Annotated in this window: 833 protein-coding genes, 16 tRNA genes, 1 other RNA gene, 2 pseudogenes and 1 riboswitch (2 of these 853 cut by a window edge); of the genes and pseudogenes, 455 read left to right on the top strand and 397 right to left on the bottom strand. The window is 69.3% G+C overall.

Annotated elements, in window-relative coordinates:
• On the bottom strand, positions 1-577 hold the 5' portion of the coding sequence (locus ACIO52_RS12025) for a helix-turn-helix domain-containing protein (RefSeq protein ID WP_316573000.1). Its footprint begins 374 nt before the window's first position; 577 of the gene's 951 nt are visible here — the first part of the coding sequence; the start codon lies at positions 575-577; its stop codon lies off the left edge, out of view.
• Positions 578-691: 114 nt separating this feature from the next.
• Between ACIO52_RS12025 and ACIO52_RS12020 the strand changes: the two genes are divergently transcribed.
• Positions 692-1,447 (top strand): phosphohydrolase, encoded by a 756-nt coding sequence (locus ACIO52_RS12020; protein ID WP_402643494.1) that lies wholly within the window; start codon positions 692-694, stop codon positions 1,445-1,447.
• A 54-nt stretch (positions 1,448-1,501) separates the two neighbouring features.
• On the opposite strand, the gene ACIO52_RS12015 is transcribed toward ACIO52_RS12020, so the two are convergent.
• The 3 genes from ACIO52_RS12015 to ACIO52_RS12005 all read right to left on the bottom strand — a co-directional run bounded on the left by ACIO52_RS12015 (position 1,502) and on the right by ACIO52_RS12005 (position 6,146).
• On the bottom strand, positions 1,502-3,334 hold the full coding sequence (locus ACIO52_RS12015; RefSeq protein ID WP_218718514.1) for a phosphoenolpyruvate carboxykinase (GTP): 1,833 nt from the start codon (positions 3,332-3,334) through the stop codon (positions 1,502-1,504).
• Positions 3,335-3,574: 240 nt separating this feature from the next.
• The gene (locus ACIO52_RS12010; protein WP_402643491.1) at positions 3,575-5,050 is read right to left on the bottom strand and encodes a hypothetical protein; all 1,476 of its coding nucleotides are present in this window, start codon (positions 5,048-5,050) and stop codon (positions 3,575-3,577) included.
• Positions 5,037-6,146, bottom strand: a complete 1,110-nt coding sequence (locus ACIO52_RS12005) for a hypothetical protein (protein ID WP_402643488.1) — start codon at positions 6,144-6,146, stop codon at positions 5,037-5,039. The genes ACIO52_RS12010 and ACIO52_RS12005 overlap by 14 nt, the downstream gene beginning before the upstream one ends.
• A gap of 166 nt (positions 6,147-6,312) precedes the next feature.
• Between ACIO52_RS12005 and trmB the strand changes: the two genes are divergently transcribed.
• Genes trmB through ACIO52_RS11990 form a run of 3 tightly spaced genes read left to right on the top strand, consistent with a single transcriptional unit; the run spans position 6,313 to position 11,705 of the window.
• Positions 6,313-7,146 (top strand): tRNA (guanosine(46)-N7)-methyltransferase TrmB, encoded by an 834-nt coding sequence (gene trmB, locus ACIO52_RS12000; RefSeq protein WP_218718517.1) that lies wholly within the window; start codon positions 6,313-6,315, stop codon positions 7,144-7,146.
• Positions 7,143-7,865, top strand: a complete 723-nt coding sequence (locus ACIO52_RS11995) for an NYN domain-containing protein (protein ID WP_218718518.1) — start codon at positions 7,143-7,145, stop codon at positions 7,863-7,865. Before trmB ends, ACIO52_RS11995 begins: the two co-directional genes overlap by 4 nt.
• Positions 7,866-11,705: an MMPL family transporter gene (locus ACIO52_RS11990; protein ID WP_402643484.1), complete on the top strand. Its 3,840-nt coding sequence runs from the start codon at positions 7,866-7,868 to the stop codon at positions 11,703-11,705. It begins immediately after the preceding gene.
• A gap of 63 nt (positions 11,706-11,768) precedes the next feature.
• Here the strand turns inward: ACIO52_RS11990 and ACIO52_RS11985 are convergent, their stop codons facing one another.
• From ACIO52_RS11985 to ACIO52_RS11965, 5 genes are all read right to left on the bottom strand, one after another.
• Positions 11,769-14,159, bottom strand: coding sequence for a DUF2339 domain-containing protein (locus ACIO52_RS11985; RefSeq protein WP_402643481.1), 2,391 nt, complete (start codon positions 14,157-14,159; stop codon positions 11,769-11,771).
• 79 nt (positions 14,160-14,238) lie between these two features.
• Complete coding sequence (locus ACIO52_RS11980) at positions 14,239-14,904, bottom strand: DUF1707 domain-containing protein (RefSeq protein ID WP_218718520.1); 666 nt, start codon at positions 14,902-14,904, stop codon at positions 14,239-14,241.
• A gap of 49 nt (positions 14,905-14,953) precedes the next feature.
• Entirely contained in the window at positions 14,954-15,610 is a 657-nt protein-coding gene (locus ACIO52_RS11975; protein ID WP_402643477.1) for a response regulator, read from the bottom strand.
• Positions 15,611-15,624: 14 nt separating this feature from the next.
• A complete protein-coding gene (macS, locus tag ACIO52_RS11970; RefSeq protein WP_402643474.1) occupies positions 15,625-16,803 on the bottom strand; it encodes a MacS family sensor histidine kinase in 1,179 nt (392 codons plus the stop codon).
• The gene (locus ACIO52_RS11965) at positions 16,784-18,031 is read right to left on the bottom strand and encodes an AI-2E family transporter (protein ID WP_402643471.1); all 1,248 of its coding nucleotides are present in this window, start codon (positions 18,029-18,031) and stop codon (positions 16,784-16,786) included. Before ACIO52_RS11965 ends, macS begins: the two co-directional genes overlap by 20 nt.
• Positions 18,032-18,103: 72 nt before the next feature.
• Between ACIO52_RS11965 and ACIO52_RS11960 the strand changes: the two genes are divergently transcribed.
• Together ACIO52_RS11960 and ACIO52_RS11955 are read left to right on the top strand one after the other, a co-directional pair.
• Entirely contained in the window at positions 18,104-19,624 is a 1,521-nt protein-coding gene (locus ACIO52_RS11960; RefSeq protein ID WP_218718593.1) for an adenylate/guanylate cyclase domain-containing protein, read from the top strand.
• 4 nt (positions 19,625-19,628) lie between these two features.
• Positions 19,629-20,774: a YbhN family protein gene (locus tag ACIO52_RS11955; protein ID WP_308248480.1), complete on the top strand. Its 1,146-nt coding sequence runs from the start codon at positions 19,629-19,631 to the stop codon at positions 20,772-20,774.
• 16 nt (positions 20,775-20,790) lie between these two features.
• Here the strand turns inward: ACIO52_RS11955 and ACIO52_RS11950 are convergent, their stop codons facing one another.
• Entirely contained in the window at positions 20,791-21,147 is a 357-nt protein-coding gene (locus ACIO52_RS11950; protein ID WP_218718524.1) for a DUF3054 domain-containing protein, read from the bottom strand.
• An 84-nt stretch (positions 21,148-21,231) separates the two neighbouring features.
• The gene (locus ACIO52_RS11945; RefSeq protein WP_218718525.1) at positions 21,232-22,869 is read right to left on the bottom strand and encodes an NTF2-like N-terminal transpeptidase domain-containing protein; all 1,638 of its coding nucleotides are present in this window, start codon (positions 22,867-22,869) and stop codon (positions 21,232-21,234) included.
• Between the two features lie 439 nt (positions 22,870-23,308).
• On the opposite strand from ACIO52_RS11945, the gene ACIO52_RS11940 reads away from it, so the two are divergent.
• Complete coding sequence (locus tag ACIO52_RS11940) at positions 23,309-23,887, top strand: hypothetical protein (protein ID WP_218718526.1); 579 nt, start codon at positions 23,309-23,311, stop codon at positions 23,885-23,887.
• Positions 23,888-23,902: 15 nt separating this feature from the next.
• Positions 23,903-24,352 carry a type II 3-dehydroquinate dehydratase gene (aroQ, locus tag ACIO52_RS11935; RefSeq protein WP_316573006.1) on the top strand — a complete coding sequence of 150 codons (450 nt, stop codon included), beginning with the start codon at positions 23,903-23,905 and terminating at the stop codon, positions 24,350-24,352.
• Here aroQ and ACIO52_RS11930 read toward each other — a convergent pair.
• Positions 24,349-24,795, bottom strand: a complete 447-nt coding sequence (locus ACIO52_RS11930; RefSeq protein ID WP_316573228.1) for a nitroreductase/quinone reductase family protein — start codon at positions 24,793-24,795, stop codon at positions 24,349-24,351. The genes aroQ and ACIO52_RS11930 overlap by 4 nt on opposite strands.
• Positions 24,796-24,974: 179 nt before the next feature.
• Here ACIO52_RS11930 and ACIO52_RS11925 point away from each other — a divergent pair, with 179 nt between their 5' ends.
• Genes ACIO52_RS11925 through ACIO52_RS11915 form a run of 3 tightly spaced genes read left to right on the top strand, consistent with a single transcriptional unit; the run spans position 24,975 to position 26,969 of the window.
• Positions 24,975-25,904, top strand: a complete 930-nt coding sequence (locus ACIO52_RS11925; protein ID WP_218718528.1) for an ABC transporter ATP-binding protein — start codon at positions 24,975-24,977, stop codon at positions 25,902-25,904.
• On the top strand, positions 25,901-26,743 hold the full coding sequence (locus ACIO52_RS11920; RefSeq protein ID WP_402643464.1) for an ABC transporter permease: 843 nt from the start codon (positions 25,901-25,903) through the stop codon (positions 26,741-26,743). The genes ACIO52_RS11925 and ACIO52_RS11920 overlap by 4 nt, the downstream gene beginning before the upstream one ends.
• Positions 26,733-26,969 carry a helix-turn-helix transcriptional regulator gene (locus tag ACIO52_RS11915; protein WP_189034374.1) on the top strand — a complete coding sequence of 79 codons (237 nt, stop codon included), beginning with the start codon at positions 26,733-26,735 and terminating at the stop codon, positions 26,967-26,969. The genes ACIO52_RS11920 and ACIO52_RS11915 overlap by 11 nt, the downstream gene beginning before the upstream one ends.
• 102 nt (positions 26,970-27,071) lie before the next feature.
• Here the strand turns inward: ACIO52_RS11915 and ACIO52_RS11910 are convergent, their stop codons facing one another.
• Positions 27,072-28,001 carry an NAD(P)-dependent oxidoreductase gene (locus ACIO52_RS11910; RefSeq protein WP_218718530.1) on the bottom strand — a complete coding sequence of 310 codons (930 nt, stop codon included), beginning with the start codon at positions 27,999-28,001 and terminating at the stop codon, positions 27,072-27,074.
• 94 nt (positions 28,002-28,095) lie between these two features.
• Here ACIO52_RS11910 and ACIO52_RS11905 point away from each other — a divergent pair, with 94 nt between their 5' ends.
• Positions 28,096-28,467, top strand: coding sequence for a helix-turn-helix domain-containing protein (locus ACIO52_RS11905; RefSeq protein WP_342800571.1), 372 nt, complete (start codon positions 28,096-28,098; stop codon positions 28,465-28,467).
• Here ACIO52_RS11905 and ACIO52_RS11900 read toward each other — a convergent pair.
• A complete protein-coding gene (locus ACIO52_RS11900; RefSeq protein WP_402643459.1) occupies positions 28,448-29,602 on the bottom strand; it encodes a glycerate kinase in 1,155 nt (384 codons plus the stop codon). The genes ACIO52_RS11905 and ACIO52_RS11900 overlap by 20 nt on opposite strands.
• Before the next feature lie 157 nt (positions 29,603-29,759).
• On the opposite strand from ACIO52_RS11900, the gene ACIO52_RS11895 reads away from it, so the two are divergent.
• Positions 29,760-30,071, top strand: coding sequence for a GNAT family N-acetyltransferase (locus tag ACIO52_RS11895; protein WP_218718533.1), 312 nt, complete (start codon positions 29,760-29,762; stop codon positions 30,069-30,071).
• On the opposite strand, the gene ACIO52_RS11890 is transcribed toward ACIO52_RS11895, so the two are convergent.
• Entirely contained in the window at positions 30,065-30,826 is a 762-nt protein-coding gene (locus ACIO52_RS11890; protein ID WP_218718534.1) for a 1-acyl-sn-glycerol-3-phosphate acyltransferase, read from the bottom strand. The genes ACIO52_RS11895 and ACIO52_RS11890 overlap by 7 nt on opposite strands.
• A gap of 106 nt (positions 30,827-30,932) precedes the next feature.
• Between ACIO52_RS11890 and ACIO52_RS11885 the strand changes: the two genes are divergently transcribed.
• From ACIO52_RS11885 to ACIO52_RS11875, 3 genes are all read left to right on the top strand, one after another.
• Positions 30,933-31,571, top strand: coding sequence for a YqgE/AlgH family protein (locus ACIO52_RS11885; RefSeq protein WP_218718535.1), 639 nt, complete (start codon positions 30,933-30,935; stop codon positions 31,569-31,571).
• A gap of 68 nt (positions 31,572-31,639) precedes the next feature.
• The gene (locus tag ACIO52_RS11880; protein WP_218718536.1) at positions 31,640-32,149 is read left to right on the top strand and encodes a sigma-70 family RNA polymerase sigma factor; all 510 of its coding nucleotides are present in this window, start codon (positions 31,640-31,642) and stop codon (positions 32,147-32,149) included.
• The gene (locus ACIO52_RS11875; RefSeq protein ID WP_218718537.1) at positions 32,146-32,844 is read left to right on the top strand and encodes an anti-sigma factor; all 699 of its coding nucleotides are present in this window, start codon (positions 32,146-32,148) and stop codon (positions 32,842-32,844) included. Before ACIO52_RS11880 ends, ACIO52_RS11875 begins: the two co-directional genes overlap by 4 nt.
• Positions 32,845-33,007: 163 nt before the next feature.
• Here ACIO52_RS11875 and ACIO52_RS11870 read toward each other — a convergent pair whose 3' ends face one another.
• The 3 genes from ACIO52_RS11870 to ACIO52_RS11860 all read right to left on the bottom strand — a co-directional run bounded on the left by ACIO52_RS11870 (position 33,008) and on the right by ACIO52_RS11860 (position 35,425).
• Positions 33,008-33,775 (bottom strand): ABC transporter permease, encoded by a 768-nt coding sequence (locus ACIO52_RS11870; RefSeq protein ID WP_402643453.1) that lies wholly within the window; start codon positions 33,773-33,775, stop codon positions 33,008-33,010.
• Complete coding sequence (locus tag ACIO52_RS11865) at positions 33,772-34,806, bottom strand: ATP-binding cassette domain-containing protein (RefSeq protein ID WP_402643450.1); 1,035 nt, start codon at positions 34,804-34,806, stop codon at positions 33,772-33,774. The genes ACIO52_RS11870 and ACIO52_RS11865 overlap by 4 nt, the downstream gene beginning before the upstream one ends.
• Positions 34,807-34,897: 91 nt before the next feature.
• Positions 34,898-35,425 (bottom strand): EXLDI protein, encoded by a 528-nt coding sequence (locus ACIO52_RS11860; protein WP_402643446.1) that lies wholly within the window; start codon positions 35,423-35,425, stop codon positions 34,898-34,900.
• Positions 35,426-35,602: 177 nt separating this feature from the next.
• On the opposite strand from ACIO52_RS11860, the gene ACIO52_RS11855 reads away from it, so the two are divergent.
• The 4 genes from ACIO52_RS11855 to ACIO52_RS11840 are packed head-to-tail and all read left to right on the top strand — an operon-like array spanning position 35,603 to position 39,973.
• A complete protein-coding gene (locus tag ACIO52_RS11855) occupies positions 35,603-37,276 on the top strand; it encodes a thiamine pyrophosphate-binding protein (protein WP_402643443.1) in 1,674 nt (557 codons plus the stop codon).
• Positions 37,273-37,932, top strand: a complete 660-nt coding sequence (locus tag ACIO52_RS11850) for an SRPBCC family protein (RefSeq protein ID WP_218718541.1) — start codon at positions 37,273-37,275, stop codon at positions 37,930-37,932. The genes ACIO52_RS11855 and ACIO52_RS11850 overlap by 4 nt, the downstream gene beginning before the upstream one ends.
• A gap of 2 nt (positions 37,933-37,934) precedes the next feature.
• A complete protein-coding gene (locus tag ACIO52_RS11845; RefSeq protein WP_402643440.1) occupies positions 37,935-38,948 on the top strand; it encodes a 3-oxoacyl-ACP synthase III family protein in 1,014 nt (337 codons plus the stop codon).
• 59 nt (positions 38,949-39,007) lie between these two features.
• Positions 39,008-39,973 (top strand): pyridoxal phosphate-dependent aminotransferase, encoded by a 966-nt coding sequence (locus ACIO52_RS11840; protein WP_394358653.1) that lies wholly within the window; start codon positions 39,008-39,010, stop codon positions 39,971-39,973.
• Between the two features lie 67 nt (positions 39,974-40,040).
• On the opposite strand, the gene ACIO52_RS11835 is transcribed toward ACIO52_RS11840, so the two are convergent.
• The 4 genes from ACIO52_RS11835 to ACIO52_RS11820 form a co-directional block, all read right to left on the bottom strand.
• Positions 40,041-40,358 (bottom strand): hypothetical protein, encoded by a 318-nt coding sequence (locus ACIO52_RS11835; protein WP_342800564.1) that lies wholly within the window; start codon positions 40,356-40,358, stop codon positions 40,041-40,043.
• Positions 40,359-40,460: 102 nt separating this feature from the next.
• Positions 40,461-40,745 carry a hypothetical protein gene (locus tag ACIO52_RS11830; RefSeq protein ID WP_342800563.1) on the bottom strand — a complete coding sequence of 95 codons (285 nt, stop codon included), beginning with the start codon at positions 40,743-40,745 and terminating at the stop codon, positions 40,461-40,463.
• A gap of 24 nt (positions 40,746-40,769) precedes the next feature.
• The gene (locus tag ACIO52_RS11825; RefSeq protein WP_316573019.1) at positions 40,770-41,060 is read right to left on the bottom strand and encodes a hypothetical protein; all 291 of its coding nucleotides are present in this window, start codon (positions 41,058-41,060) and stop codon (positions 40,770-40,772) included.
• Positions 41,061-41,148: 88 nt separating this feature from the next.
• Positions 41,149-41,556 (bottom strand): SdpI family protein, encoded by a 408-nt coding sequence (locus ACIO52_RS11820; RefSeq protein WP_402643436.1) that lies wholly within the window; start codon positions 41,554-41,556, stop codon positions 41,149-41,151.
• Positions 41,557-41,715: 159 nt separating this feature from the next.
• Between ACIO52_RS11820 and leuS the strand changes: the two genes are divergently transcribed.
• Positions 41,716-44,565 (top strand): leucine--tRNA ligase, encoded by a 2,850-nt coding sequence (gene leuS, locus ACIO52_RS11815; protein ID WP_402643433.1) that lies wholly within the window; start codon positions 41,716-41,718, stop codon positions 44,563-44,565.
• A gap of 115 nt (positions 44,566-44,680) precedes the next feature.
• On the opposite strand, the gene ACIO52_RS11810 is transcribed toward leuS, so the two are convergent.
• Entirely contained in the window at positions 44,681-45,472 is a 792-nt protein-coding gene (locus ACIO52_RS11810; protein WP_218718553.1) for a polysaccharide deacetylase family protein, read from the bottom strand.
• A 266-nt stretch (positions 45,473-45,738) separates the two neighbouring features.
• On the bottom strand, positions 45,739-46,428 hold the full coding sequence (locus ACIO52_RS11805; protein ID WP_218718554.1) for an SDR family oxidoreductase: 690 nt from the start codon (positions 46,426-46,428) through the stop codon (positions 45,739-45,741).
• 216 nt (positions 46,429-46,644) lie between these two features.
• Here ACIO52_RS11805 and ACIO52_RS11800 point away from each other — a divergent pair, with 216 nt between their 5' ends.
• Both ACIO52_RS11800 and ACIO52_RS11795 read left to right on the top strand, forming a co-directional pair.
• Positions 46,645-47,148, top strand: coding sequence for a DUF6069 family protein (locus tag ACIO52_RS11800; RefSeq protein WP_218718555.1), 504 nt, complete (start codon positions 46,645-46,647; stop codon positions 47,146-47,148).
• 54 nt (positions 47,149-47,202) lie between these two features.
• Positions 47,203-48,543: an amylo-alpha-1,6-glucosidase gene (locus ACIO52_RS11795; RefSeq protein ID WP_218718556.1), complete on the top strand. Its 1,341-nt coding sequence runs from the start codon at positions 47,203-47,205 to the stop codon at positions 48,541-48,543.
• Between the two features lies 1 nt (position 48,544).
• Here ACIO52_RS11795 and ACIO52_RS11790 read toward each other — a convergent pair whose 3' ends face one another.
• The gene (locus ACIO52_RS11790; RefSeq protein ID WP_402643428.1) at positions 48,545-49,228 is read right to left on the bottom strand and encodes a pentapeptide repeat-containing protein; all 684 of its coding nucleotides are present in this window, start codon (positions 49,226-49,228) and stop codon (positions 48,545-48,547) included.
• Positions 49,229-49,387: 159 nt separating this feature from the next.
• On the opposite strand from ACIO52_RS11790, the gene ACIO52_RS11785 reads away from it, so the two are divergent.
• From ACIO52_RS11785 to ACIO52_RS11775, 3 genes are all read left to right on the top strand, one after another.
• On the top strand, positions 49,388-50,128 hold the full coding sequence (locus ACIO52_RS11785; protein WP_316573023.1) for a glycoside hydrolase family 25 protein: 741 nt from the start codon (positions 49,388-49,390) through the stop codon (positions 50,126-50,128).
• An 88-nt stretch (positions 50,129-50,216) separates the two neighbouring features.
• Entirely contained in the window at positions 50,217-51,158 is a 942-nt protein-coding gene (locus ACIO52_RS11780; protein ID WP_402643425.1) for a DUF1214 domain-containing protein, read from the top strand.
• Between the two features lie 247 nt (positions 51,159-51,405).
• The gene (locus ACIO52_RS11775; protein ID WP_402643423.1) at positions 51,406-51,564 is read left to right on the top strand and encodes a hypothetical protein; all 159 of its coding nucleotides are present in this window, start codon (positions 51,406-51,408) and stop codon (positions 51,562-51,564) included.
• Here ACIO52_RS11775 and ACIO52_RS11770 read toward each other — a convergent pair.
• From ACIO52_RS11770 to ACIO52_RS11760, 3 genes are all read right to left on the bottom strand, one after another.
• A complete protein-coding gene (locus ACIO52_RS11770) occupies positions 51,561-53,624 on the bottom strand; it encodes a PhoX family phosphatase (protein ID WP_218718561.1) in 2,064 nt (687 codons plus the stop codon). The two genes, ACIO52_RS11775 and ACIO52_RS11770, sit on opposite strands and share 4 nt — an antisense overlap.
• Positions 53,625-53,756: 132 nt before the next feature.
• Complete coding sequence (locus tag ACIO52_RS11765; RefSeq protein WP_402643420.1) at positions 53,757-54,557, bottom strand: hypothetical protein; 801 nt, start codon at positions 54,555-54,557, stop codon at positions 53,757-53,759.
• A gap of 41 nt (positions 54,558-54,598) precedes the next feature.
• A complete protein-coding gene (locus ACIO52_RS11760; RefSeq protein ID WP_218718563.1) occupies positions 54,599-55,111 on the bottom strand; it encodes a lipoprotein LpqH in 513 nt (170 codons plus the stop codon).
• 132 nt (positions 55,112-55,243) lie between these two features.
• Between ACIO52_RS11760 and ACIO52_RS11755 the strand changes: the two genes are divergently transcribed.
• From ACIO52_RS11755 to ACIO52_RS11740, 4 genes are all read left to right on the top strand, one after another.
• Positions 55,244-56,569 (top strand): hypothetical protein, encoded by a 1,326-nt coding sequence (locus ACIO52_RS11755; RefSeq protein ID WP_316573026.1) that lies wholly within the window; start codon positions 55,244-55,246, stop codon positions 56,567-56,569.
• On the top strand, positions 56,569-57,714 hold the full coding sequence (locus ACIO52_RS11750) for a hypothetical protein (protein ID WP_402643417.1): 1,146 nt from the start codon (positions 56,569-56,571) through the stop codon (positions 57,712-57,714). The genes ACIO52_RS11755 and ACIO52_RS11750 overlap by 1 nt, the downstream gene beginning before the upstream one ends.
• Before the next feature lie 94 nt (positions 57,715-57,808).
• Positions 57,809-59,323, top strand: coding sequence for a tetratricopeptide repeat protein (locus ACIO52_RS11745; protein ID WP_402643414.1), 1,515 nt, complete (start codon positions 57,809-57,811; stop codon positions 59,321-59,323).
• The gene (locus ACIO52_RS11740; protein ID WP_402643411.1) at positions 59,320-60,564 is read left to right on the top strand and encodes a CHAT domain-containing protein; all 1,245 of its coding nucleotides are present in this window, start codon (positions 59,320-59,322) and stop codon (positions 60,562-60,564) included. The genes ACIO52_RS11745 and ACIO52_RS11740 overlap by 4 nt, the downstream gene beginning before the upstream one ends.
• A gap of 4 nt (positions 60,565-60,568) precedes the next feature.
• Here ACIO52_RS11740 and ACIO52_RS11735 read toward each other — a convergent pair whose 3' ends face one another.
• The 5 genes from ACIO52_RS11735 to ACIO52_RS11715 form a co-directional block, all read right to left on the bottom strand.
• Positions 60,569-61,636, bottom strand: coding sequence for an alpha/beta hydrolase family protein (locus ACIO52_RS11735; protein ID WP_342800557.1), 1,068 nt, complete (start codon positions 61,634-61,636; stop codon positions 60,569-60,571).
• A 128-nt stretch (positions 61,637-61,764) separates the two neighbouring features.
• The gene (locus tag ACIO52_RS11730; RefSeq protein ID WP_218718568.1) at positions 61,765-62,061 is read right to left on the bottom strand and encodes a hypothetical protein; all 297 of its coding nucleotides are present in this window, start codon (positions 62,059-62,061) and stop codon (positions 61,765-61,767) included.
• 95 nt (positions 62,062-62,156) lie between these two features.
• Positions 62,157-62,882 (bottom strand): amino acid ABC transporter ATP-binding protein, encoded by a 726-nt coding sequence (locus tag ACIO52_RS11725; protein WP_218718569.1) that lies wholly within the window; start codon positions 62,880-62,882, stop codon positions 62,157-62,159.
• The gene (locus ACIO52_RS11720; RefSeq protein ID WP_402643407.1) at positions 62,879-64,669 is read right to left on the bottom strand and encodes an ABC transporter substrate-binding protein/permease; all 1,791 of its coding nucleotides are present in this window, start codon (positions 64,667-64,669) and stop codon (positions 62,879-62,881) included. The genes ACIO52_RS11725 and ACIO52_RS11720 overlap by 4 nt, the downstream gene beginning before the upstream one ends.
• Positions 64,670-64,740: 71 nt before the next feature.
• Positions 64,741-65,535, bottom strand: a complete 795-nt coding sequence (locus ACIO52_RS11715) for an LLM class F420-dependent oxidoreductase (RefSeq protein WP_218718571.1) — start codon at positions 65,533-65,535, stop codon at positions 64,741-64,743.
• A 145-nt stretch (positions 65,536-65,680) separates the two neighbouring features.
• Here ACIO52_RS11715 and ACIO52_RS11710 point away from each other — a divergent pair, with 145 nt between their 5' ends.
• Positions 65,681-66,763, top strand: a complete 1,083-nt coding sequence (locus ACIO52_RS11710) for a sn-glycerol-3-phosphate ABC transporter ATP-binding protein UgpC (protein WP_316573031.1) — start codon at positions 65,681-65,683, stop codon at positions 66,761-66,763.
• A gap of 158 nt (positions 66,764-66,921) precedes the next feature.
• Complete coding sequence (locus tag ACIO52_RS11705) at positions 66,922-67,569, top strand: NADPH-dependent F420 reductase (RefSeq protein ID WP_402643403.1); 648 nt, start codon at positions 66,922-66,924, stop codon at positions 67,567-67,569.
• A gap of 49 nt (positions 67,570-67,618) precedes the next feature.
• Here ACIO52_RS11705 and ACIO52_RS11700 read toward each other — a convergent pair whose 3' ends face one another.
• Positions 67,619-68,137, bottom strand: coding sequence for a winged helix-turn-helix transcriptional regulator (locus ACIO52_RS11700; RefSeq protein WP_402643400.1), 519 nt, complete (start codon positions 68,135-68,137; stop codon positions 67,619-67,621).
• 105 nt (positions 68,138-68,242) lie between these two features.
• Here ACIO52_RS11700 and ACIO52_RS11695 point away from each other — a divergent pair, with 105 nt between their 5' ends.
• From ACIO52_RS11695 to ACIO52_RS11670, 6 genes are all read left to right on the top strand, one after another.
• Complete coding sequence (locus ACIO52_RS11695) at positions 68,243-69,412, top strand: thiolase family protein (protein WP_402643397.1); 1,170 nt, start codon at positions 68,243-68,245, stop codon at positions 69,410-69,412.
• A gap of 63 nt (positions 69,413-69,475) precedes the next feature.
• Entirely contained in the window at positions 69,476-69,856 is a 381-nt protein-coding gene (locus tag ACIO52_RS11690; protein WP_316573033.1) for a Uma2 family endonuclease, read from the top strand.
• Between the two features lie 29 nt (positions 69,857-69,885).
• Positions 69,886-70,872 carry an o-succinylbenzoate synthase gene (locus tag ACIO52_RS11685; protein ID WP_402643394.1) on the top strand — a complete coding sequence of 329 codons (987 nt, stop codon included), beginning with the start codon at positions 69,886-69,888 and terminating at the stop codon, positions 70,870-70,872.
• A 152-nt stretch (positions 70,873-71,024) separates the two neighbouring features.
• Entirely contained in the window at positions 71,025-71,552 is a 528-nt protein-coding gene (locus ACIO52_RS11680; protein WP_218718578.1) for a hypothetical protein, read from the top strand.
• A 39-nt stretch (positions 71,553-71,591) separates the two neighbouring features.
• Entirely contained in the window at positions 71,592-72,023 is a 432-nt protein-coding gene (locus ACIO52_RS11675) for a MarR family winged helix-turn-helix transcriptional regulator (protein ID WP_402643391.1), read from the top strand.
• 8 nt (positions 72,024-72,031) lie between these two features.
• Positions 72,032-72,454 carry an organic hydroperoxide resistance protein gene (locus tag ACIO52_RS11670; RefSeq protein ID WP_218718580.1) on the top strand — a complete coding sequence of 141 codons (423 nt, stop codon included), beginning with the start codon at positions 72,032-72,034 and terminating at the stop codon, positions 72,452-72,454.
• A gap of 97 nt (positions 72,455-72,551) precedes the next feature.
• Here ACIO52_RS11670 and ACIO52_RS11665 read toward each other — a convergent pair whose 3' ends face one another.
• The gene (locus ACIO52_RS11665; protein ID WP_316573036.1) at positions 72,552-73,079 is read right to left on the bottom strand and encodes a TIGR04338 family metallohydrolase; all 528 of its coding nucleotides are present in this window, start codon (positions 73,077-73,079) and stop codon (positions 72,552-72,554) included.
• Positions 73,080-73,223: 144 nt separating this feature from the next.
• On the bottom strand, positions 73,224-74,021 hold the full coding sequence (locus tag ACIO52_RS11660; protein ID WP_402643604.1) for a DUF2786 domain-containing protein: 798 nt from the start codon (positions 74,019-74,021) through the stop codon (positions 73,224-73,226).
• A gap of 198 nt (positions 74,022-74,219) precedes the next feature.
• Here ACIO52_RS11660 and ACIO52_RS11655 point away from each other — a divergent pair, with 198 nt between their 5' ends.
• From ACIO52_RS11655 to ACIO52_RS11630, 6 genes are all read left to right on the top strand, one after another.
• Entirely contained in the window at positions 74,220-75,497 is a 1,278-nt protein-coding gene (locus ACIO52_RS11655; protein ID WP_218718582.1) for an ABC transporter substrate-binding protein, read from the top strand.
• A gap of 45 nt (positions 75,498-75,542) precedes the next feature.
• Complete coding sequence (locus ACIO52_RS11650; RefSeq protein WP_218718583.1) at positions 75,543-76,520, top strand: carbohydrate ABC transporter permease; 978 nt, start codon at positions 75,543-75,545, stop codon at positions 76,518-76,520.
• A gap of 11 nt (positions 76,521-76,531) precedes the next feature.
• Positions 76,532-77,419, top strand: coding sequence for a carbohydrate ABC transporter permease (locus tag ACIO52_RS11645; protein ID WP_374104861.1), 888 nt, complete (start codon positions 76,532-76,534; stop codon positions 77,417-77,419).
• Positions 77,420-77,546: 127 nt separating this feature from the next.
• Positions 77,547-79,874, top strand: a complete 2,328-nt coding sequence (locus ACIO52_RS11640; RefSeq protein ID WP_342800550.1) for a transglycosylase domain-containing protein — start codon at positions 77,547-77,549, stop codon at positions 79,872-79,874.
• Positions 79,875-80,077: 203 nt separating this feature from the next.
• Positions 80,078-80,539 (top strand): GyrI-like domain-containing protein, encoded by a 462-nt coding sequence (locus tag ACIO52_RS11635; protein ID WP_218718586.1) that lies wholly within the window; start codon positions 80,078-80,080, stop codon positions 80,537-80,539.
• Between the two features lie 2 nt (positions 80,540-80,541).
• On the top strand, positions 80,542-80,973 hold the full coding sequence (locus ACIO52_RS11630) for a GyrI-like domain-containing protein (RefSeq protein WP_218718587.1): 432 nt from the start codon (positions 80,542-80,544) through the stop codon (positions 80,971-80,973).
• A gap of 218 nt (positions 80,974-81,191) precedes the next feature.
• Here the strand turns inward: ACIO52_RS11630 and ACIO52_RS11625 are convergent, their stop codons facing one another.
• From ACIO52_RS11625 to ACIO52_RS11610, 4 genes are all read right to left on the bottom strand, one after another.
• Positions 81,192-82,301 carry an inositol-3-phosphate synthase gene (locus tag ACIO52_RS11625; protein WP_218718588.1) on the bottom strand — a complete coding sequence of 370 codons (1,110 nt, stop codon included), beginning with the start codon at positions 82,299-82,301 and terminating at the stop codon, positions 81,192-81,194.
• Complete coding sequence (locus tag ACIO52_RS11620) at positions 82,294-82,851, bottom strand: PadR family transcriptional regulator (RefSeq protein WP_189031469.1); 558 nt, start codon at positions 82,849-82,851, stop codon at positions 82,294-82,296. The genes ACIO52_RS11625 and ACIO52_RS11620 overlap by 8 nt, the downstream gene beginning before the upstream one ends.
• A 152-nt stretch (positions 82,852-83,003) precedes the next feature.
• Positions 83,004-83,795: a DUF1707 domain-containing protein gene (locus ACIO52_RS11615; RefSeq protein ID WP_218718589.1), complete on the bottom strand. Its 792-nt coding sequence runs from the start codon at positions 83,793-83,795 to the stop codon at positions 83,004-83,006.
• A gap of 7 nt (positions 83,796-83,802) precedes the next feature.
• Positions 83,803-84,876 (bottom strand): DUF1707 domain-containing protein, encoded by a 1,074-nt coding sequence (locus ACIO52_RS11610; protein WP_218718590.1) that lies wholly within the window; start codon positions 84,874-84,876, stop codon positions 83,803-83,805.
• Between the two features lie 123 nt (positions 84,877-84,999).
• On the opposite strand from ACIO52_RS11610, the gene ACIO52_RS11605 reads away from it, so the two are divergent.
• The 3 genes from ACIO52_RS11605 to ACIO52_RS11595 all read left to right on the top strand — a co-directional run bounded on the left by ACIO52_RS11605 (position 85,000) and on the right by ACIO52_RS11595 (position 90,210).
• Positions 85,000-85,419: a DUF5318 domain-containing protein gene (locus tag ACIO52_RS11605; RefSeq protein WP_218718591.1), complete on the top strand. Its 420-nt coding sequence runs from the start codon at positions 85,000-85,002 to the stop codon at positions 85,417-85,419.
• An 823-nt stretch (positions 85,420-86,242) separates the two neighbouring features.
• Positions 86,243-88,459: a transglycosylase domain-containing protein gene (locus tag ACIO52_RS11600; protein ID WP_342802267.1), complete on the top strand. Its 2,217-nt coding sequence runs from the start codon at positions 86,243-86,245 to the stop codon at positions 88,457-88,459.
• Positions 88,460-88,530: 71 nt separating this feature from the next.
• Positions 88,531-90,210, top strand: a complete 1,680-nt coding sequence (locus ACIO52_RS11595; protein ID WP_218715857.1) for a glycosyltransferase family 87 protein — start codon at positions 88,531-88,533, stop codon at positions 90,208-90,210.
• 4 nt (positions 90,211-90,214) lie between these two features.
• Here the strand turns inward: ACIO52_RS11595 and ACIO52_RS11590 are convergent, their stop codons facing one another.
• Positions 90,215-91,741, bottom strand: a complete 1,527-nt coding sequence (locus ACIO52_RS11590) for a TerD family protein (protein ID WP_218715855.1) — start codon at positions 91,739-91,741, stop codon at positions 90,215-90,217.
• Between the two features lie 30 nt (positions 91,742-91,771).
• Positions 91,772-93,127 carry a TerD family protein gene (locus ACIO52_RS11585; RefSeq protein ID WP_316573041.1) on the bottom strand — a complete coding sequence of 452 codons (1,356 nt, stop codon included), beginning with the start codon at positions 93,125-93,127 and terminating at the stop codon, positions 91,772-91,774.
• 167 nt (positions 93,128-93,294) lie between these two features.
• Here ACIO52_RS11585 and ACIO52_RS11580 point away from each other — a divergent pair, with 167 nt between their 5' ends.
• From ACIO52_RS11580 to ACIO52_RS11565, 4 genes are all read left to right on the top strand, one after another.
• Complete coding sequence (locus ACIO52_RS11580; protein ID WP_218718412.1) at positions 93,295-93,918, top strand: AIM24 family protein; 624 nt, start codon at positions 93,295-93,297, stop codon at positions 93,916-93,918.
• Between the two features lie 9 nt (positions 93,919-93,927).
• Positions 93,928-94,632 carry an AIM24 family protein gene (locus tag ACIO52_RS11575; RefSeq protein ID WP_218718411.1) on the top strand — a complete coding sequence of 235 codons (705 nt, stop codon included), beginning with the start codon at positions 93,928-93,930 and terminating at the stop codon, positions 94,630-94,632.
• Positions 94,633-94,636: 4 nt separating this feature from the next.
• Positions 94,637-95,401: an AIM24 family protein gene (locus ACIO52_RS11570; RefSeq protein WP_218718410.1), complete on the top strand. Its 765-nt coding sequence runs from the start codon at positions 94,637-94,639 to the stop codon at positions 95,399-95,401.
• A 123-nt stretch (positions 95,402-95,524) separates the two neighbouring features.
• Positions 95,525-96,574, top strand: a complete 1,050-nt coding sequence (locus tag ACIO52_RS11565; RefSeq protein WP_218718409.1) for an alpha/beta hydrolase family protein — start codon at positions 95,525-95,527, stop codon at positions 96,572-96,574.
• A 46-nt stretch (positions 96,575-96,620) separates the two neighbouring features.
• Here the strand turns inward: ACIO52_RS11565 and ACIO52_RS11560 are convergent, their stop codons facing one another.
• The 4 genes from ACIO52_RS11560 to ACIO52_RS11545 are packed head-to-tail and all read right to left on the bottom strand — an operon-like array spanning position 96,621 to position 102,365.
• Positions 96,621-97,424 carry an HAD family hydrolase gene (locus ACIO52_RS11560; RefSeq protein WP_402643599.1) on the bottom strand — a complete coding sequence of 268 codons (804 nt, stop codon included), beginning with the start codon at positions 97,422-97,424 and terminating at the stop codon, positions 96,621-96,623.
• A gap of 38 nt (positions 97,425-97,462) precedes the next feature.
• A complete protein-coding gene (locus tag ACIO52_RS11555) occupies positions 97,463-99,991 on the bottom strand; it encodes a phosphoribosyltransferase (protein ID WP_402643379.1) in 2,529 nt (842 codons plus the stop codon).
• Positions 99,988-101,199 carry an HpcH/HpaI aldolase/citrate lyase family protein gene (locus tag ACIO52_RS11550; protein WP_218718407.1) on the bottom strand — a complete coding sequence of 404 codons (1,212 nt, stop codon included), beginning with the start codon at positions 101,197-101,199 and terminating at the stop codon, positions 99,988-99,990. Before ACIO52_RS11550 ends, ACIO52_RS11555 begins: the two co-directional genes overlap by 4 nt.
• 41 nt (positions 101,200-101,240) lie before the next feature.
• Positions 101,241-102,365, bottom strand: a complete 1,125-nt coding sequence (locus ACIO52_RS11545; protein WP_316573233.1) for a hypothetical protein — start codon at positions 102,363-102,365, stop codon at positions 101,241-101,243.
• A 286-nt stretch (positions 102,366-102,651) separates the two neighbouring features.
• Between ACIO52_RS11545 and ACIO52_RS11540 the strand changes: the two genes are divergently transcribed.
• Entirely contained in the window at positions 102,652-103,227 is a 576-nt protein-coding gene (locus ACIO52_RS11540) for a TerD family protein (protein WP_019049996.1), read from the top strand.
• A 69-nt stretch (positions 103,228-103,296) separates the two neighbouring features.
• Positions 103,297-104,397 carry a DUF475 domain-containing protein gene (locus ACIO52_RS11535; protein ID WP_402643375.1) on the top strand — a complete coding sequence of 367 codons (1,101 nt, stop codon included), beginning with the start codon at positions 103,297-103,299 and terminating at the stop codon, positions 104,395-104,397.
• A gap of 69 nt (positions 104,398-104,466) precedes the next feature.
• On the opposite strand, the gene ACIO52_RS11530 is transcribed toward ACIO52_RS11535, so the two are convergent.
• Complete coding sequence (locus tag ACIO52_RS11530; RefSeq protein ID WP_218718405.1) at positions 104,467-105,855, bottom strand: glycosyltransferase family 87 protein; 1,389 nt, start codon at positions 105,853-105,855, stop codon at positions 104,467-104,469.
• Between the two features lie 170 nt (positions 105,856-106,025).
• On the opposite strand from ACIO52_RS11530, the gene rpsF reads away from it, so the two are divergent.
• The 6 genes from rpsF (at position 106,026) to ACIO52_RS11500 (ending at position 112,645) form a co-directional block, all read left to right on the top strand.
• A complete protein-coding gene (gene rpsF / locus ACIO52_RS11525) occupies positions 106,026-106,313 on the top strand; it encodes a 30S ribosomal protein S6 (RefSeq protein ID WP_022565973.1) in 288 nt (95 codons plus the stop codon).
• Positions 106,314-106,407: 94 nt separating this feature from the next.
• Positions 106,408-106,968, top strand: coding sequence for a single-stranded DNA-binding protein (locus tag ACIO52_RS11520; RefSeq protein WP_218718404.1), 561 nt, complete (start codon positions 106,408-106,410; stop codon positions 106,966-106,968).
• Positions 106,969-106,999: 31 nt separating this feature from the next.
• On the top strand, positions 107,000-107,251 hold the full coding sequence (gene rpsR, locus ACIO52_RS11515) for a 30S ribosomal protein S18 (protein WP_019050001.1): 252 nt from the start codon (positions 107,000-107,002) through the stop codon (positions 107,249-107,251).
• Positions 107,252-107,268: 17 nt separating this feature from the next.
• The gene (rplI, locus tag ACIO52_RS11510; protein WP_218718403.1) at positions 107,269-107,721 is read left to right on the top strand and encodes a 50S ribosomal protein L9; all 453 of its coding nucleotides are present in this window, start codon (positions 107,269-107,271) and stop codon (positions 107,719-107,721) included.
• A 589-nt stretch (positions 107,722-108,310) separates the two neighbouring features.
• Positions 108,311-110,938 (top strand): replicative DNA helicase, encoded by a 2,628-nt coding sequence (gene dnaB / locus ACIO52_RS11505; protein WP_402643369.1) that lies wholly within the window; start codon positions 108,311-108,313, stop codon positions 110,936-110,938.
• A gap of 30 nt (positions 110,939-110,968) precedes the next feature.
• A complete protein-coding gene (locus tag ACIO52_RS11500) occupies positions 110,969-112,645 on the top strand; it encodes a DUF885 domain-containing protein (protein WP_402643366.1) in 1,677 nt (558 codons plus the stop codon).
• A gap of 7 nt (positions 112,646-112,652) precedes the next feature.
• Here ACIO52_RS11500 and ACIO52_RS11495 read toward each other — a convergent pair whose 3' ends face one another.
• Both ACIO52_RS11495 and ACIO52_RS11490 read right to left on the bottom strand, forming a co-directional pair.
• Complete coding sequence (locus ACIO52_RS11495) at positions 112,653-113,432, bottom strand: class I SAM-dependent methyltransferase (protein ID WP_402643364.1); 780 nt, start codon at positions 113,430-113,432, stop codon at positions 112,653-112,655.
• 3 nt (positions 113,433-113,435) lie between these two features.
• Positions 113,436-114,713 carry a serine hydrolase gene (locus ACIO52_RS11490; protein WP_218718399.1) on the bottom strand — a complete coding sequence of 426 codons (1,278 nt, stop codon included), beginning with the start codon at positions 114,711-114,713 and terminating at the stop codon, positions 113,436-113,438.
• Between the two features lie 215 nt (positions 114,714-114,928).
• Between ACIO52_RS11490 and ACIO52_RS11485 the strand changes: the two genes are divergently transcribed.
• The 3 genes from ACIO52_RS11485 to ACIO52_RS11475 all read left to right on the top strand — a co-directional run bounded on the left by ACIO52_RS11485 (position 114,929) and on the right by ACIO52_RS11475 (position 118,620).
• On the top strand, positions 114,929-115,735 hold the full coding sequence (locus ACIO52_RS11485) for an alpha/beta fold hydrolase (RefSeq protein ID WP_402643361.1): 807 nt from the start codon (positions 114,929-114,931) through the stop codon (positions 115,733-115,735).
• Positions 115,736-115,759: 24 nt separating this feature from the next.
• Positions 115,760-116,755, top strand: coding sequence for a 1-aminocyclopropane-1-carboxylate deaminase/D-cysteine desulfhydrase (locus tag ACIO52_RS11480; RefSeq protein WP_402643358.1), 996 nt, complete (start codon positions 115,760-115,762; stop codon positions 116,753-116,755).
• A gap of 185 nt (positions 116,756-116,940) precedes the next feature.
• The gene (locus ACIO52_RS11475; protein WP_402643355.1) at positions 116,941-118,620 is read left to right on the top strand and encodes a cutinase family protein; all 1,680 of its coding nucleotides are present in this window, start codon (positions 116,941-116,943) and stop codon (positions 118,618-118,620) included.
• Positions 118,621-118,679: 59 nt separating this feature from the next.
• Here the strand turns inward: ACIO52_RS11475 and ACIO52_RS11470 are convergent, their stop codons facing one another.
• Together ACIO52_RS11470 and ACIO52_RS11465 are read right to left on the bottom strand one after the other, a co-directional pair.
• Positions 118,680-119,573, bottom strand: coding sequence for a DMT family transporter (locus tag ACIO52_RS11470; protein WP_218718395.1), 894 nt, complete (start codon positions 119,571-119,573; stop codon positions 118,680-118,682).
• Positions 119,574-119,694: 121 nt separating this feature from the next.
• Entirely contained in the window at positions 119,695-120,864 is a 1,170-nt protein-coding gene (locus ACIO52_RS11465; protein ID WP_402643351.1) for an MFS transporter, read from the bottom strand.
• Between the two features lie 106 nt (positions 120,865-120,970).
• Between ACIO52_RS11465 and ACIO52_RS11460 the strand changes: the two genes are divergently transcribed.
• From ACIO52_RS11460 to ACIO52_RS11440, 5 genes are all read left to right on the top strand, one after another.
• A complete protein-coding gene (locus tag ACIO52_RS11460) occupies positions 120,971-121,420 on the top strand; it encodes a MarR family winged helix-turn-helix transcriptional regulator (protein WP_218718393.1) in 450 nt (149 codons plus the stop codon).
• 79 nt (positions 121,421-121,499) lie between these two features.
• Entirely contained in the window at positions 121,500-122,324 is an 825-nt protein-coding gene (locus ACIO52_RS11455) for a hypothetical protein (protein WP_218718392.1), read from the top strand.
• Positions 122,325-122,559: 235 nt separating this feature from the next.
• The gene (locus tag ACIO52_RS11450; RefSeq protein WP_316573051.1) at positions 122,560-123,918 is read left to right on the top strand and encodes a wax ester/triacylglycerol synthase family O-acyltransferase; all 1,359 of its coding nucleotides are present in this window, start codon (positions 122,560-122,562) and stop codon (positions 123,916-123,918) included.
• A 44-nt stretch (positions 123,919-123,962) separates the two neighbouring features.
• A complete protein-coding gene (locus ACIO52_RS11445) occupies positions 123,963-125,081 on the top strand; it encodes a nitronate monooxygenase family protein (RefSeq protein WP_218718390.1) in 1,119 nt (372 codons plus the stop codon).
• A 230-nt stretch (positions 125,082-125,311) separates the two neighbouring features.
• A complete protein-coding gene (locus tag ACIO52_RS11440) occupies positions 125,312-126,745 on the top strand; it encodes a threonine/serine exporter ThrE family protein (protein WP_218718389.1) in 1,434 nt (477 codons plus the stop codon).
• Between the two features lie 10 nt (positions 126,746-126,755).
• On the opposite strand, the gene ACIO52_RS11435 is transcribed toward ACIO52_RS11440, so the two are convergent.
• A complete protein-coding gene (locus ACIO52_RS11435; protein ID WP_218718388.1) occupies positions 126,756-127,523 on the bottom strand; it encodes a GntR family transcriptional regulator in 768 nt (255 codons plus the stop codon).
• A gap of 361 nt (positions 127,524-127,884) precedes the next feature.
• Here ACIO52_RS11435 and ACIO52_RS11430 point away from each other — a divergent pair, with 361 nt between their 5' ends.
• Positions 127,885-128,562: a hypothetical protein gene (locus ACIO52_RS11430; RefSeq protein WP_402643345.1), complete on the top strand. Its 678-nt coding sequence runs from the start codon at positions 127,885-127,887 to the stop codon at positions 128,560-128,562.
• 5 nt (positions 128,563-128,567) lie between these two features.
• Here the strand turns inward: ACIO52_RS11430 and ACIO52_RS11425 are convergent, their stop codons facing one another.
• A complete protein-coding gene (locus ACIO52_RS11425; protein ID WP_402643342.1) occupies positions 128,568-130,940 on the bottom strand; it encodes a lysylphosphatidylglycerol synthase domain-containing protein in 2,373 nt (790 codons plus the stop codon).
• Between the two features lie 160 nt (positions 130,941-131,100).
• Here ACIO52_RS11425 and ACIO52_RS11420 point away from each other — a divergent pair, with 160 nt between their 5' ends.
• Complete coding sequence (locus tag ACIO52_RS11420) at positions 131,101-132,030, top strand: NAD(P)-dependent oxidoreductase (RefSeq protein WP_316573053.1); 930 nt, start codon at positions 131,101-131,103, stop codon at positions 132,028-132,030.
• 3 nt (positions 132,031-132,033) lie between these two features.
• Here the strand turns inward: ACIO52_RS11420 and ACIO52_RS11415 are convergent, their stop codons facing one another.
• Complete coding sequence (locus ACIO52_RS11415; RefSeq protein WP_255587703.1) at positions 132,034-132,957, bottom strand: MBL fold metallo-hydrolase; 924 nt, start codon at positions 132,955-132,957, stop codon at positions 132,034-132,036.
• Positions 132,958-133,116: 159 nt separating this feature from the next.
• Here ACIO52_RS11415 and ACIO52_RS11410 point away from each other — a divergent pair, with 159 nt between their 5' ends.
• Together ACIO52_RS11410 and ACIO52_RS11405 are read left to right on the top strand one after the other, a co-directional pair.
• Positions 133,117-133,506: a hypothetical protein gene (locus ACIO52_RS11410; RefSeq protein ID WP_218718383.1), complete on the top strand. Its 390-nt coding sequence runs from the start codon at positions 133,117-133,119 to the stop codon at positions 133,504-133,506.
• On the top strand, positions 133,503-134,633 hold the full coding sequence (locus ACIO52_RS11405; protein WP_218718382.1) for a cation:proton antiporter: 1,131 nt from the start codon (positions 133,503-133,505) through the stop codon (positions 134,631-134,633). The genes ACIO52_RS11410 and ACIO52_RS11405 overlap by 4 nt, the downstream gene beginning before the upstream one ends.
• An 18-nt stretch (positions 134,634-134,651) precedes the next feature.
• Here the strand turns inward: ACIO52_RS11405 and ACIO52_RS11400 are convergent, their stop codons facing one another.
• The 3 genes from ACIO52_RS11400 to ACIO52_RS11390 form a co-directional block, all read right to left on the bottom strand.
• A complete protein-coding gene (locus ACIO52_RS11400) occupies positions 134,652-135,044 on the bottom strand; it encodes an RNA-binding S4 domain-containing protein (protein WP_218718381.1) in 393 nt (130 codons plus the stop codon).
• A 3-nt stretch (positions 135,045-135,047) separates the two neighbouring features.
• Entirely contained in the window at positions 135,048-135,608 is a 561-nt protein-coding gene (locus ACIO52_RS11395) for a C40 family peptidase (RefSeq protein WP_189031567.1), read from the bottom strand.
• Between the two features lie 328 nt (positions 135,609-135,936).
• Positions 135,937-136,230: a hypothetical protein gene (locus ACIO52_RS11390; protein WP_218718380.1), complete on the bottom strand. Its 294-nt coding sequence runs from the start codon at positions 136,228-136,230 to the stop codon at positions 135,937-135,939.
• A 109-nt stretch (positions 136,231-136,339) separates the two neighbouring features.
• Between ACIO52_RS11390 and ACIO52_RS11385 the strand changes: the two genes are divergently transcribed.
• The 3 genes from ACIO52_RS11385 (at position 136,340) to ACIO52_RS11375 (ending at position 139,226) form a co-directional block, all read left to right on the top strand.
• Positions 136,340-137,521: an AAA family ATPase gene (locus ACIO52_RS11385; protein ID WP_218718379.1), complete on the top strand. Its 1,182-nt coding sequence runs from the start codon at positions 136,340-136,342 to the stop codon at positions 137,519-137,521.
• Positions 137,522-137,792: 271 nt separating this feature from the next.
• Entirely contained in the window at positions 137,793-138,743 is a 951-nt protein-coding gene (locus ACIO52_RS11380; RefSeq protein ID WP_316573054.1) for an alpha/beta hydrolase, read from the top strand.
• Between the two features lie 192 nt (positions 138,744-138,935).
• A complete protein-coding gene (locus tag ACIO52_RS11375) occupies positions 138,936-139,226 on the top strand; it encodes a hypothetical protein (RefSeq protein ID WP_071930967.1) in 291 nt (96 codons plus the stop codon).
• A gap of 59 nt (positions 139,227-139,285) precedes the next feature.
• Here ACIO52_RS11375 and ACIO52_RS11370 read toward each other — a convergent pair whose 3' ends face one another.
• On the bottom strand, positions 139,286-140,470 hold the full coding sequence (locus ACIO52_RS11370) for an acetyl-CoA acetyltransferase (RefSeq protein ID WP_218718377.1): 1,185 nt from the start codon (positions 140,468-140,470) through the stop codon (positions 139,286-139,288).
• A gap of 247 nt (positions 140,471-140,717) precedes the next feature.
• Between ACIO52_RS11370 and ACIO52_RS11365 the strand changes: the two genes are divergently transcribed.
• Genes ACIO52_RS11365 through ACIO52_RS11355 form a run of 3 tightly spaced genes read left to right on the top strand, consistent with a single transcriptional unit; the run spans position 140,718 to position 144,260 of the window.
• Positions 140,718-141,548, top strand: a complete 831-nt coding sequence (locus ACIO52_RS11365; protein ID WP_218718376.1) for a hypothetical protein — start codon at positions 140,718-140,720, stop codon at positions 141,546-141,548.
• 28 nt (positions 141,549-141,576) lie between these two features.
• Entirely contained in the window at positions 141,577-143,511 is a 1,935-nt protein-coding gene (locus ACIO52_RS11360; protein ID WP_218718375.1) for a fumarate reductase/succinate dehydrogenase flavoprotein subunit, read from the top strand.
• Positions 143,512-143,513: 2 nt separating this feature from the next.
• Positions 143,514-144,260 carry a succinate dehydrogenase/fumarate reductase iron-sulfur subunit gene (locus ACIO52_RS11355; protein WP_402643333.1) on the top strand — a complete coding sequence of 249 codons (747 nt, stop codon included), beginning with the start codon at positions 143,514-143,516 and terminating at the stop codon, positions 144,258-144,260.
• 48 nt (positions 144,261-144,308) lie between these two features.
• Here the strand turns inward: ACIO52_RS11355 and ACIO52_RS11350 are convergent, their stop codons facing one another.
• The 4 genes from ACIO52_RS11350 to ACIO52_RS11335 are packed head-to-tail and all read right to left on the bottom strand — an operon-like array spanning position 144,309 to position 145,890.
• Positions 144,309-144,506, bottom strand: a complete 198-nt coding sequence (locus ACIO52_RS11350; RefSeq protein WP_218718373.1) for a hypothetical protein — start codon at positions 144,504-144,506, stop codon at positions 144,309-144,311.
• Between the two features lie 39 nt (positions 144,507-144,545).
• A complete protein-coding gene (locus ACIO52_RS11345) occupies positions 144,546-144,761 on the bottom strand; it encodes a DUF397 domain-containing protein (protein WP_218718372.1) in 216 nt (71 codons plus the stop codon).
• Positions 144,758-144,976, bottom strand: coding sequence for a DUF397 domain-containing protein (locus tag ACIO52_RS11340; protein WP_218718371.1), 219 nt, complete (start codon positions 144,974-144,976; stop codon positions 144,758-144,760). The genes ACIO52_RS11345 and ACIO52_RS11340 overlap by 4 nt, the downstream gene beginning before the upstream one ends.
• Positions 144,973-145,890 (bottom strand): helix-turn-helix transcriptional regulator, encoded by a 918-nt coding sequence (locus ACIO52_RS11335; protein ID WP_308248475.1) that lies wholly within the window; start codon positions 145,888-145,890, stop codon positions 144,973-144,975. The genes ACIO52_RS11340 and ACIO52_RS11335 overlap by 4 nt, the downstream gene beginning before the upstream one ends.
• A 203-nt stretch (positions 145,891-146,093) precedes the next feature.
• On the opposite strand from ACIO52_RS11335, the gene ACIO52_RS11330 reads away from it, so the two are divergent.
• Positions 146,094-146,279: a hypothetical protein gene (locus ACIO52_RS11330; protein WP_316573056.1), complete on the top strand. Its 186-nt coding sequence runs from the start codon at positions 146,094-146,096 to the stop codon at positions 146,277-146,279.
• Here the strand turns inward: ACIO52_RS11330 and ACIO52_RS11325 are convergent.
• Both ACIO52_RS11325 and ACIO52_RS11320 read right to left on the bottom strand, forming a co-directional pair.
• The gene (locus ACIO52_RS11325; RefSeq protein WP_402643327.1) at positions 146,276-147,223 is read right to left on the bottom strand and encodes a DNA-3-methyladenine glycosylase family protein; all 948 of its coding nucleotides are present in this window, start codon (positions 147,221-147,223) and stop codon (positions 146,276-146,278) included. The genes ACIO52_RS11330 and ACIO52_RS11325 overlap by 4 nt on opposite strands.
• Before the next feature lie 291 nt (positions 147,224-147,514).
• Positions 147,515-150,421, bottom strand: a complete 2,907-nt coding sequence (locus ACIO52_RS11320) for an FAD-binding and (Fe-S)-binding domain-containing protein (protein ID WP_402643324.1) — start codon at positions 150,419-150,421, stop codon at positions 147,515-147,517.
• Between the two features lie 137 nt (positions 150,422-150,558).
• Here ACIO52_RS11320 and ACIO52_RS11315 point away from each other — a divergent pair, with 137 nt between their 5' ends.
• Positions 150,559-152,442: an ABC transporter ATP-binding protein gene (locus ACIO52_RS11315; RefSeq protein WP_218718369.1), complete on the top strand. Its 1,884-nt coding sequence runs from the start codon at positions 150,559-150,561 to the stop codon at positions 152,440-152,442.
• A gap of 22 nt (positions 152,443-152,464) precedes the next feature.
• Here the strand turns inward: ACIO52_RS11315 and ACIO52_RS11310 are convergent, their stop codons facing one another.
• Complete coding sequence (locus ACIO52_RS11310; protein WP_402643320.1) at positions 152,465-153,157, bottom strand: GntR family transcriptional regulator; 693 nt, start codon at positions 153,155-153,157, stop codon at positions 152,465-152,467.
• 243 nt (positions 153,158-153,400) lie between these two features.
• On the opposite strand from ACIO52_RS11310, the gene ACIO52_RS11305 reads away from it, so the two are divergent.
• The 7 genes from ACIO52_RS11305 to ACIO52_RS11275 are packed head-to-tail and all read left to right on the top strand — an operon-like array spanning position 153,401 to position 161,451.
• Positions 153,401-154,321, top strand: a complete 921-nt coding sequence (locus ACIO52_RS11305; RefSeq protein ID WP_402643317.1) for an ABC transporter permease — start codon at positions 153,401-153,403, stop codon at positions 154,319-154,321.
• Positions 154,318-155,181, top strand: a complete 864-nt coding sequence (locus ACIO52_RS11300) for an ABC transporter permease (RefSeq protein WP_402643314.1) — start codon at positions 154,318-154,320, stop codon at positions 155,179-155,181. The genes ACIO52_RS11305 and ACIO52_RS11300 overlap by 4 nt, the downstream gene beginning before the upstream one ends.
• Positions 155,178-156,179 (top strand): ABC transporter ATP-binding protein, encoded by a 1,002-nt coding sequence (locus ACIO52_RS11295; RefSeq protein WP_316573060.1) that lies wholly within the window; start codon positions 155,178-155,180, stop codon positions 156,177-156,179. Before ACIO52_RS11300 ends, ACIO52_RS11295 begins: the two co-directional genes overlap by 4 nt.
• Positions 156,176-157,174 carry an ABC transporter ATP-binding protein gene (locus tag ACIO52_RS11290; RefSeq protein ID WP_402643311.1) on the top strand — a complete coding sequence of 333 codons (999 nt, stop codon included), beginning with the start codon at positions 156,176-156,178 and terminating at the stop codon, positions 157,172-157,174. Before ACIO52_RS11295 ends, ACIO52_RS11290 begins: the two co-directional genes overlap by 4 nt.
• Positions 157,171-158,700 carry an ABC transporter substrate-binding protein gene (locus ACIO52_RS11285; protein ID WP_402643309.1) on the top strand — a complete coding sequence of 510 codons (1,530 nt, stop codon included), beginning with the start codon at positions 157,171-157,173 and terminating at the stop codon, positions 158,698-158,700. Before ACIO52_RS11290 ends, ACIO52_RS11285 begins: the two co-directional genes overlap by 4 nt.
• Positions 158,701-158,704: 4 nt before the next feature.
• Complete coding sequence (locus tag ACIO52_RS11280; RefSeq protein ID WP_402643306.1) at positions 158,705-159,955, top strand: amidohydrolase family protein; 1,251 nt, start codon at positions 158,705-158,707, stop codon at positions 159,953-159,955.
• Positions 159,956-159,957: 2 nt separating this feature from the next.
• Complete coding sequence (locus ACIO52_RS11275; RefSeq protein WP_402643304.1) at positions 159,958-161,451, top strand: chlorohydrolase family protein; 1,494 nt, start codon at positions 159,958-159,960, stop codon at positions 161,449-161,451.
• Between the two features lie 53 nt (positions 161,452-161,504).
• Here ACIO52_RS11275 and ACIO52_RS11270 read toward each other — a convergent pair whose 3' ends face one another.
• Together ACIO52_RS11270 and ACIO52_RS11265 are read right to left on the bottom strand one after the other, a co-directional pair.
• On the bottom strand, positions 161,505-162,500 hold the full coding sequence (locus tag ACIO52_RS11270) for an oxidoreductase (protein WP_218718363.1): 996 nt from the start codon (positions 162,498-162,500) through the stop codon (positions 161,505-161,507).
• A 52-nt stretch (positions 162,501-162,552) separates the two neighbouring features.
• A complete protein-coding gene (locus ACIO52_RS11265) occupies positions 162,553-163,635 on the bottom strand; it encodes a DNA polymerase IV (RefSeq protein WP_218718362.1) in 1,083 nt (360 codons plus the stop codon).
• A gap of 148 nt (positions 163,636-163,783) precedes the next feature.
• Here ACIO52_RS11265 and ACIO52_RS11260 point away from each other — a divergent pair.
• Positions 163,784-164,191: pseudogene (locus ACIO52_RS11260) on the top strand (PaaI family thioesterase); the annotation flags it as partial.
• 364 nt (positions 164,192-164,555) lie between these two features.
• Here the strand turns inward: ACIO52_RS11260 and lon are convergent.
• Positions 164,556-167,021 carry an endopeptidase La gene (gene lon, locus ACIO52_RS11255; protein WP_218718360.1) on the bottom strand — a complete coding sequence of 822 codons (2,466 nt, stop codon included), beginning with the start codon at positions 167,019-167,021 and terminating at the stop codon, positions 164,556-164,558.
• 64 nt (positions 167,022-167,085) lie between these two features.
• Between lon and ACIO52_RS11250 the strand changes: the two genes are divergently transcribed.
• Positions 167,086-167,430, top strand: a complete 345-nt coding sequence (locus tag ACIO52_RS11250; RefSeq protein ID WP_402643299.1) for a hypothetical protein — start codon at positions 167,086-167,088, stop codon at positions 167,428-167,430.
• Positions 167,431-167,519: 89 nt separating this feature from the next.
• Here the strand turns inward: ACIO52_RS11250 and ACIO52_RS11245 are convergent, their stop codons facing one another.
• From ACIO52_RS11245 to ACIO52_RS11235, 3 genes are read right to left on the bottom strand one after another with little or no spacing between them, the layout of a single operon-like run.
• The gene (locus ACIO52_RS11245; RefSeq protein ID WP_218718358.1) at positions 167,520-168,593 is read right to left on the bottom strand and encodes a DUF3068 domain-containing protein; all 1,074 of its coding nucleotides are present in this window, start codon (positions 168,591-168,593) and stop codon (positions 167,520-167,522) included.
• Entirely contained in the window at positions 168,590-168,760 is a 171-nt protein-coding gene (locus tag ACIO52_RS11240) for a DUF2613 domain-containing protein (protein ID WP_218718357.1), read from the bottom strand. Before ACIO52_RS11240 ends, ACIO52_RS11245 begins: the two co-directional genes overlap by 4 nt.
• Before the next feature lie 29 nt (positions 168,761-168,789).
• On the bottom strand, positions 168,790-169,566 hold the full coding sequence (locus ACIO52_RS11235; RefSeq protein ID WP_218718356.1) for a hypothetical protein: 777 nt from the start codon (positions 169,564-169,566) through the stop codon (positions 168,790-168,792).
• Between the two features lie 84 nt (positions 169,567-169,650).
• Between ACIO52_RS11235 and ACIO52_RS11230 the strand changes: the two genes are divergently transcribed.
• Positions 169,651-170,262: a TetR/AcrR family transcriptional regulator gene (locus ACIO52_RS11230; protein WP_218718355.1), complete on the top strand. Its 612-nt coding sequence runs from the start codon at positions 169,651-169,653 to the stop codon at positions 170,260-170,262.
• A gap of 306 nt (positions 170,263-170,568) precedes the next feature.
• Here ACIO52_RS11230 and ACIO52_RS11225 read toward each other — a convergent pair whose 3' ends face one another.
• The 4 genes from ACIO52_RS11225 to ACIO52_RS11210 all read right to left on the bottom strand — a co-directional run bounded on the left by ACIO52_RS11225 (position 170,569) and on the right by ACIO52_RS11210 (position 179,865).
• A complete protein-coding gene (locus tag ACIO52_RS11225; protein ID WP_402643295.1) occupies positions 170,569-172,362 on the bottom strand; it encodes a protein kinase in 1,794 nt (597 codons plus the stop codon).
• 16 nt (positions 172,363-172,378) lie between these two features.
• Positions 172,379-175,198 (bottom strand): hypothetical protein, encoded by a 2,820-nt coding sequence (locus tag ACIO52_RS11220; RefSeq protein WP_402643293.1) that lies wholly within the window; start codon positions 175,196-175,198, stop codon positions 172,379-172,381.
• Positions 175,198-176,997 carry an HSP90 family protein gene (locus tag ACIO52_RS11215; RefSeq protein ID WP_308248470.1) on the bottom strand — a complete coding sequence of 600 codons (1,800 nt, stop codon included), beginning with the start codon at positions 176,995-176,997 and terminating at the stop codon, positions 175,198-175,200. Before ACIO52_RS11215 ends, ACIO52_RS11220 begins: the two co-directional genes overlap by 1 nt.
• Positions 176,998-177,090: 93 nt before the next feature.
• A complete protein-coding gene (locus tag ACIO52_RS11210; RefSeq protein WP_402643290.1) occupies positions 177,091-179,865 on the bottom strand; it encodes an ATP-binding protein in 2,775 nt (924 codons plus the stop codon).
• Between the two features lie 122 nt (positions 179,866-179,987).
• On the opposite strand from ACIO52_RS11210, the gene ACIO52_RS11205 reads away from it, so the two are divergent.
• Entirely contained in the window at positions 179,988-180,323 is a 336-nt protein-coding gene (locus ACIO52_RS11205) for a hypothetical protein (RefSeq protein WP_342801970.1), read from the top strand.
• Positions 180,320-180,946 (top strand): YceI family protein, encoded by a 627-nt coding sequence (locus ACIO52_RS11200; protein ID WP_342801969.1) that lies wholly within the window; start codon positions 180,320-180,322, stop codon positions 180,944-180,946. The genes ACIO52_RS11205 and ACIO52_RS11200 overlap by 4 nt, the downstream gene beginning before the upstream one ends.
• Here ACIO52_RS11200 and ACIO52_RS11195 read toward each other — a convergent pair.
• Together ACIO52_RS11195 and ACIO52_RS11190 are read right to left on the bottom strand one after the other, a co-directional pair.
• The gene (locus tag ACIO52_RS11195) at positions 180,832-181,728 is read right to left on the bottom strand and encodes a hypothetical protein (RefSeq protein WP_402643287.1); all 897 of its coding nucleotides are present in this window, start codon (positions 181,726-181,728) and stop codon (positions 180,832-180,834) included. The genes ACIO52_RS11200 and ACIO52_RS11195 overlap by 115 nt on opposite strands.
• Positions 181,725-182,597: a 3-hydroxyacyl-CoA dehydrogenase family protein gene (locus tag ACIO52_RS11190; protein WP_308248713.1), complete on the bottom strand. Its 873-nt coding sequence runs from the start codon at positions 182,595-182,597 to the stop codon at positions 181,725-181,727. The genes ACIO52_RS11195 and ACIO52_RS11190 overlap by 4 nt, the downstream gene beginning before the upstream one ends.
• A 210-nt stretch (positions 182,598-182,807) precedes the next feature.
• Between ACIO52_RS11190 and ACIO52_RS11185 the strand changes: the two genes are divergently transcribed.
• The 6 genes from ACIO52_RS11185 to ACIO52_RS11160 all read left to right on the top strand — a co-directional run bounded on the left by ACIO52_RS11185 (position 182,808) and on the right by ACIO52_RS11160 (position 188,360).
• Positions 182,808-184,163: a hypothetical protein gene (locus ACIO52_RS11185; protein ID WP_316573071.1), complete on the top strand. Its 1,356-nt coding sequence runs from the start codon at positions 182,808-182,810 to the stop codon at positions 184,161-184,163.
• 107 nt (positions 184,164-184,270) lie between these two features.
• A complete protein-coding gene (locus ACIO52_RS11180) occupies positions 184,271-185,062 on the top strand; it encodes a TIGR03084 family metal-binding protein (RefSeq protein WP_218722224.1) in 792 nt (263 codons plus the stop codon).
• Positions 185,063-185,400: 338 nt separating this feature from the next.
• The gene (locus tag ACIO52_RS11175; protein WP_218722225.1) at positions 185,401-186,084 is read left to right on the top strand and encodes a hypothetical protein; all 684 of its coding nucleotides are present in this window, start codon (positions 185,401-185,403) and stop codon (positions 186,082-186,084) included.
• Positions 186,081-187,286 (top strand): L-2-hydroxyglutarate oxidase, encoded by a 1,206-nt coding sequence (gene lhgO, locus ACIO52_RS11170; protein WP_402643281.1) that lies wholly within the window; start codon positions 186,081-186,083, stop codon positions 187,284-187,286. The genes ACIO52_RS11175 and lhgO overlap by 4 nt, the downstream gene beginning before the upstream one ends.
• Before the next feature lie 68 nt (positions 187,287-187,354).
• Complete coding sequence (locus ACIO52_RS11165; RefSeq protein ID WP_218722227.1) at positions 187,355-187,828, top strand: SRPBCC family protein; 474 nt, start codon at positions 187,355-187,357, stop codon at positions 187,826-187,828.
• A 10-nt stretch (positions 187,829-187,838) separates the two neighbouring features.
• Positions 187,839-188,360: a ribonuclease H gene (locus tag ACIO52_RS11160; RefSeq protein WP_218722228.1), complete on the top strand. Its 522-nt coding sequence runs from the start codon at positions 187,839-187,841 to the stop codon at positions 188,358-188,360.
• A gap of 91 nt (positions 188,361-188,451) precedes the next feature.
• Here the strand turns inward: ACIO52_RS11160 and ACIO52_RS11155 are convergent, their stop codons facing one another.
• The 9 genes from ACIO52_RS11155 to ACIO52_RS11115 all read right to left on the bottom strand — a co-directional run bounded on the left by ACIO52_RS11155 (position 188,452) and on the right by ACIO52_RS11115 (position 197,979).
• Positions 188,452-189,207: a hypothetical protein gene (locus ACIO52_RS11155; RefSeq protein ID WP_218722229.1), complete on the bottom strand. Its 756-nt coding sequence runs from the start codon at positions 189,205-189,207 to the stop codon at positions 188,452-188,454.
• A 130-nt stretch (positions 189,208-189,337) separates the two neighbouring features.
• The gene (locus tag ACIO52_RS11150; RefSeq protein ID WP_402643276.1) at positions 189,338-190,516 is read right to left on the bottom strand and encodes an MlaD family protein; all 1,179 of its coding nucleotides are present in this window, start codon (positions 190,514-190,516) and stop codon (positions 189,338-189,340) included.
• The gene (locus ACIO52_RS11145) at positions 190,513-191,604 is read right to left on the bottom strand and encodes an MCE family protein (RefSeq protein WP_218722231.1); all 1,092 of its coding nucleotides are present in this window, start codon (positions 191,602-191,604) and stop codon (positions 190,513-190,515) included. Before ACIO52_RS11145 ends, ACIO52_RS11150 begins: the two co-directional genes overlap by 4 nt.
• 8 nt (positions 191,605-191,612) lie before the next feature.
• On the bottom strand, positions 191,613-192,725 hold the full coding sequence (locus ACIO52_RS11140) for an MCE family protein (RefSeq protein ID WP_402643273.1): 1,113 nt from the start codon (positions 192,723-192,725) through the stop codon (positions 191,613-191,615).
• Entirely contained in the window at positions 192,722-193,717 is a 996-nt protein-coding gene (locus ACIO52_RS11135) for an MCE family protein (protein ID WP_218722233.1), read from the bottom strand. The genes ACIO52_RS11140 and ACIO52_RS11135 overlap by 4 nt, the downstream gene beginning before the upstream one ends.
• Positions 193,714-194,739 carry an MCE family protein gene (locus tag ACIO52_RS11130; protein WP_218722234.1) on the bottom strand — a complete coding sequence of 342 codons (1,026 nt, stop codon included), beginning with the start codon at positions 194,737-194,739 and terminating at the stop codon, positions 193,714-193,716. Before ACIO52_RS11130 ends, ACIO52_RS11135 begins: the two co-directional genes overlap by 4 nt.
• Entirely contained in the window at positions 194,736-196,217 is a 1,482-nt protein-coding gene (locus ACIO52_RS11125; RefSeq protein ID WP_218722235.1) for an MlaD family protein, read from the bottom strand. Before ACIO52_RS11125 ends, ACIO52_RS11130 begins: the two co-directional genes overlap by 4 nt.
• Before the next feature lie 40 nt (positions 196,218-196,257).
• The gene (locus ACIO52_RS11120; protein ID WP_218722236.1) at positions 196,258-197,121 is read right to left on the bottom strand and encodes an ABC transporter permease; all 864 of its coding nucleotides are present in this window, start codon (positions 197,119-197,121) and stop codon (positions 196,258-196,260) included.
• Positions 197,122-197,124: 3 nt separating this feature from the next.
• Positions 197,125-197,979 (bottom strand): ABC transporter permease, encoded by an 855-nt coding sequence (locus ACIO52_RS11115; RefSeq protein WP_218722237.1) that lies wholly within the window; start codon positions 197,977-197,979, stop codon positions 197,125-197,127.
• A 460-nt stretch (positions 197,980-198,439) separates the two neighbouring features.
• Here ACIO52_RS11115 and ACIO52_RS11110 point away from each other — a divergent pair, with 460 nt between their 5' ends.
• A complete protein-coding gene (locus ACIO52_RS11110) occupies positions 198,440-199,114 on the top strand; it encodes a S1 family peptidase (RefSeq protein ID WP_218722238.1) in 675 nt (224 codons plus the stop codon).
• Between the two features lie 63 nt (positions 199,115-199,177).
• On the opposite strand, the gene ACIO52_RS11105 is transcribed toward ACIO52_RS11110, so the two are convergent.
• Complete coding sequence (locus ACIO52_RS11105) at positions 199,178-200,644, bottom strand: MFS transporter (RefSeq protein ID WP_218722239.1); 1,467 nt, start codon at positions 200,642-200,644, stop codon at positions 199,178-199,180.
• Positions 200,645-200,681: 37 nt separating this feature from the next.
• Positions 200,682-201,314, bottom strand: coding sequence for a hypothetical protein (locus ACIO52_RS11100; RefSeq protein ID WP_218722240.1), 633 nt, complete (start codon positions 201,312-201,314; stop codon positions 200,682-200,684).
• 190 nt (positions 201,315-201,504) lie between these two features.
• Here ACIO52_RS11100 and ACIO52_RS11095 point away from each other — a divergent pair, with 190 nt between their 5' ends.
• From ACIO52_RS11095 to ACIO52_RS11065, 7 genes are all read left to right on the top strand, one after another.
• A complete protein-coding gene (locus ACIO52_RS11095; RefSeq protein ID WP_218722278.1) occupies positions 201,505-202,713 on the top strand; it encodes a serine hydrolase domain-containing protein in 1,209 nt (402 codons plus the stop codon).
• A 44-nt stretch (positions 202,714-202,757) separates the two neighbouring features.
• Positions 202,758-204,101 (top strand): cytochrome P450, encoded by a 1,344-nt coding sequence (locus tag ACIO52_RS11090; protein WP_218722241.1) that lies wholly within the window; start codon positions 202,758-202,760, stop codon positions 204,099-204,101.
• 303 nt (positions 204,102-204,404) lie between these two features.
• On the top strand, positions 204,405-205,289 hold the full coding sequence (locus ACIO52_RS11085; protein WP_374104933.1) for a L,D-transpeptidase: 885 nt from the start codon (positions 204,405-204,407) through the stop codon (positions 205,287-205,289).
• Between the two features lie 123 nt (positions 205,290-205,412).
• Positions 205,413-206,363 (top strand): carbohydrate ABC transporter permease, encoded by a 951-nt coding sequence (locus ACIO52_RS11080; protein ID WP_218722280.1) that lies wholly within the window; start codon positions 205,413-205,415, stop codon positions 206,361-206,363.
• 71 nt (positions 206,364-206,434) lie between these two features.
• Positions 206,435-207,226 (top strand): carbohydrate ABC transporter permease, encoded by a 792-nt coding sequence (locus ACIO52_RS11075; protein ID WP_255588806.1) that lies wholly within the window; start codon positions 206,435-206,437, stop codon positions 207,224-207,226.
• Positions 207,227-207,246: 20 nt separating this feature from the next.
• Positions 207,247-208,575, top strand: a complete 1,329-nt coding sequence (locus tag ACIO52_RS11070) for an ABC transporter substrate-binding protein (protein WP_218722243.1) — start codon at positions 207,247-207,249, stop codon at positions 208,573-208,575.
• Between the two features lie 62 nt (positions 208,576-208,637).
• Complete coding sequence (locus ACIO52_RS11065) at positions 208,638-209,714, top strand: sn-glycerol-3-phosphate ABC transporter ATP-binding protein UgpC (RefSeq protein WP_342801350.1); 1,077 nt, start codon at positions 208,638-208,640, stop codon at positions 209,712-209,714.
• Between the two features lie 9 nt (positions 209,715-209,723).
• On the opposite strand, the gene ACIO52_RS11060 is transcribed toward ACIO52_RS11065, so the two are convergent.
• The 6 genes from ACIO52_RS11060 to ACIO52_RS11035 all read right to left on the bottom strand — a co-directional run bounded on the left by ACIO52_RS11060 (position 209,724) and on the right by ACIO52_RS11035 (position 215,357).
• Positions 209,724-210,899 carry a Fic family protein gene (locus tag ACIO52_RS11060; protein WP_218722245.1) on the bottom strand — a complete coding sequence of 392 codons (1,176 nt, stop codon included), beginning with the start codon at positions 210,897-210,899 and terminating at the stop codon, positions 209,724-209,726.
• Between the two features lie 87 nt (positions 210,900-210,986).
• Positions 210,987-211,796 (bottom strand): MBL fold metallo-hydrolase, encoded by an 810-nt coding sequence (locus tag ACIO52_RS11055; RefSeq protein ID WP_374104934.1) that lies wholly within the window; start codon positions 211,794-211,796, stop codon positions 210,987-210,989.
• On the bottom strand, positions 211,768-211,968 hold the full coding sequence (locus ACIO52_RS11050) for a hypothetical protein (RefSeq protein WP_218722247.1): 201 nt from the start codon (positions 211,966-211,968) through the stop codon (positions 211,768-211,770). Before ACIO52_RS11050 ends, ACIO52_RS11055 begins: the two co-directional genes overlap by 29 nt.
• Positions 211,969-212,046: 78 nt before the next feature.
• The gene (locus tag ACIO52_RS11045) at positions 212,047-214,062 is read right to left on the bottom strand and encodes a M13-type metalloendopeptidase (RefSeq protein ID WP_316573079.1); all 2,016 of its coding nucleotides are present in this window, start codon (positions 214,060-214,062) and stop codon (positions 212,047-212,049) included.
• Between the two features lie 67 nt (positions 214,063-214,129).
• Positions 214,130-214,495: a DUF397 domain-containing protein gene (locus tag ACIO52_RS11040; protein WP_402643261.1), complete on the bottom strand. Its 366-nt coding sequence runs from the start codon at positions 214,493-214,495 to the stop codon at positions 214,130-214,132.
• A 10-nt stretch (positions 214,496-214,505) separates the two neighbouring features.
• Positions 214,506-215,357 carry a helix-turn-helix transcriptional regulator gene (locus ACIO52_RS11035; RefSeq protein WP_218722250.1) on the bottom strand — a complete coding sequence of 284 codons (852 nt, stop codon included), beginning with the start codon at positions 215,355-215,357 and terminating at the stop codon, positions 214,506-214,508.
• Between the two features lie 209 nt (positions 215,358-215,566).
• On the opposite strand from ACIO52_RS11035, the gene ACIO52_RS11030 reads away from it, so the two are divergent.
• Positions 215,567-216,094: a hypothetical protein gene (locus ACIO52_RS11030; protein WP_218722251.1), complete on the top strand. Its 528-nt coding sequence runs from the start codon at positions 215,567-215,569 to the stop codon at positions 216,092-216,094.
• Between the two features lies 1 nt (position 216,095).
• Here the strand turns inward: ACIO52_RS11030 and ACIO52_RS11025 are convergent, their stop codons facing one another.
• The gene (locus tag ACIO52_RS11025; protein WP_218722252.1) at positions 216,096-216,872 is read right to left on the bottom strand and encodes a pirin-like bicupin family protein; all 777 of its coding nucleotides are present in this window, start codon (positions 216,870-216,872) and stop codon (positions 216,096-216,098) included.
• Positions 216,873-217,037: 165 nt separating this feature from the next.
• Between ACIO52_RS11025 and ACIO52_RS11020 the strand changes: the two genes are divergently transcribed.
• Positions 217,038-218,300, top strand: a complete 1,263-nt coding sequence (locus ACIO52_RS11020; protein WP_402643593.1) for an MFS transporter — start codon at positions 217,038-217,040, stop codon at positions 218,298-218,300.
• On the opposite strand, the gene ACIO52_RS11015 is transcribed toward ACIO52_RS11020, so the two are convergent.
• Positions 218,269-218,550 (bottom strand): hypothetical protein, encoded by a 282-nt coding sequence (locus ACIO52_RS11015; RefSeq protein WP_316573082.1) that lies wholly within the window; start codon positions 218,548-218,550, stop codon positions 218,269-218,271. The genes ACIO52_RS11020 and ACIO52_RS11015 overlap by 32 nt on opposite strands.
• A gap of 72 nt (positions 218,551-218,622) precedes the next feature.
• Here ACIO52_RS11015 and ACIO52_RS11010 point away from each other — a divergent pair, with 72 nt between their 5' ends.
• A complete protein-coding gene (locus ACIO52_RS11010) occupies positions 218,623-220,173 on the top strand; it encodes a DUF4185 domain-containing protein (protein WP_218722254.1) in 1,551 nt (516 codons plus the stop codon).
• On the opposite strand, the gene ACIO52_RS11005 is transcribed toward ACIO52_RS11010, so the two are convergent.
• From ACIO52_RS11005 to ACIO52_RS10995, 3 genes are read right to left on the bottom strand one after another with little or no spacing between them, the layout of a single operon-like run.
• Positions 220,174-221,031: a biotin-dependent carboxyltransferase family protein gene (locus ACIO52_RS11005; protein ID WP_218722255.1), complete on the bottom strand. Its 858-nt coding sequence runs from the start codon at positions 221,029-221,031 to the stop codon at positions 220,174-220,176. It lies immediately after the preceding gene.
• A 53-nt stretch (positions 221,032-221,084) separates the two neighbouring features.
• Positions 221,085-221,804 (bottom strand): allophanate hydrolase subunit 1, encoded by a 720-nt coding sequence (locus ACIO52_RS11000; RefSeq protein ID WP_218722256.1) that lies wholly within the window; start codon positions 221,802-221,804, stop codon positions 221,085-221,087.
• A gap of 14 nt (positions 221,805-221,818) precedes the next feature.
• Entirely contained in the window at positions 221,819-222,574 is a 756-nt protein-coding gene (locus tag ACIO52_RS10995; protein ID WP_402643590.1) for a LamB/YcsF family protein, read from the bottom strand.
• A gap of 133 nt (positions 222,575-222,707) precedes the next feature.
• Between ACIO52_RS10995 and ACIO52_RS10990 the strand changes: the two genes are divergently transcribed.
• Positions 222,708-223,523, top strand: coding sequence for a hypothetical protein (locus ACIO52_RS10990; RefSeq protein ID WP_402643256.1), 816 nt, complete (start codon positions 222,708-222,710; stop codon positions 223,521-223,523).
• Here the strand turns inward: ACIO52_RS10990 and ACIO52_RS10985 are convergent, their stop codons facing one another.
• Positions 223,524-224,960 carry a CCA tRNA nucleotidyltransferase gene (locus ACIO52_RS10985; RefSeq protein WP_218722258.1) on the bottom strand — a complete coding sequence of 479 codons (1,437 nt, stop codon included), beginning with the start codon at positions 224,958-224,960 and terminating at the stop codon, positions 223,524-223,526.
• Positions 224,961-225,308: 348 nt separating this feature from the next.
• On the opposite strand from ACIO52_RS10985, the gene ACIO52_RS10980 reads away from it, so the two are divergent.
• From ACIO52_RS10980 to ACIO52_RS10945, 8 genes are all read left to right on the top strand, one after another.
• Positions 225,309-225,764, top strand: coding sequence for an NUDIX hydrolase (locus tag ACIO52_RS10980; RefSeq protein ID WP_255588811.1), 456 nt, complete (start codon positions 225,309-225,311; stop codon positions 225,762-225,764).
• The gene (locus ACIO52_RS10975; RefSeq protein ID WP_218722260.1) at positions 225,761-228,190 is read left to right on the top strand and encodes a DUF6049 family protein; all 2,430 of its coding nucleotides are present in this window, start codon (positions 225,761-225,763) and stop codon (positions 228,188-228,190) included. The genes ACIO52_RS10980 and ACIO52_RS10975 overlap by 4 nt, the downstream gene beginning before the upstream one ends.
• A gap of 1,656 nt (positions 228,191-229,846) precedes the next feature.
• Complete coding sequence (locus tag ACIO52_RS10970; protein ID WP_255588812.1) at positions 229,847-233,674, top strand: murein biosynthesis integral membrane protein MurJ; 3,828 nt, start codon at positions 229,847-229,849, stop codon at positions 233,672-233,674.
• Between the two features lie 329 nt (positions 233,675-234,003).
• A complete protein-coding gene (sigM, locus tag ACIO52_RS10965; protein WP_218722284.1) occupies positions 234,004-234,561 on the top strand; it encodes an RNA polymerase sigma factor SigM in 558 nt (185 codons plus the stop codon).
• 96 nt (positions 234,562-234,657) lie between these two features.
• Positions 234,658-235,458, top strand: coding sequence for a hypothetical protein (locus tag ACIO52_RS10960; RefSeq protein ID WP_402643252.1), 801 nt, complete (start codon positions 234,658-234,660; stop codon positions 235,456-235,458).
• Between the two features lie 96 nt (positions 235,459-235,554).
• Entirely contained in the window at positions 235,555-236,541 is a 987-nt protein-coding gene (gene trxB / locus ACIO52_RS10955; protein WP_218722263.1) for a thioredoxin-disulfide reductase, read from the top strand.
• Positions 236,542-236,582: 41 nt separating this feature from the next.
• Positions 236,583-236,915: a thioredoxin gene (gene trxA / locus ACIO52_RS10950; protein WP_019050115.1), complete on the top strand. Its 333-nt coding sequence runs from the start codon at positions 236,583-236,585 to the stop codon at positions 236,913-236,915.
• Positions 236,916-237,045: 130 nt separating this feature from the next.
• A complete protein-coding gene (locus ACIO52_RS10945; protein WP_218722264.1) occupies positions 237,046-238,239 on the top strand; it encodes an N-acetylmuramoyl-L-alanine amidase in 1,194 nt (397 codons plus the stop codon).
• 63 nt (positions 238,240-238,302) lie between these two features.
• Here ACIO52_RS10945 and ACIO52_RS10940 read toward each other — a convergent pair whose 3' ends face one another.
• The 9 genes from ACIO52_RS10940 to rpmH form a co-directional block, all read right to left on the bottom strand.
• On the bottom strand, positions 238,303-239,028 hold the full coding sequence (locus ACIO52_RS10940) for a GNAT family N-acetyltransferase (protein ID WP_402643585.1): 726 nt from the start codon (positions 239,026-239,028) through the stop codon (positions 238,303-238,305).
• A 106-nt stretch (positions 239,029-239,134) separates the two neighbouring features.
• Positions 239,135-240,163, bottom strand: coding sequence for a ParB/RepB/Spo0J family partition protein (locus ACIO52_RS10935; protein WP_218722265.1), 1,029 nt, complete (start codon positions 240,161-240,163; stop codon positions 239,135-239,137).
• Between the two features lie 34 nt (positions 240,164-240,197).
• Entirely contained in the window at positions 240,198-241,139 is a 942-nt protein-coding gene (locus ACIO52_RS10930; protein ID WP_255588799.1) for a ParA family protein, read from the bottom strand.
• A 3,522-nt stretch (positions 241,140-244,661) separates the two neighbouring features.
• Positions 244,662-245,402 carry a 16S rRNA (guanine(527)-N(7))-methyltransferase RsmG gene (gene rsmG / locus ACIO52_RS10925; RefSeq protein WP_402643246.1) on the bottom strand — a complete coding sequence of 247 codons (741 nt, stop codon included), beginning with the start codon at positions 245,400-245,402 and terminating at the stop codon, positions 244,662-244,664.
• 98 nt (positions 245,403-245,500) lie between these two features.
• Entirely contained in the window at positions 245,501-246,034 is a 534-nt protein-coding gene (locus ACIO52_RS10920) for a protein jag (RefSeq protein ID WP_402643244.1), read from the bottom strand.
• A 24-nt stretch (positions 246,035-246,058) separates the two neighbouring features.
• The gene (gene yidC, locus ACIO52_RS10915; RefSeq protein WP_218722268.1) at positions 246,059-247,135 is read right to left on the bottom strand and encodes a membrane protein insertase YidC; all 1,077 of its coding nucleotides are present in this window, start codon (positions 247,133-247,135) and stop codon (positions 246,059-246,061) included.
• Between the two features lie 4 nt (positions 247,136-247,139).
• A complete protein-coding gene (gene yidD, locus ACIO52_RS10910) occupies positions 247,140-247,439 on the bottom strand; it encodes a membrane protein insertion efficiency factor YidD (protein ID WP_342801842.1) in 300 nt (99 codons plus the stop codon).
• Positions 247,436-247,855, bottom strand: a complete 420-nt coding sequence (gene rnpA, locus ACIO52_RS10905; RefSeq protein WP_218722270.1) for a ribonuclease P protein component — start codon at positions 247,853-247,855, stop codon at positions 247,436-247,438. Before rnpA ends, yidD begins: the two co-directional genes overlap by 4 nt.
• A 22-nt stretch (positions 247,856-247,877) precedes the next feature.
• Positions 247,878-248,021, bottom strand: coding sequence for a 50S ribosomal protein L34 (rpmH, locus tag ACIO52_RS10900; RefSeq protein ID WP_005516618.1), 144 nt, complete (start codon positions 248,019-248,021; stop codon positions 247,878-247,880).
• A 653-nt stretch (positions 248,022-248,674) separates the two neighbouring features.
• On the opposite strand from rpmH, the gene dnaA reads away from it, so the two are divergent.
• The 11 genes from dnaA (at position 248,675) to ACIO52_RS10845 (ending at position 262,139) form a co-directional block, all read left to right on the top strand.
• Positions 248,675-250,873: a chromosomal replication initiator protein DnaA gene (dnaA, locus tag ACIO52_RS10895; RefSeq protein ID WP_402643236.1), complete on the top strand. Its 2,199-nt coding sequence runs from the start codon at positions 248,675-248,677 to the stop codon at positions 250,871-250,873.
• 783 nt (positions 250,874-251,656) lie between these two features.
• On the top strand, positions 251,657-252,832 hold the full coding sequence (gene dnaN / locus ACIO52_RS10890; protein WP_218722272.1) for a DNA polymerase III subunit beta: 1,176 nt from the start codon (positions 251,657-251,659) through the stop codon (positions 252,830-252,832).
• Between the two features lie 24 nt (positions 252,833-252,856).
• Positions 252,857-254,053, top strand: a complete 1,197-nt coding sequence (recF, locus tag ACIO52_RS10885) for a DNA replication/repair protein RecF (RefSeq protein WP_402643231.1) — start codon at positions 252,857-252,859, stop codon at positions 254,051-254,053.
• Positions 254,054-254,189: 136 nt separating this feature from the next.
• Positions 254,190-254,726 (top strand): DUF721 family protein, encoded by a 537-nt coding sequence (locus ACIO52_RS10880; protein WP_218722274.1) that lies wholly within the window; start codon positions 254,190-254,192, stop codon positions 254,724-254,726.
• A 372-nt stretch (positions 254,727-255,098) separates the two neighbouring features.
• Entirely contained in the window at positions 255,099-257,132 is a 2,034-nt protein-coding gene (gene gyrB, locus ACIO52_RS10875) for a DNA topoisomerase (ATP-hydrolyzing) subunit B (protein WP_218722275.1), read from the top strand.
• Positions 257,133-257,191: 59 nt separating this feature from the next.
• Complete coding sequence (gene gyrA / locus ACIO52_RS10870; RefSeq protein WP_218722276.1) at positions 257,192-259,702, top strand: DNA gyrase subunit A; 2,511 nt, start codon at positions 257,192-257,194, stop codon at positions 259,700-259,702.
• A gap of 39 nt (positions 259,703-259,741) precedes the next feature.
• Positions 259,742-260,776: a DUF3566 domain-containing protein gene (locus ACIO52_RS10865; protein WP_316573091.1), complete on the top strand. Its 1,035-nt coding sequence runs from the start codon at positions 259,742-259,744 to the stop codon at positions 260,774-260,776.
• Positions 260,777-260,913: 137 nt separating this feature from the next.
• Positions 260,914-260,987: transfer RNA gene (locus ACIO52_RS10860), tRNA-Ile, on the top strand.
• Positions 260,988-261,016: 29 nt separating this feature from the next.
• The gene (locus ACIO52_RS10855; RefSeq protein WP_211359241.1) at positions 261,017-261,124 is read left to right on the top strand and encodes a DLW-39 family protein; all 108 of its coding nucleotides are present in this window, start codon (positions 261,017-261,019) and stop codon (positions 261,122-261,124) included.
• A 34-nt stretch (positions 261,125-261,158) separates the two neighbouring features.
• Positions 261,159-261,231 (top strand) — tRNA-Ala (locus ACIO52_RS10850).
• 5 nt (positions 261,232-261,236) lie between these two features.
• Complete coding sequence (locus tag ACIO52_RS10845; RefSeq protein WP_402643225.1) at positions 261,237-262,139, top strand: acyl-CoA dehydrogenase family protein; 903 nt, start codon at positions 261,237-261,239, stop codon at positions 262,137-262,139.
• A 3-nt stretch (positions 262,140-262,142) separates the two neighbouring features.
• Here ACIO52_RS10845 and ACIO52_RS10840 read toward each other — a convergent pair whose 3' ends face one another.
• Positions 262,143-263,720, bottom strand: a complete 1,578-nt coding sequence (locus tag ACIO52_RS10840; protein WP_218715972.1) for a serine hydrolase — start codon at positions 263,718-263,720, stop codon at positions 262,143-262,145.
• Positions 263,721-264,326: 606 nt separating this feature from the next.
• Between ACIO52_RS10840 and ACIO52_RS10835 the strand changes: the two genes are divergently transcribed.
• Both ACIO52_RS10835 and ACIO52_RS10830 read left to right on the top strand, forming a co-directional pair.
• Positions 264,327-265,328 (top strand): ATP-binding cassette domain-containing protein, encoded by a 1,002-nt coding sequence (locus ACIO52_RS10835; protein WP_402643221.1) that lies wholly within the window; start codon positions 264,327-264,329, stop codon positions 265,326-265,328.
• A 56-nt stretch (positions 265,329-265,384) separates the two neighbouring features.
• A complete protein-coding gene (locus ACIO52_RS10830; RefSeq protein WP_218715982.1) occupies positions 265,385-266,179 on the top strand; it encodes an ABC transporter permease in 795 nt (264 codons plus the stop codon).
• Positions 266,180-266,183: 4 nt separating this feature from the next.
• Here the strand turns inward: ACIO52_RS10830 and ACIO52_RS10825 are convergent, their stop codons facing one another.
• The gene (locus ACIO52_RS10825; RefSeq protein WP_218715974.1) at positions 266,184-266,360 is read right to left on the bottom strand and encodes a hypothetical protein; all 177 of its coding nucleotides are present in this window, start codon (positions 266,358-266,360) and stop codon (positions 266,184-266,186) included.
• 58 nt (positions 266,361-266,418) lie between these two features.
• Between ACIO52_RS10825 and ACIO52_RS10820 the strand changes: the two genes are divergently transcribed.
• Entirely contained in the window at positions 266,419-266,946 is a 528-nt protein-coding gene (locus tag ACIO52_RS10820) for a peptidylprolyl isomerase (RefSeq protein WP_308248321.1), read from the top strand.
• Positions 266,947-267,024: 78 nt separating this feature from the next.
• On the opposite strand, the gene ACIO52_RS10815 is transcribed toward ACIO52_RS10820, so the two are convergent.
• Positions 267,025-267,471 carry a PH domain-containing protein gene (locus ACIO52_RS10815; RefSeq protein WP_218715983.1) on the bottom strand — a complete coding sequence of 149 codons (447 nt, stop codon included), beginning with the start codon at positions 267,469-267,471 and terminating at the stop codon, positions 267,025-267,027.
• Positions 267,472-267,574: 103 nt separating this feature from the next.
• On the bottom strand, positions 267,575-267,838 hold the full coding sequence (gene crgA, locus ACIO52_RS10810) for a cell division protein CrgA (protein WP_218715976.1): 264 nt from the start codon (positions 267,836-267,838) through the stop codon (positions 267,575-267,577).
• Positions 267,839-267,931: 93 nt separating this feature from the next.
• Between crgA and ACIO52_RS10805 the strand changes: the two genes are divergently transcribed.
• The 3 genes from ACIO52_RS10805 (at position 267,932) to ACIO52_RS10795 (ending at position 269,923) form a co-directional block, all read left to right on the top strand.
• Complete coding sequence (locus ACIO52_RS10805; RefSeq protein ID WP_218715977.1) at positions 267,932-268,594, top strand: aminodeoxychorismate/anthranilate synthase component II; 663 nt, start codon at positions 267,932-267,934, stop codon at positions 268,592-268,594.
• A 9-nt stretch (positions 268,595-268,603) separates the two neighbouring features.
• Positions 268,604-269,311, top strand: a complete 708-nt coding sequence (locus ACIO52_RS10800) for a dihydrofolate reductase family protein (protein WP_218715978.1) — start codon at positions 268,604-268,606, stop codon at positions 269,309-269,311.
• 144 nt (positions 269,312-269,455) lie between these two features.
• Entirely contained in the window at positions 269,456-269,923 is a 468-nt protein-coding gene (locus tag ACIO52_RS10795) for a deaminase (RefSeq protein ID WP_402643215.1), read from the top strand.
• A 2-nt stretch (positions 269,924-269,925) separates the two neighbouring features.
• Here ACIO52_RS10795 and ACIO52_RS10790 read toward each other — a convergent pair whose 3' ends face one another.
• From ACIO52_RS10790 to ACIO52_RS10755, 8 genes are all read right to left on the bottom strand, one after another.
• Positions 269,926-270,345: a CBS domain-containing protein gene (locus tag ACIO52_RS10790; protein WP_218715980.1), complete on the bottom strand. Its 420-nt coding sequence runs from the start codon at positions 270,343-270,345 to the stop codon at positions 269,926-269,928.
• A gap of 107 nt (positions 270,346-270,452) precedes the next feature.
• Positions 270,453-272,357 (bottom strand): Stk1 family PASTA domain-containing Ser/Thr kinase, encoded by a 1,905-nt coding sequence (pknB, locus tag ACIO52_RS10785; protein WP_218715981.1) that lies wholly within the window; start codon positions 272,355-272,357, stop codon positions 270,453-270,455.
• The gene (locus ACIO52_RS10780) at positions 272,354-273,892 is read right to left on the bottom strand and encodes a protein kinase (RefSeq protein ID WP_402643211.1); all 1,539 of its coding nucleotides are present in this window, start codon (positions 273,890-273,892) and stop codon (positions 272,354-272,356) included. Before ACIO52_RS10780 ends, pknB begins: the two co-directional genes overlap by 4 nt.
• A 37-nt stretch (positions 273,893-273,929) precedes the next feature.
• Positions 273,930-275,396 (bottom strand): penicillin-binding protein 2, encoded by a 1,467-nt coding sequence (locus tag ACIO52_RS10775; protein ID WP_218716011.1) that lies wholly within the window; start codon positions 275,394-275,396, stop codon positions 273,930-273,932.
• The gene (locus ACIO52_RS10770) at positions 275,393-276,865 is read right to left on the bottom strand and encodes an FtsW/RodA/SpoVE family cell cycle protein (RefSeq protein ID WP_218716012.1); all 1,473 of its coding nucleotides are present in this window, start codon (positions 276,863-276,865) and stop codon (positions 275,393-275,395) included. The genes ACIO52_RS10775 and ACIO52_RS10770 overlap by 4 nt, the downstream gene beginning before the upstream one ends.
• Positions 276,865-278,313 carry a protein phosphatase 2C domain-containing protein gene (locus ACIO52_RS10765; protein ID WP_218716013.1) on the bottom strand — a complete coding sequence of 483 codons (1,449 nt, stop codon included), beginning with the start codon at positions 278,311-278,313 and terminating at the stop codon, positions 276,865-276,867. The genes ACIO52_RS10770 and ACIO52_RS10765 overlap by 1 nt, the downstream gene beginning before the upstream one ends.
• Positions 278,310-278,786 carry an FHA domain-containing protein gene (locus ACIO52_RS10760; RefSeq protein WP_218716014.1) on the bottom strand — a complete coding sequence of 159 codons (477 nt, stop codon included), beginning with the start codon at positions 278,784-278,786 and terminating at the stop codon, positions 278,310-278,312. The genes ACIO52_RS10765 and ACIO52_RS10760 overlap by 4 nt, the downstream gene beginning before the upstream one ends.
• Before the next feature lie 168 nt (positions 278,787-278,954).
• Complete coding sequence (locus ACIO52_RS10755; protein WP_402643205.1) at positions 278,955-280,361, bottom strand: FhaA domain-containing protein; 1,407 nt, start codon at positions 280,359-280,361, stop codon at positions 278,955-278,957.
• Between the two features lie 219 nt (positions 280,362-280,580).
• Between ACIO52_RS10755 and ACIO52_RS10750 the strand changes: the two genes are divergently transcribed.
• Both ACIO52_RS10750 and ACIO52_RS10745 read left to right on the top strand, forming a co-directional pair.
• Positions 280,581-280,663, top strand: a tRNA-Leu gene (locus ACIO52_RS10750).
• 118 nt (positions 280,664-280,781) lie between these two features.
• Positions 280,782-282,170, top strand: a complete 1,389-nt coding sequence (locus tag ACIO52_RS10745; RefSeq protein WP_316573096.1) for a DUF1254 domain-containing protein — start codon at positions 280,782-280,784, stop codon at positions 282,168-282,170.
• Between the two features lie 5 nt (positions 282,171-282,175).
• On the opposite strand, the gene ACIO52_RS10740 is transcribed toward ACIO52_RS10745, so the two are convergent.
• A complete protein-coding gene (locus ACIO52_RS10740) occupies positions 282,176-282,805 on the bottom strand; it encodes a methyltransferase domain-containing protein (RefSeq protein WP_402643202.1) in 630 nt (209 codons plus the stop codon).
• Between the two features lie 80 nt (positions 282,806-282,885).
• On the opposite strand from ACIO52_RS10740, the gene ACIO52_RS10735 reads away from it, so the two are divergent.
• Positions 282,886-284,319 (top strand): hypothetical protein, encoded by a 1,434-nt coding sequence (locus ACIO52_RS10735; RefSeq protein ID WP_402643582.1) that lies wholly within the window; start codon positions 282,886-282,888, stop codon positions 284,317-284,319.
• Positions 284,320-285,003: 684 nt separating this feature from the next.
• Here ACIO52_RS10735 and ACIO52_RS10730 read toward each other — a convergent pair.
• Positions 285,004-286,038: a stage II sporulation protein M gene (locus ACIO52_RS10730; RefSeq protein ID WP_316573097.1), complete on the bottom strand. Its 1,035-nt coding sequence runs from the start codon at positions 286,036-286,038 to the stop codon at positions 285,004-285,006.
• Positions 286,039-286,056: 18 nt separating this feature from the next.
• Between ACIO52_RS10730 and ACIO52_RS10725 the strand changes: the two genes are divergently transcribed.
• Entirely contained in the window at positions 286,057-286,803 is a 747-nt protein-coding gene (locus ACIO52_RS10725) for an RDD family protein (protein ID WP_218716018.1), read from the top strand.
• A gap of 90 nt (positions 286,804-286,893) precedes the next feature.
• Here the strand turns inward: ACIO52_RS10725 and ACIO52_RS10720 are convergent, their stop codons facing one another.
• The 6 genes from ACIO52_RS10720 to ACIO52_RS10695 form a co-directional block, all read right to left on the bottom strand.
• Entirely contained in the window at positions 286,894-288,189 is a 1,296-nt protein-coding gene (locus ACIO52_RS10720) for a DUF58 domain-containing protein (RefSeq protein WP_218716019.1), read from the bottom strand.
• A 4-nt stretch (positions 288,190-288,193) separates the two neighbouring features.
• Entirely contained in the window at positions 288,194-289,183 is a 990-nt protein-coding gene (locus ACIO52_RS10715) for a MoxR family ATPase (RefSeq protein ID WP_218716020.1), read from the bottom strand.
• Entirely contained in the window at positions 289,180-290,331 is a 1,152-nt protein-coding gene (locus ACIO52_RS10710) for a DUF4129 domain-containing protein (protein ID WP_402643198.1), read from the bottom strand. The genes ACIO52_RS10715 and ACIO52_RS10710 overlap by 4 nt, the downstream gene beginning before the upstream one ends.
• Positions 290,328-291,212, bottom strand: a complete 885-nt coding sequence (locus ACIO52_RS10705; RefSeq protein WP_218715862.1) for a hypothetical protein — start codon at positions 291,210-291,212, stop codon at positions 290,328-290,330. The genes ACIO52_RS10710 and ACIO52_RS10705 overlap by 4 nt, the downstream gene beginning before the upstream one ends.
• 112 nt (positions 291,213-291,324) lie before the next feature.
• Complete coding sequence (locus ACIO52_RS10700) at positions 291,325-292,932, bottom strand: adenylate/guanylate cyclase domain-containing protein (protein ID WP_218715861.1); 1,608 nt, start codon at positions 292,930-292,932, stop codon at positions 291,325-291,327.
• 177 nt (positions 292,933-293,109) lie between these two features.
• Positions 293,110-293,655 (bottom strand): TetR/AcrR family transcriptional regulator, encoded by a 546-nt coding sequence (locus ACIO52_RS10695; protein ID WP_218715860.1) that lies wholly within the window; start codon positions 293,653-293,655, stop codon positions 293,110-293,112.
• An 81-nt stretch (positions 293,656-293,736) separates the two neighbouring features.
• On the opposite strand from ACIO52_RS10695, the gene ACIO52_RS10690 reads away from it, so the two are divergent.
• Positions 293,737-295,254, top strand: a complete 1,518-nt coding sequence (locus tag ACIO52_RS10690; protein ID WP_402643193.1) for an MFS transporter — start codon at positions 293,737-293,739, stop codon at positions 295,252-295,254.
• Positions 295,255-295,366: 112 nt separating this feature from the next.
• On the opposite strand, the gene ACIO52_RS10685 is transcribed toward ACIO52_RS10690, so the two are convergent.
• The gene (locus ACIO52_RS10685; protein ID WP_402643191.1) at positions 295,367-297,196 is read right to left on the bottom strand and encodes a DUF4407 domain-containing protein; all 1,830 of its coding nucleotides are present in this window, start codon (positions 297,194-297,196) and stop codon (positions 295,367-295,369) included.
• A gap of 955 nt (positions 297,197-298,151) precedes the next feature.
• On the opposite strand from ACIO52_RS10685, the gene gltB reads away from it, so the two are divergent.
• From gltB to ACIO52_RS10645, 8 genes are all read left to right on the top strand, one after another.
• A complete protein-coding gene (gene gltB, locus ACIO52_RS10680; RefSeq protein WP_402643188.1) occupies positions 298,152-302,804 on the top strand; it encodes a glutamate synthase large subunit in 4,653 nt (1,550 codons plus the stop codon).
• Positions 302,797-304,266 (top strand): glutamate synthase subunit beta, encoded by a 1,470-nt coding sequence (locus tag ACIO52_RS10675; protein WP_218716105.1) that lies wholly within the window; start codon positions 302,797-302,799, stop codon positions 304,264-304,266. The genes gltB and ACIO52_RS10675 overlap by 8 nt, the downstream gene beginning before the upstream one ends.
• A gap of 217 nt (positions 304,267-304,483) precedes the next feature.
• The gene (locus tag ACIO52_RS10670; RefSeq protein WP_316573105.1) at positions 304,484-305,089 is read left to right on the top strand and encodes a tetratricopeptide repeat protein; all 606 of its coding nucleotides are present in this window, start codon (positions 304,484-304,486) and stop codon (positions 305,087-305,089) included.
• Between the two features lie 348 nt (positions 305,090-305,437).
• Complete coding sequence (locus ACIO52_RS10665) at positions 305,438-305,758, top strand: hypothetical protein (RefSeq protein ID WP_316573106.1); 321 nt, start codon at positions 305,438-305,440, stop codon at positions 305,756-305,758.
• Entirely contained in the window at positions 305,755-306,768 is a 1,014-nt protein-coding gene (locus ACIO52_RS10660) for a hypothetical protein (protein WP_402643183.1), read from the top strand. Before ACIO52_RS10665 ends, ACIO52_RS10660 begins: the two co-directional genes overlap by 4 nt.
• Positions 306,765-307,220 carry a roadblock/LC7 domain-containing protein gene (locus ACIO52_RS10655; protein WP_308248331.1) on the top strand — a complete coding sequence of 152 codons (456 nt, stop codon included), beginning with the start codon at positions 306,765-306,767 and terminating at the stop codon, positions 307,218-307,220. The genes ACIO52_RS10660 and ACIO52_RS10655 overlap by 4 nt, the downstream gene beginning before the upstream one ends.
• 10 nt (positions 307,221-307,230) lie before the next feature.
• The gene (locus ACIO52_RS10650; RefSeq protein ID WP_218716109.1) at positions 307,231-307,602 is read left to right on the top strand and encodes a hypothetical protein; all 372 of its coding nucleotides are present in this window, start codon (positions 307,231-307,233) and stop codon (positions 307,600-307,602) included.
• Between the two features lie 253 nt (positions 307,603-307,855).
• On the top strand, positions 307,856-308,755 hold the full coding sequence (locus ACIO52_RS10645; RefSeq protein ID WP_218716117.1) for a cutinase family protein: 900 nt from the start codon (positions 307,856-307,858) through the stop codon (positions 308,753-308,755).
• Between the two features lie 392 nt (positions 308,756-309,147).
• On the opposite strand, the gene ACIO52_RS10640 is transcribed toward ACIO52_RS10645, so the two are convergent.
• The 4 genes from ACIO52_RS10640 to lysX all read right to left on the bottom strand — a co-directional run bounded on the left by ACIO52_RS10640 (position 309,148) and on the right by lysX (position 314,324).
• On the bottom strand, positions 309,148-309,768 hold the full coding sequence (locus ACIO52_RS10640) for a histidine phosphatase family protein (protein WP_218716118.1): 621 nt from the start codon (positions 309,766-309,768) through the stop codon (positions 309,148-309,150).
• A gap of 37 nt (positions 309,769-309,805) precedes the next feature.
• Entirely contained in the window at positions 309,806-310,492 is a 687-nt protein-coding gene (locus tag ACIO52_RS10635) for a hypothetical protein (RefSeq protein ID WP_218716110.1), read from the bottom strand.
• 35 nt (positions 310,493-310,527) lie between these two features.
• Complete coding sequence (locus ACIO52_RS10630) at positions 310,528-310,839, bottom strand: hypothetical protein (protein WP_255586676.1); 312 nt, start codon at positions 310,837-310,839, stop codon at positions 310,528-310,530.
• Positions 310,840-311,006: 167 nt separating this feature from the next.
• Positions 311,007-314,324, bottom strand: a complete 3,318-nt coding sequence (lysX, locus tag ACIO52_RS10625) for a bifunctional lysylphosphatidylglycerol synthetase/lysine--tRNA ligase LysX (RefSeq protein ID WP_402643178.1) — start codon at positions 314,322-314,324, stop codon at positions 311,007-311,009.
• Between the two features lie 121 nt (positions 314,325-314,445).
• On the opposite strand from lysX, the gene ACIO52_RS10620 reads away from it, so the two are divergent.
• Positions 314,446-314,667 carry an RNA-binding S4 domain-containing protein gene (locus ACIO52_RS10620; RefSeq protein WP_218716112.1) on the top strand — a complete coding sequence of 74 codons (222 nt, stop codon included), beginning with the start codon at positions 314,446-314,448 and terminating at the stop codon, positions 314,665-314,667.
• Between the two features lie 162 nt (positions 314,668-314,829).
• Here the strand turns inward: ACIO52_RS10620 and rraA are convergent, their stop codons facing one another.
• From rraA to ACIO52_RS10585, 7 genes are read right to left on the bottom strand one after another with little or no spacing between them, the layout of a single operon-like run.
• A complete protein-coding gene (rraA, locus tag ACIO52_RS10615) occupies positions 314,830-315,315 on the bottom strand; it encodes a ribonuclease E activity regulator RraA (RefSeq protein ID WP_316573110.1) in 486 nt (161 codons plus the stop codon).
• Between the two features lie 13 nt (positions 315,316-315,328).
• Positions 315,329-315,784 carry an SRPBCC family protein gene (locus ACIO52_RS10610; protein ID WP_218716114.1) on the bottom strand — a complete coding sequence of 152 codons (456 nt, stop codon included), beginning with the start codon at positions 315,782-315,784 and terminating at the stop codon, positions 315,329-315,331.
• Positions 315,785-315,820: 36 nt separating this feature from the next.
• Positions 315,821-316,765: a CopD family protein gene (locus ACIO52_RS10605; protein WP_402643173.1), complete on the bottom strand. Its 945-nt coding sequence runs from the start codon at positions 316,763-316,765 to the stop codon at positions 315,821-315,823.
• 5 nt (positions 316,766-316,770) lie between these two features.
• Positions 316,771-317,340 carry a copper resistance CopC family protein gene (locus tag ACIO52_RS10600; RefSeq protein ID WP_218716119.1) on the bottom strand — a complete coding sequence of 190 codons (570 nt, stop codon included), beginning with the start codon at positions 317,338-317,340 and terminating at the stop codon, positions 316,771-316,773.
• A complete protein-coding gene (locus ACIO52_RS10595; protein ID WP_316573113.1) occupies positions 317,340-317,990 on the bottom strand; it encodes a YcnI family protein in 651 nt (216 codons plus the stop codon). The genes ACIO52_RS10600 and ACIO52_RS10595 overlap by 1 nt, the downstream gene beginning before the upstream one ends.
• Positions 317,991-318,031: 41 nt before the next feature.
• Complete coding sequence (locus tag ACIO52_RS10590) at positions 318,032-318,556, bottom strand: hypothetical protein (protein WP_402643169.1); 525 nt, start codon at positions 318,554-318,556, stop codon at positions 318,032-318,034.
• A 7-nt stretch (positions 318,557-318,563) separates the two neighbouring features.
• On the bottom strand, positions 318,564-319,238 hold the full coding sequence (locus tag ACIO52_RS10585) for a DUF6474 family protein (protein WP_218716122.1): 675 nt from the start codon (positions 319,236-319,238) through the stop codon (positions 318,564-318,566).
• 237 nt (positions 319,239-319,475) lie between these two features.
• Here ACIO52_RS10585 and ACIO52_RS10580 point away from each other — a divergent pair, with 237 nt between their 5' ends.
• The 4 genes from ACIO52_RS10580 (at position 319,476) to ACIO52_RS10565 (ending at position 324,496) form a co-directional block, all read left to right on the top strand.
• Complete coding sequence (locus tag ACIO52_RS10580; protein WP_218716137.1) at positions 319,476-321,071, top strand: TM0106 family RecB-like putative nuclease; 1,596 nt, start codon at positions 319,476-319,478, stop codon at positions 321,069-321,071.
• A 13-nt stretch (positions 321,072-321,084) separates the two neighbouring features.
• On the top strand, positions 321,085-323,043 hold the full coding sequence (gene htpG / locus ACIO52_RS10575; protein ID WP_218716123.1) for a molecular chaperone HtpG: 1,959 nt from the start codon (positions 321,085-321,087) through the stop codon (positions 323,041-323,043).
• Between the two features lie 113 nt (positions 323,044-323,156).
• Positions 323,157-323,609, top strand: coding sequence for a GNAT family N-acetyltransferase (locus ACIO52_RS10570; protein ID WP_218716124.1), 453 nt, complete (start codon positions 323,157-323,159; stop codon positions 323,607-323,609).
• Positions 323,610-323,677: 68 nt separating this feature from the next.
• Positions 323,678-324,496: a class I SAM-dependent methyltransferase gene (locus ACIO52_RS10565; protein WP_402643165.1), complete on the top strand. Its 819-nt coding sequence runs from the start codon at positions 323,678-323,680 to the stop codon at positions 324,494-324,496.
• A gap of 58 nt (positions 324,497-324,554) precedes the next feature.
• Here the strand turns inward: ACIO52_RS10565 and ACIO52_RS10560 are convergent, their stop codons facing one another.
• The gene (locus tag ACIO52_RS10560) at positions 324,555-325,322 is read right to left on the bottom strand and encodes an SDR family NAD(P)-dependent oxidoreductase (protein ID WP_218716139.1); all 768 of its coding nucleotides are present in this window, start codon (positions 325,320-325,322) and stop codon (positions 324,555-324,557) included.
• A 153-nt stretch (positions 325,323-325,475) separates the two neighbouring features.
• Between ACIO52_RS10560 and ACIO52_RS10555 the strand changes: the two genes are divergently transcribed.
• Together ACIO52_RS10555 and ACIO52_RS10550 are read left to right on the top strand one after the other, a co-directional pair.
• Positions 325,476-326,354 (top strand): SDR family NAD(P)-dependent oxidoreductase, encoded by an 879-nt coding sequence (locus ACIO52_RS10555; RefSeq protein ID WP_218716125.1) that lies wholly within the window; start codon positions 325,476-325,478, stop codon positions 326,352-326,354.
• Positions 326,355-326,375: 21 nt separating this feature from the next.
• Positions 326,376-327,020 (top strand): TetR/AcrR family transcriptional regulator, encoded by a 645-nt coding sequence (locus ACIO52_RS10550; RefSeq protein WP_218716126.1) that lies wholly within the window; start codon positions 326,376-326,378, stop codon positions 327,018-327,020.
• Here the strand turns inward: ACIO52_RS10550 and ACIO52_RS10545 are convergent.
• The 4 genes from ACIO52_RS10545 to ACIO52_RS10530 all read right to left on the bottom strand — a co-directional run bounded on the left by ACIO52_RS10545 (position 326,996) and on the right by ACIO52_RS10530 (position 330,148).
• Positions 326,996-327,709, bottom strand: a complete 714-nt coding sequence (locus ACIO52_RS10545) for a TMEM165/GDT1 family protein (RefSeq protein ID WP_218716127.1) — start codon at positions 327,707-327,709, stop codon at positions 326,996-326,998. The two genes, ACIO52_RS10550 and ACIO52_RS10545, sit on opposite strands and share 25 nt — an antisense overlap.
• Before the next feature lie 359 nt (positions 327,710-328,068).
• Positions 328,069-328,596, bottom strand: a complete 528-nt coding sequence (locus ACIO52_RS10540; protein WP_218716128.1) for a peptidase — start codon at positions 328,594-328,596, stop codon at positions 328,069-328,071.
• 165 nt (positions 328,597-328,761) lie between these two features.
• The gene (locus ACIO52_RS10535) at positions 328,762-329,385 is read right to left on the bottom strand and encodes a superoxide dismutase (RefSeq protein ID WP_218716129.1); all 624 of its coding nucleotides are present in this window, start codon (positions 329,383-329,385) and stop codon (positions 328,762-328,764) included.
• Between the two features lie 151 nt (positions 329,386-329,536).
• Complete coding sequence (locus tag ACIO52_RS10530; protein WP_218716130.1) at positions 329,537-330,148, bottom strand: hypothetical protein; 612 nt, start codon at positions 330,146-330,148, stop codon at positions 329,537-329,539.
• A gap of 368 nt (positions 330,149-330,516) precedes the next feature.
• On the opposite strand from ACIO52_RS10530, the gene ACIO52_RS10525 reads away from it, so the two are divergent.
• The 4 genes from ACIO52_RS10525 to ACIO52_RS10510 all read left to right on the top strand — a co-directional run bounded on the left by ACIO52_RS10525 (position 330,517) and on the right by ACIO52_RS10510 (position 333,838).
• A complete protein-coding gene (locus ACIO52_RS10525) occupies positions 330,517-330,876 on the top strand; it encodes a rhodanese-like domain-containing protein (RefSeq protein WP_218716131.1) in 360 nt (119 codons plus the stop codon).
• A 109-nt stretch (positions 330,877-330,985) separates the two neighbouring features.
• Complete coding sequence (locus tag ACIO52_RS10520) at positions 330,986-331,936, top strand: DUF4328 domain-containing protein (protein WP_308248333.1); 951 nt, start codon at positions 330,986-330,988, stop codon at positions 331,934-331,936.
• Positions 331,933-332,700, top strand: a complete 768-nt coding sequence (locus tag ACIO52_RS10515; RefSeq protein WP_316573115.1) for a glycerophosphodiester phosphodiesterase — start codon at positions 331,933-331,935, stop codon at positions 332,698-332,700. The genes ACIO52_RS10520 and ACIO52_RS10515 overlap by 4 nt, the downstream gene beginning before the upstream one ends.
• A gap of 217 nt (positions 332,701-332,917) precedes the next feature.
• On the top strand, positions 332,918-333,838 hold the full coding sequence (locus tag ACIO52_RS10510) for a DUF5926 family protein (RefSeq protein WP_218716134.1): 921 nt from the start codon (positions 332,918-332,920) through the stop codon (positions 333,836-333,838).
• Positions 333,839-334,087: 249 nt separating this feature from the next.
• Here ACIO52_RS10510 and ACIO52_RS10505 read toward each other — a convergent pair whose 3' ends face one another.
• The 5 genes from ACIO52_RS10505 to ACIO52_RS10485 all read right to left on the bottom strand — a co-directional run bounded on the left by ACIO52_RS10505 (position 334,088) and on the right by ACIO52_RS10485 (position 338,443).
• On the bottom strand, positions 334,088-334,636 hold the full coding sequence (locus ACIO52_RS10505) for a ferritin (RefSeq protein WP_218716135.1): 549 nt from the start codon (positions 334,634-334,636) through the stop codon (positions 334,088-334,090).
• An 84-nt stretch (positions 334,637-334,720) separates the two neighbouring features.
• Positions 334,721-335,260 carry a ferritin-like domain-containing protein gene (locus ACIO52_RS10500; RefSeq protein ID WP_316573116.1) on the bottom strand — a complete coding sequence of 180 codons (540 nt, stop codon included), beginning with the start codon at positions 335,258-335,260 and terminating at the stop codon, positions 334,721-334,723.
• A gap of 9 nt (positions 335,261-335,269) precedes the next feature.
• The gene (locus ACIO52_RS10495) at positions 335,270-336,718 is read right to left on the bottom strand and encodes an LCP family protein (RefSeq protein WP_316573239.1); all 1,449 of its coding nucleotides are present in this window, start codon (positions 336,716-336,718) and stop codon (positions 335,270-335,272) included.
• 132 nt (positions 336,719-336,850) lie between these two features.
• Positions 336,851-337,627 (bottom strand): CPBP family intramembrane glutamic endopeptidase, encoded by a 777-nt coding sequence (locus ACIO52_RS10490; protein ID WP_218717451.1) that lies wholly within the window; start codon positions 337,625-337,627, stop codon positions 336,851-336,853.
• Between the two features lie 54 nt (positions 337,628-337,681).
• Positions 337,682-338,443 carry a DUF2470 domain-containing protein gene (locus ACIO52_RS10485; protein WP_218717452.1) on the bottom strand — a complete coding sequence of 254 codons (762 nt, stop codon included), beginning with the start codon at positions 338,441-338,443 and terminating at the stop codon, positions 337,682-337,684.
• A gap of 111 nt (positions 338,444-338,554) precedes the next feature.
• Here ACIO52_RS10485 and ACIO52_RS10480 point away from each other — a divergent pair, with 111 nt between their 5' ends.
• Genes ACIO52_RS10480 through ACIO52_RS10470 form a run of 3 tightly spaced genes read left to right on the top strand, consistent with a single transcriptional unit; the run spans position 338,555 to position 340,607 of the window.
• Positions 338,555-338,986 carry a hypothetical protein gene (locus ACIO52_RS10480; protein ID WP_402643153.1) on the top strand — a complete coding sequence of 144 codons (432 nt, stop codon included), beginning with the start codon at positions 338,555-338,557 and terminating at the stop codon, positions 338,984-338,986.
• A gap of 41 nt (positions 338,987-339,027) precedes the next feature.
• Positions 339,028-339,942 carry a prephenate dehydratase gene (gene pheA / locus ACIO52_RS10475; RefSeq protein ID WP_316573120.1) on the top strand — a complete coding sequence of 305 codons (915 nt, stop codon included), beginning with the start codon at positions 339,028-339,030 and terminating at the stop codon, positions 339,940-339,942.
• Complete coding sequence (locus tag ACIO52_RS10470; protein ID WP_218717455.1) at positions 339,939-340,607, top strand: histidine phosphatase family protein; 669 nt, start codon at positions 339,939-339,941, stop codon at positions 340,605-340,607. Before pheA ends, ACIO52_RS10470 begins: the two co-directional genes overlap by 4 nt.
• On the opposite strand, the gene ACIO52_RS10465 is transcribed toward ACIO52_RS10470, so the two are convergent.
• From ACIO52_RS10465 to ACIO52_RS10440, 6 genes are all read right to left on the bottom strand, one after another.
• Entirely contained in the window at positions 340,608-341,396 is a 789-nt protein-coding gene (locus ACIO52_RS10465; RefSeq protein WP_316573121.1) for an ESX secretion-associated protein EspG, read from the bottom strand.
• Between the two features lie 44 nt (positions 341,397-341,440).
• Positions 341,441-342,574 carry a PPE family protein gene (locus ACIO52_RS10460; protein WP_402643149.1) on the bottom strand — a complete coding sequence of 378 codons (1,134 nt, stop codon included), beginning with the start codon at positions 342,572-342,574 and terminating at the stop codon, positions 341,441-341,443.
• A 46-nt stretch (positions 342,575-342,620) separates the two neighbouring features.
• Positions 342,621-342,932 (bottom strand): PE family protein, encoded by a 312-nt coding sequence (locus ACIO52_RS10455; protein ID WP_218717458.1) that lies wholly within the window; start codon positions 342,930-342,932, stop codon positions 342,621-342,623.
• Positions 342,933-343,041: 109 nt separating this feature from the next.
• Positions 343,042-343,380, bottom strand: coding sequence for a metallopeptidase family protein (locus ACIO52_RS10450; protein ID WP_402643577.1), 339 nt, complete (start codon positions 343,378-343,380; stop codon positions 343,042-343,044).
• A gap of 14 nt (positions 343,381-343,394) precedes the next feature.
• Entirely contained in the window at positions 343,395-344,468 is a 1,074-nt protein-coding gene (locus ACIO52_RS10445) for a septum formation family protein (RefSeq protein ID WP_218717459.1), read from the bottom strand.
• Positions 344,469-344,714: 246 nt separating this feature from the next.
• Positions 344,715-346,412: an aldehyde dehydrogenase family protein gene (locus tag ACIO52_RS10440; protein ID WP_218717460.1), complete on the bottom strand. Its 1,698-nt coding sequence runs from the start codon at positions 346,410-346,412 to the stop codon at positions 344,715-344,717.
• 80 nt (positions 346,413-346,492) lie between these two features.
• Here ACIO52_RS10440 and serS point away from each other — a divergent pair, with 80 nt between their 5' ends.
• The 3 genes from serS to ACIO52_RS10425 all read left to right on the top strand — a co-directional run bounded on the left by serS (position 346,493) and on the right by ACIO52_RS10425 (position 351,224).
• Positions 346,493-347,749: a serine--tRNA ligase gene (gene serS, locus ACIO52_RS10435; protein ID WP_402643144.1), complete on the top strand. Its 1,257-nt coding sequence runs from the start codon at positions 346,493-346,495 to the stop codon at positions 347,747-347,749.
• 78 nt (positions 347,750-347,827) lie between these two features.
• Positions 347,828-349,660 carry a bifunctional diguanylate cyclase/phosphodiesterase gene (locus ACIO52_RS10430; protein WP_308248421.1) on the top strand — a complete coding sequence of 611 codons (1,833 nt, stop codon included), beginning with the start codon at positions 347,828-347,830 and terminating at the stop codon, positions 349,658-349,660.
• 100 nt (positions 349,661-349,760) lie between these two features.
• Positions 349,761-351,224, top strand: coding sequence for an MFS transporter (locus tag ACIO52_RS10425; protein WP_402643574.1), 1,464 nt, complete (start codon positions 349,761-349,763; stop codon positions 351,222-351,224).
• On the opposite strand, the gene ACIO52_RS10420 is transcribed toward ACIO52_RS10425, so the two are convergent.
• Entirely contained in the window at positions 351,225-351,752 is a 528-nt protein-coding gene (locus ACIO52_RS10420) for a hypothetical protein (protein WP_402643141.1), read from the bottom strand. It lies immediately after the preceding gene.
• Positions 351,753-351,836: 84 nt separating this feature from the next.
• Here ACIO52_RS10420 and ACIO52_RS10415 point away from each other — a divergent pair, with 84 nt between their 5' ends.
• From ACIO52_RS10415 to ACIO52_RS10390, 6 genes are all read left to right on the top strand, one after another.
• Entirely contained in the window at positions 351,837-352,781 is a 945-nt protein-coding gene (locus ACIO52_RS10415) for a DMT family transporter (protein WP_402643138.1), read from the top strand.
• 203 nt (positions 352,782-352,984) lie between these two features.
• Positions 352,985-354,865, top strand: a complete 1,881-nt coding sequence (locus tag ACIO52_RS10410; protein WP_402643135.1) for a protein kinase — start codon at positions 352,985-352,987, stop codon at positions 354,863-354,865.
• A gap of 106 nt (positions 354,866-354,971) precedes the next feature.
• Positions 354,972-356,111, top strand: a complete 1,140-nt coding sequence (locus tag ACIO52_RS10405; RefSeq protein ID WP_402643132.1) for a hypothetical protein — start codon at positions 354,972-354,974, stop codon at positions 356,109-356,111.
• A gap of 16 nt (positions 356,112-356,127) precedes the next feature.
• The gene (locus tag ACIO52_RS10400; protein ID WP_316573126.1) at positions 356,128-357,987 is read left to right on the top strand and encodes a serine/threonine-protein kinase; all 1,860 of its coding nucleotides are present in this window, start codon (positions 356,128-356,130) and stop codon (positions 357,985-357,987) included.
• On the top strand, positions 357,984-359,912 hold the full coding sequence (locus ACIO52_RS10395) for a DUF3558 family protein (RefSeq protein WP_402643129.1): 1,929 nt from the start codon (positions 357,984-357,986) through the stop codon (positions 359,910-359,912). The genes ACIO52_RS10400 and ACIO52_RS10395 overlap by 4 nt, the downstream gene beginning before the upstream one ends.
• Before the next feature lie 66 nt (positions 359,913-359,978).
• On the top strand, positions 359,979-361,025 hold the full coding sequence (locus ACIO52_RS10390; protein ID WP_402643126.1) for a Gfo/Idh/MocA family oxidoreductase: 1,047 nt from the start codon (positions 359,979-359,981) through the stop codon (positions 361,023-361,025).
• 35 nt (positions 361,026-361,060) lie between these two features.
• On the opposite strand, the gene ACIO52_RS10385 is transcribed toward ACIO52_RS10390, so the two are convergent.
• From ACIO52_RS10385 to ACIO52_RS10370, 4 genes are all read right to left on the bottom strand, one after another.
• Complete coding sequence (locus ACIO52_RS10385; protein ID WP_218717493.1) at positions 361,061-361,363, bottom strand: helix-turn-helix transcriptional regulator; 303 nt, start codon at positions 361,361-361,363, stop codon at positions 361,061-361,063.
• 36 nt (positions 361,364-361,399) lie between these two features.
• Positions 361,400-361,771 (bottom strand): hypothetical protein, encoded by a 372-nt coding sequence (locus tag ACIO52_RS10380; protein ID WP_218717469.1) that lies wholly within the window; start codon positions 361,769-361,771, stop codon positions 361,400-361,402.
• Between the two features lie 179 nt (positions 361,772-361,950).
• Positions 361,951-363,486 (bottom strand): Rieske 2Fe-2S domain-containing protein, encoded by a 1,536-nt coding sequence (locus ACIO52_RS10375; RefSeq protein WP_218717470.1) that lies wholly within the window; start codon positions 363,484-363,486, stop codon positions 361,951-361,953.
• Positions 363,487-363,601: 115 nt separating this feature from the next.
• The gene (locus ACIO52_RS10370) at positions 363,602-364,531 is read right to left on the bottom strand and encodes a hypothetical protein (RefSeq protein WP_402643122.1); all 930 of its coding nucleotides are present in this window, start codon (positions 364,529-364,531) and stop codon (positions 363,602-363,604) included.
• A gap of 41 nt (positions 364,532-364,572) precedes the next feature.
• Here ACIO52_RS10370 and ACIO52_RS10365 point away from each other — a divergent pair, with 41 nt between their 5' ends.
• The gene (locus tag ACIO52_RS10365; protein ID WP_342801555.1) at positions 364,573-365,334 is read left to right on the top strand and encodes a lysophospholipid acyltransferase family protein; all 762 of its coding nucleotides are present in this window, start codon (positions 364,573-364,575) and stop codon (positions 365,332-365,334) included.
• A 130-nt stretch (positions 365,335-365,464) separates the two neighbouring features.
• Here ACIO52_RS10365 and ACIO52_RS10360 read toward each other — a convergent pair whose 3' ends face one another.
• Positions 365,465-365,887, bottom strand: coding sequence for a hypothetical protein (locus tag ACIO52_RS10360; RefSeq protein WP_218717472.1), 423 nt, complete (start codon positions 365,885-365,887; stop codon positions 365,465-365,467).
• A gap of 20 nt (positions 365,888-365,907) precedes the next feature.
• On the opposite strand from ACIO52_RS10360, the gene ACIO52_RS10355 reads away from it, so the two are divergent.
• Positions 365,908-366,249, top strand: a complete 342-nt coding sequence (locus ACIO52_RS10355) for a hypothetical protein (RefSeq protein ID WP_402643117.1) — start codon at positions 365,908-365,910, stop codon at positions 366,247-366,249.
• Between the two features lie 119 nt (positions 366,250-366,368).
• Positions 366,369-366,444: transfer RNA gene (locus tag ACIO52_RS10350), tRNA-Gly, on the top strand.
• A gap of 45 nt (positions 366,445-366,489) precedes the next feature.
• Here the strand turns inward: ACIO52_RS10350 and ACIO52_RS10345 are convergent.
• Positions 366,490-367,920, bottom strand: coding sequence for a lipase maturation factor family protein (locus ACIO52_RS10345; RefSeq protein ID WP_402643114.1), 1,431 nt, complete (start codon positions 367,918-367,920; stop codon positions 366,490-366,492).
• 73 nt (positions 367,921-367,993) lie between these two features.
• The gene (locus tag ACIO52_RS10340; RefSeq protein WP_342801553.1) at positions 367,994-368,653 is read right to left on the bottom strand and encodes a histone deacetylase; all 660 of its coding nucleotides are present in this window, start codon (positions 368,651-368,653) and stop codon (positions 367,994-367,996) included.
• A 104-nt stretch (positions 368,654-368,757) separates the two neighbouring features.
• Between ACIO52_RS10340 and ACIO52_RS10335 the strand changes: the two genes are divergently transcribed.
• Entirely contained in the window at positions 368,758-369,381 is a 624-nt protein-coding gene (locus tag ACIO52_RS10335) for a DUF6636 domain-containing protein (RefSeq protein ID WP_255587427.1), read from the top strand.
• A gap of 90 nt (positions 369,382-369,471) precedes the next feature.
• Positions 369,472-371,376, top strand: coding sequence for an alkyl/aryl-sulfatase (locus ACIO52_RS10330; protein ID WP_218717476.1), 1,905 nt, complete (start codon positions 369,472-369,474; stop codon positions 371,374-371,376).
• 58 nt (positions 371,377-371,434) lie between these two features.
• On the opposite strand, the gene ACIO52_RS10325 is transcribed toward ACIO52_RS10330, so the two are convergent.
• The 5 genes from ACIO52_RS10325 to ACIO52_RS10305 all read right to left on the bottom strand — a co-directional run bounded on the left by ACIO52_RS10325 (position 371,435) and on the right by ACIO52_RS10305 (position 377,281).
• On the bottom strand, positions 371,435-373,690 hold the full coding sequence (locus ACIO52_RS10325) for a heavy metal translocating P-type ATPase (RefSeq protein ID WP_316573134.1): 2,256 nt from the start codon (positions 373,688-373,690) through the stop codon (positions 371,435-371,437).
• A 59-nt stretch (positions 373,691-373,749) separates the two neighbouring features.
• Positions 373,750-374,679: a hypothetical protein gene (locus tag ACIO52_RS10320; RefSeq protein WP_316573135.1), complete on the bottom strand. Its 930-nt coding sequence runs from the start codon at positions 374,677-374,679 to the stop codon at positions 373,750-373,752.
• A gap of 20 nt (positions 374,680-374,699) precedes the next feature.
• The gene (locus tag ACIO52_RS10315) at positions 374,700-374,903 is read right to left on the bottom strand and encodes a heavy-metal-associated domain-containing protein (RefSeq protein WP_218717496.1); all 204 of its coding nucleotides are present in this window, start codon (positions 374,901-374,903) and stop codon (positions 374,700-374,702) included.
• 55 nt (positions 374,904-374,958) lie between these two features.
• Positions 374,959-376,374: an MFS transporter gene (locus tag ACIO52_RS10310; RefSeq protein WP_316573136.1), complete on the bottom strand. Its 1,416-nt coding sequence runs from the start codon at positions 376,372-376,374 to the stop codon at positions 374,959-374,961.
• 148 nt (positions 376,375-376,522) lie between these two features.
• A complete protein-coding gene (locus tag ACIO52_RS10305; protein WP_402643107.1) occupies positions 376,523-377,281 on the bottom strand; it encodes a carboxymuconolactone decarboxylase family protein in 759 nt (252 codons plus the stop codon).
• Between the two features lie 120 nt (positions 377,282-377,401).
• Between ACIO52_RS10305 and ACIO52_RS10300 the strand changes: the two genes are divergently transcribed.
• Positions 377,402-377,950: a TetR/AcrR family transcriptional regulator gene (locus ACIO52_RS10300; RefSeq protein ID WP_402643104.1), complete on the top strand. Its 549-nt coding sequence runs from the start codon at positions 377,402-377,404 to the stop codon at positions 377,948-377,950.
• A 64-nt stretch (positions 377,951-378,014) separates the two neighbouring features.
• On the opposite strand, the gene ACIO52_RS10295 is transcribed toward ACIO52_RS10300, so the two are convergent.
• Both ACIO52_RS10295 and ACIO52_RS10290 read right to left on the bottom strand, forming a co-directional pair.
• On the bottom strand, positions 378,015-378,626 hold the full coding sequence (locus ACIO52_RS10295; RefSeq protein ID WP_218717497.1) for a sterol desaturase family protein: 612 nt from the start codon (positions 378,624-378,626) through the stop codon (positions 378,015-378,017).
• Between the two features lie 135 nt (positions 378,627-378,761).
• Positions 378,762-379,502: a FadR/GntR family transcriptional regulator gene (locus ACIO52_RS10290; protein ID WP_218717482.1), complete on the bottom strand. Its 741-nt coding sequence runs from the start codon at positions 379,500-379,502 to the stop codon at positions 378,762-378,764.
• A gap of 99 nt (positions 379,503-379,601) precedes the next feature.
• On the opposite strand from ACIO52_RS10290, the gene ACIO52_RS10285 reads away from it, so the two are divergent.
• Positions 379,602-380,639: a type IV toxin-antitoxin system AbiEi family antitoxin gene (locus ACIO52_RS10285; protein WP_402643099.1), complete on the top strand. Its 1,038-nt coding sequence runs from the start codon at positions 379,602-379,604 to the stop codon at positions 380,637-380,639.
• The gene (locus ACIO52_RS10280; protein WP_402643096.1) at positions 380,605-381,426 is read left to right on the top strand and encodes a nucleotidyl transferase AbiEii/AbiGii toxin family protein; all 822 of its coding nucleotides are present in this window, start codon (positions 380,605-380,607) and stop codon (positions 381,424-381,426) included. The genes ACIO52_RS10285 and ACIO52_RS10280 overlap by 35 nt, the downstream gene beginning before the upstream one ends.
• 4 nt (positions 381,427-381,430) lie before the next feature.
• On the opposite strand, the gene ACIO52_RS10275 is transcribed toward ACIO52_RS10280, so the two are convergent.
• Genes ACIO52_RS10275 through ACIO52_RS10245 form a run of 7 tightly spaced genes read right to left on the bottom strand, consistent with a single transcriptional unit; the run spans position 381,431 to position 390,983 of the window.
• The gene (locus tag ACIO52_RS10275) at positions 381,431-382,069 is read right to left on the bottom strand and encodes a hypothetical protein (protein ID WP_394358647.1); all 639 of its coding nucleotides are present in this window, start codon (positions 382,067-382,069) and stop codon (positions 381,431-381,433) included.
• Between the two features lie 2 nt (positions 382,070-382,071).
• Positions 382,072-383,745, bottom strand: a complete 1,674-nt coding sequence (locus ACIO52_RS10270; protein ID WP_342801549.1) for an ABC transporter family substrate-binding protein — start codon at positions 383,743-383,745, stop codon at positions 382,072-382,074.
• A 49-nt stretch (positions 383,746-383,794) separates the two neighbouring features.
• On the bottom strand, positions 383,795-385,483 hold the full coding sequence (locus ACIO52_RS10265) for an ABC transporter family substrate-binding protein (RefSeq protein ID WP_402643091.1): 1,689 nt from the start codon (positions 385,481-385,483) through the stop codon (positions 383,795-383,797).
• Positions 385,480-387,174 (bottom strand): ABC transporter family substrate-binding protein, encoded by a 1,695-nt coding sequence (locus tag ACIO52_RS10260; RefSeq protein ID WP_402643089.1) that lies wholly within the window; start codon positions 387,172-387,174, stop codon positions 385,480-385,482. The genes ACIO52_RS10265 and ACIO52_RS10260 overlap by 4 nt, the downstream gene beginning before the upstream one ends.
• Before the next feature lie 19 nt (positions 387,175-387,193).
• Positions 387,194-389,044, bottom strand: coding sequence for an ABC transporter ATP-binding protein (locus tag ACIO52_RS10255; RefSeq protein WP_218717485.1), 1,851 nt, complete (start codon positions 389,042-389,044; stop codon positions 387,194-387,196).
• Positions 389,041-390,009 carry an ABC transporter permease gene (locus tag ACIO52_RS10250; RefSeq protein WP_402643084.1) on the bottom strand — a complete coding sequence of 323 codons (969 nt, stop codon included), beginning with the start codon at positions 390,007-390,009 and terminating at the stop codon, positions 389,041-389,043. Before ACIO52_RS10250 ends, ACIO52_RS10255 begins: the two co-directional genes overlap by 4 nt.
• Complete coding sequence (locus ACIO52_RS10245) at positions 390,006-390,983, bottom strand: ABC transporter permease (protein ID WP_218717487.1); 978 nt, start codon at positions 390,981-390,983, stop codon at positions 390,006-390,008. The genes ACIO52_RS10250 and ACIO52_RS10245 overlap by 4 nt, the downstream gene beginning before the upstream one ends.
• A gap of 86 nt (positions 390,984-391,069) precedes the next feature.
• Here ACIO52_RS10245 and ACIO52_RS10240 point away from each other — a divergent pair, with 86 nt between their 5' ends.
• Positions 391,070-391,897 carry an HAD family hydrolase gene (locus tag ACIO52_RS10240; RefSeq protein ID WP_218717488.1) on the top strand — a complete coding sequence of 276 codons (828 nt, stop codon included), beginning with the start codon at positions 391,070-391,072 and terminating at the stop codon, positions 391,895-391,897.
• A gap of 67 nt (positions 391,898-391,964) precedes the next feature.
• Here ACIO52_RS10240 and ACIO52_RS10235 read toward each other — a convergent pair whose 3' ends face one another.
• Positions 391,965-394,298 (bottom strand): N-acetylmuramoyl-L-alanine amidase, encoded by a 2,334-nt coding sequence (locus ACIO52_RS10235; RefSeq protein WP_402643080.1) that lies wholly within the window; start codon positions 394,296-394,298, stop codon positions 391,965-391,967.
• A gap of 267 nt (positions 394,299-394,565) precedes the next feature.
• On the opposite strand from ACIO52_RS10235, the gene ACIO52_RS10230 reads away from it, so the two are divergent.
• Positions 394,566-396,125 (top strand): SpoIID/LytB domain-containing protein, encoded by a 1,560-nt coding sequence (locus ACIO52_RS10230; protein ID WP_218721216.1) that lies wholly within the window; start codon positions 394,566-394,568, stop codon positions 396,123-396,125.
• 137 nt (positions 396,126-396,262) lie between these two features.
• On the opposite strand, the gene ACIO52_RS10225 is transcribed toward ACIO52_RS10230, so the two are convergent.
• Positions 396,263-396,763, bottom strand: coding sequence for a MarR family transcriptional regulator (locus ACIO52_RS10225; RefSeq protein WP_316573142.1), 501 nt, complete (start codon positions 396,761-396,763; stop codon positions 396,263-396,265).
• Between the two features lie 102 nt (positions 396,764-396,865).
• Between ACIO52_RS10225 and ACIO52_RS10220 the strand changes: the two genes are divergently transcribed.
• From ACIO52_RS10220 to ACIO52_RS10115, 22 genes are all read left to right on the top strand, one after another.
• The gene (locus ACIO52_RS10220; protein ID WP_402643077.1) at positions 396,866-397,834 is read left to right on the top strand and encodes an EamA family transporter; all 969 of its coding nucleotides are present in this window, start codon (positions 396,866-396,868) and stop codon (positions 397,832-397,834) included.
• A gap of 197 nt (positions 397,835-398,031) precedes the next feature.
• Positions 398,032-398,790, top strand: a complete 759-nt coding sequence (locus tag ACIO52_RS10215; RefSeq protein WP_218721218.1) for a TipAS antibiotic-recognition domain-containing protein — start codon at positions 398,032-398,034, stop codon at positions 398,788-398,790.
• A 332-nt stretch (positions 398,791-399,122) separates the two neighbouring features.
• Positions 399,123-399,548: a hypothetical protein gene (locus ACIO52_RS10210; protein WP_316573144.1), complete on the top strand. Its 426-nt coding sequence runs from the start codon at positions 399,123-399,125 to the stop codon at positions 399,546-399,548.
• Positions 399,549-399,572: 24 nt separating this feature from the next.
• On the top strand, positions 399,573-400,112 hold the full coding sequence (locus ACIO52_RS10205) for a hypothetical protein (RefSeq protein ID WP_402643073.1): 540 nt from the start codon (positions 399,573-399,575) through the stop codon (positions 400,110-400,112).
• A gap of 51 nt (positions 400,113-400,163) precedes the next feature.
• Complete coding sequence (locus ACIO52_RS10200; protein ID WP_402643070.1) at positions 400,164-400,796, top strand: hypothetical protein; 633 nt, start codon at positions 400,164-400,166, stop codon at positions 400,794-400,796.
• A gap of 23 nt (positions 400,797-400,819) precedes the next feature.
• The gene (locus tag ACIO52_RS10195; protein ID WP_402643067.1) at positions 400,820-401,500 is read left to right on the top strand and encodes a hypothetical protein; all 681 of its coding nucleotides are present in this window, start codon (positions 400,820-400,822) and stop codon (positions 401,498-401,500) included.
• 16 nt (positions 401,501-401,516) lie between these two features.
• Complete coding sequence (locus tag ACIO52_RS10190; protein WP_402643064.1) at positions 401,517-402,341, top strand: hypothetical protein; 825 nt, start codon at positions 401,517-401,519, stop codon at positions 402,339-402,341.
• An 81-nt stretch (positions 402,342-402,422) separates the two neighbouring features.
• Positions 402,423-403,640, top strand: a complete 1,218-nt coding sequence (glf, locus tag ACIO52_RS10185; RefSeq protein WP_218721223.1) for a UDP-galactopyranose mutase — start codon at positions 402,423-402,425, stop codon at positions 403,638-403,640.
• A gap of 151 nt (positions 403,641-403,791) precedes the next feature.
• Positions 403,792-405,744: a glycosyltransferase gene (locus ACIO52_RS10180; protein WP_218721224.1), complete on the top strand. Its 1,953-nt coding sequence runs from the start codon at positions 403,792-403,794 to the stop codon at positions 405,742-405,744.
• An 89-nt stretch (positions 405,745-405,833) separates the two neighbouring features.
• On the top strand, positions 405,834-406,346 hold the full coding sequence (locus ACIO52_RS10175; protein WP_218721334.1) for a phosphatase PAP2 family protein: 513 nt from the start codon (positions 405,834-405,836) through the stop codon (positions 406,344-406,346).
• Between the two features lie 26 nt (positions 406,347-406,372).
• On the top strand, positions 406,373-407,305 hold the full coding sequence (locus ACIO52_RS10170; RefSeq protein ID WP_342800092.1) for a decaprenyl-phosphate phosphoribosyltransferase: 933 nt from the start codon (positions 406,373-406,375) through the stop codon (positions 407,303-407,305).
• A 7-nt stretch (positions 407,306-407,312) separates the two neighbouring features.
• Positions 407,313-409,280 carry a flagellar motor control protein ZomB gene (gene zomB / locus ACIO52_RS10165; RefSeq protein ID WP_394358655.1) on the top strand — a complete coding sequence of 656 codons (1,968 nt, stop codon included), beginning with the start codon at positions 407,313-407,315 and terminating at the stop codon, positions 409,278-409,280.
• A gap of 242 nt (positions 409,281-409,522) precedes the next feature.
• On the top strand, positions 409,523-410,593 hold the full coding sequence (locus tag ACIO52_RS10160; RefSeq protein WP_218721226.1) for an alpha/beta hydrolase family protein: 1,071 nt from the start codon (positions 409,523-409,525) through the stop codon (positions 410,591-410,593).
• A gap of 412 nt (positions 410,594-411,005) precedes the next feature.
• Positions 411,006-412,067 carry an alpha/beta hydrolase family protein gene (locus tag ACIO52_RS10155; RefSeq protein WP_255588562.1) on the top strand — a complete coding sequence of 354 codons (1,062 nt, stop codon included), beginning with the start codon at positions 411,006-411,008 and terminating at the stop codon, positions 412,065-412,067.
• 310 nt (positions 412,068-412,377) lie between these two features.
• Positions 412,378-413,412: an alpha/beta hydrolase family protein gene (locus ACIO52_RS10150; protein ID WP_255588563.1), complete on the top strand. Its 1,035-nt coding sequence runs from the start codon at positions 412,378-412,380 to the stop codon at positions 413,410-413,412.
• Between the two features lie 186 nt (positions 413,413-413,598).
• Positions 413,599-415,398, top strand: coding sequence for an alpha/beta hydrolase-fold protein (locus tag ACIO52_RS10145; protein WP_316573243.1), 1,800 nt, complete (start codon positions 413,599-413,601; stop codon positions 415,396-415,398).
• 113 nt (positions 415,399-415,511) lie between these two features.
• Complete coding sequence (locus tag ACIO52_RS10140) at positions 415,512-416,027, top strand: DUF732 domain-containing protein (protein ID WP_218721227.1); 516 nt, start codon at positions 415,512-415,514, stop codon at positions 416,025-416,027.
• On the top strand, positions 416,021-417,016 hold the full coding sequence (locus ACIO52_RS10135; protein WP_255588574.1) for a cutinase family protein: 996 nt from the start codon (positions 416,021-416,023) through the stop codon (positions 417,014-417,016). The genes ACIO52_RS10140 and ACIO52_RS10135 overlap by 7 nt, the downstream gene beginning before the upstream one ends.
• A 217-nt stretch (positions 417,017-417,233) precedes the next feature.
• Entirely contained in the window at positions 417,234-418,253 is a 1,020-nt protein-coding gene (locus tag ACIO52_RS10130; RefSeq protein WP_218721229.1) for an LLM class F420-dependent oxidoreductase, read from the top strand.
• A gap of 211 nt (positions 418,254-418,464) precedes the next feature.
• Positions 418,465-420,381, top strand: coding sequence for a long-chain-fatty-acid--AMP ligase FadD32 (fadD32, locus tag ACIO52_RS10125; protein ID WP_218721230.1), 1,917 nt, complete (start codon positions 418,465-418,467; stop codon positions 420,379-420,381).
• 95 nt (positions 420,382-420,476) lie between these two features.
• Positions 420,477-425,714, top strand: coding sequence for a polyketide synthase Pks13 (gene pks13, locus ACIO52_RS10120; protein ID WP_402643055.1), 5,238 nt, complete (start codon positions 420,477-420,479; stop codon positions 425,712-425,714).
• On the top strand, positions 425,711-427,255 hold the full coding sequence (locus ACIO52_RS10115) for an acyl-CoA carboxylase subunit beta (RefSeq protein WP_218721232.1): 1,545 nt from the start codon (positions 425,711-425,713) through the stop codon (positions 427,253-427,255). The genes pks13 and ACIO52_RS10115 overlap by 4 nt, the downstream gene beginning before the upstream one ends.
• Before the next feature lie 49 nt (positions 427,256-427,304).
• Here the strand turns inward: ACIO52_RS10115 and ACIO52_RS10110 are convergent, their stop codons facing one another.
• The 3 genes from ACIO52_RS10110 to ACIO52_RS10100 form a co-directional block, all read right to left on the bottom strand.
• On the bottom strand, positions 427,305-427,871 hold the full coding sequence (locus tag ACIO52_RS10110) for a Uma2 family endonuclease (RefSeq protein WP_402643051.1): 567 nt from the start codon (positions 427,869-427,871) through the stop codon (positions 427,305-427,307).
• A gap of 175 nt (positions 427,872-428,046) precedes the next feature.
• Positions 428,047-428,544, bottom strand: a complete 498-nt coding sequence (locus tag ACIO52_RS10105; RefSeq protein ID WP_218721234.1) for a peptidylprolyl isomerase — start codon at positions 428,542-428,544, stop codon at positions 428,047-428,049.
• Positions 428,545-428,781: 237 nt separating this feature from the next.
• Positions 428,782-429,429 carry a hypothetical protein gene (locus tag ACIO52_RS10100; protein WP_218721235.1) on the bottom strand — a complete coding sequence of 216 codons (648 nt, stop codon included), beginning with the start codon at positions 429,427-429,429 and terminating at the stop codon, positions 428,782-428,784.
• Positions 429,430-429,893: 464 nt separating this feature from the next.
• On the opposite strand from ACIO52_RS10100, the gene ACIO52_RS10095 reads away from it, so the two are divergent.
• The gene (locus ACIO52_RS10095) at positions 429,894-433,226 is read left to right on the top strand and encodes an arabinosyltransferase domain-containing protein (protein ID WP_402643046.1); all 3,333 of its coding nucleotides are present in this window, start codon (positions 429,894-429,896) and stop codon (positions 433,224-433,226) included.
• A gap of 75 nt (positions 433,227-433,301) precedes the next feature.
• Here ACIO52_RS10095 and ACIO52_RS10090 read toward each other — a convergent pair whose 3' ends face one another.
• From ACIO52_RS10090 to ACIO52_RS10070, 5 genes are all read right to left on the bottom strand, one after another.
• A complete protein-coding gene (locus tag ACIO52_RS10090; RefSeq protein WP_218721237.1) occupies positions 433,302-433,463 on the bottom strand; it encodes a hypothetical protein in 162 nt (53 codons plus the stop codon).
• Between the two features lie 173 nt (positions 433,464-433,636).
• On the bottom strand, positions 433,637-436,924 hold the full coding sequence (locus ACIO52_RS10085; RefSeq protein WP_402643567.1) for an arabinosyltransferase domain-containing protein: 3,288 nt from the start codon (positions 436,922-436,924) through the stop codon (positions 433,637-433,639).
• A gap of 94 nt (positions 436,925-437,018) precedes the next feature.
• Entirely contained in the window at positions 437,019-437,531 is a 513-nt protein-coding gene (locus tag ACIO52_RS10080) for a hypothetical protein (RefSeq protein ID WP_218721238.1), read from the bottom strand.
• Between the two features lie 214 nt (positions 437,532-437,745).
• Positions 437,746-438,288: a hypothetical protein gene (locus ACIO52_RS10075; RefSeq protein ID WP_402643043.1), complete on the bottom strand. Its 543-nt coding sequence runs from the start codon at positions 438,286-438,288 to the stop codon at positions 437,746-437,748.
• Positions 438,289-438,464: 176 nt separating this feature from the next.
• A complete protein-coding gene (locus ACIO52_RS10070; RefSeq protein ID WP_218721240.1) occupies positions 438,465-439,418 on the bottom strand; it encodes a YafY family protein in 954 nt (317 codons plus the stop codon).
• 93 nt (positions 439,419-439,511) lie between these two features.
• On the opposite strand from ACIO52_RS10070, the gene ACIO52_RS10065 reads away from it, so the two are divergent.
• Entirely contained in the window at positions 439,512-440,141 is a 630-nt protein-coding gene (locus tag ACIO52_RS10065) for a TIGR03086 family metal-binding protein (protein WP_218721241.1), read from the top strand.
• A gap of 90 nt (positions 440,142-440,231) precedes the next feature.
• Here ACIO52_RS10065 and ACIO52_RS10060 read toward each other — a convergent pair whose 3' ends face one another.
• The 3 genes from ACIO52_RS10060 to ACIO52_RS10050 all read right to left on the bottom strand — a co-directional run bounded on the left by ACIO52_RS10060 (position 440,232) and on the right by ACIO52_RS10050 (position 444,577).
• The gene (locus ACIO52_RS10060) at positions 440,232-442,202 is read right to left on the bottom strand and encodes an arabinofuranosyltransferase (protein ID WP_402643039.1); all 1,971 of its coding nucleotides are present in this window, start codon (positions 442,200-442,202) and stop codon (positions 440,232-440,234) included.
• 171 nt (positions 442,203-442,373) lie between these two features.
• Positions 442,374-443,153, bottom strand: a complete 780-nt coding sequence (locus ACIO52_RS10055) for a decaprenylphospho-beta-D-erythro-pentofuranosid-2-ulose 2-reductase (RefSeq protein ID WP_218721243.1) — start codon at positions 443,151-443,153, stop codon at positions 442,374-442,376.
• Positions 443,150-444,577 carry an FAD-binding oxidoreductase gene (locus tag ACIO52_RS10050; RefSeq protein ID WP_218721244.1) on the bottom strand — a complete coding sequence of 476 codons (1,428 nt, stop codon included), beginning with the start codon at positions 444,575-444,577 and terminating at the stop codon, positions 443,150-443,152. Before ACIO52_RS10050 ends, ACIO52_RS10055 begins: the two co-directional genes overlap by 4 nt.
• Positions 444,578-444,592: 15 nt before the next feature.
• Between ACIO52_RS10050 and ACIO52_RS10045 the strand changes: the two genes are divergently transcribed.
• A complete protein-coding gene (locus ACIO52_RS10045) occupies positions 444,593-445,090 on the top strand; it encodes a GtrA family protein (RefSeq protein ID WP_402643034.1) in 498 nt (165 codons plus the stop codon).
• Position 445,091: 1 nt separating this feature from the next.
• On the opposite strand, the gene ACIO52_RS10040 is transcribed toward ACIO52_RS10045, so the two are convergent.
• The 3 genes from ACIO52_RS10040 to ACIO52_RS10030 all read right to left on the bottom strand — a co-directional run bounded on the left by ACIO52_RS10040 (position 445,092) and on the right by ACIO52_RS10030 (position 448,668).
• Positions 445,092-445,715 (bottom strand): pyridoxamine 5'-phosphate oxidase family protein, encoded by a 624-nt coding sequence (locus ACIO52_RS10040; protein ID WP_218721245.1) that lies wholly within the window; start codon positions 445,713-445,715, stop codon positions 445,092-445,094.
• A 170-nt stretch (positions 445,716-445,885) separates the two neighbouring features.
• Positions 445,886-448,057 carry a molybdopterin-dependent oxidoreductase gene (locus tag ACIO52_RS10035; protein WP_402643031.1) on the bottom strand — a complete coding sequence of 724 codons (2,172 nt, stop codon included), beginning with the start codon at positions 448,055-448,057 and terminating at the stop codon, positions 445,886-445,888.
• Between the two features lie 107 nt (positions 448,058-448,164).
• Complete coding sequence (locus tag ACIO52_RS10030) at positions 448,165-448,668, bottom strand: hypothetical protein (protein WP_218721247.1); 504 nt, start codon at positions 448,666-448,668, stop codon at positions 448,165-448,167.
• Between the two features lie 181 nt (positions 448,669-448,849).
• On the opposite strand from ACIO52_RS10030, the gene ACIO52_RS10025 reads away from it, so the two are divergent.
• On the top strand, positions 448,850-449,455 hold the full coding sequence (locus tag ACIO52_RS10025) for a DUF4282 domain-containing protein (protein WP_316573157.1): 606 nt from the start codon (positions 448,850-448,852) through the stop codon (positions 449,453-449,455).
• 155 nt (positions 449,456-449,610) lie between these two features.
• Positions 449,611-450,456 (top strand): helix-turn-helix domain-containing protein, encoded by an 846-nt coding sequence (locus ACIO52_RS10020; protein ID WP_402643026.1) that lies wholly within the window; start codon positions 449,611-449,613, stop codon positions 450,454-450,456.
• A 9-nt stretch (positions 450,457-450,465) separates the two neighbouring features.
• Here ACIO52_RS10020 and ACIO52_RS10015 read toward each other — a convergent pair whose 3' ends face one another.
• Positions 450,466-450,867, bottom strand: coding sequence for a MarR family winged helix-turn-helix transcriptional regulator (locus ACIO52_RS10015; RefSeq protein WP_218721250.1), 402 nt, complete (start codon positions 450,865-450,867; stop codon positions 450,466-450,468).
• An 85-nt stretch (positions 450,868-450,952) separates the two neighbouring features.
• Between ACIO52_RS10015 and ACIO52_RS10010 the strand changes: the two genes are divergently transcribed.
• Positions 450,953-452,428, top strand: coding sequence for an MFS transporter (locus tag ACIO52_RS10010; protein ID WP_218721251.1), 1,476 nt, complete (start codon positions 450,953-450,955; stop codon positions 452,426-452,428).
• 170 nt (positions 452,429-452,598) lie between these two features.
• Here ACIO52_RS10010 and ACIO52_RS10005 read toward each other — a convergent pair whose 3' ends face one another.
• Positions 452,599-453,147 carry a dTDP-4-dehydrorhamnose 3,5-epimerase family protein gene (locus tag ACIO52_RS10005; RefSeq protein WP_402643021.1) on the bottom strand — a complete coding sequence of 183 codons (549 nt, stop codon included), beginning with the start codon at positions 453,145-453,147 and terminating at the stop codon, positions 452,599-452,601.
• Between the two features lie 8 nt (positions 453,148-453,155).
• Positions 453,156-454,028: a glucose-1-phosphate thymidylyltransferase RfbA gene (gene rfbA / locus ACIO52_RS10000; protein ID WP_218721253.1), complete on the bottom strand. Its 873-nt coding sequence runs from the start codon at positions 454,026-454,028 to the stop codon at positions 453,156-453,158.
• 235 nt (positions 454,029-454,263) lie between these two features.
• Between rfbA and ACIO52_RS09995 the strand changes: the two genes are divergently transcribed.
• Positions 454,264-455,319, top strand: coding sequence for an alpha/beta hydrolase (locus ACIO52_RS09995; RefSeq protein WP_218721254.1), 1,056 nt, complete (start codon positions 454,264-454,266; stop codon positions 455,317-455,319).
• Between the two features lie 122 nt (positions 455,320-455,441).
• Here the strand turns inward: ACIO52_RS09995 and ACIO52_RS09990 are convergent, their stop codons facing one another.
• Positions 455,442-456,155, bottom strand: a complete 714-nt coding sequence (locus ACIO52_RS09990) for a hypothetical protein (RefSeq protein WP_402643017.1) — start codon at positions 456,153-456,155, stop codon at positions 455,442-455,444.
• A gap of 325 nt (positions 456,156-456,480) precedes the next feature.
• On the opposite strand from ACIO52_RS09990, the gene rfbB reads away from it, so the two are divergent.
• Entirely contained in the window at positions 456,481-457,482 is a 1,002-nt protein-coding gene (gene rfbB, locus ACIO52_RS09985; RefSeq protein ID WP_218721256.1) for a dTDP-glucose 4,6-dehydratase, read from the top strand.
• A gap of 23 nt (positions 457,483-457,505) precedes the next feature.
• On the opposite strand, the gene ACIO52_RS09980 is transcribed toward rfbB, so the two are convergent.
• Positions 457,506-459,041, bottom strand: coding sequence for a DUF2142 domain-containing protein (locus tag ACIO52_RS09980; RefSeq protein ID WP_316573161.1), 1,536 nt, complete (start codon positions 459,039-459,041; stop codon positions 457,506-457,508).
• A complete protein-coding gene (locus tag ACIO52_RS09975) occupies positions 459,038-460,006 on the bottom strand; it encodes a glycosyltransferase (protein ID WP_316573162.1) in 969 nt (322 codons plus the stop codon). Before ACIO52_RS09975 ends, ACIO52_RS09980 begins: the two co-directional genes overlap by 4 nt.
• Positions 460,007-460,132: 126 nt before the next feature.
• On the opposite strand from ACIO52_RS09975, the gene ACIO52_RS09970 reads away from it, so the two are divergent.
• A complete protein-coding gene (locus ACIO52_RS09970) occupies positions 460,133-460,663 on the top strand; it encodes a GtrA family protein (protein WP_316573163.1) in 531 nt (176 codons plus the stop codon).
• Positions 460,664-460,774: 111 nt separating this feature from the next.
• Positions 460,775-462,673 carry a glycosyltransferase gene (locus ACIO52_RS09965; RefSeq protein WP_218721260.1) on the top strand — a complete coding sequence of 633 codons (1,899 nt, stop codon included), beginning with the start codon at positions 460,775-460,777 and terminating at the stop codon, positions 462,671-462,673.
• A gap of 160 nt (positions 462,674-462,833) precedes the next feature.
• On the opposite strand, the gene ACIO52_RS09960 is transcribed toward ACIO52_RS09965, so the two are convergent.
• On the bottom strand, positions 462,834-463,196 hold the full coding sequence (locus tag ACIO52_RS09960) for a hypothetical protein (protein ID WP_316573164.1): 363 nt from the start codon (positions 463,194-463,196) through the stop codon (positions 462,834-462,836).
• A 69-nt stretch (positions 463,197-463,265) separates the two neighbouring features.
• Between ACIO52_RS09960 and ACIO52_RS09955 the strand changes: the two genes are divergently transcribed.
• Positions 463,266-463,850, top strand: a complete 585-nt coding sequence (locus ACIO52_RS09955) for a hypothetical protein (RefSeq protein WP_402643011.1) — start codon at positions 463,266-463,268, stop codon at positions 463,848-463,850.
• Between the two features lie 776 nt (positions 463,851-464,626).
• On the opposite strand, the gene rsgA is transcribed toward ACIO52_RS09955, so the two are convergent.
• From rsgA to ACIO52_RS09930, 5 genes are all read right to left on the bottom strand, one after another.
• Positions 464,627-465,658 (bottom strand): ribosome small subunit-dependent GTPase A, encoded by a 1,032-nt coding sequence (rsgA, locus tag ACIO52_RS09950; RefSeq protein ID WP_316573166.1) that lies wholly within the window; start codon positions 465,656-465,658, stop codon positions 464,627-464,629.
• A gap of 193 nt (positions 465,659-465,851) precedes the next feature.
• A complete protein-coding gene (locus ACIO52_RS09945) occupies positions 465,852-466,919 on the bottom strand; it encodes a glycosyltransferase family 2 protein (protein WP_316573245.1) in 1,068 nt (355 codons plus the stop codon).
• Between the two features lie 53 nt (positions 466,920-466,972).
• On the bottom strand, positions 466,973-467,815 hold the full coding sequence (locus tag ACIO52_RS09940) for an ABC transporter ATP-binding protein (protein WP_218721262.1): 843 nt from the start codon (positions 467,813-467,815) through the stop codon (positions 466,973-466,975).
• A gap of 12 nt (positions 467,816-467,827) precedes the next feature.
• Positions 467,828-468,655 (bottom strand): ABC transporter permease, encoded by an 828-nt coding sequence (locus ACIO52_RS09935; protein ID WP_218721343.1) that lies wholly within the window; start codon positions 468,653-468,655, stop codon positions 467,828-467,830.
• 319 nt (positions 468,656-468,974) lie between these two features.
• Complete coding sequence (locus ACIO52_RS09930; RefSeq protein ID WP_218721263.1) at positions 468,975-469,562, bottom strand: bacterial proteasome activator family protein; 588 nt, start codon at positions 469,560-469,562, stop codon at positions 468,975-468,977.
• Positions 469,563-469,648: 86 nt separating this feature from the next.
• Between ACIO52_RS09930 and ACIO52_RS09925 the strand changes: the two genes are divergently transcribed.
• Positions 469,649-470,851 carry a cysteine desulfurase-like protein gene (locus ACIO52_RS09925; RefSeq protein ID WP_218721264.1) on the top strand — a complete coding sequence of 401 codons (1,203 nt, stop codon included), beginning with the start codon at positions 469,649-469,651 and terminating at the stop codon, positions 470,849-470,851.
• Between the two features lie 3 nt (positions 470,852-470,854).
• Here the strand turns inward: ACIO52_RS09925 and ACIO52_RS09920 are convergent, their stop codons facing one another.
• On the bottom strand, positions 470,855-471,856 hold the full coding sequence (locus ACIO52_RS09920; RefSeq protein WP_218721265.1) for an NAD(P)H-quinone oxidoreductase: 1,002 nt from the start codon (positions 471,854-471,856) through the stop codon (positions 470,855-470,857).
• A gap of 75 nt (positions 471,857-471,931) precedes the next feature.
• Here ACIO52_RS09920 and ACIO52_RS09915 point away from each other — a divergent pair.
• Positions 471,932-472,019, top strand: a tRNA-Ser gene (locus ACIO52_RS09915).
• Positions 472,020-472,360: 341 nt separating this feature from the next.
• On the opposite strand, the gene ACIO52_RS09910 is transcribed toward ACIO52_RS09915, so the two are convergent.
• Positions 472,361-472,732 carry a nuclear transport factor 2 family protein gene (locus tag ACIO52_RS09910; RefSeq protein ID WP_218721266.1) on the bottom strand — a complete coding sequence of 124 codons (372 nt, stop codon included), beginning with the start codon at positions 472,730-472,732 and terminating at the stop codon, positions 472,361-472,363.
• 101 nt (positions 472,733-472,833) lie between these two features.
• The gene (locus ACIO52_RS09905) at positions 472,834-473,784 is read right to left on the bottom strand and encodes an Lrp/AsnC family transcriptional regulator (RefSeq protein ID WP_218721267.1); all 951 of its coding nucleotides are present in this window, start codon (positions 473,782-473,784) and stop codon (positions 472,834-472,836) included.
• An 83-nt stretch (positions 473,785-473,867) separates the two neighbouring features.
• Between ACIO52_RS09905 and ACIO52_RS09900 the strand changes: the two genes are divergently transcribed.
• Complete coding sequence (locus tag ACIO52_RS09900) at positions 473,868-474,740, top strand: VOC family protein (RefSeq protein ID WP_402643003.1); 873 nt, start codon at positions 473,868-473,870, stop codon at positions 474,738-474,740.
• A 147-nt stretch (positions 474,741-474,887) separates the two neighbouring features.
• Here ACIO52_RS09900 and ACIO52_RS09895 read toward each other — a convergent pair whose 3' ends face one another.
• The 3 genes from ACIO52_RS09895 to hisC form a co-directional block, all read right to left on the bottom strand.
• Positions 474,888-475,661, bottom strand: coding sequence for a PRC and DUF2382 domain-containing protein (locus ACIO52_RS09895; RefSeq protein WP_402643000.1), 774 nt, complete (start codon positions 475,659-475,661; stop codon positions 474,888-474,890).
• 198 nt (positions 475,662-475,859) lie between these two features.
• Positions 475,860-477,035 (bottom strand): nitric oxide synthase oxygenase, encoded by a 1,176-nt coding sequence (locus ACIO52_RS09890; protein WP_218721271.1) that lies wholly within the window; start codon positions 477,033-477,035, stop codon positions 475,860-475,862.
• Between the two features lie 262 nt (positions 477,036-477,297).
• Complete coding sequence (gene hisC, locus ACIO52_RS09885; RefSeq protein ID WP_342800110.1) at positions 477,298-478,374, bottom strand: histidinol-phosphate transaminase; 1,077 nt, start codon at positions 478,372-478,374, stop codon at positions 477,298-477,300.
• Between the two features lie 89 nt (positions 478,375-478,463).
• On the opposite strand from hisC, the gene ACIO52_RS09880 reads away from it, so the two are divergent.
• From ACIO52_RS09880 to ACIO52_RS09870, 3 genes are all read left to right on the top strand, one after another.
• Positions 478,464-479,201: a dienelactone hydrolase family protein gene (locus ACIO52_RS09880; protein WP_218721273.1), complete on the top strand. Its 738-nt coding sequence runs from the start codon at positions 478,464-478,466 to the stop codon at positions 479,199-479,201.
• A 93-nt stretch (positions 479,202-479,294) separates the two neighbouring features.
• Positions 479,295-479,384: transfer RNA gene (locus ACIO52_RS09875), tRNA-Ser, on the top strand.
• A gap of 32 nt (positions 479,385-479,416) precedes the next feature.
• Positions 479,417-479,492: transfer RNA gene (locus ACIO52_RS09870), tRNA-Arg, on the top strand.
• Positions 479,493-479,547: 55 nt separating this feature from the next.
• On the opposite strand, the gene ACIO52_RS09865 is transcribed toward ACIO52_RS09870, so the two are convergent.
• Positions 479,548-480,273: a maleylpyruvate isomerase family mycothiol-dependent enzyme gene (locus ACIO52_RS09865; RefSeq protein WP_402642995.1), complete on the bottom strand. Its 726-nt coding sequence runs from the start codon at positions 480,271-480,273 to the stop codon at positions 479,548-479,550.
• A 143-nt stretch (positions 480,274-480,416) separates the two neighbouring features.
• A complete protein-coding gene (locus ACIO52_RS09860; protein ID WP_218721280.1) occupies positions 480,417-480,812 on the bottom strand; it encodes a RidA family protein in 396 nt (131 codons plus the stop codon).
• An 85-nt stretch (positions 480,813-480,897) separates the two neighbouring features.
• On the opposite strand from ACIO52_RS09860, the gene ACIO52_RS09855 reads away from it, so the two are divergent.
• On the top strand, positions 480,898-482,478 hold the full coding sequence (locus tag ACIO52_RS09855; RefSeq protein ID WP_402642991.1) for an esterase-like activity of phytase family protein: 1,581 nt from the start codon (positions 480,898-480,900) through the stop codon (positions 482,476-482,478).
• Here the strand turns inward: ACIO52_RS09855 and ACIO52_RS09850 are convergent.
• Positions 482,471-483,160, bottom strand: coding sequence for a DUF998 domain-containing protein (locus ACIO52_RS09850; RefSeq protein ID WP_218721282.1), 690 nt, complete (start codon positions 483,158-483,160; stop codon positions 482,471-482,473). The genes ACIO52_RS09855 and ACIO52_RS09850 overlap by 8 nt on opposite strands.
• A 143-nt stretch (positions 483,161-483,303) precedes the next feature.
• On the opposite strand from ACIO52_RS09850, the gene ACIO52_RS09845 reads away from it, so the two are divergent.
• Positions 483,304-483,432 (top strand): hypothetical protein, encoded by a 129-nt coding sequence (locus ACIO52_RS09845; protein WP_255588566.1) that lies wholly within the window; start codon positions 483,304-483,306, stop codon positions 483,430-483,432.
• A gap of 9 nt (positions 483,433-483,441) precedes the next feature.
• Here ACIO52_RS09845 and ACIO52_RS09840 read toward each other — a convergent pair whose 3' ends face one another.
• Both ACIO52_RS09840 and ACIO52_RS09835 read right to left on the bottom strand, forming a co-directional pair.
• Positions 483,442-483,921, bottom strand: a complete 480-nt coding sequence (locus ACIO52_RS09840; protein ID WP_218721283.1) for a very short patch repair endonuclease — start codon at positions 483,919-483,921, stop codon at positions 483,442-483,444.
• Positions 483,918-485,051 carry a DNA cytosine methyltransferase gene (locus tag ACIO52_RS09835; protein ID WP_218721344.1) on the bottom strand — a complete coding sequence of 378 codons (1,134 nt, stop codon included), beginning with the start codon at positions 485,049-485,051 and terminating at the stop codon, positions 483,918-483,920. The genes ACIO52_RS09840 and ACIO52_RS09835 overlap by 4 nt, the downstream gene beginning before the upstream one ends.
• A 234-nt stretch (positions 485,052-485,285) precedes the next feature.
• Here ACIO52_RS09835 and ACIO52_RS09830 point away from each other — a divergent pair, with 234 nt between their 5' ends.
• Genes ACIO52_RS09830 through ACIO52_RS09820 form a run of 3 tightly spaced genes read left to right on the top strand, consistent with a single transcriptional unit; the run spans position 485,286 to position 489,635 of the window.
• Positions 485,286-487,118, top strand: coding sequence for an ABC transporter ATP-binding protein (locus tag ACIO52_RS09830; RefSeq protein WP_402642986.1), 1,833 nt, complete (start codon positions 485,286-485,288; stop codon positions 487,116-487,118).
• Positions 487,115-488,968: an ABC transporter ATP-binding protein gene (locus tag ACIO52_RS09825; RefSeq protein ID WP_402642983.1), complete on the top strand. Its 1,854-nt coding sequence runs from the start codon at positions 487,115-487,117 to the stop codon at positions 488,966-488,968. Before ACIO52_RS09830 ends, ACIO52_RS09825 begins: the two co-directional genes overlap by 4 nt.
• 49 nt (positions 488,969-489,017) lie before the next feature.
• Positions 489,018-489,635, top strand: a complete 618-nt coding sequence (locus ACIO52_RS09820; protein WP_218721285.1) for a putative glycolipid-binding domain-containing protein — start codon at positions 489,018-489,020, stop codon at positions 489,633-489,635.
• Positions 489,636-489,698: 63 nt separating this feature from the next.
• Here the strand turns inward: ACIO52_RS09820 and ACIO52_RS09815 are convergent, their stop codons facing one another.
• The gene (locus ACIO52_RS09815) at positions 489,699-490,646 is read right to left on the bottom strand and encodes a prephenate dehydrogenase (RefSeq protein ID WP_402642980.1); all 948 of its coding nucleotides are present in this window, start codon (positions 490,644-490,646) and stop codon (positions 489,699-489,701) included.
• Between the two features lie 58 nt (positions 490,647-490,704).
• Here ACIO52_RS09815 and ACIO52_RS09810 point away from each other — a divergent pair, with 58 nt between their 5' ends.
• The 4 genes from ACIO52_RS09810 to ACIO52_RS09795 all read left to right on the top strand — a co-directional run bounded on the left by ACIO52_RS09810 (position 490,705) and on the right by ACIO52_RS09795 (position 492,205).
• Entirely contained in the window at positions 490,705-491,244 is a 540-nt protein-coding gene (locus ACIO52_RS09810; protein ID WP_218721287.1) for a tRNA adenosine deaminase-associated protein, read from the top strand.
• 11 nt (positions 491,245-491,255) lie between these two features.
• The gene (locus ACIO52_RS09805) at positions 491,256-491,690 is read left to right on the top strand and encodes a nucleoside deaminase (RefSeq protein ID WP_218721346.1); all 435 of its coding nucleotides are present in this window, start codon (positions 491,256-491,258) and stop codon (positions 491,688-491,690) included.
• A 46-nt stretch (positions 491,691-491,736) separates the two neighbouring features.
• Positions 491,737-491,827, top strand: a tRNA-Ser gene (locus tag ACIO52_RS09800).
• Between the two features lie 186 nt (positions 491,828-492,013).
• Positions 492,014-492,205, top strand: a complete 192-nt coding sequence (locus ACIO52_RS09795) for a hypothetical protein (RefSeq protein ID WP_218721347.1) — start codon at positions 492,014-492,016, stop codon at positions 492,203-492,205.
• 120 nt (positions 492,206-492,325) lie between these two features.
• Here ACIO52_RS09795 and ACIO52_RS09790 read toward each other — a convergent pair whose 3' ends face one another.
• Entirely contained in the window at positions 492,326-494,614 is a 2,289-nt protein-coding gene (locus ACIO52_RS09790; protein WP_402642976.1) for an MMPL family transporter, read from the bottom strand.
• A 172-nt stretch (positions 494,615-494,786) separates the two neighbouring features.
• Positions 494,787-497,081, bottom strand: coding sequence for an MMPL family transporter (locus ACIO52_RS09785; RefSeq protein WP_218721289.1), 2,295 nt, complete (start codon positions 497,079-497,081; stop codon positions 494,787-494,789).
• 200 nt (positions 497,082-497,281) lie between these two features.
• Between ACIO52_RS09785 and ACIO52_RS09780 the strand changes: the two genes are divergently transcribed.
• The 5 genes from ACIO52_RS09780 to tgt all read left to right on the top strand — a co-directional run bounded on the left by ACIO52_RS09780 (position 497,282) and on the right by tgt (position 503,433).
• Positions 497,282-497,878: a TetR/AcrR family transcriptional regulator gene (locus ACIO52_RS09780; protein WP_218721290.1), complete on the top strand. Its 597-nt coding sequence runs from the start codon at positions 497,282-497,284 to the stop codon at positions 497,876-497,878.
• Positions 497,879-497,925: 47 nt separating this feature from the next.
• Positions 497,926-498,402 (top strand): Rrf2 family transcriptional regulator, encoded by a 477-nt coding sequence (locus ACIO52_RS09775; protein WP_218721291.1) that lies wholly within the window; start codon positions 497,926-497,928, stop codon positions 498,400-498,402.
• A gap of 81 nt (positions 498,403-498,483) precedes the next feature.
• Positions 498,484-500,217 carry an ABC transporter ATP-binding protein gene (locus tag ACIO52_RS09770; RefSeq protein ID WP_218721292.1) on the top strand — a complete coding sequence of 578 codons (1,734 nt, stop codon included), beginning with the start codon at positions 498,484-498,486 and terminating at the stop codon, positions 500,215-500,217.
• Positions 500,214-502,121 (top strand): ABC transporter ATP-binding protein, encoded by a 1,908-nt coding sequence (locus tag ACIO52_RS09765; protein WP_218721293.1) that lies wholly within the window; start codon positions 500,214-500,216, stop codon positions 502,119-502,121. The genes ACIO52_RS09770 and ACIO52_RS09765 overlap by 4 nt, the downstream gene beginning before the upstream one ends.
• 58 nt (positions 502,122-502,179) lie before the next feature.
• Positions 502,180-503,433, top strand: coding sequence for a tRNA guanosine(34) transglycosylase Tgt (gene tgt / locus ACIO52_RS09760; RefSeq protein ID WP_218721294.1), 1,254 nt, complete (start codon positions 502,180-502,182; stop codon positions 503,431-503,433).
• A gap of 33 nt (positions 503,434-503,466) precedes the next feature.
• Here the strand turns inward: tgt and ACIO52_RS09755 are convergent, their stop codons facing one another.
• Complete coding sequence (locus ACIO52_RS09755) at positions 503,467-504,240, bottom strand: queuosine precursor transporter (RefSeq protein WP_374104915.1); 774 nt, start codon at positions 504,238-504,240, stop codon at positions 503,467-503,469.
• A gap of 62 nt (positions 504,241-504,302) precedes the next feature.
• On the opposite strand from ACIO52_RS09755, the gene ACIO52_RS09750 reads away from it, so the two are divergent.
• Positions 504,303-504,860 (top strand): DUF4190 domain-containing protein, encoded by a 558-nt coding sequence (locus tag ACIO52_RS09750; protein ID WP_316573175.1) that lies wholly within the window; start codon positions 504,303-504,305, stop codon positions 504,858-504,860.
• Between the two features lie 68 nt (positions 504,861-504,928).
• Here ACIO52_RS09750 and ACIO52_RS09745 read toward each other — a convergent pair whose 3' ends face one another.
• The 3 genes from ACIO52_RS09745 to ACIO52_RS09735 are packed head-to-tail and all read right to left on the bottom strand — an operon-like array spanning position 504,929 to position 507,104.
• Positions 504,929-505,636 carry an RDD family protein gene (locus ACIO52_RS09745; RefSeq protein WP_402642969.1) on the bottom strand — a complete coding sequence of 236 codons (708 nt, stop codon included), beginning with the start codon at positions 505,634-505,636 and terminating at the stop codon, positions 504,929-504,931.
• Between the two features lie 43 nt (positions 505,637-505,679).
• Complete coding sequence (gene gluQRS / locus ACIO52_RS09740) at positions 505,680-506,606, bottom strand: tRNA glutamyl-Q(34) synthetase GluQRS (protein WP_316573177.1); 927 nt, start codon at positions 506,604-506,606, stop codon at positions 505,680-505,682.
• 9 nt (positions 506,607-506,615) lie between these two features.
• On the bottom strand, positions 506,616-507,104 hold the full coding sequence (locus tag ACIO52_RS09735; RefSeq protein WP_316573178.1) for a DUF309 domain-containing protein: 489 nt from the start codon (positions 507,102-507,104) through the stop codon (positions 506,616-506,618).
• A gap of 431 nt (positions 507,105-507,535) precedes the next feature.
• Here ACIO52_RS09735 and ACIO52_RS09730 point away from each other — a divergent pair, with 431 nt between their 5' ends.
• Positions 507,536-507,733, top strand: a complete 198-nt coding sequence (locus ACIO52_RS09730; protein WP_308248653.1) for a DUF397 domain-containing protein — start codon at positions 507,536-507,538, stop codon at positions 507,731-507,733.
• Between the two features lie 87 nt (positions 507,734-507,820).
• A complete protein-coding gene (locus tag ACIO52_RS09725; RefSeq protein WP_402642964.1) occupies positions 507,821-509,263 on the top strand; it encodes a wax ester/triacylglycerol synthase domain-containing protein in 1,443 nt (480 codons plus the stop codon).
• Here the strand turns inward: ACIO52_RS09725 and ACIO52_RS09720 are convergent.
• Both ACIO52_RS09720 and ACIO52_RS09715 read right to left on the bottom strand, forming a co-directional pair.
• Positions 509,260-509,730 (bottom strand): helix-turn-helix transcriptional regulator, encoded by a 471-nt coding sequence (locus ACIO52_RS09720; RefSeq protein WP_316573180.1) that lies wholly within the window; start codon positions 509,728-509,730, stop codon positions 509,260-509,262. The two genes, ACIO52_RS09725 and ACIO52_RS09720, sit on opposite strands and share 4 nt — an antisense overlap.
• A gap of 265 nt (positions 509,731-509,995) precedes the next feature.
• Positions 509,996-510,640, bottom strand: coding sequence for a helix-turn-helix transcriptional regulator (locus tag ACIO52_RS09715; RefSeq protein WP_316573181.1), 645 nt, complete (start codon positions 510,638-510,640; stop codon positions 509,996-509,998).
• 346 nt (positions 510,641-510,986) lie between these two features.
• Here ACIO52_RS09715 and ACIO52_RS09710 point away from each other — a divergent pair, with 346 nt between their 5' ends.
• Positions 510,987-512,435, top strand: a complete 1,449-nt coding sequence (locus ACIO52_RS09710) for a threonine/serine exporter family protein (protein ID WP_316573182.1) — start codon at positions 510,987-510,989, stop codon at positions 512,433-512,435.
• Between the two features lies 1 nt (position 512,436).
• Here the strand turns inward: ACIO52_RS09710 and ACIO52_RS09705 are convergent, their stop codons facing one another.
• Together ACIO52_RS09705 and ACIO52_RS09700 are read right to left on the bottom strand one after the other, a co-directional pair.
• On the bottom strand, positions 512,437-512,859 hold the full coding sequence (locus ACIO52_RS09705) for a DUF5994 family protein (RefSeq protein WP_218721303.1): 423 nt from the start codon (positions 512,857-512,859) through the stop codon (positions 512,437-512,439).
• 258 nt (positions 512,860-513,117) lie between these two features.
• Positions 513,118-513,205: transfer RNA gene (locus tag ACIO52_RS09700), tRNA-Ser, on the bottom strand.
• A 147-nt stretch (positions 513,206-513,352) separates the two neighbouring features.
• On the opposite strand from ACIO52_RS09700, the gene ACIO52_RS09695 reads away from it, so the two are divergent.
• Positions 513,353-513,904 carry a helix-turn-helix domain-containing protein gene (locus ACIO52_RS09695; protein WP_316573183.1) on the top strand — a complete coding sequence of 184 codons (552 nt, stop codon included), beginning with the start codon at positions 513,353-513,355 and terminating at the stop codon, positions 513,902-513,904.
• Position 513,905: 1 nt separating this feature from the next.
• Here ACIO52_RS09695 and ACIO52_RS09690 read toward each other — a convergent pair whose 3' ends face one another.
• Positions 513,906-514,865 (bottom strand): hypothetical protein, encoded by a 960-nt coding sequence (locus ACIO52_RS09690; RefSeq protein WP_316573184.1) that lies wholly within the window; start codon positions 514,863-514,865, stop codon positions 513,906-513,908.
• Positions 514,866-514,966: 101 nt separating this feature from the next.
• Between ACIO52_RS09690 and ffs the strand changes: the two genes are divergently transcribed.
• An RNA gene (gene ffs, locus ACIO52_RS09685) (signal recognition particle sRNA small type) lies at positions 514,967-515,061 on the top strand.
• Positions 515,062-515,228: 167 nt separating this feature from the next.
• Positions 515,229-516,521, top strand: coding sequence for an aminotransferase class I/II-fold pyridoxal phosphate-dependent enzyme (locus ACIO52_RS09680; RefSeq protein ID WP_218721306.1), 1,293 nt, complete (start codon positions 515,229-515,231; stop codon positions 516,519-516,521).
• Positions 516,522-516,561: 40 nt separating this feature from the next.
• Here the strand turns inward: ACIO52_RS09680 and ACIO52_RS09675 are convergent, their stop codons facing one another.
• Positions 516,562-517,368, bottom strand: coding sequence for a methyltransferase domain-containing protein (locus ACIO52_RS09675; RefSeq protein ID WP_218721307.1), 807 nt, complete (start codon positions 517,366-517,368; stop codon positions 516,562-516,564).
• A 79-nt stretch (positions 517,369-517,447) separates the two neighbouring features.
• On the opposite strand from ACIO52_RS09675, the gene ACIO52_RS09670 reads away from it, so the two are divergent.
• The 3 genes from ACIO52_RS09670 (at position 517,448) to ACIO52_RS09660 (ending at position 520,502) form a co-directional block, all read left to right on the top strand.
• A complete protein-coding gene (locus tag ACIO52_RS09670) occupies positions 517,448-518,026 on the top strand; it encodes an HhH-GPD-type base excision DNA repair protein (protein WP_218721308.1) in 579 nt (192 codons plus the stop codon).
• Positions 518,027-518,131: 105 nt separating this feature from the next.
• Positions 518,132-518,848 carry a hypothetical protein gene (locus tag ACIO52_RS09665; RefSeq protein ID WP_402642955.1) on the top strand — a complete coding sequence of 239 codons (717 nt, stop codon included), beginning with the start codon at positions 518,132-518,134 and terminating at the stop codon, positions 518,846-518,848.
• Positions 518,849-519,221: 373 nt separating this feature from the next.
• Positions 519,222-520,502 (top strand): ROK family protein, encoded by a 1,281-nt coding sequence (locus ACIO52_RS09660; protein ID WP_342801318.1) that lies wholly within the window; start codon positions 519,222-519,224, stop codon positions 520,500-520,502.
• A 61-nt stretch (positions 520,503-520,563) separates the two neighbouring features.
• Here the strand turns inward: ACIO52_RS09660 and ACIO52_RS09655 are convergent, their stop codons facing one another.
• On the bottom strand, positions 520,564-522,189 hold the full coding sequence (locus ACIO52_RS09655) for a DUF2207 family protein (protein ID WP_402642951.1): 1,626 nt from the start codon (positions 522,187-522,189) through the stop codon (positions 520,564-520,566).
• Positions 522,190-522,467: 278 nt separating this feature from the next.
• Between ACIO52_RS09655 and ACIO52_RS09650 the strand changes: the two genes are divergently transcribed.
• On the top strand, positions 522,468-523,379 hold the full coding sequence (locus ACIO52_RS09650) for a neutral zinc metallopeptidase (RefSeq protein WP_218721312.1): 912 nt from the start codon (positions 522,468-522,470) through the stop codon (positions 523,377-523,379).
• Positions 523,380-523,459: 80 nt separating this feature from the next.
• Positions 523,460-524,557 (top strand): neutral zinc metallopeptidase, encoded by a 1,098-nt coding sequence (locus tag ACIO52_RS09645; RefSeq protein ID WP_308248654.1) that lies wholly within the window; start codon positions 523,460-523,462, stop codon positions 524,555-524,557.
• 3 nt (positions 524,558-524,560) lie between these two features.
• Here the strand turns inward: ACIO52_RS09645 and ACIO52_RS09640 are convergent, their stop codons facing one another.
• Complete coding sequence (locus ACIO52_RS09640; protein ID WP_218721313.1) at positions 524,561-525,841, bottom strand: ammonium transporter; 1,281 nt, start codon at positions 525,839-525,841, stop codon at positions 524,561-524,563.
• Positions 525,842-525,918: 77 nt separating this feature from the next.
• Positions 525,919-526,743, bottom strand: coding sequence for a hypothetical protein (locus ACIO52_RS09635; RefSeq protein WP_218721314.1), 825 nt, complete (start codon positions 526,741-526,743; stop codon positions 525,919-525,921).
• Positions 526,744-527,183: 440 nt separating this feature from the next.
• Between ACIO52_RS09635 and ACIO52_RS09630 the strand changes: the two genes are divergently transcribed.
• From ACIO52_RS09630 to ACIO52_RS09620, 3 genes are all read left to right on the top strand, one after another.
• Positions 527,184-530,150 (top strand): DNA polymerase III subunit gamma and tau, encoded by a 2,967-nt coding sequence (locus tag ACIO52_RS09630; protein ID WP_402642946.1) that lies wholly within the window; start codon positions 527,184-527,186, stop codon positions 530,148-530,150.
• 188 nt (positions 530,151-530,338) lie between these two features.
• Entirely contained in the window at positions 530,339-531,553 is a 1,215-nt protein-coding gene (locus ACIO52_RS09625) for an acetyl-CoA C-acetyltransferase (protein ID WP_218721316.1), read from the top strand.
• A 42-nt stretch (positions 531,554-531,595) separates the two neighbouring features.
• Positions 531,596-533,746: a 3-hydroxyacyl-CoA dehydrogenase NAD-binding domain-containing protein gene (locus ACIO52_RS09620; protein WP_218721317.1), complete on the top strand. Its 2,151-nt coding sequence runs from the start codon at positions 531,596-531,598 to the stop codon at positions 533,744-533,746.
• Positions 533,747-533,828: 82 nt separating this feature from the next.
• Here the strand turns inward: ACIO52_RS09620 and ACIO52_RS09615 are convergent, their stop codons facing one another.
• On the bottom strand, positions 533,829-534,704 hold the full coding sequence (locus ACIO52_RS09615; RefSeq protein ID WP_402642941.1) for an exodeoxyribonuclease III: 876 nt from the start codon (positions 534,702-534,704) through the stop codon (positions 533,829-533,831).
• 212 nt (positions 534,705-534,916) lie between these two features.
• Between ACIO52_RS09615 and ACIO52_RS09610 the strand changes: the two genes are divergently transcribed.
• Positions 534,917-538,444, top strand: coding sequence for a protein kinase domain-containing protein (locus tag ACIO52_RS09610; RefSeq protein ID WP_342800670.1), 3,528 nt, complete (start codon positions 534,917-534,919; stop codon positions 538,442-538,444).
• Positions 538,445-538,489: 45 nt separating this feature from the next.
• Here ACIO52_RS09610 and ACIO52_RS09605 read toward each other — a convergent pair whose 3' ends face one another.
• Both ACIO52_RS09605 and ACIO52_RS09600 read right to left on the bottom strand, forming a co-directional pair.
• Positions 538,490-539,806 carry a class I SAM-dependent methyltransferase gene (locus ACIO52_RS09605; protein ID WP_402642937.1) on the bottom strand — a complete coding sequence of 439 codons (1,317 nt, stop codon included), beginning with the start codon at positions 539,804-539,806 and terminating at the stop codon, positions 538,490-538,492.
• Positions 539,803-541,239 carry an FAD-binding oxidoreductase gene (locus tag ACIO52_RS09600; protein ID WP_218721350.1) on the bottom strand — a complete coding sequence of 479 codons (1,437 nt, stop codon included), beginning with the start codon at positions 541,237-541,239 and terminating at the stop codon, positions 539,803-539,805. The genes ACIO52_RS09605 and ACIO52_RS09600 overlap by 4 nt, the downstream gene beginning before the upstream one ends.
• 174 nt (positions 541,240-541,413) lie before the next feature.
• Between ACIO52_RS09600 and ACIO52_RS09595 the strand changes: the two genes are divergently transcribed.
• The gene (locus ACIO52_RS09595; protein WP_218721321.1) at positions 541,414-541,848 is read left to right on the top strand and encodes an SRPBCC family protein; all 435 of its coding nucleotides are present in this window, start codon (positions 541,414-541,416) and stop codon (positions 541,846-541,848) included.
• A gap of 63 nt (positions 541,849-541,911) precedes the next feature.
• Here the strand turns inward: ACIO52_RS09595 and ACIO52_RS09590 are convergent, their stop codons facing one another.
• The 3 genes from ACIO52_RS09590 to ACIO52_RS09580 are packed head-to-tail and all read right to left on the bottom strand — an operon-like array spanning position 541,912 to position 543,700.
• Positions 541,912-542,262 (bottom strand): VOC family protein, encoded by a 351-nt coding sequence (locus ACIO52_RS09590; RefSeq protein ID WP_218721322.1) that lies wholly within the window; start codon positions 542,260-542,262, stop codon positions 541,912-541,914.
• Positions 542,259-543,089: a MerR family transcriptional regulator gene (locus tag ACIO52_RS09585; protein WP_316573191.1), complete on the bottom strand. Its 831-nt coding sequence runs from the start codon at positions 543,087-543,089 to the stop codon at positions 542,259-542,261. The genes ACIO52_RS09590 and ACIO52_RS09585 overlap by 4 nt, the downstream gene beginning before the upstream one ends.
• Positions 543,090-543,133: 44 nt before the next feature.
• On the bottom strand, positions 543,134-543,700 hold the full coding sequence (locus tag ACIO52_RS09580) for a hypothetical protein (protein WP_402642933.1): 567 nt from the start codon (positions 543,698-543,700) through the stop codon (positions 543,134-543,136).
• Between the two features lie 225 nt (positions 543,701-543,925).
• Between ACIO52_RS09580 and ACIO52_RS09575 the strand changes: the two genes are divergently transcribed.
• Positions 543,926-544,270, top strand: a complete 345-nt coding sequence (locus tag ACIO52_RS09575) for a YbaB/EbfC family nucleoid-associated protein (RefSeq protein ID WP_218721325.1) — start codon at positions 543,926-543,928, stop codon at positions 544,268-544,270.
• Entirely contained in the window at positions 544,270-544,878 is a 609-nt protein-coding gene (gene recR, locus ACIO52_RS09570) for a recombination mediator RecR (RefSeq protein WP_402642929.1), read from the top strand. Before ACIO52_RS09575 ends, recR begins: the two co-directional genes overlap by 1 nt.
• A 3-nt stretch (positions 544,879-544,881) precedes the next feature.
• On the opposite strand, the gene ACIO52_RS09565 is transcribed toward recR, so the two are convergent.
• Positions 544,882-545,523, bottom strand: coding sequence for a hypothetical protein (locus ACIO52_RS09565; RefSeq protein WP_402642926.1), 642 nt, complete (start codon positions 545,521-545,523; stop codon positions 544,882-544,884).
• A 147-nt stretch (positions 545,524-545,670) separates the two neighbouring features.
• On the opposite strand from ACIO52_RS09565, the gene ACIO52_RS09560 reads away from it, so the two are divergent.
• The 6 genes from ACIO52_RS09560 (at position 545,671) to ACIO52_RS09535 (ending at position 555,641) form a co-directional block, all read left to right on the top strand.
• Positions 545,671-549,333 carry a DUF2126 domain-containing protein gene (locus ACIO52_RS09560; protein WP_402642923.1) on the top strand — a complete coding sequence of 1,221 codons (3,663 nt, stop codon included), beginning with the start codon at positions 545,671-545,673 and terminating at the stop codon, positions 549,331-549,333.
• A gap of 27 nt (positions 549,334-549,360) precedes the next feature.
• On the top strand, positions 549,361-552,420 hold the full coding sequence (locus ACIO52_RS09555; RefSeq protein WP_402642920.1) for a circularly permuted type 2 ATP-grasp protein: 3,060 nt from the start codon (positions 549,361-549,363) through the stop codon (positions 552,418-552,420).
• Positions 552,417-553,313 carry a transglutaminase family protein gene (locus ACIO52_RS09550; RefSeq protein WP_218721328.1) on the top strand — a complete coding sequence of 299 codons (897 nt, stop codon included), beginning with the start codon at positions 552,417-552,419 and terminating at the stop codon, positions 553,311-553,313. The genes ACIO52_RS09555 and ACIO52_RS09550 overlap by 4 nt, the downstream gene beginning before the upstream one ends.
• Before the next feature lie 4 nt (positions 553,314-553,317).
• Positions 553,318-554,376: a putative zinc-binding metallopeptidase gene (locus tag ACIO52_RS09545; RefSeq protein WP_402642917.1), complete on the top strand. Its 1,059-nt coding sequence runs from the start codon at positions 553,318-553,320 to the stop codon at positions 554,374-554,376.
• A 104-nt stretch (positions 554,377-554,480) separates the two neighbouring features.
• Positions 554,481-555,362, top strand: coding sequence for a bile acid:sodium symporter family protein (locus ACIO52_RS09540; RefSeq protein WP_218721330.1), 882 nt, complete (start codon positions 554,481-554,483; stop codon positions 555,360-555,362).
• Positions 555,363-555,455: 93 nt separating this feature from the next.
• Positions 555,456-555,641 (top strand): hypothetical protein, encoded by a 186-nt coding sequence (locus tag ACIO52_RS09535; protein ID WP_402642914.1) that lies wholly within the window; start codon positions 555,456-555,458, stop codon positions 555,639-555,641.
• Positions 555,642-555,649: 8 nt separating this feature from the next.
• On the opposite strand, the gene ACIO52_RS09530 is transcribed toward ACIO52_RS09535, so the two are convergent.
• The 5 genes from ACIO52_RS09530 to ACIO52_RS09510 form a co-directional block, all read right to left on the bottom strand.
• Positions 555,650-556,366: a type 1 glutamine amidotransferase gene (locus ACIO52_RS09530; RefSeq protein WP_218721331.1), complete on the bottom strand. Its 717-nt coding sequence runs from the start codon at positions 556,364-556,366 to the stop codon at positions 555,650-555,652.
• Positions 556,363-557,598, bottom strand: a complete 1,236-nt coding sequence (locus ACIO52_RS09525; RefSeq protein ID WP_218721332.1) for a Mur ligase family protein — start codon at positions 557,596-557,598, stop codon at positions 556,363-556,365. The genes ACIO52_RS09530 and ACIO52_RS09525 overlap by 4 nt, the downstream gene beginning before the upstream one ends.
• 197 nt (positions 557,599-557,795) lie before the next feature.
• Complete coding sequence (locus ACIO52_RS09520; RefSeq protein WP_402642910.1) at positions 557,796-558,416, bottom strand: hypothetical protein; 621 nt, start codon at positions 558,414-558,416, stop codon at positions 557,796-557,798.
• 104 nt (positions 558,417-558,520) lie between these two features.
• Positions 558,521-560,272: an FAD-dependent oxidoreductase gene (locus ACIO52_RS09515; protein ID WP_342800675.1), complete on the bottom strand. Its 1,752-nt coding sequence runs from the start codon at positions 560,270-560,272 to the stop codon at positions 558,521-558,523.
• Positions 560,273-560,462: 190 nt separating this feature from the next.
• Positions 560,463-561,392 (bottom strand): EamA family transporter, encoded by a 930-nt coding sequence (locus ACIO52_RS09510; protein ID WP_342800676.1) that lies wholly within the window; start codon positions 561,390-561,392, stop codon positions 560,463-560,465.
• Between the two features lie 72 nt (positions 561,393-561,464).
• On the opposite strand from ACIO52_RS09510, the gene ACIO52_RS09505 reads away from it, so the two are divergent.
• Positions 561,465-562,364 carry a LysR family transcriptional regulator gene (locus tag ACIO52_RS09505; RefSeq protein ID WP_316573197.1) on the top strand — a complete coding sequence of 300 codons (900 nt, stop codon included), beginning with the start codon at positions 561,465-561,467 and terminating at the stop codon, positions 562,362-562,364.
• Here ACIO52_RS09505 and ACIO52_RS09500 read toward each other — a convergent pair.
• The 3 genes from ACIO52_RS09500 to leuA all read right to left on the bottom strand — a co-directional run bounded on the left by ACIO52_RS09500 (position 562,351) and on the right by leuA (position 566,966).
• The gene (locus tag ACIO52_RS09500) at positions 562,351-563,136 is read right to left on the bottom strand and encodes a DUF6585 family protein (protein ID WP_402642905.1); all 786 of its coding nucleotides are present in this window, start codon (positions 563,134-563,136) and stop codon (positions 562,351-562,353) included. The two genes, ACIO52_RS09505 and ACIO52_RS09500, sit on opposite strands and share 14 nt — an antisense overlap.
• Positions 563,137-563,161: 25 nt before the next feature.
• On the bottom strand, positions 563,162-564,817 hold the full coding sequence (locus ACIO52_RS09495; protein WP_402642902.1) for an AAA family ATPase: 1,656 nt from the start codon (positions 564,815-564,817) through the stop codon (positions 563,162-563,164).
• A 349-nt stretch (positions 564,818-565,166) separates the two neighbouring features.
• The gene (gene leuA / locus ACIO52_RS09490; RefSeq protein WP_218716960.1) at positions 565,167-566,966 is read right to left on the bottom strand and encodes a 2-isopropylmalate synthase; all 1,800 of its coding nucleotides are present in this window, start codon (positions 566,964-566,966) and stop codon (positions 565,167-565,169) included.
• A 272-nt stretch (positions 566,967-567,238) separates the two neighbouring features.
• On the opposite strand from leuA, the gene ACIO52_RS09485 reads away from it, so the two are divergent.
• The 3 genes from ACIO52_RS09485 (at position 567,239) to ACIO52_RS09475 (ending at position 570,677) form a co-directional block, all read left to right on the top strand.
• Complete coding sequence (locus ACIO52_RS09485; RefSeq protein ID WP_316573200.1) at positions 567,239-568,009, top strand: sulfite exporter TauE/SafE family protein; 771 nt, start codon at positions 567,239-567,241, stop codon at positions 568,007-568,009.
• Between the two features lie 127 nt (positions 568,010-568,136).
• Positions 568,137-569,750 (top strand): GMC oxidoreductase, encoded by a 1,614-nt coding sequence (locus ACIO52_RS09480; RefSeq protein WP_402642899.1) that lies wholly within the window; start codon positions 568,137-568,139, stop codon positions 569,748-569,750.
• A gap of 69 nt (positions 569,751-569,819) precedes the next feature.
• Positions 569,820-570,677 carry an ion transporter gene (locus ACIO52_RS09475; RefSeq protein ID WP_316573201.1) on the top strand — a complete coding sequence of 286 codons (858 nt, stop codon included), beginning with the start codon at positions 569,820-569,822 and terminating at the stop codon, positions 570,675-570,677.
• Here the strand turns inward: ACIO52_RS09475 and ACIO52_RS09470 are convergent.
• The 3 genes from ACIO52_RS09470 to ACIO52_RS09460 form a co-directional block, all read right to left on the bottom strand.
• Positions 570,664-571,866: a low temperature requirement protein A gene (locus tag ACIO52_RS09470; RefSeq protein ID WP_402642896.1), complete on the bottom strand. Its 1,203-nt coding sequence runs from the start codon at positions 571,864-571,866 to the stop codon at positions 570,664-570,666. The genes ACIO52_RS09475 and ACIO52_RS09470 overlap by 14 nt on opposite strands.
• A 69-nt stretch (positions 571,867-571,935) precedes the next feature.
• Positions 571,936-572,394, bottom strand: coding sequence for an SRPBCC family protein (locus ACIO52_RS09465; protein ID WP_218716964.1), 459 nt, complete (start codon positions 572,392-572,394; stop codon positions 571,936-571,938).
• A gap of 98 nt (positions 572,395-572,492) precedes the next feature.
• Positions 572,493-573,065, bottom strand: a complete 573-nt coding sequence (locus ACIO52_RS09460; protein WP_218716965.1) for a TetR/AcrR family transcriptional regulator — start codon at positions 573,063-573,065, stop codon at positions 572,493-572,495.
• 71 nt (positions 573,066-573,136) lie between these two features.
• Here ACIO52_RS09460 and ACIO52_RS09455 point away from each other — a divergent pair, with 71 nt between their 5' ends.
• The 3 genes from ACIO52_RS09455 (at position 573,137) to ACIO52_RS09445 (ending at position 576,150) form a co-directional block, all read left to right on the top strand.
• Complete coding sequence (locus ACIO52_RS09455; RefSeq protein ID WP_316573203.1) at positions 573,137-573,709, top strand: dihydrofolate reductase family protein; 573 nt, start codon at positions 573,137-573,139, stop codon at positions 573,707-573,709.
• 137 nt (positions 573,710-573,846) lie between these two features.
• Entirely contained in the window at positions 573,847-575,112 is a 1,266-nt protein-coding gene (locus tag ACIO52_RS09450; protein ID WP_218716967.1) for an aspartate kinase, read from the top strand.
• A gap of 3 nt (positions 575,113-575,115) precedes the next feature.
• Complete coding sequence (locus ACIO52_RS09445) at positions 575,116-576,150, top strand: aspartate-semialdehyde dehydrogenase (RefSeq protein ID WP_402642891.1); 1,035 nt, start codon at positions 575,116-575,118, stop codon at positions 576,148-576,150.
• Positions 576,151-576,407: 257 nt separating this feature from the next.
• Here ACIO52_RS09445 and ACIO52_RS09440 read toward each other — a convergent pair whose 3' ends face one another.
• Positions 576,408-577,760 carry a serine hydrolase domain-containing protein gene (locus ACIO52_RS09440; RefSeq protein ID WP_394358649.1) on the bottom strand — a complete coding sequence of 451 codons (1,353 nt, stop codon included), beginning with the start codon at positions 577,758-577,760 and terminating at the stop codon, positions 576,408-576,410.
• Positions 577,761-578,179: 419 nt separating this feature from the next.
• Here ACIO52_RS09440 and ACIO52_RS09435 point away from each other — a divergent pair, with 419 nt between their 5' ends.
• From ACIO52_RS09435 to ACIO52_RS09425, 3 genes are all read left to right on the top strand, one after another.
• Positions 578,180-578,602 (top strand): Fur family transcriptional regulator, encoded by a 423-nt coding sequence (locus tag ACIO52_RS09435; protein WP_218716984.1) that lies wholly within the window; start codon positions 578,180-578,182, stop codon positions 578,600-578,602.
• Complete coding sequence (locus ACIO52_RS09430; protein ID WP_218716970.1) at positions 578,599-580,059, top strand: catalase; 1,461 nt, start codon at positions 578,599-578,601, stop codon at positions 580,057-580,059. Before ACIO52_RS09435 ends, ACIO52_RS09430 begins: the two co-directional genes overlap by 4 nt.
• A gap of 524 nt (positions 580,060-580,583) precedes the next feature.
• Entirely contained in the window at positions 580,584-581,252 is a 669-nt protein-coding gene (locus ACIO52_RS09425) for an arsenate reductase ArsC (RefSeq protein WP_308248390.1), read from the top strand.
• On the opposite strand, the gene atzF is transcribed toward ACIO52_RS09425, so the two are convergent.
• A complete protein-coding gene (gene atzF, locus ACIO52_RS09420; RefSeq protein WP_316573206.1) occupies positions 581,209-582,924 on the bottom strand; it encodes an allophanate hydrolase in 1,716 nt (571 codons plus the stop codon). The two genes, ACIO52_RS09425 and atzF, sit on opposite strands and share 44 nt — an antisense overlap.
• A gap of 11 nt (positions 582,925-582,935) precedes the next feature.
• Positions 582,936-583,640, bottom strand: a complete 705-nt coding sequence (locus ACIO52_RS09415) for a GntR family transcriptional regulator (protein WP_218716972.1) — start codon at positions 583,638-583,640, stop codon at positions 582,936-582,938.
• Between the two features lie 224 nt (positions 583,641-583,864).
• Between ACIO52_RS09415 and ACIO52_RS09410 the strand changes: the two genes are divergently transcribed.
• Positions 583,865-584,032 (top strand): hypothetical protein, encoded by a 168-nt coding sequence (locus ACIO52_RS09410; protein ID WP_218716973.1) that lies wholly within the window; start codon positions 583,865-583,867, stop codon positions 584,030-584,032.
• A gap of 137 nt (positions 584,033-584,169) precedes the next feature.
• Here ACIO52_RS09410 and ACIO52_RS09405 read toward each other — a convergent pair.
• The 3 genes from ACIO52_RS09405 to ACIO52_RS09395 all read right to left on the bottom strand — a co-directional run bounded on the left by ACIO52_RS09405 (position 584,170) and on the right by ACIO52_RS09395 (position 586,977).
• A tRNA-Pro gene (locus ACIO52_RS09405) sits at positions 584,170-584,243 on the bottom strand.
• A 64-nt stretch (positions 584,244-584,307) separates the two neighbouring features.
• Positions 584,308-585,975 carry a hypothetical protein gene (locus tag ACIO52_RS09400; RefSeq protein WP_402642886.1) on the bottom strand — a complete coding sequence of 556 codons (1,668 nt, stop codon included), beginning with the start codon at positions 585,973-585,975 and terminating at the stop codon, positions 584,308-584,310.
• Positions 585,976-586,014: 39 nt separating this feature from the next.
• Complete coding sequence (locus tag ACIO52_RS09395; RefSeq protein ID WP_218716975.1) at positions 586,015-586,977, bottom strand: metallophosphoesterase; 963 nt, start codon at positions 586,975-586,977, stop codon at positions 586,015-586,017.
• Between the two features lie 231 nt (positions 586,978-587,208).
• Here ACIO52_RS09395 and ACIO52_RS09390 point away from each other — a divergent pair, with 231 nt between their 5' ends.
• Positions 587,209-587,673 carry a GatB/YqeY domain-containing protein gene (locus ACIO52_RS09390; protein WP_218716976.1) on the top strand — a complete coding sequence of 155 codons (465 nt, stop codon included), beginning with the start codon at positions 587,209-587,211 and terminating at the stop codon, positions 587,671-587,673.
• Positions 587,674-587,731: 58 nt separating this feature from the next.
• Here the strand turns inward: ACIO52_RS09390 and ACIO52_RS09385 are convergent, their stop codons facing one another.
• Positions 587,732-590,110, bottom strand: coding sequence for a transglycosylase domain-containing protein (locus ACIO52_RS09385; protein ID WP_218716977.1), 2,379 nt, complete (start codon positions 590,108-590,110; stop codon positions 587,732-587,734).
• 373 nt (positions 590,111-590,483) lie between these two features.
• Here ACIO52_RS09385 and ACIO52_RS09380 point away from each other — a divergent pair, with 373 nt between their 5' ends.
• Positions 590,484-590,807 carry a WhiB family transcriptional regulator gene (locus ACIO52_RS09380; protein WP_019044565.1) on the top strand — a complete coding sequence of 108 codons (324 nt, stop codon included), beginning with the start codon at positions 590,484-590,486 and terminating at the stop codon, positions 590,805-590,807.
• Between the two features lie 136 nt (positions 590,808-590,943).
• Here the strand turns inward: ACIO52_RS09380 and ACIO52_RS09375 are convergent, their stop codons facing one another.
• Complete coding sequence (locus ACIO52_RS09375; protein ID WP_218716978.1) at positions 590,944-592,077, bottom strand: ArsA family ATPase; 1,134 nt, start codon at positions 592,075-592,077, stop codon at positions 590,944-590,946.
• On the bottom strand, positions 592,074-593,111 hold the full coding sequence (locus tag ACIO52_RS09370; protein WP_218716979.1) for an ArsA-related P-loop ATPase: 1,038 nt from the start codon (positions 593,109-593,111) through the stop codon (positions 592,074-592,076). The genes ACIO52_RS09375 and ACIO52_RS09370 overlap by 4 nt, the downstream gene beginning before the upstream one ends.
• A gap of 59 nt (positions 593,112-593,170) precedes the next feature.
• Between ACIO52_RS09370 and ACIO52_RS09365 the strand changes: the two genes are divergently transcribed.
• Genes ACIO52_RS09365 through ACIO52_RS09355 form a run of 3 tightly spaced genes read left to right on the top strand, consistent with a single transcriptional unit; the run spans position 593,171 to position 594,615 of the window.
• Entirely contained in the window at positions 593,171-593,332 is a 162-nt protein-coding gene (locus tag ACIO52_RS09365; protein WP_019044568.1) for a DUF4177 domain-containing protein, read from the top strand.
• 2 nt (positions 593,333-593,334) lie between these two features.
• On the top strand, positions 593,335-593,808 hold the full coding sequence (locus ACIO52_RS09360) for a RidA family protein (protein ID WP_218716980.1): 474 nt from the start codon (positions 593,335-593,337) through the stop codon (positions 593,806-593,808).
• Positions 593,809-593,817: 9 nt separating this feature from the next.
• Positions 593,818-594,615 (top strand): MBL fold metallo-hydrolase, encoded by a 798-nt coding sequence (locus ACIO52_RS09355; protein WP_402642879.1) that lies wholly within the window; start codon positions 593,818-593,820, stop codon positions 594,613-594,615.
• 171 nt (positions 594,616-594,786) lie between these two features.
• Here the strand turns inward: ACIO52_RS09355 and ACIO52_RS09350 are convergent, their stop codons facing one another.
• Both ACIO52_RS09350 and ACIO52_RS09345 read right to left on the bottom strand, forming a co-directional pair.
• On the bottom strand, positions 594,787-595,461 hold the full coding sequence (locus ACIO52_RS09350; protein WP_019044571.1) for a Crp/Fnr family transcriptional regulator: 675 nt from the start codon (positions 595,459-595,461) through the stop codon (positions 594,787-594,789).
• Between the two features lie 167 nt (positions 595,462-595,628).
• Positions 595,629-595,871, bottom strand: coding sequence for a hypothetical protein (locus ACIO52_RS09345; protein WP_255587266.1), 243 nt, complete (start codon positions 595,869-595,871; stop codon positions 595,629-595,631).
• Positions 595,872-596,026: 155 nt separating this feature from the next.
• On the opposite strand from ACIO52_RS09345, the gene nth reads away from it, so the two are divergent.
• The 4 genes from nth to ACIO52_RS09325 all read left to right on the top strand — a co-directional run bounded on the left by nth (position 596,027) and on the right by ACIO52_RS09325 (position 599,454).
• Positions 596,027-596,785: an endonuclease III gene (nth, locus tag ACIO52_RS09340; RefSeq protein ID WP_402643561.1), complete on the top strand. Its 759-nt coding sequence runs from the start codon at positions 596,027-596,029 to the stop codon at positions 596,783-596,785.
• Entirely contained in the window at positions 596,782-597,441 is a 660-nt protein-coding gene (locus tag ACIO52_RS09335) for a TlpA family protein disulfide reductase (RefSeq protein WP_402642874.1), read from the top strand. Before nth ends, ACIO52_RS09335 begins: the two co-directional genes overlap by 4 nt.
• A 14-nt stretch (positions 597,442-597,455) precedes the next feature.
• Entirely contained in the window at positions 597,456-598,184 is a 729-nt protein-coding gene (locus ACIO52_RS09330; RefSeq protein WP_255586492.1) for a CoA pyrophosphatase, read from the top strand.
• 76 nt (positions 598,185-598,260) lie between these two features.
• Positions 598,261-599,454 carry a MarP family serine protease gene (locus ACIO52_RS09325; RefSeq protein WP_218715848.1) on the top strand — a complete coding sequence of 398 codons (1,194 nt, stop codon included), beginning with the start codon at positions 598,261-598,263 and terminating at the stop codon, positions 599,452-599,454.
• Positions 599,455-599,498: 44 nt separating this feature from the next.
• Here ACIO52_RS09325 and ACIO52_RS09320 read toward each other — a convergent pair whose 3' ends face one another.
• The 4 genes from ACIO52_RS09320 to acs all read right to left on the bottom strand — a co-directional run bounded on the left by ACIO52_RS09320 (position 599,499) and on the right by acs (position 604,423).
• A complete protein-coding gene (locus tag ACIO52_RS09320) occupies positions 599,499-600,485 on the bottom strand; it encodes an alpha/beta fold hydrolase (protein ID WP_218715849.1) in 987 nt (328 codons plus the stop codon).
• Positions 600,486-600,540: 55 nt separating this feature from the next.
• Entirely contained in the window at positions 600,541-601,029 is a 489-nt protein-coding gene (locus ACIO52_RS09315) for a phage holin family protein (protein ID WP_218715850.1), read from the bottom strand.
• A 31-nt stretch (positions 601,030-601,060) separates the two neighbouring features.
• Positions 601,061-602,326: a Na+/H+ antiporter NhaA gene (gene nhaA / locus ACIO52_RS09310; protein WP_218715851.1), complete on the bottom strand. Its 1,266-nt coding sequence runs from the start codon at positions 602,324-602,326 to the stop codon at positions 601,061-601,063.
• Between the two features lie 138 nt (positions 602,327-602,464).
• Positions 602,465-604,423: an acetate--CoA ligase gene (gene acs / locus ACIO52_RS09305; protein ID WP_402642869.1), complete on the bottom strand. Its 1,959-nt coding sequence runs from the start codon at positions 604,421-604,423 to the stop codon at positions 602,465-602,467.
• 359 nt (positions 604,424-604,782) lie between these two features.
• Here acs and ACIO52_RS09300 point away from each other — a divergent pair, with 359 nt between their 5' ends.
• The 6 genes from ACIO52_RS09300 (at position 604,783) to ACIO52_RS09275 (ending at position 611,036) form a co-directional block, all read left to right on the top strand.
• Positions 604,783-606,411: an ABC transporter substrate-binding protein gene (locus ACIO52_RS09300; RefSeq protein ID WP_218720673.1), complete on the top strand. Its 1,629-nt coding sequence runs from the start codon at positions 604,783-604,785 to the stop codon at positions 606,409-606,411.
• Between the two features lie 60 nt (positions 606,412-606,471).
• A complete protein-coding gene (locus tag ACIO52_RS09295) occupies positions 606,472-607,398 on the top strand; it encodes an ABC transporter permease (RefSeq protein WP_218720674.1) in 927 nt (308 codons plus the stop codon).
• Entirely contained in the window at positions 607,391-608,320 is a 930-nt protein-coding gene (locus tag ACIO52_RS09290) for an ABC transporter permease (RefSeq protein WP_218720675.1), read from the top strand. The genes ACIO52_RS09295 and ACIO52_RS09290 overlap by 8 nt, the downstream gene beginning before the upstream one ends.
• Positions 608,317-609,990 (top strand): ABC transporter ATP-binding protein, encoded by a 1,674-nt coding sequence (locus ACIO52_RS09285; RefSeq protein ID WP_218720676.1) that lies wholly within the window; start codon positions 608,317-608,319, stop codon positions 609,988-609,990. Before ACIO52_RS09290 ends, ACIO52_RS09285 begins: the two co-directional genes overlap by 4 nt.
• A gap of 123 nt (positions 609,991-610,113) precedes the next feature.
• A complete protein-coding gene (locus ACIO52_RS09280) occupies positions 610,114-610,278 on the top strand; it encodes a hypothetical protein (RefSeq protein WP_218720677.1) in 165 nt (54 codons plus the stop codon).
• 11 nt (positions 610,279-610,289) lie between these two features.
• On the top strand, positions 610,290-611,036 hold the full coding sequence (locus ACIO52_RS09275) for an oxidoreductase (RefSeq protein WP_218720678.1): 747 nt from the start codon (positions 610,290-610,292) through the stop codon (positions 611,034-611,036).
• 422 nt (positions 611,037-611,458) lie between these two features.
• Here ACIO52_RS09275 and ACIO52_RS09270 read toward each other — a convergent pair whose 3' ends face one another.
• The gene (locus ACIO52_RS09270; protein ID WP_374104900.1) at positions 611,459-612,319 is read right to left on the bottom strand and encodes an HAD-IB family hydrolase; all 861 of its coding nucleotides are present in this window, start codon (positions 612,317-612,319) and stop codon (positions 611,459-611,461) included.
• 348 nt (positions 612,320-612,667) lie between these two features.
• Between ACIO52_RS09270 and ssd the strand changes: the two genes are divergently transcribed.
• From ssd to ACIO52_RS09235, 7 genes are all read left to right on the top strand, one after another.
• On the top strand, positions 612,668-613,768 hold the full coding sequence (ssd, locus tag ACIO52_RS09265; protein WP_218720679.1) for a septum site-determining protein Ssd: 1,101 nt from the start codon (positions 612,668-612,670) through the stop codon (positions 613,766-613,768).
• On the top strand, positions 613,765-614,946 hold the full coding sequence (locus ACIO52_RS09260) for a TadA family conjugal transfer-associated ATPase (RefSeq protein ID WP_402642862.1): 1,182 nt from the start codon (positions 613,765-613,767) through the stop codon (positions 614,944-614,946). The genes ssd and ACIO52_RS09260 overlap by 4 nt, the downstream gene beginning before the upstream one ends.
• A 1,242-nt stretch (positions 614,947-616,188) precedes the next feature.
• The gene (locus ACIO52_RS09255; RefSeq protein WP_218720693.1) at positions 616,189-616,977 is read left to right on the top strand and encodes a type II secretion system F family protein; all 789 of its coding nucleotides are present in this window, start codon (positions 616,189-616,191) and stop codon (positions 616,975-616,977) included.
• Between the two features lie 492 nt (positions 616,978-617,469).
• Positions 617,470-618,048: a type II secretion system F family protein gene (locus tag ACIO52_RS09250; protein ID WP_402643558.1), complete on the top strand. Its 579-nt coding sequence runs from the start codon at positions 617,470-617,472 to the stop codon at positions 618,046-618,048.
• Positions 618,049-618,120: 72 nt separating this feature from the next.
• Entirely contained in the window at positions 618,121-618,330 is a 210-nt protein-coding gene (locus tag ACIO52_RS09245; protein ID WP_402642858.1) for a DUF4244 domain-containing protein, read from the top strand.
• A gap of 41 nt (positions 618,331-618,371) precedes the next feature.
• Positions 618,372-618,686, top strand: a complete 315-nt coding sequence (locus tag ACIO52_RS09240; protein ID WP_402642855.1) for a TadE family type IV pilus minor pilin — start codon at positions 618,372-618,374, stop codon at positions 618,684-618,686.
• Complete coding sequence (locus ACIO52_RS09235; RefSeq protein ID WP_218720696.1) at positions 618,683-619,060, top strand: Rv3654c family TadE-like protein; 378 nt, start codon at positions 618,683-618,685, stop codon at positions 619,058-619,060. The genes ACIO52_RS09240 and ACIO52_RS09235 overlap by 4 nt, the downstream gene beginning before the upstream one ends.
• 299 nt (positions 619,061-619,359) lie before the next feature.
• Here ACIO52_RS09235 and ACIO52_RS09230 read toward each other — a convergent pair whose 3' ends face one another.
• A complete protein-coding gene (locus tag ACIO52_RS09230) occupies positions 619,360-621,750 on the bottom strand; it encodes a DEAD/DEAH box helicase (protein ID WP_402642851.1) in 2,391 nt (796 codons plus the stop codon).
• Between the two features lie 434 nt (positions 621,751-622,184).
• On the opposite strand from ACIO52_RS09230, the gene ACIO52_RS09225 reads away from it, so the two are divergent.
• From ACIO52_RS09225 to ACIO52_RS09205, 5 genes are all read left to right on the top strand, one after another.
• Complete coding sequence (locus ACIO52_RS09225) at positions 622,185-622,391, top strand: cold-shock protein (RefSeq protein WP_019044597.1); 207 nt, start codon at positions 622,185-622,187, stop codon at positions 622,389-622,391.
• A gap of 312 nt (positions 622,392-622,703) precedes the next feature.
• Complete coding sequence (gene topA, locus ACIO52_RS09220; protein ID WP_308248612.1) at positions 622,704-625,589, top strand: type I DNA topoisomerase; 2,886 nt, start codon at positions 622,704-622,706, stop codon at positions 625,587-625,589.
• Between the two features lie 220 nt (positions 625,590-625,809).
• Positions 625,810-627,009 (top strand): DNA polymerase III subunit delta', encoded by a 1,200-nt coding sequence (locus ACIO52_RS09215; RefSeq protein ID WP_402642848.1) that lies wholly within the window; start codon positions 625,810-625,812, stop codon positions 627,007-627,009.
• Between the two features lie 57 nt (positions 627,010-627,066).
• Positions 627,067-627,139: transfer RNA gene (locus tag ACIO52_RS09210), tRNA-Thr, on the top strand.
• Positions 627,140-627,234: 95 nt separating this feature from the next.
• Positions 627,235-627,420 (top strand): hypothetical protein, encoded by a 186-nt coding sequence (locus ACIO52_RS09205; RefSeq protein ID WP_402642846.1) that lies wholly within the window; start codon positions 627,235-627,237, stop codon positions 627,418-627,420.
• 6 nt (positions 627,421-627,426) lie between these two features.
• Here ACIO52_RS09205 and ACIO52_RS09200 read toward each other — a convergent pair whose 3' ends face one another.
• Positions 627,427-628,305: a hypothetical protein gene (locus ACIO52_RS09200; protein ID WP_402642843.1), complete on the bottom strand. Its 879-nt coding sequence runs from the start codon at positions 628,303-628,305 to the stop codon at positions 627,427-627,429.
• A 112-nt stretch (positions 628,306-628,417) separates the two neighbouring features.
• Here ACIO52_RS09200 and ACIO52_RS09195 point away from each other — a divergent pair, with 112 nt between their 5' ends.
• Genes ACIO52_RS09195 through ACIO52_RS09185 form a run of 3 tightly spaced genes read left to right on the top strand, consistent with a single transcriptional unit; the run spans position 628,418 to position 630,969 of the window.
• Positions 628,418-628,963: a dihydrofolate reductase family protein gene (locus ACIO52_RS09195; protein ID WP_402642841.1), complete on the top strand. Its 546-nt coding sequence runs from the start codon at positions 628,418-628,420 to the stop codon at positions 628,961-628,963.
• A gap of 50 nt (positions 628,964-629,013) precedes the next feature.
• Positions 629,014-629,595, top strand: coding sequence for a helix-turn-helix transcriptional regulator (locus ACIO52_RS09190; protein ID WP_218720703.1), 582 nt, complete (start codon positions 629,014-629,016; stop codon positions 629,593-629,595).
• Positions 629,596-629,604: 9 nt separating this feature from the next.
• Positions 629,605-630,969: an alpha/beta hydrolase family protein gene (locus ACIO52_RS09185; RefSeq protein ID WP_402642838.1), complete on the top strand. Its 1,365-nt coding sequence runs from the start codon at positions 629,605-629,607 to the stop codon at positions 630,967-630,969.
• 49 nt (positions 630,970-631,018) lie between these two features.
• Here the strand turns inward: ACIO52_RS09185 and ACIO52_RS09180 are convergent, their stop codons facing one another.
• The 5 genes from ACIO52_RS09180 to ACIO52_RS09160 form a co-directional block, all read right to left on the bottom strand.
• Positions 631,019-631,381 (bottom strand): DUF1036 domain-containing protein, encoded by a 363-nt coding sequence (locus tag ACIO52_RS09180; RefSeq protein WP_316573348.1) that lies wholly within the window; start codon positions 631,379-631,381, stop codon positions 631,019-631,021.
• Between the two features lie 4 nt (positions 631,382-631,385).
• A complete protein-coding gene (locus ACIO52_RS09175) occupies positions 631,386-631,577 on the bottom strand; it encodes a hypothetical protein (RefSeq protein WP_218720706.1) in 192 nt (63 codons plus the stop codon).
• 43 nt (positions 631,578-631,620) lie between these two features.
• The gene (locus tag ACIO52_RS09170; RefSeq protein ID WP_402642834.1) at positions 631,621-631,926 is read right to left on the bottom strand and encodes a hypothetical protein; all 306 of its coding nucleotides are present in this window, start codon (positions 631,924-631,926) and stop codon (positions 631,621-631,623) included.
• A complete protein-coding gene (locus tag ACIO52_RS09165) occupies positions 631,910-632,815 on the bottom strand; it encodes a peptidase M12 (RefSeq protein WP_218720708.1) in 906 nt (301 codons plus the stop codon). The genes ACIO52_RS09170 and ACIO52_RS09165 overlap by 17 nt, the downstream gene beginning before the upstream one ends.
• Positions 632,816-632,998: 183 nt before the next feature.
• The gene (locus ACIO52_RS09160; protein ID WP_218720709.1) at positions 632,999-634,051 is read right to left on the bottom strand and encodes an alpha/beta fold hydrolase; all 1,053 of its coding nucleotides are present in this window, start codon (positions 634,049-634,051) and stop codon (positions 632,999-633,001) included.
• A gap of 208 nt (positions 634,052-634,259) precedes the next feature.
• Between ACIO52_RS09160 and ACIO52_RS09155 the strand changes: the two genes are divergently transcribed.
• Together ACIO52_RS09155 and ACIO52_RS09150 are read left to right on the top strand one after the other, a co-directional pair.
• Positions 634,260-634,721, top strand: coding sequence for a DUF2752 domain-containing protein (locus ACIO52_RS09155; protein WP_218720710.1), 462 nt, complete (start codon positions 634,260-634,262; stop codon positions 634,719-634,721).
• 38 nt (positions 634,722-634,759) lie between these two features.
• Positions 634,760-634,945, top strand: coding sequence for a hypothetical protein (locus tag ACIO52_RS09150; protein ID WP_218720711.1), 186 nt, complete (start codon positions 634,760-634,762; stop codon positions 634,943-634,945).
• Here ACIO52_RS09150 and ACIO52_RS09145 read toward each other — a convergent pair.
• From ACIO52_RS09145 to ACIO52_RS09135, 3 genes are all read right to left on the bottom strand, one after another.
• Positions 634,930-636,285, bottom strand: a complete 1,356-nt coding sequence (locus tag ACIO52_RS09145; protein ID WP_218720712.1) for a M1 family metallopeptidase — start codon at positions 636,283-636,285, stop codon at positions 634,930-634,932. The genes ACIO52_RS09150 and ACIO52_RS09145 overlap by 16 nt on opposite strands.
• Positions 636,285-640,211, bottom strand: a complete 3,927-nt coding sequence (locus ACIO52_RS09140) for a Pls/PosA family non-ribosomal peptide synthetase (RefSeq protein ID WP_402643555.1) — start codon at positions 640,209-640,211, stop codon at positions 636,285-636,287. Before ACIO52_RS09140 ends, ACIO52_RS09145 begins: the two co-directional genes overlap by 1 nt.
• A gap of 156 nt (positions 640,212-640,367) precedes the next feature.
• Entirely contained in the window at positions 640,368-640,802 is a 435-nt protein-coding gene (locus ACIO52_RS09135; protein ID WP_402642828.1) for a MarR family winged helix-turn-helix transcriptional regulator, read from the bottom strand.
• 295 nt (positions 640,803-641,097) lie between these two features.
• Positions 641,098-641,212: riboswitch (SAM riboswitch) on the top strand.
• Positions 641,213-641,260: 48 nt separating this feature from the next.
• Here ACIO52_RS09135 and ACIO52_RS09130 point away from each other — a divergent pair.
• Positions 641,261-642,577, top strand: a complete 1,317-nt coding sequence (locus ACIO52_RS09130; protein WP_402642825.1) for an aminotransferase class V-fold PLP-dependent enzyme — start codon at positions 641,261-641,263, stop codon at positions 642,575-642,577.
• Between the two features lie 159 nt (positions 642,578-642,736).
• The gene (locus ACIO52_RS09125) at positions 642,737-643,255 is read left to right on the top strand and encodes an excalibur calcium-binding domain-containing protein (protein WP_402642822.1); all 519 of its coding nucleotides are present in this window, start codon (positions 642,737-642,739) and stop codon (positions 643,253-643,255) included.
• Between the two features lie 37 nt (positions 643,256-643,292).
• On the opposite strand, the gene ACIO52_RS09120 is transcribed toward ACIO52_RS09125, so the two are convergent.
• Together ACIO52_RS09120 and ACIO52_RS09115 are read right to left on the bottom strand one after the other, a co-directional pair.
• The gene (locus tag ACIO52_RS09120; RefSeq protein ID WP_255588399.1) at positions 643,293-643,760 is read right to left on the bottom strand and encodes a flavin reductase family protein; all 468 of its coding nucleotides are present in this window, start codon (positions 643,758-643,760) and stop codon (positions 643,293-643,295) included.
• A gap of 93 nt (positions 643,761-643,853) precedes the next feature.
• Positions 643,854-644,552 (bottom strand): DUF998 domain-containing protein, encoded by a 699-nt coding sequence (locus tag ACIO52_RS09115; protein WP_402642819.1) that lies wholly within the window; start codon positions 644,550-644,552, stop codon positions 643,854-643,856.
• A 39-nt stretch (positions 644,553-644,591) separates the two neighbouring features.
• On the opposite strand from ACIO52_RS09115, the gene ACIO52_RS09110 reads away from it, so the two are divergent.
• Positions 644,592-645,296 (top strand): TetR/AcrR family transcriptional regulator C-terminal domain-containing protein, encoded by a 705-nt coding sequence (locus ACIO52_RS09110; protein ID WP_316573354.1) that lies wholly within the window; start codon positions 644,592-644,594, stop codon positions 645,294-645,296.
• Between the two features lie 41 nt (positions 645,297-645,337).
• Here the strand turns inward: ACIO52_RS09110 and ACIO52_RS09105 are convergent, their stop codons facing one another.
• On the bottom strand, positions 645,338-645,814 hold the full coding sequence (locus ACIO52_RS09105) for a YbaK/EbsC family protein (protein ID WP_402642816.1): 477 nt from the start codon (positions 645,812-645,814) through the stop codon (positions 645,338-645,340).
• Positions 645,815-645,921: 107 nt separating this feature from the next.
• On the opposite strand from ACIO52_RS09105, the gene ACIO52_RS09100 reads away from it, so the two are divergent.
• From ACIO52_RS09100 to ACIO52_RS09080, 5 genes are all read left to right on the top strand, one after another.
• A complete protein-coding gene (locus ACIO52_RS09100) occupies positions 645,922-646,743 on the top strand; it encodes a crotonase/enoyl-CoA hydratase family protein (protein WP_218720719.1) in 822 nt (273 codons plus the stop codon).
• A gap of 93 nt (positions 646,744-646,836) precedes the next feature.
• Positions 646,837-647,331 carry a MarR family transcriptional regulator gene (locus tag ACIO52_RS09095; RefSeq protein ID WP_316573699.1) on the top strand — a complete coding sequence of 165 codons (495 nt, stop codon included), beginning with the start codon at positions 646,837-646,839 and terminating at the stop codon, positions 647,329-647,331.
• Positions 647,328-649,100 (top strand): MDR family MFS transporter, encoded by a 1,773-nt coding sequence (locus ACIO52_RS09090; protein WP_218720721.1) that lies wholly within the window; start codon positions 647,328-647,330, stop codon positions 649,098-649,100. Before ACIO52_RS09095 ends, ACIO52_RS09090 begins: the two co-directional genes overlap by 4 nt.
• Before the next feature lie 7 nt (positions 649,101-649,107).
• A complete protein-coding gene (locus tag ACIO52_RS09085; RefSeq protein WP_218720722.1) occupies positions 649,108-650,358 on the top strand; it encodes a sensor histidine kinase in 1,251 nt (416 codons plus the stop codon).
• Positions 650,346-651,005: a response regulator gene (locus ACIO52_RS09080; RefSeq protein ID WP_402642810.1), complete on the top strand. Its 660-nt coding sequence runs from the start codon at positions 650,346-650,348 to the stop codon at positions 651,003-651,005. The genes ACIO52_RS09085 and ACIO52_RS09080 overlap by 13 nt, the downstream gene beginning before the upstream one ends.
• A gap of 7 nt (positions 651,006-651,012) precedes the next feature.
• Here ACIO52_RS09080 and ACIO52_RS09075 read toward each other — a convergent pair whose 3' ends face one another.
• A complete protein-coding gene (locus ACIO52_RS09075) occupies positions 651,013-652,539 on the bottom strand; it encodes an alpha/beta hydrolase (protein ID WP_402642807.1) in 1,527 nt (508 codons plus the stop codon).
• Positions 652,536-653,708, bottom strand: coding sequence for a serine hydrolase domain-containing protein (locus tag ACIO52_RS09070; protein ID WP_342801408.1), 1,173 nt, complete (start codon positions 653,706-653,708; stop codon positions 652,536-652,538). Before ACIO52_RS09070 ends, ACIO52_RS09075 begins: the two co-directional genes overlap by 4 nt.
• Positions 653,709-653,950: 242 nt before the next feature.
• On the opposite strand from ACIO52_RS09070, the gene ACIO52_RS09065 reads away from it, so the two are divergent.
• Together ACIO52_RS09065 and ACIO52_RS09060 are read left to right on the top strand one after the other, a co-directional pair.
• Entirely contained in the window at positions 653,951-654,178 is a 228-nt protein-coding gene (locus tag ACIO52_RS09065) for a hypothetical protein (protein WP_218720726.1), read from the top strand.
• A 108-nt stretch (positions 654,179-654,286) separates the two neighbouring features.
• Positions 654,287-657,256 carry a BTAD domain-containing putative transcriptional regulator gene (locus ACIO52_RS09060; RefSeq protein ID WP_402642803.1) on the top strand — a complete coding sequence of 990 codons (2,970 nt, stop codon included), beginning with the start codon at positions 654,287-654,289 and terminating at the stop codon, positions 657,254-657,256.
• Positions 657,257-657,449: 193 nt separating this feature from the next.
• On the opposite strand, the gene ACIO52_RS09055 is transcribed toward ACIO52_RS09060, so the two are convergent.
• On the bottom strand, positions 657,450-657,938 hold the full coding sequence (locus ACIO52_RS09055) for an inorganic diphosphatase (RefSeq protein ID WP_218720728.1): 489 nt from the start codon (positions 657,936-657,938) through the stop codon (positions 657,450-657,452).
• Positions 657,939-658,101: 163 nt separating this feature from the next.
• Between ACIO52_RS09055 and dacB the strand changes: the two genes are divergently transcribed.
• From dacB to hpt, 4 genes are all read left to right on the top strand, one after another.
• Entirely contained in the window at positions 658,102-659,559 is a 1,458-nt protein-coding gene (gene dacB / locus ACIO52_RS09050) for a D-alanyl-D-alanine carboxypeptidase/D-alanyl-D-alanine-endopeptidase (RefSeq protein ID WP_402642799.1), read from the top strand.
• A gap of 12 nt (positions 659,560-659,571) precedes the next feature.
• Positions 659,572-660,636, top strand: coding sequence for a zinc-dependent metalloprotease (locus tag ACIO52_RS09045; RefSeq protein WP_218720730.1), 1,065 nt, complete (start codon positions 659,572-659,574; stop codon positions 660,634-660,636).
• A gap of 265 nt (positions 660,637-660,901) precedes the next feature.
• Positions 660,902-661,921 carry a tRNA lysidine(34) synthetase TilS gene (gene tilS / locus ACIO52_RS09040; protein WP_402642795.1) on the top strand — a complete coding sequence of 340 codons (1,020 nt, stop codon included), beginning with the start codon at positions 660,902-660,904 and terminating at the stop codon, positions 661,919-661,921.
• 48 nt (positions 661,922-661,969) lie between these two features.
• Positions 661,970-662,521, top strand: a complete 552-nt coding sequence (hpt, locus tag ACIO52_RS09035; RefSeq protein WP_218720732.1) for a hypoxanthine phosphoribosyltransferase — start codon at positions 661,970-661,972, stop codon at positions 662,519-662,521.
• Here the strand turns inward: hpt and ACIO52_RS09030 are convergent.
• Entirely contained in the window at positions 662,518-663,117 is a 600-nt protein-coding gene (locus ACIO52_RS09030) for a TetR/AcrR family transcriptional regulator (RefSeq protein ID WP_316573362.1), read from the bottom strand. The two genes, hpt and ACIO52_RS09030, sit on opposite strands and share 4 nt — an antisense overlap.
• 119 nt (positions 663,118-663,236) lie before the next feature.
• Here ACIO52_RS09030 and ACIO52_RS09025 point away from each other — a divergent pair, with 119 nt between their 5' ends.
• Complete coding sequence (locus ACIO52_RS09025; protein WP_316573363.1) at positions 663,237-664,067, top strand: SDR family NAD(P)-dependent oxidoreductase; 831 nt, start codon at positions 663,237-663,239, stop codon at positions 664,065-664,067.
• On the opposite strand, the gene ACIO52_RS09020 is transcribed toward ACIO52_RS09025, so the two are convergent.
• The 3 genes from ACIO52_RS09020 to ACIO52_RS09010 are packed head-to-tail and all read right to left on the bottom strand — an operon-like array spanning position 664,055 to position 670,349.
• Entirely contained in the window at positions 664,055-665,956 is a 1,902-nt protein-coding gene (locus ACIO52_RS09020) for a protein kinase (RefSeq protein WP_402642789.1), read from the bottom strand. The genes ACIO52_RS09025 and ACIO52_RS09020 overlap by 13 nt on opposite strands.
• A gap of 31 nt (positions 665,957-665,987) precedes the next feature.
• A complete protein-coding gene (locus tag ACIO52_RS09015) occupies positions 665,988-667,898 on the bottom strand; it encodes a serine/threonine-protein kinase (RefSeq protein ID WP_308248610.1) in 1,911 nt (636 codons plus the stop codon).
• 45 nt (positions 667,899-667,943) lie between these two features.
• Complete coding sequence (locus tag ACIO52_RS09010) at positions 667,944-670,349, bottom strand: serine/threonine-protein kinase (protein WP_218720737.1); 2,406 nt, start codon at positions 670,347-670,349, stop codon at positions 667,944-667,946.
• Positions 670,350-670,573: 224 nt separating this feature from the next.
• Between ACIO52_RS09010 and ACIO52_RS09005 the strand changes: the two genes are divergently transcribed.
• Positions 670,574-671,923 carry an amidase gene (locus tag ACIO52_RS09005; protein WP_218720738.1) on the top strand — a complete coding sequence of 450 codons (1,350 nt, stop codon included), beginning with the start codon at positions 670,574-670,576 and terminating at the stop codon, positions 671,921-671,923.
• Here ACIO52_RS09005 and ACIO52_RS09000 read toward each other — a convergent pair.
• The 3 genes from ACIO52_RS09000 to ACIO52_RS08990 all read right to left on the bottom strand — a co-directional run bounded on the left by ACIO52_RS09000 (position 671,920) and on the right by ACIO52_RS08990 (position 675,587).
• On the bottom strand, positions 671,920-672,816 hold the full coding sequence (locus ACIO52_RS09000; protein ID WP_218720739.1) for a LysR family transcriptional regulator: 897 nt from the start codon (positions 672,814-672,816) through the stop codon (positions 671,920-671,922). The genes ACIO52_RS09005 and ACIO52_RS09000 overlap by 4 nt on opposite strands.
• A gap of 393 nt (positions 672,817-673,209) precedes the next feature.
• On the bottom strand, positions 673,210-674,028 hold the full coding sequence (locus ACIO52_RS08995; RefSeq protein ID WP_342801402.1) for an SDR family oxidoreductase: 819 nt from the start codon (positions 674,026-674,028) through the stop codon (positions 673,210-673,212).
• On the bottom strand, positions 674,025-675,587 hold the full coding sequence (locus ACIO52_RS08990) for an aldehyde dehydrogenase family protein (RefSeq protein WP_218720741.1): 1,563 nt from the start codon (positions 675,585-675,587) through the stop codon (positions 674,025-674,027). The genes ACIO52_RS08995 and ACIO52_RS08990 overlap by 4 nt, the downstream gene beginning before the upstream one ends.
• Positions 675,588-675,693: 106 nt before the next feature.
• Between ACIO52_RS08990 and ACIO52_RS08985 the strand changes: the two genes are divergently transcribed.
• Positions 675,694-676,917 (top strand): PucR family transcriptional regulator, encoded by a 1,224-nt coding sequence (locus tag ACIO52_RS08985; RefSeq protein WP_402642783.1) that lies wholly within the window; start codon positions 675,694-675,696, stop codon positions 676,915-676,917.
• Here the strand turns inward: ACIO52_RS08985 and ACIO52_RS08980 are convergent.
• Complete coding sequence (locus ACIO52_RS08980) at positions 676,902-677,174, bottom strand: DUF2277 domain-containing protein (protein WP_189029638.1); 273 nt, start codon at positions 677,172-677,174, stop codon at positions 676,902-676,904. The genes ACIO52_RS08985 and ACIO52_RS08980 overlap by 16 nt on opposite strands.
• A 97-nt stretch (positions 677,175-677,271) precedes the next feature.
• On the opposite strand from ACIO52_RS08980, the gene ACIO52_RS08975 reads away from it, so the two are divergent.
• Complete coding sequence (locus tag ACIO52_RS08975; protein ID WP_218720742.1) at positions 677,272-678,120, top strand: DUF1266 domain-containing protein; 849 nt, start codon at positions 677,272-677,274, stop codon at positions 678,118-678,120.
• A gap of 78 nt (positions 678,121-678,198) precedes the next feature.
• Here the strand turns inward: ACIO52_RS08975 and ACIO52_RS08970 are convergent, their stop codons facing one another.
• Positions 678,199-679,134: a hypothetical protein gene (locus ACIO52_RS08970; protein ID WP_218720743.1), complete on the bottom strand. Its 936-nt coding sequence runs from the start codon at positions 679,132-679,134 to the stop codon at positions 678,199-678,201.
• Positions 679,135-679,410: 276 nt separating this feature from the next.
• On the opposite strand from ACIO52_RS08970, the gene ftsH reads away from it, so the two are divergent.
• The 19 genes from ftsH to ACIO52_RS08875 all read left to right on the top strand — a co-directional run bounded on the left by ftsH (position 679,411) and on the right by ACIO52_RS08875 (position 698,353).
• Entirely contained in the window at positions 679,411-681,756 is a 2,346-nt protein-coding gene (gene ftsH, locus ACIO52_RS08965) for an ATP-dependent zinc metalloprotease FtsH (RefSeq protein ID WP_316573367.1), read from the top strand.
• A 71-nt stretch (positions 681,757-681,827) separates the two neighbouring features.
• Positions 681,828-682,502, top strand: a complete 675-nt coding sequence (folE, locus tag ACIO52_RS08960; RefSeq protein ID WP_316573368.1) for a GTP cyclohydrolase I FolE — start codon at positions 681,828-681,830, stop codon at positions 682,500-682,502.
• Positions 682,499-683,371, top strand: coding sequence for a dihydropteroate synthase (gene folP, locus ACIO52_RS08955; RefSeq protein ID WP_316573369.1), 873 nt, complete (start codon positions 682,499-682,501; stop codon positions 683,369-683,371). Before folE ends, folP begins: the two co-directional genes overlap by 4 nt.
• A complete protein-coding gene (folB, locus tag ACIO52_RS08950; RefSeq protein WP_402642776.1) occupies positions 683,368-683,790 on the top strand; it encodes a dihydroneopterin aldolase in 423 nt (140 codons plus the stop codon). The genes folP and folB overlap by 4 nt, the downstream gene beginning before the upstream one ends.
• Positions 683,787-684,326 (top strand): 2-amino-4-hydroxy-6-hydroxymethyldihydropteridine diphosphokinase, encoded by a 540-nt coding sequence (folK, locus tag ACIO52_RS08945; protein WP_342802338.1) that lies wholly within the window; start codon positions 683,787-683,789, stop codon positions 684,324-684,326. Before folB ends, folK begins: the two co-directional genes overlap by 4 nt.
• Positions 684,320-684,793 carry a DUF3180 domain-containing protein gene (locus tag ACIO52_RS08940; RefSeq protein ID WP_218720634.1) on the top strand — a complete coding sequence of 158 codons (474 nt, stop codon included), beginning with the start codon at positions 684,320-684,322 and terminating at the stop codon, positions 684,791-684,793. The genes folK and ACIO52_RS08940 overlap by 7 nt, the downstream gene beginning before the upstream one ends.
• 68 nt (positions 684,794-684,861) lie before the next feature.
• A complete protein-coding gene (locus tag ACIO52_RS08935) occupies positions 684,862-686,028 on the top strand; it encodes a DUF6779 domain-containing protein (RefSeq protein WP_402642772.1) in 1,167 nt (388 codons plus the stop codon).
• A gap of 276 nt (positions 686,029-686,304) precedes the next feature.
• Complete coding sequence (locus ACIO52_RS08930) at positions 686,305-687,219, top strand: DUF2520 domain-containing protein (protein WP_316573372.1); 915 nt, start codon at positions 686,305-686,307, stop codon at positions 687,217-687,219.
• Positions 687,219-688,175: a pantoate--beta-alanine ligase gene (panC, locus tag ACIO52_RS08925; RefSeq protein WP_218720631.1), complete on the top strand. Its 957-nt coding sequence runs from the start codon at positions 687,219-687,221 to the stop codon at positions 688,173-688,175. Before ACIO52_RS08930 ends, panC begins: the two co-directional genes overlap by 1 nt.
• A gap of 14 nt (positions 688,176-688,189) precedes the next feature.
• The gene (gene panD / locus ACIO52_RS08920) at positions 688,190-688,609 is read left to right on the top strand and encodes an aspartate 1-decarboxylase (protein ID WP_218720630.1); all 420 of its coding nucleotides are present in this window, start codon (positions 688,190-688,192) and stop codon (positions 688,607-688,609) included.
• A 19-nt stretch (positions 688,610-688,628) separates the two neighbouring features.
• A complete protein-coding gene (locus ACIO52_RS08915; RefSeq protein WP_218720629.1) occupies positions 688,629-689,411 on the top strand; it encodes a type III pantothenate kinase in 783 nt (260 codons plus the stop codon).
• Between the two features lie 162 nt (positions 689,412-689,573).
• On the top strand, positions 689,574-690,170 hold the full coding sequence (locus ACIO52_RS08910; protein WP_402642766.1) for a cysteine dioxygenase: 597 nt from the start codon (positions 689,574-689,576) through the stop codon (positions 690,168-690,170).
• Between the two features lie 8 nt (positions 690,171-690,178).
• Positions 690,179-690,601, top strand: coding sequence for a rhodanese-like domain-containing protein (locus tag ACIO52_RS08905; RefSeq protein WP_218720644.1), 423 nt, complete (start codon positions 690,179-690,181; stop codon positions 690,599-690,601).
• 316 nt (positions 690,602-690,917) lie between these two features.
• Positions 690,918-692,384, top strand: a complete 1,467-nt coding sequence (gene lysS / locus ACIO52_RS08900) for a lysine--tRNA ligase (RefSeq protein ID WP_316573700.1) — start codon at positions 690,918-690,920, stop codon at positions 692,382-692,384.
• 115 nt (positions 692,385-692,499) lie between these two features.
• Positions 692,500-692,862 carry an Lsr2 family protein gene (locus ACIO52_RS08895; RefSeq protein ID WP_019044650.1) on the top strand — a complete coding sequence of 121 codons (363 nt, stop codon included), beginning with the start codon at positions 692,500-692,502 and terminating at the stop codon, positions 692,860-692,862.
• Between the two features lie 291 nt (positions 692,863-693,153).
• Positions 693,154-693,768: an FHA domain-containing protein gene (locus ACIO52_RS08890; RefSeq protein ID WP_218720628.1), complete on the top strand. Its 615-nt coding sequence runs from the start codon at positions 693,154-693,156 to the stop codon at positions 693,766-693,768.
• 126 nt (positions 693,769-693,894) lie between these two features.
• Complete coding sequence (locus tag ACIO52_RS08885; RefSeq protein WP_218720627.1) at positions 693,895-694,485, top strand: DUF1772 domain-containing protein; 591 nt, start codon at positions 693,895-693,897, stop codon at positions 694,483-694,485.
• A gap of 81 nt (positions 694,486-694,566) precedes the next feature.
• Positions 694,567-695,505 (top strand): lipase, encoded by a 939-nt coding sequence (locus tag ACIO52_RS08880; protein ID WP_316573375.1) that lies wholly within the window; start codon positions 694,567-694,569, stop codon positions 695,503-695,505.
• A 280-nt stretch (positions 695,506-695,785) separates the two neighbouring features.
• Positions 695,786-698,353, top strand: coding sequence for an ATP-dependent Clp protease ATP-binding subunit (locus ACIO52_RS08875; protein WP_218720626.1), 2,568 nt, complete (start codon positions 695,786-695,788; stop codon positions 698,351-698,353).
• A gap of 62 nt (positions 698,354-698,415) precedes the next feature.
• Here ACIO52_RS08875 and ACIO52_RS08870 read toward each other — a convergent pair whose 3' ends face one another.
• Positions 698,416-698,931, bottom strand: a complete 516-nt coding sequence (locus ACIO52_RS08870; protein ID WP_402642760.1) for a DUF1877 family protein — start codon at positions 698,929-698,931, stop codon at positions 698,416-698,418.
• A 140-nt stretch (positions 698,932-699,071) separates the two neighbouring features.
• On the opposite strand from ACIO52_RS08870, the gene ACIO52_RS08865 reads away from it, so the two are divergent.
• Positions 699,072-699,278, top strand: a complete 207-nt coding sequence (locus ACIO52_RS08865; protein ID WP_218720624.1) for a hypothetical protein — start codon at positions 699,072-699,074, stop codon at positions 699,276-699,278.
• Here ACIO52_RS08865 and ACIO52_RS08860 read toward each other — a convergent pair.
• Both ACIO52_RS08860 and ACIO52_RS08855 read right to left on the bottom strand, forming a co-directional pair.
• Positions 699,272-700,069, bottom strand: a complete 798-nt coding sequence (locus ACIO52_RS08860; RefSeq protein WP_402642756.1) for an LLM class flavin-dependent oxidoreductase — start codon at positions 700,067-700,069, stop codon at positions 699,272-699,274. The genes ACIO52_RS08865 and ACIO52_RS08860 overlap by 7 nt on opposite strands.
• Before the next feature lie 9 nt (positions 700,070-700,078).
• Entirely contained in the window at positions 700,079-700,348 is a 270-nt protein-coding gene (locus tag ACIO52_RS08855) for a hypothetical protein (RefSeq protein ID WP_342800756.1), read from the bottom strand.
• Positions 700,349-700,500: 152 nt separating this feature from the next.
• Here ACIO52_RS08855 and ACIO52_RS08850 point away from each other — a divergent pair, with 152 nt between their 5' ends.
• On the top strand, positions 700,501-701,340 hold the full coding sequence (locus tag ACIO52_RS08850) for a helix-turn-helix domain-containing protein (protein WP_402642753.1): 840 nt from the start codon (positions 700,501-700,503) through the stop codon (positions 701,338-701,340).
• Between the two features lies 1 nt (position 701,341).
• Here ACIO52_RS08850 and ACIO52_RS08845 read toward each other — a convergent pair whose 3' ends face one another.
• The 3 genes from ACIO52_RS08845 to ACIO52_RS08835 form a co-directional block, all read right to left on the bottom strand.
• Positions 701,342-702,532, bottom strand: a complete 1,191-nt coding sequence (locus tag ACIO52_RS08845) for an MFS transporter (protein WP_342800755.1) — start codon at positions 702,530-702,532, stop codon at positions 701,342-701,344.
• A gap of 208 nt (positions 702,533-702,740) precedes the next feature.
• Positions 702,741-703,424 carry a response regulator transcription factor gene (locus tag ACIO52_RS08840; RefSeq protein ID WP_218720619.1) on the bottom strand — a complete coding sequence of 228 codons (684 nt, stop codon included), beginning with the start codon at positions 703,422-703,424 and terminating at the stop codon, positions 702,741-702,743.
• Positions 703,421-704,719, bottom strand: a complete 1,299-nt coding sequence (locus ACIO52_RS08835; RefSeq protein ID WP_308248608.1) for a histidine kinase — start codon at positions 704,717-704,719, stop codon at positions 703,421-703,423. Before ACIO52_RS08835 ends, ACIO52_RS08840 begins: the two co-directional genes overlap by 4 nt.
• 212 nt (positions 704,720-704,931) lie before the next feature.
• Between ACIO52_RS08835 and ACIO52_RS08830 the strand changes: the two genes are divergently transcribed.
• Positions 704,932-705,825: an ABC transporter ATP-binding protein gene (locus ACIO52_RS08830; protein ID WP_218720618.1), complete on the top strand. Its 894-nt coding sequence runs from the start codon at positions 704,932-704,934 to the stop codon at positions 705,823-705,825.
• Positions 705,822-706,682 (top strand): ABC transporter permease subunit, encoded by an 861-nt coding sequence (locus tag ACIO52_RS08825; RefSeq protein ID WP_218720617.1) that lies wholly within the window; start codon positions 705,822-705,824, stop codon positions 706,680-706,682. The genes ACIO52_RS08830 and ACIO52_RS08825 overlap by 4 nt, the downstream gene beginning before the upstream one ends.
• Before the next feature lie 3 nt (positions 706,683-706,685).
• Here ACIO52_RS08825 and ACIO52_RS08820 read toward each other — a convergent pair whose 3' ends face one another.
• Positions 706,686-707,168, bottom strand: coding sequence for a DUF4240 domain-containing protein (locus ACIO52_RS08820; RefSeq protein WP_218720616.1), 483 nt, complete (start codon positions 707,166-707,168; stop codon positions 706,686-706,688).
• A gap of 31 nt (positions 707,169-707,199) precedes the next feature.
• The gene (locus ACIO52_RS08815) at positions 707,200-707,808 is read right to left on the bottom strand and encodes a TetR/AcrR family transcriptional regulator (protein ID WP_218720615.1); all 609 of its coding nucleotides are present in this window, start codon (positions 707,806-707,808) and stop codon (positions 707,200-707,202) included.
• 109 nt (positions 707,809-707,917) lie between these two features.
• Between ACIO52_RS08815 and ACIO52_RS08810 the strand changes: the two genes are divergently transcribed.
• From ACIO52_RS08810 to ACIO52_RS08795, 4 genes are all read left to right on the top strand, one after another.
• Entirely contained in the window at positions 707,918-708,571 is a 654-nt protein-coding gene (locus ACIO52_RS08810) for an FMN-dependent NADH-azoreductase (RefSeq protein WP_218720614.1), read from the top strand.
• Positions 708,568-708,888 (top strand): multidrug efflux SMR transporter, encoded by a 321-nt coding sequence (locus ACIO52_RS08805; protein WP_189029701.1) that lies wholly within the window; start codon positions 708,568-708,570, stop codon positions 708,886-708,888. The genes ACIO52_RS08810 and ACIO52_RS08805 overlap by 4 nt, the downstream gene beginning before the upstream one ends.
• A 55-nt stretch (positions 708,889-708,943) precedes the next feature.
• Positions 708,944-709,390 (top strand): SRPBCC domain-containing protein, encoded by a 447-nt coding sequence (locus tag ACIO52_RS08800; protein ID WP_255588351.1) that lies wholly within the window; start codon positions 708,944-708,946, stop codon positions 709,388-709,390.
• Between the two features lie 82 nt (positions 709,391-709,472).
• Positions 709,473-709,910, top strand: a complete 438-nt coding sequence (locus tag ACIO52_RS08795; protein WP_218720613.1) for an OsmC family peroxiredoxin — start codon at positions 709,473-709,475, stop codon at positions 709,908-709,910.
• A 57-nt stretch (positions 709,911-709,967) separates the two neighbouring features.
• Here the strand turns inward: ACIO52_RS08795 and ACIO52_RS08790 are convergent, their stop codons facing one another.
• The 4 genes from ACIO52_RS08790 to ACIO52_RS08775 form a co-directional block, all read right to left on the bottom strand.
• Positions 709,968-710,426 carry a hypothetical protein gene (locus tag ACIO52_RS08790; protein WP_402642745.1) on the bottom strand — a complete coding sequence of 153 codons (459 nt, stop codon included), beginning with the start codon at positions 710,424-710,426 and terminating at the stop codon, positions 709,968-709,970.
• A 36-nt stretch (positions 710,427-710,462) separates the two neighbouring features.
• On the bottom strand, positions 710,463-711,251 hold the full coding sequence (locus tag ACIO52_RS08785; protein WP_316573383.1) for a CbtA family protein: 789 nt from the start codon (positions 711,249-711,251) through the stop codon (positions 710,463-710,465).
• On the bottom strand, positions 711,242-711,442 hold the full coding sequence (locus tag ACIO52_RS08780; RefSeq protein WP_019044677.1) for a CbtB-domain containing protein: 201 nt from the start codon (positions 711,440-711,442) through the stop codon (positions 711,242-711,244). The genes ACIO52_RS08785 and ACIO52_RS08780 overlap by 10 nt, the downstream gene beginning before the upstream one ends.
• Before the next feature lie 225 nt (positions 711,443-711,667).
• Positions 711,668-711,991 carry an antibiotic biosynthesis monooxygenase gene (locus ACIO52_RS08775; protein ID WP_218720610.1) on the bottom strand — a complete coding sequence of 108 codons (324 nt, stop codon included), beginning with the start codon at positions 711,989-711,991 and terminating at the stop codon, positions 711,668-711,670.
• A gap of 55 nt (positions 711,992-712,046) precedes the next feature.
• On the opposite strand from ACIO52_RS08775, the gene ACIO52_RS08770 reads away from it, so the two are divergent.
• Positions 712,047-712,790 carry an alpha/beta fold hydrolase gene (locus ACIO52_RS08770; protein WP_402642740.1) on the top strand — a complete coding sequence of 248 codons (744 nt, stop codon included), beginning with the start codon at positions 712,047-712,049 and terminating at the stop codon, positions 712,788-712,790.
• On the opposite strand, the gene ACIO52_RS08765 is transcribed toward ACIO52_RS08770, so the two are convergent.
• Positions 712,787-713,665, bottom strand: a complete 879-nt coding sequence (locus ACIO52_RS08765; protein WP_218720608.1) for an A/G-specific adenine glycosylase — start codon at positions 713,663-713,665, stop codon at positions 712,787-712,789. The two genes, ACIO52_RS08770 and ACIO52_RS08765, sit on opposite strands and share 4 nt — an antisense overlap.
• Before the next feature lie 90 nt (positions 713,666-713,755).
• On the opposite strand from ACIO52_RS08765, the gene ACIO52_RS08760 reads away from it, so the two are divergent.
• Both ACIO52_RS08760 and ACIO52_RS08755 read left to right on the top strand, forming a co-directional pair.
• Positions 713,756-714,379, top strand: a complete 624-nt coding sequence (locus ACIO52_RS08760; RefSeq protein WP_218720607.1) for a carbonic anhydrase — start codon at positions 713,756-713,758, stop codon at positions 714,377-714,379.
• Between the two features lie 82 nt (positions 714,380-714,461).
• Complete coding sequence (locus ACIO52_RS08755; protein WP_316573385.1) at positions 714,462-715,142, top strand: hypothetical protein; 681 nt, start codon at positions 714,462-714,464, stop codon at positions 715,140-715,142.
• A gap of 155 nt (positions 715,143-715,297) precedes the next feature.
• On the opposite strand, the gene radA is transcribed toward ACIO52_RS08755, so the two are convergent.
• Positions 715,298-716,698: a DNA repair protein RadA gene (radA, locus tag ACIO52_RS08750; protein WP_218720605.1), complete on the bottom strand. Its 1,401-nt coding sequence runs from the start codon at positions 716,696-716,698 to the stop codon at positions 715,298-715,300.
• Between the two features lie 79 nt (positions 716,699-716,777).
• Positions 716,778-717,503 (bottom strand): hypothetical protein, encoded by a 726-nt coding sequence (locus ACIO52_RS08745; RefSeq protein ID WP_402642731.1) that lies wholly within the window; start codon positions 717,501-717,503, stop codon positions 716,778-716,780.
• A gap of 352 nt (positions 717,504-717,855) precedes the next feature.
• Here ACIO52_RS08745 and carD point away from each other — a divergent pair, with 352 nt between their 5' ends.
• The 6 genes from carD to ACIO52_RS08715 all read left to right on the top strand — a co-directional run bounded on the left by carD (position 717,856) and on the right by ACIO52_RS08715 (position 722,517).
• Entirely contained in the window at positions 717,856-718,344 is a 489-nt protein-coding gene (gene carD / locus ACIO52_RS08740; RefSeq protein WP_019044685.1) for an RNA polymerase-binding transcription factor CarD, read from the top strand.
• A gap of 1 nt (position 718,345) precedes the next feature.
• Positions 718,346-719,080, top strand: coding sequence for a 2-C-methyl-D-erythritol 4-phosphate cytidylyltransferase (ispD, locus tag ACIO52_RS08735; protein ID WP_218720604.1), 735 nt, complete (start codon positions 718,346-718,348; stop codon positions 719,078-719,080).
• Positions 719,077-719,544 (top strand): 2-C-methyl-D-erythritol 2,4-cyclodiphosphate synthase, encoded by a 468-nt coding sequence (ispF, locus tag ACIO52_RS08730; RefSeq protein ID WP_402642727.1) that lies wholly within the window; start codon positions 719,077-719,079, stop codon positions 719,542-719,544. The genes ispD and ispF overlap by 4 nt, the downstream gene beginning before the upstream one ends.
• Before the next feature lie 132 nt (positions 719,545-719,676).
• Positions 719,677-721,080 carry a cysteine--tRNA ligase gene (gene cysS, locus ACIO52_RS08725; protein ID WP_218720602.1) on the top strand — a complete coding sequence of 468 codons (1,404 nt, stop codon included), beginning with the start codon at positions 719,677-719,679 and terminating at the stop codon, positions 721,078-721,080.
• Positions 721,080-722,063: a 23S rRNA (guanosine(2251)-2'-O)-methyltransferase RlmB gene (gene rlmB, locus ACIO52_RS08720; RefSeq protein WP_218720601.1), complete on the top strand. Its 984-nt coding sequence runs from the start codon at positions 721,080-721,082 to the stop codon at positions 722,061-722,063. Before cysS ends, rlmB begins: the two co-directional genes overlap by 1 nt.
• 175 nt (positions 722,064-722,238) lie before the next feature.
• On the top strand, positions 722,239-722,517 hold the full coding sequence (locus ACIO52_RS08715; protein WP_218720600.1) for a DUF4190 domain-containing protein: 279 nt from the start codon (positions 722,239-722,241) through the stop codon (positions 722,515-722,517).
• A gap of 3 nt (positions 722,518-722,520) precedes the next feature.
• Here ACIO52_RS08715 and ACIO52_RS08710 read toward each other — a convergent pair whose 3' ends face one another.
• From ACIO52_RS08710 to kstR, 13 genes are all read right to left on the bottom strand, one after another.
• Positions 722,521-723,321 (bottom strand): enoyl-CoA hydratase-related protein, encoded by an 801-nt coding sequence (locus ACIO52_RS08710; protein ID WP_316573388.1) that lies wholly within the window; start codon positions 723,319-723,321, stop codon positions 722,521-722,523.
• Between the two features lie 95 nt (positions 723,322-723,416).
• Positions 723,417-724,589, bottom strand: a complete 1,173-nt coding sequence (locus tag ACIO52_RS08705; RefSeq protein ID WP_342800745.1) for an acyl-CoA dehydrogenase family protein — start codon at positions 724,587-724,589, stop codon at positions 723,417-723,419.
• A gap of 63 nt (positions 724,590-724,652) precedes the next feature.
• On the bottom strand, positions 724,653-725,519 hold the full coding sequence (locus tag ACIO52_RS08700) for a metal ABC transporter permease (protein ID WP_218720597.1): 867 nt from the start codon (positions 725,517-725,519) through the stop codon (positions 724,653-724,655).
• Complete coding sequence (locus tag ACIO52_RS08695) at positions 725,519-726,412, bottom strand: metal ABC transporter ATP-binding protein (RefSeq protein WP_218720596.1); 894 nt, start codon at positions 726,410-726,412, stop codon at positions 725,519-725,521. The genes ACIO52_RS08700 and ACIO52_RS08695 overlap by 1 nt, the downstream gene beginning before the upstream one ends.
• Before the next feature lie 5 nt (positions 726,413-726,417).
• Positions 726,418-727,281, bottom strand: coding sequence for a metal ABC transporter solute-binding protein, Zn/Mn family (locus ACIO52_RS08690; protein WP_218720638.1), 864 nt, complete (start codon positions 727,279-727,281; stop codon positions 726,418-726,420).
• Positions 727,282-727,448: 167 nt separating this feature from the next.
• On the bottom strand, positions 727,449-727,910 hold the full coding sequence (locus tag ACIO52_RS08685) for a type II toxin-antitoxin system VapC family toxin (protein WP_342800744.1): 462 nt from the start codon (positions 727,908-727,910) through the stop codon (positions 727,449-727,451).
• The gene (locus ACIO52_RS08680; protein ID WP_342800743.1) at positions 727,900-728,169 is read right to left on the bottom strand and encodes a type II toxin-antitoxin system prevent-host-death family antitoxin; all 270 of its coding nucleotides are present in this window, start codon (positions 728,167-728,169) and stop codon (positions 727,900-727,902) included. Before ACIO52_RS08680 ends, ACIO52_RS08685 begins: the two co-directional genes overlap by 11 nt.
• Positions 728,170-728,457: 288 nt before the next feature.
• The gene (locus ACIO52_RS08675) at positions 728,458-728,670 is read right to left on the bottom strand and encodes a hypothetical protein (protein ID WP_402642720.1); all 213 of its coding nucleotides are present in this window, start codon (positions 728,668-728,670) and stop codon (positions 728,458-728,460) included.
• A gap of 46 nt (positions 728,671-728,716) precedes the next feature.
• Entirely contained in the window at positions 728,717-730,111 is a 1,395-nt protein-coding gene (locus ACIO52_RS08670) for a DUF4157 domain-containing protein (protein ID WP_402642718.1), read from the bottom strand.
• Positions 730,108-730,410 carry a WXG100 family type VII secretion target gene (locus ACIO52_RS08665; RefSeq protein WP_342800739.1) on the bottom strand — a complete coding sequence of 101 codons (303 nt, stop codon included), beginning with the start codon at positions 730,408-730,410 and terminating at the stop codon, positions 730,108-730,110. Before ACIO52_RS08665 ends, ACIO52_RS08670 begins: the two co-directional genes overlap by 4 nt.
• A gap of 17 nt (positions 730,411-730,427) precedes the next feature.
• The gene (locus ACIO52_RS08660; RefSeq protein ID WP_402642715.1) at positions 730,428-730,742 is read right to left on the bottom strand and encodes a WXG100 family type VII secretion target; all 315 of its coding nucleotides are present in this window, start codon (positions 730,740-730,742) and stop codon (positions 730,428-730,430) included.
• Positions 730,743-730,943: 201 nt separating this feature from the next.
• On the bottom strand, positions 730,944-733,514 hold the full coding sequence (gene otsB, locus ACIO52_RS08655; RefSeq protein WP_402642712.1) for a trehalose-phosphatase: 2,571 nt from the start codon (positions 733,512-733,514) through the stop codon (positions 730,944-730,946).
• 312 nt (positions 733,515-733,826) lie between these two features.
• Positions 733,827-734,441, bottom strand: coding sequence for a cholesterol catabolism transcriptional regulator KstR (gene kstR / locus ACIO52_RS08650; RefSeq protein ID WP_218720591.1), 615 nt, complete (start codon positions 734,439-734,441; stop codon positions 733,827-733,829).
• Positions 734,442-734,568: 127 nt separating this feature from the next.
• Between kstR and ACIO52_RS08645 the strand changes: the two genes are divergently transcribed.
• From ACIO52_RS08645 to ACIO52_RS08615, 7 genes are read left to right on the top strand one after another with little or no spacing between them, the layout of a single operon-like run.
• Entirely contained in the window at positions 734,569-736,692 is a 2,124-nt protein-coding gene (locus ACIO52_RS08645; RefSeq protein WP_402642709.1) for an acyl-CoA dehydrogenase, read from the top strand.
• 4 nt (positions 736,693-736,696) lie between these two features.
• The gene (locus ACIO52_RS08640) at positions 736,697-737,779 is read left to right on the top strand and encodes an acyl-CoA dehydrogenase family protein (RefSeq protein WP_316573392.1); all 1,083 of its coding nucleotides are present in this window, start codon (positions 736,697-736,699) and stop codon (positions 737,777-737,779) included.
• Complete coding sequence (locus tag ACIO52_RS08635) at positions 737,764-738,927, top strand: acyl-CoA dehydrogenase family protein (protein ID WP_218720588.1); 1,164 nt, start codon at positions 737,764-737,766, stop codon at positions 738,925-738,927. The genes ACIO52_RS08640 and ACIO52_RS08635 overlap by 16 nt, the downstream gene beginning before the upstream one ends.
• 15 nt (positions 738,928-738,942) lie before the next feature.
• The gene (locus ACIO52_RS08630; protein ID WP_316573393.1) at positions 738,943-739,896 is read left to right on the top strand and encodes a MaoC family dehydratase N-terminal domain-containing protein; all 954 of its coding nucleotides are present in this window, start codon (positions 738,943-738,945) and stop codon (positions 739,894-739,896) included.
• Positions 739,893-740,315, top strand: a complete 423-nt coding sequence (locus tag ACIO52_RS08625; RefSeq protein ID WP_402642705.1) for a MaoC family dehydratase — start codon at positions 739,893-739,895, stop codon at positions 740,313-740,315. The genes ACIO52_RS08630 and ACIO52_RS08625 overlap by 4 nt, the downstream gene beginning before the upstream one ends.
• On the top strand, positions 740,312-741,481 hold the full coding sequence (locus tag ACIO52_RS08620) for a lipid-transfer protein (protein WP_218720585.1): 1,170 nt from the start codon (positions 740,312-740,314) through the stop codon (positions 741,479-741,481). The genes ACIO52_RS08625 and ACIO52_RS08620 overlap by 4 nt, the downstream gene beginning before the upstream one ends.
• A gap of 10 nt (positions 741,482-741,491) precedes the next feature.
• Entirely contained in the window at positions 741,492-741,932 is a 441-nt protein-coding gene (locus ACIO52_RS08615; RefSeq protein WP_218720584.1) for an NUDIX domain-containing protein, read from the top strand.
• Here ACIO52_RS08615 and ACIO52_RS08610 read toward each other — a convergent pair.
• Complete coding sequence (locus ACIO52_RS08610; RefSeq protein WP_402642700.1) at positions 741,902-742,579, bottom strand: TetR/AcrR family transcriptional regulator; 678 nt, start codon at positions 742,577-742,579, stop codon at positions 741,902-741,904. The genes ACIO52_RS08615 and ACIO52_RS08610 overlap by 31 nt on opposite strands.
• Before the next feature lie 63 nt (positions 742,580-742,642).
• Here ACIO52_RS08610 and zapE point away from each other — a divergent pair, with 63 nt between their 5' ends.
• The 6 genes from zapE (at position 742,643) to ACIO52_RS08580 (ending at position 747,953) form a co-directional block, all read left to right on the top strand.
• Positions 742,643-743,608: a cell division protein ZapE gene (zapE, locus tag ACIO52_RS08605; protein WP_402642698.1), complete on the top strand. Its 966-nt coding sequence runs from the start codon at positions 742,643-742,645 to the stop codon at positions 743,606-743,608.
• 129 nt (positions 743,609-743,737) lie between these two features.
• Positions 743,738-744,682: a DUF4129 domain-containing protein gene (locus tag ACIO52_RS08600; RefSeq protein WP_218720581.1), complete on the top strand. Its 945-nt coding sequence runs from the start codon at positions 743,738-743,740 to the stop codon at positions 744,680-744,682.
• A gap of 70 nt (positions 744,683-744,752) precedes the next feature.
• Positions 744,753-745,274 (top strand): hypothetical protein, encoded by a 522-nt coding sequence (locus ACIO52_RS08595; protein ID WP_218720580.1) that lies wholly within the window; start codon positions 744,753-744,755, stop codon positions 745,272-745,274.
• A 17-nt stretch (positions 745,275-745,291) separates the two neighbouring features.
• Positions 745,292-746,254, top strand: a complete 963-nt coding sequence (locus ACIO52_RS08590; protein ID WP_218720579.1) for a MoxR family ATPase — start codon at positions 745,292-745,294, stop codon at positions 746,252-746,254.
• Positions 746,251-747,525, top strand: a complete 1,275-nt coding sequence (locus ACIO52_RS08585; RefSeq protein WP_218720578.1) for a DUF58 domain-containing protein — start codon at positions 746,251-746,253, stop codon at positions 747,523-747,525. The genes ACIO52_RS08590 and ACIO52_RS08585 overlap by 4 nt, the downstream gene beginning before the upstream one ends.
• On the top strand, positions 747,522-747,953 hold the full coding sequence (locus tag ACIO52_RS08580) for a hypothetical protein (protein ID WP_402642692.1): 432 nt from the start codon (positions 747,522-747,524) through the stop codon (positions 747,951-747,953). The genes ACIO52_RS08585 and ACIO52_RS08580 overlap by 4 nt, the downstream gene beginning before the upstream one ends.
• A gap of 7 nt (positions 747,954-747,960) precedes the next feature.
• Here the strand turns inward: ACIO52_RS08580 and ACIO52_RS08575 are convergent, their stop codons facing one another.
• The 3 genes from ACIO52_RS08575 to kstD all read right to left on the bottom strand — a co-directional run bounded on the left by ACIO52_RS08575 (position 747,961) and on the right by kstD (position 751,055).
• Entirely contained in the window at positions 747,961-748,377 is a 417-nt protein-coding gene (locus tag ACIO52_RS08575; protein ID WP_218720576.1) for a pyridoxamine 5'-phosphate oxidase family protein, read from the bottom strand.
• A 100-nt stretch (positions 748,378-748,477) separates the two neighbouring features.
• Positions 748,478-749,338 carry a MaoC/PaaZ C-terminal domain-containing protein gene (locus ACIO52_RS08570; RefSeq protein ID WP_402642689.1) on the bottom strand — a complete coding sequence of 287 codons (861 nt, stop codon included), beginning with the start codon at positions 749,336-749,338 and terminating at the stop codon, positions 748,478-748,480.
• A 37-nt stretch (positions 749,339-749,375) separates the two neighbouring features.
• A complete protein-coding gene (gene kstD / locus ACIO52_RS08565) occupies positions 749,376-751,055 on the bottom strand; it encodes a 3-oxosteroid 1-dehydrogenase (RefSeq protein ID WP_218720574.1) in 1,680 nt (559 codons plus the stop codon).
• 214 nt (positions 751,056-751,269) lie between these two features.
• Here kstD and ACIO52_RS08560 point away from each other — a divergent pair, with 214 nt between their 5' ends.
• From ACIO52_RS08560 to ACIO52_RS08530, 7 genes are all read left to right on the top strand, one after another.
• The gene (locus ACIO52_RS08560; RefSeq protein ID WP_218720573.1) at positions 751,270-752,055 is read left to right on the top strand and encodes a 2-keto-4-pentenoate hydratase; all 786 of its coding nucleotides are present in this window, start codon (positions 751,270-751,272) and stop codon (positions 752,053-752,055) included.
• Between the two features lie 24 nt (positions 752,056-752,079).
• Positions 752,080-752,985 carry an acetaldehyde dehydrogenase (acetylating) gene (locus tag ACIO52_RS08555; protein ID WP_402642685.1) on the top strand — a complete coding sequence of 302 codons (906 nt, stop codon included), beginning with the start codon at positions 752,080-752,082 and terminating at the stop codon, positions 752,983-752,985.
• Positions 752,986-752,997: 12 nt separating this feature from the next.
• Positions 752,998-754,047, top strand: coding sequence for a 4-hydroxy-2-oxovalerate aldolase (gene dmpG / locus ACIO52_RS08550; RefSeq protein ID WP_402642682.1), 1,050 nt, complete (start codon positions 752,998-753,000; stop codon positions 754,045-754,047).
• A 153-nt stretch (positions 754,048-754,200) separates the two neighbouring features.
• A complete protein-coding gene (locus ACIO52_RS08545) occupies positions 754,201-754,560 on the top strand; it encodes a type II toxin-antitoxin system RelE/ParE family toxin (protein ID WP_218716586.1) in 360 nt (119 codons plus the stop codon).
• Entirely contained in the window at positions 754,547-754,840 is a 294-nt protein-coding gene (locus tag ACIO52_RS08540) for a multiprotein-bridging factor 1 family protein (protein ID WP_402642679.1), read from the top strand. The genes ACIO52_RS08545 and ACIO52_RS08540 overlap by 14 nt, the downstream gene beginning before the upstream one ends.
• 311 nt (positions 754,841-755,151) lie before the next feature.
• Positions 755,152-756,027 (top strand): DUF559 domain-containing protein, encoded by an 876-nt coding sequence (locus ACIO52_RS08535; protein WP_402642678.1) that lies wholly within the window; start codon positions 755,152-755,154, stop codon positions 756,025-756,027.
• 277 nt (positions 756,028-756,304) lie between these two features.
• Positions 756,305-757,129, top strand: coding sequence for a GNAT family N-acetyltransferase (locus ACIO52_RS08530; protein WP_402643549.1), 825 nt, complete (start codon positions 756,305-756,307; stop codon positions 757,127-757,129).
• Positions 757,130-757,506: 377 nt separating this feature from the next.
• On the opposite strand, the gene ACIO52_RS08525 is transcribed toward ACIO52_RS08530, so the two are convergent.
• From ACIO52_RS08525 to hsaA, 5 genes are all read right to left on the bottom strand, one after another.
• Complete coding sequence (locus tag ACIO52_RS08525) at positions 757,507-758,052, bottom strand: YdeI family protein (protein ID WP_402642676.1); 546 nt, start codon at positions 758,050-758,052, stop codon at positions 757,507-757,509.
• A gap of 100 nt (positions 758,053-758,152) precedes the next feature.
• A complete protein-coding gene (hsaB, locus tag ACIO52_RS08520; RefSeq protein ID WP_402642673.1) occupies positions 758,153-758,728 on the bottom strand; it encodes a 3-hydroxy-9,10-secoandrosta-1,3,5(10)-triene-9,17-dione monooxygenase reductase subunit in 576 nt (191 codons plus the stop codon).
• A 17-nt stretch (positions 758,729-758,745) separates the two neighbouring features.
• A complete protein-coding gene (gene hsaC, locus ACIO52_RS08515) occupies positions 758,746-759,651 on the bottom strand; it encodes an iron-dependent extradiol dioxygenase HsaC (RefSeq protein WP_218716591.1) in 906 nt (301 codons plus the stop codon).
• Positions 759,648-760,520: a 4,5:9,10-diseco-3-hydroxy-5,9,17-trioxoandrosta-1(10),2-diene-4-oate hydrolase gene (hsaD, locus tag ACIO52_RS08510; protein ID WP_218716592.1), complete on the bottom strand. Its 873-nt coding sequence runs from the start codon at positions 760,518-760,520 to the stop codon at positions 759,648-759,650. Before hsaD ends, hsaC begins: the two co-directional genes overlap by 4 nt.
• A 3-nt stretch (positions 760,521-760,523) precedes the next feature.
• On the bottom strand, positions 760,524-761,687 hold the full coding sequence (hsaA, locus tag ACIO52_RS08505) for a 3-hydroxy-9,10-secoandrosta-1,3,5(10)-triene-9,17-dione monooxygenase oxygenase subunit (RefSeq protein WP_218716593.1): 1,164 nt from the start codon (positions 761,685-761,687) through the stop codon (positions 760,524-760,526).
• Between the two features lie 194 nt (positions 761,688-761,881).
• Here hsaA and ACIO52_RS08500 point away from each other — a divergent pair, with 194 nt between their 5' ends.
• Complete coding sequence (locus ACIO52_RS08500; RefSeq protein ID WP_402642668.1) at positions 761,882-763,060, top strand: Rieske 2Fe-2S domain-containing protein; 1,179 nt, start codon at positions 761,882-761,884, stop codon at positions 763,058-763,060.
• 2 nt (positions 763,061-763,062) lie between these two features.
• Positions 763,063-763,395, top strand: a complete 333-nt coding sequence (locus ACIO52_RS08495; protein ID WP_218716595.1) for a hypothetical protein — start codon at positions 763,063-763,065, stop codon at positions 763,393-763,395.
• Here the strand turns inward: ACIO52_RS08495 and ACIO52_RS08490 are convergent, their stop codons facing one another.
• The 8 genes from ACIO52_RS08490 to ACIO52_RS08455 form a co-directional block, all read right to left on the bottom strand.
• A complete protein-coding gene (locus ACIO52_RS08490; RefSeq protein ID WP_316573401.1) occupies positions 763,396-764,145 on the bottom strand; it encodes a DUF427 domain-containing protein in 750 nt (249 codons plus the stop codon). It abuts the gene before it with no gap.
• A 115-nt stretch (positions 764,146-764,260) separates the two neighbouring features.
• Complete coding sequence (locus ACIO52_RS08485) at positions 764,261-765,517, bottom strand: MFS transporter (protein WP_342801436.1); 1,257 nt, start codon at positions 765,515-765,517, stop codon at positions 764,261-764,263.
• Between the two features lie 17 nt (positions 765,518-765,534).
• Positions 765,535-765,987 carry a MarR family winged helix-turn-helix transcriptional regulator gene (locus ACIO52_RS08480; protein WP_218716597.1) on the bottom strand — a complete coding sequence of 151 codons (453 nt, stop codon included), beginning with the start codon at positions 765,985-765,987 and terminating at the stop codon, positions 765,535-765,537.
• 126 nt (positions 765,988-766,113) lie between these two features.
• Positions 766,114-767,166: an acyl-CoA dehydrogenase family protein gene (locus tag ACIO52_RS08475; RefSeq protein WP_218716598.1), complete on the bottom strand. Its 1,053-nt coding sequence runs from the start codon at positions 767,164-767,166 to the stop codon at positions 766,114-766,116.
• Between the two features lie 67 nt (positions 767,167-767,233).
• Entirely contained in the window at positions 767,234-768,247 is a 1,014-nt protein-coding gene (locus tag ACIO52_RS08470; protein ID WP_402642662.1) for an acyl-CoA dehydrogenase family protein, read from the bottom strand.
• Between the two features lie 106 nt (positions 768,248-768,353).
• Complete coding sequence (locus ACIO52_RS08465; RefSeq protein WP_218716600.1) at positions 768,354-769,496, bottom strand: acyl-CoA dehydrogenase family protein; 1,143 nt, start codon at positions 769,494-769,496, stop codon at positions 768,354-768,356.
• Positions 769,497-770,366 carry an enoyl-CoA hydratase gene (locus ACIO52_RS08460; protein WP_218716601.1) on the bottom strand — a complete coding sequence of 290 codons (870 nt, stop codon included), beginning with the start codon at positions 770,364-770,366 and terminating at the stop codon, positions 769,497-769,499.
• Positions 770,363-771,913 (bottom strand): FadD3 family acyl-CoA ligase, encoded by a 1,551-nt coding sequence (locus ACIO52_RS08455; RefSeq protein WP_218716602.1) that lies wholly within the window; start codon positions 771,911-771,913, stop codon positions 770,363-770,365. Before ACIO52_RS08455 ends, ACIO52_RS08460 begins: the two co-directional genes overlap by 4 nt.
• 55 nt (positions 771,914-771,968) lie before the next feature.
• Here ACIO52_RS08455 and ACIO52_RS08450 point away from each other — a divergent pair, with 55 nt between their 5' ends.
• From ACIO52_RS08450 to ACIO52_RS08435, 4 genes are all read left to right on the top strand, one after another.
• On the top strand, positions 771,969-773,156 hold the full coding sequence (locus ACIO52_RS08450) for an acyl-CoA dehydrogenase family protein (RefSeq protein ID WP_218716603.1): 1,188 nt from the start codon (positions 771,969-771,971) through the stop codon (positions 773,154-773,156).
• On the top strand, positions 773,153-773,950 hold the full coding sequence (locus tag ACIO52_RS08445) for an SDR family oxidoreductase (protein ID WP_218716604.1): 798 nt from the start codon (positions 773,153-773,155) through the stop codon (positions 773,948-773,950). The genes ACIO52_RS08450 and ACIO52_RS08445 overlap by 4 nt, the downstream gene beginning before the upstream one ends.
• Positions 773,951-774,013: 63 nt before the next feature.
• A complete protein-coding gene (locus ACIO52_RS08440; RefSeq protein ID WP_218716605.1) occupies positions 774,014-774,625 on the top strand; it encodes a TetR/AcrR family transcriptional regulator in 612 nt (203 codons plus the stop codon).
• 46 nt (positions 774,626-774,671) lie between these two features.
• Positions 774,672-775,832, top strand: coding sequence for an acetyl-CoA C-acetyltransferase (locus tag ACIO52_RS08435; RefSeq protein ID WP_218716615.1), 1,161 nt, complete (start codon positions 774,672-774,674; stop codon positions 775,830-775,832).
• A gap of 54 nt (positions 775,833-775,886) precedes the next feature.
• Here the strand turns inward: ACIO52_RS08435 and ACIO52_RS08430 are convergent, their stop codons facing one another.
• Entirely contained in the window at positions 775,887-776,222 is a 336-nt protein-coding gene (locus ACIO52_RS08430; protein WP_218716606.1) for a hypothetical protein, read from the bottom strand.
• Positions 776,223-776,409: 187 nt separating this feature from the next.
• Here ACIO52_RS08430 and ACIO52_RS08425 point away from each other — a divergent pair, with 187 nt between their 5' ends.
• Positions 776,410-778,371 carry a molybdopterin-dependent oxidoreductase gene (locus tag ACIO52_RS08425; protein WP_402642655.1) on the top strand — a complete coding sequence of 654 codons (1,962 nt, stop codon included), beginning with the start codon at positions 776,410-776,412 and terminating at the stop codon, positions 778,369-778,371.
• An 82-nt stretch (positions 778,372-778,453) separates the two neighbouring features.
• On the top strand, positions 778,454-778,918 hold the full coding sequence (locus ACIO52_RS08420) for a hypothetical protein (protein WP_218716608.1): 465 nt from the start codon (positions 778,454-778,456) through the stop codon (positions 778,916-778,918).
• A gap of 140 nt (positions 778,919-779,058) precedes the next feature.
• Here the strand turns inward: ACIO52_RS08420 and ACIO52_RS08415 are convergent, their stop codons facing one another.
• The 4 genes from ACIO52_RS08415 to ACIO52_RS08400 form a co-directional block, all read right to left on the bottom strand.
• On the bottom strand, positions 779,059-780,144 hold the full coding sequence (locus ACIO52_RS08415) for an NAD(P)H-dependent flavin oxidoreductase (protein WP_402643546.1): 1,086 nt from the start codon (positions 780,142-780,144) through the stop codon (positions 779,059-779,061).
• A 71-nt stretch (positions 780,145-780,215) separates the two neighbouring features.
• Positions 780,216-781,016 (bottom strand): CoA-transferase, encoded by an 801-nt coding sequence (locus ACIO52_RS08410; RefSeq protein ID WP_316573406.1) that lies wholly within the window; start codon positions 781,014-781,016, stop codon positions 780,216-780,218.
• Complete coding sequence (locus tag ACIO52_RS08405; RefSeq protein WP_218716610.1) at positions 781,013-781,891, bottom strand: CoA transferase subunit A; 879 nt, start codon at positions 781,889-781,891, stop codon at positions 781,013-781,015. Before ACIO52_RS08405 ends, ACIO52_RS08410 begins: the two co-directional genes overlap by 4 nt.
• 5 nt (positions 781,892-781,896) lie before the next feature.
• The gene (locus ACIO52_RS08400) at positions 781,897-782,661 is read right to left on the bottom strand and encodes an enoyl-CoA hydratase family protein (RefSeq protein WP_218716611.1); all 765 of its coding nucleotides are present in this window, start codon (positions 782,659-782,661) and stop codon (positions 781,897-781,899) included.
• Between the two features lie 69 nt (positions 782,662-782,730).
• On the opposite strand from ACIO52_RS08400, the gene ACIO52_RS08395 reads away from it, so the two are divergent.
• From ACIO52_RS08395 to ACIO52_RS08375, 5 genes are all read left to right on the top strand, one after another.
• Positions 782,731-783,507, top strand: coding sequence for an SDR family oxidoreductase (locus ACIO52_RS08395; protein WP_218716612.1), 777 nt, complete (start codon positions 782,731-782,733; stop codon positions 783,505-783,507).
• Between the two features lie 137 nt (positions 783,508-783,644).
• Positions 783,645-784,559, top strand: a complete 915-nt coding sequence (locus tag ACIO52_RS08390; RefSeq protein WP_218716613.1) for an SDR family oxidoreductase — start codon at positions 783,645-783,647, stop codon at positions 784,557-784,559.
• Positions 784,560-784,760: 201 nt separating this feature from the next.
• Positions 784,761-786,020, top strand: coding sequence for a hypothetical protein (locus ACIO52_RS08385; protein ID WP_402642649.1), 1,260 nt, complete (start codon positions 784,761-784,763; stop codon positions 786,018-786,020).
• 11 nt (positions 786,021-786,031) lie between these two features.
• Complete coding sequence (locus ACIO52_RS08380; protein ID WP_019044757.1) at positions 786,032-786,547, top strand: ImmA/IrrE family metallo-endopeptidase; 516 nt, start codon at positions 786,032-786,034, stop codon at positions 786,545-786,547.
• The gene (locus tag ACIO52_RS08375) at positions 786,544-787,578 is read left to right on the top strand and encodes a hypothetical protein (RefSeq protein WP_402642647.1); all 1,035 of its coding nucleotides are present in this window, start codon (positions 786,544-786,546) and stop codon (positions 787,576-787,578) included. The genes ACIO52_RS08380 and ACIO52_RS08375 overlap by 4 nt, the downstream gene beginning before the upstream one ends.
• A 130-nt stretch (positions 787,579-787,708) precedes the next feature.
• Here ACIO52_RS08375 and ACIO52_RS08370 read toward each other — a convergent pair whose 3' ends face one another.
• Together ACIO52_RS08370 and ACIO52_RS08365 are read right to left on the bottom strand one after the other, a co-directional pair.
• A complete protein-coding gene (locus tag ACIO52_RS08370; RefSeq protein WP_019044759.1) occupies positions 787,709-788,125 on the bottom strand; it encodes a helix-turn-helix domain-containing protein in 417 nt (138 codons plus the stop codon).
• Positions 788,126-788,490: 365 nt separating this feature from the next.
• Complete coding sequence (locus ACIO52_RS08365; protein ID WP_218718694.1) at positions 788,491-789,654, bottom strand: steroid 3-ketoacyl-CoA thiolase; 1,164 nt, start codon at positions 789,652-789,654, stop codon at positions 788,491-788,493.
• 132 nt (positions 789,655-789,786) lie between these two features.
• Between ACIO52_RS08365 and ACIO52_RS08360 the strand changes: the two genes are divergently transcribed.
• Positions 789,787-791,085 carry a cytochrome P450 gene (locus ACIO52_RS08360; protein WP_218718695.1) on the top strand — a complete coding sequence of 433 codons (1,299 nt, stop codon included), beginning with the start codon at positions 789,787-789,789 and terminating at the stop codon, positions 791,083-791,085.
• A gap of 229 nt (positions 791,086-791,314) precedes the next feature.
• On the opposite strand, the gene ACIO52_RS08355 is transcribed toward ACIO52_RS08360, so the two are convergent.
• The 5 genes from ACIO52_RS08355 to ACIO52_RS08335 are packed head-to-tail and all read right to left on the bottom strand — an operon-like array spanning position 791,315 to position 795,790.
• Complete coding sequence (locus ACIO52_RS08355; RefSeq protein ID WP_402642643.1) at positions 791,315-791,737, bottom strand: nuclear transport factor 2 family protein; 423 nt, start codon at positions 791,735-791,737, stop codon at positions 791,315-791,317.
• Entirely contained in the window at positions 791,734-792,624 is an 891-nt protein-coding gene (locus tag ACIO52_RS08350; protein WP_218718697.1) for a TIGR03619 family F420-dependent LLM class oxidoreductase, read from the bottom strand. Before ACIO52_RS08350 ends, ACIO52_RS08355 begins: the two co-directional genes overlap by 4 nt.
• On the bottom strand, positions 792,621-793,790 hold the full coding sequence (locus ACIO52_RS08345; RefSeq protein WP_218718698.1) for a thiolase domain-containing protein: 1,170 nt from the start codon (positions 793,788-793,790) through the stop codon (positions 792,621-792,623). The genes ACIO52_RS08350 and ACIO52_RS08345 overlap by 4 nt, the downstream gene beginning before the upstream one ends.
• Positions 793,787-794,806, bottom strand: a complete 1,020-nt coding sequence (locus ACIO52_RS08340; protein ID WP_218718699.1) for a thiolase domain-containing protein — start codon at positions 794,804-794,806, stop codon at positions 793,787-793,789. The genes ACIO52_RS08345 and ACIO52_RS08340 overlap by 4 nt, the downstream gene beginning before the upstream one ends.
• Positions 794,807-794,815: 9 nt before the next feature.
• Positions 794,816-795,790 carry a Zn-ribbon domain-containing OB-fold protein gene (locus ACIO52_RS08335; protein ID WP_218718700.1) on the bottom strand — a complete coding sequence of 325 codons (975 nt, stop codon included), beginning with the start codon at positions 795,788-795,790 and terminating at the stop codon, positions 794,816-794,818.
• Positions 795,791-795,851: 61 nt separating this feature from the next.
• Here ACIO52_RS08335 and ACIO52_RS08330 point away from each other — a divergent pair, with 61 nt between their 5' ends.
• Together ACIO52_RS08330 and ACIO52_RS08325 are read left to right on the top strand one after the other, a co-directional pair.
• A complete protein-coding gene (locus ACIO52_RS08330; RefSeq protein WP_316573410.1) occupies positions 795,852-796,889 on the top strand; it encodes an LLM class F420-dependent oxidoreductase in 1,038 nt (345 codons plus the stop codon).
• Positions 796,890-796,911: 22 nt separating this feature from the next.
• Positions 796,912-798,447: an acyl-CoA synthetase gene (locus ACIO52_RS08325; RefSeq protein WP_218718702.1), complete on the top strand. Its 1,536-nt coding sequence runs from the start codon at positions 796,912-796,914 to the stop codon at positions 798,445-798,447.
• A 13-nt stretch (positions 798,448-798,460) separates the two neighbouring features.
• Here ACIO52_RS08325 and ACIO52_RS08320 read toward each other — a convergent pair whose 3' ends face one another.
• Complete coding sequence (locus tag ACIO52_RS08320; protein ID WP_218718703.1) at positions 798,461-799,459, bottom strand: sigma-70 family RNA polymerase sigma factor; 999 nt, start codon at positions 799,457-799,459, stop codon at positions 798,461-798,463.
• Positions 799,460-799,611: 152 nt separating this feature from the next.
• Between ACIO52_RS08320 and ACIO52_RS08315 the strand changes: the two genes are divergently transcribed.
• Entirely contained in the window at positions 799,612-800,025 is a 414-nt protein-coding gene (locus ACIO52_RS08315; RefSeq protein WP_218718704.1) for a VOC family protein, read from the top strand.
• A 177-nt stretch (positions 800,026-800,202) separates the two neighbouring features.
• On the opposite strand, the gene ACIO52_RS08310 is transcribed toward ACIO52_RS08315, so the two are convergent.
• Positions 800,203-800,985, bottom strand: coding sequence for a crotonase/enoyl-CoA hydratase family protein (locus tag ACIO52_RS08310; RefSeq protein ID WP_218718705.1), 783 nt, complete (start codon positions 800,983-800,985; stop codon positions 800,203-800,205).
• Between the two features lie 89 nt (positions 800,986-801,074).
• Here ACIO52_RS08310 and ACIO52_RS08305 point away from each other — a divergent pair, with 89 nt between their 5' ends.
• Positions 801,075-802,718, top strand: a complete 1,644-nt coding sequence (locus tag ACIO52_RS08305) for an acyl-CoA synthetase (protein ID WP_218718706.1) — start codon at positions 801,075-801,077, stop codon at positions 802,716-802,718.
• 58 nt (positions 802,719-802,776) lie between these two features.
• Here the strand turns inward: ACIO52_RS08305 and ACIO52_RS08300 are convergent, their stop codons facing one another.
• Positions 802,777-803,955 (bottom strand): FAD-dependent monooxygenase, encoded by a 1,179-nt coding sequence (locus ACIO52_RS08300; protein WP_402642635.1) that lies wholly within the window; start codon positions 803,953-803,955, stop codon positions 802,777-802,779.
• A 98-nt stretch (positions 803,956-804,053) separates the two neighbouring features.
• Between ACIO52_RS08300 and ACIO52_RS08295 the strand changes: the two genes are divergently transcribed.
• Positions 804,054-804,638, top strand: a complete 585-nt coding sequence (locus ACIO52_RS08295; RefSeq protein WP_402642632.1) for a TetR/AcrR family transcriptional regulator — start codon at positions 804,054-804,056, stop codon at positions 804,636-804,638.
• An 8-nt stretch (positions 804,639-804,646) separates the two neighbouring features.
• Here the strand turns inward: ACIO52_RS08295 and ACIO52_RS08290 are convergent, their stop codons facing one another.
• The 4 genes from ACIO52_RS08290 to ACIO52_RS08275 form a co-directional block, all read right to left on the bottom strand.
• Positions 804,647-805,036: a type II toxin-antitoxin system death-on-curing family toxin gene (locus ACIO52_RS08290; protein WP_402642629.1), complete on the bottom strand. Its 390-nt coding sequence runs from the start codon at positions 805,034-805,036 to the stop codon at positions 804,647-804,649.
• Positions 805,033-805,239, bottom strand: coding sequence for a type II toxin-antitoxin system Phd/YefM family antitoxin (locus ACIO52_RS08285; RefSeq protein WP_402643543.1), 207 nt, complete (start codon positions 805,237-805,239; stop codon positions 805,033-805,035). The genes ACIO52_RS08290 and ACIO52_RS08285 overlap by 4 nt, the downstream gene beginning before the upstream one ends.
• Positions 805,240-805,325: 86 nt before the next feature.
• Positions 805,326-806,423: an acyl-CoA dehydrogenase family protein gene (locus ACIO52_RS08280; protein ID WP_402642626.1), complete on the bottom strand. Its 1,098-nt coding sequence runs from the start codon at positions 806,421-806,423 to the stop codon at positions 805,326-805,328.
• 23 nt (positions 806,424-806,446) lie between these two features.
• Positions 806,447-807,640, bottom strand: coding sequence for an acyl-CoA dehydrogenase family protein (locus tag ACIO52_RS08275; RefSeq protein ID WP_218718710.1), 1,194 nt, complete (start codon positions 807,638-807,640; stop codon positions 806,447-806,449).
• Positions 807,641-807,828: 188 nt separating this feature from the next.
• Between ACIO52_RS08275 and ACIO52_RS08270 the strand changes: the two genes are divergently transcribed.
• The 12 genes from ACIO52_RS08270 (at position 807,829) to ACIO52_RS08215 (ending at position 819,296) form a co-directional block, all read left to right on the top strand.
• Positions 807,829-808,017 (top strand): ferredoxin, encoded by a 189-nt coding sequence (locus tag ACIO52_RS08270; protein WP_019044780.1) that lies wholly within the window; start codon positions 807,829-807,831, stop codon positions 808,015-808,017.
• A gap of 43 nt (positions 808,018-808,060) precedes the next feature.
• Positions 808,061-808,963, top strand: coding sequence for a 3-oxoacyl-ACP reductase (locus ACIO52_RS08265; RefSeq protein ID WP_402642621.1), 903 nt, complete (start codon positions 808,061-808,063; stop codon positions 808,961-808,963).
• A 324-nt stretch (positions 808,964-809,287) separates the two neighbouring features.
• A complete protein-coding gene (locus ACIO52_RS08260) occupies positions 809,288-810,052 on the top strand; it encodes an ABC transporter permease (protein WP_019044782.1) in 765 nt (254 codons plus the stop codon).
• A gap of 5 nt (positions 810,053-810,057) precedes the next feature.
• Positions 810,058-810,909, top strand: a complete 852-nt coding sequence (locus tag ACIO52_RS08255; RefSeq protein WP_218718712.1) for an ABC transporter permease — start codon at positions 810,058-810,060, stop codon at positions 810,907-810,909.
• A gap of 4 nt (positions 810,910-810,913) precedes the next feature.
• A complete protein-coding gene (locus ACIO52_RS08250; protein ID WP_218718713.1) occupies positions 810,914-812,113 on the top strand; it encodes an MCE family protein in 1,200 nt (399 codons plus the stop codon).
• Positions 812,110-813,138 (top strand): MCE family protein, encoded by a 1,029-nt coding sequence (locus ACIO52_RS08245; protein WP_218718714.1) that lies wholly within the window; start codon positions 812,110-812,112, stop codon positions 813,136-813,138. The genes ACIO52_RS08250 and ACIO52_RS08245 overlap by 4 nt, the downstream gene beginning before the upstream one ends.
• Positions 813,131-814,198: an MCE family protein gene (locus ACIO52_RS08240; protein ID WP_218718715.1), complete on the top strand. Its 1,068-nt coding sequence runs from the start codon at positions 813,131-813,133 to the stop codon at positions 814,196-814,198. Before ACIO52_RS08245 ends, ACIO52_RS08240 begins: the two co-directional genes overlap by 8 nt.
• Positions 814,195-815,457 carry an MCE family protein gene (locus tag ACIO52_RS08235; protein ID WP_218718716.1) on the top strand — a complete coding sequence of 421 codons (1,263 nt, stop codon included), beginning with the start codon at positions 814,195-814,197 and terminating at the stop codon, positions 815,455-815,457. Before ACIO52_RS08240 ends, ACIO52_RS08235 begins: the two co-directional genes overlap by 4 nt.
• A complete protein-coding gene (locus tag ACIO52_RS08230; protein ID WP_316573415.1) occupies positions 815,454-816,680 on the top strand; it encodes an MCE family protein in 1,227 nt (408 codons plus the stop codon). Before ACIO52_RS08235 ends, ACIO52_RS08230 begins: the two co-directional genes overlap by 4 nt.
• On the top strand, positions 816,677-818,080 hold the full coding sequence (locus tag ACIO52_RS08225) for an MCE family protein (protein WP_218718718.1): 1,404 nt from the start codon (positions 816,677-816,679) through the stop codon (positions 818,078-818,080). Before ACIO52_RS08230 ends, ACIO52_RS08225 begins: the two co-directional genes overlap by 4 nt.
• Positions 818,077-818,814 carry a hypothetical protein gene (locus ACIO52_RS08220; protein WP_218718719.1) on the top strand — a complete coding sequence of 246 codons (738 nt, stop codon included), beginning with the start codon at positions 818,077-818,079 and terminating at the stop codon, positions 818,812-818,814. The genes ACIO52_RS08225 and ACIO52_RS08220 overlap by 4 nt, the downstream gene beginning before the upstream one ends.
• Entirely contained in the window at positions 818,811-819,296 is a 486-nt protein-coding gene (locus tag ACIO52_RS08215) for a h domain protein (protein WP_255587827.1), read from the top strand. Before ACIO52_RS08220 ends, ACIO52_RS08215 begins: the two co-directional genes overlap by 4 nt.
• 47 nt (positions 819,297-819,343) lie before the next feature.
• Here the strand turns inward: ACIO52_RS08215 and ACIO52_RS08210 are convergent, their stop codons facing one another.
• From ACIO52_RS08210 to ACIO52_RS08195, 4 genes are all read right to left on the bottom strand, one after another.
• Positions 819,344-820,795 carry an ATP-binding protein gene (locus tag ACIO52_RS08210; protein WP_402642612.1) on the bottom strand — a complete coding sequence of 484 codons (1,452 nt, stop codon included), beginning with the start codon at positions 820,793-820,795 and terminating at the stop codon, positions 819,344-819,346.
• Positions 820,792-821,508 (bottom strand): response regulator transcription factor, encoded by a 717-nt coding sequence (locus ACIO52_RS08205; RefSeq protein ID WP_218718721.1) that lies wholly within the window; start codon positions 821,506-821,508, stop codon positions 820,792-820,794. The genes ACIO52_RS08210 and ACIO52_RS08205 overlap by 4 nt, the downstream gene beginning before the upstream one ends.
• A 67-nt stretch (positions 821,509-821,575) precedes the next feature.
• A complete protein-coding gene (locus tag ACIO52_RS08200; RefSeq protein WP_218718722.1) occupies positions 821,576-823,111 on the bottom strand; it encodes a trehalose-6-phosphate synthase in 1,536 nt (511 codons plus the stop codon).
• A gap of 64 nt (positions 823,112-823,175) precedes the next feature.
• Complete coding sequence (locus ACIO52_RS08195) at positions 823,176-823,334, bottom strand: hypothetical protein (RefSeq protein ID WP_019044795.1); 159 nt, start codon at positions 823,332-823,334, stop codon at positions 823,176-823,178.
• A 172-nt stretch (positions 823,335-823,506) separates the two neighbouring features.
• On the opposite strand from ACIO52_RS08195, the gene ACIO52_RS08190 reads away from it, so the two are divergent.
• From ACIO52_RS08190 to ACIO52_RS08170, 5 genes are all read left to right on the top strand, one after another.
• Positions 823,507-824,340 (top strand): alpha/beta fold hydrolase, encoded by an 834-nt coding sequence (locus tag ACIO52_RS08190; RefSeq protein ID WP_218718723.1) that lies wholly within the window; start codon positions 823,507-823,509, stop codon positions 824,338-824,340.
• Positions 824,341-824,459: 119 nt separating this feature from the next.
• On the top strand, positions 824,460-824,696 hold the full coding sequence (locus ACIO52_RS08185; RefSeq protein WP_022565839.1) for an MbtH family protein: 237 nt from the start codon (positions 824,460-824,462) through the stop codon (positions 824,694-824,696).
• 127 nt (positions 824,697-824,823) lie between these two features.
• A tRNA-Thr gene (locus ACIO52_RS08180) sits at positions 824,824-824,895 on the top strand.
• Positions 824,896-825,055: 160 nt separating this feature from the next.
• Positions 825,056-825,466 (top strand): DUF4189 domain-containing protein, encoded by a 411-nt coding sequence (locus ACIO52_RS08175; protein WP_218718724.1) that lies wholly within the window; start codon positions 825,056-825,058, stop codon positions 825,464-825,466.
• Positions 825,467-825,636: 170 nt separating this feature from the next.
• On the top strand, positions 825,637-825,861 hold the full coding sequence (locus ACIO52_RS08170; protein ID WP_218718725.1) for a hypothetical protein: 225 nt from the start codon (positions 825,637-825,639) through the stop codon (positions 825,859-825,861).
• Between the two features lie 69 nt (positions 825,862-825,930).
• On the opposite strand, the gene ACIO52_RS08165 is transcribed toward ACIO52_RS08170, so the two are convergent.
• Both ACIO52_RS08165 and ACIO52_RS08160 read right to left on the bottom strand, forming a co-directional pair.
• Positions 825,931-826,356 carry an HIT family protein gene (locus ACIO52_RS08165; RefSeq protein ID WP_316573419.1) on the bottom strand — a complete coding sequence of 142 codons (426 nt, stop codon included), beginning with the start codon at positions 826,354-826,356 and terminating at the stop codon, positions 825,931-825,933.
• Positions 826,357-826,370: 14 nt separating this feature from the next.
• Positions 826,371-826,748: a PH domain-containing protein gene (locus tag ACIO52_RS08160; RefSeq protein WP_218718727.1), complete on the bottom strand. Its 378-nt coding sequence runs from the start codon at positions 826,746-826,748 to the stop codon at positions 826,371-826,373.
• A 217-nt stretch (positions 826,749-826,965) separates the two neighbouring features.
• Here ACIO52_RS08160 and purD point away from each other — a divergent pair, with 217 nt between their 5' ends.
• Positions 826,966-828,243: a phosphoribosylamine--glycine ligase gene (gene purD, locus ACIO52_RS08155; RefSeq protein WP_402642603.1), complete on the top strand. Its 1,278-nt coding sequence runs from the start codon at positions 826,966-826,968 to the stop codon at positions 828,241-828,243.
• Positions 828,244-828,306: 63 nt separating this feature from the next.
• On the opposite strand, the gene ACIO52_RS08150 is transcribed toward purD, so the two are convergent.
• Entirely contained in the window at positions 828,307-829,542 is a 1,236-nt protein-coding gene (locus tag ACIO52_RS08150) for a M23 family metallopeptidase (protein WP_402642600.1), read from the bottom strand.
• A gap of 178 nt (positions 829,543-829,720) precedes the next feature.
• Between ACIO52_RS08150 and ACIO52_RS08145 the strand changes: the two genes are divergently transcribed.
• The 5 genes from ACIO52_RS08145 (at position 829,721) to ACIO52_RS08125 (ending at position 834,735) form a co-directional block, all read left to right on the top strand.
• Positions 829,721-830,881, top strand: a complete 1,161-nt coding sequence (locus ACIO52_RS08145; RefSeq protein ID WP_316573421.1) for a pyridoxal phosphate-dependent aminotransferase — start codon at positions 829,721-829,723, stop codon at positions 830,879-830,881.
• A gap of 156 nt (positions 830,882-831,037) precedes the next feature.
• Complete coding sequence (locus tag ACIO52_RS08140; protein ID WP_218718730.1) at positions 831,038-831,691, top strand: TetR/AcrR family transcriptional regulator; 654 nt, start codon at positions 831,038-831,040, stop codon at positions 831,689-831,691.
• A gap of 6 nt (positions 831,692-831,697) precedes the next feature.
• Entirely contained in the window at positions 831,698-833,119 is a 1,422-nt protein-coding gene (purB, locus tag ACIO52_RS08135) for an adenylosuccinate lyase (RefSeq protein WP_218718731.1), read from the top strand.
• 96 nt (positions 833,120-833,215) lie between these two features.
• A complete protein-coding gene (locus ACIO52_RS08130; protein ID WP_218718732.1) occupies positions 833,216-833,638 on the top strand; it encodes an HIT family protein in 423 nt (140 codons plus the stop codon).
• A gap of 164 nt (positions 833,639-833,802) precedes the next feature.
• A complete protein-coding gene (locus ACIO52_RS08125) occupies positions 833,803-834,735 on the top strand; it encodes an alpha/beta hydrolase family protein (RefSeq protein WP_218718733.1) in 933 nt (310 codons plus the stop codon).
• Between the two features lie 68 nt (positions 834,736-834,803).
• On the opposite strand, the gene ACIO52_RS08120 is transcribed toward ACIO52_RS08125, so the two are convergent.
• Positions 834,804-835,838, bottom strand: a complete 1,035-nt coding sequence (locus tag ACIO52_RS08120; protein ID WP_342800702.1) for a DUF2330 domain-containing protein — start codon at positions 835,836-835,838, stop codon at positions 834,804-834,806.
• Between the two features lie 127 nt (positions 835,839-835,965).
• Here ACIO52_RS08120 and ACIO52_RS08115 point away from each other — a divergent pair, with 127 nt between their 5' ends.
• Together ACIO52_RS08115 and ACIO52_RS08110 are read left to right on the top strand one after the other, a co-directional pair.
• On the top strand, positions 835,966-838,113 hold the full coding sequence (locus tag ACIO52_RS08115) for a S9 family peptidase (protein ID WP_218718734.1): 2,148 nt from the start codon (positions 835,966-835,968) through the stop codon (positions 838,111-838,113).
• Between the two features lie 101 nt (positions 838,114-838,214).
• Positions 838,215-838,916, top strand: coding sequence for a DUF2334 domain-containing protein (locus ACIO52_RS08110; protein WP_218718735.1), 702 nt, complete (start codon positions 838,215-838,217; stop codon positions 838,914-838,916).
• A gap of 52 nt (positions 838,917-838,968) precedes the next feature.
• Here the strand turns inward: ACIO52_RS08110 and ACIO52_RS08105 are convergent, their stop codons facing one another.
• Entirely contained in the window at positions 838,969-840,345 is a 1,377-nt protein-coding gene (locus ACIO52_RS08105) for a glutamate decarboxylase (RefSeq protein ID WP_316573423.1), read from the bottom strand.
• 176 nt (positions 840,346-840,521) lie between these two features.
• Between ACIO52_RS08105 and ACIO52_RS08100 the strand changes: the two genes are divergently transcribed.
• Genes ACIO52_RS08100 through ACIO52_RS08090 form a run of 3 tightly spaced genes read left to right on the top strand, consistent with a single transcriptional unit; the run spans position 840,522 to position 843,743 of the window.
• Positions 840,522-841,946: an APC family permease gene (locus tag ACIO52_RS08100; protein WP_218718737.1), complete on the top strand. Its 1,425-nt coding sequence runs from the start codon at positions 840,522-840,524 to the stop codon at positions 841,944-841,946.
• Positions 841,943-842,380, top strand: coding sequence for a hypothetical protein (locus ACIO52_RS08095; RefSeq protein ID WP_218718738.1), 438 nt, complete (start codon positions 841,943-841,945; stop codon positions 842,378-842,380). Before ACIO52_RS08100 ends, ACIO52_RS08095 begins: the two co-directional genes overlap by 4 nt.
• Positions 842,381-842,390: 10 nt before the next feature.
• On the top strand, positions 842,391-843,743 hold the full coding sequence (locus ACIO52_RS08090; protein WP_316573424.1) for a dipeptidase: 1,353 nt from the start codon (positions 842,391-842,393) through the stop codon (positions 843,741-843,743).
• On the opposite strand, the gene ACIO52_RS08085 is transcribed toward ACIO52_RS08090, so the two are convergent.
• Positions 843,744-844,388, bottom strand: coding sequence for an MBL fold metallo-hydrolase (locus ACIO52_RS08085; protein WP_218718740.1), 645 nt, complete (start codon positions 844,386-844,388; stop codon positions 843,744-843,746). It abuts the gene before it with no gap.
• A gap of 179 nt (positions 844,389-844,567) precedes the next feature.
• Here ACIO52_RS08085 and purS point away from each other — a divergent pair, with 179 nt between their 5' ends.
• Complete coding sequence (gene purS, locus ACIO52_RS08080; protein WP_218718741.1) at positions 844,568-844,804, top strand: phosphoribosylformylglycinamidine synthase subunit PurS; 237 nt, start codon at positions 844,568-844,570, stop codon at positions 844,802-844,804.
• Between the two features lie 61 nt (positions 844,805-844,865).
• Positions 844,866-845,543 (top strand): phosphoribosylformylglycinamidine synthase subunit PurQ, encoded by a 678-nt coding sequence (purQ, locus tag ACIO52_RS08075; protein WP_218718742.1) that lies wholly within the window; start codon positions 844,866-844,868, stop codon positions 845,541-845,543.
• A 164-nt stretch (positions 845,544-845,707) separates the two neighbouring features.
• Here the strand turns inward: purQ and ACIO52_RS08070 are convergent, their stop codons facing one another.
• A complete protein-coding gene (locus tag ACIO52_RS08070; protein WP_218718743.1) occupies positions 845,708-846,784 on the bottom strand; it encodes a substrate-binding domain-containing protein in 1,077 nt (358 codons plus the stop codon).
• Between the two features lie 60 nt (positions 846,785-846,844).
• On the opposite strand from ACIO52_RS08070, the gene ACIO52_RS08065 reads away from it, so the two are divergent.
• On the top strand, positions 846,845-847,276 hold the full coding sequence (locus tag ACIO52_RS08065) for a MarR family transcriptional regulator (protein WP_218718744.1): 432 nt from the start codon (positions 846,845-846,847) through the stop codon (positions 847,274-847,276).
• Here the strand turns inward: ACIO52_RS08065 and ACIO52_RS08060 are convergent, their stop codons facing one another.
• Together ACIO52_RS08060 and ACIO52_RS08055 are read right to left on the bottom strand one after the other, a co-directional pair.
• Positions 847,277-848,395: a serine hydrolase domain-containing protein gene (locus ACIO52_RS08060; RefSeq protein ID WP_402642587.1), complete on the bottom strand. Its 1,119-nt coding sequence runs from the start codon at positions 848,393-848,395 to the stop codon at positions 847,277-847,279.
• 7 nt (positions 848,396-848,402) lie between these two features.
• The gene (locus tag ACIO52_RS08055) at positions 848,403-849,275 is read right to left on the bottom strand and encodes a helix-turn-helix domain-containing protein (RefSeq protein WP_402642584.1); all 873 of its coding nucleotides are present in this window, start codon (positions 849,273-849,275) and stop codon (positions 848,403-848,405) included.
• A gap of 53 nt (positions 849,276-849,328) precedes the next feature.
• Between ACIO52_RS08055 and ACIO52_RS08050 the strand changes: the two genes are divergently transcribed.
• Entirely contained in the window at positions 849,329-850,621 is a 1,293-nt protein-coding gene (locus ACIO52_RS08050) for a M18 family aminopeptidase (RefSeq protein ID WP_218718745.1), read from the top strand.
• A gap of 46 nt (positions 850,622-850,667) precedes the next feature.
• Here the strand turns inward: ACIO52_RS08050 and ACIO52_RS08045 are convergent, their stop codons facing one another.
• Positions 850,668-851,978, bottom strand: a complete 1,311-nt coding sequence (locus ACIO52_RS08045) for a glycosyltransferase 87 family protein (protein ID WP_402642580.1) — start codon at positions 851,976-851,978, stop codon at positions 850,668-850,670.
• 162 nt (positions 851,979-852,140) lie between these two features.
• Between ACIO52_RS08045 and purL the strand changes: the two genes are divergently transcribed.
• Both purL and ACIO52_RS08035 read left to right on the top strand, forming a co-directional pair.
• A complete protein-coding gene (gene purL / locus ACIO52_RS08040) occupies positions 852,141-854,435 on the top strand; it encodes a phosphoribosylformylglycinamidine synthase subunit PurL (RefSeq protein WP_402642577.1) in 2,295 nt (764 codons plus the stop codon).
• Between the two features lie 17 nt (positions 854,436-854,452).
• Positions 854,453-856,276 carry an alpha/beta hydrolase gene (locus ACIO52_RS08035; protein ID WP_402642574.1) on the top strand — a complete coding sequence of 608 codons (1,824 nt, stop codon included), beginning with the start codon at positions 854,453-854,455 and terminating at the stop codon, positions 856,274-856,276.
• Between the two features lie 48 nt (positions 856,277-856,324).
• Here the strand turns inward: ACIO52_RS08035 and ACIO52_RS08030 are convergent, their stop codons facing one another.
• Positions 856,325-856,615, bottom strand: coding sequence for a YiaA/YiaB family inner membrane protein (locus tag ACIO52_RS08030; protein WP_218718747.1), 291 nt, complete (start codon positions 856,613-856,615; stop codon positions 856,325-856,327).
• Between the two features lie 144 nt (positions 856,616-856,759).
• On the opposite strand from ACIO52_RS08030, the gene ACIO52_RS08025 reads away from it, so the two are divergent.
• Both ACIO52_RS08025 and ACIO52_RS08020 read left to right on the top strand, forming a co-directional pair.
• Complete coding sequence (locus ACIO52_RS08025) at positions 856,760-858,490, top strand: alpha/beta hydrolase (protein WP_402642570.1); 1,731 nt, start codon at positions 856,760-856,762, stop codon at positions 858,488-858,490.
• A gap of 166 nt (positions 858,491-858,656) precedes the next feature.
• Positions 858,657-859,289, top strand: coding sequence for a CPBP family intramembrane glutamic endopeptidase (locus tag ACIO52_RS08020; protein WP_316573430.1), 633 nt, complete (start codon positions 858,657-858,659; stop codon positions 859,287-859,289).
• 142 nt (positions 859,290-859,431) lie between these two features.
• On the opposite strand, the gene ACIO52_RS08015 is transcribed toward ACIO52_RS08020, so the two are convergent.
• Entirely contained in the window at positions 859,432-860,301 is an 870-nt protein-coding gene (locus ACIO52_RS08015; protein WP_316573431.1) for an alpha/beta hydrolase, read from the bottom strand.
• An 82-nt stretch (positions 860,302-860,383) separates the two neighbouring features.
• On the opposite strand from ACIO52_RS08015, the gene ACIO52_RS08010 reads away from it, so the two are divergent.
• The gene (locus ACIO52_RS08010) at positions 860,384-861,016 is read left to right on the top strand and encodes a TetR/AcrR family transcriptional regulator (RefSeq protein ID WP_218718750.1); all 633 of its coding nucleotides are present in this window, start codon (positions 860,384-860,386) and stop codon (positions 861,014-861,016) included.
• 81 nt (positions 861,017-861,097) lie between these two features.
• Positions 861,098-861,493: a sterol carrier family protein gene (locus tag ACIO52_RS08005; protein ID WP_218718751.1), complete on the top strand. Its 396-nt coding sequence runs from the start codon at positions 861,098-861,100 to the stop codon at positions 861,491-861,493.
• Positions 861,494-861,506: 13 nt separating this feature from the next.
• Here ACIO52_RS08005 and ACIO52_RS08000 read toward each other — a convergent pair whose 3' ends face one another.
• Entirely contained in the window at positions 861,507-862,781 is a 1,275-nt protein-coding gene (locus ACIO52_RS08000) for a YhgE/Pip domain-containing protein (protein ID WP_402642565.1), read from the bottom strand.
• A gap of 301 nt (positions 862,782-863,082) precedes the next feature.
• Here ACIO52_RS08000 and purF point away from each other — a divergent pair, with 301 nt between their 5' ends.
• The 6 genes from purF (at position 863,083) to purM (ending at position 871,417) form a co-directional block, all read left to right on the top strand.
• Positions 863,083-864,630: an amidophosphoribosyltransferase gene (purF, locus tag ACIO52_RS07995; protein WP_308248498.1), complete on the top strand. Its 1,548-nt coding sequence runs from the start codon at positions 863,083-863,085 to the stop codon at positions 864,628-864,630.
• A gap of 255 nt (positions 864,631-864,885) precedes the next feature.
• Complete coding sequence (locus ACIO52_RS07990; RefSeq protein ID WP_402642561.1) at positions 864,886-866,502, top strand: ABC transporter substrate-binding protein; 1,617 nt, start codon at positions 864,886-864,888, stop codon at positions 866,500-866,502.
• 83 nt (positions 866,503-866,585) lie between these two features.
• A complete protein-coding gene (locus ACIO52_RS07985) occupies positions 866,586-867,596 on the top strand; it encodes an ABC transporter permease (RefSeq protein WP_255587857.1) in 1,011 nt (336 codons plus the stop codon).
• A complete protein-coding gene (locus ACIO52_RS07980) occupies positions 867,596-868,552 on the top strand; it encodes an ABC transporter permease (protein ID WP_218718754.1) in 957 nt (318 codons plus the stop codon). The genes ACIO52_RS07985 and ACIO52_RS07980 overlap by 1 nt, the downstream gene beginning before the upstream one ends.
• Positions 868,545-870,218, top strand: a complete 1,674-nt coding sequence (locus ACIO52_RS07975; RefSeq protein ID WP_316573433.1) for an ABC transporter ATP-binding protein — start codon at positions 868,545-868,547, stop codon at positions 870,216-870,218. Before ACIO52_RS07980 ends, ACIO52_RS07975 begins: the two co-directional genes overlap by 8 nt.
• A gap of 119 nt (positions 870,219-870,337) precedes the next feature.
• Positions 870,338-871,417, top strand: coding sequence for a phosphoribosylformylglycinamidine cyclo-ligase (gene purM, locus ACIO52_RS07970; RefSeq protein ID WP_019044841.1), 1,080 nt, complete (start codon positions 870,338-870,340; stop codon positions 871,415-871,417).
• A gap of 290 nt (positions 871,418-871,707) precedes the next feature.
• On the opposite strand, the gene ACIO52_RS07965 is transcribed toward purM, so the two are convergent.
• From ACIO52_RS07965 to ACIO52_RS07950, 4 genes are all read right to left on the bottom strand, one after another.
• The gene (locus tag ACIO52_RS07965) at positions 871,708-871,932 is read right to left on the bottom strand and encodes a DUF3073 domain-containing protein (protein WP_218718756.1); all 225 of its coding nucleotides are present in this window, start codon (positions 871,930-871,932) and stop codon (positions 871,708-871,710) included.
• A gap of 175 nt (positions 871,933-872,107) precedes the next feature.
• A complete protein-coding gene (locus ACIO52_RS07960) occupies positions 872,108-873,058 on the bottom strand; it encodes an asparaginase (RefSeq protein WP_402642556.1) in 951 nt (316 codons plus the stop codon).
• On the bottom strand, positions 873,055-873,723 hold the full coding sequence (locus ACIO52_RS07955) for an MOSC domain-containing protein (RefSeq protein ID WP_402642553.1): 669 nt from the start codon (positions 873,721-873,723) through the stop codon (positions 873,055-873,057). Before ACIO52_RS07955 ends, ACIO52_RS07960 begins: the two co-directional genes overlap by 4 nt.
• Positions 873,724-873,734: 11 nt before the next feature.
• Positions 873,735-874,850 carry a folate-binding protein YgfZ gene (locus ACIO52_RS07950; RefSeq protein WP_374104864.1) on the bottom strand — a complete coding sequence of 372 codons (1,116 nt, stop codon included), beginning with the start codon at positions 874,848-874,850 and terminating at the stop codon, positions 873,735-873,737.
• 110 nt (positions 874,851-874,960) lie between these two features.
• Between ACIO52_RS07950 and ACIO52_RS07945 the strand changes: the two genes are divergently transcribed.
• The 5 genes and pseudogenes from ACIO52_RS07945 to cydC all read left to right on the top strand — a co-directional run bounded on the left by ACIO52_RS07945 (position 874,961) and on the right by cydC (position 882,705).
• On the top strand, positions 874,961-875,863 hold the full coding sequence (locus ACIO52_RS07945) for an aminodeoxychorismate lyase (protein ID WP_218718760.1): 903 nt from the start codon (positions 874,961-874,963) through the stop codon (positions 875,861-875,863).
• Between the two features lie 177 nt (positions 875,864-876,040).
• Positions 876,041-877,537 (top strand): cytochrome ubiquinol oxidase subunit I, encoded by a 1,497-nt coding sequence (locus ACIO52_RS07940; protein ID WP_218718761.1) that lies wholly within the window; start codon positions 876,041-876,043, stop codon positions 877,535-877,537.
• Between the two features lie 9 nt (positions 877,538-877,546).
• Positions 877,547-878,575 (top strand): cytochrome d ubiquinol oxidase subunit II, encoded by a 1,029-nt coding sequence (gene cydB / locus ACIO52_RS07935; protein WP_218718762.1) that lies wholly within the window; start codon positions 877,547-877,549, stop codon positions 878,573-878,575.
• Between the two features lie 3 nt (positions 878,576-878,578).
• Positions 878,579-880,411: pseudogene (cydD, locus tag ACIO52_RS07930) on the top strand (thiol reductant ABC exporter subunit CydD); the annotation flags it as partial.
• A 443-nt stretch (positions 880,412-880,854) separates the two neighbouring features.
• Positions 880,855-882,705: a thiol reductant ABC exporter subunit CydC gene (cydC, locus tag ACIO52_RS07925; protein ID WP_402643539.1), complete on the top strand. Its 1,851-nt coding sequence runs from the start codon at positions 880,855-880,857 to the stop codon at positions 882,703-882,705.
• Positions 882,706-882,989: 284 nt separating this feature from the next.
• Here cydC and ACIO52_RS07920 read toward each other — a convergent pair whose 3' ends face one another.
• From ACIO52_RS07920 to ACIO52_RS07895, 6 genes are all read right to left on the bottom strand, one after another.
• The gene (locus ACIO52_RS07920) at positions 882,990-883,682 is read right to left on the bottom strand and encodes an FABP family protein (protein ID WP_218718765.1); all 693 of its coding nucleotides are present in this window, start codon (positions 883,680-883,682) and stop codon (positions 882,990-882,992) included.
• Between the two features lie 257 nt (positions 883,683-883,939).
• Complete coding sequence (locus tag ACIO52_RS07915; protein WP_022565856.1) at positions 883,940-884,245, bottom strand: DUF1416 domain-containing protein; 306 nt, start codon at positions 884,243-884,245, stop codon at positions 883,940-883,942.
• 4 nt (positions 884,246-884,249) lie between these two features.
• On the bottom strand, positions 884,250-885,083 hold the full coding sequence (locus ACIO52_RS07910; RefSeq protein ID WP_019044855.1) for a sulfurtransferase: 834 nt from the start codon (positions 885,081-885,083) through the stop codon (positions 884,250-884,252).
• Between the two features lie 31 nt (positions 885,084-885,114).
• A complete protein-coding gene (locus ACIO52_RS07905; RefSeq protein WP_255587837.1) occupies positions 885,115-885,660 on the bottom strand; it encodes a DUF4395 domain-containing protein in 546 nt (181 codons plus the stop codon).
• A 268-nt stretch (positions 885,661-885,928) separates the two neighbouring features.
• On the bottom strand, positions 885,929-886,363 hold the full coding sequence (locus tag ACIO52_RS07900; protein WP_218718766.1) for a thioredoxin family protein: 435 nt from the start codon (positions 886,361-886,363) through the stop codon (positions 885,929-885,931).
• Positions 886,360-887,205: an LmeA family phospholipid-binding protein gene (locus ACIO52_RS07895; protein ID WP_218718767.1), complete on the bottom strand. Its 846-nt coding sequence runs from the start codon at positions 887,203-887,205 to the stop codon at positions 886,360-886,362. The genes ACIO52_RS07900 and ACIO52_RS07895 overlap by 4 nt, the downstream gene beginning before the upstream one ends.
• 184 nt (positions 887,206-887,389) lie before the next feature.
• Between ACIO52_RS07895 and ACIO52_RS07890 the strand changes: the two genes are divergently transcribed.
• The 6 genes from ACIO52_RS07890 (at position 887,390) to pstB (ending at position 893,296) form a co-directional block, all read left to right on the top strand.
• Positions 887,390-888,151, top strand: coding sequence for a response regulator transcription factor (locus ACIO52_RS07890; RefSeq protein WP_218718768.1), 762 nt, complete (start codon positions 887,390-887,392; stop codon positions 888,149-888,151).
• Between the two features lie 68 nt (positions 888,152-888,219).
• Positions 888,220-889,128, top strand: coding sequence for a mycothiol synthase (mshD, locus tag ACIO52_RS07885; protein ID WP_402642544.1), 909 nt, complete (start codon positions 888,220-888,222; stop codon positions 889,126-889,128).
• Between the two features lie 294 nt (positions 889,129-889,422).
• A complete protein-coding gene (pstS, locus tag ACIO52_RS07880) occupies positions 889,423-890,532 on the top strand; it encodes a phosphate ABC transporter substrate-binding protein PstS (RefSeq protein ID WP_402642541.1) in 1,110 nt (369 codons plus the stop codon).
• Positions 890,533-890,623: 91 nt separating this feature from the next.
• Entirely contained in the window at positions 890,624-891,595 is a 972-nt protein-coding gene (gene pstC / locus ACIO52_RS07875; protein ID WP_255586525.1) for a phosphate ABC transporter permease subunit PstC, read from the top strand.
• A complete protein-coding gene (gene pstA / locus ACIO52_RS07870; RefSeq protein WP_218715898.1) occupies positions 891,595-892,500 on the top strand; it encodes a phosphate ABC transporter permease PstA in 906 nt (301 codons plus the stop codon). The genes pstC and pstA overlap by 1 nt, the downstream gene beginning before the upstream one ends.
• A gap of 19 nt (positions 892,501-892,519) precedes the next feature.
• Positions 892,520-893,296: a phosphate ABC transporter ATP-binding protein PstB gene (gene pstB, locus ACIO52_RS07865; RefSeq protein WP_218715899.1), complete on the top strand. Its 777-nt coding sequence runs from the start codon at positions 892,520-892,522 to the stop codon at positions 893,294-893,296.
• 62 nt (positions 893,297-893,358) lie between these two features.
• Here the strand turns inward: pstB and phoU are convergent, their stop codons facing one another.
• The 4 genes from phoU to dusB form a co-directional block, all read right to left on the bottom strand.
• Positions 893,359-894,021 carry a phosphate signaling complex protein PhoU gene (gene phoU / locus ACIO52_RS07860; protein ID WP_218715900.1) on the bottom strand — a complete coding sequence of 221 codons (663 nt, stop codon included), beginning with the start codon at positions 894,019-894,021 and terminating at the stop codon, positions 893,359-893,361.
• Positions 894,022-894,242: 221 nt separating this feature from the next.
• The gene (locus ACIO52_RS07855) at positions 894,243-894,470 is read right to left on the bottom strand and encodes a hypothetical protein (RefSeq protein WP_218715901.1); all 228 of its coding nucleotides are present in this window, start codon (positions 894,468-894,470) and stop codon (positions 894,243-894,245) included.
• A 251-nt stretch (positions 894,471-894,721) separates the two neighbouring features.
• Positions 894,722-896,794, bottom strand: a complete 2,073-nt coding sequence (locus tag ACIO52_RS07850) for an LCP family protein (RefSeq protein ID WP_316573440.1) — start codon at positions 896,792-896,794, stop codon at positions 894,722-894,724.
• Positions 896,795-896,988: 194 nt separating this feature from the next.
• Positions 896,989-898,152, bottom strand: a complete 1,164-nt coding sequence (dusB, locus tag ACIO52_RS07845) for a tRNA dihydrouridine synthase DusB (RefSeq protein WP_316573441.1) — start codon at positions 898,150-898,152, stop codon at positions 896,989-896,991.
• A gap of 421 nt (positions 898,153-898,573) precedes the next feature.
• On the opposite strand from dusB, the gene ACIO52_RS07840 reads away from it, so the two are divergent.
• Positions 898,574-899,164, top strand: coding sequence for a hypothetical protein (locus tag ACIO52_RS07840; RefSeq protein ID WP_218717538.1), 591 nt, complete (start codon positions 898,574-898,576; stop codon positions 899,162-899,164).
• 61 nt (positions 899,165-899,225) lie between these two features.
• On the opposite strand, the gene ACIO52_RS07835 is transcribed toward ACIO52_RS07840, so the two are convergent.
• Together ACIO52_RS07835 and ACIO52_RS07830 are read right to left on the bottom strand one after the other, a co-directional pair.
• Complete coding sequence (locus ACIO52_RS07835) at positions 899,226-900,182, bottom strand: acyl-ACP desaturase (RefSeq protein ID WP_218717537.1); 957 nt, start codon at positions 900,180-900,182, stop codon at positions 899,226-899,228.
• 229 nt (positions 900,183-900,411) lie between these two features.
• Positions 900,412-901,011, bottom strand: coding sequence for a DUF937 domain-containing protein (locus ACIO52_RS07830; protein WP_218717536.1), 600 nt, complete (start codon positions 901,009-901,011; stop codon positions 900,412-900,414).
• 260 nt (positions 901,012-901,271) lie between these two features.
• Here ACIO52_RS07830 and ACIO52_RS07825 point away from each other — a divergent pair, with 260 nt between their 5' ends.
• Complete coding sequence (locus tag ACIO52_RS07825; protein WP_402642531.1) at positions 901,272-904,319, top strand: toll/interleukin-1 receptor domain-containing protein; 3,048 nt, start codon at positions 901,272-901,274, stop codon at positions 904,317-904,319.
• A 196-nt stretch (positions 904,320-904,515) separates the two neighbouring features.
• On the opposite strand, the gene ACIO52_RS07820 is transcribed toward ACIO52_RS07825, so the two are convergent.
• Positions 904,516-904,591: transfer RNA gene (locus ACIO52_RS07820), tRNA-Lys, on the bottom strand.
• 795 nt (positions 904,592-905,386) lie between these two features.
• Here ACIO52_RS07820 and ACIO52_RS07815 point away from each other — a divergent pair.
• From ACIO52_RS07815 to ACIO52_RS07800, 4 genes are all read left to right on the top strand, one after another.
• Positions 905,387-906,058, top strand: a complete 672-nt coding sequence (locus ACIO52_RS07815; protein WP_218717534.1) for a TetR family transcriptional regulator — start codon at positions 905,387-905,389, stop codon at positions 906,056-906,058.
• A 92-nt stretch (positions 906,059-906,150) separates the two neighbouring features.
• A tRNA-Glu gene (locus tag ACIO52_RS07810) sits at positions 906,151-906,223 on the top strand.
• Positions 906,224-906,250: 27 nt separating this feature from the next.
• A tRNA-Asp gene (locus tag ACIO52_RS07805) sits at positions 906,251-906,324 on the top strand.
• Between the two features lie 58 nt (positions 906,325-906,382).
• Positions 906,383-906,459, top strand: a tRNA-Phe gene (locus tag ACIO52_RS07800).
• Positions 906,460-906,500: 41 nt separating this feature from the next.
• Here the strand turns inward: ACIO52_RS07800 and ACIO52_RS07795 are convergent.
• The 6 genes from ACIO52_RS07795 to ACIO52_RS07770 form a co-directional block, all read right to left on the bottom strand.
• Complete coding sequence (locus ACIO52_RS07795) at positions 906,501-907,178, bottom strand: TetR/AcrR family transcriptional regulator (protein ID WP_316573443.1); 678 nt, start codon at positions 907,176-907,178, stop codon at positions 906,501-906,503.
• A 16-nt stretch (positions 907,179-907,194) separates the two neighbouring features.
• Complete coding sequence (locus ACIO52_RS07790) at positions 907,195-908,178, bottom strand: NADPH:quinone oxidoreductase family protein (RefSeq protein ID WP_218717532.1); 984 nt, start codon at positions 908,176-908,178, stop codon at positions 907,195-907,197.
• A gap of 12 nt (positions 908,179-908,190) precedes the next feature.
• Positions 908,191-909,228 carry a phosphotransferase family protein gene (locus ACIO52_RS07785; RefSeq protein ID WP_316573444.1) on the bottom strand — a complete coding sequence of 346 codons (1,038 nt, stop codon included), beginning with the start codon at positions 909,226-909,228 and terminating at the stop codon, positions 908,191-908,193.
• Positions 909,221-910,003 carry an SDR family oxidoreductase gene (locus ACIO52_RS07780; RefSeq protein WP_316573445.1) on the bottom strand — a complete coding sequence of 261 codons (783 nt, stop codon included), beginning with the start codon at positions 910,001-910,003 and terminating at the stop codon, positions 909,221-909,223. Before ACIO52_RS07780 ends, ACIO52_RS07785 begins: the two co-directional genes overlap by 8 nt.
• Entirely contained in the window at positions 910,003-911,223 is a 1,221-nt protein-coding gene (locus tag ACIO52_RS07775; protein WP_218717530.1) for an acyl-CoA dehydrogenase family protein, read from the bottom strand. The genes ACIO52_RS07780 and ACIO52_RS07775 overlap by 1 nt, the downstream gene beginning before the upstream one ends.
• Positions 911,224-911,333: 110 nt before the next feature.
• Positions 911,334-912,068 carry the final stretch of a carboxyl transferase domain-containing protein gene (locus tag ACIO52_RS07770; protein ID WP_402642523.1) on the bottom strand. Its footprint extends 2,487 nt past the window's final position, so only the last 735 of its 3,222 coding nucleotides appear in the window; its start codon lies off the right edge, out of view; its stop codon occupies positions 911,334-911,336.

Genomic DNA, 912,068 nt, shown 5'->3' with positions numbered 1-912,068 from the left:
GGTGCGGCGGCACCACATTCCAGCGGGCGAGGTCGGCGGCGGCCGCCGCGCCGAGTTCCCGGCGCACCAGGTGCAGGCACAGATCCAGGCCCGCGGACAGACCCGCCGAGGTGAGGATGTCGCCGTCGTCGATGTAGAGGGCCGTCGGATCCAGTTTCACCGCCGGGTAGAGCTGGGCGAACTGGTCGCAGTAGCCCCAGTGGGTGGTAGCCGGGCGATCATCGAGCAGGCCCGCCTGGGCCAGGACGAAGGCGCCGATACAGATGCTGGCGATCGTCGCGCCCCGCTCCGCCGCCGCGCGCAGGGCGTCGAGCACGGGCTCGGGCGTGGGCAGCGTCGGCAGGCCGATGCCGGGCACGACGATCAGATCGGCCGCCGCCAGCAGCTCCAAGCCGTGCTCCACCCGCAGGTCGAAGCCGTTGGGCGTCCACACGGGACCGGGCCGGACGCCGCAGGTGCGCATCGCGAAGCCGACCGGCTCGCCGGTGACGCCGGGCCCGTGCCGGAACGCCTGCACCGCGCAGGCCAGGTCGAACGTCATCACCCCGTCCAGCGCCAGCGCGGCGACCTCGATCATGTCCCCAGTTTGGCACGTATCCACGCAATGCTGGCATTTCCGCCACTTCACCGGCCCGGTCCGCTCCGCGACACTCGACGGACACCGCGAAACACGCGTCGGAGGAGATCGACCATGCTCACCGTGACACCCGCCCTCGACTGGGATTGGGCCACCCACACCGGCGGGAATCTCACCCCCGCCCAGCGCCGCGCCCTCACCGTCGGCTTGCTCCGCGTCTCACCCGCGCTGGTATCCGGCCGGCTCCGGCAGGCGCTGGGCCGTCGCGGCACCGGGCGGCTGGCGCTGGCCGAACTGCGCCTGCCCGACACCGCGCTCGCCCGGGCTGCCGAAATCGAGGCGCGCGAACAGCTCTCGGACACGATGCTGGCGCACTCGTACCGCACCTACTTCTTCGCACGCGCCCTCGCCGAGCTCGACGGCGTCGACTACGACGACGAGATCGGCTACGTGGCCAGCCTGCTGCACGACCTGAAGCTCGAAACACCCACTCCGGGTAGATGTTTCGCGGTGGTCGGCGGTGAGACGGCGAACGATTTCGCGGTCCGCCACGGCGCTCCCGCCGACCGTGCCGAGGCGATCGGCGCGGCGATCGCGGCCCACCTGAATCCGGACGCGGCCGAAAACCTCGGCGAGCCGGGCGGTTTCGTCTCCGCGGGCGCCTCGGTCGACGTCCTGGGCCGACGGCTGGCCGACCTCGACGCCGACTTCGTCGACGACCTGCTCGTGCGGCACCCACGTCAGGACTTCAAGCGACACCTCATCGCCTGCTTCACCGCCGAGGCCGCCGCCGTCCCCGCGGGCCGCGTCCACTGGCTCACCGGCGCGGGCTTCCTGCCGATGATCAGGCACTCGCCGTTCGCCGAATAGACGAAACCGCCCGTACCGAACGCGGTACGGGCGGTTCGCCGTTCAGGGGGCGGATCAGCCCAGGCGCTCCTTGAGGGCCTCGAACTCGTCGCGCACGCCCGAGGGCAGCTTGTCGCCGACGAACTGGAACCACTCCTCGATCGACGGGATCTCGTTGCGCCACTCCTCGACGTTCACCGCGAGGGCCTCGTCGACATCGGCGACGACCACGTCGAGGCCTTCCAGGTCCAGGTCGGCGGCCGACGGGACATTGCCCACCGCGGTCGCCTCGGCGCCCGAACGGCCCTCGATGCGGCCGACGATCCACTCCAGCACGCGGGAGTTCTCACCGAATCCGGGCCACAGGAAGCGGCCGTCGGTGCCACGACGGAACCAGTTGACGTAGAAGATCTTCGGCAGCTTGTTCGCGTCGGCGTTCTTGCCGAGGTTGATCCAGTGGTTGAGGTAGTCGCCCACGTGGTAGCCGAGGAACGGCAGCATCGCCATCGGGTCGCGGCGGACGGTGCCGACCTTGCCCTCGGCGGCGGCGGTCTGCTCCGAGCCCATGGTGGCGCCCATGAACACGCCGTGCTCCCAGCCGAACGACTCGGTCACCAGCGGGACGGTGGTCTTGCGGCGACCGCCGAACAGGATCGCCGAGATCGGCACACCCTGCGGGTCGTCCCACTCGGGGGCCAGGATCGGGCACTGCGACATCGGGGTGCAGTAGCGCGAGTTCGGGTGCGCGGCCAGGGTCTCCGACTCGCGGAGGTACCAGTCGTTGCCCTTCCAGTCGATCAGGTGATCGGGCTCGCCCTCGAGGCCCTCCCACCACACATCGTTGTCGTCGGTCAGGGCGACGTTGGTGTAGACGGTGTTGCCCGCCTCGATGGTGGCCATCGCGTTGGGGTTGGAGCTGCGGTTGGTGCCCGGCGCGACACCGAAGAAGCCGAACTCCGGGTTCACGGCGTAGAGCCGGCCGTCCTCACCGAACCGCATCCAGGCGATGTCGTCGCCCAGGGTCTCCGCGCGCCAGCCCGGGATGGTCGGCTGGATCATCGCGAGGTTGGTCTTGCCACAGGCGCTCGGGAACGCGGCGGCGACGTAGTAGTTCTTGCCCTCGGGCGAGATCAGCTTGAGGATCAGCATGTGCTCGGCCAGCCAGCCCTCGTCGTGGGCCATGGCCGAGGCGATGCGCAGCGAGTAGCACTTCTTGCCGAGCAGGGCGTTGCCGCCGTAGCCGGAGCCGAAGGACCAGATCTCGCGGTCCTCGGGGAAGTGGGTGATGTACTTGGTGTCGCTGCACGGCCACGGCACGTCGGCCTGGCCCTCGGCCAGCGGGGCGCCCACCGAGTGCAGCGCCTTCACGAACGGCTTGTCGGTGCCCAGCTTGTCCAGCGCGGCCTGGCCCATGCGGGTCATCACGCGCATCGACACGACGACGTACTCGGAATCGGTGATCTCCACGCCCAGCTTGGGGTCCTCGGCACCGAGCGGGCCCATGCAGAACGGCACCACGTACATGGTGCGGCCCTTCATCGAGCCGCGGTACAGCTCGGTCATGGTGGCGCGCATCTCGGCGGGGTCGACCCAGTTGTTGGTCGGACCGGCGTCGGCCTCGGTCTTGGAGCAGATGTAGGTGCGCGACTCGACGCGGGCGACGTCGGACGGGTCCGACAGCGCTAGGAACGAGTTCGGCTTCTTCTTCTCGTCGAGCTTCTTGAAGGTGCCCGCCTCGACCAGCTGAGTGGTCAGGCGATCCCATTCCGCGTCGGAGCCGTCGGCCCAGACCACGCGATCCGGCTGAGTGAGCTCTGCGACTTCCTGTACCCAGGCGAGCAGTTCACTGTGCTCGGTCGGCGCGGTGCCGTCGGATCCACGAAGACCAGGAATGGTCGCTGAGGTCATGAAAACTCTCCTGAGATGGGCGGTTCTTCGATGCGAAGTCCATCGATCGCCACCGGGCGGGAAGGCGTCCGCAGCGAACCAACCACCGCACAACCCCAAATGGACGGCGTACAGCGACGTCCATGGACGGAGGCCGCGCATCGACTGGCACGGAGCGGACGCCCAGGTTCCTGGTTAAAGGTTAACGCGATATGACGATCGATACGGAATCGGGTTCCCTAATAACTACCCACAGGTCGATCACCCAATCTCGGCCTCGGCGCGTTCCAGCGCGGCGAGGTCTCGCTCGCACGCCGCCAGCTGAGCCGGGCGCTCGGCGACGAGGCGTCGCGCGAGGCTGTCCAGCTCCCCGACCCGGCGGTCGACCGCGACCGCGCGCGCCGTCGATTCCCGGATGACGTGCTCGGCCAATTCTGCCTCGACATCCACCAGAACCGCGGCGACACGCTGCTCCAGCTGGGCTTTCACATTCACCAGCGCCTCGGCCACCCATTGCGAGAGGTGGTTGCGCTCGGCCAGCTGACCCCGGGCGCGCACCACCCAATAGGCCGCGCCCGCACCGAGCAGCAGCGTCACCGGGACGCTCGCGGCGTCCAGCGCGGGCACGAGCGACAGCGGCGCGACGACCAGGCGACCGAGGCCGACGCCAGCCGACGCGCCGAGCGCGATCATGAGGTGATCTTCGACACCACGGTGCCGCGGCTCGGGCTCGGGGCCGACCTTCGGGGCCGGATCGTGCCTGCGTGCGGCGGGTGCCGTGGTGCCGACGCGGCGCGCGGTCTCGATGACCCTGGCGTCGATCGCGGTGTCGACCGCCACCGACAGTTCGGCGGCGGCCTGCTGTAGTCGCTGTGGGTAGGCGCGCAGCTCGGCGCGGTCGCAGCGGTCGAGTTCGGCGCGCGAGCGGGTGTGCAGGGCTCGCACCAGTGCGCCGACCTCGGTGGTGAGGTCGACGCGGGCCAGCTGGACCTGGCTGCGCACCGCCGACAGGCCGGTCTGGCGGCCGCCGTCGCGCTCGGCCAGCAGCGCGACCCGTTCCGCCCGCAGCCGGGTCGACTCCGCGCCGGACCGCAGCGCGGTGACCTGCTCGGTGATCCTGGCCCTGGTGTCGGTGAACACCCTGGTCAGCACGACCGAACGGCGCGCGGTGCCGCCGGTGGTCCGGTGCGCCGTCGCCGCGGCGAGCGCGGCGTGCAGGGCCGCAAGGCCGGAGCGGTCGAGCAGGGCGGAGTCGTCGGCGGCGCGGGCCGCGGCGGACAGGCGGGCCGAGACCGGCAGGATCGGCAGGTCGGTGACCCCGCGGGCCGCGAGCAGGGCGAGGCTGCGCTCGCGGATCGCCTGCCAGTCCTGATAGGCGTGGAAGCCGTTCATGGCGAGCACGATCCGCTGACCGGCGGCGCGCAGGCGCTCGATCAGGACCAGCATGTCGGCGCCGAGCACGCTGCCCGCGTCGAAGACGATCAGGGCGGTGGGCGGATCGGCCGACGCGGTGACGGCGGCCGGATCGGTCAGGTCGACGCGTGGTTCGAAGCGGGCCAGCTCGGTGCGCAGCAGGGTGGTGTTGGCGTCGTCGACCGCGTAGAAGGCGACGGTGGAGCCGGTGCCGGCCTGGTCCATCGCGCGCAGCAGGGCCGAGCCCTGCGGATTCCACCGCTCGACGACGGCGGCGAGCTCGTCGGACAGCGGCGGGTCGGCCGGTTGGTCAGAGCCCGGCACTTGTCATCCGTTCCCAGGCGCGCACGTAGCCGTTGTGCACGCGCAGGGCGGCGCGGCGGGCGGCAGGCGGCATATCGCTGGAGACCACGGCCCGCCAGCGGGACGCGCGCGCGAGCGCCTCGTCGGCGTCGGCCGGTGCGGGCGAGGGGTAACCGGCGGCCAGGTGGGCGACCTGCGGGCAGGCCAGTCCGGCGCACAGTCCGGCCCACAGCGCGTCGTCACCGGCGAGGTACTGCTCGATCAGCTCGCGGGCGTGGCCGCCGTCGGCGGGGACGGCGCGCGCGGCGAGACGGACCAGCTCGTCGAGCAGTTCGCCCCCGCGCACCGCTTCCACCTGCTCGTAGCGGCGGTGCACGTGCCGGTGCAGCGGGTCGACACCGCCCGCCGAGTGCAGGATCTGGATCAGCGCTGCCGAGGTCAGATCGGGGTCGGCGCGCAGGGCGGTGAGGGCGCAGTCCACGCCGTAGAGGTCCCAGTGGGCGATCAGCCGCCTGCGCGCGTCCTGATCGGAGCCGGTGCCGATGAACAGATCGGCCGACAGCACCGACGGCACATCCGGGCCGACCGCCAGGCGACGCAGGTCGGACAGGTCGGCCGCGTCCACCGCGCCCGCCCTGGTCCGCGCGGCCACCGAAGCGACGACGGGCACGACCGGCAGCCCGAGTTCGCGCGCGGACCGCTCGGCGGCCGCGACCGCGTCACCCCAGCGGGCCCCCACCGCGTCGGCCTTGTTCAGCACCACGACCCCGCGCCCCGGCGGCAGCGTGGCGAGCACGCGGTGGTCGGCGGCCTGCGGCGCACCGGCCAGGACATAGATGACGAGGTCACCGTCGAGCACCGGATCCGGCTGGTCGGGCTGATCGACCGGCGCGGTCTCCTCCGCCGACAGCAACGCCAGCGCCCGCAGCACGGTGGACCGGCCGCTCAGCGCCCGTCCCGCGACCTGGATGTGCAGCGGCCTGCGCCGCCGCGCGACCGCGGCGGCCAGCTGCTCGGCGATCGCCGGATCGGTCCCCCGACCGGTCCGCAGCGCCGAGATCAGCTGGTCGAGCTGGTCAGATGTCCGTGACTGCGCGGATTCGGTGACTGTCGACATTCTGCGCACCCCCTTTTCGGAGGGCATTCTGTCAGATCCGGGGGTCGGCGGCCGTCGGGAACCGTCTGCCGACCTGGGGCAACACCGCCGCTACACCGCACCGATCCCCGGCGCGCGGTCCGGGCGGGCGCACGCGCCTGCGACGTAGCTCCGCGCATGCTGGACAATGGACGGCGTGAACGACGCCGCCAACCACCCTGTCGAGTCGGTGCCGGGGCAGCCGTCCACCGGCTCGGCCCATCCCAAGCTGTCCGAGATACCGCACGAGGCGGGCCGCCGCTCGACCACGGGCTCCCGGCTCTATCCCCGCGTCACGAGCTTCCGCTCGCGGCGCGGCGCGCTGACGCCGAATCAGCAGGTCTCCTGGGAGCGCACCTGGCCGGTGATCGGTCGCGACGTCGCCAACGAGCCGCTCGACGCCGACGCCTGGTTCGGGCGCAGCGCTCCGCTGGTCATCGAGATCGGCTGCGGCACCGGTACCGCCACGGCCGCGATGGCCCAGGCCGAACCGCACCTGAACCTGATCGGCATCGAGGTGTACCAGCCGGGTCTGGCCCAACTGGTCTGCCAGATCGAGCGCGAGGAGATCGGTAACATCCGGTTGCTGCGCGGCGACGCTGTCGACGTGCTGGAGAACATGGTTGCCCCGGAGTCGCTGACCGGCGTCCGCGTGTTCTTCCCCGACCCGTGGCCCAAGGCCCGCCACCACAAGCGGCGGCTGCTGCAGGCGCCGACCTTCGCCCTGATCGCCAGCAGGCTGAAGCCGGGCGGCGTGCTGCACGTCGCCACCGACCACGCCGATTACGCCGAGCACATCCTCGAAGTAGGCTCGGCGGAACCGCTGCTCACCGGCCTGAACGACACCACGGGCGGCGACAGCGCGGCCAACCGCGTCACCGCGCCGATCGGTTTCGAACGGCCCGTCACCAAGTTCGAGGGCAAAGGCCTGCGTGCCGGTAGCGCCATCAACGAGTTCATATGGGGGAAGATCGACAGATGAGCGTGAGTGAGATCGCCACCGAGATGCCGGATATCGCCCAGGGAGCAGCCGGCAGCGAGGCGTTGAGCAGTTCCGGCTCCGATGTCCGACGCGTCCTGCTCGTCTGGGACGCGCCGAACCTCGACATGGGACTCGGCGCCATCCTCGGTGGTCGTCCCACCGCCGCCTATCGCCCCCGTTTCGACGCGCTCGGCCGCTGGCTGCTCGCGCGCACGGCCGAGCTGTCGGTCGGCGCGAAGGGCCGCATCGAGGCCGAGGCCACCGTCTTCACCAATATCGCTCCCGGCACCGCCGACGTGGTCCGGCCGTGGGTCGAGGCCTTACGCAACGTCGGTTTCGCGGTCTTCGCGAAACCGAAGATCGACGAGGACTCCGACGTCGACGCCGACATGCTGGCGCACATCGCGATGCGCGAGCGCGACGGCGGTCTGGCGGGCATCATGGTGGCCTCGGCCGACGGTCAGGCCTTCCGCGAACCACTGGAAGCCATCGCCGCCAAGGGAATCCCTGCTCAGGTTCTCGGTTTCCGTGAGCACGCGAGTTGGGCGGTGACTTCCGATACTCTCGAGTTCGTCGACCTCGAGGACATCCCGGGAGTATTCCGGGAGCCGCTACCGCGGGTGAGCCTCGATTCGCTGCCCGACGAGGGTGCCTGGCTGCAGCCTTTCCGGCCGCTGTCGGCACTACTCACGTCTCGCCCTGGTCAAGGAGTCGCTTAAGTGTTCACCCGCTGGGGCGATCTGGTCTATCGGTTCCGCTTCGCCGTCATCGGTGTGGTCGGTGCTGCCATGTTGGCGCTGGGCGCCTACGGCACGGGTCTCGGCGATCGCCTGACGCAGAGCGGCTGGTTCGACCCGGGCTCGGAATCGGTGCAGGGCGCGCAGATCGCCGACGGCGCGTTCGGGCGCGATCACATGGCCGATGTGATCGTGATGTACAACGCCCCCGAGGGCAAGACGATCGACGACCCGGATTTCCAGAAGAAGGTCGTCGACAACCTGACCTCGCTGGTCGCCGAGTATCCCGATCAGATCGGCAAGATCAACGGCACCTACTGGAAGGTGGGCGACGCGCCCTCCGCGCCGTCGGCGTTCGGGTCCAAGGACAAGAAGCACGCGTTCGCCTCGATCGCCATCGTCGGTGACAACGACTCCACCAGCATGGCCAACTACCGGGTGGTGGCCGACGCCTTCTACATCCCGGGCGTCGACGTGGAGGTCTCGGGCCTCCAGCCGCTCGGTGTCACGCTCAACGACACCATCGCGCACGACACCAAGCGGATGGAAGTGCTGGCGCTGCCCGCCGTGGCGATCCTGCTGTTCTTCATCTTCGGCGGCATCGTCGCGGCCGCGCTGCCGCTGGTCATCGGCGGCCTGACGATCCTCGGCGCGACCGGCCTGGTGATGGTGCTGTCCAACTTCACCGAGGTCAACTCGTTCGTCACCGGCGTCGTCTCGATGATCGGTCTCGGCCTCGCGATCGACTACGGCCTGTTCATCGTGAGTCGCTTCCGCGAGGAACTGGCCGAGGGCTACGACACCAAGGCCGCCGTGCGGCGATCGGTGGTCACGGCCGGGCGAACGGTCGTGTTCTCCGCGACGATGATCATCGCCAGCCTCGGCGGCGTTCTGCTGTTCCCGCAGGGGTTCCTGCGTTCGGTCGCCTACGGCACCATCGCGACCGTCTCCCTCGCCGCGCTCACCGCGGTGACGATCCTGCCCGCCATGTTGGCGGTGCTCGGTCCGCGCGTCGACATGCTCGGCCTCAAGCGATTCCGCAAGAACAAGACCGCCGAGCAGATCGAGAACGGTTTCTGGGGCAACCTCACCCGATGGGTGATGAAGCACCCGCTCAAGATCGCGATCCCGGTCACGGTCGGCCTGCTGTTGCTGATCATCCCGGTCAAGAATCTCGCCTTCGGCGGCATCAACGAGAAGTACCTGCCGCCGGACAACGAGACCCGTGTCGCGCTCGAGCACTTCTACGAGGTCTTCCCGCAGAAGAAGACCGACCCCATCCAGCTCGTCTTCGTCGTCGGGTCCGGCGACAAGGCCGACACCGACGCCATCGGCCAGGTGTGGAAGCAAGCCAACCAGGCGCCCGGTCTGGTCGGCCCCTTCAGCGTGCCGTCGAACCCGCAGGACAACCGGACGATCTATCGCACCTCGGCGACCCTGGTCGATCCCACCGGCGGCGCCGAACCGACCATCGACTATCTGCGGTCGATCGAGGTCCCCGACGGCGTCGAGATGTACGTCACGGGTCAGCCCGCGCTCATGGCCGACAGTATCGACACGCTGCTCGGGCTGATGCCGTGGATGATCTTGATCGTACTGTTCAGCACCTTCGTGCTGATGTTCCTGACGTTCGGTTCGCTGGTGCTGCCGATCAAGGCCGCGTTGATGAGCGCGCTCGGCCTCGGCTCGACGCTGGGCATCCTGACCTGGATCTTCATCGACGGCAACGGCTCCGGGCTGCTGAACTTCACCCCGCAACCGATCAGCGCGCCGGTCTTGATGCTGATCATCGCGATCATCTACGGCCTGTCGACCGACTACGAGGTCTTCCTGCTCTCCCGCATGGTGGAGGCGCGCGCGCAGGGCGCGTCGACCACCGAGGCGGTACGGATCGGCACCGCCCAGACCGGCCGCATCATCACCGCCGCCGCGTTGATCCTGCTGGTGGTGACCGGCGCGTTCGCGTTCTCCGACATGGTGATGATGCAGTACATCGCCTACGGCATGATCGCGGCGCTGTTCATCGACGCGACCGTGCTGCGCATGCTGCTGGTGCCCGCGATCATGAAGCTGCTCGGCGACGACTGCTGGTGGGCGCCGAAGTGGATGAAGCGGATCCAGGAGCGGATCGGCCTCGGTGAGCCCATCCTCGACGACGAGCGTCCGCAGAAGGGCGCCGTGGTCGACCTGGTGAAGACCACGCCGATCACCGATCCGCCGACCATGCAGATGACGGCGGTCCCCGACAGCAAGCTTGCCAAGACCCCGCGCCGCCCGCGCACGGTCGCCGAAATCGAGGCCGAGGCGCCGACCGCGCACCTGGACAAGATCACCGACCACACCGACCCCGCCGAGCCCGCCCGGCCGCGACCGCCGATGTCGCCCGATCCGACGCGGCCACGCGCGCCGATGCTGTCCGGTGAGCCGACCCGCGTGCTCCCGGTGGCCAAGCCCGGCGCCGAACCGCCCGCGCCCGCAGCGGATTCGGCCGCGAAGCCGCCGGAGAACCCGGCGCCGCCGATGTTCACCAGCGGTGAGCCGACCCAGATCCTGCCGGTCGTCAAGCCCGGCGCCGAACCGCCCGCGCCCGATGACGCGGCGCCCGGACCGGATGCGCCGCGCGGCGACGCGGGTTTCCGTGCGCCGGAGGCGAATTCCGGTGTGCCCGGTACCCCCGGCGACTCCGGGGTGATCGGTGGCGACAGCACCGGACCCGCGACCGACGGCGTCATCGGCGGACTCGACCCGTCCCCGAACGGCCGCGATTCCGCGCCGCCGCGTGGGTCATCACGAGTGCAGCCGCCCACCGGCTATCCTCCGTCCGCGCCGCGCGTGTCGACTCCGGGTGACGCGTCCGGATTCGGCGCGCCCACCGAGGATTCCGGCGCGCGGCCGAGCATCGTGCCGCCGACCCGGCCGAGCATCGTCAACCCGCAACCGCGCGGTGTGGTGCCGCCGCCCGCGCCGAGCATCGTCAACACGCCGCCGCCCGGTGTCGTGCCGCCGCCCGCGCCGAGCATCGTCAACCCGCCGACGCCGAGCATCGTGACGCCGACGCCGCGACCGGTCGAGCCGCCCGCCGGTGGGACGTTCAGCGGATTCACCCCGCTGACCGGCTTCGAGCCGGCGGCCCGCGAGGAACAGCCGGAGCCGGAACCGCGCAGCACCGCGTCGCCGGGCGACGATCTGTCCGTGGCGCCGGGGGCGCATCGCGCCGACCCGCCCGCGGCCGATGACGTCGCGCGCCCCGAGCAGGCCGACGAGCCGCGCGGCGTCTTCGGTACCTCGGTGCCGGTCGAACCCCCGCGTCCGACCTCGCCGTGGAACGGCAGCCCGGCCGCGGCGAGCGGATTCACCGCCCCCGAGCCGGACAGCGGTCCCCGGTTCTCCCCGGTCACGCCGTCGCCGGAGCAGGATTCGGTCCGGCCGGTGCGTCCGCAGGTCGCCCCGCCCGGTTTCACCGCCGTCCCCTCCGGCGAGCCGACCCCGGCGGCCGAGCCGGCACCGGCACCCGATCCGGCACCGCGGGCCGAAGCTCCGGAGCCGCAGCCGAACCCGGGCCAGTGGCGGGCGCCCGACGGCTTCACCGCCGTGCCCGCCCCGGAGGTTCCGACCACGCCGGAGCGTCCGGCGGACGACCGTGCCGCCGCCGAAGTCGATGAGCCGCAGGCGGACAACCGCAACGAGATCGAGAACTGGATGGCCCAGCTGCGCTCCTCCCGGCGCGGCACCGCCGCCGACGAGGGGCGCCACACCGGCAACGAGGGCCGCACGGTCAGCGTGAACGAGCTGCTGCGCCGCCGCGACGACGACACCGACTGAGCGCGGCAAGGACCGAAGAAACCCACGGCGAGCTTCCGCCGTGGGTTTCTTTCGTTCCGGGGGTCAGCCGAGCGGGGTCGGCCGAGTAGGTCCCGCGTCCGCGAAGGCCCGTGCGTAGCGGGTTCCGGTGAGCAGCAGCAGCATTCCGACCACCAGGAAGGCGGCGACCCGGACCAGGCCCGACAGTGTCGACAGATCGAACAGGAACAGCTTGGCCAGCGCGGCGGCCGCCACGAGCAGGCCCGAGACCAGGCAGACCTTGGCGACGGCGGGCGAACGCGACAGCCTGCGCAGACCGTAGAACAGCGAGGCCGTCGCGGCGGCCATCCACACGATCGTCGCGATGCTGTGGCCGAGGACGAAACCGTCCGCCCCGCCGAGGGATACGCCCACCGAGACCGCCGCGACCAGCACGTAGTACAGCCCGGCCACGCTCACCGCGATCCAGACCCCGGTGACGAGCGCCTGCTCACCCCAGCCCCGCACCCGGGGCACCGTCCACGCCACCATGGCGGCGACACCGAGCCCGAGGACGGCGGCCAACGCGGTGGCGATGTCGAGTCGCTGATCCGCGAGGCGGTGCAGCGCCAGGGTTTCCGGCGAGGCGATCGCCAGCAGGACCAGTCCGCCGAGCGCGGCGAAGGCGATGCCCAGGCCGGCGCTCACCCGTGTCCGGCTGGTGGCCGCGACCGCCAGGAAGGCCAGGGCCACCGTCGCGAGCGCGATCGGCAGCAGGTGCGGCTCGCCGCCGGTCGCGGAGATGCAGGTCAGCAGCAGGGAGACGGCGCCGGTGAGCGCGGCGACCAGCGCGGTGTGCCGGGGGATCCCCAGCCGGTCGAGCGCGGGGACCAGCGAGGTCGCCGCCGGACCGAGCAGGACCACGGCCAGGGTGCCGGTGATCGCGGCGTTCACGGGACGGTCGAACAGCAGTGCGGCGGCGAAGACGGGCAGTGCGGTGAGCGCGATCGTGACGCTCGCGGTGATGTCGCCCGGCCGCCGCCGGACCACCAGCAACGCACCGGCCAGCCCGACCACCGCACATGCGAGGGCCACGGCCAGCAGCCCGGCACGCTCCTCGACCTCGTCACCGGCGATCGCCGCCGACAGCCCGCTCAGCGCGATCATGCTCAGCGCCGCCAGCACCACCGGCAGGGTCCGGGCCACGTGCAGCACCGGCCATTCCCGGCGCATCTGCACCGGCACACCCGCCGCCTGCAACACCACGAGGAACCCCAGCAGCATCAACTCGGTCGTCAGCGCGGGCGACAGCACCGCCGCCCCGAGCACCACCCCCACCGCCAGCGGCTGCGACTGCCACCGCATCGCGATGCCCACTCCCGCCAGCGCGACCCCCATCGCCACCGCGAGCCCGACCCCCGGCGCGACCCAGTGGTAGTAGCCGGTCACCGCGACCACATCCAGGTACGCACCGGCGATACCGGTGGCCACCAGCGCGATCGCGCCGACCCGTCCCCCCGGACGCCCGAACACCCGCCACCCCGCCGCGACCAGCCCCACCGAAAGCGCGCCCCCGGCAACCACTCTCGCCACCGGTCCGAAGAACCCCGCCTGCGCGGCCAACACCAGCAACATCAGCACGCCGATGAGCGTGACCCCGACCCCGGCCACGGCCAGCGCCCGCGAAATCACCCCTTCCCGCTGCCACCACGGTGTCCGCGGCTCCCGAGCCACCGGCGGTGCCCACGCCCGGCCACGCGGCCCAGCCCCATACCCGGGCGCGCCTCGCCAAGCCCCGTACGATGGCGGCGAAATCCACTGCGCCCCAGGCATTTGCGGAGCAGGCCGGTATTCCGGCGCCGATCCCGGCCCACCTGCCACCGGCACCGCACCGGGTACCTGGTGACCGCCCGCGGGCCCGGGCACCTGACCACCGGCGACCTGACCACTCGAGAAGGGCACGCCCGCAGGCACTTCGGCGCCACCGACAGCCCTGCCCCCCGGGCCCTGCCCACCGGTGGTGGGCAGGCCGCCCGGAACCGGAACACCCCAGCTCGGAGCATGACTCGATGTCGCTGCGCCGGCATCGCCGGGAACCGCGACCGGCCCGGCGCCTTCACCCGGGACCGAGACCCGCGTCGCGGCAACCGCGGCATCACCGGCCGCGCTCCCCAGGTCGGCCACGCCTTCGGCTCTCGCATCGGGCGAGTGTCCGCGCGACCCCTCCGCGCTCGCGGCGACCTCGGCATCGCGTTCGGCCGGATACGGTGCGCCGACGGGAGTCACGCCACTGGTCGGCGCCGCCGGACCGGGACTCTGGGCGAAGCCGGGGTACACCGCGGTCCCCCGGTTCGCGGCGGTCGCACCCGCGATCTGCCCCTGCAACTGTGCGCGCAGCACCTCCAGGTCACCGCCGAGCCGGCCCATCTGGGCGCCCAGCGTGGTGAACTCGCCCGAGAGCCGGGCGACGAGCGCGGGATCGATCGAAGTACTCATGTCCTCATCGTCGGCGCGCGGACCGCGCGGGACATGAGTAGAAACCCCTGCCGGGGTGCCTGTTCCTACCCGAAAACGGTCAGGACCCGAGGAAGCGACGCCACTGGACCATGAGCGGGTACTTCGCGGTGACCGAGCCGAAGCGGACGCGGCCGTGGACGACCAGGTGCAGCGGGCCGATGGGCGGGCCGGTGCGGACCTTGTTGGTGACGCCGGAGCCGATGAGCTCCAGGCCGTTGAGGTCGACGGTGGCGGCGGCGGGGACGAGCAGGGTGAGGCCGCTGAGGTAATCGTCGACCTTGATCTCGACGATCTGGGTCTGCATGACCGCCTCGGTGAAGTCCAGAGTGACCCCGGAGAGCAGGTTGTTCAGGTGCAGCACCGGCGGCACCTGCCAGGGGCCGCGACGGTGCACGCCGGAGAGGCGGCTGCGGATCAGGCCGGGGATCGAGCCGCCGGGCGGGATCGGGCGCGGCCGCGGCATCGCGGCGGGTTGCGGCGCGCCGGCCACCCGCATGCCGGGCAGGTCGACGAGCACCACGTTGAGTTCACCCCGGGTCTTCGCGGCGAGCGCGGTGTCCATGCGCTCGGTGAACTCGCCGAGGGAGAGCATGCCGAGGCCGACGGCGCGTTGCAGCAGCTGGCCGACGTGCTCGCGTTCGGCGTCGGAAACGCGCAGGTCCCGGTCGCCGACGGGACCGGCCGTCGGGGCGCCGGGGACGAAGAGGGATTCGGGACCGCCCATGTCATCGAGGGTAGCGACGGCGACGCCCCCAGCGCATCAGGGCAAACCCCTATTCGAGTCCCTGTTCGATGGCGTAGCGGGTGAGCTCCACCCGGTTGGCGAGCTGCAATTTCCGCAGCGTGGCCTGCACATGGTTCTCGACCGTGCGATGGGACAGATTGAGCCGCGACGCGATCTGTTTGGCCGACAGCCCCTTGGCCACCATCCGCAGTACCTCGGTCTCCCGCTCGGTCAGCGACGGGCGATGCGGCTCGTCGGCGGCGGGCGGCGCGGTCGCCATTCGCCGGTACTCGCCGAGCACGAGCCCGGCGAGACCGGGCGTGAACACCGGCTGACCGGCGGCGGTGGCCCGCACGGCGTCGATCAGCTCGGCCGCCGAGGCGCTCTTCACCAGATAACCGCTGGCCCCGGCCTTGATCGCGTCGAGCACGTCGTCGCGTTCGGCCGACGCGGACAGCACCAGCACCCGGCTGTGCGGGGAGACCCGCAGCACCTCGGCGGTGGCGGCGGCGCCGTTGCCGTCGGCGAGCTGCATGTCCATCAGCACCACGTCGGGCTGGACCGCGGCCGCGCGGCGGGTGGCGGTGCCGACCCCGTCGGCGGTGGCGGGGACGGCGAAACCGGCCTCGGTGAGGTCCCGGGAGACGCCCTCGCGCCACATCGGGTGATCGTCGACCACCATCACCGTGATCGCCTGGTCGGTCATCGCGGCTCCTTCGCTCAGCGCGCCGGGTGGCGCGGAATCCGGAATTCCCATTCGGTGCCGAAGTCCTCGCCCTCGGTCAGCAGTTCGGCGGTGCCGCCCAGTGCGCCGACCCGGCCGACGATGGAACGGGAAACCCCCATCCGCCCTTCGGCTTCGGCGGCGGCGAGCCTGCCCGCCGGGATGCCGATCCCGTCGTCGCGCACGCTCACCACCAGCATGTCACCGGTATCCTCCAGCAGCACATACGCTTTCGCGTCCGGCCCGGCGTGCAGGTCGACGTTCGACAGCGCGGTCGTCACGGCGGCGGCGATCTCCTGCGCGGTGGACCGGGCGATCAGCACCGGGTCGCCCGGGGTGGCCACCGAGACCTTCGGCGTGGCCCGCGCGGTCAGCAGCGGCCGCAGATCCACCTCGGCCGCGCCGGAATCCGGCCGTTCGGCCTGTTCGGACAGCAGGACCCGCAGCGCCACTTCCTGTTCGCCCGCCCGCTGCGCGAGTTCGGCCGCGGGCCCGCCGATCTCGTTGCCGCGACGCTTGATGAACGCCAGCACCTGCAGCACGCCGTCGTGCACTTCGCGGGCGAGCCGCTCGCGTTCCTGCGCGGCGGCGGTGATCCGCAGCGCGCGTTCGAGCTGGCCCTGGGCCCGGCGGGCGGTGTTGGCGGCCAGGCCGAGCGCCAGGCCGACCGAGACGAGCACCGGCGCGGTGGCGTCGCCCCACACGTCCTGTCCCCATTGCTCCCGCACCGTCACCACCACCGCCGACATGCCGAGCCCGGCGAGCACCCCGGCGACCGGTCCGCGCAGGATGGCCATCGAGATCACCGAGTTGGCGATCCACAGGGTCGTCGGCAGCGTCTGATGGCCGTGGTACCAGTCGTAGTCGGCGACCAGCCGGGTGGAGGCGATCAGCAGGACCGTCACGACCTGGTCGCCGAGCACCACCCAGCCCCGGATCCGGCCGGTCGCGGTGGGGAAATACCACTGCGAGAGCAGCAGCGCGGAGCTGCCCGACCAGATCGCCATCAGCGCGATCAGCACCCAGCTCAGTCGCGGGTGCTCGTAGTAGGGCACCGACGCGATCTGCTGGCCGATCGCGTACAGCAGCGTGACCAGCCGGAACGCCTGGGCGGCCCGCCACAGGGGCGCGGCCGCCGCGTCGGCCGAGCTCAGCTCAGCTGTGTGCGTCCGCATCGCCGGACTCCGCCTCGACCCTGCTCTCGTCCTTGCGCAGCGTGCGCGCGATATCGAATCGACCCGGCTCCGGTTTGTCCGGCTCGGCGGAGAACAGTCTGCGATCGTCGCCTATCAGCTCGCCGTAGACCTCGTCCGGACTGTCGGCGAGCAGATAGCGGATCGCGGTGTTGCCGACCGCGATCAACGGCACCGCCAGCAGCGCGCCCGCGATCCCGCCGACCACCAAACCGGCGGTGATCGCCAGCACGACGGCCAGCGGATGGATGCTCACCGCCCGGCCCAGCAGCAGCGGTTGCAGCACATGGCCTTCCAGCTGCATCACCGCGATGATGATGCCGAGCACGATCAGGGCCGTGACCAGGCCCTTGGTGACCAGCGCGATGAACACCGCGACGAACCCGGCGAAGAACGCGCCGATGATCGGGATGAACGCGCTGATGAACACCAGCGAGGCCAGCGGCAACGCCAGCGGGACGTGCAGGATCGCCAACCCGGCGCCGATACCGATCGCGTCCACGGCGGCCACCACCACGGTCGCGCGCACGAACCCGACCAGCGTGCCGAAGCCCAGCTCGCCTGCGGTGCGGACCTTCTCCCGGTGCGCGGTGGGGATGATCCGGGTGACGAAGTGCCAGATCTGGTCGCCGCCGTAGAGGAAGAAGATGAGGATGAACAGGATCAGGAAGGCACCGGTGAGGATGTGCCCGATCGCGGTGGCGGTGGTCAGCGCGCCGCTGGTCAGGCTCTCGCGGTTGTCCTGAATGGTGCGCACGATGGTGTCGCCCGCACTGCGGATCTGCTGATCGCTCAGGTGCGGCGGGCCGTTGATCAGCCAGTCCTGCACCTTGTGGACGCTGTTGGTGACCTCGTTGGACAGCCCCGGCACACCGTCGACGAACTGCTCGACGACGAAGGTCAAGATCCCGGCGAGCAGTCCGATCGACCCGACCAGCGCGACGAACACGCCGAGCGAACGCGGAATCCCCACGCGCTGCATCCAGTCGACCAGCGGCGCGAGCAGCGCGGCCGCGAGCAGCGCGATCGCCAGCGGAATCACCACGGTGGCGAACTTCTGCACCAGCATCCCCACCGCGAGCAGGGCGGCGAAGATGATCAACAGCCGCCAGCTCCAGGCGGCGGCTTTGCGGACCAGCGGATGCACTGCCTCGGCGTCCGCGCGCCACGATGTGGACGCGGGCCCGGAATCTACCTTCTGGTCGGTCACCCGAGAGAGCCTATCGGTCCGAACGCTAGATTGGTGGTCGTGTCGGCGCCCCTGGAAGCGGTCAAACAGACCATGCGAACGCGCTGGCCGCTGTATCTGACCTCGGTACTGCTGGCCAACGCCTTCGGCGCGGTCCTGGTGTGGGCCTTCATCCAGTACGGCCTGCCCGTTCCCGAGGGCGACCCCGGTGGCGTGCGCCAGACCGGTTTCCTCGCACCGGTGCTGGTCTTCGGCGCCGCCGCGGTGCTCAGTATCGCGGGCGCCGCGCTGATGCTGCGGCCGGTGATGCGCTGGCAGATGCGGGGCGGCCCACCCAGCAGGCAGGAACAGATGGCCGCGCTGCACGTGCCGCTGCGCCAGTCGATCCTGCATCTGGTGCTGTGGATCATCGGCGGCGGCATCCTGGCGGCGCTGATCATCGTCGAGTCGCCCGAGCTGGCAGGCGCGGTGATCGTCACCGAATGTATGGCCGCCACCATCGTGTTCGGCTTCACCTACATGCTGGGTGAGCGCATCCTGCGCCCGGTCGCCGCCGAGGCGCTGACCGAGGGCACCTTCGACCACACCCTCACCCCCGGCGTCGGCACCAGGATGGCGATGACCTGGGGCATGGGCACCTTCGCGCCGACCATCGCGATCGTGCTGCTGTGCGTCACGCAGATCTCCTCCGATGTGAAGTTCTCGGCGAAGTCGCTGGCCATCTCGATCCTGCTGCTGTGCGGCGTGGTGATCATGCAGGCGCTGGCGCTGTCGATGCTCACCGGGTCCTCCATCTCCGACCCCGTGCGCCAGCTGTCCCAAGCCATCAACAGGGTGCAGGGCGGCGCGCGCGACGTGCAGGTGGAGGTCTACGACGGCAGCGAGATCGGCCTGCTGCAGGTCGGCTTCAACCGGATGATGGAAGAGGCGGCCAAGCGGCGAAAACTCCAGGAGCTGTTCGGCCAGCACGTCGGTGAGGACGTGGCCCAGCGGGCCCTGGACTACGGCACCGAACTGGGCGGTGAGACCAGGTTCGTCGCGGTGCTGTTCGTCGACATGGTCGGCTCCACCGCCGCGGCGGCCGAGCGGCCGCCGACCGAGGTCGTCAGCCTGCTCAACGAGTTCTTCCGGGTGGTGGTCGACGTGATCGACCGCCACCACGGTTTCGTCAACAAATTCGTCGGTGACGCGGCGCTGGCCATCTTCGGCGCGCCGCTGGACCGCCCCGACGCGCCCAGCGCCGCCCTGGCCGCCGCGCGAGACCTGCGCGAGGCACTGCGCGAGGTGACCAGCCTCGACGTCGGCATCGGCGTCTCGGCGGGCCTGGCGGTCGCCGGAAACATCGGCGCCGCAAATCGTTTCGAATACACCGTGATCGGCGACCCCGTCAACGAGGCGTCCCGGCTCACCGAATTGGCCAAAGATCATCCCGGCCGCGTTCTCGCTTCGGGCAGCGCGCTCTACTTCGCCGACGAAAGCGAGCAAGACCATTGGGAAACCGGCGACGAGGTGCAACTGCGTGGCAGACGCAGAAAAACCCGCCTGGCCTGGCCGAAACCGATAGCCGCCGCGCCCGGCGAGGACCAGGGAGAACAGCTGCGTTCGTTAGGCTGAGACCGTGACGGCCGACGGCGACCTAGCAGGCGAACCCGCCTCGCCACCGACCGAGCGCCGCCGCCGGTTCCGGTGGGTGAAGTGGGTGCTCGGCGTGGTGCTGCTCGCGCTGCTCATCGGCGAAGGCGCCTACCTGTGGCCGCGGCTGCACGACTCGTGGCTCACTCTGACCGAGATCCACTGGGGCTGGCTGGTGCTGTGCATCGTGTTGCAGGCGATGTCGATGAGCGGATTCGGCCGGGTGCAGAAGCAGCTGTTGCACGCGGGCGGGGTGGATGTCAGCCAGGGCAAGTCGGTGTCGGTCGTCTACGGCGCCACCGCGATGTCGGTGACCCTGCCCGCGGGCCAGGTCTTCTCCACCGCGTTCACCTACCGCCAGACCCGGCGCTGGGGCGCGAGCCCGATCGTGGCGTCCTGGCAGCTGGTGTTCTCCGGCGTGGTCGCCGCGGCCGGGCTGGCGCTGCTCGGCGTCGCCGGTGCGGCGCTGGTCGGCAACCAGATCGGTCCCAAACTGATCGGGTCGGTGGTGATCCTGGCCGCGCTGCTGGTCGCGGGCAACTACCTCGCCCGGCATCCGGGCACGCTCGAGGCGATGCTGCGCCGGGTGCTGGCGCTGGTGAACCGGCTGCGCAAGAAGCCCGCCGGTCACGGCATCGCCAAGCTGGGCGAGATCCGGCGCCAGCTGGAATCGGTGGACCTGGGCAAAAAGGACGCGGCGCTGGTCGGCCTGTGGGCGCTGGTGCACCGCTGCGCCGACGTGGCCTGTCTCGGCGCGGCCTGTTATGCCATCGGCGCCGATCCCAAGCTGTCCGGCCTGCTCATCGCCTTCACCGCGGGCAAGGCCGTCGGTTCCATCCCGTTCGCGCCCGGCGGCATCGTCTACGTCGACGCGACCCTGATCTACAGCCTCACCGCCGCCGCGGGCCTGGCCGCCTCCCAGGCGGTCGCCGCCGCGTTCGTCTACCGGTTCGTCAGCTTCATCCTGGTCGCCATCGTCGGCTGGATCGTCTTCGCGTTCCTGTTCCGTACTCCGCAGGCCGACGACGAGGAATACGAGCAGGAGTACTTCTCCACCACGCCGGGACTACAGGCCAAACTCCGGCGCGGCAAGCCCGAGGACACCGCAGGCGGACCGGCCCAGCCGAGCTAGCCGGGACCTCGGCCGCTCACCGCAGCGCGCTCAGCGCGGCCCGCCAGCCGAGCAGGAACAGGGCGAGCACACAACTCGCGACGACGACGAAGCTCGCCGCCACCCCCTGACCGCTCACCGCCCGCAGCACCATCCCGCCGACCAGCGTGCCAAGCCAGATCAGGATGCCGCTGGGCCACAGCGCGGTGGCGTCGAAGCGGGCGTTGCGCGCGGCGAGCACGGCCAGCGCCCAGCCGAGCAGTAATCCGATGCCGAAGGGCCACACCGTTTTCACGAGACCGGCCAGCACCGCTTCGTCGTGACTGCGCCTGCCGATCGCGCAGAAAACGATCACCAACAGGGCATCAGCGGCGAACGGCGCGAATCTCCTCACGCAAGCAGCCTAACGGTTCGTGATCTTCATTCGGACCGCGCCGAGCCCCACTGATCAGTGCACACTCTGCACGTGCAGCCGTGTTCACGGCTCCGGCGAGGCCAGCGATTTCAGCAGGACGGCGGCGAGTCGCGAGGTCGCGTCGCCACTGTCGACGTCGGCGATGTGCACCGCGAAGACCAGGTCGCCCATGGTGGCCAGCAGCCAGCCGTCGGCGCCGCCGGTCGCCGCGAAGGCGGTGACATCCCGGAAGCCGCGCAGCGCAGCGGTTTCCGGCTTGCCGATGCCCTCCTGCAGCAGGCCGCGCAGCCGGTCGACGGCGGGCTGGGCGAGTGCGGGCACGGGGGTGTCGGTGGTGCTGGGCTTGCCGTTCTCGATCATCGGCGGCACCACCGAGCCGCGCGCGATCGCGGCGGCGGCGATCGCCATACCGAAGGGGCTGGCCAGCACCGCGTCCGAGCCCGCGCCCTGGCGCACCTGTTCGGTGCTGCGGCCGGGAGCGCTGATCCGCCCGGTCACCTCGTCGAGCCCGTGCACCTTGAAGTCGACGCCGACGCCGAGCGCGGTCGCCGCCTCGGCCGCCTCCTGCACCGAAACATCCTGCGGCGCTTTGTTCTTCGTCGCCGCGGCGACGGTGCGGAACAGTTCCATGGTGCCACCGGCCGGGAACAGCCCGGTGAACGCGATCGGGCCCTTCTCGGTGGCGTAGCTGTTCTGCGCGACGGCGACCACCGCGCCGGTGGACGGCTGGATCGCGACCACCGAGGCCGGCGTACCCACGCTGACCACCGCGTCCTCGGCCGCGCGCTGCAACCGCTGGTCCATGGTCGCGGAGATATCGGGCCCGGCCGGGCCCTGATAGCCGGCGACCTGGCTGACGAACCGGCCGTCGGCCTCGAAGATCTGCACGCCCCAGCCGGCGGTGGCCTCCTGGCTGTCCTTCCACACCTCGCGCAACGCGTCCAGCATCGGCGACCAGGTGCGGCGATCGGCGGAGATCAGCTTGGGCTGCTTCTCCATCACCACCCCCGGTACCCGCGCCATCCGCGGTTCCAGGATCGCGAAGTCGCCCTCGCGCAGGTTGACCGCGACGACCGGCTTGCCCTGCGAGGCGGCCAGCTGCTGCATCAGCGAGGGCCCGGTGATCAACGGAGCGACCGGCTCGATCGCGTCGGCGAGCGCGTTGGTCGACCCGACCAGGTCGCCGGTGCGGCTCGGATCGATCTTGATGACATTGATCGTCTGCTCGGTCATCAGCGGCTCACCGGGCAGGTCGACGACCCGCGGCGGCGGCTTGGCGGTGGTGCGCACGAGCTTGACGGTGCGATTGTTGGCCAGCTGCGGCATCACGACGGCGGGGTCCCAGGAGATCCGCCAGCCGATCGCGAGCTTGCGGACGGTGCCCTGGAGTGTGTAGGTCCAGTCCTTGTGCTCGCCGAAGTTCCAGGCGACGTCCATGCTGAAGATCGCCGACTGCGGGTCGAGATCGATCACCTGGCTCGGCTCGTAGTCGACCTTGCCGGTCGCCAAGCCTTCGAACATTTGCTTCATGGTTGCCGAAGCGGCGGCGGGGTACGAGGTCAGGTCGGCGGCTTTGGTGTAATCCTGCGCGTCCAGCAGATCGGTGAACCGCTGGACAACCGATTCCGACTCACTCGGCTTCCCACCCACCCCGCACGAGCACAGCGCGATGGCGAGGGTCGCAACCCCCACGATCGCCATTGCGCCCCGTGCGCGAAAGCGGCGGGATCCCCACACATCCATATCGCCCACTCTTCACTCTTGCCACTCCGGTAACAAATCCACCGTACCGGAAGTTGACCCGTCTCCGATGCCCCGGTAACACGGGACGCTAGCCGACCTCAGCACCTAGATTGTGCCCGAAATCTCGCCCCGATGAGGGCCTGATCTCGAACCTCGCCCAGCCAGTGGCAACATCTGGCGCGCCTACCGTACCGGGCGGCCCGCCGAGTTGTGCGGATCTCGCATTGTCCGGCGATTCAACGTGAGGGTACCCAGGCCCACCGACACTCAACCCCACGTCACCGACCCACATCGGCCGGGAACACCATCGTTCACGCAGAGCATAAACCGCTGCGCATATATCGGCGTAATCTTGTAATCAACGCAACGTGCGCAACAGAGATAGCAGGTGATTTCCATGCGGAACGCCCATCGCGAACGCGGATTCGGCCGGCCGGGCGGCTGGCAGCAAGCAGACCTCCCCGATCCGGCCGATGCCCCCGATTGGTTCGCCGGACGATTGCCCGCCGACTGGTTCACCGGCCCGCCGGAGATCGAGATCGACCGCGACGAGATCGTGGTCGTCGGCGAACTCCCGGTGCCGCAGCCCAAGTCGGCCGACGCCGACGCGCCGGTCTCGGCGGCGACGAAGGAGGGAGCGCTGGCCCGCTTCCGCGAGTCCACCCGGCCGGCCAGGATGCGGATCGCCGACGAGGCGCAGCGGCGCTACGGCCGCAGCGTCGCCTGGGGCGTGCGGGTCGACGGTGAGCGAATCCTGTTCACCCACCTCGCGGTTCCGGTGATGACCCGGCTGCGCCAGCCCGAACGCCAGGTCCTCGACACCCTGATCGACGCGGGCGTGGCCCGCTCCCGCGCCGACGCGCTGGCCTGGACGGTGAAACTGGCGGGCAAGCACGCCGAGTCCTGGCTGGCCGAACTCCGCGAGGCCATGCGCAAGGTCGACGACCTGCGCTCCGAAGGCCCGACCGGCCTGTGAATTAAGGTGGCCTGCATGGCAGACACCGTGCAGGCCACCGGCCCGATCCTCGTGCTCAACGGGCCGAATCTGAACATGCTCGGCACCCGCCAGCCCGAGATCTACGGCGCCGACACCCTCGCCGACGTCGTCGCCCTGTGCGAGCGCACGGCCGCCCGGTTCGGCCGCGAGGTCGTGGCCTTCCAGTCCAATCACGAAGGCGCGCTGATCGATCGGATCCAGCAGGCGCGCGGCGAGGTCTCGGCCATCGTGATCAATCCCGGCGGCCTGACTCACACCTCGGTCGCGCTGCGCGATGCCCTGGTGATTCCCGAGGTGCCGATCGTGGAGGTGCACATCAGCAATGTGCACGCGCGCGAGGAGTTCCGGCACCACTCGTTCGTATCCCCGATCGCGACCGCGGTCATCGCGGGCCTCGGCGTCCAGGGCTACGCCGCCGCGATCGAATTCCTGAGCAAGTCCTAGGCGAGCCGGAAGACCGGGAAACCGGGGGCGATGGCGGCGAGCTGCTCGTCCGAGGCGTTCTTGTCGACGCCCTCGAAGAACTTGCCGACCTCCCAGCCCCACTTCTCCAGGTAGAGGCGCAGCAGCGGGACCTTGTCGGTGTCGGCGATCTCGGTGGCCGTGAACTGCTCGACCTTGCGGCCCAGCCGCAGTTCACCGTCGCCCGCGACGCGCAGGTTGCGCACCCACTGGGTGTGCCCGCGCGGGGCGACCAGGTAGCGCTCACCGTCGGCGGCGGTCATCACGTTGACCATGGTGGTGCGCCATTCGCCGCTCTTGCGACCGCGCACGGCCAGCAGCCGCGAGCCCATGATGCTGATGCCCAGCTTGGGCAGCAGGTTGGCGATCTTGTTCATGATCGGGTCGAAGCCGGTGGGGCCGAGGTAGCGGGTGGCGTTGTCCATCTTGATCACTCCTGAACTGTGAGCACTGCTCTCTGTTGAGACAAGCATGCGCGCTCGGCGGCGACATGTCAAGAGCAGTGCTCTCACTTTTCGGAATGTCCGTTTCTCCTGAAGTATTGCCGCGATGAAATGTAGTACGTATGCTACATCTCATCGAAGGTCGATGATTGGGAGGACTCATGGCTTCGAGTAACAGCGTTGTGCTCGACGTACAGCAACTACGGATGCGCTACGACGAGACCGACGTCCTGCACGATGTGACATTCCAGGCCACGCGCGGAGAGGTGCTCGTCATGCTCGGGCCCAACGGCGCGGGCAAGACCACCACGATCGAGATCCTCGAGGGGTTTCGCAGGAGGTCGGCCGGCCGGGTCGACGTGCTGGGGACCGATCCCGAACACGGTGACGAACAGTGGCGCGCACGCATCGGCGTGGTGCTGCAATCCTGGCGCGACCACGCGAAATGGCGTGTGCGCGAACTGCTTCAGCATCTCGGCTCGTACTACGTTCCCTATGCCACCCCGCGCACCCCGCGGCCGTGGGACACCGATCAGCTCATCGAACTGGTCGGCCTGACCGACCACGCGAACGCCAAGATCGCCACCCTCTCCGGCGGCCAGCGCCGCAGGCTGGACGTGGCGATCGGCATCGTCGGCAAGCCCGACCTGCTGTTCATGGACGAACCCACCGCGGGCTTCGATCCGGCCGCGCGGCGCGACTTCCACGATCTGGTGCACCGGCTGGCCGATCTGGAGGACACGACGGTGCTGCTCACCACGCACGATCTGGACGAGGCGGAGAAACTCGCCGACCGGCTGCTGATCCTGGCCGGTGGGCGGATCATCGCCGACGGCTCGCCCGACGAGCTGTCCCGCTCGGTCGCGGGCGAGGCCCAGGTGAGCTGGACCGTGGACGGACAGCGATTCGTGCACACCACCACCGAGTCGACCAAGTACGTGCACGAGCTGTTCAAACAGCACGGTGACGACATCGGCGAACTCGAGGTCCGCCGCGCCTCGCTGGAGGACACCTACATGACCCTGGTCCGGCGCGCCGAATCCGGCGACACGGGCGCACCCGTTCACTCTCTCGCGGAGGTCACCCGATGAACGTCACCGCCATCCGCGCCGGAGTCGCCCGCGGCGGGATCGAATTGCGCCAGCTCTACACCAACGCTCCCGATCTGATCGGGCAGTTCCTCACCCCGGGCATCTCGCTCGCGGTGCTGTTCCTGCTGCGGAACCGGATGTACGGCGAGAGCGGACTGTCGATCGCCGAGCTGGCCGTCCCCGGCCTGCTCGGCTCCATCATCGCGTTCAACGGCCTGTACGCGGTCCTCAATGTGCTGGTCCTGGACCGGGAGGACGGCACGTTGCTGCGCGCCAAGGCCGTGCCCAGGGGACTGACCGGCTACTTCACCGGCAGGATCGTGGCGGGCGCGGGCGCGGTGCTCGCGCAGGTCGTTATCGTGCTCGGTGTGGGCATGGTGATCATCGGCGGTTCCTCGCTGACCGACGCGAGCGCGATCGCGATATTCGTCGGGGTAGTGGCGCTCGGTCTGCTGGCCGTGCTGCCCTGGGGCACGATCCTGGGCAGCCTGCTCGACAGCCGCTCGTCGTTCCTGCTGACGATCCCGCTGATGGGCCTGGTCGCCATCTCCGGCATCTTCTACCCGATCACCGCGCTGCCGGGCTGGTTGCAAGCGGTCGGTCAGGTGTTCCCGATGTACTGGCTCGGCCTCGGCATGCGCTCGGCGCTGCTGCCCGCCGACGCGGTCGCCGTCGAACTCGAGCAGTCCTGGCGGCACCTGGAGACCGTGGCGGTTCTGGGGATCTGGACCGTCGCCGGACTGCTGATCGCACCGATCGTCCTGCGGCGCATGGCGGCACTCGAATCCGGCTCCGCGATGGCCGCGCGCAGGGACAAGGCGATGCAGCGTGCCTTCTGAGGTCATCTACAACCGCATCGCGATGCTGCGCGCCGAGCGCGGCATCTCGCGGCGGGACCTGGCCGAAGCGCTCGGCGTGCACTATCAGACCGTCGGCTATCTCGAACGGGGCGAATACAGCCCCAGCCTGCATCTAGCCCTGCGGATCGCGGCCTACTTCGAGGTGGCGGTGGAGGTGGTGTTCTCCACCGAGCCGTTCCCCCGGCTCGGTGCCGAGACCGCGTGAAACACCGCCGACCGTCCGGCACCCAGAGCGGTGCCGGACGGTTTCGGCGTGTCGACTTCGACTGTGCCGCAGGGCACTCGGAAGCCGATCGGCCGGGCGATCTCAGCGGGCCGCGCCACGGATCAGCTCGAAGGTCGACACCGGCTTGCCCGCCGCCTCGCTGGCCTCGACCGCCTTGCGCCAGTACGACTGCGCCAGGTGCGAGAAGCCCGCGTCGACGCCGACCTCCTCGCTGGCGTCGATGATGTGCTGCGCGCCGGCCACCATCATCTTCAGCGAGGCCAGGTCGGCCCACCCGCCGTTCTGGTTGGCCACCGAGAACTGCTCCATGAAGTACGGGAAGGCCTCGCTGGAACGGACCGCGAACGGCACGAACTGGGCGATGTCGTGGCCGGACTTCGCGATCACCGCGGTCGCCTGGTCGAAGGCCAGCAGCCAGGGATGGAAGATGACCAGCAACGCCTGGTAGAAGACCTGGGCGAGGCCGTCGTCGGCGCCGAGGTACTCCTGCGGGCTGAGCGGACGCAGCAGCTCGGCGTGCGCGTCGAACACCTCCTTCGGACCGCTGTAGAAGATGTAGGACGCGGGGTGCTCGATGTTGTCGCCCGCCGACATCACCCCGCCGGAGAGGAACTGCGCGCCACGCTCGCGCACCCAGGCCGCCCCGGCCCTCGCCTTGTCCGGCGAGTCCGACGACAGGTTGGCGATCACCTTGCCCGCCAGGGCTTCCGGCGCCTGACCGAGCACGTCGTACATGGCGGCGTAATGAGTCAGGCTCAGGACCGACACCTCGTTGGCGGCCAGCGCCTCGGCGACGGTGTCGGCGCGCTTGGCACCGAGCGCGACCATCGCGTCGACCTTGTCGGGGCTGCGGTTCCAGACGGTGACCTCGACGCCTGCCGCCAGGAAGGCGCGGACCATGGCCTGCCCCATCGGGCCGAGGCCGAGCACGGAGACGGAGCGGGTGGACTGTTCGGACATCTGATGCCCCTTCGATTCTCGATTGTTCGATGGTTCGGCGCCGGAATCCATGGTGGTCGGCGCGGGTATCGTCGGGAAGACCGAACGTCGGGGTGTGGTTGCTTACCCTGAGGTCCGAAATACGGTCGGAAGGGGTGCACTAACGATGAACAGTGACACAGATCACGACGTGTGCGGCATGAGCCTGGCGATCGACGTCGTCGGCGGGAAGTGGAAGCTGCACCTGATGTGGGTGCTCGGCGCGGGCCCGCAGCGGTTCGGGCAGATCCGGCGGCTACTCGACGGGGTGAGCGAGAAGGTGCTCACCGAGAACCTGCGCCAGCTGGAAGGCGCGGGCGTGGTGCACCGCGAGGTCTATCCCGAGATCCCGCCGCGCGTCGAATACTCGCTGACCCCGCTCGGCGAGACCCTGCGGCTGGCGCTGGAGCCACTGGAGACCTGGGGCGACACCCACCGCGCCGAGCTCGCCGTGAACACCCGCCCGAGCGCGCCCGTCCCTACCGCTGTCGCGCTGTAGCCCATCGCGACAGGCGGTCGAGCGCGATCCGTTCGCCGACGCGTTCGAGCAGCGCCGCCGCGTTCGCGATCGAGCGCGACGGATTCGGTTCGAGATCGGCGAGCGCGTAACACCCGGCGAAGCCCGCCGCCCGGATCTCCCCGGGCGACAACATCGTTCGGCCCACCGCCGCGACCACCGGCACCCCGGCCGCCTTGGCCGCGGCGGCCACCCCGACCGGCGCCTTGCCGTGCATGCTCTGGTGATCCAGCGACCCCTCGCCGGTGACGACCAGGTTCGCCCCGGCCACCAGCGCGGGGAATTCCAGCAGCTCGAGCAGCACATCGATACCGCTGCGGACCTGCGCGCCGAGCACCGCGAGCGCGCCGAATCCGGTACCACCCGCCGCGCCCGCGCCGCCGATCTCGGCGTAACCGGTCCCCAGCACCGCTGCCCAATTGGTGAGTGCCGCTTCGAGATCCACCATCCGCGCGGCGTCGGCGCCCTTCTGCGGCGCGTACACCGCCACCGCACCCGCGGGGCCGAGTAGCGGATTGTCCACATCACAGGCCAGCGTGAACCGCGCCTGCGCGATCGCCGGATGCAGCGCGGCCCGGTCGACCGACACCACCCGGCTCAACAGCGCGACCACGTCGAATCCGGTGACCTCGCTTCGCAATTCGCTGCCGTCGCGGTCGAGCAGGCGCAGGCCGAGCGCCTGCAGGAAGCCCGCGCCGCCGTCGGTGGACGCGCTGCCGCCGAGTCCGAGGACGATCTCGCGCGCGCCGTGATCGAGCGCATGCGCGACCACCACTCCGAGGCCGAAGGTGTTCGCCCGGATCGGCTCCAATCGACCGCCGGGGAGCTTGACCAGCCCGACCGCCGCGGCCAGCTCGACCACCGCGGTGTCGCCGTGCACGGCGTAGACCGCGGTCGACGGTTCCCCGGTCGGGCCGGGGGCCGGGACCATGATCCGCTGCCAGCCCGCGGCGGCGAACGCGTCCACCATGCCGTCGCCGCCGTCGGCGACCGGCACGCAGCGCACGTCGACGGACGGCGCGGCCCGGCGGATCCCGGCCGCCAGCGCGATGGCGACCTCGGGCGCGGTGAGCGAGCCCTTGAACTTGTCGGGCGCGAGCACCACACGTGCGGTCATGCTGTCTCCTCCTGCGATGCTCGGGTGCCCTCCGTGGTGACGCGAGCAGGCGTGTCCCCACGCTGACCGATCATCCCGACATTGTCCGGGCTCGGACCGAAACCCGCCATACGCGGACCCCACCGTCGAATGTCGCGGACCGGGGTAGTTTCGACGCATGGCGACCGAGGTCCGCAACAACGCCGCGCTCGAGCGGTTCGAACTCACCGCCGACGGAGTCCCCGCCGGCTATATCGAGTACCAGGACACCGGGGCCGAACGCGCCCTCGTGCACACCGAGATCTATCCCCGATTCGAGGGCCAGGGACTGGCCAACGTGCTCACCCAGGCCGCGCTGGACGCCGGCCGCGCCGAGGGGTTCAGCGTGCTGCCGCTGTGTCCGGTGGTCCTGCACTTCGTCAAGACCCATCCGGCCTACATCTCGCTGGTGCCGCAGCGGGCGCGGGAGCTGTTCGGGTTGCCTCAGTAGCTCGCGACCGCCGCGTCGACGGCCAGTTGCAGTTCGTCCTTGACGAGGCGGGCGATATCGGCGGGCCGCTGCGGCAGCTCCAGCACCGGCGACCGGAAGTAGAACCGGGCGGCGACGACCTCCGCGGCGGTCGGCTCGACCTTCGGGTCGGGTCGCGGACCGTAACTCATCGCCAGGGCGACCAGCGCGGGCGGCGCGTCCAGCTTGGCCGCGCGGAACGCGATATGACCGATCCCGCTGCCGACGGACTGCACCGTCACCGGGTCGACGTCGTTGCAGGTGCCCTCGGGGAAGATCGCCAGGTGATCACCGGCGGCCAGACGCTGCGCGCAGACATCCATCATGCGCTGACCTGCGGCGTTGACGGCCCTGATGCCGTGGTCCTTGCCGCGGAACACCGGGATGCCGCCCATCATGTCGACCTTGCGGCGCTGCTCGGGATCGACGAACAGTTCGTCCTTGGCCAGCACCCGCACCCGGCCGATCTTGCCGCGCAGCGGTGAGCGCCACGCCGTCGCGGCGACGGTGTACGGATCGCTGGTGGAGAGGTGATTGATCGCGAAGATCACCGGGCGCCCGCTGCGGACCAGGGCCTTCAGCTGCTGCTTCGCGCCGTCGGCGAAGGCCACCCGCGGGCGGAAGCGCCGGGCCAGAACGGCATAGGACGCCAGCGCCTTCCAGCGATTCTGCTGATGTCGCTGGTAGTAGTCGTACACGGCGTCACTGTTTTCGAGAAGGACCTCGGGCGAGTGCATGCCGAGACCCTACCGGGCGGGCCCGCGGGCGGTCGGACGAGAAAATTTCCGGTCCGCGGCGGTCCGCGGGGAGCGCGCGACACCGGTCCAATGCGATGATGGCTCGGTGGCACGCGGAGACGACCCGGACGAGCGCCGGACTCGCGACGGGCACGGCGATGACCGGCGGCGCGGGCACCCCGCGGTGGGCGTCCGCGCGGGCAATCTGCTGGTGTCGGCGATCGACCTGGTGGAACCGACCTTCCGGCGGACCGTGGTGTACGTCATCGAGCACAACGACGCCGGCAGCCTCGGCGTGGTGCTGAACCGGCCGAGCGAGACCCCGGTGCGCGACGTCCTGCCCGCCTGGGCCGACCTGGCCGCCCAGCCGACCGACCTCTACATCGGTGGTCCGGTCAAACGCGACGCCGCCCTGTGCCTGGGCACCCTGCGCACCGGCGCCGACATCTCCGAGGTGCGCGGCCTGCGCCGGGTCGACGGCCGGGTGGTGCTGGTCGACCTGGACGCCGATCCGGCCGAGATCGGCCCGCTGGTCGAGGGCATCCGGATCTTCGCCGGGTACGCGGGCTGGTCGATGGGCCAGCTCGACGGCGAACTCGACAACGACGACTGGATCGTGGTCTCGGCGCTGCCGTCGGATCCGCTCGCCACCGACCGGCACGACCTGTGGGCGAGCGTGCTGCGCCGCCAGCCGCTGCCGCTGGCCCTGCTCGCCACGCACCCGATTGAACTCGAACGCAACTGATCCCGTTACTCCTTCGACAGATCAGGAGTGACACCATGAATATCGACGAGCAGTGACCCGGACCGCCGATGGACGACGGTCGCGACGAACTGATGCGCGCGCTCTACGCCGAGCACGCTCCCGCGCTGTGGCGCTTCACCCTGGGCCTGGTGCGCGATCCCGGCCGGGCCGAGGACATCGTGCAGGAGACCTTGCTGCGGGCCTGGCAACGGCCCGCGGTGCTCGAGCAGACCGAGACCTCACCGCGCGCGTGGCTGTTCACCGTGGCCCGTAATCTTGCCGTCGACGAACACCGCAGCGCGCGACACCGCCGGGAGTTCGGCACCGACACACCCCCGGAACAGGTCAGCCCCGATCAGTCCGATCGGGCGCTGGACGGCTGGCTCGTCGCCGACGCGCTCAGCACGCTGAGCCAGGATCATCGCGAGGTGATCGTGCGGGCCTACTACCGCGGCCTCGGCATGCAGCAGATCGCCGACGAGCTGGGCATTCCGCCGGGCACGGTGAAGTCGCGGCTGCACTACGGCATGCGGGCGATGCGATTGGCGCTACAGGAGATGGGGGTGACGAACCGATGACCGATCTCTTCGACGAGTACAGCACCTGGGACGCCGCCTACGTTCTCGGTTCCCTGGGCGCCGACGAGCGCCGCGAGTACGAGACGCACCTGCACGACTGCCCGCACTGCACCGAAGCGGTCGCCGACCTGGCCGGGATGCCCGGAATGCTCGCGCTGGTCGATCGCGACACCGCCCTGTCGATGATCGAGGCCACCGAACCCGCGATCGCCCACGCCCCCGATCTGCTGCCCTCGCTGGCCGCCGCGGCCGAGAAGAAGCGCCGGCGAAGTCGCTGGATCGGGGTCGGCAGCGCGGTCGCGGCCGCCGCGGCCGCCGTGGCGATCGCCATCCCGGTGACGGTCACTGTCGCCCGCTCCGACGCGCCGACCGAACAGGTCGTCGCGGCCCAGCAGATGCGGGCGGTGGAGCAGACACCGGTCAGCGCCGAGGTGAAACTGGTGCGCGACGGCGACCGCACCCGCCTGGTGATGACCTGCCGCTACGCGCCGAGCAGCTACGGCTCCGGCTACAGCTGGACCTACGGCCTGATCGTCACCGCGGGCGACCAGCGCTTCGAACTCGACCAGTGGCCCGCGGGCCCCGGCACCGAGCTCACCGTCGACCGCACGATCGACGCGCCCCCGGAGTCGATCAGCAAGGTCGAGATCACCTCGGTCAGCGCGGGCCGCACGATCCTGGAAGCCCAGATCTGAGCCGACCAGAGCGGTCCCGGAACAGAATCCGGGACCGCTCCATCGATCTGGTGAGAATGTGGGTGACTCACCGGGGACGGGCGACCTCGCTACTCGCCCGACCGCCTGCCGCGGGCCGGTCGGCCGAACCGCCCGAGTCCGGCCGAAATCGCGGGGAGGCGGATCAGAAGATCGACTTCGACCAGAGGTAGCCGCCGACGGCGATCACCGCGCACCAGCCCAGCGAGACCCAGCCGTTGACGCCGATCTCGGTGCCCATCAGCAGCCCGCGCAGGGTCTCGGTGATGGGGGTGAAGGGCTGGTACTCGGCGAACTGCCGCAGGCCGACCGGCATGGTGTCGGTGGCGACGAGGCCGCTGCCGAGGAACGGCATCATCACGATGGGAAACGGTGCGTTGCTGGCGCTTTCGGGGTTCGGCGAGAGCAGACCGAGGGCGATGGCGAGCCAGGTGAAGGCGAAGGTCACCAGGGTGAGCAGGCCGAAGGCGGCCACCCATTCGAGCAGGTTCGCGTTCGGCCGGAAGCCGATCAGCAGCGCGACCCCGGTCATCACGGCCATGCCGCCCAGCGCCTGGATGAGCGCGCCGAGCACGTGCCCGGTGAGCATCGACGACTGCGAGATCGCCATCACCCGAAAGCGATTCACGATGCCTTTGCTCTTGTCGGTGGCGATCGAGACGGCCACCGACACGGTCATGTACGCGGGCAGCAACAACAGCATGCCCGGCGCCAGGTAGTCGATGTACTCGCCGCCGGAGGACTTCTCCAGCGCCCCACCGAAGACGTAGTTGAACACCAGCAGCAGCACGGTGGGCATGATCAGGATGCCGAAGACCATGCTCGGATAGCGCTTGGCGTGGATGATGTTGCGCCGCAACATGGTCATGGTGTCGGCGACGGCGTGCTTGTTCGCGACGGTGGTGGTGCTCATGCCAGGGACTCCTGCTCGGTGGTGGCGCGGTCGTTGTCATGCTCCGCGGCCGTCGCCGGCCGCTGAGCGCTTCTTCCCGTCAGGGTGAGGAAGACGTCGTCGAGGTTGGGGGTGTGCACGGAAATGCCGCCCGCTTCGATGTTCTCGGCATCCAGCAGATCGAGCACGGCGCGCAGGGAGCGCACGCCGCCGTCGCTGGGGACCGCCAGGGTGAGGCCGTCGCCGGCGTCGAGCACCCGCGCGGACGGGCCGAGCGCGTACTGCGCGGCGGCCAGCGCGCGCTGATCGGCGAAGTCGATGCGGATGTGCCCGCCGGGGATCAGCCGCTTCAGTTCGGCCGCGGTGCCCTCGGCGACGATGCGGCCCTGGTCGAGCACCGCGATGCGGTCGGCCAGCTGATCGGCCTCCTCGAGGTACTGGGTGGTGAGGAAGACGGTGACGCCGAGGTCGTCGACCAGGCCGCGGATGATGTCCCAGATGGCCCGGCGGCTGCGCGGGTCGAGGCCGGTGGTCGGCTCGTCGAGGAAGATCACCCGCGGGTTGCCGACCAGCGTCATGGCCAGATCGAGCCTGCGGGTCATGCCGCCGGAGTAGGTGCTCGCCGGTTTGTCGGCCGCCTCGACCAGGTCGAAGCGCTCCAGCAGTTCGGTGGCCAGGCCGCGGGTGTCGCGGCGGGGCAGATGGTTGAGATCGCCCATCATGTGCAGGTTCTCGCGGCCGGTGAGCAGTTCGTCGACGGCCGCGAACTGTCCCGTCACGCCGATCAGCTCGCGCACGCCGTCATGTTCGGTCACCACGTCGTAGCCGCCGACGGCGATCTCGCCGGCGTCGGCGCCGATGAGCGTGGTGAGGATCTGCACCGTGGTGGTCTTGCCCGCGCCGTTGGGGCCGAGCAGGGAGAAGATCGTGCCCTCGGCGACGGTGAGGTCGATGCCGTCGAGGACCGTGTGCTCGCCGTAGGCCTTGCGCAGGCCCCGTGCCGTGATGGCCGAGTTGACCATGGTCGTCCCTTTCCAGAGAATTTCATTCATTACTGCGAATATGTGCATGAGTTATCGACACAGCCCCCAGGGGGCTGCGGTTGCTGGTGTGGGTGTGTGGTTGTGACCGGCAGACCGGGAACTAGATGTCGAGTTCCTCGATCTGCGGGTGGGCGTGGATGTCCTCGACCTTGCGATAGAGCTTGTCGGGGACGCGACCCTTCAGGGCGGCCACGTCGTCGAGGATCTCGTACTCGTAGTCGCCCCAGTCCCAGGGCCGGTCGCCGATGCCGAACATCCGGCGCCAGTATTTCCAGTCCTTCAGGTCGCCGGCGGCCTCGCCGGTCGGGTAGTCCTTCCACAGCGCCGTGTGCGTGTGCAGCACGAGCTTGCCCTTGCGACTGCGGTAGACCTGCTGGTGCAGCACCCGCTCGTCGCCGACATCGCGCCATTCGCCCAGCAGGGTGCCCTGGAAGCGCACCTGCCGCACGCCGTCGCGACCCACCTGCAAGACGACCTCGTCGAAGCCGGCCTGGCGACCTTCCTCCAGGTCGATGAACCGGCGCAGCGCGGCGACCACCGCGCCGGAGATGTTGCCACCGACGAGTTCCTGCGCCCGCTGGAACAGGGGCAGATCATCGTCGGCTACGTAGATCGTCTTGTTGGGCATGCACTCACTATACGTAGATGTATACGTACACACAAGGGGTGGTTCTCACCCACCCTCTGAACCGGAGTCGTCGCCACCCCGTATCCCTCGTGTACGCGACGTTCCGTCCGTCGGTTCCCGCTGGTCCGACCGGGTACGCGGGCAGGGGACGCAGCACGCGAGAAAAGAGGAGGGCCGATGCCGAACCGAGTGGTCGACTACCTCGTTGACGCGGTATCCGGACTGGGGGTCACACATCTGTTCGGCGTCGACGGCGCCAATATCGAAGACCTCTACGACGCGATCTTCGACGCGGGCGGGCGCCCGGCGGGCATCGTCGCCAAACACGAGTTCTCGGCGGCCACCATGGCCGACGGGTACGCGCGCAGCACCGGTGGACTCGGCGTGGTGGCCGCGACCTCCGGCGGCGGGGCGATGAACCTGGTCGCCGGGCTCGCCGAGTCCTTCGCGTCCCGGGTCCCCGTCCTGGCGCTGGTCGGACAACCGCCTACCACCCTGGAAGGCCATGGGGCGTTTCAGGATTCGAGCGGACTGGCCGGATCGCTGGACGCCACGGCACTGTTCTCGGCGGTGAGCCGATACTGCGCGCGCGTCACCGATCCGGCCGAGCTGCCCGCCCAGCTCGCGGCGGCGGTCGCGGCGGCCGAGGGTGGCGGTCCCGCCGTGCTCCTCATCCCCAAAGACGTGCAGCAGCAAGCGATGCCGGCAGCGGCGACGCGCCCGGCCCGGACCGGCGCGGCCGAGCTGCCGGTGCTCGACGCCGTCGTCGCCGAACTCGCCGCCGCCCGGCGCACCGGGAAGGTCGTGATCATCGCGGGCGATCAGGTCGCCCGCGACGACGCCCGCGCCGAACTGACCGAGCTGGTCACCGCGCTCGACGCCTCGATCGGCCTGGCACCCGACGCCAAGGACGTCTACCCGAACGCCGGTCCCGGCTACTGCGGCGTCGCGGGCAGCATGGGGCACGCCGAACTCGCCGAGGCGCTGGCCGCGGCGAGCGCGTGCCTGCTGATCGGCACGCGGCTGCCCGTCACCGCGAGCGCGGGCCTGGACGCGGCACTCGCCGACCTCACGCTGCTCAGCATCGGCGCGCTACCGCCCTATCCGGCCGCACTGCACACCACCGCCACCGACCTCGCCGCCACCCTCGGCGAACTGCTGACCCGGATCGACGGCACCCCCACCCACACCGATCCCCCGGCCGACCCGACTCCGATGACGGTGCCCGAGGCCGCGGGCCCCGGCCTGCGCTACCGCACCGTCGTCGAGGCCGTTCAGCGTGAATTGCCCACTGGGGCGGATATTTTCGCCGACGCCGGTAACACCGGCGCCAGCGTGGTGCATTACCTGAGGGTGCCCGAGGGCGGACGATTCGTCGTCGCCCTCGGAATGGGCGGCATGGGCTACGCGTTCGGCGCGGGCATCGGTTCCGCCTTCGCCCGCCACGACGCCGCCGACGGTCCGCATCGCACGGTCGTGATCGCCGGCGACGGTTCCTTCTACATGCACGGCATGGAACTGCACACCGCCGTGGAACACGCCCTGCCGATCACCTTCGTGGTGTTCAACAACAACGCGCACGCCATGTGCGTCACCCGTGAACAGCTCTACTACCGGGACCGCTACAGCTTCAACCGTTTTCACCCCGCACACCTGGGAGCCGGCATCGCCGCCATGTTCCCCGGGCTCCCCGCCCGCACCGTCGACGAACCCGGTGAGCTCGCCGCCGCCCTGCGCGACAGCTTCACCGCCACCGGACCCTCGTTCCTCGAAATCCTCTGCGACCCCGACGAAATACCGCCCTTCCTGCCCTTCCTGTCGACTATCGACGCTTCGAGGAGTACCCCGTGACAACCAGCGCCCTGCCAGCACTCAGCGATATCCCCGACGAGGTGATCCCCGGCGTCCTGCGGATCGAGAATTCGGATCGGGAGGCGACGACCCCGATCATCATGGACATGCTGCGGTCGGTGTATCCGCACGACCAGATCTACGGCGACTTCTGCCCCGTGCAGACCTACATCGCCGCACCGCCGCGCGAGGTCTTCGAATACCTCGCCGACACCCGCTCGCTGGAGGAATGGACCTACAGCCTGCGCGGATTCACCGAGACCGACGAACCGGGCCTGTGGTTGTCCTACGACCGGCTCGGCGACGCGACCAAGTGTTTCACCAGGACCGTCGCCAACGCCGACGCCATGACCGTGGACTACCACTGCGCCTGGGACCAGTCCGCACACCTGTGGATGATCTACCTGATGCGGGTCGTCGACGCGCAGGTGGTGTTCGACAAGCCGGGGTCGGTGGTGCTGTGGGTCAACTGCAAACACCCCTTCTACGACGAGAACGGTTATCCGGAGACCGCGCCGCCCAAGCGGCCGGTGTGGGTCGGCGATTTCTGGGAGATGTTCTCCGCCGGCCACCAATTGGAGCTCGACAACCTCAAGGCCATCTGTGAATACCGCGCGGCTCACGGGCTGCCGATCAAGCCGGAGTGGATGCAGTGAACATGCCGCAAGTGAGTCTGGTCGACGTCGCGAGTTACCTGCCCGGCGAGCCGGTCCCGACCGAATACTTCACCCAGTTCTCCCGCTCGGAGCGGATGGCCAAGAACGTGATGTTCCGGTCCCCGACCGGACGCCACCATGTCGACCGCGACGAAACCGCTGTCGACATGGCCGAGAAGGCCTTCGCGCCGCTGCGGGAACGGCACGGCGATGGCCTGGCCGCCGAGATCGACATCATCCTCACCCACACCCAGCTGCCCGACAATCCCGTGCTCGGCGCCGGCCCCGAGCTGGCCCGGCGCCTCGGCGCCAAGCCCTCACATGTCCTGGACGTGCACAACGGCGGCTGCGCAGCCTTCGTGCACATGATGGCGCTGGCCCGGATGATCATGGCCACCAGCGACGCCAAGACCGCGCTGATCGTCGCCGCCCAGAACTGCGCGGGCCCGGTGTTCACCCAGCCCGACATCCGCAAGCTCGCGCAGGCGCCGGTGCCCGGCGACGGCTGCGGCATCGGCTTGCTCCGCAAGGACGATTCGGCGCCGATCCTCGACATCGAATGCCGCACCTATCCCGAATTCGCCGGTGACATGGACTTCTCCACCAACGGCCCGCGCAAGTACTGGGAACCGGGCGAGGGTCAGGGCTGCGTGAGCTTCACCGAATCGAAGATCACCAAGGTGTTCGCGCGCGGCAACCGGCTCGTCCCCGAGGTGGCGCTGGCGGTGTGCGATCACATCGGGGTGAAGGGTCGTGACATCGACGCCTTCGTCACCAATCAGCCGAATCGGCTGTTCCTGCGCAACTGGCACGACGCGCTGGAACTGCCCGCCGAACGCCATCCCGACACCTTCGACCAGTGCGGAAACCTGTTCGCCGCAGGCATTCCGGTGACCCTGGATGTGGAGAACCGGGCGGGCCGATTGCGCAACGGCTCGGTGGTGCTGCTGTCGGCGTTCGCGCACGCCGGTGATTTCGCCGGTGCGGCCGCCGTGCGCTGGGGCGCGGCGCGATGACCACGCGCCTCGCGGAACCGACGATCCCCTCCCGTCGGTTCCGCACCTCGGCCACGCCGATGCTGTTCGACCTCTCGCTCAGCGAGAACCCCTTCCCGCCGCTGCCGTCGGTCGTCACGGCGGTCAACGACACACTCGCCCAGGCGAATCGGTATCCGGAGTTCCTGCCCGAGCGGTTGCCGCGGGTCATCGCCGAACGCCTCGGCGTCCGGCCGGAACAGGTGGTGGTCGGCTCCGGCGCCACCGGCGTCGCGCAGCAGGTGCTTCGGGCCCTGTCCGGCGGCGAACTCGTCACCAGCACACCGACTTTCGACGGCTACCCGATGCTGGCGGACATGACCGGCATGACATTGGTGCCGGTGCCGCTCGACCCGGCGGGCGAGCAGGATCTGACCGCGCTGCGCCGCGCGGTCAACCGGCGCACCGCGCTGGTCGTGCTGTGCAGGCCGCACAATCCGACCGGAACGGTGCTCGACGCCGGCGCGGTGCGCTCGTTCCTGTCCGCGCTCCCCCGCCGGGTTCCGGTGCTGCTCGACGAGGCCTACGTCGAATTCCTCGACCCGGCCGACCGCCTCGACGTGCACGCGCTGCTGCACCGCCACCCGAATCTGCTGGTGCTGCGCACCTTTTCGAAGGCGTACGGCTTGGCGGGCCTGCGCATCGGCTACTGCGTCGGCCGCGGTGATCTGATCGAGCGCATCAGTCGTCAACAGCTGCCCTTCGGCATCGGCACCGCCGCCGTGGCCGCGGTCCGCGCCGCCTATGCCGCCGACGACGAACTCCACGACCGCATCCAGCGGATCAACCGGGAACGCGACGCGCTTCGAACAGCCCTGCGCGCCTGCGGCATCGACGTGCACCGCAGCCACGCCAACTTCCTGTATCTGCCCGGCCCCGGCGTCGCCACCGCGCTCCGCCGGGCGGGCATCAAAGCCAAGTCCTATCCGGACGGCAGTGCCCGGATCGCGGTCGGCGACCCCCTCGCCGGCCGCGCCGTGCACGCGGCCCTGATCGACCTGCGCTGAGCGCGGTCGGTCGATGACCGGATGACCTGGTGGCCTCCCTTCGCCACCAGGTCATCCGCCTTCGCACTCAGCTACCCCCACCGCAGCTGCTCGAGCTCCCGCCACCACAACTGCTGGAACTTCCGCTGCTGCAACTGCTCCAACTGCTCGACCCCGAGTCGCTGCCGCTCGAGCCGTAGTCCGTCCAGGCGCTGCCACTGGACCAGCCGCTGTCACTCCCCCGCCGTCGAGACCTGTTCTGCACCTGCCTGATGCGCCGCTGCTCGGGAGATTCACTCGCCGCGCGGACGATGGCCACGATGATCAGCACCGGCACCATCACGAACACGGCGAGTCCGAGGATGACGATGACGCTCGCGAAGATCATCACGATCAATTCGCTCATGGAACCTCCCCTTTACGGCCTGGTGTGTCGATGCCGAAAGTAGGACCGAGCCCTTGTAATCCCCTTTCGACCGACCTGCACCCCTGGTCGACAGGCCGACGATCAGCTTCCGCCGCCGCAGCCACCCGCCGAACCACCGTCGTGACTACTGTCCTCGTCGCGCATCTTGCGCAGCGTGCGTGAGGCACTGGCCAGACCATCCGCACTCGCGCCCCACACCCAGCGCGCGGGTTGGCCACGCCGGACGACCCTGCGCGGTCGGTTCCGCACTCCGACGATCACCACCAGCGACGCGGCGCACGCGAGCAACGCGACGCCGACGACCGGCGAGAAACCGAACGCGACGACGCCGAGGAGAACGAGCAGCGCCACCGCGCCGAGCATCATGGCCGACCCTCCGACCCCGCGCGATCAGCTACCGCCACCGCAGCCGCCGCCACCACCACAACCGCCGCCGCTACCTCCACCGTCACCATGGTGCGAGTCGCCACCACCGGCCACCCACCCGAAACCACCCGCGCCCGCCGCACCGGACCCGGCGCCCCACCGCCCCGCCGTGGACGCCCCCCGCGAGGCCCGCACCCAGGCGACGACGAGCAGCACCACCGCCAGCGCCATCAACGCGATTCCGATGGACGCCGAGACGATGGTGGTGACGAGTCCGATCAAGGCCAACAGCAGAGCCGAAAAAATGAGCCGCATGGATTTCCCCCCGAAATCGAGTCCTGCCTCCGTTGTACCGGAACGGCGGGACCGGGGCCACGACAACGACCCGGCGACGCGGATGGGGTCAGTTGGCGGGGGCGCAGGTGTCGCGGAGGGAGCAGCCGCCGCAGGAGGAGCCGCAGCCACCGACGGGGGCGGGCGGGAGGAGGGGTTCGACGGCGCGGGCGGCGGCGTTGGCGCCTGCGCCCAGGGTGAAGATGGCGATCACGGCGACCGCGACGGCCACGCCCAGGGCGGGAAGACCGCCCGCGACCAGGGCGACCAGGCCGCCGGCGAACAGCAGGGCGCCCGCGCCGACGGAGGTCGGGGCGGCGATGCGGTTGGCGAGGCGGAAGTTGTCGTCGCTGTGCAGGGCGGCCTCGGTGGTGACACCGAGGAAGCGATTGCGGGGCAGTTTGCCGATCAGTCCGAGCACGCCGGTCACGATGGCGACCGCGGCCAGCGCGAACAGCAGGAGAGCGACGACGACCATTCTTGCAGGCTAGCGCACCGCCGTCGGGGCCCGATCGAGCGCTCCCCGCCGAGGTGACCGCCCACACACCGCAGTGCCCGTCGGAAATCACCTGGCACCGACGTTCTACCCTGTTAGACGATGTTTACCGGGGATCGGCGAGAACAAGAAGGCAGGACCGTGCAGGACACTCGTGCAACCGAGAGTGACGTACCTCAGCACCGGTACAACGCCGAGCTGGCGGGGCGGATCGAGCGGCGCTGGCAGCAGAACTGGGCCGAGCGCGGCACCTTCCACGCGCCCAACCCGGTCGGTCCGCTGGCCGGCGAGACGCCCGCGGACAAGCTGTTCATCCAGGACATGTTCCCGTTCCCGTCGGGCGCCGGCCTGCACGTTGGCCACCCGCTGGGCTACATCGCCACCGATGTGTTCGGCCGCTACCACCGCATGCACGGGCGCAACGTGCTGCACGCGCTGGGCTACGACGCCTTCGGCCTGCCCGCCGAGCAGTACGCGGTGCAGACCGGCGCGCACCCCCGGGTGACCACCGAGTCCAACATCGCCACGATGCAGCGGCAGCTGGACCGGCTGGGCCTCGGTCACGACCCGCGGCGCTCCTTCGCCACCACCGACCCGGAGTACTACCGGTGGACGCAGTGGATCTTCCTGCGCATCTACAACGCGTGGTACGACCAGGAGGCCGGGAAGGCCCGCCCGATCGCCGAGCTGGCAGAGCAGTTCGCCACCGGCGCGCGCCCGGTCCCCGACGGCGGCGACTGGAACGCGCTGACCGCCGCCGAGCGCGGCGCGCTGCTGGACTCGTATCGCCTGGTGTACCAGTCGGATTCGATCGTCAACTGGTGCCCCGGCCTGGGCACGGTGCTGTCCAACGAAGAGGTCACCGCCGACGGCCGCAGCGAGCGCGGCAACTTCCCGGTGTTCCGTAAGCGCATGTGGCAGTGGATGATGCGGATCACCGCCTACGCCGATCGCCTGGTCGACGACCTGGACACGCTGGACTGGCCGGACAACGTGAAGTCCATGCAGCGCAACTGGATCGGTCGCTCGCGCGGCGCGCAGGTGCGCTTCGACGCGCCCGACGGCGAGCAGATCGAGGTCTTCACCACCCGCCCCGACACTTTGTTCGGCGCCACCTACGTCGTGCTGGCGCCCGAGCACGAGCTGGTCGACAAGCTGACCGCCGCCGCCTGGCCGGACAGCACCGCCGCCGCGTGGACCAACGGCGGCGCGGCCACCCCGGCGGAAGCCGTTGCGGCGTACCGCACGTCGATCGCCGCCAAGACCGATCTGGAGCGCCAGGAGAACAAGGAGAAGACCGGCGTCTTCCTGGGCTCCTACGCGACCAACCCGGCCAACGGCAAGCAGGTGCCGATCTTCATCGCCGACTACGTGCTGAGCGGCTACGGCACCGGCGCGATCATGGCCGTGCCCGGCCACGACCACCGCGACTGGGACTTCGCCACCGCGCTGCAACTGCCGATTCTCGAGGTGATCGACGGTGGTGACATCACCGACGGCGCACACGCCGGCGAGGGCAAGCTGATCAACTCCGACTTCCTCAACGGCCTGGAGGTCGACGAGGCCAAGGCGACCATGATCGGTCACCTGGAGGCCGAGGGTCACGGCACCGGCACGGTCCAGTACAAGCTGCGCGACTGGCTGTTCGCCCGCCAGCGCTACTGGGGCGAGCCCTTCCCGATCGTCTACGACGCCGACGGAGTCGCGCACGCGCTGCCGGAATCCATGCTGCCCGTGGAACTCCCGGAGATGGCGGACTTCGCGCCGGTCACCTTCGACCCCGACGACGCGAACTCCGAGCCGTCCCCGCCGCTGGCCAAGGCCACCGACTGGGTGAACGTGGAACTGGACCTGGGCGACGGACCCAAGCAGTACCGCCGCGACACCAACGTGATGCCCAACTGGGCCGGGTCCTCCTGGTACCAGCTGCGCTACGCCGACCCGACCAATGCCGAGACGTTCTGCGCCGAGGAGAACGAGAAGTACTGGCTGGGCCCACGCACGGCCGAGCACGGCGCGGACGATCCGGGCGGCGTCGACCTGTACGTCGGCGGCGTGGAGCACGCGGTGCTGCACCTGCTGTACGCGCGGTTCTGGCAGAAGGTGCTCTTCGACCTGGGTGACGTCTCCGGCAGCGAGCCCTACCGCCGCCTCTACAACCAGGGCTACGTGCAGGGCTACGCCTACACCGACGAGCGGGGCGCGTACGTGCCCGCCGCCGAGGTCGTCGAGCGCGACGCCAAGTTCTTCTGGACCGGCGCCGACGGCGTCGAGATCGAGGTCAACCAGGAGTACGGCAAGATCGGCAAGTCGCTGAAGAACGCCATCTCGCCCGACGAGATGTGCGATCTGTACGGCGCCGACACCTTCCGCTTCTACGAGATGTCGATGGGTCCGCTGGACACCTCGCGTCCCTGGGCCACCAAGGACGTCGTCGGCGCGCACCGCTTCCTGCAGCGGGTGTGGCGCCTGGCGATCGACGAGGAGACCGGCGCGGTGAAGGCCACCGACGCCGCGCCCTCGGACGCGACCCTGCGCCTGGTGCATCGCACGATCGCCGGTGTCGACGAGGATCTGGCCGCGCTGCGCGACAACACCGCGGGCGCCAAACTGATCGAGCTGACCAACCACCTCACCAAGAACTACCCCGACGGCGCCCCGCGCGCCGCCGTGGAACCCCTGGTGCTGATGCTGGCCCCGCTCGCCCCGCACATCGCCGAAGAACTGTGGGAACGCCTGGGGCACACCACCTCCCTGGCCCACGGCCCCTTCCCGATCGCCGATCCGGCCCTGCTGGTCGCCGACTCGGTGGAGTACCCGATCCAGGTGAAGGGCAAGGTGCGCAGCCGGATCCAGGTGCCCGCCGACGCCGATCCGGCCACGATCGAGGCCGCCGCGCTGGCCGACGAGAAGGTCGTCGCGCTGCTCGAGGGCGCGGCACCGCGCAAGGTGATCGTCGTGCCGGGCAAGATGGTCAATATCGTGCCGTGAGCCTGGTACCCGTTCGACGCGAGGAGCAGCACCGATGACCGATCCGACCGACGAACGGGTACCCGAGTCCCAGGGCACGCCGGCGGGGATACCGTACGACTGGCGGCGCTGAGGTTCAGGCCCGTACCTGGAGCACGTCGTTCAAGGTGACCAGCGACAGGTTGCGCTCCTTGATGATGTCGACCAGCTGGCCGTAGCAGTGGGTGACCGGCGGGAAGTTCGCGTGGCCGATGACGATCGTCTGGGCGGCGAAATACTTTCGCGCGCACTCGATCAGGTACTCCTCGGTGATCAGACCCGAGTCCGACAGCGAGCCGTACCACATGGTCGGCACGGTGTAGCCGAGGTCCGCGGCCACCTTGTCGACAGTGGCGTCGTGATAGCCGAACGGTGGCCGGTAGAACGGCGTGCCGTCGACACCGAAGTTGTTGCGCAGGAAGGTCTTCGTGCGGCCGAGCTGGTCGGCGACCGCGCTCGCGCTGATCTTGGTGAGCGCGGCGTGGTCCCAGGTGTGGTTGCCGAGCTGGATCTGACCCGACTCCACCAGCGGACGCAGGGCGTCGCGGTGGATCGTCCAGGACTCGTAGTAGCCGGTGACGAAGAAGGTGAAGCGGGCGCCGGTGTCCTTGGCCCACTGCACGTAGGCGCCGACCACCTCGGGGCTGGCGCCGTCGTCGACCGTGAGCGCCATGCTGGAGCCCTGGCCCGGCAGCGCGGTGATGGTCTCGGCGGGGATGATCGACTTCGGCCCGCCGGGCGGCGGCGGGAGCTGCGGCTTGGCCGGGGCCGGCGGCACGGTCGGCGGGGCGGGGATCTCGCCACCCGAGCCCGCGCTCACAGCCTCGCCCTCGGCGGTGGCGCAGCCGGTCAGCGCCACCGCGCCGCCCGCCGCGAGCAACGCCAGCATTCGACGTCTATCCACTTACGACAACCCCTACTCGAAACAGGTGCACCGGACTCCGACGGCCGGGCACGACTCACAAACAGCGGGACCGTACCCACTGAATCCGGCGAGCAGCTGAACCGGCGGGCACATTCGGGCGAACTGCGACGACCCCCAGCCGCTTCGTTCACACGAGAAGCGAGGCTACCGAATCAGCCGCGTCCGTGTCGGCCTGGCCGCATGCTGATCGCAAACGCCGCCGTCCCGGCGGGATGGGGCATCGGTCCTGGTCAACGCGGTCGCAGCACGATCTCGGTGGGATGCCCGTCGCGCGGGGTGTCGACGGCGGCGCGGACCGCGCCCGCCACCGTCTCGGGGGTGAGGAATTCCTCCGGGCGGTACTCGCGGCCCTCGTCGGCGACGATAGCGCGCTGCATGTCGGTATCGATGCGGCCGGGGAAGATCGAGGTCACCCGCAGGGTGGGTTCCTCCAGCCGCAACGCGTCGGCGAAGGCGCGCAGACCGAACTTGCTCGCCGCGTACGAACCCCAGCCGGGATTGGCACGCAGACCCGCACCCGAATTGATCAGCACCACATGTCCGTTCGCGGCGCGCAGGGCGGGCAGCAGCACCCGGGTCAGCTCGGCCACCGCGATCAGGTTGACCTCGAGCGTGCTGCGCCACTGGTCGACCGAGGACTCCGCGACGGTCCCGAGGTCGGCGATGCCCGCGTTGTGGACGAGCACATCGAGGCGCTGGATCTCACTCGCCGCCGCGGCGACGGCCGGATAGTCGGTCAGCACCACCGGCCAGCCGGTCGCACCGGGCAGCTCGGTGCGGATCGGGGTGAGCGCCTCGGCGGAGCGAGCGCCGAGCAGCAGGTCGTGGGTCGGCGCGAGCTCCCGGGCGATCGCCGCCCCGAGTCCACGGCTCGCGCCGGTGATCAAAGCGGTCGGGGCCGGAGTACTGGTCACCGTCATGGGGCCCACGCTAGCGCCCGTATCGAGGTCACCACGCGGTGGTGGCGTCCACCTCCCGGCCGATGCCTACCTCAGAGCGTGGTGAGCAAGTGTCCAGCGAGGTGGGCATGGGGGGCGGTGCCGGCGAATCCGGCAAATCCGGCTGGGGGGGCATTTCGGCTGGATGTCCGTGTGGTTCGGGCGTAGATCGGCGGGTCACGCTAGTACCGTCGAGGCATGACCGATCCCCGGTACAACTACGGACCAGCTAACCCGCAGTATCCCCACGGGCAGGAGCCGCAGCCCCAACCGAAGGTCAATGTGGGCAAACTCTGGGCCGGTGGCATCGGCACCGCGGTCGTCGCCGCGCTGCTGGTGGTGGTCGCGATCATGCTGGTGCGCGGCGTGCTCGGCATCGCGATCCTCTCGCCCGAGGGCGCCGGCGCCTACGGCACGGTGTCGACCACCTCCTACGCGCTGGCCGCGGCGGGCGCGGCGCTGCTGGCGACAGCCCTGCTGATGGTGCTGCTGCTGGCCATGCCCAGTCCGCTGACCTTCTTCACCTGGATCTGCCTGCTCGTCACGGCCGTCGCGGTGATCCTGCCGTTCACCCTGGTCGCCGACATGGACGCCAAGATCGCGACCGCGGTGATCAACCTGCTCGTCGGGCTGTGCATCACCACCATGCTCAGCTCGGTCGGCTCGGCCGCGCAGAACGACCCGCGTCAAGTGGGGTACTGACCATCACAGGCCTGCCGGGATGCCATTCGGCCTGGTCGGTCGCAGAATAGACAGATGACAGACCCAGGGTTCACCCCCACGCAGCTCGCGGCCCGCGCCGCCTATCTCCTGCGCGGCAACGACCTGGGCACGATGACCAGCGCCGCGCCCCGCCTCTACCCGCACATGTGGAGCTGGGACGCGGCGTTCGTCGCGGTCGGGCTGGCGCCGCTGAGCGTGGAGCGCGCCGTCGTCGAACTCGACACGCTGCTGTCGGCGCAGTGGAAGAACGGGATGATCCCGCACATCGTCTTCGCCAACGGCGTCGACGGCTACTTCCCCGGGCCCGCCCGCTGGGAGTGTCGCAGGCTGGCCGCCAACGCACCCGACGGGCCCGACACCTCCGGCATCACCCAGCCGCCGGTGCATGCCATCGCGGTACAGCGCATCCTCGACCATTCCCGCAGGCACGGCCGTTCGACCAGGGCCGTCGCCGAGGAATTCCTGAACCGGCGCTGGCCGGATCTGGTGCGCTGGCACCGCTGGCTCGCGCACGCCCGCGACCCCAAGGAGACCGGACGCGTCACGCTGTACCACGGCTGGGAATCCGGAATGGACAACTCGCCGCGCTGGGATCGCGCCTACGCCAACGTGATTCCGGGCGAGGACCTGCCGCCGTACCGGCGCGCCGACACCGCCATCATCTCCGATCCCACCCAGCGCCCCAGCGACCGCGAATACGACCGCTACCTGTGGCTGGTCGAGCAGATGCGGCGGGCGAACTACGACGACTACCAGCTCACCTCGGTGATGAGCTTCGCCGTCGAGGACGTGTTCGTCTCGGCGATCTTCGCGCTGGCCTGCGAGGTGCTGGCCGATATCGGCGAGGAGTACAAGCAGCCGCACGCCGATGTCCGCGAGCTGCACGGGTGGGCCGACCGGTTCCGCAAGGGCGTGGTCGCCACCACCGACGAACGGACCGGCGCCGCCCGGGATTACGACGTGCGGCTGCAACGCTGGATCGGCACGGAGACGCTGGCGATGTTCGCGCCGCTGCTCTCGGGCGGGCTGCCCCGCCCGGCCGAACGCGCCCTGCTCAACACCTTCGAGGGCCCACGCTTCTGCGGTCACCCCGACCTGCGCTACGCGCTGCCGCCGTCGACCTCGCCGGTCTCCAAGGACTTCCGCCCGCGCGAGTACTGGCGCGGGCCGGTGTGGCCGGTGATGAGCTGGCTGTTCTCCTGGGCGTTCGCCCGGCGCGGCTGGGCCGAGCGCGCCTACATGCTGCGCGCGGAAGGACTGCGCCAGGCCAGCGACGGCAGCTTCGCCGAGTACTACGAGCCCTTCACCGGCGCGCCCCTGGGCAGCATGCAGCAATCCTGGACCGCCGCTTCGGTTCTCGACTGGCTCGGCTGAGTCAGTACTCCCCGCCGACGGCCCGCGGCTCGACGGTGATGCCGAGTTCGCGGGCCAGGGTGGCGGCCAGTGATTCCAGGTCACCGCCCTCGATGGTGGCGCCGCGCAGCGCGGTCAGTCCGTACACGCCGGTCAGGTCGCACTCCTCGAAACGCAGGTTCTGCTGCGGTCGGGCATCGCTGAACCGGGCGCCGGTGAGATTGCAGCGCTCGAACCGGACATTGCGGAACTCGGTGCGCTGGAAATCGGCCTGGCGCAGGTCGCAGTCGCGGAAAACGACGGTCCGCAGCCGGGATTCGGCGAAGGAGGCCAGATCCGCGCGGCTCGAGTCGACGAGCACGTCGCGCAGCACGCCCGCGGTCCAGGACAGTCCGGTGAGTCTGCCGTGCGCGATCTCGGTCTCGAACATCGAGGAGTCGTCGGCCTGCACGTTGGCGAGATCGCAGACGCGCAGGGCGGATTCGCTGACAGTGGCCTGACGCAGGGTGCTCGGGAAGCGGACGCTGTCGAACAGGCAGCCCTCGGCGGTGAAGCCGTGGACGTGGACCTCGGCGAAGTCGGCGCCGCGATACTCGACCGCGGCCGCGGTGCGATCGTCGGCCGGGTCGTCGGCCGAGGTCGCCGGTCGCAACCCGCCCGGTGCTGCCACCGCCGGCTCGAATCGCACCGCACGCTTGCGCGCCATCGCCCACCACTCCCGTCGTCGGATGTCGGCACCAAGATACGGGCACCCACCGACCGGTTCGGGTGTCCAGGCCGCTGACCGAGGGCGCGGCCAACTATTCGACAACACCTCATCAGTAACACTGGTCACACCCGTATCGATGACCTACGGTCGAGGGCCATGGACACCAAGCGCTGGAGTTCGACGGTTCGCCGCAGTTTCACCGCGCTGTCGCTGGTCGCGCTGGCCGGGCTCGTGCCCGTGCCCGCGCAGGCCGGGCCGAGCGGGCCCGATGTGTCGTCCTGGCAGCATGTGGACGGCCGGATGATCGACTGGCACGCGGTCCGCGCGGCCGGTCATCAGTTCGCGATGGTCAAGGCCACCGAGGGGCTGCACTACCTCAACCCGTACTTCGTAGCGGACAGCCTGCTCATGCGCACGGCCGGCATCGCCCGCGGCACCTACCATTTCGCCAGACCGGAGCTGCCGCCCGAACCGCAGGCGGCGCTGTACGCGACCACGGTCCTCGGCCAGAACGGACCGCTCGACCTGCCGCCGGTGCTGGATCTGGAGACCTCGGGCGGCCTGCCACCGGACGCGCTGATCGACTGGACGCAGCGCTACCTGAACACGGTTCAGGCCATCACCGGCCGTGCCCCGATCATCTACACCTACCCGAACTTCTGGAAGACGGCGATGGCCGACACCAGCCTGTTCACCCGCTACCCCCTGTGGATCGCCGACTACCGGGGCGAAGCCGAACCCGAAGTCCCCGGCAACTGGCCCGCCTGGACCTTCTGGCAGACCACCGACCGTGGCAGCATCCCCGGCATCGGCGGCGCCACCGACGTCAACGTCTACAGCGGCGCCCAGGGCGACTTCGCCCGCTTCGCCAACATGCCGAGCTTCGGCAGCAGCTAGCCGCCACGATTTCATCCGCAACGGGTGAGGTCGCGAGGCCGCCCAGCCGCGATCCTGCCTACGACGGCAGACGACGGAGGAGCGCGGGATGAGCATCGTGGTAGACGTGGACAACTTCACCCGGGTCGAGTCCGACACGATGATCCAGCGCATGCTGCCGATCATCGGCGGACTCGGCCTGTTCAAGCACGACCGTGAGCTCGCCCCACTGGACCAACAGCCGGTGATCCGCCAGAACCGCGACACGCTCTACTCGACCGCCATCGTCGCGCTCGTCGACGGCAGCGCCACGCTGACCGTCCCGGAGGCGGGCGAGCGCTACCTGTCGGTGATGGTGATCAACCAGGACCACTACATCAATCGCGTGTTCCACCGCGCGGGCACCTACGAACTGACGCGCGCGGACTTCGGCACCGACTATGTCGTCGTCGCCGCGCGAATCCTGTTCGACCCCAACGACCCGGCCGACCTCGCCGAGGTCCACCGGCTCCAGGACGGCCTGACCGTCGAAGCCGGACCGCAGCCCGCCTTCGACTACCCCGACTACGACGCCGCGAGCCACAAGCAGGTCCGCGACGCCCTGTTGGCGCTGAGCAAGACGATGGTCGGGTTCACCCGGGCGTTCGGCAGCGCCGAGCAGGTCGACCCGGTCCACCATCTGGTCGGTACGGCGGCGGGGTGGGGCGGCCTGCCCGATGCCGAGGCGTACTACCTCAATATCACCCCGGAACTGCCCGTCGGTGAGTACACGATGACTTTCCGCGATGTCCCCGCCGACGCCTTCTGGTCGCTGAGCGTCTACAACGGCGACGGCTACTTCGAGCCCGGCCCCAGCGGCATCACGAACGTGAACTCGGTCTTCGCCGCCCGCAACGACGACGGCTCCACCACGGTTCGCCTCGGCTCGACCGGTCCCGGCGTCGAGAACGGCATTCCGCTGCCCGCGGGCTGGAATCTCCTGATCCGCCTCTACCGCCCCAGGCTCGACGATCTCGCCGACTGGCAGGTACCGAAGGTCGAGCCTGCATGACAAACGCCACCACCAGAATATGGTCATACTTGTGACCATGAAACTGGCTGAAGCGAAGGCAACACTGACCGACTGGTAGCCGTCGACGACTTGGCATCGATGGAGGAACCATCGCGATCCTGTCCGATCCGGCAACGGTCGGCCGGTCGATCTCCTCGGATGCCGAACTCGCCCGTGGCGAGGTCGTGACCGAGGACGAACTGGCTCAGGCGATGGCAGTCCGCCGCGCGATGGCGCATCGAACCGCGTGATCTACCGGATCGACGACAAACGCAAGGTGGTCACGGTGGTCGACGTGACCACCGCCGTGATGTCTACTGGTCGTAGTCCGGAGTCCCAGAAAACGACGAAGCCGCTACTCGCCCAGTCGAGTAGCGGCTTCATCAGCGGGACGGGTGTCGGCTAGACGCCGATGCGGCCGCCGTTCTTCTTCCACACGACCGCGACGGCCGGGCGGGGCTGGGCCGTGCCGCCGTCGGGCCAATGGGACTGCGGGTTGTCGGGGGTGGCGTCGTCGGCCTCGCCCGGGTGCTGGACCGCGACGATGACGCGCTGCTCGGTGACGATCGGGCCGCAGGTCTCGGCACCCTTGGGGACGGTGAGGAACTGTTTGGTCTCACCGCGGTTGGGGCCGTCGAGGATCACCGAGAACAGGCCGTCGTTGGTCTTGAGGGCGTTGCCGTCGGTGGAGATCCACAGGTTGCCGTACGGGTCGAAGGCCAGGTTGTCCGGGCAGGAGATCGGGCTGACCTTGGTCTTGTCGAAGCCGGCGAAATAGGTGTCGGCGGCGGCGGGGTCACCGCAGACCAGCAGCAGCGACCAGGTGAAGTCGGTGCCGGTGTGGTTGTCGGTGAGCTCGAGGACCTGGCCGTTCTTGTTCAGCTTGCGCGGGTTGGCCTCGTCGACGCCCGGCTTGTCGTCCTTGGCGCGGTTGTCGTTGTTGGTCAGCGCCACGTAGACCTTGCCGGTGAACGGGTTGGCCTCGAAGTCCTCGGGGCGGTCCATCTTGGTGGCGCCGACCTTGTCGGCGGCCAGGCGGGTGAACACCGCGACCTCGGCGGCGCTCATGCCGTCCACCAGGGACTTGCCCTTGCCGTCGTCGCCGGTCTCGAGCAGCGGAATCCACTGGCCCTTACCGGTGAAGCCCTTGTCGGAGGGAACGGTGCCGCTGCCGTCGATCTTGTCGGGGTGGTCGCCGGTCAGCTTCGCGACGTAGAGGGTGCCCGCGTCGAGGATCGTCATGTTGTGCCGCATCGCCGAAGCGCCGGTGCCGGACTGGATCTTGCGCGAGGACACGAACTTGTACATGTAGTCGAACTTCTCGTCGTCGCCGGTGTAGGAGACGACGTCACCCTTGTCGGTGACATAGATCGAGGCGCCCTCGTGCTTGAGCCTGCCCATCGCCGAGTGCTTGACCGGCGTCGATGTGGCGTCCCACGGGTTCACCTCGACGACATACCCGAAACGGTTGGCCTCGTTGGGTTCCTGGCTCAGGTCGAAGCGCTTGTCGGTGCGCTCCCACTGGTTCGGGGTGCCGCCCTTGGGGAAGCCATAGCGCTTGACCCGGCCCTGCGGGTCGGAGGCCTTGTCGCCGTTGGCGAAGTAGCCGTTGAAGTTCTCCTCACCGGAAAGCACGGTGCCCCAGGGGGTCACGCCACCGGCGCAGTTGGCGAAGGTACCGAGCACCTTGGTGCCGGAGGGGTCGGCGCCGGTGACGGTGAACGCGCTGCCCGCGGCGGGGCCGGTGAGGGTGAACTCGGTGTCGGCGGTGACGCGGCGGTTGTACTTGCCGAAGACGGGGGTGAGCTTGCCGGAACCGGCCTCGCCCTTGACCTCGACGACGGTCATGCCGTGCGCGGCCTTGGTGATGGCGATCTGCTCGTCGGTCGCGGCGTCCTTGTTGTAACCGCGGAACATCATCGGGCCGGTGGTGTACTCGTGGTTGACCACGAGCAGGTAGCTGTTGGCCTGGCCCTCGATCGGCAGCAGCGCGGCGAAGTCGTTGTTGTAGCCGAACTGCTTGGCCTGCGCGGCCGCGCTCTGCTTGTCGAAGTCGAACGCGGGGGCGTCGGCGAAGATCGGATCGCCCCAGCGGAGCACGACCTGCTGCTCGTAGCCGTCCGGGATGACCAGCGCGTCTTCCTTGTTCGGCGCGACGGCGGTGAACGCCGTTCCGGTGCCGGGAGTGCCCGCCGGCGTCGGCGCCGGGGTGGTGGCGGTCTCGGCGGCGTCGTCGCCGCAGGCGGCCAGCGCGCCCGCCGCGCCGAGGGCGAGCACGGCGGCGGCGCCGCCCTTGATCAGGCCGCGACGGTTCAGGCCGCTGACGATGTCACCGAAGTAGGCGCCCTCGGACGTGTTCGGCGGCTCGTGGAAGCAAGCATTGCCACACTTGTATTCACAGGTCAGGGCGGCGCGTGCCGACTGGCCGTCGTGCTTGACGAACAGGGCGAGCGGTTTCGGACTCACGGTGACTCCTGAGTAGGTCGGACTTCGCCGCACGGTAGGCAGCCCAGGCGAGCCATCGGGAACGCGAAGATGAACACACGACCAAAACTCGGCGAGTGCTGTACTCGCCGAGTTCGGTGGGTTCGGTTGTCATCAGGCGTTGACCGGCAGGGCGATCACCACCTCCTGCTCGTTGCCGGGCAGGTAGTGCACCTGCAGGATCCGGCCGACCTGCACGTGGCCGATCGCCGACGGCGGCAGGAACTTCTCGGCGCTGGTCTGGAAGGTGCTGCCGTCCGGGCGGGTGACCACCAGGCCGAGGATGATCTCGGTGTACCCACCGCGGATCCGGCCGAGGACGTCGAGGCTGCGGACCACCGCCTGGGCGGCCAGGCCGCGCTCGGCGATGTCGAGCTTGCCGCGGGTGGTGATGCCCTTGCGGATGAGCGATTCGTTCATCGCCCGCTGCGCGGCACCGGAGTCACCGGAGCGGTCCACCTCGACCTTGTCGGTGCGGCCCGGCAGATACCGGACCGGCAGCACGACGCCGGGCTGCAGCAGCGCCAGCTCGGTGAGTGGCACGATCATCTTGGCGTGCGAGTCGAAGACCTTCCCGTCCGCGCCTTCGACGCGGAATTCGATCCGCACCTGCGGCTGATCGTTGACCGAGACCCCGGTCTGGCGGAACGAGGTGATGGTGCCGATGCCCACCTCGCCCTGGCGGAACTCGCCGCTGTTACGGCCGGTGAAAGCCTCCATGATGCCGTCGCCGGTGAAGGCGAAGACCATCGGCACGATGGTCAGGGCGATGATCGGCAGCGCCATCTGCGGGCCGACCCAGCCGAGCATGCCGCCGGTGAACTCGTCGGGGGTGTAGGTGAGGCCGTAGTAGAGGTAGTAGCCGATGGACAGGACCCCGAAGGCGACCGCGGCCGCGCGGAGCTTGGATTTCATGATTCCTCCTCGTGAAGTGGTGCGACCGGGTCGCGATCAGGTCAGGCGATCGTGGTGCAGGCGAAGGTGATGTCGAACTTCGCGGTGGCCGGGCCCGCCAGCGGGTTGGTCATGTCGGGGGCGCTGACGCCCTCGCCGGTGATGCGGAAGGTGTTGCCGTCCTTGGCGAGCTTGGCCGAGCCGCCCGGCTGGCCGTTGCCGTAGCCGACCGCGTAGGGCAGGCCGTTCGAGCCGCCCTGGGTGCCGGCGATCGCCACCGCCTGGACGGTGTCGCCCTCGACCGAGGCGCTGACCGAGAGGTTGCCGTAGGTGGCGTTGGCCAGGTCGGTCAGCGCGAGCGCCAGGGTGCCGCCCTGCTTGGCGCAGGTGGTGTCGAACTTGGCGGCGAATTCCTTGCCGTCGACGCTGGCGGTGGACTTGCCCGCGGCGGGCGCCGGGGCGGCCGAGCCGGTGCTCGACGGGGTCGAGCTGGTGCCGGAGTCGCTGCAGCCGGTGACGAACAGCGCGGTGGCGGCGGCGGAAGCGGCGAGGGCGGCGATCAGCTTGGTGTTCATGGTGTTTCCGTTCTCTCGGTTGAGCGGGCCGGTTCTCGGTGGCCCGTTGAGAGAAAGGTAGAAATCATCGGCGCCCTACCGATCCCAACTTTTCCGTGCGCCACCCGCCGGAAATGCCGTTAACCTGGTCGAATGCGAAGACCCCGCGCCCTGGTGCTCGACGAGGTGTGGCGCGGGCTCGACGGCGTCGACGCCTTGAGCGGGCCACAGGGCGGCCCGCTGCGCCGCACTGTGAAGCTGATCCTCGACCCGCTGGTCATCCGGCCCGTGCAGCATCCGCTGTGCGCGGGCACCGTGCTCTCCGCCGACGGCAGCACGCTGCTGACCTCGCTGGTGCTGGCCCAGTCCGACGTGCTGCGGGCCTGCGCCGAGTGGTTCACCGTGCTCAAGCAGGTGCGCCGGGCGCTGCGGATCACCGAGGGCAATGCCCAGGACCTGTACTTCCAGCGCTGTTTCGAACTGGCGACCGTGCACGGCGCGCCCGGCCCGGACGCGCGGGCACGGGCCGAGGCGATGCTGCGCGAGGTGCACGAGAGTACCGGCGGGCGCACCACGGCGGCCCTGAAAGACCATGTGACCGACCCGCATCGGCTGGTGGAGCTCACCGCGCTGCTCGACGTCGCCTGGAACCGGCGGCCGCTCTCGGAGTTCGGGGTCCGCGATCTGGCGCCCGCGCTGACCGAACTGCTCGAGGCGAGCACCCTGGCCCGCGACGGTGATCCCGCCGACGCGGGCCCTCTGCTCGACGAACTCGTCGAGGACCAAGCGGGCACCCACCGCGGCATCGCGCTGTGGCGCGCGCATCCGGCGCACGGCGCCGACGACCTCGGACTGACGATGCACACCTGTCCCCAGCGTCCCGACCTGGGCGCTTCGGCGTCGACCGCGAATCTCGGACTGCCGTTCGACCGCACCGTGTACGAGCGGGTCTTCACCGTGCTGCAAGGCAGTGTCGACCGCACCGATCTCCCGGACATCCCGGAGCTGGTCACCACGGAGATCTCCCGCAGTTGCTCGCCGTGGGGTCTGCTGGACGAATCGCTGCGGGTGACCGCGGCCGCGGGTTGCGAACTGGCACTGGGACTCTCGCCGATCACTACCTCCGACGATGGCGACACCGGGTCCTCGCGCGCCCACGAGGTGGTCAACAGCCGCTGGCGACGAGAGGCGTACGTGCTGCAGGCGCGGCGTTACGCGGTCCATGTGGTCGACGGCGCGACCGGCCCGCTGGCCGCCGTCGCCGCCGAACTGCGCACGCCGTGGCGTCCCTATCTGCGCAGGTTATGGGTCCGGCTGCACGGGCGCGACGTGCGGGAGATGCCGGTCTTCGAGCCGGGCGAGCTGTGGGACCTGCTCGACGGGGTCGCGCGCTCGGTGATCCTGGACCACCGGACCAGGGTGAAGCAGGCACTCACCACCCGGGGTGAGCACACGACGATGCGAGCGAGGGCGAGCTGATGACGACGATCCGCGTCCAGCGCGCGGCGGGCACCGTGACACTGATTCCCCAGGACGCGCCCACCACCCCGCCGACAGTGCTCGACGACACGCCCACCCTCGACGCGCTCGTGCTCGACGTGGTCGGCGGCCATCTGAGCTGGAGTCTGCTTGCCGGACAGCCACTTCCGGCAGCCGTGCTGGACGACCCGGACGCCGCGCAGGACTGGCTGTGGGCCGTCTACGGCGAGGAGGCCGCGCTCACCGTCGCAGACGGACAGCGACGCACCCTGACCGCGGCCCCGCTACGGCCCGACCTCACGGCCGCGCTGCGGCGACTCGCGTACGCGCACTGGGCGACTCGGTGGTGGCCCGCGTCGACCGTCGAAGGCATTCCCGCACTCGATCCGGTGCTGCTGGCCGCCGATGTCGAGGAGTTGACCGAGGCATGCGATATGGCGCTCGACGTCGAAGTGCCGACATCACTCGACCGCCTGGCCGGATTCGGAGTATCCGATCGGACGTCGGCAGCGAATTCGGTAGCGGCGGAGGACCCTTCCCGAGGCGGCGGCGGGCCGAGCGGGTCAGCGGATTCGACGGGGCAGGAATGGCCCGGTCTCCGGGCCGAGCAGTCCGACACCGGGCCGGGGTCCACCCGCGCGGACGATTACGCGCTCGCCGCGGGCGGTGCCGGCGAAACCGGCGGCCTCGTGTTCGCGCGCGGCAGTGGTGAATGCGACTGGCGTCGGTGTCCGCCCGGCCTCCTCGACGCGGGCGGCGGCGCGGTGTCGTGGCAGGTCCTGCGGACGGACGGAGTATCGACTGTGCAGGTCAGCGTGGTCGCGGCACCCGGTTGCCCGCGCGAGGTGCCCGCGCATCTGCGCCCGCACGCACGCATCACCGCCGGTACCGAGGTCGCCGAGGTGGCGTTGCGACGCCGAGGTGACGCCTGGGTCGGCACGGCCCCAGTCGGCGAGTTCCTCGGCCGCGAACTGACCGTCGACGTCTTCGTGCCCGGTGTCGGACCGGCGGGCCCGCAGCCGGACGAGGCACCCGCGCGCGGACTGATCCGGGACTTCGCCCGGCAGCGGCTCACCGGATCGTCGACCGGCGAACCGCTGCTCGGCGCCGAAGCCGTGGCCGCCGCGGATGATTCGGACTTCTGATGCTCGCGGCGAATCCCCCGATGTCGAGCGCCGCGACGGCGCGGGCCACGACAGCCGAACGCGACGACCGTCCCCGACCGAGGCGAGGTAGCAGATGGCAGCGGTAGGCAAGACCTCCGACAAGGACGATGCCCAGCTCACCGAGGGGTACGAGGCGTATCAGCGCGGCGATCTCGTCGGCGCGCTGGCGATCTTCGAGCGGGTGGCCGACGGCGCGGCGCCGCGGTTGCGCAGCGCGGCGCTGATCAATGCCGCGAGCATGGCCGACGAGATCGGCGAGCATCGGCGCTCGGTCGAGTTGTTCCAGACCGCGCTGGCCGTGCTGCCCGAGGACGCGGCGCACCAGCGGCCCGCCGCCCTGGTCAACCTGTCGCAGGCGCAACAGCATCTCGGTGAGCTCGACGCGGCGCAGCAGTCGCTCGAGCAAGCGCGCGAGCTGCTCGCCGACACCACCGACCAGGGCATGGTCCGGGTGGCCTGCCTGCTCTCGCTGACCGCGGTGGCGCTGCACCGCGGGCAGTGGGCGCACGCCGCCGAGCTGGCGCACGAATCACTGGGCGCGACCGAACGTTTCGCGCCGGGACTGGCGGGCCATCCGTTGATGAACCTGGCCGCGAGCTCGTTCGAGACCGGCAGGCACGAGATGGCCTTCGACTTCGCCCGGCAGGCGATGAGCGCCTTCGCCGCGACCGGCGATCAGGCCGCGGTCGCCGAGGCGTCGCAGAACCTGGCGATCATGCTGGTCAGGGCGGGGCGCTACGACGAGGCCGAGGAGCCGCTGCGCTCCAGCCAGGAATTCTTCGAGGGCGCCGAGCTGGGGCACTGGTCCGGAATCGGCTACAAGACGCTGGGTTTCCTCGCGGAAGGCCGCGGCGACTACGTCGCCGCGCGCACCCACTACCTGCGGGCACTGGATCGTTTCGACAGCACCGGGGTGGTCCTCGACGCCGCCGACGTCCGGTTGCGACTGGCCACCGTGCTGTTCGCCCTCGGCGACCCGCGGCGCTGCGAGGAGCTGCTCGCGGCGGCCTTCGCCGAGTACTCGGCACACGCCCTCGGCCTGCACTGCGCCCAGCTCGACTACTGGCACGCCGAACTGCTGCACACCGCGATCGAGCGGGCCACGCACCCGGATCCGGCGCTGGTCGCGCAGGGGGTCGGGCTCGCGGTGCCCGCCGCGCTGGCGATCGACGCGGTGCGCCACACCCTGCCCAACGGCAACCAGCGCGAGCACTGGCATCGCGCCGTCGCCGCGCCTGCCATGCGGCTGGCCTTCCGCTTCGCGGTGCTGTCCGGGGACGGGCAACTGGTCAGCGATCTGATCGACACCCAGTGCGCGGGAACGAGTCTCGATCCGGCGGCCTTCGACGACACGGTCACGCCCACGCTCGGATTCGAATTGCTCGACGCCCCCGACGAGGAGCCCGTCTTCGCGCCCGCGCTCCAGCTCGGCGCGGCCCTCGCCGACGTCGCCGCCGCCGCGGGCATTCCCGTCGCACCACCGCCGCGATTGTCCGACGACGGCCGCATCGTGCTGTCGGACTTCATCTCCTACGCCGAGCGACGCTACGCGCGGCCGGTGCGCGATGACCGGGTGATCACGCTATGAACGCCCCGACCGCCGTGATCAGGATGGCCGACGCCGGCGATGTCTACGTGTCGTGGCGGTGGGACGACGACACCGCCGCCCGTGGCGTCGGTACCCTGCCCAGGGATCAGGTTCGCGAGGTGCTGCGGCTGCTGGGCGACGCGGTCCCCGACCCGGCGCGTCCCGACGAGCTGCGGCGGGTGATGACCGAGGGCGCGCTGGCGAACCCCGCCGCGGAAAAGAACCTGGCCCAGGCGCTTTCCCGGGCCCTGCTGCCCTATGGGCTCGCCGTGCAGCTCTACGAGCTGTCCCAGCGCGGCATCCGGCCGCACCTGCGAATCCAGCCCTCGCCACGCCTGGCGCAGGTGCCGTGGGAGATCATCGCGCCCGATCCCGAACTCCGGCTGCTCGATATCGCCGATGTCAGTCTGCTCGCGCCCGCCTCGGTGGTACACGCGCCGGAACGGGTCGTGCGTCGCTGGACCGAGACCGCCGATCTACCGGTCGTCGCGGTGCTCGATCCGCGCGTGCCCGGCTATCGGGCGGACTCCGAGCTGGGCTCGGTCCTCGGCAGGCCGAGCGCCGACACCCTGGTGGCCCAGCATTTCAGCCGCTACGACGGCAGGCTGGTCCCGCACGTCGGCGATCCGGTCGCCCTGTTCCGCCGCACCGACACCGACCGCGAGTGGCTGTCCACGGCGCTGCGGGCCGGCGCCAGCCGACTCGTCTACGTCGGCCATGTCACCGCGCCGCCGCCCGAGTCGGGCGAGAGCGAGCACGCCGAGCTGCACCTGAGTTGCACCGCCGACGCACGCGGCCTGGCGACCCCCACCCGCACCCATCGTCCGCTGTCGGCCAAGGACCTGCTGCTCGGCACGCACACCATCGACCCCGCCCCCACGGCCGGCCGCGCGCTGTGGCCGATGCCGAGCCGGGTCGCCCTGATCGCCTGCGAGAGCGGCGGTGACCTGCGCTTCACCGAGGCCCTCGGCCTCACCACGGCCGCGCTGTCGGCCGGCGCGGAACTGGTGACCGCCACCCGGTGGCCGCTGCCCACCGATCACGCCTTCCACACCTTGACCGCCGCCACCGGGTCTCCGTTGCAGGCCGCCATCTGCGCCGTCGACACGGCGCACGATTCGTCCACACCGGTCCCCACGCTGCTGACCTGGCAGCGGGCGCGGCTGGACGCGTGGCGAGCTGACCCGGCCCCCGAGAACTCACCGCTGCTCTGGGCGGCCTTCGCCACCGTGACCGACTGAGGACCTACTCGGGCAGGCCGAGGCCGGCGGCGAGCACCGGCCACGACCGATGGAAGGCGTCGCGCCAGTAACCCCACGAGTGGGTGCCGGTGGCCTGGCGGTCGAAGGTGGCCGGGATGCCCAGCTCGCCGAGCCTGGTCTCCAGATTGCGGGTGCACCAGTTGACCGCGGCCTCGATGACGCCGCCGACGATGAGCTGATTCGCCAGGCCGGCCGGGGTCGGGTTCATCATGTACGGATCGTCGACGCTGTCGTGCGGGCCGGGCAGACCGGAGGAATCGGAGACGAACAGCCTTGTGCCGCGCAGTTTCTCGGCGTGCAGCACCGGATCGTTGGCAGCCCACGCCGGGTCGTCGTCGGCGCCGTACATATTGCGCACATCGCCGCCGCCGTAGGTCTGCACCACCAGCTTGGTGAACTGCTGACCGATCGGATCGGCGATCTGCGCGCACCCGCTGTATCCGGCGACGGACTGATAGAAGCCGGGCCTGGCCTCGGCCAGCTGGAGCACGGCCGTCGCGGTCATCGAGTTCGCGGCGATGGCGTTGACGCCGTTGGTCCCGAGGGCCTGATCGACCAGCGGCGGCAGCTCGTCGAGCAGGAAGGTGCGCCATTTGTTGCGGCCCAGCGTCGGGTCGTCGCGCTGCCAATCGGTGTAGTACGCCCAGGCGCCACCGATCGGCATCACCACGTTGACGTCCTTGGTGGCGAGGAAATCGCCGACGTCGGTGTTCTGCCACCAGGTCGCCCGGTCCTCGCCGCCGCCCGCGCCGTTGAGCAGGTAGAGCACCGGTCGCGGCCGTGAGGCGTCCTTCGGTCGCTGCACCTTGATCGTGACGGCCTTGTTCATCGCGGCCGAGAAGACCAGCATGCTCAGATCGCGCTCGCCGATCCGGCTGGAGACGATGTGCGAGCCGTCGGCCGTGGTCGGCGTCGCGAGCAGCTTCTTCGATTCGACGATCGGATCACCGCCCTCGGCCAGGCCGTTGCCCGCGCCGAGGACGGTGGCGCATACCGCCAGCACGCACGCGGCGGTCCCCGAAGCCAGTGCGCGCCTGATTGTTCCGACCATCCGCCGAGCTCTCCCCAGAAACTTGAATCGGCAGACATTCGGTTGACCGCCAGGACACCGAACAGTATCCGGCGGGTGCTCGGCCGTCGAGCCGACAGTATTGCGGGCGCGCGACGGCGGTCAGCGGATCAGTGGTCGTCGTAGTGACCGTCGTGGGCCGCGTGCCGGTGGCCGTCGTGGATGTAGTCGACGTGGTCACCGTGTGGCACCGCGACATGCCCGCATCCGGGGCCGTGGACGTGGTCGTGGGTGGAGTGCTGGACGTGTGCTGTGGTCTCGCACTCGTCGAAGTGGCCGTCGTGTTCGCGGTGCAGGTGGCCGTCGTGGACGTAGTCGACGTGATCTTCGTGCGGAACCGCGACATGCCCGCAGGTGGGGCCGTGGACGTGGGTGTGTTCTGGATGCTCGACATGTGCCGTTGTCATCGGTGCTCTCCCTGTACTCGTACCGGTCGATTCACGCTGGAACACCCTCGACATTAACAGTTGCGCATGTGTTGCCATAACCGCGTTCGACCTGGTCAGAGGACCTGGTCGAGGAAGCGGCGCAGGCGCGGGGTCGCGGCGTCGTCGAACACGGCGTCGGGGGTGCCGGTCTCCACGACGACGCCCTGGTCCATGAACACGACGCTGTCGGAGACGCTACGGGCGAAGCCCATCTCGTGGGTCACCACGATCATCGACATGCCGCCCGAGGCGAGGTCGGCCATCAGCGCGAGCACTCCCTTGACCAGCTCCGGGTCCAGCGCCGAGGTGGCCTCGTCGAAGAACATGAGCTCCGGCTTCATGGCCAGCGCGCGGGCGATGGCCACGCGCTGCTGCTGGCCGCCGGACAGCGCGGCGGGCCTGGCGTCGGCCTTGCCGGCGAGCCCGACGATCTCGAGCTGTTCCAGCGCCAGCGCCCGCGCCTGCTCGGCCGACAGCCCGCGCAGCTTGCGCGGGCCGAGCGCGACATTGTCGGCGACCGTCTTGTGCGGGAACAGGTTGAAGTGCTGGAAGACCATGCCGATGCGCTGACGCAGCTTGTCGGGATCGTCGCGCAGCACCGACTTGCCGTCGAGCAGCACGTCGCCGGAATCGGGCTCGTGCAGGCGGTTGAGCACCCGCAGCAGGGTCGACTTGCCCGAGCCCGACGGGCCGATGACGGTCGTCGCGTGGCCGGCCTCGACGTGGATGTCGACCCCGCGCAGGATGTGGTTGTTGCCCAGCGTCAGGTGGAGGCCGGTGCCGGTCAAGGAGGCACTCATGCGCCGCGTCCTTCCGTGATGACAGCCTGCTCGATCGGGTCGGCGGGCGTCGGTTTGCCGGTGCGCATCCGCCCGTCGATGTAGTTCACCAGGTGGGTGAGCGGGATGGTCAGCACGAGATACATCAGGCCCGCGGCGACCAGCGGGGACAGGTTGCCGGTCTGGGCGTTGAGGTCGCGGCCGACAGCGAACAGCTCACGCTGGGAGGCGAGCAGGCCGAGGAAGTAGATCAGCGACGAGTCCTTGATCAGCGCGATGAATTGGTTCATCAGCGCGGGCAGCACCCGCCGCACCCCCTGCGGGATCACTACCAGCGTCATCGCCTGCCGGTAGCCGAAACCGATGGCGCGGGCGGCTTCGAGCTGGCCCGGCTCGACCGACTGGATGCCGGAGCGGAAGATCTCGCCGATGTAGGCGGCCGCGAGCAGCGCCAGCGCGATCGCGCCGAGCCAGTACGGGTTGCCGCCGGTGATGTCGCGGACGACCGGGCCGATGCCGAGGCCGATCAGCAGGATGATCACGACGGCGGGCAGACCACGGAAGATGTCGGTGTAGACGCGGGCGGGCCAGCGCAACCAGCGGGTGCGCGAGATCCCCATCACCGCCAGGATCATGCCGAGCACCGTGCCGAGCACGCCCGACACCAGCGCCAGGATCAGCGTGTTCGGCAGGCCGGTCTTGATCAGATCGGGAAAGGCCTTGCGGTACAGGGACCAGTCGAAGAACGTGTCCTTCAACTGCTGCAGGGTCGACTTCTGCACCGCCTGCTCGGCCTGCCCCGGCTCCTGCGCCGCGGCGATCGCGGCGAAGTCCGGAAGTTGCGGGGCTGGCACGGCTTTGGAGCCGGGCTTCCAGCCCGGCGGCAGTTCACGCGGCACCCAGTCCTCGTAGAGCCGGGCGTAGGTGCCGTCGGCGATCACCGCGTCCAGGCCGGAGTTCAGCGCGTCGATGAGCGGCTGATTGTTCTTGGCGACGGCGTAGCCGACGAAGTTGTCCAGGCTGAAGGTGTTCTCCGAGACCACGATTCCGTCGCCGGGCTTGATCGCGCCCTCGGCCTGGGCCGACGGGGCGACCCAGGCGTCGACCTGGCCCGACTTCAGATTCGCGTAGGCGGTGTTGTAGTCGGGGAACTTCACCGGGTCCAGCTTCAGCTGGTTGACCACGAACTCGTCCTGCACGGTGCCCTGCACGACCGCGATCCTGGTGCTGCCGCTCAGATCACCGAAGCCCTTGATGGCGCTGCCCTGCGGCACGACCAGCGAGAAGTAGCCGAAGTCGTAGCCGTTGGTGAAACCGACCAGCTCCCGCCTGGCGTCGGTGGTGGTGATGTTCGACGAGCCCACGTCGAACCGCTTGCCCGAGACCTGTGCGAGCAGACCGGCGAACTCCGTACCCGAGAACTCGACCCGCAGTCCGAGCTTCTCGCCGATAGCCCTGAGCAATTCGTTGTCGAAGCCGGTGAACGTGCCCTGCCCGTTCACGCAGATGCTCGGCGGCGCGTCCGACAGGGTGCCGACGCTGAGCGTCCCGGGATTGAGCAGTCCGAGCTTGCCGGTATCGATCGACTCGATCGGCGCGGTGGTCGCGGTGGTGTAGCGATCGGTGCCCGCGGTCGCCGAGGAGGCGAGGTTGGTCGGCGCGGCCGTGGCCGCGCTCGCGCCCGGTGGGGAACACAGATCACGGGTCGCCGTGTCACCACTGTCGCCACAGCCGGTCGCGGCCACGCCGACGAGCAGTAACAACGCGGCTAACCGCGCCCGGGTTCGCACAGCACGCACACCTGCCATGGCGATAGACCCTAGCCGCAACCTTGCACGGCGAGGGTTACGCGCACCCCGCGTCGGGACGGATCAGCAGGTCAGGCGAGGCCTTCCAGGAGTTCGGGGTTCACATCGTCGCGCCATTCGATGGCCTTGCGCACGGTGCCGAGGTCGTAGTCGGGCCCGGAGACGCCGACGGTGAACAGCGTGACACCCGCGGCGTGCAACGCGTCGGCTTGCTCGCGACCCTGCCACTGCACCGACCGCTCGATCCGGTCCGCGTCGGCACCGACGGCGGCGGCGTGCTCGGCGAGGACCTTGTTCTTGTGCGCCAGCGTGTCCACATCGACGAAGGAATGCCAGATGTCGGCGTACTCGGCGACCAGGCGCAGCGTCTTGCGCTCGCCGCCACCGCCGATCAGGATCGGGATCTCCCGGACCGGCCCCGGGTTCAGCTTCGCCAGCCTCGTCTTGATCCGGGCCAGGTTGTCCTTCAACAGGTTCAGCCGGGTGCCCGGGGTACCGAAGTCGTAGCCGTACTCGTCGTAGTCCCGCTGGAACCAGCCGGCACCGATCCCGAGGATCAGCCTGCCGCCGCTGATGTGGTCGACCGTGCGGGCCATATCGGCGAGCAGATCGGGATTGCGGTAGCCGCCGCCGGTGACCAGCGCGCCGAGTTCGACCCGCTCGGTCTGCTCGGCCCACGCGCCGAGCATGGTCCAGCACTCGAAATGCGCGCCGGCGGGGTCACCGGTGAGCGGGAAGAAGTGGTCCCAGTTGAAGACGATGTCCACGCCCGCGTCCTCCGCGCGCAACACCGCGTCGCGGATGAGCGCGTAGTCGGGCGCGTGCTGCGGCTGAAGCTGGACTCCGATACGGACTGGACGACTCATACCGCGCTCCTCGGCACTCGGGTGGACTCCGCGCCCGAGGCTACCCGGAAATACCGAGCGGGTCCGGGCGGGCCGCTACGATCCCAGCGACCCTGTACTCGGATCGTCCGGCACGTTCCTGCCGGGATGGGATGTTGAACTACGCATGGCTACCGTCACCTTCGACCGCGCCACCAGGCTCTACGCCGGTGCGACCACACCCGCCGTCGACGCACTCGACCTGGAGATCGCCGACGGCGAATTCCTGGTCCTCGTCGGCCCGTCCGGCTGTGGCAAGTCCACCTCGCTGCGCATGCTGGCCGGCCTCGAGGAGGTCAACGGCGGCCGGATCCTGATCGGCGACAACGACGTCACCAACGCCGAGCCCAAGGATCGCGACATCGCGATGGTGTTCCAGAACTACGCGCTCTACCCGCACATGTCGGTCGCGGAGAACATGGGCTTCGCGCTGAAGCTGGCCAAGGTGTCCAAGGCCGAGCGCGACCAGCGCGTGCTGGAGGCGGCCAAGCTGCTCGATCTCGAGCAGTACCTCGACCGCAAGCCCAAGGCGCTGTCGGGTGGTCAGCGTCAGCGCGTGGCGATGGGCCGCGCGATCGTGCGCCAGCCGCAGGTGTTCCTGATGGACGAGCCGCTGTCGAACCTCGACGCCAAGCTGCGCGTGCAGACCCGCACCCAGATCGCCCAGCTGCAGCGCAGGCTCGGCACCACCACCGTCTACGTCACCCACGACCAGGTCGAGGCCATGACGATGGGCGACCGCGTCGCCGTGCTCAAGGACGGCCTGCTGCAGCAGTGCGCCTCGCCGCGCGATCTCTATCGCGATCCGGCGAACGTGTTCGTCGCCGGGTTCATGGGCTCGCCCGCGATGAACCTGTTCACGCTGCCCGTCGCCGACGGCACGGTCACCATCGGCGGCTACCCGGTGCGGGTGCCGCGCGCGGTGGCCGACGCGGGCGAGGGCTCGGTCGTGCTCGGCATCCGGCCCGAACACCTCGAGGTGGGCAAGGGTGGGCTGCGGATGGAGGTCGACGTGGTCGAGGAGCTCGGCTCCGACGCCTACGTCTACGGTCGCGCGCTCCCCGACGGTGCGGGCGGGCAGGCCGGGGAGACCATTGTGGCGCGGGTGGATTGGCGCAGGCCGCCGGCCAGGGGCGAGCTGCTGGAGCTGACCACCGATCCCGAGCACGTGTACTTCTTCAGCGCCGTGGACGGTCGTCGGCTGCGCTGACTGCGGTCCGGGCGGGCGATCGGTGTCGCTCGCCCGGCTCCGCGCACGTCCGATTCAGCTGTGCGCGTAGTCGCTCGGCGAATGCCCTCACCTGGGCCTATGCTGACCGGGCCCCGGCATTCGCCGGGCGGGGGTCGCGACAGACGAGGTAGCGGAAAATGCGCGTAGCAGTACTCGGCACAGGGCAGGTCGGCCGTCGGCTGGCGAGCAAGCTGGTCGAGACCGGGCACACGGTGACGATGGGGTCGCGCACGGCCGACAATCCCGACGCCACCGCCTGGGCGGCCGAAACCGGCGGCGCTCACGGCACTTTCGCCGACGCGGCGGCCGCCGCCGAGCTGATCGTCAACGCCACCTCCGGCACCGTCTCGCTGGCCGCGCTCACCGCGGCGGGCGCGGCGAACCTGCGCGGCAAGGTCGTCGTCGACGTGTCGAACCCGCTCGACTTCTCCCAGGGCTTTCCGCCGAAACTCGTCGTGCCCGCCGAGGGCAGCGTGGCCGAGTCGCTCCAGGCCGCCTTCCCCGACGCGTTCGTCGTGAAGACGCTCAACACCACCAACAACCAGGTGATGGTGGACCCCGGCCGGATCCCGGGCAAGCACAGCATCTTCCTCAGCGGTGACGACGCCGCCGCCAAGAAGACCGTCACCGAGGTGCTCACCGCGTTCGGCTGGGCTCCGGATCAGCTCATCGACCTGGGCCCCCTCCACACCGCCCGCAGCACCGAGCCGATGGTTCTCCTCTGGGTCAGCCTGTTCCAGGCTCTCGGCACCGAGGACGTGAACATCGGCGTCTTCACCGCCTGAGTGGTTCACCTGGCGACGACCGAGTGCGTCACCCCTCGGGGCGAGGCGATCAGGTGTCCCGGCCCTTCGCGCGCTCGGCGTCGCGGTAGCGCAGGTAGTCGGGGTTGACGCGGACAGCGAGCTGCTCGAGCGGGACCTCGGTGCCGTCGGCGCTGCGCAGTTCGGCGCGGACCGGCGCACCCGTGGTGACGTCGACCCGATGCAGGGGCGCCGGGCCGGGCTGGAGGTAGGTGTCGCCCCACTGCCACAGGGCGACCACCGCGGGCAGTAGGTCGCGGCCCATCTGGGTGAGCACGTACTCGTTGCGGGTGCGCTTGCCTTCTTCCTGGTAGGGGCGCTTTTCCAGGAGCCCGGCCGCGGTGAGCTTGCGGAGCTGGCTCGCGGCGGCGGCATCGGTGATGCCGACGCGGCGGGCGAAGCCGTCGAAGCGGGTGGTGCCGTAGTACGCCTCGCGCAGGATGAGCACCGCCGAGCGCGTTCCGATCAGGTCCATGGCCCGCGCGATCGAACAGCCCGTGGTATCCCACTTGCTCAGATCGGCCAGTGGCCCTTCCATCACGGCTGCCATGACCGACATCATACCCACCTCTGACTTGAGGAGATGATAGTTAGCGCCTAAGCTAGCTATTGTTGGATAGAGCCAGCGTTGGCTCACCGTCGAAAGAGGACTCCCATGCGAGACGCGGTCATCGTCGAAGCGGTACGCACCCCCATCGGCCGGGGCAAGCCGAACGGCGCGCTCCACGACATCCATCCCGTCGACCTGCTCGCACACAGCCTGCGCGCGGTCGTCGAGCGCAGCGGCATCGACCCGGCCCTGATCGACGACGTCATCGGCGGCATCGTCACCCAGGTCGGGGAACAGGGCTCCAACATGACCCGGCGGGCCGCGCTCGCCGCCGGGTATCCCGAGTCGGTGGCGGCCACCACCGTCGACCGGCAGTGCGGCAGCAGTCAGCAAGCCATCCACTTCGCCGCCCAGGGCGTGATCGCGGGCGCCTACGACATCGTGGTGGCCGCCGGTGTGGAGTCCATGGGCCGGGTTCCCATGGGCGCCAATCTGATCGGGGCCGCCGATCCGTCCGGCGTCGCCTTCACCGAGCGCTACCCGGACGGGCTGGTACCCCAGGGAATCAGCGCCGAACTGATCGCCGCGAAGTGGGGCCTGACCCGCACCCAGCTCGACGAGTTCGCGCTCGGTAGCCACGAAAAGGCCGCTCGCGCCACCAAAGACGGACTGTTCAGCGCCGAGCTGGCACCGCTGAACGGGCTCGACACCGACGAGGGCATCCGGGTCGGCTCCACGCTCGAGACGCTCGGCAAGCTGAAGCCCGCCTACTACGACCCCGCCATGGCGGCGCGCTTCCCGCAGATCGGCTGGGAGATCACGGCGGCCTCGGCCAGCCAGGTCAGCGACGGCAGCGCGGCGGTGCTCATCATGTCCGGCGAACGCGCCGCCGAGCTGGGCCTGCGCCCGCTGGCACGGCTGCACAGCTTCGCCGTCGCCGGCGACGATCCACTGCTCATGCTCACCGCGGTCATCCCCGCGACCGAGAAGGTGCTGCGCCGTTCCGGCCTGACCCTCGACGACATCGACCTGATCGAGATCAACGAGGCCTTCTCCCCGGTCGTGCTGGCCTGGGCCCAGGAAACCGGCGCCGACCCGGCCAAGGTGAACGTCAACGGCGGCGCCATCGCCCTCGGCCACCCCCTCGGCGCGTCCGGCGCCCGCCTCACCACCACTCTCGTCCACGCCCTGCACCAGCGCGGCGCCCGCTACGGCCTGCAGACGATGTGCGAAGCAGGCGGCCTCGCCAACGCCACCATCATCGAACGCCTCTGAAACCCCGCCCGGGTCGGCGTCCCAGACGCCGACCCGGGCATTCCGTCACCGTGGCGACGTACGATGACCAGGCTTGCCCCGAGCCGAAGGATCGCATCGTGTCCGAAGCGTTCGACTGGTCCACGGAATCGCTGGAAGACCAAGCCGACCGTCGCCGACACCATTCTGGTGGTCGAAGTCGTGTCACCGACCACTGTCACCGCGGACACCATCGATAAGCGCTCCGAATACGCCCGCTACGGCATTCAGCACTACTGGATCGTCCGGATGGCCAACGACGACGGACCCGCCGTGTCCATCGAGATGCTCACCCTCAACTCCGAGGGACGGTACGTATCGAACGGATTCCGCAATCGCACCGACGACTACGCGGCGGCCATCGATACGTTGACCCCATTTCCCGTCGTACTGACCTGGGAACAGTTGGACGAGGGCATCGACTGAGACACACCGGCGGGTTCTACGATCGCGGGGTGGGTGCCGAGACGTTCGTTTATGCGATTCCGCTGCGTACGCGGTTTCGGGGGATCACCGTGCGTGAGGGGATGTTGATTCGGGGCGAATTGGGGTGGGGAGAGTTCTGCCCGTTTCCCGAGTATGACGATCGGGAGGCGGTGGGGTGGCTGGCTACCGCGGTCGAGCAGGCGACGGTGGGGTGGCCCGCGCCGGTGCGGGATCGGGTGCCGGTGAATTGCACGGTGCCCGCGGTGGACGCGGAGCGGGCCCGGCGGATCGTGCGGGAGTCGGGGTGCGCGACGGCGAAAGTGAAAGTGGCCGATCACCCGGGGTCGTTGGCGGAGGATCTGGCTCGGGTGGCGGCGGTACGGGAAGCCATCGGGGACGGGGCGATCCGGGTCGATGCCAATGCGGTGTGGGATGTCGAGACCGCGGTTCGGCACATCGGGGAGATCGACCGGGCCGCTGGCGGATTGGAGTATGTCGAACAGCCGTGCCGGACGGTCGAGGAGCTGGCCGAGGTGCGGCGGCGGGTCGACGTGCCGATCGCGGCGGACGAGTCGATCCGGCGGGCCGAGGATCCGTTGCGGGTCGCGGTGGCGGGTGCCGCGGATGTGGCGGTGCTGAAATGCACTCCGCTGGGCGGGGTACGGCGGGCGCTGGCGGTCGCCGCGGCCGCCGGGCTGCCGACCGTGGTGTCCTCAGCGTTGGAGACCAGCGTCGGCTTGGCCGCGCAGATCGCGCTGGCAGGCACCCTGCCGGATCTCGAATTTGCTTGCGGCTTGGGCACTCTCGCACTGTTCGAAGGCGATCTGGTCGCCGATTCGCTGCGCCCGGTCGGCGGCTGGCTCCCGGTGCCCACCGCCGCGCCGGAACCCGATCCGACATTGCTCGACAAGTACCGCCACCCGGATATCGACCGGACCGCGTGGTGGTTGCGGCGGTACGAGCGGGTCAGCGCGCTGCTGTCCGCCGACCCGGGGTGGTCAATGCCGCGCCGGTGACGCCCCCGCTCGCCGATCTCGGTGGTCCATCCCCTCGGCACACGCGCATCGACCCGGGCGAAGCCGAGTAGTCGACTACCCGCGACCCACGCGCCCGTCGGCGGCAGGCTCGGAGGGTGATCACCCTGCACGCGACACCGTGGAGGCGAGCGGTGGACGACAACGATCGAGCGTCCGAGCTCCGCGACCGGCTCTGGAACGACCCGGCGGTCGGTCGAGCGGCCGGTGAACGCACCGCCGCCTACGACAGCGCCGTCCTCGAGCAGTATCGGCTCTGCGTGGAGATGGCCGACCGGGTGAGCGCGCGGCGGGGGTTGGCGAACTCGTTCTTCCTGACGCTCAATACCGGCATCTTCACCCTGGTCACCGTGTTCGGGAAGTCGCCGCCCGGCGATACCGCGAGGTGGCTGGTGATTCCGTTGATCGCCGTCCTCGGGCAGTGTTTCGCCTGGTTCTACCTGGTGCGCAGCTATCGACTGCTGAACGCGGCGAAGTACCAGGTAGTGGGGGCGCTGGAGGAGCGGTTGCCCGCGTCGCCGTTCTGGAAGGGCGAGTGGTGGGCACTCGGGGAGGGGCGGGATCGGGCGCGGTACTGGCCGTTGTCGCATATCGAGCAGTGGGTGCCGGTGCTGTTCGGGGTGGCCTACGTCTCGGGGTTTCTCGCCGTCGCATTCCACTGAATGGTTGTGCACAACTTAATTGTGGGCTACATTGTTGTCATGACCGACGGACTCACCCTCGACGAGCAGCTGTGCTTTCCGCTGTACGCGGCTTCGCGGGCGATGACGGCGGTCTACCGACCGAAGCTGGAACGGCTCGGGCTCACCTATCCGCAGTACCTGGTGATGCTCGCGCTCTGGGAGCGCGACGGGCGCAGCGTCGGCGAGCTCGGCAAGGCGCTCGAACTGGACTCGGGAACGTTGTCTCCACTGCTCAAGCGGTTGGAGGCGACCGGGTTCGTCGAGCGCCGGCGAGCGGCCGACGACGAACGTCGCGTCGACGTCGTGCTCACCGAACACGGGCGGGGCCTGCGCGCCGAGGCGTGCCGGATCCCGGTCGAGATGGCCCAGATCGCGGGACTGTCCACCGACGAGGTCACCGCACTGCGCGGACTACTGCGCAAACTCACCGACACCCTCACAGAGAAATGAGAGCTTCCATGCAGGTCCTCTACACCGCCGAAGCCCTGGCCAGCGGCGAAGGCCGCACCGGCACCGCGCGCACCACCGACGGCAAGCTCGACGTCGTGCTCGCGCCGCCGAAGGAGATGGGCGGCGACGGCGCGGGCACCAACCCCGAGCAGCTCTTCGCGGCCGGTTACGCCGCGTGCTTCCACTCGGCGCTGCGGCTGGTCGGCAAGAAGGCGGGCGCGAACATCGCCGATTCCGCGGTCGGCGCGCAGGTTTCGATCGGCCCGAACGACAACGGCGGTTTCGGACTGGCCGTCACGCTCGAGATCACCCTGCCGCACCTGTCGCGCGAGCAGGCCCAGGCCCTGGCCGAGCAGGCGCACCAGGTCTGCCCGTACTCCAACGCGACGCGCGGCAACATCGAGGTCGACCTGCAGATCGCCGAGGACTGATCCGACCCTCGAATCCCGCCGGTGCCAGACGACCGGCGGGATTCGCCGTGTTCAGGCCCCGACGGCGACGGCGGCGCGAGCGGCGGTCGGATCGACCTCAGCCGAAACGAACTCCGCAGCCGGCGAACGTCGCGCGGATCAGCAGGGCCGCTTCGGGTCCGATGACACCATCCACCAATTCGGCGTAACGAGTGCAGAATTCGGGGCCGTGCGGCACCTCCCCCGGCCCGGGGCCCAGATGGTGGGCGAGTTCGTGCAGCACTACCAGTTCACGCAACGCCCACGCGGTCACGCCGGTGTGCAGCGGGACGGCCAGCACCGCGTCGGCGGGTTCGTAGTGGGCCGCCGACGCGCCTGCTCGTGCGCGGACCCGAACCGGCACCTCGGCCCTGTCCCACCGCGCGCGCACCCAATTCAGCGCCAGCACCTTGTCCGCGTAGGACTGCACCGACTCGACCGAGGCGAAGCGTCGCTCGACGGGCAGCGTGAGCTGCGAACCGTAGACCTCGACCGTGCGGTGCCCGAACTCCTGCGCACGATCGAACACACCCCGAACCAGCTGCTCGCCGTCATAGACCTTGGCCCGCTGGGTGTCTCGACGACGACCGGAATCAGGCGAGGCCACGGCCTGCTCCGGAAGACATGGGCCCGCGCCGGTCGCCCGGACCGCTCGCGGCACCCACTGACGTCGGCAGCGGCACTGTCCGTGACGGGCGCACGATCGCAGCGTCGCTGCTCCGTCCCGGCGAACGACCGAGCAGGTCCGCTCTCATCGGCCGAGCTTCGCCCGGGCGGCGGGCAGTTCGGGTGAGGTGCCCAATCGCGCGGCGCGCCCGGCGCGGTCGCCGGCCCGGCGCGCGGCGGCCGAGTGCCCGGTGGAAGTCTGCGGCCCGCGCCAGGTGCCGCGCGCCTCGGAGGTGGCGGTGTAGAAGTCGGTGAGGGCTACTTCCTTGTCGCGCAGGGCCAGTGCGGTGCCGGTCGACTCGGCCGGGACCTGCTCGGCGACGACCTCGGCTTTCACCTCGGCCAGACGGGCACCGACGCGGGCCGCGAAGGCCATCTGGAAGTTCAGGCGCGCGGTGACGCCGGCGACCGGCGCCTCCACCTTGCGGCGGACGGTGCGCCCGAAGCGCTTCTCGGCGACGATCTTGACGACGGTCGCCTCCCGGTAGGCGCCGGATTTGATGTAGTGATCGGACGCGCGCACCATCTGGATCAGCAGGCTCGCGTACAGGGCCTCGCAGGTGTCGATATCGGCGGCGAAACCGTAGGCGTAGACCTGCGCGGAGCTGCGGGCGACATCACAGCGCACATCGTTGGCGGTGGCGATCGCGACGAACAGCTGGACGTAGGTGCGCAGTCCCTTTCGCCCCGGTTCACCGATCGGGATGATCCGCTGTACCGGCGTGGACCTGCGCTCGCGGTCGGCCACGTGCGACCGCGCCACGGCCAGGTCGATCGAGGATTTCGTGGCCAGGCGCTGGGCCGCGGCCAGGAACGCCTCGGCCTCGTGTTCGTTGTCGGTGGCCTCGGCCTTGCGCAGCAAACCCCCGATGCGCGAGAGCATCCGGTCGGGCGTCGACGGCGATGGACTGGTCACCCCGTCGAGAGTAGGGCACCCCACCGACTGTGATCCGTTCGCGAACTGACCGGAAAGTATGTGATTGGACAGGACGATCGGACGTGACGACCCGCCACCATGTATGTTGACCCGTGCACCGCACGGGTGTGCTGCTGCTCACGTCTCGACCCTGGAGTGTCTGCGATGGCCTTGAAGTTTGTCCCCAGAGCGACGATGGCTGCTGCCTCGATTGCGTTGCTTACCGCATCGTTCGCGAGTGCCTGCTCGAGTGACAACGGAGGCAACGCGCTCGACCAGAACCTGACCGGCCGCGGCCCGATCACCTACGTCGAAGGTAAGGACACCACCGAGACCGGTGTGGTCAAGCAGCTCATCGATCGCTGGAACGCCGCGCACCCCAACGAGCAGGTGACGTTCAAGGAGCAGTCGGCCGACGCCAACCAGCAGCACGACGACCTCGCCGAGCACTTCCGCGCCAAGCAGGACGGCTACGACGTCGTCGCCCTGGATGTGCCGTGGACCGCGGAATTCGCCGCGAAGGGCTGGATCCAGCCGCTCAAGGACACCTTCGCCATCGACACCGCGCCGCTGCTGGCGCCGACCGTGGCCAGCGCCACCTACAACGGCACCCTGTACGCGGCCCCCCGCAACACCAACGGCGGCCTGCTGTACTACCGCAAGGACCTGGTCCCCAACGCCCCGCGCACCTGGACCGAGATGCTCGGCCAGTGCCAGGTGGCGCGCGACAACAACATCGGCTGCTACGCCGGTCAGCTCGCCCCCTACGAGGGCCTGACCGTGAACACCTCCGAGGTCATCAACGCCTTCGGCGGCAGCTTCGTCGGCGCCGACGGCAAGACCCCCACCGTGAACAGCCCGGAGTCGAAGGCGGGCCTGAAGGTCCTCGTCGACGCCTACAAGAGCGGTGACATCCCCAAGGAAGCCATCACCTTCAAGGAAGGCGAGAGCGCCAGCGCGTTCGAGTCCGGCAAGCTGCTGTTCCTGCGCAACTGGCCGTACCTGTACGCCCAGGCCAACGCCGACACCTCCGCGGTGAAGGACAAGTTCGGCGTGGCCCCGCTGCCCGGCAACACCGGCGTCGGCGCGTCCACCCTGGGTGGCTACAACGCCGCGATCAGCGCGTTCTCCAAGAACAAGGCCACCGCGGCCGATTTCGTGCGCTACCTGATCAGCGAAGAGGCCCAGCAGATCATCGCCTCGGGCGCGCTGCCGTCGGTGCGCGCCTCGCTCTACGACGACCCGGCCCTGATCGCGAAGATGCCGTACCTGCCCGCGCTGAAGGAGTCCATCGCCAGCGCCGTGCCGCGTCCGGTCACCCCGTTCTATCCCGCGGTGTCGAAGGCCATCCAGGACAACGCCTATGCTGCCCTGAACGGCACGAAGTCCGTCGACGACGCTGTCGCCGGCATGCAAAAGGGCATCGAGACCGCCGGTTCGTAGCGGAGCGCGCAGCGGACCCGACCAGACCGTAGGAGAGTAGTAACGGTGTCGGATCCTTCGGGAGCCAAGCAGCGCGGGCTAGCGCTGGAACTGCGACAATCCGGCAAGGCGTGGCTGTTCGTCACGCCCGTGCTCGTCGCGCTGGCCGTGGTCATCGGGTATCCGGTGGTCCAGGCGATCATCATGTCCTTCCAGAAGGACTCCGGGATCGACCCGGCCACCGGCATGTTCGTCGAGGGCGGCGGCGCCGGGCTGAGCAACTACACGCACTGGCTGCTGCAGCAGTGCAACACGCTCGGCGGCGTCGTCGCCTGCCCGACGGGCACGCTCGGCTCCCAGTTCTGGTCGGCGGTCGGGGTCACCCTGTTCTTCACGGTGGTGACCGTGTCGCTGGAAGCGGTGCTCGGCCTCGGCATGGCCGTGGTGATGGGCAAGACCTTCCGCGGCCGGGCCCTGCTGCGCGCCGCGGTGCTGATCCCGTGGGCGATCCCCACCGCCGTCACCGCGCGGCTGTGGGAGTTCATGTTCCAGTACGACGGCGTGGTGAACCGGGTGCTCGGCACCCACATCCTGTGGACCTCCGACGTCTGGGCGTCGCGGTTCGCGGTCATCGCCGCCGACGTGTGGAAGACGACCCCGTTCATGGCGCTGCTGATTCTGGCGGGCCTGCAGGTGATTCCGGCCGACGTGTACGAGGCGGCCAAGGTCGACGGCGCGTCGGCGTGGCAGCGGTTCGTGCACATCACGCTGCCGCTGCTCAAGCCCGCGCTGCTGGTCGCGGTGCTGTTCCGCACCATGGACGCGCTGCGCATGTACGACCTGCCCGCGATCATGACGCTGGGCAACCCGTCGACGAACACCTTGTCGATCCTGGTGGTCGAGCAGGTGCGCCAAGGTCCCAACAGCGCCGCCGCGCTCTCGACGATCACCTTCCTGCTCGTCTTCGCTATCGCGTTCGTGCTGGTGAAGGTGCTGGGCGCCAACGCCGTTCGCACGCAGGAAGAACAGCGGAAGGCGAACTGATGAGCATCTCGATGACGAAAGAGGCGCCCGTCGAGCGCGCGGAGGCGCCGGTGCAGCCGGTGTCGTGGCGCAAGCGGATCGGCACCGTGCGGATGTACCTCGGCGTGCTGATCGTGCTGGTGTGGGGGCTCGGCCCGTTCTACTGGATGACGGTCGTGGCGTTCCGCGACCAGGCCTACACCTTCGACAGCACCCCGTGGCCGACCCACGTGACGCTGGACAACTTCCGCAACGCCTTCGACACCAGTCGCGGCAACAACTTCGGGCAGGCGCTGCTCAACAGCGTGATCATCGGCGCCGCCACCACCGCGGTGGCGCTGCTGCTCGGCGTGCTGGCCGCCTACGCGCTGGCCCGGATGGCGTTCGCGGGCAAGTACCTGGTCTCGGGGCTGATCCTGTCGGCCTCGATGTTCCCGGCCGTGGTGCTGGTGACGCCGCTGTTCCAGCTGTTCACCGATCTGGGCTGGATCGGCCACTACCAGGCGATGATCATCCCGAACATCTCCTTCGTGCTGCCGATGACGGTCTACATCCTGGCGTCGTTCTTCGCCGAGCTGCCCTGGGAGCTCGAGGAAGCCGCGCGCATCGACGGCGCTACCAAGTTCCAGGCGTTCCGGCTGATCATGCTGCCGCTGGCGGCGCCCGCGGTGTTCACCACGGCGATCCTGGCGTTCATCGCCTCGATCAACGAGTACCTGCTGGCCCGGCTGCTGTCGGGTGAGAAGACGCGGCCGGTGACGGTGGCGATCGCCCAGTTCTCCGGCAACGATCCGCTGGTGCAGCCGTACGCGGCGATCATGGCGGCGGGCGTGATCGTCACGGTGCCGCTGGTGATCATGGTCCTGGTGTTCCAGCGCCGGATCATCTCCGGTCTGACCGCCGGTGGCGTGAAGAGCTGATCGGTGCGGGGCGGCGCGTTCGCCGCCCCCACGCGCTCCTCCCGGGTTCCACGACGCCCGGCGGGTAGAGTCTTGCTATCGATGGCACGTCGGTACAGGTGAGTTCTTCCCCTCGCTCCGGAAGGAGATGGTCGTGGCCTCCGAGGGTGGGCGCAGGCGTTCCGGTGGGGACGCGCCGTATACCTCGATCGCCGGTTTCAAGGACCCGCTCGGCCGTGATCAACCGCCGCGCAAGGGCGCGGCGCGACGGGCCCAGGCCGCCCGGCTGGCCGCCGACGGTGACGGTGACGAACCCCGCGCGCCACGTACCAGAGGACAGAAGATCCGGCGGCTGATCCTGGCGCTGTTCGTGATCTTCGTCTGCGTGCCCGCGCTGCTGTTCTTCGCGATCTACTGGAGTTCGGAGATTCCCGAGCCCGCCGAGGTCGCGGTCGAACAGCCGGCCACCGTGCTGGCCGCCGACGGCACCACCGTGCTGACGAAATTCATCCCGCCGCAAGGCAATCGGATTCCGATCCCGCTGACCGAGGTGCCGATGCCGGTCCGCGACGCCGTACTGGCCGCCGAGGACCGCAATTTCTACACCAACCCCGGCTACTCGACGAGCGGGTTCCTGCGCGCGGCCCGCGACAACCTGCTCGGCCACGACAACGCCGGCGGCGGGTCGACCATCACCCAGCAGTACGTGAAGAACGCCTTCCTCAGCTCCGAGCGCACCGTCACTCGCAAGATGCGCGAGCTGATCATCGCGGCGAAGATGTCGCGGCAGTGGAGCAAGGACGAGATCCTCGCGGCCTATCTGAACACCATCTACTACGGGCGCGGCGCCTACGGCATCGCCGCGGCGTCGAAGGCCTACTTCGACAAGCCGGTACCCGAGTTGACCCTGGCCGAGGGCGCCGTGCTGGCCGCGGTGATCCGCTCGCCGTCGGTGCTCGATCCGGAGAACCACCTCGACCAGTTGAAGGCACGCTGGCAGTACGTGCTCGACGGCATGGTCGAGATGAAGGTGCTCGCGCCCGGCGAGCGCGACGCGACGGTGTTCCCGGCGATCATCCCGCTGCCCGAGATCCCGGCCGAACCGGTGGCGCTCGGGCCGGAGGGACACATCCGCACTCAGGTGATGCGCGAGCTGCGCGCGGCGGGCCTGACCGACGCCGACATCAACACCGGCGCATTGCAGATCACCACCACCATCGACCCCGTGGCGCAGGCGGGCGCCGTCGACACCGTGCGGCAGCGGCTCGAATGGCAGCCGCCGGAACTGCGCGCCGCCGTCGTCTCGATCGACCCGCGCAGCGGCGCCGTGCGCGCCTACTACGGCGGCGAGACCGGCACGGGCTTCGACTTCGCCCAGGCGCCGTTGCAGACCGGGTCGTCGTTCAAGGTGTTCGCCCTCGTCGCGGCACAGCGCCAGGGCATCCCGCCGACCAGGGCGATCGACAGCTCTCCCGTCGTCGACCGCGGCACCACGATCACCAACGCCGACGGCGACTCGTGCGGCCGCTGCGCGCTCACCGAAGCGCTCAAACGCTCACTGAACACCAGCTTCTACCGGCTCACCATGACGATGGCCGACGGCCCGCGCTCGATCGCCGAGGCCGCCCATCTGGCGGGCATCCCCGAGCGCATTCCCGGCCTCGACGTCGAAACCCTCACCGAGGCGGGCGAGGCGCCGCTCAACGGGATCGTGCTCGGTCAGTATCTGGTGCGTCCCTTGGACATGGCCTCGGCGTACGCGACGCTGGCGGCGTCGGGCGTCTATCACCAGCCGTATTTCGTGCAGCGGGTCGTCACCGGCGACGGGCGGGTGCTGATCGATCGCGGCGCACCGGAAAACCGGGTGGGCAAACAACTTCCGGAGCCCGAGCAGCGGATCACCGCGGCCATCGCCGACGCCACCACCCAGGCGATGACGCCGATCGCCAACTACTCCAACGGACACGGGCTGGCCGAGGGCAGGCCCTCGGCGGCCAAGACCGGCACCACCCAGCTCGGCGAGACGAAGGACAACAAGGACGCCTGGATGATCGGCTACACGCCGTCGCTGTCCACGGCGGTGTGGGTGGGCACCGAACAGCCGCAGCCGCTGCGCAGCGGGCGCGGCGGCGCGATCTGGGGATCCGGTCTGCCCTCGGACATCTGGAAGCAGGTGATGGACACCGCGCTGGCGGGCACGCCGATCGAGCAGTTCCCCACACCCGCGATGACCGGCGGCGGCGGGCTGATTCCGGGACCGGCGCCCGCGCCGGCGGCGCCGGGCGGCAGCAGCCCCTACGACATCCTCAACCCGCCGACGAACGCGCCGCGCAGTCCGGCGCCGGAGCTCATCACTCCGCCGTCCTCGACCGGCACCCCGCGCAACCCGGCGCCGGTGATCATCATCCCGCCCGCGCCGCGCCCGGCCACCCCGGGCGAATTGTTCCCCGGACTGGGCGGTGACGGCGGTCGATAGATCACGGATTGGCCACCCGGACCCCACACCCCGACGGACGTGGCAACATCGTTGGCCAGAGCGCGAACCAGCCCGACCAGTCGGCACCGCCGGTTTGCCGCGACGCGACGGCGCGTCGAACGATCCCGGCGCAAAACCTGTCATATCGATGCGGGAAGATATGCGCTCGAGCGACGACGAGACTAGACATAGGGGCTACGCAGGTGGATTTCAATGTCGTTGACCGTCCCGAGACGCTGATCGCGGGCACAGTGCTCCGCAGTCCGGCGCTCGCCGTGGAGGGGCCACGCCGCGCGAAGGTGGTGGAGGCGTGGCAGCACCTGCTGGCGAGACCGCAGTTACCGGGACCGATCGCGACGGGGTACGTCGATTTCGCGTCGGAAATCAATTCCTACCTGACCCATATCGTCGGCTACGAATGCAAGACCCTCGCCGATCTCCAGGTCGGTGACGTGCTCGCCCGCATCCCGGCGGGCCGCTACGCCCTCTTCTCCGCCACCGGCGACAACCGCGGCGACACCATCGTCGCGCTGTGGCGCCAGATCTGGGACGCCGAGGCCGCCGGGGAGTTCGAGCGCGCCTACGCGGGCGACTACGAGCAGTATCCGGACGAGCGCACGGTCGAGATCTACGTCTCGCTGACCGCGGAGCAGGGGGACGAGTAGCCATGACCGTCGATTTCGAGATCGTCACCCTGGAAGACGGGCTGATCGCGGGACTCACCGTGCCGCTGGCCGGTCGCGAGGTGACCGCGCGCGACCTGGACCTGGTGAACTTCACCTGGGACCGGTACCTGTCCAGGGAGAAGACGGTCCCCCGCGCCGCGGCCTATATCGGCCAGAACGATCACGCCGTGGCCGTGCTGGGCTACGAGGTCGCCGGGCTCGACGACATCGACGAAGGCGACGTACTCACCCGCATCCCCGCGGGCCGCTACGCCAAGTTCGTCGTCTCCGACAAGCCCTACGACCTCCTGCGCACAGCGTGGGCCCAGGTCATCAAGGCGGAGAACGCGGGCACCATCACCCGCTCGCACACCGCCGAACTCGAGCGCTACACCGGCCCGACGAGCGTCGAGGTCTACGTCTCGCTCGATTGACATATGACTAAGGCCGGGTCACAGGGAAAACACCCTGTGAACCGGCCTTAGTCATCGAGCAACCAGCCACGACCCGACCTCGAGGAGGGTCCGCCGCGCAGCGGCGGTCGCGGCCGTCCCGCCGATCAGGCGCCGGTGCGCAGGCGACGAAGGAGCAAGCACCGGTGCCTGATCGGCGGGACAGAAGGGGCCGCGACTCGAGCGCGCCAGCGCTCCGACTACTCCGCGCCGATGATGAACGCCTCGAGCTGGGTGCGCGCGACGTCGTCGGCGATCTGCTCCGGCGGGGACTTCATCAGGTAGGCGGAAGCCGGGATGACGGGTCCGCCGATGCCGCGGTCCTTGGCGATCTTGGCGGCGCGCACCGCGTCGATGATGATGCCCGCCGAGTTCGGCGAGTCCCACACCTCGAGCTTGTACTCCAGGTTCAGCGGGGCGTCACCGAAGGCGCGGCCCTCGAGGCGGACGTAGGCCCACTTGCGGTCGTCGAGCCACTCCACGTAGTCCGAGGGACCGATGTGGACGTTGCGGTCGTGGACCTTGCCCGCGAGCGAACCGGTGAGGTTCGAGGTCACGGCCTGGGTCTTGGAGACCTTCTTCGACTCCAGCCGATCACGCTCGAGCATGTTCTTGAAGTCCATGTTGCCGCCGACGTTGAGCTGGTAGGTGCGGTCGAGCACCACGCCGCGGTCCTCGAACAGCTTGGCCATCACGCGGTGGGTGATGGTCGCGCCGACCTGGGACTTGATGTCGTCACCGACGATCGGGACACCGGCGTCGACGAACTTCTGCGCCCAGACCGGGTCGGAGGCGATGAACACCGGCAGCGCGTTGACGAAGGCGACGTTCGCGTCGATGGCGCACTGGGCGTAGAACTTGTCGGCCTCTTCCGAGCCGACCGGCAGGTAGGACACCAGCACGTCGACCTGGGCGTCCTTGAGCGCCTGCACGACGTCGACGGCCGGGGCCTCGGACTGCTCGATGGTCATCGCGTAGTACTTGCCGATGCCGTCGAGGGTCGGGCCACGCTGGACGCTGACGCCGGTGGGCGGCACGTCGGAGATCTTGATGGTGTTGTTCTCGCTGGCGAAGATCGCCTCGGCCAGGTCGAAGCCGACCTTCTTGGCGTCGACGTCGAACGCGGCAACGAACTTCACGTCCTTGACGTGATAGGGACCGAACTTGACGTGCATGAGCCCGGGAACGGTGGCGTTCTCATCGGCGTCCTTGTAGTACTGCACGCCCTGCACCAGCGACGATGCGCAGTTGCCCACACCGACGATCGCGACGCGAACCTCGCCGGACCCAACCTTGTTGACATCACTCATGGCCGCTCTTTCCCTCTTTCTGTGGTGCCGCCTTCGTCGATTGCTCCGCCGCAATCAACTCGTTGAGCCAGCGCACTTCGCGCTCGCTTGATTCCAATCCGAGCTGGTGGAGCTGACGGGTGTAGCGATCCAGCGAGCCGCTGGCCTTCTTGATCGCCTCCCGCAGTCCCTCTCGGCGCTCCTCGACCTGACGCCGCCGACCCTCCAGGATCCGCATCCTCGCCTCGGCGGGGGTGCGGCTGAAGAAGGCCAGGTGAACGCCGAAGCCGTCATCGGTGTAGTTCTGCGGACCGGTGTCGGCGAGGAGTTCGTTGAAACGTTCCCGCCCGACCGGCGTCAGCCGGTAGACGCGGCGCGCTCGGCGCGCGATCGCGCCCTCCGGAAGCTCCTCGGCGATCAACCCGTCGGTCTGCATCCTGCGCAGGGTCGGGTAGAGCGAACCGTAGGAGAAGGCCCGGAACGCTCCGAGCAGGCCCGTCAGCCGCTTGCGCAGCTCGTAACCGTGCATGGGCGCGTCCAGGAGCAGGCCGAGAATCGCCAATTCGAGCACTCGCCGACCTCACTCCCTGACTATGTCGGCCTGACAGGCCGAGCGGACCTAACCGATGGATGCGAGTTCCAACTATATCGGAGCGATATAACAAGGCATAGCGCAATGACGCACATCACTGCGTCAGCGCTGGTGAGACGGCCTGCTCGGGGCTAGGCGGGGTACACGGCGATGGGCTCGCCGTTGAGCCGGATCTTCAGATAGCCGCTCTGTTCGGCCTCGTTCTTGACGTAGATGCTGATCTCCGGCTCGGCGTCCTTGCCGCCGCCGGGTGGGTACCTGACCAGCACGTGCGAGACCCAGCCGTTGGGGACCCGGGTGGTCTGGGAGGCGCCCGACATCAGCCGGGCGTAACGGGCGATGTCGACGCCGGCCAGGTCGAACGACTTGGTGTCGGGCGGGCGGCTGCCCTGCGAACCCCACGCCTTGAAGTCGCCGCGATACTGCAGCTCGTCCTGCTTGCCCGGTCGCCCGGAATCCCGTTCGACCAGGGCGTACTCGGGGTACAACGTCAGCTCGTCGGCGACGGTGCTGCCGTATTCGGTGCGGTAGGCGGCGAGGAAGTGCGCGAATCCGTTGCCGGTGGTGAGGTCGGGCAGCGGGTCGCCGAAGGCGGCCTCGCCCGCGGTGCGGCCGATCAGGCCCGCGCCCGCACCGAGCAGCGCGGCCAGCACCACCGCGCCGACCGGGATCCACCAGCGCCGGGGTGCGCGCGGCACGCCCCTGGCGACCGGGGTCGCGGCCAGGCTGCCCGGTACCTGCAGGTCGTCGACGAGCCGGTCGAGGGCGCCGAAGGTCTCGGCCCGCATCGCGGTCGCGGTGCGCTTGTCGTGTTCGGTGGCGGTCAGCTGGCCGTCGGCCAGGGCGGCGTCGAGCAGGGCGCACACGTCGGCGCGGTCGGCATCGCGGGCCCGCAGGTTCTTCGCGGGAGACGGGGTCTTCATTGCTCGGTCATCCTTTGTACGGGTAGGTCGCGAGTACTTCGCCCGACAGCGCGAGGACGAAATGCCCCGACTGGGCGACCTCGTTGCGCACGAAGATCGTGATCCCCGGCCGTCCCACCCAGCTGTCGTTCGCGATCCGGAAGTGGGTGACCGCGCCGTTGGGCACCTGGACGGTGGCGGCCGCGTTCGTCAGCGCCGCGCCGAGGGCCTCGGCGTTCACCTGGGCCAGATCGATGTCGAGCGCGTCGCGTTTGCGGGTGCTGACCTGCGAATTCGACCGGGCGAAGCCGCCACGGTAGGTGTAGTCGGCGGTCCAGTCGGCGTTGCCGGGCGCGCGCCGCACGGCCGAGGCGTGCTCCTCGTGCAGGACGGCCTCGTCGACCAGGGTGTCACCGAACTTGACCCGGTAGTCGTCGCGGAACTGGACGAACCCGACGAGGGTGGTGAGCGTCGGCGTGGGGATCACCAGGGGTGGTGCGGCGTTGTAGTTGATCGCCTCCGCCGCGACCACCGCGGGCGCCGGTTCGTCCGGGCGCACCGTCCACACGAAGCAGCCGATCCCCACCACCGCGACCGCCGCGATCGTGGCGATGCGGAAGGTGTTGCGCGCCTTCGGCTTCACCGGTGCCACCGGGCGCTGCTGCAATTCGGCAACCAGGGTGGACAGATCACCCAGAGTGCGTGCTTCCGAGGCCAATTCGGTGAGCGCGGCGTGCTCGTCGGCAGCGAGCTGGCCGTCGGCCCGCGCCGCGTCCAGGGCCGCGGTCGTGCGGGCCCGGTCGGCGTCGCGGGCTCTGGTCCGGGCGGGGTACTCACCGGAGTGCCTGCGGCCGAAACGCTTCCGCTCGATCGCGCCCTGACCACCGAAAACAGCGGGTGATTGCAGGTCGGCGGTCAGCCTTTCCAGCTCCCCGAGGGTCCGCGCCGACGCGGCGCGCGCCGTGCGGTCGTGGTACTCCTGCGCGCCCAACTGGCCCTCGGCGTAGGCCGCGTCAAGCACGGTCGACACCTGCGCGCGATCGATATCACGCGCCCTCGTCACGGAATCGGCGGCGCTGCGCGCCTGCCTGGAATCAGCCATCGTTCTGGCTCGCCTCACCTGCGGAAATACCCGGGCCGACCCCGGTATCGGGAGTTTACGACGAGACCACCGATGCAGCGGTGCCACCGGCACCGCAAATCAATCCCGGCTACTCTGGTGATCGTGCGAATTCAGCGGCAGGTAGTCGACTATGCGCTCCGGCGCAGGTCGCTGCTGGCTGACGTCTACGCGGGCCGGGTCGGCGTCGCCGAGGTGTGCGACGCGAATCCGTACCTGCTCCGGGCCGCCAAGTTCCACGGCCGGGGTAGCGAGGTGACCTGCCCGATCTGCCGGAAAGAGCAGCTGACCTTGGTGTCATGGGTGTACGGCGACGGACTCGGCCAGGCGGCCGGCTCCGCGCGGACGCCCGAGGAGCTGATCCGGATGGCAGAGTCGAGCGAGGAGTTCTCGGTGCATGTCGTCGAGGTGTGCCGCTCGTGCAGCTGGAACCACCTGGTGCAGTCGTATGTGCTCGGTTCGGCGCCCGCGCCGGCCCGGCGCCGGACGAGTTCGCGAGCGGGGCGGCGCTCTGCTGCCGAGTAATGGGGCTGCCGAGCAATGGGCCGCCGAATGACAGGCCGCCGGGCGACGGCGGCCACCGCTTGATGCGCCACAGTTCGGGGTGCAAGGTATCCGCGCCGGTTCTCCGGCGCGGATGTCGTGTGCCGGTTGAACCTTACGAGTTATGGAGATCTGGTCAGTGAGTTCGCCCTACGAGTCCTCCCCCTTCGGCGATGATCCGCACGGCGGCCGTCCGGCTCGGGGTTCGCAGCCGGGTCTCCCTCCCCAGCCGGGTGACCGGCCGGGTCCGCCGCCGCGCCGGCCGATGCCGCCCGCCGGGCCGGGCCCCCAGAACGGACGCGGACCGGCCCCGGGTGGGCGTGGTCCGCAGGGCGGACCGCCACCGAATCGACAGGCGCCGCCGCCGGGCGGCATGCCGCCGCGTCGTCCCGGACCGCCGCCGCAGCGACCGCCGGGTCCGCAGGGCGGACCGAACCAGGGCGGACCGAACCAGGGCAGGCCGCCGCAGGGCAGGCCCCCGCAGCCGGGTCGGCCCGTCGGCCCGCCCGCGGCGGGCGCCACCCAGAAGCTGCCGCGCCCCGGACGCGACGAGTCGACCGCGCGGGCGAGTCATCCCGACGGCGGCAGGCCCGTCCGTGACGACCTGAACCGAAGCACCCGCTCCGGTGGATCGGCCGTGACCGCGCGTCCCGGCGCAGGTCCGGGCCGCCGCCCCGGTGGGCCGACCACCGGCGAACGCCGAGCCACCGGCACCGGCGGCACCCCGCCGCCGAGTGGGCCACGTAACCGCCGCGATGGTGGCGGGGGCGACGACGGCTCCGGTAAGGGTGGTTCGGTGAGGAAAATGCCGTGGCGGGCCATTCGCCGGACCATGTACGTGCTGATGGCGCTCGCCATCGTCGTACCGAGCGCGGTGTTCCTCGTCGCCTACACGGCGGTCTCGGTGCCCAAGCCGGGCGATCTGGAGACCAACCAGGTCGCGATGATCTACGCCAACGACGGCACCACCGAGATCAGCAAGGTGGTCCCGCCGCAGGGCAACCGCACCGAGGTCTCGATCGATCAGATCCCGCCGCACGTGCGCAATGCCGTGATCGCGGCCGAGGACCGCGACTTCTACACCAACCCGGGTTTCTCGGTGTCGGGCTTCGCCCGCGCCGCGCGCGACAACATCCTCGGCAAGGAAAGCGCCGGTGGTGGCTCCACGATCACCCAGCAGTACGTGAAGAACGCGCTGGTCGGTGACGAGCGGTCGATGACCCGAAAGATGCACGAGCTGGTCATCTCGGCCAAGATGGCCCGGCAGTGGAGCAAGGAAGACATCCTCGCCGCCTACCTGAACACCATCTACTTCGGCCGTGGCGCGTACGGCATCGACGCGGCGTCGAAGGCCTACTTCGGCAAGCCGGTGCAGGAGCTGACCGTGGCCGAGGGCGCCGTGCTGGCCGCGACCATCCAGCTGCCCTCGCTGCTCGATCCGGAGAAGAACCCCGAGGGCGCCAAGACCCGCTGGAACTACGTGCTCGACGGCATGGTCAGCGGCAACAACCTGCCCGCGGCCGAGCGCGCCTCGATGCAGTACCCGCAGGTGGTCGCGCTGGCCTCGCTCAACGACAGCAACCAGGACGAGGGTCCCGGCGGTCTGGTGAAGAACCAGGTGCTCAAGGAGCTGTCGGCGGCGGGCATCAGCGAGCAGCAGCTCAACACCGAGGGCCTGCAGATCACCACCACGATCGACCCCAAGGCGCAGGAGGCCGCGGTCAACGCCGCGCAGTCCAAGCTGCAGGGCGAGCCGGAGAACCTGCGGACCGCGGTCGTCTCGATCGACCCGCGCACCGGCGCGGTCCGCGCCTACTACGGCGGTGAGGACGGCCAGGGCTTCGACTTCGCCAACGCCGGTCTGCCGACGGGCTCCTCGTTCAAGGTGATCGGCCTGGCCGCGAACCTCGAGATGGGCATCCCGCTCTCGCAGCTGTACGACAGCTCGCCGATCACCGTCAACGGCATCCAGATCGGCAACGTCGAGGGCGAGTCCTGCGGCATGTGCACCATCGCCGAGGCGCTCAAGCGCTCGCTGAACACCAGCTTCTACCGGATGCAGCTGGACATGCAGAACGGTCCGCAGAAGATCGCGGACATGGGCCACAAGCTCGGCATCCCCGAGGAACTGCCCGGCATCGGCAAGACCCTGACCGAGCCCAACGGCGCCGGTCCGAACAACGGCATCGTGCTGGGCCAGTACCAGTCGCGTCCGCTGGACATGGCCTCGGCCTACGCCACGCTGGCGGCCTCGGGCATGTACCACGCGCCGCACTTCGTGCAGCGGGTCGTGACCGCCGACGGTCAGGTGCTGCTCGATCGCGGCGAGCCCGCGGGTGAGCAGCGGGTGAGCGCGGCGGTGGCCGACAACGTCACCGCGGCGATGAAGCCGATCGCGGCGTACTCGCGCAACCACAACCTGGCGGGCGGGCGCGAGTCGGCCTCCAAGACCGGTACCCACCAGCTCGGCGACACCGGCAACAACCGCGACGCCTGGATGGTCGGCTACACCCCGTCGCTGTCGACCGCGGTCTGGGTCGGTACCGAGCAGGGCGATCCGCTGCGCAACTACGGTGGCGGCAGCATCTACGGTTCCGGTCTGCCCTCCGACATCTGGAAGGCGACGATGGACGGCGCGCTGGCCGGCACACCGAACGAGTCGTTCCCCAAGCCCGCCCCGATCAAGGGCCAGGCGGGCGTGCCGGAATGGTCGGCGCCCTACACCGCCCCGTCGACCACCGCGCCGACGATCGCCCCGCCGGTGATCGTGCCGTCGCAGGTCGAGATCCTGCCCGGCATCCGGATCCCGGTGCCCGGCGTGCAGCAGCCCGCCGGCCAGCAGCCCTCGCAGCAGACGCCGGAGACGACCACCGGCCCGCTGCCGGGTCAGCCGACCGCCCCGGCGGACGGCTCCCCGCCGACCAACGGCAACACCAACGGCAACGGCAACAGCACCCGGCCGGGTGCGGGCGCGAACGGCACCGAGGGCGGCGGAGGCACCACGCCGACCAGATCCCGGTAGCCTCGGATGTCGTGACCGATCAGCAACTCGCGGACCAGCCGGCGTCGAGTGGTACCCGGCCGGGCCGCGAAGTGCAGTACGTCGCGCCCGCCCAGCTGGCCCCCGACCTGCGCTCGATCGACGCGCGAGACCGGCCCAGCCGCAACGATTCGCTGACCGCGCAGCTGTCGACCGTGATCGGCGGACCGGTCGGCGATCACGCGCTGATCGGCCGGGTGCGGTTCTGGACGCCGCTGCGGGTGATGTTCGCCTTCACCGTGGTGTTCCTCGCGCTCGGCTGGACGGCGAAGGCGGGCTGCATCCAGCAGACCTCCGACGGCGCGGGCGGGCTGATGCTCGACTGGAACAACGGCCGTCAGTACGTGGCCATGTGCTACTCGGACACGGTGCCGCTCTACGGCGCCGAACGACTCAACGAGGGCGCGTTCCCGTACAAGAAGTCCTGGACCGAGTCGACGCCCGACGGCGGCACCGAGACCAGATACATGGAGTATCCGGTCCTTTCGGGCCTCTACCAGTACGTCGCGATGCAGCTCGGCAACGTGTGGGACCACCTGCCGCTGCCCGGCGCGCTGTCGGTGGTGGTGTATTTCAACGTCGTCGCGCTCGGTCTGTCGGTGGGCTGGCTGATCACCGTCTGGGCGTCGTCGCGACTAGCCGGGCGGCGGGTCTGGGACGCGGCGCTGATCGCGGTGTCGCCGTTGGTGATCGTGCACGCGTTCACCAACTTCGACGCGCTGGCAACGGCTTTCGCGGCCACCGGCCTGCTGGCCTGGGCTCGGCGCAAGCCGGTGCTGGCCGGCGTGCTGCTCGGTCTCGGCGGCGCCGCGAAACTGTATCCGCTGCTGCTGCTCGGCCCGATCCTGGTGCTGTGCCTGCGCGCCGACCCGATGCAGCGCCAGCCCGCCGCGCGCGCGGGTCTGCGGCTGCGTGATGTCGACAGCATCGACAGCGCGCGGACCTGGATCCGCGAGACACCGGCCCGCACCCATCTGTTCGCGCTGCGCCCGCTCGGCGCGGCCGTGCTCGCCATCCTCGCCGCGGCGGGCACCTGGATCGCGGTGAACCTGCCGATCGCCGTGCTGTACCCGGACGGCTGGCGAGAGTTCTTCCGGCTCAACACCACCCGGCACGCCGACCCGGATTCGATCTACAACGTGATCACCTCCTTCACCGGCTGGGGCGGGTTCGACGGCGAGCTCGCGCACGGACAGCCGCCGACGGTGCTGAACACGGTCTCGCTGCTGCTGTTCCTGCTCGCCTGCGCTGGCATCGCCTATCTGGCGCTGACCGCGGCCCGCCGCCCGCGCGTGGCCCAGCTGTGCTTCCTGGTCGTGGCCGCGTTCCTGCTGACGAACAAGGTGTGGAGCCCCCAGTACTCGCTGTGGCTGGTGCCGCTGGCCGTGCTCGCGCTGCCGCATCGGCGAATCCTGCTGGCCTGGATGACGATCGACGCGCTCGTCTGGGTGCCCCGGATGTACTACTACCTCGGCGAGGACGCCAAGGGCCTGCCCGAGCAGTGGTTCACCGGCACCGTGGTGCTGCGCGATCTGGCCGTCCTCGGCCTGTGCGCGCTGATCGTGCACGAGATCCTGCGCCCGCAGGACGATCTGGTGCGCCGCGACTTCGTCGACGATCCGGCGGGCGGGGTCCTGGACCGCGCCCCCGACCCGTTGCTGCCGTGGCTGCCGGAGTTCCTGCGCCCCCGGCAGGCGTGCACCAGCTCGCGCCCCGCCGCGATGGTCGAATGACCGGCTACATCCGCAGGTAGCGGGCCTGGAGCTCGGGTTCGGCCGGGAGCATGTCGAGGTCGAGTTCCCAGGCGTTGCCGGTCCACGGATCGAACAGCGGGGTGCCGGGGACCGTGGGCAGGTGCCTGCACGACTGCGACAGCAGCGACAGCGGTCCGTCACCGAAGTCGACGCCGCCGCTGCCGACGATCACCAGCGACAGCCCGATCAGGTCGCCGCGCACCATCAGCTGACCTAGGCGCACCACGTCGGCGGCCTGGTAACCGTGCGGGAAGTCGGCCGCGACGAGAATCCGGTGCTCGGCGGGCGGCACGGCTTGCCCACTGTTGTAGGCGATGTCGGCCAGCTCGGCCGCGTGCGCGAGTTCACCGAGACGCGCGGGGATATCGGCGTGATCGGCGATCACCGGCCCGGCGAGCAGCGGCGTGAGCGGGGCGGCGAGCCCGCGCAGACCGCCGGAGAGATCGATCAGGTCGACGCGGGTCGGCTTGTCCGGCAGCGCCGCGACCAGCCGGGCCACCAGGGCGCCGACCACCCGGGACGCGGCGGCGCTGGACTCGGTGTCGACCCACAGCGGCCGATTCAGCGGCACCGGAACGCAATACGGCACGCGCAGCGCACCGCGATCGAGGGCGTACAGCTCGCCGAGCCGGATGCCGTCGCTGCGTACGGCTTTCGTGGTCCAGGCCGGGGCCAGCCAGGACGCCAGCGCGGCCGGCATCACCGCGTCGGCCTCGGCGATTTCGCGACCGAGCTGGTCGCTGTCGCGCCGATGGTTGCCGTCGGCGACGCCGACCAGCTCGTCGTGGCGGCGCTGCGCGGCGGCGCGCGCGGCGTCGGCCGCCGGGGTGTTGCGAGTGGCCGGATTCGACACCGCTTCGGACAGTTCCTGATCCAGCCGATTCGCGGCGTAGTCGCGGGCCGAGAGCAGGGCGGCCGCCGAGCGGGCCGCGTCCTCGAAGATCATCCACATCCGCTGCAGGCCGTGATCGACCTCCAGCGGAACGCCGGGCGCCGCGGTGGTGGCGGGCCGCTCGACCGTCTCGGTCGGCGCGGTCGCTCGCGGTGTCGCCGGGGCGGGCACGCCGTGCGCGGGCAGCAGCTGCGCCGCACCGCCGTCGTAGCCCTGCCCCAGTGCGCGCAGCTTCCAGCCGCCACCGCGCCGGTACACCTCGAGGCAGATCAGCGCGCTCTCCCCCGCGGTCGGAGCGACCACGAATTCCGCGGTGGGCGAGCCGTTCTCGGCCAGCGTCGCGGTGACGTCGCCGAGCACGTGCCCGGCGGTGACGTAGAGCAGCACGGCGTTCGCGTCCGACCTGACCTGCGCCAGTGCGATGTCCACCGCGCCACCGGCGAAGGTGACGCCGGGAGCCGCGGGCCGCGACGCGCACACATGATCGTGCTCGTCGCGCACCCGCAGATTCTCGTCCACCACCAGCGCGCCGAGTTCGACGGTACCGGCGGTCTGTGCGGTGAAGCGCACGATGTCGGCGGACAGTGCGGTGTTCTGGCCCGCCTTCAGGTGAATCACGTCGTCATGCCTGCTCTGTGTCGTCCTGCCTTAGTCGCTGCCGAGGAACCGGCCCAGCTGGGGCACGGCCTCGCCGGGATGCTTGGCCTGGAAGCCCTCGCCCAGCGCCTGCATCTTCCAGTCGGCGCCGACCCGGTACACCTTGGCCATCGCCATCGCCGTGAACGGCATGCCACCCGCGAGGGTGTAGCGGGCCAGCTCGCCGTTGTTGGCGCCATCGATCAAGCGGCAGAAAGCGTTCTGCACCTGCTCGAAGGTGTGGCCCTTGTACGAGGTGACGATGAACAGCAGCGTGGAGATGTGCGCGGGGATCCGGGTGAGGTCGACCAGGATCATCTCGTCGTCGCCTTCGCCCTCACCGGTGAGGTTGTCACCCTGGTGGCGGACCGAACCGTCCTTGGACGACAGCTGGCCGTAGTAGGCGACGTCGACGAGGTTGTTGTCGGCGAACAGGCACACCGAGGCGTCGAGGTCGATGTCGACGGTGCGGTTGCCGAACATGCCGCGGGTGCGCACCGGGTCCCAGCCCAGGCCCATCTTGACGAAGGTGAGCGCGGCGCCGCCGTCCTTGCGGAGCGTGACGCGCTGCCCCTTCTGCAGGCTGACCGGGCGATCCTTGCTCAGGCTGATCTCACCGGCGGGCTGCGGCGGCGCGGCCTGCGCCGGCGGCGGGTAACCGGGGCCGGGGCCGGCCGGCGGCGGGTATCCCGCGCCGGGCGGCTGCTGCGCCGGGCCGGGCGGGGGCGGGTAGCCACCACCGGGTGGCGCGTAGACGGGGGCCTGCTGCGGCGGGTAGCTCGGCGCGGCCTGCGCGGGGTAGGCGGGCGGCGGCGGGGCCTGCTGCGGGACGGCCTGCTGCGGCGCGGCGGCGGGCGCGGGCGAATCATCCACCTGCACACCGTGATCGGTGACCAGCGCGGCGAAGCCCCCGGCGTAGCCCTGGCCGACGGCGCGGACCTTCCAGCCGCCCTGACGGCGGTACAGCTCCAGCGCGATCACGATCGACTCGGCGTCGAGCCCGTCGATCCGGTACTCGAACAGCTGGTTACCGGCGGCGTCGGAGACGATCGCGGTGGGCGGGGCGAACCGGCCGAAGTTGCTGTTGGCGTCGTCGAGGGTGATGACGGCGCGGATCTGGTCGATGTCGGCGGGCACCGCGGGCAGCGAAACCGCAAGGGAGGCCGCCTGACCCGCCGGACCGGGGCGCAGATCGACGCCAGGTCCACTCGGCTGGTTGTAGAAGACGAAGTCGGCATCCGTGCGGACCTTGCCCTGCTCGGTCACGAGCAGCGCGGACAGATCGGCCGGTGCCGTGAGCTGGAGCGAGATCACCACGTCACTGACGGCCAGTGGACCGTTCTGGCCCTTGGCGAGTGTTGCAGACAAGTTCGACCCTTCGCTTGTCGGTGCGGTCGTCTGCCACTCTACGAGAAAGCGGCGACGAGCGTCCGCGCTCCGCAGCCACGGCGCGCGGCCGATCGATCGGTTAGGGTGTCCACGCAGTACGTATCGGGCATTCCACCCGCCTGTCCAGAGGGGACTCCAGGGCCGTCATGGCGCAGCTGTTCGAACAATCGAAGAAGGTGATCGAGGCCCACCTCGCGGGGACGAGTATCCGCGCGATCTCCGGCTCGATGGTCGCCTACGAAGGCAATGTGCAGTTCAAATCGGCCGGATTCGGCGGCGGCGAGGGCGTGCTGTCGGGCCTCAAGCGCCGCGCCACCGGCGAGAAGCTGTCGCTGATGGAATGCACCGGCAACGGCCGCGTCTTCTTCGCGGTGAACGGCCAGAACGTCACCGTGGTCGATCTCGACAACGACACCCTGCAGGTCGAGTCGCAGCAGTTGCTCGCCTTCGCGGGCAATCTGCGCACCGATGTGCGCTTCGCCGGGGTCGGCGGGATGTCGGCGGGCAGCGGCCTGTTCACCACCACCGTCAGCGGGCAGGGCCAGGTGGCGCTGCTGTCGGCCGGCGGTCCGCTGATCCATCTGGAAGTCTCGCCGCAGTACCCGCTGATCGTGGACCCGGACGCGTTCGTCGCGGCCCGCGGCAACCTCAACCAGTCCTTCGTCACCGATGTCTCCTGGCGCACCATGGTCGGCCAGGACGCGGGTGAGGCCTTCTCGCTGCGGTGGGACGGCCAGGGTGTCGTGCTGATCCAGCCGGCGGAACGGTAGGCGACGGAAATGTTCGAGAAAGTCAACAGCAAGGTCGTCAAGGTCGATGTCGGGCAGGCGGGCGGCGTGGTCGCCCGGACCGGCGCGATGCTGTTCTACCAGGGCCAGGTCGCGTTCGCGCCGCACCAGATCCCCGGCGCCGGACCCGGCATGGGTGGCGGCGGCCTGATGCGGATGGCCGGCGCGATGATGGCGGGCGAGCACGAGCGCACCATGCTGGCGCGCGGAAACGGCACCGTCCATTACGGTTTCGCCGGGCTCGAGGTGCACGTGGTGCAGATGCAGCCGGGCGCGGTGCTGCGCGTGGAGGCCTCTCGCCTGCTGGCCAACACCGCGGGGCTGCAGTCCTCGGTGGTCTCGGTGGCCAGCTCCGGTGGCGGCGGCGGAGGCGGCGGCGGTGGCCTGATGGGCGCGCTGCGCGGCGCCGCGGCGGGTGTCGTGACCGGCCAGGGCATGTTCACCACCCAGCTCGGCGGCCAAGGCGCCGCGGTGCTGCTCGCGCACGGCGGTTTCCTGGAACTGCAGGTGGGCGGGCCGAATCCGGTGATCGTCGATCCGCAGGCCTTCGTCGCGGCCTACGGCAACGTGCAGACCGAGCTGAAGTCGGCGATGAGCTGGCGCGACGCGGTCGGTCGCGGCGCCGGTGAGGCGATGCAGCTGCATTGCCACGGCCAGGGTGTCGTTTTCGTGCAGGCCTCCGAAGAGAAGTTGTGAGCCGATGAGCCAGATCCATTCCCCGATGACTCTCGGTGCCAGCGACAACATCCCGGGCAACAGCTACGCCTACTGCATCGACCTGACCGGCCCGTGGTTCATGCGCAAGGGCGCGATGATCGCCTACTACGGCCAGATCCAGTTCCAGATGCTCACCCACGGCCTGCAGGGCAACCTCATGCACATGGTGAGCAGCCAGTTCTCGGCGCCGCTGTTCGCCGGTGACTACGTGGTGGCCGAGGGCCACGGCAAGCTGATCATCGGCGACCGCGGCTACGACATCAATTCCTACGATCTCGAGGACGGCAACCTCACCATCCGGGGCGCCAACCTGCTCGCCTTCGAGCCGGGCCTGGCGCTCAAGCAGTCGATCGTGCCCGGGTTCCTCACCCTGATCGGCACCGGCAAGTTCCTCGCCTCCTCCAACGGCCCGGTGATGTTCGCCGAGCCGCCGCTGCGGGTCGACCCCGAGGCGCTGGTCGGCTGGGCCGACTGCCCCTCCCCCAGTCACCACTTCGACCAGGGCTGGATCGGCAGCTTCCTGGCGGCGGGCGCGGCCAGGATGGGCGCGAACTCGGGCGAGGAGCGCCAGTTCGACTTCACCGGCGCCGGCACCGTGCTGATCCAGTCCTCGGAAAAGGTGATGAGCGATCAGGCCCTGGTCAGGACCATCGAGGGCCAGCTCCAGAGCGGCATCACCGTCGGCGGTCTGCAACGCATCCAGGGCGTGATCGCCCAGCAGCTGCAGGGTCAGCAGCAGCACTACTGACCCCACTCCCGCAATTCTGAAACGAGAACGCGCCAAAACCTGACGACGGGTCGTGCCCGCCCGCTACGGTGGGCACCGCCGAGAGAACGGGTCGGCGATAGCTCGATCAGAGGAGTGGGCGCAGTGCAGCGTCGCAGCATCCGGCGGATCGTGGCGGCGGCACTGTGCGCCGTCACCGCGTCGATCATCACCGGCACCCCCGCGTCGGCGGCGCCCGCCACCGCACCGGGCGTCAGCATCGACAAGGTGAGCGCGCCCGATGGCTCCTTCATCGAGAAGATGGAGGTCACCGACTCCCGGCACCTGCGCCTGTACGTGCACTCCGCGGCGATGAACCGGACTTTCCCCGTCGACATCCAGCGCCCCGCCGACACCTCCGCGCCCAAGCCCGCGCTCTACCTGCTCAACGGCGCGGGCGGCGGCATGGACCGCGCCTCCTGGCAGCTGCGCACCGACGCGCTGAGCTTCCTGTCCGACAAGGACATCAACGTCGTCCAGATCATCGGCGGCGCGTGGACGTTCTACACCGACTGGATCAAGCCCGACCCCGTGCTCGGCGTGAACAAGTGGCAGACCTACATCGCCGAGGAACTGCCCCCACTGATCGACGCCGCGCTGGGCACCAACGGCGTCAACGCCATCGCGGGCCTGTCGATGTCGGGCATCCCGGTGCTGAACCTGGCGATCGCCGAGCCCGGCCTGTTCCGCAGCGCCGCGGTGTACAGCGGGCTCACCCAGGTCAGCGATCCGGCGGGGCAGCAGGCGGTGAAGCTGACCGTGGAGATGTACGGCGGCGGTGACGCCGAGAACATGTGGGGTCCGGTCGGCGGGCCGCTGTGGGTGGCCAACGATCCGCTGGTGAACGCCGAGAAACTGCGTGGGACAAATCTTTTCGTCTCCACCGGCACCGGCATCCCGGGCATCCACGATCAGGCGGGCGGACCGTTCCGGATGGAGAAGCCCGCCGACACCCCCAAGACGGTCGCGCTCGGCGCGCTGATCGAGGGCGCGATCTTCGTGTCCTCGCACAATCTGCAGACGCGGCTGGACCAGCTCGGCATCCCCGGCACCTTCGTCTACCGCGACACCGGCACCCACTCGTGGGGCTACTGGCAGGACGATCTCAAGACCTCATGGCCGGTGCTGGCGAAGGGCCTGTTCCCCGAGTCGTGAGTTCGGGGAATCCCGGGCGCCGCAGCGGCACCCGGGATCTCACGACTCAGACCGGGTCCGCCGCCAGCGCGGAGCGCTCGAGCGCGGCGTGGAACCACTCGAGGATCTCCACTCCGGCGAGAATCCCCGCGTTCTCGGTCACGGTCAGATTCGGGGCCGAATGGCCCAGCTCCTCCAGCTCACCGTGTCGTGGCCGGATCGCGGCGTCGGCCACGGCCAGCATCGGCGCGTCCAGCGCACCGTCACCGGCGGTGAACAACGCAGCGCCCTCGGCCAATTCACCGGATTCCACCAGTCGGCGGCGGACCTCCGCGACCGCCAGACTCTTACAGACCGCGTCCGGCATCGTGTAGATCTTGCGCCCCTGCTGTGAGGCCGACCAGCCGCGCGCGCGACACCACGCGTCCCACTCGGCGAGGAAACCGGCGGGCACCGCCTCGGGGCGAACCACCAGGTAGCAGAACAGCCCGTCGGCCTCGCGATACTTGGTGACCCAGGAATCGTCGATGCGGGAACGCCATTCGGCGCCGATCTCGGCGAGGGTGGCGCCGGAGGCGCGCACCGTGTCGTCGATCGCGGCGCGCCAGGTGGGGTCGGGCAGCCCGTCGACCAGGATGTTGCCGCCGTTGCTGGTGATGGCGTAGCGCCACGGCGCGCCCGGCAGGTCGATCCGCTGGAACTGCTCGATCGTGCGGGTCGTCGTCGGGAGCACCGGGGCCAGCGACGCCAGTTCGGCCAGCCGCGTGACGGCGGTGGTGGTCATGTACGACAGCGGTTCGCCCTCGTAGTACTCCACACACAGTTTCGCTACCGCGTCGGCGCCGCCGAATCCGTTGCGCGAGTAGATCATCGTGCGATCGAGATCGGTGGCGAACAACGCGTCGGCGGTCACTGATCCAGCTCCTTGATCAGGCCCATACAGCTGTAGGCCAGGTCGGGGACCACTTCCACCGGGACATTGCGCGCGGCCGCGAGCAGGCGGATGTGTGCGTGCTCGGGAGCATCCGCTTCGCGAACCAGCACCCGCCACGGTACCCGGCGCAGCAGCACGCGGGTGGTCTCGCCGACGCCCGGCTTCACGAAATTCACTGTGGCGACACCATATTCGGCGCGCACCCGCTCCACCGAGGCCCAGCCGGACCAGTCGGGGGTGCGATCGGAATCCCGGATCGCGGCGACCGCGGCGGGCACCTGCTCGGCGACGGCGCCGAAGGCGCCTGTCACCGCGTCGAGCAGCTGGTTCGAGACATCGACGTCGGCGAGCTCGCGATAGAACTTCGCACCGTGGAATTCACCGGGCCCGATCAGGGTGTCGTTGAGGACGGTGCGCGAGACCAGTCCGGACACCGTGGAATTCAGGCAGGCCGAGGCGATCAGGAAGTCGTCGCGGGTGCCGTAGGTGCGCACCGAGTTGCCCGGATCGGCGAGCACGACCAGCTCGTCGTTGAACCGGGCGCCACCGGCGGCGTGATATTCGTCGAGCGCCGCGGTGAGCTCCCTGGTGATGGCACCCTTGCCGGTCCAGCCGTCGACGAACACGATCGAAGCCGGATCATGGTGCTGGGCGAGATAATCCAGCGCCACCGCGTCGATGCCACGGTCACGCACGATCGACACCGCGTAGTGCGGCACCGTCAGACTCGGCCTGCCGACCCCACTGGCCAGCCATCGCCGCATCAGCACGCCGACAGGCGTGCCCGCCCTGGCCAGCGAGACCAGCACGATGTCCTCGCCGCGTTCGGCCACCACGAGCTCGGCGACCGTCGCCACCGCCAGTGCGAGCCGCTCGGCGCTCTCGGCGAGCACCCGCTCGAACAGCTCGCGGTACTCGGCATCGGGCTGGTACTCGACCGGCAGCGATTCGGCGTAGTGCGCCACGCCCGCCTGGATTCGCCGTTCGCGTTCGGCGACATCGGCTTCCAAGTCGACGCCCGAGAGGTCCTTGAGCAGCCACGACACCTCGTCGGCCGCGTAGGAACCGAAGTCGGGTCCGTGCAGCGGACGAGGGCGATCGGGCGCGGCCGCCGCATCGGGGTCGGGCCGCACGGATTCGGCGGCCCGGTCGGCCGCGTGCGCCCGCGCGGGGACCGCGGCGCGCGCTGCCGAAGTTCGTGTCGTGTGCAGCGCTCGCGGGTCCGCACCCGGCAGGACGGCGACCAGCACATCGGCGCCCGCGGCGGTCAGCACGTCGACCAGACCGCCCGGCGCCACGAGTTCGGGCGTATCGGCGGGCGGATCGAGGACGACCAGCAGCACCGGCGCCACCGCGCCGTCTGGCCAGTGCGCGTTGTACAGGTAGCGCTTGGCGGTCGCGTCGGGCTCCGGCGCGTGGAAACGGAAGCCGCGCCGCAGCGGGTAGCCGGGCTCGTCGAGCACGTAAGCCGGTGAGCGCGTGGTGGTCTGGAATCGGGTGGGGATGCCGCCTTCGGCCAGCTCGGCGGCCAGCCGCAGCGGCAGGTACATCAGCTCCTCATGACCGAGCACGATCACCGGGCGATCGGCGAACTCGGCGGCGAGGCGAGCCTGGACCTGGCCGGTGGCGGCCTTCAGCGCGACATCGAAGGCGGCGACCTCGGAGTTCAGGATGCCGTGCCTGCCGCCCTCGGGAACATCGGCGGGCCAGGACAACTCGATCCGGCCGAACGAACCACGGTGGGCCGCTGTCGGATTGAGCTCCGGTTCGGGCATCGAGGTGACCGTCTCGATCAGACCGTCGGGCAGCTCGGTGCGGCCCGAGGCCAGGCACACGGTGTCGATGCGGGCACCGAGTTCGGCGGCGAACGTCTCGAACTTGGCCCGGTCGGCGGCGGTGCGCATGTCGACAAGGGAGGCGAGCACGTAATGCGAGCGCGGCGCGAACGCGTGCAGCGCGCGAACGGCGTCGATGGCGGTGTCGCCGGTCGAGATCTCGTCGTCGACCAGCACCAGCGGCAGATCGTTGACGAAGATGTCGGCGGGCGCGGGTTGCAGCAGGTGCGAGGTGGCGTGCGAATGCCCCTCCTCGAACCCGGTCAGCGTGGTGGCCCGCGCGACCTCACGGCGAGTGGAGTGCAGGTAGCACCCGGCGCCGATCCGCGCCGCCACGCAGTGACCGAGACCCGTCGCGGTCTCGGCGAATCCGAGCACGACGGGTTCCCGGTCGCCCAGGACCCCGCGCACCAGGTCGCCCAGCCGATTGCCCGCGCCGATCACCACGCGCGGGTCGGTGGGCAGGTGCTTGCCGAGCACGGTCGACACCAGCAGGTGCGCCCGGCGCGGATTGCGTCGCAGACCCGGCTGGACCAGCGCGGCGATCGAGAGTTCACCCGGCAGCGCGTCCGCGGCCGCCGACGCTGCGAACGACTCGCCGTGCCGCAGTTCGATGCCCAGATTCGCGGTCGCCCACGGTGTTTCGAGATCGAGGCCGAACGCGCTCATTCGGCGATCATCGCTGTCAGCAAATCCACGAAGGACACTCCCTTGTTGGCGACACCGAACGCGCGAGCCCGGACCAGCGTCTGGCGGGCCCAACTGCGGTGCGGGCGCATCTCGTTCATCTTGTTGCGGTACTCCGAGGCCGCGACGCCGCCGACGTCGGCCTCCATGATGTGCAGCGCGTCGGCGTACTCCTCGTGCGTCACCACCGACAGCGCGTGCACCGCCGCCACATGCGACGGGTGGATCACCGTCTTGCCCTGGATGCCGTTGGCGCGGTCCAGGGTGATCTCGCGCAGCAGGCCGTCGAGGTCGCGGCTGACCAGGTACTGGCGGAACGGCACCGCGTCGGACTCCTCGAACGGCGCGGTCCGCAGCAGCGGCCGGAACATCCGCTCGTGGTCGGCGAAGTATTCCCACACCGGCCCGGTGATGATGAAACCGGTGCCGTCGGCGCGGCCCAGGTAGTTCACGATGTCGGCGATCACGTCGGCGACCACGCGCACGTCGTAGATCGTCAGGTCGCGGTCGCGGCGGATGCCGAAGGTCGAGCACATGTCGGTGGCGCCGATGCGCACCGCGAGCAGGTGGTCGCGGTGTTCGGCCAGCAGGTCGGCGATGCGCGCGAGCTGCTCGTCGCGGGTCTGCCGGTGCACCAGACTCGCCGATTCGAGCACGGGCATGCCGTAGATCGGGCGGTCCAGTGTGCGCCGGGCGTCGTCGAGGGCGGCCAGATAGGCGGGCCCGGTGACGGCGTCGAACTTGGGGAAGACGAATCCGGTGAGCACCTCGGCGCCCGGCCCGAGCAGGCCGACCAGCTCGGTCACGGTCTGCGGGTCGCGCACCCGGACGAACAGCATCGGGTTCGGGTCCTCGCTGCGCGCGAGCAGGTCCAGGGTCGCGACCGCGTGCTGCTTGGCGGCCTCCACCTGGTGGTCGGCGACGGCGTCCTCGAGGTCGATCACCATCGAGCAGACGCCGCGCGCGGCTCGGCGGCTGATGGTGGCGGCCAGGTCGGGGCGGGTGGCGGGCACATACAGCGTCGCGCCGAGCGCGGTCGCCAGTAGTTCCCGATCGTGGGCGCCGACGATCGGCTCCGGCTCTACCAGGAACAGCTCACGGGCCCTCGGCCCGCACAGCTGCCGGAAGTGGCGCAGCGGAACCTGCTTACGCAGGCAAATCTCCGGCGCGACGGCGTACCCCGCGGTCATTCCCCCCACCTCATTTTCCGGGCCATCTCATGTCTGTGTTCCTACGTGCTGTCGGTTCGGGCGGTTTTTCTCATGCGGTCGACCACGCCGGCGATGAACGCCGCGACGGTATCCAGTTCGGACACGTATGCCCAATAGTCTGGATGACGACCCGTCAGTCCGGAAATGATGCGGTCGAGGCGTTCGGCTTGCGCATCGAGCACCGAACCCCACTCGCCGACCAGTCCTCGGTCGACCGCGAGCATCTGCGCGTCCCGCAGCCGGAATCGTACGGTGCGGGCGTGCGCATCGGGGTCGGCACGCACCCCGCGGAGCAATTCGAGGCGCCGGGTGACGGCGTCGACCAACTGCTCGGCCTCGGCGAGGTGCTGGCGCGCGGTGGCGGTCAAATCAAGGGCGGTCTCCGGGTCGTGATCGGCAGCCGCGACACGCGCGCCCACCAGCGCCGTGTCCGCGGCGTCGATGCCGCGCCGGCTTTCCCGCTCATTGTTGGTCAAGTCCGCCGAACTCGCAGCGTTGAACTCCCGCAGCAGCGCCGAGTAGGCCGGACCGAGTGCGTCGGCCCGGTTGCGGACCGCAGCCAACCTGGTCGTCACCGAAGCGATCGCGTTCGCCGCCGCCGACGCGCGAGAAGGGGCTTGCGCCAACGCATCCGACAATTCCGCCGTCGCCTGCTGCACCTCGGCCGCGACCGTGCGCGCGGCCGCCACCGCCGCCTGCGGATCGGTCGCGGACGCTGTGATCAGAGCCTCATTCAGCCGCCTTACACCGGCCTCGATCGAGGGGTAGGTCGCGTAGCCCGACGACGCCGCCGCCGCGAGCGCGCGCTCGGCCTCACCACGCACCTGCGCCAGCAGCTGCGGCACCACCGAGCGCACCCGCGCCGCCTCCGCCAGCTGCTCGCTGCGGGCGTGATAGAACTCGTCGACCCCGCGCGCGGCCTCGTTGAGCTGGCGGACCAGGGCGTCGGCCCTGGCCGGACCGTCGGCGATCGGCGTGCCGGTGGCCTCGGCGGCGTCGAGTTCCTCGGTGAAGCTCAGATACGCGCCCGCCGCGGCGTAGCACCGTGCGCGCACCGGCTCCCAGAGCGCGCCGACGCGGCGGTCCGGGAAGACCTGCTCACTGGCCACCACGCCCGCCTCCGCCGCCGTCTGCCTGCGATCCATATCGAGGAAGGCGGCCGACGCCGCGGCGCGCGCTCCACTGATCCACTCATGATCGGGCCCCGATCTGAACCAGCCGCGTCTGCGAGGTGTCATCGGCACATCCCCTTTCGCCAACCGCGCGTCGACCCGACCACGCACTGCCCCGATGGTAGGAGATTCCCCGCGTTCACCTGGGCTCCAGCTCGTTCCTACGCAAGATCCCCGAAACCTATTACTGTCGTAGCCGTACCCGGCGATTCGGACATGCTGGGAAACGACACACCGGACTAACCGAAGGGATTCCCGCATGGGTGTCAGTCTGTCCAAGGGCGGCAATGTCTCGCTGACCAAAGAGGCCCCGAACCTGACCGCGGTCGCGGTCGGCCTCGGCTGGGACGTGCGCACCACCACCGGCACCGACTTCGACCTCGACGCCAGCGCGATCGCGACCGGCGCCGACAAGAAGGTCGTCTCCGACAAGCACTTCGTGTTCTTCAACAACCTGAAGTCCCCCGAGGGTGCCATCGAGCACGCCGGCGACAACACCACCGGTGAGGGCGAGGGCGACGACGAGGTCATCAACGTCGACCTGGCCAACACGCCGCCGACCATCGAGAGCATCTTCTTCCCCGTCTCGATCTACGACGCGGAGACCCGCTCGCAGTCGTTCGGCCAGGTGCGCAACGCCTACATCCGCGTCGTCGACCGGGCCAACGGCACCGAGCTGGCCCGCTACGACCTGTCCGAGGACGCCTCCACCGAGACCGCTATGGTCTTCGGCGAGCTGTACCGCAACGGCGCCGAGTGGAAGTTCCGCGCCATCGGGCAGGGCTACGCTTCCGGCCTGGCCGGTATCGCCCGCGACTACGGCGTCAACGTCTAGTCACCATCGCGAGCAGGGGGCTCGACTGACCGGGCCCCCTGTCCGTGTGACACAGAAAGGTCCCTCCGCGTGATTACGCGCATCTTCGGCATGTCCATCGTCATCACGGTGATTTCGCTGGTCGTAGCCTTCCTCTACGGAGGCCCGACCGCGCTGGCACTGTGCGCGATCCTCGGTATCCTCGAGGTGTCGCTGTCGTTCGACAACGCCGTCATCAACGCCACCGTCCTGGAACGGATGAGCGAGTTCTGGCAGCGGATCTTCCTGACCATCGGCGTCATCATCGCCGTGTTCGGCATGCGACTGATCTTCCCGCTGGCCATCGTGTGGATCACCGCCGGGCTCGGTCCGATCGAAGCGTTCGACCTGGCCCTCAACCCGCCGGCCGACGACGCCGCCTACTTCCCCGACGGCAGCCCCAGCTACGAAACCCTGCTGACCGACGCGCACCCGCAGATCGCGGCGTTCGGCGGCATGTTCCTCGCGCTGCTGTTCCTGAACTTCATCTTCGAAGAGCGTGAGATCACCTGGCTCGGCTGGCTGGAACGCCCCCTGGCCAAGGCGGGCAAGCTCGACATGCTGTCCGTGGTCGTCGCCGGCACCGGCCTGATCCTGACCTCGGAGTTCCTGGCCAAGGAGGAGGACCGGTCGACCGTGCTGGTCGCCGGCCTGCTCGGCATGATCGTCTACATCGCGGTCGACGGCCTCGGCTCGATGTTCCACACCGAGGACCTGGAGAGCTCCGGCCCGTCGACCCTGGTCAAGGCCACGGGCAAGGCCGCGTTCTTCCTGTTCCTGTACCTCGAGGTGCTCGACGCGTCGTTCTCCTTCGACGGCGTCATCGGCGCGTTCGCGATCACCTCCGACCCGATCATCATCGCGCTGGGCCTCGGCTTCATCGGCGCCATGTTCGTCCGGTCGATCACGGTGTACCTGGTCCGCCAGGGCACCCTGTCGGAGTACGTGTACCTGGAGCACGGCGCCCACTGGGCGATCGGCGCCCTGGCCGCGATCCTGCTGGTCTCCATCGGCGTCCACGTCAACGAGCTCATCACCGGCCTCGTCGGCGTCGCCTTCATCGGCGCCGCGTTCATCTCCTCGATCCTGCGCAACCGCAAGAACGAGCCGGACGCGATCGACGAATCGAAGGAAACCGCCCCGGTCAGCTGAGGCGGCGACAGGACGAACAGTCATAGCGGCGGCGGATCCCGGACGGGGATCCGCCGCCGCTGTCGTTCGTCAGCCCACCGCTTGGAGTTCTCGTGCGGCGGTGGGGGATTCGTGTGGGGTGGGGGTGCGGCGGCCACGGAGTTCGGCGCGGAGGAAGAGGAAGAAGAGGGCGATGAGCAGGGCGGTGCGGAGCCAGACGCCGAATTGGACGATGCCCTCGGTGAGGTCGACGCCCTCGCCGACGCCAAGGGCGTAGAAGTAGCGGAAGACGCCGATGCCGACGGCCGCGTCGGCGACGAGGTAGGCCGCCACCAGCGACCACGGGACCTCGAACAGGACCAGGAACGGAATTATCCACAGGGTGTACTGGGGGGAGTGGACCTTGTGGAAAAGCATGAAGCCGCACAGCATCGCGCCGCTCACACCGACCCACGGGAACGGGGAGGTGGGGGTCCAGCGGCGGACGCCGAGCCACAGCGCGAGCACGAACGACGCCAGGATCAGCGCCGGTGAGGCGATGGCGACCAGGTCATGCCAGGTGGTGCTCGTCTCGGCGTCGCGGCCGAAGATCAGCTGGTGGCCCCAGTACCAGATCGAATTGGTGGTGATGTCGGCCTGACGCAGCTGCTGGAAGGTGATCGAGGCGCGCCAGCCGTCGGCACCGGCCACCATGAACGGCAGATTCACCGCGGCCACCGTGCCCATCGCCGCCAGCAGCGTCTGCGCCGCGCCCGCCACATCGAGCTCGCGCAGCCGGCGCGGGCCGCGCGGCGCGCCCTCGGTGAGCACGTACATCGCCAGCGGGAGCACGAAGATGCCCGGATAGAGCTTGAGACAGAAGCCGAGCGCGAGCAACACCGCGGCGATGATCCCGCGGGTGCGCACCGACAGGCCGGTCAGCATCGTCATCACGTAGACCGCCGCCACCGCCGTGCACACCACCGGCAGTTCCCAGTTGTGGAAGGCGTAGAGCACCAGCGGCGGCCCGATCGCCCACAGCAGCGCGGCCGGGCCGGCCAGCCGTACCAGCATCCAGGCCGTGAGCAGCGCGAACGGCGTGAGCAGCAGCGCCGAGTGCCAGAGGAAATCCGCGTCGTTGGTGACCCCGATCGCGCCCGCCCACATGAGCACGCCGCTGAGCACCGGGTACTCCACCGCGCCGCCGGTGAGCGCGCCGTCCTCGGTGATCCCGCCGTCCACATACGGGAAGACGTGATTGTCGATATCGCGGCCGAGCCAAAGGAACTGGATATCCGAATAGCAGACATCCGCATCCTTGCGGACATCGAATATCTGGCTGCGACCGGATTCGTCGATCGCCCCGCCAGCGCATCGCGCCTTGTTGGCATAGGCCATCGCGAGGGTGAGCCCGCACAGCAGCACGACGAGGAATGTCAGGGCCGTCGCCCGCGCCGCGCCGCGTGCGGTGCGCTGCTGCGCGTCGGCGGCCGTGGTCATGGCGACCACATTATGCGGCGACGCGCCGATCACCCGCGCACACCCGCGGCGAAGATCGATTTCGCTGCTCAGGGCCCGCTCATGTAGCCTTACCGGGTTGCTGACGCAACGAACCCTCCTGCCATGGAGAGTCCATGGCCGTTTCCTAGTCCACAGGAGGTGATTGGTCCGTGCGTCATTATGAAGTGATGGTCATCCTCGACCCCAGCCTGGACGAGCGCATCGTCGGGCAGTCCCTGGATAACCTGCTCAACGTCGTCAAGACCGAGGGCGGCAAGGTCGACAAGGTCGACATCTGGGGCCGCCGCCGGCTCGCCTACGAGATCGCCAAGCAGGCCGAAGGCATCTACGCGGTCGTCGAACTGACCGCGACCCCGGCCACCGTGAGCGAGCTCGATCGCCAGCTGGGCCTGAACGAGACGGTGCTGCGCACCAAGGTTCTGCGCAACGACAAGTAGTCCGCAGAGCAAACTCTCGTTTTCGTCGGTACCTATCTTTAGGCTCTAGCGCGACAGCGAGACGCGGACTGCACCCCGAGCAGGAGGAACCCCCATGGCAGGCGACACGGTCATCACCGTCATCGGAAACTTGACGGCAGACCCTGAGCTTCGTTTCACGCCCGCGGGCGCAGCGGTGGCGAATTTCACCGTCGCTTCGACTCCCCGCGTGTTCGATCGCAATTCGAACGAATGGAAAGACGGCGAGGCCCTGTTCCTGCGCTGCAACATCTGGCGTGAAGCAGCGGAGAACGTCGCCGAGAGCCTGACCCGAGGCGCTCGCGTGATCGTGAGCGGACGGCTCAAGCAGCGCTCCTACGAAACCCGCGAGGGTGAGAAGCGCACGGTCGTCGAACTCGAGGTCGACGAGGTCGGCCCCTCGCTGCGCTACGCGACTGCCAAGGTCTCCAAGGCCGGTCGCGGCGGCGGAGGCGGTGGCTTCGGTGGCGGTTCCGGCAATGCCGGTGGTGGTGCAAGCGCAGGCGGCTACAACGCCAACAACGGCGGCGGACAGTCGGGCGGCGGAAACGCCGGCAACGACGATCCGTGGGGTAGCGCGCCCGCGGCCGGCTCCTTCGGGGGCGGCGGCCGCATGGATGACGAACCGCCGTTCTGAGGAACGGCACTCATAGTACGGAGAGAAGACCATGCCTAAAGCGCCCGCGCGCGAAAAGGTGCTGAAGAAGAAGGCTTGCACTTTCTGCAAGGAGAGCAAGTCCGGAATCGTCAATATCGATTACAAGGACACCACGCTGCTGCGTAAGTACGTCAGCGATCGCGGCAAGATCCGCGCCCGCCGCGTCACCGGCAACTGCGTCCAGCACCAGCGTGATATCGCTGTCGCCGTCAAGAACTCGCGTGAGGTGGCCCTGCTGCCTTACGTGTCGACCGCTCGCTGAGAAAGGGAGTCAGACAGATGAAGCTCATCCTCACCGCTGATGTCGACAACCTCGGTGCCCCGGGCGATCTCGTCGAGGTCAAGGACGGCTACGGCCGCAACTTCCTGCTGCCCCGCGGTCTGGCCATCGTGGCCACCCGTGGCGCCCAGAAGCAGGTCGAGGGCATCCGCCGGGCGCAGGACGCCCGCAAGGTGCGCGACCTCGATCACGCCAACGAGCTGAAGCAGGCCATCGAGGGCCTGGAGTCGGTCTCGCTGGCCGTGAAGACCGCCGACAGCGGCAAGCTGTTCGGCTCGGTCACCACCGCCGATGTCGCCGCCGCCATCAAGGCCGCCGGTGGCCCCGTGGTGGACAAGCGCAGCATCGAGCTGCCGAAGTCGCACATCAAGGCGACCGGCAAGCACGGCATCGTGGTGCACCTGCACCCCGACGTGGCTGCCAAGTTCAACCTCGAGGTTGCCGCGAACTGAGTTCGCTGAGAACCACCCCCGTGTTCGACACGGGGGTGGTTTCTCGTTGCCTTTTCGCGGGCCACATAGCGATAACTGGTCGGTAGCCAGAGATCACTCCCGCGCAGGTCACAGTAGGCGGCCGACGGTCGGCAATCCGCTGACCTCCCGTTATTCAGCCTGTGGATGGTTGCCGAAACCGACCGGCAGATTTGTGACTCCAGTCATAGCCTGCACCATCGCTGTTTACCCAACACGCCCGGCCGTTCACCTTGACCGACACGCCGGAACTTCTTTCATCCACAGGTGGAGAGTTGGGTAAAACGGGGCCTAGCAGGGCGTTCCACTGCACTGACCTGGGTTTTCCCCACGTTTTCCACAGGAGCTGCACAACACTGGGTGAACTACCCCCAAGTTATCCACAGTTGTGTGCACATATGGGGTTGGCGGCGCCCCGAAACGTCGCCTAGGTTCGTCGCATCGCCCTGCGCGCGACCCCGGGAATCACGCAGGCAACCGATTGCTGACATCCGTGTCGGTGCCCGGGAGTACAACGAGTTCATCGATGTGAAACCCCCGGTTCTGCGGGCAGAGAGGACGGTCGATTCTGGTGACTACCACCGGTGACCGCGCGCATACGGACTTCCCGCCCGAACCCCCCGGCGAGGACTTCGGCCGCCAGCCCCCGCACGACATGGCCGCGGAGCAGTCGGTGCTCGGCGGCATGCTGCTGAGCAAGGACGCCATCGCCGACGTGGTCGAGGTGCTGCGCCCCGGCGACTTCTACCGCCCCGCCCACCAGGCCGTCTACGACACCATCCTCGACCTGTACGGCCGCGGCGAACCCGCCGACCCCGTTACCGTCGCCGCGGGCCTCGACCGCCGCGGCGAGCTCAAGCGCATCGGCGGCCCGCCCTACCTGGTCACTCTGACCCAGACCGTCCCGACCGCCGCCAACGCCGGCTTCTACGCCGAGATCGTCGCCGAGAAGGCCATCCTGCGCCGCCTCGTCGAGGCGGGCACCCGCATCGTCCAGTTCGGCTACGCGGGCGCCGACGGCCAGGACGTCGCCGAGGTCGTCGACCGCGCCCAGGCCGAGATCTACGAGGTCACCGAGCGCCGCACCACCGAGGACTTCACCCCGCTGGAAGAACTCCTCCAGCCCACCATGGACGAGATCGACTCCATCGCCTCCCGCGGCGGCATCTCCCTCGGCGTCCCCACCGGCTTCACCGAACTCGACGAACTCACCAACGGCCTCCACGCAGGCCAGATGATCATCGTCGCCGCCCGCCCCGGTGTCGGTAAGGCGCTGGCGCTGGACACCCCGCTGCCGACGCCGACCGGGTGGACGACGATGGGCGAGGTCCGCGTCGGTGACGAGCTGCTCGACGCCGACGGCCACCCCACCCGGGTGGTCGCCGCGACCGAGGTCATGACCGACCGGCCCTGCTACGAAGTCGAATTCTCCGATGGGACGGTGCTCGTCGCCGACGAACAGCACCAGTGGCTCACCGAGACTCGGGAGTCCCGGCGATCCGCGCAGGAAGCGGCCGCGGGCCGACCGCGGCGCACTCCGGTGGCGGCCGGCGTTCGCACCACCGCCGAGATCGCGAACACCCTGCGCTGCGCCACCGCTGACCGCAGGCTCAACCATTCCGTCACGAACACCCAGCCGCTACAGCTGCCCACCCGCGATCTGCTGGTACCGCCGTACACACTCGGTGCCTGGCTGGGCGACGGCACTTCCGCGGCCGCGCAGCTGACGTGCTTCGACCCGGAGATCGTCGCGCGGATCGAGGGCGAAGGCATCGTCGCGGCGCCCTCGCCGTCCGCGCCCGGCCGCTACCAGCTCACGCTGCCCGCCCCCGAACCGGTGCAGGCCCGTGCCTGCGTGGTGTGTGGTACCGAGTTCGTGCCGTTCACCAGCGAGGTCCGCACCTGTGGCCGTTCCTGCGGTGAGAAAGCGCGATTCGTTTCCGAACCGGTCCCGGCGCCGACCTGCGCCCAGTGCGGCGGCCCGTCGATCGGCCTGCGGCTGTGCCAGATGTGCCGGAACTCGGTGGGCAGTGTGCAGGCCCGGCTGCGCACCCTCTCGGTGCTGGGCGACAAGCACATCCCGACCGACTATCTGCGCGCTTCCGAAGCGCAGCGCCGGGCGCTGCTGGCCGGCCTGCTCGACACCGACGGGACCGTCACGCACGGCGGGTCCGTGCAGTTCGCCGTCACCGACGAGCGCCTGTTCCGTGATGTCGAGGAACTCGTCGTCGGCCTCGGCTACCGCTGCGGGGTCACCACCCAGCGGGTGCGCGGCCGGTCCGAGCAGTCGTCGACCTGCTACACACTCACCTTCGCCACCGACGACGAGGTGTTCGGCCTGCACCGGAAGGCGCTGCTGCACAAGGAACGCCGCGCCGCACGCAACACCCCACGGTCGAACTCGCGCTACATCGTCGACGTGCGCCGCATCGATTCCGTCCCCGTGCGCTGCGTCGAGGTCGACAATGCCGATCACCTCTACCTGGCCGGCCGCTCGATGGTCCCGACCCACAACTCCACGCTGGGAATGGATTTCATGCGGAGTTGCTCGATCAAGCATGGGATGGCGAGTGTCATCTTCTCGCTCGAGATGAGCCGGACCGAGATCGTCATGCGTCTGTTGTCGGCGGAGGCGAAGATCAAGCTCGGAGATATGCGGTCGGGGCGGATGAGTGACGACGACTGGACCAAGCTGGCTCGGCGGATGAGCGAGATCAGTGAGGCGCCGTTGTTCGTCGACGATTCGCCGAACCTGACCATGATGGAGATCCGGGCCAAGGCGCGGCGGCTCAAGCAGCGCCATGACCTGAAACTCGTGGTGGTGGACTACCTGCAGCTGATGAGCTCGGGCAAGAAGGTCGAATCGCGACAGCAGGAAGTCTCGGAATTCTCGCGACACCTCAAGCTGCTGGCCAAGGAACTCGAGGTTCCCGTCATCGCGATCTCGCAGCTGAACCGTGGTCCGGAACAGCGAACCGACAAGCGCCCCATGGTGTCCGACCTCCGTGAGTCCGGCTCGCTGGAACAGGACGCCGACATGGTCATCCTGCTGCACCGCCCCGACGCCTTCGAACGCGACGATCCGCGCGGCGGCGAAGCCGACCTCATCGTCGGCAAGCACCGTAACGGCCCCACCGCCACCATCACCGTCGCCCACCAGCTCCACCTGAGCCGTTTCGTGGACATGGCCAGGGGCTAGCCTCCGGACGCCTCGGTTAGCGTGCCTGGCATGGAATCCGCTCCGGGGGTGCATGAGGTCTGCGATCGGTTCGTCGAGGAGTACGCGGCCGCCGATCCGGTTATGGCGACGTTGTTCGGGATCGCCGGGTTCGAGGATCGGCTGACCGACTATTCGCCTGCGGGACATCGCCTTCGGGCCGCGATCGTTCGGAACGCGTTGCGCAGCATGGTCGCGATCGAACCGACCACCGATAGTGAACGGGTCGCCAAGGCGGTGTTCTGTGAACGGCTGGGGATAGAACTCGAAGTACAGGATGCCGGGCTACGACTGGCGTCGCTCAACGTGATCGCCAGTCCGGTACAGGACATCCGGATGGTGTTCGATCTGATGGCCACCGAGACGGGCGCGGATTGGGAGGCGATCGCCGTGCGGCTCGAGCAGGTGCCTGCGGCCCTCTTCGGGGTGCGGGCTTCCTTGCGTGCAGCGGCCGAGGACGGCCGGATATCCGCTCGGCGGCAGATCGACAAGACCGCCGAACAAGCCAAAGCGTGGGCGGGAAGCCGCGGCGAAATGGGTTTCTTCACCGGCTTGATCGCCGGTGCGCGTGGCGTGGCGGGTGCACCGCTGGAGGAGCTGGAACGGAACGCGCGCGCGGCTGATTCGGCCTATGCCGAGTTCGCCGGATTCCTGCGCGGCGAACTGGCACCGCAGGCCCCTGCCGCGGATGCGGTGGGCGAGCGGACCTATCTGCTGTGGTCGCGGTATTTCACCGGGGCCGAGTTCGATCTAGAGGAAGCCTACGACTGGGGCTGGCGCGAATTCTCCGCGATCGAAGCCGAGATGCGCGCCGTCGCCGCGCGTATCGCGCCGGGGAAGACACCGGCCGAGACGGCGGCGGTGCTCGACGCCGATCCGAAATATCGGGTGGACGGTGCGGCCGCATTCGAGGAATGGTTACAGCGCACTTCCGATGCGGCGCTGAAGGCATTACGCGGCAATCACTTCGACATTCCGGAGCAGGTTGCCCGACTGGAGTGCAAGATCGCGGCGCCCGGTGGGGGTGTCGGCGCGTACTACCTCGGGCCGAGCGAGGACCTGCGGCGGCCGGGGCGCATGTGGTGGTCGCTGGAGGCGGGCAAGGAGCAGTTCACCACATGGCGGGAGGTCAGCGTCGTCTACCACGAGGGGGTGCCGGGGCATCATCTGCACGCGACCGTGGTGCTCACGGCAGACGAGCTGAACAGATACCAGCGGATGATGTCGTTCGTCGACGGGCACAGTGAGGGGTGGGCGCTGTACGCCGAACGGCTCATGTACGAACTCGGCTACCTCAGCGATGACGGTGCCCTGTTCGGCATGCTCGCCGAGCAATTGCTCCGTGCCGCGCGGGTGATCGTGGATATCGGCATGCATCTGGAATCGACCATTCCCGCCGGCACCGGATTCCACGAGGGCCAACGGTGGACACCGGAACTCGGGCTGGAGTTCCTGCTGACCCGCGCGCTGACCGAACCGGCCAGGGCGCGCTTCGAGATCGACCGCTACCTGGGCTGGCCTGGTCAGGCGCCCGCTTACAAATTGGGGGAGCGCGGATGGCTCGCTGCGCGCGACGAAGCGCGGGCTCGCGCGGGAGAATCGTTCTCACTGAAGGAATTCCACACCCGCGCATTACGCATGGGCGGAATGGGGATGGACACGCTGCGTGCACAGCTCGCCGAAAGCTGACGAGTTCTCACCTGTCCGCACGTCGCGACAGTTCGACCCGCAGCTGCAAGAAACGAAACAGGCCCGGCCGGCCGATGACCGCTTCGTAGCGGTCGACGACCTCGTTTACGAAGGCGGCGACCTCGGCGGCGGGTAGGCGGGCGGTCCAGTCCGCGAAACCGACTGTGCACCAACGGGCGAAGGCTTCGCGGGAGCCGAAGTCCCATTCCCGGTCGGTCACGGATCGCGCGGTGACTTCGAGGTCGGCGTTCGCCGCGATCGCGGGCAACGCGTCGGGTTCGATGTGCACGTAGGGGCGGGGGAAATCGGCGAAGGCCGCTGACCAGCGCGCGTCGCCGGTGACCGCCATCGCGATGTCCTCGATGCTCGGGCGTGGTCCGGCGCAGACGTACTGCGCGAGCACCCGTCCGCCGGGTGCGAGGGCCGCGGCGATGTGGCGGTAGGCGGTCTCCTGGTCGACGACCCAGTGCAGGGCGTTGAACGAGACCACGAGGTCGAAGTCGGCGTCGAAGGTCATGGTGGTGACGTCGCCGACCTGGAAGGCGACGTTGGTGAGCTGGTCGTCGGCCGTGCGGGCGACCTCGATCATCCGGGGCGACGGGTCGACGCCGAGGACGGAGCCGCCGGGCACTCGCGCCGCGATCAGCCGCGTCACATAGCCGTCGCCGCACCCCACGTCGAGCACGCGCTCGGCGCCCGTCACGACGACGGACGCCACCGCGTCCGTCGCCATCGTCCGCTGGAGTGCGCTGATGTGGGCGTAGCCCGCGCCGTCCCAGTCGGCCATCGGCTACGACCCGCCCTGCGGCGGAACGTCCTTCTTGACCGGCGGGGCGTCGTCGGGGGCGAGGTAGGCGCCGATCTTGCGGAACAGCGCGTCGCCGCCGTTGGTGTAGCCGCCCGAGGAGCTGAAGGCCTCGGGCAGGAAGGTGACGGCGACCGCGATCGCGATCTTCTTCGACGGCAGGTAGGCGTTGACCGCGGCACCGCCGAAGAACAGCGGGTTCTGGTAGGACCAGTCGCCGGTGAGCCACAGGCCCAGACCATAGGTCTGGAAGTCGTCGAGCGGGCGGCAGTTGACGCAGCCGGGGACCGTTGTCGTCTTGCCGCGCAGGTCGGTGGTGGTCATCGCCCGGTACGACTCCTCGGACAGCAGTTCGCCGCTGCCGATGGCGACGGCACTGCGTTCGAGGTCGTAGATGTCGCTCGTCTGGATCGCGCCGTGGCTGATCGTCCACGACGGATTCCAGTAGGTCGATTCCTCGTAGAACGGGACGTCGGGCGGCAGGTCGAAGTACGCGCGGCGTTCGGAGGTGAACGAGTGCAGGACCGGCTCGGGGATGTAGGGCGTGAGGTTGGGCACGGTGTTCTTCAGATCGAGCGGGCCGAGCACCTTGTCCTGCAAGGCATTCGCGAGCGAGGTACCCGTGACTTTCGCCAGCACCAGCCCGAGGACCACGTAATTGGTGTGCGCGTAGGCCCAGTTGGTGCCGGGCTCGAACCACAGGGGGTCGTTGATCGCGAGGGCGAGTTGTTCCTCGGTGGTCCACGCCTTGTACGGATCCGCGAACGCGATCTCGGCGAATTTCTCGTTTCCGAGCACGAAATCGTGATAGCCGGACGTCATCTGGGCCAGCTGCCGCAGATTCACGCGGTCGGCGTTGGGAATGTCGGGCAGGTATTTCGAGACTTTGTCGTCGAGGCTCAGTTTTCCCTCGTCGGCCAGGATCAGCAGCAGGGTCGACACGTAGGAGATCGCGACGGCGCCGTTGCGGAAATGCATGTCGGTGGTGGCCGGCACGCCTGTCATGGACTCGCCTCTGGCCGCGGTGACGATCTCCTTGCCGTCGATCGTCACGCGCACGATCACCGATTTCAGGTGCGCTTCCGCCATGTAGTCGTCGACGATCCGCATGATGGCGTCGGCTTTCGCCGGGTCGTCACTGGAGAACGTCGGGCGCGCGCTCGAGGTGGAGTTCGAATCTTTCGCAGTGTCGTTCGATGAACACGCCGCCGCCAGGAGACCCAGCGTGCAGACGAACACCAGAACATTCCGAGAAACCGACATTGGTCACCTTTCCTGGTTACCTGGAAATCCGACTGTCCTGGTGTCCTCCGAAATATGGTCCGACCGAATAGCCAATTCTATGGCGTTCTCGCCGAGACGGCGGGAAACCGCGCGCAGCGGTATCAGCGCCCGCGTCAGGTGGATGTCAGGGCGGTGTCAGGTCGGCTCGCGACAGTAGTCGCAATCACGAGCACGAGCCGAGAGGGTGATCCCGAATGACCACACGACACACCGCCCCGAACACCGCCTGGACCGGCATGGTGGCCGTCGACGATACGGCGCTGGCCGTCACCGATACCGGGGGCGACGGAATCCCGGTGCTCTACCTGAACGGGCAGTTCGCCACCCAGGGCTACTGGCGCAAGACCATCGCCGAGCTGGGCCCCGGGTTCCGGCACATCACCTTCGACGAGCGGGCGCGTGGCAAGAAGTCGAAGCTGTCCGCCGACTACTCGTTCGAGGCCGCCGTGCGGGATGTCGACGCGGTGCTCGCGGCCAGGGGCGTGGACCGGGCACTGGTGGTGGGCTGGTCCTACGGCGCGGTCGTGGGCGCGCACTGGGCCGAACGGAATCCGGAACGGGCGATCGGCGCGGTGCTCGTCGACGGCGCGTTCCCCTACGACTGGCTCGACGACGCCATGGAGCAGCGGATCCGCACGCTGTTCAAGCGGCTGAGCTGGTTCATGCCGCTGGTGCGCCCGACCGGTCTGGCCCCGCGGATGACCGCGGCCCAGCAGGCCGAGAGCAATATCGAGCTCGGCAAGCTGTCCCGCACCAGCGAGCTGAGTCCGGTGCTGGACGCGATCACCGTGCCGGTGCGCTACGTGGTGGCCTCGGGCACGTCGTTCGGCAGCAAGGGTGACGAGCAGGAGAAGATCCGCGGCGGACTCGACGCGGCGACCACCCGCAACCCGAACATCCGCATCGGCGCGAAGGTGGCGAGCAACCACGGCGCCATCCTGCGCAAGGACTTCCGGGCCATCGCCGACTCGGTGCGCGAGGTCGCGGGACTCGACCGGTGACGGGCGTGATGATCTAGTCACGGTATGACCGCATTTCTGCACCAACGGTTCGGGGAGCTCCGCGACACCCTGCCGCATCTGCGCCTGGGCACCGGACCGACCCCGCTGCGTCCGCTGCCCGAACTCGCCGTGGGCCGAGCCGGCTTGTGGCTCAGCGACGACGGCGAGTTCGGCGACGGCGGGTGGGGCGGGAACAAGGTGCGCAAGCTCGAGTGGCTGCTGCCCGATGCCCTGCGGCGGGGACGGCGCACGATCCTGACCGTCGGCGGGCTCGGGACGAACTGGGGTCTGGCGACCGCGCTGTACGCCAGGGAGCACGGGCTTCGCACCGCGCTGGCGCTGGTCGATCAGCCGGTCGACGACCATGTACGGACGCAGCTCGCGCGCCTCGAACGCAGCGGTGCCACCCTGCATTTCACGCACACCAAGGCACGCACGATCGCCGCGGTGCCGTACCTGCTGGCCAAGCACGCGTCGGGCGGGAAGCCGCCGTACCTGCTGCCGGCCGGTGGGTCGTCGACGGTCGGGGTGCTCGGCTATGTCGAGGCGGCGCTGGAACTCGCCGATCAGGTGGCGGCGGGGGTCGTGCCGGAGCCGACGCACATCGTCACCGCGATCGGCTCGGGCGGGACCGCCGCCGGGCTGCTGCTCGGGCTCGAGCTGGCGGGGCTGTCGACGCGGGTGGTCGGGGTGGTCGTCAACGATCAGCTCCGGCTGGACGCGAAGACACTGCTGCGCTCGGCCCGGCGGACCGAGGCGTTGCTGCGCAGACGCGGTGCGCGGCTGCCGGAGCTGACGCTGTCGGCCGACCGGTTGATCCTCGTCGAGGACCAGCTCGGCGCTGGCTACGGTCATCCCACCCCGCAGGGCGAGCGGGCGGGCGCGCTGGCCGCCGAGGCCGGGCTGCACCTCGAACCCGTGTACACCGCGAAGGCGATGGCGGCGACCCTCGCGCTCGACGCCGACGGCGCGTTCGGGGACGGCGTCGTCGTGTTCCTGAATACCAACGGACCCCGCTGAGGCGGCTAAGTGAACGGTCACTACCAGCGCGAAGAACGCGCCCTGGGCCGGATGCCCCCGGAAACGGGGGCACGTGATTCCTGTTCGCGCCAGTAACGATCTCGCGAGGTGGGACGACAAAGGTCGTGACAAACGGCCCGTCGGGGGGCCTGCCCACCTGTAGGTCATTCGAACGGGATCACACAATGAAACTGCGCGAGTTCCTTGCGAAACATCGCATCGCTTCGGCTGTCGCCGCACCGGCGGCGCTGGGTGTCGCGGCCATCGTCGCCGCGTCGTTCGCGGTGACGTCGCAGCCCGAGTCCCCCACCTACCAGCTCACCACCTCCGTGACCGAGTGCCGCGAGATGGTGACCATCTCGGTCGCCGGCCGCAACGACACCCCGGTCGAGGGCACGACGGCGATGCTGCTCGACGCCAACGGCAACCCGCTGCCCGCCGCGCTGTCGGGCGATCACAGCAGCGTGTGGGTCGATCCGGTGGTGAACGCGCCGCGTGACGACCTCGCCGAGGGCGAGTACGCGGCGATCTACATCGCCTACCCGGCGGACATGCGGACCTATGAGGACGCGGTCAACCAGGGCGTGGCCAACACCCAGCAGGTGATGCGCGAGATCTCCGCCGCCTGCCCGGACACCAAGTTCTCCATCGTCGGCTACAGCGAGGGCGCCGACGTCGTGCGTCGCGTCGCCGAGGGCATCGGCAACGACGACCCCGCCGACGGCTACTCGGTCGTCGATCCCGACGACGTGCTCGGCGTCGTGATGTTCGCCGACGCCGGTCGCAAGGCGGGCGACGGCACCTTCATCGGCGCCGAAGACCCGTTCGCCAACCCGGACGGCTTCGATCAGAAGTACCAGAACGGCACCAAGCCCATCTCGGGTCAGGGCGTGACCACCGGCGGCGGCTTCGGCGCGCTGAACGGCAAGATCGCTTCCTTCTGCTCCGAGGGCGACCTCACCTGCGCGGCGCCGGAGAACATCTCCCTGCTGCAGCTGGCCGCCAATGTCGGTCGCCAGATCAACGTCGACGACCTGCAGCGCGACGGCCTGACCCCGGCCACCGGCCAGGACATGGCCTTCACCCTCGGCCGGATCGCGATGGCGGCCTTCTCCGACATCGCCGCCAACCCGAACTGGATGGCCAGCGACGAGACCTTCCTCGACGTGCTGCTGAAGGTGTCGGATCCGGACTACAAGCCGGGCGAGACCAAGGCGCCCGCCAAGGCCGACACCATCGCGGCCGAGCAGGTCTCGCCGCTGGCGTACCTGCCGCAGAAGGTGTTCAACGAGATCGTCGGGCTGATCGTGACGAACCAGAACACCATCCCGGTGGCGTTGAGCGACCCGTACCAGCTGACGCTGGGCCCCAACGGCACCGGTCATCACTTCGACTACTGGCGTGATTCCGACGCCGCCAACGGCAAGCCGATGACCTCGGCCGAGTACGCCGCGGCGTGGCTGACCCACCTGGCCAAGCAGGCGCAGGCGGGCGAGACGGTGGATACCAAGTCGGCGCCCACCGATGCCGATGTGACCGCCGCGCTGGCCGCGCCGACCAAGCCGGCCACGACCACCACCGCGGCGGCGGCGAGCACCACGACGTCGAAGGCGGCGACCAGCGCCGCCGAGACGACGACGCCGACCACCACCTCGCCGACCGGCACGACGACGACGCCGTCCACCACGACGCCGTCGACCACCGCGCCGTCGACCACGACGCAGGCCCAGGAACCGGTGGCCAACCAGGCCGAGGCCCCCGCGCCGAAGACCACCACCTCGGCGCCCGCGCCGACCACGACGGTGGCTCCGACCACGACCGTCGCGCCGACGAGCACCACGACCACCACGGCACCGACGAACTGATCCGGGTCGAACGATCCCCGGTGGGCGGCGTTATCCGTTGCCCACCGGGGATTTTCGTGTCAGGAGGTGACTTCGGGCACCGGCGCGGGCAGCGTGTCGCGCACCCGCGTGGTGCGTCGGGTGCCGATAATCGACCCGATGACGACCAGCGGGAACCCGATCGCCATGCCGATCGTCAGCGGTTCGCCCAGCGCGGCGACGCCGAGCACGATCGCGACGGCGGGGTTGATGTAGGTGATGACGGTGGCGCGCGCCGGGCCGACCTCGGCGATGAGCGCGAAGAAGACGAGAAACGCGGTGGCCGTGCAGATCACGGCCAGGCCGAGGATCGACCAGGCGGCGTCGGCGGGGATGTGGGCGGGCCAGGACGCGGCGGTGAACGGGGTGTACACGAGCGCGGCGAGCAGCAGCGACGCCGTGACGACGCCGAGCGCGGGCAGGTCGGCCAGGGTGCGGTCGTAGATGATCGGACCGATGGCGTAGCCGACCGTGGTCACCGCGACGGCCGTCAGCGCCATCGGGTCGGTCAGGTCGAGATCCAGGCCGACCAGCGCGGCGACGCCGGCGAAGCCGATGAGCAGGCCGATCGTGCGGCGGCCGTCGAAGCGGTCGTGGCCGAGCAACGTCACGATGACGATCGCGATCAGCGGGACCGCGGCCACGAGCAGGCCGACGGTGGAGCTGTGCAGGGTCTGCTCGGCGTAGCCGAGCAGCACCCAAGGACCGACGATCTCGATCGCGGTGTAGGCCAGCAGCATTCGCCAGCGGGCGAGCACGCCACGGAAGGCATTGGTATACAGGGCGATCGGCAGCAGGAGCAGTCCGCCGATCGCGGTGCGCCCGAAGGCGACGACCACCGGGTCGATGCTCTCCACCGCGATCCGGATCATCGCGTAGGGCACGCCCCAGATCACGCCGAGCGCCAGGAACAGCACCCATCCGCGCTTACTCACCGATCACCACCGTTTCCGTTCCGCGGCGAGATCCGCACTCGCCCGGGTCATCCTATGATTTGTCACGGTAGTCAGCCGAGTGGCCGGAGTGACATCTTTCGTCAACATCCGGCCACACCGACTAGACGGCCACGGACTCCCGCACCCCGGGCGCGTCGGCTCGCGTGGCCGCGATCAGCACGACCAGCCCGGTGACGGCGAATCCGGCGCCGACCCACAGCGGCGAGACCCAACCGAAGCCCGCGCCGATCGCCAGGCCCGACAGCCAGACGCCGAGGAAATTGCCGACATTGAACGCGGCGATGTTCGCCGAGGACGCCAGCGTGGGCGCGTCGGCCGCATGCTCGAGCACGCGCATCTGCAGGCCGGGCGTCGCGCCGAACCCGAAGAAGCCCATGGCGGGTAGCAGCAGGATCGCGGCGATCTCGTGGTCGGCCAGCAGCGCGAACGCGACCAGCGCGAGCCCGAGGGACACAGTGAGCGCGAGCAGGGTGCGGGTCAGCGCGCGGTCGGCCCAGCGGCCGCCGAACAGATTGCCGAAGAACAGCCCGACGCCGAAGAGCACCAGCAGCCACGGCACCACGCCGTCGGAGAATCCGGTGACCCGGGTCAGCAGCGGTTCGATGTACATGAAGGCGCCGAACATGCCGCCGAAGACGAGCACGGTCATCGCCAGCGAGTACCAGACCTGGGTGTTGCCGAACACCGACAGCTCGGCGCGCAGATTCGGCCGGGTGCTCGACGCGGGCGCGTCCGGAACGAGGGCGGTGATGCCCGCCAGCGCGACCAGTCCGACGACGGTGATCACCGCGAACGTGGCCCGCCAGCCCCACTGCTGACCGATGAAGGTGCCCAGCGGAACGCCGAGGACATTGGCGATGGTGAGCCCGCCGAACATGATCGAGATGGCGCCCGCCTTCTTCTCCGGCGCCACCAGCGAGGCCGCCAGGACCGCGCCGATGCCGAAGAACGCGCCGTGCGCCAGGGCCGCCAGCACGCGTCCGCCGAGCAACGCCGCGTACCCGGGCGCCAGCGCCGAGGCGGCGTTGCCCACCGTGAACAGCACCATGAGCAGCTGCAATGCCCGCTTGGGCTGCCAGCGATTGACCACCGGGGTGAGCGCCAGCGCGCCGACGACGACGGCCAGCGCGTAACCGGAGATGAGATAGCCGGCGGTCGGCACGGAGACGCCCATGTCGGCGGCCACCGCCGAGAGCAGACCGGCGATGACGAACTCGGTGAGTCCGATGCCGAAGCCCCCGAGCGCGAGGGCGATGAGACCGAGTGGCATGTGAGCGCTTCCTTCCGTTCTACGCCGATAACACGCGTGTGCAACTAACGCTAGGCGACGATAGTTGCACACGCGCTCTATTGCAACCGCCAGCTATACTCGGCGCATGGGTATTGCGGATGACGCCGTCGAGGTGCGGGCGACCGGCTGGCGCACCCTGGCCGCGCTGCACGGGCACATCGAGACCGCACTCGAGCGCGAGCTGGTGCGCGAGCACGCACTGTCGGTCGTCGAATTCACGGTGCTCGACGCCCTGGCCCGCCAGGATGGCTGGCACATGCGCATCTCGCAGCTGGCCCGCGCGGCGGCGCTGTCGGCCAGCGCGACGACCCGGCTGGTGAACCGGCTCGAGGATCGCGGGTTCCTGGTCCGGGTGTTGTGCGCGGACGACCGGCGCGGCATCTACACCGAGCTCACCGAAACCGGCAGGGCCGCCTACGAAAAGGCGCGTCCCACGCACGATCGGGTACTGGAACAAGCGCTTTCGGACGCCGAGCAGATCCCCGAACTGGCGCCGCTCGTCGGCTTCCTGCACCGCGTTCCCACGTCCCGCTGACCGCGACACTCCGTACGACATCGCCAGGCAACGCGCCGATCATGATGACTGCGCGGTGCCTCGGTGCAATGATCGGCTGGTGACTCAGTGGCTCCCACTCCTCGGTTCGCTCGTCGTCGCCGCCGCAGTTCTGGTCGGTGTCATCGCCAACAACCGCACCCACCGCGAGGGCATCGCGGCGGCCGACGAGCGCGGCAGGCAGGCACTCGACGCCGCGCAGCGCAATGTCGAGCTGTCGAACATGGTGGGTGACCAGCGCGATCACGAGGCGTGGCGCCGGGAGGCGGTGCTCGCTGCGGTCGCCTCGATCCTCGAGACCTCGGCCTCGGTACGCGCCGATCTGACCAGCTGCGGGGAGTGGGACCTCGTCACCACGGAGGAGATCGACAGCGTCGGCGCCCAGATCCACAAGGTGATCTGGGATCGCCCCAACGGCATGCTGACCCGGCTGCGGGTCGTTGCGCACCGCCGGATCCCGAACAAGTGCGAAGACCTGCTCCGCACCCTCACCGCCGCCCAGCACATCACCATGCAGCGACTGAAGCTGCACATCGACGTGGAGGCCACGGTCGAGGAGCTCGAGGAGATGGCGTCGCTGTGGCAGAAGGCCATGCGGCACGCGGCCGAGCAGGAGCGGGCACTGGTGGAGACCACCAGGATCGAACTGGGCATCGACATCGCCACCACGAAAGGCCCTGCCGTCGCGCCGGTTCCGGCGCCCGAGCCGCAGGCGCCCGAGCCGGTCGCGGAGCAGGTCGCCGAGCCGGTCGCCGAAACTCCCGTCGAGGAAACGGGTTTCGAGCCGGCGGTCGAGCACCAGACCGCCGAGCTGCGCATCGCCGACCTCGCCGACCTCACCGACGCCACGGTCGAGACGCGTCAGGCCGCGCCCGCCCAGGTCTGACCCCCCAGCGCGGCATCGGCGCCCCCTGCGCCTGATCCGCTCGAGCATCCCGTCGGGTTCGCGGAACGCGCCTCCCCGGTCGGGTAGTACGGCGGTGTGGTCGTTCACCTGACGCGAGCGGGGTCAGCCGGGTAACTTGGAAAGCGGCATGTGATGCGTCACCGTGCCGACCCGACAGCGTGGTCGATCGTCTACAGACTTGCACCGAACCACTCTCGTCAGGGGGCGATCTGTTATGGAGTTCATCGCGCCGTTGGATGCGCTGTTCCTGCTCGCGGAATCCCGTGAGCACCCGATGCACGTGGGCTCACTGCAATTGTTCGAGCCGCCCGAGGACGCGGGCCCGGACTATCTGCGCGAGTTCCGCGATATCCTGCTCGCCGACAAAACCTTCCGGCCCACCTTCCGCAAGCGCCCCGCCACCTGGCTCGGCGCACCCCAGCTGGCCTGGACCCAGGACGACGACGTCGACCTGGACTTCCACCTACAGCGCAGCGCGCTACCGGCGCCGGGGCGGATCGGGCAGCTGCTCGACCACGCCTCGACCCTGCACAGCGCCCTGCTCGACCGGCATCGCCCGATGTGGGAGATGCATTTCGTCGAGGGCCTGGCCGACGGCCGGTTCGCGCTCTACTCGAAGATGCACCACTCGCTGATCGACGGTGTCTCCGCGCAGCGTCTACTGCGGCGCACGCTCACCACCGACCCGTTCGCGACCGAGATCAAGACGCCGTGGAACCTCCCGCGCAAGCAGCGTCCGGACGCGCCGCGCGAACAGCGCTCCCGGCTGGGCGGACTGCTCGGCGGCCTCGGCGCGGCGAGTTCCTCGACCGCCGCGCTGATGCGGGCGACCCGCACCGGGCTGCTCCAGCAGCAGTTGACGCTGCCGTTCGAGGCGCCACGCACGCTGTTCAACGTGCCGATCGGCGGCGCCCGCAAATGCGCGGTGCGCACCTGGTCGATGGACCGCGTCAAGCAGGTGAAGAAGGCGACCGGCACCACCGTCAACGATGTGGTGCTGGCGATGTCGGCGGGCGCGCTGCGCGCCTACCTGCTCGAACGCGACGCGCTGCCGGACAAGCCGATGATCGCGATGGTGCCGATGTCGCTGCGCGACGAGGACGACACCGACACCCAGGGCGTGAAGATCGCGGCCCTGCTGTGCAATCTGGGCACCGACATCGCCGATCCACTGGAGCGGCTGCGGGTGGTGAGCGAGTCGACCCGGCGCAACAAGGAGGTCTACCGCTCGCTGACGCCCGCGCAGACGCTCGCCGTCGCCGGGGTGATGCTGAGCCCGATGGCGGCGATGCTGCTGCCCGGCTTCGCCTCGATGGCGACGCCGCCGTTCAACATCGTCATCTCGAATGTGCCGGGCGCGCGGGAGCCGCTGTATTGGAACGGCGCGCGACTGGACGCGAGCTACCCGCTGTCCATTCCGCTGGACGGCCAGGCCGTGAACATCACCCTCACCTCGAATGGCGACAACCTCGATTTCGGCCTGGTCGGCTGCCGACGCACCCTGCCCGACCTGCATCGACTGCTCGATCACCTGGAGGATTCGCTGACCGAACTGGAGGACGCGGCCGCCTGAAAATTGCCCCTTATCGGGCAAACTAGAACGTGTTACAGTTCGGTATGCGTACCGAATTCTGCGAACAACTCGGCATCGAGTTCCCCATCTTCGCCTTCACTCACTGCCGCGACGTCGTGGCTGCGGTGAGCAACGCGGGCGGACTCGGCGTGCTCGGCGCCGTCGGCTTCACCGCCGAACAGCTCGAAGTGGAGCTGGCCTGGCTCGATGAGCACGTCAACGGCATCTACGGCGTCGACCTGGTGATCCCGTCGAAGTACGAGGGCAAGGGCGTGGAGGGCCTGACCCCCGAGCAGCTGGAAAAGCAGCTGGCGCAGATGGTTCCGCAGGGCCATCGCGACTTCGCCCAGAAGATCCTGGCCGACCACGGCGTACCCGCGCTGCCCGACGGTGAGCACCACAACGAGCTGCTCGGCTGGACCGCGACCACCGCGGGCCCGCAGGTCGACGTGATCCTCAACCACCCGAAGGCCAAGCTGGTCGCCAACGCCCTCGGCACCCCGCCCGAGGACGTCGTCAAGCGCATCCAGGACTCCGGCCGGGTGATCGGCGCGCTCTGCGGGTCGGTCAAGCACGCGATGAACCACAAGGCGGCCGGGCTGGACTTCGTGGTCTGCCAGGGCACCGAGGGCGGCGGGCACTGCGGCGAGGTGTCCTCGCTGGTGCTGTGGCCGCAGGTCATCGAGGCCATCGGCGATACGCCGGTGCTGGCCGCGGGCGGCATCGGCAACGGCGCGCAGGTCGCGGCGGCGCTGGCGATGGGCGCGGCGGGCGCGTGGACCGGCTCGCTGTGGCTGACCGTCGAGGAGGCCAATGTGCCGCCCGCGCAGATGGACACCTACCTCGACGCCACCAGCCACGACACCATCCGTTCGCGCTCCTGGACCGGCAAGCCCTGCCGCATGCTGCGCAACGACTGGACCGACGCGTGGGAGGACACCGAGAACCCCGACCCGCTGCCGATGCCGCTGCAGATGATGGTGGCCCTCGACGGTGTGAAGCGCGGCCACCGCTACCCCGAGGCGGCCAAGGACGTGAACTTCAACCCGGTCGGCCAGGTCGTCGGCATGATGAACAAGATCGAGCGCAGTGCCGACGTGGTCAACCGGCTCGTCGAGGAGTACGTCACCGCCTGCGACCGGCTGACCAAGCTCAACGGCTGAGCGACGGGGCTCGGGTAGCCTTCCAGCTACCGGTCTACCCGGCCCCGATGAACCCGGTCCGCACGCCCCGACCTCGCGGAGGGGCAGGCCGCGAAGCGGCCGTCGCGGCCGTCTCGCCGATCAGGTGCCGTTACGCAAGCGATGCAGGAGCAAGCGACGGCATCTGATCGGCGAGACCCAGGGGCCGCGACTCGAGCGCGCCAGCGCTCCGAAAACACTGCGGCGGTGACATGGCTTCGGACGGCAAGAGCTCTTCCTGGGCAGCGACGCGGCGCCGGGTCACCCGCGCCATCGCCCGGGTGCGGGCCGACTACATCGCCGGCCCGCCCGCGCCGCCGCGTCCGGCAGACCCGCCGGTACCCGCCGACCTGCTGAATCTGCTGTGCCGCATCGGCGTGGCACTCGTCGGCGCCAGCGAGACTTCGGCACGCGTGCAGGAGATCCTGGACAAACTGTCCAAGCGCTACGGCACCGACAACATCCACTTCATGGTCCTGCCCACCGCGGTGTTCGTGCGCGTGCGCACCCCGGACGGGTCCGCGATCGACATGCTCGACGCCTCGGTCGGCACGCTGCCGCTGGACCAGATCGCGGGGCTCTACCGGCTCATCGACCACATCGAGGCGGACGCGCCGCCGCCGACGGAAGCGTCGAAGGAGCTCGACGCGATCCTGTCGGCCGAACCGGGCAGCCCGCCGTGGCTGATCCTGCTCGGCCAGGTGGTGCTGACCGTCGGGCTGGGGATGATGCTCAATCCGGCGGCCAGGGCGCTGGTGGGCTATGTGGTGCTCGGGCTCGTCGTCGGCGCGCTGACCCAGCTCGCCGACAAGGTGCGGCTGCTGTCGCTGGCACTGCCGGTGGTCGCGGCGGCGCTGGTCGCGGTGCTGGCGTTCGGCTTTCCCGGCACGCTGTCGGGTGGTCAGCCGACCCAGCTGGTGATCCCGGCGATCGCCACGCTGCTGCCGGGCGCGATGCTCACCAACGGCACGATCGAGCTGGCGACCGGGTCGATGGTCGCGGGCGCGAGCCGGGTGGTCTACGGCATCAACATGCTGTTCCTGCTCGCCCTCGGCCTCTACGTGGGCATCAGTCTGCTGGGACCGCTGTCGAATCCGGCGGTGAGCCAGGCCCAGCTGGGCTGGTGGGCGCCGGTGATCGGGGTGCTGCTGATCGGGTTCGGGCACTCCTGGCGGTCGAGCGCGCCGCAGAACTCGGTGGGGTGGCTGCTGCTGGTCCTCTACGTCACCTACCTGGCGCAGTTCGTCGGCAAGACGCTGTCGGGGCCGCTGACCGGCGCGTTCCTCGGTGGTCTCATCGCGGTGCCCGCCGCGTATCTGATCCAGGGCCGCAAGCACGCCCCGCCGCGGCAGGTGGCCTTCCTGCCCGCGTTCTGGATGCTGGTGCCGGGCGGCATCAGCCTGACCGGGATCTCCGAGGTGGTTCTGCACACCACCGGCACCACGGCGGCGAGCGGACTCGAGGTGGTGGTGTCGGCGCTGCTGTCGGTGATGTCGATCGCGCTCGGGGTGATGGTCGGCTCCGGCCTGTCCTCGACGCGGACACCGCATGTCGGCCCCATCATCGATTCGATGCTGCCGCAGGGCCATCACCTGCCGTGGTATCACCAGGTGGAGACCACCAAGCCCGCCGACCCAGACAGCTGAGACGATGCGGTCAGGCGGTCGCGGCCGTGGTTTCGATCGGCGTCGCGCCGACGAGTTCGTCGAAGCGGGCGATGACCTTCTGGTGGTAGAGCGCGAACAGGTCCTCGAACAGGGCCAGTTGCGCCTCGGACGGGCCCGAGTCGGCGTCCCACACCGCTAGCAGCGCGCGCCAGACGAGCACGTGCAGATCGGCGGCGACGGCGAAGTAGGCGGCGACCGCCTCGGGCACCTCGGTGACCATGTCGGCGACCGAATTCAGCACGGCGCGTTGCATGCTCATCCCGAGCACGCCCAGCAACTTGCGCACCAGCGCGATCTCGGCGGTGATGATCCGGACGTGGTCGGGCACGCTCTGCCGGGCCATCGCCTCGAGCTCGTCGACGGCGGCGGCGAGCTCCGCCGAATCGAGCACCTTCTCGGCGGCGGTGTAGCCGAGCAACGCCTCGAGCACGATGCCGCGCTCCACCTCGACGATGTCGGTGAACATCTCGGCGGCGACGGCGGGCGCGGTGACGGAGAACCGGAACAGATGCCGATAGACATCCATGCCGCCCTCTTCCCTGACGTCACGGATGGTGAAACCTTTGCCGCGCCGGGCCTCGACGAAGCCGTAGGACTCGAGCCTGCCGAGGGTGAGTTGCGCGGTGGCCCGGTTCATCCCGAATTCGTCGGCGACCTGGCGGACCGACGGCATCAGTTCGCCGGGCCGGTATTCGCCGGTCGCGACCCGGCGCGCCAATTCGTCGGCGACGTCGGCGACCACCGTCCGGGATCCCATCGAAACAACACCTCTCGGTCATCATCCGGCTACGTCCCAGACAGTTTATGCGCTCGAACCGCACCCCGCACGCACCCGCGACGGCTGTGGGGCGGTTCACGTCGGGCGGCCGATCGCTGGGCGGAACCGACCGTACGGACTTCTCGGCAAGCCACGGGCAACTCCCGGAATGTCCGGTAGCACGCGAGTCGACCGGGGAAAACATAGCGGGGAACGCGTCCGTGTGGATCAGACAGCATTGCGCGCCACCATGATTGAATACGCAAGCAACGGGGGAGCTAAACATTCACCTGGAGGTTGGCGTGCAAACCACTCGGCTCGCGGCGGGCGCCGTCGCCGGACTCGTCGTGATCGCGGGTCTTTGACCGGCACCTCGATCGCACCGCTGCCGCCGCCGAGCCCGACCCACCCGCCCGCGCCGGAGCCGCCCCCGCTCGCCGACGTGAACTGCGGTCCGGTCACCGGCGGCAACGGCGGCACCGCCGATGTCATCGCCTTCGCCTCCGACGCGGGCAGGCCGGGCTGTACCGAGGCCGTCAACGTGGTCGCCGACTACCTCGGCACCCCGCGCACCGGCGACGCCGCCGCCGTCGACGGCTGGACCTGCGCGCCGCAGCCCGACACCGCCGTGCCGCACATCTGCGTCCACCAGGGCCTGACCATCGGCCTGCGTGGCGACGCCGCACCCGCCACCCCGCCGCCACCCGCGACGACACCGATCCGCACGGTCGACCCGACCAAGCCGCCGGTCACCACCACCAGCGACGTCCCGCCCGCGCCGTCACCGCTGCCCGAGGACGTGAACTGCGGCCCGGTCACCGATGCCGGTGGGCACAGCCGCACGGTGATCGCGGTCGGCACCGCGGCAGGCCGGCCGGGCTGCACCGTCGCGATCGACGTGGCGACCAGCTACGTCACCACGATCAGCCCGTCGGATTCGGTCGTCGTCGACGGCTGGCAGTGCAACGCCCAACCCGACCCCGCCACTCCGTCGGTGTGCGCCAAGGACGGCCTGGTGATCGCCCTGCGCGCCGACTGAGCGCCTCAGATCATCTGCTTCTCGCCCATCCAGCGCATGATCGGCCAGCCGAGGGCGACGGGAATCCAGCAGGTCAGCACGCGATAGAGCAGCACGGCGGGCACCGCGATCTCGGCCGGAACACCGAAGGCGGCCAGGCCACCGATCAACGCGGCCTCGACCGCACCGACGCCACCCGGGGTCGGCGCGGCAGAGGCCAGCGTGCCGCCGATCATGGTGACGATGGTGACCGCGACGAAATCGGTACCACCGCCGAAGGCTTCGACACTGACCCACAGCGCCAGCGCCTGCCCGAGGGTGATCGCGCCGCATCCGCCGACGATCATCGAGAACCGGATGGGATCGCGGGCCAGGTCGACGAGTTCGCCGAGAACCTCCTTGAGCTGCGGGCGCACCGAGTGATTCACCCAGCGGCGCAGTTTCGGCACGAACATGAACGCGCCGATCAGGCCGACACCGACACCCGCGGCCAGGTACAGCACGGTCGCGTCCGGCACGATGTGCGCGAGATTGGTGGAGGTGCCCGCCACCACGCTGAACACGACGAGCAGCACCAGGTGCGTGATCACCTGCACCGATTGCTGCAGCGCCACCGCCGCGGTCGCGCGCATGGTCGTCATCCCGGCCTGTTGCAGGAAGCGCACGCTCAGCGCCAAACCGCCGACGCCCGCCGGCGTGGTGGTGGCGACGAAGGTATTGGCCAGCTGCTCCAGGAACAGATCGCGGAACCGGACGATCCAGTCCGCGCAGGCACCGAGCGCGGCGGCCGCGCCCACATACGTCAGTGCCGAGATCACCAAGCCGAGCAGCGCCCACCACCAGTTCAGCGTGCGCAGCTGACTGAAGAAGGTCGGCACCTGGCTGAAGAACGGATACGCCACGTAGACCAGGGCGAACAGCAATACCAGCTGAATGAGCTGATTGCGGGTGAAGCGGGTGAGCTGTTCGGGATGGATGCGATCGTGCCCGGTCTGCTCGCGGACCTCCTCGCGCGCGGTCGCCAGGACCTTGGTCCACTGCGGCACCGACTTGCGGATGCCGGTCGGCATGGCCGATTTGGTGAGCCGCCGGGCCGCGGTGACCACCGCGCTCTCGCCGAGCACCTCGATCGCCGCCGACACCGCCTCGTGCTTGCCGTAGAGCGAGGTCGTCGAGACCAGCAGTTGGGCGATGTCGGTCTGGCGCTGCGCGTCGGCCGCGCCGAACTCGGCGAAGGCGAAGCCGCCGAACAGGGTGTCGCCCTGGTGGACTCGCACGTAGTCGGGTTGCAGGTCGCCCATGCTGATCTGGTTCTCGTGCAGGCGCAGCAGCGTCCGCCACACTCCGGGCAGCACCTGCGCGGACAGCTTGCGGATCGGGGTGCCGCGGGGAACGGTGTGCGCGTACAGCATCCAGCCACGGTCCAGGCCGGCGACCGCGACCTGATGACTGTCGGCCATGCCGAGGTCGCCGATGGCGATGCCCATCAGCGCCCGGTGTTCCACCGCGCGGTGCATCGAACCGTGCAGCGGCGCGGTCTCGCTGGAGCGGAAGGTGATCCAGCGCCACAGCTGCCGGATCGCGCCGAAGCTGCGCTGATCGCGGCCGTACAGCTCGACGACGATCTCGGACTCGGGTCCGTCGACGTCGGTCGCCAGCAGCAGCGGACCGCGTCCGGCGGGCCGGTCGACCCGGAAGGCCCGCACCGTATAGCCGCGCCGAGCCAGCACCCGCACCGCCGCTTCCAGCGGCACCTCCAGCGCCGGGGTGCCGACCAGCCAGACGATCACCGCGCCGACCAGCCAGCCGACCACCAGCCCGAGCATGGCCCGCGCGGGCACCACCGAGCTGACGACCAGATGGATGGGCGCGAACATCAACAGCAGAAACCACATCCACCGCCGCGGCCGCGGCGGCAGCCACGGACTGGAGACGGTGAGCATCGCCGCGAGCATCGCGATCCAGCGCGGGTCGTCGAGGAACTGCGAGAGGAAGGTGTCGAAGCGATCCGGTGCGGGCAGATGCCATTTCGGAGTGGAGATGCCCGCGCCGGTGACCGAGAGCGCCAGGACCGCGAGCAGCCCGGCCGCGGCGTAGCCCGCCAGCAGCTTCCACTGCCTGCGCAAGACCAGCTCGATCAGGATCGCGAACGGCAGCGCGAGGATGAGCATGCCGTAGACCAGATACACCAGGGTGGACTGGTCCGGGCTGAGGAAGTCGACGATCTTGGACACCGACCGTTCCAGCGCCAACCACTCCGGCCTGGTGATCAGCGAGCCCGCGACCACCACACCCACCCCGATCGCCGCCAGCACGACCCGGATGATGTCGCTGGTACGCCGGATCAGCGGCTGCAGGAGACTTCCCGTGACCGGGATCTCCCGACCGTCGACTCGCATGAGCCGCACGATACACACCGACACGCCGTCGACCCGCCGTGACATCGGCCCAATTCCCGGCCACCGTACACCGGGTGAAGCCCATCACAGACCGTCACATCGCACCGGCTCGATCCGTCCAGGAAGCAGGGAAACACTCACTCCGCCGGAAGGAACTCCCATGCAGGTTCTGCTCGCAGGCGCCACCGGCGCCATCGGCCGTCCACTGATCCGCGCGCTGACCGCGAACGGGCACCGCGTGTCGGCCATCGTGCGCAGCCCCGACGCCCATCCGCTGGTGCGCGAGCTCGGCGCCGACCCGGTCACCGCCGACGTGCTCGATCGCGACGGGCTGCTGCGCGCGCTCGACGGCACCGCGTTCGACGCCGTCGTCCACGAGGCGACCGCGCTGCGCGATGCCAAGGTGCAGCGCCGGATTCCGGCCGATGACCCGACCGGCCTGCTGCGCACCGTCGGCACCGCCAATCTGCTGGCCGCGGCCGAGCTGGTCGGCGCGGGCCGCTTCGTCACCCAGTCGCTGATCCTCGGCTACGGCTACCTCGATCACGGCGACCGGCCGCTGACCGAGCGCGATCCGTTCGGGGTGTACACCGGTGGCGTCGCCGACGAGGTGGTGCGCGCGACCGTCGCGGGCGAGCAGCAGGTGTTCGAGGCGCCGGGCGTCGACGGCATCGCGCTGCGGTACGGGCTGTTCTACGGGCCGGGCGCGTTCAGCGACCTGTTCGCCGACATGATGCGCAAGCACGCGCCGGTCGGCCCGCTCGGTGCCGGCGGGGTGAACAGCTGGATCCATGTCGAGGACGCCGCCGCGGCGACGGTCGCCGCGCTCGACCGCGGTACGCCGGGCAGCGCCTACAACCTGGCCGACGACACCCCGATCACCTGGCGCGAGTTCTTCGCCGAGGTGGCCCGCAGCCACGGCACACCCCGGCCGATCCGGCTGCCCGCGTGGATGATCCGGCTGGCCGTGCCCTATATCGGCGCGCTGATGGCGGACACATCGATGCGGATCTCGAGCGCGCTGGCGCACGCGGAGCTGGACTGGCGGCCGCGCTATGCGAGCGTGGCCGAGGGGCTGGCCGCGCGCTGAGGCTCAGTGCGGGGCGCGGGCGGTGACGGCGGCGCGATCGTGGCCGGGGATCAGCTCGATCTCCTCGGGCAGCGCGTGCAGCCGGTGCACCGTCTCGAAGGCGGTATCGCGATCGTCGTCGACGAGGTCGCCGGGCAGCGGGGCCTTCTCGCGCAGCAACTCCACCTGCAGCGTGCTCCACACCGCGTCGCCCGCGAGCAGCACCCGCGACCCGTCGTCGACGGCGAGCAGCACGCCGATGCTGCCGGGCGTGTGCCCGGGCAGGTCGACCAGCACGACCGAGCCGTCACCGAACAGGTCGTGGCTGCGGGTGAAGGTGAGCACCGGCGGTCCGTCGAGGTCGTAGAGGTCGAACACGCGTCCACGCAGGGGGCCACGGGCGACACCCAGCGGGGCGCGCGATCCGCCCATCGCCCAGCGGTATTCGACGCCGGGCACCCGGATCGGCACCCAGCCGGGCAGCTCGTAGAGCCCGGCGACGTGGTCCCAGTGCAGGTGCGTCGGCAGCACGAAATCGATGTCGGCGCCGGTCAGGTCGTGGGCGGCGAGGACTTCGCTCAAGCCGCGCACCGGCTGGCCGGGGGCCACGAGCAGCGGGACGGGGAACGGCAGTTCGGGCAGCACTCGCTCGTGCACGCCCGCGCAGATCGCCGGGTCGACCAGGAAGGTGGCCGACGGGTGGCGCACCAGGAAGGTCGACATGGTCAGCGGCGTCGACCGCAGCGTCCGCACGCCCTCGGCGACGATCGCTGTCGGCGCGGACATCTCGGCCTGGACCAGCGCGGTGAGCGAGACCGTCGCGCGCGCGGGCGGCAACGGCGCCGATTCCAGCGCGGCCAGAAACGCGGTGTCGGCGGCGCGCGGCCACAGCAGCCGCGGAACCGTCGCGACGACAGCGACACAGCAGGCGAGAAGCGTCGATAACATCGTGCTGCGCTCACCCATAGCTGCCACCGTAGGCGATAGCCCACACCCCGACCACCGCGTACTTTTCGGGGCCCGCCGCCCGGATACCGATCGCGCAAACAAACGACAACATCCAGCGACTCTCCCGCTAACCCGGCCGCAGCGGCGGATGATGATTCGATGGCAGACCAAATCATCCAGGTGCAATGGAAGGCCACCCCGGAGGAACACGACTACCCGGCCGCCGCCGACTATCTCGAACTGCTCGGCGACGCGACGGTGGTCGAGGCGATCGTCGCCGACCTCCGCAGCGCACCGGTGGTCGTGAAGAAGGCGAAAGACATCCTGCGCGCCTCCCAGCTCGAGGCCCTGACCCCGGACAATCCCCACGTGCGCAAGGACCTGCTCAAGATCAACGAGGGCAAGAAGCTCTCGCCGATCCTGCTGGTCCGCGGCGACTGCCGCAAGAACGTGCCGATGCTGATCGCCGACGGGTACCACCGGGTCTGCGCGCTCTACTTCGCCGACGAGAACGCCGAGATCCCCGCCAAGATCGCCGCGATGCCGTGACCTTCGCGACCCTGGCGCTGATCGTCGCGCTCGGGGTGATCGGACCACTGCTCGCCCTGCCCAAGCGGCTGCATCTGCCGGTCATCCTGGGTGAGCTGCTGGCCGGGGTCGTCTTCGGTACGACCGGGTTGCGAATCCTCGACGCGAGCGATCCGATCTTCGTGTTCCTGGCCGACATGGGTTTCGCGCTGGTGATGTTCGCGGCGGGTACGCACGTGCCGGTGCGCGATCCCGCCGTGCGCGGCGCGCTCGGCGCGGGCGCGCTGCGAGCGGTGCTGGTCGGCGTCGTCGCCGCGGGCGGGGGCTGGGGCGTGTCACAGGCTTTCGGCATGGGCCACACGGGGATCTACGCGGTGCTGATGGCGTCGTCCTCGGCGGCGATGGCGTTGCCGATCATCGACTCGCTGCGCCTGAGCGGACCGCCGGTGCTCGCGCTCACCGCGCAGGTCGCCATCGCCGACACCGCCTGCATCGTCGCGTTGCCCCTGGTCATCGATCCGGACAACGCGCTGCGGGCCGCGATCGGCGCGGTGGTCGTCGCGGCCTGCGCCGGCGTGATGTTCCTGATCCTGCGGTATCTGGAGAAGACCGGCGCGCGCCGGCAGGTGCACGAGGTGTCCGAGGAACGCAAGTTCACCCTCGAGCTGCGGGTGAGCCTGGTGCTGGTCTTCCTGCTGTGCGGCGTGGCCAGCTCGATGCATGTGTCGATCATGCTCGGCGGCTTCGCGGCCGGGCTGGCGGTGGCGGGGATCGGCGAGCCCCGGCGCGTGGCCAAGCAGGTATTCGCGATCAGTGACGGGCTGCTGGCGCCACTGTTCTTCGTCTGGCTGGGAGCCCGACTCGACCTGCGCGAACTCGGCGCGCATCCGCAGTTCATCCTGCTCGGCCTGACCCTGGGCGTCGGCGCGGTCGTCGCGCACTGGACCACGCGGGTGCTGGGTCAGCCGCTGTCGTACGGGACGCTGGCGGCGGCACAGATCGGGGTGCCGGTCGCCGCGGTGACAGTGGGCAGTCAGCTGGGCATGCTCGTGCCGGGCGAGGGTTCGGCGATCATGCTGGCCACCCTGTGCACGATCGGGATCGCGACGATCGCGTCGAGCAGACTGGCGGCGAAGGTATCGACCTAGCGCGTGGTCAGAGCTGCGCTAGTCGGTGCGGCCCATCAGTCGATCCGTTTCGCGGCGTTCCCGTTTAGTCGGCCTGCCCGCACCGCGATCGCGCTGCGGGATCGAGGCGAGGACTTCCTTCGGCGGTGGCGGCGGGCTGCGATCGATCATGCACTGCGCGGCGATCGGTGGCCCGACGCGCTTGTGGATGATCCGCTCGACGACGACGATGCGTTCGAGGCCCGCGTGCTTGATCCGGATCTCGTCACCGATCCGCACCTGCTGCGCGGGTTTGACGGTGACACCGTTGATTCGCACATGCCCGGCGCGGCAGGCTTCCGCCGCGGCCGAGCGCGTCTTGAACAAGCGCACCGCCCAGATCCACGAGTCGACGCGGGCCTGGGTGACGGAGCGTTGTTCCGCGGGGGTCACCCCTTAGACGATACGGCGAGCCGTGACGACGTCGTCGGCGCTGAGGTGGGTGTAGGACACCGGGGTGCCCGACTGCACCGCGTTCAGCAGCTGACCGTTGCCGGCGTAGATGCCGACGTGACCGCCACCGTTGGTGATGACGATGTCACCGGCCTGCAGGTTGTCGAAGGACACCGGCGCGCCCACGTGGGACTGCTCGAAGCTGGTGCGCGGCAGTTCGATTCCGGCCTGACGGTAGGCCCACTGCACGAGGCCGGAGCAGTCGAAGCTCGACGGGCCGGCGGCACCCCAGCTGTAGACCGCGCCGAGCTTGGTCCGCGCCGCGTCCAGGGCGATGTTGCCCGCGGACTGCTGCTGCTGGAAGGGGTTGTCGAAGGTGACGCTCGGCAGCTGCGGGGCGGCCTGGCCCTGCGGGGCGACCATCGCCTGAAGCTGCTTCTCCACCTGCTGCGCGGGCTGCTCGAGCTCCGGCGGCAGATCGAAGTTACCGAGGCCGGGAATGTTGATCGTGGCGGCCTGCGAAATCGCAGGCATCGCACCAGTCGTGGCGGCCACCGCACCCATGACGAGCGCACCCTTGACGGAATTCGGCAGTCGAGAATCCCGCTGCAAGCTGTGTTTACCCACCGAGACGAGTCTCCGATCTTGCTGCTCCACCACCGGGTCGTCGGAATCGCTTGGCGACGACAACTATTCGGCGGTGACTCAATGGCGCCGTTTCTCTGACGAAGCGACAGACTCCACTAAGTCACGAGAAGATTACGGCCTGTGATGGAAGCTGTCCAGCGAAGCACGCAAGTTGTTTTCCCGCACTCGGGAAAGCCCTGGACAAGCGCTGTCGTTCCGGCGTGTCGCCGCGCGTAACGGTCCGATATCCCGATCGGCCGTCGCGTTATCGGGCGCGGCCGTCGCGCCCGCCGAGCACCTGTTCGAGGTCGGCGATGCGGGTGCGCGCGTCGGCCAGGTCGATCTCGAGCCGCCCGAGCGCGATCAACAGCGGGCCCAGCGCCAGCGCGGCCAGCGCCTCCGGATCGTCGCCGCCCTCCCCCTCGACGGCGGCCCGCAGGAACACCCGGATCGACTCGGTCAGGTGCGCGTCCGCAGGCAGCCGCAGGCCGTCGAGGAGGGCGGCCGTCGAGGTCGCCATCGGCTCTCCGTGCGCGTCCCACTGGGGTTCCTCGGGCATGTCACTCCGTTCCGCTGCGATGACGTCGTCTCCGGTTCGCTAGCAGTATCTAGGACACAGCCCAGAGTTACCGAGATTCCCCCGCTGATCCGCGCTACGGTTGTCCGGCATGGACCCCGTGCGCAATCCCTACGCTCCCGGCGCCGGCCAACGTCCACCCGAATTGGCCGGACGTGACAAGCAACTCGCCGCCTTCGACATCGTGCTCGAGCGGGTGGCCAGGGGCAGGCCGGAGCGCAGCGTGATGCTCACCGGGCTGCGCGGGGTCGGAAAGACCGTGCTGCTCAACCAGCTTCGTTCGGCGGCGATCTCGCGCGGCTGGGGCACCGGCAAGATCGAGGCGCGACCGGACCAGGATCTGCGCAGGCCACTGTCCTCGGCGCTGCACATGGCGGTGCGCGCGATCGCGATGGCGCACCGCAATCCCGAGCACGTCGACGACTTCCTCGGCATCCTCAAGGCCTTCGCCCTGCGCGCCACCGCCGACAAGGGCATGCGCGAACGCTGGCAACCCGGCATCGATGTGCCCGCGGTGACCGGCCGCGCCGATTCGGGCGACATCGAGATCGACCTGATCGAGCTGTTCAAGGAGGCCGCGGCGCTGGCGGCCGATATCGGCGTCGGGATCGGCATCTTCATCGACGAGATGCAGGATCTCGGCCCGGCCGACGTCTCGGCGATCTGCGGCGCCTGCCACGAGCTGAGCCAGGACGGCGCGCCGCTGATCGTCGTCGGCGCCGGGCTGCCGCATCTGCCCGCGGTGCTGTCGGCTTCGAAGAGTTACTCGGAGCGACTGTTCAGTTATCACCGCATCGACCGGCTCGACCGGCAGTCGGCCGACCTCGCGCTGATCGCCCCCGCCGAGCGGGAAGAGGTGAAATTCACCGAGGACGCGCTGGACTCGCTCTACCAGAAGGCCGACGGCTACCCGTATTTCGTGCAGGCCTACGGCAAGGCGGCCTGGGACCAGGCGCCCGACAGTCCGATCACCGCCGAGGACGTCGAGGTGGCAGCGCCCGCCGCCGAGGAGGAACTGGCGGTCGGCTTCTTCGGCTCCCGGTACGAGCGCGCGACGCCCGCCGAGCGCGAGTACATGCGCGCGATGGCCGACCTGGCCGGCGACGACGGCCCGGTCGCCACGTCGGCGGTCGCCGCCGAGCTCGGCCGCAAGCCGGCCTCGGTCTCGCCCGCGCGCGACGGGCTCATCAAGAAGGGCCTGATCTACTCGGCCGAGCGCGGCACGATCGGTTTCACGGTCCCCCACTTCGGCCGGTATCTGCGGAGCGTATAGCTCTCTACTTCTCTCTAGCCACTTTCCTAGAAGGACTAAGACAACCCTCGAGAGAGCTCTCGACGACGATCTAAGAATCTCTAGTTCGAGAGCTAGATAGCCGAAGAATCTCCTGCATAACGACCAGGGCCCGCCCGGATTCGGTTGCGCATCGGCTGGATAACGCCAGGATTGGCGGGCTAACGGGCCGGAAATCTGATTCGAATAACTCAGTACGCGACTCTCCTCATGGCGGGCCGCGGCCAGCGCTCCAGAACCACAGGAGGCCGCTATGTCGAAGTCGTTCGCCACCACCGATCTTCTCGGTCGGCGCGCCACCGTCGTCACCGACGACGGTGTGCCGATCGCGGTCCGCACCTTCGGGGCCGCCGACGCCGCGCTGACCGTCGTCTTCGTCCACGGCCACTGCCTGCACACCGAATCGTGGGCGTTCCTGCGCGAGCACCTGCTCCGACACTGGGACGGCGACACCAGGATGGTGTTCTACGACCACCGCGGCCACGGCGAATCCGGCCACGCCGACCACGCGACCTACACCATCGATCAGCTGGCCACCGACCTCGACGCGGTGCTGCGCGCGGTCGCGCCGACCGGGCCGGTCGTGCTGGTCGGCCACTCGATGGGAGCGATGGTGCTGCTGGCCTACGCCCGGCTGTTCCCCGCGTCCATCGGCACCCGCGTCGCCGGGATCGGACTGATCGCGGGCGCGGCGGGCGGGATCACCGAGGTCGGCCTCGGCCGACTGCTCAATCGGCACGCCGTCGCCTCGTTACAGCACGCGGTCCTGCGCGCACCCCGGGTGATGCAGGCCTCGAAGCGCTTCTCCCGCTGGATCTTCGGGCCACTGATCCGCGAGGCCGCCACCGGCACGCGGCGAGTGAACCCGCGGGTCGCCGCGGTGGCGACCGCGATCCTGAACGAGACGCCGCTGCTGACGATGTCGGGCTTCCTCAGCTCGCTGCTGACCTTCGACGAGGCGCGCACCCTGGCCCGGCTCGGCGATCTGCCCACCCTGGTGCTGGCCGGCTCGGCCGATCTGATGGTGCCGTTCACCCACTCGGTGGTGCTGGCCTCGCAACTGGCGGGCGCCGAACTGGTGCGGATCGAGGGCGCCGGACACAGCGTCATCCTGGAGCGCGCCGAGGAGGTCGCGACCTCGATCGCCGTGCTCGTCGAGCGGGCCGCCGCCGGGGTCCGCAAGCACTACGCGGTCGCGGGCTGAGAACCGGAGTTACCGGACGGCAATCGCCGAATCCGGGCCAACTCCGGGCGTAAACCGAAAAGCTCGGTTATTGTGGTGGAGATCACGTTGTGTGGTGAGTCACACGGCTCGGTGCAGTGCGGCCCGGGAGTTCACGGGCGTGCCAGGTGATCCGGCGAGTCGGTATGCCCGCCATATACACAGGAGGTAACGATGACACGCAGCGATATCGCGGAACTGCGCTACGCGGTCGGTCAACTCCGGCAATCGATCGGCGCACTGCGCTCCAACTACGGCGACGCGGCCACCGTGCGCCGGCTGGAGAACGACCTCGAGCGGCTCGTCATCGATGCCGAGGAGTTCGAGCAGGCGCCACCGCCGGAGCTCGCCGTCCCCCGCAGATCCGAACCGATCTACGTCCCGGACAGCAAGTCCGACGAGGCCGCCTGGATGGGCGCTCAGGACGAGGGCCTCGGCTTCCACTCCCGGCCCAGAACCAAATAGTCAGACCTGTTCACCGGCGCGGCGGTCCTGCCACCCAGGGGTCGCCGCGCCGACCCCTGTCAGGCGCGGTGTCGGCCGAACCGGCGTCCGGGGCGGACGCCGTGGAACCGGGCGCCGCGCGGGGTCTCCGACGGTTCGTCGGAGTCGGCCGATTCGAACAGCGCCGCGATCCCGTGGTCGTGGCCGAGCGCGATGGCCTCCAGGCCGTAGCGGCCGCCGCAGCGGCCCAGCTCGTGCAGCATCGTCGTCATGATCCGCAGGCCGGTGGCGCCGACCGGGTGCCCGAGGGCGATGTCGGAGCCGTTGACGTTGAGCCGGTCGTGCGGGTCGAGTTCCCATTCGGTGGCCAGGGCGAGCACCTCGACCGCGTAGCCCTCGTTGATCTCGAGCAGGTCGATCTCGTCGAGCGAGCAGCCGGTGCGGGCCAGCAGCTTCGATACCGCGGGCGCCGCGCCGAGCGCCGGGCCCTCGCTGTCGCAGCCCGCGGCGGCCCAGCCCGCGAGGAACGCCATCGGGGTCAACCCCAGTTCGTCGAGCCGGTCCTCGGCCACGACCAGGCACGCCGACGCGCCGAGCCGGTGCGAGCTCATGTTGCCGATGGTGACGACGCCGTCGACGAGCAGCGGCCGTAACCCGGCCAGGGTGTGCGTCGACAGGTCGTCGCGCACCCCCTCATCACGGCGGATCTGGTGTTCCAGCGCACCGGCGGCGACGCCGACCGGCACCACCTCCGCGCCGAACGCGCCCTGCCGCCACGCCCGCGCCGCCTTGCGGTGGCTGGCCACGGCGAATTCGTCGGCGGCATTGCGGTCGATGCCGTAGTAGTGCGCGAGCCGCTCGGCGTTGTGCAGTCCCTCGCGACCGCCCGGCAGTCCGGCTTGGGCCGGCGAGCACTCGACGCCGCCGGCCACCACCACGTCGGCGGCGCCGGTCTGCACCATCATCGCCGCGGTGATCACCGCCTGCAGGCCGCTGCCGCCGTGCCGGTCGGTGAGGAATCCGGGCACCGCGAAGGGCAGGCCGGCTCCGCGCGCGGCCAGTGCGCCGATCGCGGGCACGTCGGAGAGCCCGCCGTCGACACACGCCATCGCGACGTCCTCGATGCGTAGCGGGTCGATCCCGGAGCGCTCGATCACGGCCGACAGGACCGTGGTCGCCAACCACTCGGCGGGCATCCCGGACAGCGCGCCACCCTCCACGCCACTGGGCGTGCGGACGGGTGCCACGATCGCGGCTCTTCTCATTGCTCGTCACGCTCCTTTCCCCGGTGCGGGGAATTCCAGTGACAGGGCACCACAGGTTTGTTGCACCGGCGTGACCGACTGTCACGGGAGTTATTGCTGTGACAGAGATCACCAGGGGGTGGAACAGGCGGTTGCGTGAGACCCGGCTCGAGCGGCGAGAACACAGGCGTATGGTGCTCCACATCACAATCCATCGCGGTGGGGAATGATCAACCGCCGCACGGCCTAGATCAGCGAGGCATCCACCGTGAGTGCCGCACCGACCACCAGCCCGTCGTCCGGGACGGGCGTGTTCAGCAAGACGAGGGCCCGCATCGCCGCGCGGACCCTGCGCACCGACCGCTGGTGGCTGCCACCACTGCTCACCGCGATCGGTCTCGGCGCCTTCGTCGTCTACGCGACGATCAGATCCTTTGTGCGCACGGCCTATTGGGTGCCGCAATACCACTATCTGACGCCGTTCTACTCCCCCTGCCTGAGCGACTCCTGCGTCCCGGGATCGAGCCACTTCGGCACGCCGTTCGGCGAGCTGCCGATGTGGATCCCGCTCGGGTTCGTGGTGCTGCCGTTCCTGCTCGGCTTCCGGCTGACCTGCTACTACTACCGCAAGGCCTACTACCGGTCGGTGTGGTTCTCCCCGCCCGCCTGCGCGGTCGCCGAACCGCACGCGCGCTACACCGGTGAGTCGCGACTGCCGCTGATCATCCAGAACTCGCACCGCTACTTCTTCTATGTCGCGCTGCTGGTCTCGCTGATCAACACCTACGACGCGATCACCGCGTTCCACGGGGAGACCGGCGGTTTCGGCTTCGGCCTCGGCAACATCGTGCTGCTGGTCAACGTCATCCTGCTGTGGGCCTACACGTTGTCGTGCCACTCGTGCAGGCACATCGCCGGCGGCAGGCTCAAGCACTTCTCCGCCCATCCGGTGCGGTACTGGTTCTGGACCCAGGTCTCCAAGCTCAACACCCGCCATATGGCGCTGGCCTGGACCACCCTCGGCACCCTCGTGCTCACCGACTTCTACGTGATGCTGGTGGCCAGCCAGACCATTTCGGACCTGCGGTTCGTCAACTGAATCGCGTCGACACCAGGAGCTAGTTCGAATGTCAGATGTGGAACGGCACGACTACGACGTCGTGGTGATCGGGGCGGGCGGCGCCGGGCTGCGCGCGGTGATCGAGGCCCGCGAGCAAGGACTCTCGGTCGCGGTGGTGTGCAAGTCGCTGTTCGGCAAGGCGCACACCGTGATGGCCGAGGGCGGCTGCGCGGCCTCGATGGGCAATGCCAACGAGAAGGACAACTGGCAGACCCATTTCAAAGACACCATGCGCGGTGGCAAATTCCTCAACAACTGGCGGATGGCCGAACTGCACGCGCAGGAGGCGCCCGACCGGGTATGGGAACTGGAAACCTATGGGGCCCTGTTCGATCGGACGCCCGACGGGCGAATCAGCCAGCGCAACTTCGGCGGCCACACCTATCCCCGGCTGGCCCACGTCGGCGACCGCACCGGCCTGGAACTCATCCGCACCATGCAGCAGAAGATCGTCTCGTTGCAGCAGGAGGACTACGCGGCCACCGGTGACTACGAGGCCAGGATCAAGGTCTTCGCCGAGTGCACCATCACCGAACTGCTCACCGACGGCGGCCGCATCGCGGGCGCCTTCGGCTACTGGCGCGAATCCGGCGGCTTCGTGTTGTTCAGGGCGCCGGCGATCGTGCTGGCCACCGGCGGGATCGGCAAGTCCTACAAGGTGACCTCGAACTCCTGGGAGTACACCGGCGACGGCCACGCGCTGGCCCTGCGGGCGGGCGCGACGCTGATCAACATGGAATTCCTGCAGTTCCATCCGACCGGCATGGTCTGGCCGCCGAGCGTGAAGGGCATCCTGGTCACCGAGGGCGTGCGCGGCGACGGCGGCGTGCTGAAGAACTCCGACGGCAAGCGCTTCATGTTCGACTACATCCCACCGGTGTTCAAGGGCCAGTACGCCGAGACCGAGGCCGAGGCCGATCAGTGGTTGCGCGACAACGACTCCGCGCGCCGCACCCCCGACCTGCTCCCCCGCGACGAGGTCGCCAGGGCGATCAACGAGGAGGTGAAGGCGGGGCGCGGCACCGAGCACGGTGGCGTCTACCTCGACATCGCTTCCCGGATGCCCGCCGACGAGATCGTGCGCAGGCTGCCCTCGATGCACCACCAGTTCAAGGAACTGGCCGATGTCGACATCACCGCCGAGCCGATGGAAGTCGGCCCGACCTGCCACTACGTGATGGGCGGTATCGAGGTCGACCCCGACACCGGCGCCGCGGTGGTGCCCGGCTTGTTCGCCGCCGGTGAGTGTTCCGGCGGCATGCACGGCTCGAACCGGCTCGGTGGCAACTCGCTGTCGGATCTGCTGGTGTTCGGGCGACGGGCCGGGCTCGGCGCGTCGGCCTACGTCCAGCAGCTCACCGACCGGCCCGCGCCGGCCGAGACCGACATCGAGGCGGCGGCGAAAGCCGCTCTCGCACCGTTCGATCCGCCCGCCACCGGCGCGGGGGAGAACCCGTACACCCTGCACAGCGAGTTGCAGCAGACGATGAACGACCTGGTCGGCATCATCCGCAAGGAACACGAGGTGCGCGAGGCCATCGAAAAGCTGGCGCAGCTGCGCGCCAGGTACGCCGAGGTCACCGTCGAGGGGAAACGGCAGTTCAATCCCGGCTGGCATCTGGCGCTGGACCTGGCCAACATGCTGCTGGTCAGCGAATGCGTCGCCGAGGCGGCGCTGTTGCGCACCGAGAGCCGCGGCGGGCACACCCGTGACGACCACCCCGGCATGAATCCCGACTGGCGCAACAAGCTGCTGGTCTGCGCGGTGGACCCGGCCACGGCCGACCGGCAGGTCCCGGCGGTCACCGTCACCCCGGCCGATCAGACGCCGATGCGCGACGATCTGCTCGCCCTGTTCGAGCTCAGCGAACTCGAGAAGTACTACACCGAGCAGGAATTGGCCGCCCATCCGGCGGCCGGCTCGACCGAGGGAAAGGCGTAGCGATGGGGTACGACGCCCGGTTCCGGGTCTGGCGCGGTGATCTCGACGGCGGCGGCCTGGAGGACTACACGGTGCTGGTGAACGAGGGCGAGGTGGTGCTCGACATCATCCATCGCCTGCAGGCCACCCAGGCACCCGACCTCGCGGTCCGCTGGAATTGCAAAGCGGGAAAATGCGGTTCGTGTTCGGCGGAGGTGAACGGCAGGCCGCGGTTGCTGTGCATGACCCGGATGTCGACTTTCCCCCCTGACGAGGTGATCACGGTGACGCCGATGCGCACCTTTCCGATCATCAAGGATCTCGTCACCGATGTCTCGTTCAACTACGAGAAGGCAAGGGAGATACCGTCTTTCACGCCTCCAGCAGACCTGAAGCCCGGTGACTACCGGATGAAACAGGTCGATGTGGAACGCTCACAGGAGTTCCGCAAGTGCATCGAGTGTTTCCTGTGCCAGAACACCTGTCACGTCGTCCGCGATCACGAGGACAACAAACAGGCCTTCGCGGGCCCGCGCTATCTGATGCGCATCTCCGAACTGGAGATGCACCCGCTCGACACCGCCGACCGCCGGGAAATGGCACAGGAGGAAGCGGGCCTGAGCTATTGCAATATCACCAAATGCTGCACCGAGGTGTGCCCGGAACACATCAAGATCACCGACAACGCGCTCATTCCCTTGAAGGAACGCGTTGTCGATCGCAAATACGACCCGATTGTGTGGCTCGGCAACAAACTGTTCCGTCGGTAGGCGACTCGCCGCGGGGCACGTGATGGCGTGCCCCGCGGCGATCGCCTTCTACAACACGGCGACAGTCCCCACCGCGACTAATCCGACCAGTAATCCGATGAACAGCGCGCCGAGAAGCGAACCGGTGAGCACATAGATCCCGATCGCCGATACCGCGAACAGCAGTATCACGATCAGGCGCTCGACTCCGTCCTCAGGCGCCAGCCTCCGGTACCGGGGTGGCATTTTCTTCAACCCTCGGTCCATGTAGATGGGCTACCCGGCCGGGCCTTGATCCAAACGTGATCAAGGGCGATCGAACTCGCCGTCGTGCACGCCCGCGGTGAACGCGGTCCACTCGCTCGGGGTGAAAATCAGCACCGGACCGTCGGGATTCTTGCCGTCGCGCAACGCCACGTACCCGTCGGGCAGCATGGCGACCTCGACGCTGCTGCCCTCCCCCGCGGTCCCGGCGCGCAGCCAGGTCGCGCCGGTGGTGTCGATGGTGCGCTTGCTGTTCACCGTGCGCCCAGGGCGCACGCGAACGCGCCGTTGTCGATGCCCTGGGTGAAGGCGTCCCAGCTCGGGCCGTCGAAGACCAGCGCGGGGCCGGCCGGGTTCTTGCTGTCGCGCACGCCGACGCGACCACCGAACAGGAATGCCACTTCGACGCAGTCCTTGCCCGCGCCGCTGCGCGTGCTCTTGAACCAGTGTGCGTCGACGAGATCGAAACTCATGCCACATACTCCTTCGCGACCTGCCGCAGCAGGTGTCTACTCGGTTGAATATCCAGCGCATGACGCTGGAGGCACTCGTGAGCCCGGTCGTACCTTCTGACATCCGCGCGTCGTTCCAGGTAGAGATCGCCGGTGAAGCCTTCGGCGTACACCACCGGTGGTTCGACCGGTTGCCCCTTGCTGTCGGTGCCGAACTCGAGAACCGTGAAAGGTCCGGTGGAGACTCCGAGTGGAACACCGGCGGCAAACGGCAGGATACGCAGTGTCACATTGCTTCGGGTGCTCGCGTCGGCAAGATGTCGCAACTGCGCAGCCATCACCTTTGCATCACCGACGATGCGATGCAATACCGATTCGTGCAGAACCACATCGATCTCGGCGGGCGAATGCTTGCGGTTGATCAACGCCTGTCGTTGCAGCCGCAACGCGACCCGCCGATCGAGCTCGTCGACCGAATCCTTGGGATAGCCCAGCTGATTCAGCGCACGCGCGTAGTCGGCCGTCTGCAGCAGGCCGAGGACCAATTCGGACTGATAAGCCCGCAGCCGATGCGCCGATGCCTCCAAACCCACATAGACGTCGAAGTTTTCGGGAATCAGATCGCCGTACGCGTGCCACCAGCTCTTGACGGCGGCCTGCTGCGCGAGGCCCGTCAAGCCCTCGGCGAGATCGTCCGGAATACCGTAGATCCGGCACAGCTCGTGGATGTCGATCGTCCGGATGCGGTCGGCCTGGCCCTTTTCCAGGCGCTGCAACGTGCTGGCGCCCCATTCCATCAACTTGGCGGCCTCGGCGATCGTCAGACCCGCCTGGGTCCGCCAATCGCGCAGATAGCGGCCGAGCTGGCGGCGCGGCAGTGTCGAGGAGACCCCTGCCGCCGGTCCGCCCACTCCGGTCGATGCGTTCGCTGCCACAGCCCCACTCCTTCTGTGCTCGCAACCCGCCACAGCCCACAGCCCCGCCTATGGCGGTGGATTTCGTCCACTATGGGGAATCCTGCACTCCCCGTTGGATGCCGTGCTGGGAATTCGCCGCGAAATATCGGGATCGGCGTGTACCGGCCGTTAGCCGAACGGTTGCGTGCTCTCCTGGAGACATGCAATTGAGCGATGTGAACATGCATATTGCCGCTGCACTACTCGGTTGCGGCACCGATCCGGGCCCGATGGACGCCGAACAGGCCCATGCCGCAATGCAATTGCACCTCGACTGCACGGTCGACGAGTGCCGGGTCCGCAGGCGGGCCCGCACCACCCTCGTCGACGCGGGGCACTGCGTGCTCGACCAGCGCGCGATCCGTTAGCGGTGCCGGTGGTCGGTGATCGGGGTGCGTGGCCCGAATTTCGGTTTGTGCGCCTGCCCGCTCAGCGCGAGCAGGCGCACCGCCCGATAGCGGTGCGGCCGTAGCGGTTCCAGGTACTCGATCATCGCGTCGTCGTCGATCGGCCTGCCGAGCAGGCTCCAGCCGACCGTCGCGGCCAGGTGGTAGTCGCCGACCGAGAGGGCGTCGGCGTCGCCGAAGGCGCGCTGCGCGGTCTCGGCAACCGTCCAGACACCGATGCCGGGCAGGCTGCGCAACCGCCGCGCGGCCTCGGCGGGCGAGAGCTGCGCGGTGCGCTCGATCGAGTCGGCGACCCGGGCCGCGCGCACGATGGTCTGTGCCCGCTGCGGGCCGACATTGGCCCGGTGGTACTTCCACGACGGAATGCGCCGCCAGGTCTCGGCGTCGGGCGCGACCATCAGCCCGGCGGGCGCGGGCCCCGGCGCCCGCGCGCCGAACTCACGGACCAGGCTGCGCCAGGCCGCGAACGAGGACTTGGTGTGCACCTTCTGCTCGAGGATCGCCGGCACCAGCGATTCGAACACCAGCCCGGTCCGCAGCATCCGCAGGCCGGGCACCACGCGATGGGCTTCGACCAGCTTGGGATGCTCGGGCGTGAAGTCGGCCAGGTCTTCCTCGAGGCACAGCATCCGGTCCAGCCCGGCCAGGAATTCCTCGGCGCCGGGTCCCCAGGCGCGCGCGTGCGCGCCGTCGCGGCCGTCCTGGACGAGCCGGTAGGTGACCACCCCGGTCGGCATCCGGGAGGCGTGCCAGTGCGCGCCGTCGGCGTCGACGTGGTGACACGGATCGCCGCCGCCGCGCCGCAGCGGGACCACGGTGAGCCCGACGTCGAACGGTCTGCTCGACCGGACGGTCCTGGACAGCCCGGCCGTCGTCAGGCCGGGGTCGAGGGTCTGATCGCGCACCCGACCATTGTGCGCGCCCGCTCCCGCGCCGATGCGTGTTCGTAATATTCGCCACGTTCGCCGCGATGTAGATCGTGTTGGCAAACAGCCGGCATCCCATCGATGCAGGAGGTACCCGATGATCACCAACGCACTCAACTGGCTGCTGGCGGCGTGGGGCAGCGGGTCGGCGGGCAGCTCGGGGTACCAGATCGCGCCCGGCACCCTGCCCGGCGGTAGCTGAGCCGCGTTCGACCGCGGGCCTACCGCGCGGGCGCCGGACACGGCGCACGCATCGGACCGCCGCGCACCTCAGCCGCCCAGGAGGAACGTCGCCAACGACACTCCTCGGACGTTCGCCAGCTGCTCGGCCTGCGTCCGGCAGGAGAAGCCGTCCGCCAGGAACGTCGTGCCGTCCGGGGCTGCGCGCAGGGCCGGGAGCAGGGCACTCTCCGCGACCGCGACGGACACCTCGTAGTGGCCTTTCTGCATTCCGAAGTTCCCGGCCAGCCCACAGCACCCGGCCAGCTCCTCGACGGTGACGCCCATCGCGGCCAGCAACCTGCGCTCCGCGGCGAACCCACCGACAGCATGCTGATGACAATGCGGCTGTACCACGACCCGTTCCCCCGCACGGGGCGGCGGCCGCCATCCGGGCTGGTCGACCAGGAGCTCGGCCAGCGTCCGAACGGCAGCCGCGACCCGCGCCGCCCGCGGATCATCGGCCAGTAGTTCCGGCAGGTCGGCGCGCAGCGCGGCGGTACACGACGGTTCGAGACCGACGACCACTCCACCCGCGGCCACGTGGCCGGCCAGCGCCTCCACCGTCGCCCGCAGCCGAGCACGCCCGCCGTCGAGCTGTCCGGTGGTTATCCACGTCAATCCACAGCAGACCCGAGCCGTGGGGATATGTACCCGGTAGCCGAGTTCTTCGAGCAACACCGTCGCGGCGATCGCGTTCGCCGGATCGAAGGTGTCGGTGAAGGAATCCACCCACAGCAGCACCGTGCGCTCGCTCCCCGTCGACGACCCGGTCGACGTCGCTTTCGTGGTGGTGGCGGCGGGGTCGTCGGTGCGCGAGTGCGGCAGTAGGTGGTGGTGGCGGGAGCGCACGAGGGCGGCGACCGCGGGCTCGGTGCGGCTGTTGCCACCGATTTCCTGCCAGATCCGGCGGAACGGCGTCGGCGCGAGGACCGGTGCGCGGCGGCGGGGATCGATGCCGACCGCGCGCATGGCGGTTCGGCGGAGCAGGGGGCGGGCGGCGAGAGTGTTGGCCAGGCGGGGAAAGCGTTGGGCGACAGTGAGCCAGCGGGGAAGTCGGCCCAGGACGTAGTGGTCGAGCGGCCGGGGGCGACCTCGGTAGCGGCGGTACAGGGTTTCGGATTTGTAGGTGGCCATGTCGACGCTCGCCGGGCAGTCCGATCCACAGGCCTTGCAGGACAGGCACAGATCCAGTGATTCCTCGACCGCCGGTGCGCGCCAATCGAGTTCGCCGCGGACGACCTCTTGGAGGACGCGGGCGCGGCCTCGAGTGCTGTCCTTCTCGTCGGCGGTCGCCAGGTACGACGGGCACATGAAGCCGCCCGAGGCGCGAGTGTCCGCCCGGCACTTGCCGATTCCTACACACCTGTGCACAGCTGTGGACAGATCGCCGGCATCGTCGGCCAGCGCGAAACCACCCACCGAGGGCAGCGGACGCAGCCCCGCGACTCGCAGGTCGCCATCCACGGGCGCCGCGTCGACGAGGACGCCGGGGTTGAGCACGTCGTCGGGGTCGAACAACGCCTTGAACCCGGCGAAGGCGGCACGCGCGGCGGGGGAGTACATCACCGCGAGCAGTTCGGATCTGGCGCGCCCGTCGCCGTGTTCGCCGGAGAGCGAACCACCGTGGCGCACCACGAGTTCGGCGGCGTCGAACAGGAAGGACCGGAAACGCCGGGGCGCGTCGGCGATCGGGAAATCGAGCCGGACGTGGATGCAACCGTCGCCGATATGGCCGTACAGCAGCCCGTCGACCTCGTACGCCGCGGTGAGCGAGGCGAATTCGCGTAAGTAGCGGCCCAGCTGAGCGGGTGGGACGGCGGCGTCCTCCCAGCCGGGCCAGGCGGGACGACCGTCCGGTGTGCGCCCGGCCAATCCGGCTCCGTCGGCCCGGATCCGCCAGAGTGCCGCCACGGCAGCGGGGTCGGTGACGATGCGATGGTCCTCGGCGTTCGCCTCCCGGCACAGCCGCTCGGCCTGCGCGAACGCCTCGTCGGCACTCGCCCCCGCCGTCTCGACGAACAGCCATCCGCGCCCGCGCGGCAATGCGGGCACCGTGCCGCGATGCGCGCGGACCCGGTCGACCAGACCGGCATCGATGCCCTCCACCGCGATCGGACCGCACCTGGTGACCGCGGCGACATCGTCTGCCGCCGTGGCGATATCGGGGTAGCCGAGCACGGTCAGCACAGTGGCGGCGGGCACCGGGGTGAGGTCGAGTTCGGCCTCGAGCAGCAGTCCACAGGTGCCCTCGGTGCCGACGAATGCCTTCGCGATCGACGAACCACGCTCCGGCAGTAGGTGTTCCAGCCCGTACCCGGACGCCTGCCGATCGAATCGGCCCAGCTCGGTACGCAATACCGCGAGGTTGGCGGTGGCGAATCCGGCCAGACCGGGAACCACGCCGAGGTCGCCCCCGAGCACCCGTTCGGCGCCCGTCCCGTCGACGACGCGCAGCGACCGCACCCGATCGGAGGTGCGCCCCCAGGCCAGCGCGTGCGGCCCGCAGGCGTTGTTGCCGATCATCCCGCCCAGCGTGCAGCGGTCCTGGGTGGACGGGTCGGGCCCGAACCGCAGACCGTCGGACCGCAGCCGTCGTTGCAGGTCCGACAGCACGACGCCCGGCTGCACCCGGGCCGTGCGCGCCTGCGGATCGACCGCGAGCACGCCCCGCAGATGCCTGCTGAAATCGAGCACGATCCCGGGACCCACGGCATTGCCCGCCACCGAGGTCCCCGCGCCGCGCGCGGTCAGCGAGAGCCCGTGTTCGCGGGCGAAGGTGACGGTCGCGGCGACATCGGCGTCGTGGCGCGGGAACACCACCAGCGTGGGCCGGACCCGGTAGTTGGAGGCGTCCGAGGAGTACTCGGCGCGGCGGCGGGCCGACGCGTCGACCGCGCCGTCGAGCCGGCCGCGCAGGGCATCGGCCAGTAGCTCCGCACTCCGATCGCCATCCACCCGACCAGCTTATTTCGCCGGTGTTCGCTGTCGGCGGAACGGGCGGTCCCGGAAATGTATTTGCAGTCAACCTTTGTTGAGGTTTTAGTGTCGGTGGGCAGGAGTTCGATGGGTGGGGAGCGAAGAGGAGTGCGGCAGTGAGTATCGAATCGGTGGCCTACAGCCAGATGTACCGGCGGATGAACGCGCCCGAGGAGGAGCGGCCGTTCAGCCTGTCCACCGCGCGGCGCATTCTGCGTTTCGCCGAGGCGCACTGGCGGCGGATCTCGGCGTTCCTGCTGCTCAGCGTGCTCGCCGCGGTGCTCGGCGTGGCGACGCCGGTGCTGGCCGGTCGCGTCGTCAACGACATCGTCGGCGGCTCCGCGCCGCGCACGGTCGTCATCCTCGCGCTCGCCATCGCGGGCCTGGCGGTGCTCGACGCCGGCCTCGGCATCGTCATCCGGTGGCTGTCCGCCCGGATCGGTGAGGGCCTGATCCTGGACCTGCGCACCGCCGTGTTCGATCACGTGCAGAAGATGCCGGTCGCGTTCTTCACCCGCACCAGGACCGGCGCGCTGGTGAGCAGGCTCAACAGCGATGTGATCGGCGCGCAGCGCGCGTTCAGCGACACTCTGTCGGGCGTGGTCACCAACCTGGTGACGCTGGCGCTGACCCTCGCGGTCATGCTCAGCATCTCCTGGCAGATCACCCTGCTCGCGCTCGTGCTGCTGCCGGTGTTCGTGATCCCCGCGCGCCGGGCGGGCAATCGGCTGGCCGCCATGCAGCGCGAGGCCGCGCAGCTCAACGCCGCCATGAGCACCCAGATGACCGAGCGCTTCTCCGCGCCGGGCGCCACCCTGGTGAAGCTGTTCGGCAGGCCGCGGCAGGAGTCCGCGGAGTTCGCGGTGCGCGCCACCCGGGTCCGCGACATCGGCGTGCGCACCGCCATGCTGCAGACCACCTTCGTCACCTCGCTCACCCTGGTCTCCGCGCTGGCCCTGGCACTGGTCTACGGCCTGGGCGGCTGGTACGCCCTGCAGGGCAGTCTGGACGCGGGTTCGGTCGTCGCCCTGTCACTGCTGCTGACCCGCCTCTACACCCCGCTCACCGCGCTGGCCAGCGCGCGCCTGGAGATCATGTCGGCACTGGTGAGTTTCGAGCGCGTGTTCGAGGTGCTGGATCTGCGGCCGCTGATCGAGGACGCGCCCGGCGCGGTCCCGGTCGCCGACGGTCCGGTCGCGGTGGAGCTGGACGCGGTGACCTTCGGCTACCCCTCGGCCGACAAGGTCTCGCTGGCCTCGCTCGAGGACGTGGCGACCCTGGACACCCGGGGCGGCGTGGAGGTGCTGCACGAGGTGTCGCTGCGGGCCGAGCCCGGCCAGCTGATCGCCCTGGTCGGCTCGTCCGGCGCGGGCAAATCCACCATCGCCCAGCTGGTTTCGCGCCTCTACGACGTCGACTCCGGCGCGGTCCGGCTCAACGGCACCGATGTGCGCGAGCTGACCACCGAGTCCATCCAGCGCACGGTCGGCCTGGTCACCCAGGACGGTCACCTGTTCCACGACACGATCCGCGCCAACCTGCTGCTGGCACGGCCGGAGGCGACCGAGGACGAACTGTGGGACGCGCTGCGCCGGGCCCGGCTCGGCGAGCTGGTCGACTCGCTCACCGACGGCCTCGACACCGTCGTCGGCGAGCGCGGCTACCGCCTCTCCGGTGGTGAACGCCAGCGCCTGACCATCGCGCGCCTGCTGCTCAAGCAGCCCCGCGTGGTGATCCTCGACGAGGCCACCGCCTCGCTGGACTCCACCTCCGAGGCGGCGGTGCAGGAAGCGCTCACCGAGGCGCTGCACGGCCGGACCGCGCTGGTGATCGCCCACCGGCTGTCCACGATCCGCTCCGCCGATCAGATCGTGGTGCTCGAGCAGGGCCGCATCGTCGAGCGCGGCACCCACGCCGACCTGCTCAATGCCGACGGCCGCTACGCCGAGCTCTACCGCACCCAGTTCGCCGAGGACCCGGTCCCTGTCACCGCGGCCTGACCGAACCGCGCCGACCCCGCTGTCAGGCGGGGTCGGCGTGGCGCAGCGCGGTGACGATGGCCAGCGTCGGCGTGCGGCCCGCCTCGGTGTGGCTGAGCATCGCGTACTCGGCGAGGCGTTCGTCGCCGGAGGAGATCGCCTCGATGAGGTGGCGATGTTCGTCGCGCTGCTCCTCGGTGTCGCGGTCGGCGGTGAGGAAGAACAGCCACGCCATCCGGGCCAGAATGGTGCGCATCAGCTGGGTGAGCAGGCTGTTGCCGGACAGTTCGACGATCGCGCCGTGCAGCTTCGCATTGGTCTCGGCGATCCGCAGCGGATCACGAGAGTCGGTGGCCACCTGCGCTTCTCGTAGCGCGGCTCGCAGCGGTGCGCTGTCGTGACCCTGCCGGATGCGGGCGGCGGCGAGCCGGGCGCCGAGCGGTTCCAGCCCGATCCGCACGTCGAAGAGTTCCTCCACCGCCGCGCGATCCCAGGAGCGAACGACCGCGCTGCGCCGGGGCAGCGCGCTGACGATGCCGTCGAATTCGAGCAGCGTCAGCGCCTCGCGCACCGGCAGTCGCGAGGTGCCGAGCATGGCGGCGACGCGGGCCTCCGGTAACTTCTCGCCTTCCCGGTATACCCCGGTGATGATGTTGCGCCGAAGCTCGTCGTAGATCCGCCGGGTCTGGGAGGTGTCGTCGACGGCTTCCGCCGGGCGACGTTGGTCTCGGGCCACGGAGTAAGTCTACGAATATATCTTCGGTCGACCGTTGTTTCGTCTGGTCGCGCAGGGTTCGCTGGTGCACCGAAGCCGGATACGCCGTCGGACAGCGGTTCGAAAACACCCACTGACCACGAAATATATATCTTTTCGACCAGCCGCATCATTCACCGGACCGAAACGTGCGGAACACAAGCGGGATACACCCAACTCCAATTCTGTATACCGATTCACCATCGGCCACAGAGAGGATGCGAGTTGGCCGTCTATCTGCTCCGCCGCTTCGCGCAGGCGGTGATCACCGTTTTCGCCGTCATCTCACTGGCATTCCTGCTCGGCAGGCTGACCGGAAGCCCCGCCGCGTCGCTGCTGCCCGAGACCGCCAGTGCGGCCGATATCGCGGCACTCAACCACGAACTCGGCTTCGACAAGCCGCCGCTGACCCAGTACCTCGACTACCTGACCGGAATTCTGTCGGGTGATTTCGGGGACTCCTACCAGCAGACCGGCACCTCGTCGATGTCGCTGGTCCTGCAGCGTCTGCCCGCCTCCCTGCAACTGGGCGTCACCGGCTTCGCGATCGGGCTCGCGCTGGCCTTCGCCGTCGTGCTCGTCATCCATCTCAGTGGCCGCTGGTCGCTGCGCGGGGTCGCACTCGGACTCGGCGCGGCCCGACTCGCCGTGCCGGACTTCCTGTTCGGGCTGCTGATGGTGCTGGTGTTCTCGGTGACGCTGGGCTGGTTACCGTCACTGGCCGGTGCCGATCCGCTCGCGATCGTCATGCCCGCGGTGACCATCGCGACCGCGCAGTTCGTCGTGTATTCACGGCTGCTGGACAACTCGCTGGTCGCGGAGAGCTCTCAGGACTACGTGCGCACCGCCTACGCGCGCGGCGAGCGCCGGTCGTCGGTGCTGCTGCGCGATGTCCTGCCCAACGCGCTGCTGCCGGTGCTCACCATCTCCGGAATCACCCTGGGCACCTTGCTCGGTGGTCTGGTCATCGTCGAGAACGTCTTCGCCTGGCCGGGTTTGGGTCAGCTCATGCTCGACGCGGTGTTCAACCGGGACTTTCCGGTGGTTCAGTCCGGGCTGGTGGTGATCGCGACGATCTTCGTGATCGTCAACTTCGGCATCGACGTCCTCTACGGCGTCATCGACCCGAGAGCGAGGGTCCGGTGATCCGCCCCCGTCATCACGCCACGATCGCCGGCGTCGCGATGATCCTGGCCGTCGTCCTGTTCTCACTGCTCTACCCGCTCTTTCCCGGCTACGACCCGTACGCGCAGCACCTCGCGTCCGCGTTCACCCGGCCGTTCACCGACGGGCACTACCCGCTCGGCACCGATTCACTCGGCCGTGACCTGGCGAGCAGGCTGGCGCTGGCCGGGCGGATCACGCTCGGTCTGGTCCTGGTGATCGTGGTGGTCAACGCGCTGATCGGGATGGCGATCGGCACGGTGTCGGGCTACTTCCGCGGCGTCACCGACAACGTGCTGATGGGCGTCGCGGACGTGCAGCTCGCGGTCCCGATGACACTGGTGATCATGGCCGTGTCGGCCATTCGCGGACCGAGCACCGTGCTGATGGCCACGATCCTCGGCGTCACCTTCTGGGTCGGCTACGCCAGAGTGGCGCGCTCGGTGGCACTGGGCCTGTCCGGCCGCGATTTCGTGATCGCGCCGAAGCTGCTCGGTGCGCGCTCGGGCTGGGTGATGCGCGAGCACGTCGTCGGACACGTCACCGCGCCGGTGCTGATCCTGGCGACCGCCGATCTCGGCAACGTGCTGATCATGATCTCCTCGTTCGACTACCTCGGTCTCGGCGTGCAACCGCCCACCCCGAGCTGGGGATTGATGATCACCGACGGGCAGAAATATCTGCGCCAAGCCCCGTATCTGACGATCGTGCCCGCCGTCGCCCTGCTGCTGGTGATCGGCGGAACCCTGCTGGCCAGTGGGCGATTCACCGACGAGGGGCAGGGGCTGCGCCGGGTGCGGCGGGCCCGGCGCGGCGCACTCGCGAAGGAGGTCGCGGCATGAGCGCGCTGTTGGAGATCACCGATCTCACCGTGGGCTACGAGACGGCGGCGGGGGAGCGGGTGGTGCTCGTCGACTCGGTGAGCCTGCGGCTGGCCGAGGGTGAAGTGCTCTGTCTCGTCGGCGAATCCGGCTCCGGCAAGTCGGTGACGATGCTCGCCGTGCTCGGCCTGCTGCCCGCACCGCTGGAGATCTTCTCGGGCAGTGTGCGTTTCCGTGGCGCCGAACTCGTCGGTGCGGACGACGAGACCCTGCGCAAGCTCCGCGGCGCCGAGCTCGGCATGGTTTTCCAGGACCCGATGACCACGCTCAACCCGGTCCGCCGGGTCGGCGTCCAGATCGGGCGCGCGCTGGCCGTGCACCAGCGGCTCGACGCCCGGGCACGCACTCGGCGCGTCGTCGAACTCCTCGCCGCCGTGGGCATTCCCCAGCCTGCCGAGCGGGCCCGCGCCTACCCGCACCAGTGGTCCGGTGGCATGCGGCAGCGCGCGGTGATCGCCATGGCGATGGCCAACGATCCGGCGGTGCTCATCGCCGACGAGCCGACCACGGCCCTCGACGTCACCATCCAGGCCCAGCTCATGGAGGTGCTGGCGCAGGCCCGCGCCCGCAGTGGCGCGGCGATGGTCCTGATCACCCACGACCTCGGCTTGGTCGCGCAGTACGCCGATCGGGTGGCGATCATGTACGCGGGCCGGGTCGTCGAGACCGGGACCGTGTGGCAGATCTTCGACGACGCCACCCACCCGTACACCCGAGGGCTGCAACGCAGCCTGCTCGGACAGTCGGGCGGCGCCAGGGCCTACGCCATCCCCGGTTCGCCCCCGTCACCGACGCGACGTCCGCCCGGATGCGGCTTCGCCCCGCGCTGCGAGTTCGCCGGGAAGAACGACGAATGCTCGACAACCACACCGGTTCTCGTCCCGCTGGCCGGCGGGCGCGCGGTGGCCTGCCCGCCCGCGATCGAGTCCGCGCCGATCGAACAGGACCTCTCCGCATGACGACGATCGACGAGCCCGAGGACGTCATCCGGGTCGACCGACTGGAGGTGAGCTTCACCAGCAGGCGCGGGCTCCTCGGCACACGCAGGCTCCGCGCCCTCGACGGCGTGAGCTTCGCGGTCCGCCGCGGCGAGACCTTCGGCCTGGTCGGCGAATCCGGCGGCGGCAAGTCGACGCTGGTCCGCACCCTTTTCGGGATCAATACCCCGAGCGCGGGCTCGATCCGGATCCTCGGCCACGATCTGGCGACGCTGCGCCCGCAGTCCCGGCGCGCGCTGCGCAACCGGGTCCAGCTGGTGTTCCAGGACCCGTACTCCTCCCTCGATCCGCGCATGACCGCGCACGACATCGTCGCCGAGCCGCTGCGCATCGCGGGCGGATACCGGCGAGAGCGCGTGGTGGAGCTGCTGGATCAGGTGGGACTGGGCCGCGACGCGCTGGCGCGCAAGCCCGCCGAGTTCTCCGGCGGACAGCGGCAGCGGCTCGGCATCGCCAGGGCGCTCGCCCCGGGGCCCGAGGTGCTGGTGCTCGACGAACCCGTCTCCGCGCTGGACGCCTCGGTGCAGGCCCAGGTCATCAATCTGCTACAGGACCTGCAGGAACAGCTCGGGCTGTCGTATCTGTTCATCGCCCACGATCTGTCGGTGGTGCGCCACCTGTCCGACCGGATCGCGGTGATGCACCTGGGCAAGCTCGTCGAGATCGGCGCGACCGAAGACGTCTTCACCGGCCCCGCGCACCCGTACACGCGGGCCCTGATCGCCTCGGCGCCCGTGCCCGACCCGCATCGACGCCGCCGCGACACCTCGACGCTGGTGCGCGGCGAACTGCCCGATGCCGCGAACCCACCGAGCGGCTGCACCTTCCGCACCCGCTGCCCCCTCGCCACCGCCGACTGCGCCACGCGCGTACCGGAACTCGAACCACAGGGTCGTACCGACCATGTCGCGGCCTGCCTGCACCCGCTCGCACGCCCGTCGAAAGGAAACCGATGAAACCGATCACCCGCGGGATGGCGACAGGGCTCGCCGTCCTCGCCTTCGCCACCGTCACCCTCAGTGCCTGCGCGCCCGCGGGTTCCGACACCGCTTCGGCGACAACGCTGGTCGTCGGCGCGGTCACCGAGCCGACCGACGTGCCCGACCCGATCAGTGACGGGTCGCTGGCCGGCTACAACTACTACTTCGCGACCTTCGACCAGCTCGCCCGATTCGACAGCGAAGGCGTGATCGGGCCGAAGCTGGCGACGAAGTGGGAGCACAACGCCGACTTCACCCAGTGGACCTTCACCATCCGCGACGGTGTGAAATTCCACAACGGCGAGCCGCTGAAGGCCTCCGATGTCGCGTTCACCTACAACCAGATCAAGGCGACGCCGACCGGCGACCCGGCCACCTACATGGAGATGTTCACCTCCGCCGCCGTCGGGCCCGGCAACACCGTGGTGTTCAGCCTCAACGCCCCGTTCTCCGCGTGGCCGACGATCACCACCGGCGTCTCGATCGTGCCCGAGTCCGTGTACACGAAGCTGGGGTCCGCGGGATTCGCCGCCGCGCCGGTCGGGTCCGGGCCGTTCGTCTTCGATCACTACACGCGCGGCGTCGAATACGCGGTCAAGCGCAATCCGGACTACTGGGGCGAGAAGGCCACGATGGAGGCGGTCACCTTCAAGACGGTGGCCGACGCCGACGCCCGACTCAACGGTGTCCAGTCCGGCAGCCTCGACATCGCGCTGGTCGCCCCGAATCAGGTAGCGGCCGTGGAGGGTTCATCCAGCGTGCGGATCGAGTCGCGGGTCTCCAACGGTGTCACCTTCCTCGGCATGAACGCCACCGCCGGTCCGCTGGCCGACCAGCGGGTCCGCGAGGCGATCGCGCTGTCGATCGATCGCGAGGGCATCGTGAAGACCCTGCTGGCGGGCCGGGCGACGGTCGACAACCAGCTGGTCGCCGAGAACGTCGGCGGATTCGACCCGAAATACCCGGCGCCGGTGCGTGATACCGCCAAGGCCAAGCAGTTGCTGGCCGCGGCGGGCTACCGCGGGACGCCGATCCCGTTCCAGTACGCGACCAACGGGCGCATCCCGCTGAGTTCGGAGATCGCCCAGTCGATCCAGGCCAACCTCGCCGAGGTCGGCATCACCATCACGTTGCAGGGCACCGATCAGAGCAGCCTGTCGCAGATGATCTACAGCAAGAAGGCCGCCACCGGCATCTACCTCAACACCTACGCCCCCTCCACCATGGACGGTGACGCGCCGATCGCCTCGATGTTCGGCGGGCAGTGGAACGACTACGCGATGCTGCCGGAAACCCAGGCGCTGGTGGCCAAGACCCGGACCGTCGCCGGGCAGGCCCGGATCGACGTCTACCGCGAGCTGTTCACCCTCAACGACGCGAAGGCGCTGCTGATCGGCCTCTACACCCCGGACGCCAGCTACGCCGTCGACCCGGCGCTGCGGTGGCAGCCCCGGGCGGACGGGATGATCACCGTCGACCTGGCGAGCTTCGGAAAGGACTGAGTCCATGGGGGATTCGCTGCTGCTCAGCGATGTGCGCCCGTGGGGCACCGAGCCGGTGGACGTGCTCGTCGAGGACGGCGTGGTCGCCGCGGTCGCGGCGACCGGCACGACGAGGACGGCCGCCGAGCGGGTCGACGGCGCGGGCAGGCTGCTCCTGCCCGCCCTGTCCGACGTGCACCTGCACCTGGATTCCAGTCGCCTGGGGCTGCCGTTCCGGGCGCAGACCGGCGAGCCGGGCCGGTGGGGCCGGATCATGAACGACCGGGCGCAGTGGCGCACGGCCGAGCGCTCGGTGACCGAGCGGGCCTCGTTCACCCTCGCCGTCGCGGTCGCCAACGGCGCCACCAGGATTCGCAGCCACGCCCAGGTGGACGCCGACACCGGGCTCGCGAAGCTCGAGGGTGAACTCGCGGCGCGGGAACGCTACGCCGACGTCTGCGACGTGGAGATCGTGGCGTTCCCGCAGGTCGGCATTCTGCTCGAACCCGGTGTCGTCGATCTGATGGACGCGGCGCTCTCGACCGGCGCCGACCTGGTCGGCGGGATGGACCCGTGCGAACTCGACCGTGATCCGGTACGGCATCTCGACGCGGTATTCGGGTTGGCCGAAAGGCATCAGGCCGGGGTCGACATCCATCTGCACGAGGCGGGCGAGCTCGGGCTGTTCACGTTGTCGCTGATCATCGAGCGGGTGCGGGCACTCGGGATGACCGGTCGGGTGACCATCTCGCACGCGCGGTGTCTGGCCAGTGGCCTGCCCGGCGTGCCGGGGGCAATCGCGCAGCTGGCGGAGTTCGATATCGCGCTGACGCACGCGGCGGGCGCGCAGGGCTGGGCACTGCCCCTGCTCGACCTGGCGGCCGCCGGCGTGCGGGTCGGGGTCGGGATGGACGGTCAGCGGGACTACTGGTCGCCCTACGGCAACGGCGACATGCTCGACCGCGCGTGGCAACTCGCGTTCGTCAACGGGTACGGGTCGGATCAGCACGTGGAGCACGCACTGGCCGTGGCGACCTGGGGCGGCGCGAGCGTGATCGATCGGAGTCTGCGTCCGCTCGACCTGCTCGATCCGCATCCCGGTGTCGCGGTCGGTGATCCGGCGGAGTTCTTCCTGGTCGACGCGGTGAGCCCGACGGCGGCCGTGATGGATCGGCCCGCCGCCCGGACCGTCATCCATCGGGGCGCCGTGGTTTCGGTCGACACAGCGATCGAGGGGTTCGAGATCCCCGGACGTTTCGGCAGGGAAGGGAGCTGAGCGTGCGACGAAGTATTCGCGCACGGCATGTGCTGGCGTATTCCGCCGAGCGCACCGAGGCCGCTGCGGCGGACTCGGCGGGTGGGCACGTGCTGCTCACCGATGCCGAAGTGGTGGTGGCGGGTTCACGCATCGTGGCCGTCGGGCCACGCGGCGCGGAACCGGCCGACGAAGTGATCGATCTCGGGAACGCGCTGTTGCTGCCCGGCCTCATCGATCTCGACGCGCTCGCCGATATCGACCACACGATTCTGGATTCGTGGCAGTCGCGCGAGCTGGGTCTGGGCCTGCACTGGTCACGGGACTATGCCACGCATCGACGGCGGGCGGTCTTCGACGCCGAGGAGCGGGCGTTCATCCGCGAATACAGCTTCGTCCAATTGCTGCTGCACGGAGTGACGACGGCGATGCCGATCGCCTCGGAAGTACACAGCGACTGGGCCGAGACGTTCGACGACGCCGTCGCGATGGCCGAGGCGGCGCAACGGCTCGGGCTGCGGGTGTACCTCGGCCCCGCGTATCGCGGTGGGGTCAACGTGGTGGACGCGGACGGCACGCGGTCCGTCTACTGGAACGACGAACTCGGCCGCGCCGGATTCGATGGTGCGGCCAGGTTTCTCGACTGGGCCGCGGAGCGCGGCTCCGATCTCGTGCACGGCACGCTGCTGCCGTGCCGGATCGAGACGCTCACCGAGGAGCTGATGCGGCGTACGGCCGAGCTCGCCTCGGCGAGCGGCGCCCTGGTCCGCCTGCACGCGCTCCAAGGATTGGTGGAGCGCGAGTTCATCCTGGAACGCTTCGCCGCACCGCCGCTGGAAGTGCTGGCGCGGACCGGACTGCTCGGGCCGAATCTGCTGATCCCCCACGGCATCTACCTCGACGCGCACCCGCAGGTCGACGCGGACACCGACCACGATCTCGGCACCCTGGCCGCGTCGGGGGCCACGATCGTGCACTGCCCGCTCACCTCGGCCAGGCACGCCTCGGCGCTGGACACCTTCGACCGCTACCGCGCGGCGGGCGTGCGGATCGCGCTGGGCACCGACTCCTTCCCACCGGATCTGGTGCGCGGCATCGACATCGGCGTCACCATCGCCAAACTGCTCACCCGTCGGCTCGACGGCGCGACCTACGGCGAGTATCTGACGGCGGCCACGCTCGGCGGCGCGGACGCCCTACGACGCCCCGACCTGGGCAGACTCGCGGCCGGGGCGACCGCCGACCTGGTCGTCTTCCGCCTCGACGATCCCCGCGACGGCGTTCTCGATGATCCGATCCGCACCCTGTGCATGAACAGCACCGCGCGGGCGGCGGACTTCTCGATGGTCGCCGGACGAATCACCTTGCGGGACGGCGCGATTCCCGGCATCGACCTGTCCGCGATGTCGCGCCGCGCGCAAGGGCTGTTCGATCGGATGCGCGCGGCGTACTCCGAGCGCGACTATCTGCGCAGGCCGGTCGAGGAGCTGTTCCCTCCATCGTTCCCGGCGAAGTAGGGCTGCGCGACGCTCGGTACGCCGTCGACAGCCGACGGTGTGCTCCGGTCCGCTCAGAACTCGCCCGCCACCCCGATCACCGTGCGACCGGAATGGGTGCCGTCCTTGATCGATCGCAGCACTCGGTCCACCTCGGTGATCGGGGCGAACGACTCGATCGTCGAGAGGTGCTGCGGGCGCAGCTCTTTGCCCAGTGCGGTCCACAGCGCACGACGCTTCTCGATCGGCAGGAACACCGAGTCGATGCCGAGCAGGCTGACACCGCGCAGGATGAACGGCAGCACGGTGGCGGGCAGTTCGGCGCCGCCGGTGAGGCCGCTGGCCGCGACGGCGCCGCCGTAGCCGATGGCGCTCAGGACGTGGGCCAGGGAAGCGCCACCGACGCTGTCGACCGCCGAAGCCCAGACCGCCTTGTTGAGCGGGCGCGGCTTGGCGTCCGGGTCCAGCGGGAGGCGGCCGATGACCTCGTTGGCGCCCAGCTCGGCCAGCAGGTCGCTCGCGTCGGTCTTGCCGGTGGAGGCGATGACCTCGAAGCCGAGGCCGGAGAGGATGTCGATGGCGACGGTGCCGACGCCGCCGGTCGCGCCGGTGACCAGGACCGCGCCGTCGTCGGGGGTGAGACCGTTGTCGAGCAGGGCCTGCACGCTCATCGCCGCGGTGAAGCCTGCCGTGCCGATCGTGGCGGCGTCCCTGGTGTCCAGGCCGTCCAGGCGGACCACCCATTCGGCGGGCACCCGCGCGTACTCGGCGAAACCACCGTTGCGCGAGACACCGAGCTCGTAGCCGTGCGCGATCACCTGATCGCCGGGGGCGAAGTCGTCGGTCTCGGACGCGACCACCTCACCGGTGAGGTCGATGCCGGGCACGATCGGATAGTTGCGCACCACGCCGCCGCGCGGCGTGATCGCCAGGAGATCCTTGTAGTTGGCGCTCGAGTAATGAACCTTGATCGTCACCTCGCCCTCGCCGAGGAAATCCTCCCCGACCTGCTCACGAGCGAGCACGATCCCACCGTCGGATTCACGGGCCACCATCGCGGAGTAATCCATGGGTCCGAGCATACGAGGCGAACCAGCGCACCGGCAGACCCCGCCGAGGTGCTCAACCGCCCGGCGCGTCGGGCGGGAGGAGTTCGAGGCGGACGCCGAGGAGGCGGATGGGGCGGTCGAGTTCGAAGCGGTCGATGATGGCCAGGGCGGTGTCGACGATGGTGGCGACGTCGGCGGTCGGTTGGGGGAGTTTGCGCTGCTTGCTGCGGGTGTAGAAGGTTTTCGTGCGGACCGTGACCGCGACCCGGGTGCTGATGCGCTGGTGCTCGATCATCTCCTCGGCGACCTCGGTGGCCAGGCGCGCGACTTCGCGGCGGATCTCGTCCGGGTCGGTCAGATCGTGCGGGAAGGTCTCGGACTTGCTGCGGCCCACCGGTATCCGCGGGGTGGTCGAGAGTTCGGTGTCGCCCTTGCCGTGACCGAGGACCCACAGGTAGGGGCCGGTGTTCGGGCCGAACTCGGCGGCCAGGCGCTGCCGGTCGGCGGCCATCAGATCGGCGACGGTGACGATGTCCAGCTCGGCCATCCGCTTGGCGATCCGGGCCCCGACGCCCCATAGCGCGTCGGTGGGGCGGTGGCCCATCAGCTCGGCCCAGTTCGCCGCGGTCAGTTCGAACACCCCGGCCGCCGCGCCCGGGTCGTGCTCGGGCTCGGCGGAGGTCTTGCCGGTCGACTTGGCGAAACCGGTGGCCAGTTTCGCGGTGAGCTTGTTGTCGCCGATGCCGACCGAGCAGGTCAGACCCAGCTCGGTGACGGCACGGCGGATCTCGGCGGCCAGCCGCCACGGGTCACCGTCGGTGGCCACGAACGCCTCGTCCATGCCCCACACCTCGACAGCCCCGGCGACCCGGCCGAGCGTCGCCATGATCTCGTCGGAGGCCACCTCGTAGGCGGCCATGTCGACCGGCAGGAACACGCCCTCCGGGCACTTGCGCTGCGCCATCTTCAACGGCATCCCCGCGCGCACGCCGAAGGCCCTGGCCGGATAGGACGCGCAGGTGACGACCTTACGCGGCTGCGCCGGATCGCCCTCGCCGCCCACGATGACCGGCAGTCCGCGCAGCTCAGGACGACGCCGGAATTCCACCGCCGCCTGGAACTGGTCGAGATCGACATGCAGCAGCCACTGGGGCACGGGTGAAGTATTACCGCACGGTACCGACAAAACGGCGCAACCGGGCAGCTCGCGGTGCGGCACTGGCGTACTCGTCACCGCCCCAGGATGGCAATATCCGTAGCGCGCCAACCGATGTCACGACCGAGCTCGAAGAACGGAACACCCGATGCCGACCGAAGCCACCACCCTCGACCTCGACCTGGCCCGCCAGGTACTCGCCGCGCAACCGTTCGCCCGACTCGTCGGCACCGAACTCACGGAATTCGGGGACGGTGCGGCCACACTGGTGATCGAGATCCAGCCCGAGCACGGTCAGCAGTTCGGATTCGTGCACGGTGGCGTGCTGGCCTACGCGGCCGACAACGCGCTCACCTTCGCCGCGGGCACCGTTCTGGGTCCCAACGTGCTGACCGGCGGCTTCACCATCACCTACCTGCGTCCCGCCCTCGGCGAGCGGCTGCGGGTGCACGCCACCGTGCTCGGCGCCACCCGCCGTCAGGCCGTCACCCACTGCGACGTCTACGCCGAGACCGAGGGCGAGGAGCCGATCCTGTGCGCGGTCGCCCAGGGCACGACGCGACGGGTCGAGAAGGACCTCGAGCGGGTCGCGGAGGCGGGCGCCGACGAGGACACCGAGTTCGACGACGAGGACGACGACACCGACGACCAGGACAGCTACGTCACCGACCAACTGGCCATCGTCACCCCGGCGCCCGAACAGGCACCCGCGCTGCCACCGACCGTCAGCCGATGAGACCGCTGTGCGGCCACGAACAACGCGTCTTCACCATCGCCCCTGAACGACTCGGCGGATTCAAGGGGTCGCCGGCGGGCAGCGAGTCGAGGGACCTGGACCGGGCGTTGATGCGGAAACTGGGCTTGCGCTAGACACCGAACGGGCCGCGCACAGGGTTGTGCGCGGCCCGTTCGGTGGTGGGTCAGGCGCTGACGGCGAAGCTGCCGTCGGCGGCCGGTTCGGCGATCGGCTCGATGGCGTAGGCCAGGATCTCGGCCACGTCGGCGACGGGGCGGACATCCAGGGCGGCCAGCACCTCGGCCGGGACCTCGTCGAGGTCCGGTTCGTTGCGGGCCGGGATGAAGACGGTCTTCAGCCCGGCGCGCTGGGCGGCGAGCAGCTTCTGCTTCACGCCACCGATCGGCAGCACCCGCCCGTTCAGCGTGACCTCGCCGGTCATGCCGACATCACCGCGCACCTGACGGCCCAGCGCCAGCGACACCAGGGCGGTCACCATGGTGACGCCCGCCGACGGTCCGTCCTTGGGCACCGCACCCGCCGGGAAGTGGATGTGGATGTTGCGGTCCAGGACCTTCGGCTCGATGCCGATCTCCTCGAGGTGCGAGCGCACGTAGGTCAGCGCGATCTGCGCCGATTCCTTCATGACATCGCCCAGCTGACCGGTCAGGGTCAGGGCGCGCTCGCCCTCGGCGGCGTTGGCCTCGATGTAGAGCACATCGCCGCCGGCGCCGGTGACCGCCAGGCCCGTCGCCACGCCGGGGACGGCGGTGCGTTCCACCGAGTCCGGGGTGAAGCGGGGACGGCCGAGGTAGTCGGTCAGGTTCTCGACGTCGACCACGAGACTCGTCAGCTGACCGGCCGGCTGCGGACCGGACTCGATATCGATGACGTTGTCGTAGCCGAGCCCCGGGTCGTACCCGAGCACGGCGCCCTCGCCCAGCGCGCCCTTGTCGACCAGGGTGTTCTCGTCGGCGGCATCGCCGGTGACCAGGCGGGTCGCCGCCTTGCGCAGGGCCTTCGCCACCAGCCGCTCCATCTGGCGCACACCGGCTTCCCTGGTGTAGTTCGCCGCGATCTCGCGCAGCGCCGCGTCGGTGATCGAGACCTCCTCGGCGGTCAGCGCGTTGCGTTCCAGCTGCCGGGGCACCAGGAAGTCGCGGGCGATGGCCACCTTGTCGGCCTCGGTGTAGCCGTCGACGGTGATGAGCTCCATGCGGTCCAGCAGGGGGCCGGGAATGGTGTCCATGACGTTGGCGGTCGCGATGAACAGGACGTTCGACAGGTCGAGGTCCAGGTCGAGGTAGTGATCGCGGAAGGTGTGGTTCTGCGCGGGGTCGAGGACCTCGAGCAGCGCCGCCGCCGGGTCGCCGCGGAAGTCGGAGCCGACCTTGTCGATCTCGTCCAGCAGGACGACGGGATTCATCGACCCCGCCTCCTTCACCGCACGCACGATCCGGCCGGGCAGCGCGCCCACGTAGGTGCGCCGATGGCCACGGATCTCGGCCTCGTCGCGCACGCCGCCCAGGGCGACGCGAACGAACTTGCGGCCCAGCGCCTTCGCGACCGACTCACCCAGCGAGGTCTTGCCGACACCGGGCGGACCGACCAGCACGAGCACGGCACCCGAGCCACGTCCGCCGACGACCTCCAGACCACGCGCGGCCCGGCGCGCACGCACGGCCAGGTACTCGACCATGCGGTCCTTCACCTCGTCCAGACCGTGGTGATCGGCGTCGAGCACGGCGCGCGCGGCCGAGACATCGGTGCTGTCCTCGGTTTTCACCGTCCACGGCAGGTCCAGGACGGTGTCGAGCCAGGTGCGGATCCAGCCCGATTCCGGGCTCTGATCGCTGGCCCGCTCGAGCCTGCCGACCTCGCGCAGCGCCTCGGCGCGCACGTTCTCGGGCAGGTCGGCGTTCTCCACGCGGGTGCGGTAGTCGTCGGCGCCGTCGGGTTCGTCCTCGCCGAGCTCCTTGCGGATGGCGTTGAGCTGCTGGCGGAGCAGGAACTCGCGCTGGCTCTTCTCCATGCCCTCGCGGACGTCCTCGGAGATCTTGTCGGTGACCTCGACCTCGGCGATGTGGTCCTTGATCCACTCGATCTGCTTGGTCAGGCGAGCGGCGACCTCGGGGGTCTCGAGTAGTTCGCGCTTCTGGTCGTTGGTCAGGTACGGCGCGTAGCCCGCCGTGTCGGCGATGGCTTCGGGCTTGTCGAGCTGATTGACGATGTCGATGATCTGCCACGCCTCGCGCCGCTGGAGCACCGCGACGACCAGCTTCTTGTATTCGGCGGCGAGCTCGGTGGTGCGCGCGTCGGGAGCGGGCTCCTCGACGAGTTCGGCCTCCACCCACAGGGCGGCGCCCGGCCCGGTCACGCCGTGCCCGATCCGCGCCCTGCGCTCGGCCTTGAGCACGGCGGCGGGCGCGCCGCCGCGCATCCGTCCGACCTGCTCGATCGTGGCCACGACGCCGTAGGACGCGTACCCCTCGTCGAGGCGGGGCGCGACGAGCACAGCGCCGGTCTTCCCGGCCTGCGCGGCGTCGATGGCGGCCTGCGCGGATTCGTCCAATTCGATGGGCACGACCATGCCCGGCAGCACGATCGGATCGGTGAGGAACAGCACCGGCAGGTTCTGAGCTGTAGTCATATCGACCCTTCCAAAGTTGAGCTTTGCTCACTCAACCCAGTCGGGTACCGGTTTGTTCCGACCCGTGCCACGGTTCACTGACGGCGAACATCCGGACCCCGGCCGCGCGCCCGCCGAGCTGGCCGACGCGTGTCACCAGGTGTTCGTGCCGCTGTTCCGGAACGAGCATGTGGTCGCCGCGGGACAGCGCGTCGATGCCGAACGGGCCCGTGCGACCGGCCGGTGGCTCATCCGGCGGGGCACCGATCGCTGCGCGGTGACCACCGGGCTGGCACTGCTAGAGACGGCGCCCGAGGCCGGCGACATCCCCATGTTGCAGACGATCGGGCTGCTGTCGGAGAGCTTCGCACCGCTGGTGGTGGACGCCATGGCGCGTTGCCGGTGCGGACTCGCTGTCAGGGCCTGCTGAACCGGCCGGACTGGTCCGCGTGCGGGCCGTGAGACAACGAAGCCTCCCCGGAGGGGTCCGGGGAGGCTTCGTTGTGCAGGGGAACCGAGCTAGAGGTTCGTGGTGCGGAGTTGTTCGGTGGGCGGGTCGTAGGTGCGCCGGGCGGCGGAGCCGCCCGCGCTCAGGACGCCGAGGACGGCGCCGGCGATGAGCAGGATCGCGCCGAGGATGCCCAGGATGATCGGCAGGGTCTTGCCGAACAGGTCGAGCTTGTCGAGGCTCTTCTGGGTGACGGCCATCTGGGCGTCGATGGTCTCCTCGTCGAAGACCAGGTGCGACTTCAGCGCGGTGACGTCGATCTGGTTGGCGCTGCGGCCGTAGAACAGGTGGATCTGCTCGCCGCCCTTGAGGACCGCGCCGGTCTTCGGCTCCACCCACAGGTCACGGGTGTTGGTGTAGAAGCGGGTCATGGTGACCGGCTCGTCGCCCTCGAGGCCCCACTTGGCGGCGGGGAGGGTGAGCTTGTTGGTCGCGGCGGGCACCACGTCGTTCATGTTCGTCACCGGGATGGACTGCCGGAAGTGGTAGACCGGGACGCCGTTGATCTCGGACTCCTCGACGAAGTCGATGGGCCGGGTGGCGCGGGCGTTGGTGTCGAAGTACGGGTAGGACTTCTTCTCGGTGCCGATCGGGAAGCGGTACTGCAGACCCTGACGGGTCAGCGCGTCGGCCACCGAGGCGCCCGACTTGTCGACGGTGACCGCGAGGGAACCGTTGGGCGAGGTGGCGACCGGCTCGCCGGTGACGCGGTCGATGGTGACCCGGTCGATGGAGGCGGTGAGGATGCCGGTGTCGCCGTCGCGGTCGTCGCGACGCAGGGTCTGGCCGGCCTGGACCGTCATCTCGTCGGCGCCCGAGGGCTCCTCGACGGTCAGGAAGCGCTGCGAGACCACGGGGACGTTCTTGTCGATCTTGGCCGCGCCCTCGGGCGAGGTCAGCGACTTCGCGTCCAGTACCAGGCTTTCCTCGCCGGGAACGCTCTTGGCGACGGTGGTGATCCGCAGATCCAGCGGGGTCTTGGCGACCTTGTCCACGGTGTAGGTGGGGATCATGACGGCGGCGGCGAGCAGTAGCGCGCCGAGCCCGACGAGAATGCAGGCGATGAGCCTGCGCCCGTTGCTCATCGGCTTCCGTACTGCACGTTGCCCAGCACCGACGAACCGGGATCAGCGGTCGTCTCGGGGGCGGGGATCGAATTCTGTTGCGCGCCCGCGGTGATGCCGAGCACGGCAATCACCCCGAGGATCGCGCCGGCCAGGCCACTGACCAAGCCGGGGACGGCAAACTTCATTGAACGAAACTCCAATACGTGGCGTCGGCTCAGGCGACGGAGAAGAACCCGAGGGTCGGGGCGAACGAGCAGGTCCGGTCACCGTCGGCGGTGGTCGTGGTGAGCGAACCGGTGATCACCGCGGCGACCCGGCCCGAGCCGGTGTCGGCGATGGCGGACAGGGTGGCCGGCCCGTCCGGGTTGATCCCGGCCGCGGTGGTGAGCGGCTGGGTGCCCGTGCGCCGGTTGTCCAGGTTGACCCACTGCACCGTCATCGGCGGGTTCTGCGCGACGGTAGGCGTTTTGGTACCCAGCGCGGTGAAGACGAAACCGGTCTGGCCCGCGGCGGGCCCGGGCGGCGGCAGCTCGGCCGGGCCGGGTACGGCCAGCGCGGTGCCGACGGAATCGGAGGTCGGGCCGATGCAGCCCTTGCCGATGGTCGGGTACAGGAACTGCGCGATCCGCGGGCCGTCGGACGGCGGGAGCTCGGGGCCGCCACCGCCGCTGCCGTCGAGGAAGGTGATGACCTTCTCGAGGGTCGCCTTGACCTGCGCGGGAATGCCGGGCGTGGCGAGCAGCACGCGCGCCTGAGCCAGGATCGCGGCCTGCGCGCCGTCGGCGATGGGGGCCGGCGCGGAGACGGCGCTTACGATCGACGGTGCCAGCGCGGCCAGCGTCTCGGAGGGAACGTTCTCCGCGATCGCCGGGACGCTCGGCTGAGCCGCAGGCCGCGGGGCAGCCATGGTCGATGCAGGTGCGGCGAGTGAGGCACTCACCGCTAGTACGAGAGCGGACAATGCGGTCCGCGAGCCTCGGGTGCGCAGCACTGGTCAGCCGTCCTTCTTTGTGGGGATTGGTTGGAGCAGCCCGGAAATGTAAGTGTGATCCGGGGTTTCAGATACATTGGAGAGGTGACTACAGCGGACAGACGGTATGGGGGTCGTACAGTCGTCGCGCGTAAAGCCGAACGGCGCCAGCGGTTCCTGGAAGCAGCGACGCGAATCTTCGCCGAACGCGGGTACCCGACGTGCTCGCTCGCCGAGGTGTGCGCGGCGGCGGGACTGTCCAAGCGGCAGTTCTACGAGGAGTTCGAGACTCGCGAGGACGTGCTCATCGCCGCCTACGACCGCATCCAGGACGACGCCGCGGCCGCGGTCGTCGCCGCGGTGGTCGAGCACACCGAACCGGAGCCGGCGCTGCGCAGCGGACTGGCCGCGTACCTGGAATCGCTCGGCTCCGACCCGTACCGCGCACAGGTGGCGCTGATCGAGGTCGTCGGAGTCAGCGACCGGATGGAGAACCATCGCCGCGCCCGCAGGCACGCCTGGTCGGCGCTGATCGAGACGGCGCTGGCCGCCAAGGGGGTGCGGCTGCGCGGCGACGCGGAGCTCACCACGGGCTTGCTGACCGGCGCGGTCAACGGCGTCGCGCACGAATGGCTGCTGCGGGAGTCGCGTCCGCCGGTCGGCGAACTGGTCGATCTGCTGACCGCCGCCGCGCTCACGCTGGTGGACTGGGGCTGATTTCCGCGCAGCCGTCGGGAGGGTGGCAACTTCGCGCTCTTGCCGCTCGCTCAACCCACTCCCTTTCCGGACATTGTGAGACCGGACGGCTTCACAGTGTGGGACGAGAGTCTGGCATAGTAGTGACCCAGATAGCAACGGCTGGAAAGTTGAGATCGGCATCACCAGGGGTGATGTGTTGGTCGGAGGTCCAGACAAGCTCGTGGTGGTAGTGAACCACCACCAGCCGCGCGGGGTGCCCGGTTCGCCGTTTCGATCCCGTTTCGAGGTGGTCGGCAACTGGTCGGCAATCGTCATCGCGCGTGGTCAGGACTTGCGCAGAAACCCGGTGATGGTGCCACCGAGCAGCCCCGGCGTGCGGTAGGTGAGGGTGCCGTCCGAGCCGAGGGTGACCGTCGAGGTCGCACCGTCGTCCACACAGCCACTCGCGCTCTTGCCGGTGAGTTTCGCCCGGAAGACGAGGCCGTCGGTGGTGGCCTCGACCAGGGTTTCCGAGCGCTCGCAGCGCTCGCCGGAGAGCGTGCCGGTATTCGACGCGGTGGCTACCTTCTGCCCGACCTTGCCGTCGTTGATGGTGAGGGTGATGTCGAAGCGCACCGGCCCGTCGGTGGCCTGCCCCTGCCAGCTCCCCACGAACGCGGCGGGGACCGTCGACACCGCCGCTCCGGTGGCGGGCGGGAGCTCGGAGTCTTCGGTGCCGGTGGAGATCGACGTCGAGTTCGCCACGCTATTGCCGTCCGATTGACCGCGCAGCTGGACGCCGATCAGGAACGCACCCCCGGCCACCGCCAGCGCTACGACCACCGCCGCGGCCACCAGAGCGTTGCGCCCTCGGCGCGAGCGGGCAGGCGGTGCCTGCCAAGGCGCGTGGGTACCACCGGTGATGTCACCGGCCGGCCCGCTGACAGTCGCGTAGCCCGACTGTTTCGGCCCGCCGCTGTCGGCAAAGGACGTGCGCCGACCGAAGCCCGTCGCAGTGCCGGACAGCGGTGGAGTCCCGGTGAACCCCGCTCCGGAGCCGGGCGGCGGCGTTTGACCGTCGAAGCCTGCCGCCTTTCCGGGCGACGATGCCGGTCCGCTGAAGTTCGCAGCGGCACCTGGCACCGGTGTCTGCCCACCGGAACCCGTGGAGCCGGGCAAGAATGCCTGACTACTGGTGTTCGACCGAGACGGGTGAGGTGGCGTGCTGGGACCGGCAGGGCCGTCGACCGGGCCGGAATCGAGGTCAAGCAGGGCGACCGCGCGCCTGCTGACGTCTTCGAGGACCGCCGGTGGTAGCCAACCCGTGCGCTCGGGCAGACCGATGGCGGCGAACTCGGCGAGAACTTGCCGCGGAGTCGGGCGGGCGGCGGGGTCCTTGGCGACGCAGGCGGCGACCAGGGGACGCAGCCGCGCAGGCACGCCGTCGAGGCGGGGTTCCTCGTAGACGATGCGCCACAGCATCTGCACGATCTCGGCGGTGCCGAACGGGCCGTGGCCCGACGCGGCGAAGGTCAGCACGCCGCCGAGGGCGAACACATCGCACGCGGGGCCGAGCGCTTCGCCGGTCACCTGCTCCGGGCACATGAAACCCGGTGAGCCGATGACCTTTCCGGTGGTGGTGAGCGCGGTGTCCTCGACGGCGCGCGCGATACCGAAGTCCACCACCTTGGGCCCGTCGACGGCCAGCAGCACGTTCGACGGCTTCAGATCGCGATGCACGATGCCCGCGTCGTGGATGGCGACGAGCGCCTCGGCCAGCCCGTGCCCGAGGGCGAGCAGCGACGGCTCGGCGAAGGGCCCGAACCGCGACACCGCGTCCGAGAGCGCGAGTCCGGCGACGTATCCGGTGGCCAGCCACGGTGGATCGGCGTCGACATCGGCGTCGAGGACCGGCGCCGTGAACGCCCCGCCGACCCGGCGCGCGGCGGCCACTTCCCGGCGGAACCGGGTCCGGAATTCGGGGTCGCCCAGCAGGTCCGGCCGGATCACCTTCACCGCGACCGTGCGTCCGCCCGCGTTGCGGCCCAGATACACCTTGCCCATGCCGCCGGCGCCGAGGACACCGAGCAGCCGGTACGCCCCGATCTGGCGTGGATCGTCGCTGCCGAGCGGTTGCATGGCGTGGTCCTTCGAATCAGCCGAGACGGGAGCGGGTTTCGGCCAGCAGGCCGGAGAGCGGGCCGTAGGCCGGGTGGGTGTCGTCGAGTTCGGCGACGGCGCCCGCGAGGACCTTCTCGGCCTCGGCGGCGCGGTCGAGATCGAGCAGGATTCTCGCCTGGTCGTAGTCGGCGCGCACGGCCCGATCGACGACCTCGATCGCGCGGAACCCGGCGGCCGCCGCTTCCGCGCGGGGCAACGCGTCGGGTAAACGAGAGGCGGAGTGCAGGATTCGAGCGGCGTTGTGGTCGAGCCGGGCCCGGTGCCAGGTGAGCAGATCGGCGTCCGGTCCGGTCGCGGCGAGCTCGGCCAGTGCGGCATCGGCGACGTCGACGGCCGCCACCGCGCCGTCGGAATCCCCGGACCAGTGCAGCGACAGCGCGGCGCTGTAGCGGCAGTAGGCGACCCGGATCGGATCGTCGACCCGGGCCGCCACCTCGGCGGCGAGGCGATAGCGTTCGGCGGCCTCGGCATCGCGGTCGAGCGAGTCGAGCAGGTCGGCGGTCTCGGCGAGCACGTAGGCCTCGTCACCGAGATCGGCGACGGCCCGGTCGAATTCGATGATCGCGTCGTACACGGCGAGTGCCTGATCGTGCTCGCCCAGCGAGCGGTGCAGACCGGCGAGCAGGTAGCGACAGCCCCGGGCCGGGCCGCCCGCGCCGGCGCGATCCAGCGCGAGGATCGCCGACTCGGCCTGTTCGGCGGCATCGAGCAGCTGCCCGGTCGACCGGTAGCCGATGGCCAGATCCCATCGCGCGTAAGGGACCTGGGGCAGGTCGACGGGCGCGCCGATCGCGATCGCGGTGAGCAGCTCGCCGACGGCCTCGGCGGCACGGTCCAGGTGCAGCAGCAGATCACCGCGGCGGGCGTAGACCGCCATCCGGAATCCGATCGGGGTGTCAGTATCGAGCAGCGGCATCGCCTCGTCGAGCAGCGTGAGCGCGGTGTCGAACTCCGCTGCGGACCGGCGGATTCCGGACAGATGGTAGAGCGTGGTCGCGGCCCGCAACGGCAGGTTCGCCCGATGGAAGGCGGAGATCGCCGTGCGCGCCGCGGCGTCGGCGTCGTCGATGCGGGAGTTGTTCTCGGACAGATACATCCGCTGCCTGGCGACGTCGCCGATCAGCTCGTCGCCGCCCGACGCGGCTGCCTCGGCCGCGGCGCGGTCGAGCAGCTCGGGGAGTTCGGCGGCATCGTCGTCGGCCAGCAGGCCGCGGTCGAACAGGTCGAGCAGACCGCCGGACAGTCGCAGGATCGCGCCGGCCCGGACAGCCGGATCGGCGGACGCGCCCAGGTGCGCGAGCGAGGCACGCAGCAGCGATGTCGCCTCGGCGGGATCGCCGTGCCTGCACAGGTGCGCACCGAGGCGGCCGAGACCCCCCTGCCTGCGGTCCTCGTCACCGGCGGCGGTGTAGTGCTCGATCGCCTGGCGCAGCAGGGATTCGGTCTCGTTGCTGTCGCCGTGCCGGGCGGACTCGCGCGCCAGAACGGCCGCGCGCCGGCCCGCCAGCAGGGGATCGGTGGGCTCGGCGGCCTCGGTCAGGCGCTGGGCCAACGCGGTCACCTCGACGGTGGCGTCGCGCTCCTGGCCCAGCTCGGCCCGGTCGATCAGCTCGGCCGTGGTCAGGGCGGGGAGTGCGATCGGGGCGGGCGCGGGCTCGACGGGTGCCCGGTGCGCCGCGGCGGCCGACAGCGGCAGCCGGTCGACGATCGGCGTGCGCGCCAGCACCGCGCGCACCTGCTCGGTCTGATGCGCGGTGCCGTTGCGCTGGTCGAACCGGGCCGCGATCGCCAGCGCCTCGGCGGTCAGCTCCTGCCGCAGGTCCCGCGCGGTCGATTCGGCGGCGGGCCGCTCGAGGTGCGCGGGCCGCCGGACGACGGTGTCGCCGTGGCCCGCGTCGTCCACCGTGCGCAGCAGCAGCGCGGCCGCGGCGGCGAAGTCCATGGCGGCCGACGGATTGGGCGAGCGGTCGAGCCAGCCGAGATGCCGGTCGAGCAGTTCCAGGCCGCGTGCCTGATTGCCGGACAACGCGCAGAACTCGAGGTGGGTGGCGATGGCCCGCAGGTCCTGCGGTTTGGTGCGCAGCACCCGGTAGGACCGGCGGTGCGCGTCGCGCGCCGCGTCGAGCTGGCCGGTGCGCAGGTAGGGCAGCAGCAACGCGGTCAGGATCAGCTGCGGCTGTTCGTTGCAGTGCAGTTCGCCGCGCAGGACGGGGGCGGCCAGCTCGACGGCCTCGGCATCGCGACCCCGCATCGCCAGCCAGGCGACCTTGCCGGTGGGGTCGCAGCCTGCGCAGTCGGAGTTCTCGTCGCGCGGTGTGGTGCACCACCTTTCGTACCAGCGCTCGGCCTCGGCCAGGTCGCCCAGATGCTCGGCGACATAGTGCCGGTAGGCGTGCACCGCGTGCAGGCTCTGGCCCTCCAGCCGATAGCGCTGCTCCATCTGGTCCAGCGCGGCCAACGCCCGATCCTTGGGCACCTCGGGGAAATTCGTCATCGCGCGCACCGCGAACTTGAAGTCCCAGCGCAGCGCGGACGCCACCCACTCCTCGTAGGCGCCGGGGTCGCGGTCGTAGTCGGCCAGGCAGCGGGCGAACGGGACGAACAGCTTGGCCGGGCTCATGCCCTGCGCGTAGGCGGTGATCAACCGCATGCGGGTGCGGAACGCGAGGTCGGTGTGCCCGCCGGCGTCGGCGTGCCGCAGGACCTGTTCCAGCAGTGCGTCTTTGCTGTCGCCGTAGGGCATGTTGCCCGCCTGGGCGAGCAGCCGCCACAGGTCGTCGACGGTGTCGGACATCAGAGCTCTCCCTGCGGATCGTGCACTGCCCAATCGAGCAGACCGACGAACGACTTGTTCAGCAGCGCGGTGTCGACCGGCCGCATCGGATGCTGGCCGAGCAGCAGCGCCTGGCTGTAGAGCGCCTCGACCGCCATCGTCACCAACCGGGCGTCGGCGAGCCCGGCGATGCGGCGCACCAGCGGATTGCGGTGGTTGAGCACCAGTTGCGGGCGGTCGCTGTCCTGGCCGGAATCGAAGGCACCGAGGACGTCGGCCCACAGGTCGTCGGCGACCTGGCGGGTGGCCCGCAGTTCGGCGCGATGCTGGGTGTCGCGGTCGAGCAGATACAGCGCCGACAGCGACGGCGGATCGAAAGTGCGCAGCACGACCTCGCATTCGAGCCGGTCGAGCACCCGCTGGGCGGTCGTCAGGAACGGGCGCAGCGCCAGTTCGGTCGCCGGGTCGACCAGGTCGAAGTGGGTCGCCAGGGCGGCGGTGTCCAGGCGCGTCACCTGGATCTCGGGGTCGAGCGCGGGCAGGCGCTCCACGATCTCGGTGATGTAGGTGTAGCCGCCGTTCACCAGGCCGAGGCCCTGGGCGGCCGCCACCGCGCCGAGCTGGCGAAACTCCTCCACCGAGGGCGTGTAGCGGACCCCGCCGAACCGGCGGCGGAACTCGGCCAGCGGGATCTGCCCGGCGTTGGTCTCCACCGGCAGCCAGCGATCGACCAGCCGGAGCATGTCGTCGTCGTGCAGGGCGAGCGCCTTCACGCCGAGATCGTGGACGCGCAGGAAGCGGGCGAGCGCGGCCGGGTCGGCGGTGGACAACTCCACCAGCCAGTCCCTGATCTGCCCGCCGAGCACCTCCCTGGTGGATTCGAGCAGGTCGTCCTCGTACAGTGCCTCCCGGCTGGCGGTCGGCCGCAGCTCGGTGGTGTCGACGACGCAGCGCACGAAGAAGGCCCAGTCGGGCAGCAGCCCGGCGACACTCTCGGCCAGCAGCATGCGCTTGAGGTACACCCGGTGCCCGGCCTTGGCCGCCGGGTTGACCGGCTGCGGAAGCACGAAAGCCACCCCGGTGACGCCGGATTCGGCACAGCTGAGATCGAAGGTGGCGAACGGGGTGAAGCCGAAGGTGTCCTCGGCGTAGGCCGCGAGGGCGGCCGTGCGGTCGTCGGGGGTGGGGTGGTTGGCCCGCCACGGCAGCTCCGGCTCGGTGACCGAGTGCCCGTCGACGGTGACCTCGAACGGCAGCAGACTGCCGAACAGCGCGGCCAGCTCGGTGACGGTGGCGCCGGTGAGCCACTGCTCGGCGCCGCGCCGGGGCGTCAGGATGACCGTGGTGCCCGGTTCCTCGCGTTCCCGCGAGGCGGGTTCGACACGATAGCGGCCGTCGGCGAACCCGGTCCAGCGCACCGTCGGCCCGCCGCGCGCCGAGCGGGTCAGCACGGTGACCTCGTCGGCGACCAGGAAGCACGAGAGCAGGCCGATGCCGAACTGGCCGAGGAACTCGTGCCTGGCGAAGCCGAGATCGTCGCGCTTGCCGCTGCGGCCGATGGTGGCCAGGAAGGTGTGCACCTCGGCCTCGGTGAGCCCGATGCCGGTGTCGTGGATGCGGATGCTGCCGTCGCCGGTGCGGTCGGCGGTCTCGATCCGCACGCTGAGCTGCGCCGACGGGTCGAGCGCCCGGCGCGCGGTGCTCGCGTCGACGGCGTTCTGCATCAGCTCGCGCACATACACCCGCGGACTGCCGTACAGGTGGTGACTGAGCAGGTCGACCACACCACGCAAATCGACCTGGAATACCTGTTCCACCACCGGTCCCCTCCGAGCACGAGCATTACTTGCCCGGCCACTGTAACCGCAAGATCGTCCCTCGTACCGGCCACGATGTCAGGGGCATGACCTGCGTCAGCGGGTGTCGCGGGCGAGCTCGGTCCGGTTGGTGACGCCCAGTTTGGCGAGGATGTTGCGGACGTGGGTTTCCACGGTGCGTTCGGAAAGAACGAGGCGGGTGGCGATTTCGCGATTCGTCAGTCCCGCCGCCGCCAGCTCGCGGACTTCGCGCTCGCGCGGGGTGAGTGGATCGGCGCAGCGTGCGGCGGCGGTGATGCGGGTGAGCAGCGCGTCGGCGGCGGCCAGGCGATGGGTCATGCCGAGCCTGCGGAAGCCGGCGGCCGCCTGTTCGGCCGCGGCGCGCGCGGCGGTGAACTCGGCGCGGGCGAGCAAGGTGCGGGCCAGCCCGAGGTGGCCGAGCGCGACGAAGGGGCGCGCGCCGATCCTGGTGTCCATCTCCAGGCCACGCCGGTACAGCTCGACCGCGGCGTCCAGGTGTCCGGCGACGCGCGCGTTGTCGGCCCGGACCCTGGCCAGCGAGCTGACGCAGATCAGCGCGCCGGTGCCGTCGGCGCAGTAGTGCCCTTCCTGCCCGGCCAGGGCGCGGTAGACGCGATCGGCGGTCTCGGCGTCGTCGAGCAGTTCGGCCACCAAGCCGACACTGAACACGGTGCCCGCCCAGCGCGCGCCGATCTCGAGTGTGTCGGGGAGCTCCCGGAAGGGCGCGAACAGGGCCCTGGCTTCGTCGAGATCGCCGGCGAGCGCGTGCATCAGCGGCGCGAAGAGCTGCGCGATCGGGATCTTCGGGGCGAAGGCCAGCGACGCGACCGCTTCGGTCAGCTCGGCGCGGTCGACATGTCCGATGATCACCGCGTACATCCCGCGAAACGCGTGGTGCAGTCCGGCCAGCGAGAAGTCGCCGATGCCGACGGCCAGTTCATAGGCGGCGGTGTCGAAGTCGAGCGCGGCGGCGAGTTCGCCCACCAGGACGGCGCGGGTGGCGCGCAGGCGCAGCAGGTGCCAGCGGGCGAGCGGCAGCCGACGGCGCTCGACCAGCAGGTCGATGTGGTCCAGGGCGCTGTCGAAGGCGGTGAGGTCGCCGCGTTGCAGGCTCGCGTCGGCGGTCCACACGTGTCCCCAGAGCTGGGCCAGCGGTTGCTCGGCGTCGACCGCGATCTCGATCGCCCTGGCGGCCAAGGCGGTTCGTTCGTCGAGATAGTCGGGCGCGGCCAGCGACAGGTGCCGGGCGTGGAGGGCATCGAGCGTGACATCGGGGTCGGTCGAGTGCGCGGCGGCGCGCATGGCCTGCTCGGACAGCGCCCTGGCCGCCGCGCCCGCGCCACGGTCGGCGGCCGAGAGGGCGTGCCTGGCCAGGATCCGGGCGATCAGGTCGTCGTGCGTGCCCGGTTCGAGTCGACGTAAAGCGTTGTCGCACAGCAGGTCGAGTTGGGTCATCACGGTGGGCGTGGTGACGCCGTGGACCACCAGCGCCGCCTCGGCGAGCAGGTCGGGGCGAGCGGCCCGCTCGGCGAGGGCGGCGGCCTGGACGCAGTGCGCGAGGCTGTCGGCGATCCGGCCCGCCGCGAACTCGTCGCGGGCGAGGTCGAGCAGCAGGTCGGCGCGGTCGGCTTCCGGCGCGGTGCTGCCCGCCGCGTCGATCGCCCACTGCCCGAAGCGGATCGCCTCCTCGTAGGCCGCGGCGGCCCGGGCCGCGTGGGCCGCGCGGCGCGACCAGCGCAGGCCCGCCGGTGATTCCGCGCCGGCCGCCGCCTGCCGCCAATGGGTCGCGATCGCGCCCGCGACAGCGGAATCCGGCCCGCCCCGGTCGGTCAGCGCCTCCGCCGCGGCGCGGTGCAGGGCGGTGCGCCGCGACGGCGGCAGATCCGCGTACACCGCGTCGCGGATCAGGGCGTGGGTGAAACCGGTGGTGCCGTCGCCGAAGCGGCGGACGATCCCCGCCGCGGTCGCCGCGTCGACGGCGTCCGGCACCCGCACGGTGGCGCAGACCCGCGCCAGCAGTTCGGCGTCGATGCGCTCGCCGAGCACGCTGGCGGCACTGAGCACGTCGACGTCGGCCGGCGCGAGACGGTCGAGCTGGGCCAGCACCAATCGGCGCACCGCCGGGGTGGAGAGCAGGGCGTCGTCGCCGGTATCGGATTCCGCCGCACCGGATTCCAGCACGAGGCGGACCAGCAGGGGATTGCCGTCCGTGCGGTCGTGCACGCGGGCGGCGAGATCGGCGGACCGGCCGCGCTGTTCGAGCCAGTACCGCACCTCCGGCTCGGAAAGTCCTGGTACGGACAGCGACTGGGTGTGCGGCAGCCGCAGCCAGTCGGACTGGTGACCGAGCAGCGTCCGGCCCGCCGGTTCGCGCGCGGTGCCGACGATGAGCAGCTTGGCGCGAGCGGTCTCGGTGGCGACGTGGGTGAGCAGCGCGAGGGAGGTGGGGTCGGCCCAGTGCAGATCGTCGAGGACGAGCAGCAGACCGGTGTCCGCGGCCGCCGCGATGAGCACGTCCGCGACCTCGGTGAACATCCGGAATCGCCGCGCGGCCGCACCGCCGCCGGGCTCGGTGACCGTGGCCAGGGCGGCGGCGAGTGCGGGCAGGTCGCGGGCAGCCCGGTGCCACGGCCACAGCGGCGGCATCCCGGCGTCGTCTAGTGCGTTGCCCCGCGCCACCCGCAGGCCCGACTCGTCGGCCAGCTCCACCGCGCGTTCGGCCAGCCACGACTTGCCGATCCCGGCCGCACCGCTGACCAGCACGAACCGGCCCGCACCCGAGGCGGCGGCCAGGACCGCCGCACGCAGCCGCGCGATCTCCTGATGCCGTCCGACGGCCGGAGTCTGCATCGCACCAGTATCGCGCCTACGGCGGAATTCAGTACCGCGGATAAGTACCGGCACTGATCCGGGCGCGTCCGCGCGCGGCGATCCTGGAATCACCCAATTCCCCAGGTCAGGAGCTTAAGATCATGTACGCACACCTTGTCTGGTTCGACCGGCCACGCACCGCCGACGAACTGGCGGCCGCCGACTTCGCCGCCGCGCACCGCATCCGCCCCGCCCTGGCCACCGTGCCGGGCCTGCTCGACTACTACGAACTGCGCCGTCCCGACGGCTCCGGCGTGGTGATCGGGATCGGCGAGACCGAGGAAGCCCTGCACGCGGTGGGCGCGGCCATCCTCGCCACCGAACTGCTGCCGGGCGAGAACCCGGCGCTGCTGCCCGGGCCCGACCGGGTGGAGATCTATCCGGTCCTGCACCACCACGACACCGCCGCCATCTACGCCGAGGGGGCGCGGTCATGAACTGGATCATGGTGGGCGAACAACGGCCCACGGAATGGGTGGCCGCGCCACAGCGGTGCACCGCGCGCTTCCAGGTCGGCCATTTCGGGCGGCGCACCGTGCACGGGTCGATGCCGGTACTGGCGGGCCGTCTGACGGTCGGCCCCGACGGGCAGCCCCAGAAGATCACCGGCGTCGTCGACCTGGCCGCGATCGACACCGGCCACCCCCGACGCGATCGTGACCTGCGCAAACCGGGCCTGCTCGATCTGGACCGGCACCCGCGGATGAGCTTCGTCGCCGACGACATCACCGGCACCGACGGGGAGTGGCGCGTCGCGGGCGTGGCCACCGTGCGTGGCCGGGACGTACCGCTGGTGTTCACCGTCACCCGGTTCGACCTGGGCGGCGACACGGTCGCCGTCCGGGCGGAGGCCGTGCTCGACCGCAGGCAGCTCGGGATCAAGGCACCGGAATTCCTGATCGGGCGCTGGGTGACGATCGCGGTCCACGTCGTGCTGCGGCCCGACTACAGGTCGGCGAGCGCGAGTCCGGTCAACGGGCTCCCGATCCGCGCCAACTCGGTGTCGGTGCCCGAACCCACGTCGACGAACCTGATGCCACCGCCGAGATCGCTGACGTAGAAGCAGGTCCCGAGCCCGGCCAAGCCGATCGCCTCCCGATACCCGGTGGAGAGCACCTTCGGGGTGCCGACCTCGGGCTGCACGGTCGCGGCGTAGAGCGCGTTGCCCTCGGGGCGGGCGCCCCGATCGGTCCACACCAGGTGGGCGACGCCGTGCAGTTCGAGGTCGATCGGCTCGGGCAGGCCCTGCCAGAGCAGTTCGATGTCGGGGCGGTCGGCGGGATCGGTACCGGCGGGCAGGTCGATCGGGGCGCGGAAGATCCGGCCGTCGCCCGCCTTGGCGGCACCCTTCTGGGTCCAGTAGACGAGGCGGCGGTCGAGATCGAGACAGATGCCGACGCACCAGTTCCGAGCGATCTCGGCGTCGGCGTCGCCCCGGCCGGTCACCACGATCGGGCGCAGGTCCGCGCCGTCGAGATCGCAGGTGAGCACGGCCATGCCCTCGCGGTCGCACCAGTACAACCGGCCCGCCTCGAAATCGGCGGTCAACTGCTTGCCGGTGGTGAAGGCGCCGCGCGGCACGATCGTGGTGCGGTTGCCGCCGTCGAGATCGACCCGCTCGATCGATCCGTTGGGGGTGAAGAACTCCGGTTCGGTGTCGGGAAGCGCGCCCGGGTCGGGCTTGCCCATATTGGTCCAGTAGATATGGCCGCGCAGCTGATCGACCACCACGCCGTCGGGGAACTCGTCGAGTCCGTCGACGACCGTGCGCACCGAGCCGTCGTCGAGCGAGACGGCCAGCATCGCAGCGGCTTTGAGATCGAGGGCGAGCAACTCGGTCATGACCGCGGCTTGGGGTAGTCGTCGTAGAAGCCCTCACCCGTCTTCACGCCGAGCTTGCCCTTGTCGACGTACTCGTGCAGCAGTTTGCGCGGCCCCGCGGGCAGATTCGGATTCTCCGCGGCGTAATGCTCCTCGATATCGAGCACCACGTCCAGACCCACCTGATCCATCATCCGGAACGGGCCCGCCTTCGTGCCGAAGTTGCGCGCGAACATGTCGTCGACGTCTTTCGGAATGGACACGCCCTCGTAGACCACCTCGAGCGACTCGCGTTTGATGGCCGCCCAGATGCGATTGAAGATGAAGCCGGTGCTCTCCTTGCGGACCAGGAACGGGTGCAGGCCGAACTCCGGGAACGTCTTCAGCACGAATTCCAGGATGTCCTGCGATGTCTTGCCGTCCGACATCACATCGAGCACGGTCGACTGAGGCGGCATATAGAAGTGCGTATTGAGCATGCGGTCGGCCGTCTTCAGGCCCTCGGTGAACAACCGGCTGGCGTACGACGACGAATTGGAGGCCAGGATCGCATCCGCGTCGGCGTCGCCCTCGAGCTGGGCGAAGATCTTCTTCTTCAGGTCGAGGACCTCCGGCACCGCCTCGACCACCAGCCACGCGCCCGCGACGGCCGTCGCCTGGTCGGGCACGTACTCGACGGTGCCGGGCGACCCACCGGGCACCGACGCGGCAACGCCGGGCAACTGTTCCTCGACGAAGGCGACGGCCGCCGCGCCCTGTTCGGCGCCGGGATCGGTGATCCGGACCAGCCCGCCCCTGGTCGCGAACATCAGCGCGATGCGTCTGCCCAGCGTGCCCGCCCCGATGACGGCGACCGGACGATCGAGATGATTCTGCGGAACACTGCTCACGACGACTCCCTCTACGCAGGTGACGGGAAGAACTCGGGTGACGCGACGGATCTGCGCCTCCAGGCTATCGCCGGTCGTCGGCAAACGGGTCGCGACTCGGGACGAATACCGCCATCCGCCGTTGACACCCCGTCGCGACCGGTCAGAATGTGATTGCCTTATCCTCACGTTCTTCACGTTCTTCGCGCGTCAGCACTAGGGGGCTCCTCGATGACCACACTGGCCTCCGGACTCTTCATCGATTGGGAAGAGCTGACGGGGCAGTCGAAATTCGTGGTCGATCTGATCAGTTTCCCGATCTTCAGCGCGCTCGCCGGCTGGCTGACCAACTGGACCGGCGTGCTCATGCTGTTCTGGCCGGTGCAGTTCAAGGGCTTCCGGGTGCCGATGCTGCACGTGCTGTACCCCTATCTCCCGCGCCGGGTCCAGGTGCTGCCGACCTTCTCCGGCGACGGGCGCAGGCTCGGTTTCCAGGGCTTCATTCCCGCTCGCGCCGAGAAGATGGCGAGCATCTGCGTCGACAAGGCGCTGATGCGGATCGGCAGCCCGCGCGACTTCATCCATGAGCTCGATCTCGACGGCATCGGCGACTACCTGGCCGAACGGGCGCGCGATCAGGTGCAGCCGATCGTCGACGAGATCATGTACCGGGAGAATCCCGACCTGTGGCGTTCGCTGCCGCGGCCGGTGAAGCAGGCCGTCTACCAGCGGGTCGACCGGCAGCTGCCCGCGCTGGGCAGGCGCGCGTTCGCGAGCCTGGGCGACAACATCGACCAGTTGCTCGACGTCAAGAACTTCGTGATCAGGTACCTCGAGAAGAACCCGAACATCCTCAAGGACCTGACCACCACCATCGCGGCGCCGGAACTGAAGTTCATGGCGCGGGTCGGTCTGCTCGGCGCGCCGTTCGGTCTGGTGCTGGCGCTGTACCTGCACGTGCACTCGCAGATCCCGTACTGGGGCGCGGTGCCCGCGTGGGTGATCGTGCTGCTGGCCTCGGCCGCGATCGGCGTGATCGTCAACGTCATCGCGATCAAGATGGTGTTCGAGCCGGGCGATCCGCAGCCGCGCTACAAGTACCTGTGGCGCCAGGCCCTGCTGGCCAAGCGGCAGCCGCAGGCGGCGACCGACCTGGCGCACATCCTGGCCTACCAGGTGCTGACCGTGGAGAACCTGTCCAACGAACTGCTCGAGGGCCCCAACGGGGACAAGACCCGGCAGCTGATCGAGCGGGTGGTGGCCGAGGAGATCCACCAGCAGCTGGGCCCGACCGCGTTCATGGTGCGGGCGGCGATCGGCAAGAAGGGCTACGACAACCTGGCGATCTCGGGCGCGGGCGCCGGTCTGAGCCTGGCGCCGGAGATGGTCGACGACGAGAAGTTCGTGCTCGAGCAGGCCAAGAAGATCGATGCCTTCGCCGATCGCAAGCTGCAGAAGCTGACGCCGGGCGAGTTCATGGAGATGTTCTACGCGGCGGTCGAGCAGGACGCCTGGCTGCTGTACCTGCACGGCGGCGTGCTCGGCGTGGCCGTCGGCGGGCTGCACCTGCTGACCTTCGGCTGGTAGCGCGCCGCAAGAACAAGCACGCGTGCTTGCATTTTTCTGGAGGCGCTGAGATTCTTGGTGACGAGGCGCACCCGGACCGGGTCGCGCCACGATCGGCAAGGGAACAGATGGCTGACCTCGCAGCGCTCCTCGACGACTTCGCCGCCGAATGCGCGGAGCTGGAAAACCTGGTCGCACCGCTGACCGCCGCCCAGTGGCAGACCGCCACCCCGTCCCCAGGCTGGGATATCACCACCCAGATCGCCCACCTGACCTGGACCGACGAGGTCTCCAAGCTGGCCGCCACCGACGGTGAGACCTTCGCGAAGCTGCTGGCCGAGGCCGCGCCCAAGATGTTCACCTTCGTCGACGAGGCTGCCGAGGAACTCGCGCAGACCCCGCCCGCCGACCTGCTCGTGCGCTGGCGCGCCGGTCGCGAGGCGCTGATCGCCGCGCTGGCCGCCGTCCCGGCCGGCACCAAGCTGCCCTGGTTCGGCCCGCCGATGAGTCCGGCGTCGATGATCTCCGCGCGGATCATGGAGACCTGGGCGCACGGACAGGACGTCGCCGACGCGCTCGGCGTCGAGCGCACGCCCACCGCCCGGCTGCGCACCGTCGCCCACATCAGCGTCCGCACCCGCAACTACGCCTACACGGTGCACGGCGAATCCGGGCCCGCCGAGGAATTCCGGGTGGAACTGACCGCGCCCGACGGCAGCTTGTGGACCTGGGGTCCCGAGGACGCCGCGCAGCGCGTCACCGGCCCGGCCGTCGACTTCTGCCTGGTCGCGACCCAGCGTCGGCATCGCGAGGACACCGCCCTGGTCACCGAGGGCCCCGACGCCGAACATTGGCTCGGCATCGCGCAGGCCTTCGCCGGGCCGCCCGGAGCGGGCCGCGAAGCCGGTCAGTTCGCCTGACCACACGTTGCGAACAGGCGAGCGTCAGTCTCTGAGCGCCATTCGTGCCGACTGCCCCGGACTTCGTTGGCCGGGGGGTTGACCTCCGTGGCAGTCGTGAATGACGCTCGCCTGCTTCGTAGAGGTACCCCACGGCGCGCTGTGAGAAACAACAGAAGGCGCGCGACACCGCCCTGACCCGCACTGATAGGTCAGCTGTCCAGATGTGGTCCTGATCTCACCGGACGGGGGTGCTAACAACAGCTAGCACGGGCGTACCGTGGAAATCAGCGCGTGGCTTTCAACGATGCGGGCCCCGTCCCCTCGGGTACACCCACAGGTACAGGAAGGACCGCATCGTGACCGCACATCGACCCGCTCAGATCGCGCGTCTGTCCGCCACCGTCATCGCCGGCGCCGCCAGCCTCTGCCTCACCGTCGCCGCGGGCGCCTACATCGTCAACCACATGCCCGATCTCGCGCCGCCGCGGGCCGATGACAACGCGGCCCCCGCCGCGACACCGGGCTCGGGACACCACCGCCCCGCGCTCACCGAGGACTCCTCGCCGCGCGCCACCTACGACCTCGTCGAGCTCGCGGTATCGACCGAGCGCACGGTGCCCGCCGCGACCAGGGCCCCGGTGACCGCGCAGCAGTCCGGGGTCGGGGCCACACCCGACAATTCGGCGCTGGCCGGTCGGCTCAAGATCGGCACCACCTACGTCGGGGCGCAGGTCGCCCCCGCCCGCACCGACACCATCGCCTTCACGGTCGACACCAACCTGGTGACGATGGCGTCGAAGTACCTGGGCATCACCGTCGACCCGGCCGGGGTGACCGCGTTGCGCACCGAACTCGACACCCGCCGTGGCGAAGTGGTGTTCGTGCTCTCCGATCCCGGCCTCGGCAGCCACACGCTGCGCGTGGAACGGGTGCAGAAGCCGGGCACCGAGCCCGCGCCGGTCGACGCCGCGCAGGCCGACGAGCAGGCCGCGGCACCGACCACATCGGCCGACGAGGCGCCGACTACCGTCGGCGTGTGAGTTCTGGCGGCACCGCGCGCGGTGCGTACGACTTCTGCGTGCTCGGCGGCGGCATCGTCGGCGTGGCGACCGCGCACCGGCTGCTGAGCACCCGTCCCGGCGCGAGCCTGCTGCTGGTGGACAAGGAGTCGAGTCTCGGCGCGCACCAGACCGGCCACAACAGCGGCGTCATCCACTCCGGGATCTACTACCCGCCCGACAGTTTGAAGGCACGGCTGTGCCGGGCGGGCGCGCGGTGGACCAAGGAGTTCGCCGCCGCCAACGACATTCCGTTCGAGGTCTGCGGAAAGCTGCTGGTGGCCACCGATTCCGCCGAGCACGCGCGGATGCTCGATCTCTACGAGCGCTCCATCGCCAACGGCGTCGACGTAGCGGCGATCGACGCGGCCGAGCTGGTGCGCCGCGAGCCCCGGATCACCGGCGTCGGCGCGCTGTTCGTGCCCGCCACCGGCATCATCGACTACGCGAAGGTGACGGCCGCGCTGGCCGATCAGGTGGTGGCGATGGGCGGGCGGATCGCGCTCGACACCGTCATCGAGGCGATCAGCGAAACCGGTTCGGCGGTCACGATTTCCGGGCCCACCGGGTCCTTCACCGCACGCACGCTGGTGGTTTGCGCCGGATTGCAGGCCGACCGGATGGCGCGGATGGCGGGCCTTCGCACCGACTTCCGCATCGTCCCGTTCCGCGGCGAGTACTACCGGCTGCCGCCCGAACGGGCCGAGCTGGTGCGCACGCTGATCTATCCGGTGCCCGATCCCGCGCTGCCGTTCCTCGGCGTGCATCTGAGCCCGACCATCGACGGGGAGCTGACCGTCGGGCCGAACGCGGTGCTCGGGCTGGCCAGGGAGGGGTATCCGAAGGGGAGCGTGAACGTGCGGGACGCGGTCGAGGTGCTGCGCTTTCCCGGCGTCCACCGAGTCGCCCGCGCACATCTGCGGACCGGGGCGCGCGAACTGCGCAACTCGGTGTTCAAGCGGGGCTATCTCGCCGAATGCCGCAGATACTGTCCGGAACTCACGACCGCGGACCTGCTGCCGCATCGCGCGGGCATCCGCGCGCAGGCGGTGCTGCGCGACGGCACCCTGGTGCACGACTTCCTGATCGAGCGGACGCCGCGCTCGATCCATGTGCTCAACGCGCCCTCACCTGCGGCGACGTCGGCGATGCCGATCGCGGAGTACCTCGTCGACCAGCTCTGAGCGTCAATCTGGCAAATAAAGAGGATATTTGTAGTAATTTTGAGCCCATCCGTGATCAGGGAGGGCCGATGGGCCACATCAGGTATGCGTGTGACGTCGGCGCACCCGTCGACGCCGCCTTCGCCTACGCCGAGAACTTCCGCTTCGTCCCGGACTGGATGTCGGGTGTCACCGGCATCGAGCCGGACGGCGAGCCCGACCAGGGCCTCGGCGCCGCCTTCGTGCTGAAAGTCCGGTTGTTCGGGGTGATTCCGCTCCGCTCGACCTGCGAGATCACCGAATATCGGCGCAATGCGGTGATCGGGTATACCCTGCGTGGGCGGGTATACGGAACCGTGACACTACGGTTCGACCCGCTCGGCTACGAACGGTCGGTGCTGACCTCCGAAGCCGACTATCCACCACCACGCGGTGTGTTCGGCCGCCTGTGCCATCGCCTCGTCGACGCTGTCGCGAGATCGGCACTGCGCCGCACGGAGTCGCGGTTGCGAAGGGAGATAGAGGCATTCCACGGTACCGATCTTGTCGGCCGCATCGCCTAGGGTGGCGGTCATGATCATCGTGAGCACCGACGGGTCCTGCCTGCGCAATCCCGGTGGTGCCATCGGCTGGGCCTGGGTGAATCACCAGGGCCCGGCGGACAGCGGGGGAGCCGCGTCCGGAACCAACCAGATCGCCGAGCTCCGCGCCGTGCTGGAAGCCATCCTCGCCCACCCCGGCGCCGAGCCGATGCTCATCGAGAGCGATTCGCTCTACGCCATCAAATGCGCCTCCGAGTGGATCACCAGCTGGCGGCGCAACGGCTGGCGCACCTCCACCGGCGGCGCGGTGAAGAACGTCGAGATCATCAAGCAGATCGATCGGGCCATCACGACCCGCGAGGGACCGGTGCGTTTCCGCTGGGTCCGCGGGCACGTCGGTAACTATTTCAACGAACAAGCCGACACTCTGGCAGGCGCGGCCGCCCGCGAAGCCGCCGCCCGCCCGGCGCCCGTCGCCGAACCCACCAGACCGCGGACCACGGGGAAGCCGGTCGAGCCGGCAGCGCCGTCCGGGACACTCACCCTGTTCTGAGGCGCCGACGCGACCGGAGTTGGTCCGCACGACAACGCCTCCGGCGGCAGATTCGCTCTGCTGCCGGAGGCGTTGTGGAAATGCTCGTCGATCAGTTGCCGGGCGTCGGCGCGGGCGCCTGCGGCGTCGGCACGGTCTGACCGGGGGCAGCGCCACCGGGGACCTGGCTGCCGTTCTTGAGCAGCGGCGAATCCAGCTTGCTGACCAGCCACTTGCCGTCGTCGGACTTCTCGAGGGTCATCTCGATGGCGAACATCATCCGGTCCGGTTCGGTCTGGGTGAAGTTCGTCCGGTACTGGGTCATGGTGACCATGGCCTTGACGTCGTCGGTGCTGCCCGAGATGTAGGCGCACTGCACGTCCTCACCACGGGACTTCACCTGAGCCTGGACCATCGCGCCCTTGAGCGCCTCGCTGGCGTCGCTGAATTCCTTCAGGTAGTCGCCGGTGGCCCCCGCCTTCATCGAGGCGATGTAGCCGTCGAGGTCCTTGGAGTAGTCGTAGTTGGCGAGGATGTTGCCGTAGTCGCAGGCCGCCTTCGTCGAGTCGGCGATGGCGTCGAGCTTGTCACCCTTGTCGCTGCTCTGCAGGAAGAACACCACGGCCGCGGTGGCCGCACCGAGAGCGACCACGCCGGCGACACCGGCGGCGATCCAGCCCGTCGAGCTCGATTTCCCGGCCGACGCGGGCGTCGGCGCCTGCGCTTCGGCCGCGGTCGCCGCCTTGACAGTGGGCGCGTCCGTTTCGGGGGTGGCCGCAGCGCCCTTGACGGTCGCGTCGGCCTTGGCCAGATCGGGGGAGTCCGCCGCGGCAGCGTCCTTCTTGCTCTCGGCGTCGTCGCTGGTCATCGAATCAATCCTGCTCTTTCCCGGCACTCATATCGCACCGATTTCCTTCGTGGGCCCGTGAGCCGGACCACACGCTCTCCTCAGCGAGTATGCCCGGTGCGGTGCGCGAGCGACCGAACCGGGCATCAACTCAGTTCACCGGGATGGGTGTCCGCTCGTTGGGATCGACGCCCGGCGGCATCTGCGCGCCGTTGTTGGGCACGTTCGGGCGCGGCGCGTTGGCCGAACCGCGGATCTGCTGATCGGCGGGCGGGTTCACGCAGTAGTTCCACTTCGGGATCGACCCGTCCTGGACTTCCTCGTTACGACGGTACTCCGTGGCGTAGTAGCACGTCGGCCGCGGCCAGATGTCGATGACGGTGTGGAACTCGCCGTCGTGGGCGGGCACCGCGATCGACTCCAGACCCAGCGCCAGCGACGGGAACAGCAGTCGCAGCGCCGGCTGACGCAGCTGCGCCGCCCTGGTGATGGCGACGAAGTTGGCCGCCAGACCTGTGATCGGATCGGCCGTCTTGTCCAGCACCGCGCCGAGCGCCTCGAACTGCGCGGGCGCGTTGTCGAGCACGCTCTGCAGTTCGGCGTTGGCGTTGTTGAACTGGGTCAGCAGCGCGCCCGAGTTGCGGGTCAGGGTCTGCAGATCCGGCTGCGCGTTGGAGGTGGTCTCGGCGATCACCCGCAGGTTGGCGATGAGGTTCACCGTCTGCGGCAGCAGGTTGTCCAGGCCGGCCACCACCAGGCTGACGCCGTTGATCAGGCCACGCAGCTGATCCGGACCGGCACCGAGCGCGGTGTCGAGCTCGGCCAGGATCGTCTTGAACTGCTGCGGGTTGACCTGGGCGATCATCGCGCTGGTGTCGTCGAGCACGGCCCACACCGGGGTGGGGGTCTTGATCTGCTCGGGGTTGAACTTGATCACCGCGCCGTCACCGAGGAACGGGCCGACATCGGTGTTCGGACGGAAGTCGATGTACTGCTCGCCCGCCGCCGACAGGGCCGCCACCTGGATCATGGTGTCGACCGGGATCTTGTAGCTCGTGTCGATCTGCGCCTTGGCGGCGATCGACTGGCCCTGGTCGATCAGCTCGACCGAGGTGACCTTGCCGATCCGGTGCCCGCGCAGGGTGACGTCGTTGCCCGGCTGCAGACCACCCGAGCGGTCCAGGTTGACCGTCACCGCGTACTCGGACCGCAGCGGGTTCACCCGCATGACGTTGACCAGCAGATAGGTGGCGCCGACGATCAGCACCACGACCAGGGCCGCGTTGGCGAGCAGGATCTTGTTACCGAAGAACTTCTTCGCCTTGCTCATCGGTGGCCTCCCACTCGGCCCTGAACGATCTGCAGCACCTGGATGAAGCTGCCGACGAAATCGTTCACGTCCTTCAGATCGGGGAACTTGCTGTTGGCCGGATCGGTGAGCAACCCGATGTCGAGGTTGGTCAGCGTCGCGTACGGCGCCAGCGACTTGCCCTGGAACGTGGCGTTCGCGCCGGGCCGGATCGCGTGCAGCTGATCGAGCACGTACCCGAAGTTGTCGCCGGAGGCCGCGAGCGCGGTCATCAGGTTGTCCAGGTTGGTGAGCAGCTCGGAGAGCTGATCGCCGGTGGTGTTGGAGTAGTCGCCGAGCGCGGCGCTGGCCGTGGCCACCTTGGTGAGCAGGTCACCGATCGCCTTGTTGTTCTCGGCGATCGCGCCGATGGCCTGCGGCAGCGTGTCGGCCACCTGACCCAGCTGGGTCTTGTTGTTCTCGATGGTGTTGGCGAGGGTGTTGAACTCGGTCAGCACCGTGTCGACCTTGGCGCTGTTGTTGTTCAGTTCGCCGATGACGCCGGTCATCTCGGTGATCAGGTGCGACAGGTTGCCGCCCTGCCCGTTGAGGATCGAGCCGAGTTCGGTGCCCAGCCGGCTGAGGCTGGCCACGCCGCCGCCGTTGAACAGCATCGACACCGAGATCAGCAGCTCTTCCACGGTGGCGCCCGCCGAGGTGTACTCGCGGGTGAGGGTGGCGCCGTCCGCCAGCGGCGGGCCCGCGGGCGCGCCGTTCTTCGGCTTGGACAGCGCGATGAACACGTCACCGAGCGGCGTCGCCTGACGCAGTTCGGCCGTGCTGCCCTGGGGCAGCTGGATGTCCTTGCTGATCTGCATATCGATCTTGGCTTGGAAGTTCTTGGTCGAGATGCCGGAGACCACCCCGACATCGGAACCACCGATCTTCACCTTCGCCTGATCGGGCAGGTTCAGCGCGTTGTCGAACTCCGCGTGGATCGTGTAGGTGTCGCCTTCGGCGCCCGGCTTGGGCAGCGGCAGATCCTCCACGGTGAATCCACACCCGGAGGTGATCGCCACCGTCGCCGTCGCGGCCGCGGCGACCAGCGCGCGGCGGGCTTTCATCGTCATACGTAGGGTCATTTCGTCAGTCCGAGCAGTGCGGCGGTGAGCCCGTAGTCGGGGCCGAAGTCCTGCATGTTCCCGGAGCGGCAGCCGTCGGACTTCATCTGGATCCGCTCGCAGAAGACGCTGACGACCTCGCCGGAGAGGGCGGTGCCGATCAGGCCGTGCAGGCGGACGAAGCGGCCTTCCTTGTTCATCGCGCCGTCGATGTTCTGCATCAGCAGCGGCACGATGTCGACGATCTCGACCATGGCGCCGGAGTTGGCGCGCAGCTGGTTGGTGACGTTGGTCAGCCCCGTCAGCGAGGTCGACAGCTCGTCGGCGTGCTCGCCGAACATCGTCGAGGTGTTGGCCAGGAAGGCGTTGAGCTGATCCAGCGTGGCCTGCAGGCCGGGGGCCTGCTCGGCCAGCAGGCCCGACATTGCGGTCACCCGATCGCTGAAGTCGCGCACCGACTGGTCGTTGTCGGCCAGCATCGTCGTCAGCTCGTTGAGCTTGATGATGATGTTGGAGATCGCGTCCTTGTTGTCGACACCGATCTTCAACGCGCTCGACAGCGCGTCGAGGGTTTCCCGGATCTTCTGGCCGTTGCCGTTGAGCACCGGGTAGAGCACCCGGCCCGAGAGCGGGCCGAGTCCTTCCTGACCGGGTTCGGGCTTGAGCGAGGCGGAGAACTGGTCGATGGTCTTGATCATCGTGTCCAGCTCGACCGGGGTCCTGGTGCGCGCCTTGGGCAGATGCTCACCGGACTTCATCGACTCACCGCCGGTGTAGGGCGGGGTGATCTCGATGTGGCGGTCGGTCACGATCGAGGGCGAGATGATCGCCGCGATCGCTTCCTTGGGGATCTTCACCCCGCCGTCGATGGTCATGTGGACCTCGACGTAGGTGCCCTTGGGAACGATCTTGTCGACCTTGCCGACGGCAAGGCCGAGGACCATGACGTCGTTGCCCTCGTACATGCCGGCGATGTTCTCGAAGTCGGCCGTGATCTTGGTCGACATGCCGAGCGCGTCGTTCACCTGATTGGGCAGCAGCGAGCAGCTGCCCAGGGTCAAGGCGGTGGCGCCGATCATCAGCGATCGGGCCAGCGTCTTGCCGCCGCGGAATCTCGAGGTCAGTTTCATCCTGCGCACCCCTGAATCACCTGAACGAAGCACAGCCAGTTGTCGGGGAACAGCCACGGCAGCGAGACGTCGCCGTAGTTGCCGTTGCCGAGCGCGTTGTTGAAGTAGCGCGCGGTCGGCTGCCCGATCTGCAGCAGTCGGTCGAGGTTTTCCTTGTTCTTCTGCAGACCCTCGGCCATGGTGTTGAGCTGACCGATGGTGCCGCCGAACTGATTGCCGTTCTCGGCGCCGATCTCCTCCAGCTGACGGGTCAGCGTGGCGATGTTGTCGAGCAGCTGCCGCAGCAGGTTCTGCCGCTCCATCACCCGGTTGGCGATGGCCTCGCCCTGGGTGATGACCAGCAGGATCGAGTTGCGGTTGTCGGCGAGCAGCTGAGTGACCCGGTTCAGATCCTTGAGCAGGCTGTCGACCTCGGTCTTGCGCCGGTCGACGACCTTGGCCAGCGCGCCGACGCTGTCGATCGCCTGCGCGACGAGCTGCGGCGAGTCACCGAGCTGGCTGTTGATCGTGTTGAGCGAGGCGGCCAGCTTCTTGGTGTCGAGTTCCTCGAACTTCGGCGTACCGACCTGCACGACATCGGCGATGTTGTACGGCACGTCGGTGTTGCTGCGCGGGATGGTCTTGCCCTCGAGCCCCGATCCGTCTCCCGGCTGCAGGTCGACGTAGCGCGCGCCGAGCAGCGTGGCCATCTTGATCGCGGCGTGCGCGTCGGGGCCGAACTTCAGCGACTTGTCGACATCGAGGGTGACCACCACGTGATCGCCCTCGATCTTGGCGCCGGTGACCGTGCCGACCTGCACGCCGGAGACCGCGACCTTGTCACCGGTCTTGATGCCGGCGGCCTGCACGAACTCCGCGTCGATCGACTGCCTGCCCAGCCCGATGAACTGGTAGACGGTGGAACCGACCAGCAACAGCACGATCACCAGCGAACCGATGACACCGAGCCAGAAATTGCGGTTGCCGAGGAAGGTCGTCTTGAGCTTGCTCATCTGCAGACCTCCGAGTGGGAGGTGCCACCGATCTGGCTGAACAGACCGCGCGGGAACAGGACCCCGTAGAGCGAGACGTCCAGGCTGCACAGGTAGGCGTTGGCGTGCGTGCCCTCGGAGGTCATCCGGCCCAGGTCGGCGAGCATCGACGGCATGTCGATCGCGGCCTGGTCGAGCTTGGCGCCGTTGGCCAGCAACAGGTTCAGCGCGGCGGTGGTCGAGTTCTGCGCCGCCGACAGCTTGGGCTGGATCTTGCCGACCATGCCGACCAGCGACGTGGTCGCGTCGGCCAGGGTGGCCGTGGACGCCTGCAGCGACTGACCCTGTTCGTAGAGCCCGCCGATCAGCGCCCGGGTCTGGGTCACCAGGGTCTCCAATTCATCCCCTCGCTTGGCCAACCCGGCCATCACACCGGACAGGTTGGTGATCACGTCGGACAGGATCGCGTCCCGACGCTGGAAATCGGTGGCCAGCTGCGCGGCCTGGATGATGAACGACGACAGCGAGACACCGTCACCCTGCAGCGCCTGGATCAGCGTCTCCGACATGGCGTTGACCTCAGCCGGCTCCAGCGCCTGGAACAGCGGCTGGAAACCGTTGAGCAGCGCGGAGATGTCGAACGAGGGCTCGGTGCGGTCGATCGGGATGACCGACCCGCTCTCGAGCTCCTGCGGGCTCGGCGCCGTGCCCGGGGTCAGCGCGACGTAGCGCTGACCGATCAGGTTCTGGTAGCGAACCAGGGCCTTGGTGTCGTCGAAGATCGTCTGGTCGCTCTGCACGATGAACGACACCTTGGCGTCGTTCTTGCCGTCGAGCTCGATCTTCTCGACCTTGCCGACGCGCACGCCGGCCATGCGGACGTCGTCGCCGGGCCGCAGGCCCAGGACATCGGTGAAGATCGCGGTGTACTTGCGGGTGTCTCCGTCGACCGTGCGCGCGAGCGTATTCCACACGACCACGATGACCAGCATGGAAACGATCGCGAAGATACTGAACCCGATCAGTGGCTTGCGGATGCTCATGCGCCACCCCCGTTTTCGGACACTTGCAGGGTTCCGCCCTTCAGAATCGGACCGAGCAGCAGGAATTCGGATGCCGTCGGCTTACGCCCCAGCAGTTGAGTCATCGCCGCTTCGCCCTGGTAGGAGATCGGCTTGGCCGCCGCCGGAGCCACCGCGGGCTGCGGTGCGTCGGCCGGGGCAGCGGGGCCCGCCGCCGGCGCGGGGGCGCCGCCACCGAGCAGACCCGGCAGACCCGGGATCTGGATCGACGGGACCAGGCCCTCGAGCGGCGTGCCGGCGAACGGCTTGACCTCGGTGCCGTTGGCGGTCTGCATCGGCGCGATGCCCGGCGTGGTGAGGCCGGGGATCGCGGGCATGCCCGGGATCGCGACCAGCGGGGGCAGCCCGGCGGCGGCGTCGAGCTTGCGCGGGCGCACGCTCTCCGGCATCGGCGGAATGCTGACCTCGGCGGGCGCGGTGAAGCAGCTCGGGCCGAGCAGCTCGCCGTAGCGCGGGCAGTCCGCGACGGTGTTCGGCTTGTACGGGGTGAACGTCAGACCCGCGTTCCAGACCATCTGCTTGGACGGACCGCCGTGCATGGTGCTGTTCAGCGCGGCCAGCGACGGACCGAAGACCTCGAAGGTCTTGGTGATCGAGCCCGGGTCGGCGGCCAGCGCGCCCAGGGTCGCGTTCATCCCGACGGTGACCTCCTTGCCGACATCCGGGTTGGTCGCGAACAGGTCGTTGACCTGGTCGGTGGTGGCACTCGCACCGGCCAGCAGCGCGATCAGCTGATCCCGCTTGGTGGCGATGGTGTTGGCGGTCTGCACCGAGCTGCCGAGCACATCGAGCAGTTCCGGCGCCGACTGGTTGAGCGCGTGCGCCGAGGCGGAGAAGTTGTCGAGCATGCCGCCCAGGTTCGGACCGGCGTCGGCGACGGTGGTCAGCCAGTGGTCGAGGCGCTGGATGGTGGAGCCGGGGACCCGGCCGCTGCCGTCGAGCGCCTGGGTCAGGGTGCCGAGCACCCGGCCCAGCTGCACCGGGTCGACCTCGTTGAGGATGTCGCGCACCGTGGTGAGCGTGTCCTGCAACGCGATCGTGCCCTGGCTGGTGTCCTCGGGGATCTGCGAGCCCTCGTGCAGGTACTGGTTGGACGCGCCGTTGAAGACCAGCTCCACCGAGGTGACGGCGAACAGGTTGCTCGGCACGACGCGGGCGGTGACGTTGGACGGGATGTCGCCGGCGAACTCGGGCTTGAGCTCGATGTTCACCTTCTGGGTCGCGCCCTTGTCGGTGATCTCGACGTCCTTGACGGCGCCGACGAGCACGCCGCGGAACTTCACGTCGGCATCCGAGGGGAGGCCGTCACCGGTGGTCGTCAGGTTGGCGGCCACATTGACCTTGGGCACGAAGTAGCCCTGGTACCTCGCCATCAGGAACCCGAGGATCACCGCGAAGACGATGACGCCACAGGTGCCGGCGATGTACAGCTGTTTCATCGTGGGACCGCGCCCACTGGGATCGATGATCATCGCGCGCCTACCCCGAGATCCTGATTCCGGGGTTGACGCCCCAGATCGCCAAAGTCATGAACAGGTCGGCGAACACGACCAGGATGATGCACATCTTGATCGCGCGGCCGGCCGCGACGCCGACGCCCTCGGGTCCGCCCGAGGCGAAGAAGCCGTAGTAGCACTGGATGAACGTCGTGATCATGACGAACACGACCGCCTTGAGCAGCGAGTACAGCACGTCGGTCGGTACCAGGAATTGGTAGAAGTAGTGCGAGTAGGTACCGGCCGCGGTGCCACCTATCAGCTGCACCGTGATCGAGCAGGACACGTAGGCCATCACCAGGCCGATGCAGTACAGCGGCACGATCGCGATGACCGCGGCCATCATCCGGGTGCTGACCAGGTAGGGCAGCGGGCGGATGGCGATCGAGTCGAGCGCGTCGATCTCCTCGGAGATGCGCATGGCGCCGAGCTGGGCGGTGAATCGACAGCCCGCCTGGGCCGCGAAGGCCAGGGCCGCCAGCAGCGGGCCGAGCTCGCGGGTGGTGGCGAAGGCCGAGATGGCGCCGGTGATCGGGCTCAGGCCGAGCAGGTTCAGCGAGGTGTGACCCTGGATGGCGACGGTCATGCCGCCGAAGGCGCTGATGATCAGGATGACGCCGATGGTGCCACCACCGACGACGATGTTGCCGTTACCCCAGGTGACGTCGGAGAGCAGCCGCCAGACTTCCTTCGGGTACTGCTTGAAGGCCAGCGGAATCGAGCCGACGGAACGCAGGAAGAAGAAGACCTGGTGTCCGAGCCGCGCGAGCAGGTCGACGGGCGCCTTGCCGACCGCCTTGAGCTGGCGCAGCGGCCGCAGCAGCGGAGGTACGTACGTTGATGACATGGCTCAGACCACCTGTGGGGGGAAGACTGCGGCGTAGATCTGCGTGATCGCCACGTTGACACCGAGCAGCATCACCATGGAGCTGACCACCGCCGAGTTCACCGCGTTGGCGACGCCACCGGGGCCGCCGCGGGCGTTGAGGCCGGAGTCGCAGGCGATGATCGCGGCGATGATGCCGAAGATCACCGACTTGAGCAGCGCCACCGCGAGGTCGCGGGTGACCGCGAACGAGGCGAAGGTGCTCATGTAGGAACCGGGGGTACCCGCCTGGGCGAAGATGTTGAACATGTAGCCGGTGATGAAGCCGACGAAGACGACGAAGCCGCAGAGCAGGAAGCTGACGATCATCGCGGCGCCGAGCCGGGGGGCGACCAGCCTGCGCAGCGGATCGACGCCCATCACCTTCATGGCGTCGATCTCTTCACGGATGGTGCGCGAGCCGAGGTCGGCGCAGACCGCCGAGCCGACCGCGCCGGCGATCATGATCGAGGTGACCAGTGGCGCGCCCTGCTGGATGATGCCGAGGCCGTTCGCCGCGCCGATGAACGAGGTCGCGCCGACCTGACCGGCGACCGCGCCGACCTGGATGGAGACGATCACCGCGATCGGGATGGCGACGAGCAGGGTGGGCGCCGCGGCGACATTGGCCATGAACGCGCACTGCCGCACGAACTCGTCGAAGGGGAAGCGGCGACGGAAGATCGCGACGATCAACTCCGTGATCGCTTCGAAACCCATCGTGATCTGTCGACCGAAGGTCTCGAGGGACTTCTTCGGATGGTCTTCCCAAAGGCCCTTGGTCCGGTCGACAGCTTCGCTGACTCGTGAACGGGCGGGTGGACTCTCGGTCGACTGCACTGCTATTACCCCTCTCGACGCCAGGTCATCAACACCCCGACGACTTGTTTGCTTGACGCACCTTACTACGGAGTAGCGCAGAACACACCACCGACATGTGAGCGCGGTCATAGACAGAGGTCACGGTCGAGAACGGCTATGAGTTCCGCCATGTCGGACCATACAGCCCACAATTGTGGGGGTATCGGCGATTGCTCCGGATGTCGTTTTCCCCATGGATTCCCAGTACTGGCGGTTGCGCCGAATAAATATTGCGGAAAACTGTCATTCATAACGAACCCCCCGGCCGAATACTCCGGAAGATCACAGAGCCCGGCAAAACTGGTCAATTGATCATTCCATTGATAGATATTCGCTATGGCAGTGACAGGCCCGGCGGGCGGGGCGCGCCCGGGACGGAATACAGGCACGATAGGCAGAGCGAATTGATATCGTGCGGGCTTCCGACGTCTGGAGGGACATGTTCACCACACTCGCCAAGGTGGCCAACGCCGCCTTCGCCGTCGCCCTCGGTGCAGCACTGCTCGGCACCGGCGCGGGCGCTTCGCAGGCTCAACCCGGCCCACCGGTGATCGGCGGCGGCTCCGGAATCGTCATCGACAGCATGTTCGAGTGCACCGTCACCACGGTCGGCTACGACGGCGCGGGCAGACTCGTCGGGCTGACCGCGGGCCACTGCGGCGACGCGGGATCCACCGTCACCGCCGAGGTGGACCGCGGCTACGGCGAGATCGGCCGGTTCGCCTACAGCAACCCCGATCTCGACTACGCGGTCATCGAGTTCACGCCGGGGCGGATCATCCCGGTCAACCGGATCGGCAACGTCACCATCACCGGCGTCGGCGGGCCCGCCCAGTTCCCGACGATCGTCTGCAAGGAAGGCCGGACCACCGGCAACACCTGCGGCATCACCTGGGGTGACGTCTTCCAGACCAATACCGAGACCTGGGCCCAGATGTGCGTGATCGAGGGCGACTCCGGCGCGCCGGTGGTCGTCGGCTCGACCCTGGTGGGCATGGTGAACGCCTACCTGGCCGTGGCCTGCTTCGGGCCCGAGGTCGGCACGAACATGAGCACGATCATGAACGACATCAACGCCCGCGGGGGCGTCGGCGCGGGGTTCCATCCGGTGTAGCGCAGCCGCTCGGATCGCCGGAAGTCGTGCGGGTCACGGGGATTGCGCTCCCCGTGGTCCGCACTATTTCTGTCCGAGGTATTTCTGTCCCAGGGGCGCGAGCGCCGGACCGTCGGCACCCGCGCAGTGCGGCAGGCAATCGACCCGATCGGGCTCCGGCGCGCGGCGCGGGACCCGCAGCAGCACACCCGCGACGACCGCCCCGACCAGCAGCAATGCCGCGCACCAGCGCATCGCGGTGTCGAAGCCCGCGGCGAAGGCGATCGGATCGTCGAACGCGCCGGACAATCCCGCCAGGCCCGGCAACGCCGCCACGGCCAGCAGCTGCGCGGTCCTGGCGACGGCGTTGTTGACCCCGGAGGCGATGCCGGCGTCGCCGGCGGGCACCGCGGCCAGCACCGCGCCGGTCAGCGGCGCGACCATGACCGAGAGCCCGAGCCCGAAGATCAGGACCCCCGGCAGCACATCGGTGAGGTAGTTCGCCTCGGCCCCGACCCGTTGCAGCGCGAACACCCCGCCCGCGGCCAGCAGCGGGCCCGCGGTCATCGGGATCCGCGGTCCGTGCCGCTGCGCCCAGCGCCCGGCCGGAGCGGACAGCACCAGCATCAGCACCGTCACCGGCAGACTCGCCGCGCCCGACGCCATCGGCGAGTATCCGGAGACCAGCTGCAGTTGCAGCACCAGCAGGAAGAAGACGCCACCCAGCGCGGCGTAGACGAAGAACGTCACCAGATTCGCCGCGGTGAACACCCGCGAACCGAACAGCGACGGCGGGACCAGCGGATTCGGGCTGCGCAGCTCGACGACCACGAACAGCGCCAGCGCCACCACCCCGACGCCGATCAGCACCGGGTACCCCTCGATCAGGCCCAGCGTCAGCGCCCCGAGCGCGATTGCGACGATCACCGCCCCCGGCACATCGATGCGCGACGGCGCGTCCGGATCACGGCTCTCCGGCACGAACCGGATCGCCACCACCGCGACGACCAGCGCCAGCGGCACGTTCAGCAGGAAGATCGCCCGCCAGCCGACCAGGTCGATGAGCCCGCCGCCGAGCAGCGGCCCGAACGCGCCCGCCACGCCACCCAGGCCCGACCACAGCCCGATCGCGCTGCCCTGGTCGTCCTTGTCGATCGACGCCGAGATCAGCGCGAGGCTGCCCGGGGTGAGCAGCGCCCCCGCCAGGCCTTGCAGCAGACGGGCGAGGACCAGCATCTCGATATTCACCGCGACCGCGCACAGCAGCGAGGTGACCGCGAATCCGGCCACGCCCCAGACGAACACGCGTTTGCGGCCGAGCTTGTCGCCGAGCGACCCGCCGAGCAGGATGAACGAGGCCAGGGTGAGGGTGTAGCCGTTGACGGTCCATTGCAGACCGGCGACGTCGGTGTGCAGGGATTCGCCGATGCGCGGCAACGCGACCGACACGACGGTGGCGTCCAGCGACGCCATCGAAGAGCCGAGGATGGTGGCGAGCAGGATCCACCGCCCCGTGGCCGAGTTCAGCCGAACCGTCTGGGTCGGGGGCACCTTCCCAAACTAGCCGTCGCGCTGGTCTTTCGCCGGACTACAGGCTCTGGACGCAGACCACGACTTTGCGCTCGGGGTACTTGAAGCCCGAGTCGGCCACGTCGGGGCAGTCGTCGACGCTGTCGGTGTTGTTCTTGATCGTGATGACCTTGACCGGCTCGGAACCGGACTCGCCGCAGTCGATCCGCTTGGGCTCGTCGCCGCCGACATCCATGCAGCCGCCGACCACCCAGTCGATGTCGAGGCACAGCGCGCCGGTCTCGATGCCGTTGAGGGTCTCGGCGTAGAAGTTGTCGCGGTCGCTGACGCAGCCGGTGCTGTTCTTGGCCTTGCCGATGACCTTGTAGTTCGACGAGCGGCTGCCGCACGACGCCTTGTCGATGGTGGCGTCGTCGACGGTGCCGCCGAGCGAGACGCAGTCGCCGATGTTGGCCTGGAAGTCGGTGCTGCCGCCCCGGGTCGAGGTCTGGGCCGGCTTGCTGGCGGTCGGCTTGCCCGTGGTGGGTTTGCCGGGCTTGGTGGTGGGGCCGGCGCTGCTGGTCGCCGGGACGACATCGATCGCGGGCTGCGCGTGGCCGTCGATGGTGCCACCGCACCCACTCGCGACGAAGGCGGTCACCGTGATGGCGACCGCGCCGACGAGCCGGCCGATGGACAGGTCTGCAAACACCTACTGTGAATACACCACCGGAGCCACCGGCGTCGACTCCATCCCGATGGTCGGGGCGCTGGGTTACCCTTGGGATTCCGGCCCCCGGCCGTACCTGCATCAGGAGGTGAACCCGATGGTGGCAGCAACGGCGGGAGATTTCGGCCCCCTGACCCGGCCCGGCGGCACGCCGATCACGGCACCGCGCCAAATGCTGGTCGATCCCCGATTCATCCGGCTGGCCGACCATTTCTTCGGTCTCTTCCCGCAGCCCAGCCGCGGTGGCGGCGCGCTGGCCATCTACCTGGACGGCAGGCCCGTCGTCGACATCTGGGCGGGCTGGGCCGCCAAGGACCAGCGCTGGAACGGCGAGAACGTCGCGCTCACCTTCTCCACCGGCAAGGGCGTCGCGGCGACGGTCGTGCACCGGCTGGCCGAGCGCGGGCTGATCGACTACGAGGCGCCGGTCGCCCGGTACTGGCCGGAGTTCGCCGCGCACGGCAAGCACGACATCACCGTGCGCGATGTGCTCTCACACCGCGCCGGCCTGCACCGGGTGCGCGGGCTGGTGCCGGGACGCGAGGGGATCCTCGACTACGACAAGGTGGTCACCGCGCTGGCGGAGAGCCCGGCCGACCCCCGTCGTATCCGCACCTCGGGCTATCACGCGATCACCTTCGGCTGGCTGGTCGCCGAGATCGTGCAGCGGGTGACCGGTGAATCGTTCACCACGGTGCTCGAGCGAGAAGTGGCCCAGCCGCTGGGAACCGACGAGTTCTGGTTCCAGGTGCCCGCCGCCCAGCGGCACCGCATCGCCAAGATCTTCCCGCACCTGGCGCCGCCGGGCATCCGGTGGAATACCGCGTCCTCGGTGCTGTCGTGGGTGCGGCCCGCGCGCGGACTGGCCGAGGCGGGCATGCCGGAGAGCTTCGACGAGCTGGTGCGTGACCCGCGCGTGCACGACGCGGTCATGCCGGGTTGGAACGGCGTCTTCTCGGCCAGGGCGTTGGCCAGGATGTACGGCGCGCTGGCCAACGGTGGCGCGGTGTACGCGGGCGACGCCGCACCCCGGCCGCCGCGCGGCAACCCGGCGGTGCAATTCCTGCGGCCGGAGACGATCGAGCTGGTCAACCGGACCCAGCAGACCGACAGCCGCGACTACGTCCTCGGTCTGCCGCTGCACTTCACGCTCGGCTATCACCGCCCGGTGCTGATGACCAAGCAGCAGCCACGACATGCGTTCGGCCACTACGGGATCGGCGGTTCCGGCGCCTACGCCGATCCCGACCTGCGGATGTCGATCGCGTTCGTCACCAACCGGCTGGGCAACTCCTTCACCGCGCTCGGTGACGCGCGCCTGGCCAAGCTGTCGGCGATCGCGCAGGGCACGGTGCGCCGGCTGCGGGCCGGGCCGACCTAGGTGCCGGTTCGAACCAGCCGTCGGCGCGCGCCGTAGTAACGGACATGACAGCGCTGCGCCCGCCCCCGGCGACACCACGCTGGTCGCTGCTGCACGGACTGGCCGCGGGCCGGGATTTCGAGGGTTACCTGCGGCGACGCGCGGCCCACAGTGATCCGTTCGCGGTCGGCTTCCCAGGCTTCCCGCCGGTGCTGTTCACCGGGACGGCCGAGGGCGCGCGCGAATTGTTCCGCGCGCCCGCGCCGCTGCTGGAGCCGCCGCGGCCCAATCCGATCGAACCGATGGTCGGCGCGGCCTCGCTGATCCTGAGCTCCGGCGCCCGTCATCGCACCGATCGCGCCCTGCTGGCGCCCGCGCTGCACGGTCCGCGCGTGCGGGCGCTGGCCGGGGTGATTCGCGCGGCGACCCTGCGCGAAATCGAAACCGGTTGCGGCACGGCGGGTTCCTGGCAGGTGGGCGGCCGGATCGATGCGCTTGCCGCGGCGCGCTCCATGACCCTGCGGGTCATCCTGGCGGCGGTCTTCGGCACCGAGCTCGACCGCGAGCCCGAATACGCCGGTGCCGTCACCGATTTCCTCGCGGCCTTCACCACGCCGTTGCTGGTGGCGCCCGTCTTACGCCGTGGCATGGGCGGATTCGGGCCGTGGGAGCGCTTCGTCGCCACCCGCGCGGCACTGGACCGGGTGATCCTGGCCGATATCGCCCGGCGGCGCCGCGACGGTCCTGGCTCCGGCGACCTGCTCGATCTGCTTCTGGCCACCCGCTACGACGACGGCAGCGCCCTCACCGATGCGCAACTGTGCGAACACCTGCGGACCCTGCTCGTCGCCGGTCACGAGACTACGGCCACCACCCTGACCTGGGCGCTGTATCACCTGCATCGCGAGCCGGGCCTGCTCGACCGGGTCACCGCCGAACTGGCGGCCGCGGGCGCGGACCCCGCCGATCTCGCCGCGCTGCCGCTGCTCGGCGCGGTCTGCCAGGAAACACTGCGCCTGCATCCGCCGGTCCCCATCGTGCTGCGCACGCTCCGGGAGCCGCTGCGGTGGCGCGGGGTGGACGTGGCGGCCGGGCAGACGATCGGGCTCGCCGTCGGCGTGCTGCACAGCGACTCGTCGGCCTGGCCCGCGCCCCGGCTGTTCCACCCCGACCGGTTCCTCGACCGCAAGGTCTCGCCGTTCGAGTTCGCTCCGTTCGGCGGCGGCCACCGCCGCTGTATCGGCGCCACGCTGGCCGAACACGAACTCCGCATCGTGCTGGCAACCGTGCTGACCACGGTCCGGTTGTCCCTGGACCCCGGCCTGGCGCTGGGTGCGCGGCCACGCGCCGTACCCCGAAATCTCGCGACGGCGCCGGATCGAGCGATCCACTTCACACGGACCGGGTGATTTCGGTCACTTCACGTTTGGAGCTCACACGCCTGTACTTCGACCCGGCCCGAGATCACCGCCGCCGACTCGCCGACGTGAGCGCGGCGTTTGACGAAAGCCCGTGTATAACAGCGCGTTATGTGACCTGGCGCACAGAGTTGCCGATCCGTGATCGCCCGGCGGCGCGGCTGGCACGTTGTCACCCCGGACGGGTAGGAATGGACGGTCAGGGTCGGGGCGTCGTTACCCCGTGGAGACCCGTTGCGGACTCCGCGTCAATCACGAAGATCTCGCGCCGCCGCAGGCGGAACGAGAGATGGAATGGACGAGAAACCTATGCACTACGAGGCAAATATGCAGCAATCGCGCTGGCTTCGCCGGGGTCTGCTGCTGTCGGCGGCAGTCGCGGCGGCGGGCGCTTTGATCGTCATGCCCGCGCAGGCACAGCCGACCCTCCCGGGCTCCGGTTCCAGCCAGCCCGCGGTGAACGAGCCCGCGCCGCAGGCGCCGTTCGCCCCGCCGAACATCAACATCGCCGACGGCGAGACCGTCGGCGTCGCGCAGCCGATCATCATCACCTTCAAGGAGCCGGTCGGCGACCGCGCCGCCGCCGAGAAGGCCATCAAGGTCACCTCGAGCCAGCCCGCGCCCGGCCACTTCTACTGGACCGGCGACAAGCAGGTGCGCTGGAAGCCCAACGAGTTCTGGCCCGCCAACACCGACGTCAACGTCGTGGCCGGCGGCACCACCAGCTCGTTCCGCATCGGTGACGCGTTCATCGCCAGCGTCGACGACAACACCAAGATGATCACCGTGACGGTGAACGGTGAGGTCGTCAAGGAGATGCCGACCTCGCTCGGCAAGCCGGGCCACGAGACCCCGAACGGCACCTACATCGTGGGCGAGCGGTTCGAGAAGATGGTCATGGACTCCTCCACCTACGGCGTCCCGGTCACCGATCCCGAGGGCTACAAGCTCGAGGTCGAGTACGCGACCCGCATCTCCAACAGCGGCATCTTCGTGCACGCCGCGCCGTGGTCGGTCGCCCAGCAGGGCTACTCCAACGCCAGCCACGGCTGCCTGAACGTGAGCACCGAGAACGCCAAGTGGTTCCTGGAGAACTCGCGCAAGGGCGACGCCGTCGTCATCACCAACACCCAGGGCGGCACCCTGAGTTCCGGTGACGGACTGGGCGACTGGAACTGATTCGCTGAACAAAAGCCGAACAATACGATCAATCGCGATCGTGTTGTTCGGCTTTTTGCTGTACTCGCCCTTGTGCGCCCGATGTTCAGAGAGACGGCGGCCAGGGTTAACCGACAGTTCGCCATGCGCCGTAAAACTGCCGCGGTGCGAAGCAGTCCAGAGCGGGTCCTCCCCGCACCACGAGGCCGCGGGCTGAAAAACCGCCCGTGGCAGGACTATGCGCTGTTCCTGGTCCTGGTCGTGCCGAATCTGGTGCTGCTGACGCTGTTCGTTTACCGGCCGCTGGCGGACAACATCCGGCTGTCGTTCACCGACTGGAACATCGCGGATCCCGTTGCCACCCCGATCGGTTTCGACAACTACGTCGAGTGGTGGGGGCGCGAGGATTCCTGGAAGGTCGTCTCCAACACGGTGATCTTCACCGTCGCCGCGGTCGCGGTGAGTATGGCGCTCGGCCTCGCGCTGGCGCTGCTGCTGGACCGAAAACTGTTCGGCCGCAATGTGGTTCGTTCGGCCATTTTCGCGCCTTTCGTGATTTCCGGCGCGGCGATCGGCGTGGCTTTCCAATTCATCTTCGATCCGAGTTTCGGTCTGGTACAAGACGTCCTGCATCGCGTCGGTGTGGACAAGGTGCCGGATTTCTACCAGGACCCGCACTGGGCCCTGTTCATGGTGACGATCACTTACATCTGGAAGAACCTCGGCTATACCTTCGTCATCTATCTGGCCGCGCTCCAGGGCGTGCGCGCCGAGTTGCTGGAAGCCGCCGAAATGGATGGCGCGAGCCGGTGGACGACATTCACCAAAGTGCTTCTGCCACAACTTCGTCCGACGACCTTCTTCCTGTCGATCACGGTATTGCTGAACTCGCTGCAAGTCTTCGACATCATCAATGTGATGACCCGCGGCGGGCCGCTGGGCAACGGCACGACGACCATGGTGTTCCAGGTGTACGAGGAATCGTTCCGCAATTTCCGGGCCGGCTACGGCGCCACCGTCGCGACCATCATGTTCGTGGTGCTGCTGGTGGTCACGCTGATCCAGGTGCGCGTCATGGATCGAGGCGATCGGTGAAACACGTAGGCCCGCAGACACTGTCGTACCGGCGCCGCGAACGCGCCGTCACCGCGCTCGGTTACGCCGCGATGGCGTGCGTGCTGATCCTGGTCGGCGTGCCGCTGTTCTGGATCCTGATCACCTCGCTCAAGGATCGCGCCGACATCTACACCCAGCCCGCGGTGTACTGGCCGCACAGCTGGCATCCGGAGAACTACGGCGAGGCCACCACGACGGTGCCGTTCTGGACCTTCCTGCGCAACTCGCTGATCGTCACCGGCGTGGTGTCGGCGGTGAAGTTCGCGCTCGGCGTGTTCAGCGCCTACGGCCTGGTGTTCCTGCGTTTCCCCGGCAAGAACATCGTGTTCCTGGTGATCATCGCGGCGCTGATGGTGCCCAACCAGATCACCGTCATCTCCAACTACGCGCTGATCGCGCAGCTGGGCTGGCGCAACACTTTCCAGGGCATCATCATCCCGCTGTGCGGCGTCGCGTTCGGCACGTTCCTGATGCGCAACCACTTCCTGTCACTGCCCGGTGAGGTCATCGAGGCGGCGCGGATGGACGGCGCGAACTGGTGGCGGCTGCTGACCAGGGTGGTGCTGCCGATGTCGGGTCCGACGATGGTGGCGTTCGCGGTGGTCACGCTGGTCAACGAGTGGAACGAGTACCTCTGGCCGTTCCTGATGGCCGACTCCGCCGAGGTCGCCACGCTGCCGGTGGGGCTGACCCTGCTGCAGAACACCGAGAACCCGTCGGTCACCAACTGGGGGCCGGTGATGGCGGGCACCGTGCTGACGATGCTGCCGATCCTCATCGTGTTCCTCGCGCTGCAACGTCACATGATCAAAGGCCTCACCTCCGGTGCGGTCAAGGGTTGATTCTCGAACAGGAGATCCACGTGTCCAGTCAACGATTCCCGGCGCTGAGCCGCCGCGGCTTCCTCGGCCTCACCGGCGCGGCCGCCGCGGGTCTGGCGCTCACCGCCTGCGCGGGCACCGGCGGCGGATCCGGTGACGGCGGCGACGCCAAGACCATCACCTTCTGGTCCAACCACCCCGGCACCTCCAAGGAGCTGGAGCTGGAGCTGATCAACCGGTTCCAGGCGAAGTACCCGGACCTGACGGTCAACCTGGTCGACGCGGGCAAGAACTACGAGGAGGTGGCGCAGAAGTTCAACGCCGCGCTCACCGGTGGTGACCTGCCCGACGTGGTCGTGCTCTCCGATGTCTGGTGGTTCAACTACGCGCTGACCAAGGCGATCGAGCCACTGGACAGCCACTTCGGCGCCGCGGGCGTGCAGCTGGGCGACTACGTCGACTCGCTCGCCGCCGACTACCTGTTCGACGGGAAGCACTACGCGCTGCCGTACGCCCGCTCGACCCCGCTGTTCTACTACAACAAGGACGTGTGGGCGAAGGCCGGTCTGCCCGACCGCGGCCCGAACTCCTGGCAGGAATTCGACGAGTGGGGCCCCAAGCTCCAGTCCGTCGTCGGCGCCGACAAGTTCGCGCACGCCTGGGGCGACGCCAAGAACTACCTCGGCTGGACCTTCCAGGGCCCGAACTGGACCTTCGGCGGCGCCTACTCCGATCAGTGGAAGCTGAAGTTCACCGATCCGGGCTCGATCGCGGCGGCCACCTACCTGCGCGATTCGATCAATGTGAAGAAGTACGCGGCGATCCGTCCGCAGATCGCGGTCGACTTCGGCACCGGCGTGGCCGCCTCGACGATCGCCTCCACCGGCGATCTCAAGGGCATCAAGAAGAACGCCGACGGCAAGTTCGAGGTGGGCACCGCGTTCCTGCCGCACCCGAACGGCCCCGGCGTCACCACCGGCGGCGCAGGCCTGGCGATTCCGTCGCGGATCTCGGACGCGCGCAAGACCAACGCGCTCAAGTTCATCGAGTTCGTCACCAACGCGGCCAACACCGCGTACTTCTCGCAGAACACCGGATACATGCCGGTGCGCAAGTCGGCGGTGACCGACCCGTCCGAGGTGGACTTCCTGGCCAAGAACCCGAACTCGAAGGTCGCCATCGACCAGCTGTCGGTGACCAAGTCCCAGGACTACGCCCGCGTGTTCGTGCCCGGCGCCGACCAGATCATCGGCACCGGCTACGAGCAGATCGGTCTGCAGAACGCCGATCCCGCCACGGTTCTGGCGAAGGTCGCCGCCGACGTGCAGGCGATCATCGACCGGCAGATCACGCCCAAGCTGCCGAAGTAGTCACCCCGTGGGCCGGTGGTCGTGGCGACCACCGGCCCGCCTCGTTCCCAGGAGAATCCCCCATGGCGACAGTGCAGTTCGACGGTGTCACGCACCGCTATCCCGGCGCCGACACCCCCGCTGTCGACGCACTCGATCTCGACATCGCCGACGGCGAGTTCCTCGTGCTGGTCGGGCCGTCGGGCTGCGGCAAGTCGACCAGCCTGCGCATGCTGGCCGGCCTCGAGTCGGTCGAGGAGGGGACCATTCGCATCGGCGAGCGCGACGTCACCGGACTGCCACCGCGCGCCCGCGACGTGGCGATGGTGTTCCAGAGCTACGCGCTCTACCCGAACATGACCGTCGCCGAGAACATGGGCTTCGCCCTGCGCAACGCGGGAATGAGCAAGGCCGACACCCTCGTTCGGGTCAAGGAGGCGGCCGCCATGCTCGAGCTCGAGCCGCTGCTCGACCGCAAGCCCGCCAAGCTCTCGGGCGGTCAGCGCCAGCGGGTCGCCATGGGCCGCGCGATCGTGCGCCGCCCGCAGGTCTTCTGCATGGACGAGCCGCTGTCCAACCTCGACGCCAAACTGCGGGTGAGCACCCGCTCCCAGATCGCCGCGCTGCAACAGCGACTCGGCACCACCACGGTCTACGTCACCCACGACCAGGTCGAGGCGATGACCATGGGTCACCGCGTCGCGGTCCTGCGCGACGGGACGCTCCAGCAGATCGCCTCCCCTCGCCACCTCTACGACGACCCGGTGAACACCTTCGTCGCCGGCTTCATCGGCTCACCGGGCATGAACCTGCTCGAGGCGCCGGTGGTCGACGGCGCGGCGGTCCTGGACGGCCTGCGAATCCCAGTGCCCCGCAGCGTCTCCGGTGCCAGGGTGGTTCTCGGTATCCGTCCCGAGGCGTGGGAGGTCACCACCGACCCGTCGGGTATCACCGTCGTCGCCGAGCTCCTCGAAGAACTCGGCGCCGAATCCTTCGTCTACACCCACGGCGCCGGCACCGACTGGTCCACCCGCTCCGGCAAGATCGTCGTCCGCGTCGACCGCCGGTTCCGGACCACCCTCGGCGAAACCCTGCACCTGCGACCGAAACTCGACGAGATCTTCTTCTTCGACGCCGACCAGGGCAATCGCGTGCGCTGACGGCGCACGCTACGACAGACCCGCCGTGGTCCGGCGGCCGATCGCCGCGTCGAGGGCGCCGAGTTCGGCGAAGACGTCGGTGGCCGCCCAGATGCGGTTGCGGGTGGAGTCGGAGACGACTTCGAGGATGCCGCGGTCGACGAGTCGTTCGAGGGCGCGATAGGTCGCCGAGTCCGTCGTCGCGGTGAGGCGGTTCGCGACCGCGATCGTGAGGATCGGGTGCTCGAGCAGGTTCGCGAGCAGGGCCTCGTCGGCGGAGCCGCCGCGTGGACGGGCACGGTCGCGCCAGCGTTGGGGGAGCGCGGCCAGGGCGCGGGCGGAGTCGATGGCGGCCTCGCTGGCATACACCGCCGCGAGCGCCAGGTACACGACGAACTCGTCGGCGGCACCGCCCCGGTAGGCATCCAGCTGGGCGAAATAGCGCGAGGTGTCGGCGAGCATGACCGAGGAGAAGGGAACTGTCACCCGGTCGGTCAGCCCCCGCCTGCGCAGAATCGCGCTCACCAGCGCGCGGCCGATCCGGCCGTTGCCGCTGACGAACGGGTGGATCGAGACGAACTGCGCGTGCGCGATCGCGGCCTGCACGAGAATCGGCAGGTCGGTGCGCGCGACGAAAGCCAGCAGATCGGCGACCAACTCGGGCACGAGCTCCGGCGGCGGTGGCACGTACAGCGCGTGGAGCGGCGTGTAATCGCTGCCGCCGATCCAGGTCTGCACCGTGCGGAAACGGCCCGCCTTCTCCCACTCCGGCGCGATCAGCACCCGGTGGGCGCTGAGCAGGCTCGCCTCGGTGATCTGTCCGGTCGCCGCGGCGTCGACCAGGCCCGCGAGGCCGCGCACAGCACTGACTTGCGACGCCGCCTCGGCGCGGGTCGACGCGCCACCGAAGGCTTTGCCGAAAGCTCGCCAGCCCGCGTCGATGTGCTCGATGCGCGAGGACGCGACCGCCTCGGCGCGCAGCAGGAATTCGCGCAGCGACGTCGAGTACTGGCCCTGACCCGCTTCGAGATGGGTCACCGCGATCAGCGCGGCCTCACTCGCGGATGTCGTTCTCCTGGAGTCGAACTCGAGTTCGGCGATGCGCGGCGGGATCGACACCGCCACCCACTCGGGCACGGGCCCGGCCCGTGATCCGTCGTGCGCCGCCCACGGTCGCTGCTCGACATGATGAGCGGGCCAATTCATCTGCTCTTACTGTACTTTCACTATCGAAAACGCGACTTGCTCGGTGGCTATTCGCATTTACTGGCTCAGATGCCACTGATGAGTCGACTACTCGCTGTTGGCAGTTCCGGACCGGACGGCTGTCGCGCGGGCTCGAGCGACGGCTTCGGCCACACCACCGGTGAAGGGGAGTCCGTGGCCCGGCAGAACCAGATCGGCCGGAACGGACTCGAGCGCGGCGAGTGCCGCCAGGGTGTCGGGGACGGAGTGATGGAAGAAGCTCGGGAGTAGCTGGGGCCCTTGGATTCTCGAGGTCGGGTGCGCGGTGACCAGGGAGTCGCCGGTGGCGACGGCGCCGGCCGCGGGCAGCTGGAAGGCCGAATGGCCCGAGGTGTGGCCGGGACAGGCGATCGGGATCGGGTTGCCGGGGAAGTCCAGCGCGCCGGCGGTGGGGAAGGGCTGGATGTGGGCGACGGTGTTCTTGCGCAGACCACCCGCCGCGGTGATCCGTGCGGCCCACGCGATCGTGCTCCGATCGGTGAGCCGTTTGATCACGTCCAGGGGCGTGGCCGACTCATGGCATTCCCCCCGTGCGTGCCGCACCTCGACCGCACTGGTGTACGCGGGAATCCCGTAGCGCCGGTGCAGATGATTCAGCGCCCCCACATGATCGAGATGGGCATGGGTCAGCAACACCGCGACGATGTCCTCGGGCCGATGCCCGAGCTCACGCACCGCCTGCTCGATGACCCCGGCATCACCGAGCCAGCCGGCATCGATCAGCGTGAGCGCCGACCCCTCCCGCAGCAGAACCATATTCACATCGGTCCCACGAATCACGAACGTATCGTCAGCGACCTGCTTCCAGCGCACCCCACTACCGTAGCGATCAAACAACCCGTCCGCCGACGAGCCCATCGAGCTCGATGGTCAGTGGGCACGGGTCGGTCAACGTCACCGACCCGGTCGCCCTCGGCGTAATGCGATATTCGCCGCGCACCGCGGATTCACCAGAAGTCGCGATCTCGATAGCCACCTGGATCTGCTCGGCACGCAGCCGAGTTCGGTCGCCGACCTCGGAGCCGACCACCACTACGTCCGGCACTCGCCGCGGCGAACGCGCCTGTGATCGGTCGCGGCCCAGATCATCGCACCAGGTGACAGTGGTCTACCAGATTGTCACGCGCTCGTCGGGAGCCAGGAAGAGTTTGTCGCTGGGCGTGACGTCGAAGGCTTCGTAGAAGCTGTCGATGTTGCGAACCACGGCGTTGCAGCGGAACTCCGGCGGGGAGTGCGGGTCGACGGCGAGGCGGCGGATGGCCTCCTCGGGGCGGGCCTTGGTGCGCCAGACCTGGGCCCAGCCGTAGAAGACGCGCTGCAGGCCGGTGAGCCCGTCGATGACCGGGGGCTCGGCACCGTCGAGGGAGATCTTGTAGGCGGCCAGGGCGATCGACAGGCCACCCAGGTCACCGATGTTCTCGCCGATGGTGAACTCGCCGTTGACGGTGTGCTCGTCGGCCAGGTCGGCGGGGGAGAGCACGTTGTACTGGTCGATCAGCGCCCTGGTGCGCTTGCCGAACTCGGCGCGGTCGGCGTCGGTCCACCAGTCCTTCATGTTGCCGTCGCCGTCGTACTTGGCGCCCTGATCGTCGAAACCGTGGCCGATCTCGTGGCCGATCACCGCGCCGATGCCGCCGTAGTTGGCGGCGTCGTCGGCGTTCATGTCGAAGAACGGCGGCTGCAGGATCGCGGCCGGGAAGACGATCTCGTTCATGCCCGGGTTGTAGTAGGCGTTGACCGTCTGCGGGGTCATGAACCACTCGCCGCGGTCCACCTCGCCACCCAGTTTGCCCAGGTCACGGTCATGATCGGCGGCATATCCGCGACGGTAGTTGCCGACCAGATCGGCCGGGTCGACCTCGACCGCGGAGTAGTCACGCCAGGTGTCGGGGTAGCCGATCTTGGGGGTGAACTTCTCCAACTTGGTCAGCGCGGCGGCGCGGGTGTCCGGGCCCATCCACTCCAGGTCGGCGATATTGCGGCGGTAGGCCTCCTGCAGGTTGGCCACCAGCTCCACCATCCGCGCCTTGGCCTGCGGCGGAAAGTGCTTGGCCACATACAGTTTGCCGACGGCCTCGCCGAGCAGCTCCTGCACCAGCGAGACGCCCCGCTTCCAGCGCTCGCGGTTCTCCTGCGCGCCGGTGAGGGTGCGGCCGTAGAAGTCGAAGTTCTCGGCGACGATCTCGTCGGTCAGGAACGGCGCCCTGGCGTGCAGCACCTGCCACACGGCCCAGTCGCGCCAATCCGCCTGCGGCACCGCGGTCCACGCCTGCGCGAAGGCGCGCACGTAGTCGGGCTGGCGCACGACGAGCTCGGCGAACAGCTCGGACCCGCTGCGGTCCACACCCGCGGCGACGGCGTCCACCCAGGCGGCCCAGTCGAATTCGGGGTTCTCGGCGACCAGGTCGGCGAACGTGGTGAGGTTGTAGCTCTTCTCGGCGTCGCGACGGCGCACCACGTCCCAATGGCCGGCGGCCAGCGTGCGTTCCAGCTCGAACACGCGGCGGGCCGCGTCGGCCGGATCGGCGGGCACCAGCCCGGCCAGCGCCGGGTCGGCGGCGGCGATGGTGAACATCTTCGCGAGATGGGCCTGGTAGGCGTCGCGGATCTCGGCGAATTCGTCGGAGCGGTAGTACGACTCGTCCGGCAGACCGATGCCCGACTGGGTGGCGTGCACCAGGTAGCGGGTGGAGTCCTTGTCGTCGGTGTCGACGTAGTAGCCCAGCGCGCCGCGCACGCCGGTGCGCTGCAGGCGGCCGAGCAGCGCGGCGAACGCGCTCGGGCTGTCGACCTCGGCGATCTCGCGCAGCTCGGCGGCGACCGGCGCGAAACCGGCCGCGGCCACCGCGTCGGTGTCCATGAAGCTCGAGTACAGGTCACCGATCTTGCGGGCGTCGGCGTCGTCGGACGCGTTCGCCGCGCTGTCCTGGATGATCGCCTGCACGTCGAGCTCGGCCTGGTCGTACAACGTCCGGAAGGCGCCGTCCACCGCGCGGTCGGCCGGGATCTCGTACCCGGCCAGCCACTGCCCGTTGACGTGCGCGAACAGGTCGTCCTGGACGCGCACCGCCTGGTCACGGAAGGACAGATCGATACCGGAGGGACTGATCGGATCGGAAGTCACGCGCTCCAGTATGCCGACAACCTCCGACGCGTGTGGCGGCCTCGGACCCCGCACCCGCGTACCGCCGTCAGGCGCAGACGAACTCGTCGTCGCGGACGCCGGCCACGAAGGCCGCCCATTCGCCGGCGGTGAAATGGAGTCGGATGTCGTGGTGGCGGAGGGTGGCGGAGCCGTCGGCGGCTACCTGGGCGAGCAGGGTGGGGTGGCGGCGGTCGCTGAGCAGGCAGTGCAGGAACGCGGTCCACAGGTCGGTCTCGACGGTGATGATCGGCTCGTCGAGGCCGGCGTTCATCGGATTGCGACGAAATTTGCTGTCACGTATCTGAACGATGTCGCCGTCGAAGCGGACCTCGACACACTGGTTACCGTTATTGGAGCGCGACGATGTGAACCAGCCGTGATCGGCCGGGCGGCGACGAGCGGTGGTGGACATACCCAGAATCTTACACGCTGGCATACTCCCTGATCAGCGCGAGAGATTCGGCGCGGGAAAGGGATTGCTCCCTGGCCCGCACATACGCGAAGCCGAGATCGCGCACCTGCTCGGCGTCGTCGACCGGGCCACCGAAGACGGCGCTCTCGGCCCACGCGAAGGTAGGTAGCTGATCGCTTGCGAAGTCGATCAGATGGAAGCTGGAACCGCCGAGCACCGCCCCTTCGGGTGCACTGAACGGGATGACGCGCACATCGACGGAATCGAGTTCGCGCATCAACTCCACCAGGTGTCGCAGCTGCCCCCGCAGCACCTCGGCGCCGCCGGTCTGCTGGCGCAGCGTGGCCTCGCCGAGCACCGCGGTGAGCTCGAGCGGCTCCGGGCCGCGCAGCCGCTGCTGCCTGCGCAGCCGGATCGCGACCAACTGGTCGACCTGGACCGGGCGGATCATCACGTCGGCGCTGATCAGGGCGCGCGCGTAGGCCTCGGTCTGGAGCAGGCCGGGCACGATCAGGCTGTCGTAGCTGCGGATGCTCTGCGCGCCCGCCTCCATCCCGTAGAGCCGCTGCAGTTCGGGACCGATCAGCGCCGAGGCCGTGGTCCACCAGCCGCGCTGCTTGCTGGCCTCGAGCAGGGCGAGCAGTTCGGTGCGCTCGTCGGCGGTGACATCGAGGACGTCGAGGACCGGTTCGATGGTGGTGCGGGTGAGAACGCGCCTGCCCTTCTCCACGTGCGACCAATTGGCCGGCGTGAAGCCGACCCGGCGGGCGAACCCCGCCGAGTCGAAGCCACGCTGCTCGCGCAGTTCACGCAGGCGCAGCACCAGTTCCCAGCGCGCGGCGGTCGGCGAAACGGGGGACATGTCCGAATATGCTACGCCGACCGACACGCTAGCTACTGACTATTGTCAGCGTGGTTGTGCGGCATTAGGCTGTGTAGAACGGCAATTTTCCCTTACGTCCTGCCGTTATGAAAAAGTTTCCCGCTCCACCCGTTCGTGATGAAACGATCCACTCCGATCGAGCGAATCCACAGCTACATCGAGTCACCGTCGACAGAGACGAGGTCGTGATGAGCACGTCGCGCACAGATGACAAAGGCGGGTATACCGCGGCCGAGGAGTACTCGGCCACTCAGGATGCGCTGGCGCGCTGCCGTCACTACCGCAAGCACAACGGGCTCTACGGTGTGGTCGACTCGACGCTGGGACGGATCATGCTGGAGATCGGCGCGGTGGGGGCGGTGGTCATGCCGTCCACGCTGGGGGAACGGGTGCGCGGCCTGCTGATCGGCCGCGGCCAGCGCTGCGGGCCGATCATCGCCCATCCCCGCTCCGGCCGCTGGACCTTCCTGACCGGCCCCACCGACAATTCCTACCTCGACACCGTGCTGTTCGCCGATCTGTTCCGGGTGTGCGCCTCGGTGGCCCTACCCGGCAGCGAGATCGTGCTGCCCTCGCCGGCCGACGAACGCAGCGGCTACCGCACCTGGATGCAGGAACCCGACGGCGACTACCGGCCCGATTTCGCCCAGATCGTCGCCGCCACCCGCACGAACGCGCGGTCGGCGGCGCTGCTGCGGGAGCCCGGTTCGGCCTGAGCTACTGCCCGCCCAGGCGCGCGTGCATCTCCCAGACGAGGACCTCGGCGTCCCCGTGTGGCCGCACCAGCTGGCCGCCGGAGCGGGTCAACCGGACCGCGTCGCCCTGCGCCAAGGTGCCGACGCCTTCGAGCTCGACCTCCCCGCGCGCCACGAAGACATGCAGGTAGGGGGCTTCCGGCAAGGTGACGCCCGGACCGTCGGCGGGCAACCGGGCGACATGCATGGCCGCATGCGAGGAGTTGATCGCGATGGCGGTGCGATCGCGATACCGGGGTAGCCCGGAGGCCACGGTCACCAAGCCGCCGCCGGCGAGCTCGTCATCGATTTCGAGCTGCTGATAGCCCGGATCGACCCCGGGCTCGTCGGGCACCACCCACATCTGGACGAAATGCACCGGTTCGTCGTGCTCGGGCAGCTTGCCGTCGAGGCGCCAGGAGTCGTTCTTCTCCGAGTGCAAGATTCCGGTGCCCGCGCTCATCCGCTGGGCCAGCCCCGGATAGATGATGCCGCTGTGGCCGAGCGAGTCCTGGTGCACCAGGCTGCCGCCGAGCACCCAGGTGACGATCTCCATGTCCCGGTGCGGATGGGTGTCGAAGCCCTCGCCGGGCAGCACCACGTCCTCGTTGTTCACCAGCAGCAGCCCGTGATGAGTGTTGTCGGGGTCGTAGTGCTCGCCGAAGGAGAACGAGTGTTTGGAATCGAGCCATGAGATCCGGGTCTTCATCCGGTCACCACCGCGGTGCAGTTCGATCCGCGGTGTCGTCGATGTGGACATACGTTCCTCCTGCTCGCACCCGTACCGCCGCCTCAATTCTGGCACCACTATTCTCACGAGGTGTCGACTCATCGCCTTGACGGCTCGAATCCGGCGGATGAGTCACCTGCCTCGCTGCGACATCTGCTGCGCGAGAGCCGCGGTGTCTTCCGGCGGAATCCGCAGATGCCGCGCCTGGCGCTGCTGCGGCTCGCGGCCCAATTCGGTGACGGGATGTTCCAGGCCGCGCTCTCGGGCGCCATTCTGTTCAACCCCGAACGCGAGACCGATCCGCTGGCGATCGCCGCCGGTTTCGCGGTGCTGCTGCTGCCGTACTCGCTGCTCGGGCCCTACGTAGGCGCGCTGCTCGACCGCTGGGACCGGCGCAACGTCCTGCTGATCGCCAGCGTGGCGCGGGCGGTGCTGATCGGGCTGGCCGCGATCGGGCTGTTCGCGGGGATCGGCGAGACGCCGCTGTTGCTGCTGGCGCTGGCGACCGTCGGCATCAGCCGGTTCGTGCTGGCCGGGGTGTCGGCGGCGCTGCCGCGGGTCCTCGAACAGCGCTGGCTGGTGCCGATGAACTCGGTGCTCGCGACGGTCGCCTCGGTGTGCGCCGGGGTCGGCGCCGCGGCGTCGGTGGCGGTGATCGCGCTGATCGGGGCCGGCGATGCCGCGTCGGCGGTCGCGGTGGCGCTGAGCGGGATCGGCTCGGTGGTCGGCGCGGTGCTGGCCGCGGGCTTCCGGCACCGCGTGCTCGGGCCCGAAAGTGGTTCGGCCACTTCGGAGAGCACCGTGCACGCGATCGCCACCGGTCTGCGCACCGGCGCGGTCGCGGTCTGGCGCGCGACGACGGTGACGACGGCGATGATCGGCATCGGCGCGCATCGCGTCGTCTTCGGCATGAACACCCTGATCATGGTGCTGGTCCTGCGCCAGCCCACCGGCAACGACGAGATGAGCGGGGGACTGGTCGGATTCGGTGTCGCCATCGGATTCGCGGCGGCGGGCATGCTGCTGGCCGCGATCCTCGCGCCGGTGCTGATCCCACGCCTGGGCAGGCCGCGCACGGTCCTGCTCGGGCTGGTGACCGCGGTCGCCGTGCAGCTGACGCTGGTGACCCCGATCGCGCTGGCCACCGGCGCGTCCGTCGACAACGCGCACCGCCTGCTGCTGGCCGGTGCCTTCGGGCTCGGGCTGGCGGGCCAGACGATCAAGCTGACCGGCGACGCGAGCATGCAGATCGACATCGACGACGATCACCGCGGGCAGGTATTCGCCCTGCAGGACACTGTTTTCAACATCACCTTCGTGCTCGCGATCGCGGTGACCGCGCTGGTGATCCCGGCCGACGGCCGCTCGATCGGCGTGGTGCTCGCCGGCGCGGCCGTCTACGCGCTCGGGGTCGTGGCGATCGCGCTCAATGCCCATCGAGCCAGGGCGGCCTGCTGAGCGCGCCGGCCGGTTCCTGGGCCAGCACCGCGCGGTGGTCGACCACGAACAGCGGGATGTCGGGCACGACGCTCTCGGCCGCGCCGTCGCGATCGGAGTCCCACGGGGCGTCGTCGACGCCGGTGTCACCGTCGAAGGAGAGCCATAGCGCGTCGGCGACGCCGGTGTCGGCCAGGGCCAGCTCGGCCTGCCCCGACCAGTGATGCACGATGCCGTCGCCGGTCCCGAAGACGAACTCGATGTCGTTCACATACGGGTTGGACGCGCGCGCACGCCGTCCGGTTCCGGAAAATCCGAACTACATCAGTGGTATTTGTTGGGCATGGGCACAACGCTGGTACCGCACGGTTCGACCGCACTCGGTGCACTGCTGGCGGTAGTGCTCGCCGCGCCCGTGCTCGCGGCGCCGTTCCCGTGGACACCGCCGCCGGTGAACATCTGTGGCGAGACGGGATTCGACCCGCTCAACCGGCTGCCCGATCCCGCCGCGCCCCCGCCGCCGATCATCGCGCCCACCATCGACATCCCGGTCATCGTGCCGGAGCTGACGCCGGTTCCAGTGCCCGATCCGCCGCACGACAACACCCGCGTCGCACAGGCGCCGTTGCCGTCGGATCCCTGCCGCAATCCGTGCCCCGAGGTCAGGGACACGCCCGAACCCGACGACGGGATCGACGAGTCGGGCGGCACCTCGACCGGCTCGGGATCGGGGTCCGGATCGGGGTCGGCGATCTCGCTGCCGCGCATCCGGATCAGGCCCGAGATCGAGACCATCCCGATCCCGGTGCCGGGCGGTGAGGGCGAACCGGCGCAGGAGCCGCCCGCCCCCGTGGTGCGCCCGGTCGAGCCGGGTCCGGTGCGGCCCGCGGTCGCGGCCCGGACGGTGGAATCGGTGCGGCTCGTCGAGCAGGTCACCGGGCACGGGTCGAGCAATCGGACCGATATGCGCTGGCAGGTCGACGGCACCGACCTCGGCCTGTTCTGGGAGACCGAACCGGGCAAGGTGGCCATGGTGTTCGGTGACACCTTCGGCGAGGGCTGGACCTACGGCGGCGCCGGCGCCGACAGTGCCGACTGGCGCTCCAATGTGCTCGCCTACAGCACCGACAAGAACCTCGACGACGGTCTGGTCATCGATTCGATGGTGCAGGACAGCCCGTGCCATGCCGCCGAACTGCTGGGCAGCCGCAAGATCAGGAACTGGGAGACCACCACGATTCCGACCTCGGGGTTCGCGATCGGCAAGCGTCAGTTCCTGAGCTACATGTCGGTCAACCACTGGTCGAGGGTGCCCGGAATGTGGCTGACGAACTACGGCGGGCTGGCCTACTCCGACGACGGCGGGCAGACCTGGACCAAGGATCAGCACGCTCGCTGGGAGAACATGTTCGGCGTCGGCCGGTTCCAGGTGGCCGCGATGGTGCCGCACGGCGACTACGTCTACATGTTCGGCACGCCCAACGGGCGGATCGGCGTGATCGGCCTGGCCAGGGTGCGCAAGGACGACGTCCTCAACAAGACGGCCTATCAATACTGGGTGGACGGCAACTGGGCGCCGGCCGCGGAGAATTCGGCGACGCCGCTGGTGCTCGGCATGGCCAGCGAACTGTCGGTGCGGTTCGACGAGGAGAGCCGGCAGTGGCAGATGGTCTACCTCGACCCCGCCGCGAACCAGATCGTGCTGCGCACCGCGGCGCAACCGCAGGGAAGGTGGACCGAGACGGTCCCGCTGGTCTCCACCGCCGACTATCCCAAGGCGTACGGCGGGTTCATCCACCCCTGGTCGACCGCGCGTGACCTGTACTTCACGATGTCGGCGTGGGACAGCTACAACGTGTACCTGATGCACGCGCGGCTGAATCCGCCGCGCTGATCAGCGCGCGAGCACGAACCGTAGGCGCTCGCCGGGCCGTGCCTGGGCCACCCGGTCCACATCGGCGTCGAGCACCACGGCGATGACCGGATAGCCACCGGTGATCGGGTGATCGGCGAGGAAGACGACCGGCTGACCGCTCGGCGGCACCTGGACCGAGCCGAGCGCGACCCCCTCCGCGGGTAACTCGCGGGTGATCGCGCGGCCCAGCGGCGGGCCGTCGGCGCGATCCAGGCGCGCGCCGATCCGGTCGGTGTCGGTGGAGACCACCCAGGAACCGTGGAACAGCTCGCCGGGATCGGTGAACCACTCCGCGCGCGGGCCGGGCAGGGCACGCACGGTCAGCACTTCCGGCGGCACCGGGACCGGCGCGAACTCGACGGTCGGCAGGGTGCGCGGCGGCGGTCCGACCGGAAGTTGCGTACCTGTCCGCAGCGGTTCGGGGCCGATGCCCGACAGGGTGTCGCGGCTGCGCGAACCGAGCACCTTGGGCACGTCGATGCCGCCGCGCACGGCCACATAGCTGCGCAGACCCGACAGGGCCAGGCCGAGCCGCAGCACCTGCCCCTCCGCGAGTTCGAGCACGCTGGCATGGCCGACCGGGGTGCCGTCGACGGTGGCCGGGGCCGGGGCGCCGGTGACCGCGACGGTGAGATGGGCGTCGGCGCGCAGGGCGAGTCCACCGAGCAGCACCTCGATGGCGGCCAGCTCCTCCGGATTGCCGACCAGCCGGTTCGCCAGGCGCAGCGAGGCGCGGTCGGCGGCCCCCGCCTGACCCACCCCGGAATCGAACCAGCCGGGTCGCCCCAGGTCCTGGATCGTCGCGAGCGGCCCCACCCGCTCGATGAAGATCAGCATGCGATCACTCCCCGATTCGCTGTCGAGGCGGCGCATCGTTGAGCAGCCTGGTGTTATGCCTTGTCCCCGTCGGCCGCCGTATCGACGAACCGTACCGCCGTTCCCGCCCGTACCAGCGCGGGCGGATCGCGGTCGACCACCCACATCCGCAGATCGGTATTGCCGATCAACTGCCACCCACCCGGCGTGCCCCGCGGATACACCGCCGAATAGCCGCCCGCCAGCGCCACCGCGCCGGGCGGGATCGCGGTGCGGGCCTGAGCCCGGCGCGGCACGGACAACCGGCCGTCGGGCGAGGTCAGATAACCGAAGCCGGGCGCGAAACCGACGAACGCGCACCGCCAGACGGTTCCGGTGTGCGCCGCGATCACCTCGGGTACCGAGAGCCCGAGCAGGTCGGCGACCTCGGGCAGATCGGCCCCGTCGTAGCGGACCGGAATCTCCACGACGTCGTCGGGAAACTCGCTGTCGGGCAGTGTTCCACGGGAAACATCGGGCGAATCCGGCTGTGGCGGTTCTTGATCCAGGCGGTCCAGCAGAGCGACCAGCTCGCGCCGCACCTGGACGCCGTAACTCACCGAATGCATGGTCACCAGAACGGTTTCCGCGGCGGGCAGCACATCCTGGACGCCCGCGATGGCGTGCACGCGCAGGGCCGAGGCGAGGCGCTGCACCGGGCGTGGATCGTCGAGGGTGATGAGCATCGCGCGGTCGCCCGCGGGCCGGATGCGCGCGTTCCAGTCGTTCGTGGAGTCCCTCGTTGCCTCGTCCATCCTGCCTCCCACCCTCAGCCGAACGGCTCCACCGGTATTCCGGCGTCGTCGAGCGCCCGTCGAATCCGGCGGGCCATCTCCACAGCGGCGGGGGAATCGCCGTGTACGCACACACTCGCCACGGACACGGCGACCGTACCGGGACCGTCTACGGTACGCGCGGTGCCCGACAGCGCAAGAGAAACCGCCTGCGCCACGGCGTCGTCGGGCGACAGCACCGCCCCGGCAACTCCGCGCGACGCCAGCGTGCCCGTCGCGGTATAGGCGCGATCGGCGAAACCCTCGCCGACGAAACGCACACCCACCCGGCCGGCCGCCCGTTCCAGCTCGGTGCCCGCCGGGCCGAGCAGCGCGAGCCCGGTGTCGGCCTCGGCCACCGCCGCCAGCACGGCGTCGGCGAGCAGCCGGTCCCGCGCGGCGGCGTGGTACAGCGCGCCGTGCGGCTTCACATAGTGCACCCGGTCGCCGGCCGCGCGGGCGAAGGCCGCCAGCCCGCCGATCTGGTACAGCACCTCGTCGCGCAGGTCGGCCGGGGCGATGGCGATATCGCGGCGGCCGAAGCCGACCAGGTCGCGATAGCCGACGTGGGCGCCGATCCGCACGCCCTTGGCGACCGCGAGTTCGCAGGTCCGCTGCATGGTGGAGGGGTCGCCGGCGTGGAAACCGCAGGCGATGTTGGCGCTGGTGACGATGTCGAGCATCGCGGCGTCGTCGCCCATCCGCCACGGGCCGAAGCCCTCGCCCAGATCACTGTTCAGGTCCAGCGGCATGTCTTCGAGCATGAACGATTCCGTTCGCGCCGTCGTCACCGGGGCGCGGTTGCGCGGCCCCCGGTTGTGACGCGACCCCAACACGCCGCCGACCATGGCCGCCGCGCCCGCGGCCAAGTACGCTCGGACCATCATGGCCACGTATTTCGATCCGAAGTCCTGGTCACTGTCGGGCGCTGTCGATCTCGGCAAACGCCTGCTCGACCCGTCATGGATCGATCAGTGGCTCGGCTTCACCACCTCCTGGGCCGATCCCGTCGCCGACCTCGGCTCCGGCACCGTGACCGCGCTGATGCCCGACGTGTTGATGACCGTGCTCAGCGAGGGCATCCTCAGCCGATTCGGCGGCCAGGAAGTCAGCGCCACCCTGCTCGGGCACGACCTCACCGCCACTCTGGACGTGTTCAAGGTGCGCAGGCGGGGCGCGCATTTCCAGAGCAAGACGGTGCTGTCGGACCTGGTCTGGGACTCACATCCGTTCGACGCCGTCACCGTCATCGCGCACGGGGTCCGGCTGATTCCCGGCGTGCCGACCAAGATCCGGGTCCAGCAGCTCGACATCGAGGGCACCATCGACATCGGTGCCCTGGTCGAGTGGGTGGACGCCCAGAATCTCGACTGGCGGGTCCACCTGGACGACCGCGGCCGCATCGTCGCCACCCACCGCACCCGCAAGATGCGTGCCCTGGTCGACGCGCAGGTCTACGACAACCTGCTCACCATCGACATCCGCAAGGCCACCTGGCACGGCATCCGGCTGCCCAAGCGCGCGGTGCCCGCCCCCGCGCTGCTGCTCGACGACCTGCCCAACCGGGCGAGCATCACCTACGCGCACCGTCGCGGCGACAAGGTCCGTTTCCGGATCGAACTGCCCGAGACCACCGGTTCGTTCGACCTGGCGCAGATCCGCGCGGCCATCGTCGCCGGGACGACGCTGATCGTGTTCTGATCAGGCGTTCTCGGCGGCCCACCACTCCAGCAGCGCGGCCTCGGCTTCCTCGCGGGTCATCGGGCCCCGGTCCAGCCGCAGGTCCTTGAGGTACTTCCACGCCTTGCCGACCTGCGGTCCCGGCGACAGGCCGAGCAGCTCCATGATGGAGTTGCCGTCCAGGTCCGGCCGCACCCGCGCCAGGTCCTCCTGCTCCCTGAGCGTGGCGATGCGCTCCTCGAGCTCGTCGTAGGTGGCGCGCAGGGCGGCGGCACGACGCTTGTTGCGGGTGGTGCAGTCGGCGCGGACCAGCTTGTGCAGGCGATCGAGCAGGTCGTCGGCGTCGGTGACGTAGCGGCGCACCGCCGAGTCGGTCCACTGACCCTTGCCGTACCCGTGGAAGCGCAGATGCAGGAACACCAGCCGCGCGACCTCTTCGGTGAACACCTTCGGATACTTCAGGGCGCGCAGGCGCTTGCGCACCATCTTCGCGCCGACCACCTCGTGGTGGTGGAAGCTCACGCCGCCGCCCGGCTCGTTGCGCTTGGTGTCGGGCTTGCCGATGTCGTGCAGCAGCGCGGCCCAGCGCAGCACCAGGTCGGGGTCGCCCTCCTCCTGGTCGATCGCCTGGGAGAGCACGGTCAGCGAGTGCTGGTAGACGTCCTTGTGCTGGTGGTGCTCGTCGATCTCGAGCTTCATCGCGGGCACCTCGGGCAGCACGCGCTGGGCCAGGCCGGTGTCGCACATGAGGTTGATGCCGTCGATCGGATGCGCGGCGCCGATCAGCTTGTCGAGTTCGGTGCGCACCCGCTCGGCGGTGATCCGGTCGATCTGCTCCGCCATCTCCACGATCGCGGCCCGCACCCGCGGCGCCACGTCGAAACCGAGCTGGGCGACGAAACGGGCGGCGCGCAGCATCCGCAGCGGGTCGTCATCGAACGAATCCTGCGGCGCGGCAGGGGTATCGAGCACGCCGTCGAGCAGGGCGTCGAGACCGTCGAGCGGGTCGACGAATTCGAGCGAGCCGTCGGCGGCGATCTTCACCGCCATCGCGTTGACCGTGAAATCGCGACGGACCAGGTCGCCCTCGAGGGTGTCGCCGAAGGTGACCTCGGGGTTGCGCGAGACCCGGTCGTAGGTGTCGGCGCGGAAGGTGGTGATCTCGAGCTGCTGATCGTCCTTGGCCGCGCTCACGGTGCCGAAGGCCAGGCCGCCGGTGTCCCACAGGTGGTCGGCCCAGCCGCGCATCAGTTCCTGCACGACCTCGGGACGCGCGTCGGTGGTGAAGTCCAGGTCGTTGCCCAGCCGACCGAGCACGGCGTCGCGGACACTGCCGCCGACGAGATAGAGGGAATGCCCACGCTCGGCGAACATCTCGCCCAGCGGTGTCAGCACATCCGATAGCTGCCCCAGTGTCACCGCCGCCGCGGCCAGCAGCCGCGCACGCCGATCGGCCACAGCATCAGGGACAACGTTCGGAGAGACCACGAAGAGGCAGCTTACCGACGACGTCGAATCGATTCCCGAGCCCGACCCGGCGGACCATCCGTTGGTCGGCAGCCATTGCTGTTCTGGATGACGCGAGCACATGGGTAACTCCGCAGCCGCCGTCCGGTCGTCACGTACCCATCGCGGGACCGACTGCCAGCGGCCGTGCTACCGGGAGAGACGCTGAATTCCCGGGGAGGCGGGCGAGCGGGGCGGGCCAGCTAAGCTGGCGGGGTGTCTCCTCCGGCCGATCGCGCGAACAGTCGACGCCGCCAGCCGCGGCGGCGCGGTTCGGCGAGCAATGCCGGCAAGCCGCGGATGCGCACGGTCCGCGAGACCTCCGCGGGCGGCCTGGTCGTCGACGGTCTCGACGGCCCACGTGAGCACCGCTCCGCCGCGCTGATCGGGCGCACCGATCGCCGGGGCAGGCTGCTGTGGTCGCTGCCCAAAGGGCATATCGAAGCCGGTGAGACCTCCGAGCAGACCGCCATCCGCGAGGTCGCCGAGGAAACCGGGATCAACGGTGAAGTCGTCGCCGAACTGGGCAGTATCGATTACTGGTTCGTGACCGAGGGCAGGCGGGTACACAAGACCGTGCACCATTTCCTGCTGCGCTCGCTCGGCGGTGAACTGTCCGACGCCGACGTGGAAGTCACCCAGGTTGCGTGGGTTCCGTTGAGCGAGTTGGATTCCCGATTGGCCTACGCCGACGAACGGCGGCTGGCCGAAGTGGCGAATCGAATGATCGACCGGATGGAGACCGGCAAGCGATGACGGGTGGACTGTTCCGGCTGATCACGGCGGTCCTGACCATCTTGGGTTCGGTGACGCTTCTGCCTTCGGTCGCGCACGCGCAGCCGAACGGGTCGGGCGCGAGCACACCGAAGTTCCTCAAGCTGACGCTGGACGCCGTCGCGCCGGGCACGGTCACGACGAGCAGCGATCCGATGCTGACGGTGTCGGGCACGGTCACCAATATCGGCGACCGGGTCGTCGACGACGTGAGCGTGCGGATCCAGCGGGCCGCGCCGGTGCAGTCCCCGAGCGGACTGCGCAGTTCGCTGCGGCTCGATCAGGTGAACTACGAGATCACCGGGCCGTTCCAGGATGTGGCGGAACGACTGAGTCCCGGTCAGCGCAAGCAGTTCTCGGTGCGCATCGCGTTGCGCGCCGGGGGCGAGGGCGCCTCGCTGGGGCTGACCGACCCCGGGGTGTATCCGCTGCTGCTCAATGTCAACGGCGAACCCGCCTACGGCACCCAGGCCCGGCTCGACGACGCCCGCTTCCTGCTGCCGGTGCTCGGTTTGCCCGGCGCCGGTGGCGACGCGACCGGCGCGGCGAGTGAGCCGGTGCCCGCGCCCGCGGACGCGACGCCGGTGGCAACCACGCTGATCTGGCCGCTGGCCGACCGGCCGCGCATGGTCGCGGGCAAACCGGGCTCGGTCAACGGGCAGCCGGAACTGCTCGACGACGAGCTGGCCGTCTCCGTCGGCAAGGGCGGGCGGCTCGAGCAACTGGTCGCCGCGCTGGAATCGGTCGCGCCGGGTCCCGGCCGCGAGCGCGGCGTGGCGAGTTCGGTGTGCATCGCCATCGACCCCGACCTGGTCTCCACCGTGCAGACGATGACGCGCGGCTACCGCGTGCTGGCCAGCCCGTCCGACCCCAGCGGCGCGACCAGGGAGGGGACCGGGGCGGCGAGCGCGCAGGCCTGGCTCGACCGGCTGCGTGCCCTGGCCGGGTCCATGTGCACCGTCGCCCTGCCGTTCGCGCAGGTCGACGTGTCGGCGCTGGCCGCGGTGAACGATCCCGGCCTGTCCGCGCGCGCGCTGACCGCGCCCGCCGACGTGGTCGACGCGATCCTGGGCACCCGTTCGCTGCGCGGGGTCAGCCTGCCCGACTCCGGCAGCATCGACGACCCGGCCGGGCAGCTGCTGCGCGACCACGGCTACGGGACGACGGTGCTGGCGAGCACGGCGGTCTCGACCGACGGCGCGAGCAGCGATACCGAGAACGCGCTGACCTCCGCGCCGGTGACGTTGGAGCCGGGCGTCGTCGTGGGCGGGGAGCAGGCGGCGCCGGATGTCGTCCGCGTGCCGACCGTGAGCGTCGAACCGCCCGCGGGCGCGCCGGCGGGCACCGACCCCGCGCTGCGTGTGACCACCTTCGACATCTGGTCGGCGACCGCGCTCGCCGCCGTCGGCTCGAACCCGCCGACGCCGTCGTTCACCCCGTCGAAAGTGCGCTTCGACGTCACCAACGACTCGCGCGCCGCGCGGTTGCAGGACGCGCTCGGCGCGATCGCCTGGTCCGCGCTCAACCCGTCGCCGGAGCGGCCGCGCTCGCAGCTGCTGATGCCACCGCAGCAGTGGGGCGCCAATCGGGAAGAGGGCATCGCGCTGCTCAAGCAGGTCGAATTGCTGACCCGCAACAACCTCGCCAGCCCGCGCGGATTCGCCGAACTCGTCGCCCAGGCGCCCGATCCGCGCCCGTACGCGCTGGAATACCTGCCGCGTGCGGCCCAGGACGCGGCGCCGGAGCGGTTCGTGCCACCGGTCCGCGACCAGGGCGCCCGGATCACCGAACTGATGCGCGCGCTGGTCGAGCTGCCGGAATCGGAGCTCACCCCGCACGCCTTCCTGACCCCGGCCCGCGAAGACCTGCTGCGCGCGCTCAGCCTGTCCGACCGCAGGGCCGACGACGACACGCTCGCCGATCTGCACGCCCAGCGCCGCATCGATCAGGTCACCAAGGAACTCGACACCATGTTCTCGTCGGTGTCGGTGTTGCCGCCGGGTGGGGTGTACACGCTGGCCTCCGAGCAGAGCCCGCTGCTGCTGGTCGCCCGCAACGAACTGCCGGTCGCCATCCGGGTGCAATTCCGGATCGAGGCGCCCGCCGAGACGAACATCACCGATATCGGCGAACAGCTGCTTCCGCCCTCCGGTACCAGGTCGTTCCAGATTCCGACCGAGGTGAGCGACAGCCGTAAGCTGGTGATTCCGATTTCCCTTACCACGCCGGACGGCGTAGCGCTAGGGGAGCCGACCTCGGTCTCGGTCCGCTCGAACGCCTACGGACAGGCCTTGGCCATAATTACGGCATGTGCCGGAATATTGCTGTTGCTGTTGGCCGGGCGCCGGCTCCTGCGCCGGTTCCGTGGGCAGCCCGACCCCGCCGACGAGGGGTTCGAACGGCAGTGAACGCCCACGCCTGAGACGCGGGCGGGGGACCATGGCAGACAAGGACGACAGTGGCACGGGTGAGCGAAACGCTCATCGGACCGGCGGGATTCGCGGGTTGCGCCGGGTACAGGAGGCATGATGGGCGACGATGATTCCGCTCATCGGCACGACCACGACGATCGCCGCGACGGACCGGCACGCCCGGCCCCGGTCGCGCCGTGGGAGCGTGGCATGACCGGCGGGGAGCACGAGGGGAACATCGCCGCGCCGCGTCCGGGGGCGCCGGAGGGTCGGTCGTATCGGCCCGTCGATCCCGGTGTCGACCAGCCGGGTGGGCCACGTCCGCCGATGCCGGGTCAGCCCGGCTATCGGCCCGCCGACCAGCCGCCGCCCGGGTATCGGCCCGACAATCGTGCGCCGGATCCGTCGCGCGCGGCGTACGGCGAGCGGCCCGACGGTCCGCAGCATCCTGGTGTTCCGCGCGTGCAGTTGCCGGGGCAGCCCGGCGAGATCGCGCCGCGGCCCGGGACCGCAGGTCGTCCGGGGGTTCCGCCGCAGCGGCCCGGTCAGCCGCCCTATCCGGCTGCCGGTCAGTCGGGGGAGTTCCCGCTGCAACCACGACCGGGCCAACCGGCACGTGGTCAGTCCGGTGACCCGCTGCGGCCGGGTCAGCCGCCACGTCCCGTGGTCGGTCCCGGTGGTCAGTCGGGGGAGATCCCCCGGCAGCAGCGACCGGATCAGCCGCCGCGCGGGCGCTCGGGGGACTTCCCGCCGGAGCAACGTCCTGGCCAACCAGGACCTCGCGGCGACGAGCTCCGTCCGCAACGCCCCGGACCGGGTTCCGGCGAGTTCCCGCAGCAGCGGCCGGGCCAGCCGCCGCGTCCCGTGGCCGGTCCCGGTGGGCAGTCGGGTGAATTTCCCCGGCAGCAGCGGCCGGGTCAGCCGCCGCGCGGGCGCTCGGGAGACTTCCCGCCTGCGCATCCCGGTGCCGACGAATTCCCGGGACAGCGCCTGCTGCCCGGCTCGGGTGGTTTCCCGCCGGAGCAGCGGCCGGGCCACCCCGGACCCGGTGCGCGCGCCGACGAGCTCCGTCCACAACGCCCCGGACCGAGTTCCGGAGAGTTCCCGCAGGAGCGACCGGGCCACCCGCCGCGTCCCGTGGCCGGTCCCGGTGGCCAGTCGGGTGAGATTCCCCGGCAGCAGCGGCCGGGCCACGCGCCGCGTCCGGCGTCCGGCGCCGAGGAGTTCCCCTCGCAGCACCCCGGTAATCGTGCGGGTGACTTCCCGGCCGAGCAGCGTCCGGGCGCGCGCCCCGACGACGGCCGTCGGCCGCGGCAGCCCGGGCGGACGCCCGCCTCGGGTGAGTTCCCGCAGCAGCGGCCCGCGCCGCCGCACGGGTCGGCGTCCGGTGCGATTCCGCGCCAGGCGCGTCCCGATCTGGACGCGGGTGTCCGTCCGCAGCGTCCCCGGGAAGGTTCGGTGCCGCCGCCCGGTCCGGGTGCGGGGGAATTCTCCCGGAATCCGGGTGGCCCGCGCGGTCCGCAGTCCGGCGCCATCCCGCGGCAGGGTCGCCCCGACCAGCCCTTCGGCGATCAGCCCGGCGCGTTGGGCGACGCCCCGAGTCGTCGACCGGAGGGCCGTCGCAACGCGCCCCAGCGCCCGTCCTATCCGGGGATGCCCGGCACGCCGGTCGGCGCGCAGGCCGAACCCGCGACCCGCCGGACGACGGGCGGTCGCCGCGCGGCCGTCGTCGACGACCCGGCCGCCGCCAAGACCCAGAAGATCGCCCGCCCCGAGCGGGTGACCGCCGAAAAGCCGGCGACCCCGCAGAGCGCCAACGCGAAACTGCTCAAGGACTCCGGCTCGATCGCGATCGCGACGCTGGTCAGCCGCGTCACCGGCTTCGCCAAGCAGCTGCTGCTGCTCACGGTGCTCGGTCCGGCCATCGCCAGTGCGTTCATCTCGGCGAACCTGATCCCGAACATGGTGGCCGAGCTGGTACTCGGCGCCGTGCTGACCGCCATCGTCGTGCCGACCCTGGTACGCGCCGAACACGAGGACGCCGACAACGGCGCCGCGTTCGTCCGCAGACTGGTGACCGCCGCCTTCGCGGTGCTGTTCGCCGCGACCGTGCTGACGCTGGCCGCGACACCGATCCTGGCCAGCCATGTGCTGGTGGCCTCCGACGGCAAGGTCGACACCCACCTCACCACCGCGCTGACCTACCTGCTGGCGCCGGCGATCCTCTTCTACGGCATGTCGGCCCTGTTCACCGCGATCCTCAACACGAGGCAGGCGTTCAAGCCGGGCGCGTGGGCGCCGGTGCTCAACAACGTCGTCGTGCTGGCGGTGCTGGCCGTCTACGCGCTGACACCCGGCGAGATCACCCTCGATCCGGTGCGGATGAGCGACCCGAAACTGCTGGTCCTCGGCGTCGGCATCACTCTGGGTGTGGCCACCCAGGCACTGAGCCTGCTGCCCGCGATCCGCAGGCACGGCATCAATCTGCGCCCGCTGTGGGGCGTCGACGCGCGCCTCAAGCAGTTCGGCAGGATGGGCGCCGCGATCATCCTGTACGTGCTGATCAGCCAGATCGGCCTGGTCGTCGCGAACAACATCGCGTCCTCGGCCGACGAGGCCGGTCCCGCGATCTTCGCCAACGCGTGGGCACTGCTGCAGCTGCCCTACGGCGTGCTCGGTGTCACCCTGCTCACCGCGATCATGCCGAGGCTGAGCCGCAACGCCGCCGACGACGACACCCCCGCCGTGGTCGACGACCTGTCCGTGGCCACCCGCCTCACGATGATCGCGCTGATCCCCGTGGTCACCTTCCTGACCCTCGCGGGTCCGGAGATCGGCCAGGCGCTCTACGGCTACGCCCGCTTCTCCGGCGACGCCGAACGCCTCGGCAGCGCGGTGAGCTGGTCGGCGTTCTCGCTGATCCCGTACTCCCTGGTGCTGATCCACCTGCGCGTGTTCTATGCCCGCGAGCAGGCCTGGACGCCGACCTGGATCATCCTCGGCATCACCACGATCAAGATCCTGTTCTCGGCGCTGGCCCCGGTGCTGGCCCGCGACAGCGACGACGTGGTGATCATCCTCGGCGTCGCCACCGGCCTCGGGTTCACCGCGGGCGCGGTGATCGGCGGCCTGCTGCTGCACCGCAGCCTCGGTGACCTGCGGATGGCCAATGTCGGCCGCACGGTGACGCGCGTACTGCTCGCGTCCGTGGCCGGCGGCGCGGTGATGCTCATCGTCGACACGGTGACCGGGCTCGACCGGGTCTCCGGCGGCGCGGGTTCGCTGCTGCGCGTGGTCATCGACTCGGTGGTGATGTTCTCGGTCGCCTTCGGTCTCATGCGTCTGGCAGGCATCCCCGAGGTCGTGGCGATCACCGTCGCCGTGTCGCGCAAGCTGGGTATCACTCCGCCCGCGCCGGACCTCGGCCTGGACGAGACCCCCGCCGAGGACATCTACGCGACCACGATCCTGCGCAGGCCCGACACCTACGCGTTCCCGTCGTATGGGCCGTCGATGGACACCCAGACGATGGTCCTACCGGTGATCCGGCCCGGCGCTGTTGACATCACCGGTCAGGCACAGTTCCCGTACGCTGTTCGGCATACCGACATGGGTGGCGATGACGCCAGCACGCGGAAGATTCCGCGAGATCAGGCCGAAGGAGGACCGAGGGTGAGCGATGACGCGGTGGGCGGCGTCCCGGCCGCTGATTCTGCGGCGCGCGCAGCAGGAGGAATGTCCACCGATGTCGATCCTGCCGCGTCCGGCGCGACAGGATCCGAGCAGGCCGACACGCCCGACGAGGCCGAATCGCCGCATAACAGCTCGGCAGAGGACCAGGGACCGGCGGACGACGCGCGCGCGATGCCGCCGCACGATCCGACGCACGACACCGGCATGCTGCCGATCCCGCCGCAGGTCCCGCCTGCCGCGGCGAACCGTGCCCAGCGTGGCCCCAAGCTGATCCCCGGCGCGTCCGTGGCGGGTGGCAGGTATCGCCTGCTGGCCGGGCACGGCGGTGCTCGCGGCCTGAAGTTCTGGCAGGCACTCGACATCAAGCTCGACCGCGAGGTGGCGCTGACCTTCGTCGACGCCGACCAGAAGTCGGGCGAGAACTCCGGGCACGACGGCCCCCAGGCGATCCTGTCGCGCACCCTGCGCCTGGGCCGGATCAATTCGCCCGGCCTGGCAAGGGTCCTGGACGTGGTCCGCGGCAGCTCCGGCGGCATCGTCGTCGCCGAGTGGACGCCCGGTCGCTCGCTGCGCGAGATGGCCGAGACCGTCCCCTCGCCGATCGGCGCCGCCAGGGCCATCCGGGCCCTCGCCTCGGCGGCCGAACTGGCCCACCGCGGCGGCGGCTCGCTGTCGATCGATCATCCCGACCGGATCCGGATCAGTGCCTCCGGTGACGCCGTGCTGGCGTTCCCCGGCACCCTCGGCGATTCCGACGCCCAGAGCGACGTGCGTGGTCTCGGCGCCATGCTCTACGCCCTGATCACCGCGCGCTGGCCCATCCGGGTCGGCGGTGTCACCGGGACCGCGGCCACCATCGGCGGCCTGCGCCTGGCCGATTTCGGCCCCGACGGCACCCCCGTCGAGCCGCGGCAGATCCGGCCGGAGGTCCCGTTCGAGATCTCGGCCGTCGCGGTTCGCTCGCTGGAGTCGAACAAGGGCGTGCGGACGGCCGCGACGGTGCAGCACGTGCTCGAGCAGGCCTCGGTCGTCGACCAGAAGACCGATTTCATCCCGGTCCTGCGGCTGGGTCAGCGCGCGGTCGCGGGCGGACCGGATTCGCTCGCCGATCCGGAATTGCTCGCCGCCGAGCGGGAACGCTCGCAGCGGATGATGTGGATCATGGTCGGCCTCGGCGTCCTCGCGGCGCTGGTCGTCGGCATTCTCATCTGGTGGATGGTCAGCATCTTCGCGCCCGGCGCCTCGGACAAACCGCTGGACGAGCAGATCAACATCGGGCTCACCTCGAGTGTCGCGCCGCCGAGCGCGGCGCCACCGGCCGGGCAGACCCCGGCCGCGCCGCCGACCAGTGTGCCGGTGCCGGTCACCGGTGCCGCGGTGTTCTCCCCGGAGGGCACCCCGGACGGTGCGGCGGGCGCGGGCGCGGTGCTCGACCAGAACCCGGCGACGGTGTGGCGCACCGACCAGTATTTCCAGCAGTTCCCCGCCCTCAAGAAGGGCGTGGGGCTGCTGGCCACGCTGCCGACGCCGGCGAAGCTGACCAATGTCTCGATCGCCTCGCCCAGCGCGGGCAGCACCGTCGAGATCCGCACCTCGCCGACCGAGACGCCCACGCTCGACCAGACCCAGTTGATCGGCTCGGCCAAGCTCGTCGACGGCGTCACCGACATCGCCGTGCAGACCGACCAGGCCGCTCGTTTCGTGCTCGTATGGATCACCGGACTCGCGAATTCGGGCGGTCAATTCCAGACCGCCATCGCCGACGTCCGCTTCGACGCCGCGCCCTAGCTCCGCGTCGACCCATCTCCCACCGCTATCAACGCAGGTGGCCGCCACATTCCGCGCCGAGATCGGACGTTCATCGAACTGCGGTCCGGTTGGTGCGCAATTGTTATCGACGATATGATCGGGCCGCGCTCTCGGCAGAGAGTTACCCAGGATTTGTCGACGTCGATCCTGGACGCCGCAGTAGTCAGGTGATGGATCGGCCTCGTTCGCCGACGTGAAGTCGCCGTAATGAGCGCTGTCCAAGGGGTCAGGTGTCGCCGGAAGTCAACGAGCAGGTCCGCGGGGGGAGAACGCGGCAGGTCGCCGCATACCGCGACCGCTCGTTCGTGCTGGAGAACGGCAGCGACAAGGAACTGCTGGCCGCTCACGTCCGTGGCGTGCCGCATGCCTTCGCCGAACTGCTGCGCAGGCACAAGGACCATCTGTGGCAGACCGCGCTGCGCACCTCCTACAGCCGCGAGGACGCCGCCGATTCCCTGCAGGACGCGCTGCTGTCCGCGCATCGCACCGCGGGCTCGTTCCGGGCCGAGGCCGAGGTCCGCAGCTGGCTGCACGCCATCGTCGTCAACGCGTGTCTGGACCGGATTCGCCGCAACAAGACCCGGCGGGCGATCTCGATCACACCCGACACGATGCCCGAGGCGGTCGAGCCGCGCGACGAGTTCGCCGAGTACGAACTGTCGACCGTCGTCGGCGAGGCGCTGTTCACGCTGCCGGAGGACCAGCGGCTCGCGCTGGTCATGGTCGAGATGGAAGGCCGTAGCGTGGCCGAAACCGCCGCCGCGCTCGGCGTGGCGGAGGGCACTATCAAGAGCCGTTGCTCCCGAGCGCGCGTACGTTTGCAAGAACGTTTGGAATTTTTCCGGGATCCGGGGAACCGGACCTAGCCCGGATGCGTCATTAACAGTGACGAACAAGTCAGCGATGTAAATCCTGCGATCCGATATCGACAGAACAGGGGAGGTGCGAGGGTGTCTCGATCCGTGCCGCAGCCTCCGTTCCCGTCGGAGCTGCTGGCCGATCTGCACGGCGACAACCTCGCGGCCGAACTGCGCGAGCAACTGCTGCCACAGGTCAGCGCCGACCCAGACGCGCTGCACTACCTCAGCCGGCTCGACGAGGTGAACGTCCACCTCCGCGCCCTGGCCACCGACGAGCGGGTCATGCATCCCATGCCCGACGACGTCGCAGACCGCATGTTCCGTTTCGTCGCCGATCTGGACCTGGAGGCAGACGACGGTCCCACCGAGCGCCTGACGACCATGCCGCAAGCCCAGCCGGACGGCCCCACCGACCGCCTGTCGACGATGGCCGTCCCGCCGCCGCCACCGCGTCCGCCCGTCGACGCGCCGGTCTCGCTGGCGCAGTACCGATCCCGCCGGCGAAGGGGCTGGCTGGCCGCGGCCGCCGCCTCCGTCGCCGTGCTCGCCGGCGCGGGCGCCGTCGTCACCACGCTCGACACCACCGACGGCACCCCGACCGCGGCGCCGTTCACCGAACCGGACACCCCCGGCGACGAGCTCACCACCGCCGCCGCGCTCAGCGCTCTCGGCAAGCGCGAAGTGAACGGCCCGCTGGCCGACGAAGCGGCGTTGGCCCGCTGTGTGCAGGCCAACGGCGTCGATCGCACGGTGCTGGGTGCGTCGAGTATCACCTTCCGCGGCACCGACGCGGTCCTCGTGCTCGTCATCGGACCCAAGCCGCCAACCATCACCGCGCTGGTCGTGGGCGCGGGCTGCACCACGGGCGCGCCCGAACAGCTCGCGCTACGCGACATCGGTTGACACAGCGCTTCGAGGGAAGCGCCGTCAGCCCGGGAACAACACCGTTTAGGCTGTTGTTGACCGACACGTCCCCAGCTTGTCTTTCGGAAGGGCCCCATGAGCACGCCAGTTCGCGACCTGATCATCGTCGGCTCAGGACCCGCCGGTTACACGGCAGCCGTCTACGCCGCCCGCGCGGAACTGCAGCCGCTGGTCTTCGAAGGCACCCAGTTCGGCGGCGCCCTGATGACCACCACCGAGGTGGAGAACTTCCCCGGCTTCCGCGAGGGCATCATGGGCCCCGACCTGATGGAGCAGATGCGCGAGCAGGCCAAGCGTTTCGGCGCCGACCTGCGCACCGAGGACGTCGACGCGATCGACCTGTCCGGCCCCATCAAGAAGGTCACCGTCGGTGACGAGACCTTCGAGGCCTACGCCATCGTGCTGGCCATGGGCTCGGCCGCGCGCTACCTGAACGTGCCGGGTGAGCAGGAACTGCTCGGCCGCGGCGTGAGCGCCTGCGCCACCTGCGACGGCTTCTTCTTCAAGGGCCAGGACATCGTGGTGGTCGGCGGCGGCGACTCGGCCATGGAGGAAGCGACCTTCCTCACCAAGTTCGCGGCCAGCGTCACCGTCGTGCACCGTCGCGAGGAGTTCCGCGCCTCGCGGATCATGCTCGAGCGCGCCAAGGCCAACGAGAAGATCAAGTTCCGGCTCAACGCCGAAGTGGTGAAGGTCAACGGCGAGACGAGCGTCACCAGCCTCACCCTGCGCGACACCCGCACCGGTGAGGAGTCCGAGCTCGCCGCGACCGGTCTGTTCGTCGCCATCGGCCACGACCCGCGCAGCGAACTGGTCAAGGGCCAGGTCGCGCTCGACGGCGAAGGCTATGTGCAGGTGACCGATCCGGGGACCGCTACCGACGTGGCCGGCGTGTTCGCCGCGGGCGACCTGGTCGACCACACCTACCGCCAGGCGATCACCGCCGCCGGCACCGGTTGCCGCGCGGCCATCGACGCCGAGCGCTGGCTCGCCGAACAGGGTGACATCACCGCCAACACCCTCGAAAACGCCGACGGCTCGGCAGCGGTGTCCACCAACTGATTTCGAGCACGTCGAGTTCCACCCCAGCAAGGAGTACAGCCATGGCCGAGAGCGCCAACACCATCACCGTCACCGACCAGTCGTTCGCCGATGACGTCCTGCTCAGCGAGAAGCCGGTGCTGGTCGACTTCTGGGCCGACTGGTGCGGTCCGTGCAAGATGGTCGCCCCCGTGCTGGAGGAGATCGCGGGCACCCACGCCGACAAGCTGACGATCGCCAAGCTCGACACCGAGGCCAACCCCGGCGCGGCCCGCGATTACCAGATCCTGTCCCTGCCGACGATGATCCTGTTCCAGGGCGGCAAGCCCGTGAAGCAGATCGTCGGCGCCAAGGGCAAGGCGGCACTGCTGCGCGAACTCGACGGTCTCATCTGACCAGCGGTCTGATAAAGCACCTCCTACCGGCCGACGCGCCGTAGGATGCCTGGACCCGGGATTGCCGTAATACGGCCCGGGTCTGAGACAATCGAGGCGACGCTCCGGCCGAAGGAAAGGGCTCTCACGCATGCACCGACTTCGTCACGGCGATTCAGGACCAGCCGTAGCAGAGGTTCGGAGCACCCTCGCAAGCCTGGGCTTCCTGCATCCCCAGCACGGCGATTACTGGAAGGACACCGACGCGGAGTTCGACCGTCCGCTCGACTCGGCGGTCCGCGCGTTCCAGCAGCAACGCGGTCTGCTCGTCGACGGCGTGGTCGGTCCGGCCACGTACCGCGCGCTGAAGGAAGCCTCCTACCGCCTGGGTGCCCGCACACTGATCTACCAGCTGTCCGCGCCGCTCTACGGTGACGATGTCGCGACCCTGCAGCGCAAGCTGCAGGACCTCGGCTTCTACGTGCACCGGGTCGACGGCTATTTCGGCCCGCACACCCACGACGGTCTCAGCGCCTTCCAGCGCGAGATCGGCCTGTCCGCCGACGGCATCTGCGGCCCCGACACCTTGCGTTCGCTGGATCTGCTCGGCGCGCGCGTCACCGGCGGCAACCCGCATCGCATCGCCGAGGAAGAGGTGGTGCACCGGGCGGGCCCGCAGCTCACCGGCAAGCGCATCGTCATCGATCCCGGGTTCGGCGGCGCCGACAAGGGATTCGCGGTGCCCACCGAGTTCGGTGACGTCTACGAGTCGGAGATCCTGTGGGATCTGGCCTCGCGGCTGGAGGGCCGGATGGCCGCCACCGGCATGGAGACGTTCCTGTCCCGCCCGTGGGGCGCCAACCCCACCGACGTGGAACGCGCCGAGACGTCCAACGCCTTCGACGCCGACCTGATGATCTCGCTGCGCTGCGCCACCAGTGACAATCCGTCGGCGAAGGGCGTGGCCGGCTTCTACTTCGGCAACTCGCACGGCTCGGTGTCGATGATCGGCCAGGTGCTGGCCGGCTTCATCCAGCGCGAGGTCGTCGCCCGCACCTCGGTGCAGGACTGCCGCACGCACCAGCGCACCTGGGACCTGCTGCGGCTCACCAAGATGCCGACCGTGCAGGTGGACCTCGGCTACCTCACCAACGAGTACGACGCCTCGGTGCTCACCAACCCGCGCATGCGGGACGTGATCGCCGAAGCCATCCTCATCTCGGTCAAGCGGCTGTACCTGCTCGGCCAGGACGACCAGCCCACCGGCACCTACACCTTCGCCGAGCTGCTCGCCGAGGAGCTGGCCGCCGCCGACGCGGGCCACGTCCCCGCTCCGCGCGTCTGATAGCAGCCCCGAAACGGCCAACGGCCCTGCGGTTCTCCGCAGGGCCGTTGTCGTCTGTCCGGTTCAGTGCACGCCGACGCGGGTCGGCGGCACTATCGACGCCGCCGCCAGGAGCTGGTCGAGGGCGCGCTCCACGTCTTCCTTCCAGCCGTGGTCGGAGTCGAGCTCGAGCCGCAGCCGGGGGAAGCGGTGATGCGGGGCCACCACTTCGAAACCGACGTCGGCCAGGAAATCGGCGTCGATCATGCAGGTTTCGGGGGTGCAATGAGTCGCCGCCGCCGGATCGCGCAGCGGGGCCGCGATCCGCTCCATCAGTCGCATGGACGAACCGAGACCGCGGTCGGCCAGCGAGCTCGTCGACGGGCTGTTGCGAATGCCGAACGCCTCGATCGCACGCACACCACGACGCACCAGATCGGCCACCACGCCCTGAATCAGCCGATGGGCTACATCGGCCTCCTCGTAGGGGAATTCGGCCTGCAGCGTGGTCAGCAGGACCGCGTCCGGGCTCACGGGGGAGGTGGGGAACAGGGTCGACCGGGGGACCGCGCTCGGCGGTGAGTACAGCGCGCAGCCTGCGATGTTGTTGTCCACATGCGCCAGCTGACCGCACGAGCCCCACTCGAGCATCACGGTCGAGAGCCAGGCTTCCTTCTCGAAGACCGGATCGCTGAAAGCGTGTGAGTCGGCAGCGACGGCTGGATCGAGCTCCCAGAACACACACCGCCGGGTGTGCGCCGGGAGCTGATCGAGTCGATCGAGGGTCAATGCCGTGACGCTGGTCGACACCGCTCTGCTCAGCCTCCAGCTGTCCGATTCATCCACGCTCACGCCACATCACTATCCACAGTAATGCCGCCTCTTTCAATTATGTAGAAAGACTGGGAGTGCCCCGTCACAGTGACGTTTCGGGGCCGGATTGCTCCATCAGCGCCACAATGCGCTCGAGGTCTTCGACGGAACCGAACTCGACAACGATCTTGCCTTTACGCTTTCCGAGGCTGACCGTGACCCGGGTGTCGTAGGAGCCCGACAGCCGTTCGGCCACTTCTTGCAGACCCGGCATGTGGATCGGCTTACGCTTCGGCGCCGGGGGAGCGACCTCCGAGGGATTGCGGTTCGCCAGCGTCACCGCTTCCTCGGTGGCCCGGACCGACAGTCCCTCGGCGACGATCCGCGCCGCCAACACTTCCTGTGCGTCGGCTCCGGCATCCAAGCCGAGCAGCGCCCTGGCGTGTCCGGCCGAGAGCACCCCGGCGGCCACCCGACGCTGCACGGGGATCGGCAGCTTCAGCAATCGGATCATATTCGTCACCACCGGTCGCGAACGACCGATTCGCGAGGCCAATTCCTCGTGGGTGACATCGAATTCCTCGAGCAGCTGCTGATACGCGGCCGCCTCTTCGAGTGGGTTCAGCTGCACGCGGTGGATGTTCTCCAGCAGTGCGTCGCGCAGCATCGAGCCGTCGGCGGTGTCGCGGATGATCGCCGGAATCGTCGTCAGTCCGGCTTCCTGGCATGCGCGCCACCGGCGCTCGCCCATGACCAACTGGAACTTGTCGACACCCGGCTCGACCCGCCGCACCACGATCGGCTGCATCAGGCCGAACTCGCGGATCGAGTGCACCAGCTCCGCCAGCGCCTCCTCCTCGAAGACCTGCCGCGGCTGCTTCGGGTTCGGCTCGATCTGCTCGGCAGGCACCTCGCGGTAGACCGCGCCGCCGGGGGAGACGAGGTCTTCCTCCGGTTCGGGCTCGGCATCCGGGACGCGATGCAGGAACGCCTCGGCCGGCTGCGGGCCGATCGGGTTGATCCCGATGACGCTCGCCGCGGCACTGCTGAGGCCCGGCGCCGTCGCTGCCGGACCCGTCGGGATCAGTGCGGCCAACCCGCGCCCGAGACCGCCCTTTTTCGCCTGACTCATCGGCTACCGATCCCTTCCTCGTTCCAACACACCACTACGACGCGTCCTGGCGGAGCTGGGCGCGGGCGGCGAGCTCACGCCCCGCGTCCAGGTAGCTCATCGCACCGCGGGAGCCTGGATCATAATCGAGCACGGTCATCCCGTAGCCCGGCGCCTCCGAGACCTTCACGCTGCGCGGAATCATCGACTTGAGGACGACGTCGCCGAAGTGGTTGCGCACTTCCTCGGCCACCTGGTCGGCCAGTTTGGTGCGGCCGTCGTACATCGTCAGCAGGACGGTGGAGACGTGGAGCTCGGGGTTGAGGTGTGCCTGCACCAGCCCGATATTGCGGAGCAGCTGACCGACGCCCTCCAGCGCGTAGTACTCGCACTGGATCGGGATCAGCACCTCCTTGGCCGCCACGAGCGCGTTGACCGTGAGCAGGCCGAGCGACGGCGGGCAATCGATGAGGACGTAGTCGATGTCGTACCCGGCCATCGCCGCTTCGTGGATCGCGGCCTTCAGCCGCCCCTCCCGGGCAACCATCGAGACGAGCTCGATCTCGGCGCCGGCGAGGTCGATCGTGGCGGGCACGCACAGCAGTCGCTCGCTGTGCGGACTCTGCTGAATCGCGTCCTTGACGGTCACCTCACCGATCAGCAGTTCGTAGCTGGACGGCACCCCGGAGTGATGCGCGACGCCCAGCGCCGTGCTCGCGTTGCCCTGCGGATCGAGATCGACGACAAGAACCGTCATGCCCTGGTGCGCTAGCGCCGCAGCGAGATTGACCGTCGTCGTGGTTTTACCCACGCCGCCCTTCTGGTTGGCGATGGTGATGATCCGTTGCTCGCGGGGTTTCGGCACAGTGACCTTTCCTGGATGCAGAATCTGGCTGGCGCGTTGCGCTTCCGCCGCGATCGGGGTCTCGGCCGGGGAGATGTGCCCGAAAGGAGTGTTCCCGAACGTCTCCGCGTCGAAGTTGCTGGAATCCAGCATCCCCGGGACCCGCGACGCTGTTTCCCGTGAAACATTCGCCGGACCGCTCGACATAGACAGCTCCTAACCCGAGAAACTTCAGATCACGTTCTCCCGACCGAGCGTCGGCGCCGTGTCATCACAAACAAGATCGGCGGCGTCCGGCCACTGCCACGGTGGCTCCCGGCGCGCACGCCCGACTCTGAACAGCTTGCCAGCACTACGACCGATAGGAAAGCTGAATCGCGGCACGCCGAGAAGGACACACCCAAGTTCGCGCAAATCACTTTCCGGATCAATGTTTCACGGGAAACACGGGGGAGTGGCGGGTCTGAAATCGTCGGGCCGACCAGAGTTTCCGACCCGGTCCTGGGCCCTGTGTCGCCACCCCCTTGGCCTTTCGCGAGATGGTGACGTGTCGGGACAGGCCCTCGGTCCGTCATCAGATCCCTACTCTCCGAGGCTCCACTGCGGCCGGGCCACACCGGTGTCGCGACGTCCGGCGAGGACAGGCGTGTGCCACGGCAGTCGGGACTCGACGCCGAGACCAAGGGAGTCGGTGGCGGGCAAGAGCCGCCGGAGCTCCATCGACCGGCCTCCGCCCTCTTCGGATCGACGACATGGCACGACACTTTGCCGCCCTGTCCTCAACACCGCGCTGTCCCCGGCGCCGTGCTGTCCCCGGCGCCGTGCTGTCCCCGGCGCCGTGCTGTCCCCGGCGCCGTGCTGTCCCCGGCGCCGTGCTGTCCCCGGCGCCGCGCTATCCCCGGCGCCGCGCTATCCCCGGCGCCGCGCTATCCCCGGCGCCGCGCTATCCCCGGCGCCGTGCTGTCCGCGTGCAGTGGTCTTGGTGGCGCGTGACCTCCGTGCCGCGCAATCCCGTGCCGCGCAATCCTCGGGGCGGTCTTTGCGGCGCGAAACCTCCGTGCCGCGTTATCCCGCGGCGCACGGTCTTCGTGGCGCACGGTCTTCGTGGCGCACGGTCTTCGTGGCGCACGGTCTTCGTGGCGCACGGTCTTCGTGGCACACGGTCCTCGGAATGGCCGACACATCCAATCTCCCATCCCGATCGGCGCGTTCGCATGGTGCGCAGCCTTCGTCGCGCGTCGTCTTCGTGGCACGCCGCCCCGTGATGCGCTGTCTTCGTGGTGTGCGCTGTCTTCGTGGCGCCAGGCTGCGGGCCGCCTGTCCGTATGCCAGCTGTCCGCGCGCCCCACGGATGCCACAGCTTCTGGCCGCGCAGCGGGATTGAGACGACGGCACCCATGGCGGCATCACCACTACTATGTCGAGGCGGTCGAATGTCCGGCCACCGCACGGAGACCGACGGTGGTTCCCGCAGCCAAGCTGTTCGACCCGCATCCACTGCGCCCACCGTGTTCGGGGCCCAAATCACTCCGCGAGCGCTGGCATGGGCGCGCCAATCCGTCGACGCCACCGAACAACCAGAGCAGATGAAACCTGGAACCTCGGAGCAGTCTTTTCGGATACCGACCGACGGCGGCCCTGTCCGATCAAGCGACCGCCTGCCTCGGCGACATCGAACCCGACACCAGCGAAAGACCTCCAGACTCTCACCCCACCACGAGAGTCCCTACACGGAGACCGAACTGAATGAGCAACCCAGCGCACCACTCCACACCCAACAACCCGCACAGCGCGCAGCCACCCACTCCACACCCAAGGTCCCACCCCACACCTCCTGAGCCACTCCGCACACCCAGCAGTCCACTCCACACACCCAGCGGTCCACTCCACGCCCGGCATCCGCACCGCACCCCAGCCCCCAACCCACGCCCGGCCGTCCGCACCCGCACCGCACCAGCGCCCTAAGTCCCGTACCGGCTCCCAGCGCTCCGCACCCGTCATCCACACCACACCCAGCACCCCACGTCCCGTACCCGGCTCCCGCCTCCACACCCACCGGTCCGCACCACACCCACCGGTCCGCACCACACCCACCGGTCCGCACCACACCCACCGGTCCGCACCACACCCACCGGTCCGCACCGCACCCGGTGGTCCGGCACCCGCGCGCAGCGGTCTTCTCCCCACACCTGGCGTTCCGTACCGCACCCGGCGGCCCACACCCACATGGCGATCCATTCCATATCCCGCGGCCCACCCGCTCCGCAGCCACCGAGAACGTTCGGGCGACCGGGACCGGCGGGCTCATCGCTCACGACTTCGCCGACGACGACGTATCACTGGCATCGTCCGACCGACGCACTCTGCCCCGCGACTTCCTACCCACCGACCATGCTCTCCGCTCACGGGCGGCGTGGGCCGAGACTGGGCAGGGCGCGATCCCGAATAGCGATCGGCATCGAACTCGGCGATCGACTCCTCGCAGTCGGCAGATCGCATAGATCGCGATCGGCTATCTGGCCGGCCACTGACTCGCGGACGATGCAGGGCATCCTGTTCTGCCAGGGAGCTGGGTTGCCGCTGCCCGTCGAGTACCGCGGCGTCGGTCCGCCACAAGAGTCCGGGGCATGTGGTCCGGGCGAGGTGCTCAACGTCCGAACTGGCGGCGCACACTACGAATCGATCAGCGCTGCCGACAGTCACTGCTCGCGGGCCGACTCGATGTGGATGCGTTCGGTCTGGACAGCAGCCGCCCAGCGGCCGATGCGGCGGTTGATCGTCTCGGAGTACCTGGTCCGGCAATGAGTTCGGGAGGTGGGCGGCAGTGATCCACTCGCCCCAGCGGCCCGCACCCCACCCCGCCGCCCCGCACTCAGCCGCCCACTCCATACTCGGCGGCCCGCACCGCATCCGACGAACCGGTCTCAGACCGACGATCTGCTCCGCCCCCGACGATCCGGCCCCGCCCGGCGGCCCGCTCCGCACCCGACGATCCGGCCCCGCCCGGCGGCGCGCTCCCGCCCCCGACGATCCGACCCCGCCCGGCGGCGCGCTCCCGCCCCCGACGATCCGACCCCGCCCGGCGGCGCGCTCCCGCCCCCGACGATCCGACCCCACCCGACGGCCCGCTCCGCACCCGACGATCCGGCCCCACCCCAGCCACTCGCCCCGCACCCCGGCCAGCCCGCGCCACTCCCGCCAAGTCACGCTGCGCGCAGCACCCCATTCCACACCCCGCGATTCACAGCGCTTCAACGATCAGCACCACCCCAGCGATCCCGCACCTCGCCCCGACCCGCACGCGCCCACCAACTCCCGCACCCGGCCTGGCGGCCACGCCACGGCGGGCTACCCGCAACGCACCGATCGGCACCGTATCAAGCAATCCATCGAGCTGCGGAGAACGCGGAGCAAAGCCCACCCCTACCGAGAATTCATAGACCAGGATCCCCTCGACTGCACGGACCTACTACGAAGTCGATCCGACAGACGAAATCCGGCGAGCGACTACCCAGGCCGCACTGCGCCAGATCCGGTTCCACCGGCTGTACGTTCCACGTGAAACAACGCGACGGAGCAGTTCTTGACGCTTCGGCGCAGATAACGAATTTCCGCCCGACTCGGCGGCAGGCAACCAACACCCTCGGGCAGTTTCGTCACGTTACGAAATGTGAACTATCGCTTCCGCGACTTCTTCTCCGCGCTCGCGACCTTCCGCCCACTCCGACGCGTCGGACGCTCGGCGCGGGGGAGCAGCTCGGCGCTGATCACCAGAGTCGGCACCTCGACGATCCCGGCACCGCACCCGACCACGCGGAGATCGGTGGCACCATCGCGGATCAGTTCGGCGCCGTCGCGCTCGAGTTCCTCGGCGGCACTCGTTCCCTTGAGAGCGAGCATCCGACCGTGATCACGGAGGAGGGGGAGCGACCAATGGGCGAGCTTCGCGAGAGGGGCGACCGCGCGGGAGGTGACCACGTCCGCGCCGCCGGCTTCCTTGATGACACCGGACTGCTCGGCCCGTCCGCGAACGACGGTCACATTCTTGAGTCCGGCTTCTTCGATGAACTCACCCAGGAACACCGTGCGCCGCAGCAGCGGCTCGACGAGGGTGATGCGGAGATCGGGCCGGGCAATGGCCAACGGGATGCCGGGGAGTCCGGCGCCGCTGCCGACATCGACGACGGACGCGCCCTCGTCGATCAGCTCGCCGACCACCGCGCAGTTGAGGATGTGCCGCTCCCAGAGGCGGGGGACTTCGCGCGGGCCGATGAGTCCGCGCTCCACGCCGGCGGTGGCCAGTGCCGCGCAGTAGCGGCGGGCGAGGTCCAGGCGGTCGCCGAAGATCCGCGCGGCAGCGGCGGGCGGGTCCAACTCGGCGGACAGCGCACCCAGTTCGAGTTCCACGTGAAACATCCTTCCGAGTGGTGGTCGATCGCAATAGGGCATGAATAAGGCCCCCGGTCCGAGACCGGAGGCCCTATCACACCAAACGTGGTCGCGGCGGAATCAGCCTACTCGGGCACTACCACCACATGACGATTCGGCTCGACACCTTCGCTCTCGCTCGCCACACCGTCGATGTCGGCGACGGCGTCGTGCACGATCTTGCGCTCGAACGGAGTCATCGCCGACAGTGCCTCGGGCTGGCCCGACTCGAGCACGCGCTTCGCCGCGGCGACACCGAGCTCGCTCAGGTCGGTGCGACGCTGAGCGCGCCAGCCGGCCACATCGAGCATCAGGCGGCTGCGGACGCCGGTCGCCTGCTGCACGGCCAGGCGGGTCAGCTCCTGCAGCGCGTCGAGAACTTCGCCGTTGCGTCCGACGAGCTTGGTCAGATCGCGGCCGCCATCGATGCTCACGACGGCGCGGTCGCCCTCGACATCGAGGTCGATGTCGCCGTCGAAGTCGAGCACGTCCAGCAGCTGCTCGAGGTAGTCGCCCGCGATCTCGCCCTCTTCGATCAACGCTTCTTCGGCGTCGTTCACGACGTCAACAGTCGTCGCCACAGTGGCGTCCCCTCCGTCGGTCTCGGTCTCAACAGTCATTGGATTCCTCTATCTGATCGCCACTCAGCGCTTACGCTTCTGGTTCGCGCGGCCGCGGTTACCCGGCCGCTTCTGACCGCCCGGCCTGCGCTGGCCGCCACCCTGCTTGGCGGCCTGCTTGGCGGTGCCGTTGGTCGCGGCGGTGCCGTTCGTCGAGGCGGTGTCGTCGGCCGGGGCATCCTGTTTCTTGCGGACGTCGACCGGCTTGGCGCCGGGCTTGGGCGCGTTCTGTGCGCGCAGCTCCAGCTTCTTCGCCTTCTTCTCTTCCTCTTCCTTCTCCATGCGGCCGAACACCAGGTGCTGCTGACCGTAGGTCCAGATGTTGTTGGCCACCCAGTAGATCAGGATGCCGATCATCAGGAAGGGACCACCGACGAGCACGCCGAGCGGGAAGACCCACAGCGACAGCTTGTTCATGATCGCGGCCTGCGGGTTGGCGGCGGCTTCCGGCGTCTGCCGCTGGACGGAGGCGCGGGCGTTGAAGTGGGTCGCCAGACCGGCGATGACCATCAGCGGGATCGCGACGAGGGCGATGCTCAGCTTGGTCGGCGTGCCACCCCACTCGGCGAAGGCCGACAGCTCACTCTGCGGCATGGTGATGAACGACGCGATCGGGGCGCCGAAGATACGGGCGCTCAGGAACGACTGGACGTCGGCCGCGCTGAAGATGTAGTTCGGGGTGTGTGCGTTGTCGTACGCGGACATCCCCAGCTGGCCGAAGCCGTGGCCGGTGCGGTTGAACGAACGCAGCACGTGGAAGAGACCGAGGAAGACCGGCACCTGCACGAGGACCGGCAGACAGCCCATCAGCGGGTTGAAGCCGTGTTCCTTCTGCAGCTTCTGCATCTCCCGCGCCATGGTCTCGCGGTCGTTCTTGTACTTCTTCTGCAGCTCCTTGATCTGAGGCTGCAGCTCCTGCATCTGCTTGGTGGTGCGCACCTGCTTCACGAACGGCTTGTACAGCACGAGCCGCAGCGTGAAGACCAGGAAGACGATGGCGAGGCTCCAGGCGAGCCCACTGTCGGCTCCGAACACGAAGCCGAAGGCTTTGTGCCAGAACCACAGAATCGCGGATACCGGCCAATAGATGATGTCGAGCACGGCTCTAGGTACTCCCGTCGTTCGTATCGCCGATCAGCGCGGGCGATGACTTTGTGCAGGCATTCGACCCGCGCTCTGGCACGGGATCCCACCCTCCAGGGTGCCAGGGCGCGCATTTCGCGAGGCGCACGACCGTCAGTGCCGATCCGACGACCAGCCCGCGCGTGCGCAGAGCGGTCACCGCGTATTCACTGCAGGTGGGAGTGAACCGGCAGATCGGCATCCGGGTGGGGGAGACATAGGTCCGGTACAGCTCGATCAGGAAGATCAGCGCGTTCGCGGGTAAGCGGGTGAGGGTCCTCATCGCCGCTCACCGGCCGGGGTGCGACCGAGCGCGGGCTCCGGAGCACTACGCAAACCGAGCTTGCGTAGTCCGGTGCGCAGCTGGCGCAGCAACTCGGCGGAGTCGGCGGTGGCCGCACCGGGCAGCGCCCGAATAACGACATCGGTACCGGCCGGCAATTCGTCGACGATCTGGGCGCACATATGACGCAGGCGGCGGGCCACCCGGTGGCGAACCACCGCGTTACCCACCGCCTTGCTCACAATCAGCCCGAACCGCGGACCGCCTACCCGGATCAGGGAATCGACGTCGGCGACATCGTCGTACGTGTGCGTGAACGCGTGTACGACGAGATCTCGCCTCCCGATTCGCTGACCGCGGCGCACCGTGCGGGAGAATTCGGCACGGTGGTGCAACCGATACGGCTCAGGCAACACCCGAGCGTCCGACTACGCGCGATCAGGCAGTCAGTTCGGCACGGCCCTTACGGCGACGCGCCGAAACGATGGCGCGACCCGCACGGGTGCGCATCCGGAGGCGGAAGCCGTGCACGCGCGCCCGACGACGGTTGTTCGGCTGGAACGTCCGCTTGCCCTTGGCCACGGTCAACACTCCTCGAGTTGGTGGGCACCGTTCGGCGCCCGAAGTCTGTTCAATGATTCGGATGTCTGCGCAGCGGACCGCGGTCTACACGCAGAAAGCCTTGGCGATCGACGTGCAGCACACAGCCGCCACCGCGCCAAGGGGTGACTGTACGAGGGTACTGATACCGCCACGCAGGGTCAAACTCGGCCCCCAAAGCACGTGCGCCAGGCACGATGTCCAGATTACCGGACCCCGCCGCCTCGCCCCGAGCTGGGCCGACCTGGGGCGACACGCCCGGGACGCACTGACGCATCCGGGGACTTTTCGTGAGTTCGTCCACACCTCTGGCCTTCTGCGGCGGGGGCGGCTAACCTCTGTAGCCGGGGGATTGCTGAAGAACCGCAGGTCCAGCCCCATTCACTGCCACACGCTGGCAGATTCCCTCTATCCCCAGGTTTGTCCACATCTGTGGATAATTGTGTGGAAAGACGGCCGGAGTGGCATATTCGTAGGGCCGACGGTGCCCGCGCCGCAGTCCGGATTCTGGGACCGCACGGCGTTCGAACCGGCTTCGGTTGTACGCAGGATCACTGGATTCCACCTGTTCACAGGTGATTGTCCGCGTGCGCCCGGCCGTGGGCCCCAACAAACCGGTCCGGGGAGGACGCTGCATGGACGACGAGCAGAATGTGCTGGCCACCGTATGGCCTGAGGTGGTCGCCGAGCTCACCACCGGCTCGGCCGACGGCGCCATCCCCGCGGTCAGCCGCGCGCAGCAGGCCTGGCTGAAACTGGTCAAACCGCTCACCGTCGCCCAGGGCTTCGCGTTGCTGTCGGTTCCGTCCTCGCTGGCCCAGGAAGCAATCGAGCGTGATCTGCGCGAGCCGATCCTGCGATCGCTGGGGCGTCGGCTCGGGCCGCAGGTGGAGGGTTTGGGTGTCCGCATCGCCGCGCCGAGCCCGGCCGCGGGGGAGCGGGCCGGCAATTCGCCGCGGCACGCCAGGATGACGAGCCGGCCGGAGCGCCCGCGCGAGCAGGTGCGCCCGCCGACCGGTTATCCCGGTCCCGATTTCAGTGTTCCCGACTACGCCGCGCGCGGTGAGTACGGCCGGCCCCGCTACGGTGCCGGCGAGTACCCCGCGGGCAATGGTGAGTACGGCAACGACTACCAGGGTGGGCAGGAATATCAGCCCACCGGTGACTACGGCAACAGCTACGGCGGCCGCGAGTACCCCGCGCAGCCGGGCGAGTACGGCGAGCGGCCCGACTATGCCGGTCATCGGGAGTACCAGGCCGAGCCGGAATACCGGCAGCCCGAACCGGAATACCCGGCGCAGCCCGAATACCAGCAGCAGCCGGAGTACGCGCCGGCGCCGGAATACGGCCAGGCGCCGGAGTTCCAGCCCGAGCGCGCCGAGTTCCCCGGCACCGATTTCGAACCGACCGCGGTCTATCCGGTTCCCGACTTCGCCAACGGCGAGTTCGGCGGTCGCGCGGAGTTCCGTAGCGCGCGCCCGGATCAGCGCCCGGCCGACGCCGCCCCGCCCGCCCGGCGGGAGCAGTCCGGTTCGCCCCGGCGTGAGCACATCCCGCCCGGCCAGGAGTCGCTGTTCACCCCCGACCCGCCGCCGCAGCGCGCGCCGAGCCGGGGCCGGGGTCCGCAGTCGGAGGAGCCGATCGCCGCGCGGGCCGAGGAGGCACCCACCGAGGCCGCGCCGGAACCGCTGCGGCCGGGTACGCCCGGTGCCGAGCCCGCGGACGACGAGCCGGTGGTCGACGCCCGCAACAACTGGCCGACCTACTTCAACAAGTCGCCCGAGGCCCCGCCGCAGGCGTCGTCCTCGGCGAGCCTGAACGCCAAGTACACGTTCGAGACGTTCGTCATCGGCGCGTCCAACCGGTTCGCGCACGCGGCCGCGGTCGCGATCGCGGAAGCGCCGGCCCGGGCCTACAACCCGCTGTTCGTCTGGGGTGCGTCGGGTCTGGGCAAGACGCACCTGCTGCACGCGGCGGGGCACTACGCGCAGCGACTGTTCCCCGGCATGCGGGTGAAGTACGTCTCCACCGAGGAGTTCACCAACGACTTCATCAACAGCCTGCGCGACGATCGCAAGGTCGCGTTCAAGCGTCGCTACCGCGAGACCGACATCCTGCTGGTCGACGACATCCAGTTCATCGAGGGCAAGGAAGGCATCCAGGAGGAGTTCTTCCACACCTTCAACACCCTGCACAACGCGAACAAGCAGATCGTCGTCTCCTCCGACCGCCCGCCCAAGCAGCTGGCGACCCTGGAGGAGCGGCTGCGGACCCGCTTCGAGTGGGGCCTGATCACCGATGTGCAGCCGCCCGAACTGGAGACCCGCATCGCGATCCTGCGCAAGAAGGCGCGGATGGACCGGCTCGATGTGCCGCACGACGTGCTCGAACTGATCGCCAGCCGGGTGGAGCGCAATATCCGTGAGCTCGAGGGCGCGCTGATCCGGGTGACGGCCTTCGCCTCGCTCAACGGTCAGCCGCTGGATCTCTCGCTGGCCGAGGTCGTGCTGCGCGATCTCATGCCCGACACCGCGGCGCTGGAGATCAACGCGGCGACGATCATGGCTGTCACCGCCGAGTACTTCAACACGACGCTCGAGGAACTGACCGGGCCTGGCAAGGCCAGGCCGCTGGCGCAGGCCCGGCAGATCGCGATGTACCTGTGCCGCGAGCTCACCGATCTGTCGCTGCCCAAGATCGGGCAGGCGTTCGGTCGCGACCACACGACGGTGATGTACGCGGAGAAGAAGGTGCGCAAGGAGATGACCGAGCGACGCCGTGTCTACGACCAGGTGCAAGAACTCACAGCCCGGATCAAACAGCGCTCGCGCTGATTTCATCCACACCCTCGAACACCGCCCTGACCTGGGGCGGTGTTCTTTTTTGCCTTGTGGATTCCTCGAGGAATCCCTGTGGAGTCCTCGAGGAATCCACCGGTTGTGCACCGATCGGCGCACAGGGGCTGGGGAGCGATCTGGGAGTGTTCGCTCACAGGGAGTTGTCCACATCGTCCACAGCCGGATCCACTCACACCTCCACGGTCACCCCGACCTGCGACGTCGGCGGATCTGCCCTGTGGATTCCTCGAGGAATCCGTGTGGAGTCCTCGAGGAATCCACCTGGTTGCCACCACCCTGCCCCCGCGTGTGAACAACAGGGTGAATCCGGTGGAACAACTCGAGGACTACTCGAGGATGGAAATGGGACAACTTCGTGCGTCCACAGACGCTCCCGGTTCATCCTCGAGACACCCCACGGCCATCCCCATGCCGACGTGCGCTCTGACCTGCGGATTCGGCCGAAGTCCACAGATTCCACAGTGCCTACTACTACTTCAGTTCTATTTCTTGAAGAGATCTCTTCAAAACAAGGTGTGTGGAAAGTCGGTCGGAGAGGCTCGGCTCAGTCGGTGCTCCACTCACAAGCGGCAAGGAGGAGAGGGGACGGGTAGCGAGGGCTCGATCGGCAGGGAGGGTCGATGCGGACTTCCCGCGATGCCCGGGTACCGTTTGGTTGTCGGCTTGTTGTGCGAGACTCAGTGCGCGGCCGACGCAGCACCTCAACTCCGCTGAACACCCCGCACACGGATTCGAAACTCGGAGAGGACAAATCGGGCGATGGAGCTTGCGAGCATGAAGTTTCGGGTCGCCCGAGAGGATTTCGCCGAGTCGGTGGCCTGGGTGGCGCGCAGCCTGCCCTCCCGTCCTCCGGTGCCCGTTCTGGGTGGTGTGCTGCTGGTCGCCGACGAGAACGGCCTGACGGTCTCCGGCTTCGACTACGAGGTCTCCGCGCAGATGCGGGTGGCCGCCGAGGTCGCCGGTCCCGGCCAGGTGCTGGTCTCGGGCCGACTGCTCGCCGACATCACCAAGGCGCTGTCCAACAAGCCGGTCGATGTCTCCGTCGACGGCACCCGCGTGCTCATCGCCTGCGGTAGCGCCAAGTTCTCCCTGCCGACCATGCCGGTCGAGGACTATCCCCAGCTGCCCGAGGTGCCGCAGCAGACCGGTGAGCTCGGTGTCGATGTGTTCGCCGAGGCGGTCGGTCAGGTCGCCGTCGCCGCGGGCCGCGACGACACGCTCCCCATGCTCACCGGCATCCGGGTCGAGATCGAGGGCAACGATGTCGTCCTCGCCGCCACCGACCGCTTCCGCCTGGCCGTGCGGCACCTGCAGTGGCAGCCCACCCGCTCCGACATCGAGACCGCCGTGCTCATCCCGGCGCGCACACTGTCCGAAGCCGCCAAGACCCTCGGTGCCGCCGACGCGCCCGTGCAGCTGTCGCTGGGCAGCGGTGGCGGGGCCGACGGCCTGCTCGGCATCGTCAACGCGGGCCGGCGCACCACCACCCGCCTGCTCGACGCGGAATTCCCCAAGTTCCGCCAGTTGCTCCCCAAGGAGCACACCTCCATCGCCACGCTGCCCGTCGCGGCGCTGTCCGAGGCGATCAAGCGCGTCGCCCTGGTGGCCGAGCGCGGTGCCCAGGTGCGTCTGGAGTTCTCCACCGACGGCGTGCTGCTGTCGGCGGGTGGGGACGACGCGGGCCGCGCCGAGGAATGGCTGGAGGCCGATTTCCGCGGTGAGCCGCTGACCATCGCCTTCAACCCCGGCTACCTGACCGAGGGACTGTCGGCGCTGCACGCGGAGCGGGTCACCTTCGGGTTCACCACCCCGAGCCGTCCCGCCGTGCTGCTGCCCGCCTCCGACGAGGAGCCCAAGGTGCTCGAGTCGGGTGCGTTCGCGGCGCTGGAGAGCCAGTACATCTACCTGCTGATGCCGGTCCGGCTGCCCGGCTGAGCCGGCCCGCCCGCGTAATCCGGCATGTTCATTCGTGCGCTGTCGGTCCGTGATTTCCGGTCGTGGGAACACGCCGAGCTCGAGTTGTCCCCAGGGCGCACGGTGCTGTTGGGGGCCAATGGCAACGGCAAGACCAATCTGCTCGAGGCGATCGGTTATCTGGCGACGCTGGGGTCGCATCGGGTCTCCGCCGACGCGCCGCTGATCCGGATGGGGGCGACCCAGGCCCGGATCGGGGCGACCGTGGTGAACACGGGCCGCGAATTGCGCGTCGATGTGGAGCTCAAGCAGGGCAGCGCCAACCGGGCCCAGATCAACCGGTCGCCGGTGCGCCGGTCCAGGGAGATCCTCGGGATTCTGCAGACCGTGCTGTTCGCGCCGGAGGATCTGTCGCTGGTGCGCGGCGATCCGGGGGAGCGCCGACGGTTCCTCGACGAGTTGTGCACAGCCCGCCTGCCCAGGCTGGCCGGCGTGCGCGCCGACTACGACAAGGTGCTGCGCCAGCGCTCGGCGCTGTTGAAAACCGCTGGGCGCCATGTCCGTTCCCGCGCCGATCTGAGCACCCTCGACGTGTGGGACGGGCATCTGGCCGAGCACGCCTCGGTGCTGCTGGCCCAGCGATTGCGCCTGGTCCACGACCTGTATCCGTATCTGGCACAGGCATATCGATCGATCGCGCCCGAATCACGGCCCGCGGCAATCGCTTATCGCTCGGGATATCTGCCGCCCGAACTCCTCGATCCGGCGCGCGAGCCGGGGGCCGACGACGTGGCGCACCTGCACGAGATCGTGCTGCGCGAGCTGGCCGCCGCCAGGAGCCGGGAACTCGAGCGCGGGGTGTGCCTGGTCGGCCCGCACCGCGACGACCTCGAGCTGCTTCTCGGCAGCTCGCCCGCGAAGGGCTTCGCCAGTCACGGTGAGTCCTGGTCGTTCGCGCTGGCGCTGCGGCTGGCCTCGTTCGAACTGCTGCGCAGCGCGGGCACCGAGCCGGTGCTGCTGCTCGACGACGTGTTCGCCGAACTGGATCGGCGCAGGCGGACCGCGCTGGCCGAGGTGGCCGCCGGCGCGGAGCAGGTGCTCATCACCGCGGCGGTGGCCGAGGACGTGCCGGCCGAGCTGGCCGCCGAACCGCTGCGGGTGCAAACGACCGGCGAAGCCGATCGGCGTACCTCACGAATCGTCGCCGAGGTGGCCGAACAACCGGAAGATATGCACAGATAGCGATAGTTATCAACAGCAGCCTGTGGAAAACCGGCAACATGCTGGACATATGCCGGATCGGCCTGGACGGCGCTGTCGGCGCTCCGGCGTAGACTCAGTCCGCACTCGGCCAGCCTCGACACCGGAAGGAACCAAGGTGAGCGAAGAGCCCGAACCGGAGCTGCGCGGGATCGATCTGGCCCGGCGCGCGCTGGAGGAGGCCAGGGCCGCTGCCAAGGCCAGCGGCAAGTCGGTCGGCCAGGGCCGGGCGTCCCCGGTCCGCAAGCTGCGCGCGGGTGGACGCAGGCGCACCGGCTGGTCCGGCGCAGGTCCCGACCCCCGTGATCCCCAGCTGTTGTCGGCCCTGACCGGGTCGATCGCGAAGAGTCGTGGCTGGTCGGGCAAGGTGGCCGAAGGCATGGTGTTCGGCCGGTGGACCAGTGTGGTCGGGGAGGATATCGCCTCGCATGCCACCCCGGTGACGCTGGAGGGCGGCGTGCTCAAGATCGCCGCCGAGTCCACCGCGTGGGCCACCCAGCTGCGCATGCTGCAGGGCCAGATCCTGGCCAAGATCAATGCCGCGGTCGGTCAGGGCGTGGTCACCTCGCTGCGGATCACCGGGCCCGCCGCGCCGAGCTGGCGCAAGGGCGAACGACACATCAAGGGCCGCGGGCCACGCGACACCTACGGATAGCCGGGCGGTGACCGGGGCGAGTTGCCTTGTGGCCGCAACGCTCTCGGGCCCCGAGTTTTGTACATGTGGACAAAACCTGTGGATAACTCGGAGCGGCCTCGGGGGCGGTCGATCGCGTTTCACGTGGAACCGCCGAACGCAAGTCTCACGCCAGTTCTGCCGGGCGGAAATCTCCGGAAGGCGGAATCTTGTCACCGTAGACCGATTTCTTGCATTCACGGCGGCGTCAGGGGTGTCGTAGGTGCACTGTAAGTTGGGCTTACCAGTAGGATGGTGACGTAACCAGCGGCGAACCCTCGACGCGTGCTGTGCAGTCCGCGTGCTGCCCGATCGCTGCGACAGGGATCAGCAAGTAAGGAGAGCTACCGACAAGTGGCTGCCAACGACTCCAACGCATCGGGCAACAAGCAGGGCTACGGTGCCTCCTCCATCACAGTCCTCGAAGGCCTCGAAGCGGTGCGCAAGCGCCCTGGCATGTACATCGGTTCCACCGGTGAACGCGGCCTCCACCACCTCATCTGGGAGGTTGTGGACAACTCGGTCGACGAGGCGATGGCCGGCTACGCGACGCGGGTCGACGTCACGCTGCTGGAGGACGGCGGTGTCGAGGTCATCGACGACGGCCGCGGTATCCCCACCGCCATGCACGCGCAGGGCATTCCGACCGTCGAGGTCGTCATGACGCAGCTGCACGCCGGCGGCAAGTTCGACTCCGACTCCTACGCCGTCTCCGGTGGTCTGCACGGTGTCGGCATCTCGGTGGTCAACGCCCTGTCGTCCAAGCTGGAAGCCGAGATCGACACCGACGGCTACCACTGGGCCCAGACCTACAAGGACGCCAAGCCGGGCAAGCTCATCCAGGGCGAGCCGACCAAGCGCACCGGTACGACGATCCGATTCTGGGCCGACCCGGAGATCTTCGAGACCACCACCTACAACTTCGAGACGGTCGCGCGCCGCCTGCAGGAGATGGCGTTCCTCAACAAGGGCCTGACCATCACCCTCACCGACCAGCGCGTGAGCGAGTCCGACGTCACCGACGAGGTCGTCAGCGATACCGCCGAGGCGCCCAAGCACGCCGAGGAAGGCGTCGAGAAGCCGGTCGAGCACAAGGTCAAGACCCGCACCTACCACTACCCGGGCGGCCTGGTGGACTTCGTCCGCCACATCAACCGCACCAAGCAGGCCATCCACAACTCGGTGGTCGGCTTCACCGGCAAAGGCACCGGCCACGAGCTCGAGGTCGCGATGCAGTGGAACTCGGGCTACTCCGAGTCGGTCCACACCTTCGCCAACACGATCAACACCCATGAGGGCGGCACCCACGAAGAGGGCTTCCGCGCGGCGCTGACCACGGTGGTCAACAAGTACGCCAAGGAGAAGAAGCTCCTCAAGGAGAAGGACGGCAACCTCACCGGTGACGACATCCGCGAGGGCCTGGCCGCCATCGTGAGCGTCAAGGTCGGCGAGCCGCAGTTCGAGGGCCAGACCAAGACCAAGCTGGGCAACACCGAGGTCAAGTCGTTCGTGCAGCGCGCCTGCAACGAGCACCTGACGCACTGGTTCGAGGCCAACCCGGCCGACGCGAAGACCATCGTGCAGAAGGCGGTGTCCTCGGCGCAGGCTCGCGTGGCCGCGCGCAAGGCGCGTGAGCTGGTGCGCCGCAAGTCGGCCACCGACCTGGGCGGCCTGCCCGGCAAGCTGGCCGACTGCCGCTCCAAGGATCCGAGCAAGTGCGAGATCTACATCGTCGAGGGTGACTCCGCCGGCGGCTCGGCCAAGTCCGGCCGCGACTCGATGTACCAGGCGATCCTGCCGCTGCGCGGCAAGATCATCAACGTCGAGAAGGCCCGCATCGACCGCGTCCTCAAGAACAACGAGGTCCAGTCGATCATCACCGCGTTCGGCACCGGCATCCACGACGAGTTCGATATCGCGAAGCTGCGCTACAACAAGATCATCCTGATGGCCGACGCCGACGTCGACGGCCAGCACATCGCGACCCTGTTGCTCACGCTGCTGTTCCGGTTCATGCGCCCGCTGGTCGAGCACGGGCACGTGTTCCTGGCCCAGCCGCCGCTGTACAAGCTCAAGTGGATGCGCACCGACCCGGAGTTCGCCTACTCCGACCGCGAGCGCGACGCGCTGCTCGAAGCCGGTCTGGCCGCGGGCAAGAAGATCAACAAGGACGACGGCGTCCAGCGTTACAAGGGTCTGGGCGAGATGAATGCCAAGGAGCTGTGGGAAACCACCATGGATCCGTCGGTGCGGGTGCTTCGTCAGGTGACGCTCGACGACGCGGCCGCGGCCGACGAGCTGTTCTCCGTGCTCATGGGCGAAGACGTGGAGGCACGTCGCAGCTTCATCACCCGCAATGCCAAGGACGTCCGCTTCCTGGACGTGTAACCGGTGCTGCGCCGTAAGCGCGCGCCCGTGAAGCATGTCAGGCCCTCGAAGGAGATTTGATGACTGAGACCACGCTGCCGCCCTCCGGTGGTGCGGGCGACCGGATCGAACCGGTCGACATCCAGAACGAAATGCAGAGCAGCTACATCGATTACGCGATGAGCGTGATCGTGGGCCGCGCGCTGCCCGACGTGCGCGACGGCCTCAAGCCCGTGCATCGGCGCGTGCTCTACGCGATGTACGACAACGGCTACCGCCCCGACCGCGGCTATGTGAAGTCGGCCCGTCCGGTCGCCGAGACCATGGGTAACTACCACCCGCACGGCGACGCGTCGATCTACGACACCCTCGTGCGCATGGCGCAGCCCTGGTCGCTGCGCTACCCGCTGGTCGACGGCCAGGGCAACTTCGGTTCCCGCGGCAACGACGGCGCGGCCGCCATGCGATACACCGAGTGCCGCCTGACGCCGCTCGCGATGGAGATGCTGCGCGATATCGACAGCGAGACCGTCGATTTCGTCCCCAACTACGACGGTCGCTCGCAGGAGCCGACCGTGCTGCCCGCGCGCGTGCCCGCGCTGCTGATGAACGGCAGCAACGGCATCGCGGTCGGCATGGCGACCAACATCCCGCCGCACAACCTCAACGAGCTGGCCGAGGCCATCTACTGGGCGCTGGAGAACTACGACGCCGACGAGGAGACCACCCTCGCCGCGTGCATGGAACGGGTCAAGGGCCCGGACTTCCCGACCCACGGCCTGATCGTCGGCGGCCAGGGCATCCACGACGCCTACACCACCGGCCGCGGCTCGATCCGCATGCGCGGTGTGGTGGAGATCGAGGAGGGCAGCCGCGGGCAGACCCAGATCGTCATCACCGAGCTGCCGTACCAGGTCAACACCGACAACTTCATCAACTCGATCGCCGAGCAGGTCAAGGACGGCAAGATCGCGGGTATCTCCGATATCCACGACGAGTCCTCCGACCGTGTGGGCATGCGCATCGTGGTGACGGTCAAGCGCGACGCGGTCGCCAAGGTCGTGCTGAACAACCTGTACAAGCACACCCAGCTGCAGACCAGCTTCGGCGCGAACATGCTCTCGATCGTCGACGGCGTGCCGCGCACGCTGCGCCTGGATCAGATGATCCGGTACTACGTCGACCACCAGTTGGAAGTCATCGTCCGGCGCACCCGCTACCTGCTGCGCAAGGCCGAGGAGCGGGCCCACATCCTGCGCGGCCTGGTCAAGGCGCTCGACCTGCTCGACGAGGTCATCGCGCTGATCCGCCGCTCGGCCAACACCGACACCGCGCGCACCGGCCTGATGCAGCTGCTCGAGATCGACGACATCCAGGCCACCGCGATCCTGGACATGCAGCTGCGCCGCCTGTCCGCCCTGGAGCGGCAGCGGATCGTCGACGATCTGGCCAAGATCGAGCTCGAGATCGCCGACTACAAGGACATCCTGGAGAAGCCGGAGCGCCAGCGCGCGATCGTGCGCGACGAGCTGTCGGAGATCGTCGAGAAGTACGGCGACGACCGCCGGACCAGGATCATCGCCAACGACGGTGACGTCGCCGACGAGGACCTGATCGCCCGCGAGGACGTGGTCGTCACGATCACCGAGACCGGCTACGCCAAGCGCACCAAGACCGACCTGTACCGCTCGCAGAAGCGCGGCGGCAAGGGCGTGCAGGGCGCAGGCCTCAAGCAGGACGACATCGTCAAGCACTTCTTCGTGTCGTCCACCCACGACTGGCTGCTGTTCTTCACCAACAAGGGCCGGGTCTACCGGGCCAAGGCCTACGAGCTGCCCGAGGCCAACCGGACCGCGCGTGGTCAGCACGTGGCGAACCTGCTGGCGTTCCAGCCGGACGAGAAGATCGCCCAGATCATCCAGCTCAAGACCTACGAGGACGCGCCGTACCTGGTGCTCGCCACGCGCGCCGGCCTGGTGAAGAAGTCCAAGCTCACCGACTTCGACTCCAACCGGTCCGGCGGCATCGTCGCGGTGAACCTGCGCGACGACGACGAGCTGGTCGGCGCCGTGCTGTGCTCGGCCGACGACGATCTGCTGCTGGTCTCGGCGCACGGTCAGTCGATCCGCTTCTCCGCCACCGACGAGGCGCTGCGTCCGATGGGCCGCGCCACTTCCGGTGTGCAGGGCATGCGGTTCAACGCCGACGACGAATTGCTCTCGCTCAATGTGGTCCGCGAGGACACCTACCTTTTGGTGGCCACCGCGGGTGGGTATGCCAAACGTACGGCGATCGAGGAGTACACCGCGCAGGGTCGTGGCGGAAAAGGCGTATTGACAATTCAGTACGACCCGAAACGTGGCAGCCTGGTCGGTGCGCTCATCGTCGACGACGAGGACGAGTTGTACGCGATCACTTCCAGTGGTGGCGTCATCCGCACCGCAGCCAAGCAAGTTCGGAAAGCTGGACGCCAGACCAAGGGCGTGCGATTGATGAACCTCGCGGATGGCGATACCTTGCTAGCGATCGCGCGCAACGCCGACGAGCCCGATCCCGATCAGCTCACCGGCGACGCGGCTTCGGAGCAGTAACCCAACCAGCGGCGGCAACGAACGGATCTGAGGATTCCATTGACCACACCGAATCAGTCGAACGACGATCGGAACCAGACCAACGGCGTCACCGAGCGGATTGCCTCGTCTCCGATCCAGCCGCGGCCGATCCCACGCCAGGGCGGTCCGGCCGAGGGCGCGGCAGCGCCGGAATCCGGTGCCGCCGGGGGCGAATCGTTCGACCAGTCGACCGTGCGGATGGGCAACGAACCCACCCCGCCCGCCGGCAACGGAAAGGGCAAGTCGCCCTACCAGGACGGGTGGGCGCAGCTGCCGCAGCGCGAGCCGCAGTCGAACCTGTACCGGCCCGGTGAGGCCCCGAGCCAGGGGCGTCCGTCCTCTGGCGGTGCGGGCCCCTCGTCCGGTGGGCTGAAGGGCAGCGGCGCGTCCAATGCCCGGACCACCGCCGACCTGGCGGCCAAGGCGGCCCGCAAGGAAGCGGCGATGGTGAAGTCCGTCGGTATCGACGGACCGACCCGCAGCATCGCCCGTCCCGAGCTGGTCAAGGACATGCCGGACCTGTCCGAGGTGCGGCATCCGACGCCGGACGGCCAGGCCGCGCCCGCGGCGGCGCCCGGGCTGCCGATGGCGCACATCCCGCCGCAGCCGGGGCCGAGCGCGCGGGCCGCCGCCGCGTCCGCCGGGGCGGTCTCGCCCGCCGTGCCGGTGGCCATCGCGGCCGCCGCGTCCGGTGAGCCGCTACGCGCGACGGTGCAGATCCGCCGGATCGATCCGTGGTCGACGCTCAAGATCACCCTGGTGATCAGCGTGGCGCTGTTCTTCGTGTGGATGCTGGCCGTCGGTCTGCTCTACATCGTGCTGGCCGGCATGGGCGTATGGGACAACCTGGACAACTCGCTGGGCGAGATGCTGAACCAGGAGGGCAGCTCGTCGAGCCTGATCGACGCGGGCACCGTCTTCGGCTACGCGGGCGTCATCGGTCTGATCAACGTGGTGCTGTTCACCGCGCTGGCGACAGTGGGCGTGTTCATCTACAACCAGTGCTGCGATCTGGTCGGTGGCATCCAGGTGACCCTGGCCGATCCGGACTAGGAACAGGCTCTGCCACGACGGCCGGTCAGCCCCGTAAAAAGGGGCTTGACCGGCCGTTTTGGTTATCCCCGGCCGGGTAGGGTAACCTCGTTCCTCGTTGCGGTTCACTGCTCCGGCAGGGGATCGAAAACGAGTACGGGCCTATAGCTCAGGCGGTTAGAGCGCTTCGCTGATAACGAAGAGGTCGGAGGTTCAAGTCCTCCTAGGCCCACTCCCGAACATCACAGTAGGGTGGGAATCATGAAGATTGTCCTCACGGTCGGTGTTGTGATCGCGGTTCTCATCGGTATCACCAAATTCCGCAAGCGCGATGACGCAGACCTCTGGCGCGAGGTCACCACCCGCTGATTCGGGTTGCCAACTGGTTTCATCAAGCCAGCCAGGGGCCTTAGCTCAATTGGCAGAGCACTGCCTTTGCAAGGCAGGGGTTAGGGGTTCGATTCCCCTAGGCTCCACTTCTGTGAATTCCTCGGTTTTCGATTTTCTGCTCAGTGCGGCCCCTGTCGAGTCGGGGTCGACCGATATCGCCGCGATCGCGGCACACCATCGCGCCCGGAGCGCCGCTTTCGCCAGTTCCATCGATCGCGCCGTTGTCGCCGGATTCGACAGTGCCGGAACAGGTACGGCGTTTCTCGGCGGATATCAGGAAGCGCTCGGCGCGCTGGTGCCGCTCGACGCCACCGGACTCACCTCCATGTGCGCGACCGAGGCGAACGGGTCCAAGCCGTCGCAGCTGACGACCACGGTGACCGCCGACGGCTTCGTCACCGGGACCAAGTCCTTCGCGACCCTGGGCGAGTTCGCCACCCGCTTCCTCGTGATCGCCAGGGCGGGCGAGCAGGCCGACGGCCGCGCCGCGCTGCGGGCGGTGCTGGTGCCCGCCGGTCCCGGCGTCGTGGTGACGCCGCTGCCCGCGCTGCCGTTCGCTCCGGAGATCCCGCACGCCACCGTCACTTTCGACGCCGCGCCGGGGGAACTGCTGCCCGGCGACGGCTACGCCAACTTCCTCAAGCCGTTCCGCACCGTCGAGGATCTGCATGTGGTCGCCGCTGTGCTCGGACAGCTCGTTCGGGTGGCCCGGCAAGCGGAATGGCCCGCCGAGGCCGTAGAACAGCTGCTGGCCCTGTTTGCGGCCGTGCGTGGCGTGGGCACCGAGGACCCGGGTTCGGCCGGCGTGCACATCGCGCTGGGCGGGATCTTCGAGCGGCTGACGCGCCTGCGGGCCGAACTCGCGCCGCTGTGGGACCGGGTCGACCCGGCGGTCCGGAGCCGCTGGGAGCGTGACGAGCCGCTGCTCGGGGTGGCGGGCAAGGTCAGGGCGCTGCGGCTGGCGACGGCCTGGCGTGCGGTCGTCGAGGCGTGAGGGTCAGCGGGTGAACTTTCCGAGGCCGTTCTCGTCGTAGTAGTCGAGGGTGAGTGTCCCGTTGTCGAAGGTCGCCGACGAGACGCTGCCGGGCGGTGCGTTCTCGCCGCTCGGCTCGAAGGCGAAGGTGTCGCCGTCCCAGTGCCGCAGCGGGAATCGGCGCTGCGCCGGGCCCAGGGTGAGGACCAGGCCGCTCTCGGCCTCGGAGATCGTCGCCGGGCCCCAGTACTCGTTGGCGTAGCTGCCGACGTAGGTCGGCAGGGGCTGGGCGGGCGCGGGAGTGACGGGCGCGGACTTGCCGGACAGGTCGCCTTCCGGGTCGTTGATGGGGGCGAGCGCGGCCTGGTAGATGCCCCGCCAGTCCTCGCGGATCTCACCGAACTGGACGAGATCGCCGAACTCGGCGGTCAGCGCCTCCGGCACGCCGATCGGCGCGGCGTTGGTGAGCGCGATGATCGCGACGTCGGCCGACGGGATGGCCAGGAAGTTCGTGGCGGCGCCGAGCGCGAACGCCCCGGAGTGGCTGTAGGCGGTGCGACCCGTGGAGCTGGTCGAGGCGTTGAAGCCGTACCCGTAGAACCCGGCCCGTGATTCGGGGGAGGAGGCCGGCGAGGAGATCACCTGCGGGGTGATCGCGGGCAGCAGCGCCGCCGCGGGCGCGATGGTGGTTCCGTTCGCGGTGCCGTGGCCGAGCATCATGGCCAGCCAGCGCGCCATGTCGTTCACCGAGGAGCTGACCCCGCCGGCGGGAGACTGCGGGTCGGGATCGCGGACGAACTTCGCGACCCACTCGCCATCGACGTCGACGTGGCCGACCGCGCGATTCGGCCTGGCCTCGTAGTCGGCGAAGCGGGAACTGGTGGACGACATGCCGAGTGGGCCGTACACCGTCTCGGCGCAGAGCCGGTCCCACGGCACGCCTGCCGCGGCGGCGACCGCCTCGGCGCCCGCGGTCAGCCCGAAGTTGGTGTAGTGGTAGGTGATCCGGAACGGGTCGAGGGGCTCGAGCCGGAGCTTGTCCAGGATCGCGGCCTGGTCGTACCCGAGATCCTCGAGCCGGTCGCCCGCGTGGTCGGGCAGGCCGCTGCGATGGGCGAACAGGTCGCCGACGGTGAGCTGGGCGGTGGTGGCCGGGTCGGCCAGCGCGAACGAGGGCAGCTTCGAGACCACCGGCGTCGTCCATTCGACCGTGCCCGCGCCGACCTGGTGGGCGACCACGGACGCCGAGACCGACTTCGACACCGAGGCCAGCTGGAAGACGGTGTCGGCGTCGACCTTGTCCTGGCCGCCCGCCTGCTTGACGCCGAAGCCCTTCGCGTAGACGGTCTTCCCGCCGTGCACGACGGCGACGGCCATGCCGGGGATGTGACTGCTGTCCATCAGCGAGGTGGCCAGCTCGTCGAGTTTCGCGACGGCGTTGTCGACCGCGTCGTCGGGCAGGGCGACCGCGGCGACCTGGTTCGGTGGGAGCTGTTCGGTGCTGGTCGCGGTGGAGCTCTCGTCGTCGGATGCATCGCTGCAACCGACCACGACAGCCATCGACACGACCAGCGCGGCGAGCGCGCCTTTGCCGGGCACCATGGGCTGACGATAGACCCGGTTGCGGGGCGATCGCGGGAACGTGGCTGGACTGTGACGGTTTCGCGGACCGGGAGTACTCACCGGTAGCCGGAACTGCACCTTGCCGGAAAATGGGGAGCGGGCCTCGGCGAAGGGGGGGAGTTAGCCGAGGCCCGCGTAGGGTCGGCCCGGGGGGGAGGGGCCGACGTGAACGATCCTACGCGATGCGAGCGGAATTCGTGTACGCGCAACGAGCCAGTTTCCGAGATTTTTCGCCGTTCTGGGCCTGGACCGTGACCGGCGGCCGGTGTAGTGAACGGCGAATCGGTCGGTCGGCCAACCGGCAGTTGTCTTACATCGGTCGGAATGTGCTGGTGCACAACGAATTACGCGAAAATTTCGCTGAACATGTTCTTGTCGGTGCGCCATCGATGCCCCGAAGACCAGGGGCTTGTGATCCGGGGGTCCGCCGGAAAATCCGTCCGATTCGCCGCGTGTCGCCGTAAATCGGCATGTCGAACAGATCTGTACATCGGGATCGCGGACACCGGGAAAATGGGGGTGCGACTTGTCGGTGGGTCCCGCAATACTGGGGCAACAGCGTAGAACTACGACTTCAGGAGAATCATGCCCGACGCAATCGTCGCCGAGGGTCTGGTCAAACGGTACGGGCAGCTCACCGCCCTGGACGGGCTCGACCTGTCCGTCCCCGAAGGAACCGTCACCGCACTTCTCGGCCCCAACGGCGCGGGAAAGACCACGACTGTCCGCGTTCTCACCACGTTGCTGATCCCCGACGAGGGCCGTGCCACCGTCGCCGGGATCGACGTGCTCGGCAATCCACAGGCCCTGCGTTCCCGGATCGGCACCTCCGGGCAGTACGCGGCGGTCGACGAATACCTCACCGGCTTCGAGAACCTCGAGATGGTCGGCAGGCTCTATCACCTCGGTGTGGCGCGCAGTAAGGAACGCGCGCGCGAACTGCTCGAGCGCTTCCGGCTCACCGATGCGGCGGATCGGCCGGTGAAGGGCTACTCCGGTGGTATGCGCAGGCGCCTCGACCTCGCCGGCGCTCTGGTGGCCAACCCTCCGGTGCTGTTCCTGGACGAGCCGACCACCGGCCTCGACCCCCGGGCCCGGCTCGATCTCTGGGACGTCATCGAGGAACTCGTCGCGGGCGGCACCACGCTGCTGCTCACCACCCAGTACATGGAGGAGGCCGACCGGCTGGCCGACTCGATCGCCGTCATCGACCACGGCAGGGTGATCGCGCGCGGCACCGCCGACGAACTCAAGGCCCTCGTCGGCGGCGACCGGATCGAACTCACCGTGGCCACGCCCGATCAGCTGGCGCCGGCGCAGCAGGTGCTCGCCGGGCTGGCCGACGGCGAGATCCATCTCGAACCCGGCCTGCGCCGGATCACCGTCCCGGTGGCCGACGGCTCCCAGGACCTGGTCACCGCCATCGGCAGGCTCACCGAGCACAAGGTGCAGATCAACGACGTCGCGCTGCGGCGGCCCTCGCTCGACGACGTCTTCCTCACCCTCACCGGGCACGAGGCCGAGGAACTCGTCAACAGCGATGCCGTGAAACAGACTGTCGGCGCCGAGGAAGGACAGAACCGATGAGCACCACGCTCGACAAGGTCGACGTGCAGGGCCCCACCTTCGGGGAACGGCTCGCGATGGTGGTCAGCGACAGCGTGACCATCGCCAAGCGCAATGTCATCAAGATCAAGCGCGTGCCCGACGTGCTGATCTTCACGACGCTGTCGCCGATCATGTTCGTGTTGCTGTTCGCCTATGTCTTCGGCTCGGCGATCACGGTCGAGGGTGTGGAGGGCGGCTACCGCGAATTCCTGATCGCGGGCATCTTCGCGCAGACCGTGGTGTTCGGCGCCACGTTCACCGGCGCCGGCCTGGCCGAGGACATGCAGAAGGGCATCATCGACCGGTTCCGTTCGCTGCCGATGGCGCCGTCGGCGGTGCTCGTCGGCCGGACGATCAGCGACGTGGTGATCAACGTCGTGAGCTTGGTCGTCATGTCGCTGACCGGCCTGGTCGTCGGCTGGCGGATCCGCGGGTCGTTCCTGGACGCGGTCCTGGCGTACGTGCTGATGCTGCTGTTCGCCTACGCGCTGTCGTGGATGATGGCGGTCGTCGGACTGCTGGTGCGCGCACCGGAGGTGTTCAACAACGCCAGCTTCATGGTGATCTTCCCGCTGACGTTCCTGTCGAACGCGTTCGTGCCGCTGGAGGGCATGCCCGGGCCGCTGAAGGTATTCGCCGAGTGGAACCCGGTCTCGGCGCTGACCCAGGCCGTGCGCGACCTGTTCGGCAACACCAATCCGATGGCTCCGCCCTCCGACGCCTGGCCGATGCAGCATCCGGTGGTCACGACGCTGATCTGGATCGTGGTGATCCTGGTCGTGTTCGTGCCGCTGGCTCAGGTGCAGTACAAGAAGTCCGTGAGCCGCTGACGGCTCAGTGCGCGCCGGTCTCCACCCCGGAGACCGGCGCGGCACCGTTGCGGGAATAGCCGAGGCGCGGCGGCTCGGCGGCGGGCTCGGGAAGTTGCGGTCGCTTGCTGCGAGCGAGGAGGGCCAGGGCCGCCGCCCCGGCGATCCCGACGGCGGCGATGATCGGGTTACGAAGCTTCATGCGACCACTGTGGCACAGCTTCCCGGCTTCCCGCCGCCCCCGTGGCACCATAACTGCCGTGACCTCACCCAACCAGACGGCCGTGGCGACGCTGCACACCAACCACGGCGATATCAAGATCGCGCTCTTCGGCAACCACGCGCCCAAGACGGTGCGCAACTTCGTCGGTCTCGCCGACGGCAGCGCGCCCTACACCACCGCGAACGCCGGTGGCACGGACGCTGGCCCGTTCTACGACGGCGCCGTCTTCCACCGGGTGATCCCGGGGTTCATGATCCAGGGCGGCGACCCGACCGGCACCGGTCGCGGCGGGCCCGGCTACGAGTTCGGTGACGAGTTCCATCCGGAGCTGCGCTTCGATCGCGGCTATCTGCTGGCGATGGCCAACGGAGGGCCCGCGACCAATGGTTCGCAGTTCTTCATCACGGTCGGTGCCCAGCCGCACCTCAACCGCAAGCACACGATCTTCGGCGAGGTGGTCGATCCCGATTCGCGCAAGGTCGTCGACGCGATCGCCTCGGTGAAGACCGATCGCAACGATCGGCCGGTCGAGCCGGTCGTCATCTCCTCGGTGACCATCGGCTGACAGCGGCTGCGCACAACAGAACTCCCCGCCGCGCCGGAGCGCGACGGGGAGTTCGTTGCTTCACGTGAAACGTTGCGGTCAGTCGGTGACCGAGGCGAAGCCGTTGACGACCAGCGCGTCGTAGACGTCGTGCGGGTTGGTGCCCAGATCCCAGCGGCCGAAGATCAGCAGCCGCTCCGAGCCCTCGTGCTGGACATCGATCTCGAGCATCGCCGACTTCCGGCCGAGGCGGCGGTAGGAGACCATCCGAATCCGGTCGATCCGGGTCAGCGGGTAGGTCTTGGGCCCGGTCAGCGTGCCGACCACCAGGCGCGGCGCGGGACCGGAGACCATGGTCAGCCGGGGACGCTGGCGCACACCGAGGATCGCCATCCCCAGGACCGCGACCGCGGCCAGGCCGACGAGCAGCCTGCTGGGGCCGTCCTGGGCCAGCACCGCGGCGACGACGAGGATGAGGCCGCCGCCGGCGACGGCGAGCAGACCGGCGGTGGGAGTTGTCCACGACCTGCTGTCGGCGGAATCCACAGCGTTCACGCGGCGTCGTCCCCCATTGCTCCTCGAGTTGTCCACAGCTTCATCCACAGGTGTGCATGAATAACACCGGTGTAATCCGGTGCGCGGCGATCGCTCAGCGCCATCGCATGGTCATGATCAGGCCGATGACCATCAGGCCGAACCCGATCAGGAAGTTCCAGGCGTTGAGATCGTTCATCCAGCCGATGTGCTCGGCGGCCAGGTAGTACACCAGCAGCCACACGAGCCCGGCCAGCATGAAGCCAAGCATGATCGCGACGTACCAAGCCGGCGACGGGCCCGCCTTCACCTTCACCGGAGTGCGGCTGGCAGGGCTCGGGGTGTAGTCGGCCTTCTTACGGACCTTGGACTTGGGCATGACGTCCTCGAATTCGGGATACAGGTAACTCCTAGGCTATCCCACCAGGTAATGGATGCGACGACCTACGGGGTCGCCACGTACCCTCGACGCATGCGTGTATTGGTCGTCGACAACTACGACAGCTTCGTGTTCAACCTGGTGCAGTACCTCGGCCAGCTTGGGGCCGAGGCCGTGGTCTGGCGCAACGATGACCAGCGCCTGGCCGACCTGGATACCCTGCTGACCCGTGGTGACGAGGGCGGGACCTTCGACGGCGTGCTCGTCAGCCCCGGCCCCGGCAGCCCCGACCGCGCGGGCGCGAGCATCCCGCTCGTCCACGCGGCGGCGAAGCACCACACGCCCTTGCTCGGCGTCTGCCTCGGACATCAGGCGATCGGCGAGGCGTTCGGCGGAACGGTCGACCGCGCGCCCGAACTGCTGCACGGCAAGACCAGCGAGGTCTTCCACATCGGCGCGGGCGTGCTGGCCGGTCTGCCCGACCCGTTCACCGCCACCAGGTACCACTCGCTGACCGTCCTGCCGGAGACCATGCCCGCGGAGCTGGAGGTCGTCGGTCACACCGAGAGTGGGATCGTGATGGCCATGCGCCACCGCACCCTGCCCATCCACGGCGTGCAGTTCCACCCCGAGTCGGTGCTCACCCAGGGCGGGCACCGGATGCTGGCCAACTGGCTCGAGGTGTGTGGACAGCGTCCCGCCGAGGCCCTCGTGTCGGCGCTCGAAGCGGAAGTCGCCGCGCTGGTGACGTCGTAGCGGTCCGCGATGGCACCGGGGAGTGACGCCGTGCGGCCGTTCGTGCTGTTGTCGGTGGCGACGAGCCTGGACGGTTACATCGACGACGCGAGCGCGCAGCGGCTGCTGCTGTCCAACAGCGCCGACTTCGACCGCGTCGACCAGGTCCGCGCCGAATCCGACGCGATCCTGATCGGCGCGCGGACGCTGCGGACCGATAATCCCCGGCTGCTGGTCAACAGCGCCGTGCGCCGGGCCGACCGGGTGACGGCGGGCAAGCCGGAGTATCCGGTGAAGATCACCGTCACCGCGTCCGGCGAACTCGATCCCGAGCTGCGGTTCTGGCACACCGGCGGCGACAAACTCGTCTACACCACCGACAGCGGCGCGGCGCGGCTCGGCGACCGGCTCGCCGGACTGGCCGAGGTGGTCGCGCTCGGCCCGGAACTGTCGCTGGCCGCCCTGGTCGACGACCTGGGCGCGCGCGGAATCGGCCGATTGATGGTCGAAGGCGGCACCGCGATGCACACCGGTTTCCTCGCCGCCGATCTGGTCGACGAGATCCGGCTCGCGATCGCGCCGATCCTGGTCGGCGACCCGGCGGCTCCGCGGTTCGTCGGCCCGGGGCGGTTTCCCGGTGGTGCACAACGACGGCTCCGGCTGGCGGGTGTGGAACAACTTGGGGATGTCGCTGTGCTGAAGTACCTGGTCGGGCACGGCGACGAGCCCGTCCGCTAACCGGCCCTGTGGTCGAAATCATGTTCACGACCTGGGGAAATATCACTGTCCACAGCTTGTCCGGCGAATCGCTGCACACCTGAACATGACCGAATCCACATCATGCGACAGTTGTGGATAACTCCCGACCAGCAGGGGAACCCGATGACCACAAGCAGTGCCGAGAGCACCGACCACCGATTCATGCACAGGGCGATCGAACTCGCCAGGAACTGCCCACCCAGCCCGACGGCCTATTCGGTGGGCGCGGTGATCGTCGCCGATGGTGTGGAGATCTCCGCCGGCTACTCCAGGGAGACCGACGAGAAGGTGCACGCCGAGGAGTCGGCGCTGAACAAGCTCGATCCGGACGATCCGCGGCTGACCAGGGCGACGATCTACAGCACGCTCGAACCGTGCTCGACCCGCGCCACCGCGAGCCGGCTGCCGTGCGCCGACCGGATCCTGGCCGCCGGCATCCCGACCGTCGTCATCGCCTGGCGTGAGCCGAGCCTGTTCGTCGCCGCGTGCGAGGGTGTGGACAAACTCCGCGGGCACGGCGTGCGGGTGGTGGAGCTGACCGACCTGGCCGAGGAGGCCATGTCGATGAACTCCCATCTCGATCTGAGCTGAGGTCAGGGCCGCCCGTAGATGGCGGTCACGAACTCGCCCAGCTGGTTGTCGTCGAGGTGCCGGGCCAGATCGGCTTCGCTGATCATGCCGACCAGCCGCTTGTTGTCGATCACCGGCATCCGCTTGACCCGATGGCCTTCCATCTGGTCGAGCACGTCCTCCACGTCGGCGTCCGCGCTGACCCACCGCGGGGTGGACTCGCACAACTCGGCCGCGGTCGTGGTTTCGGGGGACAGGCCGAGCGCGATGCACTTCACGACGATGTCGCGATCGGTGATGATGCCGCACATGCGCTCGTCGTCGTCGGCGACGACAAGCGATCCGACACCGAGATCGGCCATCGCCGTCGCCGCGGTCGCCACGGTGTCACCGCGGGTGATCCACTGCGCGCCGGGCTTCATGATGTCCCTGGCCGTGGTCATAGGGGCTACCTCCTCGTTCAGCGGTGCTGGGTGGGATGAAGCAGCCTCATTCTGCGCCCGCCGCGTCGCGGCAGGTGGGTTCTCCACGCAATCGAGACCTGGCGATCTCAGCGCGGTAGCGGCGAAGCACCCACCTGCAGCACGACGTTGCCGGTGATGGTCACCGTGGATCCCGCCGCCGGACTCTGGCCGACGACCTTGCCGGAGGCACTGCCGTCCAGCGTGATCACGGTGGTCTGGCTGAGCTGACCGGTCCAGCCGAGCGCGCGCAGCTGTTCCTGCGCCTGCGTCGGGGTGAGTCCGCTCAGGTCGGGGACCGTGATCCGGTCACCGGCCGAGACCTGCACGGTGATGGTCGACCCCTTCTCGGCGTTGCTGCCGCCGGTCGGGTTGGTCGAGAGCACCTGGCCCTTCGGCGCGGACGACTTCACTTCCTGGATGTCGACCTTGAACCCGGCGCTGTCGACCAGGTTCGGCTGGGCGATCGAGATGTCCTGACCGACCACCGTCGGCACCCGGACCTGCTCCGGCCCCGAGCCGATGGTGATCACGATCGGCTGATCGATGTCGACCCGCACGCCCGCGCTCGGCTCCTGCGCGATCACCTTGTCGGTCTCGGCGGTGCTCGACGCCTTGCGCGGCGGGTTCGGGCTCAGGGTCAGCCCGATCGAGTTCAGCTTCTGCTCGGCCTCGGCCTGGGTCAGCCCGGACAGCCGCGGCACCTGCACCTGGGTCGGTCCGGTCGACACCTGCATGGTGACGGTGCTGCCCTCGTCGATCCGGGAACCGCCGAGCGGCTGGGTCGCGATGACATTGCCGACGGCCACCTTGCCGTCCGCCTTCTGCTGGGTGGCGACGTGGAACCCGGCCTGCTGCAACGCGGTCTGGGCCTGCTGCGACGGCTGACCCGACACGTCGGGGACGGCCACCTGATCGGCCTTGCTGCCCGGTCCGACCAGCACCCAGAACAGCCCGAACGCCACCGCCAGCGCGGCGGCGACGCCGAGCGCGATCAGCCCGGTCCGGTTGCGGCCCTCGGCGGGCGGCGCGATCGCGGCCTGCTCGGAGGTGTCGTCACGACGATCACGGAACGAGCGCGGGGCGGGCTCGTCGTCGTAGTCGAGGATGGTGGTGCGGTCTTCCTCGTTCATCACCATCGGCGCGCTCGGCTTCTGGCCGCCGAGCACCCGGATCAGATCGGCGCGCATCTCCGCGGCCGTCTGGTACCGGTTGGCCGGGTTCTTGGCCATCGCCTTGAGGATCACCGAGTCGAGTTCGCGCGGCACGCCGGGATTCACCGACGACGGCAGCGGCGGATCCTCCTTGACGTGCTGGTAGGCGACCGCGACCGGCGAGTCGCCGGTGAACGGCGGCTGGCCGGTGAGGATCTCGAACAGCACGCAGCCGACCGAGTACACATCCGAGCGGGCGTCGACGGTCTCGCCGCGCGCCTGCTCCGGGGAGAGGTACTGCGCGGTGCCGATCACCGCGGCGGTCTGGGTCATCGGGTTGGAACTGTCGGCGATCGCGCGCGCGATGCCGAAGTCCATCACCTTCACCGCGCCCGCGCGATTGATCATGATGTTGGCGGGCTTCATGTCGCGGTGCACGATGCCGGCCTTGTGGCTGAAATCGAGCGCAGCGCACACGTCGGCCACGACTTCCATCGCCTTGCGCGGGGCCAGCGGGCCCTTGCCGCGCACGATGTCGCGCAGGGTGTCGCCCTCGACGTACTCCATGACGATGTAGGGCAGCGGGCCGCCGTCGACGGTGGCCTCGCCGGTGTCGTACACCGCGACGATGGCCGGATGATTCAGCGCGGCCGCGTTCTGCGCTTCCCGCTTGAACCGCAGGTAGAACGTGGGATCGCGGGCCAGATCGGCCCGCAGCACCTTGATCGCGACATCGCGCGAGAGGCGCACGTCGCGGGCCTTGTGCACCTCCGACATGCCGCCGAACCCGATGATCTCGCCCAGCTCGTACCGCGAGGAGAGATTCTTCGGGGTCGTCATGGTTGTCCTTGTGGCGGAGTGTTGTCGACGGTGATGTTCGGGCCCAGCGCGTTCGGGGCGTCAGGGAACGGCAGGTCGAGCGTGGGCAGCCGGGGCCTGCCGTTGACCGTCGTCGTTCCGGCGGCCGGGGTGGTGGTGGCCGGCTTGGTGGTCTTCGTCGTCGTCGGCGCCTTGGTGGTGGTCGTCGGCGGCGGTGTCGTCGTGGTGGTCGGCGGTTCCGTCGTTGTCGTCGGCGCCTCGGTGGTCGTCGTCGGGCGCGGCGGTTCCGTGGTCGTCGTCGGCGCCTCGGTGGGCGGCACGATCGGCGGCGGGAACGACTTGGTGGTCACCGGCGGCGGCAGCGGTTTGGTGGTCTGGGTGGTGGTGGTCGTGGTGCCGGAGTCGCGGTTCGGCTCACCGCCGAACAGCACCCAGAGCACGACGCCGCCGAGCAACAGCGCGCCGACGCCCAGGGCGATCAGCCACTTCTGGTTGTTCTTGGCGGTGCTGGTCGCCGCCACCGCAGCGGGCGCGGCGGCCTGCGTCGCCGGACCGGTGTAGCCGCCCGCGGGGGTGATCGGCTGCGGCGCCTGGTTGCCGAAGCGCATGGTCGCGCCGTCGTACTCGGCACCGGCGGCCGCCGGGATGACCATGGTCGGGCCGGGCGGCAGCACCCGGGTCGCGCCGGTCAGCGGGGGCGCGGCGCCGGCGGGCGGCGGCGGCATGTGGCCCGCGCGCACCGCGGCGACGGCGTCGGCGAATTCGCCACCGCTGCTGTAGCGCTGGGTCGGGTCCTTGGCCATCGTGATCGCGATCAGCTCGTGCACGTTGGCGGGCAGATCGGCGGGCATCGGCGGCGGCGCGTCGCGGACGTGCTTCATCGCGACGGTGATGGCGCCGTCGCCGGTGAACGGGCGCACGCCGGCCAGTGCCTCGTAGCCGACGATGCCGAGCGAATAGACGTCGCTGGCCGCGGTGGCGTCCTCGCCGACGGCCTGTTCGGGCGCGATGTACTGCGCGGTGCCCATCACCATGCCCGTCTTGGTCACCGGCGAGGCGTCGACCGCCTTGGCGATGCCGAAGTCGGTGATCTTGACCTGGCCGGTGGGCGTCACCAGGATGTTGCCCGGCTTCACGTCACGGTGCACCACACCGGCGGCGTGGGCCACCTCGAGTGCGCGCCCGGTCTGCTCGAGCATGTCCAGACCCTGGACGACCGAGAGCCTGCCCATCCGGTTCAGCACCGCGTTCAGCGGCTCGCCCTGCACCAGTTCCATGACCAGGTAGGCGGTTTCGCCACCGGACGGGTCGGTGGTCTCGCCGTAGTCGTAGATACCGGCGATACCGGGGTGGTTGAGCTGCGCGGTGGTGCGCGCCTCGGTCCGGAACCGCTGACGGAAGGTCGGGTCGGCGGAGAACTCGGTCTTGAGGACCTTGACCGCTACCCGCCGGTCGAGCCGGGTGTCCATCGCTTCCCACACCTGACCCATGCCGCCCGTGGCGATGAGCCGTTGCAGACGGTAGCGGTCGGCGATCATGGCGCCGTTGTTCAGCATCGGGGCCCCCGTGTTGTCACTCGCACACTCATTTCGTTCAGCCCCCTGCCAGACCCGCGTCCAGCACCGACCTGGCGATCGGTGCCGCCACCGAGCCACCGGTGGCCTGGAGGGCCCGGTCGCCGCCGTTCTCGACGATCACCGCGATGGCGATCTTCGGGTTCTGGGCGGGCGCGAAGGCCATATACCAGGCGTGTGGCGGGGTGTTACGGGGATTGCTGCCGTGTTCGGCCGTTCCGGTCTTGGACGCGATCTGGTACGGCGACCGGCCACCGCCCGCGGTATTGGCCTCCGAGGCGACCATCAGATTCGTCAGCGTCGACGCTACCTGGGGACTCACGGCTTGTCCGACCGAGACGGCCTTGGTCTTGCTGAGCTCGGACAGGTCCGGCGCCTGGGTCTGATCGACCAGGTACGGCTGCATCCTGGTGCCGCCGTTGGCGATCGTCGCGGCGACCACCGCGATGTCGAGCGGGGTGACCGCGACATCACGCTGACCGATGCTGGACTGTCCGAGGGCCGCGTTGTCCGGGATCGGGCCGACCGTCGACTCCGCCACCGGGATCGGCACCCCGCGATGCGGGCCGATGCCGAACGCGGCGGCCTCGTCCTTGAGCGCGCTCGCGCCGACCTTCACGCCGAGCTCGACGAACGCGGTGTTGCAGGAGCGCCGGAACGCGTCGTAGAGGCTCGCGGTCGGCCCGTCACCACAGGTGCTGCCGCCGTAGTTCTCCAGCGTGGTGCTGGTGCCGGGCAGGGTGATGTTGGGCGCCGCGGTGAACTGGTCGTCGGGACCGGCCACACCGTTGGACAGCGCCGCCGCGGTGACGATGGTCTTGAAGGTCGAGCCGGGCGGGTAGGTCTGCGAGACGGCGCGATTGAGCATGGGCTGACTCGGATCGGTGCTGAGCCGCTCCCACGCCGCCCGGCCCGCCGCGCCGTCGTGGCCCGACAGCTCGTTGGGGTCGTAGCTGGGGGTCGAGACCATCGTCAGGATCTTGCCGGTGCTCGGCTCGATCGCGACCACCGCGCCGGTGTAGCCCTTCGAGGTCATCTGGTCGTAGGCGACCTGCTGCATCATCGGATTGAGCGTGGTGAGCACGTTGGCGCCGCGCGGATCCCGCCCGGAGAACATGTCGATGAGCCTGCGGCCGAACAGGCTCGAGTCGTTGCCCGACAGCAGCGGGTCCTCGGCCAGTTCGAGTCCGGTCTTGCCGTACTGCATCGAATAGAAGCCGGTGACCGGCGCGTACGCGGGCGGGGTGCTCGGGTACTGGCGCAGGTACTTGTACCGGTCGTCGGTGGCGACCGAGCTCGCGAGCACGGTGCCGCCCGCGGAGATCTGCCCGCGCTGACGCGAGTACTCGTCGAGCAGCACGCGCGAGTTGCGCGGATCGCTGCGCAGATCGTCGGCCTTGACCACTTGCAGATAGGTGGCGTTCACGAGCAGCGCGACCACCATCACCATCACGGCGACGGCGACGCGACGTAGTGGAGTGTTCATTCGCTCGCCCTGCCTTCCGACCTGCGGAACATCTCGGTCGGCGCCTCGGCGATCGGCGCCGGGCCGCGCTTGCGCACCGGTGCGGGCGCGCGGGCGGCATCGGAGATCTTGATCAGCAGCCCGAGCAGCGCGTAGTTCGCCAGCAGCGACGAACCGCCGTAGGAGATGAACGGCGTGGTCAGGCCGGTCAGCGGGATCAGCTTGGTGACACCGCCGACGACGACGAAGATCTGGATCGCGATCGTGAACGAGAGCCCGGCCGCGAGCAGCTTGCCGAAGCTGTCGCGCACGGCCAGCGCGGTCCGCAGCCCACGCACGATGAAGATCAGGAACAGCATCAGCACCGCGGTGAGCCCGATCAGGCCGAGCTCCTCACCGATCGTGGTGACGATGAAGTCGGTCTTGGCGAACGGCACCTGGTTGGGTCGGCCGCTGCCGAGCCCGGTGCCCGCCAGCCCGCCGGTCGCGAAACCGAACAGCGACTGCGAGATCTGGTAGCCGGTGTTGTGGTAGTCGTCGAACGGGTGCAGCCAGGTGTCCACGCGGACCCGCACGTGCCCGAAGAGCTGGTAGGCGAAGACGAAGCCGAGCACCAGCAGGCCGCCGCCGATGATCAGCCAGCCCACCCGCTCGGTGGCGATGTAGATCATCACCAGCACCGTGCCGAAGATCAGCAGCGAGGTGCCGAGGTCCTTCTCCAGCACGAGCACGCCGATGCAGACGATCCAGACGATCAGCACCGGTCCCATGTCGCGCGGGCGCGGGAAGTCCATGCCGAGGAAGTGCTTGCCCGCCGCGGTGAACAGGTCGCGCTTGGCCACCAGCACGCCGGCGAAGAACACGATCAGCAGGATCTTCGCGAATTCGCCCGGCTGCACGCTGAATCCGGGCAGCCGGATCCAGATCTTGGCGCCGTTGACTTCGGAGAACCGGCTGGGCAGCAGTGCCGGAATCGCCAGCGCGAGCAGTCCGACCAGGCCTAGGGTGTAGGTGTAGCGCGCGAGCGTGCGGTAGTCCCGCAAGACGATGAGCAGGGTGATGAACACCACGATGCCCAGGCCGGTCCACATGATCTGCTGATTGGCGTCGGGGGAGGGAAGGGGACTCGAGTCGTAGGCGGCCTTCTGCGCGTCCGCGAGGTCGAGCCGGTGGATCAGCACCAGCCCCAAACCGTTGAGCAGCGCCACGATCGGTAGCAGCAGTGGATCGGCGAACGGCGCGAACCGGCGCACGGCCAGATGCGCGACACCGAACAGCGCGAGGAATGCCAGTCCGTACTTGGCGATGTCCCAGGTGATCGACTGTTCCTGGCTCGCCTCGACGATGAACAACGACACCGTCGTGATCCCCGCCGCCCCCGCCAGCAGCAGCAACTCCTGGTTGCGTCGCGTCGACGGGGGTGGTGCTGGCGCGAATCCGCCAGGGGGGCTGGGGAAAGCCCCAGCCGACGGCGGTGCCGGTGCGGACATCAGTCCGTCACCCGGCAGTTCTCCCCTGAGATCTGCGGAGTTGTCGGGGGAACGGTCGTCGTGGTCGGGGCGGGCGGCGTCGTGGTCGGCGTCGCGGGCTGATCGGGGCCGGGAGTCGGCGCGCCACCGGGGGTCACCGGCGGCTGCTCGGTGGGCAGCACGCCGGGCTGGGGCACCGATTCCTTCTTCGGGCAGGCCGGCAGCAGTTCCTTCTGCAGCAGCATCATGCTGTCGCGCGCCTTGTCCAGCGAGTCCGGCGGCAGGCCCCGCTCGACCTGATCGCGGCCGGTCTGCTTGAGATCGCTGACCATCAGCTTCTTGCAGCCTGCGGGCGCGGACTTACCGGCCTCGATGAGGGTGAGCTCGCCCTTGCTGGTGGCGCAGCCGGTGAGCTCCACATCGTGGATCGAGTAGCCGAGGATCGAGCCGGGCAGGCCGCGCATGACGACCACCTGATCGTTGTCGGCGCCCACGTAGTAGTTGCTGCGAATCATCTTGTAGCCGACCACGAGTCCGACGGCGACCGCGGCGATCAGCGCCAGCGAGAGCAGCAGCCAGCGCAGCTTGTGCGACTTGGGCTCCGGCGGCGGGGGCGCGGCGGCGGCCCGGCGAGGCTGGGCGCGCGGTGGGCGCATCGCGGCGGCACGACCCGCGGCGGTGTTCGGCGGCGGGGTGTCTTCCTCCTCCTCGGTGGAGGCGGCACCCGCGACGATCGGATGGCTCTGGCCGTAGTCCAGGTCGATCACGTCGGCGACGACGACGGTGACGTTGTCGGGACCACCACTGCGCAAAGCCAATTCGATGAGCCGGTCGGCGCACTCGTCGGTATTGCCCTCGCGCATGGTGTTGCCGATGGTCTCGTCGCTCACCACGTCCGAAAGTCCGTCGGAGCACAGCAGATACCGGTCACCGGCGCGGGCTTCGCGCATGATCAGCGTCGGCTCGATCTCGTTGCCGGTGAGGGCGCGCATGATCAGCGACCGCTGCGGGTGGGTGTGCGCCTGCTCGGCGGTGATCCGGCCCTCGTCGACCAGCGATTGCACGAACGTGTCGTCGCGGGTGATCTGAGTGAGTTCGCCCTCGCGCAACAGGTACGCGCGCGAGTCGCCGATGTGCACCATGCCGAGCTTGCCGCCCGCGAACAGGATGGCGGTGAGCGTGGTGCCCATGCCGTCGAGTTCGGGTTCGGCCTCGACGTGGTCGGCGATGGCCGCGTTGCCGGAACGCGTTGCGCGGTCGAGCTTGCCGAGGATGTCCTGGCCGGGCTCGTCGTCGTCCAGATGCGCCAGTGCGGCGATCATCAGCTGGGAGGCGACTTCACCGGCGGCGTGGCCACCCATGCCGTCGGCGAGGGCCAGCAGGCGCGCGCCCGCGTAGACCGAATCCTCGTTGTTGCCCCGGACGAGTCCGCGGTCGCTTCGCGCGGTGTAGCGCAGAACAAGTGTCACGATCGCAGCTCGATCACAGTTTTGCCGACCCGGACCGGAGTACCGAGCGGAACACGGACAGCGGTGGTGACTTTCGCGCGGTCGAGATAAGTGCCGTTGGTGGAGCCGAGGTCCTCCACGTACCAGTCGTCACCACGCTGAGACAGTCGCGCGTGCCTGGTAGAGGCGTAGTCGTCGGTGAGTACCAGCGTCGAATCGTCGGCACGGCCGATGAGGACCGGCTGCGTGCCGAGTGTGATTCGAGTGCCGGCGAGTGAACCATGAGTCACCACTAGATACTTGGCGCCCTTCTGGCCTCGGCTGAAGGAAGGCAGCCCGATGGACCCGCGCGCACCGCGTGCGGCCCTGGGCTGAATCCGGATGCCGGATGCCGCGTAGATATCGCTGCGCAAGGTCCGCAGAACGGCCCAGACGAACAACCAGAGCAGCAGCAGGAACCCCGCGCGGGTCAATTGCAGGATCAATCCCTGCACGGCGTTCCACCTCCTGTTCGCCCGGGTACGTCGGTACGGCAGGTGCGGGGCGAACCACCCCCACCAGCGTGCTGGCTTGCGGGCCCCGAGGTCGGGGCCGTGCGTGTGATGGCAGCATCATAGGGCCGACGGCGTCGACTCGTGACCTGCACCGCGCAGCTTACGGGATCAGACGATACGGATCAGGATCTCCGAATGTCCGGCCCGGATGACGTCGCCGTCGGCGAGCTGCCAATCCTGTACGGGCGAGCCGTTCACCAGGGTTCCGTTGGTGGAACCCAGATCCGAGAGCATCGCGGTCTGGCCGTCCCAGCGCACTTCGATGTGGCGGCGCGACACACCGGTGTCGGGCAGGCGGAAGTGCGCGTCCTGGCCGCGGCCGATGATGTTGCTGCCCTCGCGGAGCTGGTATGTGCGGCCGCTGCCGTCGTCGAGCTGCAGGGTGGCCGAGTAGCTGGACTGGGCGGCGCCGTATCCGGCACCGGCGGCGGGCTGGCCGTAGCCCTGCGGCTGGGCGCCGTAACCGCCCTGCTGGCCGTAACCCGCCTGCTCCTCCTGGCCGTAACCGGCCTGCTGGCCGTAGCCCTGCTGCGGATCGGCGTAGCCCTGCTGGCCGTAGCCCGGGTCGGCGTAACCGTTCTGGCCGTAGCCGCCCTGCTGGTCGTAGCCGGGCTCGGCGTAACCCTGCTGGCCGTAGCCGGGCTGCTGTCCGTAACCGGGCTGCGGATCGGCGTAACCGTTCTGGCCGTAGCCGCCCTGCTGGTCGTAGCCCGGCTCGGCATAGCCCTGCTGGCCGTACCCACCCTGCTGACTGTAGGCCTGCTGGCCGTAGCCGCCCTGCTGGTCATAGCCGGGCTCGCCGTAGGCGGGCTGGGCGCCGTAGCCGCCCTGCTGGCCGTAGCCGGCCTGGCCGCCCGCGTTGTCGTACCCGTTCTGGTACCCGCCCTGCTGGTCGTAGCCGGGCTCGCCGTAACCGGGCTGGGCGCCGTAGCCGCCCTGCTGGCCGTACTCGTCGGGGTAGGCACCGCCAGGAGCCGCACCGCGGGCGGGCGGCGGCGCGTACCCGCGATTGCGTGGATCGGACTCCGCGGGCTCTCGGCTCGGCTCGTAGCCTGAGTTGTGCGTCATGGGGCCAGCTCCTGGTTGCGGGTGTGCGGGTCGTTGTGGCGGTTCGGGGCGAGGTGGGGCGGTCCCGCGACCGGCGTCGGGGTCGACGCGGCCGCTCGCTCTGAACATTCCGGTGTGCAGCGTAGGTGATGCCTCGAACGCCACGTGTACTTCGCCGTAGGTCTGCCAGCCCTGCTCGCGGATGTAATCGTGCAGATGTTTGGCGAACGCCTTGGTCGTGAGGTCGTGATCGGCATCGAGTTTTCCGTGATCGGATTCGTTGATCGTGATCACGTAACTGTTCGGCGCGAGCTTGTGCCCACCGCCCAGATCCTGGACCTGATCTGCGGCTTCGCGCTGCAGCGCGGCCTCCACCTCCTGGGGAACGACGCTGCCGCCGAAAGCCCTCGCGAACACGTCACCGACGGCGCCCTGTAAGCGACGCTCGAATCTCGACACGATGCCCATCACAGCCCTCCCTTCGGTGCGCGTGTCCGACCAGGTCGACACGCTGGTTACGGCGTGTCCGGACCCGACCACGTTCCTTGCATGATATCCACGATCCTCCAACCCTGTAACTCCCGGCGAACCGCCCCGGTTCCCGAGCCGAATCCGCTCGCATCGCCGCAGGTCAGAGGGTCGATTTTATTTTCGACGGCGGAGCATGTTAGATTTTTCCAGTCGCTCGGGCGAGTGGCGGAATGGCAGACGCGCTGGCTTCAGGTGCCAGTGTCCGTAAGGACGTGGGGGTTCAAGTCCCCCTTCGCCCACAGAGACCAGAGGCTCGATCCATCAGGATCGGGCCTCTGGTCGTTTCTGCCGGCATTCCCCAGGATGTCACCCGATTCGTGTGAGGTAACGCGCTGTCGTCGCCGTTAGGTTCGGGCGATGGTGAACCCGCTACTTCCCGGCCGCCTCGGGCGTGTTCGCGCCGATGGTGAGCTCCCCGCACGTGCCGACCTGCCCTTGATCTTCGACGAGCTCGACTATCAGATGGCGTGTCAGGCCTATCTCTGGGCACTGCCGCTGGTGTCCTACGCCCAGTGGCAGACCCAGCACCGGGACGTGTTCGGCGCCGGCGACTACGACCTGGTGCACTACGTGAGTTACCAGGACCGGCTCGGTCTGATCACCGCGAACGCCACCACGCCGTACATCCTCAACTTCATCGATCTCGGCGCCACCGGCCCCCTGATCGTGTCGGTGCCGCCGGGACACACCGCGGGCGGGTTCTCCGACTTCTGGCAGCGTGAGTTCGGCATCCTGGGGGAGATGGGCCCCGATCAGGGCAAGGGCGGCGAGCACCTGATCATTCCGCCCGGCATGCCCGAGCCCCAGCTCGACGGCGAGCACTTCCGCCACCAGGCCACCGGGATGAACGTGATGTTCGGGTTCCGAACCCTCGACCCCGACCCGGACCGGGCCCGCGCGCTGGTCGACCAGGTCCGGATACGGCCGGTCACCGGGACGGCCCCGACCACCAGGTTGATCTCTCCGGCAGGCCGGGCGTGGACCGGCGATCAGCCACGCGGGATGGACTATTGGGTTCGCCTGCACGACATCTACCAGCGCGAGATCGTCGACGAACGGGACCGCTTCCACCTGGCGATGCTCGCCCAGCTCGGCATCGAGAAGGACAAGCCGTTCGCCCCGGACGAGCGGACCACAGCGCTGTTGACCGAGGCCGCCGCGGCGGGTGAGCTGATGGCACAGGCGAATTCGTTCGCCAAACGCTTCCCCGGCGCGTCGTACTGGCCGGACCGGCAGTGGGATCTGGTGCTCCAGCTCGACCGGTCCGATCAGCGCACGCGGTACTACGACCAGCTGTTGGAAAGGGCGGCGTGGTTCTACGAAGCCGTCAGTTTCTCCGCGGCCATGAAGAGCCAGACGCCCGGCGTCGGGCAGGCCTATCTCGGCGCGTACACCGATGCGGCGGGCGCGTGGCTCGACGGCGGCAAGTCCTACACGGTGCGGGTGCCCGCCGACCCGCCCGCCGCGCTGTTCTGGTCGATCACCGTCTACGACGCGTGGACCCGCTGCCTCATCGACAACGCGCAGCAGCGCGGCGACCGCGGTTCCCGCGACGCGGAGCTGGTGACCAACGCCGACGGTTCGGTCGATCTGTACTTCGGGCCGACGCCGCCCAGTGCCGGTGCGAGCAATTGGATCCAGACCCTCCCCGGCAAGCACTGGTTCGCCTACGCCCGGTTCTACGGGCCGCTCGAGCCGTACTTCGACCGCAGCTGGAAACTGGGCGACATCACCGAGATCCGCTGATCCGCTCAGTCCTTGCGGGCGATCAGCAGGTGATGCGGAATCGGCGGGTTGGCCAGGGTGCGCTGCTCGACCGTCAGGCCGGCGCCGGCCAGCGCCGCGACGACGTCGGCGACGGGCCGCAGGGTGAATCCATACGGCGTGAACGGCATCGCGGCCATCGCGTCGGGATCGCCGATCCCGACCACCGCCGCGCCGCCCGGCCGCAGGACGCGAGCCAGCTCGGCGCAGGCGGCGGGCAACTCGTCGAGGAAGTAGAGGGTGTTGACGGTGATCGCCGCGTCCAGGCTCGCGTCGGGCAGCGGCAGCGCGGTGAGGGTGCCCTCGGCCAAGACGATGCGCCCGTCCCCGGCGAACCCCGAGCGGGCGCGGGCGAGCATGTCGGCCGAGGGCTCGATGCCGTGCACCACACCACCGGGGCCGACCCGGTCGAGCAGCAGCGTCAGCCCGATACCGCCGCCGAAGCCGATATCGGCGACCGTCGCGCCCGCGGCCACCCCCGTCGCGTCGACGGCGGCGGCGATGGCGCGCTTGTTGCCGCGGTTGAGAACGAAAGCGACGACCTTGCCGAGCGTTCCGTGCGGATTGCCGAGCTGATCGGCGACGGTCGTGAGCAGTCGATCCTTGACCCCGGGCATGGGATCATCGTAGGCGTGCGCGGTGACACGGATCCGAAACCTTCCGCTCGCGCGCGCGGTGCGGTTCGATACAGCCCGTGATCTCTCCCCGCCGCCGCGCCGCCGTCCGCCTCGCCGCTGTCGCCCTCGCGGCGGCCTGTGCCTGCGCCGGACCGGCGAGCGCCGAGACCGCGCGGCCGGTCACCGGTCCGCTCGCGGCGGCCAATCCGTTCCTCGGTCCGCTCGGCACGGCGACCATGCACGGCGACGCGGGTTCCTCCGATGTCACCCCGCTCGCCGGTCCGGCGCCGGGCGCGCCGGTGACCGTGTATCCCCTCGGCGCGGCCTGCCCGACGCTGCTCGAAGGCGCCGACGGCCTGGTGGTGGGGCTGTGCACCGCCATCGCGGGCCAGACCCCGACGGTGTTCCTGCTCGATCCGGCGGCCCCCGGCCCGATCACCGGCGCGCTCGCGACGCTGCCGCTGGCCAAGGGCAGCCTGCTCGGCGGTGTGTACGCCTACCTCGACAACGAGGATCAACTCGTGGTCGTCGACGGCAACCGGCGACTGCTGCGCGTCGCGCACGGTCGCGACGGCGACGGCCGGTACTGGCTGCGGGCCGCGGAACAGGCCGACCTGTCCGGATCGATTCCCCAGGGCGACAACGTGACCGGGCTGGTTCCGGACTGGTCGGGCGACGTCTGGTTCGCGACCGGGCACGGCGTCGTCGGATTCGCCGATCACGCGGGCCGGGTGTCGACGGTGCGGCTGCCCACCGGCGAACAGATCGCCAACAGCATCTCCTCGGCGCCGAACGGCGGTGTGGCCGTGGCGACTACACACGCGCTCTACGAACTGCGCGCGAAAGACGGCCTGCCCGAGGTGCTCTGGCGCGCGCCCTACGATCGCGGCGCGGCGCGCAAGCCGGGCCAGCTCAGCTGGGGCACCGGATCGACCCCGACCTACTTCGGTCCGGTCACCGGCGACGAGTACCTCACCATCGTCGACAACGCCGACGGCCGGGTGAATCTGCTCGTGCTGCGGTCGGGGTCGGGCGAGCGGGTCTGCTCGGTGCCGGTGCTCACCATGGCGGGCGCGGGCAGCGAGAATTCGCCGATCGCGGTGGGCACGTCGATCTTCGTCGCGAGCACCTACGGCTATCCCTACCCGACGGTGCCCGAGGGCGCCGGGCCCGCCGTCCCCGCGACCGCGCCCTTCCACGGCGGGCTGACCAGGGTCGACCTGACCGCCGACGGCTGTGTGCCGGTGTGGGACAGCCCGGTGCGCAGCGCCGCCGTGCCGCGCCTGTCGCTGGCCGACGGCGGTATCCACACCCTGCGTCGCGTCGGGCCCGAGGCGACGACGCCGCTGGACGGTTTCGAGTACGTCGTCCTCGATCCGGCGACCGGTGCGGTCCGCGCCGCGCGAGTGCTGCCCGGCACCGTCGCGGAGGACCCGTTGCAGATGGCGGCGCTCATCACCCACGGCGGCGCTCTGCTGCAGGGCACGGTGACGGGGGTCGTCCGGGTCGGCTGAGCACGGCCTATGCCTGTGTGAGGCGAAGATCACAGTGCCGGGAGCGGGCCGTATTCCGGGCGTTCGCGTGCCGATCTCACGCCGTTCGGCGGACCGTTCGCAACCGGTCGCCTGTCCAAATTATGGCCTCGTGACAGGCGCTACGGCCTGATTGCTAGGCGCTGATCTTGTTTGCAGCCCTGTAAACAAACTTCGAGTCTCTTTTATCGCGATTCGACTCAGGCTATCGAAATTCCGTTGCCGAATCCGCAGGTGATCGGCTATGCAAGCACGTTTGCAAGATCATCGGCAACCGCCGGGAATACCGGCGCCGCGCGATGGCGAGTGATGGGTGAGTCGATTTCGAAGGTTTGCCGTAGGTGAATTCTCGGTGCGGGCGAGAGCGGCTTCGGGGTAGCGCCGGAAGTTAGCTGAGACTGTGAAAATCGGTGCCTTCACAGATGTTTGCTGGTTCGCAATCAGTACCCCGGACCTGCGCGTTGGGGGTTGCGTGGGCATAACGATTGTGTACAGTTGACGGTAACGCTGGCCGCAGCTCGAGCCCGACTCGCTGCGGCCAGCGGAACTCAAATGGGGGAGTTCGACACCATCTCGTAACCTCGCGTAGCTGCCGATTGTCCGGCGCCGTTTCGGCGAGGTGTGCTCAGAGTTGCCTGCCGTTCAAATGCACGTGCAGATGCGAGTTCAGGCGCGGTACAGCGCCTTTGCGGTCGGTGTCAGCCAACGGTCGGCGGGATCGGGCAGGGCGGGCGGCAGCGCGGCCGCGGCGTCCTGCTCCTCGGCCACCCGGCGCCCGATGCCGAACACGTAGAACAGGAATGCCGCCTCGGCGGCGAACCCGAAGGCGATCCGCACCGGCGCGGGCAGCGGACTCGGCGTCACGAAGCCCTCCAGCAGACCGCACACCAGCAGCACCGCGACCAGGCCGAGCGCCACCGTCGCGGTCACCTTGCCCTGCCGGGCCATGGCGGCCGCGCGGCTACGCCGGCCGGGGTCGACCAGCGTCCAGCCCAGCTTCAACCCCACCCCGCCCGCGACGAACAGCGCGGTCAGCTCCAAGGTGCCGTGCGGGAGGATGAAGCCGAAGAAGGATTCGAGCCGGCCCGCGTCGGCCATCAATCCACCGGTTATCCCCAGATTCAGCGCGTTCATGAACAGGGCGTACACAGCGGGCAGGATCAGCACGCCGGTGAACAACGCGATCGCCGAGACCAGCGAGTTGTGGGTCCACACCTGGGCGGCGAAGGCGTCGTTGGGGTGCTCGGTGTAGTAGGTCTCGAACGTTCCCCCAGGTCCGGTGACGATATCGGTGTCGCCCTCCGGTATCCCCAGTGCTTTCCTGGCCGCCGCGGAGTTGTCCACAAGTACCGCGATGACAGCGGCGACGGCGAGGAAGATCGCGGCGACCCCCACCCACCACGGCCACGCGCGATACACAGCCGCGGGAAAGTGCCGGGTGAAGAACCGGCCGATCTCCCGCCAGGGCTGCGATCGGGCCGCCAGCACCCGCCCCCTGGCCCGGGCGAGCAGCACGCTGAGCCCGGCGACGAGATCGGGATCGGCCGGCTGACCCTGGATCTTCGCAAGCTGTTGCGAAGCCGCCCGGTACAACCGGACGAGTTCGTCGGCCTCGGCGCCGGACAGCTTGCGCTGGCGGACCAGCTGATCCAACCGATGCCACGACCGTTGATGCGCCCAGCTGTAGGCGTCGGTGTCCATATCGGGAATGCTAGCCACATGGCTGAATTCACCACCGGCGAAGCGGTGGCGCTCGAGCTCCCGATCGCGCGGATCCCCAGCCGTGCGGGCGCCTTCCTGCTCGACCTGTGCCTCCAGCTCACCCTCGCGTTCATGCTCGCCTACGGCGCGGTGCTGGCGCTGATCGCGGCCGACGCCGACTCGGCCTGGTACGACGTCACCGGGGTGGTCACGCTGGTGACGGTGCTCATCGTCTATCCGGTGTGCAGCGAGACGGTCTCGCGGGGTCGCTCGATCGGGAAGCTGGCCTTCGGGCTGCGGGTGGTGCGCGCCGACGCGGGGCCGATCGATTTCCGGCACGCGCTGACCCGCGGGCTGGCCGGCGCCATCGTGGATTTCTGGATGCTCGGCGCCTTCGGGGCGGTCGCGGTGATCAGCTCGCTGTGTTCGCGTGATGCCAGACGGGTGGGTGACGTGCTCGCCGGAACCGTGGTCGTGCACACCCGGCAGAGCCTGCCGATGCCCGCGCTCGCCGTCGCGCCGCCGTGGCTGAGCGGTTGGGCGGCCCAGCTCGACCCGAGTGGCCTGTCCGACGAGCTGGCCGGTGCAGTCCGCCAGTATCTGACCCGGTTGCGCACGCTCACCCCGGCCGCGCAACATCATCTCGGCACCCAGCTGGTGACCGCGGTGTGCGCCGCCGTGCAGCGCCCGGTGCCGACCGGGTATCCGCCGTATCACGTGCTCGGCGCGGTGCTGGCTCGGCGACAGCAGGTTTCGCGCGCCTGAGCCTGTGGATGACCTGGCCCTGTGCACAACATGTTGGTCAACCGGTGGATGGGCTGTGAGCGACGGGGGACAACTCCGGTTGTCCACAACTCACAGGGAGCCGGACTGCTTCAGCTCCAGGTACTCGTCGGCGAGTGCTTCGGGCAGCTGGTCGGGTGCCGCCGCGACCACCGCGACCCCGCGCCTGCGCAGAGATTCCTGCACGAGCGCCCGCTCGGCCAGCACGGTCTCGGCCGCCGCCGCGGTGTAGACCGCCTCGGCGGTGGAGCGATCACGGGCGGCGGCGGCGATCTCCGGGTCGGTGACCGAGACGATCAGGACCCGGTGCCGCTTGGTGAGCGTCGGCAGCGCGGGCAGCAGATGCTCGGTGACCGTCGGGCCGTCCAGGCTGGTGAACCACACGATCAGCGCCCGCCTGCGGACCCGGGAGATCACGGTCCGCACCAGGCCGGTGGTGTCGGTATCCACAAGCTGTGGGGTCACTCCGGCGAGGGTGTGCATAAGTTTGAGCGGCAGCTGATGTCCGCCCGCGCCGGTCACCTCGGCCCGCACCCGCCGGTCGTAGGCGAGCAGGTCGACGGTATCGCCTGCGGCCGCGGCCAGCCCACCGAGCAGCAGCGCCGCCTCGATCGAGGAATCCAGTCGCGTGCCGTCGCCGACGCGGCCCGCGCTGGCCCGGCCGGTGTCGAGCACCATCAGCACGTGCCGGTTGCGTTCGGGCCGCCAGGTGCGCACGAGGACGTCGGCGGCGCGGGCGGTGGCCCGCCAGTCGATGCTGCGCACGTCGTCGCCCGCGACGTACTCGCGAAACGAGTCGAACTCGGTGCCCTGGCCGCGCGTGTTCGCGACATTGCGGCCCTCGAGATGGTGCAGCCGCTTCACCTTCGATCGCAGCAGCCGTTCGCTGCGGAACGGCGGCAAGGCGCGCACCCGGGCGGGCACAGGGATACGGGACTGCCTGCCCGCCAGCCCCAGCGGACCGAGCAGCCGCACGGTGACGGGACCGGCCACCCGGTCACCGCGATAGGTGGGGGTGAGCGCGGTGCGCAGCCGGACGCGGGTGCGCGGTGCCAGGTCGAGCCGATGGGCGCGGTGATCGGCCCGCGCGCTGTCGGGCCAGGCGTCCCACAGCAGGCCGCGCACGGTGGCCGTGCCGGTATTGGTGACCACGAGTTCGACCTCGGCGCCGCGGCCGAGCCGCACCACCGTCAGCGGATCGCGGGTGAGGGTGAGCGTGTCGGCCCGCGCGGTGAGGGCGAGGTCGAATACGGCGAGCGCGAGCAGCGCGGCACTCGCGCCGACCACGCCCACCCACGACGGCACCAGGAACATCACCAGCGCGCCCGCGATCGCCGCGAGCAGCGCGAACCGGCCTGTGACGACCACGCCGCTACACCGGAACCGGCACCGAGACCAGCAACGACGAGAGCACGCCCTCGGTGCTCACCCCGTCCAGCTCGGCCTCGGGCCGCAACTGCAGCCGGTGCCGCAGCACCGGGACCGCCACGGTCTTCACATCGTCGGGGGTGACGTAGCCGCGCCCGTTCAGCCAGGCCAACGCGCGCGCGGCCGCCAGCAGCGCGGTCGCGCCACGGGTGGAGGCGCCGTGCGCGACGGCGGGCGAGCTGCGCGTGGCGCGGCACAGGTCGACGATGTAGGCCAGCACCTCGGGACTCACCGTGACCTGCGCGATCGCGGCGCGGGCGGCCGCGATGTGTTCGGGACCGGCCACCGGACGCAACCCGGCGGCGCCGAGGTCACGCGGGTCGAAGCCGCTCGCGTGCCGCTGCAGGATGCGGAACTCGTCGTCGCGGTCGGGCAGCCGGATGTCGACTTTGAACAGGAACCGGTCGAGCTGGGCCTCGGGCAGCGGGTAGGTGCCCTCCTGCTCGATCGGGTTCTGGGTCGCGACGACGACGAACGGCTCCGGCAGCGGTCGCGGCTGTCCGTCCACCGAGACCTGCCGCTCCTCCATCGATTCCAGCAGCGAGGACTGCGTCTTCGGCGGGGTGCGGTTGATCTCGTCGGCCAGCAGCAGATTGGTGAACACCGGGCCCTGGCGGAAGGTGAACTCGGCCGAATGCGGGTCGTAGATCTGCGAACCGGTGACATCGCCCGGCATCAGGTCGGGAGTGAACTGCACCCGGGCGTGGTCGAGCGCCAGCGAGGTGGCCAGCGCCCGGACCAGCAGCGTCTTGGCCACGCCGGGAACGCCTTCCAGCAGCACGTGGCCGCGGCACAGCAGCGCGAGCACCAGGTACAGCACGGCCTGGTCGTTGCCGACCACGGCCTTGCCGATCTCGGTGCGCAGGGCGGCCAGCGCCGCACCGGCTTCCGCCGCGCTCGGCTGCGGGGTGGTGTTCTTGGTGATGTCGGTCATCCGAGCTCCGTCTCGATCCATTCGAGGTGTGCGGCAACGTAATACAGGGTCGTCTCGTCCGGCACCGGGCCGAACAGGACGGTGCCGATCTGCTGAGCGGGCGCGCCGAGGCGGGTGGCCGCCGCGGCGACGAGCTGATCGTCGGTCAGATCGCGCGCGCCCAGGCGCGGCCGGATCCGGCGCAGCGTCGCCGTGCGCAGCGTCCGGGCCACGTGCTCGACATCGCCGGAGCGACGGTACAGGCCCGCCTGGCCCGCGAGCAGTTCGTTCGCGGCGACTTCGACCGGTCGCGGTTCGCCGACGAGCGCGCCGCGCCTGCGGCCCCGCCACCACATCAGCACGCCGAAGGCGATCAGGAACTGCAACCCGCCGAAGGCCAGCCAGGCGGGCAGGCTGGTGAAGATCGAGTCCTTGCCCGCGCCGAAATCGGGGTCGTAGTCCGAATCATCGGGCGGATCAGGGGGATCGGGCAGGTCGGGAACGTCGGGGGGCGGCGGTGCGTCGGGCGCGCCGCACGACTGCATCGTGGCGTACAGCAGCAGGCACAGCGCCAGGACCGCTGCCAGCGTCGCCCAGAACTTGGGACTGCGCAGCAGTGCGGGCAGCGGCGGAAGCTGCCTGCGCCGCCTGGGCGCGCGCTCGGCGATCTCGAGTTCGACCGGCTCGGCGACCGGCGGCGGCGCGGACTGGGAGTAGCGGTCGGCGTATTCGAGTCTGCGGTACTCGTCCTCGGTGGCGGCGCGGCCGCCGTAGACGACCTCGTCGAAACTGCGTGCCGCCGGATGCAATTCGGTGGACTGCTCCAGCGGGAGCGCGGTCGTCGCGTCGTCGGCGGTCTCCTGCGCGGTGCGCGAGCGCCGGACCGGCAGGGTGCCGCCCTGCTCGAGGGCACGCAACACGGCGCGGAAGCGTTCCCGCAGCGCGCGGTCGTAGTCGCGGTGGGCGGCGGCGTTCTCGGCGGCGGCCCGATGCTCGGCGGCCGCGCCGAGCCGGGGCGGTGGCGGCGGACCGGAGCCGAGCTGTCGCGTCGCGCCGAGGTGCCGCTCGTCGTCGACAGCGGACGGACCGCCCGGACCGGGCCGCCACGCGCCGGGGCCGGGCGGCGGGGCGTCGGCGGCAGCCGGATCGGGGAAGCGGCTGTCGCTCATCGGGACTCACCGGGGATCGCGATGTCCATACCCTCGCGGGCGCACCGCCGGTCGATGTAGCAGACGGCGCGACTGGTGGCCTCGACGATCTCGCTGATCGTCACCACCAGCAGCAGCCCGCCGACCAGCAGCGTGATGAACGCCCAGCGATGCGTGCCGGAGAAGTCGGACAGATAGAAGGGCACGCCGAACGCGGGCACCGCGAGGACGGCGAAGATGACCCGCTGGGTGAGCCACAGGCCGGCCACGGTCCAATCGGCCCCCTGCACCAGTTCCTTCGACCGGGCGATCGCCGCGCCGAATCCGGCGTGCTCGCCGACGATCACCGGCTCGGCGACGAACCGTCGTGCCCGCACGTTCGACAACCACAGCAGCGCCAGCGGATAGGTGATGATCAGCAGGCTGCCGACCAGCAGGACCCCGATGCCGGTGAGCGTGAACATGATCTGCGCGAGCAGCAGCGGACCGGCGCGCCGGGCGGCCGCCCGCAACCCGGCGATCGCGCCGAGGCGCACCCCACCGAAGTCGGCGAGCGCGATCGCGACGGTCGCGCCGCGCAACACCAGGCGCAGCAGCCAGAGAAACGCCGCCGTGGCCAGGATCGCGGCCCACGCCGTGCCCGTGTCGGAGCCGTCGGTCAAGTGCGAGACGAGGCCGGTCACCCCGAGCACGCCGAGTACGGCCGCCACGAGCGCGCAGGCGCCGAGGGTCGACAGCGCCCGAATGTGGGCCTGGATCAGGGCGAACGGCTCGTCGAGCAGTTCGCGGAAACGCAGGGGCCGGATCGGTACCGTCGGCGGAGAGGGTGGCGCCGGCACGGACGCCGGTGCCGGATCGGTTCCCGCCCCGACGGCGCCGACCGCTTCGACGGCGGGACGCACGTCGGCGAGTCTAGCCGGGTTGTCGCAGCACCGGCGCGCTCGTGTCGCGGCCGTCCGCGTCGTCTGCCCCTCGTCGGGGTCGGGGCGTGGGGGTCGGGTGAGGTGGTCCGGATCAGCGCACGTCGGTCGTCGACTGTGCGTTCGTCGCGGTGGGGTCCGGGGTGCGCGCCGAGATTCTGGGTAGGGCCAGCTGGGTGGGGGTGAGTCTGCCTCGGAGGGTGACGGTTTCGCCGAGGTCCCAGTGGGCGGTCTCGGTGGCGGCGGCGCGGGCGAGGGTGGTCGCCGAGCTGAGGAGGCGTTCGTCGTAGTTCTTCGACAGCTCGCACAGGCGGGCCGCCTCGTTGACCGCGTCGCCGATGACGGTGAACTCATAGCGGTTGTGGGTGCCCACATTGCCCGCGACGACCCGGCCCGCGGCGACGCCGATGCCCGCGTTCAGGTCGGAGGCGTCGCGCAGTCGGCGCTGGATGGCGCGGCCGCAGGACAGAGCCGAGCCCGCCAGGTCGGGCAGGGGAGCGGGGGTGCCGAAGACGGCCAGGGCGGCGTCGCCTTCGAACTTGTTGAGCAGGCCGCCATGGCGTTCCACCTCGTCGACGACGATGTCGAAGAAGCGGTTGAGGATGCCGACGATCTCGGGCGCGGGCCGGGTGGCGGCCATCGTGGTCGAGCCGATGATGTCGATGAACAGGGCGGCGGCCTCGGTCTCGGTGCCGCCGAGCACCGGCCGGGAGGCGATCGCGGCCATCGCCACGTCGTGGCCGACGTGCTTGCCGAACAGGTCCTCGATCAGCGCGCGCTCGCGCAGGCCGTGCACCATCCGGTTGAAACCGCTCTGTAGATCGCCGAGTTCGGTGCCGTCGTACAGGGTGATCTCGGTGTCGAGATCGCCGTCCTCCACCCGGCGCAGCGCCTGGCGCACACCTTTGATGGGGGCGACCGTCGCGGCGACGACCTGGGCCATCAGCAACATCCCGAACAGCAGCGCCGAGCCGCCGAGGCTGAGCACACAGACCGCCAGCCTGGCCTTGCTCACCGCGGGGTCGGCCAGCGCCCACACCGCGACGATCATCGACAGCGCCACCGGAATCCCGACGCCGACCAGCCACGACAGCATGGTCCGGCCGAACACGCCGATGCCGCGGCGCCGGTGCGGGTCGGCTTGCAGCACCCGCGCGGTCACCGGCCGCAGCGCGAATTCCACGATCAGATAGCTGTTGGCGCACACCACGATGCCCGCGGCGCCGATGGACAGCCCGACCTTGGGGATCAGCGCCGGATCGGCCACGCCGTAGACGATCGTCAGCGTGACCAGCGCCAGGGACCACAGCACCGCCTGCTGCAACACCATCCAGCGCGGCGCCGACACCGCGACCCGCTGTTCGGGCGGGGTCGGTACGTGGTCGGGGTCGGTGGCCCAGCGCATGGTGCGCAGGCCGGCGACGGTGCCCCACACGGTGCCGATCGCCAGCGCGAGGACCGCGCACAGCGGTGTGAAGACGGCGTTGATCAGCAGCAGCTGCCTGGTGAAGACGGTCGGACCGGGCAGCACGAACCCGGCGAGCACCACGATCATCGTGATGCCGATCAGGTTGGCCACCAGCAACGGCACAGTCAGCAGCAGCTGCACGCGGACGCGCCGGATGGACGACTTCTCCTCGACCGGACCGAGCAGCGGTGAGCCCCACGGCGCCGCGCCCTTCGGTCCGTTGCTGTGGATCACTCTCGCACTGTAAACCGAGTGTCGTGAGTTGCCACAATGTGTAGCCCAGGTCACTGATTAACGGGCCGTGCTATATGACCAGTCAGTGGTCAGTTTTTGATCACGGTCGGCGGATATGTGCGCGCGGTCCGGTCCGGAATCGGTTCGGAGTACACATGTCCACTGAGATTGTTGTGCTCAGCGCTCGAGCAGCCGATCCACGACCGCGCGGTAGCGGGCGGGCTCGAGCTGCGGCAGGCCGAGCAGGGCGCGCAGGTAGACGCCGTCGCCGACCAGGCGGATGGTGTCGGCGCGGACGGGGTCGTCCACCTCGTCGTCGAGGCCGTCCGACCAGGCCGTCATGACGCCGTCGAGGGCCCGTTGCACCTCGTCGGGGTCGGTCCCCGCCGAGGCGTCGATGGTGCGCATGGTCGCCAGCAGGGAGCGGTACAGCGCGAGTTCGACCGCGTCGGCCTGGGTTGTGGGGTCGGGCGTCTGGAGGTACCACTCCGCGACCGGGGTGCCGTTCGCCCGCATCTCGGCGAGCTGGGTGCCGGCGCGGTCGCCGAGTCGTTCGACCAGGCCGACGAGCAGGGCGTCCTTGCTCTTGAAGTGATAGAGCAGCCCGCCCTTGGATACGCCCGCCGCGGCGGCGACGTTGTCGAGGGTCATCTGGGCCGCGCCGCGTTCGAGCAGCAGGGTCTCCAGGGCGTCGAGGATGCGATCGCGGGTGCCGGGGCTCACGGCGATCACTGTACCGTCTGGACGGTCTTTCTGTTACTGTACCGTCTGGACGGTTTACCAACTCAGAAAGTCGAGAAACCGATGAACACCCCTGTCACCACCGCCGCCGCCCCGCCGCGCGCCACCGCGCGCGAGTGGGCGGGCCTCGGTGTGCTGGCCCTCGCCTTACTGCTGCTCGCCGTCGACGCGACCGTGCTCGACCTGGCCGTGCCCGCGATCAGCGCCGACCTCGCCCCGAGCACCCCGCAGCTGCTGTGGATCATCGACGTCTATTCGTTCGTGCTCGCCGGCCTGCTGGTCGTGATGGGCAACCTCGGCGACCGGATCGGCAGGCGCAGGCTGCTGCTGATCGGCGCCGTCGGCTTCGGCATCGCCTCGGCGCTGGCCGCCTGGGCGGTCTCGCCCGAGATGCTCATCGCCGCGCGCGTACTGCAGGGTGTCGCCGGTGCCACGCTGATGCCGGCCACGCTGGGCCTGATCCGCTCGATGTTCCAGGACGCGCGGCAGCGCACCCTGGCGATCGGTGTGTGGAGCGCGATGGCCGGTGGTGGCGCCGCGGCCGGTCCACTGGTCGGCGGCTGGCTGCTCGAGCACTTCTGGTGGGGCTCGGTATTCCTGGTGAACCTGCCGGTCATGCTGGTGCTGCTGGCGCTCGCGCCGCTGCTCATCCCCGAATCGCGCGACCCGAACCCGGGCCGGTTCGACGCGCTCAGCGCGGTGTTGTCGATGCTCGCGCTGGTCCCCGTGGTCTACGCGGTGAAGGAAACCGCCGCGCACGGCCCGACCGTGGCCGCGCTGCTGGTCGGTCTGGCCGGTGTGCTCGCCGGCGTGCTGTTCGTCCGCAGGCAGCGTCGCCTGGCCGATCCGATGCTGGACCTGCGGCTGTTCGCGCTGCCCCGGTTCCGCGTCGCGGTGTTCACCAACCTGCTCGCGGTGTTCGCGCTGGCCGGTGTGCTGTTCTTCGGCTCGCAGTACCTGCAGCTGGTGCTCGGTCGCTCGCCGCTGGAGGCCGGGCTGCTGATGCTGCCCGGGCTCGCGGCCAGCGTGCTCGGTTCGCTCGCGGCGGCGTGGCTGGTGCGGCGCTGGCGCGCGGCGGTCGTGCTGGCCGGCGCGCTGGTGGTCACCGCGTTCGGCGCGGCGGCCTTCCTCCTGGTCGACGCGGTCAGCGGCGCCGAGGCGTTCGTGCTCGGCTTCGTCGGCATCGGCCTCGGCGCCGGGGTGGCCATGACCGTGGCCGCCGACCTGGTCGTCGGCTCGGCGCCGGCGGAACGCGCCGGTGCCGCGGCGGCGATCTCGGAGACCGCCTACGAGACCGGTCTCGCGCTCGGTGTCGCCCTGCTCGGCAGCACCGTGATGGCGATCTTCCGCCGCGGGCTCGATCTGTCCCTGCTGCCGGACGACGCGGTGGCGACGGCATCGGGATCGCTCAGCGGCGCGGTCGAGGTCGCGCGGGAGCTGCCGGCCGCGGTGGCGCAGGAGTTCTTGTCCTCGGCGAATCAGGCGTTCGTCAGCGGCATCCATCTGACGGTGCTCGGCATCGTCGCGGTGCTGCTGTTCGCCGCCTACGGCGCGGTGCGGACGAAGAACACCCGCGCGTGAGTACCGCCGTGGGGCCGGTGTCGATCCGGCCCCACGGCGGCTCGGTTGTCGTCAGGTCGCCTCGGCGGCGGGGTCGGTCGGACGCCCGCGAGGGAACCGTCCGACCCGACGCTCAGCGCGCGGGCGGCAGCTGACGCTGATCGCCGCCGGGGAGCTCGTTGGCGTTGCCGCCGGGGAGTTCTCCGTAGCCGTCCGCGGTCGGCAGGGTGTTGCCCTGGCCGGCGGGCAGCGCGGTGTAGGTCGGCGCGGCCTGGTACTGGCGCGGGTCCGGGTGGTACCGGGTCGACGGCGCGTCGACGACGGTCGAGGCGATCTGCTGGGCGTACGGGTGGTACTGCGGAGCGCCCTGCTGGGGGTACCCGGCGGGCAGGTAGCCCTGCGCGGGCTGACCCGGCAGCTGGTAGCCGGGCGGCGCCATCATCTGCTGCTGGGCCTGCGAATCCTGGGTGTCGACGGTGACCTTGCGGCTGCGGCGCAGCGTGAAGGTGACCTCCTCGACCTCCTCGAACGCCTGCCGCGCGGTGCGCAGCGGGTGCGTGGCCGAGTCGATCGCGTTGGCGACGAAGGACGGCACCAGCGGACGGATCCAGCGGGCGGCGGTGTCGGTGAACGGCACGGTGCCGATGATCGGCAGCTCGAGTCCGCCGCCCCCGGTCGGGGCCTGCGCGGGCGCGGCGGCGACCGGCTGGGCCGGCACCAGCGCACCGGCCTGCGGCGCGGCGGCGGGCAGCGCGGTGGGCAGGTACCCGGCGGGCAGCTGCTGCTGGGAGACGTTCGGCTCCAGAGCCACGGAGTCGTCCTTTCGATGCGGCTCGGTGATCCCGAGCTCGAAGCCGCCGATGGCGGCGATGATCCTGGTGCGCTGACGTTCTCGATCGATGACGGTATCGGCCTCGATGGCCAGGCGCGCCGCGGCGAGTTCGTGATCGGCGCGCAGGGCAGCCGCCTCGGTGCGCACCTCGGCCCGCTTCACCGCGATGGCCGCGTCGGCCTCGCGCTGGGCCCGGTCGGCCACCTCCTCGGCGTCGACCCGGCGGTCCAGCGAGGTCTCCCCGCGCCACCACCGCAGCAGCAGGGGCAGCAGGGCGAGCAGGACCCCGGCCAGCAGGATCAGCGCCCGCAGCGCGGCGGCCCCGGCGTGGTCGGCGGTGTAGCCGTTCATGGCCAGCCAGCGGGCGCCGAGCCCCCGGTCGGCCTCGGCGAACGCGGTGGCGCGGGCGGCGGCCAGCTCGGCGGTCTCGGTGCGGACCTGCTGGTCGAGCTGATCGGTGCGGGCCTGCGCGGCGGCGAGCTGCCTGCGGGAATCGTCGAGCATGTCGTTGGCCGTCTGGGCCTCGGGACCGCGGCCGGGGACGCCGGTGATCCTGGTCTGCGGGCACTCCGGCGTCGGGTTGTACTCACAGCGGGCGATGACCAGCGCGCGGTCGATATCGGCCTGCGCCTTGGCGATGCTCACGTCCAGGGCGGCCCGGTCGGCGCTCGCCCGGTCGAACTCGGCCCGCGCGGCGACCACGCCCGGGGCGTTCTCGGCACTCGCCTGCGCGCGCACGTCCAGCTCCCGGTCGACGGTGCCGCCGAGCAGCACGGTCGAGGCCAGTTCGGCGACGAGCACGCCGGCCAGCACGCCGACGCCGATCCTGGCAGCGGTGCTCGCGCGGTCGGCGGCGCCGGGCCTGGTGGTGGCCAGCGCGCGGCCCAGCGCGGCGGCGGCCACCGCGACGACCAGCGCGAGCGCGACGACGGCGAACGCGCCGATCCCGTCGGCGGCGGCCAGGGCGGCGGCGGTGACGATCCCGGCGACCGCGGCGAACAACAGCACGGCGGCACCGGTGACGACGTAGCCGCCCTGTTCATGGTTGTAGGCCAGGTCGGAGCCCGTTTCGGGATCCCGGCGCCGGGGCGAGGCGAGGCCTCCGCCGAGCCAGGTGAGTGTGCCGGTCATAGGTTCTCCCCGGGTCGTGCGCTCCACTGGGCATGGCGAAACTGTCATGGATTCGTTGTGTCAGCGTGACAGGCAGCGACCCGACACACCGAGTGTCGACGACCCCCTTGTGGTCAGCCTCACAGTAGTAGGAGCCCGGCATCGGTGCGAGTCGGTGGCGCGGGCTGGATGCCCAGGCCCGCCCGGCGTGTCGACGTCGGCGATTCGTACCTACCGGTTGGTAGAGCCCCTGTTGTGGCGAACGCCACTGTTCCAGAATTAGCCAGAGGTGTGCTGTGGCACACAAACTCGATACAGACCGAACGGTTGGATCACTGCGATGCCACGTCGGGGCCGCTGTCGGAAATATCTCACCGCTTCCGTCCCGGTTAGCGGAGCGCACAGGTTTGACCTGGGCATTGTCGGGGAATTCTGCTGCGGTGCAGGTGAGTTCAGCTTTCGGCCCTGGGTCGGCAGCCGGTTCTGGCCTGCTTCGCCACGGTGTTCGCGCAGGTCGGCGCGGGTTGTCCGGGATCGATCCGGCCCTCGCTCTGCTTTACACTGGACGACGCGCGCGACGAAGCATGCCGCCGTTACAAACCCCAGCTAGACAGGTTTCTTAGCACGACCTTAGTTGGTTGGGTCTGCGGTCTGACTTATCGTTTGCTCTTACGCCGAACGCACCCCTGTTCGGTACAACCACCTGTTTCGGGGTCCGGTGAAACCGGGCCAAGAGTAGCGGGTGAACCCCCGCGCGGAGGTAAGGGATGTGTAAGCGTTCCGTTACCTCTGAGCACCCACTACGTCAACGAAGCGGGTGGACAACTGGAGACGTGACTGCACGCCGCAAACCATCATCGCCGCTGGTTTCGGATCGTACGGACGCAGTCTTGACGGAGGCGAAACGACGAAGGGCCCAACTCAGCTCGCTGAGCGGCCGATCTCATCGACAGCCGACTTTCTTGAAGGCAGAGGCATGACGCAACTTCCTGGCCACAGGTCACCCGGTGCCACCGGGCTCTACGATCCGGCATTCGAGCACGACGCCTGCGGCGTCGCGTTCGTCGCCGACATGCACGGACGACGCAGTCGAGACATCGTCGACAAGGCCATCACGGCCCTGCTGAACCTGGAGCACCGCGGTGCCGCGGGCGCCGAGCCGAACTCCGGCGACGGCGCGGGCATCCTGATCCAGCTCCCGGACAAGTTCTTCCGCGCGATCGTCGACTTCGAGTTGCCTCCGGTCGGCTCCTACGCGACCGGCATCGCCTTCCTGCCCCAGGCCCGTCGTGAGGCCGCGCGTGCCGCCTACGGCGTGGACAAGATCGTCACCGAAGAGGGCCTGGCCGTGCTCGGCTGGCGCGAGGTGCCGATCGACGAGTCCTCGCTGGGCGCCCTGGCCCGCGACGCCATGCCGACCTTCCGGCAGATCTTCATCGGCTCGCCCAAGAACTCCGCCGAGCAGCTCTCCGGCATGGACCTGGAGCGTCGCGCCTACGTCATCCGCAAGCGGATCGAGCACGAGCTCGGCAAGGCAGGCCCCGGTGAGGGCACCGTCGGCAAGGAATCGGTGTACTTCCCGAGCCTGTCCGGCGAGACCTTCATCTACAAGGGCATGTTCACCACGCCGCAGCTGCGCGCGTTCTACCTGGACCTGCAGGACGAGCGCGTCGAGTCGGCCATCGGCATCGTGCACTCGCGCTTCTCCACCAACACCTTCCCCTCGTGGCCGCTGGCGCACCCGTTCCGCCGGGTCGCCCACAACGGTGAGATCAACACCGTCACCGGTAACGAGAACTGGATGCGCGCCCGTGAGGCGCTGCTGCGTTCGGACGTCTTCGGCAAGGACGAGGCGGGCAAGAACCGGCTGCAGAAGATCTTCCCCGTCTGTACGCCGGGTGCGAGTGACACCGCGCGCTTCGACGAGGTGCTGGAGCTGCTGCACCTCGGCGGCCGCGACTTGCACCACGCGATCCTGATGATGATTCCCGAGGCCTGGGAACGCAACGAGAACATGGACCCGCAGCGGCGGGCGTTCTACGAGTACCACTCCATGCTGATGGAGCCCTGGGACGGCCCCGCCGCCGTCTGCTTCTCCGACGGCAAGAAGATCGGCGCCGTGCTCGACCGCAACGGCCTGCGCCCCGGTCGCATCTGGGTGACCGAGGACGGCCTGGTCGTGCTCGCCTCCGAGGTCGGCGTCCTCGACATCGACCCCTCCACCGTGGTCCAGAAGATCCGCCTGCAGCCGGGCAAGATGTTCCTGGTCGACACCGAGGCGGGCCGCATCGTCACCGATGACGAGCTCAAGTCCGAGCTGGCCGCCGCGCAGCCGTACCAGGAGTGGCTCGACGCCGGCGTGAGCCGCCTGGCCGACCTGCCCGACCGTCCGCACGTGCACATGTCGCACGACCGCGTGCTGATCCGTCAGCAGATCTTCGGTTACACCACCGAGGACCTGAACCTGCTGATCACCCCGATGGCCAAGACCGGCGGCGAAGCGCTGGGCTCGATGGGTACCGACACCCCGATCGCGGTGCTGTCGAACCGGTCGCGTCTGCTGTTCGACTACTTCTCCCAGCTGTTCGCGCAGGTCACCAACCCGCCGCTGGACGCCATCCGCGAGAAGGTAGTCACCAGCCTCAAGCGCAACATCGGCCCCGAGGCCGACCTGCTGCACCCCGGCCCCGAGTCGTGCCAGCAGATCGCGCTCGAGCAGCCGATCCTGGACAACGACGAGCTGGCCAAGCTGGTCCACATCAACGACGACGGCAGCCACCCCGGCCTGCGCTCGGTGGTCGTGCGCGGTCTGTACCCGGTCGCCGAGGGCGGCGAGGGCATGCGCAAGGCCCTGGCCGCGATCAACACCCAGGTGTCGGCGGCCATCGACGGCGGCGCGCGGATCATCGTGCTGTCCGACCGCGAGTCCAACGAGAAGCTGGCGCCGATCCCGTCGCTGCTGCTCACCTCCTCGGTGCACCACCACCTGGTGCGCGAGCGCACCCGCACCATGGTCGGCCTGGTCGTCGAGGCCGGTGACGCCCGCGAGGTGCACCACATGGCGATGCTGGTCGGTTTCGGCGCCGCCGCGATCAACCCGTACATGGCCTTCGAGACCATCGAGGACATGCTCGAGCGCGGCTCGCTGCAGATCCCCGGCTCGACCGGTGACCTGGCCGCCGACTTCCGCAAGGCCGTCGCGAACTACTGCACCGCGGCCAGCAACGGCGTGCTCAAGGTGATGTCGAAGATGGGCATCTCCACCCTCGCCTCCTACAACGGCGCCCAGCTGTACCAGGTCATCGGCCTGGCGCAGGATCTGGTCGACGAGTACTTCACCGGCCTGCGCTCGCCGCTGGGCGGCATCGGCCTGGACGAGATCGCCGAAGAGGTGGCCATCCGCCACCGCACCGCGTTCCTGGAGAACCGCAACGAGCGCGCGCACCGCGAGCTCGAGGTCGGCGGCGAGTACCAGTGGCGTCGTGAGGGCGAGTACCACCTGTTCAACCCGGACACGGTGTTCAAGCTGCAGCACGCGACCCGCACCGGTCAGTACTCGATCTTCAAGGAGTACACCAAGCTGGTCGACGACCAGTCCGAGCGGCTGGCCGCGCTGCGTGGCCTGTTCAAGTTAAAGACCGGTCAGCGCGAGTCGATCTCGATCGACGAGGTCGAGTCGGCCGCCGAGATCGTCAAGCGGTTCTCGACCGGCGCGATGAGCTACGGCTCCATCTCGGCCGAGTCGCACGAGACCCTGGCGATCGCGATGAACCGCCTCGGCGCGCGCTCGAACTCCGGTGAGGGCGGCGAGAGCCCGGCCCGCTTCGAGGTCGAGGAGAACGGTGACTGGCGTCGTTCGGCGATCAAGCAGGTCGCCTCGGGTCGCTTCGGCGTCACCGCGCACTACCTGACCAACGCCACCGACATCCAGATCAAGATGGCCCAGGGCGCCAAGCCGGGCGAGGGCGGCCAGCTGCCCGCGCACAAGGTGTACCCGTGGGTCGCCGAGGTGCGGCACTCCACGCCGGGCGTCGGCCTGATCTCCCCGCCGCCGCACCACGACATCTACTCGATCGAGGACCTGGCGCAGCTGATCCACGATCTGAAGAACGCGAACCCGCAGGCGCGGATTCACGTGAAACTCGTCGCGGAGCCGGGCGTCGGCACCGTCGCCACCGGTGTGTCCAAGGCGCACGCCGACGTCGTGCTCATCTCGGGCCACGACGGCGGCACCGGCGCCTCGCCGCTGACCTCGCTCAAGCACGCGGGTGGCCCCTGGGAGCTCGGCCTGGCCGAGACCCAGCAGACCCTGCTGCTCAACGGCCTGCGCGACCGCATCGTGGTCCAGGTCGACGGTCAGATGAAGACCGGTCGCGACGTGATGATCGCCGCCCTGCTCGGCGCCGAGGAGTTCGGTTTCGCGACCGCTCCGCTGGTCGTATCGGGCTGCATCATGATGCGCGTGTGCCACCTCGACACCTGCCCGGTCGGCATCGCGACCCAGAACCCGGTGCTGCGCGAGCGCTTCTCCGGCAAGCCGGAGTTCGTCGAGAACTTCATGCTGTTCATCGCCGAGGAGGTGCGTGAGCTGCTCGCCGAGCTGGGCTTCCGCACGCTCGACGAGGCCATCGGCCGCGTCGACCTGCTCGACACCAGCAAGGCCAAGGCGCACTTCAAGGCCGCCAAGCTGGACCTGTCGCCGATCCTGGACATGCCGGAGACGGCGTTCATGAACCAGGACACCCGGTGCACCGGCACCCAGGACCACGGTCTGGACAAGGCGCTGGACAACGAGCTGATCGCGCAGAGCGCCGACGCGCTCGAGCGTGGCCAGGCGGTCAAGATCGAAACCAAGATCACCAACGTGAACCGCACGGTCGGCACCATGCTCGGCCACGAGGTGACCAAGCTCTACGGTGGCGCGGGCCTGCCCGACAACACCATCGACATCACCTTCAACGGTTCGGCGGGCAACAGCTTCGGCGCGTTCGTCCCGGCCGGCATCACGCTGCGCGTGCAGGGTGACGCCAACGACTACGTCGGCAAGGGTCTGTCCGGCGGCCACATCGTGGTCCGCCCGGCGCTCACCGCGCCGGAGGGCTTCGTCGCCGAGGACAACATCATCGCGGGCAACGTGATCATGTTCGGCGCGACCAGCGGCCGGATCCTGATCAACGGTGTGGCGGGCGAGCGGTTCGCCGTCCGTAACTCCGGCGCCACCGCGGTCGTCGAGGGTGTGGGCGACCACGCGCTCGAGTACATGACCGGTGGCCGCGTGGTGATCCTCGGTGGCACCGGCCGCAACCTCGGCGCCGGTATGTCCGGTGGTGTCGCCTTCGTCTACGACCCGGAGGGCACGCTCGCATCGCGCGTCAGCCCGGATCAGGCCGAGGCGATCGAGCAGCTCTCCGGTGACGACTTCACCTGGCTGCGCGACATCATCACCACCCACCGCGACGAAACGGGTTCGGCTGTCGCCGAACGCATCCTGAGCGACTGGTCCCAGCAGGTGAACCACTTCGTGAAGGTCATGCCCCGCGAATACAAGAAGGTTTTGCTCGCCATCTCCGAAGCTGAGAAGAGCGGCAAGGACGTGGACGAAGCGATCATGGAGGCGGCTCGTGGCTGACCCACAGGGATTTTTGAAGCACACCTCACGGGAACTGCCCACCCGCCGACCGGTCGAGCTGCGACTGCTCGACTGGAAAGAGGTCTACGAGGACAAGTTCTCGCACGACACCCTGCAGAAGCAGGCCAGCCGCTGCATGGACTGCGGTATCCCCTTCTGTCACAACGGCTGTCCGCTGGGGAACCTGATCCCCGAGTGGAACGACCTGGTGTACAAGGGTGCCTGGCGCGAGGGCATCGACCGCCTGCACGCCACCAACAACTTCCCGGAGTTCACCGGCCGCCTGTGCCCGGCTCCGTGTGAGGCGTCGTGCGTGCTCGGCATCAACCAGCAGCCGGTCACCATCAAGCAGGTCGAGGTCGAGCTCATCGAGAACGCCTTCGACGAGGGCTGGGTCACCCCGGTGTACCCGACCCGCCTGACCGGCAAGAAGGTCGCCGTCGTCGGTTCGGGCCCGGCCGGTTTGGCCGCCGCCCAGCAGCTGACCCGGGCGGGCCACACCGTGACCGTGTTCGAGCGCGACGACCGCATCGGCGGTCTGATGCGCTACGGCATCCCGGAATTCAAGATGGAGAAGTCGGTCATCGACCGTCGCCTCGCGCAGATGGAGGCCGAAGGCACCATCTTCAAGCCGGGCGTCAACGTCGGTGTCGACATCACCGCCGAGGAGCTGCGGGAGCGTTTCGACGCGATCGTGCTCGCCGGTGGCGCCACCATCGCGCGTGACCTGCCGATCCCGGGCCGCGAGCTCGACGGCATCCACCAGGCGATGGAGTTCCTGCCGCTGGCCAACCGCGTCCAGCTCGGCGACGACATCACCGACGAGAACGGCCTGCCGCCCATCCACGCGAAGGGCAAGAAGGTCGTCATCATCGGTGGTGGCGACACCGGCGCCGACTGCCTGGGCACTTCGCACCGCCACGGTGCCGAATCGGTCCACCAGTTCGAGATCATGCCCCGTCCGCCGGAGGAGCGCGCCGGTTCCACCCCGTGGCCGACCTACCCGCTCATGTACCGGGTGTCCTCGGCGCACGAGGAGGGCGGCGAGCGCGTGTTCTCCGTCAACACCGAGCGTTTCGTCGGCAAGGACGGCAAGGTCACCGGTCTCGAGGCGCACGAGGTCAAGATGGCCAACGGCCGGTTCGAGAAGGTCGAAGGCACCGACTTCACCCTCGAAGCCGACCTGGTGCTGCTGGCCATGGGCTTCGTCGGCCCGCAGAAGCCGGGCCTGCTGACCGACCTCGGCGTCGGTTACGACGGCCGTGGCAACGTGCAGCGGGACAAGAACTGGGCCACCAACATCCCCGGCGTCTTCGTCGCCGGCGATATGGGCCGTGGCCAGTCGCTCATCGTGTGGGCGATCGCGGAGGGCCGCGCCGCGGCGTCCGCGGTGGACAAGTTCCTGGAAGGCGAGACCGCGCTGCCCGCGCCGATCCCGCCGACCGCCGTCGCCCAGCGCTGACGCACGAACCATCAAGGCGCCCGCGGACTTCCGAGTCCGCGGGCGCCTTCGTCGTTTGCCCAGGGTATGCGTAGGGGACTGAACGCCGTTCGCCCACAAGGAGTTCGGTACCCGAGCAAACGACGTGGCTGATCTCCGGTGCAGCACATACACTTCCGTTATCGATGTGTAACCGGTGATGATCCGAGGGGGAGCTGTGCCGTTACCGCCGGGAACGATGGCGAGCCTGCATCGCGCCGCGGAGCGCGGTGACGGTACCGCCATGCACAATCTGGCCAACATCTACTACGACCACAGCGATTTCGACGCGGCCGAGCACTGGTTCCGCCGGGCGGCCGCCGCCGGGCACACCCGCGCGATGAACAACCTGGCCGTGCTGCTGGACAAGCTCGGCGAGATCGACGAGGCCGAGTCGTGGTACCGCCGGGCCGCGGCGGCGGGCAACGTCAACGCCATGTACAACCTGGCCACCCTGCTCTACCAGTGCGGTGACCGGCGCGGCGCCGAAACCTGGTACCACCACGCGGCTTTCGCGGGCAATGTCGACGCGATGTACAACCTCGCCCGCCTGTGCGAGGACCAGGATCGTCTCGACGACGCCGAGGCCTGGTATCGCGACGCCGCCGACAACGGCGACATCGACGCCGTCAACAACCTAGGCATGCTGCTGCGGAGTCGCGGTGCCCTCACCGAGGCGCGCCGCTGCTTCCGCCGTGCCGCCGATCTCGGCCACCCGCGCGCCATGGCCAATCTCGCCGCGCTCCTGGAGTCGCAGGGCGCGCACCGCGAGGCCGAGTCCTGGTACCGCCGCGCCGCCGGCTGAGCGAACACTACTGACGAACCGACCGGTTCGTGGATTCGTCGCGTTCTGTTCGTGATGTTCGCGAGATGGTCGCCGATCCATTTAGGGTGGTTGAGCACCGGGTTTATCGGCCGGGCAGCGAACCGGCGCGAAGTTACCCAAAAGTATTGATACCGAGCGGTTTTCCAGCAAACCTCAGCAAACATTATGGGGCGCAGCAATTTTCCGGCGTTCGGCGTGCGGGAATTTGCCGGGAGGTATAGCGTCACGTTCCGATAACCTCTCGAAGACAGGCCGGGGCGTGTGAATTCTCTCGACGGCTGCCTGAAACGCATCATGGATATTCCCGGTGCGTGCAGCGTGACACTGGTGGATGGGGCCAGCGGTTTGGCGATCGCCGCCGCTGGAGTGCACGACATCGTCGACGAACACGAGGATGCGGCGGGCACCACGGATGTGGTGCGGGCCGCGCTCGGGTGTTCGGCGCTGGCGACCGGACGCGCGGACGACGACATCACCGAGATCGTGGTCTGCCGCACCGGTGGCTTCCACCTGTTGCACCTGGTCGAGGGTGATTTCGACGGCAGGCTGTTCGTCCATGTCGTCTTCGACGGCGACACCGGCAATCTCGGCATGGCCCGGTATCAGCTCCGTGCCGCGCTCGAGGAACTGACGGGCGGCGATCGATGAGCTTGGCCCTCGCCGAGGAATTGCACCGGCTCGAGGAACAGGGATCGACCGGGGTACTGCGGGCCGGGGACGGCGAATTCCATCTGGCGCGCGGCGCGATCGCCTCGGCGGGCTGCCGGCGCACCATCGGCCTGGACCGGCTGGTGGTCGAGGCGGGTGTGGCCACGGCCGAGGACTGGCGCCGGGCCGGCGCGGGCGATCCCGGTCCGTTATTGCACCGGCCACGACTGGAAACCCTGGCGTTGCTGTCGGTATTCGACGCCGCCTATTTTCTGCTCGCCTCGGCCGCCGAGCCGGAATTCCTGCCCGCGCCCGAACATTGGCTCGCCCCTGTCTGCCGAGTGGCGCCGCATACGCTGCTGCACGAATGCGCCCGGCGCAGTGATTCGGAGTGGGGTCCCTGGCCCGCCGACCTCGTCGCCGCGGTGCCGGTGGTCCCCGCGCGCCGGGTGCGCCGCCATCGGGTGGTGCTCACCGGCGGCCAGGCCGAGGTGCTGGCCGCCGCCGACGAGCGGCGCAGCATCGCCGAGATCGCCCGCGACCTGGGCCGCACCACCTACGGCTGCCTGGTCGCCGTGCGCGACCTCACCACCGCGGGGCTGATCCAGGAACCCGACCCGGCGGCGGCGGAACCGGTCGTGGCGCCCGCCGTGGCCGACGCGCCCCAGTCGTCACCGGCCGTGCGGCACCTCACGCTGGCGCCCGCACCCGTGGAAGACACTGGGCGCCATCGGCATTCGGCACCGGAGGTGCCTTCCACAGGCGTGCCCGCGCTGCCGAGGCGGGTCCCGCCCGCGCTCGGCGGCGGGGGAACGGCTTGTCCGCCCCGCCCGGTGTACGCGGGGACGGGCGAGCGAACCGGTCGGCACGCGGTCGACGAGGAAGCGACCGCACCCGCCCGGCATCGCGGACACCGCACCGGCGCGGCACCGTACGAACCCGAGCGCTGGCGACAGGTCGACCGCGATGTACTCATCCGGCTCAGGGCGGCGTTGGAGGAGCTTGCGTGACCGTGCGGAAGAAGCTGCTCGGTGAATGGAGGGGAAGGACGAAGGTGGCGATGCCGGTGCCCGAACGGAACACGGCCGTATTGGCCGAACTGAAGTCGTTGCGGGAGCGCGTCCCCCGCCTGACCGGTTCGGTGGTGGCCTCCAGCGACGGGCTGCTGATCGAACACGACCTACCCCCGCACATCGAACCCGCCGGCATGGCCGCGATGGCGGCCGCGCAGCTGTCGCTGTCGTATCGGCTCGCGACCACGGCGCACGGCGGCGGATTCAACGAGGTCGTCGTGCTCGGCACCGAGGGGCAGGTGGTGATCTACGCCGCCGGCTACACCTCGCTGACCGTGCTCGCCGGCCCGGAAGTGAACGTCGGCCGGCTCCACCTGGAGTCGCGACCGGTGGCGCGCGCCATCGCCGAACACCTGGCGGCGGCGCAATCCAAGGAAGAAACCGATTGAAAGGCAAGACATGTCGAACATGGACCTGGCACTGAAGGACATGATGGTGATCGAAGGCGCGATAGGCGCCGCCGTCGTCGACTACAGCAGCGGGATGGCGCTCGGAATGCTCAGCAGCACCAAGGCGCTCGATCTGCAGGTGGCCGCGGCGGGCAACACCGAGGTGGTCCGCGCGAAGATGCGCACCATCGAGCAGCTCGGCCTCAACGAGGACATCGAGGACGTGCTCATCACCCTCGGCACCCAGTACCACGTCATCCGACCGATGACCGGCCGCAAGTCCAAGGGTCTGTTCCTCTACCTCGCGCTCGATCGCGGCCGGTCCAATCTGGCCATGGCTCGGCACCGTCTCAAGGGCATCGAGGAAGATCTGGAGGTGTGAGTTCCACCCCGCGGCGGAGGAGAGTGTCGGCGACTCCGCGTGGCCGCCGACATCCCGCGCAGCCTGTGTCGAAGCCGACTGTCGGAAATCGGACATGGACGAGTCGTCGTGTGGCATCAGCGGGCTCGTCCGCCTATTGTGATTCGCGGCGAGGTCTGGGTGAGACACAGCATGGCCACTAGCCGGGTTCACCCACCTTGACAGGGACTTATCGGGGTTTGCTCTGTATCGAGCAAGGTTGAACTGGAGCGGTATGCGGTTGAAGAAGGTTGTTGCGGCGCTGGGCGCGGCCGCGGCGATGACCACCGGCGTCATGGTCGGCAGCACGAGTGCGGCGGCGGCGCCGGGCTGCCCGAGTCTCTATGTCGTCGCGATCCCGGGCACCTGGGAAACCGGCCACGACAAGGCCCCCGGCCCCGGCATGCTCTCCGGCGTCACCAACGGGCTGCCCCGCAACACCGACGTCGACTATGTCACCTACGCCGCCACCGCGTTCCCGTGGGAGGGCGACGTCTACGGTCAGTCCAAGAAGCAGGCGGTCGACGCCGCGCGCGGACTGATCACCGCCAAGCTCGCCGCGTGCGGCGACACCGACATCGCGCTGGTCGGCTACAGCCAGGGCGCCGACGCGGCGGGTGACCTCGCCGCCGAAATCGGCACCGGCGTCAGCCCGATCGCGCCGGGCAAGGTCAAGGCCGTCGGCCTGATCTCCGATCCGCGCCGCTCGCCGACCGACGTGCAGGTCGGCCCGATCGCCGCGGGCGCGGGCGCCGGTGGCGCGCGGCCCGGTGGCTTCGGCTGGATCAGCGACCGCGTGCGCACCATCTGCGCCGTCGACGACCTGTACTGCGCCACCGCCACCGACGATTTCGTCACCCGCTTCGCCGGTTTCCTCGCGCAGAGCTCGGACGCCAACCCGGCCAACATGTGGCGCTACCAGATCGAGGCGGGCGCCATCGTCAACGACCTGATGGCCCACGGCGGCGTCCCGACCCTGCAGGCGCAGCTCTCCGAGGCGGCCAACCAGCAGCGGGCCAAGGACCTGGAGCGCTTCTACCGCTCCCAGGCCCACACCCTCTACGGCAGCTACCCCGTGGGTGGCGGCCAGACCGCCATCACCTGGATGCACAACTGGATCGCCCAGCAGGCTTGAGTTGTTGGAGCGCTGGCGCGCTCGAGTCGGTGGTGTTGATTGGAGCGCTGGCGCGCTCGAGTCGGCGGTGTTGATTGGAGCGCTGGCGCGCTCGAGTCGGCGGCCCCTTGGGTCCCGCCGGTCAGGCACCGTGGCTTGCTCCTTCGTCGCGTACGCCACGGCGCCTGACCGGCGGGACGGCCGCCGACGGCCGACTGCGTCGGCCTGCCCTCCCTAGGGGTCGGGCGTGCGTGGTTGGTTTGGAACGTCGGCCCACTCTGGTCGGCGGTCCCTCGGGTGTCGTCCGTCAGGCGCCGTGGCTTGCTCCTTTGTCGCGTACGCCCACGGTGCCTGGCCGGCGGGACGGCCGCCGACGGCCCCTCCGGTCGGGCGGGCGCGGTTGGGGTGATCGGTCAGGGGTGTGTGCGGGAGAGGTTGCGGGGGAGCAGGTCCCAGACGTGGCCGTTTTCGTTGATGGTGGCGGCGGTGCGGGAGCCGGTGCGCGAGTAGAGGATTCGGGTCACCGAGCAGTAGTCGATCGGGAAGGTCAGCGGGCGGTCCAGGCCGAGGATGTCGGCCAGCAGGACGTTGACCACGCCGCCGTGGGCGAAGGCGACGACAGTGTCGGTGGGGGCCGCGGCGGCGACCAGGCCGTCTATCGCGGTGAGGACGCGGGCGGTGAAGGCGGGGCCGTCGATCTGCTCGGGTAGCAGGCCTGCCTTGATCCGGGCGTAGGCCTCGGCGAAATCGGTCTTGGCGTCTTCGATGGGGATGTAGGCGGGCAGGTCGCGGTCGTACTCGGCGAGGTCGTCGATGACATCGACGGGCAGTTCGCGCGCGGCCGCGGTGGGGGCCGCGGTGTCGCGGGCCCGCCGCTGCGGACTGCTGACGATCCGGGCGATCTCGTGGGCGGCGAGCGCGGCGGGGACGCGGTCGGCCTGCTGGCCGCCGATCTCGGTCAGGCCGGGGTCGGCGGCGGTGGTGTCCCCGATGACGCGTTCGGGCTGGGCGTGACGCACGAGAATGAGCTGCACGCTCACACACTCTGCCGTATCGCCCGGTTGGGCGGTCTCACGGCTCCGGGTCGATCTCCTCGCGACCGGTCACGTCGGCGGTATCGATGATGACGATCTCGCGCCCGTCTTCGAGCAATACCTTCAGGAAGCCGGGCGGATTCTCCATCACATACCCGTCGACGACGCCGTTCTTCGTCTGGATGTGCTCCCGCGAAACCCACGGCACCTGCACGGTCGCGGCCAGGATCAGGGCGGCCAGCGTGACGATCAGCGCGGAACTGCCGACGAACCAGTGCGCGAACTTCGCGCCCTCCGGATTGCGCTTGTCCGCCCGCAGCAGCCCGAACAGCACCAAACCAAGGACACCGGCGACGATGAGCACCCACCACACCCGGTAGGTCCACACCAGCGCGCCGGTGAACAGGGCGATCACGACGAGCCAGGTCAGATTGCCCGCGTTGGTCCAGCTCGGTCTGCCGAGCCGGATCTGATGGATCACCGCCTCCGGCAGCAACACCGACAGGGCGATCCCGCCGAGCAGCGGACTGGCCATCAGGGTGCCGACCACCATGGCGGCGACATCGCCGATGCCGAGCGTGCCCAGTAACGAGAAGGCGGCGTTCCAGTCGTAATCGGTGACCGCGAACAGCCGCAGCAGCAGGAACAGGCCGGCGACACCGGTCGCGGACAGCCCATGGGCCAGCCGGCGTTCGTTCGAGGACTCGCGAGGATGCCTCGTCATCGGGCGAGGATATCGCCGCGAGTCCCTCGATCAGGTCAGGGCTGGCCGTAGGGCGGCTGACCGTACGGCGGCTGACCACCCTGGGGACCGCCGTAGGGCGGCTGGGCGGGCGGCTGACCGTTGTCCTTCTTCTTGTTCTTGAGCAGGTAGATGCCGCCGATGATGAGCACGACGACGAGCAGGCAGCAGATGCCGCCGATGATCAGGCCGGAGCTGCTCTTCTTTTTCTTCTTGGCCGCCAGCTCCAGCGCGGTGTTGACCGTGTCCGAGCTCGCCAGGGTGTCGAAGCTGCTCGTGAGCAGGTGCGGGTCGACGAGGGCGGCCGTGGTCAGCAGATCCAGATACATGTAATCCCATCCCGAGGTGTCGTTGGCCCGGCATCCTCCCGGTGCCGGAACTCCGAGACTAGCGCCGTTGGTGTGGCTTTCGGTGCGAAAGCCTCGCGGCGTCCCGGAGCAGTTGTTGATCGCGGCGCGGCCACGATTCGTTTACACGAGTAACGGTGTACCCCGAATCAGCGCGGTTTCACCAACGGGAACGGCAGCGTTTCCCGGATGCTGCGTCCGGTGATCAGCATGACGACCCGGTCCACGCCCATGCCGAGACCGCCGGTGGGCGGCATCGCGTGTTCGAGCGCCTGCAGGAAGTCCTCGTCGAGTTCCATCGCCTCCGGATCGCCGCCCGCCGCCAGCATCGACTGTTCGGTGAGCCTGCGCCGCTGCTCGACCGGGTCGGTGAGTTCGCTGTAGGCGGTGCCCAATTCGACGCCCCAGGCGACCAGGTCCCAGCGCTCGGTGACGCCGTCGATACTGCGGTGCGAGCGGGTCAGCGGGGAGACCGAGGTGGGGAAGTCGAGGTAGAAGGTGGGGTAGGTGGTCTGCGATTCCACCAGGTGCTCGTACATCTCCAGCACCACCTGGCCCGCGTCCCAGCCGTGCTGGTAGGCGATGCCCGCCTCGTCGCACAGCTCGCGCAGGCGGCTGAGTTCGGTGCGGGTGGTGATCTCGGTGCCGATGGCCTCCGAGACCGCGCCGTGCACCGTCTTCACCCGCCACTCGCCGGAGATGTCGACGGCGTCGAATCCCCCGTCGTCGTTCGGTCGCAGCGCCACCTCGGCGCCGTTGGCCGCCATCGCCGCGTCCTGGATCAACCGGCGGCACAGCTGCATCATCCGCAGGTAATCACTGTGCGCCTCATAGGCTTCCAGGATCGTGAACTCGGGATTGTGGCTGAAGTCGACGCCTTCGTTGCGGAAGGTGCGGCCGAGTTCGAAGACCTTCTCCATCCCGCCGACACACAGCCGCTTGAGGTACAGCTCGGGCGCGATGCGCAGGTACAGGTCGAGGTCGTAGGCGTTGATGTGGGTGCGGAACGGGGTCGCGTTGGCGCCGCCGTGCACCTGCTGCAGGATCGGTGTCTCGACCTCGAGGAAGCCCCAGTTGAACAGCGAGTCGCGCAGCGAATGCAGCACCGCGCTGCGCTTGGCCATCACCTCGCGGGTCTCCGGATTGATCGCCATGTCGACGTAGCGCTGCCGGACCTTGGCCTCGGAATCGGCCAGGCCGCGCCACTTGTCGGGCAGCGGGTGCAGGCACTTGCCGTTCATCCGCCAGTCCTGGGCGAGCAGCGAGAGCTCGCCGCTGCGGCTGGTGCCGAGCTGTCCGCTCACCTCGATGAGATCGCCCAGGTCGAAGAACTCGGTGAACTCGGCGCTGCGGTCGGCGCCGACCCGCTCCCGGTCGATGACGAGCTGGATCTCGTCGGTCCAGTCGCGGACCACCGCGAAGATCACCCCGCCGTAGTCGCGGATGCGCAGCAGCCTGCCCGCCACCCGCACCGTCGTGCCCTTGGGGCAGGCGCGGGCGTCGGCGATGGTGTGCGTCGGGGGATAGGCCACCGGGTAGGAGTCGACGCCGGCGGCGGTGAGCCGGTCCAGCTTGTTCATCCGGACGCGGACCTGCTCGGGCCTGCGTGGGCCCTGGTCGGCGTCCTCGCCCGCCGGCGCGTCCGGCGCGCTGCCGTCGGCGTGCAGCCCGGTGACGCTCGCCGGCACCGCCGTGTGCGTCCCGGTGTGCACGGCCGCGTCGGGTTCCTTGCCGATGCGCGGCAGGAAGCCCTCGGCCAGGCCGCTGGCCGTGGCCACCCGGGGCAACTGCCTGCGCTCCTCGTACAGGAAGAAGCGCGGCACCCAGCGCGGGTGGTACTTCACGTTCGACCGGTACAGCGCCTCGAGCTGCCACCAGCGCGAGAAGAACAGCAGCACACCGCGCCACGCGCGCAGGATCGGGCCCGCCCCGATCCGGCCGCCCTCCTCGAACACCGAACGGAACACCGCGAAGTTCAGCGAGATCTTGGTGATCCCGTACTGGTCGGAGTTCAGCGCGAGCTGGGAGATCATCAGCTCCATCACGCCGTTGGGGCTCTGCGGGTCGCGGCGCATGAGTTCCAGCGAGACACCGGTGCGGCCCCACGGGACGAACGAGAGCATGGCGTGCACCCGGTCGTCGTGGTCGACCGCCTCGACCAGCAGGCAGTCGCCGTCGAGCGGGTCGCCGAGACGGCCCAGCGCCATCGAGAAGCCGCGCTCGGTCTCGGTGTCGCGCCAGGCGTCGGCGCGGGCGACGATGTCGGCGAACTCGGCGGCGGGGATGTCGCGGTGCCTGCGCACCCGCACCCCGAGACCGTTCTTGCGCAGCCGGTTCGCGGCCTGGCGGACCTGCTTCATCTCGGGCCCGGCCAGCGAGAAGGTGCGGGTGTCGAGGATCGCCTCGTCGCCGAGGCGCAGTGCCGCGAGCCCGGCATTGCGGTAGGCGGTGGCGCCGATCTCGCTGGCGCCCATCACCGCGGGCGCCCAGCCGAACCGGTCGGCCTCCTCGAGCCAGGCCCGGATGGCCTGCGGCCAGGCCTGTTTCGGTCCGATCGGATCGCCGCTGGCCAGGCTCACGCCCAGCTCGACGCGATAGGTGATGGCGGCCTTGCCGTTGGGCGCGAACACCACCGCCTTGTCCCGGCGGGTGGCGAAGTAGCCCAGCGAGTCCTCGACGTCGCCCGCCGCGAGCAGCCCGCGGATGGCCGACTCGTCCAAAGCGGTCATCGCGTTGTCGGCGCGGCGTGAGCGCAGCAGCACCACCACGGCGGTGAGCAGGGCGATCGCGCCGAACAGGCCGAGCAGGAAGTTGACCCACGGACGCGGGTGCCCGTCGAAATGCTCGTTGTTCACCAGCACCGCCGCGGTCACCCGGTAGACCGCCCACAGCGGGCGCTGCACCCCCTCGGGAAGGGTGCCGGGCGCGAGTTCCACCAGCCCCCAGCCGATCAGGCAGCCCAGCGCCAGCCCGGCCACCAGCACGCCGATCGCCTTCCACAGCGCCCCCGGCCGGACCCGGGTATAGAACTCGTTGCGCGCCGCGATCAGGATCCCGATGACGACGACGTGCACGATGCAGGCCACCAGCGCGTCGATGTCGTCGTCGACGACGAAGTCCAGGATGTTGGACACCGCGTAGAGCAGCAGGTACACCACCAGCAGCCACCACGCGACGCGCTTGCGGCTCGCGATCGCCCCGGCCAGCAGGCCGACCACCACCGCCCACACCAGGCTGGTGTCGGGAGCGTCGAAGTAGTACACGTCCACGTAGTGCCGCGGCACCTGCGTCAGATAGCGCAGGGCGGGCGAGAGACTCCACAAGAACAGCAGCACCGCGAAGACGCCCAGGACGAGCCCGGTGATGTGCGGTACCTCGGCCAGCCTGCCGTGCCCACGGTGCGGAACGGTGGCGCGGCTCTGCGGTGCCTCGACGATGGGGTGTTGCTCGGCCTGCGTGGTGGTCACCGATCCAGTGTGCGTGCATCCGGGCCGGATCGGTGTGGCGGACGCTGCGGCGTGTTCGTCACGCGCGCCGGTAGTGGGGCCGGTGGCGACCGGATTTTCGCCGGAGGGTAAGTATTAGCGCATGTCGGAACCAGTCGATGTGCCGATCGATGACGAGGTCATCAAGCTCGGGCAATTCCTGAAACTGGCCAACCTGATCGATTCGGGCTCCGAGGCCAAGACGGTGATCGCCCAGGGCCTGGTCCGGGTCAACGATGAGGTGGAGCTGCGCCGCGGCAGGCAACTGCAGGTCGGCGACGTCGTCGTGCTGGCGGGCCACAAGGTGCGGGTATCGGGGAACTGACCGTTCTACCCAACCTCCCCGCACGCCCCGACCCCGAGGAGGGGCAGGCCGACGCGGTCGGCCCGCCGGTCAGGCGCCGTTGCGCAAGCGACGCAGGAGCAAGCAACGGTGCCTGACCGGCGGGACCAAGGGGCCGCGACCTCGAGCGCGCCAGCGCTCCAACTACTCCGCGCGGACCACGACGCCGTCGTGGTCGCTGTAGAGCATCTCGCCGGGCACGAAGGTGATGCCGCCGAACTCGACGGTCACGTCCTTCTCGCCGCTGCCGGTCTGGGTGCTCTTGCGCGGGTTGGTGCCCAGCGCCTTCACGCCGATGTCGAGGGTGCGCAGGATCGCCGAGTCGCGCACGGCGCCGTTGACGATCACGCCGGCCCAGCCGTTGTCGACGCCACGGCCGGCGATGATGTCGCCCACGAGCGCGGTGTGCACGCTGGCGCCGCCGTCGACCACGAGGACCTTGCCCTCGCCCGGCTCGCCCAGGGTCTGCTTGACCAGCAGATTGTCCTGGAAGCACCGGATCGTGGTGATCCGTCCGGCGAACGCGGCCCGGCCACCGAACTGGATGAACTGGGTGTCACAACTGCGGATCTCGGGGCCGATCTCGTCGGCCAGATCGGCGGTGGCCACAACATTCGCTGATTCGGTCATGGCCTGCATTCTGTCAGGCGCCCTCGACATGCGCCTTGGCGATCTCCCTGACCAGGCTGTCTGTGGTGTGCTTCACCGCGATCTTGACGAACGGCTCGATCGTCTTGCCCAGCATCTTGCCCGCGAGACCGCCGGGCACGAAGTACTCGATGGTCGCGTCGACGGTGCACAGCGCGTCGCCCTTGGGATAGAAGTGGAATGTCGAGATGATCTCGAATCCCTTGATCGACTTGATGCCGATCACGCGGCCCTTCTCCCACTTCACGACCTCGACCCGGGACTTGAGCGACGCGGGGCCGAGCTTCATGTGGCCGTCGAAGGTCGCGCCGAGCCCGTCGGTCTGGTCGGTGACCGGGACGAAGGATTCGATGCCGTACAGGAAATGCGGCAGGTTGCGGTAGTCGTTGACGTAGTCGAACGCCGTCTCGGCGGACGCGGCGCAGTCTTCGACGATCCTCACTTCGGTCATAGCGGCCACTTTAATGGTCCGCCGCGACCGATCGGGCTACGCGGTGACGGCCAGGGTCGCGGCCAGGCCGAACGCCAGGCCCATCGCGGTGACCTCGATGGCGGCGTTGCGCAGGGAGATCTCGGCGGTGACCCGGTGGTCGGCGGCCCGGCGCACCCAGCTGCGCCGCCACCACCAGCCCAGGCCGGTCAGCGCGCAGAGGACGGCGAACTTCGCCAGCAGGATCCGCCCGTAGCCGGTCGACCACAGCGGTTCGATGCCGCCGATACGGACGAGTCCGTCGATCGTCCCGGTGGCGGCCACCGCCAGCACCAGGGGTGCGGCCAGCGCCGAATAGCGTGGCAGCGTCCTCGCCCAGCCGCCGCGGGTGCGCAGCACCACCGCCATCGCCAGCAGCAGCCCGAGCCAGCATGCCGCGGCCAGCGCGTGGATCGCGGCCAGCACCGAACCGAACATCTGCTGGGACATGTGGCCGGTGATCGGGCGCAGGGCCAGCGCGACCGCGGCGAACACCAGCACCAGATCGGCCGACGCCGCGTCGGGCCTGCGGAAGGCCAGTGCCGCGTAGCAGGCGACGGCGCCGGTGCAGAACAGGATCGCGATGCCGATCTGCCCGCCGCTGAGGTTGGTGAGGAAGGTGCCGAACTCACCCGCGCCGAGCCGGGTCACGGGCACGCCGACCACTTCGGCGGCCTCGGCCACCAGCACGGCGAATTCGGCCGCGAACCAGACGCCGGCCAGCGCGGCCAGCGGCCGCCAGGCCACCCGCAGCCGGTCGTCGAGCCGGGGCAGGGCCGCCAGCCCGAGCACCACCGCGCCCGCGCCGTCGGCGAGCACCCGCGCGCCCGCCGACCAGGGGAAACCGCCGCCGCGGCGCAGCAGCCAGGCCAGCGCCACCCCGGCCAGGGCGGCCACCACGACCGGCACCAGGACCCGCCACTGCCGCAGCGTCGTCGTGGGTACCCGGCGACCGGTCGTCATGGTGGCTACTTCTTGCGGCCGGACAGCAGCGCGACCGCGAGGCCCGCGCCGAACAGCACCACGCCACCGGCGATGAACACCCACACCGGCACGCCGCCGTCGGAGTCGCCGCTGTCGGCCGTGTCCGCACCCGGCTTGGGTCCCGGCGTGCCGGTACCCGCCTTGCTCAGCGTGAAATGCCGGGTCCCGCTGACAGGGTGCCCGTCGGCGGAGGTGACCCGGAACGCGAGGGTGTATTCGCCGACCGGCCCGAGCTCGCCCAGTTCCACACTGACGGTGCGGCCCTCGACGAGCGCCTTGCCCTTCGACCACAGGCGACCGTCCGGGCCGACCACGGTCAGCGACGGAAAGTTCTGCTGCAGTTCCTCGTTGAAGGTGATGCTGGCGCGCGCGGGCCCGGCCTCGACGGTCGAGCCGTCCTCGGGCACGCTGCTCACGGCACCGGAGTGCGCGCTCGCCGTGCCCGCCGCGAACATCGCGGCGAACAGGCCGGCGATCAGCACCGCGAGCACCCGGCGTCCGATGCGCAGCCGCGCGGATCGGTTGATGTCGGCGACGAGATGATCGGCCCGCATCACGACCGCCGCGAACGGAAGACGAGGCCGAGGCCGAGCGCGGCCGCGAACAGGCCGAGGGCCAGCCCGATGCCGCCGAGCCAGCGCGCCACCGTGTCGGTCTCCGCGACGCTGGTCTCACCGGAAGCGACCCTGTGGTCGCCGCCCGCGTCACCGCCGTCGGCGCCCAACGTGATCGACGGTGCCGGATGCTCGGGCTCGGCACCGCCGGTGCTCGGCTGATCCCAGGCGACGACCTTGCCGTCGCTGTAGGTCTGGGTGGCGGGGAAGTTCACCGTGTCCTGCGCGGGCAGCGGGCCCAGCGAGAGCACGAAGCGCTGGAACTGGCCGGGGCCGACGCCCGGGTTGCCCGGGTCGGCGGTCCAGGCGACGGCGACGGCCTCGCCCTTGTCGTTGCGCTCGACCTTGGCTGTCCAGCCCGGCATCGGCTCGGTGCGCACGCTTTTCAAGTTCGGCACGGTGACGCGCAGCGCGGTGGTGGCCGCGGTCTCGGATTCGGTCGGCACCTTGAAGGTGGCGACGGTGTACTTGCCCTGGGCGGCGCCCGGCGCGTCGACGGTCACGTGCGCGGCCGCCGAGCCGCAGGCGGCGAGCACCAGACCGGCCGCGACGGCGGCGGTCCCGGTGCTACGGGTGATGAAGTTGTGCATGGAAAGCCTTCTGTCCGAAGAGATGCTGATGTCGTGACGAATCAGGCGGACAGCGGCGGCGCGCGCGGACATCGCGTGCCCCGCACGGGGCGGCCCGGCCCGGCGAACGGCAGGCCGCGCCAGCGCGGCGCGCGCTGGACGATCGCGGTCGACGGCGCCGTGAGCACGGCCCTGACCACGCTGGACGCGACGAGATAGAGCCGCTCGGCGACGAGAATCAGTGCGGCGCAGGCGAACGCCGCGACCGTGTGCGCGGCCACCATCGGCGCGCTGGGCAGGTGGAACAGCTCGTCGTGGTGCGCGAGCGACGCCGACAACGCGAAGTGCCCGGCCCATTGCCCACCGAGCAGCACCGCACCGGCTCGCAGCAGCGGCGCGCCACCGGATCGCACGCGCGATCCGCCCGCGACGATGCCAGCGCCGAGCGAAACCAGCAGCAGCAGGGCGATATCGGCCGAGTGCGGCACGCCACCGCCCGCACCGCCGTGCGCGGCGACGGCCAGCGCGCCGACGAGTACGCCGCAGCCACCCCCGCGCAGGCGGGCGGTGAGCTGCGGCGTGGTCACGACGGGATCAGCGCACGCCGAGCCGGGCGAGCGCGTCGGTCTCCAGCACGCCCAGTTCGGCCGAGATGGACGCGTGCACGGCCTTGCGGCGCGCGGCGGGCATCTGCTCGGCGGTGTTCACCGCGACGGTCAGGTCGGTCAGCCGGGACCGGGCGGCCTCGACGAACTTCTTGGTGTCGGCGTCGCCGGGGGCGTCGGCGGCGACCTTGTCGAGCGCGCTCTCGGTGTTGGTGATGCGGGCCTGCAGGCGCGCGCCGTGACCGCTGAACTCGCCCAGCTGATCGAGCCCGATGCCGAGCTGCTGTGCCTTGCGGGCGTCGAGCTGGCCGCGCACGTAGGTGGCGCCGCGGTAGGCCAGCGGCGCGAGCACCGGGACCAGCACCCGGGCGACGCCGATGTACTTGCGGATCTGGCTCGCGCTGAACAGTTCGCGGTCGGCCTTGGCCGCCAGCTTCTGGGCGGCCTTCTCCTCGGCCTGCAGGGTCGCGATCTGCGCCTTGGCCACCTTGGCCTCGGTCTTGGCCTGTGCCTTGGCCGCGCGCCGGGTGGTGCGTTCGCTCGCCTTGGCGGCCTTGCGCTCGTTCTTGGCGCTCAGCTTCGCCTCCACGGCGGCTTTGTGCTTGAGCGCCTTCGCCTCAGCGCGTCGGCTCGGGCGCCGCTTGCGCTTGCTGAACAACCCCATGAGATCAGGCCCTCCGTCATGCTCGCCAAGTCATGAGGCAGTGCCGGGGTAGCGGCCTGCCGTACTTCGTAGCGTAGTGGGATGAGGGTAGCGATTGGGCATTGTGTCGGGGGGAGGGACCATACTGCTTGCGTGCGTGCAGCCGAGGACGACTTCGACGGCGGGCCGGTGCATCGCCCGGCCCCCGCTTCCGCTGCGCTCGATCGAGGTACCGATACCGGGCTCGCCGAGTCCCGGATCGCCTTCCTGGACGCGCGCTCGCTGATCGGGTGCAGGCACCGCCTGCGCCTGGATGCCGAGCATCCGGGGACCATCGCCGAGGTTAGGGAGGATCCGGGCGTTCAGCAGCGCCGGGAGGCCGCCGCCGCGCACCGTCTCAAGGTCCGCGACGAGCTGGTGGCCGCCGCACCCGCCGACTGGGTGGTGATCGAGCCGCAGCTGCGCGCGGGGGAGAAGGCCGCGGCGACGATGGCCGCGATGGCGGCGGGCGCCGCGCGCATCTGGGGCGGGCTGCTGCCGCAGGAACCCGATACCGGCCGTCGTGGCGGCGCCGAGTTCCTGCTCCGCGACGACGACCGTGGCGGCTACATCCCGATCATCGTGGTCAACCACAAGGTCACCGACCCGCGCAGGCCCGATCCGGCCGATTTCCACCCGCTGACCTCGGACCTGTTCCGCTGGCAGCCCCGCCGCGACAAGCACGTGAAACTGCGTCCGCAGCCGCGCGACCAGCAGCGCCTCGCGCACCTGTACCGGATGCTGCAGCGGCACGGCATGGCCAGCCCCGCCCTGCTCGGCGGCGCCATCGGCCTGGCCCTCGACCGCATCCTCGTGCACGACCTGACCAATGTCCTTGCCGACTACGACCAGCGCTACGGCGACCGCATCGCGGTGGTGCGCGGCGAACTGCCGACCCAGCCGTCGAAGGTGCCCGAGTGCAGGCAGTGCCCGTGGTGGGTGCGCGGCGCGGGCAGCGAGCCCAGCTGCGAGGGGCAGCTGGCGCTGATGCGCGACGTCAGCCTGGTGGCGCCCGGCTCCCGGGCCGACGTGCTGCGAGTGCACGGCGTGCAGACCGTCGACGAGCTGGCCGCCTGGGAAGGCGAGGACCCGGAGGACTGGCAGCACGGCCCGTTCTCCGAGACCGTGGTCACCGCCCGCGCCTGGATCGAGGGCGCGCCGCTGGTGCGCCGCTTCGACACGGTGAGCGTGCGCCGCGCCGACGTGGAGGTCGACGTCGACCTGGAGAGCTACCAGGAGGACGGCGCCTACCTGTGGGGCACCCTGCTCGACGGCGTCTACCGGCCGTTCGTCACCTGGGACCCGCTGCCCACCGAGGACGAGGGCCGCTCCTTCGGCGAGTTCTGGACCTGGCTCATGGCGGTACGCGCCGAGGCGCACGCCGCGGGCAAAACCTTTGCCGCCTACTGCTACTCGCGCACCGCCGAGGACAAATGGCTCTACGAGTCGGCCCGCCGGTTCGCGGGCAGGCCGGGCGTGCCGACGCACGAGCAGGTGCGCGCGTTCGTCGATTCGCCCGAGTGGGTCGACATGTTCCAGGCCGTCACCGACCAGTTCATCTGCCCCAACGGCAAGGGATTGAAGAAGATCGCCCCGGTCGCCGGCTTCGGCTGGCGCGACCCGGAGGCCGGCGGTGAGGCGTCGATGGGCTGGTACCGCCGGGCCGTCGGCTACGACGCGGAATCGGACCTGTCCCAGCGCACGCGCCTGTTCGAATACAACGAGGACGACGTGCGGGCCACCCAGGTGCTGCGCGACTGGATGACGCAACGGGCCGTCGACGAGGTTCCCTCGCTGGCCGACTTCGGACGGTAATACGATCGGGGGCGTGACAGAGCACGTCGAAACCCTCGAGTTCCAGGCCGAAACCCACCAGCTCCTGGAGCTGATGATCCACTCGGTCTACTCCAACAAAGACACGTTCCTGCGGGAGCTGATCTCGAACGCTTCCGACGCACTGGACAAGCTGAAGCTGGCCACGTTCCAGGACAAGGACCTCGTCGCCGACACCTCCGACCTGCACATCGAGCTGGAGGTCGACGCCGACAAGCGCATCCTGACCGTCCGGGACAACGGCATCGGCATGTCCCGTGCCGAGGTGATCGATCTGATCGGCACTCTCGCCAAGTCCGGCACCGCCGAGCTGCGCCGCAAGCTCACCGAGGCCAAGTCCGATGCCGCCGCCGAGGAGCTGATCGGCCAGTTCGGCATCGGCTTCTACTCCACCTTCATGGTCGCCGACCGGGTCACCCTGACCACCCGCAAGGCGGGCGAGGCCGAGGGCACCCGCTGGAGCGCCGCCGCGGGTAGCTCCACCTACGAGATCGACACCGTCGCCGACGCCCCGCAGGGCACGGCGGTCACCCTCGAGCTCAAGCCCGCCGACGAGGACGATCACCTCTTCGATTACACGCAGGAATGGAAGCTGCGCGAGATCGTCCGCAAGTACTCCGATTTCATCGCCTGGCCGATCCGCATGCAGGTCGAGCGCACCGTGATGGAGGGCGAGGGCGAGGACAAGGTCGAGAAGACCATCGTCGAGGACCAGACCCTCAACTCGCAGAAGGCGCTGTGGACACGCCCGCGCAGCGAGGTCTCCGACGAGGAGTACAAGGAGTTCTACCACCACGTCAGCCACGCCTGGGACGAGCCGCTCGAGATCATCCCGATGAAGGCCGAGGGCACCTTCGAATACCAGGCGCTGCTGTTCATCCCGTCGACCGCGCCGTTCGACCTGTTCACCCGCGAGCACAAGCGCGGCGTGCAGCTCTACGTGCGCCGGGTGTTCATCATGGACAACTGCGAAGAGCTGATGCCGGAGTACCTGCGCTTCGTCAAGGGTGTGGTGGACGCGCAGGACCTCTCGCTCAACGTCTCGCGCGAGATCCTCCAGCAGGACCGCCAGATCCAGATGATCCGCAAGCGGCTGGTCAAGAAGGTGCTGTCGACGGTCAAGGACCTGCAGGGCGCCGAGGATCAGACCAAGTACCAGACCTTCTGGACCCAGTTCGGCCGGGTGCTCAAGGAGGGCTTGCTCTCCGACACCGACAACCGCGAAACCCTGCTCACCGTGTCGTCTTTCGCCTCGACCGCCTCGGAGTCCGAGCTCACCACACTGAAGCAGTACGTGGAGCGGATGCCGGAGGGCCAGGACGCGATCTACTACATGACCGGCGAAAGCCGTGCGCAGGTGGAGAACTCGCCGCATCTGGAGGCGTTCAAGGCCAAGGGCCGCGAGGTGCTGATCCTGACCGACCCCGTCGACGAGATGTGGGTCGGTTCGGTGCCGGAGTTCGACGGCAAGAAGTTCCAGTCCATCGCCAAGGGCGAGGTCGACCTGGAGACCGAGGACGAGAAGAAGGAGACCGAAGCCCTGCGCGAGCAGCAGGACAAGGACTTCGCCGATCTGCTCGGCTGGCTCGGCAAGACCCTCGACGAGGTCGCCAAGGAGGTGCGCCTGACCAACCGGCTCACCACCTCCCCGGCCTGCCTGGTCGGTGACGTCTTCGACTTCACCCCGATGCTCGAGCGCATGTACCGCGCCTCGGGCCAGGCGCTGCCGGAATCCAAGCGCATCCTCGAGCTCAACCCGACCCATCCGCTGGTCACCGGCCTGCGCGACGCCTACGACGCGCGCAAGTCCGATGCCGACGAGGGCAAGGTTCCCGAGCTCGCCGAGACCGCCGAACTGCTCTACGGCACCGCGGTTCTCGCCGAGGGCGGCGAGCTCAAGGATCCGGCGCGCTTCGCCCAGCTGCTCACCGACCGGCTGACCCGCACCGTCTGAGGTCCCCGCGATGGCCGCTTCGCCCGAGGCGGCCATCGCGCCCTGCGGCAAGAGCTTGATTCGCTGTGCGGAATACGGGTGCCGACCAGCCCCGCAGGCCGCACTATGGAGAGATGGCGGCGGGGCATCTGATCCGCCGGGCGCGGCCCGGTGACTACGACGGCCTGATCGGGGTGGTCGACCACTGGTGGGGCCGGACCGTGGTGCCCAGCCTGCCGAGGTTGTTCCTCGACCACTTCCACCGCACCAGCCTGGTGGCGACCGACGACGACGGAATCTCCGGCTTCCTCATCGGTTTCGGCTCCCCGTCCGACCCCGACGCCGCCTACATCCATTTCGTCGGCGTCCGCCCCGACGCCCGCAAGGTCGGCCTCGGCCGCACCCTCTACGACGAATTCTTCGAGCTGGCCAGGGCCGATGGCCGAAAAGTGGTCACCGCCATCACTTCTCCGGCCAACTTCACCTCGATCGATTTCCACCGCAGCCTCGGGTTCACCGTCACCGGCCCGGTGCCGGACTACAACGGCCCCGGCCACGCCCTGATCACCTTCGAACGAACTCTCTGACACCACACGGCCACCGAACCGTAATCTTGGTCCGGGCATCGATCGCGGAGTGAGAGGAACGGTCGCACATGTCGGAGGGGACGTCGGTCACGGCACAGCCGTGGGATCTGGTGGCCGAGGGTTATGCCGCGGCGGCGGCGACCGTGCTCGGTCCGTTCGCCGAGCGCGCGCTCGAATTCGTCACTCTCGAACCGGATTCCATTGTCGTCGATGTCGCGGCGGGAACGGGACTGCTCAGTCTCGCGGCCGCGGCCGCAGGGGCGCGTGTCGACGCGATCGACGTCTCGGCGCCGATGATCGAACAGCTCACCGCGGCCGCCGAACGCGCCGGGCGCACCACGATCACCGCCCAGGTCGGCGACGGCCAGGACCTGCCGTACCCGGACGGCCGCTTCCACGCCGGATTCTCGCTGTTCGGCCTCATGTTCTTCGCCGACCGGCCCCAGGGCTTCGCCGAATTGCGCCGGGTCCTGCGTCCTGGCGCCACCGCCGTTGTCTCGGCCTGGGCGCCCGCGGTCGACTCCTCGCTCATGCGCGCGCTGTTCGGCGCGCTGAGCGCGGGCGACCCGAACGCCGCGCTACCGCAGCCCAACTCGCGCGGCCTGGAGAACCCCGCCGTCTTCGCGGCCGAGATGCGCACGGCCGGCTTCGACGCGGTGACGATCCGCCCGCACACGGTCGAGGTGAGCTTCCCGAACGCGGCTGCGCTGTGGGACACCATGACTCGCAGCAGCGCCCCGCTGACCACGCTCAGACACGAAGTGGGCGAGGCGGAATGGCAGCGCCGCACGGACGCGGCCGTCGAGCACCTCACGGTCACCTACCGCGCGAACACCGCGCTGTCCACCACGGCCCTGTTCGGCATCGGCACCGTCCCCCCGGCCTGAACGACGACTGCCCGCCGCCGAAACCGGCGACGGGCAGTCGTTCCACAGTGCGTAGTGCCTAGCGCGGGGCCATGCGCAGGGCGCCGTCCATGCGGATGGTCTCGCCGTTGAGGTAGTCGTGGCTCGCGATGTACTCGACGAGCTGGGCGTACTCGTCGGGGCGGCCGAGACGCGACGGGAACGGGACGCCGGCCTCGAGGCCCTTGCGGTACTCCTCGGTGACACCGGCCAGCATCGGGGTGTCGATGATGCCGGGGGCGATGGTGTTGACGCGGATGCCGAACTGGGCCAGGTCACGCGCGGCGGGGACGGTCATGCCGTGCACGCCGCCCTTGGACGCGGAGTAGGCGATCTGGCCGATCTGGCCCTCGAACGCGGCGACCGACGCGGTGTTGATGACCACGCCGCGCTGGCCGTACTCGTCGACCGGCTCGGTCTTGGCGATGGCATCGGCGGCCAGGCGCATCACGTTGAACGTGCCGAGCAGGTTCACGGTGATGACGGTGCGGAACAGCTCCAGATCGTGCGGGCCGTTCTTGGACAGGATGCGACCGGCCCAGCCGACACCGGCGCAGTTGACCACGATGCGCAGCGGGGCGGGGCCCTCGGTGATCTGGGCGATCGCGGCGGCCACCTCGTCGCCGCTGGTGACGTCGGCCGCGATCAGGGTGACACCGGCGGGGACGTTGTCGCCCGCGCGCTCGATCGACGCCGGGACGTCGAGGCCGAAGACGGTGGCGCCCGCGTCGGCGAGACGCTTGGCGGTGGCGGCACCGAGGCCGGATGCGCCTCCGGTGACGATGGCGGCGGAACCCGAAATCTCCACGATGGTCCTCTCGTTCATGACTACTAGTTGGCACTTCGTCAATTGGCACCCTAGCGGGTTTCCGGTGAGGTGCCCATCACGCCCACCGACGCTGACGGATCAGCTGCGAAAATACCAGCGAACAGGGCTGTTTTCCGGTGGTAACGTGCGTTCATGAGATCGTTCGCCGCTCCGACGGTGGCCGGACGCAAGGTCCTGATCACCGGGGCAGCGCGCGGTATCGGGGCCGCACTCGCCCGCAAACTCGCCGCCCAGGGCGCCCACGTCGCTTTGCTCGGACTGGAACCGGAACTGCTGGCGGAGGTGGCCGCCGAATGCGGCGACGCGCCGTGGCGCTACTGCGACGTCGCCGACCGGGCCCAGGTCGAGCGCGTGGTCGAGGCGCTGGTCGGCGAACTCGGCGGGCTCGACGTGCTCGTCGCCAACGCCGGGATCGCCAAGCAGATGCCGATGATCGGCGGCGATCCGAGCGTGCTGGAGGAGACCCTCGCCGTCAACGTGCTCGGCGTCGCGTACGCCGTGCAGGCCGCCGGTCCCCACCTGGCCCGTCCAGGCGGCTACGTGCTGATGATGTCGTCGATCTCCACGGCGGTGCAGTTGCCGCTGGCCGGCGCCTACAGCGCCTCGGCGGCGGCGGTCGAATCGCTGGCGGGCACGCTGCGCTGCGAGTTGCGTCCGACCGGCGCGCGCGTGGGCGTCAGCTACTTCGCCGAGATCGATACCGAGATGACCCGGCGCGGCTTCGGCACCGCGGCGGCGCACACCGGCCTGCGCGAGCTCAGCCTGACCGGCACCTCGCCGATCGGTCCCGCGGTGGACGCGTTGGTCCGGGCGATCGCGCGTAGGCGCAAGAGCGTCGTCTCACCCTGGTGGGTATCGCTCGTGCTGCCGGTGCGACCCTTGGCTCAGCAGCTGGTGCAGCGGTTGCTCGGCAACCGAGTCGCTCGCGCCATCGAGATCGCGCGCACCGAGGACGCCCCCTTCACCACCACCCAGCCTGCCCGACCACGCAGAATGGAACGGCAAGCCTGACCTCGAGCACGGAGTTCGACGATGAGCGATTCGGCATCCACCCTGCGCCAACTCCCGCGCGGACGGCACCACCTCTCGCGCGAAGAAGTGGTCGCCTCCCAGCGGGAACGCATCCTCGTCGCGATGGGGGAGGCGATGACCGAGGGCGGCTACGTCGGCACGCCGGTGGCGGCGGTGCTCAAACGGGCCGGGGTCTCGCGGGAGACGTTCTACGAGCTGTTCCGCTCCAAGGAGGACTGCTTCGCCGCGGCCTTCGACCGGGTCTCCGGCCTGCTGGCCGGGCGACTCCAGGAGGTCATCGCCGAGACCGCCGAGGCCGACGCGTTCACCAGGATGGACGCCATCCTCACCGCCTACTTCGACCACATGATCGACGACCCGGCTTCGGCCAGGCTGTTCCTGATGGAGGTGTACGCGGTCGGCCCGTCGGCGGTGCGGGCGCGGATGGAACTCCAGAGCCGCTTCGTCGCGGTCGTCGCCGCCATGCTCGGCGCCCAGACCGACGAGCAGCAGTTCGCCTGCGCCACGCTGGCCGCCGCCATCGGCGCGATGGTCACCGGCAAGATCGCCGCCGACGACCTGGTGGGCCTGCGCGCTCTCAAGGAACCCCTGATCGACCTGGCCCGCCGCTCCGGCGTCGTCTACGGCAACGCGTTCGCCGGCTGATCCTCGGCAGGCGCGGCGGCCCTGCCGGTCCGGGTGAACCGCCAGGCGCCGATCCCCAGGCCGACCACGACCGGGACGGCCAGGGCCGACCCCGTCGAACCCCAGCCGCCCAGGCCGGGCACGAACGCGTCGAGGATCGTCTTGGCGGCGAAGAACAGGAACAGCAGGCCGGAGGCGAACGCGATGCCACGCTCGGGGAGGTGCTTGCCCGCGAGCTTGCCGACCAGGATCGCGAGGGCGCCCGCGGCGACCATGCCGAGGGTCGAGCCGATCCACACCGCGAGCCAGCCGTTCTTGGAGGCCAGCGCGGCGGCGGCGAACATGGTGCGGTCGCCGAGCTCGGCGAGCATGAAGGCGGAGATGACGACCAGGAAGGCGTTGCGGGTGCTGGGCGGGGGAGCGTCGTCGGTCTCGTCGGCGGAGCCGAGGGCGTCGCGCAGCGTCCACAGGCCGACGACCAGCAGCGTGAGCGCGGTGACGACGGCGATCGCGTTCGCGGGCAGCGCGGTACCGAGGAAATGGCCGACACCGGCGGCGATGAGATTGACGGCGACGCTGGCCACGGTGATCCCCGACAGCACCACCCACCAGCGATAACGCAGCGAGAAGGTGAGCGCCATCAGCTGCGATTTGTCGCCCAGCTCGGCGAGGAAGAGCACGCCGAAGCTCAGCAGGATCGTGGCGATCATGAATTCAGCTCCCAGGGTGGTACTCCGGCCTGCGGCTGAAGAAACGGGTGCGCCTCCAGCCACACCGGTCGACGGATCGGTTCGTGGCCGAAGGTCTCGCCCACCGGTGGTGACCGGTTCACGCAGCCGGACCGCGCCGAATGTGGCGCCGATCAGTATGTCGACTGCGCGATTGCGGGCTACTCCCCTTCGCTGGTGTCCACCCTAGCGCGATAGCTGGTGGTATGCCAACTCATTGTTAGCGAAATCGCTATGGCCGCAATAAGTTTGGCTGCGCGGCCCGAATAGTTCGGTATCCCTGATTTCGGCGTCGCGGATGCCCGTTGCCGGGTATTCGCCGGGCCGGTGTCGCGAAAGCCTCAGGCCGCCAGCAGCATTGCCAGGACGGCGGTGTCGGGATCGCTGATCAGATCCATCCCGACCCGGCTCACCAGCGAGGTGACCGTGCCGTCCAGCTCGGCCTCGGCCCAGGCCGCGCGATGCTCGAGACCCAGATGCGGCACGCCGGGCAGCAGCACGCAGCCCGAGGCGGCGCCGGTGCACTCGGGCAGCGACGGCCGGGTCTCCGACGGCGGATGCAGCATCAGCAACGCGGGCGGCACGTGCGCCGCGAACCGGCCCGGCTCGATCGCCTCCTCGCCCAGTACCGGTCCCTCGGCCAGCACCAGCCCGACCGTGCCCGGTTCCGGGTCGTCGGGCAGTTCCTCGCGCACCCCGAACACGGTCGAGGTCGTCAACAGGCCGGGCATCGAGGCCACCCGCACGGCGAGCACCAGGACCTGCGCCCATTCCTTGGTGGTGTCCGGCCAGCGGCCCGAAACCACGAATCCCTGCAGATGACCGCGCGCCTGGAAGGGCGTGATCCCGATCGGACCCTGTGTCGTCATGATGGCCTCCCGATTTTCCGGGGGCTGCGCTGCCCGGTACGTCAGGAATAGCCCGAAACCCATCTGGCACACAAGTACCACTGAGTGCCAGGAACAGGGCAAAGAACGCAAAAGACCCCCAGCGGACGCTGGAGGTCTTTCGCGAAAGCGAGAACGCGGGCCGGACTAGCCGAAGATCAGGCCCTTGCCCTGCGACACCGCGCGGGCGAAGCGGTCCTGTACGTCGGCCCAGTTGACGACGTTCCAGAACGCGGTCACGTAGTCGGCCTTGACGTTCTTGTACTGCAGGTAGAAGGCGTGCTCCCACATGTCGACCTGCAGCAGCGGGATGATGCCGGTCGGCACGTTGGCCTGCTGGTCGTACAGCTGGAAGGTCAGCAGCTTCTGGCCCAGGGTGTCGTAACCCAGGACGGCCCAGCCGGAGCCCTGCAGGCCGTTCGCGGCAGCGGTGAACTGCGCGCGGAACTTGTCGAACGAACCGAACTGGTCGGCGATCGCGGCGGCGAGGTCACCGTCGGGCTGGTCGCCACCGTTGGGGGAGAGGTTCTTCCACCAGACGGAGTGGTTGTAGTGACCACCCAGGTGGAACGCGAGGTTCTTCTCCAGCAGGAGGATGTTCGCCAGGTCGCCGTTCTCGCGGGCCTCTTCGAGCTGCTCCAGCGCCTTGTTGGCGCCGGCGACGTAGGCGGCGTGGTGCTTGGTGTAGTGGATCTCGTTGATCTGACCGGAGATGTGCGGCTCCAGTGCGCCGAAGTCGTAGTCCAGTTCCGGCAGCGTGTAGACGGCCACGATGTCCCTTTCCGTATGTCGGGCTGTGTGCGCCCATTCGGACGAGCACACCAACCATCATTCGTACACCCGCTCGATGCAACCCCGGACGGTCGGCCCCGCATTCCCTTCGAATCACGCCGGAGGAAACCCAGGTGTCCGCGGGCGGTACCTACAGCGGCGGTGCGACGTCGGCCTTGGAGGCCCGCAGATCGCCGGAATCGTGGGCGGCCCACCAGCGCTTGCCGCCCGCGATGAAATCGGCCATCGGGATCTCCCGGCCCGCCGGGTCGGTCACGGTGATCCGGTCGAACCAGACGCGGACGTCGAGTTCGCGCGGGTCGATGCCCTCTTCTTGGGAGAACTCGATGACGTGCGCCGCGATCCGGTTGTCGAGCACAGTGTCGAAGCTGAGCAACTCGCTCCACAGGGTCCAGCCGCTGTCGTCGAGGTCGATGAATTCCCAGCCGTGCAGCCCGCCGCCACCGAAACTCTCGATGGCCTCGTCGAGCTGCTCGAGGGTGAGGGGGAGGACGCGGGCGTCGATGTCGTCCCAGCGCTGGATGCGCAGGGACGCGGCCACCCGGGTGACCCCCGTGAAGGTGAGCAGGACTTTGGTGTCGATCGGCGTCTCGCCGTCGGCGGGTAGCGTCAGCACCTCGAGAGCGAGCTGCAGCCGCCCCGCGGCGGCGTCCACCTCTACTCCGAGACAGGTTGATTCGGACAAAGCGGTATTCAGGCCGTTGATGTCGAAACTGTCGAGTAGCCCCCTGCTCACGTTCATGCGCTCAGGCTACCGATCGGCCCGCCCAGATCCCAGGATTTAGGATTTTCTCTACTGATGTCGTTTTTATGGAACCGAATCGGCCCGGCTCGCGTCCAAGTAGATGTCGGGACCGATGGGAGGTCGGAATCCCGACGTCAGCGGCGAACGGCCGCTCCGGGATGACATGGAGGGGAGTCCCGGATCGGCCGTTCCGCCGCTGACTTCGCGCCATGTCACCTCGGTTGATAGCCACCGCCTCACGATTGTGTGCTGACCGATAGCTGAGACCTGTGGATCAAGTTGTGGATTCTGTGGATAACCGGGATCCATCCCCAGACCGCGCATTGCCCCGCCCGGCGTCGCTTCCGGCATGGCAGGATCGAGGCGTGACGAGCTCCGATGTGCCCACGGTGCCGGTGGGTGCGGTACCCGCCGCGTTCGACCACGCCGAACCGGCCCCCGGCGCCCAGCTGCTCGACGTGCGCGAACCCGACGAGTGGGAGCTCGGGCACGCGCCCGGCGCGATCCACATCCCGATGGTCGACGTGCCGGCCCGGCTCGACGAGATCGACATCGACGCCGAGGTGTACGTGGTGTGCAGGCAGGGCGGGCGTTCGATCGAGGTCGTCAAGTATCTGGCCCACATCGGGTACGAGGCGGTGAACGTCGCGGGTGGGATGGTGGCCTGGCAGCAGACCGGCCGTCCGGTGGTCGCCGACGGCGAGCACGAAGCCAAGATCTACTAGTCCGGAACGGGGTGCGCGGGTGAGTTCGGTGGTGCAACCATGTGCACGCTGTGGCGCGCGATGGGCTGTGCAGGGCGCGCCGATGCACTGGTGCCCCCGGTGCCGTGGCGTGCTGCTGTCGCCGGGCAAGGTCGACGCGCCTGCCGCCCAGCGCAACTACCGCTGGATCGCCCGCAGGCCCGACCATCGCGCGCGCAAGGCCGCGGCCGCCACCGTACGGGCGCCGGTCGGCCCCACCCCGCGCTACACCGAGATCCCGCGCTGGGGCCTGCTCGATGCGCCGCCCGCGCCCGCCCGCGCCGCCGAGCGACCGCTGTGGGGCCTGGCGGCCTCGCGCGATGTCCTGCTCGTGGTGACGGCGCTGGCCTTCCTGGTCGCCGCCTGCGCCGAGTACGGCCGCTATCTCATCCTGCTGCGCAACCGCACCACCCTCATCCCGAACTGGCTGCTGGTGATCTCCGACATGTCGGTGTGGGTGTTCGGCGTCATCGCGCCGCTGTGCGCCCTCGCCACCGCGCTCGCGCTGATCGCCTGGCTGATCGAGGCGCGCAAGAGCGCCTTCGCCGCGCAGGGCAGGCGCGATCCACGGCGCCGCTGGGCGCTGGTGCTCGGCTGCCTGGTGCCCGGTGTGAACCTGATCTGGCCCGGCGTCTTCCTCACCGAATTGCTCGGGTCCGCACCCGATCCCCGCGCCCAGCGGGCCGTTCGGATCTGGTGGGCGGCCTGGGTGGTCAGCGGCCTGATCCTGGTCGGCGCCACCCTCTGGCGCGACGCGTCGACACTGCAGGCCGAGGCCGACGGCGTCTCGTTCACCGCGTTCAGCGATCTGTGCGCGGCCGGTTTCGCGGTGCTCACGCTGTGGACCGTGCGGCTGCTCGAAGGCCGTGACCTGCGGGGCGCGCCGCGCTCTGCGCACCGCTGGGTGATGGCCGCCGACCCGGCCGAGGCCGTCATCGCCCCGGTGCAGCCCGGCGCCCCCGCGAGCGGGCAGGATGACACTGAACGCGCGGATTCCGTCGAAACAGGCGAGAATGCGCAGGAGGAGGTTGTGGCCAAGTGAGCCAGGGCAATCGGGCGCCATTCGTCGTCGCGCACCGTGGTGCGTCCGCTGCGCGCCCCGAGCACACTCTCGCCGCGTACGAGCTGGCCCTCGAGGAGGGCGCCGACGGCGTCGAGTGCGACGTCCGGCTGACCCGCGACGGGCATCTGGTCTGCGTGCACGACCGCACCGTCGACCGCACCTCCGACGCCACCGGCCTGGTCAGCGAGCTGACCCTGGCCGAGCTGCGCGACATGAACTTCGGCACCGAGGACGCGCCGTCGGGCGTGCTCGCCCTCAGCGATCTCATCGGTCTGGTCCTCGACTGGCGCAGCAGGCCGACCAAGCTGTTCATCGAGACCAAGCACCCCGTGCGCTACGGCGCCCTGGTGGAGAACAAGGTGCTCGCCGAACTGCAGCGCTTCGGCATCGCGACGCCCGCCTCGGCCGATCACTCCCGCGCCGTGGTGATGTCGTTCGCCGCGACGGCGGTCTGGCGGATCCGCCGCGCCGCGCCGCTGCTGCCGACCGTGCTGCTCGGTGAGTCCTCCCGCTTCCTCGGCGGCGGCGCGGCGACCACCGTCGGCGCCACCGCCGTCGGCCCGTCGGTGAAGACGCTGCGCGAACACCCCGAACTCGTCGACAAGGCCGCCGCGGCGGGCCGGGCCACCTACTGCTGGACCGTCGACGATCCCGACGACGTGACACTGTGCGCCGACCTGGGCGTCAGCTGGGTCGCCACCAACCATCCCGGCCGCACGAAGTCGCTGCTGGCCGGCGTCTGAGCTGTGTTGTTGGAGCGCTGGCGCGCTCGAGGTCGCGGCCCCTCCTGTCCCGTCGATCAGGTGCCGTTGCTTGCTCCTTCGTCGCGGACGCAACGGCACCTGATCGACGGGACGGCCGCGACGGCCGACTGCGTCGGCCTGCCCCTCCTCGGGTCGGGGCGTGGTGGCTGGGTGGGGCGAGAAGTGGTCCACAGTCGCCCGGCCATAAACTCCGTGCGTGGGTAAAAGCAAGCGGAACAGTCCGAAGCCCGACAGTAATCGGGCTCAGCGTCTCGCCGAGCGGCGTGCGGCGCAGGAGCAGGCATCTGCGGCCGTGACGCGGCCGTTCGAGGGGCTTGCTGCCGAATGTGATCTGGTGGCGCTGCGGGAGTTCGTGCCGTCGGCGACCGCGACCTTGAAGCTGGCGCCCGGTGTCGCGGCGCAGCGCGAGGTGACGCTGGCGACGGTGCTGCCCGGTGCGGTGGCCGCGCTGGTGCGCGCCGGTGACGAGCCCGTCGGCTTCGTCGGCACGCAGATGCAGTACCAGGGCTCCGACCCGAACGCCGACATCGCCGCGGCGATCCTGTGGACCCAGTCCGCCGAGCCGGGCGAGTCGCTGAACTCGGCCGACGCGGTCCAGGGCGGTCCGCGCCTGGCCGACGTCATCGATCCGGGCGCCGACCTCGAGCTCACCGTGCACCAGGACTTCGACTGGTGGGTGCCCGAGGGCGTGACCCCCGATCCGCAGGTGGCGGCGACGATCGAGCAGGCCAAGCAGGCGATCATGCCCTCGGCGCGGCTGGATCTCGGAGCCGACGGCGTCGGCGCGGCCTGGTGGGTCGACGCGGGCGAGAAGGCGCACGTGCGCTGGGTGCGTCCCGAGGACGAGGACAAGCTGATGCTGGCGCTGGCACGGGTGCACGCCGGCGGCGGGCTGCACATGGGCGAGGGCTCGCGCTTCGCCGGCTCGTTCCGCACACACGGTCTGCTGGTGCCGGTGTTCGATCTCGATCCCGAGCGGCACCCGACCGAATGGGAAACGCCCGCACGGGAATTCGGTGCGCGGCTGGCGGAGGCGCTGGCCTCGGATGCTCCGATGTCGAGCGAAGAGCGTCGTTCGCGCGACGGGCTGCGTTCGCGTCAGGTCACCCTGCGCTGAACTCTTCCATCCTGAACTAAATGAAATAATCCCCTTTCACATGCCGGGTCGGCTAGGTTCACGCCTACGCCGGCCAATCGGCGCAGTGGAAAGGGATAACAATGGAGTTTCTCGGTTCGGTCGCCGGTCTCGCGCAGATGGTGATCGGCACGATTCTGGCCAATACCGGCTCGGGCGGTTCCGGCTCCGGCTGGTGAAGCGCACAACGGATTCGGCTCGCGTTCGCGAGCCGAATCCGGGTGGCTCTGGTCAGACGCTGCCGCCGGCGACGGACGGTGCGCCCGACGTGTCCTTCGGGGTGCTGAGCTCGCGCCACATGAACGCCTCGAGATCGAACAGGTTCGACCCGGCGCGATCGGCGATATTGAGCAGCGTCGTCATGTGCGCGACTTCTTCGACCTGTTCCTTCAGGAACCACTGCATGAACTGCTCGCCGAGGTAATCGCCCTCTTCGCGGGCCGTGCTGGCCAGCCGGATGATCTGGTCGGTGACCGTCTTCTCCTGGGCCAGGGCCAGTTCGATCGGCTCGCGTGCGGTCTCGAAGTTCGACTTCGCGGCGTCGATGCCCGCGATCTCCACGCTGATGTCCCGGTCGAGGAAATACTGCACGATCATCATCGCGTGATTTCGTTCTTCGACGGACTGGGCGTAGAAGCGCTTGGCCAGCTGCGGGAGGTCGTTGTTGTCGAACCACACCGCAATGGCGATGTACTGATGTTCGGCGTTGAACTCATGCCGGATCTGGTCTTGGAGCAGGCTGTGGAATTTGCTGCGCGGGGGTTCCGGATGAATCGACATGGCCGCAACATTAGACCTGGTCAAAGTGGGTTGTCATCCAAGTGCAACCTTATTGAGGGAAGTATTTCCTAACCAAGTATTCCCTTACTGAAGCTGCCCCGTGCCCGCCATTCTGGGCGCCGTGTTGTCCACCGGGACAACGCCTGCCAGCTCGCGCCGGATGAATTCCTCCACGTCGAACAGATTGTCCTGCCGGTCCAGCACGGTGAGCAGCGTGCTCATCTCCGCGACGTCGGCGACCTGTTCTTTCAGGAACCACTGCACGAATTGTTCGCCGAGGAAATCCTGCGCCGCACGAGCGGCGCCGGCCAGCGCGCTGATCTGCGCGGTGGCGGTCCGTTCCCGGTCGAGCAGGAAGGCGATCGCGGCGCGCGGCGAATCGAACTCCGAGCGCAGCTCGTCGAGCCCGCCGATCGTCACCGCGACATCGCGGTCGAGCAGATACTGGACCATCCGCATCGCGTGGCCCCGGTTCTCGGCCGAGCGGGCGTAGGTCTGCGCGGCCAGTTGCGGTAATCGCTGCGCGTCGAAGTACACGGCGGCGGCCAGATACTGCTGTGCGGTGGTCAGCCCGTGCCGGATCTGGTCCCGCACTAGCTCGGTGAACGAACGATCCTCGGCCATACCACGACGTTACCGCGTCAGCAGGTCCTCGGGAATCTGTTGATCCTTGGCCAGGGCGTCGAAGAAACCGCTCGCCTTCGACTTGTCCCACAGCAGCACGTTGCCGACGTCGGTGTCGTCGAATCCGCCGATCGGGACGCTGGTGGTGACGGTGTCACCACGCATCGCCCAGCCCAGCGCGGCCAGGTTCCAGATGTGGTCGCCGTCATCGACTTTCAGCGAGCCGGCCACCCCGGTGGCCATCGGCCACAGCGCGAACGGATTGGCGAGGGTGCCCATGCTGGTCGCCTTCTTCAGCAGCGCCGACATGAACATCCGCTGGTGGTTCATCCGGTCGACGTCCGCGCGCGGGGTCGCCCTGGTGCGCACGAAGCCCAGTGCCTCTGGCCCGCTCAGCTCCTGGCAGCCCGCGGGCAGATCGAGCCCGGCCAGCGGGTCGACGATCGGCTCGTCCAGGCAGATCTCGATGCCGCCGAGCGCGTCGACGACGCCGGCGAAGCCGCCGAAGCCGATCTGGGCGTAGTGGTCGATCCGCACCCCGGTGGCCTCCTCCACCGTCTGCACCAGCAGCGGCGCGCCGCCGAAGGCGAACGAGGCGTTCAGCTTGTCCTTGCCGTGGCCGGGAATGCTGACGTAGGAGTCGCGCGGGAGGCTGACCATCGTGGTCGGCCCGGACGACGGGATGTGCACCAGCATGATGGTGTCGGTGCGTTCCGGGCCGGTGTCGCCGCCGGTCGCCAGTTCCTGCTCCTGCTCGGTCGACAGGTCGCCGCGGCCGTCGGAACCGACCAGCAGCCAGTTCGTGCCGGGCGTATCGCCGATCCGGTCGCTGTAGGAGGCGAGCGCGGTGATGCGGGTCAGCGAGTTGTCCAGGTGGATCACCGCGGCGATCAGGCCCGCGATCAGCAGCACGACGATCACCGTGAACCACCGGAACGGATGACGCTTGCGGCGTCGTCGTGGCGGCTGGACCTGTCCGCCGGCATCCGCGGGCGGCGGGGTGCGCCGCCGGGGCGGGACGGCGTCGTGGTGGGGGACCGGGCGCTGGGTCGGCGCGTGCCTGACCTGCTCGCGCTGCGGCATCGGGCGCGGGGTCGGCGCGTGCTGGCGCGGTTTCGCCTGCTCGCGCGGCAGCTGCGAATAGGCGAGCGGCTGATCGCCGCGGCCGTCGCGGTGCAGGACCTGGGTCGGCTCGATATGCGAGGCGGGTCGCTCGCGCCGTTGGGCCGGGTTGTAGCGCACCGTCGGGCCTTCGTCGGGCGCGGGCACGCGTCCGGCCTGCGGGTTTCCGCGCCGCATCGTCGGATCGCCGCCGGGGGGCAGGCCGCCGGGCGGCAGCGGTCGCCGCGGCGGAGTGCCGCGGCCCGCGGGCGGCGGCACGGCAGGTCCACCGGGGCGGCCTGGAGGCGGCGGCACCCGGCGCCTACGCGGGTCATCGCGGGGATCGTCGCCGTTCATCACTGTCGAACTCTACTGATCGTCGGGGGCGCGGGTGGGTTGTGCGCGCTCGGTCTCTACTGGATACCCCGCTCGGGTGCCCGCGTTAGCGGGAAACGCGGTGATGTGGCGAGACTCGCCGTGACACGCCGCTCACGGCAGCCAGCCGACGCGGCCGCGCAGCACGGTGTAGCCCAGGTAGGCGACCGCATCGATCGTCGCGTGCGCCAGGATCAGCGGCCACAGCCGATTCGTGCGCTGCCAGTAGCGTCCGAAGATCACGCCCATCACGATGTTGCCGAGCCCGCCGCCCAGGCCCTGGTACAGGTGATAGCTGCCACGCAGCAGCGCGGAGGCGGCCAGTGACCGGTTCTCCGACCAGCCGAGCTTGCGCAGCCGGGTGATCAGGTAGGCCACCACGAGCACTTCCTCGGCCACCGCGTTCGCGCACGCCGACAGGATCAGTACCGGCAGCCGCCACCAGTGCTCGGTCAGCGAACTCGGCACGATGGTCACGCTCACCCCGAGCGCGTGCGCGATCAGATACAGCGCCAGTCCGGGCAGGCCGATCACCGCCGCCAGGATCAGGCCGTGCAGCACATCGGTGCGGCGAATCCTGGCCAGCCCGATCAGTCGCGGTCCGATCCCGCTGCGCCACAACAGGTACAGGCCCAGCGCCGCCCACGCGAGCAGCCGGGTGATTCCGACCAGCTGGAACAGCAGGTCGAGAATCGAGTTGTCCGAGCGCGAGGCGTTCAACGCCACCGTGCGCCCGCCGACCCCGCCGGGCGCCAGCGCCGAATCCAGCAGGGCCAGGCCCGCGCTGATCCCGCTCAGCCCGAAGGTGACGAGCAGGACGACGGTGATCTCGACTCGGAGACCGAACCGTTCCCGCTCGCTGAGCGTGGTGTCAGGAGGATCGACGCGCATGTCGCGCAGTGTAGGCAGCCCCGGTGGCCGGGGCGCGTCGCGCCGCGACCGGATTCAGATGCGGCGCAGGCCGTTCAGAAAGGGGCAGCCGGCCAGGATGCGCACCGCCTTGCTCAGCGCGGCGACGTCGTCGGCGGGCGTGGCGAAGGGCAGGCGCACGTCGTGGTCGCCCTCGTTGCTCTCCACCCGCAGGGTCAGGCCGTAGCGGTCGATGGCCAGCGGATGCACCAGGCCGCCGCGTAGCCGGGTCGGCAGGTGGCGCGCGAGCTGGGCGACGATATCGGCGTGGTCCTCGGCCATGTGCTGTAGCCAGGCGCTCTCCAGTTCGCAGAACGGGTCGGCGCTGGCCGCGCGCAGGTCGGCGTGGTCGACCGATTCCGCGCCGGAGGTGTCGGCCAGCACGGCCGAGTTCACCACCACGCGCAGCAGCGTGACCCCGTGTCCGACGTCGAGCAGCCCCGGATGCGGGTATTCCTTGGCGATCTCGACCGCGAGCGTGCGCTGGGCCTGCATCGGCACCTGCCGCACCCACCCGCGCAGCCACACCAGCGCCCGGACCGGTTCGCGCAGCGGCAGCGGCGCGTGATCGGTGAGCTCGAGCACCGCCGAGGTCTCGTTCGCGGTCGCGGCCAGCGCCGCCGCGAGCGAGGTGGCGGGCACCGCGATCACCGCGTCACCACAGCGACGCAGGTGATGCAGCGAGGTCGGCACCGGATCGATGCCGGGCAGCGCGAGCATCGCCGTCTCCGCGTGGGCGCACGCGCTGCGCACGCGCTCGGCGGTCGTCGGCGCGAGGATCGTGGTGGGGCTCGACATGACAACCTCCGCGAACTGTTGATTAGGTAAACCTAAGCTAAGTTACCGCGCGACTTCGCGCAAGGGGACACCCCGGCGAATCGCCGAACGAATCGGCTCTACGGTGGTCTGATGACGCACGACGACCACGGCGACGACCACCCGACCTCCGCCGAACCCGTGCTGGTCACGCTCTCGACCCCGGCCCGCCGCAGTCTGGTGGCGGGCTTGGTCCGCCCGCTGGGCAGCGCGCCGGCCACCGCCGAGGTCGTCGACATCGACGTCCCCGACGCCGAACTGGCCGCCTTCCTGGTCCGGATCGCGCACGCCGACCACGGTTTCGTCGCCCGCACCGCCAGCGCGCCCCGTGCGGTCGCCATCGTCGCGGGCACCGTCGCGGCCCTCTGCGGTGAGGACATCCCGACCGCCCTCAGCACCCCCGACCTGGATTTCCTGACCGCGCTCAAGCCCCCGGCCATCGAAGCCACCCGTACTGTTCTGCTGGCGATCGAAACCGACGATGAGCAGGCGATCCGGGACGCGCTCCGGGTGCTGGATTCCTGAGCGGGGCCGACTTCGGACAACGATCCAGCTAATCTTTCTGTGTGCCGCGTATTGCGTATTTCGGACCGTCCGGGACGTTCACCGAGATGGCTCTGGCGAAGTTCGAGAACTCGGGGGCCTTCGACAGTCCCGTCGAGCGAGTCGCCGCGCCGAGTCAGGGCGCGGCGCTGGATCTGATCCGCTCCGGTGACGTCGACGGCGCGGTCGTGCCGATCGAGAGCTCGGTCGAAGGGTCGATCCCGGCGACACTGGATTCCCTCGCCCTCGGACCGCGGCTGCAGATCGTCGCCGAGACCGAGCTCGAGGTGAGTTTCACGATCCTCGCCCGGCCCGGCACCACGCTCGCGCAGGTGCGCACGCTGGCCGCCTACCCGGTGGCGGGCGCGCAGGTCAGGCAGTGGGTGGCCCGGAACATGCCCGAGGCGCAACCGTTCACCTCGGCCTCCAACGCGGCGGCGGCCGAGGACGTCGCGGCGGGCGTCGCCGACGCCGCGGTGTCGACGGCGCTGGCGGGGGAGCGGCTCGGATTGGCCACGCTGGCCGCCGGGGTCGCCGACCACGAACAGGCGATCACCCGCTTCGTCCTGGTGACCCAACCCGGGGTCGCCCCGCACGCCACCGGCGCCGATCGCACGTCCATCGTGCTCGAGCTCCCGAACGAACCCGGCTCGCTCATGCGCGCGTTCGCCGAATTCGCCACCCGCGGTGTCGATCTGACCCGCATCGAGTCGCGACCCACCCGGACCGCGATGGGCACCTACCGCTTCTACCTCGACTGCGTCGGCCATATCGACGATCCGGCGGTCGCGGAGACCTTGAAGGCACTGCATCGCACGGCGCGGGTCCGGTATCTCGGCTCGTGGCCCGCGTACGCGGCAGTCGGAACACCGCCCCCGTCGGACGAACCTGCCGCAGAATGGTTGACGCAATTGCGAAAGGGGGTCGCTGACCTATGAGTACACCCGCGAAGCTGGTGCTGGTGCGGCACGGCGAGACCGAGGGCAACGTCGCGAAGATCCTGGACACCCAGGTGCCCGGTCTCCCGCTCACCGAACGTGGTGTGGCCCAGGCGAAAGCCTTCGGCGCCGGTTTGGAACGGGCGCCGCAGGTGCTGGTGTCGTCGGAGGCGCTGCGGGCCCGGCAGACGGCGAGCTACATCGAGGCGGCCACCGGTGCGCCCGCGCACGTCCTCGACGGGCTCTACGAGGTGCAGGTCGGCGAGTTGCACGGCCGCTCGGATCAGGCGGCGCACGAGTTCTTCCAGGAGATCTACCGGGGCTGGCACCGGGGCGATCTCGACACCAGGGCACCCGGCGGCGAATCCGGTCGTGAGGTGATCGACCGGATCGTGCCGATCCTCACCGGACTCCGCGAGGAATTCCTGACCGAGGACGCCGACGGCGACGTGATCGTGGTGAACCACGGCGCCGCCATGCGCCTGGTCGCGATGACGCTGGCCGGGGTGGCGCCGCCGTTCACGACGAACAACCACCTCGACAACACCGAGACCATCGAACTGCTCCCCACCGCGAACGGCGGCTGGGAGTGCCTGCGCTGGGGCAGGTTCACGCCACCGTTCGCGCTCGAGGCCGAGCCCACGGCCGACGACCCGATGGGTTGATCAGGCCGGGTTGTCGGCCGTCGCGGTCGGGAACTCGGTGCGGATCGGCAGCGACTCGATGAGATCGGCCACCGCCGTGCGCAGGCGCGCGTTGGTACCCGTGGCGATCGACGACCACTTCACGCCGTCGTCGGCCACGCTGGCGGTGATGATGAATCTGCCAGCGCGGGTGTTGAACACGGCGATGTGGTTGTCCTGGATGTCGCGCGTGCCGTCACCGTAGGCGACGCCGATGATCTCGGCGTAGGAGTGGATCTCCACCAGCGCCGAGGCCAGGGTCTGGGCGTCGGTGGCGGGCTTGCCGATCTTGCTCAGCCGCTCCGTGGTGGCCGCGACGTCACCGGTATCGCCGAAGATCGGCGCGAGTTCCTCGGTGGGCGCGTTCATTCCGTACAGCTCGAGCGGTTCGGACTTGCCCAGCGCCTGCAGGACCGCGCCGGGCAGGTCCAAGCCCGCGTCGTCGATGACATAGGACTCCGGCCCGCGCAGGGCGACGACCGCGCGGTCGTCGCCCTGCGCGAGGCAGAACCGGTTGACGTGGCCCTGGACCACCCAGCGCAGCGCGATGATCCACTGCGGCCGGTAGAGCACCCGCAGGCGCTCCGCCAGCTCGGTCTGGACCACGTCACCGAACAGCAGTTCACGCTCGGTGAGAGCGGCTTCGGCCGCCTTCATGGCGGCGTCGTGCGTCGAGATGTTGTCGTAGCGGCCCATGGCGTCGAGCACCACGGGCATCTCGTCGAATTGCAGCTTCTCCAAGAGGAACTGCATGTCGTCGAGCGATAGCACGACGGCCTCCAGCAACGATCCCCCGCTACTCCCCCCGAGCACCGTCACTTGGCCGATCCGGCGAGGTCGCCGCCGATCACACCTTCGGCCGTGTACCGGCCATCAGTGAACGCCTCGTCCGAGCGGCCGTAGTCGACGCCGTTGTGCTCGTCGTCGTCCTCGCCGTTGGCGCGGTTGCCCAGCAGCGGGTTGCCGGCGGTGTTCGCGTTGCGCACCGGTGCGCCCTCCGCACGGGTGACGACCGACTCGGTGACCGCGGGGGCGGCGGCGGGCGCGTTGGCCGCCGGAGCACCCCAGCCCTCGGGCAGCTTCAGCTGACCGTTGCTGAGCGAGACGTTGCCGAGACCGGCCGACGTGGTGGCCACACCGGCCGCGGCGCCGACGGCGCCGAGGCTCGCCATGGCGGGTGCCGCGGCGGTCGTCGCGGGCACGGTCGTCGCGGAGGTGGCGGCCGAGATCGCCGAGGCGCCGATGTTGCCCGCCGTGCTGACGCCGCTGGTGACGACGCCACCGGCGACATTGGCCGCCTGGGTGGCGGCGCTGACGACGCCGGGGTTGGTGACGAAGGCCTGCGCCGCGGCGACCGCGGTGCTGAGCGGGTCGCCGCCGAAGTCGCCCTCGGCGGCGGTGCCCGCGCCGTTGGCGATGGTCGGCGGCATGGAGAACTCGCCGGGCGTGGTGACGGTGGCCGTGGTGGCGGCCTCGTAGGTCTCCATCACCAGCGCGGCGCGGATGTCCATGGCGTGACGGGCGACCTCGGCCGCCTCGAACGCGCCGGACACGACGCCGGGCGGGTTGGCCGAGGCGGCGACCGCGGTATTGGTCGCGGCGATCTCGGGCAGGCTCGGCATCGCGAGCGAGGCCACGGTGTAGGCGGTGGCGTTGGCGGTGGCCTTGACCCCCATGGCCGCGGCCATGATGCCCTGCTGACCCGCCCAGGCGCCGAACGGCGCGAGCTTGGCGAGCACGGCGAGGCCGTTGACACCCTGCAGGCCGACGCCGACCTCGGCGATCACGCGGGTGATGGTGAAGGCGGCGTCACCCCACGCCGCCGCCAGCGTGCCCCACGAGGTGGCGGCGGCGGAGATCGGAACGGCGTGTGCGCCCGCGTTGAGCGTGGTCGAGTTGACTTCTGCCATGCGCGGCAGCCAGAAGACCCCGGTGATCCCTGCGGTCATGCTTGTTTCTCCCCTGAATGAATGATCGGCGACGGATCGGGTACGACTAGATCTGGATCGCGGTGATCGCCGCGCCCTGGGCGATGTCCTCGCCGATGTTGGTGACCAGCTGCGAGCGCAGGGTCGCGGCCGCGTGGTGCAGCTCGAGGATGCCCTGGGCGACAGAGCTGTCGTGGGTGGCGGCGGCGCGGTTGAAGTGCGAGGCCGCGAGCAGCGACACCTCTTCGGCGCCGGACGGGAGCACATGGGTGGTTGGCCCGGCGAGGCCGGCGGCCACGGCGAGGCGCTCGGCGAGCAGATCCAGCTCGGCGGCAGCGGCGAGGACGATTTCAGGTGTGACGAGAACGTGTCCGACCATGACCCGACTCCTTCTGGTGGCGACTATCGGGAACCACGAGAATTCCCCCTACGAGTGATAGGACGCGAGAGCGGGTCGTTCGGTTCCATCGATTCCCCACCCAGTTTCGCTAGCCCCATCCCAGCTCATGCAACCGGTCGTCGTCAATCCCGAAATAGTGTGCTATTTCATGGATCACGGTGATCGCTACTTCCTCGACCACCTCGTCGGCGGTAGTGCAGATGTCGAGAATAGCCTCTCGATAGATGGTCACGGTATCCGGCAGCGAACCCGCGTAGTAGCTGTCGCGGTCGGTGAGCGCGATGCCGTGATACAGCCCGAGCAGCGAGGGTTCCTCGTCGTTTCTGGCCTCGACCAGCACCACGACATTGTCGATCGCCTCGGCCAGCTCGGGCGGGATCAGGTCGAGCGCGTCGCTCACCAGCTCCTCGAACCGCTCCGGCGACATCCGTTCCGACACGGTCACCGTGGTTGTGGCTGCGGGGGCAGCGGCGCGGCGCCGGGCAGCGGGGCAGGCGTGGAGCGCCCGGTGTTCGGCGGCGGCACCGGGGCTTGACCGTCGATCAGGATCTCGCCGCGCGCCGACCCGACGATCGCCGCGAATCCCTCACGGTCGGCGCCCTTTCCGAGCCAGCAATCCAATTTGTGACTGCCCGCGAGCCAACTGGTCGGTTCCAGATAATCGAAGAACAGGGTCAGCGTCTTGTTCCGGATGGCGTCGGGGCTGCCCAGATAGTCGGTGGAGAGGCGGTTGCATTCGGACTCCACGTACTTGTCCTGATCTGCCTCCGACGGGGGACCACCGGTGAAGTTGCTCGCCAGGTCGACGGTGCCGACGATCTCGACCGAATGCGGCTGGGCGCAGTCGACCGGATCGGTCGGCAGGTTCTGGTTGATGCCGAGGCAGGTGCCGGTGGCGTGCACCTTGGACTGATCCTGGCCGGCGACCGAGCCGGTCGCGGCCGGGCTGGCCGAGGTCGCGGCGACCTGCAGGCCACAGCGCAGGGTGCGGTCGCCGTGCTGCCAGCCCGCCGGGCTCGGCGACATCACGTTGACCATGTACCGGCCGCGCGGATCGAAGCGCCCGCCCAGATACCGCTGCACCGCGGGGACGCAGTGCTCGTCCCTGAGCTCGGTCATCCGCAGCGAATCGGGGTGCCTGGTGCCGCCGGCGAACTCCCGGCCGGGGTAGGCGGCGAGGTCGATCACCCCGGCGACCTCGAACAGGTGCTTGTCCTCGCAGTTGACCTTCACCAGGTCGCTGCGATCGGACTTGGTCCAGCTCAGGCAGTCGCCCACGCTCGCGCTGCTGAATTCCTTGTCCCGGACCACGGGCTCGGAGCCGGGCTGGTGCGCCTCGAGCCCCTTGTCGTTCTCGAAGCCGGTGACCAGCATGGTGACCATCGCCGCGATCACCGCGCCGAGGGCGCCGATCAGCAGCCCCCACCGCAGTTTGGTCGCCGACAGATGCAGCGAACTGGGGACGCGGCCACGCGACGCGGATCCCTCGGCTGGTTCCCTCTGCTCATCAGACATCGGATCCATCATGGCAGCGAGGTTCGGTCCATGCCACGACACCCGCACGCGCGACCTCATGCCACCGCACTTCCGTCCACGCCTCGCCCTGCTCGCCCGACCTCGAGGAGGGGCAAGCCGCGCAGCGGCCGTCGCGGCCGTCCCGCCGGTCAGGCGCCGTTGCGTAGGCGACGAAGGAGCAAGCAACGGTGCCTGACCGGCGGGACCCAAGGGCCGCGACCTCGAGCGCGCCAGCGCTCCAAGAACTCAGCCGCGCAGGGCGGAGGCGAAGATGCCGGGCAGGCGGGTCTTCTTGCCGTCGCCGTAGAAATCGGTGAGCTTGCGACCGGTGCCGGTGCCGGTCTTGTTGCTGACGAACCACGGCGGCTTGGGGCTCAGGGTGAATTCGCCGTGCAGCAGCGCGCGCGGCGCGGGCCGGAACGGGCCGCGGACCACGGTGCGCTCCACATCGTCGAGCAGGAAGGCGTTGTGTACGACGCCGATGCCGCTCTGGATGTCGTCGAGGGTGTGGCCGGGGAACGCGCCCCAGCTCGCGCGCGGGGTGAGGAAGGCCAGGCCGGTCCAGGCGTTGAGCGCGACGGTGCCGTAGCGCAGATCCTCGATCGCGGTGTCGAGCGCGCCGCCGAGCTCCTTGATCGATGCCGGGTGCGCGATGATGTTGGCGCCGAGGGTGCCCATCAGCTCGTCGTTGGCGAAATCGACCGCGTTGCGGAGGAATTCGGTGCCGCTGCCGGGCAACTCGACCACCCCGAGGACGGGGGAGAAGTACTCGGTGCGCAGCAGCGGGGTGTCGCTCGCGGGCAGGTTCTCGACCAGCACGCGGCCGTTGGCCCGCTCCGAACCGGGGTACGCCGACAGCGCGCCCTCGACCCGGCCGTCGCTGCCCGGGTAGTACGCGGGCCGGGCGGGCGCGTTGTCGATCGCCGTGCGCAGTTCGGTGAGGAAGGCGTCCTTGAGCGGCCAGTCGGCGCTGAGGACCACGGTCTGGGCGGCGACGCAGTTGTAGCCGCCGTTGTGCAGCCGCTGGGTCGCCACGTGCTCGGCCTGGAACTTCAGGTCGGCGGCCGACCAGTCGCCCGGCACGACGATGCACGGCGCGACCCCGCCGAGTTCGCTGGTGATCGGCTTGTCCAGCGCGGGGGCACCGGTCTTCTTGCGCTCGATGCCCGCCTCGCCGGGGCCCCACACGATCGCGTCGTGCGTGGGCGCGCCGCCGGTCATGTGCACGTGCGCGACCTGCGGATGGGTCACCAGGTAGCCGCCCTCGGGCGCGCCACCGGTGAGGATGCGGACCACACCGAGCTCGATGAACGGCGCGAAGATCGCCTGGAACACCGGCAGCAGCGGATCGGTGATCGGGTTGAGCTTGAGCGCGACCACCCGGTTGTTGGCGTAGAGCTCGTAGAGGGTGTCCAGCGGCGCGATCGACATGATGTTGCCCGCGCCGAGCACCGCGCCGACACCGCCGGTCGCGGCCGGGTCGAGCTGGGCCAGCCCGGCCTTGCGCCGTGCGGTGGCCGCGTCGACTCCGGGGCGTAGCCAGACATCGGCGCTGAAGCCGCTGAGCAGCAGTTTGTCGTAGACACCGTGCGGCAGCGCGGGCACCGAGACCCGTCCGCCGGGGGCGGTGCCGAGCTCGACACCGGCGAGCGGGCTCACGCCACGCTCGAGCGCGCCGACCGTTTCGGCCAGCGCTTGCGCGCCCGCCAGCATCGTCATCGGTCCCGACATCCACTCCTCGCCGACGAGCGGGCTGTCGGCGGCCAGCTGCTTGATGGTGCGGGCCGCCGCGACCCAGGCCTCGGCGTTGGCGGCGGTGCGCGTATGGAGTTCCTCGAGCAGCTCGCGGCGACGGCGCAGGTCGGTCGCGGCCCAGGTCTTTTCCCCCTGCGTGAGATCAGCGAGCGCGTTATCGATGACGGCGGTGTCGAAAGTAGTACTCACACCGCAACTATGCTCCTGTTCGGCCCGGAAGGCATAGGCCGCGGGATAAAGAGTTGAGTAAACTACTAGGCTGTTTTCTCATGATCGACCTCCGATTCCTGCGCGAGAACCCGGAAGCCGTCCGAGCCTCGCAGCGGGCCCGCGGTGAGGACCCCGCACTCGTCGACGCCCTGCTCGAAGCCGACGCCGCGCGCCGGGCCGCCGTGGCCACCGCCGACACCCTGCGGGCCGAGCACAAGGCGATGGGCAAGGTCATCGGCAAGGCGAGCAAGGACGAGCGCCCCGCGCTGCTGGCCGCCGCGACCGACATGTCCGCCAAGGTCAAGGAAGCCGAGGTCGCCCAGAACGCGGCCGACGCCGACCTCGACGCCGCGCACCGCGCCATCTCCAACGTGGTGCAGGACGGCGCGCCCGCGGGCGGCGAGGACGACTACATCGTTCTCGAAACCGTCGGTACCCCACCGGAGTTCGACTTCGAGCCGAAGGATCACCTGGAGCTCGGCGAGTCGCTCGGCCTGATCGACATGGAGCGCGGCGCCAAGGTGTCGGGCTCGCGGTTCTACTTCCTCACCGGCGCCGGCGCGCTGTTGCAGCTGGGTCTGCTGCAGCTGGCCGCGCAGAAGGCCGTCGCCAACGGCTTCACCATGATGATCCCGCCGGTGCTGGTGCGCCCCGAGATCATGGCCGGTACCGGCTTCCTCGGTCAGCATTCGGCGGAGGTCTACCACCTGGCCGACGACGATCTGTACCTCGTCGGCACCTCGGAGGTGCCGCTGGCCGGCTACCACGCCGAGGAGATCCTGGACCTGAGCGAGGGCCCGAAGCGCTACGCGGGCTGGTCGTCGTGTTTCCGCCGCGAGGCGGGCAGCTACGGCAAGGACACCCGGGGCATCATCCGCGTGCACCAGTTCGACAAGGTGGAGATGTTCGTCTACACCACCCCCGAGCAGGCCGATGCCGAGCATCAGCGGCTGCTCGCGTGGGAGCGCGAGATGCTGGCCGCGATCGATGTGCCCTACCGGGTCATCGATGTGGCCGCGGGCGACCTGGGCAGCTCGGCGGCGCGCAAGTTCGACTGCGAGGCCTGGGTGCCCACCCAGCAGACCTACCGCGAGCTCACCTCGACCTCGAACTGCACCACCTTCCAGGCCCGCAGGCTCTCGGTCCGCTACCGCGACGAGAACGGAAAAGCGCAGGTCGCGGCCACGCTGAACGGCACGCTGGCGACCACGCGGTGGATCGTGGCGATCCTGGAGAACCACCAGCAGGCCGACGGTTCGGTGCGGGTGCCCGCGGCGCTGGTGCCCTTCGTCGGCACCGAAGTGCTCGAACCGTAGAGTCCTTCACTGTTTGCTGAAGTCCCATTTGGTGGATGTGGCAAACGCCCTGACCGAACAACATCTAGGCTGGTGCACGTGCGAGGAATCGGGGCGCGCGGCGATACCCGAACCCGGGTGCGGGCGGCATCGGCGTTGGCGACGGCAAAGGTCATGGCCAGGACAACGGGGGCGTTCTACGTCCTCGGTGGTGTCCTCGGCCTGACGATCACTGCCATCGCACCGGGTGACGACGGTAGTCGGCTGCTGGTCGGGACGGCGGCGGCGGTCGCGCTGGTGCTCGGTCTGACATTGCTGGCGTGGGGTCCGCGGATGCCGCATTCCCTGCACCACCTCTACCTGGCCACCGCGACCGTCCTGGTGACGATCGCGGTGCACTCCTTCCCGAACCTGGTCGGCGGCATCACGCTGGCCTCGTTCTACGTCTTCGTCGCCTGCGACGCCGCGCTGTTCTTCGCGTGGCCGCAGGCCGCCGCGCACATCGGCTTCGCGATGGCGCTGTGCCTGTGGGTGCTGCCCGACCGTGGGCTGCCGTGGTGGTCGGGCATGATCCCGGCCGGTGTCACCTTCGGCGCGGGCGTCGTCGTCGGCATTCTGACCAGGATGGCCTCCGACGCCGATATCGATGTGCTCACCGGCCTGCTGAACCGGCGTGGTTTCGAGAAGCAGCTCAACCCCGCCATCGATGCGGCGGGTCGCGGCGGTCAGGGCCTGGCCCTGGTCCTGGTCGACCTGGACCGCTTCCAGAAGATCAACGATCACCTCGGCCACCGCGCCGGGGACGCGGTGCTGCAGCGGGTCGCCGACACCTGGCTCGACTTGCTCGCCCCCGATCAGGTGCTGGCCCGCTTCGGCGGTGACGTCTTTGCGCTGCTGCTGCCCGGCACCACCGAGCAGGCCGCGATCCTGCTCACCGAGAAGCTGCGCGCCGCGGTGACCATGGGCTGTTCGGCCGGTGTCACCTCCTGGCAGCCGGGCGAGTCCGGTTCGCTGCTGATCAGCCGCGCCGACGTCGGCCTGTACCGGGCCAAGCAGGCCGGGCGCAATCGCACGGTGCTCGAGTCGTCGCGGCAGCTGCCGCTGGCGGTGGAGCTGCGCGAGGCGATCGACCGCGGCGCGCTCGACGTGCACTACCAGCCGATCGTGAGCCTGTCCGAGGACGGCGGCCAGGCCGTCGGCGTCGAGGCGCTGCTGCGCTGGTCGTCCAACGCCCAGCCGGAGGTCACCACCGAGGGACTGATCCGGGTGGCCGAGGAATACGACCTCATCTCGGACCTGGACGAGCTGGTGCTGCGCCGCGCCTGCGCCGACGCCGCCCGCCTGCAGGAGAGCTTCGCCTCGCTGGATCTGACGCTCAACGTCAACGTCTCCGGTCTGGAACTGGCCGAACCCGATTACGCCGAGCGGGTCGCGACCATCCTCAACGACACCGGCTGGCCCGCCGACCAGCTGGTCCTCGAGGTCACCGAGAGCGAGCTGGCCGCCGAATCGCAGACCGCGATCACCAATCTGCACACCCTGCGCGACCGTGGCGTGCGCATCGCCATCGACGACTTCGGCACCGGGTACTCCTCGCTGAGCCGCCTGGCCACCATCCCCAGCGACATCCTCAAGGTCGACCAGTCCTTCGTCGCCGCGATCCGCTCCGATTCCCCGGCACCGCCCCTGCTCGGCGTGATCGCCGCGCTCAGCAAGTCGCTGGATCTGCAGGTCATCGCCGAGGGCGTGGAGACCGAATACCAGGCGGCGGTGCTCACCGAGCTCGGCTTCGCGCTGGCCCAGGGCTACCACTACAGCGACTCGCATCCGGTCTCGGAACTGATCAACGACCTCAACGACGGTCAGGGGCGGCCCGGCAGCACCGACGACGACGATTCGCTCTCGGCGAGCGGCTGGATTCCCCTCGGTTAATCGCTTGACGCCTCGCCCGCGCGCGGCGAACCATGGACGCATGCGAATGCTCATCTACCGCTGTTGATCTTCGGAGCTCTACCGGCGCGTCGCGGCGGTGGTGGCGCGTTTGACCAGTGAGCCGGTCGGCGTGCGTGGTGTCGCGGTTCGGGCGGTCCTGTTCAAGGGCACGCGCGATCTGCTGCCGATCTATGCGCTCTACGGTGTGCTGTTCGCCGATCACGGCCTGAGCACCGCGCAGATCTCGCTGTTGCTCGCCCTCTGGTCGGTCACCGCGTTCGTGCTGGAGGTGCCGTCGGGCGCGTGGGCCGACACCGTCTCGCGCCGGGCGCTGCTGGTCCTGAGCTGTCTGCTGCAGGCGGCCTGTTTCGCGCTGTGGATGCTGGCCCCGTCGTTTCTCGGTTTCGCACTGGGATTCGTGATCTGGGGCGTCGCGTCGTCGCTGGAATCGGGCACGTTCGAGGCGCTGATCTACGACGATCTCGTCGCCCGCGGCGAACCGTCGGCCTATGCCTCGATCATCGGCTGGGCGCGTGGCGCCCAGGAGACCACGGTGCTGGTGGCGATCCTGGTGGCCGCCCCGCTCTTCGCGCTCGGTGGCTATCCCCTGGTCGGCTGGGTCAGCGTGGCCATCGCCTTGCTGCACACCCTGACCGCGGTGGCATTGCCGAGCGCGCCGGTCGCCATCTCCGCGGCCGCCGTCGACGACCTCGACGACGAACCCCCGGCCCCCGGCCCGCACCAGGTCCCGGGTGCGGCCCCCGCACACCCACGCTCGGCCTCCCCCGGGGAAGCGGTTCGCATCGGTAAAGCGGTGGCCCGCACCGAGGATGCGCCGCCCCGCACCGAGGACTCGGCGGCCCGCACCGAGACCGACGGTCCCGCCGACCACCGGGTCGCGCCGGACGACCCCCTCCCGGACACCACGGTTCCGGATAAGGCCCCCGCGCGGTACCTGACCATGCTGCGCACCGGCACCGCCGAGGCGTTCCGGGTTCGCCGGGTCCGGCGAGGTGTGCTGCTGGGCGCCCTGCTGTACGGCGTCACCGCCTTCGACGAATACTTCGGTCTGCTCGCCGTGTCCGGCGGCGCGTCGACCAGTGCGTCCGCGCTGCTGGTCGGCGTGACGGTGGTGGGGTCGCTCGCCGGATCATTGCTGGCCGGCCGGACCGAGCTGGTCCCGGCGCGCTGGCTCGCCGTGGCGCTGTTCGTCGCGGGCCTGCTCTTCATCGCGGGATCGCTGGCGGTGGGTGCCGCGCTCACGGTGGGGCCGGTGCTGTTGTGGGCGGGGTTCGTCGGGATCGGTGTCGCCTATGGAGTGGACTTCGCCATCGAGGTGGTGGCGGGGGCGCGGTTGCAGGCGGCCATCGCCGGCCCGGCTCGCGCGACTGTACTGTCGTTTTCCGGGCTGCTCTCGGAGATCGTGGCGCTGTTGGTGTTCGGCTTCGTCGCGGCCGCCACCCAGTGGCTGTCGATGTCGGCCACGATCGCCCTGCTCGGCACGGTGCTGCTGGTGACCGCCCTGCTCACCCCGAGCTGGTTGCCGCCGCGCGCCGAGGACTAGTCACCACCGCAGCATCGGCAGCGGTCGCGCCGGATGCCGCACGCCGTGCCGCAACGCGCTGCGCACCAGAAACCCGTGGAACCCGCGGTAGGGGTATCGCTCGACCACCGCGCGGACGAACGCCGCGTCGAGCCCGCCCCGCAGCAGACCGTGGCTGACATCGACCCGATCGGCGATCCGGAACGTCTCCACCAGTGGGTCGGTGCGCGGCCGCACCCCGTGATGGTCGAGCACCATCGTGCGCGCCAGGTCGGGTTCCGCGATCCCGAGCTCGGCGGCGAAACCGTCGACGAGCGCCGCCGACGGCGCGAGATAGTCGAACGTGCCCGCAGTCCAGATCCCGAGGTCGTGCACCGCCCAGGCGAGGGCCGCCGCGTCGGGCAGGACGCCGCCGAGCAGCGCGCAGTGATAGTTGGCGCAGCGATAGACATGATGGCGATAGGTCGTCTCGTCCGCGCCGAGCGCCGCCCGGTGTCGTCGCAGCACCACCTCGATCACCGGATGTGACACCACCGCGACCTCTGACATCGTTGCCACCCCTGACGATTCCGGACGACGGCTCCGGGCCGGGTCTACTGTCGAAGACTACGGCGGAGCTGGCGAAAGGACACGGTGGTCGGGCGCGACGGACTCGGATTGGTCTTCGGATTCTGCATCGGCGCCGGTGTCGCCGTGCAGGGCCGGATCAACGGCGCACTCGGCGCCGAGCTGGGCGACGGTGTCGCGGCCGCCACCATCAGCTTCGCGACCGGTCTCGTCGCCCTCCTGATCGCGCTCGCGGTCAGTCCCCACTTGCGCGCGGGCCCGGCGCGGGTGCGAACCGCCGTGTCCGCCGGGGAGTTACGGCCGTGGCAGCTGCTCGGCGGGTTGTGTGGAGCGTTCTTCGTCGCCGGTCAGGGACTCACGATCGCCGCGATCGGCGTCACCGCGTTCACCGTCGCGGTGGTCGCGGGCCAGCTGCTCAGCAGCCTCGTGGTCGACCGGCTCGGCCTCGCCCCCGCAGGCCGCACCCCGATCACCCCGTGGCGGGTAGTCGGCGCGATCCTCGGCATCGGCGGCGTCCTCCTCGGCGCGGGCGGTCATTCCGCGTCCGCGACCGCGGTGACCGGCCTCCCCGACATCCCGATGCTGCTCATCGCGATACCCGCGCTCGCGGGAATCGGCCTGGCCTGGCAGCAGGCCGTGAACGGCCGGGTCGGCGCCGTGGGTGGCCCGTTCTCGGCGACCCTGGTGAACTTCGCCGTCGGCCTGGTGGCCCTGTGTCTGTTCGACGTGTTCACCGTGATCACGACCGGTCTGCCGGAGCGATTCCCCACGGCCCCCTGGTTGTATCTCGGCGGCCTGATCGGCGTGGCCTTCATCGCCCTGGCCGCCTACACCGTCGGCCTGATCGGCGTCCTGCTGCTCGGCCTGACCTCCGTCGCGGGCCAGCTCATCGCCGCGCTCGTCCTCGACGCCATCGACGGAAGACTGTCCACCGCAGCCGTTCTCGGCTGCCTCGTCGTCCTCGCCGCCGTCCTCGTAGCCAGCCGCGCCCAGGCCCCGGCCGATCGCTGACGCGCAGGCAGGCGCGGGCCGCCGGTCGTGCCTCGGCCCAGACTCGACGTCGACCTGCGCCCGCGTCGTCGTCGGCACCGGTCCCGCCGTCACGACGGGCCGCCCGATCGGCGCGGGTGTTAGGTTGCTCGCGAACGAACCGGGCCGCCTGATCGAGGTGGGCTCGCCCCGCCGTGGCGGGAGTGAAATGGGGGAGTGCCGAAGTGATCGAGCCGTTGGCGCCGGGCGAGCAATCGATGATCGGCCGGTATCGGATTCGCGGTGTGCTCGGTGCGGGCGGCATGGGGCGGGTCCTGCTGGCCACGGGACCGGACGGGCGCTTCGTCGCGATCAAGCAGATCCACGCGCACCTGCTCGACGACCGCGAGTTCCGGGCCCGCTTCGAACGCGAGGTCGCCATCTCCGCCCGCGTCTCCGGCGCCTTCACCGCGGCCGTCGTCGACTTCGACACCGGTGCCGAATCCCCGTGGCTGGCCTCGGTCTTCATCGCCGGAGTTCCGCTGGACCGCGCCGTCCGCGACAACGGCCCACTGCCCGACCCGGCCCTGCGCACCCTCGCCTCCGGCCTCGCCTCGGCGCTGCACTCCATTCACGCCACCGGCCTGGTGCATCGTGATCTCAAGCCCGCCAACGTGATCCTCGCCGCCGATGGGCCGAGGGTGATCGACTTCGGCATCGCCCAGGCGGTGGGTTCCGGCCAGCTCACCGAGGTCGGCGCGGTGGTCGGCTCACCCGCGTACATGTCACCGGAACAGGCCATGAGCGCGCCGATCACCTCCGCCTGCGACGTGTTCTCCCTCGGCTCCCTGCTGTGCATGGCCGCCACCGGCCAGAGCCCCTTCGCCGCGACGTCGGCCCCGTACACCCTGTTCAACATCGTCCACAGCGAGCCACAGCTCGACCAGGTCCCCGCCTCGCTGCGCGAGCTGATCGCCGGTTGCCTGCGCAAGGACCCGCACGCCAGGCCGACGCCGGCGCAGATCCTGGACTACCTCGGGGCCCTGCCGGTGCAGTCGCGGCCCTGGCCCGCGCCGATCCACACCGCGATCGCCGAGCAGACCCGCGATCTGGTCGCACTCACCTCCGATCCCGAAGCGACACAGATTCTTCCGGCGCACCTGTCGGTCCCCCAGGCGCCTGCCATCGCGCCGCCGCCGCGGCGACGGCGCACCGCGCTCCGAGTGGGCCTCGCGGTGGCCGGCGCGGCGGTGCTCGTCGCCGGGCTCACCGCGGTCGTCCTGCGCGGTGGCGAATCCGCGCCTCCGTCAGCGCTGCCGACGGCGACGCTGCCCGGCATCGACCAACTCCGCGGCGTCGACACCTGCGGGTGGTTGCAGCAAGCACTCGGCCCGACCTTGCCCGCGGCCGCGGCTGTGAAGGCGTCGACGGAGGTGTCGTCGTGGCGCTGGCAGCCGACGTCGAGCTGGGGCTGCGACGGCACGTCCGGAGCGGCGCGCATCGCGGTGGAAATCGGCGCCGCGACAGCTGGATTCGCGCCCGACGCGCGGGTGGTCAACGGGTACGCGCTGGCCCGCAAGGGCGAGGACTGCGCGTTTGCGATCGAGGGCGGAGCCGAGGGGCAGCGCTGGGGCATCACGGTCGACGCCTTCACCCGCGACGACTGCGGTCTCGCCGACCATGTCGTCGACCGGCTGACGGCCACACTGGGCGAACGACCCACCGACCCCACCGCCCAGCGATCGTTGACCTCGGTCGATCCCTGTGCGCTGGTGGACAGTTCGGCGTTCGCGAGCCTGGGCAGCGGCGTCGCGAAATCCGCGCACAGCTGCGAATGGCCGGGCGCGACCACCGTGCGGATCGCCCTGTCCCAGCAACGCCAGCGGCAGACGTCGGCGGTGCAGGAGACCATCGACATCGGCGACGGTGTGCAGGTCGATAAATCCGACGAATTCTCCGCTGTCGCGTCCGAATGCCGCCGCAGCTACCGCTACCGCAAGGTGGGCCAGACCTTCGTCGAGATCGTCGAGGTGGTGGTCGCTGACCAACGGCAGCGGACGGCGCAGCTGTGTGAGATCGCCGATCCGCTGGTGAAGCAGGCGGTCAGCCGGTTGCCCGCGCAGTAGCGGCGCGGATACCCGGGTGATAGTTTCACGGCAGAGTTCGGGAGGGGTCGGCGGGCAGTTCGCCGGTCGGAGGGGAACATTCGTGCGGTACCGGTCGCGTTGTGTCGTGGCGTTGCTGTCGCTCACGCTGCTCATCGCGGCCTGTGGTGACGAGTCGGCGGCACTGGATCACGGTGGCTACGCGCTGGAACCGATTCCGGGCGACTTCGACAACGCGCCGAGTCGCGTGCGTGGATCGCTGGTGGAGTCGGTGCGCATCGGGGAGCGGCTGCTGTTCGCCGACCGGGTCGACCCGGACCTGGTCGAGGGTGACGGCGGCGGTGTGGTCGTCGGGGTGCGCGGCGTCGACGAGCTGCTCTCGGGCGTGCAGCAAACGGCCCTGCAACCCTTCGATGTCCAGGCCGGTTTCGGGGCGATCGGCAGCAACGGCCGCTCCGACAACGAACAGCAGCACAAGCTGCTCTCGATCACGATCCTGTCGTTGCCCGATGCCGAGCAGGCCGGTGCCGCGGCGCAGGCGATGGCGGCGGCGGACTTCGGCGCCAACACCGAGAACGCGCCGTTGCCGCTGCCCGATTATCCGGCGGCGCTGAGTCATTGGCGGCCGGGTGTGCCCACGGTCGGTAGCTGGCTGGTGTGGAAGAACCTGGTGATCCGGCTCTACGCGAAGGTCGTCGACCCGCGTCCGGAAGTGCTGACCGATCTGCTCACCCGCACCTATCGGGCCCAGCTGGCCGAGCTCGACACCTTCGTCCCGACACCGGCCGCCGACCTGGCGGCGTTGAAACTCGACAGCGAGCATCTGCTCACCCGGGTCGTGAAGACCGGCGAATACTGGCCGGATCGCTGGGATTTCCTCGTCTACGGCCCGCGGACCTATGCGCTGCTGCTGGACAAGCCGTCGGCTCGGCTGCGGGAGTTCGAGCAGAGCAAGATCGACGCGGTCGCGGTGTCGTACAACAAGTTCCTGCATCGCGCGAGCGACGAGCAGACCGCGCGGACCTACGCCGAGGCCGAGGAGAGACTGCTGCTGTCGGCGGATTTCACGGCCATGTCGGAGGTCCCCGGGCCCGATGGTGTCTCGTGCTATCGCGCGTCGCGGCCGAATACCGAGGTGAGCGCCGCCCGCCGCTTCGCGTGTCTGGTGCGGCGCGACGAATTCGTGGTGCGCGTGTACAGCAATCAGGAAACCGATGTCCGGCAACTCGCGGTCGCGCAGTACGCGTTGCTGAGCGGATCCCGGTGAGACGGGAGGCGAGGCGATGAAACCGCTGGGTCCACACGATCCGGGCCAACTGGGCCGCAACCGTCTGCTGGCGGTGATCGGCAACGGCGGGATGGGCCAGGTGCTGCTGGGACAGAGTCCCGACGGCCGACTGGTCGCCGTGAAGCGGATCCACCGGCAGTTCACCGGCAGCCCCGAGTTCCGGGCCAGATTCCGCCGGGAGGTGCTCGCCTCCCAGCAGGTCACCGGCGCCTACACGGCCGGCGTCGTCGACCACGACGCCGAGTCCGAAACACCCTGGTTGGCATCGGAATACATTGCGGGTCCGTCCCTGCAGGAGATGGTCGGCGAGTACGGCCGCCTGACGGTGAGCGGGCTGAAATTGCTGGCGACGGGCCTGGCGATGGCGCTGCTCGAGATCCACCGCACCGGCCTGGTGCACCGTGACCTCAAGCCGAGCAACATCCTGCTGACCAACGACGGCCCACGGGTGATCGACTTCGGCATCGCCAGGGCGCTGGAGGACGACGTCACGCTCACCGCGACCGGCGCGGTGCTCGGCTCGCCCGCCTATATGTCGCCGGAGCAAGCCGAGTGTCGCACGCTCACCGCGGCGTCGGACGTGTTCGCGCTAGGTGCCGTGCTGGCGATGGCGGCCACCGGCGTCGGCCCGTTCGACGCCGCGTCGACGCCGCAGGTGCTCTACAACGTGCTCTACGGCTCGCCGGACACCACCAGCATCCCGCAGCCGATCCGCGCGCTGGTCGACGCGTGCCTGGCGAAGGACCCGGCGCAGCGCCCCACGCCGGAGCAGGTGCTCGACGCGGCGAGCCGGATCGAGGCCGAGCCCGTCTGGCCGGTCCGGATTCGCCGACGGATCGCGGAATACCAGGCCGAGGCGGCGAGCTGGGCCGACGGCACGGCCAGGGTCGCGCCGGAGCCCGCCGAGCGGCCGAAGCGAGCATGGTCGCGCATCGTCGTGGCCGCCGGGGTGGTCTCGGCGCTGGTACTGAGCGCTACCGCCCTCTGGGGCATCGGTGTGGAGGGCAACGCGGTGGCGATGGACGACCCGCCGCTCGCGCTGACCGTCGACGAGAGCCGCGGGCTCGATCTCTGCGCGCTGGTGATGCCGTCGGTGCTCGGTGAACTCGGCACGGCGACAGGTGAAGTCGCGCCGAACGGGGTGCACTCGTGCAGCATCTCCTATCGAGATCAGTCCGGGCGCAAGGTGCAATTCACGCTCGAGAACGGCACCCCGGTCGAACAGGTCAAGGGCGGCAGGACCGCGATGGGCAGCACCATCAACTGGATGCCGGTGCTGGGCCGGAACAAGGAAGCCCGCAATTGCGACCGCTCGGTCGTGGCGCAGAGCGGGTTGCCGATGGCGCTGACATTGAGCGCGCAGACCTTCGAGGGCGGCGACACCTGTCCGGCGGTCGAGCGCGGACTCGGCGCGGTGGTGCGCCGGCTGGCGGTCAACCCACCGCTGCGCGCGCTGCCCGCGGACTCGGTGCTGCGGCTGGATCCCTGCGCGCTGCTGGATTCTCCCGCCCTCAGCTCGGTGACCGGTGATCCGGCCCGCAGCCGTACCGTGCACGGCTGCGTGGCCGATGGGCGGGAAGGGTATGTCGCGCTCGACCTCGACGATCGCCTGCGACCGGATCACGTGGTCGGTGGCAAGGTCCGGCCCACCAGGACGATCGAGGGGCGCACGGTGAACGTTCGCACGGAGAACGTCAATTTCTGCGAGCTGGCCTTCATGACCAGGCCGAGCCGGGACGATCAGGCGGAGCAGGTGCGCATCATGTACTCCGCGTACAAGCCGCAAGCGTTGAGCCCGTGCGACGCCGCGGCCACCCTGTTCGCACCCGTACTCACGAAGTTGCCCACCTCATGACGATTCACCCCCGCGGTCCCGGCGAACCGGACACCATCGGCCGCTACCGCGTCATCGGCGCGCTCGATGCGGAAGTGGGTTTCCGCTCGCTGCTCGCGGCCGGTCCCGACGATTCCCTCGTCGTCGTGCGGCAGGCCGAGGCCGAACTGCTCGACGAGCCCGAGTTCCGGATCAGGCTGCGGCACAGCGCGGTCGCCGCGATGCGGGTCTCGGGTGCCGCCAACACGACGGTGATCGATGTCGACGCCGATGCCGACAAGCCGTGGCTCGCTTCGGTGTTCGTGCCGGGGGTGCGACTCGACCGCGCGGTCGCCGAACACGGCCCGCTGCCGGTGCCCGCCGTCCGCGCGCTCGCCGCGGCCCTGGCCTCGGCATTGCGGACCGTGCACGCCGCAGGCCTCGTGCATCAGCGGCTCCGGGCCGACTCGGTGTTGCTCGCACGCGACAGCGGTCGGCTCGGCGAGATCGGCATCACGCCGGTCGCCGGACCGCCGACGACCGGCAGCGTGACCGCTCTCGGTACCCCGGACTACCTCGCGCCCGAGCAGGCTCTCGGGTTGGCGATCACCCCGGCCGCCGACATGTTCGCCCTCGGCTCGGTGCTCGCCTTCGCGGCCTCCGGCCGCGCGCCGTTCACCGCGCCGTCGGTGCCCTACATCCTGTTCAACATCGCGCAGCGCGAGCCCGACCTGAGCGGGGTGCCCGAACCGCTGTACGAACTGATCGCCGCGTGCCTGCGCAAGGATCCGGCGGCCCGGCCGACGCCGGGCCAGATGCTGGAGTACCTCGGTGGTCCGCCCTCGGCACCCGCGCCGTGGCCCGCGCCGGTGCTCGACGACATTGGCCGCCAACAGGACCAGGTGTCCGCCCTGCTCGCCGCGTTGCCGCCGGTCGTCGCGCCGGTGGCCCCACCGGCGCGGCCGTTGCCCGAAGTCCTCGCCGGGTTCGGGCAGCGCGCGCTCGACACCGGCAGGCGGGTGGCGCGATCCGGCCTGCACCGCTGGCGCGCGGCCACGCCGGAGATCCGGCGCGCGCTGGCCGGCGGGCTGGCGGCGCTGCTGCTCGTCGTCGTCGGTCTCACCTATTGGGCCACCCGACCGGCGAGCGAACCGCCGCCGGTGACCGGGTTGACCCTCGCCCAGCTGCGGCAGACCGATGCGTGCGCCTGGCTCGGCGAGGCCATCGGCGACGCGGTCCCGGTCGCGCCCGCCCCGCTCGCCGCCGACACCTGGAAGCTGGACCAGTCGCCGTCCTGGGGGTGCTTCGCCACCTCCAACCGGACCTCGCTGAGTCTGGAGCTGGGCACCGAGGACATGTACCTGACGCCGAATCAGAACGTCGTCGACGGTGTGCCGATCATCGACGGCAGTGCGGCCGCCTGCACCAGGGCCATCGCCAGTCCGGGTGCGGAGGGTCCGGCGGGCATCGTCATCACCCTCTCACCGCCGAGCGGGGTCAAGGGGTGCGACGGCATCGACTACATCGCGGCGAATATCGCCCGGTCGCTGTCGTCCGCGCCGCGTGTGGAGCATCAGGAGTCGTCCCTGGCGCTGGTCGAGCCGTGCACCCTGCTCGATCGTGACCTCGTCGCCGCCAAGATCGGCAGACTGCCGCCTGCGCCGACGATCGCGGACGCGCACACCTGTCAGTGGAACGGCAGCGTGCAGCTCAGCGTGAAGCTTGTCAGCAAGAGCAGGTACACCTCCGGCAACGAGCTGGTGACGATCTCCGTCGACGGGTTCCGGCTCTACGTCGACCAGCCCACCAGCACGAAGGCCCTATGCACCAGGGCCTACCTCATACCCCAGTCCGAGACGGAGACGGTCGAGGTGTCGGTGCACGGCGCCGAGGGCATGCGCGAGGACTACTGCGCGATCGCCGGTGAGATCCTGCGCTCGGCCGCGGAGAAACTGGCGAACCGCTGAGATCCCCGTCCCGCGTCGGCCCCGGGGCATACTCGACCCCGGGGACCCACCACGAAAGGGACAGCGATGGACCAGCTCGGGGTAGCGGTAGTCGGGTACGGCCTGGCCGGGTCGGTGTTCCACGCGCCGCTGATCGCCGCCGATCCACGGTTGCGGGTGGCGGCGGTGGTGACCTCGTCCGAGGAGCGGGCGGCGAAGGCGCGGGCCGAGCATCCCGGTGTGCGAGTGGTGCCGAACGCCGACGAGCTGTTCACCGATCCGGCGGGAATCGACCTGGCGGTGATCGCCACGCCCAACAGCAGTCACGCGCCCTTGGCGTTGCGGGCCCTGGCCGCGGGTCTGCCCGTGGTGGTCGACAAGCCGTTCGCGGTGACCTCCAGCGACGCCGACGCGGTGGTGACCGCTGCCGAGGACGCCGGACTCGCGCTGAGCATGTTCCAGAATCGCCGCTGGGACAACGACTTCCTGACGGTGCGCGCGCTGCTGGACGCGGGGGAGTTCGGCGAGGTGCGGCGATTCGAGTCCCGGTTCGAACGCTGGCGTCCGGTCACCAAGGGCGGCTGGCGTGAGCTGGGCACCGCGGCCGACGGCGCGGGCATCCTGTTCGATCTCGGCAGTCACCTGGTCGACCAGGCCCTGACCCTGTTCGGCCCGGTCACCGAGGTCTATGCCGAACTCGACCGCCGCCGCCCCGGCGTCCAGGCCGACGACGACGCCTTCATCGCCCTCACCCACGCCTGCGGCACCCGCTCCCAGCTGTGGATGAGCGCCGTCGCACCACAATTGGGCCCCCGGCTGCGCGTGCTCGGCTCCACCAGCGGCTACACCGTCCACGGTCTGGATCCGCAGGAGGACGACCTGCGCGCGGGCCGCCGACCCGGTGACGGCGAACCGGGTTGGGGCACAGTGCCGCCGGACCGCTGGGGTACCTTCGGCGCGGGCGACGACCTGCGGGCCGTTCCCACCGTGCCCGGTGACTACCCCGCCTTCTACGCCGGCATGGCCGCAGCCCTCCTCGACGATGCCCCGGTCCCGGTCGACCCCCGCGACGCCGTGCACACCTTGCGCATCCTGGAGTACGCCGCCCACGTGGCGGGCCGGGACGAACCCTGACCGGGCGCGATCCGAGCCCGGTCAGGGAACCGCGATCAGTGGACCGCGGGCCCGAGCGCTTCGACCTGCACCGCGACCACGCCGGTCAGAATGCCGCGCGCGACCGCGAGCAGCTCGGCGACCTCCGGTGAGGTGAGTGCGTAGGTGACCGACTGCCCGTCCCGGCGCGAGGTCACCAATCCGGCCCGCCGCAGCACCGACAGCTGCTGGGACAGGGTCGCCGCCTCGACGCCGACCTCGGGCAGGATCTCCGCGACCACATGCGGCCGCGCGCTCAACAGTTCGAGCACGCGAATCCGCACGGGATGCCCGAGGGTTTTGAAGAAGTCGGCCTTCATCTGATACAGCGGCCGCTGTGTCCCCGGCACGAACGGCTAGATCTCGAGCTCGGCGTCGATGTCGGCGAGGCGACGGCGAGCGAGCGCGAGATTGCCGCGGGCGCGGTCCATGGCGAGGTAGAGGAACAGGCCCTTGGCCCGGCGCGCCTTGGAGGGCCGGATCAGGTGGTACTGCCCGCTGAGGGTGATGAGCACGTCCTCGATTCCGTCGTCGATGCCGAGCTGCTCCATGGTGCGGACCTTGGCGCGCAGCACCTCGGTGTTGCCCGCGGCGGCGACCTGTAGATCCAGGGTCTTGGATCCGCCGAGCGCGCCGAGGGTCATGCCGCTGGTGTAGTCGACGATGCAGGCGCCGAGCGCCCCGTCGAGCAGCATCATTTCCTTGAGTGCGATATCCATGTCCGCCAAGGGATTTCCTTCCGAATCGGAGCGGTTGACCGTCGATGGTGACGCTAGGTCAGTGGCGGGAGTTCCGTCGGCCGAATCGACCCGGAATTGTCCGAAGATTGGCAGTTTGCAAGTTATGCAAACAGTGGACAGACGAAACGGGCGGGACGAAAGCCGTCCCGCCCGTTCGGAATCCGGAGTCAGAGCTTGCGCGAGCGCAGCTCGTGGCCCTTGGAGGTCTTGCAGCGGCCCGATTCCAGGTCCCACTGCCAGCCGTGCAGGTTGCAGGTCAGGTTGTTGCCTTCCACCACACCGAATTTGGAGAGGTCGGCCTTGAGGTGGGGGCAGCGGCGCTGGACTTCCCAGCCGTCGAGTTCGGTGACGGCGGAGTCGTCGTGGGCCTCGGCGAACCAGCCGTCGGCGTAGGCGATGCGCTCGTCGGTGAGGCACTTGAAGAAGGTGTAGAGGAACTCGTTGTAGCCGCCGATGCGCCACGCCTGGAAGCGGGTGGACAGGAAGATCGTGTTGACCCAGTCCGGCTCGTTGTCGCGCAGCACGGTGCGGACCAGCTCGGGAGCGATTCGGAAGCCGTAGCGGTAGCGGCCCTCGCCCTCGATCGGCGCGCGGACGGTGCGGTGCGGGAAGTCCAGCACCACGGTCTCGTCGCCGATGACCAGGCCGACCGGGTACCCGATACCGTCGCTGATCAGCGCCGACTGCTTCATGATCGGCTCGAACAGCTCGCGCAGCGGCTCGAGCAGCGAGCCCTCGCCGGTCTCCCAGGATGCCTTCTCGGCGGCCAGCACGGGTGCGAACCGCTCGGCCATCTCCGCGATGTAGGCGGCCTTGTCGCCGTAGATCCGGTCCGGATCGAAGGGGTGCGCGAGGTCGAGCTCCTTGCCGCGCACGTCGGCGACCGAGCCCGGGATCATCAGGATGCCACCGGCGTTGCCGTGGATCTCCATCTGCTCGAGGAACACGATCTGGTCGGGGAAGATGTTGCCTTCCTCGCCGCGGTCGTCGTTGAGATAGCGCAGTTCGTCGTCGAGGAACACCGGCGGGCCCGCCGAGGGCACCACCCAGGTCGCGCCGACCTGCTCGATGTAGGAGCGGGCGCGGTCCATGCCGCGCTGCCGCTTCTGCTTGCCGAAGTTGGCCTTGGTGCGGGCCGGGATGTCGTAGACGGCCGGGTACCAGATGGCGCCGGAGTACTGGAGCAGGTGGATGTCGATGTCGCCGAACGCCTCGTGGATGACGTCCATGTCCACCGGGCGCGCGTCGTTCATGTTGAAGCAGGTGGTCTCACCGTCGGAGATGAGAATGCCGGAGTCGCCGATCGGGCCGTCGGCGGGCGCCCGCAGCGCCACGATCATGATGTCGAGCGAGCCCTTGGGGCCGGTGACGGTGTGCTTGACCGAGTCCTCGGTCTCGAAGAACTTGGTGAAGCCCAGCGCCTCGAGCTCGCGGCGCAGATCCGGCACCGGGTAGTCCGGCAGCAGGATCGTGGCGTCCTTGTTGACGTACTTGCGCAGATGCGCGGCGTCGAAGTGGTCGCGATGCAGGTGCGAGACATACAGGTAGTCGACATCGCCGAGTGACTCCCAATCGAGCTGGGAGTTGTCCGGGAACGGGAACCACGAGGCGAAATACGCGGGATTGACCCAGGGGTCGCACAGGATCGTCCCGGCCGTGGTTCGGATGTGGAAGCCTGCGTGTCCGACGCTGGTGATCTGCACGAGCTGTTTCCTCCTACCAGTATCTGATTCGCCGGATCGGGGGCCCTGCGTGGTCACGCAAGCTGCCGCCTCCGGACCCTGGCTGCTCCGGCGGACCAGCCAACCAGGGTAGTGGCTAAACCGTGACGTCACCGATGCAGTAGCCCTCGGCGGTCGGTACCACGGTGAAAGTCCGCACCCGCGTGCCCCCCGGCGAGGTGGTCACCGGGACATGAACTGCCAGGTAGTCGCCGCGAACCTGGTCGGATCGTAGCTCGTCACCGGTGTAGGAGGTGACATTGCCTACTTTGCCCGAGTCGCCGGCCAGTGGGGGTGCTGTGGGGTTGCCGGTGCCCTGGGGATCCCAGGTGGTGAGGCTCGCCTTGCAGGTCAGCGGATGGGTGTCTTCGATGTCGGCCGGATCGAGCGGTTTGCCGGTGGCGCGCGCGAGGTAGCGGCGGACGGTGTGGCGGGCATCGGCTTCGTCGTAACCGGGCTCGACGCCTGCCGCGAACACCCGGCCACAGGCGTAACCGGTGGCGACGGCATCGCGCTCCACGGTGACGGTGGTGGTGCGGTTTCGCCAGGTGACGGTGTCGGCGGTCGCGGTGCCGGGCTGGCCGAGCGCGGCGAGGACCGACTGCGGGTCGGCGTACATGTCGGCGACCGTGCGCGGCGGGATGGTCCAGCACTTGGCCTGCAGTTCGGCGACCGTGCTCGTCTGCAGGTCGGCGGCCCAGCGGCGGACCGCGGTCACCGCGTCGGCGTCGCCGGGCACCGCGCCGACCTGCGGCGCGTCGGCGGGCAGCGGGGTGGTGGCCTTCGTCGGCGCCGGTTCGCCGGGGGCGATCGCCTGGGTGGCGGTGGACGTGGTCGGAGGTGCCGTCGCGGTCGTGGTGTCCGCCGGTGCCGGATCGTCACCGGGGATGCCGGAGACCGAATCGCACCCGGCGATCAGCGCCGCGGTGACGGTGAGTCCCGCGGCCAGCGCGACGGCGCGGTGCGGGCGGGGACGGGGCAGAGCAGGCGGGGTCGGCTGCGCGCGTTCCACTACGACGTTCCTCATTCCTGGGCCGTGGCACGATCTGCGACTACGCTAGCTGAATTGTGGAACCCGTCTACCGGTCGATCATCGGCCTGGCCCGAACCGTCTTCTTCCTCGAAGGTCTGAAGTTCACCGTGAAAGGCGCGGAGAACATCCCCGCGTCCGGTGGTGCCGTGGTGGCGATCAACCACACCGGCTACATGGACTTCACCTACGCGGGACTGCCCGCGCGCACACCTGGTCGCTACATCAGGTTCATGGCCAAACAGGAGGTGTTCGACAACAGCATCTCCGGCCCGATCATGCGCGCCCTCAAACACATCCCCGTGGACCGCACCGCGGGCGCCGACTCCTACAAGTCGGCGGTGAAGTACCTGCGAGCAGGCGAGCTGGTCGGCGTCTACCCCGAGGCCACCATCAGCCGCAGCTTCGAGATCAAGGAATTCAAGTCCGGCGCGGCCCGGATGGCACTCGAGGCCGACGTCCCGATCATCCCGATCGTCATCTGGGGCGCCCAGCGCGTCTGGACCAAGGGCTTCCCCAAGCGCCTCGGCCGCACCAACACCCCCATCTCGATCGCGGTCGGCGCCCCGATCAAGCCGTACGAACCGGCCGCCGAGCTGACCGCCCAGCTCCGGAGCACGATGCAGGGGCTGCTGGCCGAATTGCAGGAATCCTACGAGCACGAGCCCGGCGCCTACTGGGTCCCGCGTCGCCTCGGCGGCAGCGCCCCGACCCTGGAAGAGGCCACCGCACTCGACGACGCCGAGGCCGCGGAGCGCCTCGCCCGCAAGGCCGCCCAGCGGGAGCAGCCGGAAGCCTGATCCCGACCGACTCGCTCCCGGCGCCGCGCCCTCAGCGCGGTATCCGGCAGCGAGTCGGCGCGGGCAGCCTGCCGCGCGGGTGGGTCGCCGATCATCGCCGCGCCTTCGCGCGGCCGTGCCGAGTCCCGGATCAGTTCATGGTCAGCACCCAGGATCCGTTGCAGCCCTTACGGTCGTTCAGGTCGCCGTCGTAGACCCAGTGGAACACGATCGGCGGGTTGGTCCGCACGCTCCAGCGTCCGGACGGCGAGGTCACCACCCGGTTGTTGCGGGTCAGCACGCCCACGTCGTCGTGGGCGAAGATCCATTTGCCCTGGCTGGTCGGGTAATTCAGCCGTACCGTCACCCGCCCGCCGGTGTGGTTCTGCACCACCAGGCACGAGCCCGGGTTGTTCCGGTCGATCGCGTACTCGCCGAACTCGCCCTCCTCGACGTTCTCGCCGCTGTCGGTGAACTCCACCGCGTCGGTGAAGTCCGCGTGCGCCGGGCCCGCGCCCATGATCGTCACGGTAATCGCGGCGATGCCCGCCGCGACCGGTCCCAGAGTCTTCATCCCGTTCCTTCCTACTGCCGGTGGCGACCACCGGACTGGGAAAGAGCTTTCCCGGCAAGGGATTCCGGAACCTTGGCGAGCGCTTAACGGCGGGTGCGCCGCCGTGCGGCGGTGCCTGTCGTCGGTGCCTCGGCCCGGGTCGAGGACACCGGTGTGGCCTGGCGGCCTACCCCGAGGGATCGGGTGCGGGCGGGCGAAACCCGTGGAAGCATACGTGCGCGATCGCGCCGCCGACCTATCTGGCCTGGTCGTTGCCGGTCTGGACCGCCGGCTGCGCGCTGATCTTCGAACCGGCGCCCTGGGTGCTTGCCTGGGCCGCGTCGGTCCTGCTGCTGATCGGCATCCGCCGCGCCCCCTGCTGACCTCACCGCTCCCGCCCGTCGGCCGTGCGCACGGATTTCGTTTTTCGCGGCCGACGCGCTAGAGTTCCTTCTCGCACGACGAAGCCCCCGGCGATCCCGGAACGGGCCTCGCACGGCGTGCGGATGTAGCGCAGCTGGTAGCGCATCACCTTGCCAAGGTGAGGGTCGCGAGTTCGAATCTCGTCATCCGCTCCACGAAAAGCCCGGTCGACACTCTGTCGCACCGGGCTTTCCGCGTTCTCAGCGCCGCGTGATCCGCTCGTAGGTCACCGGCGGCAGGTAGTCGCCGATCAGCCTGCGCCGCCACCAGATCCGCTGCCGGAACAGTTCTTCGGGCGAGCTGAAGTGGTACTCGTAGAGCCGGGCGCGCAGGTAGTGCGGTGGGGCGTCCGGGAAGGGGCAGTGCCGCAGCAGGCGCAGGGTGTCGGGGTCGTTGCGGAGCAGGCGCAGGGCCAGCGGCAGCGCCCACGCCCTGGCGTAGGCGGGCGACAGCGCGGCGAACCACATCAGCCAGTCCAGGCGCAGGTGGTACGGCGCCCACTGGCGGGACAGGCGGCGCGGATCGCCCGGTTTGCCCTTGAACTCGTACTCGCGCCACCGCGTGTCCGGGGTGAGCTCGGTGGCATCGGTGCCCTCGACCACGATCTCGTGCCGGACCCGCGTGATGCTGCCGAAGGCGCCGTAGGTGTTGACCAGGTGCAACGGGTCGAACGAGGCGTTCATGGCCTGACGCGAGGACAGCAGATTGACGACCGGCTGATAGCTCAGCACGGCGACCAGCCCGACATAGCCGAACACCGCGCCGGTGAACCAGGCAGGTGGCGGCTGCGCCTCGGGCGCGTCGGGCAGCATCGCATAGACCCGCCCGTCGACCACCGTCGTGGCCAGCAGCAGCGTCACCCAGTTCAGCCAGGCGAAATTGCCGGACAGCACCAGCCACAGCTGGGTGACGATGACGATGCCGGCCGCCACGCTCGCCACCGGTTGCGGCGCGAACAGCCCGAACGGCACCACCAGCTGCGCGAAGTGATTGGCCGCGACCTCCACCCGGTGCAGTGGTCGCGGCAGCTGGTGGAAGAACCAGCTCAGCGGACCGGGCATCGGCTGGGTCTCGTGGTGGTAGTACAGGCAGGTCAGGTCGCGCCAGCACCGGTCCCCGCGCATCTTGATCAGCCCGGCGCCGAACTCCACCCGGAACAGCAGCCAGCGCGCGGCGAACAGGACGAGCAGCGGCGGCGCGACGGTGTCGTTGCCCAGGAAGATCGCCAGAAAACCGGCCTCGAGCAGCAGTGCTTCCCAGCCGAAGGCGTACCAGGCCTGCCCGACATTGACGATCGACAGATACAGCACCCACAGCACGAACCACAGCGCCATCGACCCCCACAGCGGCACCAGATCGGCGGCCCCCACGGCGACCGCGACCGCCACCGCCACCCCCGACCAGGCCACCGCGGCGTAGGCGCGATCGGAATAGTGCAGCTGGAACAGACTCGGCGCCCGCCGGAACGGGGTCCGCGCCAGGAAACGCGGCACCGGCAGCATCCCGCGTTCGCCGAGCAGCGCCCGGAATTGCAGCGCGGCGCCGAGGAACGCGAGCGCGTAGACGACCGCCAGGCCACGCTGGAAGATCAGCCTGCCCTGCCAGTACTCCGGCGCCGTGAACCAGTCCATGCACCCGCTCCCGGACGGTCATGCTCCCTGGTTCGATTGTCCACCCGCAGACCGTCCGGCGAAACGCCCTCGGTCATTCCGGCAGCTCGAGGCCGGGTCCGCCGGTGACCGCCGCGCGCAGCTCGGGCTCGTGCCACCGCGCGGCGATGCCGGGCAGCGCCGCCAGATAGCCGACGACGCGGTCGGTGTCCCAGCCGTGCGAGGCGCGCAGTCCGGCGGCGATCATGGCCACATAGCGAGCCGATGGTCGTTGCAGGTCAACCGTTTCCGGCCGCCACGGCGCGGTGAAGGTGAGGATCGGCGCGCCGTCGAGGGTCCCGGCGTGCACCACGGTCTCGTACCGGCCGCGCCCCAGCCGGACCGAGCCCGCCGCGAGCACCGACGCGAGGTCGAAGTCGGCGCTCGGTGTCCGGTACATCTCCTGGGCGAGCAGATCGCCGAACTGGCCGACGGTGAGCAGGTACCCGCGCGCCGCGACGCCGATCGGCCAGCCGGTGGCCGGGCGGTCGGCGTAGAAGGCGACGCCGCCGGTCCAGACCGGGCTCTGCCAGGCGAAATACAGACTCCCCGGCAGGGTCAGCGGCAGGGTCGCCGCCGGTGGGGTGCGGTCGCGGAAGCCGGGGTAGGGGTGCGCTGTGCCCGGCGGGGTGCCGCCGTCGCGGTAGTAGGCGAACCGCGCGGCAAGCATGTTGGAGCCGTACGCGGCGTACCAGACGCGCTGAGCTGTGGTCACGGGCTCACCTCGGGTGGGTCACGGTTCCTGAGCGGAGGAAACGAATCCGTTCCTGCCGTCGATTCTTCCTTCGATGGGTCGGGAGGACATCGAGGGGAGAGATCATGAGATCAGCGATCGTGGTGGCAGCGCTGGTGGCGTCGGCGGGGGGACTGGCCGCGTGCGCCGGCGATCAGGGTTCGACCGCGCAGACCACCGTCACCCAGTCTGCCGTCGCCCAGCCGAGCGGCACCGGCGCCCCGGATACTCCACCGGTCATCGTGCCCAGCCCAGCCACCGCCGTCCCGACGGCGGCGCCCACCGGATTGCCCTCGCGCGACGACGCCACCGTCGACGCCCGCGACTACCAGCAGCGCGACAACTTCTACTTCCAATCACCGACCGGCAACATCATGTGCGGCATCCTCGCCGACGCCCCGTTCGGCGTCGGCTGCCAGCTGGCGAAGGCGAATGTCATTCCGCCGCAACTGCCCAACTGCGACGACGCCCCCGACCGCAAGGTCGCCGTGCACACCGTCGGCGGCAAGACGGAGTTCCTGTGCACCAGCCAGGGCATCTTCGTCGGCTCCCCGGTGGACGGCACCAACAAGGGCGGCGGCGCCACCCTGCACTACGGCGACACCCTCGTCGTGCGCGGCGTCGCCTGCACCTCCAGCAGGCAGGGCGTCCGCTGCGACGCGGCGGGCCACGGCTTCACCATCTCCGCCGACAGCCAGACCACCTTCTGACCCCGCGAATCACCCGAGACGGGTGATTCGCGCGCTCCCCGGCTCGCCCAGGCTGGACCTCAGCAGCCGATCCCGAGCCGAGGAGCAGCAATGGGGCAGCACCCGAAGGACCCGAGCGAGGCGACCACCGCGGCCAACCGCGCGGCGACCCAGCTCTACGACATGGACAACCGCGCGGACTACGCCGCCGCGCGGCAGGGCCTGATCGCGGAGTTGCCGGGTCCGGTGTACTCCGACACCGATCCGTCGAAGGTCGTCTTCGATCCGGCGGACTTCGACTACCTCGACGGCGATCCGCCGACCCCGGATTCGGTGAATCCCAGCCTGTGGCGCCAGTCGCAGCTGATCAGCCTCGGTGGGCTCTTCGAAGTCACCAAGGGGGTCTACCAGGTCCGCAACAACGACATCGCGAATCTCACCATCGTCGAGGGCGAGGACGGCCTCATCGTCATCGACTGCATGGCCGGTGTCGAGTCCGCCGAGCAGGCGATGAAGCTGCTGCGCGAGCACGTCACCGACAAACCGGTCGCGGCTGTCGTCTACACCCACACCCACATCGACCACTACGGCGGCGTGAAAGGCGTGATCTCGGCCGAGGACGTGGCCTCGGGCAAGGTGCCGATCATCGCCCCGGGCCATCAGTTCGACAAGTACGCGATCGGCGAGAACGTGGTAGCCGGTAATGCGATGGCCCGGCGCAGTTTCTACGCCTTCGGCTCGATGCTGCCGCCGGGGCCGCGGGGATTCGTCAGCTGCGGTATCGGGATCGCGGCCACCAAAGGCCCGATCGTGTCCTATATCTCGCCGACCGATCTGATCACCGAGACCGGAACCAAACGCGAGATCGCCGGTATCGAGATGGAATTCCTGTACGCGCCCGATACCGAGGCCCCGGAGGAGATGCACATCTGGATTCCCCAGCTGAAGGCGCTCACCTGCGCCGAGAACGCCAATCACTCGCTGCACAACATCCAGACCCTGCGCGGAGCGCGCACGCGCGACGCCCGGAATTTCGCGCGCTATCTCGACGAGACTCTGGAGCGGTGGGGCGACGAGGTAGAGGTGCATTACGGCCCGCACACCTGGCCGGTCTGGGGCAACGACAACGTCACCGGATTCCTCGAATCCCAGCGCGACACCTACAAATTCATTCACGACCAGGCGCTGCGACTGGCCAACAAGGGCTACACCCCGCTGGAGGCCGCCGAGGTGATCGAGCTGCCCGAGCAATTGCGCCGCGACTGGGCCAATCGCGGCTATCACGGCACCCTGCACCACGACGTGCGCGCGGTGTACGCCAAGGAGCTGGGCATGTGGGACGGCGATCCGGTCTCGCTGCACCCGCATCCGCCGGTCGAGGCGGCCCGCCGTTTCGTCGAATTCGCCGGTGCGGACAAGATTCTCGCCGAGGGCGAGCGTGCGATCGCGGCGGCCGACTATCGCTGGGCCGCGGAGATTCTGCACAAACTCGTCTTCGCCCAGCCGGACAATCAGCGCGCCAAGGACTTGCAGGCCGACGCCTATGAGCAGATGGGGTACCAGGCCGAGGGTCCGCAATGGCGCGGGATATTCCTGACCGCCGCGCTGGAATTGCGCGACGGTGTCCAGCCGCCGCCCTATGTGACGGCCAGTGCGGACAGCGTGCTGGCGATGCCCATCGACATCCTCTTCGATTTCGTGTCGGTGCACGTGATCGGCGAGAAGGCCGCCGATGTCGACCTGCGGATCGTCTTCGACTTCACCGATCACGACGCGCGATGGACGATGTGGATCCGCCGCGGCGTGCTCAATGCCCGCCGCGGACGTTTCGGCGACCCGCAGCTCACGGTCTCGGGGGCGAAGCCCGCACTGACCGCGGTACTGCTGAAACCCGGTTCGGCGCAGCAACTCGCCGCCGGCGGCAAGATCACCCTCGACGGCGATGCCACGGTGCTCGATACCCTCGCCGGTGTCCTCGACGAGTTCGATCCGGCGTTCGCCATCGTCACCCCCTGACGAACGAGAAGGGGGCGCCACCCGGAATCCCGGATGACGCCCCCGCGCTCGTAGTCGACTAGTGCGCCGTCGACTTGAATCGCCGCAACCGCAGGCTGTTGCTCACCACGAACACCGAGCTGAACGCCATGGCGGCGCCGGCCAGCATCGGGTTGAGCAGGCCCGCCATGGCCAGCGGGATGGCCGCCACGTTGTAGGCGAAGGCCCAGAACAGGTTGCCCTTGATGGTGGCCAGGGTGCGGCGCGACAGGCGGATCGCGTCGGCGGCGGCGCGCAGGTCGCCCCGGACCAGGGTCAGGTCGCTGGCCTCGATGGCGACATCGGTGCCGGTGCCCATCGACAGGCCCAGATCGGCCTGGGCCAGGGCGGCCGCGTCGTTGACGCCGTCACCGACCATCGCGACGACCTTGCCCTCGGCCTGCAGCCGCTTGACCGTGTCGACCTTGTCCTGCGGCAGCACCTCGGCGATCACCTCGTCGATGCCGACCTCGTCACCGATGGTGCGGGCCGCGCGGGCGTTGTCGCCGGTCAGCAGGATCGGGGTCAGCCCCAGCGCGCGGAACTGCGCGATGGCCTGCGCCGAGGTCGGTTTCACCGCGTCGGCCACGACGAGCACGCCGCGTGCCTTTCCGTCCCAGCCGACCGCCACGGCGGTCTTGCCCGCCGACTCCGCCTCCGTCATCGCGGTTTCCAGCGCCTCGGGCAGCGGCTGCGACCAGTCGGCCAGCAGCCGGGCCCGGCCGACGATCACCGCGGAACCGTTCACCACGCCCTGCACGCCGAGGCCCTCGACATTGGCGAAACCCTCCACCGGCAGCAGCGTGCCGAACTCGTCCTGCGCGGCCTTGGCGATCGCCTGGGCGATCGGGTGCTCCGACGAATGTTCCAGCGCGCCCGCCAGTTCCAGTACCCGGCCGCGCTCCTCGCCCTCGGCGGGCAGCACGTCGAGCAGGGTCATCTTGCCGGTGGTGACGGTGCCGGTCTTGTCCAGCACGATGGTGTCGACCTTGCGCGTCGATTCCAGCACCTCGGGCCCCTTGATCAGGATGCCGAGCTGGGCGCCGCGCCCGGTGCCGACCATCAGCGCGGTCGGGGTGGCCAGGCCGAGGGCGCACGGGCAGGCGATGATCAGCACCGCGACGCCGGCGGTGAAGGCCGCCGCGATCGCGCCGCCGGTGCCGAGCCAGAAGCCGAGGGTGGCCACGGCCAGCGCGATGACGATCGGGACGAAGATGCCGGAGATCTTGTCGGCCAGGCGCTGGGCCTGGGCCTTGCCGGTCTGCGCGTCCTCGACGAGCTGGGCCATCTGGGCGAGCTGGGTGTCGGCGCCGATCCTGGTGGCGCGCACCAGGAGCCGTCCGCCGACATTGACGGTCGCGCCGGTCACCGCGTCGCCCGCGCCGACCTCGACCGGCACGGATTCGCCGGTCAGCATGGAGGCGTCGACCGCCGAACTGCCCTCGGTCACCACACCGTCGGTGGCGATCTTCTCGCCGGGCCGCACGATGAACTCGTCACCGACGGCCAGCCGCTCCACCGGAATCCGGGTCTCCACGCCGTCGCGCAGGACCGCGACGTCCTTGGCGCCCAGCTCCAGCAGCGCCTTCAGCGCGGCTCCCGCCCGTCGCTTGGAACGGGCCTCGAAGTAGCGCCCGGCCAGGATGAACGTGGTGACCCCCGCCGCGGCCTCCAGGTAGATGCTGCCGGTGCCGTCCATCCGCGCGATGGTGAATTCGAACGGGTGCTTCATCCCCGGCGTGCCCGCCGTACCCCAGAACAGGGCGTACAGCGACCAGCCGAAGGCGGCGAGCGTGCCCATCGACACCAGCGTGTCCATGGTGGCGGTGCCGTGCTCGAGGTTGGTCCAGGCCGCCCGGTGGAAGGGCAGCGCGCCCCACACGACGACCGGCGCGGCCAGCGTCAGCGAGAGCCACTGCCAGTTGGTGAACTGCAACGCGGGGATCATCGCCATCGCGATGACCGGGACGGTGAGCACCAGCGAGACCAGCAGGCGGGTTCGCAGTGAGGCGGTCGGGTCGGGCTCGACGGCCGCGTCGTCGGTGGGCTCGGCCTGCTTCGGCGCGGGCAGCGCCGCGGTGTAGCCGGCCTGCTCGACGGTGGCGATCAGCTCCTCGGGGGAGATGTCGCCGGTGACGTCGACCCTGGCCTTCTCGGTCGCGTAGTTGACCGTCGCGGTGACCCCGTCGAGCTTGTTGAGCTTCTTCTCGATCCGGTTCGCGCAGGAAGCGCAGGTCATGCCACCGATCACCAGTTCTACCTGGCCGGTGCCCGGTGGTTGCGTCACGGTGGTCATGGGGTGCTCCGTTTCGTTCCTGGTATCGATTCTTGCTGAGGGTTTGCCGACGGGCTACGTCAGTGCCCGTGGCCGGGTTCGGCCGGTGCGGTCGTCGGCGCCGGATCGCTCGCGCCGGTGGCCGCCGGCTGGGCGACGCGCACCGTGAACTCGGCCGTGCGCACCACGCCCTGGTGCTGGAAGTCGAGGAACAGGCGGTAGTCGCCCGCGCTCGGCGCGTTCACCACGAAGTCGATGCCGGGACCGGCGGGGGTGACTCCGTCGCCGGGGGCACCTTCGGGGTGAACGTGCAGGTAGGCGAGGTCGGCGGCGCGCAGGGCGACCAGGTGGCCGTAGGCGCCGAGGTAGGGCTGTAGGTCGGTGACCGGGGTGCCGTCGCGGCTCACCGACAGCGTCACGTTCGAGGCCGTTCCCGGCGTGACCGTGCCGTCGAGGGTGACGGTGTACTCGCCGACCCGGGCGGTGGTCGCGGGCGCCGGGAGCGCCTGCACGTCGTAGTTGCCCGCCACGCGCAGGTCCGCGCCGAGAGTCAGGTTCGACCCGCCCGCCGGGGTGAAGTCGGCGAACACCCGGTAGTCACCGCCCCGGCTCAGGTTCAGCGGCACCGACCAGGTGCCCGCCGGGTCCAGCACCGGGTGCACGTGCTGGAAGCCCGCCATGTCGCGCCGCACCACGATCAGGTGCAGATCCTTGTCGTGGCTGGTCACGTACTTCGTGACCGGTGCGCCGGTGGCGTCTAGGATGCGGAAGCTCACCGGCGCCTGCGCCGCGGTCGTGGTGTTCGGCTTGTCGATGGCCAGCGTGTAGCCCTGATCGGAGGCGAGGAGGCCGCCGGGCAGGTCGGCCGACGGCGCCGCCGCGGTCGAGTGTTCGCCGTGCCCGGCCGGTTCGGCGGGTTCCGGACCGACCAGGGCGCCGGCGGCCAGAGCGATCCCGAAGACCGCCGCGAGGCCGAGGGTGAAACCGGCGAACTTGCCTGTTGCGTTCATCGGGATGCTCCGTTTCGGGTTCAGTCGGCGAGCTGGAAGCCGGCCGCGGTGACGGCGTCGGCGAGGGCGGTGCGCTCGGGTGCGGTGCCGTCGATCGCCACCGTGCCGGTGGCCAGGTCGACCTCGACGCCCGTGACGCCGGGCAGTGCGCCGACCTTGTCGCGCACCTTGTTGGTGCAGCAGCCGCAGGTCATGCCGGTGACGGTGACGGTGGTGGTGCTCATGGTGGTCTCCTCGTCCGTGATCTCAATCATTACCATACCCCCCTAGGGTACTTTGTCAAACGGTGGCGTCGGCCGTGACCGGGGCAGGGCTGCGCATGACCGCGGCGGTGATGCCCGCACCGGCCAGGGCCAGCAGGCCCGCGCCGAGGAAGGCCGCCGAGTAGCCGTCGGTCAGCGCCGTGGCATCGCCCAGTTCGCCCGCGCCGAAGGCGGCGGCGACCGCCGTCATGGCGGCCAGGCCGAGTGCGGAACCCACCTGGTAGCTGACGTTGACGATGCCCGAGGCCAGACCGCCCTCCTCCGGTCGCGCCGCCGAGATGGCGGTGCCGAGCGAGGGGATGAAGGCCAGCGACATCCCGCCGGCGGCCACCAGCGAGGCGGGCAGCACGTCGACCCAGAAGTTGCCGGTCGGCCGCACCAGCGACATGATCCCCAGGCCGAGACCCAGCACGATCAGGCCGGTGACGATCATCGGCTTGGCGCCGAAGCGCTGCATGGCCTTCGGGGCCAGCACCACCATGCCGAGCATGATCAGCGTGGTCATCGGCAGCAGCGCGGCGCCCGACGGGAACGCGCTGTAGCCGAGCACCTGCTGCAGGTACAGGTTCAGGAAGAACCACATCGGCACCCACGCCGCGGCCAGCGCGAACTGGGCGAAGTTGGCGGCGGCCAGATTCGGCGCGCGGAAGATGCTCAGCCGCATCAGCGGTTCGCCGCGGCGGGACTGAATGGCGACGAAGCCGCCCAGCAGCGCGGCGGCCAGCGCCAGCACGCCCAGGGTTTCCGCGGACGCCCAGCCGACCTCGGGAGCCTGCACGATCGCGTACACCGCGGCCGCCAAACCGGCTGTCACCGTGATGGATCCGGCGATGTCGATGGATCCCTTGCGCGCGGGGGCGGCGGGCATCAGCAGCGGAACGGCGATCAGCGCCAGCGCCGCGATCGGGATATTGATGTAGAAGACCCACGGCCAGCTGACGTATTCGGTGATCACACCGCCCAGGAACACGCCCGCGGTGCCACCGGCGGGAGCCGCCGCGCCGTAGACGGCCAGCGCCTTGGTGAGTTCCTGCGGCGAGCCGCCGAACAGCATCATCAGCAGGGTCAGTGCCGAGGGTGCGATCAGCGCCGCGCCCGCGCCCTGGATCGCCCGGCCCGCCAGCTCGATGCCGACGGTGCCCGCGGCGCCGGCGATCACCGAGCCTACGGCCAGCACCAGCCAGCCCGCCCCGAAGATCCGGCGCGCGCCGAGCAGGTCGGAGAGCCGGCCGCCGAGCAGCAGCAGGCCGCCGAAGGCGATCACGTAGGCGTTGAACACCCAGGTCAGATTGCCGGGGGTGAAGCCGAGCTCGGCCTGCATCTTCGGCAGCGCGATCCCGATGATCGAGGTGTCCATGATGACCATGAACTGCGCTGCGGCGATCACCGCCAGCGCCCACCACTTCCGGGTGGATTGCGATTGCGTAGTCACGACTTTCGTCCTTTCGAGCGGAGAGCGTCTCGTGGTCGATACCCTACCCCCCTAGGGTATTAACCTGTCAAGACTCCGGCGGAAAGGATTTCGACAGCGAAAAGCCCGGCCCACACGGCGGTGGACCGGGCATTTCGTGCTGCGCGGATCAGGATTCGGGGCGGTAGGTGATCAGCGCGATCGCCGGCGCCGACACCACCTGCACCCGCTCGCCGCCCTTGACGGAAATGTGCGCGAAGCCGCCCTCGATGGCGACGTGCACATCGCGCACCGTCGCGGTCTGCCGCCCGTCGGCATCGGTCAGGGTGTAGCCGGCGACCAGGCCGACGGTGTCGGCGGCGCGCCATCTCGATGTCGTCGCGGGTGCCTTCGGTGGGGTGGGGGCGAGTGGAAAGTCCAGCTCGGGGCGGGCGACATGGTTGAAGTAGTTCGACAGCACGTTCAATGCCACATGGCCGACGGCCTCAGTCAGTTCGGCATCGCTGACGCCGCTGCTCCTGGCCTCGGCCAATCGCTCGTCGTCCACCCGGCCGCCGGTGCGCTGTACCTCGCGGGCGAAGCGCAGCACGGCTTCGGCGTGCGGGTCCTCGGCGCGGGCGGCCCGCGTCGCCGCGATCGCCTCGGGCGTGAAGCCCATCTTCGACGCGCGCATCGTGTGCGCCGAGACGCAGTATTCGCAGCCGTTGTCGGCGGCGATCAGCAGGGCGAGCTGCTCGCGGGTCCGCGCGCCGAGCTTGCCCGCGGTGAGGGCGTCGCGCAAGCGCAGATACCCCCGTAGGGTGGCCGGGCTGTTGGCCATGGCGGCGTACAGATTCGGCACCCGGCCCAGTTGCCGCTGGACTTCGGTGAGCAGTTCGCCCTGCTCGGCATCGGCGGTGTCGGCGGACAGTAGCGGCAGTCGGGACATGGTGCGCTCCAAGGCTTTCGGCAACGGTACTGATCGGTACCGAATGGAGACGGTACCGATCGGTTCCGTCTCGGTCAAGCAATTCGGTACCGATCGTTTCCGTTCTGGTACGGTGGGCGCATGGCGACACAGGCCAAGCAGCGGTTGCTCACCACCGCCGAGGAGCTGTTCTACGCCGAGGGCATTCGCGCCGTCGGCATCGACCGGCTGCTCCAGGAGTCCGGCGTCGGCCGCGCCTCCTTCTACCGCCACTTCGCGAGCAAGGACGACCTGGTCGTCGCCGTGCTGGAAGACCGCGACCGCCGCTGGCTGGACTGGCTACGCACCTCCGTCGAAGCCGTCGACGACCCGACCGCGCGCCCGCTGGCCGTCTTCGCCGCCCTCGCGCAACGCTTCGCCCGCAACGACTTCCGCGGCTGTGCCTTCATCAACACGATGATCGAAGTCGCCGACCCCACCGCCCCCGCCCACCAAGTGGCCGACCGTCACAAGCGCCGCGTGATCGACTACCTCACCGAACTCCTCACCGCCGCGGGCCATCCCGATCCGGAGGTCCTCGCCCCCGAACTGGCCCTGCTCATCGACGGCGCCATCGTCACCGCCGTGCGCGAGAACTCCCCGGCCGCCGCCGACCGCGCGGCCTCGATCGCCACCAAACTCCTGGCGTGAGCGCGGCCGGACCCGCGGCGTTCGCGGGCGGTGAACACGCTCTGCCGGAGCGCGAATTCGAGCTTCAGCCCGCGTGCAGGTGGCGGGCGGTCGGGGAGGTGGCCACGGTCGCCGGGTCGGGGGCGGTGCCGAGGAGGCGGTCGGCGGTGCCGGAGGTGGTGACGGTGAACCAGTAGTGCTCGTTCTTGTAGTGGTGGTGGCGGTGGTTGCGCCAGATCGCCCGGTAGAGAGCGTGCTTGGGCTTGTAGTCGGTGTGGATGAGGTAGTGCGTCCACTCGTAGAGCAGGCCCAGCGTGGTGATCGTCAGCAGGAAGGTCAGGCCGAGGCCCAGGCGCGGGAACGCCAGCAGGCCGATCGCGACCAGCGCGACGATGGTGAGCGTCAGCGACTTGGGCGGGATGAACACCAGCGGGGTGGCGCGTGGATCGGTGTGGTGCGCACGGTGTTTGCGGGCCAGCTCGCTGTCGATGGTGAGTGGGCCGAGGTGGCGGGGCCGCCAGTGCAGCACCGTCACGTGGATGATCCACTCCGTCAGCGGGAAGGTGCCGATGACGATCAGCGGGACGAGGGCGTCGGTGAACTGCCAGTCCCCGACCGCGATCCGCGCCACCAAGGCGGCGACGAAGACCGTGGCGATCATCCAGGGCGAGGGATGCCGGACGAATTCGCGGGCCATCTCGCTCAGCGAGGCGCTGCGGCGGAGGGCGCGGGGCGCGCCGGATCGGGCGGGGTCGCGGCCCTGCCCGGCCGCGGTGGTGTCGTGCGACGTCGTTGTCGGACGGTCATTCTTCATGGCGATTCCTCGGGTGGATCACGCCCCGTCGAGGGCGTGGATGAGAGCGGTGGTCGCCGGCCCGAGCAGTGCTCGCGCGGATTCGGCGGCCCGTTCCGGCGCGCCCGCGGTGATCGCGGCGGCCAGGTCTCGATACGCGTCACCATTGCCCACCTCGGCGGACATGATCGGCGCGAGCGCCGCCAGCGCGGGTTCGTAGGCGGCGCGAAGCATGGAGTACATCAGCCGGAACGCGATCGAATCGGCCAGCTCGAGGACGTGGTCCCAGAATTCGAGGGCGATGCGCTGCTGTGTGAGCGGGTCCGCCTCGGCGACAAGGGCGTTGACGGATTCGTGGAGCAGGTCGAGCTCGGCGGTGAGCGCGTCGGTGCCGCCCGCGCGGGCTCGCCGGACCCGACCGGCCGCGAGCTCGGCGATCTTCGGACCGTTGTGCAGCCGCGCTTCGAGAATGCTGCGCGCCACGGCGGGATCGATGGTGTCGCCCCGCAGCAGCAGCCGGGGCAGTACTTCCAGCCCCGCGCTGCGTCGATAGTCGAGCACGGTGGTGGCTTCCCCCTGCCGCACCGACACCAGCCCCGCCGCCGCCAATCGCTGCAACGCCTCGCGCACCGCGGGCCGCGAGACCCCCAGCGCCTCGGCCAGCTGCCGCTCACTGGGCAACGTGCTCCCCGCCGCCAGCTCCCCGCCCAGCACTTCGGCGGCGATCTGCTCGAACACATCACCGGATACCGACCGCTTCACGACAGGAGTCCACGCCATGCCTAGATCCTCCACCCAACAGGTCAAGAGGTCAAGTGGTCAGACCAGTTTCAAGCGCGTCGTCTTGCCATGATCGGACACAGTGTTCATTATTGAGGCATGTTCACGCCGAATGAACGTGACCTGGGGATGAACATCCTCGACGAGTGCATGCGGCGACTCGACGAGTATGGCGTCGCGTTCGAAGTCCTGGAATTCACTGAACGGCCGAACGCAGCCGCAGACCTGATCGCGAAGTTGGACGCCGGTTCCTACGGAAATCGGACCTATGCCGTCGAAATCCGCCGTCGAATGACCGCGGCAATCGCCGATGCCCTGCCGCGCACCGAGCTGCCATTGCTCATTGTCGCTCCCTACGTATCGCGCGAGGCCGCGGAGGTCCTTCGGGATCGGCACATTGATTTCGTAGACCCGGCTGGGAACATGGCACTTGTCTGGCCGGCGATGCGCATCCACGTTGTCGGCCAGTCGAAGCCGCCGGCCGCGACGGCGGTGCCGACGCGTGCTCCCCGCGCATTCGGTCCCGCTGGTGCGAAGGTGCTGTTCACGCTCCTCAGTTGGGACGATGCCGTGCAGTTGCCGCTGCGCACTGTCGCGGAGCGCAGCGGTGTCTCGCTGGGCACCGCGCACATCGTCGTGAACGAGCTGGAAAGCGCTGGCTATGTCGTATCGGTCGATGGCGCGAGAAGGTTGATGCGGGGGCGAGAGCTTCTCGACCGTTGGACCGAGTCCTTCTCGACCACAGTTGTGCCGAAGCTTGCGTCGACCGCGTTCGTCGATGACACGGTCGGTTGGTGGCAGGAATCGTGGGCGGAGCTCGCCGCTGAGGGGGTCCAACTCGGCGGCGAAGCAGCTGGCTCGCACCTGGACTCCGACCTGCACTCGAGGACAGCGATTCTCTATACGGGGTCTATGCCGAGAAGGTTGGCCGCTCAGCGGCGGTGGCGTCGATCTTCCGAGCGGTCGAACATCGTAATCCGACAACGATTCTGGGCTCCGCCGGAGCCGATCAGCCCCTTGGTTCCGAGCACCCTGATCTATGCGGATATGTGGACATCCGGAGATTCACGCCAGCGCGCTCATGCCGAAAGGATCAGGGAGAGTGACCCTCGACTTGTCGAAATCGACAGATCCTGAGATCGCCCTGGCTGCCGCCGTCCTGCTCGAACTGGACGCTGCGGCAGCGCGGGCCGGTATCGAATTTCTTGTGGTCGGAGCAACGGCACGAAACATGGTGGCGCGCAGCATCACAGGCTCCACACCAGCACGAGCTACGCGCGATGTGGACATCGCTGTTGTCGTTGCCGACTGGAGCGAGGTTCGGCGGCTCGGCGAGATGTTCGGAGGTAGGCAAGAGCTTGCGCATCGTTTCGAGATCGATGGTGTTCCGGTTGACGTCATTCCGTGTGGTGCAATCGAGAGTCCAGCCCGAACAGTCGCCTGGCCGAACGATTTCACCATGCACACCTTGGGGTTCCGGGAAGCGTTCCGATCCTCCCAATCAGTATTGTTGCCAGGGCCATTTGCTGTACGCATCCCGTCCGTCGCGGCGCAGGTGCTCTTGAAACTGGTCGCCTGGTACGACCGGCATTGGGACAGTACGAAAGACGCGATCGATCTTCGGACGATGCTCGAATGGACCGATACCGGACCACTGCTGGAGCGAATGTACGAGGAGAACGCGGACATCGTCGAACTGTACGACTACGACGTCACACTGGCTGGTGCGCACGGTATCGGGAAGGCCATCAGAGGCTTGCTCGACCGATCTGCACTAGCTCAGGTCAGCAGGTTGCTCGCAGACAGGCAACTGCAGGTGCGTCTTGCAGGCGATATGCAGGGTGTCTTCAACCGATCGCTCCAACAGCTCGATGCCCTCGCAGCGGGCGTGACCGGCAATGGGAATCACCTCGGATCACGATGATCGATCAGCTGGGGTCGGAGCCGCGGATGGCGGAGAACCAGGTGAATGTGGCCGCGGCGGCGAGGGTGGCGCCGGCGAAGGCGGGGATGCCACCGGCCATGACGTAGACCCACAGCAGGCCGACGATCGGGGCGGCGACGGCGGGCTGGACATCGAGGACCAGGCGGCGGGCGATCCCGTAGGCGGGTACCTCGGACGCGCGGCTCGGATTGTCGACGAGCTTGCCCGCGGGCTCGGTGTTGCGGACCCGGCCCGACGGGTAGAAGCGCAGCTCACCGGTGCGGATCCGGCGGCCGGTCAACTCCAGCTCGGTCGGCGTCAGCGTGGACAGGCTCGGCTCGTAGAACACCGGCTGCCACACCATCCGATCCCCACTGGTGATCTCCAGCCACGACCGGCTGACCAGCCGATGCTGCTGCCGCACCCGCCGCCCCCCGACCGTGCCCGTCGCGACGAGCCCGGTCGGCAGCACCCCCAACGCCAACCCCAGCTGATAGGTGGTGACCGCGAGAATCACCAGCACGACCACGGCGAGCGCACTCAGCTGATCGAGATCGGCGAACGGCACCAGCGCGGCGAGAACCGCGACGGTGCCGGACGTGACCAGCAGGGGGTAGACGAGTGCGCGCGCCGGGCCGGACACGGTTACTTCACGAAGCCGATCTTGGTGTAGTCGAGGGAGGCCAGGCCCGCCGCGCCGAAGTTGGCGAGGTTGTCACGCACTCCGACATTGCCCGCGGACTGGAACAGCGGCAGCGAATGGCCCTCTTCGAAGACCTTCCGGTCGACCTGGTTGGCCAGTTCCTTGGCCTTGACCGGATCGAGTTCGGAGATGGTCTGTTCGATCAGGGCGTTGAGCTCGGGCGAGCCGATCCGGCCATAGTTGCCCTGGATGTCGTCCGGGTAGTAGCCGTAGATCTGAGTCAGGCTGCTGAGCGGGAACGGGTCACCGGCCCAGAACCACTGCCCCACATCGAAGTTGCCCGGCTGGAGAACATCCGAGAACAGGCCGGCGCCCGGCTTGGTCTCGATGCTCAGCTTGACGCCGATCTGCGCGAGATTCTGCTGGATGATCTGGCCGATCTGGATGTTGGTCGGGTCGTTGTACATGACATCGCGGATCTCGAGCTTGCGCCCGTCCTTCTCACGCACATCGCCGTTGAGTTTCCAGCCGAGGGCGTCGAGCTCGTTGGCCGCCGCCGTCGGGTCGAAACCGAGACTGTTGTCCTGGTAGCCGTCCTGGCCGCTCAGGTAGACGTGATTGTTCAGCGGCTTCGGATCCTGCACGAGGCCGTTCTGGATGGCGGTCGCGATGCCCTGCCGATCGATCGCCTTCGAAATCGCGACGCGCACGCCCTGGTCGGACAGCAGCGAACCCGGTGCGCCGTTGAATGTGAAGTGGCCCCAGCTGTTGCCGGGTGCGCGACGGACCGCCACGCCGGGCGCGTTGCGTACCGACTTCAGGTTGTCGAGGCTGGCGACGCCGACCGCGTCGATCTCGTTGTTCAGCAACGCGGGAACGAAGGCGGCGCTGTCGAGCACGCTGAAGGTGATCGTGTCCAACTTGGGGGTATCGCCCCACCACTTCGGGTTGCGTCCGAGCACCACACGACCCTGCCCGCGGTCGACGGACTGGACGACGAACGGACCGGCCGACAGCCCGAGCGCGTCGACCTGGCTGTTGTTGAACGCCTCCGGAGTCGCTGTGGCGGACTTGGGGAGCAGGAAGGAGTTACCGGCGAACTGGCCTTTCCAATCGGCGTAGTGCTTGTTGAAGGTGATGACGGCCTGCCGGTCGTCGACGCCGCGCTCGACCTTCTCGATCCGATCGAAGCCACTGCTGTTGGCGATCAGGAAGGACTTGTCCTTGCCGCTGAGCGCGTTGGCCTGGGACTGGAAGTCCTCCCAGGTGATCGGCGAACCGTCCGACCAGACCGCCTTGGGGTTGATCGTGTACGTCACCTGCTGCGGCTCGGTGTTGGTCAGAGCGACATCGGTGAAGAAATCGGTGTTGACCGAGAGTTCCGCCGCGGCATTGGTCTTGAACGCGCGCGGCATCACCGGACGCAGAATCGAACCGGTATCACCGTCGTTGCCATCGGTGTGCAGCGAATTCCAGTTCTCCGGCAGCGAAGTGATGGCCAGCCGCAGGTTGCCCCCGTCGCGCAGCTCGCTGACATCCTTCGGATTGATGTCGTTGGTCGTGCCGAGCGAGGCTTGTCCGTCCGCCGCCGGTTCCTCCGAGCTACACCCGGCCGCGAGCACACTGACGATGACCAGAGGTATGGCCAGGCGGGTGGTCAATGAACGAATCCGCATGATCCGCTCCTTTCCATATGTTCGCTGCACGAGTGCGGCACTTCGGTGATTACTTGACGAAGCCGACCTTGGTGTAGTCCTCGGACGCCAGTCCCGGCGCACCGTAATTCGCCAGGTTCTCCCGCACCGCGACCGTACCCGCGGACTGCACGATGGGCAGGGAGAAGCCCTCCTCGAAGATCATCCGATCGGCCTTGTTCGCCAGCTCGATGGCCTTTTCGGGGTCGAGCTCGGCGATCACTTCCTCGATCAGGGCGTTCAGCTCGGGCGAACCGATCCGGCCCTTGTTGCTCAGCGGGTTCGCCGGGTCGTAGGCGTAGATCTGCGGCAGCGCACCGAGCGGGAAGATGCTCTTGGACCAGACGAATTGGGCGATATCGAAATTGCCCGGATCGATGACATCGGTGAACAGGCCATTGCCCGGATAGGTCTCGATCGTGAGCTTCACGCCGATCGCCGCGAGATTCTGCTGCGCGATCTGCGCGATCTGCGTCCAGGTGTCCGACTGGTACATCACGTCGCGGATCTCGAGCTTGCGCCCGTCCTTCTCCCGGACGTCACCGTTGAGCTTCCAGCCCAGCTCGTCCAGCATCCGAGCGGCCTCGGCCGGGTCGTAGGACACCGATTGCGCGTTGTCCTGGTAGCCCTTCTGCCCGACCAGGAAGAGATGGTTGTTCAGCGGCTTCGGATCGGTCACGATGCCCTGCTGGGTCGCCGTGGCGATGGCTTGTCGGTCGATGCCCTTGCAAATCGCGATCCGCAGCTTCGGGTCGGCCAGCAGCGCGCCGGGCGCTCCGTTGAAGGTGAAGTGCGAGAACCGGTTCGCCGATGCCCGTCGGACCTTGATGCCCGGCGTACCGGTCGCGGCCGTGACCTCCTCGATCCCGCTCAGGCCGGTGGCGTCGAGTTCGTTGTTCTGCAGCGCGGTCAAGCGGGCCTCGTCGGCCAGGACGCTGTAGGTGACCGTGTCCAGCTTGGGGGTGTCGCCCCACCATCTCGGGTTGCGGCTGAGCACGATGCGCTGCTGGGCGCGGTCGATCGAGGTGATGATGAACGGTCCCGAGGACAGCGGCATCTCGTTGCGGTACAGATTGTCGAAGGACTCGGGGGACGAGGTGAGCTGGCGCGGATACAGCGGATTGAACAGGCCCTTCCATTCCGCGTAGTGCTCGGCGAAGGTCACGATCGCTTGCCGGTCGTCGACGCCACGCTCGACCTTCTCGACGCTGCTGTAACCCTGGTCGTGGCTGATCTTGAACGCCGGATCGCGGCCGCTCATCGCGGCGGCCTGCGAGCGCAGATCCTCCCAGGTGATGGGGGATCCGTCCGACCACACGGCCTTCGGGTTGATCGTGTACACGATCTGCTGCGGATCGGTGTTCGTCAGCTGCACGTCGGTGTAGAAGTTGTGGTCGATCGAGAGTTCGCCAGCGGCATCGGCATTGATCGAGCCGGGGAGCGTCCAGCCGGTGACGTCGCTGACCTCGCCGTCGGCGTCGACATGCAGGCTGTTGAACGTTTCCGGGAAGCCGCTCAGCGCCAAACGGAAATTGCCACCGTCGCGGATCGCGTCACGATCTTGCGGGTTGATGTCGTTGACCGCGCCGATCGAACTCGATCCCGACTCCACCGCGGTGTCGGATCCACAGCCACCCAAAACCAGCGTCAACGCGACAGCGGGTGCCGCGACGCGGAAACCGGCGCGACGCAGCCGGGATGCGTAAGTAGCAGTGGTCATTTCGTGAATCCGATCTTCGTGTAGTCGTACGATGCCAAGCCCGGTGAACCGATGTTGGCCAGGGTGGTGCGGGCGCCGAAGCTGCCGTCGGACTGCATGAGGGGCAGGGAGTGGCCTTCCTCGAACACCGCGCGGTCCACCTGGTTGGCCAGGTCGATGGACTTGTGCGGGTCGAGTTCGGTGATGGTGCGTTCGATGAGGGCGTTGAGTTCGGGCGAGCCGATGCGGCCGTAGTTGCCCTGCAGGTCGTTGGGGTCGTAGTAGTAGATCTGGCGGATGCTGGCGAGGGGGAACGGGTCGCCCTGGAAGATGAACTGGGCGGCGTCGAAATCGCCGGGCTGGATGACGTCGGTGAAGTAGCCGGCGGAGGGCTTGGTGTCGATGGTCAGGCCGACGCCGATCGCGGCGAGGTTCTGCTGGATGATCTGGGCGATCTGCACCCAGGTCGGGTCGTTGTACATGACGTCGCGGATGACGAGCTTGCGGCCGTCCTTCTCGCGGACGTCCCCGGTGCGGACCCAGCCCAGCGCGTCGAGTTCTGCGGCCGCGGCCGCGGGATCGAAGCCGAGGCTGTTGTCCTGGTAGCCCTGCTGGCCCTGCAGGAAGATGTGGTTGTTCAACGGCTTCGGGTCCTCGACCAGGCCGTTCTGCAGCGCGGTGACGATGCCCTGCCGGTCGATCGCCTTCGAGATGGCCACCCGGACGGCCGGATCGGCGAGGATCGAGCCCGGCGCGCCGTTGAAGGTGATGTGGCGCCAGCGGTTGCCGGGCGCGCGGCGGACCACCAGGCCCTCGGTGCCGCGCACGGTCTTCACCTCGTCGATGGTGGTCAGGCGGACCAGGTCGAGTTCGTTGTTCTGCAGCGCCTGCACCCAGGCGGTGTGGTCGAGCACGCTGTAGGTGATGGTGTCGAGCACGGGCCGCTCACCCCACCATTTCGGGTTGCGGCCCAACGTGATCCGGCCCTGGGCGCGGTCGGTGCCGGTGACGATGAACGGGCCCGCGGTGAGACCGATCGCGTCGACCTGGCTGGTGTTGAACGCCTCGGGGGTGCTGGTCACCGACTTCGGGTACAGCGAGCTGTTGCCCGCGAACTGGCCGCGCCAGTCGGCGAAGGGAGTGTTGAAGGTGAGGATCGCCTGCCGGTCGTCGACGCCGCGCTCGACCTTGTCGACGAACTCGAAACCGTTGGTGATGGCGATCAGGTAGCGCTTGTCCCGGCCGCTGAGCGCGTTCGCCTGGGCGGCGATGTCCTCCCAAGTGATCGGGGAACCGTCCGACCACACCGCCTTCGGCTTGATCGTGTACGTCACCCGCATCGGGTCGGTGCCGGTCAGCGCGATGTCGGTGAAGTAGTCGGTGTCGACGGTGAGCTTGCCCGCCGCGTCGATCGTGAACGAGCGCGGCATCATCGGGCGCAGGATGTCGGCGATCTCGCCGTCGTTGCCGTCGTTGGACAGCGTGTTCCAGTTCGCGGGGTAGCTGGTCGTGGCCAGCCGCAGATTCCCGCCCTCGCGCAGCGCGTCGCGCTCCATGGGGTTGATGTCGCTGGTGGTCCCGAGCGCGTCGGTGAGCCCGGTCGCGGATTCGTCGCCGGACCCACAGCCCGCCACGATCATCCCGGCCGCCACCACGACGGCGGCGCAACGCAGCCGGGCGCGACGACGGGCTTGCATTCCTCGGGATCTCATGGCGGGCCTCCTGGCGTGATCAGCCGCTGACGACGGGTTCCGGAACGGCCGCGATCAGCGAGCGGGTGTACTCGTGCCGAGGATCGGCGAAGATCTGTTCGGCCGGGCCGGATTCGACGATCTTGCCGCGCAGCATGACGGCGATGTCGTGGGCGAGATTGCGCACCACCGACAGGTCGTGCGAGACGAACAGATACGACAGTCCCCGCTCGGCCTGCAGGTCACGCAGCAGATTCAGCACACCGGCCTGGATCGACACGTCCAGCGAGGAGACCGGCTCGTCGAGGACGAGCAGCGAGGGGTCGAGGGCCAGGGCGCGGGCGATGCTGATGCGCTGCTTCTGGCCGCCGGAGAAGTCGGCCGGGTAGCGGTCGGCGTGTTCGGGCCGCAGGCCGACCTGGCGCAGCAGCTCGGGCACCCGGCGGTTGACCTCCTCGCGCGAGCGGCCGTCGATGCGTAGCGGCTCGGCCAGCGCGTCGAAGATCGGCAGGCGCGGGTCGAGCGAGGCGCTGGGGTCCTGGAAGACGATCTGCATCTTGCGGCGGATCTCGCGGGTGCGGGCCTTGGTCAGCGTCGCGACGTCGTTGCCGAGCACCTCGATGCTGCCCGACTGCGGCCGCACCAGGTCCATGATCTGGGACAGGGTGGTCGACTTGCCCGAGCCCGATTCACCGACCAGCGCCAGCGTGCGGCCCGCGCGGACGGTGAAACTGATGCCGTCGACCGCGCGGACCTCGCCGGTCTTGCGGCGCAGCACCACCCCGGAGGTGAGCGGGAAGGTCTTCACCAGGTCGGTGACCCGCAGGACCACATCGGACTCGGTGACATCCTGCTGCGGCGGCTCGGCGATCTCCTGGCGGTAGGCGTCGAACAGCTGCGTCGTGCCGATCTCGGCGGTGCGGATGCAGGCGACCGAGTGCCGGGGCGCGACCTTCTCCAGCGGCGGCTCGGCGGCGGTGCAGTCGTCGATCGAGACCGGGCAGCGCGGCGCGAACGAGCAGCCGCGCGGCAGGTCGTGCATGGCGGGCGGCGCGCCGACGATCGGGATCAGCGGGCGGCGCGGCGGGCCGTCCATGCGCGGGATGGACCCGAGCAGGCCCACCGTGTACGGCATCCGGGGGGCGGTGAAAAGCTCCGCGACCGGCGCGGTTTCGACGACCTTGCCCGCGTACATGACCGCGACCCGGTCGGCGATCGTCGCCGCGATGCCCATGTCGTGGGTGATCATGATGACGCCGGCGCCGGTGATGTCGCGCGCCTTGCGCAGCAGGTCGAGGATCTGCCGCTGCACCGTCACGTCGAGCGCGGTGGTCGGCTCGTCGCAGATGATCAGCGCCGGATCGTTGGCGATGGCCATGGCGATCACCACGCGCTGGCGCATGCCGCCGGAGAACTCGTGCGGGAACGCCCGCGCCCGCACCCGCGCGTCGGGGATGCCGACGAGTTCGAGCAGTTCGATCGCGCGCTCGGCGGCTTCCTTGCGCTGCATCGTGCCGTGCGCGAGCAGCGCCTCGGCCACCTGGTCGCCCACCCGGTACACCGGCGTCAGCGCCGAGAGCGGGTCCTGGAAGACCATGCTGATCGCGGAGCCGCGCAGTTTCGACATCTGCTTGTCGCCCAGGCCGAGCAGCTCACGGCCGCGCAACCGGATCGACCCTTGCACCCGCGCCTGTTCGGGCAGCAGACCGATCACGGCCAGCGACGACACCGACTTGCCGGACCCGGACTCGCCGACGATGGCCAGCACTTCGCCGTCGGCGACGGTGTAGTTCACCCCGCGCACCGCGTCGACGCGGCCTTCCTCGCCGGGGAAGGAGACCCGCAGATCGGTGACCTCGAGCAGGGGCGCGGTCGATGTGCTCGCGGTCATCGCTTCTCGGCTTTCTTCAACTCCACCTGCGACTCGTCCTTCTTCTCGGCGACGTCCTTGCGCGCCTTGCGGGCGCCGCGGGCGCCCGGGTCGAAGGCGTCGCGCAGACCGTCGCCGACGAGGTTGGCGCACAGCACGATCGTGACCAGCAGGCCACCGGCGAACAGGAACAGCCACGGATAGGTCAGTGCCGACTTGGTGCCCGTCGCGATCAGCGAACCCAGCGAGACATCGGGCGGCTGCACACCGAAACCGAGGAAGCTCAGCCCGGTTTCGGCGCTGATCGCCGCGCCGACGGCCAGCGTGGTGTCGATGATCAGGATCGAGGCGATGTTCGGGATGATGTGGCTGATGATCACCTTGTGCGTCGGCGCGCCCATATAGCGTGCGGCGCGGACGAATTCGCGATCACGCAGGCTCATCGTCAGGCCGCGGATGATGCGCGCCGCGATCATCCAGCCGAACACGCTGAGCAGGATGATCAGGATGACGATCGAGCCGGACCCCTTGGTGCGCGGGGCGAAGATCGCGATGATGATGAAGGCCGGGACCACCAGCAGCAGGTCGACCAGCCACATGATGGCCCGGTCGGTCCAGCCGCCGAGCAGCCCGGCCACCGCGCCCGCGGTGGAGGCGATGACGCTGGAGAAGATCGCCACGCAGAACCCGATGACCAGCGACTTCTGCAGCCCGCGCATGGTCTGGGCGAGCACGTCCTGGCCGATCTGGGTGGTGCCGAACGGATGCTCGGGGCTCGGCGGCTTCAGCAGCGCCTTGTAGTCCATCTCCTGGTAGTCCCAGGGCAGCAGCGGCGGCAGCGCGAAACTGGCGATCAGCAGCAGGAGCAGGATCACCGCGCCGACCACGGCGGGCTTGTTGCGCAGGAAGCGGCGCCAGACCAGCTTGCGGCGACCGGCCGCGGCGGCCTCGGGCGCGCCGACGGCGATGAGTTCAGTTTCGGTCATGAGACACGCACCCTCGGGTCGAGCAGGGCAAGCACGATGTCGGAGAGCAGGCCCGATACCAGGACGACCAGGCCGGCGAAGGTCGCGACCGTGACGACGATGTAGAGGTCCTGGGCGTTGATCCCGTCGACGAACCATTCGCCGACGCCGTGCCAGCCGAAGATCTTCTCCACGAAGGTGGCGCCGGTGATCAGGCCGCCCAGGCTGTAGGCGAACAGCGTGGCCATCGGGATCAGCGCGGTGCGCAGGCCGTGTTTGTAGAGCGCGCGGTTGCGCGAGAGGCCCTTGGCGCGTGCGGTGCGGATGAAATCGCTCTGCAGCACGTCGAGCATGGCGTTGCGCTGGTAGCGGCTGTATCCGGCGGCGGCGCCGAGCACCAGGGCCAGCGTCGGCAGCACCAGATGCTGTGCGCGGTCGACGAATTGGTTCCACAGGCCGACGACCTGCGTCGCCGAGGTCTCGCCGGTGTAGAGGAACACCTGGGTGCCGGTGGCGGTGTTGATCTGCAGCGCGCCGTATTTCAGCAGGGTCGCGAGCAGGAAGATCGGGGTGGAGATGATCAGCAGCGAGACCACCGTCGCGAAGTAGTCGCTGAACTTGTACTGCCGGATCGCGCTCGCCGCGCCGATCAGCACGCCCAGCACGGTACCGATGACCGAACCCAGGATCAGCAGCCGCAGGCTCACCGCGACCCGCCTGCCCAGCTCCTCGCTCACCGGCTGACCGGCCAGCGTCGTCCCGAAATCCCCTTGCACAACGCCGCCGAGCCAGCTGAGATAGCGCTGGGGGATCGGCTCGTCGAGGTGCAGTTGCTCGGCTTTGGCATCGATCACCGACTGCGGCGGGCGCGGATTACGCTGCTCGAGGCTGTCGAGCGGGTTGAACGTGAGTGATGCCAGGCTGAACGTCAGGAACGAGGCCAGCAACAGGAGCACGATGTAGTTGAGCGTGCGCCGCAACAAGAAGCCGGTCATCAGTCCCCTCTGGATCGGGTAATCAGGCCCTGATCATAAGGACAGTCCGCCGTCCCCGCGTGGCGACGTGCGGCAGGATGGAACGGATGACGCCCCTGCACCCGAAACCGAAGCTGGTGGCCACCGACGTCGACGGCACGCTGATCGACGACGCGGACAAGGTCTCGGCCCGCACCAAGGCCGCCGTCGGCGCGCTCGTCGCCGACGGCGTCACCTTCGTGCTCGCGACCGGCAGGCCGCCGCGCTGGATCGATCCGGTGGTCAGCGAACTGGGGTACGCGCCGCTCACGGTGTGCGGGAACGGCGCGGTCATCTACGACAGCGCCACCGATCGGGTGCTGTCCAGCCACACTCTCGATGTGGACACCCTCGGTTGGCTGGCCGAGCTCGCCGAGCACGCGCTGCCGGGCTGTGGGCTGGCCACCGAGCGGGTCGGGGCCAGCGCGCACGACGCGGCCACCCCGCAGTTCGTCAGCTCGCCGACCTACGAGCACGCCTGGCTCAATCCCGACGACACCGTCGTCTCGCACGCCGAGGTCATCGACTCGCCGGCGATCAAGATGCTGATCCGGCTCAGCTCGGCCCGCAGTTCGGACATGCGCGCCGCGCTGGTCCCGCTGGTCGGCGACCGCGCCGAGATCACCTATTCCACCGAGAACGGCCTGATCGAGATCGCCGTGCCGGGGGTGACCAAGGCGTCGGGGCTGGTCGAGGTGGCGCGGCGGGTCGGTATCGACGAGGGGTCGATCGTCGCGTTCGGCGACATGCCCAACGACGTGCCGATGCTGACCATGGCCGGGCACGGCGTCGCCATGGGCAACGCCCATCCCGAGGCCCGCGCAGCCGCCGACGAGGTCACCGGCAGCAATGTCGACCACGGCGTCGCCATGGTGCTCGAACGCTGGTGGAGCTGAGCCGGAATGGAAACAGCCGGTGCCCTCACTCGGAGGCGCACCGGCTGCTCTTCGCCGTGACCGGGTGTCAGCCGGCCGGGGCGGGTTCGGTGGCGACCGGCGGTGCCGCCGGTGCCGGTTCCACCGGCGCGGCCTGCGGTTCGGCCGGGACCTGCGGGGCGACCGGCTCGGTCGGCGCGGGGGCGCCGGGAGCCGCGGGGACCGTCGAGGTCGGGGCGGTGGTGGCGGGCGCCTGCTCGGGCTTGGTGCCGTTCATGCCCTCCATCTCGGCCTTGTAGGTCTCGTTGTAGGTCTTCCAGAACGTGGTGACGATGCCGGTGAGCTCGTTGAGCACCAGCGATCCGTTCTGGAAGTCCGCACGCAGACCATCCGGCACCAGGTAGGCGCTGCCGGTCGGCAGGCCGAGCACGCCCGAGTCACCGCCCAGGCTGAGGTAGCGGTCCAGGATCGCCCCGACCACCTCGAAGACCGCGCCGTTCTCCCCGGAGAAGACGTAGCCGTTGGCGAACTTCGCGTACTGGCGGCCCTGCGCGCCCGAGAGCAGATCCGACTGCGGCGCGCCGAGCGGACCGTCGACACCGCCGCGGCTGACCCAGTGCCGGGCGATCTCGTTCGAGCCGGACAGACCGAGCAGCTTGTCGACCAGGGCGCCCAGTTCGGCCATATTGCCCTGCTGCTGCGGCGCGCGGGCCTGCTGGCTCGGCGGCCGCTCCGGCGTCGCGGGTGAGGAGTAGGTGCTGCTGTTGCCCGCGGCGATCCCACGGATGCGGTCCATCAGCGCGTAGGCCGCGTCGCCGGGGCAGTCGGTGTTGCCGACGTCGCGGTGCGCGAACACCGTCGGCAGGTCGACCGCCTCGTCCTGGGCGTACGGGGTGAACTCGGTGCCCTCGGAGTACATCGTGGTGTGGCCCTCGGGATCGATCCCCGCGATCTTGGACCGCCACCCGATGAACTTGCCGATCGCGTTGATCGACTCGTTGCTCGGTGTCTCGGTCTCGTAGTTGCCCATCAGCGCCACGCCCGCGGTGTTCTCGTTGAACCCGCCCGCGTGCGCGCCCTGCACCGCCCGGTCCAGACCGCCGTAGCGGCCCTCGAAGATCTGGCCGTACTGGTCGACCAGGGCGTTGTAGCCGATGTCGCACCAGCCCAGGGTCTCGGCGTGGTAGGCGTAGATCGCGCGGACGATGCCCGCCGACTCGGCCCGGCTGTAGTCGTTGCGACCGGCCGTGTGGTGCACGGTGATGCCGCCGACGCCGTCGTCGTAGGTGGGTTCCTCGCAGCGGATCGACTCGTCGGCACCCCACTGCGCGCGGGTGATGACCTTCGGGCCGCCGCCGGGCAGCGCCGCGGCGACATCGGTGAGCCCGGCGTCGATGGCGGCGCGGCCCGGGTTGATCAGGATGGCCTTGAGCGCGGCCTCGGTGAGATGGGCCGGGTCGCTGTGATCGGCGCCGGCGACCGGCTTGCGGGTCACCAGCATCTGCACGGCGGTGGTCTCGCCGACGTAGATCGGCTCGGTGCCGGTCGGCGCGTCGGCCGGGGTCTGGTCGGTGGCCCTGGTGTCGACCGGATCGGCGTCGTACCAGGGGCCCCAGTTGCCGTCCAGTTGGCGGGCCCGCAGCTTGGTGGTGGTGTTCACCAGGTCGCGCGCGGTGACCGCGACCATGCTGAACGGGGTCTCCTGGGTGAGCTCCTTGACCTGCGCGCCGACCTGGTCGATCAGGTCGGGTCCGACCGCGCCGGGGGACAGCGCCGGGGTCTCGGGGGTGGTGCCGGGCTCCAGGTTGGCCGGGTCGGCGATGAACTTCATTCCGGTCGGCCGGTTCTGGACGACCGGCGCGCCCGCCGGGGGAGTGGTCGCGGGTGCGGCCGGGGCTGGTGCGGCCGTGGTCGTGGTCGTGGTCGCGGCCGGAGCGTCGGGCGCCGGTGCGGCCGGGGCGATCGGGGCCGGAGCCGCCGAGGTCGTGGTCGGCGCGGCGGGCGGTGCCGTCGGGACGGCGGTGCTCGGGACCGGCGGACGCGCGGCGGGCGCGTTGCCCTGCTGCGCGGGCGCGGGGGCGGCCGTCGTCGTGGTGGGCTGCGCCTTCGTCGGGATCGCCGGGAGCGGGATCTCGGTGGGCAGCGCCACGCCCGGCGGAACGGGCAATCCCGGCGGCACCGGGATCGAGGTCGGCAGCGGCAGCATCTGCAGATCCGACAGGCGCAGATCCGGCAGATCGAGGCCGGTCAGGTCACGCAGCGGGACCGTGATGTCGGGGACCGAGGTCAGCGCGACCTCCGCCAGCTGGGTCGGGACCGCCGCGACCTGCGATTCGTTGGTGCTGCGGTAGTCGGTCGAATCGCTCAGCGCGAACGCGCCGACGGGTGCGGCGACGGCGAGCGTTGTGACCACCGGGAGCACGTAGGAACGTTTCGGCTTTCGATATCGCACGTGCCTTCTCCAATCAGGGTCGAGCTCGTAGACCTTGGTGGCATCGAGGCCATCACCGGCAAGTGATGCTTGCTTCCTCTTGTCTCACACACCACACTAGTTAACATACGTCACACATCTAAACCTCAACTTGAGGATTATGTGATTGCTCGAATGTAGCCTTCGGAACCCGCTCGGCCACGACGACATGCCGACGCGAGCTCCGCCGGTCGAATCGCGACACCGTGGGAGCGCAGTATGAGAGCGGACACCAAGATCAACCGCAGTACCCGCCGCGGCACCAGGCGCCGCGCCGTGCCGATGATCAAGACCGCCCCGCTGCCGTTGCTGGTCGGTGGCACCGCGCTGGCGCTGACCGGCGCGTTCGGGCTGTGGCAGATCCTGCCGGGCCAGGTCGCCCCGACCGTGGGCGCGGGCCACGGGCGCGGGATGAGCCAGGTCGGCGCGTTCGACAGCGCCAGGGAGGGCTGGTCCGCCGAGGAGATCCTCGGTCACTACTACCCGGGCGCCGAGCTCGGGCAGGTCGGGCCGACCACGATCGGTGTCCGGCTGCAGGCCCAGGACGACGCCACCCTCGACACCTTCGCCGCCGCGGGCGCGCAGGTCGCGGGCCGGATGATCGGCCCGGGCGAGGCCGCCCACCTCACCCCATTGCCCGACGGCGGCGCGAACGTCGTGGTGACCACGGGCTGCGACGGCGAAGTGCTGTGGCAGACCGCGACCGACGATCCGTTCGTCTACCCGCTGGATCCGGGGCCGGGCAGACCCGCCGCCGAACACCTGACGTTGTGCGGCGGCACCGCCTATCGCGGCGCGCTCGGGGTCGCGCTGGAAGGCGGCGCGTACCGGACCGTCAACCAGGTCGACCTCGACGACTACCTCGCCGGCCTGTTACCCGCCGAGATGCAGGCGAACTGGGCCGATCAGGGCGCGTTCGAAGCGCTGCGCGCACAAGCGATCGCGGCCCGTTCCTACGCGCTCGCCGAGAACCGCTACGACTACGCGCAGACCTGCGACACCACCGACTGCCAGGTGTATCCCGGCACCGTGAAAGAGGACGCCCGCACCACCGAGGCCGTCGCGGCGACCGCGGGCACCGTGCTGCTGCGCGACGGACTGATCCTGCGCTCGGAGTACTCCGCCGCGCCCGACGGCGGCCGCCCGGCCGATATCGAGACCTTCGCCGTGGGCCCCGCGCCCGGCGACCTGGTCGAAACCGCGCCCGCGCCGACGGCGCCCACCGCCCCGACCCGCCCCGATCCGACCATCGAGGCGCTCGCGGGCGAGACCGCGATCGACACCGAGTACCGGCGGATCGGCGGTCCGGACAGCACCATCGGGGCGCCGATCGGGCCGGAGATGATGTTGCCGCAGCGGGCAGGCACGTATCGGCTGTACACCAACGGTGTGATCGTGGCGACCAAGACGCTCGGCGCCCAGGTCGTCGACTTCTCGACGCTGTTGCAGCTGGTGCCGGAGGTGGGCGATCAGCTGCCGCCGTCGGCGTCGGGTCAGCCGAAGGTGACGACGCCGGAGGGCACGGCGCCCGGCGGTGTCGCGCCGGGGACTCAGGCGTCCGTACCGGCACAGGCCGCCGCGGGTGGTGACCAGGTCGGACCTGTGCACGGTCCGGTGAATCCCGCTGCCACGCCACACGCACCCGCGAATCCTGTTGCCGCGCCGCGTGGTTCGGTGGATCCCGCTACCGGTCAGCAAGTTCCCGCTGCCGGGCCGCGGAACCCGGCACCCGTGCCCCACGGCCCGGCTACCGCGCCGGGAATCCACGACGGCGAGTAGCGGCCCGGGACGGTCGAGACCGCGTCGATCCGGCGGACGGCCAGGTGCGCCTGGGCTCGGCGAACCGGGCTGCCGGGGCGCGTCGCCGATCCGGCCATGACCGCCGGGTGTTCCACGACGGCGGGTAGCGGCCGGGGTCAGTCGAGGGTGGTGTCGTCCAGGCCGATGGCCAGGGTGCGCAGGAGCCCGGCGAGCTGTTCGCGGTCCTCGGTGCCCAGCGCCGCGAGCAGGCGTTGCTCGTTGTCCATGTGCAGGGGCAGGAGGCGGTCGACCAGTTCCCTGCCCTCGTCGGTGAGCTGGACGAAGACCGAGCGCCGGTCGTCGGCCGAGGGCACCCGGCGGACCAGGTTCTTGGCCGCCATGCGGTCGATGCGGTTGGTGATCGCGCCGGAGGTGACCATCGCGGCCCGGTTCAGCGAGCCCGCGGTCAGGCCGGTGTCGCCGCCGGAGCGGCGCAGCGTGGCGAGCACGTCGAACTCCCAGAATTCCAGTCCGTGACCGGCGAAGAAGCGTTTGAGGTCCTGCTCGAGGACGCGCGAGAGCCGGGTGATCCGGCCGACGATCGCCATCGGTGACACGTCGACATCGGGTCGTTCGACCCCCCAGTGCTCGGTGATCAGATCGACGGCGTCCCGCATGCATATCCCTCTCTATTGAAAATCTTAACGTTCATCTACTTGACGATGAGGTATCCCGCCGGGTAGATATTTCAATGTTGAGATTATCAATCAGGAGTGAACATGACGACGGCAACTCGCCCGACCGGCTACGCGGGCACCCTCGCGCTCACCGCTCTCACCCCGATCGTCTGGGGTTCCACCTACGCCGTCACCACCGAGTTCCTGCCCCCGGACCGGCCGCTGTTCACCGCGCTGACGCGCGCCCTGCCCGCCGGTCTGGCTCTGCTCGCGCTGACCAGGGTGCTGCCGCACGGCAGGTGGCTCGGTCGCGCCGCGGTGCTCGGCGTTCTCAATATCGGCGCGTTCTTCCCGCTGCTGTTCCTGGCGGCCTACCGGCTGCCGGGCGGCGTGGCCGGGGTACTCGGCGCGGTGGCGCCGATGTTCGCGCTCGGCTTCGCCGCGGTCCTGCTGTCGGAGGCGCCGGCGCGGCGCAAGGTGATCGCCGGGCTGATCGGCGTCGCCGGGGTGTCGCTGGTCGTGCTGCGCGGCGATGCCGAGCTGGACACGATCGGTGTCGTCGCGGGGCTGGCCGGTGCGGCGTCGATGTCGGCGGGCACCGTGCTGACCAAGAAGTGGGGACGTCCCGAGGGCGTCGGTCCGCTCGCGATGACCGGCTGGCAGCTGACCGCGGGCGGCCTGTTCATCCTGCCGCTCGCCGTCCTGATCGAAGGCGCGCCGCCCGCGATGGACGCGCAGGCCGTCGGCGGCTACCTGTACCTCGGCGTCATCGGCACGGCGCTCGCCTACTGGCTGTGGTTCCGGGGGATCTCGCGGGTACCCGCGACGTCGGTGGCCTTCCTCGGTCTGCTGAGCCCGATGTCGGCCGCGGTGATCGGCTGGCTCGCCCTCGGGCAGGCGCTGACTCCGCCGCAGGTCCTCGGCCTGGCGATCGCGCTCGGCGGCACCGTGCTCGGCCAGATTCCGCCGAAGGTCGCGCCGGCGACGGTGGCCGAGCCGGTGCCCGCGCGGGCGACCATCACCAGGATCGCCGTTCTGCCTGCGCCGGAGAAGGTTTCGGTCGCCCGCTGAACCCGGCGCGCACGGTCGGCCGCGCATCGCCTGCATCGACTGGTCCTCGGCGAGGGCCGGAACCGGCAGGGGGTGCGCGGCTTTCGCGCACAGGCCGCCGAGCGCGACACCGTCGAGATCGGGTTCTGACTTTCGGGGTTGACCTTGACGTAGCGTCAACTTGCAGACTGGGAACACCGACGAGAAAGGGGCAGGTCATGGCGGGTGAATGGGCCATCCAGGACCTCGCGAAAGCCGCGGGCACCACCAGCCGCACGCTGCGCCACTACGGCCAGCTCGGGCTGCTGGAACCGAGCCGGATCGGCGCCAACGGCTACCGCTACTACGACCAGAGCTCCCTGATCCGCCTGCAGCGCATCCTGCTGCTGCGCGAACTCGGCCTCGGCCTTCCGGTGATCGCCGAGGTACTCGCCGGGGAACAGGACACCGCGGGCGCACTGCGGACCCACCTGGAACTGCTTCGGCAGCAACAGGATCGGATCGCGCGCCAGATCGAATCGGTGTCGACCACGTTGCGCAAGACCGAAAGAGGTGAACCACTCATGGCCGCAGAGGTTTTCGACGGCTTCGACCACACCCAGTACAAGGACGAGGTCACCGAACGGTGGGGCAAGGAGGCCTACGAGAGCGGCGACCGCTGGTGGCGCTCACTGAGCGATGCCGAGAAGAAGTCGTTCCAGCAGACCCAGCTCGACATCGCCGCCGACTTCGGCAAGGCCCACGCCGCGGGCCTGCCGGTGGCGGGCGAGACCGTCCAGGCGATCGTCGCCAGGCACCGCGCCTGGCTCGGCGACGGCACCCAGGGCCGCCCGGTGACCGACGAATACCTGCTCAACCTGGGCGAGATGTACGTCGCCGACCCGCGGTTCCGGCAGAACTACGACGTGCACGGCGACGGCACCGCGGAGTACATCCGTGAGGCCTTCCGCGCCTACGTCGCGGGCCGAAACGCCTGATCGCGGTTTATCCGGCCCCGCACCGGGAACTAGAGGACAGCCGCGTCCGGACGCCACCCGCCCGGCCGCGGCTTTCGGCGTCGTAGGCTGCCCGGTACCGGTGCGGTCGCGAAGGGGAGCGATGAACAATCACCATGGCCCGCAGGGGTTTCCGCCGCCATCGGGCAGATGCCGCGACCGCATCCGGGCCGGTCACCCCGACTCGTGGCGGTACGCGCCGGTCTCGGCGCTCTCTCCGGCGGGTCGCGCGGGCTCCCCGCAGCGCTGGGTGGACCACGCGAACCACGCCGGATCGGGCGTTTCGCCGTATAACTGACGGCGACGACGACAACGTGCAGGGGACAGTGGTGGATCAGGTGGAGCCCGAGCGGCCTTCTCGCGCGGTGACCGCGCTGGTGGCGGGGTGGCTCGGGGTGCTGGTCGGGGGTGCCGGGATCATCGTGGGCACGGCGACGGCGCTGGTGCGGGCATTCGGGCGCGAGATCGAGCTCGATTACGCGGGTGCGGGGATCGTCGGCGGGCTCGGGGTGCTGTATCTGCTGGGGGCGGTGCTGCTGTTGCGGCGGCGGATGCTCGGCAGGCGGATTCTGGTGGCCATCACGGGCGCGATGAGCGGAGCGACGTTGCTGGTCGTCGTACTCAACGGCGCCGGGCACGGGCTGCGGTTCGGGCCGCTGGACTGGTGGCTCGCGCTCAACGTGGTGATCCTGGTGCTCAGCGTGATCGAGCCGACGCGGCGCTGGACCATCACGCGGTAACGCGGCAGGGGATAGGTTTTGATCATGGTCGTGCGGGAAACGAAGTCGACAGTCGGTGAGGTGGCGGCGATCGTCGCCGTGTGCTGCGCCGGCGTGGCCGCCGTGGCGAATCTGCTCGGGGCCCTGATCCTGGTGCGCGCCTTCCTGGACGCGCCGCAACGGCTCGACGACTCGCTGACGCTGTTCACCACTCTCGGCGCCCTGGTGGCGGCCTTCGCGTTCGGCTACGGGGGCATGCTGCTGGCCCGTCGCGACGAGACCGGCCGGTGGGTGCTGATCGTCGCGGGCGGCGCGCAGATCGGGCTCGGTGCGCTGGGTCTGCTGGCCACCCTGGTGAATTACGACTCCGAGTACGGCATCCACTGGTTCGCCGAGGAGTCGGTCGTTCGTTCGATTCCGATCGGGTTCGGTGGGGTACCCGGTGCCGTGACGGCGATCGTGAACCACAGCTGGGCGGCCGCGCTGGCGGCCGTCGCGCTGGGCGCGCTGGTGCTGGTGCCCGCGGTGCTGCCGTGGACGGCGGCCTACGCTCGGACCGAGCGGGCGGTCGGTTCGGCCGTATAGTTTCGGCAGGTCAGCGGCGCTACGCCGCGCTCGTTTTCGGAGGGGGACACCATGGGATACCCATATGGTCCGCAGCAGGGCCACGACCCGTACGCGGGTGGTTACGCGCAACCCGGCTACGCGGCCGATCCCTACGCGCAGCAGGGCTACGCCGCGCAGCCGTACGGGTACGGACAGCAGCCCTATGCCGCGCCCGGCTACGAATACGGTTACGGCGCACCGGCTTACGGTGCCCCGCAGCGGGCGGGCGGCGGCACCGGTATCACCGCGGCCCTGCTCTCCCTGCTGATCTCGCTGGTCGCGCTGATCGGCCTCGGCGTGATCGCGGCCGCCGAGCTGAGCACCGAATCCAGCCGCAGCGACGACGCCCGCGCAGGCACGATCGCCGGCCTCGCGATCGCCGCGGTCCCGGCCCTGCTGTGGCTGCTCGGCTCGATCCTGCTGTTCCGCCGCAAGACCGCCGGCCGGGTCATCCTGATCATCCTGTCCACGATCGGCCTGCTGATCAGCGCGATCTCGGTCGCGGTCTCGGCCAGCGAAGGAGCCCCGCCGGGCCTGGTCGCAGGCAGTGTCGTCGCCACCTGCGTCCCACTGCTGATCCTCGTCTGTGCTTTCGCCCCGTCCACGGGCCGCTGGATCCGCGCGGCTCGTCAGCCCGCGTACCCTCCCTACCCGTATTACTGACGCGCGCCCAGGGGGGAACACGCATGAGCCATCCGTCCGGCCACGGTCCGAACGAAGGTGTCGCCCAGCAGTTTTCGCCGCTCTCGGCACCGGCGGTGCTGTCCGGCCCTGATCACCGCGCTTCCGGCGCGGGGAACGGGGAGTGGTGGCTCTCGCCTCGGGCCGACCCGTACTCCGTGCCACAGGCGGTCCAGCCGTGGCAGGACGCGGGCCGGGTTCGCCAGGGGGTGGCACCGGTCCCGCGCCTCGAGCGCCGCCGTCGTCCCGACGCTTCGGGGGTGCCGCTGCACCGGACGATGGGCACGCTGGCGCTGCTCCTCGCCGTCCTGTCGGCGATCGCCGCGATCAACGGATTCCTGTGGGCGGCGGCGCCCCATGCCGGGTCCGGGACGAGTGAGCAGATCTCGAGCGAGGCCGGCGGCAACGTGGTCTTCGTACTGCTCTGGGGGATCGGTGGCTTGCTGCTCGCCCAGCAGATCGGGTACAGCCGGGCACTCGTCTTCGCGCTCGCGGCGATCTACCTGTCGCAGTACGCCGAGGGGATGGACGTACTGACAGCCGACGGGAACCAGCTCGAACCGTGGATCGCCTGGAGCGGGTTGCTCCTCGCCCTACCCCTGACCGCCCTCCTGCCGATCTCGGCGGCGGCGACCTGGACACGACGGCGGAAGGGGGATGCCCATGAATCGGCCACCCGGTCCTGACCCGAATGGCAGTGCGATGCGGCCGGTCGCGGGACCCGCACCGGAGACCGCGTTGTACGACGCGGGCGGACCCGCGCCGCTCGACCAGTACCCCGGCTACGCGAGTCCATCACGGCAGGGCTTCGGCGTCGCACCCGAATTACCGCCTCCCGGACTGCCGGTCGGACATGGGCAGGAGGGTGGGGAGTGGTGGCGGACGCCGGGGACGTACCCGCCGCCGGTCACCGGATACGGGCAACCGGGTGTGGACGGGAGGCGTCAGGGAGTTCCGGTCGCCCGGACGCCCGGAAGGACGGCACGGACGCCGCTGCTGGATCGGGCCATCGTCGCCTTCGCCGCAGTGCTGGCCGGGTATGCGGTGACGGCGTCGGTCATCGGAGTCAAGGCGAACCCGCTGTTTCCCGGCAGCGAGTGGATGAGTCACCGGATTCTCGCCGTGACCGCGGTGCACGTCGCCGTGGCGCTGCTGTGGGTGGTCGCGGCGGTGCTCTTCGGAAGGCGGGTGAAGGCGGGCCGGGCGCTGGTCGGCGTGCTCGCGGTCGGATATCTCGGGATGAACGCCATCGGGCTCTACACCAGCTGGCGAGGCATAGGCATTCCGCTGGCGGTGTTCACGGGGTCGGTGGACTATGTCTGCCTCGCTACGGACTGGTACGGCTGCCCGCCCTATGGTGAGAACGCGGGGTTGCGGTTCACCGGGACCGGGGCCGTGCTGTCGGGACTCATGGTGATCCTGCTGTTGGTCTCGGCGATCAGGACGCGCCGCCGCAGCGCCTCGCCCCAGCTCCCCGTCGGCGGATATCCCGTCCCCGTCCCGCCACCGGGATATCCCGCCCGGTAGGCCGGTGGCATCACCCCAGCTCAGGGGCAGGTCGGTGACTCCGCCGGGACAATCCGGCGTCTTCCGATACGCTGGGCACCCGTGACCGTCGCATCGTCCCCGGGTAACTCCGATAATTCTGCTTACGACCTGATCGTGGTCGGCTCCGGCTTCTTCGGCCTGACCGTCGCCGAGCGCGCCGCGAACCTGCTGGGCAAGCGGGTGCTGGTGATCGACCGCCGCTACCACCTCGGTGGCAACGCCTACTCCGAGCCGGAGCCCGAAACCGGCATCGAGATCCACAAGTACGGCGCGCATCTGTTCCACACCTCGAACAAGAAGGTGTGGGACTACGTCACCCAGTTCACCGAGTTCACCGGGTACCAGCACCGCGTGTTCGCGCTGCACAAGGGGCAGGCCTACCAGTTCCCGATGGGACTCGGCCTGATCTCGCAGTTCTTCGGCCGGTACTTCACCCCCGAGGAGGCCAAGGCGCTGATCGCCGAGCAGGCCGCCGAGGTGCAGACCGCCGACGCGCAGAACCTCGAGGAGAAGGCGATCTCGCTGATCGGCCGTCCGCTCTACGAGGCGTTCGTGCGCGACTACACCGCCAAGCAGTGGCAGACCGACCCGAAGGAACTGCCCGCGGGCAACATCACCCGCCTGCCGGTGCGCTACACCTTCGACAACCGCTACTTCAACGACACCTACGAGGGCCTGCCCAAGGAGGGGTACACGAAGTGGCTGGAGAACATGGCCGCCTCCGAGCTCATCGACGTGCGGCTCAACACCGACTGGTTCGACGTGCGTGACGAGCTGGTCGCGGCCAGCCCGGACGCGCCGATCGTCTACACCGGCCCGCTGGACCACTACTTCGACTACTCCGAAGGCGAGCTGGGCTGGCGCACGATCGACTTCGAGACCGAAGTCCTCGAGATCGGCGACTTCCAGGGCACCTCGGTGATGAACTACAACGACGCCGACGCGCCGTACACCCGCATCATCGAGCCGCGCCACTTCCACCCCGAGCGCGACTACCCGACCGACAAGACGGTCATCATGCGCGAGTTCTCCCGCTTCGCGCAGACCGGCGACGAGCCGTACTACCCGATCAACACTCCCGAGGACCGCGCCAAGCTGCTGGCCTACCGCGAGCTCGCCAAGAAGGAGACCGCCGAGAAGAAGGTGCTCTTCGGCGGCCGTCTCGGCACCTACCAGTACCTGGACATGCACATGGCGATCGGTTCGGCGCTGAGCATGTTCGAGAACGTGCTGCGTCCGCACCTGGAGTCCGGCGCGGCACTGGTGGACCCGGCGTGAGCGAGCCTTGGCGAGTGAACCACAAGCACAGCGCGGCACCGCGCACGACGGAACCGAGCGCCGGCGAGGTGGAGTCGTGAGCGGTCAGCGCCCGGAGGAGGCGGCCCGCGTAACAACGCAGGGCGCCCGAGCACGCCAGAAAGGACGCAGTGTGAGCGCGCAGCCGGTGCTCGACGACGTGACCACCGAGACGCGCGCCAAGGCGCTGCTACAGCGGATCATCCTGCCGCGCCCGGGCGAGCCACTCGACGTGCGGACCCTCTACCTGGAGGAATCCACCACCAACGCGCGCCGCGCGCACGCCACCAGCCGGACCGCGCTCTCGATCGGCGCCGAGTCCGAGGTGTCGTTCTGCACCTACTTCAACGCGCTGCCCGCCAGCTATTGGCGGCGCTGGAGCGTGCTGAACTCGGTGGTGCTGCGGCTGGAGCTGGCCGGGCACGGCCGCGTCGACGTGTACCGCTCCAAGGCCGACGGCTCGCGCATCCACGTGCAGGGCAAGGAGTTCGCCGTCGCGCAGGGCGCGGATTCGGTGTTCGTGGAGTTCGAGACCGATCTGGGCCCGTTCGAGGACGGCGGCTGGATCTGGTTCGACATCACCACCGACACGGCGGTGACGCTGCTGGCCGGCGGCTGGTACGCCCCGCAGGAGGCGCCGGGCACCGGCACCATCGCGGTCGGCATGCCCACCTTCAACCGGCCCACCGACCTGGTCAAGACGCTGGCCGCGCTGGGCTCGGACCCGCTGGTGCTCGGCAATGTCACCGCCGTGATCGTGGCCGACCAGGGCAACCGCAAGGTCGTCGACGAGCCCGGCTTCACCGAGGCCGCCGCGACCCTCGGTGACCGGCTGAGCATCCACGACCAGCCCAACCTGGGCGGGTCCGGCGGCTACAGCCGCGTCATGTACGAGGCGCTCGCGACCGACGCCGAGTTCATCGTCTACATGGACGACGACATCGAGATCGAGCCCGACTCGATCCTGCGCGCGCTGGCGTTCTCCCGGTTCGCCAAGTCGCCGCTGCTGGTCGGCGGGCAGATGCTGAACCTGCAGGAGCGTTCGCACCTGCACAGCATGGGCGAGGTCGTCGATCGCGGGATCTTCATGTGGTCCTCGGCGCCGAACGTCGAGTACGACCACGACTTCTCGAAGTACCCGCTCAAGGATCGCGACAACTCCAAGCTGCTGCACCGGCGCATCGACGTCGACTTCAACGGCTGGTGGACCTGCGTGATCCCGCGGCAGGTGGCCGAGCAGATCGGTCAGCCGCTGCCGCTGTTCCTGAAGTGGGACGACGTCGAATACGGCCTGCGCGCCCGCGAGGCCGGCTACCCGACGATCACCCTGCCGGGTGCGGCCGTATGGCACATGGCCTGGTCGGACAAGGACGACGCGATCGACTGGCAGGCGTACTTCCACCTGCGCAACCGCCTCGTGGTCGCCTCGCTGCACCTGCCCGGCGACGGCAAGCCGATGATCGTGAACACGGTCAAGGCCACTCTCAAGCACCTGCTGTGCCTGGAGTACTCGACGGTCGCCATCCAGAACGAGGCGATCCGCGACTTCCTGGCCGGCCCGGAGGGTCTGTTCGACCTGCTGCCGAGCGCGCTGGGCAAGATCCACGCGATGCGCAAGGAGTACCCGGACGCCGTGGTGCTGCCCTCCTCGACCGAATTGCCGTTGGCCAACCGGCACGGCGTCGGCGCGACCGGCGAGCCGGGCAACCCGATCGCCAAGGTCGCGCGCCTGGCCAAGGGCGTGGTGCACAACTTCCGCAAGGCCGACCCGGCCGCGCACGAGACCCCGCAGCTGAACGTGCCGACGCTGGACGCGCGCTGGTTCCTGCTCTCGCAGGTCGACGGCGTCACCGTGACGACCGCCGACGGCCGTGGCGTCGTCTACCGCAAGCGCGACCCGCGCAAGGCCGCCGAGCTGCTCAAGGAAGCCCTGCGCCTGCGTAAAGAGCTCACCGCTCGCTTCCCGGAGATGCAGCAGCGCTACCGGGCCGCGCACGCCGAGCTGACCAGTACGGCGGCGTGGGAGAAGGTCTTCGGACTCGAAGGCGGCCGCGACGACAACAGCCTGAATGGAACCGCGAAGTGAACGCGATCAACCCGGAACTGCCCGAACTGGAACTGGCCGAAGAAGGCTGCGGCGGCGAGTGCGCCTGCGCCTGCGGTGACGGCGAGTACGTGGAGGTGCCGCTCGAGGTCGGCATCATCAACGTCGTGCAGACCACCATCGGCACCAACCCGGCGGTGGTCTCGGCCGCGCGCGGGATGTCGCATTTCGGTGAGCACGCGCTGGGCTGGGTCGGCATCGCCGCCGCGGGCTGGCTGGTCGACAAGCCGCGGCGCAGGCAGTGGGCCGGTGTCGCGGTCGGCGCGGTCGGCGCGCACGCCGCCTCGATCGTGATCAAGCGGATCGTCCGGCGCCCGCGCCCGAACGACCCGACGGTGCAGGTCAACGTGTCGACGCCGAGCAAGCTGAGCTTCCCGTCCTCGCACGCCACGTCGACCACGGCGGCTGCGGTGTTGCTCGGCAGGCTGACCGGGCTACCCTTGCCAGCGGTGCTCGTGCCGCCGATGCTCCTTTCCCGGGTCGTGCTCGGGGTGCATTACCCTTCCGACGTGCTCGCCGGTTCCGCATTGGGGGCCGCGTCGGCAGCCGCCGTGCTAGCCGCCGAAAAGAGACTCCGACAGTGACCGCAACCGAAAGAACCTTGGCTGAGATGAGCGAAGAACCGTCCGCCGCCGTCCTCGACGAGGCCGTGGTGAAGGGCCCGCCGAAGACTCTGGTCGGCGGTGTCATCAAGGCCATCCGTCCGCGGCAGTGGGTCAAGAACGTCCTCGTGCTCGCCGCGCCGCTGGCCGTCGGGCCGGAGGCGATCAGCGACGCGGGCGTGCTCGTGCACGTCGCCATCGCCTTCGTGGTGTTCTGCATGGCGGCCTCGGGCATCTACCTGGTCAACGATTCGCTCGACGTCGAGGCCGACCGGGCGCATCCGACCAAGCGGTTCCGTCCGATCGCCGCGGGCGTGGTCCCGGTCAACCTGGCGTACGCGCTGGCCGCGGTGCTGCTGGTCGGTTCGATCGCCGGTTCGTTCCTGGCGTCCTGGCACCTGGCCGTGGTGATGGCGATCTACATCGCGATCCAGCTGGCCTACTGCCTGGGCCTCAAGCATCAGGCCGTGCTCGACATCTGCATCGTGTCGTCGGGCTTCCTGCTGCGCGCCGTCGCCGGTGGCGCGGCCGCCGGCATCGCGCTGTCGCAGTGGTTCCTGCTGATCATGGCGTTCGGTTCGCTGTTCATGGCGGCGGGCAAGCGCTACGCGGAACTGCAGATCGCGCTGGAGACCGGCGCGAAGATCCGCAAGTCCCTGCAGTACTACACGCCGACCTACCTGCGCTTCATCTGGACGCTCGCGGCCACCGCCGTCGTGGTGTTCTACGGCCTCTGGGCGTTCCAGCAGGACTCGGCTCGTGACACCCAGTGGTACTCGATCTCCATGATCCCGTTTACCATCGCAATCCTGCGTTACGCGGTCGACGTCGACGGTGGCGAGGCCGGTGAACCCGAAGAGATCGCGCTGGGGGACCGCATCCTGCAGTTCCTCGCTATTGCCTGGATCGGAGCGGTAGGTGTCGCTGTCTATCTCACCTGACGAGATCGTGGTAGCGGAGCAGGAATCAACCGAATACGAGCGGCTACGCGACGACGAGCAGTCGGCGCGTCCGACCGCGCGTTTCGCGACCCTGTCCCGCGCCACCTTCGTCGGTGGGGTGGTCTTCGCCGTGGTCGTGTTCGCGGTGGGTGCCTGGCAGCGGCGCTGGATCGCCGACGACGGCCTCATCGTGTTGCGGACGGTGCGCAACCTGCTCGCGGGCAACGGCCCCGTCTTCAACATGGACGAGCGGGTCGAGGCCAACACCAGTACCGCGTGGACCTACCTGGTCTGGTTCTTCAGCTGGCTGACCCAGGCGCGGCTCGAGTACGTGGTGCTCGGTGTCGCGCTGGCGGTCTCGCTGCTGGCCATCGTGTTCGCCATGCTCGGCACCGCCCGGCTGTGGGGCGGGACGAGCGGCCAGCTGCTCATCCCGGCGGGCGTGCTCGTCTACATCGCGCTGCCGCCCGCCCGTGACTACGCCACCTCCGGCCTGGAGAGCGGTCTGGTGATCTGCTGGGTCGGGCTGCTGTGGTGGCTGATGATCCGGTGGAGCCAAGCCGCGGTCGTGCGCGTGCCGAGCCTGCTCGGGCTGGTCTTCCTGGCCGGTCTCGCGCCGCTGATCCGGCCGGAGGCCACGCTGATCGGCGTGCTCGCGCTCGGCATGATCTTCCTGACCCCGATGCCGGTGTTCCGGTACGGCCCGATCGCACTGCGCGCGCTGATCGTGTTCGTCGCCGGGATCGTGCCGGTGGCCTACCAGATCTGGCGGATGGGCTACTACGGCCTGCCCTACCCGAACACCGCGGTCGCCAAGGACGCGGGCGGGGCCAAGTGGGGCCAGGGCATGAAGTACCTGTGGGACCTCGTCGGCCCGTACTACCTGTGGATTCCGCTGCTCGTGCTGCTGATCGCCGGGGTGGTCACCGCGGTGGCGCGCGGGATCGAGGTGCGGCCGCGGTGGTCGGTGGCCGCGATCCGGACCTGGCTGCGCTCGCCGAGCGCGGTCGTCACGCTGATGCTGGGCAGCGGCCTGCTGCTCACCGTCTACGCGATCCGCGTCGGCGGCGACTTCATGCACGGCCGGATGCTGCTGACCCAGCTGTTCCTGCTGCTGTTGCCGGTGGCGGTCGTGCCGATCCGGCTGCCTGCCCGCCTCGGTCGGTCAGCGCCGGCGGACGGTAGCTCGCCTGACCACGCGGACAGCGTGGCGCGGGGGTTCACCCCTCGTGACTGGTCCATGGTGGTCGTGCTGGTCGCGCTGCTCGGCACCGCGGGCTGGTCGCTGTACGCGGCGAGCACCACCGCGATCAAGACCGGCACCAAGATCAGTTCGTCGGGCATCGTCGACGAGCGCGTGTACTACGTGCTCAACACCGGCAAGGACCATCCGATCCTGGCCGAGGACTACCTCGACTACCCGCGCATGCGGGCGATGGTCAACGACATCGCGGCCAACCCCAACGGCGGCCTGCTGCTGAACTCGCCGTCGTTCACGTTCTGGTACCTGGATCCGCCGCCGCAGCCGATTCCCGAGGGCGGCGCCGGGCACACGGTCTACTTCCTGAACCTGGGCATGACGAGCATGAACGTGCCGCTGAGCGTGCGCGTCATCGATCCGATGGGCCTGGCCTACCCGCTGGCCGCGCACTCGGACCGGCTCGCCGACGGCCGCATCGGGCACGACAAGAGCCTGTACCCGGACTGGGTGGTCGTCGACTCGGGCATGGTCGACATCCATCCGTGGATGCCCTGGTACATGGACGAGGAGTGGGTCACCCAGGCGCGCGCGGCGATGGCGTGCCCGCAAACGCAGGCGCTGCTGATCTCCACCCGCGACCCGCTCACCTTCGACCGGTTCAAGCACAACCTGCGCAATGCGCTGAGTTTCGCGAAGTACCGGATCGACCGGGTGCCCAAGTACGAGATCCAGCGATGCGGTCTGGTGGATCCATTTCCCGAGCCGCCGCGCTGAAAAGCTCCACATGCGTCACACTGAGCCCACGGGTTACCCGTGGGCTCAGTGGTTACAGCGCTGGCCTGCGGTTTCCCAGTGGCGTTCGCCGCTTAATCACTTTTCGGTAACGCCAGGCTATCGATGTCACGATATGGTCTTCGAGGAACGGCCCGTCGGCGCACTGGTGTGCCGGTAGTAAGTCGGCGGTCATTTGCAACCGCGGTTCCGCGCGAACCGCACGAGGAAAGGCCCAAAACAGAATGCGTGGCGGACGTCTCAGAGCCCGGGGAGCCGGCTGGCTCAAGCGGTCGATGCTTCTCTCCCTGGCTGTTGTCCTACCGCTCGGTGCGGCGGTGGCCGGCCCGACCGGCACCGCTTCGGCGGCGTTCGATCCCAGTGGCTTCGACTTCTGGGTCGACTCCGAGATGGGCCCGATCAAGAACCGGATCTTCCGCGCGGCCGACGGCAACACCGGTCGCGTCGTGTACGCCCTCGACGGCATGCGGGCCCGCGACGACCTCAGCGGCTGGGAGATCGACACCAACGTCGCCCGGGCGCTGACCGCGGCCAACATCAACGTCGTCATGCCGGTGGGTGGCCAGTCCAGCTTCTACGCCGACTGGAACGCCCCGAGCAACTTCTTCGGCCTCGACACCGGTTCGGGCGGCAGCTCGACCGGTTCGGCGGCCACCGGTTCGGCGATGACGGGTTCGTCGATCGCGCCCGCCCAGGTCGCGGGCAAGAAGAACACCTACAAGTGGGAAAGCTACCTGACCGGCAACCTGCGCAACGCGCTGTCGGCTCGGCTGGGCTTCAACCCCAACAACAACGGTGTGTTCGGTCTGTCGATGGGTGGCTCGGCCGCGCTGACGCTGGCCGCCTACCACCCCGACCAGTTCAGCTTCGCCGGCTCGTTCTCCGGCTACCTGAACATCTCGGCGCCGGGTATGCGTGAGGCGATGCGAGTCGCGATGGTCTCGGCCGGTGGCTTCAACATCGACGCCATGGCCCCGCCGTGGGGCCCGCAGTGGCTGCGGATGGACCCGTTCGTCTTCGCGCCGCGGCTGGTGGCCAACGGCACCCGCGTGTGGGTGTCGGCGGCCAGCGGTATCCCGGGCGCGGGTGACGTGTCCAACCCGATGGAGATCGTCCAGGGCGTGCCGCTGGAGCTGCTCGCGATGGTGAACAGCCGTGCCTTCCAGGTGCGGATGGCCACCCTCGGCGGCGGCAACGCGAACTTCGACTTCCCGCTCACCGGCGTGCACAACTGGCGCAACTGGGAGACCGAGGTCAATCGCATGATCCCGGATCTGTCGGCCAATATCGGCTGATTCTTCGGCGGCTGGCGCCGCGGGTTTCGGCCTCGTGACCCCGGCCCCGCGGAGCGATACTGCGCCTTCGGCGTTCCGTCTCGCTCCGCGGGGCCGGGGCGGCCGAAACCGTGGTGGTCGTGAATGGCAATGGCCGTTCGGTGCTCAGGCACCGGGCGGCCATTTGTTCGTTTTCGTCACGATCCGAGTGATAGCCGGTGACGAATCACGTGCGGCAGGTCACCGCGAGTTGTGTTACGGGTCACTTTCCAGCAACATGTAGGCATTCGTCATTGATTCATACACAGTGAGCATGCGTCGAGGCTGATTCGTCCGTTTTGCCCTGGATTGATCGCTTTCGACGCCCGATGAGGGATCCGACCGTGTAGCTCGGGGTTTGCGCCGTCGGTTCAGCTGAGAAAGGTCTAGTCGAATGCGAACACTGCGCTGGAAGCGTCGGCCCGTGAAGACCGCAGCCCCCGGATCGTGGGCGCGGCGCTGGGCCGCCGGCGTATCCATGGCACTGCTGGTGCCGATCGGAACGGTCATCGCGGGTGGCGCCGCCCCCGCCTCCGCCGGATTCAACCCCGCCGCCTTCGACTTCTGGGTCGACTCCGGGATGGGCCCGATCAAGACGCGCATTCTCCCCGCGCGAAACGGCAATACCAATCGCGTCGCCTACGTGCTCGACGGCATGCGCGCGCCGGAGAACCTCAACGGCTGGGAGATCGAAACGGATATCCCGAATGCGCTCGCCGCGGCGGATATCAACGTGGTGATGCCCGTCGGCGGTATGTCGAGCTTCTACGCCGACTGGAACTCGCCCAGCGAATTCTTCGGTATTCCGGGTAACGGCGCGCCGAACTCCGGCTCCGGCGCGGCCAACGCGCTCTCCGGCGGGCCCGGCAAGAGCTACCGGTACCAGTGGGAATCCTTCCTCACCAACGACCTGCCCAACGCGCTCGCCGGCCGGCTGGGCTTCAGCCGCAACCGCAACGGGGTCTTCGGTCTGTCGATGGGTGGCTCGGCGGCGCTGACGCTGGCCGCCTACCACCCGGACCAGTTCTCCTTCGCCGGCGCGTTCTCCGGTTATTTGAACATCTCGGCGCCCGGCATGCGCGAGGCCATCCGCATCGCCATGCTGGACGCGGGCGGCTACAACGTCGACTCGATGGCCCCGCCGTGGGGTCCGCAGTGGCTGCGGATGGACCCGTTCGTCTTCGCCCCGAATCTGGTCGGCAACAACACCCGGCTGTGGATCGCCGCGGCGTCGGGTCTGCCGACGGGTACCGACGGACCGAACATGAACACCGTCAACGGCATGGCCCTGGAAGCGTTGGCGCTGGCCAACACCCGTGCCTTCGAGGTCAGGATGGCGACCCTCGGGGCGCGCAACGTCACCTACTCCTACCCGGCGTTCGGCATCCACGCCTGGAACAACTGGAACGACGAGGCGCTGCGGATGATCCCGGATATGTCGAACAACATCGGCTGACGCCAGTCGCTCGCGACAACCCGAACGCCCGGTGCATTCGTGCACCGGGCGTTTGTTTTCCGGCCGGAATCGTGCCCGAACCGGATGTTCACGGGTTCTGACCTGCTCGGCTCGACGGACCGGCTCTCCGGTTTAATACGGCCGAGTTCCGTTGCCCTTGCAAGTAATTCGTGGGTCGAATATCCTCCAGCGAGCGAAAGTGTGACCAGATCGTTGTTTCACCTGTCTGATCGGCCGGACTGTCGGGATCCGGGGCGATGTCGGAGACGGGTCTGGCATGCCACAACAGCAGAAAGAGAGCGGAATTCACATGCGTTTCGGCAAGGCCGCCGCGCCGAAGGGTGACCAGCCGGGCACGTCCCGGGGAGTTGCATCTCGCGGTTGGCGTAATCGAATTCTAGCTGTCGGCGCCGCAGCCCTCGTGCTGCCGATCGCCGCAGGGGCGGCCCCGATGGCGTTCGCCGCCCCCGCGTCCGTGCCGGCGCTGCGCGCGCCCGCCGGTGGCTACGAAGAGCTGATGGTGCCGTCGAAGATGGGCCCGGTGAAGGTCCAGGTGCAGTGGGCGCGCAACGGTGGCAACGCCGCGCTCTACCTGCTCGACGGCCTGCGCGCCCGCGACGACAAGAACGCTTGGTCGTTCGAGACCAACGCGATGCAGCAGTTCTCCAACGACAACGTCACCCTGGTGATGCCGGTCGGTGGCCAGTCCAGCTGGTACGCCGACTGGGTTTCGGCCAGCAACACCAACGGCCAGAAGACCACCTACAAGTGGGAGACCTTCCTGACCGAGGAGCTGCCCGCCTTCCTCGAGGGCTACGGCGTCTCCCGTACCAACAACGCGGTGCTCGGCCTGTCGATGAGCGGCCCGGCCGCCCTGCGGCTGGCCGCGCTGCACCGGGACCAGTTCAAGCACGCGTCCTCGCTCTCGGGCCCGCTGAACTGGGGTGCTCCCGGCATGCGTGAGGCCATCCGCGTGATGATGCTCGACGCGGGCCGCTTCAACGTCGACTCCATGGCCGCTCCGTGGAGCCCGGCGTGGCTGCGGATGGACCCGATGGTCTTCGCGCCCGAGCTGCGTGGCCTGCCGATGTTCATCTCCTCGGCCAACGGCCTGCCCGGCCAGCACGATCGTCCGGCCGGCCTGGGCGGGGTCTACAACACCGCCAACGCCATGGGCATCGAGGCCATCTCGTTCGTCAGCACGCTGGCGTTCCAGAGCCGCCTGAAGTCGCTCGGCATCGCCGCCACCTTCGACTTCCCGGCCAACGGCACCCACTCCTGGAAGTACTGGGAGGACCAGCTGTGGAAGGCGCGTCCGCAGATCCTCGGCGCGCTGGGCGCCTGACAGTTTCCGTTCAGCAACGCTGACAAGACCGGCTCACCCGCAGGGTGAGCCGGTCTTTTTGCTGTGTGGGGCGCTCGCGTGTCCTCCCGGGTTATCGGCCGGTACTGCGGTACAACCAACGATGAGGCAGTCCCAGGGCGGGGATGAGGAGGGTCGCGCGTGTTGAAACATCGTGTCCGAGCGCCGATGCGGCGGATCCTCGGCATCGCGGCGATGACCGCGGCGCTGCTCGCGCCGACGGTCGCCATACCCGGCCAGGCGCAGGCGCAGACCGGCGTCGCGGGCGTGCAACGGGTGGAATGGCTCTCCGATCGCCGGGTGGCGATGTGGGTGTACTCGCCCGCGATGAACACCCCGATCCAGGTGCAGATGCTGCTGGCGCGCGACTGGAACGTCCGCCCCGATGCGAAGTTCCCGATGCTGCTGATGCTCGACGGTCTGCGCGCCCAGGACGACGAGAACGGCTGGACCAAGGACGCCGACGCCGAGGGCTTCTACGCCGACAAGAACGTCAACGTGGTGCTGCCGGTCGGCGGGCAGTCCAGCTGGTACTCCGATTGGCTCGCGCCCGACAACGGTCGCACCTACAAGTGGGAGACGTTCCTGACCAAGGAACTCCCGCCGCTGCTCGAACGGGATTGGCGTACGACGGATGTGCGTGGCGTACAGGGCCTGTCGATGGGCGGCACGGCCGCGATGAACCTGGCGGGCCGCAATCCCGGCCTGATGAAGTACGTGGCCTCGTACTCGGGCCTGCTGACCACCACGACTCTCGGTATGCCGCAAGCGATCACCTTCGCCAACAAGGACGCCGGCGGCTTCGACGCGATGTCGATGTGGGGCCCGCCCGGTGGGCCGGAGTGGGCGGCGCACGATCCTTATCTGCTCGCCGACAAGCTCAAAGGCGTGAGCATGTACGTCTCCAGCGGCAGCGGCCTCGCGGGCAGTCACGACCAGCTGGGCGAGGTGCCGCTGCTGAGCGAGAACTGGGCAGGCACCGGGCTGGAGATCCTGTCGCGGCTGTCGACCCAGAACTTCGTCGCCAAGCTGGAGAAGCTCGCGATCCCGGTGCAGGCGAACTACCGCCCCGCCGGCACGCATACCTGGCCGTACTGGGATTTCGAGATGCGGCAGTCGTGGTCGCAGGCGGCCGCGGCGCTCGGCACCGATCCCGGCGGCACCGCGTGCGGCACCGGCGGCGCGATCGGCCCGGTCGCCCAGGCCGCGGCGTGGCTGGGCAACTGCCTGACGGCGGAGTACCCGGTGGCGGCGGGCATGGTGCAGGACTTCCAGAACGGTCGGGTGTTCCATTCCGCCGCGACCGGCGCGCACGCGGTGGCGGGCCGTATCGGTGGCACGTACGCCGGTGTCGGCGGGCCGTCGTCGCCGCTGGGCATGCCGACCGGTGACGAGGTGGGCCTGCCGGACGGGCGCGGCCGCATGCAGACCTTCGAGGGCGGCTCGATCTACTGGACGCCGCAGACCGGCGCGCAGGTGATGCGCGGCGCGTTCCTGGAGGAGTGGGGCAAACAGGGCTTCGAGCGCGGGCCCGCCGGGTATCCCGTTGCCGCCGAAGCGCGTACGCCCAGCCGCGACGGCTCGGTGCAGGCCTTCGAGCACGGCCCGATGTTCTACAGCCCGGCCACCGGCGCGCACCGGGTGCAGGGTTTCATCCTGGACAAGTACGCCGCGCTCGGCTTCGAGAACAGCCCGCTGGGCTTCCCGCTCGCCGAGGAGGCGCCGCTGAAGGATCTCGGCCGGTACAGCCGGTTCGAGGGCGGCAACATCTACTGGAGCCCGTTGTCGGGCGCGTGGTCGGTGCGCAACGGCGCGGTCGCCGACGCCTGGGGCGCACAGGGGTTCGAGAACGGCAGGCTGGGGTATCCGGTCAGCGACGAGTTCACCGTCCCCGGTGGGATCCAGCAGAATTTTCAGACCGGGTTCATCGTGGTGCGGGACGGCAAACCCGAAGTTCATGGGGTGTGAGCCCGGGCTGAGAACTCTCTGAGCTTCGCCGCGCGGTACCCGGCGGCCGGTGATGTCCGGCTAGCCTGGTCTGCGACCGCTTCCCTGACGAACGATCGAGGAAAGACATCTTCATGCATCGGATTCCTGGCAAGGCCGCCGGTTCGGTCGCGGCCCTGGCTGCCGTCGCCCTGCTGTCCGCCTGTGGTGGCAACGACTCGACCGCGTCGCAGACGCCCACTCTCTCCTCGAGCGCGAGCGCCGCCGCGTCGGCGACCTCCCAGGCGCCCGCGCCGGGCGGTCACGGTGACCACCCGACGACCTCGAGCGCCGCGCCGGAGTCCTCGGCCGCGCCCGAGCAGCCGCAGGCAGCGCCGGAGACCACGCCCGCGTCCGCGCCCGCCTCCGACAAGGACAAGGCGTTCCTGGCCGAGCTGAGCAAGAACGGGATCAACCCGGCCAGCCCGGACATCGCGCTGACCGCGGCGGGCTACATCTGCTCCAGCCGCGCCACCGGTGCCTCCGATGCCGATATCGCCCCGTACGTGGCGGCGATCGCGGGCACCGACACCGCGTTCGACCAGTCCAAGATGGACGTCAACAAGGCAGCTCAGATCTACATCGCCGCCGCGACCGCCACCTACTGCTAGTGAACCCCCGACCGACGCGACGTACCCGCAGGCTCTGGCCCGCGGGGTGCCTGACCGTGCTGGCCCTGGTCGTCCTGGCGATCATCGTCATCGTGCTGCTCTGGTATCTGCTCGCCGGCCGGTTGCGGGAGCCCGGGCCGACGCCGCCCGGGCCGCCGCCACCGACGTCGCAGTCGGCGGACTGCCCCGATGTGATGCTGCTCTCGATCCCGGGCACCTGGGAGTCGGCCAGCAACGACGATCCGTACAACCCGCAGGCCAACCCGATCTCGCTGATGCTCAGTGTGTCGGGGCCGCTGCGCGCGCAGTTCCCGGACGACCGGCTCGAGGTGTACACGGTGCCCTACGTGGCCCAGTTCTCGAACCCGATCGCCTTCCCGCCGGACGGTCAGGCCTCCTACAACAACAGCCGCACCGAGGGCACCGCGCGGGCCACCGACATCCTGGCCCAGCGGCACCAGCAGTGCCCGCTGACCACCTACGTCATCGCCGGGTTCTCGCAGGGCGCCGTCATCGCCGGTGACGTCGCCGCGCAGATCGGCATGGGCAACGGGCCGGTCCCGGCCGACAAGGTGCTCGGCGTGACGGTGATCGCCGACGGCCGTCGCACCGCCGACACCGGCCCCGGCCAGCCCACCGAGATCGGCGATCCGCCGCCGGCGGGCCAGGGCGCCGAGGTGGCGCTCAAGGGGGTCAACGTGCCCGGCATCAGCATGACCGGCCCGCGCCCCGGTGGGTTCGGCTCGCTGGCGTCGAAGGTGTACTCGATCTGCGCGCCCGGCGACATGATCTGCGACGCGCCGCGCGAGGCCCTCAACCCGGCCAATGCCCTGGGCAGCCTGGGCGCGCTGATCCGCTCGGCGGGCAACCCGGTGCACGCGCTCTACGCCAGCAACACCGTGGACGGACAGGGCACCACCGCGACCCAGTGGACGGTGAACTGGGCGGCCGGACTCATCGAGAACGCGCCGCATCCGCCGCATTCCTGAGTCTTCCCGCCGAACCGGATTGGCGGAGTTGTCACAGTCACAGCGGGTGTGTGATTGCCATGGATCATGCCTCGCTGTGACATCCGCACTCCCATTCGCCCACACGCTGTAAAGTGCGCTGATGATCGCGCCGTCTTCTCTGCTACCGCGGAGTAGCCGGTGGCCCGAATACACCGCCTAGCACGCGCAGCGTGCAACAGCCAGGAGCGATGAGTTCATGACCGAAGCTGCCGCACCCGTCGGTGAGTTGACCGCGCTGGGTACGCCGCTGCGTCCGTTCCGCTTCGCGGCGGCGGGCGAGGGCAACAAGCAGGAGGGCGGCGCACGCAAGTTCGTCCAGACTGCGCAGCAGGCCGAGGAGATGGGGTACGACACCTTCGTCGTCCCCGATCACCTGGGCGACCAGATCGGTCCGATCGCGGCGCTGGGCGCACTCACCCAGGCGACCGACAAGATCCGCCTCGGCACCTCGGTGCTGGCGAACGGCTTCCGGCACCCCGTCGTGCTGGCCAAGGACCTGGCCACCATCGACGTGCTGTCCAAGGGCAGGCTCGAGGTCGGCGTCGGCGCGGGCTGGATCAAGGAAGAGTTCGAGAACGCGGGCATCCCGTACGAGCGCCCCGGCATCCGGCTGGAGAAGCTCGACGAGTCGCTGACCATCCTGGACACGCTGCTGCGTGGCCAGGAGTGCAACTTCGAGGGCAAGCACTACCAGGTGCGTGGCATCAAGGGCACTCCCCGACCGCGGCAGGGCCCTCGTCCCCCGCTGTGTACCGGTGGCGGTGGCCCGAAGATGCTGGCGCTGGCGGCCAAGCACGCCGACATCGTCTCGATCGTCCCGCAGACCACGAAGAACGGTAAGGGTCTGCTGTCCGGCATCACGCTGGAGAAGACGATCGAGAAGGTCAACATCGTCAAGGAGGCTGCCGGCGACCGGTTCGCCGACATCGAACTGAACTGGGCGATCACCGCGATCGTCATCACCGACGACCGGGAGAAGACCGCGGAGATGGCGCTGCGCGCGATCGAACGCGGCCTGCACCCCGATCTCGAGGTCGACGTGGAGCTCACCGCCGAGCAGATCCTGAGTTCGCCCTACATCGCGATCGGCACCTTCGAGGAGATCGCCGAACAGGTCAAGCGTGTGCGCGAACTCACGTCGATGTCCTATGTGGGCATCTTCCCCACCCAGATGGACGCTTTCGCGCCTGTCATTCCGCTGCTGCGGGAGGACTGAGCGGGGGTTCTCTGTAACATGACTCTGGTTTGAGAACATCTAGCCGATAGCGGTCACCGCGCAGACCGCTCGAAAATCCGCAGGTTGTCAGGACGCACGCACGGCGTGTTCCGGGGGCCGGTGGCGATAGCGAGTCGGGGCCTCACGGGTGTCAACGCCGTAATGCGTTGGGAGAATTCACCGGTGTCTGGGCCTCGGAGGAGAAGAAGGAATGGAAGAGACTTTCGACGACTACCTGGACGAGACCGGGAACATTGTGATTCCCGAGGGTCGGACCCTGGTCGATCACGTCGAGAAGCACACCCGTAACGATGCGAACACGCTCGCGTACCGCTACATCGACTACTCGCGGGAACGCGATGGCGAGGTGCACGAGCTGACCTGGCAGGAGTTCGGAGTTCGGCTGCGCGCGGTGGCCGCTCGCCTGCAGCAGGTGACCAACCCGGGCGACCGGGTCGCGATCCTCGCGCCGCAGGGCCTGGACTACGTGATCTCCTTCTTCGCGGCGATCTACGCGGGCACCATCGCCGTGCCGCTGTTCGATCCCGACGAGCCGGGTCACACCGACCGCCTGCACGCCGTGCTCGGCGACTGTGAGCCGTCGGCGATCCTCACCGCGACCTCCTCGGCCGCCGGTGTCCGCCAGTTCTTCCGTTCGCTGCCCGCCGCGCAGCGTCCGCGCATCATCGCGGTCGACGCGATCCCGGACACCCTCGGGGAGTCCTGGGTCCGCCCCGACACCGCGATCGACGACATCGCCTACCTGCAGTACACCTCGGGTTCCACCCGGGTGCCCGCGGGCGTGGAGATCACCCACCGCGCGGTCGGCACCAACCTGCTGCAGATGGTCAAGGCGATCAACCTGGACTGGAACTCGCGCGGCGTCACCTGGCTGCCGCTGTTCCACGACATGGGCCTGCTGACGGTCATCCTGCCCGCGGTCGGCGGCCGCTACATCACCATCATGTCGCCGAGCGCCTTCGTGCGCCGCCCGTCGCGCTGGATCAACGAGCTGGCCGCCGTCTCCGACGGTGCGGGCACCTTCGCGGCCGCGCCGAACTTCGCGTTCGAGCACGCCGCGGCGCGTGGTCTGCCGAAGGCGGGCGAGTCGCTGGACCTGTCGAACGTGATCGGCCTGATCAACGGCTCCGAGCCGGTGACTGTGTCGTCGATGAAGAAGTTCAACGAGGCGTTCGCGCCCTACGGCCTGCCCAAGACCGCGATCAAGCCCTGCTACGGCATGGCGGAGGCGACGCTGTTCGTCTCGGCGACCAAGGCCGAGGACGAGGCCAAGGTCGTCTACGTCGACCGGCACGAGCTGAACGCCGGTCGCATGGTGCGGGTCGAGCAGACCCATGAGAACGCCATCGCGCAGGTCGCCTGCGGTTATGTCGCGCTGTCGCAGTGGGCCACCATCATCGATCCCGAGACGGTGGAGCGCCCCGAGGGCGGCCGCGAGCTGCCCGACGGTCACGTCGGTGAGATCTGGCTGCACGGCAACAACATGGGCATCGGCTACTGGGGTCGCCCGGACGAGTCGACCAAGGCCTTCCGCAACAAGGTCACCGAGCGGGCCGCCGAGGGCAGCCACGCCGAGGGCACCGAGCTCGACGCCGACTGGCTGCGCACCGGCGACTACGGCGTGTACTTCGACGGCGAGCTCTACATCACCGGTCGCGTCAAGGACCTGGTGATCGTCGACGGCCGCAACCACTACCCGCAGGATCTGGAGTTCTCCGCGCAGGAGGCGTCCAAGGCGCTGCGTCCCGGTTTCGTCGCCGCCTTCGCGGTGCCCGCCAACCAGCTGCCCGCCGAGGTCTTCGCCGCCGACAGCCACTCCGGCCTGAAGTTCGACGCCGACGACGCGTCCGAGCAGCTGGTCATCGTGGCCGAGCGTGGTCCCGGCGCGGGCAAGGCCGACCCGGCCCCGATCGCCGACGCGGTGCGCGCGGCGGTCTCGCTGCGGCACGGTGTGACCGCCCGTGACATCCTGCTCGTACCCGCGGGTTCCATCCCGCGTACCTCCAGCGGAAAGATCGCCCGGCGGGCCTGCAAGGCCGCCTACCTCGAGGGAACGCTGCGCGGTGGTTACACCCAGCAGGCTTTCCCCGATGCACCGGAAGAGTAATCGGCCGACCGGATCGGATCGACGCCCGGCGTGAGCGCACGTCGGGCGTCATTCCACGGCGCGCCCTGTACGCAGACAGGTAGCTTGAGGAATTGATGGCTGACAACGAGGGCACGCCCACCCAGAACCCCGAAGTTCCCGCGCAGACCACCCCGGCGGGTGATCTCTCGGTGGCCGAGCTGCGCGAATGGCTGCGCAAATGGGTCGCCGACGCGACCGGGCAGTCGATCGACGCGATCACCGTCGACCGGCCGATGGAGGAGTTCGGGCTGGCCTCGCGCGATGCCCTCGCCCTCGGTGGTGACATCGAGGAACTGACCGGCGTCATCCTCACCCCGACGGTGGTCTATCAGCATCCGACGATCGCCTCGCTGGCCGAGGTCATCGTCAACGGCGAGCCGGAGCTGCCCGCCGAGGAGACCGAGGACTACGCGGCCGCCTACCAGCCCGGCGAGACGCACGACATCGCCGTGGTCGGCCTGTCGACCCGGCTGCCCGGCGCGGGCAGCACCCCGGAGTCGACCTGGGAGTTCATCATCGGTCGCGGTGACGCGATCCGTGAGCTGCCGGAGGGCCGCTGGTCGGAGTTCCTCGGCGATCCCGGGGTGGCGCAGACCGTCCGCGAGTCCAACACCCTCGGCGGCTACCTGGACCAGGACGTGGTCAAGGGCTTCGACGCCGAGTTCTTCGCCATGTCGCCGGTCGAGGTCGAGCGCGTCGACCCGCAGCAGCGGCTGATGATGGAGCTCACCTGGGAGGCGCTCGAGCACGCGCGCATCCCGGCCAGCGAGCTCAAGGGCGAGAAGGTCGGCGTGTTCGTCGGCTCGTCCAGCAGCGATTTCCAGCTGATCGCCTCGCTCGGCCTCGGCGATCGGGACCCGAGCCTGCCGATCTCGGCGGAGGCCTACGCCCTGCTCGGCGCGTCGACCGGCATCATCGCCAACCGCGTCTCCTACTTCTTCGACTTCCGTGGCCCGTCGGTCACCGTCGACACCGCCTGCTCCTCGACCATCGTCGCGGTCCACCAGGCCGTACGCGCGCTGCGCGACGGCGAGGCCGACGTGGCGCTGGCCGGTGGCGTGAACATGATCCTGGCCCCCGTCATCACCCTCGGTTTCGAGAAGAACGGCGCGGTCGCCAAGGACGGTCACATCAAGGCGTTCTCCAACGACGCCGACGGCATGGTCCGCTCCGAGGGCGCGGGTCTGGTCGTGCTCAAGCGCCTGGTCGACGCCGAGCGCGACGGCGACAACATCCTGGGCGTGATCAAGGGTTCCGCGGTGAACTCCGACGGCCGCTCCAACGGCCTGTTCGCGCCGAACCCGGAGGCTCAGGCCGACGTCCTGCGCGCCGCCTACCGCGACGCGGGCATCGCCCCCTCCACCGTCGACTACATCGAGGCGCACGGCACCGGCACCCCGATCGGTGACCCGATCGAGGCCGAGGCGCTGGCCCGCATCGTCGGCCGCGGCCGCGACGCCGACAAGCCCGCGCTGCTCGGCTCCGCCAAGACCAACTTCGGCCACCTGGAATCCGGCGCGGGCGCGGCGAGCCTGGCCAAGGTGCTGATGTCGTTCCAGCACAACGTGATTCCGCCGAACATCAACTACGCGGGCCCGAGCCCGTACATCCCGTTCGAGCAGGCCAACCTCAAGGTCGTCGACGAGCCCACCGAGTACCCGCGCTACAGCGGCGTCGCGACCGTCGGCATCTCCGGCTTCGGCTTCGGCGGCACCAACGCCCACGTCGTGCTCCAGGAGTACGTGCCGTCGCTGCCCGTCGTCGAGGACGTGACGGTCGAGCAGGTCGCGGCCGAGGCGATCGAGGGCGAGGAGACCACCGACGTGGTCGCCGAGGCCACCGCGATCACCGCGGCCGCCGCCGAGCCGGAGCAGCCGGTCGTCGTCGAGTGGGACGGCGAGCGCGCCGAGCCACTCCCGGTGATCATCGCCGTGTCGGCCTACCTGCCCTCGCGCCGCAAGCGCGCCGCCGCCGAACTGGCCGACTGGCTGGAGGGCCCGGGCAAGGACGTGCCGCTGGTCGATGTCGCCCGCGCGCTGGCCAAGCGCAGCCACCAGCGTTCGCGCGGTGTGGTGCTGGCCAAGACGCACGCCGAGGCCGTCACCGGCCTGCGCGCCATCGCCGAGGGCAAGCCCGGCACCGGCGTGTTCACCGCCGATTCGCCGGCGACCAACGCCCCCGTCTGGGTGATGTGCGGCTTCGGCGCGCAGCACCGCAAGATGTCCAAGCAGCTGTACAACGAGAACTCGATCTTCCGCAAGACCGTCGACGAGGTCGACGAGCTGGTGCAGGACGAGGCGGGTTACTCGATCCGCGAGATGTTCCTCGACGACGAGCAGGACTACGACGTCGGTACCTGCCAGGTCGGCATCTTCACCACCCAGCTGGGTCTGGCCGCGGTGCTGCGCGCCCACGGTGCCGAACCCGCCGCGGTGGTGGGCCATTCGATGGGTGAGGTCGCCGGCGCCTACATCGCGGGCGGTCTGAGCCTGGAAGACGCGGTGCGCGTGATCTGCGCCCGCTCGCGCCTGATGGGCGAGGGCGAGCAGATGATCACCGAGGACGACGTGCGCAATATGGCGCTGGTCGAGCTCAGCGCCCACGATGTGGCCGAGCTGCTGCCGCGCTTCCCCGACGTCGAGTGCGCGGTGTACGCCGCGCCGACCAACACCGTCATCGGCGGCCCGCGCGAGCAGGTCGAGCAGATCGTCGCCGAGGTGGAGGGCATGGGCAAGTTCGCCCGCATCCTGCCCACCCGCGGCGCGGGCCACACCTCGCAGATGGACCCGCTGCTCGGCGAGCTGGCCGCCGAACTGGCAGGCATCGAGCCGACCTCGCTGACAACGGGCCTGTACTCGACCGTGCACGAGGGCCTGTACTTCAAGCCCGGCTCCGAGCCGATCCACGACGAGCCCTACTGGGTGAAGAACATGCGCCACGCGGTGTACTTCACCAACGCGATCAAGGCCGCCGTCGACTCCGGGCACACCACGTTCCTGGAGCTGGCGCCCAATTCCGTCGCGCTGATGCAGGTGCTGGGCACCACCTTCGCCGCGGGCGTGCACGACGCGCAGCTCATCCCCACGCTCAAGCGCAAGGAGGACGAGTCCGCCGGTGTCATCGGCGCGCTCGCCCAGCTCTACGTGCACGGCCACGCCGTGAACCTGAGTTCGCTGCTGCCCGAGGGCGATTACGCCGACGTGCCGCGTACCGCGTTCGTGCGCAAGGAGTACTGGCCCAAGGTCGCCATGTCCTCGGGTCGCGGCAACACCAAGGTGCCCGGCGCGCACGTCGCCATGCCCGACGGCCGCCACGCCTGGGAGGTGCAGGCCGCCTCGGTCACCGATCTGGCCGCGCTGGTGAAAGCCGCTGCCGCGCAGGTGCTCTCCGATGTCGCCGTGTCGGTCTCGCACCCGCATGCCGCGCTGCCGAGCACCGGCACCCTGACCACCACCCTCACCCCGCATCTCGGTGGTGCGTCGGTGCAGGTGCACGCCAAGGACGCCACCGGTTTCACGCTGCTGTTCGACGCGGTCGTCACCTCCGGTGCCGCGCTGCCCGAACCCGTTGTCGCCGAGACCGTCCCGGCCGCCGTCGCCGGGCCGACCGCGGCCGAGGTGGCCGTGGCGACCAGCGACCGCTGGGACCCCAACGGCAGCGAGACCGTCGAGCAGCGGCTGTGCGTGATCGTCGCCGAGTCCATGGGCTACGCCGTCGAGGACCTCCCGATGGAGATCCCGCTGATGGAACTCGGCCTGGACTCGCTGATGGCGATGCGCATCAAGAACCGCGTCGAGTACGAGTTCGACATCCCGCAGCTACAGGTCTCGGCCGTGCGCGACGCCAGCCTCAACGAGGTCTCCAAGGTCCTGCGCTACGCGATCGAGCACCGCGACGAGGTCGCGGCGATGGCGGAGAAGCAGGCCGCGGCCAAGGCGGCAGGTGAAGACGTCGAGATCGGCGTGGACGCCGACTTCGTCGAGGCCGCGCGCGCGGCGATCGCGGCCGGTGGGGACCCGCTGGCCGCCGCCAAGGCCGCGGGCGCGGACCTGCCGTCGGAGGCCGCCGGTACCCCGGCTGCGGCCGAATCTGCTTCCACTACCTCGGACTCCGTCGCCGTGGCAGCCGATACCGCTGCCGCCGAGCCGGTTTCGACGGACGCCGCGCCTGCCGAGGTCGCGGCGGTCGTGCCGGATGTCGACTACTCGGCCCCGGCCGGGGACGAGGACAACGTTCCGCCACGTGACGCTGCCGAGCGACTCGCCTACGCGACCTGGGCCGTGGTCACCGGCACCTCGCCGGGCGGCATCTTCAACACCCTCCCGATTCTGGAGGAGGAGGTCGCCGAGAAGATGGCGGCTCGCCTCACCGAGCGGGTGGGCGCCGAGGTCACCGTCGACGACGTGCTCGACTGCGAGACCATCGAGCAGCTCTCCGAGATCGTGCGCAACTTGCAGGACAGCGGTGCCGACGTGGACGGCTTCATCCGTCCGCTGCGGGCCCGCGTCGAGGGTTCCACCGCCACCCCGGTATTCGTGTTCCACCCGGCCGGCGGCAACACCCTGGTCTACGAGCCGCTGCTCAAGCGGCTGCCCGCCGACACCCCGATGTACGGCATCGAGCGAGTCGACGGCTCGATCGAGGAGCGTGCCCGCCAGTACCTGCCCGAGCTGCGCAAGATCCAGGGCGACGGCCCGTACGTGCTGTACGGCTGGTCGCTGGGCGCGGTGCTGGCGCTGCAGGTGGGTCAGCTGCTGCGGGAGGAAGGCGCCGACGTGCGCTACGTCGGCCTGATCGACCTGGCGATGACCGTCGAGGACGAGGACAACAGCCCCGAGGAACGCGTGCGTCGCCTCGAGCGCTACCAGGCCTTCGCCAAGAAGACCTACAACGTGCCCGCCGAACTCGACCGCGACCAGATCGAGGAACTGGCGGCGGCCTCCGACGCCGAGCAGTTCTCGATGATCAGCGACCTGATCAAGCTGTCGGGCGCGAAGATCCCCGGTGGTGTGCTCGAACACCAGCGCACCTCGTGGATCGAGAACCGCGCGCTGCAGCAGGTGCGCCCCCGCAAGTACGACGGTGACGTGGTGCTCTACCTGGCCGATCGCTACCACGACGGTGCGATCGAGCTCGAGCCCCGCTTCGCCGACCGCAAGCCCAACGGCGGCTGGGACGAATACGTCCCGAACCTGGAGATCGTCCACATCCCGGGCGACCACCTGCAGATCGTCGACGAACCGCGGATCGGCCAGATCGGGGCCGACCTCGCCGCCAAGCTGGCCGCGATTTCCGCCAAGGGAGAGAAGTGAGCACTACCGCCGAAAAGCTTGTCGATCTACAGCAGCGCCTCGAGCTCGCCAAAGAGCCCGCGGGTGCGAAGGGGATCGAGAAGCGCGCGCGGAAGGGCATTCCCAGCGCCAGGGCTCGCATCGACATGTTGATGGACCCGGGCACGTTCGTCGAGATCGGTGCGCTGGTCCGCAAGCCGGGTGACCCGACCGCGCTCTACGGCGACGGTGTCGTCGTCGGGCACGGTCTGGTCGAGGGCCGCCCCGTGGCGGTGTTCTCGCACGACCAGACCGTGTACGGCGGTTCGGTCGGTGAGGCGTTCGGCCGCAAGCTGTGCGGGATCATGCAGTACGCGTCCAAGGTCGGCATCCCGCTGGTCGGTATCAACGATTCCGGTGGCGCGCGCGTGCAGGAGGCGATCAGCTCGCTGGCCTGGTACGCGTGGATGGCGACCAACCTGGAGCCGCTGTCGGGCATGGTGCCGCTGGTCTCGCTGATCCTCGGCAACTGCGCCGGTGGCGCGGTGTACGAGCCGATCTGCACCGATGTGGTGGTGGCGACCGAGTCGGCGCACATGTTCGTGACCGGCCCGAAGATCATCAAAGAGGTCACCGGCGAGGACGTCAGCCTCGAGGAGCTCGGTGGGGCGCGCACGCAGGCCGAGTACGGCAACATCCACCACGTCGCCAAGGACGAGGAGGCGGCGTTCACCTGGGTGCGCGAGTACCTGGGCTACATGCCGAGCAGCTGCCAGGAACTGCCGCCGGTGGTGAATCCCGGCCTGGAGCCGGAGATCACCGACTCCGACCGCGAGCTGAACACGCTCATGCCGGACTCGGACAACGCCGGCTACGACATGCACGACATCCTGCTGCGCATCTTCGACGACGGTGAGTTCAAGGAGATCAGCGCCGAGACCGGCCAGAACATCATCACCGGTTTCTCCCGCGTCGACGGCAACACCGTCGGTGTCGTCGCCAACCAGCCGCTGGCCTCGGCCGGCGCCTTGGACGCGCGCGCGTCCGACAAGGCCTCGCATTTCGTGCGCCTGTGCGACGCGTTCGAGATCCCGCTGATCTTCGTCGTCGACACCCCCGGCTTCCTGCCGGGCGTCGAGCAGGAGAAGGTCGGCGTGATCAAGCGCGGCGGCCGCTTCCTGTTCTCCTACGTGGAGGCCTCGGTCCCCAAGATCACCCTGGTGGTCCGCAAGTCCTACGGCGGCGGCTACGCGGTGATGGGCTCCAAGCAGCTCGGCGCCGACATCAACCTGGCCTGGCCGACGGCCCGCCTCGCGGTCATGGGCGCCGAGGGCGCCGTCAGCCTGCTCGGCGCCGCCCAGATCGCGGCCGCCCCCGAGGACCAGCGCGCCGCCATCCGCCAGAACCTGATCGACTTCTACAACGCCAATATCGCCACCCCCTGGGTAGCCGCCGAACGCGGTTTCATCGACGCGGTCATCGAACCGGCCACCACCCGCCTCGAGATCCGCCGAGCCCTGAAGCTACTCCAGGACAAGAAGATCCAGCGCAACCCCCGCAAGCACCACGTCCTGCCCCTGTAGTACCTGCCAGCCCGCCGAGCCAGTGGAAGTGTCGACCGGACCCGTGCGATCAGATCGCGCCGAGGTCGATCTCCACGGGGAACGGAGCCGAGACCTTGACGACGCCCGTGAACATGTCACCGGTCCGATAGGCCATGGTCGCCGGGTCGAGGACGTAGGTGTAGACCAGCGGGACACCGGTCGCTGCTTGTTCGATCCGCCAGTAGAAGGCGATGCCGGCCCTGGCGTACTGGTCGACCTTCACAATCCGGTCGGTGGTCTCCGAACCGGGCGAGACGACTTCCGCGACGAGCAGCACATGTTCGGGGCGGGTAGGGGTGAGGTCGATGGTGTCCGCGCGATAGACCACGACGTCCGGGCGGCGATTGGTGAGCGGAACATCTTGGAGCCGGACGTCGAAGTCGATGTCGGCGTTCCAGTCCGGTCCGGATGCGGCATCCAGCGCATTCGCCAGCATCCGGGCCAACCGGTTGTGGCGCTTCGACGCGCTCGGGTTCACAACGACCATCCCGTCGACGATCTCGATACCCGCACTCTGCTCCTCGGACCAGGAGTCGTACTCCGCTGCCGTGATCTGCTGATGCATCCACGCGGGCAGCGCTGTCTCGGCAGTCATCACGCGCTCCTCCCGGACACTATCGGTGCGGGCTCGACCCGCTGGACACAGTTTACTCGAGCGCGCTGTTCCTCGATGTAGGTCCGAGTGCTCACTGGCTGCGCCGTCACGGTTGTCATACGGGTCGGGGCCGCCCTCGTCGTTGACGATGGCGGCCCGACTCGACGTCGAAAGATCAGGCGACGGTGGCGGATTCGATGATGACGTCGTCGACCGGGACGTCCTGGTGGGGGCCCGCGTTGCCGGTGGAGACGGCGGCGATCTTGTCGACGACCTCGGTGCCCTCGGCGACCTTGCCGAAGACGGCGTAGCCCCAGCCCTGGCCCTGCGGGGCGGTGTGGTTGAGGAAGGCGTTGTCGGAGACGTTGATGAAGAACTGGGCGGTGGCCGAGTGCGGGTCGTTGGTGCGGGCCATCGCGACGGTGTACTTGTCGTTCTTGAGGCCGTTGGTGGCCTCGTTCTGGATCGGCGCCTGCGTGGGCTTCTGCTTCAGGCCGGGCTCGAACCCGCCGCCCTGCACCATGAAACCGGGGATGACGCGGTGGAACACGGTGCCGTTGTAGTGGCCGGCGTTCACATAGTTCACGAAGTTGGCGACCGTGTTCGGCGCGGCCTGGTCGTCCAACTCGAGCACGATCTGTCCGTAGTTGGTTTCGAGATTCACCTTGGTCATGCCGTCGAGTCTAGGGAGGGGAGGGGTCGGGAAGAGACCGGGGTCCGAACCACCGCGGGCCGGTGGCGAAATCGCGGCCGGGCGCCCGGTGGGCGGCACCCGGCGCGAATATTGCCTAGGATGTGTGGGGAACCCGCGTGCGAGTGCGAGACGCACGCGGGTTCCTTTTATACACATCCGGGTAATTCACCGAATTCGAGCCGACCGGCCGGTCGATTCGAATTCACCCCGGAATTATCAGGGGCCGACCGTGATCGGCACCGACGGGGTGGTGGTGTTGGTGACCTTGTAGACACCGGTCACCGACCCCGTTGTCGCGCTGGTCGGGCAGCCGAAGCCACCGGTCACCTTGATGGGGGCCGGGGAATTCGTGGCCTGCACCGTCGACGGGTTGCCGTTGGTCCAGGTGCCCGCGAGCGCGGCGGGCGCGGTGGGCGCGACGACCACCTTGCACGACGCCAGACCGCTGGTCTGGATGACCATGCCACCGGTCGGGACGTTGATCGAGCCCGCGATCGGCGACCCGTTCTGGCCCGTGATCGACCAGCTGCCGCTCGTCGTCACGGTCGCGCTGACGCCCCACATGCTGGTCGAGCAGCCGGTGAAGCTGGGCGCGCTGATCGGCACGGTGACCGGGCCGCTCGGGTTGGTGTTGCCCGGCGCGGCCGGCACGGTGCCGGTCGCGGTCGAGGTCGTACAGGTGATCGTGACGCCACCCGCCACGGCCTTGACCACACCCTGGTTGGTGGCCTGGACCGCGGCGCCGGCCGGGCTGACCGTCGTCGAGGCCTGGGCCGCGGCGGGGCCGATGCCCAGCGACGCGGCCGCGATCGCGCACCCGGCGGTCGCCACTGCGGTGCGTGCGAAGAAGTTGCTGTGGAACATGCGTACTCCTTGGTGAATTCGACATCTCCGGGATGTGAAGATGTCGTGTTCAAGAGTACGAAGGCCGTAATTCTGTAGCGCGTAATTCGGGACTACCATTTCATTCGGGAACCTTCGCGTTTCGGCCTCCGGGAAATCGCCCCGCATTTAAAATGTGGGACCTGTTACCGTCTGTAACAGTTACCCCTTTTCGTAGCTATATGCACCGTGCACACTGGTACCATCGAAAAACTCCTGTGCCGCACCCGCTCGACGGTTGGCCGCCTCGCCCGGACCTGGATCGATAGCGGATTCGCATAGCGGCGAAACCTCCGGCCGGGTGGCGCGAGCCCGTCGGCGCCGGCGGTCGGCGCACGTCGCATGCTTAATGAAACGCTTGAGCTTCACACCATAGCGCGGTCCATGTCCGACGGCATGGCGTGCGACCCCTCACAACCACCCTGGTGCGGATACCATGGCGAACCGTGCCAGACGCCGCAACAGCTGTTCTCACCAAGCCACCTGCCGAACCGGTGGCGTCCCCGAAGGACTTCCGGATCGCGCGATGGATCGCGCTCGTCGCCGGAATCCTCGGCGCCCTCTTCGCGGTGGCGACGCCGTTCCTGCCGGTCACCCAGACGACCGCGCAGCTGAACTGGCCGCAGAACGGCAAGCTCGGCAATATCCAGGCACCGCTGATGTCGCAGGTGCCGATCGACCTGAACGCCACCATCCCGTGCGCGGCGGTCGCGACGCTGCCCGCGCAGGGCGGCATGCTGCTGGCCACCGCGCCGCCGCAGGGCGACCGGGCCGCGCTCGAGGCGCTGTTCGTCCGCGTCTCCGACACCTCCGTCGACGTGGTCGACCGCAACGCGGTGGTCGCCTCGGCGGACCGCGCGGCGATGGACGGCTGCTCGGCGATCGTCATCAGCTCCGATCAGAACCGCACCACGGCCGAGTTCACGGGCCTGACCAAGGAGATCGAGCGGCCGATCCCCGGTCAGCCCGGCGCGGTCGAGACCGTGCAGGTGCCGGTGCAGGGTCAGCTCGCCGGTGATCTGCGGCCGCAGATCGTCGGGGTGTTCTCCGATCTCAAGGGCGAGGTCCCGCCGGGACTGTCGCTGACCTCGACGATCGACTCGCGCTTCTCCTCCAGCCCGTCGGTGATCAAGCTGGTCGCGATCATCGCCGCCGTGCTGTGCACCCTGCTGGCGCTGGGCGCGCTGGCCGCGCTCGACGGCAGCGACGGGCGCGGGCACCGCCGGTTCCTGCCGAAGAACTGGCTGAAGCCGACCTGGGCCGACGGCGCGGTCATCGGCACGCTGCTGGTCTGGCATTTCGTCGGCGCCAACACCTCCGACGACGGCTACATCCTGTCGATGGTGCGAGTGGCCCCCGACGCGGGCTACACGGCCAACTACTTCCGCTGGTACGGCGTCCCCGAGGCGCCGTTCGGCTGGTACTACTACGTCATCCAGGTCTTCGCCGAGATCTCCACGGCGAGCCCGTGGGTGCGCCTGCCCGCGCTGCTGTGCGGAATCCTGTGCTGGATGGTCATCAGCCGCGAGGTGGTGCCCCGCCTCGGCAACGCGGTGAAGCGCTCGCAGGTGGCGCTGTGGACCGGCGGCCTGGTGTTCCTGGCGTTCTGGCTGCCGTTCGACAACGGCCTGCGCTCGGAGCCGATCGTCGCCCTCGGCGCGCTGCTCACCTGGGTCTCCATCGAGCGCGCCATCGCCACCGGCAGGCTGCTGCCCGCCGGGATCGCGGTGCTGATCGCGGCCTTCACCCTGGCCGCGGCCCCGACCGGCCTGATGTGTGTGGCCGCGCTGCTGGCCGGCATCCGGCCGCTGGTGCGGATCATCGTGCGCAGGCACCGGCAGTTCGGCACGCTGCCGCTGCTGGCCCCGATCGCGTCGGCGGGTCTGCTGGTGCTGGTCGTGGTCTACGGCGACCAGACCTTCGCCGGCATCCAGGAGGCCAACCGGGTGCGCCAGGCCACCGGCCCGAACCTGGCCTGGTACGAGGACTACCTGCGCTACTACTACATGTTCGTCGAGACCGTCGACGGCTCGCTGGCCCGGCGCTTCGCCTTCCTGGTGATGCTGCTGTGCCTGTTCACCACGCTGCTGGTGCTGCTGCGCCGCCGTCAGGTGCCCGGTATCGCGTCGGGTCCGACCTGGCGGCTGATGGGGATCGTCTTCGGCACGATCTTCTTCATGATGTTCAACCCGACGAAGTGGACCCACCACTTCGGCGCCTACGCGGGCATCGCGGGTTCGCTGGCCGCGGTCACGGCGGTGGCCGTCTCGCAGAGCGCGCTGCGCTCACGCAAGAACCGGGCGATCTTCCTGGCCGGGTTGCTGTTCGTGCTCGCGCTGTCGTTCTCGGGCATCAACGGCTACTGGTATGTCTCCAGCTACGGCGTGCCGTGGTTCGACAAGACCATCTCGCTGCGCGGGATCAACTCCAACACGGTGATGCTGATCCTGTTCGGTGTGGCCTTGGCGCTGGTCGGCTGGTACGCCCTGCGCGAGGACTACGTGAAACCGCAGCCGTCGGCGAAGACCGTGCGGGGCAGGCGGATCCGCAAGTTCGCCGCCATCCCGCTGACCGTCGTGGTCGGGCTGATGGTGCTGTTCGAGGTGCTGTCGCTGGTCAAGGGCGCCACCCAGCAGTACCCGGCGTACTCGCTGGCCCGCTCCAACATCGACGCGCTGGGCGGCAACGCCTGCGGCCTGGCCAACGATGTGCTCGTCGAGTCCGACCCGAACAGCGGCAGACTCGATCCGATCGTCGATCCGGCCACGCCGCTCACCGACCCGAACGATCCGCTGGCCGGAACCGGCTCGGTCGGCTTCACGCCCAACGGCGTGCCGAGCGATCTGTCCGCGGACGCGGTCGAGGTGAAGCCGGGCACCGGCAACACCAGCAACCAGTCGGTCGGCGCGGCCTTCGCCGAAGGCGAGAGCGCGGGCACCGGCGGCGGTGAGGGCGCGCGGGGCGTCAACGGGTCGACCGTGGCCCTGCCGTTCGGGCTCGACCCGGCGCGGACCCCGATCCTCGGCTCCTACCAGGAGGGCGTGCAGCAGCCCGCGCACCTGGAGTCGTCCTGGTACGGGCTGCCGGCCCGGTCCGACGACTCGCCGCTGGTCGTGATCTCCGCGGCGGGCCGCATCGCCTCCAAGGACGACACCGGCGCCGACAAGTACGGTCAGTCGCTGCTCGTGGAGTACGGCACCCGCAACCCGGACGGCAGCGTCGCCACGCTGGGCACCTACCTGCCCCGCGATATCGGCCCGTTCCCGTCCTGGCGCAACCTGCGCGTCCCGCTGGCCGACCTGCCCGCCGAGGCGAACGCGGTCCGCATCATGGCCAACGACCCGATCCTGATCGGTGACCAGTGGCTGGCGTTCACCCCGCCGCGGGTGCCCAAGCTGCAGACCCTGGACACCTTCATCGGCCGCACCCAACCGGTGCTGCTGGACTGGGCCGTCGGCCTGCAGTTCCCGTGCCAGCGGCCGTTCGCGCACAAGAACGGCGTCGCCGAGGTGCCGAACTACCGCATCCTGCCGGATCGCCCGCTGGCGATCTCCTCCACCGATACCTGGCAGGCCGAGGAGTTCGGTGGCCCGCTCGGCTTCTCGCAGATGCTGGCGAGCCGGGTGACAATCCCGACCTACCTGAAGGACGACTGGGCGCGGGACTGGGGCTCGCTGGAGCGTTACGACCAGTACCTCAAGGCCGAGCCCGCGCAGCTGAAGACGGGCACCGAGACCCGCGACGGCCTGTGGACGCCGGGACCGCTGCGCGTGTTCTGATCGACGCCGGACAGTAGGAAGGCGCGGACCCACTCGGTGGGGCCGCGCCTTCTGTCGTTGGCGGGGTAGCAGGAGTCAGACGTTGAGCATGCGACGGTTGAGGTCGCGACGTAATACCTCTTGCGAAGGCAATCTATCCAGCACCCGCATCACAGCCGGTCGTAGTTCCTTTTTCTCGTCATCGCTGAGCAGCTCGACGAGATCTCGCAGATCCATGTCATCGAAGGCTCCTGTCATACCCAACAGGGTACGTGCTCAAACCAGGGGACGGAGGGCATTCGGCAGGCATTTACAGGCGTTTCACGTACACGAAACGCTAACGGCCGCTACGATTTTCGCGCCGTACATGCGTATACGCCCGGTCACTGCCCTTCCGCTGGCACAGTCACACTCGCCCGTCCGCGTGGCCCCTACTGCGCGCGGATCGCCGGCTCCTTCGCCCGTCCCGACTGGTTCACGACCGTCACCGAGATCTCGGCGGGCGGCGCGGGCTGGTAGGGGGTGAAGCGCTCCAGTGCGCCCCAGTCCCGGCCGAGGTCGTGGTCGAGATAGGTGGGGACGGTCTCGGCCTTCAGCAGCAATCCTGTCCACCCGAGCGGGCCGCCGCCGATGTCGTCCTGCCAGGCGTTGGAGGCGTCGGAGCCGACCCGGTCGGGCAGGATCCGCCACTGCGGTGCCTCGGCGACGCCGTCGTGGTGATCGAAGGGCCGCTGGCAGGGGAAGGCCAGGCCGACGTGCCAGTCCAGCAGCACCGGGTCGGTCTCGCCGACCACCGATTGCAGCGTCGCCAGCTTCGGCAGCCGGGGCGGCGTCACGGCCAGCCACTGCTTCTGGGTGATGTCGTTGTCGGCGGCGACCAGGCGCACCGCGTTCACGCCGGCGGGCAGCTGATCCAGCGGCACGCGCAGGTTGCGCCAGGACGGCGCGGGGCCGATGTCCATCGGCGCGACCGAGCCGGTCATCGTGACACTGCCGTCGGCGGCGCGCGTGCCGTATTCCAGGCGCAGGTCTTGGCCGTAGTGCACGACGCCGTCGGTGTCGACGTAGCGGATGCGCCCGGCCGCGGTGACGACGAGTGCCTGGTAGGCCGGGTCGTCCCGGACGGTGTCGAGGTCGAGGCGGTACCACTGCGAGGTCAGCTTGGCCTGCTGCTGCACGCCGTCCTGATAGGAGCCGAGGACGGGCGTGCGCGCGGGGTCGAGGCCGAACGGCAGCGCGACGGTGCTGCCGTTGATGCCCGATTCGGTGCTCGTCCCGCCGCCGGTGCCCGCGCCGGTGGTGTTGGTGGTCTTGTTCGCGGAGTCCTTGTCGACCGAGTTCGCCCCGCCGACCACGGTCTCGTCGGCGTCGGCGGTGAGGTCGGCGGCGACGCCGTTGGGGGTGAAGCCGGTGGATTCGGCGCTCAGGCCGTCGGCGGGGGCGCCGGTGTAGGGGGTGAGCAGCGAATCGGCGGTGTTCGTCTCCACCAGGACGTCGTTGGCGAGTCCGCAGGTGTCCCCGGCCAGCGACTCGATGTTCGACTTGGCGATCGAGTAGGCGGGGTACTGGGTGAGCGCGCCCTTGGCCATCGAGGCCACCTCGAACAGCACCAGCAGCGCGGCCGCGATGGTCAGCGGCATGGTGGCCAACCGGTCGAAGCGGTTCGGCGCCGACGGCGTGCGGTAGGGATCGCGCAGATGGAAGTAGAGCGCGACCAGCAGCGCCAGCACGGCGAGTCCGAGGAACAGCGTCGAGATGCCCTTGCCCGCCACCAGCGGCGCCTTGTCCCAGAACGGCACGCCGTAGCTGGAGACGTACCACCAGCCGTTGGACCCGGTGAAGGTCATCGCGAGCAGGAACAGCACCGCCGCGGTGAACAGCGCGCGATTGCGTGGCGCGCGGATGCCGTTGGCGCCCACCGCGACCGCGGCCAGCGCGGCCAGCGACCCGGCCAGCCCGGCGTACACGCCGAAGTGGTGGGTCCACTTGGTCGGCGTCCATATCATCAGCAGCAGCGCGCCGAAGACGATGCCGAGGATGCGCACCGACGGCCCGCGCGAGGTGCCGGGGATGCGGCCCTTGCGCAGCACCTGCAGGACGCACACGAGCAGGCACAGCAGCAGCACCAGCACGCCGAAACGGCGCGCCAGCGAGCCGTCGGGGGAGAGCATGAACAGCGAGTCCCAGCGGGTGCGCTCGTCGAACCAGGCCACGTTGGGGCCGACGAGCGTGCGGACCCGGGTGGCCTCCATGACGGTGGCGAGGGTCTGGTCGGCGAAGACCACGATCAGGACCAGCGTGCCCGCCGCCAGTCCCGGCGCGAGCAGGGCGGCGTAGCGGAAGAACGTGGTCGCCGGCGACAGTCGAGGACGCTCGCTGTTCGTGGTGCTCGCGTCGGCGGGATCGGCGTCCGCCGCGTGCGCGTCGGCGGCGATCCGGCGCGGGCGCACGCCCTGGGCGCGCTTGATGATGATCTGCATGACCGGCCTGGTCCCCGCGATGAGCGCGGCGATGCAGATCAACCCGGTCGGCCCGGCGGCCAGCGAGAACGCGGCGACCAGGATCGCCAGCGCCGCGGGCAGCAGCCGGGCGGTGGCGATGGCGCGTTCGATCAGGCACCAGGTGAGCAGCGCGCCCGCCGCGATCAGCGGCTCGGGGCGCAGTCCGTTGTCGTAGGGCAGCCAGAACGCCAGGAACACCAGCCCGGCCGTCCACAGCGCCACCTTGTCGCGGCGCACCCGGGCGCCCAGGCGCGGCAGCACTTCCCGGCTGATCACCGCCCAGCACACCAGGCCGGCGGCGAGGGCGGGCAGGCGCATCCAGGGGCTGGCGTCGGAGACCTTGGTCATCCAGGCCAGCAACTCGTAGGACCAGCCGAACGGGGCCTCGGGGACGCCGAACCAGCGGTAGTAGTTGGCCATGTAGCCCGACGGGCCCGACGCGCGGGCCATGTTCAGGATGTAGCCGTCGTCGGAGGTGTTGGCGCCGATGACATGCCAGCCCAGCAGCGTCACGACCACGACGATGTCGGTCGGCGTGATCCGCCACCAGTGCCGAGGCAGGAACCGGCGCGCGCGCCTGCCGTCGGTGGTGTCGAGCAGATGCAGCGCGATCAGCGCGAGGACGGTGAGGACCGCGGCGGCGATCATCGTCACCAGCTTGAGCGTGGTCGGCGTGGAGGTGAAGCGGGAATCGATGTCGGCGTGCACGCGGGCGCCGCTGAGCGCGGCGGCGTCGAGATCGGTGAAGACGCCGACGATCTGGGGCCGCTTGTCGACGGTGACGGTGTTGCGGAACGGGCTGCCGTCCTGGCGCGTCACCCCGGTGAACTCGACCGTGGTGGCCGCGATGGTGGAGGTGATGGTGATCCGGTCGCAGTTCGCGATCTCGGTGACCGGCGCCGAGAGCATCGGCACGTCGCGCGCCTGCACCCCGAGCACCCCGTCGCGCACGGCGACGGTGAGGCCTCGCGAGGTCTGGCCGGAGGCCGCCGGGATGGTGCCGACCAGCGTCGTGGTCCCGGTCTCGGGCAGGTCGCGCAACATCGTGCACGGCAGCTGCGCGTCGAGCTGCTGCGGCACATACGACACCAGCGGTGCCTCGACACTGGTCGCGCCGGGTTGCGGCCAGTCCAGGCTCGCGCGGTCCTGGCGCACCGGCAGCAGCGGCGTCAGCAGGGCAAGCACGAAACCGAGGAGCCCGCAGACGAGGGCGACCATGCGGTATCGGGTGAACGCTCGTTCAGATCGCAGCACGGGGGTTGATGCTAGCCATCGAACCTGTGCGCGACTCGGCGCCGCGGCACAACGGGGCTCAGCCCGTCCGGCGGTCGCTCCAATCGAGCTGCGTGCGGGCCCAATCGGGGATCTCTGCGGCGGGGCGCGGGAAAGCGTCGAACTCGTGCCGCAGGTCCTCCTCGGAGACCTCCGGCATCCAGTCCGCGACGGTGCCGGTGGCGAAGGTGGCCTTGTAGCGGGTGGGCCCGGCGATGAAGATCTCGGCGCTGAGCCAGGTGCCGACGCTCGGGTCGTAGGACATGCGCTTGTGATCGATCAGGTACTCGAGCACCTCGGCCGGCGGCACCATGTTGGTGACCGATCCGTCGCGCTCCTTGACCTGCACGCCCGCCACGGCCTGCTCGCCGACCTGCAACGACCACAGCAGCGCGAACTTCTGGCCCGGCGCGAGCATCGCGATCGCGGCGTCGACGACCGTCTGTTCGATCTCGCCGAGCGTGGCCAGCTGTTCGCGGGGCGCCGGCTCGGGTTCTTGACGGTGCGGACGTGTCAGCAAGAGATCGATCCGCTCGGGTCTGCTGAGCGTCATAGCTATACCTCTGCATCCGTACCGATCAGCACTACCAAAACTGATTTCGGTCGGCCGAACTTCCAACATTTCGCAGCGTACCCGCCCCGCGACACGAACCGTGCGGTTTGTTGACACTGACCGGACATATTGTGGTCTATCGCGTTCCCGCATACCAGTAGCTACCGGGTGTCGATCAACACAACAGCCGGTTGTGTGCTTCTGACCAGCGCGTTCAGGCCGCGGAAGCGCGCAGCGCGAACCAACCGTCCAGTGGGTCCGCGAATCCGTGATAGACGAGCGGGATGCGTTGATCGATCCCGAAGTACCGATAGACCGCCGCCATCGCCTGGCGCACCGAATGCGCCTGGAAATCATCGATGCGGCGCGGGCCGATGCGGTGCTCGGGCAGCAGCTCCAGCCGGACCAGCTCCGCCGGATCGTCCACGTCCAGGCCCCACGGCTGCGGTTCCTCGATGAGATGGTCGTGCAGGACGGTGCGCGCGGTCGGCGGATCGTGGCGCGGGCCCGCGAAGGCGACGCGCTCGATGTGGGCGAGGCCGCGGGTGCTCAGCGGCGTGCGGACGGCTTCGATCAGCTCGATCAGTTCGGTGTCGGGTTTCGGCTCCGGTATTCGTCCCGCGACCGGGGCCTGTTCGAGCAGGTGCAGCATCTGCCCGCCGCGGACCAGGGGCTCGGGCACCACGAAGAAGCTGATGCTCGGGCAGGAGCAGTTCAGGCCGGTGAGGCACACCCTCGTGTGCAACGGATCGGACATACGTCCTCCTCCGGTAGCGGGTCGCCGAGACCCGTGACGTGCAGGATCGAAGATTCCAACGCCATCCGCCGTGGTGCTCGCCCGCCGGCGGCGACCGTGCCGCACCAGTCAGTGTAGTGCTGTCGAGCGGCCTCGACACCGGGTTGCGGCAGAACGGAAACGATCCGTCCGGCCGGTCACGGCGGCGTGGACTCGGTATAGCGGCGGGCCAGGGTGCGCAGGTGCGCGACCAGTTCGGGTGGACCGTCGACGCGGAAATCCATCATCAGCATGCTCAGGTAGATCGCGATCGTCTCCATCGCGTCGGCGCCGGTGTGCAGCAGGCAGGTGCGCGCGTCGATCGGTTCCACCACCCCGACCGCGGGATTGATCCGGGCGATGACGGTCTCGGCGGGCGCGAGGACCGTCACGCGCGCGTGCACCCGCCAGCCGGTGGTCGCGATGTGGCGCATGACGAAGGCGACCAGGTCGTCATCGGGCAGCCTGCGGGGGGCGAACACCCGGCTACCCGGGCTCGCACGGGTGATCCGGGCGGCCGGAATCGCCTCCCAGGCATGGGTTCTCATGCTGTAGGCGACCAGGTACCAGCGGCGTTGCCAGTTGATCAGGCGATACGGCTCCAGTTCGACGCCGTCGTCGACGGTGACCGCGGTGGTGCGGCGCACCGCGTCGGCCAGGGTGGTGAGGATGCCTGCCGCAACCGGGGCGTCGGGCTCGCGGGAGCCGGTGGTGGCCGGGCCGATCTCGGTGGCCTCGTGCAGTGCGGAGACCTTGCGCTGCAAGCGTTTCGGCAGGATCTGCTCTATCTTGCGCAGGGCCCTCGCGAGCTGGTCGCCCAGATCGGAGACGGCGAGCGCGCCGTCGGCGGCCACGGCGATCGACAGGGCGACGGCGACCGCTTCCTCGTCGTCGAGCAGCAGCGGCGGCATGGTGGCGCCGCGGCCCAGCCGGTAGCCGCCGATCGCGCCGCGTTCGGCGTGCACGGGGTAGCCGAGCTCGCGCAGTCGGGCGATGTCGTTGCGGACGGTGCGTTCGGTGATGTCGAGGCGTTCGGCGAGTTCGCGCCCGGTGTAGGCGCGGTCCTGGAGCAGGGCGAGCAGACGCAGGACGCGGGGTGTCGTCGCGGCCATTCCCACCTCGTCGGAAGTCGTGGAGAAATTAGGAAAGAAACGAGCCTAATAGGTTTCTAGGCTGGAGTCATCACCGAGAAGGAAGGCTTCATCATGAACAGCACCGCAGCCCTCGAGACCGTCTGGCGCGACGTGGTCGCCACCTCCTACCAGGCCCTGAGCGACGTCGTCGCCGGCGTGGGCGCCGACCAGTGGGACCTGCCGACCCCGTGCTCGGAATGGACCGTCGCCCAGGTCGTCCAGCACGCGGCGGGCGACCAGCTCGCCTACGCCGCCGCCCTCGGCGTCGGTCCCGGCCCGAGCTACAACCCCTTCGACCCGTCCGGCACCATCGACGGTTCCGCCATCGAGCTGGTCCGCGCGGCCGTCGACGAGACCGCCGCCGCCTGGGCCACCGTCGCCGACGACACCGCGACCGTCCCCACCCCGCTCCCGCACGGCGAGCTGCCCACCCCGGTCGCCGCCACCCTGGCCGCCCTCGACGCCGCCGTGCACGCCTGGGACATCGCCGTGGCCACCGGCCGGCCGTCCCCGCTCACCGCCGACCTGGCCACCCACCTGCTGACCGCGGCCCGCACCGTCCACGCGGCTCCCGGCAGCGGCGACGACGCCGAGATCATCGAACCCCTGCGCCAGTGGGGCGCCTACGCCCCCATCGTCGAGACCACTTCCACAGGCCCGATCGACGACCTGCTGCACTACCTCGGCCGCCCCACCGCCTGAGCGACGAGCGGTGTGCGTGCTGCAGAGTGTGTACCGCGTGCCCCGCCCGCAGGTAGCCGCGCTGACCCGTGCGGCGGATCGAGCCAGGGATCAGCGGCGGACGGTGATCAGGGTGAAGGGGCCGATGTCGGTGGTGGTGAAGGCGGGGTCGGTGAAGAGGGTCTTCGGGAAGGCGACCGTGTAGCGCTTGACGTTCGGGTCGTTGGGGTAGACGTCCTCGGCGAGGCGCAGGGTGTAGGTGTCGCCGTCGCGGCGGAAGAGGAAGGCGTCGGGGGCGCGCCAGGGTGCGGTGGCCATGGCGTCGAGGAGGGCGGGGGACGAGTCGAGTTTGCTCCAGGCGGCGATGGTGGCGGCGCGGGCCTTGAAGTCCGACAGCGGGTTCGCGTAGTGCGAGGTGAGGGCCTGGAAGCCGAAGTAGGGGTAGAAGGCGAGGAAGCTGGTGTCGGCGGTGAGGACGACGGATTCGTCACGGGGACGGCCGGTCCGAGCCAACAGGGCTTCGTCCACGGCGTGGTAGTAGGCCACGGCCGAGGGCTTGCGCTTGTCGGCCCGCTCGCCGAAAGTGCCGTCGGCGGTGGGGGTATCGGTGGGCACGGTATCGGTGTAGGCGGTGTCGATCTCGTGGGTGAGCACGGTCGGGATGTGCTGGGCGAAGGCCAGCGCGCCCAGCACGGCGAGCACACCGGCCGCGATCCGCGCCGGCGCCGGCTCGTGCAGCGCCCGGTAGATCACCCCGGCGAGCTCGACGAACCCGAAGACGCCCGCCGCGGCGAGGACCGCGAGCAGCACCGGCTCCAGCCGGAACGAGAGCAGCGTCGTCCCCGCCGCGGTCGCCGCCATCGACAGCAGGGTCCACAGATAGATCGCCAGCACGCCGAGCCCCAGCGCCTGCGCCCGCCGCGACGAACCGGCCCGCAGCACCAGCCACAGCGTCCCGAGCAGGCACAGCGCACCTCGCAGCGAGAACTCCAGCATGGGGAACGCCAGCTCGGCGCCCGACTGCGGCAGATAGTGGAAGGCGTTGCCGGACGGCAGCTTCGCGCCCGACAGCATTTTCAGCAGGTAGGGCGCCCACACCACCAGCGCGAGCACCACGGCGATCGCGCCCATGGCGACCAGCTTGGTCAGCGGCGCGATCGCCGCCCGCCACGGCGCCGGGCCGCCGACCGCGCGCGGACCGCCGACCCTGGGACGCAGGTCTTCGCGCCGCGTGTACACCGCGACACCCGCCGCCACCACGGCCATCAGCACCACGGTGAACGCCGCGATCGCCAGGTACAGCGTGTAGAAACAGGCGGCGACGCCGAGGAACAGCCCGGTGCCGAGCACCGCGCCCCAGCCACCCGAGGATCGGTGCAGCGCACCCCAGGCCAGCACCAGCACGGGCGGAAGGAACACCACCAGTACCGCCCCGTACGCCTCGGGCGAGGCGTACGCCAGCGTCATCGCGGTCACGGCCGCCGCGGCGCCCACCGCGAGATCGGCGCGCACCAACTGGGTCCACAGCACCAGCGCCACCGCCGCGGCGATCGCGAGCAGCCCGATCGCGTACGGCTTGAACACTTCCCAGCCGTCCATCCCGAGCACGTTGCCCACCCGGCCACCGATCCAGAACCACCCGGCCGGATAGAAGGGCGGGATGTCCACATAGGTCATATCCCGCAGCGCGGCGCTGTCGGTGAGCCGGGTCAGGTACTCGGTGCGGAACTCCTGATCCACCGAGACACCGAACAGGTAGAGCTTGGTCGCCGCCAGCGGCATCCCGAGCGTCACCGTCACGAAGCTCGAGATACCCACCCAGGAAGCCAGTTTCGCGACCACCGGCCACTTACGCAGCCGGATCAGCAGCACCGAGACGACGAGCAGCGCGACCGCGACGACCTGCCCGACGGTCGTCAGCGCCCGAGTCACGTTGGAGGAGTTGAACGCAGGCCACTGCACCGCCGAGAAGGCGTACAGGCCGACCGCCGCGACGACGAGCGCCACCAGCGCCGCCGTCGCGCCCTCGACGAGCCCTGACCCGATCCTGCGCCCCGTCCGCACCTCATCGTTGGTCGTCATCGGCGCGCAATCCTCCGGCTCCACTGGGCTCCACGGTCCGGGCCAGCCTAGTGGAGTCGGCCCGGTCGGTCGGCTCGGCCGACGACGGATCCGAGCCGGGCACGGCGTAGTCGGTGAACGAGAACTGCCGCACCCTCGGAGAGGATGCGGCAGTTCAGGACGAGCGGTGGATCAGATCGGCAGCTTGCGGAAGATCGGGCGCGGCACGTGGCGCAGCGCCGACATCAGGAAGCGGGCCTCGCCGGGCGCCCAGACGATCTCGGTGCCCTTCTCGGAGGCGGCGACGGCGAGCCGGGCCACGTCCTCGGGATCGACCGTGAGCGGGGCTTCCTTGGAGCCGGTGGCCTCCCAGTGCGCCTTCGTCGCCGAGGTGCGCACCTGCATCGGCCGCACCACGGTGACGCGCGGACCGTGCGGGCGCAGCGCCTCGCCGAGGCCGAGGTAGAAGCCGTCCAGGCCGGCCTTGGTCGAGCCGTAGACGAAGTTGGAGCGACGGACGCGCTCACCGGCCACCGAGGACATCACGATGAACCGGCCGTGGCCCTGCGCCTTGAACTTGTCGCCGACCAGCACGCCCACCGAGACACCGGCGGTGTAGTTGATGCCGACGGTCATGACCGCCTTGCGCTGGTTCTGCCACAGCTCCTCGGCGTCGCCGAGCACCCCGAACGCCACGATGGCGACGTCGACGTCACCCGCGGCGAACGCCTGGTCGACGACCTTCGGGTGCGACTCGGTGTCGAGCGCGTCGAAGTCGATGACGTCGACCTGGGTCGCGCCCGCCGCCTTCAGCGTGGCGACCGCGCCCTCGAGCAGCGGATCGCCGGGCAGGTTGGCCAGCACGACCCGGGCCGGGCCCTTGCGCAGGTACTCGGCGCAGATCGCGAGACCGATCTCGGAGGTGCCGCCGAACAGCAGGATGGTCTGCGGGTTGCCAACTGCGTTGATCACTGGAGCTCCAGCCTCCTGGCCATATCGGACATGAACACGCCGGTCGGGTCGACGCTGCGGCGGACCTTGATCCACTCGTCGATCCGCGGGTACATCTTGTGGAACGACTCGGCGCTGGTCCGCGAGTCCTTGGCGGTGTAGAGCCGGCCGCCGAACTCGAGCACCCGCCGGTCCAGATCGCTGACGAACTCGTTGAGCCCGCGCGAGATCGGGAAGTCGACGCAGATGTTCCAGCCCTCCATGGGGAAGCTCAACGGCGCCTGGTTGCCCGGGCCGAACAGCTTGAACACATTGAGGAAGGAATAGAAGCCGGAGCCCTGGATGTCGATGATGATCCGCTTGAACTCCTCGACCGACTCCGGCGGCACCACGAACTGGTACTGCAGGAAGCCGTTGGAGCCGTAGCCACGGTTCCACTCACCCAGCATGTCGAGCGGGTGGTAGAACTGCGTCAGATTCTGGACCTTGCCGCGGTAGGTGCCCGACTTGCGGTACCAGACCTCGCCGATCGGGCCGAAGGTGTACTTGTTGGCCAGCCCGTTCGGGAACACGTCGGGCAGGGTGAAGAAGGTCTTGCCGTTGAACCGCAGCGGGTCCTTCTGCAGCTTCGCGGGCAGCTGGTCGAGCTTGGCCAGGTTGCCGCGCGAGATGGCGGCGCGGCCCAGCTTCGGCAGCGGGCTGATCGCGTCGAACCAGGCCGAGCTGTACTCGTAGTTGCCCTCGGAGCCGTCGCTGTGGAAGGCGATGGTCTCGTCGAGGGTGGCGGTGACATCGCCGTCGGCGATGAAGTACGCCGTCTCGGTCGGCGTCATCTCGATGGTCGCGCGCAGGATGATGCCGGTCAGGCCGCAGCCGCCGATGGTCGCCCAGAACAGCTCGGGGTCGGACTCGGCGGTGATCGTGCGGACCACGCCGTCGGCGGTCAGCAGGTCCATCGAGCGGACGTGGTTGCCGAAGCTGCCCGCGCTGTGATGGTTCTTGCCGTGGATATCGGAGCCGATCGCGCCGCCGATGGTGACCTGCCTGGTCCCGGGTAGGACGGGCACCCAGAGGCCGAACGGCAGCGCCGCCTTCATCAGCTGATCCAGATCGACACCGCCGTCGACGTCGACCAGGCGGGTCGCGGCGTCGATGCGGTGGATCTTGTTCAGCGCGGGCATGTCGATCACGAGGCCGCCCGCGTTCTGCGAGTTGTCCCCGTAGGAGCGGCCGAGGCCACGCGCGATCACGCCGCGTCGCAGGTGCGCCGGCTTGGAGTCGTTGTCCTCGGCGACCATGCTCACGGCCTTGACGATCAACTCGGGATCGCTGGTCGAGAGCACTTCGGCGGAGGTGGGTGCGGTGCGACCCCATCCGGTGAGCTTGCGCGTACGCGTATTCAGCGCAAACGCCTCGCCGGTGGCGGTCGGAATGTTCTCGGACATCGGCTAAGAGGCTACATGCATGGCGGGACACGCGGCCGGTCTCGTAGTCTTCCTCACGTGCAAGCCCAACCGCATCTGCCGCTTCCCGCCGAGATTCCGCTGGTCGACGAGCCCGGTGGAACCGACGTAGACCTGAAGACGCAGATCGTGCGGTTCACGCTGACCGGCGGTCTCTCGGCGATCGTCGACTACGGCATCTACAGCCTGCTGCTGAACCTGCTCGGCCTGCCGGTGAGCCTCGCCAAGGCGATCAGCTTCGTCTGCGGGACGACGACCGCGTACCTGATCAACCGGCGCTGGACGTTCAAGGCCGAGCCGAGCAGGGCGCGGTTCATCGCCGTCGTCGTGCTCTACGCGGTCACCTTCGCCGTGCAGGTCGGCATCAACGCGACGCTGTACTTCGCGCTGCCCGGCGAGTGGTGGCGGCAGCCGCTGGCGTTCGTGATCGCGCAGGGCACCGCCACCGTCATCAACTTCGTCGTGCAGCGTGCGGTGATCTTCAAGATCAAGTAGGTCAGCTGGCCTTGGCGGGTGCGGGCTGCTTGCCCGCCTTGACGCCGAAGTAGTCGCCGCCCTTGGCCCTGACGTTGTCGGTGCCCCACTCGCGCCGATCCCGAGCGACGGGCACCATCTGCGGAATGTGCTTGCGGCAGTGGATGTAAGCCTCTTCCACGTCGACGACGACCCACACCTGCGAGGTCTTGCCGCGTTCGGCGGCGGGCAGATCGCCGACGGTCTCCCGTAGCTCACTGTCGGCAACCATGCGAGCCTTGCCGTTGATGTGCAGACCGATCAGATCGCGCACGAAGTCGATCATCAGGATTCCGACATGGGGGTTCTCGAGGATGTTGCCGAGGCTGGCCATCACCCCGTTACCTCGATATTCGGGGTACGCAATCGTGCGTTCGTCGATCACGTGCAGGAATCCCGGTGTGCCCGCCCGGAAACTGGCGTCGCATTCGCCGTGCGCGTCGGCGGTGGAGATGAAGGCCATGTCCATCCGCCCGACGAATTCGACCATCGACGGGTTCAGGTAGTCGATCACCTGGTCGTCGTAGAAGCGTCCAGCCCTTTCGGTCGTGCCCAACGTGTCCTGAAGCTCGTGCTCTCCGTCGCTGCCGACGTGTTTCTCGGGCATCGGGGCCCCCTCTGCTAGCCGAACCGGGTGATGCGGGTTTCGCGCTGAAACCCCCGCTTGTGACCGCAATCTCACCCAGTGTAGGGGACTGTCACAAGCCGTGGGGCGAGTCCATTGTTGCGAATGGTACGAAAGTCCGGTTTGCGCAAGGGTTTCCCGAGGTGGACCGATCAGACCGGTTCTACCTTCACCGGTACTCCGTTGAAGACCGCGGTGCCGGAGATCGCGTCGACCACCGAATCGTCGGTCAGCACATTGGCGTTCACGCCGGCGTGCGCGCTGGCTACCGATTGCGTGGTGCTCGCGCCGTGTCCCCAGCCGTGCGGCAAACTCACCACGCCGGGCATGATCGTCGGCGTCTGCTCGACCTGGACGGTCAGCGAGCCGGCCGCCGAGCTGATCGCGGCCTGCTCGCCGAGGCCGAGTCTGGTCGCGTCGTCGGGGTGGATCTGGAGGGTGCAGCGGTTCGATCCGCCGACCAGACCGGCGATGTTGTGCATCCAGCTGTTGTTGGAGCGCAGCTGCCTGCGCCCGATCAGCACCATCTCCGGCGCGCTCGCCGCCAGCCTGCCGCGCAGCCTGCCGACATCGTCGAGCAGCAGGCGCGGGGCCAGGTCGACCCGGCCGGTTGCGGTGCGCAGGACGCCGGGCAGGCGCGGCTGCAACGGGCCAAGGTCGAGGCCGTGCGGATTGTCGAGCAGGGTGCGCAGGCTCAGTTCGCCGCCGTTCCACGCGCCGTAGGGGCCGAGCTTGAGCATCAGGTCGATGCGCTGTTCGGTGGTGTCGACGCCGTCCAGTTCGTCGCGCCGGTCGCTCATCCCCGCCTTGTGCAGCATGCCGGCGATGACCAGCTCGTCGACCACGGCGATCGGGCTCGCGGCGCCGGTGCCGTCGTGCGGCTGCCCGCTGACGGCGGCGGCGAGCCGCGCGATGACCGCCGACTCGGACGGCCGCCCGTCGAGCGGGACCAGTGGCGGCGAGTAGCGCGCGTAGTTGCGCACCGCGAACTGCAACAGCGCGAAGTCGTAGTGCGGTGACTGCACCGAGCGCGGGGGCGGCAGGATCACCTTCGCGTGCCGGGTCGTCTCGTTGACGTACCGATCCACGCTGACCATGAAGTCCAGCTCGGCCAGCCCCCGGTCCAGCCGGGCGCCGCTGGGCGCGGACAGCACCGGATTGCCCGCGACCGTGACCAGCGCCCGGATCTGGCCCTGACCGGGGGTCTCGATCTCGTCGGCGAGGGTCGCCACCGGCAGTTCGCCCATCGCCTCGGGCAGCCCGCGCACCCGGCTGGTCCAGCGGCCCGGCCGGAACGGCTTGCTGCGCGCGATGCCGCCCGCCGCGGCGGTGGCGAACATGGCGCCGCCAGGGGCGTCGAGATTGCCGGTCAGCGCGTTGATCGCGTCGACCAGCCACTGGGTGACGGTGCCGAACTCGGCGGTGCAGGTGCCGATCCTGGCGTAGACGGCCGCCGTCGGCGCGGCGGCGAGGTCGCGGGCCAGGGCGCGGATGGCGTCGGCGGGAATGCCGGTGCGCTCGACCACCGCGTCCGGGGCGAACTCCTGGGACGCGGCGCGCAGCTCGTCGAGGCCGTCGACCTCGATCCGCAGGTCGACCAAGTTCTCGGCGAAGAGCGTGTGGATCACCGCGAACAGCAGGTACGCGTCAGCGCCCGGCCGGATGAACAGATGCTCGTCGGCGAGGTCGGCGGTCCTGGTCGCCCTCGGGTCGACGACGACGAGCTTGCCGCCGCGCGCCCGCAGCGCCTTGAGCCTGCCGGGAAAGTCCGGCGCGGTGCACAGCGAGCCGTTGGATTCGAGCGGGTTCGCGCCGAGCATCAGCAGGAAGTCGGTGCGGTCCAGGTCGGGGACCGGCACCGTCAGCGGGTCGCCGAACATGAGCCCGGCGGCGACCTGCTTGGGCATCTGGTCGGCGGTGCTGGCGGTGTAGATGTGCCGGGTGCTCAGCGCGCGGATCAGCGCGGGCAGATACAGCGCCCCCGCGACGGTGTGCGCGTTGGGATTGCCGAGGTAGATCGCGGTCGCGCCGCTGCCGTGCGCCGCGTTGACCGCGGCGAACCCGGCCGCGATCAGGTCGAAGGCCTCGTCCCAGCTCGCGGGGCGGAACGTGTCGCCCTCGCGGATGAGCGGGGTGGTGACCAGGTCGGGGTCGTCGTCGAGCTTGCCGAAGCTCGCGCCCTTCGGGCAGAGGAAGCCCTTGCTGAACGGGTCGTCGCGATCGCCGCGGACCGAGAGCACCCGGTCGGCCTCGTCGAGGGTGATGGTCAGGCCGCAGACGGCCTCACACAGCGGACAGGTGCGTAGCAGCGTTCGCGGAGCCATGTCCCCATCCTTACGCCGCGCGCGGTGCCCGGGTTCGAAAACGCCGAAAACCCTCGACCGCGACGTCGGGGAGGCGTCGCGGTCGAGGGTTCGGGCTGTTGGTTACCTCAGCTGGCCAGGGTCAGCGTGGGGGTCAGGGTGGCGCGCTTGCGGCTCGCGGCGGCGCGGACGGCGGCACCGAGGGCGACGACCGGCGGGACCCAGCGGGCCTCGGACGGGGCGACGCTCCAGGCGGCGGAGCCGGCGGCGAGCTGGGTCGGGGGCAGCGGGATGCTGGCACCGTCGGTGTGCACGACGACACCGGCCTCGCGCATGGCCTCGATCGCCATGGCGGCCTTGCGGACGCCGGTGACCAGGTGGATCTCGCGACGCTCCTGGCCCGGGATCTCGATCACGGGGCCGGACAGGTTGTTGGCGCGCAGGAATCGGCGGACCTCGCCCGCCATCTCACCGGTGACCTCGATAGCCGAGATGTCATCGTCGGTGATCAGGCACAGGCCGTTGGCCGTTTCGGCAACCGTCCAGCCCCGCGCGGCGTACTCCTGCGCGGCGGCACCCTTCTCGGTGCCCGTGGTGGTGGTCGGAAACGTCGTGCGCACTGTGTTCTCCATTCCCCGAAGAGCTCTGTTCCTGCGTTCATGGGTCGTATCGGCTGGGGGTGGCCGTCTTGTTACGCCGTTACCGAAAAATATTCGAGAGTGTCTGCTTCGTCTCAGTTCGCTCACCTTCGCTATCGGAGGATCGAGCCGATCCGGCTTGGCGTGCGGGCCGAAAACGGGCAGGATTCGGACCATGACCGATGCGCCGGGTACGTCCTCGTCTCCCGACGGAGATCCCGAGGAGTTCGAAGCCGAATCACGCTGGCTCTCTTGGAAAGAGACCGATGTGAAGCGCGCGGGCACGCGGTCGGGGCAGGCCGCCGAAGGCGAGGAATTCCCGGACGATTCGGACATACCGCGCGACGCGGGCTTCGATGACCCGTTCCGCAGTACCGGATCCGCCAAGCAGTGGGCCGCCGAAGTGCTGCGTTCACTGCTCGATGTCCAGTTCCGCAGGCCCGCGACCAGGACCTTGCTGCCGCTGGCCTACATCCTCGGCGTCGTCTCCTTCGGTATCGGCGTCCCGGTGGCGCTCACGGTGCTGATGTGGAAGGCCTCGGTTCTGCTGGGCATCCTCGCCGCACTGGTCGCCGTTCCGCTCGGCCTGACCATCGCGGCCTCGGTGCGCCTGATGCTGGAGTTCGCCGACAACGCCGCCCGGCTCGCGGGCCGGGTCGAGCACATCAGTGAGCTGGCCGATGGACTCTTCCAGGCGCTCTCCGATGTCGCCGAACCGGTGAACCAGCTCTCCGAGGACGTGCGGGCCGTGCAGTTCTGGCGGTTCCGGAAGAAGAAGTAGCGATCGCGCCTGGAGCAGGCCCCAAAACTATGTGGTGCGCGTTGTCCGATTCATTGTGAAACAATCCGTACGCAGATCCGACGCCTATTGTCGGCTGCGTAGGGCGGTCTCCGAAAGAGAATGGGGGAGACCGGATTTGGATACAGGGGGGCAGTATGGCTTCACCACAGGGCGTCACCGGTTCGACGATGCCGCGCAGGCAGCTGGGCAGGCACTTACGTGACCTGCGCAATCAGGCGCGGATGACGACCAGGACCGCGGCGGCGCAACTCGAGTGGTCGGAAGCGAAGATCTGGCGAATCGAGACGGGGCAGACGTCGTTGCGCAGCCTCGACGTCGAGGCCATGTGCAAGGTGTACGGCGCGCCGGCGGAACTCATCGAGCCGCTGGCCGCGCTGGCGCGCGAAACCAAGGCCAGGGGATGGTGGACGAGCTACGGCGATGTGATCCCGGAGGGCTTCGAGGTCTACATCGGCCTCGAGGAGGCCGCGACCTGCCTGTCGATCTACGAGGACGGGCTGGTCCCGGCGCTGCTGCAGACCGAGGACTACACCAGGGCGCTGCTCGAGCAGACCGTCCCCGGCCTGACCGAGGAGGATCTCGAGCGCAGGCTGCGGGTCCGGGCGGCCAGGCAGGCGCTGATCACCCGTGCGCAGTCGCCGCTGCGATTGCGGGTAGTGCTCGCCGAAGCGGTGCTGACCAGGCGCATCGGTGACGATCGGGTGCTCGCCGGCCAGCGCGCGCGACTGCGCGAGCTGGCCGAGCTGGACACGGTGCGAATCCAGGTGGTCCCCGGTGATACCGGGTATCACGCGGGGCTGGAGTCGGGCCGGTTCGTGATCCTCGACTTCGGTATCGACGGTTCGCTGGACCGGCCGGAGCCGCCGGTGGTCTTCGTGGAGACCTTCGCCGGCTCGGCCTACCTGGACAAGCCGAACGACTACGACCGCTATCGCGGCGCGTTCACCGACATCAGCGCGGCGGCTTCCGGCGAGCTGTGACCCCGGCTCCTACCAGGAGTCGGCGAGCACCGAACGGTGTGTGGGCAGGGCCCGGTCATAGACCGCCCTGCCCTTTTCCGTGACCCGGACGAAGATGGCGCGGCGGTCCTCGGCGCACATGGTGCGCTCGACCAGGCCGTCGCGTTCCAGCCTGGCCACCGCGCGCGAGAGCGCGCTCTGACTCAGGTAGATATCACCCGCCAGCTCGGTCATCCGGTACTTCTGACAGTCCGCGTCGACCAGTCGATCGAGGGTCTCGAACTCGCTGAGACCGATGCGGTGTTCGTGCTGAAGCGCCTTCTCCAGTGCGCAACTCACGGCGGCGTGCCGTCCGAGCAGTTCGCGCCACTGGCCGACCAGCTCGGTGGGCGCTCCATTGCGCCGAGCTGATGCTGTGGCCGGGTTCGACATGGCCCCATCTTAGTGGTCCGGGCATCTCCATGCAACGGCATTTTATGTGTTGGCATTTAATGCGCACGCATGTAATGTTCGCCGCATGACTTCGCCAGCAACGCTCTCGGCCGCAGATCAGGCGACCGATCCGACCACATGGTCCGCCCGGCTCTGGGGCATGCTGATCACCCTGTGCATCGTCCTGTTCCTCGACGGGCTCGACGTCTCGATGATCGGCGTCGCGCTGCCGTCCATCGGCGCCGAGCTCGATCTGTCCACCTCCACCCTGCAGTGGCTCGTCAGCGGGTACGTCCTCGGTTACGGCGGCCTGCTGCTGCTCGGCGGCCGCACGGCCGACCTGCTCGGGCGCCGCAAGGTCTTCCTCATCGCCCTGGCCGTGTTCGCGATCGCCTCCCTGGTCGGCGGCCTGGTCAGCGATCCGGCCCTGCTGATCGTCACCCGCTTCATCAAGGGCCTGGCCGCCGCGTTCACCGCCCCCACCGGCCTGTCGATCATCACCACGACCTTCGCCGAAGGGAAAGCGCGCAACAAGGCGCTGTCCATCTACACCGTGTTCGGTGCGGGCGGCTACTCGATGGGCCTGCTGTTCGGCGGCCTGATGACCGGCGTCGGCTGGCGCTGGACCTTCCTGCTCCCGGTCCCGATCGCCCTGGCCGCGCTGGCCGCCGCCTTCGTGCTGGTGCCCAAGGACGGTAAGGCCGAGGAAGGCGGACATGACCTGCTCGGCGCCCTGCTGTCCACCGCGGGCATGCTGCTGCTGGTCTACACCGTGGTCACCGCGCCGGAGGTCGGCTGGACCTCGGTCCGCACGGTCGCTTCGTTCCTCGCCGTGATCGCCCTGTTCGCCGCGTTCGTGATCACCGAGCAGCGGGTGCGGCACCCGCTGGTGCGGCTGGGCATCCTGCGCAAGGTGTCGCTGGTGCGGGCCAGCCTGGCCATCATCGCGGTCGCCGGTTCGTACTTCAGCTGGCAGTTCATCGTCACCCTGTACCTGCAGGACACGCTGGAGTGGTCGGCGCTGAAGCTGGCGATGGCCCTGCTGCCGGTCGGCATCCTGGTCGTCGGGTCGGCGTTCTTCTCCGAGAAGCTGATCGATCGTTTCGGCACCGGACCGGTCATCGCCGTCACCATGTCCGTGATGGCCGTGGGCTACCTGCTGTTCCTGCGGGTCGACACCGCGCCGGACTACCTGACCGTGCTGCTGCCCGCCATCCTGCTGATCGGCATCGGTTGGGTCGGCTTCCCGGCGATCAACGTGCAGGCCACCAGCGGTATCGACGACGACGAACAGGGTCTGGCGGCCGGCGTGCTGCAGACCTCCATGCAGGTCGGCGCGGCCATCGTGCTCGCGGTGACCACCGCGATCGTCACCTCCGGCACCCACGGTGCCGGCGCGACGCCGCAGCAGATGCTCGACACCTACCGGCCGGGCCTCGAGTTCGCCGCGGGCGTCACCATCGTCGGCGCGCTGGTCGCCCTGACGGTCTTCCTGCCGCGCCGCAGGCAGCGGGTCGTCGCGGCGCCCGCGGCGGAGGAGAAGCTGCTGGAGACTGTGTAGATGGCGGCTGGCGCCGCGGGTTTCGGCCTCGTGACCTCGCCTCCGAGGGGCGATACTGCGCCTGTGGCGTTACGTCTCGCCCCTCGGAGGCGAGGCGGCCGAAACCGTGGTGCGGGTTGTTCGCTGACAGCGTCCCCGAGTTGAAGCTCGGGGGCGCTGTTTCACGTGGATCAGGAAAAAGGCGGAGCCACTTCGTCTTTGGCGGAGCGGATGTAGGTGAGCCGACTACCGTCGCGGGCCTCGGTCGGCCAGTCGATGCCGAGGCGGGCGTCGAAGGCGTCCATATCCCGGTCGAACTCGGGGGTGTACTCGAGCGAGCACAGGTAGGTGACCGTCGAGCCGTCCTCGAGCGAGAGGATGGCGTGGCCGAGGCCCTCGGACAGGAACACCGAGCGCCGGTGCACGTCGTCGAGCAGCACGCTGTCCCAGCGGCCGTAGGTCGGCGAGCCGGGGCGCAGGTCCACCACCACGTCCAGGAACGCGCCGCGCACGCAGGTGACGTACTTGGCCTGACCCGGCGGGTCCTCGGTGTAGTGGATGCCGCGCAGCACGCCGGCGGCCGAGACCGAGGTGTTCACCTGGTGCAGCTCGAACGGGCGCCCGGTGGCCTTCTCGAACTCCGAGGCCTTGAACGACTCACAGAACATCCCGCGGTCGTCGCCGAGCAGGCGGGGAGTCACCTCCCACGCGCCGGGGATGGCCAGTTCACGGATCTGCATGCCTGTAGTTACCAGTCTTTCCCGCGGTCGATCAGATCGAGCAGATAGCGGCCGTAGCCGGAGCGCACCATCGGTTCGGCCAGCTCACAGAGCTGGTCGTCGGTGATCAGCCCGCGCCGCCAGGCCACCTCCTCGGGCACGCCGATCTTGAGGCCCTGCCGTTCCTCGATGGTGCGCACGTAGTTGGCGGCGTCGAGCAGCGAGTCGAAGGTACCGGTGTCGAGCCAGGCGGTGCCGCGGGCCAGCACGTCGACGCTGAGCTTGCCCTGTTCCAGGTAGGCGCGGTTGATGTCGGTGATCTCGTACTCTCCGCGCGCGGACGGCCGCAGCTCGCGGGCGATCTGCACCACGTCGTTGTCGTAGAAGTAGAGGCCGGGGATGGCGTAGTTGGAGCGCGGGCGCTTCGGCTTCTCCTCGATGGAGACCGCGCGGCCCTGCTCGAACTCCACCACGCCGTAGGCGGTCGGGTCCTTGACCCAGTAGGCGAAGACCGCGCCGCCGTCGATGTCGTGGAAGCGTTCCAGGCTGGCGCCGAGGCCGGGGCCGTGGAAGATGTTGTCGCCGAGCACCAGGGCCGCGGGCTCGCCGCCGATGTGGTCGGCGCCCAGCACGAACGCGCGCGCGAGTCCGTCGGGTTCGGGCTGGACCACGTAGCTGATGGCGACGCCGAACTGACTGCCGTCGCCGAGCAGCCGGGCGAACGCGTCGGCATCCTCCGGCGTGGTGATCACCAGAATGTCGTCGATCCCTGCCAACATGAGGGTGGACAACGGGTAGTAGACCATGGGCTTGTCGTAGACCGGGACGAGCTGCTTGCTCACCCCGCGCGTGATGGGGTGCAGCCGCGAACCGGTGCCGCCCGCCAGGATGATTCCGCGCATGGGGGAAGTCTGCCAGCTCCTCCTGCCGCGGAGTCGGGGAGGTTCCGACACGTCGACGAATTGGTCACGAACGTTTGTCTCCGGGTGTGTCGGGCGATAACTGGGACACGCAAGGCGCTCATCTGATTATGTGAGCGTCGATGTGTGAAACATCACTATGTTAGATGTCAGCGTGGACATCCATACCGGGCCCGCCTGGTGGGGGTCGACGCGCCAGCTGTGAGGTAGGTGCGCGATGGGATCGTCGAAGATCGCCGGGCCGGGTGTGGTGGGCGGAATCGCCGCCGCTGTCGTGGGTAAGAAGGCAGCGCGCGTGCCCGAGCAGGGCATCATCGTCAACTCCGGGCGAACGAGTACCTCGTCACGAGTGCTGATGGGCGCGTGCGTCGGCGTCATCGGGCCGCTGCTGCGGACCGTGCCGATCAACCGGGCGACCATCCCGCTCGGCGCCGTCGCCGTCGACCTGCTGTCTCGGCTGCGGCCGGAACCGCACGGCATCGAGCGCGAGCAGATCCAGCTGGACGGCTTCAGGATGGAGATGGTCCGGCCCGCCGGCGGGTCGCGCGCGCTGCGGCACGGCGCGGTGCTGTACATGCACGGTGGCGGCTTCGCCGTCGGCGGCCTGCAATCGCATCGGGCGATCGTCGCCGGGATCGCGCGGCGCACCGGACTGGCCGTGCTCAATGTCGAGTACCGGCAGCTGCCCGGCCGCGTGATCACCGAGTCGATCGACGACTGTGTGCTCGCCTACCGCTGGCTGCTGCGCCACGGCGCCGACCCGGCCAAGATCGTCTTCGCGGGCGACTCCGCCGGTGGCTACCTCGCCTTCGCCACCGCGCTGCGCTCCCGGGAGATCGGCCTGCCGCTGCCCGCGGCGCTGGTCGGGCTGAGCCCGCTGCTCGATCTCGACTACCGGGCCAAGCAGGGCTACGTCAACGTCACCCGCGATGCCTACATTCCGCTGTCGGGCCTGGAGGCCGTCATCCGGCTGGGCGCCGAAGCGACCGGTCCGCTCGACCCGGCCATGTCGCCGGTCAACGCCGAGCTCACCGGATTCCCCCCGGTGCTGCTCATCGCCGCCGAGGACGAACTGCTGCGCTACGACTGCGAACTCATGGCCCACCGGCTGACCGCCGCGGGCGTGCCGGTCACCCTCGAGCTGTGGCGCGGTCAGGTACACGCGTTCATGAGCATCCTGCCGAGCATGCCGGAGAGCCGGTCGGCGCTCGGCCGGGTCGCCAAGTTCGTGCGGGTGGCGCTGGAACCCGCACAGCGCGCTCGCACCGCCTGAATACGGCTCGGACGGTCTGGACCACGGTCGGCCGGCCGAGTCTCCCGGCGGTCGCCTTGTACGTGAAACGCCCCCGCTCGGATCACCGAGCGGGGGCGTTTCGTGCAAGCAGCCTTAGCTGACTACTTGGCCGGGGCCGGAGTGGGGGCCGGCTGGGTGATGGTGGCGAAATACTGGATCGCAGCACCGATCGCGACCGGGCCGGTCACAAAGATCTGACCGGCGAGAACGCCGAGGGCGCCGACGGCCAGGATGCCGCCGATGCAGCCCAGGGCGGCAGCGGGCAGGAAGGGGCCGAAGAGGCCAACGATGGTGGCCGAGGCAACCGTCGCACCGGCGATGCCGCCGAGGACGCAGCCGATGGCGCCGCCACCGAGACCACCGACGAGGGTGCCGAGGGTGGCGCCCATCGAGATGGTGGAGGTCAGGCGGCTCCAGGCGGCCTGCTCACGGTCGTACTCGTTCTTCCACGGCGCCTTGTCCTCGAAGGGAAGGGCGACGGGCTTGTAGACGGCCTTGGCCGGGTCGATCTGCGGGGCGAGGGTCGCGGTGTTGCCCGCGATCTCGGCCGCGATCGGGAACTCGAAGTCATCGAGACGGAACGACAGCGGGGTGCCGGCAACGGTGGTGCCATCGACGGCCTTGACCTTGAACACGCCGTCCTCGACGACAAGCGATCCAGCGTCGGTGGTGATGACGGACTTGCCGTCGACTTCCTGGGCGGTGAAATTGATCGGAGCGGCCTCTTCGACCGGCGCGGCGTTGACGGTGCCGGCGGTGACGCCCATGGCAGCGATCAGCAGCGCCGAGGTGGCGGCGAATTTCCTCATCAGCATTTTCGTTGAACCTCGATGTTGGAGCGTTCGGAGGGGACCCGATGATCAAAAGCCCTCGCAGCTAACGAGCGGTGAACCTCGCGTGACCGTCTATTCAAATTCTGTTCACCGTTGATACCCCGGTACTGGTGCGGTGCTCGAAACCTGAGCGGTGACCGGGCTTTTTCTCAGGAAACCAGACCCGAAGTCGTAACCTGGTGGGGTCTATAGTGATGGACGTCACAGCAAATATATCTGGGACGTCACAGATCGGACGCTGTACAGCATCGCATTTTCGGCCGCCTCGAGTCCGGAACGGCATCGGCGAGCACGTATCGTTGGCCGGGTGCGAGTTCTCGTAACCGGCGGGGCCGGGTTCATCGGTGCGAATTTCGTCCAGCAGACCGTGGCCACGCGCCCGGATGTGCACGTGACCGTCCTCGACGCGCTCACCTACGCGGGCAACCGGGCGTCGCTGGATTCGGTCGCCGACCGGATCGAATTCGTGCACGGCGACATCGCCGATCTGGACCTGGTCGACAATCTGGTCAGCGGTGTCGACGCGGTGGTGCATTTCGCGGCCGAATCGCACAACGACAACTCGCTGGCCGAGCCGTGGCCGTTCGTGCAGACCAATATCGTCGGCACCTACTCGCTGCTGCAGGCCGTGCGCCGCCACGACGTGCGCTACCACCACGTCTCCACCGACGAGGTGTACGGCGATCTCACCCCCGAGGACCCGGCCTTCACCGAATCCACGGCCTACAACCCGTCCAGTCCGTATTCGGCGACGAAAGCGGGCAGCGATCTGTTGGTGCGCGCCTGGACCCGCTCGTTCGGCGTCCGCGCGACCCTGTCGAACTGCTCCAACAATTACGGCCCGTATCAGCACGTCGAGAAATTCATCCCGCGCCAGATCACCAATCTCATCGACGGTGTGCGGCCGCGCCTGTACGGCGCCGGTCATCAGGTGCGCGACTGGATCCACGTCGACGACCACAATCGCGCGGTCTGGGACATTCTCGACCGCGGCCGGATCGGCCAGACCTACCTCATCGGCGCCGAGGGCGAACTCGACAATCTCAGCGTCGTCCAGCTCATCCTGCGGGCCTTCGACCGCGATCCCGCCGACTTCGACCATGTGACGGACCGGCCGGGTCACGACCAGCGCTACGCCATCGACGCGAGCCTGCTGCGCGAGGAACTGGGCTGGTCACCGCGGTACGCGGACTTCCGGGCCGGTCTCGCCGACACCATCACCTGGTACCGCGAGAACGAGGACTGGTGGCGGCCCAAGAAGGCCGCCACCGAAAGCGCCTACGCGGCCGCGGGCGAAAAGACGCTCTGAGTCCCGCACCGTCGTCCGGGGAGTTATCCCCAGACGACGGTGTAATACGTCGCGGCCGCGCCGATCAGCGCGAAAACCGAGGCGCAGGTGACGGTGATCGCCGTCGCGCGGGTGGGGATCACGCCGTCGGAATCGGTGAGCCGCAAGGGAACCCAGCGGGCCACCACGGCCAGCCCCATGATCGCCAGCGGCACGAAATACCGGCCCTGGACACCGTCGATGATGTAGAAATCGACCGGCGTGAACGACATGTACAACGTCACGTAGATCATCGCGACGCTCGCCAGCACGGTCAGCGCCACGATCAGCGTGCGCCGGAAAGTGGCTGTCGTGGTGTTCATCCGGTCGGCGATACCGAAACTCACCGCGAAGGCGATCAGGCACGCCAGCATCGATACGGCGGGCACATCGACGTAGGCGAAGCCGAGTTCACCGAAGAACTGGTTGAACCAGCGGTGATCGCGCAGGGCGATGCTCTCGCCGAAAGTGTGCACGAATTGCACGGGGTCGCTGAGGATTCCCTTCAGCTGGTCGGCGGGGCGCACCTGACCCCACTGGTGCGGCGGGCGCATCAGGCTCATTCCGTCGCCGGTCGGTGCCGCGATTTTGGTCCACGCGAGGAAAAGCGCGCCACCGGTCGCGGCGAAAGCCCACGGAATCAGCTTCAGTTTTCCGGTGAAGCCGAGGCGGTCGGCGGGCACGACGACAACCAGCATTGCCAGCAGCACATAGGTCGGCTTGCTCAACGGCAACGCGATCGTCGCGGCGAGCAGCGCGCCGGTTTCCACCGGCCGCAACCGGTCACCGACGAACAGGGCCTTCAGCAACAGCGCCGACACCATGATCGCGAGCGCATTGGTGAGCGTATCCGCGGTGACGGTGCCCGCCTGGAACAGCGCGATCGGCAGCACCGCGACGGTGAACACCAGCCACTGACTGCGCCGCTCCCGGAGCGCGTACAGCGCGAAACCGACTACGGCCAGGTAGGCCGCCAGGCCGGCCAGCCTGGTCAGCAGGTACATCCCACCGACATTCAGGCCGAGCGCCTCACCGAGCCGGATACCGACGGCGGCGGGCACGTACGGGACCGGCGAGTAGGCGGCGGTGTTCGTGAACCACATCGTCTTGGTGGCCGAGCTGATCTCGGCGTCGCCGAGCCGGTCGTAGACGGCGGGGTCGGCCACCATCGCGTCGGGCTCGTCCGGGTTGTCGTTGTAGTCGCGGAAGGCGTAGCCCATCAGCGCGTCGACGCTGACCGGGATCTGGCCGCCGTAGGCGACGCCGCGATCGTCGGCGATGCGCTGCGGGAACACCCCGCCGTGCGCCACCTGGTAGGCCCGGCCGAACTGGGTCAGCTCGTCATGGCCCCAGAACGGCGGGGTGAGCACGGCGAACAGGGCGCCGAACACGGTGGCGATCACCGCGAAGGCGACAGTGGCCGCGCCCAGCCTGTGGGTCAGCGACCGGATCGGCGCGAGGAGCCGGTCCTTGGTGCTCGGTGCCTGCGGTGCGGTCTTGCTGAGCTCGACGGTGGTGTCCGGCTCGGTGGAAGTCGTCACCGACGGTCTCCGGCAGTGACGTCTTCGTGCGCCCCCGCGGCCGAATAGCGCAGGTAGACCAGGCGCGCCGCCTCGTGCCGGGACCGGCGGATGCCGTCGAGGATCATGCCCGCGGTCCACGCGAGACTGCCCAGCAGCATCAGGGTGAACGCGAAGAACAGCGTCGGGAACCGCGCCACCTCGTGGGTGTCGTAGAACTCGATCACGATCGGGACGGTCAGGATGAGCGAGACCAGCCAGGCCAGCGTGCCGAACAGGCCGTAGAACGCCACCGGGCGCTCGTGCCTGGCCAGGCCGAGGATCAGCGCGAGGATCTTGGTGCCGTCGCGGTAGGTGCGCAGCTTGGATTCGCTGCCCGCCGGGCGGTCACGGAAACCGACCTGCACCGCGGTCTGCGGCACCCGCAGGTGCAGCGAGTGCACGGTCAGTTCGGTCTCGATCTCGAACTCGCGCGACACGGCCGGGAAGCTCTTGACGAAGCGACGCGAGAACACCCGGAAGCCGCTCAGCATGTCCTCGACGTTCTCGCCGAAGACCTTGCCGACGACGCCGTTGAGCACCTTGTTGCCGGTCTCGTGGCCGGAGCGGTAGGCGCTGCCGTCGCTGTCGTCCTGCTTGCGCACGCCGAGCACGTGATCGTAGGGGCCGTCGAGCAGCGTCTTGATCATCAGCGGCGCCGCGGACGCCTCGTAGGTGTCGTCGCCGTCGATCATCAGATAGACGTCGGCCTCGATGTCGGCGAAGGCACGGCGCACCACGTTGCCCTTGCCCTTGGTGTTCTCGTAGCGCACGATCGCGCCGGCCTCGCGGGCGCATTCGGCGGTGCGGTCGGTGCTCAGGTTGTCGTAGACGTAGACGACGATCCCCGGCACGGCGGCCTTCAGGTCGGCGACGACCTTGGCGACCGCGGCCTCTTCGTTGTGGCAGGGGACCACGGCGGCAATGCGAAGCTCGGTGGAGTCCACCCGGGTCAATCCTCGATGTAGGCAGCAGTGGGACACCGGGAGGGTACACAGCGCACGTCTGATCCGCTCACCCGGTTCAGCGAGCTTAACGCGGGACCGAACGGGCCATCGGTGTACGGTCGGCCCGTGTCCCACCCCGAGTTGTCCGAGCCGGTCCCCGCGTCGTTGATGTCGAAGGTGGTGACGGCGCTGCGGCAGGGCGCCGCGTTCCTCGTCGTCGGCGCGATCGGCTTCCTGGTCGACGCGGGCACCTACAACCTGCTGGTCTTCTGGGGTGGCGGATTCACCTTCACCGAAGGTGTGCTGTATCACTCGCCGCTGGTCGCCAAGATCATCGCGATCGCGGTGGCGACGGTGGTCACCTACTTCGGCAACAAGTGGTGGACCTTCTCCCACAAGAAGACCGACAACCCGGGCCGCGAATACGTTTTGTACGCGGTCTTCAACGTCGTCGCGATCGCGCTGCAACTCGGCTGCCTCGGCTTTTCCCGCTATGTGCTCGACCTGTCCTCGCCACTGTCGGACAACATTTCCGGCACGCTGATCGGCCAGATCGTCGCGGTCGTATTCCGCTATTGGGCCTACGACAAATTCGTCTTCACCGGCTCTTCGGCAACCGAAGAGCAACACGCGCGGGGTGCGGCGACCCCTCACTGACAGCGCGACGAGGCCGGGCGATTGATATCCTCACCCCCGCCTGCCGCGCCGCCCCTTCTTTACGTGACTGCTTGCGTCGGCGCAGTCGATACCGAGAATTTCGAGGACTTCATGGAACAGTCGGCTACGGGAGCCGTGACCGAATCGAACGATCGGCGCGAGGCCGCGCCGGAATCGCTGCGCGGTGAACACGCGGCACCGGAGCGGCTGGTGCTGGCCAGGGGCATATTCACCGGCCCGTCGGCTCGGGTGAGCGACGAGCTCTACGCCGTCGTCAAGGGTGGTGCCGCGGTCCGTGAGCGCCTGGCGCTGCACCTGCCCAAGGGCGCCACCGCGCACACCAACACCTACTTCGGCCGCTTCGCCGCCAGCTACTGGCAGCGCTGGACCACCGTCACCGAGGTGACGGCCAGCGCGACCCTCGAGGTCGGGGACAAGGCGAACGTGCGCCTGGTCGCCTCCGACATCGCCGGCCACCGCCGCATCATCGCCTCGCTCGTGGCGACCAGCGGCGGCCGGGTCAGCCTGACCGCCCCGCTCGACCAGTACGTCGACGGCGGCGCGCTGTGGCTCGAGTTCGACGCCATCGGCGGCAGCCTCGACATCACCGACCTCGCCTGGACCGCGCAGGCGCCGGAGAAGGTCCGCCCGGTCGCGATCGCGATCTGCACCTTCAACCGGGCCGAGGACTGCGCGCACACGGTGGCCGCGCTGGCCTCCGACGCGACCGTGCTGGCCGCGATCGACGCCGTCTACGTCGTCGACCAGGGCACCGACCTGGTCGAGAACCGCCCGCTGTTCCAGCAGGTGCGCCCCGACTTCGGCGACAAGCTGCGCTACATCCGCCAGCCCAACCTCGGCGGCGCGGGTGGCTTCACCCGCGGCCTCTACGAGGTGTCGGCGGCCAACGAGCATGCCGACGTCATCTTGATGGACGACGACATCCTCTGCGAGCCCGAGACCGTGCTGCGGTTGCAGGCCTTCGCCAACCTGACCGTCGAGCCGACCCTGGTCGGCGCGCAGATGCTGTTCCTGCTCAATCCCGACTACCTCAACGTCGGCGCGGAGGAGGTGCACCTGCACGAGCTCAAGCACGGGCAGAAGGTGCCCAAGGCACTGCGCAACACCTCCATGCTCAAGAAGAACCAGGAGCGCCGCGTCGACGCCGGCTACAACGCCTGGTGGACCTGCCTGATCCCGGCCGAGGTGGTCGCCAAGATCGGCCTGCCGGTGCCGATCTTCTTCCAGTGGGACGACGTCGAGTACGGCATCCGCGCGCGTGAGCACGGTTTCGTCACCGTCACCCTGCCCAACGCCGCCGTCTGGCACGCCGACTTCTACTGGAAGGACTACGACGACTGGGCGCGCTACTTCTCCACCCGTAACTCGCTCATCGTCGGCGCCCTGCACACCGATCTCGACGCCAAGGCGATCACCAGGGACTTCTTCCGCTATATCGCCGAGCATCTGGTCGGCATGCAGTACGGCCTGGTGCACACCACGCTGCAGGGCATCGAGGACTTCATGAAGGGCCCGAAGGTGCTGCGCGACGGCGGTATCGACGCCCTCGCCGCCGCCCGGGGCACCCGCGGCGACTACCCGGAGACCATCAAGCACCCCGCCGCGACCCCGCCGGTGAACTCCGCCGACATCCAGGTCCGCCGGGCCGGTGGCGAGCCGAGCCGGGTCACGTTGGTGCTGATCAAGCGCGCGATCACCCAGTGGACCGGACGCACCCAGCACGGCCTGATCGGCGTCACCCGCGAGGACGCGCACTGGTGGCACGTCGGCTTGTTCGACCACGTGGTCGTCACCGACGCCTCCCAGTCCGGCGTGCGCGTGCGCCGCCGCGACAAGGCCCGCGCCCGCGCCCTGCTCATCCGCACCTACCGCACCCTGCGCAAGCTCCGCAAGGAACTGCCCGCGCTGCAGGCTGCCTACCGCGACGCGGTGCCCGAGCTGACCAGCCGCGAGAACTGGGCCCGGCTCTACGGGATCGACCCCAGCTGAGTTCGCGCTGATCGTTCGAACGCCGCGCCGGAATTCGTTCCGGCGCGGCGTTTCTCGTCGCCGGGCTCGAGGTCGCCGCGCCGCGACGGCGGGGTCGCGTTTCCGCCGAGACGGGAACAGCCCCGGCGCGATGCCGGGGCTGCCGCGTGCCTGGAGTCGGTCAGCCGAGCAGGATCAGCAACAACGTCAGCAGGAAGAACACCCCGAGCACCGCGAACGGCAACCACAGGAAGATCACCCCCGGCGTCTTCTGCGGCTCCGACCCGATCGCCCCCTTGAAGAAGACCGCGGCGGGCGACCGGTAGTACACCTTGCTTCCCGGCCCCGGTGTGACGGGAACCTGGATCTCCGCGGGCCCCATATCGAACAGCCACGGCGTCACCACCCGCACGTGGTACTGCCCCGGCCCCACCGGCACATGCGTCTGCCCCCACCGCGCATCCGGTACCGGCTGCCCGTTGACGAAGATCTTCGGCTTCACCAGCGCCAACATGAACGAAGCCCACACATACGACGAATCCACCGTCAATCCAGGCGGATTCGGCCCCGAAGCTCCACCGGCCACCGACTGTCCGGCCCCGCCGCGCGGTGCGTGCCCACCCGACCCGAACTGGCCAGGCGCATGCGGCGGCGGTCCACCGAGTTGCCCTGGTGCCCCTGCGAGCGAGTGGTCGCCGGTGCCGAATCGGCCGGGTTCGCCGTGTGGCGGCTGGCCGAACTGGCCAGGCGCACCGTGTGGTTGGCCGCCCGGACTGAACTGGCCGGGGCCGACCTGGCCGAGCGCATGCGGTGGTGGACCACCGAGATGTCCTGGTGTGCCTGCGAGCGGCTGGTCACCGGTGCCGAATCGGCTGGGTTCGCCATGTGGTGGTTGGCCGAAGTGGCCGGGCGCACCAGGGGGTTGGCCGCCGGGACCTGGTTGGCCCGGTGCGGCGTGCGGGGGTTGGGCACCCGGACCGAACTGACCGGGCCCGAACTGGCCCGGGCCGCTGTGCGGGGGCGTACCGCCTGGACCGAACTGGCCCGGTGCCCCCTGGGGTTGGGCGCCGGGGCCGAAGGGGGCAGGTCCGCCCAGGGGCGGCCGGGTACCGAGTTGACCCGGTGCACCCGGTGGTTGATTGCTGCCCGGGCGGCGGGGCGGGGCGACCAGTGGCCTGCTCTCCTGGCCGGCCGGTGACTGATCGTCGGACGGGCTGGAGAAGCCGTCGAAAGAGACTGTGGCCGAAGGGCGGTGCGGCGGTGGAAATTCGGACTCCGCGGCGCCTCCGGGGGTTCGGCTCGGCAGTGCGTCGAGCCGACCGAAGCCGGGTGGCGTGTGCGGTTGTCCGAAGTCGGCATCCTGCGGACGCCCGTGACCTGGTTGTTCACCGAATCCGGGCGCCGGTGGTACCAGCGGATGGCTGGGTGCCGAAACGCCGGGACCTGCGGGCGGTTGGCCGAATCCGGGGCCGCCGGGGCCTGTGGGTGGCCGGCCGGCGCCGGGGATGCCGGGAGGGGGACCGAAGCCAGGGCCGCCGGTACCGGCGGCAGGCCGACCGAAACCAGGTGCCCCACCCGGCTGCCCGAATCCCGGTGGCGGAGCGCCCGGTCCACCGAATCCCGGTGGGGGAGGGCTCGGCCGCGCGTGACCCGGTTGGGGAGTCTCCGGCCCGTTCGCCGACCACTGGTCGCCGGTCGACGGGCGACCCGGATCGGGTCGGGGTGTGCCGCTTCCCGATTCGCTGGAATCCGCGGGTCCCGGCTCGTCGGGGCGGTGTGGTGGTGGAAAATCGCCGGGGCTACTCATTCATCCCTCCCGGATAGCGAACCGTGCGCCTGAACCCTACCCCGCTCCTGGACCGCCGTCCGGGCGAGCAGCGACCGGCCGGAACGGACAAGATCACCACGCTCCGGTGCAGGTCGGCACTGGGCAGGCCCGCACACCGGAGCGTGGTGATCATTTGTCCAGGTAGGTCAGCGGCGGCCGCGTTCGCGGTACCGGCGGCGCTGCTCCTTGACGATGGTGCGCCACGCCTGGGCACGTTCTGCGGCCAGGCGTTTGTCGGTGCGGGCCGCCATCCACTCGTTCTCCTTGGCGAGTTTGCGGTAACTCGCCAAGCGGCGTTCGGGCAGCGAACCGTCGGCGAGCGCGGCCAGTACCGCGCACCCCGGCTCGGTCTCGTGCACGCAATCGGCGAAACGGCATTCGGCGGCCAGGGATTCGATATCGCTGAACGTCTTGCCGATGCCCTCGGCCGCGTCGTACAAGCCGATCCCACGCAGACCGGGCGTGTCGATGAGAGTGCCGCCGCCGGGCAACGGCCGCAACTCCCGGTGCACCGTGGTGTGGCGCCCCTTGCCATCGACCGCGCGAACGGCGTTGGTGGCGAACACCTCCGCGCCGAGCAGGGCGTTGGCGAGGGTCGACTTGCCCGCGCCGGACGGTCCGATCAGCGCCACCGTGCCCGCGAGCAGCGCGGTGAGCACATCGAGCCCCACCTCGGCGGTGGAGCTCACCGCGAGCACCGTCGCACCAGGGGCGACCGCGCGCACCTCGTCGAGCGGGATATCGACCGCCGCATCGGCTTTGGTGAGCACGACGATCGGCTGGGCATTGCTCTCCCAGGCCAGCGCGAGCATGCGCTCGATCCGGCCCAGGTCGACGTCACCATCGGCGGCCGTGCAGATCAGCACGGTATCGACATTGGCCGCCAGCACCTGGGCGACCGAACGCCCCGACACCGACGATCGCGTGATCGCCGAACGCCGCGGCAACAGCTGCCGCACCGTTGGCTCGGCGTCGAGTCCGACCCAGTCGCCGGTGCACAGACCGGTGATGTCGCGCGGGCAGGCGGCACGCGCGGGCCCGGACGGCGTCACCACATCGCATTCGCTGCGGTCCATCCGGACGATGCGCGCGGGTACGAGTTCGCCGAGCAGCGGCAGGTATTCGGAGGCTACGGCTTCGGTCCAGCCGTAAGGGACGAGACGGTCGTAATCGACCATGGGGGAAAGTCCTTCGTCGGGGCCGAGCCCGACGGCGGGCTCAGCGAGAAGAGTTCGGGGTGGAGTCCACGTCGGCGGTGTGCGCACGCACAGCTCGCCGGGGCACGGCAATCCTCACCACGGACATCCACCTCCTCGTCTCTTCTCGCTGGTCCCCAGACAATGACACATCGCCGCGAACCGCGGCAACCGATTATTTCGGGTCGGGTTTCCCGAACTGCTCGTTGCGTCCGAGCGAGCGCAGCCGGAACCATTCGCGCAGGCCGGCCGGGTCGCGCCGGGTCACCAGGAAGAACCAGGAGAACCGGATCCACTCCTGCGGCAGCAGCTTGCGCATGCCCGGCTGCGACATCAGATAGCCGCGGTTGCGGTAGGTGAAGTAGCGCTTGACCGGGTCGTCCGGGTACTGGGTGTGCATCCGGCCGCCGAGGATCGGCTTGAACTCCTCGGCGCCGTTGGGGTGCAGGTACGCCGTCTGCAGACAGGTGCCGAACGGCAGCCCGGAGCGGACCAGGCGGCGATGCACCTCCACCTCGTCACCGCGCACGAACAGGCGAAGATCCGGCACCCCGATCAGGTCGACGGCCTTGGCCGAGATCAGCGCGCCGTTGAACAGCGAGGCGATGCCGGGCAGGAAGTCCTCGTCACCGAGCTCCGAGCGCAGCCGCCGCCACACCACACCGCGGCGCAGCGGGAAGGCCAGCCGGTCGGGTTCGTCGATATCGCACACCACCGGCGACACCTCGACGAGGTTGTGCCTGCGCGCGCAATCGAGCAGGGTCGCCAGCACTTCGGGACCGTCCGGGCGGCCGTCGTCGTCGGCCAGCCACACCCAGTCCGCGCCCATGGTGAGCGCGTGCAGCATGCCGAGCGCGAAACCGCCCGCGCCGCCGAGGTTGTGCCGCGACCCCAGGTAGGTGGCCTCGATCGGCTGCTGGGCGACCAGCTCGGCCACCTCGTCCTCGTTGGCGTTGTCGACGACGATCAGGTGATCGATCGGGCGCGACTGCGAGGCCAGCACCTTCAGCGATTCGGCGAGCAGCTCCCGGCGCTTGTGCGTGACGACCACGCCGATGATCCGCGCCCGCGGCCCGGTCTCGGTGTGCAGGTCGGCCGGTTCGGCACCGGCGGGCAGTTCGGCGTCGTCGGGCAGCGCGATCGGTTCGGCGGGCGCCTCGGCCGCTTCGAGACGGTCGGTCACGCTGAACCCACCGGGCACCACCGCCCGATCGCCTTCCTCCTCCGGCCGCTGACCGCTCATGCTCGGGCGGCCTGCGTGGTCACGCTCCGCTTCCTCCTCCGGCCGCTGACCGCTCATGCCTTGTTCTGCTCCAGTTCCTTCTCGCCCGTCGCGCCGGATGCGCCCTCGGTCTCCAGCTCACGCAGCACCTGTGCCACGTGGTTACCCGCGTCGGGACCCTCGTACGCTCGCACGACTTCCTCGATGCCGCCGTGCAGGCGGATCTGGCCGTGATCGACCCACATCGCGGTGTCGCACAGCTGGGCCAGGAACTCGTTGGAATGGCTGGCGAAGACGAGAATGCCCGAGCGCGCGACCAGCGACTGCAGCCGCGTGCGCGCCTTCTTCATGAACTCCGCGTCGACCGCGCCGATGCCTTCGTCCAGCAGCAGGATCTCGGGGTCGATGGACGTCACCACACCCATCGCCAGCCGGACCCGCATGCCGGTGGAGTAGGTGCGCAGCGGCATCGACAGGTACTCGCCGAGCTCGGTGAAATCGGCGATCTCGTCGATCTTGGACATCATCTGTTTGCGGGTCTGCCCGAGGAACAGGCCGCGGATGATGATGTTCTCGTAGCCGGAGATCTCCGGGTCCATGCCGACGCCGAGGTCGAACACCGGCGCCACCCGGCCGCGGATGCGCGCGCTGCCGCGCGAGGGCTCGTAGATCCCCGACAGCAGCCGCAGCAGCGTCGACTTGCCCGCGCCGTTGTGGCCGACCAGCCCGACCCGGTCGCCTTCCTTGAGCGAGAGGTTGATGTCGCGCAGTGCCTCGACGACCACCACATCGGAACTGTTGCGCCCGATCGCGCCGCCCGCCTTACCGAGGAACGCCTTCTTCAGCGACCGCGACTTGGCGTCGAAGATGGGGAACTCGACCCACGCCTGCTGGGTTTCGATACTCACACGGCTCATCGGGGACTGCTCCTAAACCCAGTACGGGACGCGGGCACGGTACTGCTTGAGCGCCAGGATCGCGACGATCCAGCCGACCACCGTGATCGCGCCGACGATCGCCCAGTGGTGCCATTCCGACGGCTCGCCCAGCAGCGGCGCGCGCACGATCTCCAGGTAGTGGAAGGTGGGCACGATCTCGATCAGCTTGGCCCGGTCGCTCATCCCGCCGACCGAGTTCTCCAGCGCCTTGGTCGACCACATGACCGGGGTCAGCACGAACAGCATCAGCGTCATCGAGCCCAGGATCGGGGCGATGTCGCGGTAGCGGGTGGAGAAGATGCCGAACACGATCGACACCCACATGGCGTTGAGGAACAGCAGCAGGATCGCGGGCACGGCCAGCAGCACCGACCAGTTCAGGTCACGCCAGAGCGAGAACGCGACCAACAGCACCGCGTAGATCGCGGCGTTGTGGATGAAGAACAGGAACTGCCGCCAGACCAGCCGGTACACGTGCACGCTCAGCGCCGACGGCAGCTGTTTGATCAGGCCCTCGTTGGCGATGAAGACATCCGAGCCCTCGAGGATCGAGGCGCTGATGACGTTCCAGACGATCAGGCCGATCGTCACGTACGGCAGATACTGGCTGATCGGCTGATCGAGCAGCGTCGAATACAGCAGACCCATCGCCAGCGCCTGCAGGCCGGTCGCGATGGTGATCCAGAACGGGCCGAGCACCGATCGCCGGTACCGCTGCTTGATGTCCTGCCAGCCCAGCGACAGCCATAGCTCGCGCTGATGGAAGCCGTCTCGCATGTCCTTGAAGGCGCGCTGGAAGGTCTGTGAGTCCGACACCATCGGCTCCGCGACCAGCAGGGGCGAATCCGTGGTGTGCTCGGCTTCGGCGATCTCGGCCAGTTCGGCCTCGGTCACCGGGGAATCGTCGTCGGAATGCACGGGGCTCTCTTCGGTACGCGCGTCACTCTGGTCGGAGACCGAATCGGGACGAGCGGCAGCTGCGGGCACGGTCCCCGACCTTACAGTGTTGTTTTCCGGCTGGCGCCGGGTGTTCTCGGCCTCTCGGCCTCGATTCTTCCCTCCTCCGCTCAGTCGCTGCGCTCCTTCGCTCCGTCAGTCCGGAATCGAGGCGGCCGAGAAGGGGAGTGACTTCAACGGTCTACAGGTACTGCCCGCCGCCCACGTGGCCACCGGCCTTCGGATCACCCGCGTGCATGCCCGGCGGCAAGGCGCCCTGACGCATCTGCTCCAGCTGGGCGCGGGCGGCCATCTGCTGGGCGAACAGCGCGGTCTGGATGCCGTGGAACAGGCCCTCGAGCCAGCCGACCAGCTGGGCCTGGGCGATCCGCAGCTCGGCGTCGGAGGGCACCGACTCGTCGGTGAACGGCAGGGTCAGCCGCTCCAGTTCCTCGCGCAGTTCGGGCGCGAGGCCCTGCTCGAGCTCGCGGACCGAGGACTTGTGGATCTCCTTGAGGCGCGACCGGCTGGCGTCGTCGAGCGGAGCCGCCCGCACCTCCTCGAGCAGCTGTTTGATCATGGTGCCGATGCGCATCACCTTGGCGGGCTGCTCGACCATGTCGGCCAGCGACTCACCCGAATCGGCGTCGTCGGTGGCGCTCTGCTCGTCGTCGGGGACGACCTGCCCGGTGAACGTGGCGCCACCGTTCTGGTCGGCGGGCACGGTGAGCGGACGGCCGTCGGGGCCGATCACGACGATGGATTCCGGTACATCCTCCGAGTGCGTCATATCCCCATCATTGCGTGTGTGGCAGGTTCGCGCTAAAACCCCGACGCGGTTACACCGGACCGCCCGCTGCCCTTAAAGTGGCGGGCATGACTTATGACGTCGCGAGGGTTCGGGGCCTGATACCGTCCCTGGGCGACGGCTGGATCCACCTGGACCCGCAGGCGGGGATGCTCGTTCCGGATTCGGTATCGCGTGCCGTGTCAACGGGTTTCCGCACCTCCTCGTTTTCCCATATCGGCCGCCACGGTGCGGCGACCCGCAGCGGTGCGATCCTCGACGCCGCGCGTGAGGCGGTCGCCGATCTGGTCGGGGGAGATCCGGCCGGCGTCGTGCTCGGACCCGATCGCGCGGTGCTGCTGGCCTGGCTGGCGGAATCGCTGAGTTCCCGGCTCGGTCTCGGCACCGGCATCGTGCTGTCCCGGCTCGACGACGAGGCCAATGTGGCCCCGTGGCTGCGCATCGCCAACCGCTACGGCGCGCACGTGCGCTGGGCCGAGGTCGAGATCGAGACCTGCGAGATGCCGTCGTGGCAGTTCGAGGAGCTGATCGGCCCGACCGCGCGGCTGGTCGCGCTCACCGCCGCGTCCCCGATCGTTGGCTCGGCGCCCGCGGTCCGGGTGGCCGCCGACCGGGTGCACGACGTGGGTGGCCTGCTGGTCGCCGACGCGTTCGGCGCGGCTCCGTACGCCCTGATCGATATCGACGAACTCAATGCCGACGTGGTCGCGCTGAGCGCGCCGTCGTGGGGCGGCCCGCAGGTGGGCGCGCTGGTGTTCCGCGATCCGGCCTTCCTCGATCGCATCCCGTCGATGTCGCTCAACCCCTATGCCAAGGGTGCTGAACGGCTCGAGGTCGGCGGCCACCAGTACGCGCTGCTGGCCGGGCTCACCGAGTCGATCGACTTCCTCGCCGGACTCGACGAGCGGGCGCGCGGCACCCGGCGCGAACGGCTCGAGATGTCGATCACCTCGCTGCAGGACTATCACGACCAGCTCTTCGATCACCTCATGCAGGTGCTCGACAAGGTCGACAACCTCACCGTGATCGGCCGTGCCTCCACCCGCATCCCCACCGTCAGTTTCACCATGGCGGGGATGCAGGCGGAGAAGGTGGCGGCCAAGCTGGCCGACAACCGGATCGGCACGGTCAGCGGCGTGCACGGCGGCAGCCGGTTGCTCGACGCGCTGGGGGTCAACGACGAGGGCGGCGCCGTCACCATCGGCTTGGCGCCCTACACGACCCGCTACGAGATCGACCAGCTCGGCCGCGCGCTCAGCGCGCTCGAATAGTCCTCAGTCGCGCACGCGCAGCACGATCTTGCCGAAGGTCTCCGGCGAATCGAGCAGCTCGTGCGCGCGGCCCGCCTCGGTGATCGGCAGCTCGGCGGAGATCACCGGCACCACCTCGCCCGCGGCGATCAGCGGCCACAGCCGCTCGCGCACCGCCGCGACGACCTCGGCCTTGCTGCCCGCGCCGACGCGTGGCCGGTTGCGCACGTTCGTCGCGTGCACCGTGCCCCACTTGCCCAGCAGCGTGGCCAGATTCAGCTTCCCGGCCACGCCGCCCTGCATCCCGATGACCACCAGCTGACCGTGCGCCGCCAGCGCCTCCACATTGCGTTCCAGGTACAGCGCGCCCATGTTGTCGAGGATGATGTCGGCGCCGGAACCACCGGCCTGCGACGGCTCGGCCGCGACCACCGCGACGAAGTCCTGCGTCTTGTAATCGATCAGCAGCTCGGCCCCCAGCTCGGCGCACTTGGCCAGCTTCTCGGCCGAGCCCGCCGTCACCGCCACCCGCGCCCCGAGGCTGCGGGCCACCTGGATCGCGTGCGTCCCGATCCCGCCGCCGCCACCGTGGATCAGCACCAGCTGCCCGGACCGCAGCCCGGCCGTCATCACCAGGTTCGACCACACCGTCGTCGCCACCTCGGGCAACCCCGCCGCCGCCACCGGATCGAGCCCGTCCGGAATCGGCAACAGCTGGGTGGCAGGCACCGCGACCAGTTCGGCATAGCCGCCACCGGACAGCAGCGCGCACACCCGATCCCCGATCCGCCACTCCCGCACGCCCTCCCCGAGCGCGACGATCGTCCCCGAACACTCCAGCCCCGGCACCGAACTCGCGTCGGCGGGCGGCGGATAGAACCCCCGCCGCTGCAACACATCGGCCCGATTCACCCCGGCCGCGATGACCTCGATCAACACCTCGCCGGGCCCCGGCTCCGGATCGACCGTGACGGTCCACTCCAGCACCTCCGGCCCGCCGAACCCGTTCAACTCGATTGCCTGCATGGGGTGGTTCCACCTCTCCGCGACCTCGGCCGGACACCGGACGCGCGCCGCGCGTCCGCTACGATCTCACTCTAGGGAGACGTGGCAGAGCGGCCGAATGCACTCGCCTTGAAAGCGAGCGTCGCGAGAGCGACCGGGGGTTCAAATCCCTCCGTCTCCGCCAATCCGGTTGGTGGGCACCGCCTGTTCTTCTCGCTGCCGCCGCCGATCCGGTCGCACAGGACGTGGAACCGCATCGGCCCATCCCTACTGTCGGGCGCACGGTCGACAACAGCACAGTCCTGGTGATCGGGGCGATCGGTCACGTCACGGTCGGCCGATGCTCTCGGCGGCGACCGCGGAGTTCGTCGTCGCCATGATCGCCGAACGCGCGCGCGGGACCGTGCTGCTGTCCACGGCCGCGATCCGCGACGACGTGGACGAGCAGCTCATCCGATCGGCGCCGCGCACGCGATCGTCGAACGGCCGATCCTCGAATCGGGTCGTCGACGACCCGGGCCGAATTCAGCCGGCCTCGTCCCAGGCCTGGATGGACGTCTGGTCGACGATGCGGCCGTCGCGGATGTCGGCCATCGAGTGGACCAGGACCCGGGTTCCGTCGGGGTAGCGGCAGGATTCGACGAAGGCGACGTGGTCGCCGTCCATCAGAACGCTTTCCAGTTTGTGGGTCATCTCCCGCGAGCACACGTCGGCGAACATCTCGCTGATCGCCGAACGTCCGTGCAGCACACGGGGATGGCTGGGCTGGTCGTTGTGGTCGACCATCCGGATCTCGGCGTCGTCGCCGTACAGTGCCAGCAATGTGGTCGCGTCGCGGCCTTCGATGCCACGGCGCAGTGCTTCGGCATCGAATCCCGAACTGGATGCGGTGCTCATCTCGGTCTCCCTCGCTCGTCGCCCAACGAGCCGGACCAGGGCGATTCGGCCCGTAATCCAGCACATTACGCCCGCGGACCGGCCTGCGGAACGCCCCGAGATCAGCCGACCGGAGCGGCCCGTTTGGCGATGGCCGTGATCGGCACCGGCTCGACGCGTTCGATCCCGTCGAGCGCGCCGAGCCGCTCGGTGAGGTAGTCGAACAGGGTGTCGGCGTCGCGGCACACCACGATCGCGATCAGGTTCGCGGTCCCGGTGGTCCCGCCCACGAACGCGGCCTCCGGATGCGCCGACAGGGCCCGCGCGACGGCCACGAGCCGGGCGGGCGCGACCGTCAGCCACAGTGCCGTCTGCACCGGGAAACCGAGCACCGCCGCATCGATCTCCACATCGAAGCGCAGCACGCGCTGCCTGCGCAGCTCGTCCACCCGGCGCCGGACCGCGGACTCCGACCAGTCGACCGCGCGCGCCAGCCGCGCGTAGTCGGCGCGGCCGTCGACGGCGAGGGCGGGCAGCAGGCGCCGATCGAGTTCGGTCATCGTGATCGTGTCCGGCCGCTCGGCCAGCGCCGGTGCCAGTGCGCTGACCTGCTCGGATGTCAGCGCCGACGTCCGGCCCTGCCAGCGCCGATCGGTCAGATGCCGCAGCAGCCGCTGCACCTGGACCGACTCGACTTGCGGATGCCTGGCCAGCGCGTCCAGCGGCACCGTGGCGTCGGCGCCGACATGGAAGAAGCTGCTGATCTCGGCACCGCCGGCGAGCACGCTCACCCACGAGGTGTCCGGCCTGCGGGCGAGTGCTCGCGCCAGCGCGTCCGCGCCGCCGGGCCGCACCCGGATCCGGACCAGCCACTCGGCGTGGCCGACCAGGCCGGTGGCGGCGATGCCGGTGACCCGCGCCAGCCCGTGGGCGCGCAGCCGCGCGAACCGCCGCGCCACCGTCCGGTCGGCGACATCGAGCACCTCGCCGATCCGGCGGAACGAAGCCCGGCCGTCGACCTGCAAGGCGTGCAGCAGCCCCAGATCGACCGCGTCGAGCCTGACCGAATCCACCAGATCAGCGTAGGTCGTGTCGGATTCCGGCGCAGCGGGCGCGGATCGGCGACATCGCCCCCGGCCGGACCCACGATCGACGCATGACAGCAGACATCGACGGCATCCACCACGTCGGCATCCTCACCCGCGATCTCGACGGCCTCGAGCGCCGCTACCGTTCGCTCGGGTTCACCCTCACTCCGCGCTCGCGCCACCTGCTCGCCGCCGGGCCGGGGGAGCCGCCGGTCGCCGGCTGCACCGCGAACCTGTGCGCGGTCTTCGAGGACTCCTATCTCGAGCTGCTCGGCATCGTCGACGAAACCGCGCCCGACCCGTGGCACACCAAGGCGATGGCCGACGAGTACGAGGGGCTGCGCCTGCTCAACCTGGAGACCTCGGACGCCGAGAAGGCCGACCGTCGCCTGACCGAGGCCGGGTTACGCACGTCCGGGGTCCTCGACCTCGAACGCCCGGTCGACACCGTGGACGGCCCACGCACCCTGCGGGCCCGCGCCGTCCACGTCGACCCGCGCGCGACCCCCGAGACCTACCTCGGCGTCGCCCAGCACCTGACCCGCGACTACGTCCACCAACCGCGCTATCTGCGGCACCCGAACGGCGCCCGCGGCCTCGGCTCGGCGCTGTATGTCGTCGACGACGCCGCCTTCGCCACCGTCGTCGACCGCTACCGGCGCGTCCTGGACCGCGTGCCCGACCAGGAGGGCCCGCTGACCATGTTCGCCGTCGGGCCCGCGCGGCTCGAATTCGTCCGGGCGAGCGACGCGGACGAACTCCTGCCCGGCGAACCGGCGCCCGCCGCCTCCTACCCGGCCGCCCTGACCATCCGCGTCGACGACGTCGTCGCGGCCCGCGACCTCGTCGACGACGCGGGCACCCCGACCACCCCGACCGCCGACGGCTTCGTCGTCTCCGCCACGGACGCCTACGGCGCCTGCCTCTTCTTCACCGCCTGAGGAGCCACCCTCTGCTGTTGAGCTCGTCTTCCACACGGACCAGCGGGGCGGGCGACGAAGTCGTGGCCGAGTCGGTGCGGAACAGGCCGGTGAACGACTCGCGGCCGCCCACCGGAGCGGGCGGCCGCGAGCTGGTTGGCACCCAGGTCAGCGCGCGGTGCGCGGCGGATCGTCGTCGAAGCCCTCGGTGTCCACGCGTTCCTTGCGAACGGTGCCGGACACGGTCTGCTCGTCCTCGACCTCGTCGACCGCCAGCCGGACCCGTTCCACCGGGACGGCTTCGGTCTCCACCCGCACCCGGTCGGCGTGCAGGGTCACCTCACGCTCGTCGTCACCGATCTCGACCCCGCGCTCGCCCCGATCGGTGATCGGTTCGCGCTCGACGCGGACTTCCTCGTGACTCGTCGGGACGCGCACGTTCTGTTCCTCGGTGACCACGTACTTGCGCAGCCGGGCGGTGCCGACGGTCTCGCGCTCGGTATCCACCCGGAGCTGTTCCTCCGAGCGGATCATCGACTCACCGCCGATCCCGGGGTTGCCGTGGGTCAGCGGCTCCTCGTCGCCCGCACGAATCTGCTGGCGGCCGTAGGTATCCCAGGCCGCCGCCCGCGGGTCGACGTGGTAGTGCCGGAACAGTTCCTGCTCGGACTCGGCGCTGATCCGCCCGTCGTCGTCGAGGTGCGGCGCGGATCTCACCGCTTCCTTGTCGACGTGCAGGCGCAGGGTGTCCTCGTCTGCCCGGTGCTCGGCACCGGCCAGCGGGACCAGCGAGTCGCCGTGGAACAGACCGGTGGACACGGCGGCCCAGGTCGGCGCCCCGGTGGTGTTCTCGAGGTAGATCTGCTTGATCTTGCCGATCTTCTCGCCCCGCTCGTCGTACGCGGTGGCGCCGATCAACGAATCCAATGTCGCTCTGCTCATGATGATCCTCCTACCTGACGCGGAGGTCGCCCGATTCCGGCCGCATCGGGTCGGCGGGCGGCTCCGCTGGGTTGTCGTGATCGCTCTTTCGCAGCATCCGGCGTAGCCAGATCAGCTACTTCGAAGCAAATACCCGAGTCGATCTTCGGCAAACAACCCCCGGTCGAGGCGGCATCGGCGATCGGCGCACAAGCGTCGCTAGCGTTCGCCCGGCCGCTCCCGCTTGACGAAGTTGGGACGGATGTCCATGTCGGGTTCGTCGTAATAGCGATGGAAGGTGGGGGTCAGGCCCGAGGAGATCGGCGGGTTGATCCAGCTCCAGTCGGTGGGGCAGCGTCGGCCCGCCGCCTCCTCGCGCTGGACGTGATCACAGAACTGTTTGGCGACGGTGTGGTGGTCGACCATGTGCACGCCCGAGGTCCGGAAGCTGTGCAGTACCGCGTGATTCAGCTCGATCAGCGCCTTGTCGCGCCACAGCGTGCGCACCGAGGAGGTGTCGAGCTCCATCATGTCGGCGATCAGCGGCAACATGTTGTAGCGATCGGTGTCGCTGAGGTTGCGCGCGCCGATCTCGGTGCCGACGTACCAGCCGTTGAACGGGGCGAACGGGTAGGTGATGCCGCCTACCTCGAGGTCCATGTTCGACACCGCCGGTAGCGCATGCCATTTCAGCCCGAGGGTGGCGAACCACGGGTAGTCGGGGTGGACCAGATCGACCTCGCGGACCAGCTCGCGCGGCACATCGAAGTACTGCAGGTCCTCGTCGGGCGTGCTGATGAGCACGGGCAGCACGTCGAACGGGGTGCGCGCGCCGCGCCAGCCCAGCGCCATCGCCTGCTCGGTGGCGGCGATGTTGGCCGGATCGCCGGTGACGGTGCCGTCGCCGTTGGGATAGCCCGCGTAACGGATCAGCTGCGAGCTCACGATGCGGTACTCCCCACCGCCGGGCTCGAGCTGCGGGCCGACTGTGATCATCGACTGGATCGCACCGCCGTTGGTGGCCAGTCGCAGATGCTGCCAGCAAGCCTCGGAAAGCTCTCGCGCGGAAGTAACTCGGCGCGCGTCCAGTAGTTTGAGCGACCGCCAATGCTTGCGCCCGACACAGCGCGCGTGATTGCGCCACGCCAGTTTGGCGCCGATCAGGATCTCCTCGGCGGTCTGCCGATAGGTGCCGGTTTCGCGCAGTTCGGCGAGCGCGCCGAGCCGGCGCTGGGTGGGTAGATGACCCAGTTCGGGATTGCGGAAGAACTCGTCGCATTCGCGTAGCCGACGCTCGAGGTCGGTGGCAGGCGGTGCGGCGACGACGGTGTCACCGGCCGAAGTGACTGGGGTGGAGCCTTTTTCGCAGACAGCAGGGCGAGAACGTTGGTTCACGGTACATCTCCGGTCGGGCAGCAGGGTGCAGGGCCGTGCGGGCGTACCCGGGATGCGGGGTATTCGCCCGCCGAGAACACGCTGCTCGACCGGTGGCGCGCGCCGACCAGGTAATCGGTCGAGCGTCGCCGCATGCATAGTCGTCCTGTTCGAACACCGAGATTCGCTGCGAGCCAGCCTACGACCGGTGTGCTGGCGGTGTGCTCGAAATCGCGGTAATCCCACCACGACTGGCGTCAAGGCATGCTGACGGTGTGCTGACCTAACGGAATCGGGCGGCGGTCTCCGGTGCGGTGGCGAACGCGAGGAATTGCTCGTTCTCGTGCGGGTCGCCGATCGTGACCCGCACGCCGTCCCCGGCGAACGGCCGCACCAGCACGCCGGCGGCCGCGCTGGCCTCGGCGAAGGCGGTGGTGCGCTCGCCCAGTGGCAGCCACACGAAGTTGGCCTCGCTCGACGGCACCTGGTAGCCGGCCGCCAGCAGCGCGTCGCGCACCTGGTGGCGCTGGGCGACCAGCACGTCGGTCCGGTCGAGCAACTCGCCACGGGCTTCCAGCGAGGCGATCGCGGCCGCCTGCGCCACCCGGTTCACGCTGAACGGGATGTGCACCTTCAGCAGGGCGGTGATCACCTCGGGATCACCGACGGCGTAGCCGACCCGCAGGCCCGCCAGGCCGTAGGCCTTCGAGAAGGTGCGCAGCACCACGACATTCGGTCGGGTGCGGCCGATCTCGACGCCGTCGGGACGGGTCTCGGGGGTCAGCCGGAGGTACTCGTAGTAGGCCTCGTCCAGCACGACGAGCACGTGCGCGGGCACCCGGTCCAGGAACCGCTCCAGCTCGGCGCGTCCGTGCGCGGTGCCGGTGGGGTTGTTCGGGTTGCAGACGAAGATCAGCTTGGTGCGTTCGGTGACCGCGTCGGCCATCGCGTCCAGGTCGTGCAGGTGGCCCTCGGCCAGCGGCACCGGCACCGCGGTGGCGTTGCCCACCTGGGTGACGATCGGGTACGCCTCGAACGAGCGCCAGGCGAAGACCACCTCGTCGGTCGGCGCGTCACAGGTGATCTGCACGAGCTCCTGGCACAGCGCGACGCTGCCGCAGCCGACCGCCACATTCGCGACCGTGACGCCGAGGAAGTCCGCCAGGGCGGCTCGCAGCTCGGTGACCTGGTTGTCCGGGTACCGGTTGGCCTGCTCGGCCGATTCCGCGATCGCCTTCGCCGCGCTCGGCAACGGCCCGAAGGTCGTCTCGTTCGACGCGAGCTTCACCGCATCGGGGTGGTTACGGCCGGGAACGTAGGCCGGGATGGTGGCGAGGTCGGGCCGGATGTGCGCTGTCACGCCTCCACCCTACGGTGACGCGTCATACCGGTGCGCGCCGCCGCCGATCAGCTCTACCCAACCGCTGTTTCGCCGCCTACGCTGGGTTTATGTCGGGGACCTACGACGATGTCGCCCCACTCAGGTCGGTGGAGCTCACCGCCGTGGCGGGTGGCGCCGAAACGGCAGCCGTCGCCACGCGGACGGCTGTGCCCATCACCGTGGTCGAGCCCGAGCGAGTCGCCCGCGGCGGCATCGTGGTCCTGCACGAATCCCGGGAGTTCTCGCCCCAGCTGCTGGACCTGATGCGGTCGCTGGCCTTCGATGGCTGGATCGTCGTCGCGCCGCACCTTTTCGACCGGATCGCCGACGACCAGGTCACCGAGGTCTTCGGCGACGAGCTCTTCGACGACTTCGACGCCGGCTTCGACTGGCTCACTCGCCGCGGCGTCTTCCCCGACACCATCGGCGTGCTCGGCTTCGACACCGCGGGCACCGCCGCCTTCCTCGTCGCCACCAACCGTCCGATCGGCGCCGCGGTGAGCGTGGGTGCCCCCGGCATCACCGAGCCGCTCCCGGATCAGGACACCGCCCTGGTCGACATCGCCGCCGCGTTGCAGGCGCCGTGGCTCGGCCTGTTCGGCGCCGACGATCCGGCCACCCCGCCCGACGCCGTCGAGCGGCTCCGCGACGAGGCCGCCCGAGCGAATGTGGCCAGTCTCACCATCACCTATCCCGGCCTCAGTCACCGCGCCGACCGCCCCGATCCGGACGACGACGCGGCCAACGCCATTCGGATCGATTCCCAGACCCGGATCTACGACTGGTTCGACAGCAACTTACGGTAGTTGACCAGGCGTTTTGGACTACATGAACTGCTCGTGTAATCTTCATTCCCGGCGGTTCGACAAGGACCGGTGCCCTCGAAAGAGAAGGCTCCAGGAGGCGTGCCAGAGCGGCCGAATGGGACTCACTGCTAATGAGTTGTCCCTTCACGGGGACCGGAGGTTCAAATCCTCTCGCCTCCGCCACACCCGGTTCGCCGGGTACAACTGAAGACCATGCGCCCGTAGCTCAACGGATAGAGCACTTGACTACGGATCAAGAGGTTAGGGGTTCGAATCCCTTCGGGCGCACCAAGAAAAGGCTCTCAGTATTCGCTGGGGGCCTTTTCTCATGCTCGACCGGAGGCGCCTACTTCCACGCGGGCAGCGGGGGCAGCGGGCCGGTGAGGTCGTGGCCGGGGGAGCGGCCGAGGAGCCAGGCGAGCAGGGCCGAGGATGGGCCGAGGACGGTGTGGTGCGGGCGGCCGGGGCCGACGGTGGCGATGAAGTCGGTGTCGGTGGCCTGGATGTCGAAGGTGGGGGTTGCCTCCGGGCGCAGGTTGGCGGAGACGTCGGCGATGGCTTCCGGGAGCAGGCGGGCCACGAAGGACGCGGGCCAGTCGGCGGGGGTGTAGTCGACGCCGAGGTCGACGTGATGGATCTCGGTCTCGCGCAGGCGCATCCACGGAATCTGGGCGGCGGTGAGCGAGCCGCCCTGCCGGTTGCGCACGACCGCCTGCCAGTCCGCGGGGGGCATCGTGGTGGCCACCGCTTGCCAGCGATGCGCCGAGGCGGTGAAGTCGGCGTGCTGGACGGCCAGATGGCGCGGTGCGCCCGCCTCGATGTCGGCGTCGCGGAGCGCGGCGCTGGCGTACTGGGGGATCTCGATGCCGGTGCGTGCCCACAGCAGCAGGTTCAGCAGGCTGTCGGCATTGCGCGCCATGTGCGCGACGACGTGCCCGCGCGTCCAGCCCGGGAGCCGGGACGGTTCGCTCAGCTGGGCATCGGTGAGCGCGCCGATCGCCGCGTCGAAGCGGGCGGTGGAGGCGGCGACCTGGGTGAGCAGGTCGGTGGGAGTAGCCGTTTCGCTGGTCACCCGGTCGAGCGTAGTTGCCCTGGTCCGTGCGCACCGCCGTTCACCGCGGTGTCGGCGCCCCCTGTGGATAACCGTGAACCTGTGGACAACTGGGGAGTTTTCGGGCTCGACGGCGACGGCGGAGCAGCGGCGCGTGTGACGATTCAGCCGGCAACGATCGCGTCGGCCTCGATCTCTACCAGGAGCTCGGGAGCGATCAAGCCGGTCACCTGGTACATCGAGGCGGCGGGGCGGATGGTGTCGAAGACGGCCGAGTGCGCGGCGGCGACTTCGGACCAGCGGGAGATGTCGGTGACGAAGATGCGGGTGCGCACCACATCCCGCAAACTCGCGCCCGCCTGTTCCAGCGCGGTGGCGATACGGGCGAGGACCTCGGTGGTCTGCGCGCCGATGTCGTCGCCGCCGACGGCGCCACCACCGGGGACGGCGGCGGTCGTTCCGCTCACCACCACATGGTCACCGACACGCACGGCCCGCGAGTACCCCACGACATCTTCGAAATCGGAGGCGGAAGCGATGTTCACCCGAGTTGTGGTCATGGCAGCCAGAATGATCCACCGCAGGGTGGATCACAATTCATTTGTCGGTCGGCTGCCGGTCGGCTCGACGCGGTACGCATGGCAGATGAACGCACGTCCAGTTTTCCGCCTCTTCCCGCTCACCGCCGCGCTGTGCGCCGCCGCCGTCGCCGCGGGCTGCTCGACGCCCGGCGCCGACGCCGACTTCACCGTGGACCGGGACCAGACGCTGGTCATCTCGCTCGACGAGTTGGTCGCCAAGTCGGGCAAGAGCGCGGTCCTCGGCGTCGACCTGGAGCCCGAGCACGGCAGCCTGACCCGCCGCACCGACGGGTCCTACGTCTACACCCCGGTCGCCGGCTACCGCGGACTCGACCAGTTCAAGGTCACCACCAGCGACGCGGTGCGGCTGTACACCACCGACATCCCGGTGCTCGGCGAGTTCGGCGGCACCACGGTGCAGGGCAGCGGATTCGGTTCGGCGTGGACTCCGGTGCCGGGCAGCGCCGACGAGTTCTACGGCCTGACCGACCGCGGTCCCAATGTGGACGGCCCGGCCAAGAACGAAAAGCTCTCGCCCACCCCGGCATTCGTGCCCAAGATCGGCCGGTTCAAGCTGGTCGACAACCGGGCGGTGCTCCAGTCGAGCATCGAGCTGCGCAGCAAGTCGGGCGCGCCGTTCAACGGTCAGGTCGACACCTCGGCCACAACCGGCGAGACCATCAAGGATCTCCAGGGCACCGTCCTGCCTCCCACCGATCACGGCCTCGACCCCGAGGGCCTGGTCGCACTCGCCGACGGCACCTTCTGGGTGTCCGACGAGTACGGTCCGTTCCTGGTGCATTTCGATGCCAAGGGCACCGAGATCGAGCGGCTCGCGCCGGGGAGCGGGCTGCCCGAGGAGATCGCCTTGCGCACGCCCAACCAGGGCATGGAGGGCCTGACCATCACGCCCGACGGCAGCACCCTCGTCGGCGTCGTGCAGAGCGCGCTCAACACCCCGGGTCTGAGCGGTTCGGCCAAGGAGGTGCCGTTCGCGCGGATCGTCACCGTCGACCTGAAGACCAAGGCGCAGAAGGAATTCCTGTACCCGCTGGAGAACCCGAAGCAGAACAAGGTCGCGGTCTCGGAGATCACCGCGCTGAGCGCGACCACCTTCCTCGTCGACGAGCGTGACGGCAACCTCGCGCCCCAGTCGAACAAGAAGATCTGGACCATCGATATCGCCGGTGCCACCGATGTCGGCCCGCAGTCGAGCGTGCCCGGCGCGACCTACGACGCGGCCAAGGGCGGCCTGCTGGTCGACGGCAAGCCGTTGGAGACGCTCGTCGGCGTCGTGCCGACCACGGACGCGGTGGCCGCGCTGACCAAGGCGGGCATCACCCCGGTCGCCAAGCAGCGCAACCTGGACCTGTCGGCGCTGGTCGCCGGACTCGACGAGCGGGGCCGGTTCTTCGGCCACGACAAGATCGAGGGCATCGCCACCACCGACGGCGGCAAGACGATCTACATCGCCAACGACAGCGATTTCGGGTTGGCCGCGAGCCAGGGCGAGCAGCCGCCGTTCGGACTGAAGCCCAAGACGTTGCCCAACGGGCTGCAGGACACCGGCGAGGTGCTCGCGGTCGACACCACCAAGCTGCCCGCCGAGGTGGGTGGCTACACGGTGCGGATCTCGGTCAACTAGTCCACTCGCGCCCCTCCACGAGCACGGCGGCGGCCAGCGCCAGCAGCCACAGCGACATCGACCCGACCTGGATGCGCTGGGCGATGCCGAGAGCGTAGGAGCCGGACAGGTTGTCGGCGATCAACATCCAGACGGTCGCCGCCGACCCCACGACGAGCACGACCACACCGAACTCGCGCAGGATCCGCCAGCGGTGATAGCGGTAGGCGGCGGCGCTGAAGGCGAACGCCGCCACCGCGATCGAGGTGACCGCCAGGGAACTGGTCAGCGCGTGCGGCTGATGCAGCTGTGGGAACAGTTCGCTGTTGCCGCCGCACGTGCTGACCGACGGGTCGCAATCGCGCAGCGGGAGCATGGCGTCGGCGATGGTCGACGCGCCGAAGCACAGCAGGGCCACCCACCCGACGGTGGTGAGCGTGCGTCGGCGAAAGACCAGCAGGCCGCCGATCGCGGCCGGGATCAGCAGCAGGCCGACCAGCTTGTCCGCGGTGGCGAACACCTCCCGGTAGGGCTTGCCCTCCGCGTCGAGTTCGCTGAGGAAGGAGTTGACCGAATCGGCCTCGATCGGCAGGACGAACTCCAGCACCCAGGACGAATAGCAGAGGCCGGCGACCGCGATCGCGAGGGCGATCAGCAGTGGGTAGCCGCGGGGTATCCGGGTGGATTCGGGCACATCGACCATTGTGCTGCCCCCGGCGGAGCGTCCGGTTCATCCACCCGATCGGGCGCGTCGCCCGCCGCGCACGTGGTTTCATCACAGCGCGCACAGGTTGTTGTCAGGTTCACCGGGCAGGGTGGGTGGCGTAACCAACCAGGAGGATTTCGATGAGCTACGTGATAGCGCTGGCAGGTTTTGCCATGGTCCTGGCGATGGCTGTCTCCGGTTTCGCCGCCGCCAACGCGCCGCGATCGCTGGTCCGGGTGCGCGTGCACAGCGACCCGCGCCGCCGCTGACCCGGTCGTCTACCGCTGCGAGCGAGGTGATCGCTCGCGTATCAGGGCAAAGATCTGCTGGGCGGCGAGATGCGGATCCTCGTGTTCCCACACCCGCACGACCTGCCAGCCCGCTGCCCGCAGCGCGGCGTCGGTGGCCCGGTCACGCGCCACATTGCCCGCCAATTTGTCGGCCCACCACTGGGCGTTGTTCTTCGGATCGGTCGCGTGCACCGGACATCGATGCCAGAAGCAGCCGTCCACGTAGACGGCGACTCGCAGGCGCGGGAACACCACATCGGCGCGCCGGCGCTGGCCTTTGATGGGCGCGCGGTCGACGAAATAGCGCAGGCCCGCGCGGTGCAGTTCACGACGGAGGGCCAGTTCCGGTGCGGTATTCGCACGTCGCTGGCGAGACATGCGGGCGCTGGTCGCCGCGTCGGTGACCGGTTTCGCCGCAGGCGGCGGCGCGGCGGGCACGTCCCCACGTCGCGCGTGCCGCCCGGTCATGCCGCCCAGCCGCCCATGCGGTCGAGGTGATCGCGCACATCGTCGAGGAAACCCGGCGGGAAGCGCAGATTGCCCATCTCGGTACGGCGCAGGAAACCGGCCGTGGCGCGTGGCGACAACAGCCGGGGTTCGGCGAGGAAATTCTTCAGATCCTCGTACGGTTCGTGCACCGGCCACGTCGACAGCGGAACCCGGTGCACGACGCCGGCGCGGCCCCACGCCGCGGTCGGCCACGGTGAGCCCGGCCGCAGCGGTTCCCCCACGGTCAACGGCTCCGACGGCGCGGCCAACCGCTCACCGACCCAGTTGGCCATCCGCACGCTGACCGCGTTGCCCACCAGCTTCCAGCGATGCCCCTGCCGCACCCCGGGCACGTCGAGCGCGGGCGCGGTCCAGTCGGCGTCGAAACCCTGCAACCGCTCGCCGTCGACGATGCCCGGCGTGACGATCTCGCCTGCGGGCAGCCGCACCGCGGGCGGACTCGCGATCCCCAGACCCGACCCGCCCTTGAGCGTCGGCACGGCGTTCACCGCCCAGCCGAGGCCGCGCACGCCTTCGGTCCAGTAGAAGCCGCACGGATCGCGCTCGGGGTCGCCGTACTCGCGCGGGCCCGCGTCGTCGCCGAACAGCACCTCGCGCGGGTCCTCGGTGCGCGAAGCCAGCATCAGCACCCGCTGGCGCCGCTGCGGCAGCCCGAAGGCACGGCCGTCGACGACGCGATAGGCCCACGTGTAGCCGAGTTCCTCCAGTGCGCCGGTGATGTGCCGCATCGCCGCGCCCCGGCCGAGTTGCAGCATGAACGGGACGTTCTCGATCAGCAGCCAGCGCGGTCCGCGTTGCCGCCGGACCAGCCGGAACACCTCGTCGACCAGCCCGGATCGGCGACCGGTGATGCCCGCGGTGCGACCGGCCTGGGACAGGTCCTGACACGGGAAGCCCGCGGCGACCAGTTCGGTTCGGGCGGGCAGGGAGCGCAGCCGGGTGATGTCGCCGTGCAGGGGAGTGTCGGGGAAGCGAGCCGCGAGCACGCCCTGCGCGCCGGGATCGATCTCACAGAGCAACTCGGTCGACCAGCCGTTGCTGCCGAGGCCGAGTTCGAGCCCGCCGATCCCGGCGAACAGCCCGACCATCCGCGTCAACGACCCTCCTGTGTCTGGCGGGCTCGCCGTCCAACGACCCGTCACTCGCGCCTGCGGCGCATTGTATCGGGCGGCCGAACCCCGAGCTCCAGCGGAAAAATCAGTGGCTCGCGACGGTGCTGCGGTGCCACTCTGGAGAGGCCGACTTGTCGGACCCCGGTGCGAACATCACCAGGCGTCCGTTCCGGAAACCAACCATCCAACCGGACACCAAGGGGGAGAGTCTTGTCTGTCACTGTGGAGCTGGCGGCCACCGATGCGGAGGCCGACAGATCGGGGCGGCCGTCGCCGCGGCCGAGCGGTAGATCGCGGTCGCTGCGCCGATTTCTGCCGTACCTGCGGCCCTACCGGGTGCCGCTGATCGGGGCCAATGTGCTCGCGATCGTCACCGCCAGTACCGCCATCGTCATCCCGCTGGTGATCGCCAGGGTCATCGACGGGCCGATCGCGCGGCGGGACTTCGTCGGGCTGCTGCTGCCGGTCGCACTGATCTTCGTTCTCGGCGGGCTCGAATCCTTCGGCATGTGGGGGCGGCGCTGGCTGGTGTCCAAGCCGTCCACCCTGTTCGAGATCCGGATGCGGGCAAAGCTTTTCGCCCAGCTCCAGGCGCTGTCGATCGGACGCCACGACGGCTGGCAATCGGGTCAGCTGCTGTCGCGCGCCATCGACGATCTCTCGGTGCTGCGGCGGTTCGTCGCGTTCGCCGGACCGTTCCTGATCGTCAACAGCATCGTGCTGCCGATCGGCCTGATCGCGCTGTTCGCGATGAACTGGCAAGTGGGACTGATCTTCACGGTGATCTCGCTGCCGCTGACCCTGTTCTGCGTGCGCTTCGTGCGCCGGTTCGAGGTGGCCTCGCGCCGCTCGCAGGACCAGTCCGGTGACCTGGCGACCATCGCCCAGGAATCCGCGCAGGGCGTGCGCGTGCTCAAGGCCCTCGGCCGCGGCCGGTTCTTCGGCGCGCGCTTCACCGCGCTCTCGCGCGAGCTGCAGAAGACCGAGCTGGAGAAGGTGCGCCTGGACGCGACCCTGTGGGCCGCGCTGGTGACGTTCCCGACGGTCGCGATCGCGGTGTCGCTCGGCGTCGGCGGGTACTCGGTGGTGCACGGCACGATGACGATCGGCACGCTGGTCGCGAGCGTCACGCTGGCGACCTTCCTGCAGTGGCCGATCATCTGGCTGGGCTTTCTGCTCTCGGAACTGTTCGAGGCGCGCACCGCCGCCGACCGGTTCTGGGAGATCATCGACACCCCGCTCGACATCACCGACCCGGCGCAGCCGGCGAGCCTGCCCACCGGTCTGCGCGGTGAGCTGGTCATCGACCATGTGCGCTTCGCCTATCCGACCGGGGAGGACCGCTCGGACAAGGCCGTGCTGGAAGACATCTCGCTGCGGGTCCGGCCGGGGGAGACGGTCGCGCTCGTCGGCGCGACGGGCAGCGGCAAGACCGCGCTGCTGGAACTGATTCCCCGGCTCTACGACGTCGACGGCGGCAGCATCACCATCGACGGCGTCGACATCGCGACCCTGCGCCTGGCCGACCTGCGCCGAGTGGTGACGGTGGCCTTCGAGGAGCCGGTGCTGTTCTCGGCCAGCGTGCGCGAGAACGTAGCACTGGGCGACCCGCGCGCCACCGACGCCGATGTACGTCAGGCGCTCGACATCGCCCAGGCGAGCGAGTTCGTCGACGCGCTGCCGTGGGGCCTGGACACCAGGATCGGTGAGCAGGGCATGAGCCTGTCCGGCGGCCAGCGCCAGCGGCTCGCTCTGGCCAGGGCCGTGCTCATCGGCGAGGCGTCGGCCGAGCACGGCCGGATCATGGTGCTCGACGATCCGCTCTCGGCGCTGGACGTGGAAACCGAAGAGCGCGTGCAGGATCGGCTGCGCACGGTGCTCGCCGGCGCTACCACGCTGCTGGTCGCGCACCGCCCGTCGACGGCGGCGCTGGCCGATCGGGTCGCCCTGCTGGCCGACGGCCGGATCGTCGCCGAGGGCAGCCACGAGAAGCTGCTGCGCACCAACAGCCGCTACCGCGAACTGATGGGAGGTGAATCATGACCACCGACACCGATATCCAGACGCCGACCGAGCAGACCGACCTGGCGGCGGACTGGCGCGGCATCGCCAAGGAGGACGACGCCGTCACCGGCACCGGAAACCTGGTGCTGGCCGGGCGATCCCGGCGCCTGCTGCTCGATCTGGTGCGCCCCTACCGCAAGCAGGCGGTGCTCACCTTCGTGCTGATCCTGCTCGACAACGCGGCCAAGGTGTCGATGCCGCTGTTCATCGCCTACGGCCTCGATCACGGCATCAGCCAGGGCAGACAGGGCAATTGGACGCCGATGCTCGCCACGGTGGCCGGGTTCGTGTCGGTCACCGTGCTGGCGGGGTTGACCACGTACTTCTTCCTGCGGGCCTCCGGTTCGCTGAGTCAGCGGGTGCTGTTCGATCTGCGGGTGCGCGCGTTCCGGCACACCCAGCGGCTGAGCGTGTCGTTCCACGAGAAGTACACCTCGGGCAAGGTCGTCACCCGGCTCACCAGCGATATCGAGACCCTGCAGGAACTGCTGGAAGGCGCGCTGAATCAGGCGTTCAGTGCGGTCCTTTCGGTGGTCACCATCGCGGTGCTGCTGGTCTGGCTGGATCCGATGCTGGCCTCGATCGTGCTGCTCGGATTCGTGCCGCTGGTGCTGGTGACCCGGTGGGCGCAGCGGCGTCAGCGGGCCGGTTACCGGCGCACGCGCGGCGCGATCGCCCGCGTCGTCGTGCAGTTCGTCGAGTCGATGAGCGGCATGCGCGCGGTGCAGGCGTTCCGCCGGGAAGACCGCAACCAGGAGGTTCTGGGCAGCGAGGACGACGAGTACCAGCGGGCGACCACCACCGCGATCCGCGGGATGGGCGACTACGTCGGCCTGTCGAATTTCATCGGCAAGGTGACCACGGTGATCGTGCTGCTGGTCGGCGCCTGGCAGGTGATGGAGGGCAATCTCGCGATCGGCGTGCTCGCCGCGTACCTGCTCTACCTCGACCAGTTCTACGGTCCGCTCGACGAACTCGCCCAGGTGTTCAACTCCTACCAGTCCGCCGCGGCGGCGCTGGAGAAGATCTCGGGCGTGCTCGAGGAGGAGCCCGCGGTCGCCGAACCCGCGGATCCGGTCGCGCTGGACCGGGCGACCGGTGCGGTACGGATGGACCGGGTCTGGTTCGGGTACACGGCCGAGTCGCCGGTGCTGCCGGAATTCGACCTGGCCATCCCGGCCGGGCAGGTGGTGGCGCTGGTCGGTGCCACCGGCGCGGGCAAGTCGACGCTGGCCAAGCTGCTCACCCGGTTCTACGACCCGAGCGGCGGCGCGATCACCCTGGAGGGCGTCGATCTGCGCAAGCTGGCCGACGCCGAACTGCGCAGGCACGTCGTCATGGTCACCCAGGAGGCGTACCTGTTCTCCGGAACCATCGCCGACAACATCCGCCTCGGCAGGCCGGGCGCGACCGATGCCGAGGTCACGGCGGCCGCGCGGGCGGTCGGCCTGGACGCGTTCGTGCGATCCCTGCCCGAGGGGTACGCGACCGATGTGCGCACCAGGGGCGGCAGGCTCTCGGCCGGGCAGCGTCAGCTGGTCGCGTTCGCGCGGGTGTTCCTGGCCGACCCCGCGGTGATCGTGCTGGACGAGGCGACCTCGAGCCTCGACATCCCCGGCGAGCGGCTGGTCCAGCACGCGCTGGAGACGCTGTTGCGCGAGCGTACGGCGGTGATCATCGCGCACCGGCTGTCCACGGTCGCCATTGCCGACCGGGTGCTGGTGCTCGACGCGGGCCGGATCGTGGAGGACGGCTCTCCCGCCGAGCTCATCGCCGGGCGGGGCCGCTTCGCCGGACTGCACGCCGCCTGGCGGGATTCGCTGGTCTGATGCCACCGTGTTGTACAGCAGCGGGGCTGGTGTCGCTTACCGTAGAGAGGTGACGACCCCAGCCCCGGGCCCGGCCGCAGGCCCCACCGAGAACAGACCGGCCTCCCGGTGGCCCGCGGTGCTCACTTGGCGGGCCCACGACAACACGCGGATGGAATCGGTGCGCGTGACGCTCAACGGCAACCGGATCCGGGCGGCGGGCCGGATGATCGGCAGCGCCTGCGGCGAGCACCCGGCCTTCAGCGCGTCCTATGACCTGGTCACCGACGAGGCGGGCGCGACGCGACGGCTGTCGCTGCGTACCACCACCGCCGCGGGCGAACGGCACGCCTCCATCTCCCGGGACGAGGAGGACTACTGGCTCGTCGACGCGGGCGGCAGCCATGTGCGCTCCACCTTCGCCGGCGCGCTGGATGTCGACGTGGTGTTGAGCCCGTTCTTCAACACGCTGCCGATCCGCCGGTTCGGGCTGCAGAACGCGGTCGGCGACGTGCAGGTCCCGGTGGTCTACGTGCGGCTGCCCGATCTGCTGGTGCAGGAGGCCGAGCTCACCTACTCGAGCGCCGCCGACGGCATCAACGTGCTGTCCCCGGTCTCCAGCGCGACGCTGACGGTCGATCCGGAAGGATTCGTCCTGGACTACCCCGGACTCGCCGAACGGGCGTGACGCCGAATCGGCCGGTGTGGGACCGGCTTCCACCGCCCGGCACGGGCGACCGCGCGCTCGGGTTCACAGTGCGCGCAGCACCCCGCCACGCTGTCCGGCTCGGTGTAGCTCGGTGAGCCAGTCGGCCGCACCCGGGACGATCCCGGTGATCTCCCAGCGCGTGCGCTGCTCGTACGCGGTACGGCCGCGGTAACCCGCCTCGACAACCTCGCCGAGGCTGCCGTCCGCGCGCAGCGCGTCCCTGGCGGTGACCAGCGCGGCGATGGTCTCGTCGAGCACCTGGCCGAGCGCGGTGGCGTTCGGTTCGCAGATGGCGCGCACGAGACCGGGCGCGGTACCGGCGACGCGGGTGCCGTCGCGGAACGAACCGGCGGCCAGGCCGAGCGCGAGCGCCCCGCCCTCGGCGCCCGCCGCGGCCAGCGCCTCGGCCAGCACGTGCGGCAGGTGCGAGATGCGCGCGACAGCCTGATCGTGTTCGTCGGCGACCACCGGAACCACCACCGACCCGCAGTCCAGCGCCAGCCGCACGACCCGTTCCCACGGCTCGGCCCGCGTGCCCTCGTCCACGCCGACCGCCCACACCGCGTCGCGGAACAGTTCGGGATCGGTTGCCGCCCAGCCGGATTCGGAGGTGCCGGTCATGGGGTGCCCGCCGACGAAATTCGCCGCCAGCCCGTGCTTGCGGACCGCGTCGACGACCGGGCGCTTGATGCTCACCACGTCGGTCACCGGGCAGTTGGGGGCGATCTCGGCGATCTCGGCCAGCAGCTGTTCGACCGCGGGCATCGGCACCGCGACCACCAGCAGCGCATCCTCGCCGGCGGCTCGGCGCAGCACCGCGGACAGGTCGGTCGACACGTCGAAACCATCGCGACGCGCCGCGTCGGCACCCGAGTCCGAGCGGTTGTAGCCGTACGCCGGGTACCCCGCCGCGACCGCGGCGCGCAGCAGTGAGCCGCCGATCAAACCGGTTCCGAGGACGCAGACAGCGGCACGCTGGTCGAGGGTCATCGGAACAGATTGGCACACGAGTTCATCATTACGGGCGGGACAGACTACCGTTTGGTCCATGGCAGCACAGCGCTCGGGCACGAACAGGGCGACGTCGGACGACGACTTCGACGTCGAAGGGTTCGCAGTGGCGGTGGTCCGCGAAGAAGGCACGTGGCGGTGCAGTCCGCTCAGCCACGATGCGCTCCTCGACCTGTCGGTCGCGGAGACGGAGCTGAAGGCATTGCGCAGCTCGGGGGCGGTATTCGGGCTGCTCGACGTCGATGACGAGTTCTTCATCGTGTTGCGTCCGGCGCCGAGCGGCACCCGCCTGCTCGTCTCGGACGCGACTGCGGCGATCGACTACGACATCGCCGCCGACGTCCTCGACGCACTCAATGTGGAAATCCCCGACATCGACCCCGACGACCTCGACGACGTCGAGCCGTGGGAAGAGGGCGACCTGGGCGTGCTGGCCGACCTCGGCCTGCCCGAGCCGGTGCTCAGCGTGATCCTGGCCGAGACCGACCTCTACCCCGACGAGCAGCTCGGCATGATCGCCCAGCGGCTCGGTTTCGCCACCGAATTCGCGGCGGTCCTGGACAAACTGCCTCGGTGACCGACGAGGACATGGTGCGCGCCGCGATCGCGGCCGCCGCCGACGCCGACCCGCGTGATGTGCCGGTCGGCGCCGTCGTCTTCGACGCCGAGGGGCGCGAGCTCGCGCGCGCGAGCAACGCCAGGGAGGCCCTCGGCGATCCGACCGCGCACGCCGAGGTGCTCGCGTTGCGGGCCGCGGCCGCCGTGCACGGCGACGGCTGGCGGTTGGCGGGCGCGACGCTGGCGGTCACCCTGGAGCCGTGCACGATGTGCGCGGGCGCGCTGGTGTTGGCTCGGGTGGGCAAGGTCGTGTTCGGCGCCTGGGAGCCCAAGACCGGCGCCGTCGGCTCGCTCTGGGACGTCGTGCGCGACCGCAGGCTCAACCATCGTCCCGAGGTGCGGGGCGGGATCCTCGAAGCGGAGTGCGTCGCCCTCCTGGACGATTTCTTTCGAACTCAGCGCTGACCAGCCGATTTAACGATCCGGCACCCCCTCCGGTATCGTAGTCGGCGGTGGCGTGTCCGAGCGGCCTAAGGAGCACGCCTCGAAAGCGTGTGACGGGTAACCCCCGTCCGAGGGTTCAAATCCCTCCGCCACCGCCACAGAGCCCCTCACCTGATATGCCAGGTGAGGGGCTCTTTTTCGTCGGCTGTTCACGCGGTACGGCCCCGCCCGCCGGGGCTGTACGTAATAGACTGGTAGTACCGAAATCCGGGAAGGAACGATGTCTTATGCGCGGGCGACAGCCGCCACCCGCGAAGTCCGGGATCGGGCTCGGGGGGAAGCTCATGGTTCTGGTCGTGCTGGGCTGGGTAGCCGTCGGGCTGCTCGCCGCGGGCCAGCGACACTACTTCGCCCACCTGCCCAAGGAGTGCTCCGACTGGGCGACGATCGCGGTGACCGCCGCCGCGGGTCCGGCCAACTATGTCGGCCTGAACCCGCGGGTCAGCCAGTGCGAGGTACCCCAACCGAGCCAGTGATATAGGCGGCTGGCGCCGCGGGGTTTCCGGCCCTTGGTGCCTCGAATCCGAGGGGCGATACTGCGCCTTCGGCGGTACGTCTCGCCCCTCGGATTCGAGGCGGCCGGAAACCCCGGGTGGTCAGGTGCGGGCGGGGACGGGGGTCTTTTCCTGCTCTTGTAGTTCCCGCAGGCGAGCGCCCTCGACGTCGATGTCGGGGACGATCTTGTCCAGCCACTTCGGCATCCACCATGCCCATTTGCCGAGCAGCACCAGCAGCGCGGGGATGAGCACCATGCGGACGACGAAGGCGTCGAGGGCGACACCGGCGGCGAGCGCGAAGCCCATGGACTTGGCGGTGACGTCGGACTCCAGCAGGAACGAGCCGAACACCGAGATCATGATGATCGCCGCCGAGGTCACCACGCGCGCGCCGTGGTGATAGCCCTTGACCACGGCCTCGGTGGGATCGGCGCCGTGCACGTACTCCTCGCGCATGCGGGTCACCAGGAACACCTGGTAGTCCATGGCCAGGCCGAATACCAAGCCGATCAACATGATCGGCAGGAAGCTGACCAGCGGATGCGGGTCCTCGATGAGACCGAGCTCGCCCTCCTGGAAGATCAGCACGGTCGCGCCGAAGGTGGCTGCCATGGACAGCAGGAAACCGAGCGCGGCCGTCAGCGGGACCAGGATCGAGCGGAACACCAGGATCAGCAGGACGAACGCCGCGCCCGCCACGATCGCCATGTACGGGACGATCTTGCTGAGCAGGACGTGGTCGATATCGGCGTAGATCGCGGTGCTGCCGGTGATGCCGTAGGACATCTTGTACTGCTCGTTCAGCGCGGGTTCGGCATCGCGCGCCGACTGCACCAGGTCCTTGGTCGACTGCGCGTTGGGCCCGGCGTTGGGGATGCCGTTGATCAGCGCGCCCGCGCCGTCCTGGCTGAGCTGCGGCTCGGTGACCAGCTCCATGTCCGGATAGGACTGTAGCTTCTCGCGCAACGCGAGCAGCGCGGCTTCGCGCTGGTCGACGGGGGTGTCGCTGAGGTCGACAGCGATCTGCAGGATGCCGTTGCTGCCCTCGCCGAAGCCCTCGGTGCGCAGGTCGTAGGCCTTGCGGACGGTGGTCGACTTGGGCAGGCTGTCCTCGCCGGGCAGGCCGAGGTTCAGGTTGATCGCCGGCGCGGCCAGCAAGCCGAGCACCACGATGGCCAGCCCCATCGTCACGGCGGGCCATCTGGCGATGACCTTGGCCACCCGGGTGCCGTTGGTGACGACGCTGTCGTCCTCGGGATCGTGCTGGGCGATCAGCGGCAGCTTCGGTGTGAACAGGAACTTGCCGAACGCGCCGAGCAGCGCCGGCATCAGCGTGATCGCGGTGAGCACCGCGAACGCGGCCGCGATCGCGCCGCCCAGACCCATGAAGGTCAGGAACCGCACGCCGACGATGCTCAGCCCGACCAGCGCGATGATGACCGTCAGCCCGGCGAACACCACCGCCGATCCGGCCGTGCCCAGCGCCGTGCCCGCCGCCTCCTCGGCCGAATCCTGCACCGCCAGTTCGTGCTTGTACCTCGACACGATGAACAGCGCGTAGTCGATCGAGAGCGCGATGCCGATCATCGAGGCCAGGAACGTGGTGAAGCTGGGGATCGAGAGCACCGAGGTGGACAGGAAGATCAGCGAGGTGGCCGCGCCGAGGCCGACGATCGCGGTGATGATCGGCACGAACGCGGCGACGATCGCGCCGAACGCGACGACCATGACCACCAGCGCCACCAGCATGCCGATCATCTCGGACTTGCCGCTGGGCATCTCCTGTTCCATCGCGATGGTGCCGCTGATCTCGACCGTCAGCCCGGCCGCGCGGGCGGCGTCACCGACGGCGTAGGCGGCGTCGCGGTCCTCGGCCGTGATATCGGCGAATTCCTTGATCGTGAACGGCACGCTGAAGTACGCGACGGTGTCGGGGTCGGTCTTGTTCAGCACGTTCAGCGGTGCGCCGCTGCACGTCGACGGGTCGCGCTCGGCCCCGAGACAGCCCATCTCCTCGGTCATCGCGATCGGATTCGGGATCGGCTTGCTGTGATCGACGATGTCGAGCTGATCGAGCCGGGCGATCATCGCGTCGAGCGCCTGCTTGTTCGCCGGGTCGGTGAGCTTCTGCCCGGCCGGCGCGCCGACGACGTAGGTGCCGGTCACGGCGTCGAAGGCGAAGGCCTCCGACATGCCGGGGAAGTGTTTGTCGAGGATCTCGGTCGCCCGTTCCGACGGCAGGTTGGGCATGCTGAAGTCGTCGGTCATCGGTTTCTGGAGCTGCGCGCCGAGGGCGCCGAGCACCAGGAAACAGATCAACCAGACGGATAGCACGATCCATTTGCGGCGAAAGGCCAGCTTGCCCCACCGGTACAGATAGACGGACACGGTTTTTCTCCTCGCGGTGATCGGTGCGGAGCGGGAGGTAGAGCCGGGTCTAACCAGTCCGAGTCTGGTGCCAGGCCACCGCGATATCAAGCAACCTGCCAGGCGCGACGGGCGAAAAAGCAGGACGACCCCGCGATCCTGAGGGATCGCGGGGTCGTCCGGTTCGAGTGGGTCAGGAGACCGGAAGCGGCTGCTTCACCGTCTCGGCGCCCTGGTTACGCAGCTGTTCGAGCTTGGAACCCTCGACGTCGATATCGGGCAGGATGCGGTCGAGCCACTTCGGGATCCACCACGACCACTTGCCCATGATGACCAGCAGCGCGGGCACCACGACCATGCGGACGATGAAGGCGTCGATCGCCACACCGGCGGCCAGCGCGAAGCCGAAGGACTTCGCGGTGACGTCGGTCTCCAGGATGAACGAGCCGAACACCGAGATCATGATGATCGCCGCCGAGGTCACGACGCGGGCGCCGTGGTGGTAGCCGGAGACCATCGCGTCCTTGGGCGACTTGCCGTGCACGAATTCCTCGCGCATGCGGGTCACCAGGAACACCTGGTAGTCCATGGCCAGGCCGAATACCAAGCCGATCAACATGATCGGCAGGAAGCTGACCAGCGGCTGCGGGTCCTCGATCAGGCCGAGCTTGCCCTGCTGGAAGATCAGCACGGTGGCGCCGAAGGTGGCCGCCATCGAGAGCAGGAAGCCCAGGGCCGCGGTGAGCGGGACCAGGATCGAGCGGAACACCAGGATCAGCAGGATGAACGCGGCACCGGCCACGATCGCCAGGTACGGCACGATCTTGCTGAGCAGGACGTGGTCGACATCGGCGTAGATGGCGGTGGTGCCGGTGATGCCGTACTCCATGCCGAACTGCGCCTCGAGGTCGGCTTCGGCGCCGCGCGCCTCGGCGACCAGATCCTTGGTGGCCTGGTTGTTCGGGCCCGACTTCGGCACGCCGTTGAGCATGGCGCCCTGCTTGTTCTCGCTCCACTGCGGCTCGGTCACGTAGTCCATGCCGTCGTAGGAGGCGAGCTTGTCGCGCAGCGCGCCGACCGCGGCCTCACGCTGGCTTTCCGGCACCGCGCTCAGGTCGGTGACGACCATCAGCACGCCGTTGCTGCCCTCGCCGAAGCCCTCGGTGCGCAGCTCGTAGGCCTTGCGGACGGTGGAGGTCTTCGGGGCCGAGTCCTCGCCGGGCAGACCAAGGTTCAGGCCCGCGGCGGGTGCGGCGAGCGCGCCGAGCACGACGACCGACAGGATCAGCGCGACCCACGGGGCCTTGCCGATCAGGCGGGCGAAACGCTGGCCGTTGGTGACCGAGCTCTCGTCCTCGGGATCGTGCTGGGCGACCAGCGGCAGCTTCGGCTTGAACAGGTACTTGCCGAAGGCGCCCATCAGCGCGGGCATCAGGGTGATCGCGGTGAGCACCGCGAAGCCGGCCGCGATGGCGCCGCCCAGACCCATGAAGGTCAGGAACTGCACGCCGACGATGCTGAGCGCGCCGAGCGCGATGATGACGGTCAGACCGGCGAACACGACGGCCGAACCGGCGGTGCCGAGCGCGGTACCCGCGGCTTCCTCGGCCGAGTCACGCACGGCCAGTTCGTGTTTGTACCTGGACACGATGAACAGCGCGTAGTCGATCGACAGCGCGATACCGATCATCGAGGCGAGGAAGGTGGTGAAGCTGGGGACCTCGATCACCGAGGTGCCGAGCATGATCAGCGAGGTCGCGGCGCCGAGGCCGACGATGGCGGTGACGATCGGGACGACGGCGGCGACGATGGCGCCGAAGGCGACCACCATCACGATCAGGGCCACGCCCATGCCGATCAGCTCGGACTTGCCGCTCGGCTGCTCCTGCTCCATCGCGATCGAGCCGCTGAGCTCGACGGTCAGGCCGGCGTTGCGCGCTTCGGCGGCGACCTCGTAGGCGGCGTCGCGCTCGACGTCGGTGACATCGGTGACGCCCTCGATACTGAACGGCACGTTCAGCACCGCGACGCTGTCCGGCGCGGTCGAGCTCAGCACGTTGAGCGGTGCGCCCGAGCACTTCGACGGGTCGGGGTTGGCGAGACAGCCCATCTTGTCGGTCATCTCGATGGGGCTCATCAGCGGCTTCGAGTGATCGACGATCGGCAGCTCACCGAGCTTGGTGATGAGCGCGTCGACGGCGGCGCGGTTGGCCGGATCGGTGAGCTTCTGGCCCTCCGGGGCGCCGATCACGTAGGTGCCGGACACGGCGTCGAACTTGAACTGCTCGGACATGCCCGGGAAGTGCTTGTCGAGGATCTCGTTCGCACGGGCCGACGGCAGCGACGGCATGCTGAAGTCGTTGGTCATCGGCTTGCTCAGGGTGGCGCCGACGCCGCCGAGCAGCAGGAACAGCAACAACCAGACCGGTAGCACGATCCATTTGCGGCGGAAAGCGAACTTTCCCCATCTGTACAGGTATACGGACACGAGGGTGCTCCTAGCGCGAAGAACTCGGGTGGGATCAGGCTCGTAGACAGCACTTGCGGGTCTCCCCTGACGACCCGCCTCCACATCGTCGTTTTCTGCCTACCGTGCGGTAGGTAGACTACCGATTCAGTAAGTGGAGAGGCAACCTCAATTTCGGGGGCGCCGCGTAAGTCACACGCAGTGATGGGAGGATTGAATACATGGCTCCCCGAGACACCGTCGACGCCGTTTCCGCAGGTGGAGGCACTAAGCAGGCTATCCGCGACGCCGCGGTACAGCTTTTCGGCGCCAAGGGTTTCGAGCAGACGAGCCTGCGCGAGGTCGCCGATATGGTGGGGATCACAAAGGCTTCGCTCTACTACCACTACGCGTCGAAGCTGGATCTGCTCCTCGCGATCATCGATCCGATCATCGATCACATGCGCGACATCGTCACCGACATCGACGCGGTCCCCTACGACGACGAGGGCATCCGCGCGGTGCTGCGGACGTACCTGCGCGGGATGATCCGGCACCGCGCGGCGGGCGCGCTGTGCGTGCGCGACACCGCGGCGATCGTCAACGCCATCGCCGATCGCTACCCCGATCTGATGGAGCCGACCAGGGAACTGCGCACCTGGCTGGCCGGTCCCGACCCGGATCAGGAAGCCATGCTGCGCGCGGCCGCGGCCATCGAGGTGCTCGGGGTCGCGCTGCTGTCATCGGAGCTGGCGCCCGGCGCGACCGATGAGATGGTGGAGAAGACCCTGCTCGACGCGGCGACCTGCGTGCTGACCGCCTGCGGACGGTCGGCATGATCGGGCGGCTCGCCGCTCCCGCCCGGCCGACCGCGTAAGTTCGACTCGTGCATATCACCGCCAGGGTCGATTACGCGGTGCGAACGCTGCTGGAGCTCGCCGCGGCCGACGGCGTCGTCAAGGCCGAGGCGATCGCCGCCGCCGCGCAGATCCCGCCGAAGGTACTCGAGACCGTGCTGGCCGAGCTGCGCCGCGCCGACCTCGTGCTGAGCAGGCGCGGTCCCGACGGCGGCTACCGCCTCGGCAGGCCCGCCCCGGAGATCTCGGTGGCCGACGTGATCCGCGCCGTCGAATCGCCGCTGGCCTCGGTGCGCGGGCAGCGCCCCGAGGACGTGCGCTATCCCGGCGCCGCCGAACCGTTGCAGCAGGTATGGATCGCGCTGCGGGTCAACATCAGGGCCGTGCTGGAGAACGTCTCCATCGCCGATATCGCCACCGACCGGCTGCCGGGTTTCATCGGCGAGCTGATCGCCGACCCCGGCGCCTGGGTGCGGCGCGAGCCGCGCACGCCCGCCGGCGCGTAATTCGTCCACAGGCCGGACTTGTCCACAGGGCGGTAAAAGTCGGCGGCGACGCTCACCCGCACGCGGTAGCCTGCGACCACCATGTTGATCACCCTGCTGCGGACCTACCTGGCCCCGTACCGCGCTCAGCTGGCCGGTGTCCTCGTGCTCCAGCTGATCTCGGTCATCGCGATGCTCTACCTGCCCAGCCTCAACGCCGACCTCATCGACAACGGCGTGACCAAGGGCGATATCGGCTACATCTGGTCCACCGGCCTGTTCATGCTCGCGGTCAGCTGCGTGCAGATCGTGGCCTCGTCGGCGTCGGTGTACCTCGGCGCCCAGGCGGCCATGGGAGCGGGCCGCGATATGCGCGGTGGCGTGCTGCACCGGGTCGAGACCTTCTCGGCCAGGGAAGTCGGCATGTTCGGCGCGCCCTCGCTGATCACCCGCTCGACCAATGACATCCAGCAGGTGCAGCTGCTCATCGTCATGTCGGTGACGATTCTGGTGATGGCGCCGATCATGTGCGTCGGCGGCATCATCATGGCGCTGCGCGAAGATCTGGGCCTGTCCTGGCTGCTGCTGATCGCGGTCCCCGCGCTGGCGTTGGCCATGGGCACGATCGTGGCCCGCATGGTGCCCGGCTTCCGGCAGATGCAGGCGCGCATCGATGAGGTGAACCGGGTGCTGCGCGAGCAGATCACCGGCATCAGGGTGGTGCGGGCGTTCGTGCGCGAACGCCAGGAGATCTGGCGCTTCGGGATGGCCAACACCGCGCTCACCGACGCCTCGCTGCGCGTCGGCAAGCTGATGGCGCTGATGTTCCCGACGGTCATGCTGATCAGCAACGTCACCGCCGTCGCGGTGATCTGGTTCGGCGGTCACCACGTCGACAACGGCACCATGCAGATCGGCTCGCTCACCGCGATGCTGTCCTACATCATGCAGATCCTGATGGCCGTCATGATGGCCTCGTTCCTGGCGATGATGGCGCCGCGCGCCGCCGTCTCGGCAGACCGGATCGGCGGGGTACTCGAGACCGAGTCCTCGGTCCGGCCGCCGCGGCTGCCGCAGCCCTTCGCCGCCGACCCGGCCGCGGTCGATGTCCAGTTCGCCGAGTTCGCCTTCCCCGGTGCGGAGAAGCCGGTGCTGCGCGGCATCCGGTTCCAGGTCGCCCCCGGCACGACGACCGCGATCGTCGGCGCCACCGGCTCCGGCAAGACCACCCTGATCAACCTGATCCCGCGGCTGATCGACGTCACCGACGGCGCGGTCTACCTCGGCGGCACCGACGTGCGCCACCTCGATCTCGAACTCCTGCGCGGCGGCATCGGACTGGTCCCGCAGAAGGCGTACCTGTTCTCCGGCACCATCGCGAGCAACCTGCGCTACGGCAAGCCCGAGGCCACCGACGCGGAACTGTGGCACGCGCTCGAGGTGGCCCAGGCGGCCGACTTCGTGCGCGAGATGCCGCAGGGGCTCGACACCCCGGTCGCCCAGGGCGGCACCACCGTCTCGGGCGGGCAGCGGCAGCGCCTGTGCATCGCCCGCGCGCTGGTGCGCAGGCCGCGCGTCTACCTGTTCGACGACTCGTTCTCGGCGCTCGACGTCGCCACCGACGCCAGGCTGCGTGCCGCGCTCAAGCCCGAGACCGCCGACGCGTCGGTGCTCATCGTCGCCCAGCGGATCGCGACCGTTCGCGACGCCGACCAGATCGTCGTCCTGGAGGACGGCGCGATGGCGGGCATCGGCACGCACGACCAGTTGATGCAGCGATGTCCCGAATACCGCGAGATCGTCGAGTCCCAGCTCAGTGTGGAGGAGGCTCGATGAGGCCCGGTGCTCCGGTACCCGGCGCGCCGGGTACGAAGGCCAAGTCGTTCGGACCGTCGCTCAAGCGCCTGCTGCGCAGGCTCGCGCCGGAACGCCTCGCCGTCGGCGTGATCGTCGCGCTGGTGATCACCTCGGTGGTGCTCAACACGCTCGGCCCCTACCTCCTCGGCAAGGCCACCAACCTGGTCTTCGACGGTTTCGTCGGCAAGCAGCTCGACCCGCGGTTCAGCAAAGAGCAGACCATCCAGATGCTGCGCGACCGCGGCGAGAACACCCGCGCCGACATGCTCTCGGCGATGAACGTCATCCCCGGCACTGGCATCGACTTCGACGCCGTCGCCCGGGTCCTGCTGATCGTGCTCACCCTGTACGTGGCGGCCTCGGTGTTCGGCTGGCTGCAGGGTTACCTGCTCAACATCGTCATCAACCGGACCGTGAAGCGGCTGCGCGACGACGTCGAGGACAAGCTGCACCGGCTGCCGCTGCGCTACTTCGACTCCGCCCCGCGCGGTGACGTGCTCAGCCGCGTCACCAACGACGTCGACAACGTCTCGCAGAGCCTGCAGCAGACGATGAGCCAGCTGCTGGTCTCGCTGTTCACCGTGGTCGGCATCCTGATCATGATGTTCTGGATCTCGCCGCTGCTGGCGCTGATCGCGCTGCTCACCGTGCCCGCGGCCATCGTCGTGACGGCGCAGATCGCCAAGCGGTCCAAGCCGCACTTCGTCGACCAGTGGAAGTTCACCGGCGCGGTGAACGCCTCGGTCGAGGAGGCCTACACCGGCCACGAGATCATCACCGCTTTCGGCCGCAGCCGCGAGGTCGGCAAGGAATTCGACGAGCGCAACCAGCAGCTCTACGACGCGAGCTTCAAGGCGCAGTTCATCTCCGGCCTGATCATGCCGGCCATCATGTTCCTGGGGAACGTGAACTTCGTGTTCATCGCGCTGGTCGGCGGCCTGCGGGTGGCCACGGGCAACCTGTCGCTGGGCGACGTCCAGGCCTTCATCCAGTACTCGCGCCAGTTCAGCCAGCCGCTCACCCAGATCGGCGCGATGGCCAACCTGCTGCAGTCCGGCGTCGCCTCGGCCGAGCGGATCTTCGAGATCCTCGACGCCGAGGAGCAGAGCCCCGACCCGGTGGTGGAGAACCAGCGCCCGGTCGATCGCGGGCGGGTCGAGTTCGAGGCGGTCTCCTTCGGCTACGACCCCGAGGTGCCGATCATCGAGCGGCTGTCGCTGGTCGCCGACCCGGGGCACGTCGTCGCCATCGTCGGCCCGACCGGCGCGGGCAAGACCACGCTGGTCAACCTGCTCATGCGCTTCTACGAGCTCGACGCGGGCACCATCTCGATCGACGACGTCGACATCACCACCATCACCCGCGACCACCTGCGCTCGCGGATCGGCATGGTGCTGCAGGACACCTGGCTGTTCAAGGGCACCATCCGGGAGAACATCGCCTACGGCAATCCGAACGCCTCCGAGCACGACATCCTGGCGGCGGCCCGCGCCGCCTACGTCGACCGGTTCGTGCACGCGCTGCCGCACGGCTACGACACGGTGATCGACGAGGAGGGCGGCGGTGTCAGCGCGGGCGAGAAGCAGCTGATCACCATCGCCCGCGCGTTCCTGGCCAAGCCGTCGATCCTGATCCTCGACGAGGCGACCAGCTCGGTCGACACCCGCACCGAACTGCTGGTCCAGCACGCGACCGCGGCCCTGCGCCGCGACCGCACCAGCTTCGTCATCGCGCATCGCCTCTCCACCATCCGCGACGCCGACCTGATCGTGGTGATGGAGAAGGGCCGCATCGTCGAGCACGGCTCGCACGAGCGGCTGCTCGAGGAGCGCGGCGCGTACTACCGCCTCTACAACGCGCAGTTCGCGGCGGCGGAACTGTAGGAGACCGGCGCGTCACCCGGGCGGGTGACGCGCCGGGCAGTCCTGGCACGATGGGCAGGTGGCCGATCCCAGCGAGTTCTCCTTCTCCGTAGGCACCCGTCTCGACCGCGGGCGCCACGGCCGTACCGGCGTCATCGGTACCCCGCACGGCGAGATCGCCACGCCCGCGTTCATCCCGGTGGGCACCAAGGCGTCGGTGAAGGCGGTGCTGCCGGAGACGATGAAGGACCTCGGCGCGCAGGCACTGCTGGCCAACGCCTATCACCTGTACCTGCAGCCGGGCGCCGACATCGTCGACGAGGCGGGCGGTCTCGGTACCTTCATGAACTGGTCCGGCCCGACCTTCACCGACAGCGGCGGCTTCCAGGTGATGTCGCTGGGCGTCGGGTTCAAGAAGGTGCTCGCGATGGAAGCGGTCGACATCCGCTCCGACGAGGTGATCGCCGAGGGCAAGGAGCGCCTGGCCACCGTCGACGACGACGGCGTCACCTTCCGCTCGCACCTGGACGGTTCCAAGCACCGCTTCACCCCCGAGGTGTCGATGGGCATCCAGCATCAGCTCGGCGCCGACATCATGTTCGCCTTCGACGAGCTGACCACCCTGCTGAACACTCGCGGCTACCAGGAGAAATCGCTGCAGCGCACGCACGAGTGGGCGCAGCGCTGCATCGACGAGCACGAGAAGCTCACCGGCGAGCGCGGGCACCGTCCCTACCAGGCGCTGTTCGCGGTGATCCAGGGCGCCCAGTACGAAGACTTGCGGCGCAAGGCCTGTCGCGAGCTCGAGGAGATCCGGGGTGCCGGCGGAACGGAGTTCGACGGCTACGGCATCGGCGGCGCGCTGGAGAAGCACAATCTCGGCACCATCGTCGGCTGGTGCTGTGACGAGCTGCCCGAACACAAGCCGCGCCATATGCTCGGCATCAGCGAGCCCGAGGACATGTTCGTCGCCATCGAGAACGGTGCCGACACCTTCGACTGCGTGAATCCGTCCCGGGTGGCGCGCAACGCGGCGATCTACGTGGACCAGGGCCGGTTCAACATCAACACCAGCCGCTTCCGCCGCGATTTCACCCCGATCGACGAGAACTGCGACTGCTACACCTGCGCGCACTACACCCGCGCCTACCTGCATCACCTGTTCAAGGCCAAGGAGATGCTCTCGGCCACGCTCTGCACGATCCACAACGAGCGGTTCACCGTGCGGCTGGTCGACCGGATCCGCGCCAGCATCGAGGGCGGCTACTTCGACGAGTTCAAGACCGAATTCCTCGGCCAGTGGCAAGGCCGGATCAAGGCCCCGGGGGCGTAGCGGCGGACCGGAGGCCGGTCCGCCGCGGGCCGCCTAATCGTGCAGGGCGTCGACCTCGGCCGGGCCGTAGGTCGGTTCGGTCTTCTTGAGGAGCGCGATCACGCGGTAGGTGATCGGCATGACGATGATCTCGCACAGCGTCTTCCACACGAAGCCGACGATGACGTAGTTGACGAACGACTGCCAGGTGTTGATGCCGATGGCGGTGGCGGCGATCGAGCAGAAGATCAGCGTGTCGGCGAACTCGCCGATCACCGTGGAGCCGAGCAGCCTGGCCCACAGATGCTTCTCCTTGGTGCGTTCCTTGATCAGCACCAGGGTGGCCGAGTTCAGCAGCTGGCCGACGAAGTAGCCGGCCAGGCCGGCGAGCACCAGCTGCGGGGTGGTGCCGAGGACCGTCCGGAACGCTTCCTGGTTCTCGTAGAAGCCGGCGGCGGGCAGCCGGATCGCGATCGCGAAGCACGCGACGGTCAGCAGCAGCGCGCCGAAACCGGTGTAGATGGCGTGGCGGGTGGCACGGAAGCCGTACACCTCGCTGAGCACGTCACCGAGGATGTAGGCGAGCGGGAACAGGAAGAAGGCGCCGTCGGTCGCGATCGGCAGGATCTGCAGCGGGCCCAGCATCACCGATTGGTCGGCGAAGAACTCGACGCCCTTGGTGGCGCAGATGTTGGAGATGATCAGCGTCGCCGTGAACACGGCGACGATTACCGGGTAGAACCCCCGCGCAACCTGGGCGAATGCCGCATGGTCCGGCGCGGGGCGCCCAGATTCGGCAGGTTGGTCGAGCGTGTTTGCATCAGTCACGGCTCCTATCCAACCAAGGTCGCGGTGCCTCACGGGCGCCGGTTGTGGAATACGCTGTACCAATGACGAATCCCGGCGATTCCGACGAGTGGTGGAAGCAGTACGGCGGCTCCGGCGTGTCGCCGGAGTCCGGCGCGCCGGGCTCGGTGCCGCAGTACCCGTCCGCGCAGCCGTCGCAGCCTCCCAGCTACCCGTCGACGCCGCAGTACCCGCAGCAGCCTGCCCCTCCGCCGTCGCAGCCGCAGTACCCCAGCTACCAGCAGCCCTCGGCGCCGCAGTACCCGCAGCAGCCACCGCAGCCCGCCTACGGCGCCTACCCCGCCGGGGGCGGTTACCAGCCCTACGGCGGGTTCCCGCAGCCGCAGGGCACCAACGGCCTGGCGATCGGCGCGCTGGTCTCCTCGCTGGTCGGCCTGTGCACCTGCATCGGGTCGATCGTGGGCATCGTGCTCGGTGTGATGGCGCTCAACCAGATCAAGGAGCGCGGCGGTGAAGGCCGCGGTATGGCGCTGGCCGGCATCTGGATCGGCGCGATCACCCTGGTGCTGGGTCTGCTGTACGTGGTCTTCGTCATCGTGCTCGGGGTAGCGGGCGGGCTGGATTCCTCCACCTCGTACTGACTTTCCGGAAAACGAACAGGGGCGCTTCCGTATCCGGAAGCGCCCCTGACGTTTTCGTCAGCCGGGAATCAGCCCTTGACGACCTGCGTGCCGCCGGCGAACTTGTCGTGCCAGCCCTGCTTGTTCGGGTCCTGGGAGATGGTGATCATGATGTAGATCGCCAGACCCAGGCTGATCAGGCCACCGACGCACGGGATCAGGCCGACGATCTGGAACAGGTTGCGCTTGGCCGACTGCTCCGGGGTCAGGTTCGGCGCGCCACCGGGGGCGACGACCCGCAGGCCCAGCATCTTCTTGCCCAGCGAGGTGCCCTGGGTGACTTCCATGGCGATGAAGTAGCCGTAGACCGCCAGCGAAACGACAGCGCCGCTGACGAACTGGTAGGTGTTACCGCTGAACACCAGCGCCAGCACGATCGCGAGCGGGAGGCTGACGATCAGGTTGTCGATGACGCGCGCGCCGATCCGGATGCCCAGATCGGCAGGCTGCACGCCGCCGTAACCCTGCTGGCCGTAGCCGCCCTGGCCGCCCGGGTAGGCCTGCTGGCCGTACTGGTCCTGGCCGTAGGCCGGCTGCTGCTGCTGGCCGTAGGGGTCCTGGTTGTAACCGGGCTGGGGCTGCCCGTACGGCTGCTGCTGCCCGTACGGCTGCTGCTGCCCGTATCCCGGCTGCTGCTGGCCGTAACCCGGCTGCTGCTGGCCGTAGGGGTCCTGGCCGTAGCCGCCGGGCTGACCGCCCTGCGGGTACTGGTTGGGGTCGTAACCACCGCTGGTCATAAATTCGTCCTCGTCGTGATCAGGAGATCGGTCGATGCGTACGTTACGGACATCCCTCTGGTCGGAACAACCCGATAGGCTCGAGTATCCATGGTTTTCCCGGTATCCGCGCCGGGTCGAAAACTTCACGGAGCTCGGCTGTTGTCCGCGCGGTGTAGCCGAGGGAGCCGGCGAGGGCCGCCACCACATCCTCGGGCGTGTTGCCCAGGGCGCGCTGATCCGAAAGACTCACGGCACCGTCGCGTTTGGCCAGTCGCTTGCCCTCCTGGTTGAGCACCAGCGGGACGTGCGCGTAGCTCGGCGTGGCCAGGCCGAGCAGTTCGGCGAGGTAGGCCTGGCGCGGGGTCGACGGCAACAGGTCGTCGCCGCGGACCACCTGGTCGACGCCCTGCGCCGCGTCGTCGACGACGACCGTCAGGTTGTAGGCGGGGATTCCGTCGCCCCGCCGCAGCACCAGATCGTCGACGGCGCCACGGTATTCGCCGTGCAGGAGATCGGTGATCGTGTAGTCGTCGACGTCGGCGCGTAATCGGAGTGCGCCCCGCCGTCCTTCGGCGCGCTTGGCCGCGCGCTCGGCGGCGGTGAGGTGGCGGCAGGTGCCCGGGTAGGCGCCCATCGGTCCGTGCGGCGCGGTCGCGGCCTGCTGGATCTCGCGGCGGGTGCAGAAACACTCGTAGGTGCGTCCCGCCGCGGTGAGCTCGGCGATGGCGGCGTCGTAGCGCGCGAGCCGCGCGGACTGGCGCACCACGGGGCCGTCCCAATCGATACCGATGGCGGCGAGGTCGTCGAGCTGGCGTTCGGCGGCGCCGGGGCGGACCCGATCGAGATCGTCGATCCGGAGCAGGAAGTCGCGTCCGGTCGTGCGGGCGAACAGCCACGCCAGGATCGCGGTGCGCAGATTGCCCAGGTGCAGTTCACCCGAGGGGCTCGGGGCGTACCGGCCCGCGCCGGTGGAGCGGGTGGTTGGCACCGGACCATTCTATGCGGCGGACGGGTGGCACAGGCGCGGTCGCAACTGCTCCTCGGCGATGGGGCTGCCTGTGTCCAGCGCGGCGAGCAGGACGGCGGCGTGGGCGATCAACCCGGCCCGGTCGACGTCGTGCTGCTGCGCATTCGCCGGGTAGGTCCCGAGCCGCTCGCTCGCGCGGCGCAGCAGAGTACCCGCGCCCTTGGCGTTCCCACGCTGGATGTGGGTGATGCCGACGGCGTATTGCGCCAGCCCCTGCCAGAGCATCCGCTCGGCTACCGGCCCGTTCTTCCATGCCGCCTCCAATACCTCATGGGCATTGAAAGCCAAACCGTCGTCCAGCAGTTGCTGAGCGAAGGTGAGAGTTTGCTGGGGTGCCAGCTCCAGGTCGTCCGGAATTCGGGCGACTCCGGCACTGCCGGGAGGTAGCGGCCTGCCGAGTCGGTCCCTGGGGCGGTCGTTGCGGGCACGACCTGCGGCGTCGCGATCACGGGAGATCATTCCCCCATGATCCACGGCCGCCGTTCGTGGTGCCCGCGGGGCGGCTGGGACAGTCGAGAAATTGACGTATCACGGACTAATCACATGGAAGTAAAAGTTGATGTGTCAGCCGGTTGGGGAATGGGTACAGGGGTCCGGCAATGCTCCCGCAAACGTGAAGCTTCGCAAGCTTGGCAAACCCATATGAGAAAGCAAATTCTCATCCGCAAACTTGCGGAAGACCTGCTAGTGTTTCTTCCGCGGGGGCAGCCCCCGGAGGCGGAAACGCCTCGATGCGCTGGTTCGTGCCGGTCGGTTGCGCGCACCGTGTGGCAGTGCTCTGTGTGCCACGAAGTAACTCGTCGATCGCGCCGGATATCGGAATGTTGCAACGATTCCTGGAGTAATCCCGTTCTCGATCATGCAAAGGAGTAAGTGCCGTGGAGGTTGATGTGACGGACGCTGTGTGGCGGAAGAGCACCTACAGCGGACCCGATGGGAACTGCGTGGAAGTGGCCTTTCTCGCCGGCGGCGATGTCGCGGTCCGCGACACCAAGGATCGCGGTCGCGGTCCCGTGCTGGCCTTCGGACCGGGAGAGTGGCGCGCGTTCCTAGCCGACGTCACCGCGGGAGAGTTCGCGCGCGGCTGAGCCGCACCATGCGCCTCGAGAAGGCAGCACGGGCCCCGGGTCGGTAGGACTCGGGGCCTTCTCTGTGGCGTGGCCTATCGTGGCCGGATGACCACGATGGCCGCGCGCGACGCGACGATGTTCTGGCTGTCGCGCCGCGGCGCCAATGACGTGTTCCTGCTCTACTGCTTCGCCGAAACCGGCAGCACCACAGACGAACTCCGCGCTTTCCTCGCCGCACGTTCGGCGCGTATTCCGGATCTGCGGATCCGGATTCGGGAGATTCCGGGCAACCTCGACTATCCGCGGTGGGAACCCGCCGAATTCACCGCCCAGCAATTCGTCACGCATCGTCCCAGCGGGCTCGGCTGGCCCGCGCTGCTCGACCGTGTCGGCGAACTGCTGGGTACCGGTGTGGACGGCACCGAAAGTCCTTGGCGTGTCCATGTTTTCCGCGATGTGCGCGACGCGCCCGCGTCGGCGGGGCCCGTGCTGGTCGTCGTGCTACAGATATCGCACGCCCTGGCCGACGGCACCAGAGCCGCCGCTGTCGCGCGTTCGCTGTTCGCTCCGGCGCCGGTGGGCGAAGTTATCCCCAGCTCTCCCGGTGCACCTGTGGACAACTCGGAAGATCCCCCGGTCGAGCCTGTGAAAACTCCTGCACGGCCTGTGGATTACTGGGGACAAATCTGTGCATGGGGTACCGACGCGAGAGTCGCTGGGGTGCTGAGGTTTCCCCGGCAGCTGGTGACCACCGCGCGCCGGGGACGTGCGGCGCACCGGGCCCAGCGCGAGCTCGCGGACCGCACCGCGGCGGGGAAGGTGCCCGCGCCGACCAAGGGTTTCGCGCCGAACGCGCTCAATCCGAGTGCTCCAGTAGGGGTCTTCGACCATCGGGTCCGCATGCTCGTCGTCGACGCCGAACGCATCCGCGTGCCCGGCCGCACCGTGACAGTCGTTGCCCTGACAGCGATTTCCCGCGCGCTCACCACCTACCTGGCCGAGACCGGCGACCGCCCCTACCGGCTCGGCACCGCCCTGCCGATGGCATTGCCCGGCACGGCCGCGGCGCACAACCACTACCGCGGCCTGTCGATCGATCTGCACATCGACGAACCCGACCTCGCCCTCCGCGCCGGGCTGATCGCCAACGACCTCGCGACCCGCCGCGAGCGCGCGCTGAATCCACTGCTCGCCGTGCAGGATCGGGTCGGCGCGACGGTCCCGGCGGTCTTCGCCGCCCGCGACGTGGCCAGGGCCGACCTGGACGGCGTGCCCGCCGCGCTGGACGGCAACACCGTGGTCTCCAGCGTGTACCGCGGCGCCGCCGATCTCGCGTTCGCCGGCGCTCCTGTCCTGTTCACCGGCGGTTTCCCCGCGCTCGGCACCGTCATGCATCTGACCCACGGCGTGCACGGCATCGGTGAAACCATCGCGCTGTCGGTGCATGCGGACGCCCGGGTCCTGCCCGATCCGGATCGCTATCTCGCCCTGCTCGCCGATTCGCTGGACGCGGTGGTGGCGTCGCACCGCGAGGCGAGCGGGGTCTAGTCGCGCTTCCTGGTCAGTTCGACGCCGACAGCGCGCAAGGCCGAGCGCAGCGCGGTGGCGGCGTCGGTGCCCGCGGCCTCGCCTTCCATCAGGCCGTCGATGCGGAACGGGCAGAAGTAGCCGGTTCCGTTGTCGCCCTGGTGTGGTCGGTCGATCTCGATGAGCGGCCGGGTCGCGCCGTTTCTCGTCGCTATCGCGTCGGCGAGGGCGGCGTCGGCCGCGCGTGGATCACGGCGCCGGGTGCCGGGGAGCGCGGAGGCCGACTGGGCGTGCACCCGCTCATACCAGTCGATCACCTCGGATGGCGCTGCGCGCGTGCCGGTTTCGTAGTGGCCGAGGGCCGCGCGACTGTACGGGACGCGGGTGGCCAGCGCGGTCAGGGATAGTCCGGCTTCCTCGCGGAGCTGTCGTAACCGTGCCCCGACGACGGTGGTCTCGCCGTTCCCCTGCTCGCCCCGACTGGACATGGACACACCGTAGCGAACTGTAGACGTTTGTAGACGCTTTTTGCTGTCCAAAAGGTCTTGACGACGACCATACTTTGCTGCGGTGGCTTCGACGCCACCATACCGCGCCACCCGTGCAGCACCGACTGGTTCGGAGGGGACAGATGGACATCTACCTGTGGATTGCTGTGGGACTGTTCGTATTCGGAGCGCTGACCCGCTACCTGTTCCTGCTACCGCCCGTGGAGCCGGGGCGGCCGACCGTCGGCGACATCCGCCGCCGGCTTCAGGCCGAGCGCGAACTCCCCGGCCACGACTCGACGGTGCCGTCGGTGCGGACCAGTTCCGACAGGAGCTTCTCGGCGTCGGACTTCTCCCTGGCCAGCGCGCTCCAGCCGCGGACCACACCGTCGGGGCCGGACTTCGTCGTCCACGAGCCGACCGCATGAGCGCCCTGGGGGTGCAGCGAGTAGTAGATGGTGCCGATCGGCCGCGCGACATCCATGCCGCGCACCCAGCCGGTGAGCGCGTCGCCGTCCCACACCCGCATCTCGCCGCGCATCTGCGCGGCCGGGTCATCCTGCGCCGCAGCGGATTCGGCGGCCGAGTCGATGAGCAGGTGGTCGCCCTCGTGCCGGATCGTCACCGGCGTTACCTCGACCTCGTCGCCGTGGTTCGCCGCTTTCTGCCAGGCTGCCCACCAGCGGCCCGCCAGATCGATCCGGTTGTCGACGATGCCCGCCAGCTCCGCGAGCGAGATCTGCAGCGCGTCGGCCAGCCGGATCGCCACCGGCAGCGTCGGCGACTGTTCCTCCGATTCGTACCGGGTGATCTGCCGCGAGCTCACCCCGATCGCGGTCGCGAGCGCGGGCTGCGAGAGCCCGAGCAACCGCCGCCGCTCCTGGATCACCTTCCCCGTCCCGGTGTTCATACAGTCATCGCCTCCATCGCCGGCCCCTACCGTCACACCCTGCTGGACACATCCGCACCAGACCCGCCCACATCGCGGGCCGCCACCCGTGGTCGCGAAGACCGCTGGCGCGCCGCGCATGCCGACTGCGTGGCCGATTCTCCCATCTTCTCGCTTCAGCAGGCTCGTTTCGTGCTGACTCAGCACGACGGCTGCGGTCCGCGCTGCCTGCAGCACCTGGCGGCCACGGCCTACAGCACCGGACTGATCGAGGACATCTGAGACCGACCGCGCCATGACGAGCGACACGTTGACGAACACGTTGCGAGACGGCGAACCCGCCTCGAACGCCGTTACCGTCGAAGGTATGAGTGCGGAACCGGCATCGGAAGGCGACGGCGACACGATCACCGAACGCCCAGCTCTGCGCTCGCGCTGGCGGCTGCGCCGCCCGTTCGTCCTGCCCTCACAGCGTGCGACGGCCGACAACATCACCATGGCCCCCACCCCGCTGCAGCCGATCGACCTCACCGACGACGCCGAGGTGTCGCAGGTGCTCGATCTGGCCGTGCGGGTGGGGGAGGTGGTGCTGGCCGCCGGTACCGGTGTCATCGATACCTCGGCCCAGGTCCGCTTCATCGCCTCCACCTACGGCCTGGACAAGTGCGATATCGACGTCACCTTCGACGCGATCCGTATCTGGGCCGATCGCGGCCCGCGGCTGCCCCCGGCCAGCGATATGCGGGTGGTGAAGTACCGCTCGCTCGACTTCACCCGGCTGGCCGCGGTCGACCGGCTGACCCGGCGGATCCGCAGCCAGGTCGTCCCCGTCGACCAGGCGCACGCCGCGCTGGACGAGATCGTCTCCGGGGCGCACCCGTATCCGCGCTGGGTGTCGACCATGGGCTGGTCGCTGCTGGCGGCGGCGATCGCGGTGCTGCTCGGTGGCGGCGCGCTGCTGGCCGTCATCAGTTTCGCGACCACGGCGCTGATCGACGTCGTCAACCGGGCGCTGCACCAGCTCGGTCTGCCGATCTTCTTCCAGCATCTGGTCGGTGGTGTCATCGCCGCCACGCCCGCCATCGCGCTGGCGGCGGTCAGCGATCACTGGCGGGCCGACGCCGCGCTGATCGTCGCCGCGGGCATCACGGTGCTGTTGTCGGGGCAGCAGTTGGTCGGTTCGGTGCAGGACGCCATCACCGGCGCGCCGATCACGGCGGCGGCGCGCATGCTCGAGGTGGTGATGATGACCGGCGGCATCGTCGCCGGTATCGGCCTGGCGCTGCGAATCTCGACCATGCTCGGGATCGCGGTGCCCGAGATCGCCGCGAGCGCGGGCCGTGACACCGAGTATCTGGCGATCAAACTGAGCGCCGGTGCGGTGGCCGCGATCGCCTTCGCGATGGCCTGTTACGCCGAACGCCGGGCGTTGTTCGCGGCCGGGTTGAGCGGCGCGGCGGGCACGGTGGCCTACCTGGTCGCCCAGGACATCGGGTTCGGGCCGGTGGTCGCGTCCGGGATGGCGGCCACGCTGATCGGCCTGGCCGGTGGTCTGATGGCGCGCCGGGCGCTCACCCCGCCGCTGGTCGTCGCGGTCGCGGGCATCACGCCGCTGCTGCCGGGTCTGAAGGTGTACCGCGGCCTGTACGCCCTGCTCGAGGACGAGACCCTGCTCGGTTTCGGGCAGATCCTCGGCGCGTTCGGTGTCGGGTGCGCACTGGCGGCCGGCGTCATCCTGGGTGAATGGTTCGACCGCTTGCTCAGCCGCCGTGGCGCGCCGCGCGACTTCGACCCGACCTACACCAGCGATCGCTGAACTACGTCTGGACGAGGGTGCGCGGCCCGTCGGCCGCCGTCTCGGCGGGCGCGGGGTCCTGCACCCGCGGTTTGCCCGCGGCCCAGCGCATCTGGCTGCGCGCCGCGGGGGCCTCGGTCGAGGCGGGGATCACGAGCAGCGCCAGGTCGGCGCCGTTGCTGCCGACCAGGTGCATGATGCGCGAGGCAGGCTCGGCCGACGTCGCGGATTCGGTGGCATGCCAATCGAATCCGAGCCGGGCCAGCTTGCCGATCCGCGGCGAGACGGCCTGCACCAGCTGGTGCAGTTCGGTCATCGGCTGGTCGGTACGGGGCCACCAGGCGCCGTCGATCGGGCCGGTGATGGCATGTCGCTCACGCAGCATCAGCCGGATCGGCCCGGCCGCGTCGCGGCCGATGCTCGTGGTCTGAGGTGAGGTATTCACTACGAGTTGTCTTCCTGAGTCTGGGGGCGCGGTCGAAGAACAATCGACCGGCGCACGCCGTCCGTTTACGGACCGGCACTGGGGTTGGGTACCCACTCCGCTGTGTCGGCACGCACACATCTGGGACGGCGGCGACACCGGCGGGTGGGTGGTGGGGGTTTCCCGCACCATCGGGGCTTCACTCTACGGAAGCCCACCGACAGATCCACCGATTAAACGAACAGGGCCCCGACCGGCGAACCGATCAGGGCCCTGCTGTGGCGGAGGATAGGGGATTTGAACCCCTGAGGGCGTTAACCCAACCCGCGTTCCAGGCGAGCGCCATAGGCCACTAGGCGAATCCTCCGTGGAGCAGCATAGCGGTCCCGGTGCCCCGGTGTAAAAACGGGTCGGGTCGGTCAGGGCGGTTGGGGAGACTATACGGCTCCGTACACTGAGTGCTCGGGCCGCTCATCCGCTGGTCCGGCCGAGCCGATATGAGGTGGAACACGTCGTGGGTACCGCGCGCACACCCCGGGAGCGCTGGGTGGAGGAAGGCCTGCTGGTGCTGGCCGCCGCCGGTGTGGACGCGGTGCGGGTCGAGGCGCTGGCCAAGCGCATCGGCGTCACCAAGGGCGGGTTCTACGGCTATTTCGCCGACCGGGAGGCGCTGCTCGTCGCGATGCTCGAGCAGTGGGAGCGGGAGGCGGTCGACCAGGTGCTCGAACAGGTCGCGCACGCGGATGACCCGAAAGCGCGGGCCCGGCTGGCGGGCGTGCTCACGTTCTCCAGCGACCGGCTGCTGCCCATCGACCTCGCGATCCGCGACTGGGCCCGCCGCGACGCAGACGTGGCCGAGCGGCTACGGCGGGTCGACAATCGCCGAATGGCGCTGTTGCGCGAGACGATCGGCGCCTTCTGCGCCGATCCCGATGAGGTCGAAGCCCGCAGCCTGCTCGCCTTCTGCGCGGTGATCGGCAAGCACTTCCTCGCCGCCGACCACGAGGGCCGCACCCGCAACCAGGTGCTGGCCCGCGCCGCGGACCTGCTGTTCGAGCGGCGCTGAGTTACTTCTTCAGTCCCGTGAGCGCCTTCTGCGCCTGGGCTTTCGCGACCGTGGCGACCTCGTCGGTGTTGATGGTCTCGCCTTCGGCCCGTGACAGGGTGATCTGGACCTTGACCGAGACATTGCTGTCGGCGACGCCGACGGTGTAGGTCAGCCGCGGCCCGACGACATCGCGGGTCTCGGATTTCCAGTAGCCCTGCGAGCCGATCCCGCTGACCTCACCCGACGCCAGACCCGAACCCGAAGTGCCGGTGTCGTATTCCTTCCATCGGGTGTAGGAGGGGTCGCCGTAGGCGTCGTTGAATTCGACGTCCAGCTCGATCCCGGCGTCGTTGGTCTGGTACTTGCTGCGGGCCGACTTGCTCGAGTAATCGGCGGTGCACGACAGCCTGCCGCCGGTGGAGCTGGTCGGCTGGGTTTCCTTGTGCTCCGGGCTGCCCTTGGGGTCCGAGGACCACTTCTTCAGCACCGTCGGGTCGATGAGCGAGCACGCGTTGGAGACCGAGGCCATCGTGTAGTCGCCCTCCATCTTCTTCTTGCGGTCGTTCTCCATCGACGTCAGCGGGTCGGACGGGTCGTCGCGGGTGGCGACCGCGACCCCGACCACCCCGATGCTGACCACCGCGAGCAGGCCGACGACACCGGCGATGATCAGCCCGTTCTTGTTGCCGGGCGGTCGGGGCGGCATCGCGTAGGCGGGCTGCTGATAGCCGGGCGCGTTGTACGGGGGAGTGGGCTGCGGCGGATAACCGGCCTGCGGCATCGACGGAGCGGACGGATAGGGCCCGTAGCCGGGCTGACCCTGCGCCGGAAACCCGAATCCCGGTTGCGGCTGCTCGGGCCCCGCCGCCGGATTGAACACCGTGGGATCGGCGCCCGCGTTCGTCGGCGTCGACCACCAGTGCACGGTCGGATCGGACTGTCCAGGCTGATCGCCGGATCCCTGCTGGGAATTCGTCATCTTCGGCCCCCTCCGGTTTTCGATACGGGTTCGCCCCGTCGATTCGTCGCGATCGTATCGACCCCCCGCTGCGGAGGGCACATCGAACCGCTACACTGGCCGACGGATCCCGCGCGGCGCGCATCCTGTGAACTCCCCCAGGGCCGGAAGGCAGCAAGGGTCAACGGGCTCTGCCGGGTGCGCGGGGTCCCCTTTATTCTCGGGGACCTCCGCCTGATCGATCCGCCTACGCACCTTCGCAGCGTGCGAGCCTGATCCGGCTCCGGATACCCCACCGATTCCGAGCAACCGCCGGGTAACGTTGCGAGTGTCGGCACGCGCAGCGTGCACCACCCACCTTGCTGCTTCGAAAGGCTGCCCAGGATGCCCCGGCAAACGCAGATCGGTTTGATGAGCCACGCGGAACTCGTGTCCGAGCACGAGTCCCAGACCGCGAATTACGCGACGCTCCAGACCGAGAAGCTCACCCTGGATCTGACCCGAGGTAAGCCATCGCCGGAACAACTCGACCTATCCGCGTCGCTGCTCTCCCTCCCGGGCGACGGCGACTTCCGCGACGGGTCGGGTGTCGACTGCCGCAACTACGGCGGCCTCAACGGTCTGCCCGAACTGCGTGCGATCTTCGGTGAACTGCTCGGCATCCCGGTCGAGCAACTGATCGCGGGCAACAACGCCAGCCTCGAGCTCATGCACGACAACATCGTCTTCGCGATGCTCTACGGCACCCCGGACTCCCCGCGCCGCTGGGCGTCGGAGGAGACGATCAAGTGGCTGTGCCCGGCCCCCGGCTACGACCGGCACTTCGCGATCACCGAGGCGCTCGGCATCGAGATGATCGCCGTCCCGATGAACAACGATGGCCCCGACACCAGGGCCATCGCGGCGCTGCTGGCCGACGACCCGCAGATCAAGGGCCTGTGGGCGGTGCCCAACTACGCCAACCCGACCGGCGCCGTCTTCTCCGAAGAGGTTGTCCGCGAGCTGGTTTCGATGAAGGCCGCCGCGCCGGACTTCCGGCTGTTCTGGGACAACGCCTACGCGGTGCACCCGCTCACCGACACCGCCGCGCCGGTGCTCGACGTGCTCGGCATGGCCGCGGCGGCGGGCAACCCGAACCGGCCGCTGGTCTTCGCCTCGACCTCCAAGATCACCTTCGCCGGCGCCGGCGTGAGCTTCTTCGGCGCGTCCAAGGCCAACCTCGACTGGTACCTGGCGCACGCGGCGAAGAAGAGCATCGGCCCGGACAAGCTCAACCAGCTGCGGCATCTGCGGTTCTTCACCGACGCCGAGGGCGTGCGCGAGCACATGCAGAAGCACCGCAGGCTGCTCGAGCCGAAGTTCGCGCTGGTGCGCCGCATCCTCGAAGACCGGCTCGGCGCGTCGAAGGTCGCGTCCTGGACCGAGCCCAAGGGCGGCTACTTCATCAGCCTCGACGTGCTCGACGGCACGGCCGCCCGGGTGATCGCGCTGGCCAAGGACGCGGGCATCGCCCTCACCGCCGCCGGTTCGGCGTTCCCGTACGGCAAGGACCCCGACGACAAGAACATCCGCATCGCCCCCTCCTTCCCGCAGTTGCCGGAACTGGAGAAGGCGATGGACGGGCTGGCGACCTGCGTGCTGCTCGCCGCCACGGAGAAGCTGCTCGAGGAGCACTGAGCGAGCGGGCCGGGCGCGCGGTGGCGCGCCCGGCCTCGGCTCAGCTCGGCTTGTGCACAAGCACGCCGAACATCGTCACCGAGACGTGCACGTCACCGCGATCGGCGCCGGCCTGTAGGTCGGCGATCAGTCGCGCGTGCTCGTCCTCGGTGATCACCCCGCGCAGCACCGCCAGCCCGGCGATCCGGCTGACCAGCGCGCCGGCGCCGACGCTGCGGTCCTGCACCAGCGCGTGCGAGCCGATCTCGTCGACGACCAGCCCCGCACCGCTGAGCAGCCCGGCCAGCCTGCGCCCGGACAGCGGGTTGGTGGTCGAGGAGATCAGGGTGTCGATCACCGCGCCGACCACCCTCGGATCGCCCGGATGCACGATCGAGGTGGCCCAGTCGCTGTCGACGACCACCGCGCGGCCACCGGGCCGCAGGACCCGCGCGATCTCGGCCGCGGCCCGCGCGGGCGCGGTCAGGTGCTGGAACACGCGTTCGCAGAGCACCGCGTCGAAGCTCTCGTTGCCGAACGGCAGGCCGTAGGCGTCGCCGGTGGCGAAGGTCGCCGTCGAGTCGCGCTCGGCGGCGCGGCGCTGGGCCGAGGCGAGCAGGTTCGGATCGGGTTCCACGCCGACGGCGGTGCCGGTCGGGCCGACGGCGTCGGCGAAGACGAACACCTCCGAGCCGGTGCCGGAGCCGATGTCGAGGGCGCGCTCGCCCGGTCGCAGGGCCAGCGCGGCGTGACTCCAGGCGCGTAGCCTGCGCATCCCGGGCTGGGTGACCTCCAGGTCGTGGGCGTCGATCAGTTGGTCCTGGCCCGCTTGATCGAAGCGGTCAGGGCGAGGGGTGTAGTCGGTCATACTTACCGCCATCGTGGAAGCTGCAGTCCTCGGGAGCATGGACCCAGAGGCTACTAGTGAAATGTGTCACGATGAATGTATGACTCGAACGCTGTGTCTCGCGCAGGAGGCCGAAGCCGACGAACTCCTCAGCACCGATGATTTCGCGTTGCTGCTCGGCATGCTGCTGGATCAGCAGTATCCGATGGAACACGCGTTTCGCGGGCCACGCAAAATCGCCGACCGAATGGGTGGATTCGATCTGCGCCGGATCGCCGAGGCCGATCCGGCCGAATTCGAGGAACTCGCCGCCACGCCACCGGCCATCCATCGCTACGGCCGCTCCATGGCCCGCCGGGCCCAGGCACTGGCCCAGTACGTCATCGAGCACTACGACGGCGTGCCCGCCAACCTCTGGACCAGCGGCGACCCCGATGGCAAGGAAGTACTGCGCAGGCTGCAGGACCTGCCCGGGTTCGGCGCGCAGAAGGCCAAGATCTTCCTGGCACTGCTCGGCAAGCAACGTGACGTACATCCCACCGGCTGGCGAAAGGCCGCGGGGTCCTACGGCGACGAGGGTTCGCGCCGCTCGGTCGCCGATGTGGTCGACGCCGAAACTCTCGCCGAAGTAAGGGAATTCAAGAAGCAGGCGAAGGCCGCCGCGAAATCCGCCGGGTGAATTCTCGGTTACGATCTGCCTGCTTTTTTCCCTCGTCATCGGTGGTGATCTGCTCGAAGCTGGCTTCTCGAACAGCTCAACGACTGATGAGGGATTGGCAGTTTTATGAAGATGAGGAAGCTCGCCGTGGTTGCGGCGCTCGTGACCATGGCAACCGGTGTTGCTGCGGGCACCTCCAGCGCGGCTCCGGCGCCGGTCGAAGAGGCCGCACCGATCAACTACTCCGCCGAGGTCGTCGAGGACTCGAAGGCTGTCATCACCACCGATGCGGGCTCGCTCGTCGTCGAGGACGGTGCCTTCAAGGTCAAGGCCGCCAACGGCACGACCGTCGCCGGCACCCCGCTGACCTTCCGCCTCGACGAGTTCGAGCTGCCCATCGCGGCCGAGATCTCGGGCAACAAGGCCACCCTGACCCCGGTCTACGACGCCGCCAAGGCCGTCTACAAGCCCGTCGCCCTGCCGTTCGAGAACCAGGCCCCCTGGAAGAACGAGTACGAGCGTGAGCAGGCCGCCTGGTCGCGTCTGACCTCCACCATCTCCATGGGCGCCACCATCGGCACCCTGGTCGGCGGCCTCGGCGGCGCGGCGGTGGGCTGCATCGCCGGTGCCGGTGCCGGCCTCGTCGCGACCGGTGTCCTGCTGGCCCTCTTCGGCGCCGGTCCCATCGCGGGTTGCGTCGTCGGCGCCACCACCATCGGCGCGCTCGGTGTGATCGCCGGCCAGATCTTCGTGACCGCCCCGGTCGCGATCGGTGCCGCGATCCAGTACTTCATCACCATCACCCAGCCGGTCCCCACCCCGGCTCCCTCGCCGGCCAAGTAGTCACCCGGCTCAGCGAACCCCTCCGGAAGCTCGTTTTCCGGAGGGGTTCGTCGTCTCCCCGGGGAGACCCCGATCGCCATTGCGCGCCCCACCCGACGCTCTGAGCTGCGGAAACGTTGTGCGGCGCGACACAATCCGCCGGTTCGGGTTGGACGGGCCAGGATTCGGTGTTAGCTTGATTGTTATGTCCGGCAACCATCTCCTCGCCAAGCGGGTCACCTACGTGACCGCCGCTATCGGCTTGCGGTTGCCGTTGACGCGTGAACTTTGTCGTTCCTGATGCTGCAGCTGAGCCTTCTGCGGCTCGCGAGCTGCCACGCCCTACGTGTCGGCAATTCCGTTGGGACAACGGGATTTCAGCAAGGAACTTCATATGTCTACTCCCATCATCGATCGTCCCGCCGCTCGGACGGGCGCCGGTCGCGCTCGGGTATCCCGTCCCGTCGTCGCCCCCGAACTGCGCCGTAGCGACAACCCCGCCGCCGCTGTCCTGCGGACCGCCGCCTCCGGGCCGGTCTCACGCGACAACGCCGCGCGGGCAACGGGTCTGAGCATCGCCACGGTGAACCGGCAAGTGGCCTCGCTGCTTTCGGCCGGTCTGTTGCGCGAGCGGCCCGATCTGACCGCTGCCGGCGCGGTCGGCAGGCCCCGCGTGCCGTTCGAGATCGACCACGACGCCTACCTGACCCTGGGCATCCACATCGGCGCCGCCGCGACCAAGATCGTCGCCGCCGATCTGCGCGGCCGGATCCTGGGCGGCCTCGCCATCGCGACCCCGCAGACCGGTCAGGAATTCGCGGTCACCACGGTCGCGCGCAGCGCCAAGGCGTTCCTGCAGCGGTGGCACCGGCGCACCCCGCTGTGGGCGGGCGTCGCCATCGGCGGCCGGGTGGACCCGCATACCGGCGTGGTCGACCACCCCAAGCTGGAATGGAAGGGCGCCCCGATCGGGCAGGTCCTCGGCGACGTGCTGGAGCTGCCGGTCTCGGTCGCGCCGCACGTGGAGGCCATGGCCGCGTCGGAACTGCTGCTGCCGACCTTCGACGCGCGCAGGCCCGAGCCCGACACCGAACTGCCCGCCGCCCAGAACGGCAGCAGCCTCTACTTCTACGTCCGTGAGACCGCGGGCATCGCCGTCACCCTCGACGGTCGCGTGCACACCCCGAACAACGGTCCCGGTTCCATCGCGCACCTGCCCACCGGCTCGGACGTGCAGTGCACCTGCGGCCGTCGCGGCTGCTTGGAAGTGACCGTCGGCGATCGCGCGCTGCAGGCCAGGGCCGTCGGCCGCGGCATCATCCCGGCGCACAACGGCACCGCGGGCACCACCATCGCCGACCTCTACCGGGCCGCAGAGTCCGGCTCCGAGGGCGCGCGGGAACTGCTCGCCGAGCGGGCCACGATGCTCGGGCAGACCGTCGCGCTGGTGCGCGACATGCTCAACCCCGACCGCGTCGTCCTCGGCGGCCAGGCGTTCACCGGCTATCGCCCCGCGCTGCCGCACGTGGCAAGGGCGTTCACCCAGAGCACCCAGCTCCCGCCCACCGACATCCGGATCAGCGGATTCGGCGGCAAGGTGCAGGAATTCGCCGCCGTGGTCACCTCGCTCAGCGCGCTCTACGCCGACCCGCTGGCGGCCATCCGCCGGATCTGAGCGGCGCCCCGGACAGGCCGACGGCCGCTTCGGCACTACCGAAGCGGCCGTTCGGCATTCGTCAGCGGGGGTTGAACGCGCCTTCCAGCGCGGTGATGAAGTATGGGAACTGCGCGGCGAAGCGGTGCAGGTTCCGGTCCCGGTCGTAGCCGGCGAACCAGTAGAGGCCGGGCTGGGAATCGGCCGACGGATCCATGTCGCGGAAGGCGCGGATCCAGTTGTCGGCCCGGCCGCTGATCACCGTGTACGGCAGCGCGCGCGAGAACACCGTCTCCTGATCGATCGGCGGGATCTGTTCGCGAGCAACGGTATCCAGACCGCGCTGCATGGCGCGCACCCGGCCCGCGACGGTGTCGCCGAGGGTGGTCCTGGTCGGCAGGTAGTTCGGCAGCAGGACCGCGGCCACACCGGCCAGCGCGATCGCGACGCCGACCAGCGCGTGACCGGCGGTCAGCGCGAGCACGACGGTGGCGATCGCGCCGAGGACGATCAGCGCGCCGCCGAGCCAGCGGGGCAGCGCGCGCTGCTTCGGGTCGGCGAAGGCGCCGGTGGCGACCGCGTCGGCGCGCATGGCGGCACGGACCGGATCGAGCTGCATCCGGCCCGGCGCGCGGAGCTCACGCACGGCGACGGTGTCGGTGCCCTCGGGCAGCAGCATGTCGTAGACGGTGCGCTCGTAGTCGCGCAGCTGGTCGTCGGGGGCGTTGACCCGGCTGATGCGCCAGTCGTCCTCGCCGCGCGCGTTCACCGGAGTGATCCAGATGTAGCGCCGGACCGCGAGATCGACCACGGTGGCGGCGATGTCGACCGGGTCGACGTGCTCGTCGAGCAGCAGACCGGCCTCGCCGGGCAGCACGCCGTCGGGGGAGACGAAGTCCACCCGGCCGCCCTGCTGGACGATCGGCTGGAAGGTGTCGCTGCCCGCCAGCGCCGCCGCGGCGCGCTTCCTGGCGGTCAGGACGTAGGCGACCATCGCCGCCAGCGCCAGCAGCAGCGCGCCGAACGCGGCGAGGACCGGGGTGGTGAAGGCGAAGAAGTTCTCCGAGTCGCCGCCGCGCACATCGGCGTTGGCGGGCACGGTGCCGGGCGGCAGCTGCAGGGTGAGGTCGATCGCATCGCCCTTACGCAGATCGCGCTGGCTCAGGTACAGCACGCCGTCGGGTTCGGTGTGCACATCGGCGCACGGCTTGGGATTGCCCGCCGGGCCGAGTTTGCAGTCGACGATGCCCATTTGATAGCTGGGGCTGATCACCGAGACGTCGAGCGCGGCGATGTCGGCGTTCATCACGCCGAGCCAGTGGAACACCTGGGTGCCCGGTGCGTCGGAGACGGTGTTGTGCAGCGAGTAGGTGAACTTGGATTCACCAGGCTTCGACTCGACGACGAACTGGTCGTCGACCGTGGTCGCGGTGCCTGCGCCGCTCGCGGTGACGTCGGTGACTTTGAAGATCCGCTCGACATCGTCGCCGACCTTCAGGCGCAGCGGCAGTGACATCGTGAAGTTTCCATCGGCGGGCACCCCGACGGTCTCGGTGACCTGGAGCACGCCGTCCTCGGTCAGTGTGAGATCGGCGGTGATCGTGACGCCGGCCGGCGCGGGCTCCGTGTGGGCTACCGGCGCGGCCGCGAGCAATCCCGCCGAAGCGAGCAGCAGCGCGCCTGCGGCGCCCCCCCGAAAAGTCAGCATGGCTGCTTACTCTAGACAGCTTGCTATTCTGCGTCAGCGGCTGTCGGCGACTCACGAGACGAGGGGGTACGGGGGACGTGACCCAACCACCGTACGGTTATGGCCCGGTCGGTCCAGGTGGACGACCGGTTCCGCCGCCCCCTGGCTATGGACCGCCCCCGGGATATCGACCGCAACCAGGCTATGGTCCACCTGGTTATCAACAGCCGCAAGGTTATCCACAGGGTTACGGGCCCAGGCAAGGCTACGGCCCGCCGTCGGGATACCGGCCACCGCCGATGCCCTATGGTCCGCCCGGCAGGCCCACCCCGCCGCCGCGCAAACGCCGCGGCGGTCTGACCTCGCTGTTCCTGGTGATCGTCTTCCTCGTGGTCGGCGGCCTGGTGAAGTTCGCTGTCAGCACCGGCATCGACGCAGGCATCGGCGCGATCGGCCCGAAGCCGAGCACCACCTACACCCCGCAGCCCGGCACCGCACCGGCGGCCACCGGCGACAACCCGCTGCTCACCGACTCCGACGGCACCCTGGTGCCCGCGTCCTGCGACTACGCGCCCTGGAGCACCCAGGTCGAGAAGGCGCGTGCCTTCTTCGAATCGGCCGCGACCTGCCTGGAGGCGGCCTGGAAGCCGTTGCTGGCGGCCAACAACCTGCCGTTCGAGTCGCCGACGCTGAGCGTCACCGCGACCACCGCGGGCATCACCACGCCGTGCACCGGCTCGACGAGCAACTTCGCCGCCTTCTACTGCGCGGCGAACAAGACCATCTACATGCCGATCAGCCAGCTGCAGACCGATCAGTTCCGCGACAACTGGGTCGTCTACCTGTCGGTGTTCGCGCACGAGTACGGCCACCACGTGCAGGCCCAGTCGGGCATCCTGCGCAAGGCCAACTCCGAACGCGTCGACGCGGGCGCCCGCTCGCCCAAGGGCCTCGAGCTCTCGCGCCGGGTCGAATTGCAGGCCAACTGCTTCGACGGCATGTTCATCGCGTCGTCGAAGGGCGGCGGCTCGCTGAGCGCCGCGCAGGTCACCGTCGCCACGAAGGACTCCTACGGCCGCGGCGACGGACCGGGCGACATGCGCGATCACGGCACCTCCGAGCACGGTGGGCAGTGGTTCGAGGCCGGGCTGCAGCGCAACCTGACCGCCCAGTGCAACACCTTCACCGCCGCGGCGAGCGAAGTGAGCTAGCGGTTTCCATCTTTCCGCGATTTCCGGCCGGACTCGGGCGAGATCAGTTGCCAGTTGCCGAACCTCGATGAACTGCTGGAGTGAGTGACGTGTATCCGCCGCAGCCGCCCTACGGCCGACCGGTTCCGCCCGCGTACGGCAGGCCGATGCCGCCGGGGTACCCCCGCCCGCTGCCGCCGCCGTACGGCTATGCGCCGCCGGGGTATCCGCCGCCGCGCCGGGGTGGCGGCGGGTGGTTCGGTTCGCTGCTGACCGTGCTGACGGTGTGTGGGATCGTCGGTGCGCTGCTGGTCGCGGCGGTCTCGCTGTCGGAGGACTCCTCGAAGCGCGACGTCGCCACGACGACGCCGCCGAGTTTCACCTACAGCAGTTCGGCCACGCCCGCGCCGACCACGACGAGCCAGACCACCGTGCGCACCTCGGCCCGCACCACCGCGCCGACGACGACGAAACCCGCTGGGCCGCAACCGGTGATCGCGCTGGGCCAGCATCCGCTGTTCCGCGACAACAGCGCCTTCCTGCCGAACATGGACTGCGATCTGCCGCGCTGGTCGACCGACGCGGCGACGGCCAAGGCCTTCTTCGCCGCCGCGCAGGGCTGCCTGGATCAGATGTGGCGGACCAACCTCGCCGCGGCGAACCTGCCGTTCCGCAGCCCCGGACTCGAGGTCGCGGTGAATCCGTCCGAGCTGTCCTCGCCGTGCGGCGGCGCCACCAGCGACGCGTTCTACTGCAGCGCGTCGAGCACGATCTACATGTCCACGGCCGGGCTGGTCCTGCACAACACGCCGTATCCGCCGATGGAGGCGCTGTCGGTGTACGCGCACGAGTACGGCCACCACGTGCAGGGACTGACCGGACTGCTGCAGGCCTCGTCGAACCAGCGCCGCGAGCAGGGCGCCACCTCGGTCGGCGGGCTGGAGACCTCACGCCGAATGGAATTGCAGGCCAGCTGCTTCGGCGGCATGTACATCGGTTCGGCCGAGGCGGGCGGTTCGTGGACCTCGCAGGAGGGCTACGCCGCGGTCAAGCACAACTACAACCGCGGTGACGGCAACGGCCGCCACCGCGATCACGGAACGCCTGAGCACAACGGCAACTGGTACAACCAGGGTTACTCGAAGAACCGCAACTTCGAATGCAACACCTGGTTGTCCCCGGCCGACGAGGTCAGCTAGGGGTCAGTGACCCCCGTAGTGCCCCTCGCCGAAGCGGCGCGGCGAACTGCCGTGCACGCCTTCGGCATACGCGGTCTCGGCGTGCAGGGCGAAGTCGATGCCCGCGGTCTCGTCTTCCTTGCTCACACGGAACCCGATGACCTTGTCGATCAGCTTGCCGATCACGAACGACACCCCGAACGCGTACGCCGCGACCACCAGCACGCCGACCAGCTGCTTGCCGAGCTGGGCGAAGCCGCCGCCGTAGAACAGGCCGTTCACGCCGCCGGTCATCACCTCGGTGGCGAGCAGGCCGATCAGGACCGTGCCGACGATGCCGCCGACGAAGTGCACGCCGACCACGTCGAGCGAATCGTCGTAGCCCGCCTTGTGCTTCCAGCCGACGGCGAACGAACACACCACACCGGCGGCCAGGCCGACGATCACCGCACCGAGGGTGTTGATCACGCCGCAGGACGGGGTGATCGCGACCAGGCCGGCCACCGCGCCCGAGGCCGCGCCGAAGGTGGTCGGCCTGCCGTCGCGGATCTGCTCGACGATCAGCCAGCCGAGCATGCCGAGGCTGCCCGCGACCAGCGTGTTCAGGAAGACCGCCGCCGCGGTGCCGGTGGCGCCGAGCGCGGAACCGGCGTTGAAGCCGAACCAGCCGAACCACAGCAGGCCGGCGCCGAGCAGCACGAACGGCAGGTTGTGCGGACGCATCGCGTCGATGTTGAAGCCGATGCGCGGGCCGAGTACCAAAGCCAGGGCCAGCGCCGAGGCACCCGAGGCGATCTCCACCACGAGGCCGCCCGCGTAGTCGAGCGTGCCGAAACCGAGCAGCCAGCCGTCGGGACCCCACACCCAGTGCGCGATCGGGGCGTACACGGCCAGCGTCCACAGCGGCACGAAGACCATCCAGCCGGAGAACTTCGCGCGGTCGGCGATCGCGCCGGAGACCAGGGCGGCGGTGAGGATCGCGAAGGTCAGCTGGAAGGTGACGAACAGCAGCTCCGGAATCGTGCCGCGCACCGAGTCGGGGTTGATTCCGGCCAGGCCGACGTGCTCGAGATCGCCGATCAGGCCGCCGCCCGCGTCGTCCCCGAAGGCCAGGCTGTACCCGGCCACCAGCCACACCACCGTGACCAGCGGAATCGCGATGAAGCTCATCATGAGCATGTTCAGTACGCCGGTGGAGCGCACCATCCCGCCGTAGAAAACAGCCAGCGCCGGCGTCATCAACAGCACCATGGCGGTAGCCGCGAGAAGCCAGGCGGTGGCCGCAGGATCGATCGTTGCGGGCACGGTAACTCCTTTCACGCGTGATTGCGTTGCAAGGAAATTACCGAATGCTCACCATCCGTGCTGGTGTCGGCCGGGTTCTAGCCGCGGTTTTCCTTCGCCAGTGCCCTGGTGCCGCGCTTACCGGGAACGGGCAGGTCATCACCGTCGGCGAGCCATTCGGCGGTGATCAGCCAGCGCCGCTGGGCGTGCGCATCGGCCACATCGAAGAAGACCCGCCTGCCGCGATCGTCGCGTGCGTCCCTGGCCAGCGCCGCCCAGCTCGGGGGCCTGCCGCGCTCGGCGGTGTGCTCGACGACGAAGCCGGCGACGAGCTTGCCGATCATGTTGACCGGCTTCTGCGACACCCGGTTGCCGTACTTGGTGGTGTGCCAGCGGCGGGCCGGGCACAGCGAACCCGGATTCGCGTTCGAGGCGATCCAGCCCGCGCGCTGCGCACGCTCGATCAGCCACAGATGCTTGACCGCCGACGGCGCGATCTCGCCGACCCGCTCGGCGATGAGTTCGGTGATCTCGGCATCGGCGAGGATGTCGCGGCGGGTGGGGCCGATGCCGTGTTCGGACCAGTGCGCGGCGGCGAGCCGGGCCAGGATGCGGCCGAACTCGTCGATGCTGCGCTGGGCGCGCCTGCCGAGCCGCTCGATCCGCTCGGCCTCCCGGCGCATCTCGTTCTGCGCGGTGAGGGTACGGATGGCCGCCATCGTCGGCACCTGCCCGCGTTCGAGCAGTTGCAGGATGGCGGCTGCGGTCGCCGGGTCCGCCGCGGCGGCGACGGGCAGCGAATCGCGTTTGATGTCGAAGTCCTGGGGGCTGATCGCCCGGCTCAGCAGTCCGACCGCGGCGTGGTCGCCGGCGAAGTCGGTGTGGGCGAGCCAGGCGGCTGCGATGTCATCACACGACAGCACGGTGAAACGTTCCTCCGGTCGGCGGTGGGGGAGCGATACGGTGCGCGAAGGTTGTGCCCCGGTCGGGATGAGGGACCGGCCGGGGTCACCAACCTGATGAAGGTTTGGCCACCGAAGTTGCCGAGATCCACGGTAGCCAGGGGCTTGCGCCGCTGTCACGACGATTGATTGTTTCGTTACATCCAGAAAGGGACCGTCAATCGGGGAACCGGTACGCATTTCCACGGCAACCAGGATTGATTGCTGTTCTTCTGGCGATTCGCCGCGCGCGATGCAGTCGTTAGCTCCGTCGTAACGCTTCACTGACCGGGTTTGCCCACCCGCTCCGAACCCGCACCCGAACTGTGATCTGCATCACGTTCTTGCGGCGGGGTTCGGACGGCCCGGCAACGCGTCGGCCGCTCATCCACCTGTCACAGTGCGGCGGTAGCCTGTGGGCCGTGGCTCTGTACCGGAAGTATCGACCGGCGACGTTCGCTGAGGTAGTGGGTCAGGAGCATGTCACCGACCCGCTGAGTACGGCGCTGGATACCGGACGGATCAGTCACGCGTATCTGTTCTCCGGTCCCCGTGGCTGCGGCAAGACCTCGTCGGCGCGCATCCTCGCGCGCTCGCTCAACTGTGCGGAGGGGCCGACCTCCACGCCGTGTGGGGTCTGCGCGTCCTGTGTGGCGCTCGGGCCGGGCGGTGCGGGCAATCTCGACGTCATCGAGCTCGACGCGGCCAGCCACGGTGGTGTCGACGACACCCGTGAGCTGCGCGATCGCGCGTTCTACGCGCCCGCCGAGTCGCGCTATCGCGTGTTCATCGTCGACGAGGCGCACATGGTCACCACGGCCGGGTTCAACGCGCTGCTCAAGATCGTCGAGGAGCCGCCCGCCCACCTGATCTTCATCTTCGCCACCACCGAACCGGACAAGGTGCTGCCGACGATCCGCTCGCGCACCCACCACTACCCGTTCCGGCTGCTGCCGCCCGCGACCATGCGCGGCCTGCTCGGCAAGATCTGCGAGCAGGAGCACGTGCCGGTCGAGGAAGCGGTGTATCCGCTGGTCATCCGGGCGGGCGGGGGATCTCCGCGTGACAGTCTGAGTGTGCTCGACCAGCTGCTGGCCGGTGCCGGGCCCGAGGGCGTCACCTACCCGCGCGCGGTCTCGCTGCTCGGCGTCACCGACGTCGCGCTGATCGACGACGCGATCGACGCGCTCGCCGCCGTCGACGGCGCCGCGCTGTTCGGCACCATCGACAGCGTGATGGAGGCGGGCCACGACCCGCGCCGCTTCGCCGTCGACCTGCTCGAGCGCCTGCGCGATCTGATCCTGCTGCGCGCGGTGCCCGACGCCGCCGAGCGCGGTCTGGTCTCCGGCCCCGGCGACGTCCTGGAACGCATGCGTGACCAGGCCGAACGCCTCGGCCCAGCCACCCTCACCCGCTACGCCGAACTCCTGCACGAGGGCCTCGGCGAAATGCGTGGCGCGACCGCCCCCCGCCTCCTGCTCGAGGTCATCTGCGCCCGCATGCTCCTGCCGTCGGTCTCCGACGCCGAATCCGCCACCCTCCAGCGCCTGGAACGCCTGGAGCGGGGATTCGCCGGCGGCGCAGTGCCTTCCGCCCCCGCCCGCCCCGGCCCCGCGGCCGGCGAACCATCCCCCGAGCACGCCGCTCCGTCCGAGCGCCCGGCTCCCCGCCCCGCGGGCGGCGAGAGCCGTCGCCGAGGCGCCGAGCTCCTGGCCGCCGCCCGCGCCGAAAAGGAAGCGGCCGCAGGCGGTTCGGCCACGCCCCACCGTGAGCGCCCCGCCGCGGGCGGCCCAGTCGCGTTCGATTCCACGGCCCAGGCTCCTGCGCAGCAGAGTGCGGCGCCCGCACCAGCTGGGCAGCAGAATGTGGCGCCCGCACCGGCTGGGCAGCAGAATGTGGCGCCCGCACCAGCTGGGCAGCAGAGTGCGGCGCCCGCACCAGCTGGGCAGCAGAGTGCGGCACCCGCGTCGGCTGACCGGCAGAACGTGGCAGCCGCGTCGGCTGACCGGCAGAGTGCGGAATCCGCGTCGGCTGGGCGGCAGAGTGTGGCGGCCGCACCGGTCGAGCCGCAGGCAGCGGCTGCCGGGGCATCGGTGGGTGAACGTGCAGACTCGTCTGCTGGGCAGCGGAATTCGCAGGCCGCACCGTCGAGCTCGGACGAGGAGCAGGGTTCTGCCGCAGGTCAGCCGGGTCCGGCGATCGGTGGCGCCGCTGTGGAAGGTTCTGCCGCGCAGTCGCATTCGGGTGCGGCTTTGGTTGCTGACGGCGGGGCAGTCGTGTTGACGCAGGGCGAGGCGCCCATCCCTGGCGTAGAAGGTGAGGCGGCACAGGCTGTTTCGCGCTCGGGCGCGGCCGCTCCCGCAGGCGCGTCACCGTCGCGCGACATCGAGCAGGTCGCTGACGATGCGCCGCGTCCGGCGGCTGCGCGCGAACAGGCCGCTCCGCAACAGGTGGCTCCGCACCAGGTCACGGCCCCGCAGTCGGCGGTTTCTCCCGCATCGGTCGCTGGTACGGAACCGACTGGCCAAGCGCCCGCGGTGATGCCGGAAGCGCCGCCGCGTCAGGCGCCCGCGCAGAGCGTCGTGTCTCCGCACGAATCCACAGGACCGCAGACTGCGGCGCCGCGCCAGGAGCCCGCCTCCGCTTCGCAGCAACCCGCCGCCTCTGCTTCGCAGCAGCCGGCCGCATCGCAGTCACCGGCCGCATCGGCGGAGGATCTTGTCGCGCTGGTCGACGGAGCCTGGGCGGAGATCAAGGGGAAGGTGCGGGAATTCGGGCCGACCTTGCAGGCCCTGTTGTCGGGGGCGGCGGTGTCGCGGGCCGAGGGCGACGTGATCGTGTTCGCGCATCAGAGCCCGCCGTTGGCGCAGCGGCTGTCGGATCCGCGCAATATCGACGCGGTGCGGTCGGCGGTGCGCGCGGTGCTCGGTCGCGAGCTGGATGTGCGCTGGGAGACGGGTGCGCCCGCGCCGCGTCCGGCGGCGAAGTCGGCGAGCGCGGCGCGCGGTACCGGTCAGGGCGAGGCGAAACCGGCGGGCCGTCCCAAGTTCTCCCGGCCGAGCCAGGCCGGGGGCGGTCAGCAGGCGGGCGCGTCGGGTCAGGCCAAGTCGGCCGCCGACGACGACATCCCGCCGCCCGACTTCCCCGACCTACCCGACGACCCCGGTCCCGACGAGGGGTATGGGGCCGAGTCGAGCCGGTCCGGTGGCGATTCCGGACGCGGTGCCAGGCCGGGTGACGCGGTGCTGGCGCCCCCGACGCCGGAAGAGGAGCAGGAGATGCTGGCCGCCGCCGCGGAGCCGGTGGCGCCCGGAGATCGGCAGGACCCGGACGAGGTCGCTCTGGCGTTGCTGCGAGACGAGCTCGGAGCGAAGAGTCTGGATGGTTGACAGCCACCGGCTGGACCACGTTAAGTTAACCGGAGTTCGCACACCACGGTAGTATGAACGGGTGGCCGGAATCGCCGGATGGAGCATGGCTCTATGCTCCGCTGGTGCTGCCGGATTTGTACGGCGTCGAGACAGTTGGTCGTGGCGTTCGTGCGGCCACCGCACCCCAAGGAAGGAAACACTCCGATATGACCACAGAGGCCTACATCTACGAGGCCATCCGCACTCCGCGCGGCCGCGGCAAGAAGAACGGCTCGCTGCACTCGGTCAAGCCGATCGATCTGACTGTTGGTCTGATCCAGGAGCTGCGTGGCCGCTTCCCCAACCTCGACGAGGACCAGATCTCGGACCTCATCCTCGGTGTCGTCACCCCCGTCGGTGACCAGGGCATGGACATCGCCCGCACCGCGGTCACCATCGCGGGTCTGCCCGACACCGTCGGTGGCTTCCAGCTCAACCGCTTCTGTGCTTCCGGCCTCGAGGCCGTGAACCTGGCTGCGCAGAAGGTTCGCTCCGGCTTCGACGACCTCGTCCTCGCCGGTGGTGTCGAGTCCATGTCGCGCGTGCCGATGGGCTCCGACGGCGGCGCCTGGGCGCTGGACCCGGCCACCAACTACGACGGCTACTTCGTGCCGCAGGGCATCTCGGCCGACCTGATCGCCACCATCGAGGGCTTCTCCCGCGATGACGTCGACGCCTACGCGGTGCGTTCGCAGGAGCTGGCCGCCAAGGCCACCACCGGCGGCTACTTCGCCAAGTCGATCGTTCCGGTCAAGGACCAGAACGGCCTCGTCGTGCTCGACAACGACGAGCACATGCGTCCCGGCACCACCGCCGCCGACCTGGGCAAGCTGAACCCCTCCTTCGCCGGCATCGGTGAGATGGGTGGCTTCGACGCCGTCGCGCTGCAGAAGTACACCTACATCGAGAAGATCAACCACGTCCACCACGGTGGCAACAGCTCGGGCATCGTCGACGGCGCCGCCCTGGTGCTGATCGGTTCCGAGGAGGCGGGCAAGAACTCGGGTCTGACCCCGCGTGCCCGCGTCGTCGCGACCGCCACCTCCGGTGCCGACTCCACCATCATGCTGACCGGCCCCACCCCGGCCGCGAAGAAGGCACTGGCCAAGGCCGGCCTGACGATCGAGGACATGGACCTCGTCGAGATCAACGAGGCGTTCGCCTCCGTGGTGCTGAAGTTCCAGAAGGACCTCAACGTCCCGGACGAGAAGCTGAACGTCAACGGCGGCGCGATCGCCATGGGCCACCCGCTGGGTGCCACCGGCGCGATGATCACCGGCACCGTGGTCGACGAGCTGGAGCGCCGCAACGCGCGCTACGGCCTCGTCACCCTGTGCATCGGTGGCGGCATGGGTGTCGCCACCATCATCGAGCGCGTCTGATCCCCAGCCGACTTCACTTCTCATAGGAGAGAACGAAAAACTATGACTGACAACATCATCGGCTGGGAGAAGGACGCCGACGGCGTGGTCGTCCTCACCATCGACGACCCCAGCCAGGGCGCCAACACCATGAACGACGCGTACATCACCTCGATGGCCGCGACCGTTGATCGCCTGGAGGCGGAGAAGGACGACATCACCGGTGTCGTCATCACCTCCGGCAAGAAGACCTTCTTCGCCGGCGGCGACCTGAAGAACATGATGCAGGTCGGCCCGGACAACGCGGCCGAGGTCGTGGCGATGCTCGAGGGCGTGAAGGCCCCGCTGCGCCGCCTGGAGCAGCTCGGCAAGCCGGTCGTGGCCGCGATCAACGGCGCCGCCCTCGGCGGTGGCCTGGAGATCGCGCTGGCGACCCACTACCGCGTCGCGGCCGACGTCAAGGGTTCGGCCATCGGCCTGCCTGAGGTCTCCCTGGGCCTGCTGCCCGGTGGCGGCGGCGTGACCCGCACCGTGCGCATGCTCGGCCTGCAGAACGCGCTGATGCAGGTGCTGCTGCAGGGTCAGCGGCACCGGGTGACCAAGGCCAAGGAAATCGGCCTGATCAACGAGGTCGTGTCCTCGGTCGAGGAGCTGCTGCCCGCCGCCAAGGCGTGGATCGCGGCCAACCCCGACGCTGCCCAGCCGTGGGACAAGAAGGGCTTCAAGATCCCCGGTGGCACCCCGTCCACCCCGGCCTTCGCGGCGAACCTGCCCGCGTTCCCGGCCAACCTGCGCAAGCAGATCAAGGGCACCAACATGCCCGCCCCGCGCGCCATCATGGCCGCGGCGGTCGAGGGCGCGCAGGTCGACATCGACAACGCGCTGACCATCGAGGGCCGTTACTTCACGAGCCTGCTGACCGGTCCGGTCGCGAAGAACATGATCCAGGCGTTCTTCTTCGACCTGAACCACATCAACGGTGGCGGCTCGCGTCCGAAGGACGTGCCCAAGCGTGAGATCAAGAAGATCGGTGTCATCGGCGCCGGCATGATGGGCGCGGGCATCGCCTACGTCTCCGCCAAGGCCGGTTACGAGGTCGTCCTCAAGGACGTGCAGCTCGAGGCCGCCCAGAAGGGCAAGGCGTACTCGGAGGCCATCGAGGCCAAGGCTCTCTCGCGTGGCAAGACCACCCAGGAGAAGTCCGACGCGCTGCTGGCTCGCATCCACCCGACCGCGGACGCCGCCGACTTCGCCGGTGTCGACTTCGTGATCGAGGCCGTGTTCGAGAACCCCGAGCTCAAGAACAAGGTCTTCCAGGAGATCGAGGACATCGTCGACGCCGACGCGCTGCTCGGCTCGAACACCTCCACCCTGCCGATCACCCTGCTGGCCGACGGTGTGAAGCGCTCCGAGGACTTCATCGGTATCCACTTCTTCTCCCCCGTGGACAAGATGCCGCTGGTGGAGATCATCAAGGGCGAGAAGACCTCCGACGAGGCGCTGGCCCGGGTGTACGACTACACCCTCGCCATCAAGAAGACCCCGATCGTCGTCAACGACAGCCGTGGCTTCTTCACCTCGCGCGTGATCGGTACCTTCATCAACGAGGCCATCTCCATGGTCGCCGAGGGTGTCGACCCGGCCACCGTCGAGCAGGCCGGTCTGCAGGCGGGCTACCCGGCCGCGCCGCTGAAGCTCAGCGACGAGCTGAACTTCACCACCATGCAGAAGATCTACAAGGAGACCGCCGAGGCCATCCTCGCGGCCGGTGGCGAGCTCAACGCCGCGTCCGCGAAGACCGCCGAGGTGCTCGACACCCTGGTCGGCAAGTACGACCGCAAGGGCAAGGCGGGCGGCGCCGGCTTCTACGACTACGTCGACGGCAAGGCCACCGGCCTGTGGGACGAGCTGCGCTCGCTCTACAACTCCAGCCGTGAGCTCCCGGAGGGTGTCACCTTCCAGGACCTCAAGGACCGGATGATGTTCGCCGAGGCCATCGAGACCCAGAAGTGCTTCGACGAAGGCGTGCTCACCAGCACCGCCGACGCGAACATCGGCTCGATCTTCGGCATCGGCTTCCCGGCCTGGTCGGGCGGCTCGCACCAGTTCATCGTGGGCTACCCCGGTGGCCAGGAGGCCTTCGTGGCCCGCGCCGACGAGCTGGCGAAGAAGTTCGGCCCGCGTTTCGAGGTCCCGGCCTCGCTGCGCAAGTAAGCAGTACCCGGCTCCGGCCGGTCCGGAAGCCCGTCACCGTTCGCGGTGGCGGGCTTTCCGCATGAGGCCGGCTCGCGCCGAATCAGCCGTAGGTCACCACGAGCGGCGCGTGGTCGGAGAGCCGCTCGTCGGGTGAGGATTCCTTGTCCGCGACGACGGCCGTGGCCAGCCGGGCGAGTTTCGGTGTCGCGAGCTGGTGATCCACCCGCCAGCCCACGTCCTTGACGAACGACTGGCCCGCCCAACTCCACCAGGTGAGCGGCCCCGGCCGCTCGCCGTGCACCTGCCGCACCACGTCGACGAGCCTGCGGGTGCCCAGCACCGTGCTGAACCAGTCGCGGTCGGCGGGCAGGAAGCCGTCCATCGTGCGCGCGGCACGCCAGTTGGTCACGTCGTGCTGGGTATGGGCGATGTTCAGGTCTCCGACGAGGAGGAACTCGCGTCCCGCCGCGCGCGCCGCGAGCCGGTTCCGATGCAGTTCGCGGGCGAATGCCGCGAGAAACCGGTGCTTGCGCTCGTATTTGAGACCGCCATCGGGCTGTTCACGCATCGAGCCCGGACGCTGCAGCTGCGCGGGCAGGCCGCCCTTCGGGAGATAGAGGCAGGCCACCGTCACCGCGCGGTCAGCCAGATCGACCTCGAGGTAGCGACCTTGCGTGGCGAACTCGCCGAGTCCGCGGGCCTTGGGGGGATGGGTCACCCACGTCCGCACCGCGGCGGCGGGAACTCTCGTCAGCACAGCCACCCCGTTCCGACCGGCCACGGAACCGACGTCGACAGCTGCCGAGTAGCCCGGAAATGACCCCACTTCCGAGGCGGGACAACGCAGTTCCTGCAGCGCGACGACATCGGCCGACCGAGCACGCAGCCAGGTGTCGAACCCGCGACGCCGCGCCGCGCGAATCCCATTGACATTGAACGTGGCGACAGTGAACGAATCGCCGACCGAGGAACTCATGCGCAACACTGTGCCTGAACCGCCCACCGCCCGCGCTCGCGCTGCGCTCAACTCCGGTGTCGGCCAACCGTGGCCGCCACAGCATCGAATCTCCACCCGATGGATGCCATATCGCGCTAGCTTGGATATGTGCGGATATTCGGGCGCGCGTCCGATAGGTCCCACGCCGACCGATACGCCGGTGACGCCGATTCGATGTGTGAGGTGGTCACATGGATCCGCAGCAGTCGCGCATAGCGAACACGCAGCGCCAGCAGGCTCCCGGCGAGGTCGACGAGACCGTCATCGCCGAGCTCGACGCCATGGGCCTCACCGGGGCCAAGGAGATCGGGCGCGGCGGATTCGGCGTGGTCTACCGGTGTCTGCAACCCGCGCTGGACCGGGTGGTCGCGGTGAAGGTGCTGTCCTCGGAGATCGACGAGGAGAGCCGGGAGCGGTTCCTGCGCGAGGAACAGGCGATGGGCAGGCTCTCGGGCCATCCGAACATCGTCGACATCCTGCAGGTCGACGTGACCGCGACCGGGCTGCCGCTGATCGTGATGCCGTACTGCTCGCGCGGGTCGCTCGAACGTCTCATCCATGATCGTGGGCCGCTGACCTGGGCCGATACCCTGCGCGCCGGGGTGAAACTGGCCGCGGCGATCGAATCCGCGCACCGGGCGGGAATTCTGCACCGGGACGTGAAACCGGCGAACGTGCTGATCAGCGGGTACGGCGAACCGCAGCTCACCGACTTCGGCATCGCCCGCATCCCCGGCGGCTTCCAGACCTCGAGCAGCTTGATCACCGGCTCGCCCGCGTTCACCGCGCCCGAGGTGCTCAGGGGGCAAGAACCGACCGTGCAGTCCGATATCTACGGGCTCGGAGCGACCCTGTTCGCCCTGCTGACCGGCCACGCCGCCTTCGAACGGCAGGCCGGCGAGAAGGTCGTCGCGCAGTTCCTGCGGATCACCACCCAGCCGGTGCCCGACCTGCGTGCTCAGGACATCCCCGACGACGTGGCCGCGGTGATCGAGTCGGCGATGTCGCCGGAGCCGGGGGACCGGCCCGCCTCGGCCTACGAGTTCGGCGAGATGCTGCGCGAGGTGCAGCGCGCGCACGGCCAGATGCCCGACGAGATGGCTCTGCTCGACACCCAGCCCGTCGAGATCGACGCGGGCACCCCGGAAGCGCTCAAGGCCGTGACCGCCCGGCGCAGCTGGCCGTTGACCCTCCAGCCCGCGGGCGCCTCGGTCCCGCTGCGCACCGGTGGCACCGGGCCCACCGGCACGCTGCCACCCACCGCGGCCACCAAGTTCCGGCCGCCGACACCGGCCCGCGAGCCGTTTCCGCGCCAGCGGCTGCTCGACGTGCTGCGTGCGGGCGGCAATCGTCGGCTGGCGCTGGTGCACGCGCCCGCCGGATTCGGCAAGAGCACGGTGGCCGCCCAGTGGCGGGCCGACCTGGTCGCCAGGGACATCCCGGTGGCCTGGCTCGGCATCGACCAGGACGACGACAGCGAGATCTGGTTCCTGGCCCACCTGATCGAGGCCATTCGCCGGGTGCGTCCCGATGTCGGCGCCGGTCTGGAGCAGGTGCTCGAAGAGCGTCCGGCCGACGCGGCCGCCTTCGTGATCGCGACCCTGATCGATGAGATCCACGCCAGCGATCGCAGCGTGGTCGTCGTCGTCGACGACTGGCACCGCGTCCGCGACCCCGGGGTGCACCGGGCGATGGCCGCGTTGCTCGACAACGGCTGCCACCACGTACGTTTCGTGGTGACCAGCCGCGATCAGTCCGGGCTGCCGATCAGCAGGCTGCGGGTGCGCGACGAACTGGTGGAACTGGGTGCGGCGGAGCTGCGGCTCACCGAGGCCGAGACGCGGCAGATCCTGGTGGAGCGCAACGGCTTCGCGCTCACCGACGAGCAGGTCGAGCAGATCCACACCGCCACCGAGGGCTGGCCCGCCGCGATCCAGCTGGTGAGCCTGACCCTGCGCGGCAAGGCCGACCCGACCCAGCTGCTGAGCTCGCTGGCCGAGGGCGGCCACGGCATGCGGGAGTACCTGGCCGAGAACGTCCTCGACAGCATCGCGCCGGAACTGCTGGAGTTCCTGATGGCGATCTCGGTGGTCGAGCGGGTCAGCGGTTCGCTGGCCACCGTCCTCGCCGACGTGCCCGACGGCGCGGCCATGCTCGAACAGGCCGAACAGCGCGAACTGTTCCTGCACCGGATCGAGCACGACCCGGAGTGGTACCGGATGCAGCCGCTGTTCGCCGAGCACCTGCGGGCCCGGCTCGAGCGCGAACACCCCGGACGCGCGAAGGTGCTGCACCGCAAGGCGGCTCGCTGGTACGCCGAGCACCAGCTGCTGCGCAAGTCGGTCGACCACGCGCTGGCCGCCACCGACCTCAAGCTGGCCGCCGATCTGCTGGAGAGCGGCGGCATGGACCTGATCGACCGGTCCCGGCTGGCGACGCTGCTCGGCAGCGTCTCGAAACTGCCGGTGCAGCAGGTGACTTCCCGCTCCAAGCTGCTGATGGCGGTGGCGCGGGCGAACATGAACCTGCAGGAGACCAGCACCGCGCGGTCGGCACTGGGCCGGCTGTCGAATCTGCTGGCCCGCGGTGCGGGCGGCGAACCGGAACTGGCCGAACAGCGCTGCGCGGCAACAGTGCTCGAGGCCGCCGACCAGGTTGCCCACGACGACCTCGACGGCGTGGCCGACAAACTCGCCGCCTGCCTGGCGACCCCCGACGAGCTGCCCGCGTGGACGGTCTCGACCGCGGCCAACCTGGTGTCGTTCGTCCGGCTGTGCGAGTTCGACTTCGCCGGCGCGACCGAGATGCAGGACTGGGCGGCCGAGTATCACGCGCGGTCCAAGGACCCACTCGGCCCGGTCTTCGGCCTGTGCGCGCGCGGTGACGCCGCCTACGAACAACTCGACATCGCCACCGCCACCGCGTGTTTCGAGCTGGCCTACGACACCGCGCGGGACCGGGCCGGGCCGCGCTCGGACGCCGTGCGGGTGGCCGCGGCGCTCCTGGGCGAGGTCGCCTACCGGCGCGGCGACCTTGACCTGGCCGACCGGCTGCTCGACGAGAGCCATGAGCTGGTCACCCGGGTCGGGCCGGTCGACTTCCTGGTCGCGACCTTCGTGACCGGTGCGCGGGTGAAGGCCGCGCTCGGCGACCAGTACACGGCGTCGGCGCGGCTGGACGAGGGTGCGCGGGTGGCCGCGACGAACGGGCTGGCCCGGCTCGACGCGCAGGTCCGCGCCGAGCGGTCGCGGCTGGGCCTGCCCGCCGGTGACGCAGTCGACCGATTCGCCGCCGACCCGTCGGGCAACGGCAAGCGGAGCAAGTCGGGTGCGGCGGTGCTCATCGCCGAGGCCCGCGAATTCGCCGAGATCAGGGCGCTGCTGGCCGAACAACGCCTGCGCGCCGACGACCGGGCCGCCCGGCACGCCCGGGTGCTCTACGCGCGGCTGCTCGATCAGTCCCGGCCCCGGGCCGAACTGGACGCCACGCTGCTGCTCGCCGAGTGTCTGGCGTCGGCGGGCTGGGTCGGCGAGGCGACCGGGCTGGTCCTGCCGGTGCTGCGCACCTGCGCCGACCTCGGCTGGACCAGGCCACTGCTCGACGCGGGGCCCGGCGTCGTCGGCTTGCTGCACGTGCTGCGCACGCAATCGCACGAGGGACAGCCGCATCCCCTGCTCGCCGAGGTGCCCGGTCACTTCCTCGACGAACTGCTGGTCTGAGCCGAAGCTCGGGTGCGCGCCCGCGCACCCGAGCTCAGGACCGGATTACGGCTGCCACCACGGACGCAGCGGGACGTCCCAGGTGCCGTTCTTGTCGAGCTTCACGCCCAGCACGTGATGCAGCTGCACCACATTGCGCTGGAAGCCGAGCCGGCAGCCCGCCATGTACAGGCCCCACACCTTCGCGGTGCCCTCGCCGACCTCGGCGACGCAGGCGTCCCAGTTCTCCACCAGGTTCTTGCACCATTCGTGCAGGGTGAGCGCGTAGTGCTCGCGCAGGTTCTCCTCGTGCAGCACCTCGAGGCCGATGTTCTGGACCTCGGAGATGATCCGGCCCGAGCCGATCAGCTCGCCGTCCGGGAACACATAGCGGTCGATGAAATCGCCCGCCTTGGTGGTGCGGGTGTTGTCCGGCCGGGTGATGCAGTGGTTGAGGAACAGGCCGCCGTCGCGCAGCTTGTCCTTGATGTAGCCGAAGTAGAACGGGTAGTTGTGCACCCCGATGTGCTCGGTGAGACCGATCGAGGAGATCGCGTCGAACTCGCCTTCGGGGATGTCGCGGTAGTCGCTGTGCCTGACCTCGGCGAACTCGCCCAGGCCCTCGTCCTCGATCTTCTGCTGCGCCCAGGCGGCCTGCTCGGCCGAGAGGGTGGCGCCGATGACCTTGACCCCGCGCCGGGCCGCGTAGCGGACCATGCCGCCCCAGCCACAGCCGATGTCGAGCAGCCGGTCGCCTTCCTTCAGCCGCAGCTTCTCGAAGATCAGCCGGTACTTGTTCTCCTGGGCCTGCTCGAGGGTCCAGTCCGGTTCGCCGTAGACCGCGCAGGTGTAGGTCATGGAGGGACCGAGGACGTACTCGTAGAACTTGTTCGAGACGTCGTAGTGGTGGTGGATCGCCTCGGCGTCGCGGGTCTTGGAGTGACGTAGGCCCTCCAGCGCGATCCGGCGCCAGCGGGGCAGGGTCTCCTGCGGCGGCGGCGCGATCGGCTTGAGCCGCTCCCAGCCGAGCGAGCGGGCGATGGTGACCAGTGACAACGCCGAGGGGCGATGGAACTTCATCGCCTGCATGGCCTGGAGGATGTTGTACGGGTCGCCGGGGTGCACGCCCTCGGCGACCATGTCACCGGCGATATAGGCGCGGGCCATGCCGAGATCGCCGGGTGCCGAGGCCAGGTAGTTGATGCCGCGCGGTGTCTTGATGTCGAGGGTGTAGGGCGAGTCCGCCGGCCCGGTCGCGCTGCCGTCGTAGGCGGTCAGCCGGATCGGGATCTCGCCGTCGATGAGCGTCTCGAAGACCTCGGCGATCGTGAGCCGGGTTCCCAGCTCGGCGAATACCTCGGATCGGTCCTTGAATGTCGTCACTTGCGTTGCACCGCCTTCGAATACAGATTCAGCAGTCGTTGGTCCGGGTCGTAACGGTTCTTCAGTTCGGTATAGGTCTCGCCGCCGTACAGCTCGGCGAACTCGTCCTCGGCGTAGTAGGAATCCGAGTACAGCGACTTGTGCCCGTCGAATTCGGACACGATCTTCTCGATCGCGCGGTTGGCCGCCCCCTCCGGCTGACCGGGCTTGCTCGGGACAGCCGACCAGAAGCCGACATTGACATAGGTGCGCCGCGGTTCGAGCGGGTACAGCGGCCACGGACGGTCGCCCGCCGGGTCGCCGGCGGTCTCGCGCAACCGCAACGGGCACAACCAGATCGGCTCGATCGGTATTTCCTTCAGGAACCATTCGACGAAATCGGCGGTGCGGTGCACCGGTACCTCGATGTCCTGGACCACCCGCTCCTGCGGTGGATTGCCCTTGCGGGCCTCCAAGCGGTCACCGATGTGGTACTTGCGGTCGAGGGCGACCAGCTTCCAGTAGAAACTGCTGCGTCGGTAGGCCTTCGGCCAGAACCGGCGGATCTTCGGGTTCTGGGTGCCGAAGGCGCGTGAGCACCAGAACCAGTCGGTGTCCCAGCGCCAGAGGTAGTCGTGGATGGTCAGCCGGTCCCGCTTGACGCCGTCGGCGTGCTGTAGCGAGCGGTAGTAGATGTCCATCCCGGTGTAGTCGCTGACCGGGCCCGGCTCGTCGGTCTGCCTGCCCAGGGTGAGATAGCTCTCGGTCGCGGTGAACACGACGCCGTCGAGGTAGTCGACCCGTTCGCCCTGGTAACTGCGCTCGGTGACGATGCGCTCGAGCTCGGCTTCGAGTTCGCGCAGGTCGTGGAAGCGCACGTGGCGCAGCGCGACATACGGCTCGACGGGTTCGAGCTCGATCTTCAGCCGGACCGTGTAGCCCAGCGTGCCGTAGGAGTTGGGGAACCCGCGGAACAGATCGGCGGTCTCGCCCTCGGGTTTCACCGTGACGATCTCACCGGAACCGGTCAGCACGTCCATTTCCAGCACGGATTCGTGCGGAAGGCCGTTGCGGAACGAGGTGGACTCGATCCCGAGGCCGGTGACGGCACCGCCCAGGGTGATGGTCTTGAGCTGCGGCACGACCAGCGGCGCGAGACCGTACGGCAGCGTGGCCGCCACCAGGTCTTCGTAGGTGGTCATGCCCGCGACATCGGCGGTTCTCGCTTCCGGGTCCACCGCGATCACCCGCCCGAGGCCCGACACATCGAGGCCGGGCGCGGTGCTGGCCGCCCTGGCCCGGAACAAGTTGGACGTCTTCTTCGCCAAGCGGACGACGGCGCCGGGTGGAATGGCGCGATAGCTTGCCAGCAGTCGCTCCACACCCTCTCGGTGCGCGGCATATCCAGACTCGCGTGCGGCCGGTTCGTGGCCGGCCCTACCCAAAAGACTCACTGCCACGCATTCGACGCTAGTACGACCGTGTCCGTCGGGCTACCGAATACCACCCCGCCACGTCGAAATGTCACGCACATGTTTCCCTTTCGCCCAACCTGGTCGGGCGATCCGGTGAGGCGCAGGGCAGGATGTAACCCGGTCGAGATATCGCACCCCGACAAGGAGTCAACAGTGGGACAGGTCAGCGCCAGCAGTTCGATCGTCGTCGCCGCGGATCCGCAGCGCACGCTCGAAGCGATCGGCGACTACGAGACGATCCGTCCGCGCATCCTCTCCTCGCACTACCGCGACTACAAGGTCGTCGAGGGCGGCAAGGGCGCGGGCACCGTGGTGGAGTGGACGCTGCAGGCGACCGAGAAGCGTTCGCGCAACGTGCGCGCGAACGTCACCGTGTCGGACTCGATCCTCACCGAGCGCGACGCCAACTCCTCGATGGTCAACACCTGGACCGTCACCCCGGACGGCGCCGGTTCGCAGGTCACCCTGCGCACCACCTGGACCGGCGCGGGCGGCGTGTCGGGCATCTTCGAGGGCATCTTCGCGCCCCTGGGCCTGAAGAAGATCCAGGCCGAGGTGCTGGGCAATCTCCAGCGTGAGCTGGCCTGATCCAGCCGGGCGAACATCGAGGAGGGCCGTACCGCGTCGATCGCGGTGCGGCCCTCCCGGCGTTCATTCCTTGCCGATGTCGAAGAGGTTTCCTTCGGGGTCGGCGAGGGTGACCCACTGCTGGCCGTACTCGTCGAAGTCGCCGATATGCTTGGCGCCCAAGCTGATCGCGCGCTCGACGTAGTCGCGCCATTGGACGGCGTGGAAGTCCAGGTGCACCACGTTCTTGCCGGGCGTCTTGTCCGGCACCTGGATGAACATCAGCACGGGCGAGGTGCCCGAGGTCTGGCCGACGGTGGCGAAGAACGGGGAGGCCTCCGGGTCGACGGGACGGTCCAGCAGCTGGGCGTAGAACTCGGCCAGCGCGTTCGCGTTGTTGCAGTCGAACGTGACATTGCCAAGGGCGAGGGTCATCGGATCTCTCCTTCGGTGATCGGCCAGCACACCTCGGTGCGGTAGTCGGCCGGGTTATCGGTGATGTCCGGTCCGACGAGATAGCGCTCGCGGACCGGTTCGTCGGGAAGAACGGTGTCGTGCTCGGCGACGTGGCTGCCCAGCGCGCCGTAGGTGCGGTCGAAGTCCTCGAACGCGCCCGTGTGCACGGCGATGGCGAAGCGGCGGGCCGCGAACTCGGTGATCGCGAGTCCCTTCGGCGGGGTCGGGTCCGCGCCGGGCGGCAGCGGCACGTACGCCGTGACCGCGCCGGTGGCCTCGGTGAAGAACTCGGTCGAATAGGTCGCGCCCGCGACCCCACCCGGCGTCACGCCCGCGGCGAGCAGGCTCGTGTAGAGCTGCTCGAACGCGGTGCCACACCATGTCCCGATCGCGTCGCGGTCGACCGATTCGGTCAGGGTGAGCGCGGTGAACGCGGGCTCGATCCGGTAGTCCACCCGCAAGGGCGGCGCGGGTACGGTGAGCAGCGCGCGCAGCGAGGCGACCACGTCGCGGGTCCGCTGCAGTTCGGCTTCCATCCTGGTCAGATGGGCGCGCAGGGTGGCGTCGCGGTCGGCCGGTTCGGCGGCGGCGAGCACGGTGCGGATGTCGGGCAGCGGCATGTCCAGATCGCGCAGCCTGCGGATCAGATGCGCCGTGTCCACCTGCTCGGTGGAATACCGTCGATAACCCGTGCCCGCGTCCACCGCGACCGGCTCGAGCAACTCGATCTCGTGGTAGTAGCGCAGGGTCTTGACGCTCAGATGGGTGAGGCGGGCGAACTCGCCGATCGCCACGGTGGCTGTCATGAGATCAGCCAACACCCTCCAGCGGGGGGAGGGTCAACAACGACTCACGCGGGGGCGAGCACGAAGGCCGCGAGCAGCGGCCAGTCGCCTTCGCGCCACCACGAGTAGCCGAACCAGACGCCCGGGCTGATCTCGCGGATCTCGTCGTAGACCTGCGGTGTCGGCGACGGCGCGTAGTTCAGGGCCCAGGCCGGGCCGCCGTCGAGGATGGACGGCGCCCGGTAGACATCGGCCGGGAAGGCCTCGATGCCCGCGCCGGTCACCCGGTTGGTCAGGGAGCCGCCGTCGGGTCCGGTGCGGAACACCTTGCCGATCCACAGCGCCGCCGCCATCGGTGCGAATTGGGGTGGCCGGGCCAGCCAGCCGTTGGTGACGCCGGTCGGCACGGCGCCTGCCCGCGCGTCGCGGTAGATCTGATCCTGCTGGGTGACGTTGCAGCGAAAGCGCAGCGAATCCAGGGTCGCCGCGGAGTTGCCGGGGTCGACGACGCAGCCGCCGCCGTAGTCGACGACCTCCGCACCCGAGTCCGCCGACGCGGTCGAGGTGGGCAGAACGAGCAGGCCGACGGCGGCGAACACCGTGGCGATCAGGGACGTGCGCATGACACTCATCAGTTCTCCCTCGGATTGCCGAACCCTGTCCCGAACCACGTTCGATCCTAGGCAACCGATCTGGAGCGGGTTCGCTTGCGACCAGGCAGCAATCAACCTGTTACCCGGCAGGTCACGGGTAACGGCACGGTCGGTATGCGCCATCTCCGGGGCGGGTGTGGGAGTATCCCGGCGGCGCGTGAGGACTACGCTTGACGCGGACGAAACTTCTGGAGAGGACGTGCTGTGCAACCCGATGGTGGTCAGTTCGATATGCAGGCCCTGCTCGCCCAAGCCCAGCAGATGCAGCAGGCGGTGATGCAGGCGCAGGCAGAGCTCGCCGAATCCGAGGTGCAGGGTCAGGCCGGTGGCGGTCTGGTCGCGGCGACCATCAAGGTGAGCGGTGAGGTCGTCGCGCTGACGATCGACCCGAAGATCGTCGACCCGTCCGATGTCGACGGCCTGCAGGACCTGGTCATCGGCGCGATCAACGACGCCATGGCCAACGCGCAGAAGCTGGCCGCCGAGCGTCTCGGCCCGCTCTCGCAGGGGCTCGGTGGCGGTTCGCTGCCCGGTCTGCCCGACTTCTGATGTATGAGGGGCCGGTTCAGGATCTGATCGACGAACTGGGCAAGCTGCCCGGCGTCGGTCCGAAGAGCGCACAGCGCATCGCTTTCCATCTGTTGCAGGTGGAGCCGCCGGAGATCGACCGGTTGCAGGCCGCGTTGCAGAAGGTGCGCGACGGCGTGCAGTTCTGCGTGTCGTGCGGCACCGTCGCTGACGGAGAGCTGTGCCGGATCTGTGCCGACCCGCGCCGCGACCGCACGATGATCTGTGTGGTCGAGGAACCCAAGGACGTACAGGCGATCGAGCGCACCCGTGAGTTCCGTGGTCGCTACCACGTGCTCGGCGGTGCGCTCGATCCGCTCAGTGGCGTCGGACCCGATCAGCTGCGGATCAGGGAACTGCTGACCCGCATCGGCAATCAGGAGGACGGCGTCGACGTGAGCGAGGTGATCATCGCGACCGACCCGAACACCGAGGGCGAGGCGACGGCCACCTACCTGGTGCGCATGCTGCGCGATTTCCCCGGGCTCACCGTCACCCGGCTGGCTTCGGGCCTGCCGATGGGTGGTGACCTCGAATTCGCCGACGAGCTGACCCTGGGCCGCGCCCTGTCCGGCCGGCGGGCGCTCTAGCGCTCAGAACTCGACGCGGGTCCAGTCCACGCCCTTGCCCGCGGCGGGGTCCTCGGTGGTCCAGGCCCAGATGATGTCGGCGACCTGCGCCGGATCGTCGAGCGTGGCGCCGAAGTGCCGGTCCGGGGAGCCGTCGCGGTATTCCAGGGTGTACGGCCCGCTCGGGTCACGGTAGGTCTGGATGTAGCGCTGCTCGCCGCGCTCGACGATGAGATACGGGTTCGGGTCGGCCAGCCCGGCGACCCAGCGCCGCGCCAATTCCTCGGTGAGATACGGGAATTCGCCCGCGCCGCCGTGAGTGACGGCGATCGGCACGTGCCCGGCGGGGTCGATCAGCCAGGTCAGCTGCGGGTCGTAGACCGCGTAGCCGCGCGGGGTGGCCAGGTCGAAGAGCAGGTGGCGGACGAAGCCGATCGCGTCGTACGGCGAGGGGACGTAGAGCGTCGTCCCGTTCGCGCCGCCCACCGATTCGACGCTCAGGAACGAGTCGTCCACCGGTAGTTCGGCGTTGCGGGCGTTGAGTTCGGTCGCGATCTCGACGATCTCCGCGGACTCGGGCCGACCTTCCTGGGTAGCCAGATACGCGTCCACTTCGTCGACGGAGGTGGCGACGCCGGACGGCAGGAGGATGTGGTCGTAGCTCACCCGGTCAGCCTACGGGTCGGTCGGTTCGTGCTGGTTCGGCAGCCTTTGGTGCGGCAGTGTTGCCTGCGGGTTTCGACCTGATGCCCGTCGGGAAACTCCGGTTTCGTCACGCCACGCCGCGCCGGTGGTGTGTGGTCAACTGGGGGCATGGGCATCAAGGTGTCACTCGAACACCGGACCGCATACTCCTTCGATCGTCTCGTCGAGGTGCATCCGCACGAGGTGCGGCTGCGGCCGGCGCCGCATTCGCGGACGCCGATCGAGGCGTATTCGCTACAGGTGTCGCCGGCCGCGCACTACATCAACTGGCAGCAGGACGCGTTCGGCAATTTCGTTGCGCGGCTGGTGTTTCCGGAACCGACCAAGGAATTGTCGATCACCGTGGGGTTGATCGCCGATCTCGAGGTGGTCAATCCGTTCGACTTCTTCGTCGAGGACTACGCCGAGTACTTCCCGTTCACCTATCCGGCGGCGCTGGCTGCCGACCTGGAGCCGTACCTGCGCCCGGTCGACGAGGGGGAGCCGGGTTCGGGGCCGGGGGAGCTGCTCGACGACTGGGTGCGGGTGCACCGCCCGCAGGGCCGGATCCGCTCGATCGACTACCTGGTCGAGCTGAACTACGCGCTGCGCAACACCGTCGACTACACGGTGCGGATGGAGCCGGGCGTGCAGTCGCCCGATCACACGCTGCGCACCCAGCTGGGGTCCTGCCGGGACTCGGCCTGGCTGCTCGTCGGCATCCTGCGCGAGCTCGGGCTGGCGGCCCGGTTCGTCTCGGGCTACCTGGTGCAGTTGACCTCGGATACGCCGTCGCTGGACGGGCCATCGGGGCCCAGCGCCGACTTCACCGACCTGCACGCCTGGACCGAGGTGTATCTGCCGGGCGCGGGCTGGATCGGCATGGACCCCACCTCCGGGCTGTTCGCGGGAGAGGGGCACATCCCGCTCGCGGCCACCCCGCATCCCGGTGCCGCCGCCCCGATCACCGGCGCGACCGGGATCACCGAGGCCACTCTCGAATTCAGCAATGTGGTGCGTCGGGTGCACGAGGACCCACGAGTCACCTTGCCCTACACCGATTCCCAGTGGGAACGGATCACCGCTTCCGGCGCGGCCATCGACAAGCGGATGGCCGCCGCCGACGTCGGCCTGACCATGGGCGGCGAACCCACCTTCGTCTCCATCGACGATCAGATGAGCGCCCAGTGGACCACCGACGCCGACGGTCCACACAAACGCGAGCGCGCCGTCGACCTGGCCGACCGCCTGCGCTCGATCTACGCGCCCACCGGCATCGTCCAGTACCGCCAGGGCAAGTGGTATCCCGGCGAACCGTTGCCGCGCTGGGAGATCGCCATCGCCTGGCGCGCCGACGGCGAACCGATCTGGCACCGCCAGGACCTCCTCACCAACCCCTGGACCCCGATCTCCCAGCGCGCGATCCCGGTCGGGCCCGCGCGCACCGACGCCCCCGCCGAACCGGCCGAGCTCACACCAGAGGCTGAGGCTGCGGGGTTGGCTGAGGCCGCTGAACTGGCCGCGTCCGGGGGTCTGGGCGAGGCTGCTGGAGTGACCGAGTCGGTCGGGTCGGATGAGGCGCCGGCGGCGAAGGGGAAGAAGCAGAAGGACAAGAAGAAGGGAAAGCGGGCGCGGAAGAAGGCGGGGGTCCGGCCTGCCGAGACGCAGCCGCTGAATGCGGCCGGGGTGGTGGCGGATCGGCAACCGGCCGCCGATAGCGATGCGGCGCGGGAGCTGGTCGCGCGGATCGCCGACACGCTCGGGTTGCCCGCCGGGCAGGTCCGCCCCGCCTTCGAGGACCCGCTGGCCCGCCTGGCCGCGACCGTGTCCGCGCCGTACGGTGATCCGCCGCCCGCCGACATCGATCCCGAGCAGGATTCACCGCAGGTCCGGCAGCGGCTGGTGGAGAGCCTGGATCAGGCCGTCAACGAACCGGCCGCCTTCGTGCTGCCGATTCATCGCCGGGCCGACGGCGCGGGCTGGGCGAGTGCCGATTGGCAGTTGCGGCGGGGACGCAACGAGGACGGCCCCGGCCGGATCGTGCTCGCCGACGGTGATTCGCCCGCGGGCCTGCGGCTGCCGATCGGGTCGGTGTCGTGGCTGTCGCCGCCGGTGCTGCCCGAGGCCGATCCGCTGTATCAGCGGCCGCTGGACCCGGAGCGCGACGAACCAGCCGCGACCGTGGAGCCCGCGCATTTCACGCCGACGACCGCGCTGGTCGCCGAGGTGCGCGAGGGTCGGTTGCATGTGTTCCTGCCGCCGGTCAGCGAGCTGGCGGACTTCCTCGACCTGATCGCCCGGGTCGAATCGGCCGCCGTGGCGATCGGGCAGCCCGTGGTCCTCGAGGGCTATGCCCCGCCGAACGACCCACTGTTGCAGACGTTCTCGGTCACCCCTGACCCCGGCGTGATCGAGGTGAACATCATGCCGACCAGTTCCTTCGCCGAGCAGGCCGAGGTGCTCGACACGCTCTACGAGCAGGCCAGGCTGGCCAGGCTGAGCACCGAGTCGTTCGACGTGGACGGCACCCACGGTGGCACCGGCGGCGGCAATCACATCACCTTGGGCGGGGTGACGCCCGCGCGCTCGCCACTGCTGCGCAGGCCCGATCTGCTGGTGTCGATGTTGACCTACTGGCAGCGGCATCCGGCCTTGTCGTACCTGTTCGCGGGCCGTTTCGTCGGGCCGACCTCGCAGGCGCCGCGCGCCGACGAGGGCCGCGAGGACGCGCTCTACGAACTGGAGATCGCCTTCGCCGAGATCGCCCGGCTCACCGCCGAACAGGCGATCGGCGACGCCACCCCGGCCGAGATCCAATCCGCTCCTTGGCATATCGACCGCGCGCTGCGCCACCTGCTGACCGATCTCACCGGCAACACCCACCGCGCCGAGTTCTGCATCGACAAGCTCTACAGTCCCGATTCCGCGCGCGGCAGGCTCGGCCTGCTGGAACTGCGCGGCTTCGAGATGCCGCCGCACTTCCAGATGGCGATGGTGCAGTCGCTGCTGGTGCGTGGCCTGGTCGCGATGTTCTGGGACCAGCCCTACCGGGCGCCGTTGCTGCGCCACGGCGCCAACCTGCACGGCCGCTATCTGCTGCCGCACTTCCTGATGAGCGATATCGCCGAGGTGGCCGCCGACCTGCGCGCGCACGGCATCGACTTCGACACCAGCTGGCTCGACCCGTTCACCGAGTTCCGGTTCCCGCGGATCGGGACCGCGGTGATCGGCGATGTCGAACTGGAACTGCGCGGCGCGATCGAACCGTGGCTGACCCTCGGTGAGCAGACCACCGGTCAGGGCACCGCCCGCTACGTCGACTCCTCGGTGGAGCGGTTGCAGGTGCGGGTGGTCGGCGCCGATCGCGGCCGATACATGGTGACCTGCAACGGCATGCCGGTGCCGCTGCTGACCACCGACAAGGCCGACGTGCAGGTCGCCGGCGTGCGCTATCGCGCCTGGCAGCCGCCGAACTCGCTGCACCCGTCCATCACCGTGGACGCGCCGCTGGTGTTCGACCTGGTCGACGCGGCGACCGGGCTCTCGCACGGCGGCTGCACCTATCACGTCGTGCACCCCGGCGGCCGCGCGTTCGACGACGTCCCGGTGAACGCGGTGGCGGCTCAGTCGCGGCGCAACCGCCGCTTCGAGGCGGCGGGACACACCGTGAATCCGATCGACCCGGCCGAACTCCGTGCGAAGATCGCGGCGCAGTCGACCGATGTCGGTGCACCGGGCATCCTGGATCTACGTCGCGCGCGAACCGTGTGGGGCGCGACCGGCGGCCGGTAGGCAACAACAGGAAGCGAGGTCGGCTCGGTGACACAGCGCGACGAGGCGCTACGGGACGGGAACCGGACGGCATCGGGCGTGCGCGCGCAGGTGGCCGAGCAGTTCGCGCGGTATCGGGCCGAGAGCAAGGCGGGATCGCGCTTCGACGAGTGCGGCCGGCCGACGCAGGGCTATTACGACGAATTGGTCGACGGGCGCGGCCGCGTGCGGTCGATGTGGTCGGAGCTCTCGGCCGACTTCGTCGACCAGGGCACCGGCGGGCTCGGCCGGATCGATCACCGGGTGCGCAGGCAGATCGAGGACGACGGCGTCACCTACACCGAGGTCGGCCTCGGTGACGACACGGCGACCCCGATGCCCTGGCGGCTCGATCCGATCCCGCTGCTGGTCTCCGCCGACGACTGGACCCGGCTGGAGACAGGTCTGGTCCAGCGCTCGCTCGTGCTCGACGAGGTGCTCACCGATGTCTACGGCCCACGCAGGCTGCTGAGCTCGGGCCTGCTGCCACCGGAGATCGTCTTCGGCAGTACGGGTTACGTGCGGGCGGCGCACGGCATCACCATTCCCGGCACGCACCAGCTGTTCCTGCACGCCTGCGACATCAGCCGCTGGAGCGACGGCCAGTTCCGGGTGCTGGCCGACTGGGCGCAGGCGCCCTCCGGCGCCGGGTACGCGCTGGCCGATCGACGCGTGGTGGCCTCGGCCATTCCCGAGGCGTTCGAGCACGCCGGACCGCGCCCGCTCACCCCGTTCGCGCGGGCCATGCGGTTGATGCTGGCGGAGGCCGCGCCGGAACTGGCCGACGGCGAGGAGCCGGTGGTCGTGGTGCTGAGCCCCGGCTCGCACTCCGAAACCGCTTTCGACCAGGCCTATCTCGCGCAGATGCTCGGTTTCCCGCTGGTCGAGAGCGCCGACCTGGTAGTTCGCGACGGCGCGCTGTGGATGCGCTCGCTCGGCAGTCTGGAACGGGTCGACGTGGTGCTGCGCCGCGTGGACGCGGAGTTCTCCGATCCGCTGGATCTGCGGCCGGATTCGCGCCTCGGCGTGGTCGGTCTGGTCGAGGTGTTGCGCCGGGGCGCGGTCACGGTGGTCAACACGCTCGGCTCCGGCTTGCTGGAATCGCCTGCGCTGAGCGCGTTCCTGCCCCGGATCGCCCGCTCCGTCCTCGGCGCCGACCTGCTGCTCGACGGGACACCCGCCTATTGGGGCGGCGACGACGCCGAACGCTCGCATCTCCTCGCCCATATCGGTGATCTGGTGATTCGCTCGGCGGTCGACGGGTCGACCATCTTCGGGCCGAGCCTGGCCGCCGCCGAGCGCGCCGAACTCGCCGCCCGGATCGAGGCCGAGCGGTGGAAGTGGGTCGGCCAGGAACCCGCGGAGTTCTCCGTGGCGCCCGCCGTGGAAGGCGAGGCGGGTCTCAAGCCCGCGCCGGTCGGGATGCGGTTGTTCTCGCTGGCTCGTCGTGGCGGGTACACCGCGATGTCGGGTGGGCTCGGCCAGCAGCGGATGCGGCTCGAGCCGACGCGCAGCGTGATCAAGGTGGCGGCCAAGGATGTCTGGGTGCGCGCCGCGCCCGCGACCGCGCCCGCCGTCGGCGCCGAGGCGCCGCACGAGGAGCGGCTGCGTCGCGCCGTGCCGGTCGTCGAGGCGGTCAGCTCGCCTCGTGTGCTCAACGACCTGTTCTGGATGGGCCGCTACAGCGAACGCGCCGAATCGGTGGTCCGCCTGCTCGCCGCGACCCACGACGTCTACCAGGACTACCGCTACCGGCCCTGGCTGGACGGCGCCGAGGCACTGCCGATCCTGATGCGCGCCCTGTCGGTGACCACCGGGACGAACGCGCCGGAATCCGTGCTGCCCAGCGGAACCGGTGCTGTCGGAGCCCTGGTCCGGGTGGCGCAGGAGGCGGACTCCGGTGCGGAGTCGCCGACCTCCCCCACCACAGCCGGCAGGTCACCCGCCACGACCTCGGGAAGCGACCCGTCCGCCGACGGCACCCGATCCGCTGACGGTGCCACCGCGCCGCCGGACGCGGGCGAGGCGGAAGCCGATACGGCTGCGGTGGAACAGGATTCCGACGACTCGGCCGCCCCCTGGGAGCGCGCGGGCACGAGCGCGCTCGCGCGAGCGCTGCGCACCACCGGCACCGCCGCCGATCGCACGGCGGAACCACAGCCGGACAGGGAATCCGAGGTGCCACGCACGCGGCAGAAGCAGGGGCAGTTCACGAACCGCCCGATGGACGGCGGGTCCACCGCGGCCCGGCGCACCGTCGCGGGCGCCTCCGCCGACGGCTTCGCCTACCTGTCCGCCCTCACCGGCGACCGGAACCTGGCGGGATCGCTGTCCTACGCGGTCGACCACTACGGCTCGGCCGCCCGGGCCGTGCGTGACCAGCTGTCCGGGGACACCTGGATGATCATCGGCGCCCTCGACCGCGCGCTGGCCGAGTTCCGCGGCGCCGATACCGAACAGGAGACCGCGCTGTCCTCGGTGCATTCGCTGGCGCTGGCCGCGCTGCTGTCGCTGTCGGGGATCGGCGCGGAATCGATGGTGCGCGACACCGGCTGGTACGTCATGGACATCGGCAAGCGGATCGAGCGCGGGCTCGCGCTGACCTCGCTGCTCAATGCCGCGCTGGCAGAGGCCAGCCCGGCCGAGGTGGAGCGGGTGGTCACCGATTCGGTGCTCGTCGCGACCGAGTCGGCGGTGAGTTACCGCCGCCGCCACCGTGGTTCGGCCCATGTCGCCGCGCTGGCCGGGCTGCTGCTGTTCGACGCGGGCAATCCGCGCTCGCTGGTGTATCAGCTCGACCGGCTCGAGGCCGACTTCCAGGCGCTGCCCGGCGGCTCCGGCGCGTCGCGTTCGCAGCGGCTGCTCGCCGACGCCCAGCGAATGCTGCGCCGGGTCGACCCGGCCGATCTCGAACACACCGACGCCGCGGGTGTGCGCACGGAGCTGGTGGAACTGCTGGAGGGGGTGCACTTGCGGCTGCGCAAGCTGTCGGAGTCGTTCGAGACCACCAAACTCGCTGTGCCGCTGGGTATCCAGCCGCTGTGGGGCAATACCAGGATGGTCGGATGAGCAGGCGTTACCGGGTGGTGCACCGGACCACCTACAGCTACTCCGACGAGGTCACCAGCTCCTACGGCCGCGCGTATCTGACCCCGCGCGAGTTCCCCGGTCAGCGGCTGCTCGAGCACGACATCTATATCGACCCGGTGCCTTCGGACCGCTCGATCGGCACCGATGTCTACGGCAACACGACCACGTATTTCCATGTGACATCGGAACATCGGAGACTCGAGGTCACCGGCGAATCCCTCGTCGACGTCGACGGCGAGCACCCGGCGACGATGGCGGGCGCCGACGTCGGGTGGGAGGCGGCCCGGCCGGTCACCGCCACCGGCCCGCTCGCGGTCGAGTTCACCCTCGATCTGCTGCCGCCGGAGATCACCCCGGAGGTCGCCGAGTACGCCGCGCGGAGCTTCCCGGCGGGCAGGCCGCTGCTCGAGGCGGTCACCGAGCTGAACACCCGGATCAACCAGGACTTCCGGTATCGCTCCGGCTCGACCACGGTGAGTACCAGCGTCGCCGACGTGTTCGCCGCGCGCGAGGGCGTCTGCCAGGATTTCGCCCGGATCGGCGCGGCCTGCCTGCGGTCGCGGGGGCTGGCCGCCCGCTACGTCTCGGGCTACCTCGCGACCGATCCGCCGCCGGGTAAGGAACGCATGGTCGGGGTGGACGCCACCCACGCGTGGGCGGCGGTCTGGCTGCCCGGCACCGACCCCACCGACCGCACCGGCCGCTGGATCGCCTTCGACCCCACCAACGACCAATTCGCCGACGAGCGCTATGTCACCGTGGCGTGGGGGCGTGACTACCAGGATGTTCCGCCGCTGCGTGGCATCATCTACACCGACGCCAAACAGTCCACGATCACGGTCTCGGTCGATGTTGCCCCGGTGGAGGTGTAGTCCCTTGCGCGATTTCGTCTGCCCCAACTGCGGGCAGCAGCTGGCTTTCGAGAACTCGGTCTGCCTGTCGTGCTCGAGCAGGCTCGGCTTCAGCCTGGACGAGCGCGCGCTGGTGGTGATCGGCGATCCGCCCGGTGACGCGGCGATCGATCACGCGGGCGGCGTCGTCGACGGCGACCGGTTCCGGCTGTGCGACAACCTGCATGTGGCGCAGTGCAATTGGCTCGTCTCGACGACCGGCCACACCTCGGGGCCGATGCTGTGCGCGTCGTGCGCGCTCACCCGGACCAGGCCCAACGACGCCGACGCCGACGGGCTGGCGGCCTTCGCCGAGGCCGAGGCGGCCAAGCGCCGCCTGATCGTCGAACTGGTCGAACTCGGGCTGCCGATCGTCGGCCGCGAGGCCGACCCCGCCCATGGCCTGGCCTTCGACCTGCTCTCCAGCCGGACCGACGACGTGCTGACCGGTCACATGGACGGTGTCGTCACCCTCGATCTGGCCGAGGCGAACGACCCGCACCGCGAGCAGCTGCGGATCGAGATGGCCGAGCCGTACCGCACCCTGCTCGGCCATTTCCGGCACGAGATCGGGCACTACTACTTCACCGTGCTGGTTGCCGGAGACGAAGCGCTGCAACGGTTCCGGGAGCTCTTCGGCGACCCGTACGCCGACTACCAGGAGGCGCTGAACCGGCATTACTCCCAGGGCGCGCCGTCCGGCTGGGAGAGCGACTACGTCTCGTCCTACGCGACCATGCACGCCGCGGAGGACTGGGCCGAGACGTTCGCGCACTATCTGCACATCCGCGACACCCTCGACACCGCCGCCGCCTTCGGCTTCGCGCCTGCGGGCGCCACCCTGGATCGTCCGCAGGTCGGACGGGCGGGGTACGACAAGATCATCGAACTGTGGCTGCCGCTGGCCTGGTCGCTGAACATGGTCAACCGGTCGATGGGCCACGACGACCTCTATCCCTTCGTGCTGCCCGACCGAGTCCTGGAGAAGATGCGCTTCGTCCACGAGCTGTGCGAGCGCAGCGACTCCACCGCCGTGGTCGCGTAATTCCGGCAGTTTCACTGCGACCTGGATCACAGCTGGCTATCCTCTCTCATTGAGACGCATGAGTCTCAAACCCGGTGCGCCCGGGCCGCTCGATGAGGATTGCTATGAACTCACCCCTGGTTTCCGTCGGACTGCCGCTGGCCTTGGCCGTGATCATGTTCGGTCTGGGACTCTCGCTCACCGTCGCCGACTTCACCCGGATCGCCAAGAGCCCGCGCATCGTCGCGATCGCGCTGCTGTGCCAGGTGATCGCTTTGCCCGTGGTCGCCTTCGGGCTGGTCCTGCTGTTCGATCTGCCCGCGATCCTGGCGGTCGGGGTGATGCTGCTGGCGTCCTCGCCGGGCGGGACGACGGCGAATCTGTTCAGCCATCTGTTCCGCGGCGATGTGGCGCTGAACGTGTCGCTGACCGCGGTCAACTCGATCATCGCCGTCGCCACCGTGCCGCTGGTGACCAACTTCGCGATCGGCTACTTCGACCCGGCCGAGGGCGGCTCGCTCGGGTTGCAGTTCGGCAAGGTGGTGCAGGTGTTCGCGATCGTGCTGGTCCCGGTGGCGATCGGCATGTTGGTGCGCCGCTCCTCGGCGGCGTTCGCCGACCGGATGGACCGCCCGGTGCGGATCGGCTCGGCGGTGACCCTGCTCCTGGTGATCCTCGGGACGGTCGCCACCGAATCCGACACCCTCACCGAGTCGTTCGCGCAGGTCGGCGGCATCACCGTGCTGTTCTGCCTGATCAGCCTGACCGTCGGATACTTCCTGCCGCGCCTGCTCGGGGTGCCGGACCGGCAGGCCATCGCCTGCTCGATGGAGGTCGGCATCCACAACAGCACGATCGCGATCACCATCGCGGTGAGCGTCCTGGACAGCACCGAGATGGCGGTGCCCGCCGCGATCTACGGCATCTTGATGTTCCCGCTCGCCGCCGCGTTCGGCTACCTCATCACCCGTCGGCAGCCGAAGGCGGCGGTCGCCGCGGCGGACTGAGGCTCAGGCGTTCGCCGCGAAGCACGCCGAATCCAGGTTGCGCACGGCTGTGGGCGAAGTCGGTGGACAGCCCCGAATCACCGGACTGACCTCTTGGCCGAGGAGGCGGCATGGCGGGCGATCGAGGCGCGGCACACCATCGAAGCCGCGCGGCTGCCGTCGATCCATCGTGATCCGTTCGATCGGATCCTGGTCGCGCAGGCCCGGTGTGAGGAGCTGACGCTCGTCACACCGGACCCGTACTGCCTACGCTACGAGGTCGATTCGCTGCCGTGCTGACGAGCCCGCTAGGCGCGCAGGCGCTCGCGGCGGAGGCGGTCAACCTCGGGGAGGTCGAGGGGGGCGAGGTCGGTGGGGGAGATGCCGAGGGCTCGGGCGATGAGGAGGTCGGCGAGTTCGGGGTTGCGGGCCAGGGCGGGGCCGTGCAGGTAGGTGCCGATGACCGAGCCCTGGACGACGCCTTCGGTGCCGTCGCCGACACCGTTGCCGACACCGCGGGTGACCTTCGCCAGCGGGGCGGCGTCGGGGCCGAGCAGGGTGCCGCCGCGGTGGTTCTCGAAGCCGGTCAGCGGGGCGGACAGGCCGTCGAGGACGGGGGTGGTCGTCACCTCGCCGATGGCGCGGGTGTGCTGGGGCGAGGTGGTGACGTCGAACAGGCTCACGCCGTCGACCTTCTCGCCCGCCGAGGTCTCATACCAGTTGCCGAGCACCTGGATGGCGGCGCAGATCGCGAGCACGGGCGCGCCCTTGGCGGCGGCCTGCTGCAGTCCTGGGTACTTCTGCAGGTGGCGGGTGGCCAGGCGCTGGGCCGAGTCCTCGGCGCCGCCGAGGGTGTAGATGTCGAACGAGTCCGGCACGGGGTCGGCCAGGGTGATCTCGACGATCTCGGCGTCGTAGCCGCGCATGCGCAGGCGCTGGCGCAGCACCAGCGCGTTGCCGCCGTCGCCGTAGGTGCCCATCACGTCGGGCAGGACGAGGCCGATACGAATGGTCGACTCGCTCATGGGCGTGCCTCCAGGTCACGGTTGAGATCGCGGAACGCGGTGTAGTTGGCCAGCACCTCGACGTGCCCGGGCGGGCAGGAGGCGATGGCGCGCAGCGGGTCGGGGATCAGGGTGTGCTCGACCCCGGCGTAGGTCAGCCGCACGGCCAGATCGGTGGCGCGTTCGCCGGCGGCCACCACCTGCACGCCCTCGAAGTGCTCGAACCGCACGTCCCAGAGCCACGAGAGGTCCTCGCCGTCGGGCACCTGCCCGTTCACCGCGATCACCAGCCCGGCCGAGGTCGGCTCGATCATCGACAGTGCCTCCTGCCAGCCGGCCGGGTTCTTGGCCAGCAGCAGCCGCGCGTCGTGCGGACCGACGGTGACGGTGCGGTAGCGGCCCGCGATCTCGCGCACGGTGCCGGTCGCGTCGGTCGCCTTCGTCGGCTCGGCGCCCATCGCGACCGCGGCGGCGACGGCCTGCGCCGCGTTGCCGCGATTCGCGCGACCGGGCAGCGCCAGGTGCAGGGGTGCGCGGAAACCGTCGGGGCCGCACAGGTCGTCGCCCTCGAGCCACCAATCCGGCTGCGGGCGATGGAAGTCGGCGCCGGTCGAGCGCCAGTTCTCGCCCTCCCAGACGATCGGCTCGCCGCTGCGCGGACAGCTCGTCGCGTCGACCGCCCAGCCGCTGCCCGCCGACACCCACACCACGCGGGGGTGGTCGTAGGCGATGGAGGCCACGAGCACGTCGTCGCAGTTGGCGATGACGACGGTGTTCGGATGACGAGCCAGTCCGGCGCGGAGCTTGCGCTCGATCATGTTGATCTCGCCGACCCGGTCGAGCTGGTCGCGGCTCAGGTTCAGCAGCACCACGGCGGCCGGGTCGAGCGCGTCGCTGACGTGCGGCAGATGCAGCTCGTCGACCTCGATCGCGGCCAGCGGCACTCCCTGGTGCACGCTCAGCGCGGCGACGATGCCCGCGTCCATATTGGCGCCGTCGGCCTGGGTGGCGACCTGGCCGAGCGTGCCGAGCGCGGCGGTGGTCATCCTGGTGGTGGTCGACTTGCCGTTGGTGCCGGTGATCAACACCGTCCGCCTGCCGCGACCGAGCTGGGTCATGATCGTCGGATCGATCTTCAGCGCGATCAGGCCGCCGATCATCGAACCCTTGCCGCGGCCCGCCTTCTGCGAAGCCCACGACGCTGCCGCCGCCGCTCGCAAAGCCAGGCGCCCACGCACCGAGATGTCTGCCACGCCGCGAGTCTATGTGCGCGCGGTCGCGGGCCGCGTGCGGGAGCGGTGTGAGCTACGTCAGCTCATCCGCGCCGGTGGCGTGAGCCGGATGATCGAGCGGGGGTCAGCTCATTCGCGCCGGTGGCGTGAGCCGGATGATCGAGCGGGGGGTCAGCTCATTCGCGCCGGTGGCGTGAGCCGGATGATCGAGCGGGGGGTCAGCTCATTCGCGCGACGAGGGTGCGGACGATCTCGGCGGTGACCTCGTCGCGCCAGATCTGGAAGCGCGCGGAGTTGTCCAGGCCGCTGACCGAGGAGTCGCCGCTGACCGCGAACGCGAAATTCCCCCGATGACAGGCCACGGTGGATTCGATGATCTTGCCGTAGGTGCATTCGGTGGCACCCCACTCGGCCGGGGCCACCGGATCGCCGGTGAAGCGCTTCATATCGGCGTAGTAGGCGGTGACGGCGGATTCCTCGCCGACCGAGGAGAACATCACGGTGATCTTGGTATTGCCCGAGGACGCGGGCCGGTCGGGCAGATCGAAGGTGAACAGGCAACCGCCCTGGGCGATATTGCGCACCGATTCGTCGACGAGCTGCACGGTCTGCGCTGTGCGTTTCAGATGGGTGGCCTGCGGCAGGATCGCGGTGATCTCGGCGTCGGTGAGCACCGCGCAGGCGTCGGGCCAATTCTCGACGGTGGCGGGCAGTGTCACGGGGATCGGTCGGCTGTCCGGAGCGGCCGCGCCGAATTCGATTCCGGGCGGACCGACCGGACCGCAGCCGGCCAGCACCGCCGCCGCTACCGCGATCGAGCCGAGCACGCGCAGATTCACCAGAAATCCCCCCGCTAACACCAAGTTTCGAACAGACGGTCGTTATTGTCGGCGGAACCGGACGCAGAAGCAACGCGCGTTCTGGTCGTTCTAACAGTTCACAACTATTCGTCGAACATATTGGGCAATCCCCGAGCGTAGCGATCGGCGTCGATCACCCGCAGCGGCTCGAGTTCCGGCGTGCGGCGCAGCCGGAAAGTGCGGCAGCGCTGGGCCGATGAGCCCGAGACGTCGAGCAGTGCGTTGACCGCGGCGCGCGCCGATTCGTTGGCGCCCTCCATGGTCGCCAGGTCGACATCGGTGCGCACGTAATCGCCTGCCAGGAACAGATTCTCGATCGATCCGTGCGGCTCCGGTCGTGCGTCCCAGGAGCCCGCGGTATTGATGAGCAACGGATCGGCATTCGCGTTCCGGCTGCCCTGCCAGGTGATCCCCGGATCGAGAAACCAGGAATGGACGTCGGCGGGGCGCAGCAGTTGTTCGCGGTCGTTGAGGTGCGCGGCGAGCTGGGCCCAGACCTCGCGGAAGATCTCCTCGTGCGTGCATTCCACGGCGGGCTTGCCGTAGAGCATGCCGGGGGTATTCCAGTCGGAGATGTCGACGGACAGACAGTCGGCCACCGATCCGTCGCCGAACGTATTCAGCTTGTGGGTCCACAGCTGGTTCTGGCTGATCGAGGTGAGCGACCACGGCGAATCGACGAACGCGGTATGGCCGCGCGAAATATGCAGTGGGGAACGGAAATAGATCTGGATGCCGTTCATCCAGTCGACGAACAGGCGATCGGTCGCCGCCAGTTCCGGGGCCAGTTCGAGTACCCGCGGCGACCAGAGTTTGCGGGCCTGCTCGACCGGCAGCGCGGTGACGAAATAGTCGGCCTCGACGGTGCGGGCGCCGCCGGCGTCGGTGATCCGCGCGGCGCCGATGCGCTGGTCGCGCACGACGAGTTCCTCGACGCGCGCGCCGAGTTCGAACCGCACACCGAGTCCGCGCAGGTGCTGCACCCACGGGTCGATCCAGGCGATATTGGTGGCGTTGTTCAGCACCCGGTCCAGGCCGCCGTCGTTGCCGAGGCCGAGCGGATTGCCGAGGAACTGCTCGCCCATGCTGCCGATGGTGCGGGTGCTGGCCAGGTCCTCCTTGGCCGCGACCATGATGCTGGTGAGCGAGCGGGAGACGATCGCGCGGAACTCGTGCGAGCGCTCGTGCCCGTGCACGAAGTCCTGCCAGGAGGTGTGCTCCCACTGGCCGAAGCGGCGGGCGTCGCAGCTGCTGTTGAACACCAGCAGCCGATTGGCGAAGTACGCGACCTCGGCGGGCGGCATCTTCGTCATCGTCGCGATGGTGGCGGCCAGGGTTTCCCGGATCGCGTCCGGATGGGTGTTCGGGTTGGTGAAGCCGTCGGGCAGGGCGAGCAGGATGTCGTCGGTGTCGCGGCGGGAGAACCTGGCTTCCGGCACGGTGAGCAGGTTGCTCCACACGCCGTCGGCATTGCCGGCGACCGGGATCCGGCGCATGGTGTCGGGCAGGTTCTGATAGAAGCCGGGAAAGAAGCGGAAGCCGTGCTCACCGGGCAGATCGGGCCTGCCGTCGCGGCCGGTGCCCGGCACCGACACGCTGCGCGCCTTGCCGCCGAAGGCTCTGGCCTCGTAGACGGTGACCTCGAAACCGCGTTCGGCCAGCTCGTGCGCGGCCGTCAGCCCGGCGACGCCGCCGCCGAGGACCGCGACCCGGCGGCCGGGAGGCGCGCTCAGCGCAACACCCGGCGTGCCCGCCACGGCCCCTGCCGATACCACCCCCGCTGCGACTGTGCCGCGGAGAAATGTTCTCCGCGAGACGGGCCACCGTTGCGCCATATGCTGTTCAGCTGCCTTGCTCGAGTTATTGCCTGCGATTTGCTATCACTCTAGAGCGCGGCGAAGACCTGGCTGTTGCGACCTGCATGTCGTTCGCCCGAGCTCGAAACCGACCGGTCGCGCGGAAAACGCATCGCGCGATCGGTCACATGCTAGCCAGAGCCTGCGCGATTGTGCGCTGAATTGGACGTCAGACCTGAACCAGGCCGCGGCCGGGAACCGGATCCGCAATCCCGCGCACCCGCCGGGTGGTCGTCGCGGCGAAGGCGCCCGCGATCACGATCGCCCCGCCGACGAGCGCGGTCACCGACGGCTGCTCGTCGAGCGCCACCCAGGCCGCGCCGATGCCGACGACCGGGACGAGCAGCGACAACGGCGCCACCGTGCCCGCCGGATAGCGGCTCATCAGATACGTCCACAGGCCCGATCCGCAGACTGTCGCGAGGATCGCGATATAGGCGAGCGCGGCCAGCGCGGGGAGCCCGGCGGTCGAGGAGACCGCGCCGCCGAGCGCGCGGAAACCGGTGTCAGGCCCCTCGACAGCCATCGACAGCGCCAGCAGCGGCAGCACCGGGATCACCGACATCCACAGCGTCAGATGCAGCGGATCGAATCCGGGGGAGTCGGCGCCGGCCTGGCGCGCGCCGATATTGCCGAACGCCCACCCCAGCCCGCCCGCCAGCGTCAGCAGCACCGGGAGCAACGTGGCGTGCGCCAGCCGATCGGCGCCGATGACGATCATGCCGAGTACCGCCACCGCCAGCCCCGCGACCTGCACCGGCCGCAGCCGCTCGCGCAGCAGCACCGCGCCCAGCACCACCGTGAACGGCGCGGAGGACTGCAGCACCAGCGAGGCGAGCCCGGTCGGCATGCCGATGCGCATCGCGGTGAACAGGAACGCGAACTGCAGGATGCCGAAGCCGGTGCCGTAGAGCAGCAGCCAGCGGACGCGCACGGCGGGGCGGGGAATGAAGACGAGCACGGGGATCGCGATGACGGCGAACCGCAGCGCGGCGAAGAAGAACGGCGGGAAATGATCGAGGCCGATTCGGATGGCCAGGAAGTTCAGGCCCCAGAGCACGACGACGGTCAGTCCGAGCAGGCGGTCGCGGGTGGTCACAGTGCTAATCGTGCGTTCGGCGAAGCATCAGCACAATCGAATAAAAGTGGATCAATAAAGTAGATTTACTTCATGTTTTCCATCGACCGACTGCGAATTCTGCGCGAGCTGGCCGATCGCGGGACGGTCGCCGCCGTCGCCGAAGCGCTGTCGATGACGCCCTCGGCGGTGTCACAGCAACTGAAGGTGCTCGCCAGGGAAGCGGGCGTCGCGCTGCTCGAGCCGGACGGGCGACGGGTGCGGCTCACCGACGCCGGCCAGGCACTGGTGCTGCGCGCCGACGATGTGCTCGCCGCGATGGAGCGCGCGACCGCCGAGATGGCGCACTACCGCGGCTCGCCGCGCGGGCAGGTCAGGGTGGCGTCGTTCCCCTCGGGCGCCGCGCTGCTGCTGCCGCCGGTGCTCACCGCGCTGTCCGACAGCGGCGTGCGGATCGTCGCGGGCGATGAGGACCTACCGCCGTCGGCAGCGCCCAAACTGCTGGCCGACTACGACATCGTCCTCACCCATCGCGACGAACGCGCGCCCTCGCCCGCCGGTCCACGGCTCTCGGCGCGGGTGCTGATGCGGGAGCCGATCGACGTCGTCGTCGCGGCGACGCACCCGCTGGCGGGCAGGCAGGCGGTCCGCCCCGAGGAGCTTGCCGACGAGACGTGGGTGAGCGTGCGGGGCGGATTCCCCGTCGACGACGTGCTCGAGTCGATCGCCACCATCACCGGGGTGCGGCCGCGGATCGCGCAGCGGCTCAACGAGTTCCGGGTCATCGAGACGCTCGTGGCCTCGGGCTACGGCGTGGCGCTGATGCCCCGCTTCGCGGTCGCGCATCCCGGGCTGTCGGTACTGCGGCTGGCGGGGGTGCGCGCGGCCCGGGTGTACGAACTGCTCACCCGGCCACAGGCGCACCGGCGGCCGGCCATCGCCGCGGTGCTCGACGCCTTCGAGGCCGCGGCCGGGCAGGTCAGCGCGAGCTGACCGACGCGCGCAGCCGATCGACCAGCGCGCGCAGGACGAAGAAGTTGGGGATATCGGCGATCGAGGTCGAGTTCAGCCCGAACCACGCGCCCTCGACGGCGATCTCGGCGTAGCCCGAGACCGTCCGCAGGCCCTGCACCTGGTGCCACGGCACGCTCTTGTTGCGCGCGCCGATCTCGTTCGCGGTCAGCCAGATATCGCCGAAGCCGAGGCGGTGACCGGCCCGCACCGCCGCGAGCGCCCGCGGCAGCTGGGCCGCGGTGACGGCCTGCTGAATCCACCGGCCCCACTGCTCGGCCTGGATGAACGAGCTGTCGAGCACGAAAGGCTGACCGGCGAGATCGGTCAGCGTGTAGGTGTGGACGGTGATGATCGGGCCACCGTCGGTGTGCTCGCCGACGATCTTCTGCCGCACCGTCGTCGAGTCGAACCGCGCGATGCTGGTGCGCCCGCCCACCACCGCGACCAAACCGTGGTCGTAGACGGCGAGCCGGTTGCCCACGGTCTCGCGTTCGTGCCACCACGCCTGCGCCGTGGCCAGCACGAACCCGAACCCCGTGCCGATCGCGGTCAGCCCGGTGATCCAGGCGATCCCAGCCTGATCGATGACGAAGGCCAGCGCGGTCGTCGCGAGCGCGACACCGGCCACGATCCCGAGGACACGAATCCGGCTCCACGCCATCACGGCCGGTGTGTAGGCCGCCCGGTGGTTACCGAGCCCCGCGCCCGCCGCCACGTCGGCGAGATGGCGCGCGGCATCGACCTCGGACATGTTCCCCCCACGACCTTCGGCTATCTCAGAATTGCCCCGGCTGGTACGGCTGACCCGGGTAGGGCTGACCCTGCGGCGGGTACTGCTGGCCCTGCTGCTGTCCGTGGTAGCCGAAATCGTCGGCGACCATGGCGGCCAGTTCGAGCAGCGCGCGCCTGGTCGGCTTGCTGACCAGCTCGAGGTCGATCTCGGCGCCCTCGGCCAGGTGATCGTCGAACGGGACGATCTGCACGGCGCGGGTGCGGTCGAGGAACAGTTTGCGCAGCTGGTCCAGGTCGACCGTCGACGCGCCACGGCGCGAGGCGTTCACGACGACGACGGTGCGCTCGACGAGCTTGCTGTAGCCGTGGTGGTCGAGCCAGTCCAGCGTCGCCGACGCGCTGCGCGCACCGTCGATCGCGGGCGAGGTGACCAGCACCAGCGAGCTCGCCATGTCCAGCACGCCGGACATCGCCGAGTGCATCAGGCCGGTGCCGCAGTCGGTCAGGATGATGTTGTAGAACGACTGCAGGATGCCGATCGCCTTGCGGTAATCGGCCTCGCTGAAGGCTTCCGACACGGCCGGGTCCTGCTCGGAGGCAAGCACTTCCAGTCGGCTCGGGGCCTGCGAGGTGTGCGCGCGCACATCCGAGTAGCGGGTGATGTTCTGGTCCTCGAGCAGGTTGCGCACCGTCGAGCGAGTCTGCCGCGGCACCCGGTGGGCGAGGGTGCCCAGGTCGGGGTTGGCGTCGATCGCGATGACGCGGTCGCCGCGCTGCGAGGCGAAGGTGGAACCGAGACCGACCGTGGTGGTGGTCTTGCCGACGCCACCCTTGAGCGAGAGGATCGCGATCCGGTAGTCGCCGCGGACCGGCTGGTTGACCCGCTCGGCGAGATCGCGGTGGACGACGTCGGCCGCCGACTCACCCGGGTTGATCATGCCGCCGGAGGCCTTGTGCACGGCGCGCCGCCATCCGCTGCGCGGCGCCTTGCGGGCCCGCTTGAGCAGGTTCAGGTCGTTGACCGAATGGCCGGGCTGACCGGGGGCGGGCACGTGCTGCGGCTGGAACGGCTGATGCTGCGGCGCAGGCCCGCCCTGCCACTGCGGCTGACCGGGCGGCGGGCCGAGCGGACCCGGCTGCCCCGGCTGACCGGGCGGCATGCCGCCCTGCATCGGCGGCTGGTACATCGGCGGCGGCGGAGGCGCCCAGCTGTAGATGGGCTCGGACTGGGGTCCCTGGGGCTGCTGCTCGGGCCCGGGGAACTGCGGCTGCTCGGGCGCGCCCGGGTACGGGCCGGGAGCGCCGGGATACGGCTGCTCACCGGTCGCCTGCGGACCGGGGTACGGCTGTTCGGCGCCGGGGGCGGGCTGACCGGGCCACGGCTGCTCGGCGCCGGGGGCGGGCTGACCGGGCCACGGCTGCTCGGCGCCCGGGCCGGGCTGACCCGGCCACGGCTGCTGCTCGGGGCCGTGCGCCACCGGATGCGCGCCACCGCTCTGGTACGAATCGGGCGCTCCCGGATACTGACTCGGCGCGAAGGGGCCTGGCACGAATCCACCCGGCTGGAACACCGTCTGCTCGGCGAGTCCGGCCTGCGGCTCGGCCACCGCCGCCTCGGCGGGCTGCGGCTCGGCGGGCTCGTCTGCCTGCTCGCCCGCGGCGCCTGTCGGCTCGAGGTCGTCGTCGGTGGCCGTCTGCACTCCGGCGGATCCGGACGCAGCGTCGGCCGTCTCAGCCGACGGACTCTGCAGCCAGGGCGGAGACGTCGGATTATGGTCGTTGTTGGTCACAGTTCCCCCACTTTGCCCGATGAACGAGCAGGAAGCTCGGCGCTGAATGTGCACCAAAACGCTAGCACGGTGCTAATTTCCGCGCGCCGGGGGCGGCAGGCTCCGGAGCGGCTGTGAGCGGGCATGCGCGCAGCTCAACCGGTAGATCCGTACCGAAGCCGACCGGTCGGGCCCGAGTTGTCCACAGCCCTTTCGGCAGTGTGCACAACCGGCGAAGGCCGGGTCCGCGTGCTGCGGGCCCGGCCTTCGTGTCGGCGAACTAGCGTGCGGCGGCCCGGTTGACCGCCGAGACGACGGCCCGCAGCGACGCGGTGGTGATGGAGGTGGCGATGCCGACGCCCCACACGACCTTGTCGCCGATCGCGACCTCGACGTAGGCGGCGGCCTGCGCATCGTCACCGGCGGACATGGCGTGCTCGCTGTAGTCGAGCACCCGCACGTCGAAGCCGACGGTGGCGATCGCGTCGACGAACGCGGCCAGCGGGCCGTTGCCGGACCCGGTGATCTCCTGCTCGACGCCGTCGACCTTGACCGTGGCGACGATGGTGTCGACACCACCGTCGGTCTCCGACGCGGTCACCTTCTGGCGCATCCGCTCCAGCGGCAGGATCGGGTTCAGGTACTCGGTGGCGAAGACGTCCCACATCTCCTTGGGCGTCACCTCGCCGCCCTCACCGTCGGTGATCGCCTGGATCGCCTGCGAGAACTCGATCTGCAGCCGGCGCGGCAGCACCAGACCGTGGTCGGTCTTCATGATGTAGGCGACGCCGCCCTTGCCGGACTGCGAGTTCACCCGGATGACGGCCTCGTAGGTGCGGCCGACGTCCTTCGGGTCGATCGGCAGGTACGGGACCTCCCAGGTGATGTCGGCGACGTCGGCGTTCTGCGCGTCGGCGGCCGCCTTCATCGCGTCCAGGCCCTTGTTGATGGCGTCCTGGTGGCTGCCCGAGAACGCGGTGTAGACCAGGTCGCCGCCGTAGGGGTGACGTTCGGCCACGGCCAGCTGGTTGCAGTACTCCACCGTGCGACGGACCTCGTCGATGTCGGAGAAGTTGATCTGCGGGTCGATGCCGCGGGAGAACATGTTCATGCCCAGGGTGACCAGGCAGACGTTGCCGGTGCGCTCGCCGTTGCCGAACAGGCAGCCCTCGATGCGGTCGGCGCCGGCCTGGTAGCCCAGCTCGGCGGCCGCGACGGCGGTGCCACGGTCGTTGTGGGGGTGCAGCGACAGCACGATCGAGTCGCGGCGGGCCAGGTTGCGGTGCATCCACTCGATCGAGTCGGCGTACACGTTCGGCGTGGCCATCTCGACGGTCGCGGGCAGGTTGATGATCAGCGGCTTCTGCGGGGTCGGCGCGATGATCTCGGAGACCGCGTCGCAGACCTCACGGGCGTAGTCCAGCTCGGTGCCGGTGTAGGACTCCGGGCTGTACTCGTAGCGCCAGGCGGTGTCCGGGTACTTCTTCTCGATCTCCAGGCACAGCGCGGCGGCGTCGGTGGCGATCTTCTTCACCGCGTCCCGCTCGGCGCGGAAGACGACGCGACGCTGCAGGATGGAGGTGGAGTTGTAGAAGTGCACGATCACGTTCGGGGCGCCGTTGCAGGCCTCGAAGGTGCGCTCGATCAGCTCGGCGCGGCACTGGGTCAGGACCTGGATGGTGACGTCGTCGGGGATCGCGCCGTCCTCGATGATCTCGCGGACGAAGTCGAAGTCGGTCTGGCTGGCGGCCGGGAACCCGACCTCGATCTCCTTGTAGCCCATCCGGACGAGCAGGTCGAACATGCGGCGCTTGCGGGCCGGGCTCATCGGGTCGATGAGGGCCTGGTTGCCGTCGCGCAGGTCGACGGCACACCACGCGGGCGCGCGATCGATGATCTTGTCGGGCCAGGTGCGGTCGGGCACCGAGATGGGCTCGACCTCTTCGGCGAAGGGCCGGTACCGGAACGATGGCATCGACGAGTTCTTCTGGTGGTTCCAGGCGGGCTGGTCGGCCGGTGCGGGTTTGCCGGGGGCCGTGATGGTGCGCGAAGCGGATACGAATGCGTCAGCCGAGGACATGCAAGTTTCTCCGTGGGTGAGGTGGATTCCCTGGTGGGAGCGGGTCGACCGGCGCGTTGGAACCCCGCGACGGGAGCCGGTCCGTATCAGAACCCGTCGCGGCGGCCGAGAAGAAGTGCCCGCTGCATGATCCTTCGAGGATACCGCGTGCCCTACCCCGCTGGTAAGCGGCCTGGGGAAACCGGCCGGTAGTAAGCGAGCGGTACGGTTTTCAGCGAATCGCACGCTTGTACGGACCATCGCGTCCGACGAGACGTCACAAAGGAACTCGAATGACTTGGTTACAGCAAGTGGCCATTCTCGCGGCGGGCATCGCCGCGGGTGGCATCAATACGATCGTCGGCTCCGGCACCCTGATCACCTTCCCCACGCTGCTTGCCTTCGGTTTGCCGCCGGTGACGGCGAACGTGTCCAACACGATCGGTCTGGTCCCCGGCTCGGTCAGCGGGGTGATCGGCTACCGCCGCGAACTGGAAGGGCAGCGGTCGCGACTGCTGCAGCTGGGCACCGCCTCGCTGCTCGGTGGCATCACCGGCGCGATCCTGCTGCTCGTCATGCCCGCGGAGGCCTTCAAGGCGATCGTGCCGGTGCTGATCATCGCCGCGCTGATCCTGGTGGTCGTGCAGCCCCGGCTGGCGGCCTGGGTGAAGCGGCGCAGGGCCGACGGTGACGCGGCCACTCCCGAGCACGGCGGCCCGATCCTGCTGGTCGCGGTGTTCGGCACCGGCATCTACGGCGGCTACTTCGGCGCCGCCCAGGGCGTGCTGCTGCTCGGCCTGCTCGGGGTCTTCGTGCACGAGGACATCCAGCGGCTCAACGCGGTGAAGAACGTGCTGGCGCTGATCGTGAACGCGGTGTCGGCGGCGATCTTCATCGCCATCGCCGAGGTGAACTGGCAGGCCGTCGCGCTGATCGCGGTCGGCTCGATCATCGGTGGCCAGCTCGGCGCGAAGGTGGGTCGCAGGCTGCCGCCGAACGTCTTGCGCGCGGTGATCGTCGTCGTCGGCACGATCGCGGTGATCCGGCTGCTGACGGCGGGCTGAGTCCGGGCCGCTGCCTGCGGCCCGCCCACCGGTTGTGACTACCACCAAAGGCCCCTCGGTCGAACACCATTGGTGTTTCACACGGGGTATCCTGCGCTCGGCCATGCGTGATGAGGGAGGTGGCCTGGTGCACAGACGTGCCTTCTTCAAGGCGGCGGGACTGGCGACGATCGCCGGTGCCGTGGGGACGACGCTGGCGACCACGGCCGCCTCGGCCGATCCGCGCGAGGCGATGTTCCGGACCTGGGTACCGGAGATCTTCGAACCCCTCCCCGACGCACCGGCGCACACCGAGGCCATCGTCATCGGTTCCGGCTTCGGCGCCGCCGTCACCGCCCTGCGGCTGGCCGAGGCCGGGATCGCCAACACCGTGCTCGAGCGCGGTTCGCGCTGGCCCAACGACCCGTGGCGGGAGATCTTCACCGGCGACGACCTGCCCGACGGCCGCGGCTTCTGGCACCGCACCAGCTTCACCGGCGTCACCAAGGTGCCGATGAGCTTCGGCGCGTTCGGCGGCGTCCTCGATGTCACCGAGTACCCGGGCATCGACGTGTGGCGCGCCGCCGCGGTCGGCGGCGGTTCGGTCATCTTCACCGGCGCGATGGTGGCGCCCGAGCGCAAGCTGTTCGACCACGTCTTCGGTGGCGTCGTCGATTACGGCGAGCTCGAGCGCGTCTACTACCCGCGCGTGCGCGAAATGTTGCGCCTGGACCCGATGCCCGCCGACATCTACCACTCCACGCCGTTCGCGCACTCGCGCGCCTGGGACGACCAGGTCCGCGCCGCGGGCTACCAGCCGGTGGCCAACGATTCGATCTTCACCTGGGACGTGCTGCGCAGCGAGCTGGCGGGCACCTCCCGCGCCTCGGCTACCGCCGCCCGTTCCAACCTGGGCAATTCCAACGGCGCCAAGTTCGATCTGAACCAGAACTATCTGCGCTACGCCAGGGAGACCGGCAAGTCGCAGGTGTACCCGGGCCACCGCGTCGACGCCATCGCCCAGGAGGCGAGCGGCAAGTTCGTGGTCACGGTGACGAAACTGGCCCCGACCGGTCAGAACCTCGGCACCCGCACGCTGACCTGCGACAAGCTGTTCCTCGGCGCCGGTTCGATCGGTACCTCCGAGCTGCTGGTGCGCGCCCAGGCCACCGGCGCGCTGCCCAACCTCAACGAGCACATCGGCGACGGCTGGGGCACCAACGGTGACGTGGTGCTGGCGCGCGGCGCTAGCGCGGTGGCGGGTCAGGGCCAGGGCGTGCCCAGCGCGAGCCGCGTCTTCGACGAGTCGCGCGTCCCGCTGACTCTGGAGAACTGGTACATCCCGGGCATTCCGTTCGAGACCGGCGCGCTGGCCTCGCTCGGCATGGTCCTCGACCCGACCAGGGCCCGTTTCGGCTATCACGCCGGCGGCGGTGTCGGGTTGAGCTGGTCGGCGGCCGCGCAGGACGCCGTCGTCGACGCGGCACGCGCGGTCGATCACCGGATCGCCGAACGCGCGGGCGCGGTCGCCGAGTACGGCGCGCTCGGCTACGACGCGAACGCCCAGTTCACCGCGCATCCGCTGGGCGGCGCGGTGCTCGGCAAGGCGACCGATGCCTACGGCCGTGTGCACGGGCACCCCGGCCTCTACGTGATGGACGGCGCGGCGATCCCCGGCAGCACCGCGACGGTCAACCCTTCGCTCACGATCACCGCGCTGGCCGAACGCAATATCGCGGCCGTCATCGGCGCCGGTCGCTGACACTCGCGCGGACCGTCGCGCGCAATGTGACCGATCCGCGTCGACCGGCCGTTACGCTCGGCAAGGACGATGGCGTTCGAAGGGAGTACCGAGGTGGCCTCACCGGGCATCGAGCGGGTCGAGGCGTTGCCGGACGTACGCTCGAAGACGCCATCGCTACGGACCGACCTGTTCATGCTGGTCCTGGCGATCATCTCGGTCGCGCTGGTCGTCTGGATCACCTTCTTTCCCGTCTCCGGGACGACCTATCACGCGATCGTGGTCGCCGACTGGACGATCTGCGGCATCTTCCTGATCGAGTTCCTCTGGCGCTGGCGCCGGGCGGGCTGGCCGTGGAGCTTCCCGTTCATCTACTGGTACGAAGTGCTCGGCATGATCCCGGTGACCAGCCCGATCTTCCGCGGGTTCCGGCTGCTGCGGATCGTGGTGATCCTGATCCGGCTCGGCCGGGTCGCCGACCGCGCGCTGGGGGAGCGGGTCACCGCGACGATCGTTAACCGTTTCGTCGGCACCATCGTCGACGTGATCAAGCGCCCGATGACGATCGCGATCCTCGACGAGGTCTCCAAGGTCCTGCGGGCGGGCCACTACACCAAGAACATCGCCGCGGCGCTCGAGGAGAACCACGCCGAGGTCGACCAGATGATCGTCGACCTGATCAAGAATGACCCGACGACCAGCAAACTGCGCTACGTCCCGTTCCACGACGACATCATCCGGCTCGTCGCCGACACCGTGTACCGGATGCTGCGCCAGCTGCTCGACGACCCGCGCACCGACGAACTCGTCGCCGACATGCTGCGGGAGAACCTCGATCAGATCAACGACGCGGTGCGCGCCGGGGTCAGGGTGCCGCCGTCGCACCGAGGGGCGACGCCCGCCGAGCACGGCGTGCGCCACCACCTCGGTCAGATCAAGCGTGCCTGATCTGGTCGCGCGGGGTCGCGTACCGAATGGTCTCGAAGATCACCAGTAGGGCCAGCAGCGCGCACAGCAGGCTCAGCGCGGCGAGCGCGGGCAGGTGCGTCGCCACTGGGATCACCGCGACCAGCAGGACCGCGGTGATCACCCGGGCGATCGAGATCTCCTTGGTCGCATAGTATTTCGCCGCGACGACGCCGAGCAGGAACAGCGCGGGCCCGATGAAGAGCGCGGCCAGCGGAATGCCGTGCAGCGCGTCGGTGAGCTTGTGATGCGAGGCGTCGCCGACGTAGTACAGCACCTTCTTCAATCCCAGCGAGAGCGCGATGACGCCGGCGATGATCGGGAAGTGCCCGTAGGTGTAGCTGCGCTGCGCGATCTTGATCTGGTGCGCGCCGCGGGAATGGGCGAAGGCGTGCTCGATCGAGATCGCCGCGACGTCGAAGTACAGCCACCACAGCAGGCCCGACACCGCGAGCCCCAGCATCGAGCCCAGCGCGATCGGCCAGGAGATCGGCAGGCCGGCCACCCCGATGCCGATCGAGACGATGGACTCGCCGAGGGCGATGATGACGATCAGCCCGTAGCGCTCGGCGAAATGCGAGGCCGAGTTGATCCGCCAGTCGGTGCCCGCGAACCAGGTCCAGGCCATGTCGCCGGCGATCGCGGCCAGCCACAGCACGATCTGGGTGATGCCGTCGGTCATCGCGGCGACGACGAGCAGCGCGGTACCGAGGGTGATCGAGCCCAGTGCCCAGCGCAGCACCTGCCCGCGCAGCTGGGAGTCCTCGGCGCTGATCACCCAGAAGATCGAGACGTGCACCAGCCGCACCACCAGGTAGGCGATGGCGAAGACGAGCGGACCGAACCAGCCGCCGCTCAGGTCCTCGAACGCCTCGGGAATGGTCAGCGCCGCGATGAACGCGCCGCCCATCGCGACGAACATCGCCACCCGGGCGATGCCCTCGTCGGCCCTGACCACATTGCCCAGCCACGAGTAGGCGATCCACAGCCACCACATCAGCGCCAGGACCAGGGCCGCGCGGACCACGTTGGCGCCGGTCGGGTTGTCGGCGGCCAGCGCGGTCACCATGGTGAAGGCGAAGACGATCACGAGGTCGAAGAACAGTTCGAGCTGGGTCACCGAGGCGCCTTCGGCCACCTGCTGGAACCGAACCCGTCGAGTACCGATCATGCGCTCATCGTCGCACCCGGCGTGCTCGTCCGCGCGGAACGGACGCGGCTTTCGCCGTCGGCGCAACCGCTAGCCGACGCCGTAGCGGTGGACCTCGGGATACCGTTCGGCGAAGTCGATGAAGTTCGCGACGATCTCATCGCTCATCTTGCGCAGGGTGCGCTTGAACAGGATGCCGGGGATGGGCAGCGGCAGCTGGATCTCGACGTGATAGTCGATCTCGGTGCCCTCGGGGCCCTCGACCAGGTCGAACGAGCCGCTGCCCTTGGAGCCGCGGCTGCTGTCGACGACCTCCCAGGACACCCGGTTGTGTTCCCAGAAGAATTCGAGGACCTGCGCGTCGGAGTTGCCCAGGAAGGTCGCGGTGACGAAGACCCGGCGCGGCCTGCCGTCGGCGTCGCGGGGGCCGACGCGGACGTCGCTGTAGTTGGTCGACCACTCGGCTAGGAGATCGACGGCGAGCAACGCATCCATGATCTGGTCGACGGGAGCATCCACGGTGAATCGGATGTCGATCTTCGAGCGCATCTTGCCTGTCCTCCGAAACCCCCGCTGTCTTCGCGCCCGATTGTGCACACGTGTACCAGTGATCGTCAACACGTCTATGGTCTGGACAAATGACCGGGTCAGGGGCGTATCGCCCGCTCGACGGCGGTTTCGATCAGCTCCATGCTCTGTTGCTCGGTGAAGATACCGGGCAGGGTGAGGTGCTCGACGATGAGCCAATTCAGGGCCAGATACAGCAGGAGTACCGACGCCTCGTCGCCCGGCTGGCCCGACGCCAGGTGGTTGCGGACGTTGAAATCCAGGTCGGCCCTGACCCGCTCGGTGAGCACCTCGCGCAACTCCGGACGCCGGGTCGCCTCGAGCCGCAGTTCGAGCAGCGCGAGGTAGGCGGTGCGGTGCGATTCGAGCCGGCCGACGACCTCCTTCATCAGCGCGGTGATGTTCTCGACCGTCTTCGGTCCCTCGCTCACCAGCGCCATCGTCTCCTCGCTCGGCTGGACCACCTCGTAGAAGCGGGTGCCTGCCTGGGTGAGCAGCTCGTCGCGGCTGGTGAAGTAGTTGGACGCGGTGCCGACGGGCACCCCGGCCTGCTTGTCCACCGCGCGGAAGGTGAGGCCGCGCGCGCCTTCGGCCGCCAGCACCTCGATCGCCGCGTCGAGCAGCGCCTGCCGTCGTTCGGGATTAGTTCGCACTTGACACCACTCCGTCTGTAGTACTACGTTCAAACCACTTCAATCAGAGTACAACAACCTAGGCGGTACCCATGCGAAAGCTTGTCTACTACATCGGTGTCTCGCTCGACGGCTACATCGCGGGTCCCGGCGGCGAGGTCGACTTCTATCCGACGCCGCAGAACTACATGGAATGGATGACGGCCGAGTTCCCCGATTCGATCCCGACCCATCTCCGGCCGCACATCGGCATGGACCCCGAGCTGCCTGCCAAGAACTGGGACACGGTGCTGATGGGTCGCGGCACCTACATCCTTCCGGGCGAGCACGTCGAGAGCCCGTTCTCGCACCTGAAGCAGTACGTCGTCTCGTCCTCGCTCGCGCAGGCCGATCACCCCGGCGTCGAGATCGTCTCCGGCGACCCCGCGGAGCTGGTTCGCGAACTCAAGCGGCAGGAAGGCGGCGACATCTGGCTGTGTGGCGGCGGGAACCTGGCCGGTCAGCTGATCGACGAGATCGACGAGATGGTCATCAAGAGCTACCCCGTCATCGCGGGCGACGGCGTACAAGCGTTCACCGGCGTCTTCAAACCGACATCTTTCACTCCGGTGCGGCGCAAGGAATTCGACAACGGCACGCAGGTCACCTGGTTCGTCCGGGCCTGATTTCGACGGTTATCCACAGGTGACGAGCCTGTGTCGTTTTCCACAGGCTGGGGAGGTAGCGGCAAAACCGGTGGACCAGGGCCGGTACTCTTGGTCGCTGATACCAAGCCTGATTGTCGATCGTGAAGGACCTAGCCGTGGCTCTCGTTGTTCAGAAGTACGGAGGATCCTCGGTGGCTACCGCCGAGCGGATCCGGCGCGTCGCTGAACGGATCGTGGAGACCAAGAAGCAGGGCCACGACGTCGTCGTGGTCTGCTCGGCCATGGGTGACACGACCGACGAGCTGCTCGATCTCGCGGAGCAGGTGGCCCCGGCGCCGCCTGCTCGCGAGATGGACATGCTGCTCACCTCCGGCGAGCGCATCTCGAACGCGCTGGTGGCCATGGCGATTCATTCGCTCGGTGCCGAAGCGCGCTCGTTCACCGGTTCGCAAGCCGGCGTGATCACCACCGGCGCGCACGGCAACGCCAAGATCATCGACGTCACCCCCGGCCGCCTCCAGGAGGCGCTGGCCGAGGGACAGATCGTGCTGGTCGCCGGCTTCCAGGGCGTCAGCCAGGACAGCAAGGACGTCACCACGCTGGGCCGCGGTGGTTCCGACACCACCGCCGTCGCCCTGGCCGCGGCGCTGAAAGCCGATGTCTGCGAGATCTACACCGACGTGGACGGCATCTTCAGCGCCGACCCGCGCATCGTCGGCGACGCGCAGAAGCTCGACAAGATCTCCTACGAGGAGATGCTCGAGATGGCGGCCTGCGGCTCGAAGGTGCTCATGCTGCGCTGCGTGGAGTACGCGCGCCGCTACAACGTTCCCGTTCATGTCCGGTCGTCCTACACCGACAAGATCGGCACCACTGTTTTCGGATCGATGGAGGACATTCCCGTGGAGCAGGCAATCCTGACCGGCGTCGCGCACGACCGCAGCGAAGCCAAGGTGACCGTCGTCGCCCTGCCGGACGAGCCGGGCTACGCGGCCAAGGTGTTCCGCGCGGTCGCCGACGCCGAGATCAACATCGACATGGTGCTGCAGAACATCTCCAAGGTCGACACGGGCAAGACCGACATCACCTTCACCCTGCCCAAGACCGACGGCGCTCGCGCGGTCGAGATGCTGACCAAGCGGCAGGACGAGATCGGCTTCGCGCAGGTCCTCTACGACGACCACATCGGCAAGGTGTCGCTGGTCGGCGCCGGGATGAAGTCGCACCCGGGCGTCACCGCCACCTTCTGTGAGGCGCTGGCCAACGCCGGCGTGAACATCGACCTGATCTCCACCTCGGAGATCCGGATCTCGGTGCTCGTGCGCGACACCGAACTCGACGAGGCCGTGCAGGTCCTGCACAAGGCCTTCGATCTCGGCGGCGAAGAGGCCGCCGTCGTCCACGGCGGAACGGGGCGTTAAACCATGGGTGTACGGGTAGGCGTCGTCGGCGCGACCGGTCAGGTCGGCGCCGTCATGCGCAAGCTGCTGGAAGAGCGCAACTTCCCGGCCGACGAGGTGCGCTTCTTCGCCTCCTCGCGCTCGGCGGGTAAGACGCTGCCGTGGCGTGGCGGCGAGATCGTGGTCGAGGACACCGAGACCGCCGATCCGTCGGGTCTGGACATCGCGCTGTTCTCGGCAGGCGCCACCATGTCGCGCGTACAGGCCCCGCGCTTCGCCGCGGCGGGTGTCACCGTGATCGACAATTCCTCGGCCTGGCGCAAGGATCCCGATGTGCCGCTGGTGGTCTCGGAGGTCAACCCCGAGGCCACGCGCAACCTGCCCAAGGGCATCATCGCGAACCCGAACTGCACCACCATGGCCGCGATGCCGGTGCTCAAGCCGCTGCACGACGTGGCGGGCCTGCAGCGTCTGATCGTGTCGAGCTACCAGGCCGTGTCCGGTAGCGGCCTGGCCGGTGTGGAGGAGCTCGCCACGCAGATCCGCGCGGTGGCCGCCGACGCCGAGAAGCTGGTGCACGACGGCAGCGCCGTCGAGTTCCCCGCGCCGAACAAGTACGTCGCCCCGATCGCGTTCGACGTCATTCCGCTGGCCGGCGCGCTGGTCGACGACGGCTCCGGCGAGACCGACGAGGACCAGAAGCTGCGCAACGAGAGCCGCAAGATTCTCGGCCTGCCCGACCTGCTGGTCAGCGGCACCTGCGTGCGCGTGCCGGTCTTCACCGGTCACTCGCTGTCGATCAATGCCGAGTTCGCCGAACCGATCTCGGTGCAGCAGGCCCAGGAACTGCTGGCCAAGGCGCCGGGCGTGCGCCTGGTCGGCGTGCCGACCCCGCTGGCCGCCGCGGGCCAGGACGACTCGCTGGTCGGCCGCATCCGCCAGGATCCGGGCGTCCCGAGCGGCCGCGGTCTCGCGCTGTTCATCTCCGGCGACAACCTGCGTAAGGGTGCCGCGCTCAATACCATTCAGATCGCGGAAGTCCTGCTGAACAACCGCTGAGCAGTTCGCTGGAACGGGCTGGTCCACCACATCCGGTGGGCCGGCCCGTTTCTCGTCTCACGACTCGACCTGGAGCAGCCCGTCCAGGATGACCGCAGGTGCGGTGGCGTCGGTGTTCGCCGGCCTCGGACCGCGTCGGCGAGATCGCGTTCGACGCCGTTCTCCCGGCCGAGGCGGTGCTGTACCGGACTACCTGGACCCGACCCGCTTCCGGCACCCCGACCCCAGCGGTGCCGACGACGTGTCCGTCTGAACGGCTAGCGCCGGATGCCCGGGGTCCGTGGGTCGTCACCGAGGCAGACCAATACCGCGCACCCCGGGGGAATGCTCGCGAACGGCGCGGCCAGCGGCTGGTTCAGGCAGTCGAAGACAGTGCAGCCCGGATAGGCGCCGGGGCCGATGCCGAACACGGCGAGCAGGATGTTGGCGTCGATCAGCCGGGCCGGATCGAACTCGACCGGCGGTTCGACGTACGGCTCGGCGACCGGGGTCGGGGCGTCGGTGAAGGCCGCGAACAGCCTGCGGAAGAACTCGTGCGGCAGTTCCTCGGGATGCGCGATCACCCCGCTCGCTCCGTACGCTGTCTCGTTGCCGAACGCGCCGGTCCACATGACCATCAGGTCCAGGCCGGGCAGGAAGAAGACGTTCTGCAGTGCGAGCCCCGACATGAAGAAGCTGTCGGCGGGCAGGAAGTCGGGCGACTCGGCGCAGTCGGCGCCGACCCAGAAAAGGTAGCCGTAGCAGCTGTTCTGCGGTGATGGAGTGCGGGCCTTGCGCAGGTAGTCGGCCGAGATCACCCGGTCGGCGCCCCACCGGCCGTCGTTGGCGACGAGCAATCCGATCTTGGCCAGATCGTTGGGCGGCAGCAGCAGGTGGGCGTAGCCATAGGTGTGCCCGGACCGATCTCGCGCCCAGTAGTAGTCGGAGCGGGCGATGCCCAGCGGGTCGAACAGCTCGCGTTGCGCGAACTGCTGCAGCGGCTCGCCGACGGCCAGTTCGATCACCCACGACAGTAGGTCGACATTGCGCTGGCTGTAGCTGAACGTGGTGCCCGGCGGGTTGGTCAGCTCTACCGCCAGCGCCTGGACCGCGCTGTTCGGGTCGACCGGGATCACCGCGGTGACGCCCTCGGTGAGCACGCCGACCTTCATGCCCGAGGTCTCGGTGAGCAGGTTCTCCACCGTGATCGACCGGTGCAGCGCGTCGCCGAGGCCGGCGGGCAGGTACCGGTCGATCGGGGCGTCGATCGCGAGTTTGCCCTGATCGGAGGCGATTCCGGCGATCAGCGACACCACCGACTTGGTGACACTCCAGATGTTCCACGCGACATCGCCGGTCTCGTCGTTGCGCGGGCCCTCCCCGACCAGGCAATTGTGCCGGAACACTTGGACATTGAACCGATTGCGGGTCGCGGCGAACTGCAGTGCCTCGTCGAGCTTGGCCGGGTCGAGCCCGACCTGCTCGGGTCGGGCACGTTCGAGGTCGCGCTCGGAGGTCACCGCGCACCTCGTCGCTGTTTCCGGGGCGGCGACGGCGGGCGCGGCGACCAACGCCCCCGAAGTCAGTGCAACCACGATCGTTCCCGCGAAAAATCCCCTGATCAGCCCCATGCGGCCGAGACTAGCCCGCATCGCCGTCCGTAACCCGTATAGCGGGGCCGCCCGATCCCCTAATCGCCGGCATGTTCACCTCCCCGTAAAAACCCCGGCTCGGAGAGCCGGTCACGCCGGAGACGACAAACGCCGCCAGGTCGATGAGGGAGACCTGGCGGCGTTCGAGTCGAAGGGCCGCCGCGGGGGGCGGCCGTTCAGGGTGTCGACGCCCCACAAGCGCCTCTCGGCGAGTGGTCGCTCGTAGCGACAAAGGGGTGAGGCCCGGGGCTGTTCGGACGCCGACAGTGGTGTTCAACCAACGCCCCGGTGCGGCTATTCCAGGCCCTGGATGTGATCCGCGCAACCCTGCTTGATCTCGTCGTTTTCTTGACTTATTCCAGAAAAAGGGGAGAGTGGATGGTGTGCACACCGAGGAGATGGACGCTCGCCGACTGTTGCGCGATGCGGGGTTGCGGGTGACCGCACCACGGATCGCGGTGCTGGATACTGTTGCGGCGCTACCGCATTCGGATGCGGAGACGATCGCGACGGCCGCCAGGGCGCGGCTCGGCGCGGTGTCGACGCAGGCGGTGTACGACGTGCTCAGCGCCTGCGTGCGAGCGGGGATCCTGCGGCGGATCGAGCCCGCGGGCTCGCCTGCCCGGTTCGAGACCCGGACCGGGGATAATCACCATCACCTGGTGTGCCGAAGTTGTGGGCTGGTCGTCGACACCGATTGTGTGTCCGGCGCCCCGCCCTGTCTGCAGCCCGCGGACGATCACGGTTTCGCGATCGATGAGGCCGAGGTCGTCTTCTGGGGGTTGTGCCCCGACTGTCGAAATCAGGAGGCCGCGAAATGACCAAGCCGACCACGACCAACACCGGCAATGCCGTCGAGAGCGACGACGAATCGCTGTCGGCCGGAACCCAGGGACCGGTACTGCTCCACGACCACTACCTGATCGAGAAGCTGGCCCAGTTCAACCGCGAGCGGGTGCCGGAGCGCATCGTGCACGCCAAGGGCTCCGGCGCGTACGGCGAGCTGGTGGTGACCGGCGATGTCAGCCGCTACACCAAGGCCAAGCTGTTCCAGCCGGGCGCGCGCACCGAGTCGCTGGCGCGGTTCTCGACCGTGGCCGGCGAGCAGGGCAGCCCGGACACCTGGCGTGATCCGCGCGGTTTCGCGGTGAAGTTCTACACCGAGGACGGCAACTACGACCTCGTCGGCAACAACACCCCGGTCTTCTTCATCAAGGACGCGATGAAGTTCCCCGACTTCATCCGCTCCCAGAAGCGCCTGCCCGGCAGCGGCCTGCGCGACCACAACATGCAGTGGGACTTCTGGACGTTGCGCCCGGAGTCGGCGCACCAGGTGACCTGGCTGATGGGCGACCGCGGCCTGCCCAAGTCCTACCGCCACATGGACGGCTTCGGCTCGCACACCTACCAGTGGATCAACGCCGAGGGCGAGCGCTTCTGGGTGAAGTACCACTTCAAGACCGATCAGGGCATCGAGTTCCTGACCCAGGCCGAGGCCGACACTCTCGCCGGGTCCGACCCCGACTACCACCGCCAGGATCTCTGGGAGGCGATCGAGCGCGGCGAGTTCCCGAGCTGGACGCTGAAGGTCCAGATCATGCCGGTCGCCGAGGCCGAGGGCTACCGGTTCAACCCGTTCGATCTGACCAAGGTGTGGTCGCAGCAGGACTACCCGCTGATCGAGGTCGGCAAGTGGACGCTGAACCGCAATCCGGGCAACTTCTTCGTCGACATCGAGCAGGCCGCGTTCGAGCCCTCCAACATCGTCCCCGGCATCGGCTTCTCGCCGGACAAGATGCTGCTCGGCCGCGTCTTCGCCTACGCCGACGCGCACCGCTACCGGATCGGCACCAACTACGCGCAGCTGCCGCCGAACCGGGCCAAGGCCGCCGAGGTGAACTCCTATTCGAAGGAGGGCGCGATGCGGTACGAGTACAACCCCGCCGACGTGCCGGTCTACGCGCCGAACTCCTACGGCGGTCCGCACGCCGATCCGGCGCGGGCCGGTGACGGCGGGCTCTGGGAGTTCGACCCGTCGATGGTGCGGGCCGGCTACATCCAGCACGCCGAGGACGGCGACTTCACCCAGGCGGGCACGCTGGTGCGGGAGGTCCTCGACGACGCCGCCCGCGAGCGGCTGGCCGACAATATCGTCGGGCACGTGCTCGCCGGGGTCACCGAGCCGGTCCTGAGCCGGGTATTCGAGTACTGGCGCAATGTCGACGCCGATCTGGGTAAGCGCGTCGAGGAGGGGGTGCGGGCCGGCCGGGAGGGCTGATCCGCCGATCGAAGCGACAGCGAGGCAGGTACGCCGAGAGGCCTACCTGCCTCGCGTCGTGTCCGCAGGAAATAGGTTGGCGCGGAGCGGAACTCGGTCCGCGCCATCGATGTCATTTCGGTCAGAAGTTGCTGAACCAGTACAGCAGGCTCGCCAGCAACCAGACGATCAAGGTCTCCATCGTCGCTCTCCATCTTGTCGGTACTTCCATCATCGCCGATGAACCGGCCTGTGCTGACAAGTTGTTCTTAAGAACCTCTCGAGACGGGCATCGCATCCTTTCTCCAGACACCGGAACAACCGGGTCCGACCGGTCTCGAGGGGTGATCAGTCGGACCCGGCGGTGCAGACCAGAAGGTGGCTCTTCCAGACGCTGAAGACGCACTGCCGACGGTAACCACACCGAAGGACTGGGCCGGAGCTGTTCCGAAGGTGTCGCGGGGTACGCCGACCGGGCCGGTCTGATCGAGGGGTGACCGGCCCGGTCGTTTGCGTTCGGCGGCGTTCGCCGTCAGGGTTGGGGAGTGGTCGAAATCGCCGAGCACCGAGACGCGCTGGATCGTGCCGAGGGACGGCTGCGCGAAGAATTCGCGACGATGTTCGAGCTGGAGACGATCCATCGTTTCCTGCACTCCTCCTACGACGACTTCGCCGCCAGGGCGACGGTGACTTTGTATCTCCCGCTGCTGGCGGAACGTTTCGGCCGACAGCGACTCCAAGCGCTGGCCAAGGTCGAAGGCAAGGTCGCGACACCGCGCCCGACGGTGCTGTTCCTGTGCACGCACAACGCGGGCCGGTCGCAGATGGCGCTCGGCTTCTTCGAGGAACTGGCGCTGGGTCGCGCCGTCGCCTGGTCGGGCGGGTCGGTGCCGGGTGAGCAGCTCAATCCGGCCGCGGTGGCGGCGATGGCGGAGGTGGGCATCGACATCTCCCGCGAGTATCCGAAGCCGTGGACCGACGAGATCATCCGGGCCGCCGACGTGATCGTCACGATGGGCTGCGGCGACACCTGTCCGCTGGTGCCCGGCGTGCGCTACGCGGAATGGATCATCGAGGACCCGGCCGGCCTGGAACTGGAGCTGGTGCGGCCCATCCGCGACGACATCGGCCGCCGCGTGACGGACCTGCTCACCGAGCTGGGGATCGCCGTCAGCGAGCCCGCAGATACGCCACCCAGCCCCCGTAACCGGTGATGTCGGTGGCGGCGACGGCGGCGTCGTAGCTGCACGCGAAGCCGACCACCGAGCGGCCGTCGGACAGCTCGATACTGGTCAGCGCCATCGGCGGCGGCAGCTGGGCCAGGAAGCGGCCGAGGCCGCCGGGGGAGACCAGGAACAGCTCGCCCAGGATCGGTGCGCCGAGGCCGTCGCCGTGGCGGACCAGCCCGGGCTTGGGCGGCGTCGTGTCGAGCGCGGTCAGGCGGTAGGCGTCGCTGGTGGTGATCTGGCCGGCGAACCGGGCGCCGAGCTGCTCGAGCTGCCAGTGCAGTGGCTGTCCACGCAGATGCGCGCCGAAAACCGCCAGCGGCACACCGGTTTCCACCAGCAGCGGCGACGGGGTGCCGGTGAGGCGGGCGGCCAGGTCGACGGCGAGTTGGTCGGCGAAGGCAGGGACGACCGCCATCACGCCGAACGGCAGGCCGTCGGCCGTCGGCGCGCCGGGGACCGCGACGGCGGCGAGGTCGAGCAGGTTGCAGAAGTTGGTGTAGGTGCCGAGCCTGCGGTTGATGGCCACGGGATCGGCGGCCACCTCGGCGATCGAAGGATGCTCGGTGGTGGTCGGCAGCAGCAGGCCGTCGTAGCCGGTCAGCAGGGCCGTGGCGGTGGCGCGGGCCCCGGCGAGGGTGTCGAGATCGGTGGCGAAGGCCGGTGCGTCCAGTTCCTTCGCGGCGCCGATGATGGCCGCCACGGTGGGGTCGAGGCCCGGCGCGCCCTTGTCGACGAACTCGCCGACGGCCGCGTACCGCTCGGCGACGATCGCGCCGTCGTAGAGCAGCCGGGCCGCGTCCAGCAGCGGGGAGATGTCGATCTCGTGCACCGCGACACCCTGATCGCGCAGCGTGGCAACGGTTTCGGTGAAGGCATGCCGGTAGGCGGGGCTCAGTGGCGCGAGATCGTCGGGGCGGGGGATCGCCACCTTCGGCTGGGGCGAGGCGGCCAGGCGCACGTCGGCGGGCCACGCGCGGCTGCGCGGATCGCGGGCATCCGGGCCCGCCATGGTCTTGGCGGCGGTGACGGCCAGGTCCAGGTCGGCGGCGAAGACGGTGACCGCGTCGTAGTCCGCGCACGCGGGGACGACGCCGTGCGCGGGGATCACGCCCAGGCTGGCTTTGATGCCGACGATGCCGTGCAGCGCCGCGGGTACCCGGCCCGAGCCCGCGGTGTCGGTGCCGATCGCGAGGTCGGCGATGCCGAGGGCGACCGCGGCCGCCGAGCCGGAACTCGAACCGCCGGAGATCAATTCGGGGTACCGGGCGTTGCGGACCGCGCCGTACGGGCTGCGGGTGCCGACCAAGCCGGTGGCGAACTGGTCCAGGTTCGTCTTGCCGAGCACCAGCGCGCCCGCCGCGACCAGACGCGCCACCGCCACGGCGGTTTCGGCGGCCGGATAGGCGAATTCGGGGCAGGCCGCGGTGGTCGGCAGGCCCGCGACGTCGACATTGTCCTTCACGGCGAGGAGTGAGCCCGCCAGCGGTAGTTGCTCGCCCGCGGCGATCCGGCGCTCCAGTTCCACTGCCTCACCGGCGAGTTCGCTTTCCGGGCGCAGCGTGATCCAGACCTCGGGACGGTCCACCTCGGCGATCCGCGCGTAGGCCGCGGCGACCCTGGCGGTCGGTGTCGCGGTGTCGAGTAGTCCTGCTGACATGGCAAGTCTCCTTAATCGCTCATGGACATGGCGGCGACGGCGCGCGAGATGCGGTCGAGCACGACATCGAGCGAGTCGCCGATGTGGGTGTGCAGGAGCCGCTGGGCCAGCTCGAGCTCGCCTGCGAGGACGGCGTCGAGGATGCCGAGGTGCTCGCTGATCGTGGTCTCGATGCGGTTGTTGATCATGAAGTCGTACATGCGCACATGGCGGATGCGGGAGTTCACCGCGATCAGCGCGCGCACCATCTCGGTGTTGCCCGCCGCGGTCAGCAGGGCGACGTGGAATTCCTCGTCGACCACGACGAATCCCGGTTCCTGGGCGGGCGGGTCGGCCTGGAGGGCCAGCCAGCGTTGCTGCTCGGCGCGCAGCAGCCGCTCGTCGTGGGTGAGCGCGGGGTCGGTGCGCACCCGGGTCATCCCGCCCAGTTCCAGCGTCAGCCGCAGTTCGTACAGGTCGCGGATGCGGGCCACGCTCGGCCGGACCGGGCTGAACCCGAACTCCTCGCGCTCCAGCAGGCCGTCCGAGCACAGCATGGTCAGCGCCTCGCGCACCGGCGTACGGGAGATGCCGAATCTGGTCGACAGCTTCGGCTCGGTGAGGCGCTCGCCGAAGCGGATGTCGCCGTTCATCAACTCCGCGCGCAGCGTCGAGTACACGACGTCGCGCAGCGGTCTGCTCGCGCCGTCATCCGGTGCATCCACCCTTGTCGACATGGGTGTATACGCTATCGACCGGGAATTTCTATCAAGTGACAGAAAGTAAGCGGCAGGTTATCGGGTCCTCACACCGCCCGTCTCACCGCGGGCGCGTCCGCGTGGAGAGCACTTCTCAACCACTTTCGAACACGCAGGGAACCTCCGGTGACACAGTCCGCGCGCAGTCTTTGCTGCGAGCCCGCCGTCGCGCTCCCACTCCGCTCACCCCGGAAGGGCGTCCCATGAACACCTCCGCCGCCATCCTGGCCCTCATCCTCGGCCTGTTCTCGGTCATCGCCATCACCGTCTGGTGGCCCAACCCCCTCGACCGCGAAACACCCCCGACTTACGAAGAACCCCTGCTCCGCGGTGCGTCCGTCCCTCGACCCACCCGCCGCGAGCACCACTGATCCGACCCGACGGGTGGGCGATCGCTTCCGCGGTGGCGGAGCCCTTTCCGGCCGAGTACCGGGAGAATGGTCCGGAAATACGAGGAGCCCCTGACCAGCGAACTGATCAGGGGCTCCTCTGTGTCTCAACCAACACGTCGGGGTGACAGGATTTGAACCTGCGACCTCTTCGTCCCGAACGAAGCGCGCTACCAAGCTGCGCCACACCCCGTGAGGCGAACCTGAAGTAGCTTACAACGAGGTGGCGGGGATTGTTAAACCGGCTGGTCAGGGGGCTAGTTGAGGGCTCGGACGGAGCTGAAGATGCGCTTGGCGGTGGCGGCGTCGATGGCGTCGGGGACGCCGGTGTCGGCGATCATGACCATGACGAAGCTGCCGTCCTTCGAGCCTTTGAACGCGTAGGTGTAGATGGAGAAGGTGGACGCGCAGCCAGGCTTGGGTGTGGGGACGGTGCCGGTGGTCTCGGTGAACATGCCCTCGGTCTTGCCGTCGATCGACTTCAGCGGCTGGGCCGGACCGGGGGTGCCGGTGGCGCCCGAGTAGGCCAGGGGCGCGGCCTTGGTGCCGAGCTCGGCGCCCGCCGCGGCGTGGTCGGCCTGCTTGGAGCCGGTGAGCAGCGACATGGTGCGGGTGGAGCCGGGGCAGTAGTCGCGGCCGTCGGTGGCGTAGCCCTTGCCGATGACGGTGTCGCCCGGGGGCTCGCCGACGCCGCCGATGGTCGTCTCGGTGGCGACCTTCCAGCTCGGCGGGACGTCGTAGGCCGCGCCCCGGTCGGGGGAGGCCACCACCTGGTAGCCGGCGATGAGCGGCGTGCGGTTGCCCGCGGCGCCGGAGGGGGACGGGGTGGTGGAGCTGGGCTTCGACTTGCTGGTCGGCGGTGGTGCGCCGGTGGTGGTGAGGGCGCTGACCATCGACGGGGTGGTGCTGCCGCTCGCGGTGGTGGTCGGGTCGTCGTCGCCACGGGTCAGCGCGAAGGCGGTGATGGCGCCGCCGGCCAGCAGCAGTGCGGCGACCCCGGCCGCCACCCAGACCACGGCCTTGCTGCCGGACTTTCGGCCCGGCTGTCCGTAGGGCGGCTGTCCGTAGGGCTGGTTGCCGAACTGCTCGAGCGGCGGGACCTCACCGTACTGCTGCTGCGGCTGTCCCCACGGCTGGGCTGGATTCGGCTGCCCCACAGCCGGATTCCATTGCTGGTTCGAGGCGCCCCACTGCGGCTGCCCCGCGGGCACACCCCACTGCTGGTCTCCGGGCGGATTCGAGCCGGGCCACCCCGCGTTCGGAGTGCGCAACTGGGTCGCGTCGGCCTGCCCGGGGTACGCGTCCGGCCAGGGTGCGGCGGGGCCGCGCAACTGGGTGGGGTCGGCTTGCCCTGGTTGGGGTGAGCTGGGCTGTCCGGCAGGAGGATTCGCTCCGGGCCATGCCATCGCTGGATTCCCCAGCTGGGTCGGGTCCGCCTGCCCGGGCTGCGCGGCCGGTGGATTACCGCCGGGCCATGGCGCGGGTTCGGCGGGGTTGCGCAGTTGGGTGGCGTCGGCCTGGCCTGGTTGCTGCCACGGCTGCGGGGAACCAGGTTGTCCGGCAGGTGGATTGGCTCCGGGCCAGGGTGCCGCCGGAGTCCCCCACTGGGGCGGCTCGGCCTGGCCGGTGGGCGAATTGTCCCATTGTTGGGGGCCTGCCGGGGTCCACTGGGTCGGATCGGGCAGCGGGGGTGGTGGGCCGGAGCCGTCCCAGCGCAGAGTGGGCGGGAGGCCCGTGCTGCCGGGCGTCCAGACCGTGGTGGGGTCGGGGTTGGGTTGTCCCGCAGGGGGATCCGACGGCGTCGGCGCGCCCGGGGGTGGGTTCACCGCACCGGGACGCTGCCACTGCGCGTCTGCTGGGTCGGGTGCACCGGAGCCGCCGAATACGGTCGGGTCGTTGCGCCGGTCGTCGGATCCACTGCTCACTGTCATCCCCTACTGACAAACGTCGTTCGGGGCGCAACCCTAGCGGGCGACGGCCTCCGATGCCGAGATGCCGTAGCCGGTGTCGGCCGAGGGCCGCTTCGGCGGGGCACCGACCAGCGTCAACAGGGTGGCCTCCGGGCGGCAGCAGAACCGGTAGGGCGCCCACGGCGAGGTGCCGATGCCCGCCGAGACATGCAGCTGGGTGTGCTCGCCCCATTGCGAGGCGCCCTTCACCCGGGACTTGTCGATGCCGCAGTTGGTCACCAGCGCGCCGTAACCGGGCACGACCAGCTGCCCACCGTGCGTGTGACCGGCCAGCACGAGGTCGTAGCCGTCCTCGGCGAAACGGTCGAGCACCCGGGGCTCGGGCGAGTGGGTGACGCCGATGCTCAGCTGCGCGAGCTGGTTGGGCGCGCCCGCGACGGTGTCGTAGCGATCGCGCTGCAGATGCGGATCGTCGACGCCCGCGCTCGCGATGCGGATGCCCGCCACCTCGAGGTCGCGACGGGTGTGGGTCAGGTCCAGCCAGCCGCGCTCGGTGAACGCCGCGCGCAGATCCTGCCAGGGCAGCGGGTCGCCGTAAACGCGGCGATGATCCTTCTTGAAATACTTCAGCGGATTCTTCGGCACCGGCGCGAAATAGTCGTTCGAACCGAACACGAACAGACCGGGACGGGCCAGCAGCGCACCGAGTGATTGCACGACGGCGGGCACGGCCTTGGGGTGCGAAAGATTGTCGCCGGTATTCACGACCAGGTCGGGTTCGAGCCGGTCGAGTTCGCGCAGCCACTGCTGTTTGAGCTGTTGGCCCGGCATCATGTGCAGGTCGCTGACGTGCAGAATTCGCAGCGTCGGCGAGCCGGGCGTGAGGACCGGCATCGTGGCTTCGCGCAGGACGAACGCGTTCCGTTCGATCAGCGTGGCGTAGCCGATACCGGCGACGGCGGCCCCGGCGGCTCCCAACGCGGTTCGGCGGACAGCGGACGTCGAGATAACGGGCATTTGCCCAGCATAGGCGACCCCCTCCCGGAACGGCGCGTGTGTTTCCGCACAAGTGATAAGAATTCTCGGCCCGCCGCCGATTCTGGACCGACCGGAGGGTGCGACGAAGGAGTGCCCGGAGGAGGGAAGAATCGGGGTTACAGGGCCGAGAACCGCGCCCCGGCGCGGAATGTTTGCGTTGCGATGAAAATGTGATGGGACTCCGCGAGGTGAACAGCTAGCGTGAGGCGCATGTCGGAACTGAAATCGCAACTGCGCGCGGATATGACCGCCGCGATGAAAGCCAAGGACACTCTGCGTCTGTCGACCCTGCGGATGCTGCTCGCCGCGATCCAGAACGCCGAGGTCTCGGGAGCGCAGGCGAAGGAACTCTCCGATGCCGAGGTCGTCGCCGTGCTGCAGAAGGAAGCCAAGAAGCGCAACGAGTCGGCGGTGATCTACGAGCAGAACGGGCGTGGCGAACTGGCCGCCAACGAGCGTGCTGAGGAAGAGGTCATCGAGCAGTACCTGCCCCGGCAGCTGACCGAGGCCGAGGTCGCCCAGGTCGCCGACACCGCGATCGCCCAGGTCGCCGAGGCGATCGGCGAACGGCCCGGAATGAAGCAGATGGGTCAGGTCATGAAGGTGGCCACCGCGCTCGCCGAGGGCAAGGCCGACGGTTCGCGGCTGTCCGCGGCGGTCAAAGCCCGGCTCTGACCTGCCTGGCCGACGAACAGGGCCGCCGTCCTTCGAGGACGGCGGCCCTGTGTCGTTGCTAGCGCGGCACCGGAATCGGGATCGGTGGCAGACGCGGGATCTGCGGGAGACCGGGCAGCGCGGGCGCGGGCGCCGCGGGCGGCGGCGTGGTCGGCGCGGGCACGCGGACCGAGCCGTCACTGATGTAGATCGTGACGACCGAGCCCGGAATCGCCGAGCCGTTCGGCGAACTGCCCATCACGGTGCCCTTGGCCTGCGAGCCGGGACTGGTCACCGCCGAGACCTGGAAACCGGCGCCGGACAGGATCGAGGTGGCCTCGCCCTGTGACTTGCCCGCCACGTCCGGAACCTGGGAGTTGTTCGCGCCGCGGACGTACTTGTCGTCCACCGGCGGCAGGGCGGGCGGCGGGAACCGGTCCATGACCGGCTTGATGGCGTTGAACCAGGTGCGCGCCGGTTCGTTACCACCGAACAGGCCCGCGGCATTGCTGGCGCCGCAGTTGCGCAGCGGGAACGAGCAGATCTCGCCGGGGGTCGGGCTGTCGCCGTAGACGTAGACCGACGACGCCAGCGAGTTGGTGAAGCCGAGGAACGCCGAGGAGCGGTGGCTCTCGGTGGTGCCCGTCTTGCCCGACATCGGCGCCGCCCAGCCTGCGGCCCGCGCCGCGCCCGCGGCGGTGCCGCTGACGTCGTCCTTGCTCATCGCGTTGGCGAGGGTGTTGGCCAGCCCGGGGTCGACGACCTGTTCGCACGCCTGCTGGGTGAGCGGGACGGGCTTGCCGGTGCGGTCGGTGACCTCCTTGATGGGCGAGGGCGGGCACCACTTGCCCGCCGAGCCGATCGTGGCGGCGACATTCGACAGTTCCAGCGGGTTGATCGCGAACGGGCCGAGGGTGAACGAGCCCATGTTGTTGTTCTTGATGTGGTCGGCCAGGCTCGTGTTGCCGTGCCCGGAGGTGCCCGGATCGGTGTAGGACCGCATGCCGAGGCGGACGGCCATGTCCACCGCGGAGGCGACGCCGACGTCCTGGATCATCTTCACGAAGGCGGTGTTGGGCGAGGTCGCGAGCGCGTCGGTCAACGACATCGACCCGGGGTAGTTGCCCGCGTTCTTGACGCACCAGGAGTCCGCGGGGCAGCCCGGCGAGTTCGAGTAACCCATGCCCTTGGCGGCGTAGGTGCCCGGCACGTCCACCTGGGCGGCGATGCCGAGGCCCTTCTCCATCGCGGCGGCGGTGGTGAACAGCTTGAAGATCGAGCCCGCGCCGTCACCGGCCATCGAGTACGGCTGGCCGAGCAGCGTCTCGTTGGCGTCGCGGTCCAGGCCGTAGGTGCGGCTCGACGCCATCGCCAGGACGGGGTGCGAATCCTGCCCAGGGGCGATCACCGACATGACCTCGGCGATGTTGTCGAGGTTGGGGTCGGCCTGCTCGTTCACCGACCGCTTGACCGATTCCTGCAGGACCGGATCGAGGGTGGTCTTGATCAGGTAGCCGCCCTTGTCGATCTGCTCGCGGCTGATGCCCGACTCGGCCAGGTACTGCAGCGCGTAGTCACAGAAGAAGCCCTTGTCGTGGGCGGCGATGCAGCCGCGCGGCAGGCCCTTCGGCTCGGGCAGCACGCCGAGCGGTTCGGACTTGGCCTTGCGGAACTCCTCCGCGCGGTTGGGGATGTTCTGGATGAGCGTGTCGAGCACCGTGTTGCGGCGATCGGTGACGCCCTGGACGTTGGTGTACGGGTTCAGCTTGGAGCTGGACTGCACCATGCCCGCGAGCATCGCCGACTGGGTGACGTTGAGGTCGGCGGCGTCGATGCCGAAGTAGGTCTGGGCGGCGTCCTGGACGCCGTAGGAGCCGTTGCCGAAGGGCACCAGGTTCAGGTAGCGGGTGAGGATCTCGTCCTTGCTCAGCTCGCGGTCGAGCGTGAGCGCCATCCGGATCTCGCGCAGCTTGCGCGCCGGGGTGGTCTCGATCGCGGCGCGGCGTTCCTGGTCGGTCTTCGCGACGACGAGCAGGTTGAAGTTCTTCACGTACTGCTGGTCCAGCGTCGACGCGCCCTGCTGCACCTCGCCGGAGGAGGTGTTGGTGAGGAACGCGCGCAGCGTGCCCTGCCAGTCGACGCCCTTGTGGTCGGCGAAGCGCTTGTCCTCGATGGACACGATCGCCAGCTTCATGTTGTTGGAGATGCGATCGCTCGGCACCTCGAAGCGTCGCTGCTCGTAGAGCCAGGCGATGGGTGCGCCGTTCGCGTCGACCATGGTCGAGACGGCCGGGACCGTGCCTTCCACCAGTTCGGCTGAGACGTTGTCGACGGCATCGGCGGCTCGGTTGGAGATGAACCCGAATCCACCGGCCAAGGGGAACAACAGCCCGGCGACTAGCACGGAGGCCAGCGCGCAGCTGCCGGCCAGCCTCGCGAGCGTTTGAGTGATCGGCACCAGCCCAGCCTAAAGGGTGGGGTGGCGGTGTTCACGGCTGTGCTGCTCGACAGGGGATGTCCGGTCGGTGCCAGGGGGGTTGCTCGGGCGTGTCAACAAAATGATCACATCGGCGTGTCGCGCCCGGCCACGCCGGTGAACAGCAGGACTGCCCGGTCGGATCCCTGATTTGAATGGACGGCCGTACCAAAAAATCGGGGAGCGGTCTTGCGTAACCGCCATACCTTTACCTAGATTGAGAACCCAGTGTGATAGAGCTAACACTCAAAGTGGAATGTGGTGCGGACCGCAGCGGTAGTTGGGTTGCTGTGATCCGCGCTCGCGATTCTGGAGCGCCGCACAACGGTGTTCGGACTGCAAAGGGGCACATCAAATGCACATCACAACCCCCATCGCTCGACTGGATGTAGAGCAGGCCGAGGCAAGGATCGCTTGGGTTGCCCAGGCGCGATGCAAGGAAGTGGACCCTGATCAGCTGTTCGTTCGTGGTGCGGCGCAGCGCAAGGCGGCGACGATCTGCCGCCATTGCCCCGTGTTGATGCAGTGTGGTGCCGATGCGCTGGACAACCGGGTGGAGTTCGGAGTGTGGGGCGGGATGACCGAGCGACAGCGACGCGCGTTGCTCAAGCAGCATCCCGATGTGACGTCGTGGGCCGACTTCTTCCAGGCCCAGCGCCAGCATCAGGTGGCGATCTAGCAGGCGAGACCGCAGCGTTATCACAAACGGCGCCGAGACCGCGGAGTTTGCGGAATCGGCGCCGTTGGCGGATGTTACGAGACTGTGAGCTATAGCCGATAAGTCTGAATCGAGCTCTGGATTCGGGCAGGTCGGCTCAGACCGCGGCGGGTTTGCCCGCCAACTGGTCGCCGACCGCACGCAAAGCCTCCAGGTCGGAGACCTCGAACGGCAGCGCGGTGACCGAAACGATCGGGACCCGCGGATGGGCGCCGGTGAAGCGATGCAGCAACCGCTGTTCCCGCTTCGCCGTCGCCACCCGCTCGGCGTGGATGCGCAGCACCGACGCGGCGAGCGGGTCCGTCTCCGCGAGCTGGTCGGCGGCGGTCAGCGCGTGATCGGCCGGCAGCCCCGACAGCGCGGGGTGCGTCCGGTTGAGCACGAGGCCGGCCAGCGGCATCTGCTCGGTGGACAGCCGGTCGACGAAGAACGACGCCTCGCGCAGCGCGTCGGGCTCGGGCGCGGCGACCACGAGGAAGTGCGTGCCCGGCTTGGACAGCATCGCGAAGGTGCGCTCGGCCCGGTCCTGGAAACCGCCGAACAGCGATTCCAGCGACTGCAGGAATGTCGAGGCGTCCTTGAGCATCTGGCCGCCGACGATCGTCGACACACCGCGCATCGCCAGGCTCATCGCCCCGGTGACGAACCGGCCGACGCCCCGGCCCGGCGCCATGATCAGCCGGATCATCTTGCCGTTGAGGAAGGTGCCGAGCCGCTTGGGCGCGTCCAGGAAGTCCAGCGCGTTGCGCGAGGGCGGAGTGTCGACCACGATCAGGTCCCACTCCTTGTGCCCGGCCAGCTGACCGAGCTTCTCCATCGCCATGTACTCCTGCGTGCCGCCGAAGGACGAGGCCACCGTCTGATAGATCGGGTTGGCGAAGATCTGCTCGGCCTTCTCGGCGCTGGTGTGCTCGAGCACCATGTCGTCGAAGGTGCGGCGCATGTTCAGCATCATCGCGTGCAGTTCACCGGGGACCTCGGGCCCCAGGTCGACGCGCTGCGGGGTGTTGTCCAGCTCGGCCACACCCAGCGACTGCGCGAGCCTGCGCGCCGGATCGATGGTGAGCACCACGACCTTGCGGCCCGCCTCCGCGGCCCGCAGCGCGATCGAGGCGGCGGTCGTGGTCTTGCCGACGCCGCCGGAACCGCAGCAGACGATCACGCGGGCCGTCGGATCGGCGATGATCCGGGAGACGTCCAGCGGGGGCGTGGTGGTCACTTGCTCGCTCATCGCACTCCCTGCGCCGATAGCTGTTCTGCCAGTTCGTAGAGTCCGCCCAGGTCCATGCCCTCGCCGAGGTCGGGCAGGTGCAGCTGGGGGACGTCCACGCGCGCCAGTTCGGCGGCGCTCTCGTCCTGGGCGGTCAGCATGACGGCGTGGTCGACGGTCTCGGTGAGCAAACCGGCGAAATCCTCGTCGGGCAGGGTGATTCCGGCCTTCGCCAGACTGGCGGCGATGTCGGTGGTGTCGAGCTCGCCGCGCACGGCCAGCTCACGATCGACGGCGGTGAGCCGGGATTCGGCCGCCCGGTTGACGATCACCGTCCCGATCCGCAAGTCGTTGGCCGCCAGCTCGGCGACCGCGTCGGCGGTCTCCTGCACCGGCAGCGCCTCGAGCAGGGTGACCAGGTGGATCATCGTCTGGTCCGAATGCAGCAGCTTGGACACGCCCTCGGCCTGCGAGGCGATCGGGCCGCCCTTGGCGATCTCGGCCATGGCCTGGGTGACATCGAGGAAGCTCGCGATCCGGCCGGTCGGCGGGGCGTCGACGACGATGTCGTCGTAGGCGGGCTTGCCGTTCTTGTCGGCGCGCACCGCGCATTCCTTGATCTTGCCGGTGAGGATCACATCGCGCAGACCGGGAGCGATGGTGGTGACGAACTCGATCGCGCCCATCCGCCGCATCGCCCGGCCGGCGAAGCCGAGGTTGTAGAACATGTCGAGGTATTCCAGGAACGCGTGCTCGATGTCGAGGGCGAGCGCGAACACCTCGCCGCCGCCGTCGGCGCTGGCGATCTGGGTCTCGGTAGGCGGCAGCGGCGGCCGGTCGAACAACTGCGCGATGGACTGACGGCTCTCCACCTCGACCAACAGCACTTTGCGTCCCCCTGCGGCCAGGGCGAGCGCGAGTGCGGCCGAAACGGTCGACTTGCCGGTGCCTCCCTTGCCGGTGACGTAGTGCAAGCGGGCGGTGGCCGCGCGCTGTGGCCATCCGGTCGACGGTTCGGGAACCGACGAAACCGGCTCTGCTGTTGGTGCTCCCACGTGGCCGAGCCTATAACCCGTTTCTCGGCCGTGGTCGGGGTGCGCCCTAAACTCACACCATGAGTGAAGTCACCCTGTGGGAGTACGCGACCGTGCCGCTGCTGACGCACGCGACCAAGCAGATCCTCGACCAGTGGGGCGCCGACGGCTGGGAGCTGGTCACGGTGCTGCCCGGACCGACCGGCGAGCAGCACGTCGCCTACCTGAAGCGGCAGAAGTAGCCGTGGCCACCGCGTGGAAGGACGCGCTCGATCGGCTCGGGGTCACCCTGCCGCCGGTCGCCGCTCCCGTCGCGGCCTACATCCCGGCCGTGCGCACCGGTTCGCTGGTCTACACCTCCGGCCAGCTGCCCTTCGTCGACGGTGAGCTGTCGTCGGTCGGCAAGGTCGGCGCGGACGTCGATGTGGAGCAGGCCAAGGAGGCCGCGCGGCTGTGCGCGCTGAACGCGCTGGCCGCGGTGCACGATCTGGTCGGGCTCGACCGGGTGGTGCGGATCGTGAAGGTCGTCGGGTTCGTCAACTCCGCACCGGGATTCACCGATCAGCCGATCGTCATCAACGGCGCCTCGGAGTTCCTCGGCGAGGTGTTCGGCGAGGCGGGCGTGCACGCGCGCTCCGCGGTGGGTGTCTCGGAGCTGCCGAAGAACACTCCCGTCGAGGTGGAATTGATCGTCGAGTTGGACCGAGCAGTCGGATAGGCAGCCGTCATGGCACTGGAACACCCCGCGTACGGCCAGGTCAGGGCGGTCACGCCGACGGCATCGGTGCTGCTGGCGGACAATCCGTCGCAGATGACGCTCGACGGGACCAACACCTGGCTGCTGCGCGCCCCCGGCAGCGACGACTACGTGGTCGTCGATCCGGGTCCGAAGGACAAGAAGCACACGGCCGCGATCGTCGCGGCCACTGGTGGCCGGGTCGCGCTGACCCTGATCACCCATCACCACCACGACCACACCGGCGGCATCGATCACCTGGTGAAAGCCACCGGGACGCCGGTGCGGTCGGTGGAGACCGAGCATCTGCGCGGCGAGGTGACCCCGCTCGTCGACGGCGAGCTGGTCGAGGCGGCCGGTGTGCGGATCTCGGTGCTCGCCACCCCGGGCCACACCGGCGACTCGGTGAGTTTCGTGCTCGACGACGCGATCATCACCGGTGACACGGTGCTCGGGCAGGGCACCACGGTGCTCGCCTCGTCCTCGGGCGCGCTGGCCGATTTCCTGCGGTCGCTGGAACTGCTGCGGCACCACGGCGCGGGCCGGGCACTGCTGCCCGCGCACGGTCCCGATCATCCCGACGCGGCTCCGGTGGTGCAGTACTACCTGAACCACCGGCGTGAGCGGCTCGATCAGATCCGGGCGGCCCTGGTCGAACTGGGCCAGGACGCGGGCGCTTTCGAGGTCGTCCGCAAGGTGTACGCCGACGTGGACAAACGACTGTGGCCCGCCGCGCGCAGCTCGGTGAAGGCACAGCTGGAATATCTGCGGGCCGAACGCGGGGCCTGAGCCCGGCCCGGGAGCCGACGTGCGCCGTTCGGCACGTCGGCCTGCGGCCTGTCCGGCGCACCCGCTGAAACGACGACGGCACGCCGGAACCACCCTGGTGCGGACGAGGCCCTCTTCCTGCGGAGCCGCACCGGTGGTCCCGGCGTGCCGAGACGTCGTCGAACTACTCGATCAGCGAGCGCGACGTGCGAGCCGCTCGGAGTCCGAGATCAGGACGCTCTTGCCCTCGAGTCGCAGCCAGCCGCGATGCGCGAAGTCGGCCAGGGCCTTGTTCACGGTTTCACGGGAGGCGCCGACCAGCTGGGCGATCTCTTCCTGGGTGAGGTCGTGGGTCACGCGCAGCGCGCCCGCTTCCTGGGTGCCGAAACGCTGAGCGAGCTGCAGCAACGCCTTGGCGACGCGACCGGGCACGTCGGTGAAGATCAGATCGGCGAGGTTGTTGTTGGTGCGGCGAAGACGTCGGGCCAACACGCGCAGCAGCTGCTCGGCGATCTCGGGACGCTGATCGATCCACGCCTTGAGCGCGTCACGGTCCATCGTCACCGCGCGGACCTCGGTGACCGTGGTGGCGGTCGAGGTACGCGGGCCCGGGTCGAAGATCGACAGTTCACCGAACATGTCGGACGGACCCATGATGGTCAGCAGGTTTTCCCGGCCGTCGGGGGACCGACGACCGATCTTCACCTTGCCCGAGGTGATGATGTACAGCCGATCGCCGGGTTCGCCCTCGTTGAAGATGACGTGGCCGCGCGGAAAATCTACGGGCTGCAGCTGCTTGGCGAGCGCGGCCACCGCGGTGGGCTCGACGCCTTGGAAGATGCCTGCTCTGGCGAGGGCCTCGTCCACGAATGTGCTCCTTATGGGATATGGCTTGCGAACCTGGTCGAGCGAATCGACCAACAGCGCAGTCTACGCGGCCTCGCGGCAGCACAGTGACAGACACCACGTAAAGAGTGGATTGCGCACTGTGCGCGGAGTGTGAACGGGGGGTTGTGCCCGCGGCGGAGCGACGATCAGCTGGCCCGAGCGACGTCCATTTCGGCGGTCCGTGAGCGGCGCTTGCGCATCCGCGCGACCGCGGCGGGGAGGCCGAGCTTCGTCAGCTCTTTCACTTCGGCGTTGCTGGCGTTGTCCAGGTACTGCTGAACCTCTTCGTCGGGTTCGAGAAGCTTTCGGAGCCGATTCTCGACCCGCTCCATCCCCAGCGCGAACAGCATCAACAGCACTGGGAAGAGCACCACAGCGAGTCCTTGCATGACAGGCAGTAAACACGGTCCAGGTCTCAGATGGAACACAGGCGGCAAACTGACCGCCCAATGTTGTCGTAGCGGTTACGTATGGTGGACAGGTGCCCGTTTCCCCCTCCACCGCGCCCGCCGGCGACGCCGAAACGGCTGCGGCGCCCACCGGCATCTCCGCGGCGCGTAAGCGCAAGAACCGTGCGATAGCTGCGGAAACGCGGATCGGACTCGTCCGCCGGGCACGTCGGATGAACCGCACCCTCGGTGCGGCCTTTCCCGACGCGCACTGCGAGCTGGATTTCACCACGCCGCTGGAGCTGGCCGTCGCGACGATCCTGTCGGCCCAGTGCACCGACGTCCGCGTGAACCTCACCACTCCCGCGCTGTTCGCGAAGTACCGCAGCGCGCGCGACTACGCCGGGGCCAACCGGGCCGAGCTGGAGGAATACATCCGGCCGACGGGCTTCTACCGGAACAAGACCAGTTCGCTGATCGGGCTCGGGCAGGCGCTGGTCAGCGAATTCGACGGTGAATTGCCTCACACCCTGCCGGAACTGGTGAAGCTGCCGGGCATCGGACGCAAGACTGCGAACGTCATCCTCGGCAATGCCTTCGATGTGCCCGGAATCACCGTCGACACCCACTTCGGCAGGCTGGTGCGGCGCTGGAAGTGGACCGAGGACGAGGATCCGGTCAAGGTCGAACACGCGGTCGGCGAGCTGATCGAGCGCAAGGAGTGGACGATGCTCTCGCATCGGGTGATCTTTCACGGTCGCCGGGTGTGTCATGCGCGTAAGCCCGCTTGCGGCGCCTGTGTCCTCGCCAACGACTGCCCGTCGTTCGGGATCGGGCCGACCGATCCGGTGGCGGCGGCCGAACTGGTCAAGGGTCCTGAGCGCGAACATCTGCTCGATATGGTCGGCCTGTGAGTGATCCCGCCGAACCGTCGCCGGTGCGGCGGCCCGCCTTCCGCTGGGCGCTGGCCGCGCTGATCCTGGTCGTCGCCGCGGCGGTGGCGCTGTGGCCGCGCGGTGGTTCCGAGGACGCCGGCCCGTCGGCGTCGCAGGTCGAGCAGCCAGCGACGGCGTCGGCCGAGCAGCGGGCGGCGGCGGGCCTGGCCCCGTGTCCGGCGCCGGCGCAGGCGCCCGGATCGGGTCCGCTGGCCGGGATCTCCCTGCACTGTCTCGCCGACGGCGGGCCCGTCGACCTCGCCGCCGCGCTCGGCGGCAAGCCCGCGCTGCTCAATCTGTGGGCCTACTGGTGCGGTCCGTGCGCCGTCGAGCTGCCCCACCTGCAGGAATTCGCGCAGCGCGCGGGCTCGCAGCTCACCGTGCTGACCGTGCACAGCGACCCCGACGAGGTGAAGGCGCTGTCGCGACTCGACGGATTGGGCGTCACGCTGCCCGGTGTCGAGGACCCGCGGGCGAGCGTGCGCACCGCCGTCGGCGCGCCCGCGGTACTCCCGGTGTCGGTGCTCGTGCGTGCGGACGGCACGATTGCCAGTGTCGAGGTCCGCACGTTCGCCGATGTCGCCGACATCGCCGATACGGTGGCCGAGGAGCTCGGCGTTCGGATCGCGGTATGACGAAGGACGTTGTGATGAACGGTGTACTACGGCTGGACGAGTCCGGTCTTCCGTCCTGGCTGACCGCCGCGATCCGGCACGGCGGGCCCGACGCCGACGACACCCTCGCCGTCTCCCGCGCCCTGCGCCGGGCCATGTCGATCACCGGCAAGCCGCGTCAGGCCGCCGTGCTCGTCCTCTTCGGCGGTTCGCCCGACGCCGATCCCGCCGCGCCGGGCGGCTTGCCCGCCGATGCCGACGTGCTGCTCACCCAGCGCGCGTCGACCATGCGCCAGCACCGCGGTCAGATCGCCTTCCCCGGCGGCGCCGAGGACCCCGGCGACGACGGCCCGGTCGGCACCGCGCTGCGCGAGGCCGCCGAGGAGACCGGCCTGGACCCCGCGGGCGTGCAGCCATTCGCCATGCTGCCGAAATTGTTCGTTCCGCCGTCGAAATTCGACGTGACTCCGGTCCTCGGCTACTGGCGAGCACCCAGCGCGGTCGGCGTCGTCGATCCGGCGGAAACCGAGCGTGTCGTCCGTATTCCGCTGACCGAATTGCTCGATCCGGCACACAGATTCATGGTGCGTGGCAGTCTCGGCTACCAGAGTCCCGCTTTCCAGGTCGACGGCATGCTGGTCTGGGGACTCACCGGCGGTATCCTCGCCGGAATCATCAAAACGGCTGGGTGGGAACGAGACTGGGATCGGGGCGACGTGCGTGACTTGGAGAGCTCGCTGGCTGCGGTCGGAATGACCCTGTGAGCGAGCGCAGCGAGCGGCCTAGCGGGGCAGCCGCCACGGCGGTCATGCTGGAGCCGAGCGTCAGTGAGGCGGAAGTATGAGCGCCTCGGTATGGCTCGATATCGCGGTCGTGCTGATCGCACTGGTGGCGGCGTCGACCGGCTGGCGGCAGGGCGCGGTGGCGTCGGCGCTGGCCTTCTTCGGCGTCGCGCTGGGTGCGGTCGCCGGCATTCTGATCGCGCCGCACATCCTCAAACACCTCAGCGAGGGGCGCAGCCGGGTCCTCGGCGGCATCCTGCTGATCGTGCTGCTGGTGATCGTCGGCGAGGTCGCGGGCATGGTGCTCGGCCGCGCGGCGCGCAGCAGCATGCGTCATCCCGTGGCGCGCAGTGTGGACAGCGTCATCGGCGCGGTGCTACAGGCGGCGACCGTGCTGGTCGCGGCATGGTTGCTGGCCCTGCCGCTGGCCACGGCCTCGCAACCCGGCGTCGCCGCCGCGATCAACGGATCGCGGGTGCTCGCCGACGTCAACGAGGTCGCGCCGAGCTGGTTGCGCAAGCTGCCCAACGAATTCTCGCGGCTGCTCAACACCTCCGGGCTGCCGGACGTCATCGGACCGTTCGGCCGGGCACCGATCGCCGCGGTCGAACCGCCGGACGCGAGTGTGCTCGCCAGCCCGGTCGCGGCCTCGCTACAGCAGAGCGTGCTGCGCATTCGCGGTGTCGCGCCCAGCTGCCAGCGGGCGCTGGAGGGCTCCGGCTTCGTCGTCGCGCCGGAACGGGTGATGACCAACGCGCACGTCGTCGCGGGCACCACCAGCGTGTCGGTCGATACCGCGCGTGGGCCGATGGAGGCCAGCGTGGTGCTGTTCGACCCGTCCAAGGACATCGCGGTCCTCGACGTGCCCGGACTGACCGCGCCGGTCGTGCCGCAGGCGCCGCAGGCGGCGAGCTCGGGGGAGAGCGCGATCGTGCTCGGCTACCCGGGCGGCGGCCCGTACACGGCCAGCGCCGCTCGTGTTCGCGAGACCCTCGACCTCACCGGCCCGACGATCCACCGCGACGGCACCGTCGAGCGCGAGGTGTACACGGTGCGCGGCCAGGTCCGGGCCGGTAACTCGGGCGGACCGCTGGTCGACACCGAGGGCCAGGTGCTCGGCGTGGTCTTCGGTGCCGCCGTCACCGACGACGACACCGGCTACGTGCTGACCCTGCACGAGATCGCCCCGGAACTGGCGGCCGCGCAGACCAGCGGCGCTCCGGTTCCCACCGGGGCCTGCGTCCTGAGCTGAGACGAATCGTCCCGGGTGGCACCAGCCGCCCGGGACGAACTCGTTCAGGGGGAGACCAAGCCGTCCTTGGGCGACCCGTTGACGCCGTTCTGTTCGCGCCAGCGGGTGGTCAGTACCTCGTTGACCTTGCCGGGGTTCTCCTGGTGCGCGTAGTGCCCGGCTCGGGGAATCGACACCAGCGTCCGATCCGGCGACAGGCGCGCCCCCCGGTGGAACGTGGTGGGCAGCAGATACGGATCGTGTTCGCCGCGCAGCCCGAGCACCGGAATGCCGATCGGCGTGCGCATGGTGGCCATGAACCGCTTGCCGTCGGGGCGCCACTGGCTGCGGAAGGCCCACCGCTGGTACTCCAGCGCGCTGTGCGCGGCGCCGGGAATCCGGATGGCGGTGCGCATCCGGGCCGCGGTCTCGGCGAATTCTGCCGTCCGTGACCAGGTTTCGCCGACCCGCTCACGCAGCAGCCGCTCGACCTCGGCGCCGTCGCGGCGGGTGAGCAGGTGTTCCGGGTAGCGCGGCAGCTGGTAGCGCAGGAAGTCCGGCAGCCAGGTGGCGCGCTGGGCCCGATCGCGCAGTACCGCGCTCTTCAACGCCGCCGGGTGCGGCGAGCTCACCAGCGCGATCGTGCGGACCAGCCGGGGATGCAGCACGGCGGTGGCCCAGCAGACCAGGCCGCCCTCGGCGTGCCCGACGAGCGTGGCCTCGGTGTGGCCGAGCGCCCGGATCAGGCCGGCGATGTCACCGGCGAGGGTCCAGCCGTCATAGCCGCGTGGTGGCTTGTCGGTGTCGCCGTACCCGCGCAGGTCGACGGCGACGGTCCGGTACCCGTGCTGGGTGAGCCCGGTCAGCTGGTGCCGCCACGACCACCAGAAGTCGGCGAAGCCGTGCAGCAGCAGCACCAGCGGGGCATCGGCACGGTCCGTTCCGTCGGCCTCGACGACGTGGAAACGGATCCCGTTGGCGTGCACGTCCCGGTGGGTCCACGGTCCGTCGTAACGGACGCTGGACGGATCCGGGAATGAGTTGGACGACACGCCGATCGAGCCTAGTAGGCGGGTCCGGCCGTCGCGACCGGGCCCGCCCGGCGCGTCATCGACGGGTCGACTTCTCCAGCGCGGGAGCGTGCTCACTGTGGGTGAGCGCCGCGGGCAGGACCTCGGCGGTCTGCTTGAGCGAATTGATCGTCTTCTCCGGCGCCCGCAGTTTGCGGACCTTCAGCCAGCCGAGCAGGGCGAGCAGCGCGGTGGCCGCCACCATCAGCACGAACACGATCAGGAACGCGGCCCAGCGGTACAGCCACACGTCCAGCAGTTCGGCGAGGAAGAAGAAAAAGAAGAACGAGCTGAACAGCAGCACGGTCAACGCGAGGATGAAGAACACGCTGCCGGTGAGTCCCTTGCGGACCTCGGCGGTGACCTCGGCCTTGGCCAGCGCGACCTCGGCGCGGACCAGGGTGGACATCTGCTCGGTCGCATCGCGGACGAGGCTGCCGATACTCGCCGATCCGGGCGGGTTGGCGTCGGTCAACGGGATGGAAGTGACCGTGCGACCGTCATTTCCGCCTTGGGTGTAACTCACTTCGTCGACCCTTCTCCCTGTCCTGGCACTACTAGGCCTCACTGTCCGGTTGTAGCTCGTCCGCGTCGCGGCGCGCCTGGTGCACACGTCCTCGGCGCAACAGTAGCGCCGATCCGAGCAGCGATGCTGCCATGGAGGTCACCAGGACGGCGGCCTTCGCCAGATCGATGGCGTCGTCACCGACATCGGCCAGCGCGAGTTCCGCCACCAGCAGGCTAACGGTGAACCCGATCGCGCCGAGTACCGACAGGGCGAACATGTCGCGATACTCCAGCCCCGCCGGTCGTTTCGCCACGCCGAAACGGATCGCGAGCCAGCTGATCCCGAAGATGCCGATCGTCTTGCCGAGCAGCAGTCCGAGGATGATCGCCAGCGACAACCGGTCGGTGAACAGCGAGCCGAACACCGCCGCGTCCAGCGGCACGCCGGAGGCGAACAACGCGAACAGCGGCACACAGAATCCCGCCGAGATCGGCTGCACGACATGCTCGAGATGGGTGGCGGGCGCGATCTTCTCGCCCGGGTCCTTACGCACTCTGGTGAGCAGTCCGAGCGCGACGCCGGCCAGCGTCGGGTGGATGCCCGCCTCGTGCAGCGCGTACCAGCAGACCAGCGCGACGGGAAGATAGAACAGCGGCGTGTGCAGCCGCTGCCGCTGCGCCAGCGCCCAGGCGGCGCAGCAGGCCAGCGCGACACCGAGCCACAGCATCGACAGCGACGCGGTGAACAGCACCGCGATGAGGATGATCGCGAGCAGATCGTCGACCACGGCCAGGCTCAGCAGGAACACCCGCGCGCTGGCGGGGATGCGTGAGCCGGTCATGGCGAGGACCGCGAGCGCGAAGGCGATGTCGGTGGCGACCGGGATCGCCCAGCCGTTGTCCATGCCGGGCACACCGTGGCCGATGGTGATCGCGATCAGCGCCGGGGTGATGACGCCGCCGACGGCGGCGATGATCGGCAGCGCGGCCCGCTTCGGATCGGCCAGCTCGCCGACGACGAACTCGCGTTTGAGCTCCAGCCCGGCGACGAAGAAGAAGATCGCGAGCAGCCCGTCCTTGGTCCAGTCGGCCAGGGTGAGGTCCAGGTGCAGGGCGGAGATGCTGAGCCGGGTGTCGACCATCGTCTGATAGCTCGCGCCCCAGGGCGAGTTCACCCAGATCAGGGCGATGGCGGCGGCGACGAGCAGCAGCGCGCCACCGACGGTTTCGGTGCGTAGATAGCGGGTGAGCTCGGAGCGAACACGGGTGATCACGGTGGGCCTTTCGGCGGGGTGGACGGCGCTGCGGGCGCTCATCCCATCCGGCGGCGCCTGGAGATTCACGACCGCATGCCGACCAGTCTTCCCGGCACACCTGAACGAGATTCTAACGGATACGGCCGGTGACATCGGAGGTCACCGGCCGTATCCTGCGCCTTCGCGGCGCGTCCCGCCTCAGTTGCCGCCGGCGCGAATCGCCTCGAAGACGCCGGGGTCGACCAGGGTCGAGGTGTCGCCGAGTTCGCGGCCCTCGGCCACATCGCGCAGCAGTCGGCGCATGATCTTGCCGCTGCGGGTCTTGGGCAGCTCGGGCACGATGTGGATCTCGCGCGGCTTGGCGATCGGGCTGATCTCCTTGGACACCTCGGCCTTCAGCTCGTCGACCAGGCCGTCACCGGCGCGGCCCGCCGCGTCGCCGGTGAGGATGACGAAGGCGACGATGCCCTGCCCGGTGGTCGCGTCGCTGGCGCCGACGACGGCGGCCTCGGCCACGGCCGGGTGCCCGACGAGCGCGGACTCGACCTCGGCGGTGGAGATGCGGTGCCCGGAGACGTTCATGACGTCGTCGACCCGGCCGAGCACCCACAGGTCGCCGTCGGCGTCGAGCTTGGCGCCGTCACCGGCGAAGTACCAGCCCTGCTCGGCGTAGCGCTCCCAGTAGGTGGCCTTGTACCGCTCCATGTCGCCCCAGATGCCGCGCAGCATCGACGGCCACGGCTTGTCCAGCACCAGGTAGCCGTTGGCCTCGGTCTCGCCGAGCTGCACCGGCTTGCCCTCCTCGTCGACGACCGTCGCCGAGATGCCGGGCAGTGCGCGCATGGCCGCGCCGGGCTTGGCCGCGGTGACGCCGGGCAGTGGCGAGATCATGATGGCGCCGGTTTCGGTTTGCCACCAGGTGTCGACGATCGGGGTCTTGTTGGCGCCGAGGACGTCTCGGTACCAGCGCCAGGCTTCGGGGTTGATGGGTTCGCCGACGGAGCCGAGCAGGCGCAGGGTGGTGAGGTTGTGGGCGTCGGGGATCTCGCGTCCCCATTTCATGAAGGTGCGGATCAGGGTGGGGGCGGTGTAGTAGATGGTGACGCCGTATTTTTCGATGATCTCGAAGTGGCGGTGTTCGTTGGGGGAGTTGGGGGTGCCTTCGTAGATGACTTGGGTGGCGCGGTTGGCGAGGGGTCCGTAGACGATGTAGCTGTGGCCGGTGACCCAGCCGATGTCGGCGGTGCACCAGTAGATGTCGGTGCCGGGTTTGTGGTCGAAGACGTTGTGGTGGGTGTAGGCGGCTTGGGTGAGGTAGCCGCCGGTGGTGTGCAGGATGCCTTTGGGTTTTCCGGTGGTGCCGGAGGTGTAGAGGATGAACAGGGGGTGTTCGGCGGGGAAGGGCTGGGCTTCGTGGGAAGGCGAAGCGGTCCCGACGGTTTCGTGCCACCACAGGTCGCGTTCATCGGTCCACGGCACCTCGGTACCGACCCGGCGCACGACGAGCACGTGCTCGACCGAGGACGGCACATCGCCCTTGGCGGCGAGCGCCTCGTCGACGGCCCCCTTGAGTGGCGCGGGCTTGCCGCGTCGCCACTGACCGTCGGTGGTGATGATCAGCCGGGCCTCGGCGTCGTCGACGCGCTGGCGCAGCGCCGTCGGCGAGAAGCCGGCGAACACCACCGAGTGGGTGAGACCCAGCCGCGCGCAGGCCAGCATCGACACGATCGCCTCGGGCACCATCGGCATGTAGATCGCGACGCGATCGCCCGCCTCGAGGCCGAGTTCGGTGAGGTAATTGGCGGCGCGAGAGACTTCCTCGAGCAGTTCGCGGTAGGTGATGTCGCGGGAGTCGCCCGGTTCGCCTTCCCAGTGGATGGCGACCTGGTCGCCGTGTCCGTCGATGACGTGGCGGTCGACGCAGTTGTAGGCGACGTTGAGCTCGCCGTCGGCGAACCAGCGCGCGACCGGGGCGTCGCTCCAGTCGAGCACCTGGGTGAACGGCGTGTGCCAGTGCAGCCGGTTGGCCTGCTCGGCCCAGAAGCCGTCACGGTCGGTCTCGCCGCGCTCGTAGAGGTCGGCGCCCGCGTTGGCGGAGGCGGCGAACTCCGCGCTCGGCGGATACGAGTCCTGGTGTCCTGCAGCGGTTTCGGTCATGTCGAATCAGCCTCACATGCCTGGTGCGGTCGGGTCGGTCGGGCGGGGCTCACCCCTGCTCCCTCGAGCGTAGTCAACCCGGTCGCGCTCTCGTCGGCGTTGTGTCGGCAAGGTTTCGGCACGGTCAATCGGCGCCGGTTCATCCGATGACTTCGCGGACAGACCGGCCGGTCGCGGGCTATCGTTTTAAATCAACCGTTCAGCTGATGGTTCCGAGAATTGTTCATATTTTTCTGCCGAACATGAGGGGTTCGGCATTTTTTCCTGCGTTTCCGTCGAGTAACCGTACTGATACATGTGAAGCGAAAAAGGCTCGGTTCACTGAAAAACCGGGCCGAAGTGGCTAACCTCCGAGCGTTATGCCACGGGAATCGAACCGGGAGAGAGCGTTGAGATTCATCAGAGCGACCGCGCTGATCGCAGCGGGCCTGGCGGCCACAAGCCTCGGCCTGACCGCGTGCTCGTCCGACGACAGTGCTGACGCGAGCATTGTCACCACCAACGCGGGGGAACCGCAGAATCCGTTGGTGCCGACCAACACCAACGAGAACATGGGTGGTCGCGTCGTCGACCGTTTGTTCGCCGGGCTGAAGTACTACGACGCCACCGGTGAGGCGCACGACGAGATGGCGGAGAAGATCGAGACCGCCGATCGCAAGTCGTACCGGATCACCATCAAGCCGAACTGGAAGTTCACCGATGGCACGACGGTGACCGCCAAGTCCTTCGTGGACGCGTGGAACTACGGCGCGCTCGCCTCCAACGCTCAGCTGCAGAGTTACGTGTTCACCCCCATTGTCGGATTCGACGAGGTAAATGCCGAACAGCCCAAGGCGCAGACGATGTCGGGTCTGAAGGTGGTCGACGACCGCACCTTCACCGTGGAGCTGAAATCCCCCTCGATCGATTTCGAGAGCGCCCTCGGCTACGCCCCGTTCTATCCGCTGCCCGATGCCGCCTTCAAGGACATGAAGGCCTTCGGCGAGAACCCGATCGGCAACGGTCCCTACGCCTTCGGCTCCTGGGAACACAACGTCAAGATCGACCTGAAGCCCAACCCGGATTACCCCGGCGGCCGCCCGGCCAAGAACAAGGGCCTGCGGTTCGTCATGTACCAGTCCTTCGACACCGCCTACGCCGATCTGCAGGCGGGCAATCTCGACACTCTCGACACCATTCCCGACAGTGCGCTGACCTCGTACAAGAGCGATCTCGGCGACCGCGCGATCACCAAGCCGACCGCGCAGAACCAGCACATCGGCATCCAGACCACCGTGCCGCATTTCGGTGGTGAGGAAGGCGTGCTGCGCCGCAAGGCGATCTCGATGGCGATCAACCGCCCGCAGATCATCGACAAGATCTTCAACGGATTGCGCATTCCCGCCCGCGATTTCACCGCCTCGACGCTGCCCGGCTTCGACGGCAACCTGCCCGGCTCGGAGGTGTTCGACTACAACCCCGATCAGGCCAAGAAGCTGTGGGCGCAGGCCGACGCGATCTCGCCGTGGTCGGGCAAGTACACGATCACCTACAACTCCGACGGCGGCCACCAGGCCTGGATCGAGGCCGTGGCCAACAGCGTGAAGAACACCCTCGGGATCGACGCGGTCGCCAACCCGGTGCCCACGTTCAAGAACGTGCGTGACGCGGTGAACGCCAAGACCATCGGCACTGCCTTCCGCTACGGCTGGCAGGGCGACTACCCGACGATGATGCAGTTCCTGTCCTCGCAGTACTACAGCTACTCCGACACCAATAACGTCGACTACAACAACCCGGAGGTCGACCGCCTCTTCGACGCCGCCATGGCCGCGCCGACCCAGCAGGAGTCCTACAAGCTGATCGCCCAGGCGCAGACGATCATGATCAAGGACATGGCCGACATCCCGGTGTTCGACTATGTCGCCGCCGCGGGCCGATCCGACCGGGTCACCAAGGCCGAACTGGCCTGGAACGGTCTGTTCGACTTCGAGAACATCGAGAAGTAACCACTCGGTACTGGGCCGGGCCACCTCCGTGGCTCGGCCCCAGTCGTTTTCGGAGGAATGATGGCTTGGTACATAGTTCGGCGCCTGCTCCAGATGATCCCGGTCTTCCTCGGCGCGACGCTGCTGATCTACGCGATGGTGTTCCTGATCCCCGGCGACCCGATCAAGGCGCTGGCCGGGGAGAAACCGCTGACCCCGGCGGCCGAGGCGGCATTGCGCGCCCGGTATCACCTCGATCAGCCGTTCATCGTGCAGTATCTGCACTATCTGAAGGGGATTCTCACCCTCGATTTCGGCACCTCGTTCTCGGGGAGGCCGGTGCGCGAGGAACTCGAGCGCGCCTTCCCGATCACGATCCGGCTCGCGTTTCTCGCGGTGCTCATCGAGGGCTTCTTCGGCATCGTGTTCGGCCTGATCGCGGGCCTGCGCAAGGGCAAGCTCTTCGATTCGGCGATGCTGATCGCCAGCCTGGTGATCATCGCCCTGCCGGTGTTCGTCGTCGGTTATCTGGCGCAGTTCTTCCTCGGCGTCAAATGGGGGATCGCGCCGGTCACCGTCACCGGGAACGCGAGCCTGGGGGAATTGCTCGTTCCGGCGTTCGTGCTCGGGTCGCTGTCGTTCGCCTACGTGCTGCGGCTGACGCGTAACTCGGTGGCGGAGAACAAATCCGCCGACTACGTGCGCACCGCGACGGCGAAGGGGCTCGGCCGCAGGCGCGTGGTGACCGTGCACATCCTGCGGAATTCGATGATCCCGGTGGTGACCTTTCTCGGCGCCGATTTCGGTGCGCTGATGGCGGGCGCCATCGTCACCGAGGGCATCTTCAACATTCCCGGCGTCGGCGGCACCATCTACCAGGCGATCACCCGCGGCGAGCCGCCCACGGTGGTGTCGTTCGTGACGGTGCTCGTCGTGGTGTTCCTGGTGACCAACCTGATCATCGACCTGCTCTACGCCGCGCTCGACCCGAGGATCCGTTATGCATGAGAGCCAACAGCATTTCGTGGCCCCCGCCGACGAGGTGGAGGTGCTGGCCACCGATCGGGTGGTCGAGGCGGGCACGCCGACCAGCATCTGGGGCGACGCGTGGCGGCGGTTGCGCCGCAATCCGGTGTTCCTGGTCGCGGTCGTGCTGATCGTGCTGGTGCTGCTGGTCGTGGTGTGGCCGTCGCTGTTCACCAGCCAGGATCCGAAGCTGTGCCTGGGCGAGTTCGGCATGGACGGCCCCCGCCCCGGCCACCCGTTCGGTTTCGACAAGCAGGGCTGCGATGTCTACGCGCGCACCATCTACGGCGCGCGGGCCTCGGTCAGCGTCGGTGTCGGAGCGGCCATGCTGTTCCTGCTGGTCGGCGGGGTCCTCGGCGCGCTGTCGGGGTTCTACGGTGGCTTCCTCGACACCGTGGTCTCGCGGATCGCCGAGATCTTCTACGCCATCCCGATGGTGCTGGCGGCGATCGTGCTGTTGCAGCTGCTGCGGCCGACGACGGTGCTGACGGTGATCCTGATCCTCGTCGCCTTCACCTGGCCGCAGGCGGCGCGCATCGCTCGCGGCGCGGTGATCGAGGCCAAGAACAGCGAATACGTCACCGCGGCCAAGGCACTGGGAGTGTCGCGGCTGGGGACGCTGGTGCGGCATGTGCTGCCCAACGCGGCCGGTCCGCTGATCGTGGTCGCCACGCTGTGGCTCGGCGTCTTCATCGTCACCGAGGCGACCCTGTCGTTCCTCGGCGTCGGCCTGCCGCCCGACATCGTGGCCTGGGGCGCCGACATCGCCCGCGCGAAGTACGAGATCCGTACCTCGCCGATCCTGTTCTACCCGGCGGCCGCGCTGGCCATCACGGTGCTGAGCTTCATCCTGCTCGGCGACGCGGTGCGCGACGCGCTCGATCCGAAGGAGCGCACCCGATGAGTGACGCCACCCCGCTGCTCGAGATCCGCGACCTCGACGTGTGTTTCACCACCGACGGCACGCCGGTGCCCGCCGTGCGCGGGGTGAATCTCACTGTCTTCCCCGGTCAGACCGTCGCCATCGTCGGTGAGTCGGGGTCGGGCAAGTCGACGACCGCGCACGCGATCATCGACCTGCTGCCCGGCACCGGCAAGGTCACCGGCGGGCAGATCCTGTTCGACGGCACCGACCTGACCACGGCGTCGGAGAAGGAGATCGTCGCGATCCGCGGCAACGGCATCGGCCTGGTCCCGCAGGACCCGATGTCGAACCTGAACCCGGTGTGGAAGATCGGCTTCCAGATCCGGGAGACCCTGGCGGCCAATGGCATCGCCACCGGTGACGCGGCCCGCCGACGCGCGGTCGAGCTGCTCGCCGAGGCGGGCATGTCGGATGCCGAGCGGCGGGTGAACCAGTATCCGCACGAGTTCTCCGGCGGTATGCGCCAGCGCGCGCTCATCGCGATCGGGCTGTCCTGCCGGCCGAAGCTGCTCATCGCCGACGAGCCGACCTCGGCGCTGGACGTCACCGTGCAGCGGCAGATCCTCGGCCATCTCGAACAGCTCACCACCGAGCTGGGGACCGCGGTGCTGCTGATCACCCACGACCTCGGCCTGGCCGCCGAACGGGCCGAACACCTGGTGGTGATGTATCGCGGCCGGGTCGTGGAATCCGGACCGGCGCTGCAGATCCTGCGCGATCCACAGCACGCCTACACCAAGAAGCTGGTCAGTTCGGCGCCGTCGCTGGCGGCGCAGCGGATGTCGTCCTCGCGGCAGCGGGCCGCCGTGCGCGCGCAGGCCGTGGAGGTGGCCGAGGCGGGCGACAACGTCGGCGACACCGTGCTCGAGGTGCGGAACCTGACCAAGGCGTTCAAGATTCGCGGCAAGCGGCCGTGGCAGTCCACGGACTTCGTGGCCGTCGACGACGTGAGCTTCTCCGTCGACCGGGGGACGACCACCGCGATCGTCGGCGAGTCCGGCTCCGGCAAGTCGACCATCGCCCAGCTGGTGCTCGGCCTGCTCGAACCGACCGCGGGCAGCGTGGTCTTCGACGGCAAGGACGTGGCCGCGCTGGACACCAAGGGCGCGTTCGCCTTCCGCCGCCGCGTGCAGCCGATCTTCCAGAACCCCTACGGCTCGCTCGACCCGATGTACTCGATCTTCCGCACCATCGAGGAGCCGCTGCGGGTGCACAAGATCGGTACCCCGGCCGAACGGGAGAAGGCGGTGCGGGACCTGCTCGACAAGGTGTCGCTGCCGTCGTCGGTGCTGCGCCGCTATCCGAACGAGCTCTCGGGCGGGCAGCGTCAGCGGGTCGCGATCGCGCGGGCGCTGGCGCTCTCGCCCGAGCTGGTGGTCTGCGACGAGGCGGTCTCGGCGCTCGATGTCCTGGTGCAGGCACAGATCCTCACCCTGCTCAACGATCTGCAGGCCGAGCTGGGCCTGACGTATCTGTTCATCACCCACGACCTGGCGGTGGTCCGGCAGATCGCCGACAACGTGCTCGTCATGCGGGCGGGCAAGGTCGTCGAGACCGCGACCACCGACGAGGTGTTCGCGGCGCCCGCGCAGGACTACACGCGGGCGCTGCTGGAGGCGATTCCGGGACGGGAGCTGCTCACGGGGTGAGGTTCGGCGGGCGTTCCCGGTCCGGCTCCAGCCGGGCGAAACGCCGCGTCCGGGCAGTTCACCGGCGTACCGTGAGCGGGGTCCGAGGTGGTGCGGTGTGGATCGCAGGGGTAGGAGACGCCGATGGATCGCATTCAGGCCGAACGGCAGGCCGAGCTGGAATCGCGCAGGCGCCGGGCGCTGACCCCGGCTGCCAAGCGGTTGGCCGAGGAACTGTGGCCGGACCGCACCTGGCCCGGGGTGCGCGGACTGCACGTGGTCGTCGGCGGCGCGGTGGTCGGCCGGTAGCCTCGTATGCCGTGACTGATCCGCTGCAGCCCCTGGTCGACCTGCCCGGCGTGCGTGAGGCCGCCGACAAGGCCCGCGACGCGCTCGCCGCGGTGCATCGGCACAAGTCGAACCGCCGTGGCTGGGCGACGACCGCCGCCGAGGCGGCTGTGCGCGCCGCGCGGTCCTCGGCCGCCATCGAGGGCGCGAGCACCGACCTGCCCGCCGACGGGAAGGTCGGTGATCCGGTGCTGGCCGGCGCGCTGCGCGTCGGCCAGGCACTCGACGGTGACGCGCTGACGAACCTGGTCGGCACCTGGCAGCGCGCGCCGCTGCAGGCGCTGGCCCGGCTGCATCTGCTCGCCGCCGCCGACCTGGTCGCCGACGAGCAGGAGCTCGGCAGGCCGCGCGCGACGCCCGGCGTCGCCGAGCGGCTGGACATGCTGGTGCAGACCGTCCAGGCGAGCAAGGCGCCCGCGCCGGTGATCGCGGCGGTCGTGCACGGTGAGCTGCTGTCGCTGCGACCCTTCGGCACCGCCGACGGTGTCGTCGCGCGGGCGGCGTCGCGCCTGGTGACGGTGTCGAGCGGGCTCGACCCGCGTAGCCTAGGCGTACCGGAGGTGTTCTGGCTGCGACGTCGCCAGGCCTACCTGGACGCGGCGGCCGGGTTCGGCATGGGCACGCCGGAGGGGGTCGGCGGCTGGGTGCTGTTCTGCGCGGGCGCGCTCGAAGACGGTGCCAGGGAGGCGAACTCGATCGCCGACGCGGCCGCGGGCTGAGGCTTCCCCACACATCGAAACGGGCGGCGTGCCGATTACTCGGCCTCACCGCCCGCTAGCACGGAACACCCGGTTACCAAGCGTGCTCGGTGGGTTGTGTTCGGTGGCCTCGGCGATCATCCGAACCCCGCCGGTTCATCCCCGCAACCTGTGCGAGGCGTTCGCCGACGACTGCCCGAATTTCGCAGGCCCACAACTCTTCTGCCCTTGTCGCGGCGCGCTCCGCGTGGGTGCCTGGCGTCCGTGCTGGGAAGGGTGGGATGGGAGGCGAAACCTTCTCTTCCGGCTCCGTCTTGGCCTTCCGTCCTTCCGTGACTCCATTCTTACACTGTGATGGCACTCACAGCAAGCGTATCGATGGCATCACCGGATAAGACTATTTTCGGCGTGTCGGCGGGCGATTCATGCTGGGGATTCGCAGGTCAGCGACGTTTCCGCAGCAGTCGATAGCTGATCGCGCCGGCGACGATCGCGCTCAATCCGACGGCCGCGGTGGCGGCCACGGTGGTGGTCGACGGCGCCTGGAAGCGCGACCACAGCGACACCGGATTGGAGAAGGTGAGCACCGGCCAGCCCCGGGCGACGGCCTCCTTGCGCAGCGCGCGGTCGGGGTTGACCGCCGTCGGGTGACCGACCGCGCTCAGCATCGGCAGATCGGTCACCGAATCGGAGTAGGCGTAGCAGCGGGACAGGTCGTAACCCTCTGTGGCCGCCAGCTTCTCGATCGCGGCGACCTTGCCCTCGCCGTAGCAGTAGAACTCGATGTCGCCGGTGTACTTGCCGTCCTCGACGACCATCCTGGTCGCCTCGGTATGCGAGGCGCCGAGCACCTCGGCTATCGGCGTGACGATCTCCTCGCCGGAGGCCGAGACGATCACGACGTCGTGGCCGCGGATCTTGTGGTCGGCGATCAGATCGGCGGCCTCGGCGTAGATCAGCGGGTCGACGAGATCGTGAAGCGTCTCGGCGACAATGGATTTCACCTGCTCGACATCCCAGCCCGCGCACATGTTGGCGAGGTTTGCCCGCATTCGTTCCATCTGGTCGTGATCGGCCCCGGAAAGCAGGAACAAAAAGTGCGCGTAGCTGCTCTCCAGCACGGCTCGGCGGTTGAGCAGACCCTGGGCGTAGAACGGTTTGCTGAACACGAACGCGCTCGACTTCGCGATCACCGTTTTGTCGAGATCGAAGAAGGCCGCGACGCGTCCGCCCGGCACCGCCGCTCGGCCCGACGCGGCGAGTCTTGTGTCCGGAAGCGGAGTCTGGTCACGTTCGGCCGTCACGACAACAGAATAGGCACGCCGCCCGCGGCGCGCAGGAACCGCCCGTCCGGGGCGGCTCGAGAGTTTGCCCCGGGGACGCCGGAGGCCGCGAATCGCCGAAAGATGGTGGCGAACGCTACTTGCGCCTGCGCCGGGGGATGGGTGTAGTATTGCTGGCACCTGGACATGGTCCAGGCGCGTTCAGCCCGACCCCCCGGGGCTGAACCCGACGGCCCCAGCCTCCTCCCCCCCGGCTGGGGCCGTCCTCTATTTCCGGGTAGATCGCCCGAGTTCTCCACACCCCCGAGTTATCCACAATCGCCGTGTGGCCGCTGTTGAGAAGTGTCGGGCTCGGCCACGCTGAGCTGCATGAACCTCCTCGCGGCCCCCTCAACCGCCGGACTCGCTCCCGCTCTGGTGCTCGTGCGTGACCCGAGGCTGCGTGCCGAAGTGCGCCGGGTCGCCGCGGCCGCCGAGCGGGTCACCGACGAGCGCAGCATGCCTGTCGGGCGGCACGCGTGGTCGGGAGCGGGCCTGGTGATCCTCGACACCGCCGCCGCCACCGTCGCCGCCGCGGCGGGCTGCCCGCGACGGCCGGGGATCGTGCTCGTCACCGAGGGTGAACCCGCGGTACCGGACTGGCAGGCGGCCACGGCGGTGGGTGCGGAGCGAGTCGTCGCGCTGCCCGCCTGCGCGGTCGCGCTGGTCGAGCAGTTCGCCGAGCACGCCGAGTCCAGAACCGGGGAAGGCGTGGTCGTCGCGGTCGCCGGGGCAGGCGGCGGCGCCGGAGCCTCGACCCTCGCTGCGGCCATCGCCCTGCGCGCGGCCGCTCGCGGATTGCGGCCGGACACGGTGCTGATCGACGGCGCGCCGCTCGACGGCGGCATCGACCTGGTGCTCGGGATGGAGAACGTCGCCGGATTGCGCTGGCCGGATCTGGTCATCGAGGACGGTCGGGTCTCCGCGGCGGCGCTGCACAACGCGCTGCCCGCCGCCACGGCCGGGCTGGCGGTGCTGTCGTGCGGACGGCACGGCGCGGGCCTGCCACCGACCGAGCTCACTCCCGCCGCGGTGCGTGCGGTCATCGAATCCGGCAGAGCCGCAGGGGATCTGGTCGTCTGTGATGTCTCCAGTGAACGTGGCCCCGCGGCCGACGCGATGGTCGATGCCGCCGATCTGGTGGTCCTCGTCGTCCCCGCACGGCTGCGCGCCGTCGCCGCGGCCGAGGTCGTCGCGGCCTACCTCGGGGAGCGAAATCCCAATCGCGGCTTGGTGGTTCGCGGACCGGCGCCGGGCGGACTGCGCGGCGCCGAAGTCGCCGAGGTGCTCGGACTGCCGCTGCTGGCCGCGGTGCGGGGGCAGGCCGGACTGGCCGCGCGGCTCGAACGTGGTGGGCTCAGCGTGCGCAGGCGCGGTCCGCTGCGCGACGCCGCCGACGCCGTGTTGTCGATGGTGGGGGCGCCGCGATGACCACCTTCGTCACCGTCGACCTGCTCGAGCGGGTGCGGGAACGGCTCGCCGAGCACCCGGGCGCCCCCGACGCGGCGCAGCTGGCCGCCGCGATCCGCGCCGAAGCGGGCGGCGTGCTCGCCGACACCGACCTGCTGCGCGCATTGCGTCTGCTGCAGACGGAGATGACCGGAGCGGGTCTGCTCGAGCCGCTGCTGCACGATCCCCGGGTCGCCGATGTGCTCGTCACCGGACCCGACTCGGTGTGGATCGACCGTGGTCACGGACTCGAGCGGACCGAGGTGCAGTTCGCCGACGAGGCCGCAGTGCGCAGGCTCGCCCAGCGGCTCGCCCTCGCCGCGGGCCGCAGGCTCGACGATGCCCAGCCCTGGGTCGACGGCAAGCTCGCCGGTACCGAGGCGACGCTCGGCGACGCTTTCGGTGTCCGCCTGCACGCGGTCCTCGCGCCCGTCGCCCACGACGGCACCTGCCTGTCCCTGCGCGTCCTGCGCCCCGCCACCCAGGGCCTGACCGCCCTGTCGGCCGCCGGATCGGTCCCGCCGTCCGCGCTCCGGCTGCTCACCGACATCGTGCGCGCCCGGCTGGCCTTCCTCGTCGTCGGCGGCACCGGCGCGGGCAAGACCACCCTGCTCTCGGCGCTGCTGGCCGCGGTGGATCCGGCCGAGCGGATCATCTGCGTCGAGGACGCCGCCGAACTCGCCCCTGTCCACCCCCACGTGGTGCGGCTGGTCGCCCGCACCGCCAATGTCGAGGGCGTCGGCGCGGTGACGGTGCGCGACCTGGTTCGCCAGTCGCTGCGCATGCGCCCCGACCGCATTGTCGTCGGCGAGGTGCGCGGCGCCGAAGTCGTCGACCTGCTCACCGCCCTCAACACCGGCCACGACGGCGGCGCGGGCACCGTGCACGCGAACTCCCCGCAGGAGGTGCCCGCCCGGCTGGAAGCCCTCGCCGCCCTCGGCGGCATGGACCGCGCCGCCCTGCACAGCCAGCTCGCCGCCGCGGTCCAGGTCGTCCTCCATGTCCACCGCCGCGCCGACGGCACCCGCGGCCTCCGTGAAATCGGCGTCCTCGAACGAGCCACCACCGGCATCCGCATCACCCCCGCCTGGCGCTCCGACGACGCCCCCATTCCCGCCGCCGCCGAACTCGCCCGCCTGATCGAGGTGCGACTCGGATGAGAACCACAGGCGCGGGAGCATGGCCGGTCCGCATCGACGGCGGTTCCCCGCAGGTCGACGACTCGAGCCCGGCCCGACGCGATGACCTAGCCCACGCACTGTGCTGCGGCAGCACCGTCAGCGAGCCCGCCGACCGCAGCGGCGATGAACCCGCTGGCGCGCATGCCGAGACGTGGCCGGTTCGCGAGACCGATGTGTTCTCGAAGGTCGACGATCGCTCGGCCCGGGACCTTGGCTCAACAAGCGATCGGCGGGTGGCTGGGATGCCGTGCACGAGCGTCGGCGTGTGGCCGGTGCGTTGGGGCGGCACGTCGCCGGCGGGCAGTGGTCTCCGCGGGGCGACGGGTCGAGGACAAGCGGTCGACCTACCCGACGCGGGTGCCGCTGTTCCGCCGACCGGCGGAAGTGGCACGTCTTCGCAGGCCCGGAATCATTCGGTCCGCGCTCGCGGCCCGGCGCGGGTCAGCACGTCGGCTGGGTCTCGTTGTGTGCCTGGGTCATCGGCCACAGGTGCCGGTATGTGGCCGGTTCGCGCCGACCCCGGATTCGCACGGGCTGGAGACCATGGGTCGGTGCGAGCCGATGGGGTGCGAGGACAGGGAGCGCGAGGCGACGGGGTGCGAGGTCGTCGTGCGGTCGGAACTAGGAAATCGGTTCGGCTGCGTGGAGTGGTGTCGCGGGCCGTTCGCCTGACAGTCGAAGTGACACTGTCGAAATGGCTTTGGGGACGCGGTCGGCGAGGTGGCAGCGAACCTGCTGTGGTGCTGCCCGCCGATCAGGTGAGTTCTCCATCGACGGGATCGAGCGTGTGTCTGTGTACGGCTTCGCCTGGCGAGGAGGCCGGTGGGCCAGATCGCTCGGACGTGAAGGTCGGCGGGCCGGGTCGTTCGGGCGTGGGGGCCGGTGCTCCGGATTGCTCGGACGGGGAGGTCGGCGGGCCCAATCGCTCGGGTATGGAGCTCTGCGGCTCGGTTCGCTCGGGTGAGGAGATCAACGGTCAGGATCGCCCGGGTGCGGGGATCGTCGGCCCAGATCACCAGGTCGAGTTCGCCATCGATGTGGCGTTCGCGGAGGCGGAAGCGGTGCCGGCCGGTGGGTTGGCGCAGGGGACTGCACCGGACCTGACCATGGTGCAGGGGAGTGCTCCGCCCTCGTCGGCGGGCGAAGTGGCACTGGTGTCCGAGGCGGGATCGACGCGAAACAGTCAGCGGTGCCATGCGACAGGACGACACGGAGGTAGCGATGGTGGTCGGACTGCTCTGTTGCGCGGCGGCGGTGCTGATGCTTCCCGCGGCGGGCGATCGGCGGCGCTTTCGGCGGTTGTTCGATGTGGGCGGTGCGCGCGCGGTGCGACGGATACCGGTGACCTGGGGTGTGGGAATCGGGTTGGGGTGCATGGCCTTCGCGTGGGGAGTCGGGACGGGGCTGGCGGTGCTGATGGTGGGCGTCACCGTCGCGGTACGGAATCGGCGCGGTCGTGGTGAGCGCGTTCGGCGGGCGGAGTGCGGCCATCTGCTGGCCGGTCTCGAGGCGGTCGTCGGTGAGCTGCGAGTCGGTGCGCATCCGAGTGCTGCCGCCGAAGCCGCGGCCGCGGAGTCCCGTGGGGAAGCGGCTCGGGTGCTGGCGATCAGCGCGGGCCGCAGCCGGCTCGGCGGCTCGGGAGCCGATGGCTGGTTGCACCCGGAATCACCGGTCGCTGAGGAATTGTCGCGCGTCGCCACCGCCTGGCGGGTGGCCGAGGAGCACGGTCTCGCCTTGGCAGAGCTGCTGTCCGCGGCTAGGACCGATCTCCTCGGCCGCATCCGATTCCGCGACCGCACCGAGGCAGCCCTCGCCGGAGCTCGGGCGTCGGCCTCTGTCCTCGCCGGTCTACCCCTGGTCGGCATCGGCCTCGGCCAGCTGATGGGCGCCGCACCGCTCTCGGTCCTGTTCGGTTCCCCCGCCGGTGAACTGCTCCTCCCACTGGGCGCCGGCCTGGCCTGCTGTGGATTGCTGTGGACAGATGTCATCACCCGACGGGGAACGGCATGACCGCCCCCGTCGCCACACTCGGCCGCACATATCGACGCCGACGCCCTCCTCGGGAACCGATCGCCACGGCGGTGGAACGCGGGATGCGGCCTGCGATCACGGTGATCAGGATCGGAGGCCTGTGGGATGCGGCGCTTATGCGCACGAGCCTCGAGAGAACGACAGCATCGCGGTCCGCATAGGCAACGGAGCGTCTTGTGGCGAAATGCGTTCGGGCAGAGCCGTCGAGGGCGCGGCGTGACCGGAGCTGAACAGCTCGACCTGGGAGATCGCACCCGACACCAGCGCAATTCGGGGCTCCTGTGGTCCAGCGACATCGCTGAGCGCCACGCCGACCCGCTCAGGTGGCGTCGCGGGACCAGCGCGTAATGCCTTGCTGGCGTGTGTGTTCAGCGCACGTGCCAGCAGTACGAAACGAAAGCATCGTGGGGAGGGACTGCTGTGTACTACTCGGAAGGACCGCCATCGCCTGCCGCGCTCCTGGTCGCCGCGATGGCGGTGGCATTGCTGCCCGGTCGAGTGGCGGTGAGCCGACGGGTGCGGGCACTCGGGCGGGCACCGACCGCGGCGCGCGAGGTGGGGCGGGGAAAGTCGAAGCCCGACCCGCTGGGGTCTGCTTCGGCCTTCGATCTGCTGGCGGCGTGCCTCCGGGCGGGGCTGCCCTTGGCCGCGGCCGCGCGGGCTGGTGCGGGGACGGCGCCGCCGGTGTTGCGGGCCGCACTGCTCCGGGCGGCTGATCTGCTGGCCCTCGGTGCGGATGCGGCGACGGCTTGGGAACGGGCCGCGGCGGATGCGGTGGGGTCGGCTGGTGCGGACGAGGTCGAATCGCTGGCACGGATGGCGCGGCGCTCCGCACGCTCCGGTTCCTCACTCGCGGCTGCCGTCGGGGAACTGGCGGATCAGCGGCGCGAGGCGGTGGCGGACGCCGCGGTCGCGCGGGCCGAACGTGCGGGTGTGCTGATCGGCGGGCCACTCGGGCTGTGCTTCCTGCCCGCCTTCGTCTGCCTCGGCATCGTCCCAGTCGTGATCGGCCTGGCGGATCGGGTCCTCGGCGACGGCGGCCTGCTGTGACCGGCCTCGACAGGGCCGACGAATCGTCACCACACGGATCGGCCGGGTGGTGTGGAAGGAGAGGGGATCACGATGACGTTCGTACGCGCCGTATATATAGGAGCGCGGACGCGGATCACGCGCCTGCTGATCGACGACGACGGTATGTCCACCGCGGAGTATGCGATCGGCACGATCGCGGCCGCGACGTTCGGTGCGGTGCTCTACGGGGTGGTGACAGGGGACAGCATCGTCAACGCGCTGACCCAGATCATCGACAAGGCGCTCAACACGAATGTGTAAAACGGTGCGGCACAAGTATTCTCGGTGACGAAGCGGGTGCGGTGACGGTCGAGGCCGCCATCGCGCTCGCCGCGCTGGTGTGCGCGGTGGTGCTGTGCGTCGGAGCCCTGCTGGCCGCATCGACCCAGGTGCGTTGTGTCGACGCGGCACGCGAGGCGGCGAGGTTGGCCGCCCGTGGCGACGCGGCGCACGCCCTCGCGGCGGCTCGGAGCGTCGCGCCGCCCGGTGCGACAGTCGAGGTCCGGGGTGACGGAGACCGCATGGTGGCGGTGGTCACCGCGGGAACCGCGTTGTTGCCCGGTCTGCGGCTGCGCGCCGAGGCGGTCGCGACCACCGAGCCGGGAGTCGGTCGATGACCGGCGCGCGAGTGCGGGTCCCGGCCGGTGATGCCGGCGGGGCGACGGTGTTCGCGTGCACGGCGCTCGCGGCCTTGATCGCGCTGACCTTGGTGATCGGTCAGGTGGGCGCGGTGGTGGTCGGTCGGCACCGGGCGCAGGCGGCGGCCGACCTCGGCGCGTTGGGTGCGGCGAGTGTGCTGGCCGAGGGGGCCGAGGCGGCGTGCGCCGAGGCCGTGGAAGTCGGGCGGAGGATGGGTGTGCGGGTGGCGCGGTGTGTTGCCGAGCAGTGGGATGTGGTGGTCGCGGTGGAGGCGAATGCGTCATTCGGAGTGTTCGGCGCGCGCACCATCGCGGCCGCGGCACGCGCTGGACCGGTGGACGAGAGTGGGTGACGCGGAAGTGTTATCACTGGTCGGTGGTTGTTCCGCACCGAACTAATCCACAATTCCGCCGAGCTCTATTCCCTGAATTTCATGCACATTCTTTTATGAGGAGAGAACTAAACGAAAATAATGATGTGGCCTACTCCGGGGCGTCCGTCGGCAATGCACCAGTTAACAGAAGAGTTATCCTTTTTAATCGGGATACCGCGGGCGGCGTCAGCGTCCTCGCTGGTCAACGCAAAAATGGTCGGGCGACCAGCATTCTTGAAGCGAGGTGTAGCGCCGGTCACGTCACCGGCGCGGCGGTATCACGACTTCGCCGCTGTGCCGGAGTGGGCTCGCAACTCGCCGAGGACGGCGACCAGGAGCCGGGCCGCCGCGTCCTTGTCCAGCGGATTGTTCCCGTTGCCGCACTTGGGTGACTGCACGCACGAGGGGCACCCGTCCTGGCACCCGCAACTGCGGATGACGCCGAGTGTGGCGGCCAACCAGTCGTCCAGCCGGGCGAATCCTCGCTCGGCGAAGCCCGCGCCGCCGGGTTGCCCGTCGTAGACGAACACGGTCGGCGCGCCGGTGTCGGGGTGCTCGGCGATCGAGACGCCGCCGATGTCCCAGCGGTCGCAGCCGGCGACCAGCGGCAGCATGCCGATCGCGGCGTGTTCGGCGGCATGCAGAGCGCCGGGGAGCTCGTCGTCGGAGATCCCGGCGGCGGCCAGGAGTCGGGGCGTGACGGTATAGAGGACGGCCTTGGTGTGCAGCGTCTGGGCGGGCAGATCGAGTTCGACCTGGTCGAGCACCTCGCCCGTGACCAGCGTGCGGAGGTAGCCGACGACCTGATTGGTGACCGCGACCTGCGCGGATGCGGTGGTGACGGCGCCGAAGACGCGCTCCTCGGTCACCGCGTCGATGGTGATCGAGGTGACCTGACGAGCACTGGTGGTGAAGCCGGGGTCCACCTCGTTGACGAAGGCGACGCCACCGTCGAGGTCGAGTTCGTCGACCAGGTAGGTCTCGCCCTGGTGCAGGTGCACGGCGCCGTTGTGCAGGGTCGCGGGTGCCCGGCCCGCGTCGGCCGTGCCGAGCAGGCGCCCGGATTCGGCGTCGACGATGGCCACCGGCGTGCCGAGTCCGCCGCGCACGTCCACGGCGTCGTGGGGATGGGTGTGCGCGGTGACGTGCCACCGTCCCGGCCCGCCGCGAGGGCCGGGGCGGTGCCGGATCAATCCCTCTTCGGCCAGGTCGGCGAGCACAGCACCGGCGCCGAGCTCGGTCACCTCGTCGTCGGTGAGCGGCAACTCCATGGCCGCGCAGAGCAGCTGCGGCCCCAGGACATAGGGGTTGTAGGGGTCGGTGATGGTGGCCTCGATCGGCCGGTCCAGCAGCGCTTCCGGGTGATGGACGAGATAGGTGTCGAGCGGATCGTCGGTGGCGACCAGCACCACGAGCGAACCCTGCAGCCGCCTGCCCGCACGCCCGGCCTGCTGCCAGAACGAGGCGACGGTGCCGGGAAAACCCGCGATGACCACGGCGTCGAGGCCCGCGATATCGACACCGAGTTCGAGCGCGTTGGTGGTGGCGGCGCCGAGCAGGGTGCCCTCCGAGAGCGATCGCTCCAGCTCCCGGCGGTCCTCGGCCAGGTAGCCGGCGCGATAGGCCGCGACCCGTTCCTGCAGCTCAGGGGCTCGTTCGGCGAGGACGCGGCGGGCGTCGAGCGCGATCAGTTCGGCACCCCTGCGCGAGCGGACGAAGGTGAGTGTCCTGGCGCCCTCGGTCACCAGGCTCGCCATGATCTTGGCGGCCTCACCGGTCGCGGTGCGGCGCACGGGCGCGCCGTTCTCGCCGGTCACCGCGGTGCTCAACGGCGGTTCCCACAGGGCGACGGTCCTGGCGCCGTGCGGCGAGGCGTCCGCGGTGACGGCGGTGACCGGTGCGCCGATCAGCCTCGTCGCCGAAGCCCCGGGGTCGGCACTGGTGGCCGAGCACAGGACGAACACCGGGTCGGCGCCGTAGAACGCGGCGAGCCGGCGCAGCCTGCGCAGCACCAGGGCGACATGCGAACCGAACACGCCCCGGTAGGAGTGGCATTCGTCGACCACCACGTAGCGAAGATTGCGCAGCACGCGCGCCCAGCGCTGATGCGAACGCAGCATCCCGACGTGCAGCATGTCGGGATTGGTGAAGATCCACCGGGCGTTGGCCCGTACCCACTGCCTGATCTCGGCGGGGGTGTCACCGTCGTAGCTCGCCGGATGGGCCTCCCGCAGGGGATTGTCGTGGATCAGCCCGCCGACCGCGCGCAGCTGATCGGCGCCGAGCGCCTTGGTGGGGGACAGGTACAGCGCGGTTGCTCGCGGGTCGTCGTGCAGGGCGGTGAGGACCGGCAGAAGGTAGCCGAGAGATTTCCCGGACGCGGTCCCGGTGCTGACGACGACGTGTTTTCCGGCCGCCGCCAGCTCGGCTGTGCGGGTCTGGTGCTCCCACGGCCGGTCGATCCCGGCCGCGTCCAGCGCTGTGACCAGCGCGGATGGCACCCATTCCGGCCAGTCGGTGGTCCGTGCGGGCCGGGCGGGCAGCTCGGCGACATAGGTCAGGGGGCTGCCGCCGGCGGCAGCCTCGACCAGGACACGATTCAGCAACGATCGCCCGTAGCTCTCGCCCGAAGTCGTCGGCTGGACCTCGGTCCGCTCTGCCGGATTCATCCCATCGCCCTCTCGCGCCACGCCGGAAGTGTGAAACGTGTGTGTGCGGCGAGCGCTACCTGCGATTTCGTAACCCAATAGCGACCTGGGTCACAGCAGGTTTGCTGGAAGCTCACCCGGTTATCGTGAAGCAAACAGACTGGAAGTACGGATTCACCCAATCTCTCCCTCACCTGCGCATTCGCAAGATCAAGAATTTTGCAAATTGTCGGTAACTCGACTGTTGAATTGCTCGTGGACATGGTTCACTGGGTCTCGGTCGCAAGCTTCTGTGTTCGAGGGACGGATCGAAAGTCCAAACCATCAGCAGGATCGATGTTGCGAACGCCGTGCTCAGGCTTTCCTTGCAGGGGGACCAACAGTACAGCGGTCGGAACGGACCCGGTGGACGAACCCAGTTGTCCGCCGTTCCGGTAAGAAAGAGAAGGAACAGAATGGCACAGGGAACTGTGAAGTGGTTCAACGCGGAGAAGGGGTTCGGCTTCATCGCGCCCGAGGACGGCTCCGCTGACGTCTTCGTCCACTACTCGGAGATCCAGGGCACGGGCTTCCGTACCCTCGAGGAGAACCAGAAGGTCGAGTTCGAGGTCGGCCAGGGCACCAAGGGCCCGCAGGCCACCGGCGTTCGCGCGCTCTCCTGAGCTGCGAATCGAAACAACGCCCGTCCCCCACCTCCTACGCGGAGGTGGGGGACGAGCCATTTCAGGGGTAAGGTCGCCCAGAAGTTCTCCGGGCCGAGCAGGCCGGAAACCCGCGGCGCCAGCCGCCGTGGACGCAGCTACCCAAGTGCGCAAGGTATAAACGTCACTGGTGGCGATGTCCGAACGTCGCGCCGTCTGCCCCAGCCGCGCACCGAGCGGACCTCCCGACGCGCGGATATAGAAGGAAGGTGTTCGCCGGTGGCAACACGAGACCGCAGTTCAGCCGACCAGGGGCGTCCCCTGCGTCGTCTCGTGATCGTCGAGTCCCCGACGAAGGCCCGCAAGATCGCGCCTTACCTGGGCCGCAACTACACCGTCGAAGCCTCGGTGGGTCATATCCGTGACTTGCCGCGCGGCGCCGCGGACGTGCCCGCCAAATACAAGGGGCAGTCCTGGGCCCGCCTCGGCGTCGACGTCGATCACGACTTCGAGCCGATCTATGTCGTCAGCCCGGATAAGAAGGCCAAGGTCTCCGAGCTCAAGAGCCTGTTGGCCGACGCCGACGAGCTCTATCTCGCCACCGACCCCGACCGCGAGGGCGAGGCGATCGCCTGGCACCTGCTCGAGACGCTCAAGCCGAAGGTCCCGGTCCGCCGAATGGTCTTCCACGAGATCACCGAGCCGGCCATCCTCGCGGCCGCCGCCGACACTCGCGAACTCGACAACGATCTGGTCGACGCGCAGGAGACCCGCCGCATCCTGGACCGCCTCTACGGCTACGAAGTCAGTCCGGTGCTGTGGAAGAAGGTCATGCCGCGCCTGTCGGCGGGCCGCGTGCAGTCCGTGGCCACCCGCGTCATCGTGCGGCGTGAGCGTGAGCGCATGGCGTTCCGCTCCGCCGAATACTGGGACATCGCCGCCAAGCTCGACGCCGGCGTCGACGAGAACTCCGATTCGACCAACCCGCGCACGTTCGGCGCGCGCCTGGTCCAGGTCGAGGGCGACCGGGTCGCCTCCGGTCGTGACTTCGGTTCCGACGGTCAGCTCAAGTCGGCCACCGGTGTCGTCGTGCTGGACGAGGCCTACGCGAACCGGCTGGCCGAGGCGCTCGACGGCGCCGACCTGGTCGTCTCCTCCGCCGAGGCCAAGCCGTACTCGCGCAAGCCGTATCCGCCGTTCATGACCTCGACGTTGCAGCAGGAAGCGGGGCGCAAGCTGCGCTTCACCTCCGAGCGCACGATGCGGGTGGCGCAGCGGCTGTACGAAAACGGTTACATCACCTACATGCGTACCGACTCGACCACGCTGTCGGAGTCGGCCATCGCGGCCGCGCGTTCGCAGGCCACGCAGCTCTACGGCGCGGAGTACGTCTCGCCGACGCCGCGCCAGTACACCCGCAAGGTCAAGAACGCGCAGGAAGCGCACGAGGCGATCCGCCCGTCCGGTGACACGTTCATGACCCCTGGCCAGCTGGCGTCCAAGGTCGACCAGGACGAGTTCCGGCTCTACGAGCTGATCTGGCAGCGCACCGTCGCCTCGCAGATGGCCGACGCGCGCGGCACCACGCTGACCTTGCGGATCACCGGCACCGCCCGGACCGGTGAGGAGTGCGTGTTCTCCTCCTCGGGCCGCACGATCACCTTCCCCGGCTTCCTCAAGGCCTATGTCGAGAGCGTCGACGAGGAAGCGGGCGGTCAGTCCGACGACGCCGAATCCCGGTTGCCCGCACTGGAAGAGGGCCAGGGCGTCACCGCCGTCGAGCTCACCCCGGACGGGCACAGCACCAATCCGCCCGCGCGCTACACCGAAGCGTCGCTGATCAAGACGCTCGAGGAGCTCGGCATCGGCCGCCCGTCGACGTACTCCTCGATCATCAAGACGATTCTCGATCGCGGTTACGTCTACAAACGCGGCAGCGCGCTGGTGCCCTCGTGGGTGGCGTTCGCGGTGGTCGGCCTGCTCGAGGCCTATTTCGGGCGACTGGTCGACTTCGACTTCACCGCCGCGATGGAGGACGACCTCGACGCGATCGCCGGTGGCCGTGAGCAGCGCGGAAACTGGTTGTCCAGCTTCTACTTCGGCGGTGATCACGGCGCCGAGGGTTCGGTGGCGCGCTCGGGTGGCCTGAAGAAGATGGTCGGCGAGCAGCTCGACGACATCGATGCCCGCGAAGTGAACTCGATCAAGATGTTCGTCGACGAGGAGGGCCGCGATGTCGTGGTCCGCGTCGGCCGCTTCGGTCCGTACCTGGAGCGGATGATCGTCAATCCCGATGACCCGGACGGTGATCCGGTGTCGCAGCGGGCGAACCTGCCCGACGATCTGCCGCCGGACGAGCTGACCCGAGAGGTCGCCGAGAAGCTGTTCTCGACGCCTCAGGAGGGCCGCTCACTCGGCGTCGACCCGGTGTCCGGACACGAAATCGTCGCCAAGGAAGGCCGTTTCGGCCCGTACGTCACCGAGGTGCTGCCCGAGCCGCCCGCACCGGATCCGGCCGCGACGCCGGCGAAGAAGACAGCCAAGAAAGCGGCCGAGGTCAAGCCGCGCACCGGCTCGCTGTTCAAGTCGATGGATCTGGCGACGATCACCCTCGACGACGCGCTCAAGCTGCTCTCGCTGCCGCGCGTGGTCGGCAACGACCCGACCTCGGGCGAGGAGATCACCGCGCAGAACGGCCGATACGGGCCCTACCTGAAGAAGGGCACCGATTCGCGCTCGCTGGCGACCGAGGAACAGTTGTTCTCCGTCACCCTCGACGAGGCGCTCAAGCTCTACGCCGAGCCGAAGCGGCGCGGTCGGCAGGCGGCGAGCGCGGCCCCGCTGCGGGAGCTAGGCAACGACTCGGCGACGAACAAGCCGATGGTGATCAAGGACGGCCGGTTCGGCCCGTACGTCACCGACGGTGAGACCAACGCCAGCCTGCGCAAGGGCGACGAGGTCGAGTCGATCACCGACGAGCGCGCGTCCGAGCTGCTCGCCGATCGCCGGGCCCGTGGTCCGGTGAAGAAGGCGGCCAAGAAGACGACCGCGAAGAAGGCCGCCAAGAAGGCGCCGGCGAAGAAGGCGGCGGCGACGTCGACCGCGACGAAGACCGCCACCAAGACCGCGGCCAAGAAGACCGCGGCGAAGAAGACCGCGGCCAAGAAGGCGCCCGCGAAGAAGGCGGCGTCGAAAACTGCTGGTACCGACGCGGACTGACACCGCGCGCGGACAGGGGGCGGGTTCCCGGCGGCTGGTCGGATCAGTCCAGGCGAGCGTCTCGGCCGCGCGGTCGGTCTCTCGGCGCCGCTGTGATGGCACGCGGGTGTTCGTCGCAGCGGCCATGATGGGCGAACAAGCGCTGCCGTGGCGGCCGGTCCGGGCCGCGGCGGTCCGGCCGTCCGGATCGATGTCGGACCACGCGGCTAGGGTGTAGCGCGTGGCAGGTGTCTTCGATCGACTGGTCGGCCAGGACGTGGTCGAGGCCGAACTGACGGCTGCCGCGACGGCGGCCCGCGCGGGCGTCGTGACCGGGGCGATGACGCATTCGTGGCTGTTCACGGGTCCGCCCGGATCCGGTCGGTCGGTCGCCGCGCTGTGCTTCGCCGCCGCCCTGCAATGCACCGACCCCGACGCCGTCGGATGCGGTCGCTGCCATGCGTGCACCACCACGATGGCAGGCACGCACGGTGACGTGCGCCGGATCATTCCCGAGGGCTTGAGCATCAGCACCAAGGAGATGCGCGCGATCGTGCAGATCGCGTCTCGGCGACCGAGCACCGGCCGCTGGCAGATCGTCGTGGTCGAGGACGCCGACCGGCTCACCGAAGGCGCGGCCAACGCCCTGCTGAAGGTCGTCGAGGAGCCGCCGGACCGCACCGTGTTCCTGCTGTGCGCGCCGACCGTCGACCCGGAGGACATCTCCGTCACCCTGCGATCCCGATGCAGGCACGTGCATTTGGTGACCCCGACCGTCCCCGCCATCGCGCAGGTCCTGCGCGAGCGGGATCAGCTCGACGCCGAGACCGCCGAGTGGGCGGCCTCGGTGAGCGGTGGTCATGTCGGCCGGGCACGTCGCCTCGCCACCGACGAGGACGCGCGCAAGCGACGTCAGCGGGCGCTGGCCCTGGTCAGCGCCACCGAACGGCCGGGCGCGGCCTACGCCGCCGCCGACGAGCTGGTGAAGTCGGCCGACGACGAAGCCAAGCAGATGAGCGCCGAACGCGACGACCGCGAACGCGACGAACTCGCCACCGCCATGGGCGCGGGCGGCACCGGCAAGGGCGCCGCCTCGGCCACCCGTGGTTCGGCGGGCGTGCTCAAGGAACTCGAGCGCCGCCAGAAGTCCCGCGCCACCCGCACCGGCCGCGATGCCCTCGACCGCGCCCTCATCGACGTGGCCGGGATGTACCGCGACGCTCTCGCCATGCGCTTCGCCGGCCGCGGGGTCGCCATCACCCTCACCCACCCGGACATGGCGGTGGAGATCACCGACCTCGCCACCAACGTCCGCCCCGAGGGCCTGCTCCGCAGCATCGACGCCGTGCTGGAGTGCCGGGAAGCCCTGGACCTCAACGTGAAACCCCGCTTCGCCGTCGCCGCCATGGTCGCCACCCTCATCGCCGCCCGCTCCACCTGACCACCCGTTTTCGCGTTCCGGCCGTTCCCGCGATAGACTCGCGTCGCCTAACGGCACGCCGCCTTAGCTCAGTCGGTAGAGCGCTTCACTCGTAATGAAAAGGTCGGGGGTTCGATTCCCCCAGGCGGCTCCGAGGTCACAGGCCCTTTCCGGGAATCCGGGAAGGGCCTGTGTGGTTTCTGGCGACGCGGTAGTCACTCGCCGGACGGCCGCTTTCCGGTGGTGATGTACGTCTTCGCGACCCACGCGGCGTCCGGGAACCTGGCGGCCTACGCCGTGTGTATCGAGGACGGGCGGGTCCTGCTCGCGCGGGTCGTGACCGCCGAGGGTATCGGTCTCGCCCTGGCGCGGACGCTGCCGGAGATCGGCCATGTCGCTCCGGTGGCGGTCGGCGGCCTGATTCAGCACTGATCCGGGTCACCCGCCGAGGAGGGTCCAGACCGTGTCGCGTTCCGTGGTGAGGTCGATGGGTGCGCCGGCGAGGGTGGTCAGCAGGGTGGGGAGGGGCCAGGTGGTGAGGTGGCCGTAGCGGGCGGAGTAGATGCCGACATCGGTGAGGCGGTAGGTGTCGGTGTGGTCGAAGAGGGCGTAGCTGATGACCTGGTAGAGGTCGGTGGCGCTGAGGGCGTCGGCGCGGTGGCCGGTGCGCTGGTTCTTCGGGCCGAGGTGGGTTTTGAGGTCGAGGAGCAGGCCGTCGCTGATGATGTCGGCGTCGGCGTTGCACAGCACCGAGGCGTCGAAGGTGGGGCCGGGAACGGTGGGTGGGCGCAGGTGGGGGAGCAGGTGCTCGTCGGCGATGCCGCGCAGTTCCCAGAGTTGGCGGATCGCGTCGGCGGGGGCGAGGGCGAGCAGGCGGTCGACGGTGAAGCGGTCGGTGGTGAGCAGATTCGCCAGCGCGGTATCGCGGCGTAGGCCGCGGCGGTAGACGTCGGTGCACAGGGCCAGGGCCCAGCAGGCGCGGCTGAGCAGGTCGACGTCGACCGCGGACGGGGCGACGGCCGCGCCGGCGGTATCGATCACCGACGCCACGACGGCCGATTCCCGGGGATGGCCGAAGAACCCGAGCAGCGGCAGTACCGGCTCGTGGTCGGGAACCAGCAGGAAGCGCACGGCGAAGTCGAAGGCGGCGCCGAGGGTGGCGGGGTTGGCGCCGCCGGTGTCGACCAGCAGTGGTCCGGCTCCGCGCCGATACTCGGCCTGCACCCCGCGGGTGTGCGGAAACCGCTGGTGCAGGTACTCGCGCAGCGGCGACGACGTGTCGCGCAGCGCGGCGGATAGGTTCGTGTAGACGTACACCGGCCTCCGTCCGACGGCAGAGTCGAGCGCTGCCTCGATGGTGCCACGCCGATGAATTCGCGCTGCTCATGCCGTCTGCATCACCAGGAGTCGTCGAGATCAGGAGGTCGGCATGCGCACACTCGCGATCACCCAGAACAGCACCGCCGACGGTGCGATCGAAATGCTCGGAGACTGGTTCGACCCGCAGGCCGACAACGCCGAACAGCTCGCCGAACTGCACCGGCAGACCGCCGCGTCGGACGCGCTGGTGCTCGGCAGGCGCACCTTCGAGGACTTCCGCGCCTTCTGGCCGGCGCAGACCGATGACCGGACCGGCATCACCGCGTCGCTCAACCGACAGCGCAAATACGTCGTGTCGGCGACCATGACCGAGCCGGGCTGGGAGAACTCCACGGTGCTGGCCGGGGATCCGGTCGCGCGGGTCGCGGCGCTGAAGGAGCAGCCGGGCCGCGACATCGTCGTTACCGGGAGCATTCGGCTCTGTCACGCCCTGATCGGGGCGGGCCTGGTGGACGAGTACCGGTTGTTCGTTTACCCGACGGTGCAGGGCGGCGGTCGTCGGCTGTTCCCCGAGGGGTACGTGGCGGCCCGGTTGCGGCTGGTGGAATCCCGCGTGCTGGACGGCTCGGTCGTCTACTCGCGGTACGCCGCCTAGTTGCACAATTCTCTTTGCACAAGAAATTATGCAAAGAGTACTGTGCATGTATGGCCGACGAGGTACCGCCCAGGGAGATCGCCGATCCCGCCGCGCTGCGCGCGCTGGCGCATCCGCTCCGGCAGCGCATCCTGCGCGCGCTGGCCGAGAAGGGGCCGGCCACCGCGACGGCGCTCGGTGCGCAGTTGGGTCAGAACACCGGGGCGACCAGCTATCACCTGCGTCAGCTGGCCGAGCACGGATTCATCGAGGAGGCGCCCGAGCTGGCGAAGGGGAAGGAGCGGTGGTGGCGCTCGCCGCCGAAGGACCTGCGCTACCGGCTCGACAAGGACCAGCCGCCGGAGCTGCGCGAGCTGCTGGAAGGGCTGGTCGCCCAGCACATCGCCGAGGATGTCGAGCTGTTCGGGCGGTTCCGGGCCGAACGCGCCGAGCTCGGCGACTGGGCCGACACGATGCCGTTCTCGCGCGGCGCGATCTACGCCACTCGCGAGGAACTCGACGCCTTCTGCGAGGAGTACCTCGCGCTGCTCAAACGCTTTCAGGCCACCCATGCCGCGGGCAGGCCCGGCGCGCGCCGGGTGCTGACCCGGTTCATCGCGTTCCCGGCACCGGGGATGACCGACAGCGAGTAGGGATTCACCGTGTTGCTTCGTATCGCACTGCTCGCCACCCTGATCGCGGCCCTCGTCGCAACCGCTCCCACGGCCGCCGCGCAGGACCCCGCCACCACCGATATCACGATCACCCGCTCGGACGGCACCACCACGCCCGGCACCGTCCACGCGCCCGCGGGCGCCACGGGACGGCCGGGCGTCGTGCTGGTGCACGGCTCCGGCACCGCGCCCAGTCCCCAATACGCCCTGGTCGCCGATGCTTTCGCGCGTGCGGGCATCGTCGCGTTGCGCTATGCCAAGCGAGCTGAGGACTACACGCCCGCCCACCGCGACTTCTCCCTGCTCGCCGACGACGCGCTGTCGGGCATCGCCGCGCTGCGGGGCCGGCCCGAGGTCGACCCCGCCCGGGTCGGGCTCTGGGGACTCTCCGAAGGCGGCTGGGTCGCGCCGCTGGCGGCCGCGCGCTCGGCCGACGTCGCGTTCCTGATCACCATCGGCGCCAATTCCGGCGCGCCCGCCGCCCAGCAGACCTGGGCCAACGAGACCAGATTCGCGGCGGCGGGCGTGCGCGGATCGATGATCGAGGTGCTGGCCCGCAACGGAATCCGCCAGCTCGCCGGGGCGGGTCAGTTCGCCCAGGCCGACTACGACCCGGTGCCGGTGCTGGAACGGATCCCGCAGCCGGTACTCGCGATCTGGGGTGACAGGGACCGGCTGACCCCGCCCGGCGACAGCCTGCGCGACTTCCAGGCGGTCTTCGATCGGGTCGGCAAGGTGAACTACACGCTGCGCACACTGCCGAACGCCCAGCACGCCGCCTTCACGACGACCGATGGCTTCGACAAGGGCGCCGGCCTCGCGCCCGGCTACGCCGAGCTCATGGGTGACTGGGTGAACGGGTTGCCGGGATCGGCGCACGCGCAGGCGGATCGACCTGCGGCGCAAGGGCATTCGGTGACGCCGTTGCCGCCCCTGGCGTGGTGGGAGTCCACCGGGGTCCAGTTGGCACTGCTGCTCGGGACCGTTCTCGCGCTCGGCGGGTACGCGGTGACCGGCTTCGCCCGGAGCTGGCGACTGTCCCATGGCCTGCCAGGGCGAATCCTGGTGACGGCGGCGGGGATCGGGATACTCGGCACGATCACCCTGTTCGTGTTCGTTGCCTCGACCAAGGCGACGTCGTTCGGCCCGTTGCTGTTCGGGCGCACCCTGCCCTGGTTGGCGTTGCAGCTGGTCTCGGTGTGCGCGGTGGTGGCGCTCGGCGTCGTCGTGGCGCGGCGGCAACGCCTGCTCGACGGCGTCGGCACGGGCGGCCGGGTCCGCTGGGCGCTGCTGGTCTGCGGCGGTGCCGGATTCACGCTGTGGGCGGTGTACTGGGGGCTGCTGCTGCCCTGAGAAACGCGAAAGGTCCCGACCTGCTGGTCGGGACCTTTCGGATCGGGGTTCAGGGGTTGAGATTCACGGTGTGCGTGTTGTGCAGATTCGAGCCGACGAACACCCGTCTCATGTTCACGATGTCCCACGTGGAGGTTCCGATCAGTAGGCAGGAGTCGAACCGGTCGAAGGGATTGACGTAGACCCGAGGGCCGTTCACGTCACCCCACCACGCGCCGTTGCCCGCTCTGGCGTAGTAGTACGCGGCGTCGTATTTCGTCCAGATCGCGGTCTTCGATTCGCCGGGATTCAGATTCCACCAGCCGTGCGTCGCCCAGCCGCCGTACTGGCCGGGGCAGGAATCCGGGTCCACCTGCATGACCGCGACGGAAACCACCAGGTGGTAGTTGTTGCGAAAAGCCAACCAAGGCATCGGACTACCCCTTCTGCTCGAGTGGTGGGGCCGGCAGACTCGCGGCCTCGTGGAACGGCGCGGCCACACTCGCACCCGCGCTCGCGGGCGTTTCCGGGCGCTCGGCCCGATGATCTTCCGAGGTGTACGCACCCACTTCGCGCACGGCCGGGGCCTGCGCCGCAGCGAGCTGCCCCGTTTGTGGTTCGGCGGTCATGAACTTCACCTTTCTTCTGATTCGGCTACGGCGAGACCGCTTTTCAGCCTCGCTGGACGGTCACCGACAACTCCCGTGGCGTCGCGCCGTGGAAGGGATCGCCGGTCATCAGCAGTACTGTCGAGTCGCCGGGCGTCAGCGCGGCGAGCACCACCACATCCGGCGGACCTTCGGGCGCGAGCACCCGTCCGTCCGGGAGCGGGGTCGCGTCCCGGTAGACACCGAGCACCTCGACCGTCGCGCCCGAGATCGCCCGGGCTCCCGCGGCGGGCAACAGCGCGATGTCGCCGGGCGCGAGCTCCAACCGTTTCCCGATCGGACCAGCGCGCAGATCAACCAGCCGTGGCATGCGCCTGTGCGAGCGCGGATTCCACGCTGACGTCCTCGCCCTCGTCCCAGTCCGCGGTCTCGGTGAAGAACGGCCACAGCGTCGGGTAGATGGAACGGGCGAACACGCGATCGGCGGCATTGATGTCCAGGCCACCGCGAATCGGCTGCCCGTCGGTGGTGATCGTGCCGGGCAGCTGGTAGCACATGATCGAGTCCTGGTCGGCGTTCGGCGTGGCCATGATCGAGCGTTCGTCCAGCGGGGTCAGGACATTCGAGCGCGTCTGCTGCTCGCTCCACCCGTAGGTGTCACGGAAGTGCGCGATCGTCTTGGCGACGTCGAGCCTGCCGATCAGCGCGCGGCGCAGATGCTCGTGCGGGAAGCCGAGGGTGTGGCCGGTCTCGTGGCGCACGACCCGCTTGTACTCGCTCTCCGGCGTGGCCATCGTGAAGCCCTGCAGGTTCATCGTGGGGCGGTGCTGCGGGATCAGCAGGACGTCGGTGCCGAGATAGGACCAATAGCCCTGGCCGGAGCGGGAAATGCGCACCTGACCGGTGCCGTTCGTCAACACGAAGGTGACGCCGATGCCCCAGGCGTTCATATGGGTGAGAATGCGCTGTTTCAGGTCGCTGGCCGTCGCCTCCATGAAGCTGACCGACAGGGTGCGGCGCTGCATGCCCCAGTACTTCGAGGTGAGCACCGCCAGTTCGGCGACCTGCGGCAGGCCGCCCTCGGTGGCCGCGCTCTGGGTGAGCGGCGCGTTCACCGGATTGAGCAGCGTGGCGACTTCGGCCGCCCGCTCCAGCAGGCGGGTCGGCAGCGCGGGGATCACGCAGCCGGGCTCCTCGACCGGGGCGGGTTCTTCGTGGTGACCGTTGCCGTGCGGCTCCTGGTCGGGGGGTGTACGCATCGGATCCTCCTCATCGAAACAACCGTGGGGTTGTGACTGTGGCACGGAGAATCGGTGCGGGTCCCGCGTAGTCGACTACTCGATCCGGGCTCGAAAAAGGCCCCCGACCTGGTGGTCGGGGGCCATTCTTCGAGTTTCTCCCGAGTCGAGCGCCGTTGACCGGCTCAGGAGAACCGACTCGGGTCAGCGGGCGGCGACGTTGCGGCGGGTGGCCCGAGAGTTGGTGGCCGACAGCATGATCTGACGCAGGATCGCGTCGAAGGCGGCGGTGTCCTCGATATTGCTGAGGTGCCCGTGCGGCAGCACGTGGAAATCGGCCAGGTGGCCGGTGCGGCGCAGGATGTCGACGATCGAGCGGGACATGCGCTGCGGGAGCAGCCGGTCCTGCGCGCCGGCCAGGACCGTGGTCGGCACGGTCAGGTTGGCGGTGCCTGCCGACAGGTCCATGTCGGCCATCGCGGCGGCGTGACGGCCACGCGCGAGCGGACGGCAGGAGCGGATGATGCCGACCGCGAAGTCGATCTCCTCGGCGGTGGCCTCGGGGGTGAGGATGCGGTAGCGGAACAGCTGCTCGGTGAACCAGCCGCCGGGGATCGGCAGCGGCGCGAACAGCAGCGACTCGCTGACCGGCTGCGGCATGCGCACCGGCGCGCCGAGGACGGTGACCGGGTACTCGGCGACGGTGAGCTGCTTGTTGAGCACCGGCAGCAGATCGGTTTCCCAGCGGATGTCGCCGTTGGCGGTATTGGCCAGCAGCACGGCGGCGGCGCGCTCGGACACCTGCTCGGGGTGATGCTTGGCCCAGGCCTGGATGGTGAGACCACCCATGCTGTGCCCGGCCAGAACCGCCTGCTCGCCCGGGCGCAGCGTCGCGTCCAGGACGGCGGCGAGGTCGCCGGCCAGGGTGTGCTCGCTGGGGGCGACGGTGCCGAGGGTGGACTCGCCGTGCCCGCGCTGGTCGTAGCTGACCACGCGGTACTCACCGGCGAAGGCGGTGATCTGCGGGTTCCAGTATTCGATGCTGCAGGCCCAGCCGTGGATGAGGACCAGGGTGGGCGCGGTCTCGGGGCCGTAGACGTGGACCCGGAGGTCGGCGCCGTCCGCGGTGGTCACCGGGACGACCTGGTGGGCCACGGTGGGGGCGTTGAGTTTCGCTGTCGCGAAGCTCCGGGTACGCAGCCCGGCACGGAACTGTGCGGTGAGTACGCCTACCGTCATCATCGACTTTGCAAGCATGTCGGCACTCCTTTGTGTCGTAGGCCACCGTACAGTGCGAGCTGGGGTGCTAGCTAGTGTTAGCGGGTCACAGTGTCCCATTTGTTGTGAACTGGGTCACCAGCCGCGCCGTCATTGTGAAATCGCCCGAGATCGCCGGAAAATTACAGCGTGGCAGCGCGATCCGGGCATGCTGGCGGCCCCGGGCGGGCGCGGCTACCGTAGGAGCGTGGACAGCACGCCCGTCATGGCCGATTTCTCCGGCGCCCCGCACCGGGAACCGGCACGCCCGGCCTGGCAGCGTTTCGCCCCGCCGCTGATCGCGGCCGGACTCGGCGTCGGCACGCTCGCGCTGCTGCATTTCCGCGATCCGCACGTCGAGGGTTCCTACGGGCTGTGCCCGGTGTACGCGCTGCTCGGGGTGTACTGCCCCGGGTGCGGCGGGATGCGGGCGATGCACAATCTCACCGACGGCCGGATCATCGATTCACTGCACAGCAATCTGCTGGTGTTGCCGCTGGTCGTCGCGTTCGCGGTGTTCGTCGTCGACTGGCTGTTGCGCGCCCGGCGCGGACAACGCTGGCGCGTACCCGGGCTGAGTCCGGTGCTGGTGTGGTCGTTCTTCGGTCTGCTCGCCGTCTATACCGTCCTGCGCAACACGCCGTGGGGAACCTGGCTCACCCCCGTTTGATACTGGTGCGCGCGCGGATCGGCGGGCAATCTGGAGGCATGCGCGATTCACTGAAGGATCGAGTCCGACAGAAGTTGATGCGTCAGCTCGCCGAGGACGGCCCCGACCCCGAACGCGACGACTCCCGCAGCATCTCGGTGGCCGACGATCTCGAGGCGCTGGAGATGGTGCCGTCCGACGATCCGCTCGTCGAGGAACTCGCGCAGCGTTACCTGGTCTTCTGATGCGCTTGGCCGCCCAGCGGCGGTAGCTGCGGCAGCGGTTTCGTGCCGAGCCAGACCGCGAACAGCGGACGCAGCGGCGACACGCTGTAATGGCCTGCCAGATCCACGAATTCCTCGGTGGTCACCGAGGCGTGGCGATAGCGCGCGGTCCATTCCCGGATGAGTTCGAAGAACAGGTGGTCGCGCAGTTCCAGCCGCAGCGCGTGCAGGGTGAGCGCGCCGCGCTTGTAGACCCGGTCGTCGAACATGTCCTTGGGGCCGGGATCGCCGACGATGATGTCCTGCGGCTGACGGGCCAGGTTCGCGCGCGCCGCCCTGGCCAGCTGGTCCGCGGTCGGGCCGCCCGCGGCCTCCGACCAGATCCACTCGGCGTAACAGGCGAAGCCCTCGTGCAGCCAGATGTCACGCCACTGCTTCAGTGTCAGGCTGTTGCCGAACCACTGGTGGGCCAGCTCGTGCGCGACCAGCCGCTCCGACCCGCGCTTGCCGTCGCAGTGATTGGCGCCGAACACCGAGATGCCCTGTGCCTCGATCGGGATGTCGAGCTCGTCGTCGGTGACGACCACGGTGTAGTTCTCGAACGGGTACGGGCCGAACTTCTCGGTGAACAGCGCCATCATCTCGGGCTGCCGGGCGAAGTCGTGGTCGAAGTTGGCGCGCAGCCGCTGCGGGATGACGGCCTGCATCGGCACCGGCTCCCCGGGCGCGCCGATCCGGTGCTTGCGGTAGGCGCCGATCTGGATGGTCGCCAGGTAGCTGGCCATCGGCTCGGGCGCCTCGTACACCCAGGTGGTCTGGCTGGCCTTGGCCTGCTTGCGGACCAGGGTGCCGTTGGCGAGGGCGTAGAACGGGCTGTCGGTGGTGATCGAGATCCGGTAGGACGCTTTGGAACTCGGGTGGTCGTCACACGGGAACCAGGAGGCGGCGCCGTTGGGCTGACTGGCCACCAGCGCGCCCTCGGTGAGTTCCTCCCAGCCGACCTCGCCCCACGGCCCGCGTACCGGTCGGGGCGTGCCCGCGTACTGGACGGTGATCTCCAGGACGCCGCCCGCCGGGATCTTCTGCTGCGGGGTGAGCGCCAGCTTGCCCTGCTGATGACTGAACTTCGCGGCCTTGGCCCCGTTGACGAACACCTTCGACACCGTCAGCGCCTGCGACAGATCGAGGGTGAACCAGGGCCGCACCGCGGTGGTGACCGCGATGATCACCGCGCGCCCGGTCAGTCGATTGCTGGCGGGCCGGTAGCCGAGCTCTAGTTCGTACCTGGACACGCGGTAGCCGCGATTGCCGTTCTGCGGCAGGTAGGCGTCGATCGGTTCCTCGTAGAACTTGCTCCGCATCAGGCGGCTCCGCGCTGCCTCGACTCCGACGTCGAGGCGGTACCGGTCCACGGCGAGATGGGGTTGCCCCACCAGCGGGTCGACGGCGGGACCACGTCGCCGCGCATCACCAGGGACGCCGGTCCGATGGTGGCGCCCGCGCCGATGTGGGCGGCGGGCAGGGCGACGCAGTGCGGGCCGAGAGTGGCGCCCGCGTCCAGTGTCACCGTGTCCATGGACATGATGCGGTCGTGGAACAGATGGGTCTGCACCACACAGCCGCGTTCCACGGTCGCGCCGTCACCGAGTGTCACGAGGTCTGCCTCCGGAAGCCAATAGGACTCGCACCATACCCCGCGGCCGATCTTGGCACCGAGTCCGCGAAGCCACAGATTCATCACGGGAGTACCCGTGGCGGCGCGGGCGAACCAGGGTGCGGCGACGGTCTCGACGAAGGCGTCGGAGACCTCGTTGCGCCACACGAACGAACTCCACAGCGGATGCTCCACGGCCCGAATCCGCCCGACCAGCAACCACTTCGCGGCCACCGCGATGGCACCGGCCACCGCGCCGGCGGCCATCAGGACCAGGCCGGACAGCAGCGCCGCGACCAGGTAGTCGGAATGCTGGGCGATCAGGGCCAGCACGAACAGCACGCCGAGGCCGATGGCGAAGGTCACCATCACCGGGATCAAGCGGCAGGTCTCGACGATCGCCCTGGCCATCTTCAGCCGCAGCGGCGGATCGAAAGTGCGTGAGGTGTCGCTGGATTCGGCGGCCCGGCGTAGTCGCACCGGCGGGCTGCCCAGCCATGACGAGCCTGCCTTGGCCTTGCTCGGCGCGGCCGAGAGCACCGCCACCAGGCCGTTCTTGGGCACCCGCCGACCGACCGCGGTCATGCCGGAGTTGCCGAGGAAGGCGCGCTTGCCGACCTTGGCCTCGCCGATGCGCAGCCAGCCGCCGCCGAGTTCGTAGCTGGCGATCATGGTGTCGTCGGCCAGGAAGGCGCCGTCGGCGACCACGGTGAACTTGGGCAGCAGCAGCACCGTCGACGCCTCGACGTTCTTGCCGATCCGCGCGCCGAGCAGACGCAACCACAGCGGGGTCAGCAGGCTGGCGTAGAGCGGGAACAGGAAGGTGCGGGCCGAATCGAGCAGGCGTTCGGTGGCCCACACCTGCCACCCGGTCCGGCTGCGCACCGGGTGGTAGCCCTCGCGCAGGCCGATGCCGAGCAGGCGCACGGCGATCACGGTCGCGGCGGCGTAGACGGCGAGGCTGAGCAGGGTGGCCACCGGCAGGATGGCGAAACCGCGCAGCGCGGCGGCGCCGATGGTGGTCTCCTCGCGGACCCACCAGGCGATGAAGGTGCCGCCGACGGCCAGGCCGAGCACGGGCATCGCGGCCAGCGCCATCGAGGACAGGCCGAAGACGATCAGCCAGTGCCTGGCGCGTTCGGGGGAGTGATCGGGCCAGCGGCGTGGTGCCTTGCCCGCCTTCGTCGCGGGCGAACCCGCCCATTCCTGTTCGGCCTTGACCTTGCCCGATACCGCGGAACCGGGGGCGATCTCGGCCTTCTTGCCGATCTTGGTGCCGGGCAGCAGGATCGAGCGCGCGCCGATCACCGCGCCGTCCCCGATGGTGATGCCACCGATGTGCACGACGTCGCCGTCGACCCAGTAGCCGGACAGATCCACCTCGGGTTCGACGCTGGCGCCGTCGCCGAGTTCGAGCATGCCGGTGACCGGCGGCAGGGTGTGCAGGTCGACGCCCTTGCCGATCTTGGCGCCCAGTGCCCGCGCGAACGGCACCATCAGCGGTGCGCCGGAAAGGCTTTCGGCGCCACTGGCCTCCGACAGGCGTACGGCCGCCCACAGGCGCAGATGCACCCAGGAGCCGCGCGGATAGGTGCCGGGGCGCAGGCCCGCCAGCAGCACGCGCGCGCCTGCTACGCACAGCGTCATCCGGCCCAGCGGCGAGATGAACAGCACGAATGCCAGCACGATCCACCACCAGGACAGCCGCGGCAGCCACGGCAGCGAGGCGGACCAGCCCGCGATCGCCGACACCGCGGCCAGCCAGGTGACCCACTGCAAGCCGGTGAGGGTGGTCAGCGGGAGGGTGGCCAGCACCTGGGTGATCTGCGCGCGCAACGGCGTCGGCGCGACGACGCGCACGTCGACGGCCGCGACCGGCGCGCTCCCGTCGAGCAGTTCGACGAGCGAGCCAAGGCGCGGATGGTCGTAGAGATCGGCGACGGTGACGTGCGGATACCGCTCGCGCAACGCGCCGACCAGCTGGGCCGCCGCCAGCGAGCCGCCGCCCAGGTCGAAGAAGTCGGCGTCGAGATCGGCGGCCTCGGCGCCGAGGATGGCGTCCCACAGCCCGGCCACCCAGGCCGCCGTGCCCGCGAGACCGGACGGGGCCGGTTCCTCGGTGCTCGGCAGCGGCCAGGGCAGCGCGTCGCGGTCGACCTTGCCCGAGGTGCGGGTCGGCAGGTCGGGCACGACCGCGAGGCGGGGCACCAGCGGGGCCGGAAGCTGTTCGGCCAGAATCTCTCTGGCCTTCTTGACGTCGAAGTCGGGGCCGGCGCCGGTGAGGTAGCCGACCAGGATCTTGTTGCCCGCCTTGGTGGTCCGGATGGCGGCGGCAGCGCCGCTGACCCCGGGCAGATGCTGGAGGGCGTTGTCGATCTCGCCCAGCTCGATGCGGCGGCCGCCGATCTTGATCTGGTCGTCGGCCCGGCCGAGGAAGATCAGACCCTGGTGATCGTTGCGAACCAGATCACCACTGCGATAGGCGCGTTCCCAGCCCAGCGAAGGCAGCGGGGCGTACTTCTCGGCGTCCTTGGCCGGGTCCAGGTAGCGGGCCAGGCCGACGCCGCCGATGACGAGTTCGCCGGTCTCGCCCTCGGGCACGGGATTGCCCTGCGGGTCGACGACCGTCAGGTCCCAGCCGTCCAGCGGCAGCCCGATGCGGATCGGCATGCCGCCGTCGAGCAGCGCGGCGCAGGCGACGACCGTGGCCTCGGTGGGGCCGTAGGTGTTCCACACCTCGCGATCGGCGCCGCCGGCGAGCCGTTCGGCCAGCTCCGGCGGGACGGCCTCGCCGCCGAAGATCAGCAGGCGCACCGAGTCCAGCGCCTCGGCGGGCCAGGTGGCGGCCAGTGTCGGCACGGTGGAGACGATGCTGATCTCGCGGCGCATCAGCCACGGGCCCAGGTCGGCGCCGGTGCGGACCAGGTCGCGCGGGGCGGGGACCAGGCAGGCGCCGTGGCGCCAGGCCAGCCACATCTCCTCGCAGGAGGCGTCGAAGGCGACCGACAGCCCGGCCAGCACCCGGTCGCCGGGGCCGATCGGGGCGCGCTGCAGGAACAGTCGGGCCTCGGCGTCGACGAAGGCGGCGGCATTGCGGTGGGTGACCGCGACGCCCTTCGGGGTGCCGGTCGAGCCGGAGGTGAAGATGATCCAGGCGTCGTCGGCGGGAGTCGGCAGTGTGTTCCAGTCCGAGGCGGGCGTGCGGCCCGCGGCGGCGGTGGCCGACTCGATGCCCGCGGCCGTGGCCAGCGCGCTCACCCTGGCCTCGCCGAAGACCAGCCGGGCCCGCTCCTCCGGGTCGTCGGCGTCGACGGGAACGTAGGCGGCGCCGCAGTAGAGGACGGCCAGGATCGTGACGTACAGCGCGGCGCTGCCCGAGGGCATCCGCACGCCGACCCGGTCGCCGGGGCGCACCCCCGCGGCGGTCAGCTCGGTCATCCTGGCCTCGATCGCGGCGATCAGCTCCATGTAGCTGAGCACGACGGTGCCGTCGTCGATCGCCGGTGCGTCGGGGTGGGCCAGGGCGGTGCTGGTCAGGATGTCTACCAGGGTGCGCGGCGGCGCGGCCAGATCGGCGCGCAGGAGTGGATCACGCAACCGGCTCGCCGGGTCCTCAGTGCGTGGCTCGAGCATGGCGCTCAGTCCACCTCTCATCGGTCGACCCCCATCGGTGGTGTTTGTTGTTTCACGGGCGGGTTACCGGAGGGCAAACGGGATGGTCACCAGATGCCAACGGTACTCGGAGAAGGTGTGGCCGGACGGCAGCGCGAGGCGTGCCGCCGGCGCCGATCACAACGGCGAATCCGGTGATTCGCCGAGCGCGGTCAGCGTCAGCCGGTGCAGGGTGCGCTGTTCCTCGGGATCGAGCCGCTCCAGCACGCGCGCGGTGGCGTCGGCGATGAGGCGGTCGGTGCGCTTGCACTGCTTGCGCCCGGCGTCGGTGATCCGCAGCCGGTATTTGCGGCGGTCCTTGCCGTCGCGGGTGCGTTCGACCAGGCCGGCGCGTTCCAGCGCGTCGATCAGCCGGACGACTTCGCTGCGGTCGATGCCGAGGGCGTCGCCGACCTTCTTCTGCGTCAGGTCGGCGTTCTCCTCGATGAAGGTGAGCACCCAGTGATCGCGCAGCGGGACGTCGATCTCGGCGTGCAGTGCCTTGGTGAGCCGTCCGAGCGCGTACACCGGATAGCGCGGCAGGCCGCGGACGGGGTTCGAGTTCGTGGACATGATCGGCAACCCTAACAGATAGTGGGGGAACTCAATCATTTGGGTCATCCATCATGGATGAGGCAGATTGTTGGGCGATTCGCGGGCGGGCGGCAATCCGGCGGCAATCGGGTCTCGGCCGGGATGTCCGATTCCTTTGTGGCCGTGAGGATTACCTTTCGGGTGTCGGAACCGGTCACGGCGCGGGTCGGTGGGGTGGGTCGTCGCCGTCGCGAGCGCGGCGGGTGTCACCGGTTCCGACGGGCCGATCGTGGGTGGTTGACAGCTCGCCGGATCGTCTGCCACTCTCGAAACAGGTCACGAGTACCAGCGACAAGCCCCGGCTAGCTGGTCGGCAACCCTCCTCCGCGGTGGGGTGCTCCGGGTGACGACCAGGCCGCCGTCCGCAGTGGGCGCGGCAAGCGCGGACTCGCAGCACCCTTTTCGGGAACGAGTCCCTGAGCCGACGGGATTTCGTCATGACCGCAGTAATCGACCCCACCTGTGCCCTGGCCACCGTCTCCGGTGCGGACCTGCGGGTTCCGCTCGTGCAGGGCGGGACCAAGGACTACGCCAACTTCGACTACGCCGCGAGCGCACCGGCCTTGCAGCAGGTCACCGACCGGATTTCCAAGCTGCTGCCGTACTACGCCAGCGTGCATCGCGGCGCCGGATACGCCTCGCGGATCTCCACCGAGTGCTACGAGGCTTCCCGTGGCGCGGTCGCCCGGTTCCTCGACGCCGCCGACGACCAGGTCGTCGTGTTCACCCGCAACACCACCGATTCGCTGAACCTGCTGGCCGGCTGCGTGCCCGGCGAGACCGTGGTGCTCGATATCGAGCACCACGCGAACTTCCTGCCGTGGACCGCGCACGGGCGCCGGGTCGTGCGGGCCGCCGATACCGTCGAGGAGACGATTCGCCGGGTCGTCGCCGAATTGTGCAGCAAGCCCGCCGCTTTGCTCGCGGTGACCGGCGCCTCCAACGTCACCGGTGAGGTGCTGCCGCTGGAGCGGCTGGCGACCATCGCCCACCTGTGCGGCGCGCGGATTCTCGTCGACGCGGCGCAGCTGGCGCCGCATCGCCGGATCTCCCTGCGCGAGACCGGCGTCGACTACCTCGCCTTCTCCGGGCACAAGCTGTACGCGCCGTTCGGCGCCGGTGTGCTGGTCGGTCGGCGGGACTGGCTCGACGCCGGCGAGCCGCACCTGGCCGGTGGTGGCGCGGTGCGCGAAGTCGGTGTCGCGCAGGTCGACTGGGCCGCGGCGCCGCAGCGGCACGAGGCCGGTTCGCCGAATGTGCTCGGCGCGGCCGCCATCGCCGCCGCCTGCGACGCGCTCGCCGCGATCGATCCGGAGGAGCTCGTCGCCCACGAGCGGTTCCTGGCCGACCGGTTGCGCGACGGGCTGGGTGCGATCCCGGGCGTCGAGCTGGTCCGCATCTGGTCCGACAGCCCGGACTGTGTCGGCATCGTCGCCTTCACCGTGGCCGGCTATGCCCCCGGCGAGGTCGCCGCCTACCTCTCCGCTGAACACGCCATCGGTGTCCGCGACGGCCGCTTCTGTGCCCACCCCCTCCTCGCGGCCCTCGGCCTCGACGCCGCCCTGCGCGCCAGCATCGGCCTCGGCACCGCCGCCGACGACGTGGACCGCTTGATCACCGCCGTCGCCACCCTCGTCGAATCCGGCCCCACCTGGACCTACGCCGCCACCGACGGCCTCTGGAACCCCACTCCCGAAACCCGCCCCCTCTCCGGCGACGCCCTCACCGGCGCCGCCCCCTGCCTCATCGGCTGAGCCGCCACGGTGCGGTCGGACGTGCGTGTCCGGCCGCACCGCTCTGTCCCCATCGGGAATGTTTGACGCGCCGAGGAATTGGGTAACAGGCCGCCGGCAGGTCGCGATGAGCCCCGAAGGCAGTGTTCAGACACCTAAGGGGAGATAGTGACTCGACCGATGCAGCCGGCCGATCCGTGGGCTCGTCCACCACGGCCGCAGGACAAGAAGCGCCGCTGGCCCTGGGTGGCCGGGATCGGAGTCGCCGGCGTCGTCGGTCTAGCCGCGATCGGCGGTCTTGTCGACGACGGGTCCGATCCGGCGGCGGTGCCCTCGACGACGTCGACCATTCGCCCCAGCGCATCCTCGACCACTATCAGCTCGACGACGACCTCTCCCTCGACGACGACCGTCGCACCGACGACCACCGTCGAAATGCCGGTGCCTCCAATCGTGCCGACGACCACCCCCGGCCTGCCCCTGCCCCCGGTGATCCCTTCCACGAGGACTCCCACGATGCCGGTTCCGGCGCCGCGCGTTGATGTTCCCGAACCGGAAGCGCCACCCACACCCAGCACCTACTACAAGAACTGCGCTGCCGCGCGCGCCGCGGGCGCGGCGCCGCTCCACCGTGGCGAGCCCGGCTACAGATCCGGCCTGGACGCCGACGGTGACGGTATCGCTTGCGACAGGGGCTGACCTGCCGATCGGCGCCCCGGCTCGCGCAGCGGCGCTGTCAGGTGTCGAGGGCGGTGGGGCGGTGGTATCTGCCGTTGTAGTAGAGGAGGGGGGCGGCGGACGGGGATTCCCTGGTGTCGTCGTGGACTCGGGTGACCAGGCCTACGGCGAGGGTGTGGTCGCCGATGTCGATGAGTTGGTGGAGGGTGGCGCGGAGCCAGATGGGGGTGCCGTGCAGGACCGGTTCGCCGGTGTCGAGGGTGGTCCACAGGGAGCGGTCGGTGAAGCGGTCGGCGGCGGTGCGGGAGAAACGGTGGGCCAGGTGGTGCTGGTGTTCGCCGAGGAAGTGGATGACGACCGAGTCGGCCGCGCGCAGGGCCTCGATGCTCGAAGACGTGTGGGCGATGTTGAACGACACCAGCGGCGGTTCCAGCGACAGTGAGGCGAAGGACGTCGCCGTGAAGCCGACGGGGCCCGAGTCCGCTCCGATCGTCACCACGGTGACGCCGGCCGGATAGTGCCGCATCGAGGCCCGATACTGCTCAGCGGTGATCCCGCTCAGATCATCGGGGACGACCAGTTCGGCCGGAATACGTCGCGCATCACCCACCGCCCCAAACTACGCCTGCGGCGCGACCGCACCCATCGCCCGGTCGTCGCGCTGTGCGCCGACCGCGCCGGCCTTGTCTTCGGTGAGCACGCGAAACGCGAACACGACCTGCCATAACCCGATGAACAGGGTGGGCAGCCGTTCATAGAGCCCGGCGGAGGAATCCGCACCCGCCACGGTGCTTTCGAACGCAACGAAGAACGCGCCGACTGCCGCCAGCGACAGGACGCCGGTGGCGACCGAGAAGGCTGCCCAGCCGCGGAAGGGGCGACCCGCGGCGGCGAACGCGGCTACCGGGAACGCCAGGAAAACCACCAGCGCGCCCATGCTGTGCACCGTGCCGATCGCGGTGACGGCGTCGGATTCACCGGCGGGGAATCCGAGCGCAGGGTCGGTGGGGGCAACGCCGATCAGGACCAGCCCCGCTCCCGCGACGAGCAGCGACACATATCCCGAAGTCCGGATGGCCGCCGAACGCCGGAGCGCCTCGGCGAAGCACAGGGTCAGCACGCCGTAGACGACGAAGTTCGCGATTTGTATCCAGCCGTGCCGGCCAAGGCTGAGCGTGCTGATGGTGTCGTGCGAGGAGTCGTAGTCCGGCTGCACCGCACCGTTGACGAGATAGGTCAGGACGAAGAGAACGGGACCGGTCGCACCCGCCGCCACCATGGCATGCGTACAACGTATACTCATGTGTACAACGTACACGGATTGTGCGTACGTAGTACACACGAGAGAGAATCAGGCGTGACATTCCTCTGGGAACGGCTTGCGCAGGCCACCGGCGCACCGGGTAAGGCTCTGTCCGCTCAGCGCATCGCCGCGACGGCGGTGGCCGTTGCCGACGCCGACGGACTCGACGCGATCACCATGCGCCGCCTCGCCGCCGAGCTGGGCGTCGCGCCCATGGCCGCCTACCGCCACGTGGCGAACAAGGACGAGGTGCTGGAACTGATGGTCGACCTCGTCTACGGCGAGATCGACCTGTCCGCCGGGATCGACTGGCGCACGACCCTGCGCGAGATGGCACTGGCTGTCCGCGCTCTGATCCTGCGCCACCCGTGGCTCACCCGCCTGTCGGCCCCGCAGATGGTCTACGAGCTGACACCGCATCGCATGGCGCTGACGGAACTGGCTCTCGCCGCACTCCACGACGACCTCGGCCTCGACCTCGATACCGCGATGGCGGCCTGTCGCACCGTCTCCATGTATGTCCAGGGCGCGACCAGCGCCGAAATCGGTCTGCGCGACCTCATGGACGATCGCGGCTGGACCACCGGCGCGGATGCCCGCGCGGGTCTCGCCACACACCTGCGGTGGCTTCTCGACACCGGCCGCTATCCGACCTTCCAGCGTTACGCCCAGGCGGCGGACCGCAAAGACGACCTGCGATGGCAGTTCGAAACCGGTCTCGATCAGGTCCTCGACGGAATCGGCTGCGCCGCACACTGAATCGCCGAACCGATTCACCGGCGTGGCAAAGCGCCTCGGACTCAGTCGACCTCGATCGGCAACCCGGCGGTGATCCGGACGAGTTCGCGGAAGTTGGTGCGGAACACCGTGTTCGGATGTCCACCCGCGGCCCACACCTCGGTGTGCTCGGCCAGGGCGGTGTCGACCCAGGTGGGCAGATTGGTGGGATGGCCGACGGGGGCGGTGCCGTCGATCGGCTGGCCGGTGACGCGCTCGACCAGGGCGATGGGCGCCGGGGTGAGCCTGCCCTCCAGGCGTTTGCCGGTCCGCGTCAGATCGACCTGATGGTGGTCGGCGACCAGCAACAGGACGGGGTCGTCGTCGAGCAGGAAGACCTGCGAGGTGGTGATCGCGGTGGGCGGGGCGCCCAGAGCGCGGGCGGCATCGGCCGCGGTGGCAGCGGGCGTCTCGGGCGAAACGATGACGCCGTGATGCCCGCGGGCGATGAGCGTATCGGCGACGCGGCATGCGACCGCCGGTAGAGACGACCTGCGCATGAAATCCAGAGTAGGACGATTGCGGGAAATATGCCGGGGGAGCGGGATTTTGGGGTTCATCCCAGGGGCTGCGCACATCCCTGGCGGCGCGCCAATAGACTCGGTCCATGACTGAATGGCAGGCCTTCACCGTCGAGATCGCCGACCACGTTGCCCAGGTCACACTGACCGGGCCGGGTAAGGGCAACGCGATGGGACCCGATTTCTGGCGTGAGCTGCCGGAGATCTTCCGCGAGCTCGACGCCGACCCGCAGGTGCGGGCCGTGGTGCTCACCGGCGCGGGCAAGCACTTCTCCTTCGGGCTCGACCTGGCGGCGATGGGCGGCATGCTCGCCCCGGTGCTGGCCGACGACGCCAAGGCCGCGCCGCGCACCGAGTTCCTCAAGGTCGTGCGCGGTATGCAGGACTCGGTGACCGCGGTCGCCGAGTGCACCAAGCCGGTGATCGCGGCCGTGTCCGGCTGGTGCATCGGTGGTGGCCTCGACCTGATCGCGGCCGCCGACATCCGGCTGGCCAGCGAGGACGCCAAGTTCAGCCTGCGGGAGGCGAAGGTCGCGATCGTCGCCGACATCGGCTCGCTGCAGCGTCTGCCCGGCATCATCGGCGAGGGCAACCTGCGCGAGCTCGCGTACACCGCCAAGGACATCGACGCCGCGCGCGCCGAGCGGATCGGCCTGGTCAACGAGGTGTTCGCCGATCAGGAGGCCGTCGTCGCGGCCGCGCACGCGATGGCCCGCGAGATCGCCGACAACCCGCCGCTGGTGGTGCAGGGCATCAAGGACGTGCTCGAGCACCGGACCGCTCCGGCGGTGGCCGACGGCCTGCGCTACGTGTCGACCTGGAACGCGGCGTTCCTGCCGTCCAAGGACCTCACCGAGGCGATCACGGCGGTGTTCCAGAAGCGCGCGCCGGAGTTCAAGGGCGAGTAAAGGCAGTATAAACGGTTGCCCCGGCGACCGTTCTGTCTACATACTTGCATCACACAACTAATTGATTGATGCAAGTAAAGGTGAACTGAAGTGATGGACAACGAGCCCGCGATCGACGCGATCGCGGTCCAGCTCGTCCGGCTGCACCGGCTGCGGGACCGGACGCTGGCCCAGATCAAGGACCGCTCCGGCATCGACCCGGCGGGCTTCGTCGTGCTGTTCCGGCTGGTCTGTGACGGGCCGATGCGCTCGGGCGCGCTGGCCGAGGCGGTGCACTCGGACGCGTCGACGGTGAGCAGGCAGGTGGCCCAGCTGGTCGACCGGGAACTGGTGCGCCGCGTCGCCGACCCCGACGACGGCCGCGCCACCGTGCTGGAGGTGACCGACCAGGGCCGGGAGGTCGCCGAGCGGATCCGAACCCGGCGTCGCGAGTCGGTCGCCGTCGTCACCGAGGACTGGTCGCCCGAGGATCGCGCGACCTTCGCCGCGCTGCTGACGCGCTTCGTCGACGACTACGACGTGGCCCGCCCGACCCTGCTGACCCGCTCGACCGCGCTCAGCGCTACCGCGATGGAGAACGATTCGTGACGACAACCGCGGCCCCGGTGGAATCACCTGCCGGCTTCACCCACCGCCAGATCCTGACCATCCTGTCCGGCCTCATGCTCGGCATGCTGCTGGCCTCGCTCGATCAGACGATCGTGTCGACCTCGATCCGCACCATCGCCGACGACCTGCACGGCTACTCACTGCAGGCCTGGGCGACGACGGCCTACCTGATCACCGCGACGATCAGCACCCCGCTCTACGGCAAGCTCTCGGACATGTTCGGCCGTAAGCCGTTCTTCCTCACCGCGATCGGACTGTTCGTCATCGGCTCGCTGCTGTGTACGTTCGCCACGTCGATGTACCAGCTGGCGGCCTTCCGCGCGTTCCAGGGTCTGGGTGCCGGCGGGTTGATGTCGCTGGCGCTGGCCATCATGGGCGACATCATCAGCCCCCGCGAACGTGCCCGCTACCAGGGCTACTTCCTGGCCGTGTTCGGTATCTCGAGCGTGCTCGGGCCGGTGCTCGGCGGTCTGCTGGCCGGGCAGGACACCATTCTCGGCGTCACCGGCTGGCGCTGGGTGTTCCTGGTGAACGTGCCGCTGGGCCTGCTCGCGCTGGTCGTGGTGACCCGGGTGCTGCAACTGCCGCGCAAGCCGCACGCCACCCACCGCATCGACTTCGGCGGCGCGCTGGTGCTCGCGATCGGACTGGTCCCGCTGCTGATCGTGGCCGAGCAGGGCCGCGAATGGGGTTGGGGCAGTACCGCGTCGGTGGTCTGCTATCTGATCGGCGCCGCGGGCGTCCTCGGGTTCGTCGCGGTCGAGAAGGTCATGGGCGATGCGGCGATGATCCCGTTGCGCATCTTCACCAACACCACGTTCGCGCTCGGCGTGGTGATCTCGTTCGTGGTCGGCGCCGCCATGTTCGGCGGCATGCTGCTGCTGCCGCAGTACCTGCAGGTCGTGCGGGGCGCGGGACCCACCGAGGCGGGTCTGCAGATGCTGCCGATGGTGCTCGGCCTGATGACCGGTTCGATCGTGTCGGGTCGGCTGATCTCGAAAACCGGCCGCTACCGGGCCTTCCCGGTGATCGGCGCGACGGTGCTGACCCTCGGCCTGTTCCTGCTGCACCTGCTCGACGCCGACAGCCCGCTGTGGCTGGCGATGATCTTCATGGCGCTGGCCGGCTTCGGTCTCGGCAACCTGCTCCAGCCGATGACGCTGGCGCTGCAGAACGCGTTGCCGCCCGAGGACATGGGCGTGTCCACCGCCTCGGCCACGTTCTTCCGGCAGATCGGCGGCACGCTCGGCGCCGCGGTCTTCCTGTCGATCCTGTTCTCGCTGCTCACCCCGAACATCACCGAGCGGATGCAGCAGGCGGCCACCGATCCGGCCTACCAGCAGGCCGTGATCGCGGGTGCGCAGAGCGGCAACCCGGCCGATGCCGCGCTGGCCAAGGGCCTGCTGGCGCACGACACCTCGGCGGCGGGCCAGGTGCTCGAGGACAGCTCGATCGTCCAGCAGCTGAATCCGGTGCTGGCCAAGCCGTTCCAGGTGGGCTTCGCCGATTCGATGTCGACGGTGTTCCTGGTGGCGACCGGGGTCGCGCTGCTGGCGCTGCTGCTGGTGCTGTTCTGGAAGGAGGCCCCGCTGCGGATGCAGGGCGGCATCCAGGCCGCCGGTGACACCAAGGCCGCCGACGGCGCGGGCGCGCTGGTCGACACGGCGGCGCAATCCAGTGCCGCGGACGCCGACCACAGCGCCGACGACGCGGGCGGCCGGGTGCGGGCCGCGGCGCCCCCGGCATGATCGAGGGATGAATCGAACCGACAGCGGCGCGGCGGCGCGGCGGGTACGCCTGCTGCCCGCCGCTGTCGGCTATCTGCTGATCGGCGGGGCGACCGGGCTCGCCGCGCTGTTCGCGCTGGCCGCGCTGGCCGTCGTCGCCGCCATGAGCCTGATCGGGATCGGGATCCCGGCGCTGCCGGAGGCGGTGAGATTGATCCGCCCCCTGCTCACCCTGGAACGGCGCAGGGCGGGGCACCGCCTCGGCACCCCGATCACCTCGGCCTACCGGCCGCTGACCGGTGACCTGCGCGAACAGCTCGCGACCCTGGCCGCCGACCCGGCGAACCGCCGCGACCTCGCCTGGCTGGTGCTGCACGGCGTGATCGGGCTACCGCTGGCCGCGCTGGCGGTGGCCCTGCCGTTGAGCGCGGTGCAGCATCTGGTGCTCCCCCTGCTCTGGTGGGCGGGGGTGGACGGGTTGCCCGGCAGCAACGGGCTGGTCGTCGTTTCCTGGCCCACGGCGGCCCTGAGCGTGCTGATCGGTCTGGTGTTCGGCGCCCTCGCCCTGCGCTCGCCCGAGGCGGCGACGGCGCAGGCGAAGCTCGCGCGAGCGCTGCTGGCGCCGGACGAGCACGCCCTGCTGGCCGACCGGGTCGCCGAACTCACCGCGACCAGGGCCGCCGCCCTCGACGCGCACGGCGCCGAACTGCGCCGCATCGAACGCGACCTGCACGACGGCGCCCAGGCCAGGATCGCGGCGGTGATCATGCAGCTCGGGCTCGCCGAGCAATTGCGCGGGCGCGACCCCGACGCGGCGGACCGGATGGTGCGCACCGCCCAGGACACCGCGTCGGCGGCGCTGGCCGAACTGCGGGACGTGGTCCGCAGCGTCTACCCGCCGGTGCTCTCCGATCGCGGCCTGGCCAGTGCCGTCTCCGCGCTGGCCGCGCGCAGCCCGATCCCGTGTGTGGTGGAGCTGAACGGGATCACGCGACGGCCGATGGCGGTGGAGGCGGCGGCCTACTTCGTCATCGCCGAGGCCGTCACCAACGCCACCAAGCACTCGGGGGCCGCGACGCTGTCGATCGAACTGGGCGGACCGCCGCAACTGCTGATCGTGGCGATCCGCGACGACGGCGTCGGCGGGGCGACGGTGACCGAGGGCGGTGGCCTGGCCGGCATCCGGCGCAGGGCCGAGGCCCTCGACGGCCGGATGACGCTGACCAGCCCCGCCGGTGGGCCTACGCTGGTGCGCGTGGAGTTGCCGTGCGGGTCGTGATCGCCGAGGACGACGCCCTCCTGCGAGAAGGCCTGGTCCTGCTGTTGAAGACCGCCGGGATCGAGGTGGTCGCCGCCGTCGACAATGCCGACGATTTCCTCACCGTGGTCACCGCCGACCGCCCGGACGCGGTGGTGGTCGACGTGCGGCTCCCGCCGACCTTCACCGACGACGGCCTGCGCGCCGCCGTGCGGGCCAGGACCGTGCACCCCGGGCTGCCGGTGCTCGTCCTGTCGGCCTATGTCGAGGACAGCTACGCCGCCGAACTGCTCGGCGACGGCGCGGGCGGGGTGGGCTATCTGCTCAAGGAGCGGGTCGGCAAGGTCGACCGGTTCCTGGATTCGCTGCACCGGGTCGCCGCTGGCGGCACCGCGATGGACCCGGAGGTGATCGCGCAGCTGCTGGTGCGTCGCCGCGTCGACGATCCGCTGTCGACGCTGACGGCCAGGGAACGGGAAGTACTCGCGCTGATGGCGGAGGGCCAGGACAACTCCGCCATCGCCGCCGGACTCGTCGTCACCGAAGGCGCTGTGCTCAAACACATTCGCAGCATCTTCGCCAAGCTCGGCCTGGCCGCCGACGAGTCCGGCCACCGGCGGGTGCTCGCGGTGCTCGCCTATCTCAACGCTCGTCCCGGTCGGCCGTGAACGCGCGTCACCGCACCGCGCCGGACCCGGGCCGCTCCGACGGCGACCCGGCCTCGTCGCGGCAGGTCAGGTTGGTGCCGGGCAGAGTCCCGTCCAGCAGGTAGGTGTTGACGGCAGCGCTGACACAGCCGTTCGGGTAGTTGCCGTAGATCCAGTGGATCGGCACGTCCGGCAGGGTCACCAGCCGTGAGCCGCGCAGTGCCCGGTGCATGACCTGAGCGCCCGCGAAGGTGGTGCGCGTATCGCCGGTGGACTGCACGATCAGACTCGGCACTGCGTTGTCGATCACCGTGGTCGGCTCGACCGGCGGCGCCCAGAACGCGCACGGCGTGATGTTGTTCGCGAACGCGCCGAACAGTGGCTGCTCGGCCCGGCTCGCCTCGATATTGCGCCGGTACCAGTCTGGATCGCGCGGCACTTCCGCGTCGCCGCAGAGCACGGCGGTGGCCGTGGAGAGGTCGCGCGGCTGGGCCGTCAGCATGAACGACAGCGAGGCGGCCAGCCCCGGTTCCGGTATCACCGTGACGCCGTCGGCGGCGTCGGCGAGCTGACGCAGTTGCGCGGCCAGCAGCGGATACTTGCGTGGATCGTCGAGTTCGGCGAACAGCAGCGTCGGCAGGCTGTGCTGGTCGACGGTGAATTCGCCGATCCGGATCGGCCGCTCCTTCGCCCGGCGCACCATCGCCTGCACCGACTCGCGCACGGCGGAACGATCTGTGCCGAAACGGTATTCGCCGTCGCGCGCCGCGGTCCAGTCCGCCCACAGGTCGAAGGCGGCCTCGTTGACCGGACCCATGGCGCGCAGCATTTCCGACGCGCCGTAGTGCTCGGGGTCGACGGCGCTGTCGAGGACGAAGCGGTCGGCGCGGTCGGGGAAGAGCTGAGAGAACACCGCGCCGAGGTAGGTGCCGTAGGAGGCGCCGAAATAGCTGATCCGGTCCTCGCCGAGCACCGAGCGGATGAGGTCCATGTCGCGCGCGGTATTGCGGGTGGTGATGTGGCGCAGGCGGGGACCCTCGTTCGCCGCGCACTGGGCGGCCAGCCCGGCCTGGCGGGCGGTGCTCGCGGCGAAGTCGCCCGCGTCGAGTCCGGCGGACTGGATCCAGAACCCCTCCTGCCAGCGGCAATTCACCGCGGCGGAGCGGCCGATGCCGCGCGGGTCCATGCCGATCAGGTCGTAGCGGGCACGGACCTCGGGTGTCATCCCGGCGCTCAGGTCGATCGGGTAGCCCAGGCCGGGGCCACCCGGGCCGCCCGGGTTGGACAGCAGCACGCCGTGGCGGCGCGCCGGATCGGTGGCGGGCAGGCGGGAGATGGCCACGGTCATCGTCTCGCCCTCCGGCGCCGAATAGTCCACCGGCACGGTGACATCGGCGCACTGCGCGCCCGCCGGGTCGAGGCGGGGGTCCTCGCAGGATCGCCAGGACAGCGTCTGCCGGCGGAAGGAGTCGAGCGGGTCGGCCGAAGCCGGTGCGGCGGTGAGTAATCCGAGAACGGTGGCGGCGGTGAGCGCGGCCGTCGTCAGGCGCTTCATGCCGCGCACACGATCGCGTCGAAGGCCTGGTCGACGAGTTTCGCCTGTTCCTCGCTGCCGGGCAGCTGGTTCACCGTGAGGGTGACCGCGACGCCGTCGGCGGTCGTGCCGGTGTGGGTTCCGAAGCCGGGGATGCTGCCACCGTGCCCGCTCACCTGTTCCCCGCAGGACGCGGTGCGCTGGATCAGGCCCAAACCGTAACCGGCCGTGGGCATCCGATCGAAGGGCACGGTGCGGCGCATCTCGTCGAGCTGGGCGGGAGCCAGCAGCTTGCCGTTCAGCAGGGCGGCGAAGAAGCGATTGAGGTCGGCGCCGGTCGAGATCATATCGCCCGCGGTGTCGGCCCAGGAGGGATCGAGTTCGGTGAAATCGACTCGAGTGCCGTCGATGTCCTGATAGCCGCGCGAGTGCGGGGAGCGCAGGCCGGTGTCGCCGGACGCGGGCGTGTAGGTGTCGCGCAAGCCGAGCGGTTCGATGATCCTGGTCGCGATCTCGGCGGCCGCCGGACGGCCGGTGACCTGCTCGATCAGCATGCCGAGGAGCACATAGTTGGTGTTGGTGTACACGGCGCGGGCACCCGGCTCGTACTGCGGCGGCATCGTCATCGCGATGCGCACCAGGTCGGCGGGGCTGTGATGCTGTCGCCGCGCGGCTTCGGTAGCGATGTCGAGCTGCGGGGAGCCGGGGTCGGTGGGCTTGCTGGGATCGCCGCTGGCCAGATACTCGGGCAGGCCGCTGGTGTGCTGGAGCAGCTGACGCACGGTGACGCGATCCCCGTCGTTGCCGTTGCCGTGCACGACCCCGGGCAGATAGCGCTCGACGGGCGCGTCCAGCTCGACCTTGCCCTCGGCGACCAGCTGCAGCAGCACGGTCGCGACGAAGCTCTTGGTATTGCTGCCGATCCGGACGAAGGCTCCGTCGGGAATCGGCGCGCCGGAGGCGATGTCGCCGACGCCCGCGGTGACGGTACGTTCGCCCGCCGGGGTGGTGATCACGGCCTGGGCGCCGGGGAAGCCCGCCCGCACCAGGGTTTCGAGGGCCTGTCGCACCTCGGGCCCCGGCGCCGTCGGCGGCGCGCTCTCGCCACCACACGCGGGCACGGCGAGCAGCGCGACGGCGCACGCTCCCGCGGCGACGATGCGGCGGGACCTGCTGCGAAATAGGGTCATGAGCTGCGCTTTCCTCCTGCTGAGACGGTGCCTGCCTGACTGTTTCGAGCGTAGGAAGACCAGCCCGCCGCGCCCATGCCGCGCGCGCCCGAATCCGAGGTGGTGCCAGCACTACCAACCCAGGGGTGGGGAAGGTGAAACGCCCATGGTGGGGGCGGAAGTCCCCCTAGGGGTGGCTGTTTCGGCGGCTGCGCGCCCATAACGTTCATCTCGTCGAAAACGAACGCAGAGGAGCGAACGACATGCGCATCAAAACCACCATCGCCGCCGGACTGCTGGCTGCCGCGACCGTCGCCGGGGTGTCGACGGTCGCCGCGGGCAACGCCGCCGCCGGCCCTTACGGCACCTACTACGGCACCTACGCCACCCTCGCCGCCTGTCGCGCCGACGGCGAGTCGTCCTACACCGGCGGCTACTACTGGGAGTGCACCGAGAACTGGGACGGCTGGGACCTCTACATCTGGTACTGAGCTACCTGATCGTCCGACCCAGGGGCATCCGGCGACGCCGGGTGCCCCTTCTCGGTGTTCGGCTAGATTGTCGGTCTGAGTTCCCCCAGTGAGAGAGATTGGCCGCGCATGCTGACGTTCGCCGTGCTCGGTGAGATCCGTGCCTGGCGCGCTGGGATCGAGCTCGACCTCGGCTCCCGGCAGCAGCGCGCTCTGCTGGCCGCCCTGCTGCTGCGCACCGGCCGCTCGGCCACCGTCGACGAACTGATCGACGACGTCTGGGGCGAGAACCCCACCGCCAGCGCCGTGGGCGCGCTGCGCAATCACATCCTGCATTTGCGCCGGGTCCTCGAACCAGGGCGCGTGGCGGGGGAGCCGCCGCAGGTGCTGGTCGCGCTCGGCGGCGGCTACGCGCTGCGGGTGCCGGTGGGCTGCGTCGACATCGAACAGGTCGACGACTTGATGCTCACCCCGCACTCCGACCCCCAGACCGCGGGCGACACCGTCGACGCCGCCTTGCGGTTCTGGACCGGCACCCCGCTGGCCGGACTGCCCGGCCCCTTCGCCGAGCGGCAGCGCGCCCACCTCGCCGACCGCAGGCTCGTCCTGCTGGAACAGCGTGCCGAACTCGACCTGCGCCGGGGCCGCTATGCCGAGGCCGTCGCCGACCTCACCCCGTTGTGCGCCGAGCACCCGCTGCGCGAACGGCCCCGCGCGCTGCTGATGACGGCGCTCTACCACGCCGGTCGCCAGGCCGAGGCGCTGCGCGTCTACGCCGACACCCGCCGCGAACTCGTCGACCAGCTCGGCATCGAACCAGGGCGCGAACTCGCCGATTTGCACCGGTGCATCCTGGCCGGTGAGCTGAGCACGCCGCGCGAGCCTGCCGCGCAGGTCCGGCCGCGGGCGCCGCAGCGGGTCGCGCAGTTGCCCGCCGACGTCGTCGACTTCACCGGCCGCGCCGAGGTGGTCGACCTGCTCGCCGCGCGGCTCACCGCGACGGGGACCGGGGTGCCGGTCTGCGCGATCGGCGGGATGGGCGGGATCGGCAAGAGCGCACTGGCCGTGCACGTGGCGCACCGGGTGCGCGAGCGATTCCCCGACGGGCAGCTGCACGTCGACCTGCACGGCTTCGCCGCCGATCACGCCGGCGGCGCCACCGCCGCCGACACCCTCGGCGACTTCCTGCGCGTGCTCGGTGTGCCGGAGGGTGAACTCGCCGCGGGCGCCGCCGAGCGCGCGGCCCAGTTCCGCAGCCGGCTGGCCGGGAAACGGGTGCTGGTCGTCCTCGACAACGCCCGCTCGGTCGACCAGGTCGCGCCGCTGATTCCCGGTACCCCCGGCTCGGCGGTGCTGGTCACCAGCCGTTCGGCGCTGCCCGAGCTACCGGGCACCACCGCGGTGCGCCTCGACGTGCTCACCGACACCGAGGCGCACAGCCTGCTCGCCGGGATCGCGGGCCGCGACCGGATCGCGGCCGAACCCGAGGCGGTCGCCGCGGTGCTCGGCGCCTGCGGTGGCCTGCCGCTCGCGGTCCGCATCGTCGGTGCCCGGCTGGCCGCGCGCCCGGCCTGGACGGTGCGGATCGTGGCCGAGCGGTTGCGCGACACCGCGCAGCGGCTCAGTGTCCTGCGCACCGGCGAACTCGCCGTCGAGCTGGCCTTCCGGATCAGCTACGACCAGCTCGACACCGGTCACGCGCGCGCGTTCCGGATGCTGGCGGTGCCCGAGGTCGGGGAGATCTGCACCGAGGGCGCCGCCGCGATCCTCGGGATCGAGGTCGCCGAGGCCGAGCAGGTGTGCGAGGACCTGGTCGACCTGAACCTGCTCGAGACCACCGCGCCCGGCCGCTACACCTATCACGACCTGCTGCGCCTGTTCGCCAGGGAACTGCCGGTCACCGGTGCCGCCGACCCGCCGCTGACCGCGCTGCGCAGGCTGCTCGACTTCTACCTCGCCACTGTGAAACAGGCTGTCGCCGTCTGTAATCCGGGCACCCGGCTGCCCGAGCACCTGCGCCCGACCGCCGCGCCGGGCGTCCGGTTCGCCGACGAGCACGCGGCCCAGGCGTGGCTGGCCGGACAGCGGCACAACCTGGTCTCGCTCTATCGCCAGTGCGCGCAAGCCGGTGGCCCGGTGCTGGCCCCGGCCGCCGATATCGCCTGGGCCACCGCCGAACTCATCGACGGCGGCGCGAACTGCATCGAGGTCGCACGGGCGCTGGAGGAACTGCTCGACGCCGCGTTGTGCGCGGGTGACCGCTCGGTGGAATGTCGGGTGCGGGTCGCCCTCGGCGCGCTGTTCGCCTATTCGCTCGGCGCGCTGCGGCAGGGGCGCGACCATCAGCGCATCGCGCTGTCGCTGGATCGCGGCACCATCAGCGATGCCCGGCTCACCGCGTTCGCCGCGCAGCTGCTGTCGTCCTCGACCCGGCGCGGCACCGAAACGGCCGCGCCGCTGGCCCATTCGGCGCGGGCGATCCGGCTGGCCCGCCGGGTCGGCGACCGGGCGATCGAGTGCGCGTGCCTGGTCCACGAGGTGAAGACCTACTCCGACGCGGGCGATTTCCCGGCGGCCAGGGAGCGCGCGGTCACCGCGCGGGCGCTGGCCGCCGAGCTGGGCAACCGGTCGCTCGAGGTGATGGCGACGCACGAACTCGGGGTCACCCTGGTCTATCAGGGGGAGACGGCCGAGGGGGTGCGGCTGTGCGAGGAGGCGGTCGCGCTCGGCCGGGCCGGCGGGATCGAACTGCGGCTGGGCTGGGCGCTGTCACGGCTGGCGCACGTGCTGCTGATGGCAGGCCGGGCCGCCGACGCCGAACCCGTCGTCGACGAGGCGATCCAGGTGCTCACCCGTGCGATCGGGCCGCTGACCAGGGCCAGAGTGCTGGTGCTCCAGGGGCTGATCAAACAGGCCACCGGGAAACCGGGCGAGGCGGAGGAGTCCTTCACCGCCGCGGCGGAGTCGTTCGAGACGATGCAGGATCCGCAGCTGACCCACGAACGGCTCGACGCCGAACTGGAGGCGCCGGTGATGGCGCTGCTGCACGATCATCTCGCCGCGCTGCGTGCCCGCCGGGACATCATCGCCGCGTCATAGCGGCGTCATCACGGGGCGCGAATATTCGTGAGGCACTGGCGAACACAAGTGTTCACGCGATAGATTGCCCTATGTACCCGGTTGTCGCGACAGCGAGCCGCGTCGTCGCCGGGGGGTCGGCGGCCCGGACCGGGACAACGAGAACGGGATGTCCGAACTGCTCCGGACATCCCGTTCTTCGTGCACCGTCAGCTCAGTGGCCGGCTTCCTTCAGGCGGGTGAAGGACTCGTCGATGACCTTCTCGGCCTCGGCGCGGCCCAGCCACTCCGAACCCTGGACGAACTTGCCCGGCTCCAGGTCCTTGTAGCGCTCGAAGAAGTGCTTGATCGCCGACAGCTCGAACTCCGAGACGTCGCCCAGCTCCTGGATGTGGTCCCAGCGCGGGTCGCCCGCGGGCACGCACAGCACCTTGTCGTCGCCGCCGGCTTCGTCGGTCATGCGGTACACGCCGATCGGACGGGCTTCCACGATCACGCCGGGGAAGACCGACTCGGGCAGCAGCACCAGCGCGTCCAGCGGATCGCCGTCCTCGCCGAGGGTGTTCTCGATGAAGCCGTAGTCGGCCGGGTAGCCCATGGAGGTGTACAGGTACCGGTCGAGCTTGACCCGGCCGCTCTCGTGATCGACCTCGTACTTGTTCCGAGAGCCCTTGGGGATCTCGATGGTGACGTCGAACTCCACGCCATCTCCTTGCTCGTTCGAGTGCTTCTCTGCCGAATCGCCAGATCGTTCTGGGGAACCGTTGCGCAACGAGGATAGTGTGGTGTGCTGGTACACCGGTGCGGCAGGCGGCTCAGCGCGCAGTCGAGGCGTGTCGGGCGGCGTTGAGGGAGAGACGACGGTCGTGATCGGTCCGAGCGAGAATAATCCGGGAGCGACGGCGCAGCGCCGACGCAAGTCCACGTGGATCTGGGTATCGGCGGTGGTGGTCGCCCTGCTGGTGATCGCGGGCGGGTTCGTCGCCATCGCGCGCCCGTGGACTCCCGAGTTCCGCCACGGCGGGCTCACCGTGGCCCCGCCGCCGTCCACCGATCAGCCCGTCGCCGAGGTCACCCCGGCCAAGTCGGATGCGCCCGCGCCGACGTCCGCCGGGATCGCCGCCGCGCTCGCGCCGGTCGTCGGCAGCCCCGACCTGGGCAGCTTCGCCGGTCAGGTGACCGACCCGACCAGCGGCGCGGTGCTGTGGAGCCAGGATCCGACCAAGGCGATGATCCCGTCCTCGACGGCGAAGGTCATGCTGGTCGCGGCCGCGCTGCTCACGCTGCCCGACGATCAGCGGGTGGCGACCAGGGTCCTCGCCGGTGCGCCGGGGGAGCTGGTGCTCGTCGGCGGCGGCGATCCGACCCTGACTACCAGGGCCGACGGCGGCTACTACACCGACGGCGCCCGGATCGCCGAGCTGGCCGCGCGGATCAAGGCGACCGGCAGGCAGGTCAGCGCGATCGTCGTCGACACCTCCGCCTATCGCGGGCCGACGATGGCCTCGGGCTGGGACCCGGTCGATATCCCCGAGGGCTCGATCACCCCGATCGAGCCGATCATGCTCGACGGCGGGCGGTTCGATCCGTCGGCCGACTACTCGCCGCGCACCTCTACTCCCGCGCTCGACGCCGGACGCGCGCTGGCCGCCGAACTCGGCGTCGACCCCGCCGCGGTGCGGGTCGGTCCGGCCGCGCAGAACGGCGCCGAGATCGCCAAGGTGGAATCGGCCCCGCTGCGAGTCCGGTTGCACGACATGATGATCCACTCCGACAATGTGCTCGCCGAGACGATCGGGCGGGAACTGGCGGTCGCGACCGGGCACGAGGCGTCCTTCGCCGGGGCCGTCGCCGCCACCACCGCGGCGCTGACCAACGCCGGATTCGACATCGCCGGACTGCATCTGGCCGACAACAGCGGGCTGTCCGTCGACGACCGGGTGCCGCCGCGGCTGCTCGACGCCATCATCGCCACCGCCGCCGAGCCCACCGGCGACGCCGCCGTGGCACCGGCCGGAACGCAGGCCAAGCCCGAGAACGACCCGCGCGCAGCGGCTCTCGCGCCGCTGCTGGACGACCTGCCGGTCGCGGGCGGTACCGGGACGCTGGCGCCGCGCTTCGTCACCCAGAACCGCCAGGGCGCGGGCTGGGTGCGGGCCAAGACCGGAACTCTGAGTGTCGCCAGCGCGTTGGTCGGATATGTGCTCGACCGCGACGGCCGGGTACTGACCTTCGCGCTGATGTCCAATGATCGGTTGCCGGAGGTCAGCAGGCCCGCCCTCGACGCGGTGGCCGGTGCCCTGCGCAACTGCGGATGCTCCTGAGAGCGGGTGGCGATGACCGAGGACAAGACCGGGCGCACGACCTCCGGATTCAGCGGTGCGGTGGACTGGCGGCTCGCCGCCCGCACCGGCGCCGTGCTCGCGCCCGCCGGACCGCGCACCTCCCGGCAGACCGCCGAACAGGTCGTCGCCGAGCTGGCCACCGCGTCGGTGCGGGCCGAAGGGCCGGTGCGTGAGGTCAGCGGACTGCTCGACGACCGGCCGGTGCCGGAGGCCAGGATCGTCGATCGGCCCGGCTGGATCGCCGCCGCCGCCGATTCGATGGCCGTGCTCACCGGCACCGAGGCCGTCTCGACCACCGGCAAGCTCGTCGGCAAACCGGCGGGGTTGCAGGCCGGGACCATGCTGGCGTTCCTGTCGACGGCGATCCTCGGCCAGTACGACCCGTTCACCGGGGAGGACGGCACGCTGCTGCTGGTCGCGCCCAATATCCTCGGCGTGGAGCGGGCGCTCGGCGTCGACCCGGCCGACTTCCGGCTCTGGGTCTGCCTGCACGAGGTGACCCACCGGGTGCAGTTCTCCTCGGCGCCGTGGCTGGCCGACTACATGCGCGCCAATGTCGACATCCTCAGCGAGGTCGGTGAGGAGCCGATGAGCGAGATGCTGAGCAGGCTGCTCGCCGAGGTGCGCCAGCGGCGCAACGGCGACACCGCCGACGACCCCAACAGCCGTGGCGTCGTCGGCCTGCTGCGCGCCGCGCAGGCCCCGCCGCAGCGCGAGGCGCTGGACCGGCTGCTCATGCTCGGCACGCTGCTCGAAGGCCACGCCGATCACGTCATGGACGCTGTCGGACCCGCCGTCGTCCCGACCGTCGCCGATATCCGCCGCGCCTTCGACCAGCGCCGGAAGAAGCCGACCAACCCGGTGCAGCGGCTGCTGCGCGCGCTGCTCGGGGTGGACGCGAAGGTCGCCCAGTACGTGCGCGGGAAGAAGTTCGTCGACGCGGTGGTCGAGCGGGTGGGCGTCACGGAGTTCAACACGGTGTGGACGAACGCGGAGACGCTGCCCCGTCTGGACGAGGTGGACGATCCGGGCCGCTGGATCGCTCGCGTGCTGTAACCGCCGCTCCAGGATTTCCGGTCCGCCACCGGGGTTTCGTCGGCGGCCGATGGTGCCGCCGTGAGCGGGTTCGCCCGTCCCCGGCGCGTCACCCAGGTGCTCGCGATGGTCTGTTGCGCCGGGTGGCTGGGTAGCCTGCGTGCATGGGGATCATGCCCGGGGCTGTCAGGCCGTTGCCGAATCGGCGGCTGTTCGCGGGTGGGGAGCGGACTCAGCGTGGTGCCGTGGTGGGGCGGCCTGGGGTCGGCCGCTCTCGCGGTGCTCGATGACGGGCCGGCGGCGGCTTCCGGAGACTGCCGCGGTGCTGGCCGTGCGGCGGGGCGTGCGGGACTGGGTCGCGGCGCGGGGTGGGCCGATGCCGGTGGTGGTCGGGCTCTCCGGCGGCGCCGATTCGCTGGCGTTGGTCGCGGCCGCTGTCGTCGAGGCGGGGGACGTGACGGCGGTCGTGGTGGATCACCGGTTGCAGGACGGGTCGGGGGAGGTGGCCGCACGGGCGGCCGAGCAGGCGCGGGCATTGGGGTGTGTGGACGCCGAGGTGCTCGCGGTCGAGGTCGGGCGCGACGGTGGGGTCGAGGCGGCGGCGCGGGCGGCCAGGTACGCGGCCCTGGAGTCGGTGCGCGGGGAGCGGCCGGTGCTGCTCGGGCACACCCTCGACGATCAGGCCGAGACCGTCCTGCTCGGGTTGGCTCGCGGGTCGGGCGGTCGTTCGATCCAGGGCATGGCGGCCTGGAACGCACCGTGGGGGCGGCCGTTGCTGGCGGTGCGGCGGGCGCGGACGCGGCAGATGTGCGCCGATCTCGGCATCGAGCCGTGGGAAGACCCGCACAACCTCGATCCGGCCTACACCCGGGTGCGGGTGCGCACCGAAATCCTTCCGCTGCTCGAGGAGGTACTCGGCGGCGGGGTGGCGCAGGCCTTGGCGCGCACGGCCGACCAGCTGCGGGCCGACGGCGAGGTGCTCGACGTGCTCACCGCCGACCTGCTGCGCGCGGCGATCGTGCCCGAGGGTGGCCCCGGCGACACTGATCGACCGGCACTGTCGATCGAGATCCTGGCCACTGCCGCCCCCGCGCTGCGGCGCCGCGCGATCCGGGCCTGGCTCGCCGAACAGGGCATCGGCGGCGTGCTGAACGCTCATTTACAAGCGATCGACGAACTCGTGAGCAACTGGCGCGGCCAGGGCGGGGTGGCGGTGGCCGGCGGCAGCAGGGACCACAGGTTGGTCGTGGCGCGCGCGCATGGCACGCTGACGGTACGCGCGCAGCCGCGAAACGATGCCACATAATGGATCGGCCCGGTCGGGATCGACACCACTGAAGGGAAACCCACTTCCGTGTACGGAGACGACATCGCATCGGTGCTGATCACCGAAGACGAGATCAAAGCCAAGATCGAAGAACTGGCCGAGATCGTCGCGAAGCGATACCCGCCGGATTCCCCCGAGGGCGACCTCCTGCTGGTCTGCGTGCTCAAGGGCGCGATCTTCTTCATGACCGACTTCGCCAGGGCACTGCCGATCCCCACCCAGCTCGAGTTCATGGCCGTCTCGTCCTACGGCTCGTCCACCTCGTCCTCGGGCGTCGTGCGCATCATGAAGGACCTGGACAAGGACATCGCGGGCCGCAACGTGCTGATCGTCGAGGACATCATCGACTCCGGTCTGACCCTGTCCTGGCTCAAGCGCAACCTGTCCACCCGCAACCCGGCCTCGCTGGAAGTGGTGACCCTGCTGCGCAAGCCCGACGCGCTGCGCACCCCGGTCGACGTCGCCCACGTGGGCTTCGACATCCCGAACGAGTTCGTCGTCGGTTACGGCCTCGACTACGCCGAGCGCTATCGCGACCTGCCCTTCATCGGCACGCTGGACCCGAAGGTCTACTCCTAGTCCACCGGCGCGAAGGCGCGCAGGACCGTCTCGACCAGGGCATCGGCGAAGGACGCGTCCAGCGTGCCGGAGCGCGGCAGCCAGCGCTGGGTGATCGGTCCGTAGAGCAGGTCGACCACCAGATCCAGGTCGGCGTCGGCCCGCAGTTGTCCGGCGCGCTGCGCCGCGGCCAGCCGCCGGACCTTGGCCGCGTGCACCGGCTGTTCCAGTTTCTCGCGATAGAGCGCGGCCAGCGTGGGATCGTTGATGACCTCGGTGAGCACGGCGCGGATCGGCGCGTCGAACGCGGGATCGGCGAATTCGGCGACCGTCGCGCGCAGCACGGTCTTCAGGTCGGCCGCGATGTCACCGGTATCCGGCAGCTCGACGCCGCCGCCGTCGGGGTTCTCGCTCTGCGCGAGCAGGGCGTCGAAGACCACCGCGCCCTTGGACGGCCACCACCGGTAGATCGTCTGCTTGCCGACCCCGGCGCGCGCGGCGATGGCCTCGATGGTCAGCTTCGCGTAGGCGGTCTCGCCGACGAGTTCGCGGGTCGCGGTCAGGATCGCCGACCGGGACCGTTCGCTGCGGCGGGCGCTGTCCGGGGTTCGTGCCATGGGCGCGAGTCTAGCCTGAAATAAAACGAGACGTTCCGTCTTGACAATCGCACGATCAGGGCCCATCCTTGTCGTCATAAGCGAGACGAACCGTCTCGTCGCACTTGAAGGAGGCTCGCATGACCCGCGCAGACAACGAAGCCCGCACCTGGTTCATCACCGGCGCGTCGCGAGGACTCGGCCGGGCCTTCGCCGAGGCCGCCCTCGCCGCCGGTGATCGGGTCGTCGGCGTCGCCCGTGATGTCACGCCGCTGGCCGACCTGGTCGCCGCCGCCGACGGGCGACTGGTCACCTTCGCGCTCGACGTCGCCGATCGCGCGGCCGTCTTCGCCGGCGTGCGGCGGGCGTTCGACGCGTTCGGCCGGCTCGACGTGGTCGTCAACAACGCGGGCGGCGTGGTGCTCGGCATGCTCGAGGAACTCACCGAGCAGCAGGCCCGCGACCATCTGGACGTCAACTTCTTCGGCGCGTTGTGGGTGAGCCAGGCCGTGGTGCCGCTGCTGCGCGAGCAGGGGTCCGGCCACATCCTCCAGGTGTCCTCGATGGGGTCGGCGGGCGGCTTCGCGGCGACCGGCGTCTACAGCGCGGGCAAGGCGGCCCTCGACGCGATGAGCGAGGCGCTGGCCATGGAGGTGGAACGGTTCGGCATCGCCGTCACCATCGTTCAGCCCGGCGGCTACGAGACCGGTCTGTTCACCACCGGGCTCACCATGACCGACCAGCACCCGGCCTACGCCCCGGTCCGCGCCTGGCTCGAGGAGATGTGGAGCGAGTCGAAGGACGCCGACCCGGGCGCGGCCGCGGCCGTCGTCATCCGCCTGGTGGACATGGACGCGCCGCCGAAGCGGATCGTCCTGGGCGACGCGGCCTTCGACATGGTCGCCGACCTCGGCGCGGCCCGCACGGCCGAACTCGCGAAGTGGGAGGAGTTGAGCCGTCAGGCGGGCTGAGGCCGGGTGCCGACCACCCGCAGCAGCGCGCGGATATCGCCCTCGATGGCGCGGAACAGCGCGTAGCAACCGGCGAAGCCCAACGCCCCGCCCACACAGATGGCGCGGAGCAGGGTGGTGGTCGACAACAGATCCGGTATCGGCAGGAAGGTCGCGCTCGCGATCGCGAGCAGGGGAATCGACGCGGCCGTCATGAGATAGCGGTGACAGTGCCCGACCAGCCCCGTCAGCGCCGCGCCGTCGGCGCGGAAGTCCTGTCCGTGGTGCACGAACAGCGGGTAGACGCAGCGCGTGAGATAGAGCGTGATCAGGAAGAACGGGTAGGTCATCGCGATGGCCGCGCTGATCGCCGCCGCGATGAGGAAGTGCACCGCCGTGCGCACGGTCAGGCCGTTGCCCGTCAGCGCGATCGTGACGGCGAAGACGACGGCCGCCGACAGCCACAGAACGACCGCCACCGCGACGGCCTGATTGCCGAATCGCAGGCAGTCGCGCCGGGCGCGGTCGAGCGCGCCCGGCGAGCACCGCAGGCCCGCCCGTAATCGCCGGGGCACGATCAACAGCCGCCGGGCCAGGTAGATCAGCGTCACGGCGCCCATCGAGAAGAAGAGCACGTTCGTCACGCCCGCGACCGTCAGCAGGGTCGACCTGGTGCCGGGGTCGAGCCGGTCGACGATCAGCGCGGTGTTCAGCCGGGCGTTGTAGAGCGCGGCCAGCAGGTTGGGGAGCGCGATCGACAGCGCCAGGATGGGAAACAGGTACGGGCGCAGCCGGGCGCGCAGGCAGGTCGGCGGCGGGTCGACGAGGTCGCGGGCGCGCGGGTCCAGACAGAGGTCGAACTGCGCGGCGAGGACACCGCCGTCGGGCCAGCGATCCGCGCGGTCGGCGGCCAGGCAGGTCAGCAGGACCCGGCGCAGCGCGGCGGGGCAGTCGGCGGGCACCTGCGCGAGCGCGGCGGCGGTGATGCCGTCGTCGCGACGTTCCAGGGCGGCGTCCAGGGCGATCTCCGGGCGCAGCTCGTCGAGCGGGACGGTGGTGTCGTCGAAGGGTTTGGCGCCGGTGAGCAGTTCCCACAGCAGCACGCCGAGGGAGTAGATGTCGGCGCGGGTGTCGAGGTCGGCGGCGGTGCGGTGGTAGCCGGGGTGGCAGGCTTCGAGCTGTTCGGGGGACATGTAGGCCAGTGAGCCGCCGAAGTAGGACACCGGGTCGGTGTCGGTCGAGCGACTGAAGCTGATGTTGAAGTCGGCGAGTTTGGGGATGCCCTCGGCGGTGAGCAGGACGTTGGCCGGCTTCACGTCGCGGTGCAGGACGCCGTTGCCCGTCGCGTGTCGCAGGGCGGCGGCCAGCCTGCCGCCCAGCCAGGCGACCGTTTCCGGCCAGCTCAGGCCGGCGATCTCGGTGCGCACGGCCGAGTCGGTGGGGCGGATCTCGCCCTTCTCCTCCATCGCCGTGTCGACGGCGTCGAGCAGCAGGGCGCTCGTGCGCTCGGCCGGCGGGGTCGCGCGGACCCAGCGCAGCACCCCGAGCAGGGTGCCGCCGGGCAGGAACTGCATGTACAGCAGCCGCAATCGCGGTGAGCCGTCAGCGGGCGCGTCGAGCACCTGCTGGTCGAACACGCGCACGATGTAGTCGTGGTCGAGCTGGGCCAGCGTCTGTGGCTCGCTGCCGGTGTCGGCGGAGATCTTCACCGCGACCAGCCGCTGCATCGATCGCTGCCGGGCCAGGAAGACGCGAGCGAACGCGCCGGACCCGAGCTCGGTGAGCAGGTCGAAATCGCCGATCCTGGTGCCGACCGCGATCCGGTCGAGTCCGCGCCGATCGGTCGGATGCGCCGCGCCGGTGCGGTCGAGCGCGGGTCGGGTCGCCTCGACGGTGCGTGTGGAGCTCACGCCGGGGGTACGGACGCGACCGTCGGGTGGTTCATCGCGATCTCGGCGGACCCGCGCGGGGGTAGCCGGACCCGGTCACCCGCAGCAGCGCGCGGATATCGGATTCGATGATCCGGAACAGCACATAGGAGCCGACGAAACCGATCATCCCGCCCACGCAGATCGTGCGCAGCGGGGTGAGCGTGGTCAGCAGATCCGGGACCGGCAGGAATGTCGCGCTGGCGACGACCAGCAGCGGAATCGACGCCGCGACCACCAGGTACCGACGGCACCGGGCGGCCAGTGCCGTCAGCGAGCCGCCGTCGTCGCGGAAGTCCTGGCCGTGGTGCAGGAACATCGGATAGACGCAGCGCAGCAGGTACAGCGTGATCAGGAAGAACGGGTACGTCATCGCCACGGCGGCGCAGATCGCGGACACCAGCAGCAGGTGCACCGCGGTGCGGACCGGCAGGTCGCCGTCCGCGACACCGATGGTGATCGCGTAGATCACCCCCGCCGCGACCCACAGCACGAACACCACCGCGATGGCCAGATGGCCGAGTCGCAGACAGTCCTGTCTGGCCAGTTCGAGAGCCCGGGGCGGACAGTGCCGTCCGGTGCGCAGCCGGTGCGGGATGGTCAGCAGTCGGCGCCCCAGATAGATCAGCGTGGCGCCGCCCGCCGAGAAGAAGATCAGGTTGGTGAGGTCGGCGACGTCGCGCTGAGTGGCGCGGGTGGCGGGGTCGAGCCTGCTGTGGATCAGGGTCGTGTTCAGCTGTCGCTGGTAGTAGGCGGCCAGCACGTTCGGGATCGCGATCGACAGCGCCAGGAGGGGAAACAGGAACGGCCGCAGTCGGATTCGCCAGCTGTTCGGTGGCGGGTCGACGAGGCCGCGCGCGTGCTGATCCAGGCACAGGTCGAATTGGGCGGCCAGGATCGCACCGTCGGCCCACCGCTCGGCGCGGTCGGGGGACAGGCAGGTCAGCAGGATGCGGCGCAGGGCGGCGGGGCAGTCGGCGGGGACCTGGTCGACGGCCGCCGCGGTGGCGCCTCCGGCCCGGCGCTCCAGGGCGGCGTCCAAGGCGATCTCCGGGCGTAGGTCGTCGTCGGGGACGGTGGTGTCGTCGAAGGGTTTGGCGCCGGTGAGCAGTTCCCACAGCAGCACGCCGAGGGAGTAGATGTCGGCGCGGGTGTCGAGGTCGGCGGCGGTGCGGTCGTAGCCGGGATGGCACGCCTCGAGCTGTTCCGGCGACATGTAGGCCAGTGAGCCGCCGAAATACGAGACCGGACTGGTGTCGGTCGAGCGGCTGAAGCTGATGTTGAAGTCGGCGAGTTTGGGCACGCCCTCGGCGGTGAGCAGCACATTCGCCGGTTTCACGTCGCGGTGCAGGACGCCGTTGGCCGAGGCGTGCCGCAAGGCCGACGCCAACCGGCTGCCCAGCCAGGCGACCGTTTCCGGCCAGCTCAGGCCGGCGATCTCGGTGCGCACGGCCGAGTCGGTCGGGCGGATCTCGCCCTTCTCCTTCATGGCGGCGTCGACCGCGTCGAGCAGCAGGGCGCTCGTGCGCTGGGCGGGTGGCGTCGCGCGGACCCAGCGCAGCACGTCGAGCAGGGTGCCGCCGGGCAGGAACTGCATGTAGAGCATGCGCAGCCGGGGCGAGCCGTCGGTGGGATCGTCGAGAATCTGCTGGTCGAACACGCGCACGATGTAGTCGTGGTCGAGCTGGGCCAGCGTCTGTGGCTCGGTGCCCGCGTCGGCGGAGATCTTCACCGCGACCAGCCGCTGCATCGATCGCTGCCGGGCCAGGAAGACGCGGGCGAACGCGCCCGTGCCGAGCTCGGTGAGCAGCTCGAAGTCACCGATCCGCGCGCCGACCTCGATCCGGTCGAGCCCACGTCGGTCGGCCGGGTACGCGGTCTCGAGCGCGGGCCGGGTCGCCTCGGTCGTGCGTGTGGAGCTCACTACGGGTGGTACGGCCGCGGGCATCCGCAGGGTTCATCCCGGCGGTCAGCTCACGACCCGCTCCAGCGCGGCCAGGTCGGCCTCGAGCTGACGGAACAGCAGGTAGGAGCCGACGAAGGCGACGATGCCGCCGACGCACAGCACCCGGACCGCCACGATCACCTGGGTGATGTCGGTGGGCGGCAGGAAGGTCACGCCCGCCACCGCCAGCAGGGGGACCGACGCGGCGACCGCCAGGTACCAGGTGCACCGACGGCTGAGCGCGCGCAGCCAGATGGCGTCGTCGGTGCTGATCTCGCCGTGCCGCAGGAAGATCGGGTAGATGCAGCGGACCAGGTAGAAGGTCACCAGGAAGAACGGGTAGGCGACCGCGATCGCACCGCAGACCAGCAGCGAGGCCAGGAAGTGGATGACCGCGTGCGCGGGCACATCGCCCGAGGCCAGGCGCAGGGCGATCGGGAAGGTGATGCCGGACAGGGCCCACAGCGAGAACGCGACGACCACCGCGCGGTCGCCCAGGCGCAGGGTGTCGTGTCTGGTGCGGCGTAGCGTCGCCGGGTCGTAGCGCTTGCCGTGGCGCATGCCCCGCGGCACCGACAGGACGAATCGGGCCAGGTAGATGAGCAGGACGGTGCCCGCGGGGAAGAACACGAGGTTCACCCCGGCGGTGATCACCACGAACGATTGCTGCGCGGTCTCACTGAGCCTGCTCACCACCAGCGTCTGGTTGTGCACGATGTTGTACCAGGACGCCAGCGCGTTCGGGATGCCGATGGCGATCACCATCACCAGCAGCGGCAACCGGCGCAGCATCATCCGCCAGCTCTTCGGCGGCGGGTCGACCAGGTCGCGGGCACGCTCGTCCAGGCACAGGTCGAACTGCTTGGCCAGCACCGCGCCGTCGGGCCAGCGGCGGGAGCGGTCGGGTTCCAGGCAGGTCAGCAGGACCCGGCGCAGGGCGGCCGGGCAGTTCGCGGGCACCCGGTCCAGCGCGGCCGCGTCGACGCCGCCGGTGCGGCGTTCCAGCATGGCCTCGAGGGTGGTCTCGTCGCCGCCGCCCGCGGCCTCGGCGGTGCTGTCGTCGAAGGGCTTCGCGCCGGTCAGCAGTTCCCAGAGCACGACGCCGAGGGAGTAGATGTCGGCGCGGGTGTCGAGGTCGGCGGCGCTGCGGCCGAGCCCGGGATGGCAGGCCTCGAGCTGTTCGGGCGACATGTAAGACAGCGAGCCGCCGAAATACGACACCGGGCTGGTGCCCGCGACGGTGCGGCTGAAGCTGATGTTGAAGTCGGCCAGCTTGGGCACGCCCTCGGCGGTGAGCAGGACGTTGGCGGGCTTGACATCGCGGTGCAGCACGCCGTGCGCGGCCGCGTAGTCGAGGGCTTCGGCCAGCCGCCTGCCCAGCCAGGCCACGGTCTCGGGCCAGGTCAGGTCGGCCAGTTCGGTGCGCACGCTCGAGTCGGTGGGGCGGATCTCGCCCTTCTCCTCCATCGCCGTGTCCACCGCGTCGAGCAGCAGCTTGCCGCTGCGCTCCTCGGGTGGGGTCGCGCGGACCCAGCGCAGCAGGCCGAGCAGCGTGCCGCCGGGCAGGAACTGCATGTAGAGCAGCCGCAGGCGGCGGGCCGCGGACGGCGCCGAGTCGGTGTCGAGCAGCTGCTGGTCGAACACGCGCACGATGTAGTCGTGGTCGAGCTGGGCCAGGGTCTGCGGTTCGGTGCCGCGGTCGGCGGAGATCTTCACCGCGACCAGCCGCTGCATCGAGGTCTGCCTGGCCAGGAAGACCCGCGCGAACGCGCCGGCACCGAGCCCGGTCAGCAGCTCGAAATCACCGATCCGCTGGCCGATCTCGATCCGGTCCAGCGGCTCGAACCGGCCGGGTCCCGACGCGTCGGCGGTCGCCGCGGCGGTGGCCGCAGCGGTCGCTGTCGCGGTGAGATCGAGCTCGGGCGTGGTCACCTGGGTAGTACGACGCGACGCGGGCGGTTGGTTCACCGTCGGGTCGGGATCGTCGGTGCGGTGGGTGCTCTGCTCGAGCTCATCGGTGTTGAGCAGACCACGCAGACTCGGCGCCTGATCCGGATATTCGCGCAGGCAGTCGCGGGGGTCGACGCGTTCGCCGCTGTGCCTGCGGATGACGAATTCCTCGAAGACCAGCCCGGCGGGCAGGGTCGTGCGCGCGAGTTCGGGGAACTCCGCGCAGTAGTCGGCCAGGCGCTTGCGAGCGACGGTCTCGCCGGCGTGCTGCAGCCACCGGTGCCGCAGATCGACGCGGATCAGCGCGTGCAGTGCCTGCCTGCGCAGGGTCATCGCGTCGGGCAGGAACTCGGAGATGTCGGGCGGCCGGCCGGTCGATCCCCATGCCGCGGCGAACGCCTCGACCATGTCCGCGCGCACGTTCGTTGCCGGACCGGCGCTCGTGTCGGGCCCGTCACCGCTTCCGGTGTTATCGCTCATCCAAACCGACCTAAGGTTCGCGCGGATCGGAGCGAAATTCCTTCCGCCACACCCGACACCATCGGCCCCCGAGCCGTACCCGAATGATACTTTGCGCCTCGAGAGCAGATCACCCGAATTTCGACGACCATGCGACGGGGGCGAATCCGCACATGCACGATGACCTCACAGCGGTAGCATGGGAGTCCGTCGACGACGACGGCGTGACGGACGCTGAGGTGGCGATGAACTCTTCCCGCCCCCCCGCCGACGAATACCCCATCGGCGGCCCGGCTGCGGCGCTGGCTGCCCGGGTACGCGCGGGCACGATCACGCCCACCGACGTGGTGACCGAGGCACTGACCCGTATTTCCTCGGAGAATCGCAAGATCAACGCGTTCACCGTCGTGCGCGCCGAACAGGCACTCGCGGAGGCGCGTGAGCTGACCGACCGCGACGAACTGGACGAGCTGCCGTTGGCCGGCGTGCCGGTCGCGGTGAAGCAGAACATCGAGGTCACCGGGGTGCCGACCAGGACCGGTTCCGCCGCGACCGCGGCGGAACCGGCGTCGGCCGATCATCCGGTGGTGGCCCGGCTGCGCGCCGCGGGCGCGATCGTCGTCGGGGTGACCGCGATGCCCGAACTCGGGCTGTGGGCGACGACCGACGAGGACGGGACCGTCACCCGCAATCCGCGCGATGTCGGCCGGTCCGCCGGTGGGTCCTCGGGCGGGGCGGCCGCCGCGGTCGCCGCCGGACTCGTGCCGATCGCGCACGGCAACGACGGCCTCGGTTCGATCCGGGTGCCCGCCGCGGCGTGCGGTGTCTTCGGGATCAAGCCGGGTCGACAGGTGGTGCCCGCCGAGATCGGCGTCGACTCCTGGGGCGGCATGGCCGAGAACGGGGTGCTCGCGACGACCGTGTCGGACGCGGCGCTGGCGCTGTCGGTGCTGGCGGGCCGATCGGATCTGGCCGAGCTACGCGCGCCTCAGCGACTACGCATCGGACTTGCCGTGGCTCCGCCGTCGCGACTGGTCCGGGTGGATCGACACTGGACGGCGGCAGCGCGCACGGCGGGTGCGCGCGCGGCGGCGGCCGGTCACCTGGTGGAACCGGTCGAGCTGCCCTACGGCGACGCGGCGCTGATGATGCTGCTGCGCTGGCCCAGCGTCGGCCTGGGCGATGCCGCCCGGCTTCCGCACCCCGACCTGCTGCAACGCCGTACGAAGCGGCATCTCGCGGTGGGCAGGCTGATCCGGCGGCTGCGGTTGGTGCGCCCGGACCAGGTCGACCGGACCGAGGCGAGGCTGGTCGACTTCTTCGAGAACTTCGACGTGGTGATCACCCCCACGCTCGCGGCGCCGCCGCCCAAGGCCAAACAGTGGAGTGGGCGCGGCTGGACCGCGAATGTCCTCGGCTCGGTGCGCTACGCGCCGTTCACCGGCATCTGGAATCTGGTCGGCTGGCCCGCCGCGTCGGTGCCGATGGGCACCCATCCCGAGGCGCACACCCCGCTCGCGGCGCAGCTGGCCGGTCCGCCGGGCAGCGAGGCCACCTTGCTCGGCCTCGCCGCCCAACTGGAACTGTCGAACTAGACCGCGATCGGCTGCGGCTGCGGCTGCGGTTCGGAGAACCCGCCGTCGACGGCGCGACCGGCGAATTCCAGGATGGTGGGCCTGGTGTCGTCGGCGCGCCACGCCACCGCCAGCTCGCACGGGGTGAGTCCGGCGACCGGACGCGCGGTCAGACCGGGCCAGCGGTACATCGGCACGTTGTTCTCCGCGAGCAGGCACACGCCCAGGCCCAGGCTCACGGCCTCGAGCTTGTCCTCGGGGGTGGCCGCCTCGGCGCCGATCTTGGCGGCGCGGCCGCCGCGGGCGTCGTTGCCGAGCCAGAAGTCACGCACCGCGCCCGCCTCGGTCGGCAGGGCGACGAACGGCTCGTCGAGCAGATCGGCGAACTCGATCGTCTCCTGCTCGGCGAGCGGGTGGTTCTCGGGCAGCAGCACCCAGCGTGGCTCGGTGCGCAGCACCTGCCAGCGGTAGCGATTGGGGTCGGGCAGCGGCAGCCACACCAGGGCCAGGTCGGCCTGGCGGCCCGCCAGGCCACTGGACGGGTCGTTCCAGGAGGCGGCGTGCAGGGCCAGGCGGTGGCCGCTGGCGCTCTCCAGGTCGTTGAGCAGGCCGCGGCCGAGGGCGGACTGGATGCCAACGCGCAGTACTTCACCGGCTTCCTGCAGGGAGACGTTGGTCACCTCCCACAGCTCCAGGATCTTGCGTGCGCCTTCGAGGAGTTCCTTACCGGCGACGGTCAGGGCGACACTGCGCTGGTTGCGGTCGAACAGGACCACGTCGAGCTGGCGTTCGAGCTGGCGGATCTGGCGTGAGAGCGTCGGCTGAGCGATGTGCAGCCGCTGAGCGGCGTTGGTGAAATGCAGTTCCTCAGCGACGGCGACGAAATACCGCAGATCGCGCAAATGCGGGTCCATAGCACCTTGCTATCAGAATCGGTCGGGAAATTCCAGCCAAAACGGGCAAGGAAGTTCGCGTAGGTGGATCAAAACAGTCACCAGGTTGGTATCGCACAGCATATGGCCTGACATGGTGCGCTGCATCATTGAGACGTCATTTGTGTGCGATCGACCGGCCGTGCTCGGCCGGCGCGGGTTTGCTGGGCGGTTGACCAGCGAAAATGCGTCGGGACTCACACGAACCGGCGCGCTGTGGCGTGCGCCGGAGCGGTCGCGGTGAGCGGGAAAACAGACCGCTGACCACTGTCCGCGCAGGAAAGCCTGGCGCGCAGTGAGTTTCGTCACAAACAGGTTTCGGTGTGTGGAATCCGGCCGCCGCGACCCGTGCGCGGGCGGCCGGATGGCGGCCACTCAGCTCTCGCGAGCACGCTCCTCGTAGGCCCGCCGCGCCGACGTGTCGACATCGCCGAGGAAGACCGTGCTCGACCCCAGCGCCCGGCCGAGCGCGTCGCCGACCGCCTCGGGCAGCAGGTTCACGAACCGGGACAGATACCCCGCGAACGCCGACACCCGCACCTTGGACCGCGGCGACCCGATCAACCCCTCGATCGCCGCGGCGATCTGGTCCGGTTCGGCCGGCTGCAACAACCAGTTGGTCTGCACCCCGGCGCCCAGCTCGGTCTTCGTCAGCGTCGGCAGCACCGCCGAGAAGCGCAGACCCGACCCGCGATACTCCTCGCGCAGGGTGTCGGTGAAGCCGAGCACCGCGTGCTTGCTGGCGTTGTAGGTCGCCAGCCCGGGGATGTGGGTCTCGCCGGCCAGCGAGGCGATGTTGATGACGTGCCCGCGCCCACGCGGCAGCATCCGCGCCAGGCCCAGCTTGGAACCGAGGATCACGCCGTAGACGTTGATCTCGAGAATCCGGCGGGTCACCCGGTCGGGCTCGTCGACGAGCAGGCCCGTCGGCATGATGCCCGCGTTGTTGATCAGCACGTCGATCGGGCCGACGGTGCGCTCCACCTCGTCGAGGAAGGCCTCGAACGAGACCGGATCGGTCACGTCGAGGGCGCCCGACAGCGCGAAATCGCCCGCCGCCTTCACCGCCGCCTCGTCGATGTCACCGATCGCCACCCGCGCGCCGTGCTCGCGCAGCCGTGTGGCCGTGGCGAGTCCGATGCCGCGGGCGCCGCCGGTGATCACGACGACGAGATCGCGGACCGCCGTGCTCATTTGCCGCTCTTGAGTCGCCACACCGCGGGCAGGTCGATCCGGCGCAGGCCGCGCGCACCGGCGACCCGCATCGCACTCACCATGACGACGAGCTTGTTCATGTCGTACGGGTACCAGAACAGCTCTTTGCTCATGGTCGGCAGCTTCGGCTTGGTCATCGCCTGCGCGCGGCAGTACTTGCGCACTCCCGCCGCCCCGCCCCAGCGCGCGCCGACACCGGACAGACCCCAGCCGCCCATCGGCATCGCCGGGTTGAACAGGTTCGAGAACACGTCGTTGATATTGACCGCGCCCGCGTTCAGCTGCCGTGCCACGCGTTCACCGCGCGCCTTGTCACCGGTCCACACCGACGCCGACAGGCCGTAGCTGGAATCGTTGGCCAGCCGGATCGCCTCGGCCTCGTCGGCCACCTTCATCACCGGCAGCGTCGGGCCGAAGGTCTCCTCGGCCACGCACGACATCGAATGGTCGACGTCGACGAGCACGGTCGGCTCGAAGAAGGTGCCGACCCCGGTGCGCTTGCCGCCGGTGGTCGCCCGCGCGCCCGCCGCGATCGCCTCGTCGACGTGGCGCTGCACGATCCGCACCTGGTTCTCGTTGGCCAGCGCGCCCACGTCGTTGTTCGATTCCCGCCCGTCCTCGCCCTGGCGCAGGGCGGCGACGGCGGCGGTCAGCTTGGTGACGAACTCGTCGTAGACCGGCGCCTCGACGTAGACCCGCTCCACCGAGATGCAGACCTGTCCGGCGTTGAACATGCCGCCGAAGGCGATGCCGTGCGCGGCGCGGTCGATGTCGGCGTCGGCCAGCACGATGGCCGGGTCCTTGCCGCCGAGCTCGAGGCTGTAGGGCACCATCCGCTCCGCGCAGGCGGCCGCGATCTTGCGGCCGGTCGCCGTGGAGCCGGTGAACTGGATGTAGTCGGCGTTCTCGACGACAGCCGCGCCGGTCGCGCCCGCGCCGGTGACCACCTTGAACACCGGCGGCGCGCCGATCTCGGCCCAGCCGCGGGCCAGCTCGACCGCCGACAGCGGCGTCACCTCCGACGGCTTGAGGATCACCGCGGCACCGGCGGCCAGCGCCGGGAACACGTCGATCGCGGGCATCGCGAGCGGGAAGTTCCACGGCGTGATCACCCCGACGACCGGGTACGGCCGGTAGGCGACGGTCAGCGACTTCACCCGGGCCAGCGGGCTGTGCGGGGAGGGATGCTCGTCGGCGAGGAACTTGCCCGCCCGGCGCGCGTAGTAGCCGAGGAGGTCAACGGCGAAGGCCGGGTCGATGAGCGCGTCGACGCGCGGCTTGGCGGTCTCGGATTGCAGGACCGCGGCCAGGTGCTCGGTGTTGTCGATGAGCCAGTCCTGCATCTTCAGCAGCCACTTCTTGCGGCCCTCGGGCCCGATGGCCTCCCATTCGGGCTGGTAGAGGCGTAGTTCCCGGACCGCGGCCGCCACTTCGTCCGGCGCCACGATCGGCACCGAGCCGGTCTGCTCGCCGGTTGCCGGATTGCGTACCGCGATCACCTGGGCGTCGGCCGCGGCGGTCTGGTCGAGTTCGGTCACTGTCGTGCTCCCCACTGCGTTGTGTGAATCAGTTCACCATCTATCAGCCTGGCACAATGAGAGCGCGGATTCTTGGCCGTTCACGTCAACGAAATCGGGTCTTTTGGTGTCTGGAGAACAAATCAGCGAACAGGTGCGCGGCTGGTTCGCCGAGTTCGTGTTCGATCTGCTGCGCACGCAGACCATGGACCGGATCGTCGCCCGGCTCGACGCGGCCGTGCTGGCCGCCTCACCCGAACTCGACGACCCCGATCTGCGCCGCGACCTGGCCGCCAGCACCCGCGCGCACGCCAGGGTCGTGCTCAGCGGCCTCGCCACCGACAGCGACGACCTCATCCTGCCCGAGGAGGCGCACGTCCTGGCCAGGACGATCGCCCGCCGCGGTCTCGACATCCGGGTGCTGCTGCGCGCGTATCAGGCCGGCCTGGCCGAGACCCTCGCGGTGATGACCGAGACCGTCGACGAGGGACAGGTGCCGCCGGATCTGGAACGCACGGTCCTGCTGCGCCTGTTCGAGCGGTCGACCACCTGGATGGGGCTGTCGATCGAGCAGCTCACCGGCACCTTCATGGCCGAGCGCGAACGGGTACTGCGCGATGCCCTCAATACCCGCACCGAACTGGTGCGCGCGCTGCTGGCGGGCACCGCGGTCGACGTCGACCAGGCCTCGATCGGCCTCGGGTACCGGCTCTCGCAACGTCATCTGGCGTTTCTGCTCTGGATCGGCGACGCGGGCGGCGAGGAACCCGGCGGCCTGCTCGACCGCACCGCGAGCAGGATCGCCGCCACGCTGGGCGCCACCGGCCTGCTCACCGTCGCGGCCAGCGCCAGCGGGCTGTGGGCCTGGGCGGCGGTCGAGGACGACGCCGAGATCGCCGAACGGATCGCGCGCTGCGAGGTGCCCGCGCCGGTGCGGGTGGCGTTCGGGATGCCGGGCGCGCACGTCGACGGTTTCGCGGCCAGTCATCGGGAGGCCGTCGCGGCACGGCGGGTCGCCGAGCACGGCACGGGCGCGGTCACCAGTTACCGCGAGGTCGAGATCGCCTATCTGGCCGGGATCGACACGGCCGCGATGCGCGGGCTGATCGCGCGCGAACTGCGCGGGCTCACCGGCGCCGACCCGGTCGCGACGCGGCTACGCGCGACTCTGCACGCCTATCTGCGCGCACAGCGCAGCCCGGAGGAAGCCGCGCGCGCGTTGGGCGTGCACAAGAACACGGTGCGCTACCGGATCGCCCGGGTGGAGGAGATTCTCGGACACCCGGTGTCCGAGCGCGCGCTCGCGCTGGAGGTGGCGCTGGACTGCGTCGCCGCCTACGGGGTCTCCTGAACCGCGCCGTCCCTGGCCGCGATCCGGCGCAGCGGCGGTTCGGTGGGCGGGGGGACCCGGCGATCGGGGAGCTCGGCCAGCAGCGTCGTGGTGGCCGCGGCGATGGCCGCGACGGCCTTGTCGACCGCGGGTTTGGTGGTGCTGCTCAGCCCGGAGATGCCGCCGACTTTGCGCACGTATTGCAAGGCGGCAGCGTAGATCTCCTGCTCGGTGGCGGCAGGCTCCAGACCACGCAAGACGGTGATATTTCTACACATGTCAGAACCATAGACCTGTGTGGCAGGTCACGGCAGGCCAAGAAAGGAGATTCGCTCCTAGGCCCAGGACGGCACCCGCCGCACTAGACTCGGCCCCATGCCTGCCAGGGGAGTACCAGCGCTGACCACCTTTCCCTACCCGGAACTGGACGGCCGCGAGGAAGACCACTGGTCCGGAGCCGGTGTGAGCGACGATGAACTTCGCGCGCTGGCGCTGGGCGCCTTCTACTCCACCCGCTGGGACGCCTTCCACGACGCGATGCTGCTCGGCCCCGAGCGCGAGCACCCGCTCGGGGATCGCCGCGAACTCGCCATCGACACCCTCACCGGCGCGTGGGGCATCACCGACGGCACCGAGGCGCGCGCGTCGATGGAACAGCTCCTCGATGGCATGCACGCTCCGCTCTACGCGCTGGTGCATCCGCTGGTGATGGCCTCGATCAACGCCAGCGAACGCGACCGCTTCGGCGAGCGGGCCGATCGCCATCGCGCCTTCCTACGCCAGGTCGGCTCGTTCCGCGGCATGGACAACCCCGAGGCGCTGGTCCGCGACTACGACATCTGGGCCCAGGCCATCAAGATCGGTTTCACCGACCACCTGGCCCGCCCGCTGCCCAACGACATCTCCGCCTGGGACCTGGCCCGCGTCGTCGCGGTCGCCCGGATGGCGTTCACCGCCGGCTACATCGATGCCGATGTCGCGTGGGAGTACTGCATGCGCGCCCTCGCGCCCGCCCAGCGCCGCTACCGCAACTGGCGCCAGTTCGGCGACGCCTACCTGGCCGGCTGGACCTACTGGCAGGCCACCGAGGACCTCGCCGAGCTCAAGAACGGCGGCGTCGACCGCCGGATGGAATTGCTACGGCTGTGGACCCGCCCGACCAGCCCGTGGCGCCGGATCGAGTTGAACGAGCCCGAACAGAAAACCGACACCGACGAGGGCTGAGTTCTCGCAACGTCGGCGCGTTCGCGCCCCTGAGGTCCCGCCCCGCCTCGCGGTCGGGCGGGGCAGGGCGGTCCCCGGTTACAGACTGCGCAGGATCCCGCGCCCGTAGCGCTGGAATTGGGTGTCGTCGACCATGCCTAGCGAATGCCGCTCGACCAGGAGTTCCCACTCCGCGTAGAGCTGGGAGACGCCCGGGTCGGCGGGCCCGGCCGCGCCGTCGGCGGCCTGCCTGCGCACGGCGAAGTTGACCGCGCAGGTCACCCGTTCGGTGTCGGCCCGGTCGGCGCCGGCGAAATGCAGCGTCCGGTTGCCGTCGCTGACGTCCATGCCCGAGCCGCCGTGCCTGGTGTCGATCTCGCCGGGCGCCGAGCGCGCGCCGTCGACGGTGCGGGCACCGAGGATCGCGGCCACGGCCAACTCGTGGGCGTAGCGTTCGCCGCTGCCGATGGAGATGAACAGCAGCCGGGTGGTGGTCGCCGCGAGCAGACCGGTGCCGTTGCCCGCGGGCGGCGCGGCGACGGCGATCGCGGTCTCGAGCACGTACTCGTCGGGGGTGACGTAGCGGTGCAGCGCGTTGATCGCCGAGCGGGCCTCCTTGCGCGGCGCCATCCGGCGCACCGCGCGCTCGACATCGGCCCTGACCGGCCCCGACTTGCCCCATTCCGGGGCGGGCGGGGTGAGGTCCGGCGCGGCGACGTCGATGCGCTGGGTGGCCATGATCTGGTCGTTGATCCGGTCGACGATGCCGAGCGCGGCGGGCACGTCGTGTTCGGCGATGAGGACCGGTAGCGGGGTGCGGTCGGCGGGCACGCCGGTGAGCACCGGGGTGGGGTAGCGCAGGTAGATCTCGATCACCACCGCGTCGTCGGCGCGCCGGTTCAGCCGCACCTTGAGCAGGTCGGCGATGGGAACATCGAGAACCCGTTCGCCATCGGTACCCGGCCGCAGAACGGTGAGACGTCCACTGCCGTGGCGCAGAATCGCTGTGGGTGTTCGTAGCTCGACGATGTCCATACCCCCTGCGCTGTAGTTGTGTCGTCGCCCACGATAAGGCGGGCATGACATGATTGTGGCCACTTGCAACAACGCGTTCGGAGCTTTCGGGAACCGTTCCCCAGCTCTGAACGTTGACCAGTGCAACTGCACCAGCAGCCGAACTGCGCGATGTATCGAACTAGACCGTACGCGGTAACGTGGCATGTCCGCATCCGAAACCCGCCGATCTCGACGCTTCGCTAGGCACACCCGGAGAAATAACCGGAAAGGACTGGGCCGTCCGGCCGACGCTCTATGAACCGCAAGACAGTGTTTCGCACTTTGGCGATCATCTCGGGCATCATGCTGATGATCTGGCTGTTCAGCTTCCTCAGCGATGACACGCGCGGCTGGGAGAGCGTCGACACTTCCGTGGCGCTCAGCCAGCTGAACGACAAAGCCAACGTCAAGAACGTCCAGATCGATGACAAGGAGCAGCAGCTCCGCATCGAACTGAACAATGGCAACGAGGCGACGAACAACAACACCAAGATCGTCGCCAAGTACCCGGGCGGCGGTGAGACGTCGGCGCAGATCTTCGACGCGGTGCAGAAGTCCGGCGCGAAGTACGACACGGTGGTCAAGCAGGAGAGCTGGCTGTCCCAGCTGCTGCTGTTCATCGTGCCGATGGTGCTGCTGGTCGGCCTGTTCATCTTCGTGATGTCGCGCATGCAGGGCGGTGGTCGCGGCGGCATGATGGGCTTCGGCAAGTCCAAGGCCAAACAGCTGTCCAAGGACATGCCCAAGACCACGTTCGCCGATGTCGCCGGCGCCGACGAGGCCGTCGAAGAGCTGTACGAGATCAAGGATTTCCTGCAGAATCCGGCCCGCTACCAGGCCCTGGGCGCGAAGATCCCGAAGGGCGTGCTGCTCTACGGTCCCCCCGGAACCGGTAAGACGCTGCTCGCGCGCGCCGTCGCCGGAGAGGCGGGCGTCCCGTTCTTCACCATCTCCGGCTCGGACTTCGTCGAGATGTTCGTCGGTGTCGGTGCCTCGCGCGTGCGCGACCTGTTCGAGCAGGCCAAGCAGAACAGCCCCTGCATCATCTTCGTCGACGAGATCGACGCGGTCGGCCGCCAGCGCGGCGCCGGCCTCGGCGGTGGCCACGACGAACGTGAGCAGACCCTCAACCAGCTGCTCGTCGAGATGGACGGCTTCGGTGACCGCACCGGCATCATCCTGATCGCGGCGACCAACCGCCCCGACATCCTCGATCCCGCGCTGCTGCGGCCCGGCCGCTTCGACCGGCAGATCCCGGTCGGCAACCCCGACCTGGCCGGTCGTCGCGCGATCCTGCGGGTGCACTCGCAGGGCAAGCCGATCTCGCCCGACGCCGACCTCGAGGGTCTGGCCAAGCGCACCGTCGGCATGTCCGGCGCCGATCTGGCCAACGTCATCAACGAGGCCGCGCTGCTCACCGCGCGTGAGCACGGCTCGGTCATCACCGGTGAATCGCTGGAGGAATCGGTCGACCGGGTCATCGGTGGTCCGCGCCGCAAGAGCCGGATCATCAGCGAGCACGAGAAGAAGATCACCGCCTACCACGAGGGCGGCCACACCCTGGCGGCCTGGGCGATGCCTGACATCGAGCCGGTCTACAAGGTCACCATTCTGGCGCGCGGCCGCACCGGCGGCCATGCCATGACGGTGCCCGAGGACGACAAGGGCCTGATGACCCGCTCGGAGATGATCGCCCGGCTGGTGTTCGCGATGGGTGGCCGCGCGGCCGAGGAACTGGTGTTCCACGAGCCGACGACCGGCGCGTCCTCCGACATCGACCAGGCGACCAAGATCGCGCGCGGCATGGTCACCGAGTACGGCATGAGCGCGCGTCTCGGCGCGGTCCGCTACGGCCAGGAGCAGGGCGACCCGTTCCTCGGCCGCTCGATGGGCGTCGCGTCGGACTACTCGCACGAGGTGGCCCGCGAGATCGACGAAGAGGTGCGCAACCTGATCGAGGCCGCGCACACCGAGGCCTGGTCCATCCTGAGCGAGTACCGCGAGCAGCTCGACGCCTTGGCGACCGCGCTGCTCGAGCGCGAGACCCTGCACCGCAAGGATCTCGAAGAGGTGCTGGCCGGGGTCGAGAAGCGGCCGCGGATCACCGCGTTCAACGACTTCGGTGACCGTCTTCCGTCCGACAAGCCCCCGGTGAAGACCCCGGGCGAGCTGGCCGCCGAGCGCGGCGAGCCGTGGCCGCCGGTGCAGCCCGCGCCGGTGCCCGCCGGTGCTCCGCTGGAACCCGCCAACGGTTATCCGGCGCAGCCGCCGCAGTACGGCCAGCCCGCCCCGCCTGCCAGCGGCTACCCGCTGCCGTCCGCGCCGACCCAGGCGATCCCGCGGCCGCAGCAGGGCACGCACGGCTCGCGGCCCGACTACGGCGCTCCGGCCGGCTGGTCGGCGCCCGGGTGGCCGCCGCGCGACGAGCCGCAGCAGCAGCCACAGGCTCCGCAGGGCCAGGGCGGTGCCTGGGCCCCGCCGGAGCAGCCGCGGCACGCCGGTGGCTTCCAGCCGTGGGGTGAGCCGCCTGTCGCGCCGCCGCAGCAGCCCGGCACCGAGCCGGAGAACAACGACTGGGAAGGGCCGAACGGCCGCCGCTGACCGGCGGCCAACTACGCTCGACCGTCGGATGCCGGACCATCACCGGCGTCGACATGTGGAGGTGCGGAGAAGTGTCGGCCAACAAGAAGGTCGCTGAGCCAACAGGGAACGGGTCGATCGCCGACGGCGAACTCGGCTCGACGAGCCCGACGGACCTGACGGCGCTGGCCACCGGTCGTCCGTTCGATCAGGACCGGGCCGAGCGCGCGGTCAGGGAACTGCTGCTCGCGGTCGGCGAGGATCCGGACCGTCCCGGTCTGCTCGACACCCCGGCCCGGGTGGCGCGCGCCTACCGGGAAATGTTCGCCGGGCTCTACACCGAGCCCGACGAGGTACTGGCGACGACCTTCGACGAGGGTCACCAGGAGCTCGTGCTGGTCCGCGACATCCCGATGTTCTCCACCTGCGAGCACCACCTGGTGTCCTTCCACGGCGTCGCGCACGTCGGCTACATCCCGGGCACCCACGGCCGGGTCACCGGCCTGTCCAAGCTGGCCCGCGTCGTGGACCTCTACGCCAAACGCCCGCAGGTGCAGGAGCGGCTGACCAGCCAGATCGCCGACGCGGTGATGCGCAGGCTGGATCCGCGCGGCGCGATCGTCGTGATCGAGGCCGAGCACCTGTGCATGGCCATGCGCGGCATCCGCAAGCCGGGCGCGAGCACCACCACCTCGGCGGTGCGCGGCCTGTTGCAGACCAACGCCGCCTCGCGTTCCGAGGCGCTGGACCTGATCCTGCGCAAATGAGCGAGCACCTCGTGACCGCGCCGCGAGGTGGCCGCTCGTGTGTGGTCATGGGTGTGGTGAACGTGACCGGGGATTCGTTCTCCGACGGTGGCCGCTATCTCGATCCCGACCTCGCGATCGCGCACGGTATCGCGCTGTACGCGGCCGGTGCCGACATCGTCGACGTCGGCGGTGAGTCGACCAGGCCCGGCGCCGACCGGGTCGATCCGGCCACCGAGGCGGGCCGGGTGGCCCCGGTGATCCGCGGTCTGGTCGCCGCGGGCGTGCCGACCAGCGTCGATACCATGCGCGCCGAGGTCGCCGAGGCGGCGCTGGACGCCGGTGTCGCGGTGATCAACGACGTCTCCGGCGGGCGCGCGGACCCGAACATGGTGAAGGTCGTCGCCGAGTCCGGGGTGCCGTGGATCCTCATGCACTGGCGCGCGGGCGCCGACTACCGTCACACGGGCCCCGCCGACCACTACGACGATGTCGTGGCCGAGGTGCGCGCCGAGCTCAGCGCCCAGGTCGACCTGGCCGTCGCCGCCGGTGTCGCCCCCGAGCGGCTGATCCTGGACCCCGGCCTCGGCTTCGCCAAGAACGCCGAGCACAACTGGGAACTGCTCGGCGCGCTGCCCGAGCTGGTCGCGGGCGGGCTGCCGATCCTGATCGGCGCCTCCCGGAAACGTTTCCTCGGCGCGCTGCTGGCCGACGCGTCCGGCCCGCGTCCGCCGGACGGCAGGGAGACGGCCACCGCCGCGGTCTCGGCGATCGCCGCCAGCCAGGGCGCGTGGGGTGTGCGGGTGCACGATGTGCGTGCCTCGCTGGACGCGATCGCCGTCGTCGACGCGTGGCGCCGAGCCACTGCCGCCCGAGGAGTCTCCCGATGAACTCACCGCTGCTGCCCCCGCCCGCGGGCAGGCCCGCGACCTCGCGGATCGAGCTGCGCGGTCTGCGCGTGTTCGGCAGGCACGGCGTGTTCGACTTCGAACGCCGCGACGGTCAGGAGTTCGTCGTCGACCTGACGGTGTGGGTCGATTTCGCCGTGGCCGCCGCCTCCGACGACCTGGCCGACACCGTCGACTACGGCGCGCTGGCCGAGCGCGCGGTCAACATCGTCGCCGGTCCGCCGCGCGATCTGATCGAGACCGTGGTCTCCGAGATCGCCGACGATGTGATGACCGACCCGCGCATCGAGGCGGTGGAAGCCGTGGTGCACAAGCCGTCCGCGCCGATTCCGCACACCTTCGCCGACGTGCGGGTGGTGGCGACGCGCTACCGCACGATCGAGCCGGGGCCGCGCCGATGAGTCGCGCCGTCCTGTCGATCGGCTCGAACCTGGGCGACCGGCTCGGGCATCTGCGCGATGTCGTTGCCGCGCTGGGGGAGCGGGCGCTCGCGGTCTCGCCGGTCTACACGACCGCGCCGTGGGGCGGCGTCGAACAGGACGACTATCTCAATGCCGTTGTCGTGGCCGAGGATCCGGGCTTCGACGACTATGCCTGGCTGCGGTTCGGCCAGGACCTCGAGCAGGCGTCGGGCCGGGTCAGGGAGATCCGGTGGGGGGCGCGCACACTCGACGTCGACGTGGTCACCTGCACCGACGACACCGGCGCCGGGATCGTCCGCGCCGGTGATCCCGCGCTGATCCTGCCCCATCCGCAGGCCCACCACCGGGCGTTCGTGCTGGTCCCGTGGCTCGACGTGGAGCCGTCGGCGCGGCTGCGGGTCGACGGCGTCGACGTGTCGATCGCCGAGCTGCTGGCCGGCCTCGCGCCGGCCGAGCGGGCCGGGGTGGTGCGAACCGATCTGGTGTTGCGGGACGAGAGCGCTCGCCCGTGCTGAAGCCGACCAGAGTGCTCGATCTGGCGCTGAACGTGGTGGTCGCCGCGGCGATCGCCTGGATCGCCACCCGCTTCGCCTATTCGACCTTCCCGACCATCTCGGTCGCGGCGGGCGCCTCGCTGCTGCCGGTCGCCGCGATCGAGGCGGCGCTGGGCTTCGTCATCAAGGCCAAGATCGCCGACGAGAAGATCGGCGACGGCCCGAACGAATTGCATCCGATCAACGTGGCCCGCGCCGCGGCGCTGGCGAAGGCCTCGATGCAGGTGGGTTCACTGGCCGCCGGGGTGTGGCTCGGCTTCCTACTGTGGGTATTCCCACAGCGCGGCACCCTGACGGCGGCCGCCGCGGATTCGCCGGGCGCGGTCGTCGGCCTGCTCGCCGGTTCCGCCCTGGTTGCTGCGGCTTTGTGGCTGGAGTATTGCTGCCGGGCCCCCGAGGAACCGCCGGACGAACCCGCTACTACCTAGCAACTTGCGGATGGAATCACCGCCGGGTTCGGTGGGCCGACCAGCAGTTTCCGGCTACCCTGGCCCACATGGTTTCACCCTCCCGTAGCACTCCGCCCCGTCGACGGCGGGACGACGCGGGAAAGCTCTTCATCGGCGCCCTCATTCTCCTAGGCCTGACGGCAAGCGTTTTCCTGATCTTCAGCGAAAACGTCCAATACGTACGAGTAGGCCTGGTAGCGGCCCTGTGGGCGGCGGTGATCGGCGCCCTCGCGGCGACCCGCTACCGCAAGGACGCGGCGGTCGACAAGGCGAAGGTGCGCGATCTCCAGACGGTGTACGAGTTGCAGCTCGAACGCGAGATCAACGCCCGCCGCGAATACGAGATGGGGGTCGAGGCGCGGGTGCGCGCCGAAGTCGGCGCCGACGCCTCGGAGATCGCGGCGCTGCGCGCCGAGCTCACCCTGCTCCGCCAGAACCTGCAGGTCCTCTTCGACGGCCCGCTGCCCGACGAGCAGCCTGCCCTGCAAGCCGACGCGGTCCGCATCGATGCCCTGCCCGCCGGTGGCTTCGACGCGTTCGACGACGCGGACCACGATTTCGCCGATAGCCCGGTGGATGCCAACGCCGCCTGGTTCGGTCCGTGGCAGCAACCGCCGAGCGCACTGAAACCCGTCTTCATGCAGCCGGTTTCGGCCAATTTCGCCGACCCCTACGACGACCCGGTCACCGCCGAGACCTCCGCCGTCCAGCTCGACGACTATGCCGAGGCCCAGCAGGCCGAGGCCACGCAGCCCACGTCGGCGCCCGCCGCGCCGACCCCGCCGCCGTCGAACGGCAAGACCCCGCCGCCGCGCCTGTCGGCCCCGAACACCCGCAAGGTCGACGACTTCGGCGCGACGATCACCGACAGCGCCCCGGCCAACGCCGTCACCGGCTCGCAGGCCGCCACCGCCGCGACAGCCGCCGCCGACAACGCCCCGGCCAACGGTGTCACCGGCTCGCAGGCCGACACCGCCCCGGCCTCGCCCGAGCCCGCCGCCGTCGACTCGGCGCCGGACAGCACCGACGAACCCGGCGCCGAGATCCCCCCGGCCGCCGCCGAGACGCCGGCCGCACCCAAGCCCGCCGACACCACCCCGACCGTCGGCACCAGCTCCCGCCGCCGCCGTCGCGCCGAGGAAGAAGGCGCCCCGCGCCTGTCTGTGGCGGATATCATGGCGAACCTCCAATCGGAGTCCAGCTCGCGATCCTGAGTAGTCGATCGCGGGATAGTCTGGAACACGACTAGCCCGTGACGACGGGTTTTCGCGTCGTAGCTGGGTCACTCGCCGGGGACGGGGGAGGTCGACTCGTGCTGTGGTGCCGGCCGCCGACGCGGCTGAACCCGCCGCACGAGTCCGGCCGGATGTCGCGCAGAGGCGGGCAAGCTATTCTCGATCCGTAACGTCCGGTACCCGCCCTGCGGGACTGGAACGCAAATCGAGAGGACAGTGTTGACCTCGAGAAGTGTCAATTCCGATGGCGCGAACGTGGGTGTCGACCCTGCGCCCGCACGACTGACGGTGGGAATCGTCTCGGCGGGACGGGTGGGTTCGGCCCTCGGTGTCGCGCTCGAGCGAGCCGGTCACGTGGTGTTCGGTGTCGCCGCGATCTCCGATGCCTCGGTGCACCGGGCGCGGACGCGGCTGCCCGATTCGCAGATCCTGCCGGTGGAGCAGATCGCTCAGCGCAGTGAGCTGCTGCTGCTCGCGGTCCCCGACGCCGAGCTGGCCGGGCTGGTCCGCGGCCTGGCGAGTGCCGGTGTCGTGCGCCCCGGCACGATCGTGGTGCACACCGCGGGCGCGCACGGTGTCGGCGTGCTGGCGCCGCTCACCGCGCAGGGCGCGCTCGGCCTGGCCATCCACCCCGCGATGACCTTCACCGGCCACGACGAGGACATCGACCGCCTGGCCAACGCCTGCTTCGGCGTCACCGCCGCCGACGAGGTCGGCTACGCGATCGGCCAGGCGCTGGTCATCGAGATGGGCGGCGAGCCGGTCAAGGTGGCCGAGGAGCAGCGCACGCTGTATCACGCCGCCCTCGCGCACGGCGCCAACCACCTGGTCACGGTCATCGTCGATGCGGTCACCGCCTTGCGCGCGGCCATGGACGGGCCGGGCCTGCTCGGTCAGCCGGTGGTCGACGATCAGCCCAACGGCCTGCCGGAACGTCTGCTCGCCCCGCTCGTCTCCGCTGCTCTCGACAACGCTTTGCGCCGGGGCCAGGCCGCGCTGACCGGCCCGGTCGCGCGCGGCGACGTCGACGCGGTCGCCGCGCACCTGTCCGCCCTGGCTGCCGTGGACCAGCGCCTGGCCGCCGCCTATCGCGCGATGTCGCTGCGCACCGCCGAACTCGCCCAGACCAATCCGGCCCTGCTGGACCTGCTCGCCAAGGAAGGCCACTGATGGAACCCAGACAAGTGCACCACCACCAGGGCGGCGCGCGGGCGACCGGCGCGTACCAGCCCGGCGTGCTGACCGTGCACCACAGCCCCGAGGTCGTCGACACGGTGACCAAGGCGCTGCGGGGCGCGGGCCGCACGATCGGTTTCGTGCCGACGATGGGCGCACTGCACGAGGGTCATCTGCAGCTGGTCCGTCAGGCCAAGCTGACCAACCAGGTCGTGATCGTCTCGATCTTCGTCAATCCGCTGCAGTTCGGCGCGAACGAGGACCTCGACGCCTACCCGCGCACCCTCGACGCCGACCTCGAACTGCTCCGGCACGAGGGCGTCGACCTGGTGTTCGCGCCGTCGGTCTCCGACATGTACCCCGAGGGCCCGCGCACCACGGTGCTGCCCGGCCCGATCGGCGCCGAGCTCGAGGGCGGCAGCAGGCCGACGCATTTCGCGGGCATGCTCACCGTCGTCGCGAAGCTGCTCAATATCGCCCACGCCTCCGAGGCGTACTTCGGCGAGAAGGACTACCAGCAGCTCACGCTGATCCGGCAGATGGTCCGCGACCTGAACATGGACGTGAAGATCGTCGCCTATCCGACGGTCCGCGAGCCCGACGGTCTCGCGCTGTCCTCGCGCAACCGCTACCTCGACGCCACCCAGCGAGAGGCGGCGCTCGGCCTGTCGGCCGCGCTGGCCGCGGGCAGACACGCCGCTGGCCTCGGCCCGGAGGCGGTCGTGCGGGCCGCGCGCGCGGTGCTCGACGCCGTCGACGGTCTGGACGTGGACTACCTCGAACTGCGCGACAGCAACCTGGGCCCCGCGCCCACCGCGGGCAATGCCCGGCTGCTGGTCGCCGCCAAGGTCGGCGCCACCCGGCTGATCGACAATGCCCCGATTGTTCTCGGCGCCCAGATCGACGGGCACCCCGACGCGAACTCCCTGCCTGCCGCGCAGGCGAACTGAGAAAGGCGACGACGATGTTGCGCACCATGATGAAGTCGAAGATCCACCGTGCCACGGTGACCCACGCCGACCTGCACTACGTGGGTTCGGTGACCGTCGACCAGGATCTGCTCGACGCCGCCGATCTGCTCGAGGGCGAGCAGGTCTGCATCGTCGACATCGACAACGGCGCCCGCCTGGAGACCTATGTCATCGCCGGTGAGCGCGGCTCGGGCGTGATCGGGATCAACGGCGCCGCCGCCCATCTCGTGCACCCCGGCGACCTGGTCATCCTGATCGCCTACGGCCAGCTGGACGAGCAGGAGCTGCGCGACTACGACCCGAAGGTGGTCTTCGTCGACGACCGCAACCGCCCGGTGGAGCTCGGTTCGGACCCGGCGCACGCGCCCGAGGGTTCCGGCCTGACCTCCCCGCGCTCGCTGTCGTTCGCCTGAGCGCGGCGGGGGGACAGCGATGCTGCTGACGATCGACGTCCGCAACACCGGAATCGAACTCGGTCTCTTCTCCGGCAGCGGCGAGCACGCGACCTTGGCGCGGCACTGGCGCATCCACACCAATCCACTGCTCACCGCCGACGAGTTCGCGATGCAGGTGCGCGGTCTGATCGGTGAGGAGCTCGACCAGGTGGTCGGCGTCTCGGCGCTGTCGACCGTGCCGCCGGTGCTGCGCGAGCTGCGCACCATGCTCGCGCGCTACTGGGCGCACGTGCCGCATGTGCTGGTCGAGCCCGGCGTGCGCACCGGCATCCCGCTGCTGGTGGACAACCCGAAGGAGGTCGGCGCCGATCGCATCGTCAACTGCCTGGCGGCCTATCGCCGCTTCGGCGGTCCCGCGATCGTGGTCGACTTCGGCACCGCGATCTGCGTCGACCTGGTCTCGGCCAAGGGCGAGTTCCTCGGCGGCGTGATCGCGCCCGGCGTGGAGATCTCCACCGAGGCGCTGGTCGAGCGCAGCGCGCTGCGCCGGGTGGAGCTGACCCGCCCGCGCTCGGTGCTGGGCAAGAACAGCATGGAGTGCATGCAGTCCGGGGCGGTGTTCGGTTTCGCCGGCCTGGTCGACGGCCTGATCGATCGCATCCGCGACGAGTTCGACGCCTTCTCCGGCACCGATGTCACCGTCGTCGCGACGGGCGCGGGCGCGCCGTTGATCGTGCCGGAATCGGAGACCATCGATCAGCACGAGCCGCATCTGACGCTGACCGGTCTGCGCCACGTCTACGAACGCAACAAGAAGTGACTGTGGCGCAGGTCATTTTCGCCGTAGCGCGCGTCGACTGCTAAACTCACGCTCGTGTACTTCCGTGTGAGCACCCAGGAGTGTTGTCGAGGCTGACCTGCCTCGACCGTTCGAGGCTGACGTTTTCCCCTCGACCGTTTCACACCTCCTGGAGATTCGCTCATGCGTTCTTCCGTCCTTTCCTTTTCCTCCGCGCGCGACGGCTACTCCGCGACACCCCCGCTCGACCGGGCGGTGGCTTCGGCGTTGCCGACCCGGCTGCGGCCCGCTGACCTGCTGCGACTCACCGATGAGGGCGCCGAAGACGTCCTCGCCGGTCGCTACGATCACCTGCTGCCCGCCGACGGGGTCTGGCCGACGGAACAGCGCTGGGCCACCCGGCTGATCGCCGACGACGAGGTCGATGTCTGGCTGATCAGCTGGACGCCGGGTAAATCCACCGAATTGCACGATCACGCCGGTTCGCTGGGCGCCCTCACGGTGCTCAGCGGCGCGCTCTCGGAATTCCGCTGGAATGGCTCGGAGCTACGCAGGCGCACCCTGGCCGCCGGCGATCAGGCCTCGTTCCCGATCGGCTGGGTCCACGACGTGGTTCGGGCGCCCGCCGCCGCCGAATCCGTCGGTCCGCTGGATCCGACGCTGAGCGTGCACGCCTATTCCCCGCCGCTGTCGGCGATGTCCTATTACGAGGTGACCGGCCACGGCACCTTGCGGCGAACCAAAACCGTCCTCACCGACCAGCCCGAAGGTGACCTGTGATGAGTCGTTTGACGATTGATCAGATGCTCGAGAACGCCCGCGCCGACCTACGCAGGCTCTACGTCTACGACCTGTCCGCGGCTTTGGCCAGGGGCGCGATTCTGGTCGACATCCGCCCGGCCGCGCAGCGGGTTCGGGAGGGTTCGCTGCCGGGTGCGCTGGTCATCGAACGCAATGTCCTGGAATGGCGACTGGATCCGACCTCCTCGGCGCGTTTGTCGCTGGCCGTCGACCACGACGTGGAATGGATCATCTTCTGCTCGGAGGGCTACACCTCGAGTTTGGCCGCGGCGTCGTTGCAGCAACTCGGTTTGCACCGCGCCACCGATCTCATCGGCGGCTACCAGGCACTGAAGTCCGCGGGGTTGCTGACCGTCGCGGTGGGGGCGCCGCACTTTGCCCGTGAGGTGAATGCGCTCGCCTCGTTGTAGCGACGCCGGGCCGGTGGCCGGACCGCCCGACCGGCGGTCCGGCCACTGCTCGTTCCGGGCCCGGCGGCGGATGGGTTGGGTTGTCCGCGTGCGGATTCGGGGGCCGCGGTGGCGGCGTTTTGTTTCGATGGTGTGACGTGGATTGCATTCGGCCGAGGAATGGCCGGTGCGGTGTCCGGTTACCGTGGAGTTCGGTACGGGCAGGCCGCAATAGCATTTCCGGCGCACGCTACTGTTATCGGATGTGAGCACCCCTAACCCCGCCGATACCGGCCGCGCCGTCAGTTCCGCCGTGGACAGTGATGTTCCCGAGCAGATGCGGATTCGCCGGGACAAGCGGGAACGGCTGCTCGCCGAGGGCGGCGAGGCCTATCCGGTAGTGGTCCCGCGCACCCACACGCTGGCCGAAATTCGGGCCGCCTACCCGGATCTGGAGCCCGATACCCAGACCGGCCTGCAGGTCGGCATCGCGGGGCGCGTCATTTTCGTCCGCAATACCGGCAAGCTGTGCTTCGCCACCTTGCAGGAAGGCGACGGCACCAAGCTGCAGGCGATGATCAGCCTCAACGGCGTCGGCGCCGACGCGCTGGCCGCCTGGAAGTCCGATGTGGACCTCGGTGACTTCGTGTTCGTGCACGGTGAGGTCATCTCGTCGCGGACCGGTGAATTGAGCGTGATGGCCGATTCCTGGTCGATGGCGGCCAAGTCGTTGCGACCGCTGCCGGTGGCGCACAAGGAGATGAACGAGGAGTCGCGCGTCCGGCAGCGCTATGTCGACCTGATCGTGCGCCCCGAGGCCAGGGAAATGGCCCGTACCCGCGTGAACGTGGTCCGCGCGCTGCGCACCGCGCTGGAGCGCCGCGGCTTCCTCGAGGTCGAGACCCCGATGCTGCAGACCATCCACGGCGGCGCCGCCGCGCGCCCGTTCGTCACCCATTCCAATGCGCTGGACATGGAGTTGTTCCTGCGTATCGCGCCGGAGCTGTTCCTGAAGCGCTGTGTGGTCGGTGGCCTGGAGAAGGTCTTCGAGATCAACCGGAACTTCCGCAACGAAGGCGCCGACTCGACCCATTCGCCCGAGTTCGCGATGCTGGAAACCTACGAGGCTTACGGCACCTACGACGACTCCGCGAAGATGACCCGGGAATTGATCCAGGAAGTCGCGCAGGAGGCATTCGGCACCCTCGTGGTGACACTGGCCGACGGCACGGAATATGATCTCGGTGGCGAGTGGACGACGGTCGAGATGTATCCCTCGCTGTCGGAGTCGATCGGGGTGGAGGTCACTCCGGAAACCACTGTCGAGGAATTGCTCGCGCTCGCCGATCGGGTCGGTCTGGAAATTCCCGCGGGCAAGGGCTACGGTCACGGGAAACTCGTCGAAGAACTGTGGGAACATGCGTATGGCGACAAGCTGTACGCGCCGACTTTCGTTCGCGACTTCCCGGTGGAGACCTCCCCGCTGACCCGTCAGCACCGCAGCAAGGGCGGCGTGACGGAGAAGTGGGACCTGTATGTTCGCGGCTTCGAGTTGGCAACGGGCTATTCGGAACTGGTCGACCCGGTGATCCAGCGGGAACGGTTCGTCGATCAGGCCAGGCTGGCCGCCGCGGGCGATGACGAGGCCATGGTGCTCGACGAAGACTTCCTCGCCGCGATGGAACACGGCATGCCGCCGACCACCGGAACCGGTATGGGAATCGATCGGTTGTTGATGGCACTGACCGGTTTGGGAATCCGGGAAACGATCCTGTTCCCGATTGTCCGGCCGAGTAGTCGCTGACCAGTCGATTTGCGAGGTGAAGACCTCGTGTTGGAATTTTCGTAATTAGAGGTATTCTTGCCTCGGGTATTCGGCCTGGAGGCAGGCTTGACGATTTCGAGAGGACGTTCATCTCATGGCAAAGAAGGTCACCGTTAGCCTGATCGACGATGTCGACGGTGAGTCCATCGCGGACGAGACCATCGAGTTCGCTATCGATGGCGTGTCGTACGAGATCGATCTGTCCGAGGCTAACGCGGCGCGGCTGCGCGAAGGCTTGGACGAGTGGGTCGCCAACGCCCGTCGCGTGAGTGGCCGTCGCCGGGTGAAGGCGGCAGGGGCGCCGGCACCGCAGGGGAAGAGCCGCGTTTCCATGGACCGCGAACAGAGCGCCGCAATTCGTGAATGGGCCCGTCGCAAGGGCCACAAGGTCTCCGCTCGCGGCCGCATCTCGGCCGACATCACCGAGGCGTACAACAAGGAAGTCGGCAAGGCCTGAATTTCGACGGCGGTCCGGGGTTGCTGACGCGGCGATCCCGGACCGCTCTGCTGTCAGCGGTGTACTCCCAGGTCGGGACATGCGTCGGCGGTCTCCCGGGGACTCCTGGAGAGATAGACTGATGTTCGTGCGCAAGGTTTTTCAGGTCGGCGAGGGCCGACGGTCCGACCCGATTCGGCGAGTACATGGGTAACTCACCGGGTACGGGCGAACTGGCGACGCTGTCACCGCCGCCCGCCGACGTTTCTGTCGACGCGCACGAGTCCGGCCTGAATCGCGGAGAGGCGGGACATGTCTAGTTCTTTTCTACGGTATACCGATGACACCGGGCGGCAGCACGAGCTGGCGCTCGAGCCCGAGCAGCAGCGGTTCACCATCGGCCGCAATGTGCAGGCCGACCTCGTCCTCGGCTGGGACGCCGAGGTCTCCCGGCTGCACGCCGCCGTCGAATACCTGGGCGCGCACTGGACCATCGTCGACGACGGTCTGTCCCGCAACGGCACCTTCGTCAACGGTGAGCGCCTGATCGGCCGGCGCAGGCTGAGTCCGGGCGACCGGATCCGGGTCGGCACCACGCTGGTGCATTTCTTCGATTTCGGCGGGGTCGTCGACGACGCGACGCACACCGCGTCCGGCTCCATTCCGACCATGCGCTCGCTGACCGAGACCCAGCGCGCGGTGCTGATCGCGCTGTGCCGCCCGTACAAGCACGGCACCGGCTTCGCCACGCCCGCCTCCAATCAGCAGATCGCCGAGGAATTGTTCCTTTCCATCGACGCGATCAAGACCCATCTGCGCGCGCTGTTCGCGAAATTCGGGGTGGAGAACCTGCCGCAGAACCAGAAACGCACCCGGCTGGCGGCGCTGGCCATGCAGAGCGGGATGATCTCCGACCACGATCTGTGAGGTCGCGACTCTCGCGCAGGTGCGTGAGCGTCTGAACCATGTCGGCGAGCCGCGTGACACTGTTGACTTACTCGTAACACCGGAGCACACGGATCGAGCTCCGGAACACGAGTCAGGAGACAGCACATGTTCGCACTTCGGATGGCCGCCATGGTTCTGGCGCTGCTCAGCACCGGCCTGATCGCGGGCGTGTTCTACGCCTACGCGATCTCGGTGATGCCGGCCCTGGCGCGGACCGGCGATCGCACGCTGATCGACGTCATGCAGAAGATCAACGTCGTGATCATCAACCCGTGGTTCATGCTCGGCTTCCTCGGCACGGTCGGGTTCACGGCGCTGGCCGCGGCCCTGACGCTCGGCAAGGAGCACCGGAGCACGCTGATCTGGCTCGGGGTCGCCCTGGCGCTCAACGTGATCGCCTTCGCCGTCACCTCGGCGCTGAACGTGCCGCTCAACGACGCGCTCGCCGCGGCGGGCGACCCGTCGGCGATCGCCGACACCGCGGTCGTGCGTGCCGATTTCGAGGCGGCCTGGGTCCGCTGGAACATCGTGCGCGCGGTGCTGCACACGGCGGCGTTCCTGGTGCTGTGCGGCGCGCTGTTCGCGGCGGGCGTGCAGCAGGGGAAGACGAGTTCGCCGGCCGCCGGGCAGCCGGTCGCGCAGGCGATGGTCGCGCCGATGGCCGGTGGCTACGCGCCCGCGCCGTTCCAGCGTTGATGGCGATCTGCCAATAGGGCCACGCGATCACTAGAACGTGTTCCATGATGATCGGAACACGTTCTAGTGAGGAGTCGTTTCATGCGACGTAGTTCGAGATCGTTGCTGGTACTGGCCGCTGCCGCACTGCTGGCCTGGGGGAACGCGGGCACCGCCGCCGCCGAGTACCCGGTCGACTACAACTTCTTCGCCGGGATCGCCCCGGAACTCACCACGCCCGGCGGATCGCTACCCGGCGCGAACGATCCGGGGTGCGTCCCCTCGGCCGAGCATCCGAATCCGGTGGTGCTGCTGCACGGCACCGGCGGTGGGGGACAGACGAATTGGGGCGTGTACGCCCCGCTGCTGGCCAATGAGGGCTACTGCGTCTACTCGTTCACCTTCGGCGCCTACGGGCTGCCCTGGCCGGTCTCGGCGATCGGCGGGATGCGTCCGATCGAGCAGAGCGCCGCCGAGGTGTCGGCCTTCGTCGACGGGGTGCTCGCGCGCACCGGCGCCGCGCGGGTCGACTTCGTCGCCCACTCGCAGGGCAACATCGTCGGCAACTACTACATCAAGCGTCTCGGCGGCGCGGCCAAGGTCGACAAGCTGGTCGGCATCGCCCCACCCTGGCTCGGCACCAACGCGCTCGGCGCGGGCGATATCGCGGCCTACAGCCGCGCGCTGGGCGCCGGTCCCGCCTTCGACGCGGTCGCCACCTCGCTGTGCCAGGCCTGCGGGCAGATGCTCACCGGCGACGAGTTCATGGTCGCCCTCAACGCCGACGGGGTGTACAGCCCGCAGGTCACCTACACCAATATCGTCTCCGCGCTCGACGAGCTGGTCGTGCCGCACACCTCCGGTCTCGTGCCGGGTCCGAACGCCACGTCGGTGGTCGTCCAGGACGGCTGCGCCCAGGACTACTCCGAACACATGGCCATCGCCGGCAGCCCCCGCGCGGCCGGTCACGTCCTCAACGCCCTGGATCCGGCCCGTCAGGCCCCGGTCCCGTGCGAGTTCGTGCCCCCCTTCACCGGCTGAGGCCGTCACCCCGGCGACATATTTCGCTGTAGGCAAAACTCTGAGGGAAACGAATGCCGCGACGTGCGCGTTATGAGTGAATGACCATGTTGCCGCCGGTCATCAATAGGGTGGACCGGCGGCGGCGGAATCCCCTGCCAACTAGAGTGGAGGCGGGGGCCGCAACCCCCGGGCTTCATGGCAGGCTGACGGCGACAGTTGTCGGTCCGACGCCCTAGGTTGTACCGAGCACACTGCGGCGTCTGTTGCCAGAATGTCGGAGCAGGAGAGTGAGGGAGCGATGTTCGAGAGGTTCACCGACCGCGCGAGGCGTGTCGTTGTCCTGGCCCAAGAAGAGGCCCGGATGCTCAACCACAACTACATCGGCACCGAGCACATCCTGCTTGGGTTGATCCACGAGGGCGAGGGCGTGGCGGCGAAGTCGCTGGAGTCCCTTGGCATCTCGCTGGAGGGTGTGCGCAGCCAGGTCGAGGAGATCATCGGTCAGGGCCAGCAGGCGCCGTCCGGTCACATCCCCTTCACCCCGCGTGCCAAGAAGGTGCTGGAGCTGAGCCTGCGCGAGGCGCTGCAGCTCGGCCACAACTACATCGGTACCGAGCACATCCTGCTCGGTCTCATCCGCGAGGGCGAGGGCGTCGCCGCCCAGGTTCTGGTCAAGCTCGGTGCCGACCTGAACCGCGTCCGTCAGCAGGTCATCCAGCTGCTGTCCGGGTACCAGGGCAAGGAGCCCGTCGAGGGTTCCGGCTCGCGTGGTGAGGCGGGCACTCCGTCCACTTCGCTGGTGCTCGACCAGTTCGGCCGCAACCTCACTCAGGCCGCGCTCGAGGGCAAGCTCGATCCCGTCATCGGCCGCTCGAAGGAAATCGAGCGCGTCATGCAGGTGCTGAGCCGCCGCACCAAGAACAACCCGGTCCTGATCGGTGAGCCCGGTGTCGGTAAGACCGCGGTCGTCGAGGGCCTGGCGCAGGCCATCGTCAACGGTGAGGTCCCCGAGACCCTCAAGGACAAGCAGCTCTACACCCTCGACCTGGGTTCCCTGGTCGCGGGCAGCCGCTACCGCGGTGACTTCGAAGAGCGCCTGAAGAAGGTGCTCAAGGAGATCAACACCCGCGGCGACATCATCCTGTTCATCGACGAGCTGCACACGCTCGTCGGTGCGGGTGCTGCCGAAGGCGCCATCGACGCGGCCTCGATCCTGAAGCCGAAGCTGGCCCGTGGCGAGCTGCAGACCATCGGCGCGACCACTCTCGACGAGTACCGCAAGTACATCGAGAAGGACGCCGCCCTGGAACGCCGCTTCCAGCCGGTGCAGGTCGGCGAGCCGACCGTCGAGCACACCATCAACATCCTCAAGGGTCTGCGCGACCGCTACGAGGCGCACCACCGGGTGTCCATCACCGACGGTGCCCTGGTCGCCGCCGCGACGCTGGCCGATCGCTACATCAACGACCGGTTCCTGCCGGACAAGGCGATCGACCTCATCGACGAGGCGGGCGCGCGCATGCGCATCCGCCGGATGACCGCGCCGCCGGACCTGCGCGAGTTCGACGACAAGATCGCCGATGCCCGCCGCGAGAAGGAGAGCGCGATCGACGCGCAGGACTTCGAGAAGGCCGCGCGCCTGCGGGACAAGGAGAAGCAGCTCGTCGCCAAGCGCGCCGAGCGCGAGAAGCAGTGGCGTTCCGGTGATCTGGACGTCGTGGCCGAGGTCGACGACGAGCAGATCGCGGAGGTGCTGGCCAACTGGACCGGCATCCCCGTCTTCAAGCTCACCGAGGAGGAGACCACCCGTCTGCTCCGCATGGAGGACGAGCTGCACAAGCGGATCATCGGCCAGGAGGATGCCGTCAAGGCCGTCTCCAAGGCGATCCGCCGCACTCGCGCCGGCCTGAAGGATCCGAAGCGCCCCTCGGGCTCGTTCATCTTCGCCGGTCCGTCCGGTGTCGGTAAGACCGAGCTGTCCAAGGCGCTGGCGAACTTCCTGTTCGGCGACGACGACGCGCTCATCCAGATCGACATGGGCGAGTTCCACGACCGCTTCACCGCGTCGCGGCTGTTCGGTGCCCCTCCCGGGTACGTGGGCTACGAAGAGGGCGGCCAGCTCACCGAGAAGGTGCGCCGCAAGCCGTTCTCCGTGGTTCTGTTCGACGAGATCGAAAAGGCGCACCAGGAGATCTACAACACCCTCCTGCAGGTGCTCGAGGACGGCCGTCTCACCGACGGTCAGGGTCGTACGGTCGACTTCAAGAACACCGTGCTGATCTTCACCTCGAACCTGGGCACCTCCGACATCTCCAAGGCCGTCGGCCTGGGCTTCACCCAGTCCAACGCCGAGGGGTCGAACTACGAGCGGATGAAGCTCAAGGTCAACGACGAGCTGAAGAAGCACTTCCGCCCCGAGTTCCTCAACCGCATCGACGACGTGATCGTGTTCCACCAGCTCACCAGCGAGCAGATCGTGATGATGGTGGACCTGATGATCAACCGCGTCGCCAAGCAGCTGAAGAACAAGGACATGGCGATCGAGCTGACCGACCAGGCCAAGAGCCTGCTCGCCAAGCGCGGTTTCGACCCGGTCCTGGGTGCGCGTCCGCTGCGTCGCACGATCCAGCGCGAGATCGAGGACCAGCTGTCGGAGAAGATCCTCTTCGGCGAGATCGGCGCGGGCCAGACCATCGTGGTCGACGTCGAGGGCTGGAACGGCGAGGGCCAGGGCGAGGACGCCAAGTTCACCTTCGCCGGCAAGGCGAAGCTGACCAAGGCTCCCGCGGGCGACGACAAGCCCGAGGTCGTCCTGACCGGCGCTGCCGAGGGCACCGCGCCCGAGGCCGCCGCCTCCGGCGAGTAACCAGCTGAACCGAACGAAGCCCGCTCCTGGATTTCCAGGGGCGGGCTTCGTCGTTCGATCGGTCAGCCGAAATGCTGGAGGAAGCCGGACCCGCGCTCGGCGGCGTATCGGAACACGTGCTCGAGGCCGTCGTAGTGGTGGCGCAGGTAGTGCAGTCCGCTCTCGCCGTCGCGGACCCAGATGTTCGGGTACACCTCCGCCGCGTCCATCGCCGCAGCATCGAAGAACAGGGCCAGCTCGTCGAACGGGTAGCGGCCGAGGACCTTCGCCGTGGCGGACACGTCGTCCGGGTGCCAGGCGAAATAGTTGTCATCGGCCAGCGGACGGCCGGTCTCGATCAGATCGATCCCGATATTCGCCTGGGCCAGCAGGTATTCCAGGCCGGCCCACGCCTTGTCGAGGTAGCCGCTCGGTCCGCCGTCCTGGACCCGCAGGCCGTCGAGAAAATCGTCCGGCCACTCGGTCGTCGTGGCCAGCCGCTCCAGCTCCACGGCACTCACCCTGGTGAACGACATGATCACCCCCATGGAGAACTCCTTTTCCGCCCGGTGATGTCCGCCGAAGCTAGCAGTGGTCACCGACACCGCGCGCACGGTATCGAATCCGGCTGGGCGCCGCGATCTTTCGCTCGGGCCGATTGCTAGGTTCGTCGATGTGTTCGGGTGGGTAAAGGCGCGTGGCGCCGTAGTGATCGTGCGAGCGCGCCGACGCGAGCCGGGTGCTGCGCGCCGCGGCGCCGACGCTGCGCGCCCAGCCGTTCGAGGCGCCCTTCTTCACCTACACCGCCAACAGCCAGCAGTACCTGAACGGCGACGGCATGAAGCTCGACCTGTCCAAGGCGACCGTCACGGTGACCGACGATCCGCAGAATCCGCGCTACATCGTCGGTCTCGTCGTCGAGGCCTACTGGAGCGCCATCTACTGACGCCCGAGCGCGAGGTCGAGGATCGGCGCGAACGCCTCGGTCAGTTCGCCGGGGACGATCAGTTCGTCGATTCCGTAGCGCGCGCTGCGGGATTCGAGGATGTCCACAGCCGCCTGGGGATCGCTGGGGAGAAGTCCGGCGGCGCCCGCGTCGCGGAGCTTGTCCGCGGTGTGGCCGAGGCGGGCGCTGAGCCAGTGCGGCAATCGCTCACCGACACCGACCAATTGGAGGGTGCACCGCACGTCGCGGTCGGTGTGTTCGGCGATCGCGGCGACCATGTCGGCCAGTTCGTCCTCGGTGGCATCCGGGGCGGCGGCCAGCAGGATCCGGTCGGCGTGAGCGGCCGCGGTGGCGAGCATGCGCGGGCCGTTCGCGGCGATCACGAGCGGCGGGGCCGGGTCGACCTGCGCCCGTATCGCGGTCGCGGTGTCGATCAGATGCTGTCGTCGTTCGCTCGCCGAACCCCAGGGCATGCCGAGCCTTTCGGCCTCGCCGCGGGCGTCGGGGCGGCCGGTGCCGAGGCCCAGCTCGAATCGGCCGTCCGAAAGCAGTTGTAGCGCGGTGACTTCCCGCACGGTCGCTCCGATGGTGCGCAAGGGCGCCGCGAGGACGTTGGGCCGCAGTCGCAGCTGCGTCGTCACCGCGGCCGCGGCGGCCAGCGCGGGCAGTGGCGAGGGGGTGGAGAGCGTGTCCGGCAGCAGGACGGTGGCGTAACCCCGCTGCTCGGCGTCGACCACCGCGCGCGTCCACTGGGCCCCGGACCGGGGCGTCAGCACGATCCCGAATCGCATCGCGATCTCCTACTTCTGCTCGCGAGGGCGAGGTTCGCTGAGCACGGCGAGCCTGCTGCGGTACTCGGACTCGCTGATCTCGCCCCGGGCGAACCCGGTGCGTAGCGCCCCGATCCCGCCGCCGCGCCCCGCGCACCGCCTGCGTGCGAAGAACAGCACGGCGATCACGGTGATCCAGAACAGCAGCGGGAAGATCCAGAAGAAGGGCCAGGGATGCCAGCCCCCGGCGTAGTGGTCGGCCAGGAGGGTCAGCGTCGTCGCGCTGTCGAAGGTGTTCATGACTTCAGCCTGCTCGCGACGGCCGCCGCGGGCATCGGCCGCGCGACCCGATCCCGGCTACGTCCACGGGCGTAGTGCCGGGCGCTGTTTCGCGGCCGCACCGGCTCCGAGCTGCCTTGGTACCGTGAATCCGTCGGAGATCCCCCCGGAGGATGTGCACGGTGACGCTGATCGAATCTGGTGCGAGCGGCCTCGACAATGTGCTCGCCGGCCTGCGATGGCGCTTCGCGGGCCGGGACGAATTCGCGCTCACCGCGGGCGGTGGGGAGTTCATCGCCGGTGAGCCGAGCGCGCTCGTGGTGACGGAGGGCCTGGTCCGGGTCGAAGGTCTGGGCACGGCAGAGGATCTGGCCTGCGGTGACTTCCTGTTCGTTCCGCGTGCGGACCGCTTCGCGATCACCGCCCTGTCGGAGGGCACCGTGCTGCGGGTGCGGCTCGCACCGGCCGCGACCAGTGGCGCGATGGACGCGCTGCCGCAGCGGGTGCTGCTCACCGAGTTCGTGCGACACGCGCCACTGGCCGCGACCATGTTCGAGCATCTGGTGCGCGAATGCCCAGATCCGTTCGGTGTGCAGGGCGACCGGGTCGCGACCCTGATCGCGTCGATGGCGATCGAGTCCTGGCATGCGCGCGGGTGCGCGCCCAAGCGCTGGTTGTTGCGGGTGAACGAGCCGGGAGTGGCACGCGCGGTGGCCGCCATGCACGCCGATCCCGGGCAGGAGTGGACGGTCGAGGCGTTGGCGCGGGTCGCGCTGGCCTCGCGGTCCGGGTTCGCGGCGCGGTTCCAGGCGGCCACCGGGCTCACGCCGGGGCGGTATCTGACGAAGCTGCGGGTCGAGCGGGCCCAGGTGTACCTGGCCGAGCACAACGTGTCGGTCGGCGCGGTGGCGCGGCGGCTGGGTTACCGCTCCGAGACCGCGTTCGGCCGGGCCTTCCGCAGGCATACGGGCCACACGCCGTCGCAGTGGCGGCGCGTGGCCCGCTCGGCCTGAGCTAGGACCGCGCGGCGCGGCTGAGCGAGACCCGCACCAGCACGCCGCCGAGCACCGCCGCCAGCGCCGCGAGCCCGTAGGTCGCCGCCAGGCCGATGCTGTCGACCCCGCGTCCGCCGACCGCGGAACCGAGGATGATCGCCAGCTGGAAACCGCCGACCACCAGCCCGCTGCCCGCCTCCATCCGCTCGGGCAGCACCCGCGACACCCACACCTGCACCAGGTTGAGGATGCCGCCGAACGCGCCGCCCCACACCACCACCGCGACATAGCCGAGCACCGGCACCGCGCCGGAGACGACGATCGCCAGCAGCGACAGCCCGATCGCCGTCGGCACCGCGACCAGCAGGACACCGAGCTTGCGGTCGGCCAGCGAGCCGAGCAGGAAATTCCCGAGCAGGCCGCCGACACCGAACAGCGCGAGCAACACCGGAATCGCCGACGGACCCGCCTCGAGCAATTCGGCCAGCGCGGGCCGGATGTAGGTGAACCCGGCGAAATGCCCGCCGATCACCGCGACCACGCTGACCAGCCCCAACGCGACCCCCGGCGCCCGCAGCGCCGCCCCCATCGCCGCGAACCCGATGCCCTTGCTCGGCGCGATCGGCGGCAACATCACCCGCACCGCCACCGCGGCCACGACGGTCAGTCCCGCCGTCACGACGAACACGGTCCGCCAGCCCGCGTACGTGCTCAGCAGCACGCCCAGCGGCACCCCGGCCACGGTCGCCACGGTGGTGCCCGAGTTCACGATCATCATCGCCTTGCCCAGACGGTGGGCCGGCACCAGTTGCGCGGCGATCACCAGCGCCATCGACCAGTACCCGCCGACGGCCACGCCGAGCAGCAGCCGCGCGAGCAGCAGCAGCGCGATATTCGGCGCCACCGCCACCAGCACGTTCGACACCGCGGCGCCGATGGTGAGCACCAGCAGCAGCGTGCGCCGGTCGGCCTTCGGAAACAGCGAGCCCAAACCCAGCGCGGCGAGCAGCGCGGTGAGCGCGGTCGCGCTCACCGAGAGCCCGACCACCCCCTCCGGTACCCGCAGGTCCTCGGCCAGCGCGGTCAGTACTCCCGGTGGCAGGAACTCCGCGGTCACCAGCGTGAAGCTGCCCAGGAACATGGTGAGCAGCGCGGGCCATGCGCGGCGGCCGGTCTCCGGCGCCGCCTCGATGGTCGATGTCGTCGTCATGCCCGGTGCAACAACGTTTCTCGCCCCCGCTCGCGACCCAAACGCCACGGGAACCGACTCGAACGCCAGGCTTCACGCGAAGCTCTGCTGTAGCCCTTCGCCTCGATATCCAGGGGCGCCGGGTGAAGAACAGATCGACACCGGCGGGGACCGTCCGCCGTGCCCGCTTCCCGGCCTCCGGCCTAGCACGTAGTGGGGAGGACCCGGGCTATTGCCAGCCCGGGCGGACCAAACCGGATTCGTAGGCGAGGACGACCAGTTGGGTGCGGTCTCGGGCGTCGAGTTTGGTGAGGATGCGGCTGACGTGGGTGCGGGCGGTGGCGGGGCTGAGATAGAGGCGGGCGCCGATCTCGGCGTTGGTGAGGCCCTCGGCGACCAGGGTCATCACCTCGCGTTCGCGGTCGGTGAGGTCGGCGAGGGCGGCGGGCGGGGGTTGTTTGGCGTGGGTGGAGAACTCGGCGAGCAGGCGACGGGTGACGCCGGGGGAGAGCAGGGCGTCGCCCTCGGCGACCACCCGGACCGCGCGCAGCAGGTCGGCGGGTTCGGTGTGTTTGACCAGGAACCCGGCCGCGCCCGCCCGGATCGCCTCGAAGACGTATTCGTCGAGTTCGAAGGTGGTGAGCACGACGACGCGGACCTCGGCGAGCTTGGCGTCGTCGGCGATCATCCTGGTGGCGGCCAGGCCGTCGAGGATGGGCATGCGGATGTCCATGAGCACCACGTCCGGGACGAGCGCGCGGGTCATCCGCACGGCCTGCTCGCCGTTCTCGGCCTCGCCGACGACCTCGATGTCGTCCTGCGCGTCGAGCAGCGCGACGAACCCGCCGCGCACCAGCGCCTGATCGTCGGCGACGAGCACCCGCGTCTTGGCCGCGCCGGACTGTTCACTCATGCGCTCGCCTCTGTGCCGCCGGACGCGGATCCCGCCTGCGCCGACACCGGCCGGGCGGGCAACCTGGCCGCCACCCGGAACCCACCGGACGGCCGCGGCCCGGCGGTCAGCGCGCCGCCGAGCGCGTGCGCCCGTTCCCGCATCCCGATGATCCCGTTCCCGCCTGCTCCGGTGCGCACGGCCGTACCGGTGGGCCGGGTGTTGTCGACGGTGATGTCCACCGATTCGGGCGTGTAGCGCAGGGTGATCAGCGCGGCGGCGCCCGGCGCGTGCCGCACCACATTGGTCAGCGATTCCTGGATGATCCTGGCCGCCGCCACATCGATCACGCTGGGCAGCTTCTTGGGCGTGCCGATGATCTTGGTATCGACGGCGAGACCGGTCGCGCGGGTGCGTTCCAGCAGGGTGTCGAGGTCGTCGAGCGACGGCACCGGCGCGCGCGGGGCCGGCCGCGGCGGCGGGACGGGTGCGACCGGCGGCGGCGAATCGGCCACGGCGGCACCGGTATCGACGGGTTCGGTCACCACGGGCGCGACCGGCGCACCGCTACGGATGGCGTGCAGCAGGGTGTGCACCTCGGCCAGCGCCTCCTTGGAGGTGGTCTTGATGGTGGCCAGCGCCGCCGCGGCCTGCTGCGGTTTGCGGTCGAAGAGTTCCAGCGCCACCGAGGACTGCACATTGATCAGCGAAAGACTGTGCGCGAGGACATCGTGCAGTTCCCTGGCGATGGCCAGCCGCTCCTCGCTGGCGGCCCTGGCCCGCTGCGCCTCGTCGTCGCGGCGCGCCGCCTCGGCCCGTTGGCTGCGCGCGACCACGACGGCGCGCCGCTGCCGCACGCCCTCGGCGATCGCGACCAGGATCCCCATCCAGGCCAGCAGCCCGAAGACCTGCCAGGCGCCGGTCTCGCGCCCGAGCAGCGCGGGTACCGGCCAGACCATGGTCAGGTAGCCGACCACGACCAGAGGATAGGTACGCCAGCGTGATCCGTTGACCGCCGCGCTCACGAACGCGATCACCAACGACAGGAAGATCGGCCCGTACCCGTAGTCGCGCAGCACATACGCCACCGCCGCCAGCAGCGCGACCAGCAGCACCGGCTCGGGCAGCAACCGTCGGAAGCCGAGCGCGATCGGACCGGCGAGCAGCAACAGATACGCGAACGCGTCGAGCGAACGCACGCCGGTCTGATGCGCGTTCGCCCCGGAACTGCCGGCCAGCTGGATCAGCGCGACCACACCAGCCAGGCCCCAGTCCTGAACGACCGAGCCACGCTCCCACTTCGCAGACGCTCCCACCTCTGTCACCCTATTGCGTAGTCGCGCCGCTCGCGTCGGCCTGCGCCCGTAATTCCGGCGCGAACCCCGTCACCACGCCGGATCGGCCGCTCGGGCGCCCGCCGAGGCGAATATTCAGCGGCGCGGACGCCGAGGGTAGGCCGCGCGGCGTAGCGCGGGAGACGCTGCGCGACGGATGCCCGAGGACCCCCGTCGCGCGGATTCTGATTCCCATGAACGATTCGATCGTGGTCACCGACGGGCTGACCAAACGCTATGGCGCCCACCTCGCGGTGGACGCGGTGAGTATGCGGGTCGCCGCGGGGGAGATCTACGGCTTCCTCGGCCCCAACGGTGCGGGCAAGACCACCACCCTGCGCATGCTGGCGGGCCTGATCCGGCCCAGCTCGGGCACCGCCCTGGTGCGCGGCCTGGCCCCGGGCGACCCGGCGGTGCTACGCCGCATCGGGGTCCTCATCGAGGGCCCCGGCTTCTACCCTTACCTCTCGGGCCGCGACAACCTGCGCGTGCTCGCCCGCTACCGGGGCCATCGCGCCGCCGACGTCGAGCGGGCGCTGGCCCGGGTGGGCCTGGCCGACCGCGCCGACGACCGTTTCCGCACCTACTCGCTCGGCATGAAGCAGCGCCTCGGCGTCGGCGCGGCCCTGCTCGGCGACCCCGATCTGCTGATCCTGGACGAGCCGACCAACGGCCTCGACCCCGCCGGACTGGCCGAAATGCGCACGCTCATCGTCGATCTGGCCGCCGACGGGCACACCGTGCTGCTGTCGAGCCATCAGCTCGCCGAGGTGCAGGAGATCTGCCATCGGGTCGGCGTGATCTCCGGCGGCCGGCTGCTCGCGGAGTCGACCGTGGCCGAATTGCGGGGCAGCGCAACGCTGATCGTGCGCGCCGAACCCGCCGACAGCGCGCTCACGGCGATCCGCGCCGTCGCACCCGCCCGGGCGAGCGTCGACGGGATCAGGGTCGAGACGACGGCCGCGACGGCGCCCGCGGTGGCGCGCGCGGTGGTGGCGGCGGGCGCCGATCTGCTGGAACTGCGGGTCGACGAGAAATCCCTGGAGGAAGTGTTCTTCGAGATGACGGCTGTGGAGGTCGCGAAATGACCGGTGTGACAAGGGATCTGTGGGCGAGCATGCGCGCGGAGGCGGTGCGGCTGGGTCGCTGGCCCGCCTTCTGGATCGTCCTGGGCGTCTGGCTCCTGCTGAACCTGACCTTCGCCTACCTGTTCAACTACCTCGCCTACACCTCGGGGGAGGGCGGCGCCATGTCCGACGGCCTGCCCCGCGACGTCCTGCTCGGCCAGCTCTTGCCCGCCGCTGTCCCCGAGGTCTTCACCCAGGGTATGGCGATGTTCGGCGGCGCGCTGATGCTGGTGCTCGGCGCGCTCGCGGTCGGTAGCGGCTACGGCTGGGGCACCTGGAAAACCGTCTTCACCCAGGGCCCGAGCCGTCCGGCGGCCATCGGTGGGCTGCTGCTGAGCCTGCTGGTCGTGGTGGTCGCGCTGGTCTGCGCGGCGTTCGCCGTCGATCTCGGTGTCGCCTCGCTCATCGCGGTGAGCGAGGGCCGACCGCTGGTGCTGCCGACGCTGACGCGATCCGTGCTCGGCATCGGTTCCGGCGCGGCCATCCTGGGCATGTGGACGCTGGCCGGCGCCCTCGTCGGCGCGATCGCCCGTGGTCCGGCGCTCGCCGTCGGCCTCGGCCTGATCTGGGTGCTCGTCGTCGAGAACCTGCTGCGCGGAGTGGCGGGCGTCTTCGGTCCGATCGAGACGGTCACCGACCTGCTGCCGGGTACGGCCGCGGGTTCGCTGGCGGGCGCGATGCGCACGGTCGGCGGCCCGGCGACCCCCGGTGTCCTCGACATTCTCAGCCGCGGCGAGTCACTGGCCCTGCTCGGCGCGTACGTGCTGGTCTTCGGCGGCGGCACGATCTGGCTGATGACGCGCCGCGACCTGACCTGACGCTCAGGGCCACCCGACCGGGTTCGACACCGACTCGCGGGAGATGCCCGAATCCGTCTCGGGGAATCCACCGTAGAGCTTGTCGTGCAGGTGGGCGAAGAAGTAACACAGCTCCTCGCACTCGGCGTCGGGCACGGCGACCTCCGGGTCGGCGCGCACGGCGTCGTAGTGGTCGCGGCCCATGGCGACGATGAAGCCGCGGGCGTACAGGAAACCGTCGTCGGAGCCGTCGGTGATGGCCTGGATGTCGGCGCGGTCGATCTCGTAGAGCGCCCGCTCGGCGACGCGATCCAGGGCGGTCAGTTCGGCGCTGGTGAAATCGGTACTCAGCGAGCGCAGGGCATCGATGAACCGGCCGAGGAGGTCGTGGTCGTACTCGCCGTCGAGCAGGGCACGCCGGGAATCGGCGGAACCAGCACGCTCCCAGGCGGTTTCGATCAGAGCCCAGAATCGGGCGGCTTCGGTTTCGGTCGGAAGTGTCGTCACCCGCGTGACGGTAGCCGCAGGGACCGACAGTTCAGGGCCGGTCGAGCAGCTTGTGGGCGAGCACGCTCAGCCCGTCGACGATCTGCGCCGCCGACAACCCGCGCTCGCGCTGTTGCAGATAGACCTCGGCGGCCAGCGGTGCGAGGACCGGGTCGACCAGGGAATCCGGGTGGGCGACACCGGCGTCGACCAGCAGCGCCCGGACATGCGCCGACCAGAACCCGTAGGCGCCGGTCGCGAAGCGCGCCCCACCGGTCTCGGCTCCGAGGACGAGATGCGCGTGGGCCGTGAGCAATTCGATCATCGCGGCATAGAACGCCGCGAGCCGCTGCGCCGGCGGTGCGCCCGGGCCCAGCGGCGGGTCGCCACGCAGGAGGTGTTCCTGCAGCGTGCGCTCGTGTTCGTCGAGCAGGGCGACGGCGATGGCGGTGCGGTCGGGGTAGCGGCGATAGAGGGTGCCGCGGCCGACGCCCGCCGCCTTGGCGATGTCGTCCATGGTGACCGTGCGCGGGTCGCGGGTGGCGAAGAGTTCGGCGGCCGCCGCCAGCACCTTGGCCCGGTTGCGGGCCGCGTCGGTGCGCTCGGCGGGCTGCGGTGCGTCCAGCGCCGCGCCGGTGAGCAGGTCGGATCGAGGCTCCATGCGCTCGACTGTAGCCCAGAATCGAATATGTGGACAAGCTGTCCACTTGTGTCCTATGGTCGGGACATCAACAAGCGGACATGATGTCCAGTTCTCGAAAGGCTCGGCCATGACACACCTGCTGCACCTCGACGCCAGCGCTCGTCCCCACTCGGTCAGCCGCAGGCTCGGCGCGGAATTCGTCGAGTCCTGGCGCGCCGCGGAGCCGGACGGCCGCTACACCTACCGCGATCTGGCGACCGATCCGGCGCCGTTCATCGGCGAGGGCTGGACCGAGCTCTGTGACGCCGTCCTCGCCGCGGGTAGCACCGACCTCGACCGGCTCCCGGAACTGGCCGTGACACCCGCCGCCCAGGCCGCGTGGCAGATCGTGGAACCGCTGCTCACGCAGGTGCTCGCCGCCGACGTGATCCTCATCGGCACCCCGATGTACAACTACTCGATTCCGGCCACGCTCAAGGCCTGGCTCGACCAGATCACCTTCCCGCGAATGTCACTGGGGGAGCGCAGGTTCGTGGTGGTCAGCGCGCGCGGCGGCGCCTACTCGCCGGGTGCGCCCAAGGCCGCGTTCGACTATCAGGAGCGCTACCTGCGCGACTTCTTCGCCGGCCACTACGCCGTCACCGACACCGTGTTCGTCCACGCCGAACTCGCCAACGCCGTCCAGGATCCGAACCTGGCCCACCTGCGCGACGCGCACGAGGCCTCACTCGCCGCGGCGCTGACCGACGTTCGCCTGCTCGCCAAGGATTACGTGAAATGAGCTGGGTAGTACTCGGCCTCGCCGGCCTCGTCGAGATCATCTGGTCGCAGACCATCAAACCCACCGAGAACTTCACCAAGCTGGGGCCGACGCTGCTGTGCATCGCGCTCGGATCGCTCGCGGTGTACCTGCTCTCGCGGGCCATGCACACCCTGCCCGTGGGCACCGCGTACGCGGTGTTCACCGGGATCGGCGCGCTCGGCGCGATCAGCCTCGGGGTCCTCGTGCACAAGGACCCGCTCAGCGCGGGCCGGATGCTGGCGCTGGCGCTGATCCTGGGCGGGATCGTGCTGGCCCGCGTCACCAATCCCGAGTGACGCTGTCGCGCACCCGATGCGGCGAACGGCCGGTCCGAGCCGGTAAGGTCGGCTGATGGACCAGCCAGTTCGCCCCCCGGATCTGTCTGCGCGACCGCACGAGCTCACGGTCGAGCGCGTGATGAAAGCCTCGCCCAGTCTGCTCTACGCGGCCTGGACCCAGGGCCTGGACCTGTGGCTGGCGGTTCCCGGATCGGTGCTCGGACGGCCCGGCGTCAACGAACCCCTGTACTTCGACACCGGCACGGCCGACAAGCGCAATCCGCACTACGGCCGCATCCTGCTGCTGGAGCAGAACCGCCGGGTCGAGTTCACCTGGGTCACCGCCGCCACCGACGGCGTGGAGACCGTGGTCGCGGCCGAATTCCTCAAGCAGCCCCGCGGTATCCGGCTGCGCCTGCGGCACTCCGGGTTCCCCACCGCCGCTATCCGCGACCTGCACCAGCAGGTGTGGCCGGAGATGCTCGAACGCCTCGACGAAGTTACCGGTACCGTCGCCTGAGGCGCGAACCCGGGCCGGATCGAGCCGGGATCCGAGTAGGTTCGTCATCGGACGCAACACCCAACGAATCGAAAGGATCGGCATGCCGACTCGTAGCGCACGCACCCTCTGGGCAGGCGGACTGCAGGATGGTTCCGGGCAGGTCGAACTGGTCAGCTCCGAGGTGGGCAAGTTCGACGTGACCTTCCCGCGTCGCGTGGCCGACGCCGCCGATGGCACCAGCCCGGAAGAGCTGATCGGCGCCGCGCATTCGTCGTGCTACTCGATGGCGCTGTCGGCCGAGATCGCCAACGCGGGCGGCACGCCGGAGAGCCTGGACGTCACCGCCGATGTGACGCTGGGCCCGGACCCGGCCGGCGGTTTCCGGATCAGCAAGATCAAGCTGACCGTGCGCGCCGTCGCCGCCGGTCTCGACGCCGAGGGCTTCTCCGCCGCCGCGACCGCCGCGAAGAACGGCTGCCCGGTCAGCAAGGCTCTCGCGGGTGTGGCCGAGATCGAGCTGGACGCCGCACTGATCTGATCACCCCGGTGGGCGGCATCTGGGACGCAGATGCCGCCCACCGGCGCGTCCGCGGGGCTAGCGCTGGGTGAACCAGCGGTGCGCCGCCGGCGTGTACATGGCTGGAATCGCGATAACCACCGCCAGGACGTGGACTGTACGGCAGCCGGCCAGCACCGCCGACGACGGCGACAGCCCGGCGAACAGCGCGCCGAAATCGTCGGTGGACAGCAGGACCGCCAGCGGCTCGATGATCAGCGAGACCAGGCCGACCACGCCGATCCCGACGGTGAGCAGCGCCCGCGCGACGCGACTGCCGTGCACCATGTACAGCGCTACCGCCGCGACGACGAGATAGATCGCCAGCCGCGGCAGCAGCCCCGACGCGGTCGCCGCGAACTCACCCCCGCCACGCACGGCGCGCAGCAGTCCTTCGGCGGCGCCGGCGGCGAGCGCGGTGACGAGACCGCCGAACGCGACATTCACCGCGCGCGGCCGGGAGTCGGAAACGGAAACGGAAAAGGCAGTGCCGGTCATGTCACCGACACTGCCTTCACGCGATACCCGCGAGGATCACCCTGCGGTAGCGACCCGCTCTGCTACCGGAGTGCTACGCCGCGAAGCGAATTCGGTCAGCGCGGCGAACGCCAGACCGAGCGAGACCCACAGCGTGGTGGTCTCGGCCAGCGACGCCACCCGGAACCGCCACAGCAGCGTCGCGGGGAAGTCGTCGGCCACCTCGTTCACGCCCGGCAGCAGCACGTAGCCGACCGTGGTGACCAGCACGAACGCGAGCACGCCCGCGATCAGCCGGAGCGTGTCCAGCTGTCCGGCCAGCGCCCGGTACGCGGCGACCGACGCCGCGACGGCGAGCAGGCCGAGCACGACGGCGGCGACCCACAGCCAGGTGCGGTCGTTGATGGTCTCCGGATCGCCCACCGCCGGTGGGTTGGCCGGATATTTGAAGAACGGCACCGCGACGATCGCGGCCCACGCGAATCCCGCCGAGGCCAGCGACAACGCGACTCCCGACAGCGTGGTGAACCGGCGGGCGACGTTGACGGCCGCGGCGAACAACGCGCCGAACGCCATCCCGGCCAGGCCGAGGGCGAGGAACTGACCCGCCTTCTGACCGTTCCGGCTGACCAGCGGTTCTTCCTCGTCGCCGTGCGAATGGCCCTGGGGTTCGGCCGCCTCGTGCGGATGATCGGCCGGGGCGGCGGCAGCTTCTTCGATGGCGATCGCGGCGTCCACCTGGGGCTCGCCGACGAAGTAGCCCACTGTCGCGGCCAGCAGGCCGGCGATCAAGCCGGCCAGCAGGCCACGTAACAGCAGGGTTTTGAGCGATCCGGTCAGTGGCACGGAACACCCAGCAGGTGACGTCCGTCGTGCATCAGCTCGTGCAGGAACATCCCGCTACGCGAGACGGCCCCCTGATCGAAACCGACCAGGTACAGGGCGAGCAGTGCAAGCAGAACGACACCGACCGTGACGAGCACGGTTGCCAGGGTGTCCAGGCCGGTAGACCGGCTGGGTGAATGCGCGATAGCCATTCGGGTCCTCCTCAGGGATACGCGTCCCATGGTCGAAGTGTGGTGCGAAGGTGCCGGTGTCTGGCTCTCCGGCACCGGGGACCCGGTACGTGGATACAGTGGCGCGACCGCTCCGGATTCTCACCGGAATTACCGCGCACCCTCGCGTATGTTCCCTCGCACTGTGACAGTCGCCAGGCGCCCACGTCAATACGCGCATCCGCATGTCCAGCGGAAACGCCGATGTCAGGCCTTCGCGGGGACGTCGAGGACGACCTCGAACTCGAGCAGCGACGCACCGGTCGAGACCGGCTTCGGGCGCTCGCCCTCGCCACCGCTGCCCGCGTGCGCGGCCCGGGCCGGACCGTCGCGCCACGCGGCGAAGGATTCCTCCGAATCCCATTGCGTCACCACGAAATACCGGTTGTCGCCGGCCACCGGGCGCAGCAACTGGAAGCCGAGGAAACCGGGGGAGTTCTCCACCGCGTGCGCGCGGGCGGCGAACCGCTTCTCCAGCTCCGGGCCGGCACCTTCGGGGATCTCGATCGCATTGATCTTCACAACAGCCATGAGCCGACAATACGACCGCGCGGGAAACATCCCGGTCTGGGGCACAATCGGCAGGGTGTTGTACGACGAAGGCGGGACCGGCGTCCCGATCCTGCTGCTGCACGGGCTGATGGGCAGCGCGCGCACCTGGACCGATCAGCTGCCGTGGCTGCGCGAATACGGCCACCTCTACACCGTCGACGCCGCCGGGCACGGCCGGACGCCACCCGCCGAGCTCACCACCGAGGCGTTCGTCGCCGATCTCGCCGAGCTCACGGCCGCGATCACCGAGCCGATGGTGATCGTCGGGCATTCGATGGGCGCGATCCACGGCTGGGTCTTCGCCGCCACCCACCCCGCGCGGGTCCGCGCCCTCGTCGTCGAGGACATCGCCCCCGATTTCACCGGCCGCACCGCCGCGCACTGGGCCGAGCTGATCCACTCCTGGCCGCAGCCCTTCGCCGACGAGCGGGCGGTGCTCGACTACTTCGGGCCGGTCGCGGGCACGTATTTCCTGCGCGCGTTCACCTCGGGACCCGACGGCTATCGGCTGCACGGCGAGGTCGACACCTTCCGCGCCATCTCCGAGGAGTGGGGGACCAGGGACTTCTGGACCGAATGGAAGTCGCTGGAAATTCCCGCGCTGCTGATCGAGGGCGAGCACACCATCACCCCGCCGGGGCAGATGCGCACGATGGCCGAGGTCCACCCGGACGCGGAGTACGTGGTCGTCGCGGGGGCCGCGCACCTGGTGCACGACGAACAGCCCGGGGCCTATCGCGACCTCGTCGGCCGCTTCCTGCGCCGCGTCGTGGGCTAGCCCGTCGCCCCGCCTTCGCCTGCCAGCGCGAACAGGCCGTCCTCGGTCTGCTCGATCAGGCCGTCGACCAGCAGCGAATCCAGTGCCCGCGCCCGCTGGCCGGGGTCGCGGGTCCACGCGAGGTCGAGGCGAACCCGCTCGACCGGCCCCGACGCGTCGCGCAGGACATCGAGCAGCCTGCCGCGTGCCTGCCGATCGGTGCCCTCGTACTTCTGCACCTTGCGGGCCACCGCGGCGGCGGGCTTGCCCGCGTCGACCCACGCGCACGCGGGCAGCGGGCAGTTCGCGCAGTCGGGGTTGCGGGCGGTGCAGATCAGCGCGCCCAGCTCCATCAGCGCCGCCGAGAACTTGGCGGCGCGCGGCACGGAGATCGGCAGCAGGGCCGCGGTTTCGGCGAGATCGCGCGAGGACGGATTGCCCGGCTCGCGCCCGTGCACGGCCCGCGCGACCACCCGGCGGACATTGGTGTCGACCACCGGGACGCGCTGACCGTAGGCGAAGCAGGCCACCGCGCGGGCGGTGTAGTCACCGATACCGGGCAGGCTCAGCAGCACCTCGACGTCGGTGGGCACCACGTCGCCGTGCTCGACGGCCAGCACTCGCGCGCACTCGTGCAGCCGCAGGGCCCGGCGCGGATAGCCCAGCTTGCCCCAGGCCCGCAGCACCTCGGCCTGCGAGGACGCGGCCATCGCCGAGGGCACCGGCCACCGCGCCACCCATTCCCGCCAGATCGGCTCGACCCGCACCACGGGGGTCTGCTGCAGCATGATCTCGCTCATCAGGATGTGCCAGGCGGTTGCCTCCGGCTGGCGCCACGGCAGGTCACGTGCCGTTTCGGTGAACCAATCCACCAAGACTTCCGCGTCGATACTCACTGTTCCCGTTCCGCCTCAGCCAGGCCATCTTTGCCGACGCGTAACGCGGCGGACTCGCTGGTAACCCTCGGCCTGTGCACAATGATCGGTATGCCTGGTTCCAATCCGATAAGCGCCTGGAAGTCGTTGCGCGAAGGCAATGAACGCTTCGTCAACGACACCCTGCTGCATCCTAGCCAGGGCGCCGCCGACCGAGCCAAGCTCGTCAGCGGCCAGCATCCGCACGCCATTCTGTTCGGCTGCGGTGACTCCCGGGTGGCCGCCGAACTGATCTTCGATCAGGGGCTGGGCGACATGTTCGTCGTGCGGACCGCGGGTCATGTGGTGGACAGCTCGGTGCTCGGCTCGATCGAGTACGGCGTCGAGGTGCTCGACGTGCCGCTGATCGTCGTCCTCGGACACGACAGCTGCGGCGCCGTGAAGGCCACCATCGACGCGCTCGACGGTGGCGAGGTCCCCGGCGGATTCATCCGCAGCGTGGTCGAACGCGTCACGCCGTCGATCCTGGTCGGCCGTCGCGAGGGCCTCACCTCGATCGACGAATTCGAGGCCCGTCACGTCGTGGAGACCAGCAGGCTCCTGATGCAGCGGTCGATGATCATCTCCCAGCGCGTCGCCACCGGTCAGTGCGCGATCGCGAGCGTCACCTACAAGCTCGAGGACGGCCGCGTGCACCTGCGTCGCGTCGTCGGGAACATCGGCGAGGTGGTCTGAACCGGGCGATCGGTTCGGTTCACCCCCACGACACGCCGAGGTCATCGAGCGCGGCTCCGCGCGGTGCGCTTACCGTTGAGGCGTGCTGGAACCGAATGGACCGCTGCCACCGGAGATCTACTGGCGTCGCCGCGCACTCGCCATCGGCGTCATCATTGTCGCGCTCGCGATCGTGATCTGGCTCGTCACGATGGTGGCGCGCGGTGGTGACTCGTCCGGCGATACCGCCGCGGCCACGTCGACCACCACCGCGGCGGGCAGTTCGGCGTCGACCAGCAGTTCGGCCGAGTCGAGCAGCGCGACGTCGAGCAGCGCCGCCGCCACTTCCAGCGCCGCGGCGAGCAGTTCCGCGGCGGATCAGCCCGCGGCACAGCCGTGCAGTGATCAGTCGCTGGCCCTGAAGGTGACCGTCGGCCAGCCGACGTACCGGGTGGGTGATCAACCGGGGTTCGGCACGGTCATCACCAATATCTCCTCGGCGCCGTGTTCGCGCGATCTCGGTCCCGGCCCGCAATTCCTGGTCTACACCCTCGACGGGCAGCGCCGTCTGTGGGCGAGCAACGACTGCAACCCGGATGGACCGCCGGAAGTGAAGACGCTCAAGGCAGGCGAGCAGCTGTCCTACAAGGGCACCTGGTTCGGGACGACGTCCCAGCCGAACTGCGCCGGTGATCGCCTCCAGGTGCCCGCGGGCGCCTACATGGTGGTGGCGCAGCTCGGTGCGGTGCGCAGCGCCGCCGAGCCGTTCAACCTCGCGACCTAGCCGTCGGCGCCGGTGCGTGTCCGGCATTGTGCGGGTGCGCTGTAAGTCACATGTTCAAGTCGGGTGGATTTGCAGGCTTCGCATGCTCACCGACTATGTCAATGGTTGTTGGCACGGGAATGGCCGATATCGGCCATATCCTGGGTTTGCCGGAGTTATTCCACGGGGACCGGATCCCGGGGTGCGCGCGATTTGCGGAGCTGCGCCAAGCGCAGCGCCGAGCGGAGATCGCCGACCTCGTGGATACGCATCGAACCGGTCTTGGTTTTCTCCGAACCAGGCGGCACCAGGGCGGTGGTGAAACCGAGTCGCTCGGCCTCGGCGAGCCGACGGCCCAGCCCGGTGACCTTGCGGACCTCGCCCGCCAGCCCGACCTCACCGAGGATCACCCAGCCCGCGGGCAGCGCGATATCCGCCTCGGCGGAGGCGATGGCCAGCGCGATGGCCAGGTCGGCGGTCGGCTCGATCAGGCGCATGCCGCCGACGGTGGCGGCGTAGACATCGTGTTTGCCGAGAAACACCCGCCCACGGCTCTGCAGGACGGCCAGCACCATGGCGACGCGGTTGTAGTCCAGGCCGCTCACCGCGCGCCGTGGCTGCGGGATCTCGGTCTTGACGGTCAGCCCCTGCACCTCCGCGACCAGCGGGCGTTTACCGTCCATCGCGACGGTCACCGCCGTGCCGGGGACGGTGTCGGTGCGGTGGTGCAGGAACAGACCCGACGGATCGTCGACGCAGGCGATGCCGTCCTCGTGCAATTCGAAACAGCCCACTTCGTCGGCGCTGCCGAAACGATTCTTGATGCCGCGGATCATGCGCAGCGTCGAATTCTTGTCGCCCTCGAATTGCAGCACCACGTCGACCAGATGCTCGAGCGTGCGCGGGCCTGCGACATTGCCGTCCTTGGTGACGTGGCCGACCAGCAGCACCGCGATTCCGGTGGCCTTGGCCAGCGAGGTCAGCGCCGCGGTCACCGCGCGGACCTGGGTGACACCGCCGATCACGCCGTCCACCTCGGGCGCCAGCATCGTCTGCACCGAGTCGACCACCAGCAGCGTCGGCCGCACCTGTTCCACGTGCCCGAGCACGATCGACAGGTCCGATTCGGCGGCGAGATACACCCGGTCGTGCACCGCGCCGGTGCGATCGGCGCGCAGCCGCACCTGCCCGGCGGACTCCTCGGCCGTCACGTACAGCGAGGTTTCGTCGCGCTGGGCGGCCCACCGGTGCGCGACCTCGAGTAGCAGGGTCGACTTGCCGACGCCCGGTTCGCCCGAGAGCAGCACCACCGACCCGGGCACCACACCGCCGCCGAGCACCCGATCCAGCTCGCTGACCCCGGTCGAGCGGGCCTGGGTGACCTTGGCGTCGATCTGCGACAGTGGCGCCGCCGCCGTGCTCGGCAGCATCGCCCGCCTGCCCGGCGCCGCGGCGGCCGCGGAGACCGCCACCTCGTTCACCGTCCCCCAGGCGCCGCAATCCGGGCACTTACCCACCCATTTGGACACCTCGTGCGAGCACGCGGTGCACCGGAAGACTGCTTTGGTCTTGGCCACACGCGCACCCTACGGACCGGCTCCGACAAAAAGAAAAGCCGCCGCGGACCACCGCGACGGCTTTCTGTTCGGCCTGGTCTCAGTGACCGGCGCCCTCGGGGGCCGGGCCGGACTTCTCGTTCTCGACGCGGTCGACCTCGGCGGCGTCGACCGGGACCGACACCTGCACGGTGCCCGCGTCCTTGAAGTTGAAGGTGACGTTGTAGGTCAGGCCCGGGTAGATCTGCTTGCTCAGGCCGGTGATCTCGATCGTGCCGGGCTTGGCCTCGGGATCGATCGAGGGGACGTCCTGATCGGTCGCGGACGTGGTCGGGGCCGCGGAGGTGGTCGGGGCCGCGGAGGTGGTCGGCGCGGCGGAGGTGGTCGGGCTGGCGCCGTGGTGATCGTCGCCCTGCGCGTCACCGGTGACCTTGACCGGGCCGGCGACGACGATCTGCTGCGGCTTCAGCACGAACTTGGGGTCGCCCGCCGGGCCGGTGAGCTTGACGGTGCCCAGGTCGGTGGTGACGCTGGTCAGCTCGTCGGTGACGGTCTCGCTGCCGTTGATGATCGACAGCGCGATCACGGCCTTGCCGCCCTTGTCGTGCTCGGCCGGGGAAGCCGGGTAGACGATGTGCACGTTGCGCAGGGAGATCGGGCCCACGTCCGCGTGGTTGCCGTTGATCGCGGCGGCCTGCGACGAGGTCTGGGTGTGCTGGCCGGCACTGCAGCCGCTCAGGGCGATACCCGCGGCAGCGGCGAGCGCGGCAACCGTCGCCATGCGACGTCGCGCCGACGGGGCGGTCACAGCTTTCAGGGCAGTCACGGTTTGTCCTCCATGTCGACCGGGCTCACTCCGTCCACACAGCGGATCGGAGGGTAGTAACTAGGCAGCGTAGTAGTTCGCTTCGCGCGCGTGGCGTCCGGGCTCGCGACGCGCGGGCGCGGAAGTAACAGTTCGGTGTCTCGCGCCGGGTTGCCGGAGTGGTGCCGGGGGAGTGCGACGCGGATACGGCTCGCTGTGCTGGTGGTTAACCCGTTCTGGCGCAACACAATGCACACCAATTCCGCGTTGTCAACCCCTACGATGGCCTCGTTGTGGCCCTGACCTGCACAGTTGATCGCGCCGTTATCGAGTCGCATGTTAAACTGTGAACATCGAAAGGGGCACGGGACACATGATTTTTAAGGTCGGAGACACCGTCGTTTACCCCCACCACGGAGCGGCGCTGATCGAAGCAATCGAGACCCGCACCATCAAGGGTGTGCAGAAAGAGTATCTGGTCCTGAAGGTCGCGCAAGGCGACCTGACCGTTCGGGTTCCCGCGGAGAACGCCGAATATGTCGGCGTCCGTGACGTCGTCGGCCAGGAGGGTCTCGACCGCGTCTTCCAGGTGCTGCGCGCGCCACACACGGAGGAGCCGACCAACTGGTCCCGCCGTTACAAGGCCAACCTCGAGAAGCTCGCCTCGGGCGATGTGAACAAGGTGGCCGAGGTCGTGCGCGACCTGTGGCGTCGTGAGCAGGATCGCGGCCTGTCCGCCGGTGAGAAGCGGATGCTGGCCAAGGCTCGCCAGATCCTCGTCGGTGAGCTCGCGCTCGCCGAGGGCACCGACGACGGCAAGGCCGAATCGCTGCTCGACGAGGTCCTCGCCGCGGCTTCCTAGAGTGCGACCTGTCGTAGCACTGGTCCCTGCCGCCGGTCGTGGCGTGCGCCTGGGTGAATCCACCCCGAAGGCGTTCGTCCCGGTCGGCGGCACACCTATGGTCCGGCTGGCCGTCGACGGGCTGATCGCGTCCGGTGCGGTGCACCGGGTCGTCGTGGTCGTGCCCGCCGAGCTGGTCGAAGCCGCGTCCGCTCTGCTGTCAACCACCTCGCTGACCGGCGGTTCGATGCCCCCTGTGCCGGTGCAGGTCGTCGTTGGCGGCGCCGAGCGCACCGATTCGGTGCGCGCCGGGATCGCGGCCGCGCCCGATGCCGCGTTCTATCTCGTGCACGATGCCGCTCGCGCGCTCACTCCACCGGAGCTGATCGCGCGAGTGGCCGCCGAGCTGCAGGCGGGCAGTCCCGCCGTCGTGCCCGCCCTGCCGGTCGTCGACACCGTGAAATCGGTCGACGACGCGGGCGTGGTCACCGGCACCCCCGAGCGCGCCCACCTGCGGGCTGTCCAGACTCCCCAGGGCTTCGCCGCCGACCTGCTGCGCGAGGCGTACGCCACCGAGGTCGGCGCGACCGACGACGCCGGCCTGGTCGAACGCCTCGGCGTCGCCGTGCGCACCGTCGCAGGCGACCCGCTCGCCTTCAAGATCACCACCCCGCTCGACCTGCGCCTGGCCGACGCGTTGCGGGCCGATCGCGCCGCCGACGTTCCTCGGCCCGCCGAGCAGGCGGTCGCGCGATGAGAGTCGGCATCGGCAGCGATGTGCACCCCATCGAGTCCGGTCGTCCCTGCTGGATGGCCGGTCTGCTGTTCCCCGACGCCGACGGCTGCGCCGGGCACTCCGACGGCGACGTCGCCGCGCACGCGCTCTGCGACGCGCTGCTCTCGGCCGCCGGTCTGGGCGACGTCGGCGCGGTGTTCGGGGTCGGCCGTCCCGAATGGGCCGGGGTCACCGGCGCCGCCATGCTCGTCGAGGTCCGCAGGCTGCTGACCGAGGAGGGCTTCACGGTCGTCAACGCCGCGGTGCAGGTCATCGGCAATCGCCCGAAGATCGGCCCTCGTCGCGCCGAGGCCCAGAAAGTGCTCGGCGAACTGCTCGACGCGCCGGTCTCGGTTTCGGGCACCACCACGGACGGTCTCGGGCTGACCGGCCGCGGCGAGGGCATCGCGGCCATCGCCACCTGCCTGATCACGGCATGTTCGTAGCCCGCACGGGCCTCGAAGATTTCCTGCCGCACCACGCGTTCTCGCCGCTTCGTCCGGCCGTCGGACAATCACGGCGAGCCACGAACCGGCCGGTCATCTCCACCACCATCCCACCGACTAGGATCGAATGCCGTGACCTTGCGCCTTTTTGACACCGACACGCGGACCCTGCGGGAATTCACCCCGCTGGTCCCCGGCCGTGCCTCGGTGTATCTGTGTGGGGCCACCGTGCAGGGTCAGCCCCATATCGGGCACGTGCGCAGCGGCGTCGCGTTCGACGTGCTGCGCCGCTGGCTGCTCGCGCACGACTACGACGTCTGGTTCATCCGCAATGTCACCGATATCGACGACAAGATCCTGAACAAGGCCGCCGAGGCGGGCAGGCCGTGGTGGGAATGGGCCGCCACGCACGAGCGCGCTTTCGACGCGGCCTACGAGGTGCTCGGCGTGCTGCCGCCCTCGGCCGAGCCGCGCGCCACCGGCCACATCACCCAGATGGTCGGGCTGATGGAACGGCTGATCGAGCGCGGTCACGCTTACGCCGCCGACGGCGACGTCTACTTCGACGTGCTGAGCTGGCCGAACTACGGCGAGCTGTCCGGCCACAAACTCGACGACGTGCACCAGGGCGAGACCCCGACCCGCGGCAAGCGCGATCCGCGCGATTTCACGCTGTGGAAGTCGGCCAAGCCGGGCGAGCCGAGCTGGCCGTCGCCGTGGGGCCCCGGCCGTCCCGGCTGGCACCTGGAATGCTCGGCGATGGCCGAGTTCTATCTGGGTCCCGAATTCGATATCCACTGCGGTGGAATGGATTTGATTTTCCCGCACCACGAGAACGAGATCGCTCAGTCCAAGGCGGCCGGTGACGGTTTCGCCCGTTACTGGCTGCACAACGGCTGGGTGACGATGAGCGGGGAGAAGATGTCGAAGTCGCTCGGCAATGTGCTCTCGGTGCCCAATGTGCTCAGCCGGGTCCGGCCGGTGGAATTGCGTTTCTATCTGGGCAGCGCGCATTACCGCTCGATGCTCGAATATTCGGACAAAGCGCTCGACGACGCGGTCGCCTCGTATCAGCGCATCGAGGCATTCGTGCATCGTGTGCTCGATCGGGTCGGCGAGGTCCCGATCGGTAAATGGACCGACGGATTCGCCGCCGCGATCGACGACGATCTGGCGATTCCGAAGGCGCTCGCCGAAATTCACCACGTGGTGCACGAGGGTAATCGCGCGCTGGAGGCGGGCGCGGTGGAGACCGCGGCCGAGCTGGCCGGTCAGGTCCGGGCGATGCTGGGCATCCTCGGCGTCGACCCGCTCGATCCGCACTGGTACACCCCGGCCGACAACTCGGCGGCACTGGACGCGCTCGATGTGCTGGTCCGCTCCGAGCTGGATCGCCGGGCGAGCGCGCGGGCGGAGAAGAACTGGGCAGAAGCCGATGCCGCACGGGATCGGCTCGTCGCAGCGGGTATCGAGGTCACCGATACCCCGCAGGGGCCGGAATGGTCGCTGGGCGCAGCTAGTGGAAAGGCGAACTGATGGCAGGCAATTCACAGCGACGCGGAGCGATCAGGAAGGGCGGCACCAAGAAGGGTGCCGTCGTCGGTTCCGGCGGCAAGCGCCGTCGCGGCCTGGAGGGCCGGGGCGCGACGCCGCCCGCCGAGGCCCGCACCAAGCATCCCGCCGCCAAGCGCGCCGCGGCCGCCGCCAAAGCCAAAGCGGCGCAGTCCCGTCCGACCGGCAAGGGCGGTGTACCCCGCGCGGGCCGCAAGTCCGACGACGGCCCCGAGCTGGTGCTCGGCCGCAACCCGGTGCTCGAGTGTCTGCGTGCCGAGGTGCCCGCGACCGCGCTCTACGTGGCCGTCGGCACCGAGAACGACGACCGGCTCTCCGAGAGCGTGCAGCGTGCCGCCGACATGGGCATCTCGATCCTGGAGGTGCCGCGCACCGACCTGGATCGGCTCAGCGCCAACGGTTTGCACCAGGGCGTGGCCCTGCAGGTGCCGCCGTACCGCTACGCCCACCCCGACGACCTGATGGATCGGGTGAAGGTCTCCGGCGAGCCGGGTCTGCTGGTCGCGCTGGACAACATCTCCGATCCGCGCAATCTCGGCGCGGTCATCCGCTCGGTCGCCGCGTTCGGCGGTCAGGGCGTGGTCATCCCGCAGCGGCGCAGCGCCAGTGTCACCGCGGTGGCGTGGCGGACGAGCGCGGGTGCGGCGGCGCGCCTGCCCGTCGCCAGGGCGACCAACCTGACCCGCACGCTGAAGGACTGGGCGTCGCAGGGATTCCAGATCGTCGGCCTCGACGCAGGCGGTGACACCCCGCTCGACGAGTTCGACGGCAGCGTGCCGACCGTGGTCGTCGTCGGGTCCGAAGGCAAGGGCCTGTCGCGGCTGGTGCGCGAGAACTGTGACTCGATCCTGAGTATCCCGATGGCCGGTCCGGTCGAGTCGCTCAACGCCTCGGTCGCCGCCGGTGTGGTCCTGGCCGACATCGCCAGGCAGCGCCGTCTGGGCTGAGTAGTCGGAGCGCCGGCGCGCTCGAATCGCGGCACCTGATCGGCGGGTCGGCCGCGACGGCCGACTGCGTCGGCCTGCCCCTCCTCGAGGTCGGGGCGTGCGTGGCCTGGTTTGTTCGGTGGGCCGGGCGCGTAGTGCTGCGTCAGCGGCCCTCCTGCACAGTAGAATTCGGTGCGTGGCGATACCCAACCAGCCGATCGGTGAGACGGTCGAGCACCCGCAGGCCAACCTGATCCTCGTGCTCGGGCTGCTCAGCCCGTTCTGCTGCGGGATCTTCGGGCCGATCGCGTGGGTGCTCGGCAAGCGGGCCCTCAACGAGATCGACGCGTCCTACGGTGCCCTGTCCGGGCGCTCCCAGGTGATGATCGGGTACATCGCGGGCATCATCGGCACCATCTTGATGGTGCTGTTCGCGATGCTCTACCTCGCGGGGTCCTGCAACGGGAACTTCTGAGCCTCAGTCCAGGCTGGGGCGCCCCTCGGGGGCGTCCCAGGCGGGCCACTCGGCGCTGATACTGCCGGTCCACTTGGGCTGACGGCGCTCCTTGAACGCGGCCATCGCCTCGCCGCCGTCGATGCTCTTGGCGACGTGGGCGTTGAGTTCGGATTCGAGCTGCCCGACTACGGCGGGCGTCATGCCGAGGCTCTCCCAGATCAGCCGCTTGGTCAGTGCGACCGGCAGCGGCGCTGGCCCGTTGGCGATGTCGTGGGCGACCGCCATGGCGGTCGGCAGCACCTCGCCCGCGGGCAGGCTGGCATTGGCCAGGCCCATCGACTTGGCCTCGTCACCGTCGAAAGTGCGTCCGGTGAGCATGATGTCGGCGGCGTTGGCCAGCCCGGCCAGCCGCGGCACGGTCCAGTGCGCGTAGCCGTCGGCGAGCACGCCGCGGCGGACCTGGCTGAGCCCGTAGACGGCATCGCGGGCGAAATACCGCAGGTCGCACTGCAGGGCCAGGGCCAGCCCGATGCCGACGGCATGGCCGTTGACGGCCGCGATCACCGGCTTGCGGACCTGCCACGGCGGCGGATCCAGCGTCACCTCGCCGTTGACCCGGGCGGACAGATCCGCGCCCGCGCAGAAGGCGGGCGCGGTGCCGGTGATGACGACGGCGCGAATCGAGTCCTCGCTGTCGCACCGGCGCAGGGCCGCGCTGAGCTCGGCGGCCATCGTCGGGGTGACGGCGTTCTGCTGCGCCGGCCGGTTGAGCGTGAGCACGGCGACTCCGGCAGCGACATCGACGAGCAGTTCCGAACTCATGGGATCGAATGGTACTAGCGGCGCGGCGTCGGCGCCGGAAGTGGCGGCTCGCGCAACCACGTCGTCATCGGCCCGGCGCGGGATCGGATTGTGCTTCACTCCCGCAGCAAGTGCTTGCCGATGGCGTACTTGTGGACCTCGGTCGGGCCGTCGTAGAGCCGGAACGCGCGCATGTCCCGGAACAGCATCTCCACCACCGTCTCGTCGCTGATCCCGATCCCGCCGAGCACCTGCACACAGCGGTCGGTGACCTTGAACAGTTCCTCGGAGACATAGGACTTGGCCATCGACGATTCGTGCCTGGCCTGCTGGCCCTGATCCATCAGCCAGCAGCTGTGCCAGATGGTCAGCCTGCACTGGTGCAGTGCCACCTCGTTGTCGGCGAGCATGAACGACACGCCCTCGTGCTCGCCGATCGGCTTGCCGAACGCGGTGCGGGTGCGCGCGTAGTCCAGGGCGATGCTCTGCGCCCGTTCGGCCGCGCCGAGCCAGCGCATGCAGTGGGTGAGCCGGGCGGGCGCCAGCCGCAGCTGGGCGTAGCGCAGGGCCTGGCCGGTGCGGCCGAGCACGGCCGAGGGCGGCAGGGTCAGGTTCTCGAACCGCACGACGGCGTGCCCGCCGACGTAGTTGCGGTCCATGGTGTTCATGATCCGCTCGATGACGATGCCTTCGGTGTCGCCGTCGGCGAGGAACAGCGTCGGCCCGGCGGGCAGGTGCGGGTTCTCGGTGAGGCGCGCCATGATGATCCAGGTCTTGGCCCCGTCGGCGCCGGTGATCAGCCACTTGCGCCCGTTGAGCACGAAGTTCTCGCCGTCGAACACCGCCTCGGTGCGCAGCTGCCCCGGATCGGAGCCCGCGCCGTCGGGTTCGGTCATCGCGAACACCGAGCGCTGCTCGCCGCGGATCATCGGCATCAGGTACTGCTCGACCTGATCGGGGTCGGCGACCTTGCCGAGCAGGAACATATTGCCCTCGTCGGGCGCGGCGCAGTTCATCGCGACCGGGCCGAGCGTCGACCAGCCCGCGGCCTCGTAGACCACCGCCTGCTCGACATGGGTCAGGCCGAGCCCGCCGTATTCCACCGGGGCCTGGACGGTCAGCAGCTTCTCGGCCCTGGACAGGTCGACGAGTTCGGCGCGCAGGTCGTCGGTCGGCCCGTGCGCGGTCAGGCGCGGATCGCGTTCGAACGGCACGATCTGTTCGGCGACGAAGGCGCGGACTCGATCCCGCAGGGCGGCCAGATCTTCCGGGACGGCGAAGTCGATCATGCTGTGTAGTCTGCTCGCCCGTGCCCCGGTTCGGGCAATTTCGGCCCCAAGTGGCACCAAATTTCAGCGAGCGGCGACCGGCCGCCGACTGCGGTGGCCGATGACCCGGCACACCAGATAGATCGTGAACGAGATCCCGGTGACGAAGGTCGACACCGGCACTCCGGGCGCCAGCGACAGCAGCAGCCCGCCCACGGCGGCGACCTCGGCGAACACCAGCGACAACACCGTCGCCCGCAGCGGGCTCGCGGTCAGCTGCGCGGCCGCCGCGGCCGGGGTGATCAGCAGCGCGAGCACCAGCAGCGCGCCGACGATCTGCACGCCGAAGGCGGCGGTGATGCCGAGCAGCACCGCGAACACCACCGACAGCGCCCGCACCGGCACCCCGCGCGCCACCGCGACCTCGGGATCGGAGCTGGCGAACAGCAGCGGCCGATAGATCACCGCGAGCACGGCCAGCACGGCCGCGGTGCAGGTGACCAGCAGCGCGAGCCCGTCGTAGCCGACGCTGGCGACCTGGCCGGTGAGCAGTGAGAACTTCGAGCCCGCGCGGTCCGGGGCGAGCCACAGGAACAGCACCGACAGGCCGAGGCCGAACGAGAGCACCACCGCGATCACCGAATCGCGTTCGCGCGCACGGGAACCGAGCCAGCCGAACAGCACGGCGGCGACCACCGACCCGGCGATCGCGCCGATCCCGACGCCGACCCCGGCCAGCAGCGCCGCCGACGCGCCGGTCAGCGAGAGCTCGCTGGTGCCGTGCACGGCGAACGACATCTGCCTGCTGACGATCAGCGGCCCGATCAGTCCGGCGAGCAGCCCGAGCAGCGCGCTCGCGAGCAGCGCCTGCTGGACGAAGTCGTAGCCGAGCAGGTCGGCGGTGGTGCCGACGTCGAACATCTGGTGCAGAACCTTGTCGAGCTTGTCCATCAGGCGGTACCGCCGAGCGCGTCCATGTCGTCACCGGTGCCGACGACGACGAGCCGATCGCGCACCCGCAGCACCTCGACCTCGGTGCCGTAGAGCTCCGAGAGCGTCGCCGAGGTCATCACCTCGTCGGGAGTGCCGATCCGGAACTCGCCGTCGACCAGGTAGAGCACTCGGTCGACCATCGGCAGGATCGGGTTGATCTCGTGGGTCACGAACAGCACCGCCGTGTCGTGTTCGCGGCGGCGCTTGTCGACGAGTTCGGCGACCAGCCGCTGATTGGCCAGATCCAGGCTCAGCAGCGGTTCGTCGCAGAGCAGCACCGCCGGGTCGCCGACGAGGGCTTGGGCGACCCGCAGCCGCTGCTGCTCGCCGCCGGAGAGCGTGTCCAGCGGGGCGTGCGCGAAACGCTGCGCGCCGACCGCGGCCACGGCGGCCTCGATCTTGCGCGCCCGCTCCTTGCGGCCACGCCAGCCCAGGCCCCACCGGTGCCCGTCGACGCCGAGCCCGACCAGATCGCGGCCGCGCAACTGCACCCCGGCGTCGATCGTCTTCTGCTGCGGGACGTAGCCGACGCCCGGATTGCCGGTGCCCGCCGGCTTGCCCGCGACTTCCGCACGGCCCGAACCCAATTCGAGGAGCCCGAGCAGTACTCGCAGCAGCGAGGTCTTGCCCGACCCGTTGGGGCCGAGGACGGCGATGAATTCACCGGGCGCCACGTCGAGATCGAGGTCGCGCCACAGCGTGCGCTCGCCGAACGCCAGCGTCGCCGCGCGCAGACGGATCGCCGGGTCGGTGCTCGCCCGTGGCGCACCCGCCGCGGGCGTGGTGCCGCCCGACGTTGTCGCCGGGTGCGCCGCGGTGACGGTCCCTGCCGCTTCCTCGGTCGTGGACATGGCGATCAGCGCAGCGCCGCGGCGAGCGCCTTGGCGTTCGCGGTCTGCCACTGGACGTAATCCACCCCGGCGGGCAGGGTTTCGGTCACCTCGACGACGGCGACGCCCGCGGTCTGCGCGGTGGCCCGCAGGTCCTGGGTGATCTTGTCCTGGGTCTGGGTGTTGTAGATCAGCGCCTTGACCTGCTTGCCGGTGATCAGGTCGCGGGTGGCGGCCACGGCGGCGGGCGCCGGGTCGGTCTCCTGCTCGATCGCTTCCTGGAACTCGTGCGGGGTCTTGTCCTGCGCGGTCGCGGCCAGCAGCAGGTAGTGCGCGAGCGGCTCGGACTGGGCGACGGGCGCATTGGGGTGCTGGGTGGCGATGGTGCCGGTGATGGTGCTGACGCCGATCAGCTGGTTCTTGAAGGCGGTCGCGCGCTCGGTGTAGGCGGCGGCGTTGGCGGTGTCGACCTCGCCGAGCTGGGCGGCGATCCGGTCGGCGACCGCGGCGACGGTGGTGACGTCGTACCAGACGTGCTCGTTGTCGTCGCTCTTGTCGGCCCGCTGCTCGAACGCCTCGACGGTCCGCTTGTTCTTGCCCGAGATGGCCTTCTCGATGAACTCGTCGTAGTGCCCGCCGTTGAACACCACGAGATCGGCGTCGCTGATCTCGGCGGTGTCGGTGGCCGAGGTCTCGAACGAGTGCGGGTCGGCGGCGGGATCGCTGATGATCGAGGTGACCCGGACATCCGGCCCGGCGACCGCGGTCGCGATGGAGCCCCACACATTGGTGGAGGCCACGATCGACAGACCGTCGGAATCCTTCGAGCCGCCCCCGCAGGCCGTGAGGACGACCGCGGCCGCCACTCCCGCCGTGAGACCGGCACACATGCGGGCGAATCGACTGTTCACGCGGTACTCCTGGCCGTGCGCGATCAGGCACGGGGTGCTGTGCCCTAGATCATAATGGAAATCGTTACCGTTTTACTTTAGCAGCACTGAGTACCCGGCACGAACCGCATCGACAAGCCGGACTCGAAGTCCGGGCCTGTGCGGAATCAGCGGGCGCGGGTCGGAACGAGCGGTCTGGTTACCGGAACGATGGTCAGCAGCCGGTCCAACCCATGGAAGTCGTCGGGGTTGGTGGTGTACAGCGGAAGCTGCTCGGCGATGGCTATCGAGGCGATCATCAGGTCGGCGATCCGGCGTCGCGGTTTGCGCCCGACGCTGACCACGGCGGCGCACACGCGTCCATAGATTCGCGCGGCTTCGGCTTCGAACGGAATGGGGTCGAACTCGTTCTCTGCTCGCTGGAGTACGTCGAGCCGGTTCGCGCGCTCGATGTGCTCGTCATACTGGTCCTGCTCGTCGTTGCGGCGTACTTCGTGTGGGCCTGCCGACAGTTCTGCCAGTGTGACCGTGCTGATCGCCATGGTGTCGGGCAGGTGCGCCGGGTCGATCCACCGACGCAGGATCATGATGTTGGTGTCGAGCAGGCCGACCTCATGATCACTCGGCATCCGGATCACCTGCGTAGTGGTCGGCAACCTCGTCCTGGTCCGCCCGGAACGCGTCGACCGAGATGTCGGGAGCGGTTCGGGACATCGACGCGAACTCGGCGCGCGAGACGAACCGCCTGCGCCGCCGTAGCGGAATCAGCTCGCCGATCCGGTGACCATCGCGTGTGACTGTGAACGCCTGCCCTCGCTGGACTGCGTCCATGATCTCCTTCGATCGACTACGCAGGTCGCGCTGGGTGATCTCGGGCTGCGGTTGCATACCTCATGGTAGCAAGGTGTGCCACCAGGTGGCACTCCCTGCTGACAACGACTACGGCACCAGCACCACACTGATCGACCAGCCCGCCGACCGGATCGACAGGTCCGTGCGCTGAGCGCTTGATCGCTTGCGGATCGAATCGCGCACGGCCGAGATCCTCCAGCCCCTCCTGGCGTCGGCGTCAGTGGTCAGCAGATGTCGCCCTGAAGCGATCCGGGGTTGAACTGGGGTTTCTAGGGGAACGCCCTAACTCTGCCAGGAGGCCGACCATCAAGACCGGCCAACTTCTCAATCGTGAATGAGATCGCCCGGCTGTACCCGGTTCGATATCTCTTCCGAGAAGACCAGGGTGCAGAAACCTGGCTTCTGCCTGTGGAGATTGATGGCCTCGAGAGTGCCCGGCACGGTGGTTCCATCCTGCTGGCGGAGTGTGACGCTCTGCCCGATTTCAAATACGCCAACCATCCTGCCGACAATGAAGCGCTTGCCTATGGAGCTCATCCAAAACACGTCTGTAACACGAAATTCGCTAACGGTAGCCTCCGCTCTATTTGTTTCCATGCCTCTGCCAGAATTCCTCGTCCTTCTGGTACGCCTCGTCCTCGAGCTCACGAACTGCGCCGGAGTTGACGCGACCGTCCCTGTACTGCTCGACATGCACGCGCTCGTGAACCAGGTTTCGTACCAGTGCTTCCTCGTCTGCGAAGGCCGCTGGAGTCAATAATATGTCATCCCCGATCGTGCTAGCGCTAGCCTGAGCATAATCGTCGTAATAGCGGATTTCGTCCGGGGAGGTTGCAATGCGAACTTGAACACCCTCGAGGTCGATGCCGTACTTTTCTGCGTACATCTTGATCGTATCCTGGTTTAATGGCAGATGGTCGCCACTCTCCAGTACTTCGCGACTAGTGCGATTTCCGAATCTCGAAAAAAGTCTGCCGTCTTCGACTGCGACTTTAGGGCGACCGGGTCGTAGTCTCGAAGCGAGATTTTTCACGGCCTGCCATGCTTTCTGCATCGCGGCGATCGCGGTCTCACCCAGCCCCTTGAGCTGGGCGAGCTTGCGTGCGCGCCAAGCGGTGACTGCGTTCTTGATCTTCACCGACCAGCGCCGGGCGGACTCCACCGCTTTCGCGCCGGCGATCAACCCGCCGACGCCGGTCACGCAGGTCGCGATAACCGTCACTGCCACGTTGATCGCGGCTTCTTGGATGATTGATTCGATGAAGCCCTTGATCTCTTCTCGAAGTTCCTCGACCGCGGCCTTGTAGTCCAGGCAGGACTTGCTGATCTGTTGGCAGGTGTTGAGCAGTTCGCCGATCGAGGACTCGAGGGTCCTCAGGTCTTCCCGGACCTGGGGCGCGTCGTTCGAGGTCACCCCGTCGAAGAGCGTGACAGCGATGGTGATCTTGTCTTTGGCGTTCGTGTTCTGATACAGCCTGCCGAGGCGATCCCACGCGTCTGCGGCCTTGGCAAGCGTGTCGGTGTCACCGTCAGGGAGCGGGCAGTTGATCGCGTCCAGTACCTCGATCGCTGTCTGCGCCAATCCCTGCGGGGTTCCACCAGCCGCGGACGCTGGCAGCGCGTACGGCCCGAATGTAGCTGTCGATGCCTTGTCCGCGGGCCGTTCGGGCTGCGCCGTCCCCTTCAAAAGGGCGTCGGATTTGGCGTGCTCGTGGCCGAGATCGTTGAGTGCGGTTCCGTATGCCCGCAGCGTCTTGTAGGTCTGGCCGTAGAAGGAAACCGCGTCCTGAGCGGACTTGTCGTAGGACGCCGCCCAGGTTCTCCCGTCTTCATCCCTACCCGCCATCATGCCGTAGCCGTGGAGCTCACCGAAAATGTAGGTGAAGGTGTCGAACAGCGCCGCGGCGGCGTCGAAACAATTGATCGCCGCCTGGTAATAGATCTTCGGATCGACTGCGATCGTGGTCGGTGCCGTCATACGCCGAGAATCTTCAAGGTCGCCGAAGCTGCGTTGGTGTAGCCCTGATGGGCAGTCTCGGCGGCGGTTTGCAGGGCCGCCAATCCCTCTTGCATGTCAGTGACTCCGGCCCGCCACTCGGTGTGCGCTTCGCGGTAAGCCGCCGCTGCCTCGCCCGACCAGACGTCGTCCACTTCTTTGGACTTCGCATCCAGTGCGGTCAGCACATCGGATACCGCAGCAAGATATCCGCGCAGGCGTGTCGTCAGCTGTTCGAGTTGGTCGAGGTCGACCTTGAACTCGGGAGGTTCGGTAGTCATCAGACATCGCCCCGGGCTCAGAGATTCAGGGTGTAGGTCGCCGCGGCGTTGGACTCGTCGGCCCCCTGCAAGGTCTCCGCAGTCACACCGAGCTTGTCCGCCAGGTCAAAGAGGGCATCCCACACCTGATCGGCACCCAGATGGAATTCCTCCCACCCGGCTGTGAATACACCGGCATTGTTCCCGGTCCACGCCTCGATGGTCGCCCGCATGTCGGTGACCACCGATGCGTACCCAGCCTTGCATTCCGACGCCACCTGATAGGCCAACCGTCCGAACGCCTTGACCACCTCAGGTTCGACCGAGAGCGCCGAAGAATCCGTCGTCGACATCGCGAATTGCCCCCCGGGTACATGGCCGCTACTTGAGGTGCGACCGCTCTGTGGACCGTATTTGCAGACCGCTCCGTGCGTCAACCGGATGAATCGTCGGTGGCCTGAGGGATGGGAAAGATCACAAGGTGAGGCATAGAGCTTGGCCAGAACGCCGACAAGCCGGGCTCGGAGTCCGAGCCCGGCTTGTCTGATGACCTTTTACACCAGGACGTCGGCCGGCTGGCTGAGCAGCTGAGCGCAGCGCAGCAGGCCGAGGTGGCTGTAGGCCTGGGGGTGGTTGCCGAGGGAGCGTTCGGCGACCGGGTCGTACTCCTCGCTCAGCAGGCCGGTCGGCCCGGCGGCCGCGACCAACTGGGCGAACAGCGCCTCGGCGTCCGAGCGCCTGCCGATGAGCAGGTAGGCCTCCACCAGCCAGGCAGCGCACAGGTGGAACCCGCCCTCGCCGCCGGGCAGGCCGTCGTCGTGGTGATAGCGGTAGACCGTCGCACCGCTGCGCAGCTCGGCCTCGGTCGCGACCACCGTGGCGGCGAAACGCGGGTCGGCCGGGTCGATCAGCCCGCTCAGGCCGATGTGCAGCGTCGCGGCGTCGAGGTCGGTGCCGTCGTAGGCGGCGGTGTAGGACTGCACCTCCTCGTTCCAGCCCTTCGCCTTCACCTCCTCGGCGATGACGTCGCGCAGCGCGGCCCACTCGGGATCGACCGGGCGATCGAACCGCGCGGCCAGGGTCAGCGCGCGATCGATCGTGAGCCAGCCCATCACCTTCGAGTACACGTGGTGGCGCGGGTTGCCGCGGATCTCCCAGATGCCGTGGTCGGGCTCGGTCCAGCGCCGCTGTACCGCAGAGACCATGGCGTGCACCAGTTCCCAGTCGGCGTCGGGCAGCGCCTTGACCGCCTCCACCGCGCCCTGGCGTTCGCGCTCGTGCGCCATCGAGGTGATCAGGTCGACGATCGGCCCGAACACATCGAGCTGCACCTGCATGTTCGCCGCGTTGCCGACGCGCACCGGCCGCGAACCGGCGTAGCCGGGCAGCAGGTCGATGACGGCCTCGGGCGGCAGGGTCTCGCCGTAGATCGTGTACAGCGGGTGCAACCGCTCCGGGCCGGGCAGCGTGTCGAGGACCCGGTGCACCCAGCCGAGGAATTCCTCGGCCTCGGTGAGCGAGCCCAGCGTCACCAGCGCCTGCGCGGTCAGCGAGGCGTCGCGCAGCCAGCAGTAGCGGTAGTCCCAGTTGCGCACGCCGCCGATGTCCTCGGGCAGCGAGGTGGTGGCCGCGGCCAGGATCGAGCCGGACGGGCGGTGCACGAGCCCGCGCAGGGTCAACGCGGAGCGCTTCATCAGATCCGGCTTGAGCGGGGGCAGCTGCAGCCCGGCCGCCCACTGCGACCAGTACTGCTCGGCCAGCTGCCTGCGCTGGTGCTCGGGGGTCATCGAGGGCGCCAGATCGGCGGTGCCGCAGCGCAGTTCGAGGACCACCGGCGCGCCGGACGGGTCGACGACCGCGCGCGCCTGCTCGTTGGTGCCGTCGGAGCTGATCTCCCACTCCACCCCGGGCGAGCGCAGCACCATCGGATCGTTGGTGCCGCTGACCCGCAGGCCGTTGGGCACCGCCTCGATGCGCACCGGCACCTGACCGAATTCCGGTCGCGGCGCGAACGTCACGACGGCCTTCGCGTCGCCGGTGATCACCCGGGTCAGGTCGGTCCGGTCGGGGGCGACGTCGTGCGGCAGGTAGTCGGTGACCTGCAGGCTGGCCCACCGGGTCTGGACGGTCATGGTGCCGTCCACATACCGCTGCGACAGCGGCAGACCGGACCGCTCCGGCGCCACCGTGAAGTGTCCCGCGCCCGCGCCGCCGAGCAGGTGCGCGAACACCGCCGCGGAATCCGGCTCGGGGTGGCAGAACCAGGTGACGGTCGCGTCCGGGGTGAGCAGCGCGACCGAGCGCGGGCTGGCCAGCATGCTCAGCCGTTCGATCCGGGGCGCGCTGGCACCGGCCAGCCAGGTCCGGCGTTCCTCCACCAGGAACGCCAGCGCGCGCGCCACGTCCTCGGTCGAGTCGACGCGCAGCTTGGCCAGGCTCTCGCCGTCGCCGACCTTGATGCCGACATCGGGACCCGACAGCACCCGGAACGCCTTCTCGTCGGTGACGTCGTCGCCGAAGAAGACTGCGGCCGAGGCGCTTTCCTGATGCCGAATGGTGTCGAGGGCGGTGCCCTTGTCGGTGGGGATCACCGCGAGCTCGATCACCGCCTTGCCCTCGGTCACCTGCACGCCGACCCAGCACGCCGGACCCTGGCGCGCGGAATTCAGTGCGCGCCTGCCGATCTCGGGGCTGGCGTTGCGCACGTGCAGCGCGGCGCTGGCCGGCTTCATCTCCACGGTCACGCCGGGATTCTCGGCGGCGATCTGGGTGAACGCGGAGTTGATCTCCGTCAGCAGTTGCTTGGCGTCGTTGTCGATCGCGTGCACGAAGCCCACGTCGAACTCCGAACCGTGGCTGCCGATCAGCTGCACCTCGACCGGCAGGCGCGAGAGCGCGGCCAGATCGCGTAGGGCCCGACCGGAAATCACCGCGGCGGTCGTGTTCGCCAACCCCGCCAGCGCGCGTAACGCGCTGACCGATTCCCGTTGGGGAAACGCTTTCGCCGGGTCGGACACGATCGGGGCGATAGTCCCGTCGTAGTCCGAGGCAACCAAGAGCCGTGGCACGCGCGCAACCGACGCCAGTGCACGGCGGACATCCAAGGGCAGATCCTGTGCGCTCACGCATCCAACCTAGTGATCGGAGGAGTTGATCAGGGGGCGCGAAAAACAATACTGCGTCAATTTTGCCGCGCGAGCGGCGCGGCGGGTTGTGCGCTCCGACGGCGCCCGGTTCCTCGCGACCGCGTCGCTAATTCCGGGCCTTTCGCCCATCGAGGCGGACCGGGTTCGCCGAGCTCATGGTGCCCGCGAGCCCGGCGGAGAGGCCCTCGGGCCCGGTAGATGCATGGTTCCGCATATGCGACGTCGGCTATGCATCTTCCCAGGGGAAGGCGCACAGCCGACGTGTGTCAACGGGCATGGGTGATTTGTGGTCTATCCGCGATCGCCCAGCAACAGGTCGACGGTGAGCTCGAGTCGTTCCGTGACGTCGGTCGCCGAAGCGCGGCGGGTGAGCCACGCCACGAGGTTGGACAGCCACACGTCGGAGATGACCCTGGCGATGGCGAGCTGACGTTCGTCGGGTTCGCCGTCGCTCATCGCGCGGGCGAAGACCCGGTCCATCACCTTGCCGACCCGATCGACCTCGGCCGCCGCCGAGGCGTCGGCGAACATGAAGGCGCGGGTCATGGCCTCGGTGAGCAGCGGGTCGCGCTGCATCATCCGGGTGATCTGGGTGAGCAGGCCGTGCATGCGCTCGGACGGGCCGTCACCGGGTAGGGGGCGGCGCTTGCCCTCGAACTGCTCGAATTCCCTGGCCAGCGCGGAGACCAGCAGGTGCACCTTGGACGGGAAGTACCGGTACAGGGTGCCGACGGCGACGTCGGCCCGTTCGGCCACCGCGCGCATCTGGACCGCGTCGTAGCCGCCCTTGGACGCCAGCGACAGGGTGGCGTCGAGGATGCGCTTGCGACGCTCACGCTGTGCGTTGGAGCTCAGCTCGTCCTCGGACAGTGTCGTCACGGTGGGCGTGGGGGCCGGACTGTCCATCGTGGAAACCCTTTCGCTGCGAGCGCCTGAAAACACGGGCCAAGTGTAGGTCTCTTGACTTACACCCGGCCCGGATATTAGAACATGTTCTAGGAGTGGGAGCCACGCCGGAAGGGCGGTTTTTCTTGTGACCATCGCCACCACTGACGAGCATAAAGCCGCCGCGGAGTCGCTGCGGGGCTGGGCGAGTTCGGTCGCGCCGATTGCAACAATGCGGGCCGGCGGTGCCGGTAGCTGGCGCCAGTACTGGCCCGCGCTGACCGAGTTCGGCCTCTTCGAGGTCGCGCTCGACGAGCAGCACGGCGGCCTCGGCGGCACCGTCGCCGATCTGGCCGTGCTGCTGGAACAAACCGCCGACGACCTGGTCGGCGGCCCGGTACTGGCCACCGCGCTGGCCGCGCTGATCACCAAGGGCGCGGTGACCGACGGCGCCCCGTGCGCCATCGCGGTGCCCACCGAGGAGCTCACCGCGAAGGCGGAGCGCACCGATGACGGCTGGATCGTCACCGGCACCTGGGACCACGTCTACGGCGCCGACGCCGACACCGAGGTGCTGCTACCCGCGAACACCGTCGACGGCGTGCGCTGGCTGCTGATCCCGGCGGCCGATGTGACGATCACCACGCTGGCGAACGCCGATCACACGGTGCCGCTGGCCCGGATCACCGCCGCCGACGTGGCGGTGGCCCAGTCGCACGGCTTCGAGTCCGCGGCCGACGTCACCGATCTGTTCGTCGCCCTCGCGGTCGCCGAGCTGGCCGGCGTCGCGGGCTGGTGCCTGCGCACCGCGGTCGACTACGCCAAGGTCCGCGAGCAGTTCGGCAAGCCGATCGGCAGCTTCCAGTCGATCAAGCACATCTGCGCCTGGATGCTGTGCCGTACCGAGCTGATCCGCGCCGTCGCCGCCGACGCGGCCGCGGCCATCGACGAGGGCGGGGCCGAGCTGCCGATCGCGGCCGCCGTCGCCGCGGCCACCGCGCTCGACGCGGCCGTCGACACCGCCAAGGACGCCATCCAGGTGCTGGGCGGCATCGGCTTCACCTGGGAGCACGACGCGCACTTCTACCTGCGCCGGGCCAGTGCGCTGCGGCAGCTGCTCGGCGGCTCCGCGCGCTGGCGGGCCAGGGTCGCCGAGCTCACCAGGGCCGGGCAGCGCCGCACCACCGGTGCCGAGCGCGTGCTCGGTGACGTGGCGGGCGACTCCGCGCTGACCGCCGAGATCGCCGCCATCGGCGCGCTGTCGCCCGAGCAGCGGCAGCGGGCGCTGGTCGAGGGCGGCTTCGTGATGCCGCACTGGCCGAAACCGTATGGGCGCGAAGCCGATCCGATGACCTGCCTGCAGATCGCCGAGCAGCTGCGCCGCGCCGACCTGACGACCCCCGATCTGGCGGTCGCGGGCTGGGCGGTGCCGACGCTGCTGCGCTACGGCACCGAGGCGCAGATCGAGCGGTTCGTCTGGCCGACCCTGCACGGCGAGGTCACCTGGTGCCAGCTGTTCAGCGAACCGGGCGCGGGCTCGGATCTCGCCGCGCTGCGCACCACCGCCGAGAAGGTCGACGGCGGCTGGGTGCTGCGCGGCCAGAAGGTGTGGACCTCGCTGGGATCGGAAGCGAACTGGGGCATCTGCCTGGCCCGCACCGATCAGACCGTGGCCAAGCATCGCGGGATCAGCTACTTCCTGGTCGACATGCACGCCGCGGGCGTACAGGTGCGTCCGCTGGTGACGATCACCGGGGAGGCCCGCTTCAGTGAGGTCTTCCTCGACGAGGTCTTCGTTCCCGACGACGGCCTGGTCGGTGCGCTGAACAACGGCTGGAAGATCGCCAGGACCACCCTGTCGGCCGAACGCGTCGCCATGGGCGGCGGCGGCATCGGCGGCGCGCTGGAGGCGCTGCTGGACCGTTTCCCGGTCGGCGGATGGGGAACCGAACTGCGTGAGGACCGTTTCGGCGAGCTGATCGCCGCCTCGATTGCTGGCTCTTTGCTGGAACAGCGAATCGCGGTGGCGACGATGGCGGGCGTCGACGCAGGCGCCCAAGCCAGCGTGCGCAAACTCGTCGGTGTCCGGCATCGGCAGGACCTGGCGGAGTACGCCCTGGAACTTTCTGGCCAAGACGGTTCCCTGGAAGACGAAGCCCTGAAAGAATTCTTGCTCACACGCTGTCTCTCCATCGCGGGCGGTACCGAGCAGATCCTGTTGACCGTGGCCGCCGAGCGGATTCTCGGCCTGCCGCGCGATGCGGACAGTTAGCTCGATGAGGGAGGACGCCGTGGATTTCACCCGCGACGAAAGCGCCGACGCCGTAGCCGAGGTGGTCGTGAGCCTGCTCGAACGTGAGCAGGCCCGAGATATGGAATTGTGGCCGAGCCTGATCGACTCCGGCCTGCTCGCGGTCCCCGTGCCCGAGCAGTTCGGGGGCGACGGCATGGGCCTGCTGGAGGTATCGGCCCTGCTCATGGAGCTGGCCACCGACGCGGTGGCGGTGCCCGCGCTGCCGACCTTCGGGTTCGGCGTGCTGCCGCTGCTGCCGTCGCTGTCGGCGGAGCTGGCCGGCCGCGTGGTCGCCGAGGTCGGCAAGGGCACCGTGCTCACGGCCGCGCTGAGCGAGCCGGGCGCGCCGTTCACCACCGCGCCGACCACCAAGGCGGTCCGCGACGGTGACACCGTGCGGATCACCGGCCGCAAGGTCGGCGTGATCTACGCCGAACAGGCGCGCTGGATCCTGGTGCCCACCGACGCGGGCGTCGCGCTCGTGGAATCGGTCGCGCCGGGGCTCGAGCTCCTGCCGGTCGCCGGGTCGGCCGGGATCCCGGAGGCGACGGTGGTGCTCGACGACGTCGAGATCCCCGCCGATCAGCTGCTGCCCGCCGACGTGCTGCCCCGGCTGCACCGCTACGCGCTGGCCACCATCGGCGCGGTCGCCGACGGGCTGCTCAAGGGCGCGCTCACGCTGACCGCCGAGCATGTGCGCACCCGCGAACAGTTCGGCAGGCCGCTGGCCGAGTTCCAGGCCGTGGCCCAGCAGATCGCCGATCTGTACGTGGTCTCGCGCACGCTGCACGTGGCGGCGGAATCGGCGTGCTGGGCACTGGCCACCGACGACGCGTCGCCCGAACACCAGCACCGCGTCGACGAGGACCTCGAGGTGCTCGCCTACTGGGCGGCGGCCGAAGTTCCGCGCGCCATGCAGAAATGTCATCACCTGCACGGTGGACTGGGCGTGGATATCACCCACCCGATGCACCGCTACTACTCACAGGCCAAGGATCTCGCCCGTCTGCTCGGTGGCGAGGGCCTGCGCCTCGACCTTCTGGGAGCAAGATGTTCATCGATCTGACCGCCGAACAGCGGCGGTTGCGCGAGGAATTGCGTTCCTATTTCGCCGATCTCGTCACGCCTGCCGAACACGCCGCGATGGCGATCAACCGGCACGGCGACGCCTACCGCGAGGTGGTGCGCCGGATGGGCCGCGACGGCTGGCTCGGCGTCGGCTGGCCGAAGGAATTCGGCGGCCAGGGCTTCGGCCCGATGGAACAGCAGATCTTCTTCAACGAGGCGGTGCGCGCCGATGTGCCGCTGCCCCTGGTGACGCTGCTGACCGTCGGCCCGACGCTGCAGAAGTACGGCACCGACGCGCAGAAGAAGAAGTTCCTGCCCGGAATCCTCTCCGGCGACATCCATTTCGCGATCGGCTACTCCGAGCCCGAAGCGGGTACCGACCTGGCCGCGCTGCGCACCACCGCGGTGCGCGACAGCGACGGCGACTGGATCGTCAACGGGCAGAAGATCTTCACCACCGGCGCGCACGAGGCCGACTACGTCTGGCTGGCCTGCCGCACCGGTTCGGTGGAATCGCGCCACCGCGGCATCACCATCCTGATCGTCGACACCAAGGATCCGGGCTACTCCTGGACCCCGATCATCACCTGCGACGGCGCCCACCACACCAACGCCACCTATTTCGACGATGTCCGGGTGCCGGCGGAGATGCTGGTCGGCGAGGTGGACCGGGGCTGGCGGCTGATCACCACCCAGCTCAACCACGAGCGGGTCAGTCTGGGTCCGTCGGGCAAGATCGAGCAGCTCTACGACCGCCTGCACGATTGGACGGCGCGGCATCAGCTGCTCGGTGAGCCCGAGGTCCGGCGCGCGCTCGGCCGGGTGCGCACCATGGTGCGGCTCAACGAGTTGCTGAACTGGCAGGTCGCGGCCGCGGATCCGGCCGCAGCGCAGAACACCGTGATCGCCGACGCCTCGGCCACCAAGATCTTCTCCACCGAGTCGCTGCAGGAAGCGGGCCGCGTGGTCGAGGAGATCGTCGGCCGTTACGGCGATCCGGCCGAGCCCGGCACCGCCGAGCTGCTCGACTGGCTGGACCGGCGGACCAAGCAGAACCTCGTCGTCACCTTCGGTGGCGGCGTCAACGAGATCATGCGCGAACTGGTCGCCTCCGCGGGCCTGGAACTGCCGCGCGTCCCCCGATGAACTAAGGAGCAGGGCGTGCCGGAAAGCATCACCCCCGAAGACATTCCCGAAGCGCTGGCGAAGCTGGCCGCGGCAGGCGAGTCCGCGCCGCGGGCCGGGCGCGACCCGGTGAACCAGCCGATGATCCACAACTGGGTCGAGGCGATCGGCGACACCAACCCGATCTACGTCGACGAGGCCGCGGCCAAGGCCGCCGGTCACCCCGGCATCGTGGCCCCGCCCGCGATGGCCCAGGTGTGGACGATGAACGGGCTGCACGGCGTGCGCACCGCCGACGACCCGCTCGGCCTGGCCACGCAGTTGCTCGACGACGCGGGCTTCACCTCCGTCGTCGGCACCAACTGCGAGCAGACCTACCACCGCTACCTGCGACCGGGCGAGGAGGTGACCGTCGCCAGCCGGCTCTCGGAGTTCAAGGGCCCCAAGCGCACCGGGCTCGGCGACGGCTGGTTCCTCACCTTCACCACCACCTGGTCGGTCGGTGACGAGGTGGTCACCGAAATGCTGTTCCGCATCCTGAAATTCGTGCCCGCCGCCAAGGAAGCCGCCGCGGCGTCCGACATCGCGGTCGCGCCCGCCGAGCGGGTCGGTCCGGTCATCTCCAAGGACACCGAATTCTTCTGGGCCGGTACCGAAATCGGGGAACTGCGCATCCAGCGCCTGCCCGATGGTTCGCTGCGGCATCCGCCGATTCCCGCCCTGTGGCAGGACAAGGCCGAGACCACCGATTACGTCGTCGCCGCGGGAACCGGCACGGTGTTCAGCTTCGTCGTGCACCACGCGCCGAAGGTGCCCGGCCGCGACCTGCCGTTCGTCGTCGCCCTCGTCGAACTCGACGAAGGGGTGCGCATGCTCGGTGAGCTGCGTGGCATCGAACCGGGCGAGGTCGCCGTCGGCGTGCCCGTCCGGGTCGCCTTCGAAAAGCTAGCCGACGGAACAGTTCTGCCCTACTGGGAGGCCGCGCAGTGACCGCCACGACCGAACCCACCGCCGTCGCGGTGGGCGACAAGCTACCCGAGCTGGTGATCCACGCCGATCCCACCTTCGTGATCAGCACGGCCCTGGCCACCAGGGATTTCCAGGACGTGCACCACGACCGCGACAAGGCCGTCGAGCGCGGGTCCAGCGACATCTTCGTCAACATCCTCACCGACACCGGCCTGGTGCAGCGCTTCGTCACCGACTGGGCCGGGCCCAGCGCCCTGGTGAAGTCGATCGCGCTGCGCCTGGGGGTGCCGCTGTACGCCGGTGACACACTGACCCTCTCGGGCACCGTCACCGCGGTATCCGGCGCGCTGGTCACCCTCGATGTGCGTGGCCGCGACAGCCTCGGTGAGCACATCACGGCGACCGCGGTGATCGCCCTTCCCTCTCTGGAGAACTCATGACGGGCCTGTCCGGGCATGCCGCCATCGTCGGCATCGGCGCCACCGATTTCTCGAAGGACTCCGGCCGCAGTGAGCTGCGACTGGCCGCCGAGGCGGTCAGCGCGGCGCTGGCCGACGCGGGTCTGACGCCCGCCGACGTCGACGGCCTGACCACCTTCACGATGGACACCAACACCCAGGCCGCCGTGGCCAGGGCCGTCGGCATCCCGAGCCTGAAGTTCTTCAGCCACATCGGGTACGGCGGCGGCGCGGCCTGCGCGACCGTGCAGCAGGCCGCCATGGCGGTGGCCACCGGAGTCGCCGACGTGGTGGTCGCCTACCGCGCGTTCAACGAGCGCTCGGGCGCCAGGTTCGGGCAGTTCTCGCCCGCGCTGGCGGCCGCGCCGACGTCCTCGGGCATCGACGCGGGCTGGGCCTACCCGCAGGGTCTCGGCACCCCGGCCGCGCAGGTCGCGATGGTCGCGCGCCGGTACATGCACGTCACCGGCGCGACCAGTGCCGACTTCGGCGCGGTCGCGGTGGCCGATCGCAAGCACGCCGCGGTGAACCCGAACGCCTTCTTCTACGGCAAGCCGATCACGTTGGAACAGCACCAGGATTCGCGCTGGATCGCCGAACCGCTGCACCTGCTCGACTGCTGCCAGGAGTCCGACGGCGGCGTGGCCATCGTGGTCACCAGTGCCGAGCGCGCCCGCGACCTGCCGCAGCGTCCCGCGATCATCGCGGCCGCCGCCCAGGGCAGCGGCGCCGACCAGTACGTGATGACCAGCTACTACCGCGACGCGATGACCGGCCTGCCGGAAATGGGCCTCGTCGGTGACCAGCTGTGGGCCCAGAGCGGCCTGAGCGCGGCCGATATGCAGGCCGCGATCCTCTACGACCACTTCACTCCCTTCGTGCTGATGCAGCTCGAGGAGCTGGGTTTCTGTGGACGTGGCGAGGCCAAGGACTTCATCGCCGACGGCGCCATCGAGGTCGGCGGCAGGCTCCCGCTCAACACCCACGGCGGCCAGCTGGGCGAGGCCTACATCCACGGCATGAACGGCATCGCCGAGGCGGTCCGCCAGATCCGCGGCACGTCGGTCAACCAGGTCGCGGACCTGGAGCGCATCCTGGTCACCGCGGGCACCGGCGTTCCCACCTCGGGGCTGGTGCTCACTTCGTAGGCTCGACCGGGTGACCCCACGCCACCTGGTCGACGTCCACCTGCTGCTGATCCGCGACGGCGCGCTCCTGCTGAGCCTGCGCCGCAGCGGTGACGAGTACGACCACCGGTGGCATCTGCCGTCGGGAAAACTGGAGATCGGCGAGTCGGTGACGGCCGCCGCCGCACGGGAAGCCGCGGAGGAGGTCGGGGTCGACATCGACCCCGCCACGCTGCGGCTGATCCATGTCGCCCACGTGACCGCGCCCGGCCGCGACGCGCGGCTCGGGCTGTTCTTTCGCGCCGATCGCTGGCAGGGCGAGCCTTTCAATCGGGAACCCGATAAATGCTATGCGGTGCAGTGGTTTACGCCGCACGAACTCCCCGCTGATCTGATCGAATATTCCGCTCTCGGAATCGCGGCGATGAATTCGAAGGAGCCTTATTCCGAATTCGGTTGGGCAGACGCCTGATCGGATGGGGAAGCATGCTCGGCCGATTCGGCCACGCCGGTCAGGAATATCGACAGGGGGAGGGTGAGTTGCTCGATGCTGTCGGTCGTACCCGCCGGTACCTCGGCGCGCACGCCGGCGACCCGGTCGAAGACGAGACCTTCCAGTAGTGCGAGGAAGTCGCAGGCCGTGTCGCCGGGCCGGGGTGAGCCGAGGGCGGTGAACAGCTCGGTGGCCCGGTCGACGGAGAACAAACTGCCTGCCAGGCGGGCGCGGAGCTCGGGTTCGGAGAGCGTCTCGACGATCAGCGCATGCCGGGCGATCAGCTCGTTGCGGCGCCGGGCGAGCAGCTGATCCAGCCAGGCGGCGACCCCGCGCGCGACCGCCTCCGGTGCCCCTTCCCGGTCGGCGGAGGTGGCCTCCGCTGCGGGTTTGCTGCGCGGACCGGGCCCGCCGCGCGCCGCGGCGAAGTCGGCGCGCGAGCGTGCGGTGATCCCGTCGGCGACCGCCTCGACCAGCGTCTGCCGGGTGCGGAAGTAGTAGGACGTGGAGCCGAGCGGTAATCCCAGCCGGGCATCGAGGGCGCGATGGGTGAGGGCGCGAATCCCGCTGGTCGCGATGAGGTCGATCGCGCCCGTCACGATCCGTGCGCGCCGGTCTGTGGACATCGTCACCTTCCCTGGTCGCCGATTCGCCGATCCTCTACAACTGTAGAGGACGAGGAGGTTGGCATGACATCCGAAGCGGTTGTTCTCGATCCGGCGCAGGTCACGGCTGCCGCGGCGCTGGTCGCGCTGCTCGACCGGCACGGCAGGCCACGCAAGCGGCACCGCGGCGTCTACCTGCACGGCAGGCCGGGCCGGGGCAAGACCATGGTGATGGACCGGTTCTTCGCGGCCGCCGCACCGGAGCGCAAGCGCCGCTACCACTTCCACACCTTCTTCGCTGAATTGCACGCCACCACCCACGCCCTCGGTTCGATCGAACGGGCCGTCATCGCGCTCCTCGGCGAGGCCGACCTGGTGTGTTTCGACGAGTTCCACGTGCATGACATCGGCGACGCCATGCTCATCGCCCGGCTGCTCGACACCCTGTTCGCCGGGCGCCGGACCCTGGTCGTCACCTCGAACTACCCGCCTGCCGAGCTGCTGCCGAATCCGCTGTTCCACGACCGATTCGTGCCGACCATCGAGCGCATCCTCGCCCACCTCGACGTCGTCACCCTCGACGGTCCGCTGGACTACCGCACCATCGGCGCCCATCGGGACAGCGGTTTCCTCGCGGGCCGGTACGTTCTGGACGCCGAAGCGCCGACGGCGCGGGGCCAGGACCTCGACCTGGGTGACGGCCGAACGGTGCGCGCGCTCGCGGTCGCGCCGGACGCCGTCACCTTCGACTTCACGCACCTGTGCGGCGCCCCGACCAGCGCCGCCGACTATCTCCGTCTGACCAGGCGATTCGGCCGGTGGACGCTGCGTGGGGTCCCGCCGCTGCGCGAGGTGCCGCCGGACTGGGCGATGCGTCTGGTCAACCTTGTCGATGTCCTCTACGACGCCGACCTGCCCTGCACCATCCACGCCCGCGAGCCCGCGCCCGAGCTGACCGCGGGCGTGCCGGCGGTTCCCGATCTGGCCAGGACGGCGAGCCGACTGGGGGAGTTGCCGCTGGTCGACGCGGCGATCGTTCGCACCGCGTAACAAGACACGGAATTCGGGGGGACAATAAAAGGGGAGGTCATCCAAACTATCGATTTCCTCCCGAGCGAACCACTCGGCGTGTAACTATGTGGCTGTTTTGTGCAGGCTCTGGGGTTTGGTGGTACAGCTGTGATCGGGGTGAGTCAGCCCATTCCGCGGGCGATCGTCGTGATCGCACTGCTCGTCGCTGCGACGATCGCGTTGCAGGGTTACCTCCCCGGTGCCGGTCCCGCCGAATCGAACAGCACGCCCTCGCCACTGTTGGTGGCGGTGATGCCGGTGCTGCTGCTGGTATCCGTGGTGATCCTGGTCGCCGGGGTGATCGCCAGTCAGCATCGCCTCCCGCTGGCGATGCCGCAAGCCGAACGCGAAGCGGCGCCGCGTTTCCGGTGGCGCAGGCTGGCTCTGCTGGGTCCGATCGTCCTCGCCGCGATCGCGTTGGTCTTCGCGGGCGGTGTGACCGCGCTGTTCCTGCTGCCCGGCGCCCGCCCGATGCGCCCGGCCGCCGAGACCCTGCCGGAAGGCTCCGGCCCCGTCCCGACGCCGACCGACGCCCCCGCCCCCGATCCGGGCACCGGCGCCGCCGAACTCACCGGCACCGCGCTCATCATCGCGGCCGTGCTGGCCGTGGTGCTGATCGCGGTGGCGCTGCTCGGGCTCGTCGTGGTCGCGGTCGCCACCCGGCGCGAACCCGCGCCCGCCGCCGCCGTCCAGCCCGAGGTCACGCCCAGCGCGGTCGACTCGCTCACCAGGGCCGCGGAGATGGGCCTGGCCGCGATGAACGCGCCCGGCCAGGACCCGCGCACCGCGATCATCGCCTGCTACGTGGCCATGGAGCGCGGACTGTCCAGCGACCGCGCCGCCCGCCCGCAAGCCTCCGACACCCCCATGGAAGTGCTGGCCCGCGCTTTCGAAAGCGGTGTGCTGCACGATGCTTCGGCGCGCGAGCTGGTCGCGCTGTTCGAGGAGGCGCGGTTCAGCCCGCACTCGATGCTCGAATGGCAGCGCATGCGCGCCGAACAGCTTCTCCGCATCGTCCTGTCGGATCTGCAGCGAAGGTTGGTACCGGCATGAGCGGTCAGCGCCAGGAGTCGGCAGCTCGCGTCACCGCGCGGGGCGCCCGAGCCTGCCGAATGGAGTCAGCATGACATCACCGGAATCCGGTGCGGCGGTGAACCGTTCGGCCGTCATCGTCACCGCGGTCGTGGTGGTGCTGCTGATGGAGGTCGCGCTGGTGCGGTTGGCCCGCGACACCGTGCTGCTCGCCGTCGCTCTGCCGGTGGCGCTCACGCTGGCCACACTGTTGTGGTCGCTGCGGCATCGCGTGGTGCGCGAGGAACCGCTGACCGAGTACATCGACAACGGCCCGGCCGAGATGCTCGGCCGCTGGCACGCGCGCGCGGAGATGCTGACCGCCCGCGCCGACGGCACCCGCGCCGACTGGGACCGCCACCTGCGGCCCCTGCTGGCCAAGGAATTCGAGTTGTCGACCGGCCTGCGGGTCGCCAAGAACCGGCGGGCCACCGAGGTGGCCGGGCAGCTGCAGTTCGGACCCGAACTGTGGCGCTGGGTCGACCCGGCGAATTCCGCACTGCGCGACCAAACCGGTCGCGCGCCGGGAAAAGAGGCGCTGGACGAGATCCTGCGCCGATTGCAGACGATGTGAGGGGTTAGAGGCCACCGATGACCATGCCGTTGAACGTGACCGTCCAGCGCTCCGACGCCGTGCTGCGTGAGCTGGGCCGAGTCGTGGTCGGCAAGCGAGATGAGTTGCAGCTCATCATGATCGCCGTGCTGTCCGGAGGACATGTTCTCATCGAGGACCTGCCAGGTCTCGGTAAGACGCTGATCGCGCGGTCCTTCGCGGCCGCGCTCGGCCTCGATTTCACCCGCGTGCAGTTCACGCCTGATTTACTGCCCGCCGACCTGCTCGGCTCGACGATCTACGACATGTCGTCGGGCCGGTTCAACTTCCGTCGCGGTCCGGTTTTCACGAATGTTCTGCTCGCCGACGAGATCAACCGCACCCCGCCCAAGACGCAGGCGGCGCTGCTGGAGGCCATGGCCGAGGGGCAGGTGAGCATCGACGGCGAAACCTTCCTGCTGCCACAGCCGTTCATCGTGCTGGCCACCGACAACCCGATCGAGTACGAGGGCACCTACCCGCTGCCGGAGGCCCAGCTCGATCGGTTCGCGATCCAGCTGCGTCTGGGCTATCTGTCCGAGCAGGACGAGACGCAGATGATCCGGCGCAGGCTCGAGCGTGGCGCGACGCCGCCGCAGGTCGGCCAGGTCGTCGACGCGCAGGGGCTGATGGAGATGCGGCAGTCGGTCGAATTCGTCACCGTGCATCCCGATGTCGTGAACTACGTGGTGGCGCTCGCCTCGGCCACCCGCAGCCACCCGCAGGTCGAGGTCGGCGCCAGCCCGCGCGCCGAACTCGATCTGGTGCAGATGTCGCGCGCCCGGGCCCTGCTGCTGGGCCGCGATTACGTGATCCCCGAGGATGTGAAGGCGCTGGCGGTGCCCGCGATGGCGCACCGCATCACCCTGCGTCCGGAGATGTGGGTGCGCCGCATCCGGGGTGAGGACGTCATCGCCGAACTGTTGCGCCGGCTACCGGTGCCCCGCGCCACCAGCACATGAAGCACCGCGACGAATCCAGGACGGTCGAGGTCGACCTGCGCTGGCGGCCCGCCCCGCTGGTGTTCATCCTGGCCGGGTGCGCCGCGGCGGCGCTGGTCGTCGCGGTGTTGCGTGGGCAATGGCAGCTGGTGGTCTTCGCCGCCCCGATGCTCGGCGTGCTCGCCACCGCGCCCTGGCAGCAGAACCCGACCAGGATCCAGGTCGACGGCAGCGGCACCGTGCGCTGCTTCGAGGGCGAGGTGGTCGGCTGCAACGCCGCGGCCTTCGTCGAGAGCGGACACGCGCTGCTGCGGATGACACCGATGCCGCTGACCGGCCTCGAACTCGAGATCGAGGAGGCCCACGATTCCGGCGGTGCTCCGGCCGGCCTGGAGCTGGCGCTGTCGGCGGCGCGCTGGGGCCGGTATCCGGTGCAGGTCAAGGTGTCCGCGCTGAGCCCGGCCGGGCTCGCGGTGGCCACCGCCGAGCTGCCCGCCGCCAAGCTGTATGTCTACCCGATCGCCGATCCACATCGAATGCGCCTGCCGCGCACCGAACTTCCCGACCGGATCGGCACCCATCTGACCCGCAAGCACGGTCCCGGTGTCGAATACGCCGACATCCGCGCCTACGCGCCCGGCGACCAGTTGCGCACCGTGAACTGGCCGGTCAGCGCGCGCCGCGGCAGGCTCTACGTCACCGAACGATTCACCAATCGCTCCGCTGACGTGGTCGTCCTGGTCGACACCTCCCAGCAGGCGCCCGGCCCGGCCACCGCCTCGCTGGAGCTGTCGGTGCGCGGCGCGGCGCAGGTGGTGCAGTCCACCCTGCAAGCCGGGGACCGGACCGCGGTGGTGTGCCTGGGGGATTCGCCGCGCTGGCTGCGCCCCGATATCGGCCGCAGGCAGTTCTACCGGATCGTCGATACCGTGCTCGGCGTCGGTGACGAGCACGTCGAGACCACCGGCACGCTGGCCCCGCACGCCGCGGTGCCGATCGGCGCGATCGTGGTCGCGTTCTCCACCCTGCTCGACACCCAGTTCGCGCTCGCGCTGATCGACCTGCGCAAACGCGGCCACGTGGTGATCGCCGTCGACGTGCTGCGCGGCACCCCGTTCGAGGACGGTCTCGACCCGACCATGGCCAAGATGTGGCAGCTGGAGCGGGCCTCGATGTATCGCGACATGGGCACCGTCGGCGTCGACATCATCGCCTGGCCCGCCGACACCAGACTCGACCAGGCCATGCGCCTGCTGCCCGACCATCGCCGAACAGTGCGGGTGCGCCGATGACCAGATTCCTCGCCCTGCTCGCCGGCCTGCTGCTGGTCGCCGCCGTCGCGCTGATCAACCCGTATGCCGGGGTGGCCGCGCTCGCGCTGGTCATCGTGAGCTGGTGGTGGCGGCCCGCCGCCGTCGCCGCGGTGCTGGTGGTGATCGCCGCGCTCGCGTTCGCCGACGTCGGGGTCGTCGCCGCGGCCGCGACGGGCCTGGTCGCCACCACCTACCTGCTCAACGCGGCCGTGCTGCACGCGCCCGAAGGCGTGGTGCCGACGACGATTCCGTCGGTCGGCGGCGCGGTGCTGTTCACCATCGCCGCCGCCACCGCCGCCCTGGTCCCGGTGGAACTGGTGTGGGCGCCGCTGGCCGCGCCCGTCCTCATCGTCCTCATCTACGCACTGCTCGTCGGCGGCCTCACCCTGCGTCCGCCCGCCGGGTAGCCGCGCGCTACCCGATCAGCGCGCCCAGCCAGTGCTCGGGCTCCAGCCAGACCGTGACGTGCTCGCCCAGCTGCTCGTGGGCGAAGACCAGGTACTGCTCGAGGGCGTCGCCGCTCAGATACCGGCCGGCCATCTCGGCTATCTGCGCGGCGGTCGACGGCCGCACATCGGCGACCGCGCCCTCGACCGACACGTACTTCACCTCCGGCGCGACGGTGTCGACCATCAGGCCGAATCGCCCTGCCGCGGTGATCGCTTGCATCTTCGCCGACGTGGGCAGGGTGGTGATCCACGGTCGGCCACCAGGGGTGTAGGCGTACCAGATGGGAACGGTGAGCGTGCCCCGATCGGGGGTAGCGACCGACAGCGCGGCCACATGCGGTCGCGCGAGAAACTCTTGCTTTTCCGAGTGTGTGAGCGCCATCGTCCGATGGTCGCACCGCGCACCGACAACTCCGGTGCGCGAGCGAACGCCCTGGTGACGAGGCCGGCGTGGGCCGGACCGGCACCAGGGCGTCGCCGGATCAGGAGATCGTCAGCGCGATCTCGCCGAGCACCGGCGCGTCCTCGCGCTCGACCACGGTGGCGGCGCCGATCAGCTCGTCGCCCTCGCGCCAGACCTTGATCCGCAGCGTCTCACCCGGGTACAGCACCCCGGCGAACTTGGCCCGGAAGCCGCCGACCCGGCTCGCGTCACCGTCGAGCAGGCCGTCGGTGAGCGCCTTGCAGACCACGCCGTAGGTGCACAGGCCGTGCAGGATCGGCGCGGGGAACCCGGCGCCCTTGGCGAACTCCGGGTCCGAGTGCAGCGGGTTGCGGTCGCCGCAGAGCCGGTAGAGCAGGGCCTGCTGCGGCAGGGTCGGGGTGATGAGCTCCGCGTCGGGCGCCCGATCCGGCAGCGCGGCCTTGGCGCTCGGGCCACGCTCGCCGCCGAAACCGCCCTCGCCCCTGGCGAAGATCGAGGACCGGACCGTCCACAGCGGCTCGCCGTCGGAGCCGACCACCGTGTCCTCCCGGACGATCACCGCGTTGGCGCCCTTGTCCCAGATCTCGCTGATCCGGCCGGTGCTGGTCGCCTTGCCGCTGGCCGGAATCGGCTTGTGCACCACCACTTCCTGGTGTCCGTGCACGACCTTGGCCAGGTCGATCTCGATACCGGGGAAGCTCACCTTCGGCGCCTCGGTCTCGCCGAGGGTCGGGGCCACCGTCGCGAAGGTCGGCAGTACCTGGGGGGCGCGGTCGTCGAGATAGGTCAGCTCGACCGGGTCCGTCGGGTGCGCGCCGGCGCCGAGGCCGAGGTGGTAGAGCTGCACGTCGGTGGGCGTCCAGCTGAACTCCCGCGTCGGTGTCGGCGCACCGAGCGCGGTCTGGAGGTCGATGGGCATGGTGCTTACTCCTGCGTGGTCGGGAACTGTGCGTGCGTCACGCGGTGGCCTTGGCCTTCTCGGCGATGTCGAGCACCGCGAGATAGGCGAAGGTGATCGCGGGTCCGATGGTCGCGCCGGGGCCCGCGTAGGTGTGGCCCATCACCGGGGCGCTGGTGTTGCCCGCGGCGTAGAGGCCCTCGATCACCGAATCGTCCTCGCGCAGTACGCGACCGGCGGTGTCGGTGACCAGGCCGCCCTTGGTGCCGAGGTCGCCGGGAACCATCTTGGCCGCGTAGAACGGGCCCTGCGAGATCTCGGCCAGGCACGGGTTGGGCTTGACGGTGGGGTCGCCGTAGTAGCGGTCGTAGTGGCTGTTGCCGCGACCGAAGTCCTCGTCCTTGCCCGCGGCGGCGAAGCCGTTGAACCGGGTGACGGTGGCGCTCAGGCTCTCGGCGGGCACACCGATGCGCTCGGCCAGCTCCTCGATGGTGTCGGCCTTGACGATGTAGTCGTTCTCCAGCCAGCGCGAGGGGAAGCGCTGACCCGGTTGCAGCCCGGCGAAGATGTAGCGGTTGCGGTAGCGCTGGTCGAACACCAGCCAGGCCGGGATGTTCTCGCCCGGACCAGCGCCCTGGCCGTATTCACCGCCGTACATGGTGTGCACCGCCTCGACATAGGGCGCCGACTCGTTGCCGAACCGCTCGCCGCGGTCGTTGACCATGATGGTGCCGGGCAGATTGCGCTCGGCGAGGGCGAACCAGGGCTTGCCGCCCTTGAAGATGGTCGGACCCCACCAGGCGTCCTCCATGAATCCGACCGTCGCTCCCGCTGCCATGCCCGCGACGATGCCATCGCCGGTGTTGGCCGCGGCGCCCGTTGTCCACTCAGTGGTTATCGGCTGCCGCTGGTACTTGGCGCGCATGTCGGCGTTGTGCTCGAAGCCGCCGCTGCCCAGAACCACGCCGTAGCGCGCGGTGAAGGTGACCGGCTCGCCGTCGACGGTGGCCTTGACCCCGGTCACCTTGCCGTCGGTGACCACCAGGTCGGTGAGCGGGGTGTTGAGCAGCACCGGAACGCCCGCGTCGAGCAGGCCCTTGCGCATGGCGGCGATGATCGCCTGACCCATGCCGAGCAGGTGCTTGCCGGTGAATTTGGCCAGGTAGGTACGGGCGCCGACGCGCAGTGCCCGCATCATGCCCTTGGGGTGACGCTTGATCAGGTTGAGCCGGACGAAGTCGGCCTGCATGACCACCACGTTCAGCGGCGCCTTGGCGTAGGGCGGTTCCAGGTTGGCCAGTTCCGCCCCGAGCACCTTGCCGTTGAACGGCGTCGGCTCGCACGAACGCCCCTGGCCCAGGCCGCCCGGAGCCTCCGGGTAGTAGTCGGAGTAGCCGGGCACCCACTTCATCTTCAGCGGGGTGTGATCGAGGACGAAGTCGAAGGCCTCGGCGCCGCGATCGAGGTAGGTGTCGATCTTCTCCGCGGGCACCACGTCGCCGATGATGCTGTGCAGATAGGTGCGCGCGTCCTCGCGGTCGTCGGGTCGGCCGGAGGCTTTCAGCGCCTTGTTGCCCGGAATCCAGACGCCGCCGCCGGATCGGGCCGTCGACCCGCCGTAGTGCGCGGCCTTCTCCAGCAGCACGACGCTCAGTCCCTTGTGGGCCGCGGCGAGGGCGGCCGTCATCCCGGCGGCGCCGCTACCGACGACCACCACATCGTATTCCCGATCACTCATGTGCAACACGTTATAGAAGCGTTTGGCGGTTTGACAGTCCAAACTGGAACTTGTTCCAGTGGGCTCGGCGTTTCCGCTCCACATACTGGAACGTGTTATAGAAATCACGCACGGTGGCATTGTATTGTCAGGTGAACGGCTGACGATGCTCCGGGAAACCGGTTACAGTTTTGACGTCGTGATCCATCCCGCCCGTGCTGCCTAGGAGGTCCGCGTGCTGCCCGACGCGGTACGAACTCAACTCGCCGACGAACTGGCCCGCGCCGAAGACGATCGCGTCGCCGTGTCGCCGCTCGTCGACCGGTTTCCCGATATCGACGTCGTCGACGCCTACGAGATCCAGCTGCTCAACATTCAGCGTCGGCTGAAGGCGGGTGCCAAGGTCGTCGGCCACAAGGTGGGGCTGTCGTCGAAGGCGATGCAGGAGATGATGGGCGTCGACGAGCCCGACTACGGTCATCTGCTCGCCGAGATGGAGGTCTTCGAGGACGTCCCGGTCGACACCTCGAAGTACCTGCTGCCGCGCGTGGAGGTCGAGGTCGGGTTCGTGCTCGGCGCCGACCTGCCCGGCGAGGACTGCACCGAGGCCGATGTGCTGGCCGCGACCGTCGCCTACGCGCCCTCGATCGAGCTGATCGACTCGCGCATCAAGGACTGGAAGATCGGCCTGGCCGACACCATCTCCGACAACGCCTCCTCGGCCGGTTTCGTGCTCGGCAAGGAGCGTGTCGCCCCGGGTGACATCGACATCAAGGCCATCGATGCCGTGCTGACCCGCAACGGCGAGGTCATCGCCGAGGGCCGCAGCGACGCCGTCCTCGGTGACCCGGTGATCGCGGTCGCGTGGCTGGCCCGCAAGGTCGCGACCTTCGGGGTGCGGTTGAAGAAGGGCGACATCGTGCTGCCCGGTTCCTGCACCCGCGCCATCGACGCCCGCCCCGGTGACGACTTCCTCGCCGAGTTCACCGGACTCGGTTCCGTCCGTTTGCGTTTCAGCTGAACCAGACTTCCCAAGGAGTACACCGTGACCAGCAAAGTCACCGCCGCGATCGTGGGGTCCGGCAATATCAGCACCGATCTGCTCTACAAGCTGCTGCGCTCGGACAAGATCGAGCCGCGCTGGATGATCGGCATCGACCCGGATTCGGAGGGGCTGAAGCGGGCACGCGGGCTTGGTCTGGAAACCTCCGCCGAGGGCGCGGACTGGCTGCTCGCCCTCGACGAGAAGCCGGATCTGCTGTTCGAGGCCACCTCCGCCTACGTGCACCGCGCGTACGCGCCGAAATACGAGGCCGCGGGTATCCGCGCCGTCGACCTCACCCCCGCCGCGGTCGGCCCGGCCGTGATTCCCCCGGTGAACTTGGATTCGCTGCGGGACGCGCCGAACGTCAACATGATCACCTGTGGTGGCCAGGCCACGATTCCCATGGTGGCGGCCGTGTCCCGCGTCGTGCCGGTGGCCTACGCCGAGATCGTGGCATCGGTGTCCTCCGTGTCGGCCGGTCCGGGAACGCGCGCGAACATCGACGAGTTCACCAAGACCACCTCCAAAGGTGTCGAGACCATCGGCGGCGCGCAGCGGGGCAAGGCCATCATCATCTTGAACCCGGCCGAGCCGCCGATGATCATGCGCGACACCATCTTCTGTGCCATCCCCGAGGACGCCGATCGGGATGCCATCGCCGAGAGCATCTTCGCGATGGAGAAGTCGATCCAGGAGTACGTGCCCGGCTACCGGCTGCTCAACGATCCACAGTTCGACGAGCCGTCGGTGATCTCCGGTGGCATGGCCAAGGTGTCGATCTTCGTCGAGGTCGAAGGCGCCGGCGACTTCCTGCCACCGTACGCGGGCAACCTCGACATCATGACCGCCGCCGCCACCCGCGTGGGTGACGTGCTGGCCGACCAGATCATCTCGGCTCGGGTGTAAGGAGATTCGACCATGAGCAATATCCTGAAGCCCTTCTCGGGCGAACTCGATGTGCGTGTCACCGACACCTCGCTGCGCGACGGCTCGCATCACAAGCGGCACCAGTTCACCGTCACCGAGGTGCGCGATATCGTTGCCGCCCTGGACGGTTCGGGCGTCCCGGTCATCGAGGTGACCCATGGTGACGGCCTGGGTGGGTCCTCGTTCAACTACGGTTTCTCGAAAACCCCTGAGCAGGAACTGATCAAGGCCGCCGCCGAGACCGCCAAGCAGGCCAAGATCGCCTTCCTCATGCTGCCGGGTGTCGGCGTCAAGGAAGACATCAAGATCTCCCAGGACAACGGCGCGTCCATCTGCCGCATCGCCACGCACTGCACCGAGGCCGACGTCTCGATCCAGCACTTCGGCCTGGCGCGCGAACTCGGCCTCGAGACCGTCGGCTTCCTGATGATGGCCCACTCCACCACCCCGGAGAACCTGGCCAAGCAGGCCCGCATCATGGCCGATGCGGGCTGCCAGTGTGTCTACGTCGTCGACTCGGCCGGTGCGCTCGTCCTGGAACAGGTCTCCGACCGCGTCTCGGCCCTGGTCGCGGAACTCGGCGACGACGCCCAGGTCGGCTTCCACGGCCACGAAAACCTCGGCCTCGCTGTCGCGAACTCCGTCTACGCCGTACGCGCAGGCGCCACCCAGATCGACGGCTCGGCCCGCCGCTTCGGCGCAGGCGCCGGCAACCTGCCGGTCGAAGCCTTCATCGGCGTCTGCGACAAACTCGGCATCAAGACCGGTGTCGACTTCTTCGCCGTCACCGACGCCGCCGAAGACGTCGTCCGCCCCGCCATGCCAGCGGAATGCCTCCTCGACCGCCAAGCCCTCATGATGGGCTACGCCGGCGTCTACTCCAGCTTCCTGCGCCACGCCGAACGCCAAGCCGAACGCTACGGCGTCTCCGCCGCCGAAATGCTCGTCCGCGCAGGCGAACGCAAGCTCGTCGGAGGCCAGGAAGACCAGCTCATCGACATCGCCCTGGAACTCCAGCGCGAAGCCACCGCCTCGGCCTGACCCCACACCCCCTGACGGCGTGACCCGACCCGGGTCACGCCGTTCGGCGTTTCCGGTCAACCGGATCCGCCGGCGCCCGGACACCGTGTGCCCCTCCTGTCGGATATTCCATTTCCGCATGACTATCTTCCCCCTGGATATAGCATCAACGCTATGGGTTGGGGTAGCGTTGAACTGGAACCTGAGGTGCGTGAATGGTTGGAGAAGCTTCCGGCCGACATGTTCGCTCACGCCGCGTTCTACATCGACTTGCTGCAGGACGCCGGACCGTTGCTGGGCGAACCGTATACGAGACAGCTCGACCGGAAACTCCGGGAGTTGCGTTTCTATCTGGGATCGGACGCGGTGCGGGTGACGTACTGGATCGCGTCGGGGCGCAGAATCGTCTTGCTGACGGTCTTCGTCAAGACACGGATGGTTGAGCGACGTGAGGTAGCTCGGGCGCGCGGTGCAATGCGGCGTTGCGATGCCGAGCGGCATGTTCTGGAGGAGGGCAACGATGACGGAGCGTAGTGAGTGGGCTGACCTGCGGGATCAGCGCCTGAAGGAGCCCGGCGCAGCCGAGGCGTACGACGCCGCGCGGCTCGCCTTCGAGCTCGGGCGAACCATCCGGGGTATGCGGGAAGACCGCGGCTGGAGCCAGTCCATCCTGGCGGACGCGGCCGGCATGACGCAGTCCGCGGTCGCCCGCTTCGAAGCAGGCGGAACGGTCCCCAGCCTGCCCGTACTCGAGCGCCTCGCTCGAGCCCTCGACGCCGACCTCGTAGTCCAGGTGCGTCCCCGCGTCGCCTGAGCCGCGACCGACCTGCGCGGACAGCACTGGATGCTGCGCGTGATCTGGGAACTCGAACCGACCTTCTCGGCTTCCTCGACCTCCGCCGCCGCATGGCAACTCGCTCGTCGAGCATCCCAACAACAAACCCCCCACCGGCGACCGGCAACGGCCGAATCCCCTGGCGCCCCACCCGCTAGAGCGTTGGACGATTGATCACCACGCTGTGGTGTGAGTATCGGTCGGGAGCGGTCCGCCACCAGAGCGTGGTGATCAACTGTCCGGGTGTGGGGTCGGTTGTTTGTCGGTGTGGTGGGGGATCATGGCTGGTTATGGGGGTGTTCGAGGGGGCTTTTGTCGGGTCGTGGGCGGTTGCTGCGGGGGTGGTGACGCGGTGGGAATTGCGGCACGACTTCGATCGGGTGGCGCACGACGTCTATGTTCGGCGGGGGTATCGGCTCGATGCGGTGGGGCGAGCCAAGGCGGCGGCGCATTGGACCAAAGGGGCCGGTGTGCTTGTCGGGTTTTCGGCTGCCGCGATGTTCGGAAGCAAGTGGATTGAAGCTGAGCTTCCTGCCGAGATCGCGGTGCCGACCTATCGCCGGCCGCCGGAGTGGATCAGGACTCGCCAAGCTCGGATAGTTGAGCACGAGCAATGCGTTGTCGACGGGTTCCCGGTGACGACTCCGAAACGAACGGCGTTCGACCTCGCGTGTCGGCTCCCCACGCGCAGTGCGGTTCCGGTACTCGACGCCCTGTGCCGGGCAACGAAACTCGACCCGGACGCCGTTATCGCGCTCGCCGCCGAACACGGGGGTGAGCGCGGGTGTGCGCAGGTGCGCAGGGTTATGCCGCTGGTCGACCCGGGCGCCGAGTCGCCCCCGGAGTCACTCACCAGATTACTGATCGTCCAAAGCGGTCTCCCGGCGCCGAGCACCCAGATCGTGGTTCGCGACAGCGGTGGCGAATTCCTCGCCCGCCTGGACATGGGCTGGCGTCGATGGCGGGTCGCCGTCGAATACGACGGCGCCCACCACTGGACCGACCTGTCCCAGCGCACGAAAGACATCGACCGCTCCGCGATCCTCGCCGAACACGGCTGGCGAATCATCCGAGTAAGCGCGAATCTCCTCTACCGCCGCCCCCACCTCATCCTCGACCGCATCCACGCGGCCCTCACCGCCAGTGGCGCCCGTCTGGACAGTTGATCACCACGCTGTGGTGGCGGCATCGGCCGAGAGCAGCCCGCCACCGCAGCGTGGTGATCTTGGTTCAGTGGCGGGGGAGGTGGCCGTCGACGTGGGTGAGGCGCTGGTAGCGGAGTCCGGTCGTCCTGCCGCGCCGCATTCCAGCTTTCGAGGGAGGTCCGGAGGGGGGACGAGTCGTGGCGACGACGCGGCGGTTGCCGCTGATGGGCCGCGCTCGCTCGCGAAAGTCGCTGGACAGGGGCGATATAAGTAGGGCATGGGTGAAACTGTGGGGACGTTGTTCTGTGGGGTCGAGATGGCTGCTCGGGTCGAGCGGTCGGAGGTCGATGCTATTGCCGGGGCGGCTCGGGCAGGGGTGGAGCGGGCGCCGGGGGGTGGGGGGTTCGTACGGGAGTTCGCCGGTGGGGCCGCGTGTTTCGCGGAGGTGGGGTCGCCGTTGAACAAAGTCGTGGGGGTCGGGTTCGGTGGGGCGCCTTCTTCGGGGGAGTGGGCGGCGGTCGAGGCCGCGTATGCGGCGGTGGGGGTGCCGGTGCAGGTGGAGCTGGCGCAGCTGGGGGATCCGCGGATCGCGGCGGAGTTGACCGGGCGGGGTTATCGGTTGATGTCGTTCGAGAATGTGCTCGGTATGGAGCTGGCCGGGCGTAGCTGGACCGGGCCCGAGCGGGTCGAGGTGCGCCGCGATGAGGACGGCTTCGATCTCTGGCTCGATGTCGTGGTCGACGGGTTCGCGCATCCCGATGACGCGGGTGTTCCCGCGCACGAGGAGTTTCCGCGCGAGGCGATCGCCGCGGTGATGCGGGATATGGCCGCTATCGACGACACCCGTCGCTACGTCGCCTACCGGGACGGCGTGCCCGCCGGGGGCGCCAGCATGCGCACCGGCGGCGGCGTCGCTGCGCTCGCGGGCGCCGCGACTCTACCCGCGCATCGCAGGCACGGTGTGCAGACCGCGCTCCTGTCGGCGCGCCTGAACGAGGCGGTGGCAGCGGGGTGCGACCTCGCGGTGATCACGACCCAGCCGGGCTCCATGTCACAACGGAACGCGCAGGGCCGAGGGTTCTCGCTGCTCTACACCCGCGCGGTATTGGTCAAAGAGGTCTGACGGCCGGGGCCCGCACACCGCTTGCTCTGCGCGATGGACGGTTCAACCTCGGCGCTGAGTGCTTGGTGTGGGGGACTGTGTGCGGTGGTGGTGCTTGGTGTGGGGGACCGTCCGCGCTGGTTGTGCTCGGTGCGGGGCACTGCCCGCGCTGAGTGCTCGGCGTGGCGGACTGTGCGCGGTGGTGGTGCTTGGTGTGGGGGACCGTCCGCGCTGGTTGTGCTCGGTGCGGGACACTGCCCGCGCTGAGTGCTCGGCGTGGCGGCCTGTGCGCGGTGGTGGTGGTCGGTGCGGGGGACCGCCCGCGCTGGTGGTGCTCGGTGCGTATCTGCGGTCGTGTTCGCTACGAGGCGTTGACAATCTTGGTGACCCGCGTCGGGCTACAAGGCGTTGACGGCCCGGGCGACCCGCGTGGCGCGTTCGGTGGGGGTGGTCGCCTTGAGGATCGGCAGGAACAGCCGGTACTGGTCGGAGCGGCCGAGGGCAGCGTAGGCGGCTCGCGCCGCGGGCGCGTCGGCGAGCGCGGCGAGCAGGTCGGTGGGGGTCTCGGCGGTGCGCTGGCGCTCGTACGCCCCGGTCCAGCGGCCGTCGGCGACGGCTTCCTCGATCGCCGCGAACCCGGCGGGCCGCATCCGGCCCGCCGCGATGAGGGCCTCGGCCTTGGCGACGTTGACCTGCGACCACGGGCTGCGGGCTCGGCGCGGGGAGTAACGCTGCAGGTAGTGGTGGGCATCGAGGCCGCGCCGATGACTGTCGATCCAGCCGTAGCAGAGCGCTCCGTCGAGGGTTTCGGTGATGGTCACCGAGGGTTCGGGGGCGCCCTTCTTGGCGATCCGCACCCAGACCTCACCGGCGGTGTCGTGATGGGTAGCTAGCCACGAATCCCAGTCGCTCGCTGCGGCACAGGTGATGTAGTCGATGGTCATACGAACTATCATCCGGCTCAAAGTGCTCACCGAATGAGCACTTAAAAACGAAGGAAACGGGTGCGGCCGCACATTGTGTGGGCGGCCGCACCCGCGGGACTCACAGCCAGGTGTCGAGGCTGGTGGTCGTGAGGAAGTGATCCAGGTCCGCGCGCCAGGGCGCGGGCGTGGTCTTGTCCGGCTCGATGCCGGTGTACTGACCGCGGTAGAACAGCAGCGGACGACCGTTGGTGGTCTCCGACTCCGCGAGCGCCCCCACCCGGCCGATGACGATGTAGTGGTCACCACCGTCGACGACCGAGTCGACCGTGCACTCGATGGTGGCCAGCGAGTCGTCGAGCACGGGCACACCCAATTCGGAGGTGTGCCAGGCGACTCCGGCGAACTTGTCGGTCTCGCGCGAACCGAACCGCGCGCAGGTCGGCTGCTGTGCCTCGGCGAGCACGTTCACACAGAACTTGCCCGCCGCCTCGATCGCCGCCCAGGAGCGCGACCCCTTGGTGGGGCAGAACAGCACCAGGGGCGGGTCGAGGGACAGGGCGGCGAAGGACTGGCAGGCGAAGCCGATCGGCTCACCCGCCGGATCGAGCGCGGTGATCACGGTGATGCCGGTGCAGAACTGCCCCAGCACATTACGAAATTGCCGGCCGTCGATCGCCGGTGTCTGTTCGGTCATGTCCCTCGCCGCCATTCCTATTGCTGCTTGAATCCGACGGTGAAGTCGTGACCCCACAGGCTGACCGCGGTGGATTCGCGGGCGATCCAGTCGTCGTCGTCGACTTCGAGTCCCTCACAGCCGAATTCGATATCGAATCCGCCGGGCGTCTTCATGTAGAAGGACAGCATCTTGTCGTTGATGTGGCGGCCGAGGGTGGCCGACATCTTGACCTTCTTGCGCAGGGCGCGGTCCAGGCAGAGGCCGACGTCGTCGGAGTTCTCCACCTCGACCATGAGGTGCACGATGCCGGTCGGGTTGGGCAACGGCAGGAACGCCAGCGCGTGGTGGCGCGGGTTGCAGCCGTAGAAGCGCAGCCAGGCCGGGTCGCCGTCGGCGGGACGACCGACCATCTGCGGCGGCAGCCGCATCGAGTCGCGCAGCCGGAAGCCGAGGACGTCCTGGTAGAACGCCTGCGCCGCGGCGTCGTCGGTGCAGGTCAGTACGACGTGGCCCAGGCCCTGCTCGGCGGTGACGAACTTGTGGCCGTAGGGGCTCACGAAGCGGCGGCCCAGGTACTGCGCGCCGTGGAACGCTTCGAGGGTGTTCCCGGACGGGTCCTGGAACCGGATCATGCCCTCGACGCGACGCTCACCGAGCTCTTCCTTGGTGCCTTCGGTGTAGGCGACGCCGGCCTTGGCCAGGGTCTCGCGCAGCTGCTGCAGGCCGGGAGCGTCGGTGACCTCCCAGCCCGAGACCAGCAGCCGGTCCTGTTCACCGGGGACGATCACCAGTCGCGCGGCGAAATCGTCCATGCGCAGGTAGAGAGCGTCGGGATTCAGCCCGGTGCCCTCCATCATGCCGAGCACCTTGAGGCCGTACTCGCGCCAGGCCGCCATGTCGGTGGCCTCGATGCGCATGTAGCCCAGGGCACGAATACTCATTGCTTCTCCTCGAGGAAATCGACCGTGAGCCGGTTGAATTCGTCGAACTTCTCCAGCTGCGCCCAGTGGCCACAGCCGCCGAACACGTGCAGCTGCACGCGCGGGATGACCTTGGTGGCCACCAGCGCGCCGTCGAGCGGGTTCACCCGGTCCTCGCGGCCCCAGATGAGCAGCACCGGCTGACGCAGCTTGTACGCGTCCCGCCAGAGCATGCCCTTCTCGAAGTCGGCGCCGGCGAAGGACTTGCCCATCGCGCGGACCGCGGCCAGCGATTCGGGCGTGCTCGCCAGGGCGAACCGCTCGTCGATCAGTTCCTCGGTGATCAGCGACTGGTCGAAGACCATGATCCGCAGGAACTTCTCCAGGTTCTCCCTGGTCGGCGCGTAGCTGAACGCCGAGAGCAGCTTGACGCCCTCGGTCGGGTCGGGCGCGAACAGGTTGGTGCTCAGCCCGCCGGGGCCCATCAGCACGAGCTTGCCCGCGCGCTTGGGGTTGTCCAGGGCGAAGCGCACCGAGGTGCCGCCGCCGAGCGAGTTGCCCAGCAGGTGCACCCGCTCGGTGATCTGCAGGTGATCCAGCAGGGCGAGCAGCGCGGTGGACGCGTGCACGAAATACTGCGGATGGTCGACCGGCTTGTCGGACTTACCGAAACCGGGCTGGTCGAGCGCGATCACGTGGAAGTTCTCGGCCAGCACCGGGATGTTGCGGGCGAAGTTCGACCACGCCGAGGCGCCGGGCCCGCCGCCGTGCAGCAGCACGATCGTGGGGCCGTTGCCGACACCCGCCTCGTGGTAGTGCAGCTTCAGCTCGGGGGTGACCTGCGCGTAGCGAGAGGTCGATTCGTAGGTGATTTCAGCGGTCTGGGTCATCGGCTACACCATGGCGTCGGTGACGGGCAGGCCGAACTCGTGCGTGCCGTACATGACGTAGGCGCGCTCGGGATCGTTGGCCGCGTGCACCCGACCGGCGTGCGCGTCGCGCCAGAAGCGCTGCAGCGGCGTGCCGTTGGCCAGGGCGGTGGCGCCCGAGGACTCGAAGAGCTTGTCGATCGAGGCGATCACCCGGCCGGTCGCGCGGACCTGGTCGCGGCGCGCGCGCACGCGCAGATCGAACGGGACTTCCTGGCCCGCCTGCAGCAGCGCGTACTCCTCGGCGACATTGCCCGAGAGCTGACGCCACGCGGCGTCGATGTCGCTGGCCGCCTCGGCGACGCGCACCTTGGCGAACGGGTCGTCCTTGGCGTTCTCGCCGGCGAAGGCCGCGCGCACGCGCTTGCCCTGGTGCTCGACGTGTGCCTCGTAGGCGCCGTAGCCCATGCCGACGATCGGCGTGGAGATGGTGGTGGGGTGGATGGTGCCCCACGGCATCTTGAACACGGCGTCGGTGTTCTGCTCGAGGCCGGGCGCGCGGCCCTCGCTCATCGCGCGGAAGCTCAGGAAGCGGTGCGACGGGACGAAGACGTCCTCGACGACCACGGTGTTGGAGCCGGTGCCCCGCAGGCCGACGACGTTCCAGACGTCATCGATGCGGTAGTCCGAGCGCGGGATCAGGAAGCTGCCGAAGTCGACCGGCTTGCCGTTCTTGATCACCGGACCGCCGAGGACCGCCCAGGTGGCGTGATCGGAACCCGAGGACCAAGCCCACGAGCCGCGCACGATGTAGCCGCCGTCGACCGCCTGGCCCGCGCCCATCGGGGCGTAGGAGGACGAGATCCGCACGTCGGTGTCCTCGCCCCAGACGTCCTGCTGGGCCTGCTGGTCGAACAGCGCGAGGTGCCAGTTGTGCACGCCGATGATGCCGGCCACCCAGCCGGTGGACCCGCAGGCGCTGGCGATCTTGCGCACGGTGTCGTAGAAGACGACCGGGTCGGCGGCGTGGCCGCCCCACTGCTTGGGCTGGAGCAGCCGGAAGAAACCGGTCTCCTGCAGCGCCTTCATGGATTCATCGGGAATGCGGCGCAGGTCCTCGGCCTCCTGCGCACGTTCACGCAGTGTCGGCAGCAGTGCCTCGACCCGTTCGGTCACTTCTTGCGTCATTTCGGAGCCCGCTCCTGCCTTGTCGGATCGACAACCGGTTCTTGTTCGACTCTGAGATTAGAACAGGTTCTCATTTCTGTCGAGAAGATCGCCCTACCTCGGATATAACAGGGGCTCGGAGCGAACTTCGCTGGATAGCTGGCGTGAAGCGCCCTCGTTTTGTAACGTGTTCTAGTGAAGAAGGAGGGTTCGGGATGGCAGTCAACCCCAAGGTGAGGGAACTCGATGTCGGCACCACGCCGACCAGGTTTGCGCGCGGCTGGCACTGTGTCGGCCTCGCGAAGACCTTCCGCGACGGCAAGCCGCACGCGATCGAGATCTTCGGGACCAAGCTCGTGGTGTGGACCGACACCAACGACGAGATCCGGGTGCTCGACGCCTACTGCAGGCATATGGGCGGCGATCTGAGCATGGGCACGGTCAAGGGCGACGACATCGCCTGCCCGTTCCACGACTGGCGCTGGGGCGCCAGTGGCAAGTGCACGTCGATTCCCTACGCGCGCCGCGTTCCGCCGCTGGCCCGCACCAGGAAGTGGACGACGCTCGAGCGCAACGGCCAGCTGTTCATCTGGCACGACCACGAGGGCAACGAGCCGCCCGCCGAGGTCACGATCCCGCACATCGAGGGCCCCTACACCGATACGGAGGGCAACCCCAGCGAGGATCATGACGGCGGCTGGACGCCGTGGACGTGGAACACGATGCGCATCGAGGGCTCCAACTGCCGCGAGATCATCGACAACGTCGTGGATATGGCGCACTTCTTCTATATCCACTATGCCTTCCCGACGTACTTCAAGAACGTCTTCGAGGGTCATGTGGCGACACAGTTCCTGGAGACCAAGGGCAGGCCGGATATCGGCATGGCGGCCAAGTACGGCGGTGAGACGCTGCTGAAGTCGGAGGCGTCCTACTTCGGCCCGTCCTACATGATCAATCCGCTGGTCAACATCTACGGCGGGTACGAGATCAAGGTCGTGCTGATCAACTGCCACTACCCGGTCAGCCAGGACGAGTTCGTGCTCCAGTACGGCCTGACCGTCGAGAAGCCCAAGGGCATCGACGACGCGACCGCCGAGAAGCTGGCGGCCTCGATGACGGAGTTCTTCGGCGACGGCTTCCTGCAGGACGTCGAGATCTGGAAGCACAAGTCCAAGGTCGAGAACCCGCTGCTGTGCGAGGAAGACGGCCCGGTCTACCAGCTGCGCCGCTGGTACGAGCAGTTCTACGTCGACATCGCCGATGTCACCGACAAGATGACCCAGCGCTTCGAGTTCGAGGTCGACACCACCAAGGCCAACCAGGCCTGGGAGGCCGAGGTGGCGGAGAACCTGCGCCGCAAGGCCGAGGCAGAAGCCGAAGCGGGCGTGTAACCATGTCACCGACCTGGGCCAAGGCACCCGACTTCGCCGATCAGCCCGTGCGGCAGGCCGCGGTACGGGCCCAGACCACGGTCGACAAGCAGCACTATCTGGACGAGGGCCTGACACCGTTGCGGTGTCAGGCCTGCCAGTCCGAGGTTCTGGTGCGCAAGTCCAGCGCGCACCAGACCTCGGTGCAGTGGACCGAACGACCGGACACACACTGCCCGGTCTTCGCCCAGCTCAGCGCACACGGCGCGCGGCCGGGCAGGCCGGAATCGTGCCCGTCGCTGGAGAAGTCCATCAAGTGGGCGGTCGACGAGGGCGTGCTCGAGATCCCCGAATGATCAGCTGAACGGGGAGTGCGGGCGGTCCTGGCGGACGCCGTCGAGGTAGATGTCGACCTTCTCGTTGTAGAAGCACGCCAAGCCGGCGATCTTCTGGCTCTCCGGCAGCGGCGTGCGATAGATCCACACGATGTCGCGGTGTTCGGTGCCGTCGACATCGACGTGCCAGTAGTCGGCCGTGCCCTTGTACGGGCAGCTGGTGTGCGTGTCGGAGGGGGTCAGCAGATCCATCCGGACATCGGGTAGCGGCAGGTAGTACCGTGCGGGCAAGCCGGTTTCGAAGAGGATGCGCGGCGAGGACGAGTCGGCGACGGTGACGCCGTCGATCTCCACCCGTACATTGCGCGAACTGCCCAGGATGTCGACCCGGGAATACGGGTCACGGGGGTGGACGAAGATCGGTTCGTCCTCCTCGAACCAGTCGAACCTCGCGAAGTCGAGGCGGACAGCGTCTTTCAGGTCCGGCAGCGGTGAGTCGAGGTAGCGCAGCGCTGCTCCGTCGGCGCGCAGGCCGCCGCAGGCCACGTCGTAGCCGGTGCCTTCGCCACGGCTGGGGGAGTGTTCGTCGATCCCGTTCGGTGCCAGATCCGCTCTGACATCGGTCAGCGGGACGTAGTAGGTCGGGTAGTAGGGGATCTCCCAGACCAAGAGGGGCCGCAGCGTGTCGGCTACCAGTCTGCCGTCGAGATAAGCCCGCACGCGCTTGTGCGCCTGCTCGACCCGGACGCGCCCGCGCTTGTCGTCGCTCATGTGCTCGACGCTACGCCGCGACCGCGCCGCCGCTCGATTCCCAGCCGCGCCCGCCCGACCCCGAGGCGGGCCAGGCCGACGCCGTCGACCTCGAGCGCGCCAGCGCTCCAATGACTCAATCGCCGACGGTGATGGCCTGTGCTTCCTCGACGCTGTGCGGCGCCGGGTCGTGGTCGTCGATGTGAGCCAGGGCGTTGCGGCCGACGAACAGCGCCGCGACGGCGGCGGCGGTGCAGGCGGCGCCGAGCCAGAACGGCAGCGAGACGCTGTGCTCGCCGAGCTTGCCCGCCACCCACGGCGCCGCGGCGCCACCGGCGAACCGGACGAAGCTGTAGGCCGCCGAGGCGGTGGAGCGCTCGACCGGGGCGGAGATCATCACGGCCTCGGTGATCAGCGTGTTGTTCACGCCGAGGAACAGGCCGGCGATGACGACGCCGACGATCAGCACGGCCTTGTGCTCGGTGAACATGCCCATCACGGCCAGGTCGGCGGCGAACAGCGCCAGCGACAGCGCCATCATCGGCAGGGTGCCGAAGCGCGCCTGCAGTTTCGGCGCGAGGAACACCGAGGCCAGCGCCAGCAAGATGCCCCAGCCGCAGAAGATGAAGCCGATCGCGTAGGTGCCCATGTCCAGGGGGAACGGGGTGTAGGCGAGCAGGGTGAAGAAGCCGAAGTTGTAGAGCAGCGCGGTGATGCTCACGGTCAACAGACCCTTGTGCCGCAGCGCCTTGAACGGCGCGCTGATCGAGGTCGGCTCGGCCGGTTTGGGCATCTCGGGCAGCAGCACGACGATCGCGATGAAGGCCACGGCCATCAGCACCGAGACGCCGAAGAACGGTCCGCGCCAGCTGATGCCGCCGAGCAGGCCGCCCAGCAGCGGGCCGGTCGCGATGCCGACGCCGAGCGCGGCCTCGTAGAGGATGATCGCCTTGGCGACGCCGCCGGTGGCCGCGCCGACGATGGTGGCCAGCGCCGTCGCGATGAACAGCGCGTTGCCCAGACCCCAGCCCGCGCGGAAGCCGATGATCTCGCCGATCGTGCTCGACATGCCCGCCAGCGCGGCGAACACCACGATGATCGCCAGGCCCGACAGCAGCGTCTTCTTGGCGCCGAAGCGGCTGGAGACGACTCCGGTGATCAGCATGGCGACGCCGGTGACGGCCATGTAGCTGGTGAACAGCAGCGAGACCTGCGACGGGCTCGCGTGCAGCTGTTCGCCGATCGGCTTGAGGATGGGGTCGACCAGGCCGATGCCCATGAACGCGATCACGCTCGCGAAGGCGACGGCCCAGACGGCCTTGGGTTGTCCGGCGGAGGAGGTGGTTGCGGCGGCGGCGGTATCGTCGGCGCGAGTCAACGGGGAAAGGCTCACTGGCGCTCCTGGTTGCATCACTGATGACCGCGGGCAACCGCACGCAGGGCTGTCAGCAGGTCGTTCATGTCGGTGTCGAGCCGGATCAGGCGATCGAGATCGAAGTCGGCCAGTCCGGGCGCCATGGCGGCCGCGAAGGCACGCCTGGCCTCGACGAGGCGGTTCCGGCCCGCCGGGGTCAGTTCGATGAGAACCGCCCTGGAGTCCTGCGGGTCCCTGGTGCGGGAGGCGAAGCCGTCGGCGACGAGCCGACCGATCAGCGCCGTTGCCGCCGGTTGGGAACATCGATCGATCCGGGCGAAGTCGCTGACCCGCAGGCCGCCGTGTTCGTCGAGCACGGCGAGGGCACGCAGGACCGCGCGGGGCAGATCGTCGTCGCTGATCGCCCCGGCGAGCCGGGTGAGCCGTCCGGCAGTGACCAACAGGTCGACCACGATGTCGTCCGGGGAGGGCTGCTCTGGGGGCTGCACGAAGAATATTATTGCATAAGCTAACTATCTAAACCCAGCGATCCGCGCTCCGGGACGGTGACATCTCGCACAACATGCCGAAAGCCCTGGTCGCAGGGCTGCGACCAGGGCTTTCGATGGGTGCGGTCAGGCGGCCGCGACCGGGCGACGGCCGGTGCCGAAGAGCTCGGCGGTGGCGTGGGCCCGCTTGAAGTACAGGTGGGCGTCGTGCTCCCAGGTGATGGCGATGCCGCCGTGCAGCTGGATCGTCTCGGCGGCCACGTGCGTGAACGTCTCGGTGCAGTGCTTGCGGGCGACGTAGACGTCCTCGGCGGCCGAGTCGCTGTGCTCGGCCACCGCCTGGGCGGCGGCCAGCGCAGTCGACTCGGCCGACTCCACCAGCACGTACATATCGGCCATCCGGTGCTTGAGTGCCTGGAAACTGCCGATCGGCCTGCCGAACTGCACGCGCGAGGCGGTGTAGGCCACCGTCATCTCCAGGCAGTGCCTGGCCGCGCCGACCTGCTCGGCGGCGAGCGCGGCCCAGGCGATCTCGCGCAGACGGGCGCGCAGGGCCGCCGGGTCGGCCGTGCCGATCCGCGTCGCCGGGGTGTCGGTGAAGGCGATCACGGCCAGCTTGCGGGTCGGATCGAGGGCAGGCGTCGGGGCGACGACGACGCCGGGAGCGTCGGCCGTCGTCTCGAACAGGCCGTCCTCGGTGAGCACGAGCAGCAGGTCGGCCTGGGCGCCGTGCAGCACGTAATGCGCCGCGCCGTTGAGCTTTCCGTCGCTCGCGTCGACGCCCGAGGAGTCCCAGCCCGCGGCGTCGGCCCAGCACAGCGCGGCGGTGCGGGAACCGTCGGCCAGGTCCGGCAGCAGCCGGGCGCAGGCCTGCTCGTCGCCCGCGAGCAGGATCGCCTGCACGCCGAGCACGGCGGAACCGAGCATCGGCACCCCGGCCAGGGTCCGGCCCAGTTCGCCCACCACCATCAGCGATTCGACCAGTCCGGCGCCCGCGCCACCCCATTCCTCGGGCACCGCGAGCGCGGCGACGCCGACCTGCTCGCACAGCATGGTCCACAGCTTCGGGTCGTACCCGAGGTCGGTGTCCATGGCCGCGCGCACCGCGGCGGGCGTGGCGTGCTTGGCCAGCAGCGCGCGGACGGAGGTGCGGAATTCGAGTAGTTCATTCGATGACATGGGGTTCCTCGGCAGAGTCGGTGATGGTCACCGCGTCGGTGGGTACGGGGAGTGGCATCCGCTCGCCTCAGACCGCCGCGGGTTCGGCCGCGCGCAGCGCCTCCGCGATGCGGCCGCGGTGGAAATCGGCGGTGCCCCAGGCGGTGCGCAGCGCCGCCACCTTGGTGATCCACAGCGACAGGTCGCATTCGGCGGTGTAGCCGATCGCGCCGTGCACCTGCAGACCGGCGCGGGAGGCGCGGTGAGCGGCATCGCCGCAGGCCACGAGGGCTGCCGACACGTCGCGCGCGCGATCGTCGGAGTCCAGCGTGAGCGCGGCGCGGTAGAGCAGCGGCTCCGCCAGATCCAGGGCGATCAGGACATCGGCGAGCTGCTGCTTCACGGCCTGGAATTCGCCGATCGCGCGACCGAACTGCTTGCGCTGCTTGGCATAGGTGGTGGTCTGGTCGAGCAGCGCGCGGCCCGCGCCGAGCAGCTGGGCGGCACAGGCGAGGACGCCGAGGTCGAAGGCGTAGTCGATCGCGTCCGCGACGTCGTCGGCCACGGTCTCCTCGGCCTCGACGGCGACCAGCTTGCGAGCCGGGTCGATCGAGGCGAGCGGACCGACCGAGACGGTGCGGCGGCCGACCGACAGCCGCGCGCCGTCCGCGACCAGCACCAGATCGGCGACATCGGCATCGAGGGTGATGCCGCGGTGCGTGCCGCCGAAGCTGACGGTGCCGAGCAGCGCGCCGCCGGCGAGCGCGGGCAGCCAGCGCCGCGCCGGCTCGGCGTCCGGGAGACGCTGCAGCAGTGCCGGAATCACCGCGGCCGATTCGATCACCGGGCCCGGCGCCGCGGCCCGGCCCAGCTCGACGAGTGCGACGACGAGGTCAACGGGAGTGGCTTCGGCGCCGTCGTACTGCTCGTCGACGATCAGGCCGAAGGCACCCATCTCGGCGACCTGCCGCAGCAGCGCGGTGCCCTTGGCGGGGTCGCCCGCCGCCCAGGCGCGGGTCGCGGCCGGTACCTGCGCGGCGTCGAGGACCTTGCGCAGTTCGGCGGCGAAGTCCAGCTGTTCGGTGGCGAGTGCGAACTTCATCGCGGAACTCCTGTGGTCGAACGGGTGGCTGCCCGGTACGCGACCGGGCGGCGGTGGGTATTCGGCGCGCCCAGCGGCCGGGCGGGCGGACCCGAGGTCGGGCGGTTCATCGCTTGCTCTCCCGCGGCAGGCCCAGGATGCGCTCGGCGATGATGTTGCGCTGGATCTCGTTGGTGCCGGCGTAGATCGGGCCCGACAGCGAGAACAGGTAGCCGTCGGTCCACGTGCCGGTCAGCTCGGCGGCGGGGCCGAGCAGGTCGAGCGCCGTCTGGTGCATGGCGATGTCGAGTTCGGACCAATACACCTTGGTGATCGAGGACTCGGCGCCGAGCTGGCCGCCGTCGGTCAGCCGGGTGACGGTGCCGAAGGTGTGCAGCCGGTAGGCCTCGCTGCCGATCCAGGCGTCCACCACGGCATTGCGCGCGGCGGTGTCGCTGGGTTCGGTCGTCTCGGTCCACAGGTCGATCAGCCGCTGCGCGGTCGCGCTGAACCGGCCGGGGCTGCGCAGCGACAGGCCGCGCTCGTTGCTCGAGGTCGCCATCGCGACCCGCCAGCCCTCGTTCGGGGCGCCGATCACGTCGCGGTCGGGGACGAAGACGTCGTCGAGGAAGATCTCGGCGAAGCCGGGCTCGCCGTCGAGCTGCGGGATCGGCCGAACGCTCACGCCGTCGGCCGAGAGCGGGAACATCACGTAGGTCAGGCCGTGATGACGCTGCGCCTCGGGGTCGCTGCGGAACAGGCCGAAGGCCCAGTCGGCGTAGGTGGCGCGCGAGCTCCAGGTCTTCTGGCCGTTGAGGATCCAGCCGCCCTCGGTGCGGCGCGCGGTCGAGCGCAGGCTCGCCAGGTCGCTGCCCGATTCGGGCTCGGACCAGGCCTGGGCCCAGATGTCGTCACCGCGCGCCATCCGCGGCAGGATCCGGGCCAGCTGCTCGGCGGTACCGTGCTCGAACAGGGTCGGGGCGAGCAGGAAGATGCCGTTCTGGGCGACGCGCCCCGGCGCACCCGCCGCGTAGTACTCCTGCTCGAACAGCACCCACTCGAGGATGGAGGCGTCGCGGCCGCCGTACTCGGTGGGCCACGACACCGCCGAGAGGCGGGCCTCGGCCAGCGTGGCCTCCCAGGCGCGATGGGCTTCGAAGCCCGCCGCGGTGTCCATGGACGGCAGCGGTTCGCTGGGGACGTTGGCGGCGAGGAACTCGCGCACCTCCAGCTGGAACTCCCGGACTGCCGGGTCGATCTCGAGGTCCACTTATTTCGTCCCGTTCTGTTCGGTCGCGGCGCCCTTCATCGAGCGGGCGGTCATCCCGCCGAGCGAATCGGCGCCGACTTCGGCGTTGTGCGCGTGTGCGAAATGGTGCAGCCCGAAGACCGAGTCCATGCCGGAGCGCATGCCCATCAGGTCTTCGGCCTGGTTGACGGCCTTCTTGGTGAGCGCGAGCCCGAACTGCGGCATGGCGGAGATCTTCTCGGCCAGCGCCATCACCTCGGATTCGAGGTCCGCGCGCGGCACGACCCGGTTGACCATGCCCCACTCCTTGGCCTGGGCGGCGTCGAACCGGTCACCGGTGAAGAGGAACTCCTTGGCCGCGCGCGGACCCATCACCCACGGATGCGCGAAGTACTCCACACCCGGAATGCCCATGCGGACAACGGGATCGGAGAAGAAGGCGTCCTCGGAGCAGACGATCAGGTCGCACACCCAGGCCAGCATCAGCCCGCCCGCGATGCAGGCGCCCTGCACCATCGCGACGGTCGGCTTGGGGATCTCGCGCCAGCGCCGGCACATGCCCAGGTACACCTCGGACTCGCGGGCGAAGCGCTGATCGCCGCCCGCGCGGTCGAGATGGTCCCACCACAGCGCGGCCTTGTTCTCGTAGTGCACGTCGTGGTCGCGGCCCGGGGTGCCGATGTCGTGGCCCGCGCTGAAGTGTTTCCCGTTGCCCGCCAGCACGATCACCTTGACCTCGGGGTCCTCGACGGCCCGCACGAACGCGGCGTCGAGGGCGTAGGTCATCTTCGAGTTCTGCGCGTTGCGGAACTCGGGCCGGTTCATGGTGACGACGGCGACCGATCCGCGCACCTCATAGGTGACGACCTCGGCGTCGGTTTCGGGACTCACGACTTCTCCTCACGTAGCTCACGCTTGAGCACCTTGCCCGCCGCGCTGTAGGGCAGCTGGTCGCGGAACTCCACGAGCCGGGGCACTTTGAAATTGGCCAGGGTGGACGCGGCGAAGGCGATCACCTCGTCCGCGGTCAGCGTCGAGCCGGCCTTGCGGACGACGACGGCCTTGCCGACCTCGCCCATCCGCTCGTCCGGCACCCCGATGACCGCCGATTCGGCGACACCGTCGAGCCGGGCCAGGGTCTGCTCGATCTCGGCGGGATACACGTTGAACCCGCCGGTGATGTACATGTCCTTGAGCCGGTCGGTGATCTTCAGGTAGCCGCGCTCGTCGACGACGCCGATGTCGCCGGTGTGCAGCCAGCCGTCGGCGTCGATGGCCTCGGCGGTGGCCTCGGGGTCGTCGAGGTAGCCGAGCATCACGTTGGGGCCGCGCAGCAGCACCTCACCGGCCTCGGACAGGCGCAGCTCGAAGTCGGCGATCGGGCCACCGCAGGTGTTGGCGATGGTGGCCGCGTCGTCCTCGGGTCGGCACATCGTGCCGAAACCGGCCGACTCGGACAGCCCGTAGGCGGTGATGACCACCTCGAAGTCGAGGTCCTCGCGCATCCGCTCGATCAGCACCACCGGCACCGTCGCCGCGCCGGTGACCGCCACCCGCAGCGAGGACAGATCGCGCTCGCCGCGCTGGGGATGCTCGAGGATGGTCTGGTAGATCGTCGGCGGGCCGGTCAGCACGGTGATCCGCTCGGACTCGATCAGCGCGAGCGCGGCGGGCACGTCGAAGGTGGCCTGCGGCACGATCGTGGCCCCGGTGACCAGGCACGCGAGGATGCCCGCCTTGTAGCCGAAGTTGTGGAAGAACGGCGGGATCATCAGGTAGCGGTCGCCGGTGCGCAGCGTCGAGCACTCGACCCAGCCGCGCACCACGCCCAGTGCCTGCCGATGCGCGACGAGCGTGCCCTTGCTGCGACCGGTGGTTCCGGAGGTGAACAGGATGTCGGAGATGTCGTCGGGGGAGACGGCGTCGGCCCGCTCCTCGCCCGCCTCGGCGGACACGGTCTCGGCCAGTTCCAGCAGCGCCGGCCAGCTCAGCGACGCGTCGTCGGTGGCGGACTCGCCCTCGACCGGGATCACCACGACGGTGCCGATCTCGAGGTCCGGGGCGGCCGCGCGCAGTTCGGCGGCGCGATCGCGGCCGAGGAACGGCCCGGCGACGAACAGCGCCTTCGCGTTCACCCGGACCAGCACGTCGGCCGCCTCGGCGGCGACATAGCGGGTGTTGAGCGGCACCAGCGCGGCGCCGACGGAGTGCGCGGCCAGCGCCGCGACCACCCAGTGGTGGGTATTGGGCGCCCACATCGCGACCCGGTCGCCGCGGTCGATACCGCGGGCGATCAGGGCGCGGGCGGCGATCCGGACCTGGTCGAGCAGGTCGGACCAGGTCAGGCGGGTCGCGCCGTCGATCAGGGCCGGCTCGTGCGGATGCGCCGCGGCGACGTCTCGCAGTGCCTGCGGGGTGGTCTGTGCAGGGGTTGTCACGGGGTCCTCACCAATCGGCTAACAAAGCAAGTGCTTGGTAGGTTATCCTACCGACGTGGGCGTGATCCAGACCTCAGATTCCGATACCGCGACCTCCGACGCGGAGTTTTGCGCGGAAATACGCGACTGGCTGGCCGAAAACCTGGCCGGAGAGTTCCGTGACCTGCGCGGCACCGGCGGGCCGGGGCGCGAGCACGAGTTCTTCGAAGAGCGGCTGGCCTGGGACCGGCACCTCGCCGCGGCGGGCTGGACCTGCCTCGGCTGGCCGGTCGAATGGGGCGGCCGCGGTGCCAGCGTGCGCCAGCAGGTCATCTTCCACGAGGAGTACGCGAAGGCCGACGCGCCCGCGCGGGTCTCGCACGTGGGCGAGGAACTGCTCGGCCCGACGCTGCTGGCCTTCGGTACCGAGGAACAGAAGAAGCGGTTCCTGCCGGGCGTGCGCTCGGTCGGCGAGCTGTGGTGTCAGGGCTACTCCGAACCGGGCGCCGGCTCCGACCTGGCCGCGGTGAGCACCACCGCGCGCCTGGACGGCGACCGGTGGGTGATCAACGGCCAGAAGATCTGGACCTCGCTCGCGCACGTCGCCGACTGGTGCTTCGTCATCGCGCGCACCGAGAAGGGGTCGAGCAGGCACAAGGGCCTGTCCTATCTGCTGGTGCCGATGAATCAGCCGGGCATCGAGGTGCGCCCGATCGAACAGCTCACCGGCACCTCCGAATTCAACGAGGTGTTCTTCGACGACGCCGTCACCGAGGCCGACCTGGTCGTCGGCGAACCGGGCGACGGCTGGCGCATCGCCATGGGCACGCTGACCTTCGAGCGCGGCATCTCCACGCTCGGTCAGCAGATCCGCTTCGCCCGCGAACTCGCCGACATCGAGGCCCTGGCCCGGCGGACCGGCGCGGCCGACGACCCGCTGATCGCCGAGCGCATCGACAACGCCTGGGTCGGCCTGCGGGTCCTGCGCGCGCACGCGCTGCGCACCATGAGCGAGGACGTCGACGACGCCGGTGGCGCGTCGGTCTCGAAGCTGTTGTGGGGCAACTGGCATCGCGGACTCGGCGAACTCGCCATGGCGGTGCAGGGCGCCGCCGGGCTGGTCCTCGGTCCCGACGACATGACCGCATGGCAGCGGCTGTACCTGTTCAGCCGCGCCGACACGATCTATGGAGGTTCGAACGAAGTGCAGCGCAACATCATCGCCGAGCGGGTGCTCGGTCTGCCGCGGGAGGCCCGCCCGTGACCGGTCCGCTCTCCGTCCCGCCCCCGTCCATCCCCGGCCACGGCCTGCTGACCGGCCGCAAGGCCGTCATCACCGCCGCGGCGGGCACCGGCATCGGCTCCGCCACCGCGCGCAGGCTCCTGGAGGAGGGTGCTGACGTCGTCGTCTCCGACTGGCACGAGCGCAGGCTCACCGAGACCGCCGAGCTGCTCGCCAAGGAGTTCCCCGAGCGCAAGGTCGGCGCCGTGGTGTGCGATGTCCGCGACACCGCGCAGGTGAACCAGCTGCTCACCGACGCCGCCGCCGAACTCGGCCGGATCGACGTCATGGTCAACAACGCGGGCCTCGGCGGTGAAACGCCGGTCGTCGACATGACCGACGAGCAGTGGGACCAGGTCCTCGACATCACCCTGACCGGCACCTTCCGCTGCACCCGCGCCGCGCTCGGGTACTTCCGCTCGGCGGGCCACGGTGGCGTGATCGTCAACAACGCCAGCGTGCTCGGCTGGCGCGCGCAGCACGGCCAGGCGCACTACGCTGCCGCCAAGGCCGGCGTGATGGCGCTGACCAGGTGCAGTGCGGTGGAGGCCGCCGAGTTCGGGGTGCGGATCAACGCCGTCGCGCCGAGCATCGCGCGGCATCCGTTCCTGGACAAGGTCAGTTCGACCGAGCTGCTCGACGCCCTGAGCGAGCGGGAGGCCTTCGGCCGCGCCGCCGAGCCGTGGGAGGTCGCGGCGACGATCGCCATGCTGGCCAGTGACTACACCTCGTACCTGACCGGCGAGGTGGTCTCGGTGAGCAGTCAGCGCGCATGATGGGCGGCCCCCGAGCGCGGAGTTTCCGGAAACCAAGCAAATGCTTGGTTGTAGGATGACGTTGTGACCGCATCCGACACCGTGAAACGTTCTCGCCGCACCGAGCTCCTCGACCTCGCCGCGAACCTGTTCGCCGAGCGTGGACTGCGCGCCACCACGGTGCGGGACATCGCCGACTCGGCGGGCATCCTCTCCGGCAGCCTCTACCACCATTTCGACTCCAAGGAGTCGATGGTCGACGAGATCCTGCGCGGCTTCCTCGACGACCTGTTCGGCCGCTACCGCGAGATCGCGGCCGCCGGACTGAGCTCGCGAGAGACCCTGGAAGCCTTGGTGATCGCCTCCTACGAGGCCTTCGACCGGCACCACGCCGCGGTCGCCATCTACCAGGCCGAGGCCAAGAACCTGCGCGATGTGGAGCGTTTCGCCTACATCCGCGACTTCAACACCGAGTTCCGCGACCTGTGGCACCGGGTGCTCACCGCCGGCGTCGCCGACGGCAGCTTCCGGCCCGAACTCGACGTCGAACTGGCGTTCCGCTTCCTGCGCGACACCGTGTGGGTCGCGGTGCGCTGGTACACCCCCGGTGGCCCGATCACCGTGCAAAGCCTTGCTCAGCAATATCTCACCATCGTGCTCGACGGGCTGACCGTGCCCGGGAGCACCGCGAAATAGGAGTTCCATCATGACCGCATCCGCCGAGCGCCGCCCCTATACCCCGCTGCGGGAGGCCTATGTGATCGATGCGGTGCGTACCGCGGTCGGCAAGCGCGGTGGCGCGCTGGCCGAGGTGCACTCCGCCGATCTCGGCGCGGCCGCGCTGCGTGGTCTCGTCGAGCGCACCGGCATCGACCCGGCGATCGTCGACGACGTCATCGTCGGCTGCGTCGACAACCTCGGCCCGCAGGCGGGCAACATCGGCCGCACCATGTGGCTGGTCGCGGGGTACCCCGAAGAGGTGCCCGGCGTCACCGTCGACCGGCAGTGCGGTTCCAGCCAGCAGGCGATCAACTTCGGCGCGCAGGCCATCATGAGCGGCACCGCCGAGGTCATCGTGGCGGGCGGCGTGCAGAACATGAGCGCCATCCCGATCGGCGCCGCCATGCTCGCGGGCAAGCCGTACGGCTTCGAGTCCTCGTTCATCGGCGCGAAGGGCTGGGATTCGCGCTACGGCACCGGCGAGGTCTCCCAGTTCAAGGGCGCCGAGATGATCGCCGAGAAGTGGGGCATCACCCGCGAGGACATGGAGCGCTGGGCGCTGCAGAGCCACGAGCGCGCCAAGGCCGCCATCGCCGCGGGTCGCTTCGACAACGAGATCGTGCCGGTCGGCGACTTCACCGTCGACCAGGGTCCGCGCGAGACCAGCCTGGAGAAGATGGCGAGTCTGCAGCCGCTGTCGGAGGGCAGCCCGCTCACCGCGGCGGTCGCCAGCCAGATCTCCGACGGCGCCAGCGCCACCCTGCTCGCCTCGGAGTGGGCGGTCAAGGAATACGGCCTCACCCCGCGCGCCCGCATCCATCACGTCAGCGCGCGCGGCGCCGACCCGATCTTCATGCTCAGCGCCCCGATTCCGGCCACCCAGTGGGCGCTGGAGAAGACGGGCCTGACCATCGACGACATCGATGTCATCGAGATCAACGAGGCCTTCGCGCCCGTGGTGCTGGCCTGGATCAAGGAGATCGGCGCCGATCCGGCGAAGGTGAACGTCAACGGCGGCGCCATCGCCCTCGGACACCCGCTCGGCGCGACCGGCGCCAAGCTGTTCGCCACCCTGCTCAACGAACTGGAGCGGGTGAACGGCCGCTACGGTCTGCTCACCATCTGCGAGGGCGGCGGCACGGCGAACGTGACGATCATCGAGCGGCTCGACGCGGACAAGTAGTCCGGACGAGTTCTGGTGGTCCTCGGCGGATTTCCGCCGGGGACCACACGTCGTTCACCACCAATAGGTCACCACATCCCATCGCTGGAGCGTGCCCGGAAAATCGCAGTGCGCCCAGGATTGCTGGCCGTCCCACGCCATGTTGCCGCGGCGTTCGTAGGTGGCCCAGCTGCTGCCGAACCAGCCCCACCACTGCCTGCATTCGATCCGCACCTGATGCCGGATCGGCCAATAACACTGCGAGTACGCCGAGGTGTTGTTGACCGGATAGGCCGAGCACCCCGACGGACCCCATTGCGCCTGGACCGGCGCCGCGCCCATCACAACCCCCGCGCCGAGCAGCGTTGCCGCCGACGCGCTCACCATCAATTTCTTGCCGAACGTTCTCATCTCCTACCTCCCACCAAGCGTGGGGGCACGATGCCCCGACCTGTGGCAGGGCCTCCGCGCGTCTAGATCTCCGGTGATGACGCGTCCGCGAAACCACCCTTACGTGACTTACATCACATTCCGGCCAGTTGGTGTTACCCCTGATCGCCGCCCGGCGGGTGTCGTACCCCCGGCTTACGATGAACGGGTGAAGGTGCTCGGCGCGTGCCCGCTCGACTGCCCCGACGCGTGCTCGTGGGTGGTGACCGTCGAAGACGGCGAGGCCACCGGCCTGCGGGGGAACAAGGACCATCCGGTGACCCGTGGCGCGTTGTGCGTCAAGGTCAATCGCTATCTCGAGCAGGTCGGCTCGCCCGACCGGCTGCGCTATCCGCTGCGCCGGGTCGGGCCCAAGGGCTCGGGCCGCTTCGAGCGGATCAGCTGGGACGACGCGCTCGACGAGATCGCCACCCGGCTCACCGGCATCGTCGAGGAGTTCGGCGGCGAGGCGATCTGGCCGTTCCACGGCACCGGCAGCCTGGGCTACCTGCAGGGACTCGAGGGTTATCCCGGTCGCCGGATGTTCAACGTCCTCGGTGCCTCGCATCACGCCGCGACGATCTGCTCCGTCGCAGGCGGCACCGGCCTGCGCTACACCCTCGGCACCTCCGGCGGCATGGATCCCGAGGACTTCGCCAAGTCGGAGCTGATCCTGCTGTGGGGCACCAACCCGCTCACCTCCGGTCACCATCTGTGGAAGTTCGTGCAGGACAGCGGCGCCTACCTGGTCTCGATCGATCCCGTGCGCACCAAGACCGCCGAGCGCTGCGACGAGCACATCGCCCCGCTGCCCGGCACCGATGCGGCGCTCGCGCTCGGGCTGCTGCACGTCATCGTCTCGCTCGGCGCGCAGGACGACCGGTTCATCGCCGAGCACACCGAGGGCTGGCCCGAATTCCGCGAGCGGGTCATGGAATTCACCCCGGAGCGCACCGCGGCGATCACCGGCGTGCCGCGGGAGCGGATCGTCGCGCTCGGCGAGCGGATCGCCCGCACCCGGCCGACCGCCATCCGCGCGTCCCAGGGCATGCAGCGGCACGCGGGCGGCGGCATGGCGCTGCGGGTGCTGGCCTGCCTGCCCGGTGTCACCGGCGACTGGGCGATTCCCGGTGGGGGACTGCACTATTCGACCAGCGGTCATTTCCGGCTCGACGACGCGGCGCTGGTCCGCGACGATCTGCTGCCGCGTCCGGTGCGCACCCTGTCGATGACCCGGCTCGGCGAGGCCCTGCTCGAGACCGAGGACCCGCCGGTCAAGGCGCTGTTCGTGATCGGCGCGAATCCGGTCGGCTCCAATCCCGATCAGCGCCGGGTGATCGAAGGGCTCTCCCGCGAGGACCTGTTCACGGTCGTGCTCGAACATTTCGGCACCGACACCGTCGATTACGCCGACATCGTGCTGCCCGCCACCATGCAGCCCGAGCACCTCGACGTGATCGCCGGTTACGGCCACCTCTACCTGGTCTGGAACGAGCCCGCCGTCGAGCCGCCGGGCGAATGCCTGTCCACCACCGAGACCTTCCGCAGGCTTTCCCGCCGCCTCGGTCTCACCGAACCGGCGCTCTACGACTCCGACGAGGAACTGGCCAGGCAGCTGCTGAAGGGCCACGACCTCGACCGGCTCAGGGCCGACGGCTTCCTCAAGATCCAGCCCGGCTCGGTCCCGGCGGGCAAGCTGCAATTCGTCTCGGCGCGTGCCGAACTGGCCGGCCACGATCCGCTCCCGGACTACACCCCGCCCGCCGACCCCGGCGAGGGACTGGTGCTGATCTCCGCCGCCTCGCACTACTTCCTGAACACCTCCTTCGGCGGCAATCCCGAATTGCGCCGCCGAGCCGGCGAATCCACCATCACGCTGCACCCCGACGACGCCGCGGCCCGCGGTATCACCGACGGCGAGCCGGTCCTGGTGTCCAACGCGCGCGGGTCGTTCGAGGCGGTGGCCGAGGTCTCGGACCGGGTCCGCCCCGGCGTCGCCGGGACGACGAAGGGCCGCTGGGCCAAGTTCACCAACGGCGCCACCGTCAACGCGACCATCGCCGAACGGGATTCGGACTACGGCGGCGGCGCGGTCTTCCACGACAACCGCGTCGAGGTGCGGCCGCGCTGACGCGGGGTGGTCGGTGCTGGTGATCCGCGACCGAAGGTGCCACGCTGGATCGAACCCGAACGGCGACGAAGGGACGACAGCGATGCATCAGCACCTCGGCCGTGCCGCGATCGTGGCGGCAGCGGCCTGCGGACTACTTCTCGGCACGACGACGGCGGCCTCGGCCGCCACGACGATGGCCCCCACCTACACCCTGGCCACCGGCTGGACCTGCGCAGGTCAGGTCGACGGCACCGCCATTCCCGGCCCCAGCGACTACAGCGGTCCGGGCGAGGCCGCAGTGTATCTGCGCGGCACCTTCTGGAGTGCGACGCCCGGTTCGCACGAGAGCGGCTGCTCGGTCACCGCCACGGTGGACTGGCGCAATCTCGACACCGGTGCGAGCGGTTCGGTCGCGACCGTCGTCGTGGGCGGGCCCGCCGGGCAGACCGGCCCCGCGGTCGGCGTCGTACTGGCCACCGGCCCCGGCCGGATCGAGGCGACCGTGCGCACCACGCCGCTGGCGCATCTACCCGCCACCACGCAGTTCACCGTCTTCGCGCTCTGAGCCGAAAAGCGCACCGGACCCGATGCGCACCTCGTGAGTGCGGCACCGGGTCCGGTGTTCGATCGCCCCAGGGGACCGACGGTTGGCTCTGGGCCGTCGATCGGGGCGAGCTCGGGGAGGGAGCCGGGTACGGCTCCGGGTCAGTGGGCTTCGGCGGCGGGCTCGATGGTCAGCGCCGAGACGGCCGCGATCCGGGCGACGGCGTCGGTGATGATGCCGTCGATCAACTCGGCCACGGTCGGCAGGCTGTCGATGATGCCGGTGACCTGGCCCGCGGGCAGCACGCCCGCGTCGGTACGGCCCTCGACCAAGCCTGCCTTGGTCAGCATCGCCGAGTTCGCCGCCATCACGACCTGGGACCAGCTCAGGTCCTTGGTCTTGCGCATGGCGAGGCCGTCGCGCATCAGCGTCGACCACTTCATGCCGGTCATGGACTTGAACTTGGCCGCGTTGCCGACCGCGGCGGACAGTCCGCGCCAGCCGCCGGAGTGTTCCAGCTTCTCGACCAGTTCGGTGTTCAGCATCCGGTGCGGCATGCCGTCGACCTTCACCGAAACCACCGTGTCCTGCAGGCCGCGCGCCAGGTACTCCTGCTTCACGGCCTCGGGGACGGTGCTCTCCTGGGTGAGCAGGAAGCGGGTGCCCATCGCGACACCGGCCGCGCCGTAGGACAGCGCGGCGGCCAGGCCGCGACCGTCGAAGAAGCCGCCGGCCGCGACCACCGGGATGTCGACGGCGTCGAGCACCGACGGCAGCAGCAGCGTGGTGGCGACCGGGCCGGTGTGCCCGCCGCCCTCGCCGCCCTGCACGATCACCGCGTCGGCGCCCCAGGAGGCCACCTTCACCGCGTGCTTGGCGGCACCGATCGACGGCACCACCACGACACCGGCGTCCTTGAGCTTGGCGATCAGGTCCTTCTTGGGCGCGAGCGCGAACGAGGCGACCTTGACCCGCTCGCGGATGAGCAGGTCGATGCGCTCGGTGGCGTCGGTCGCGTCGGCGCGGATGTTCACGCCGAACGGCTTGTCGGTCAGCGACTTGGTCTTGGCGATCGCCGCCTCGAGCTCCTCGTAGGTCATCGTGGCCGAGGCCAGGATGCCCAGGCCGCCCGCGTTGGCGGTGGCCGCGACCAGGCGCGGACCGGCGACCCAGCCCATCCCGGTCTGCACGACCGGATGCTCGATGCCGACCAGCTCGGTCAGCGGAGTTCGCAACCGCGCGCTCACATTGTCTCCGCTCGGCGTGCTCGGGCGGGCCGCGTGGTCACGCTCCGTTGCCGCCTCCGGCCGCTGACCGCTCACGCCGCCACCTCCTTCTCCCGGAAACCCTTGGGGTCGAGCACGGTACGGATGATCCGCAGCTCTTCCTCGGAGGGCAGCCTGGTCTCGTCCGCGGTGCCCAGCTCGGCGATCTCGAAGGAGGTGTTCTCGGCGACCTCGTCGGCGCTCACGCCCGGGTGCAGCGACAGCGCGCGCAGGGTGTGGTCGGGACCGTTGAAGTCGAACACGCCCAGGTTGGTCACCACGCGGTGCAGGTGATGGAAGCGATAGGCGGGGTTCTCGGGATCGATACGGTCGTAGCCGATGCCGGAGATGATGTCGACCTGGTCGACGAACACCCGCTTGTTGTGCCGGGGCACGAAGTAGCTGGTGGCGTGGTTGATGGTGTTGCCCGGCGCGCCGCGCACCCCGAACATCTGCCGGGTCGGCTGCTGCAGCGGACCGAAGGCCGACAGGTTCTGGTTGCCGAACCGGTCGATCTGGTTGGCGCCCATCACCACGTGCCGACGGCCGGAGGCCACCACGTCGAACACCTTGGAGAACGGAATCCAGCCCTCGACGGGGGCTTTCGCGCCGATCGCCGGAACCTCGGCGAAGAACAGCGCCTCGCCGTCGGACAGCAACAGATCGGGCTCGAAGGTGAGCCGGGCCAGTCGCGCGCCGATGGTGGTGACCGTCGACATCGGGCTCGCCATGATCTCACCGGCCCCGCGGAAGATCTCCGCGGCGGCGACGACGCAGACCTCAGCACGAGTAATGGGCCCGCCCGTCTCCAGGCCGCCACCCTTCACGGAATCGCCTAGCGATGCTGAACTCATTTCTGCTCCTCGGCGAAAGCGTGGACGGCGGCTTGGTATTCGGCTTCGGAGACATCCAGGTAGCGAGCCTTGAACTCGGCCCACGACTCGGGCGTCTGCGCGGCGGCCACGTAGTGCTTCTGGAACTTCTCGTCGCGGCCGTAGCTGCCGGAGAAGGTGAAGTGCGCGCCACCGGGCGACTCGACGACGCCGTCGACCAGCATGCGGTTGAGGATGATCGACTGCTGCGGAACGGCTTTCACCAGTTCCTCGGTCTCGACCAGGCGATCCACCGAGACGTAGCGCCGCTCGGCGGCCAGGCAGTACAGGTCGTCGAAGTACGGGTCGACGCCGGTGTAGGCGGCATTGCCGTGCTTGTCGGCCAGGTCCAGGTGCACGAAGGAGGCGTCGAGGTTCAGCGCGGGCATCGCGACCAGCGTCTCGGTCCGTCCGTCGGCGGCCGGGTACGGCGACTGGATCGTCTTCAGCTCGCCCTCCCAGAAGTCCAGCACCGAGGACCCCAGTCCGGCCCGGATCGGCAGGAACGGCAGCCGGGCCGCCGCGGCCTGCAGACCGCACTTGACCATGCCCTCGTCCATCTCGCGCACGGTGATCGCGCCCTCGGTGCGCGCCTTGGCGAACCACGGATCGTAGAAGGGCGCCGAATCCAGCGAGACGAAGCCGTAGTACGCCTTGCGCACCTTGCCCGCCGAGCACAGCAGGCCCAGGTCGGGGCCGCCGTAGGTGACCACGGTCAGGTCGGTGACGTCCGAGCGCAGCAGCGCGCGCACCAGCGCCATCGGCTTGCGCCGGGAGCCCCAGCCGCCGATGCCGATGGTCATGCCGCTGCGCAGCTCGCCGACGACCTCGTCGAGCGTCATTCTCTTGTCGCGCATGGCGTCTACTTCTCCTTCTTCTGCGCGGCGAGATCGTCGTCGAAACGCGCCCGGATCTCATCGGCGACACCGGCGAGGTTGAGCTCCATGGTGAAGCCCTGCTCGTAGCGGTAGGAGCGGTGGACGTCCTGCACGTCGATGCCGTTGAGTGCGCGCTTGGCGGCCCGGATCACGCGGCCGTCCTTGTTCGCGATGTTCTTGGCGACCTCCATGGCCGCGGCGTCGAGTTCGGCGCGCGGCACCACCTGGTACACCGAGCCGAAGTGGTGCAGCTGCTGGGCGGTGAGCTTGCCCGCGGTGTAGAACATGGTCCGCATCAGGTGCTGGGGGACCAGCCGGGCCAGGTGGGTGGCCGCGCCGAGCGCGCCCCGGTCCACCTCGGGCAGGCCGAAGGTGGCGTCGTCGGAGGCGATGATGACGTCGGAGTTGCCGACCAGGCCGATGCCGCCGCCCAGGCAGAAGCCGTTGACGGCGGTCACCACGGGCACCTCGCAGTCGTAGACGGCCGCGAAGGCGTCGAAGCACCCGTGGTTCGCGCGGATCAGCGCGGTGTGGCCGGTGTCGGCGTTCATCTCCTTGATGTCGACGCCGGCGTTGAAGCCGCGCCCCTCGGCCCGCAGCACGACCACCCGGGTCTCCGGATTACGGCCTGCCGCCCGGACCGCGTCGGCCAGGGCGAACCAACCGTCGGACGGTAGTGCGTTGACCGGCGGGTAGTCGACTGTGACGACTTCGACGCCCTCGGTTTCGGTGTGACGGTTTATCCCCATCGCAAGTCCCATCGTGCGCGCCCCGGCGAACCCGAGACAAAGCAAGCAATTGCTTGGTAGGTTAGCACGGTGGCTGTAGAAATCGACCTTTCCGAGCAGATCGTTCTGGTGACCGGTGGCGTCCGCGGTGTCGGCGCCGGTATCAGCCGGGCCTTCCTCGCCGCGGGCGCGACCGTGCTGACCTGCGCGCGCAGGCCCGCCGACGAGCCGATCACGGTGGGCGAGCGTGGCACGGAGCACTTCTCCTGCGATGTGCGCGATCCCGACGCCGTCGCCGCGCTGTTCGAGCAGATCCTCGATCGGCACGGCCGGGTCGACCATGTGGTGAACAACGCGGGCGGTGCGCCGTTCGCCATGGCCGACGCCGCGAGCCCGCGGTTCCATCAGAAGATCATCGAGCTGAATCTGCTCGCGCCCCTGCTGATCTCCCAGCACGCCAACGCGGCGATGCAGAAGCAGGACGCGGGCGGCTCGATCGTGATGATCACCAGCGTCAGCGGGCACCGCCCGTCGCCGGGCACGGCCGCCTATGGCGCGGCCAAGGCGGGTCTGGACAACCTGGCGTCCTCGCTGGCCGTGGAATGGGCGCCCAAGGTCCGGCTGAACTCGGTGGTCGTCGGCCCGGTGGAGACCGAACTCAGTCACCTCCACTACGGCGATGCCGACGGGGTGGCCGCCGTCGGCCGGACCGTCCCGCTGGGCAGGCTGGCCAGCCCCGCCGACGTGGGCAGCGCCGCGATCTTCCTGGCCTCCCCGCTGGCCGCGCACATCAGCGGCGCCACCCTGCTCGTCCACGGCGGCGGCGAACGCCCGGCCTTCCTGGACGCCGCCAACGCCAACCACTAGACCCGACCACCTCGGTTTCGGCCGCCTCGCATCCGAGGGGCGGGACGGAACGCCGAAGGCGCAGTGTCGCCCCTCGGATGCGAGGTCACGAGGCCGAAACCCGCGGCGCCAGCCGCCAGAGAAACAGGAGCTTTCCTATGGACGACCAGCAGCAGATCTGCGCGGGCCGCACCGTCATCGTCACCGGCGCAGGCCGCGGGATCGGCCGCGCGCACGCGCTGGCCTTCGCCGCGGCGGGCGCGCGCGTGGTGGTCAACGACGTCGGCACCGCGCTCGACGGCGCCGCGACCACCGAGACCCCGGCCCAGCAGGTCGTCGACGAGATCGTCGCCGCCGGTGGCCAGGCCGTGGCCAACTACGACGACGTCGCCGACTGGGCGGGTGCCCGCAACCTGATCCGGCAGGCCGTGGACACCTTCGGCGGGCTCGACGTGCTGGTCAACAACGCCGGTTTCGTGCGCGACCGGATGTTGGTCAACCTGGGCGAGGACGAATGGGACGCGGTGGTCCGCGTGCACCTCAAGGGCCACTTCGCCACCATGCGGCACGCGGCCGAGTACTGGCGCGGTGAGTCCAAGGCCGGTCGTCCGGTGGACGCCCGCGTCATCAACACCAGCTCCGGCGCCGGTCTGCAGGGCAGCGTCGGGCAGGGCAACTACGGCGCGGCCAAGGCCGGTATCGCCGGTCTCACCCTCACCGCCGCGGCCGAGTTCGGCCGCTACGGCGTGACCGTGAACGCCATCGCGCCCGCGGCCCGCACCCGAATGACCGAGACCGTCTTCGCCGACACCATGGCCGCCCCCGATTCGGGCTTCGACGCCATGGCGCCGGAGAACATCTCCCCGCTCGTCGTGTGGCTCGGCAGCACCGAGTCGGCCGGGGTGACCGGCCGGATGTTCGAGGTCGAGGGCGGCAAGGTGGCACTCGCGCAGGGCTGGCGCCACGGTGCCCCGGTCGACCGCGGCGCCCGCTGGAACCCCGCGGAACTGGGTCCGGTGGTGGCCGAACTGATCGAGAAGAGCACTCCGCCGGAGCCGGTGTACGGCGCATAGCAAACTCCATGAGCGCAGGCCGGGGAAACCTCCCCGGCCTGCGCTTATGGCATGTCACACACGTTCAGGGGGCTGGACGACTCTTGCTCTCTTCTGCGTGGAAGCAGGGGTGGGTTTACTATGGGCTACTGTTCGTCGATCCCGGAATGTGTCGCGACCGGGGGTAATGCTGCGCTGAAATACTAAGGGGATGACAAGCGCATGGCCGTTGGTCGCATCTTGCGCGTACTTGCCGCTGCGAGTGTGCTGGCCGGTTCTGCTCTACTGGGGCCGGCGGTCGCCGTCGCCGCACCGGAAAAGCCGCCGACTCCCGCCGCTCAGGCGCCCGGGAGCGGCAGCAGTGGCCAGGGCAACGGTGACAGCGGTCAGAACAACGGCGGTCAGCACACCGGCAACGGCAAGCCCGCCGAACTGCGGCTCCCCAGCGGTTCCGGCGGCGGCGAGCAAGGCAACAGCGGCCAGAGCGACACCGGCGCCGATCCCGCCGGCCCGGCCGATCCACCGCACCCCGCGGGTGCGCAGGTCGCCGGCGAGGGTGAGTGGCAGCCGCTGACCATTCCCGGCCAGGTCGCCCAGGACATCCCGAAGAAGGACGTCGCCGGAACCGGGTCCGCCTCGGGTTCCGCGGCTGCCGGTTCCGCGGCGGGCTCGGCCGCCGCGGGCGCCGTCCTCGGCACGGGTTCGGCCGGTCTCGGCCTGCTGCTCGGTACCGGTTCGGCCGGCGTCGGCGCGATTCTCGGCACCGGCTCGGCGGGTGTCGCCGCGGTCCTCGGTACCGGTTCGGCGGGCGCGGGCGCCGTGCTCGCGACCGGTTCGGCCGGCGCGGCCGCGGTCCTCGGTACCGGTTCGGCCGGCGCGGCCGCGGTGCTCGGTACCGGTTCGGCCGCCGTCGGTTCGGCCGCGGTCGGCACCGGTTCGGCCGCGCTCGGCCTCGGCTCCGCGTTGCTCGGCACGGGTTCGGCCGCGGTGGGTTCGGCCGGCATCGGTTCGGCCGCTGTCGGTTCCGCCGGCGCGGGTTCGGCCGCGGTGGGTTCGGCCGCCGTCGGTTCCGCCGCGGTGGGCTCCGCTTCGCCGCTGCTGTTGCTGCTGATCCCGATTCCCTCCGTGCCTGCCGCGCCCGCCTTACCGCCGATCGCGATCCCGGCCGCGCCCGCCGCACCTTCGGTCCCGAATATCGCTGTGGCGGCACCGGTTCCGGCCGCGGCACCGCCCGCCGCCGAGGTGCCCGCGCCGCCGCCCGCTGCCGCCGCGCCTGCGCCCGCCGCGAAGCCGAATCCCGAGTTCAAGCCGACCAGCGACAACAGCGGTCTGCCCGAACCCGAGCTGCTGTCGGTGATCGGTGGCCTGATCGCGTTGACCCTGGCCGGAACCGGTTCGGGCGCAGTGAGTTTCCAAGGTGCCGCGGCAGCCCAAGCTCGGGTGAACGCGGCGCGTGCCGAATTCTTCGGACCGAGGTCGTGAGGGGATCTTCGATGAGCAAGAGCAAGACCCAGAGCACCTCCAGGTCCTATCGCCGCGTCGCCGCCGCCGTCGACGCCGTATGCGCGGTAGCCGCCGACTCCGACGCGACCACCCTCGATGAGGTGGTCGCGGCGATCTCGCTGGAGCGTCAGCGCGAAATCGAGATCACCAGTGCGCAATTGGGCCCCGGCGTGTGCGGTCAGCGGCGGTTCTACCCGGAACGCGACATCATCGTCCTGGCCGACGCCCTGCCGAGCCGCGATCACACCCTCGCGCACGAACTGGGCCATATCGTCTTCGACCACGAGGGTGCCCCCGCGGTCGAGACCACCCTCGAGGTCAGCGACGACCTGATCGCCTACATGCTCAGCCAGCGCGCCCACGCGCAGATCGTCGACGACGGCGCCGACGATCTCGCCGAGTGGGAGGCCGAGACCTTCGCGGCCATGCTCATGACCCGGCTGCGCGTATTCAACAACCGGGGCGCAGGCGTCTCGGTCCTTCGATTCGATGAGGCACTCGGATGACACTCTGGTTGACAGCCCTGCTGGTCTGGGTTGCCGCGGGTGCGCGAGTGGGGCGCGTGCTGGTGAAGCCCGCGACGACCGCCCGCGTCGCCATCGTCGTCGCGGTCTCCGCTGTCGCGCTCGCGGCGACCGTCGCCATTCCCGATATCGCGGTGGCGATCGATAATCTGCTGCCCGGCGGGGTGCGTAGCGGGTGGTTGTCCACCGGCATCATGGATTCGGCGTGGATTTTGTTCACCACCGCCACCTCGGTGGTCGCCTCGGCCGCGTGGCCGGTGGTCTCGCGCCGCAATCTGCGCCAGATCGCCATGGTGGTCTACGGCATCGGCGCGCTCGCCATCGCCATCACGCTGGGGTGGTCGTTCACCTTCGGCTGGATCGTGGTCGCGCTCGGCGCGGTGTTCGTCGTGACCACCGGTCTGCGCAATCTGGACTGGACCACCCTGGGTCGCGGTATCGCGATCTACACGGCGGGAACGGCTTTGGTGGCCGTGCTCGCGGTCGCCAACGCGGGCCGCGCCTTCCAGCACGCCGAGCCCACCCCGCCCGGCGAGCCGACCTGGGGCTGGCAGGCCTGGGAGATCGCGAGTCTGCTCATCGCGTTCGGTGCGGTGTCGATCGTGATCGAGTTGTGGTGGCGGGCCCGGATTCTGCTGCGCCGGATCCGGCCGCTGCACAAGCTGATGATCGGCCGCTTCCCCGATGTGGTCGCGCCCGAACAGAACGCCACGTCGACGCAGCTCAAGGCATCCGACCACGTGGCCCAGGTGATGGACGCGCTGTACCTGCTCTCCGGCAGCGGCATCGTCATCCCGGCGGCGGGCGAGCCGCCCACGTCGGTCGCGGAGCGGGCCGCGGTCGTCGCCGAGTGGGTACGAGATCCGTTGGGGGACTTGTTCGTCGACGCGCGCTGGATCGCGCCGCCGCCCGGGGTCAGCCCGCGCGGTTGGGTGCTGGCGATCGCGTCCGAGTACGACGCGGCGGTCGCCGCCGCGGGCGCCGCGCCGAAGAGCACCGCCGCCTCGAACTGAGCCGGGCACAGAGAACGGGCCTGAGCTGGTGGATCACACCGTCTCAGGCCCGTTCACTGTGCACGTATCCGTCTTTCACGGCCGGTCCCAGGACACCATCAGGTGCGTCAGGCCGACCGCGCTGTGGTTCCTATTCCGTTCCGTCCGGCGGAATTTCGGGCAAACCTTCGCTGGCCCGCAACTTCTCCGCCATGGAGGTGAGCAAATTCTGTGATTCTTCCGAGAGGTCGAATGCCCTGCTGGACAGTCGACGCAGCCCGTAGCCCTGCAGCTGCGCGAGCAGCTCCAGGTCGTGATCGATCTTGGCCGCGTAGATGTCGTTGAAGAAGTAGTCAGGCTTGACCTTGAAGAACTTCGCCAGGGCGGCCACCGTCTCGTCGGACGGGTTCGTTCGTTGTCCCGACCGCAACTGCGAGAGATACGGCTTCGAGATCGGATGCCCGGAGGCAGTCAGCGCAGCCGCAACCTCTGCGTTGGTGTGCGGCTTGCGCCCCGGGGGATGCACGGTTTCGAACAGCTTGTTCAGCCGCGCCGCGAAATCAGCCATTGTGAGCCGCCCAATTCCCTTCACTGTACTAACAGTCGTTATCTCGGATACGTATCATTGATATTAGCGGCTCAGTAACTGAAAACCTACGCCTGATTCGGGATTTCTCTACGGTTTCCGACGCTCACCTGCGTGCAGGGGCCGCGACGGTCGCGTTTGCGGGTCACGCCAACGACTCTTGTGGAGCCGGAGGGTGTCCGGGTTCGTGCCCGTCGCGGGGGTCTTCAACCTTAGGTCGATGGTAGCCCAATGTTAGCTGATGTCTCATGTTCCCCCTCGCCCCCTGGATTGTGTGGCGTACGACACGTTCCGGGCGCCCTGGGATGAATGTTCAACCTGGGCGCCCGGTTTCGGTGATCGTCAGTCTACAGGCGTTCGATGATCGTTCCGGTCGCGAGTGCGCCGCCTGCGCACATGAGCACCATGGCCGTGCCCTTGCCGGTCCGCTCCAGCTCGTGCAAAGCCGTGGTGATGAGCCGGGAACCGGTGGAGCCGACCGGATGCCCGATTGCGATCGCGCCGCCGTTGACATTTACCCGGTCCATGTCCGGCTGATGTACAGAAGCCCACGAAAGTGCAACGGAGGCGAATGCTTCATTGATCTCGAAAAGGTCGATATCCGAAATCTTCATTCCGGAGCGCTCGAGCAGCCGGGTGCACGCCTGCACCGGGCCGTCGAGGTGGAACTCCGGCTCCGCGCCGACGAGCACCTGGGTGTGGATGCGCGCCCGCGGCCGCAAACCCTTGTTGCGCGCGACGGTTTCGTCCATCAGCAGTACGGCGGCGGAGCCGTCGGAGATCTGCGACGAGGTGCCCGCGGTGTGGATGCCGTCGGCGACGACCGGCTTGAGTGCGGCCAGCCCCTCGAGCGTGGTGGCGCGCAGACCCTGGTCCCTGGTCACCTCGAGCTTCTCGCCGGTGGCATTGCCCTCGCTGTCGAGCACGGGCGCCGAGATCGGGAGCACCTCGCGGTCGAAACGGCCCTCGGCCCAGGCCTGTGCCGCCAATCGCTGTGAGCGCACACCGAATTCGTCGATATCGGTGCGGGTGATGCCGCGCCTGCGGGCGATTCGCTCGGCCGCGCCGAACTGGTCGGGCAGGTCGATCGACCACGACGCGGGCCTGCGTGTGCCCGCCTCGGTGCCGACGTTCGCGCCCAGCGGCACCCGGCTCATGGCCTCGACGCCACAGGCGACGCCGACGTCGATCGCGCCGGTGGCGATGAGGCCCGCGATGAGGTGGTTGGCCTGCTGGGCCGAGCCGCACTGGGCGTCGACGGTGGTGGCGCCGGTCTGCCAGGGCAGCCCCGCGTGCAGCCAGGCCACCCGGGTGACGTTGTTGGACTGCTCGCCCGCCTGGGTGACGCAGCCGCCGATCACCTGCTCGACCTCGGCCGGGTCGATGCCGGCCCGATCGAGCAGGCCGCGCTGGGTCAGGCCGAGCAACTCGGCCGCGTGCAGTCCCGAAAGCTGTCCGCGGCGCTTGCCGATCGGGGTACGCACGGCCTCGACGATCACGGGTGTGCCCATGTGATTCTCCCTCGTAACTGCAACAAGTTCTGTTTCTAGGCCCAGGGTAAAACCGCGTGGTTCTTCCGTCACGGCAACCCCTGTGCTTGAATGATTGTAGAACGTGTTTCAGTTTGTCGAAGGAGACATCTGGTGGTAGATCCGCGCACCGAACACGCCGGCCCCGGTCACACGACGGGTTCCCGGCCGAACCTGCCGGACGGGTTCGACGTCACCGACCCCGATATCTACGCCGAGCGTGTCCCGGTGGAGGAATTCGCCGAGCTGCGGCGGGCCGCCCCCATCTGGTGGAACGCGCAGTCGCCGGAGGTCGGCGGTTTCCACGACGACGGCTTCTGGGTGGTGAGCAAGCACGCCGACGTCAAGGAAGTGTCGCGACGCAGCGACGTGTTCTCCACGTACGAGAACACCGCCATCCCGCGCTTCAACGACGACATCCAGCGCGAGCAGATCGAGCTGCAGCGCTTCGTCATCCTCAACAAGGACGCGCCGGAGCACACCAAGCTCCGCAAGCTGATCGCCAAGGGCTTCACCCCGCGCGCGGTCAACGGCCTGCGCGCGGAGCTGTCGGACCGGGCCGAGAAGATCGTGAAGGCCGCCGCCGAGGCGGGCTCGGGCGACTTCGTCACCCAGGTCGCGTGTGAGCTGCCGCTGCAGGCGATCGCCGAGCTGATCGGCGTGCCGCAGGAGGACCGGATGAAGGTCTTCGAGTGGTCCAACGACATGACCGGCTACGACGACCCCGACAACGTCGACATCGATCCGGTCGCCGCGTCGATGGAACTGCTCGGCTACTCGTACCAGATGGCCGAGGCGCGCAAGGCCAACCCGACCGACGACCTGGTCACCACGCTGATCGAGGCCGACGTCGACGGCGAGGCGCTCACGCCGGAGGAGTTCGGCTTCTTCGTCATCCTGCTCGCGGTCGCGGGCAACGAGACCACGCGCAACGCCATCAGCCACGGCATGATCGCCTTCATGGAGAACCCCGACCAGTGGGAGCTCTTCAAGAAGGAGCGCCCGGCCACCGCGGTGGACGAGATCATCCGCTGGGCGACCCCGGTCACCTCCTTCCAGCGCACCGCGCTCGAGGACACCGAGCTCGGCGGCGTGCAGATCAAGAAGGGTCAGCGTCTGGTGATGCTGTACCGCTCGGCCAACTTCGACGAGGACGTCTTCGAGAACCCGGAGAAGTTCGACATCATGCGGGCCGACAATCAGCATCTGGCCTTCGGCGGCACCGGCGCGCACTTCTGCGTCGGCGCGAACCTGGCCCGGCTCGAGGTCGACCTGATCTTCAACGCGATCGCCGACCACCTGCCCGATATCACCAAGATCGGCGACCCCAAGCGCCTGCGCTCGGGCTGGCTCAACGGCATCAAGGAACTGCCGGTCGACTACAAGACCGCGGGCTGCCCGGTCGCGCACTGAGTTTTCGGAGCGCTGGCGCGCTCGAGGTCGCGGCCTCTTGGTCCCGCCGGTCAGGCACCGTTGCTTGCTCCTTCGTCGCCTACGCAACAGTGCCTGACCGGCGGGACGGCCGCGACGGCCGACTTCGTCGGCCTGCCCCTCCTCGGGGTCGGGGCGTGGTGGTCGGTTTGTCTTGATATGCAGAAAGCCCCGGTACCTCAACGGTGCCGGGGCTGTTCTGTGTGCTGTGTCAGGACACGGGACGGGTGGTGGCCATGGCGCGGTCCACCTCCCAGAACGCGCGCAGGGCGGCGATCTTGCCCTCGGCGTCGACCTTGTAGGTGAACACGCCCTCGGCGTCGATCACGTGGCCGGCCATGGTCGTGCGGATCATTCCGGTGAAGGCGATCTCGTTGCCGCAGGCGAAGGAGTCCTCGAAGCGGAACTCGATCGACTCGGTCAGCGCGATCGCCTTGTCCCAGAACGCGCCGATCGCCTCGTGGCCCCGGTGGCCGACGCCCTCAGGGTCGAAACCCGAAGGGCCGACGGGATCTTCGACGATCCCGTCGGTGGCGAACAGGGCGACCCAGGCTGCCCGGTCCTTGGCGCGCACCGCGGCCTGGGAGGCCAGGCCCGCCGCGCGCGCCGAGCGGTCGACGGCTGTCTCGGTCATGACTCGTCCTTCCCGATGACGGGGTCGGCGATGTACTTCGCGGCGAACTTGCGCAGCGAGTCCTGCTTGGCGGCGAGTTCGCCGTCGAAGCCGATGCCGTCGGACAGCCACGGCACCACGATGGTGTCGGTGACGCCGGCGTCGGCCAGATCCTGGTAGCCGTCGCGGCCGAACTTGTCGATGCACACGGCCTGGATCTCGAACGGCACGTCGGACCGGTCGTACTCCGCGCGCAGTTCGCGCAGGGTGGCGATGGTGGTGACCAGATCGTCGAACTTCATCATCGCCGAGGTCCAGCCGTCACCGATCTTGGCTGCCCGGCGCAGCGCCGGACCGGTGTGCCCGCCGACGTAGAACGGCACCCGCTCGCTCGGCGCCGGGCTGATCTGCAGCTCGTCGAAGTCGAAGAACTCGCCGTGGTACTCGACCATGCCGCCGTCGAGGACCAGCCGGATGATCTCGATCATCTCGTCGACGCGCGCGCCGCGGCGGGCATACGGCACCCCGCACCACTCGAATTCCTCCGGTGCCCAACCGATCCCGATGCCGAAGCCGAAGCGGTTGCCCGACATGTTGGCGATCGAGCCGACCTGGCGGGCCAGCAGCAGCGGATTGCGCGAGCCGAGCTTGAGGACATTGGTGTAGAACCGCAGCGTGCTGGTCACCGCGGCCATCGACGCCGCGGCGATCAGCGGGTCGACCCACGGCGTCTCCGGACCCCAGAACCGGCTGCCGTCCGGCGTGTACGGATAGTCGGCGGCCTGTGACTTCATGTAGAACAGCGAGTCGGGCAGGCCGATCGAGGTGAATCCGCACTCTTCGGCCGTCTTGGCCAGCTCGGTGAGCTGGTCGAGCGGGCTCAGCGCGACACCGAGGGTGAACTTCATTCCGGTCGCTCGCTTCCCACGACCCACATCGAGAAGTACTGGGAGCCACCGCCGTACGCGTGTCCCATCGCCTTGCGGGCGTTCTCGACCTGGTAGGCGCCCGCCCGGCCCATGACCTGCTTGGCCGCCTCGGCGAAGCGGATCAGGCCGGAGGCGCCGATCGGGTTGGAGGAGAGCACGCCGCCGGACGGGTTGACCGGGATCCGGCCGCCGATCTCGGTCTCGCCCTTGTCGGTGAGCTTCCAGCCGTCGCCCTCGGCCGCGAAGCCCAGGTTCTCCAGCCACATCGGCTCGAACCAGGAGAACGGCACGTAGATCTCGGCGACGTCGATCTCCTCGAGCGGATCGGTGATCCCGGCGGCCTTCCACAGCGCGGCGGCCGCGTCCCGGCCCGCCTGCGGATTGACCTGGTCACGACCGGAGAAGGTGGTCGGCTCGGTGCGCATCGCGGTGCCGTGCACCCACGCGACCTTCTTGCCCTGGGCCTCGACCGCCGCCGCGGCCTCGGCATTGCCGATCACCAGGGCGCAGGCGCCGTCGGAGGACGGACAGGTCTCGTCGAAACGGATCGGGTCCCACAGCATCTGGGAGGCGAGGACCGACTCGAGGGTGATGTCGGGCTGGTGCAGGTGGGCGAGCGGGTTCTTCGCGCCGTTGCGCCGGTCCTTCACCGCCACCATCGCGCCGATGTGCATCGGGGCGTTGGAGCGCCGGATGTACGAGCGCACGTGCGGGGCGAAATAGCCGCCCGCGCCCGCGCCGACCGGCATGGTGAACGGCACCGGAATCGACAACGCCCACATGGCGTTCGACTCCGACTGCTTCTCCCACGCGATCGCCAGGACCTTGCCGTGCACGCCGGCCTGCACCAGGTTGGCGGCCACGACACCGGTCGAGCCGCCCACCGAGCCGGCGGTGTGGACGCGCAGCAGCGGCTTGCCGATGGCGCCGAGGGCTTCGGCGAGATACAGCTCGGGCATCATGACGCCCTCGAAGAAGTCGGGCGCCTTGCCGACGACGACGGCGTCGATCTCGTCGATGGTCAGGCCCGAATCTTCGAGCGCGCGATCGATCGCTTCACGGCACATGCCCGCCATGGACACGTCCGCGCGCTTCGTCACGTGATGAGTTTGGCCGGTGCCGAGCACCGCCGCGGGGAAGCTCATCGTGCCTCCGATTCCAGAACGGCGACCAGGTTCTGCTGCAGCGCGGGGCCGCTGGTCGCATGAGCGAGGGTCCGGTCGGCGGTGCCGGAGATGATGGCCGTGGCGGCGTTGCCGATCCGCTCCAGGCCCGCCGCGAACATCGGGTTGCCCGCGAGCGCACCGCCGGACGGGTTGACCGGGGTCTCGGGGGACAGGCCGATCGCCTCGGCCAGGATCAGCTGCTGATGGCTGAACGGCGCGTGCAGTTCGGCCAGATCGAAGCTGGTCTCACCGCGGGTCGCGGCCGCGGCCGCCCTGGTGGTGGATGGCGAGCGGGTCAGATCGCGGCCACCGAGCGCCTGGGCGTCGATATTGTGCGCGATCCCGGTGATCCACGCGGGACGCTCGCACAGCTCCCTGGCCCGGTCGCCGACCGCGAGCACGATCGCGGCCGCGCCGTCGGTGATCGGGGCGATATCGTGCGCCCGCAGCGGATCGGCGACATACGGTTCGGCGAGCAGGGATTCGATGTCACCACCGGCGACGGCGGCCATCTCCCGCTCGGTCCAGCGGCCCGCGTCCAGTCCGGCGCGCGCCTGCAGGCCCGCGACCGAGACGGCGTCGGGCCACAGCGGACCGACCAGATACGGATCGAGCTGCCTGCTCAGCACCTGCCGCAGGGTGCCCGCCGACGACTTGCCGAAGCCGTAGACGAGCGCGGTCTGCGCCTGACCGGAGAGCAGCTTCACCCAGGCCTCGTAGAGCGCCCACGCGGCATCCATCTCCACATGCGACTCGTTGATCGGCGGCACCGCGCCGATCGCGTCGACGGCGGAGATGAACGAGAACGCCCGTCCCGCCAGGTAATCCGAGGACCCGGAGCACCAGAAGTCGATATCGGTCTTGGTGATGCCGAGGTCGGCGTAGAGCTGCTGGAAGCACGGCACGAGCATCTCGACGCCGTTGGTGGTGCCGAAGGTCTCCGGCACGTGCGGTGCGTGGGCGAACCCGACCACCGCGATTTCTGGTGTACTCAACGTCGCCTCTCAGAGGTGGTGCTGGTAGGACTCGTACGGGGCATCGGGCTCGCCGCTCGGCCGGAAGTGGTCGATATTGGCCAGCGCGTGGCCCCATTCCGCACGCGGTTTCCACACGGCTTCGACCCGCATGCCCATGCGTACCTCGGACGCCTCGCAGCCGAGGACCAGGTGCAGGAACGGGATGTCGGCGCCGTCGAGGAGCACGTAGGCGGCCACGTACGGCGGCTTGATCCGCTGGCCGAGGAACGGCACGTTCACGATGCAGAAGGTGGTCACGGTGCCCTTGTCGGGCAGCTCGACCAGGTCGTCGGTGGGCGTGCCGTCGGTCGGGTTGGCACCGCGCGGCGGGAAGTAGACCCGCCCGCCCGCCTCGGAGCGGCCGCCGATCAGCTTGCCCTCGGCGAGACCGCGCAGGTAGGCGCTCTCCTGCGGCGACGCCGTGTGCTTGTAGTGCATGTCGACCGGTGTGGTCAGCATGGTCACCGGCTCGGCGGTGTCCGCGGACGTCTCGGCCGGTGCCGCGGCACCTTCGCCCGGCTCGAAGCAGGCGATGTCGTGGATCGTGCCGGTCCGTTCCTCGGCCCAGCGCACCCGCACCCGCAGGCCCGTGCGCACCTGGCTCGGGTCGGTCACATCCAGCGCGTGCAACATCGCCGTGTCGGCGCCGTCCAGCTGGACGAGGGCCCACGCGAACGGGCGATCGAACGGCTGTCCGGGCAGCGGCTCGGCCACCCATGTCCACGACTGCACCGTGCCGGTCGGTTCGACCTGGACCAGCTCGGCCAGCGGGGCCGAGGTGATCGGGTCGTATTCCTGCGCCGGCACCAATACCCGGCCGTCACTGCCACGCACGCCGAGTATCCGGCGGTCGCGCAGTCCGGTCAGAAAGGCGCCGATGATGGGTCCGACGGACCTGGTGTAGTCGAACTGCACCCGAAGGGGTGCACTCAATACTTCCACTGCGGTATTCCCCTGGGTCACGATATCGAGTAGAACAGGTTCTTATTCTGCTGGCAAGGATTCGCCGGAAAGGGCGTCGGTCATGAAATTCGGACTGCAACTCGGTTACTGGGGTGCGCAGCCGCCCGCCAACGCCGGCGAGCTGGTGATCGCGGCCGAGGAAGCGGGCTTCGACGCGGTGTTCGCGGCCGAGTCCTGGGGCTCGGACGCCTTCACGCCGCTGGCCTGGTGGGGCTCCTCGACCGAGCGGGTGCGCCTCGGCACCTCGGTCGCGCAGCTCTCGGCCCGCACGCCCGCGGCGGCGGCGATGCACGCGCTCACCCTCGACCACCTCAGCGGCGGCCGGGCCATCCTCGGCCTCGGCGTCTCCGGCCCGCAGGTGGTGGAGGGCTGGTACGGGCAGCCGTTCGCGCAGCCGCTACGCCGCACCCGTGAGTACGTCGACATCGTGCGCAAGGTGCTGGCCCGCGAGGCCCCGGTGACCTCCGATGGCAAGCACTACGGCCTGCCCTACACCGGACCCGGCGCCACCGGGTTGGGCAAACCGCTCAAGCCGATCGTGCACCCACTGCGCGCCGACCTGCCGATCTGGCTGGGTGCGGAGGGGCCGAAGAATGTCGCCCAGACCGCCGAGATCGCCGACGGCTGGCTGGCCATCTACTACGCCCCGCGCCTGGCCGGCATGTACAACGAGTGGCTCGACGAGGGCTTCGCGCGGCCGGGCGCGCGGCGCGGCCGGGCCGATTTCGAGATCGCGGCGAGCGCACAGGTGGTGCTCACCGACGACCCGGCCGCCGAGATCGAGCGGATGCGGTGGGTCACCTCGCTCTACATCGGCGGTATGGGTGCGCCGGAGCTGAACTTCCACGCGCAGGTCTACAAGCGGATGGGCTACAGCGCCGAGGTCGACGAGATCTCCGCGCTGTTCCAGTCCGGCCGCAAGGCCGAGGCCGCCGCCGCGGTGCCCGACGAGCTGATCACCGACACCGCGATCTTCGGCGACGAGGCGCACGTGCGCACCCGGTTGAAGGAATGGGAGGACGCCGGCGTGACGATGATGCTGATCTCGGTTTCCGATGCCGAACAACTTCGTCGACTCCAAGCCCTTGTAACGGAGTAGAACAGGTTCTAAATTCGATGGGGTGAGCAGCCAGCAGACAACGGAAGTCCTCGGACTGTGGAATATCGCCGCGGCCGATCCCGAGCGGATCGCCGTCGTCGACCCGGACGGCAGGGAGATCACCTATCGAGAATTGGCCACCCTCGCCAACCGCTACGCCAACGGACTACGCGGCATCGGATTGCGCACCGGCGACGTGGTCGTCAGCATGCTGCACAACGGTGTGGAGGCGATCGCCGCGTACTTCGCCGCCTACCAGGCGGGCCTGTACATCGTCGCGGTGAACTGGCACCTCACCGCGCCGGAGATCGCCTACATCCTCGGCGACAGCGAGGCCTCGGCCTTCCTGGCCAGTGAGCGGTTCGCCGCCACCGCCGCCGAGGCCGCCGACCTCGCCGAACTGTCCGCCGACGCCCGCTTCTCCGCGGGCACCATCGAGGGTTTCCGCCCGGTGTCGTGGCTCGGTGCCGCCGACACCGGTCGTCCCGACGAGCGTTCGGTCGGCGCGCCGATGCTCTACACCTCGGGCACCACCGGGCGCCCCAAGGGCGTTCGCCGCCCGCTGACCGGCGCCGATCCCGACCAGGTCCCCGCGCCGAACAAGGCCTTCTTCGCCCTGTTCGAACTCGCGCCCTACGACGAGCACGTGCACATCTGCGGCTCGCCGCTCTATCACACGGCCGTGCTGAACTTCTCGACGATCTCCATCCAGATGGGCCACAAGCTGGTGCTGATGGACAAGTGGGACCCCGAGGACATGCTCGCCCTGATCGAGCGGCACAAGGTGACCCACAGCCACATGGTGCCCACCCAGTTCCACCGCCTGCTCGCCCTGCCCGAGGACGTGCGCGCCCGCTACGACGTGTCCTCGCTGCGCAGCATGGTGCACGGCGCCGCGCCGTGCCCGCAGGCCACCAAGCGGCAGATGCTCGAGTGGTGGGGTCCGGTCGTCACCGAGTACTACGCCGCCACCGAGGGCGGCGGCACGGTGATCAACGGGACCGAGTGGCTGTCCAAGCCCGGTTCGGTCGGCAAGGCCTGGCCGTGGTCGGTCATCAAGATCCTCGACGAGACCGACGGCTCCGAACTGCCCGCGGGCAAAGAGGGCATGGTCTACATGAAGATGGGCGTCTCCAGCTTCGAGTACCACCACGCCAAGGAGAAGACCGAGGAGTCGCGCGTCGGTGACCTGTTCACCGTCGGCGACATCGGCTACCTCGACGAGGACGGCTATTTGTTCCTCTGCGACCGCCGCTCCGACCTGATCCTGTCCGGCGGCGTGAACATCTACCCGGCCGAGATCGAGGGTGTGCTGATGAGCCACCCGAAGGTGGCCGACGTGGCGGTTCTCGGTGTGCCCGACCCGGATTGGGGCCAGCAGGTCAAGGCGTTCGTGCAGCCGGTCGACGGCACCGCGGGCGACGAGGCGCTCACCGCCGAGATCCTCGAGTTCGCGGCCGGTCAGCTCGCCAAGTACAAGCTGCCCCGCACGGTGGAATACCGCGCGGAGCTGCCCCGTGATCCCAACGGCAAGCTGTACAAGCGCCGCCTGCTGTGAATGATGTTCCCGCTCAGACGGCTTCGCGCCACTCCGGCGCGAGCCCGAAGAGCGGGAACAACTTCTCGGTGTCGAGGAAGAAGTTCAGGCCCGAGATGATGTCGCCCTCGAGCTCGAGCACCGTGATCGACCACGGCACCCACACGCCGGGCTCCTCGCTCGGCTTGTAGTGGCCGAAGGCGGGCAGCCCGTTGGCGCCTTCCAGGGGAACCATCCGCGAATTGCGGCACGCGCTGCCGGTGCTGAGCATGAACGCGGCCACATTCTCCGGCCCGGAGATCCAGAGATCGAACGGCGGCATCGACAGCGCCACATCGGCTTTCAGCAGGGTGGTGAGCGCGTCCATGTCGTAGGCCTCGAAGGCCTTCACGAAATCGTCGACCAGCTTGCGCTGCTCGGGATCGCTCTCGTCGAACCCGTCGGTGACGGTCGGCTGCACCTTCGACATGGTGGCGCGGGCCCGTTGCAGCGCGCTGTTCACCGACGCGGGCGACATCATCAGCGCCTCGGCGGTCTCGCCCGCGGAGAAGCGCAGCACCTCGCGCATGATCAGGATGGCGCGCTGGGTGGCGGGCAGATGCTGGCAGGCGGCCACGAAGGCCAGGCGCAGCGTGTCCTTGGCCGAGGCGTGCTCGGCCGGATCGGCGCCGAAGGCCAGGGCGTTGGGGATCGGCTCGATCCACACGTAGTCGGGCTGCGGGGCGGGCAGCGGGGAGTCGGGGCGACCCGGACCGTTGAGGTCCATCGGTCTGGCTCGGCTCTGCGGCCGGTCGAGCATGTCCAGACAGATATTGGTGGCGATTTTGTACAGCCACGAGCGCAGACTCGCGCGGCCCTCGAACGAATCGTAGGAGCGCCAGGCGCGGGTGAAGGTCTCCTGTACCGCGTCCTCGGCCTCGAACGAGGAGCCGAGCATGCGGTAGGCGTACGCGCACAATTCGCGCCGGTGAGTTTCGAATTCGGCCAGTACGGCGGGGTCCGGGCCGGTGGTAGCGGTTGTGGCGTCGCTCATAGTTTCCCACGATGCCACAGGGGTCCGACAGCCGACAGAGGAGAAAACGGACCAGCGAGATTCCGGGAAGTTCACCGCTCGGCGATGAATCGGCGGGCATCGCGGCGTCTACATGAACGAGACCGCAACGACGCCCCGAAAGGCTGACACCCATGAGCAGCAAGATGATCTTCATCAACCTCCCCGTCGCCGACCTCGACCGCTCGAAGAGCTTCTACGAGGCGCTGGGCTGGAAGGTCAACGAGGACTTCACCGATCAGAACGCGTCGTGCATCGTCATCGACGACAACATCTGTCTGATGCTGCTGACCAAGCCGTTCTTCTCGACCTTCAGCACCCGCCCGATCGCCGACACGATCACTACCGCCGCCGCGGGCTACGCGCTCTCGCTGGCCAGCGCCGAGGAGGTCGACGCGCTGACCGACGCGGCCGTCGCCGCCGGCGCGACCGAGCAGGTCAACGAGGACAAGCGCGCCCAGGAGGCCCAGGTGGGCATGCACGGCCGCACGTTCCTCGACCCCGACGGTCACCAGTGGGAGCCGTTCTACATGAACTACCCGGGGTAGTTGGAGCGCCGGCGCGCTCGAGTTCGCGGCCCCTTGTGTCCCGTCGGTCGGGCACCGTTGCTTGCTCCTACGTCGCCTACGCAACGGCACCTGACCGGCGGGACGGCCGCGAACCGCCACTGCGCGGCGGCCTCTCCTCGAGGTCGGGGCGCAGCGGCAGTGCGACCGGCGACCGTCCTACTGCCCGGTGAAGTTCGGCTTGCGCTTCTCCGCGAAGGCGCGCGGCCCTTCCTTGGCATCGGCGGATCTGAACACCTCGATGCCGATCTTCGCCTCGATGGGGAACGCCTCGTTCTCCGGCATCGCCTCGGTTTCGCGCAGCGTGCGCAGCATCGCCTGGACGGCGAGCGGGCCGTTGTCGGCGATCTGGCCGGCCAGCGCCAAGGCCTTGTCGAGTGCGGTGCCATCGGGGACCACGTGGCCGATCAGGCCGATCTCCTTGGCCTCGGCGGCAGTGATGTGGCGACCGGTCAGTAGCAGATCAGCGGCCACCGTGTACGGGATCTGCCGGGCCAGCCGCACCGCGGAACCGCCGAGCGGGAACAGGCCCCAGCGGGCCTCGGAGACGCCGAACTTGGCGCTTTCCCCGGCCACGCGCAGATCGGTGCCCTGCAGGATCTCGGTGCCACCGGCGATGGCCGGGCCCTCGACCGCCGCGATCAGCGGCTTGGACAGTCGCCGCCCCTTCAGCAGCGCGGGGAGGTAGGCGGGGTCCCAGCTGCCCTCGGAGGCGGTGTCCCCAGGATGCTGTGAGCTCATCGCCTTCAGGTCCATCCCGGCGCAGAAGGCCCCGCCCGCGCCGGTGAGGATCGCGACGCGGATATCAGGATCGCTGTCCACCTGGTCCCAGGCGTCGCGCATGATCGCCATCATCTCGCCCGAGAGGGCGTTGCGCGCCTCCGGTCGATTCATGGTGACGATGAGGACGTGGCCTCGCTTCTCGACCAGACAGTGGGCCATTCGATATCTCCTGACGTTCGAGCTGTGTCACGGCGCGCTGACGCGCCACCCCCTTGTCAGAAACAGTAACACGTTCTATTTTTGTTCCTGTGAGCTACAACATAGCCGATCTCGTCGAACACGCCGTCGACCTGATGCCCGACCGGATCGTGCTGGTCGGCGAACATCGCGAGTCGACCTACGCCGAACTGGAGGAGCGGGCCAACAAACTGGCCCACTACCTGCTGGAACAGGGTGTGAAACCCGGCGACAAAGTCGGAATCTACTCCCGCAACACTGTCGAAGCCGTCGAAGCGATGGTCGCGATCTTCAAGGCGCGGGCGGTGATGATCAACGTCAACTACCGCTACGTCGAGAACGAGTTGCTGCACATCTTCGACAACTCCGACATGGTCGCGCTGATCCACGAGCGCCGCTACACCGACAAGGTGCAAGCGGTCCTGCCCAAGGTGCCCGACCTGAAGACAGTGCTCGTCGTCGAGGACGGCACCGACGGGCCGACCGCGCCCGGCACCGTGGAGTACGAGGCGGCGCTGGCCGCCTCCTCCGGTGAGCGCGACTTCGGCGAGCGCTCGCCCGACGACATCTACATGCTCTACACCGGCGGCACCACCGGCCTGCCCAAGGGCGTGATGTGGCGCCACGAGGACGTGTGGCGGGTGCTCGGCGCCGGCATCAACTTCATCACCGGCGAGTACACCAAGGACGAGTGGGAGCTGGCCAAGATCGGCGCGGCCAACCCGCAGATGGTGCGCTACCCGATTCCGCCGATGATTCACGGCGGCGCGCAGTGGGCCACCTTCCACAGCCTGTTCGGTGGCGGCAAGGCCGTGATGATCCCCGAGTTCAGCGGGCACGGGGTCTGGCAGGCCGTCGACAAGCACAAGATCAACCTGATCTTCATCACCGGCGACGCGATGGCGCGGCCGATGCTCGACGCGCTCGAGGAAGGCAACCCGGAAACCGGTGAGCCCTACGACCTCTCGTCGCTGTACGTGCTCGCCAGCAGTGCCGCGCTGTTCTCGCCGCCGCTGAAGGACAAGTTCCTCGAGCTCCTGCCCAACCGGCTGCTCACCGACTCCATCGGTTCCTCGGAGACCGGTTTCGGTGGTCTGGCCACGATCGCCAAGGGCCAGACCCACACCGGCGGCCCGCGGGTGAAGATCGACGCGGCGACCCAGGTGCTCGACGAGGAGGGCAATCCGGTCGAGCCGGGTTCCGGCGTCGTCGGCCTGCTGGCGCGCAGCGGCCACATCCCGCTCGGCTACTACAAGGACGAGGTCAAGTCGGCCGCGACGTTCAAGGAGTTCAACGGCGTTCGCTACGCGATCCCCGGCGACTTCGCGCGCGTCGAGGAGGACGGCACCGTCACCATGCTCGGCCGTGGTTCGGTCAGCATCAACAGTGGTGGCGAGAAGATCTACCCCGAAGAGGTCGAGGGCGCGCTCAAGGCGCATCCGGACATCTTCGACGCGCTCGTCGTCGGTGTCGAGGACGCGCGCTGGGGACAGCGGGTGGTCGCGGTCGTGCAGTGTCGCGGTGACAAGCGCCCGACCCTGGCCGATCTGAAGCCGGTGCTGACCCAGGAAATCGCGTCGTACAAGCAGCCGCGCAGCCTGTGGTTCGTCGACGAGATCAAGCGCTCGCCCGCGGGCAAGCCGGACTACCGGTGGGCCAAGGCGCAGACCGACGAGCGGCCTGCCGACGAGCACGCCGACGCCGGCTCGGCGTAGGTATCGACAGGGAGCGGGGCCCTTCCGGCGATGTCGCCGGAAGGGCCCCGCTCGTGTGTCAGCGGTTGGCGAGTTCGGCGAGCTGGTAGGCCAGCTTGCCGCGAACCGCGGGGATGCCGGTGAGCAGGCGCAGCGCGGTATTGCGCGCGGTGCGAGCCGGCGCCGATTGCAGGGTGGCCATGCGGGTCATCCGGTCGGTGAAGGCGACGACGTCCAGCGCGATCGGCCTGCGCACGGTCTCGTACTCGTCCAGCAGCGAATCCGGTTCGCCCGATACCACTTTCGCCAGCAGCTGGGCGAGCAGCGCGGCGTCCTGGATTCCGGTGTTCATGCCCTGGCCGCCCGCCGGGCTGTGTACGTGGGCGGCGTCGCCCGCGAGCAGGACCCGGCCCGCGCGGTAGTGGTCGGCGACGCGGTGGTGCACGCGGAACCGCGAGCTCCACAGCACTTCGTCGACCCGTACCTCGCCCGCCGGACCCCGGGCGTCGAGGAGAGTCTGGATGTCGTCGAGGGTCGGGTGCTCGGGAGCCTCGTCGACGGTGGCGACGACGCGGTAGCGCTGCTGCGCCGCGTCGGGCAGCGGCGCGACCACGGTGACGCCCTCCGGTGAAAGATGCAGCGAAACTTCGGTTCGCGGGGTCGGCCAGCTCATCCGGACATCGGCGAGGACGAACGACGCCGGGTAGGTGTCGCCGGTGAAGCCGATGCCCGCCTGCTCGCGGACGACGCTGTGCATGCCGTCGGCGCCGATCAGGTAGTCGGCGGTGATGGTGCCCACCGTGCCGTCGGCGGTGGTGTACTCGACTGTCACACAGCCGTTCTCGTCGGTGACCCGCTCGACGGTGAGCGGGCGGTGGACGGTGCCGCCCAGCTGGTGCAGCCGGTCGAGCAGGACCTGCTCGGTGACGTCCTGGGGGATCATCAGGGTGTAGGGGTAGGCGGTCGGCAGGTCGTCGAAGGCGATGGTGGCCAACGTCTTCGGGCCGTCGTGCACCTTGAAGGTGGGGACCTTGATGCCGCGCGCGACGAGTTCTTTCGCGATGCCGAGTTCGTCGAGCACCTCCAGGGTCCTGGCGTGCACGACTGCGGCGCGCGAGGTGTTGGCGCCTTCGCCGAGCCGATCGACGAGGACGTGGTCGACGCCCGCTTCCGCGAGCACGATCGCGGCGGTGAGACCGGCGGGGCCCGCGCCGACGATGACAACGGACGTGGCTTCGGGCAGGGAGGTGGCGGTCATGACGACTCCTGGTCAACGCTTGTTTGCCAACGCTTGTAGGCATAACGGTAGGCCGAGGTGCTCGCGATGTCAACAGTTGTTGGCCTACACTTGTTGGCGTGAAGTCCGCCGAGCAGAATTCCCCGGTCCGCCGCTCCGACGCCACCAAGGCCGTCATCCTCGACGCCGCCCGCGCGCGGTTCGCCGTCGACGGCTATGCGAAGGCGACCATCCGTGCCATCGCCGCCGACGCCGAGATAGACCCGTCCATGGTCATGCGCTATTTCGGGAACAAGGACGGGCTCTTCGCCGCGGCCGTGCAGATCGACCTGGACCTGCCCGACCTGGCCGCGGCACCTCCCGATGCCATCGGTGAGGTGCTGGTCCGGCGGTTCCTGGCGATCTGGGAGGGCCACGACAGCGCGGTCATGCTGATTTTGCTGCGCTCGGCGATCACCGACGACAAGGTGGCCGACCGCGTCCGCGCGATCTTCGCTGAACAGGTCCTGCCCGCGGTCCTGCGCTTCGGCGACCCCGCCGACGCCCCCCGCCGCGGCGGCCTGGTCGTCACCCAGCTCCTCGGCCTCGCCCTGTGCCGCTACATCCTGCGCCTACCCCCGGTCGTCGAGATGCGCCCCGATGCGATCGTCGCCGACGTCGCCCCGGTCATCCAGCGCTATCTCACCTCGTCGCCGATCGACTGATCGGGGAACTACTGCTTCAGGACGGCTATCAGGCGGGCGGCGATGGTCGAGACGTCGTCGATCTTGCCGCTGGCGACATCGATCATGAGGTCGTAGGCCAGGTCTTCGTCGAGCGCTGTCGTATCGATCCCGTTGCGGGCCAGGAGGATGATCGCCGCGGCGATGGCGAGCCGCTTGTTCCCGTCGACGAGCGGGCGGTTGGCCGCGATCGAATGGAGCAGCGCCGCAGACTTCTCCCAGAGCGTCGGATAGGCGTCGGCGCCGAAAACTGTGGCCTGCGGACGGGCCGCGGCTGAAGCGAGCAGGCCCGCATCGCGGACAGTGTGCTGTCCCGTCACATCGTCGGCGATGGCGCGGAGATCGGGGTCGGCGAGGTAGTAGATCTCCGCCGCGGTCATTCGGCGAGCCTGTCGAGCAGGCTCCTATGACGCTCGGCGAATTGTTTCGATAGTGCCCGGACCTGGCTGTCGGCCGCTTCGGCCATGGACTCGGGTACCACGGCGGCAACGCGTCGGCCGTGCCGAGTCAGATGCACGACCTTGCCGGACTCTGCGGCCGCGATGACCTCTGCCAGGCGATCCCGCGCTTCACTGACGGGGATCTCCCTTGACCCGAACCTCGCTCGTCGGAACGACAGCGGGCCGGGCTGATCGAACAGCCCGGCCCGCCGCCGTCACCGGTTGGGGTTCAGCCCGCCAGTTCCGCGCCGAGGGCGAGGAGGTGGGGAGTGGCGCCGCCGAGGGCGAATTCGTGGTGTTTGGCGGCGGTGAAGTAGTTGTGGACGATGTGGTCGCGGTCGATGCCGAGACCGCCGTGGACGTGGACGACGGTGTGGGCGACCTTGTGGCCCGCGTCGGCCGCCCAGAACTTGGCGATGTGGATGGCCTCGGCGGCGGGGAGGTCCTCGGACAGGCGCCAGGCGGCCTGGGTGACCGTCAGGCGCAGGCCGCCGATGTCGATGTAGGCGTCGGCGAGGCGCTGGGCGACGGACTGGAACGAGCCGATCGGCTTGCCGAACTGCTCGCGGGTGCGGGTGTGCTCGGCGGTCAGCTCGAGCGCGCGCTCCAGGGTGCCCAGTTGCAGGGCCGAGAAGCCGAGCCAGGCGTGTTCGCGCAGCCAGGTGAGGACGTCGGCGCCGGACTCGATGCTGCCGAGCAGAGTGGCCGGGGTGGCGGCGAGCTCGACGACGAATTCGGGGCTCAGGTCGACGACCTGCTGGGCGGTGCGGGTGACCGAGGCGTGGTCCGGGTCGATCACGAAGACGCCGACACCGTTGGAGGTGATGGCGGGCACCAGGATTCGCTCGGCGCGATCGGCGTAGGAGACGGTGGTCGCGGTGCCGGTCAGCGTCCAGGCCGCACCGGCGGGCTCGGCGACGATGCCCGGCGCGGCGGTGGTCGCGCGCAGTTCCTCGGCCAGCGCCGCGGTGAGCACGACCTCGCCCCGGCCCGCTCGCGCGGCCAGCTGACGCTGGTCGGCGTCGCCGAACTTCGCCAGCGCGCCCGCGCCGATGACGATCGACCACAGGTAGGGGACCGCGGCGACGACGCGGCCGAGTTCACGCAGGATCGCGGTCTGCTCGAGCATGCCGAAATCGCTGCCGCCCAGGTCTTCCGGCAGGGCCGCGGCCAGCACGCCGGTCTCGGCGAGCGACTTCCACAGCTGCTCGTCGTAGCGGCCCGCGGTGTCGAGCTCGCGCAGGCGGTCGGCGGTGACCAGCTTGGCGCAGATCTCGCCGGTCAGCCGGGCGAGATCGGTCTGGGCTTCGGTAGGGGTGAAATCCATGAGGGGATACCGGCTTTCTCAGGTCAGCGGGCGGACGCGGGCTGGCGCAGGGCGGTCATGGCGATGATGTCGCGCTGCACCTCGTTGGTGCCGCCGCCGAAGGTGAGGATCAGCGCGGCCCGGTGCATCCGCTCGAGCCGGCCGAGCATCGCCGCGCCGGGGGAGTCCTGGCGCAGGTAACCGTGCGAGCCCACGACCTCCATCAACAGGCGGTAGGCCTCGGTGGACAGCTCGGTGCCGTAGACCTTGCACGCGGAGGCGTCCCACGGCTTGGGCGCCGCCTCGCCGCCCTGGTCGGCACGGCTGGCGATCTCCCAGTTCAGCAGCTTGAGGTATTCGACCTTGGCGTAGACGCGCGCCAGGTTCAGGCGCACCCACTCCTGGTCGATCACCCGCTTGCCGTCGGGCCCGGTGGTCTCGCGCGCCCACTGGACGGTCTGGTTGACCGCGAGCGAGAGCGGCCCGGCCGAGGTCAGCGCGACGCGCTCATGGTTGAGCTGGTTGGTGATCAGCGACCAGCCGCCGTTCTCCGGCCCGACCATCGAGGAGGCGGGCACCCGCACGTCCTGGTAGTAGGTGGCGCTGGTGTCGGGCCCGGCCATCGTGTGCACCGGCGTCCAGGAGAAGCCCTCGACGTCGGTCGGCACGATGAACATCGAGATGCCCTTGTGCTTCTTGGCCGTCGGGTCGGTGCGCACCGCCAGCCAGATGTAATCGGCGTAGGCGATGAGGCTGGTCCACATCTTCTGGCCGTTGATGACGAAGTCGTCGCCGTCGCGCACCGCGGCCGTGCGCAGCGAGGCCAGGTCGGTGCCCGCGCCGGGCTCGGAGTAACCGATGGCGAAGTGCAGTTCACCCGAGGCGATCTTGGGCAGGAAGAACTTCTTCTGCTCCTCGGTGCCGTACTGCATGATCGTCGGCGCGACCGAGTTGAGCGTCAGGAACGGCACGGGCGCGCCGGCGATGGCGGCTTCCTCGACGAAGATCAGCTGATCCATCGTCGTGCGGTCCTGGCCGCCGTACTCCTTGGGCCAGCTCAGCGTCAGCCAGCCGTCGCGGCCCATCTGGCGCACGACCTCGCGGTAGACATTGCCCTCGCCGTACTCGCCGGTCTGCAGGCTCAGCGCCGCGCGCCGTTCCGGCGTCATCAGCTGGGCGAAATACTCGCGCAGCTCGGCGCGCAATTCTTCCTGCTGCGGCGTATACGCGACGCGCATGGTTCCTACCTCGGTCTCAGCTGCGAAAACGGACGTCGGCGGGGCGCAGGGGGTGGGCCCCGCCGAAACCGATCATTGCATATGAACTGGAACATGTTCCAGTATTGACAGTGAATCGGCAGCTGTTCCGCCTCGCGGACCGTGCTGTCTGGGTTAGTGTCGCGGAGACCGCGTGGAAGGAAGTTCTCATGAAGATCATCGTCGATTTCGACCGCTGCGAAGCGAACGGCGTGTGCGTAGGAATCGCCCCTGACATGTTTGAACTCGATGACGACGACAACCTGCACGTGCTCGAGGGCGATGTGGCCGACGATCGCGTCGCCGACGTCGAGGAGGCGGTGGCGCAGTGTCCCAAGGCCGCGCTGAGGTTGGCGTGATCGACTCTTGTCGGATAGTGAAACACGTTCTAGAGTCGGCCCGATGAGTGTGATGCAGACTTCACTGGACGGCCGGGTCGCGATCGTGACCGGCGCAGGCGCCGGTCTCGGCCGCGCCGAGGCCCTCGCGCTGGCCGCGGCGGGTGCGGCGGTGGTCGTCAACGACCTCACCGAGGATGCCGCCGCCGAGACCATCGCCGCGATTCGCGAGCTCGGCGGCAAGGCGGAGTTCGTCGGCGGCAGCATCGCCGAGCGCGCCACCGCCGACGCCCTGATCTCGACCGCTCAGGAATCCCTCGGCGGCCTCGATATCGTCGTCAACAACGCGGGCATCACCCGCGACCGCATGCTGTTCAACATGTCCGACGAGGACTTCGACGCGGTGATCGCCGTGCACCTGCGCGGACACTTCCTGCTCTCGCGCAACGCGGGCGCCTACTGGCGCGCGGCATCCAAGGCCGCGGGTGCGCCGGTCTACGGTCGGCTGGTCAACACCTCCTCGGAGGCGGGCCTGCTCGGGCCGGAGGGCCAGGCGAACTACGGCGCGGCCAAAGCGGGCATCACCGCGCTGACGCTGTCGGCCGCGCGTGGCCTGTCCCGCTTCGGTGTGCGGTCCAACGCGATCTGCCCGCGGGCCAGGACCGCGATGACCGAGGCCGTGTTCTCCGATGCGCCCGAGGGCTCGGTCGACCCGCTCGCGCCCGAGCATGTCGCCAAGCTCGTCGCCTACCTCGCCTCGCCCGCCGCCGACGCGGTCAACGGCCAGGTCTTCGTCGTCTACGGCCCGATGGTCGCCCTGATGGCGGCTCCCGAGGTGGAGGCCCGCTTCGACGCCGCGGGCGCCGAATGGTCCGAGGCCGACCTCGCCTCGACGCTGCACGGCTACTTTGCCGAGCGTCCCGCCGACCACACGTTCTCGGCCCGCTCGCTGCGCGATCTGGGCTGATCGCCGAACCACCGATTTGCCGGGTGTTGGCTCGCCGCGCGCCACGACGGGCATGTCTGCCGAGTTGTGTTGATCACAGGTCCAGGTGTTGGTAGACATGAGCGTCGGGGTGTGTGACGGCTCACAGGAGGTAAAAGGCATTCGGTCAGTTTTCGTTTCAGTTTCGACGGCACATTTCGTGAAAAAGTCCTGGTAATAGTCTCCCCAAATGGCAGACATCAACAGGAACATGTTCTAGTCTTTGGGCAGTCTTCAGAACGGGGTGGCAGTGCAGTACGGGTACGCGGGTCGATCGATCCGCCCGTCCAAGAAGGAGGAATTCGCGTGAACGACCTCCTTGCTGTCCCGTTGCGGGCGGTCGGCGGATTCTTCGAACTCGGCGCGGACGTGGCCAAGGCCGCGGTCCGGCGCCCGTTCCAGTGGCGTGAGTTCATCGACCAGTCGTGGTTCGTCGCTCGCGTGTCGATCGTGCCGACGCTGTTGGTGGCGATCCCGTTCACGGTGCTGGTTGTCTTCACTCTCAACATCCTGTTGCGCGAGATCGGTGCCGCCGACCTCAGTGGGGCGGCCGCCGCGTTCGGCGCCGTCACGCAGGTCGGGCCCATCGTCACGGTGCTGATCGTGGCCGGCGCGGGCGCCACCGCGATCTGCGCCGACCTCGGTGCGCGCACCATCCGCGAAGAGATCGACGCCATGAAGGTGCTCGGCATCGACCCGGTCAGCCGCCTGGTCGTGCCCCGCGTGCTCGCGTCGATGTTCGTGGCGTTGATGCTCAACAGCCTTGTGTGCACCGTCGGCATCGTCGGTGGCTTCGCCTTCTCGGTCTTCCTGCAGGGGGTGAATCCCGGTGCGTTCGTCAACGGCATTCCGCTGCTGACGAATCTGCCCGAGCTGATCATCTCGGAGATCAAGGCCGGTCTGTTCGGGCTGATCGCCGGAATGGTCGCCTGCTATCTCGGATTGCAGGTGAAAGGCGGCCCCAAGAGTGTCGGTGACGCGGTGAACCAAACAGTGGTGTTCGCCTTCATGGCCCTGTTCGTGGTGAATGTTGTCGTCACCGCGATCGGCTTGAAATTCACGGTGCGGTGACCGAAATGGCATTCATTGTTCGCAGCAAGTTCCCGCGCACGGTCCGTCGTTTCGAGCGCGCCTCGAAATCCGTGGATTCCCTGGGTGACAAGGCGATCTTTTTCGTCAAGGCGCTCGCCTCGGTGCCGCGCGCACTGGTGCACTACCGCACCGAGACCATCCGGCTGATCGCCGAGATCAGCATGGGCAGTGGCGCTTTGGCGGTGATCGGCGGCACGGTCGTGATCGTCGGCTTCCTGACGCTGATGGCGGGCGGCACCATCGCGGTGCAGGGCTACAGCTCGCTCGGCAATATCGGCGTCGAAGCGCTGACCGGCTTCTTCGCCGCCTTCATCAATGTCCGCATCGCCGCGCCGGTGATCTCCGGGATCGGTCTGGCCGCCACCATCGGCGCCGGTGCTACCGCCCAGCTGGGCGCGATGCGGGTGGCCGAGGAAATCGACGCGCTGGAATCGATGGCGATCCGGCCGGTTCCATTCCTCGTCGGTACCCGGGTGCTGGCCGGCCTGATCGCGATCGTGCCGCTCTACGCGCTCGCGGTGATCGCCTCCTTCCTCGCCAGCCGCTTCGCGACGGTGGTGATCTACGGACAGTCGGCCGGTGTCTACGACCACTACTTCTCGACGTTCCTCATTCCGAGCGACATTCTGTGGTCGTTCATCCAGGCGATCGTCATGGCGCTGGCCGTCATGCTGATCCACACCTACTTCGGTTTCACCGCCGCGGGCGGCCCGGTGGGCGTCGGTGTCGCGGTCGGTAACGCGGTGCGGGCCTCGCTGGTCGCGGTCGTCACAGTGACGCTGCTGATCTCGCTGGCCATCTACGGCACCTCCGGCAACTTCCACCTCTCGGGATAGCGCGATGGATACCAATCGGTTCGTTGCCGCCATGCAGGGCGGGCTCGGGCGCAAGCTCGCCGCGCTCGCGCTGGTCGGCCTGCTCGTCGCGGGCGCCTGGCTCGCGATAGCGCTGTTCCAAGGCGCGTTCACCAACACCGCTGTGGTGCTGGTCGATACGCCACGCACCGGCCTGGTCCTCGACCCCGACGCCAAGGTGAAGGTGCGCGGTGTCGAGATCGGCCGGGTCACCGACATCGACCTGCGCGCCGACGGCGCCCAGCTGCGGCTCGAAGTCGACCCCGACCAGCTGAAACTGGTGCCCGCCAACGCCGGCGTCGACATCCGCTCGACCACGGTGTTCGGTGCCAAGTACGTGAACTTCGTCGTCCCCGAGCAGCCGTCCGCCACGGCGCTGGCCCCGGGCAGCACGGTGGCGGTGAGCTCGGTGACCGTCGAGTTCAACACGCTGTTCCAGCATCTGTCCGATGTGCTCGCCCAGGTCGAGCCGGAGAAGCTCAACGCGACGCTGACCGCGCTGGGCACCGCGCTGGAAGGCCGAGGCGACAAGCTGGGCGATCTGCTGGTGCGTTCGGATCGCTATCTGCGCGAACTCAATCCGTACCTGCCGACCCTGCAGTCCGATCTGGACAAGACCGCCGCCGTGACCGGCCTCTACGCCGAGGTCACCGATCCGCTGTTGCGCACGGTCGACAACGCGACCGGTACGTCGCAGACGATCACCGAGATGCAGGGCCAGCTCGACAACGTGCTGGTCAACGTGATCGGGCTGTCCGACACGGTGGGATCGGTACTGCGCGAGAACGAACGCGATCTGGTGACCGCGCTCGACCTGCTGCGGCCGACGACCGGCCTGCTGTTCGAGTACGCCCCCGCACTGCGCTGCATCATCGACGGCCTCGGCCCGCTGGTGCCGATCGCCGAGGAGATGATGGGCGGACGACTGCCGGGTGTCGGCATGAACGCCAGCTTCATGCTCGGTGCCCAGCCCTACACCTATCCGAACGACCTACCCAAGGTGAACGCCACCGGCGGCCCGCGCTGTGAGGGCGTGGTGGACCGGGTACCGAACAGCCATTCGAACTATCTGGTGACCGATACCAGCGAGGGCACGGTGTACACGCCGAACACCCAACACGAATTCCACGGTGTGCCAAAGGTATTCCAGCTGCTGCTGGACGGATTGCCGGGAGTGACGCGGTGAGGAACACGGGAACGACGATCAAACTGGCGATCTTCACCGTGGTGATGACGCTGGTGTTCGCCGGCCTGGCCATCGTCTTGAGTCAGGCCCGGTTCTCCAGCGAGAACGGCTATCGCGCGGTGTTCACCAGCTCCTCGGGCATGTTGCCGGGCGCCAAGGTGCGCATCGCCGGTGTGCCGGTGGGCTCGGTGACCTCGGTGAAGGTCGGCGACGACAACTTCGCGCACGTCGAGTTCGACGTCGACACCAAGTACGCGGTGCTGGCCAGCACCCGGGCGGCGATCAAATACGAGAACCTGGTCGGCGACCGCTACCTGGAACTGATGGAGGGGCCGGGCTCGGCTCGGCGCCTGTCCGATGGCGACACCATCGGTCGCGAGCAGACCTCGCCCGCACTGGATCTGGACCTGCTGCTCGGCGGATTCAAGCCGCTGCTGCGCGGGCTCGATCCGGCACAGGTCAACGACCTCACCGAGGCATTGCTGCAGATCTTCCAGGGACAGGGCGGCACGCTGGTCTCCCTGCTGAACAGCGGCGGGAACTTCGCCAGGACCCTGGCCGACCGGGACGCGTTGATCGGCAGCGTGATCGACAACCTGAACACCGTGCTGGCCACCATCGCCGACCGCGGTGATCAGTTCGCCACCACCATCGACGAACTGCAGCGCCTGGTCAGCGACCTGTCCGCGCAGCGTGACCCGATCGGCAACGCGTTGCCGCGGATCGCGGGCGCGACCCAGGAACTCAACGACCTGCTGGTGCAGGCTCGCCCCGATCTGCGCAACACCATCGAACAGACCGGCAGGCTCGCCACGAATCTGGACGAGGGTTCCGACCACATCGAATGGGTGCTCGGAAAGCTGCCGGACACCTACAAGAAGCTCATCCGGATCGGTGCCTATGGTTCTTTCCTGCAGCTGTACATCTGCGGTACCAACTTCCTGATCAGCGGCCCCAACGGCGAGCCGATGGAAGTTCACGCACCGGGTCTGCAGGCGACCGGAAGGTGCACGCCCAATGAATGAGAACAAGTCGTCAGCGGCGACGATCGGTATCGTCGGTGTGGTTCTGGCGGTGACGATCTCGCTCGCGACGCTGCAATTCACCGAGCTGCCCTTCATCCGTTCGGGAGCGACCTTCACCGCGAACTTCCTCGATGCGGGCGGCCTGGTGCCGGGCGACCCGGTGCACGTGGCCGGTGTGCGTTCCGGCGAGGTGCGGCAGGTCAGCCTCGACGGTGACAAGGTCCTGGTGAAGTTCGACCTCGACGAGTCGATCGTGCTGGGCGAGAAGACGACCGCCGCGATCAAGACGAACACGGTACTCGGCCGCAAATCCTTGGACGTGGTGCCGAACGGTCCCGGCGCGATCGACACCGGCGACACCATCCCGCTCGACCGCACCACCTCGCCCTATTCGCTCAACGAAGCACTGAGTGATCTCGGCGGGACCGTGCGCGATCTCGATCTGGATCAGGTCGACCAGACCCTCGACACCCTGTCGACGGCCTTCGCCGATACCCCGGGCCCGCTGCGCAACGCGCTCGACGGTGTCACCGCGTTGTCGCGCAGCATCAATGTGCGCGACCAGGCGCTGACCGACCTGCTGGCCCGGGCGCAGAACGTCACCAAGATCCTGGCCGACCGCAGCACCCAGCTCAATACGCTGCTCATCGACGGCAACGAACTGCTCGGCGAACTCGATCGGCGCCGCGCGGCGATCAACCAGCTCGTCGTCTACATCGACGACGTGGCCAGGCAGCTCTCCGGCCTGGTCGCCGACAACGAGCCGCAGATGCGGCCGACGCTGGACCGCCTGAACTCGGTGCTCGCGCTGCTCCAGCGCAACGAACAGAACCTCAACCAGGCACTCGACGGCCTCGGCCCCTACGCCGCAGCGCTCGGCGAACAGGTCGGCAACGGGCCCTGGTTCAACGCCTACGTGGTGAACGCGACAAGTACCGAATTGCGTCCGCTCGTCGATGCGCTGGTCTGGCCGGAACAGGTGCCGCAGGACGTGATCGACATCTTCACCAACCCGAGGACGCCCTACATCGCTCCTGCTGAAAAGGATCCCCCGCGATGAGCTTGAGCCAGCAGGTGCGCGGGTTGCCGCGCTGGACGATCGCGGTGGCGGTGGTGGTGATCGCGGCATTGGTCGCGGTCGGCGTCTACCTCGTCACCGGCGCCGGGAAGAACACGGTGACCGCGTCGTTCACCTCCACCACCGGCCTGTACGCCGGCGACGAGGTCCGGGTACTCGGCGTCACCGTCGGCAGCATCGACTCGATCGAACCGGGCAAGGGCCAGGTACGAGTGAAGATGAGCATCGACAGCGATGTCGATCTGCCCGCGGACGCGCGCGCCGTGATCATCGCGCCGTCACTGGTGGCGGCCCGCTTCGTGCAGATCGCGCCCGGCTACAACGGTGGCCCGAAACTGGCCGACGGGGCCCAGATTCCGCTCGAGCGCACGGCGGTGCCGGTGGAGTGGGACGAGATCAAGGCCGAGCTGACCAAGTTGTCGGCGGCCCTCGGTCCGGTCGGTGACGACGAGCAGGGCTCCTTCGGCCGCTTCGTCGACACCGCGGCCGACAACCTCGACGGGAACGGGAAGAAGTTCCGCGACACCCTGCGTGAACTGTCCGCGACCATGACCACCCTGTCCGACGGGCGAACCGACCTGTTCGGCACCATTCGCAACCTGCAGAAGTTCGTCGAGGTGCTCTCGGCGAGCAACGAGCAGATCGTGCAGTTCAGTGGCCGCCTGGCGTCGGTGTCCTCGGTGCTGGCCGGCGCGTCGCAAGAACTCGGCGCCGGGCTGGACAGTCTCGATGTGGCGCTCGCCGATGTGAAGCGGTTCCTCGACGGCACCGGCGGCGAGCTGACCGAGGGTGTCGAGCGGCTCGCCGATGTCACCCAGACGCTGGTCGACAAGCGGCCCCAGCTCGAACAGGTGCTGCACTCCGGCCCGACCGCGATGGTGAACTTCTATCAGCTCTACAAGCCCGCTCAGGGCTCGCTCACCGGCGCGGTCGCCCTGAACAACAGCGCGAGTCCACTCAGCTTCCTGTGTGGTTCGATCCGGGCGCTCGAGAACAACAACTCCGACAAGTCCGCCGACCTGTGCGCGGAGTTCCTGGCACCGGTGATCAGTTCGCTGGCTATGAATTACGTGCCGGTCATGACCAACCCGGCCAGCGGCGTGACGGCTTTCCCGGAGCAGCTGGTGTACAGCGACCCGAGCCTGGCCGGTGCCGGCCAGCCGAACTCGGCGCCCGCCGCCGCCCCGATCACCGTGCCCGAAGGTCTTGCCGGGCTTGCCGTTCCAGGAGGACAGCGATGAGGCGCCAACGCGCACTCGCCGGGCTGGCCGTCGGCGTCGCCGTCGCGCTCGGCACCACCGGCTGTCAGTTCGACGGGCTCAACTCCCTGCCCATGCCCGGTTCCGAGGGCCGCATGGCCGGCTCCTACACGGTGCGGATCCAGATGCCCAATGTCACCACCCTGACCCGGAATTCGCCGGTGCGGGTGGACGATGTCGAGGTCGGCAACGTCACCGGGATCGAGGTCGAGGGCTGGCACGCGCTGGTGACGGTCTCGCTCAACCCCGATGTGCGTCTGCCCGCCAACGCGGTCGCCAAGATCGGCCAGACCAGTCTGCTCGGCAGCAACCACGTCGAGCTGTCCGAGCCGACGACGGTCGCGCCGACGGGCCAGTTGCGCGACGGCGACGTCATCCCGCTCGAGCGGGCCGGCGCCTATCCGACCACCGAGCAGGTGCTGTCCTCGTTGTCGGTGGTGCTCAACGGCGGTGGTATCGCCCAGCTCGAGACCATCACCACCGAGCTGAACGCGATGGTGAACGGCCGCGAGGCCGAGATCGCCGACCTGTTGCCCCAGCTCAACGAGCTGACCACCGGTCTGGAGCGGCAGACCGGCAGCATCATCGCCGCGATGGAAGGCCTGGACCTGCTCGCGGTGCGCCTGGCCGATCAGCGTGACGTGATCGCCGAGGCGATCGAGCAGATCCATCCCGCGCTCACCGCGCTGGCCGACCGGTCGGCGAACATCACCACCGCGATCACCGCGCTCGGTGAGCTCGGCGACGTCAGCGAACGACTCATCAAGACCAGCGGCGACGATCTGGTGGCCAATCTCCGCAGTCTCGGTCCCGTGCTGAAGACGCTGGCCGACACCGGCAACAACCTGGTCCAGGCGCTGGGCATCCTGCCGACCTTCCCGTTCCCGATCCGGAACATCGACAACGCGATCATGGGCGACTACATGAACTTGTTCATCACGTTCGACCTGACCGCCAGTCGGCTCGACAGCAACTGGCTCACCGGCACTCCGCTGGGCGGTCGCTTCGGTGGCGTCGAAGGCGTCGTCGGCTCGTTCGCGCCGTCGACCGCGACCGACGCGGGCAACCCGGCGACCACGCCGCTGGGCGCACCGGCGAGCCCGGGGCCCACGCTCAATCTGCCCGGGCTGCCGCCCATCCCCGGTCTGCCCGCCATCCCCGGACTCACCGCGCCACTGCCGGGCCAGGAAGGGGCGGGTCGATGAAACTCACCCGGTTCGTGCGAGCCCAGCTCGTGATCTTCGCGGTGCTCACGGTGATCGGCCTCGTCGTGATGAGCGTCAGCTACCTGCAGTTGCCCGCGATGTTCGGCATCGGCCGATACGCGGTGACCGTGCAGCTGGCCGCCACCGGCGGTCTCTACCCCACCGCGAATGTCTCCTACCGCGGGCAGAACATCGGCAAGGTCGAGGCGGTCCGGCTGACGACGGCCGGAGTCGAAGCGGATCTGTCGATCGACAGCGACTACAAGGTGCCCGCCGATGCGAGCGCGTGGGTGCGCAGTGTCTCGGCGATCGGCGAGCAGTATGTCGACCTGGTGCCCACCGAGCAGCCGTCGGAGGCGAATCTGCGTGACGGCTCGGTGATTCCGGAGCAGCGTACCCATCTGCCCCAGGACGTCGGCACGATGCTGGACCAGGCCGACAAGCTGCTCCAGTCGGTCGCCGACACCCGCCTGCGGCAGGTCATCGACGAGGCGTTCCTCGCCTTCAACGGCGCGGGCCCCGATCTGCAGCGGTTCATCGACTCGGCCGCGCTGCTGGTGCAGCAGGCCGAAACCGATATCGAGCCCACCAAGAAGCTGCTCGACCAGATCGGTCCGCTGCTGGACACCCAGACGCGTTCCGCGGACGATATCCGTTCCTGGACGGCGGATCTGGCCACGGTCACCGATCAGCTGCGCGAGCACGATCCGGCCCTGCGCAGCCTGCTGAACAACGGCCCTTCCGCGATGGAAGTGGTGAACAAGCAGTTCCAGGGGCTGCGCCCGACCCTGCCGCTGCTGGCCAGCAACCTGGTGAGCCTCGGACAGGTCGGGGTGACCTACAACGCGAGCGTGGAGCAGCTCCTGGTTGTCTTCCCGCCGCTGATCGCGGCGCTGCGGACCGCTATCCGCGGGCCGATCCAGTACGGCGTGATGGTCGACTTCATGACCGTCCTCAACGACCCGCCCGCCTGCACCACCGGCTTCCTGCCCGCGGATCAGTGGCGGGAGCCGAGCGACCTGACCCCGATGGACACCCCACCCGGGCTCTACTGCAAGGTGCCGCAGGACTCGAACATCGCGGTTCGCGGCATCCGCAACACCCCGTGCATGGAATTCCCCGGCGTCCGGGCACCCACGCCCGAACTGTGCCGGACGGGGTTCGTGCCGCAGGGCAACAACCCGCCGTTCGGGCCGGTTCAGCCGGTCGCTCCGGCGTCGGCACCGGCAGGCGCATCGACGGGCGGTGTGACCCCCGCCGCAGCGCGCCCCTATGATCCGTCCACGGGCAGCTATCTGGGCACGGACGGACGCACGTACCGCCAAGGTGACATCGCCGAGGACGGCTCGGGCACCGTGCCGGCCAGCTGGCAGGCGATGTTGGAGGAGCAGCAACGATGAACGACAACGACAACCGCCGCCCGCGCAGGCGGGCCGCGCGCTCGGCCGGGCCACCGGTCGAGGAGACGGCGGCCGAGACAGTCAGCATCAGTAAGAGCGAAACCGCATCACCGTCGGCGGCGCTGGACGCGGAGGCCACGGCGAAGATCGCCGGAAACTCGGCCGCCGGCACAGCGGTGAAGCCGGCGGATGTCACCGTCCAGCTCGCGGCGAGCGAGCCTGCCGAATCCGGCGGCGCGGCGGCGCCTCGCGCGCGTGGCGGCATCCTGGCGCTCGCCGCGGCGATCCTGCTCGTCCTCGCCCTGGTCGCCGGGGCCGGCTACGCGGCCTTCACCGCCTACTCGGTGAACCGGGACGAGGATCTGCGAGCGCAGTACACCGAGACCGCCCGTCAGGCGGTGCTGAACCTCACCACGATCCGCGCGCAGACGGCCAAGGAAGACATCGACCGCATCCTGGCGGTGGCCTCCGGTGACTTCAAGACCGAGTTCGACGGTCGCGTCGATCCGTTCATGGACGTCGTCAAGCAGGCGAATGTGGTCTCCTCCGGCGAGGTCGTCGAATCGGGCATCGTCACCGCCGACGCCGACTCCGCGCAGGTTCTCGTCGCCGCCAAGCAGACGGTGAGCAACAACGGCTCGCCCGAACCGCAGTCGCGGCAGTACCGATTCCGGGTCACCGTGTCGAACAGCGACACCGGCATGACCGTGTCGAAGGTGGAGTTCGTCGGATGAGCCAGCGTATGAAGATCGTCTTCGGCGGCCTCGCCGCCCTCGGCCTGATCGCGGCGGTGGTGCTCGGGGTGAGCGGCTACCAGCTGTGGCAGCACGACCGGACCGAGCAGGCCCGCAGCGACGCGATGAGCACGGCGAGCCGCACGGTCAGCGCCATGTTCACCTACGAGCCCGCCACCGTCGACACCGAGCTGCCCAAGGCGGCCGACGGCCTGACCGAGTCCTTCCGCAACGACTACCTGAAGCTGATCAAGGAAGCCATCGCGCCGGGCGCGAAGGAGAAGCAGCTCACCGTCAAGGCCACGACCCAGGCCGAGGGCATCGTCTCGGCCGAGCCCGAGCATGCGGTGGTGCTGCTCTACCTGAACCAGCTGACCACCAGCAAGGACACCCCGAACGGCACCGCCTCCGGCAGCCGGGTGCGGGTAACGATGGACAAGTCCGGGGACCGCTGGCTGGTCGCACAGGTCACGCCGGTCTGAATCCCCGCGAGAATCGCTGTTTTCCGTGGCCGTCGGCCCGGCCTGACTCAGGCCGGGCCGCGGTTGTCTCGAGGTAGCCGCACGACGAAGGTCGCCCCGCCGCCCGGGGTCTGCCGCACCCGGACCGTGCCGCCGTGTGCGGCGACCAGCGCGGCCACGATGGACAGCCCGAGGCCCGTGCCGCCGCTGCTGCGGGTGCGTGAGGAGTCGGCGCGATAGAACCGCTCGAAGATCCGCGCCGATTCCTCCGTGGACAAGCCGGGGCCGGTGTCGGCGACTTCGAGGAGTACCTCGTCTTGGGCGGGGGTCAGTCGCACCGTGATCGCGGTGCCGTCTGGGGTGTGGGTCCGGGCGTTGTTGAGCAGGTTGGTCAGGATCTGGCGCAGCCGGTGGTCGTCGCCCAGGATCTCCAAGGTGCCCGTGCCGTCGGCGATCTCGAGGGTGATCGGCCGGTGCTCGCCCTGCGCGGCCTCCACCGCGCGAGCGCTGTGCACGGCGTCGCCGGCGATCGCGAGCAGGTCGACCGGCGTCAGGTCGACGGGGCGTTGCGCGTCGAGCCTGGCCAGCATGAGCAGGTCTTCCACCAGCAGGCCCATCCGCTGTGCCTCGTGTTCGATGCGATTCATGAACATCGCCGGATCGCCGGTCGCGCCCTGCCGGTACAGCTCGGCGAAACCGCGGATGGTGGTGAGCGGAGTGCGCAGTTCGTGACTGGCGTCGGCGACGAAACGCCGCATCCTGGCCTCGGATTCGCGCGCGGCGGCCTCGGAGGCCGCGGTCGCGGCGAAGGCCTGCTGGATCTGGGTGAGCATGCTGTTGAGCGAGCGCGAGAGCCGGTCGACCTCGGTGTCGGTGCCGCGCACCGGAACCCGGCGATGCAGTTGACCCTCCGCGATCGCCGCCGCGGTGGCCTCGACCCGGCGCAGCGGCCGCAGACTACCGCGCACCACGAAGTAGGCGGCCACGGCCAGGGCGATCAGCACGATCGCGCCCACCACCAGCTGCAACACGACGAGATTGCGCACGGTCTCGATGTTCTCGGTGAGCGGCCACGCCACGGTCGCGGTCGCGCGATGCCCGTTGACGGTCAGCACGCGCCACTGATCGGTCGAATCGCCCTGCGAGCCGACGGTGACCGGTTGGAGCGCAGGGGGATTCGGGAGGTCAGGAGTGGCGTCGGTGCCGAAGACGTTGTCCAGCGTGATGGTTCGGGTGCCGTCGGTGCTCGCGGCGGTGAGGTAGTACCGTCCCGGCGGCTGCCGGTCCGACGACGGGGTGGGCAGGGGTGGCGCGGGCAGCCCGACCCGGCGCTCCCATTCGATCGCGGCATCGGTCAACTGCTGGTCGGTGCGGTTGCGCAGCGAGTTCTCCATCGCCTTGGTGACGACGAAACCCGAAGCGATCAAACCGAATCCGGCCAGGGCGACCAGCATCAGCACCAGCGTCACGCGCAGCGGGATCGCCGAGAACCTGCGGGCGACGCGGGCGCGCAGACTCATCGCGCGGCCGGCTCCCGCATGACGTACCCGACGCCACGCAGGGTGTGGATCAACCGCTGTTCACCGGTGTCGACCTTCTTGCGCAGATACGACACGTAGGTCTCCACCACGCCGACCTCACCGCCGAAGTCGTAGCGCCACACGTGATCCAGGATGCGGGGTTTGCTGAGGACGCTCCCCGCGTTCACCATGAAATAGCGCAGCAGCGTGAACTCGGTGGGGGACAGGGCGACCGGCTCGCCCGCCTTCCACACCTCGTGGGTGTCGTCGTCGAGTTCGATGTCGGCGAAGCGCAGCCGGGTACTGGCCTGTTCGGGTGCGGTCCGGCCGGAGCGGCGCAGGATCACCCGCAGCCGGGCCACCACCTCCTCGAGGCTGAACGGCTTGGTGACGTAGTCGTCGGCGCCCAGGGTCAGGCCGGTGATCTTGTCCTCGACCTCGTCGCGGGCGGTCAGGAACAGCACCGGCGCGTCGATGCCGTCGGCGCGCAACCGGCGCAGCAGGCCGAAGCCGTCCATGCCGGGCATCATCACGTCGACGATCAGCGCCTCCGGGCGGAACGCGCGGGCCTTGTCCAGGCCCTCGGCGCCGTCGCTCGCCGTCGCTACCTCGAAACCCTGGTAGCGCAGGCTCACCGCCAGCAACTCGACGATCATCGGTTCGTCGTCGACGACGAGCACCCTGGCCTCGGGTGCTTCCGGCACACCGCTCATGGATCTCATGGTCCACCACCCGGCTGGGAGGTGGCTGCCACCACGCTGTGAGGTCGCTGTGAGCGCCTCAGCGCGACTCGCGGTACACGTCCTCGTCCTCGCTCAGCAGGGCCGCCCCGGCGACGTTGCCCTGGGAGAGGGCGTCGAGGAAGGCGCGCGCCCAGCGTTCGACGTCGTGGGTCAGCACCTGGCGGCGCATCGAGCGCATCCGGCGGCGCTTGGTGTCGCGGTCGTCGTCGAGCGCGCCGATGATGGCGTCCTTGACGCTGTCGAGGTCGTGCGGGTTGCACAGGTAGGACTGGCGCAGCTCGGCCGCGGCGCCGGTGAACTCGCTCAGCACCAGGGCGCCGTTGAGGTCGCTGTGGCAGGCCACGTACTCCTTGGCGACCAGGTTCATGCCGTCGCGCAGGGGCGTGACCAGCATGGCGTCGGCGGCGACGAAGAAGGCGATCAGTTCGTCGCGGGGGATCGGGCGGTGCAGGTAGTGCACGACCGGGTAGCCGACCCGGGCGAACTCGCCGTTGATCCGGCCCACCTGGCGTTCGATGTCGCCGCGCATCTTGATGTAGCTCTGCACCCGCTCACGGCTCGGGGTGGCCAGCTGCACCATCACCGTCTCGGCGGGGTCGACCCGGCCCTCCTCCAGCAGTTCCTGCAGGGCGTTGAGCCGGATGTCGATGCCCTTGGTGTAGTCCAGGCGGTCGACGCCGAGCATGATGTTCTTCGGATTGCCCAGCTCGGCGCGGATCTTGGCGGCCCGCTCCCGCACCGACCGGCGCCGGGAGTGTTCGTCGAGCTCGGCGGAGTCGATCGAGATGGGGAACGCGCCGACGCGCACCGTGCGGAAGCCGACCTGCACGACGCCCAGCTTGGAGCGCACGCCGATGGTGCCCCGGGAGGTGGGCTGCCCGGCTAGTCGGCGGGCCAGGTAGAGGAAGTTCTGCGCGCCGCCGGGGAGATGGAAGCCGATCAGGTCGGCACCGAGCAGGCCCTCGACGATCTCGGTCCGCCACGGCATCTGCATGAACAGCTCGACCGGCGGGAACGGGATGTGCAGGAAGAAGCCGATGGTGAGGTCGGGCCGCAGCATGCGCAGCATCTTCGGTACCAGCTGCAGCTGGTAGTCCTGCACCCAGACGGTGGCGCCCTCGGCGGCCACCTTCGCGGTCTCCTCGGCGAACCGGCGGTTGACCTCGACATAGGCGGCCCACCAGGCCCGGTCGTAGACCGGACGCACGATCACATCGTGGTAGAGCGGCCACAGCGTGCCGTTGGAGAACCCCTCGTAGTAGTCCTCGACCTCCTGCGCCGTCAGCGGCACCGGGTGCAGTTCCAGACCGTCTTCGATGATCGGCTCGACTTCGACGTCCGGGACGCCCGCCCAGCCGACCCACGCCCCCTTGTTGCTGCGCAGTACCGGTTCCAGGGCGGTCACCAGACCACCCGGGCTGCGCTTCCACCTGGTCGTTCCGTCGGGCAGGCGCTCGAGGTCGACCGGCAGCCGGTTCGCGACGACGACGAACCCCGAGCCCGCACCGGTCGGTGTGGCCGCGACGGACTCGCTGTTCTCGGACGGACGGTCGTTGGACTGTTTATCGATCATCTGGTCCACTCACGCATCCTTTGCGCGTCGCAGGGTTCGCTTTGAGGTTGTGGTAGTCGGAGGGTCAGCTGGGGCCGATGCCGAGCATCGACAGCAGCATCCGGCACTCGTCGGCGTCTTCGGCGTACGCCGCGACGACGCGCTGTGCCTGGCGAGCGGTCTCGTCGGCCAGTGGCTCGAGCTCGTCGTCGGCGATGTCGTTGGCGCTGCTCTTGGCGGCCATAGTGGTTCGTCCTCCCGGTTTCCAAACGCTCTGCGTGCGAGTAGTCAATACTATCGGTCGCCCGTGCACGGCCGATGAACTCCCGACCCGATCACCCCACCCCGGTGCAGGGTCGTGGCGGTCCCGTTACCGTGAGTGTCGGACAGCTCAACCCCGCAGAGAGGTTTGTTTCATGCCAGTGGCCACGGTGAACGGCATCGCACTGAACTATCAGGTCAAGGGCGACCGTACCAAGGGCACCGACGTCAAGGGCGGCGGTCCGCTGGTGGTGTTGATCATGGGCACCGGATCGCCCGGTCGGGTGTGGGAACTCCATCAGGTGCCCGCGCTGGTTGCGGCCGGGTACCGGGTGTGCACCTTCGACAACCGGGGTATCGCGCCGTCGTTCGAGGCACCCGGCGGCATGCGGATCGAGGAGCTGGTCGCCGACACCGCGGCGCTGATCGAATTCCTCGACGAGGGTCCCGCGCTGGTCGCGGGCACCTCGATGGGCGCCCGGGTCGCCCAGGAACTGGCGCTGGCCCGTCCCGACCTGGTCCGCAAGGCCGTGTTCATGGCCGGGCACGGCAGGCTCGACCAGTTCCAGAAGACGCTGTCGGCCGGTGAGCAGGATCTCGACGCCGCCGGTGTGCAGCTGCCCGCCAAGTTCGAGGCGGCACTGACCGCGGTGATGAATCTGTCGCCGGCGACCATGTCCGACACCAATGCCGCCCGCGACTGGCTCGACCTGTTCGAGTTCACCGGCGGGCCTGCCACGCCGGGCATCCGCGCGCAGCGGGCCATGGATCACGAGTTCAACCGGGTGGCCGCCTATCGCGCGATCACGGTGCCCTGCCTGGCAATCGGCTTCGCCGATGATAGGATGATTCCGCCTTATCTGTCGCGGGAAGTCGCCGACGCCATCCCCGGCGCCAGGTACCAGGAAATCCCGGACACCGGCCACTACGGCTACCTGGAACGCCCCGAGGCGGTCAACAAGATCCTCCTCGATTTCTTCGCGGCTTGACCGCCGAGGCTGAGGTAACCACCTACACGTAACGTCAGCCTTGCTAGGGTCGACACAACGCCCGGGGTTCGCCCCCCGAAGCGATCCCGTACACAGCGCCAGTATCCAGTGAGGTGAAATTGAGCACCAACCCCTTCGACGACGAGGACGGCCGCTTCTTCGTTCTGGTCAACGACGAAGAGCAGCACTCCCTGTGGCCCGCGTTCGCCGAGGTCCCGGCGGGTTGGCGTGTCGTGTTCGGCGAAGAGAGCCGGGCCGCGTGCGTCGAGTACGTCGAGAAGAACTGGACCGATATGCGTCCCAAGAGCCTGCGCGACGCGATGGCCGCCGACGATGCGGCCCGCGCCCAGTCCTGAGCAGTAACACCGATACTGCGCCGGGACCTCGCTGAGCGCGACGGCCGCGTGGCACCTCTACCGATGCCACGCGGCTGCCGCGTCCCGCTATGATGGTCGCTGCCCTTCGGGGCGCCTGTTCGTACCCGCCTCCTTAGCTCAGTGGTAGAGCACCGCTCTTGTAAAGCGAAGGTCGTCAGTTCAATCCTGACAGGGGGCTCTCCCAGAACCCGACCCGGACAACGGGTCGGGTTCTTTGTCGTTCGTGGTGCGCGACGGCAGATCGTGCCCAAGACTTTTGGGGCCGCCTCGCGTCCATGCGCTGCGGTATCTTCCATGCGATCGCCGCACCAGCCGGCGCGCAGAGGGAGACGCTCCACATGTTCGACAAGTCCTTTGCGGCCGCCGTGCTCTCGGTGAGCGCCGCTGCCGTCCTCGCGGCACCGCCCGCCACCGCCGACCCGGTCAACTGGGGCGCCGTTTCCCTCAGCGTGTGGGGCAACGTCTACGCGTTTTCGGTCAACCACCCCACGGAAGCCGACGCGATTCGAGCCGCGGACCGAGCGTGCAAGGGTCAAGGCATCATCGACTGCCGGACGATGGTGACGTTCGCGGACGGCTGCGGTGCGGTCGTGACCAGTCCGCTCGCGATCGTCGCGGGATTCCCGATCGTGGGCTTCGGTAAAGGGGCGAACCCAGGGGAGGCGATCGCGGACGCCACCCGCAACCTCCCCACCGGCACCGGGAGCGCCGGTTCGTTCGATCGTGACCACGCCTGCACCTGGCTGTGATCGACAGGCCGCCGGCTCGATCCTGACGTGGCTCCGAGTTGTTCGTAGCGCCGCGACGGCAGCTCGTGCCCCAGAAAGCAGGGGCGATCGATCCACTCCGAAACAGTGGCGTTTCTCACTAGGCTCACTCGCACGCCGAACCCCGGCGTACCTGTTCGAGAGGGATCCTCGTGAAACGCTTCGCCATCCTCGCCGCCGCGGTCACCGCGTTCGGCGCCGCCTCCGCCGGGCTCGCCACCGCGACCCCGGCGCAGTCCGCCTCGGGTCAGCCGACGACGGCCCAGCCGGTCGTCCTGCAGACCGGCTCGGCCGTGATCGACCTGCTCGCCTACTTCGCCGCGGGCTGCTTCGGCAGCTGGAGCCCCGCCCCGCCCCCGCACTGCGTCACGCAGTGACCGCTCGATCCTGACCGGTCAGGCCCCCGACCTGTGCCGACGCGGCGGGGGCCGTACGGTCTGGCCGCCTCAGGCCGGGACGTTGGCCTCGTAGCCGAGTTCCCGGAGGGCGGCCTTGATCTTGGCCTGGGCCTCGTCGAGGGACTCGGGTGTGGGGGCGGTGTCGGCGCCGGAGATGTCGAAGTCGCCCATGGTGTAGGCGGGGAAGACATGGGTGTGCAGGTGGGGGACCTCCAGGCCGGCGATGAGCAGGCCCGCGCGGGGCGCGTCGAAGGCGATGCGGACGGCCTGGCCGATCTTCTGGGCGAGGCCGGTCAGGCGCGCCATGACGGCGGGGTCGACGTCCTGCCACTGGTCGATCTCGGCGCGCGGCACGATGAGGGTGTGACCCTGGGTGACGGGGGCGATGGTGAGGAAGGCGACGAATTCGTCGTCCTCCCAGACGAAACGGCCGGGAAGCTGTCCGGCGATGATCGCGCTGAAGACGGATGCCATAGCGGCGAGCCTAGCTAGATCGCGACGAAATGCGACAGGATGCCCTGCACCTCGTAGATGTCGACCTGGCGGTTGAACCGCTGCCTGACCGGCTCGTTCCCGCTGCCGATCCAGATGTGGAGCTCGGCGTCGAGATCGAAGGTGCCCGCGGTCTCGACGGCGAAATGGGTGATCGAGCGGTAGGGGATGGAGTGGTAGCTGACCTTGCGGCCGGTGACGCCCTGCTTGTCGACCAGGATCAGCCGGCGATTGGTGAACAGCATCGCGTCGCGCACCAGCAGGTAGGCCGAATAGACCTGCTCACCCTGGCCGAACAGCTTGGCGTACTCCTGCTGCGCGGCGGCCGGGTCGATCCGGCCCGCATTGCCCATCATCCCGTCGAGCAGACCCATGCTTGCTCCCCTCGCCTTCCCCGGCGGCCGTGTCGTCGCGCCAGCCCCATTGTCCCCCAAGTGAACCCGATGCGGGTGGTGTGCGCGGGTGAATTCCCGACGCCGGGGCAGGGTTCGGATCCGTCGCCGCGGCCCGGTGACCGCTACCGGATATCGCGACGCGGTAGGGGGCTGGGGCGTGCGCAGCGGGCGTGAAGAGCGCGACTAATCTGTGACCGTGCGCGTACTCGTCATCGGTTCCGGAGCCCGTGAACATGCCCTCGTCCTGGCGCTACGCCGGGATCCGTCGGTGACGGCGGTGATCGCCGCCCCGGGCAATCCCGGCATCGGACAACATGCCGAACTACGTCCGGTCGACCCGTGCGCGGCCGAGGACGTCGTCGCGCTGGCCACCGAGGTCGCCGCCGATCTCGTGGTGATCGGCCCCGAGGTGCCGCTGGTGCTCGGCATCGCCGACGCCGTGCGTGCGGCCGGATTCCCGGTCTTCGGCCCGTCCAAGGACGCGGCCCGGATCGAGGGCTCGAAGGCGTTCGCCAAGGACGTGATGGCGGCCGCCGGTGTGCGGACCGCGCACAGCGAGATCGTCGACACCCCGGCCGACCTGGACGCCGCGCTCGATCGCTTCGGTCCGACCTGGGTCGTCAAGGACGACGGGCTGGCCGCGGGCAAGGGCGTCGTGGTGACCGACGACCGTCGCGCGGCCCGCGATCACGGCGCCGAGCTGCTCGAACAGGGCCACCCGGTGCTGCTCGAGTCGTTCCTGGACGGCCCGGAGGTGTCGCTGTTCTGCCTGGTCGACGGCGAGACCGTGGTCCCGCTGCTGCCTGCGCAGGACCACAAGCGCGTCGGCGACGGCGATTCCGGCCCGAACACCGGCGGTATGGGCGCCTACACGCCGCTGCCGTGGCTGCCCGAGGAGACGCTGACCGAGATCGTCGAGGATGTGGTGAAGCCGGTCGCGGCCGAGCTGGTCCGCCGGGGCAGCTCGTTCTCCGGGCTGCTGTACGCCGGTCTGGCCGTCGGCACCAACGGTCCCGCGGTCGTCGAGTTCAACTGCCGCTTCGGCGATCCCGAGACCCAGGCCGTGCTGGCCCTGCTGGACAGCCCGTTCGCCGAGCTGCTGCACGCCACCGCCACCGGTCGCCTGGCCGAGATCGAACCGCCGCGCTGGAAGGACGGCTCCGCGATCACCGTCGTGCTGGCCGCCGAGAACTACCCCGCTCGCCCGCGCACCGGTGACGTGATCACCGGCGCCGAGGACGGTGCGCTGGAAGGCGAGACGCTGGTGCTGCACGCGGGCACCGGGCAGCGCGAGGACAAGACGCTGGTCTCGGCCGGCGGCCGGGTGCTCAATGTGGTCGGGGTCGGCGCCGATCTCGCCGAGGCTCGCGAGCGCGCCTACGCGCGGCTCGCCCAGATCAAGCTGCCCGGCAGCCACTTCCGCACCGATATCGGCGCGACCGAGGTGGTCGTCCCGGAGCGCAAAGCGCAGTAGCGCGCGAATCGCGAACGAGGGGCATCGGGGTCCGGAGCGGGTCCGATGCCCCTTGTCGTGTCGTCAGGTGAGCTGGAGGCCGTGCGTGGCGAGCCAGGCCTGCGGGTCGACGTGGTTGCCGTTCTGGACGATCTCGAAGTGCAGGTGCGGGCCGGTGGAGTCGCCGCGGTTGCCGATGCGGGCGATCTGCATGCCCGCGGGGACCCGTTCGCCGGGGGAGACGAAGAAGTCGTACATGTGGCCGTAGATGCTGATGGTGCCGTCGTCGTGCCGGATGCGCACCCACAGGCCGAAGCCCTGGGCCGGACCCGCTTCGACGACCGTGCCGTCGGCGACGGCGTAGATGGGGCTGCCGATGGGGGCGGCGATGTCGATGCCGCGGTGCATGGTGCCCCAGCGGGAGCCGAAACCCGAGGTGAACGCGCCCTTGGCGGGCAGACTGAAGCCGCCGAGGGAGGGGGTCGCCCCCGGCGTCACGGTCCCGGGGACCACCGGCGCCCGCGTCCCCATCCAGTCCTGCCACTCGCCCGAGGCCGCGGCCGCCGCCTCGGCCTTAGCGCGCTCGAGGGTGGCGCGGGCCGCCGCCGCGACCACCGCCGCCTCGCGCCGCTTCTCGCCGTTGGCGATGGCGGCGAGCAGGCGCGTCGTCGACTGCGGATTCGGCGCGAGTTCCGGGACGTAGGCGATCGCCACGCGCTGCGCCTCACCGGGCGCCAGCGGGCCACCCTCGACGTCGTCGCCGATCCGCCCGTCCGCCGCCACGACCACCGCCACGATCGCCACACCCGCGATCAGGACGCGCTGCTCGATCAGTACCCGCCGCACCCGATCCCGGCTCGGCCGCCGCGCCCACAGCGCCTCGGCCCGCGCCTTCGGCCGCAGCCAGAACACGGTGCGCACCTCGCCCGCGCGCAGTTCGCCGGCGATCTCGGCGACCGTCGGATGCTCGCCGATCCAGGTCGCCACGCGCTCGCGGACACCGCTCTTCGACGGTAGCTGCTCGCGCCAATTCGCCTGCAGAACAAGGCCGTTGATGCTGACTACGCGCTTCCCGACGCTCGGCGCCGCGGCGTCGTCGAGCGCCCGGGTGCTGTGCTCAGCGGCTGAGGCGCTGGGGCCGTCGGTGGTGACTCGCCGGTGCGCGGTGGTCTCGGCGGCTGAGGGCTGCGCGGTGGCGGCCGCGGTCTCCGCACGAGGGTCGGCCTCGGCGGCCGCGGGGCTCGCGGCGACGTCCGCCGCCTGCGCGTTCGCCTCGGCAGGAGGGCTGTCCTCGACCGGCGACGCCACGACACGATCCACCGCGTCCGCCTTCGCCCGCCGCACTCGCCCCGCCGTCCTTACCCACTCCATGGTGCCCCCGCGGCCCTGCCCCGACGCGGCTCAACTCGCTGCGCCGGTGGCTGCGTATTCGCTGTCGGAGCCATTCTGCCGACCATATCTGTCAACGCCCGCAATCGGGTGCTCTACCGTCACTCGGGTGTCCAGAGAATCGCGCCGGTCGACCATTCCCCCTTTCTACGTGATGGATGTGTGGAAAGCCGCTGCTGAACGGGCCAGGTCGCACGGAGACGTGCTGGTGCTGGCGGCGGGACAGCCCTCGACGCAGGCGCCGGCACCGGTGCTGCGGGCGACCAAGGCGGCGATCGAGCACGAGCTGCTCGGGTACACCGAGACGTTCGGCATCCTGCCGCTGCGCGAGGCGATCGCCGAGCACCACCGGGAGACCTACGGCTACGACGTGCACCCGGACGAGGTCGTGGTGACCACGGGGTCCTCGGGGGCGTTCACGCTGATCTTCCTGGCCGCCTTCGACGCGGGCGACACCGTGGTGGTGGCCCGGCCGGGATACCCGGCCTACCGCAACACCCTCACCGCGCTCGGCTGCGAGGTGATCGAGCTCGACTGCGGCCCGCAGACCCGCTTCCAGCCGACGGTCGCCATGCTCGAGGCACTGCCGGAGCCGCCCGCGGGCCTGGTGGTGGCCAGCCCGGCCAACCCGACCGGCACCATGATCGACCCGGCCGAGCTGGCCGCGCTGGCGCGCTGGTGCGAAGACCACGGCACCCTGCTGATCTCCGACGAGATCTATCACGGCATCACCTTCGACGACGCGACGCCGACCGCCTCGGCCTGGGAGTTCTCCCGCGCGGCGGTGGTGATCGGCTCGGTGTCGAAGTACTTCTCGATGACCGGCTGGCGGCTGGGCTGGATGCTGGCCCCCGCCGACCTGCGCCCGGCGCTGCAGCGGCTGGCGTCGAACATGACGGTGTGCCCGCCCGCCATCTCCCAGTACGCCGCCGTGCACGCGTTCGGCGCGGAAGCCAAGGATGAGCTGGACGGCCACGTCCGCCGGTACGCGCGCAACCGGGCGCTGTTGCTGGAGGGTCTGCCGAGTATCGGCATCACCGAACTCGCCCCCGCCGATGGCGCTTTCTACGCCTATGCCGATATCGGTCACTTGACCAACGATTCCCGGGCCTGGTGTGCCGAGGTGCTCGAGCACACCGGCGTCGCGCTGGCACCCGGTCTCGACTTCGACACCGTGCACGGCATTCGCACTGTTCGCTTCTCCTTCGCCGGCGCCACCGACGACATCGCCGCAGCGCTGGACCGGTTGGGAAGGTTCCTGAAGGGCTGATCGGCCGCGCTGTCAACAGTGATGTGCGACAACAACTTTGCCTAGTACGAACACTTCCGTGCCGGGATGCGGTAAAACTCAGTTATCCCGATTTCCCGCGTTTCCCCGATGACGATTGCGCACGGTTGAACTGATGATGACTGGCACGATGGCACGGTGACCACCGCGACGACCCCGAAAGGCGAACGGCGTCGCCAGGCCCTGGTGGCGGCGGCGGCTGAACTGTTGCTCGAAGGCGGCTTCGACGCTGTACGACATCGCTCGGTGGCGTCGCGGGCCGATCTTCCGCTCGCCTCGACCACCTACTACTTCGAATCTCTGGAAGATCTGATCGCCCGGGCCGTCGAATTCAGCGGCGCGATCGAACTCGACGCCATGCGTCGCCGGGTCGGTGAGGTCAGCCATCGCAGGCGCGGTACCGACGCGACCGTCGACCTCGTCCTCGACCTGCTCGTCGGCCCCGACGACAGCGACCTCGACGCGCGCGGCCAGCTGATCGCGCGCTACGAGCGCTCGGTGGCCTCGGCCCGGCATCCCGAGTTACGCGAGGTCCAGCTCCGACTACGCACGCAGCTCGAAGAACTGCTCGCCGACGTGCTGCGCCGCTCCGATCGAGTGGTGCGCCCCGAGCAGTTGCGCAGGCTGGTCGCCGTGGTGGACGGCGCGGTGGTCGCCGCGCTGATCGAGGGTCACCCGGAGCCGAGGCGGCCCGCACGGGCCGGTCTGCTGGAGATGATCGACATCGTCGCCCCGCCCGTGGTGCCCAACATGATGCCCCAGCAGCTGGAACGGGCGCGGCAACTAGACTGAGTGTTCGTGAGCCTTGTCCCGAACGTCCTCGCCACCCGATACGCCAGCCCGGAGCTCGTCGCGCTCTGGTCGCCCGAGAACAAGATCGTGCTCGAGCGCAAGCTGTGGCTCGAGGTGCTGCGGGCGCAGTCGGCACTCGGCATCGATGTCCCCGCGGGTGTCCTCGACGACTACGAGCGCGTGCTCGAACACGTCGACCTGGCCTCGATCGCCGAGCGTGAGCGGGTCACCCGCCACGACGTGAAGGCGCGCATCGAGGAGTTCAACGCGCTGGCCGGGCACGAGCACGTGCACAAGGGCATGACCAGCCGCGACCTCACCGAGAACGTCGAACAGCTGCAGATCCGGCTCTCGCTCGAGTACGTCTACGACCACGGTGTCGCGATCGCGGCCCGGCTGGCCGAGCGCGCCGCGGAGTACCAGACGCTGGTGATGGCGGGCCGCTCGCACAACGTCGCCGCGCAGGCGACCACCCTGGGCAAGCGCTTCGCCTCCGCCGCCGACGAGGTGCTCGTCGCGCTGACCCGCCTGCGCGAGCTGATCGACCGCTACCCGCTGCGCGGCATCAAAGGCCCGATGGGCACCGCCCAGGACATGCTCGACCTGCTCGACGGCGACGCGGGCAAGCTGGCCGCGCTCGAGCAGCAGGTGGCCACGCATCTCGGCTTCGCGAAGGTCTTCACCAGCGTCGGCCAGGTCTACCCGCGCTCACTCGACCACGACGTGCTCTCGGCGCTGGTGCAGCTGGGCGCCGGGCCGTCGTCGTTCGCGCACACCATCCGGCTGATGGCGGGCCACGAGCTGGTCACCGAGGGCTTCCAGCCCGGCCAGGTCGGGTCCTCGGCGATGCCGCACAAGATGAACACCCGCTCGTGCGAGCGCGTCAACGGCCTGCAGGTCGTGCTGCGCGGCTACGGCTCGATGGCGGCCGAGCTCGCGGGCGCGCAGTGGAACGAGGGTGACGTGTTCTGCTCGGTGGTGCGCCGCGTCGCGCTGCCGGACGCGTTCTTCGCCGTCGACGGCCAGATGGAGACCTTCCTGACCGTGCTCGCCGAGTTCGGCGCATACCCGGCGGTGGTCGCCCGCGAGCTCGACCGGTACCTGCCGTTCCTGGCCACCACCCGCATCCTGATGGCGGCGGTGCGCGCGGGCGTCGGTCGCGAGACCGCGCACGAGGTCATCAAGGAGCACGCTGTCGCGGTGGCGCTGGCCATGCGCGAGCAGGGTCGCGAGCCCGACCTGCTGGACCGGCTCGCCGCCGACGACCGGATGCCGCTGGACCGCGCCGCGCTCGATGCCGCGCTGGCCGACAAGTCCGCGTTCATCGGTGCCGCGTCCGACCAGGTCTCCGAGGTCATCGCGCAGGTGCAGAAGCTGGTCGAGGCCAACCCCGAGGCCGCGCGCTACACGCCGTCGCCGATTCTCTGACGCACGGTGCGTGTCAGCCCGCCGCTGTCGCTGTTCCAGCACCGGCGGCGGGCGATCGCACGGCGGCTCCTGGCGCGGTTTCGCTACCGTACCCGGGTGAATCCGTACACGATCTTCGCCGACATCATCGCCGGGCAGGCGCCCGCCTCCAAGGTCTACGAGGACGATGATGTGCTGGCGTTCATGGACATTCGTCCGGTGACGCCGGGCCATGTGCTCGTGGTCCCGAAGGCGCCCGCGCCGAGCCTGGCCGATCTCGATCCCGCCCTCGGCGGCAAGCTGTTCCAGGTCGGGCAGCGGATCGCGGCCGCGTTGCGGGCCAGCGAAGTGGCCGCCGACGGAGTGAATTTCTTCCTCGCCGACGGCGTCACCGCCGGGCAGGAGATCTTCCACGTGCACCTGCACGTGATCCCGCGGACGCCGGGCGACGGCTTCGGCCTGCGGGCGCGCCCGACCTCGCCCGCGCGCGCCGATCTCGACTATCTGGCCGGGTCGATTCGCGGCGCCCTGTCCCGCTGACCTGCCTTTCCGGGCGAACCGGTCATTGCATACCGGTAAGTTTGCTGAAGAAACGCCCGAATCGCCGAATGCTCTCAGTTCGTTCACCTGTGGGTTACTTTGGACTGTCATTGGCATGCGGTAATGGAGGGTGGGACGTGCGTCGTACAGGTGTTGCTGCTTCAGTGCTGGCTTTCGCCATCGCGTTGATCGGACCCGCGGTGGTGAACCCCGCCCCCGCAGCTGCCGCCCAGATCGTCGGGGTGAACAACCTCAGCCCCACCCGCACCGCGATCACGGTCGCCTCGCCCGCGATGGGGCGCAATATCGACCTGCAGGTGCTGCATCCGGCGGGCGGCGGCTCGCGCTCGACCTACTATCTGCTCGACGGCCTCGACCCCGGAATCGGCCAGAGCACCTGGACCAACGCCACCGACGCCGAGGCCTTCTTCCGGAACAAGAACGTCAATGTGGTCATGCCGACCGGCGGGCAGGCCAGCTACTACTCCGACTGGATCTCCGACGACCCGCGCTTCGGCCGGTACAAGTGGGAAACGTTCCTCACCCAGGAGCTGCCCGGCCTGATCGACGCGGAGTTCGACGGCAACGGGGTCAACGGCATCGGCGGCCTGTCCATGGGCGGCAACGCGGCCTACATCCTGGCCGCTCGGCACCCCGGGCTGTACCGGGCCGTCGCCGGCTACAGCGCGTGTCCCGACAGCGCGATGGCCGCGGGCGCGATCATGTTCTCCATCGCCAACCGTGGCGGCAATCCGCTCAACATGTGGGGCGCGCCCGGCAGCCCCGAATGGGCCTCGCACGATCCGGCCCTGATGCTCGAGGGTCTGCGCGGCAAGGCGCTGTACATGTCCACCGGCACCGGCATTCCCGGCCCGCACGAGGCCGAACTGAAGCCGCAGCTGGCGGAGAACATCTTCCTCGGCGGTCCCATCGAACTCGGCGTCAACACCTGTATGGTCGCCTTCGACCAGCGGCTGCGCGGCGCGGGCATCGGTGCCAAGATCGACTACCACCCGGTCGGCACCCACTCCTGGTCCTACTGGCAGGACGCGCTGCACGCCTCCTGGCCGACCATCGGCCCGGCGCTGGGGGCCTGAGAGTTCTTCCACGCGGCCCGGTTCGACGGCTTTTCCAGCCCGAGAGCCGGGCCGCGCCGCGTTCCGGGCTACCTGGTCCGGCGCCGGAGCACGACACCGGCGAGCACGCCGATCACCGAGAGCCCGGCGATGATCAGCACGTAACCCGCGGGGAAGCCCAGGATCTCGACATACTCCCGGCGCACCACCCGATCGCGGACGGTGTCGTCGTTCGCGGCGGGGCCGAAGGCGAAATCGGTGGTGATGGTCGCGGGCCGGGGAATGCTGACGGCGAGTTCGGTGAGGTAGGACTTGCCCGCCGCGAGGGCTTTCAGGTCGGGATCGGTGAGTTCGGCGACGGGGGCGGCGAATTCGGTGATGGTGGATTGTGTGGCGGTGTCGGCGTCGGTGCGCGTCACCCGGTGGTCGCCGAAGACGTAGAGGTGCACCGACTGGTGGCCGGTGGCCGCCGCGGACATGCGCATCGGATAGACGAGCCGGTCCGAGTCGAAGGTCAACCGGACCGGATCCAGCGCGCCGGAGAGCGGTTTCGCGCTGGTCAGGCGCATGGCCACGAAGGACCAGCCCTCGCGGAGATAGGGGTCGAGGGTGGCGCTGACCTCGGGGCGCAGTTGATAGCCGTTGGCGTCCAGCCATTCCCGGACGCCGGTGAGGTCGCCGCCGCGCAGCGTCGTCGCCTCGAGCGGGCCGAGTTGGACCTGTCCGAGTACCTCGGGCCCGGAGCCGGGCGCGGCGCCGGAGGTGTCACCGGAGGAGTAGTCGCTGCCGAACCAGCGGTGCTCGGTGACGACCTCGGGCGCGGTCAGCCGGGACAGCTCGCTGAACGAGGCCGCGGTGCCCGCCGAGACCGTCGCCGGTGTCGGTGTGGGGACGATCAACGCCGCGTCGGCGCCGTCGAATTGCATTCCCAGGCGCATGAGCACGGTCTCGCGGGTGCCGTCCCACCCGAGCACCGCCGTCTCGCTGTCGACCCGTGCCGAGTTCCCGCCGCTGACCACGCCACCGCACGCACAGGCGGTCGCGGGAGTCACCGCCGCGGACCCCGCCGCCAGCACCACCCCGACACTCACGACGAACGATCGAACCGCGTACCGCATCCCCATGCGAGCAGGCTACGCACCCACCGGCGCGCGCACATGCGCAGAAATACTCAGCCGGGCGGGCCCGGCCCGGTGGCGGCCCCGGCCGAGTTGGCGGGCCCGGCCGCAAAGGTCCGGCTACGGTGGACCCATGGCTGGCGAGAATGAGACGGTGTCGGCGCCGATCGCGAAGAAGGTGCCCTTCGAGCGGGTGCATCACGGCGACACGTTCGTCGACGAGTACGAGTGGCTACGGGACAAGGAGAATCCCGAGGTCATCGCGTACCTGGAGGCCGAGAACGCCTTCACCGAGGCGCAGACCGACCAGTTGCAGCCGCTGCGGGACAAGATCTTCGACGAGATCAAGGCGCGGACCCAGGAGACCGACCTGTCGGTGCCGACCCGGCTGGGCCAGTACTGGTACTACTCGCGCAGCTTCGAGGGCAAGCAGTACGGCGTGCACTGCCGCTGTCCCATCGCCGCCGAGGCCGAGGGCATCGACGCGTGGACCCCGCCGCAGCTCGAGGTCGAGACCGCGATCGCGGGCGAGGAGGTGCTGCTCGACAGCAACGTGCTGGCCGAGGGCCTGGACTTCTTCGCGCTCGGCGCGTTCTCGCTCAGCCACGACGGCACCCTGCTGGCCTACTCCGTCGACAGCACCGGCGACGAGCGCTACACCCTGCGGATCAAGGATCTGCGCACTGGTGAGCTGCTGCCCGACGAGGTGGCGGGCGCCGCACCGGGCGCGACCTGGTCGCTGGACGGCACGCACATCTTCTATCAGACCGTCGACGAGTCCTGGCGGCCCGACACCGTGTGGCGCCACCGCGTCGGCACCGCCGCCGACGCCGACGTGACGGTGTTCCACGAGCCCGACGAGCGCTACTGGGTGAGCGTCGGTGCGACCCGTTCCGAGAAGTACCTGATGATCTGGCTCGGCTCCAAGATCACCACCGAGGGCTGGGTGCTGGAGTCCGACAACCCTGAGGGCGAGTTCCGGGTGCTGCTGGAGCGCCGCGAGGGTGTGGAGTACTCGGCCGAGCACGCGGTGATCGGCGGCGAGGACCGCTTCCTGATCCTGCACAACGACGTGGTCGACGGCGTGAAGGCGGAGAACTTCGTCCTCGCCGAAGCGCCTGCCACCGATCCGTCGGACATGACGATCCTGATCGGGCACCGCGAGGACGTGCGGCTCGAGGACATCGACGCCTTCGCCAACCACCTGGTGCTCGGCTACCGCCGCGACGCGCTGCCCCGCCTGTCGGTGTGGCCGCTCACCGCGGAGGGCTACGGCGAGCTCACCGAACTCGACTTCGGGCTCGAATTGTTCTCCGCCGGTGCGGGTTCCAGCCCGGAATGGGAACAGCCGACGCTGCGGGTCGGCGTCACCTCCTTCATCACCCCGATGCAGGTGTTCGACTACGTGCCCGCCACCGGTGACCTGCTGCTGCGCAAGGAGCAGCCGGTGCTCGGCGGCTACGACGCGAACGACTACGAACAGCACCGGGATTGGGCGGTCGCCCACGACGGCACCCGGATCCCGATCTCGATCATCAAGCGGCGCGGGCTCCCGGCGGGCCCGAAGCCGATGCTGCTCTACGGTTACGGCTCCTATGAGGCCAGCATCGATCCGTCGTTCTCGGTCTCGCGGCTGTCGCTGCTCGATCGCGGCATGGTGTTCGCGGTGGCGCACGTGCGCGGCGGCGGTGAGATGGGCCGACTCTGGTACGAGCACGGCAAGACACTGCTGAAGAAGAACACCTTCACCGACTTCGTCTCCTGCGCCGTGCATCTCATCGACAGCGGTGCCACGGCGGCGGATCGGCTGATCGCCGACGGCGGCAGCGCGGGTGGCCTGCTGATGGGCGCGGTCGCCAATCTGGCGCCGGAGCTGTTCACCGGCATCCTCGCCAACGTGCCGTTCGTCGACCCGCTCACCTCGATCCTGGACCCGTCGCTGCCGCTGACGGTGATCGAATGGGACGAGTGGGGAAACCCGTTGGCCGACAAGGACGTCTACGAGTACATGAAGTCGTACTCGCCGTACGAGAACGTCGAGGCCAAGGACTACCCGGCGATCCTGGCGATCACCAGCCTCAACGACACCCGCGTGCTCTACGTCGAACCGGCCAAGTGGATCGCCAAGCTGCGCGCCACCAAGACCGGCGACAGCGAGCTGCTGCTCAAGACGGAGATGAGCGCCGGCCACGGCGGTGTCAGCGGGCGCTACGAGAAGTGGAAGGAAGTCGGCTTCGAGTACGCCTGGGTCCTGGACAAGGTCGGTCTGGCGGACGCGTAGCTGAGCGAGCACCGGCGGCGGTGGTGAGGCGTGCGCGGATGTTCGTCGGGGCGTCATCGGTGGAGCACGCGGGTGTCACCTGGGGCTGACACCGTAGGTCCATGAACGCTGAGCTGATCGTTTCCGTATCCGGGATCCGGGACACGACCCGCGATGCCGCGATCGAGTTCGCGGCGGAGATGGACCAGCGGGATGTGCGGCTGTCACTGCTGGTCGCGCCCCGGTTGAAGGGCAAGTACCGGCTGGTCGACGATCCGGCCACGCAGTCCTGGCTGCGCGGTCGACGGCTCGCGGGCGACGCGATCGTGCTGCACGGCTACGACCAGGCCGCCACCAAGAGCCGTCGCGCGGAGTTCGCGAGCCTGCCCAGGCACGAGGCCACCCTGCGGCTCAAGGCGGCCGACCGGGTGATGGAACAGGTGCAGCTGCGCACCCGGCTGTTCGCCGCGCCGCGCTGGGACGCCTCGGCCGGTGCGCTGGCCGCGCTGCCCGAGGTCGGCTTCCGGCTGGCGCTCGGCCTGACCACCGTCCTCGATCTGGAACGTGAGGTGGCCCAGCGCGCGCGGGTGTACGGAATAGGGGAGGGGTTCCGTGCCGAGCCGTGGTGGTGCCGGGCGCTGGTGATGGGCGCGGCGCGCACCGCCCGGCGTGGCGGCGTGCTGCGGCTGGCGATCTCGGCCGCGCAGTTGCAGCGCTCGGGCCCGCGCCAGGCGATGCTCGACGCCGTCGACCTGGCGCGGTATCACGGCGCCCGCAGCGACGTGTACCGCTGGGAGCCGTTCACCGCGGCCAGGGCTGCCTGACCGGCCGTCGCCGCGCGCACATCGGCGATCACGCGCGCGGCGACGGCCCCTGTCACGGCACCTCGGGCGCGCCGTCGTGGGTGAATCCGCCCGCCTCCGAGCGAGTCAGGGGCGTGCGCCGCGGGTTGGTCGCGAGCTGGTGCAGACCCCGTTCGATGTCGGCGAGCAGCAGTTCGACCATGTCGACGGTGAAGCCGTGCCGGAACACCGCGCGCATGATCGTCTCGTCCTGCCGGTCGGCGGGCAGCGGATAGGCGGCGATGAGCCAGCCGCGGGCGCGCAGCCGGTCCGACAGGTCGTAGAGGTTGTAGTCGACGCCGTCGGCCAGTCGCCACGCCACCGCGGTGATGCCCCGCGCCGGTTCGGCCGCGTGGATCAGCTCGAACGGGCCCATGGCGCCGATGCGCTTCGCGAAATGCCGGGCGACCAGGTAGATCGTCGACTGCACGCGGGTGTAGCCGGCCCGGCCGAGCCGGATGAAGTTGTAGTACTGGGTGATCACCTGGCCGCCGGGCCGGGAGAAGTTGAGGTTGAACGTCGGCATGTTGCCGCCGAGGTAGTCGACGTCGAAGATCAGCTCCCTGGGCAGATCGGCGGCCTCGCGCCAGATCGCCCAGCCGACCCCGAGCGGGGCCAGCCCGGTCTTGTGCCCCGAGGCGTTGATCGACTTCACCCGGGGTAATCGGAAGTCCCACACCAGATCCGGCGCGGTGAACGGGCCGAGGAAGCCGCCGCTGGCCGCGTCGACGTGGATCGGGATGTCCGGGCCGCCGCCGGCGTGCAACCGGTCCAGCGCGGCGCTGATCGCGGCGACGTCCTCGAACAGACCGGTGAAGGTTTGACCGAAGGTCGGCACCACGGCGATGGTGTTGTCGTCGCAGTACGTCGGCAGGTCGTCGGGGTGCAAGGTGTAGCGGTCGCCGCGCAAGGGGACTTGGCGCAATTCGACATCGAAGTAGCGCGCGAACTTCTCCCAGCACACCTGCACCGGCCCGGTCACCAGGTTGGGCACGCCCGTGCCGCCGCGCGCCCGCCAGCGGAACTTCGCCGCCAGCCCGCCGAGGATCGCCGCCTCGCTGGAGCCGGTGGTGGAGGTGCCGAGCGTGGTCGTGGGATCGGGCGCGTGCCACAGGTCGGCGAGCATGCGCACACAGCGTTTCTCCAGCTCGGCGGTCTGGGGGTACTCGTCCTTGTCGACGATGTTCTTGTCCGTCGACTCGGCCATCAGCGTGCGCGCCTGGTCGTCGATCCAGGTGGTGCAGAAGGTCGCCAGGTTCATCCTGGCGACGCCGTCGAGGAGCAATTCGTCGTGCACGATCTCGTAGGCGACATCGGGAAAGAGTTCGTAGGCGGGAAAACCGCCGTGCGGGGCGGGACGGGTGAAACCGGGAAGGCTGAAAAGGTCATGGGGATCGTGATTCTCGGCCACTGTTCCTCCAGTCGGCGGATCCACTGCCAGGTGTTAGCTCTGCCGGGTATCTGCAACGATTCCGTTGCATATGTGCTCGTTTCGAGCCTACCGGGAGGATGCTCGGCAGTTACTATGCTTGAGCAGTTGATCAAGGGTTTCCGCTAGTTGTGCATACACAGCAGGAGGCAGCGCTGATGACGGGCACCGCGACGAAAGCCGCGACGACGACGAAATACTTGTCCTGGGTGACATTGGCGCTGATGACCACGAGTTCGGTGGCCAGCCTCCGCTCGGCACCCACGATGGCGATCTACGGACTCGCCTGTGTATTCCTCTACATCATTCCCGCGATTCTGTTCCTGCTGCCGACTTCGCTGGTGGCCGCGGAACTCGCTTCGGGCTGGGACGGCGGCGTCTACAAATGGGTCGGGGACGGACTGAACAAGCCGCTCGGCTTTCTCGCCGTCTGGTGCCAGTTCGCCATGACGATCTTCTATTACCCGAGTCTGCTCGCTTATGTGGCAAGCACTTTCGCGTACATCATCGATCCGTCGCTGGCGTCCAACGGGCTCTATGTGGCCATCGTGATCATCACCGTCTATTGGGCCGGTGTGTACGTGTCCTCGCAGGGCACCAAGACGGTGGCCGGGCTGTCGAGCATGGGCCTGGTGATCGGCACCTTGATCCCCGGCACCATTCTGGTCGTGCTGGGCCTGGTGTTCCTCGCGCAGGGCAATCCGTCTGCGGCGCCGATGGATTCGAGCCACCTGCTCCCGGCCTGGACCGGACTGGCGAGTCTGGTGCTGATCGTGAACAACTTCCTGTCCTACGCGGGCATGGAGATGAACGCGGTGCACGTGTCGTCGCTGAAGAATCCGGCCAAGGAATTCCCGAAGGCGATGTTCCTGGCGATGGGCCTGGTGCTGGTCATCTTCATCCTGCCCGCGCTGGCGATCAGCTGGGTGGTCCCCTCCGCGAGCCTGAGCCTCACCGCGGGCGTGATGCAGGCCTTCGACGGATTCTTCAGTCACTTCGGCGTCGGGTTCCTCACCCCGATCGTCGGCATCGCGCTGGTGGCGGCCGCGGTCGGCGGCATGCTCACCTGGCTGGCCGGGCCGTCCAAGGGCCTGTTGCTGATCGGGCGCAGCGAGGGCTACCTGCCGCCGTGGCTGACGACGATGAACAAGCACGGCGTGCAGCAGAACATGCTGGTGGCGCAGGGTGTGTTCACGACGTTCATCGCGCTGCTCTACGCGTTCATCCCGAATGTCTCCAGCGCCTACTGGATTCTGTCGGTGATCACGACGCAGGTGTATCTGATCATGTACGTGCTGATGTTCGCGGCGGCCGCCAGGCTGCGCCGCAACGATCCCGATCATCCGCGCGGCTACCGGGCGCCCGCCCTGTTCGCGCTCTGCGGTCTCGGCGCCGCATCCTCGATCGCGGCATTCGCGATCGGCTTCGTGCCACCCTCGCAATTCGGCGCGGGCAGCCCGTGGGTGTATCTGCTCATCGTCGGCGGCGGCATGGGCATCGTCGGGCTGCTGATCCCGTACCTGTTCTACCGAAACCGCAGGGACAGCTGGAAACTCGCTGTCCCGGAAGGGGAGAAGGCATGACGACCGGAGACGCCCCCTACCGCAAGCGGCGCTGGATCTACATCACCACGGGCGTGCTGCTCGTGGTGTTCGCCCTGATCGGCTTGCTCACCTTCAGCGAGATCCGCGAGAACACCCAGGCCACCGCCAAAGCTGAACAGCTGCACAACAATCTGCTCGCCGCGGGGCTGCCCGCACCCGAGCCGAACGTGATCGCGGACGCGCTCGGCGACGACGGCGGCTCGGTCTGCCAGGACCCGAGTTCGCCGCTGATCAAGGCGAAGTACCAGGCCTCGATCACCAACGGCGCGGCCGGGCCGGGACAGCGTCCGGTGATCGGCCCGCGCGACACCACCCAGGCGGTGGCCCTGACCATCGCCGTCTATTGCCCGGATCGGCTGCCGGACTACCTTTCTCATCTGGACACCCTGAAGCTGGACGACACCACGAAGTGAGGCCGAAGCGATGACCGATACCCCCGAAGTGGCCGCCCTGCGCACCACCATCTCCGGGTTGATGGGCCAGGCGAAAGCGGACCTCACCCAGCTGGTTTCGCTGAAGTCGGTCGCCGACCCGCGCCAGTTCCCGCCGGCGGGGTGCGAGCAGACCGCGCAGTGGGTGGCCGACGCGTTCGCCGCGGCGGGGCTGACCGAGGTGGGTCTGCACGAGACGCCCGACGGCAGCAAGGCCGTCATCGGGCACAAGCCGGGTCCGCCGGGCACGCCGACGGTGCTGCTCTACTGCCACTACGACGTGCAGCCGCCGCTGGGCGACGACGCCTGGCACACCCCGGTGTGGACGCTGACCGACAAGGACGGCCGCTGGTACGGCCGCGGCGCCGCCGACTGCAAGGGCAACATCGTCACCCACCTGACGGCCCTGCGCGCGATCGGGCCGGACTTCCCGATCGGCATCAAGGTGGTGTCGGAGGGCTCGGAGGAGCAGGGCACCGGCGGGCTGGAGAAGTTCGTCGTCGCCAATCCCGACCTGCTCGCCGCCGACGTGATCCTGGTGGCCGACTGCGGCAATTTCGCGGTCGGCGTGCCCACCTTCACCCAGACCTTGCGCGGGAACGTGAACGTCGTGGTCACGGTGACGACGCTGGCCGGGCCGATGCACTCGGGCATGTTCGGCGGCCCGGCGCCGGACGCGCTGGCCGCGATGATCCGGCTGCTGTCGTCGCTGCGGGACGAACACGGCAACACCACCATCGACGGGCTCACCGACGACCAGAAATGGACCGGTGTGCAGTACCCGGCCGAGGACTTCCGGGCCGACGCGGGCGTGCTCGACGGCGTCGACCTGCTCGGCAGCGGCACCGTCTCGGACATGGTGTGGGCGCGGCCCGCGCTGACCGTGCTCGGGATGGACGTGCCCGCCGTCGTCGGGTCCTCGGCGGCCATCCAGCCGAGCACCAGGGCCAGGCTCAACCTGCGCATTCCGCCGGGCACCGAGCCCAAGCAGGCGCTCGACCTGCTGGAGAAGCACCTGCGCGCGCATCTGCCGTGGAACGCCCGGCTCGACATCGAGGTCGAGGCGCTCGGCGAACCGTTCGTCGCCTCCGAGCGGGGCCCCGCTCGGTCGGCGCTGGAACAGGCCATGGCGACCTCCTACGGCAGACACGTGACCACCGAGGGGCAGGGCGGGTCGATCCCGCTGTGCAATGTCTTCGCCGACACCTACCCCGACGCCGAGATCATGCTGATCGGCGTGGAGGAGCCGAAGTGCCTGATCCACGCCCCCAACGAGAGCGTGGACCCGACCGAGATCGAGCACATGGCGCTGGCCGAGGCGCTGTTCCTCAGCACCTATCGCTGATCAGAACTGCGCCTGGTCCTCCGGCTGGATCACCCGGAATTCGGTGCCGGCCGGGGCCATCTCGGTCAGCCTGCCGAAGTAGATGCCCTGCGCCGTCGGCTCGACGATCCCGAAGTGGACCGGGACGGCGGTGCGGGGATTGACCGCGCGCAGGTAGTCGACGGTGTCCCAGATCCGCATCCACGGCGCGACCGCCGGGATCGCCAGCACGCCGACCGGGACCGGCGGCACCCAGAGCGAGTCGCCCGGGTGGACCAGCTGGGCCGGGTCGGCCGCGGTGCCGAGCTGGAAGACGGTGTTGTCGATCACCGGGATGTCCGGGTGGATCACCGCGTGGCGACCGCCACCGCCGGTGATCTGCAGGTCGCCGATGTCGAGCACCTGGCCCGCCGAGACCGGCTCCCAGCCCTCACCGCGCTGCTGGGCGGTCTGCGGGTCCGACAGCAGGCGGGCGGTCGGGTTGGCCTCGATCAGCGCCTCGATCCGGGCCGGGTCGATGTGGTCCGGGTGCTGGTGGGTCACCGCGATCGCGTCCAGTCCGGTGATGCCCTCGAAGCCGTGCGCGAACGTGCCGGGATCGAACAGCACTTTCACACCGTGCAGTTCCACGAGGATGCAGGAATGACCGAAGTGGGCGATGCGCATAAGCCGATGCTATCGCCGCCGATGCCGGTGGGCCCGGAGGCGGGAGCGGAGCGTGGCCACGCAGGGCCTCGGCGGTCGGCGTCGTCGAAGACAGCAGCCGCGACCCCGGAACGCGGGCACGACGGCCGGGTCAACTAGGATTTCCGAGGTAACCCCCCACACCACATGAGGAGCAACGCGTGGCACGAGTCGTGGTCGAGGTCATGCCGAAGGCCGAGATCCTGGATCCCCAGGGACAGGCCGTGGTCGGCGCGCTCCCGCGTCTGGGATTCGCCGGAATCTCGGATGTGCGGCAGGGCAAGCGATTCGAGCTCGAGGTGGACGACAGTGTCTCCGACGCCGAGCTCGAGCAGATCGCCGAGGCGCTGCTGGCCAACACGGTGATCGAGGACTGGAAGGTCGTTCGGGTCTCATGAGGGAGCACAGCACAGCCGCCCACGCGGTCATGCCGGAGCCAAGCGTCAGCGAGGCGCAGGCATGAGCGCACGCATCGGCGTTATCACCTTCCCCGGCACGCTCGACGACGTCGACGCCGCTCGCGCGGTGCGGCTGGCCGGCGCCGAGGCCGTGAGCCTGTGGCACGCCGACGCCGACATCAAGGGCGTCGACGCGGTCATCGTGCCCGGCGGCTTCTCCTACGGCGACTACCTGCGCTGCGGCGCCATCGCCCGGTTCGCGCCGGTGATGGGCGAGGTCGTGCGCGCGGCCGGTCAGGGCCTGCCGGTGCTGGGCATCTGCAACGGCTTCCAGGTGCTGTGCGAGGCCGGGCTGCTGCCCGGCGCGCTGACCCGCAACGAGGGCCTGCACTTCATCTGCCGCGACGAGTGGCTGCAGGTCGAGGCGACCAACACCGCCTGGACCTCCCGCTACGAGCCGGGCGCGCAGATCCTCATCCCGCTGAAGTCGGGCGAGGGCCGCTACCAGGCCTCCGCGCAGGTGCTCGACGAGCTCGAGGGCGAAGGTCGCGTGGTGTTCCGCTACGCGGGCGACAACCCGAACGGCTCCCAGCGCGGCATCGCGGGCATCTCCTCGGCCAACGGCCGGGTAGTCGGCCTGATGCCGCACCCCGAGCACGCCACCGAGGCGCTGACCGGTCCGAGCGACGACGGTCTCGGCATGTTCTTCTCGGTGATCGACAGCCTCATCAACGCTTGAGTTCTTGGAGCGCTGGCGCGCTCGAGGTCGCGGCCCCTTGGGTCCCGCCGATCAGGTGCCGTTGCTCGCTCCTTCGTCGCTTGCGCAACGGCACCTGATCGGCGGGACGGCCGCGACGGCCGCTGCGTGGCCTTACCCTCCTCGGGGTCGGGGCGTGGTGGTCGTCAGGGCAGCTGGTCGATGATGTCGAAGTCGACGCCGTCGGCGCGAGCCAGGTGCGCAGGACCGATCGCCTGGTTGCCGAGGAAGCCGTTGCGGGTGGACGGGCCGTCCAGGACGATGCCGTCGTCGAGTCTGGCCGCGATGGTCGGCACGTCCAGGGTGCCGACGGTGTCGGCCAGCGTGCGCAGCAGGTGGACGGCCTCGTAGGTGGAGTTGCTGAACGTGGTCAGCGCGGGGGCGAAGGCGCCGTGGTGCTCGCGGTAGCGGGTGCGGCGGTCGCGGCCGTCGGCGGTGTGCTCGTCGACGAAGAAGCTCGACGCGACGAACATGTTGGCATTGGCCGCCGGACCCGCGCTCAGCAGCACGTTCTCGTCGACGGCGGGGCTCAGCCGCGGCATGATCGCGGGCAGGCCGGTGGCGGTGAACTGGCGATTGAAGCGCGCGGTGTCGGCGCCGACCATCAGGATCAGCACCGCGTCGGCGCGCAGCAGCGCCGGGCTGTCCAGGAACGGGTGGAAATCGGTGGTGCCCAGCGGCACGTACTGCTCGAGCACGAGATCGGCCGGTGTCGGCAGCGCCCGGCGCAGCGCGTTGACCGTCTGCCGGGGCCAGATGTAGTCGTTGCCGATCACCGCCCAGCGGCGAACGCCCAGCTCACGCGCCATCCAGGCGACGGCGGGCACGGTCTGGTGATCGGGATGCTCGCCCACCAGCAAGACGCCGGGGCGCTCGTCGGGCAGGCCCTCGTGGTCGGTCGCGTAGAGGTAGGGGACACGGCCGTCGACGGCGTCGGCGACGGCGCGACGCACCGCCGAGGTGTGCCAGCCGGTGATCGCGCCGACCATTCCGGTCGCCAGGAACGCGTCGACTTCGGCGGCCACCTCGTAGGGCGGCCGACCGCCGTCGAGCGTTGTCAGCCGAATTTCGCGACCCAGAATTCCTGTCCCGCTATTGATTTCGTCGACGGCCAGGGAAATGGCGGCGGTGCACGAAGGTGCGATGATGCCACCGGGGCCCTGAGTGGGCACGATCGAGAGAATCTCGATCGTTTCGTCCCGACTCTCGTCGAACGTGGGCATTCTGTACTCTAACGCCTAGTGCGAACAGGTTTGTTCGAATGAATGTGTCGGCAGGTGGGAATGCAATCGGTGTCCATCATAAGTGGGTGTTCCACGCTGCACGGCGCGCTGCGCTCGGCAGAACGTAACTGGGTGCGCCAGCTGGAATCGGCGTTGTCGGCCGACAATCTCACGGCCGATCACTGGGCGATTCTGTCGCAGTTGTCGACCGACGACGGCATGACCATGTCGGAATTGGCGGCGGCCGCGCGGCTCGCGCCGTCCTCGGCCACCCGGCACGCCGATCATCTCGCCGAGCGCGGGCTGATCTTCCGGGTCGCCGCCACCGACGACCGCCGCCGGATCCTGATCGGGCTCAGCAGCCTGGGGGCGAAGCTGGTCACCAAGATCCGCGCCGAGGAACAGCTCGCCGAGGAAGAGCTGCGGGCCCGCCTCGGCGCGCGGCGCTACAGCGAGCTGTCGGCCGCGCTCGGCGTCATCGCCGAGCTGTAGTCACCCGCCCAGCGCCAGCTGGGTGAAGGCGCCCAGCGCGTCGTCGATCGGATGCGGTTGCGGTCTTCCCGTGGCGTCGAGGCGGTTCCAACGCTGCAGGTTCACCGCGAAGGACAGCTGCCGGGTGCCGTCCGCGCTGGTCATCGAGGTCGCGCCGCCGCCCCACACCGAACCCTCGTGGCCCCAGTAGGTGCCGAGGCCGGGCACCGTGGTCTTCTGCAGGCCGAGACCGTAGTCGCCGGTCTTGCCGTCGAAGGCGATGACCGGAACGGTTCGCCGCATCTGCGCCAGCGACGCGCGGCTGATGATCTCGCCGGCCAGCAGCAGCCCGAAGAAGCGGTTCAGATCGGCGACGGTCGAGATCAGCGACGCCGCGCAATCGGTCCACGACATGTCGAAGACGCTGTAGTCGCGCGGCGGGTCGATCATGCCGAACCATGCCTCGTAGTGCCGCGAGTGCGGTCCGTCGATGGTCGGGCCTGTCGGGAGCTCGGTGTCGGGCAGACCGGCGGGCTCGATGATGGCGCGGGTGATGTAGTCGGGCGCCGAGATGTCGGTCACCGCCGCGATCAGCTGGCGCAGAAGCAGGTAGTTGGTGTTCGAGTACACCCCCGGTGTGCCGCCCGGCGCGCCGGTGGCGGGTGCGCCGACGCCCATCGCGATCAGCTCGGTCGGCGCGAATCGGGTGAACCGGTGGTCGTCCAAGCTGGCCGGGGTCGTCTTCGCCACGGCGGGAAAGGCCGCGAGCGAGGGGTAGGCCATGGGCAGGAAGTCGGGGAGACCGCTGGTGTGGTTGATCAACATCCGGACCGTGATCGCCGTACCTCGGTCGCCGGGAACCAGTCGCGGCAGATAGTGGCCGATCGGGGTGTCGAGCGTGATGGCGCCCTCGTCGACCAGGCGTAGCACCGCGGCGGCGGTGAACGTCTTGGTGATGCTGCCGACGCGGTGGCGCAGGTCGGGAGTGACGGGGCGGCCGGTGTCGACGTCGGCGACACCCGCCGCGCCGCGCCAGATCCGATCGTCGGCGCGTACCTCGGCGAAGACGCCGGGCAGGCCCGCGTGGTGGATGGTCTCCAGGGCGATCTGGAGCTTGTCGGGATCGAAAGTGGTGGTCACGGCACAACTATCGGCCGAGCGCCCCCGCCGGGTCTTGGACGAATCTTCCCCAGGCCCGATAGCGGTGCTGGGCGACGGTGGGCAGATAGCGCGGCACCAGCGACCCCGGCGTCTGGTCGGCGAAGGTCGACACGTCCCGGCACAGATGGGCCTGATCGGTGTACCCGCAGGCCGCCGCGACGTCGGCCGCGGGCCTGCCGGCCAACAGACCGTCGACCGCGGACCGGAACCGGACCAGCATCGCCGCTCGCTTGGGGGTCAACCCGATCTGGGATTCGAACCGCGACCACAGCCGCTTGTGGCTCCAGCAGAGGGAGGCGGCGAGCTCGCCGATGCGCACCTGGCCGCCGGTGGTGAGGATGCGGCTCCAGCTCGCGAGCACCTCCGGGTCGGGGGTCCGCGTCGGCCGGTCGCACTGCGCGAGAAACGTTCTGGTGACCGCGAAACGGTCGTCCCAGGTCGGGGCGGACGCGAGCCGCTCGCGCAGCCGCCGGGCCCGTGAACCCCACAGGTCCTCGACGGCGACCGCGCCCCGGCCCAGTTCCGTGGGGGACACGCCCAGCAGCGAATACGCCCGGACCGGCGACATCCGGACCTCGACGCACGCGGCCCGCTCCCCACGCACCCGCATGGCCGCGAGGGGAAGCCCGGCCACGAAGCCACCGAGGGTGCGGCTGCCGAACGCGTCGTCGACGCGCAACCCGCCACCCCCGAACTCGATCAGCACGGTGACCGAGGCCGCCCCCGCGACTCGCAGATCCACGCCGGCCCCGCCCGCGTCGCGGTAGCCGATGATCCCGGCACCCGCTGTCATCGCATCGGCCGGACCTGCGAATTCCCAGTCCCGCTCGGACCGTCCGCCGACGTCGACTCTGTCCACCCGTCCAGGTTACGGAAGGCAGGGCGGCGACCTCGCGGGCTAGGATCGCGGCTGTGCCTGTATCCCTGACTGCGGCCACGGCGAGTGGCTTGTGCGCGTTCATCGATGCTTCGCCCTCGCCGTTCCATGTGTGCGCGACGGTCGCCGCCGAGCTGGCGGCGAACGGGTTCACCCCGCTGGCCGAGGCGCGGTCGTGGGAGAGCGCGGGCGGGAAACACTATGTGGTGCGCGGTGGTTCGCTGATCGCGTGGGCCGACGAGGACGCCGCGCCGGCCGACCCGTTCCGGGTGGTCGGCGCGCACACCGACAGCCCGAACCTGCGGGTGAAGCAGCATCCGGATCTGGCGACCGCGGGCTGGCAGCTGGTCGGGCTCGAGCCCTACGGCGGCGCGTGGCTGAACTCCTGGCTGGACCGCGAACTCGGCCTCTCCGGCCGGCTGAGCGTGCGCGACGGCGCCCGGATGAGCGACGTGCTGGTCCGCATCGACGACCCCATCCTGCGGGTGCCGCAGCTGGCGATCCACCTGTCCGAGGATCGGCGCGGGGTGACGCTGGACCCGCAGCGCCACGTCAACGCGATCTGGGGCATCGGCGACGCCCCCGCCTCCTTCCTGGATTTCGTGGCCGAACGCGCCGGCGTCGACGGCGCCGACGTACTCGGCTGGGAACTGATGACCCACGACCTCGCGCCGAGCACCCTGGTCGGCCGGGACAACGACCTGGTGAGCGCGCCGCGCCTGGACAACCAGGGCACCTGCTACGCCGGGCTGCAGGCGTTCCTCGCCGCCGTCGACGAACCGGGCGCCGCGACGCCGGTGCTGGTGATGTTCGACCACGAGGAGGTCGGCAGCCAGTCCGACCGGGGCGCGCAGTCGGATCTGCTGCCCGCGGTGCTCGAGCGCATCGTGCTCGCCCGTGGTGGCGGTCGGGCGGATTACCTCGCGGCGCTGGCCGGTTCGGTGGTCGCCTCCGGTGACATGGCCCATGCGACCCACCCGAACTACCCCGAGCGCCACGAACCCGCGCACCGGATCGAGGTCGGCGGCGGGCCGGTGCTCAAGGTCAACCAGAACCTGCGCTATGCCACCGACGCGGCCGGGGCCGGGGCGTTCGCGCTGGCCTGCGCCCAGGCGGAGGTTCCATTGCAGCGCTATGTGCATCGCGCGGATCTGCCCTGCGGGTCGACCATCGGACCGATGACCGCGGCCCGCACCGGCATCTCCACCGTCGACGTCGGCGCTCCGCAGCTGGCCATGCACTCGTGCCGTGAACTCATGGGCGCCACCGACGTGTCCGCCTACGCTTCCGCGCTCGCCGCGTTCCTCACCCCGGCCGCCGTGGACTGAGCGGACGCCGGTCCGATGTGACCGGGTCGCCGCGCGAATTTCCCCGTCAGGCGGTGGCGAGTTCCGGTGCGGCGGGGGCTTTCCTGGCGGGGTGGTAGGTGATCACGGCGTAGACGATCACCGCGAACGTCGCCCACACGTAGGCGCTGCCGATGATCTGCTGCCACCACGCCCAGTCGAGTTCCTTGCCGCCGGAATGCGGCAACACCCACTGCGGTCCGATGATGAACATCACGGTGAACAGCGCGACCACGGCCGTGAACCCGCGCGAGCGCCGGCGGGTGACCTGGTCGACGGCGACGACGAGCGCGGGCGCGACCCACACCCAGTGGTGCGACCACGAGACCGGCGAGACCAGCAGCACGGCGGCGGCATTGACCAGTAGCGCCGAGACGTCCTTGCCGGCGCCGATGAGCCGGTACATCCACACCGCGGCCAGCGCGACCGTCACGGCCGACAGCGCGATCCACAGCCCGGTGGCGATCGACTCGTCGAGCCCGAGGCGGAACAGCGTGCCCTTGATCGACTGATTGCCCGCGAAGTACGGCGTCCCGATGCGGCCCGTGTCGGTGACGGTGTGGAACCAGTACTCCACCGAATCGGCCGGGAACAGCAGGAACCCGATCCCGACCGCGCCCACGGCCGACGCGACCAGGGTGATCGCCGCCTTCCAGTCCCGTTTGAGCAGGAAGTAGAGCAGGTAGGCCGCGGGGATCAGCTTGATCGAGACCGCGATGCCGATCAGCATGCCGCGCGGCCAGAACGGTTTGCGCACCAGGATGTCGAGGCTGATCGCGGCCATCAGGATCAGGTTGATCTGGCCGAAGTTGAAGGTCTGGCGGACCGGCTCGAGGAACTGGGCCAGGCCGAGCCCGGCGATCACCACGGTCAGCACCGCGATCCGGTCGAGCTCGGGACGCAGCCGGACCAGCACCAGCCACAGCGCGATCCCCAGACTCAGCAGCGAGGTCACCAGCACGACGACCTCGGCGACCGGGATCGGCATCAGCGCCAGCGGCACGAAGAACGCGGCGGCCAGCGGGGGATAGGTGAAGGGCAGACCGAGGCCGTAGACCGGCGGCATCGGCCCGTACAGGTCGCCGCCGTCGAGCCAGACCCGGGCGCCGTTGCGGTAGACCCGCAGGTCGATGTAGCCGTGCCACCAGTGCGCGAGCAGCGCCACCGCGGCCGAGACGACGAACAATCCGATCGCGGCGGCCAGCCAGCGCAGCCGTCGGTCACGGGTGGAGAGCCCGGGTGGGGGTGCCGCCGGTCCGGCCGGAGTGGAACTCGGCACCGCGTCATGCGCGGGAGCAGTCGACTCGACCTGCTCGGCAACCCCCGGACTCTCGTTCACGGCGTCAGACTAACGGGTGCGTAGCCGGGCGAAGCGTAGGTGTGACCAGGCCGGGTGCGAGGTCTGTCACTTGTTCGCAACACGGGCCCGAGCGGGCGGCCTCGGCATAGCCAATTAGACTCTGTAGTCAAGTTCCCCCGGCCGAAAGGACCCTGGTCTCCCGTGACACTGCAGGTCGACACCGTCGCCACCGCCGCAGCCACCCCGGATGCTCCGCAGCCGTACAAGGAACTCGGTCTCAAAGACGACGAGTACGCCCGCATCAAGGAGATCCTGGGCCGGCGGCCCACCGACGCCGAGCTGGCGATGTACTCCGTGATGTGGAGCGAGCACTGCTCCTACAAGTCCTCCAAGGTGCACCTGCGCTACTTCGGTGAGACGACCACGCCCGAGATGAAGGCCTCGATGCTGGCCGGCATCGGCGAGAACGCCGGTGTGGTCGACATCGGCGACGGCTGGGCCGTCACCTTCAAGGTCGAGAGCCACAACCACCCGTCCTACGTCGAGCCGTACCAGGGCGCGGCCACCGGCGTCGGCGGCATCGTGCGCGACATCATGGCGATGGGCGCGCGCCCGATCGCGGTGATGGACCAGCTGCGCTTCGGCGCGGCGGACGCGGCCGACACCCGTCGCGTGGTCGACGGCGTCGTGCGCGGCGTCGGCGGCTACGGCAACTCCCTCGGCCTGCCGAACGTCGGCGGCGAGACCGTCTTCGATGCCTCCTACCAGGGCAACCCGCTGGTGAACGCGCTGTGCGCGGGCGCGATGCGCGTGGAAGACCTGCACCTGGCCTTCGCCTCCGGCGCGGGCAACAAGATCATCCTGTTCGGCGCGCGCACCGGCCTCGACGGCATCGGTGGCGTGTCCGTGCTGGCCTCGGACACCTTCTCCGGCGAGGAGACCTGCACCGGCCGCAAGAAGCTGCCCGCCGTGCAGGTCGGTGACCCGTTCACCGAGAAGGTGCTCATCGAGTGCTGTCTGGACCTGTACAAGGCCGGACTCGTCGTCGGCATCCAGGACCTCGGCGGCGCCGGGCTGTCCTGCGCCACCTCCGAACTGGCGGCGGCCGGCGACGGTGGCATGCACATCGACCTGACCAAGGTCCCGCTGCGCGCCAAGCACATGACCCCCGCCGAGATCCTGTCGAGCGAGTCGCAGGAGCGCATGTGCGCGGTCGTCACTCCCGAGAACGTGGACGCCTTCATGGCCGTCTGCAAGAAGTGGGACGTGCTGGCCACCGTCATCGGTGAGGTCACCGACGGCGATCACCTCGTCATCACCTGGCACGGCGAGACCGTCGTCGACGTGCCGCCGCGCACCGTCGCCCATGAGGGTCCGGTGTACGAGCGCCCGGTGCAGCGTCCCGACACCCAGGACGCGCTGATCGCCGACACCACCGCCACGCTGCCCCGGCCCAAGACGGCCGACGAGCTGCGCGAGACCCTGCTGACGATGATCGCCAGCCCGCAGCTGTGCAGCCGCAAGTGGATCACCGAGCAGTACGACCGCTACGTGCGCGGCAACACCGTGCTGGCCGAGCACGCCGACGCCGGGGTGGTGCGCATCGACGAGGAGTCCGGCCGCGGTATCGCGCTGGCCACCGACGCCTCGGGCCGCTACACCAAGCTCGACCCGTACACCGGCGCGCAGCTGGCGCTGGCCGAGGCCTTCCGCAATGTCGCCACCACCGGCGCCACCCCGAAGGCTGTCACCAACTGCCTGAACTTCGGTTCGCCGGAGGACCCGGGCGTGATGTGGCAGTTCCAGCAGGCCGTGCGCGGTCTCGCGGACGGCTGTGCGGCCCTGGGCATTCCGGTGACCGGCGGCAACGTCAGCTTCTACAACCAGACCGGCAAGGATGCCATCCTGCCCACCCCGGTGGTCGGCGTGCTCGGCGTGATCGACGATGTGCACCGCCGCATCCCGACCGGCCTGGGCCTGGAGCCGGGCGAGTCGCTGATCCTGCTCGGCGAGACCAACGACGAGCTGGACGGTTCGATCTGGTCGCAGGTCGTGCACGATCACCTCGGTGGCGTGCCGCCGAAGGTCGACTTCGCCCGTGAGCAGCTGCTCTCGGAGGTGCTCACCTCGGGTTCGCGCGACGGCATGATCTCCGCCGCGCACGACCTATCCGAGGGTGGCCTGGCGCAGACCGTCGTCGAGGCCGCGCTGGCGGGCGAGACCGGGTGCCGCATCGTGCTGCCCGAGGGCTCGGACCCGTTCGTGCAGCTGTTCTCGGAGTCGGCCGGGCGGGTGCTCGTCGCGGTGCCGCGCTCGGAGGAGACCCGCTTCACCAAGATGTGCGACGCGCGGCAGCTGCCGTGGGTGCGCATCGGCGTGGTCGACCAGGGCTCGGATTCGATCGAGGTGCAGGGCCAGTTCTCGGTGACACTCGCCGAATTGCGTGAGGCGTTCGAGGGCACCCTGCCTAAGCTGTTCGGAGCGCACACCGCCTGATCGGATGGGAGTCGAGCTTGACGACAGAGGATACGAGCTCGACTCCCACCGAGGCGGCGCACGCCAACCCCGCCGCGCCGGACACTCCCGCCGCGCCGGACACCCCTGCGGCGCCGGGCAACCCGGTCCTGCGCGGAATCCACCTGGTCGAACGGTTCTTCCACCCGAACTACACGGGGCTCGTCGTGGCCACGGTGTTCTTCTGCTGGTCGCTGACGCCGTCGCTGCTGCCGCGTGACTGGTTCTTCCAGGGCCTGGTCAGCGGCATCAACGCCACCATCGGCTACGGCATCGGCTGCGCGCTGGCCTGGGCCTGGCGGAAATGGGTTCTCCCCAGGATCACCCGGCCGGACCGGCTCGCCGACGTCTGGGCGAAGCGGCCGAGCTGGACGTCGATCGCGGTGAAGTCCGTGATCGTGCTGGGCTGTTTGATCGTCTCGATCGCGCTGAGCGTCCAGTCCGCGCACTGGCAGCACCAGATCACCGATCTGATGGGGATGGAACCGATCTCCGATTCGGGCTACCCGCGCACCGTGCTGGTGGGTGCGGTGGTGGTCGGCCTGCTGATCTGGATCTCGCGCGGGGTGGTCCGGCTGGTGCGTGCCGTCGCGCGCGGCCTGAACCAGTGGGTCCGGATTCCGGCGTCGTTCGCGCGGCCGCTCGGCGTGGTCATCGTGATGATCGCCGCTGTGCTGCTGTTCAACGGCGTGCTGGCGAAAGCCTTCTTCACCGTGGCGAATTCGGCGTTCAGCGCCCGCAACAGCCACACCTCCGCGCACGCGATCCAGCCGACGCTGCCCGAACGTTCCGGCAGTCCCGAGTCTTTGGCCAAGTGGGACACCCTCGGCTCGGAGGGCCGATGGTTCGTGGCCAACGCGCCGACCGCGCTGGCCATCGGCCAGGTCACCGGAAAGCCCGCGCGCGAACCGATCCGGGTGTACGCCGGGCTGGAATCGGCCGACGGCTTCGAGGCCCAGACCGACCTGGCCGTCGCCGAACTCGACCGCACCAAGGCCTTCGAACGGGAAGTGCTGGTGGTGATCAGCACCACCGGCACGGGCTGGGTCGACTCGACCAGCGCCGAGTCGATCGAGCTGATGTACAACGGGGACAGCGCGTTGGTCGCGACGCAGTACTCCTACCTGCCCAGCGCCCTGTCGTTCCTGTCCGACCGTGACAAGTCGATGACCATGGGCCGCCTGCTGTTCGACAAGGTGTACGAACGCTGGGCGGCGCTGCCCGAGGACGCCAGGCCCAAGCTGCTGGTCTACGGCGAGAGCCTCGGTTCGCAGGGCTCCGAGGGCGCGTTCTCCGGCCTGGCCGACATCCGCAACCGCACCGACGGCGTGCTCTGGGTCGGCCCGCCCAATTCGAACCGGCTGTGGGCGGAGTTCGTGCGCAGGCGCGATCCGGGCACCGAGGAGATCACCCCGATTTTCGCGGACGGGCTCTCGGTGCGCTTCGCCGCCAGCGCCGATCAGCTGGCGAGGCCCTCGGACAACTGGACCGACCCGCGCATCGTCTACCTGCAGCACGCGTCCGACCCGGTGGTGTGGTGGTCGCCGGATCTGCTGTTCTCCGAACCCGACTGGCTGCGCGAGAAGCGCGGACCCGATGTGTCCCCGGCGATGTCGTGGTATCCGATCGTCACGTTCTGGCAGGTCGCGGCGGATCTGCCACGCGCGCAGACGGTATCCAACGGGCACGGCCACAACTACGGCAATGTCGTGCCCGACGCGTGGGCCGCGGTGGCCGAACCACCGGACTACACACCGGAACTGGCGGCGCGGATCAAGGCGTTTCTGGTCGAGTCGGCCGCCACCGAGCATCAGCTGAAGTAGCCGGGCCGGGCAGCGCCGAACCCCTCGATCGGGGCTGCCCGGTCCCGGCTACGACACTGTTCGGAACGGATTGTGCTCGGCGATCAGCTGTTCCAGCCGCGCCTCGTCGATCCGGCCGATCAGGGACTGCGCCTCCTGCTGGTCGCGCACGACCTTGGCGAGGGTGAAGCAGCTGGTGACGAGGAACAGCCCGGACATCGCGAGGAATCCGCGCTGCCAGGCGTCCAGCGGCAGGTAGGCGATCCCGGCGCCGGTGCCGATCAGGCTGACGCCGAACGCGATCGCGGCCTGGACCATGTACGCCGAGGTGTTCTTCGGCTTGGCATTGGGTGTGCTCATGGGAATCAGTGTGCTGACCGGGGGATTGTCGCGGGCGCGTGAAACTACTCGAGTGCGATGGGTAGTTGCCGAACACCGCCGGAAGTGACCGACCCACCATCCACAACGCCCCGCGGCGCCGAACCGGGCAGCCATACTGGGTGGGTGTCCGCGACCGGCTCCACCCTCGTGACGTTGCGTGCGCGCGGCGCCGAGCTGCTGCGCCGCGTCGAGGACATCGTCGACCTCAATTACCCCGGTCTGGTCCTGGCGACGCTGTTCTTCGCCCTGTCGGTGACGCCGTCGCTGGTCCCGCGCGACTGGCTGTTCCAGGGCTTGATCAGCGGGATCAACGCCGCGATCGGGTACGGGCTCGGCTGTGTGCTCGAATGGATCTTCCGGCGCTGGGTGCGGGCGCGGATCCCGATCCCGAGCCCGTCGGATCGGCTGCGGTACGCCATCAAGGCGACCGTGCTGGTCGTGTGCGCGCTGGTCGCGGCGGTGATGCTGGTGCAGTCGGCGCGCTGGCAGCGCGAGATCACTTCGCTGATGGGGATGGCCGGGACGACGACGCCCGCCTACCTGCGCACCGGGCTGCTCAGCGTGGCCGTCGGGATCGCCGTCGTCGCCGCCTACCGCACGATCCGGACCCTGGTGCTCGTGCTGGCCCGCCAGCTCAACCGCTGGGTGCGGGTGCCGCGCGAACTCGCGCCCGCCGCCGGCGCGCTGGTGCTGGTGGTGTTCGCGGTGACGGTGTTCAACGGTGTCGCCTCGCGGGCGTTCTTCGCGGTGGCCAACTCCGCGTTCAGCGTGCGCAACGACCACACCTCCGACTACGCGCTGCAGCCCGTGAAACCGGAGCGCTCGGGCAGCGCCACCTCGCTCGCGCCGTGGCAGACCCTCGGGTACGAGGGCCGCTGGTTCGCCGCCAACGGACCGAGCGCCGACGACATCACCGAGGTGACGGGAAAGACCGCGCGCGAACCGATTCGGGCCTATGTCGGGCTGGAATCGGTGACCGGCGAGCAGACCGCCGCGCAGCTGGCCGTCGCCGAACTCGAGCGGACCAACGCGTTCGACCGCGAGGCCATGGTGGTGGTCACCACGACCGGGACCGGTTGGGTGAACGCGACGGCGGCGGGCGCGATCGAATACCTCTACGGCGGCGACACCGCGATCGTGGCCACGCAGTACTCCTATCTGCCCAGCGTGTTGTCGTTCCTGTCGGACCGGGAGAAGGCCGCCGCGGCGAGCCGGGAGCTGTTCGACGCGGTGTATCAGCGCTGGCTGGCCCAGCCGGAGGGGCAGCGGCCGAAGCTGTTCGTCTACGGGGAGAGTCTGGGGTCGCAGGGTTCGGAGGAGGCGTTCGACGGGCTCGGTGACCTGCGCGAGAAGGTCGACGGGGCGCTGTGGGTCGGGCCGCCGAACTCGAATCGGCTGTGGAGCCAGTTCGTCGACCGGCGTGACCCCGGTTCACCCGAGGTGGCCCCGGTGTACGCCGATGGGCTCGTCGTCCGATTCGCCGACGACGCAAGCGATCTCGGCCCCGCGGCGACCTGGCGCGAACCCCGCATCGCCTACCTGCAACATCCGTCCGACCCGATCGTGTGGTGGTCGGCCGATCTGATCCTGACCCAGCCGGACTGGCTCAGCGAACCGCGCGGACCGGATGTGTCCACCCAGATGCGGTGGGCACCGTTCGTGACGTTCTGGCAGGTCACCGCGGATCTCACCAACGCCCAAGGGGTTTCGGACGGGCACGGCCATCGTTACGGGAGCCTGGTGCTGGACGGGTGGTTGGCGGTGGCGGCGCCGCCCGGGGTGAGCGGGGACGTCGTCGAAAGTATCCGGGCCGCACTGGATTCGGCGGACGAGTTCGAGCGGGCCGTCAAGTGAGCAGGGGCGCGCGGGTGCTTGCGTATCGCGCGTCCTGCGGCGGGTGGTCTGCCCGGTGGGCGTCGGCGAGCGCTGGTCGCGGTGTCGCGTTCGAGTGCTGCGAGCTTCGGTGGTGAGGCGCTCCGCGCGGCGCAGCTGGGGACGCGCACCCGGTCTGCGGGAGCGGATGCGAGTGGGTGCGGCCCTGGGTCTGCCGCTGCTGTGGAGTAATCGGCTGCTCCCCGCGTCGCGCCTTCGGCTGCGTGGCCGCACCGCGGCCAACCTCGGGTTCGCGGCGAGCTACGCGCTGGTGTTCGGGGGGCGGCCGAACTGGTCGTCGGCCAAGGGTTTTCGCTGGGGGATGGGCGGTGCCGCGCTGGTGTTCGCCGGTTACGGTGTGGCGCTGGCCGTTCCGGCGCTGCGCAAGGTGCCGCTCGAGGTCGCCGAGCGGGTGCCCGAGACATCCACGCTCGAATGGGTCGCCCTGCACATCCCCGTCGGCACGGTGCTCGCCGAGGAAGCGATGTTCCGCGGCACCCTCGATCCACTGCTCGACGACGTCGCGGACCCGCGCGTCGCCGCGGCGGTCGGCGCGCTCGATTTCGGTCTGTGCCATATCCGTCCGGCGCGGGCCACCGGCGAATCGGTGCCGGGCACCGTCGCGCTCACCACCCTCGCCGGACTGGTCTTCAGCGCGCTGCGCAGGCACACCGGCAGCGCGACCGCCCCCGCCCTGCTGCACCTGGCGATCAACGCCGGGGGAGCGATGCTGCCGCTCGTGGCGCAGCGGATCGAACTCCGCTCGGGGCGTGGCGTGTGACCGCCCTCCGTGCATTGCGCCTGGCACTGGGTGATCGCCTTGTCGACAGTGCGGACCATCCCGGGTGACTACGGGTTGTGGCCGGATGCCACCGTCACCGTGATGCGTTTCTGGTCCAGTTCGCCAGCCGAATCGGGCATGGTCAGGTGGTGGCGACGAAACCGGCTACGGCGTCGGTGAAGGCGTCGTTGTCGTCGCCGGCGGCGGTGTGGGCGGCGGCGGTGATCTCGGCCAGGCGGGCGTGGGGGGCCAGGGCGAGGAAGGCGGCGGCGCCCTCGTCGCTGACCACGTCGGACTTGCCGCCGCGGACCAGCAGGACCGGGATGGTGAGTGCCTCGGCGGCGGCTTCCATGTCGGCGATGCGGGCCTGCGGGTTGTCCTCGAGGCCGCTGAGCAGGTCGGGGTCCCAGTGCCAGTACCAGCGGCCCTCGCGCTGACGCAGGTTGCGCAGCAGGCCGTCGGCGTTGTCGGGGCGCGGCCGGTGCGGGAGGTAGGCGGCGACCGCGTCGGCGACCTGATCGAGGGTGTCGAAGCCGTCGCGGTGTCTGCCGAGGAAGTCCATGACGCGTTCCACGCCTTTGGATTCCGAGCGGGGCACGATGTCGACGAGCACCAGCGCCCGGATCGCGGCGCCGGCGGGGTCGGCGGTCGCGAGCAGGCCGGTGATGCCGCCCATGCTGGCGCCGACGACGACCGCGCCGTTGTCGGGAGTGGCGCCGAGCTGATCGAGCACGGTGAGCAGATCGCCGACCATGGCGTCGCGGGTGTAGTCGCGGGTGGGCGACCAGTCGCTGTCGCCGTGGCCACGGGCGTCCACCGCGACGACGTGCATGCCCGCCGCGGCCAGGGCGCGGCCGGTGCGCTTCCACGAGTGCCGGTTCTGGCCGCCGCCGTGCAGCATCACGACCAGCGGGCCGCCCGGAGTGCCGAAGCTGTCGGCGACCAGGGTCAGCTCGTCGGAGCTGCGCAACCGCAGCGTCGTCGGTTCGGTCGGCTCGGTGGAGCTCGGCATGACACCTCCTGAACATGGTTCACTGTGCTGAACGTTGTTCAGAATGTAGCGTGAAGCCCCGATCGAAGGGAAGTGGGGACCAGTGGCCGAATCGAGCCGGGCGGAGCGCCGTGACGAGATCGCCGAGGCGAAACGCGCGATCATCCTGCGCGCGGCCAGGACGATCTTCGAGGCCGACGGCGTCGACGCGGCCAATATCCGGGCCATCGCCACCGCGGCCGGCTACACCCCCGGCGCGCTCTACGCCTACTTCCCGAGCAAGGAGCACATCTACGCCGCGCTGCTCGGCGAATCGCTGGCCCGGCTCTCGGCCGAGGTGGCGGCGGTGACCACCCTCGACGACCCCGCCGCCCGGTTCCGCGCCGCGGGCCTGGCGTTCTTCGACTTCTACGACGGCAACCCCCGCGACCTGGACCTGGGCTTCTATCTCTTCCGCGGCGGCATCCGCCCGCACGGTCTCGGCGCCGAACTGGACGCCGGCCTCAACGCGGCCATGCTGTCCGGCCTCGGCCCGATCGTCTCCGCGGCCGTGGAACTCGGCGCCACCGAAGAACGCGCCCGCGTCATCACCGCCGATGTCCTGGCCCACCTGTCCGGCCTGCTCCTGCTCGCCCACACCAAACGCCTCGCCCTGCTCGGTGGCGTCGACGCGCGCCGGATGATGGTCGAGTACCTCGACCTGCGCATCGACGCCCTGCGCGCCGGACGCGGCTGATCGATCCGCGGCGCCGTCCGCACCGATGCTCGGCTCCCGCCGCCTCGTCGGCGACCGGTCGCGATCGGTAGCGTTGCGCGAATGGCGGGACGGAAGACAGTAGATCCGGCGGAGGTGCGCGCCGCGGTGACCGCCGTGGCCGACTGGTTGCGTTCGGCGGACGCGCCGGGGCCGGAGCGAAGCGTGCTGGCCGCGGCGGTGCGGGGGACCGCGCGGGCGCTGGCGGCGGACGCTCCCGGCCACTCGGTGGAAGTCCGGGTGCCGCCGTTCGTCGCCGTGCAGTGCATCGAGGGCCCACGGCACACCAGGGGGACGCCGCCGAACGTGGTGGAGGCAGACCCGCGCACCTGGTTGTTGCTTGCCACCGGATTGCTGGCGTTCGACGACGCGGTGGCCGCCGGCGTGCTGTCGGTGTCGGGGACGCGCGCAGGCGAGATCGCGGCGTGGCTGCCGATCGTGCCGGTCGATCCCCGGTGACACCGGCGCGCGGTCAGTCCGTCTTCGTCGTGTCGATCAGGTTCTCCCGGTGCAGTCCCTTGACGTCGTAGTACCTGGTGATCACGATGCCGCCGACCACGGCGAGGCCGAGCCCGAGCAGCGCCATCCAGATTCCCCGCCCGAGTCCGGCGGTGTAGTCGGATTCGAAGTACAGGATCGAGCGCATGCCCAGGTACACCTGGTGCATCGGCTCGAATTCGGCCAGCCAGGCGATGTAGGTCGGGACCGCCTGGATCGGGACGGTGCCGCTCGACGAGGGCAGACCGAGAATGACGAACACGGCCAGGTTGATCAGCAGGCCGGCGGTGCCGAAGGCAGCCAGCGACGCCATACAGGTCATGCCCACCGCGACCAGCGCGAGGACGGAGTACAGCAGCAGCTGCGTCGGCTGGTTCCCGGCGACACCGAGGACCTTCGCCACGGCCAGGTAGAGCAGCGAGATCACCACGGCCACGACGATCATCACGCCCCACTTGATCAGCAGGGTGTGGAACCGTGAGATCGGCGTCGGCGGATAGTGCACGTACCAGGGGCCGTACTCGGTGGGCTGGAAGCCGAGTTGGGCGTCGACCATCGTGTGGATGACCATCGCGCCGACCACACCCGCCATCAGGATCAGCAGCGCGTAGAAGAACGCGGTCAGGCCGAGGCCCGAGCCTTTGCCGAGCGGGCGCCATTCCTGCTCGACCACCTGGATGGGCTGGGCCAGCGTCAGCTGGGCGGCGCCGGAGATCTCCGGTGTCGGCGCGCCCGCGGGCGTCGCGGCGAGGGTGTCGCGGACCCGCGTGCTCAATTGCTGCCCGACCTGCTTGTTCACCTCGGCCATCGCCCGCGCCCCGATGCGGGTGACGATGCCTGCCGAGTACGGGCCCATCCCGGAGTTGGTCTGCACGGTGATGATCGGGCGCTCGATCTCGCCGCCGACCACACTGCCGACGCCGAGAATTCCCAGCCGTTTGCTGAAGTCGCTGGGAATGATGACGGCACCGTAGATCTGGGCGGTGCGCATCAACCGCTCGGACTCGCTGATCCCGACCACGCGCAGATCGACCTGGTCGGCGGGCACCCCCGCGACCAGGGCATCGGCGACCTGCTTACCGAAGTTCACGTGCTCGGTCCGGCCGCCGGTGTCGATGGTGTCGCCGACGTCCTGGTTGACCAGCACGATCGGGAAATCGTGCAGATTCCCCTCCGGATCGGCGATATAGGCCAGGTACATGATGCCGAGCAGAGACAACACGACAGCGAGGACAGTGGTCGGCGCCACGAGAATCCTGACCCACTGCCGCCGCGAGATCCCGACTGTGGCCGATCTCGCTCCACCACCGGGTGAGGTATCGGAATCCTTCGGCGCCGAATCGGCGTTGACGGTGGGTAACGCCGGGGAATCGGCTGATTCGTGCGCACTGTCATCGGTGGTCACGATCGGCACGGTAGCAGCTGTGCCCCCGGAATCTGGGTGATCGCACACGGTCGATTGCGCCAGGTTTGCGCCGCGGTGTACGTCGAGACCCTGAACACCCGTAGAATGACGGGTGCCCCCAGCCCGCCCGAACAGGGAGCAAACGGTGAATGACCCCCACGAGCCCGAGAACGAGCCCCGCGAGGAGTGTGGCGTCTTCGGCGTCTGGGCTCCCGATGAGGACGTCGCCAAGCTCACCTACTACGGCCTCTACGCCCTGCAGCATCGCGGGCAGGAGGCGGCCGGTATCGCCGTCTCCGACGGCTCCCAGATCCTGGTCTTCAAGGATCTCGGCCTGGTCTCCCAGGTCTTCGACGAGCAGACGCTAGGCGCGATGCCGGGGCATATCGCCGTCGGTCACTGTCGCTACTCCACCACCGGTGGCGTCACCTGGGAGAACGCGCAGCCGATCTTCCGCACCACCGCCGTCGGCTCCGGCCTGGCGCTCGGCCACAACGGCAACCTGGTCAACACCGCCGAACTGGCCGGTCGCGCACGCGAATTGGGCCTGATCGGAGCGGGCGTGATCGACGGTCGCCCGCAGATGACCGGCGCGACCTCCGATTCCGACATCGTCACCGCGCTGCTGGCGCACGCCGCCGCCGACTCGAGCATCGAGCAGGCCGCGATGGAGCTGCTGCCGCAACTGCGCGGCGCGTTCTGCCTGACCTTCATGGACGAGCACACCCTCTACGCCGCGCGTGACCCGCACGGCGTGCGCCCGCTGGTGCTGGGCAGGCTCGACCGCGGCTGGGTGGTCGCCTCCGAGACCGCCGCGCTCGATATCGTCGGCGCCGCGTTCGTCCGCGAGATCGAGCCGGGCGAGCTGCTGGCCATCGACTCCGACGGCGTGCGCTCGATGCGCTTCGCCAACCCCGAGCCCAAGGGCTGCGTCTTCGAGTACGTGTACCTGGCTCGCCCCGACACCACCATCGCCGGCCGCTCGGTGCACTCCACCCGCGTGGAGATCGGCCGCAAGCTGGCCAAGGAACATCCGATCGAGGCCGATCTGGTGATCCCGGTGCCCGAGTCGGGCACGCCCGCCGCGGTCGGCTACGCGCAGGGCTCCGGCATTCCCTACGGCCAGGGCCTGATGAAGAACGCCTATGTGGGCCGCACCTTCATCCAGCCGAGCCAGACCATCCGCCAGCTCGGCATCCGGCTCAAGCTCAACCCGCTGCGCGAGGTGATCCGCGGCAAGCGGCTCATCGTCGTCGACGACTCGATCGTGCGCGGCAACACCCAGCGCGCGCTGATTCGCATGCTGCGGGAGGCGGGCGCGCTGGAGATCCACGTCCGCATCGCCTCGCCGCCGGTGAAGTGGCCCTGCTTCTACGGCATCGACTTCGCCTCGCGCGCGGAGCTGATCGCCAACGGCACGGGCGCCGACGACAGCTACGTCGACATGGTCGAGAACGTGCGCCGCTCGATCGGCGCCGACAGCCTCGGCTACATCTCCACCGAGGGCATGATCGCCGCCACCGAGCAGCCGGCCACCCGGCTGTGCACCGCCTGCTTCACCGGCGACTACCCGATCCCGCTGCCGCAGGAAGCGGCCATCGGCAAGAACGTCCTCGAGGGCATGCTCTCGGGTCAGCCGGAGGCGAAGCTGCTGGGCGAGAACGTCAATGTCGACGCGCTGAGCAGGCCGTAGCGTCGCGTCGCAGTCCAGGAGGGGCCGGTCAGGATAAACCTGATCGGCCCCTTTTGCGTTGTGTACGTGAATAATTCCGGTCAACGATAATTACGTAAGATTAGTTCATAACATCCCCGCAATTTTTCGCCCGATTTGAAACTGGGCGGTAATGGTTCGCCTGTACGGTCCCCCGATATATCGCTGGCTCACCGCGTGGTCGCCGCTCCTGTGATCCAGGCGCGGCGACGACGCGGCGTTCGAGAATGGGACCTGATGTTGAACAGTGCAATGAGCGCCCGCAGGAATCGCGCGAAACAAGTTGCCGCAGTAGGTGTCGCGGCGGTGGTCGCGGCCGCGCTGGCGGGCTGCGGTTCGGGGCGCACCGATGAGGCGGGGTCCGGGGCGGGGCTGGTCGTCGGCACGACGGACAAGATCTTCTCGCTCGACCCGGCGGCGGCCTACGACAACGGCTCGCTGCTGGTGGAGAACCAGATCTATTCGTATCTGCTGAATTTCGCGCCCGGCGACACCACGCCCAAGCCCGACGCGGCGGAGAAGTGTGAGTTCAGTACGCCCACCGTGTACACGTGCAAGATCAAATCCGGGCTGAAATTCGCCAGCGGAAATCCGTTGACCGCCAAGAGCGTCAAGTTCTCCTTCGACCGGATGCTGAAGATCAACGATCCGCACGGTCCCGCCTCGCTGCTCGGCAACCTCGACAAGACCGAGGTGGTCGACGATCTCACCGTCGCCTTCACGCTGAAGGTCGCCAACGATCAGACCTTCCCGACGATCCTGCCGACCCAGGCCGGACCGATCGTCGACGAGCGGGTGTTCCCGGCCGACAAGGTCGCCACCGACGACGAAGTCGTCCAGGGCAAGGGCTATTCCGGCCCGTACACGATCACCAGCTACGACAAGAACAAGCTGGTCGAGTACCAGGCCAACCCGGACTACCAGGGCATCCTCGGCACGCCGAAGAACTCCACGGTCTCGACCAAGTACTACGCCACCTCCGACAACCTCAAGCTGGACCTGCAGAACGGCGCCATCGACGTCGGCTACCGCTCGTTCACGCCCACCGACATCGACTCCCTGCGTGCCGACTCCAAGGTGAAGGTGACCGACGGTCCCGGCGGCGAGCTGCGCTACATCGTGTTCAACATGAACACCATGCCGGGCGACACCCCCGAGCAGAAGCTGGCCGTGCGCAAGGCGCTGGCGTCCTCGGTGGACCGCGAGGCGCTGGCCTCGGCGGTGTACAAGAACACCTATCAGCCCGCGTACGGCTATGTCCCGCAGGGGATGACGGGTGCGGCCGAGCCGCTCAAGCAGCTCTACGGCGCCAAGCCGGACAAGACGCTGGCGGCGAAGTTCCTCGCCGACGCGGGCGTGGCCACGCCGGTGACGCTCAACCTGCAGTACAACCCGGACCACTACGGTTCCAGCTCCTCCGAGGAGTACGCCGCGGTGAAGTCCCAGCTCGAGGCCTCCGGCCTGTTCAAGGTGAACCTGCAGTCCACCGAATGGGTGACCTACCAGAAGGAACGGGCCTCCGACGGCTACCCGATGTACCAGTTCGGCTGGTTCCCGGACTTCCCGGACGCCGACAACTACCTCTCGCCGTTCTTCGGCCCGAACAACTTCCTGCAGTCGCACTTCGAGAATCCCGGCATCAACGCCCAGCTGACCGCCGAGACCACCGAAGCCGATCCGGCCAAGCGGGTCGAGCTGTTGCGCAAGATCCAGACCGATCTGGCGCAGAACTTCCTGCCCACGCTTCCGTTGCTCTCGGGTAAGCAGGTCGCGGTGTCCAAGCCCGGCGTCTCCGGCGTCGATCAGACCCTCGACGGCTCCTTCAAGTTCCGGTTCACGGTACTGAGCAAGTGAGTGACGTTCCCGCCGCATCCGGATCGCTGATCCGGGTGCGGCGTTTCGGGTGGACGCGCGGCGGGGGTTCCCGCCAGGTGGCTCTGCTGCGGTACCTGCTGATCCGGCTGCTGCTGATCCTGCCGACCGCGTGGTTGCTGGTGACGGTGGTGTTCTTCCTGATGCGGGTGATCGGTGACCCGATCAGCGCGGCCATGGGCGGCAGGCTGACCCAGGATCAGATCGAGCAGCGCAAGGAGGCCGCGGGGCTCAATCGACCGATCCTGACCCAGTACTGGGAGTACATCACCGGCTTCCTGCACGGCGATTTCGGGCGGACCCAGGACAATCAGGCGATCGGCGATGTGGTGATCACCTACGGCGCCGCCACGTTCGAGCTGGTGTTCTGGGGCTTGCTGGTCGCCTTCGCGATCGGTGTGCCGCTGGGCAGATACGCGGCGACGCATCGGGATTCGACGTCGGACGCGGTGCTGCGGTTCGCCGCGGTGCTGGCCTACGCGGCCCCGGTGTTCTTCGTCGGCATGCTGCTCAAGCTGATCTTCTCGGTGTGGCTGGGCTGGTTCCCGGTCGGCGGGCGGGCGAGCACCGACGTGGAACTCGCGCTCCAGCACGTCTCGCCGAAGACGAACATCCTGATCATCGACTCGATCCTGTACGGCGAACCGTCCTACGTGCTCGACGTACTCGAGCACGCGGTGCTGCCCGCCGTCGCGCTCGGCCTGCTCACCGGCGGCATCTTCCTGCGGCTAGTGCGGGTGAACCTGATCCAGACGCTGCGCAGCGATTTCGTCGAGGCGGCGCGAGCGCGCGGACTGTCCGCACGGGTGGTCACCGGCAGGCACGCGATGCGCAACGCGCTGATCCCGATCATCACGGTGATGGGGATGTGCATCGCGATGATGCTCGGCGGCGCGGTGCTCACCGAGACCACCTTCGAGTGGAAGGGCCTGGGCTATCAGCTCGCCGAGTATCTGCGGGCGCGGGACTTCATCGCGGTGCAGGGCATTGTCGCGTTCATCGCGTTGCTGGTCGCGGTGATGAGTTTCGTCGTCGACGCCGTCGTCGCGCTGATCGACCCGAGGGTGAGGTTCTGATGAGCACCGCAACGGTGAAGCGGCGCCGGATACCGGGCGCCGGGCTGCTGTCGATGACCGCTGGGCTGCAACGGATCACGCTGATCACGGGGCTGGTGCTGGTCACCGGCTTCGTCTTCGTCGCGGTGTTCGCGCCGCTGCTCGCGCCGTATGGGCTGGCCCAGAACAGCGCCGACGGTGTGGCTTTCGTGCCACAGCAGGGGCCATCGGCCGAGCACTGGTTCGGTACCTCGGTGCGCAGCGAGGACGTGTTCTCCCGGGTGCTGTTCGGCGCGCGCACCGCGCTGCTGGTGATCGTGATCGCGGTGGTGCTCTCGCTGCTGGTCGGCGTGCCGCTGGGGCTGCTGTCGGGGTACGTCGGGCGCTGGGTGGACCGGGTGCTGGTGCTGGTCATGGACGCCATCTACGCGTTCCCGACGCTGCTGCTGGCGATCGTGGTGTCGATCGTCGTCGCGGGCGGCACGTCGAGCAGTCTCGGCGGCATGCTGTCGGCGGCGATCGCGATCACGGTCGTCTATGTGCCGCAGTACTTCCGGGTCGTGCGCAACGCGACGGTGGCGGTGAAGACCGAGCCGTACGTGGACGCGGCGCGGGTCACCGGCGCCTCGACGGCGCGAATCATGTTCCGGCACATCCTGTCCAACGTCACCGGCTCACTGCCGGTGATCATCACCATCAACGCCGCCGACGCCATCCTGACGCTGGCCGCGCTCGGCTTCCTCGGCTTCGGCATCGAGCCGACCCAGGCCGCCGAGTGGGGCTACGACCTGAACAAGGCGCTCAACGACGTGTCCAACGGGATCTGGTGGACCTCGATCTTCCCCGGCACCGCGATCGTGCTCGTCGTGCTCGGGATGACGCTGGTCGGGGAGAGCATCGACGAGACACTGAACCCGCTGCTGCGGACCCGGCGCGCGGTCACCACGGTGGACGAGAAGGAGACGGCCGATGACTGAGACCGCAACCCGAACACCCGCGCTGTCGGTGTCGGGACTGTCGGTGACCTTCGCCACCGACAGCGGGCCGGTCGCGGCCGTGCGCGAGGTGTCCTACGAAGTGTTCCCCGGCGAGGTGCTCGCCATCGTCGGCGAGTCCGGCTCGGGGAAGTCGGTCAGTTCGCGCACCGCGATCGGGCTGCTGCCGCACACCGCCCAGGTGCGCGGGCTGGTCACCCTGGGCGACCGCGCGGTGACCTCGATGACCGAGAAGCAGCTGACCGCGCTGCGCGGCGGCGAGGTCTCGATGGTCTTCCAGGAACCCGCCCGCGCGCTGGATCCCCTGTTCACCGCGGGCTTCCAGATCTGCGAAGCCCTGCGCGCGCACAGCGGGACGAGCCGCAAGGACGCCCGTGCCAAGGCGATCGAGCTGTTGCGCACGGTCGGGCTCCCCGATCCGGAGCACCGGGTCGACTACTACCCGCACCAGCTCTCCGGCGGGCAGAAGCAGCGGGTGATGATCGCGATCGCCATCGCCTGCGAGCCCAAGGTGATCATCGCCGACGAGCCGACCACCGCGCTCGACGTCACCGTGCAGGCCGAGATCCTGGAACTGCTGCGCGACCTGCGCGACCGGCTGGGCAGCGCGATCGTGCTGATCACCCACAACATGGGTGTGGTCGCCGACCTGGCCGACCGGGTGGTGGTGATGCGGGCGGGCGAGGTCGTCGAACAGGCGCCGGTGCACGAGCTGTTCGCCAGCCCGCGCGCCGAGTACACCAGGGCGCTGCTCGATGCCGTCCCGCATCTGGGCGCGGCGACCATCGAGCGGCCGGCGATCGACCCCGAGGCCGAGCCGGTGCTCGAGGTGCGCGATCTGGTCGTCCAGTTCCCTGGGCCGTTCGGACGCCCCGCGTTCCGGGCCGTCGACGGGGTGAGCCTGCGGATCCGGCCGGGGGAGACCCTCGGGCTGGTCGGGGAGTCGGGATCGGGCAAGTCGACGATCGGCCGGTGCGTGGCGGCGCTGCAACGGCCGACCTCGGGGCGGGTGCTGATCCGCGGGCAGGACATCGCCGAGCTGTCCCAGCGCAAGCTGCGCCCGATCCGGCGGCGCTTCGGGTTCGTGTTCCAGGACCCGGCCGGCTCGCTCAACCCGCGCCTGACGATCGGCGAGTGCGTGGCCGAGCCGATGGTGGTGCACCGCACCGGCGACCGGGCCGCCATCGCGGCCAGGGTCAGGACGTTGCTCGACGACGTCCAGCTGCCCGCGGGCACCGAGAAGCGCTACCCACACGAGCTGTCCGGTGGGCAGCGGCAGCGGGCCAGCCTGGCCAGGGCGCTGGTGCTCGATCCGGACCTGCTGGTGGCCGACGAGCCGACCAGCGCGCTCGACGTCTCGGTGCAGGCCGCGGTGCTCGAGCTGTTCGCGCAGCTGCAACGCGAGTGCGGCTGGGCCTGCCTGTTCATCAGCCACGATCTCGCCGTCGTCGACCAGCTCGCCGATCGGATCATGGTGCTGCGCGAGGGATCCTGCGTCGAGGAAGGCGACAACGAACAGATCCTGCGCCATCCGCGCCACGAGTACACCCGCCGTCTCGTCGCCGCGGTTCCGGTTCCCGACCCCGTCCAACAGCGCGGTCGCCGAGCTGAGATCGCCGCCACTTTCGCCACGGAGCTGGAACAATGAGCACATGAGGGAGCGCAGCGGGCGAGTCGGGGGCAGGAGCCGAACGACAGCTGAACCGGCGGATCACTTAGAGTTACTAGGCATCTGTCCGCCGATTCGGTTTGGAGCTTTCCCCCACAATGACTGAACAGACCCCCAGCGGTGCCGGCGCTTCCTACGCCGCGGCAGGCGTGGACATCGAAGCCGGTGACCGCGCCGTCGAATTGTTCGGACCATTGGCGAAGAAGGCCAGCCGACCCGAGGTGCAGGGTGGGCTAGGCGGCTTCGCCGGCCTGTTCGCCCTCAAGGGCGGATACCGCGAGCCGCTGCTGGCCGCGTCCACCGACGGTGTCGGCACGAAGATCGCCGTCGCCCAGGCGCTGGACAAGCACGACACCGTCGGCCTCGACCTGGTCGCCATGGTCGTCGACGACCTGGTGGTCTGTGGCGCCGAGCCGCTGTTCCTGCAGGACTACATCGCCATCGGCAAGGTCGTCCCGGAGAAGGTCGCCGAGCTGGTCTCCGGCATCGCCGAGGGCTGCATCAAGGCAGGCTGCGCGCTGCTCGGCGGCGAGACCGCGGAGCACCCGGGCCTGATGGACCCCGACGACTACGACCTGTCCGCCACCGGCGTCGGCGTCGTCGAGGCCGACTCGGTGCTCGGCCCCGACCGCGTGCGCCCCGGCGACGTCGTCATCGCGATGGGCTCCTCGGGCCTGCACTCCAACGGCTACAGCCTGGCCCGCAAGGTCCTGCTCGACATCGACCGGATGTCGCTGACCGGCTATGTCGAGGAGTTCGGCCGCACCCTCGGTGAGGAACTGCTCGAGCCGACCCGGATCTACGCCAAGGACTGCCTGGCGCTGATCGCCGAGACCGATGTGCGCACCTTCTCGCACGTCACCGGTGGTGGCCTGGCCGCCAACCTGGCGCGCGTGCTGCCCGCCGGCCTGGTCGCCGAACTGGACCGCGGCACCTGGAACCCGGCGCCGGTGTTCAAGATGATCGCTCAGCGCGGCCGGGTCGAGCGGGTCGAGATGGAGAAGACGTTCAACATGGGCGTCGGCATGGTCGCCATCGTCGCGCCCGAGGACGCCGATCGCGCGCTGGCGGTGCTCACCGCCCGCCACATCGACTGCTGGACCCTGGGCCAGGTCAAGAAGGCCGCCGACGCCGACGCCCCGCGCGCCGTGCTGCTGGGCGATCACCCCAGGTTCTGACGCACTCCGTCCACCACGTGAGCCGGGTCGCCGCCGCGACCCGGCTCACGTCTTTGCAACGGCGTGTTTTGTTCGCCGTAGGAACGGCTATCCCTCACGAGTGGGGTAGGTGCCCGTCGGCTCGGGGCGGTCGGGGTCCCGAGGCGGCGAACACGACGAGCGTCCTGTGTGTGCACAGGACGCTCGTCGTCTATTCGGATGTTCGCCGTACTGCTGCGAGCCTGGGTCGCTGCCGGAACAACGGTTGAAGGGGGAGGCCGCGTGGCCTCCCCCTTTTCACCGGCGTTCGATCAGCGACGCCAGCTGTCGTAGTCGTCGTCCTCGTTGTTCCAACGGGACGGCGAATCGTCTGCGTCGTGCTCATCGGAAAGTACGCCGCCACTCCTTGGTTGGGAGTGGAGCGGAGTGCTATCCGACAGCTCGCGCTGAAGGCTCGCGAAGTCGGTCGGCGCGGAGCTGTACTTGAGCTCACGTGCGACTTTGGTCTGCTTTGCCTTAGCCCGGCCACGGCCCATGGCTGACCCCCTCGCGTCACTGCGGGGCGGCCTGGGGTTTGTTGGCGGCCCCGTTCGAATTAATACTCTTCCTGACAGACACTTTAGCGTGTGTTAGACGGTCGCGCTCCCAGGAGTGGGTGAAGAACTGCCGAACCGCCGCCGTTTGCCCCTTCTTCGCCCAGACCGCCTGGTCTCAGAGCACGCCCGGGATCGCGCGGATGACGCCGACTCTGGCGTCGCCGCCGAGCACCGCGGTGGCCGCGAGCTCGGTGTGCTGGTCGGTCCAGTCGACCCCGAGTCTGCGCAGAATCGCCAGCGTCAGCGGCATCCGGGCCCGGTCGTGACCGTCGTCGATCTTGTACGCGAAGGCCCTGCCGTCGGGCAGCGCGCCGGCGTGCACACCGTCGGCGCCGATCTTGCAGAACAGGCCGGGGGTGGCCGCCATGGCCAGCAGGTCCGGGCCCTTCGTGCCCGAAATCACTCGCGGATTCGCCCGAACGGCATCGGCGATCCGGCGCGGCGCGGTACCGGGCTCGGCCGTGGTGAAGCCGGCGAACGCGCGCGCGAGATTGATCAGCGAGACGGGCACGATCGGCAGGCCGCAGCCGTCGATGCCCAGGTCGGTCTCCGGTTCGCCGGTGACGTCGGCGACGGTGGTGAGCACGGCCTGCTGCAACGGGTGCTCGACCTCGAGATACCCGGTGCGCGGCCAGTCGTTGATCACGCAGGTGGCCAGCATCGCCGCGTGTTTGCCCGAGCAGTTCATGTACAGCGGGCTCGGACCCGAGCCGGTGAGCGCGGCGGCGCGGGCCCGTTCCTCGAAGGGCAGGTCGGGCGGGCAGGCGAGGTCGGACGGGGTGAAGCCGTAGCGGTCGAGCAGCCTGCGGACCAGGACGATGTGGTCGGGCTCGCCGAAATGGGAGGCGGTGGCCACGGCCAGCTCGGCGTCGTCGACGGGGTCGAAACCGTTGCGCAGCAGGGTCAACGCCTGCATCGGCTTGTTGGTCGAGCGGGGGAAGATCGGGCCGTGCACCTCGCCGAGTTCGAGCGTCGGCGTGCCGTCGGCGTCGAGCACGACCACCGACCCGCGGTGCACGCACTCCCGGAAGCCCGAGCGGACCACCTCGACCAGTTCCACGCTCATGGGCTGACCTCCACGGTGACGCCGGCCCGGGTTCGGGTGTGCCGGTCGATCTGCATGCGGACATCGTCGGAGATGGTCGGCTCCTCGGTGCGCAGGCGCTCCAGCAGGGCGGGGTCGGCGCCGGTGAACAGATCGCGCACGGTGATGCCGTGGCCGGGCACCGCGACCACGCGGACCTCGTCACCCGCGCCGATCGTGCCCTCGGTGAGGACCCGGAAGTAGGCGCCGGTATCGGACTGGAGCGTGAAGCGCTTGACCCACTGCCGCTCACCTGCCCACTGCTGGAAGGTCGAGCACGGGACGCGCGGGGCGCTGACCTCGAGCAGGGTGTCGCCGATGGCCAGGTGCGCGCCGAGCACCGCGTCGCTGATCGGGAGCCCGCTCAGCCGCAGGTTCTCGCCGAACCAGCCCGCGGGGAGCTCGCGGTCGAGTTCGCTCGCCCAGCGGCGGGCGTCCTCGTCGGCGTAGGCGTAGACGGCCTGGTGCACGCCGCCGTGGTTGACGGTGTCGCAGACGTGGTCGCCGGCCAAGCCCAGCACGCCGACCACGACCCGCCCGTCGACCGGGCGCTTGTCGATCGCGGTGCGGCCGACGCGGGTACGCACCTCGAGTTCGGCGTGCACGACGCACACGGCCTCGACCCGGCCGGTGTCACCGACACGCATGAGCTCGCGGCTCATCGCCCGCGCAGCCGGTCGACAGCGGCCCGGCCCGCCTGCACGACATCGTCGGCGGGGATCGAGTCGGGGTCGATGGCGGCGGCCATGGAGCCGACCACCAGTTCGGTGCCCGCGGGGACCGACCGTTTGATCAGCGCCAGCGCGATCGGGCCGAGTTCGTAGTGGTCGACGACCGTGCCGAGCCTGCCGACCGTGCGGCCACCCGCGGTGACGTCGTCGCCGACGGCGGGGCGTTCGTCGGCGGAACCGTCCAGGTGCAACAGCACCAGGTTGCGCGGCGGCTTGCCCAGATTGTGCACCCGGGCGACCGTCTCCTGGCCGCGGTAGCAGCCCTTGTTCAGGTGCACCGCGCCGTGCTCGTCGACGCCGCCGATCCAGCGGGCCTCGTGCGGGATGGTGCGCTCGTCGGTGTCGACGCCGATCCGGGGCCGCAGCTCGGCCACCCGCAGGGCCTCGAACGCCCACATCCCCGCGGGCTCGGCCCCGGCTTGGGTGAGCTTGGTCCACCAGGTGGTGAGCTCGGCGCGGGGGACGACGAGATCGAAGGAATCGGCGCTCGGCCACGGCATGCGGCGCAGGAAACCGCCGCCCGGCAGGGCGACGGCGGCGTACACCTCGGGCAGCGCCTCGACACCGAGCGCGTCGAGCAGCGTCGCGACGCGGGGACCGAGCAGGCTCAGCACGGCGTAGTCGGGCGCGGCCTCGGGCTTGGCGTCGGCCCAGAAGACCATCTTCTGGAGGAACGACAGCAGGTCGGCGCCGCGCTCGGCCTCGGTGTCGAGCCAGACGGTGCCGTCGAGATCGGTGAGTACGAAGTGGTGCAGCACCCGGCCGTTGAGGTCGAGGTCCAGATTCTCGGCGCTGTGCCCGTCGGGCAGCGCGGCGATGTGCTGGCTGGTGATGGTGTGCAGCCAGCTCAGGCGCTCGGCGCCGGTGATCCTGGCGACGCTGCGATGCGAGCGATCGACCACCGCGACCCGCTGCGCGGCGGCCTTCTGTTCGCCGAACGGATCGCCGTAATGCCAGGCGACGGCGGCGTCCGGGGAACCCGGAGCGCCCGCGACGGCACCCGGAGTGTGGAGAACAGGACTGGGGGCGACAACCACCGACACATCGACCACTGTAGGCGCGTCTACCGACACACGCCGCAGCCGGGCGTCCGAGCATGCCCCAATGTGCGCAGCCGTAGGCATAACGGACCGATAACGCCTACGCTCGTCACATGGGAGAACGGGTTCTTGTGACACTCGACGGCGCGGTCGCTGATGCGGACGCGCCGTCGCTTTATGCCGACGACATCGGCGCACTGCGCGGCGATGGCGTCTTCGAAACTATTTTGGTGCGCGGCGGCACGGCGACCGCGCTGGAATTCCACTTGGCCAGGCTGCGGCGGTCGGCGCAGGCGCTGGATCTGCCGGAGCCGGGGCTGTCGAAATGGCGCTCCGCGGTGGAGGTCGCGGTCAAGGAATGGGGCTCCGAGGAAGAGGGCATGCTGCGGCTCATCTACACCCGCGGCCGCGACTCGGAATACGACGCGCCGACCGGCCTGACCTCGACCGACCCCAAGCCCACCGCGTACGTGCTCGTCTCCCCGGTACCGGCCCGCGTCGCGACCGCCCGCGCCGAAGGCGTCAAGGTGATGTCGCTGGCCCGTGGCATCTCGGTCGACCTCGCCCAGGCGGCGCCGTGGCAGCTGCTCGGCGCGAAGACGCTGTCCTACGCGACCAATATGGCCGCGCTGCGCTTCGCCCGCCGGATGGGCGCCGAGGACGTGATCTTCCACAGCACCGAGCACCGCGTGCTCGAGGGCCCGCGCTCGACTGTGGTGATCGCCCGTGACAAGCAGCTCATCACCCCGCCGGCCAAGAGCGGAGTGCTGCCCGGGGTCACGCAGCGTTCGCTGTTCGCGGTCGCGGAGAAGCAGGGCTGGGAGTGCAAGTACCAGTCGCTGTTCACCGCCGACCTGTTCGACTGCGACAGCATCTGGCTGCTGTCGAGCATCACGCTGGCCGCGCGGGTGAACCAGCTAGACGGCGTACGCATGTCGGCACCGGACAATGCGCAGGAAATCATCGATATGGTGGATCTGGGGATCGAACGGCCGGGGACCATCGGCGACTGGTGAGTCGTGTGAGGGGCACGGGTGGGCGTGCCCCTGCGGCGCCGGGATCGCCCGGTCGGACCGCGTATATCCAATCGTGCAGCAATTTTCCGGCGTGTCGTGGCGGTTGTCACGCTCACCAGCGGTAGATCCAGGCGTACGATCTACTACGACTTGTCGTAGTAGAAGCTGGAGGGTCGGATGGACATTGTGGACGTCTCCCGGTGGCAATTCGGTATCACCACCGTCTATCACTTCATCTTCGTTCCGCTGACCATCGGCCTCGCGCCGTTGATCGCCATGATGCAGACCGCCTGGGTGATCACCGGCAAGGAACACTGGTACCGGCTCACGAAGTTCTTCGGCAAACTGTTCCTGATCAACTTCGCCATCGGTGTCGCGACCGGCATCGTCCAGGAATTCCAGTTCGGCATGAACTGGAGCGAGTACTCCCGCTTCATCGGCGACATCTTCGGCGCGCCACTGGCGCTGGAAGCGCTCATCGCCTTCTTCATGGAGTCGACGTTCATCGGCCTGTGGATCTTCGGCTGGACCCGGCTCCCGAAACTGGTGCACCTGGCGACCATCTGGATCGTCGCCTTCGGTGTGAACGCCTCGGCCTACTTCATCGTCGCCGCGAACTCGTTCATGCAGCACCCGGTCGGCGCGCGCTACAACCCCGAGACCAAACGCGCTGAGCTGGAAAGCATCTGGGCGCTGCTCACCAACAACACGACGCTGGCCGCGTTCCCGCACGTCGTCGCGGGCGCGTTCCTCACCGCGGGCACCTTCGTCGCCGGGATCGCCGGCTGGTGGATGGTGCGCAACGCGCGCAGCGGCGACCCGGCGAAACTCGAGGACGCGCGCACCATGTGGCGGCCGGTGGGGCGGGCCTCGCTGGTGGTCGTCGCGCTGGCCGGTGTCGCGGTGATCTTCACCGGCGACATCCAGGGCAAGCTGATGTTCCAACAGCAGCCGATGAAGATGGCCTCGGCGGAATCGCTGTGCCACACCCAGACCGACCCCGACTTCTCCATCCTGACCGTCGGCACCCACAACAACTGCGACAGTGTCACCCACGTGCTCGAGGTGCCCTACGTGCTGCCGTACCTGGCCGAGGGCCAGTTCACCGACGTCACCCTCGACGGCGTCGTCGACCTCCAGCAGACCTACACCGTCAAGTACGGTCCCGGCGACTACCGGCCGAACCTGTTCGTCACCTACTGGTCCTTCCGCGCCATGATCGGCCTGGCCGCCGGTTCGGTGCTGCTGCTGCTCGTCGGCTTCTGGGTGACCCGCGGCGGCCGGGTGCCCGACCAACGCTGGTTCTCCTGGCTGAGCCTGATCGCGATTCCCACGCCCTTCCTGGCCAACAGCGCGGGCTGGGTGTTCACCGAGATGGGCCGTCAGCCGTGGGCGGTGGTGCCCAACCCGACCGGCGACCCGAACATCCGGATGACGGTGCAGCAGGCCGTCTCCGACCACGCCCCGGCGACGGTGATCTTCTCGCTGATCGTGTTCACCCTGCTCTACGGCGTGCTGGCGGTGGTGTGGTTCTACCTGATCCGCCGGTACACGATCGCCGGGCCGGACGAGCCGACGCCGCCGACCCCGGGCGACGGGCCCGACGGCCCGGACACCGGCAGGCATCGCAAACCGGAAGAACCTGCCGTCGAGCAACTTTCCTTCGCTTACTAGGAGCCGGTGATGGATCTGCAGCAATTCTGGTTCGTCCTGATCGGCGTGCTCTTCACCGGCTACTTCGTGCTGGAGGGCTTCGACTTCGGCGTCGGCATGCTGATGCCGATCATCGGCAAGGGCTCCGATGCCCGCAGGCGCGTGGTGCTCAACACCATCGGTCCCGTGTGGGACGCCAACGAGGTGTGGCTGATCACCGCGGGCGGCGCGATGTTCGCGGCGTTCCCCGAGTGGTACGCAAGCATGTTCTCCGGGTTCTACCTGGCGCTGTTGCTGCTGCTGGTCGCGCTGATCCTGCGGATCTGCGCGATCGAGTACCGCGCCAAGATCAACGATCCGAAGTGGCGGACCTGGTGCGACATCGGCATCGGGATCGGCTCCTGGATCCCGGCGCTGGCCTGGGGCTGGGTGTTCGCGAACCTGGTGCGCGGCGTGCCGCTGAACGACAAGCGCCAGATCGTCGGTTCGGTCTGGGACCTGCTCAGCCCGTACGCCCTGCTCGGCGGCCTGGCGACCGGCATCCTGTTCGCGCTGCACGGCGCGGTGTTCCTGGTCCTCAAGACCGGCGGCGAGGTCCGCGACGACGCGCAGCGCATCGTCCGGCTGCTGCTGGTGCCGACCGCGGTGATCGTCGGCGCGTTCGGGCTGTGGACCCAGCTCGCCTACGGCGCCGGCTGGACCTGGGCGGCGCTGGGCGCGGCCGTGCTCGGCCTGGTGCTCGCCGGCGCGGCGAACGTGGCCGGGCGCGACGGCTGGGCCTTCGTGGGCACCACGCTCACCGTGGCCTCGGCGACCGTGCTCATCGTCGGCTCGATGTACCCGAACGTGTTGCCCTCGACCATCAGCCCGCTGTACGACCTGAACATCTACAACGCCTCCTCCAGCGCCTACACGCTGAAGGTGATGAGCTGGGCCGCCGTGCTGGCCACCCCGGTGGTGCTGGTCTACCAGGGCTGGACGTACTGGGTGTTCCGCAAGCGGCTGACCGTCGAGCAGATTCCGGCGCCGACCGGGCTGCCGCTGAGCAGCAAGGACTGAGCGATGGCACGGGCGGACGCGGCCGGGTCGGCCGCAGCGCGCGAGAGCGCAGGCCGTCGTCCGCCCGTCGACCCGCGGCTGTGGCGCTACGCCCGCTCGGTGCGGCCGCACCTGGTGGTGTCGGTGCTGCTCGCGCTGGTCATCACGGCCACGATCGTGGCGATGGCGGTGCTGCTCGGCCGGGTGCTCGCGGGGGTGATCACCGATCCCGGCAAGCGTGAGTTCGCCGCGTGGACGGGCGAATTGCTCGGCCTCGTGGTCGCGATCGCGGTGCGCACGGCGGCGAGCTGGTGGCAGGCGCGGCTGGCGCATCGGGCAGGCGCCACGGTGGTCGCCGAGCTCGAGTCGGCGGTGCTGCGGGCCGGAGCCGAGCTGCCGCCCCGCGAACTCGACGCCCGCCGGACCGAGATCGCGGTGGTCGTCGGCAACGGGCTCAGCGGGTTGCGCGGCTGGTTCACCGGTTATCTGCCCGCCCTGCTGCTGGCCTGCCTGGTGCCGCCGATCGTGGTGGTGGTCATCGCCTTCCACGATCCGACCTCGGCGCTCATCGCCATCATCACGGTGCCGCTGATCCCGCTGTTCATGATTCTCATCGGCTTGCTCACCCAGGGCCGTGCCGAGGCGACCCTCGCCGCGACCACGCGCCTGTCCGACCAGCTCCTCGATCTGTTCGCCGGGATGCCGACGCTGCGCGCCCTCGGCCGTGAGGGACCCGACGGGCCGAGCATGGTGCATCAGGTCCGGGCACTGGGGGATTCGCTGCGCCGGCGGACCATGCGGGCGCTGCGGATCGCCTTCCTGTCCTCGATGGTGCTGGAATCGCTGGCGACCCTGAGCGTCGCCCTGATCGCCGTCGCCATCGGTCTGCGGCTGGTCTACGGCGAGATGACGTTGTACGCCGGGCTCGTCGCGCTGATCCTCGCGCCGGAGGTGTACTGGCCGCTGCGGCAGGTGGGGGAGAAGTTCCACGCGGCGCAGGACGGGATGGCGGCGGCGGACAAGGCCTTCGCGGTGCTGGCGAATTCGGCTCCTGGGCACACGGATTCGATGGACTCCCGGTCCGGCGGGGCGGTTCCCGGCGCCCGCGCGATCGGTGGGGCCGAAGACGCCGTCGCGGGTGAACCCGGGATAGACGTCGAGGGCGCCGAAGCGATCGAGCCCGGGGGCGATGCTGGGCCTGCCGACGGCAGGGGTTCGCGAATCACGGTGCGCGGGTTGACCATCGCCGCGCGATCCGGGAACGCGCCGGATCGCCTGACCGCTGAACTGGCCCCGGGCCTGGTCACCGTGCTCACCGGACCGAACGGGTGCGGCAAATCGACCACGCTGCAAGCGATTCTGGGCCTGATCTCGCCCGAGGCGGGCGCGATCCTCGTCGACGGCGCCGACGTCCGCACCCTCGACCCGGACAGCTGGTGGGCCCGCATCGCCTGGCTGCCCCAGCGTCCGGTGCTGGTCCCGGGCACCCTGCGCGAGAACATCGCACTGCTCGGCGCGCACTCCGCCACCGACCTCGACGAGATCAGCGCCGCGACGGGATTCGACGCGGTGCTCGACGAACTCCCCGACCGCTGGGATACCAGGGTCGGCCAGGGCGGCCTCGGCCTGTCCCTCGGCCAGCGCCAACGCCTCGCCCTCACCCGCGTGCTGGCCGCCCGCCGCCCCATCCTCCTGCTCGACGAACCCACCGCACACCTCGACTCCCACAGCGAACAGCGGGTGCTGGCCACCCTGCGCACCCTCGCCGCCGCGGGCGCGACCGTCGTCGTCATCGGTCATCGCCCGACCGTGCTGGCCGCCGCCGACGTCGTCGTGGAGGTGGAGGGAAGCAGCGCGCCCGGCGCAGGCGCCTCCGACGACCCCGGTCCGCCGGCTGTGCCCGGCACCAGCACGTCGCCCGATACCTTGCCGGACAACGGCATCGACAGCGAGCGCACCGACCGCGACCACGGCGCCCGGCCGACCGATGTCGGCGCGGAGTCGCGCGGCGAAGTCGCGGATGGTGGACGGGTGGCAGCGGACACAGAGCGTGTGTTGCCGGACAGTCCGGCGGACACCATCGGTGAATGCGGTGAGGCCGCGTGGAGCGACAGCGCCGCAACCTGCGGGTGCGGCGCGGTCGGTGCCGAAGGGGGATCGGGCGGTGAAGCGGGCTCGAAGGGCCGAGGCCGGGGCGGTGCGGTGGTTCGTGGGGTGGCGGGGGTGTCGGTGTCATGAGTGGAATCGGTGCGGTGCGTGGGGGTTCCGGGCGCGGGTCGCTGGTGCGGGATCTGCGGGAGATGTGGCAGTTGCTGGCGCTGTCGCCGTGGCGGGTCGTGGTGGCGATCGCCTGGGGTGTGGCGGCGCTGGGCAGCGGGCTCGCGCTGGCCGCGCTGGCGGCCTGGTTGATCGCGCGGGCCTGGCAGATGCCGCCGGTGCTGTATCTGAGCGTGGCGGTGGTCGCGGTTCGGGCACTGGGGATCTCGCGCGGGCTGTGCCGCTACCTGGAGCGGCTGGCCAGCCATGATGTGGCGCTGCGGGCGATGACCTTGGCGCGGACCACGGTGTATCGCACACTCGCCCACGCGGATCTCTGGTGGTGGGGTGGGGCATCGGCCGATCGTCCGGAGATGACGGGGTCGGGCCGACGGACCGACCTGCGGGCGACAGCGGGCACAGGCCGTGATCAATGGGAGCGCGCAGGCGATCTGACAGAACCCTCGGACCGGAGTGGCGACTTGGGGGAGTCTGCGGGCGGGAGCGGCGATCGGGGTGCGATTTCGGGTGGGGGCGGGGATCTGCGGGAGATGCGACGGGGTGATCTGCTCGTGCGGATCGGTGCCGATATCGATGATCTCGGTGCGGTCGTGGTGCGGGTGCTGGTCCCGGTCGCCGTCGCGGCGGTGTTGTCGATCGCGGCGGTGGTGCTGATCGCGTTCATCTCCGTGCCCGCGGCGGGGATTCTGGCTGTCGCCCTTGCTGTTTCGGGGATGCTCGCACCGTGGCTCGCGGGGGTGGCGGCGCGGGAGGCCGAGCAGGCGGTGCGGGCCGATCGCGCGGCGTTCACGGCGGAGGCGGTCACCGTGCTCGACCACGCCGCCGAACTGCGGGTGGCGGGCAAGCTCGATGCCGCACTCGCGCAGGCGGACACGGCGACCGAGCGCGCGGTGCGGGCGGAGGACACCGCGGCGGCGCACAGCGCGTGGGCGGCCGCGGCCACTCCGCTGTCGATCGGCGTCAGCGCGCTCGGCGCCCTGCTGGTCGGCATCGCGGCCTACGGGCCCACCGGCGGACTCCCCGGCGGCATGACCCCGATGGCCCTCACCATCCTGGTCCTCGTCCCTCTCTCGGCCTTCGAAGCCGTCGGCGCCCTCCCCACCGCCGCGACTACCCTGACCACCTCCCGCGCCGCCCTCCACCGCCTCCGTGCCGCCGAGAGGGCCACGATCACCGACGCACCGCTCTCACCCGCCCGCACCGCGACGACGTCCCACGCGGCCGAGGCGACCGGCACGGCCGGGCACAGCGCCGTGGCCCGCACCGAAGCGGACTCGCAGCGAGGAGCCGTCGAGGAATTGTCCTCGTCGTGGATTCCGCTGCCGGAGGGCCGTCGGATCGTCGTCGTCGGGCCGAGCGGGGCGGGCAAGACGACCTTGCTCATGGCGTGGGCCGGCCTGTTCGACACCCCGCGCGAGGGCGTCACCTTCTTCGCCGAGGACGCCCACCTGTTCGGCACCTCGATCCTGGAGAACCTGCGTGTCGCCAAGGGTGATCTGACGGAGACCGACGCCGAGGCCGCGTTGCGCGCCGTCGGACTCGGTGCCTGGCTGGCATCGCTGCCCGAGGGGGTACACACCGGGCTCACGGCCGGGGCGGCCACGGTCTCGGGCGGCCAGCGCCGCCGCCTGCTGCTCGCCCGCGCGCTGGTCGCCCCGGCACGCACCCTGCTGCTCGACGAGCCCACCGAACACCTGGCCGCCGCCGAGGGGGAACAGCTGCTGCTGGACCTGCTCGACGCGGACAGCGGACTGGTCGCCCCGGATCGGACGGTCGTTGTCGTCACCCACCAGCTCCCGGCTTACCACCGGGCCGACACGGTCGTCACCGTCGACGCGACCGGCGCCTGCCACGTCGTCCACCCCGCGCGCTGACCGGCATCCGCCCAGCTCAGAGCCGCGAGAAAATCAATTGCCGACCTCGCGCCGCACCGATAGATTCATCGGTACACAAGAGAGGAGGTGGTCTGAAGAATGTATGTTCATCGGATGCGTGAGGTGGCTGCCCGCTAGCAGCTCCACTGCGGGAGATTCCCCAGCGGTGCGCTGAGCGAATCCCAGGCAGTCACCCGGCCCCCGAGCCCCCGGCCTATCCAACCGGGACCGCCGTGTTCTCGAACGCGGCGGAATGGCTCGGGGGTCGCTCCATTTGAGATCTGTCAGCCGATGTAGCGCTGCAAGCGGGCCGAGAGCCGGGGCTCGAGGGCGCCGTCGGCGTCGACTCGTTCCTCCACATAGGCCAGGTCACCGCCGTCGACGATGCCGTAGAGGCGCTTGGCGCCGCCGACGACCGCGCCGGACTGGCTGCGGATCACCACATCGGTGGCCAGCTCCCAGGAGGACTGGGTGCGGGCGGTGCCGTAGAACAGCTCGACGATGCCGTTGCTGTGGGTGAGCAGGAGTTCGAGCATCTCGTCGTCGCCCTCGGTGCCGACGCGCCAGAAGCCGCTCTCACGCAGATCGGGGCGTTCGAAGTTGCCCTCGCCGTCGAGCTTCCAGGTCTGCGACTCCCAGACCAGGTAGTCGCCGCCGTCGTGCGAGACGACGATCTGCTGGCCGAAGCGGTAGTCGCCGTCGGCGGAGTGGTTGCCCTCGCCCTCGCCGCGCCACACGCCGACCAGCGGCAGCAACGCCAGCATGGCGTGGTTCAGATCGGGACCCTCGCGCAGATTCGCGGTGTCCTCGGGCAGGGGAAGACCCGGCAGGACCGAAATGTTCCGGACGCCGGTCTCTTTCGCCCGTTCGGCGGCGACGTTGACTGCCTCGTCACCGCTGCGACGCTCGGCCGGAGCGCCTTGCTCTGTGCTCGCTCGCTCGGCCGGATCGGAACCTTCGCTCGCGAGCCCGCTCATGACGCTGCTCCCATGGAGTCCTGAGCGGCGGCCTGCGTGGTTACGCTGCGCTGCCGCCTCCGGCCGCTGACGCTCATGACTCGGTGAAGAGCCGGTAGAAGACGTACAGGCCGAACCAGCCGATGAGGATCGACACGGCGATGAGGAGAATCTCGAAGAAGAGGACCACGAATCGGAGTCTAGCGAGTCCGGTGAGCGGACACGAAAACGGCCCTGGTAGTTCCCGCACAGGAACTACCAGGGCCGTTGTGAGGTTCTTACTTCGCGACCTCGACGTCCACCGAGTGGATGCCCGCGCCCTCGGGGCGGACCTCGGCCGAGCCGTTGCCCGACGAGGACAGCGCGCGCAGGGTCCACGAACCCGGCGCGGCGAAGAAGCGGAAGTCACCGGTGCCGGAGGCCACGACCTCGGCGGTGAAGTCACCGTTGCCGTCGAGCAGACGCACGAACGCGCCGCCCACCGGCTGACCGTCGGCGCTCAGGACACGGCCGGTGATGACCGTCTCCTTCTCCACGTCGACGCCGGCCGGGATGGCCTGACCCTGGGTAGGTGCTGCACACATAGATTTACGCTCCCAACTCGATAGGTGCACCGACGAGCGAACCGTATTCGGTCCAGCTGCCGTCGTAGTTCTTGACGTTCTGGTGGCCGAGCAGCTCCTGCAGCACGAACCAGGTGTGCGAGGAGCGCTCACCGATGCGGCAGTAGGCGATGGTCTCCTTCTCGCCGTCCAGGCCCGCGTCCTTGTACAGCTCGGCGAGCTCGGCGTCGGAACGGAAGGTGCCGTCCTCGTTGGCCGCCTTGCTCCACGGCACGTTGATCGCGCCGGGGATGTGGCCGGGACGCTGGCTCTGCTCCTGCGGCAGGTGCGCGGGAGCCAGGATCTTGCCGGAGAACTCGTCGGGCGAACGCACGTCGACCAGGTTCTTGGTGCCGATGGCGGCGATGACCTCGTCGCGGAACGCGCGGATCGAGGTGTCGGGGGCGGCGGCCTTGTACTGGGTGGCCGGGCGCGAGACCGCGTCACGCGAGAGCGGGCGACCGTCGAGCTCCCACTTCTTGCGGCCGCCGTCGAGCAGCTTGACGTCGTTGTGGCCGTACAGCTTGAAGTACCAGTAGGCGTACGCCGCGAACCAGTTGTTGTTGCCGCCGTACAGGACGACGGTGTCGTCGTTGGCGATGCCGCGCGCGGAGAGCAGGTCGGAGAACTGCTCCTGGTTCACGAAGTCGCGACGAACCTGATCCTGCAGGTCGGTCTTCCAGTCCAGCCGGACGGCGCCCTCGATGTGGCCACCCTCGTAGGCGGAGGTGTCCTCGTCGACCTCGACGAAGACGACGCCGGGGGCGTTGAGGTTCTCTTCGGCCCAGTCAACGGAGACCAGGACATCGGAGCGAGCCATGTTGTTCCTTTCAGAGATGACTTGCAGGGGTTCAGTTCGATGCCGGGCCGGCGGAACTGGCGTCAGGCCCGGAGGAGGCAGCCTGCGTAACCACGGAGGGCCAGCCAGTTTCGCCGGACGATGCAGTGGACCGGCGGAAGCGGGCCACCAGGGGGTAGATCTGGCAGCCCAGGCAAACCCCGAACGCCGCGTTCAGGAACGCCGCGAACAGAGCGAAGCCGGCGAATACCGCGCCGACGATCGGGGAGCCGAGCACGAAGCCCAGCAGGGAGAGACCGGCGAACGCGAAGCCGAGCAGCTGCGCGAAACGCAGCGGCGGCACGGGCTCGGTCTCGGTGGTCGGACCGTTGCGCGGCGCGATCAGCGCGGCGTAGATCCGGCCGTAGGGGTGCTTGGCGGGGCCGCCGGAGGCGCCGATCGCGAACACCACGGCCTGCAGGCCGATCAGGATCGCGGCGGCGGTGGTCGAGAAGGCGGCGGTGACGAGCACCAGCACCAGCACGCCGGTGGTGATCCAGGCCACGAAGCGCGGCCCGCGAACATCGACGCGAGGTGGGGATTCAAGGGAAGTGGTCATCGTGCGAACTCCTGCGCTGAGTTGAGTCAGTGGGAACTGCAGTTCGCCGGGGGATCGTGTCGATCACTCGCGCGGCGGACAGAGGTCGGCGTCAGGAATCTCGGGAGAGAAGCCGACCGTTCAGCGGCACAGGCAGCAACAACCACCGAGCCGACACAGATCAACTGTGCGGCGTCGGGTGAGCATCAGCTCGTGGTCGGATTGCACGGGGAGTAGTTTACCCGGTCTCGTCGGGAAATGTCCCGGCCCCCCGGAACAGGGGGCCAGATCACACTGTCAGCGGTTCCAGCGCGGTGCGCAGATCGCCCGCCTTCGGCACGCCTGAGATGCGAAAACGCTCCTTGCCCTCGGCGTCGAAGACGAAGGTCGTCGGCAGCGACAGGACGTTGAGTTCCCTTGCCAGCGCGGGGTCGGCGTCGATGTCGATCTCGATGTCGCGCGGGGCGTTCGGAGAATCGGACAGGTCGGCGGTCACGCCGGCGACCACGCGGCGAACCGCGTCGCAGGGGCCACACCAGTCGGCCGAGAAGTGCAGCACCGCGGGGGTCGCCCCGGTGACGCCCGCCGCGTCCAGCAGGCGAGCGCGCTGGGCGGTCTCCGGGTCGAGGGTGGCCGGGCGGACCCGGCCCTGGTTGCGCCGCAGCAGCAGGCCGACCGCGACAGCGGCCAGCACGACGGCGGCGAGGATGGCTAGTTCGATCATGGTTGTAGCAATCGGTCCAGGTCGATGGTCAGGGAGCGGCCGACACCGTAGACGATGATCTGACCACCCTTGGCCTCCACTTCGGTGGGGGCGATGCCGAACGGCAATTCCTTGGTATCGATGGTACGGCTGAAGCGCTCGAGCACCGCGGGCTTGTCGACGTCGAGGATGTCGGTCTTGGTGGTCGAGACCGGCGTATCCGCGGTGGCGGAGCGGTCCTTGTAGAAGCGGGTGGCCTGGATGCGGATCTTGTCCCCGTCCAGCATCAGATCGGCTTCGACCTGTACTTCGACCCGAGTCGTGTTGTTGCCCGGGGTGACGCCCGGCGCGAGCACGCGGCCGTTGGCCGCCACCGGAAGTGTGCCCTTGAGCACATGGGCGCCCGCGGTGGTCAGGCCGGAACCGCCCGAACCGCCGGTGCCGTCGGCCTTGTCGGCGGGCGGGCCGAGGACCTGCAGATCGGGGATGCCGAACAGGCGGCCGAGCTCGGTCGGCTCGATCGCCATCTGGGCCTCGACCCGGTCGACCTGTACCGCGCGCGCCGTGCCGTCGAGCAGCTCGCTCGCCGAGGCGTGCAGTCCGTAGAGATTGGCCTCCAGAGCGATCTCGCCCGGAATATCTGGGCGCATGCTGCGGGCGCGGACCAGGACGTCGTCGTAGCGCCCCGACACCGCCTGGGCGATGAAGGGGAATCCCTTGATGGTCACTTCGGGGTCGGCCGACAGATCGGCTCCGGCCCGCAGTTGCCGCGACACGTGGTACTCGGTGTAGGCGGCGGCGCCGAAATCGATCACCACCGCCACCCCGGCCAGGCACAGCAGCCCGATGATCAGCTTGCGCATGCGAGCCAGCCTATCCGGCGCTACGGTTCGGGCGAAGCGCGCGCCGACGCGTTACCTCGCGGCCACCATGTTGCGAGGTCATGGCCGCGCACGCGCTAATGTTGCAGACGACTTACCTGTGTTTCGGCGACGTAGCTACGCGGCTGCTGTCGTCCGCGGAGCCACGAGATAGGAGGAGAGCCCGGTGGAGCTGCTCCTACTGACCTCCGACCCCAACCCCGATGCGGTGTTGCCGTCGTTGTCGCTGCTGGCGCACAACGTGCGGCCCGCGCCGACCGAGGTGTCGTCCCTGCTGGAGGCGGGCAGCGCGGATGTCGCGCTGGTCGACGCCAGAACCGACCTCGCCGCGGCCCGTGGACTGTGCAGGCTGCTCGGCAGCACCGGATCCTCGGTGCCGGTCGTCGCGGTGCTGACCGAGGGCGGTCTGGTGGCCGTCAACGCGGACTGGGGCCTGGACGACATCCTGCTGCCCGGCACCGGTCCCGCCGAGCTGGACGCGCGGCTGCGGCTGCTGGTCGGCCGCAACGGTGGGGTGGCCAGCCCCGAGAACACGGGCAAGATCACCCTGGGTGAGCTGGTGATCGACGAGGGCACCTACACCGCGCGGCTGCGTGGTCGCCCGCTCGACCTCACCTACAAGGAATTCGAACTGCTCAAGTACCTCGCCCAGCACGCGGGCCGGGTCTTCACCCGGGCCCAGCTGCTGCAGGAGGTGTGGGGCTACGACTTCTTCGGCGGCACCCGCACCGTCGACGTGCACGTGCGGCGCCTGCGCGCCAAGTTGGGCAGCGAGTACGAATCGCTGATCGGCACCGTGCGCAATGTCGGCTACAAGGCGGTGCGCCCGGCCAGGACCCCCGCGGCCAAGGGCGAGGTGGTGAGTTTCCCGGACGAGGACATCGACGGCGACGACTCACTGGCCCCGCTCAACGGCACCGCGCAGTAGTCGCGCCGAGCAGCGCCAGGACGGCGCGGCGCGGCATCGGCCCGTCGCGCACAGCGAGGAGGACGTCGATGCCGCACACAGCAACCCTGACCTGGACCGAACGGGTCGAGCCGGGGAGCGTGCCGCTGGTGCGTGAGCTGCTGGCCAGGGCGAAGGCCGCCGATGGCGTCGCACCGGTGTCGGAACAGGCGGTGCTTTCTCTCGCCGAGGCCGATCCGGCGACCAGGCATCTGCTGGCCGAACGCGCGGGCGAGATCGTCGGCTACGCCAATCTCGTTGCGGCACATGACGAACACCCCGCGATGGCCGAGATCGCGGTCGACCCGGCCGCGCGCGGCGCCGGCGTCGGCACCGCACTCGTGCGCGCCGCGCTGGCCGAGGGCGGCGCCGGCGCGCGGGTGTGGGCGCACGGCGACCTGCCCGCCGCCAAGGCGCTCGCGGCCGGCCTCGGACTGGCCACGGCGCGGGAGCTGTGGCAGATGCGCCGCTCGCTGGCAACGCCGGAGCTACCGGAACTGGTGGTGCCGGACGGGCTGGTCCTGCGCACCTACACCGGCCCCGCCGACGACGCCGAACTGCTGCGCGTCAACAACGCCGCCTTCGCCTGGCACCCCGAGCAGGGCGGCTGGACCGAGCGCGACATCGCCGCCCGCCGCGCCGAATCCTGGTTCGACCCGGCCGGGCTGTTCCTGGCCTTCGACGCCGCCGACCCGGACCGCCTGCTCGGCTTCCACTGGACCAAGGTGCATCCCGACGCCGCCCCGGCGGGCGAGGTCTATGTCGTCGGCATCGATCCGGCCGCGCAGGGGCGTGGCCTGGGCCGACTGCTGACTCTGGCCGGTCTGCGGCACCTGCGCGCGGAAGGGCTGGCCGAGGTGCTGCTCTACACCGAGGCCGACAACACCGCCGCCGTGCACACCTACACCCGCCTCGGGTTCGCGCCGGCGCATATCGACGTCGCCTACTCGGTCGTCTGACCGACTGCGAGGCACCTCACAGTCGCGGTGAATTCTTCGGCGCCGCTGAATAGTGCGCGGCTGACCGGGTACGCGCGAGTAAAACTGGGGCAAACGTCACATTCCTCGCCCTAATCGCGCCGGGCTGTTCATTTTGCGTTAACCCACGTCGGGCCAACTGTCAACCGGGCGACCTTAGGTTACTTCTGGGCGGCACAGTCGTCGCCTGGTGCGCGCGTTTCCCGCGATCCGCACCGCCCAACTCGCCCGGGCCGGTGAGGGACCGAGCGAGTCGTCAGCAATGTCGGAGGAAGAGTGAACTTCAAGCGCACCAGTGCCCTGGTCGGCGTCGTCGCCGTGGGCGCCATGACCCTGGCCGCCTGTGGCAGCGATGAGAACACCAACGGTGCCGGTACCGATGCCAACACCAGCGTTGCCTGCGGTGGCAAGAAGGCGCTCAAGGCGTCGGGCGCTTCCTCGCAGAAGAACGCCATGGAGCGTTTCGTCGCGGCCTACGAGGCCAACTGCGACGGCTACACCCTGAACTACACCTCCAGCGGCTCCGGCGCGGGCGTGAACGAGTTCCTCGGCAGCCAGACCGATTTCGGTGGCTCCGACTCGCCGCTGAGCTCGAAGAAGGAAGAGCCGGCCAAGGCGCAGGAGCGGTGCGGCGCCCCGGCGTGGAACCTGCCGACCGTCTTCGGCCCGATCGCCATCACCTACAACATCGACGGCGTGACCGACCTGGTCCTCGACGGCCCGACCGCCGCCAAGGTGTTCAACGGCTCCGTCGCCACCTGGGATGCCCCCGAGATCAAGGCGCTCAACCCCAACGCCAAGCTGCCCTCGGAGAAGATCGCCGTGATCTTCCGCTCCGACGAGTCGGGCACCACCGACAACTTCCAGCTCTACCTCGACGCGGCCTCCGACGGCGCGTGGGGCAAGGGTGGCGGCAAGACCTTCAACGGCGGTGTCGGCGAAGGCGCCAAGGGCAACGAGGGCACCTCGGCCGCGATCAAGAACACCAAGAACTCGATCACCTACAACGAGTGGTCCTTCGCCAAGGCGCAGGGCCTGTCGATCGCGCAGATCATCACCTCGGCCTCCAAGGACCCGGTCAAGCTGTCCGCCGAGTCGGCCGGTAAGTCGATCGACGGCGTGAAGATCAAGGGCGAGGGCAACGACCTGGTGCTCGACACCAGCTCGTTCTACAAGCCGACCGCCGCGGGCTCCTACCCGATCATGATGGCGACCTACGAGATCGTGTGCTCGAAGTACGCCGACGCCGACACCAGCAAGGCCGTCAAGGCGTTCCTGACCTCGGTCGTCACCAACGGTCAGGCCGGTCTGGCCGACGCGGGCTACGTGCCGCTGCCGGACGCCTTCAAGACCAAGCTGACCACCGCGATCAACGCCATCTCCTGATCGCTTCCTGGCCATGACCATGCACCCTGAGGTGACCGCCGTGGGCTCGTCGAATTCGACGGGCCCACGGGCGGCCGGAGATACTGCGAATATGCCGACCGAACCGAAAATCGACAAGGCCCCTGAGTCGGGTCGCGTAGGCCGTCTGAACGCCGAGACGATCTTCCGGTGGCTGGCCACCGCAGCTGGTGCGACCATCGTCGCGGCCATCGCGCTGATCGCCCTGTTCCTGCTGATCCGCGCGGTGCCCTCGGTCAGGGCCGACGAAGTCAACTTCTTCACCAGCACCGAGTTCGCCACCAACGATGCCAACCACCTGCGCTTCGGCATCCGCGATCTGTTCATGGTGACGGTGCTGAGCTCGGTCTTCGCGCTCATCGTCGCGGTGCCGATCGGCGTCGGTATCGCGCTGTTCCTGACGCACTACGCGCCGTCGCGACTCGGCAGGCCGTTCACGATGCTGATCGACCTGCTCGCCGCGGTGCCGTCCATCGTGTTCGGTCTCTGGGGCTTCCTGGTGCTGGCGCCGCAGATCGCGCCGGTCCAGCAGTTCCTCAACGACAAGCTGGGCTGGTTCTTCCTGTTCTCCGACGGCAACGTCTCGATCGGCGGCGGTGGCACCATCTTCACCGCCGGTGTCGTGCTCGCGGTGATGATCCTGCCGATCATCACCTCCGTCGCCCGCGAGGTGTTCGCGCTGACCCCGCGCGCTCACATCGAGGCCGCGCAGGCGCTCGGCGCCACCAAGTGGGAAGTCGTGCGGATGACCGTGCTGCCCTACGGCCGCAGCGGCGTGATCGCCGGTTCCATGCTCGGCCTCGGCCGCGCGCTCGGCGAGACCATCGCGGTCCTGGTCGTGCTGCGCACCGCGAGCCAGGCCGGTGAGTGGTCGCTGTTCGACGGCGGCTACACCTTCGCCTCCAAGATCGCCTCCGCGGCCTCGGAGTTCAGCTCGCCGCTGCCGACCGGCGCCTACATCGCCGCCGGCTTCGTCCTCTTCGCGCTGACCTTCGTCGTCAACGCGCTGGCCCGCCTCGCTTCCGGCGGAAAGGTGAACGGCTGATGACCAGCACAACGACCCTCGACAAGCCGGTCAAAGCGCCCACGTTCCGCCACGTCAGCACCGGCAGGCGGATCAAGAACAACATCGCGACCGGCCTGGTCACGCTGTGCTTCGTGATCGCGCTGATCCCGCTGGTGTGGGTGCTCGGCCTGGTGGTCACCAAGGGCATCACCGCGATCCTGTCCGCCGATTGGTGGATGAACTCGCAGAAGGGCATCCTGCCGGATCAGACCGGCGGCGGTGTCTACCACGCGATCTACGGCACCATCGTGCAGTCCGCGGTGGCCTCGATCATCGCGGTGCCGCTGGGCATCATGGCCGCGGTCTACCTGGTCGAATACGGTCGCGGCCGGCTCGCCAAGGTCACCACCTTCATGGTCGACATCCTCGCCGGTGTGCCCTCGATCGTCGCCGCGCTGTTCATCTTCGCGCTCTGGATCGCCACCTTCGGCATGCCGCAGAGCTCCTTCGCCGTCTCGCTGGCGCTGGTGCTGCTGATGCTGCCGGTCGTCGTGCGCAGCACCGAGGAAATGCTCAAGCTGGTGCCCGACGAGCTGCGTGAGGCGTCCTACGCGCTCGGTGTGCCGAAGTGGAAGACCATCCTGCGGATCGTCATCCCCACCGCGGCGCCCGGCATGATCTCCGGCATCCTGCTGGCCCTGGCTCGCGTCATGGGTGAGACCGCGCCGGTGCTCGTGCTGGTCGGCTACAGCAAGTCGATCAACCAGAACATCTTCGACGGCAACATGGCCTCGTTGCCGCTGCTGATCTACCAAGAGCTGGCCAACCCGGAGGCCGCCGGTCGCGAACGTGTCTGGGGTGCGGCGCTCACGCTCATCCTGATGATCGCGGCGCTGTACCTGGCCGCCGCCGGCGTCAACAAGCTGCTCACCCGGAACCGATAGAAGCGAACGGATAACTCAGATGGCCAAGCGGATCGACGTCAAAGATCTCAACATCTACTACGGCGCCTTCCACGCTGTGTCGAGCGTGGAGCTGACCGTGCTGCCCCGCAGCGTCACCGCCTTCATCGGTCCCTCCGGTTGTGGCAAGTCGACCGTGCTGCGTTCGCTGAACCGGATGCACGAGGTGACCCCGAACGCCCGCGTCGAGGGCGCGGTGCTGCTCGACGGCGAGGACATCTACGGCGCCAACATCGACCCGGTCGGCGTGCGCCGCACCATCGGCATGGTGTTCCAGCGCCCGAACCCGTTCCCCACCATGTCCATTCGCGACAACGTGGTGGCGGGTCTGAAGCTGCAGGGCGTGCGCAACAAGAAGGAACTCGACGAGGTCGCCGAGCGCTCGCTGCGCGGCGCCAACCTCTGGAACGAGGTCAAGGACCGGCTCGACAAGCCGGGCGGCGGCCTCTCCGGTGGTCAGCAGCAGCGTCTGTGCATCGCCCGCGCGATCGCGGTCTCGCCCGACGTGCTGCTGATGGACGAGCCCTGTTCGGCGCTGGACCCGATCTCCACCCTGGCGATCGAGGACCTGATCACCGAGCTGAAGAAGGAATTCACCATCGTCATCGTCACCCACAACATGCAGCAGGCCGCGCGGGTGAGTGACCAGACCGGCTTCTTCAACCTCGAGGCCCAGGGCAAGCCCGGCAAGCTGATCGAGATCGACGACACCGAGAAGATCTTCTCCAACCCCACCCAGCGCGCCACGGAGGACTACATCTCCGGCCGCTTCGGCTAGACACCACCACGAGAAAGCCCCCGCCTCCGATCGGAGTGCGGGGGCTTTCTCGTTGCCGTGTCCTAGCTTTCGAGATCCTCGTCGCCGGGCAGGACGCCGGTCACCAGGAAGATGACGCGGCGGCCGATCTCGACGGCGTGGTCGGCGAAGCGCTCGTAGTAGCGGCCGAGCAGGGTGACGTCGACGGCCGAGGCGACGCCGTACTTCCACTCCCGGTCCATCAGCAGGGTGAACAGGTGGCGGTGGAGATCGTCCATCGCCTCGTCATCCTGGTTGAGCTGGGCGGCGCGCTCGGGATCGCGGGTCTCGAGCACCTCCTTGGCGCCCGCGCCCATGTTGACCGCGATCCGGCCCATCTCGGCGAAGTAGCCGTTGACCGACTCGGGCAGGGCGTGGTTGGGATGGCGACGCCGGGTCACCTTGGCCACGTGCAATGCCAGCGCGCCCATCCGGTTGACGTCGGCGACGATCTGGATGGCGCTCACCACCTGGCGCAGGTCGCCCGCGACGGGGGCCTGCAGCGCGAGCAGGGCGAAGGCCTTCTCCTCGGCCTCGGTGATCATCACCGAGATCCGGTCCTGCTCACCGATGACCTGCTCGGCCAGGGCGAGGTCGGCCTGCAGCAGCGACTGGGTGGCCTGTTCCATCGCCTGGCCAGCGAGACCGGCCATCTCGCCCAGAAGATTGGCGAGATCGGCCATTTGCTCGTTGTAGATGACACGCATGATTGCAGACCCTAGTGGGTACCCTCGGCGCTGTCACCCAACGGCGGGTTAATGCCGTGTGGCAGTGTCGTGCCAGCTCAGCGGGGTTTGCTACGTAAAGGTCTCGTCGGCAGCGGATCGGCCCCCATGCGGCGCTGCGGTTCTCTTTCGGACCGCGGGTAGGTCACCCGGCCGGCCGACAGCCTCCGCTGAGGCCGCCCGGGAACCCGTCGCCGTCCGAACTAGCGGGTGATGATCCAGTATCCACTCGGCGTTTGCGCGCAGTAGTACGTGAACGGCGGGGCGTCGTAGGTGCCGTTTTGGGTCTTGGCCCGGATCGCGGCCCAGCATTCGTCCGAGGACGCGTAGAGTCCGTCCATTTCGACTGCGGTCGCGACTCCTGGGAACAGGGTCGTGATCCCCACAGCGGCTGCCCCGATAACGAGGGCGGCCGAAATCGTCTTCTTCATAGCTTTCTCCCCACAGTCGACAGCACGGCCCGATTGAGTCGGAGACTCAATTCCCTTCCGCGCCAATGGTGTTCGGTTGATCTACACACTTGGACGCGAGGGAAAGCCACCCGGTTCCATGGTGTGACATACACCACAAAATGTCACGACGAGGTGGGCAGCGCTCGATGGGGAATGGATCTTGCCCGTAGCGACCTGATCAGACGCCCGGCACCCGACGCTGGGGTGGTGGCGGATGGCTGCGTGGCGGGTCAGTCGCAGCTGGTGTCGGCCGCGTTCATGTGCTCGAGGTCGGACGGGAGGGCCACCGGTGCGGCCGCGATCGCTTTGCCGGTCTCCACGTTGGGGATTTCGGTACCGACCGCGGTGGGGGTACGGACCTGTCCGGCGAAGCTCGAGCCCAGGATGACCTCGACGATCCCGTCCAGGGTGTCGTCGCGTTCGATGACCGCGCCGGGGATCGAACTGGCCACAGTCGCGGCCGCCGCCTCGTTGCCCATCGAGTAGTGCACCACCGTCGACTCGCTGCCGTCGGGGTAGTTCCCGACGCTGTAGATCCCGAAACCCATCGTGCTGAGCTTGTTGGCGGCCTGCTGTGCGACGCCGGTGCGGCCGGTTCCGTTGGATACCCGAACCGACACCGACCCAGGGCTGACGGCCTGCACCTTGGGCGCCTGCGTCGGCGGCGGTTCGGCCGAGCTCGTGACCGGCGGGGCGGTCTCTTCCCCGGGCAGCGGCTGGTCGTCGATGATCGCGCGGAAGATCGCCTTGATATCGGACTCGCGCGGAATCTCGTTGCCGTACGAGGTGGTCCCTGCGGTCGGCGCGGTAATGAACGTCACCGCACCGGCATTGACCTTCTGCAGCGATCGGCCGAGCAGCATCAGGTCCTGGGTGCCGACGCCGTCGACGAACGTGTGCTGCCGGAACGCTTCGACGAAGCCTTGCAGCTTGCCCGGGTCGAGCAGCACCTTGCTCGACAACGCCCCGCGGAGCAGGGCGGCCAGGAACTGCTGTTGCCGGTGGATCCGGTCGTAGTCGCTGCGCTCCTCGCCGACGACATGGCGTGCGCGCACGTAGTTGAGTGCGGTCTCACCGTTGACGCGCTGCTTGCCCGAAGTCTCCAGGACCGTGCCGAGTACGCCGTCGATGATCGGCTTGGTGGAGCAGACCTCGACGCCGTCGACCTGGTCGACCATTGCCTGGAATCCGGCGAAGTCGATGCCGATGAAGTGGCCGATACTCAGACCCGACATCTTGCGCACCACGTCGACCAGGCAGCGGGGGCCGCCGAGCGCGTAGACGGCATTGAGCTTGTCGCCCATCGCCAAGGGGAACTTCTGATCGGTGTAGGCGGCCTTCTCGTTGTCCCAGCCCGCGCACTGCGGCCGGGTGACGTCGAGGTCACGAGGGAAGGAGACAACGACGACACGCGAACGGTTCTTCGGGATGTGCACCAGCATGACCGTGTCGGCGCGCGCGCCCTCGGCGTCGTCGGTGGTGCCCGCGCCCAGGTCGGCGTTGACGCCCGCCCTGGTGTCGGTGCCGACGATCAGATAGTTCTCGTCACCGAGCTGCATGTCGCCGTCGAGCACGTCCTCGGTGGCGCCGTCGAGTGCCGAGACCTGGGTGAAGCTGTTGTTGGTGGCACGCAGGTAGCTCCAGCCGCCACCGGTGACGACCAGTGCCAGCACCGCGAAGAAGGTGCACGCGACCCGGCCCGCCATCCGCGCCTGCTTGCCGCGGCGGCCGTCGGCGTCGGGGCGGCGCGGCGGTGCGGCGCCCGCCGCGGACTTGACCGGCCGGGCGCGCTGCGGCGGCTCGGCGGAGACCGCGGGCAGGATGTCGGTGGCCGGGTCGCCGATCGGATCGTGGGTCCGGCGGGGCGGGGTCGGCTTGCGCGGTGCGCGGCCCGCCTCGGGGGTCTGGGCGGGCAGTGCGGTGGTCGCGGTGCGGTCGGCGGGGGATTCGGCGCGATGGGGGGCGCCCACGATGTCGTCGACGACGGGCGAGCTGTCGGCGCGCGGGGATAGATCGGGGCGCTGGGTGGGCCGGGGCGCCTGCTCGCGAGCGCGGCGGCCCGCACGCGAACCCTCGGCCTCGGGGGCGGCGTTGCGCCTGCCGCGCCGGGTTCGTTCGCTGTCGACCCGGTCGACGAGGTCCTGCACCGTCAGTGGGGCCGCACCGGGGTCCTGGGTCGCGTCCGCGTGCCGGGAACGTCGCGCGCCCGGCTCCGGCTGCTCGGTGGGTTCGGCCGTCGGATAGCGCTCCCAGGGGGCGCGACTTCCGGGCCGGGGCGTTCGCCCACGCCGATCGTCACCCACCAACGAACCTCACTTCTCTAGCTGCCGCAGCATGCGCGTCATCGTCCCGGCTCCGAGTCGAACCGCAGCCGAACGATGTCCGCAATGATAACGATTCCGCCACGAGTGGCCACTCCTGTGCACAACAGATTCGCTGACGATCTCGTTGCGACGCTCTGACCGGCGGGGAAAGCGGAAGGTCGGCAGGGGAGAAATCAGCCGCCGCTGTGCATCACGTCGGCCGCGGCGGGGACGGTGTCGTCCTCGGGGTCGTCGAGCCAGCCGTCGGGGAGGGCGACTTTGGTCTGCGGGGAGCCCTGGCGGCCGCGGGGGCCGAGGGCGTCGGTCGGGAAGGGGACCGCGGGGTCGAGCTGGGCGACGAGGTCCTCGAGCTGAGCGAGCCGGGAGACGGTGGCGAAGCTGCGGCGCAGCTGCGAGCCGACCGGGAAGCCCATCAGATACCAGGCCATGTGCTTGCGGATGTCGCGCATCGCCTTGTCCTCGCCGTCGTGGGCGGTGAGCAGGGTCGCGTGCCGGATCAGGATCTCGCCGACGCGGCCCAGGGTCGGGCCGTCGGGGATCGGCTCGCCGCGCAGCGCGGCGCTGAGTTCGGCGAACAGCCACGGGCGGCCGAGGCAGCCGCGGCCGACGACGACGCCGTCGCAGCCGGTCTCGTTCATCATCCGCAGGGCGTCGTCGGCGGAGAAGATGTCGCCGTTGCCGAGCACGGGGATGGTGGTGACGGCTTCCTTGAGCCGCGCGATGGCCGACCAGTCGGCCGCGCCGGAGTACAGCTGGGCCGCGGTGCGGGCATGCAGGGCGACGGCGGCCGCGCCCTCGGCCTCGGCGATGCGGCCGGTGTCGAGGTAGGTGAGGTGGTCGTCGTCGATGCCGATGCGGAACTTGAAGGTCACCGGCACGCCTGCGGGTTCGGCCGCGGCGACCATCTCCTTGACGATATTGGCGAAGAGCCTGCGCTTGTACGGCAGCGCCGAGCCGCCGCCGAGCCGGGTCACCTTGCGCACCGGGCAGCCCAGGTTGAGGTCGATGTGATCGGCCCAGCCCTCGCCGACGATGATCCGCACCGCCTCGCCGAGCGTCTTCGGATCGACGCCGTAGAGCTGCATCGAGCGCGGGTTCTCGTCGTCGTCGAACGACATCATGTGCAGCGTCTTCTCGTTGCGCTCGACCACCGCGCGGGCGGTGATCATCTCGCAGACGTAGATAGACGTCGCGCTGCCGAACTCTCGGCACAAGGTGCGGAACGCGCGGTTGGTGATGCCCGCCATCGGGGCGAGCACCACGGGCGGATCGACCGGGTAGGGCCCGATCCGCAGCGGCGTCGTCACCTGGGGCATCGTCGTAGTCACGCTGGCCATTGTCTCATCACCCGAGGTCGCGACCGAAAAAAGCCCTGGTGCGGCCGATCACAGCGAGAACGAGCACCCGAACCGAGCACCGCGACGCGCCCGGCCCCGGCCGGGCACGCCTTCTGCGTTCCGCCCGCCACGCTGCCCGAGGGGCCGGCGCTGCGGGGCGATCTGTTCGGCCCGCTGACCGGCGTCGCGGGCTGACCGCAGCACTTCGGGGGCTGAGCGGCGCGAGTGTGATCGATATCGCCCACTACCTGTTTCGGGTGGTTACAGCATCATGACCGCCCTCGCGAGCGGTCGGGTGTGAGCAACACGACAGCGTTCGGCCGTGGCCGATCGCTGCGCGCGCTACGGCTCAGTAACCTGTGACTGCTGGCACCGTCGCCTCCGGCGGTGCGCTGTCCCCACGTAATCGGAGAAACCACCCATGGCCGAACCCGCTGACGACGCCACCGACCCGACCGAGCCCGCCGCCGCGCCCGCGCGGCCGGACAAGGGGACGGTCGCCGTGCAGATCTCGTCGCTGATCGGCGGCGCTGTCATCGCCGTCCTCGCGATCATCGCGATCGTGCTCGGCGTGCTGCTCGGCTCGGCGCGCTCCGAGCTCTCCGATATCGAGGCCCAGAACGCCGACGACGCGAAGGCCGAGCAGATCGCGCTCGACTATGCCGTCGGCTCGGCGACGCTGAACTATCAGGACGTCAACGCCTGGGTGGCCAAACTGAAGGCGGGCACCTCGCCGGAGCTGTCCAGCAAGTTCGAGGCGACCGGCGACAAGCTGGAGCAGATCATCGTCCCGCTGAAGTGGACCTCCAGCGCGACGCCGATCACCGCCAAGGTGATGTCGCACGAGGGCGAGGTCTACAAGGTGGCCGCGTTCGTCGACGTCAGCACCACCAACGCCCAGAATCCCGACGGCCTGCGCAACACCGTCACCTACAACATCACCGTCGACGCCGGCAAGGACTGGAAGATCACCGACGTCGGCAGCACCGACGGCGCCCTGCCGACCAAGTAGCCCCACCGACGACAACAGCGCCGCCCTCCGAACACGGGGGGCGGCGCTGTGTGGTTGTCGGCTAGACGCGCGCCAGCTCGAGCTTCTTGGCCTCGCGGGCCAGCATCTTGTCGCGCTGCTCCTCGAACTTGAGCACATCCTGGCCCAGCTTGTCGAGGAAGGCGGCGAGCCGCTCACGGGTGGCCTCACCGCGCGCGGTGAAGTCGGTCCGCTCGAAGATGTTCCACTTCTTGAGCACCGGCTGCACGACCTCTTCGAGGTGCTGACGCAGGTCGTAGATGCCGTGCTTGGCCATCAGCACGCCGTTGCGACGGAAGTTCGGCATGCCCGCGCCGGGCATCTGGAAGTTCTCCACGATCAGGGAGATGGCCTCGATCGCCTGGTCGGGGCTCAGGTCCAGCGCCGCGCCGCACAGGTTGCGGTAGAAGATCATGTGCAGGTTCTCGTCGGCGGCGACGCGCTGCAGCATGCGGTCGGCGATCGGGTCGTCACAGACCTTGCCGGTGTTGCGGTGGCTCACGCGAGTGGCCAGCTCCTGGAACGTCACGTAGGCGACCGAGTGCAGGAAGCCGGCGTCGACCTCGGTGGGGGAGGCGAATCCGTTGGTCATGTGGATCATGCGGGCGTTCTCGAGGGCGACCGGGTCCACACCGCGGGTGACCACCAGGTAGTCGCGCATCACGATGCCGTGCCGGTTCTCCTCGGCGGTCCAGCGACCGACCCAGGTGCCCCAGGCGCCGTCCTGGGAGAAGTTCTCGGCGATCTCACGGTGGTAGGACGGCAGATTGTCCTCGGTGAGCAGGTTGGTGATCATGGCCGCCTTGGCGACCTCGTTGAGCTTGGACTGCTCCGGATCCCAATCGACGCCGCCCATGGCGGCGAAGTTGCGGCCCTCATCCCACGGGACGTAGTCGTGGGGATGCCATTCCTTGGCCAGCGACAGGTGCCGGTTGACGTTTTCTTCGGCAACCGGCTCCAACTCTGTGAGCAGTTCGAGTTGAGTCAGATCCCTTGCCATGTAAAAACCCTTCGCTGTCGTGCTTACGGTCGAACGTCGCGATGCGGCCATACCTTACGGCACCGTAGGTGTGATGCGAAACGCAACTGAGCGGAATTCTGCCGAGTTTGAGCAACGCCACAACCTCGTCCGACGCCGTCTCGTCGTGCTGACGAGTCTAGGTGTTCGGCCCGCAGCGTAGGGACTATCGCTGCGGGCCGCACGGTGTTAGCTCCCGGTGGGAAACCTCTCAGCGCTTGCCGCCGAGCAGGCCGCCGAGAATGCTGCCCAGACCGCCGCCCGCGTTCTTCGCCAGCGCCTCGCCGATCACGCCGCCGAGCCCGCCGCTGCTGGTGCTGCCACCGATCAGCCCGCCGAGCAGATCGCCGAGGCCGCCGCCGGAGGCCTGCGGCTGCGGGGCGGGCGCGGGCGCGGCCGCGCCGCCACCGCCGGTGAGCTGCTTGGCGACATAGGCCAGCACGATCGGCGCCAGGATCGGCAGCAGCTTGCCGATCAGGTCGTTGCCGCCGGTCCCGCCGGTGCCGCCGAGGGCGCTGATGACGGTGTTCTTCTCGTCGCCGAAGACGTTGTCGACGATCTTCTCGCCGTCGGCGACGTCCACCTGCTGCAGATCGACGGCGCCCTCGCCCTCGACGAGCCCGCCGTGGTTGTCGAGCGCGCCCAGCAGCGACGCCGCGCCCTGCGGTTCGGCCGCGTTGGCCTGCAGCCCGCCGAGCAGCGTCGGCAGCGCGGCCTGGACGGCGTTGGTCGCGGTCGCCTGGTCGACGCCGAGCTGGTCGGCGATCTGGGCGATCGGTACTTGGGAGAGCAGGTCATCGAAGGAAGTCATCGGCTCCGCCTGTGTCGAGGTAGTCGCACGCTGCGCGTGCTCGGCCCGGTAGTGCCCGGGTCGGGCTCAGGGTAGGGGACCGAGATGGCGGAACCGGGGGTTTCGGCGGCGTCTGCGTCTGGCGCGTCGCCACGTGACGTTGGCCATCCGCCCCGTGGGAGTCGGCCGCCGCCGAACCCGAGTAGCCGGGTACGCGTGCCCCGCGCCCGCCGAAGTCGGACCGTGGAGAAAACGAGCCAAGGGCGTTGGGAGTGAGGACGATGGCCGAGCAGACGATGATCGCGGCGGATCCGCCGCCGAGTCCGGCGCCGCCTCCGGCCTACGACGCCTTCCTGTCCTATTCGCACGCCGACCGCGCGATCGCCGCCGGCATCCAGCGCGGTCTGCACCGCATCGGCCGCCGCGTGGGCCGCCTGCACGCCCTGCGCGTATTCCGCGACGCGACCGACCTGACCGCCAGTCCCGATCTGTGGGGCAAGGTCGCCGAGGCGATGGACCAGGCCCGCTACTGCATCGTCGTGCTGTCCCCGCATTCGGCCGCGTCGGAGTGGGTCGACCGCGAGATCGGCTACTGGCTGCGCACCCGCGGACCGGATCAGCTGCTGTTCGTCGTCGCCGGCGGACAGGTGAAGTGGGACCGCGACACCCACCGCTTCGACCCCGCGCGCTCGACCGTGGCGCTACCGGTCCTGACCCAGCCGGGGTCACTGCCCACCGAGCCCCTCTACGTCGACGTCACCGAGGACGCCCCATGGGACCCGCGCGCCGCGCTCTTCCGCGAGAAGCTGACCGACCTGGCGGCGCCGATCCACGGCAAGCCGAAATACGAACTGGCGGGGGAGGACCTGCGGGAACAGCGGAGATTCCGGCGGTTGCGTCGCGCCGCCGTCGCCGGGCTGGTGCTGCTCACCGTCCTCGCCTTGGTCGCCGCGTTCATCGCCATCGACCGCCAGCAGGAGGCGGTGCGCCAACGCAACCAGGCGATCGGGCTGCGGTTGATCTCCGACACCGAGTCGATGCTGGCCGGTGCCCGACCACGCGACGACGTGCGCGCGATCCAGCAGACGCTGGCCGCGCGCCAGATCACGCCCGACTTCGACGAGGGAGCGTTGCTGCGGACGCTGAATGCCGAAGTGGCGGTGGACAAGATCGTGCAGACGGGCAAGCCCTACGATCCGCTCTACCTGCCCGAGGACCTCGGGGTGCTTGGCGACTACATCCGGACGGTCAAGCCGGACATGGGCATAGCGTTCAGCCCGCTCGGGGACCGAATCCTCACCATCGGCATCGAGATGCGGCTCTGGGACGCGGCGACCGGATCTCGGATCGATCGGGACTTCGAGGCGCTGTCGCCGGAATCACGCGCGATGTTCGCCGCGGCGTTCAGTCCGGATGGTCGGCGGATCGCCGCCGCCACCGGGGAGGGCACGATCCGGATCTGGGACGTCGAGACGGGCAGGCTCGTAGGCACGCCCTCGGCCGGTTACGACACGGCCCCGAACAGCATCACCTTCTCGCCGGACGGCAGGTCGGTGGCAGCCTCCGGAAAGGACGGCACGATCCGGTGGTGGGATATCGCCGACGGCCGGACGGCGGTCTTCACCGGCCACGACGGACCGGTGCACTCCGTGGCATTCAGCCCGGACGGGCGCGACCTCGTCTCGGGCGGCGAGGACACCACCGTGCGGATCTGGAAGGTCGGGTCCCCCGAGGACGGCCCTGAGACTCTGCGCCGACACACCTATCCGGTGAAGTCGGTCGCGTGGAGCCCGGACGGTCGCCACATCGCGTCCGGCAGCGTCGGATCGGCCAAGGCGGCGGAGGTGGCGCCCGAATTCGGTACGGCGCTGTTGCTCTGGGATGCGCGGACACGTCAGCCGGTCGGCACCCCGTTGGTCGGCAACGAGGGACTCGTCAGCGCGGTCCAATCCGTCGTGTTCAGTCCGGACAGCACCACATTGGCGTCCGCGTCGTCCGACACCACGGTCCGGCTGTGGAACGTCGGCACCGGGCAGGCGCAAGGGCAACCGCTGACCGGGCACGCGGGGGCGGTCATGGGCGTCGCGTTCAGTCCCGATGGTCGGCGCCTCGCCTCGACCGCGTGGGACGGGACGATGCGCGTCTGGAATGTCGGCCGATCCGGTTCGCTCGGGGCTCCCTGGCAATCCGACGACGGATCGCCCAAGCCCGGCTTCGGCGGTGTGCTGGCGGTCGAGCGGGACGGGCGGCGGATCGTGAAACTGGAACAGGGGACCGGCTCGGTCCGGCTGACAGACACGCAGACCGGCCGCAGTTTCATTGTGGCGGACTTCCCCGACGACGCCGACGTCGGCGCGGCGCTCAGTGCGGACGGCCGTCGCCTCGCGGTCGCCGGACCGGACAAGGTCGTCACCCTCTACGACGCCGCGACCGGTGACCGGATCGGTCGCCCACTGACCGGTTTCACCGAGCCGGTCGGCGCGCTGAAATTCGATGCCGGCGGTACTCGTCTGGCCACGGTCACGCTCGGGAAGGTCATCCGGCTGTGGGACACCGAGACCGCGGACGCCGTCGGCGGCCCGTTCGAGGGGCTGCCGGAGGCCGAGGGGATCGCCCTCAGCCCGGACGGTCGACTTCTCGCGGCTACCGGCGACCAGACCGTGCGCCTGTGGAGCACCGAAACCGGGGCGCTGATCGGCGCACCGATGACCGGCCACACCGCCGACTTCAGCAGTGTCGAGTTCGATCCCACCGGTACTCGCCTGATCACCCACAGCCCCGATTCGGTCCGGCTGTGGGATACGCGCACCGGCTCGCTGATCAAGGAGATCGAAGCCAGGGCGATCTGGTCATTGGCGGTGGCTCCGGACGGTTCCCGCTTCGTCACCGGCGAGGAGACCACGCTGCGACGCTGGGATATGCGGACCGGTGAGCAGCTCGGTCCCGCGATGGGCGGGCACACGGCGATGGTGCGCAGTGTGGCGATCAGCGTCGACAGCCGCTACGTCGTCTCAGGTTCCAGCGATCAGACCCTTCGCTTCTGGGATCTGGCCGACGGCCACGCCCTCGGCACGCCATTGCACGGATCGCCCGGCTGGATCGAGAACGTCTGGATCAACGCGGATGGCTCGGGTGTCCTCACCAGGCATCAGGACCTCACCAACAACTCGGCCCTGTGGACTTGGCCCGGTCCCACCACCTGGGCGGACCTGCTGTGCGACAAACTGACTTTCGAGATGAGTCGGCAGCAGTGGGCGGATTGGGTTTCCCCCGACCTGGAATATCGCTCCGGCTGCCCTGGCCTTGCGCCCCGTCCGGACGAAGGATGACACCGCTGAGCGTGGCGGGAATCACAAGAACTCGCACCGGCGGACCCGGGTCCACGCACGGGGAATCTCGACGAGCGAGCCTCGGGAGTGATTGTCGGCGGGATGTCTCGGCGGTGGTACCCGCGCGAAGTCGTGGCCTGCGGGCGGCATCGATGGCTCGCAGTGCCTATCCCCGCAGGTCAACCAGGAAAAACCATGGTGCCCCCTGTAGGACTCGAACCTACGACCTAGTGATTAAAAGTCACCAGCTCTACCAACTGAGCTAAAGGGGCGCGGTGGGGAGTCTAACCGACACCGTGCCGTCGGGCCGAATACCGGTCCCCGGCCCCGTCGCGGCCCGGGGTCGGCGCTGGTGGGCGCCGGTAACGAACCGTCGGAGTCCGACGATTCGTGGTAAACAACTGGTACCCATCACCGTTCGCGCTTCCGGTGTCGGCATGGTATCGAATACTGTTGTATCGCAACAGTTTTCGATGAGCAGGGGTTTCGTGGCCGATGAGGTGGTCCGGTGTGGGCGCGGGTCTCGCGACCGGCGGGCGAACAGCAGGGGGTTCGCGCGCGGGTGGTGGGCCGGGTCAACCGGGCTGTGCGCCTATGGAATTCGTAGCTTACGAAACCAATTCGGTTGCGCCTCGTTTGCTGGACTGGATAACCGAACCGGATGTTCGGATGGGTGTTCCATTTGCCGCGTGTCGGCTGCGGAATGCGGGTACGGTGATCGCCTGGTGAATTTCGGAACAATCACGGGTGCTGCGTTATCCGACGGCCCGGTGCTGGGTGCGGTGTCGCGGAATTCATCGAGGGTTCGAAGTGTCGGGGCACACGCGGTGGGCGCGCGAATCTTCGGCAAAGGGGCAGTCGTTACCGCAGGAGGAGGCGGTTCTCACAGGTAGTTGGGCCCGAGTGTGCACCCCCTGCGGCGCACTCGGGCAGGCGAACTATACCAGCCGGAGGGGTACCGGCTTTTCTGCGAGATTTCATACCGAAAGTATGTAATAAAACCACAATTCGCGCTATCGGTTGGTTATTGATCGTTAGCGACGAGAAGGTTCGGAGGCGTTTCGAGCATGGCACGGCAGCAAGAGCGGGCGCGCCGGACACGCGCGGCGATAATCAAGTCCGCGGCCGTCGAGTTCGGGAAGAGTGGATATGCCGCGGCATCCCTCAACCGCATTCTGGAGGGTTCGCGCGCGACCAAGGGCGCGATGTACTTCCACTTCGACTCCAAGGAGGATCTGGCGCGCGCGGTCCTGGAGACCGCGGTCGAGCGCTACCGCATCTGTGCGGAGCGCTGGCTGGCCCGCGCCGATCTGGGGCCGCTCGACGTCCTGCACGGGATGGTCGACGAGATCGCGCTGCGGCTCGAGCACGACACCATCGTGCAGGCCGAGTACCGGCTCGTGATCGAGCCCGAGTTCCACCGCGACGCGGGCAACGGTGGCGGCCGCATCGTCGGCCGGGCCACCCGGGTGCTGGCGGTGCGCGCGATCGACGACGGGCAGCTGCGCGCCGACGCCGACCCTGATCGCTTCACCCGCACCCTCTCCGCGGCCCTGGCCGGCCAGCGCTATCTGGTCGACCCGATCGCCAACGGGTCGGCCGCCGACCTGCGCGCCCGGTTCGCCGAGGTGCTGGAGGTTATCGTGGAGGCGATGGCGACCCCGGTGTGGATCCAGAACTTCCGCAGCGACGGGTGGCGTTCTCAGGCGCGCCTGGACGACCTCGGTTTGGGCGCCTGACCAGCCGATTTGGAAGTCTGCGCACACCTGTCATAAGCTATGCGAGCTCCCAACGGAAACGTTGAAAGCCGGTCCGGAGAGATCCGGGACGAGCCCCCTTCGTCTAGCGGCCTAGGACGCCGCCCTTTCAAGGCGGTAGCGCGGGTTCGAATCCCGTAGGGGGTACAGTCTTCGGACTGTGTAGTACAGCAAGGCCCTGTGGCGCAGTTGGTTAGCGCGCCGCCCTGTCACGGCGGAGGTCGCGGGTTCGAGTCCCGTCAGGGTCGCAAGTAAGCGCCGGAGTGATCCGGCGCTTCGCGTATGGCATTCAGTACGGGTGCCTGCGGCCAGGTAGCTCAGTTGGTACGAGCGTCCGCCTGAAAAGCGGAAGGTCGCCGGTTCGATCCCGGCCCTGGCCACCACGAAATCCCCTCACCAGTTCCTGGTCGAGGGGATTTTCTCGTCAGCGGGTGGGCATGCGCAGGGCGTTCACCCAGAGGCGGGTGACGGTGTAGACGATGTCTTCCAGGGGGCGGGGTTCGCCGTCGAGGTGGCCGTCGGCGACGACGAAGTAGTTGAAGGCCAGGCGGCTGACCATGCCCGAGAGGGCGCGGGAGGTGAGCATCGGGTCGAGATCCGGGTCGGCCAGGCCGCGCTGCTGCAGGTCGGCGATGCTGCGGGCGTTGCGCTGGATGAAGGCGTCGGCGCGGTTCTGGCGCAGCTTGCTGAACTCGGGATCGATCGTGGCGACCTGTTCGAGCAGGCCCATCAGCTTGGCATTGCGCCGGTAGGCCTCGAAGTAGGCGCGGTTGCTCGCCTCGACGATGGAGGCCGGGTCGTCGTCACCGGCCACATGCTGCAAACCGGGATGCAGCATGTCCTCCTGGGCGTGCTCCAGGATCGCCGCGAAGATCTCTTCCTTGCCGGCGAAATAGGTGTAGAAGGTGCCCGAGGAGCAGTTGGCTTCCTGGGTGATGTCGACCAGCCGGGTGTCGAGATAACCCAGCCGCTCGAAGACCTTGCGGCCCGCGTCGATCAGGGCCGCCCGCGTCCGCAGACCGCGCGGGGTGGCGGGTAGTTCACGCAGCAGCGAAGTGCGCGCCATCGAGGGCAGCGCGCCTTCGCTGTCGGTGTCGTCCATGCAGTATTTATAGCGCTCAGGGCTGGAAGACGACGCGACCGACCGTGCTGCCGTCGCCGAGCCTGCCGAGGCCATCGGGCACCTCGGCCAGCGAAAGCCGCTCGCTGATCAGCGGTTTCAGCTGTCCCTCGGCGGCCAGCCGGGTCAGTTCGGCGTGGCAGTCCGCGATCGCCTGCTGGTTGTACTGCTTGTACAGGCCCCAGTGCAGACCGATGATCGAGTAGTTCTTGATCAGCGCGTGGTTGAGCGCGGGCTGCGGGATGGTGCCGCCGGCGAAGCCGATCACCAGGATGCGGCCCTCGAAGGCGACGCATTTGGTCGACTTGGCGTAGGCGTCGCCGCCGACCGGGTCGTAGATCACGTCCGCGCCGCGCCCGCCGGTGAACTCCTTCACGATCGGCACGAAGTCCTCGGTGTGCCGATCGATGACGAGGTCGGCGCCGAGGCGGCGGCAGTACTCGGCCTTGTCCGGCCCGCCCACCACGCCGATCACCGTCGCGCCCGCGGCCTTGCCCAGCTGCACGGCGGTGCTGCCGACGCCGCCCGCGGCCGCGTGCACCAGCAGCGTCTCGCCCGCCATCAGCTGGGTGCGCCGGTGCAGCGCGAACCAGCTCGTCTGGTAGCCGATGGACAGCGCGGCCGCCTCGGCGTCGTCGAGCGCCGCCGGTGCGGGAAAGACGTTGTCCGCGTCCAGGACCGCCAGTTCGGCGAACGCGCCGCCGGGCAGCGTCGTGGTGCCGACGACCCGATCGCCGACCGCGCACCGGGTGACATCGGCGCCCACCGCCACCACCGTGCCGCACAGCTCCACACCGGGCGTGAACGGCAGCGGCGGCTTGATCTGATACTGCCCTCGGCACAGCAGCACGTCCGGGAAGTTGGCCGGGGCGGCCAGCACCCGCACCAGCACCTGGCCGGGGCCCGCGACGGGGTCGTCGACGTCGTCGAGCCGCAGCACCTCGCGCGGTTCGCCGAGTTCGCGCACCTGCCAAGCCTTCATGATGATCTCCTGTCAGATTCCGGCGTCGTCGGCGACGTCGCGGGCCAGCCGCACCACGGCATCGATGCGTTCGACGGTCGGCGTGCCCGCCGCCGCCTTGTTCGCGGGGGTGTCCTGTGCCCGGCGCAGCACGCCCTCGGCGATGATCGCGAGCTTCCACAGGCCCAGGACCTGCCAGTACCGCAGCGCGGCCGGGTCGCGGCCGGTCAGCTCGAGGTACATCCGCGACATCTCCGCGCGGTTCGGGAAGCCGTCGAGTGCGGACGCGGGAAAGTCGCCGCCGATCAGCTCGCCCGGCTCCGCCCAGTAGGCGAGCATGCTGCCCATATCGGCCAGCGGGTCGCCGAGGGTGGACAGTTCCCAGTCAAGCGCGGCCGTCACGGCGCCGGTCTCGCGCGAGGTGATGACGTTGCGGAGATGGAAATCGCCGTGCACGAGACACACTTCGGTCTGCTCCGGTACCGCGGCGGCGAGGCGGCGGGTGAGGTCGTCGAGCTCGGGCAGGTCCCTGGTCTTGGACCGTTCCAGCTGACCGCTCCAGCGCTTGAGCTGACGCGGCGCGTACGGGGTGTGCGCGGCGAGGTCGGCCAGGCCGACGGCGGCCGGGTCGACCGCGTGGATGCGCGCGAGCGTGCGCGGCAGCGATTCCGCGATGGCCCGGCGGCGCTGCGGCGTGAGCGATTCCGCGATCGGCATGGTGTCGACCACCTGCCCGTCGACGTACTCCATCAGCACCAGCGGCGCGTCGACCACGTCCGGATCGGCGAGCACCCCGAAGATCCGCGGCACCGGCACCTCGGTGGACTCGAGCGCGGCGATGATCCGCGCTTCCCGCACCACATCGTGGGCCGAGGCCAGCAACGTGCCGAGCGGCGGCCTGCGCAATACCCACCGCCGGTCTTCGGCATCGGTGACCAGGTAGGTCAGGTTCGATTGGCCGAGCCCGATCCGGTCGAAGCGCAGCGGTGCGGCGCACTCGATGCCGAGCGTGCCGAACCAGCTGGTCACCACGGCCGGGTCGATCCCGACGACGTCACGTGTGTCAGACACCGAGCGATGCTCCGCTCCGGAACAGCGGCGCGTCGCCGAGCCGCTGCCCGCCGTCGATCACCATGACCTCGCCGGTGATCCAGCTCGCGGCGTCGGAGACGAGGAACGCCACGGCGGCGCCGATGTCCTCGGGCTCGCCGATCCGGTCCAGCGCGGTGGCGCCGGCGACCGACTCCTCATGGTTCTTCCACAGGGCCTCGGCCAGCTTGGTGCGGACGACGCCCGGCGCGATCGCGTTGACGCGCACCTTCGGCGACAGCTCCAGCGCCATCTGCTTGGTCAGATGGATCAGCGCGGCCTTGGACGCGTTGTACAGGCCGATGTCGGGCTCCATGGTCAGCCCGCCGATCGACGTCGTGTTCACGACGGCGCCGCCGTGCTCGCCCATCCAGGCCGCGGTGACCAGCGAGGTCCACAGGATCGGTGCCCACACGTTCACGTCGAAGGTCTTGGCGAACCGCCCGTGGTCCTGGCCGGTCACCGGGCCGAAGGCGGGGTTGGTGCCCGCGTTGTTGACCAGGATGTCGACGCTGCCGAAGCGCTCCACGGTCAGCTCGACGCACCGGCGAGCCGCTTCCTCGTCCGTGGCGTGCGCGGCGACACCGAGGGCGGTGCCGTCCACCTGCGCGGCGGCCGCGTCGGCGGCTTCCTGGGTGCGCGCGGTCAGCACGACGGTCCCGCCCGCCGCGGCGATGGACCGGGCGATCGCCAGCCCGATGCCGCGCGAGGCGCCGGTGACGATGGCGGTGCGCCCGGTCAGGTCGAGTCCGGTCATCAGTTGCTCTCCTTGCTGCGGTACTTGCTCAGTTCCTGGCGCGCGATGGCGCGCTTGTGCACCTCGTCGGGGCCGTCGGCCAGGCGCAGGGTGCGCAGCTGGGCCCAGGCCATCGCGAGGGGGAAGTCGTCGGTGACGCCACCGGCGCCGTGCACCTGGATCGCGCGGTCGAGGACCTTCAGCGCGATGGTCGGCGCGGCCACCTTGATGGCGGCGATCTCGGTGCGGGCTTCCTTGTTGCCGACGGTGTCCATCAGGTGCGCGGCCTTGAGCGTGAGCAGCCGGATCATCTCGATCTCGATGCGCGACTCGGCGATCCAGTCCTGGATATTGGCGTTCTCGGCGATCGGCTTGCCGAAGGTGACGCGTGACTGCGCCCGCTTGCACATCATCTCCAGCGCGCGCTCGGCCATGCCGATGCTGCGCATGCAGTGGTGGATGCGGCCGGGCCCGAGCCGGGCCTGACTGATCGCGAAGCCCTCGCCCTCACCCTTCAGTACGTCGGCCACCGGCACGCGGACATCGGTGAAATCGATCTCGGCGTGGCCCTCGCGCTCCTGGTAGCCGAACACCGGCAAACCGCGCACGATCGTGACGCCCGGCGCGTCGATCGGGACGACCATCATCGACTGCTGTCGGTGCGGCGCGGCGGTCGGATCGGTCTTGCCCATCACGATCAGCACCTTGCAGTTGCGGTGCAAAGCGTTGGTGGCGAACCACTTGCGGCCGTTGAGGACGTACTCCTCGCCGTCGCGCACCATCGACAGTTCCACATTGGTGGCGTCGGAGCTGGCCACGCCGGGTTCGGTCATCGCGAACGCGGAGGCCATGGTGCCGTCGAGCAGCGGTTCGAGGTACTTCTTCTTGTGCTCCTCGGTGCCGAACAGCTCGAGCACCTCCATGTTCCCGGTGTCGGGGGCGTTGCAGTTGCAGGCCTCCGAGGCGAGATGGCTGCGGCCCATGATCTCGGCGAGCGGCGCGTACTCGAGGTTGGTCAGGCCGGGGCCGCGACCGGGATGCGGATGGAAGAGATTCCACAGACCGCGCCGCTTGGCCTCGGCCTTGAGCTCCTCGAGGATCGGTGGCTGGAAGTGCGGGTCGCCGGACTCCCGCATCTGCTCGTCGTAGACGGCTTCGGCGGGGTAGACGTGCTCGTCCATGAAAACGAGCAGGTCCGCGCGGTATTTCTCGGCGCGCTCGGAGAGATCGAACAGCGACATGGGGTGCTCCCGATGGTCGGCGGTGACTTGTCAGCGAACCTATTAGAAGTTGACGTCAACTTCAAGTTTATGGGTGTGCGACCGCCCGGCCGGGCGGTGCCGGGGCTACCTCACGGCCGATTCCGGACCAGCGTGGTGATCCAGGCACGGGTGTCGGCGGGGTCGATCACGTCGTCGAGTTCGAACCCGGTCGCCGCGGTGAGCGCCTTGCCCTGCTGATAGGCCAGGGCGAGCAGCTGCCCGAACAGCGTCTCGCGCTCGGCCGGATCCGCGACGGCGGCCAGCTCCTTGCGGAAGCCCAGACGCACCGCGCCCTCGAGCCCCATCGGCCCGATCTCGCCGGTCGGCCAGGCGACGGTGAAGTTCGGCGCGCGGAAGTGCCCGGCCGCCATCGCCATCGCGCCCAGACCGTAGCCCTTGCGCAGGATGATGGTGCCGAAGGGGACGGTCAGCCGGGCGCCGAGCACGAACAGATCGCTGAACCGGCGCACCGTCGCGGTCCGCTCCGCGTCCGGGCCGACCATGAATCCCGGTGTGTCGCACAGGGAGACGATCGGCAACCCGAACGACTCGCACAATCCCAGGAAGTCGCCCATCTTGTCGGCGGCCTCGGCGTCGATGGCGCCGCCGAGATGATGACTGCTGTTGGCCACCAGGCCGAACGGCACGCCGTCGACCCGGACCAGCGCGGTGACGACGCCGACTCCGTAGTCGGGCCGCAGTTCCAGGATCGAGCCGAGATCGGCGATCGCCTCGATCGCGCGGTGGATGTCATAGGCGCGCAGGCGATTCTCCGGCACCACATGCCGGGCCAGGCGCGGATCGGGCGCCTCGAAGTCCTCGAC

The sequence above is a fragment of the Nocardia sp. NPDC087230 genome, from assembly GCF_044744725.1.
Lineage (GTDB): Bacteria > Actinomycetota > Actinomycetes > Mycobacteriales > Mycobacteriaceae > Nocardia > Nocardia canadensis.
The sequence above is the reverse complement of the archived record's forward strand: the minus strand, read 5'-3'. Positions and strand labels throughout refer to the sequence as shown.

What these genes read in the sequence shown, in the direction of transcription:
- ACIO52_RS09225 (WP_019044597.1), top strand. Translation starts at nt 622,185, where the DNA reads ATGGCACAGGGAACTGTGAAGTGGTTCAACGCGGAGAAGGGGTTCGGC.
- ACIO52_RS07905 (WP_255587837.1), bottom strand. Translation starts at nt 885,660, where the DNA reads ATGACCACTTCCCTTGAATCCCCACCTCGCGTCGATGTTCGCGGGCCG.
- ACIO52_RS09940 (WP_218721262.1), bottom strand. Translation starts at nt 467,815, where the DNA reads ATGAGCCGTGTGAGTATCGAAACCCAGCAGGCGTGGGTCGAGTTCCCC.
- serS (WP_402643144.1), top strand. Translation starts at nt 346,493, where the DNA reads ATGATCGACCTCCGATTCCTGCGCGAGAACCCGGAAGCCGTCCGAGCC.
- ACIO52_RS09070 (WP_342801408.1), bottom strand. Translation starts at nt 653,708, where the DNA reads ATGACCCTATTTCGCAGCAGGTCCCGCCGCATCGTCGCCGCGGGAGCG.
- panD (WP_218720630.1), top strand. Translation starts at nt 688,190, where the DNA reads ATGTTGCGCACCATGATGAAGTCGAAGATCCACCGTGCCACGGTGACC.
- ACIO52_RS10645 (WP_218716117.1), top strand. Translation starts at nt 307,856, where the DNA reads ATGCGGTTGAAGAAGGTTGTTGCGGCGCTGGGCGCGGCCGCGGCGATG.
- ACIO52_RS07895 (WP_218718767.1), bottom strand. Translation starts at nt 887,205, where the DNA reads ATGCGCAAGCTGATCATCGGGCTGCTGTGCCTGGCCGGGGTGGCGGTG.
- acs (WP_402642869.1), bottom strand. Translation starts at nt 604,423, where the DNA reads ATGACCGAAACCGCTGCAGGACACCAGGACTCGTATCCGCCGAGCGCG.
- ACIO52_RS07960 (WP_402642556.1), bottom strand. Translation starts at nt 873,058, where the DNA reads ATGAGCGTGGAACTGGTCGAGGTGGTCCGCTCGGGCTTCCGGGAGTGC.
- ACIO52_RS09205 (WP_402642846.1), top strand. Translation starts at nt 627,235, where the DNA reads ATGTACGTCTTCGCGACCCACGCGGCGTCCGGGAACCTGGCGGCCTAC.
- ACIO52_RS11005 (WP_218722255.1), bottom strand. Translation starts at nt 221,031, where the DNA reads ATGCTGATCTTCATCGAGCGGGTGGGGCCGCTCGCGACGATCCAGGAC.
- ACIO52_RS11575 (WP_218718411.1), top strand. Translation starts at nt 93,928, where the DNA reads ATGTTCGAGAAAGTCAACAGCAAGGTCGTCAAGGTCGATGTCGGGCAG.
- ACIO52_RS10060 (WP_402643039.1), bottom strand. Translation starts at nt 442,202, where the DNA reads ATGACGACCAACGATGAGGTGCGGACGGGGCGCAGGATCGGGTCAGGG.
- ACIO52_RS09815 (WP_402642980.1), bottom strand. Translation starts at nt 490,646, where the DNA reads ATGACCCTCGACCAGCGTGCCGCTGTCTGCGTCCTCGGAACCGGTTTG.
- ACIO52_RS11690 (WP_316573033.1), top strand. Translation starts at nt 69,476, where the DNA reads ATGACCAGGCTTGCCCCGAGCCGAAGGATCGCATCGTGTCCGAAGCGT.
- ACIO52_RS09625 (WP_218721316.1), top strand. Translation starts at nt 530,339, where the DNA reads ATGACCACAGAGGCCTACATCTACGAGGCCATCCGCACTCCGCGCGGC.
- ACIO52_RS08525 (WP_402642676.1), bottom strand. Translation starts at nt 758,052, where the DNA reads ATGACCATCGACTACATCACCTGTGCCGCAGCGAGCGACTGGGATTCG.
- ACIO52_RS09260 (WP_402642862.1), top strand. Translation starts at nt 613,765, where the DNA reads ATGACCACCTTCGTCACCGTCGACCTGCTCGAGCGGGTGCGGGAACGG.
- ACIO52_RS09300 (WP_218720673.1), top strand. Translation starts at nt 604,783, where the DNA reads ATGCCACGGGAATCGAACCGGGAGAGAGCGTTGAGATTCATCAGAGCG.
- ACIO52_RS11475 (WP_402643355.1), top strand. Translation starts at nt 116,941, where the DNA reads ATGAAACTGCGCGAGTTCCTTGCGAAACATCGCATCGCTTCGGCTGTC.
- ACIO52_RS10050 (WP_218721244.1), bottom strand. Translation starts at nt 444,577, where the DNA reads ATGTCCGAGAACATTCCGACCGCCACCGGCGAGGCGTTTGCGCTGAAT.
- ACIO52_RS08800 (WP_255588351.1), top strand. Translation starts at nt 708,944, where the DNA reads ATGGACCAGCCAGTTCGCCCCCCGGATCTGTCTGCGCGACCGCACGAG.
- ACIO52_RS08470 (WP_402642662.1), bottom strand. Translation starts at nt 768,247, where the DNA reads ATGAAGTTCGCACTCGCCACCGAACAGCTGGACTTCGCCGCCGAACTG.
- ACIO52_RS09130 (WP_402642825.1), top strand. Translation starts at nt 641,261, where the DNA reads ATGACCGCAGTAATCGACCCCACCTGTGCCCTGGCCACCGTCTCCGGT.
- ACIO52_RS08345 (WP_218718698.1), bottom strand. Translation starts at nt 793,790, where the DNA reads ATGAGCTTCCCCGCGGCGGTGCTCGGCACCGGCCAAACTCATCACGTG.
- ACIO52_RS09735 (WP_316573178.1), bottom strand. Translation starts at nt 507,104, where the DNA reads ATGATCTCCCGTGATCGCGACGCCGCAGGTCGTGCCCGCAACGACCGC.
- ACIO52_RS08670 (WP_402642718.1), bottom strand. Translation starts at nt 730,111, where the DNA reads ATGACGGCACCGACCACGATCGCAGTCGATCCGAAGATCTATTACCAG.
- recR (WP_402642929.1), top strand. Translation starts at nt 544,270, where the DNA reads ATGTATGAGGGGCCGGTTCAGGATCTGATCGACGAACTGGGCAAGCTG.
- ACIO52_RS10685 (WP_402643191.1), bottom strand. Translation starts at nt 297,196, where the DNA reads ATGACCGGCACACTCACCTGGCTCGGCGGAGGCCTCGCCTCGCCCCGG.
- ACIO52_RS08090 (WP_316573424.1), top strand. Translation starts at nt 842,391, where the DNA reads ATGACCGATACCCCCGAAGTGGCCGCCCTGCGCACCACCATCTCCGGG.
- ACIO52_RS10500 (WP_316573116.1), bottom strand. Translation starts at nt 335,260, where the DNA reads ATGGCCGAGGATCGTTCGTTCACCGAGCTAGTGCGGGACCAGATCCGG.
- carD (WP_019044685.1), top strand. Translation starts at nt 717,856, where the DNA reads ATGATTTTTAAGGTCGGAGACACCGTCGTTTACCCCCACCACGGAGCG.
- ACIO52_RS11520 (WP_218718404.1), top strand. Translation starts at nt 106,408, where the DNA reads ATGGCAGGCGACACGGTCATCACCGTCATCGGAAACTTGACGGCAGAC.
- ACIO52_RS08580 (WP_402642692.1), top strand. Translation starts at nt 747,522, where the DNA reads ATGACCAGATTCCTCGCCCTGCTCGCCGGCCTGCTGCTGGTCGCCGCC.
- ACIO52_RS09445 (WP_402642891.1), top strand. Translation starts at nt 575,116, where the DNA reads ATGGGTGTACGGGTAGGCGTCGTCGGCGCGACCGGTCAGGTCGGCGCC.
- ACIO52_RS10020 (WP_402643026.1), top strand. Translation starts at nt 449,611, where the DNA reads ATGGCTTCACCACAGGGCGTCACCGGTTCGACGATGCCGCGCAGGCAG.
- ACIO52_RS11905 (WP_342800571.1), top strand. Translation starts at nt 28,096, where the DNA reads ATGAACAGTGACACAGATCACGACGTGTGCGGCATGAGCCTGGCGATC.
- ACIO52_RS08935 (WP_402642772.1), top strand. Translation starts at nt 684,862, where the DNA reads ATGGTTTCACCCTCCCGTAGCACTCCGCCCCGTCGACGGCGGGACGAC.
- ACIO52_RS09000 (WP_218720739.1), bottom strand. Translation starts at nt 672,816, where the DNA reads ATGGACCCGCATTTGCGCGATCTGCGGTATTTCGTCGCCGTCGCTGAG.
- ACIO52_RS11610 (WP_218718590.1), bottom strand. Translation starts at nt 84,876, where the DNA reads ATGGCTGATTCCAGGCAGGCGCGCAGCGCCGCCGATTCCGTGACGAGG.
- ACIO52_RS10570 (WP_218716124.1), top strand. Translation starts at nt 323,157, where the DNA reads ATGGCGGCGGGGCATCTGATCCGCCGGGCGCGGCCCGGTGACTACGAC.
- ACIO52_RS09860 (WP_218721280.1), bottom strand. Translation starts at nt 480,812, where the DNA reads ATGACCACAACTCGGGTGAACATCGCTTCCGCCTCCGATTTCGAAGAT.
- ACIO52_RS10605 (WP_402643173.1), bottom strand. Translation starts at nt 316,765, where the DNA reads ATGACGACCGGTCGCCGGGTACCCACGACGACGCTGCGGCAGTGGCGG.
- ACIO52_RS09290 (WP_218720675.1), top strand. Translation starts at nt 607,391, where the DNA reads ATGCATGAGAGCCAACAGCATTTCGTGGCCCCCGCCGACGAGGTGGAG.
- ACIO52_RS08830 (WP_218720618.1), top strand. Translation starts at nt 704,932, where the DNA reads ATGAACGATTCGATCGTGGTCACCGACGGGCTGACCAAACGCTATGGC.
- ACIO52_RS11530 (WP_218718405.1), bottom strand. Translation starts at nt 105,855, where the DNA reads ATGACCACGGCCGCCGACGCGCAGCAGCGCACCGCACGCGGCGCGGCG.
- ACIO52_RS08400 (WP_218716611.1), bottom strand. Translation starts at nt 782,661, where the DNA reads ATGGGGATAAACCGTCACACCGAAACCGAGGGCGTCGAAGTCGTCACA.
- ACIO52_RS11225 (WP_402643295.1), bottom strand. Translation starts at nt 172,362, where the DNA reads ATGCAACCGCTCGGCAGCGACGATCCACGCCAGATCGGGGCGTACCGG.
- ACIO52_RS10770 (WP_218716012.1), bottom strand. Translation starts at nt 276,865, where the DNA reads ATGTCCGCACCGGCACCGCCGTCGGCTGGGGCTTTCCCCAGCCCCCCT.
- ACIO52_RS08660 (WP_402642715.1), bottom strand. Translation starts at nt 730,742, where the DNA reads ATGTCGACGACGGATTCTTCGGCGCTCTCGGTCGAACCTGAGGTGGTC.
- ACIO52_RS09085 (WP_218720722.1), top strand. Translation starts at nt 649,108, where the DNA reads ATGAATCGAACCGACAGCGGCGCGGCGGCGCGGCGGGTACGCCTGCTG.
- ACIO52_RS10315 (WP_218717496.1), bottom strand. Translation starts at nt 374,903, where the DNA reads ATGAGCACCACCACCGTCACCGTCACCGGCATGACCTGCGGCTGCTGC.
- ACIO52_RS09910 (WP_218721266.1), bottom strand. Translation starts at nt 472,732, where the DNA reads ATGAGCACCGCATCCAGTTCGGGATTCGATGCCGAAGCACTGCGCCGT.
- ACIO52_RS11125 (WP_218722235.1), bottom strand. Translation starts at nt 196,217, where the DNA reads ATGAAACAGCTGTACATCGCCGGCACCTGTGGCGTCATCGTCTTCGCG.
- ACIO52_RS11695 (WP_402643397.1), top strand. Translation starts at nt 68,243, where the DNA reads ATGCGAGACGCGGTCATCGTCGAAGCGGTACGCACCCCCATCGGCCGG.
- ACIO52_RS09365 (WP_019044568.1), top strand. Translation starts at nt 593,171, where the DNA reads ATGAGTGAAGTCACCCTGTGGGAGTACGCGACCGTGCCGCTGCTGACG.
- ACIO52_RS11760 (WP_218718563.1), bottom strand. Translation starts at nt 55,111, where the DNA reads ATGAACACCAAGCTGATCGCCGCCCTCGCCGCTTCCGCCGCCGCCACC.
- ACIO52_RS11495 (WP_402643364.1), bottom strand. Translation starts at nt 113,432, where the DNA reads ATGGCCGACTGGGACGGCGCGGGCTACGCCCACATCAGCGCACTCCAG.
- ACIO52_RS10975 (WP_218722260.1), top strand. Translation starts at nt 225,761, where the DNA reads ATGACGGGTGGACTGTTCCGGCTGATCACGGCGGTCCTGACCATCTTG.
- ACIO52_RS08070 (WP_218718743.1), bottom strand. Translation starts at nt 846,784, where the DNA reads ATGCCCACGTTCGACGAGAGTCGGGACGAAACGATCGAGATTCTCTCG.
- ACIO52_RS08885 (WP_218720627.1), top strand. Translation starts at nt 693,895, where the DNA reads ATGTTCGCACTTCGGATGGCCGCCATGGTTCTGGCGCTGCTCAGCACC.
- lysS (WP_316573700.1), top strand. Translation starts at nt 690,918, where the DNA reads ATGCGGATTCGCCGGGACAAGCGGGAACGGCTGCTCGCCGAGGGCGGC.
- leuA (WP_218716960.1), bottom strand. Translation starts at nt 566,966, where the DNA reads ATGTCCTCGGCTGACGCATTCGTATCCGCTTCGCGCACCATCACGGCC.
- ACIO52_RS10670 (WP_316573105.1), top strand. Translation starts at nt 304,484, where the DNA reads ATGGCGAGCCTGCATCGCGCCGCGGAGCGCGGTGACGGTACCGCCATG.
- ACIO52_RS11200 (WP_342801969.1), top strand. Translation starts at nt 180,320, where the DNA reads ATGAACTGGATCATGGTGGGCGAACAACGGCCCACGGAATGGGTGGCC.
- rsgA (WP_316573166.1), bottom strand. Translation starts at nt 465,658, where the DNA reads ATGGTCGATTACGACCGTCTCGTCCCTTACGGCTGGACCGAAGCCGTA.
- ACIO52_RS09660 (WP_342801318.1), top strand. Translation starts at nt 519,222, where the DNA reads ATGTCTACTCCCATCATCGATCGTCCCGCCGCTCGGACGGGCGCCGGT.
- ACIO52_RS10790 (WP_218715980.1), bottom strand. Translation starts at nt 270,345, where the DNA reads ATGACCACGGCCAGGGACATCATGAAGCCCGGCGCGCAGTGGATCACC.
- ACIO52_RS09540 (WP_218721330.1), top strand. Translation starts at nt 554,481, where the DNA reads ATGAACTCACCCCTGGTTTCCGTCGGACTGCCGCTGGCCTTGGCCGTG.
- ACIO52_RS08790 (WP_402642745.1), bottom strand. Translation starts at nt 710,426, where the DNA reads ATGACCGGCACTGCCTTTTCCGTTTCCGTTTCCGACTCCCGGCCGCGC.
- ACIO52_RS10040 (WP_218721245.1), bottom strand. Translation starts at nt 445,715, where the DNA reads ATGCCCGAGAAACACGTCGGCAGCGACGGAGAGCACGAGCTTCAGGAC.
- ACIO52_RS09255 (WP_218720693.1), top strand. Translation starts at nt 616,189, where the DNA reads ATGGTGGTCGGACTGCTCTGTTGCGCGGCGGCGGTGCTGATGCTTCCC.
- ACIO52_RS11755 (WP_316573026.1), top strand. Translation starts at nt 55,244, where the DNA reads ATGCGAAGACCCCGCGCCCTGGTGCTCGACGAGGTGTGGCGCGGGCTC.
- aroQ (WP_316573006.1), top strand. Translation starts at nt 23,903, where the DNA reads ATGGCAGACACCGTGCAGGCCACCGGCCCGATCCTCGTGCTCAACGGG.
- ACIO52_RS11900 (WP_402643459.1), bottom strand. Translation starts at nt 29,602, where the DNA reads ATGACCGCACGTGTGGTGCTCGCGCCCGACAAGTTCAAGGGCTCGCTC.
- ACIO52_RS09395 (WP_218716975.1), bottom strand. Translation starts at nt 586,977, where the DNA reads ATGCCCGTTATCTCGACGTCCGCTGTCCGCCGAACCGCGTTGGGAGCC.
- ACIO52_RS10600 (WP_218716119.1), bottom strand. Translation starts at nt 317,340, where the DNA reads ATGCGGGCCGATCATCTCGTCGCCGACATCAACCGATCCGCGCGGCTG.
- ACIO52_RS11210 (WP_402643290.1), bottom strand. Translation starts at nt 179,865, where the DNA reads ATGCAGACTCCGGCCGTCGGACGGCATCAGGAGATCGCGCGGCTGCGT.
- ACIO52_RS08635 (WP_218720588.1), top strand. Translation starts at nt 737,764, where the DNA reads ATGTTCATCGATCTGACCGCCGAACAGCGGCGGTTGCGCGAGGAATTG.
- ACIO52_RS09500 (WP_402642905.1), bottom strand. Translation starts at nt 563,136, where the DNA reads ATGTCCGAGGTCGATGCCGCGCGCCATCTCGCCGACGTGGCGGCGGGC.
- ACIO52_RS09990 (WP_402643017.1), bottom strand. Translation starts at nt 456,155, where the DNA reads ATGCTGATGAGGAAATTCGCCGCCACCTCGGCGCTGCTGATCGCTGCC.
- ACIO52_RS09010 (WP_218720737.1), bottom strand. Translation starts at nt 670,349, where the DNA reads ATGAGCGATAACACCGGAAGCGGTGACGGGCCCGACACGAGCGCCGGT.
- ACIO52_RS11285 (WP_402643309.1), top strand. Translation starts at nt 157,171, where the DNA reads ATGAAACCGATCACCCGCGGGATGGCGACAGGGCTCGCCGTCCTCGCC.
- ACIO52_RS07795 (WP_316573443.1), bottom strand. Translation starts at nt 907,178, where the DNA reads ATGGACGACACCGACAGCGAAGGCGCGCTGCCCTCGATGGCGCGCACT.
- ACIO52_RS07945 (WP_218718760.1), top strand. Translation starts at nt 874,961, where the DNA reads ATGGGAGAACGGGTTCTTGTGACACTCGACGGCGCGGTCGCTGATGCG.
- ACIO52_RS10155 (WP_255588562.1), top strand. Translation starts at nt 411,006, where the DNA reads ATGCGAACACTGCGCTGGAAGCGTCGGCCCGTGAAGACCGCAGCCCCC.
- ACIO52_RS10980 (WP_255588811.1), top strand. Translation starts at nt 225,309, where the DNA reads ATGCGCACGGTCCGCGAGACCTCCGCGGGCGGCCTGGTCGTCGACGGT.
- ACIO52_RS09655 (WP_402642951.1), bottom strand. Translation starts at nt 522,189, where the DNA reads ATGCTGACTTTTCGGGGGGGCGCCGCAGGCGCGCTGCTGCTCGCTTCG.
- ACIO52_RS08115 (WP_218718734.1), top strand. Translation starts at nt 835,966, where the DNA reads ATGGCTGGCGAGAATGAGACGGTGTCGGCGCCGATCGCGAAGAAGGTG.
- ACIO52_RS11290 (WP_402643311.1), top strand. Translation starts at nt 156,176, where the DNA reads ATGACGACGATCGACGAGCCCGAGGACGTCATCCGGGTCGACCGACTG.
- ACIO52_RS08490 (WP_316573401.1), bottom strand. Translation starts at nt 764,145, where the DNA reads ATGAGCGACGACAAGCGCGGGCGCGTCCGGGTCGAGCAGGCGCACAAG.
- ispF (WP_402642727.1), top strand. Translation starts at nt 719,077, where the DNA reads ATGAGAGTCGGCATCGGCAGCGATGTGCACCCCATCGAGTCCGGTCGT.
- ACIO52_RS11555 (WP_402643379.1), bottom strand. Translation starts at nt 99,991, where the DNA reads ATGAGCGCGTTCGGCCTCGATCTCGAAACACCGTGGGCGACCGCGAAT.
- ACIO52_RS08890 (WP_218720628.1), top strand. Translation starts at nt 693,154, where the DNA reads ATGTCTAGTTCTTTTCTACGGTATACCGATGACACCGGGCGGCAGCAC.
- ACIO52_RS11655 (WP_218718582.1), top strand. Translation starts at nt 74,220, where the DNA reads ATGGCCTTGAAGTTTGTCCCCAGAGCGACGATGGCTGCTGCCTCGATT.
- ACIO52_RS11945 (WP_218718525.1), bottom strand. Translation starts at nt 22,869, where the DNA reads ATGGCGATCGTGGGGGTTGCGACCCTCGCCATCGCGCTGTGCTCGTGC.
- crgA (WP_218715976.1), bottom strand. Translation starts at nt 267,838, where the DNA reads ATGCCCAAGTCCAAGGTCCGTAAGAAGGCCGACTACACCCCGAGCCCT.
- rraA (WP_316573110.1), bottom strand. Translation starts at nt 315,315, where the DNA reads ATGACCGAATCAGCGAATGTTGTGGCCACCGCCGATCTGGCCGACGAG.
- ACIO52_RS09810 (WP_218721287.1), top strand. Translation starts at nt 490,705, where the DNA reads ATGGCAGCACAGCGCTCGGGCACGAACAGGGCGACGTCGGACGACGAC.
- ACIO52_RS10545 (WP_218716127.1), bottom strand. Translation starts at nt 327,709, where the DNA reads ATGATCGCCACGATCCTGCTGAGCTTCGGCGTGCTCTTCCTCGCCGAG.
- ACIO52_RS08795 (WP_218720613.1), top strand. Translation starts at nt 709,473, where the DNA reads ATGCCGACTCGTAGCGCACGCACCCTCTGGGCAGGCGGACTGCAGGAT.
- ACIO52_RS11030 (WP_218722251.1), top strand. Translation starts at nt 215,567, where the DNA reads ATGAGCACGTCGCGCACAGATGACAAAGGCGGGTATACCGCGGCCGAG.
- ACIO52_RS11830 (WP_342800563.1), bottom strand. Translation starts at nt 40,745, where the DNA reads ATGATGCTCGGCGCGGTGGCGCTGCTCGTTCTCCTCGGCGTCGTCGCG.
- ACIO52_RS08005 (WP_218718751.1), top strand. Translation starts at nt 861,098, where the DNA reads ATGGCGGGACGGAAGACAGTAGATCCGGCGGAGGTGCGCGCCGCGGTG.
- ACIO52_RS07780 (WP_316573445.1), bottom strand. Translation starts at nt 910,003, where the DNA reads ATGACCGGACTCGACCTGACCGGGCGCACCGCCATCGTCACCGGCGCC.
- ACIO52_RS08915 (WP_218720629.1), top strand. Translation starts at nt 688,629, where the DNA reads ATGCTGCTGACGATCGACGTCCGCAACACCGGAATCGAACTCGGTCTC.
- ACIO52_RS10830 (WP_218715982.1), top strand. Translation starts at nt 265,385, where the DNA reads ATGGTGGTCAGCGACAGCGTGACCATCGCCAAGCGCAATGTCATCAAG.
- ACIO52_RS10145 (WP_316573243.1), top strand. Translation starts at nt 413,599, where the DNA reads ATGCGGCGGATCCTCGGCATCGCGGCGATGACCGCGGCGCTGCTCGCG.
- ACIO52_RS08685 (WP_342800744.1), bottom strand. Translation starts at nt 727,910, where the DNA reads ATGCCGAGTGATCATGAGGTCGGCCTGCTCGACACCAACATCATGATC.
- ACIO52_RS11765 (WP_402643420.1), bottom strand. Translation starts at nt 54,557, where the DNA reads ATGAAATCCAAGCTCCGCGCGGCCGCGGTCGCCTTCGGGGTCCTGTCC.
- ACIO52_RS08895 (WP_019044650.1), top strand. Translation starts at nt 692,500, where the DNA reads ATGGCAAAGAAGGTCACCGTTAGCCTGATCGACGATGTCGACGGTGAG.
- ACIO52_RS07920 (WP_218718765.1), bottom strand. Translation starts at nt 883,682, where the DNA reads ATGAGCGGGCTCGCGAGCGAAGGTTCCGATCCGGCCGAGCGAGCGAGC.
- ACIO52_RS08355 (WP_402642643.1), bottom strand. Translation starts at nt 791,737, where the DNA reads ATGACCGAGACAGCCGTCGACCGCTCGGCGCGCGCGGCGGGCCTGGCC.
- purM (WP_019044841.1), top strand. Translation starts at nt 870,338, where the DNA reads ATGACTGAACAGACCCCCAGCGGTGCCGGCGCTTCCTACGCCGCGGCA.
- ACIO52_RS09620 (WP_218721317.1), top strand. Translation starts at nt 531,596, where the DNA reads ATGACTGACAACATCATCGGCTGGGAGAAGGACGCCGACGGCGTGGTC.
- ACIO52_RS11415 (WP_255587703.1), bottom strand. Translation starts at nt 132,957, where the DNA reads ATGTTATCGACGCTTCTCGCCTGCTGTGTCGCTGTCGTCGCGACGGTT.
- ACIO52_RS11750 (WP_402643417.1), top strand. Translation starts at nt 56,569, where the DNA reads ATGACGACGATCCGCGTCCAGCGCGCGGCGGGCACCGTGACACTGATT.
- mshD (WP_402642544.1), top strand. Translation starts at nt 888,220, where the DNA reads ATGCCGCACACAGCAACCCTGACCTGGACCGAACGGGTCGAGCCGGGG.
- ACIO52_RS11640 (WP_342800550.1), top strand. Translation starts at nt 77,547, where the DNA reads ATGGTCGTGGCCTCCGAGGGTGGGCGCAGGCGTTCCGGTGGGGACGCG.
- ACIO52_RS11880 (WP_218718536.1), top strand. Translation starts at nt 31,640, where the DNA reads ATGGACGACGGTCGCGACGAACTGATGCGCGCGCTCTACGCCGAGCAC.
- ACIO52_RS11065 (WP_342801350.1), top strand. Translation starts at nt 208,638, where the DNA reads ATGGCGACAGTGCAGTTCGACGGTGTCACGCACCGCTATCCCGGCGCC.
- ACIO52_RS08375 (WP_402642647.1), top strand. Translation starts at nt 786,544, where the DNA reads ATGACACTCTGGTTGACAGCCCTGCTGGTCTGGGTTGCCGCGGGTGCG.
- dnaN (WP_218722272.1), top strand. Translation starts at nt 251,657, where the DNA reads ATGGAGCTTGCGAGCATGAAGTTTCGGGTCGCCCGAGAGGATTTCGCC.
- recF (WP_402643231.1), top strand. Translation starts at nt 252,857, where the DNA reads ATGTTCATTCGTGCGCTGTCGGTCCGTGATTTCCGGTCGTGGGAACAC.
- ACIO52_RS08315 (WP_218718704.1), top strand. Translation starts at nt 799,612, where the DNA reads ATGAGCAGCAAGATGATCTTCATCAACCTCCCCGTCGCCGACCTCGAC.
- ACIO52_RS10010 (WP_218721251.1), top strand. Translation starts at nt 450,953, where the DNA reads ATGACTTCGCCAGCAACGCTCTCGGCCGCAGATCAGGCGACCGATCCG.
- ACIO52_RS08190 (WP_218718723.1), top strand. Translation starts at nt 823,507, where the DNA reads ATGCCAGTGGCCACGGTGAACGGCATCGCACTGAACTATCAGGTCAAG.
- ACIO52_RS08065 (WP_218718744.1), top strand. Translation starts at nt 846,845, where the DNA reads ATGCAATCGGTGTCCATCATAAGTGGGTGTTCCACGCTGCACGGCGCG.
- ACIO52_RS08695 (WP_218720596.1), bottom strand. Translation starts at nt 726,412, where the DNA reads ATGTCCACGACCGAGGAAGCGGCAGGGACCGTCACCGCGGCGCACCCG.
- ACIO52_RS10565 (WP_402643165.1), top strand. Translation starts at nt 323,678, where the DNA reads ATGTCGGAGGGGACGTCGGTCACGGCACAGCCGTGGGATCTGGTGGCC.
- ACIO52_RS10075 (WP_402643043.1), bottom strand. Translation starts at nt 438,288, where the DNA reads ATGTCCGATCCGTTGCACACGAGGGTGTGCCTCACCGGCCTGAACTGC.
- ACIO52_RS09145 (WP_218720712.1), bottom strand. Translation starts at nt 636,285, where the DNA reads ATGCGGAGCAAGTTCTACGAGGAACCGATCGACGCCTACCTGCCGCAG.
- ACIO52_RS11500 (WP_402643366.1), top strand. Translation starts at nt 110,969, where the DNA reads ATGGAATCCGCTCCGGGGGTGCATGAGGTCTGCGATCGGTTCGTCGAG.
- trmB (WP_218718517.1), top strand. Translation starts at nt 6,313, where the DNA reads ATGGACGGCGTGAACGACGCCGCCAACCACCCTGTCGAGTCGGTGCCG.
- ACIO52_RS11780 (WP_402643425.1), top strand. Translation starts at nt 50,217, where the DNA reads ATGAGCATCGTGGTAGACGTGGACAACTTCACCCGGGTCGAGTCCGAC.
- ACIO52_RS11875 (WP_218718537.1), top strand. Translation starts at nt 32,146, where the DNA reads ATGACCGATCTCTTCGACGAGTACAGCACCTGGGACGCCGCCTACGTT.
- ACIO52_RS08825 (WP_218720617.1), top strand. Translation starts at nt 705,822, where the DNA reads ATGACCGGTGTGACAAGGGATCTGTGGGCGAGCATGCGCGCGGAGGCG.
- ACIO52_RS08575 (WP_218720576.1), bottom strand. Translation starts at nt 748,377, where the DNA reads ATGGCGCTCACACACTCGGAAAAGCAAGAGTTTCTCGCGCGACCGCAT.
- ACIO52_RS11380 (WP_316573054.1), top strand. Translation starts at nt 137,793, where the DNA reads ATGTCGAAGTCGTTCGCCACCACCGATCTTCTCGGTCGGCGCGCCACC.
- ACIO52_RS11205 (WP_342801970.1), top strand. Translation starts at nt 179,988, where the DNA reads ATGTACGCACACCTTGTCTGGTTCGACCGGCCACGCACCGCCGACGAA.
- ACIO52_RS09030 (WP_316573362.1), bottom strand. Translation starts at nt 663,117, where the DNA reads ATGGCACGAACCCCGGACAGCGCCCGCCGCAGCGAACGGTCCCGGTCG.
- ACIO52_RS10840 (WP_218715972.1), bottom strand. Translation starts at nt 263,720, where the DNA reads ATGGTGCCCGGCAAAGGCGCGCTCGCCGCGCTGGTCGTGTCGATGGCT.
- ACIO52_RS09585 (WP_316573191.1), bottom strand. Translation starts at nt 543,089, where the DNA reads ATGACAGCCACCGTGGCGATCGGCGAGTTCGCCCGCCTCACCCATCTG.
- ACIO52_RS11270 (WP_218718363.1), bottom strand. Translation starts at nt 162,500, where the DNA reads ATGGATTACTCCGCGATGGTGGCCCGTGAATCCGACGGTGGGATCGTG.
- ACIO52_RS09590 (WP_218721322.1), bottom strand. Translation starts at nt 542,262, where the DNA reads ATGACCCTCGCCCTTGGCAATGTCACGTTCGACTGCAACAACGCGAAC.
- ACIO52_RS11195 (WP_402643287.1), bottom strand. Translation starts at nt 181,728, where the DNA reads ATGACCGAGTTGCTCGCCCTCGATCTCAAAGCCGCTGCGATGCTGGCC.
- ACIO52_RS08405 (WP_218716610.1), bottom strand. Translation starts at nt 781,891, where the DNA reads ATGCGCGACAAGAGAATGACGCTCGACGAGGTCGTCGGCGAGCTGCGC.
- ACIO52_RS07775 (WP_218717530.1), bottom strand. Translation starts at nt 911,223, where the DNA reads ATGTCGCTGTTCGATCTCTCCGAGCGCGCCGAGAAATACCGCGCGGAC.
- ACIO52_RS08210 (WP_402642612.1), bottom strand. Translation starts at nt 820,795, where the DNA reads ATGAGTCTGCGCGCCCGCGTCGCCCGCAGGTTCTCGGCGATCCCGCTG.
- ACIO52_RS11860 (WP_402643446.1), bottom strand. Translation starts at nt 35,425, where the DNA reads ATGCCCAACAAGACGATCTACGTAGCCGACGATGATCTGCCCCTGTTC.
- ACIO52_RS11870 (WP_402643453.1), bottom strand. Translation starts at nt 33,775, where the DNA reads ATGAGCACCACCACCGTCGCGAACAAGCACGCCGTCGCCGACACCATG.
- ACIO52_RS11480 (WP_402643358.1), top strand. Translation starts at nt 115,760, where the DNA reads ATGACCGCATTTCTGCACCAACGGTTCGGGGAGCTCCGCGACACCCTG.
- ACIO52_RS08200 (WP_218718722.1), bottom strand. Translation starts at nt 823,111, where the DNA reads ATGATCGATAAACAGTCCAACGACCGTCCGTCCGAGAACAGCGAGTCC.
- ACIO52_RS09345 (WP_255587266.1), bottom strand. Translation starts at nt 595,871, where the DNA reads ATGCAAGGACTCGCTGTGGTGCTCTTCCCAGTGCTGTTGATGCTGTTC.
- ACIO52_RS08240 (WP_218718715.1), top strand. Translation starts at nt 813,131, where the DNA reads ATGAATGAGAACAAGTCGTCAGCGGCGACGATCGGTATCGTCGGTGTG.
- ACIO52_RS08705 (WP_342800745.1), bottom strand. Translation starts at nt 724,589, where the DNA reads ATGATCGACTTCGCCGTCCCGGAAGATCTGGCCGCCCTGCGGGATCGA.
- ACIO52_RS11660 (WP_402643604.1), bottom strand. Translation starts at nt 74,021, where the DNA reads ATGCTCTCGCGCATCGGGGGTTTGCTGCGCAAGGCCGAGGCCACCGAC.
- ACIO52_RS09750 (WP_316573175.1), top strand. Translation starts at nt 504,303, where the DNA reads ATGACGAATCCCGGCGATTCCGACGAGTGGTGGAAGCAGTACGGCGGC.
- ACIO52_RS10505 (WP_218716135.1), bottom strand. Translation starts at nt 334,636, where the DNA reads ATGTCGATTCATCCGGAACCCCCGCGCAGCAAATTCCACAGCCTGCTC.
- ACIO52_RS10110 (WP_402643051.1), bottom strand. Translation starts at nt 427,871, where the DNA reads ATGACTGCCGAGACAGCGCTGCCCGCGTGGATGCATCAGCAGATCACG.
- rplI (WP_218718403.1), top strand. Translation starts at nt 107,269, where the DNA reads ATGAAGCTCATCCTCACCGCTGATGTCGACAACCTCGGTGCCCCGGGC.
- rfbA (WP_218721253.1), bottom strand. Translation starts at nt 454,028, where the DNA reads ATGCGCGGAATCATCCTGGCGGGCGGCACCGGTTCGCGGCTGCACCCC.
- ACIO52_RS10620 (WP_218716112.1), top strand. Translation starts at nt 314,446, where the DNA reads ATGTCGGAACCAGTCGATGTGCCGATCGATGACGAGGTCATCAAGCTC.
- cydB (WP_218718762.1), top strand. Translation starts at nt 877,547, where the DNA reads ATGGATCTGCAGCAATTCTGGTTCGTCCTGATCGGCGTGCTCTTCACC.
- ACIO52_RS10555 (WP_218716125.1), top strand. Translation starts at nt 325,476, where the DNA reads ATGAGATCGTTCGCCGCTCCGACGGTGGCCGGACGCAAGGTCCTGATC.
- ACIO52_RS10160 (WP_218721226.1), top strand. Translation starts at nt 409,523, where the DNA reads ATGCGTGGCGGACGTCTCAGAGCCCGGGGAGCCGGCTGGCTCAAGCGG.
- ACIO52_RS08265 (WP_402642621.1), top strand. Translation starts at nt 808,061, where the DNA reads ATGAGTGTGATGCAGACTTCACTGGACGGCCGGGTCGCGATCGTGACC.
- ACIO52_RS08120 (WP_342800702.1), bottom strand. Translation starts at nt 835,838, where the DNA reads ATGGGGATGCGGTACGCGGTTCGATCGTTCGTCGTGAGTGTCGGGGTG.
- ACIO52_RS11460 (WP_218718393.1), top strand. Translation starts at nt 120,971, where the DNA reads ATGGGTATTGCGGATGACGCCGTCGAGGTGCGGGCGACCGGCTGGCGC.
- ACIO52_RS10460 (WP_402643149.1), bottom strand. Translation starts at nt 342,574, where the DNA reads ATGACCGCAGGGATCACCGGGGTCTTCTGGCTGCCGCGCATGGCAGAA.
- ACIO52_RS10255 (WP_218717485.1), bottom strand. Translation starts at nt 389,044, where the DNA reads ATGACCGCGAGCACATCGACCGCGCCCCTGCTCGAGGTCACCGATCTG.
- ACIO52_RS10205 (WP_402643073.1), top strand. Translation starts at nt 399,573, where the DNA reads ATGGTCGTGCGGGAAACGAAGTCGACAGTCGGTGAGGTGGCGGCGATC.
- ACIO52_RS09680 (WP_218721306.1), top strand. Translation starts at nt 515,229, where the DNA reads ATGCCCCGGCAAACGCAGATCGGTTTGATGAGCCACGCGGAACTCGTG.
- ACIO52_RS09250 (WP_402643558.1), top strand. Translation starts at nt 617,470, where the DNA reads ATGGCGGTGGCATTGCTGCCCGGTCGAGTGGCGGTGAGCCGACGGGTG.
- ACIO52_RS11340 (WP_218718371.1), bottom strand. Translation starts at nt 144,976, where the DNA reads ATGAGTTTCGATCTCGTCGACGCACACTGGTTCAAGAGCACGCGCAGC.
- ACIO52_RS11920 (WP_402643464.1), top strand. Translation starts at nt 25,901, where the DNA reads ATGAACGTCACCGCCATCCGCGCCGGAGTCGCCCGCGGCGGGATCGAA.
- ACIO52_RS08160 (WP_218718727.1), bottom strand. Translation starts at nt 826,748, where the DNA reads ATGGGTCTGCTCGACGGGATGATGGGCAATGCGGGCCGGATCGACCCG.
- ACIO52_RS08275 (WP_218718710.1), bottom strand. Translation starts at nt 807,640, where the DNA reads ATGCGCGTCGCGTATACGCCGCAGCAGGAAGAATTGCGCGCCGAGCTG.
- ACIO52_RS09895 (WP_402643000.1), bottom strand. Translation starts at nt 475,661, where the DNA reads ATGAGCAGAGCGACATTGGATTCGTTGATCGGCGCCACCGCGTACGAC.
- ACIO52_RS09515 (WP_342800675.1), bottom strand. Translation starts at nt 560,272, where the DNA reads ATGGCGCAACGGTGGCCCGTCTCGCGGAGAACATTTCTCCGCGGCACA.
- ACIO52_RS08610 (WP_402642700.1), bottom strand. Translation starts at nt 742,579, where the DNA reads ATGTCCACAGACCGGCGCGCACGGATCGTGACGGGCGCGATCGACCTC.
- ACIO52_RS08980 (WP_189029638.1), bottom strand. Translation starts at nt 677,174, where the DNA reads ATGTGTAGAAATATCACCGTCTTGCGTGGTCTGGAGCCTGCCGCCACC.
- ACIO52_RS08085 (WP_218718740.1), bottom strand. Translation starts at nt 844,388, where the DNA reads ATGCGCATCGCCCACTTCGGTCATTCCTGCATCCTCGTGGAACTGCAC.
- ACIO52_RS10270 (WP_342801549.1), bottom strand. Translation starts at nt 383,745, where the DNA reads ATGCGGATTCGTTCATTGACCACCCGCCTGGCCATACCTCTGGTCATC.
- ACIO52_RS11080 (WP_218722280.1), top strand. Translation starts at nt 205,413, where the DNA reads ATGCGCCGTAAAACTGCCGCGGTGCGAAGCAGTCCAGAGCGGGTCCTC.
- ACIO52_RS11085 (WP_374104933.1), top strand. Translation starts at nt 204,405, where the DNA reads ATGGACGAGAAACCTATGCACTACGAGGCAAATATGCAGCAATCGCGC.
- ACIO52_RS09295 (WP_218720674.1), top strand. Translation starts at nt 606,472, where the DNA reads ATGGCTTGGTACATAGTTCGGCGCCTGCTCCAGATGATCCCGGTCTTC.
- ACIO52_RS09285 (WP_218720676.1), top strand. Translation starts at nt 608,317, where the DNA reads ATGAGTGACGCCACCCCGCTGCTCGAGATCCGCGACCTCGACGTGTGT.
- ACIO52_RS08225 (WP_218718718.1), top strand. Translation starts at nt 816,677, where the DNA reads ATGAAACTCACCCGGTTCGTGCGAGCCCAGCTCGTGATCTTCGCGGTG.
- ACIO52_RS08420 (WP_218716608.1), top strand. Translation starts at nt 778,454, where the DNA reads ATGCATCAGCACCTCGGCCGTGCCGCGATCGTGGCGGCAGCGGCCTGC.
- ACIO52_RS09675 (WP_218721307.1), bottom strand. Translation starts at nt 517,368, where the DNA reads ATGACCGACTACACCCCTCGCCCTGACCGCTTCGATCAAGCGGGCCAG.
- ACIO52_RS11700 (WP_402643400.1), bottom strand. Translation starts at nt 68,137, where the DNA reads ATGGCAGCCGTGATGGAAGGGCCACTGGCCGATCTGAGCAAGTGGGAT.
- ACIO52_RS09650 (WP_218721312.1), top strand. Translation starts at nt 522,468, where the DNA reads ATGCCCTATGGTCCGCCCGGCAGGCCCACCCCGCCGCCGCGCAAACGC.
- ACIO52_RS08810 (WP_218720614.1), top strand. Translation starts at nt 707,918, where the DNA reads ATGACACACCTGCTGCACCTCGACGCCAGCGCTCGTCCCCACTCGGTC.
- ACIO52_RS11095 (WP_218722278.1), top strand. Translation starts at nt 201,505, where the DNA reads ATGCTGGTCGATCCCCGATTCATCCGGCTGGCCGACCATTTCTTCGGT.
- ACIO52_RS11375 (WP_071930967.1), top strand. Translation starts at nt 138,936, where the DNA reads ATGACACGCAGCGATATCGCGGAACTGCGCTACGCGGTCGGTCAACTC.
- ACIO52_RS11025 (WP_218722252.1), bottom strand. Translation starts at nt 216,872, where the DNA reads ATGTCCACATCGACGACACCGCGGATCGAACTGCACCGCGGTGGTGAC.
- folK (WP_342802338.1), top strand. Translation starts at nt 683,787, where the DNA reads ATGAGTCGCGCCGTCCTGTCGATCGGCTCGAACCTGGGCGACCGGCTC.
- ACIO52_RS10085 (WP_402643567.1), bottom strand. Translation starts at nt 436,924, where the DNA reads ATGGTCGCCCTCGTCTGCGGGCTCCTCGGTTTCGTGCTTGCCCTGCTG.
- ACIO52_RS11450 (WP_316573051.1), top strand. Translation starts at nt 122,560, where the DNA reads ATGGAGTTCATCGCGCCGTTGGATGCGCTGTTCCTGCTCGCGGAATCC.
- ACIO52_RS10385 (WP_218717493.1), bottom strand. Translation starts at nt 361,363, where the DNA reads ATGAAGGCCGACTTCTTCAAAACCCTCGGGCATCCCGTGCGGATTCGC.
- ACIO52_RS11330 (WP_316573056.1), top strand. Translation starts at nt 146,094, where the DNA reads ATGCATATTGCCGCTGCACTACTCGGTTGCGGCACCGATCCGGGCCCG.
- ACIO52_RS10170 (WP_342800092.1), top strand. Translation starts at nt 406,373, where the DNA reads ATGAGCGAAGAACCGTCCGCCGCCGTCCTCGACGAGGCCGTGGTGAAG.
- ACIO52_RS08385 (WP_402642649.1), top strand. Translation starts at nt 784,761, where the DNA reads ATGGCCGTTGGTCGCATCTTGCGCGTACTTGCCGCTGCGAGTGTGCTG.
- ACIO52_RS09900 (WP_402643003.1), top strand. Translation starts at nt 473,868, where the DNA reads ATGACAGCAGACATCGACGGCATCCACCACGTCGGCATCCTCACCCGC.
- ACIO52_RS08855 (WP_342800756.1), bottom strand. Translation starts at nt 700,348, where the DNA reads ATGAACACCTTCGACAGCGCGACGACGCTGACCCTCCTGGCCGACCAC.
- ACIO52_RS08680 (WP_342800743.1), bottom strand. Translation starts at nt 728,169, where the DNA reads ATGCAACCGCAGCCCGAGATCACCCAGCGCGACCTGCGTAGTCGATCG.
- ACIO52_RS11010 (WP_218722254.1), top strand. Translation starts at nt 218,623, where the DNA reads ATGGGCACAACGCTGGTACCGCACGGTTCGACCGCACTCGGTGCACTG.
- ACIO52_RS11485 (WP_402643361.1), top strand. Translation starts at nt 114,929, where the DNA reads ATGACCACACGACACACCGCCCCGAACACCGCCTGGACCGGCATGGTG.
- ACIO52_RS10400 (WP_316573126.1), top strand. Translation starts at nt 356,128, where the DNA reads ATGAAACCGCTGGGTCCACACGATCCGGGCCAACTGGGCCGCAACCGT.
- ACIO52_RS08165 (WP_316573419.1), bottom strand. Translation starts at nt 826,356, where the DNA reads ATGGCATCCGTCTTCAGCGCGATCATCGCCGGACAGCTTCCCGGCCGT.
- ACIO52_RS08815 (WP_218720615.1), bottom strand. Translation starts at nt 707,808, where the DNA reads ATGGAGCCTCGATCCGACCTGCTCACCGGCGCGGCGCTGGACGCACCG.
- ACIO52_RS11055 (WP_374104934.1), bottom strand. Translation starts at nt 211,796, where the DNA reads ATGGGCTCGTCGGCGGACGGGTTGTTTGATCGCTACGGTAGTGGGGTG.
- ACIO52_RS11550 (WP_218718407.1), bottom strand. Translation starts at nt 101,199, where the DNA reads ATGACCGCGGGGTACGCCGTCGCGCCGGAGATTTGCCTGCGTAAGCAG.
- ACIO52_RS08995 (WP_342801402.1), bottom strand. Translation starts at nt 674,028, where the DNA reads ATGAGCACGGCGGTCCGCGATCTCGTCGTCGTGATCACCGGCGGCGCC.
- ACIO52_RS07955 (WP_402642553.1), bottom strand. Translation starts at nt 873,723, where the DNA reads ATGCGTGTCGGTGACACCGGCCGGGTCGAGGCCGTGTGCGTCGTGCAC.
- ACIO52_RS10335 (WP_255587427.1), top strand. Translation starts at nt 368,758, where the DNA reads ATGAGATCAGCGATCGTGGTGGCAGCGCTGGTGGCGTCGGCGGGGGGA.
- ACIO52_RS10305 (WP_402643107.1), bottom strand. Translation starts at nt 377,281, where the DNA reads ATGTCCCGACTGCCGCTACTGTCCGCCGACACCGCCGATGCCGAGCAG.
- ACIO52_RS10230 (WP_218721216.1), top strand. Translation starts at nt 394,566, where the DNA reads ATGAGAGCGGACACCAAGATCAACCGCAGTACCCGCCGCGGCACCAGG.
- ACIO52_RS10140 (WP_218721227.1), top strand. Translation starts at nt 415,512, where the DNA reads ATGCATCGGATTCCTGGCAAGGCCGCCGGTTCGGTCGCGGCCCTGGCT.
- ACIO52_RS11895 (WP_218718533.1), top strand. Translation starts at nt 29,760, where the DNA reads ATGGCGACCGAGGTCCGCAACAACGCCGCGCTCGAGCGGTTCGAACTC.
- ACIO52_RS08640 (WP_316573392.1), top strand. Translation starts at nt 736,697, where the DNA reads ATGAGGGAGGACGCCGTGGATTTCACCCGCGACGAAAGCGCCGACGCC.
- ACIO52_RS10595 (WP_316573113.1), bottom strand. Translation starts at nt 317,990, where the DNA reads ATGCACAACTTCATCACCCGTAGCACCGGGACCGCCGCCGTCGCGGCC.
- ACIO52_RS07915 (WP_022565856.1), bottom strand. Translation starts at nt 884,245, where the DNA reads ATGTGTGCAGCACCTACCCAGGGTCAGGCCATCCCGGCCGGCGTCGAC.
- ACIO52_RS11630 (WP_218718587.1), top strand. Translation starts at nt 80,542, where the DNA reads ATGACCGTCGATTTCGAGATCGTCACCCTGGAAGACGGGCTGATCGCG.
- ACIO52_RS09475 (WP_316573201.1), top strand. Translation starts at nt 569,820, where the DNA reads ATGGCGTTCGAAGGGAGTACCGAGGTGGCCTCACCGGGCATCGAGCGG.
- ACIO52_RS08595 (WP_218720580.1), top strand. Translation starts at nt 744,753, where the DNA reads ATGACATCACCGGAATCCGGTGCGGCGGTGAACCGTTCGGCCGTCATC.
- ACIO52_RS08500 (WP_402642668.1), top strand. Translation starts at nt 761,882, where the DNA reads ATGGCAGTCAACCCCAAGGTGAGGGAACTCGATGTCGGCACCACGCCG.
- ACIO52_RS10800 (WP_218715978.1), top strand. Translation starts at nt 268,604, where the DNA reads ATGGCACCGGGGAGTGACGCCGTGCGGCCGTTCGTGCTGTTGTCGGTG.
- ACIO52_RS09615 (WP_402642941.1), bottom strand. Translation starts at nt 534,704, where the DNA reads ATGAGTTCCTCGGTCGGCGATTCGTTCACTGTCGCCACGTTCAATGTC.
- ACIO52_RS09770 (WP_218721292.1), top strand. Translation starts at nt 498,484, where the DNA reads ATGTTGATCACCCTGCTGCGGACCTACCTGGCCCCGTACCGCGCTCAG.
- yidD (WP_342801842.1), bottom strand. Translation starts at nt 247,439, where the DNA reads ATGAGGACCCTCACCCGCTTACCCGCGAACGCGCTGATCTTCCTGATC.
- ACIO52_RS09935 (WP_218721343.1), bottom strand. Translation starts at nt 468,655, where the DNA reads ATGGTGTCGGACTCACAGACCTTCCAGCGCGCCTTCAAGGACATGCGA.
- ACIO52_RS09720 (WP_316573180.1), bottom strand. Translation starts at nt 509,730, where the DNA reads ATGTCCAGTCGGGGCGAGCAGGGGAACGGCGAGACCACCGTCGTCGGG.
- ACIO52_RS08780 (WP_019044677.1), bottom strand. Translation starts at nt 711,442, where the DNA reads ATGGCTATCGCGCATTCACCCAGCCGGTCTACCGGCCTGGACACCCTG.
- dnaA (WP_402643236.1), top strand. Translation starts at nt 248,675, where the DNA reads ATGGACGACGAGCAGAATGTGCTGGCCACCGTATGGCCTGAGGTGGTC.
- hsaD (WP_218716592.1), bottom strand. Translation starts at nt 760,520, where the DNA reads ATGACCCAGACCGCTGAAATCACCTACGAATCGACCTCTCGCTACGCG.
- ACIO52_RS09135 (WP_402642828.1), bottom strand. Translation starts at nt 640,802, where the DNA reads ATGTCCACGAACTCGAACCCCGTCCGCGGCCTGCCGCGCTATCCGGTG.
- ACIO52_RS09235 (WP_218720696.1), top strand. Translation starts at nt 618,683, where the DNA reads ATGACCGGCGCGCGAGTGCGGGTCCCGGCCGGTGATGCCGGCGGGGCG.
- ACIO52_RS07975 (WP_316573433.1), top strand. Translation starts at nt 868,545, where the DNA reads ATGACTGAGACCGCAACCCGAACACCCGCGCTGTCGGTGTCGGGACTG.
- ACIO52_RS08310 (WP_218718705.1), bottom strand. Translation starts at nt 800,985, where the DNA reads ATGGCCCACTGTCTGGTCGAGAAGCGAGGCCACGTCCTCATCGTCACC.
- hsaC (WP_218716591.1), bottom strand. Translation starts at nt 759,651, where the DNA reads ATGAGTATTCGTGCCCTGGGCTACATGCGCATCGAGGCCACCGACATG.
- ACIO52_RS10935 (WP_218722265.1), bottom strand. Translation starts at nt 240,163, where the DNA reads ATGAGTCAGGCGAAAAAGGGCGGTCTCGGGCGCGGGTTGGCCGCACTG.
- ACIO52_RS09100 (WP_218720719.1), top strand. Translation starts at nt 645,922, where the DNA reads ATGACTGAATGGCAGGCCTTCACCGTCGAGATCGCCGACCACGTTGCC.
- ACIO52_RS09560 (WP_402642923.1), top strand. Translation starts at nt 545,671, where the DNA reads ATGGGCATCAAGGTGTCACTCGAACACCGGACCGCATACTCCTTCGAT.
- ACIO52_RS11160 (WP_218722228.1), top strand. Translation starts at nt 187,839, where the DNA reads ATGATCATCGTGAGCACCGACGGGTCCTGCCTGCGCAATCCCGGTGGT.
- cydC (WP_402643539.1), top strand. Translation starts at nt 880,855, where the DNA reads ATGTGGCAGTTGCTGGCGCTGTCGCCGTGGCGGGTCGTGGTGGCGATC.
- ACIO52_RS09825 (WP_402642983.1), top strand. Translation starts at nt 487,115, where the DNA reads ATGACCACCGACACCGATATCCAGACGCCGACCGAGCAGACCGACCTG.
- ACIO52_RS08845 (WP_342800755.1), bottom strand. Translation starts at nt 702,532, where the DNA reads ATGACGACGACATCGACCATCGAGGCGGCGCCGGAGACCGGCCGCCGC.
- ACIO52_RS10455 (WP_218717458.1), bottom strand. Translation starts at nt 342,932, where the DNA reads ATGGTCGGACACGTTCTCGTCACACCTGAAATCGTCCTCGCCGCTGCC.
- ACIO52_RS11975 (WP_402643477.1), bottom strand. Translation starts at nt 15,610, where the DNA reads ATGACCGACCAGGCGATCACGGTGATGGTGGTCGACGATCACCCGATG.
- ACIO52_RS08015 (WP_316573431.1), bottom strand. Translation starts at nt 860,301, where the DNA reads ATGCCGAGCTCCACCGAGCCGACCGAACCGACGACGCTGCGGTTGCGC.
- ACIO52_RS09180 (WP_316573348.1), bottom strand. Translation starts at nt 631,381, where the DNA reads ATGCCTTGGTTGGCTTTTCGCAACAACTACCACCTGGTGGTTTCCGTC.
- trxB (WP_218722263.1), top strand. Translation starts at nt 235,555, where the DNA reads ATGAGCACGCCAGTTCGCGACCTGATCATCGTCGGCTCAGGACCCGCC.
- ACIO52_RS09245 (WP_402642858.1), top strand. Translation starts at nt 618,121, where the DNA reads ATGACGTTCGTACGCGCCGTATATATAGGAGCGCGGACGCGGATCACG.
- ACIO52_RS11790 (WP_402643428.1), bottom strand. Translation starts at nt 49,228, where the DNA reads ATGGCGCGCAAGCGTGCGGTGCGATTCGAGCCGGCGGTGGCAGCACCG.
- ACIO52_RS09855 (WP_402642991.1), top strand. Translation starts at nt 480,898, where the DNA reads ATGAACGCACGTCCAGTTTTCCGCCTCTTCCCGCTCACCGCCGCGCTG.
- ACIO52_RS11410 (WP_218718383.1), top strand. Translation starts at nt 133,117, where the DNA reads ATGGCAGACCAAATCATCCAGGTGCAATGGAAGGCCACCCCGGAGGAA.
- ACIO52_RS09665 (WP_402642955.1), top strand. Translation starts at nt 518,132, where the DNA reads ATGAAGATGAGGAAGCTCGCCGTGGTTGCGGCGCTCGTGACCATGGCA.
- ACIO52_RS08220 (WP_218718719.1), top strand. Translation starts at nt 818,077, where the DNA reads ATGAACGACAACGACAACCGCCGCCCGCGCAGGCGGGCCGCGCGCTCG.
- ACIO52_RS11385 (WP_218718379.1), top strand. Translation starts at nt 136,340, where the DNA reads ATGGACCCCGTGCGCAATCCCTACGCTCCCGGCGCCGGCCAACGTCCA.
- ACIO52_RS11910 (WP_218718530.1), bottom strand. Translation starts at nt 28,001, where the DNA reads ATGGATTCCGGCGCCGAACCATCGAACAATCGAGAATCGAAGGGGCAT.
- pks13 (WP_402643055.1), top strand. Translation starts at nt 420,477, where the DNA reads ATGGCTGACAACGAGGGCACGCCCACCCAGAACCCCGAAGTTCCCGCG.
- ACIO52_RS09845 (WP_255588566.1), top strand. Translation starts at nt 483,304, where the DNA reads ATGAGCTACGTGATAGCGCTGGCAGGTTTTGCCATGGTCCTGGCGATG.
- ACIO52_RS10025 (WP_316573157.1), top strand. Translation starts at nt 448,850, where the DNA reads ATGACCGATGCGCCGGGTACGTCCTCGTCTCCCGACGGAGATCCCGAG.
- ACIO52_RS08860 (WP_402642756.1), bottom strand. Translation starts at nt 700,069, where the DNA reads ATGCGATTCGGGATCGTGCTGACGCCCCGGTCCGGGGCCCAGTGGACG.
- ACIO52_RS10610 (WP_218716114.1), bottom strand. Translation starts at nt 315,784, where the DNA reads ATGACCGAAGTGAGGATCGTCGAAGACTGCGCCGCGTCCGCCGAGACG.
- ACIO52_RS08850 (WP_402642753.1), top strand. Translation starts at nt 700,501, where the DNA reads ATGTGCACGGTGACGCTGATCGAATCTGGTGCGAGCGGCCTCGACAAT.
- ACIO52_RS07830 (WP_218717536.1), bottom strand. Translation starts at nt 901,011, where the DNA reads ATGACTTCCTTCGATGACCTGCTCTCCCAAGTACCGATCGCCCAGATC.
- lon (WP_218718360.1), bottom strand. Translation starts at nt 167,021, where the DNA reads ATGACTACAGCTCAGAACCTGCCGGTGCTGTTCCTCACCGATCCGATC.
- ACIO52_RS09580 (WP_402642933.1), bottom strand. Translation starts at nt 543,700, where the DNA reads ATGAGTGTCATGCGCACGTCCCTGATCGCCACGGTGTTCGCCGCCGTC.
- ACIO52_RS09530 (WP_218721331.1), bottom strand. Translation starts at nt 556,366, where the DNA reads ATGAGCGAGTCGACCATTCGTATCGGCCTCGTCCTGCCCGACGTGATG.
- zapE (WP_402642698.1), top strand. Translation starts at nt 742,643, where the DNA reads ATGACATCCGAAGCGGTTGTTCTCGATCCGGCGCAGGTCACGGCTGCC.
- ACIO52_RS10070 (WP_218721240.1), bottom strand. Translation starts at nt 439,418, where the DNA reads ATGGCCGCGACGACACCCCGCGTCCTGCGTCTGCTCGCCCTGCTCCAG.
- ACIO52_RS08710 (WP_316573388.1), bottom strand. Translation starts at nt 723,321, where the DNA reads ATGAGTTCGGAACTGCTCGTCGATGTCGCTGCCGGAGTCGCCGTGCTC.
- ACIO52_RS11000 (WP_218722256.1), bottom strand. Translation starts at nt 221,804, where the DNA reads ATGGACGAGGCAACGAGGGACTCCACGAACGACTGGAACGCGCGCATC.
- rsmG (WP_402643246.1), bottom strand. Translation starts at nt 245,402, where the DNA reads ATGTTTCACGTGGAACTCGAACTGGGTGCGCTGTCCGCCGAGTTGGAC.
- atzF (WP_316573206.1), bottom strand. Translation starts at nt 582,924, where the DNA reads ATGTCAGCAGGACTACTCGACACCGCGACACCGACCGCCAGGGTCGCC.
- ACIO52_RS07840 (WP_218717538.1), top strand. Translation starts at nt 898,574, where the DNA reads ATGGCCGAACCCGCTGACGACGCCACCGACCCGACCGAGCCCGCCGCC.
- ACIO52_RS08760 (WP_218720607.1), top strand. Translation starts at nt 713,756, where the DNA reads ATGCCTGGTTCCAATCCGATAAGCGCCTGGAAGTCGTTGCGCGAAGGC.
- ACIO52_RS10730 (WP_316573097.1), bottom strand. Translation starts at nt 286,038, where the DNA reads ATGGACACCGACGCCTACAGCTGGGCGCATCAACGGTCGTGGCATCGG.
- ACIO52_RS09195 (WP_402642841.1), top strand. Translation starts at nt 628,418, where the DNA reads ATGCGCACACTCGCGATCACCCAGAACAGCACCGCCGACGGTGCGATC.
- ACIO52_RS11540 (WP_019049996.1), top strand. Translation starts at nt 102,652, where the DNA reads ATGGGTGTCAGTCTGTCCAAGGGCGGCAATGTCTCGCTGACCAAAGAG.
- ACIO52_RS11820 (WP_402643436.1), bottom strand. Translation starts at nt 41,556, where the DNA reads ATGGTCGTCGTCGCTCTCCTGCTGTTCGCGCTGGCCGCGGTCGCCATC.
- ACIO52_RS10285 (WP_402643099.1), top strand. Translation starts at nt 379,602, where the DNA reads ATGTTCACGCCGAATGAACGTGACCTGGGGATGAACATCCTCGACGAG.
- ACIO52_RS07790 (WP_218717532.1), bottom strand. Translation starts at nt 908,178, where the DNA reads ATGAAGGCTTGGCAGGTGCGCGAACTCGGCGAACCGCGCGAGGTGCTG.
- ACIO52_RS09925 (WP_218721264.1), top strand. Translation starts at nt 469,649, where the DNA reads ATGACTTATGACGTCGCGAGGGTTCGGGGCCTGATACCGTCCCTGGGC.
- ACIO52_RS11420 (WP_316573053.1), top strand. Translation starts at nt 131,101, where the DNA reads ATGCAGGTTCTGCTCGCAGGCGCCACCGGCGCCATCGGCCGTCCACTG.
- hsaA (WP_218716593.1), bottom strand. Translation starts at nt 761,687, where the DNA reads ATGACGCAAGAAGTGACCGAACGGGTCGAGGCACTGCTGCCGACACTG.
- dmpG (WP_402642682.1), top strand. Translation starts at nt 752,998, where the DNA reads ATGAGCAATATCCTGAAGCCCTTCTCGGGCGAACTCGATGTGCGTGTC.
- ACIO52_RS08020 (WP_316573430.1), top strand. Translation starts at nt 858,657, where the DNA reads ATGCGAGTGGGTGCGGCCCTGGGTCTGCCGCTGCTGTGGAGTAATCGG.
- ACIO52_RS11560 (WP_402643599.1), bottom strand. Translation starts at nt 97,424, where the DNA reads ATGATCTACTCGCGCAACGGATTCGGCGGCGCCGACGCGGTAGCGAAA.
- ACIO52_RS11140 (WP_402643273.1), bottom strand. Translation starts at nt 192,725, where the DNA reads ATGAAACTGACCTCGAGATTCCGCGGCGGCAAGACGCTGGCCCGATCG.
- ACIO52_RS10220 (WP_402643077.1), top strand. Translation starts at nt 396,866, where the DNA reads ATGACGACGGCAACTCGCCCGACCGGCTACGCGGGCACCCTCGCGCTC.
- ACIO52_RS10300 (WP_402643104.1), top strand. Translation starts at nt 377,402, where the DNA reads ATGGCGACACAGGCCAAGCAGCGGTTGCTCACCACCGCCGAGGAGCTG.
- panC (WP_218720631.1), top strand. Translation starts at nt 687,219, where the DNA reads ATGGAACCCAGACAAGTGCACCACCACCAGGGCGGCGCGCGGGCGACC.
- ACIO52_RS09325 (WP_218715848.1), top strand. Translation starts at nt 598,261, where the DNA reads ATGAGCGCCTCGGTATGGCTCGATATCGCGGTCGTGCTGATCGCACTG.
- ACIO52_RS09120 (WP_255588399.1), bottom strand. Translation starts at nt 643,760, where the DNA reads ATGCGGCACTATCCGGCCGGCGTCACCGTGGTGACGATCGGAGCGGAC.
- ACIO52_RS11390 (WP_218718380.1), bottom strand. Translation starts at nt 136,230, where the DNA reads ATGCCCGAGGAACCCCAGTGGGACGCGCACGGAGAGCCGATGGCGACC.
- ACIO52_RS11615 (WP_218718589.1), bottom strand. Translation starts at nt 83,795, where the DNA reads ATGAAGACCCCGTCTCCCGCGAAGAACCTGCGGGCCCGCGATGCCGAC.
- ACIO52_RS09670 (WP_218721308.1), top strand. Translation starts at nt 517,448, where the DNA reads ATGACTCGAACGCTGTGTCTCGCGCAGGAGGCCGAAGCCGACGAACTC.
- ACIO52_RS11370 (WP_218718377.1), bottom strand. Translation starts at nt 140,470, where the DNA reads ATGAGAAGAGCCGCGATCGTGGCACCCGTCCGCACGCCCAGTGGCGTG.
- ACIO52_RS11145 (WP_218722231.1), bottom strand. Translation starts at nt 191,604, where the DNA reads ATGACGATGAAAGCCCGCCGCGCGCTGGTCGCCGCGGCCGCGACGGCG.
- ACIO52_RS10250 (WP_402643084.1), bottom strand. Translation starts at nt 390,009, where the DNA reads ATGACCGAAACTGAACTCATCGCCGTCGGCGCGCCCGAGGCCGCCGCG.
- ACIO52_RS10370 (WP_402643122.1), bottom strand. Translation starts at nt 364,531, where the DNA reads ATGAGGAACGTCGTAGTGGAACGCGCGCAGCCGACCCCGCCTGCTCTG.
- ACIO52_RS11670 (WP_218718580.1), top strand. Translation starts at nt 72,032, where the DNA reads ATGCAGGTCCTCTACACCGCCGAAGCCCTGGCCAGCGGCGAAGGCCGC.
- ACIO52_RS08095 (WP_218718738.1), top strand. Translation starts at nt 841,943, where the DNA reads ATGACGACCGGAGACGCCCCCTACCGCAAGCGGCGCTGGATCTACATC.
- ACIO52_RS11295 (WP_316573060.1), top strand. Translation starts at nt 155,178, where the DNA reads ATGAGCGCGCTGTTGGAGATCACCGATCTCACCGTGGGCTACGAGACG.
- ACIO52_RS11465 (WP_402643351.1), bottom strand. Translation starts at nt 120,864, where the DNA reads ATGCCACTCGGTCTCATCGCCCTCGCGCTCGGGGGCTTCGGCATCGGA.
- ACIO52_RS10780 (WP_402643211.1), bottom strand. Translation starts at nt 273,892, where the DNA reads ATGCTGAACAACGGCGCCATGATCGCCGACCGCTACCGTCTGCAACGG.
- ACIO52_RS11130 (WP_218722234.1), bottom strand. Translation starts at nt 194,739, where the DNA reads ATGAGCATCCGCAAGCCACTGATCGGGTTCAGTATCTTCGCGATCGTT.
- ACIO52_RS08350 (WP_218718697.1), bottom strand. Translation starts at nt 792,624, where the DNA reads ATGAAGTTCACCCTCGGTGTCGCGCTGAGCCCGCTCGACCAGCTCACC.
- ACIO52_RS11570 (WP_218718410.1), top strand. Translation starts at nt 94,637, where the DNA reads ATGAGCCAGATCCATTCCCCGATGACTCTCGGTGCCAGCGACAACATC.
- fadD32 (WP_218721230.1), top strand. Translation starts at nt 418,465, where the DNA reads ATGGAAGAGACTTTCGACGACTACCTGGACGAGACCGGGAACATTGTG.
- ACIO52_RS11040 (WP_402643261.1), bottom strand. Translation starts at nt 214,495, where the DNA reads ATGTCCACCACCGCTCGTCGCCGCCCGGCCGATCACGGCTGGTTCACA.
- ACIO52_RS09610 (WP_342800670.1), top strand. Translation starts at nt 534,917, where the DNA reads ATGGATCCGCAGCAGTCGCGCATAGCGAACACGCAGCGCCAGCAGGCT.
- ACIO52_RS10390 (WP_402643126.1), top strand. Translation starts at nt 359,979, where the DNA reads ATGGACCAGCTCGGGGTAGCGGTAGTCGGGTACGGCCTGGCCGGGTCG.
- ACIO52_RS11220 (WP_402643293.1), bottom strand. Translation starts at nt 175,198, where the DNA reads ATGTCCGACACCGTCGACGACCTGTGGCGGCTGCTCGCCCAGGCGGGC.
- ACIO52_RS10200 (WP_402643070.1), top strand. Translation starts at nt 400,164, where the DNA reads ATGGGATACCCATATGGTCCGCAGCAGGGCCACGACCCGTACGCGGGT.
- ACIO52_RS09850 (WP_218721282.1), bottom strand. Translation starts at nt 483,160, where the DNA reads ATGGTCGATGTGCCCGAATCCACCCGGATACCCCGCGGCTACCCACTG.
- ACIO52_RS09805 (WP_218721346.1), top strand. Translation starts at nt 491,256, where the DNA reads ATGGTGCGCGCCGCGATCGCGGCCGCCGCCGACGCCGACCCGCGTGAT.
- ACIO52_RS09485 (WP_316573200.1), top strand. Translation starts at nt 567,239, where the DNA reads ATGACTTGGTTACAGCAAGTGGCCATTCTCGCGGCGGGCATCGCCGCG.
- ACIO52_RS10240 (WP_218717488.1), top strand. Translation starts at nt 391,070, where the DNA reads ATGACGCCCCTGCACCCGAAACCGAAGCTGGTGGCCACCGACGTCGAC.
- ACIO52_RS11715 (WP_218718571.1), bottom strand. Translation starts at nt 65,535, where the DNA reads ATGAGTCGTCCAGTCCGTATCGGAGTCCAGCTTCAGCCGCAGCACGCG.
- ACIO52_RS10795 (WP_402643215.1), top strand. Translation starts at nt 269,456, where the DNA reads ATGACCACAAGCAGTGCCGAGAGCACCGACCACCGATTCATGCACAGG.
- ACIO52_RS09440 (WP_394358649.1), bottom strand. Translation starts at nt 577,760, where the DNA reads ATGGGGCTGATCAGGGGATTTTTCGCGGGAACGATCGTGGTTGCACTG.
- ACIO52_RS11035 (WP_218722250.1), bottom strand. Translation starts at nt 215,357, where the DNA reads ATGTCCCCCGTTTCGCCGACCGCCGCGCGCTGGGAACTGGTGCTGCGC.
- ACIO52_RS09045 (WP_218720730.1), top strand. Translation starts at nt 659,572, where the DNA reads ATGACCGAGGACAAGACCGGGCGCACGACCTCCGGATTCAGCGGTGCG.
- ACIO52_RS07990 (WP_402642561.1), top strand. Translation starts at nt 864,886, where the DNA reads ATGTTGAACAGTGCAATGAGCGCCCGCAGGAATCGCGCGAAACAAGTT.
- ACIO52_RS09745 (WP_402642969.1), bottom strand. Translation starts at nt 505,636, where the DNA reads ATGACCAGCGGTGGTTACGACCCCAACCAGTACCCGCAGGGCGGTCAG.
- ACIO52_RS09965 (WP_218721260.1), top strand. Translation starts at nt 460,775, where the DNA reads ATGGAACAGTCGGCTACGGGAGCCGTGACCGAATCGAACGATCGGCGC.
- ACIO52_RS10420 (WP_402643141.1), bottom strand. Translation starts at nt 351,752, where the DNA reads ATGTCAGAGGTCGCGGTGGTGTCACATCCGGTGATCGAGGTGGTGCTG.
- dusB (WP_316573441.1), bottom strand. Translation starts at nt 898,152, where the DNA reads ATGGCCAGCGTGACTACGACGATGCCCCAGGTGACGACGCCGCTGCGG.
- ACIO52_RS09840 (WP_218721283.1), bottom strand. Translation starts at nt 483,921, where the DNA reads ATGACCGGGCGGCACGCGCGACGTGGGGACGTGCCCGCCGCGCCGCCG.
- ACIO52_RS10995 (WP_402643590.1), bottom strand. Translation starts at nt 222,574, where the DNA reads ATGCCGCTGGACCTGAACAGTGATCTGGGCGAGGGCTTCGGCCCGTGG.
- ACIO52_RS10775 (WP_218716011.1), bottom strand. Translation starts at nt 275,396, where the DNA reads ATGAACACTCCACTACGTCGCGTCGCCGTCGCCGTGATGGTGATGGTG.
- ACIO52_RS07900 (WP_218718766.1), bottom strand. Translation starts at nt 886,363, where the DNA reads ATGATCGAACTAGCCATCCTCGCCGCCGTCGTGCTGGCCGCTGTCGCG.
- ACIO52_RS10245 (WP_218717487.1), bottom strand. Translation starts at nt 390,983, where the DNA reads ATGACCGGCTTCTTGTTGCGGCGCACGCTCAACTACATCGTGCTCCTG.
- ACIO52_RS11805 (WP_218718554.1), bottom strand. Translation starts at nt 46,428, where the DNA reads ATGACGGTGACCAGTACTCCGGCCCCGACCGCTTTGATCACCGGCGCG.
- ACIO52_RS11120 (WP_218722236.1), bottom strand. Translation starts at nt 197,121, where the DNA reads ATGTCATCAACGTACGTACCTCCGCTGCTGCGGCCGCTGCGCCAGCTC.
- ACIO52_RS08540 (WP_402642679.1), top strand. Translation starts at nt 754,547, where the DNA reads ATGACGGAGCGTAGTGAGTGGGCTGACCTGCGGGATCAGCGCCTGAAG.
- ACIO52_RS09380 (WP_019044565.1), top strand. Translation starts at nt 590,484, where the DNA reads ATGCACATCACAACCCCCATCGCTCGACTGGATGTAGAGCAGGCCGAG.
- ACIO52_RS11425 (WP_402643342.1), bottom strand. Translation starts at nt 130,940, where the DNA reads ATGCGAGTCGACGGTCGGGAGATCCCGGTCACGGGAAGTCTCCTGCAG.
- ACIO52_RS10100 (WP_218721235.1), bottom strand. Translation starts at nt 429,429, where the DNA reads ATGTTCCACAGCAACTTCTTCGCACGCACCGCAGTGGCGACCGCCGGG.
- ACIO52_RS11730 (WP_218718568.1), bottom strand. Translation starts at nt 62,061, where the DNA reads ATGACAACGGCACATGTCGAGCATCCAGAACACACCCACGTCCACGGC.
- ACIO52_RS09060 (WP_402642803.1), top strand. Translation starts at nt 654,287, where the DNA reads ATGCTGACGTTCGCCGTGCTCGGTGAGATCCGTGCCTGGCGCGCTGGG.
- ACIO52_RS09280 (WP_218720677.1), top strand. Translation starts at nt 610,114, where the DNA reads ATGGATCGCATTCAGGCCGAACGGCAGGCCGAGCTGGAATCGCGCAGG.
- kstR (WP_218720591.1), bottom strand. Translation starts at nt 734,441, where the DNA reads ATGGACAGTCCGGCCCCCACGCCCACCGTGACGACACTGTCCGAGGAC.
- ACIO52_RS11845 (WP_402643440.1), top strand. Translation starts at nt 37,935, where the DNA reads ATGCCGCAAGTGAGTCTGGTCGACGTCGCGAGTTACCTGCCCGGCGAG.
- ACIO52_RS11720 (WP_402643407.1), bottom strand. Translation starts at nt 64,669, where the DNA reads ATGGCAGGTGTGCGTGCTGTGCGAACCCGGGCGCGGTTAGCCGCGTTG.
- ACIO52_RS09710 (WP_316573182.1), top strand. Translation starts at nt 510,987, where the DNA reads ATGAGTGCGGAACCGGCATCGGAAGGCGACGGCGACACGATCACCGAA.
- ACIO52_RS08775 (WP_218720610.1), bottom strand. Translation starts at nt 711,991, where the DNA reads ATGGCTGTTGTGAAGATCAATGCGATCGAGATCCCCGAAGGTGCCGGC.
- ACIO52_RS11865 (WP_402643450.1), bottom strand. Translation starts at nt 34,806, where the DNA reads ATGAATGAAATTCTCTGGAAAGGGACGACCATGGTCAACTCGGCCATC.
- folP (WP_316573369.1), top strand. Translation starts at nt 682,499, where the DNA reads ATGAGCGAGCACCTCGTGACCGCGCCGCGAGGTGGCCGCTCGTGTGTG.
- ACIO52_RS09505 (WP_316573197.1), top strand. Translation starts at nt 561,465, where the DNA reads ATGTTTTCCATCGACCGACTGCGAATTCTGCGCGAGCTGGCCGATCGC.
- ACIO52_RS11110 (WP_218722238.1), top strand. Translation starts at nt 198,440, where the DNA reads ATGTTCACCACACTCGCCAAGGTGGCCAACGCCGCCTTCGCCGTCGCC.
- ACIO52_RS09165 (WP_218720708.1), bottom strand. Translation starts at nt 632,815, where the DNA reads ATGCGTACACCCCCCGACCAGGAGCCGCACGGCAACGGTCACCACGAA.
- trxA (WP_019050115.1), top strand. Translation starts at nt 236,583, where the DNA reads ATGGCCGAGAGCGCCAACACCATCACCGTCACCGACCAGTCGTTCGCC.
- ACIO52_RS08675 (WP_402642720.1), bottom strand. Translation starts at nt 728,670, where the DNA reads ATGAGCTCCATAGGCAAGCGCTTCATTGTCGGCAGGATGGTTGGCGTA.
- ACIO52_RS10725 (WP_218716018.1), top strand. Translation starts at nt 286,057, where the DNA reads ATGGCTGAATTCACCACCGGCGAAGCGGTGGCGCTCGAGCTCCCGATC.
- ACIO52_RS10290 (WP_218717482.1), bottom strand. Translation starts at nt 379,502, where the DNA reads ATGGCGTGGACTCCTGTCGTGAAGCGGTCGGTATCCGGTGATGTGTTC.
- ACIO52_RS09465 (WP_218716964.1), bottom strand. Translation starts at nt 572,394, where the DNA reads ATGCGCTCGAAGATCGACATCCGATTCACCGTGGATGCTCCCGTCGAC.
- ACIO52_RS11675 (WP_402643391.1), top strand. Translation starts at nt 71,592, where the DNA reads ATGACCGACGGACTCACCCTCGACGAGCAGCTGTGCTTTCCGCTGTAC.
- ACIO52_RS10660 (WP_402643183.1), top strand. Translation starts at nt 305,755, where the DNA reads ATGAGCTTGGCCCTCGCCGAGGAATTGCACCGGCTCGAGGAACAGGGA.
- ACIO52_RS09140 (WP_402643555.1), bottom strand. Translation starts at nt 640,211, where the DNA reads ATGCTCGAGCCACGCACTGAGGACCCGGCGAGCCGGTTGCGTGATCCA.
- ACIO52_RS08215 (WP_255587827.1), top strand. Translation starts at nt 818,811, where the DNA reads ATGAGCCAGCGTATGAAGATCGTCTTCGGCGGCCTCGCCGCCCTCGGC.
- ACIO52_RS10530 (WP_218716130.1), bottom strand. Translation starts at nt 330,148, where the DNA reads ATGAACGTGAGCAGGGGGCTACTCGACAGTTTCGACATCAACGGCCTG.
- ACIO52_RS08370 (WP_019044759.1), bottom strand. Translation starts at nt 788,125, where the DNA reads ATGGCTGATTTCGCGGCGCGGCTGAACAAGCTGTTCGAAACCGTGCAT.
- ACIO52_RS10260 (WP_402643089.1), bottom strand. Translation starts at nt 387,174, where the DNA reads ATGAGATCCCGAGGAATGCAAGCCCGTCGTCGCGCCCGGCTGCGTTGC.
- ACIO52_RS09330 (WP_255586492.1), top strand. Translation starts at nt 597,456, where the DNA reads ATGAACGGTGTACTACGGCTGGACGAGTCCGGTCTTCCGTCCTGGCTG.
- ACIO52_RS09430 (WP_218716970.1), top strand. Translation starts at nt 578,599, where the DNA reads ATGACCAAGCCGACCACGACCAACACCGGCAATGCCGTCGAGAGCGAC.
- ACIO52_RS10345 (WP_402643114.1), bottom strand. Translation starts at nt 367,920, where the DNA reads ATGGACTGGTTCACGGCGCCGGAGTACTGGCAGGGCAGGCTGATCTTC.
- ACIO52_RS08235 (WP_218718716.1), top strand. Translation starts at nt 814,195, where the DNA reads ATGAGCTTGAGCCAGCAGGTGCGCGGGTTGCCGCGCTGGACGATCGCG.
- ACIO52_RS09095 (WP_316573699.1), top strand. Translation starts at nt 646,837, where the DNA reads ATGGACAACGAGCCCGCGATCGACGCGATCGCGGTCCAGCTCGTCCGG.
- ACIO52_RS11280 (WP_402643306.1), top strand. Translation starts at nt 158,705, where the DNA reads ATGGGGGATTCGCTGCTGCTCAGCGATGTGCGCCCGTGGGGCACCGAG.
- gltB (WP_402643188.1), top strand. Translation starts at nt 298,152, where the DNA reads ATGACGCAACTTCCTGGCCACAGGTCACCCGGTGCCACCGGGCTCTAC.
- ACIO52_RS10360 (WP_218717472.1), bottom strand. Translation starts at nt 365,887, where the DNA reads ATGAAGACTCTGGGACCGGTCGCGGCGGGCATCGCCGCGATTACCGTG.
- ACIO52_RS10690 (WP_402643193.1), top strand. Translation starts at nt 293,737, where the DNA reads ATGAACACCCCTGTCACCACCGCCGCCGCCCCGCCGCGCGCCACCGCG.
- ACIO52_RS10635 (WP_218716110.1), bottom strand. Translation starts at nt 310,492, where the DNA reads ATGACGAGGCATCCTCGCGAGTCCTCGAACGAACGCCGGCTGGCCCAT.
- ACIO52_RS11645 (WP_374104861.1), top strand. Translation starts at nt 76,532, where the DNA reads ATGACGAAAGAGGCGCCCGTCGAGCGCGCGGAGGCGCCGGTGCAGCCG.
- ACIO52_RS08270 (WP_019044780.1), top strand. Translation starts at nt 807,829, where the DNA reads ATGAAGATCATCGTCGATTTCGACCGCTGCGAAGCGAACGGCGTGTGC.
- ACIO52_RS09690 (WP_316573184.1), bottom strand. Translation starts at nt 514,865, where the DNA reads ATGACGAATTCCCAGCAGGGATCCGGCGATCAGCCTGGACAGTCCGAT.
- ACIO52_RS11925 (WP_218718528.1), top strand. Translation starts at nt 24,975, where the DNA reads ATGGCTTCGAGTAACAGCGTTGTGCTCGACGTACAGCAACTACGGATG.
- ACIO52_RS08690 (WP_218720638.1), bottom strand. Translation starts at nt 727,281, where the DNA reads ATGTGTGCCGGTCTCACGGCGGGAGTGGCGGCCGCGGTCGTCCTCACG.
- ACIO52_RS11625 (WP_218718588.1), bottom strand. Translation starts at nt 82,301, where the DNA reads ATGAGTGATGTCAACAAGGTTGGGTCCGGCGAGGTTCGCGTCGCGATC.
- ACIO52_RS07835 (WP_218717537.1), bottom strand. Translation starts at nt 900,182, where the DNA reads ATGGCAAGGGATCTGACTCAACTCGAACTGCTCACAGAGTTGGAGCCG.
- ACIO52_RS10540 (WP_218716128.1), bottom strand. Translation starts at nt 328,596, where the DNA reads ATGACGACACAGGGTCCGATCGGGATCACGCCCTTCCAGGCGCGCGGT.
- ACIO52_RS08430 (WP_218716606.1), bottom strand. Translation starts at nt 776,222, where the DNA reads ATGAGAACGTTCGGCAAGAAATTGATGGTGAGCGCGTCGGCGGCAACG.
- ACIO52_RS10970 (WP_255588812.1), top strand. Translation starts at nt 229,847, where the DNA reads ATGCCCGGCACGCCGGTCGGCGCGCAGGCCGAACCCGCGACCCGCCGG.
- ACIO52_RS10550 (WP_218716126.1), top strand. Translation starts at nt 326,376, where the DNA reads ATGAGCGATTCGGCATCCACCCTGCGCCAACTCCCGCGCGGACGGCAC.
- ACIO52_RS11490 (WP_218718399.1), bottom strand. Translation starts at nt 114,713, where the DNA reads ATGTCGGTTTCTCGGAATGTTCTGGTGTTCGTCTGCACGCTGGGTCTC.
- pstB (WP_218715899.1), top strand. Translation starts at nt 892,520, where the DNA reads ATGGCCAAGCGGATCGACGTCAAAGATCTCAACATCTACTACGGCGCC.
- ACIO52_RS12005 (WP_402643488.1), bottom strand. Translation starts at nt 6,146, where the DNA reads ATGTCGACAGTCACCGAATCCGCGCAGTCACGGACATCTGACCAGCTC.
- ACIO52_RS09175 (WP_218720706.1), bottom strand. Translation starts at nt 631,577, where the DNA reads ATGACCGCCGAACCACAAACGGGGCAGCTCGCTGCGGCGCAGGCCCCG.
- ACIO52_RS09930 (WP_218721263.1), bottom strand. Translation starts at nt 469,562, where the DNA reads ATGACGCACTCGGAGGATGTACCGGAATCCATCGTCGTGATCGGCCCC.
- ACIO52_RS10485 (WP_218717452.1), bottom strand. Translation starts at nt 338,443, where the DNA reads ATGTCGAGCCCCACCACGATCCTCGCGCCGACGACCGCCGAGCGCGTG.
- ACIO52_RS11075 (WP_255588806.1), top strand. Translation starts at nt 206,435, where the DNA reads ATGGCGTGCGTGCTGATCCTGGTCGGCGTGCCGCTGTTCTGGATCCTG.
- ACIO52_RS08875 (WP_218720626.1), top strand. Translation starts at nt 695,786, where the DNA reads ATGTTCGAGAGGTTCACCGACCGCGCGAGGCGTGTCGTTGTCCTGGCC.
- ACIO52_RS11835 (WP_342800564.1), bottom strand. Translation starts at nt 40,358, where the DNA reads ATGAGCGAATTGATCGTGATGATCTTCGCGAGCGTCATCGTCATCCTC.
- ACIO52_RS10015 (WP_218721250.1), bottom strand. Translation starts at nt 450,867, where the DNA reads ATGTCGAACCCGGCCACAGCATCAGCTCGGCGCAATGGAGCGCCCACC.
- ACIO52_RS10480 (WP_402643153.1), top strand. Translation starts at nt 338,555, where the DNA reads ATGACGCACGACGACCACGGCGACGACCACCCGACCTCCGCCGAACCC.
- ACIO52_RS09415 (WP_218716972.1), bottom strand. Translation starts at nt 583,640, where the DNA reads ATGTCGACAAGGGTGGATGCACCGGATGACGGCGCGAGCAGACCGCTG.
- tilS (WP_402642795.1), top strand. Translation starts at nt 660,902, where the DNA reads ATGACGGGCCGGCGGCGGCTTCCGGAGACTGCCGCGGTGCTGGCCGTG.
- ACIO52_RS10945 (WP_218722264.1), top strand. Translation starts at nt 237,046, where the DNA reads ATGCACCGACTTCGTCACGGCGATTCAGGACCAGCCGTAGCAGAGGTT.
- ACIO52_RS08805 (WP_189029701.1), top strand. Translation starts at nt 708,568, where the DNA reads ATGAGCTGGGTAGTACTCGGCCTCGCCGGCCTCGTCGAGATCATCTGG.
- ACIO52_RS10755 (WP_402643205.1), bottom strand. Translation starts at nt 280,361, where the DNA reads ATGGGCATCGTGTCGAGATTCGAGCGTCGCTTACAGGGCGCCGTCGGT.
- ACIO52_RS08910 (WP_402642766.1), top strand. Translation starts at nt 689,574, where the DNA reads ATGCGTTCTTCCGTCCTTTCCTTTTCCTCCGCGCGCGACGGCTACTCC.
- ACIO52_RS11020 (WP_402643593.1), top strand. Translation starts at nt 217,038, where the DNA reads ATGCCGCGCCTGGCGCTGCTGCGGCTCGCGGCCCAATTCGGTGACGGG.
- ACIO52_RS08585 (WP_218720578.1), top strand. Translation starts at nt 746,251, where the DNA reads ATGAAGCACCGCGACGAATCCAGGACGGTCGAGGTCGACCTGCGCTGG.
- ACIO52_RS07825 (WP_402642531.1), top strand. Translation starts at nt 901,272, where the DNA reads ATGGCCGAGCAGACGATGATCGCGGCGGATCCGCCGCCGAGTCCGGCG.
- ACIO52_RS08320 (WP_218718703.1), bottom strand. Translation starts at nt 799,459, where the DNA reads ATGAGCGACGCCACAACCGCTACCACCGGCCCGGACCCCGCCGTACTG.
- ACIO52_RS07815 (WP_218717534.1), top strand. Translation starts at nt 905,387, where the DNA reads ATGGCACGGCAGCAAGAGCGGGCGCGCCGGACACGCGCGGCGATAATC.
- ACIO52_RS09765 (WP_218721293.1), top strand. Translation starts at nt 500,214, where the DNA reads ATGAGGCCCGGTGCTCCGGTACCCGGCGCGCCGGGTACGAAGGCCAAG.
- ACIO52_RS10045 (WP_402643034.1), top strand. Translation starts at nt 444,593, where the DNA reads ATGCATGGCGGGACACGCGGCCGGTCTCGTAGTCTTCCTCACGTGCAA.
- ACIO52_RS11580 (WP_218718412.1), top strand. Translation starts at nt 93,295, where the DNA reads ATGGCGCAGCTGTTCGAACAATCGAAGAAGGTGATCGAGGCCCACCTC.
- ACIO52_RS11735 (WP_342800557.1), bottom strand. Translation starts at nt 61,636, where the DNA reads ATGGTCGGAACAATCAGGCGCGCACTGGCTTCGGGGACCGCCGCGTGC.
- purQ (WP_218718742.1), top strand. Translation starts at nt 844,866, where the DNA reads ATGAGCGCACGCATCGGCGTTATCACCTTCCCCGGCACGCTCGACGAC.
- ACIO52_RS09025 (WP_316573363.1), top strand. Translation starts at nt 663,237, where the DNA reads ATGACCCGCGCAGACAACGAAGCCCGCACCTGGTTCATCACCGGCGCG.
- ACIO52_RS08230 (WP_316573415.1), top strand. Translation starts at nt 815,454, where the DNA reads ATGAGGCGCCAACGCGCACTCGCCGGGCTGGCCGTCGGCGTCGCCGTC.
- ACIO52_RS11350 (WP_218718373.1), bottom strand. Translation starts at nt 144,506, where the DNA reads ATGGACCGAGGGTTGAAGAAAATGCCACCCCGGTACCGGAGGCTGGCG.
- ACIO52_RS10470 (WP_218717455.1), top strand. Translation starts at nt 339,939, where the DNA reads ATGAGTACACCCGCGAAGCTGGTGCTGGTGCGGCACGGCGAGACCGAG.
- ACIO52_RS10150 (WP_255588563.1), top strand. Translation starts at nt 412,378, where the DNA reads ATGCGTTTCGGCAAGGCCGCCGCGCCGAAGGGTGACCAGCCGGGCACG.
- ACIO52_RS09005 (WP_218720738.1), top strand. Translation starts at nt 670,574, where the DNA reads ATGAACTCTTCCCGCCCCCCCGCCGACGAATACCCCATCGGCGGCCCG.
- ACIO52_RS10745 (WP_316573096.1), top strand. Translation starts at nt 280,782, where the DNA reads ATGGTGAACCCGCTACTTCCCGGCCGCCTCGGGCGTGTTCGCGCCGAT.
- ACIO52_RS08255 (WP_218718712.1), top strand. Translation starts at nt 810,058, where the DNA reads ATGGCATTCATTGTTCGCAGCAAGTTCCCGCGCACGGTCCGTCGTTTC.
- ACIO52_RS09190 (WP_218720703.1), top strand. Translation starts at nt 629,014, where the DNA reads ATGGCCGACGAGGTACCGCCCAGGGAGATCGCCGATCCCGCCGCGCTG.
- ACIO52_RS10225 (WP_316573142.1), bottom strand. Translation starts at nt 396,763, where the DNA reads ATGCGGGACGCCGTCGATCTGATCACCGAGCACTGGGGGGTCGAACGA.
- ACIO52_RS11545 (WP_316573233.1), bottom strand. Translation starts at nt 102,365, where the DNA reads ATGGATCGCAGGCAGACGGCGGCGGAGGCGGGCGTGGTGGCCAGTGAG.
- ACIO52_RS11930 (WP_316573228.1), bottom strand. Translation starts at nt 24,795, where the DNA reads ATGGACAACGCCACCCGCTACCTCGGCCCCACCGGCTTCGACCCGATC.
- ACIO52_RS08700 (WP_218720597.1), bottom strand. Translation starts at nt 725,519, where the DNA reads ATGGACAAGCTCGACAAGGTTCTGCACCAGATGTTCGACGTCGGCACC.
- ACIO52_RS10990 (WP_402643256.1), top strand. Translation starts at nt 222,708, where the DNA reads ATGGCCACGTATTTCGATCCGAAGTCCTGGTCACTGTCGGGCGCTGTC.
- ACIO52_RS10395 (WP_402643129.1), top strand. Translation starts at nt 357,984, where the DNA reads ATGACGATTCACCCCCGCGGTCCCGGCGAACCGGACACCATCGGCCGC.
- ACIO52_RS08100 (WP_218718737.1), top strand. Translation starts at nt 840,522, where the DNA reads ATGACGGGCACCGCGACGAAAGCCGCGACGACGACGAAATACTTGTCC.
- ACIO52_RS10445 (WP_218717459.1), bottom strand. Translation starts at nt 344,468, where the DNA reads ATGTCTGATGAGCAGAGGGAACCAGCCGAGGGATCCGCGTCGCGTGGC.
- ACIO52_RS08535 (WP_402642678.1), top strand. Translation starts at nt 755,152, where the DNA reads ATGGGGGTGTTCGAGGGGGCTTTTGTCGGGTCGTGGGCGGTTGCTGCG.
- ACIO52_RS07910 (WP_019044855.1), bottom strand. Translation starts at nt 885,083, where the DNA reads ATGGCTCGCTCCGATGTCCTGGTCTCCGTTGACTGGGCCGAAGAGAAC.
- ACIO52_RS10715 (WP_218716020.1), bottom strand. Translation starts at nt 289,183, where the DNA reads ATGACCGACATCACCAAGAACACCACCCCGCAGCCGAGCGCGGCGGAA.
- ACIO52_RS09105 (WP_402642816.1), bottom strand. Translation starts at nt 645,814, where the DNA reads ATGCGCAGGTCGTCTCTACCGGCGGTCGCATGCCGCGTCGCCGATACG.
- ACIO52_RS10630 (WP_255586676.1), bottom strand. Translation starts at nt 310,839, where the DNA reads ATGTATCTGGATCTGCTGACCACGGCCGCCCTCGTCGACCCGCACCTG.
- ACIO52_RS09170 (WP_402642834.1), bottom strand. Translation starts at nt 631,926, where the DNA reads ATGCCACGGCTGGTTGATCTGCGCGCTGGTCCGATCGGGAAACGGTTG.
- ACIO52_RS12020 (WP_402643494.1), top strand. Translation starts at nt 692, where the DNA reads ATGCTCACCGTGACACCCGCCCTCGACTGGGATTGGGCCACCCACACC.
- ACIO52_RS09795 (WP_218721347.1), top strand. Translation starts at nt 492,014, where the DNA reads ATGGTTCTGGTCGTGCTGGGCTGGGTAGCCGTCGGGCTGCTCGCCGCG.
- ACIO52_RS10855 (WP_211359241.1), top strand. Translation starts at nt 261,017, where the DNA reads ATGAAGATTGTCCTCACGGTCGGTGTTGTGATCGCGGTTCTCATCGGT.
- ACIO52_RS10710 (WP_402643198.1), bottom strand. Translation starts at nt 290,331, where the DNA reads ATGAGCGACAGCCGCTTCCCCGATCCGGCTGCCGCCGACGCCCCGCCG.
- ACIO52_RS11090 (WP_218722241.1), top strand. Translation starts at nt 202,758, where the DNA reads ATGACAGCGCTGCGCCCGCCCCCGGCGACACCACGCTGGTCGCTGCTG.
- kstD (WP_218720574.1), bottom strand. Translation starts at nt 751,055, where the DNA reads ATGAGTGATCGGGAATACGATGTGGTGGTCGTCGGTAGCGGCGCCGCC.
- ACIO52_RS09455 (WP_316573203.1), top strand. Translation starts at nt 573,137, where the DNA reads ATGCGAAAGCTTGTCTACTACATCGGTGTCTCGCTCGACGGCTACATC.
- ACIO52_RS09160 (WP_218720709.1), bottom strand. Translation starts at nt 634,051, where the DNA reads ATGCTTGCAAAGTCGATGATGACGGTAGGCGTACTCACCGCACAGTTC.
- ACIO52_RS11155 (WP_218722229.1), bottom strand. Translation starts at nt 189,207, where the DNA reads ATGACCAGCGACGACGCCGAGAGCAAGAAGGACGCTGCCGCGGCGGAC.
- ACIO52_RS10005 (WP_402643021.1), bottom strand. Translation starts at nt 453,147, where the DNA reads ATGCAGATCCGTGAACTGGCCATCCCCGGCGCGTGGGAGGTGACTCCC.
- ACIO52_RS09880 (WP_218721273.1), top strand. Translation starts at nt 478,464, where the DNA reads ATGTCGGGGACCTACGACGATGTCGCCCCACTCAGGTCGGTGGAGCTC.
- ACIO52_RS08390 (WP_218716613.1), top strand. Translation starts at nt 783,645, where the DNA reads ATGGACGACCAGCAGCAGATCTGCGCGGGCCGCACCGTCATCGTCACC.
- ACIO52_RS10825 (WP_218715974.1), bottom strand. Translation starts at nt 266,360, where the DNA reads ATGAAGCTTCGTAACCCGATCATCGCCGCCGTCGGGATCGCCGGGGCG.
- ACIO52_RS09835 (WP_218721344.1), bottom strand. Translation starts at nt 485,051, where the DNA reads ATGGTCGGGCTGTTCGCCGGGATCGGCGGGCTCGAACTCGGCCTCGGC.
- ACIO52_RS11960 (WP_218718593.1), top strand. Translation starts at nt 18,104, where the DNA reads ATGCGAACGCGCTGGCCGCTGTATCTGACCTCGGTACTGCTGGCCAAC.
- ACIO52_RS08545 (WP_218716586.1), top strand. Translation starts at nt 754,201, where the DNA reads ATGGGTTGGGGTAGCGTTGAACTGGAACCTGAGGTGCGTGAATGGTTG.
- phoU (WP_218715900.1), bottom strand. Translation starts at nt 894,021, where the DNA reads ATGCGTGTCATCTACAACGAGCAAATGGCCGATCTCGCCAATCTTCTG.
- ACIO52_RS08970 (WP_218720743.1), bottom strand. Translation starts at nt 679,134, where the DNA reads ATGGACATCGTCGAGCTACGAACACCCACAGCGATTCTGCGCCACGGC.
- ACIO52_RS09435 (WP_218716984.1), top strand. Translation starts at nt 578,180, where the DNA reads ATGGACGCTCGCCGACTGTTGCGCGATGCGGGGTTGCGGGTGACCGCA.
- ACIO52_RS10450 (WP_402643577.1), bottom strand. Translation starts at nt 343,380, where the DNA reads ATGTCGCCGGAGCGGTTCGAGGAGCTGGTGAGCGACGCGCTCGACCTG.
- rpsR (WP_019050001.1), top strand. Translation starts at nt 107,000, where the DNA reads ATGCCTAAAGCGCCCGCGCGCGAAAAGGTGCTGAAGAAGAAGGCTTGC.
- ACIO52_RS10650 (WP_218716109.1), top strand. Translation starts at nt 307,231, where the DNA reads ATGTCGAACATGGACCTGGCACTGAAGGACATGATGGTGATCGAAGGC.
- ACIO52_RS08330 (WP_316573410.1), top strand. Translation starts at nt 795,852, where the DNA reads ATGAAATTCGGACTGCAACTCGGTTACTGGGGTGCGCAGCCGCCCGCC.
- ACIO52_RS10295 (WP_218717497.1), bottom strand. Translation starts at nt 378,626, where the DNA reads ATGGCCCGCGAATTCGTCCGGCATCCCTCGCCCTGGATGATCGCCACG.
- ACIO52_RS10330 (WP_218717476.1), top strand. Translation starts at nt 369,472, where the DNA reads ATGGGGCAGCACCCGAAGGACCCGAGCGAGGCGACCACCGCGGCCAAC.
- folB (WP_402642776.1), top strand. Translation starts at nt 683,368, where the DNA reads ATGAACTCACCGCTGCTGCCCCCGCCCGCGGGCAGGCCCGCGACCTCG.
- ACIO52_RS09995 (WP_218721254.1), top strand. Translation starts at nt 454,264, where the DNA reads ATGGGATCGTCGAAGATCGCCGGGCCGGGTGTGGTGGGCGGAATCGCC.
- ACIO52_RS11165 (WP_218722227.1), top strand. Translation starts at nt 187,355, where the DNA reads ATGGGCCACATCAGGTATGCGTGTGACGTCGGCGCACCCGTCGACGCC.
- ACIO52_RS08410 (WP_316573406.1), bottom strand. Translation starts at nt 781,016, where the DNA reads ATGAGTTCAGCATCGCTAGGCGATTCCGTGAAGGGTGGCGGCCTGGAG.
- ACIO52_RS11440 (WP_218718389.1), top strand. Translation starts at nt 125,312, where the DNA reads ATGGCTTCGGACGGCAAGAGCTCTTCCTGGGCAGCGACGCGGCGCCGG.
- ACIO52_RS11725 (WP_218718569.1), bottom strand. Translation starts at nt 62,882, where the DNA reads ATGAGTGCCTCCTTGACCGGCACCGGCCTCCACCTGACGCTGGGCAAC.
- rlmB (WP_218720601.1), top strand. Translation starts at nt 721,080, where the DNA reads ATGGCAGGCAATTCACAGCGACGCGGAGCGATCAGGAAGGGCGGCACC.
- ACIO52_RS08300 (WP_402642635.1), bottom strand. Translation starts at nt 803,955, where the DNA reads ATGACCGCCACCTCCCTGCCCGAAGCCACGTCCGTTGTCATCGTCGGC.
- ACIO52_RS08030 (WP_218718747.1), bottom strand. Translation starts at nt 856,615, where the DNA reads ATGAGCACACCCAATGCCAAGCCGAAGAACACCTCGGCGTACATGGTC.
- ACIO52_RS08495 (WP_218716595.1), top strand. Translation starts at nt 763,063, where the DNA reads ATGTCACCGACCTGGGCCAAGGCACCCGACTTCGCCGATCAGCCCGTG.
- ACIO52_RS10490 (WP_218717451.1), bottom strand. Translation starts at nt 337,627, where the DNA reads ATGCGCGTCGATCCTCCTGACACCACGCTCAGCGAGCGGGAACGGTTC.
- ACIO52_RS09065 (WP_218720726.1), top strand. Translation starts at nt 653,951, where the DNA reads ATGCGCATCAAAACCACCATCGCCGCCGGACTGCTGGCTGCCGCGACC.
- ACIO52_RS11785 (WP_316573023.1), top strand. Translation starts at nt 49,388, where the DNA reads ATGGACACCAAGCGCTGGAGTTCGACGGTTCGCCGCAGTTTCACCGCG.
- pknB (WP_218715981.1), bottom strand. Translation starts at nt 272,357, where the DNA reads ATGACGACCCCGAAGAATCTCTCCTCGCGGTACGAGCTGGGCGAGATC.
- ACIO52_RS07965 (WP_218718756.1), bottom strand. Translation starts at nt 871,932, where the DNA reads ATGGGCCGTGGCCGGGCTAAGGCAAAGCAGACCAAAGTCGCACGTGAG.
- ACIO52_RS11185 (WP_316573071.1), top strand. Translation starts at nt 182,808, where the DNA reads ATGACCACACTGGCCTCCGGACTCTTCATCGATTGGGAAGAGCTGACG.
- ACIO52_RS09725 (WP_402642964.1), top strand. Translation starts at nt 507,821, where the DNA reads ATGACCACGATGGCCGCGCGCGACGCGACGATGTTCTGGCTGTCGCGC.
- ACIO52_RS11360 (WP_218718375.1), top strand. Translation starts at nt 141,577, where the DNA reads ATGTCAGATGTGGAACGGCACGACTACGACGTCGTGGTGATCGGGGCG.
- ACIO52_RS11445 (WP_218718390.1), top strand. Translation starts at nt 123,963, where the DNA reads ATGCGTACCGAATTCTGCGAACAACTCGGCATCGAGTTCCCCATCTTC.
- ACIO52_RS10495 (WP_316573239.1), bottom strand. Translation starts at nt 336,718, where the DNA reads ATGAACGGCGACGATCCCCGCGATGACCCGCGTAGGCGCCGGGTGCCG.
- ACIO52_RS10035 (WP_402643031.1), bottom strand. Translation starts at nt 448,057, where the DNA reads ATGGCTCCGCGAACGCTGCTACGCACCTGTCCGCTGTGTGAGGCCGTC.
- ACIO52_RS10105 (WP_218721234.1), bottom strand. Translation starts at nt 428,544, where the DNA reads ATGACCAAGGTGAATCTCGAAACCAACTACGGACAGATCGTGCTCGAG.
- ACIO52_RS09150 (WP_218720711.1), top strand. Translation starts at nt 634,760, where the DNA reads ATGCGCGATTCACTGAAGGATCGAGTCCGACAGAAGTTGATGCGTCAG.
- ACIO52_RS08840 (WP_218720619.1), bottom strand. Translation starts at nt 703,424, where the DNA reads ATGAGTGAACAGTCCGGCGCGGCCAAGACGCGGGTGCTCGTCGCCGAC.
- ACIO52_RS10585 (WP_218716122.1), bottom strand. Translation starts at nt 319,238, where the DNA reads ATGGGGTTGTTCAGCAAGCGCAAGCGGCGCCCGAGCCGACGCGCTGAG.
- macS (WP_402643474.1), bottom strand. Translation starts at nt 16,803, where the DNA reads ATGCGGACGCACACAGCTGAGCTGAGCTCGGCCGACGCGGCGGCCGCG.
- ACIO52_RS10190 (WP_402643064.1), top strand. Translation starts at nt 401,517, where the DNA reads ATGCGGCCGGTCGCGGGACCCGCACCGGAGACCGCGTTGTACGACGCG.
- ACIO52_RS11710 (WP_316573031.1), top strand. Translation starts at nt 65,681, where the DNA reads ATGGCTACCGTCACCTTCGACCGCGCCACCAGGCTCTACGCCGGTGCG.
- ACIO52_RS10320 (WP_316573135.1), bottom strand. Translation starts at nt 374,679, where the DNA reads ATGAACGCAACAGGCAAGTTCGCCGGTTTCACCCTCGGCCTCGCGGCG.
- ACIO52_RS11855 (WP_402643443.1), top strand. Translation starts at nt 35,603, where the DNA reads ATGCCGAACCGAGTGGTCGACTACCTCGTTGACGCGGTATCCGGACTG.
- ACIO52_RS08280 (WP_402642626.1), bottom strand. Translation starts at nt 806,423, where the DNA reads ATGGATTTCACCCCTACCGAAGCCCAGACCGATCTCGCCCGGCTGACC.
- ACIO52_RS08590 (WP_218720579.1), top strand. Translation starts at nt 745,292, where the DNA reads ATGACCATGCCGTTGAACGTGACCGTCCAGCGCTCCGACGCCGTGCTG.
- ACIO52_RS11825 (WP_316573019.1), bottom strand. Translation starts at nt 41,060, where the DNA reads ATGCGGCTCATTTTTTCGGCTCTGCTGTTGGCCTTGATCGGACTCGTC.
- ACIO52_RS08475 (WP_218716598.1), bottom strand. Translation starts at nt 767,166, where the DNA reads ATGTCATCGAATGAACTACTCGAATTCCGCACCTCCGTCCGCGCGCTG.
- ACIO52_RS09410 (WP_218716973.1), top strand. Translation starts at nt 583,865, where the DNA reads ATGAACACCTCCGCCGCCATCCTGGCCCTCATCCTCGGCCTGTTCTCG.
- ACIO52_RS10065 (WP_218721241.1), top strand. Translation starts at nt 439,512, where the DNA reads ATGAACAGCACCGCAGCCCTCGAGACCGTCTGGCGCGACGTGGTCGCC.
- ACIO52_RS09125 (WP_402642822.1), top strand. Translation starts at nt 642,737, where the DNA reads ATGCAGCCGGCCGATCCGTGGGCTCGTCCACCACGGCCGCAGGACAAG.
- ACIO52_RS10920 (WP_402643244.1), bottom strand. Translation starts at nt 246,034, where the DNA reads ATGACTGTTGAGACCGAGACCGACGGAGGGGACGCCACTGTGGCGACG.
- pstC (WP_255586525.1), top strand. Translation starts at nt 890,624, where the DNA reads ATGCCGACCGAACCGAAAATCGACAAGGCCCCTGAGTCGGGTCGCGTA.
- pstA (WP_218715898.1), top strand. Translation starts at nt 891,595, where the DNA reads ATGACCAGCACAACGACCCTCGACAAGCCGGTCAAAGCGCCCACGTTC.
- ACIO52_RS11985 (WP_402643481.1), bottom strand. Translation starts at nt 14,159, where the DNA reads ATGAGTACTTCGATCGATCCCGCGCTCGTCGCCCGGCTCTCGGGCGAG.
- ACIO52_RS10325 (WP_316573134.1), bottom strand. Translation starts at nt 373,690, where the DNA reads ATGACCACCGTGACGCAACCACCGGGCACCGGCCAGGTAGAACTGGTG.
- ACIO52_RS11740 (WP_402643411.1), top strand. Translation starts at nt 59,320, where the DNA reads ATGAACGCCCCGACCGCCGTGATCAGGATGGCCGACGCCGGCGATGTC.
- ACIO52_RS09075 (WP_402642807.1), bottom strand. Translation starts at nt 652,539, where the DNA reads ATGAAGCGCCTGACGACGGCCGCGCTCACCGCCGCCACCGTTCTCGGA.
- ACIO52_RS11245 (WP_218718358.1), bottom strand. Translation starts at nt 168,593, where the DNA reads ATGAGCAACGGGCGCAGGCTCATCGCCTGCATTCTCGTCGGGCTCGGC.
- ACIO52_RS09715 (WP_316573181.1), bottom strand. Translation starts at nt 510,640, where the DNA reads ATGAACACCGGGACGGGGAAGGTGATCCAGGAGCGGCGGCGGTTGCTC.
- hsaB (WP_402642673.1), bottom strand. Translation starts at nt 758,728, where the DNA reads ATGACCGAACAGACACCGGCGATCGACGGCCGGCAATTTCGTAATGTG.
- ACIO52_RS11355 (WP_402643333.1), top strand. Translation starts at nt 143,514, where the DNA reads ATGGGGTACGACGCCCGGTTCCGGGTCTGGCGCGGTGATCTCGACGGC.
- ACIO52_RS11395 (WP_189031567.1), bottom strand. Translation starts at nt 135,608, where the DNA reads ATGGGTGCGGTGGCCGCCACGACTGGTGCGATGCCTGCGATTTCGCAG.
- ACIO52_RS08290 (WP_402642629.1), bottom strand. Translation starts at nt 805,036, where the DNA reads ATGACCGCGGCGGAGATCTACTACCTCGCCGACCCCGATCTCCGCGCC.
- ACIO52_RS08175 (WP_218718724.1), top strand. Translation starts at nt 825,056, where the DNA reads ATGTTCGACAAGTCCTTTGCGGCCGCCGTGCTCTCGGTGAGCGCCGCT.
- ACIO52_RS10130 (WP_218721229.1), top strand. Translation starts at nt 417,234, where the DNA reads ATGACCGAAGCTGCCGCACCCGTCGGTGAGTTGACCGCGCTGGGTACG.
- ACIO52_RS08195 (WP_019044795.1), bottom strand. Translation starts at nt 823,334, where the DNA reads ATGGCCGCCAAGAGCAGCGCCAACGACATCGCCGACGACGAGCTCGAG.
- ACIO52_RS10805 (WP_218715977.1), top strand. Translation starts at nt 267,932, where the DNA reads ATGCGTGTATTGGTCGTCGACAACTACGACAGCTTCGTGTTCAACCTG.
- ACIO52_RS09470 (WP_402642896.1), bottom strand. Translation starts at nt 571,866, where the DNA reads ATGATCGGTACTCGACGGGTTCGGTTCCAGCAGGTGGCCGAAGGCGCC.
- ACIO52_RS11980 (WP_218718520.1), bottom strand. Translation starts at nt 14,904, where the DNA reads ATGGGCGGTCCCGAATCCCTCTTCGTCCCCGGCGCCCCGACGGCCGGT.
- ACIO52_RS10740 (WP_402643202.1), bottom strand. Translation starts at nt 282,805, where the DNA reads ATGCCCGGGGTCAAGGATCGACTGCTCACGACCGTCGCCGATCAGCTC.
- ACIO52_RS08110 (WP_218718735.1), top strand. Translation starts at nt 838,215, where the DNA reads ATGAACGCTGAGCTGATCGTTTCCGTATCCGGGATCCGGGACACGACC.
- ACIO52_RS08975 (WP_218720742.1), top strand. Translation starts at nt 677,272, where the DNA reads ATGCCTGCCAGGGGAGTACCAGCGCTGACCACCTTTCCCTACCCGGAA.
- ACIO52_RS11435 (WP_218718388.1), bottom strand. Translation starts at nt 127,523, where the DNA reads ATGGGATCCCGGACGGTGGTCGCCGACGTCGCCGACGAATTGGCGCGC.
- ACIO52_RS09355 (WP_402642879.1), top strand. Translation starts at nt 593,818, where the DNA reads ATGGCACTGGAACACCCCGCGTACGGCCAGGTCAGGGCGGTCACGCCG.
- ACIO52_RS11800 (WP_218718555.1), top strand. Translation starts at nt 46,645, where the DNA reads ATGACCGATCCCCGGTACAACTACGGACCAGCTAACCCGCAGTATCCC.
- nhaA (WP_218715851.1), bottom strand. Translation starts at nt 602,326, where the DNA reads ATGAGCGCCCGCAGCGCCGTCCACCCCGCCGAAAGGCCCACCGTGATC.
- ACIO52_RS11745 (WP_402643414.1), top strand. Translation starts at nt 57,809, where the DNA reads ATGGCAGCGGTAGGCAAGACCTCCGACAAGGACGATGCCCAGCTCACC.
- ACIO52_RS09230 (WP_402642851.1), bottom strand. Translation starts at nt 621,750, where the DNA reads ATGAATCCGGCAGAGCGGACCGAGGTCCAGCCGACGACTTCGGGCGAG.
- ACIO52_RS11060 (WP_218722245.1), bottom strand. Translation starts at nt 210,899, where the DNA reads ATGAATTGGCCCGCTCATCATGTCGAGCAGCGACCGTGGGCGGCGCAC.
- ACIO52_RS07855 (WP_218715901.1), bottom strand. Translation starts at nt 894,470, where the DNA reads ATGAAGAAGACGATTTCGGCCGCCCTCGTTATCGGGGCAGCCGCTGTG.
- ACIO52_RS08380 (WP_019044757.1), top strand. Translation starts at nt 786,032, where the DNA reads ATGAGCAAGAGCAAGACCCAGAGCACCTCCAGGTCCTATCGCCGCGTC.
- ACIO52_RS08365 (WP_218718694.1), bottom strand. Translation starts at nt 789,654, where the DNA reads ATGGGCACACCCGTGATCGTCGAGGCCGTGCGTACCCCGATCGGCAAG.
- ACIO52_RS11940 (WP_218718526.1), top strand. Translation starts at nt 23,309, where the DNA reads ATGCGGAACGCCCATCGCGAACGCGGATTCGGCCGGCCGGGCGGCTGG.
- ACIO52_RS11150 (WP_402643276.1), bottom strand. Translation starts at nt 190,516, where the DNA reads ATGAGCAAGGCGAAGAAGTTCTTCGGTAACAAGATCCTGCTCGCCAAC.
- ACIO52_RS08250 (WP_218718713.1), top strand. Translation starts at nt 810,914, where the DNA reads ATGGATACCAATCGGTTCGTTGCCGCCATGCAGGGCGGGCTCGGGCGC.
- ACIO52_RS11705 (WP_402643403.1), top strand. Translation starts at nt 66,922, where the DNA reads ATGCGCGTAGCAGTACTCGGCACAGGGCAGGTCGGCCGTCGGCTGGCG.
- ACIO52_RS07980 (WP_218718754.1), top strand. Translation starts at nt 867,596, where the DNA reads ATGAGCACCGCAACGGTGAAGCGGCGCCGGATACCGGGCGCCGGGCTG.
- ACIO52_RS11180 (WP_218722224.1), top strand. Translation starts at nt 184,271, where the DNA reads ATGGCTGACCTCGCAGCGCTCCTCGACGACTTCGCCGCCGAATGCGCG.
- ACIO52_RS09780 (WP_218721290.1), top strand. Translation starts at nt 497,282, where the DNA reads ATGGCTCCCCGAGACACCGTCGACGCCGTTTCCGCAGGTGGAGGCACT.
- ACIO52_RS08620 (WP_218720585.1), top strand. Translation starts at nt 740,312, where the DNA reads ATGACGGGCCTGTCCGGGCATGCCGCCATCGTCGGCATCGGCGCCACC.
- ACIO52_RS08880 (WP_316573375.1), top strand. Translation starts at nt 694,567, where the DNA reads ATGCGACGTAGTTCGAGATCGTTGCTGGTACTGGCCGCTGCCGCACTG.
- ACIO52_RS11995 (WP_218718518.1), top strand. Translation starts at nt 7,143, where the DNA reads ATGAGCGTGAGTGAGATCGCCACCGAGATGCCGGATATCGCCCAGGGA.
- ACIO52_RS10030 (WP_218721247.1), bottom strand. Translation starts at nt 448,668, where the DNA reads ATGGAGAACACAGTGCGCACGACGTTTCCGACCACCACCACGGGCACC.
- ftsH (WP_316573367.1), top strand. Translation starts at nt 679,411, where the DNA reads ATGAACCGCAAGACAGTGTTTCGCACTTTGGCGATCATCTCGGGCATC.
- ACIO52_RS07940 (WP_218718761.1), top strand. Translation starts at nt 876,041, where the DNA reads ATGGACATTGTGGACGTCTCCCGGTGGCAATTCGGTATCACCACCGTC.
- ACIO52_RS11840 (WP_394358653.1), top strand. Translation starts at nt 39,008, where the DNA reads ATGCTGTTCGACCTCTCGCTCAGCGAGAACCCCTTCCCGCCGCTGCCG.
- ssd (WP_218720679.1), top strand. Translation starts at nt 612,668, where the DNA reads ATGAACCTCCTCGCGGCCCCCTCAACCGCCGGACTCGCTCCCGCTCTG.
- ACIO52_RS11890 (WP_218718534.1), bottom strand. Translation starts at nt 30,826, where the DNA reads ATGCACTCGCCCGAGGTCCTTCTCGAAAACAGTGACGCCGTGTACGAC.
- ACIO52_RS10265 (WP_402643091.1), bottom strand. Translation starts at nt 385,483, where the DNA reads ATGACCACTGCTACTTACGCATCCCGGCTGCGTCGCGCCGGTTTCCGC.
- ACIO52_RS11810 (WP_218718553.1), bottom strand. Translation starts at nt 45,472, where the DNA reads ATGCTGGCGTTGCTCGCGGCGGGCGGCGCGGTGGCGCTGACCGGCTGC.
- ACIO52_RS09920 (WP_218721265.1), bottom strand. Translation starts at nt 471,856, where the DNA reads ATGCAGGCAATCGAGTTGAACGGGTTCGGCGGGCCGGAGGTGCTGGAG.
- ACIO52_RS10080 (WP_218721238.1), bottom strand. Translation starts at nt 437,531, where the DNA reads ATGACGCTCAGCAGACCCGAGCGGATCGATCTCTTGCTGACACGTCCG.
- ACIO52_RS09945 (WP_316573245.1), bottom strand. Translation starts at nt 466,919, where the DNA reads ATGAGCGGTCAGCGGCCGGAGGAGGAAGGCGATCGGGCGGTGGTGCCC.
- ACIO52_RS10215 (WP_218721218.1), top strand. Translation starts at nt 398,032, where the DNA reads ATGGCGGGTGAATGGGCCATCCAGGACCTCGCGAAAGCCGCGGGCACC.
- ACIO52_RS09375 (WP_218716978.1), bottom strand. Translation starts at nt 592,077, where the DNA reads ATGAGCGAGCAAGTGACCACCACGCCCCCGCTGGACGTCTCCCGGATC.
- ACIO52_RS11795 (WP_218718556.1), top strand. Translation starts at nt 47,203, where the DNA reads ATGACAGACCCAGGGTTCACCCCCACGCAGCTCGCGGCCCGCGCCGCC.
- ACIO52_RS09390 (WP_218716976.1), top strand. Translation starts at nt 587,209, where the DNA reads ATGTCGGAACTGAAATCGCAACTGCGCGCGGATATGACCGCCGCGATG.
- ACIO52_RS08205 (WP_218718721.1), bottom strand. Translation starts at nt 821,508, where the DNA reads ATGAGCGGTGTGCCGGAAGCACCCGAGGCCAGGGTGCTCGTCGTCGAC.
- ACIO52_RS08665 (WP_342800739.1), bottom strand. Translation starts at nt 730,410, where the DNA reads ATGACTACCGAACCTCCCGAGTTCAAGGTCGACCTCGACCAACTCGAA.
- ACIO52_RS10930 (WP_255588799.1), bottom strand. Translation starts at nt 241,139, where the DNA reads ATGCTGGATTCCAGCAACTTCGACGCGGAGACGTTCGGGAACACTCCT.
- ACIO52_RS10835 (WP_402643221.1), top strand. Translation starts at nt 264,327, where the DNA reads ATGCCCGACGCAATCGTCGCCGAGGGTCTGGTCAAACGGTACGGGCAG.
- gyrA (WP_218722276.1), top strand. Translation starts at nt 257,192, where the DNA reads ATGACTGAGACCACGCTGCCGCCCTCCGGTGGTGCGGGCGACCGGATC.
- ACIO52_RS11600 (WP_342802267.1), top strand. Translation starts at nt 86,243, where the DNA reads ATGCCGTGGCGGGCCATTCGCCGGACCATGTACGTGCTGATGGCGCTC.
- ACIO52_RS10090 (WP_218721237.1), bottom strand. Translation starts at nt 433,463, where the DNA reads ATGACAGGAGCCTTCGATGACATGGATCTGCGAGATCTCGTCGAGCTG.
- ACIO52_RS11135 (WP_218722233.1), bottom strand. Translation starts at nt 193,717, where the DNA reads ATGAGCAAGCTCAAGACGACCTTCCTCGGCAACCGCAATTTCTGGCTC.
- ACIO52_RS08570 (WP_402642689.1), bottom strand. Translation starts at nt 749,338, where the DNA reads ATGCCCATCGACCTCCAGACCGCGCTCGGTGCGCCGACACCGACGCGG.
- ACIO52_RS10195 (WP_402643067.1), top strand. Translation starts at nt 400,820, where the DNA reads ATGAGCCATCCGTCCGGCCACGGTCCGAACGAAGGTGTCGCCCAGCAG.
- ACIO52_RS11240 (WP_218718357.1), bottom strand. Translation starts at nt 168,760, where the DNA reads ATGAAGTTTGCCGTCCCCGGCTTGGTCAGTGGCCTGGCCGGCGCGATC.
- ACIO52_RS09550 (WP_218721328.1), top strand. Translation starts at nt 552,417, where the DNA reads ATGAGCAGGCGTTACCGGGTGGTGCACCGGACCACCTACAGCTACTCC.
- ACIO52_RS12015 (WP_218718514.1), bottom strand. Translation starts at nt 3,334, where the DNA reads ATGACCTCAGCGACCATTCCTGGTCTTCGTGGATCCGACGGCACCGCG.